At 73.2% G+C, this 922,746-nt stretch carries 818 protein-coding genes, 11 tRNA genes, 3 rRNA genes, 2 other RNA genes, 30 pseudogenes and 2 riboswitches (2 of these 866 only partly in view); of the genes and pseudogenes, 340 read left to right on the forward strand and 524 right to left on the reverse strand.

Annotated features, from left to right (window positions below; all coding sequences use genetic code 11):
* The 3 genes from tpiA to C8046_RS01905 form a co-directional block, all read left to right on the forward strand.
* Nucleotides 1-155 carry the final stretch of a triose-phosphate isomerase gene (gene tpiA, locus C8046_RS01895; protein ID WP_109228033.1) on the forward strand. 625 nt of this gene lie to the left of the window's left edge, so the window shows 155 of its 780 coding nt (coding positions 626-780); the start codon falls outside the window, past its left edge; it ends in the stop codon at nt 153-155.
* Nucleotides 156-264: 109 nt separating this feature from the next.
* Entirely contained in the window at nt 265-510 is a 246-nt protein-coding gene (gene secG / locus C8046_RS01900) for a preprotein translocase subunit SecG (protein ID WP_109228034.1), read from the forward strand.
* Between the two features lie 14 nt (nt 511-524).
* Nucleotides 525-875: an RNA polymerase-binding protein RbpA gene (locus tag C8046_RS01905; protein ID WP_199224364.1), complete on the forward strand. Its 351-nt coding sequence runs from the start codon at nt 525-527 to the stop codon at nt 873-875.
* Nucleotides 876-956: 81 nt separating this feature from the next.
* Here C8046_RS01905 and C8046_RS01910 read toward each other — a convergent pair whose 3' ends face one another.
* From C8046_RS01910 to tkt, 4 genes are all read right to left on the reverse strand, one after another.
* On the reverse strand, nt 957-1,904 hold the full coding sequence (locus C8046_RS01910; RefSeq protein WP_109228036.1) for a glucose-6-phosphate dehydrogenase assembly protein OpcA: 948 nt from the start codon (nt 1,902-1,904) through the stop codon (nt 957-959).
* Nucleotides 1,901-3,442, reverse strand: coding sequence for a glucose-6-phosphate dehydrogenase (gene zwf, locus C8046_RS01915; protein ID WP_109228037.1), 1,542 nt, complete (start codon nt 3,440-3,442; stop codon nt 1,901-1,903). The genes C8046_RS01910 and zwf overlap by 4 nt, the downstream gene beginning before the upstream one ends.
* A complete protein-coding gene (gene tal / locus C8046_RS01920; protein WP_109228038.1) occupies nt 3,439-4,572 on the reverse strand; it encodes a transaldolase in 1,134 nt (377 codons plus the stop codon). Before tal ends, zwf begins: the two co-directional genes overlap by 4 nt.
* Before the next feature lie 72 nt (nt 4,573-4,644).
* Entirely contained in the window at nt 4,645-6,810 is a 2,166-nt protein-coding gene (tkt, locus tag C8046_RS01925) for a transketolase (RefSeq protein WP_109228039.1), read from the reverse strand.
* Between the two features lie 252 nt (nt 6,811-7,062).
* On the opposite strand from tkt, the gene C8046_RS01930 reads away from it, so the two are divergent.
* Both C8046_RS01930 and xerD read left to right on the forward strand, forming a co-directional pair.
* Nucleotides 7,063-8,022, forward strand: coding sequence for a heme o synthase (locus C8046_RS01930; protein ID WP_419183569.1), 960 nt, complete (start codon nt 7,063-7,065; stop codon nt 8,020-8,022).
* A pseudogene (gene xerD / locus C8046_RS01935) lies at nt 8,019-8,977 on the forward strand (site-specific tyrosine recombinase XerD). Before C8046_RS01930 ends, xerD begins: the two are co-directional and overlap by 4 nt.
* Nucleotides 8,978-9,070: 93 nt before the next feature.
* On the opposite strand, the gene C8046_RS01940 reads toward xerD, so the two are convergent.
* On the reverse strand, nt 9,071-9,946 hold the full coding sequence (locus tag C8046_RS01940; protein ID WP_109228040.1) for a TerC family protein: 876 nt from the start codon (nt 9,944-9,946) through the stop codon (nt 9,071-9,073).
* 61 nt (nt 9,947-10,007) lie between these two features.
* Here C8046_RS01940 and C8046_RS01945 point away from each other — a divergent pair, with 61 nt between their 5' ends.
* The 9 genes from C8046_RS01945 to C8046_RS01985 are packed head-to-tail and all read left to right on the forward strand — an operon-like array spanning nt 10,008 to nt 18,400.
* The gene (locus C8046_RS01945; RefSeq protein WP_419183536.1) at nt 10,008-10,886 is read left to right on the forward strand and encodes a ParA family protein; all 879 of its coding nucleotides are present in this window, start codon (nt 10,008-10,010) and stop codon (nt 10,884-10,886) included.
* Nucleotides 10,870-11,805: a segregation and condensation protein A gene (locus tag C8046_RS01950; RefSeq protein ID WP_109228042.1), complete on the forward strand. Its 936-nt coding sequence runs from the start codon at nt 10,870-10,872 to the stop codon at nt 11,803-11,805. Before C8046_RS01945 ends, C8046_RS01950 begins: the two co-directional genes overlap by 17 nt.
* On the forward strand, nt 11,798-12,391 hold the full coding sequence (gene scpB, locus C8046_RS01955) for an SMC-Scp complex subunit ScpB (RefSeq protein ID WP_109230665.1): 594 nt from the start codon (nt 11,798-11,800) through the stop codon (nt 12,389-12,391). Before C8046_RS01950 ends, scpB begins: the two co-directional genes overlap by 8 nt.
* A complete protein-coding gene (locus tag C8046_RS01960) occupies nt 12,388-13,152 on the forward strand; it encodes a pseudouridine synthase (protein ID WP_109228043.1) in 765 nt (254 codons plus the stop codon). The genes scpB and C8046_RS01960 overlap by 4 nt, the downstream gene beginning before the upstream one ends.
* 32 nt (nt 13,153-13,184) lie before the next feature.
* Nucleotides 13,185-14,318, forward strand: coding sequence for a prephenate dehydrogenase (locus C8046_RS01965; RefSeq protein WP_109230664.1), 1,134 nt, complete (start codon nt 13,185-13,187; stop codon nt 14,316-14,318).
* Nucleotides 14,315-15,010 (forward strand): (d)CMP kinase, encoded by a 696-nt coding sequence (gene cmk / locus C8046_RS01970; RefSeq protein ID WP_109228044.1) that lies wholly within the window; start codon nt 14,315-14,317, stop codon nt 15,008-15,010. The genes C8046_RS01965 and cmk overlap by 4 nt, the downstream gene beginning before the upstream one ends.
* Complete coding sequence (locus C8046_RS01975) at nt 15,007-15,693, forward strand: lysophospholipid acyltransferase family protein (protein WP_109228045.1); 687 nt, start codon at nt 15,007-15,009, stop codon at nt 15,691-15,693. The genes cmk and C8046_RS01975 overlap by 4 nt, the downstream gene beginning before the upstream one ends.
* A gap of 38 nt (nt 15,694-15,731) precedes the next feature.
* Nucleotides 15,732-17,267 carry a ribosome biogenesis GTPase Der gene (gene der / locus C8046_RS01980; protein ID WP_419183537.1) on the forward strand — a complete coding sequence of 512 codons (1,536 nt, stop codon included), beginning with the start codon at nt 15,732-15,734 and terminating at the stop codon, nt 17,265-17,267.
* Entirely contained in the window at nt 17,264-18,400 is a 1,137-nt protein-coding gene (locus tag C8046_RS01985; RefSeq protein WP_199224365.1) for a hypothetical protein, read from the forward strand. The genes der and C8046_RS01985 overlap by 4 nt, the downstream gene beginning before the upstream one ends.
* Before the next feature lie 92 nt (nt 18,401-18,492).
* On the opposite strand, the gene C8046_RS01990 is transcribed toward C8046_RS01985, so the two are convergent.
* On the reverse strand, nt 18,493-19,623 hold the full coding sequence (locus C8046_RS01990; RefSeq protein WP_146197031.1) for a hypothetical protein: 1,131 nt from the start codon (nt 19,621-19,623) through the stop codon (nt 18,493-18,495).
* A gap of 71 nt (nt 19,624-19,694) precedes the next feature.
* Nucleotides 19,695-21,149: pseudogene (locus C8046_RS01995) on the reverse strand (dihydrolipoyl dehydrogenase family protein); the annotation flags it as partial.
* Between the two features lie 95 nt (nt 21,150-21,244).
* Here C8046_RS01995 and C8046_RS02000 point away from each other — a divergent pair.
* The gene (locus C8046_RS02000) at nt 21,245-22,351 is read left to right on the forward strand and encodes an LLM class flavin-dependent oxidoreductase (RefSeq protein WP_328587562.1); all 1,107 of its coding nucleotides are present in this window, start codon (nt 21,245-21,247) and stop codon (nt 22,349-22,351) included.
* A 157-nt stretch (nt 22,352-22,508) separates the two neighbouring features.
* Here the strand turns inward: C8046_RS02000 and C8046_RS19655 are convergent, their stop codons facing one another.
* Complete coding sequence (locus tag C8046_RS19655) at nt 22,509-24,329, reverse strand: HNH endonuclease signature motif containing protein (RefSeq protein ID WP_328587623.1); 1,821 nt, start codon at nt 24,327-24,329, stop codon at nt 22,509-22,511.
* A gap of 661 nt (nt 24,330-24,990) precedes the next feature.
* On the opposite strand from C8046_RS19655, the gene C8046_RS02010 reads away from it, so the two are divergent.
* From C8046_RS02010 to C8046_RS02035, 6 genes are all read left to right on the forward strand, one after another.
* Nucleotides 24,991-25,067: transfer RNA gene (locus tag C8046_RS02010), tRNA-Pro, on the forward strand.
* A gap of 346 nt (nt 25,068-25,413) precedes the next feature.
* Complete coding sequence (locus C8046_RS02015) at nt 25,414-26,007, forward strand: hypothetical protein (protein ID WP_109228049.1); 594 nt, start codon at nt 25,414-25,416, stop codon at nt 26,005-26,007.
* Entirely contained in the window at nt 26,004-28,379 is a 2,376-nt protein-coding gene (locus C8046_RS02020) for a DUF5979 domain-containing protein (protein ID WP_109228050.1), read from the forward strand. Before C8046_RS02015 ends, C8046_RS02020 begins: the two co-directional genes overlap by 4 nt.
* Before the next feature lie 178 nt (nt 28,380-28,557).
* Entirely contained in the window at nt 28,558-29,085 is a 528-nt protein-coding gene (locus C8046_RS02025; protein ID WP_109228051.1) for a hypothetical protein, read from the forward strand.
* Between the two features lie 86 nt (nt 29,086-29,171).
* Nucleotides 29,172-29,756 carry a hypothetical protein gene (locus C8046_RS18585; RefSeq protein ID WP_199224366.1) on the forward strand — a complete coding sequence of 195 codons (585 nt, stop codon included), beginning with the start codon at nt 29,172-29,174 and terminating at the stop codon, nt 29,754-29,756.
* 146 nt (nt 29,757-29,902) lie between these two features.
* Nucleotides 29,903-30,307 (forward strand): hypothetical protein, encoded by a 405-nt coding sequence (locus C8046_RS02035; RefSeq protein ID WP_146197033.1) that lies wholly within the window; start codon nt 29,903-29,905, stop codon nt 30,305-30,307.
* Between the two features lie 27 nt (nt 30,308-30,334).
* On the opposite strand, the gene C8046_RS02040 is transcribed toward C8046_RS02035, so the two are convergent.
* The gene (locus C8046_RS02040) at nt 30,335-30,973 is read right to left on the reverse strand and encodes a dihydrofolate reductase family protein (RefSeq protein WP_109228054.1); all 639 of its coding nucleotides are present in this window, start codon (nt 30,971-30,973) and stop codon (nt 30,335-30,337) included.
* Nucleotides 30,974-31,152: 179 nt separating this feature from the next.
* Here C8046_RS02040 and C8046_RS02045 point away from each other — a divergent pair, with 179 nt between their 5' ends.
* Nucleotides 31,153-31,863, forward strand: a complete 711-nt coding sequence (locus tag C8046_RS02045) for a glutamine amidotransferase (protein ID WP_109228055.1) — start codon at nt 31,153-31,155, stop codon at nt 31,861-31,863.
* Between the two features lie 34 nt (nt 31,864-31,897).
* On the opposite strand, the gene C8046_RS02050 is transcribed toward C8046_RS02045, so the two are convergent.
* From C8046_RS02050 to C8046_RS02060, 3 genes are all read right to left on the reverse strand, one after another.
* Nucleotides 31,898-32,623 carry a DUF4261 domain-containing protein gene (locus C8046_RS02050; RefSeq protein ID WP_158277106.1) on the reverse strand — a complete coding sequence of 242 codons (726 nt, stop codon included), beginning with the start codon at nt 32,621-32,623 and terminating at the stop codon, nt 31,898-31,900.
* Nucleotides 32,535-33,071, reverse strand: coding sequence for a hypothetical protein (locus C8046_RS02055; protein ID WP_109228057.1), 537 nt, complete (start codon nt 33,069-33,071; stop codon nt 32,535-32,537). The genes C8046_RS02050 and C8046_RS02055 overlap by 89 nt, the downstream gene beginning before the upstream one ends.
* A 122-nt stretch (nt 33,072-33,193) precedes the next feature.
* Nucleotides 33,194-34,453, reverse strand: a complete 1,260-nt coding sequence (locus C8046_RS02060; protein WP_235866032.1) for a D-arabinono-1,4-lactone oxidase — start codon at nt 34,451-34,453, stop codon at nt 33,194-33,196.
* 220 nt (nt 34,454-34,673) lie between these two features.
* Here C8046_RS02060 and C8046_RS02065 point away from each other — a divergent pair, with 220 nt between their 5' ends.
* The 3 genes from C8046_RS02065 to C8046_RS02075 all read left to right on the forward strand — a co-directional run bounded on the left by C8046_RS02065 (nt 34,674) and on the right by C8046_RS02075 (nt 36,193).
* Nucleotides 34,674-34,934, forward strand: coding sequence for a FoF1 ATP synthase subunit delta/epsilon (locus tag C8046_RS02065; RefSeq protein WP_109228058.1), 261 nt, complete (start codon nt 34,674-34,676; stop codon nt 34,932-34,934).
* A gap of 17 nt (nt 34,935-34,951) precedes the next feature.
* On the forward strand, nt 34,952-35,566 hold the full coding sequence (locus C8046_RS02070; protein ID WP_109228059.1) for a thymidine kinase: 615 nt from the start codon (nt 34,952-34,954) through the stop codon (nt 35,564-35,566).
* Nucleotides 35,567-35,638: 72 nt separating this feature from the next.
* On the forward strand, nt 35,639-36,193 hold the full coding sequence (locus C8046_RS02075; protein ID WP_109228060.1) for a dihydrofolate reductase family protein: 555 nt from the start codon (nt 35,639-35,641) through the stop codon (nt 36,191-36,193).
* A 47-nt stretch (nt 36,194-36,240) separates the two neighbouring features.
* Here the strand turns inward: C8046_RS02075 and C8046_RS02080 are convergent, their stop codons facing one another.
* Entirely contained in the window at nt 36,241-36,630 is a 390-nt protein-coding gene (locus tag C8046_RS02080; protein ID WP_109228061.1) for a DUF1304 domain-containing protein, read from the reverse strand.
* Nucleotides 36,631-36,781: 151 nt separating this feature from the next.
* On the opposite strand from C8046_RS02080, the gene C8046_RS02085 reads away from it, so the two are divergent.
* Nucleotides 36,782-37,753, forward strand: a complete 972-nt coding sequence (locus C8046_RS02085; protein WP_109230668.1) for an LLM class F420-dependent oxidoreductase — start codon at nt 36,782-36,784, stop codon at nt 37,751-37,753.
* A gap of 83 nt (nt 37,754-37,836) precedes the next feature.
* Nucleotides 37,837-38,355: a PH domain-containing protein gene (locus C8046_RS02090; protein ID WP_109228062.1), complete on the forward strand. Its 519-nt coding sequence runs from the start codon at nt 37,837-37,839 to the stop codon at nt 38,353-38,355.
* Here the strand turns inward: C8046_RS02090 and C8046_RS02095 are convergent.
* The gene (locus C8046_RS02095; protein WP_158277107.1) at nt 38,352-39,602 is read right to left on the reverse strand and encodes a glutamyl-tRNA reductase; all 1,251 of its coding nucleotides are present in this window, start codon (nt 39,600-39,602) and stop codon (nt 38,352-38,354) included. The genes C8046_RS02090 and C8046_RS02095 overlap by 4 nt on opposite strands.
* 142 nt (nt 39,603-39,744) lie before the next feature.
* Between C8046_RS02095 and hemE the strand changes: the two genes are divergently transcribed.
* From hemE to C8046_RS02135, 8 genes are read left to right on the forward strand one after another with little or no spacing between them, the layout of a single operon-like run.
* The gene (hemE, locus tag C8046_RS02100) at nt 39,745-40,827 is read left to right on the forward strand and encodes a uroporphyrinogen decarboxylase (protein ID WP_109228064.1); all 1,083 of its coding nucleotides are present in this window, start codon (nt 39,745-39,747) and stop codon (nt 40,825-40,827) included.
* A 2-nt stretch (nt 40,828-40,829) separates the two neighbouring features.
* Entirely contained in the window at nt 40,830-42,197 is a 1,368-nt protein-coding gene (locus C8046_RS02105) for a protoporphyrinogen/coproporphyrinogen oxidase (RefSeq protein WP_158277108.1), read from the forward strand.
* Nucleotides 42,194-42,847: a hydrogen peroxide-dependent heme synthase gene (gene hemQ, locus C8046_RS02110; RefSeq protein WP_109228066.1), complete on the forward strand. Its 654-nt coding sequence runs from the start codon at nt 42,194-42,196 to the stop codon at nt 42,845-42,847. Before C8046_RS02105 ends, hemQ begins: the two co-directional genes overlap by 4 nt.
* The gene (locus C8046_RS02115) at nt 42,844-44,055 is read left to right on the forward strand and encodes a ferrochelatase (RefSeq protein WP_109228067.1); all 1,212 of its coding nucleotides are present in this window, start codon (nt 42,844-42,846) and stop codon (nt 44,053-44,055) included. Before hemQ ends, C8046_RS02115 begins: the two co-directional genes overlap by 4 nt.
* Nucleotides 44,052-44,984, forward strand: a complete 933-nt coding sequence (gene hemC / locus C8046_RS02120) for a hydroxymethylbilane synthase (RefSeq protein WP_109228068.1) — start codon at nt 44,052-44,054, stop codon at nt 44,982-44,984. The genes C8046_RS02115 and hemC overlap by 4 nt, the downstream gene beginning before the upstream one ends.
* A 24-nt stretch (nt 44,985-45,008) precedes the next feature.
* Nucleotides 45,009-45,800: a uroporphyrinogen-III synthase gene (locus C8046_RS02125; protein ID WP_109228069.1), complete on the forward strand. Its 792-nt coding sequence runs from the start codon at nt 45,009-45,011 to the stop codon at nt 45,798-45,800.
* The gene (gene hemB, locus C8046_RS02130) at nt 45,797-46,774 is read left to right on the forward strand and encodes a porphobilinogen synthase (protein ID WP_109228070.1); all 978 of its coding nucleotides are present in this window, start codon (nt 45,797-45,799) and stop codon (nt 46,772-46,774) included. Before C8046_RS02125 ends, hemB begins: the two co-directional genes overlap by 4 nt.
* Nucleotides 46,762-48,129: a glutamate-1-semialdehyde 2,1-aminomutase gene (locus C8046_RS02135; RefSeq protein ID WP_109228071.1), complete on the forward strand. Its 1,368-nt coding sequence runs from the start codon at nt 46,762-46,764 to the stop codon at nt 48,127-48,129. Before hemB ends, C8046_RS02135 begins: the two co-directional genes overlap by 13 nt.
* Nucleotides 48,130-48,159: 30 nt before the next feature.
* Here C8046_RS02135 and C8046_RS19660 read toward each other — a convergent pair whose 3' ends face one another.
* Together C8046_RS19660 and C8046_RS19665 are read right to left on the reverse strand one after the other, a co-directional pair.
* Nucleotides 48,160-48,441 (reverse strand): SIP domain-containing protein, encoded by a 282-nt coding sequence (locus C8046_RS19660; protein WP_268921354.1) that lies wholly within the window; start codon nt 48,439-48,441, stop codon nt 48,160-48,162.
* A gap of 74 nt (nt 48,442-48,515) precedes the next feature.
* Nucleotides 48,516-49,112, reverse strand: a pseudogene (locus C8046_RS19665) (siderophore-interacting protein); the annotation flags it as partial.
* A gap of 299 nt (nt 49,113-49,411) precedes the next feature.
* Between C8046_RS19665 and C8046_RS02145 the strand changes: the two are divergent.
* Complete coding sequence (locus C8046_RS02145) at nt 49,412-49,885, forward strand: class I SAM-dependent methyltransferase (RefSeq protein ID WP_328587624.1); 474 nt, start codon at nt 49,412-49,414, stop codon at nt 49,883-49,885.
* Nucleotides 49,886-49,900: 15 nt separating this feature from the next.
* Here C8046_RS02145 and C8046_RS02150 read toward each other — a convergent pair.
* From C8046_RS02150 to rnhA, 3 genes and pseudogenes are all read right to left on the reverse strand, one after another.
* Nucleotides 49,901-50,926: pseudogene (locus C8046_RS02150) on the reverse strand (glycosyltransferase); the annotation flags it as partial.
* 10 nt (nt 50,927-50,936) lie between these two features.
* The gene (locus C8046_RS02155) at nt 50,937-51,878 is read right to left on the reverse strand and encodes a phosphodiester glycosidase family protein (protein ID WP_109228072.1); all 942 of its coding nucleotides are present in this window, start codon (nt 51,876-51,878) and stop codon (nt 50,937-50,939) included.
* A gap of 88 nt (nt 51,879-51,966) precedes the next feature.
* Nucleotides 51,967-52,416 carry a ribonuclease HI gene (gene rnhA, locus C8046_RS02160; protein ID WP_199224368.1) on the reverse strand — a complete coding sequence of 150 codons (450 nt, stop codon included), beginning with the start codon at nt 52,414-52,416 and terminating at the stop codon, nt 51,967-51,969.
* Between the two features lie 69 nt (nt 52,417-52,485).
* On the opposite strand from rnhA, the gene C8046_RS02165 reads away from it, so the two are divergent.
* Together C8046_RS02165 and C8046_RS02170 are read left to right on the forward strand one after the other, a co-directional pair.
* Complete coding sequence (locus tag C8046_RS02165) at nt 52,486-53,877, forward strand: UTP--glucose-1-phosphate uridylyltransferase (RefSeq protein WP_109228073.1); 1,392 nt, start codon at nt 52,486-52,488, stop codon at nt 53,875-53,877.
* Nucleotides 53,874-54,359, forward strand: coding sequence for an NUDIX hydrolase (locus C8046_RS02170; RefSeq protein WP_109228074.1), 486 nt, complete (start codon nt 53,874-53,876; stop codon nt 54,357-54,359). Before C8046_RS02165 ends, C8046_RS02170 begins: the two co-directional genes overlap by 4 nt.
* A 22-nt stretch (nt 54,360-54,381) precedes the next feature.
* On the opposite strand, the gene C8046_RS18590 is transcribed toward C8046_RS02170, so the two are convergent.
* Nucleotides 54,382-54,549: a hypothetical protein gene (locus C8046_RS18590; RefSeq protein WP_199224369.1), complete on the reverse strand. Its 168-nt coding sequence runs from the start codon at nt 54,547-54,549 to the stop codon at nt 54,382-54,384.
* 101 nt (nt 54,550-54,650) lie between these two features.
* Complete coding sequence (locus C8046_RS02175) at nt 54,651-55,649, reverse strand: LLM class F420-dependent oxidoreductase (RefSeq protein ID WP_109228075.1); 999 nt, start codon at nt 55,647-55,649, stop codon at nt 54,651-54,653.
* 38 nt (nt 55,650-55,687) lie between these two features.
* Here C8046_RS02175 and C8046_RS02180 point away from each other — a divergent pair, with 38 nt between their 5' ends.
* The 7 genes from C8046_RS02180 to C8046_RS02210 all read left to right on the forward strand — a co-directional run bounded on the left by C8046_RS02180 (nt 55,688) and on the right by C8046_RS02210 (nt 60,494).
* Nucleotides 55,688-56,623: a DUF881 domain-containing protein gene (locus C8046_RS02180; protein WP_146197034.1), complete on the forward strand. Its 936-nt coding sequence runs from the start codon at nt 55,688-55,690 to the stop codon at nt 56,621-56,623.
* Complete coding sequence (locus C8046_RS02185; RefSeq protein WP_109228077.1) at nt 56,620-56,952, forward strand: small basic family protein; 333 nt, start codon at nt 56,620-56,622, stop codon at nt 56,950-56,952. The genes C8046_RS02180 and C8046_RS02185 overlap by 4 nt, the downstream gene beginning before the upstream one ends.
* Nucleotides 56,953-56,954: 2 nt before the next feature.
* The gene (locus C8046_RS02190; RefSeq protein ID WP_109228078.1) at nt 56,955-57,809 is read left to right on the forward strand and encodes a DUF881 domain-containing protein; all 855 of its coding nucleotides are present in this window, start codon (nt 56,955-56,957) and stop codon (nt 57,807-57,809) included.
* A gap of 59 nt (nt 57,810-57,868) precedes the next feature.
* Nucleotides 57,869-58,345, forward strand: coding sequence for an FHA domain-containing protein (locus tag C8046_RS02195; protein WP_109228079.1), 477 nt, complete (start codon nt 57,869-57,871; stop codon nt 58,343-58,345).
* Complete coding sequence (locus C8046_RS02200) at nt 58,342-59,127, forward strand: MerR family transcriptional regulator (RefSeq protein WP_235866033.1); 786 nt, start codon at nt 58,342-58,344, stop codon at nt 59,125-59,127. The genes C8046_RS02195 and C8046_RS02200 overlap by 4 nt, the downstream gene beginning before the upstream one ends.
* Entirely contained in the window at nt 59,127-59,624 is a 498-nt protein-coding gene (locus C8046_RS02205) for a bifunctional nuclease family protein (protein WP_235866034.1), read from the forward strand. The genes C8046_RS02200 and C8046_RS02205 overlap by 1 nt, the downstream gene beginning before the upstream one ends.
* 279 nt (nt 59,625-59,903) lie before the next feature.
* Entirely contained in the window at nt 59,904-60,494 is a 591-nt protein-coding gene (locus C8046_RS02210) for a MerR family transcriptional regulator (RefSeq protein ID WP_109228080.1), read from the forward strand.
* Between the two features lie 121 nt (nt 60,495-60,615).
* Here C8046_RS02210 and C8046_RS02215 read toward each other — a convergent pair whose 3' ends face one another.
* The 3 genes from C8046_RS02215 to C8046_RS02225 all read right to left on the reverse strand — a co-directional run bounded on the left by C8046_RS02215 (nt 60,616) and on the right by C8046_RS02225 (nt 63,184).
* Nucleotides 60,616-61,188 (reverse strand): DUF1697 domain-containing protein, encoded by a 573-nt coding sequence (locus C8046_RS02215; RefSeq protein WP_109228081.1) that lies wholly within the window; start codon nt 61,186-61,188, stop codon nt 60,616-60,618.
* 74 nt (nt 61,189-61,262) lie between these two features.
* The gene (locus C8046_RS19865; RefSeq protein ID WP_328587563.1) at nt 61,263-61,883 is read right to left on the reverse strand and encodes a sugar O-acetyltransferase; all 621 of its coding nucleotides are present in this window, start codon (nt 61,881-61,883) and stop codon (nt 61,263-61,265) included.
* Entirely contained in the window at nt 61,880-63,184 is a 1,305-nt protein-coding gene (locus C8046_RS02225) for an MFS transporter (protein ID WP_109230674.1), read from the reverse strand. Before C8046_RS02225 ends, C8046_RS19865 begins: the two co-directional genes overlap by 4 nt.
* 23 nt (nt 63,185-63,207) lie before the next feature.
* On the opposite strand from C8046_RS02225, the gene C8046_RS02230 reads away from it, so the two are divergent.
* Genes C8046_RS02230 through C8046_RS02240 form a run of 3 tightly spaced genes read left to right on the forward strand, consistent with a single transcriptional unit; the run spans nt 63,208 to nt 65,317 of the window.
* Nucleotides 63,208-63,777, forward strand: coding sequence for a TetR/AcrR family transcriptional regulator (locus C8046_RS02230; RefSeq protein ID WP_109230675.1), 570 nt, complete (start codon nt 63,208-63,210; stop codon nt 63,775-63,777).
* Between the two features lie 59 nt (nt 63,778-63,836).
* Nucleotides 63,837-64,628, forward strand: coding sequence for a metallophosphoesterase family protein (locus C8046_RS02235; protein ID WP_109228082.1), 792 nt, complete (start codon nt 63,837-63,839; stop codon nt 64,626-64,628).
* A complete protein-coding gene (locus C8046_RS02240; protein ID WP_109228083.1) occupies nt 64,625-65,317 on the forward strand; it encodes a hypothetical protein in 693 nt (230 codons plus the stop codon). Before C8046_RS02235 ends, C8046_RS02240 begins: the two co-directional genes overlap by 4 nt.
* 45 nt (nt 65,318-65,362) lie before the next feature.
* On the opposite strand, the gene C8046_RS02245 is transcribed toward C8046_RS02240, so the two are convergent.
* On the reverse strand, nt 65,363-65,878 hold the full coding sequence (locus C8046_RS02245) for a MarR family winged helix-turn-helix transcriptional regulator (RefSeq protein WP_199224370.1): 516 nt from the start codon (nt 65,876-65,878) through the stop codon (nt 65,363-65,365).
* A gap of 85 nt (nt 65,879-65,963) precedes the next feature.
* On the opposite strand from C8046_RS02245, the pseudogene C8046_RS19075 reads away from it, so the two are divergent.
* From C8046_RS19075 to C8046_RS02255, 3 genes and pseudogenes are all read left to right on the forward strand, one after another.
* A pseudogene (locus tag C8046_RS19075) lies at nt 65,964-66,278 on the forward strand (NAD(P)H-dependent oxidoreductase); the annotation flags it as partial.
* A 40-nt stretch (nt 66,279-66,318) separates the two neighbouring features.
* Nucleotides 66,319-66,603: a hypothetical protein gene (locus tag C8046_RS19080; protein ID WP_235866490.1), complete on the forward strand. Its 285-nt coding sequence runs from the start codon at nt 66,319-66,321 to the stop codon at nt 66,601-66,603.
* A 117-nt stretch (nt 66,604-66,720) separates the two neighbouring features.
* Nucleotides 66,721-67,563 (forward strand): DUF3626 domain-containing protein, encoded by an 843-nt coding sequence (locus C8046_RS02255; RefSeq protein WP_109228084.1) that lies wholly within the window; start codon nt 66,721-66,723, stop codon nt 67,561-67,563.
* Between the two features lie 6 nt (nt 67,564-67,569).
* Here C8046_RS02255 and C8046_RS02260 read toward each other — a convergent pair whose 3' ends face one another.
* Nucleotides 67,570-67,911: a GNAT family N-acetyltransferase gene (locus tag C8046_RS02260; protein WP_235866035.1), complete on the reverse strand. Its 342-nt coding sequence runs from the start codon at nt 67,909-67,911 to the stop codon at nt 67,570-67,572.
* 60 nt (nt 67,912-67,971) lie between these two features.
* On the opposite strand from C8046_RS02260, the gene C8046_RS02265 reads away from it, so the two are divergent.
* The gene (locus C8046_RS02265) at nt 67,972-69,039 is read left to right on the forward strand and encodes an NAD-dependent epimerase/dehydratase family protein (protein ID WP_109228085.1); all 1,068 of its coding nucleotides are present in this window, start codon (nt 67,972-67,974) and stop codon (nt 69,037-69,039) included.
* Between the two features lie 74 nt (nt 69,040-69,113).
* Here C8046_RS02265 and C8046_RS02270 read toward each other — a convergent pair whose 3' ends face one another.
* Complete coding sequence (locus C8046_RS02270; protein WP_109228086.1) at nt 69,114-69,677, reverse strand: MarR family winged helix-turn-helix transcriptional regulator; 564 nt, start codon at nt 69,675-69,677, stop codon at nt 69,114-69,116.
* Between the two features lie 148 nt (nt 69,678-69,825).
* Here C8046_RS02270 and C8046_RS02275 point away from each other — a divergent pair, with 148 nt between their 5' ends.
* The gene (locus C8046_RS02275) at nt 69,826-70,170 is read left to right on the forward strand and encodes a hypothetical protein (RefSeq protein ID WP_109228087.1); all 345 of its coding nucleotides are present in this window, start codon (nt 69,826-69,828) and stop codon (nt 70,168-70,170) included.
* A 4-nt stretch (nt 70,171-70,174) separates the two neighbouring features.
* A complete protein-coding gene (locus C8046_RS02280; RefSeq protein ID WP_109228088.1) occupies nt 70,175-70,681 on the forward strand; it encodes a hypothetical protein in 507 nt (168 codons plus the stop codon).
* A 95-nt stretch (nt 70,682-70,776) separates the two neighbouring features.
* On the opposite strand, the gene C8046_RS02285 is transcribed toward C8046_RS02280, so the two are convergent.
* Nucleotides 70,777-73,155, reverse strand: coding sequence for an ATP-binding cassette domain-containing protein (locus C8046_RS02285; RefSeq protein WP_109228089.1), 2,379 nt, complete (start codon nt 73,153-73,155; stop codon nt 70,777-70,779).
* A 152-nt stretch (nt 73,156-73,307) separates the two neighbouring features.
* Between C8046_RS02285 and C8046_RS02290 the strand changes: the two genes are divergently transcribed.
* Nucleotides 73,308-73,529, forward strand: coding sequence for a PLDc N-terminal domain-containing protein (locus C8046_RS02290; RefSeq protein ID WP_235866036.1), 222 nt, complete (start codon nt 73,308-73,310; stop codon nt 73,527-73,529).
* A gap of 31 nt (nt 73,530-73,560) precedes the next feature.
* On the opposite strand, the gene C8046_RS02295 is transcribed toward C8046_RS02290, so the two are convergent.
* Together C8046_RS02295 and aroD are read right to left on the reverse strand one after the other, a co-directional pair.
* Nucleotides 73,561-74,118 carry a shikimate kinase gene (locus C8046_RS02295; protein ID WP_235866037.1) on the reverse strand — a complete coding sequence of 186 codons (558 nt, stop codon included), beginning with the start codon at nt 74,116-74,118 and terminating at the stop codon, nt 73,561-73,563.
* Nucleotides 74,115-74,885 carry a type I 3-dehydroquinate dehydratase gene (gene aroD / locus C8046_RS02300; RefSeq protein WP_109228091.1) on the reverse strand — a complete coding sequence of 257 codons (771 nt, stop codon included), beginning with the start codon at nt 74,883-74,885 and terminating at the stop codon, nt 74,115-74,117. Before aroD ends, C8046_RS02295 begins: the two co-directional genes overlap by 4 nt.
* 203 nt (nt 74,886-75,088) lie before the next feature.
* On the opposite strand from aroD, the gene C8046_RS02305 reads away from it, so the two are divergent.
* Nucleotides 75,089-75,433 (forward strand): RNA polymerase-binding protein RbpA, encoded by a 345-nt coding sequence (locus C8046_RS02305; RefSeq protein ID WP_109228092.1) that lies wholly within the window; start codon nt 75,089-75,091, stop codon nt 75,431-75,433.
* 21 nt (nt 75,434-75,454) lie between these two features.
* Here the strand turns inward: C8046_RS02305 and C8046_RS02310 are convergent, their stop codons facing one another.
* From C8046_RS02310 to C8046_RS02345, 8 genes are all read right to left on the reverse strand, one after another.
* Complete coding sequence (locus C8046_RS02310) at nt 75,455-76,270, reverse strand: polyprenol monophosphomannose synthase (RefSeq protein ID WP_109228093.1); 816 nt, start codon at nt 76,268-76,270, stop codon at nt 75,455-75,457.
* Nucleotides 76,267-77,886 (reverse strand): apolipoprotein N-acyltransferase, encoded by a 1,620-nt coding sequence (gene lnt / locus C8046_RS02315; protein WP_199224371.1) that lies wholly within the window; start codon nt 77,884-77,886, stop codon nt 76,267-76,269. The genes C8046_RS02310 and lnt overlap by 4 nt, the downstream gene beginning before the upstream one ends.
* Before the next feature lie 368 nt (nt 77,887-78,254).
* A complete protein-coding gene (locus C8046_RS02320) occupies nt 78,255-79,034 on the reverse strand; it encodes a hypothetical protein (protein ID WP_109228094.1) in 780 nt (259 codons plus the stop codon).
* A complete protein-coding gene (locus C8046_RS02325; protein ID WP_109228095.1) occupies nt 79,031-81,895 on the reverse strand; it encodes a DEAD/DEAH box helicase in 2,865 nt (954 codons plus the stop codon). Before C8046_RS02325 ends, C8046_RS02320 begins: the two co-directional genes overlap by 4 nt.
* A 9-nt stretch (nt 81,896-81,904) precedes the next feature.
* The gene (locus C8046_RS02330; protein ID WP_109228096.1) at nt 81,905-82,873 is read right to left on the reverse strand and encodes a diacylglycerol/lipid kinase family protein; all 969 of its coding nucleotides are present in this window, start codon (nt 82,871-82,873) and stop codon (nt 81,905-81,907) included.
* A complete protein-coding gene (locus tag C8046_RS02335; protein ID WP_109228097.1) occupies nt 82,870-83,205 on the reverse strand; it encodes a hypothetical protein in 336 nt (111 codons plus the stop codon). The genes C8046_RS02330 and C8046_RS02335 overlap by 4 nt, the downstream gene beginning before the upstream one ends.
* Nucleotides 83,205-84,182: a helix-turn-helix transcriptional regulator gene (locus tag C8046_RS02340; protein WP_109228098.1), complete on the reverse strand. Its 978-nt coding sequence runs from the start codon at nt 84,180-84,182 to the stop codon at nt 83,205-83,207. The genes C8046_RS02335 and C8046_RS02340 overlap by 1 nt, the downstream gene beginning before the upstream one ends.
* Nucleotides 84,175-85,149 (reverse strand): helix-turn-helix transcriptional regulator, encoded by a 975-nt coding sequence (locus C8046_RS02345; RefSeq protein WP_109228099.1) that lies wholly within the window; start codon nt 85,147-85,149, stop codon nt 84,175-84,177. The genes C8046_RS02340 and C8046_RS02345 overlap by 8 nt, the downstream gene beginning before the upstream one ends.
* A 35-nt stretch (nt 85,150-85,184) precedes the next feature.
* On the opposite strand from C8046_RS02345, the gene C8046_RS02350 reads away from it, so the two are divergent.
* Entirely contained in the window at nt 85,185-86,711 is a 1,527-nt protein-coding gene (locus C8046_RS02350) for a DUF3866 family protein (protein ID WP_109230679.1), read from the forward strand.
* 91 nt (nt 86,712-86,802) lie between these two features.
* Here C8046_RS02350 and C8046_RS02355 read toward each other — a convergent pair whose 3' ends face one another.
* From C8046_RS02355 to C8046_RS02380, 6 genes are all read right to left on the reverse strand, one after another.
* Nucleotides 86,803-87,951 carry a GNAT family N-acetyltransferase gene (locus C8046_RS02355; protein WP_109228100.1) on the reverse strand — a complete coding sequence of 383 codons (1,149 nt, stop codon included), beginning with the start codon at nt 87,949-87,951 and terminating at the stop codon, nt 86,803-86,805.
* 26 nt (nt 87,952-87,977) lie between these two features.
* Nucleotides 87,978-88,433: a PH domain-containing protein gene (locus C8046_RS02360; RefSeq protein ID WP_109228101.1), complete on the reverse strand. Its 456-nt coding sequence runs from the start codon at nt 88,431-88,433 to the stop codon at nt 87,978-87,980.
* 25 nt (nt 88,434-88,458) lie between these two features.
* Complete coding sequence (gene hisG, locus C8046_RS02365) at nt 88,459-89,301, reverse strand: ATP phosphoribosyltransferase (RefSeq protein WP_109228102.1); 843 nt, start codon at nt 89,299-89,301, stop codon at nt 88,459-88,461.
* Nucleotides 89,302-89,348: 47 nt separating this feature from the next.
* Nucleotides 89,349-89,612, reverse strand: coding sequence for a phosphoribosyl-ATP diphosphatase (locus C8046_RS02370; RefSeq protein WP_109228103.1), 264 nt, complete (start codon nt 89,610-89,612; stop codon nt 89,349-89,351).
* 72 nt (nt 89,613-89,684) lie between these two features.
* Complete coding sequence (locus C8046_RS02375; protein WP_109228104.1) at nt 89,685-90,632, reverse strand: ABC transporter substrate-binding protein; 948 nt, start codon at nt 90,630-90,632, stop codon at nt 89,685-89,687.
* A 145-nt stretch (nt 90,633-90,777) separates the two neighbouring features.
* Nucleotides 90,778-91,557: an ABC transporter permease gene (locus tag C8046_RS02380; RefSeq protein ID WP_199224372.1), complete on the reverse strand. Its 780-nt coding sequence runs from the start codon at nt 91,555-91,557 to the stop codon at nt 90,778-90,780.
* 113 nt (nt 91,558-91,670) lie between these two features.
* Nucleotides 91,671-91,815, reverse strand: a riboswitch (FMN riboswitch).
* Nucleotides 91,816-91,962: 147 nt separating this feature from the next.
* Here C8046_RS02380 and C8046_RS02385 point away from each other — a divergent pair.
* Nucleotides 91,963-92,841, forward strand: a complete 879-nt coding sequence (locus C8046_RS02385; RefSeq protein ID WP_109228106.1) for an ATP-grasp domain-containing protein — start codon at nt 91,963-91,965, stop codon at nt 92,839-92,841.
* An 88-nt stretch (nt 92,842-92,929) separates the two neighbouring features.
* Here C8046_RS02385 and rpe read toward each other — a convergent pair whose 3' ends face one another.
* The 32 genes and pseudogenes from rpe to C8046_RS02530 all read right to left on the reverse strand — a co-directional run bounded on the left by rpe (nt 92,930) and on the right by C8046_RS02530 (nt 131,520).
* Nucleotides 92,930-93,595, reverse strand: coding sequence for a ribulose-phosphate 3-epimerase (gene rpe / locus C8046_RS02390; RefSeq protein ID WP_109228107.1), 666 nt, complete (start codon nt 93,593-93,595; stop codon nt 92,930-92,932).
* Between the two features lie 45 nt (nt 93,596-93,640).
* A complete protein-coding gene (locus C8046_RS19090) occupies nt 93,641-95,395 on the reverse strand; it encodes an HNH endonuclease signature motif containing protein (protein WP_235866038.1) in 1,755 nt (584 codons plus the stop codon).
* A gap of 154 nt (nt 95,396-95,549) precedes the next feature.
* A complete protein-coding gene (locus tag C8046_RS02400) occupies nt 95,550-96,092 on the reverse strand; it encodes a GNAT family N-acetyltransferase (RefSeq protein ID WP_328587564.1) in 543 nt (180 codons plus the stop codon).
* Between the two features lie 8 nt (nt 96,093-96,100).
* Nucleotides 96,101-97,648, reverse strand: a complete 1,548-nt coding sequence (locus tag C8046_RS02405; protein WP_109228108.1) for an RsmB/NOP family class I SAM-dependent RNA methyltransferase — start codon at nt 97,646-97,648, stop codon at nt 96,101-96,103.
* On the reverse strand, nt 97,641-98,603 hold the full coding sequence (locus tag C8046_RS02410; RefSeq protein ID WP_109230682.1) for a methionyl-tRNA formyltransferase: 963 nt from the start codon (nt 98,601-98,603) through the stop codon (nt 97,641-97,643). Before C8046_RS02410 ends, C8046_RS02405 begins: the two co-directional genes overlap by 8 nt.
* 22 nt (nt 98,604-98,625) lie before the next feature.
* Nucleotides 98,626-99,252 carry an HAD family hydrolase gene (locus tag C8046_RS02415; protein ID WP_419183538.1) on the reverse strand — a complete coding sequence of 209 codons (627 nt, stop codon included), beginning with the start codon at nt 99,250-99,252 and terminating at the stop codon, nt 98,626-98,628.
* A gap of 58 nt (nt 99,253-99,310) precedes the next feature.
* The gene (locus C8046_RS18300) at nt 99,311-100,189 is read right to left on the reverse strand and encodes a primosomal protein DnaI (protein ID WP_158277109.1); all 879 of its coding nucleotides are present in this window, start codon (nt 100,187-100,189) and stop codon (nt 99,311-99,313) included.
* Nucleotides 100,190-100,191: 2 nt separating this feature from the next.
* Entirely contained in the window at nt 100,192-101,607 is a 1,416-nt protein-coding gene (locus C8046_RS02420; RefSeq protein ID WP_109228110.1) for a hypothetical protein, read from the reverse strand.
* Between the two features lie 12 nt (nt 101,608-101,619).
* Nucleotides 101,620-102,821: pseudogene (gene metK, locus C8046_RS02425) on the reverse strand (methionine adenosyltransferase).
* A 39-nt stretch (nt 102,822-102,860) separates the two neighbouring features.
* Nucleotides 102,861-104,063, reverse strand: coding sequence for a bifunctional phosphopantothenoylcysteine decarboxylase/phosphopantothenate--cysteine ligase CoaBC (coaBC, locus tag C8046_RS02430; protein ID WP_109228111.1), 1,203 nt, complete (start codon nt 104,061-104,063; stop codon nt 102,861-102,863).
* Nucleotides 104,064-104,066: 3 nt separating this feature from the next.
* Nucleotides 104,067-104,333, reverse strand: a complete 267-nt coding sequence (gene rpoZ, locus C8046_RS02435) for a DNA-directed RNA polymerase subunit omega (RefSeq protein WP_109228112.1) — start codon at nt 104,331-104,333, stop codon at nt 104,067-104,069.
* A gap of 129 nt (nt 104,334-104,462) precedes the next feature.
* Nucleotides 104,463-105,038: a guanylate kinase gene (gmk, locus tag C8046_RS02440; RefSeq protein ID WP_109228113.1), complete on the reverse strand. Its 576-nt coding sequence runs from the start codon at nt 105,036-105,038 to the stop codon at nt 104,463-104,465.
* A 1-nt stretch (nt 105,039) separates the two neighbouring features.
* Complete coding sequence (gene mihF, locus C8046_RS02445; protein ID WP_109228114.1) at nt 105,040-105,351, reverse strand: integration host factor, actinobacterial type; 312 nt, start codon at nt 105,349-105,351, stop codon at nt 105,040-105,042.
* Nucleotides 105,352-105,428: 77 nt separating this feature from the next.
* On the reverse strand, nt 105,429-105,902 hold the full coding sequence (locus tag C8046_RS02450) for a tyrosine-protein phosphatase (RefSeq protein WP_109228115.1): 474 nt from the start codon (nt 105,900-105,902) through the stop codon (nt 105,429-105,431).
* On the reverse strand, nt 105,878-106,258 hold the full coding sequence (locus C8046_RS19670) for a tyrosine-protein phosphatase (RefSeq protein WP_158277110.1): 381 nt from the start codon (nt 106,256-106,258) through the stop codon (nt 105,878-105,880). Before C8046_RS19670 ends, C8046_RS02450 begins: the two co-directional genes overlap by 25 nt.
* Complete coding sequence (gene pyrF / locus C8046_RS02460) at nt 106,255-107,106, reverse strand: orotidine-5'-phosphate decarboxylase (RefSeq protein WP_109228117.1); 852 nt, start codon at nt 107,104-107,106, stop codon at nt 106,255-106,257. The genes C8046_RS19670 and pyrF overlap by 4 nt, the downstream gene beginning before the upstream one ends.
* On the reverse strand, nt 107,103-110,423 hold the full coding sequence (gene carB / locus C8046_RS02465) for a carbamoyl-phosphate synthase large subunit (protein ID WP_109228118.1): 3,321 nt from the start codon (nt 110,421-110,423) through the stop codon (nt 107,103-107,105). Before carB ends, pyrF begins: the two co-directional genes overlap by 4 nt.
* Nucleotides 110,423-111,673 (reverse strand): glutamine-hydrolyzing carbamoyl-phosphate synthase small subunit, encoded by a 1,251-nt coding sequence (carA, locus tag C8046_RS02470; RefSeq protein WP_109228119.1) that lies wholly within the window; start codon nt 111,671-111,673, stop codon nt 110,423-110,425. Before carA ends, carB begins: the two co-directional genes overlap by 1 nt.
* On the reverse strand, nt 111,670-112,293 hold the full coding sequence (locus C8046_RS02475; protein WP_235866039.1) for a hypothetical protein: 624 nt from the start codon (nt 112,291-112,293) through the stop codon (nt 111,670-111,672). The genes carA and C8046_RS02475 overlap by 4 nt, the downstream gene beginning before the upstream one ends.
* Nucleotides 112,290-113,606 (reverse strand): dihydroorotase, encoded by a 1,317-nt coding sequence (locus tag C8046_RS02480; RefSeq protein ID WP_109228120.1) that lies wholly within the window; start codon nt 113,604-113,606, stop codon nt 112,290-112,292. The genes C8046_RS02475 and C8046_RS02480 overlap by 4 nt, the downstream gene beginning before the upstream one ends.
* Entirely contained in the window at nt 113,606-114,556 is a 951-nt protein-coding gene (locus C8046_RS02485) for an aspartate carbamoyltransferase catalytic subunit (RefSeq protein ID WP_199224373.1), read from the reverse strand. Before C8046_RS02485 ends, C8046_RS02480 begins: the two co-directional genes overlap by 1 nt.
* On the reverse strand, nt 114,556-115,143 hold the full coding sequence (gene pyrR, locus C8046_RS02490; protein WP_109228122.1) for a bifunctional pyr operon transcriptional regulator/uracil phosphoribosyltransferase PyrR: 588 nt from the start codon (nt 115,141-115,143) through the stop codon (nt 114,556-114,558). The genes C8046_RS02485 and pyrR overlap by 1 nt, the downstream gene beginning before the upstream one ends.
* A 60-nt stretch (nt 115,144-115,203) precedes the next feature.
* The gene (nusB, locus tag C8046_RS02495) at nt 115,204-115,662 is read right to left on the reverse strand and encodes a transcription antitermination factor NusB (RefSeq protein ID WP_109228123.1); all 459 of its coding nucleotides are present in this window, start codon (nt 115,660-115,662) and stop codon (nt 115,204-115,206) included.
* Between the two features lie 17 nt (nt 115,663-115,679).
* A complete protein-coding gene (gene efp, locus C8046_RS02500; RefSeq protein WP_109228124.1) occupies nt 115,680-116,237 on the reverse strand; it encodes an elongation factor P in 558 nt (185 codons plus the stop codon).
* Nucleotides 116,216-116,812 (reverse strand): 4'-phosphopantetheinyl transferase family protein, encoded by a 597-nt coding sequence (locus C8046_RS02505; protein ID WP_158277111.1) that lies wholly within the window; start codon nt 116,810-116,812, stop codon nt 116,216-116,218. Before C8046_RS02505 ends, efp begins: the two co-directional genes overlap by 22 nt.
* On the reverse strand, nt 116,809-117,090 hold the full coding sequence (locus C8046_RS18305; protein WP_158277112.1) for a hypothetical protein: 282 nt from the start codon (nt 117,088-117,090) through the stop codon (nt 116,809-116,811). Before C8046_RS18305 ends, C8046_RS02505 begins: the two co-directional genes overlap by 4 nt.
* Nucleotides 117,087-117,992, reverse strand: a complete 906-nt coding sequence (locus C8046_RS02510) for an ABC transporter permease (RefSeq protein ID WP_235866040.1) — start codon at nt 117,990-117,992, stop codon at nt 117,087-117,089. Before C8046_RS02510 ends, C8046_RS18305 begins: the two co-directional genes overlap by 4 nt.
* Nucleotides 117,989-118,993, reverse strand: coding sequence for an ATP-binding cassette domain-containing protein (locus tag C8046_RS02515; protein WP_109228126.1), 1,005 nt, complete (start codon nt 118,991-118,993; stop codon nt 117,989-117,991). The genes C8046_RS02510 and C8046_RS02515 overlap by 4 nt, the downstream gene beginning before the upstream one ends.
* On the reverse strand, nt 118,990-119,199 hold the full coding sequence (locus C8046_RS02520; protein ID WP_109228127.1) for an MbtH family protein: 210 nt from the start codon (nt 119,197-119,199) through the stop codon (nt 118,990-118,992). Before C8046_RS02520 ends, C8046_RS02515 begins: the two co-directional genes overlap by 4 nt.
* A 125-nt stretch (nt 119,200-119,324) precedes the next feature.
* The gene (locus C8046_RS02525) at nt 119,325-127,001 is read right to left on the reverse strand and encodes an amino acid adenylation domain-containing protein (protein ID WP_419183570.1); all 7,677 of its coding nucleotides are present in this window, start codon (nt 126,999-127,001) and stop codon (nt 119,325-119,327) included.
* Between the two features lie 107 nt (nt 127,002-127,108).
* A pseudogene (locus C8046_RS20145) lies at nt 127,109-129,988 on the reverse strand (AMP-binding protein); the annotation flags it as partial.
* A 362-nt stretch (nt 129,989-130,350) separates the two neighbouring features.
* Nucleotides 130,351-131,520 (reverse strand): FAD-dependent oxidoreductase, encoded by a 1,170-nt coding sequence (locus C8046_RS02530; RefSeq protein WP_235866044.1) that lies wholly within the window; start codon nt 131,518-131,520, stop codon nt 130,351-130,353.
* A gap of 135 nt (nt 131,521-131,655) precedes the next feature.
* Here C8046_RS02530 and C8046_RS02535 point away from each other — a divergent pair, with 135 nt between their 5' ends.
* Genes C8046_RS02535 through C8046_RS02545 form a run of 3 tightly spaced genes read left to right on the forward strand, consistent with a single transcriptional unit; the run spans nt 131,656 to nt 134,838 of the window.
* Nucleotides 131,656-132,867 (forward strand): type III polyketide synthase, encoded by a 1,212-nt coding sequence (locus C8046_RS02535; protein ID WP_109228128.1) that lies wholly within the window; start codon nt 131,656-131,658, stop codon nt 132,865-132,867.
* A gap of 20 nt (nt 132,868-132,887) precedes the next feature.
* Nucleotides 132,888-133,667, forward strand: coding sequence for a class I SAM-dependent methyltransferase (locus C8046_RS02540; protein ID WP_268921355.1), 780 nt, complete (start codon nt 132,888-132,890; stop codon nt 133,665-133,667).
* Entirely contained in the window at nt 133,651-134,838 is a 1,188-nt protein-coding gene (locus tag C8046_RS02545) for an FAD-dependent oxidoreductase (RefSeq protein ID WP_235866045.1), read from the forward strand. The genes C8046_RS02540 and C8046_RS02545 overlap by 17 nt, the downstream gene beginning before the upstream one ends.
* A 32-nt stretch (nt 134,839-134,870) precedes the next feature.
* Here the strand turns inward: C8046_RS02545 and C8046_RS02550 are convergent, their stop codons facing one another.
* The 4 genes from C8046_RS02550 to C8046_RS02565 form a co-directional block, all read right to left on the reverse strand.
* Nucleotides 134,871-135,719, reverse strand: coding sequence for a UbiA family prenyltransferase (locus tag C8046_RS02550; RefSeq protein ID WP_109228129.1), 849 nt, complete (start codon nt 135,717-135,719; stop codon nt 134,871-134,873).
* A gap of 39 nt (nt 135,720-135,758) precedes the next feature.
* A complete protein-coding gene (locus C8046_RS02555; protein ID WP_158277113.1) occupies nt 135,759-136,466 on the reverse strand; it encodes an EcsC family protein in 708 nt (235 codons plus the stop codon).
* Nucleotides 136,467-136,585: 119 nt separating this feature from the next.
* Complete coding sequence (locus tag C8046_RS02560; RefSeq protein ID WP_109228131.1) at nt 136,586-137,077, reverse strand: hypothetical protein; 492 nt, start codon at nt 137,075-137,077, stop codon at nt 136,586-136,588.
* Between the two features lie 12 nt (nt 137,078-137,089).
* Nucleotides 137,090-137,749, reverse strand: coding sequence for a hypothetical protein (locus C8046_RS02565; RefSeq protein ID WP_109228132.1), 660 nt, complete (start codon nt 137,747-137,749; stop codon nt 137,090-137,092).
* Between the two features lie 104 nt (nt 137,750-137,853).
* On the opposite strand from C8046_RS02565, the gene C8046_RS02570 reads away from it, so the two are divergent.
* The gene (locus C8046_RS02570; RefSeq protein WP_109228133.1) at nt 137,854-139,440 is read left to right on the forward strand and encodes an ATP-dependent DNA ligase; all 1,587 of its coding nucleotides are present in this window, start codon (nt 137,854-137,856) and stop codon (nt 139,438-139,440) included.
* A gap of 34 nt (nt 139,441-139,474) precedes the next feature.
* Here C8046_RS02570 and aroB read toward each other — a convergent pair whose 3' ends face one another.
* From aroB to C8046_RS02630, 12 genes are all read right to left on the reverse strand, one after another.
* Nucleotides 139,475-140,572, reverse strand: coding sequence for a 3-dehydroquinate synthase (gene aroB, locus C8046_RS02575; protein WP_109228134.1), 1,098 nt, complete (start codon nt 140,570-140,572; stop codon nt 139,475-139,477).
* On the reverse strand, nt 140,569-141,114 hold the full coding sequence (locus C8046_RS02580; RefSeq protein WP_109228135.1) for a shikimate kinase: 546 nt from the start codon (nt 141,112-141,114) through the stop codon (nt 140,569-140,571). The genes aroB and C8046_RS02580 overlap by 4 nt, the downstream gene beginning before the upstream one ends.
* Complete coding sequence (aroC, locus tag C8046_RS02585) at nt 141,111-142,298, reverse strand: chorismate synthase (RefSeq protein ID WP_109230686.1); 1,188 nt, start codon at nt 142,296-142,298, stop codon at nt 141,111-141,113. The genes C8046_RS02580 and aroC overlap by 4 nt, the downstream gene beginning before the upstream one ends.
* 43 nt (nt 142,299-142,341) lie before the next feature.
* A complete protein-coding gene (locus C8046_RS02590) occupies nt 142,342-143,010 on the reverse strand; it encodes a prepilin peptidase (protein ID WP_158277114.1) in 669 nt (222 codons plus the stop codon).
* 91 nt (nt 143,011-143,101) lie between these two features.
* Nucleotides 143,102-143,998: a shikimate dehydrogenase gene (locus C8046_RS02595; protein WP_235866046.1), complete on the reverse strand. Its 897-nt coding sequence runs from the start codon at nt 143,996-143,998 to the stop codon at nt 143,102-143,104.
* Nucleotides 143,959-145,152: an endolytic transglycosylase MltG gene (locus tag C8046_RS02600; RefSeq protein ID WP_109228137.1), complete on the reverse strand. Its 1,194-nt coding sequence runs from the start codon at nt 145,150-145,152 to the stop codon at nt 143,959-143,961. The genes C8046_RS02595 and C8046_RS02600 overlap by 40 nt, the downstream gene beginning before the upstream one ends.
* Nucleotides 145,149-145,619: a Holliday junction resolvase RuvX gene (ruvX, locus tag C8046_RS02605; RefSeq protein WP_328587565.1), complete on the reverse strand. Its 471-nt coding sequence runs from the start codon at nt 145,617-145,619 to the stop codon at nt 145,149-145,151. The genes C8046_RS02600 and ruvX overlap by 4 nt, the downstream gene beginning before the upstream one ends.
* A 20-nt stretch (nt 145,620-145,639) precedes the next feature.
* Complete coding sequence (gene alaS, locus C8046_RS02610; RefSeq protein ID WP_109228139.1) at nt 145,640-148,321, reverse strand: alanine--tRNA ligase; 2,682 nt, start codon at nt 148,319-148,321, stop codon at nt 145,640-145,642.
* A 60-nt stretch (nt 148,322-148,381) separates the two neighbouring features.
* Nucleotides 148,382-148,708, reverse strand: coding sequence for a hypothetical protein (locus C8046_RS02615; RefSeq protein WP_109228140.1), 327 nt, complete (start codon nt 148,706-148,708; stop codon nt 148,382-148,384).
* Nucleotides 148,705-149,070: a DUF948 domain-containing protein gene (locus C8046_RS02620; protein WP_109228141.1), complete on the reverse strand. Its 366-nt coding sequence runs from the start codon at nt 149,068-149,070 to the stop codon at nt 148,705-148,707. The genes C8046_RS02615 and C8046_RS02620 overlap by 4 nt, the downstream gene beginning before the upstream one ends.
* A gap of 198 nt (nt 149,071-149,268) precedes the next feature.
* Nucleotides 149,269-149,892, reverse strand: coding sequence for a 30S ribosomal protein S4 (rpsD, locus tag C8046_RS02625; RefSeq protein WP_109228142.1), 624 nt, complete (start codon nt 149,890-149,892; stop codon nt 149,269-149,271).
* A 372-nt stretch (nt 149,893-150,264) separates the two neighbouring features.
* Nucleotides 150,265-151,623, reverse strand: a complete 1,359-nt coding sequence (locus tag C8046_RS02630; RefSeq protein ID WP_109228143.1) for a replication-associated recombination protein A — start codon at nt 151,621-151,623, stop codon at nt 150,265-150,267.
* 53 nt (nt 151,624-151,676) lie between these two features.
* Between C8046_RS02630 and C8046_RS02635 the strand changes: the two genes are divergently transcribed.
* The gene (locus C8046_RS02635; RefSeq protein WP_235866048.1) at nt 151,677-153,938 is read left to right on the forward strand and encodes an MMPL family transporter; all 2,262 of its coding nucleotides are present in this window, start codon (nt 151,677-151,679) and stop codon (nt 153,936-153,938) included.
* A gap of 239 nt (nt 153,939-154,177) precedes the next feature.
* Here C8046_RS02635 and C8046_RS02640 read toward each other — a convergent pair whose 3' ends face one another.
* The 3 genes from C8046_RS02640 to C8046_RS02650 all read right to left on the reverse strand — a co-directional run bounded on the left by C8046_RS02640 (nt 154,178) and on the right by C8046_RS02650 (nt 158,056).
* A complete protein-coding gene (locus C8046_RS02640; RefSeq protein ID WP_109228145.1) occupies nt 154,178-154,984 on the reverse strand; it encodes a GNAT family N-acetyltransferase in 807 nt (268 codons plus the stop codon).
* 19 nt (nt 154,985-155,003) lie between these two features.
* Complete coding sequence (aspS, locus tag C8046_RS02645; RefSeq protein WP_109228146.1) at nt 155,004-156,818, reverse strand: aspartate--tRNA ligase; 1,815 nt, start codon at nt 156,816-156,818, stop codon at nt 155,004-155,006.
* A 74-nt stretch (nt 156,819-156,892) separates the two neighbouring features.
* On the reverse strand, nt 156,893-158,056 hold the full coding sequence (locus C8046_RS02650; RefSeq protein WP_109228147.1) for a pyridoxal phosphate-dependent aminotransferase: 1,164 nt from the start codon (nt 158,054-158,056) through the stop codon (nt 156,893-156,895).
* Nucleotides 158,057-158,337: 281 nt separating this feature from the next.
* Between C8046_RS02650 and C8046_RS02655 the strand changes: the two genes are divergently transcribed.
* Nucleotides 158,338-160,083 (forward strand): DEAD/DEAH box helicase, encoded by a 1,746-nt coding sequence (locus C8046_RS02655; protein WP_235866049.1) that lies wholly within the window; start codon nt 158,338-158,340, stop codon nt 160,081-160,083.
* A gap of 117 nt (nt 160,084-160,200) precedes the next feature.
* Here C8046_RS02655 and hisS read toward each other — a convergent pair whose 3' ends face one another.
* Nucleotides 160,201-161,769, reverse strand: coding sequence for a histidine--tRNA ligase (hisS, locus tag C8046_RS02660; protein WP_419183539.1), 1,569 nt, complete (start codon nt 161,767-161,769; stop codon nt 160,201-160,203).
* Between the two features lie 101 nt (nt 161,770-161,870).
* Here hisS and C8046_RS18595 point away from each other — a divergent pair, with 101 nt between their 5' ends.
* The 3 genes from C8046_RS18595 (at nt 161,871) to C8046_RS02670 (ending at nt 164,454) form a co-directional block, all read left to right on the forward strand.
* Nucleotides 161,871-162,521 (forward strand): hypothetical protein, encoded by a 651-nt coding sequence (locus tag C8046_RS18595; RefSeq protein ID WP_199224374.1) that lies wholly within the window; start codon nt 161,871-161,873, stop codon nt 162,519-162,521.
* Nucleotides 162,472-163,659, forward strand: a complete 1,188-nt coding sequence (locus tag C8046_RS02665) for a DUF349 domain-containing protein (RefSeq protein ID WP_199224375.1) — start codon at nt 162,472-162,474, stop codon at nt 163,657-163,659. The genes C8046_RS18595 and C8046_RS02665 overlap by 50 nt, the downstream gene beginning before the upstream one ends.
* Nucleotides 163,660-163,809: 150 nt before the next feature.
* Nucleotides 163,810-164,454: a hypothetical protein gene (locus C8046_RS02670; protein WP_109228150.1), complete on the forward strand. Its 645-nt coding sequence runs from the start codon at nt 163,810-163,812 to the stop codon at nt 164,452-164,454.
* 32 nt (nt 164,455-164,486) lie between these two features.
* On the opposite strand, the gene C8046_RS02675 is transcribed toward C8046_RS02670, so the two are convergent.
* The 9 genes from C8046_RS02675 to C8046_RS02720 form a co-directional block, all read right to left on the reverse strand.
* The gene (locus tag C8046_RS02675; protein WP_109228151.1) at nt 164,487-166,841 is read right to left on the reverse strand and encodes a RelA/SpoT family protein; all 2,355 of its coding nucleotides are present in this window, start codon (nt 166,839-166,841) and stop codon (nt 164,487-164,489) included.
* An 82-nt stretch (nt 166,842-166,923) separates the two neighbouring features.
* Nucleotides 166,924-168,015, reverse strand: a complete 1,092-nt coding sequence (gene secF / locus C8046_RS02680) for a protein translocase subunit SecF (RefSeq protein WP_109228152.1) — start codon at nt 168,013-168,015, stop codon at nt 166,924-166,926.
* Nucleotides 168,015-170,141, reverse strand: a complete 2,127-nt coding sequence (gene secD / locus C8046_RS02685) for a protein translocase subunit SecD (RefSeq protein WP_235866050.1) — start codon at nt 170,139-170,141, stop codon at nt 168,015-168,017. Before secD ends, secF begins: the two co-directional genes overlap by 1 nt.
* A gap of 68 nt (nt 170,142-170,209) precedes the next feature.
* Nucleotides 170,210-170,692, reverse strand: a complete 483-nt coding sequence (locus C8046_RS02690; protein WP_109228153.1) for a preprotein translocase subunit YajC — start codon at nt 170,690-170,692, stop codon at nt 170,210-170,212.
* A gap of 107 nt (nt 170,693-170,799) precedes the next feature.
* On the reverse strand, nt 170,800-171,843 hold the full coding sequence (ruvB, locus tag C8046_RS02695; protein WP_109230690.1) for a Holliday junction branch migration DNA helicase RuvB: 1,044 nt from the start codon (nt 171,841-171,843) through the stop codon (nt 170,800-170,802).
* Nucleotides 171,836-172,444 carry a Holliday junction branch migration protein RuvA gene (gene ruvA, locus C8046_RS02700; RefSeq protein ID WP_109228154.1) on the reverse strand — a complete coding sequence of 203 codons (609 nt, stop codon included), beginning with the start codon at nt 172,442-172,444 and terminating at the stop codon, nt 171,836-171,838. Before ruvA ends, ruvB begins: the two co-directional genes overlap by 8 nt.
* 77 nt (nt 172,445-172,521) lie before the next feature.
* Nucleotides 172,522-173,187 (reverse strand): crossover junction endodeoxyribonuclease RuvC, encoded by a 666-nt coding sequence (gene ruvC / locus C8046_RS02705; protein ID WP_419183571.1) that lies wholly within the window; start codon nt 173,185-173,187, stop codon nt 172,522-172,524.
* A gap of 104 nt (nt 173,188-173,291) precedes the next feature.
* On the reverse strand, nt 173,292-174,053 hold the full coding sequence (locus C8046_RS02710; RefSeq protein WP_109228155.1) for a YebC/PmpR family DNA-binding transcriptional regulator: 762 nt from the start codon (nt 174,051-174,053) through the stop codon (nt 173,292-173,294).
* A 205-nt stretch (nt 174,054-174,258) separates the two neighbouring features.
* On the reverse strand, nt 174,259-174,885 hold the full coding sequence (locus tag C8046_RS02720; RefSeq protein WP_109228156.1) for an NUDIX hydrolase: 627 nt from the start codon (nt 174,883-174,885) through the stop codon (nt 174,259-174,261).
* 180 nt (nt 174,886-175,065) lie between these two features.
* Between C8046_RS02720 and C8046_RS02725 the strand changes: the two genes are divergently transcribed.
* Nucleotides 175,066-175,731 carry a hypothetical protein gene (locus tag C8046_RS02725; RefSeq protein WP_146197036.1) on the forward strand — a complete coding sequence of 222 codons (666 nt, stop codon included), beginning with the start codon at nt 175,066-175,068 and terminating at the stop codon, nt 175,729-175,731.
* Nucleotides 175,732-175,743: 12 nt separating this feature from the next.
* On the opposite strand, the gene C8046_RS02730 is transcribed toward C8046_RS02725, so the two are convergent.
* The 12 genes and pseudogenes from C8046_RS02730 to C8046_RS02780 all read right to left on the reverse strand — a co-directional run bounded on the left by C8046_RS02730 (nt 175,744) and on the right by C8046_RS02780 (nt 183,909).
* The gene (locus C8046_RS02730) at nt 175,744-177,042 is read right to left on the reverse strand and encodes a PrsW family intramembrane metalloprotease (protein ID WP_109228158.1); all 1,299 of its coding nucleotides are present in this window, start codon (nt 177,040-177,042) and stop codon (nt 175,744-175,746) included.
* Nucleotides 177,043-177,096: 54 nt separating this feature from the next.
* Complete coding sequence (locus C8046_RS02735; protein WP_109228159.1) at nt 177,097-177,669, reverse strand: hypothetical protein; 573 nt, start codon at nt 177,667-177,669, stop codon at nt 177,097-177,099.
* Nucleotides 177,666-178,799 (reverse strand): glycosyltransferase family 4 protein, encoded by a 1,134-nt coding sequence (locus tag C8046_RS02740; RefSeq protein ID WP_109228160.1) that lies wholly within the window; start codon nt 178,797-178,799, stop codon nt 177,666-177,668. The genes C8046_RS02735 and C8046_RS02740 overlap by 4 nt, the downstream gene beginning before the upstream one ends.
* Nucleotides 178,796-179,353 (reverse strand): hypothetical protein, encoded by a 558-nt coding sequence (locus tag C8046_RS19675; protein WP_268921356.1) that lies wholly within the window; start codon nt 179,351-179,353, stop codon nt 178,796-178,798. The genes C8046_RS02740 and C8046_RS19675 overlap by 4 nt, the downstream gene beginning before the upstream one ends.
* 83 nt (nt 179,354-179,436) lie before the next feature.
* Nucleotides 179,437-179,766 (reverse strand): annotated as a pseudogene (locus tag C8046_RS19680) (phosphatidylinositol mannoside acyltransferase); the annotation flags it as partial.
* Nucleotides 179,763-180,383 (reverse strand): phosphatidylinositol phosphate synthase, encoded by a 621-nt coding sequence (gene pgsA / locus C8046_RS02750; RefSeq protein ID WP_109228161.1) that lies wholly within the window; start codon nt 180,381-180,383, stop codon nt 179,763-179,765. The pseudogene C8046_RS19680 and the gene pgsA (C8046_RS02750), both read right to left, overlap by 4 nt.
* Nucleotides 180,384-181,004: an HIT family protein gene (locus tag C8046_RS02755; RefSeq protein WP_235866052.1), complete on the reverse strand. Its 621-nt coding sequence runs from the start codon at nt 181,002-181,004 to the stop codon at nt 180,384-180,386.
* A gap of 2 nt (nt 181,005-181,006) precedes the next feature.
* Nucleotides 181,007-183,028: a threonine--tRNA ligase gene (gene thrS, locus C8046_RS02760; RefSeq protein ID WP_109228162.1), complete on the reverse strand. Its 2,022-nt coding sequence runs from the start codon at nt 183,026-183,028 to the stop codon at nt 181,007-181,009.
* A 108-nt stretch (nt 183,029-183,136) separates the two neighbouring features.
* Entirely contained in the window at nt 183,137-183,505 is a 369-nt protein-coding gene (locus C8046_RS02765) for a DUF2200 domain-containing protein (RefSeq protein ID WP_109228163.1), read from the reverse strand.
* Between the two features lie 130 nt (nt 183,506-183,635).
* A tRNA-Val gene (locus C8046_RS02770) sits at nt 183,636-183,710 on the reverse strand.
* 9 nt (nt 183,711-183,719) lie between these two features.
* Nucleotides 183,720-183,790, reverse strand: a tRNA-Cys gene (locus C8046_RS02775).
* Between the two features lie 46 nt (nt 183,791-183,836).
* Nucleotides 183,837-183,909, reverse strand: a tRNA-Gly gene (locus C8046_RS02780).
* A 158-nt stretch (nt 183,910-184,067) separates the two neighbouring features.
* Here C8046_RS02780 and C8046_RS02785 point away from each other — a divergent pair.
* Both C8046_RS02785 and C8046_RS02790 read left to right on the forward strand, forming a co-directional pair.
* Nucleotides 184,068-184,913 (forward strand): aminotransferase class IV, encoded by an 846-nt coding sequence (locus tag C8046_RS02785; RefSeq protein ID WP_109228164.1) that lies wholly within the window; start codon nt 184,068-184,070, stop codon nt 184,911-184,913.
* A 97-nt stretch (nt 184,914-185,010) separates the two neighbouring features.
* Nucleotides 185,011-185,082 (forward strand) — tRNA-Val (locus tag C8046_RS02790).
* A gap of 71 nt (nt 185,083-185,153) precedes the next feature.
* On the opposite strand, the gene hrpB is transcribed toward C8046_RS02790, so the two are convergent.
* The gene (gene hrpB / locus C8046_RS02795; RefSeq protein ID WP_235866053.1) at nt 185,154-187,676 is read right to left on the reverse strand and encodes an ATP-dependent helicase HrpB; all 2,523 of its coding nucleotides are present in this window, start codon (nt 187,674-187,676) and stop codon (nt 185,154-185,156) included.
* 112 nt (nt 187,677-187,788) lie between these two features.
* On the opposite strand from hrpB, the gene C8046_RS02800 reads away from it, so the two are divergent.
* The 7 genes and pseudogenes from C8046_RS02800 (at nt 187,789) to treZ (ending at nt 198,272) form a co-directional block, all read left to right on the forward strand.
* Nucleotides 187,789-189,276: an SDR family oxidoreductase gene (locus C8046_RS02800; protein ID WP_109228165.1), complete on the forward strand. Its 1,488-nt coding sequence runs from the start codon at nt 187,789-187,791 to the stop codon at nt 189,274-189,276.
* A 229-nt stretch (nt 189,277-189,505) separates the two neighbouring features.
* Nucleotides 189,506-190,662 (forward strand): annotated as a pseudogene (locus C8046_RS20150) (alpha/beta-hydrolase family protein); the annotation flags it as partial.
* A gap of 98 nt (nt 190,663-190,760) precedes the next feature.
* A complete protein-coding gene (locus C8046_RS20155) occupies nt 190,761-191,042 on the forward strand; it encodes an alpha/beta-hydrolase family protein (RefSeq protein WP_419183540.1) in 282 nt (93 codons plus the stop codon).
* Between the two features lie 52 nt (nt 191,043-191,094).
* Complete coding sequence (locus tag C8046_RS02825) at nt 191,095-191,625, forward strand: DUF3253 domain-containing protein (RefSeq protein WP_109228168.1); 531 nt, start codon at nt 191,095-191,097, stop codon at nt 191,623-191,625.
* Between the two features lie 91 nt (nt 191,626-191,716).
* Nucleotides 191,717-194,008, forward strand: a complete 2,292-nt coding sequence (gene glgX, locus C8046_RS02830; protein WP_109228169.1) for a glycogen debranching protein GlgX — start codon at nt 191,717-191,719, stop codon at nt 194,006-194,008.
* A complete protein-coding gene (gene treY, locus C8046_RS02835) occupies nt 194,005-196,485 on the forward strand; it encodes a malto-oligosyltrehalose synthase (protein WP_109228170.1) in 2,481 nt (826 codons plus the stop codon). The genes glgX and treY overlap by 4 nt, the downstream gene beginning before the upstream one ends.
* Entirely contained in the window at nt 196,482-198,272 is a 1,791-nt protein-coding gene (gene treZ / locus C8046_RS02840) for a malto-oligosyltrehalose trehalohydrolase (protein WP_109228171.1), read from the forward strand. Before treY ends, treZ begins: the two co-directional genes overlap by 4 nt.
* Nucleotides 198,273-198,412: 140 nt before the next feature.
* Here treZ and C8046_RS02845 read toward each other — a convergent pair whose 3' ends face one another.
* A complete protein-coding gene (locus tag C8046_RS02845; protein ID WP_146197038.1) occupies nt 198,413-199,603 on the reverse strand; it encodes a M23 family metallopeptidase in 1,191 nt (396 codons plus the stop codon).
* A gap of 107 nt (nt 199,604-199,710) precedes the next feature.
* On the opposite strand from C8046_RS02845, the gene C8046_RS02850 reads away from it, so the two are divergent.
* Nucleotides 199,711-200,139, forward strand: a complete 429-nt coding sequence (locus C8046_RS02850) for an HIT family protein (RefSeq protein ID WP_109230694.1) — start codon at nt 199,711-199,713, stop codon at nt 200,137-200,139.
* A 34-nt stretch (nt 200,140-200,173) separates the two neighbouring features.
* On the opposite strand, the gene zapE is transcribed toward C8046_RS02850, so the two are convergent.
* Nucleotides 200,174-201,196, reverse strand: coding sequence for a cell division protein ZapE (gene zapE, locus C8046_RS02855; RefSeq protein WP_235866055.1), 1,023 nt, complete (start codon nt 201,194-201,196; stop codon nt 200,174-200,176).
* A gap of 204 nt (nt 201,197-201,400) precedes the next feature.
* On the opposite strand from zapE, the gene C8046_RS02860 reads away from it, so the two are divergent.
* Nucleotides 201,401-201,895, forward strand: coding sequence for a hypothetical protein (locus C8046_RS02860; protein ID WP_109228174.1), 495 nt, complete (start codon nt 201,401-201,403; stop codon nt 201,893-201,895).
* Between the two features lie 19 nt (nt 201,896-201,914).
* On the opposite strand, the gene C8046_RS02865 is transcribed toward C8046_RS02860, so the two are convergent.
* Nucleotides 201,915-203,222 (reverse strand): carboxylate--amine ligase, encoded by a 1,308-nt coding sequence (locus tag C8046_RS02865; RefSeq protein WP_109228175.1) that lies wholly within the window; start codon nt 203,220-203,222, stop codon nt 201,915-201,917.
* Nucleotides 203,223-203,321: 99 nt separating this feature from the next.
* On the opposite strand from C8046_RS02865, the gene C8046_RS18600 reads away from it, so the two are divergent.
* The 4 genes from C8046_RS18600 (at nt 203,322) to C8046_RS02880 (ending at nt 208,707) form a co-directional block, all read left to right on the forward strand.
* Nucleotides 203,322-203,900 (forward strand): DUF3000 domain-containing protein, encoded by a 579-nt coding sequence (locus tag C8046_RS18600; RefSeq protein ID WP_199224528.1) that lies wholly within the window; start codon nt 203,322-203,324, stop codon nt 203,898-203,900.
* Nucleotides 203,901-203,962: 62 nt separating this feature from the next.
* Complete coding sequence (locus C8046_RS02870; RefSeq protein WP_235866056.1) at nt 203,963-205,186, forward strand: HRDC domain-containing protein; 1,224 nt, start codon at nt 203,963-203,965, stop codon at nt 205,184-205,186.
* Between the two features lie 174 nt (nt 205,187-205,360).
* On the forward strand, nt 205,361-206,581 hold the full coding sequence (locus C8046_RS02875; protein ID WP_109230695.1) for a thiolase family protein: 1,221 nt from the start codon (nt 205,361-205,363) through the stop codon (nt 206,579-206,581).
* Nucleotides 206,578-208,707: a 3-hydroxyacyl-CoA dehydrogenase NAD-binding domain-containing protein gene (locus C8046_RS02880; RefSeq protein ID WP_109228177.1), complete on the forward strand. Its 2,130-nt coding sequence runs from the start codon at nt 206,578-206,580 to the stop codon at nt 208,705-208,707. The genes C8046_RS02875 and C8046_RS02880 overlap by 4 nt, the downstream gene beginning before the upstream one ends.
* Before the next feature lie 72 nt (nt 208,708-208,779).
* Here C8046_RS02880 and pflA read toward each other — a convergent pair whose 3' ends face one another.
* Entirely contained in the window at nt 208,780-209,619 is an 840-nt protein-coding gene (gene pflA, locus C8046_RS02885) for a pyruvate formate-lyase-activating protein (RefSeq protein ID WP_419183541.1), read from the reverse strand.
* Nucleotides 209,620-209,626: 7 nt separating this feature from the next.
* On the reverse strand, nt 209,627-211,894 hold the full coding sequence (pflB, locus tag C8046_RS02890; RefSeq protein ID WP_109228178.1) for a formate C-acetyltransferase: 2,268 nt from the start codon (nt 211,892-211,894) through the stop codon (nt 209,627-209,629).
* Nucleotides 211,895-212,033: 139 nt separating this feature from the next.
* Here pflB and C8046_RS02895 point away from each other — a divergent pair, with 139 nt between their 5' ends.
* Genes C8046_RS02895 through C8046_RS02925 form a run of 7 tightly spaced genes read left to right on the forward strand, consistent with a single transcriptional unit; the run spans nt 212,034 to nt 218,987 of the window.
* Complete coding sequence (locus tag C8046_RS02895; RefSeq protein WP_109228179.1) at nt 212,034-213,506, forward strand: GuaB1 family IMP dehydrogenase-related protein; 1,473 nt, start codon at nt 212,034-212,036, stop codon at nt 213,504-213,506.
* Nucleotides 213,503-214,213: a trimeric intracellular cation channel family protein gene (locus C8046_RS02900; protein ID WP_109228180.1), complete on the forward strand. Its 711-nt coding sequence runs from the start codon at nt 213,503-213,505 to the stop codon at nt 214,211-214,213. Before C8046_RS02895 ends, C8046_RS02900 begins: the two co-directional genes overlap by 4 nt.
* On the forward strand, nt 214,210-214,908 hold the full coding sequence (locus C8046_RS02905) for an NUDIX hydrolase (protein WP_109228181.1): 699 nt from the start codon (nt 214,210-214,212) through the stop codon (nt 214,906-214,908). The genes C8046_RS02900 and C8046_RS02905 overlap by 4 nt, the downstream gene beginning before the upstream one ends.
* A 51-nt stretch (nt 214,909-214,959) precedes the next feature.
* Nucleotides 214,960-215,934: an NAD-dependent epimerase/dehydratase family protein gene (locus C8046_RS02910; RefSeq protein ID WP_109228182.1), complete on the forward strand. Its 975-nt coding sequence runs from the start codon at nt 214,960-214,962 to the stop codon at nt 215,932-215,934.
* Nucleotides 215,927-217,069 carry a glycosyltransferase gene (locus C8046_RS02915; protein ID WP_109228183.1) on the forward strand — a complete coding sequence of 381 codons (1,143 nt, stop codon included), beginning with the start codon at nt 215,927-215,929 and terminating at the stop codon, nt 217,067-217,069. The genes C8046_RS02910 and C8046_RS02915 overlap by 8 nt, the downstream gene beginning before the upstream one ends.
* The gene (locus C8046_RS02920) at nt 217,066-217,704 is read left to right on the forward strand and encodes a hypothetical protein (RefSeq protein WP_146197039.1); all 639 of its coding nucleotides are present in this window, start codon (nt 217,066-217,068) and stop codon (nt 217,702-217,704) included. Before C8046_RS02915 ends, C8046_RS02920 begins: the two co-directional genes overlap by 4 nt.
* On the forward strand, nt 217,701-218,987 hold the full coding sequence (locus C8046_RS02925; protein WP_109228185.1) for a glycosyltransferase: 1,287 nt from the start codon (nt 217,701-217,703) through the stop codon (nt 218,985-218,987). Before C8046_RS02920 ends, C8046_RS02925 begins: the two co-directional genes overlap by 4 nt.
* Here C8046_RS02925 and C8046_RS02930 read toward each other — a convergent pair.
* The 11 genes from C8046_RS02930 to C8046_RS18000 all read right to left on the reverse strand — a co-directional run bounded on the left by C8046_RS02930 (nt 218,984) and on the right by C8046_RS18000 (nt 232,697).
* A complete protein-coding gene (locus C8046_RS02930) occupies nt 218,984-220,345 on the reverse strand; it encodes a F390 synthetase-related protein (RefSeq protein WP_158277116.1) in 1,362 nt (453 codons plus the stop codon). The two genes, C8046_RS02925 and C8046_RS02930, sit on opposite strands and share 4 nt — an antisense overlap.
* On the reverse strand, nt 220,342-221,202 hold the full coding sequence (locus tag C8046_RS02935) for an MBL fold metallo-hydrolase (protein WP_109228187.1): 861 nt from the start codon (nt 221,200-221,202) through the stop codon (nt 220,342-220,344). Before C8046_RS02935 ends, C8046_RS02930 begins: the two co-directional genes overlap by 4 nt.
* 10 nt (nt 221,203-221,212) lie before the next feature.
* Entirely contained in the window at nt 221,213-222,208 is a 996-nt protein-coding gene (locus tag C8046_RS02940; protein ID WP_146197040.1) for a 3-oxoacyl-[acyl-carrier-protein] synthase III C-terminal domain-containing protein, read from the reverse strand.
* Nucleotides 222,209-222,255: 47 nt separating this feature from the next.
* Nucleotides 222,256-223,665, reverse strand: a complete 1,410-nt coding sequence (locus C8046_RS02945; RefSeq protein ID WP_109228189.1) for a glucoamylase family protein — start codon at nt 223,663-223,665, stop codon at nt 222,256-222,258.
* Nucleotides 223,662-223,787: a hypothetical protein gene (locus C8046_RS19695; RefSeq protein ID WP_268921357.1), complete on the reverse strand. Its 126-nt coding sequence runs from the start codon at nt 223,785-223,787 to the stop codon at nt 223,662-223,664. Before C8046_RS19695 ends, C8046_RS02945 begins: the two co-directional genes overlap by 4 nt.
* Nucleotides 223,739-225,448, reverse strand: coding sequence for an ABC transporter ATP-binding protein (locus tag C8046_RS02950; RefSeq protein ID WP_235866058.1), 1,710 nt, complete (start codon nt 225,446-225,448; stop codon nt 223,739-223,741). Before C8046_RS02950 ends, C8046_RS19695 begins: the two co-directional genes overlap by 49 nt.
* Nucleotide 225,449: 1 nt before the next feature.
* Nucleotides 225,450-226,523, reverse strand: a complete 1,074-nt coding sequence (locus tag C8046_RS02955) for an ABC transporter permease (protein WP_235866059.1) — start codon at nt 226,521-226,523, stop codon at nt 225,450-225,452.
* On the reverse strand, nt 226,520-227,503 hold the full coding sequence (locus tag C8046_RS02960; RefSeq protein ID WP_109228191.1) for an ABC transporter permease: 984 nt from the start codon (nt 227,501-227,503) through the stop codon (nt 226,520-226,522). Before C8046_RS02960 ends, C8046_RS02955 begins: the two co-directional genes overlap by 4 nt.
* Nucleotides 227,500-229,176 carry an ABC transporter substrate-binding protein gene (locus C8046_RS02965; protein WP_109228192.1) on the reverse strand — a complete coding sequence of 559 codons (1,677 nt, stop codon included), beginning with the start codon at nt 229,174-229,176 and terminating at the stop codon, nt 227,500-227,502. The genes C8046_RS02960 and C8046_RS02965 overlap by 4 nt, the downstream gene beginning before the upstream one ends.
* Before the next feature lie 81 nt (nt 229,177-229,257).
* A complete protein-coding gene (locus tag C8046_RS02970; RefSeq protein WP_109228193.1) occupies nt 229,258-229,668 on the reverse strand; it encodes a hypothetical protein in 411 nt (136 codons plus the stop codon).
* On the reverse strand, nt 229,554-232,697 hold the full coding sequence (locus C8046_RS18000) for a hypothetical protein (protein WP_146197041.1): 3,144 nt from the start codon (nt 232,695-232,697) through the stop codon (nt 229,554-229,556). The genes C8046_RS02970 and C8046_RS18000 overlap by 115 nt, the downstream gene beginning before the upstream one ends.
* A 180-nt stretch (nt 232,698-232,877) precedes the next feature.
* Between C8046_RS18000 and C8046_RS02980 the strand changes: the two genes are divergently transcribed.
* The 3 genes from C8046_RS02980 to C8046_RS02990 all read left to right on the forward strand — a co-directional run bounded on the left by C8046_RS02980 (nt 232,878) and on the right by C8046_RS02990 (nt 236,883).
* Complete coding sequence (locus C8046_RS02980) at nt 232,878-235,268, forward strand: beta-galactosidase (RefSeq protein WP_146197042.1); 2,391 nt, start codon at nt 232,878-232,880, stop codon at nt 235,266-235,268.
* Nucleotides 235,265-236,275: a phosphotransferase gene (locus tag C8046_RS19100; RefSeq protein WP_235866060.1), complete on the forward strand. Its 1,011-nt coding sequence runs from the start codon at nt 235,265-235,267 to the stop codon at nt 236,273-236,275. Before C8046_RS02980 ends, C8046_RS19100 begins: the two co-directional genes overlap by 4 nt.
* Before the next feature lie 95 nt (nt 236,276-236,370).
* Entirely contained in the window at nt 236,371-236,883 is a 513-nt protein-coding gene (locus C8046_RS02990; protein ID WP_109228196.1) for a DUF427 domain-containing protein, read from the forward strand.
* Nucleotides 236,884-236,972: 89 nt separating this feature from the next.
* Here the strand turns inward: C8046_RS02990 and C8046_RS02995 are convergent, their stop codons facing one another.
* From C8046_RS02995 to C8046_RS03010, 4 genes and pseudogenes are all read right to left on the reverse strand, one after another.
* A complete protein-coding gene (locus C8046_RS02995) occupies nt 236,973-238,757 on the reverse strand; it encodes an HNH endonuclease signature motif containing protein (RefSeq protein ID WP_146197043.1) in 1,785 nt (594 codons plus the stop codon).
* Nucleotides 238,758-238,926: 169 nt separating this feature from the next.
* On the reverse strand, nt 238,927-240,144 hold the full coding sequence (locus tag C8046_RS03000; RefSeq protein WP_109228197.1) for a saccharopine dehydrogenase family protein: 1,218 nt from the start codon (nt 240,142-240,144) through the stop codon (nt 238,927-238,929).
* A 31-nt stretch (nt 240,145-240,175) separates the two neighbouring features.
* Nucleotides 240,176-241,709, reverse strand: a pseudogene (locus C8046_RS03005) (APC family permease).
* A gap of 59 nt (nt 241,710-241,768) precedes the next feature.
* Complete coding sequence (locus C8046_RS03010) at nt 241,769-243,082, reverse strand: serpin family protein (protein WP_199224376.1); 1,314 nt, start codon at nt 243,080-243,082, stop codon at nt 241,769-241,771.
* 550 nt (nt 243,083-243,632) lie between these two features.
* On the opposite strand from C8046_RS03010, the gene C8046_RS03015 reads away from it, so the two are divergent.
* Nucleotides 243,633-244,103 carry a hypothetical protein gene (locus C8046_RS03015; RefSeq protein ID WP_109228198.1) on the forward strand — a complete coding sequence of 157 codons (471 nt, stop codon included), beginning with the start codon at nt 243,633-243,635 and terminating at the stop codon, nt 244,101-244,103.
* 373 nt (nt 244,104-244,476) lie between these two features.
* Here C8046_RS03015 and C8046_RS03020 read toward each other — a convergent pair whose 3' ends face one another.
* Nucleotides 244,477-244,938, reverse strand: a complete 462-nt coding sequence (locus tag C8046_RS03020; protein WP_146197044.1) for a hypothetical protein — start codon at nt 244,936-244,938, stop codon at nt 244,477-244,479.
* A 24-nt stretch (nt 244,939-244,962) separates the two neighbouring features.
* Between C8046_RS03020 and C8046_RS03025 the strand changes: the two genes are divergently transcribed.
* Nucleotides 244,963-245,370 (forward strand): hypothetical protein, encoded by a 408-nt coding sequence (locus C8046_RS03025; RefSeq protein WP_109228200.1) that lies wholly within the window; start codon nt 244,963-244,965, stop codon nt 245,368-245,370.
* A 43-nt stretch (nt 245,371-245,413) separates the two neighbouring features.
* Here the strand turns inward: C8046_RS03025 and C8046_RS03030 are convergent, their stop codons facing one another.
* Together C8046_RS03030 and C8046_RS03035 are read right to left on the reverse strand one after the other, a co-directional pair.
* Nucleotides 245,414-245,617, reverse strand: coding sequence for a hypothetical protein (locus C8046_RS03030; protein ID WP_109228201.1), 204 nt, complete (start codon nt 245,615-245,617; stop codon nt 245,414-245,416).
* Nucleotides 245,618-245,867: 250 nt separating this feature from the next.
* Nucleotides 245,868-246,128: a hypothetical protein gene (locus C8046_RS03035; protein ID WP_146197045.1), complete on the reverse strand. Its 261-nt coding sequence runs from the start codon at nt 246,126-246,128 to the stop codon at nt 245,868-245,870.
* Between the two features lie 100 nt (nt 246,129-246,228).
* Between C8046_RS03035 and C8046_RS03040 the strand changes: the two genes are divergently transcribed.
* The gene (locus tag C8046_RS03040) at nt 246,229-246,528 is read left to right on the forward strand and encodes a hypothetical protein (protein ID WP_146197046.1); all 300 of its coding nucleotides are present in this window, start codon (nt 246,229-246,231) and stop codon (nt 246,526-246,528) included.
* A 20-nt stretch (nt 246,529-246,548) separates the two neighbouring features.
* On the opposite strand, the gene C8046_RS03045 is transcribed toward C8046_RS03040, so the two are convergent.
* Both C8046_RS03045 and C8046_RS03050 read right to left on the reverse strand, forming a co-directional pair.
* The gene (locus C8046_RS03045; protein ID WP_146197047.1) at nt 246,549-247,400 is read right to left on the reverse strand and encodes a hypothetical protein; all 852 of its coding nucleotides are present in this window, start codon (nt 247,398-247,400) and stop codon (nt 246,549-246,551) included.
* Between the two features lie 642 nt (nt 247,401-248,042).
* Nucleotides 248,043-248,507, reverse strand: coding sequence for a hypothetical protein (locus C8046_RS03050; protein WP_109228205.1), 465 nt, complete (start codon nt 248,505-248,507; stop codon nt 248,043-248,045).
* 137 nt (nt 248,508-248,644) lie between these two features.
* On the opposite strand from C8046_RS03050, the gene C8046_RS03055 reads away from it, so the two are divergent.
* Both C8046_RS03055 and C8046_RS03060 read left to right on the forward strand, forming a co-directional pair.
* The gene (locus tag C8046_RS03055) at nt 248,645-249,769 is read left to right on the forward strand and encodes a sensor histidine kinase (protein ID WP_109228206.1); all 1,125 of its coding nucleotides are present in this window, start codon (nt 248,645-248,647) and stop codon (nt 249,767-249,769) included.
* Nucleotides 249,766-250,371 (forward strand): response regulator transcription factor, encoded by a 606-nt coding sequence (locus tag C8046_RS03060; RefSeq protein ID WP_109228207.1) that lies wholly within the window; start codon nt 249,766-249,768, stop codon nt 250,369-250,371. Before C8046_RS03055 ends, C8046_RS03060 begins: the two co-directional genes overlap by 4 nt.
* A 137-nt stretch (nt 250,372-250,508) precedes the next feature.
* On the opposite strand, the gene C8046_RS03065 is transcribed toward C8046_RS03060, so the two are convergent.
* The gene (locus tag C8046_RS03065) at nt 250,509-250,946 is read right to left on the reverse strand and encodes a hypothetical protein (RefSeq protein WP_146197048.1); all 438 of its coding nucleotides are present in this window, start codon (nt 250,944-250,946) and stop codon (nt 250,509-250,511) included.
* A 200-nt stretch (nt 250,947-251,146) separates the two neighbouring features.
* Between C8046_RS03065 and C8046_RS19105 the strand changes: the two genes are divergently transcribed.
* The gene (locus C8046_RS19105) at nt 251,147-251,365 is read left to right on the forward strand and encodes a sigma-70 region 4 domain-containing protein (protein WP_235866410.1); all 219 of its coding nucleotides are present in this window, start codon (nt 251,147-251,149) and stop codon (nt 251,363-251,365) included.
* 100 nt (nt 251,366-251,465) lie between these two features.
* Here the strand turns inward: C8046_RS19105 and acnA are convergent, their stop codons facing one another.
* From acnA to C8046_RS03090, 4 genes and pseudogenes are all read right to left on the reverse strand, one after another.
* Nucleotides 251,466-254,237 carry an aconitate hydratase AcnA gene (gene acnA, locus C8046_RS03075; protein ID WP_109228209.1) on the reverse strand — a complete coding sequence of 924 codons (2,772 nt, stop codon included), beginning with the start codon at nt 254,235-254,237 and terminating at the stop codon, nt 251,466-251,468.
* A 52-nt stretch (nt 254,238-254,289) separates the two neighbouring features.
* Nucleotides 254,290-256,728 carry an HAD-IC family P-type ATPase gene (locus C8046_RS03080; protein WP_109228210.1) on the reverse strand — a complete coding sequence of 813 codons (2,439 nt, stop codon included), beginning with the start codon at nt 256,726-256,728 and terminating at the stop codon, nt 254,290-254,292.
* Complete coding sequence (locus C8046_RS03085; protein ID WP_109228211.1) at nt 256,725-257,963, reverse strand: class I SAM-dependent RNA methyltransferase; 1,239 nt, start codon at nt 257,961-257,963, stop codon at nt 256,725-256,727. The genes C8046_RS03080 and C8046_RS03085 overlap by 4 nt, the downstream gene beginning before the upstream one ends.
* Nucleotides 257,960-259,974 (reverse strand): annotated as a pseudogene (locus C8046_RS03090) (APC family permease). The gene C8046_RS03085 and the pseudogene C8046_RS03090 overlap by 4 nt, the downstream one beginning before the upstream one ends.
* Nucleotides 259,975-260,022: 48 nt before the next feature.
* On the opposite strand from C8046_RS03090, the gene C8046_RS03095 reads away from it, so the two are divergent.
* Both C8046_RS03095 and C8046_RS03100 read left to right on the forward strand, forming a co-directional pair.
* Nucleotides 260,023-260,676 (forward strand): potassium channel family protein, encoded by a 654-nt coding sequence (locus tag C8046_RS03095; protein WP_109230699.1) that lies wholly within the window; start codon nt 260,023-260,025, stop codon nt 260,674-260,676.
* The gene (locus C8046_RS03100) at nt 260,673-261,371 is read left to right on the forward strand and encodes a potassium channel family protein (protein WP_109228212.1); all 699 of its coding nucleotides are present in this window, start codon (nt 260,673-260,675) and stop codon (nt 261,369-261,371) included. Before C8046_RS03095 ends, C8046_RS03100 begins: the two co-directional genes overlap by 4 nt.
* Here the strand turns inward: C8046_RS03100 and C8046_RS03105 are convergent.
* From C8046_RS03105 to dut, 4 genes are read right to left on the reverse strand one after another with little or no spacing between them, the layout of a single operon-like run.
* The gene (locus C8046_RS03105; RefSeq protein ID WP_109228213.1) at nt 261,307-262,068 is read right to left on the reverse strand and encodes a DUF3159 domain-containing protein; all 762 of its coding nucleotides are present in this window, start codon (nt 262,066-262,068) and stop codon (nt 261,307-261,309) included. The genes C8046_RS03100 and C8046_RS03105 overlap by 65 nt on opposite strands.
* Entirely contained in the window at nt 262,065-262,430 is a 366-nt protein-coding gene (locus tag C8046_RS03110; RefSeq protein ID WP_109230700.1) for an OB-fold nucleic acid binding domain-containing protein, read from the reverse strand. The genes C8046_RS03105 and C8046_RS03110 overlap by 4 nt, the downstream gene beginning before the upstream one ends.
* A gap of 5 nt (nt 262,431-262,435) precedes the next feature.
* Nucleotides 262,436-263,188: a DUF3710 domain-containing protein gene (locus tag C8046_RS03115; RefSeq protein WP_109228214.1), complete on the reverse strand. Its 753-nt coding sequence runs from the start codon at nt 263,186-263,188 to the stop codon at nt 262,436-262,438.
* Entirely contained in the window at nt 263,188-263,658 is a 471-nt protein-coding gene (gene dut, locus C8046_RS03120; RefSeq protein ID WP_268921358.1) for a dUTP diphosphatase, read from the reverse strand. Before dut ends, C8046_RS03115 begins: the two co-directional genes overlap by 1 nt.
* Nucleotides 263,659-263,728: 70 nt before the next feature.
* Here dut and C8046_RS03125 point away from each other — a divergent pair, with 70 nt between their 5' ends.
* Nucleotides 263,729-264,208, forward strand: coding sequence for a DUF3093 domain-containing protein (locus C8046_RS03125; protein WP_109228215.1), 480 nt, complete (start codon nt 263,729-263,731; stop codon nt 264,206-264,208).
* 99 nt (nt 264,209-264,307) lie between these two features.
* Here C8046_RS03125 and C8046_RS03130 read toward each other — a convergent pair whose 3' ends face one another.
* Both C8046_RS03130 and C8046_RS03135 read right to left on the reverse strand, forming a co-directional pair.
* Nucleotides 264,308-264,607 carry a DUF4193 domain-containing protein gene (locus C8046_RS03130; protein WP_109230702.1) on the reverse strand — a complete coding sequence of 100 codons (300 nt, stop codon included), beginning with the start codon at nt 264,605-264,607 and terminating at the stop codon, nt 264,308-264,310.
* Nucleotides 264,608-264,905: 298 nt separating this feature from the next.
* Nucleotides 264,906-265,802, reverse strand: coding sequence for an inositol monophosphatase family protein (locus tag C8046_RS03135; protein WP_235866061.1), 897 nt, complete (start codon nt 265,800-265,802; stop codon nt 264,906-264,908).
* 84 nt (nt 265,803-265,886) lie between these two features.
* Between C8046_RS03135 and sepH the strand changes: the two genes are divergently transcribed.
* Entirely contained in the window at nt 265,887-267,041 is a 1,155-nt protein-coding gene (gene sepH, locus C8046_RS03140) for a septation protein SepH (protein WP_109228216.1), read from the forward strand.
* Between the two features lie 93 nt (nt 267,042-267,134).
* Here the strand turns inward: sepH and C8046_RS03145 are convergent, their stop codons facing one another.
* The 3 genes from C8046_RS03145 to C8046_RS03155 are packed head-to-tail and all read right to left on the reverse strand — an operon-like array spanning nt 267,135 to nt 271,542.
* Nucleotides 267,135-268,346 carry an alkaline phosphatase family protein gene (locus tag C8046_RS03145; RefSeq protein WP_235866062.1) on the reverse strand — a complete coding sequence of 404 codons (1,212 nt, stop codon included), beginning with the start codon at nt 268,344-268,346 and terminating at the stop codon, nt 267,135-267,137.
* A complete protein-coding gene (locus C8046_RS03150; RefSeq protein ID WP_109228217.1) occupies nt 268,343-268,909 on the reverse strand; it encodes a DUF5998 family protein in 567 nt (188 codons plus the stop codon). The genes C8046_RS03145 and C8046_RS03150 overlap by 4 nt, the downstream gene beginning before the upstream one ends.
* Before the next feature lie 26 nt (nt 268,910-268,935).
* Nucleotides 268,936-271,542 carry a GNAT family N-acetyltransferase gene (locus C8046_RS03155; RefSeq protein ID WP_109228218.1) on the reverse strand — a complete coding sequence of 869 codons (2,607 nt, stop codon included), beginning with the start codon at nt 271,540-271,542 and terminating at the stop codon, nt 268,936-268,938.
* A gap of 129 nt (nt 271,543-271,671) precedes the next feature.
* On the opposite strand from C8046_RS03155, the pseudogene C8046_RS03160 reads away from it, so the two are divergent.
* Nucleotides 271,672-274,142 (forward strand): annotated as a pseudogene (locus C8046_RS03160) (DNA gyrase/topoisomerase IV subunit A).
* 68 nt (nt 274,143-274,210) lie between these two features.
* Here the strand turns inward: C8046_RS03160 and C8046_RS03165 are convergent.
* Complete coding sequence (locus tag C8046_RS03165; protein ID WP_109228219.1) at nt 274,211-275,260, reverse strand: GNAT family N-acetyltransferase; 1,050 nt, start codon at nt 275,258-275,260, stop codon at nt 274,211-274,213.
* An 85-nt stretch (nt 275,261-275,345) separates the two neighbouring features.
* The gene (locus tag C8046_RS03170) at nt 275,346-277,472 is read right to left on the reverse strand and encodes a DNA gyrase/topoisomerase IV subunit B (RefSeq protein WP_109228220.1); all 2,127 of its coding nucleotides are present in this window, start codon (nt 277,470-277,472) and stop codon (nt 275,346-275,348) included.
* A 133-nt stretch (nt 277,473-277,605) separates the two neighbouring features.
* Between C8046_RS03170 and C8046_RS03175 the strand changes: the two genes are divergently transcribed.
* On the forward strand, nt 277,606-277,818 hold the full coding sequence (locus C8046_RS03175; protein ID WP_109228221.1) for a DUF7455 domain-containing protein: 213 nt from the start codon (nt 277,606-277,608) through the stop codon (nt 277,816-277,818).
* Between the two features lie 104 nt (nt 277,819-277,922).
* Here the strand turns inward: C8046_RS03175 and C8046_RS03180 are convergent, their stop codons facing one another.
* Nucleotides 277,923-278,312: a DUF5997 family protein gene (locus C8046_RS03180; protein WP_109230705.1), complete on the reverse strand. Its 390-nt coding sequence runs from the start codon at nt 278,310-278,312 to the stop codon at nt 277,923-277,925.
* A 79-nt stretch (nt 278,313-278,391) separates the two neighbouring features.
* On the opposite strand from C8046_RS03180, the gene C8046_RS03185 reads away from it, so the two are divergent.
* Complete coding sequence (locus C8046_RS03185) at nt 278,392-279,264, forward strand: LysR family transcriptional regulator substrate-binding protein (protein WP_199224377.1); 873 nt, start codon at nt 278,392-278,394, stop codon at nt 279,262-279,264.
* 4 nt (nt 279,265-279,268) lie between these two features.
* On the opposite strand, the gene C8046_RS03190 is transcribed toward C8046_RS03185, so the two are convergent.
* The 4 genes from C8046_RS03190 to C8046_RS03205 all read right to left on the reverse strand — a co-directional run bounded on the left by C8046_RS03190 (nt 279,269) and on the right by C8046_RS03205 (nt 282,914).
* The gene (locus C8046_RS03190) at nt 279,269-280,669 is read right to left on the reverse strand and encodes an RNA polymerase sigma factor (RefSeq protein ID WP_419183572.1); all 1,401 of its coding nucleotides are present in this window, start codon (nt 280,667-280,669) and stop codon (nt 279,269-279,271) included.
* Nucleotides 280,670-280,864: 195 nt separating this feature from the next.
* Nucleotides 280,865-281,251, reverse strand: coding sequence for a glycine cleavage system protein GcvH (gcvH, locus tag C8046_RS03195; protein WP_109228222.1), 387 nt, complete (start codon nt 281,249-281,251; stop codon nt 280,865-280,867).
* A gap of 20 nt (nt 281,252-281,271) precedes the next feature.
* A complete protein-coding gene (locus tag C8046_RS03200) occupies nt 281,272-281,655 on the reverse strand; it encodes a universal stress protein (protein ID WP_109228223.1) in 384 nt (127 codons plus the stop codon).
* A 53-nt stretch (nt 281,656-281,708) separates the two neighbouring features.
* Nucleotides 281,709-282,914, reverse strand: coding sequence for a DUF4192 domain-containing protein (locus C8046_RS03205; RefSeq protein ID WP_109228224.1), 1,206 nt, complete (start codon nt 282,912-282,914; stop codon nt 281,709-281,711).
* A 178-nt stretch (nt 282,915-283,092) separates the two neighbouring features.
* Here C8046_RS03205 and C8046_RS03210 point away from each other — a divergent pair, with 178 nt between their 5' ends.
* Entirely contained in the window at nt 283,093-284,220 is a 1,128-nt protein-coding gene (locus tag C8046_RS03210; protein ID WP_109228225.1) for a polyprenyl synthetase family protein, read from the forward strand.
* Between the two features lie 42 nt (nt 284,221-284,262).
* Here the strand turns inward: C8046_RS03210 and C8046_RS03215 are convergent, their stop codons facing one another.
* The gene (locus C8046_RS03215) at nt 284,263-284,640 is read right to left on the reverse strand and encodes an Rv2175c family DNA-binding protein (protein WP_109228226.1); all 378 of its coding nucleotides are present in this window, start codon (nt 284,638-284,640) and stop codon (nt 284,263-284,265) included.
* 89 nt (nt 284,641-284,729) lie between these two features.
* Here C8046_RS03215 and pknB point away from each other — a divergent pair, with 89 nt between their 5' ends.
* Entirely contained in the window at nt 284,730-286,727 is a 1,998-nt protein-coding gene (gene pknB, locus C8046_RS03220; protein WP_109228227.1) for a Stk1 family PASTA domain-containing Ser/Thr kinase, read from the forward strand.
* 97 nt (nt 286,728-286,824) lie between these two features.
* On the opposite strand, the gene C8046_RS03225 is transcribed toward pknB, so the two are convergent.
* The 3 genes from C8046_RS03225 to C8046_RS03235 all read right to left on the reverse strand — a co-directional run bounded on the left by C8046_RS03225 (nt 286,825) and on the right by C8046_RS03235 (nt 290,382).
* Nucleotides 286,825-288,186: a class II 3-deoxy-7-phosphoheptulonate synthase gene (locus C8046_RS03225; RefSeq protein ID WP_109228228.1), complete on the reverse strand. Its 1,362-nt coding sequence runs from the start codon at nt 288,184-288,186 to the stop codon at nt 286,825-286,827.
* A gap of 118 nt (nt 288,187-288,304) precedes the next feature.
* Nucleotides 288,305-289,537, reverse strand: a complete 1,233-nt coding sequence (locus C8046_RS03230) for a pyrophosphate--fructose-6-phosphate 1-phosphotransferase (protein ID WP_109228229.1) — start codon at nt 289,535-289,537, stop codon at nt 288,305-288,307.
* Complete coding sequence (locus C8046_RS03235; protein WP_109228230.1) at nt 289,534-290,382, reverse strand: lysophospholipid acyltransferase family protein; 849 nt, start codon at nt 290,380-290,382, stop codon at nt 289,534-289,536. Before C8046_RS03235 ends, C8046_RS03230 begins: the two co-directional genes overlap by 4 nt.
* Nucleotides 290,383-290,858: 476 nt before the next feature.
* On the opposite strand from C8046_RS03235, the gene C8046_RS03240 reads away from it, so the two are divergent.
* Nucleotides 290,859-291,059 (forward strand): hypothetical protein, encoded by a 201-nt coding sequence (locus C8046_RS03240; protein ID WP_109228231.1) that lies wholly within the window; start codon nt 290,859-290,861, stop codon nt 291,057-291,059.
* 42 nt (nt 291,060-291,101) lie between these two features.
* Here the strand turns inward: C8046_RS03240 and C8046_RS20160 are convergent.
* Nucleotides 291,102-292,285: pseudogene (locus tag C8046_RS20160) on the reverse strand (ROK family glucokinase).
* On the opposite strand from C8046_RS20160, the gene C8046_RS03250 reads away from it, so the two are divergent.
* The 3 genes from C8046_RS03250 to C8046_RS03260 are packed head-to-tail and all read left to right on the forward strand — an operon-like array spanning nt 292,233 to nt 296,156.
* Nucleotides 292,233-294,044: an AMP-dependent synthetase/ligase gene (locus tag C8046_RS03250; protein ID WP_109228232.1), complete on the forward strand. Its 1,812-nt coding sequence runs from the start codon at nt 292,233-292,235 to the stop codon at nt 294,042-294,044. The pseudogene C8046_RS20160 and the gene C8046_RS03250 sit on opposite strands and share 53 nt — an antisense overlap.
* A gap of 54 nt (nt 294,045-294,098) precedes the next feature.
* Entirely contained in the window at nt 294,099-295,865 is a 1,767-nt protein-coding gene (locus tag C8046_RS03255) for a DEDD exonuclease domain-containing protein (protein ID WP_109228233.1), read from the forward strand.
* Between the two features lie 9 nt (nt 295,866-295,874).
* Entirely contained in the window at nt 295,875-296,156 is a 282-nt protein-coding gene (locus C8046_RS03260; RefSeq protein WP_109228234.1) for an Lrp/AsnC family transcriptional regulator, read from the forward strand.
* Between the two features lie 51 nt (nt 296,157-296,207).
* Here the strand turns inward: C8046_RS03260 and trpD are convergent, their stop codons facing one another.
* Together trpD and C8046_RS03270 are read right to left on the reverse strand one after the other, a co-directional pair.
* Nucleotides 296,208-297,251, reverse strand: coding sequence for an anthranilate phosphoribosyltransferase (trpD, locus tag C8046_RS03265; RefSeq protein ID WP_109228235.1), 1,044 nt, complete (start codon nt 297,249-297,251; stop codon nt 296,208-296,210).
* Nucleotides 297,248-297,712: a hypothetical protein gene (locus C8046_RS03270; protein ID WP_235866065.1), complete on the reverse strand. Its 465-nt coding sequence runs from the start codon at nt 297,710-297,712 to the stop codon at nt 297,248-297,250. The genes trpD and C8046_RS03270 overlap by 4 nt, the downstream gene beginning before the upstream one ends.
* A 266-nt stretch (nt 297,713-297,978) precedes the next feature.
* On the opposite strand from C8046_RS03270, the gene C8046_RS03275 reads away from it, so the two are divergent.
* The 5 genes from C8046_RS03275 (at nt 297,979) to C8046_RS03295 (ending at nt 302,931) form a co-directional block, all read left to right on the forward strand.
* Entirely contained in the window at nt 297,979-298,560 is a 582-nt protein-coding gene (locus C8046_RS03275) for a cytochrome c oxidase subunit 3 (RefSeq protein ID WP_109228236.1), read from the forward strand.
* Nucleotides 298,561-298,627: 67 nt separating this feature from the next.
* Entirely contained in the window at nt 298,628-299,416 is a 789-nt protein-coding gene (locus tag C8046_RS03280; protein WP_109230707.1) for a cytochrome c, read from the forward strand.
* A complete protein-coding gene (locus C8046_RS03285) occupies nt 299,413-300,498 on the forward strand; it encodes a ubiquinol-cytochrome c reductase iron-sulfur subunit (RefSeq protein ID WP_109228237.1) in 1,086 nt (361 codons plus the stop codon). Before C8046_RS03280 ends, C8046_RS03285 begins: the two co-directional genes overlap by 4 nt.
* Nucleotides 300,495-302,174, forward strand: a complete 1,680-nt coding sequence (locus C8046_RS03290) for a cytochrome b (protein WP_109228238.1) — start codon at nt 300,495-300,497, stop codon at nt 302,172-302,174. Before C8046_RS03285 ends, C8046_RS03290 begins: the two co-directional genes overlap by 4 nt.
* Before the next feature lie 130 nt (nt 302,175-302,304).
* Complete coding sequence (locus C8046_RS03295; RefSeq protein WP_109228239.1) at nt 302,305-302,931, forward strand: superoxide dismutase; 627 nt, start codon at nt 302,305-302,307, stop codon at nt 302,929-302,931.
* A gap of 224 nt (nt 302,932-303,155) precedes the next feature.
* Here C8046_RS03295 and C8046_RS03300 read toward each other — a convergent pair whose 3' ends face one another.
* The 7 genes from C8046_RS03300 to C8046_RS03330 all read right to left on the reverse strand — a co-directional run bounded on the left by C8046_RS03300 (nt 303,156) and on the right by C8046_RS03330 (nt 310,522).
* Complete coding sequence (locus C8046_RS03300) at nt 303,156-303,623, reverse strand: cytochrome c oxidase subunit 4 (RefSeq protein ID WP_328587566.1); 468 nt, start codon at nt 303,621-303,623, stop codon at nt 303,156-303,158.
* On the reverse strand, nt 303,620-305,401 hold the full coding sequence (gene ctaD / locus C8046_RS03305; protein ID WP_109228240.1) for a cytochrome c oxidase subunit I: 1,782 nt from the start codon (nt 305,399-305,401) through the stop codon (nt 303,620-303,622). Before ctaD ends, C8046_RS03300 begins: the two co-directional genes overlap by 4 nt.
* A complete protein-coding gene (gene coxB / locus C8046_RS03310) occupies nt 305,401-306,282 on the reverse strand; it encodes a cytochrome c oxidase subunit II (RefSeq protein WP_328587567.1) in 882 nt (293 codons plus the stop codon). The genes ctaD and coxB overlap by 1 nt, the downstream gene beginning before the upstream one ends.
* A gap of 136 nt (nt 306,283-306,418) precedes the next feature.
* Nucleotides 306,419-307,393, reverse strand: coding sequence for an FKBP-type peptidyl-prolyl cis-trans isomerase (locus C8046_RS19875; RefSeq protein WP_109228242.1), 975 nt, complete (start codon nt 307,391-307,393; stop codon nt 306,419-306,421).
* Nucleotides 307,394-307,540: 147 nt separating this feature from the next.
* The gene (locus tag C8046_RS03320; protein ID WP_109228243.1) at nt 307,541-307,921 is read right to left on the reverse strand and encodes a HesB/IscA family protein; all 381 of its coding nucleotides are present in this window, start codon (nt 307,919-307,921) and stop codon (nt 307,541-307,543) included.
* A gap of 86 nt (nt 307,922-308,007) precedes the next feature.
* Nucleotides 308,008-309,132: a glycerate kinase gene (locus tag C8046_RS03325; protein ID WP_158277117.1), complete on the reverse strand. Its 1,125-nt coding sequence runs from the start codon at nt 309,130-309,132 to the stop codon at nt 308,008-308,010.
* Between the two features lie 7 nt (nt 309,133-309,139).
* Nucleotides 309,140-310,522, reverse strand: coding sequence for a dipeptidase (locus C8046_RS03330; RefSeq protein ID WP_419183542.1), 1,383 nt, complete (start codon nt 310,520-310,522; stop codon nt 309,140-309,142).
* Nucleotides 310,523-310,559: 37 nt separating this feature from the next.
* On the opposite strand from C8046_RS03330, the gene C8046_RS03335 reads away from it, so the two are divergent.
* A complete protein-coding gene (locus C8046_RS03335) occupies nt 310,560-311,177 on the forward strand; it encodes a DUF3043 domain-containing protein (protein ID WP_235866066.1) in 618 nt (205 codons plus the stop codon).
* Nucleotides 311,178-311,261: 84 nt separating this feature from the next.
* Here C8046_RS03335 and C8046_RS03340 read toward each other — a convergent pair whose 3' ends face one another.
* From C8046_RS03340 to C8046_RS03350, 3 genes are read right to left on the reverse strand one after another with little or no spacing between them, the layout of a single operon-like run.
* On the reverse strand, nt 311,262-312,323 hold the full coding sequence (locus tag C8046_RS03340) for a quinone-dependent dihydroorotate dehydrogenase (RefSeq protein ID WP_235866069.1): 1,062 nt from the start codon (nt 312,321-312,323) through the stop codon (nt 311,262-311,264).
* A 9-nt stretch (nt 312,324-312,332) separates the two neighbouring features.
* A complete protein-coding gene (locus tag C8046_RS03345; RefSeq protein WP_199224378.1) occupies nt 312,333-312,818 on the reverse strand; it encodes a hypothetical protein in 486 nt (161 codons plus the stop codon).
* 10 nt (nt 312,819-312,828) lie between these two features.
* On the reverse strand, nt 312,829-313,179 hold the full coding sequence (locus tag C8046_RS03350) for a hypothetical protein (protein ID WP_109228245.1): 351 nt from the start codon (nt 313,177-313,179) through the stop codon (nt 312,829-312,831).
* A 60-nt stretch (nt 313,180-313,239) separates the two neighbouring features.
* Between C8046_RS03350 and C8046_RS03355 the strand changes: the two genes are divergently transcribed.
* From C8046_RS03355 to C8046_RS03370, 4 genes are all read left to right on the forward strand, one after another.
* Nucleotides 313,240-314,730, forward strand: a complete 1,491-nt coding sequence (locus C8046_RS03355; RefSeq protein ID WP_109228246.1) for a leucyl aminopeptidase — start codon at nt 313,240-313,242, stop codon at nt 314,728-314,730.
* Between the two features lie 120 nt (nt 314,731-314,850).
* Nucleotides 314,851-316,242: a dihydrolipoyl dehydrogenase gene (gene lpdA / locus C8046_RS03360; RefSeq protein WP_109228247.1), complete on the forward strand. Its 1,392-nt coding sequence runs from the start codon at nt 314,851-314,853 to the stop codon at nt 316,240-316,242.
* Nucleotides 316,243-316,263: 21 nt separating this feature from the next.
* Nucleotides 316,264-318,045: a 2-oxoglutarate dehydrogenase, E2 component, dihydrolipoamide succinyltransferase gene (gene sucB / locus C8046_RS03365; protein ID WP_109228248.1), complete on the forward strand. Its 1,782-nt coding sequence runs from the start codon at nt 316,264-316,266 to the stop codon at nt 318,043-318,045.
* A gap of 22 nt (nt 318,046-318,067) precedes the next feature.
* Nucleotides 318,068-318,973: a TIGR01777 family oxidoreductase gene (locus C8046_RS03370; protein WP_109228249.1), complete on the forward strand. Its 906-nt coding sequence runs from the start codon at nt 318,068-318,070 to the stop codon at nt 318,971-318,973.
* Between the two features lie 4 nt (nt 318,974-318,977).
* On the opposite strand, the gene C8046_RS03375 is transcribed toward C8046_RS03370, so the two are convergent.
* Nucleotides 318,978-320,348 (reverse strand): hypothetical protein, encoded by a 1,371-nt coding sequence (locus tag C8046_RS03375; RefSeq protein ID WP_109228250.1) that lies wholly within the window; start codon nt 320,346-320,348, stop codon nt 318,978-318,980.
* Between the two features lie 88 nt (nt 320,349-320,436).
* Between C8046_RS03375 and C8046_RS03380 the strand changes: the two genes are divergently transcribed.
* Nucleotides 320,437-321,159 (forward strand): DUF4191 domain-containing protein, encoded by a 723-nt coding sequence (locus tag C8046_RS03380; protein WP_109228251.1) that lies wholly within the window; start codon nt 320,437-320,439, stop codon nt 321,157-321,159.
* 115 nt (nt 321,160-321,274) lie between these two features.
* Entirely contained in the window at nt 321,275-321,850 is a 576-nt protein-coding gene (locus tag C8046_RS03385) for an SRPBCC domain-containing protein (protein WP_109228252.1), read from the forward strand.
* Nucleotides 321,851-321,926: 76 nt separating this feature from the next.
* On the opposite strand, the gene adhE is transcribed toward C8046_RS03385, so the two are convergent.
* Entirely contained in the window at nt 321,927-324,647 is a 2,721-nt protein-coding gene (adhE, locus tag C8046_RS03390; protein WP_419183573.1) for a bifunctional acetaldehyde-CoA/alcohol dehydrogenase, read from the reverse strand.
* Between the two features lie 124 nt (nt 324,648-324,771).
* Nucleotides 324,772-325,155 (reverse strand): RDD family protein, encoded by a 384-nt coding sequence (locus C8046_RS03395; RefSeq protein ID WP_146197051.1) that lies wholly within the window; start codon nt 325,153-325,155, stop codon nt 324,772-324,774.
* Nucleotides 325,156-325,329: 174 nt separating this feature from the next.
* On the opposite strand from C8046_RS03395, the gene glnA reads away from it, so the two are divergent.
* Entirely contained in the window at nt 325,330-326,754 is a 1,425-nt protein-coding gene (gene glnA, locus C8046_RS03400; protein ID WP_109228254.1) for a type I glutamate--ammonia ligase, read from the forward strand.
* A 311-nt stretch (nt 326,755-327,065) separates the two neighbouring features.
* A complete protein-coding gene (locus tag C8046_RS18315) occupies nt 327,066-327,242 on the forward strand; it encodes a hypothetical protein (RefSeq protein WP_158277118.1) in 177 nt (58 codons plus the stop codon).
* Between the two features lie 118 nt (nt 327,243-327,360).
* Here the strand turns inward: C8046_RS18315 and C8046_RS03405 are convergent, their stop codons facing one another.
* From C8046_RS03405 to C8046_RS03425, 5 genes and pseudogenes are all read right to left on the reverse strand, one after another.
* Nucleotides 327,361-328,302 (reverse strand): carbohydrate ABC transporter permease, encoded by a 942-nt coding sequence (locus tag C8046_RS03405; protein ID WP_109228255.1) that lies wholly within the window; start codon nt 328,300-328,302, stop codon nt 327,361-327,363.
* A pseudogene (locus C8046_RS03410) lies at nt 328,302-329,122 on the reverse strand (carbohydrate ABC transporter permease). Before C8046_RS03410 ends, C8046_RS03405 begins: the two are co-directional and overlap by 1 nt.
* A gap of 198 nt (nt 329,123-329,320) precedes the next feature.
* Nucleotides 329,321-332,062: an RICIN domain-containing protein gene (locus tag C8046_RS03415; RefSeq protein ID WP_109228256.1), complete on the reverse strand. Its 2,742-nt coding sequence runs from the start codon at nt 332,060-332,062 to the stop codon at nt 329,321-329,323.
* 1 nt (nt 332,063) lies between these two features.
* Nucleotides 332,064-333,416: an ABC transporter substrate-binding protein gene (locus tag C8046_RS03420; RefSeq protein WP_109228257.1), complete on the reverse strand. Its 1,353-nt coding sequence runs from the start codon at nt 333,414-333,416 to the stop codon at nt 332,064-332,066.
* Between the two features lie 54 nt (nt 333,417-333,470).
* Nucleotides 333,471-335,594 carry a beta-galactosidase gene (locus C8046_RS03425; RefSeq protein ID WP_109228258.1) on the reverse strand — a complete coding sequence of 708 codons (2,124 nt, stop codon included), beginning with the start codon at nt 335,592-335,594 and terminating at the stop codon, nt 333,471-333,473.
* Nucleotides 335,595-335,786: 192 nt separating this feature from the next.
* Between C8046_RS03425 and C8046_RS03430 the strand changes: the two genes are divergently transcribed.
* A complete protein-coding gene (locus C8046_RS03430) occupies nt 335,787-336,818 on the forward strand; it encodes a LacI family DNA-binding transcriptional regulator (protein ID WP_109228259.1) in 1,032 nt (343 codons plus the stop codon).
* Nucleotides 336,819-337,515: 697 nt separating this feature from the next.
* Here C8046_RS03430 and C8046_RS03435 read toward each other — a convergent pair.
* Genes C8046_RS03435 through C8046_RS03445 form a run of 3 tightly spaced genes read right to left on the reverse strand, consistent with a single transcriptional unit; the run spans nt 337,516 to nt 340,513 of the window.
* Nucleotides 337,516-337,953, reverse strand: coding sequence for a nuclear transport factor 2 family protein (locus C8046_RS03435; protein ID WP_109228260.1), 438 nt, complete (start codon nt 337,951-337,953; stop codon nt 337,516-337,518).
* 26 nt (nt 337,954-337,979) lie between these two features.
* A complete protein-coding gene (locus tag C8046_RS03440) occupies nt 337,980-338,975 on the reverse strand; it encodes an LLM class flavin-dependent oxidoreductase (protein ID WP_109228261.1) in 996 nt (331 codons plus the stop codon).
* Nucleotides 338,972-340,513, reverse strand: a complete 1,542-nt coding sequence (locus C8046_RS03445) for an MDR family MFS transporter (RefSeq protein WP_235866070.1) — start codon at nt 340,511-340,513, stop codon at nt 338,972-338,974. The genes C8046_RS03440 and C8046_RS03445 overlap by 4 nt, the downstream gene beginning before the upstream one ends.
* A 100-nt stretch (nt 340,514-340,613) precedes the next feature.
* Between C8046_RS03445 and C8046_RS03450 the strand changes: the two genes are divergently transcribed.
* Nucleotides 340,614-341,213: a TetR family transcriptional regulator gene (locus tag C8046_RS03450; RefSeq protein WP_109228262.1), complete on the forward strand. Its 600-nt coding sequence runs from the start codon at nt 340,614-340,616 to the stop codon at nt 341,211-341,213.
* A 112-nt stretch (nt 341,214-341,325) separates the two neighbouring features.
* On the opposite strand, the gene C8046_RS03455 is transcribed toward C8046_RS03450, so the two are convergent.
* The 8 genes and pseudogenes from C8046_RS03455 to C8046_RS03490 form a co-directional block, all read right to left on the reverse strand.
* Nucleotides 341,326-342,039 (reverse strand): NADPH-dependent F420 reductase, encoded by a 714-nt coding sequence (locus tag C8046_RS03455; protein WP_109228263.1) that lies wholly within the window; start codon nt 342,037-342,039, stop codon nt 341,326-341,328.
* Between the two features lie 992 nt (nt 342,040-343,031).
* Nucleotides 343,032-343,325, reverse strand: coding sequence for a hypothetical protein (locus C8046_RS03460; protein WP_109228264.1), 294 nt, complete (start codon nt 343,323-343,325; stop codon nt 343,032-343,034).
* Nucleotides 343,322-343,642 (reverse strand): ArsR/SmtB family transcription factor, encoded by a 321-nt coding sequence (locus tag C8046_RS03465; RefSeq protein WP_109228265.1) that lies wholly within the window; start codon nt 343,640-343,642, stop codon nt 343,322-343,324. The genes C8046_RS03460 and C8046_RS03465 overlap by 4 nt, the downstream gene beginning before the upstream one ends.
* 199 nt (nt 343,643-343,841) lie before the next feature.
* Nucleotides 343,842-344,765 carry an anchored repeat-type ABC transporter permease subunit gene (locus C8046_RS03470; protein WP_199224379.1) on the reverse strand — a complete coding sequence of 308 codons (924 nt, stop codon included), beginning with the start codon at nt 344,763-344,765 and terminating at the stop codon, nt 343,842-343,844.
* Complete coding sequence (locus C8046_RS03475) at nt 344,749-345,564, reverse strand: anchored repeat-type ABC transporter ATP-binding subunit (RefSeq protein WP_235866071.1); 816 nt, start codon at nt 345,562-345,564, stop codon at nt 344,749-344,751. The genes C8046_RS03470 and C8046_RS03475 overlap by 17 nt, the downstream gene beginning before the upstream one ends.
* Complete coding sequence (locus C8046_RS03480; RefSeq protein ID WP_109228266.1) at nt 345,548-346,504, reverse strand: choice-of-anchor M domain-containing protein; 957 nt, start codon at nt 346,502-346,504, stop codon at nt 345,548-345,550. Before C8046_RS03480 ends, C8046_RS03475 begins: the two co-directional genes overlap by 17 nt.
* 71 nt (nt 346,505-346,575) lie before the next feature.
* A pseudogene (locus tag C8046_RS03485) lies at nt 346,576-348,143 on the reverse strand (anchored repeat ABC transporter, substrate-binding protein).
* A 54-nt stretch (nt 348,144-348,197) separates the two neighbouring features.
* Nucleotides 348,198-352,268, reverse strand: a complete 4,071-nt coding sequence (locus C8046_RS03490; RefSeq protein WP_109228267.1) for a TIGR03773 family transporter-associated surface protein — start codon at nt 352,266-352,268, stop codon at nt 348,198-348,200.
* Between the two features lie 195 nt (nt 352,269-352,463).
* Between C8046_RS03490 and C8046_RS03495 the strand changes: the two genes are divergently transcribed.
* From C8046_RS03495 to C8046_RS03515, 5 genes are all read left to right on the forward strand, one after another.
* Nucleotides 352,464-355,529 (forward strand): choice-of-anchor M domain-containing protein, encoded by a 3,066-nt coding sequence (locus C8046_RS03495; protein WP_109228268.1) that lies wholly within the window; start codon nt 352,464-352,466, stop codon nt 355,527-355,529.
* Nucleotides 355,530-355,741: 212 nt separating this feature from the next.
* Nucleotides 355,742-356,755, forward strand: coding sequence for an aldo/keto reductase family protein (locus C8046_RS03500; protein WP_109228269.1), 1,014 nt, complete (start codon nt 355,742-355,744; stop codon nt 356,753-356,755).
* Nucleotides 356,756-357,036: 281 nt separating this feature from the next.
* On the forward strand, nt 357,037-357,279 hold the full coding sequence (locus tag C8046_RS03505) for a helix-turn-helix domain-containing protein (RefSeq protein WP_109230717.1): 243 nt from the start codon (nt 357,037-357,039) through the stop codon (nt 357,277-357,279).
* A 101-nt stretch (nt 357,280-357,380) separates the two neighbouring features.
* The gene (locus C8046_RS03510; protein WP_146197052.1) at nt 357,381-359,672 is read left to right on the forward strand and encodes a hypothetical protein; all 2,292 of its coding nucleotides are present in this window, start codon (nt 357,381-357,383) and stop codon (nt 359,670-359,672) included.
* A gap of 298 nt (nt 359,673-359,970) precedes the next feature.
* Complete coding sequence (locus C8046_RS03515; RefSeq protein WP_146197053.1) at nt 359,971-362,484, forward strand: penicillin-binding protein; 2,514 nt, start codon at nt 359,971-359,973, stop codon at nt 362,482-362,484.
* Nucleotides 362,485-362,593: 109 nt separating this feature from the next.
* On the opposite strand, the gene C8046_RS03520 is transcribed toward C8046_RS03515, so the two are convergent.
* The 4 genes from C8046_RS03520 to C8046_RS03535 all read right to left on the reverse strand — a co-directional run bounded on the left by C8046_RS03520 (nt 362,594) and on the right by C8046_RS03535 (nt 365,214).
* On the reverse strand, nt 362,594-363,295 hold the full coding sequence (locus C8046_RS03520; protein ID WP_109228272.1) for an AMIN-like domain-containing (lipo)protein: 702 nt from the start codon (nt 363,293-363,295) through the stop codon (nt 362,594-362,596).
* Between the two features lie 11 nt (nt 363,296-363,306).
* The gene (locus C8046_RS03525; RefSeq protein ID WP_109228273.1) at nt 363,307-364,128 is read right to left on the reverse strand and encodes an alpha/beta fold hydrolase; all 822 of its coding nucleotides are present in this window, start codon (nt 364,126-364,128) and stop codon (nt 363,307-363,309) included.
* Between the two features lie 71 nt (nt 364,129-364,199).
* The gene (locus C8046_RS03530; RefSeq protein ID WP_109228274.1) at nt 364,200-364,616 is read right to left on the reverse strand and encodes a DUF1579 family protein; all 417 of its coding nucleotides are present in this window, start codon (nt 364,614-364,616) and stop codon (nt 364,200-364,202) included.
* A complete protein-coding gene (locus C8046_RS03535) occupies nt 364,609-365,214 on the reverse strand; it encodes a dihydrofolate reductase family protein (protein WP_158277120.1) in 606 nt (201 codons plus the stop codon). Before C8046_RS03535 ends, C8046_RS03530 begins: the two co-directional genes overlap by 8 nt.
* Between C8046_RS03535 and C8046_RS20165 the strand changes: the two are divergent.
* The 5 genes and pseudogenes from C8046_RS20165 to C8046_RS03560 all read left to right on the forward strand — a co-directional run.
* Nucleotides 365,213-365,476, forward strand: a pseudogene (locus tag C8046_RS20165) (helix-turn-helix domain-containing protein); the annotation flags it as partial. The gene C8046_RS03535 and the pseudogene C8046_RS20165 sit on opposite strands and share 2 nt — an antisense overlap.
* A gap of 703 nt (nt 365,477-366,179) precedes the next feature.
* Nucleotides 366,180-368,714 carry a purple acid phosphatase family protein gene (locus tag C8046_RS03545; protein ID WP_109228276.1) on the forward strand — a complete coding sequence of 845 codons (2,535 nt, stop codon included), beginning with the start codon at nt 366,180-366,182 and terminating at the stop codon, nt 368,712-368,714.
* Nucleotides 368,715-368,794: 80 nt separating this feature from the next.
* Entirely contained in the window at nt 368,795-369,469 is a 675-nt protein-coding gene (locus C8046_RS03550) for a hypothetical protein (protein ID WP_109228277.1), read from the forward strand.
* Between the two features lie 110 nt (nt 369,470-369,579).
* Complete coding sequence (locus C8046_RS03555) at nt 369,580-370,095, forward strand: hypothetical protein (protein ID WP_109228278.1); 516 nt, start codon at nt 369,580-369,582, stop codon at nt 370,093-370,095.
* Nucleotides 370,092-371,312 (forward strand): hypothetical protein, encoded by a 1,221-nt coding sequence (locus C8046_RS03560; protein WP_109228279.1) that lies wholly within the window; start codon nt 370,092-370,094, stop codon nt 371,310-371,312. Before C8046_RS03555 ends, C8046_RS03560 begins: the two co-directional genes overlap by 4 nt.
* A gap of 63 nt (nt 371,313-371,375) precedes the next feature.
* Here the strand turns inward: C8046_RS03560 and C8046_RS03565 are convergent, their stop codons facing one another.
* The 5 genes from C8046_RS03565 to C8046_RS03585 all read right to left on the reverse strand — a co-directional run bounded on the left by C8046_RS03565 (nt 371,376) and on the right by C8046_RS03585 (nt 380,967).
* Entirely contained in the window at nt 371,376-372,821 is a 1,446-nt protein-coding gene (locus tag C8046_RS03565; protein WP_109228280.1) for an aldehyde dehydrogenase family protein, read from the reverse strand.
* 59 nt (nt 372,822-372,880) lie between these two features.
* Nucleotides 372,881-375,385, reverse strand: coding sequence for a glycoside hydrolase family 2 protein (locus C8046_RS03570; RefSeq protein WP_199224381.1), 2,505 nt, complete (start codon nt 375,383-375,385; stop codon nt 372,881-372,883).
* Nucleotides 375,386-375,450: 65 nt separating this feature from the next.
* Nucleotides 375,451-377,595, reverse strand: coding sequence for an alpha-galactosidase (locus C8046_RS03575; protein WP_109228281.1), 2,145 nt, complete (start codon nt 377,593-377,595; stop codon nt 375,451-375,453).
* Nucleotides 377,592-379,625 carry a beta-galactosidase gene (locus C8046_RS03580; RefSeq protein ID WP_235866076.1) on the reverse strand — a complete coding sequence of 678 codons (2,034 nt, stop codon included), beginning with the start codon at nt 379,623-379,625 and terminating at the stop codon, nt 377,592-377,594. Before C8046_RS03580 ends, C8046_RS03575 begins: the two co-directional genes overlap by 4 nt.
* A gap of 187 nt (nt 379,626-379,812) precedes the next feature.
* Nucleotides 379,813-380,967, reverse strand: a complete 1,155-nt coding sequence (locus tag C8046_RS03585) for an ROK family protein (protein WP_109228282.1) — start codon at nt 380,965-380,967, stop codon at nt 379,813-379,815.
* Between the two features lie 218 nt (nt 380,968-381,185).
* Here C8046_RS03585 and C8046_RS03590 point away from each other — a divergent pair, with 218 nt between their 5' ends.
* The 8 genes and pseudogenes from C8046_RS03590 to C8046_RS03620 all read left to right on the forward strand — a co-directional run bounded on the left by C8046_RS03590 (nt 381,186) and on the right by C8046_RS03620 (nt 387,728).
* The gene (locus tag C8046_RS03590) at nt 381,186-382,853 is read left to right on the forward strand and encodes an ABC transporter substrate-binding protein (RefSeq protein WP_235866077.1); all 1,668 of its coding nucleotides are present in this window, start codon (nt 381,186-381,188) and stop codon (nt 382,851-382,853) included.
* Nucleotides 382,854-382,903: 50 nt separating this feature from the next.
* A pseudogene (locus C8046_RS03595) lies at nt 382,904-383,892 on the forward strand (ABC transporter permease).
* 10 nt (nt 383,893-383,902) lie between these two features.
* Nucleotides 383,903-384,898 (forward strand): ABC transporter permease, encoded by a 996-nt coding sequence (locus tag C8046_RS03600; protein WP_109228284.1) that lies wholly within the window; start codon nt 383,903-383,905, stop codon nt 384,896-384,898.
* Nucleotides 384,895-385,800 (forward strand): annotated as a pseudogene (locus tag C8046_RS03605) (ABC transporter ATP-binding protein); the annotation flags it as partial. The gene C8046_RS03600 and the pseudogene C8046_RS03605, both read left to right, overlap by 4 nt.
* Nucleotides 385,801-385,840: 40 nt before the next feature.
* Nucleotides 385,841-386,764 (forward strand): ABC transporter ATP-binding protein, encoded by a 924-nt coding sequence (locus C8046_RS03610; protein WP_109228285.1) that lies wholly within the window; start codon nt 385,841-385,843, stop codon nt 386,762-386,764.
* Nucleotides 386,761-387,237 (forward strand): annotated as a pseudogene (locus C8046_RS20170) (phosphotransferase); the annotation flags it as partial. The gene C8046_RS03610 and the pseudogene C8046_RS20170, both read left to right, overlap by 4 nt.
* Before the next feature lie 119 nt (nt 387,238-387,356).
* A pseudogene (locus tag C8046_RS20175) lies at nt 387,357-387,497 on the forward strand (hypothetical protein); the annotation flags it as partial.
* A gap of 33 nt (nt 387,498-387,530) precedes the next feature.
* A complete protein-coding gene (locus C8046_RS03620) occupies nt 387,531-387,728 on the forward strand; it encodes a hypothetical protein (protein ID WP_146197054.1) in 198 nt (65 codons plus the stop codon).
* On the opposite strand, the gene C8046_RS03625 is transcribed toward C8046_RS03620, so the two are convergent.
* Both C8046_RS03625 and C8046_RS03630 read right to left on the reverse strand, forming a co-directional pair.
* Nucleotides 387,715-389,817: a glycoside hydrolase family 36 protein gene (locus tag C8046_RS03625; protein ID WP_109228288.1), complete on the reverse strand. Its 2,103-nt coding sequence runs from the start codon at nt 389,815-389,817 to the stop codon at nt 387,715-387,717. The genes C8046_RS03620 and C8046_RS03625 overlap by 14 nt on opposite strands.
* A gap of 219 nt (nt 389,818-390,036) precedes the next feature.
* Entirely contained in the window at nt 390,037-390,927 is an 891-nt protein-coding gene (locus C8046_RS03630) for a helix-turn-helix transcriptional regulator (protein ID WP_109228289.1), read from the reverse strand.
* Between the two features lie 153 nt (nt 390,928-391,080).
* Here C8046_RS03630 and C8046_RS03635 point away from each other — a divergent pair, with 153 nt between their 5' ends.
* Together C8046_RS03635 and C8046_RS03640 are read left to right on the forward strand one after the other, a co-directional pair.
* Complete coding sequence (locus C8046_RS03635; RefSeq protein ID WP_109230719.1) at nt 391,081-392,061, forward strand: aldo/keto reductase; 981 nt, start codon at nt 391,081-391,083, stop codon at nt 392,059-392,061.
* 106 nt (nt 392,062-392,167) lie between these two features.
* Nucleotides 392,168-392,638 (forward strand): hypothetical protein, encoded by a 471-nt coding sequence (locus C8046_RS03640; protein WP_109228290.1) that lies wholly within the window; start codon nt 392,168-392,170, stop codon nt 392,636-392,638.
* 24 nt (nt 392,639-392,662) lie between these two features.
* Here C8046_RS03640 and C8046_RS03645 read toward each other — a convergent pair whose 3' ends face one another.
* Nucleotides 392,663-393,328, reverse strand: coding sequence for an NAD(P)H-binding protein (locus tag C8046_RS03645; protein WP_109228291.1), 666 nt, complete (start codon nt 393,326-393,328; stop codon nt 392,663-392,665).
* A 27-nt stretch (nt 393,329-393,355) separates the two neighbouring features.
* Entirely contained in the window at nt 393,356-394,447 is a 1,092-nt protein-coding gene (locus C8046_RS03650; RefSeq protein WP_109228292.1) for an NADH:flavin oxidoreductase/NADH oxidase, read from the reverse strand.
* Nucleotides 394,448-394,546: 99 nt separating this feature from the next.
* Between C8046_RS03650 and C8046_RS03655 the strand changes: the two genes are divergently transcribed.
* Complete coding sequence (locus C8046_RS03655; protein ID WP_109228293.1) at nt 394,547-394,879, forward strand: ArsR/SmtB family transcription factor; 333 nt, start codon at nt 394,547-394,549, stop codon at nt 394,877-394,879.
* A gap of 72 nt (nt 394,880-394,951) precedes the next feature.
* On the opposite strand, the gene C8046_RS03660 is transcribed toward C8046_RS03655, so the two are convergent.
* From C8046_RS03660 to C8046_RS03685, 6 genes are all read right to left on the reverse strand, one after another.
* Nucleotides 394,952-400,048 carry a lamin tail domain-containing protein gene (locus tag C8046_RS03660; protein ID WP_146197055.1) on the reverse strand — a complete coding sequence of 1,699 codons (5,097 nt, stop codon included), beginning with the start codon at nt 400,046-400,048 and terminating at the stop codon, nt 394,952-394,954.
* A 159-nt stretch (nt 400,049-400,207) separates the two neighbouring features.
* Nucleotides 400,208-401,146 carry a carbohydrate ABC transporter permease gene (locus tag C8046_RS03665; protein WP_109228295.1) on the reverse strand — a complete coding sequence of 313 codons (939 nt, stop codon included), beginning with the start codon at nt 401,144-401,146 and terminating at the stop codon, nt 400,208-400,210.
* Nucleotides 401,136-402,089, reverse strand: coding sequence for a carbohydrate ABC transporter permease (locus C8046_RS03670; RefSeq protein ID WP_109228296.1), 954 nt, complete (start codon nt 402,087-402,089; stop codon nt 401,136-401,138). Before C8046_RS03670 ends, C8046_RS03665 begins: the two co-directional genes overlap by 11 nt.
* Complete coding sequence (locus C8046_RS03675; RefSeq protein WP_109228297.1) at nt 402,089-403,384, reverse strand: ABC transporter substrate-binding protein; 1,296 nt, start codon at nt 403,382-403,384, stop codon at nt 402,089-402,091. The genes C8046_RS03670 and C8046_RS03675 overlap by 1 nt, the downstream gene beginning before the upstream one ends.
* An 11-nt stretch (nt 403,385-403,395) precedes the next feature.
* Nucleotides 403,396-405,069 (reverse strand): FAD-dependent oxidoreductase, encoded by a 1,674-nt coding sequence (locus C8046_RS03680; protein ID WP_199224382.1) that lies wholly within the window; start codon nt 405,067-405,069, stop codon nt 403,396-403,398.
* Nucleotides 405,066-406,145, reverse strand: coding sequence for a LacI family DNA-binding transcriptional regulator (locus C8046_RS03685; protein WP_109228298.1), 1,080 nt, complete (start codon nt 406,143-406,145; stop codon nt 405,066-405,068). The genes C8046_RS03680 and C8046_RS03685 overlap by 4 nt, the downstream gene beginning before the upstream one ends.
* A gap of 218 nt (nt 406,146-406,363) precedes the next feature.
* On the opposite strand from C8046_RS03685, the gene C8046_RS03690 reads away from it, so the two are divergent.
* Complete coding sequence (locus tag C8046_RS03690) at nt 406,364-408,640, forward strand: DUF1349 domain-containing protein (RefSeq protein ID WP_109228299.1); 2,277 nt, start codon at nt 406,364-406,366, stop codon at nt 408,638-408,640.
* Nucleotides 408,641-408,743: 103 nt separating this feature from the next.
* Here the strand turns inward: C8046_RS03690 and C8046_RS03695 are convergent, their stop codons facing one another.
* Complete coding sequence (locus C8046_RS03695) at nt 408,744-409,199, reverse strand: DoxX family protein (protein WP_109228300.1); 456 nt, start codon at nt 409,197-409,199, stop codon at nt 408,744-408,746.
* Between the two features lie 114 nt (nt 409,200-409,313).
* Nucleotides 409,314-410,336: a GNAT family N-acetyltransferase gene (locus tag C8046_RS03700; RefSeq protein ID WP_109228301.1), complete on the reverse strand. Its 1,023-nt coding sequence runs from the start codon at nt 410,334-410,336 to the stop codon at nt 409,314-409,316.
* Nucleotides 410,337-410,407: 71 nt separating this feature from the next.
* Here C8046_RS03700 and C8046_RS03705 point away from each other — a divergent pair, with 71 nt between their 5' ends.
* On the forward strand, nt 410,408-410,956 hold the full coding sequence (locus C8046_RS03705; RefSeq protein ID WP_109228302.1) for a 2'-5' RNA ligase family protein: 549 nt from the start codon (nt 410,408-410,410) through the stop codon (nt 410,954-410,956).
* Nucleotides 410,957-410,967: 11 nt separating this feature from the next.
* Here C8046_RS03705 and C8046_RS03710 read toward each other — a convergent pair whose 3' ends face one another.
* On the reverse strand, nt 410,968-411,408 hold the full coding sequence (locus C8046_RS03710) for a hypothetical protein (protein WP_109228303.1): 441 nt from the start codon (nt 411,406-411,408) through the stop codon (nt 410,968-410,970).
* 337 nt (nt 411,409-411,745) lie between these two features.
* On the opposite strand from C8046_RS03710, the gene C8046_RS03715 reads away from it, so the two are divergent.
* From C8046_RS03715 to C8046_RS03770, 12 genes are all read left to right on the forward strand, one after another.
* On the forward strand, nt 411,746-412,552 hold the full coding sequence (locus C8046_RS03715) for an ABC transporter ATP-binding protein (protein ID WP_109228304.1): 807 nt from the start codon (nt 411,746-411,748) through the stop codon (nt 412,550-412,552).
* Nucleotides 412,549-413,337 carry an ABC transporter permease gene (locus tag C8046_RS03720; RefSeq protein ID WP_109228305.1) on the forward strand — a complete coding sequence of 263 codons (789 nt, stop codon included), beginning with the start codon at nt 412,549-412,551 and terminating at the stop codon, nt 413,335-413,337. The genes C8046_RS03715 and C8046_RS03720 overlap by 4 nt, the downstream gene beginning before the upstream one ends.
* Nucleotides 413,334-414,200, forward strand: coding sequence for an ABC transporter permease (locus C8046_RS03725; protein ID WP_109228306.1), 867 nt, complete (start codon nt 413,334-413,336; stop codon nt 414,198-414,200). Before C8046_RS03720 ends, C8046_RS03725 begins: the two co-directional genes overlap by 4 nt.
* Nucleotides 414,201-414,298: 98 nt before the next feature.
* A complete protein-coding gene (locus C8046_RS03730; protein WP_109228307.1) occupies nt 414,299-415,213 on the forward strand; it encodes a polysaccharide deacetylase family protein in 915 nt (304 codons plus the stop codon).
* A 76-nt stretch (nt 415,214-415,289) separates the two neighbouring features.
* Nucleotides 415,290-416,156 (forward strand): polysaccharide deacetylase family protein, encoded by an 867-nt coding sequence (locus tag C8046_RS03735; RefSeq protein ID WP_158277122.1) that lies wholly within the window; start codon nt 415,290-415,292, stop codon nt 416,154-416,156.
* Between the two features lie 13 nt (nt 416,157-416,169).
* Entirely contained in the window at nt 416,170-417,177 is a 1,008-nt protein-coding gene (locus C8046_RS03740; RefSeq protein ID WP_109228309.1) for an ABC transporter substrate-binding protein, read from the forward strand.
* Nucleotides 417,174-418,619 carry an MFS transporter gene (locus C8046_RS03745; RefSeq protein ID WP_216628969.1) on the forward strand — a complete coding sequence of 482 codons (1,446 nt, stop codon included), beginning with the start codon at nt 417,174-417,176 and terminating at the stop codon, nt 418,617-418,619. Before C8046_RS03740 ends, C8046_RS03745 begins: the two co-directional genes overlap by 4 nt.
* Nucleotides 418,616-419,743, forward strand: a complete 1,128-nt coding sequence (locus C8046_RS03750) for an NADH:flavin oxidoreductase/NADH oxidase (protein ID WP_109228311.1) — start codon at nt 418,616-418,618, stop codon at nt 419,741-419,743. The genes C8046_RS03745 and C8046_RS03750 overlap by 4 nt, the downstream gene beginning before the upstream one ends.
* Nucleotides 419,744-419,760: 17 nt before the next feature.
* On the forward strand, nt 419,761-421,122 hold the full coding sequence (locus C8046_RS03755; protein ID WP_199224383.1) for an amidase: 1,362 nt from the start codon (nt 419,761-419,763) through the stop codon (nt 421,120-421,122).
* 113 nt (nt 421,123-421,235) lie between these two features.
* The gene (locus C8046_RS03760) at nt 421,236-421,844 is read left to right on the forward strand and encodes a GntR family transcriptional regulator (RefSeq protein WP_158277124.1); all 609 of its coding nucleotides are present in this window, start codon (nt 421,236-421,238) and stop codon (nt 421,842-421,844) included.
* A 54-nt stretch (nt 421,845-421,898) separates the two neighbouring features.
* Entirely contained in the window at nt 421,899-422,519 is a 621-nt protein-coding gene (locus tag C8046_RS03765) for a DUF4166 domain-containing protein (protein WP_109228314.1), read from the forward strand.
* Nucleotides 422,516-423,499, forward strand: a complete 984-nt coding sequence (locus tag C8046_RS03770) for an epimerase (RefSeq protein WP_109228315.1) — start codon at nt 422,516-422,518, stop codon at nt 423,497-423,499. Before C8046_RS03765 ends, C8046_RS03770 begins: the two co-directional genes overlap by 4 nt.
* Here C8046_RS03770 and C8046_RS03775 read toward each other — a convergent pair.
* From C8046_RS03775 to C8046_RS03785, 3 genes are read right to left on the reverse strand one after another with little or no spacing between them, the layout of a single operon-like run.
* Nucleotides 423,478-424,788, reverse strand: a complete 1,311-nt coding sequence (locus C8046_RS03775; protein WP_199224384.1) for a glycosyltransferase family 2 protein — start codon at nt 424,786-424,788, stop codon at nt 423,478-423,480. The genes C8046_RS03770 and C8046_RS03775 overlap by 22 nt on opposite strands.
* The gene (locus tag C8046_RS03780) at nt 424,785-425,762 is read right to left on the reverse strand and encodes a glycosyltransferase family 1 protein (RefSeq protein ID WP_109228316.1); all 978 of its coding nucleotides are present in this window, start codon (nt 425,760-425,762) and stop codon (nt 424,785-424,787) included. Before C8046_RS03780 ends, C8046_RS03775 begins: the two co-directional genes overlap by 4 nt.
* Complete coding sequence (locus C8046_RS03785; protein WP_109228317.1) at nt 425,759-426,664, reverse strand: WcbI family polysaccharide biosynthesis putative acetyltransferase; 906 nt, start codon at nt 426,662-426,664, stop codon at nt 425,759-425,761. The genes C8046_RS03780 and C8046_RS03785 overlap by 4 nt, the downstream gene beginning before the upstream one ends.
* Nucleotides 426,665-426,822: 158 nt before the next feature.
* On the opposite strand from C8046_RS03785, the gene C8046_RS03790 reads away from it, so the two are divergent.
* From C8046_RS03790 to C8046_RS03805, 4 genes are read left to right on the forward strand one after another with little or no spacing between them, the layout of a single operon-like run.
* Nucleotides 426,823-427,923, forward strand: a complete 1,101-nt coding sequence (locus C8046_RS03790; protein ID WP_109228318.1) for a glycosyltransferase — start codon at nt 426,823-426,825, stop codon at nt 427,921-427,923.
* A complete protein-coding gene (locus tag C8046_RS03795) occupies nt 427,920-429,044 on the forward strand; it encodes a glycosyltransferase (protein ID WP_235866079.1) in 1,125 nt (374 codons plus the stop codon). The genes C8046_RS03790 and C8046_RS03795 overlap by 4 nt, the downstream gene beginning before the upstream one ends.
* Nucleotides 429,041-430,027: a hypothetical protein gene (locus C8046_RS03800; protein ID WP_109230723.1), complete on the forward strand. Its 987-nt coding sequence runs from the start codon at nt 429,041-429,043 to the stop codon at nt 430,025-430,027. The genes C8046_RS03795 and C8046_RS03800 overlap by 4 nt, the downstream gene beginning before the upstream one ends.
* Nucleotides 430,024-430,836, forward strand: a complete 813-nt coding sequence (locus C8046_RS03805) for a glycosyltransferase family 2 protein (protein WP_109228319.1) — start codon at nt 430,024-430,026, stop codon at nt 430,834-430,836. Before C8046_RS03800 ends, C8046_RS03805 begins: the two co-directional genes overlap by 4 nt.
* 23 nt (nt 430,837-430,859) lie before the next feature.
* On the opposite strand, the gene C8046_RS03810 is transcribed toward C8046_RS03805, so the two are convergent.
* From C8046_RS03810 to C8046_RS03825, 4 genes are read right to left on the reverse strand one after another with little or no spacing between them, the layout of a single operon-like run.
* Entirely contained in the window at nt 430,860-431,081 is a 222-nt protein-coding gene (locus C8046_RS03810; protein WP_109228320.1) for a DUF2945 domain-containing protein, read from the reverse strand.
* On the reverse strand, nt 431,078-431,848 hold the full coding sequence (locus tag C8046_RS03815) for a uridine kinase family protein (RefSeq protein ID WP_199224385.1): 771 nt from the start codon (nt 431,846-431,848) through the stop codon (nt 431,078-431,080). Before C8046_RS03815 ends, C8046_RS03810 begins: the two co-directional genes overlap by 4 nt.
* 2 nt (nt 431,849-431,850) lie before the next feature.
* Nucleotides 431,851-432,429 carry a sugar O-acetyltransferase gene (locus tag C8046_RS03820; RefSeq protein WP_109228321.1) on the reverse strand — a complete coding sequence of 193 codons (579 nt, stop codon included), beginning with the start codon at nt 432,427-432,429 and terminating at the stop codon, nt 431,851-431,853.
* 40 nt (nt 432,430-432,469) lie between these two features.
* Nucleotides 432,470-432,697 (reverse strand): three-helix bundle dimerization domain-containing protein, encoded by a 228-nt coding sequence (locus tag C8046_RS03825; protein ID WP_109228322.1) that lies wholly within the window; start codon nt 432,695-432,697, stop codon nt 432,470-432,472.
* Between the two features lie 214 nt (nt 432,698-432,911).
* On the opposite strand from C8046_RS03825, the gene C8046_RS03830 reads away from it, so the two are divergent.
* On the forward strand, nt 432,912-434,966 hold the full coding sequence (locus C8046_RS03830) for a 5'-nucleotidase C-terminal domain-containing protein (protein WP_109228323.1): 2,055 nt from the start codon (nt 432,912-432,914) through the stop codon (nt 434,964-434,966).
* An 81-nt stretch (nt 434,967-435,047) separates the two neighbouring features.
* On the opposite strand, the gene C8046_RS03835 is transcribed toward C8046_RS03830, so the two are convergent.
* The 8 genes from C8046_RS03835 to C8046_RS18605 all read right to left on the reverse strand — a co-directional run bounded on the left by C8046_RS03835 (nt 435,048) and on the right by C8046_RS18605 (nt 440,497).
* Entirely contained in the window at nt 435,048-436,175 is a 1,128-nt protein-coding gene (locus C8046_RS03835; RefSeq protein WP_109228324.1) for a sugar kinase, read from the reverse strand.
* Between the two features lie 60 nt (nt 436,176-436,235).
* Nucleotides 436,236-436,874 carry a bifunctional 4-hydroxy-2-oxoglutarate aldolase/2-dehydro-3-deoxy-phosphogluconate aldolase gene (gene eda, locus C8046_RS03840; protein WP_109228325.1) on the reverse strand — a complete coding sequence of 213 codons (639 nt, stop codon included), beginning with the start codon at nt 436,872-436,874 and terminating at the stop codon, nt 436,236-436,238.
* 96 nt (nt 436,875-436,970) lie between these two features.
* Entirely contained in the window at nt 436,971-437,726 is a 756-nt protein-coding gene (locus C8046_RS03845; protein WP_109228326.1) for an IclR family transcriptional regulator, read from the reverse strand.
* A gap of 49 nt (nt 437,727-437,775) precedes the next feature.
* Nucleotides 437,776-438,258: a nucleoside deaminase gene (locus C8046_RS03850; RefSeq protein WP_109228327.1), complete on the reverse strand. Its 483-nt coding sequence runs from the start codon at nt 438,256-438,258 to the stop codon at nt 437,776-437,778.
* Nucleotides 438,259-438,312: 54 nt separating this feature from the next.
* Nucleotides 438,313-439,107, reverse strand: coding sequence for a 2,3-bisphosphoglycerate-dependent phosphoglycerate mutase (locus tag C8046_RS03855; RefSeq protein ID WP_109228328.1), 795 nt, complete (start codon nt 439,105-439,107; stop codon nt 438,313-438,315).
* Between the two features lie 21 nt (nt 439,108-439,128).
* On the reverse strand, nt 439,129-439,596 hold the full coding sequence (locus tag C8046_RS03860; protein ID WP_109228329.1) for a DUF4395 domain-containing protein: 468 nt from the start codon (nt 439,594-439,596) through the stop codon (nt 439,129-439,131).
* Nucleotides 439,521-440,120, reverse strand: coding sequence for a thioredoxin family protein (locus tag C8046_RS03865; RefSeq protein WP_146197058.1), 600 nt, complete (start codon nt 440,118-440,120; stop codon nt 439,521-439,523). The genes C8046_RS03860 and C8046_RS03865 overlap by 76 nt, the downstream gene beginning before the upstream one ends.
* A gap of 218 nt (nt 440,121-440,338) precedes the next feature.
* Entirely contained in the window at nt 440,339-440,497 is a 159-nt protein-coding gene (locus tag C8046_RS18605; RefSeq protein ID WP_199224386.1) for a glycosyltransferase, read from the reverse strand.
* Here C8046_RS18605 and C8046_RS18610 point away from each other — a divergent pair.
* The 7 genes from C8046_RS18610 (at nt 440,442) to C8046_RS03900 (ending at nt 447,295) form a co-directional block, all read left to right on the forward strand.
* The gene (locus C8046_RS18610; protein ID WP_199224600.1) at nt 440,442-440,810 is read left to right on the forward strand and encodes a hypothetical protein; all 369 of its coding nucleotides are present in this window, start codon (nt 440,442-440,444) and stop codon (nt 440,808-440,810) included. The two genes, C8046_RS18605 and C8046_RS18610, sit on opposite strands and share 56 nt — an antisense overlap.
* A gap of 175 nt (nt 440,811-440,985) precedes the next feature.
* The gene (locus C8046_RS03875) at nt 440,986-442,428 is read left to right on the forward strand and encodes a DUF6421 family protein (protein WP_109228330.1); all 1,443 of its coding nucleotides are present in this window, start codon (nt 440,986-440,988) and stop codon (nt 442,426-442,428) included.
* On the forward strand, nt 442,421-443,152 hold the full coding sequence (locus C8046_RS03880; protein ID WP_109228331.1) for an SDR family NAD(P)-dependent oxidoreductase: 732 nt from the start codon (nt 442,421-442,423) through the stop codon (nt 443,150-443,152). Before C8046_RS03875 ends, C8046_RS03880 begins: the two co-directional genes overlap by 8 nt.
* 14 nt (nt 443,153-443,166) lie before the next feature.
* Entirely contained in the window at nt 443,167-444,249 is a 1,083-nt protein-coding gene (locus C8046_RS03885) for a threonine aldolase family protein (protein ID WP_109230724.1), read from the forward strand.
* 63 nt (nt 444,250-444,312) lie between these two features.
* The gene (locus tag C8046_RS03890) at nt 444,313-444,957 is read left to right on the forward strand and encodes a hypothetical protein (RefSeq protein ID WP_109228332.1); all 645 of its coding nucleotides are present in this window, start codon (nt 444,313-444,315) and stop codon (nt 444,955-444,957) included.
* Nucleotides 444,954-446,678, forward strand: coding sequence for a sensor histidine kinase (locus C8046_RS03895; protein ID WP_109228333.1), 1,725 nt, complete (start codon nt 444,954-444,956; stop codon nt 446,676-446,678). The genes C8046_RS03890 and C8046_RS03895 overlap by 4 nt, the downstream gene beginning before the upstream one ends.
* Nucleotides 446,675-447,295: a response regulator transcription factor gene (locus C8046_RS03900; protein ID WP_109228334.1), complete on the forward strand. Its 621-nt coding sequence runs from the start codon at nt 446,675-446,677 to the stop codon at nt 447,293-447,295. The genes C8046_RS03895 and C8046_RS03900 overlap by 4 nt, the downstream gene beginning before the upstream one ends.
* Nucleotides 447,296-447,309: 14 nt before the next feature.
* Here C8046_RS03900 and C8046_RS03905 read toward each other — a convergent pair whose 3' ends face one another.
* Nucleotides 447,310-450,027 (reverse strand): bifunctional [glutamine synthetase] adenylyltransferase/[glutamine synthetase]-adenylyl-L-tyrosine phosphorylase, encoded by a 2,718-nt coding sequence (locus tag C8046_RS03905; RefSeq protein ID WP_328587568.1) that lies wholly within the window; start codon nt 450,025-450,027, stop codon nt 447,310-447,312.
* Nucleotides 450,028-450,411: 384 nt separating this feature from the next.
* Nucleotides 450,412-451,749, reverse strand: a complete 1,338-nt coding sequence (locus C8046_RS03910) for a glutamine synthetase family protein (protein WP_109228335.1) — start codon at nt 451,747-451,749, stop codon at nt 450,412-450,414.
* Nucleotides 451,750-451,892: 143 nt separating this feature from the next.
* Between C8046_RS03910 and panB the strand changes: the two genes are divergently transcribed.
* Complete coding sequence (gene panB, locus C8046_RS03915) at nt 451,893-452,765, forward strand: 3-methyl-2-oxobutanoate hydroxymethyltransferase (RefSeq protein ID WP_109230725.1); 873 nt, start codon at nt 451,893-451,895, stop codon at nt 452,763-452,765.
* 28 nt (nt 452,766-452,793) lie between these two features.
* Here the strand turns inward: panB and C8046_RS03920 are convergent, their stop codons facing one another.
* On the reverse strand, nt 452,794-452,997 hold the full coding sequence (locus C8046_RS03920; protein ID WP_109228336.1) for a hypothetical protein: 204 nt from the start codon (nt 452,995-452,997) through the stop codon (nt 452,794-452,796).
* Nucleotides 452,998-453,098: 101 nt separating this feature from the next.
* On the opposite strand from C8046_RS03920, the gene ppgK reads away from it, so the two are divergent.
* The 5 genes from ppgK to C8046_RS03945 all read left to right on the forward strand — a co-directional run bounded on the left by ppgK (nt 453,099) and on the right by C8046_RS03945 (nt 455,523).
* Nucleotides 453,099-453,860 (forward strand): polyphosphate--glucose phosphotransferase, encoded by a 762-nt coding sequence (gene ppgK / locus C8046_RS03925; RefSeq protein WP_199224533.1) that lies wholly within the window; start codon nt 453,099-453,101, stop codon nt 453,858-453,860.
* Nucleotides 453,861-453,864: 4 nt separating this feature from the next.
* Nucleotides 453,865-454,299 carry a hypothetical protein gene (locus tag C8046_RS03930; protein ID WP_109228338.1) on the forward strand — a complete coding sequence of 145 codons (435 nt, stop codon included), beginning with the start codon at nt 453,865-453,867 and terminating at the stop codon, nt 454,297-454,299.
* Between the two features lie 16 nt (nt 454,300-454,315).
* A complete protein-coding gene (locus tag C8046_RS03935; RefSeq protein WP_109230726.1) occupies nt 454,316-454,780 on the forward strand; it encodes an AAA family ATPase in 465 nt (154 codons plus the stop codon).
* A 53-nt stretch (nt 454,781-454,833) separates the two neighbouring features.
* Nucleotides 454,834-455,124: a hypothetical protein gene (locus C8046_RS03940; RefSeq protein ID WP_109228339.1), complete on the forward strand. Its 291-nt coding sequence runs from the start codon at nt 454,834-454,836 to the stop codon at nt 455,122-455,124.
* Between the two features lie 81 nt (nt 455,125-455,205).
* Nucleotides 455,206-455,523 (forward strand): hypothetical protein, encoded by a 318-nt coding sequence (locus C8046_RS03945; protein ID WP_109228340.1) that lies wholly within the window; start codon nt 455,206-455,208, stop codon nt 455,521-455,523.
* Nucleotides 455,524-455,569: 46 nt separating this feature from the next.
* On the opposite strand, the gene rnpB is transcribed toward C8046_RS03945, so the two are convergent.
* An RNA gene (rnpB, locus tag C8046_RS03950) (RNase P RNA component class A) lies at nt 455,570-455,954 on the reverse strand.
* A 78-nt stretch (nt 455,955-456,032) separates the two neighbouring features.
* Here rnpB and C8046_RS03955 point away from each other — a divergent pair.
* Nucleotides 456,033-456,503, forward strand: coding sequence for an OsmC family protein (locus C8046_RS03955; protein WP_109228341.1), 471 nt, complete (start codon nt 456,033-456,035; stop codon nt 456,501-456,503).
* Entirely contained in the window at nt 456,503-457,168 is a 666-nt protein-coding gene (locus C8046_RS03960; RefSeq protein WP_235866413.1) for an ASCH domain-containing protein, read from the forward strand. The genes C8046_RS03955 and C8046_RS03960 overlap by 1 nt, the downstream gene beginning before the upstream one ends.
* A 60-nt stretch (nt 457,169-457,228) precedes the next feature.
* Here C8046_RS03960 and C8046_RS03965 read toward each other — a convergent pair whose 3' ends face one another.
* The 12 genes from C8046_RS03965 to C8046_RS04020 form a co-directional block, all read right to left on the reverse strand.
* Nucleotides 457,229-457,957, reverse strand: coding sequence for a YaaA family protein (locus C8046_RS03965; RefSeq protein WP_109228343.1), 729 nt, complete (start codon nt 457,955-457,957; stop codon nt 457,229-457,231).
* A gap of 182 nt (nt 457,958-458,139) precedes the next feature.
* Entirely contained in the window at nt 458,140-458,874 is a 735-nt protein-coding gene (locus C8046_RS03970) for a zinc ribbon domain-containing protein (protein WP_109228344.1), read from the reverse strand.
* Nucleotides 458,871-459,731: a Nif3-like dinuclear metal center hexameric protein gene (locus tag C8046_RS03975; RefSeq protein ID WP_199224387.1), complete on the reverse strand. Its 861-nt coding sequence runs from the start codon at nt 459,729-459,731 to the stop codon at nt 458,871-458,873. The genes C8046_RS03970 and C8046_RS03975 overlap by 4 nt, the downstream gene beginning before the upstream one ends.
* A 14-nt stretch (nt 459,732-459,745) precedes the next feature.
* Nucleotides 459,746-460,075, reverse strand: coding sequence for a metal-sulfur cluster assembly factor (locus C8046_RS03980; protein WP_109228345.1), 330 nt, complete (start codon nt 460,073-460,075; stop codon nt 459,746-459,748).
* Nucleotides 460,076-460,153: 78 nt separating this feature from the next.
* Nucleotides 460,154-466,879 carry a DUF11 domain-containing protein gene (locus tag C8046_RS03985; protein WP_146197059.1) on the reverse strand — a complete coding sequence of 2,242 codons (6,726 nt, stop codon included), beginning with the start codon at nt 466,877-466,879 and terminating at the stop codon, nt 460,154-460,156.
* A gap of 902 nt (nt 466,880-467,781) precedes the next feature.
* Complete coding sequence (sufU, locus tag C8046_RS03990; protein ID WP_109228347.1) at nt 467,782-468,267, reverse strand: Fe-S cluster assembly sulfur transfer protein SufU; 486 nt, start codon at nt 468,265-468,267, stop codon at nt 467,782-467,784.
* Nucleotides 468,264-469,577 (reverse strand): SufS family cysteine desulfurase, encoded by a 1,314-nt coding sequence (locus tag C8046_RS03995; RefSeq protein WP_109228348.1) that lies wholly within the window; start codon nt 469,575-469,577, stop codon nt 468,264-468,266. Before C8046_RS03995 ends, sufU begins: the two co-directional genes overlap by 4 nt.
* Nucleotides 469,578-469,625: 48 nt before the next feature.
* Entirely contained in the window at nt 469,626-470,384 is a 759-nt protein-coding gene (sufC, locus tag C8046_RS04000; RefSeq protein ID WP_109228349.1) for a Fe-S cluster assembly ATPase SufC, read from the reverse strand.
* A gap of 44 nt (nt 470,385-470,428) precedes the next feature.
* Nucleotides 470,429-470,767 carry a non-heme iron oxygenase ferredoxin subunit gene (locus tag C8046_RS04005; RefSeq protein WP_109228350.1) on the reverse strand — a complete coding sequence of 113 codons (339 nt, stop codon included), beginning with the start codon at nt 470,765-470,767 and terminating at the stop codon, nt 470,429-470,431.
* Between the two features lie 7 nt (nt 470,768-470,774).
* A complete protein-coding gene (gene sufD / locus C8046_RS04010) occupies nt 470,775-471,974 on the reverse strand; it encodes a Fe-S cluster assembly protein SufD (RefSeq protein WP_109228351.1) in 1,200 nt (399 codons plus the stop codon).
* Complete coding sequence (gene sufB / locus C8046_RS04015) at nt 471,974-473,413, reverse strand: Fe-S cluster assembly protein SufB (RefSeq protein ID WP_199224388.1); 1,440 nt, start codon at nt 473,411-473,413, stop codon at nt 471,974-471,976. Before sufB ends, sufD begins: the two co-directional genes overlap by 1 nt.
* Entirely contained in the window at nt 473,410-474,150 is a 741-nt protein-coding gene (locus C8046_RS04020) for a helix-turn-helix transcriptional regulator (RefSeq protein WP_216628970.1), read from the reverse strand. Before C8046_RS04020 ends, sufB begins: the two co-directional genes overlap by 4 nt.
* A 184-nt stretch (nt 474,151-474,334) precedes the next feature.
* Between C8046_RS04020 and C8046_RS04025 the strand changes: the two genes are divergently transcribed.
* From C8046_RS04025 to C8046_RS04045, 5 genes are all read left to right on the forward strand, one after another.
* Nucleotides 474,335-475,264, forward strand: coding sequence for an ABC transporter ATP-binding protein (locus C8046_RS04025; protein WP_109228353.1), 930 nt, complete (start codon nt 474,335-474,337; stop codon nt 475,262-475,264).
* Nucleotides 475,261-475,986 (forward strand): ABC transporter permease, encoded by a 726-nt coding sequence (locus tag C8046_RS04030; protein ID WP_109228354.1) that lies wholly within the window; start codon nt 475,261-475,263, stop codon nt 475,984-475,986. Before C8046_RS04025 ends, C8046_RS04030 begins: the two co-directional genes overlap by 4 nt.
* 225 nt (nt 475,987-476,211) lie before the next feature.
* Nucleotides 476,212-478,527, forward strand: a complete 2,316-nt coding sequence (locus tag C8046_RS04035) for a S8 family peptidase (protein WP_109228355.1) — start codon at nt 476,212-476,214, stop codon at nt 478,525-478,527.
* Complete coding sequence (locus C8046_RS04040) at nt 478,524-480,176, forward strand: S-layer homology domain-containing protein (protein WP_109228356.1); 1,653 nt, start codon at nt 478,524-478,526, stop codon at nt 480,174-480,176. Before C8046_RS04035 ends, C8046_RS04040 begins: the two co-directional genes overlap by 4 nt.
* Nucleotides 480,177-480,314: 138 nt before the next feature.
* Nucleotides 480,315-481,334: a COX15/CtaA family protein gene (locus C8046_RS04045; protein ID WP_109228357.1), complete on the forward strand. Its 1,020-nt coding sequence runs from the start codon at nt 480,315-480,317 to the stop codon at nt 481,332-481,334.
* Here the strand turns inward: C8046_RS04045 and C8046_RS19880 are convergent.
* From C8046_RS19880 to C8046_RS04070, 7 genes and pseudogenes are all read right to left on the reverse strand, one after another.
* A complete protein-coding gene (locus C8046_RS19880; protein WP_328587569.1) occupies nt 481,246-482,289 on the reverse strand; it encodes an amylo-alpha-1,6-glucosidase in 1,044 nt (347 codons plus the stop codon). The two genes, C8046_RS04045 and C8046_RS19880, sit on opposite strands and share 89 nt — an antisense overlap.
* A gap of 455 nt (nt 482,290-482,744) precedes the next feature.
* A pseudogene (locus C8046_RS19885) lies at nt 482,745-483,281 on the reverse strand (glycogen debranching N-terminal domain-containing protein); the annotation flags it as partial.
* Between the two features lie 76 nt (nt 483,282-483,357).
* A complete protein-coding gene (locus tag C8046_RS19890) occupies nt 483,358-483,753 on the reverse strand; it encodes a carbohydrate ABC transporter permease (RefSeq protein ID WP_328587570.1) in 396 nt (131 codons plus the stop codon).
* Nucleotides 483,636-484,283: a carbohydrate ABC transporter permease gene (locus tag C8046_RS19895; RefSeq protein WP_328587571.1), complete on the reverse strand. Its 648-nt coding sequence runs from the start codon at nt 484,281-484,283 to the stop codon at nt 483,636-483,638. Before C8046_RS19895 ends, C8046_RS19890 begins: the two co-directional genes overlap by 118 nt.
* A complete protein-coding gene (locus tag C8046_RS04060; RefSeq protein ID WP_109228358.1) occupies nt 484,280-485,275 on the reverse strand; it encodes a carbohydrate ABC transporter permease in 996 nt (331 codons plus the stop codon). Before C8046_RS04060 ends, C8046_RS19895 begins: the two co-directional genes overlap by 4 nt.
* Nucleotides 485,276-485,446: 171 nt before the next feature.
* The gene (locus C8046_RS04065) at nt 485,447-486,739 is read right to left on the reverse strand and encodes a sugar ABC transporter substrate-binding protein (protein ID WP_109228359.1); all 1,293 of its coding nucleotides are present in this window, start codon (nt 486,737-486,739) and stop codon (nt 485,447-485,449) included.
* 99 nt (nt 486,740-486,838) lie between these two features.
* Nucleotides 486,839-487,867 (reverse strand): LacI family DNA-binding transcriptional regulator, encoded by a 1,029-nt coding sequence (locus tag C8046_RS04070; RefSeq protein ID WP_235866081.1) that lies wholly within the window; start codon nt 487,865-487,867, stop codon nt 486,839-486,841.
* Nucleotides 487,868-488,015: 148 nt separating this feature from the next.
* Here C8046_RS04070 and C8046_RS04075 point away from each other — a divergent pair, with 148 nt between their 5' ends.
* On the forward strand, nt 488,016-490,193 hold the full coding sequence (locus tag C8046_RS04075; RefSeq protein WP_109228361.1) for a glycoside hydrolase family 3 N-terminal domain-containing protein: 2,178 nt from the start codon (nt 488,016-488,018) through the stop codon (nt 490,191-490,193).
* Between the two features lie 148 nt (nt 490,194-490,341).
* Here C8046_RS04075 and C8046_RS04080 read toward each other — a convergent pair whose 3' ends face one another.
* The 13 genes from C8046_RS04080 to C8046_RS04140 are packed head-to-tail and all read right to left on the reverse strand — an operon-like array spanning nt 490,342 to nt 504,606.
* Nucleotides 490,342-490,998, reverse strand: a complete 657-nt coding sequence (locus C8046_RS04080) for an NUDIX domain-containing protein (protein WP_109228362.1) — start codon at nt 490,996-490,998, stop codon at nt 490,342-490,344.
* Nucleotides 490,995-492,698, reverse strand: a complete 1,704-nt coding sequence (locus C8046_RS04085) for a CTP synthase (RefSeq protein WP_419183543.1) — start codon at nt 492,696-492,698, stop codon at nt 490,995-490,997. The genes C8046_RS04080 and C8046_RS04085 overlap by 4 nt, the downstream gene beginning before the upstream one ends.
* An 11-nt stretch (nt 492,699-492,709) precedes the next feature.
* The gene (locus C8046_RS04090; protein ID WP_109228364.1) at nt 492,710-493,804 is read right to left on the reverse strand and encodes a glycosyltransferase family 4 protein; all 1,095 of its coding nucleotides are present in this window, start codon (nt 493,802-493,804) and stop codon (nt 492,710-492,712) included.
* The gene (gene murJ / locus C8046_RS04095; RefSeq protein ID WP_109228365.1) at nt 493,801-495,567 is read right to left on the reverse strand and encodes a murein biosynthesis integral membrane protein MurJ; all 1,767 of its coding nucleotides are present in this window, start codon (nt 495,565-495,567) and stop codon (nt 493,801-493,803) included. Before murJ ends, C8046_RS04090 begins: the two co-directional genes overlap by 4 nt.
* On the reverse strand, nt 495,554-496,411 hold the full coding sequence (locus C8046_RS04100; protein ID WP_109228366.1) for a hypothetical protein: 858 nt from the start codon (nt 496,409-496,411) through the stop codon (nt 495,554-495,556). Before C8046_RS04100 ends, murJ begins: the two co-directional genes overlap by 14 nt.
* Nucleotides 496,408-497,526, reverse strand: a complete 1,119-nt coding sequence (locus tag C8046_RS04105; protein WP_158277125.1) for a copper transporter — start codon at nt 497,524-497,526, stop codon at nt 496,408-496,410. The genes C8046_RS04100 and C8046_RS04105 overlap by 4 nt, the downstream gene beginning before the upstream one ends.
* Nucleotides 497,527-497,530: 4 nt before the next feature.
* On the reverse strand, nt 497,531-498,721 hold the full coding sequence (gene steA / locus C8046_RS04110; protein WP_109228368.1) for a putative cytokinetic ring protein SteA: 1,191 nt from the start codon (nt 498,719-498,721) through the stop codon (nt 497,531-497,533).
* A gap of 8 nt (nt 498,722-498,729) precedes the next feature.
* A complete protein-coding gene (gene recN, locus C8046_RS04115; RefSeq protein WP_109228369.1) occupies nt 498,730-500,457 on the reverse strand; it encodes a DNA repair protein RecN in 1,728 nt (575 codons plus the stop codon).
* Entirely contained in the window at nt 500,454-501,332 is an 879-nt protein-coding gene (locus C8046_RS04120; RefSeq protein ID WP_419183544.1) for an NAD kinase, read from the reverse strand. The genes recN and C8046_RS04120 overlap by 4 nt, the downstream gene beginning before the upstream one ends.
* Nucleotides 501,326-502,177, reverse strand: a complete 852-nt coding sequence (locus tag C8046_RS04125; RefSeq protein ID WP_109228371.1) for a TlyA family RNA methyltransferase — start codon at nt 502,175-502,177, stop codon at nt 501,326-501,328. The genes C8046_RS04120 and C8046_RS04125 overlap by 7 nt, the downstream gene beginning before the upstream one ends.
* Nucleotides 502,178-502,363 (reverse strand): hypothetical protein, encoded by a 186-nt coding sequence (locus C8046_RS04130; protein ID WP_109228372.1) that lies wholly within the window; start codon nt 502,361-502,363, stop codon nt 502,178-502,180.
* Nucleotides 502,364-502,411: 48 nt separating this feature from the next.
* Nucleotides 502,412-503,455 (reverse strand): HAD-IIA family hydrolase, encoded by a 1,044-nt coding sequence (locus C8046_RS04135; RefSeq protein ID WP_109228373.1) that lies wholly within the window; start codon nt 503,453-503,455, stop codon nt 502,412-502,414.
* Nucleotides 503,452-504,606 (reverse strand): hypothetical protein, encoded by a 1,155-nt coding sequence (locus tag C8046_RS04140; protein ID WP_146197060.1) that lies wholly within the window; start codon nt 504,604-504,606, stop codon nt 503,452-503,454. The genes C8046_RS04135 and C8046_RS04140 overlap by 4 nt, the downstream gene beginning before the upstream one ends.
* Here C8046_RS04140 and C8046_RS04145 point away from each other — a divergent pair.
* Nucleotides 504,535-506,361 carry a hypothetical protein gene (locus tag C8046_RS04145; RefSeq protein WP_109228375.1) on the forward strand — a complete coding sequence of 609 codons (1,827 nt, stop codon included), beginning with the start codon at nt 504,535-504,537 and terminating at the stop codon, nt 506,359-506,361. The two genes, C8046_RS04140 and C8046_RS04145, sit on opposite strands and share 72 nt — an antisense overlap.
* A gap of 251 nt (nt 506,362-506,612) precedes the next feature.
* On the opposite strand, the gene rrf is transcribed toward C8046_RS04145, so the two are convergent.
* Both rrf and C8046_RS04155 read right to left on the reverse strand, forming a co-directional pair.
* A 5S ribosomal RNA gene (rrf, locus tag C8046_RS04150) occupies nt 506,613-506,730 on the reverse strand.
* A gap of 119 nt (nt 506,731-506,849) precedes the next feature.
* A 23S ribosomal RNA gene (locus C8046_RS04155) occupies nt 506,850-509,962 on the reverse strand.
* A 247-nt stretch (nt 509,963-510,209) separates the two neighbouring features.
* On the opposite strand from C8046_RS04155, the gene C8046_RS18010 reads away from it, so the two are divergent.
* On the forward strand, nt 510,210-510,389 hold the full coding sequence (locus tag C8046_RS18010) for a hypothetical protein (RefSeq protein ID WP_146197061.1): 180 nt from the start codon (nt 510,210-510,212) through the stop codon (nt 510,387-510,389).
* 8 nt (nt 510,390-510,397) lie between these two features.
* Here the strand turns inward: C8046_RS18010 and C8046_RS04160 are convergent.
* The 11 genes and pseudogenes from C8046_RS04160 to argC all read right to left on the reverse strand — a co-directional run bounded on the left by C8046_RS04160 (nt 510,398) and on the right by argC (nt 522,786).
* Nucleotides 510,398-511,924, reverse strand: a 16S ribosomal RNA gene (locus tag C8046_RS04160).
* The 16S, 23S and 5S rRNA genes sit together here, the layout of an rRNA operon.
* A 635-nt stretch (nt 511,925-512,559) precedes the next feature.
* Nucleotides 512,560-513,789, reverse strand: a pseudogene (gene tyrS / locus C8046_RS04165) (tyrosine--tRNA ligase); the annotation flags it as partial.
* Nucleotides 513,790-513,860: 71 nt separating this feature from the next.
* Nucleotides 513,861-514,517: a DNA-3-methyladenine glycosylase gene (locus tag C8046_RS04170; RefSeq protein ID WP_109230729.1), complete on the reverse strand. Its 657-nt coding sequence runs from the start codon at nt 514,515-514,517 to the stop codon at nt 513,861-513,863.
* Nucleotides 514,518-514,571: 54 nt separating this feature from the next.
* Nucleotides 514,572-515,252 (reverse strand): uridine kinase family protein, encoded by a 681-nt coding sequence (locus tag C8046_RS04175; protein WP_109228377.1) that lies wholly within the window; start codon nt 515,250-515,252, stop codon nt 514,572-514,574.
* Nucleotides 515,249-516,709 (reverse strand): argininosuccinate lyase, encoded by a 1,461-nt coding sequence (gene argH / locus C8046_RS04180; RefSeq protein WP_235866085.1) that lies wholly within the window; start codon nt 516,707-516,709, stop codon nt 515,249-515,251. Before argH ends, C8046_RS04175 begins: the two co-directional genes overlap by 4 nt.
* 76 nt (nt 516,710-516,785) lie before the next feature.
* Nucleotides 516,786-517,301, reverse strand: coding sequence for an arginine repressor (locus C8046_RS04185; RefSeq protein WP_109228378.1), 516 nt, complete (start codon nt 517,299-517,301; stop codon nt 516,786-516,788).
* On the reverse strand, nt 517,298-518,245 hold the full coding sequence (argF, locus tag C8046_RS04190) for an ornithine carbamoyltransferase (protein WP_109228379.1): 948 nt from the start codon (nt 518,243-518,245) through the stop codon (nt 517,298-517,300). The genes C8046_RS04185 and argF overlap by 4 nt, the downstream gene beginning before the upstream one ends.
* Nucleotides 518,245-519,540 (reverse strand): acetylornithine transaminase, encoded by a 1,296-nt coding sequence (locus C8046_RS04195; protein ID WP_268921359.1) that lies wholly within the window; start codon nt 519,538-519,540, stop codon nt 518,245-518,247. Before C8046_RS04195 ends, argF begins: the two co-directional genes overlap by 1 nt.
* Nucleotides 519,537-520,553, reverse strand: coding sequence for an acetylglutamate kinase (argB, locus tag C8046_RS04200; RefSeq protein ID WP_109228380.1), 1,017 nt, complete (start codon nt 520,551-520,553; stop codon nt 519,537-519,539). Before argB ends, C8046_RS04195 begins: the two co-directional genes overlap by 4 nt.
* On the reverse strand, nt 520,550-521,713 hold the full coding sequence (gene argJ, locus C8046_RS04205) for a bifunctional glutamate N-acetyltransferase/amino-acid acetyltransferase ArgJ (RefSeq protein ID WP_109228381.1): 1,164 nt from the start codon (nt 521,711-521,713) through the stop codon (nt 520,550-520,552). The genes argB and argJ overlap by 4 nt, the downstream gene beginning before the upstream one ends.
* Nucleotides 521,710-522,786 (reverse strand): N-acetyl-gamma-glutamyl-phosphate reductase, encoded by a 1,077-nt coding sequence (gene argC, locus C8046_RS04210; RefSeq protein WP_109228382.1) that lies wholly within the window; start codon nt 522,784-522,786, stop codon nt 521,710-521,712. The genes argJ and argC overlap by 4 nt, the downstream gene beginning before the upstream one ends.
* Nucleotides 522,787-522,862: 76 nt before the next feature.
* Between argC and C8046_RS04215 the strand changes: the two genes are divergently transcribed.
* Nucleotides 522,863-523,846 (forward strand): quinone oxidoreductase family protein, encoded by a 984-nt coding sequence (locus tag C8046_RS04215; protein WP_109228383.1) that lies wholly within the window; start codon nt 522,863-522,865, stop codon nt 523,844-523,846.
* A gap of 18 nt (nt 523,847-523,864) precedes the next feature.
* Here the strand turns inward: C8046_RS04215 and C8046_RS04220 are convergent, their stop codons facing one another.
* The 7 genes from C8046_RS04220 to infC all read right to left on the reverse strand — a co-directional run bounded on the left by C8046_RS04220 (nt 523,865) and on the right by infC (nt 531,209).
* The gene (locus C8046_RS04220) at nt 523,865-524,716 is read right to left on the reverse strand and encodes an SDR family NAD(P)-dependent oxidoreductase (RefSeq protein WP_109228384.1); all 852 of its coding nucleotides are present in this window, start codon (nt 524,714-524,716) and stop codon (nt 523,865-523,867) included.
* Complete coding sequence (pheT, locus tag C8046_RS04225; RefSeq protein WP_109228385.1) at nt 524,709-527,288, reverse strand: phenylalanine--tRNA ligase subunit beta; 2,580 nt, start codon at nt 527,286-527,288, stop codon at nt 524,709-524,711. The genes C8046_RS04220 and pheT overlap by 8 nt, the downstream gene beginning before the upstream one ends.
* Nucleotides 527,288-528,403, reverse strand: a complete 1,116-nt coding sequence (pheS, locus tag C8046_RS04230) for a phenylalanine--tRNA ligase subunit alpha (protein WP_109228386.1) — start codon at nt 528,401-528,403, stop codon at nt 527,288-527,290. Before pheS ends, pheT begins: the two co-directional genes overlap by 1 nt.
* Before the next feature lie 199 nt (nt 528,404-528,602).
* The gene (locus C8046_RS04235) at nt 528,603-529,430 is read right to left on the reverse strand and encodes a TrmH family RNA methyltransferase (protein ID WP_109228387.1); all 828 of its coding nucleotides are present in this window, start codon (nt 529,428-529,430) and stop codon (nt 528,603-528,605) included.
* A 102-nt stretch (nt 529,431-529,532) separates the two neighbouring features.
* Nucleotides 529,533-529,925: a 50S ribosomal protein L20 gene (gene rplT / locus C8046_RS04240; protein ID WP_109228388.1), complete on the reverse strand. Its 393-nt coding sequence runs from the start codon at nt 529,923-529,925 to the stop codon at nt 529,533-529,535.
* A 26-nt stretch (nt 529,926-529,951) separates the two neighbouring features.
* Complete coding sequence (rpmI, locus tag C8046_RS04245; protein ID WP_109228389.1) at nt 529,952-530,146, reverse strand: 50S ribosomal protein L35; 195 nt, start codon at nt 530,144-530,146, stop codon at nt 529,952-529,954.
* 85 nt (nt 530,147-530,231) lie between these two features.
* Nucleotides 530,232-531,209, reverse strand: coding sequence for a translation initiation factor IF-3 (gene infC / locus C8046_RS04250; protein WP_235866086.1), 978 nt, complete (start codon nt 531,207-531,209; stop codon nt 530,232-530,234).
* A 300-nt stretch (nt 531,210-531,509) separates the two neighbouring features.
* On the opposite strand from infC, the gene C8046_RS04255 reads away from it, so the two are divergent.
* A complete protein-coding gene (locus tag C8046_RS04255) occupies nt 531,510-531,914 on the forward strand; it encodes a DUF1844 domain-containing protein (RefSeq protein WP_235866087.1) in 405 nt (134 codons plus the stop codon).
* Between the two features lie 21 nt (nt 531,915-531,935).
* On the opposite strand, the gene C8046_RS04260 is transcribed toward C8046_RS04255, so the two are convergent.
* The 5 genes from C8046_RS04260 to hisH form a co-directional block, all read right to left on the reverse strand.
* Nucleotides 531,936-532,706 carry an alpha/beta hydrolase gene (locus C8046_RS04260; protein WP_109228390.1) on the reverse strand — a complete coding sequence of 257 codons (771 nt, stop codon included), beginning with the start codon at nt 532,704-532,706 and terminating at the stop codon, nt 531,936-531,938.
* Between the two features lie 47 nt (nt 532,707-532,753).
* Nucleotides 532,754-533,146: a VOC family protein gene (locus tag C8046_RS04265; RefSeq protein WP_109230734.1), complete on the reverse strand. Its 393-nt coding sequence runs from the start codon at nt 533,144-533,146 to the stop codon at nt 532,754-532,756.
* A 312-nt stretch (nt 533,147-533,458) separates the two neighbouring features.
* Nucleotides 533,459-534,340, reverse strand: coding sequence for an SseB family protein (locus tag C8046_RS04270; protein WP_235866089.1), 882 nt, complete (start codon nt 534,338-534,340; stop codon nt 533,459-533,461).
* 1 nt (nt 534,341) lies between these two features.
* Complete coding sequence (gene priA / locus C8046_RS04275) at nt 534,342-535,100, reverse strand: bifunctional 1-(5-phosphoribosyl)-5-((5-phosphoribosylamino)methylideneamino)imidazole-4-carboxamide isomerase/phosphoribosylanthranilate isomerase PriA (protein ID WP_109228391.1); 759 nt, start codon at nt 535,098-535,100, stop codon at nt 534,342-534,344.
* Nucleotides 535,101-535,166: 66 nt separating this feature from the next.
* A complete protein-coding gene (hisH, locus tag C8046_RS04280; RefSeq protein WP_109228392.1) occupies nt 535,167-535,838 on the reverse strand; it encodes an imidazole glycerol phosphate synthase subunit HisH in 672 nt (223 codons plus the stop codon).
* A 206-nt stretch (nt 535,839-536,044) separates the two neighbouring features.
* Between hisH and C8046_RS18320 the strand changes: the two genes are divergently transcribed.
* Nucleotides 536,045-536,212 carry a hypothetical protein gene (locus C8046_RS18320; RefSeq protein WP_158277126.1) on the forward strand — a complete coding sequence of 56 codons (168 nt, stop codon included), beginning with the start codon at nt 536,045-536,047 and terminating at the stop codon, nt 536,210-536,212.
* A gap of 331 nt (nt 536,213-536,543) precedes the next feature.
* On the opposite strand, the gene hisB is transcribed toward C8046_RS18320, so the two are convergent.
* Nucleotides 536,544-537,200: an imidazoleglycerol-phosphate dehydratase HisB gene (gene hisB, locus C8046_RS04285; RefSeq protein ID WP_109228393.1), complete on the reverse strand. Its 657-nt coding sequence runs from the start codon at nt 537,198-537,200 to the stop codon at nt 536,544-536,546.
* Nucleotides 537,197-538,327, reverse strand: coding sequence for a histidinol-phosphate transaminase (locus C8046_RS04290; protein ID WP_109228394.1), 1,131 nt, complete (start codon nt 538,325-538,327; stop codon nt 537,197-537,199). Before C8046_RS04290 ends, hisB begins: the two co-directional genes overlap by 4 nt.
* Before the next feature lie 89 nt (nt 538,328-538,416).
* On the opposite strand from C8046_RS04290, the gene C8046_RS04295 reads away from it, so the two are divergent.
* Complete coding sequence (locus tag C8046_RS04295) at nt 538,417-540,789, forward strand: RecQ family ATP-dependent DNA helicase (RefSeq protein WP_109230736.1); 2,373 nt, start codon at nt 538,417-538,419, stop codon at nt 540,787-540,789.
* Nucleotides 540,790-540,913: 124 nt separating this feature from the next.
* On the opposite strand, the gene C8046_RS04300 is transcribed toward C8046_RS04295, so the two are convergent.
* A complete protein-coding gene (locus tag C8046_RS04300; protein ID WP_109228395.1) occupies nt 540,914-541,195 on the reverse strand; it encodes a PspC domain-containing protein in 282 nt (93 codons plus the stop codon).
* 94 nt (nt 541,196-541,289) lie between these two features.
* Nucleotides 541,290-542,627, reverse strand: coding sequence for a histidinol dehydrogenase (gene hisD, locus C8046_RS04305; RefSeq protein WP_109228396.1), 1,338 nt, complete (start codon nt 542,625-542,627; stop codon nt 541,290-541,292).
* A 99-nt stretch (nt 542,628-542,726) separates the two neighbouring features.
* On the opposite strand from hisD, the gene C8046_RS04310 reads away from it, so the two are divergent.
* Together C8046_RS04310 and C8046_RS04315 are read left to right on the forward strand one after the other, a co-directional pair.
* Nucleotides 542,727-543,299 carry a dihydrofolate reductase family protein gene (locus tag C8046_RS04310; RefSeq protein WP_109228397.1) on the forward strand — a complete coding sequence of 191 codons (573 nt, stop codon included), beginning with the start codon at nt 542,727-542,729 and terminating at the stop codon, nt 543,297-543,299.
* Between the two features lie 41 nt (nt 543,300-543,340).
* On the forward strand, nt 543,341-543,943 hold the full coding sequence (locus C8046_RS04315) for a GNAT family N-acetyltransferase (RefSeq protein WP_109228398.1): 603 nt from the start codon (nt 543,341-543,343) through the stop codon (nt 543,941-543,943).
* Nucleotides 543,944-543,954: 11 nt separating this feature from the next.
* Here C8046_RS04315 and C8046_RS04320 read toward each other — a convergent pair whose 3' ends face one another.
* Nucleotides 543,955-544,572 (reverse strand): toxin, encoded by a 618-nt coding sequence (locus C8046_RS04320; RefSeq protein WP_235866090.1) that lies wholly within the window; start codon nt 544,570-544,572, stop codon nt 543,955-543,957.
* Nucleotides 544,573-544,606: 34 nt separating this feature from the next.
* On the opposite strand from C8046_RS04320, the gene C8046_RS04325 reads away from it, so the two are divergent.
* From C8046_RS04325 to C8046_RS18325, 3 genes are all read left to right on the forward strand, one after another.
* A complete protein-coding gene (locus tag C8046_RS04325) occupies nt 544,607-544,831 on the forward strand; it encodes an RNA-binding S4 domain-containing protein (RefSeq protein WP_109228399.1) in 225 nt (74 codons plus the stop codon).
* 122 nt (nt 544,832-544,953) lie between these two features.
* Nucleotides 544,954-546,369 (forward strand): DUF222 domain-containing protein, encoded by a 1,416-nt coding sequence (locus C8046_RS04330; RefSeq protein ID WP_109228400.1) that lies wholly within the window; start codon nt 544,954-544,956, stop codon nt 546,367-546,369.
* A gap of 8 nt (nt 546,370-546,377) precedes the next feature.
* Entirely contained in the window at nt 546,378-546,791 is a 414-nt protein-coding gene (locus C8046_RS18325; RefSeq protein ID WP_109228401.1) for an HNH endonuclease signature motif containing protein, read from the forward strand.
* A gap of 77 nt (nt 546,792-546,868) precedes the next feature.
* Here C8046_RS18325 and C8046_RS04340 read toward each other — a convergent pair whose 3' ends face one another.
* The 3 genes from C8046_RS04340 to C8046_RS04350 form a co-directional block, all read right to left on the reverse strand.
* On the reverse strand, nt 546,869-547,462 hold the full coding sequence (locus tag C8046_RS04340) for a GNAT family N-acetyltransferase (RefSeq protein ID WP_235866091.1): 594 nt from the start codon (nt 547,460-547,462) through the stop codon (nt 546,869-546,871).
* A 2-nt stretch (nt 547,463-547,464) separates the two neighbouring features.
* The gene (dnaE, locus tag C8046_RS04345) at nt 547,465-551,022 is read right to left on the reverse strand and encodes a DNA polymerase III subunit alpha (protein WP_109228402.1); all 3,558 of its coding nucleotides are present in this window, start codon (nt 551,020-551,022) and stop codon (nt 547,465-547,467) included.
* Nucleotides 551,023-551,129: 107 nt separating this feature from the next.
* Nucleotides 551,130-551,849, reverse strand: coding sequence for a DUF5701 family protein (locus C8046_RS04350; protein ID WP_146197062.1), 720 nt, complete (start codon nt 551,847-551,849; stop codon nt 551,130-551,132).
* 135 nt (nt 551,850-551,984) lie between these two features.
* Here C8046_RS04350 and C8046_RS19900 point away from each other — a divergent pair, with 135 nt between their 5' ends.
* Nucleotides 551,985-552,719 carry a deoxyribodipyrimidine photo-lyase gene (locus C8046_RS19900; protein WP_328587572.1) on the forward strand — a complete coding sequence of 245 codons (735 nt, stop codon included), beginning with the start codon at nt 551,985-551,987 and terminating at the stop codon, nt 552,717-552,719.
* Complete coding sequence (locus C8046_RS19905; RefSeq protein WP_328587573.1) at nt 552,629-553,381, forward strand: FAD-binding domain-containing protein; 753 nt, start codon at nt 552,629-552,631, stop codon at nt 553,379-553,381. Before C8046_RS19900 ends, C8046_RS19905 begins: the two co-directional genes overlap by 91 nt.
* A 35-nt stretch (nt 553,382-553,416) precedes the next feature.
* Here C8046_RS19905 and C8046_RS04360 read toward each other — a convergent pair whose 3' ends face one another.
* From C8046_RS04360 to dinB, 22 genes are all read right to left on the reverse strand, one after another.
* Nucleotides 553,417-554,340, reverse strand: a complete 924-nt coding sequence (locus C8046_RS04360; protein ID WP_109228404.1) for an RluA family pseudouridine synthase — start codon at nt 554,338-554,340, stop codon at nt 553,417-553,419.
* Nucleotides 554,337-555,071: a signal peptidase II gene (locus tag C8046_RS04365; protein WP_109228405.1), complete on the reverse strand. Its 735-nt coding sequence runs from the start codon at nt 555,069-555,071 to the stop codon at nt 554,337-554,339. Before C8046_RS04365 ends, C8046_RS04360 begins: the two co-directional genes overlap by 4 nt.
* A 119-nt stretch (nt 555,072-555,190) precedes the next feature.
* Nucleotides 555,191-555,892: a DivIVA domain-containing protein gene (locus C8046_RS04370; protein ID WP_109228406.1), complete on the reverse strand. Its 702-nt coding sequence runs from the start codon at nt 555,890-555,892 to the stop codon at nt 555,191-555,193.
* Between the two features lie 101 nt (nt 555,893-555,993).
* Nucleotides 555,994-556,293 (reverse strand): YggT family protein, encoded by a 300-nt coding sequence (locus C8046_RS04375; RefSeq protein WP_109228407.1) that lies wholly within the window; start codon nt 556,291-556,293, stop codon nt 555,994-555,996.
* 39 nt (nt 556,294-556,332) lie between these two features.
* Nucleotides 556,333-556,785, reverse strand: coding sequence for a cell division protein SepF (locus C8046_RS04380; RefSeq protein WP_109228408.1), 453 nt, complete (start codon nt 556,783-556,785; stop codon nt 556,333-556,335).
* Nucleotides 556,786-556,863: 78 nt separating this feature from the next.
* Nucleotides 556,864-557,703 carry a polyphenol oxidase family protein gene (locus C8046_RS04385; RefSeq protein ID WP_235866092.1) on the reverse strand — a complete coding sequence of 280 codons (840 nt, stop codon included), beginning with the start codon at nt 557,701-557,703 and terminating at the stop codon, nt 556,864-556,866.
* Nucleotides 557,704-557,706: 3 nt separating this feature from the next.
* Nucleotides 557,707-558,930, reverse strand: coding sequence for a cell division protein FtsZ (ftsZ, locus tag C8046_RS04390; protein WP_109228409.1), 1,224 nt, complete (start codon nt 558,928-558,930; stop codon nt 557,707-557,709).
* A 181-nt stretch (nt 558,931-559,111) separates the two neighbouring features.
* Nucleotides 559,112-560,074 carry a cell division protein FtsQ/DivIB gene (locus C8046_RS04395; protein WP_109228410.1) on the reverse strand — a complete coding sequence of 321 codons (963 nt, stop codon included), beginning with the start codon at nt 560,072-560,074 and terminating at the stop codon, nt 559,112-559,114.
* Nucleotides 560,071-561,522, reverse strand: a complete 1,452-nt coding sequence (murC, locus tag C8046_RS04400; RefSeq protein WP_109228411.1) for a UDP-N-acetylmuramate--L-alanine ligase — start codon at nt 561,520-561,522, stop codon at nt 560,071-560,073. The genes C8046_RS04395 and murC overlap by 4 nt, the downstream gene beginning before the upstream one ends.
* Nucleotides 561,519-562,694, reverse strand: a complete 1,176-nt coding sequence (murG, locus tag C8046_RS19120; protein WP_235866094.1) for an undecaprenyldiphospho-muramoylpentapeptide beta-N-acetylglucosaminyltransferase — start codon at nt 562,692-562,694, stop codon at nt 561,519-561,521. Before murG ends, murC begins: the two co-directional genes overlap by 4 nt.
* Nucleotides 562,691-564,049, reverse strand: a complete 1,359-nt coding sequence (locus tag C8046_RS19125) for an FtsW/RodA/SpoVE family cell cycle protein (protein WP_235866096.1) — start codon at nt 564,047-564,049, stop codon at nt 562,691-562,693. The genes murG and C8046_RS19125 overlap by 4 nt, the downstream gene beginning before the upstream one ends.
* Nucleotides 563,976-565,520, reverse strand: coding sequence for a UDP-N-acetylmuramoyl-L-alanine--D-glutamate ligase (gene murD / locus C8046_RS04410; RefSeq protein ID WP_109228412.1), 1,545 nt, complete (start codon nt 565,518-565,520; stop codon nt 563,976-563,978). The genes C8046_RS19125 and murD overlap by 74 nt, the downstream gene beginning before the upstream one ends.
* Nucleotides 565,517-566,611, reverse strand: a complete 1,095-nt coding sequence (gene mraY, locus C8046_RS04415; protein WP_109228413.1) for a phospho-N-acetylmuramoyl-pentapeptide-transferase — start codon at nt 566,609-566,611, stop codon at nt 565,517-565,519. Before mraY ends, murD begins: the two co-directional genes overlap by 4 nt.
* The gene (locus C8046_RS04420; RefSeq protein ID WP_235866415.1) at nt 566,608-568,020 is read right to left on the reverse strand and encodes a UDP-N-acetylmuramoyl-tripeptide--D-alanyl-D-alanine ligase; all 1,413 of its coding nucleotides are present in this window, start codon (nt 568,018-568,020) and stop codon (nt 566,608-566,610) included. Before C8046_RS04420 ends, mraY begins: the two co-directional genes overlap by 4 nt.
* On the reverse strand, nt 567,911-569,389 hold the full coding sequence (locus tag C8046_RS04425; protein WP_235866097.1) for a Mur ligase family protein: 1,479 nt from the start codon (nt 569,387-569,389) through the stop codon (nt 567,911-567,913). The genes C8046_RS04420 and C8046_RS04425 overlap by 110 nt, the downstream gene beginning before the upstream one ends.
* The gene (locus C8046_RS19130; protein ID WP_235866098.1) at nt 569,377-569,628 is read right to left on the reverse strand and encodes a hypothetical protein; all 252 of its coding nucleotides are present in this window, start codon (nt 569,626-569,628) and stop codon (nt 569,377-569,379) included. Before C8046_RS19130 ends, C8046_RS04425 begins: the two co-directional genes overlap by 13 nt.
* Before the next feature lie 11 nt (nt 569,629-569,639).
* Nucleotides 569,640-571,661, reverse strand: coding sequence for a peptidoglycan D,D-transpeptidase FtsI family protein (locus C8046_RS04430; RefSeq protein ID WP_109228415.1), 2,022 nt, complete (start codon nt 571,659-571,661; stop codon nt 569,640-569,642).
* 89 nt (nt 571,662-571,750) lie between these two features.
* Nucleotides 571,751-572,125, reverse strand: coding sequence for a hypothetical protein (locus C8046_RS04435; protein WP_109228416.1), 375 nt, complete (start codon nt 572,123-572,125; stop codon nt 571,751-571,753).
* Complete coding sequence (gene rsmH, locus C8046_RS04440; RefSeq protein ID WP_109228417.1) at nt 572,122-573,111, reverse strand: 16S rRNA (cytosine(1402)-N(4))-methyltransferase RsmH; 990 nt, start codon at nt 573,109-573,111, stop codon at nt 572,122-572,124. The genes C8046_RS04435 and rsmH overlap by 4 nt, the downstream gene beginning before the upstream one ends.
* Nucleotides 573,112-573,285: 174 nt before the next feature.
* A complete protein-coding gene (mraZ, locus tag C8046_RS04445; protein WP_109228418.1) occupies nt 573,286-573,714 on the reverse strand; it encodes a division/cell wall cluster transcriptional repressor MraZ in 429 nt (142 codons plus the stop codon).
* A gap of 48 nt (nt 573,715-573,762) precedes the next feature.
* On the reverse strand, nt 573,763-574,401 hold the full coding sequence (locus C8046_RS19135; RefSeq protein WP_328587574.1) for a DUF3040 domain-containing protein: 639 nt from the start codon (nt 574,399-574,401) through the stop codon (nt 573,763-573,765).
* Nucleotides 574,402-574,508: 107 nt separating this feature from the next.
* Nucleotides 574,509-575,723 (reverse strand): DNA polymerase IV, encoded by a 1,215-nt coding sequence (gene dinB / locus C8046_RS04455; protein ID WP_235866100.1) that lies wholly within the window; start codon nt 575,721-575,723, stop codon nt 574,509-574,511.
* A 55-nt stretch (nt 575,724-575,778) separates the two neighbouring features.
* On the opposite strand from dinB, the gene C8046_RS04460 reads away from it, so the two are divergent.
* Complete coding sequence (locus C8046_RS04460; RefSeq protein ID WP_235866101.1) at nt 575,779-576,711, forward strand: spermidine synthase; 933 nt, start codon at nt 575,779-575,781, stop codon at nt 576,709-576,711.
* Nucleotides 576,712-576,787: 76 nt separating this feature from the next.
* Here the strand turns inward: C8046_RS04460 and C8046_RS04465 are convergent, their stop codons facing one another.
* Nucleotides 576,788-576,991 (reverse strand): cold-shock protein, encoded by a 204-nt coding sequence (locus C8046_RS04465; protein WP_109228419.1) that lies wholly within the window; start codon nt 576,989-576,991, stop codon nt 576,788-576,790.
* Between the two features lie 165 nt (nt 576,992-577,156).
* Nucleotides 577,157-578,287, reverse strand: a complete 1,131-nt coding sequence (locus C8046_RS04470) for a proteasome assembly chaperone family protein (protein ID WP_235866103.1) — start codon at nt 578,285-578,287, stop codon at nt 577,157-577,159.
* Nucleotides 578,288-578,443: 156 nt separating this feature from the next.
* Here C8046_RS04470 and C8046_RS04475 point away from each other — a divergent pair, with 156 nt between their 5' ends.
* Both C8046_RS04475 and serA read left to right on the forward strand, forming a co-directional pair.
* On the forward strand, nt 578,444-580,666 hold the full coding sequence (locus tag C8046_RS04475) for a HelD family protein (protein WP_235866104.1): 2,223 nt from the start codon (nt 578,444-578,446) through the stop codon (nt 580,664-580,666).
* Between the two features lie 36 nt (nt 580,667-580,702).
* A complete protein-coding gene (gene serA / locus C8046_RS04480) occupies nt 580,703-581,902 on the forward strand; it encodes a phosphoglycerate dehydrogenase (protein WP_109228421.1) in 1,200 nt (399 codons plus the stop codon).
* Nucleotides 581,903-581,987: 85 nt separating this feature from the next.
* Here the strand turns inward: serA and C8046_RS04485 are convergent, their stop codons facing one another.
* The 3 genes from C8046_RS04485 to C8046_RS04495 form a co-directional block, all read right to left on the reverse strand.
* Nucleotides 581,988-582,221, reverse strand: coding sequence for a DUF5302 domain-containing protein (locus C8046_RS04485; RefSeq protein ID WP_109228422.1), 234 nt, complete (start codon nt 582,219-582,221; stop codon nt 581,988-581,990).
* An 89-nt stretch (nt 582,222-582,310) separates the two neighbouring features.
* On the reverse strand, nt 582,311-582,889 hold the full coding sequence (nrdR, locus tag C8046_RS04490; protein WP_109228423.1) for a transcriptional regulator NrdR: 579 nt from the start codon (nt 582,887-582,889) through the stop codon (nt 582,311-582,313).
* A gap of 103 nt (nt 582,890-582,992) precedes the next feature.
* Nucleotides 582,993-583,394, reverse strand: a complete 402-nt coding sequence (locus C8046_RS04495; RefSeq protein WP_109228424.1) for a LysM peptidoglycan-binding domain-containing protein — start codon at nt 583,392-583,394, stop codon at nt 582,993-582,995.
* 274 nt (nt 583,395-583,668) lie between these two features.
* Between C8046_RS04495 and lexA the strand changes: the two genes are divergently transcribed.
* Entirely contained in the window at nt 583,669-584,418 is a 750-nt protein-coding gene (gene lexA / locus C8046_RS04500) for a transcriptional repressor LexA (protein WP_109228425.1), read from the forward strand.
* Between the two features lie 96 nt (nt 584,419-584,514).
* On the opposite strand, the gene C8046_RS04505 is transcribed toward lexA, so the two are convergent.
* From C8046_RS04505 to hflX, 3 genes are read right to left on the reverse strand one after another with little or no spacing between them, the layout of a single operon-like run.
* Nucleotides 584,515-585,501 (reverse strand): L-lactate dehydrogenase, encoded by a 987-nt coding sequence (locus tag C8046_RS04505; protein ID WP_109228426.1) that lies wholly within the window; start codon nt 585,499-585,501, stop codon nt 584,515-584,517.
* 10 nt (nt 585,502-585,511) lie between these two features.
* Complete coding sequence (locus tag C8046_RS04510) at nt 585,512-587,503, reverse strand: ATP-dependent DNA helicase (RefSeq protein ID WP_235866106.1); 1,992 nt, start codon at nt 587,501-587,503, stop codon at nt 585,512-585,514.
* A gap of 1 nt (nt 587,504) precedes the next feature.
* The gene (gene hflX, locus C8046_RS04515) at nt 587,505-589,004 is read right to left on the reverse strand and encodes a GTPase HflX (RefSeq protein WP_109228427.1); all 1,500 of its coding nucleotides are present in this window, start codon (nt 589,002-589,004) and stop codon (nt 587,505-587,507) included.
* Between the two features lie 117 nt (nt 589,005-589,121).
* On the opposite strand from hflX, the gene C8046_RS04520 reads away from it, so the two are divergent.
* Nucleotides 589,122-589,727 (forward strand): class I SAM-dependent methyltransferase, encoded by a 606-nt coding sequence (locus C8046_RS04520; RefSeq protein WP_109228428.1) that lies wholly within the window; start codon nt 589,122-589,124, stop codon nt 589,725-589,727.
* Between the two features lie 6 nt (nt 589,728-589,733).
* Here C8046_RS04520 and dapF read toward each other — a convergent pair whose 3' ends face one another.
* The 3 genes from dapF to C8046_RS04535 are packed head-to-tail and all read right to left on the reverse strand — an operon-like array spanning nt 589,734 to nt 592,324.
* On the reverse strand, nt 589,734-590,651 hold the full coding sequence (gene dapF, locus C8046_RS04525; protein WP_109228429.1) for a diaminopimelate epimerase: 918 nt from the start codon (nt 590,649-590,651) through the stop codon (nt 589,734-589,736).
* On the reverse strand, nt 590,648-591,565 hold the full coding sequence (gene miaA, locus C8046_RS04530) for a tRNA (adenosine(37)-N6)-dimethylallyltransferase MiaA (protein WP_109228430.1): 918 nt from the start codon (nt 591,563-591,565) through the stop codon (nt 590,648-590,650). Before miaA ends, dapF begins: the two co-directional genes overlap by 4 nt.
* A 36-nt stretch (nt 591,566-591,601) precedes the next feature.
* A complete protein-coding gene (locus tag C8046_RS04535) occupies nt 591,602-592,324 on the reverse strand; it encodes an endonuclease/exonuclease/phosphatase family protein (protein WP_158277127.1) in 723 nt (240 codons plus the stop codon).
* A gap of 40 nt (nt 592,325-592,364) precedes the next feature.
* Here C8046_RS04535 and C8046_RS04540 point away from each other — a divergent pair, with 40 nt between their 5' ends.
* Nucleotides 592,365-592,997: a YbjN domain-containing protein gene (locus C8046_RS04540; RefSeq protein WP_158277128.1), complete on the forward strand. Its 633-nt coding sequence runs from the start codon at nt 592,365-592,367 to the stop codon at nt 592,995-592,997.
* Nucleotides 592,994-593,359, forward strand: a pseudogene (locus tag C8046_RS19140) (YbjN domain-containing protein); the annotation flags it as partial. The gene C8046_RS04540 and the pseudogene C8046_RS19140, both read left to right, overlap by 4 nt.
* 87 nt (nt 593,360-593,446) lie before the next feature.
* Here C8046_RS19140 and miaB read toward each other — a convergent pair.
* Nucleotides 593,447-595,015 (reverse strand): tRNA (N6-isopentenyl adenosine(37)-C2)-methylthiotransferase MiaB, encoded by a 1,569-nt coding sequence (gene miaB / locus C8046_RS04550; protein ID WP_109228434.1) that lies wholly within the window; start codon nt 595,013-595,015, stop codon nt 593,447-593,449.
* Between the two features lie 144 nt (nt 595,016-595,159).
* Between miaB and C8046_RS04555 the strand changes: the two genes are divergently transcribed.
* From C8046_RS04555 to C8046_RS04570, 4 genes are all read left to right on the forward strand, one after another.
* Nucleotides 595,160-595,972, forward strand: a complete 813-nt coding sequence (locus tag C8046_RS04555; protein ID WP_109228435.1) for an amino acid ABC transporter ATP-binding protein — start codon at nt 595,160-595,162, stop codon at nt 595,970-595,972.
* Nucleotides 595,973-596,078: 106 nt separating this feature from the next.
* Nucleotides 596,079-596,978 carry a glutamate ABC transporter substrate-binding protein gene (locus tag C8046_RS04560; RefSeq protein ID WP_109228436.1) on the forward strand — a complete coding sequence of 300 codons (900 nt, stop codon included), beginning with the start codon at nt 596,079-596,081 and terminating at the stop codon, nt 596,976-596,978.
* An 83-nt stretch (nt 596,979-597,061) separates the two neighbouring features.
* On the forward strand, nt 597,062-597,748 hold the full coding sequence (locus tag C8046_RS04565; protein WP_109228437.1) for an amino acid ABC transporter permease: 687 nt from the start codon (nt 597,062-597,064) through the stop codon (nt 597,746-597,748).
* Nucleotides 597,745-598,623 carry an amino acid ABC transporter permease gene (locus C8046_RS04570; protein ID WP_109228438.1) on the forward strand — a complete coding sequence of 293 codons (879 nt, stop codon included), beginning with the start codon at nt 597,745-597,747 and terminating at the stop codon, nt 598,621-598,623. Before C8046_RS04565 ends, C8046_RS04570 begins: the two co-directional genes overlap by 4 nt.
* A gap of 129 nt (nt 598,624-598,752) precedes the next feature.
* Here the strand turns inward: C8046_RS04570 and C8046_RS04575 are convergent, their stop codons facing one another.
* The 3 genes from C8046_RS04575 to C8046_RS04585 all read right to left on the reverse strand — a co-directional run bounded on the left by C8046_RS04575 (nt 598,753) and on the right by C8046_RS04585 (nt 601,137).
* Nucleotides 598,753-599,304: a regulatory protein RecX gene (locus C8046_RS04575; protein ID WP_419183574.1), complete on the reverse strand. Its 552-nt coding sequence runs from the start codon at nt 599,302-599,304 to the stop codon at nt 598,753-598,755.
* A 180-nt stretch (nt 599,305-599,484) separates the two neighbouring features.
* Nucleotides 599,485-600,573 (reverse strand): recombinase RecA, encoded by a 1,089-nt coding sequence (gene recA, locus C8046_RS04580; RefSeq protein WP_109228440.1) that lies wholly within the window; start codon nt 600,571-600,573, stop codon nt 599,485-599,487.
* A gap of 321 nt (nt 600,574-600,894) precedes the next feature.
* Nucleotides 600,895-601,137, reverse strand: a complete 243-nt coding sequence (locus C8046_RS04585) for a DUF3046 domain-containing protein (RefSeq protein ID WP_109228441.1) — start codon at nt 601,135-601,137, stop codon at nt 600,895-600,897.
* A 120-nt stretch (nt 601,138-601,257) separates the two neighbouring features.
* Between C8046_RS04585 and C8046_RS18615 the strand changes: the two genes are divergently transcribed.
* Both C8046_RS18615 and C8046_RS04600 read left to right on the forward strand, forming a co-directional pair.
* Nucleotides 601,258-606,507: a DEAD/DEAH box helicase gene (locus tag C8046_RS18615; protein WP_199224389.1), complete on the forward strand. Its 5,250-nt coding sequence runs from the start codon at nt 601,258-601,260 to the stop codon at nt 606,505-606,507.
* Complete coding sequence (locus C8046_RS04600; RefSeq protein ID WP_109228442.1) at nt 606,500-607,393, forward strand: DNA-formamidopyrimidine glycosylase family protein; 894 nt, start codon at nt 606,500-606,502, stop codon at nt 607,391-607,393. The genes C8046_RS18615 and C8046_RS04600 overlap by 8 nt, the downstream gene beginning before the upstream one ends.
* A gap of 117 nt (nt 607,394-607,510) precedes the next feature.
* Here the strand turns inward: C8046_RS04600 and C8046_RS04605 are convergent, their stop codons facing one another.
* The 3 genes from C8046_RS04605 to pgsA (C8046_RS04615) all read right to left on the reverse strand — a co-directional run bounded on the left by C8046_RS04605 (nt 607,511) and on the right by pgsA (C8046_RS04615) (nt 609,170).
* Nucleotides 607,511-607,816 carry a helix-turn-helix domain-containing protein gene (locus C8046_RS04605; protein WP_109228443.1) on the reverse strand — a complete coding sequence of 102 codons (306 nt, stop codon included), beginning with the start codon at nt 607,814-607,816 and terminating at the stop codon, nt 607,511-607,513.
* Between the two features lie 193 nt (nt 607,817-608,009).
* Nucleotides 608,010-608,546 (reverse strand): CinA family protein, encoded by a 537-nt coding sequence (locus tag C8046_RS04610; protein ID WP_109228444.1) that lies wholly within the window; start codon nt 608,544-608,546, stop codon nt 608,010-608,012.
* A gap of 27 nt (nt 608,547-608,573) precedes the next feature.
* Nucleotides 608,574-609,170, reverse strand: coding sequence for a CDP-diacylglycerol--glycerol-3-phosphate 3-phosphatidyltransferase (pgsA, locus tag C8046_RS04615; RefSeq protein ID WP_235866108.1), 597 nt, complete (start codon nt 609,168-609,170; stop codon nt 608,574-608,576).
* A 32-nt stretch (nt 609,171-609,202) separates the two neighbouring features.
* On the opposite strand from pgsA (C8046_RS04615), the gene C8046_RS04620 reads away from it, so the two are divergent.
* Nucleotides 609,203-610,552, forward strand: coding sequence for a CapA family protein (locus C8046_RS04620; protein ID WP_109228446.1), 1,350 nt, complete (start codon nt 609,203-609,205; stop codon nt 610,550-610,552).
* Nucleotides 610,553-610,595: 43 nt separating this feature from the next.
* Here C8046_RS04620 and C8046_RS04625 read toward each other — a convergent pair whose 3' ends face one another.
* On the reverse strand, nt 610,596-612,995 hold the full coding sequence (locus C8046_RS04625) for a DNA translocase FtsK (protein WP_419183545.1): 2,400 nt from the start codon (nt 612,993-612,995) through the stop codon (nt 610,596-610,598).
* 267 nt (nt 612,996-613,262) lie between these two features.
* Here C8046_RS04625 and C8046_RS19145 point away from each other — a divergent pair, with 267 nt between their 5' ends.
* Nucleotides 613,263-613,406: a hypothetical protein gene (locus C8046_RS19145; RefSeq protein ID WP_235866491.1), complete on the forward strand. Its 144-nt coding sequence runs from the start codon at nt 613,263-613,265 to the stop codon at nt 613,404-613,406.
* 291 nt (nt 613,407-613,697) lie between these two features.
* Here the strand turns inward: C8046_RS19145 and C8046_RS04630 are convergent, their stop codons facing one another.
* The 3 genes and pseudogenes from C8046_RS04630 to C8046_RS04640 all read right to left on the reverse strand — a co-directional run bounded on the left by C8046_RS04630 (nt 613,698) and on the right by C8046_RS04640 (nt 617,653).
* The gene (locus C8046_RS04630; RefSeq protein WP_109228447.1) at nt 613,698-615,383 is read right to left on the reverse strand and encodes a ribonuclease J; all 1,686 of its coding nucleotides are present in this window, start codon (nt 615,381-615,383) and stop codon (nt 613,698-613,700) included.
* Nucleotides 615,384-615,412: 29 nt separating this feature from the next.
* A pseudogene (gene dapA / locus C8046_RS20180) lies at nt 615,413-616,338 on the reverse strand (4-hydroxy-tetrahydrodipicolinate synthase).
* Between the two features lie 70 nt (nt 616,339-616,408).
* Nucleotides 616,409-617,653, reverse strand: coding sequence for a M15 family metallopeptidase (locus C8046_RS04640; RefSeq protein ID WP_109228448.1), 1,245 nt, complete (start codon nt 617,651-617,653; stop codon nt 616,409-616,411).
* A 185-nt stretch (nt 617,654-617,838) separates the two neighbouring features.
* Between C8046_RS04640 and C8046_RS04645 the strand changes: the two genes are divergently transcribed.
* Together C8046_RS04645 and C8046_RS04650 are read left to right on the forward strand one after the other, a co-directional pair.
* Nucleotides 617,839-618,447 (forward strand): GNAT family N-acetyltransferase, encoded by a 609-nt coding sequence (locus C8046_RS04645; protein WP_109230744.1) that lies wholly within the window; start codon nt 617,839-617,841, stop codon nt 618,445-618,447.
* Nucleotides 618,448-618,486: 39 nt separating this feature from the next.
* Nucleotides 618,487-619,137 (forward strand): TIGR00645 family protein, encoded by a 651-nt coding sequence (locus C8046_RS04650; RefSeq protein WP_199224390.1) that lies wholly within the window; start codon nt 618,487-618,489, stop codon nt 619,135-619,137.
* 3 nt (nt 619,138-619,140) lie between these two features.
* On the opposite strand, the gene C8046_RS04655 is transcribed toward C8046_RS04650, so the two are convergent.
* The 14 genes and pseudogenes from C8046_RS04655 to rimP all read right to left on the reverse strand — a co-directional run bounded on the left by C8046_RS04655 (nt 619,141) and on the right by rimP (nt 633,508).
* Complete coding sequence (locus C8046_RS04655; protein WP_199224391.1) at nt 619,141-619,611, reverse strand: tetratricopeptide repeat protein; 471 nt, start codon at nt 619,609-619,611, stop codon at nt 619,141-619,143.
* Complete coding sequence (dapB, locus tag C8046_RS04660; RefSeq protein WP_109228449.1) at nt 619,608-620,351, reverse strand: 4-hydroxy-tetrahydrodipicolinate reductase; 744 nt, start codon at nt 620,349-620,351, stop codon at nt 619,608-619,610. The genes C8046_RS04655 and dapB overlap by 4 nt, the downstream gene beginning before the upstream one ends.
* A gap of 26 nt (nt 620,352-620,377) precedes the next feature.
* Nucleotides 620,378-621,139, reverse strand: coding sequence for an SDR family NAD(P)-dependent oxidoreductase (locus C8046_RS04665; protein WP_109228450.1), 762 nt, complete (start codon nt 621,137-621,139; stop codon nt 620,378-620,380).
* 52 nt (nt 621,140-621,191) lie between these two features.
* A pseudogene (locus C8046_RS04670) lies at nt 621,192-622,537 on the reverse strand (M16 family metallopeptidase).
* Nucleotides 622,538-622,540: 3 nt separating this feature from the next.
* Nucleotides 622,541-624,772 carry a polyribonucleotide nucleotidyltransferase gene (locus C8046_RS04675; protein ID WP_109228451.1) on the reverse strand — a complete coding sequence of 744 codons (2,232 nt, stop codon included), beginning with the start codon at nt 624,770-624,772 and terminating at the stop codon, nt 622,541-622,543.
* Between the two features lie 233 nt (nt 624,773-625,005).
* The gene (gene rpsO, locus C8046_RS04680) at nt 625,006-625,275 is read right to left on the reverse strand and encodes a 30S ribosomal protein S15 (protein ID WP_109228452.1); all 270 of its coding nucleotides are present in this window, start codon (nt 625,273-625,275) and stop codon (nt 625,006-625,008) included.
* 106 nt (nt 625,276-625,381) lie between these two features.
* A complete protein-coding gene (locus C8046_RS04685) occupies nt 625,382-626,338 on the reverse strand; it encodes a bifunctional riboflavin kinase/FAD synthetase (RefSeq protein WP_109228453.1) in 957 nt (318 codons plus the stop codon).
* A gap of 43 nt (nt 626,339-626,381) precedes the next feature.
* Nucleotides 626,382-627,116: an alpha/beta fold hydrolase gene (locus tag C8046_RS04690; RefSeq protein ID WP_158277130.1), complete on the reverse strand. Its 735-nt coding sequence runs from the start codon at nt 627,114-627,116 to the stop codon at nt 626,382-626,384.
* Between the two features lie 53 nt (nt 627,117-627,169).
* Nucleotides 627,170-628,015 carry a tRNA pseudouridine(55) synthase TruB gene (gene truB / locus C8046_RS04695; protein WP_419183546.1) on the reverse strand — a complete coding sequence of 282 codons (846 nt, stop codon included), beginning with the start codon at nt 628,013-628,015 and terminating at the stop codon, nt 627,170-627,172.
* A gap of 101 nt (nt 628,016-628,116) precedes the next feature.
* Nucleotides 628,117-628,599 (reverse strand): 30S ribosome-binding factor RbfA, encoded by a 483-nt coding sequence (gene rbfA / locus C8046_RS04700; RefSeq protein ID WP_109228455.1) that lies wholly within the window; start codon nt 628,597-628,599, stop codon nt 628,117-628,119.
* A pseudogene (gene infB, locus C8046_RS04705) lies at nt 628,596-631,475 on the reverse strand (translation initiation factor IF-2). The gene rbfA and the pseudogene infB overlap by 4 nt, the downstream one beginning before the upstream one ends.
* A gap of 134 nt (nt 631,476-631,609) precedes the next feature.
* Nucleotides 631,610-631,957, reverse strand: a complete 348-nt coding sequence (locus C8046_RS04710; protein ID WP_328587575.1) for a YlxR family protein — start codon at nt 631,955-631,957, stop codon at nt 631,610-631,612.
* A gap of 4 nt (nt 631,958-631,961) precedes the next feature.
* Nucleotides 631,962-633,014, reverse strand: coding sequence for a transcription termination factor NusA (gene nusA, locus C8046_RS04715; protein WP_109228456.1), 1,053 nt, complete (start codon nt 633,012-633,014; stop codon nt 631,962-631,964).
* Nucleotides 633,014-633,508: a ribosome maturation factor RimP gene (rimP, locus tag C8046_RS04720; protein WP_109228457.1), complete on the reverse strand. Its 495-nt coding sequence runs from the start codon at nt 633,506-633,508 to the stop codon at nt 633,014-633,016. Before rimP ends, nusA begins: the two co-directional genes overlap by 1 nt.
* An 81-nt stretch (nt 633,509-633,589) precedes the next feature.
* Here rimP and C8046_RS18020 point away from each other — a divergent pair, with 81 nt between their 5' ends.
* Nucleotides 633,590-634,618 carry a hypothetical protein gene (locus C8046_RS18020; RefSeq protein WP_146197063.1) on the forward strand — a complete coding sequence of 343 codons (1,029 nt, stop codon included), beginning with the start codon at nt 633,590-633,592 and terminating at the stop codon, nt 634,616-634,618.
* Between the two features lie 33 nt (nt 634,619-634,651).
* Here C8046_RS18020 and C8046_RS04730 read toward each other — a convergent pair whose 3' ends face one another.
* The 11 genes from C8046_RS04730 to rpsB form a co-directional block, all read right to left on the reverse strand.
* The gene (locus C8046_RS04730) at nt 634,652-635,371 is read right to left on the reverse strand and encodes a hypothetical protein (RefSeq protein ID WP_109228459.1); all 720 of its coding nucleotides are present in this window, start codon (nt 635,369-635,371) and stop codon (nt 634,652-634,654) included.
* 50 nt (nt 635,372-635,421) lie between these two features.
* A complete protein-coding gene (locus C8046_RS04735) occupies nt 635,422-637,227 on the reverse strand; it encodes a proline--tRNA ligase (RefSeq protein ID WP_109228460.1) in 1,806 nt (601 codons plus the stop codon).
* Between the two features lie 21 nt (nt 637,228-637,248).
* Complete coding sequence (locus C8046_RS04740) at nt 637,249-638,079, reverse strand: DUF4081 domain-containing GNAT family N-acetyltransferase (RefSeq protein WP_235866111.1); 831 nt, start codon at nt 638,077-638,079, stop codon at nt 637,249-637,251.
* A 29-nt stretch (nt 638,080-638,108) separates the two neighbouring features.
* Nucleotides 638,109-639,419, reverse strand: coding sequence for a M50 family metallopeptidase (locus C8046_RS04745; protein WP_109228462.1), 1,311 nt, complete (start codon nt 639,417-639,419; stop codon nt 638,109-638,111).
* Nucleotides 639,420-639,426: 7 nt separating this feature from the next.
* Complete coding sequence (locus C8046_RS04750; protein ID WP_109228463.1) at nt 639,427-640,032, reverse strand: DivIVA domain-containing protein; 606 nt, start codon at nt 640,030-640,032, stop codon at nt 639,427-639,429.
* Nucleotides 640,029-641,267, reverse strand: a complete 1,239-nt coding sequence (gene rlmN, locus C8046_RS04755; RefSeq protein ID WP_109228464.1) for a 23S rRNA (adenine(2503)-C(2))-methyltransferase RlmN — start codon at nt 641,265-641,267, stop codon at nt 640,029-640,031. Before rlmN ends, C8046_RS04750 begins: the two co-directional genes overlap by 4 nt.
* Nucleotides 641,268-641,328: 61 nt before the next feature.
* On the reverse strand, nt 641,329-642,474 hold the full coding sequence (locus C8046_RS04760; RefSeq protein WP_109230749.1) for a phosphatidate cytidylyltransferase: 1,146 nt from the start codon (nt 642,472-642,474) through the stop codon (nt 641,329-641,331).
* An 8-nt stretch (nt 642,475-642,482) separates the two neighbouring features.
* Nucleotides 642,483-643,040: a ribosome recycling factor gene (gene frr / locus C8046_RS04765; protein ID WP_109228465.1), complete on the reverse strand. Its 558-nt coding sequence runs from the start codon at nt 643,038-643,040 to the stop codon at nt 642,483-642,485.
* 129 nt (nt 643,041-643,169) lie between these two features.
* The gene (pyrH, locus tag C8046_RS04770; RefSeq protein ID WP_109228466.1) at nt 643,170-643,898 is read right to left on the reverse strand and encodes a UMP kinase; all 729 of its coding nucleotides are present in this window, start codon (nt 643,896-643,898) and stop codon (nt 643,170-643,172) included.
* Nucleotides 643,899-644,055: 157 nt separating this feature from the next.
* Nucleotides 644,056-644,901, reverse strand: coding sequence for a translation elongation factor Ts (gene tsf / locus C8046_RS04775; RefSeq protein WP_109228467.1), 846 nt, complete (start codon nt 644,899-644,901; stop codon nt 644,056-644,058).
* 42 nt (nt 644,902-644,943) lie between these two features.
* On the reverse strand, nt 644,944-645,918 hold the full coding sequence (rpsB, locus tag C8046_RS04780; RefSeq protein ID WP_109228468.1) for a 30S ribosomal protein S2: 975 nt from the start codon (nt 645,916-645,918) through the stop codon (nt 644,944-644,946).
* A gap of 490 nt (nt 645,919-646,408) precedes the next feature.
* Between rpsB and C8046_RS04785 the strand changes: the two genes are divergently transcribed.
* On the forward strand, nt 646,409-647,023 hold the full coding sequence (locus C8046_RS04785; RefSeq protein ID WP_109228469.1) for a murein hydrolase activator EnvC family protein: 615 nt from the start codon (nt 646,409-646,411) through the stop codon (nt 647,021-647,023).
* A 36-nt stretch (nt 647,024-647,059) separates the two neighbouring features.
* Here the strand turns inward: C8046_RS04785 and C8046_RS04790 are convergent, their stop codons facing one another.
* From C8046_RS04790 to C8046_RS04810, 6 genes are all read right to left on the reverse strand, one after another.
* On the reverse strand, nt 647,060-648,115 hold the full coding sequence (locus C8046_RS04790) for a tyrosine recombinase XerC (protein WP_109228470.1): 1,056 nt from the start codon (nt 648,113-648,115) through the stop codon (nt 647,060-647,062).
* Between the two features lie 59 nt (nt 648,116-648,174).
* Complete coding sequence (locus tag C8046_RS20185; RefSeq protein ID WP_419183547.1) at nt 648,175-648,369, reverse strand: hypothetical protein; 195 nt, start codon at nt 648,367-648,369, stop codon at nt 648,175-648,177.
* A complete protein-coding gene (dprA, locus tag C8046_RS04795) occupies nt 648,276-649,328 on the reverse strand; it encodes a DNA-processing protein DprA (protein ID WP_235866112.1) in 1,053 nt (350 codons plus the stop codon). The genes C8046_RS20185 and dprA overlap by 94 nt, the downstream gene beginning before the upstream one ends.
* Entirely contained in the window at nt 649,321-650,844 is a 1,524-nt protein-coding gene (locus tag C8046_RS04800; protein ID WP_109228471.1) for a YifB family Mg chelatase-like AAA ATPase, read from the reverse strand. The genes dprA and C8046_RS04800 overlap by 8 nt, the downstream gene beginning before the upstream one ends.
* Entirely contained in the window at nt 650,841-651,200 is a 360-nt protein-coding gene (locus tag C8046_RS04805; RefSeq protein ID WP_109230750.1) for a YraN family protein, read from the reverse strand. The genes C8046_RS04800 and C8046_RS04805 overlap by 4 nt, the downstream gene beginning before the upstream one ends.
* A 143-nt stretch (nt 651,201-651,343) precedes the next feature.
* A complete protein-coding gene (locus tag C8046_RS04810) occupies nt 651,344-651,892 on the reverse strand; it encodes a CGNR zinc finger domain-containing protein (RefSeq protein WP_109228472.1) in 549 nt (182 codons plus the stop codon).
* 155 nt (nt 651,893-652,047) lie between these two features.
* On the opposite strand from C8046_RS04810, the gene C8046_RS04815 reads away from it, so the two are divergent.
* Nucleotides 652,048-653,076 carry an EamA family transporter gene (locus C8046_RS04815; protein WP_109228473.1) on the forward strand — a complete coding sequence of 343 codons (1,029 nt, stop codon included), beginning with the start codon at nt 652,048-652,050 and terminating at the stop codon, nt 653,074-653,076.
* Here C8046_RS04815 and C8046_RS04820 read toward each other — a convergent pair.
* The 34 genes and pseudogenes from C8046_RS04820 to ileS form a co-directional block, all read right to left on the reverse strand.
* Nucleotides 653,033-653,335 (reverse strand): DUF2469 domain-containing protein, encoded by a 303-nt coding sequence (locus tag C8046_RS04820; protein WP_109228474.1) that lies wholly within the window; start codon nt 653,333-653,335, stop codon nt 653,033-653,035. The genes C8046_RS04815 and C8046_RS04820 overlap by 44 nt on opposite strands.
* Nucleotides 653,332-653,562, reverse strand: coding sequence for a hypothetical protein (locus tag C8046_RS19920; RefSeq protein WP_328587576.1), 231 nt, complete (start codon nt 653,560-653,562; stop codon nt 653,332-653,334). The genes C8046_RS04820 and C8046_RS19920 overlap by 4 nt, the downstream gene beginning before the upstream one ends.
* Nucleotides 653,559-654,047: a hypothetical protein gene (locus tag C8046_RS19925; protein ID WP_328587577.1), complete on the reverse strand. Its 489-nt coding sequence runs from the start codon at nt 654,045-654,047 to the stop codon at nt 653,559-653,561. The genes C8046_RS19920 and C8046_RS19925 overlap by 4 nt, the downstream gene beginning before the upstream one ends.
* 7 nt (nt 654,048-654,054) lie before the next feature.
* The gene (gene lepB / locus C8046_RS04830; protein WP_109228475.1) at nt 654,055-654,822 is read right to left on the reverse strand and encodes a signal peptidase I; all 768 of its coding nucleotides are present in this window, start codon (nt 654,820-654,822) and stop codon (nt 654,055-654,057) included.
* A 79-nt stretch (nt 654,823-654,901) separates the two neighbouring features.
* The gene (gene rplS / locus C8046_RS04835; RefSeq protein ID WP_109228476.1) at nt 654,902-655,243 is read right to left on the reverse strand and encodes a 50S ribosomal protein L19; all 342 of its coding nucleotides are present in this window, start codon (nt 655,241-655,243) and stop codon (nt 654,902-654,904) included.
* Between the two features lie 133 nt (nt 655,244-655,376).
* Entirely contained in the window at nt 655,377-655,910 is a 534-nt protein-coding gene (locus C8046_RS19155) for a GNAT family N-acetyltransferase (protein ID WP_419183575.1), read from the reverse strand.
* Nucleotides 655,887-656,768, reverse strand: a pseudogene (gene trmD / locus C8046_RS19160) (tRNA (guanosine(37)-N1)-methyltransferase TrmD); the annotation flags it as partial. The pseudogene trmD and the gene C8046_RS19155, both read right to left, overlap by 24 nt.
* Nucleotides 656,765-657,379, reverse strand: coding sequence for a ribosome maturation factor RimM (gene rimM / locus C8046_RS04845; protein ID WP_235866114.1), 615 nt, complete (start codon nt 657,377-657,379; stop codon nt 656,765-656,767). The gene rimM and the pseudogene trmD, both read right to left, overlap by 4 nt.
* Nucleotides 657,380-657,487: 108 nt before the next feature.
* Nucleotides 657,488-657,724 carry an RNA-binding protein gene (locus C8046_RS04850; RefSeq protein ID WP_109228478.1) on the reverse strand — a complete coding sequence of 79 codons (237 nt, stop codon included), beginning with the start codon at nt 657,722-657,724 and terminating at the stop codon, nt 657,488-657,490.
* Between the two features lie 5 nt (nt 657,725-657,729).
* A complete protein-coding gene (rpsP, locus tag C8046_RS04855; protein WP_109228479.1) occupies nt 657,730-658,176 on the reverse strand; it encodes a 30S ribosomal protein S16 in 447 nt (148 codons plus the stop codon).
* A 178-nt stretch (nt 658,177-658,354) separates the two neighbouring features.
* Nucleotides 658,355-659,926, reverse strand: coding sequence for a signal recognition particle protein (gene ffh / locus C8046_RS04860; protein WP_109228480.1), 1,572 nt, complete (start codon nt 659,924-659,926; stop codon nt 658,355-658,357).
* Nucleotides 659,927-659,953: 27 nt separating this feature from the next.
* The gene (locus tag C8046_RS04865; RefSeq protein WP_109228481.1) at nt 659,954-661,792 is read right to left on the reverse strand and encodes a [protein-PII] uridylyltransferase; all 1,839 of its coding nucleotides are present in this window, start codon (nt 661,790-661,792) and stop codon (nt 659,954-659,956) included.
* Between the two features lie 5 nt (nt 661,793-661,797).
* Nucleotides 661,798-662,136: a P-II family nitrogen regulator gene (locus tag C8046_RS04870; protein ID WP_109228482.1), complete on the reverse strand. Its 339-nt coding sequence runs from the start codon at nt 662,134-662,136 to the stop codon at nt 661,798-661,800.
* Nucleotides 662,133-663,410: an ammonium transporter gene (locus C8046_RS04875; protein ID WP_109228483.1), complete on the reverse strand. Its 1,278-nt coding sequence runs from the start codon at nt 663,408-663,410 to the stop codon at nt 662,133-662,135. The genes C8046_RS04870 and C8046_RS04875 overlap by 4 nt, the downstream gene beginning before the upstream one ends.
* A gap of 173 nt (nt 663,411-663,583) precedes the next feature.
* Complete coding sequence (ftsY, locus tag C8046_RS04880; RefSeq protein WP_109228484.1) at nt 663,584-664,777, reverse strand: signal recognition particle-docking protein FtsY; 1,194 nt, start codon at nt 664,775-664,777, stop codon at nt 663,584-663,586.
* Entirely contained in the window at nt 664,774-665,142 is a 369-nt protein-coding gene (locus tag C8046_RS04885) for a hypothetical protein (RefSeq protein WP_109228485.1), read from the reverse strand. Before C8046_RS04885 ends, ftsY begins: the two co-directional genes overlap by 4 nt.
* Before the next feature lie 136 nt (nt 665,143-665,278).
* Nucleotides 665,279-668,884 carry a chromosome segregation protein SMC gene (gene smc, locus C8046_RS04890; RefSeq protein ID WP_109228486.1) on the reverse strand — a complete coding sequence of 1,202 codons (3,606 nt, stop codon included), beginning with the start codon at nt 668,882-668,884 and terminating at the stop codon, nt 665,279-665,281.
* Nucleotides 668,885-668,950: 66 nt separating this feature from the next.
* The gene (ndk, locus tag C8046_RS04895; RefSeq protein WP_109228487.1) at nt 668,951-669,373 is read right to left on the reverse strand and encodes a nucleoside-diphosphate kinase; all 423 of its coding nucleotides are present in this window, start codon (nt 669,371-669,373) and stop codon (nt 668,951-668,953) included.
* Nucleotides 669,374-669,388: 15 nt separating this feature from the next.
* Entirely contained in the window at nt 669,389-669,892 is a 504-nt protein-coding gene (locus C8046_RS04900) for a DUF4233 domain-containing protein (protein ID WP_146197064.1), read from the reverse strand.
* Entirely contained in the window at nt 669,882-670,604 is a 723-nt protein-coding gene (gene dhaM, locus C8046_RS04905) for a dihydroxyacetone kinase phosphoryl donor subunit DhaM (protein ID WP_109228489.1), read from the reverse strand. The genes C8046_RS04900 and dhaM overlap by 11 nt, the downstream gene beginning before the upstream one ends.
* Nucleotides 670,601-671,263: a dihydroxyacetone kinase subunit DhaL gene (dhaL, locus tag C8046_RS04910; protein WP_235866115.1), complete on the reverse strand. Its 663-nt coding sequence runs from the start codon at nt 671,261-671,263 to the stop codon at nt 670,601-670,603. Before dhaL ends, dhaM begins: the two co-directional genes overlap by 4 nt.
* The gene (gene dhaK, locus C8046_RS04915; RefSeq protein WP_109228491.1) at nt 671,260-672,258 is read right to left on the reverse strand and encodes a dihydroxyacetone kinase subunit DhaK; all 999 of its coding nucleotides are present in this window, start codon (nt 672,256-672,258) and stop codon (nt 671,260-671,262) included. The genes dhaL and dhaK overlap by 4 nt, the downstream gene beginning before the upstream one ends.
* A 115-nt stretch (nt 672,259-672,373) precedes the next feature.
* Nucleotides 672,374-673,384: a class I mannose-6-phosphate isomerase gene (locus tag C8046_RS04920; protein ID WP_109228492.1), complete on the reverse strand. Its 1,011-nt coding sequence runs from the start codon at nt 673,382-673,384 to the stop codon at nt 672,374-672,376.
* A gap of 49 nt (nt 673,385-673,433) precedes the next feature.
* Entirely contained in the window at nt 673,434-674,465 is a 1,032-nt protein-coding gene (locus C8046_RS04925) for a DUF4432 family protein (protein WP_109228493.1), read from the reverse strand.
* On the reverse strand, nt 674,462-675,748 hold the full coding sequence (locus C8046_RS04930) for an ADP-dependent glucokinase/phosphofructokinase (protein WP_109228494.1): 1,287 nt from the start codon (nt 675,746-675,748) through the stop codon (nt 674,462-674,464). The genes C8046_RS04925 and C8046_RS04930 overlap by 4 nt, the downstream gene beginning before the upstream one ends.
* A gap of 71 nt (nt 675,749-675,819) precedes the next feature.
* Nucleotides 675,820-676,683, reverse strand: a complete 864-nt coding sequence (locus C8046_RS04935; RefSeq protein ID WP_109228495.1) for a ketose-bisphosphate aldolase — start codon at nt 676,681-676,683, stop codon at nt 675,820-675,822.
* Between the two features lie 111 nt (nt 676,684-676,794).
* Nucleotides 676,795-677,688 carry a carbohydrate ABC transporter permease gene (locus C8046_RS04940; protein WP_109228496.1) on the reverse strand — a complete coding sequence of 298 codons (894 nt, stop codon included), beginning with the start codon at nt 677,686-677,688 and terminating at the stop codon, nt 676,795-676,797.
* Nucleotides 677,689-677,692: 4 nt separating this feature from the next.
* Nucleotides 677,693-678,634, reverse strand: coding sequence for a carbohydrate ABC transporter permease (locus tag C8046_RS04945; protein WP_109228497.1), 942 nt, complete (start codon nt 678,632-678,634; stop codon nt 677,693-677,695).
* A gap of 91 nt (nt 678,635-678,725) precedes the next feature.
* Nucleotides 678,726-679,991 (reverse strand): ABC transporter substrate-binding protein, encoded by a 1,266-nt coding sequence (locus C8046_RS04950; protein ID WP_235866116.1) that lies wholly within the window; start codon nt 679,989-679,991, stop codon nt 678,726-678,728.
* A 223-nt stretch (nt 679,992-680,214) separates the two neighbouring features.
* Entirely contained in the window at nt 680,215-680,823 is a 609-nt protein-coding gene (locus C8046_RS04955) for a DeoR/GlpR family DNA-binding transcription regulator (protein ID WP_235866118.1), read from the reverse strand.
* Nucleotides 680,820-681,035 carry a DeoR family transcriptional regulator gene (locus C8046_RS19165; protein WP_235866119.1) on the reverse strand — a complete coding sequence of 72 codons (216 nt, stop codon included), beginning with the start codon at nt 681,033-681,035 and terminating at the stop codon, nt 680,820-680,822. Before C8046_RS19165 ends, C8046_RS04955 begins: the two co-directional genes overlap by 4 nt.
* Nucleotides 681,036-681,092: 57 nt before the next feature.
* A complete protein-coding gene (locus C8046_RS04960; RefSeq protein ID WP_109228499.1) occupies nt 681,093-682,823 on the reverse strand; it encodes a cation:proton antiporter in 1,731 nt (576 codons plus the stop codon).
* Nucleotides 682,824-682,888: 65 nt separating this feature from the next.
* Nucleotides 682,889-684,331 (reverse strand): bifunctional folylpolyglutamate synthase/dihydrofolate synthase, encoded by a 1,443-nt coding sequence (locus C8046_RS04965; protein WP_109228500.1) that lies wholly within the window; start codon nt 684,329-684,331, stop codon nt 682,889-682,891.
* Nucleotides 684,328-687,631, reverse strand: a pseudogene (gene ileS / locus C8046_RS04970) (isoleucine--tRNA ligase). The gene C8046_RS04965 and the pseudogene ileS overlap by 4 nt, the downstream one beginning before the upstream one ends.
* Nucleotides 687,632-688,080: 449 nt before the next feature.
* On the opposite strand from ileS, the gene C8046_RS04975 reads away from it, so the two are divergent.
* The 4 genes and pseudogenes from C8046_RS04975 to C8046_RS04990 all read left to right on the forward strand — a co-directional run bounded on the left by C8046_RS04975 (nt 688,081) and on the right by C8046_RS04990 (nt 693,863).
* Nucleotides 688,081-689,286, forward strand: a complete 1,206-nt coding sequence (locus C8046_RS04975; protein WP_109228501.1) for a winged helix-turn-helix domain-containing protein — start codon at nt 688,081-688,083, stop codon at nt 689,284-689,286.
* Nucleotides 689,283-689,942, forward strand: a complete 660-nt coding sequence (locus C8046_RS04980; protein ID WP_109228502.1) for an HAD hydrolase-like protein — start codon at nt 689,283-689,285, stop codon at nt 689,940-689,942. Before C8046_RS04975 ends, C8046_RS04980 begins: the two co-directional genes overlap by 4 nt.
* A gap of 335 nt (nt 689,943-690,277) precedes the next feature.
* Entirely contained in the window at nt 690,278-692,074 is a 1,797-nt protein-coding gene (locus tag C8046_RS04985) for an ABC transporter ATP-binding protein (RefSeq protein ID WP_109230752.1), read from the forward strand.
* Nucleotides 692,071-693,863, forward strand: a pseudogene (locus tag C8046_RS04990) (ABC transporter ATP-binding protein). The gene C8046_RS04985 and the pseudogene C8046_RS04990 overlap by 4 nt, the downstream one beginning before the upstream one ends.
* Before the next feature lie 41 nt (nt 693,864-693,904).
* Here the strand turns inward: C8046_RS04990 and C8046_RS04995 are convergent.
* Nucleotides 693,905-694,672 (reverse strand): SDR family NAD(P)-dependent oxidoreductase, encoded by a 768-nt coding sequence (locus tag C8046_RS04995; RefSeq protein ID WP_109228503.1) that lies wholly within the window; start codon nt 694,670-694,672, stop codon nt 693,905-693,907.
* Between the two features lie 73 nt (nt 694,673-694,745).
* Nucleotides 694,746-695,591: an aldo/keto reductase gene (locus C8046_RS05000; protein ID WP_328587578.1), complete on the reverse strand. Its 846-nt coding sequence runs from the start codon at nt 695,589-695,591 to the stop codon at nt 694,746-694,748.
* A gap of 259 nt (nt 695,592-695,850) precedes the next feature.
* Between C8046_RS05000 and C8046_RS19170 the strand changes: the two genes are divergently transcribed.
* Genes C8046_RS19170 through C8046_RS05015 form a run of 4 tightly spaced genes read left to right on the forward strand, consistent with a single transcriptional unit; the run spans nt 695,851 to nt 698,889 of the window.
* Nucleotides 695,851-696,138 (forward strand): hypothetical protein, encoded by a 288-nt coding sequence (locus C8046_RS19170; protein ID WP_235866121.1) that lies wholly within the window; start codon nt 695,851-695,853, stop codon nt 696,136-696,138.
* On the forward strand, nt 696,087-696,974 hold the full coding sequence (locus C8046_RS05005; protein ID WP_235866123.1) for a putative F420-0 ABC transporter substrate-binding protein: 888 nt from the start codon (nt 696,087-696,089) through the stop codon (nt 696,972-696,974). Before C8046_RS19170 ends, C8046_RS05005 begins: the two co-directional genes overlap by 52 nt.
* Entirely contained in the window at nt 696,971-698,089 is a 1,119-nt protein-coding gene (locus C8046_RS05010; RefSeq protein ID WP_109228506.1) for a putative F420-0 ABC transporter permease subunit, read from the forward strand. The genes C8046_RS05005 and C8046_RS05010 overlap by 4 nt, the downstream gene beginning before the upstream one ends.
* Nucleotides 698,086-698,889 carry an ABC transporter ATP-binding protein gene (locus tag C8046_RS05015; protein ID WP_109228507.1) on the forward strand — a complete coding sequence of 268 codons (804 nt, stop codon included), beginning with the start codon at nt 698,086-698,088 and terminating at the stop codon, nt 698,887-698,889. The genes C8046_RS05010 and C8046_RS05015 overlap by 4 nt, the downstream gene beginning before the upstream one ends.
* Before the next feature lie 21 nt (nt 698,890-698,910).
* On the opposite strand, the gene C8046_RS05020 is transcribed toward C8046_RS05015, so the two are convergent.
* Together C8046_RS05020 and C8046_RS05025 are read right to left on the reverse strand one after the other, a co-directional pair.
* The gene (locus C8046_RS05020; protein ID WP_328587579.1) at nt 698,911-699,693 is read right to left on the reverse strand and encodes a DeoR/GlpR family DNA-binding transcription regulator; all 783 of its coding nucleotides are present in this window, start codon (nt 699,691-699,693) and stop codon (nt 698,911-698,913) included.
* Nucleotides 699,690-700,736: a zinc-dependent dehydrogenase gene (locus C8046_RS05025; RefSeq protein ID WP_109228508.1), complete on the reverse strand. Its 1,047-nt coding sequence runs from the start codon at nt 700,734-700,736 to the stop codon at nt 699,690-699,692. The genes C8046_RS05020 and C8046_RS05025 overlap by 4 nt, the downstream gene beginning before the upstream one ends.
* A 267-nt stretch (nt 700,737-701,003) precedes the next feature.
* Between C8046_RS05025 and C8046_RS05030 the strand changes: the two genes are divergently transcribed.
* Nucleotides 701,004-702,953 carry a PTS mannitol transporter subunit IICBA gene (locus tag C8046_RS05030; RefSeq protein WP_109228509.1) on the forward strand — a complete coding sequence of 650 codons (1,950 nt, stop codon included), beginning with the start codon at nt 701,004-701,006 and terminating at the stop codon, nt 702,951-702,953.
* Nucleotides 702,954-703,090: 137 nt separating this feature from the next.
* Here the strand turns inward: C8046_RS05030 and cofE are convergent, their stop codons facing one another.
* From cofE to lysX, 3 genes are all read right to left on the reverse strand, one after another.
* On the reverse strand, nt 703,091-703,876 hold the full coding sequence (gene cofE, locus C8046_RS05035) for a coenzyme F420-0:L-glutamate ligase (protein ID WP_109228510.1): 786 nt from the start codon (nt 703,874-703,876) through the stop codon (nt 703,091-703,093).
* Nucleotides 703,873-704,877, reverse strand: a complete 1,005-nt coding sequence (locus C8046_RS05040; RefSeq protein ID WP_109228511.1) for a TIGR03557 family F420-dependent LLM class oxidoreductase — start codon at nt 704,875-704,877, stop codon at nt 703,873-703,875. Before C8046_RS05040 ends, cofE begins: the two co-directional genes overlap by 4 nt.
* 110 nt (nt 704,878-704,987) lie before the next feature.
* A complete protein-coding gene (gene lysX / locus C8046_RS05045) occupies nt 704,988-708,308 on the reverse strand; it encodes a bifunctional lysylphosphatidylglycerol synthetase/lysine--tRNA ligase LysX (protein WP_109228512.1) in 3,321 nt (1,106 codons plus the stop codon).
* A gap of 91 nt (nt 708,309-708,399) precedes the next feature.
* Here lysX and valS point away from each other — a divergent pair, with 91 nt between their 5' ends.
* Entirely contained in the window at nt 708,400-711,138 is a 2,739-nt protein-coding gene (valS, locus tag C8046_RS05050) for a valine--tRNA ligase (RefSeq protein ID WP_199224392.1), read from the forward strand.
* A 24-nt stretch (nt 711,139-711,162) separates the two neighbouring features.
* Nucleotides 711,163-712,986 (forward strand): AMP-dependent synthetase/ligase, encoded by a 1,824-nt coding sequence (locus C8046_RS05055; RefSeq protein WP_109228514.1) that lies wholly within the window; start codon nt 711,163-711,165, stop codon nt 712,984-712,986.
* A gap of 190 nt (nt 712,987-713,176) precedes the next feature.
* Here the strand turns inward: C8046_RS05055 and C8046_RS05060 are convergent, their stop codons facing one another.
* From C8046_RS05060 to C8046_RS05085, 6 genes are all read right to left on the reverse strand, one after another.
* Nucleotides 713,177-713,500 carry a chorismate mutase gene (locus C8046_RS05060; protein ID WP_109228515.1) on the reverse strand — a complete coding sequence of 108 codons (324 nt, stop codon included), beginning with the start codon at nt 713,498-713,500 and terminating at the stop codon, nt 713,177-713,179.
* Nucleotides 713,497-714,783: an ATP-dependent Clp protease ATP-binding subunit ClpX gene (clpX, locus tag C8046_RS05065; protein ID WP_109228516.1), complete on the reverse strand. Its 1,287-nt coding sequence runs from the start codon at nt 714,781-714,783 to the stop codon at nt 713,497-713,499. The genes C8046_RS05060 and clpX overlap by 4 nt, the downstream gene beginning before the upstream one ends.
* 222 nt (nt 714,784-715,005) lie before the next feature.
* Nucleotides 715,006-715,674, reverse strand: a complete 669-nt coding sequence (locus C8046_RS05070; protein ID WP_199224540.1) for an ATP-dependent Clp protease proteolytic subunit — start codon at nt 715,672-715,674, stop codon at nt 715,006-715,008.
* A 34-nt stretch (nt 715,675-715,708) separates the two neighbouring features.
* Entirely contained in the window at nt 715,709-716,314 is a 606-nt protein-coding gene (locus C8046_RS05075; RefSeq protein WP_109230754.1) for an ATP-dependent Clp protease proteolytic subunit, read from the reverse strand.
* 243 nt (nt 716,315-716,557) lie between these two features.
* Complete coding sequence (gene tig, locus C8046_RS05080; RefSeq protein WP_109230755.1) at nt 716,558-718,162, reverse strand: trigger factor; 1,605 nt, start codon at nt 718,160-718,162, stop codon at nt 716,558-716,560.
* Nucleotides 718,163-718,637: 475 nt separating this feature from the next.
* Nucleotides 718,638-718,711: transfer RNA gene (locus C8046_RS05085), tRNA-Pro, on the reverse strand.
* Nucleotides 718,712-718,840: 129 nt separating this feature from the next.
* Here C8046_RS05085 and C8046_RS05090 point away from each other — a divergent pair.
* From C8046_RS05090 to epsC, 3 genes are all read left to right on the forward strand, one after another.
* Nucleotides 718,841-718,911: transfer RNA gene (locus tag C8046_RS05090), tRNA-Gly, on the forward strand.
* A 284-nt stretch (nt 718,912-719,195) separates the two neighbouring features.
* Nucleotides 719,196-720,131: a cysteine synthase A gene (cysK, locus tag C8046_RS05100; RefSeq protein ID WP_109228518.1), complete on the forward strand. Its 936-nt coding sequence runs from the start codon at nt 719,196-719,198 to the stop codon at nt 720,129-720,131.
* An 8-nt stretch (nt 720,132-720,139) separates the two neighbouring features.
* Complete coding sequence (gene epsC / locus C8046_RS05105; RefSeq protein ID WP_199224394.1) at nt 720,140-720,736, forward strand: serine O-acetyltransferase EpsC; 597 nt, start codon at nt 720,140-720,142, stop codon at nt 720,734-720,736.
* Here the strand turns inward: epsC and C8046_RS05110 are convergent.
* The 3 genes from C8046_RS05110 to C8046_RS05120 form a co-directional block, all read right to left on the reverse strand.
* Nucleotides 720,733-721,251: a GyrI-like domain-containing protein gene (locus C8046_RS05110; RefSeq protein ID WP_109228520.1), complete on the reverse strand. Its 519-nt coding sequence runs from the start codon at nt 721,249-721,251 to the stop codon at nt 720,733-720,735. The two genes, epsC and C8046_RS05110, sit on opposite strands and share 4 nt — an antisense overlap.
* Nucleotides 721,252-721,351: 100 nt before the next feature.
* The gene (locus C8046_RS05115) at nt 721,352-722,311 is read right to left on the reverse strand and encodes an Fpg/Nei family DNA glycosylase (RefSeq protein ID WP_109228521.1); all 960 of its coding nucleotides are present in this window, start codon (nt 722,309-722,311) and stop codon (nt 721,352-721,354) included.
* Nucleotides 722,304-722,747: an MGMT family protein gene (locus C8046_RS05120; protein ID WP_109228522.1), complete on the reverse strand. Its 444-nt coding sequence runs from the start codon at nt 722,745-722,747 to the stop codon at nt 722,304-722,306. Before C8046_RS05120 ends, C8046_RS05115 begins: the two co-directional genes overlap by 8 nt.
* 34 nt (nt 722,748-722,781) lie before the next feature.
* On the opposite strand from C8046_RS05120, the gene C8046_RS05125 reads away from it, so the two are divergent.
* Nucleotides 722,782-723,606, forward strand: coding sequence for a hypothetical protein (locus C8046_RS05125; protein ID WP_109228523.1), 825 nt, complete (start codon nt 722,782-722,784; stop codon nt 723,604-723,606).
* On the opposite strand, the gene C8046_RS05130 is transcribed toward C8046_RS05125, so the two are convergent.
* Nucleotides 723,591-724,049, reverse strand: a complete 459-nt coding sequence (locus C8046_RS05130) for a ribose-5-phosphate isomerase (protein ID WP_109228524.1) — start codon at nt 724,047-724,049, stop codon at nt 723,591-723,593. The genes C8046_RS05125 and C8046_RS05130 overlap by 16 nt on opposite strands.
* 77 nt (nt 724,050-724,126) lie before the next feature.
* The gene (locus C8046_RS05135; protein ID WP_158277131.1) at nt 724,127-725,152 is read right to left on the reverse strand and encodes a GNAT family N-acetyltransferase; all 1,026 of its coding nucleotides are present in this window, start codon (nt 725,150-725,152) and stop codon (nt 724,127-724,129) included.
* A gap of 114 nt (nt 725,153-725,266) precedes the next feature.
* On the opposite strand from C8046_RS05135, the gene C8046_RS05140 reads away from it, so the two are divergent.
* Nucleotides 725,267-727,255, forward strand: coding sequence for a M13 family metallopeptidase (locus C8046_RS05140; protein WP_109228526.1), 1,989 nt, complete (start codon nt 725,267-725,269; stop codon nt 727,253-727,255).
* A gap of 93 nt (nt 727,256-727,348) precedes the next feature.
* On the opposite strand, the gene C8046_RS05145 is transcribed toward C8046_RS05140, so the two are convergent.
* The 3 genes from C8046_RS05145 to C8046_RS05155 form a co-directional block, all read right to left on the reverse strand.
* Nucleotides 727,349-727,645, reverse strand: a complete 297-nt coding sequence (locus tag C8046_RS05145; protein WP_109228527.1) for a hypothetical protein — start codon at nt 727,643-727,645, stop codon at nt 727,349-727,351.
* A 318-nt stretch (nt 727,646-727,963) separates the two neighbouring features.
* Nucleotides 727,964-728,587 carry a DsbA family protein gene (locus C8046_RS05150; protein ID WP_109228528.1) on the reverse strand — a complete coding sequence of 208 codons (624 nt, stop codon included), beginning with the start codon at nt 728,585-728,587 and terminating at the stop codon, nt 727,964-727,966.
* A 97-nt stretch (nt 728,588-728,684) separates the two neighbouring features.
* Nucleotides 728,685-729,173, reverse strand: a complete 489-nt coding sequence (locus C8046_RS05155) for a MarR family winged helix-turn-helix transcriptional regulator (protein WP_109228529.1) — start codon at nt 729,171-729,173, stop codon at nt 728,685-728,687.
* 85 nt (nt 729,174-729,258) lie between these two features.
* Here C8046_RS05155 and C8046_RS05160 point away from each other — a divergent pair, with 85 nt between their 5' ends.
* The 4 genes from C8046_RS05160 to pepN all read left to right on the forward strand — a co-directional run bounded on the left by C8046_RS05160 (nt 729,259) and on the right by pepN (nt 734,837).
* Nucleotides 729,259-730,119, forward strand: a complete 861-nt coding sequence (locus C8046_RS05160; RefSeq protein WP_109228530.1) for a VOC family protein — start codon at nt 729,259-729,261, stop codon at nt 730,117-730,119.
* Nucleotides 730,120-730,128: 9 nt separating this feature from the next.
* A complete protein-coding gene (locus C8046_RS05165; RefSeq protein ID WP_109228531.1) occupies nt 730,129-730,761 on the forward strand; it encodes an alpha/beta hydrolase in 633 nt (210 codons plus the stop codon).
* Between the two features lie 135 nt (nt 730,762-730,896).
* Complete coding sequence (locus C8046_RS05170; RefSeq protein ID WP_109228532.1) at nt 730,897-732,165, forward strand: ArgE/DapE family deacylase; 1,269 nt, start codon at nt 730,897-730,899, stop codon at nt 732,163-732,165.
* Nucleotides 732,166-732,254: 89 nt separating this feature from the next.
* The gene (gene pepN / locus C8046_RS05175; protein WP_109228533.1) at nt 732,255-734,837 is read left to right on the forward strand and encodes an aminopeptidase N; all 2,583 of its coding nucleotides are present in this window, start codon (nt 732,255-732,257) and stop codon (nt 734,835-734,837) included.
* Between the two features lie 109 nt (nt 734,838-734,946).
* Here pepN and C8046_RS05180 read toward each other — a convergent pair whose 3' ends face one another.
* Both C8046_RS05180 and malQ read right to left on the reverse strand, forming a co-directional pair.
* Complete coding sequence (locus C8046_RS05180) at nt 734,947-735,417, reverse strand: PTS sugar transporter subunit IIA (RefSeq protein ID WP_109228534.1); 471 nt, start codon at nt 735,415-735,417, stop codon at nt 734,947-734,949.
* Nucleotides 735,410-737,608: a 4-alpha-glucanotransferase gene (malQ, locus tag C8046_RS05185; protein WP_109228535.1), complete on the reverse strand. Its 2,199-nt coding sequence runs from the start codon at nt 737,606-737,608 to the stop codon at nt 735,410-735,412. Before malQ ends, C8046_RS05180 begins: the two co-directional genes overlap by 8 nt.
* A gap of 110 nt (nt 737,609-737,718) precedes the next feature.
* Between malQ and C8046_RS05190 the strand changes: the two genes are divergently transcribed.
* A complete protein-coding gene (locus C8046_RS05190) occupies nt 737,719-738,582 on the forward strand; it encodes a mechanosensitive ion channel family protein (RefSeq protein ID WP_109228536.1) in 864 nt (287 codons plus the stop codon).
* 412 nt (nt 738,583-738,994) lie between these two features.
* Here C8046_RS05190 and C8046_RS05195 read toward each other — a convergent pair whose 3' ends face one another.
* The gene (locus C8046_RS05195) at nt 738,995-739,225 is read right to left on the reverse strand and encodes a glucose PTS transporter subunit EIIB (RefSeq protein WP_109228537.1); all 231 of its coding nucleotides are present in this window, start codon (nt 739,223-739,225) and stop codon (nt 738,995-738,997) included.
* A 146-nt stretch (nt 739,226-739,371) separates the two neighbouring features.
* Here C8046_RS05195 and C8046_RS05200 point away from each other — a divergent pair, with 146 nt between their 5' ends.
* The 4 genes from C8046_RS05200 (at nt 739,372) to C8046_RS05215 (ending at nt 743,020) form a co-directional block, all read left to right on the forward strand.
* Complete coding sequence (locus C8046_RS05200) at nt 739,372-739,848, forward strand: globin (RefSeq protein WP_328587580.1); 477 nt, start codon at nt 739,372-739,374, stop codon at nt 739,846-739,848.
* On the forward strand, nt 739,845-740,765 hold the full coding sequence (locus C8046_RS05205; RefSeq protein ID WP_199224395.1) for an acyl-CoA thioesterase: 921 nt from the start codon (nt 739,845-739,847) through the stop codon (nt 740,763-740,765). The genes C8046_RS05200 and C8046_RS05205 overlap by 4 nt, the downstream gene beginning before the upstream one ends.
* 16 nt (nt 740,766-740,781) lie before the next feature.
* The gene (locus C8046_RS05210; protein WP_109230757.1) at nt 740,782-741,390 is read left to right on the forward strand and encodes a DUF4126 domain-containing protein; all 609 of its coding nucleotides are present in this window, start codon (nt 740,782-740,784) and stop codon (nt 741,388-741,390) included.
* A gap of 79 nt (nt 741,391-741,469) precedes the next feature.
* On the forward strand, nt 741,470-743,020 hold the full coding sequence (locus C8046_RS05215; protein WP_109228539.1) for an SDR family oxidoreductase: 1,551 nt from the start codon (nt 741,470-741,472) through the stop codon (nt 743,018-743,020).
* A 72-nt stretch (nt 743,021-743,092) separates the two neighbouring features.
* Here the strand turns inward: C8046_RS05215 and C8046_RS05220 are convergent, their stop codons facing one another.
* From C8046_RS05220 to C8046_RS05260, 9 genes are all read right to left on the reverse strand, one after another.
* Nucleotides 743,093-744,235: an Hsp70 family protein gene (locus C8046_RS05220; RefSeq protein ID WP_199224396.1), complete on the reverse strand. Its 1,143-nt coding sequence runs from the start codon at nt 744,233-744,235 to the stop codon at nt 743,093-743,095.
* Nucleotides 744,236-744,675: 440 nt separating this feature from the next.
* A complete protein-coding gene (locus C8046_RS05225) occupies nt 744,676-745,236 on the reverse strand; it encodes an acyl-CoA thioesterase (protein WP_235866124.1) in 561 nt (186 codons plus the stop codon).
* Between the two features lie 16 nt (nt 745,237-745,252).
* A complete protein-coding gene (locus C8046_RS05230; RefSeq protein ID WP_109228540.1) occupies nt 745,253-746,917 on the reverse strand; it encodes a GTPase in 1,665 nt (554 codons plus the stop codon).
* Nucleotides 746,914-748,956: a dynamin family protein gene (locus C8046_RS05235; RefSeq protein ID WP_235866126.1), complete on the reverse strand. Its 2,043-nt coding sequence runs from the start codon at nt 748,954-748,956 to the stop codon at nt 746,914-746,916. The genes C8046_RS05230 and C8046_RS05235 overlap by 4 nt, the downstream gene beginning before the upstream one ends.
* 121 nt (nt 748,957-749,077) lie before the next feature.
* Nucleotides 749,078-750,760 (reverse strand): energy-dependent translational throttle protein EttA, encoded by a 1,683-nt coding sequence (gene ettA / locus C8046_RS05240; protein WP_109228542.1) that lies wholly within the window; start codon nt 750,758-750,760, stop codon nt 749,078-749,080.
* A 100-nt stretch (nt 750,761-750,860) separates the two neighbouring features.
* Nucleotides 750,861-752,129: a low temperature requirement protein A gene (locus tag C8046_RS05245; protein WP_235866128.1), complete on the reverse strand. Its 1,269-nt coding sequence runs from the start codon at nt 752,127-752,129 to the stop codon at nt 750,861-750,863.
* A gap of 99 nt (nt 752,130-752,228) precedes the next feature.
* A complete protein-coding gene (locus C8046_RS05250; RefSeq protein WP_109228543.1) occupies nt 752,229-752,756 on the reverse strand; it encodes a single-stranded DNA-binding protein in 528 nt (175 codons plus the stop codon).
* A gap of 117 nt (nt 752,757-752,873) precedes the next feature.
* Nucleotides 752,874-754,247, reverse strand: coding sequence for a GTPase (locus C8046_RS05255; protein ID WP_109228544.1), 1,374 nt, complete (start codon nt 754,245-754,247; stop codon nt 752,874-752,876).
* 3 nt (nt 754,248-754,250) lie between these two features.
* Nucleotides 754,251-755,906, reverse strand: coding sequence for an ABC transporter (locus tag C8046_RS05260; protein ID WP_158277132.1), 1,656 nt, complete (start codon nt 755,904-755,906; stop codon nt 754,251-754,253).
* 193 nt (nt 755,907-756,099) lie between these two features.
* Between C8046_RS05260 and C8046_RS05265 the strand changes: the two genes are divergently transcribed.
* Complete coding sequence (locus C8046_RS05265; protein WP_109228546.1) at nt 756,100-756,444, forward strand: hypothetical protein; 345 nt, start codon at nt 756,100-756,102, stop codon at nt 756,442-756,444.
* 12 nt (nt 756,445-756,456) lie between these two features.
* On the opposite strand, the gene C8046_RS05270 is transcribed toward C8046_RS05265, so the two are convergent.
* Nucleotides 756,457-756,702, reverse strand: a complete 246-nt coding sequence (locus tag C8046_RS05270; protein WP_109228547.1) for a hypothetical protein — start codon at nt 756,700-756,702, stop codon at nt 756,457-756,459.
* 57 nt (nt 756,703-756,759) lie between these two features.
* Nucleotides 756,760-757,266 (reverse strand): MarR family winged helix-turn-helix transcriptional regulator, encoded by a 507-nt coding sequence (locus tag C8046_RS05275; RefSeq protein WP_109228548.1) that lies wholly within the window; start codon nt 757,264-757,266, stop codon nt 756,760-756,762.
* Nucleotides 757,267-757,305: 39 nt separating this feature from the next.
* On the opposite strand from C8046_RS05275, the gene C8046_RS05280 reads away from it, so the two are divergent.
* Entirely contained in the window at nt 757,306-758,223 is a 918-nt protein-coding gene (locus C8046_RS05280; RefSeq protein ID WP_235866132.1) for an EamA family transporter, read from the forward strand.
* Nucleotides 758,224-758,489: 266 nt separating this feature from the next.
* Entirely contained in the window at nt 758,490-761,114 is a 2,625-nt protein-coding gene (locus tag C8046_RS05285; RefSeq protein ID WP_109228550.1) for a WD40/YVTN/BNR-like repeat-containing protein, read from the forward strand.
* A gap of 222 nt (nt 761,115-761,336) precedes the next feature.
* On the opposite strand, the gene C8046_RS05290 is transcribed toward C8046_RS05285, so the two are convergent.
* Nucleotides 761,337-761,409, reverse strand: a tRNA-Arg gene (locus tag C8046_RS05290).
* Between the two features lie 277 nt (nt 761,410-761,686).
* Between C8046_RS05290 and C8046_RS05295 the strand changes: the two genes are divergently transcribed.
* The 6 genes from C8046_RS05295 (at nt 761,687) to C8046_RS05315 (ending at nt 771,515) form a co-directional block, all read left to right on the forward strand.
* Nucleotides 761,687-765,841, forward strand: a complete 4,155-nt coding sequence (locus C8046_RS05295) for an Ig-like domain-containing protein (RefSeq protein ID WP_146197065.1) — start codon at nt 761,687-761,689, stop codon at nt 765,839-765,841.
* Nucleotides 765,842-766,138: 297 nt separating this feature from the next.
* Nucleotides 766,139-767,428 (forward strand): Glu/Leu/Phe/Val family dehydrogenase, encoded by a 1,290-nt coding sequence (locus C8046_RS05300; protein ID WP_109228552.1) that lies wholly within the window; start codon nt 766,139-766,141, stop codon nt 767,426-767,428.
* 134 nt (nt 767,429-767,562) lie between these two features.
* The gene (locus C8046_RS05305) at nt 767,563-767,862 is read left to right on the forward strand and encodes a DUF1905 domain-containing protein (protein WP_109228553.1); all 300 of its coding nucleotides are present in this window, start codon (nt 767,563-767,565) and stop codon (nt 767,860-767,862) included.
* Between the two features lie 67 nt (nt 767,863-767,929).
* Nucleotides 767,930-768,616: a hypothetical protein gene (locus tag C8046_RS18335; protein WP_158277133.1), complete on the forward strand. Its 687-nt coding sequence runs from the start codon at nt 767,930-767,932 to the stop codon at nt 768,614-768,616.
* Nucleotides 768,617-768,651: 35 nt separating this feature from the next.
* Nucleotides 768,652-770,703 carry an ATP-binding cassette domain-containing protein gene (locus C8046_RS05310; RefSeq protein WP_158277134.1) on the forward strand — a complete coding sequence of 684 codons (2,052 nt, stop codon included), beginning with the start codon at nt 768,652-768,654 and terminating at the stop codon, nt 770,701-770,703.
* Nucleotides 770,700-771,515 carry an ECF transporter S component gene (locus C8046_RS05315; protein ID WP_109228555.1) on the forward strand — a complete coding sequence of 272 codons (816 nt, stop codon included), beginning with the start codon at nt 770,700-770,702 and terminating at the stop codon, nt 771,513-771,515. The genes C8046_RS05310 and C8046_RS05315 overlap by 4 nt, the downstream gene beginning before the upstream one ends.
* 87 nt (nt 771,516-771,602) lie before the next feature.
* On the opposite strand, the gene metH is transcribed toward C8046_RS05315, so the two are convergent.
* From metH to C8046_RS05335, 4 genes are all read right to left on the reverse strand, one after another.
* Nucleotides 771,603-775,139 carry a methionine synthase gene (metH, locus tag C8046_RS05320; RefSeq protein ID WP_109228556.1) on the reverse strand — a complete coding sequence of 1,179 codons (3,537 nt, stop codon included), beginning with the start codon at nt 775,137-775,139 and terminating at the stop codon, nt 771,603-771,605.
* 129 nt (nt 775,140-775,268) lie between these two features.
* On the reverse strand, nt 775,269-775,751 hold the full coding sequence (locus C8046_RS05325; RefSeq protein ID WP_109228557.1) for an SRPBCC family protein: 483 nt from the start codon (nt 775,749-775,751) through the stop codon (nt 775,269-775,271).
* Between the two features lie 4 nt (nt 775,752-775,755).
* Nucleotides 775,756-777,267: a GH1 family beta-glucosidase gene (locus C8046_RS05330; RefSeq protein ID WP_199224397.1), complete on the reverse strand. Its 1,512-nt coding sequence runs from the start codon at nt 777,265-777,267 to the stop codon at nt 775,756-775,758.
* 159 nt (nt 777,268-777,426) lie between these two features.
* Nucleotides 777,427-777,879, reverse strand: a complete 453-nt coding sequence (locus C8046_RS05335) for a SufE family protein (RefSeq protein WP_235866133.1) — start codon at nt 777,877-777,879, stop codon at nt 777,427-777,429.
* Nucleotides 777,880-778,052: 173 nt separating this feature from the next.
* On the opposite strand from C8046_RS05335, the gene C8046_RS05340 reads away from it, so the two are divergent.
* Nucleotides 778,053-778,964, forward strand: coding sequence for a sulfurtransferase (locus C8046_RS05340; RefSeq protein ID WP_109228558.1), 912 nt, complete (start codon nt 778,053-778,055; stop codon nt 778,962-778,964).
* A 43-nt stretch (nt 778,965-779,007) separates the two neighbouring features.
* On the opposite strand, the gene C8046_RS05345 is transcribed toward C8046_RS05340, so the two are convergent.
* The 4 genes from C8046_RS05345 to C8046_RS05360 all read right to left on the reverse strand — a co-directional run bounded on the left by C8046_RS05345 (nt 779,008) and on the right by C8046_RS05360 (nt 782,975).
* Nucleotides 779,008-779,493 (reverse strand): SRPBCC family protein, encoded by a 486-nt coding sequence (locus C8046_RS05345; protein ID WP_109228559.1) that lies wholly within the window; start codon nt 779,491-779,493, stop codon nt 779,008-779,010.
* Nucleotides 779,494-779,547: 54 nt separating this feature from the next.
* The gene (locus tag C8046_RS05350; protein ID WP_109228560.1) at nt 779,548-780,270 is read right to left on the reverse strand and encodes an anaerobic ribonucleoside-triphosphate reductase activating protein; all 723 of its coding nucleotides are present in this window, start codon (nt 780,268-780,270) and stop codon (nt 779,548-779,550) included.
* Nucleotides 780,267-782,069, reverse strand: coding sequence for a ribonucleoside triphosphate reductase (locus C8046_RS05355; RefSeq protein WP_109228561.1), 1,803 nt, complete (start codon nt 782,067-782,069; stop codon nt 780,267-780,269). The genes C8046_RS05350 and C8046_RS05355 overlap by 4 nt, the downstream gene beginning before the upstream one ends.
* A 138-nt stretch (nt 782,070-782,207) precedes the next feature.
* Nucleotides 782,208-782,975, reverse strand: coding sequence for a glycerophosphodiester phosphodiesterase family protein (locus C8046_RS05360; protein ID WP_199224398.1), 768 nt, complete (start codon nt 782,973-782,975; stop codon nt 782,208-782,210).
* Between the two features lie 69 nt (nt 782,976-783,044).
* Between C8046_RS05360 and C8046_RS05365 the strand changes: the two genes are divergently transcribed.
* From C8046_RS05365 to C8046_RS05415, 11 genes are all read left to right on the forward strand, one after another.
* A tRNA-Lys gene (locus C8046_RS05365) sits at nt 783,045-783,116 on the forward strand.
* 249 nt (nt 783,117-783,365) lie between these two features.
* A complete protein-coding gene (locus tag C8046_RS05370) occupies nt 783,366-785,141 on the forward strand; it encodes a BCCT family transporter (protein WP_109228562.1) in 1,776 nt (591 codons plus the stop codon).
* A gap of 66 nt (nt 785,142-785,207) precedes the next feature.
* Entirely contained in the window at nt 785,208-786,161 is a 954-nt protein-coding gene (locus C8046_RS05375) for an ATP-grasp domain-containing protein (RefSeq protein ID WP_235866134.1), read from the forward strand.
* A 61-nt stretch (nt 786,162-786,222) separates the two neighbouring features.
* On the forward strand, nt 786,223-786,846 hold the full coding sequence (orn, locus tag C8046_RS05380) for an oligoribonuclease (protein ID WP_268921361.1): 624 nt from the start codon (nt 786,223-786,225) through the stop codon (nt 786,844-786,846).
* Between the two features lie 74 nt (nt 786,847-786,920).
* Nucleotides 786,921-786,993 (forward strand) — tRNA-His (locus tag C8046_RS05385).
* A 171-nt stretch (nt 786,994-787,164) separates the two neighbouring features.
* Nucleotides 787,165-787,641 (forward strand): peroxiredoxin, encoded by a 477-nt coding sequence (locus C8046_RS05390; RefSeq protein ID WP_109228564.1) that lies wholly within the window; start codon nt 787,165-787,167, stop codon nt 787,639-787,641.
* A 95-nt stretch (nt 787,642-787,736) separates the two neighbouring features.
* A tRNA-Leu gene (locus tag C8046_RS05395) sits at nt 787,737-787,818 on the forward strand.
* Nucleotides 787,819-787,955: 137 nt separating this feature from the next.
* Nucleotides 787,956-788,591, forward strand: coding sequence for a DUF998 domain-containing protein (locus C8046_RS05400; RefSeq protein ID WP_109228565.1), 636 nt, complete (start codon nt 787,956-787,958; stop codon nt 788,589-788,591).
* A gap of 74 nt (nt 788,592-788,665) precedes the next feature.
* Nucleotides 788,666-788,938: a DUF7218 family protein gene (locus tag C8046_RS05405; RefSeq protein ID WP_109228566.1), complete on the forward strand. Its 273-nt coding sequence runs from the start codon at nt 788,666-788,668 to the stop codon at nt 788,936-788,938.
* A 15-nt stretch (nt 788,939-788,953) separates the two neighbouring features.
* Complete coding sequence (locus tag C8046_RS05410; RefSeq protein ID WP_235866135.1) at nt 788,954-789,511, forward strand: DUF6328 family protein; 558 nt, start codon at nt 788,954-788,956, stop codon at nt 789,509-789,511.
* Nucleotides 789,512-789,547: 36 nt separating this feature from the next.
* Nucleotides 789,548-790,087: a DUF4916 domain-containing protein gene (locus tag C8046_RS05415; RefSeq protein WP_109228567.1), complete on the forward strand. Its 540-nt coding sequence runs from the start codon at nt 789,548-789,550 to the stop codon at nt 790,085-790,087.
* Nucleotides 790,088-790,125: 38 nt separating this feature from the next.
* On the opposite strand, the gene C8046_RS05420 is transcribed toward C8046_RS05415, so the two are convergent.
* The gene (locus C8046_RS05420; RefSeq protein WP_109230766.1) at nt 790,126-790,524 is read right to left on the reverse strand and encodes a winged helix-turn-helix transcriptional regulator; all 399 of its coding nucleotides are present in this window, start codon (nt 790,522-790,524) and stop codon (nt 790,126-790,128) included.
* 59 nt (nt 790,525-790,583) lie between these two features.
* Between C8046_RS05420 and C8046_RS05425 the strand changes: the two genes are divergently transcribed.
* Nucleotides 790,584-790,976 carry a nuclear transport factor 2 family protein gene (locus tag C8046_RS05425; protein WP_109228568.1) on the forward strand — a complete coding sequence of 131 codons (393 nt, stop codon included), beginning with the start codon at nt 790,584-790,586 and terminating at the stop codon, nt 790,974-790,976.
* 39 nt (nt 790,977-791,015) lie between these two features.
* Here the strand turns inward: C8046_RS05425 and C8046_RS05430 are convergent, their stop codons facing one another.
* From C8046_RS05430 to clpS, 9 genes are all read right to left on the reverse strand, one after another.
* Nucleotides 791,016-792,632 (reverse strand): ATP-binding cassette domain-containing protein, encoded by a 1,617-nt coding sequence (locus C8046_RS05430; RefSeq protein WP_109228569.1) that lies wholly within the window; start codon nt 792,630-792,632, stop codon nt 791,016-791,018.
* Nucleotides 792,629-793,642: a hypothetical protein gene (locus C8046_RS05435; protein ID WP_109228570.1), complete on the reverse strand. Its 1,014-nt coding sequence runs from the start codon at nt 793,640-793,642 to the stop codon at nt 792,629-792,631. The genes C8046_RS05430 and C8046_RS05435 overlap by 4 nt, the downstream gene beginning before the upstream one ends.
* Entirely contained in the window at nt 793,639-794,271 is a 633-nt protein-coding gene (gene rdgB, locus C8046_RS05440; RefSeq protein WP_109228571.1) for an RdgB/HAM1 family non-canonical purine NTP pyrophosphatase, read from the reverse strand. Before rdgB ends, C8046_RS05435 begins: the two co-directional genes overlap by 4 nt.
* Nucleotides 794,268-795,032, reverse strand: a complete 765-nt coding sequence (rph, locus tag C8046_RS05445; RefSeq protein WP_109228572.1) for a ribonuclease PH — start codon at nt 795,030-795,032, stop codon at nt 794,268-794,270. The genes rdgB and rph overlap by 4 nt, the downstream gene beginning before the upstream one ends.
* 74 nt (nt 795,033-795,106) lie before the next feature.
* Nucleotides 795,107-797,722, reverse strand: coding sequence for a phosphoenolpyruvate carboxylase (locus tag C8046_RS05450; RefSeq protein WP_109230767.1), 2,616 nt, complete (start codon nt 797,720-797,722; stop codon nt 795,107-795,109).
* 155 nt (nt 797,723-797,877) lie between these two features.
* Nucleotides 797,878-798,654 (reverse strand): MBL fold metallo-hydrolase, encoded by a 777-nt coding sequence (locus C8046_RS05455; protein WP_109228573.1) that lies wholly within the window; start codon nt 798,652-798,654, stop codon nt 797,878-797,880.
* A complete protein-coding gene (gene murI / locus C8046_RS05460; RefSeq protein ID WP_109228574.1) occupies nt 798,651-799,493 on the reverse strand; it encodes a glutamate racemase in 843 nt (280 codons plus the stop codon). Before murI ends, C8046_RS05455 begins: the two co-directional genes overlap by 4 nt.
* Before the next feature lie 101 nt (nt 799,494-799,594).
* On the reverse strand, nt 799,595-800,233 hold the full coding sequence (locus C8046_RS05465) for a DUF2017 family protein (protein ID WP_109228575.1): 639 nt from the start codon (nt 800,231-800,233) through the stop codon (nt 799,595-799,597).
* The gene (gene clpS, locus C8046_RS05470) at nt 800,233-800,562 is read right to left on the reverse strand and encodes an ATP-dependent Clp protease adapter ClpS (protein WP_109228576.1); all 330 of its coding nucleotides are present in this window, start codon (nt 800,560-800,562) and stop codon (nt 800,233-800,235) included. The genes C8046_RS05465 and clpS overlap by 1 nt, the downstream gene beginning before the upstream one ends.
* Nucleotides 800,563-800,691: 129 nt before the next feature.
* Here clpS and C8046_RS05475 point away from each other — a divergent pair, with 129 nt between their 5' ends.
* The 5 genes from C8046_RS05475 (at nt 800,692) to C8046_RS05495 (ending at nt 806,214) form a co-directional block, all read left to right on the forward strand.
* Nucleotides 800,692-802,107, forward strand: a complete 1,416-nt coding sequence (locus C8046_RS05475) for an S-layer homology domain-containing protein (protein ID WP_109228577.1) — start codon at nt 800,692-800,694, stop codon at nt 802,105-802,107.
* Nucleotides 802,108-802,147: 40 nt separating this feature from the next.
* On the forward strand, nt 802,148-803,479 hold the full coding sequence (locus C8046_RS05480; RefSeq protein WP_109228578.1) for an FAD-dependent oxidoreductase: 1,332 nt from the start codon (nt 802,148-802,150) through the stop codon (nt 803,477-803,479).
* Nucleotides 803,476-803,751 carry a ferredoxin family protein gene (locus C8046_RS05485; protein ID WP_146197066.1) on the forward strand — a complete coding sequence of 92 codons (276 nt, stop codon included), beginning with the start codon at nt 803,476-803,478 and terminating at the stop codon, nt 803,749-803,751. The genes C8046_RS05480 and C8046_RS05485 overlap by 4 nt, the downstream gene beginning before the upstream one ends.
* Before the next feature lie 69 nt (nt 803,752-803,820).
* Nucleotides 803,821-805,158 carry a nicotinate phosphoribosyltransferase gene (locus C8046_RS05490; RefSeq protein ID WP_109228580.1) on the forward strand — a complete coding sequence of 446 codons (1,338 nt, stop codon included), beginning with the start codon at nt 803,821-803,823 and terminating at the stop codon, nt 805,156-805,158.
* A 105-nt stretch (nt 805,159-805,263) separates the two neighbouring features.
* Nucleotides 805,264-806,214, forward strand: coding sequence for a ChuX/HutX family heme-like substrate-binding protein (locus tag C8046_RS05495; protein ID WP_146197067.1), 951 nt, complete (start codon nt 805,264-805,266; stop codon nt 806,212-806,214).
* A 148-nt stretch (nt 806,215-806,362) separates the two neighbouring features.
* Here C8046_RS05495 and C8046_RS05500 read toward each other — a convergent pair whose 3' ends face one another.
* The 7 genes from C8046_RS05500 to C8046_RS05530 form a co-directional block, all read right to left on the reverse strand.
* Nucleotides 806,363-808,258 (reverse strand): DEAD/DEAH box helicase, encoded by a 1,896-nt coding sequence (locus C8046_RS05500; RefSeq protein WP_109228582.1) that lies wholly within the window; start codon nt 808,256-808,258, stop codon nt 806,363-806,365.
* Nucleotides 808,255-808,599, reverse strand: coding sequence for a DUF3039 domain-containing protein (locus C8046_RS05505; protein WP_109228583.1), 345 nt, complete (start codon nt 808,597-808,599; stop codon nt 808,255-808,257). Before C8046_RS05505 ends, C8046_RS05500 begins: the two co-directional genes overlap by 4 nt.
* A gap of 70 nt (nt 808,600-808,669) precedes the next feature.
* Complete coding sequence (locus C8046_RS05510) at nt 808,670-809,767, reverse strand: hypothetical protein (RefSeq protein WP_158277135.1); 1,098 nt, start codon at nt 809,765-809,767, stop codon at nt 808,670-808,672.
* A 514-nt stretch (nt 809,768-810,281) separates the two neighbouring features.
* Nucleotides 810,282-811,112 (reverse strand): ABC transporter ATP-binding protein, encoded by an 831-nt coding sequence (locus C8046_RS05515; protein WP_109228585.1) that lies wholly within the window; start codon nt 811,110-811,112, stop codon nt 810,282-810,284.
* 150 nt (nt 811,113-811,262) lie between these two features.
* Nucleotides 811,263-811,544, reverse strand: coding sequence for an HU family DNA-binding protein (locus C8046_RS05520; protein WP_109228586.1), 282 nt, complete (start codon nt 811,542-811,544; stop codon nt 811,263-811,265).
* 208 nt (nt 811,545-811,752) lie between these two features.
* Nucleotides 811,753-812,133, reverse strand: a complete 381-nt coding sequence (locus C8046_RS05525) for a DMT family transporter (protein ID WP_109228587.1) — start codon at nt 812,131-812,133, stop codon at nt 811,753-811,755.
* Between the two features lie 2 nt (nt 812,134-812,135).
* A complete protein-coding gene (locus C8046_RS05530) occupies nt 812,136-812,474 on the reverse strand; it encodes a DMT family transporter (protein WP_109228588.1) in 339 nt (112 codons plus the stop codon).
* Nucleotides 812,475-812,648: 174 nt separating this feature from the next.
* Between C8046_RS05530 and C8046_RS05535 the strand changes: the two genes are divergently transcribed.
* The gene (locus C8046_RS05535; RefSeq protein ID WP_109228589.1) at nt 812,649-812,942 is read left to right on the forward strand and encodes a DUF4287 domain-containing protein; all 294 of its coding nucleotides are present in this window, start codon (nt 812,649-812,651) and stop codon (nt 812,940-812,942) included.
* Between the two features lie 21 nt (nt 812,943-812,963).
* On the opposite strand, the gene C8046_RS05540 is transcribed toward C8046_RS05535, so the two are convergent.
* On the reverse strand, nt 812,964-813,737 hold the full coding sequence (locus C8046_RS05540; RefSeq protein WP_109228590.1) for an IclR family transcriptional regulator: 774 nt from the start codon (nt 813,735-813,737) through the stop codon (nt 812,964-812,966).
* A gap of 185 nt (nt 813,738-813,922) precedes the next feature.
* Between C8046_RS05540 and kduI the strand changes: the two genes are divergently transcribed.
* The 7 genes from kduI to C8046_RS05575 all read left to right on the forward strand — a co-directional run bounded on the left by kduI (nt 813,923) and on the right by C8046_RS05575 (nt 821,853).
* A complete protein-coding gene (gene kduI / locus C8046_RS05545; RefSeq protein WP_109228591.1) occupies nt 813,923-814,741 on the forward strand; it encodes a 5-dehydro-4-deoxy-D-glucuronate isomerase in 819 nt (272 codons plus the stop codon).
* Nucleotides 814,738-815,544 carry a 2-dehydro-3-deoxy-D-gluconate 5-dehydrogenase KduD gene (gene kduD / locus C8046_RS05550; protein ID WP_109228592.1) on the forward strand — a complete coding sequence of 269 codons (807 nt, stop codon included), beginning with the start codon at nt 814,738-814,740 and terminating at the stop codon, nt 815,542-815,544. The genes kduI and kduD overlap by 4 nt, the downstream gene beginning before the upstream one ends.
* 59 nt (nt 815,545-815,603) lie before the next feature.
* Nucleotides 815,604-816,737 (forward strand): sugar ABC transporter substrate-binding protein, encoded by a 1,134-nt coding sequence (locus C8046_RS05555; RefSeq protein ID WP_109228593.1) that lies wholly within the window; start codon nt 815,604-815,606, stop codon nt 816,735-816,737.
* Nucleotides 816,734-817,741, forward strand: a complete 1,008-nt coding sequence (locus C8046_RS05560) for an ABC transporter permease (protein ID WP_235866137.1) — start codon at nt 816,734-816,736, stop codon at nt 817,739-817,741. Before C8046_RS05555 ends, C8046_RS05560 begins: the two co-directional genes overlap by 4 nt.
* Nucleotides 817,738-819,300, forward strand: coding sequence for a sugar ABC transporter ATP-binding protein (locus tag C8046_RS05565; protein ID WP_235866139.1), 1,563 nt, complete (start codon nt 817,738-817,740; stop codon nt 819,298-819,300). The genes C8046_RS05560 and C8046_RS05565 overlap by 4 nt, the downstream gene beginning before the upstream one ends.
* Nucleotides 819,297-820,289 carry an ABC transporter permease gene (locus C8046_RS05570; protein ID WP_109228595.1) on the forward strand — a complete coding sequence of 331 codons (993 nt, stop codon included), beginning with the start codon at nt 819,297-819,299 and terminating at the stop codon, nt 820,287-820,289. Before C8046_RS05565 ends, C8046_RS05570 begins: the two co-directional genes overlap by 4 nt.
* Before the next feature lie 67 nt (nt 820,290-820,356).
* Nucleotides 820,357-821,853: an aldehyde dehydrogenase family protein gene (locus C8046_RS05575; RefSeq protein ID WP_109228596.1), complete on the forward strand. Its 1,497-nt coding sequence runs from the start codon at nt 820,357-820,359 to the stop codon at nt 821,851-821,853.
* A gap of 66 nt (nt 821,854-821,919) precedes the next feature.
* Here C8046_RS05575 and C8046_RS05580 read toward each other — a convergent pair whose 3' ends face one another.
* Nucleotides 821,920-822,147 (reverse strand): tautomerase family protein, encoded by a 228-nt coding sequence (locus tag C8046_RS05580; protein ID WP_109228597.1) that lies wholly within the window; start codon nt 822,145-822,147, stop codon nt 821,920-821,922.
* Nucleotides 822,148-822,368: 221 nt separating this feature from the next.
* Here C8046_RS05580 and C8046_RS05585 point away from each other — a divergent pair, with 221 nt between their 5' ends.
* The 3 genes from C8046_RS05585 to C8046_RS05595 all read left to right on the forward strand — a co-directional run bounded on the left by C8046_RS05585 (nt 822,369) and on the right by C8046_RS05595 (nt 824,275).
* Nucleotides 822,369-823,175, forward strand: coding sequence for a CPBP family intramembrane glutamic endopeptidase (locus tag C8046_RS05585; protein ID WP_158277136.1), 807 nt, complete (start codon nt 822,369-822,371; stop codon nt 823,173-823,175).
* Nucleotides 823,176-823,253: 78 nt separating this feature from the next.
* Nucleotides 823,254-823,856, forward strand: a complete 603-nt coding sequence (locus C8046_RS05590; protein ID WP_109228599.1) for a uracil-DNA glycosylase family protein — start codon at nt 823,254-823,256, stop codon at nt 823,854-823,856.
* An 11-nt stretch (nt 823,857-823,867) separates the two neighbouring features.
* Nucleotides 823,868-824,275 (forward strand): PPOX class F420-dependent oxidoreductase, encoded by a 408-nt coding sequence (locus tag C8046_RS05595; protein ID WP_109230769.1) that lies wholly within the window; start codon nt 823,868-823,870, stop codon nt 824,273-824,275.
* 83 nt (nt 824,276-824,358) lie between these two features.
* On the opposite strand, the gene ssrA is transcribed toward C8046_RS05595, so the two are convergent.
* The 22 genes and pseudogenes from ssrA to C8046_RS20190 all read right to left on the reverse strand — a co-directional run bounded on the left by ssrA (nt 824,359) and on the right by C8046_RS20190 (nt 844,345).
* Nucleotides 824,359-824,726, reverse strand: a transfer-messenger RNA (tmRNA) gene (gene ssrA, locus C8046_RS05600).
* Nucleotides 824,727-824,843: 117 nt separating this feature from the next.
* Complete coding sequence (locus tag C8046_RS05605) at nt 824,844-825,902, reverse strand: LLM class flavin-dependent oxidoreductase (RefSeq protein ID WP_235866140.1); 1,059 nt, start codon at nt 825,900-825,902, stop codon at nt 824,844-824,846.
* Between the two features lie 35 nt (nt 825,903-825,937).
* Complete coding sequence (locus tag C8046_RS05610) at nt 825,938-826,348, reverse strand: DoxX family membrane protein (RefSeq protein WP_109228600.1); 411 nt, start codon at nt 826,346-826,348, stop codon at nt 825,938-825,940.
* A 76-nt stretch (nt 826,349-826,424) separates the two neighbouring features.
* Nucleotides 826,425-827,450 (reverse strand): DUF2207 domain-containing protein, encoded by a 1,026-nt coding sequence (locus tag C8046_RS19700; protein WP_109228601.1) that lies wholly within the window; start codon nt 827,448-827,450, stop codon nt 826,425-826,427.
* A complete protein-coding gene (locus C8046_RS19705; RefSeq protein WP_109228602.1) occupies nt 827,387-828,334 on the reverse strand; it encodes a DUF2207 domain-containing protein in 948 nt (315 codons plus the stop codon). Before C8046_RS19705 ends, C8046_RS19700 begins: the two co-directional genes overlap by 64 nt.
* 45 nt (nt 828,335-828,379) lie before the next feature.
* Nucleotides 828,380-828,889 (reverse strand): SsrA-binding protein SmpB, encoded by a 510-nt coding sequence (gene smpB, locus C8046_RS05625; RefSeq protein WP_235866423.1) that lies wholly within the window; start codon nt 828,887-828,889, stop codon nt 828,380-828,382.
* Between the two features lie 52 nt (nt 828,890-828,941).
* The gene (locus tag C8046_RS05630) at nt 828,942-829,655 is read right to left on the reverse strand and encodes a DUF6882 domain-containing protein (RefSeq protein ID WP_109228604.1); all 714 of its coding nucleotides are present in this window, start codon (nt 829,653-829,655) and stop codon (nt 828,942-828,944) included.
* A 72-nt stretch (nt 829,656-829,727) separates the two neighbouring features.
* Nucleotides 829,728-831,158, reverse strand: coding sequence for a murein hydrolase activator EnvC family protein (locus C8046_RS05635; RefSeq protein ID WP_109228605.1), 1,431 nt, complete (start codon nt 831,156-831,158; stop codon nt 829,728-829,730).
* Nucleotides 831,159-831,168: 10 nt separating this feature from the next.
* The gene (ftsX, locus tag C8046_RS05640) at nt 831,169-832,092 is read right to left on the reverse strand and encodes a permease-like cell division protein FtsX (RefSeq protein ID WP_109228606.1); all 924 of its coding nucleotides are present in this window, start codon (nt 832,090-832,092) and stop codon (nt 831,169-831,171) included.
* Nucleotides 832,089-832,859 (reverse strand): cell division ATP-binding protein FtsE, encoded by a 771-nt coding sequence (gene ftsE, locus C8046_RS05645; RefSeq protein WP_109228607.1) that lies wholly within the window; start codon nt 832,857-832,859, stop codon nt 832,089-832,091. The genes ftsX and ftsE overlap by 4 nt, the downstream gene beginning before the upstream one ends.
* A gap of 171 nt (nt 832,860-833,030) precedes the next feature.
* The gene (gene prfB, locus C8046_RS05650; RefSeq protein ID WP_419183548.1) at nt 833,031-834,149 is read right to left on the reverse strand and encodes a peptide chain release factor 2; all 1,119 of its coding nucleotides are present in this window, start codon (nt 834,147-834,149) and stop codon (nt 833,031-833,033) included.
* Between the two features lie 26 nt (nt 834,150-834,175).
* Nucleotides 834,176-834,553 (reverse strand): hypothetical protein, encoded by a 378-nt coding sequence (locus tag C8046_RS05655; protein ID WP_109228608.1) that lies wholly within the window; start codon nt 834,551-834,553, stop codon nt 834,176-834,178.
* Nucleotides 834,535-834,951: a hypothetical protein gene (locus tag C8046_RS05660; protein WP_109228609.1), complete on the reverse strand. Its 417-nt coding sequence runs from the start codon at nt 834,949-834,951 to the stop codon at nt 834,535-834,537. Before C8046_RS05660 ends, C8046_RS05655 begins: the two co-directional genes overlap by 19 nt.
* Nucleotides 834,948-835,835: an ABC transporter ATP-binding protein gene (locus tag C8046_RS05665; protein ID WP_109228610.1), complete on the reverse strand. Its 888-nt coding sequence runs from the start codon at nt 835,833-835,835 to the stop codon at nt 834,948-834,950. Before C8046_RS05665 ends, C8046_RS05660 begins: the two co-directional genes overlap by 4 nt.
* A complete protein-coding gene (locus tag C8046_RS05670; protein WP_109228611.1) occupies nt 835,832-836,197 on the reverse strand; it encodes a GntR family transcriptional regulator in 366 nt (121 codons plus the stop codon). The genes C8046_RS05665 and C8046_RS05670 overlap by 4 nt, the downstream gene beginning before the upstream one ends.
* Nucleotides 836,198-836,477: 280 nt before the next feature.
* A complete protein-coding gene (locus C8046_RS05675) occupies nt 836,478-837,650 on the reverse strand; it encodes a cysteine desulfurase family protein (protein WP_109228612.1) in 1,173 nt (390 codons plus the stop codon).
* A gap of 4 nt (nt 837,651-837,654) precedes the next feature.
* Nucleotides 837,655-838,533, reverse strand: coding sequence for a carboxylating nicotinate-nucleotide diphosphorylase (gene nadC, locus C8046_RS05680; RefSeq protein WP_109228613.1), 879 nt, complete (start codon nt 838,531-838,533; stop codon nt 837,655-837,657).
* A 58-nt stretch (nt 838,534-838,591) separates the two neighbouring features.
* Nucleotides 838,592-840,259, reverse strand: coding sequence for an L-aspartate oxidase (nadB, locus tag C8046_RS05685; protein ID WP_109228614.1), 1,668 nt, complete (start codon nt 840,257-840,259; stop codon nt 838,592-838,594).
* Entirely contained in the window at nt 840,256-841,680 is a 1,425-nt protein-coding gene (gene nadA, locus C8046_RS05690) for a quinolinate synthase NadA (RefSeq protein WP_109228615.1), read from the reverse strand. Before nadA ends, nadB begins: the two co-directional genes overlap by 4 nt.
* A gap of 121 nt (nt 841,681-841,801) precedes the next feature.
* Nucleotides 841,802-842,395 (reverse strand): annotated as a pseudogene (locus C8046_RS18340) (NUDIX hydrolase); the annotation flags it as partial.
* Between the two features lie 106 nt (nt 842,396-842,501).
* Nucleotides 842,502-844,193 (reverse strand): gamma-glutamyltransferase family protein, encoded by a 1,692-nt coding sequence (locus C8046_RS05700; protein ID WP_419183549.1) that lies wholly within the window; start codon nt 844,191-844,193, stop codon nt 842,502-842,504.
* Nucleotides 844,166-844,345: a hypothetical protein gene (locus C8046_RS20190; protein WP_419183550.1), complete on the reverse strand. Its 180-nt coding sequence runs from the start codon at nt 844,343-844,345 to the stop codon at nt 844,166-844,168. Before C8046_RS20190 ends, C8046_RS05700 begins: the two co-directional genes overlap by 28 nt.
* A gap of 116 nt (nt 844,346-844,461) precedes the next feature.
* On the opposite strand from C8046_RS20190, the gene C8046_RS05705 reads away from it, so the two are divergent.
* The gene (locus tag C8046_RS05705) at nt 844,462-845,892 is read left to right on the forward strand and encodes an APC family permease (protein ID WP_235866142.1); all 1,431 of its coding nucleotides are present in this window, start codon (nt 844,462-844,464) and stop codon (nt 845,890-845,892) included.
* Nucleotides 845,893-845,919: 27 nt separating this feature from the next.
* Here the strand turns inward: C8046_RS05705 and C8046_RS05710 are convergent, their stop codons facing one another.
* The 4 genes from C8046_RS05710 to C8046_RS05725 all read right to left on the reverse strand — a co-directional run bounded on the left by C8046_RS05710 (nt 845,920) and on the right by C8046_RS05725 (nt 849,591).
* Nucleotides 845,920-847,209 (reverse strand): multidrug effflux MFS transporter, encoded by a 1,290-nt coding sequence (locus C8046_RS05710; RefSeq protein ID WP_109228617.1) that lies wholly within the window; start codon nt 847,207-847,209, stop codon nt 845,920-845,922.
* Between the two features lie 234 nt (nt 847,210-847,443).
* On the reverse strand, nt 847,444-847,899 hold the full coding sequence (locus tag C8046_RS05715; protein WP_109228618.1) for a hypothetical protein: 456 nt from the start codon (nt 847,897-847,899) through the stop codon (nt 847,444-847,446).
* An 82-nt stretch (nt 847,900-847,981) separates the two neighbouring features.
* Nucleotides 847,982-849,145: a pyridoxal phosphate-dependent aminotransferase gene (locus C8046_RS05720; RefSeq protein ID WP_109228619.1), complete on the reverse strand. Its 1,164-nt coding sequence runs from the start codon at nt 849,143-849,145 to the stop codon at nt 847,982-847,984.
* Between the two features lie 62 nt (nt 849,146-849,207).
* Entirely contained in the window at nt 849,208-849,591 is a 384-nt protein-coding gene (locus C8046_RS05725; RefSeq protein ID WP_109228620.1) for a glyoxalase superfamily protein, read from the reverse strand.
* 88 nt (nt 849,592-849,679) lie between these two features.
* Between C8046_RS05725 and C8046_RS05730 the strand changes: the two genes are divergently transcribed.
* Together C8046_RS05730 and C8046_RS05735 are read left to right on the forward strand one after the other, a co-directional pair.
* Nucleotides 849,680-850,585: a hypothetical protein gene (locus tag C8046_RS05730; protein WP_109228621.1), complete on the forward strand. Its 906-nt coding sequence runs from the start codon at nt 849,680-849,682 to the stop codon at nt 850,583-850,585.
* Between the two features lie 24 nt (nt 850,586-850,609).
* Nucleotides 850,610-851,485 carry an oxygenase MpaB family protein gene (locus C8046_RS05735; RefSeq protein ID WP_235866144.1) on the forward strand — a complete coding sequence of 292 codons (876 nt, stop codon included), beginning with the start codon at nt 850,610-850,612 and terminating at the stop codon, nt 851,483-851,485.
* Between the two features lie 39 nt (nt 851,486-851,524).
* On the opposite strand, the gene C8046_RS05740 is transcribed toward C8046_RS05735, so the two are convergent.
* Complete coding sequence (locus C8046_RS05740; protein ID WP_109228622.1) at nt 851,525-851,743, reverse strand: hypothetical protein; 219 nt, start codon at nt 851,741-851,743, stop codon at nt 851,525-851,527.
* Between the two features lie 287 nt (nt 851,744-852,030).
* On the opposite strand from C8046_RS05740, the gene C8046_RS05745 reads away from it, so the two are divergent.
* The 13 genes from C8046_RS05745 (at nt 852,031) to C8046_RS05800 (ending at nt 864,508) form a co-directional block, all read left to right on the forward strand.
* Complete coding sequence (locus C8046_RS05745; RefSeq protein ID WP_235866424.1) at nt 852,031-852,759, forward strand: aminoglycoside phosphotransferase family protein; 729 nt, start codon at nt 852,031-852,033, stop codon at nt 852,757-852,759.
* An 89-nt stretch (nt 852,760-852,848) separates the two neighbouring features.
* Nucleotides 852,849-853,565: an SDR family oxidoreductase gene (locus tag C8046_RS05750; RefSeq protein WP_109228623.1), complete on the forward strand. Its 717-nt coding sequence runs from the start codon at nt 852,849-852,851 to the stop codon at nt 853,563-853,565.
* Nucleotides 853,562-854,563 carry an NADP-dependent oxidoreductase gene (locus C8046_RS05755; RefSeq protein WP_109228624.1) on the forward strand — a complete coding sequence of 334 codons (1,002 nt, stop codon included), beginning with the start codon at nt 853,562-853,564 and terminating at the stop codon, nt 854,561-854,563. The genes C8046_RS05750 and C8046_RS05755 overlap by 4 nt, the downstream gene beginning before the upstream one ends.
* Before the next feature lie 109 nt (nt 854,564-854,672).
* The gene (locus tag C8046_RS05760; protein WP_109228625.1) at nt 854,673-855,275 is read left to right on the forward strand and encodes a TetR/AcrR family transcriptional regulator; all 603 of its coding nucleotides are present in this window, start codon (nt 854,673-854,675) and stop codon (nt 855,273-855,275) included.
* Nucleotides 855,276-855,387: 112 nt separating this feature from the next.
* Nucleotides 855,388-857,490 (forward strand): HNH endonuclease signature motif containing protein, encoded by a 2,103-nt coding sequence (locus tag C8046_RS05765; protein ID WP_109228626.1) that lies wholly within the window; start codon nt 855,388-855,390, stop codon nt 857,488-857,490.
* A 322-nt stretch (nt 857,491-857,812) separates the two neighbouring features.
* Nucleotides 857,813-859,570, forward strand: coding sequence for an ABC transporter ATP-binding protein (locus tag C8046_RS05770; protein ID WP_109228627.1), 1,758 nt, complete (start codon nt 857,813-857,815; stop codon nt 859,568-859,570).
* A 135-nt stretch (nt 859,571-859,705) separates the two neighbouring features.
* Nucleotides 859,706-860,965 carry a CpaF family protein gene (locus C8046_RS05775; protein ID WP_109228628.1) on the forward strand — a complete coding sequence of 420 codons (1,260 nt, stop codon included), beginning with the start codon at nt 859,706-859,708 and terminating at the stop codon, nt 860,963-860,965.
* Nucleotides 860,965-861,831, forward strand: coding sequence for a type II secretion system F family protein (locus C8046_RS05780; protein WP_109230774.1), 867 nt, complete (start codon nt 860,965-860,967; stop codon nt 861,829-861,831). Before C8046_RS05775 ends, C8046_RS05780 begins: the two co-directional genes overlap by 1 nt.
* Nucleotides 861,828-862,769: a type II secretion system F family protein gene (locus C8046_RS05785; protein ID WP_109228629.1), complete on the forward strand. Its 942-nt coding sequence runs from the start codon at nt 861,828-861,830 to the stop codon at nt 862,767-862,769. The genes C8046_RS05780 and C8046_RS05785 overlap by 4 nt, the downstream gene beginning before the upstream one ends.
* Nucleotides 862,770-862,849: 80 nt before the next feature.
* Complete coding sequence (locus C8046_RS18030) at nt 862,850-863,143, forward strand: hypothetical protein (RefSeq protein ID WP_146197070.1); 294 nt, start codon at nt 862,850-862,852, stop codon at nt 863,141-863,143.
* 98 nt (nt 863,144-863,241) lie between these two features.
* A complete protein-coding gene (locus tag C8046_RS19180; protein WP_235866145.1) occupies nt 863,242-863,553 on the forward strand; it encodes a TadE/TadG family type IV pilus assembly protein in 312 nt (103 codons plus the stop codon).
* Nucleotides 863,550-864,023, forward strand: a complete 474-nt coding sequence (locus C8046_RS05795) for a pilus assembly protein (RefSeq protein WP_235866146.1) — start codon at nt 863,550-863,552, stop codon at nt 864,021-864,023. Before C8046_RS19180 ends, C8046_RS05795 begins: the two co-directional genes overlap by 4 nt.
* Complete coding sequence (locus C8046_RS05800; protein WP_199224401.1) at nt 864,020-864,508, forward strand: hypothetical protein; 489 nt, start codon at nt 864,020-864,022, stop codon at nt 864,506-864,508. The genes C8046_RS05795 and C8046_RS05800 overlap by 4 nt, the downstream gene beginning before the upstream one ends.
* A 51-nt stretch (nt 864,509-864,559) precedes the next feature.
* Here C8046_RS05800 and C8046_RS05805 read toward each other — a convergent pair whose 3' ends face one another.
* From C8046_RS05805 to C8046_RS05825, 5 genes are all read right to left on the reverse strand, one after another.
* Nucleotides 864,560-865,399 (reverse strand): hypothetical protein, encoded by an 840-nt coding sequence (locus C8046_RS05805; RefSeq protein WP_146197071.1) that lies wholly within the window; start codon nt 865,397-865,399, stop codon nt 864,560-864,562.
* Nucleotides 865,400-865,453: 54 nt separating this feature from the next.
* Nucleotides 865,454-866,317, reverse strand: a complete 864-nt coding sequence (locus C8046_RS05810) for an energy-coupling factor transporter transmembrane component T family protein (RefSeq protein WP_235866147.1) — start codon at nt 866,315-866,317, stop codon at nt 865,454-865,456.
* Nucleotides 866,314-867,954 carry an ABC transporter ATP-binding protein gene (locus tag C8046_RS05815; RefSeq protein ID WP_158277137.1) on the reverse strand — a complete coding sequence of 547 codons (1,641 nt, stop codon included), beginning with the start codon at nt 867,952-867,954 and terminating at the stop codon, nt 866,314-866,316. The genes C8046_RS05810 and C8046_RS05815 overlap by 4 nt, the downstream gene beginning before the upstream one ends.
* Nucleotides 867,944-868,606: an ECF transporter S component gene (locus tag C8046_RS05820; protein WP_109228633.1), complete on the reverse strand. Its 663-nt coding sequence runs from the start codon at nt 868,604-868,606 to the stop codon at nt 867,944-867,946. The genes C8046_RS05815 and C8046_RS05820 overlap by 11 nt, the downstream gene beginning before the upstream one ends.
* Nucleotides 868,603-869,385, reverse strand: coding sequence for a Ykof family thiamine-binding protein (locus tag C8046_RS05825; protein ID WP_235866149.1), 783 nt, complete (start codon nt 869,383-869,385; stop codon nt 868,603-868,605). The genes C8046_RS05820 and C8046_RS05825 overlap by 4 nt, the downstream gene beginning before the upstream one ends.
* Nucleotides 869,376-869,484, reverse strand: a riboswitch (TPP riboswitch). It overlaps the preceding gene by 10 nt.
* Nucleotides 869,485-869,606: 122 nt before the next feature.
* Here C8046_RS05825 and C8046_RS05830 point away from each other — a divergent pair.
* The 7 genes from C8046_RS05830 (at nt 869,607) to C8046_RS05860 (ending at nt 878,708) form a co-directional block, all read left to right on the forward strand.
* Complete coding sequence (locus C8046_RS05830; RefSeq protein WP_158277138.1) at nt 869,607-870,440, forward strand: MurR/RpiR family transcriptional regulator; 834 nt, start codon at nt 869,607-869,609, stop codon at nt 870,438-870,440.
* A gap of 133 nt (nt 870,441-870,573) precedes the next feature.
* Entirely contained in the window at nt 870,574-871,731 is a 1,158-nt protein-coding gene (locus tag C8046_RS05835; RefSeq protein WP_109228635.1) for an ABC transporter substrate-binding protein, read from the forward strand.
* A complete protein-coding gene (locus C8046_RS05840) occupies nt 871,728-873,467 on the forward strand; it encodes an ABC transporter permease (RefSeq protein WP_109228636.1) in 1,740 nt (579 codons plus the stop codon). The genes C8046_RS05835 and C8046_RS05840 overlap by 4 nt, the downstream gene beginning before the upstream one ends.
* Nucleotides 873,464-874,525, forward strand: coding sequence for an ABC transporter ATP-binding protein (locus C8046_RS05845; protein WP_109228637.1), 1,062 nt, complete (start codon nt 873,464-873,466; stop codon nt 874,523-874,525). Before C8046_RS05840 ends, C8046_RS05845 begins: the two co-directional genes overlap by 4 nt.
* Nucleotides 874,522-875,100: a histidine phosphatase family protein gene (locus C8046_RS05850; protein ID WP_109228638.1), complete on the forward strand. Its 579-nt coding sequence runs from the start codon at nt 874,522-874,524 to the stop codon at nt 875,098-875,100. The genes C8046_RS05845 and C8046_RS05850 overlap by 4 nt, the downstream gene beginning before the upstream one ends.
* A gap of 10 nt (nt 875,101-875,110) precedes the next feature.
* Nucleotides 875,111-876,343: an aminotransferase class I/II-fold pyridoxal phosphate-dependent enzyme gene (locus C8046_RS05855; protein ID WP_109228639.1), complete on the forward strand. Its 1,233-nt coding sequence runs from the start codon at nt 875,111-875,113 to the stop codon at nt 876,341-876,343.
* A 193-nt stretch (nt 876,344-876,536) separates the two neighbouring features.
* Nucleotides 876,537-878,708: a glutamine synthetase III gene (locus C8046_RS05860; protein ID WP_109228640.1), complete on the forward strand. Its 2,172-nt coding sequence runs from the start codon at nt 876,537-876,539 to the stop codon at nt 878,706-878,708.
* On the opposite strand, the gene catA is transcribed toward C8046_RS05860, so the two are convergent.
* Nucleotides 878,709-879,362, reverse strand: a complete 654-nt coding sequence (catA, locus tag C8046_RS05865) for a type A chloramphenicol O-acetyltransferase (protein WP_109228641.1) — start codon at nt 879,360-879,362, stop codon at nt 878,709-878,711.
* A gap of 112 nt (nt 879,363-879,474) precedes the next feature.
* Here catA and C8046_RS05870 point away from each other — a divergent pair, with 112 nt between their 5' ends.
* The 5 genes from C8046_RS05870 to C8046_RS05890 all read left to right on the forward strand — a co-directional run bounded on the left by C8046_RS05870 (nt 879,475) and on the right by C8046_RS05890 (nt 884,828).
* Complete coding sequence (locus tag C8046_RS05870) at nt 879,475-880,668, forward strand: GAF domain-containing protein (RefSeq protein ID WP_109228642.1); 1,194 nt, start codon at nt 879,475-879,477, stop codon at nt 880,666-880,668.
* 61 nt (nt 880,669-880,729) lie between these two features.
* Complete coding sequence (locus C8046_RS05875; protein ID WP_109228643.1) at nt 880,730-882,253, forward strand: aldehyde dehydrogenase family protein; 1,524 nt, start codon at nt 880,730-880,732, stop codon at nt 882,251-882,253.
* A gap of 101 nt (nt 882,254-882,354) precedes the next feature.
* Nucleotides 882,355-883,869, forward strand: a complete 1,515-nt coding sequence (locus C8046_RS05880; RefSeq protein ID WP_109228644.1) for a sugar porter family MFS transporter — start codon at nt 882,355-882,357, stop codon at nt 883,867-883,869.
* Nucleotides 883,870-883,923: 54 nt separating this feature from the next.
* Nucleotides 883,924-884,340 carry a DUF779 domain-containing protein gene (locus tag C8046_RS05885; RefSeq protein ID WP_109230779.1) on the forward strand — a complete coding sequence of 139 codons (417 nt, stop codon included), beginning with the start codon at nt 883,924-883,926 and terminating at the stop codon, nt 884,338-884,340.
* Between the two features lie 5 nt (nt 884,341-884,345).
* Nucleotides 884,346-884,828, forward strand: coding sequence for a MauE/DoxX family redox-associated membrane protein (locus tag C8046_RS05890; protein WP_419183551.1), 483 nt, complete (start codon nt 884,346-884,348; stop codon nt 884,826-884,828).
* A gap of 28 nt (nt 884,829-884,856) precedes the next feature.
* Here the strand turns inward: C8046_RS05890 and C8046_RS05895 are convergent, their stop codons facing one another.
* Nucleotides 884,857-885,858: a LysR family transcriptional regulator gene (locus tag C8046_RS05895; protein ID WP_109228645.1), complete on the reverse strand. Its 1,002-nt coding sequence runs from the start codon at nt 885,856-885,858 to the stop codon at nt 884,857-884,859.
* Between the two features lie 70 nt (nt 885,859-885,928).
* Here C8046_RS05895 and C8046_RS05900 point away from each other — a divergent pair, with 70 nt between their 5' ends.
* The 7 genes from C8046_RS05900 (at nt 885,929) to C8046_RS05930 (ending at nt 894,139) form a co-directional block, all read left to right on the forward strand.
* Nucleotides 885,929-887,677: an L-aspartate oxidase gene (locus C8046_RS05900; RefSeq protein WP_109228646.1), complete on the forward strand. Its 1,749-nt coding sequence runs from the start codon at nt 885,929-885,931 to the stop codon at nt 887,675-887,677.
* A gap of 34 nt (nt 887,678-887,711) precedes the next feature.
* On the forward strand, nt 887,712-888,461 hold the full coding sequence (locus C8046_RS05905) for an SOS response-associated peptidase (protein WP_109228647.1): 750 nt from the start codon (nt 887,712-887,714) through the stop codon (nt 888,459-888,461).
* Between the two features lie 53 nt (nt 888,462-888,514).
* The gene (locus C8046_RS05910; RefSeq protein WP_146197072.1) at nt 888,515-889,009 is read left to right on the forward strand and encodes a DUF7134 domain-containing protein; all 495 of its coding nucleotides are present in this window, start codon (nt 888,515-888,517) and stop codon (nt 889,007-889,009) included.
* Entirely contained in the window at nt 888,994-889,836 is an 843-nt protein-coding gene (locus C8046_RS05915; RefSeq protein ID WP_109228649.1) for a sensor histidine kinase, read from the forward strand. Before C8046_RS05910 ends, C8046_RS05915 begins: the two co-directional genes overlap by 16 nt.
* A gap of 81 nt (nt 889,837-889,917) precedes the next feature.
* Nucleotides 889,918-890,598: a response regulator gene (locus C8046_RS05920; protein WP_109228650.1), complete on the forward strand. Its 681-nt coding sequence runs from the start codon at nt 889,918-889,920 to the stop codon at nt 890,596-890,598.
* A 140-nt stretch (nt 890,599-890,738) separates the two neighbouring features.
* Complete coding sequence (locus C8046_RS18620; RefSeq protein WP_199224402.1) at nt 890,739-892,613, forward strand: FHA domain-containing protein; 1,875 nt, start codon at nt 890,739-890,741, stop codon at nt 892,611-892,613.
* A 29-nt stretch (nt 892,614-892,642) separates the two neighbouring features.
* Nucleotides 892,643-894,139: a hypothetical protein gene (locus C8046_RS05930; RefSeq protein ID WP_109228651.1), complete on the forward strand. Its 1,497-nt coding sequence runs from the start codon at nt 892,643-892,645 to the stop codon at nt 894,137-894,139.
* Between the two features lie 7 nt (nt 894,140-894,146).
* Here C8046_RS05930 and C8046_RS05935 read toward each other — a convergent pair whose 3' ends face one another.
* The gene (locus C8046_RS05935) at nt 894,147-894,575 is read right to left on the reverse strand and encodes a hypothetical protein (protein WP_109228652.1); all 429 of its coding nucleotides are present in this window, start codon (nt 894,573-894,575) and stop codon (nt 894,147-894,149) included.
* A 225-nt stretch (nt 894,576-894,800) separates the two neighbouring features.
* On the opposite strand from C8046_RS05935, the gene C8046_RS05940 reads away from it, so the two are divergent.
* Complete coding sequence (locus C8046_RS05940) at nt 894,801-895,049, forward strand: WhiB family transcriptional regulator (protein ID WP_109228653.1); 249 nt, start codon at nt 894,801-894,803, stop codon at nt 895,047-895,049.
* A gap of 100 nt (nt 895,050-895,149) precedes the next feature.
* Here C8046_RS05940 and C8046_RS05945 read toward each other — a convergent pair whose 3' ends face one another.
* Nucleotides 895,150-896,631: a sensor histidine kinase gene (locus tag C8046_RS05945; protein ID WP_109228654.1), complete on the reverse strand. Its 1,482-nt coding sequence runs from the start codon at nt 896,629-896,631 to the stop codon at nt 895,150-895,152.
* Nucleotides 896,632-896,754: 123 nt separating this feature from the next.
* Between C8046_RS05945 and C8046_RS05950 the strand changes: the two genes are divergently transcribed.
* A complete protein-coding gene (locus C8046_RS05950; RefSeq protein WP_109228655.1) occupies nt 896,755-897,579 on the forward strand; it encodes a glycerophosphodiester phosphodiesterase in 825 nt (274 codons plus the stop codon).
* 24 nt (nt 897,580-897,603) lie between these two features.
* Here the strand turns inward: C8046_RS05950 and C8046_RS18345 are convergent, their stop codons facing one another.
* The 3 genes from C8046_RS18345 to C8046_RS05960 all read right to left on the reverse strand — a co-directional run bounded on the left by C8046_RS18345 (nt 897,604) and on the right by C8046_RS05960 (nt 903,525).
* Entirely contained in the window at nt 897,604-897,756 is a 153-nt protein-coding gene (locus C8046_RS18345; RefSeq protein WP_158277139.1) for a hypothetical protein, read from the reverse strand.
* A 994-nt stretch (nt 897,757-898,750) separates the two neighbouring features.
* Nucleotides 898,751-899,833: a DUF222 domain-containing protein gene (locus tag C8046_RS05955; RefSeq protein ID WP_109228656.1), complete on the reverse strand. Its 1,083-nt coding sequence runs from the start codon at nt 899,831-899,833 to the stop codon at nt 898,751-898,753.
* Between the two features lie 248 nt (nt 899,834-900,081).
* Nucleotides 900,082-903,525 carry a bifunctional proline dehydrogenase/L-glutamate gamma-semialdehyde dehydrogenase gene (locus tag C8046_RS05960; protein WP_109228657.1) on the reverse strand — a complete coding sequence of 1,148 codons (3,444 nt, stop codon included), beginning with the start codon at nt 903,523-903,525 and terminating at the stop codon, nt 900,082-900,084.
* Between the two features lie 80 nt (nt 903,526-903,605).
* Here C8046_RS05960 and C8046_RS05965 point away from each other — a divergent pair, with 80 nt between their 5' ends.
* The 18 genes from C8046_RS05965 (at nt 903,606) to C8046_RS06050 (ending at nt 917,803) form a co-directional block, all read left to right on the forward strand.
* The gene (locus C8046_RS05965; protein WP_109228658.1) at nt 903,606-904,367 is read left to right on the forward strand and encodes a helix-turn-helix domain-containing protein; all 762 of its coding nucleotides are present in this window, start codon (nt 903,606-903,608) and stop codon (nt 904,365-904,367) included.
* Nucleotides 904,368-904,456: 89 nt separating this feature from the next.
* On the forward strand, nt 904,457-904,981 hold the full coding sequence (locus tag C8046_RS05970) for a GNAT family N-acetyltransferase (protein ID WP_109228659.1): 525 nt from the start codon (nt 904,457-904,459) through the stop codon (nt 904,979-904,981).
* 80 nt (nt 904,982-905,061) lie between these two features.
* Nucleotides 905,062-905,535, forward strand: a complete 474-nt coding sequence (locus C8046_RS05975) for an OsmC family protein (protein ID WP_109228660.1) — start codon at nt 905,062-905,064, stop codon at nt 905,533-905,535.
* Between the two features lie 58 nt (nt 905,536-905,593).
* A complete protein-coding gene (locus C8046_RS05980; protein WP_109228661.1) occupies nt 905,594-906,391 on the forward strand; it encodes a thymidylate synthase in 798 nt (265 codons plus the stop codon).
* A 12-nt stretch (nt 906,392-906,403) separates the two neighbouring features.
* Nucleotides 906,404-906,898 (forward strand): dihydrofolate reductase, encoded by a 495-nt coding sequence (locus C8046_RS05985; protein WP_235866150.1) that lies wholly within the window; start codon nt 906,404-906,406, stop codon nt 906,896-906,898.
* 3 nt (nt 906,899-906,901) lie between these two features.
* Nucleotides 906,902-907,684, forward strand: coding sequence for a DUF4129 domain-containing protein (locus C8046_RS05990; protein WP_109228663.1), 783 nt, complete (start codon nt 906,902-906,904; stop codon nt 907,682-907,684).
* Nucleotides 907,681-908,151 (forward strand): hypothetical protein, encoded by a 471-nt coding sequence (locus tag C8046_RS05995; RefSeq protein ID WP_109228664.1) that lies wholly within the window; start codon nt 907,681-907,683, stop codon nt 908,149-908,151. The genes C8046_RS05990 and C8046_RS05995 overlap by 4 nt, the downstream gene beginning before the upstream one ends.
* Nucleotides 908,148-909,173: an AAA family ATPase gene (locus tag C8046_RS06000; protein WP_109228665.1), complete on the forward strand. Its 1,026-nt coding sequence runs from the start codon at nt 908,148-908,150 to the stop codon at nt 909,171-909,173. The genes C8046_RS05995 and C8046_RS06000 overlap by 4 nt, the downstream gene beginning before the upstream one ends.
* Nucleotides 909,170-909,865 (forward strand): DUF58 domain-containing protein, encoded by a 696-nt coding sequence (locus tag C8046_RS06005; RefSeq protein WP_109228666.1) that lies wholly within the window; start codon nt 909,170-909,172, stop codon nt 909,863-909,865. The genes C8046_RS06000 and C8046_RS06005 overlap by 4 nt, the downstream gene beginning before the upstream one ends.
* Entirely contained in the window at nt 909,811-910,449 is a 639-nt protein-coding gene (locus C8046_RS06010) for a DUF58 domain-containing protein (protein WP_109228667.1), read from the forward strand. Before C8046_RS06005 ends, C8046_RS06010 begins: the two co-directional genes overlap by 55 nt.
* Nucleotides 910,446-910,988 carry a hypothetical protein gene (locus C8046_RS06015; RefSeq protein ID WP_109228668.1) on the forward strand — a complete coding sequence of 181 codons (543 nt, stop codon included), beginning with the start codon at nt 910,446-910,448 and terminating at the stop codon, nt 910,986-910,988. Before C8046_RS06010 ends, C8046_RS06015 begins: the two co-directional genes overlap by 4 nt.
* 21 nt (nt 910,989-911,009) lie before the next feature.
* Nucleotides 911,010-911,915, forward strand: a complete 906-nt coding sequence (locus tag C8046_RS06020; protein WP_109228669.1) for a DNA-formamidopyrimidine glycosylase family protein — start codon at nt 911,010-911,012, stop codon at nt 911,913-911,915.
* A gap of 76 nt (nt 911,916-911,991) precedes the next feature.
* A complete protein-coding gene (locus tag C8046_RS06025; protein WP_109228670.1) occupies nt 911,992-913,185 on the forward strand; it encodes an AI-2E family transporter in 1,194 nt (397 codons plus the stop codon).
* A gap of 61 nt (nt 913,186-913,246) precedes the next feature.
* Nucleotides 913,247-914,053, forward strand: a complete 807-nt coding sequence (locus C8046_RS06030) for a DUF1206 domain-containing protein (RefSeq protein WP_109228671.1) — start codon at nt 913,247-913,249, stop codon at nt 914,051-914,053.
* 5 nt (nt 914,054-914,058) lie between these two features.
* On the forward strand, nt 914,059-914,766 hold the full coding sequence (locus C8046_RS06035; RefSeq protein WP_235866152.1) for a phosphatase PAP2 family protein: 708 nt from the start codon (nt 914,059-914,061) through the stop codon (nt 914,764-914,766).
* An 82-nt stretch (nt 914,767-914,848) separates the two neighbouring features.
* A complete protein-coding gene (locus C8046_RS06040; protein ID WP_328587581.1) occupies nt 914,849-916,114 on the forward strand; it encodes an APC family permease in 1,266 nt (421 codons plus the stop codon).
* A gap of 4 nt (nt 916,115-916,118) precedes the next feature.
* Nucleotides 916,119-916,691 (forward strand): GNAT family N-acetyltransferase, encoded by a 573-nt coding sequence (locus C8046_RS06045; protein ID WP_109228672.1) that lies wholly within the window; start codon nt 916,119-916,121, stop codon nt 916,689-916,691.
* Nucleotides 916,692-916,759: 68 nt separating this feature from the next.
* A complete protein-coding gene (locus C8046_RS06050; protein WP_158277140.1) occupies nt 916,760-917,803 on the forward strand; it encodes a DNA polymerase IV in 1,044 nt (347 codons plus the stop codon).
* A gap of 16 nt (nt 917,804-917,819) precedes the next feature.
* On the opposite strand, the gene C8046_RS06055 is transcribed toward C8046_RS06050, so the two are convergent.
* From C8046_RS06055 to C8046_RS06085, 7 genes are all read right to left on the reverse strand, one after another.
* Entirely contained in the window at nt 917,820-918,782 is a 963-nt protein-coding gene (locus C8046_RS06055) for a DUF916 domain-containing protein (RefSeq protein ID WP_109228674.1), read from the reverse strand.
* A gap of 92 nt (nt 918,783-918,874) precedes the next feature.
* Complete coding sequence (locus tag C8046_RS06060; protein WP_109228675.1) at nt 918,875-919,690, reverse strand: hypothetical protein; 816 nt, start codon at nt 919,688-919,690, stop codon at nt 918,875-918,877.
* Nucleotides 919,691-919,699: 9 nt separating this feature from the next.
* On the reverse strand, nt 919,700-920,293 hold the full coding sequence (locus C8046_RS06065) for a hypothetical protein (protein ID WP_109228676.1): 594 nt from the start codon (nt 920,291-920,293) through the stop codon (nt 919,700-919,702).
* Between the two features lie 77 nt (nt 920,294-920,370).
* Nucleotides 920,371-920,571, reverse strand: coding sequence for a hypothetical protein (locus tag C8046_RS06070; protein WP_109228677.1), 201 nt, complete (start codon nt 920,569-920,571; stop codon nt 920,371-920,373).
* The gene (locus tag C8046_RS06075) at nt 920,568-921,554 is read right to left on the reverse strand and encodes an HtaA domain-containing protein (protein ID WP_109228678.1); all 987 of its coding nucleotides are present in this window, start codon (nt 921,552-921,554) and stop codon (nt 920,568-920,570) included. The genes C8046_RS06070 and C8046_RS06075 overlap by 4 nt, the downstream gene beginning before the upstream one ends.
* Nucleotides 921,555-921,744: 190 nt before the next feature.
* A complete protein-coding gene (locus C8046_RS06080; RefSeq protein WP_109228679.1) occupies nt 921,745-922,380 on the reverse strand; it encodes a hypothetical protein in 636 nt (211 codons plus the stop codon).
* On the reverse strand, nt 922,377-922,746 hold the 3' portion of the coding sequence (locus tag C8046_RS06085; protein ID WP_109228680.1) for a hypothetical protein. The gene runs 260 nt beyond the window's last position; only the last 370 of its 630 coding nucleotides appear in the window; its start codon lies beyond the right edge, outside the window; the stop codon is at nt 922,377-922,379. Before C8046_RS06085 ends, C8046_RS06080 begins: the two co-directional genes overlap by 4 nt.

The raw sequence follows: 922,746 nt of genomic DNA on the forward strand, positions 1-922,746 counted from the left end.
TGGCCGACGGCCTCCGCATCCTCTACGGCGGCAGCGTGAAGGGCGACAACGTCGCCTCGATCATGGCCCAGCCCGACGTCGACGGCACGCTCGTCGGCGGCGCCAGCCTCGTGCTGGAGCAGTTCGCCGCGATCGCGGGCTTCGACAAGCTCTGATCAGCAGCGGGGGTGCGGTGGTCACCTGATCCGACCACCGCACCCCATCGCCTATCCTTGTCAGGCCACCACGTCGGTGGCCGACGAACTCGAACGAAGGACGCACACCGTGGACGCGCTTCGGATCGGACTTCAGGTGCTGCTCGTGCTCACGAGCGCGCTCCTGGTCCTCACCATCCTCATGCACAAGGGCAAGGGCGGTGGTATGTCGGACATGTTCGGAGGAGGCCTCTCCTCGAGCGTGAGCTCCTCCGGCGTCGCCGAGCGCAACCTCAACCGCATCACCATCGCGACCGCGGTGCTGTGGGGGGTCGTCGTCCTTCTGCTCGGTCTCATGCAGAAGTTCGTGGTCTAGGTCTAGGGGGACCCGTGGCTGGTGGAGGAAGCGCGATCCGAGGATCGCGGGTGGGGGCTGGCCCGATGGGGGAGGCCGAGCGGGGCGACGCAGCACCGCGGGTCTGGATCTCCTACTGGTGCGCTGCCGGGCACGAGACGCGACCGAGCTTCGCGGACGACGCCGGCACGCAGGCGCCCGAGAACTGGGACTGCCCGCGCTGCGGGCTGCCCGCCGGTCAGGACAGGGCCAACCCGCCCGCCGCGCCGAAGAACGAGCCGTACAAGACGCACCTCGCCTACGTGAAGGAGCGTCGCAGCGACGCCGAGGGGGCCGAGCTCCTCGAGGAGGCGCTCACGGCCCTCCGCCAGCGCCGGGGCCGCTGACCAGCAGCTCCCGCACCGATCACGACGACGGCCGCCGACCCCTGAGGGTCGGCGGCCGTCGTGCTGCCCGGACGAGGTCGGTCAGCCGGCGCTCTCGCCGACCAGGGCCGGGAGGGCCGTGGTGAGCACCTCGCCGTAGACGTCGTCGGGGTCGAGCCGGCGCAGGTCCTCGATGAGGCTGTCCGACAGCGTGCGCAGCGGCAGCGAGACCCGGTGGCTGACGCCGGACGGCTCGGAGATCTTCAGGATCGTCGAGTCCACCGGACGCTCCATCACGACGTCGCCGTTCTCGCGGTGCAGCACGACGCCGGTGAGCGCCGGCGCGTCGGCGACCTCCTCGAGCGTCACGGGGACGTCGAGCGTCTGCCGCAGCCACGCCCCGAGCAGCACGAGGGAGGGGTGCGCCGTGTTGCCCCGGATGGTGATGCTGAGCACCGGTGTGAACGGCGGCTCGTCCAGGGCTGCGGCGATGAGACCGCGCCACAGGGTCGCGCGCGCCCACGCCAGGTCGGTGTCCCCGGGCGCGTGGTCCTCGGCGAGCCGGAGCAGGCGCTCGATCGGTGCCGAGCACTCCAGGGCGTCGGTGATGCGGCGCTGGGCCATCGCGCCGAGCGGGTCGGCCGACGGGCTGTCGGGCGGCGTCGCCGGCCACCAGGTGACGATCGGCGCGTCGGGGAGCAGGAGCGGCATCACGAGCGAGTCGAGCTCGGTCGCGGCACCACCGCGGGGCCGCAGCACGATGACCTCGCTCGCACCGGCGTCGCCGCCCACGCGGATCTCCGCGTCGAGGCCGTCCGCCAGGTCGGCGTCGCCCTCCGTCGCCGCCTGCGGGCTCACGACGAGCACGCGGCACGGATGCTCACGGCTGGCGTCGTTGGCCGCGTCGACGGCACGCTCGACGTGCTCGGGCGGCGCGCTGATGATGAGCGTCAGCACGCGTCCGAGCGCGACCGCGCCGCCCTCCTCGCGCAGCCGCACGAGGCGGGCCGCGACCTTCGATGACGTGGTCGAGGTGAGGGTGATGATCATGGCCGTCTCCAGGCTCGTCCGTCGCGCTTCAACATCTCGTTAGCACTGGCCGGGCCCCAGGTGCCGGGCCGGTAGGCGTCGGGCATGCCCTGCGTCTCCCAGTGCTCGAGGATCGGGTCGAGGACGCGCCAGGACAGCTCGACCTCCTTGCTGTGCGGGAACAGCGGCGGGTCGCCGAGCAGGACGTCGAGGATGAGCCGCTCGTAGGCCTCGGGGGAGTTCTCGGTGAAGGCGTGGCCGTAGCCGAAGTCCATCGTGACGTCGCGCACCTCCATCGCCGTCCCCGGGACCTTGGCCCCGAACCGCACGGTCACGCCCTCGTCGGGCTGGACGCGGATGACGAGCGCGTTCTGGCCGAGCTCCTCGGTGTCGGGCAGCGCGAACGGCAGGTGCGGCGCGCGCTTGAACACGACGGCGATCTCGGTGACACGGCGCCCGAGGCGCTTGCCCGTCCGCAGGTAGAACGGGACGCCCGCCCAGCGGCGGGTGTCGACGTCGAGCCGGATGGCCGCGTAGGTGTCGGTCACCGACTCGGGCGGGATGCCGTCCTCGTCGTGGTAGCCGAGGACCTTCTCGCCGCCCTGCCAGCCGGCGGCGTACTGCCCGCGGGCGGTGTGCTCCGACAGGTCGCGGGGGAGCCGGACGGCCGAGAGCACCTTCTCCTTCTCGGCGCGCAGGGCGCTGGCCTCGAACGAGACGGGCTCCTCCATCGCGGTGAGCGCGAGGAGCTGCATGAGGTGGTTCTGGATGACGTCGCGGGCGGCGCCGATGCCGTCGTAGTAGCCGGCGCGGGATCCGATGCCGATGTCCTCGGCCATCGTGATCTGCACGTGGTCGACGTAGTGCGCGTTCCAGATCGGCTCGAACATCTGGTTGGCGAACCGGAGGGCGAGGAGGTTCTGGACCGTCTCCTTGCCGAGGTAGTGGTCGATGCGGAAGACCGAGTCGCCCGGGAAGACCGACTCCACGACCTTCTGCAGCTCCAGGGCCGAGGTGAGGTCGTGCCCGAACGGCTTCTCGATGACGACGCGGCGCCACGCGTCGCCCTCGCTCGAGGACAGGCCCGAGCGCGCGAGCTGCTTGCACACCAGCGGGAAGGCGCTGGGCGGGACCGAGAGGTAGAAGGCGTGGTTGCCGCCCGTGCCGCGCTCGGCGTCGAGCTCGGCCACGGTCTCGGCCAGGCGGTCGAACGCGGCGTCGTCGTCGAACTCGCCCGGGACGAAGCGGATGCCCTGCTCGAGCTGCTTCCAGACGCGCTCGCGGAAGGGCGTGCGTGCGTACTGCTTCACGGCCTCCTTGGTGACCTCGGCGAAGTGGTCCGCGTTCCAGTCGCGACGGGCGAACCCGGTCAGGCCGAAGCCCGGGGGCAGCAGACCGCGGTTGGCGAGGTCGTACACGGCGGGCAGGAGCTTCTTGCGCGAGAGGTCGCCGGTGACGCCGAAGATCACCAGTCCGCTCGGTCCGGCGATGCGCGGCAGGCGCCGGTCGTCCGGGTTGCGCAGCGGGTTGCGGCCCGCCGAGATGGTGCGGTCGGTCATGCGGTTCTCGCGTTCTCGAGGGAGGTGGTGACGGTCTGCAGCAGGTTCTCCCAGCTGACGATGAAGGACGCGACGCCCTCGCTCGTCAGCTCGGCGAGCAGCTGCTCGTAGGGGACGCCGACGCGGAGGAGGCCGTCGAGCTGCTCGGCGGCCTGCGCCAGGTGCGGCGTGATGGTGTCCACGGGTCCGGTGCCCTCGGGCAGCCGGGCGTGGTCGGCGGTGGCGAGCAGCGTCTTCTCCGGCATCGTGTTGACGACGTCGGGCGCCACCAGCTCGTCGACGTAGCGGGTGTCGGCGAACGTCGGGTCCTTCACGCCGGTCGAGGCCCAGAGCGGACGCTGGACGTGGGCCCCCGCCGCGGCGAGGTCCTCCCAGCGCGGCGAGGAGAAGATCTCGCGGAACGCGGCGTAGGCGGTCCTGGCCCCGGCGACGGCCGCTGTGCCGCGCAGCGCCGTGGCCTCGGGCGTGCCCAGCTCGTCCAGCACCGGGTCGACCTTGCCGTCGATCCGTGACAGGAAGACGGAGGCGACCGAGGCGATGGGCGCGAGGTCCACCCCGGCGTCGCGGGCGCGCTCGAGACCGTCGACGTAGGCCGTGGCCACGGCGCGGTAGGTGTCGACCGAGAAGATCAGCGTCGCGTTGACGCTGATCCCCTCGGCCACGGCTTCCGTGATCGCCAGCAGCCCCTCCGGGGTCGCCGGGATCTTGATGTAGACGTTCGGCCGGTCCACGATCCGCCAGAGCTCGCGCGCCTGCGCGATCGTGCCGGCGGTGTCGTGGGCGAGCCGGGGGTCGACCTCGATCGAGACCCGGCCGTCGCCGTGACGGGGGTCCGGGAGGGCGCGCGCGAACAGGTCGGCGGCCTCCCGGACGTCGTCCGTCGTCATCGTGCGCACGGCCTGCTCCGTGTCCGCCCCGGCGGCGGCCAGCGCGGCCACCGCCTCGTCGTAGGCCTCACCGTCCGCGATCGCCTTGTCGAAGATCGTGGGGTTGGTGGTCACCCCCAGGATCCGACCGGAGGAGATCAGCTCGGCGAGGTTGCCCGAGCGCAGGCGCGCCCGGGAGAGGTCGTCGAGCCAGGGGGAGACCCCGGACTCCACGATGCGGGCGAGCGGTGGTGTAGCACTCATGGCATGGACTCCTGGGGCTCGTGACGGACGGCGGAACGGTCGTGCGGGTGGCGGGCCGGAGGCCCGCGCGGGTCAGTCGACCGGGTGGTCGGCCGCGCCCGAGGGGCCCGACGGGGCCTCGGCGCGCGGGCCGGCGTCGGCCCGGGCGTCCTCGAGCGAGGCCCGGGCGGCGGCCACGACGGCCTCCGGCGTGAAGCCGAACTCGCGGAACAGCGTCACGGCGTCGGCCGAGGCACCGTAGTGCTCGATCGAGACGCTGCGGCCGGCGTCGCCGACGATGCCGGCCCACGGCATGGCCACGCCCGCCTCGACGCTGACCCGGGCGCGGACCTCGCGCGGCAGGACCGAGGCGCGGTAGGACTCGTCCTGCTCGGCGAACCACTCCAGGCACGGCGCCGAGACCACGCGGGTGCTCACGCCGTCGGCCTCGAGCTGCTCGCGCGCCGCGACGGCGAGCTGCACCTCGGAACCGGTGGCCACGAGGATGACGTCCGGAGTCCCGGTCGACCCCTCGAGCAGCACGTACGCACCCTTGTCGACCTGCACCTGGGCGAACCCGTCGGTGCCGCGGGGGACGACGGGCAGGTTCTGCCGCGACAGGATCAGCCCGGCGGGCTCGTCGCGCTGCAGGATCGCGAGCCAGGCGGCGGCCGTCTCGTTCGCGTCGGAGGGGCGGACGATCGCCAGTCCGGGCATCGCGCGCAGCGCGGCCAGGTGCTCGATCGGCTGGTGCGTGGGACCGTCCTCGCCGACGCCGACGGAGTCGTGCGTCCAGACGTAGGTGACGCCGACGCCCATGATCGCCGTCAGGCGAACGGCCCCGCGCATGAAGTCGGAGAACGTGAGGAACGTGCCGCCGTAGGGGCGGGTGAGGCCGTGCAGCGAGATGCCGTTCAGGATCGCGCCCATGCCGTGCTCGCGGATGCCGAAGTGGAGGGTGCGGCCGTAGGGGTTGCCCGTGAACTCGTGCGTCGAGCGATGGGTCGGCAGGAAGGAGGGCTCACCGGCCATCGTCGTGTTGTTCGAGCCGGCGAGGTCGGCGCTGCCGCCCCACAGCTCGGGCAGCGGGGCGGCCAGGGCGGCGAGCACCTTGCCGGACGCGGCGCGCGTGGCGAGCGACGTGCCGGCCTCGAACGTCGGCAGCCCCTCGGCGAGGTCGGCCGGGAGCTCGCGGGCGACGAGGCGGTCCAGCAGCGCCGCGCGCTCCGGGTTCGCGTCGCGCCAGGCGGCGTAGGAGATCTCCCACTCGGCCTTGGCGGCGGCGCCGCGCTGACCGAGGCTGCGCGTGTGGGCGAGGACCTCGGGCGCGATCGCGAACGAGGCCTCCGGGTCGAGGCCGAGGACGCTCTTCAGGCCGGCGACCTCCTCGGCGCCCAGCTTGTTGCCGTGCGCGTTGTGCGAGCCCTGCACGGTGGGGGAGGGCCACGCCATGATCGTGCGCAGGTCGATGATCGACGGCTTGTCGGTGACGGCCTTCGCGGCCTCGATCGCCGCGGCGAGCGCGTCGACGTCCTCGACGTACTCCGAGCCGCCGTTGGTCCAGTCCACCTTCTGGGTGTGCCAGCCGTAGGCCTCGTAGCGCTTCAGGACGTCCTCGGTGAAGGAGATGTCCGTGTCGCCCTCGATGCTGATGTGGTTGTCGTCCCAGATCAGGATGAGGTTGCCCAGCTCCTGCGTGCCCGCGAGCGAGGACGCCTCCGAGGAGATGCCCTCCTGCAGGCAGCCGTCACCGGCGACGACGTAGACGAAGTGGTCGAACGGGCTCGTGCCGGCCGGGGCGTCGGGGTCGAGCAGGCCGCGCTCGCGGCGCGAGGCCATGGCCATCCCGACGGCGGAGGCGAGGCCGGTGCCCAGGGGGCCGGTCGTGATCTCGACGCCGTCGGTGTGACGGAACTCGGGGTGGCCGGGGGTCTTCGAGCCCCACGTGCGCAGCGTCTCGAGGTCGTGCATCTCGAGACCGAAGCCGCCGAGGAACAGCTGGACGTACTGCGTCAGGCTCGAGTGGCCGGCCGAGAGGACGAACCGGTCGCGGCCGAGCCAGTGGGTGTCGGCCGGGTCGTGCCGCATGACGTTCTGGTAGAGCAGGTACGCGGCCGGCGCGAGGCTGATGGCGGTACCCGGGTGCCCGTTCCCGACCTTCTCGACGGCGTCGGCGGCGAGGACCTTCGCGGTGGCGACCGCGGCGAGGTCGAGGTCGGACCACCCCAGGGTGGTGGCGCGGGGGGCGGGTGCGTTCACGTGAGCTCCTTCGATTCGACGCGTGCGGCCGCGCCCGCGGGCGCGAGGCGGCCATCGGGCACGGCCTCGACCCTACTGCGGGAGACGGGGGCGTACCCGGCAGAAGTCTAATGTGAACGTTCACTCACGGCCACGGTGAGACGACACGCCGCCCGTCGGCCGTGGTGGCGGGCTGCTCTAGACTGAGACGGATCACTGCTTCCAGGGAAGGACCACGGCGTGGCCTCGACTGACTCGCGTCCGGGACGCCTCGTGACGCCGTCGACCCCGCACGCATCCACCCCGATGCTTCCGCCCCGGCGGGAGGGCGAGCGCAGCTGGCGCCGGACGCTGGGCGCCTACGTGGCGCTCACGAAGCCGCGCGTGATCGAGCTGCTGCTCGTCACGACGGTGCCGACCATGATCCTCGCCGAGCGCGGTCTGCCGTCGCTGTGGCTGATTCTCGCCACCCTCGTCGGTGGGGCGCTCGGCGCCGGGTCGGCCAACGTCCTGAACTGCTACCTCGACCGCGACATCGACTCGGTGATGGGGCGCACGAAGCGTCGCCCGCTCGTCACCGGCGAGCTCACACCGCGCCAGGCGCTGGTGTTCGGGCTCGTGCTCGGCGTCGTCTCGATCGCCTGGTTCGCCGTCGTGGTCAACGTCGCCTCGGCGCTGCTGCTGCTCGGAGCCATCCTCATCTACGTCGTCGGCTACACGATGATCCTCAAGCGGCGCACGTCGCAGAACATCGTGTGGGGCGGTGCCGCCGGCTGCATGCCCGTGCTCATCGGCTGGTCCGCCGTGACCGGCGGCCTCGACTGGGCCGCGCTGGTCCTGTTTGGGGTCATCTTCCTGTGGACGCCGCCGCACTACTGGCCGCTGTCGATGCGTTTCAAGGACGACTACGCCGCCGCCGGTGTGCCGATGCTCCCCGTCGTCGCCGGCGAGCGTCGCGTGGCCGGCGAGATGCTTGCCTACGCCGTCGCGATGGTGGCCTGCACCTTCGCGCTCGTCCCGGTCGCCGGGATGGGCTGGGTCTACATCGGCGCCTCCGCGGTCGCCGGGGTCTGGTTCGTCGGCTCCTGCATCCGCCTCTACCGGATCGCGGTCGACCCCGAGCGCCGCGGCGTGGCCTCCCGCGGGCCGGCCATGAAGGTCTTCCACGGATCGATCACCTATCTCACGATCGTGTTCGCGGCCGTCGCCGTCGACCCGTTCCTGCCGTGGTGACGAGCGTCCCCGACGCCACCGTCCACCGCGACGACCTCGCCACGCTCCTCGCCGACTACCTCGCCCACCTCGCCGTCGAGCGGGGCGTGAGCGAGCACACGGCCGCCGCCTACCGCCGCGACCTCACCCGCTACCTCGCCTACCTGCGCGAGCGCGGGCTGACCGACGTCGCCCGCGTCTCGCCGACGGACGTCGCCGACTACGTCGAGGTCCTGCGGACCGGTTCCGACGGCGCGACCCCGCTCGCGGCCGCCTCCACCGGCCGCGCCGTCGTCGCCGTCCGCGGATTCCACCGGTTCGCCGTGCTCGAAGGCCGCAGCGAGACCGACCCGGCCACGGAGGTCCGGCCGCCGTCGACCACCAAGCGTCTGCCCAAGGCGATCTCCGTCGAGGAGGTCGAGGCGCTGCTGGAGGCGGCCAGCGCCTCGGAGGGGCCGGCCGGGCTGCGCGACCGGGCGCTGCTCGAGCTGCTCTACTCCACCGGGGCGCGGATCACCGAGGCCGTCTCGCTCGCCGTCGACGACATCGATCTCGACGCCGGGACGCCGCTCGTGCGGCTGTTCGGCAAGGGCCGACGGATGCGGATCGTGCCGCTGGGATCGCACGCCGTGCGCGCGCTCGGCGCCTACCTCGTCCAGGGGCGTCCCTCCCTCGCCGCCCGCGGCCGCAGCGGTGGGGCGCTGTTCCTCGGTCAGCGCGGGGCCCCCTGTCGCGCCAGAGCGCGTGGGCGGTGCTGCAGGGGGCGGCCGCACGGGCGCGGCTCGACGTCCAGGTCTCGCCCCACACGCTGCGGCACTCCTTCGCCACGCACCTTCTCGCCGGAGGGGCTGACGTGCGCGTGGTGCAGGAGCTGCTCGGCCACGCGTCCGTCACCACCACCCAGCTCTACACGCACGTGACGGTCGCCACGCTGCGCGAGGTCTACGCCGCGGCCCACCCGCGCGCCCGCGGCTGACTCGGTCGCCTCTGCGTCCGCGTCGGTCCGGGCGGAGAGACGACCACCCCGCCGGCCCTGGGGCCGACGGGGTAGGAGGCGGTGGGGGAGAGGTCAGCGCTCGGAGTCGCCGGGCGGCGGTGTGACCGGACGCCGGGAGAGGGTCACCGCGCCGGCGTTGTCCGTCGTGGCGGCCGCCACGGCGTCGGCGTCGTCGGCCCGCTTGTACGTCTGACGCAGCGTGACGCCCGTGTCCTCGGTCTCGCCGTGGGCGACCTTCTGACGCTTGCGGTAGAGCAGGTTGAACGCCTCGACGAGGACGGCGAACGCCATCGGCCCGTAGATCAGGGCCTTGTCGACGTGGTACCCGAAGCCCTCGGCCACGAGGAAGGCCCCGATGAGCAGCAGGAAGCTGAGCGCGAGGATCTTCACGCTGGGGTGCTTGTTGACGAACGCGAAGATGTACTTCGAGGCGAACAGGAGCAGGCCGAAGGAGATGACGACGGCCGCGATGATGATGAGGAGCTCGTCGACCATGCCGACGGCCGTGATGACGGAGTCGAAGGAGAAGACGATGTCCATCACGAGGATCTGCGCGATGATCGCGCCGAACGTCGCGGTGCCCGTCTTCGGACCGTGACCCGACTCGACTCCCTCGAGCTTCTCGTGGATCTCGTGCGCGGCCTTGTAGATCAGGAACGCGCCTCCGACGATGAGGATCAGGTCTCGGCCGGAGAAGCCCATCGAGGCGATCGTGAAGAGGTCGTTCTTCAGCGAGATGATCCAGGACGCTCCGAAGACGAGGCCGATGCGGATGACCATCGCCAGCGTCAGGCCGAGGTTGCGGGCGCGGGCCTGCTGCTCGACGGGGAGCTTGCTGGCGAGGATCGAGATGAAGATGACGTTGTCGACGCCCAGGACGATCTCCAGGACGAACAGGGTGAGGAACGCCACCAGGAGATCGGGGGTGAGCGTGAGAGCGAGGTCCATGGCGGTCAACCTACCGGCGCGGCCACCGCTGACGGGGGACGGGCCGCGATACGGTGGGCGGGTGAACGACCTGCAGCCGACCCTCGACGTCGACCCCGGTGAGGGGACGACCCCCGTGCCCGACGCTGCGGACTTCCCGGTGCCGGCGCCCCTGCCCTCCCACGGCCCCGCGCGCATCATCGCGATGTGCAACCAGAAGGGTGGCGTGGGGAAGACCACCACGACCATCAACCTGGGTGCGGCGCTGGCGGAGTACGGCCGGCGGGTCCTCATCGTCGACTTCGACCCGCAGGGCGCCGCCTCCGCCGGCCTCGGGATCGCGGCCAACGAGCTCGACAGCACGATCTACACGACGCTGATGGACTCGCGGATCGACGTCCGCACGATCATCCAGCACACGAGCGTGCCGGACCTCGACCTCGTCCCGGCGAACATCGACCTGTCGGCCGCCGAGCTCCAGCTCGTGAACGAGGTCGGCCGCGAGCAGGCGCTGACCCGCGTGCTGCGCCCGGTGATGGACGACTACGACGTGGTCCTCGTGGACTGCCAGCCGTCGCTCGGGCTGCTGACCGTCAACGCGCTCACGGCCGCGCACGGCGTGATCGTGCCGCTCGAGACGGAGTTCTTCGCGCTGCGCGGGGTCGCCCTGCTGCTCGAGACGATCGAGAAGGTCCGCGACCGGCTCAACCCGCGCCTGCGCACCGACGGCATCCTCGCCACGATGTACGACGGTCGCACGCTGCACTCGCGCGAGGTGCTGGCCCGCGTCCAGGAGGCGTTCGGCGACGACGTCTTCACGACGATCATCGGACGCACGATCAAGTTCCCCGACGCCTCCGTCGCGACCGAGCCGATCACGTCCTACGCGCCGACGCACCCCGGGGCCGTGGCCTACCGGCGTCTCGCCCGGGAGCTCGTCGCCCGTGGCGACGTCGCCTGAGACCCGCCTCCCCGAGACGCGCTCGGCGGCGGCGACACGTCACCAGCGACCCTCGTTCGAGGTCAACCTCGACAACTTCTCCGGCCCGTTCGACCTGCTGCTGTCGCTGATCGCCAAGCACCGGATGGACGTCACCGAGGTCGCTCTCGCCGTCGTCACCGACGACTTCATCGCCCACCTGCGCGGGCAGGACGTCTGGGAGCTGGAGCAGGCGAGCGAGTTCCTCATCATCGGCGCGACCCTTCTCGACCTCAAGACGGCCCGGCTGCTGCCCGGCGTGGAGACGGAGGACCCGGAGGATCTGGAGCTCCTGGAGGCGCGCGACCTCCTGTTCGCCCGGCTGCTGCAGTACCGCGCGTACAAGGACGTCGGCGCCGACCTCGACGAGCGCTGGCACCGGGGCGCCGGGTCGTTCCCGCGCAACGTGTCGCTGGAGCCCCGGTTCGCCACCCTGCTGCCCGACCTCGTGCTGGCGATCGGCCCGGAGGACCTCGCTCGCATCGCGGCGCGCGCGCTCGCCCCGCGGCCGACTCCGGAGGTCCGGATCGACCACCTCCACGCGCCCGCCGTGAGCGTGCGCGAGCAGGCGTCGCTCATCGTCGCGCGGCTGCGCCGGCACCCCGTGTCCTCCTTCCGGGCGCTGACGGACGACGCCGGTTCGACCGCCGTCGTCATCGGCCGGTTCCTCGCGCTGCTCGACCTCTACCGCGAGGGGGTGCTCGCGTTCGAGCAGCCGACCTCGCTGGGGGAGCTGACCATCCGGTGGCTGGGCGGCTCGCGGGACGTGGAGGTGAGCTCGGAGTTCGACGACGAGGACGGCGCCGAGGGCCCGACCTCCGAGGCGGCCGTCGACAGCGCCTCCGACGCGGGTGACGCGGACCGCCCGGTAACCTCGGGCGGTGGCCGAACCGATGACTGACGAGCCCGAGGCGCCCGAGCGCCCCGTCGCCGCCGACCTCCCGGGCGGCGAGCAGGCGGCCGTCGAGGCGATCCTCGCCGTCGTGGACGAGCCGGTGGGCGAGGCGCGCATCGCCGCCGTCCTGGGGATCTCGCGGGAGCGCGCGCGCCACCACCTGCACGACCTCGCCGCCGCCTACCGCGGGGCCAACCGCGGCTACGAGCTGCGCGAGGTCGACGGCGCCTGGCGCCTGTACTCCGCGCCGGCGTTCGCCCCGTTCGTGCGCGACCTCGTGCTCGACGGCCAGACCGCGCGACTGACGCAGGCCTCGCTCGAGACGCTCGCCGTGGTGGCCTACCGGCAGCCGGTCTCGCGGGGACGGATCGCCGCGATCCGCGGGGTGAACGTCGACGGCGTCGTGCGGACGCTGGTGACACGGGGACTGATCGAGGAGGCGGGTCGGGACGGCGAGGGCGGGGCGACGCTCTACCGCACGACGACCTACTTCCTGGAACGCATGGGACTGGCCTCGCTGGAGGAGCTGCCGCCGCTGGCGCCCTACCTGCCGGGCATGGACGAGCTGGACGACGTGGAGGGACTGCGATGAGCAGCGCAGGATCGGCTGGGACAGGTTCGGACGAGCCCGAGGGCATCCGCCTGCAGAAGGTGCTGGCCGCGGCAGGCGTGGCCTCGCGCCGCGTGGTGGAGGACTACATCGCGGCCGGGCGCATCGCCGTCAACGGTGAGACGGTGACCGAGCCGGGGCGACGGATCGACCCGACGAGCGACGTCGTGCACGTCGACGGCCTGCGCGTGCAGCTGACCGACGACCACCTCACGCTGGTGCTCAACAAGCCGCTCGGCGTGCTGTCGGCGATGTCCGACGACCGCGGGCGCCCGACGCTCGAGCCGTACGTCGAACCGACCGGCAAGCGGCTCTACCACGTGGGTCGGCTCGACTCCGACACGGACGGTCTCCTGCTGCTGACCAACGACGGCGAGCTCGCGCACCGTCTCGCGCACCCCTCCTACGAGGTGTCCAAGACGTACGTGGCCGAGGTCGCGGGCGACGTCGCACGCGGTGTCGCGCGCCGGCTGCGCGACGGCATCGAGCTCGAGGACGGTCCGGCGCGCGCCGACCGGTTCACGGTGCTGCAGCAGCGCCGCGACGCGAGCGTCGTGCAGATCCAGCTCCACGAGGGTCGCAACCGCATCGTGCGCCGCATGCTCGAGGAGGTCGGGCACCCCGTCACGCGGCTCACCCGCATCGCGATGGGTCCGATCCGCCTCGGCCAGCTCCGCCCCGGGCAGACCCGTCCGGTCGTCGGGCAGGAGCTCGGTCAGCTGATGAAGGTGGTCGGGCTGTGAGCGCCGCGAGCGTCACCGCGCCGCCCTCGAGCATGTCGACCACCGGTCCCGTGCTCGTCATCGGTTCGGGCCTCCTCGGCGGGAGCGTCGGCCTCGCGCTCAGCATCGGTGGCGTGCCCGTGCACCTGCGCGACACCTCGCCGTCGGCGCGGGCGCTCGCCCGCGACCTCGGCGCCGGCGCGCTCGTCGACGACGGCGAGGGCGGCCCGGACGCCCCGGCGCCGACCCTCGTGGTCGTCGCCGTCCCGCCGGACGTGACGGCCGACGTCGTCGCCCAGGCGCTGCGTGAGCACCCGGACGCGGTGGTCACCGACGTCGCCAGCGTCAAGGCGGTCCTCCTGTCCGAGCTCCGGGCGATGGCCGTGGCGGGCACGCTGACCGAGGCCGACCTGGCGCGCTACGTCGGCAGCCACCCGATGGCCGGACGCGAGCGCTCGGGCGCCGCGGCGGCCGATGCCGACCTGTTCTCCGCCCGGCCCTGGGTCGTGGTGCCGCACGCGACGAGCCGGCCAGACGCCGTCGCGCGGGTCCGTGCGCTGGCGATCGACGTCGGCGCCGTCCCGCTCCAGATGGGCGCCGACGAGCACGACGACGCCGTCGCCCTCGTCTCGCACGTGCCCCAGGTCCTCGCCTCGCTCGTGGCCGCGCGGCTCGTGCCTGCCGCCGACGGCGCGCTCGCGCTGGCCGGGCAGGGCCTGCGGGACGTGACGCGCATCGCCGCGAGCGACCCGCGCCTGTGGGCCGCGATCCTCGTCGGCAACGCGGGTCCCGTCCGCGACCAGCTCGCGCTGGTCCGTGACGACCTCGCGCAGCTGGTCGAGGCGCTCGACGGCGCCGCGCAGCACGGACCGCTGACGCCGGGCGCGATGGCCGCCACGAGCGACGTCGTGCGCCGCGGGAACGTCGGTGTCGCGCGGGTGCCGGGCAAGCACGGCGGGGCGAGGCGGACGTACGCGGAGGTGACGGTGCTGGTGCCGGACGCCCCGGGGGAGCTGGGACGGTTGTTCGTGACGGTGGGGGAGCTGGGTGTGAACATCGAGGACGTGGCCGTGGAGCACGCGACGCAGCACCGCGTCGGCATGCTGACGCTGTCGGTGCTGCCGGAGGTCGCGACGCTGCTGACCGACGGCCTGGACGCGCGCGGCTGGCGGGTGGTGGCGGCATGAGCCTCGTCATCGCGCTCGACGGCCCCTCGGGCTCCGGCAAGTCCACGGTCGGACGCCACCTGGCCCGCACGCACCGCCTCGGCTACCTCGACACGGGCGCGATGTACCGCGCCGCCGCCTGGTACTGCCACCACCGTGGGATCGATCTGATGGACGCCGACGCGGTCGTCGCGGCCGTGATCGAGCTGCCGCTCGAGATGGACCTCGACCCCGACTCGACCCGGGTGGTGGTGGGCGGGACCGACGTCACCGACGCGATCCGCACCACCGAGATCTCCACCCACGTGAGCAAGGTCGCGACCAACCTCGAGGTGCGCGCCGAGCTCAAGGCCCGGCAGCGCGCGATCATCGCCCGCGAGGGCACCGCCGACGGGTGGAGCGACGGCCGCGGCATCGTGGCCGAGGGCCGTGACATCACGACGGTGATCGCGCCCGACGCCGACGTCCGCATCCTGCTGGTGGCCCGCACCGAGGCGCGGCTCGCCCGCCGTGCGCTCGAGCTCCACGGCACGACGGACGCCTCGGCCATCGAGGCGACGCGCGACCAGATCGTGCGCCGCGACGCCGACGACTCGACCGTCTCGGAGTTCCGTGCCGCGGCGGACGGCGTCGTCACGCTCGACTCCTCGCACCTGAGCCTCGAGGCGACGCTGGCGGCTGCGGAGAGGATCGTGCAGGAGCAGAGCGCATGACCGACGGTCCGGGGCGGACCGTCACGGCGGAGCAGATCCGGCGCTGGGGTCCGACCTGGTCCCGCCGGGTGGGGGCCTTCCTCGACCACGTCTGGTGGAGCACCGACGTCGTGGGGGCCGAGCACGTCCCCGCCACGGGTCGGGTGCTGATCGCGCCCAACCACACCGGCGTCGTCGACGGACCGGTGGTGCACGGCGCGATCCCGCGCGAGTCGCACTTCCTCGTGAAGCAGGAGTTCTTCACCTCGCGCCTGGGCTTCCTGATGGACTGGGCGGGCCAGATCCCGGTCGACCGGTCGCACGGGGGGCCGGCGCTCACGGTCGCTCGCACGCTCCTCGAGGAGGAGCGGTGCGTGGGGGTGTTCCCCGAGGGCACGCGCGGTCGTGGCGACGTCTCGGCGGCGCGGGCCGGCACGGCGTGGCTCGCCGTCCGCACGGGGGCGCCGGTGGTGCCGTGCGCCGTGCTCGGGACCAGGCCCTCGGGTCGGCCCCGCGGGTACGTCCCGCCGCCCCGGGCCCGGCTGCACGTCGAGTTCGGCGAGCCCGTCGAGGTGCCCGCCGGCGGCGGGCGACGCGAGGTCGCGGCCGCGATGGAGGCCGTCCAGCGGGCGATGGTCGAGCTGCTCGCGCGGGCGCAGGAGCGCACCGGGCACCGGCTCCCGGAGGCCGACGCGCCCCGGTGAGGGACGAGTGAACTCCGCCGCGCCGTCGACCTGGGATGATGGACGGCGTGACTGACATCAACACGCCGGACGACACCGCCGACGACGCCGAGCTCGAGCTTCCCGAGACGGTCGTGATCAACCTGGCGGAGACCGAGGACGACGTCCGCGCCGCCGAGGTGATGCGGCTCGGCCTCGAGGACTACGAGCTCGACGAGGAGGACGCCGCCGTCCTCTCCGGCGTGCGCGAGCTCCGGGGCGACGAGATCCCCGACGCCGCGCTGCCCGTGCTCGCGGTCGTCGGCCGCCCCAACGTCGGCAAGTCCACGCTCGTCAACCGCGTGCTCGGCCGCCGCGAGGCGGTCGTCCAGGACACCCCGGGCGTCACGCGCGACCGCGTCCGCTACCGCGCCGAGTGGGCCGGCCGCCCGTTCATCCTCGTCGACACCGGCGGTTGGGAGCACGACGCCCGCGGCCTCAACGCGCGCGTGGCCGACCAGGCCGAGATCGCGGTGTCGCTGGCCGACGCCGTCATCTTCGTCGTCGACGCCACCGTCGGCCCGACGGCGACGGACGAGAAGGTCGTCCAGGTGCTGCGCCGCTCCGGCAAGCCGGTGCTGCTCGTGGCCAACAAGGTCGACAGCGGCCGCGACGAGGCCGACGCCGCCACGCTGTGGTCGCTCGGTCTCGGCGAGCCCTACCCCGTCTCGGCGCTGCACGGCCGCGGCAGCGGCGACATGCTCGACGCCGCGATGGCCCTGCTGCCCGAGATCTCGGCCGTCGGGGGCGCGATGCCCGCCGGCGGACCGCACCGCGTCGCGCTCGTCGGAAAGCCGAACGTCGGCAAGTCCAGCCTGCTGAACTCGATCCTCGGCCACCAGCGCGTGGTCGTCGACGACGTGGCCGGCACGACCCGCGACCCGGTCGACGAGCTCGTCGAGGTCGGCGGCAAGCCGTGGATCCTGGTCGACACCGCCGGCATCCGTCGTCGCGTGCACCAGACCCAGGGCGCGGACTTCTACGCCTCGCTGCGGACGCAGGCCGCGATCGAGAAGGCGGAGGTCGCCGTCGTCATCATCGACGCGAGCCAGACGATCACCGAGCAGGACATCCGCGTGATCCAGGAGGTCATCGACGCCGGTCGCGCGCTCGTCGTCGCCTACAACAAGTGGGACCTCATGGACGAGGACCGCCGCCCCTACCTCGAGCGCGAGATCGAGCAGGGCCTGGTCCAGATCCCGTGGGCGCCGCGCGTGAACATCTCCGCCAAGACCCGCTGGCACGTCGACCGGATCGGCAAGCACCTCGACACCGCGCTGGACGGCTGGGAGACCCGTGTGCCGACCGGACGCCTCAACGCGTTCCTCGGTGAGCTGTCGGCCGCGACGCCGCACCCCGTCCGCAGCGGCAAGCAGCCGCGCATCCTGTTCGGCACCCAGGCGGACACGCGTCCGCCGCGGTTCGTGCTGTTCGCGACGGGCTTCCTCGAGGCCGGCTACCGCCGCTTCATCGAGCGTCGCCTGCGCGAGGAGTTCGGTTTCGTCGGCACCCCGATCGAGATCAGCGTCCGCGTGCGGGAGAAGCGCAAGCGGTGACGGACCACGACGGCGACGCCACCGGTCGATCCCACGGTTCTGAGGTCGCCGGTCGCCGTCGGCCCGCCGCCCTCCTGCGCTGGGGGCTGCCGCGGGACCACCGCGCGATGGAGCACGTCGTCACCTTCGTGGTGATCGCGCTCGCGACGATCCTGGTCACCCGGCTGTTCCTGATCGTCACCGGCTACCCGCAGGTCGGGGGCGACGGTCTCCACATCGCCCACGTGCTGTGGGGCGGGGCGCTGATGGTCGTCGCGTTCGTGCTGCTTTTGCTGTTCATCGGGCCGGTGGTGCGCCCGGCCGCCGTGCTGGTGGGCGGGATCGGTTTCGGGCTGTTCATCGACGAGGTCGGCAAGTTCCTCACCGACGACAACGACTACTTCTACGAGCCGGCGTTCGCGATCATGTACGCCTCCGCCGTCGCGATCGTGGTGGCCGCGGACCTCGTGGCCTCGCGACGCCGTCGCACCCCGGCCGAGGACGTCGCCGCGGCGACCGACATCGCCGTCACCGGCCTGGTGGGCGGGCTCTCCGTGCGGCAGCGCGCCGCCGCGGAGGAGCTGCTCGAGCGGGCCGGGGACCGGGCCGAGGGTCCGGGGTCGGCGTCGCGCGCGGAGTCGGCCGTGGCCGGTGCCGCCGAGGTCCGCGCGCTGCTCGCGGCGCTCCCCGCCGACGACGACGAGCTGCCCGACCCCGTGCGCGCCCTCACGCACCGCACGGCTGACGCCGCCCGGCGCGTCGTCTCCGAGGCGAACGGCTGGCGGATCGCGCTGTGGGGGAGCGCCGTGCTGCTGCTCGCCTCGACTGTCGTGGCCGTCACGGACGTGTCCGCGGCCCTGGCGAGCGGGGTCGCGTTCCTCATCGTCGTGTCCGGGTTGTCGCTGGTGGCGTCCTGGGCGCTGTGGTTCCTCGCGTGGCGGGCGCAGCGGTCCGACGACGGCGGCGCGACCGCCCGGCGTCGGGCCCTCGACCTGCTGCGTGGCGCCGTCGCGGTCAACCTCCTGCTGACGCAGGTGGCGCTGTTCCGCTTCGACCCGTGGCAGGCGACCGTGCTCGTCGTCGTCGGGATGGTCCTGCTGGTGGTGCTGTGGGCGGAGCAGCAGCGGCGTCACGCCGCCACGCCGGGCGCCTAGCCCGCCCACCGCTCCTCGAGAACGCAGAAGCTCGCGGTACCTGGGTCGGTACCGCGAGCTTCTGCGTTCTCGGCGCGCCGTCGGGGCGGGCGTCAGCGCAGGCCGACGGCCTCGCGCGGCGCGCGGAGCAGGGCCGCGACGGGGGAGCCGTCGATCAGGTCCCCGTTCCGCACGGCGTGCACCGTGCCACCCGTGTTCAGCACGCGGGCCGCGATCTCGTCGACGATCGCGTAGGTGTGAGGGCCGGCGCTCTCGGCCCGCGTGATCGCGCCGAGGTCGTCGATCGTGCCCTCGACGTTCTCGTCCATGTCGAAGTGCAGGTCCTCGACCTGGCCCAACGTCGCCGCGATGGCGACCTCGGCGAGCGAGCTCGTCGCGCGGCCGTTGCTGCGGGCCGTGCCGAAGTGCTCGCGCCACGCGTCGAGCTGCTGCGCGTAGATCCCGTCGAGGATCACCCGGGCCCGCTCGTCGACGCTGTCGGCGTCCAGCGAGGACGGGTGGGCATCGATGCGGTCGTCGGCCAGGGTCGGGTGGGTGTTGATCGCGCGGTAGGCGGGGTCGAACTCCGGACCGGCGGCGAGGATCAGCGGCAGCTCGTCCTGCATGTGCGGCAGGGCCGCCTCCTGGACCGCGCGGGCGAAGCGCTCCCGCTCGGGGCGGTCGCCGAGATTGCCCCGGGCCCGTCCGCGGTCGGCCTGGCCGTGGTTCTCGGCGTGGGTGAGGAGCAGCTGCAGGTCGTCGGGCAGGTCGAGCGCCACCTCGTGGGCCCGCGCGTCCGCCGTCAGCCGCCAGAGGTGGACGTCCTGCTCGGCGAGACCGAGGACGTAACCGCCGTGGGGGAACGTGCGTGCCCGCAGCAGGGCTCCGAGGTCGAAGCGGTCGCCGACACGCACGGAGTCGGTGACGCGGTTGGCCAACCGGAACGTGTGCAGCGTGCCGTCGGCGGCGAAGATCGCCAGCGAGTGCGCCTGGTGGCGCCAGAACTCGTGGTCGCCGTCGAGCTCGCGCACGGGGTCGAGCGTGCGGGCGACGACGGCGTCGCTCGCCCCCGTCTCGGCGAGCTCCTTCTCGGCGGCGCCGATCGCGTTGCGCAGCGACAGCCGGATGCGTTCGTGCTCGGCCGGGACGGGGGAGGACGCGAGGTAGATGCTCACGCTCGTGTCGGCGCGGGCTCCCATGAGAGCCGTGAGGTCGGAGGTCCGGGGGAGATCGACTGGAAGCATTCTTTACCGTAGGCAGATCGTTCGCCGAAGGTCCAGCCCAGTCGCCGGGCCGTCGCGGGGCCGGCTCGGGGTCAGCTCGTGGGCGCCGTCGCCGTGTCGCGGCCTAGCGTCTCCAGCAGACGCAGCCAGATCTCGCCGAGCGTCGGGTAGGCGGGGACGGCGTGCCACAGGCGGTGCAGCGGGACCTCACCGACGACTGCCACGGTCGCCGCCTGGAGGAGCTCGGCGACGTCCTGGCCGACGAAGGTGACGCCGAGGACGACGTGGCGCTCCGTGTCGACGACGAACCTGGCCTGCCCCTGGTAGTCCTCCGCGAGCACGGTGGCGCCGGCGATCCAGCCGAGGTCGTAGTCGACGACGCGCACGGGACGGTGTTCCGCCCTGGCCCGTTCGGCCGTCAGGCCCACGGTGGCGACCTCGGGGTCGGTGAAGACGACCGAGGGCACCGCCGCGTGGTCGGCCGTGGCGACGTGCGCGCCCCAGGGGCCGTCGTCGACGGTGGCGCCCGTCGCCCTCGCGGCGATGACGTCGCCGGCCGCCCGTGCCTGGTACTTGCCCTGGTGGGTGAGGAGGGCGCGACCGTTGACGTCGCCGACCGCGTACAGCCACGCGATCGGCGCGTGGTCGGGGCCGAGCACGCGCAGCGTGTCGTCGGTGGTCAGCGTCTGGCCGGACTCGAGGCCCACGGTGTCGAGCCCGATGTCGTCGGTGGTGGGGCGGCGACCCGTCGCGACGAGGATCTCGTCGACCTCGAGCGTGCTTCCGTCGGTGAGGGTCAGGGTGGCCGGACCGGTCGCTGCGGCGCGCACGACCTCCGTGGCGCTGGTCCCGGTCCGGACGTCGGCACCGGCCTCGGTCAGGGCGGCCGCGACCCGCTCGCCCGCGAACGGCTCGAGGCTGCCGAGCAGGCCGTCGCCCCGGACGAGCACGGTCACGTCGCTGCCGAGGGCCGCGAACATCGTGGCGAACTCCGAGGCGACGACGCCGCCGCCGATGACGGCGAGCCGCGTCGGGACGCTCGAGGTCGAGATGGCCTCGCGGTTGGTCCAGGGCGAGGCGGTGGCGAGGCCGGGGACGTCCGGCACCACCGGCACGCTGCCGGTCGCGACGGCGACGGCGTGGCGCGCGGTGAGCGTGACTCGCCCGCCGTCGCGCTCGACCTCCACGGTGCGCTCACCCGCGAGCCGGCCGTGCCCGCGGACCAGGGTGATGTCTGCGCCCTCGAGCCAGCCGACCTGGCCCGAGTCGTCCCACTGCGCCGCTGCGCCGTCACGGAAGGCGAAGGCGGCGTCAACGTCGAGATCGCCGATGATCGCCTCGCGGGCGCCCGGGACACGACGGGCCGCGGCCAGGGCGTGGGCGGGGCGCAGCAGCGCCTTGGTCGGCATGCAGGCCCAGTAGGAGCACTCGCCGCCGACCAGCTCGCACTCGACGATCGCGACGCTGAGGCCGCCCTGGACGGCGCGGTCGGCGATGTTCTCGCCGACGGGGCCGGCGCCGATGACGACGAGGTCGAACTCGGTGGTGGTGGGGGTGGCGGGGCGGTGTCGGTCATGGCTCGAACCTACGCCCGCGAGGTCGAGGTCGGCAGCGTGGGATCTCGGGGTGGGATCTCTGGCTGATGGGGTCGCGGGGTGACGGGAACAGGGGAGCGGGGTGTCGTGGTTGTCCCTGGGGTGAAGCTCAGCGTGCTCGACCTCATCCCGTCCGTACCGGCCAGACCTCCCGGCAGGCGCTCGTCGCCAGCGCCGGACTCGCGCGTGAGGCGGATTCCCTCGGCTACACCCGGTACTGGGTGGCGGAGCACCACAACATGACGGCCGTGGCGTCGTCCGTGCCCGGCGTGCTCATCCCGTACCTCGCCGCGGGGACGTCACGGATCCGGTTCGGCTCCGGCGGCGTGATGCTGCCCAACCACGCGGCGCTGGCGATCGCGGAGCAGTTCGCCCTGCTCGAGGCGATGTACCCCGGACGCATCGACCTCGGGATCGGGCGGGCGCCCGGCTCCGACCCCGTGACGGCCTACCTCCTGCGCGGGGGCGCCCAGGGGGCCGGTGTCGACACGTTCGAGCAGGACGTCACGCTCGCCCAGGCGCTCCTCGGGATCGGGGGAGAGCCCGGCGACGCCGTCGGGATCTCGATCTCGGGGCGGCCCTACGAGCTTCGCGCCACGCCCCGCGGCGAGACCTCGCCCGACCTGTGGCTGCTCGGGTCCTCCGACTACTCGGCCGATCTCGCGGCGCGCCTCGGCCTGCCGTACGTCTTCGCGAACCACTTCGGGATGCCGGGGCTCGAGATGGCGCTGGCGCGCTACCGGGCGAGCTACACGCCGTCGGAGTCGTACCCGGAGCCGCAGACCCTGCTGCCCGTGAACGTGGTGGTGGGGGAGACCGACGACGAGGCGCGGGCGCTGGCTGCGACGTACGTCGTGCAGATGGTGCGGCTCCGCACCGGTGCCCCGATGGGGCCGCAGCTCACCGTCGAGGAAGCGGCCGAGTACCCGTGGAGCGAGAACGAGCGCGCGCTCGCCGAGCAGGTGCCGGCGGGCTGGTACGTCGGGACGGTCGACGACGTCGCCTCCCGTCTGCGGGAGACCGCCGAGCGCCACCGCGTGGACGAGATCATGATCTCGCCCGTCGCGGGTGCACGGGCGGGCGACCCCCTCGACGCCGTGCCGGCCCGGATCGCGACGCTGCGGGCGCTGGCGGGGGAGCTGCTCGGGGCGTAGGACAGCCCGAGGGCCCGAACTCGCGATCGACCTCGAGGATCACTGGAGATCGGTGGCGGTACAGCGCCAGGGCTCATGCTCGATGGCGCTGGCGCGGCCGGGAGGCCTCCGTCGTCCCCAGCTGTACGACGTGTCGCGCTCCCCGCCGGCCCGGCCGTCAGCCGGCTTTCCGAGCCGTGCGGCGCTGAGGCGTTCCGATGAGGTGGGTGTCGCCTGCTGGGGGTCGGTGGTAGGTGTGGCCGGTGGGGGTGGTCCAGATGGTGGAGCCGTCGGGGGCGATGCGGTAGCTGTGGCCGTGGTGGGTCTTGAGTCGGTGGTGGTGGCGGCAGAGGGGGCGGAGGTTGGGTGCGTCGGTAGGTCCGGTGGGCCATTCGACGGCGTGGTCGTTGTCGCAGGCGGTTGAGGCGACGGTGCAGGCGGGGGCGATGCAGGTGGGGTGGAGGGCGCGGACGAGGCGGTCGAGCTCGGCGCCGGGGCGGTAGTTGGGTGTGGCGAGGTGGGGTGCGGGGTTGAAGGAGGGTGGCCAGTAGCGCGACGTGTCTTCCCCGGGTGCCGAGGCGGTTGTCGTCGTGGTCGGCGTGGTCGGCGTGGTCGGCGTGGCGTCGTCGTCGGGCTCGGTGTTCGTGGTGTCGACGGGGTGGTGGGTCGCGCGGGTCAAGCCGCCTCCGCGCTCGCGCTGGGTCTCACGTTCGCGGTCTGCTTGTTGGGTGATGTCGGCGAGGGCGGTGGTGATGGTGAGCCAGCGGGGCGGGTGGGCGGCGAGGAGTCGGGCGGTGGTGGGGTCCAGGGGTGCGAAGCCGAGGAGTTCGGGGACGTCGATGCCGGTGCGGCAGGTTTCGGGGGCTTCGTAGGTTTCGAACCGCCACTGCGACTCGTTCGTGGTGAGGGCGAGGTCGTCCTGCCAGGGGTGGACGGGGTCGATGTGGTCGGGATCGGGCTCGGTGAGGTGCTCGGGGGCGAGGGCGAGCGTCAGCCGGGAGGTAGTACCGGAGAACGGCACGAATGGCCGGAACCGTTCGCTGGGGTCGGCCAGGCCGTTGCCGGGGTCAAGGTCTTGGGTGCCGTCGGGCTGGGTGGGCGCGTTGGCGCTCTCGGCGTCCTGGTGCAGGAGGGCGTCGGCGATCGAGGCTGGACCCTGACTGCCGGTAGCGGTGCCGGTGCTGGTGCTGGTGGGTGGGTGTCCGAGGCGTTGTCGGGTGCGGGCGCTGACGGCCTCGATTGCGGCGTCGAGGGTGCGGCGGACCTGGCAGAGTGGGCTGGGGTCGTTCTCGGCTGCGTGGTGCTCGCGTTTCGCCAGCTCGATGAGGTCCTCGAAGGACGTCACGGGGTTGGTTCCCGGCCCTGATCGGATCGTGGCGTCGCCAACGCCAACGCCAACGCCGACGATCGCGGTGCCGCTGCCGGTCCTCGAACCGATGCCCGCACTGGTGCCGGTGCCGGTGCCGGTGCCGGTGCTGGTGCTGGTGCTGGTGGCTGTGGTGCCGTCGGTGGTGAGGAGGGTGTGGCAGCCGGGGACGGATGTGAGGGTGCCGTTGTTGAGGGCGGTGGTGGCCAGGGTGGTGAGGGCGTCGGCGCGGAGCTGGTCCAGGGTGCGGGGGTCGCCGGCGGCGCGGGCGGCCTTCGCAGCGGCCTCAGCCGCGGTGTAGATGGCGGCGATGTCCAGGGCGGGGGCGATGACGCGCAGGCAGGCTTGGCCGTCGGGCAGGAGTCGTGGGTGCTCGACCCTCCGGCGGGTGGCGGCCTGGAGGGCGCGGTGGTGGGCGGTGGTGGGGTCGGTCTGGATCAGGACGGCCTGGATCCGCTTCTTCAACGCGTGGTGGGGAAGTCCGGGGGCTGCGGGCAGGACCTGGTCGGTGACGGCGAAGCAGACGGCGGGTTCCTGGGTGGCGAGCAGGTCGGTGAAGATCGCGGCCTTGCCGGCGTCGATGTGTCCGGCGGCCAGGGCGGTCCCGACGGGGTGGAGGGTGTCGTCCAGCAGGTGTCCTTCCCGACCAGTCGTGCGGCGCGTTGCCGGCTGAGTCCGAGTCGCATGGCGAGCTCGTCGGCGGCCGGACCACCACGCTCCACCCGTGCGGGCGCTCCGGGCACGTCAGCGGCGAGTCGGTCGGCGTCCAGGAGGCCGTGGCGGGTGTGCAGGCGGGTGGCGGTGGCGCGGAGTCCGGCTTCGGCCCAGCCGGCGATGGCGGCGAACGCGGCTGCTGTTTCCAGGAGTTCACCGGGGTCCAGGGTCATGAGGTGGGTGAAGTCCGACAGCTGCAGCAGACGCTCGAGAAGCTCTGTCGGGGGGCCTCCGTCCTCGGGCTGGGTGAGTCCGAGGCGGTCACGGATGGTGTCGGGGTCCTCGGTGGGCGTGAATCCGAGACCCCACACGGTGGTGGTGGGGGTTGCTTCGGATCCGTTCTCGAACATGCGTACAGTTTACGCTGTCTGGGTGCGATGGGAAGAGGTTTGGCGCGATCTGTGGATACAGGTTCAGGCGGTGGACAACCTGTTCCAGCGGCGCCCTCGGCAGCGCCGTCGACGTACTGGAGCATGGCTGGCGCGCGCCTCCACTGCCTGCGCGGTCAGGACCACGCCGCGGGCTGTGTAGACTATCCGAGGCCCAAAGAACCCCCGGAAACGGGAGCGATTCGGGTCGGCGGGCTGTGGCGCAGCTTGGTAGCGCACTTGACTGGGGGTCAAGGGGTCGCAGGTTCAAATCCTGTCAGCCCGACCAGCGTTTTCGCAGGTCAGAGGCCGTTCTCCGTGAGGAGGACGGCCTCTCGTCGTTTCTGCTGACGGTCGGTCGAGCGCGCTGACCACTCCCGGTTTACCGCCCCCTCGCAGGTCCTGCAGTGACGTTCATCGGCTGCCACCGTTCGAAACCCCCCGGCGCCCCCGTACCCCGGCCCCGTTCACCCTGGCTCGGCCCCGCGCCAGAAACTCGTGCCGACCGTCGCGCGTCATATCAGGGCCGCTCATCCGTCATGCATGTGACGACGTTCTCCTGATGGACGGTGCGCGCACCTGACGCGCCCCCCGCAGGCAGCCTTCACCGTCACCCTCGACCCGAAAGAGAGTGCATGTCCCTCCTCCTGCGGCGCCCGTCCGGCTCCTTCGTGCCCCACCGTCGGCGAGGTCTCCTCGCGCTGATCGCCACAACGACACTCGTCCTCCTGACGGGGATCGTCCCGCTCGCCCCGGCCGGGGCCGTCGTGAGCGATCCCGGCGTCGCGACCACCGCCGCCGGCACCACGAGCGTCCCCGTCACGCCGGGCAAGGCTCGCGGGTCCGGCCTGTGGGGCTACGTCGGTGACGTGGAGACCCGCAGCACCGGGACCGTCTACACCTACGGCCTGGACTTCAGCCCGCTCGACGGGAGCCTGTGGGTGACCGACAGCGCCAAGGTCCAGTACACGACCAGCGCATTCCTGTGCAGCATCCTCGGCGGGACCCTGACCGGCGGTGAGTGCTACACCGGGCAGTCCCGTCTGCACCACTACGACCTCACGGGAGCGGACTGGGCGGCCGGGCAGTACCAGGCCGACGGGACCTTCGCGGCGGCGACCCCGGGGACCAACGACGGCGTCGGGGTGAACTACCAGGCCCTGGCGGCTGCGACCGTCCTGAACGGCTCCACCACCCCAACGGGCGCTTCGGCGGCGTGCGAGGCGTGACGCTGACCCAGGACGGGATGGCGTGGGTCAACGACCCCGACTTCCTGCTGAGCTCCGTCACCAACACCCGCAAGGCCATCCGCATCTTCAACCCCGACGTGACCGAGTCGGCGCTGTCCTTCGGTACCGGTGGGTGGCCCCAGCGCTACCAGCCTGGTGTGTTCGACTACTCCGTCGGTTCGGCCCGGATGGCGAACGGGAACATCATCATCACCAGCCAGACCCCCGAGCTGCTGAAGGAGCACCGCGTCGACGGGACGTTCGTGCGGAACATCTACCTACACCAGCCCGCAGGGACCGCCTACGCGGGCGACCCGGGCTACCGCTCCCCGTACGCCGTCGCGGTGGACCCCGCCGACGGAACGCTGCTGGTGGGCTACATCGACCCCGGGACGGGCAACTCCGGCTTCATCGAGCGGATCGACCCGGACGCCTGCACGACCGAGACGATCACCAACCCCGCCGGCGCCGTCCGTGACCGGTGCACCGTCCTGGACACCATCGGGGTCGGGACGTTCCCGAACGGCAACGGCAGCTCCGGCACCTCGGCCGCCGTCACCTTCTCCATCCAGGTGGACCCCACCACGCAGGACGTCTACGTCGCCGCCCGCTCGGGACTGGCCTACGTCTTCGGTCAGGACGGCACGCCCAAGGGCCGCTTCTCCGCCTTCGGCACAGGCGCCGGGAACGGTCAGATCTCCTCGGCGATTCGTGGCATCGCGTTCGACGAGCGCGGGTTCCTGTACGCGACCGTGGGTGAGGGCACCGCCGCGACCCGGGTGGAGATCTTCGCTCGGACGCCCGACCCGATCACGGAACTGACCGCCGCCTACACCTCCACCTCGCTGACCGAGGCGACACTCGCGTGGGACGCCCTGCCCACGGGCGTGACCGATGACGCGCAGACCCCGTTGCGGGACTACGTCGTGGAGCAGTCCATCGACGGCGGGACCACCTGGAGCGTGGTGCCGACCCCTGTCACCACGAGCACGGGCGCGACCGTCACCGGGCTGGACCCGGTGCTGGCCTACCAGTTCCGGGTCTCCGCCTGGAACGAGGCGGGCAACGGCGACACCGCAGTCGTGCCACTCCTGGCGCCGGAGCCGGGCGGCTTCACCGTCACCAAGACGGTCACCGGATCTCCCGAGGCGATCACCCTCGTCGGCGACACCGCCTTCGAGGTCACCTACGCCGTCGACGGTGTCCCGGCGGCACAGCCGTTGACGATCGCCGACGGCGAGATCGCGACCGTGGGCGACCTCCCGGCCGGTGCGGTCGTGACGCTGCAGGAGACCCCCGCCGCGGCCCCCGGCGTCACCTTCGGGACCCCTCGCTTCCTCGTGGACGGGGTCGAGTCGACCAGCCTGACCATCACCGCTGACGAGATCGTCGCCGTCGTGCTGGAGAACCCTGCCGAGGTTGTCCCGCCTGCCCTCGGTGGCTTCTCCCTGACCAAGACCGTCACCGGCTCACCGGCGGCGATCGCGGCGGTCGGCCCCACGGACTTCGAGGTCACCTACACGGTTGACGGCGTCCCCGCCGCCCAGCCCCTGCTCGTGGCGCACGGCGAGACCGTCTCGGTCGTCGACCTACCCGCCGGCGCCGACGTCACCCTCGCCGAGTCACCCACCCCGGTGGCCGGCGTGACGTTCGGGGCGCCCCGCTTCGTCGTCGACGGGATCGAGACGACGACGCTCACCGTGGTCGAGGGTGTCGCCGCGACCGTGGTGCTGGAGAACCCGGCCGAGATCGTCCCGCCGACGCCGGGCGCGATCGAGATCAGCAAGGTCGTCAGCGGTCCGCAGGCGGCGATCGACGCCGTCGGACAGACCGCGTTCGAGGTGACGTACAGCGTCGACGGCACACCCGCGGCGCAGTCGGTCGTCATCAGGCACCGAGGGACGGTCACCCTGGGCGAGCTGCCCGCCGGCGCCGTCGTCGCGCTGGCCGAGACTCCCGCCTCGGCCACCGGGGTCACGTTCGGGGCTCCGATCTTCTCGGTCGACGGCGTCGCGACGTCCAGCGTCACGATCGTGGCCGGTGAGACCGTCGAGGTGATCCTGGAGAACCCGGCGACGCTGACGGCGTCCGGCTCGCCCACGGGGCCGCCCACGGCGACGCCGACGACCAGCAGCCCGACCGCGACGCCGCCGGCGACCCCGCCGTCGTCGCCCGCTGCGACGACTCCGGGCCCGCATCCGGCGACCACGTCGGCCGCCCCGGGGGGCACCGCGCGTACGACGGCGGCCGGCACACTCCCGAGGACGGGTGCCTCGAGCCTGGGGTACGTCGCCGGTGCCGGCGCGATTCTGCTCGCCGTCGGCACGGTGGTGCTGGTCCTGCGCCGTCGGACCGCCGAGCTGACCGAATGATCGTCTGACCGTGACCGGCCGACGCGGCCGGCCCCACGGAGAGGGGCGTCCCACGCCGGGGCGCCCCTCTCGTCGACTGCGGGACCACATCGCCGTCCGACGACGGGTGCAGGGCGGTCGAGCCCGGTCCTTCTCCCGGTTGACGAGACCTCGGGGGGGCGGTTCCTACGCTCGTTCCATGCCTACGAACACGAGCCCTCGAGTCCGACCGACAGCCCTCGGAGCCCTGGTCGTCGCAGCGTCCGCCCTCACCGGGTGCGGCTGGGCAGGCGACATCGCCGATGGCCTGGACCCCAGCAACAGCAAGGAGCACCACGTCGAGTCGGGTGCCGAGGGGAAGGAGACCGGCCTGCTGGCCGGCTGGATCCCCGACGACGCCAGCGACGTCTCCGTCATGCAGCGCACCACCGGCAGCGAGCGCCTGCTGACCTTCCGGCACTCCGGCAGGGTCCCCGCCGAGTGCCTGCCGATCGAGTCCGCCGGCAGTCCGACGACGGCCGAGCTGGAGGAGGCCTACGCCACCGACCTGCGCACGCAGGAGTGGCCCGTCCAGGACTGGACCACCGTGCCGACCCTGGAGGCCGACTGGTGGCCCGCCGGCCAGGAGACGAGGACGACGCACCTCTGCGGTCGCTGGTGGGTCAGCCAGGAGGCGGAGACGTTCTACGGCTTCGCCGCGTCACAGCGCGTCGAGCCGGGGGCCTGAGCAGGGCCACGACCCCGTGGCCCACCCGTGACGGTTAGCCTGGTCGGCGTGACCCGTCCGGACCTCCCGTCGCGAAACGCTCGTCCGTGACGCCCGACCAGGCGGCCAGGCACGCACAGCAGTGGGAGGCCGTCGCCGCGGCGCGGACCGGCGCGGAGCGCGAGCGCGCGGCGGCGGCAGCCCGGGGCTGGTGGCACGAGCACCACCGGCTGCGCATGCAGGTGGGAGTCGCGCCACACGCGGGCGGCTACCAGCAGCCCGCGCCACGCGCCGACGGCTACCAGCAGCCCCCTCACCACCCGGCCCACCAGCAGCCCACGTCGTACCAGCGGCCCGCAGGTCCGACCGGTCCCTACGCCCCCGGGCGCCCGTACACCCCGGCCACCGGCTACCCCGGAGCCCCACGGACCACCCCACCCCGCCGCGCCTCGGGCGCCCTCGTCGCAGGGATCGTGACGATCGCCGTCGCGCTGGTCGGTGGTGTGATCGTCGTCGGCGCCACGCTGGGCCGCACGCTCGAGGCCGACCCGACCAGCGCGCCACCGCCGGTGACGGCGCCCCCCGCGACACCTGCGCCCGCACCCGCGCCCACGACCCCGCCCGCGCCGCCGACGTCGGACGCCCCACCGCCCGCACCGACGGCGCCGCCCGCCCCACCACCCCGACCCTGACGGACGAGGAGAGCTTCCGCGGCGGCCACTGGGAGCAGCCCCTGCCGGACCCCGTCCCGCTGAGCGCACCGCTCCCCGTCTTCAGCAGCGACCACGCCGACCCGACCGACTGGCTCGCGGCCGCGGGCGTCACGGGGATCACGGTGGTGCCGACCGACGACCCGACGCTGAACTGCGGCTTCGGGGCCCCGGGGGCCGAGACGTTCGTCTACGTCGGGTGCTACCAGGCGAGGTACAAGGACATCGTGTTCGTGTGGTGGAACGACGGGAGCACCGAGGCCCAGCGGAAGTTCCTCGTCGCCCACGAGTTCAGCCACTGGCGGCAGTGGAACGACCACTTCGCCGTGATGAACGCCGCGAGCCGGCAGGGCTTCTTCACCGACTCGCAGGCGTGGCGCGACGCCGTCGAGTCGGACGCGAGCTGCCGCGTGCTCTCGTGGGGCGGGTACAGCGCCGACGTCGTCTCGTCCTCGAGCACCCCGTGCACGACCGACGGCTGGTACGAGGGCTGGCTGGTCGACGCCGGGGTCGCGCTGGGCGTCCAGCTCTGATCGTCGACGGCGGCGCGACCCGCGGTCTCACGCCGTGCCGCGCTCCGGCGCCCCCATGTCGCCGGTGCCGGGCACGCCGTCGGCCAGCCCGTACCGCAGCAGCACCACGCCCTTCGGCCCGGCGGCCGGCGGCTCGAGCAGGGTGAGGTTCGTCGGGACCGCGCCGCCGGCGAACACCGACCTGCCCACACCCAGCACGACCGGGTGCACCCAGAGGTCGAGGCGGTCGAAGAGCTTCTCGCGCAGCAGTGTCTGGACGAGGTCGAGGCTGCCCACGACCTTGACGCGCTCGTGCCGCTCCCGAACCTCCTGCACGCTGGTGCGCAGGTCGGTTCCGAGCAGGTGCGAGCCGCTCCAGCCGAGCTCGGGGGTCCCGCGTGAGGCCACGTACTTCGGGATCCCGTTGAAGAGCGTGGCGATCGAGTCGTCGACACCGCCCTCCTGGTGCGGCCAGTAGCCCGCGAAGATGTCGTACGTCCGGCGCCCGAGCAGCAGCGCGTCCGTGCCCTCGTACGCCCGGGCCACCTGGGCACCGGAGACGTCGTCCAGGTGCGGGGCCTGCCAGCCGCCGAACGTGAACCCGCCGTCGGGATCCTCCTCGGGCCCGCCGGGCGCCTGCCCGACGAGGTCGAGGGTCGCGAACAGCTCGATGTGGATCTCGCCCATGATCGTTCTCCCTGGTGCTCGGTAGCGGTCGGTTCGCGTGCCTCGGGCGCGCCTCTCACCGGGGTGGACCGCTGGGCGACGCCGGACTCACCGGTCCGCGACCCCCGCGCCCGCGCCCCGCTCGTCCCCGCTCGTAGGCTCGTCACGCCCGTACCCCTCACGCCCCGACGGAGCCCCACGTGCCTCGTACCGCCCTCGCCCTGCGCCACGTCCCGTTCGAGGACCTCGGCCTCCTCGACCCGCTGCTGCGCGAGCGCGGGTACGAGGTCGCCTACCTCGATGTCGGGGTCGACGCGCTGGCGGAGGCGACGGTGCTGGCGGCGGATCTCGTCGTCGTGCTCGGCGGCCCCATTGGGGTCTACGAGAGCGAGGCCTACCCGTTCCTCGACGGCGAGCGCGCGACCATCGCCGCCCGGCTCGCGGCGGGCGGTCCGATCCTCGGGGTCTGCCTCGGCGCGCAGCTCGTGGCCGCGGCGCTCGGCGCGCCCGTGACGGCGACCGGCCGCAAGGAGATCGGCTTCGGCGAGCTGACGCTGACGCCCGAGGGCCGCGCCTCCGTCCTCGCGCCGCTCGAGGGCGTCCCGGTCCTGCACTGGCACGGTGACGAGTTCGCCGTGCCCGACGGCGGGGCGAGCCTCGCGCGGACGCCCGGCTTCCCGAACCAGGCCTTCGCGATCGGCGCCGGCGTGCTCGCCCTCCAGTTCCACCTCGAGGCCGACCACACGGTCCTCGAGCGCTGGCTGATCGGCCACGCCCACGAGATCGCGACGGCGGGGGTCGATCCGGGCCGTCTCCGCGCCGACGCCGTCGCGCTGGGCCCGGCCCTCGCCGTCGCCGCCCGCGAGGTGCTCGGATCCTGGCTCGACGCGCTGCCCGACGCCCCGCGCTGACTGGCCACCGCTGACCGAGCGAGGCCCCCGGCGGTCAGCCGTCGAGCGCCACGAGCCGCCAGGTGCCGTGCGGATTGGTCAGCAGCGGGTCGCCGTCGTAGTCGACCGAACCGTCGCGGTCCACCCGGTAGCCCGGTTCCTCCGCGCCGAGGGCGAACGTCTCACCCGCCTGGACCACCGGCTGCTCGAGCAGGAGGTAACGGGCGAACGCGTCGACGAGATCGCCGGCGTCCGCCTCGGTGGCGGCCACCCGCACGTCCGGCAGCCCGAGGCTGTGCATCCCGCACGTGTAGACCTCGTCCGGCGCCCGCACCGTGACGACGCACGCGCGGTAGACGCCGAGCGGGCTCGGGTCCGCCACGAGAGCCTCCCACTGGGCGGGCGTCCGGCTCACGCCGGTCACCTCGACCTTGACCGCCAGACCGCCCGCGCGGAGCAGCGCGCTGCCGGCAGCCATCGCGGCCGCGGCGCGCTCCGGCGAGCCGCCCGCGTCGACCAGGTAGGCGACGCTGCGGTGCCCGGCGATCGCCGTGAGGTCAGGACCGTCCGGCAGGGCGCCGGCCGAGGCTGCGACGGCGGCCACGAGGCGGGGTTCGGGACCCTCCAGCTGCACGACGTGGTTCTCGCGCGTGGCGATGTTGAGCATCACGGCCCCGGCGACGATCCAGCCGTCACGGCTGACGGCCGCGACGAACTCCTCGCGATCGGCCCACGGCCCGGGCACGCAGAGGACGACGGTCTCGGCGGGCGCCCCGCTCACGCCGCTCACTGCGCGGTCGCGATGAGCGTCGCCAGGGTCCCGTGCTGCAGCTCGACGAGAAGGGTCCGACCGTTGACCGAGTAGTAGCGGTCGTCCCCTCGGAGTCCCACGGCTTGCCGAGGACCTCGGCGAGCTCGGCCTCGGTCGCCCGCGGGGACAGCCCCACGACCAGCGCGTCGGGGCGCGGGTAGAGGACACGGTCCTCGAACGGCTGGGTCCGCAGCATGAGCGAGCGCACGCGGCCCTCGACGTACGTCAGCAGCAACCCGGAGTCGTCGTAGACCTCGCCGTTGCCGTCGTCGGAGACCCGGACGGACGAGCCGAGCAGGGGACGGACGGACGCCATCTCCGGGGAGTCGGCCCGCGTGCCGATGATGGTGAGCAGCTGCGCCAGCTCGCCGTCGATCTGCGGGTCACGGGAGAGCTTGCCGAGGAGCCAGGTGAGCACGGGGGATCCGATCTGTGAGGGGGTGCCTCCGACGCTAGGCGCAGCCCGTCCTCGGTGCCATGGGGAGCACTCCCCATCCGTTCAGATCCGTACGACCCGTCGGACGGCCCCCGGCCCACCCGCTAGCGCAGACCGACGCGCTCCGTGAACGGTCCGGCGAACACGCCGGTCGGGTCGGCCTCGCGCACCAGGGCGACGGCGTCGTCCCAGCGGGGGTAGCGGTGGGCGACCTCCGTCGTCGCGAACACCTTGCCCCAGTGCGGCCGGTAGGAGAACGGCTCGAGCGCGGCCTCGATCGCCGGGAGGACCGCACGGACCGCCTGCTCGTCCTGCACCCAGGTCGTGTGGATCCCGACGGTCGGACGCTCGTACGCGCTGGAGAGCCAGAGGTCGTCGGCCGCCATCGAGCGCAGCTCGGAGACCAGGACGAGGTGCTGGTTCGCCTCGAGGATCGGGCGGACGGCGGCGACGGCCTGCGGAGCCAGCTCGCGCGGGACGAGGTGCTCGCTCTGGAGCTCGCCCCCGGCCGACGGCGTGAACTCGAGCCGGAAGTGGGGCAGCCGGGCGAACCACGGTCCGGGCTCGCCGAGCTGCGGCGTGCACGCGGCGCCGTCCACCCCGGGGATCGGGTGACGGATGCCGTCGGCGGGCGTGCCGCCCAGGCCGGAGAGGTCGAGCGCGGGGGCGACGTCGGTGCGGTGCTTGCGCCAGATCGAGCACCGCCCGTCCCAGCGGGTGAAGACGCTGACGCTCGTGGCGCTGGCGTGGACGGCGGCGAGGCTCTCGAGGACGGCGGTGAGGTCGGCGTCGTCGATCACCGTCTGCGCGACGTCGTAGGTCGGTTCGACCGCGAGCGTCACCTGCGTCACGATGCCGAGCGCCCCGAGGCTCACCACGGAGCCGGCGAAGACCTCGTCGCCGCGCTCGAGGCGGCGCACGGTGCCGTCGGCCCCGAGGATCTCGAGCGCGACGACGGTGCCCGCGAGCGTGGTGACGGCGTCGCCCGAGCCGTGGGTCGCCGTCGTGACGGCACCGACGACGCTGATGTGGGGAAGCGACGCGAGGGCGCCCAGCGCCCAGCCGCGGTCGTGCAGCCAGGGACCCAGCACGCCGTACGTGGTCCCGGCGGAGACGGTCACCGTCCCGGTCTCGGCGTCGAGCACGGGCTCCTGGACGAGACCCTGCAGCGTGACGAGCACGCCGGGGGAGTCGGCGAGGTCGGTGAAGGAGTGGCGCGAGCCGATCGCGCGGACGTGCTCGCCCGCCGTGACGATCGAGGCGAGCTGGTCGAGCGTGGTGGGCGCCAGGAGTGCGCGCGAGGCGTAGTGGCGGTGGCCCGCCCAGACGGTCGGGACGGGGAGGACGGCGATGTCGGAGGTCACGCGTTCCAGCCTGACACGTCGATCGCCGTGCCAGGGCGGTCGTCCACCTGCTCACCCCGCAGATCAACTGCTCAGAGGTGATGCCCGCGGATCAGTCGTGAGTGGTTGATGAGTCGAGGGCGCGGTCGAGTGGGAGGTCCGCACGGGACCTTCGGCCCGGATCCGGCCACCGTGCGGCGCGCACGCTGGAGGAGGCGGGGGACGAGCTGAGGAGGACGACATGGAGTCACCGGGTGGGCGGACGCTGGCGGTGGAGATCCTCGCGCCGCAGGCGGCGCGCTGGTCGGGTCGGGCACGGCACGTGGTGGTTCCGGCGACCACGGGCAGTCTCGGGATCCTTCCGGGGCGCGCCCCCGTCGTGGCGGTGCTGGCACCGGGGACGGTCCGCGTGCAGGACCTCGACGGCGACTGGCACGCTCTCGAGATCGGTGGCGGGTTCGTCACGGTGACGGGTGGGACCGTCGAGGTCCTCGACGGCTGATCTCCTACACTCGCCCGGTGGCCAAGCTCTACTTCCGCTACGGCGCGATGAACTCCGGCAAGTCGACCGCGCTGCTCCAGGCGGCCTACAACTACGAGGAGCGCGGCCAGCGCGTGCTGCTCACGAAGCCCGCCGTGGACACCAAGGGCGCCGACCAGATCACGAGCCGGCTGGGCGTCACGCGCCCGGTGGACTTCGCCATCGCCCCCGACGAGAGCGCGCGGACCGCGTTCCAGCGGGCCGCGGGCGACGGCCCGGTCGCCTGCCTGCTGGTGGACGAGGCGCAGTTCCTCTCCCCGGTCCAGGTCAACGACCTGCTGCGGATCGCCGTCCTCGACGGGATCCCCGTGATCGCCTACGGCATCCGCACCGACTTCCGCACCGAGGCGTTCCCGGGGTCGCGGCGGCTGCTCGAGATCGCGCACTCGCTGGAGGAGCTCAAGACGATCTGCCGCTGCGGGCGCAAGGCGGTCTTCAACGGTCGGGTCCTCGACGGGCGGTTCGTGTTCGACGGCGACCAGGTCGCCATCGACGCCGGCCCGGCCGCGCACGACGGCGAGGTCACGTACGAGTCGCTGTGCGCCCAGTGCTACCTGCGGGAGACCGGCGGCGAGCTGGACGGGAAGGGCTGAGCGCGCCCGGCTCCTCCGGCGGCCGCCGCGCTGCCGGAGCCGATGTCGGTGGTTCGTCCTAGTCTCGCCGGCATGGCACGAATCATCTTCGACACCGCGACCACCCTCAACGGCTGGATCGCCGACGAGCACGACTCCCTCGCCTGGCTGTTCGCCGTGGACGGGGGTGAGCAGCCCGACGACGCGCTGCTGCCCGCCGGGGCGACCGTCCTGGTCGAGGGGTCGACAACCTACGAGTGGCTGCTGCGGGAGAACGACGTCCTGGCGCACCCGGAGAAGTGGCAGGAGTTCCACGAGGAGAAGGTGACGTTCGTCTTCACGACGCGCGAGCTCCCGGTCCCCGAGGGCGCGGACGTCCGGTTCGTCTCGGGTCCGGTCCTGGACGCGCTGCCGGCGATCCGGCAGGCGGCCGGCGACGGTGACGTCTGGGTGGTGGGCGGGGGAGACCTCGCCGGCCAGTTCCTCGACGCCGACGTGCTGGACGAGATCGCGGTCTCGGTCGCGCCGGTCGCGCTGACCGGCGGGGCCCCGCTGCTGCCGCGGCGGGTGGAGTCCGACCGGCTTCGCCTGGTGTCGGCGACGGCGTACGGGCAGTTCGCGCGCCTGGTCTACGAGGTGCGGCGGTAGGGGGAGGTGCGGCGGTAGGGGGACGGACGGAGGGCCGGCCCGGCAGGTCAGCCGGCGAGCAGCCCGATCACGACGGCGAGGACGCCGAGCAGCGGCAGCGTGAGCTGCGTCAGTGCCGCCCGCGCCTTCGAGCGCGACGACAGCAGCAGCACGAGCCCGGCCAGCACCATCGACCCGGCACCCACGAGGACCAGGGTGAGACCGACGGCCTCCTGCCCGAGCGCCGTCGTCACGATCCCGACGAGCACGGCGACGGCCAGGAACAGGTTGTAGAACCCCTGGTTGAACGCCATCTCCTTCGTGGCCTCGGCCTGCTCGGCGGTCAGGCCGAACGTGGCGCGCGTGCGGGCCGAGGTCCAGGTGACCGACTCCATCACGAAGATGTAGACGTGGAGGAGGGCGGCGAGGCCCGTCAGGACGAGTCCGGCGACGATCATGGGGCTGCCTCTTCCGTTCCGCGACGCCCGCCGACCGACGGGCACCACAGGGTAGCGACGCCGTCCTGGACACCGTCGCCGGACACCCCGGACAGTGGAGGTGGCCGCCGAGCAGGCCGGCACGCAGGGGCACGAGAGTCGGGAGTCGACGATGACGACGCGTTTCGGGTACACCCTCATGACCGAGCAGAGCGGGCCGCGCGAGCTGGTGCGGTACGCCGCGGCCGCCGAGGCGCTCGGGTTCGACTTCGAGGTCTCCAGCGACCACTACTCGCCCTGGCTGACCGAGCAGGGCCACTCGCCGTACGCGTGGGCGGTCCTCGGCGCCGTCTCGCAGGTCACCGAGCGCGTCGAGCTCATGACGTACGTCACCTGCCCGACGATCCGGTACCACCCAGCCGTCGTGGCCCAGAAGGCCGCCACGCTCCAGCTCCTCAGCGACGGCCGGTTCACCCTCGGTCTCGGGTCGGGCGAGAACCTCAACGAGCACGTCGTGGGCGAGGGCTGGCCGTCCGTCGCCGTGCGGCAGGACATGCTCGAGGAGGCCGTCGAGATCATCCGCGAGCTCCACACCGGCGAGCTCGTCACCTACGACGGCGAGTACTTCCGCGTGGACTCGGCCCGGATCTGGGACCGTCCCGAGCAGGAGATCCCGATCGCGCTCGCCGTGTCGGGCGACGCCTCGATCGAGCGGTTCGCCCCGCTCGGCGACCACCTCATCACCACCGAGCCCAGTGCCGACCTCGTGAGCGCCTGGGACGCCCGCCACCCCGGCGGCGCCTCGCGCAAGATCGGCCAGGTGCCGATCAGCTGGGACCCTGACCGGGACGTCGCGGTCCGACGGGCCCACGAGCAGTTCCGCTGGTCCTCGGGCGGCTGGAGCGTGAACGCCGATCTCCCGACGCCGGCGGGCTTCGCCGGGGCGTCGCAGTTCGTCAGGCCGCAGGACGTCGCCGAGTCGGTCGCCTGCGGGCCCGACCTGGACGAGCTGGCCGCGAGCGTACGGCCCTACCTCGAGGCCGGGTTCACCGACGTCGCCATCGTCCAGGTGGGCGACGAGGCGCAGCAGCGGTTCCTCGACGAGGCCGCCGGACCCCTGCTGGAGCGCCTGCGGGCGCTGTAGCCCCGGACGGACACCCCGGTCCTGACGGACCCGCGGTGACGCCCTCGCGCGCACGGGGGCGTCACTGGCTAGGGTGACGGCTCATGGGCTACCCCGAGGACACGCTGGCGCAGGACGAGCAGCTCGTGCTGCACCGGCACCCGCACTTCAAGACGCTGATCCTGCCGTTCCTGGCGCTCGTGATCCTCACCACGGCGGCGGTGCTGGCGTGGAGCTGGAGCCGGAACGCGGACATGTCGGACTCCGCCTCGACGATCCTCGGGATCGTCGTCGGGGCCTTGTGGCTGATCGGTGTGCTCTGGCTGTTCGCGTGGCCGATGCTGCGCTGGGCCACGACGCACTTCGTCATCACCGACCGCCGTGTCATGTTCCGGCACGGCATCCTCACCCGGACGGGCATCGACATCCCGATGTCGCGCATCAACACGGTGCAGTTCCGGCACGGTGTGATCGACCGGATCCTGCGCACCGGGACCCTCATCATCGAATCGGCCTCGGACGACCCGCTCGAGTTCAACGACATCCCGCGCGTCGAGCACGTCCACTCGCTGCTGTACCACGAGGTGTTCGACGACGAGGGCGACGGCCCGCGCCGGAGCTAGTCGCCGTCGACCCGGAGCTGGTCCCCGTCGACGTCCACGCCGAGCACGACGCCCAGCGCCTGCTCGAACTCGGCCACGCGGCCGTCGGCGGCCGCCTGCCGAGCACGAACCGACGGGCCGTGCTGCAGCACCCCGGCGAGGTGGCGCAGCGCCTCCTCGGTCCGGTCGGCCTCCTCGGCGGTGGACGCCCGTCGTCGTGACCGGTCGATCTCGGCCTCGAGGAGGCTGCCCACGTGGCCGCGGAGCGCGACGACGGCGGCCGTCGCGTCCTGCTGGGCGGTGTACTCGGCGACCGCGTCGGCGATGAGGGACGCGGAGATGTCGTCGCTGGTCAGCCCCGGCACCTGGGCGTGCTTGGCGATGGTCGCGAGGTCGAGCAGGTCGACACCGGGCAGGTCGCCGACGGCGGGGTCGACGTTGCGGGGGAGACCCAGGTCGATCACGAGCAGGCGGCGCGCGCGGCGCGGGCCGATCTCCAGCTCGCCGATCGCGACGCGGCTCGTGCAGGTGAGCACGACGTCGGCCTCGGCGATGCCGAGCCCGAGGTCGCCGACCGCCTGCGCCCCGTGCTTGGCGGCGAAGTCCTCGGCGCGTCCGGCGGCGGAGTAGACGGCGACGTCGCGGACGCCGCGCGCCGCGAGGGCCGTCACCGCGGTCCGAGCGTGCGCGCCGGTCCCCACGAGCAGCACGCGCGCGCCGCGCAGATCGGGCAGGTGGCTCGCGGCGAGCTCGAGGGCGAGGTGCGTCACCGAGGCGTCGCCGGTGTGGTGGGCGCGACGACGGACGTCGCGGGAGACGTGCATGGCGCGCTGGAAGGCCTGGTCGAGCGTGGCGGTCGTGCACCCGGCGACGCGGGCGGCGTCGTAGTCGCGCCGCACCTGGCCCGCGATCTCCGGCTCGCCGACGACCAGGGAGTCGAGGCCGCACGTCACGGCGAAGAGGTGGCTGACGGCGTCGCCGTCGAGCCGGACCGCGACGGCCGACGTGAGCTGTGCCACATCGCCTCCGGTGCGCTGCGCGAGCGAGGCGACCAGCTGCTCCGTGACGACGTGGTCGGTCCCGGGCGCGACGTCGAGGTAGGCCTCGAGCCGGTTGCAGGTGGAGAGCACCACGGCCCCGGAGACGTCGTCGCGCTCCATCGTGCGAGCGATGAGATCAGGTGTCGCGAGGCCGGCGAACGCGGCCGTCGTCCGCTCCAGGACGTCGAACCCCGCCGTGGCGTGGGTGAGCGACAGACTGAGGAGCACGACGTCATCGTAGGTGCCTTTTCGAGCCGCCCCCAGTAAGGTGACCCTCAGCATCGTCGCAGGTCAGAGGGATATGACGGGCTGTCACGACAGATCGTCACGACATGCCCGAGACCCCCTCCAACGGTGCGAGGATGACGCGGTGACCCTCCCCAGCACGCACCCGCTCGTCGACGGCCGCACCTCCGACTCACCCCTCGTCCGCGCCTACCGCGGCCAGCTCACGCAGCACACCCCGGTGTGGTTCATGCGGCAGGCCGGCCGGTCGCTGCCCGAGTACCGCGAGCTGCGCGCCGGCGGCGACATGCTCGCCGCCTGCCTCGACCCCGCCACCGCGAGCGAGATCACCCTGCAGCCGGTCCGGCGGCACGGCGTCGACGCCGCGATCCTCTTCAGCGACATCGTCATCCCGGTGCTGCTCGCCGGCGTCGACGTGGAGATCGTGCCCGGCCGTGGCCCCGTGTTCGCGACGCCGGTACGCACGGCCGCGGACGTGGCGGCTTTCCCGCGACTCGACGGCGCCGCGCTCGACCCCATCCGCGAGGCGGTCGCGCTCACCGTCGCCGCACTCGGCAGCACGCCGCTCATCGCGTTCGCCGGTGCCCCGTTCACGCTCGCGTCCTACCTCGTCGAGGGCGGACCCTCGAAGGACCAGCAGCGCGCGCGGACCCTCATGCACGCCGACCCCGCGACCTGGACGGCGCTGCTCGAGTGGTGCGCCGGGGTCTCCGGCGCGTTCCTGCGCGCCCAGGTCGAGGCGGGCGCGAGCGCGGCGCAGGTGTTCGACTCGTGGGTCGGCTCGCTCAGCCGTGAGACCTGGCGCGCCCACGTCGCCCGCCACACGGCGCGCACGCTCGCCGCGGTGGACGGCCTCGGCGTCCCGAAGGTGCACTTCGGGCTCGGCTCGGCCGGCATCCTCGACCTGCTGCCCGGCATCGGTGCCGACGCCGTCGGGGTGGACTGGCGGACCCCGCTGGACGAAGCCGCCGCGCTCGTGCCGCGCTGGCCGCTGCAGGGCAACGTCGACCCGGCCGTGCTCGGCGCCCCGTGGGAGGTCGTCGAGGCGCACGTGCTCGACGTCCTGCGCCGCGGCGCCGCCGCGCCCGCCCACGTCCTCAACCTCGGCCACGGCGTCCCGCCGGAGACCGACCCGACGGTCCTGACCCGGATCGTCGAGCTCGTGCACGCGCAGGGCCGTCCGGCCGTCGGGGGCGCGCGCGGATGACGATGCCCGCGACGCGGTCCTCCACCCCGAGCGACGCCCTCCCCGTGATCGTCGTCGGGGCAGGGATCGCGGGGCTGGTCGTCGCGCGCGACCTCGCGGCAGCCGGGGTTCGCGTCGTCGTCCTCGAGCGCTCGGAGCGCCTCGGCGGCCAGATCGACTCGGCGATGCTCGCGGGCCGCCGCGTCGACGTCGGTGCCGAGTCCTTCGCCACCCGGGGCTCCGCGGTCGCCGACCTCCTGGCCGACCTCGGGCTCGCCGACCACGTCCGCAGCCCGCTGGACCGGCCCGCGTGGATCCACTACTCCACGGGGCGCAGCTATCCGCTGCCGGCGGCGGGCATGCTCGGGATCCCGGTGCGGCCGCTCGCGCGCGAGATGGTCGCGGTGCTCGGCTGGCGGGGTGCGCTGCGCGCCGCGGCGGATGCCGTGCTCCCGCGACGATCCTTCCCGGCGCGTGCGAGCGTCGGCGACGTGGTCGGCGCGCGCATGGGTCGCACCGTCGTCGAGCGGCTCGTGGATCCGGTCGTGCGCGGCGTCTACTCCTCCGCGGCCGACAGCCTCCCGCTCACGACGGCGTCGCCCGCCCTCGCCGAGGAGCTGACCCGGACGCGCCGGCTCGGTCGGGCCGCCCGGAACGTGCGCGCCGCCTCCCCGGCGGGATCGCAGGTCAACGGTCTCGACGGCGGGCTCGCCGCCCTCGTGGACGCGCTGGCCGCACAGGTGCGGAACGCGGGTGGCACGATCCGCACCGGCGTCGAGGTCGTCAGCCTCGTGCCCGGGGGCCTCCGGGTCCGCCCGCACGACGGCGGTGCGCCGGGCTCCGAGGAGGAGGTGGCAGGGCCGGTGGTGCTGGCGGCACCGGGGATCGCCCCGGGGACCACGCGCGAGCGCGAGATCACCGTCGTCGCGGCCGCCGTCCGCTCGCACCGACTGACCGGGGCGCCCCGCGGCACCGGCGTGCTCGTCTCGGCGGGCGCGCCGGACGTCGCCGCCCGCGCGCTGACCCACTCGAGCGCCAAGTGGTCCTGGCTCGCGGCCGTCGCCGACGTCCACCTGGTCCGGCTGTCCTACGACGTCCCACCCGCGCCGGAGGACCTCGAGCGGGTGCTCGAGTGCGACGTCCGCGCGCTGACGGGTGCGACCGATGCCGAGGTGCTCGAGCACGTCGCCCGCACCTGGCGGCGCACGCTCGCCGTCTTCCCCGATCCGCAGGCCGACCCGGCGGGCTCGCCCCGGCTCGTCGGCGAGGCCTCCGGCCGCACCGGGCTGGCGTCGATCGTGCCGCACGCCCGAACGGTCGCCGCCGAGCTCGCCGCGGCCGAGCCCCTCTCCTCCTCCACCACCTCCACCACCCAAGGAGCACCGTCATGACCACCGAACGTCTCGGTTACGCGCTGTGGGCGGTCTTCCGCCGCGAGGGAGCCCACCCGGTCGCCGACGGCCTGGCCGGTGCCGGCGAGGAGATCGCCGCGCTCGGCGTCGACCTGCGAGGCATCTACGACGTCTCCGGCCTGCGGTCCGACGCCGACCTCATGGTCTGGCTGACCGGCGAGGAGCCCTCGGCGCTGCAGCGGGCCCTGCGTGTGCTGCGCCGCCTCGAGCCTTTCGCCTCGATGCCGGGCACGTGGAACGCGCTCGGGGTGCACCGCGAGGCCGAGTTCACCGCCAACCACTCGCCGGCGTACATGAAGGGCCTGCCGCCGAAGCCCTGGCTGACGGTCTACCCGTTCGTGCGCAGCTACGAGTGGTACGTCCTGCCCGAGGAGGAGCGCCGCGCGATGCTCGGCCAGCACGGCCGGTCCGGCTCGGCCTACCCCCAGGTGCAGACCAACACGGTCGCGAGCTTCGCGCTCGGCGACTACGAGTGGCTGCTCGCGCTGGAGTCGGAGGAGCTGGTCGACCTGGTCGACCTCATGCGCCACCTGCGGGCCACCGACGCCCGCCTGCACGTCCGCGAGGAGATCCCGTTCTTCACGGGACGACTGATCAGCACCGACGAGATCGAGGAGGTCGTGGCATGAGCACCCAGCCCACCGTCAGCGAGCACACGAGCGCAGCGGCCAGCGGCGCGACCACCGGCGAGGTGCTGTTCGCCTCTGCCGCCGCCTCCACCGGGCCCCGCCACGTCGAGGTCCCCACGGCCTACGACGGCATCCTGCTGGCCGGCTTCGGCGGCCCCGAGGGGCAGGAGGACGTCATCCCGTTCCTGCGCAACGTCACCCGCGGCCGCGGCATCCCGGACGAGCGGCTGGAGGAGGTCGCGCACCACTACCGCCACTTCGGCGGTGTGAGCCCGATCAACGAGCACAACCGCGAGCTCAAGGCGGCCCTCGAGGCCGAGCTCGCGGCCCGCGGGATCGACCTCCCCGTCTACTGGGGGAACCGCAACTGGGCGCCCTACCTGAACGAGGCCGTCGAGCAGGCCGAGGCGGCGGGGGACCGCACCCTGATCGCCATCGCCACCAGCGCCTACTCGAGCTTCTCCTCCTGCCGGCAGTACCGCGAGGACTTCGCGAGGGTGCTGACGGAGACGGGTCTCGGGGGCACCGTCACCATCGACAAGGTGCGTCCGTTCTTCGACCACCCCGCGTTCGTGCACACGTTCATCGAGGGCGTGCGCGACGCCGTCGCCACGCTGACGGCCGACGGCGTGGCCACCTCAGCGATCCGCGTGCTGTTCTCCACCCACAGCATCCCCACGGTCGACGCCACCCGCTCGGGCCCGTCGTTCCTCGAGCTGGGGGAGCACGGCGCGTACGAGGCGCAGCACCTCGCCGTGGCGGAAGTGGTGATGGCGGCGCAGGAGGTCGAGGGCGTGGCCTGGAACCTCGTCTACCAGTCGCGGTCGGGGCCGCCCACGCAGCCCTGGCTCGAGCCCGACATCAACGACCTCATCGAGACGCTGCCGGGCGAGGGCGTCGAGGCGGTCGTCATCGTGCCGCTCGGGTTCGTCAGCGACCACATGGAGGTCATGTGGGACCTGGACGAGGAGGCGACCGAGAGCGCGGCCGAGCACGGTCTGCGGTCGATCCGCACGCCCACGCCCGGCATCGACCCCACCTACGTCACCGGACTGGTCGACCTCGTGCTGGAGCGCGTGAACGGCACCCCGGCCGCGCAGCGCCCCGCGGTGACCGAGCTCGGCCCGTGGTTCGACGTCTGCCGCCCGGGCTGCTGCGAGAACATCCGCGCCGGGTTCAAGCCCGCGGCCGCCGGCGTGGTGCCGTGACGCCGCTGCGCATCGGCACGAGGGCCAGCGCGCTCGCGCTGACCCAGACGACGGCGTGGGCCTCCTCCCTCGGTCTGCCCGAGGGTTCCTACGAGCTGGTCCGGATCACGTCCGAGGGCGACCGCAGCACCGCGTCGCTGGCCTCCCTCGGAGGGACCGGCGTGTTCGTCTCGGCGCTGCGGGAGGCGCTGTTGGCGGGTCAGGTCGACGTGGTCGTGCACTCCTGCAAGGACCTGCCCACCGCCCCCGCCGACGGCATCGACCTCGTCGCGGTACCGCCGCGCGAGGACCAGCGCGACGCGCTCGTCGCCGCGGGCGGCCTGCGGCTCGAGGCCCTGCCGGAGGGCGCCGTGGTCGGGACCGGGTCGCCGCGGCGCCGGGCGCAGCTGCGCGCCCGCCGGCCGGACCTGCTCGTCGTCGACATCCGCGGCAACGTCGACACCCGGTTGCGACGGGTGCTCGACCCCACCACCGAGCCCGAGCGCCGGCTCGATGCCGTGGTGCTCGCGGCGGCCGGGCTCGCCCGGCTCGGCCGCAGCGACGTCGTGACCGAGCTGCTCGAGCTCGAGGACTGGCCGACGGCGCCCGCGCAGGGGGCTCTCGCCGTCGAGATGCGGGCCGACGCAGATCCCGAGCAGCGCGCGGCCGTCGCCGGCACCGACCACGCCGCCACCCGCACGGCGATCGCGTTCGAGCGGGACGTGCTGCGGATCCTCGAGGCCGGCTGCGCCGCGCCGCTCGGGGTCTCGGCGCTGCCGTCGCGCGACGGCGAGCCGGGCACCGACCCCACCGACGTGGAGGTCGTGGCCGGGGCGTACTCGCTCGACGGCGCCCGGAGCGTGCGTGCGCGCGCCCGGCTGGGCTCGGCCACGCCCCAGGACGTCGTGACCGAGCTGCTCGCGGGCGGGGCCGAGGCGCTGCTGCGATGACGGACCTGCGATGACGGACCGGTCATGAGCGACGACGACGCCACCTCCGACGGTGACGGCCTCCGCGGCCGCACCGTGCTGCTCACCCGCGCGGGTGAGGGCGGCCGGATCTGGCAGACCCAGGTGCGCGCCCGCGGTGGTGACGCGCTGCTGGACGCCCTCCAGGACTACCGTCCGACGTCGCGGCCCGAGGCCCTGATCGCGGCGGCCGCCGACCTCGCGGGCTACGACTGGCTGGTGCTCACGAGCGTCCGGGCCGTCGAGGCTCTCGTCGCGGCCGCCGGCGCGGGCGGGCTGCGCCCCGGCGGGGTCGCCGTCGCCGCGGTGGGGAACGCGACCGCCGAGGCCGCGCGGCGGGTGGGGCTCGCCGTCGTCCTCGTCCCGGAGCGCCAGAGCGCCGAGGGACTGCTGGCCGCCTGGCCGCTGACGACCGCCGGCGCCCGGGTGCTGCTGCCGCTGTCCGCGCTCGCGCCGTCGACCCTGCCCGACGCCCTCGCGGCGTTCGGGGCCGTGCCCGAGCGGGTGGAGGCGTACACGGTCCAGCCGCGTCCGCCGCGACTCGAGGTCGAGCGCGCGCTGAGCGAGGGCCGCGTCCACGGCGTCGTCCTCACCTCCGGGAGCACCGCCCGCCGGTTCGCGGAGGTCGCCGCCGCGCACCCGCCCGTCCCCGTCGTCGTCGCGATCGGTCAGCCGACCGCCGAGGCGGCCACCGCCGCCGGCCTCACCGTCGACGCCGTCCCCGACCACCCCGACCCGGGCAGCGTGCTGCTGACCCTCGCCGACGCCCTCGACGCCCGTCTGGAGAACCGCCCGTGACCCCTGCCCCGTACCTCCGCCCCCGCCGGCTGCGGGCGACGCCCGCGCTGCGCGAGCTGACCCGCGAGACCCGGCTCCACCCGCGTCAGCTCGTGCTGCCGATGTTCGTCCGGGAGGGAGCGTCCGAGCCCGTGCCGATCGCCTCCATGCCCGGCGTCGTGCAGCACTCCACCGACAGCTTCCGTCGCGCGCTGGTGGAGGCCGCCGAGGCCGGCATCGGTGGCGTGATGCTGTTCGGCGTCCCGACCGCCAAGGACGCGCGCGGCTCCGGTGCCGACGACCCCCGCGGCGTGCTCAACGCCGCGACGGCCGTCGCCGTGGCCGAGGTCGGCGACGCGCTGGTCGTGCAGACCGACCTGTGCCTGGACGAGTTCACCGACCACGGCCACTGCGGCGTGCTGGACGCCCGCGGCGACGTCGACAACGACGCCACGCTCGAGCGCTACGCCGCGATGGCGCTGGCGCAGGCCGAGGCGGGTTCGGCCCTGCTGGGGCTGTCGGGAATGATGGACGGTCAGGTCGAGGCCGTCCGCGCCGCGCTCGACGACGCCGGACGCTCCGGCACCGCGATCCTCGCCTACAGCGCGAAGTACGCCTCGGCGTTCTACGGCCCGTTCCGCGAGGCCGTCGACTCGTCGCTGCAGGGCGACCGCCGCACCTACCAGCTGGACCCGGGCAACGCCCGCGAGGGCCTGCGCGAGGCCGAGCTCGACGTCACGGAGGGGGCCGACGTCGTGATGGTCAAGCCGGCGGGCTCCTACCTCGACGTGCTCGGCGCGCTGGCGGCGACCTCCCCGGTCCCCGTCTGGGCCTACCAGGTCAGCGGCGAGTACTCGATGATCGAGGCCGCCGCCGCGCACGGCTGGATCGACCGCCGGCGCGCGGTCGAGGAGTCGCTGCTCTCGATCCGCCGGGCCGGTGCCGACGCCGTCCTGACCTACTTCGCCACGGAGGTGGCCGCATGGCTCCGCTGACCCGGACCGGGCAGACCGACCCGAGCACGCCGACCAACGAGCAGGAGTTCGACCGCTCGCGCGCCGTCATCCCCGGCGGCGTGAACTCGCCGGTGCGCGCGTACGGCTCGGTCGGCGGCACGCCGCGGTTCCTCGCGAGCGCCTCGGGCCCGTACGTCACGGACGTCGCCGGTCGCACCTACGTCGACCTCGTCTGCTCGTGGGGACCCGCGCTGCTGGGCCACGCGCACCCCGAGGTCGTGGCCGCCGTGCAGGAGGCCGCCGCCCGCGGGCTGTCGTTCGGCGCCCCCACCCACGGCGAGACCGAGCTCGCCGAGACCGTGGTGGCGCGCCTCGACGTCTCCGGTCGCCGCGCGCTCGAGCGGCTGCGCCTCGTCTCCACGGGTACCGAGGCGACGATGACGGCGATCCGGCTCGCCCGTGGTGCGACCGACCGCCCGCTGGTGGTGAAGTTCGCCGGCCACTACCACGGCCACTCCGACGGCCTGCTGGCCGAGGCGGGCTCCGGCGTCGCCACGCAGGGGCTGCCCGGATCCGCCGGCATCCCCGCCGAGATCGCGGCGCAGACGCTCGTGCTGCCCTACAACGACCTGGACGCGCTCGACGTCGCGTTCGCCGCGCACCCGGGTCGGATCGCCGCCGTCATCACCGAGGGCGCCGGCGCGAACGCCGGTGTGCTCCTCCCGCAGACCGGTTTCAACGCCGCCCTGGCCGCGCGCACCCGCGCGGCGGGCGCCCTGCTGATCCTCGACGAGGTGCTCACCGGCTTCCGCGTCGACCCCGCCGGCTGGTGGGGACTGGAGCAGCGCGACGGCGCCGACTGGACTCCCGACCTCGTCACGTTCGGGAAGGTCGTCGGAGGCGGGATGCCACTGGCGGCCGTCGGCGGGCGACGCGACGTGCTGGAGCTGCTCGCCCCGCTCGGCCCCGTCTACCAGGCGGGCACGCTGAGCGGGAACCCGCTCGCCGTCGCGGCCGGGCTCGCGACGCTGCGGCTCGCCGACGCCGACGTCTACGCACGCGTCGACGCCGCGGCCGGCGCGATCGCCGACGGGCTGGAGGACGTGTTCGTCGCCCTCGGGCACGCCGTCACCGTCTCGCGGGCCGGCAGCTTGTTCTCGCTGGCGTTCCGGGACGGCGAGGTGCGCGACTACGACGACGCCCGCGACCAGGAGGGGTGGCGCTACCGCGCGTTCTTCGCCTCGATGCTCGAGCAGGGGATCTCGCTGCCCCCGAGCGTCTACGAGGCGTGGTTCCTCTCGGCGGCGCACGACGACGCCGTCGTCGACCGGGTCCTGCAGGCGCTGCCGGCGGCCGCTCGTGCCGCGGTCGAGGCGCGGCCGCCCGCGGCCTGAGGGGGCGCGGCCCGAGGGCCGCGGCGCCCGTCAGGCGTTGCGCTCGGACTGGCCCTCGCGCCAGTAGCCCATGAACGCCACGCGCTTGCGGTCGATCCCGCGGCCGGTGACCAGGGCCCGGCGCATCGCCTTGATGACGGCGGACTCGCCGGCGAGCCAGGCGTAGAGCTCGCCCGAGCCCACGGCCTCGGGCGACTCCCACAGGCCCTGGGTGTCGACGTCGACGTCGTCGAGGTTCTGGGGCCGGGGCGCCGCGGCGGCCGAGACGATCGCGGGGTGGTCGTCGAGCCAGCGCGTGACGGCCGGCAGCACGCGCTCGCCGACGCGCCGGCCGTCCCGGGGAGCCAGGTCACGGAGAACGAGGCCGGGTGGTCGACGGTCAGCACGTCCGCGGCGGTCGGCACCTCGATGAACGCGTGCACGTCGCGGCCGGCGGGCAGCATCTCCAGGATCGCGCAGATCGCGGGGGCGGCCGTCTCGTCGCCCGCCAGGAGCAGGTGGTGGGCCGTGCCCGGACGGAAGTCGATCCCGAGCGAGGACTGCTCCGAACGCCCGTCGGGGCCGACCAGCACGAGCTCGTCGCCCGGGACCGCGCGCTGGACCCAGCGCGAGGCCGGACCCATGTCGCCGTGGCAGACGAAGTCGACCGTGACGGTCCGCGCGGCGGTGTCGACCCGACGCACGGTGTAGGTGCGGATCGGGTTGCGATCCTCGACGGGGGTGGCGCGCCAGGTCCCGTACCAGGCGAAGGCCTCGCTCTGCTCGTCGTCGTCGGCCCCGAGGTCGGCCAGACGGCCGTCGGGGAGCGGGAAGACGAGCTTGATGCGCTGGTCGAGGCGATCCGTCCCGAAGTGCTCGAACCGGGGCGAGGTGAACACGACGCGGAGGAAGTGCTCGCCGAGCGGCTGCACCGACTGCACCCGGGCGCGGTACGGCCGGCTCGCCGGCCTGGTGGCCGGGGCGAGGGAGCTCGGGACGGGCATGCGGGGGATCGCCTCCAGGGTGCGGCGGGGATGACGGACGCGTTGTTGACTGAGGCGAGCCTAACCTCCCACGGCCGCCGATGGGGCGTGAGCCCGGTCTCAGGGGTCGGCCGTAGGGTCGAGGTGTGAGCCAGCAGCCCCCCGCCGACCGTCCCGTGCCCGACGTGCCCCGACGTCCGTCCCGCTGGGAGGAGATGGTGGCGGCGAACCCGGCGCACTCCACCTGGTACGTCGAGCGCTTCAGGGAGATGGCGGCGCAGGGCCGGGATCTCGACGGCGAGGCGCGCCTCGTGGACGCGATGCTCGCGCGCGGCTCACGCGTGCTGGACGCGGGGTGCGGCCCCGGTCGCGTGGGCGCCGCCCTGGCCGCCCGCGGTCACACGGTCGTCGGGGTCGACGTCGACCCGGTGCTGATCGGGGCGGCGGAGGCGGACCACGCCGGCTCGACCTGGCTCGTGGGCGACCTCACCGAGCTCGACCTCCCCGCGCGGGGCGTCGCGGAGCCGTTCGACCTCGTCGTGTGCGCCGGCAACGTCATGACCTTCCTCGCCGAGGGGACGAGCGGCGAGGTGCTGCGTCGCCTCGCCGCACACCTCGCGCCGCAGGGCCGGATCGTGCTCGGGTTCGGGGCGGGCCGCGGCTACACGCCCGACGACCTCGCCGCCGACGCGGCCGGCGCCGACCTCCGCGAGGACCTGCGGCTGGGCACCTGGGACCTGCGTCCGTTCACGTCCGAGTCCGACTTCCTCGTCACCGTCCTGAGCCGCGCCTGACGCGAACACCACGGCGCGCTGCACCCCGAACGAGACCGCGAGCAGCGCGACGTCGGTGACCACCTTGGCCGGCAGCACCGGCAGCCCCGCCTCGGTCAGCACCCGCAGGCCGAGGTAGCCGGCCGCCAGGAGGGCGACGGCGAGCGCCGCGTACCGCACCGCCTGCCGGGCCGTCCCGCGGCGGTCGTGACGGTCGCGGCGCCCCGCCCCGAAGACGACGCGCCGGTTGACGGCGAAGTTCACCCCGGCGCTGACGATCCTGGCCCCGACGACGGCGACCAGCAGGTGCTGCGTGAGCGCGCCGAGGAGCACCACGAGCGCGGCGTCGATCGCGAACGCGACCATCGACGAGGCGGCGAAGGCGATGAGGGGTCGCACCACGCGCGCCGAGTCCCGCACCGGCCGGAAGTGGGAGGAGGCGTTGCCCTCGAGGTAGATCGTGGCGATCTCCCGCTCGACCACCGCCACCCCCTGCCGGGCGCCGGTCACCAGCAGGGCGAGCTCGTACTCGAAGCGGTCGCCCCCCACCGTGAGCAGCCACGGCAGGAGGGCCGCCGGGTATCCGCGCAACCCGGTCTGGGTGTCGCTGATCCGGACCCCGGCGACCAGGGCGAGCAGCGCCGTCGAGATGCGGTTGCCCACCCGCGAGCGCCACGGCACGTCGCCGACGAACCGGCGCACCCCGAGCACCACGGCGCGCCGTCCCGAGGCCGCGACGACGGCCAGGTCGGCCGCGACCGCCGCCACGTCGTCGGGCGTGTGCTGACCGTCGCTGTCGACGCAGACGACGTCGTGGCCGGCCGCGTGCTCCGCCAGCCACGCGACGCCGGTGCGCAGCGCCGCACCCTTGCCGCGGTTGACGGGGTGGGCGACGACGACGGCGCCCCGTGCGCGGACGGCGTCGAACGTCGCGGCGTGCGCCGGACCCGAGCCGTCGTCCACCACGAGGACGCCGGCGGGCGGGCGCTCGCCCGCCCGGAGCGAAGCGACGAGCCGGGCGAGCCGGTGGTCGGGCTCGTAGGCGGGGACGAGGATCCACATCGCGGCCGCCCTAGCCCACGTAGAGGATGTCGGAGGTACCGCGCTCGGAGCCGCGGCCCAGCGGGTCGTTCACGAGGTCGCCGTCGGCCACCATCGTGGAGGAGCCGCCCCCGTCGAGGTTGTAGGCCTCGGTCGCCCCGAGGTCGGCCATCAGCCGGGCGAGCTCGGGCAGCGTCACCCCCGCGCTCTCGTCGGAGCGCCCGTCCACCACCACGAGGATCAGGTGGTCGGCCTCGATCATGCCGATCGCGGTGCGCGGCTGGTCGCCCTGGATGGAGTGGTTGCCGACGTTGGTGTCGATCTCGACCTGGTCGATCCCCGCGACCACCTCGCCGTCGTCCACGAGGCCCGGGCCGAACGAGAGCGTCTGCCAGACGCCGTCGTCCACGAGCTGCTGGGCGCTGGTGGTGGTCTCGTCGTACAGCTCCAGCGTGCCGTCGGCGTTGATCGCCAGCCCCTCGCGCGCCGCCTCGTCGCGGTAGGCGACGCCGTTGCGGATCATGATGCCGGTCGAGCGGAAGCCGTAGTAGTCACCGTTGACCGCGAGGCTCGCCCCGACGCTCTCGGCGATGACGGACGGCAGCTCGACGATGTTCTCGCCGAACGCGTCGTCGGCGAAGGCGGAGCGCAGCTGGGTGATGTCGTCGAGGACGAGGTCGGCGACGTAGTAGGTCGCGGCGTCCTCACCCTCGCCGACGGTGCCGGACGTGATCGTGACCTGCGGCTCGGCGCCGTCGGGGACGGACACGGCCTCGACGTCCTGCTCCTCGACCGCGCTCACGTCGGCGATCTCGACGTGCTCGATGACGAATCGGTCCAGGGCCCACGCGGCACCGCCGGTGAGCGCGGTGGTGAGGGCGAGGGCGCCGACGGCGACGCTGCGCCGCAGTCGGCGTCGTCGCCGCGGGGCGTCGGACGGGCGGGCGGGACCGGGGGAGTGGTGGCGGCTCATGCCCCAGGTCTAGGCACCGGACCCGTGCCCGGGGTCGGCTGTCGCTGTGCGGGCGCTGAGAGTGCGCCCGGCCACGGTGCGGGCGCTGCTACAGCTCGGCGACACCGCGGTTGGCGAGCTGGTCGGCCCGCTCGTTGCCCGGGTCGCCCGCGTGGCCCTTGACCCAGACCCACCGCACCTCGTGCTGGGCGATCTCCTCGTCGAGCGCGCGCCAGAGGTCGGCGTTCTTGACGGGCTGCTTGGAGGACGTGCGCCAGCCGTTGCGCTTCCAGCCGGCGATCCAGCTCGACATCCCCTGCATCACGTAGGTCGAGTCGACGTGGAGCACGATCGAGCACGGCCGCTTGAGCGCGCGCAGGGCCTCGATGACCCCGGTCAGCTCCATGCGGTTGTTGGTGGTGGGCGACTCCCCGCCCCACAGCTCCTTCTCGCGGCCACCGGCCACCAGCAGGGCCCCCCAGCCGCCGGGTCCCGGGTTGCCCTTGCAGGCCCCGTCGGTCCAGATCTCCACGGTCTCGGGCTTGGTCTCGTCCGTCACCACGCCAACCTAGGCGATCGGACGTGGACGACCGAACCTCGACGCGCAGGCCCGGTTAGGGTTGTCGGCATGAGCGAATCCGGACGTTCCCTTTCCATCGAGCGGATGCAGGAGGGGGGCGTTCCCGACCTCGCGATCGCCACCTTCGTGCGCCTGTACGGCGAGCTGGAGGCCGGGGCCACCGGCCTCATCCCCGAGGCCGACATCGAGCCGCTGACCGGCATCGACCGCCAGGCCGACCTCGAGATCGACGGGGCCGCCGCCGCCGAGGCGATGGCCAGCACCGTCGTCATCAAGCTCAACGGCGGTCTCGGCACCTCGATGGGCCTCGAGGCCGCGAAGTCGCTGCTCCCCGTGCGGGACGGTGCGTCGTTCCTCGACCTCATCGCCCGCCAGGTGCTGGCGGCCCGCGAGCGGCACGGCGCCCGGCTCCCGCTCGTCCTGATGAACTCCTTCCGCACCCGGGCCGACTCCTTGGAGGCCCTGGCCGCCTACCCGGAGCTCGCCGTCGACGGCATCCCCGCCGACTTCGTCCAGAACCGCGAGCCCAAGCTCGACGCCGAGACGCTCGAGCCCGTGCAGTGGCCGGCCGACCCGAGCCTGGAGTGGTGCCCGCCCGGTCACGGCGACCTCTACACGGCGCTGCAGACCTCGGGGATGCTGCGCACGCTGCTCGACGCCGGCTTCCGCTACGCGACCGTCAGCAACGCCGACAACCTCGGCGCGGTGCCCGACGCCGACATCGCCGCCTGGTTCGCCGCGAGCGGTGCGCCCTACGCCGCCGAGCTGGTGGCCAAGTCCGACGCGGACGTGAAGGGCGGCCAGCTCGTCGTGCGTCGCAGCGACGGTCAGATCATCCAGCGCGAGACTGCCCAGGTGGTGCCCGGAGAGCTCGACGTCGCCAACGACCGCCACGTGCACCCCTACTTCCACGCCAACAACCTGTGGTTCGACCTCGAGCAGCTCGCGGACCTGCTGGCCGTCCACGACGGCGTGCTCCCGCTCCCGCTGATCCGGAACCTCAAGACGGTGGACCCGAGCGACAAGACCTCCACCAAGGTCGTCCAGCTCGAGACCGCGATGGGGGCGGCGGTCAACGTCTTCCCCGGCGCGCGCGTGATCGAGGTCGAGCGCGCTCGTTTCCTGCCGGTGAAGACCACCAACGACCTGCTGGTCCTCCGTTCCGACGTCTACGAGCTCACCTCGGAGCACCACCTGCTCGCCCGCCGGCCCGCACCGCTGGTCCAGCTCGACGAGTCGTTCAAGCTCATCGCCGACTTCGAGGAGCGCACGCCCTCGGGGCCGCCGTCGCTGCTCGGGGCGGACTCGCTGACGGTCCAGGGCGACTGGACCTTCGGGGCCGACGTCGTGGCCACGGGCGAGGCCGTGCTCGTCGCGCCCGACGGCGGGGCGCACGTCGTGCCCGACGGTTCCCGTCTCGGTCCCGACGGCCTGCTGTGACCTCGCCCGACGACGGCGCGGCCACCCCGACCTGGCCGGGTGACCGGCCGCGGGTCTCGGGCTACGCCGTCGTCGTGCGCGACGGTGAGGTGCTGCTCGCGCACCTGTCCCAGGAGCCGGGGTGGGACCTCCCCGACGCGTGGACGCTGCCCGGGGGTGGACTGGAGTTCGGCGAGAGCCCCGTGGACGCCGTCGTCCGCGAGGTCAGGGAGGAGACGGGCCTCGACGTCGTCGTCGGCGAGCTGCTCGGGATCGACTCGCTCGTGCACGACTCCAGCCACGGGCCGGCGCACGCGCTGCGTATCGTGCACCGCGCCACCGTCGTGGGCGGAACGCTGCGGCCGGAGACCGGCGGCTCGACCGACCGGGCGGCCTGGGTGCCCGTGGCCGACGTCCCCGAGCTCACCCTGGTCGAGCTGGCCGGCACGGCGCTCGGGTGGGCCGGCCTGCCCGGGCCCGGCCCCGCCGACGTCGTGACGTAGGGCCGGGCCGGGCACCGCGTCGTCAGGACGCGGGGTCCTGGCTGCGCACCTCGTGGGGATCGGGCTCGGAGCGCAGGACGTCGGCGATCTCCTCCTCCGGGCGCGGCGGGACGTTCTCGTCCTCCTCCAGCACGCGCAGCTCGAGCTCGGGCTCGTCGGGGTGGGCGGGGTCGATGTGGATCTCGCTCATCGTTCCTCCTCGTGGTCGGTGGTTCTCGTGCTGCCGCGGTCCGGACGGGCCGCGGTGGTTCGGGGGCGGGTGGACGGGGCGGCGCGGGCGCGACGCCTCGGTCAGACGAGGTGGGGGAGCACCTCGCGCTCGAACAGCTCGATGCCCGAGGTGTCGTAGGCGGCCTCGGGGAAGTAGAAGATCCCGTAGGTCATCCCGGCCTCCCGCATCCCCAGGAGCCGCTCGACGACCTGCTCGGGCGTGCCGAACGCCAGCGACGACCGGTAGCCGCTCACCGCCTCCTCGGTCCGCTCCGCCCCGAGGTGCGGCAGGAGCCGCTCGTGCAGCACCGTCAGCCGCTCCTGCGCCTCGGCCTCGGTCGTGCCGAGCGCCACGTTGTAGTTGGAGCTGCGGGTGATGGCCCCGAAGTCGGTACCGACGTCGGCGCAGTGCTGCTCGAGCAACCGCGACTTGTGCGCGAACCCCTCGGGCGAGCCGTCGAAGTTCGTGTGGGTCGCGTACTGCGCCGCGATCTTCAGCGTCACCTTCTCGCCGCCGCCGGCGATCCACAGCGGGATGCCGCCCTCCTGCAGGGGCAGCGGCCGCACGATGGCGCCGTCGACCTGGTAGTGCTCGCCGTGGTGCGTGGCCACGCCGTCGCGCCACGCGTCACGCATGATCTGCACGCCCTCGCGCAGCATCCCGAGCCGCTCGCCGGCGCGCGGGAAGCCGTAGCCGTAGGCGCGCCACTCGTGCTCGTACCAGCCGGCCCCGATGCCCATCTCGACGCGACCGCCGCTGATGACGTCGATGGTCGCGGCCACCTTCGCCAGGTAGGCGGGGTTGCGGTACGCCATGCACGTGCACATCTGACCCAGCCGGACGCGGTCGGTGATCGCCGCGAACGCCGACATGAGCGTCCACGCCTCGTGCGTGGCCTCCTCGCTGGGGACGGGCGTGGTGTGGAAGTGGTCGTAGACCCAGACCGAGGAGAAGGCCGTGCCGGTGTCGGCGTGGCGGACGAGTCGGGCCATCGCCTCCCACTGCTCGGCCGGGTCGATCCCCACCAGGTCGAAGCGCCAGCCCTGCGGGATGAAGAGTCCTGCCTCGAAGTTCGCCATGCCTGCGAGCCTACGCAGCGCTGGGTTAGCCTGCACGGGTGAGCAGGGACCAGGGCGCGGGCGGGGTCGTGGTCCGTCGACCCGACGCGTCGATGACGCTCCTGCGCGAGGTCACCGAGAGCCCGCTCGACCCGTCGTACGCCGAGGCCGCCCGCCGTCAGCGCACCGGCCACCACCACGCCGCGGCCCGCGGCACCCAGCGGATCCTCACGCTCGTGCTCGCCGTCGCGCTCGGGATCGGTCTGGTCACCGCCATCGTCTCGCTCCGTGAGCCCACGGGGGTCAGGGACCGCGCCCGGGAGCTCCTCGTGGGCCAGGTGGAGGAGCGCTCCGCCCTGCAGGAGCAGCTGACGACCGACAACGCCGCCCTCACCGCCGAGATCGCCCAGCTCTCGACGCTGGCGCTCGGGACCACCGACCCCGCGCTCGTCGCCCAGCTCGAGGTGCTCGGCATCGTCTCCGGCGTGACCCCCGTCGAGGGTGACGCCTACGTCCTCACCTTCAGCGACTCGCAGCAGGCCGCGCAGGACCCCGCGGCCTACCCCGAGGAGCGGGTGACCGCCGTGGACCTCCAGATCGTCGTCAACGCGCTCTGGGCGGGGGGCGCCGAGGCCATCACGGTCAACGGCACCCGCGTGAGCGGCTCCGGGGCGATCCGCGGCGCCGGCTCGGCGATCCTCGTCGACCTGGTCCCGGTGACGTCCCCGTACGAGGTCATCGCGATCGGCGACGTCGGCGACGTCCGCCGCTCGGTCGCCTCGTCCTCGGCCGCCGCCCACATGTCCGTCCTGCGCGACCGCTACCGGATCGGCATCACGAGCGGGACGCGCGACGACGTGCGGATGCCCGGCGTCCGCACGACCCAGCCGCGGTTCGCCGTCGCCCTCGGCACGGGGGAGACTGGGGACGGGGACGGCGACGACCAGCCGCCCGAGGAGCTGGCCCCACCCGGGGCGGGAGGTGAGATCCAGTGATCGCAGTCATCGGCCTGGTGCTGGGGATCGTCGTCGGACTGATCTTCTCGCCCGACGTCCCGCCGGCGTTCCAGCCCTACCTCCCGATCGCGGTCGTGGCCGCCCTCGACGCGCTCTTCGGCGGCGTCCGCGCGCAGCTCGAGGGCGTGTTCAACGACCGGGTCTTCATCACCTCGTTCCTCTCGAACGTCGTCGTGGCCGCCCTGCTGGTCTTCCTCGGCGACCAGCTGGGGGTCGGCTCCCAGCTGAGCACCGCCGTCGTCGTCGTGCTCGGCATCCGGATCTTCTCCAACGCCGCCTCGATCCGACGCTCGATCTTCAAGGCGTGAGCATGGGCGACGACGACGCGAGGACGCCGGGGGCGGCGCGTCACCGGCACGCGCACGCCGCCCCGGCGCCGACCGCCCCCGACACCGGCGCCGACCCTGCTGCCGACGCCGCCCCGACCGCCGCGGTCACGGGAGCGACCACCGCACGTCCGGCCGCGTCAGCCACGGGCTCGGGCTGGGGCACGCGCTCGCACCTGCTCGTGGCGCTGCTGTGCGCGCTGCTCGGCTTCGCGATCGTGGTCCAGGTGCGGCAGACCAACAGCGACGAGCTCGCCTCGCTCCGTCAGGACGACCTCGTCCGGCTGCTCGACGAGATCACCCTGCGCAACGACCAGCTCGAGACGGAGCAGGCCCAGCTGACGATCGACCGCAACGACCTCTCCTCCGGCGCCGACGCCCAGGTGGTGGCCGAGCGCAACGCCGAGGTGCAGGGGATCCTCGCCGGCACGATCGCGGTCGAGGGTCCCGGGATCGACCTCGTCGTGCGCGAGCAGGGCCGGGTGGTGCCGGCGTCGGCCTGGGTCAACCTGGTCGAGGAGCTGCGCAACGCCGGGGCCGAGGCGATCGAGGTCGACGGCGTGCGTGTCGGTGCGTCGACCTGGTTCGCCGACCGCGACGGCGGCGTGGTCGTCGACGGTGTGGAGCTCACCTCCCCGGTCTCCGTCCGGGCCATCGGGGACCCCCAGGTGCTCGAGGTGGCCCTCGGCATCCCGGGCGGCGCGCTCGCCACCCTGCGCACCAACGACGCCGTGCCACAGGTCGAGGCGAGGGACTCCCTCGAGATCCTCTCGGTGCGTGACCTCACCGCTCCCGAGGTGGCCTCTCCCGCGCCTGAGCAGACCTCGAGTTCGGGATAGTGTGTCCTCCTGCCCGTCGGCAGCCCGGCCGGTAGTCCAGCATCGTGAAGGGGTCCTGAATGAGCGCGAACGACGAGACCTCGGTCAACCGCGACCTGGGGAGCGTTGACGGGCCGACGACCGCCCACCTCGAGGCGATCCGCGAGGGCGACGCCCTCCCGTCGAACCCGCCCGGTGGGGGCGGGGCCCAGGCCGCCGCCGCGATCGACGCGCTCCCGCCGGACAGTGCGCTCCTGGTGGTGCAGCACGGTCCCAACACGGGAGCCCGCTTCCTCCTCGACGCCGACGTCACGACCGTCGGCCGCGACACGCGCTCGGAAATCTTCCTCGACGACGTGACCGTGTCGCGTCGTCACGCCGAGTTCCGCCGTGTCGCCGACGGTTTCGAGGTCCGCGACGTCGGCTCGCTCAACGGCACCTACGTCAACCGTGAGCGGATCGAGGGCGGTGCGCTGCGCAGCGGCGACGAGGTCCAGATCGGCAAGTACCGGCTGACGTTCCACCCGAGCCCGCACCGCGCGGCGGAGGGCTCGTGACGCCAGCCCACCGCGAGGTGCCGGCCGCGGCGAGGCCGACCTCCCCGGCGGCGGACGAGCGACCTTCCGCACTGACGTCCCTCGCCCACGACCCGTGGCCGCGCGGGGCGTCCCGCAAGCCGACGATGAACATCGGGGCGGTGCTCGCCGTCCTCAAGCGCGAGTTCCCGGCCGTCAGCCACTCCAAGATCCGCTTCCTCGAGGAGCAGGGTCTGGTGACGCCCCAGCGCACCCCCGCCGGCTACCGCGTGTTCTGCGAGGCCGACGTCGAGCGGCTGCGCTACGCGCTCGCGGCCCAGCGCGACTCCTTCCTCCCGCTGCGCGTGATCCGCGACCGGCTCGCCGCGCTGGACGCCGGGCTGGAGGATGACGCCCCGCTTCCCCCGCAGCCCGCCTCGGCCGGTGGCGGCCGCATGCAGCTCGCCGAGCTCGCGGCCCTGTCCGGGTCGACGCCCGAGCAGGTGCTCGAGCTCGATCGCGCGGGGCTGATCGCCACGGACGGCGGAGGCCGCTACCCGGCCTCGTGCCTCGCCGTCGTGCAGCTCGCGGGCGAGCTCACCGTCCACGGGCTCGACACGCGTCACCTGCGTCTCATGCGCAGCGCCGCCGACCGCCAGGTCGACGTCGTCGCCCAGCTCACGTCGCCGTTGCGCGGCCGTCCCAACACGCCGCAGGACGCCCGCGGTCGCGAGCGCGCCGTTTACGCGGCGGGCGAGCTGTCGACGTTGCTGTCGCGGCTGCACGGCGCCCTGGTGACCTCCGGGGTCGAACGGCTCTTCTGATGCACCGCATGACCGTGCGCGGGGTCAGGGTTCACGTCCCGCTCGGCGAGGTCGTGCTCCTCCTCACCGCTGACGGCCTCGACCTCGTGCTGCCCGTGACCATCGGGCCGCGCGAGGGCGCGGCGATCGCCTCCGTGCTCGCCGGCATCGCCCCGCCGCGCCCGATGACCCACGACCTGACCCTCGACCTCCTGCGGGCGGCCGGGACGGGGATCGACAGGGTGGAGATCGTGGGGCTGCGCGGGGGAGTCTTCTTCGCCGAGATCGTCCTGACGGACGAGACACGGGTGGACGCCCGCACCTCCGACGCCGTGGCGCTGGCGCTGCGCGCGCAGGTGCCGGTGCTGTGCGACGGCGACGTGCTGGAGCGCGCCGGCGAGCTGGACCTCGGGTCCGAGGAAGACGCGGGGGAGCGGCCGGGCGAGAGCGAGCTGGCCCAGTTCCGCGCCTTCCTCGAGAGCGTCGAGCCCGAGGACTTCGACGATGCGGACTCCTGACGTCGTCGGTCCGGGCCTCGATCCGGGCGCCGTGATCGTTTCGTCACCGGATCGCGGTCTGCGGCAGCCCCGTTGCAGGGGTGCGGCGGACCCTCGGCGCACCCCGTCTTGACCTTCAGGTGGAGGTCGAGACTCGCCGCGAAAACACGCCCTCGGCGTGTCGCGGCGAGGTGCGTTGACGGGCCTGGCGACGGTCCCTAGGTTGACGTGTGGAAGCTCGTCCGCACGCCGCGGAGAGCGCTACGATGAGTCGTTGTCACGGTCGGTGACCGGGAGGAGATGCGGGTGTCCAGCAGCGAGGCAGGTGCGGCCCCAGCAACCCACCAGATCAGTCAGGGTCTGCTCTTCGGCGAGGAGCTCCCGGACCTTGATGCCAACACCGGCTACCGCGGTCAGGTCGCCTGCCGCGCGGCCGGCATCACCTACCGCCAGCTCGACTACTGGGCTCGCACCGGGCTCGTCGAGCCCAGCGTCCGCCCGGCCACCGGTTCCGGCACGCAGCGCCTGTACTCCTTCCGCGACGTGCTCGTGCTCAAGGTGGTCAAGCGTCTGCTGGACACCGGGGTCTCGCTGCAGCAGATCCGTCAGGCCGTCGAGCACCTGCGGGAGCGCGGTGTCGAGGACCTGGCCCGCATCACCCTGATGAGCGACGGCGCCTCCGTGTACGAGTGCACGTCGGCCGACGAGGTCTTCGACCTGGTCCAGGGCGGGCAGGGTGTCTTCGGCATCGCCGTCGGACGCGTGTGGCGCGAGGTCGAGGCCACCATCGCGACGTTCCCGGTGGAGTCCACCGAGGAGAACGTCGCCACCGAACCGCACCCGAGCGACGAGCTCGCCCGCCGTCGCGCCGCCAAGCGCGAAGCCGTCTGACCCAGGCGCACCGCCGACCGACGGCCTCCACGTCCTTCCGACGCCCACGACCGCCATCCGGTCGTGGGCGTCGCCCGTTCTCGGCTGCCAAGGCACGATCAGCCGGCCGCCGATCGGTCGATCAGCCTGCCGTCAGCCTCAGCACGGTGCGCAGGTTCCTCGTGGTGGTGAGCACCCCGCGCGAGTGCTTGTCGGTCGCCTTCGACACCGGCGTCGACAGCGACGAGCCGCGCGGACACCACCAGTAGACGACGCCGTCACCCAGCGCGATCTGCTCGTCGGCGTCGACCTCACGACCCGGAGGGTCGGCGAGCGCAGCACCGAGCTGCTCGTAGGAGGCCGAGGCCGCCTCGCGATCGGCGAAGAACACCACGTAGGCGTGGTGGGTCGTCGAGTCCGACGCGTAGGGGCAGGCCGCCGCCACGGCGGCCAGCTCCTCCTGCGTGCGCACGATCACGCGGACCTCACGGTCGAACGTCGCCAGCAGCGCCGCCTCCGCGCGTGCACGCACGGTGGCCGCCGTCGCCCCTGCTGCCGTGCTCGACGCGTCGGTGACGAGCGCGTTGCCGCTCGCGAGCACCGTCCGCACGTCCGCGAAGCCAGCCGTGGAGAGCGACTCGCGCAGGGCCGCCGACGTGACCTTCACGCCGCCCACGTTGACGCCCCGCAGTAGCAGCCCCCAGCGCGTACTCATGCCCGGACGACCGACTCGAGCAGCGCGCCGTCGAGGCGTGGGCCGGGAACGAGGATGATCGTCATGGCGCCAGGTTAGGGGTGACCACCGACAACGGGGCCGCCGGGCGTGCGATCCGCCTCGGTCACGGTGCGCAGCACGCGGCACGGCGACCCGACGGCCACCACCATCGGCGGGACGTCGCGCGTGACGACGCTCCCGGCGCCGACCACGGAGCCCGCCCCGATCGTGACCCCGGGGAGGATGACGACGCCCGCGCCGATCCACACGTCGTCGCCGATCGTCACGGGGCGGGAGAACTGGGTGCCGCCGGTCCGGGAGGCGGGATGCACCGGATGTCCCGCCGTCGAGATGGTCACGTGCGGCGCGATCATCACGCGATCGCCGATGCGGACCTCGGCGTCGTCGACGAGCGTCAGCCCGAAGTTCGCGTAGAAGTCCGCCCCCACGTGGACGTGGGTGCCGTAGGAGGCGTGCAGCGGCGGCTCGATCCAGGCGCCCGGGCCGACCGAGCCGAGGATCTCCGTCAGGAGCTGCTCCCGCCGCGCGGACTCGCCCGGGCGGGTGGCGTTGTAGTCGTGGATGCGCTCCTTGCCCGCGAGACGTTCGGCCTCGAGCCACTCCAGGCCGGGGCCGTAGTCGACGTAGAGCGAACCGTCGTTGAGGATCTGGTGCATCTGCTCGGGCGTGGTCACGAGGCCTCCAGGGCGCGGTCGTCGGATCGGTCGGTGGGGGAGTGGTCGTCGTCGGCGGGGGCCGGGTCCGGGACGCGCATGGCCGGTCGCGCGACGAGGGCCGCCGCGACGACGAGAGCGAGCACCGCGAGCATCGCGTTGCGCAGGCCGTGGTGCTCGCCGAGCAGTCCCAGCAGGGGCGGCCCGACGAGGAAGGCGATGTAGCCCGCCGTCGCGACGGCGCTCACCTGCGCGGCCGAGTCCGTCGGGTGGTCGCCGGCGGCGGAGATGACGACGGGGAAGCCCAGCGAGGCACCGAGGCCCCAGAACAGCACCGCGACCCCGGCGAGCACGGGCGACGGGGAGAAGACCACGCCGGCGATCCCGACGGCGGCGGTCAGCACGCTCGCGAGGAGGACCGGACCGCGTCCGAACCGGTCGAGGAACCAGGCCCCGGCGAACCGTCCGGTCGTCATCGCGACGGCGAAGCCCGTGTAGACGAGCGAGCCGACCGTGGGGTCGAGGCCGTGGCCGTCGACCATGATCAGCGGGAGCCAGTCGTTGGCCGCTCCCTCCGCGAGGGCCATGCCCAGGATGAGGACGCCGAGCAGCACGACGGTGGGGCGCCGCAGCACCTGCAGCATCGTCGCCGCGGGGGCCACCGGCGCCGCGGGAACCTCGACGGCGTCGCGCGTGGGGTCGATCGCCGTCGCCGTCGTCCGCTGACCCGTGCGGGCGGGCAGTCCCGGCAGCGCCCCGGCGACGATCGCGAGGCCGGCGACCGTGACGGCCAGCAGGTGCCAGAACGGGCTGACGTCGACGGCGGTCGCGAGGATGCCGCCCAGGGCGCCGACGACGGTGCCGAGGCTGAAGCATCCGTGCAGGATCGGGAGCACGGCGCGCCCCAGGGCCTTCTCGACGGCGGCGCCCTCGATGTTCAGCGCGATCTCCGACAGCCCCATCCCGAGCCCGAAGAGCAGGAGGCCGAGGAAGATCGCCGGCGCCGATCCGGTTCCTGCTCCCACGGTGATGGCGAGCATGCCGAGGGTGATGCTCGCGCAACCGGCGATCGCGACGGGGCGGCAGCCGAGTCGCTGCACGAGCGCTCCGGAGCTGAGCACGCCGGCCATCGACCCGATCGACAGCCCGAGCAGGAGGAGTCCCATCTCCGCGGTGGACGCCCCGACGGCGTCGCGGATGGCCGGCGTCCGCGTGACCCACGAGGCCAACGAGAGCCCGAAGACCACGAACGTCGCGTAGAGCGAGGCGCGCCAGCGCCGGAGGGAGGGAGGAACGGACGTGTCCGCCCGATATGTTCGCACGTACACAGTCTATGCTCGGGATCATGTCGAACGCAGCCGGTGCAGCACCCGCGGTGCGTCGTGCCCGCCGGACGGACCCCGACCGCCGCAACCGGATCATCGACGCCGCGGTCGACGTGATCGCCGACCGCGGCGTCGCCGGCACCACGGTCAGGCTCATCGCGCGCGCGGCCGACGTCCCGCTCGGGTCGCTGACGTACCACTTCGACGGGCTCGACGAGCTCTTCCTGCTGGCGTTCGAGCGGGTGGCCGAGCACGGCAGCGAGACCTTCGCCGGCATCCTGGCTGGCCACGCCGACGATCCGGCGGAGGGCGTCGCCCGCATCATCGAGAACCTCGTCGCGGGGGACACGCGCGAGCTCGTGCTCATGGTCGAGCTGTACTCCCTGGCACTGCGCCGTCCCGAGTACCGGGTGCTGACGCAGCGCTGGATGGACACGAGCCGGACGAGCCTCGCGGAGCACCTCCCGGCCGACATCGCGGCGTTCGTCGACGTCTTCATCGAGGGCGCGACGCTGCACGCGGCCCTGTCCACGGAGCCGTACGACGTGACCGGGATGCGGGCCGCGATCCGGAGGCTGACGGCGGGCTGAGGCCCCGTCCGCCGGCGCGTCGCCGCGAGGCAGGGGGCCGCCGTGGCAGGGTGTCGCCCATGGTCAGGACGGTCGCGGTGCTCTCCGACGTCCACGGCGTGCTCCCCGTGCTCGACGCGGTGCTCGCCCATCCGCTCGTGGTCGGCGCCGACGCCGTCGTGGTCTGCGGCGACCACGCCGCCGGACCCCAGCCCACGCAGGTGCTCGACCGCCTGGCCGCACTGCCCGCCGTCGTGCTCGTCCGCGGGAACGCCGACCGGGAGCTGCTCGCGGCTGCACGCGGTGAGGACGTCGACCTGCCCGATCCCGTGGTGGGGTGGGCTGCGCGCGAGCTCCGGCCGCACCACCTCGACCTCCTCGCCTCGCTCCCGCACCCGGTGACGCTGGAGGTCGACGGCTTCGGTCCGGTCGTGTTCTGCCACGGCACGCCCCGCGACGACGAGGAGGTCGTGCTCGTCGACACCCGGCTGGAGCGCTGGGCCGAGGTCCTCGCCGACCTGCCCGCGCAGGTGCGGACCGTGGTGTGCGGCCACACCCACATGCCGTTCGTCCGGCTCGTCGACCGACGCCTGGTGGTCAACCCCGGCAGCGTCGGGATGCCGTACGGCGTCGCCGGCGGCGCGTTCGCGATCCTCGCGGACGGCTCCGTGGCCCTGCACCGCGTCGAGATCGACGTCGAGGCCGCGGTGGCCGCCGTCGTCGCCGGCTCGACCTACCCGCAGGTGCAGCGCTGGGCGCGCGAGTACGTCGGCGCGGCGAACAGCGATGCCGACGCGCTGCGAGCCTTCGGTCCGCGGGACGGTCGCGTCGACGGTGGTGCCGGGGCCGGTCGGGATCCGGCGTCGCGGTGAGCATCGGGGAGCTGCGGGAGGGGCCGCTGCACGCCGCGCTCAAGCGCGAGCTGGCGGCTCCGGACGACGCCTTCGAGGTCCGGGTCGGCCGGTGGGTGATCGACCTCGTCCGCGCCGACGGCGAGCTGGTCGAGGTGCAGACCGGCAGCTTCGCGCCGCTCGGCGACAAGCTCGACGGGCTGCTCGACACCCGTCGGATGCGCGTCGTGTTCCCGGTCCCGGCGCGGCGACGGGTGGTGCGGATCGACGCCGGGGGAGCGGTGCTCTCGGAGCGTCGATCGCCCCGCGCGGGTCGACCCGTGGACGTGTTCGACCGGCTCGTCGCCTTCCCCACGCTGATCGGTCACCCGAACCTCGTGCTGGAGGTCGTGCTCTGCGCGGAGGACCACGTCCGCGGGGCGGAGCCGGCACGGAGCACGTCGGGACGCCGTCGTCGTGATCCGGGCGTGCGTCACCTGACCGCGATCCTCGAGCGGCACGAGGTGCGCCGCCCCGCGGACCTGCTCACGCTGCTGCCGGGCGCTCTGCCGGCAGGGGAGTTCACGACGGCGGAGCTCGCGAGGGCGCTCCGGCTCCCGCTTGTCCTGGCGCAGCGCGTGGTCTTCTGCCTCAGGCACGCGGGGCTGCTCGACGGGGCCGGGTTGCGGGCGCGCGCGCCGCTCCACCGCCGCGCGCACGACGAGCACTAGCGCGCTCGGAGCGACCCCGGCTGACCGCCGGGCGTGACGAGGGCGTCAGGACTGCTCGGTGCAGACGTGGACGTCGGCGGCGACGGGGCCCGCGACGATCTTGCGGGCGATCGCGCCGAGCGCCTCGAGCTCCGCGGCCGTGAGGGTGTCGACGACGAGGCGGCGGACCTCCCGGACGTGGCCGGGGGCGGTGTCGCGGATCTTGGCCAGCCCGCCCTCCGTCAGCGTCGCCTCGGCCCGTCGGCCGCCGAGCTCGGTGCAGTCACGGCGCTCGACCCAGCCCGCTCGTTGGAGGCGGGTCAGCGCGTGCGAGAGCCGTGACGGCGACCCCAGGACCGCGGCCGCCAGGTCCGACAGCCCCTGGGTGCACCGCGGCTGCGAGGACAGGACCGCGAGGATCTGGTACTCGAAGGTGTTGATCCCGGCATCGCGACGGAGCTGGACGTCGATGGCCCCGGGCAGGACGGTGACCAGCTCCATGAGCGCGCGCCACTCCTGCTGCTGCTCGGGGGTCAGCCACGGCGCGTCCTGCGTCGCCTGCCCGGTCTCTACCTCGGTCACCCTCGCAGTCTAGCCCGACTTGAACATTCAAGTCGGGCGACGTAGCGTCTGTGTTGAACATTCAATACGACCATCGGAGACCCGTATGACACTGCTGCGCATCGACTCGAGCATCCAGGGCGAGAGGTCCGCCGGCAGCGCGCTGGCCGATGTGGTCGTGGGGGAGTTCGCGTCCGCCCACCCCGAGGCGGAGGTCGTCCGCCGCCACCTGGGGGAGAACCCCCTGCCCTCCGACGCGTGGGGCGCGGCCGTCGGGGCGGGGTTCAAGCCCCTGGACGAGCGCAGCGAGGACCAGCACCGCGCCGTGGCGCTGGCACAGGAGCTCGTGGCCGAGCTCGAGCGGGCCGATCACCTCGTGCTGACGGTCCCGCTGTACAACTTCGGCGTCTCCCAGCACCTCAAGGCCTGGATCGACCTCGTCGTGGTCGGGGCGGGACCGGGTGCCCGCCCCTGGAGGGGCGGACGGCGGTGCTGGTGGTCACGCGAGGCGGCTCCTACGGCGCGGGGACGCCCCGCGAGGGTGGGACCACGGCACGGACTACGTCCGCCGGATCCTGTCCGACGTCTGGGGCGCCGACGTCACCGTGGTCGAGCGCGAGTTCACGCTCGTCGGCGTCAACCCGGCGCTCGACGCGTTCACCGATGCCGCCGCCGCGATGCGTGAGGACGCCGAGCGGTCGGCCGCGCGGGTGGGCGGCGAGCTGGCGGCTCGACGCGCCGCCTGACGCGCCACGCGCACGCGCACCGACGCGCCGGGGGACCGGGGGGAGGGGGCGCCCCCGGGCGACCGGAGCAAGTACTCGACGGCGACCCGCCCTGCCCAGCCTTCGTAGGATCCGTTCATGACCGGGTCCACGGGCGAACGACGGCAGGGCCGGCGCGACCGGCCGCCGGCCGATCCCGTGCGGGCCGTCACGCTGCAGTTCCACCCGGACTGGCCGCACGGACCCCGCACGGTGATCGAGTCGATGGCGGCCGACCGACGCTACAGGTCCCAGTTCGTCACCGGGATCTCGAACGGCGGCCTGACGGCGTTCCCCGGGGGCGACCGCTGGCGGTGGGAGAGTCGGCTGTTCTCCGGGCGGTACGACGAGGCACCGCCGTCCTGGCGTCCGGTCTACGGGGCGTGGAACCGGCGAGCCGATCCGTTCGGCGGCGCGATCCGCTTCGGCTCGTCCTACGTGCGCCTGCGCCCCGAGGCGGTCCGACGCTCGACCTTCTGCTTCCCGGACTCGGTCCGGGAGCCGGTGCACCTCGGGGACGCCGCGCTGCTCCCGCGCCTGTGCCGCGCGGCTGACGAGTCGGGCCTCGACGACCTCGACGACTACGTCGAGGCGCAGGTTCACGGTCCCGTCGCGTTCAGCACGGATGCCGAGGCCGTCGTGCTGGACCCGTGCTACATCGGCACCGACGTGGAATCCGTGGCAGAGCGTCTGGGATGCCGGATCGAGTTCCACCCCGGTTTTCGAGCGTCACCCGACGACATCGATCCCGAGTACCGCGGCGGGCCCGTCGTCGAGCTGGCTCGATCGCTCGGACCCGAGCTGACCCCACGAGTTCTCGGTGACGCCGCTCGAACCGGCGCTGCCCCGGTGCAGACGATCAAGCAGGTCTGGCACTGCCTCGCCCGATTCGGGCGGGTGGGCGACGGGTGGTCCGGTGGGGGCGAGGCCGGAGAGGCCTAGCGTCGCTCACCGGTACGTAATGACATAATGTTCATTATCGGCGGTGCGCGTGGCCGTCGTTGTCGACGGTGAGCAGCAACATCGCGCTGTCGCCGTGAACCGCATCGGACTCGACCTCGCCGGACTCCTCGAACCCGACCTCGCCAGGACACGCCGAGACGCGAGGTTCCACACCCGCACCGACGCTCGCAGCCGACGATGCCCGAGATCCGCTGCGCGCGAGACGACGGCGGGAGCAGCCTCGGTGGCGCACCCGTGTCCGTGGACGCGTCGCAGCAGCTCGAACGCGAGCTCGGTCACCGAGGGTGCCCGTCGGCGTCGAGCCGCCCAGGCCGTCGTCACCGTCATCGACTCCTACCTTCGCCCGACGTAGCGTGAAGGGACAGGGGCATGCCGTCAGGAGGTCGCATGACCGGTCGCCGCATCGCCGTCGTCGGCGCCAGCGGGAACGTCGGGACCGCGCTGCTGCGCGCCCTGCACACCGATCCCGAGGTCGACCACGTGCTCGGCGTCTCGCGGCGTCGACCCTCCGGATCCCCATACGACGAGGCCGAGTGGCTCACCTGCGACGTCGCCGAGCCGGACGGTCGTGAGGCCGTGCGCGCGCTGACGCAGGCCTTCGCGGGTTACGACACCGTGGTCCACCTGGTCTGGGCGATCCAGCCCAACACGCGCCGCGACGTCGTCCGCCGTACCAACGTGGAGGGCACCCGCCGGGTGACCGGTGCGGCCGTCGCGGCCGGCGTGCCCCAGGTTGTCGTGGCGAGCTCGGTCGCCGCCTACTCCCCCTCGCCCGGGCCGACGCCGCGGACGGAGACGTTCGCCACCGCGGGCGTCCGCACCTCGCACTACAGCGTCGACAAGGCGGCGCAGGAGCGCCTGCTCGACGAGCTCGCCGCGGCCCATCCCGACGTGGCCGTGGCCCGCATGCGGACGTCGCTGGTGTTCCAGCGCGACGCCGGCGCCGAGATCGCCCGCCTCTTCGTCGGACCCGTGGCGCCGCTGCGTGCGCTCCTGTCCCGCCCCCTGCCGGTGCTGCCGCTCCCCCGGGGCCTGCGACTCCAGGCGACGCACGCCGACGACGTCGCGGCCGCGTACGCCGTCGTCGTGCGGCACCGTGCCTCCGGGGCCTTCAACGTGGCCGCCGACCCGGTGCTCACCGGCCACGATCTCGCTGATCTGCTCGGCTCGGGGCGCCTCGTGGAGCTCGCTCCGGCCCTGGTGCGCGCCGCCGTCGACCTGGGGTGGCGCACGCGCGCGGTCGCCGCCGACCCGGGCTGGCTGGACATGGCGATGAACGCCCCGATCCTGGACACGACGCGGATCCGCTCGCTCGGGTGGTCCCCGCAGCGGACAGCGGGCGAGGCCATGCTGGACGTCGTGGCCGGGATGCGCGAGCGCACCGGGACGGGCAGTCCCGCGCTGCGTCCCGACGACCGGACCCTCGACCGCGACGACCTCCGCCGTCGGGACTGACGCCTACACCTCGAAGCCGGGCTCCAGGACGCCGACCGTCACGCCTCTCGCCCGGGCGTCGACGTCACCGACGCTCAGACCGCTGTCGCGTCGGGTCCCTGGGGCACGACGTCGAGCGGATCGGTGTGCTCGACCTCCTCCGGCGGGTCGACGACGTCGAGGCTCGCGGCGAGCCCGATGAGGAACCGGCCGACGGCCTCGCGCTCCTCCGGGGACAAGTCCTCGGCGACCGCGAGCATCCGCTTGTGCATCGCGCCCAGCGTCCCGCGCACCTCACCGTCCATCCGGTCGGTGGGCACGAGCGCCACCGATCGTCGGTCCTCCGGGTGCGGGGTGCGCTGGACGTAGCCGTCACGCTCCAGGCGGTCGACGAGAGCGCTGGCCGACGACCCGGTGATCTCCAGGGCCTCGGCGAGCTCCTTCTGTCTCACGATCGCGCCGCGCTGGCGGGCCCGCGCGAGGAAGCGGAGTGCGACGAGGTCGGTCTCCCCCATCCGCATCGAGTCCTGCGTTCTCTGTCGCATGCGGCGTTCGGCGTCGCGGTACCGGCGCAGCAGGTTCAGGAGGTCCACCGGTCCCGGCGCTCCTGTCAGCTCGGGGTACCAGTAGCCGGCTCCACCCGCGTCTTGAGTGGTCATGGTCGATCCTTTCAGATGACACCGGTTCAAGGTTCAACTAGCGCCGTGTCGTCGTTCCGTGATAGATAGTTTACCGAACGATTAGTGGATCGAAGCAAAGCGATGTGGTCGGCGCTACCGGCCCGGCGATGAGCACTCAGGAGATCCGATGACAGCGGTCCTCACCGACCACCACGACCTGCTCGAGGACGAGCGGGCGGACTGGTCGCGCCCCCACCCCACGGCGGCCGCGCGGGTGGCCCGCGCCGAGCAGCTGCGCATCGCCCACCAGCTCGACGCCGAGCTCACGATCGTGGTCGACGGCGAACCCCACTCCCCCACGCTCCACGTCGAGTGCCTCACCCGCTCCCCGCGGGCGACGGCCCTCGTGCTGGCCCACCTCGACGAGCACACCGTTCCGGCGCTCGAGCGCGCCACCGGTGTCCCGTTCCTCGAGCGCCACCTCCGCGTCTCCCACGACCTGTCCCCCCTCTGCCCCTCCCGAAAGGTCTGACGCCATGACCGGTTACGTCTCCCCCATGCGCCACCCCCGTCTGACCCTTCTCCAGCCGCTGGAGTCGGGCGGCTCCACGACGCGGCTGCTCCCCACCACCGACCTCGACCTCGCACGTCTGGACGCCGAGATCACGCGGCTGCGCGGCGAGGGCGACCGGATCTGCCGCCTGCTCGGCATGACGAGCGACTGGGCGACCACGCGCTGGGCCGCCGGCGAGCGCCCCAGCGCCGTCGTGGCCTCCTACACCGTCCGCGTGCACGGTGAGTCCCCGACGCCCGAGGTCACGCGCGGGCTGACCCGCCGCCTCGCCCGCCAGGGCTGGGTCGGCAAGGTCCTCTCGGAGGGCTCCACCCTGCGCATCGAGGCCGTCCAGGGCGACCTCAGCATGCGGCTGGTGGCGCACGACCGCCGCGTCACGCTCCGCGTGAACGGTCCGCAGATCGAGATCGGTCGTCCGCACGCCAAGGCGCTGCTCGCCGGCGTGTTCGAGGACGACGTCGCCTCCTGACGATCGGACGTCGGGCCCGCACGACGAACGCCCCGGTCCCCACCGTGCGGTGGGGACCGGGGCGTCTCCCGTCCGGGCTCGCGCGTCGCCCCATCTCAGGCTCCGACGTACTCGGCCAGGTGCTTCCCGGTCAGCGTGGAGCCCGCCGCGACGAGGTCGGCCGGCGTCCCCTCGAAGACGACCCGGCCGCCGTCGTGCCCCGCCCCCGGCCCCAGGTCGACGATCCAGTCGGCGTGCGCCATCACGGCCTGGTGGTGCTCGATGACGATGACCGACTTGCCCGACTCCACCAGGCGGTCCAGCAGTCCGAGGAGCTGCTCGACATCGGCGAGGTGGAGGCCAGTGGTCGGCTCGTCCAGCACGTAGACCCCACCCTTGTCGCCCATGTGGGTCGCGAGCTTGAGGCGTTGCCGCTCACCGCCCGAGAGCGTGTTCAGCGGCTGACCGAGGCTCAGGTAGCCGAGCCCGACGTCGGAGAGCCGCTCGACGATCGTGTGCGCCGCCGGGATCCTCGCCTCCCCCGCCGCGAAGTAGCCGACGGCCTCGTCCACCGGCAGCGCCAGCACGTCGGCGATGTTCAGCCCCCCGAGCGTGTACTCGAGGACCTCGGCCTGGAACCGCTTGCCCTCGCACTCCTCGCAGACGGTCGACACGGTCGCCATCATCCCGAGGTCGGTGAAGATGAGGCCGTTGCCGTTGCAGGTCGGGCAGGCTCCCTCGGAGTTGGAGCTGAACAGCGCCGGCTTGACGCCGTTCGCCTTGGCGAAGGCCTTGCGGATCGGCTCGAGGAGCCCGGTGTAGGTCGCGGGGTTGCTGCGCCGGGAGCCCTTGATCGCGCCCTGGTCGATGGAGATGACCCCGGCCCTGCCCGGGATCGAGGAGTGGATCAGCGAGCTCTTGCCCGACCCCGCCACGCCCGTGACGACCACGAGCACGCCGAGGGGGATGTCGACGTCGACGTCGCGGAGGTTGTGGGTCGCCGCCCCGCGGATCTCCAGCGCCCCGGTGGGTGTTCGCACCGAGGGCTTCAGCTCCGAGCGGTCGTCCAGGTGCCGGCCGGTGACGGTGTCGCTCGCGCGCAGGTCCTCCAGCGACCCCTCGAAGCAGATCGTGCCGCCCTTGGTACCGGCGCCGGGTCCGAGGTCGACGACGTGGTCGGCGATCGCGATCGTCTCCGGCTTGTGCTCGACGACGAGCACGGTGTTGCCCTTGTCCCGCAGCTGCAGCAGCAGCTGGTTCATGCGCTGGATGTCGTGCGGGTGGAGGCCGATCGTCGGCTCGTCGAACACGTAGGTGACGTCGGTGAGCGAGGAGCCGAGGTGCCGGATCATCTTGGTGCGCTGGGCCTCGCCGCCTGACAGCGTGCCGGAGGGACGATCCAGCGACAGGTAGCCGAGACCGATCTCGACGAACGAGTCGAGCGTGTGCTGCAGACCCGTCAGGAGCGGCGCCATGCCGGGCTCGTCCAGATCCCTCACCCAGGCGGCGAGGTCGCTGATCTGGAGCTGGCAGACGTCGGCGATGCTCAGCCCCCTGATCTTCGCCGAGCGTGCGCCCTCGTTGAGGCGGGTGCCGTCGCAGTCCGGGCAGGTGGCGAACGTGGCGATCCGGTCGACGAAGGCCCGCACGTGCGGCTGCATCGCCTCGCGGTCCTTGGCGAGGAAGGACTTCTGGATCTTCGGGATCAGACCCTCGTAGGTCATGTTCGACCCCTCGAGCTTGACCTTCGTGGCCTCGTGGTAGAGGAAGTCGTCGAGCTCGCGCGCCGTGTAGTCGCGGATCGGCCTGGTCGGGTCGACGAAGCCCGAGGCGCCGATGATCTTCACCATCCAGCCGTCGGCGGTGTAGCCGGGCACCTTGATGGCGCCCTCGTTCAGCGACAGGCTCTCGTCGTAGACCTCGGTGAGGTCGATGTCGGAGATCGCGCCGCGTCCCTCGCACCGCGGACACATCCCGCCGGTGATCGTGAACGACTCGCGCTTCTTGATCGTCCGGCCGCCGCGCTCGACCGTCGTCGCCCCGGCGCCGCTGATCGAGGGGACGTTGAAGGAGAACGCGTTGGTCGAGCCGATGTGGGGCCGGCCGAGCCGGCTGAACAGGATGCGCAGCATCGCGTTGACGTCCGTCGCCGTCCCGACGGTGGAGCGCGGGTTGGCCCCCATCCGCTCCTGGTCGACGATGATCGCGGTCGTGAGGCCGTCGAGGTAGTCGACCTCCGGGCGGGCGAGGCTCGGCATGAACCCCTGCAGGAACGCGCTGTAGGTCTCGTTGATCATCCGCTGGGACTCGGCGGCGATCGTGCCGAAGACCAGCGAGCTCTTCCCCGACCCCGACACCCCGGTGAACACCGTGAGCCGGCGCTTCGGGATCTCCACGCTGATGTCGCGCAGGTTGTTCTCCCTGGCGCCGACGACCCGGATCAGGTCGTGCGTGTCGGCCACGTGGGCGTCGGTGCTGGTGGGGTTCGTCGTCATCGCGTTCTCTCTCGTCAGACCTGCGGGACCGCCCCGGCGGCCAGGGACGGCCGAGGTGGCGTGCAGCAGTATGACTGCCGCCGCCGGCAGAACTGTGCGGTGTCCGACGGCGACGCGCCGCTCCCGTCTGGGCCGCCGTTACGCTGGCGCCCGTGACCTCTCTCCCCGCGACGGACGACCTCGCCTGGACGGCCCTCGGTGTGCTCGCCGTCGGGCTGCTCGTGGCGGCGCTCGTGGTGTGGTCACGCTCGACGGACCGCTCGATCGTGGCCCTCGCGTGGTTCTTCGGGATGCTGGTGCTCCCGATCCTCGGACCGGTCGGCTACCTGGTCGACACCCGCCGTCGCCGTCGGCTCGCGCAGGCCACCGACTGACGCGGCTGACGGGTCCGACGCGTCCGGAGGGTCAGCAGCCCTCGTCCGGCGACGCCGCCTCGTCCACCCCGAGCCGCGCCGCGATCTCCCGCACGACCGCCCCGAGCGTGCGCTGGTCGGTGTCGACGACGAGGTTGCTCACCCGCTCGTAGGTCGGGCGGCGCGCGGCGAGGATGCGGGTCCACCGCTCGCGCGGGTCGTCCGCGAGCATCGGCCGGGACGCGGCCGATCCGATGCGGTGCATCGCGTAGCGGAGGCTGACGTCCAGCAGCACCACGAGACCGCCGTCGGCGCGGTAGTCCGCCAGCACGCTCTGCGTCCGCGGGTCCATCACCGCGCCGCCCCCGAGCGACAGCACGCCGGGGTGCTCGGTCAGGGCGCGCGCCACGGCGTCGTGCTCGAGATCGCGGAAGTGCGCCTCGCCGTCGCTCGCGAAGATCTCGGCGATGGTGCGGCCAGCGCTCGCCTCGACGTCCGCGTCGACGTCGCGGAACGGTAGCCCGATCCTCGTGGCGAGCCGGCGGCCGACCGCACTCTTGCCCGAGCCCATCGCGCCGCACAGCACGACGGCGGGGCGCACGGCCGTCACGCGGTCACCGCGCTCACCGGGCCGTCGGCAGCGGTGAGGGCGTCGTGGATCGCGTCGAGGGCGTCGCGCAGCTCCGGCACGGGTACCTGGCCGGGCGCCGAACCCGTGCCCACGAGGCCGAACGTGGCGGGCGCGCCCCAGCACTCCCCCGCGATCCGGGTCAGGACGCCGGCCGGGCCCATGGCGATCGGCAGCACGGGGCGCCCGTGGCGTCGGGCGGTGTGCGCGGCGGCGAGCAGGCGGGCGACGTCGCCGCCGTCGGACGCGGTCACGGCCACCTTCAGCACGTCGGCGTCACGGGCGGCGAGAGAGTCGAGGATCGCGCCGAGGCGGTCGGTCGACGGGGTGCCGGCGAAGTCGTGGCTCGACCCGACGACCACCGTGCCGGCGTCGCGGGCGGCGGTGGTGATCGCCGTCGCGACGGCGTCCGGTCGGCTCAGCTCGACATCGACACCCTCGACCCGAGCGGCGACGAGCGCGAGCAGGAGGGCCGTGTAGCCGGCGTCGTCGAGTCCGCCCGGACCACCCTCCGCCAGGGACCGGTAGGTGGCGAGCACGGGCAGGGACCCCAGGGCGGACCGGAGGGCCGGCAGCATCTCCAGGGCGCCCTCGCCGTCGTGCGCCCCCCACGTGTCCAGCCGCCACTCGGCGACGTCCGCCCCCGAGGCGGCGACCTCGCGGGCGTGCGCGAGCACGGCGTCCGCGTCGGCGCCCGCGAGCGGGACGACCACGGCCGGCCGGGCGTCGGGGGTGGGGAAGAGGCTCACGGTCCTATCCCACCACCTCGGGGACCCACCCGGCGACGCCGCCCCGGGTGGACGCGTGTGGCGGCCTTCACCCGACCTTCACGTGCGCGGGTGGAACACACGGGGCCCGTTCGGCGTTGACTCCCCTGGAAGCTCGCGTGGCGGCTGATCCGGGTCCCTACCGAGGACCTCGGGCTGACCACGCCGAATGTGAGGAGAACACCATGGCAGAGCGCACTCTTCGGGGCATGAAGATCGGTGCCAACAGCATGGAGTCCGAGGTCGGGGTCGAGTTCGCTCCGCGCGTCGAGGCGGTCTACGACTGCCCGGACGGCAGCGTGCTCGTGATCCCGTTCTCGGCCGAGGCCGACATCCCGGCGATCTGGGAGGCCCCGGGCGGCGGCGAGGCGCTGCTGCGCGACGCCGAGCGGCCGGAGCCCGGCCCGGTGAAGCCGCAGCGGACCCACTGGGACATGCTGCTCGAGCGTCGGACCATCGCCGAGCTCGAGGACCTGCTCAACGAGCGCCTCGACCTCCTGCGTTCCGGGGCGCTGCGCAAGAGCGCGTGACCTCGGGGAGCGGATCCCCGTTCAGTCGCGGCTGAGCACTGCTGGAGCGGAAGCCTGGCGTCGGAGACGGCGCCAGGCTTTCTGCATCCCCCACCGGGTCACGTTGACGAACGCCTCCACCACGATGCTCCGCGACATCTTCGAGACGCCCTCGACGCGCTCGACGAAGGTCACCGGCACCTCGACGATCCGACCACCCGCCGCGTGCACGCGGTGAGTCATGTCGACCTGGAAGCAGTAGCCCTGCGACGTCACCTCACCCAGCGGGAGCGCGCGCAGCACCCAGGCGGGGTAGACGCGGAAGCCGGCGGTGGCGTCCTTCACCGGCAGCTGCAGCGCGAGCCGCGCGTAGGTGGTGCCGGCGCGCGAGATGAGCTGGCGGTAGGCCGGCCAGTTGACGATCGACCCGCCCGGCACCCACCGGGAGCCGATCACGAGGGCGACGCGCTCGTCGTCGGCCGCCGCGAGCAGCGCGGGCAGCTCCTCGGGCTGGTGCGAGGCGTCGGCGTCCATCTCGACGACGAGGTCGTAGCCCCGTTCCAACGCCCAGCCGAAGCCCGCGACGTAGGCGCGCCCGAGCCCGCCCTTGCCGCTGCGGTGGAGGACGTGCACGTGCGGGTCGACCTCCGAACGCTCCTGCGCCCACTCCCCCGTGCCGTCGGGGCTGCCGTCGTCGACGACCAGCACGTCGGCGGTCGGGACCGCGGCCCGCAGCCGGGCGAGCGTCCCTGGCAGCGCCGCGCGCTCGTCGTAGGTCGGGACGATCACGAGGGTGCGCCGCGGGGCCGGTGGGGCGCCGGGTCCACCCGTCGCGTCCGAGGAGGGGGTGGACGTCACGCGCGGACCTTGGCCTTTCGAGGGGTGGAGCCAGGGCCGGACGACCCCGAGCCGGAGCGCCGACGGCGTCGCGCCGGCACGACGAGGCCGGCGAGCAGGAGCAGCCCCGTGGCGGCGACGACCACGACGTCGGGCGTCGTGCCCATCCGGGTCGCCAGGGTGAGCGAGGTGCGCAGCCCGAGGGTCGCCGTCAGCGCGTCGGCGGTGAAGAGCCCGGTCCGCTGGGTCACGACGCCGTTCGGGGTCACGACGCCGGAGACCCCGACCGTGGAGACCTGGACGGCGGCGCGGCCGTGCTCGACAGCGCGGAAGACGGTCATCGCGAGCTGTTGCTCCGACTCGGCGGTCTCGCCGAACGAGGCGTTGTTGGTCGGGACGACGATGACCTCGGCGCCCTGGGCGACCGACTCGCGCACGATCGCGTCGTAGGCGACCTCGAAGCAGATCGCGACGCCGAACGGCACGTCCCGGCCGTCGATCGGCACGGGCACGATGCCGACCTCGGTCCCCGGCGCCATGTCGACAGAGACGAGGTCGACGGCGGCGGAGAACCGACGCGCGATGTCGCGCAGCGGGATGTACTCGGCGAAGGGGGCCGGGTGCTGCTTGGCGTACACCTCCGTGGCACCGATCCCGGGCTGCCACAGGACGACGTCGTTGTAGCGCGCGTCCGCCCGGCCGTCGTCGCCGAAGGTGTAGCTCTGGGTGCCGAGCATGATCGGCGCGCCGATCGCGGTCGCCGCGCCGTCGATCGCCTCGCGGGCCTCCGCATCCGTGCGGGGGTCGTAGTCGGCCGCGTTCTCGGGCCACAGGACGACGTCGAGCTCGCCCGCGTGGTCCGCCGCCAGGCCGATCGTCCCGTCCGCGTGGTTGCCGATGACCTCGCGCGCGTTGTCGAAGGCGCCGAGCCCCGGTTCGGACACGTTGCCCTGGACGATCCCGACGCGGGCGGTGCCCGCCTCGGCGCGGACGTCGAGCGGGACGGCGAGCGAGACGACGGGGACGGCCACGAGGGCGAGGACGGCGGCCGTCGTGCGCGCGGGGTGCCGCCGTCGCGCGCTCCACCACGCCGACGCGAGGACGAAGCCGAGGACGGCGACGAGCGTGGAGACGAGTGTGGTGCCGCCCACGGCGGCGAGCCGCAGCAGCGGCCCGTCGGTCTGGCTGAACGCGAGCTTGCCCCACGGGAAGCCTCCGAAGGGGCCGGCCGAGCGGAGGATCTCCCAGGTCGTCCAGGCGAGGCCGAACGCCAGGCCGGACAACCAGGGCCGGCGGGCGACGGGCGCGAGCCGGCGGATCCAGATCCACGTCACCGCGAACAGCCCGACGGCGATCGACTGGGCCACCGAGAGCGCGGCCCAGGGGACGACGCCGACGGCCTCGTTGGCCCACCAGATGTGCACCAGGAAGAAGCTCAGGCCCCAGGTCAGGGCGACGAGGAAGCCCCAGCGGGCGCTGTCGCGGCGCAGGGCGAGCACGAGGAGCGCCAGGCCGACCATCGCCGCGGGCCACCAGCCGCGCTGCGGGAAGGCGGCATCCGTGACGAGGCCGCCGAGCACCGCGAGGAGGAGGGTCGTCGCCCGCGACGGAACTCGGAGCTCATCGGGGGGCGGCACCACGCCAGGATACGTCGTCGCGGAGGAGCGACCGGCACCGTCGAGCGGCCTGCCGTGTCCGTGCTCCCGGGCTCTCCCGGGTCGGTCCGCGTGGGCTTCGGGCCGTCGGTGTCCTCGGGACGCCGACGTTGTCTAGTGCCTCACGCGGACCGGACCACGGTCCGCCCCGCTGCGGGTGAGCTGGTTCGTGCATGCCCCCATCCGCACGGTGCTCACGGCAGACAACTCGTCCGGGAGGCCGGTGTCAAGCGGGTGTCGTCGCAGGTAACGGACGTCCCTGCAGGTCAGCACGACCCGTCCACGAGGTGAACGACAGGGGGCGTCCGGCGTGTCGGACGGCGTGTCGGCCGGGTCCGTCCACTCAGTGGTCACAGCCTCCCGGCAAGGATGGCGACGCCGTCGACGACCGTGCTCACGCACCGCGGCGGCTCCCACGTCAGGTCGGTGACGGCGCCGAGCCGCGGCAGCGGCGGCACGCCGGACCGCGAGTCCAGCGACCACGCCGAGCGCCGGGCGTCGGCCGCCTGCGTCACGAGCTCGTCGGCGTCCCACACCGCGAACGTCGCGGGCGAGCCGACGTGCAGCCGCCCGAGCGTCGGTCCGTCGGGGCGGCTGCTGGCGCGCCAGGCCCCGCGGGTGTGCGCGACGAACGCCGCCCGGGCGGACAGCCCCGCCGCCAGGGCGTGCTGGACGCGGCGCCACGGCCCGCCGGCGGCGTCGTCCGCGAGCCCGAGGGCGAGCGGCACCCCGGCGGCGGCGCGGGCCGCCAGGTCCACGTCGCCGAGGCCGACCGGGTCGAGGCAGGCCACCGTGCCGGGCGCGAGGGCGTCCAGCTCGGCCTCGCTGCGCACGACGCGAGCCCACGGGCTGCGAGAGGTCTCGTCGAGACGGGCCGCGATCCCCATCGCGGCCAGCGCCGCGGGGTCCGCCACGGGAGCCTGTCCCACGGCGTCGACGAAGCCGGGGGCCAGCAGCGCGCCGGCGAGGTCGACGACGACCAGGTCGTCCCCGCCGACCCGGGCCTGGACGTCGGCGCCCTCCTCGTCCCCGAGCCAGGCGATCACCCCGCCGGAGACGAGCAGCGCCGTCGCGAACGGGTCGGCGTCGCTGTGGACGGTGCCGGCGCGGTACAGCGTCGCGGCGCTCACACGAGCTCCTGCGCGACGACGCCGCGACGGACGAGGCCCATGGCCTCCCGGGCGCGGGACCGCAGGGCCGGGGACGGCGCGGCGTTGGTCAGCTGGTCGAGGACGTCGAGCACCTGCTTGCACCACCTCACGAAGTCACCTGCTGCCATGTCACCGCTGCTGAGCACGTCGCTCAGGCTGGTCCCGCGGGCCCACGAGTGCGCGAGCCGGACGAAACCGGTGTCGATCGGCGGTGCCGGCGTCAGCCCCGCCTCGCGCTCGAGCCCCTCGACCTCGGCCGCGGCCCGTGCCGTGGCGTCGAGCGCCTGCCCGAGCCGCGCCCCGACCCCGTGCACCACCTGGGGGCCGCCCTCGTCGTCGCCGCGCGAGGAGTAGACGATCGTCGTGACGGCGGCGGCGAGCTCCGCGGCGTCCAGGGCGTCCCACGCGCCGGACTGCAGGCACTGCGCGAGCACGAGGTCGCGCTCCGCGTACAGCCGACGCAGCCACCGTCCTGCCGGCGTCACCCGCGTGTCCTCGCCCTCGCGCTCGAGGTAGCCGAGCTCGAGCAGAACCTCGCAGACGCGGTCGAAGTCGCGGGCGATCGAGGCGGTCCTGCTGGCGATCCGGGCGTTCAGCCGCGTCTGGTCGGCGAGCAGGCCCTCGGCGCGGCGCGCCCAGCGCAGGTGGTCCTCCCGCTCGGGGCAGCCGTGCACGGGGTGCTGACGGAGCGCGGAGCGCAGCCGGGCGATGCTCGACTCGGACCCCGGCGTCTCGTGCGCGGCGTTCTCGGCCGACCCGATGGAACCCGGCCCACCCGCCCGGTCGCGCTCGCGGGCGCTGCCGGGGAAGCCGGAGGCGAGGCCGTTGCGCAGCGTGGACGCGAGGTCGCGCCGGGCCCGCGGGTCGCGCGCGTTGAAGTCGCGCGGCACCTTGACACGGCCGGCGACGCGGACGCCGTGCGGCACCTCCGCCGTCGTGAGGACGCGGACCTGGTGCTCGGAGTTGAGCACCTGGGGGCGCGGCCCGTCGAAACCGGGCGTGCCCGTGTCCACGACGACGGCCCAGCCCGAGCGGCGTCCGCGCGGGATCTCCAGCACGTCGCCCACGCGCAGGCCGCCCAGGGAGTCGGCGACCGCGCGCCTGCGGGCCTGCGACCGCTCGCGCTGACCGTCCGCCTCGACGTCGGTCAGGGTGCGCAGGAGCTCGAGGTAGGAGTCGATGTCGCCCCGGTCGCACGCCATCGCCTCCCGGTAGCCGGCGAGCGCGTCGGCCTGCTTGTGCGCCTGCCGCGCGAGCCCGACGACGCTGCGGTCGGCCTGGAACTGCGCGAACGACTGCTCGAGCGTGTCGCGCACGCGCGGGTACGGCGCCTTGCTGAGGAGGTTGACGGCCATGTTGTAGGTCGGACGGAAGCTGGAGCGCAGCGGGTAGGTGCGGCGCGAGGCGAGGCCGGCGACGGCGTTGGGATCCACGCCCGAGGCGTACAGCACGACGGCGTGCCCCTCGACGTCGATCCCGCGCCGACCGGCCCGGCCGGTCAGCTGCGTGTACTCCCCCGGTGACAGCGCGGCGTGCTCGCGGCCGTCCCACTTCACCAGACGCTCGATCACCACGGAGCGCGCGGGCATGTTCACGCCGAGCGACAGCGTCTCGGTGGCGAAGACGACCTTGACCAGCCCGCTGACGAACAGCGCCTCGACCGCCTCCTTGAAGGCGGGCAGCAGCCCGGCGTGGTGGGCGGCGACCCCGCGCATCGCGGCGACGGCGAAGGAGGAGAACCCGACGGCGTCGAGGTCCTCGGCCGGGATCCGCACGGACGTGGCCTCGAGGATCTCGCCGATGCGCTTCTGCTCGGCCTGCGTCGTCAGCCGCAGCCCGGAGGCCACGACCTGGTCGACGGCGGCCTCGCAGCCGGCCCGGGAGAAGACGAAGACGATCGCCGGCAGCAGCCCGACGGCGTCGAGCCGCTCGACGACCGTGTCGCGGCGCGGGGGTCGCACACCCGCCGGCCGGTCGTTGCGTCCGCCGCCGGACGACCGACCGCCGCGGCCCTGGCGCCCGCGACCCCGGTCGTTGCGTCCGCCGTAGCTGCCCGGCCCGGCGGTCGAGCGCTCGACGCGACGCACCGCCTCGACCAGGTCGGGGTTGAGGACGCCGGCCTCGGCACCCGGGCCGTTGTCGCGGGTCGTGTAGAGGTCGAGCACCTCGTGCCTGACCATCATGTGCTGCCACAGCGGGACGGGACGGTGCTCGGAGACGACCACCGCCGTCGTGCCCCGCACCTCCGTGAGCCACTCGCCGAACTCCTCGGCGTTGGAGACGGTGGCCGAGAGGGAGACGAGCCGCACCGTCGGGGCGAGCAGGAGGATGACCTCCTCCCACACCGGACCGCGGAACGCGTCGGCCAGGTAGTGCACCTCGTCCATGACGACGTAGCCGAGGTCGTCGAGCGTGCTCGAGGAGCCGTAGATCATGTTGCGCAGCACCTCGGTCGTCATCACGACGACGGGGGCCTCGGAGTTGATCGACACGTCGCCGGTGAGCAGGCCGACCTTGTCGGGGCCGTGCACGCGGGCGAGGTCGAGGTACTTCTGGTTCGACAGCGCCTTGATCGGCGTCGTGTAGAACGCCTTCCGCCCCGAGGCGAGCGCGAGGTGGACGGCGCACTCCCCCACGACCGTCTTGCCCGCGCCGGTGGGCGCCGCCACCAGCACGTCCTCGCCCGAGGCGAGGTGGCGGCAGGCCTGCTGCTGGAAGTCGTCGAGCGGGAAGTCGAGCTCGCGCTCGAACTCCTCCAGGGCCGGTGCCAGGGCCCCCATCGCTGAGGTCTGCCTGGCCCGTCGGCGCGAGGCCGCGTACCGCTCGGCCGGAGTGGTCATGCCTCCACTTTAGGCGAGCACCGCGAGCGCTCCGGGGACCACGCGCAGGCGCAGCGGGACGCGTCCGACCGGTTCGCCGTCGGCGTGCACGAGCGGGGGCGGCGCGAGCCGGCGCTCGGTGCCGGGGCCGGGCAGCAGGTGCACCTCCGAGGCCCGCGTGACGCTGACGGCGGGGTGGGACAGGTGCGTGCCGCCGTAGACGCGCGGGAAGACGCGCAGCAGGGTGCGGCGCGGGATCGTGCGCGCCGTCACGACGTCGAACTGGCCGTCCGTCCAGGAGGCGTCCGGCGCGATCTGCATCCCGCCCCCGATCGAGCGCGAGTTCGCGACGGCGAGGAGCGTCCCGGCGTCCCCGAGGTCGACCCCGTCGGCCACGACGCGGACGTCGAATCCGCGGAACGCGGCGAGCTCGGCGGCGAGCGCGATGACGTAGCGGGCGGGGCCGCGCGGTCGCGAGATGCGGTTGGCCCGCCCGTTCACGGCGGCGTCGATGCCCGCGCTGAGCACGTTGAGGAAGAACCGGCGCACGCCGTCGGGGGTGGCGTCCCCGTCCGCCGCGGTCGCGTCCTGCCGGAGCGTCGTGATCTCGCCGACGTCGAGCCGGCGCGGCGGTCGGGTGAGCGCCGCGACGACGTGGGCCACGCCGGTGACCGGGTCACGCAGGTCGAGCCCGAGCGACCGGGCGGTGTCGTTGCCGGTACCGGCCGCGACCAGGCCGAGGGGGACGTGGGGCGCGTGCGTGAGGATCGCGTTCACCGCGAGGTTCACGACGCCGTCGCCCCCGACGCCCACGAGCGCGTCGGCCCCGGGGGCCTGGAGGAAGGCGGCGGTGCGGGCGCGGGCGCTCGTCACGTCCGGGGTCGTCAGGTCGACGACGTCGTGGCCCGCGGCGCGCAGCTGGTCGGCCACGACCGGACCCGCCGCCGCGGCGCGGCCGCGCCCCGCCGCGGGGTTGACGACGAGCCCGATGCGGCTCATGCGCCGTCGCCGCTGATCTCGTCCCAGCGCCGTGCGGCGCGGTCGTAGCGTCCCTGACGGCGGTGGCGGCGGGTGGCCCTGACCTCCGCCCGCTCGGCGCGCAGCTCCTCGCGGCGGGCGGCCGACGCGGTGATCTCGGCCTCGATCTCGGCCGCCCTGTCCTCGAGCGCCTCGAGCTCGGCCATCCGGGCCTCGAGGCGCTCCAGGACCGCCTGCGCCTGCTGCACCTGCGCCATCAGGGCGCGGAAGGACCTCCAGAGCCGGAGCCCGATCCACACCAGGAGCGCCAGCGCCGCCAGCACCAGGATCACCCACACGAGCCACCAGGGCATCAGGACACCTCTCCGTAGGCGGCCAGAGCCGAGGCGGCCCGGACAGCGATCGCGTCAGCGACGTGGGCCGGCGCCAGCGCCAGCACGTCGGGACCCAGGTCGAGCACGAGCCGGGCCAGCCAAGCCTCGTCCGCGACGTCGAGCTCGACGTCGATGTCGCGCTCCCCCTCGCGCACGACGTCGCCGCCGAACCGCTCGGCCACCCAGCGGCTCCGGGGCGTCAGCGTGAGCGTGGCGCGCAGCGCCGAGGCCTCCGGGCGCACCCGGCCGGAGGTCGCCCCGACGTCGTGCGGCTCGACGGCGACGCCGGTCGCCGCGACGACGCCGATCCGGTCCAGCCGGAAGTGGCGCACGCCGTCGGCGAGCAGGCACCAGCCGCGCAGGAACCACGCCTCGCCGTCGCTGAGCAGCTCGAGCGGGTCGACGTCGCGCTCGGTCGTGCGGTCGGAGGCGTCGGTGTAGCGCAGGTGCACGCGCTCCCCCGCCGCCAGGGCGGCGCGAGCGACGCCGAGCACGCGGGCGACGTGGGCGTCCAGCGCGGGATCCGCACCGTCGGCCGGGGCGATCGCGACGGCCTCGGCGGCGGTCGCGGCGTCACCCGCAGCCGCCGTGAGCTTGGCCAGCGCCGAGGACAGCGCGGGGTCGGAGCCGAGGCCGGGCAGGTTCGCCATGGCACGCAGCGCGACGATCAGGGCGACGGCCTCGCCCGGTCCGAGCCGCAGCGGCCGGTCCATGCCGCGGGCGTTCGTCAGCGTGATGCGCTGGGAGTCGTAGGAGTCCGCCGAGAAGTCGAGCAGGTCGTCGGGCTGGTAGCCGGGCGTCCCGGAGACCCACAGCGTGTCGACGTCGCGCATGATCTGCGCCGGCGGCACCCCGAAGTGCTCGGCGAGCTCGGCGACCGGGACGTCGTCGCGGTCGGCCAGGTAGGCCACGAGGGCGAGCAGGCGCGCGAGCCGCTCGGAGGTCGCCTCAGCCACGGGCCACCCCCGTGAGGGCTGCGACGGCGCGCAGCCGCGTCAGGACGGCGTCGCGCAGGGGCGGCGGGTCCAGGACGACGACGGCATCGGTCTGGCCGGCCAGCAGCCCGGCGAGGTCCTCGACGTCGCCCAGCGACAGCTCGAGCACGTCCCAGCCCTCCCACTCCCCCGCGCCCGGCGTCGTGCTGCGGGCGCGCAGCCGGACCTCGGCGGCACGCTCGGGGCGGACGGCGACCGTGGCGGGTGCGGTCCGGGCCGACGAGTCCGACGGGCCCGTCGCGGCGCCTCCGCGCGGCGCCGTCGCGGAGCCCGCGGCCCCGACCTTCACCGAACCGGTGATGCGCGAGAGCCGGAACAGCCGCTCGGCGTCGCGGACGAGGTCGTGACCCTGGACGTACCAGGCGCCGTCGCGCACGAGGAGTCGCCACGGCTCCACCCGGCGCTGCCCCGGGGCCGCCGAGGTCGCGGCACGGTAGGTGAACGTCACCGCGGCCCGGTCCTCGATCGCGGTCAGCAGCGGGTCGAAGGTCGCCGTCGGGGGTGGGATGCGCAGCACGTGGCCGCTGAGCTCGGGCGACGCGGCCGGCGCGACGGCGCGCAGCTTCGTCAGCGCGCGCCGGGCCGGCAGGTCGAGGTGGGCGCCGTCCCAGACCTGGGCGGCGACGCTCAGCACACCGATCTCGGCCGGGGTGAGGTCGACGCGCGGCAGGTCGTAGCCGTCGAGGTCGATGCGGTAGCCGATGTCGTCGCCGTGGGCGTCGTCGGTGAGGGTGACCAGCGGGATGCCGAGCTCCCGGAGGGTCACCTTGTCGCGCTCGAACATGCGCTCGAACGCGTCGTCGTTGCTCGCCTGCGAGTAGCCGTTCACGGTGGACCGGACGTCCTGCTTGGTCATCCGGTGCTCGGTGTGGGTCAGCGCGATCACGAGGTCGAGGAGCCGTTCAGCCGGCGTCACGGATGTGGACATCACCGGCCAGCCTAGTGCGCGGCATGATGGTCGCCATGATCATCTGGCGCGACGGCGTGGTGACGGCGACCGGAACGTCGTGGCGGGGTGCGGTGGAGCTGCGCGTGGAGATCACGGCTGGCCCGGCCGCACCGGTCTCGGTGGCCCCCGGGACGGTCGTCAAAGCGCTCGCCTACCCCGAGCTGGTCGGGACGCCACGGGTCGGCGACCGCGTCAGCCTCACCTGCTCGGCGCTGGCCCGCGGCCTCGGGACGGGGGGCTACGCGATGGTCGCGGCGATCCCCGACGCGCTGCCCGCCGATCCGCCGCCCTCCCCCGGCCACCTCGTCAAGGCGCGCTACACGCCGCTCCAGTCCATGGTGCTCGGGGTCGACGAGCAGGAGTCCGACTCCCACGCGGTGCTGGCCGACGCGGACGACCTCGGCGGGATGCCGGTCGTCGTCGCCGACCTGCACTCCGCGCTCCCGGCCGTCCTCGCGGGGCTGCGGGCCGAGGCCGCGGCCGCCGGCCGGCCCGCTCCCCGCGTCGCGTACGTGATGACCGACGGCGGGGCGCTGCCTGCCTGGTTCTCCCGCTCGCTCGCCCAGCTGCGCGAGGCGGGCTGGCTCGAGGCGTCCGTCACGGTCGGGCAGGCGTTCGGCGGCGACCTCGAGGCCGTCACGCTGCACTCGGGGCTGCTGGCCGCGAAGCACGTGCTCGGCGTCGACGTCGTGATCGTCGCGCAGGGGCCGGGCAACCTCGGGACGGGCACACGCTGGGGCTTCTCGGGCGTGGCCGCGGGCGAGGCGCTCAACGCCGTCGCGGTCCTGGGCGGCCGGGGGGTGGCATCGCTGCGGGTGTCCAACGCCGACGCGCGGGGGCGGCACCGGGGCGTCTCCCACCACTCGACGACCGCCTACGGTCGCGTGGCGCTGGCGGCGAGCGACGTCGTCGTGCCGGTCTCCCACCACCGTCACGACGTGCCGGGCTGGGACGCGGACCTGGGTCGCTACGTGATGCTCTCGGCGCAGGAGATCACCGCGCCGCACACGCCGCACCGCCTCGTCCCGGTCCCGGTCGCGGGACTGGAGGTCGCGCTCCGGGACGTCCCGGTCCGGCTCTCCACGATGGGGCGGACGCTCCAGGACGATGCGACGCCGTTCCTCGCGGCCGCCGCCGCGGGGCGGTGGGCGGCGCGCCTGCTCGCCCCGGTGACGGGAACGATCTGGCACCTCGCGCTCGAGTCCGACTGGGCTCGCGCCGTCGAGCACGGGAGCTACGAGACGTCCACGCGCGACTGCCCGCTGGCCGAGGTCGGTTTCGTCCACGCGTCCCTGGACCACCAGGTCGACGGCGTGGCCGCGGCGGTGTACGGCGACCTCGCCGGATCCGGCGCCGTGCTGCTGGAGATCGACGCCGACGCGCTGGCTGCGGGCGGGGTGGCCGTGGTGCGCGAACCCGGCTCGCCCGACCAGAGCGGCGACCGGTTCCCGCACGTCTACGGCGCGGTCCCGGTGACGGCGGTCCGCGCGGTCCGGCCCTGGCGCGGGACGCTCGCGGCGACGACCGGCGCGGGGTCCTAGCAGGCGGGGTCCTAGCCGGGAGGGTCCTGGGCGGCAGGGTCCTCGCCGGCAGGGTCCTGGGCGGGGCCTCGACCCCGCCCCCGGCCCGGCCTCACACGATCGGGACGTCCCGGTGCCAGGACTCGGTCACGTAGCGCAGCCGCCACCCCAGCGCGGAGTAGATCTCCTGGGCGCGCGTGGAGGAGTCGGCGTCGACCTCGAGCCCGACGCGGTCGCGGCCGCGGCTCGCGGCGTCGGCCACGATCGAGTGCAGCAGGCCCTTGGCCACGCCGCGCCCGCGGGCCGTCCCCAGCACGCCGAGGTAGGACACGTAGGAGCCGTCCGGCCCGTCCTGGCTCTCGCTCACCGTTCCCACGAGGGCGCCGACCGGGATCGGTTCCCCGGGGCGATCGACGAGCTCCGCGAGCCACCAGTGGTCCCACCGGTGCCCCGGGTCCTCGCGGAGTCGGTGCAGGAACTCGTCGAACGTCTCGGCCCACGAGTTGAAGTGGTCGGTGAAGGCGTCCTCGAGGATCTCGTGGACGGCCCGCAGGTCGGACTCCTCTGGCAGCCCGACGCCGTCGCGACGCACGAGACGGAACCGCACGCCCGAGCGCTCCCACGAGTGCGGATCGGTGACCAGGTCGGCGTCCTCGTCCTGCGCCGGGCGCGACATCTGCCACCAGGTGCGGACCTTGGCGAAGTCGGCGGCGGCCAGCCAGGCGTGCAGCCGCTCGTCGGCGGCGAAGGCCCCGGTGTCGATCTGCTGGACGTCGAGGCCGCGGGCCGAGCCCACGGCGGCGGCCTGGGCGACGGCCCAGTCGACGAGGACGCTCGCGCAGGCGTCAGCCTCGGCGGTGGGGAGGTCGTGGCTCACGACGTGGACCAGCAGCATCCGGCCGCCGGCGCGGTCGTGCACGCTGCCCCAGGCCTGGATCCGCTCGCGGCCGTCGAGCACGACGACGTTGGCGCGGGTGCGCTCCGCGGGGACGCCGATCTCACCGAGCACCGCGGCCTCGTCCGACCCCGGCCACCCGCGACCGCGAGCCTCGTGGTCGCGCAGCAGGGCCGTCAGCCGCTCGACGACGGCCGGGTCGCCGGCGTCGGGCCGGGCCACCGTCCATCCAGGTGGGAGCGCCGGCGTGACCGGGAGCACCGCCGCCGGGTCGTCGACGAATCGGGACTCCGCGGGGGGCGCGACGTCCTCGACGGGCGCGGCGTCCTCGGGGGGCGCGGACTCCTGGCGAGTCGCGTCGGGCATGGGGGTGCTCCTTCCGAGGTCCGGGCTCAGCGGTCGACCGCGGTCCCGTACCGGTTCACGAGGGCGGCGAGACGCCGCGCCTCCTGGATCGAGCGATCGCCGTCGGCCTTCTGGATGGCCATCACCGCGATCTCGTCGCCCTCCGCGAGGTCCAGCTGGGCCCAGGCGCGGTCGGCGGAGTAGCGCACGGAGACGACCTCGGCCCACTCCAGGCGACGGGTGGTCAGCAGGTTGCGCACCGTCAGGCCGTCGGCGTCCGGCACCGCACGGACCGTGGCCTGGCGCCAGAGGATGCCCCAGAGCACGCAGGAGAACACGATCATCAGCAGGTAGTCGTCCGGCGCGAGCCGGGTGGCCGCGTTGGGCCGCACGAACACGAACAGCGCGACGAGGCTGACGAGCACGACGATCGACAGCACGGCTGCCACCAGCCGCGCCCAGCGGGGCTGGAACGGTGCGAGGACGGCGTCTGTCGGGGACACGGGTGTCGGCGTCGTCACGGGGGCGTCAGAGGCGGGTCGCGTGGATCTGCGTGACGAGGATGGCGCGGGCGCCGATCTCGTAGAGCTCGTCCATGATCCGGTGGCTCGCGCGGCGCGGGACCATCACCCGGACGGCGGCCCAGCCGCGGTCGTGCAGCGGCGAGACGGTCGGCGACTCGAGGCCGGGCGAGATCTCGACGGCGCGGGCCACGCGCTCGACGGGGATGTCGTAGTCCATGAGGACGTACTCGCGGGCGGTCAGGACGCCGGCGATCCGGCGGTCGAGCGTGTCGAAGCCGGGGCGCGGGTCGCCGAGGGGGCGGATCAGCACGGCCTCGGAGGCGAGGATCTGGTCGCCGAAGGTCGACAGGCCGGCGGCCCGCAGGGTCGAGCCGGTCTCGACGACGTCGGCGACGGCGTCGGCCACGCCGAGCTGGACCGTGGACTCGATCGCGCCGTCGAGGCGGACGACCTCGGCCGTCACGCCGCGGCCGGCGAGGTGGCGCTCGACCAGGACCTTGTACGACGTGGCGATGCGCTTGCCCTCGAGGTCCTCGACCGAGGTGATCTCGCTGGCCGGGGCCGCGAAGTGGAAGCTCGAGCGCGCGAACCCGAGGGCGCGGTGCTCGATGGCCTCGACGCCGGAGTCGATGAGCAGGTCGCGGCCGGTGATGCCGGCGTCCACCGTGCCCGAGCCGACGTAGACGGCGATGTCGCGCGGACGGAGGAAGAAGAACTCGACCTCGTTGTCCGCGTCGGTCAGGACGAGCTCACGGGAGTCGCGGCGCTGGCGGTAGCCCGCCTCGGTGAGCATGGTGGTGGCGGGCTCGCTGAGCGAACCCTTGTTCGGGACGGCGATACGAAGCACGGTGGCGGGGCTTTCTGCTGGTGAGGCGGACGGGCGGGAGCGAACCGTCACAGATGTCGGTAGACGTCCTGCAGCGTCAGACCCTTCGCGATCATCATCACCTGGACGTGGTACAGCAGCTGCGAGATCTCCTCGGCCGCCTCCTGGTCGCTCTGGAACTCGGCGGCCATCCAGGACTCCGCCGCCTCCTCCACGAGCTTCTTGCCGATGAAGTGGACACCGGCGTCGAGCTCGGCGACGGTGCCGGAGCCCTCGGGGCGGGTGACCGCCTTCTCCGAGAGCTCGGCGAACAGGGATTCGAACGTCTTCACACCCCCAGGGTATCGCCGCCCCGGGGCCCGACCCCTGGCCGTCCAGCACTCGGCGGCCGCGGAGCGGGGCTCTCAGCCCTCGTTCTCGACGGCGGCGTTGGTGTAGCCGCCGTCCGGAACGGCCGTGATCATGCCGGCCGCGAGCATCGCCTGCGCCATCGCGTCCCAGGTCGCCGGGTCGGTGGTGCCCGACGTGCTCAGCAGCGGGATCGTGGCCTCGAGCACCGCGAGGGCGTCGGTGCGGGCGGACGCGGTCAGGCCCGGGATGTGCTCGCCGGCGATGTCGACGGCGGCCGCGGGATCGGCGATCGTCGCCTCGACCCCGCGCAGCGTCGCGGCCACGAACGCGGCCCGCTGGGCGTCGGTCAGGTCGCTGGTGTCCGGGAGGGCCACCCCGACGCTCACGAGGGCCTCGGGCTCGAGCGCCCGCACGGGCAGGTCCGCGGCGGCCAGGCGAACGGCGTCGCCGTTCACGTAGCCCATGACGGCGTCGACCTGATCGGTCAGCAGCGCGGACGTCTGCGTGAACCCGATCGAGGCGATCGTCACGTCGTCCGGGGTGAGCCCCGCGCCGTCGAGCAGCGTCAGGAGCCCGAGGTAGGTCGCCCCGAACTCGCCGGGGACCCCGATCGTGAGCCCGGCGAGGTCAGCGGGCTCGGTGACGTCCGAGTCCTCGGGGACGAGCAGCGCCACCGGCGAGGTGTCGTACAGCGTGGTGATCTGCACCAGGTCGCCGCCCGCCGCGCGCTGGGCGAGGACCTCGTCCCCGCTCGCGACGACGAGGTCCTCCTCGCCCTGCTCGATCGCGGTGAACAGGCCCTCGTTGGCGCCGTGGTGGCGCAGCGTGACGTCGAACCCGGCCTCGTCGTAGTAGCCGTTGGCCTCGGCGACGTAGAAGGGGGCGAACTGGATGTCGGGGACGTAGGTGAGCCCGACGGTGACGGCGGTGGCCGCGCCGGTCCCGCCGTCGGAGGGTCGGAGGGGCTCGGGGTGCCGGACGGGTCGGACGCGGTCGAACAGGCGACCAGGACGAGCGCCGCGGCCGCGGACGCCGCGACGAGCAGGGACGTGCGGCGGGGGCGGGCGGGAACGATCACGGGGTTCTCCGGTGGGTCGGTGGGGCGGTGGGGTGCCGGTGCGGGTGCCGAGCCGTGCGGGGCTCGGCTCATCGCTCGGTCATCCGAGCGGCGCGCTGCTCGAGCAGGCGAACGATCGCGTAGGCGGTCATGGACGTGAGGGTGAGCACGACGAGGGTCGCGAAGAGGCCCGCCGTGTCGTTGCGGGTGCGCTGGGACTCGAGCAGTTGGCCGAGTCCTCGACCGCCGATGACGAACTCCCCGACGACGGCGCCCGTCATCGCCAGCGCGACCCCGGCCCGGAGGCCGGCGAGGAACTGGGGCAGGGCGAGCGGGGTCTCGATGTGGCGCAGCAGCCGCCAGGTGCCGGCACCGTCGACGCGCGCCGCGGCCAGCACCTCGGGGTCGAGCCCGCGCAGCCCGAGCGCCGTCGTGATCACGATCGGGAAGAAGACGAGCAGGGCGGCGAGCAGCGCCGTCGTTCCCGGTCCGTAGCCGAACCACAGGACGAGGAGCGGCGCGATCGCGACGGCGGGGATCGCCTGCGAGGCGGCGAGGTAGGGCTCCAGGGCGGCGGCCGCCGGGCGGGAGTGGACGATGAGCCACGCGAGCGGGAGGGCGACGACGACCGCGAGCAGCGCCCCCTGGGCCGCCACTCCCCCGGTCGCGCCGATGGCGGGCCAGAGATCACCGGTGGCGGCGAGCTCGCCCAGGGCGCGGACGACGGCGCTCGGCGCGGGGAGCAGGACCGCCCCCAGTCGCCCGGCCCCCCAGGTCCACGCGAGAAGGATCGCGACGGCGAGGACGACGGCGGGCAGCACGCCGGCGGCGCCCGCGGCACCCGCGGCCCTGTCTGTTCGCCTGGTCACTCGTCACCCTCCCGAAATCGCGTCATCGCGTTCCGGGGTGACGGGGTGCGCGAGCGCACCACGCGGGTGCACCGGACGGGCGCGCTGCGGGTGCAGCACGTCGCCGACGCACCTCGTGCTTCCTCCCATCCGGACTTTCACCGTCGGTCCTGGAGTTCCACCAGGTCAACCGCACCCGGTCCGAGGACTGGCCTCGTCTCAGGTGCGGGTCGCGGACTGTCACCGCCGGCTCGGACTTTCACCGACCCCGGAGCACGTGTGTGTTCTGGGAGCAGAATACCGCGTCGGCGACCGCTACCGTCGTCCACGGCGCGGAGTCGTCCGGTTCGTGGACGCCTCGATCCCGTCGTCGCGTTCACGCGGGCGGGGACCGCGCGGTCGAGACGGTCGAGAGAAGGAGCGGGCATGGCACGGGTCGGGATCATCGTCACGGACGGCTACTCGGTGGAGGACCCCGACGTCGACACCCCGCTGCTCCTCCCGGCGCTGCGCGAGCTCGGGCTGGACGCGGAGGCGACGGTCTGGCACGCCGACCTCGACTGGGCCGGCTACGACCTGCTCGTCCTCCGGAGCCCGTGGGACTACCCGCGACGGGTCGCGGAGTTCACCGCGTGGTTCGAGCGAGTCCAGCGGGTCACCCGGGTGCTGAACGAGCCGGCGCTCGTGCACTGGAACCTCGACAAGCGCTATCTCGCCGAGCTGGCCGAGCGCGGGATCGGCGTCGTCCCGACCTCGTACGCGACCACGACGGCCGAGGTCGCCGCGGCCCTGGCCCCCCACGGCGCCGGCTGGGTGGTGGTCAAGCCGTCCGTGTCGGCGGGGGCCCACGACACGGCACTGGTGCGGGCCGACTCCCCCGAGGCGGCCGAGCTCACCGGACGCATCGTCGGCCGCGGCGCGACCGTGATGGTGCAGCCCGAGGTGCCGGAGCTGTCGCACGGGGCCGAGAAGGCGCTGTACCTCGTCGACGGCGAGCTCACCCACGCCGTCGCGAAGGGCGCCCTGCTCGAGCGCGGGGGCGGCTTCATCGGCGGGGTCTACCAGGAGACGCCGCAGCTCGTGCCGACGACCGACGACGAGGTCGCCTTCGCCGGCGCGACGATGGCGGCCATCGCCGACGCGACCGGGTTGGAGACCCCGCTGTACGCGCGGATCGACACGGTGCTCAGCGCCGAGCACGGCCTGGTGCTGCTGGAGGCGGAGCTGTTCGAGCCGACGTTCAACCTCCACCTCGTGCCGGAGGTCGTCCAGCGCTTCGCGGCGGCCGTTGCCGCGCGGGTGTGAGTGCCGACCGGGGGTGATCACGGCCCAGCTGTGATTGGGGCCCAGCTGTGAGTACGGCCGGGCGCTGGTGGAGGGCGGCCGCCCGTCGTCAGTGGCGGTGCGCGCCCTCGGCGAGGCCGCGCAGGGCCTCGACCTCGGCGGCGGCGTCCTCGGCCTTGTAGACGGCCGACCCGGCGACGAACGTGTCGGCCCCCGCTTCGGCGGCGCGCTCGATCGTCTCGCGCGAGACCCCACCGTCGACCTGGATCCAGAGGTCGAGGTCCTGCTCGGTCACGGCCCGCCGCGCGGCGCGGATCTTCGGCAGCATCGAGTCCAGGAAGGACTGGCCACCGAAGCCGGGCTCGACGGTCATGATCAGGAGCATGTCGATCTCGGGCAGCAGCTCGAGGAACGGGTCCACCCCGGTCGTGGGACGCAGTGCCAGCCCGGCACGGGCACCCTGACGACGCAGCTCGCGCGCGAGTCGGATCGGCGCCGCGGCGGCCTCGGCGTGGAACGTCACGGACTGCGCCCCGGCCTCGGCGTAGGCGGGCGCCCACCGGTCGGGGTCGGCGATCATCAGGTGGATGTCGAGCGGGACCGGGCTCACGGGGAGGATCGCCTCGACCACCGGCAGACCCCACGTGAGGTTCGGCACGAAGTGGTTGTCCATCACGTCGACGTGGGCCCAGTCGGCCCCCGCGATCTTCGCGAGCTCGCCGCGCAGGTCGGAGACGTCGGAGTTCAGGATGCTCGGCGTGATTCGGATTCCCACACCGGCAGCCTAGTCGGCGGCGTCGTGAGCCGGTCGGGCTCATCGTCACGCTCCCAGCGGGTAGGCGTTCCACGTCTGCTCCGGCCGGGCCGACCAGGGTGACGTGATCCGGAACGGTCGCGACGGCCCCGGAGCGGTCGAGGACGTGCGTTCCACGACCCAGCGTCCGAGGTGGACGGCGTGGTGGTGGGCCGGACACAGCAGGCAGGTGTTGCCGCTGGTCGTCGGCCCGCCGGCCGCCCAGGTGATCACGTGGTGCCCCTCGGTCCAGGTCGGCGGGATCGGGCAGCCGGGGAACAGGCAGCCGCCGTCGCGGGCGATGAGGGCCTTGCGCAGCGCGGCAGGGACGAGCCGCTGCTTCGTTCCCAGGTCCAGGAGCTCGCTCCCACCCCCGAGCACGACGGGGATGACGTCGGCGTCGCACGCCAGCCGACGGAGCAGGCCCGCAGGGACGGGACCCGCGTGCGGCAGGAGGCCCTGACCGGTCCGCGCGGAGGTCGGGGCGTGCGGGCGCGTGTCTGCGGCACCTGGAGTCGGCAGATGTGGCGATGGGGTCGGGGTCGGGGTCGGGGTCGGGGACGGAGCAGGCGCCGAGTCGGATGCCGGTGGTGGCGGTTGGCCCGCCGCCTGTTGGACGGCGTCCGCCAGGCTGAGGCCCGTACGGACCTCGAGGTCGGCCAGCCCGATGGTGACGAGCAGCTGGGGCGGGAGGCCACCCACCGAGGGAAGGACAGCGCTGCGGAGGGCTGCCTGGCAGGCAGCCACCAGGGCGTCGAGTATGCGCTGGGGACGCGTGCGGTCGTCCCGGACGTCGGATCCCACCTCGGGGCGACGTGCCGTCGCGGCCGGTCCCGAGAGGGCCGGCGCGGACCGTGCTGGCGGCACGGACGGTGCCGACGGTACTGACGGCTCGCGCGGTACGAACGGAGCAGACGGCGGGGAGAGGACGGACGGCGTGGCGGGCTGCACCGGTGTCGGTACCGCGGCGCGCGGGTTGCTGCCGGCGTCGAACACCGTCATCAGAACCTCGGCCTGGACGGCGTCGGCCCAGATGTCGAGGTGGGTGAGGCCACGCCGGGTGGCACCCACCGTCACGCCCTGGCGACGGAGCGCGTCGCGTTCGCCGGGCTCGGCACCGTCCGGATCGAGCAGCGAGATCAGGCGCCTTCCCACGCGACGCAGGGTCTCGGGATCGAACGTCCTCGCGTAGCCGACGAGGGTTCGCTCGGCGTCGTCGACGACCTCGGCGGCGGCGACGTCCCGGATCTCGTCCGGCGCTCGCAGCACGACCTCGATTGCCTCGGGTCCGGGCGCAGCGGCGGCGCGACCCGAGGGATCCTCGGACGCGCTCTGCTCCCCGTCGGCGCTGCCGACGACGACCCCGCGCTCCGCGTCGTCCACTGTGCCCAGCCCGACCGCGAGGGAGGCCGCGATCGGTCGGAGCTCTCCCCCGGTCATCGCCCGTCGAGGGAGCACCGCGGAGGCCGCGCGGATCCGTCGTCGAGCCTCGTGTCCCGAGATGCGCAGCCGGGACCTGAGGAGGTCGCACCCCCGCCGGAACGGGACCTGCGGATCGCTGGTCGGTCGGACCGCCGGCGATTCGGACTCGACCGCACCGGCCGCCCGCACCTGGAGCCGGTACAGGACCCGGGCCACCTGCTCGACCCGCTCGGCGAGCTCGCACGCGTCCACCACGTCCCCCGCGTCGAGGGCGGCGGTCAGGACCGCCTCGGCCGCGCCGAGATCGGCGAGGCAGGCGTCGAGCCTGTCCTCGCAGTCGTCGCGGTGAGCGTTCGTCATCCTCGATTCTATCGAACACTTGTGCGTATTCCAAGATCTGCAGGCAAATCTACATCCACAGATTACTCACCAAGGAACCAGCACCTCGCGCGCCTGGGGACAGTCCACGCCCGCGCAGGCCTCCCGTTCGGGCCTGCCCCACCCGAGCCCGGGATCACCTCACCGAGGCATCGATCCAGTACCGCCGCTTGACCACCCCGTCGTCACCCGAAACCACGTCCTCGAGAACCCCGCCGCACCGCTCGATGACGGCGGCCGAGCCCTCGTTGTCGTCGTCGCACGTGACGAGCACGCGTGCGACCCCCAGATCGCCCAGGCGCTCGACGGAGAGCTGGAGCATCCGCGAGGCGTAGCCGCGGCGACGATGCTCGGGCGCCACGGCGTAGCCGACGTGCCCGCCGACGGCCAGCAGGTACGCGTTCAGCTCGTGTCGCACGGACACCCGACCGACCAGCACGCCGTCGACCTCGGCGACGAGGAAGTCGGATCGAACGCGTCCGGGAGGGAGATCGACGCCGTCGGCCTCGCGCTGCACCTGGGCCAGCAGGACGGGCCAGTCGCCGTCGGCGAGCAGGAAGGTGAACCCGTCCGCGCGCAGCTGCTCGTGGATCCGCCGGAGCACGACCTCGTCGGTCCCGGTCGGCGGCCGCAGGACCAGCCGGTCAGCGGCCGACGACCCCACGCCCACGACTCCCACCCGTCCGATCAGACCCGGCGCAGCAGCGCCAGGAACATCGCGTCGGTCCCGTGCCGGTGCGGCCAGAGCTGCACGTACGGTCCCGCCAGGCCCTCGACGGGCCGTCCGACCACCGCGTTCACCGCCGCGACCGCGTCCAGCACCTCGACGTCCTCCCGCGAACGGGTCACGGCTTCCACCACGGCGCGCGTCTCCGCGACGTGCGGCGAGCACGTCACGTACCCGACCACTCCCCCGGGTCGCGTCGCGTCCAGCGCGGCGTCCAGCAGCTCCCGCTGCAGCAGCGCGAGCGGCTTGAGGTCGGCGGGCGTCCGCCGCCACCGGGCCTCGGGTCGACGCCGGAGCGCCCCCAGGCCGGTGCACGGAGCGTCCACGAGGACGCGGTCGAACCGGCCCGGGTGGGCCGTGCCGAGCTCGCGACCGTCCCACTGCACGACGTCGAGGAGCTCGGGCGGCAGCGCCTTCACGCTGCGCTCCACCAGCCCCACGCGGTGCGGCTGGACCTCGCCGGCGACGAGCACGCTCGGTCGGTCCAGCGCCCCGAGCGCCGCGAGCTCGTCGGTCCGCTGGGCCAGCACGGCGCCCAGCAGCGCACTCTTGCCGCCGGGGCCGGCGCACACGTCGGCCCACTGCGAGTCCCCGTCGGTGACCGTGACGCCCGCGAGCGCGAGCGCGACGAGCTGGCTCCCCTCGTCCTGGACGCCCATCCGGCCCTGTCGCACGGCCGGCAGCGCGTCGGGGCTGCCGCCGGCCAGACGCCACGCCGTCGGGGCGAGGCCGGCCGGCGTCACCACCCCGTCCTCGACGGCGTCGGTCAGCTCGCGCTCGTCGACCAGGCCCGGCCGGGCGACCAGGGTCACCGCCGGGGCCGCGTTGTCGGCCTCGAGCAACGCGACGAGCTCGGCCTCGAGCCGGCCGGCCGGGGTACCGCCGTCGAGCGCCAGGCTCTCGCGGAGCGCCCGGACGATCCAGGCCGGGTGGGCCAGTCGCTGACCGAGCAGGTCGTCCGCATCGGTGGTGCGCTCGGCCATCCGACGCTCCCACTCGGCGGCGTCGGCGCGCGTCACCTGGCGCATGACGGCGTTCGCGAACGAGGCGGCGCCCGGCGACACGTTGGCGCGGACCAGGTCCACCGTCTCCGAGACGGCCGCGTGCTGCGCCACCCGCATCCCGAGCACCTGGTGCGCGCCCAGCCGGAGCGCGTCGAGGACGCCGGGGTCGATCGAGGTCAGCCCGCGGCTCGAGCACATCGCGAGGATCGCGTCGTAGCGACCGCGCAGCCGGAGCGTCCCGTAGGCGAGCTCGGTGGCGAAGCCGGCGTCGCGCCCGCTCAGTTCGCGCTCGGCCAGGAGGCCCGGGAGCACGAGGTTCGCGTACGCGTCGGACCCGGCGACGGCGCGCAGGACGTCGTAGGCCGCCTGCCGGGACGGGTCGATGCGCGTCGTCGCGCCGCGGCCGTTCCCGCCACGGGCACCGCCGGGACGCCCCCGACCCCGCTCGCCCGCGCCACCGCGCTCGTTCCGTCCGCCGCGCTCGCCCGCTCCGCGCTCAGCCACGGTCGACCCCCTCGAACGCCGACCCCTGTTCCAGCCGGGCGCCGCGCGCCCAGGCGGCCGCGGGCATCCACGCCTTGCCGGCCGGGGCGACCTCGCCGAGCAGCACCGGCGTCGTGCCGGTCCCCACGTGCACCTCGTTCTTGCCCGCCCGCACCTCACCCGGCGCGAGCGCGATCTCACCCGACACCGACGCCCCCGACACCACAGGCACCAGCACGACCGGCCCCACCTTCACCCGCGTCCCCGCGAGCACCGTCCACGCCCCAGGAGCCGGCGTCATCGACCGCACGAAGCGGTCGACGGCGACGGCGGGCAGGTGCCACGGCACCTGCGCGTGCGCGACCTCGAGCTTGGGGGCGAGGCTGACGCCGTCGTCGGGCTGCTCGGTCGGTGACGCCGACCCGTCCGCCAGCGCGTCCAGGCTCGCCAGCACGAGCGGGACGCCCGCGACCGAGAGCCGGTCCAGGAGGTCGCCGCTGGTGTCGCGCGGTCGGACGCCCTCGGTCATCGTCCCGATCACGGGACCGGTGTCGAGCCCCGTGGTCAGGCGGAACGTCGTCGCCCCCGTGATCTCGTCGCCGCTCCGCACCGCCCACTGCACGGGCGCGGCACCGCGCCACGCGGGCAGCAGCGAGAAGTGCAGGTTGATCCAGCCGTGCGTCGGCACGTCGAGCAGCGTGGCCGGGACGAGCGCGCCGTAGGCGACCACGACGGCGACGTCGAGCTCGAGCGCCTCGATCGCGGCCACCGCCTCGGGGGTCCGCAGGGTCGGCCACTCCAGGACGTCGATGCCGAGCTCACGAGCCGCGTCGGCGACGGGCGAGGGCTCCTCCGCGCCCCGGCGCGAGCGGCGGGCCGGCGGGCGGGTCAGCGCCGCGACCACGGTGTGGCGGGCGGCCAGCGCCCGGAGGGTCGGGACGGCGACGTCGGGGGTTCCGGCGAAGAGCACGCGCAGCGGTGAGGTCACCGGCGCAAGTCTAGGCGGGCGGATCGATCACGACGCCGAGGCCGGCGAGCTCCCGGCGCAGCGAGGCCGCGTCCGTGAAGACGTGACCGTGCAGCCCGAGAGCCCGGGCCGCCTCGACGTTCGCGAGGCGGTCGTCCACGAACAGGGCCCGCGCGGGTGCGACGTCGAACCGGTCGAGCAGGTGCTGGTAGATCGCGGGATCCGGCTTCACCAGACCCAGGTCGCCCGACACCACGATCGCCTCCAGCTCGTGCATCGCGGGCACGGCGACCCGTCCGTGGGGGAAGGTCTCCGACGACCAGTTCGTCAGGCCGAGCAGCCGGAGGCCGCGCGCCCGCATCTCGCCCACCAGCTCCGGCATGCCGGGGACCGGCCCGGTCAGCGTCGTGGCGAAGGCCTCCGCGTACCGCGCGAGGAAGCCGGCGTGCTGCGGCCACGCGGCGGCGACCTCCTCCTCCAGGGACGCCCAGGTCTCCCCCGCGTCCGCGCGGAGGTTCAGGGCGTGGAAGTCGATCTCGGCGGCGACGGCGTGCCACGCCTGGGCACTCAGGTGGGGGTGCGCGCGCTGCGGTTCCCAGTCGACCAGCACCTGGCCGAGGTCCAGCACGACGGTGTCGATCTCGCTCTCGCTGCTCACGGCATCCATCCTCACAGGTGCCGCGCGCCCCGTCGTCACGAGGTCGCAGGTCCGCCCGTCACAGGTCCCGAGGGTCGACGACGACCCGGACCGGGCCGCGCCGCTTGTGGGCGCTGCGCACCCCGAGCGCTTCCTTGACCGCGCGGGACAGGGCCGCGCCGTCCGCCAACGACGACCTCAGGAGCGCCCGGGACGGCTCGACGACGTCGTCCCCGTCCGCGCCGTCGTCCGTCCCCCAGAGCGATCCCGGCGGCGGCGTCGCGGCGGAGGCTCCCGCCGTCCCAGTCCCGCCGCCGGCACCAGCCCCCGACCCCGGGCGCACCGGTGCGGCCGGCACCGGGAACGGCCCGAGCACCTCCGCCCCCGGCGACGGCTCGAGCTCGGCGAGCAGGTCGGTGACGGCGTCGAGCGACCCTGTCGCCGTGACCACCCGCGCCGCGGGCGGGAATCGCAGCTCCGTGCGCTCGGCGAGCTCGCGGTGGGCGAACCCCTCCGCGTCCCACCGCACGAGCGCCTGCACCACCGCCGCGGTGCCGCCGCCCGCGACGACGACGCGGCCGCCGTCGCGCGCCGAACGCGCGAGCCAGGCCGCGGCGAACCAGCGCCGCAGCGCCTCCTCGCTCCCCGCCAGCCCGGGCAGCGACGTGGCGAGCGAGCCGTCCAGCAGCACGACGGCGGTGTACCCGCCCTCCGCCTCCGGCTCGGCGCCCGGGGTGGCCACGACGATCCGGGGCGCGTCGTTCACCCGGTCCACGACGCCGTGCCCCGACTCGCTCGCGAGGACCGGGATCTGCGGGAACGCGCGTCCGAGCTCCTCGGCGGTCCGCATCGAGCCGACACGCACGGCCCGCAGGCCCCCGAAGCCGCACTCCGGGCAGCGCCAGTCCTCGGCGCTCGTGCCGCACGCCCCGCAGACCGGAGGCCCCGCGGCGGGCATCGTCAGCGTGCCGCCGCACGCCGCGCAGCGCGCGGGGGTCCGGCACCGGCCGCAGGCGAGGTGGGGCAGGTAGCCGGCGCGCGGGGTCTGCACGAGCACGGGGCCGTGCGCGAGCCCCGCGCGCAGCGCCTCCCACACGGGGTCGGGATCCGGGCGTGGCCGCCGGGGCCGGAGCGGGCGAGGTCCTCGGCGTCGGGCGCGCTCACGCGCGGGGCGACCTCGCGCAGGCGCGAGCGCTCCGCCCGCAGCGAGACCGCCCACCCCGTCTCGACGAGGTGCTGCGACCACACCGAGCGCGACGGCGAGGCGAGCAGCACCGCGGCCCGCTCCGGGACCGCGCGGAGGGCGAGGACCTGGGCGGCGTGCGGGTAGGGCGAGCGCTGCTCGACGAGCGAGTCGTCGCCGTCGTCCCAGCAGACGACGAGGCCGAGGTCGACGAGCGGGGCCCAGGCGGCCGACCGGGTGCCGACGACGACCCGCGTCAGGCCCGTGAGCGCCCGCAGGTGAGCCCGCGCGCGCACGGACGGCCCGTCGCTCGCGACCAGTCGTCCGACCTCCTCGCCGAGCCGCTCGGCCAGGTACGGCACGAGCGCCTCGACGTCGCGCAGGTCGGGCACCACCACGAGCACCCCGCGCCCCGCGGCCCTCGTCGCCAGCGCCGCCTCGGCCAGCGCCTCGCGCCAGCGCGCGGGTCCGCCGACGACGCTCCACACCGCGCGCGGGGCCTCGCCCTCGCGGAGGCGGCGCAGCAGCGCCGGACCGCCGGGCACCTCGTCCCACGGGCTCGCGGGGTGCCCGACGTCAGCCCCCGCCCCCTCGGAGGTCCCGACGTCGGTGACCTCGATCTCGTCGGAGACCTCGCTCTCCTCGGCGGCCTCGCGCTCGACGGCGACCTCCGCCGCCCGCGCCGCCGCCTTCGCCACGGCCGCGAGCACGCCGGCCTCGGCGCGCGCGTGACGCGACGGCACCGCGAACCGCAGCACGTCGCTCAGCGTCCCGGCGTACCGGTCGGCGACCGCGCGCGCGAGCGCGAGCACGGGCGGCGTCAGGGTGACGACGGGCGAGACCAGGCGGCGCAGCGACGCCAGCCGGCGGCCGGTGTCGTCGGGGCCGAGGGCCCGGACGCCGAGGACCCAGCCGTCGCGCTCCCGACCGGCGAACGGCACCTTGACGCGGGTGCCGACGACGACCTCGTCCGGCCCGGCGGCGCCCGCCAGCTCGTCGGGCACCAGGTAGTCGAACTCGCGGTCCAGGTGCGGCAGCGGGACGTCGACGACGACCTGCGCCACCCGGGTGCCCGCGACCGGCGGCGGCGCCGGCGCGACGGCACGGCCCGCCGCCGGGACAGCGGCGTCGGGCACCCCGAACAGCGCGTCGCCCGGGGACGACGTCGGCGCCTCGTCCTCCCCCACGCTCACGGCGACGTCCGGCTACAGGGCGGAGCGCAGCGCGTCGGCGCGGTCGGTGCGCTCCCACGTGAACTCGGGCAGCTCGCGTCCGAAGTGGCCGTAGTTCGAGGTCAGCGCGTAGATCGGGCGCAGCAGGTCGAGCGCGTCGATGATGGCGGCCGGGCGGAGGTCGAAGACCTGCGAGATCGCGCGCGAGATCCCCTCGGCGCTCACGCCGGCCGCCTCGGTGCCGAACGTCTCCACGTACACGCCCACGGGGTGGGCGCGGCCGATCGCGTACGCGACCTGCACCTCGCAGCGACGCGCGAGTCCTGCGGCCACCACGTTCTTGGCCACCCAGCGCATCGCGTAGGCCGCCGAGCGGTCCACCTTCGAGGGGTCCTTGCCGGAGAACGCGCCGCCGCCGTGGCGGGCCATGCCGCCGTAGGTGTCGACGATGATCTTGCGACCGGTGAGGCCGGCGTCGCCCATCGGGCCGCCGAGCGTGAAGGCGCCCGTCGGGTTGACCAGGAGGCGCAGGCCGGAGACGTCGAGCCCCTCCGGCGCGTGCTCGGCCAGGACCGGGGCCAGCACCTGCTCGCGCAGCGCGACGGCGAGGTCGGCCTCGGTGAGGTCGGGCGAGTGCTGGGCGGAGATGACGACGGTGCCGACGGCGACGGGCCGGTCGCCGTCGTAGTCGATCGTCACCTGCGTCTTGCCGTCGGGGCGCAGCCCGTCGACGATCCCCTGCTTGCGGACGGCGCTGAGGCGCTCGGACAGGCGGTGGGCGAGGTGGATCGGCAGCGGCATGAGGGTCGGCGTCTCGTCGGCGGCGTACCCGAACATCAGGCCCTGGTCGCCGGCACCCTGCGCGTCGTAGGGGTCGACGGCGACGCCGTCGCGCACCTCGAGGGAGTCGGTCAGCCCCTGCTCGATCTCCTGGGACTGCTGACCGATCGAGAGCGAGACTCCGCAGGAGGAGCCGTCGAAGCCGACCTCCGACGAGGTGTACCCGATGCCGGAGATCACGTCCCTCACGAGCTTGGGCATCTCGACGTAGCCGGTCGTGTTGATCTCCCCGCGACGTGCACGAGGCCCGTGGTGACGAGCGTCTCGACGGCGACGTGGGCGTCACGGTCGGCCGCCAGCAGGGCGTCGAGGATGGAGTCGGAGACGAGGTCGCTCACCTTGTCGGGGTGGCCCTCGGTGACGGACTCGGAGGTGAAGCTGCGCAGGGTGGTCACAACGATCGAGGGTAGTGCAGCCCCCCGACATCCGACCGGTCAGCGGGGCAGGCGTCCCACGATGAGGTCGACCAGCCCGCGCGCGACCTCGTCCTTGGTGCCGGCGGCGCGGCCCACCTCGTCGCCCGCGGCGTCGAGCACGACGACGGCGTTGGGCACGTCGCCGAACCCGGTCGTGGCCCCGACGACGTTGACGGCGAGCAGGTCGGCGCCCTTGCGGATCGCCTTCGCCCGGCCGTGGGCCGCCGCGTCCTGCGCCGCGTCCCCGGTCTCGGCGGCGAAGCCGACGACGACCTGGCCCGCGCGGCGCGCGGCGACGAGGCCGGCGAGCACGTCCGGGTTCTCCACGAGGTGGATGACCAGGTCGTCCCCGGTCTTCTTGATCTTGGACCCCGCCGACGTGGTCGGCCGGTAGTCGGCGACGGCGGCCGCCATCACGACGACGTCGGCGGCGGGTGCCTCCGCCGTCATCGCCTCGGCCAGCTCCAGCGCGGTGCCGACCGTGACGACGCGGTGCGGGACGCCGTCGAGCGGGATCTCCACGTGGGCTGCGACGAGCGTGACGTCGGCGCCACGCGCGGCGAGCGCGTCGGCCACCGCCAGGCCCTGACGGCCGGAGGAGCGGTTGCCGAGGAAGCGCACGGGGTCGAGGGGTTCGCGGGTGCCGCCGGCGGAGACGACGGCGCGCACGCCCTCGAGGTCCCGCTCGCCGTCAGCCCCCGCGACCAGCGCCAGCGCGGCCGCCGCGATCGCGGCGGGCTCGGGCAGGCGGCCCTGACCGGTGTCGGTCCCGGCCAGCCGGCCGGAGTCGGGGTCGAGCACGTGGATCCCGCGCTCGCGCAGCACGGCCACGTTGGCCTGCGTGGCCGGGTGCAGCCACATCTCGGTGTGCATCGCCGGGGCGACGAGCACCGGGCACGTGACGGTCAGCATCGTGGCGGTCAGCAGGTCGTCGGCCCGGCCGGAGGCCAGGCGGGCGAGCAGGTCGGCCGTCGCCGGAGCGATCACGGCGAGCTCGATGCTGCGGCCGAGGTGGACGTGCTCCACCTCGGCGGCACCGGTGAAGACGTCCGTCGTCACGCGGTGCCCGGCCAGCGCCTCCCACGTGGGTCTCCCCACGAACTCGAGCGCGGCCGGGGTGGGCACGACGTGCACGTCGTGCCCGCTCTCGGCGAGCAGGCGCAGGAGGTGCACCGCCTTGTAGGCGGCGATGCCCCCGCTGACGCCGAGAAGGACGCGCAGGGTCTACTCCTCCTCGGAGGAGGAGTAGGACAGCAGGCCCTTGTTGATCTCGCGCATGGCGATGGAGAGGGGCTTCTCCTGCGGGCGGGTCTCGACCAGCGGGCCGACGTACTCGAGCAGGCCCTCGTGGAGCTGCGCGTAGTACGCGTTGATCTGGCGGGCGCGCTTGGAGGAGTACAGGACCAGCGCGTACTTGGAGTCGGCGACCTCGAGGAGCTCGTCGATGGGCGGGTCGGTGATGCCCTCGGGCGCGGCAACGGTTCCGGACATGGGTCCATCCTTACTACGGTGGGGGGAAGCCGCACGATCCTATCAGCGGCTGCTCCCGGTGACGGGAGGCGGGGCGGTCCGGCGATGCGCTCGACCGGCGGACGGCCTCCGCCACGCCCGCCGGTGTGGTCAGCCGTGCATCAGGGACGCGAGCTCGTCCGTGGCACGAGCGACGCTGTCGTTGACGACGACGTGGTCGAACTCCCGCTCGGCGGCGAGCTCGACGCGGGCGGTGGCCAGGCGACGCTCCCGCTCCTCCTCACCCTCGGTGCCGCGGCCGACGAGCCGCTGGACGAGGTCCTCCCAGGTGGGGGGCGCGAGGAACACGAACCGGGCGTCCGGCATGGTGCGGCGCACCTGACGCGCACCCTGCAGGTCGATCTCCAGCAGCGCGGGGACGCCGGCCGCGAGCTGCTCCTCGACGGGGCCGCGCGGGGTCCCGTAACGGTGCCGGCCGTGCACGACCGCCCACTCGAGCAGGTCGTCGCGCTCGACCATCGCGTCGAAGGTCGCCTCGTCGACGAAGAAGTAGTGCACGCCGTCGATCTCGCCGGGGCGAGGGGGACGCGTGGTCGCCGAGACCGAGAGCCAGATGTGCGGGTACCGGGCCCGGATGTCGGCCGAGACGGTGCCCTTCCCGACGGCCGTGGGGCCGGCCAGGACGGTGAGACGAGGAATGCCACCCGAGGTGGTGCGGGGCGCCACCTCAGCCGAACCGCTGGACGAGGGCGTCGCGCTGGTGCGGGCCGAGCCCGCGCACACGGCGGGTCTCGGCGATGCCGACCTCCGCCATGATCTGCTTCGCGCGCACCGGTCCGACGCCGGGGAGCGCCTCCAGCAGCGCGCTCACCTTGAGCTTGCCGATCGCCTCGTCGCTCTCGGCCGCCTCCAGCACGCTGGAGAGCGAGGCGCCGGAGTACTTCAGGCGGTTCTTCACCTCGGCCCGGGTCGCTCGCGCCTGCGCGGCCTTGGCCAGCGCGTCGGCGCGTTGCTGCGGCGTCAGTTGGGGAAGTGCCACCTGTGGATCTCCTGCCTGGCGTGGGGGGGTGCTAGTGCAACCTAGCGGGACGGGTCGCGAGCGGCAACGTGCGACGGTCAGACCTCGGGGCGCAGCCGCTGCTCGAGCCGCGACAGCGTCGGGGCGTCCAGCCCCGCCGTCGCGGCGAACGTCTCGAGGCTGCCGTGCGCGTCCTGCACGGCGGCCAGCGCCGACCTCAGGGCCGTGACGTCGACCCCGAGCAGCGGGTCGAGGAGCGCAGGGTCGAGGCCCGGCACGGACGGGACGACCGCGCGCTGCGAGGACGAGGCGTGGTTGGAGTAGACGAAGTCCGCCTCGACGGCCTCCGGCGACGCACCGGCCAGCAGCGCGGCGATCGCCACGAGCAGACCCGTGCGGTCCTTGCCCGCGGAGCAGTGGACGACGACGGCGCCCGGCGCGTCCGCGACGATCCGCAGCCCGCGACCGAGCTGGGCGACGGCCACGGGGTCGGTGACGACCTCGTGGTAGATCCCGGTCATCAGCTCCTGGGCCCAGCCGGGCGTGCTCAGGAGCCGGGCGAAGCGGTCCATCGCCTCGGCGTCGGGCGCCGTGCCGGACAGCTGCCCCGCGAGGGCGCCCCCGGGGCGATCGGGAGCCGGTGGACGGTGACGCCCGCAGGCACGGCGTCCGCGCCCTGACGGGCCGCCTCGTCGTCGCTCCGCAGGTCGACGACGTCGGTCACGCCCAGCGCGGTCAGCCGGTCTCGACCGGCGTCGGTGAGCCCGGCCAGGGCCGCCGACCGCAGCAGCACGCCGGGCGCGACCCCTCCCAGCGCGGCGGCGTCGCGATCGTTCCACGTGCCGTCGATGGCCAGGGTGACGCCCTGCGGGTCGAGGTCGACGACCCCGTCGGGGGCGGCGGCCGCGGCCTCGTCGTGCTCGGTCACACGGTCTCCTCGAGGTCTCGTCGGGCCTGCTGCGCCGCCGCGACGAGGCCGGCGGCGTCCGGACCCGCCCCCAGCACACCACGCGAGGTCGACGGCAGCGAGGCGGACCAGGCCGAGCCGACGACGGCGCGCACGTCGGCCGCCGTCCCGCCCTGCGCCCCGAAGCCGGGTACCAGCAGCGGTCCCCCGACGGCCTCGAGGTCGACGCCGAGCTCGACGGCGGCGTCGCGGACGGTCGCGCCGACGACGAGGCCGACGCTCCCCAGGGGTGCACCCGCGGCGCGCTCCTGCGCGTTCGCGCGGGCCGCGGCGGCCGCCACCAGTCCGGCGACGCTCTCCCCCGAGGCCACGCGGGCGTGCTGCACCTGCGCCCCCTCGGGGTTGGAGGTCAGGCAGAGGACGAAGACGCCGCGGCCGTTCTCCCGCGCCGTCGCGATCGCCGGGTCCAGCGACCCGGGACCGAGGTACGGCGAGAGCGTGACGGCGTCGCCCGCCAGCGGCGAGCCCTCACGCAGGAACGCGTCCGCGTAGCCCTGCATCGTCGAGCCGATGTCGCCGCGCTTGGCGTCCACGATCGTGAGGACGTCGGCGGCGCGGGCGGCCGCGACGGCCTCCTCCAGGACCGCCAGGCCCGCGGACCCGTGGCGCTCGTAGAACGCCGCCTGCGGCTTCAGGGCGGCCACGTGCGGGGCCAGGGCCTCGACGCAGCGCAGCGAGAACTCGCGCAGCCCCGCGACGTCGTCGCCCAGCCCCCACGCGGCGAGCAGCGACGCGTGGGGATCGATCCCGACGGTCAGCCGGCCCCTGGCGTCGATCGCCGCCGCGAGCCGCTCGCCGAACGGCCTCACGCCGAGGCCGCCAGCTTCGCGGCCCGCTCGGCGTTGAAGTCCTGCAGCGAGCGGACCGAGAACGGCCCGCGCCGGATCGCCTCGATGGCCAGCACGGCCATGGCGAACTGCTGGATGGTCGTGACGATCGGCTTGTCGACGGCGGTGGTCGCCGTGCGGATGTCGTAGCCGTCGGCACGCGCGCCCTGGCCGTTGGGGGTGTTGACGACCATGTCGATCTCGCTGGCGAGGATCATGTCGAGCACCGTCCGCTCGCCGTCGGGCCCCGGACCGTCGGACGCCTTGCGCACGAGCGTGGTCTCGATGCCGTACCGGCGCAGCACGTCGGCCGTACCGGTCGTGGCGAGGATCTCGAAGCCGAGCTCCACCAGGCGGGCGACCGGGAATACGATCGAGCGCTTGTCCCGGTCGGCCACCGACACGAACACGCGCCCCGTGGTCGGGAGCCCGCCGTAGGCGGCCGCCTGCGACTTGGCGAACGCGAGCGGCACGTCGACGTCGAAACCCATGACCTCGCCCGTCGAGCGCATCTCCGGGCCCAGCACGGTGTCCACGACGTCGCCGGCGGCGGTGCGGAACCGCTTGAACGGGAGCACGGCCTCCTTGACGGCCACGGGCGAGTCGGTGGGCACGTGGGCGCCGTCGAGCACCGGCAGCAGGCCGTCGTCACGCAGCTGCGCGATCGGCACGCCCGACATCACCAGCGCCGCCGCCTGGGCGAGCTGCACGCCGGTGGCCTTGGCCACGAACGGCACGGTGCGCGAGGCGCGTGGGTTGGCCTCGAGCACGTACAGGATGTCGGAGGAGAGCGCGTACTGGACGTTGAGCAGGCCGCGCACGCCCACGCCGCGGGCGATCGCCTCGGTCGAGGTGCGGATGCGGTCGACCTCGCGGCGCGAGAGCGTCACGGACGGGAGCACGCAGGCCGAGTCGCCCGAGTGGATGCCGGCCTCCTCGATGTGCTCCATGATCCCACCGAGGTAGAGCTCCTCACCGTCGTACAGCGCGTCGACGTCGATCTCGATCGCCTCGTCGAGAAACCGGTCGATGAGCACCGGGGCCGCGAACACCTCGGCGCCCTCGCCCGTGACGGGGGTGGAGCGGCGGACGTAGTCGGCGAGCTGCTCGGCGTCGTAGACGATCTCCATGCCGCGGCCGCCGAGCACGTAGCTGGGCCGCACGAGCACGGGGTAGCCCACGCGCTCCGCCACCTCCAGCGCCTGCGGGAGCGACGTCGCCGTGCCGAACGCCGGCGCCGGGAGGCCGGCGGCGACGAGCACGCCGCCGAAGATCCCGCGATCCTCCGCGGCGTCGATCGCCTCGGGCGAGGTGCCCCAGATCGGCAGCCCCGCCCTCGCGAGCCGGTCGGCCAGCGCCAGCGGCGTCTGGCCACCGAGCTGGACGATGACGCCCGCGACCGGTCCGACGGCGAGCTCGGCCTCGTAGATCTCCACGACGTCCTCGAACGTCAGCGGCTCGAAGTAGAGGCGGTCGGCGGTGTCGTAGTCGGTCGAGACCGTCTCCGGGTTGCAGTTGATCATGATCGTCTCGTACGTGCCCTTGAGCGCCAGCGCGGCGTGCACGCACGAGTAGTCGAACTCGATCCCCTGCCCGATCCGGTTGGGACCGGAGCCGAGGATGATCACGGCCGGGCGGGTCCGCGGCTGCACCTCGGTCTCGGAGTCGTACGAGCTGTAGTGGTAGGGCGTGCGCGCCTCGAACTCGGCGGCGCAGGTGTCGACCGTCTTGTAGACGGGGCGCAGCCCGTAGGCGAGGCGGACCTCGCGGACCGTCTCCTCCGCGAGGCGACGGATCTCACCGATCTGGACGTCGGAGAACCCGTGCCGCTTGGCGCGCCGCAGCACGCCCTCGCCCAGCGCGGGCGCGGCCGCGATCTCGTCGGCCACCTCCTGCAGCAGGAACAGCTGGTCGAGGAACCACGGGTCGATCGCCGTCGCCTCGAACAGCTCCGCGGGCGTCGCACCGCCCCGGATCGCCTGCTGCACCTGGACCAGGCGCTCGGCCGTCGCGGTCCTGCTCTTCTCGATGAGCACGGCCGTGGCCTCGGGGTCGGGACGCTCACCGCGCCAGTGCAGGCCGGCACCGGCGGTGTCGATCGAGCGCAGCGCCTTGTTCAGCGCCTCGGTGAAGTTGCGGCCCATGGCCATCGCCTCGCCGACCGACTTCATGGTGGTCGTCAGACGGGCGTCGGCCGCCGGGAACTTCTCGAACGCGAACCGCGGCACCTTGACCACGACGTAGTCGAGCGTCGGCTCGAAGCTCGCCGGGGTGGAGCCCGTGATGTCGTTGGGGATCTCGTCGAGCGTGTAGCCGATCGCGAGACGGGCGGCGATCTTGGCGATCGGGAAGCCCGTCGCCTTGGACGCCAGCGCCGAGGAGCGCGAGACGCGCGGGTTCATCTCGATGACGACGACGCGGCCCGTGGTGGGGTGGACGGCGAACTGCACGTTGCAGCCACCGGTGTCCACACCGACCTCGCGGATGATCGCGATGCCGACGTCGCGCAGCTTCTGGTACTCGCGGTCGGTGAGCGTCATCGCGGGCGCGACGGTGATCGAGTCGCCCGTGTGGACGCCGACCGGGTCGAGGTTCTCGATCGAGCAGACGACCACGACGTTGTCGTTCCGGTCGCGCATGAGCTCGAGCTCGAACTCCTTCCAGCCGAGGATGGACTCCTCCAGGAGCACCTCGGTGGTCGGCGAGTAGTGCAGGCCCTGGCCGGCGATCTGGCGCAGCTCGGCCTCGTCGTAGGCGATGCCGGAGCCGAGGCCGCCCATGGTGAAGGAGGGGCGGACCACGAGCGGGTAGCCGAGGTCCTCGACGGCGAGGAGCACCTCGTCCATCGTGTGGCAGATCGTGCTGCGCGCCGACTCGGCACCGCAGCGCTCGACGACGCCCTTGAACTGCTGGCGGTCCTCGGCGAGGTGGATCGAGGCGATGTTGGCGCCGATGAGCTCGACGCCGTGCTCGGCCAGGACCCCGGCCTCGTCGAGCGCGATCGCCGTGTTCAGCGCCGTCTGACCACCGAGGGTCGGCAGCAGCGCGTCCGGCTTCTCCTTGGCGATGATGCTCGCGACGACCTCGGGCGTGATCGGCTCGACGTAGGTGGCGTCGGCGAACTCGGGGTCGGTCATGATCGTGGCCGGGTTGGAGTTGACGAGGATGACCCGCAGGCCCTCCTCGCGCAGCACGCGGCACGCCTGCGTCCCGGAGTAGTCGAACTCGGCGGCCTGGCCGATGACGATGGGACCGGACCCGATCACGAGGACCGAGCGCAGGTCGGAACGGCGGGGCATCAGGCGTTCTCCTCGGGAGCAGCGGGGGTGGTGGAGCCATCGGGGGCCGGGAGGGCGGAGGCGTCGGCCGGTCGGACCTCGCCGCTCCGGCGCCGGTCGACGAGCTCGCCGAGCCGGTCGAACAGGTAGGCGGCGTCGTGCGGTCCGGCGGCGGCCTCCGGGTGGTACTGGACGGAGAAGGCCGGGATGTCGAGGCACTCCAGGCCCTCGACCACGTCGTCGTTCAGCCCGACGTGCGAGACGATCACGCGGCCGTAGCGGCCGCCGTCGTGCGGGGCGGTGCTCGGCTCGCCCAGCGGGGCGTCGACGGCGAACCCGTGGTTGTGCGCCGTGATCTCGACCTTGCCGGTGCGGACGTCCTTGACCGGCTGGTTGATGCCGCGGTGGCCGAACGTCAGCTTGTAGGTGCCGTAGCCCAGCGCGCGGCCGAGGATCTGGTTGCCGAAGCAGATGCCGAAGTACGGGATGCCGGCGTCCAGGACCCCGCGCAGCAGGTCCACCTCCGCCTCCGCGGCGGCCGGGTCGCCGGGACCGTTGGAGAAGAAGACGGCGTCGGGCTCGTGGGATCGGATCTCCTCGAGCGTGGACCCGGTGGGGACGACGACGACGCGCAGCCCGCGCTCGGCCATCCGCTGCGGTGTCATGTCCTTGATGCCGAGGTCGACCGCGACGACGGTCCCGCGCGGCTCGCCGCCGGCGACGGGCTCGACGACGTAGGCCTCCGACGTCGTGACCTCGCGCGCCAGGTCGGCTCCCGCCATCGCGGGCGCCTGGCGGACGCGCTCGACGAGCTCGTCGATCCCCGCCTGCCCGGGGTGGGCCGGCAGGGCGTCGCCGGAGAAGATGCCGGCGCGCATCGAGCCCGCGGTCCGCAGGTGGCGCGTGAGGGCGCGGGTGTCGACCTCGCTGATCCCGACGGCCCCCTGCTCGACGAGCCGGTCGTCCAGGGTCGCGGTCGAGCGCCAGCTGGACGGCGTGCGCGCGGGGTCGCGGACCACGAAGCCCGCGACCCAGATCCGAGAGGACTCCGGGTCCTCATCGTTGACGCCCGTGTTGCCGATGTGCGGCGCCGTCATGACGACGATCTGGCGGTGGTAGCTCGGGTCGGTGATCGTCTCCTGGTACCCGGTCATCCCGGTGGAGAAGACGATCTCGCCCAGCGTCTGACCGCGCGCCCCCCAGGCGCGGCCGACGAGGTGGGTGCCGTCCTCCAGCACCAGCAGGGCGGAGGCGTCGGTGGGGCCACTCATGCGCTGTCCTTCTTCTCGGTTGCGGCGTCGCCGCCGGTGGTGGGCGGGGTCGCCGCCGGGGAGGTCGATGAGGTCGGAGAGGTGGTGCCGGTGACGTCGGCCGTCGGTTCGCCCGTCGGTCCAGAGGCCGGGGCGGCGGCCCCGGGGGTGAGCGCGTTGACCGCCGCGATCAGCGGGTCGCGGTCGACGGCGAACCGGGTCCGCAGCCCCGTGTCGAGCTCGCGGTCCTCGCGCTGCCAGCGCACGACGACGAGGCCGCCGCCGCCCGTCACCTTGCCGGCGATGCCGTTCTCGCGGCGGGCGCCGCGCAGGTCGGCGGACGGGATGGCGACGTCGGGGGCGCCGCGTCGGCGCAGCCACACGCCGTCGGGCCCGACCTCGACCTGGACGGGCGAGCGCACGCCGAGTCCGTCGGCAGCGATCCGGTCGAGCCAGTCCCCCGCCGTCGTCGTGGAGACGTAGACGCCCTCCACCACCAGGGTGGCGGCGGCGACCGGCTCGCTCGTGGGGGCGGCGACGCCGGCGGTGCGCGCCGCGCGGGCGCGCCAGCCGAACCACATCGCCGCGAGCAGCGCGAGGCCGATCAGCGCGAGGAGGGCGACGGCGAACGGGCGGCTCACGCGGTGGCCCCGTCGGCGGGCACGGGCACGCCGTCGGCGATCGTGGCGCGGCCGCGCAGGAACGTCCAGCGGACCTCGGCGGGCAGGTCGTGACCAGCGAACGGGGAGTTGCGGCTGGCCGTCTGCTGGGCGCGCGGGTCGATCGTGCGGCGCGCGGCCGGGTCGACGAGCGTGAGGTTGGCAGGCTCACCGACGGCGATCGGGCGGCCGTGGTCGGCCACCCGTCCGATGCTCGCCGGCGTCACCGAGAGCACGCGAGCGACGTCGTCCCAGCCGAAGGGGCCGTCCTCGACCATCACCTGCGCCACCACCGAGAGGCAGGTCTCCAGGCCCGTCATGCCGAACGCGGCGGCCGCCCACTCGCAGTCCTTGTCCTGCACGGCGTGCGGGGCGTGGTCGGTGGCGACGATGTCGATCGTGCCGTCGGCGAGGCCCGCGCGCACCGCGTGCACGTCCTCGGCCGTCCGCAGCGGCGGGTTGACCTTGTAGACGGGGTCGTAGGTGCGCGCGAGCTCGTCCGTCAGCAGCAGGTGGTGCGGCGTGGCCTCGGCCGTGACCGCGATGCCGCGCGCCTTGGCCCAGCGCACGATGTCGACGCTGCCGGCGGTGGACAGGTGCTGCACGTGCAGGCGACCGCCGACGTGCTCGGCGAGCAGGACGTCGCGGGCGATGATCGCCTCCTCCGCCACCGCGGGCCAGCCGGTCAGGCCGATCTGCGCCGAGACGACGCCCTCGTGCATCTGGGCGCCCTCGGTGAGGCGCGGCTCCTGCGCGTGCTGGGCCACGACGCCGTCGAACGCCCGCGTGTACTCCAGCGCGCGACGCATCAGGACCGGGTCCCAGACGCACTTGCCGTCGTCGGAGAAGACGCGCACCGCGGCGGCGGACGTGGCCATCGCGCCGAGCTCGGCCAGCCGCTCCCCCGCGAGCCCGATCGTCACGGCGCCCACCGGGCGGACGTCGGCCCAGCCGGCGTCGCGGCCGAGGCGCCAGACCTGCTCCACGACGCCGGCGGTGTCGGCGACGGGAGCGGTGTTCGCCATCGCGTGCACGGCCGTGAACCCGCCGGCCGCCGCGGCGCGGGTGCCGCTCGCGACGGTCTCGGTGTCCTCGCGGCCCGGCTCGCGCAGGTGGGTGTGCAGGTCCACGAGCCCCGGCAGCGCGACGAGACCGTCGCCGTCCACCACGACGTCGTCGGACCCCGCCTGCGCGGCGGCGTCACCGCCGACGGCGACGATCACCCCGTCCCGCAGCAGGAGGTCGGTGCGCTCGCCGCCCAGGGGCGCGACGGAACGGAGCAGGTAGCCGGGCATCATGCCTCTCCCTCGCCCGCGAGGTCACCCGCGAGCAGTGTGTACAGAACGGCCATGCGGACCGAGACCCCGTTCGCGACCTGCTCCACGACGGTGGAGCGGGGCGAGTCGGCGGCCTCGGCCGAGATCTCCAGGCCGCGGTTCATCGGGCCGGGGTGGAGCACCAGGGTGTGCTCGGGCAGACGGTCCACGCGGGTGCCGTCGAGCCCGTACCGCCGCGCGTACTCGCGCTCGGACGGGAAGAAGCCGCTCGTCATCCGCTCGCGCTGGACGCGCAGCATCATGACGGCGTCGACGTCGTCGGTCAGGGTCGCGTCGAGGTCGAAGGAGACGGCGCACGGCCACGCCTCCACGCCGATCGGCAGCAGCGTGGGCGGCGCCACCAGCGTGACCCGGGCGCCGAGCGTGGCGAGCAGGTCGACGTTGGAGCGGGCGACGCGGGAGTGCAGCACGTCCCCGACCACGACGACGTGGCGCCCGGCGAGGTCACCGCGACCCTCGGCGAGGTGGCGGCGCAGCGTGAACGCGTCCAGCAGGGCCTGCGTCGGGTGCTGGTGCATCCCGTCCCCCGCGTTGACGACGGGGGTGTCGATCCACCCCGCGTGCGCGAGCCGGTGCGGGGCGCCCGACGACGGGTGGCGCACCACGACCGCGTCGGCCCCGATGGCCCGCAGCGTCTGGGCGGTGTCCTTCAGCGACTCGCCCTTGGAGACGCTCGACCCCTTGGCGGAGAAGTTGATGACGTCGGCCGAGAGCCGCTTGGCGGCGGCCTCGAAGGAGATCCGGGTGCGCGTGGAGTCCTCGAAGAACAGGTTGACGATCGTCAGCCCGCGCAGCGCGGGGAGCTTCTTGATGTGGCGCGACTGCGTCTGCGCCATCGCCTCGGCCGTGTCGAGGAGCGCCACGGCCTCGTCGCGGCTCAGCTCGGCGGTGGAGAGCAGGTGTCGCATCACGCCTCACCTCCGCTGATGCTCACGGCGTCGTGGCCGTCGGTCTCCACGAGCTCGACCTGGACGCGCTCGCTGGTGGCCGTCGGCAGGTTCTTGCCGACGTAGTCCGCCCGGATGGGCAGCTGGCGGTGACCCCGATCCACGAGCGCGACCAGCTGGACGGACCGGGGGCGGCCGAGGTCGGCGAGCGCGTCGAGCGCGGCGCGGACCGAGCGGCCGGAGAAGAGCACGTCGTCGACGAGGATCACGGTCTTCTCGTCGATGCCGCCCTCGGGCAGCCGCGTCGGCGTCAGCCCCCGGGTCGGCTTGCGGCGGATGTCGTCGCGGTAGAGCGTGATGTCGATCTCACCGACCGGCACGGGCGTCGCCGGCGTCGCGGAGGTGCCGTCGACGGGCGGCGGGGAGGTGCGGGCGTCGGCCTGCGCGATCCGGGCCGCGAGGCGACGGGCGAGCGGGACGCCCCGGCGCGGGATCCCGAGGAGCACGAGGTCCTCCGGACCCCGGTTGCGCTCGAGGATCTCGTGGGCGATGCGGGTGAGGGCGCGCGAGATCTCGTCGGTCTCGAGCACCACACGGGTTGTCGGCACGGCTGCCTCCTTCCCCGCCTCACAGGACGGGCTTAAAGGTGGAGTGGTCTGCCGCCCAGCCTACTGCGGCTCCCCCGAGGGGGCCCCGGCGTCTCGGAGGGCGGGCGCGACCCGCTGGAGCTGGCCCAGCAGGCCGTTGACGAACTCCGGGGAGTCGTCGGTGGACAGGTCGGCGGCGAGGTTCACGGCCTGCTCGACGGCGACGGCGTCGGGGACCTCGTCGCTGTAGAGCAGCTCCCAGACGCCGATCCTCAGGATCGCGAGGTCGACGGCCGGCATCCGGTCGATCGTCCACGCGTGCGAGTAGGACTCGAGCAGCTCGTCGATGCGCGCGAGGTGCTCGGCCACGCCCTCGATGATCTCGGCGGCGTAGGTGCGCATCGGCTTCAGACCGCTCGCGTTCGCCATCCGCTGGGCGAGCAGGTCGATGATGGCGACGTCGTCGCCGGCCCGACGGCGCTGGTCGGCCTCGAAGAGGAGGTCGACCGCGCGCCGCCGGTCCTTGCTGCGATCAGGCACGGGGTGTCAGCCGGGGCTCAGGCGCGGCCGAGGTAGGCACCCGTGCGGGTGTCGACCTTGACCTTGGTGCCGATCTCGACGAACAGCGGGACCTGGATCTCGGTGCCCGTCTCGATCGTCGCCGCCTTGGTGCCGGCGTTCGAGCGGTCGCCCTGCAGGCCCGGCTCGGTGTAGGTCACCTCGAACACGATCGAGGCGGGGAGCTCCACGTAGAGCGGGTTGCCCTCGTGCAGCGCGACGATGACCTCGGTGTTCTCGAGCAGGAAGCGGGCGGCCTCGCCGACGGTCTGCTCGGTGACGTAGATCTGCTCGTAGTCGCTGGAGTCCATGAAGACGAAGGACTCGCCGTCCTTGTACAGGTACTGCATGTCGCGCTTGTCGACGTTCGCCGTCTCGACCTTGAGGCCCGCGTTGAACGTCTTGTCGACGACCTTGCCCGACAGGACGTGCTTGAGCTTGGTGCGCACGAAGGCCGGGCCCTTGCCGGGCTTGACGTGCTGGAACTCCACGACGCTCCAGAGCTGGTTCTCGAGGTTGAGGACCATGCCGTTCTTCAGGTCGTTCGTGCTTGCCACAGGGAGTCCTTCGGGTCGTGGGGGTCACGTCCCCCGGAGCAGGTCGGTGCGTTCCCGGTCAGTTCCGCGGAAACGCGCCGACGCCACTTTACGGCATCGACCGTCGCGGACCGCGTGGCTCCGGCGATCGAGGCGACGGCCTCCAACCGTGCCGGCGTGCGTGCGGCGATCGCGCACCGGTACCCGGGGGACGCGGGCAACGGCGTCACGGCGATGCCGGCGAGCTCGGGCGACGGCGCCTCCAGCGGGCGTCGCCAGTGGGCGGGGTCGATCGCGGCGTGGCGACGCGGGGCCGCGTGCTCCGGCGCTTGGGGGGGCAGCAGAATCGTGTGCGGCGGTGTCCGCAGCCCGAGGCCCGCTGCCTTGAGGAGGGCCTCCTTCGCCACCCACCGCCCGAGCCGCGCCCCGGGTCGCTCCCCCGCCGGTCCGAGGTCGGCCCGCTCGGTCGGGTGGAGGGCGTAGTCGTCGAAGCCGGCGAAGAGCGCGGGCGGCACCCGCTCGACGTCGACCCCGACGTCGGCCCCCTCCTCCGCGACGGCGACCAGCACGCGGTCGCCGGAGGTGGAGGAGCTCACGGACACCCCCACCGTCTGCGGTCGACCGTGGGGGCCCCGCAGTCGGGGCAGCGCCGATCGATCACGATCTCGCGCGCCCGGCGGGGGTCCCACCCCGTCCGCGCGGAAACCAGCAGCCGCAGGGCCACCCGGCCCGCGAGGGTGCGGCGGCGGTCCTGCGGCCGGCGGCGGGCCGCGGCGGCGGCCAGGTCGACGTCGTCGAGGAGCTGTTCGAGCGGCGCGATCCGGGCGCTGGTGGAGAGCACCTCCTCGACGGAGGCGTCCAGGAGCGCGATCACCGCTTGCTGATGCGGCGGTACTGCGTGACCGCGACCGGCGCAAAAATCGCGATGATCGCGATGCAGCAGGCGAACGCGTACAGCGTGGCGTTCTGGGCGGCCCACCCGGTGGCGACCTCGAAGCCCTCGGGGGGCGGGTTGCCGAAGCCCTGGCGCACGGCGGTCGCCACGGCGGTCACGGGGTTCCACTCGGCGATGGTCCGCAGCACGCCGGGCAGGGTGTCGGCCGAGACGAACGCGCCCGAGATGAAGCACACGGGGAACAGCCACAGGAGGCCGAGGCTCTGCGCGACCTCCATGCTGCGCGCGGTGAGCGCGATGGCGGCGCCGATCCACGACGTCGCGAACGCGAACAGCACGAGCAGCGCGAACGCGCCGAGCACCGGTCCGGCGTCGGTGTGCACCCGCCAGCCGATCGCCAGCCCGCACGCGACGATGACGGCGATCGAGATGCCGCTCGTCACCAGGTCCGAGGTGGTCCGGCCCAGGATCACGCCGACGCGCGACATCGGCAGCGAGCGGAACCGGTCGATCAGACCGGACTGGAGGTCCTTGGCCAGGTAGACGGCCGTAAAGGAGGAGTTGAACGTCAGCGTCTGGGCGAGGATGCCGCCGATGAGGAACTCGCGGTAGGCATCGCCACCGAGCGCGCCGCCGAAGACGAACGCGAGGATGAGGACGAAGATGATCGGCTGGGCGACCCCGGTGACGAGGGCGCCCGGTGTCCGGCGGACGTTGACGACGTTGCGTCGCGCGACCACCCAGCCGTCGCGGGCGGCGGAGACGAGCGGGGCGAACGCGCCGCCCGGCCGCGCGCCGGAGCCGGGCGGCGGGCCACCGGGCACGGCGTCGTCGGTGGTCGGGTCCGTCGGGTCGGTCACGGGGGCGATGGTCGCCGTCATGCGACCACCTCCTCTCGGTTCTCGCCGGCGGTCCCGTCGTCGGCGGCCTCCTCGTCGGAGGCCTCGTTCTCGGAGGCGGGACTGCCGGTCAGGCGCAGGAAGACCTCGTCGAGCGTCGGCTGCCGCAGCGCGGCCTCGGCGACGTCGACGCCGTCATCCGCGAGGGCGGCCAGGAGCAGGCGGAAGGCCTCGGGTCCCCCGCTGGCCCTGGCGGTGATGCGGCGCGCCCGCTCGTCGAGACGGGCGCTGCGAGCGATCCGGCGGGCGGCCGCGAGGGCGCGCTCCCCGTCGGCACCTGGCGACAGCACGACGTCGATCCACGCCCCGCCCGCCCGCGCCTTGAGCTCCGTCGCGGTGCCCTCGGCGATGATCCGGCCAGCGTCGATCACCGCGATCGAGTCGGCCAGCTGGTCGGCCTCCTCGAGGTACTGCGTGGTCAGGAGCACCGTGGTGCCGGCGGTCGCGAGCGACTCGATCGCGTCCCACGTGTCACGACGACCGCGCGGGTCGAGCCCGGTGGTCGGCTCGTCCAAGATCACGACGGGGGGCCGGGCCACGATGGCTCCGGCGAGGTCGAGGCGACGCCGCATCCCGCCCGAGTACGTCCCGGCCCGCTTGGAGTCGGAGACGTCGTCGAGCCGGAAGTCGCGCAGCAGCTCGCGGGCCCGCGCCCGGGCGTCCCGACGGCGCATGCCGTAGAGCTCCCCGACCATCGTGAGGTTCTCGTAGCCGCTGAGCTTGTCGTCGACCGCGGCGTACTGCCCGGAGACCCCGAGGTTCCGCCGCACCTCGTGGCCCTGGGTCCGCACGTCGTGGCCGGCCACGAGAACCTTGCCCTCGTCGGGCTCGAGCAGCGTCGTCAGCACGCGGACGGTGGTGGTCTTCCCGGCGCCGTTCGGGCCGAGCAGGCCCTGCACGCTGCCCTCCGGCACCGTCAGGTCGACCCCCGCCAGGGCCTGGAAGTCGCCGAAGCGCTTGGTCAGGCCGTCGATCGTGATCACGAGGCGGCGCGCTCGCCGACCGTCACGGGGGTGATGTCCCGCCAGTTCTCGGTCACGTAGTCCAGGGCCTCCGTGCGCGCCGCGGGTCCGAACACCGCGACCCAGCCGTTCGGCACGTCGGCGAACTCGGGCCACAGGGAGTGCTGGTCCACGTCGTTCACGAGAACTCGGAAGCGGGCGGCGTCGTCGTCGAAGGGGTTCGTCATCGTCAGTCCTCGTGTCGTCGGTCTCGGCAGATGTTCCACAGGGGGTTCGGCGCAGCCGGAGCCTCGGATGGGTCGTGACCCCGAGTGATCCGGCTGCGCCGTCCGGGAGACCTGCCGCCGGCCCGTCAGTCCTGGCCGAGCAGCCGGTCCAGGACCGGGACCAGCTCGACCATGGCGTCCTCGGTGAGCATGTCCGAGTGGCGCACGTCCACCGGGTCGGAGGTGACCGTGCCGGTCACGTACCCCTCCCACGCGGCCGGCGCGGGCCGGCCGGGCGGCACGTCGCGGGTCGCCTCGACGACGTGCAGGTCGCCGTCCAGGACGGGCACCGCGGTGGCGTCGAACAGCTCGCCCAGCCGCGTGAAGCGGGCGACCATCCGCTCGACGGCCTCGGGCGGGAGGTCGGCGAGCGGGTTGCCGGCCCGCCCCAGCAGCCGCTGCACGGATCGGACGTCCAGCTCGACGCCGGCGGGGGCCTCGACGCCGTTCGCGTCCAGCAGTCCGCGCCACATCGCGTCGCCCGACGCCACGCCCTCCAGCGCGGACTCCTGCGTGGGGTACGCGTCGAGGAGCACGAGCAGCGCCACGTCCTCCCCCTGCTCCCGCAGCCGGGCGGCGAGGTGCTGGGCCAGCCGACCCCCGAACGACCAGCCCAGGAGGTGGTAAGGCCCGTGCGGCTGCACCTCGCGGACCGCGTCGAGGTAGACGTCGAGCAGCTCCTCCAGCGTGGACGCGGGCGCGGTGTCGGGCTCGTCCGGGGCGATCCCGGGCATCTGGAGGCCCAGGATCGGCCGCGTCGTGGCGAGCCTGCTCAGCAGCACCGAGTACTTCCAGCTGACGCCGCTGGCCGGGTGGACGGTGAACAGCGGCGCCCCCGTCCCCCGCGGACGCAGCGGGAGCAACGTGCGCAGGCTGTCTGCCACGTCGCCGCCCCCCTCGCCGACCAGCGCGGCCAGCCCCGCGACGGTCGGAGCCTGGAAGAGGGACTGCACGGGCAGGGTGGACCCCAGCGCCGCGTTGACGGCGGCCACGACCGGCTGCGCCACGAAGGAGTGGCCACCAAGCTCGAAGAAGGAGTCCTCCGCCCCGACACCGCTGACGCCCAGCACCTCGGCGAAGGCGTCGGCGACGGCGCACTCGGCCCGCGTGCTCGGCGCCCGACCGCCGGTGGTCCGGTCGCCGTCGGGCTCGAGCTCGGGCAGCGCGGCGGCGTCGACCTTGCCGTTCGGGGTGAGCGGGACCCGATCGACGATCCCGACGGCCGTGGGCACCATGTACTCCGGCAGCCGCGATCGAAGACCCGCCAGCAGCGCGGCGGTCAGCTCGTCACGGTCGGACACGGACGTCCCCTCCCCCGACTCCGTGGCGACCGGCACGATCCAGGCGCCCAGGCCAGTGCCGCGGGCGGTCTGCACCGGCCGCACGACGGCCTGCGCGACACCGTCGGAGGCGCGCAGCAGCGACTCGACCTCACCCGGCTCCACCCGGTGCCCCCGGATCTTGACCTGGCCGTCGCTGCGGCCGAGGGAGAGCACCTCGGCGCGTCGGTCGGACCCTCGCGGGTGGACCGTCACGAGGTCGCCGGTGCGGTACATCCGGCTGCCGTCCGAGGCGAACGGGTCGGCCACGAACCGCTCGGCCGTCGCCCCGGACCGGCCGGCGTAGCCGTGGGCGAGCTGCGCGCCCGCGAGCCACAGCTCCCCGACGCTTCCCGGCGGGACCGGCCGCAGCCGCTCGTCGAGCACGTAGCCGACGGTGCCGGGCGTGGTCGCGCCGAGCTGCGGACGCTCCGAGTCGGCGACCCGGGCGACGAGCGAGTCGACCCCGACCTCGGTCGGGCCGTAGAGGTTCCAGGCCTCGACGGCGGGCCGCTCCCGCAGCCAGTCCCACAGCCCGGGGTCCAGCGCCTCGCCCCCGAGGAGGAGCGTGACGCCCTCGCTCGGGGACCGGGCGTCGAGCACCTCGGCGAACCGGGTCTGGCCGACGAGGGCGGCGACGTAGCTCGGCGTGGTCTCCCACGCTGTGATACCCCGGTCGGCGACGAGGTCGACGAGGGCCTCGGGGTCGCGGCGGACCTCGGCCCCGACCACGTGCACCTCGTGCCCGGCGGCGAGCCACAGCACGGGGTCCATCGCGGCGTCGAACCCGACGCCGGTGGTGTGGGCGAACCTGGCCCGGCGCTCCGCGGGGTCGGGCAGGAGGGTCGAGCGGTGCGAGGCCAGGAGGTTCGCCAGGGCCCGGTGGGGCACCGCGACGGCCTTCGGCTCGCCCGTGGTGCCCGACGTGAACACCAGGTAGGCGGCGTCGTCGAGGCTCGTCCCGCCCGGCGCGGTGGTGCCGGACGCGGAGGCGGCGAGCAGATCGGCGATAGCGACGACGGACCCGGGTGCCAGGCCCGCGGTGCGCGCCGCCTGCGCACCGACGTCGTCGACGCCACCCTCGGACGGGTCGCCCACGAGCAGCCGGGCACCGGCGGTGCGCAGCATGGTCGCGACGCGGTCGGCGGGCAGCTCGTCGTCGACGGGGGCGACGACGGCGCCGGCGCGCCAGACCGCCAGCAGCGCGGCCACGGTGTCGATCGAGCGGGGCAGCCGCAGCGCCACCACCTGGCCCGGCCGCACGCCGGCGGCGAGCAGACCCGCCGCGATCGTGCTCACGCGGGTGTCCAGCCCGCGCAGGTCGAGCCGGGGCGTGCCGGTCGGGACGCCGGTCGCGCCGGCCCCGGTAGCGGCCTCGGTGAGCCGGTCGGCGTCGCTCTCGCGTCCGGTGCCGACGATCGCCGTCCGGTCGCCGAACCGGCGCACCGACTCCGCGAACGCCTCCGGGACGGAGGTCGGCTCGTGGGTCGCGGGCCAGGCGTCCAGCGCCGTCGGCACGCTCGCGAGCGCGACGTCGGGCATCGGCCGCTCGGGCGAGGCGGTCGCCTCGCCGAGGAACTCGAGCCAGCGATCGACGAGCCCCTGCGCCGCCTCACGGCTGAACAGCGCGGCGTTGTACTCGAGCACGCCGTCCACCGCCGCCTCGGCCGACGTCGCGTCGCGGGCGTCCGGCACGAGCTCCGCGGCGTCGCCCTCCTCGACCCGACGCAGGTGCCGTCGCGGCCGGAGGGTGAAGGACAAGTCGACCTTCGCTGCGCCGGTGGTGTCGGGGGCCACCGCGGTGGCGCGGACCCCGGGGAGGTCGAGCTCGATCCCCGCGGGCTCCTCGACCGACAGCATGGTCTGGAAGATCGGGTGGCGCCCGAGCCGCCGCTCGGGCGAGAGCGCCTCGACGATCCGCTCGAACGGGACGGACTCCCGCTCGACCGCGTCCAGCGTCACCGACCGTGCCTGCCCGATGGCCTCGACCAGGCTCGCGTGTCCGCGCTGCGCGCCCGGTCGCAGATCGATCCGCAGCGGCAGCGTGTTGACGAAGAAGCCCACCAGGTCGGCCAGGTCGTCCTCGCCCCTGCCCGCCGACGGGGACCCGATGACGACGTCGTCGCCCGCGCCGAGGCGCTGCAGGTAGCCGGCCAGCGCGGCCAGCCAGCCGTGGAAGGTGCTCGCCGAGCGGCGCGCCGCCGCGGCGCCCAGCCGGCGTGCGACGTCGGCCGGGATCTCGAAGGCGACCAGCCCCGCGGGCTGCGCGGCGGACGCGGGACGCGCGCCGTCGGCCGGTAGCGCCAGCTCGGTCGGGACGCCCTCGAGGGCGTCCGTCCAGGCGGTGAGCAGGTCGGCTCCGCGGGACGTCGCGGACTCGAGGGCCCGCCGGCGCCGCTCGACGTCCGCGACCTGGAAGGCCAGCGGTCGCTGCGCGAGCGGACCTCCGCCGAGGCGCGCGGTGTAGGCGGCCGCGAGGTCGCGCACCAGCGGGGCGAGCGATGCGCCGTCCGTGGCGATGTGGTGGATCACGAGGTCCAGGCGCCACGCGCCGTCCCCCGTCGGCACGAGGGCCGCCCGGAACGGCAGCTCCCGGGTGAGGTCGAACCCGGCGCGGGTGTCGACCGGCGCGTCGCCCACGATTCCGACGGGCGCGGGGGCGACCCGCTGCACCGGGCGGCCGTCGACCTCCGGGTAGGTGGTGCGCAGGATCTCGTGACGGGCGAGCAGGTCCTCGACAGCGCCGGTGAGCGAGTCGGTGTCGAGATCGCCCGTGAGGTCGACCTGGAGCACGACCGAGTACTCGGCCGAGGCCGGGTCGAGGCGGTTGAGGAACCACAGCCGCGACTGCCCGGAGCTGAGCGGCAGCTCGGCGTCCGTCTCGCGCGGGTGCTGGGCCACCCACTCCCGCAGCCCCGGGACCGCCGCGCGGTCCGAGGCGCTCGCGGACGACGGCGAGTCGGACGCGTCCTGCGCGGCCGGCCGGTCGCCGTCGCGCTCGATCCGCGCCAGAAGCGCCGCCGGGGTGGGGGCGTCGAAGACGGCGCGAAGCGGCAGCGTGGCCCCGAGCTCCTCCCGCACCCGGGCGACGAGCGCGACGGCGAGCAGCGAGTGGCCGCCGCGGGCGAAGAAGTCGTCGTCGAGGCCGACGTCGGGGACGCCGAGGACCTCGGCGACGACCCCGCACAGGGCCTTCTCCGCCACGCTGATCGGGGCGCGCGAGCCGGTCGGTCCCTCCTCGGCGGGCAGGGCGGCGACGTCGACCTTCCCGTTGGGCGTCAGCGGCACGGCCGCGATCGGCGTGATCGAGGTGGGGACCATGTAGTCGGGCAGCTCCGCGGCCGCGTGACTGCGGACCGCCGCCGGGTCGACGTCATCGCCGACGACCCACGCCACCAGGCGCGCCGTGTCGGGCCCGCCGGGGGTGACCAGGCGGGCCACGGCGGTGCCGACGCCGTCGGCACGCTCGAGGGTGCGCTCGACGTCGGCGATCTCGATGCGGTAGCCGCGCAGCTTGACCTGGTCGTCGTCGCGCCGGACGAACACGAGCTCACCGCTCGGACGGCGGAGCACGACGTCGCCGGTGCGGTACATCCGCGTGCCCTCGCCGTGCGGGTCGGCGACAAAGCGGGCGGCGGTCTCGGCGCTGCGGCCGCGGTAGCCGTGGGCCTGCGAGAGTCCCGAGAGGTAGAGCTCTCCCTCGACGCCCGGCGGGACGGGGCTCAGGGTCGCGTCCAGGACGCGCGCGGTCACGCCGGCGATCGGTGCCCCGATGGTGACGGGGCCCTGCCGGATCGGCGCGAGCACGGAGTCGACCGTGAACTCGCTCGGGCCGTAGAGGTTCCAGCCGTCGACGCCGGGGGCGGCGGCGAGCCGGTCCCAGAGCGCGGAGGGGACGGCCTCACCCCCGACCGCCACCAGCAGCGGCACCGCGCGGTCGGCGGCGCCGTCCAGCAGCCCCACGGTCGCGAGCTGCTGGGCGTAGGACGGCGTGGTCTCCAGAACGTCGACGTCGAGCTCGAGTACCAGGCGCACGACGGCCTCGGCATCGATCCGGGTCTCGTCGTCGGCGATGTGCAGGGTGGTGCCGGCGACCAGCCAGAGGATGGGGTCCCAGGCGGCGTCGAAGCCCAGCCCGGACAGGTGCAGCATCGTCGGGAGGGGGCGCGCGCCCGAGTCGCTCCCACGGTCGGCGAGCGCGTCGCGCAGCGGCCCGACGAGGGTGTCCTCGTGCTGGGCGAGGACGGCAGCCAGGGCGGAGTGCGGCACCTGAACACCCTTCGGCGTGCCCGTGGTGCCCGAGGTGTAGACGAGGTAGGCCGCCTCCTGCGGCCCCGGCAGCTCGGGGAGCTGCGGGGCGTGCGGGGACGAGCCGTCGGCGACGAGGGCAGCGGGCGTGACCGCCCGGGGCTCCTCGGCCCCCTGACCGGCGAGCAGGGCGCCGACGCGCTCGGCCCGCTCGGCGTCGACCGTGACGAGCACGGGTGCAGCGCTGTCGACCAGGATCTGGGCGATCCGGGCGTCCGGGTAGGCGATGTCGACGGGGACCGCGACGGCTCCCGCCCGCAGCGCGGCGAGCACGATCGCGACGGCGTCGGTCTCGCGGGGAAGGGCCACCACCACGGTGGAGCCCGCGGTGACCCCCGCACCGAGGAGGCCGCGGGCGGCGGCGTCCACGCGGTCGGCGAGCTCGCCGAACGTGAGGCTGCCGTCGACGCCCACGAGCGCGGTCTCCCGGCCGTGCTCGGCGACCGTGGTGGCGAGCCGGTCGAGGACACCGGCGCCGACGGGCAGCGTGCGCCCGGTGCTCTGGCGCTCCAGCAGCGCGAGGCCGGCCGCGTCCAGCCGTGGCAGGTCGGACAGGCGCCGGTCGGTGGTCTCGACCAGGGCGGCGAGGACACGGTCGAGCGCGTCCCGCAGCCGCTCGGCGGTGGCGGCGTCGAACAGCGCGCGGTCGTAGCCGACGGCCCCGACGAGCGGGCCGTCGGTGCCATCGGGCGTCGCGAAGTCGATCAGCACGTCGGTCTTGACGCCCGCGCTCGTCACCTGACTGGGCACCGTGACGGTCAGGCCGGCGAGGTCGAGCTCGGCGGGCGCGTTGCTCTGCAGCGTGAGCAGCACCTGGAACAGCGGGTGCCGGTCGGGGACCCGGGGCGGGCGCAGCGCGTCGACGAGGGCGTCGAAGGGGACGTCCTGGTGGGCGTACGCCTCGGTGTTGCCAGCGCGGACGCGGCCGAGGACCTCGGCGAGCGTCGGGTCCTGCGCCAGCGACGTGCGCAGGACGACCGTGGTGACGAAGAAGCCGACCAGCTCGTCGAGCTGCGGATCGGCGCGGCCGGCCACCGGGGTGCCGATGACGACGTCCTCCCCCGCGCCCTGCTGCTCCAGCGCCACGGCGAGCGCCGCGTGCAGGACGATGAACAGGCTGGTGCGGTGCTCCGCCGCCAGCGCCCGCAGCGCGGCGTGGCGCTCGGGATCGAGCACGAGCGGCACCTCGCCCACGCCCTGCGTGGCCGGGTCCTCGGGGTCGGCCGCACCGCGGTCGCGGTCACGGGGCAGGCTGATCTCGGCGGGCGCGCCGGCCAGCGTCCGCCGCCAGTGCTCGAGCTGCTGGTGCAGCACGCTGGCGGGGTCGTCGGGAGCGCCCAGGTGCTCGCGCTGCCACAGGGTGTAGTCGGCGTAGGTCACCGCCAGGTCGGGCTGCTCGGGGGCGTGCCCCTCCACCCGCGCCGCGTAGGCGACCGAGAGGTCGCGGGCGAACGGTGCCAGCGACCAGCCGTCGGAGGCGATGTGGTGCATCGTGGCGACCAGCACGTGGTTGGCCGGGCCCGTGCGCAGCAGCACGACGCGCAGCGGGGCCTGGGTGGTCACGTCGAAGGGGCGCAGCGCCTCCTGCTCGATCACAGCCTCGACCCGGTCGGCCGGGACCGCGACGGCGGTGAAGGCGACATCCGTGGACTCGAGCACCACCTGGGTGGGCTCGCCGTCCACGTACGGCACGATCGTGCGCAGCGGCTCGTGCCGCCGGACGACGTCGCCCAACCCCGCCCGCAGCGCGTCGACGTCCAGCGGGCCGTCCAGGTGCAGCACCACCGGGATGTTGTAGGCGGCGGAGGCGGGCTCGAGCCGGTTGAGGAACCAGAGCCGGCGCTGCGCCAGGGAGACCGAGAGCCGGTCGGGGCGGGTCGTGCGGGTCAGCCGCGCGGGACGGGCGGCGCCGTCGGCGGTGTCGGTGGCGTCCTCGGCGAGCGCGGCGAGCTGGGCGACCGTGGGCCGCTCGAAGACGTCGCGGACCGTGACGGTGCGCTCCAGGGCGGAGCTGAGGGAGGCGGCCAGGCGGGTGGCGAGCAGGGAGTGGCCGCCCGCCGCGAAGAAGTCCTCCTCGAGGCCCACGGACGGCGCCCCCAGGACCTCGGCGAAGGCCTCGGCGACCGTGCGCTGCACGGCTGTCCGCGGCTGCTGCGCGGCATCCCCCGACGTGCGCGTCGGCTCGGGCAGCGCCCGGCGGTCGAGCTTGCCGTTCGGGGTGAGCGGGAGCTCGCTGAGCGTCAGGACGCTGCTGGGCACCATGTAGGCGGGCAGGTCCGCGCGCAGCGCGTCGCGCACCGCGGTCCCCAGCCGCTCGCCGCCGTCGCCGGTGACGTACCCGACGAGGCGCGCGGCGGCGCCGTCGCCCTGGACGACCACGGCGGCGCCGGTGACGCCGTCCTGGCGCCGCATCACGGCCTCCACCTCGGAAGGCTCGACGCGGTAGCCGCGGATCTTGACCTGGTCGTCGATGCGACCCAGGAACCGCAGCGACCCGTTGTGGCGGCGTCGGACGACGTCCCCGGTGCGGTACATGCGGGAGCCGTCGGCCGAGAACGGGTCGGCCACGAAGCGCTCCGCGCTCAGGCCGGGCTGGCCGACGTAGCCGCGGGCGACGTTCACCCCGGCGAGGTAGAGTTCGCCGACGGCGCGGTCCGGCACCGGGTTCAGCCCGGAGTCCAGGACGTAGTGCCGGCTGTTGCGCACGGACGAGCCGATGTGCGGCTCCCCCGGCGTGATCGTCGCGATCAGCGAGTCGACGGTGACCTCAGTGGGTCCGTAGAAGTTGACGGCGTGCACGTCCGGCAGGGCGCCGAGCGCGTCCCAGAGCCCGGGACCGACCTCCTCGCCGCCGAGGGCGACGACGGTGGGGTGCTGCTCGCGCTCGAACAGCCCGGTCACCAGCAGCGCCTCGGCGAACGACGGGGTGGTCTCGATCGAGTCGATCCCGGTGGTCGCGAGATGCTCGGCGAGCCGCTGCGGGTCGCGGCGGACGTCGTCGTCGATCATGTGGAGCTCGTGTCCCGCGAACAGCCACAGGAGCGGGTCCCAGGCGGCGTCGAAGGACAGTCCGGCTGTGTGGGCCACCCGGACCGGGCGCCCCAGGCGGGCCGCGGCGGGCTCGAAGAGCTCGGAGCGGTGGTGCTGGAACAGGTTGCGCAGCGCGACGCGGTCGACCCCGACGCCCTTGGGGCGGCCGGTGCTCCCGGAGGTGAACACCACGTAGGCGAGGTCGTCGTCCGCCATCATCGGCAGCGTCGAGGCGTCGTCGCTCGCGCGGCGCCACGACGTCGCCGTGTCGGAGTCGACGGCGAGGCACGGCACGCGCCAGGTGGCGCCGGCGTCCCGGTCCCGACCGGCCTGGCGGTGGCTGGTCAGGAGCAGCACGGGCGCGGAGTCCTCGATCATCCCCGCGACGCGGTCGATCGGGTACTCAGGGTCCAGGGGACGTAGACGGCGCCCGCCTTGAGCAGCGCCAGGACCAGCATCGGCAGGTGCCGGGTGCGCTCGATGCGGACCGCCACGCAGCTGCCCGGCGCGACGCCCTCGGACAGGAGGTGGTGGGCCAGGCGTGTCGAGGCGGAGTCCAGCTCGGCGAGGGTGAGCTCGCCGTCGGGGGCGACGACGGCCACGTCGTCCGGACGGCGGGCGGCCGCGGCGGCGAAGGCCTCCACCACGGTCTCCTCCTCCAGCGCGAGCTCGGGCCCGGCGCCCTGCGCGAGCAGCGGCGGGATCTCCGCGTCGGACACCACGCGGGTGGTGGCGACGGTGGCGTCGGCCTCCTGCACCACCTGGTCCAGGAGGCTCAGCAGCCGCTCGCCGTGCTCGGTCAGGCTCTGCCTCGTGTGGAGGTCGGCGTCGCCCTCGAGCTGGACGGTCGGGACGGCGGCGCTGCTCTCGAGCCCGGACACCACGACGGAGAGGTCGTGGACCGGCCCGGTCGACAGGATGCGGACCTCGCCGGTCGCCGAGCCCAGCGTGAGGGCGTCGATGACGGGGAGCAGGTTCACCGAGGGACCGGCCTGGGCGGGGGCACCCGCGAGGTCCTCGAGGCGGAAGCGCTGGTGCTTGACCACGCTGCGGATGACGTCGCCCGCGTGGGCGACGGTGTCGGCGAGGGTGGCCGATCCCGGGACGGCCACGCGCAGCGGCAGGATGCTGGAGAGCATCGACGGAGCCGCCTTGGCCACGGCGCCACGGCGTGCGGTGACGGGAAGCCCGAGGGAGACGGTCTCCTGGCCGGTGATCTTGGCGAGGTAGAGCGCGATCACGCCCACCATCGTCTTGGGCAGGTCGCGTCCCAGGGCGGCCAGCGGCGCGGAGCGCTCCGGCGACAGAGGCAGGGTGACGCGCACCACCCGGGTCGCGGCGCGACCCGTGGTTCCCTCGAGGCCGTCCACGGCCGAGTCCTGGGCGAGGGTCTCGCGCCAGAAGGCCTCGTCCTGCTCGGCCTCCGGCGAGGTCCGGTAGTCCTCGAGCACGGCGAGCAGCTCGTCGTGACCGGGGAAGGGTGAGGGGGTGCGAGCGGCGACGCGGGAGACCAGGCCGGCGACGGGGCGGGTCGGCAGCCATGAGGGCGCGCGGCGGTCGAGCTCGGTGTAGACCCGGGCGAGGTAGTGCAGGGCGATGACTGCCGAGTAGCCGTCGAGGGCGATGTGGTGGACGCGCTGGAAGAGCAGCGAGCGATCGCCGTCGAGCTGGAACAGGATCGCCCCGAAGAGCTCCTCTCCGGTGAGCGATCGCGCCGTCGTCATCTCGGCGTCCATGCGGGCGAGCGCGAGCTCCCGCGCGTCGGCGACCTCCAGGTGGGCGAGGTCGACGACCTCGAGCAGGTCGTCCGTGGGAGCCGGGCGGCGCAGGACGGCGTAGGGGCCGTCGTCGTCGGCCCGGAAACGCATGCTGATCGAGTCGATGTCGCGCACCGTCTTGGTCAGCGCGATGCTCAGCAGGCGCGCGTCGACCCTGCCGGCGACGTCGAGGTACTGCCCGATCTGGTAGGTCGGGTTCTCCGGGTCCAGGGACTGGGCGTACCAGATCCCGCGCTGCGCGGCGGTGAGGGTGAGCCGCTCGTCGGGCGGGGGCTCGGAGTGGTGGTCGTTCGTCGTCGGCACAGCGTCGCTCATTTCACGAAGGAGGCCCCGCCCGTGGGGGCGGGGCCTCGTGTCTCGTCGTCGGTCGACCCGACCGCGAGGGGTCGGGGGCGAGTCCTACTGGAACTGGCCGATCCGGAGGAAGTTGAGGATGCCGCCGACGTCGATCAGCGGTCCCTGGACGAGGGGGCCTTCGATGAGTGCGTTCCACATCTCCACGGGGAGCTCCTTCGATGGTTCTCGATCGCCCCGAGCGGGGCCTGTCACGAAGGGTTCGGAGTGCTCCGCCGAGCGGATGGGTGAGGGTGCGGAGTCCGGGCGGCCGGGTCAGACCTTGCCTTGCAGCAACCGGCGGAAGTAGATGACCGGCTCGAGGTACCGGTCGAAGGCCCACGTCAGCGCACGGGGGCGGACCAGGTCCACGACGGGCACGGACGGCTGCTCCGTGCCCGACCGGTCGAACTCGGCGAGCAGGAGGTGGCGCGACCCGGTGACCACCGGGGCGATCGAGTAGCCGTCGTAGGACTGGTAGGCCGTGCCCCGACGGCGCGCGGCGATGTTCGCCGCCACCACCGGGACCTGCTTGCGCAGCGCGCCCCCGACGGCAGGGCGTCGAGCGCCGCGACGTCGCCGAGCCCCCAGATCCGCGGGTGGTCGGGATGCTGCAGCGTGCCCGGGTCGACGAGGAGGAAGCCGGCGTCGGGGCCGCCGCCGTCGCTTCCGTCGGGCTCGACGGCGAGACCGCTGGTGGCGATCCAGTCGGGGGCGCGGTGCGGAGGCGCCAGGTAGAGCGCGTCGTAGGGCACCGGAGCGTGGTTCGTCGTGCTCGCCGTCCCGGTGGGGTCGGCGTCCCGCAGCGTCAGCGTCCGGCCCGCGGCCTCCACACCCGAGACGACGACGCCGTACCGGACCCGGACACCCTGGGCGATCGCGGCGTCGTGCAGCACGCTGTCCGCGCGGGCCAGGTCGACCAGCCGCGGGCCGGCGACGAGCAGCTCGACGTCGATCGCCTCCCTGACGCCGGTGGCCCGCCAGTGCGCGAGCGCGAGGAAGAGCGGCTTGAGTGCCACGGGAGCGCACGGCACGTGCCGGTCGTCCATCACGAACACGGCGCGCCCCGCCGTCAGGCCGGCGAGCATCTCCCACGTCCGGACGGCGGAGTCGGGCAGGTAGCTGGTCGCGGCGTGGCCCGTGGCCACGGCGTCGGCGGATCCGGGGACGGCGTCCCAGTCCACGCTCGAGCCGGGGCACAGCGCCAGGTCGTTGTAGTGGAGCGTGCCGCCACTCTCCAGGTGGACGAGCCGCCTGTCGGCGTCGACGCGGACGACCCGGCCGCGGACCCGGCCGACGCCGTCGGGCGTGACCTCGTCCTGCGGCCGCCGCAGCTGCGTCAGACTCGCCTGCCCGCCCGCGACGTAGGACAGCATCGGGCGGTAGTGGTGGACATCCTCGGGCTCGACGACGACGACGTCGCGGGCGCCGTCGCGGTGCAGGCGACCCGCGAGCGAGAGCCCGGCGTTGCCGCCTCCGACGATGACGACGTCGTGGTGGGTGGTGGTGCTCATGCGCTCACGCTCCGCTCCGGTGGACGAGGATCGTCCGCTCTCGACGCTACGCGGGACGGGGCCGGGCACGAGGCGCGGGTTTCCTCACACTTTCTCGACCGGGGAGGTGGGAGGTCGCGCGGTTACCCTCGAAACATGACCATCAGCCTCAGGTCGGTGGCCACCGCGGTGCCACCGACCGTGCTCCGGCAGTCCGCGATGCGCGACCTGCTGCTGGCCCAACCGGGCCGCAGCCGGCTCGCCCGCCGCCTCGTCACGGCCGCCTTCGACGCGTCCGCGATCGACACCCGCCACACGGTCGTCGCCGACCTCGACACCTCCCGGGCCGCCGTCGGGGCGTCCGGTGCTCCCGGGCCGCTGTTCGTGGCCGCTGACGAGGGTGCGGGCGAGGGTGCGGGCGAGGGTGGCCGGACACCCGTGCTCCTGGATCCCGGCACCGGCGCCCGCAACGACGTCTACGCCGCCCACGTCCCCGGTCTGGTCGCCGCGGCCGCGCGCGACGCGCTCGCCGCGTCGGGCGGGCTCGGGACCGCTGACGTCAGCCACGTCGTGACCGCCTCCTGCACCGGCTTCTTCGCGCCCGGCCCCGACTACGCGCTCGTGCGCGACCTGGGGCTGCCCGCCACCACGCGGCGACTCCACGTCGGCTTCATGGGGTGCTACGCCGCGTTCCCCGCCCTCGCGGCCGCCCGGTCGATCTGCGCCGAGGACCCGGACGCCGTCGTGCTCGTGGTCTGCGTGGAGCTCTGCTCGCTGCACCTGCAGGCCTCCGACGACCCGGACACGATCGTCTCCTCCGCCGTGTTCGCCGACGGTGCCGCCGCCGCCGTCGTCACGTCGCGGCCGGCGCCCTCGGGACACGTCGTGCTCGACCTCGACACGCTGCGAACCACCCTGACCCCGGTCGGCGAGCAGGACATGGCCTGGACGATCGGCGACCACGGGTTCGACATGGTGCTCTCCCGCTACGTCCCGGCGATCATCTCCGAGCACATCCGGGGCGCGCTCGACCCGCTTTTGGCCGAGGCCGGGACGGACGCCTCCGGGGCCCACGGCGTCCTGGAGCGGTGGGCCGTCCACCCGGGCGGGCGCTCCGTGCTCGACAAGGTGCAGGACGCCCTGACGCTCGACGACGCGCAGATGGCCCCGTCGCGCGACGTCCTGCGGGAGTTCGGGAACATGTCGAGCGCCACCGTGCTGTTCATCCTGCGGCGGCTGATGGCCGAGGCCGCCGAGTCGCTCGGCGACGGCCGCGAGCGCGTGTGCGCGATGGCCTTCGGGCCGGGACTCACGGTCGAGTCGGCACTGCTCACCCTGCGCCGCTCCGACGGGGCGGCGACCGCGTGACGCGGGCACGCCGCTCCCCCGTGACCCGCCCGCGTCCGCCACGCGCCCGACCCACCCGCAGCGCGCACGGACTCGAGCGACGCGACGTCGCGGCCGTCGAGCTGATGGACGACCCCGACTGCGACGCCGAGGCGCTGCGGCGCACCTACGGCGCGTTCGTCGTCGTGAACCGGCTCGTCGCGGGGTGGCGCGCGGTCTACGTGCGCCGGCTTCGCCCGCTGCTGAGCTCCTCCCGCACGACCACGCTCCTGGACATCGGCTCGGGCGGCGGGGACGTGCCCCGCGCGCTCGCCGGCTGGGCGGCGCGCGACGGCCTGCGGCTCGACATCACGGCGATCGACCCGGATCCCCGCGCGATCGAGTTCGCCACCGCGCTCCCGCCGGTCCCGGGCGTGCGGTTCCGGGCGCTCCGCAGCGGCGACCTCGTCGCCGAGGGGGCGCGCTTCGACGTCGTCACCTCCAACCACCTCCTGCACCACCTCGACCCCGACGCCCTCGCGGGGCTGCTGGCCGACAGCGCTGCGCTCGCGCTGCGGCTCGTGGTGCACGACGACATCGCCCGCAGCCGGCTCGCCTACGCGGGCTACTGGGCGCTGACGCTGCCGCTGACCCGGGTCGGCCGCCCCCACGCGCCGTTCGTGCGCGACGACGGGCTGGTCTCCATCCGGCGCAGCTTCACCCCGACCGAGCTCGCGGCGGTGCTGCCGACGGGCTGGCGGGTCGAGACGGCACCCTTCCGCGTGCTCGCGGTCCGCGAGGTCGGTACGGGTACGCGGACGGGCGGTGGCGACCGTGCGTGACGTCCTCGTGGTGGGGGCGGGCGCCGCCGGACTCGCGCTCGCGGCGCGGCTGCTCGAGGCCGGGCTCGACGTCGCGGTGTGGGAGCGCCGTCCCTCCCCCGCGGCGCTCTCGCGGGCCATCGGGATCCACGCGCCGGCGCTCGAGGCGCTCCCGACCGAGGTCTCCGAGCGGATCACGGCCGAGGCGGTCCTCGTGCGCCACGGCATCGCCCGCACGCGTCGCCGCGTGCTCGGCGTCGTCCCGTTCGACCGCGTCTCGACGCGGTTCCCGTTCGTGGCGACGCTGCCGCAGGCGCGGACCGAGGAGATCCTCGCCGCACGGGTCGCAGCGCTCGACCCGGCTGCCGTCCGGCGGGGTGTAAGCCTGACGAGTCTCGTCCAGGGGCGCGAGGCGGTGTCCGTGACGGGCACGGTGCCCGGCGACGGCGACGGCGACGGCGACGGCGGCGACGGCGGCTCGATCGAGGAGACCGCGCGCTTCGTCGTCGCGGCCGACGGCGCCCGCAGCCCGGTGCGGGAGCTGCTCGGCATCACCGCCCCGGTGCACCACCACCCCGACACCTACGTCATGGGGGACTTCCCCGACGACGGCGACGCCGGCCCCGACGCCGTGATCCACCTGGAGCACGCCGGCGTCGTGGAGTCCTTCCCCCTGCCCGGCGGCCTGCGCCGGTGGGTGGTGCACACGCCGGACCTCGTCACGGGTCCGAGCGCCGACCTCGTCGCCGGACTCGTCGCCGAGCGGACCGGGATCCACGTCGATGCCACCGACGCGCGGATGCTCAGCGCGTTCGCCGTCCGTCGCCGGCTGGCCGCGCGGACCGTGCGCGGACGGGTCGTGCTGCTCGGCGACGCCGCGCACGAGATCAGCCCGATCGGCGGGCAGGGGATGAACCTCGGCTGGCTCGACGGCGCCCGGCTCGCCCCGATCCTCGTGGCCGCGGTCCGGAGCTCCGGCGCCGACGACGCGGCGCCGGCCCTCGCTTCGTGGGACGCGACCAGGCGCCGTCGCGCGCGCTGGGCGGCGCGCCAGGGCGAGCTGAACATGGCGCTGGGCCGTCCCGTCGGCGGCGCGTCCGCGCTCGCGCGCGACGCGCTCCTGGTCGCTGCGCTGCGCAGCCCGGCACGGCGCGGTCTCGCGTACGTGTACGCGATGCGCCACCTGCGCTGAGCGCCGGTCCGGGACGGCGACGGCGACGGGCCCTACGCCGTCAGCGACGTCCCCGAGAGCGCGAGCTGCACGGCCACGATCAGCGAGGCGACGATGATCAGCCGGAACAGCAGACGCCCGGGCGGTCGCGTGGCGACCAGCACGATCCCGGTCGTGGCCAGAAGCACGCACGCGATCAGTCCCACCACCCCGAGAGCTCCCGGCCCGGCCTGCGAACCCGCGAGGACGGGGCCGAACGTCACCAGGGCGGCGGCCACCGCCAGCGCCGTGAAGGCCACGACCCCCGAGGGCACGAGGCCGAGACGGTGCGGGAGCCCCGCGATCCCGGTGCTCGCGTCGTCGGCGAGGTCGGGCAGCACGTTGGTGAAGTGGATGGCGACGCCGAACGTGGCACCGACCGCCAGCGCCCACCACGCGGGGGCGGCTGGAGGCTGCGCGGCGAACGTCACGACCGCCGGCAGCAGCCCGAAGCTCAGCACGAACGGCGCCACCGACCACGCGGTCCGCTTGAGCACCGCGTTGTAGGCCCAGCCGGAGGAGACCAGCACCAGGTGCAGGACGCCCGCGATCCATCCGAGCGCGAACGAGAGCGGGACGGTCGCGAGCGCGGTCCCCCACGCCGCCGTGCGCACGAGGTTCACGGAGACGTCGCCGCGCGCGACCGGCTTGTCGGAGCGGTGCACGGCCCGGTCGCGCTCGGCGTCGAGCCAGTCGTTGGAGAACCCGATCGACAGCTGGCCGGCGAGGAAGGCCAGGCCCAGCAGGACCACCCGTCCCGGCCCGAGACCGCTGCCGATCCCGAGGACGACCGCCAGCGTCGTGACGGTGACGGTGGGACCGGGGTGGCTGGCGAGCAGGAGCGCACGGGCGCGGGCGAGCATCCGTCCAGCCTAGGCGGGGGAACCGTCGCGACCGGCCGGTCAGGCCGTGGTCGGGAACTGACGCCGGGCGTTGGCGGCGATCCGCCGCATCATCCACGCGTCCAGGACCCCGCCCACGGCGCCGCCGGCGAGCGGCACGAGCCGTCCCAGGCGGGTGAGGAAGCGCTCCGCCACGCCGCGCAGGAGCCGGAAGCCGATCGCCTTGTTCACCATCATCATCGACGAGGCGGGAAGGCGACGCAGCGCGAGGGCGGTCACCCGCCCGGTCCCCGTGGAGATACCTGCTCGGCGCAGCACGTCCTCGGCGTCGGAGCCGACGAGGGTGAGCACCACCGCCGTGCGGATCTGCTGCTCGCTGACGTCGTACCCGCGCAGGGTCGCGATCGCGCCCACCAGCCGGGTGGCCTGGACGTAGAACTCCACCAGGTTCGCCGGAAGGGCGACCGGCATGGTCGCGAAGCCGCCGACCCCGGTGACGACGCCACCCGCGGCCCCGCCGCGGGTCGCGGACTTCGTGACGGCGCGGATCGCGCGGTCGACGTCGCCGTCGGCGCGCTTGAGAGCCGAGTCGGCGACGGCGCGTGCCGAGCAGAACGGCCCGCGACCGTCGAGGCCCAGATCCGTGATCGTGCGCACGACCCGGGCGGTCACACCGTTCTCGGGCGCGGCGGTTCCCGCAGCGGTCAGGGCCGACTCGTCGCCCGCGCCGGACTTCCGGCCGGACCGGCCCTTGCTGAACAGTCCCATGGCGCTCCCTCTCGTGGTCGGGCCCGCTGGTGCAGGAAACCCGGGAGCCAACATAAGCCGGGGCCGGGGGGATCGGCGGGAGGAATCTGGAGGCTGATCCGGCAGCGTCCGCCCGGCCCTCAGAGGGAGACCAGCAGCCACCGACCGAGGGCGCCCACGACGACGGCCCAGATCAGGGAGGTCAGCGTGCCGATGATGAAGCGCTCGGAGACGGCGGCGCCGAGGGAGGCGGCGGCGGGATCGCGCCCGGCGGTGGCCGCGCCGCCCGTGGTCGCCCCCGTCGGGTCCGGCCGACCGGTGCCGGTGGTGCCTGCCGACCCGTTCGTGCCCGCGGTCCCGGCCGTCGTGGCGGAGTCGCGCAGCTCGGGGTAGCGGCCGAGGCCCTTGACGGCCACGACCACGGCGATGCCCTCGGGCTGACCGAGGACGACGCAGCCCGCCGTCGCGACGCGCTCGAGGATCCCGATGATGAGCCCACCGCGCAGGATCGCCTGCGAGCTCGCCGCCGAGACGCCGCCGCGCCGCTGGGCGAGCCGGAGGACGGCGGGGACGAGCAGCACTCCCCCGGCCGCCGCGGCGGCCAGCACGAGGACGACGATCGCTACGGTCATGACCCGATCCTGTCAGCCGCCACCGACAACGCCCCGCAGGCTCGGCCGACGTGGTCCGCCCCAGGCGGGGTCGGCGGCCAGCAGCAGGTGGGCCGCTACGGCCCGGGCGTCCTGCTCCTCCTGCCACAGAGCGTCGCGTCCCAGCTTGCTGACGTTCTGCGGCGTGACTCCGAGTGCGGCTGCCACCTCGACCCCGGTGGCGCCGGGTCGCTCGAGGAGGTCCAGCGCACGCCACTGCGTCGCGGTGCGACGCCGGACGACGGAGGCGAGCAGCTGCAGCACCGCCTCCGCGCGGGCCGCTGCCACGGCGTCGTCGGCGTGGACCGCCAGATCGTTGGCGACGGTCCGCCCCTTGGCCCGCTCGACCGCGGTCCGCGCGTGCACGAAGGCGGCGCCGCTGCTCGCCGGGGCACCGCCGTCCGCCGCGCTCGCGAGCTCCCCGGCACCGGCACCGACCCCGACGCTCCAGCCGCCGGTGCGTGCGAGGTGCAGGACGAGGTCGACCACCGCGACGGGATCGGACAGCACCCCCTGGACCTCGTCACCCACCGTGCGCACGAACGGCAGGAGCACGACGTCGTCCTCGAGCCGGGCCGTCAGGTCCTCGAGCAGCTCGGGCACGTGGTCGGGGTTGCTCCGGCTGGCCCGTTGGTCGATCGTGAGGACGAACATGAATCAACCATAGGGAGTTGATCACGCAAGATCAACCCCGAGGAGTTGTGACGTGCGTGAGATCGCTCGGGCTGCGTGTCGGTGGTCGGGGGCAGGATGGCCCCATGGTTGCCCTTCACACGCTCGTGACGACCTCGGCCCAGGTCGCTGCCACCCGGTCGCGCCTGGCCAAGCGCGCGCTGCTCGCGCCCGTGCTCGCCGCTGCTGACCCGGCGGAGATCGGGCTCGTGGCGACCTATCTCTCGGGTGCCCTGCGACAGCGGCGCACCGGCGTGGGCTGGGCCGGACTGCAGCAGATGCCCCCGCCCGCCGTCGAGCCGTCCCTCACCGTGGTCGGCGTCGACGCGGCGTTCGAGCACCTGGCCACCGAGCTCGGCGAGGGCTCCGCCGCGCGCCGGACCGCCGGCGTCACCGCCCTGTTCGCCGCGGCGACGGCCGAGGAGCAGGCCTTCCTGCGGGCTCTGGTGGCGGGTGAGCTGCGCCAGGGTGCCTCGGCGTCGACGGTCCAGGACGCCCTGGCTGCCGCCTACGAGGTCCCGCTCGCCTCGGTCCAGCGCGCGGCCATGCTCGTGGGCTCGACCGCGACGGCCGCCACACTGGCGGCCACGGGCGGGCAGGAGGCGCTCGACGCCGTCACGCTCCGGGTGGGCGTCCCGGTGCAGCCGATGCTCGCGGCCAGCGCGCCCGATCCCGCCGCCGCCGCGGCGAAGGTGGGGCTGCCCGCCGTCGTGGACGTCAAGATCGACGGCATCAGGGTCCAGGTGCACCGCCGGCCCGAGGCTGACGGGAGCGCGGGCGTCCGGTTGTTCACCCGCAGCCTCGACGACATCACCGACCGGCTGCCCGAGATCGTCGAGCAGGTGATCGCGCTCCCCGCCACGACGCTGGTGCTCGACGGCGAGGTGGTGGGTCTGCGCCCGGACGGCACTCCGCTGCCGTTCCAGGTCATCGCGTCCCGCACGGCCACGAGCACCGATCCCGTGACGGCCCGGACGCGCGTCCCGCTGTCGCTGGTGGTGTTCGACGCGCTCCACGTGGACGGCCGTGACCTGCTGGACGAGACGCTCACCGTCCGCAACGCCGCCCTGGCCGACCTGCTCCCCGCTGGGCTGGCGGTCGAGCGGCACGTGGTGACCACCGAGGCCGAGGCCACCGCCGTGTTCGACCGCGCCGTCGCCGGACGCTGGGAGGGGGTGGTGGTCAAGAAGCCCGACGCGCCGTACGCGGCGGGGCGCCGGGACGCGGGCTGGGTGAAGGTGAAGCCCCGGCACACGTTCGACCTCGCCGTCGTGGCGGCCGAGTGGGGGTACGGACGACGCCGGGGCTGGCTCTCCAACCTGCACCTCGCGGCCCGCGACCCCGCCACGGGCGAGCTCGTGATGCTCGGGAAGACGTTCAAGGGGCTGACCGACGCGACGCTCGCGTGGCAGACGGAGGAGCTGCAGCGGCGGGAGGCACGGCGCACGGGGACGACGGTGTTCGTCGACCCGCCGCTGGTGGCCGAGATCGCGATCGACGGCGTCCAGGTCTCCACGCGGTACCCGGGCGGCATCGCGCTGCGGTTCGCCCGTGTGCTGCGCTACCGCGAGGACAAGACGCCCGACCAGGTCGACTCGCTCGCCGACGTCCTGGCCCTCTCCCCCGTGCTGGACGACGACGCGGCCGAGGACTCCGTGGAGTCGCCGGACTAGGCGCGACGGGCGGGGGCGGACCGTTCGGGGAGGGTCAGAGCGAGATCGCGCTGCCGCGTTTCGCCTCGCCCACCTCGGCGTACGCGGCGAGCAGCAGCGACGGGTCGGGGCCCTCGAGCCGCACGGGGCGGCCGACGTCCTCGAGCACGACGAACCGCAGCAGGTCTCCGCGGGTCTTCTTGTCGCGGCGCATCGCCTCCAGGAGCCGCGGCCAGACGTCGTCGCGGTAGGTGGTCGGCAGACCGAGCAGCGTCAGGATGCTGCGGTGGCGCTCGACGACCTCCTCCGACAGCCGACCCGCGAGCCGCGCCAGCTCGGCGGCGTAGACCATGCCGACCGAGACGGCCGCGCCGTGACGCCAGGAGTAGCGCTCGACGTGCTCGATCGCATGACCGAACGTGTGCCCGTAGTTGAGGATCTCGCGCAGGTCGGCCTCGCGCAGATCGGCCGAGACGACACGGGCCTTGACGCTGACGGCCCGCTCCACGAGCTCGCGCAGCACGGGTGAGCTCGGGTCGGCCGCGGCCTCGGGGTTCGCCTCGATCAGCGTGAGGATCTCGGGGTCGGCGATGAAGCCGCACTTCACGACCTCCGCCAGCCCCGCCACGAGGTCGTGCCGGGGCAGCGTCTCGAGCGTGGCGAGGTCGGCGAGGACGCCGACGGGCGAGTGGAACGCGCCGACGAGGTTCTTGCCCTCGGCCGTGTTGATCCCGGTCTTGCCACCGACGGCCGCGTCGACCATCGCGAGCAGCGTCGTGGGCACCTGGACGACCTTCACGCCCCGCAGCCACGTCGCGGCGACGAAGCCGGCGAGGTCGGTGGTGGCGCCCCCGCCGAGGCCGACGATCGCGTCGGAGCGGGTGAAGCCGGCCTGGCCGAGGATGCCCCAGCAGAACGCCGCCACCTGGAAGGTCTTGGACTCCTCCGCGTCGGGCACCTCGCCCACGAACGCCTCGTAGCCGCCGGCGACGAGGTCCTCGCGCACGGCCTCGGCCGTCGCGGCCAGCGCGCGCGGGGCGAGCACGAGCACGCGCTGGACGCCCTCGCCCAGCAACGGGGCGAGCTCGCCGAGCAGTCCGCGGCCGACGACGACGTCGTAGGTGCGCTCGGCGGTCACGGTGATGCGGGTCATGCGATCTCCTCCAGGTGCGCCACGACGGCGTCGGCCACCGCGGCGAGGTCCGTGTCGTCGGTCGCCACGACCCAGCGGCTCACGGCGTCGTAGTGCGGGCGACGCTCGTCGGCCAAGCGGCTCCAGAGCGCCCGGGGGTTGCCGAGGAACACGGGGCGGGCGGTGGCGAACCCCAGGCGTGGGGCCGCGAACGCCAGCGACACGGTCAGGTGCACCACCGGCACGTCGGCGAGCAGCGCCTGCACGTCCGGCTGGGCGATGCTGGCGCCGAGGACGACGACGTCGCCCGGATCGGCCGCCGTGAGCGCGGCCCGCGCGCGGGCGATCTCCTCGGCGGCGAAGGCCGGCTCCCCGACCCCCACGAACGCCGTCGCGACGTCGTCGTACCCGAGGGCGTGGGCGGCCGCGCGCTCGGTGTCGACGCGGCGGGCACCCCGGCGCTCGGCGACCAGCGCGGCCACCGAGGACGTGCCGGCCCCGGGGGGACCGACGACGACGAGAGCCGGCCGCGTCCCGGTCGTGGTGCGCGCCGGGACGCTCACCGCTGGGTGGCGGGGACGGCGTCGAGGTAGGCGGCGAGGTTCCGGGTCGACTCGGCGACGCTGTCGCCGCCGACCTTTTCCAGCAGCGCCTGCGCGAGCACGAGGGCGACCATCGCCTCGGCGACGACGGCGGCCGGCGGGACTGCGCAGACGTCGCTGCGCTGGTGGATCGCCTTGGCCGCGTCACCGGTGGTGGTGTCGATCGTGTCGAGGGCGCGAGGGACCGTCGAGATCGGCTTCATCGCGGCGCGGACGCGCAGGATCTCGCCGTTGGTCATGCCGCCCTCGACGCCGCCGGCGCGGTTGGTGCGGCGACGCAGGTCGCCCTCGCCGTCGCGCTCGATCTCGTCGTGCGCCTGCGAGCCGCGGCGACGAGCGGTGCGGAAGCCGTCGCCGACCTCGACACCCTTCATTGCCTGGATGCCCATGAGGACGCCGGCCAGGCGCGCGTCGAGACGGCGGTCGGACTGCACGTAGGACCCCAGGCCCGGCGGGAGCCCGTAGGCGAGGACCTCGACGACTCCGCCGAGCGTGTCGCCGTCCTTGTGGCACTGGTCGATCTCGGCGACCATCGCGGCCGAGGACGCGGCGTCCCAGCAGCGCACGGGGTCGGCGTCGAGGTGCGAGACGTCGTCGGGACCCGGCAGCTCGGTGCCCTCGGGCACCTCGGCCTCGCCGATCGCGACGACGTGCGAGACGAGCCGGACGCCGGCGACCTGCTCGAGGAACCCGGCGGCGACGACGCCGAGGGCGACGCGGGCGGCCGTCTCGCGGGCACTCGCACGCTCCAGCACGGGCCGGGCCTCGTCGAAGCCGTACTTGGTCATGCCGATGAGGTCGGCGTGCCCGGGGCGCGGTCGCGTCAGCGCGGCGCCGCGGGCGCCCACGAGGACGGACGGGTCGACCGGGTCGGCCGCCATGACCTTCTCCCACTTGGGCCACTCGGTGTTGCCGATCTCGATCGCGATCGGGCCGCCCTGGGTGAGGCCGTGCCGGACGCCGCCGAGGATCGAGACCTCGTCCTGCTCGAACTTCATCCGTGCGCCGCGGCCGTAGCCGAGCCGCCGGCGCGCGAGCGCGTCGCCGATCTGCGTCGTCGTCACCTGCACACCGGCAGGCATTCCCTCGAGCATCGCCACGAGCGCGGGGCCGTGGGACTCCCCCGCCGTCAACCATCTGAGCATGATCACCATCATCCCACGGCACGCGGCCGGAGCCGCCGCGCGTTCACGGGGTGGGAAGGACGGCAGCGACGACGGCCCACCCCGTTCCCGCGAGCAGCCACGGTCCGAAGGCCAACGGGGTGCCGCGGTCGGCTCGGCGGAGCGCGAGCAGCACCAGCGCGGCCACGCCGCCGAGCACGACACCGGCCACCAGCGTCACGGCGACGCTCGTCGGGCCGAGCAGACCGGAGACGAGGCCGAGGAGGCCGACGAGCTTGACGTCGCCGTAGCCCAGGGCGCGGGGCACCGCGAGGACGACGAGGGTGAGCACGATCCAGCAGGCGGCGGAGGCCGCGAGGGCCAGGAGCACCCGGTGGGGGTCGCTCAGCGGGAGCGACGCCAGCAGCAGGAGGGACGCGGCGGCCCAGCCGCGCAGGACCAGCACGTCGGGCAGGCGGTGGCCGGCGGCGTCCACCAGGCAGGCGGCGGTGGCCGCCGCCAGGGCGACGAGCACCGCGGGCCAGGTCCAGGGCTGGCCGGTCGCGTGGACGTGGAGCCCGGCGACCAGACCCGTGAGGACGCCGGCGACGGCGACGGCGGCCGGGTGGAGGAACCAGGCACCGGGCCTCCCCGACGCCGGGACGAGTCGCGCGAGCCGGCCCGCGGCCATGGCCCCCGCCGCGCCCAGCAGCGCTGCGCCGAGCGCCGTCAGCGCGAGGGTGAGGCCGGTCATGGCGTCCATGATGGCCCAGGCGTCGGGCTGCCCGAGCTCCGACAGGTCGCCCTGGGGACGGACGACGCGTCGCGAGGCCGGAGTCGAACGGTCAGGCCCGGGTGGCGGCCTCGAGGGCCGCCCGCATCGCATCGACCGGCGCGGGCAGGCCCGTCATCAGGCGGACCTGCTCGGCCGCCTGGTGCAGCAGCATCAGCGACCCCGGGGCGACGGCACCGCCGGCGCCCGACCACACGGCCGCGAGGGCGGTGGGCCACGGGTCGTAGATGACGTCGAGCAGGGTCTGCCCCGGGCGGAGCCGCCGCTCCCCCAGGACGGTGGCCAGCTCGGCGGCGACCGGGTCGGCCGCCCCGGCGACGGCGGTCTGCACGACGAGGTCGGCGTCCGCGATCAGGTCGGCGGCGTGGTCGAACCGCCGCAGGGTGACGTCGACGCCCATCCGGTGCGCGGCCTGGAGCAGGCCGGCGGCACGGGCCTGGGACCGCACGCACACGACCGGCGTCGTCACCCCGAGCTCGGCCAGGGCGGCGAGAACGGCCGCGGCCGTCCCCCCGGCCCCGAGCACGACGGCGGTGCGCGCCGGGGGCGTTCCGGCGGGACGAACCTCGCGCAGCGCCTCGGCGGCGCCGTGCACGTCGGTGTTGGCCGCGACCAGGAGGCGGTGCGGTCCCGACGCGGTCACGAGGACCGTGTTGGCGGCGCCGACCGTGCGGGCCAGGGGCTCCACGACGTCGGCCGCCTCGAGCACCGCGTGCTTGTGGGGCATGGTGACCGACAGCCCGAGCCACCCGGCGTCGAGCCCCGCCAGCAGGCCCGGGGCCCCGCCGTCGGGCACGTCGATCGCCTCGTAGGTGTGCGGCAGCCCGAGGGCGGCGTACGCCGCCCGGTGCAGCACGGGCGAGAGGCTGTGGCCGACCGGGTGGCCGATCACGGCGGCGCGACGGGGCGTCAGCACACCGAGCCAGCCGCCGTCCACTCCGCGTACCACGTCTGGAACTCCGCGCGGATGACCGAGAACTCCTCGGTGCTGTCGGTGAACCTCGTCTCCTGGGTGCAGAGGTTCACGGTGACGAAGTAGAGCCAGGGGCCCTCCTCGGGAGCGACTCCCGCAGCCATCGCGGCCGTGTCGACGGCCCCGATCGGCGATGGCGGCAGGCCCGGGTTCAGACGCGTGTTGTACGGGTCCTGGTTGGTGTTGTGCTCGTTGCCCGGGAGCTGCACGCCCGGGTTCTGGCGGTCCCAGGAGTAGCGCAGCGTCGAGTCCATGCCCAGCGTCGGGAAGTTGCCGATGTTCTCGGGCGCCATGCGGTTGGCGATCACGCGGGAGACCTTGCCGAAGTCGGCCTCGCTGACCTCACGGGTGGCGATCGACCCGACGGTGAGCACGCGGAGTCGGTCGTCGGGAGCCACGCCCAGCGCGTCCAGCTCCGCGATCGTGCGGTCGTAGGCCTGCGCGACGATCTCGCCCGGTCCCTGCCCGGGGGCGGCGGAGTACGTGCCCGGGTAGAGCCACCCCTCCATCGGGTCGAGCGCGTCCGGGTTCGTGTTCGGCGGACCCTCGAGACCGAGCGCCGGGTAGTCGTGCGCGGCGGCCTCGACGTCGGCGACGGTGACGCCGAACGCGTCGGCGAGCCGCTGGTAGACCTGGTCGGAGCGCCACCCCTCGGGGATGGTGATCCGCGTGTCGGCCCGACGGTTGGGGTCGAGCAGCGCCGTCACGGCGTCAGCGGCCCGCATCTCCAGCGGGAGCTTGTAGAAGCCCGGCTGGATCCCGGTGGCGTTGACGTTGGCGGTGTGCGCCGACGTGAACGCGTCGACCGTGGCAACGACCCCGTTGGACTGCAGGATCTGCCCGATCGCCGCGCCGGTCGCCCCCTGCGGGATCTCGACCACGACCTCACCCTGGCCGGGGCCGGGGAAGTCCGTCATGGTGGCGGTCGGCGCGGCGCCCGTGTCGAAGAGGGGCGGGATGACCCGGACGGCCAGCACGGTGAGCCCGCCGAGGATCACGATCATCACGAGGAAGCTCGCGAGCGACCGACGGCGTCGCTTCGGGCGGGGGGCGCTGGCGACGGGGGCGCGCCGGCTCCGGCGCTCGTCGCCGTCGTGGTGGGACGGGGAGTCCCCGAACAGGTCAGTCACGGTGTCGCACCCTTCGCTGCTGAGGCCCCCGCCTTCACGAGCTGGCCGGGTTCACGGCCAGTGGAGCGCTCCGAGTCGAGCGCGTGCTGCAGCACGATCACTGCAGCCACCTGGTCTACCACGGCTCGCTGGGAGCGAGATCCGAGACCGGAGGCGGTCATGGCCTGGTGGGCCGTGGCCGAGGTGAAGCGTTCGTCGACCATCCGGATCGGCACGCCGGGGATCCGGCGGGCGAGCGTCCGGGCGTAGCTGCGTGCGAGGCCGGCGGCCTGGCGGTTGCGGCCGTCGAGCGAACGCGGCAGCCCGACGACGACCTCGAACGCCTCAAGTTCCGCGACGATCGCCGCGATGCGCTCCGTGCCGTCGTCCGTCGCCGTCCGCGCGACGGTCTCGACCGGGGTGGCGAGGATGCCGTCGGGGTCGGAGCGCGCGACGCCGACGCGCACGCTCCCCACGTCGACGGCCACGCGCACCCCGCGCCGCACGATCAGGCCGCTCCGATGATCGAGCGCACCGTCGTCGCGACGCCCGCGAGGGCGCCCGGCAGGGCCGTGGCGTTCGTCCCGCCGCCCTGCGCGACGTCGTCGCGCCCGCCGCCCTTGCCGCCGAGCTCGGCGGCGAGGGTGCGGACGAGGTCACCGGCGCGCACCCCGCGGTCGCGGGCGTCGGGAGACGTGGCGACGACGATCGCGGCGCGACCCTTCGCCACGCCCCCCACGACCACGACGGCGTTCGAGCCGAGGCGGTCGCGCAGGTCGAGCGCGAGGGTGCGGACGTCGTCGGCGCCGGAGACCACGCCGAGGTCGTGCGCGAGGACGCGGACGCCGTCGACGTCCTGCGCCGCGGCCACGAGGCTCGAGGCCCCGGCCAGCAGCTGGGCCTGACGCAGCGAGGCGACCTCGCGCTCGGCCTCCTTCAGCCGCGCCAGCAGCCCGGCGATGCGGTCGGGCAGCTCCTCGCTGCGTGCGCCCACCATCGAGGACAGCTGCGAGACGAGCACCTGCTCCTTGGCGTGGAAGCGGGTGGCGGCGTCGCCCACGAGGGCGTCGACGCGGCGGACACCGGAGCCGATGGAGGCCTCACCGAGCAGCGTGACCGGGCCGAGGTGTCCGGTGGAGGCGACGTGGGTACCGGCGCACAGCTCGCGCGACCAGTCACCACCGATCTCGACGACGCGAACCTTGTCGCCGTACTTCTCGCCGAACAGCGCCATCGCGCCGAGCGCGCGGGCGTCCTCGATGCCCATCGTGCGGTCGGAGACCGACAGGTCCTCGGCCGCCCGCGTGTTCACGCGCTCGGAGATCTCCGCCAGGGCGCCGGCGGGCGGCTGGCTCCCGGCGCGGAAGTCGAACCGGAGCCGGTGCGGCGCGTTCTCGCTCCCGGCCTGGGTGGCGTTCTCGCCGAGCGTCTCGCGCAGCGCCTTGTGCACCAGGTGCGTGGCGGTGTGGGCGCGCGCGATCGCGCGCCGACGCTGCGTGTCGATGCTCGCGACGCCGGTGCCGTCGAGGCCGATCTCGCCCTCGACGAGGCGTCCGCGGTGCACGCTCAGCCCCTTGATCGGGGCCTGGACGTCGTCCACCTCGACGATGCCGCCGCCGTCGAGCACGATCTGGCCCTGGTCGGCGAGCTGGCCGCCGGCCTCGGCGTAGAACGGTGTGCGGTCGAGCACGACCTCCACGTCGGCGGGAGCGACCGCGTGCGGGACGCCGACCCCGCCGGCCAGGAGGCCGACGACGCGCACGCGCGCCGTCGCGTCGGTGTAGCCGAGGAACTCCACCGGCGAGGCGAGATCGCCCGCGAGCGCGGTGTAGACGGACGTGTCGACGTGACCGGTCTTCTTGGTCAGGGCGTCGGCGCGGGCGCGCTGGCGCTGCTCCTGCATCAGGGAGCGGAACGCCTCGGTGTCGATCGCGACGCCCTGCTCGGCCGCCATCTCGACCGTGAGGTCGATCGGGAAGCCGTAGGTGTCGTGCAGCTTGAAGGCGTCCTCCCCGCCGAGGACGGTGCCGCCCGCGTCGCGGACGCGGCGCACCGCCGAGTCGAGGATCGTGGTGCCCGACTCGAGGGTCCGGCGGAACGCCTCCTCCTCGCCGTAGATGATCGAGGCGATGCGCTCGGCGTCCGCCTCGAGCTCGGGGTAGGACTCCTTCATCGCCTCGAGCGAGACGGGCAGGAGCTCGGGGAGCGACGGCGTCGTGACGCCGAGCAGGCGCATCGCGCGCACGGCGCGGCGCAGCAGGCGGCGCAGCACGTAGCCGCGGCCCTCGTTGGACGGCCGCACGCCGTCGCCCACGAGCATGAGCGCGGAGCGGACGTGGTCGGCGACCACGCGGAGGCGGACGTCGTCCTCGCCACCGGCGCCGTAGACCTTGCCCGACAGCTCCTGGGCGCGAGCGATGACGGGGTAGACCTCGTCGATCTCGTACATGTTCGCCTTGCCCTGCTTGAGGAAGGCGATGCGCTCGAGGCCGGCACCGGTGTCGATGGCCTTGGAGTCGAGCTCCTTGATCAGCGGGTAGCTCTTGCCGGAGCCCTCGCCGCGCAGGAACTGGTCGAAGACGAGGTTCCAGATCTCCAGGTACCGGTCGCCGCCGGGGTCGACGTTGCCACCGACCGCGTCGGGTCCGAACTCGGGACCGCGGTCGTAGTGGAACTCCGCGCACGGGCCGGCGGGCCCGGGCTGGCCGGTGTCCCAGAAGTTCTCCTCGCGCGGCAGGCGCACGATCTGGGCGGGGTCGACCCCGACCTTGACGAGCGCGGCAGCGGCGTCCTCGTCCTCCTCCCAGATGGTCACCCACATCCGGGAGCCGTCGAAGGCGAGCTTGCCCTCGTCCTCCGGTCCGGTGAGGAACTCCCAGGCGAGCTCGACGGCCCCCTCCTTGAAGTAGTCACCGAAGGAGAAGTTGCCCATCATCTGGAAGAACGTGCCGTGCCGCGTCGTGCGGCCGACGTTCTCGATGTCGTTGGTGCGGATGCACTTCTGCACGCTCGCGGCGCGCGGGTACGGCGCCGGCTCCGTCCCGATGATGTACGGGATGAACGGCACCATGCCGGCGATCGTGAACAGGATCGACGGGTCGGGCGAGATCAGCGAGGCGCTGGGCACGATGGTGTGCCCCCTGCCGGAGAAGTAGTCGAGATAGCGGCGACGGATGTCGGCGGTGCGCATCAGGATCCTCGGGTCGTGGCGACGGGACCGGGCTCGGGGCCCGGACGGGCGTGGGGGACGTCAGAACTCGTCGTCGACGTCCCACGGGTCGGCGGCGGGGCGACCCTGGCGGCGGGCCGAGCGGCCGGCGCGGTGGGTACGGGCCTCGGCGACGTCCTCCGGGGCGGCCAGGAGGTCGGCCGACAGCCGGTCCTCCTGCTCGCGCATCGCGGCGGCGAGCTCGCCGCCGACGGCGCGGATCTCGTCGACGCCGCGGTTGAGCGCGTCGACGAGTCCGGTGGTGGTCATGGTGCGCGCGACGGAGTCGGCGGCCGAGCGGGCGCGTCCGAGCTGGACCAGGACGGCGACGGCGACGGCGGCTCCGGCGACCGCCCAGACGGCCTTCATCCGTTCCGCCCGCGGCGACGGGAGACGACGGCGCGCACGGCGTAGCTGAACGAGGCCGCCTTGATCAGGGGCCGGGCCACGGTGGCGGAGACGAGCGTCGTGAGCGCGGAGACGTTGGTGCCGATCTCGGCGGCCGAGGTTGTGACGGTGTCGACCTTCGCGAGCTGCGCGTTGGCGCCCCGCACCGTCTCGGCGGCCTCGTCGATCACGGGGAGCGTGTGCTCCGTGAACTGCGCCACCGTGCTGCGAGTCTCCTCGAGCACGGCGCCGAGCTTGAGCAGGGGCACCGCGATCGCGATGACGAGGGCGACGAAGGCCACGGCTGCGACGAGGCCCGCGATGTCACCGAGGGATACCGACACGTTCCACCTCTGGGGGTCTGCGGTCCTGCACGGACCGGGGATCTGGTCAGGGCTGTGGTGGTCAGGCTGCGTCAGGGGCGGCAGCTCGGGTGCGGCCACGGCGGGCCACCTCGCGAGACTACCCGCTGGAGACACGTGTGCCCCGGCTCTCACCGGGGCACACGTGACGGATTCGGCTCGACGCGGAGCCGGAGCGGATCAGCGGGCGTAGAGCTCGACGATCAGCTGGACCTCGGCGGTCACGGGGACCTCCGCGCGCTTCGGGGCGCGCACCAGCGTGGCGCGCAGCTTCTCGAGGTCGACCTCGAGGTAGCCGGGCAGCTGGGGCAGGACGTCGCGGTGGGCGCCGGCGGCGGCGACCTGGAACGGCGTCGTCGTCTGGCTCTTCGGCTTGACCTGGATGGTCTGACCCGGCTTCACGCGGAAGGAGGGACGGTCCACGAGCTTGCCGTCGACGAGGATGTGACGGTGGACGACCGCCTGGCGGGCCTGCGCCGTCGTGCGGGCGAAGCCCGAACGGAGCACGAGGGCGTCGAGACGCACCTCGAGCAGCTCGACGAAGGTGTCACCGGTCAGACCCGGGAGCTTGCGGGCCTCCTCGAAGGTGTTGCGGAACTGCGCCTCGCGGATGCCGTACTGGGCGCGCAGACGCTGCTTCTCCTTCAGGCGGACGGCGTAGTCGCTCTCCTGGCGCTTGCGCGCACGGCCGTGGACGCCGGGCGGGTAGGGGCGCTTCTCGAAGGCGCGGGCGGCCTTCGGGGTGAGCGGGATGCCGAGGGCGCGCGAGAGGCGCACCTGGTTACGGGCGCGTGCAGATGCCACGTGTGTCTACTTCCTGTCTCGTTGTCACACCACCGGGCACGGGCGCCGCGGTGGAGTGGGACCGACCGATACCGGGTCCGGACCAGCGGTCCGGGCGGCGAGGTGGCTAAGGCCCCAGGGAGCCGGCCGGGAGCGAGTCCCGCCAGGCAACCGCAACAGTCTAGCGGACACCAGACCCCCGCCGGTCCCCACCCCCGGTCGCGAGGCCCTTCCGGTGCGGTCGCGAGGCCCTTCCGGTGCGGTCGCGAGGCCCTTCCGGTGCGGTCGCGAGGCCCTTCCGGTGCGGTCGCGAGGCCCTTCCGGTGCGGTCGCGAGGCCCTTCCGGTGCGGTCGCGAGGCCCTTCCGGTGCGGTCGCGAGGCCCTACGGGTGCTCAGTCCTTCGCGCCGCCGTCGAGGATCTGCCTGATCCGCGCGAGTCGCGGACCGACCTGCGCCTCGAACCCCCGGCCCGTGGGCTCGTAGTACCGCGCCTCCTCGAGACCCTCTGGCGCGTAGGTCTGGGTGGCGACGCCGTGCGGCGTGTCGTGCGCGTAGACGTAGTCCTGCCCGTGGCCCAGCCGCTTGGCGCCGGAGTAGTGCGCGTCGCGGAGGTGGAACGGCACCGCCCCGCCCTTCCCGGCGGCGACGTCGGCCATCGCCGCGTTGATCGCGGTATAGGAGGCGTTCGACTTCGGGGCGGTCGCCACGTGAACGACGGCCTGGGCCAGCACGATGCGCGCCTCCGGCATCCCGATGAAGGACACGGCCTGGAACGCGGAGACCGCCGTCGCGAGCGCGCTCGGGTCGGCCATCCCGACCTCCTCGCTCGCCGCGATGACGATCCGGCGCGCGACGAAGCGGGGGTCCTCCCCCGCCGTCAGCATGCGGGCCAGGTAGTGCAGGGCGGCGTCGACGTCGCTCCCCCGCATCGACTTGATGAAGGCGCTGGCGACGTCGTAGTGCTGATCGCCGTCGCGGTCGTAGCGCACGGCGGCGATGTCGACGGCGCGCTCGACCGACGTCAGCGAGATCTCCGTCTCCCCCACCTCGTGGGCGGTGCCGGCCGCCGCCTCCAGCACGGTGAGCGCCTTGCGCGCGTCCGGGCCGACCAGGCGCAGGAGGTGCGCGGCGGCGTCGTCGGCCAGGGTGTACGCGCCGTCCAGACCTCGCGGGTCGTCCAGCGCGCGCTGGACGAGGGCCGCGACGTCCTCGGGCTCGAGCGGTCGCAGCGTGAGCAGGAGCGAGCGGGACAGCAGCGGGGAGATGACGGAGAAGCTCGGGTTCTCGGTGGTCGCCGCGACGAGGGTGACGAGCCGGTTCTCGACGCTCGGGAGCAGCGCGTCCTGCTGGGTCTTGGAGAAGCGGTGGACCTCGTCCACGAACAGGACCGTCTCCTGGCCACCGCCCGCGAGCCGCCGTCGGGCGTCCTCGATCACGGCCCTGACGTCCTTGACTCCGGCCGTGACGGCCGAGAGCTCCACGAAGCGGCGGTCCGCCGCCGTCGCCATCAGGTAGGCCAGCGTGGTCTTGCCGGTGCCCGGCGGACCCCACAGCACGACCGACGTCGGCGGGACGGCTCCGGGCTGCTGACCCTCGACCAGTCGGCGCAGCGGGGAGCCGGGCCGCAGGAGGTGCTCCTGCCCCAGGACCTCCTCGACGTTGGCCGGTCGCATGCGCACCGCGAGGGGGGCGTCGGCCCTCACCCGGGGGGTGCCTGAGACGTCACGGCCAGCGGCCTCGAACAGATCCACCCAGGAAGCGTACGTGGGAGAGTTGACCCGTGTTTGCGCGTCTTGGTCGCTTCGTGACCCATCGGCCCCGCTCCGTCCTCGTCGCCTGGATCCTCCTCGCCCTCGCCGCCGGCGGGTTCGCGATGACCCCGGTGCTCGGAGAGCCGCTGTTCGCGAAGCTGTCCACCGGTGAGCCGGGGGTTCCGGGGAGCCAGTCGGTCCGCGTCTCGGAGCTCCTGTCCGACTCGGCCGGCGGCTCGACGACGACGCTGCTGGTCGGCGGTTCCGACCTCTCGGACCCCGACACCCTCACCGGCCTGACCGATCCCGACGGCGCGCTCGCGAACGCGCGCGGGGACCTCTCGGAGATCGACGGCGTCCAGGCGGTCGCCGACCCGCTCATCGCCGGCGACCCGACCGCGGATCCTGCCCTGGCCGCGCTCGTGAGCACCGACGGCGACGCGTTCGTCGTCCGCGTGACCCTCACCGAGGGCCTGGCCGACGACGCGCTCACCGCCGCCGAGCAGGACGTCGTGGACCGTCTCACCGTGCTCGGGGAGGACCTGGTCGCGGCCGACCTCGCCTCGGCCGGGTCCGTCTCGAACACCGGCATCGTCATCCGGGCGATCAACCACCAGATGGAGCAGGACCTGATCCGCGGCGAGCTCGTGGCTCTGCCCATCTCGCTGCTGGTGATGGTGATCGTCTTCGGCGGCGCGCTCGCCGCCGGGATGCCGATCGTGGGGGCCGTCGCCTCCATCGTCGGCGGGCTCGGCACGATCATGGGCCTGAGCTACGTGATGGACCTCGACTCGGTCGTGATCAACGTCGTCACGGTGCTCGGCCTCGGCCTCTCGATCGACTACGGGCTGCTGATCGTCTCGCGCTTCCGAGAGGAGCTGAAGCGGCTGGTGGACGACGACGTCCGCCTCGAGACCGCGGGCATCCCGGTCGGGCGACGGCGACGCGGCGGCCGCCGTCGCGATCCGCTCGTGCTCGAGGCAGTCCGCACGACGGTCGGCACCGCCGGCCGGACGGTCTTCTTCTCAGCGCTGACCATCGCGATCTCCGTGCTCGGACTCGCCGCGTTCCCCGCCGACCTGCTCCAGGCGCTCGGCGTGGCCGGTGCGCTCGTCGTCGTCCTGGCGCTGGCGACGGCGCTCACGCTCGTGCCCGCGCTGCTCGTGCTGAGCGGTCGACGCTTCCTCGCGCCGTCGATCCTGTCCCGCGTCCCCGGGCTGCGCGCCGTCGTCGGCAGGCTGGGCGACGTCGCCCCGGACCACGGCGTGTTCTCCCGCCTCACCGCGGTGGTCCAGAAGCGGCCGTGGTTCGTGATGATCGGTGCGTTCGCCGCGCTCCTGGTGATGGCCTCGCCGCTGCTCGGGCTGCAGCTGCGCAACTCCGGCATCGACATGCTCCCGCCGGGGACCGAGCAGCGCGCCCACCTCGACGCGGTCTCGAGCGGCTTCCCCGCGCTCGGCGGGGCCGACGTGTGGGTCGTCGCCACGGACGCCCCCGACGAGACCGCCCTGTCCGAGGCGACGGAGGCGCTCACCGCCGTCGAGCACGTCGCCTCGGTCGATCCGGCGGTGGACCTGGGCGACGGCAACGTGCTGCTCGGCGTGCGGCTCGACGTCGACGACGCGGGCGGCGCGGAGGCCGTCGCCGTCGTGAACGACGTCCGCGACCTCGGGCTCGGCCTGCTCGTGGGCGGCCAGGCCGCCGGTCAGGTGGACTTCGGCCAGTCGCTGATCGACGGCCTCCCGCTCGCCGGTGGACTCGTCGTGCTGGCGACGTTCGTGCTGCTCTTCCTCATGACCGGATCGGTCCTCGTGCCGGTCAAGGCGCTGATCACCAACGTGCTGTCGATCGCGGCGTCGCTCGGGATCACGACCTGGGTCTTCCAGGAGGGTCACCTGGGCTCGATCCTGGGGTTCGAGTCGGTGGGCGGGATCGAGAGCTACATCGTCGCCGTCGTGGTGGCCTTCGGCTTCGGGCTCGCGATGGACTACGAGGTGTTCCTGCTCTCGCGGGTGAAGGAGCTCTACGACGGCGGGGCGAGCAACGACGAGGCGGTCCGGCTCGGGCTGCAGCGCTCCGGACGCATCATCACGTCCGCCGCGCTGGTGATCATCGTGGTGTTCGCCGGCTTCGCGACCTCGAGTCTGCTGCCGATCAAGGAGGCCGGCTTCGCGCTGGCGCTCGCCGTCGCGCTGGACGCCACGCTGGTACGGATGCTGCTCGTCCCCGCCACGATGACGGTGCTCGGGGACCGCAACTGGTGGGCGCCGCGCTGGCTCCGCCCGCTCGCGGCCCGCCTCTCGCTGCACCACTGACCCTCGAGGGGGTACTTTCAGCCCTTCGAGGGGGTACCTGCCGCCCCACCAGGGGGTACTTGCCGTCCCACCCGGGGGTACTTGCGGCGCGCACCAGGGGACTTCCGGCACCGCATCGAGGGCAGAAACCACCCCCGCGAGGGTCCGAGAACGCCCCCTCGAAGGACTGGAAGTACCCCCGCGAGGGACTGGAAGTACCCCTCGAGCGGGGAGGGACGGACGGGGGCGAGACCGTGCGGTCAGCGCAGCGGGCGCGTCGCCGTCGCCGGTCCGTAGGAGCGCATCTCCGCGCCCACGGTGAAGCCCGCGCGCCGGTAGAGGCGACGGGCGCCGTCGTTCTCCGCGTACAGCCCCAGCGAGATCCAGTCGGCGCCGGCCGCCAGACCCTCGCGGGCGAGCGCGGCCGTGAGTGCCCGCCCGATGCCCAGGCCGCGCACGTCCTCGAGCACGCCGAGCCCGTGCAGGTGCCAGGAGAACCCGTGCGCCCCGCGCCCGAGCTCCCGGCGGGCACCGAACGCCCCGACGAGCCGTCCGTCGAGCTCGGCGCCGTACCAGAACGCCTCGTCGGGCCCCTCGGGATCGGCCGTCGAACGCGGGTTGGTCAGGCGCAGCACCTCACGCGCCGCCGGCGCGTCCGGACGCCGCTCGAGCGAGCGCAGCGTCACGCCGTCGGGAAGCACCGGGGCCGCGGGCGGCTCCTGCGTCCACATCCAGTCCCAGTGCGAGAACGGCGTCAGGCGCAGGACGTCGAGCACCGCGGCGGGGACGTCGAGCGTGCGCGGCGCACTGAGCCACAGCGCCGCGCCGGCCCCGACGCTGCGGCGCAGCCGCGCCTCGGCGTCGAGCAGGTCGCCGACCCCCGCGGCGTCACCGCGGGACATCAGCACATCGCCCTGACCCGTGTCGCGCACGAGCAGCACCGCGTCCCGGGCGGACGTGATCCGTGCCTGGTCCCAGTCCGTCCGCTCGGCCAGCAGCAGCCGGTCGGGGTGGTCCGCCAGGTGGCGGGCCAGGACGTCCCGGGAGTCGGCGACCCCCGACGTCATCGCAGCGTCATCGCGAGGATCACCGCGCGGTCGCCGCGTTGGCCGCGACCGCCACCTCGCTCGCGGGCTGCTCGGGGACGGCGTCCACGCCGGCCTCCTTGCGCTGGGCGTCCGTGATCGGCGCCGGGGCACCCGTCAGCGGGTCGTAACCGCCGCCGGACTTCGGGAACGCGATGACCTCGCGGATCGACGCCGACCGCGTCATCAGCGCGACGATGCGGTCCCAGCCGAACGCGATCCCGCCGTGCGGCGGGGTGCCGTAGCCGAAGGCGTCGAGGAAGAACCCGAACTGCTCCTGGGCCTGCGCCTCGTCGATGCCCATCACCTTGAAGACGCGCTCCTGCACGTCGCGGCGGTGGATACGGATCGAGCCGCCACCGATCTCGTTGCCGTTGCAGACGATGTCGTAGGCGTAGGCCAGGGCCTCGCCCGGGCTGTCCTCGAAACGGTCGATCCAGTCCGGGTTCGGGGAGGTGAAGGCGTGGTGGACGGCGGTCCACGCACCCTCGCCGACCGCGACGTCGTCGTCCTCGCCCGTGGGCTTGAACAGCGGGGCGTCGACGACCCAGACGAAGGACCACGCCTCCTCGTCGATCTGGCCGGTCCGCCTGGCGATCTCGAGGCGCGCGGCGCCCAGCAGCGACTGCGACGCGGTCACGCCACCCGCCGCGAAGAAGATCGCGTCGCCCGGCTGCGCGCCCGTCGCGGCGGCGAGACCGTCGCGCTCGGTGTCGGTGAGGTTCTTCGCGACCGGCCCGCCGAGCGTGCCGTCCTCCGCCAGCGTGACGTACGCGAGTCCCTTCGCGCCGCGCTGCTTGGCCCACTCCTGCCACGCGTCGAACTGGCGACGCGGCTGCGAGGCCCCGCCCGCCATCACGACGGCGCCGACGTACGGCGCCTGGAAGACGCGGAAGGTGGTGTCGGCGAAGTAGCTCGTGAGGTCGACGAGCGGGTTGCCGAACCGCAGGTCCGGCTTGTCCGAGCCGTAGAGCCGCATGGCGTCGGCGAAGGTGATGCGCTCGATCGGCGTCGGGATCTGCACCCCGATGAGGTCCCAGAGCTCGACGAGGATCTTCTCGCCCAGGGCGATCACGTCCTCCTGGTCCACGAACGACGCCTCGACGTCGAGCTGCGTGAACTCGGGCTGGCGGTCGGCGCGGAAGTCCTCGTCCCGGTAGCAGCGGGCGATCTGGTAGTACTTCTCCATCCCGGCGACCATGAGCAGCTGCTTGAACAGCTGCGGCGACTGCGGGAGGGCGTACCAGGACCCGGGCGACAGGCGTGCGGGCACGACGAAGTCGCGGGCGCCCTCGGGCGTGGAGTGCGTGAGCGTCGGCGTCTCGATCTCGACGAAGCCGTCGCCGTCGAGCACGCGGCGGGCCGCGGCGTTGACCTTGGCCCGCAGGCGGATCGCCTGCGAGGGCGCCGGCCGGCGCAGGTCGAGGTAGCGGTACTTCAGCCGCGCCTCCTCGCCGATCGTCGCCGTGTCGCTGCCGTCGAGCGCGGTGGAGACCTGGAACGGCAGCGCCTGGGCGGTGTTGAGCACGACGACGTCGCTCGCCACGATCTCGATCTCACCGGTGGCGAGGTTGGCGTTGGCGTTGCCCTCCGGGCGGCGGGAGACCTCGCCGGTCACCTGCAGCACCCACTCGGCACGCAGCGGGTGTGCGACGTCCTCGTCGCGCACGACGACCTGGGCGATGCCGGAGGCGTCACGCAGGTCGAGGAAGGCCACCCCGCCGTGGTCGCGACGGCGATCCACCCACCCCGTGAGGGTGACGGTGGTGCCGATGTCGGAGGCGCGCAGGTCGCCGGCGTGGTGGGTGCGGAGCACGGGGTGGTTCCTTCCAGGGGGTGGCGGGATCGAGCCACCGTCGATGGTAGTGCCCCGACGTCGCGGGCCCGTCGTCAGCGCGTCGCCCGCCGCCGCTCGCTCCAGTCGGCGATCCGGTCGCAGGCCTGCGACACGACGTCGATACCGGGCGAGAACGACAGCCGGACCCAGTCGCCGCCGTCGCGGGTGTCGAAGTCGGTGCCCGGCGCCAGGGCGACCCCGGTCTCCGCCAGGAGGCGGTCGCAGTAGTCGGGCGAGTCCAGCCCCGACGAGGAGATGTCGGCCCACACGTAGAAGGCACCGTCGACCGGGGCCACCCGGGTGAAGCCGAGCTCCGCGACCCGTCCGAGCAGGTGCTCCCGGGATCCGGCGAGCGCGGCGACGCGCGCGTCGCACTCGGCGTAGGACTCGGGCTCGAAGGCGGCCAGGGCGGCGTGCTGAGCCGGTACCGGCGCGCAGAGCGCCAGGTTGCCGGCGATGTCGGCCGCGGCGTCCGCGAGGTCGGCCGGCATGACGAGCCAGCCCAGGCGCCACCCCGTCATGCCCCAGTACTTGGAGAAGGACCCGATGGTCGGGGCCACCGGATCGGCCGCGGCCGTGCTCACCCTCACGCCGCCGTAGATGATGCCGTGGTAGATCTCGTCGCTCAGGCAGCGCACGCCCTCGGCCTCGCACCAGGCGAGGATCTCGGCGAGGTCGGTCGTGATCGTGCCCGTGGGATTCGAGGGGCTCGCCAGGACGACGCCGTCGAGCCGTCGCTGGGCGTGGGCCGACTGCAGGCCGGACAGCGTGAGCGCGAACCGCTCGAGCGGCCCGGCGTGGACGTCGACGACCTCGCAGCCGAGCGCCGTCAGGACGTTGCGGTAGGCCGGGTAGCCGGGACTCGGAAGGGCGACGCGCGCGCCGGCGTCGAACGCCGCCAGCACCGCGGCGAGCACCGCGCCGGAGGCCCCCGTGGTGACGAGCAGCCGCTCGGGGTCGACGACGGCGTCGTACCAGCGCGCGTAGTGGCCCGCGATCGCCTCGCGCAGCGCGGGCAGCCCGCGCGTCTGGGTGTAACCGACGTCCCCGGCCAGGGCCGCCACGCCGGCGCGTCGCACCGGGGCGGGAGCCCCGCCGCCTGGCTCCCCCACGCAGAGCGTGAGCACCGAGGCGCCGTCGGCCCGCATCGCCTCCGCCCGCGCCAGGACGTCCATCACGGAGAAGGACGGCACGGCGCTGCGACGAGAGGGGCCCATGCCCCCATCCTGCCCGGGGGACGGCCTCGCGGCACCGGGGTGACCCACCTCACCCGGCCGCCTCCTGGGCACCGGGCGGCCCACGGGGTAGAGTCATCGAGTCCTTGGAGTGCATGTCCCGCCACAGGGCCCCAGACAAGATCACCCGGTGCGAGCAGTTGCCGCCGGCTGACCACGCGAGTCGCAGAGTGCGGACGCGAGACGACGGGCGCAGACGCGGGTAGACCGGATCACCTGGTCAGATCTCCGCCTCAGCCCCATCGTGAATGGTGTCTTCCCCCATGTCTGAACTCTCCTTCGCCGACCTCGGCCTGCCCTCCGACCTGCTCCAGGTCACCGCGGACCTCGGCTTCACCACCCCCACCGCCATCCAGCAGCAGGCCATCCCGGTCCTGCTCGGTGGCGCCGACATCGTCGGCGTCGCGCAGACCGGCACCGGCAAGACGGCCGCCTTCGGCCTCCCGCTGCTCGCCGCCATCGACCCCGACCTCCGCGTGGTCCAGGCCGTCGTCCTGACGCCGACCCGCGAGCTCGCCATCCAGGTGAGCGAGGCCATCGGCTCGTTCGTCCCCGGCGGTCGTCGCATCTCCGTGCTGCCGATCTACGGCGGCGCGTCCTTCGTCCCGCAGCTGCGTGGTCTCGAGCGCGGCGCGCAGGTCGTCGTCGGCACGCCCGGTCGCGTCATCGACATGATCGAGCGCAAGGCCCTCAAGATGGGCGAGCTCCGGTTCGTCGTCCTGGACGAGGCCGACGAGATGCTCCGCATGGGCTTCGCCGAGGACGTCGAGACGATTCTCGCGAGCACGCCCGACAGCAAGCAGGTCGCCCTGTTCTCCGCGACCATGCCGCCCGCGATCCGTCGCGTCGCCGAGACCCACCTGAACAAGCCGGTCGAGATCACGGTCTCGCGCCAGTCCTCGCCGATCGCCTCGGTCGAGCAGACCTACGCGATCGTCCCCTACCGCAACAAGGCCGAGGCCCTCGCGCGGATCCTCGCCACGAGCGACGTCGACGCCGCGATCGTCTTCGTCCGCACCCGCGAGACGGCCGAGGAGGTCGGCGCCGCGCTGGCCGCGACCGGCGTCAGCGCCGCGTCCATCAGCGGTGACGTCGCCCAGCGCGACCGCGAGAAGATCATCGACCGTCTCCGTCACGGCCAGGTCGACGTGCTCGTCGCGACCGACGTCGCCGCCCGTGGTCTGGACGTCGACCGCATCGGCCTCGTCGTCAACTTCGACGTGCCGCGCGAGGTCGAGACCTACGTGCACCGCATCGGCCGCACGGGCCGCGCCGGCCGCACCGGCAAGGCGCTGACCTTCCTCACGCCGAAGGAGAAGCCGCGCCTGCGCACCATCGAGCGCGTCACCGGCTCCCGGATCACCGAGGCCGTCCTCCCGACGCGTCTCGACGTCGTCGCGCACCGTCTCGGCTCGGCCCTGGCCGGCGCCGAGCAGCGCATGTCGATCGGCATGCTCTCGGTCCACCGCGACCGCCTCGCCGAGCACGCCGCGGCGACCGGCACCGACGTCCTCGACATCGCCGCCGCGCTGCTCGCGCTCTCGGTCGGCGACACGGGCGCTCCCGCGAACGACGAGCTGTCCCTCCCGGACAACGGCAGCCGCGGCGAGCGCTTCGAGCGCGAGTCCCGCTTCGAGGGCGGCCGTGACGGCCGCGGTCGCGACCGGGGCGGCCGCGACGGCGCTCCCCGCACCGCGGGTGACGGCAACCGCTACCGCATCGCAGTCGGTCACCGCGACGGCGTGACGCCCCAGGGCATCGTCGGCGCCATCACCGGCGAAGGCGGCCTCCGCGGCGCCGAGATCGGCAAGATCGACATCTTCCCGTCGTTCTCCATCGTCGAGATCCCGCTCGGGCTCGACTCCGACGCCGAGCGTCGCATCGGGGCCGCGAAGATCGCCGGTCGCCAGCTGCGCATCAAGGCCGACTCCGGCCCGCCCTCCCGCGGTCCCCGCGACCGCAACGACGGCGAGCGTCCCGCGCGTCGTCCGCGCAGCTTCTCGCACTGAGCGGGCGCGGGGGTCCGCCCCGCCACCGCACGACGAACGGCCGTGACCCGCGAGGGTCACGGCCGTTCGGTCGTTCTGGACCGGCCGGCGCCGTCGTTCGCGGACCGACCCGATCGCTCAGGCGTCGGTGGTCGTCGGCACCGCGCGCGGCCACAGGTCGGCCTCGGGCGGCGTCCACACGTCGGCGTCCGCCTCGACCTGCTCGCCGGAGCGGATGTCCTTGACCGCGTCGGCCTCCCCGTCGGCGCCCGGGAACCAGACGAACGGGATCCCCCGACGGTCGGCGAACCGGATCTGCTTGCCGAACTTCGCCGCGGCCGGGGCGACGTCGCACGGGATGCCGCGGGCGCGCAGTCGCGTGGCGACGGCGTCGGAGGCCGCCCGGGAGTCCTCGTCCGTGACGGCGACGAGCACCGCCGTCGGCACGCTGCGGCTCGCCGTGACCAGACCGGCCGAGAACAGACGGGACAGCACGCGCGACAGACCGATCGAGATGCCGACGCCGGGGAAGGTGCGCGACCCGTCCGTGGCGAGCGAGTCGTAGCGCCCGCCGGAGCAGATCGAGCCGAGCTTCTCGTGGCCCACGAGGACCGTCTCGTAGACGGCGCCCGTGTAGTAGTCGAGCCCGCGGGCGATCGACAGGTCCGCGACGACGACGCCGGGCGCCCGCGTCTCGGCCTGCACCAGCAGCGCGGTGAGCGAGGCGAGCCCCACCTCGAGGTCGACGGCCTCCGGTCCGGTGACGCCGTACCGGGCGGCCAGGGCGCGCACCTGCTCGACGACCTCGACGCCGCCCGACAGGTCCGCGAGCGCGAGGCACGCGGCGACCTGGTCGTCGTCGGCCCCGAGCTCGGAGCGCAGGAGGGCGCCGACGCCGTCGGGACCGATCTTCGCGAGCTTGTCGACGGCCTGGAGCACGCCCGGCACGTCGGGCAGGCCGATGCCGCGGTAGTAGGCGTCGGCCACGACACGGTTGTTCACGAGCACCCGGACCGGCGGCAGCCCGATCTCCGCCAGCGCCGTCAGCGCCTCGGCCGCGACGAGCGGGACGTCGACCTCGTAGTGGGCGGGCAGCTCGCCGTCGCCGACGATGTCGATGTCCGCCTGGTAGAACTCGCGGAAGCGACCGTCCTGGGGGCGCTCGCCGCGCCACACCGGCTGCACCTGGTAGCGCTTGAACGGGAACGTGAGGTGGCCGGCGTGCTCGAGGACGTACCGGGCGAACGGCACGGTGAGGTCGAAGTGCAGACCGAGGTCGTCGTCGCCCGCCGCGGCGCCGGGATCGGCGTGCAGGCGCTGGAGCACGTAGACCTCCTTGGAGGTCTCGCCCTTGCGCAGCAGCTCGCGCAGCGGTTCGACGGCGCGGGTCGCCACGGAGGCGAAGCCGTGCAGCTCGAAGGTGCGGCTGATGATCTCGATCGCGCGCTTCTCGACGATGCGCTGCGCCGGCAGCCACTCGGGGAAGCCGGACAGGGGGTGGGACGGGCCATGCCCCGATCCTTCCAGACTCCTGCCGCGCTCCCCCACCCGGCCGCGGACGCTCCGGCGGCCGGACCGTCGACATCTCGTGACGCGGGAGAGCGGAGACGGTGAGACGATGGTCAGCCAGTCCTCCTGGTCCCCGCCGACGTCCCACTCTCCGACGACGATGCCGGTGGAGACACCGTGTTCGGTACGGTGGACCACGGACTGGAGGCAATCCAGACGGTCGGTGCCGCGGGCACCGACACAGGCGCGACGGACGGACGCCCGGCGACGGGCGTCATCATCGAGAAAGCGGTCATCTCGTGACTAGCACACCCGAATCCACGAACGACGAGCAGACGACCCCGGTCGTCGAGGCGAACCCGGACCCGACGACGGCGGAAACCGTGGTCGAGGAGGCCGGCGTCGTCGAGGAGTCGGCCCCGGTCGAGGAGGCCCCCGTCGAGGAGGCCCCCGCAGCGGAGGCTCCCGAGGAGGCGGCAGCCGAGGACGCGCCGCTCGAGGAGGCACCCGTCGAGGCCGACGAGGCCGCCCCCGCCGAGGAGGACGTCCCGACCGAGGTCGAGGACGCTCTCGAGGTCGAGGAGACCCCGGCCGAGGCAGCCGCGGAGGAGACCGTCGAGGTCGCCGCCGAGGACGCCGCCCCTGTCCAGGCCGAGGAGTCCGCTCCCGCCGAGGACGCCGCCCCGCGGCCGAGCCCGCCCCGGCCGACGAGCCCGCCGCCCCCGCGGCCCCGTCGCCGCGGCCCTCCCCGCGCCCCGTGCCGCGTCCGCTCCCCCGCCCGACGCCGAGCGCCGCCGTCGCCGTGCCCGCGACCCCGGTCACCCCGACCCGGCCGCCGAGCGCGCGGAGATCGAGGCGGCCTCCGTCTTCGGCTCCGTCGCCGAGGACGGCACGGTCACCGTGCGCGACGGCGAGGACACCCGCGTCGTGGGTCAGTACGCCGGCGGTGACACGGCCGACGCGCTCGGCCTGTACGTCCGCCGCTACCTCGACCTGAAGGCGCAGGTCGCCCTGCTCGAGACCCGCCTGCCGACGCTGTCGGTCAAGGAGGTCACGAGCACGCTCAACGGCCTGACCGAGCAGCTCGTCGAGCCGGCCGCTGTCGGCGACCTCCCGGCCCTCCGGGAGCGTCTGACGGCGCTGTCGGCCGCAGCCGCCACGCTCCAGGCCGAGGCGCAGGCCACCCGGGACGCCGCGCGCGCCCAGGCCGTCGTCGAGCGCACCGCGATCGTCGAGCAGGTCGAGGCCATCGCGGCCACGGAGCCCTCGCGGATCCAGTGGCGCGACGCGACCGCCAAGGTCACGACGCTCCTCGAGGAGTGGAAGACGGCCCAGCGCACCGGTGTGCGCATCGACCGTCCCACCGAGGACTCCCTGTGGAAGCGGTTCTCGCACGCCCGCACGAGCTTCGACAAGGCTCGGCGCGCGCACTTCTCCGACCTCGACCGTCGCAACAGCGACGCGAAGGGCGTCAAGGAGGGGCTCGTCGTCGAGGCCGAGGCCCTCGCCGGCTCGACCGACTGGGGACCCACGGGGTCCCGCTTCCGCGCGCTGATGGACTCCTGGCGTGCCGCCCCGCGCGGTCGCCGCAAGGACGACGACGCGCTCTGGATTCGCTTCAAGGCCGCGCAGGACACGTTCTTCGGCGCCCGGGCGCAGGTCAACGCCGAGATCGACTCGGAGTACCAGGCCAACCTCGAGGTCAAGCTCGCGCTGCTCGAGCGTGCCGAGGCGCTGCTGCCGATCACGGACCTCGCCTCCGCCCGCAAGGACATCCGTCCGATCCAGGACGCCTGGGACGAGGCCGGCAAGGTGCCCCGCGCCGACATGCAGCGCACCGAGGCCCGCCTCCGCGCCGTCGAGCAGGCCATCCGCGACGCCGAGCAGGCCGAGATGCGTCGCACCGACCCCGAGGTGAAGGCGCGCGTCGAGGGCGCGACCGCACAGCTGATCGACTCGATCACCGCGCTCGAGGCCGACCTCGAGACCGCTCGCGCGGCCGGCAACGCCCGCAAGATCAAGGACGCCGAGGCCGCCCTGGCCACGCGCCGTCAGTGGCTCGAGGCCGTCCAGCAGTCCCAGGACTAGAGGGCCGCAGGAGCATCGCTCCTGCACCGGACCATCCATCGGTCACGAACGGCCGGTCGCCTCGCGCGACCGGCCGTTCGTCGCGTCCGGGCACCCCGCCGTCGTCCACAGGGGGCGCACGAGGTCGACCGTGCGGGGCATCATCGCCCCATGGCGACCACCGCGACCCCGAGCACCAGGATCCCCACGGCCCCCGCCGCCCTCTGGCGACCACGGACCGCCGCCGCGGCGCGGTTGCCTCGCGACCTGCGCGACGTCCTCGGCGCGCCCGAGGGCTCCGTGCGGGGCGACCACCTCTGGGACGGGCCGGTCGCCGTCGACGTGCCGCTCTCGCCGGCGCTGCGGGCCCGCAGCGCCGTGCGTGCTACCGGCACCGGACCGCTCACGGCCGCACGGTCCGTCGACGGGGGACCCGGCGAGGGCGTGGTGTGCCTGCTCGCCGCCGCCTGGATCCACGCCGGCGGCCCGCCGCCCGAACTGCTCCACGTGGCACTGCGACGCCCGGTCCGCGCCCGGTTCGGACCCGTGCGCCACCGCTGCGTCGATCTGCCGGAGCGCGACGTCGTCGACGTCGGCGGAGTCCGGGTCACGAACCCGCTGGCGACGGCGTGCGACCTCGCGCGGGCCGTCGGCGCGACGCGGGTGGCGGGCCCGTCCGACGTCGCCCCGTCTGACGCGACCGATGCGCTGCGCCGCCTGGTCGCGGTGGTGGAGCGGAGCGCCGTACGGGCCAGGCTGCTGACGGCGCCGCGGGCCCGGGCGCGCCTGGCACGGGCGGCGCTGGACGAGCTCTGACCGCGAGGCCCGGCTCGGCCCCGGAGAGACCCTCAGGAGCGGGTGTTGAGCTCCGCCCGGCCCCCGGGGACCGGGGCGGCGTCGGGCCGGACCCCGGTGACGCGGTAGACGTCGAACACGCCGTCGATCTCCCTGACCGCGTTGAGCACGTGGCCGAGGTGGGCGGTGTCCCCCATCTCGAACACGAACTTGCTGACGGCGAGCCGGTCGCGCGACGTCGAGACGCTCGCCGAGAGGATGTTGACGTGGTTGTCCGACAGGACGCGGGTGACGTCGGACAGCAGGCGCGCGCGGTCGAGCGCCTCGACCTGGATCTGGACCAGGAACACGCTCTGGGCGTCGGGCGACCAGGAGACGTCGACGAACCGCTCCGGCTCGGCCATCAGCGCCTCGACGTTGGGGCAGTCGGCCCGGTGGACCGAGACGCCCTGACCCTTCGTGACGAACCCGACGACGGGGTCGCCCGGAACCGGGGTGCAGCACTTGGCCAGCTTCGTCCAGACGTCGTCCATCCCGGCGACGACGACACCGCCGCCCGCGCTGCGGGGTCGGGCCACCTGGGCGCCGGGCCGGGTCACCTCGGCGAGGTCCTCCGTCGTGCCCTCCTCGCCACCGAGGCTCGCCACGAGGCGCTGGACGACGTTGGCGGCCGACACGTGGTGCTCCCCCACCGCCGCGTAGAGCGACGTGACGTCGGGGTAGCGCATGTCGGAGGCCAGCGCCGTGAGCGAGTCGTGCGTGAGGAGACGCTGCAGCGGCAGGTTCTGCTTGCGCATCACCTTGGCGATCGCGGTCTTGCCCTCCTCGATCGCCCCGTCCCGACGCTCGCGCGTGAACCACGCCTTGATCTTGTTGCGGGCCCGGGGGGAGCTGACGAACGCGAGCCAGTCACGGCTCGGCCCGGCACCCTCGGACTTGGAGGTGAAGACCTCGACGGTGTCACCGTTGTCGAGGACGGACTCGAGCGGGACCAGGCGGCCGTTCACCTTGGCGCCGACGGTCCGGTGCCCCACCTCGGTGTGGACGGCGTAGGCGAAGTCGACCGGCGTCGAGCCGCCTGGCAGCGACATCACGTCGCCCTTGGGCGTGAAGACGTAGACCTCGTTGCCGGACATCTCGTAGCGCAGCGAGTCAAGGAACTCCCCCGGGTCGGCCGTCTCGCGCTGCCAGTCGACGAGCTGACGCAGCCACGGCATCTCGCCGCCGCCGCTCGCCGTCGCGCCGGCCGCGCCGGGCTGCTCCTTGTACTTCCAGTGCGCCGCGACGCCGTACTCCGCGCGACGGTGCATCTCGTGGCTGCGGATCTGGATCTCGACGGGCTTGCCGCCAGGGCCGATGACCGTCGTGTGCAACGACTGGTACATGTTGAACTTCGGCATCGCGATGTAGTCCTTGAACCGCCCCGGCACCGGGTTCCACCGCGCGTGCAGCGCCCCGAGCGCCGCGTAGCAGTCCCGCACCGAGTCGACCAGGACACGCACCCCGACGAGGTCGTAGATGTCCGCGAAGTCGCGGCCGCGCACGATCATCTTCTGGTAGATCGAGTAGTAGTGCTTGGGTCGGCCCGTCACCGTGGTGCGGATGCGCGCCGCCCGCAGGTCCTCGACGACCTTCTCGCGCACGATGGTCAGGTACTCCTCGCGCGCCGGCGCCCGCTCGGACACGAGCCGCACGATCTCGTCGTACACCTTCGGGTACAGCGTCGCGAAGGAGAGGTCCTCGAGCTCCCACTTGATCGTGTTCATGCCGAGCCGGTGAGCCAGGGGCGCGTAGATCTCGAGCGTCTCGCGCGCCTTCTTCTCGGCGGAGCCCGAGGACACGAACCGCCAGGTGCGGGCGTTGTGGAGCCGGTCGGCCAGCTTGATCACCAGGACGCGGATGTCGCGCGCCATCGCGACGACCATCTTGCGGACGGTCTCGGCCTGGGCGGCCTCCCCGAACGTCACCTTGTCGAGCTTCGTCACGCCGTCGACCATCCCGGCGATCTCGTCGCCGAAGTCCTTGCGGAGGGTGGCGAGCGTGTAGTCGGTGTCCTCCACCGTGTCGTGCAGGAGCGCGGCCGCGAGCGTGGTGGGCGGCAGGCCCAGCTCGGCCAGGATCGTCGCGACCGCGACGGGGTGGGTGATGTACGGGTCACCGCTCTTGCGCAGCTGGCCCTCGTGCGCCCGCTCGGCGACGAGGTAGGCGCGCTCGATCAGCGACAGGTCGACCCGGGGGTGGTTGGCGCGCACGACCCGCAGCAGCGGCTCGATCGCCGGGGGTGTCTGGTGCCCCCGCGACCCGAGTCGCACCAGTGTGCTGCGCATGCGCGACCGGGGAACCACGGGCTCGACGCCCCCGGGAGAGCTGCGGTGCCGACTCTCGTCCTTGCGCCCCTCGTCTGACATTGCCCCATTCTAGGCGGAGCGACGACGACGCCCGCACCGCCGGGTCGGCGGTGCGGGCGTCGTGGGTCCTTCGGGCGAACCGTCAGCGCTTGCGGCGCGGCTGCGACTGCGTCCCGAGGTGCACGCCCGGCACGGTCGCGGTGACGCGCTCGGCCTCGGGCCGGACGTCGGCGCTCGAGACGGTGGTCTCCTCGCCGGAGGCCGCGCGCAGCGCCAGCACCTTCGCCGTGTGTTCGCGGTAGGCGGGCCGGCGCAGGCGGAGGGCGGCCTCGAGCGGAGTCGCGAGGAAGATCGAGGACGCCGTCGAGACGATCATGCCGATGAAGATCGACAGCGCGATGTCGCGCAGCGTGCCGGCCCCGAGGAGGAACGCGCCGACGAACAGGATCGAGCCGACCGGCAGGATGCCGACGACGGACGTGTTGATCGAGCGGACGATCGTCTGGTTCACGGCGAGGTTGGAGGCCTCCTCGTACGTGACGCGCGACTGCTCGAGCACGTTCGCCGTGTTCTCGCGCACCTTGTCGAACACCACGACGGTGTCGTACAGGGAGTAGCCGAGGATCGTCAGCAGGCCGATGACGCTGGCCGGCGTGACCTCGAAGCCGATGCCGGCGTAGAGGCCCACCGTGACGATCAGGTCGTGGAGCAGCGCGACCAGGGCCGCCGCCGCCATGCTCCAGGTACGGAAGTACAGCGCCATCACGAAGGCGACGAGGATCAGGAACACGACCAGACCCTGGATGGCCTTGGCGGTGATGTCCGCCCCCCAGCTCGGGCCGATGAACGAGGACGTCACGGCGCTCGGCTCGACCTCGTAGGCCTCCGCCAGCGCGTCGCGCACCTGGTCGGTCTGCTGCTGCGTCAGCTCCTCCGTCTGGATCCGGACGCTGCTGCCACCGACGACGGAGACCCGGGCGACCTGCTCGGAGTCGACGTTGGTCAGCACCTCGCGGGCCGGCTCCGCCGACGTCGTGGCCGCGTTGGAGACGGTGAACTCCGAACCGCCGCGGAACTCGATGCCGACGTTGAGGCCGCGCACCGCGAGGAGCAGGCCGGACAGGATCACGAGGCAGGCGGCCGCGATGAACCACACGCGGCGACGGCCGACGATGTTGTAGCTGCGCTTGCCCGTGTAGAGGTCGTTGCCCAGGCGGGCGAACTGGCCGGCCATCAGCGGTTCTCCTCGGTCGTGTCGGTGCCGGTCGCGGGGACCGTGGCGCCCGTGTCGGGTGCGCCGTCCTGCGTGGTGAGCGGGGGGTCGAGCTCGCCCTCGGCCTCGGCGGCCGCAGCCGCCTCGGCGCGAGCGGCGTCGGCCTTGCGCTCGGCGATGGTGCGCGTGTCCGCCTGGACGGCGATCGCGGCGCGCTCCGCCGTGGTGCGGGCCCGGCCGCGGCCGGCGTAGGCCGCCACGGACGCCCCGAGGTGGACGGGGTCGAGGCCGGAGAAGCGGTGGCCCTGCCCGAAGAACTTCGTGCGGACGAGCAGCTTCATCAGCGGGTGGGTGAAGAGGATGACGACGACGAGGTCGATCACCGTCGTCAGACCGAGGGTGAACGCGAAGCCGCGGACACCGCCGACCGCGATGAAGTAGAGGATGACGGCGGCCAGCACGTTCACGCCGTCGGAGGCGAGGATCGTGCGGCGGGCCCGCAGCCAGCCGTGGTCGACGGCGGCCTGCAGCGTCCGGCCCTCACGCACCTCGTCGCGGATGCGCTCGAAGTAGACGATGAACGAGTCCGCGGTGACGCCGATCGCGAGGATCAGGCCGGCGACGCCGGGGAGCGAGAGGCGGTAGCCCTGCCACCACGACAGGAGCAGGATCACGCCGTACGTCAGGGCGCCGGCGACCACGAGGCTGGCGACGGTGACGATGCCGAGCCCGCGGTACTGCAGGAAGGAGTAGCCGAGCACCAGGACGATGCCGATGCCGCCAGCGAGCAGACCGCGCTGGAGCTGCTCCGAGCCGAGGGTCGCGCTGATCTGCTCCTGCGACTGCACCTCGAAGGTGATCGGCAGCGAACCGAAGTTCAGCTGGTTGGCGAGCGCGGTGGCCTCGGCCCGGGTGAACGGGTTGCCGGTCGGACCGCTGATCTGCGCCTCGCCGTTGGGGATCGGCGTGTCGACCGACGGGGCCGAGATGACCAGGCCGTCGAGCACGATCGCGAACTGGTTCAGCGGCGGCTGGCCCACGAGGGAGGCGAGACGCGTGGTCACGTCGCGGAACTTGTCCCCGCCCGCGTTCGTGAAGTTCATCTGCACGACCGGGACGTTGGTCGCGGTCCCGGTCGACGTGGTCTGGAAGCCCATCTGGGCGCCCGTGAGGTCCTGGCCGGTGAGCTCGGCCGGGCCGACGATGTACTTGCTGATGCCGTCGGGCGAGCAGGCCACGAGCGGCTGCTCGAGGGCATCGTCGCTTGCGCCGATGCGGTTCTCGGGCAGCGTGCAGTCGAGGCGGTAGAAGTCGTAGTAGACCTGCTCGGTGATCCAGGCGACGTCGCTCGCGCTGGTCGGCTCGGTGGCCGGGGTGTTCGAGAGCTCGCCGTCGCCGTCGGCGTCCGCGACGCTGAACGCCGCGGCGTCGATCTCCTCCTGCGTGGGCGGGGTGACCGGCGCGACGGGGGCGTCGGTGCCGTCTTCGGTGGCCGTCTCGCTCGGCGCCTCGGTGGGCGTCTCGGTGGCCGTCTCCGTCGCGGTCTCGGCGGCGGCCTCGGCCGGCATCGCGCCGTCGGCGCTGGTGTCGTCCGAGGCACCCTCCGACGGGCTCTCGGGCGCGGGGGCCTCGGTCGGGGCCGGCGAACCGGGGGCGGCCGGGTCCGTCAGGGCCGGGTCGGTGGCACCCGCCGCGGCCTCGGCGTCGGCCTGGGCCTGCGCGAGGGCGGCGATGTCGATCGGACCGGGGTTCGCGACGGCGAGCACCGTCCGCATGCGCATCTGGGCCGAGGCGGTGATGAGGGACACCGTCGTGTCGTCGACCTCGCCCGGGATTCCGACGACGATGTTGCTGCCGCCCTGGCTCGTGATCTCGGCCTCGGCGACGCCGGAGCCGTCGACGCGCTGACGGATGATCGCGATGGCCTGGTTCACGTCCTCGGACGTGACCTGCTGGCCGTCGTCGGCCCGCGGCGTGAGGATCAGCTGCGTGCCGCCCTCGAGGTCGAGCGCGAGGCTGGGCGAGAACGAGGCCCCGCCCTCCTCGTCGCCACCGTTGATCGTTCCGAAGCCCACCGTCCCGTACACCGCCACGAGGAGCAGGAGCAGGAAGTACAGCGGGCGTGCAACCGAGCTACGTCGTGCCACCGGGGTCTACCTTCGCAATCATGCGGTCCGGAGGCCGTGCAGCCGCCGGAGAGTCAGTTGGGGGTCCGTCAGCGCGGGTCGTCGGGCGTCGTGCCCTCGTCGGGCGTCGTCGGCCGGTCGTCGGCCTGGGCCGCGCCGTCGCGGCCGCCGGGGGGCGTGATCTGGTCGGCGGCGTACGCGCCGAACTCGGGGTCGGAGGTCGTCCCGGCCTCGAGGGCCTCCTCGGCCTCGACCTCCACGATCGGGGCCCGCCCGAAGGCGGCGTCCGCGGCGGCGGAGAACTGCGGCGGCACCGCCTGGATCGCTGCGACGACCCACGTCGAGCGGGAGCCGCCCGACTCGATCGTGACCGCGTCCCCGTCCTTGGCGACGACGACACCGAGCTGACCCGAGGCCGTCATGACCTCGGAGCCGGGCCCGAGGTTGGAACGGAAGTCGGTCATCGACCCCTGCTGCTTGCGGTTGCGACGACTCATGAAGAACAGGCCCACGACGGCGAGGACGAGAACTCCGATGAGCAGCACGTTGGAGCTGCCGCCTTCTGCAAACATTGGTGAGGTGATCCTTCGTCGGGGAGTGAGCCGCCCACGAGTCTAGGTGACGTGTCGCGCGGCGGCGCACCGAGCGGCCCCGCGGCCCCGACGGGCGGGGCCAGCCGTCAGTCGAAGAGGCGCGAGGGACCCGAGTCCGGCACCGGCAGCCCGAGGTGTTCCCACGCCGCGGGCGTCGCCACACGACCCCGGGGCGTGCGGGACAGGAAGCCCTCGCGCAGCAGGAACGGCTCGGCGACGGTCTCGACCGTCTCGGGCTCCTCGCCGATGGCCATCGCGATCGACGTCAGGCCGACGGGTCCGCCGGCGAACCGGGTGCAGAGCGTGCGCAGCACGGCGCGGTCGAGCCTGTCGAGCCCGCGCGGATCGACCTCGAAGACCGTCAGGGCGGCGTGCGCGGCCGCGACGTCGGCGACGCCGGTCCCCCGCACCTGCGCCCAGTCCTGCACACGGCGCAGCAGCCGGTTGGCGATGCGTGGCGTGCCCCGCGAACGTCCCGCGATCTCGTGCCCCGCCTCCTCCTCCAGCGGGATGCCCAGCAGCCGGGCGGAGCGCGACAGCACGCGCTCGAGATCCTCGACCTCGTAGAAGTCCATGTGGCCGGTGAAGCCGAAGCGGTCGCGCAGCGGCGCCGGCAGCAGCCCGGCCCGGGTGGTCGCCCCGACCACGGTGAAGGGCGGCAGCGACAGCGGGATCGCCGTCGCACCGGCCCCCTTGCCGACCACGACGTCGACGCGGAAGTCCTCCATCGCGAGGTAGAGCATCTCCTCCGCCGGCCTGGCGAGCCGGTGGATCTCGTCGATGAACAGGACGTCGTTCTCCTGCAGCGAGGACAGGATCGCGGCGAGGTCGCCGGCGTGCGTGATGGCCGGACCGGACGTCAGCCGCAGCGCCGCCCCGACCTCGCCGGCGATGATCATGGCGAGCGTGGTCTTGCCGAGTCCGGGCGGACCCGACAGCAGCACGTGGTCAGGGGGACGCCGTCGTGCCACCGCGGCGTCCAGGACGAGCGAGAGCTGGTCGCGCACGACGCGCTGACCCACGAACTCCGCCAGGCGCCGGGGGCGGAGCGCAGCCTCGGCGGCGCGCTCGATCTCGTCGGCCTCGGCGGCCAGGACAGCCTCGAGGCCGCGGGCGCCGTCGTCAGCCACGCGGCACCCCGGCCAGCTCGCGGAGCGCGGCACGCAGGATGCCGGCGGCGTCGTCGCCTGACGCCTCCCCGCGCTCGGTCACGGCCGTGACGGCGGACTCCGCGGCCCTGGCGTTCCAGCCCAGGCCGACGAGGGCCTCGACGACGTCCGGACCGATGCCCGCGACGACGACGGGTGCCGGCTCGACGCCGTCACCGGTCACGGCGCCGAGCTTGCCGGCGAGCTCGAGCACCATGCGCTGCGCCCCCTTGCGGCCGATGCCGGGGACGCGGCACAGCGCCGCCAGGTCCTCCCCCGCGACCGCACGTCGGAGAGCGTCGGGCGTGTGGACCGCCAGCGCGGCCAGGGCGAGCCGCGGACCCACGCCGCTCACCGACATCAGCGTCTCGAACACGTCGCGCTCGTCGGCGTCGGCGAACCCGAACAGCGTCATCGAGTCCTCGCGGACGACGAACGCGGTGTGCAGGCTCGCCGTCGCCCCGAGCCGCAGGCCGGCGAGCGTGGCCGGCGTGGCCAGCACCTTCATCCCCAGCCCGGAGGCGAGGACGACGGCGTGGTCGAGACCGATCGTGAGGACCTCGCCCCGCACCAGCGCGATCATGGAACTCCTTCCGCCGGCGCGACGGCCGGCTCGGCCCCGAACCGTCGGGGCGAACACCTGTACGAACTGCGTCCAGGTTAGCGCCCCACGGGACCCCGTGCCGGAGCGACGCGCCGACCCTGCCGGCGGGAGCGCCGCTCGGCCTCCAGCCACAGCGCCTGGGCCGCCGTGACGCCCGTCGTCGACGACGTCGAGGCTGAGGGTCCGGCCGCGGGGGCGGGCGCCGAGGCGGGCCGACGGCCGACCGGCGAGCGCCACGCGTGGCAGATCGCGAGGGCGAGCGCGTCGGCGGCGTCGGCGGGTCGGGGCGGGCTGTCGAGGCCGAGGATCCGGGTGACCATCGTGGTCACCTGCTCCTTCTCGGCCCGCCCGTTCCCGGTGATCGCGGCCTTGACCTCGCTGGGCGTGTGGAGCTCGACGGGGATGCCCCGCCGCGCGGCCGCCACCATCGCGAGGCCCGCGACCTGGGCCGTGCCCGTGACGGTGGAGACGTTGGACTGCGCGAAGACGCGCTCGACGGCGACGGCGTCGGGCTCGAGCCGGTCCATCCAGTCCTCGATCTCGGAGCTGATGCGCAGCAGCCGGAGCTCCAGCGGGGTGTCGGGCGAGCTGGTGGCCACCCCGACGTCGACGATCCGCACGACGCGACCGCCGGTGGAGGTCACGGCCCCCAGGCCGCACCGCGTGAGGCCGGGATCCACACCGAGGATCGTGCGGCCGCGCTCGCGGGCCGGGACGCGCACGGCGGGGGCCGCGGCGGCGGACGGATCGAGGGACGGGCTCACGCTCGCCACTCTCGCACGCGGGGCGCCCGGCGCGGCGACGTCGACACGCCGGGCGGGAACGCTCAGTCCTCGGCGTCCAGCTCGGCCATGACCTCGTCGGAGGCGTCGAAGTTCGCGAACACCGTCTGCACGTCGTCGGAGTCCTCGAGCGCGTCGATCAGGCGCAGCACCTTGCGGGCGCCCTCGACGTCGACGTCGACCTCGACGGACGGGAGGAAGACCGCCTCGGCGGAGTCGTAGTCGAGCCCCGCTTCCTGGACGGCCTTGCGGACGGCGACGAAGTCGCTGGCGGCGCTGATGACCTCGAAGGACTCACCGAGGTCGTTGACCTCCTCCGCCCCCGCGTCGAGCACGGCCACGAGGACGTCGTCCTCGGTCAGGCCGTCGGTCTTCGGCACGACGACGACGCCGCGGCGCGAGAACAGGTAGGCCACGCTGCCGGGGTCGGCGAGCGAGCCGCCGTTGCGGCTGAACGCGAGGCGGACGTCGGCCGCGGCGCGGTTCTTGTTGTCCGTCAGGCACTCCACCAGGACCGCGATGCCGCCGGGGCCGTAGCCCTCGTACATGATCGTGTCGTACTGCGCCCCACCGGCCTCCTGGCCGGACCCGCGCTTGAGGGCACGGTCGATGTTGTCGTTGGGGACCGAGGTCTTCTTGGCCTTCTGGATCGCGTCGAAGAGCGTCGGGTTGCCCGCGGGGTCACCGCCGCCCGTGCGCGCGGCCACCTCGATGTTCTTCACGAGCTTCGCGAAGAGCTTGCCGCGCTTGGCGTCCTTCGCGGCCTTCTGGTGCTTCGTGGTGGCCCACTTGGAGTGACCCGACATGGTTCCCCGCTTCCGTCTGGTGGTGTCGACGCGCCAGGGACGGTGCCGCGTGACCGACCCCGGTCAGCGCCCCGTCCGGAGGAGCTGCCGGTGCCACCCGCACCTCCGAGGCGACCTCGGGGCGGAACGCGGTGGCGAGCAGCGCCTGCTGACGTACGGCGACGATCCTACTGGCAACCCGCGCGAGAACCTCGACCCCGGGGCCTCACGGGGCCGCGTCCGGCTCGCCGTCGCGCTCGGACGCGGCGCCCCGGGGGTCGAGGTCGCCCAGGTCGCGCACCGGGCCCGGCCACGCCCCGCCGTCCACGGGCAGCCGGGCGAGCACCTCGCTGACGAGGTCGGGCAGCTCGCTCGGGAACACCTCCACCCCGAGCGTCCGCAGGTCGGCGACGGACCACCAGCCGAGCTCGTCGACGAACGAGCGCTCGACGGCGGTCCAGCCGGCCGTGCTCAGCTCGCCGGCCTCGGGCGCGGCCGCCGTCAGCCGGTGCACGTAGAACACCTCGTGCTGCCTGACGTCGCGCGCGAAGAAGTCGAACACCGCCGACCGCCGCGCGACGGGTCCGATCAGGGTGTCGGGGTCGACGACCAGACCGGTCTCCTCGAGCACCTCCCGGGCCGCCGCCCGGGCGGGGGTCTCGCCGTCGTCGATGCCTCCCCCGACGGTGAACCACCAGGTGCGGTCGGGCTGGTCGGCGTCGTGCGCGCGGACCAGCAGGACGCGGTCCTCGGCGTCGAGCAGCAGGACGCGGGCGGCGTGCCGGAACGGGAGTCCGTCCTCGCCGATGCGCCAGCCCTCACCGGGCTGGGCGGTCTCGCCCTGGTCCGTCATCGGTCGCGCTCGGTGCGGCGACGCCGGACGACGGCGACGGCGACGGCGTGGTCCCCCGACCCGGGGACCGCTGCGGTGGCGAGGTCGGTGGACACGTCGTCGAGCCTAGCCGCGGGGCGCACCCGGGCACGGGAACACCTCGACCTGCGCCCGTCCACGCCCCTGGGTAGTGTCGAAGCGATGCGCCCCGTCGGACCTGCTGATGTGCTGCCCGTCGCCCGGACCCTCGCGCGGGCCTTCGCCCCCGGCCGCGGTGCGGTGAGGCGGACCCTCGCCGTCGCGGCGATCCCGTTCTGGCTGCTGGGAGTGCTGCTGCTGCCCGGGTACGTCCACCACCGCCGTCGCATCGTGCTGCGGGTCGCGCCCCGCGGGGGGCGCGGGGTGCGCGCGTACGGACTGCGGGCGCTGGTGCTCGTCGCCGTCGTGACCGCCCTCGCCGTCCTCGCCGCGACCTCCCCGGTCGCCGCGGCGATCGGGCTCGGTCTCGTCGCGGTCACGTGGCTGCTGGTGGTCGTCGGGCTCCTGGTGATGATGCCGAGCACGATCGAGGCGCTCGGCGCCTCGGCGCGCGTGCCGTCCAGCCCGCAGGCGCGCGCGACGGACCGCGAGCGACTGCGACAGGTCGGGTGGACCGTGGACTCCGCCGCCTCGCTCGAGCCCTCGGGCGGGCTGCAGCTCATGCGGGACCACCTCGCCGCCACGCTGCCGGCGGGCGCCGTGGTCACCGCCACGGCGGCCACGGGCAAGCACGCCCGCGTCTACACGCGCCTGGGATTCACGCCGCTGCTCTCCCAGCCGCTCAGGCTGACGCACCGGGTGCGGGAGGGCGGCGCCGGGGCGTCGTGAGGGCGAGGCTTCCTAGCGTCCGAAGGCCTGGGGGGCCGCGGCCTGGAAGGCCTGGCGGTCGGCGGAGAGCGAGGCGAGCAGCTCGGCCTCGCCCGAGCCGTGGGTGCGCAGGTCGGCGCGACCGCTGATGGCGCGCTGCCGCAGGTAGGCCAGCGACGTCGCGTCCTTCTGGAAGCGCTTCATGGCCGCGGCCGCGTTCGGACCCATCCGCGCCGCCCACGCCCTGGCCTGCGCCCGGGTGCGCAGCGAGGCGACCATCTCGATCTCGTGCGGGGCGAACCAGCCCGCGCCCGCGTACTCGGTCAGCCGCGCGCGGATCGCGGCGCTCTCCTGCCGCCGCAGCCAGAACGCGAGCACGATCGCCGCCACGAAGAGCGGGATCTGCACGAGCCCGTAGACGAGGAAGAACGTGTTCTCGTTGCCGGTCACCTGACCGAGGCTGGCGGAGGCGTTCCACAGCGCGTGGAGCGCCATCGCGCCGAGCAGACCGACCGGGAAGAGCCACCAGACCGCGGCCGCGTTGCGGTGGCGCGAGGCGATGCCGAGCGCGATGCCGATGCAGGCCGTGAACAGGATGTGCGCGAACGGCGACATCACGCCGCGCGTGAAGAAGATCGACGGCAGGATCTCGACCGCGCGGCCGAAGTAGATGATGTTCTCGGTGAACGCGAACCCGGCGGCCACGACGGCCGCGTAGACGATGCCGTCCACGACGCCGTCGAAGTACTTGCGGCGCAGCAGGAAGATCAGCAGGACGCCGAGCCCCTTCGTGGTCTCCTCCAGCACGGGCGCCGAGACCACGGCGCCGATGATGTTGGCCTGGTTCGGGTCGCCCGTGGCCTCGTAGACGGCCATCGACACGGCCGTGTTGCCGTAGAACGACAGCACCACCGAGACGCCGGCGCCCCAGAGCAGCGCGATGAGGAGCATGACCTTGGGCTCGGGCTCCCAGCGGTCGAGCCACATCACGGCCGCCAGCACGACGGCGAGCGGGATCAGCGCCGCGAGGAAGCCGATCGCGGCCGGGGCCGGGCCGACCTGGCTGAGGGCGATCCACAGGCCCCAGAGGCCGGCGAACCCGACGACGCACAGCGCCACGATCGTGCCCGTGCCGAGCCCGGCCGAGCGCTGACCGCCGTGCCAGATCGGGGGCTGCACGGGGGCCTGGCGGTCGTAGGGCGCGGGGCTGTGCCCGTAGGGACTCGCTCCTGCCGGCCCGTGGCCGTAGCCCGAGCGGTCGGCCGGGGGCCGGGACGGGGCCGGATAGGGGTTGCTGGGCGAGGACGACGGTCCCGGGTAGCCACTCGACATGGCCACCACCCTAGTGGCGGCATCCCCGCGATCGCCCGGCGAGAACGCCGCTGCTCAGGCGGCGAGCCGCGGCGGCGTGTCGTCCATCTCGAAGGTGCGCGGCATGACGGCCCGGCCGGCGAGCCGCAGGAGCCGGACGAGCGCCTGACCGCGGATGCGGACCGCCTGGGCGACCGCGTCGTTGTAGAACCGCCGGGCCATCTCGACCCGGCGCCCCGTGGCGACGATCTCGGCGATCAGCGGAACCCCGCCGTCGGCTCCGCCGTGGCCCTCGAGCGCCTGGCGCAGGATGCGGGACAGGTCGCTCTCGACGGTCTCGCGCTCGGTGGTCAGCGTGACCCGGCCCGGGTGCGGCCGTTCGGGCTCCACGCCCACCTCGAGGTCCTGGCCCGACACGATGCACGCGTCCGCGGCGCCGGCCAGCACGAGCGAGGACGCGGGATCGAGACGCCCCGAGGCGGCGAGCTCAGCCGCCTGGGCGGCGCGGCGCAGCAGCTGCGCGTCCAGCGTGGCGGCGGTCCGGGTGATCTTCTGGTGCAGCAGGTCCAGGCGGTTCGCCTTCGCGAGCACGAGCCAGACGAGGAGCACCACCACCACGACGACGGCGAGCACGGTCTCCGTGGTCACGTCGCCACCTCCTCCCGCTCACCGACGGCGAGCTCGTAGACGTCGAGGATCTGGGCGACGACGACGTCCCAGTCGTACTGCTGGCACCAGGCGGTCGCGCTGTCGCGCACCCGGGCGACGCGGCCGGGATCGGCCAGCGCGCCGACGACGGCATCCGCCAGGGCGGCGGGCGAGCCGGTCGTGAACAGCGTCCCGGCGCGACCCTCCTCCAGCACGCGGCGGAAGGCGGACAGGTCGCTCGCCACCACCCCGGCCCCGGCGGCCATCGCCTCCACCAGCACGATGCCGAAGCTCTCCCCGCCGGTCTGCGGGGCGATGTAGAGATCGACCGACCGCAGCAGCTCGGCCTTGTCGAGCTCAGAGACCTCACCGAGCAGCTCGAGCGTCCCGGGCAGCTCCTGCGCGACCTCGCGGGCGCGCGTCAGGTCGCCGCGACCGGCGACGATCACCCGGACGCCCGGCACCTCCTCGGCGATGGCGGGCAACGCGTCCAGGAGTATCCCCAACCCCTTGCGGGGCTCGTCCGTGCGTCCGAGGAAGGCCAGCGTCGGGCGCTCCGGCGTGCCCACCCAGGCGGGGCGCCGGTCGGCCCGGCGGAACAGGCCGAGCTCGACCCCGTTGGGGATCACGACGGCGTCGCCCCCCATGTGCTCCACGACGGTGCGGCGGGCCTCCTCCGAGACCGCGATGCGGGCGGCGATCCGCTCGAGGGTCGGTCGCAGCATCGGGTAGGCGAGCTGCATCGCCCTGGACCGGTCCGTGGCCGTGTGGAACGTCGCGACGACGGGCACCTCCGCCTGCCAGAGCGCGATCAGGCCGACGCTCGGGATCAGCGGCTCGTGGATGTGGAGGACGTCGAAGTCACCCTCCTCGAGCCAGCTGCGCACGCGCATCGCCGTCACGGGTCCGAACGACAGCCGGGCCACCGAGCCGTTGTAGCGCACCGCGATGCTCCGACCCGTCGCCTCGACGAAGTCGGGCACCGGGGTCTCCTCCTCCGCCGGGGCGAGCACGCTGACGTGGTGGCCCAGGCCGATGAGGCGGGCGGCGAGGTCGGTCACGTGCACCTGCACGCCGCCGGGGGCGTCCAGCGAGTACGGGCAGACGATCCCGATGCGGAGCGGCCTCACGCGGCGTCCTCGTCGGCGGACGACGAGCGCGGGACGTCGTGCAGGCGCGTGGGGTCGAGGTCGGCGAGGAACACCTTCTGCAGCATGTGCCAGTCCTGCGGGTGCTGGGCCAGCACGCCGAACAGGGAGGTCACCCAGTCCTGGGTGACGTCGTGGACCGACCGCTTGCGGCCGTCGGCGTCGCGCGTGGGGACGGCCGGGAGGAAGTGGATGACGATCCCCCAGGGCGAGCCCGCCGCCCGCCGTCGGGCGCCGCGGAGCCGCTCGTAGTAGATCGCGACGGGGTGGAGGTCGTAGCCGCCCGCGAGGGCGAGGGCCGCCGGGCCGACGGCGACGCGCGCCGCCGAGCCCGCGATCATCACCTGGGCACCGCCGGCGCTGAGGTCGCGGTCGGCCAGCAGCGGGACGACCTGCGGCTTCGACCCGGCCTGCCGGAGCAGCGCCCGGAACGTCGAGTGCGCCTGGACCGGGATGATCTCGATGCCGAGCGTGCGCCGGAAGGAGACGAACTCCTCGTACAGGCCGTCGGGGAGCTTCTCCGCCACCGTGAGCACGGGCGCGATGGCGCGCGAGGCCCACGCCCCGCCAGGTCCCAGTTGCCCCCGTGCCCGAGCGCGAGCACCGTGCTGGCGCCCTCCCGGGTGCGGCGTCGGACCTCCTCCAGGCCGATCGCGCGCACGCGCGCGTCGACCTGCGCCTGCGACCAGCCCGGCAGCTGGAACGCCTCGCCGAAGTAGCGCATGTAGGAGCGCATGCCCTGGCGTCCGAGACGCCGGACGGTCCCGGCGTCGAGATCGGGTCGGAGCCGGGCGATGTTGAGCTCGAGCTGCCGGGCGCCGCCGAGCCGCAGCGCCCAGCTGACGTCGCCGACGAGGTGGAACAGACCTCGGACCGGGGCGTCGGGAAGCTTGTGCAGGTGGCGCCACGCCAGGACGTAGAGCTGCGTGGTCGACGGGATCGGGCTCACGCGGCGGGTCCGCTCGTGTCGGCGAGGATCTGGCCGCGCACGTGCACCATGCGGTGGATCGAGGTGATGAGGCTGAGCACCGCCAGCACGACGAGGACGACGACGAGCACGATCTGCGGCACGCCGAGCCCGACGATGCCGGTGGCGACGAGGGCGATGAGGAGCCGGTCGCCGCGCTCGGCGATGCCGACCGTCGCGGTGTAGCCGATCGACTCGGCCTTCGCCCGGGCGTACGGCACGATGCTGCCGAGCACGAGGCAGGCCAGTGCCGCGACGGCGCCCACCCGCTCGCCGGCGCCGACGAGGTAGATCGCGAGGGCGGCGAACAGCGCGCCGTCGGCGAACCGGTCCAGGACCGAGTCGAGGAACGCGCCCCACGGCCCGGACGTCCCGGCGAGGCGGGCCATCGTGCCGTCGAGCACGTCGAACAGGACGAAGAACGTGATGACCATCGTCCCGGCGAACAGCTGCCCGCGGGCGATGAGCCCGAGCGAGCCGGCCATCGCACCGAGCGTGCCGATGATCGTGACGACGTCGGGGGTCAGGCCCAGGCGCAGCAGGAGCGCCGCGATCGGCCGCAGGATCTTCCCGACGACGGTGCGCAGGTGCTTGAGCATCTAGCCCTCCTCGGGGGTGGCGTCGGGCACGGCGACGGCGGTCGTCCCGCTGTGGGCGGCCCAGCCCGCCGCGAGCACGGCGCGCGTCGTGCCGAGCAGCTGCGGCAGCGGCTTGGTGCCCGCGACGATCGGCATGAAGTTGGCGTCGCCGCCCCAGCGCGGGACGACGTGCTGGTGCAGGTGCGCGGCGATGCCCGCTCCCCCGACGTCGCCCTGGTTCACCCCGAGGTTGAACCCCGCGGGCGCCGACGTCGCGCGCAGGACGCGCATCGCGCCCTGGGTGAGCTCGCCGATCTCGGCGAGCTCCGCCGTCGTGAGCTCGGGGTAGCCGGCCACGTGGCGGTAGGGCACGACCATGAGGTGGCCCGGGTTGTACGGGTAGAGGTTGAGCACGACGTACGCGAGCGCGCCGCGCGCGACGACGAGCCCGTCCACGTCCTCGCGACCGGGGATCGAGCAGAACGGGCACGCCCGCTCGCTGTCGTCCGCGGGCTTGTCGGCCCCGCCGATGTAGACCATCCGGTGGGGCGTCCACAGCCGCTGGAAGGCGTCGGGGGTCCCCGCCAGGTCGGCCGCCTCGGCCGGCACGACGGCGTCGATCCCGGTCCCGGGCTCGCTCACGCTCACACCTGGACGCGGTCGGCGATCGCCGTCCGGACGATCTCGATCGCCTCGGCCACCGGCACGCCGTTGCGCTGCGTGCCGTCGCGGAAGCGGAACGAGACGGCGCCGGCCTCGGCGTCCTCTCCCCCGGCGATGAGCACGAACGGCACCTTGTCCTTGGTGGCGTTGCGGATCTTCTTGTTGAAGCGGTCGTCGGACAGGTCGACCTCGGCCCGCACCCCAGCCGCTTTGAGCTGCTTCGCGACGTCGAGCAGGTAGTCGTTGAACGGCTCGGCGACCGGCACCGCCAGCACCTGGACGGGCGCGAGCCACGCGGGGAACGCCCCCGCGTAGTGCTCGAGCAGGACGGCGAAGAACCGTTCGATCGAGCCGAACAGGGCGCGGTGGATCATCACGGGGCGCTGACGCGACCCGTCGGCGGCCTGGTAGGTCAGGTCGAACCGCTCCGGCAGGTTGAAGTCGAGCTGGATCGTCGACATCTGCCAGGTGCGACCGATCGCGTCCTTCGCCTGGACCGAGATCTTGGGGCCGTAGAACGCGGCGCCGCCCGGGTCGGGCACGAGGTCGAGCCCCGAGGCCTCGGCGACCTCCTTGAGCGTCTGCGTCGCCTCCTCCCAGGTCGCGTCGTCACCGACGGACTTCTCGGGGTTGCGCGTGGACAGCTCGAGGTAGAAGTCCTCCAGGCCGTAGTCCTTCAGCAGGTCGAGCACGAACGTCAGCAGGCTCGTGAGCTCCTCCCGCATCTGCTCGCGCGTGGTGTAGATGTGCGCGTCGTCCTGCGTGAAGCCGCGGGCCCGGGTGAGGCCGTGCACGACGCCGGACTTCTCGTAGCGGTACACCGTGCCGAACTCGAACAGCCGCAGCGGGAGCTCGCGGTAGGAGCGGCCGCGCGCGTCGAAGATCAGGTTGTGCATCGGGCAGTTCATCGGCTTGAGGTAGTAGTCCTGCCCCTCGCGCTTGATCGTGCCGTCGGCGTGGTACTCGGCGTCGAGCTGCATGGGCGGGTACATGCCGTCGGCGTACCAGTCCAGGTGCCCCGAGACCTCGAACAGCTTGCCCTTGGTCGCGTGCGGCGAGTAGACGAACTCGTAGCCGGCCTCGATGTGGCGCTTGCGGGAGTACTCCTCCATCTCCATGCGGACGACGCCGCCCCTGGGGTGGAAGACCGCCAGACCCGACCCGATCTCGTCGGGGAAGGAGAACAGGTCCATCTCGCTGCCGAGGCGGCGGTGGTCGCGGCGCTCGGCCTCGGCCAGGCGCTCGGTGTAGGCGCGCAGCTCGTCCTTGCTCGGCCAGGCGGTGCCGTACACGCGCTGCAGCTGCGGGTTCTTCTCGCTGCCGCGCCAGTAGGCGGCGGCGCTGCGCATGAGCTGGACGCCGTTGCCGATGAGGCGGGTGGACGGCAGGTGCGGACCGCGGCAGAGGTCCTTCCAGACGACGGCCTCGGTGTCGCGACCGGCCCCGCGGACGTTGTCGTAGATCGTCAGCTCGCCGGCGCCGACCTCGACGCTCGCGCCCTCGGCCGCCTCGGCCGAGGAGCCCTTGAGCCCGATGAGCTCGAGCTTGTACGGCTCGTCGGCGAGCTCGGCGCGGGCCTCGTCCTCGGTGACGACGCGACGGCGGAAGGTCTGGCCCTCCTTGATGATGCGCCCCATCACCTTCTCGAGCTCCTTGAGCTGCTCGGGCGTGAAGGGGGTCTCGACGTCGAAGTCGTAGTAGAAGCCGTCGGTGATCGGCGGGCCGATGCCGAGCTTCGCGGACGGGTCGACCTGCTGCACGGCCTGCGCGAGGACGTGGGCCGCGGAGTGGCGCAGGATGCTCAGACCGTCCGGCGAGTCGATGGTGACGCGCTCGACGACGGCGCCGTCGGTGAGCTCGCGGCCGAGGTCGCGCAGCTCGCCGTCGACCCGGACCGCGACGACGGCGGGGCCGCCCTTCTCGCCGGCCAGGAGCGTCGTCGCCGTGGTACCCGCCTCGATCTCGGTAGGAACGCCGTCGAGGGTGAGGTGGATCGCGGGCACAGCGGACTCCAGACGAGGAAGAGGTAGGACCGCTCGAGCCTACTGCCTCGGGCCCCGCGCGGATCGGGAGCGCGCCGGTGCACCGGACGGGCCGGGCGGATCGGGCGCTCAGCCCAGGACGCGCTCGCCGCCCCGCAGGATGGACGTCATCTTCTTGCCGCGGGCGACCTCGTCCACAATCAGGTCGAGGTAGCGGATCTGCTGCATCAGCGGGTCGGAGATCTCCTGGACCTTGTGGCCGCAGATCGTGCCCGTGATGAGCGATGCGTTCGGGTTCCAGTCGGGGGCGTCGGCGAAGAAGGCCTCGAGCGTGACGTCGTCGGCGAGCACGCGCGCGATGCCGGCGTCGTCGTACCCGGTGAGCCAGGTGATCACGTGGTCGACCTCCGCCTTCGTGTGCCCCTTCCGCTCCGCCTTCGCGACGTAGTGCGGGTAGATGCTCGCGAAGCTCGTGTCGAAGATCCGGTGACGCGCCACGGTGACTCCTTGCTGGGACGGCTGGTGACGGGGAGCGTACCGGCGGGCCCGACCCGCGCTCACGCGGGGAGCGACGACGGACCCGAGAACGACGAAGGCCCGGAATCCGAGGATTCCGGGCCTTCGTGGCTGGTGGGCGATACTGGGATCGAACCAGTGACCTCTTCCGTGTCAGGGAAGCGCGCTACCGCTGCGCCAATCGCCCAGGTGTGCGAGGTGGGTACGGGATTCGAACCCGTGTATACGGCTTTGCAGGCCGCTGCCTCGCCTCTCGGCCAACCCACCGTGGCTGAGCCCCCTCGAGAGGGGGGCTCCACCCTGGGTACTTCCGAGCGGATGACGGGACTCGAACCCGCGACCCTCACCTTGGCAAGGTGATGCTCTACCAACTGAGCCACATCCGCATGCTCCGTGTTCGTGACCCGGCGCGTTTCCCCGCCGTGTCCTTCCCTCGGTGCGGAGTAGACATTAGCCCAGCATTTCCGTGAGTACCAAATCGGCAGGATTCCGCGGGTCGCGCCTCCCCGGCCACGACGGGGTCCAGGTGGCACAATCCCTTGTCATGACAACGATCGCGTGGGTCGACGGCGGCCTGGTGGACCCTGACGGCCGGTACATCTCGCTCCTGGACCACGGCTTCGTCGTGGGCGACGGAGTCTTCGAGACCTGCGAGCTGCTGGAGGGAGAGCCGTTCGCGCTGACCCGCCACCTCGCCCGGCTGCGGACCTCGGCGGTCGGTCTGGGCATCGCCCCGCCGGACGACGCCGTCGTGCGCGCGGCCGTCGCCGACGTCTCCCGGGCGTGGAACGCGGCCGAGCCCGGGGTTGTCGCGCGGCTGCGCATCACCTGGACGGCGGGCCTCGGTCCGCTCGGATCGGACCGCCACGACGGGCCGGGCACGCTGGCGGTGGCGGCCTCCGCCGTCGCGCACCACGGCGAGACGCGGGTGCACGTGGTCCCGTGGACGCGCAACGAGCGCGGCGCGCTGGCCGGCCTGAAGACGACGTCCTACGGCGAGAACGCCCTCGCGCTGGCCCGGGCGCGGGCCCACGGCGCCGGCGAGGCGATCTTCGGCAACACGCGCGGTGAGCTGTGCGAGGGCACCGGCACGAACGTGTTCCTCGAGGACTCGGACGGGCTGCTCACACCGCCGCTGAGCTCAGGCGCGCTGGCCGGCGTGACACGCGCGCTCGTGCTCGAGTGGGCGGCCGACGCCGGGATCCCGGTCCGCGAGGAGACCGTCCCGCTCAGCGCGATCCACACCGCGCAGCACGTGGCGCTGACGTCCTCGACGCGAGGGATCTCGCCGGTGGCGGCCGTCGACGGCGAGCGTCGGGAGCCGGGTCCGCTGACCCTCGCGATGGGCGAGCTGTTCCCGGTCAAGCAGCGCGAGAACCTCGACCCGTAGCGTGAGACCCAGGGGGCGAATCGGCGGGATCCCGCCGATTCGTGAACTCACCGATCCTCGGCTACTATCGTCAGGCCGCACGGTGGAAGCCGTGCTCGGGCGATTAGCTCAGCGGTAGAGCGCCTCGTTCACACCGAGGAGGTCACTGGTTCGAGACCAGTATCGCCCACCGGCACGAAGGCCCGGAGTCCCCAGCGGACCCCGGGCCTTCGTCGTTCCCCGACACGGCCGGGGCCGCGGTCAGGGCCGCTCCGGCCAGGCGTGCTTCGGGTAGCGGCCGCGCAGGTCCGAGCGGACCGCGGCGTAGCCCGTCTCCCAGAACGAGGCCATGTCGGCGGTGATCGCGGCGGGCCTGCCGGCGGGCGAGAGCAGGTGCATGACGACGGCGACGCGCCCGTCCGCCAGCAGCGGCGTGCGACGCAGCCCGAACGCGTCCTGGATCTTCACCGCGACCGCGGGCGCCGCGCCGGAGTAGTCCACCCGCGCCGACCGCCCGCTCGGCAGCGTGACGCGCTCGGGCGCGAGCTCGTCCAGACGCGACGCCGCCGGCCACGGCAGCAGCTGGCGCAGCGCCGCCACCATGTCGAGCCGTCGCAGGTCGCTCAGGGAGGAGATGCGCCGTCCCACGAGCCACTCCCCCAGGTGGTCCAGCAGCGCGGCGTCGTCGACGGCCGGCCAGGGCTCCCCGAGGTGCTCGTGCAGGAACGTCAGCCGGGTCCGCAGCGCCGTCGCCGCCTCGCCCCACCGCAGCACGCCGAGCCCCTCGCGCTCCAGGGCGTGGCGCAGCGCCACGACCACACGCTCGGGGTCGGGCTGCGCCAGCGGGCGCGAGCGCAGCTCGATCGCCCCGAGCAGGCGCACCTCGCGCGCGCGCAGCCGCCCGCCGTCGAACTCCACGACCTCGCGGTCGACCAGCAGCGCGGGCGCGGCGGCGATCGCGCCCTCCTCGTCCAGCGGCACGGCCGAGCGGATCACGGCGTCGCGCCGAGCGACCGTCCGGCCGGCGTCCGCGACGGCCAGCCAGGGCGCACCGCGTAGCGGCGAGACGTCGGGGAGCACCGCACCGGTCCCCGAGGCGAGGAGATAGGCCTCGCCGTCGGCCCGCCGTCGGGCGATGCGGTCGGGGTAGGCGAGCGCGACGACGGCGGCCGCGGCGTCGTCCTCGCCCCCCACCGCCCCCGACGCCCGCTCCGGGAGGTCGAGGGACCGGGCGCTCGCGAGCAGCTGGTCCGCCGCCCGCCGCCACTCGCCACCTCCCCGCGTCTCTCCGCGCCCGCCGCCCCCGCGTCGGCGGAGCCCCCGCAGCGCGGCCGTGAGGTCGGCGTCGGCGACCCTGACGTCCTCGCTCAGCAGCGCGACCACCTCGCTCGCACGACGTCGCCCCACCACGGCGGCGCCGTCGATCAGCGCCCGCGCGAGCCGCGGATGGGTCGGGACCTGCGCCATCGCCCGGCCGCGCGGCGTCACGGCGCCGTCGGCCCCGAGCGCGCCGAGGGCCCGGAGGGTGGCCGTCGCGGCGTCGAGGGCGGCCTCGGGCGGGGCGTCGAGCAGCGCGAGCGAGGCCACGCCGTCGCGCGACCAGCACCCCGCGGTGAGGACGAGCTCCGCCAGATCGCCCGTGAGGATCTCGGGCAGCCGGTGCGGCGCGAGCTGCGCGTGGTCGCCCTGGGTCCAGGGACGGTAGACGGCACCCGGTCCCTCACGCCCGGCGCGGCCCGCCCGCTGGGTGGCGCCGTCGCGGCTGACGGCGACCGTCACCAGGCCGGCGAGGCCCCGGGCGTGGTCGGTGCGCGACTCCCGCGCCAGGCCGGCGTCCACCACCACGCGCACGCCCGGGACCGTGACGGAGGACTCGGCCACCGCCGTCGAGACGATCACGCGCCGCCGGTCCGACGGCGTCAGCGCGCGGTCCTGCTCGCCCGCCTCGAGCCGCCCGTGCAGCCGGAGCACCTCGAGCGGTCCGGACCCGTCGGCGAGCGCGCCGAGGCGGCGGACGACGCCGTCGACCTCGCCCACCCCCGGCACGAAGACGAGCACGTCGCCCGTCCGCTCGGCCACGGCCCGCCGGACGAGGGCGGCGACGTGGTCGCCCCACTCGCGGGTCATCCCGCGGTCATCGGTGCGACGCACGGGACGCGCGGGCGGGCACCACACCTCCTCGACCGGGTGCAGCCCGCCGGGCGAGGTGACCTCGGGGGCGCCCTCACCCGCGTCGTCGGCCCACAGCCGGGCGAGCCGCGAGGACTCGAGCGTGGCGGACATCGCCACCACGAGCAGCTCGGGCCGCAGCGTCTGGCGCACCTCGTGCAGCATCGCCTGCAGCAGATCGGCGTCGATCGCCCGCTCGTGCACCTCGTCCAGCACGACGGCGGCGGTGCCCGCCAGCTCGGGGTCGCGCTGGAGCCGACGCAGCAGCACGCCGGTCGTGACGAACTCGACGCGGGTCGCCGCGCTCGTGCGCCGGTCGCCGCGAACGCTCCAGCCGACGGTGGCCCCGACGTCCTCACCGAGCAGCTGGGCGAGGCGGCGGGCGGCCGCGCGGGCCGCGAGGCGGCGCGGCTGCGTGACCACGACACGTCCGCCGTTCGGCCCGAGGAGCCGGGCCACGAGGGGCGGCACCAGGGTGGTCTTCCCGGTCCCGGGCGGGGCATGCACGACGGCGACGCCCCGCTCGCGGAGCGCGCCGGTGATCGCGGGCAGCACGGCTCCGACCGGGAGGTCGGGCGGGGCGGCGAGCATGGCGGTGATCACATCGACGGGCACCCCCGCAGTCTGCCGTGCCGGGCGCCGCCTCCCGCCGTAGACTGGCCTCCGGCCACGGCCCCCGATCAGCGGCGGATGCGACCTGGCTGCCTCCGCACCTCGTCAGGAACCCATGAGCACCTCTGCCTCCACGCTGCCCACCGACGTCTCCCCCGTCACGTTCGGTCCCGGCGTCGACCCCGCCGAGATGGCGGTCTTCCTCCGCGTCGCCGAGCAGGTCACCCGCCTCGAGCCCGGCCACCCCGACATGGCGGCCGCCCGCCGCGCCACCGCCGGCCTGTACAAGCTCGCGAAGAAGTTCCGGCGCGACGAGAAGCGACGCGCCGAGCTCGAGCACGACGCAGCGATCATCGCCGCCACCGCCACGGGCAGCCCGGGCCGGATCGACGACGAGACGCAGGGCCTGCTGCCCTCCTCGGCCGCGGCCGACCGCGCCATCGCGGGCACGCTGCTGCAGCCGCAGCCCTGCTACGTCTGCAAGAAGGACTTCACGCAGATCGACTGGTTCTACCACCAGCTCTGCCCCGAGTGCGCCGTGGTCAACCACGCCAAGCGCGACGCCCGCACCGACCTCACGGGCCGCCGGGCGCTGCTGACCGGCGGCCGCGCCAAGATCGGCATGTACATCGCGCTCAGGCTCCTGCGCGACGGCGCCGACCTCACGATCACCACGCGGTTCCCGCGCGACGCCGCCCGACGGTTCGCGGCGATGGACGACAGCGCCGACTGGCTGCACCGCCTGACGATCGTCGGCATCGACCTGCGCGACCCGGCCCAGGTCGTCGCGCTGGCCGACGAGGTCGCCTCCCGCGGCGCGCTGGACATCCTCATCAACAACGCCGCCCAGACCGTGCGACGCAGCCCCGGCGCCTACTCGGCGCTGGCCGACGCCGAGCTGCGCGAGCTCCCCGGCGACCCTGACGTCCCGACGATCACCTTCGGCCGCACCAGCGCCGCGCACCCCGCGATGCTCGCCGGCTCGGTGACGGACCTGCCCAGCACCGCCGTCGCGCCCGGCGGCGTCGCGCGCGAGGCTCTCGTGGCCGCGAGCGCGTCGCTCGAGCGCCACCTGGCGGGCACGGCGATCGACGCCGGCGGCCTGCTCCCCGACGAGGTCGACCACAACAGCTGGGTCGCCACGGTCGAGAACGTCGACCCGATGGAGCTCCTCGAGGTCCAGCTGTGCAACTCCACGGCGCCGTTCATCCTGCTCTCGCGGCTGCGCGCGGCGATGAGTGCGACGACGACCGGGCGCGCCTACGTCGTCAACGTCTCGGCGATGGAGGGGGTGTTCAACCGCGGCTACAAGGGCCCCGGCCACCCGCACACGAACATGGCCAAGGCCGCCGTGAACATGCTGACCCGCACCTCGGCGGGCGAGCTCGCCGAGCACGGCATCTACATGACCAGCGTCGACACCGGCTGGATCACCGACGAGCGTCCGCACACCACGAAGATCCGGCTCGCGCAGGAGGGCTTCCACGCGCCCCTGGACCTCGTCGACGGCGCGGCCCGCGTCTACGACCCGATCGTGCGCGGGGAGGACGGCGAGCTGCTCTTCGGGTGCTTCCTGAAGGACTACGACCGTGCCGCGTGGTGACGGCGACGCCGCCCCGACGGGTGAGGCCGACCCCGCTCCACGACGGCGGCCCGGGGGCCTCGACGCCCGCGTCCTGATCGGTCGCGCCGGTCGCGCGTCGTCCCGCCTGGGACGCTCGCTGTCGCTGACCGGCCTGGTGCTCGCCACCGCGGCCTTCGCCGCCTCGACGACGCCGTCGCTCATCCCGCGCGGCTGGCTCTACCAGGGCGTCATCTCGGCGCTGAGCCTCGTGCTCGGCTACGCCGTCGGGACCACCCTGCGGTGGGCGCTGCGACGCTTCGGCGTCACGGCGGCTCCCCGCGGCGCCCGCCGGGACACGGTGCGGCGGTGGCTGCTGGCGACCCTCGCCGTCGTCGTCCTGGTCACGCTGCTCACCGGCACGGCCTCGCAGCGTCGGCTCGCGACGCTCTGGGGCCTGCCGACGACGCCGGAGCCGCACCTGGTGACGACCGCCGTCACCGCCGTCGGGCTCGCGCTCGTGCTGCTCGCCGCCGGCCGGGGCTGCGCCGGGCCGGGGCAGCCCTCGGACGCCTGCTCGGCCGCTGGCTCCCCCGCCAGCTCGCCGGCGCGCTGGGCTTCGCGGCGGTCGTCGCGGTGGGCGTGCTGACGATCTCCGGGATCTTCCAGGACGTCGTGCTGGCCTCGATGACGGCCACCTTCACCGCCAGGGACTCCACCTCGCGGCCGGGGACGGTGGCCCCCGAGGCGGCCGAGCGCTCGGGCTCCCCCGGGTCGACGATCGCGTGGGAGAACCTCGGCTACGAGGGTCGCACCTTCGTCACCGGCGGGCTCGACCCCGCCGGCCTCACCGCCGTGACGGGGCGCGAGGCCTCGATGCCCATCCGCGTCTACGCCGGTCTCGCGGGTCACGATGACGGTCTGGGCGACGTCGACCTCGACGAGATGGCGCAGGAGGTCGTCGCCGAGCTCGACCGCACGGACGCGTGGGAGCGCGAGGTGGTCGCCGTCGTGACGACGACGGGTACCGGCTGGGTGGATCCGCTCGCCGTGCAGGCGCTCGAGCTCGTGCAGGACGGCGACACGGCGGTCGCCGCCATGCAGTACTCCGTCAACCCCAGCTGGGTGACTCTCGTGCTCGACCTCGACCAGCCCGCACGGGCGGGCCAGGCCCTGTTCGACGCCGTGCAGTCGCGCTGGGCCGAGCTGCCCGAGGGCGACCGCCCCCAGCTCGTGGCGTTCGGCGTCTCGCTCGGCTCCTACGGCAGCCAGAGCGCGTTCCCCTCGCTCGAGGACCTCACCGCCCGGGCCGACGGCGCCGTCTGGGCGGGGACGCCCCGCTTCACCCCGCTGTGGTCCGATCTCACCCGGGCCAGGGACGCGGGCTCGCCCGAGATCCACCCCGTGCTCGACGGCGGGGCGACCGCCCGGTGGGGCACGGCGAACGGTGGCGACCAGGGGTACGCGGACCTCGGTCCGACGGACTCCCCCGGGTGGCCTACCTCCAGCACCCGAGCGACGGCGTCGTGTGGTGGTGGTGGCCCACGGCCTGGCACGAGGACGACTGGTTCGACGAGCGGCCGGGTCAGGACGTCGTGCCCGGGGTGCGCTGGTGGCCTGGGATCACCGGGCTGCAGCTCCTCGCGGACATGTTCGTGGCCGGATCGGACGACGTGCCGCTGGGTTACGGCCACAACTACGGCGAGGGCTACGTCGACGCGTTCGCGTGGGTGACGGGTGCGGAGCTCGACGACGGCGACCTGGCGCGACTGCGGGAGACGATCGCGGCGACGAGCCGGCCCGGCTGAGCCGACCGTCGCGATCGTTGACCCGCTCGCGGCACGAGGCGAGGGTGGGGCGATGACGACGAGCGGCAGCAGCGCGAGCGGCGACGAGCAGGGCTCCGGACCCGAGACGACCCCCGACGGGCACCACGTCGTCATCGACGGCCGACGCTGGCGCGCCACCGATCCGGGAATCCCGGACACGCTGGCCGCCGAGCTCCGGTCCGCCCTGATGACCGGACGCCGCGGCGTCGGGGCCGCGAAGCGTGCCGAGGAGGACACGGCACCGCACCGCCGGATCGTGGACGACGCGAAGGTGGCGCTCGGCGAGCGCGGGGCGCCGTGGTGGGAGCCGGCGACGGAGGAGGACCGCCGTCGCCGGATCGCCGCGACGATCCGGACGCTGGCGGCGGCCAGGGCCCCCGGGACGACCTGCCCGAGCGATGCGGCGCGCGTCGTGGGCGGGGAGGCGTGGCGCCCGCTGATGCCGACGGTCCGCGCCGTGGCCGAGGAGCTCGCCGCGGCGGGTGAGATCGTCGTCACGCAGGGTGGTGAGCCCGTCCGGGCCCCCTGGCGCGGCCCGGTGCGGCTGGGACGCCCCGACTGAGACCTTCTCGCGCGCTGGTGCGGATCGGCCAACAGCACCAGACGGCCAACGAGGTGACCGGAATGTCACATCCCTGTGTCAATCTGGACAGATGCAGATCTGGCCTGGACACCCCTACCCCCTCGGCGCCACGTACGACGGCTCCGGCACCAACTTCGCGCTCTTCTCCTCCGTCGCCGAGAGGGTCGAGCTGTGCCTCGTGGACGACGACGGGGTGGAGCAGCGGATCGAGGTCACCGAGGTCGACGCCCACGTGTGGCACGTCTACCTCCCCGCCGTCGGCCCCGGCCAGCGCTACGGCTACCGCGTGCACGGCCCCTACGAGCCCTCCGAGGGCCACTGGTGCAACCCGTCGAAGTTCCTCCTCGACCCGTACGCCAAGGCGTTCGACGGCGAGCTCGACGGCGACGAGTCGCTGTACTCCTACCGGTTCGGCAGCCCGCCCGGCCCCGACAGCGAGATGAACGCGGACGACTCCTTCGGCCACACCCTCACCTCTGTCGTGCACAACCCGTTCTTCGACTGGGGCCACGACCACCCGCCGGCACACGAGTACCACCGCAGCGTCATCTACGAGGCCCACGTCAAGGGCATGACGCAGCTGCACCCGGCGATCCCCGAGGAGATCCGCGGCACGTACGCCGGCATGGCGCACCCCGCGATGATCGACCACCTCACCAAGCTGGGCGTGACGGCCATCGAGCTCATGCCCGTGCACCAGTTCATCAACGACCCCTCCCTGCAGGAGAAGGGTCTGTCGAACTACTGGGGCTACAACACGATCGGCTTCTTCGCCCCGCACGCGGACTACGCCGCCTACGGCACGCGCGGCCAGCAGGTCCAGGAGTTCAAGTCGCTGGTCAAGGCCATGCACGAGGCCGACATCGAGGTGATCCTCGACGTGGTCTACAACCACACGGCCGAGGGCAACCAGATGGGACCCACGCTGAGCTTCCGCGGCATCGACAACGCGGCGTACTACCGCCTCGTCGACGAGGACCGGATGCACTACTTCGACACCACCGGCACCGGCAACTCGCTGCTCATGCGGTCGCCGAACGTGCTCCAGCTGATCATGGACTCGCTGCGGTACTGGGTCACCGAGATGCACGTCGACGGCTTCCGGTTCGACCTGGCCGCGACCCTCGCCCGCCAGTTCCACGAGGTCGACCGCCTCTCGGCGTTCTTCGACCTGGTGCACCAGGACCCGGTCATCTCTCAGGTGAAGCTGATCGCCGAGCCGTGGGACCTCGGCGACGGCGGCTACCAGGTGGGTGGCTTCCCCCCGCTGTGGACCGAGTGGAACGGCGACTACCGCGACACGGTGCGCGACTTCTGGCGCAGCGAGCCGTCGACGCTGGGCGAGTTCGCCAGCCGCCTGACGGGGTCCTCCGACCTCTACGAGCACACCGGCCGCAAGCCCATCGCCTCGATCAACTTCATCACGGCCCACGACGGTTTCACGCTCGCCGACCTGGTCAGCTACAACGAGAAGCGCAACGACGCCAACGGCGAGGACAGCCGGGACGGCGAGTCGCACAACCGCGCCTGGAACTCCGGCGCGGAGGGACCGACCGACGACGCCGCGGTGCTCGAGCTCCGCGGTCGTCGCCAGCGCAGCTTCCTCGCGACCCTGCTCCTGTCGCAGGGCGTGCCGATGATCGCCCACGGTGACGAGATCGGCCGGTCGCAGCAGGGCAACAACAACGTCTACTGCCAGGACAACGAGCTCGCCTGGATGGACTGGGACCTCGACGAGTCCGAGGAGTCGCTGCTGGAGTTCACGCGCAAGGTCATCCGCCTGCGCGCCGAGCACCCCGTCTTCCGCCGCCGTCGGTTCTTCGGCGGTCACGTCACCGACGCCGACGGCGAGCAGGTCGAGGACATCCAGTGGTTCTCCCCGGCCGGCACCGCGATGACGCAGGAGGAGTGGAACACGCACTACGCCCGCGCCCTGGCGGTCTTCCTCAACGGCGACGCGATCACCGAGCCCGACGAGCGCGGCGCCCCGATCGTGGACGACTCCTTCCTGCTGCTGTTCAACGCGGCGCACGAGGAGGTCACGTTCACGCTGCCGTCCGCGCGGTACGGGAACGCCTGGTCCGGCACGCTCGACACGGACGGTTCGGTCGAGGACTGGCAGGTGCTCGCCACGGGTGCCGAGGTCGTCGTCGCGCCGCACAGCCTCGTCGTGCTCTCACGCCCCAGCACGGGTGAGTCCGCCGCCGTCGGCGCGGCCGCCCGCCCGGGCAGCGCGAGCCAGGTCGCTCGCGCGGCCGAGATCGCGCCGAGCGCGTCGACCTCGCCCCACGTCGAGGCCGAGGCTCCGAGCGCCGCGCCCGAGGAGTCCGCCGCGGAGTCCCCGAGCACGGACGCCCGATGACCCGGGTCCCCGTCAGCACGTACCGCCTCCAGCTCGGGCCCGACCTGACGTTCGACGGCGCCGCGGAGCAGCTGCCCTACCTGCACGACCTCGGGGTGACGGACCTGTACCTCTCCCCCGTCCTGCAGGCGGCCCCCGGGTCGACGCACGGGTACGACGTCGTCGACCATGACCGGATCAGCGACGTGATGGGCGGTCGCGAGCGGCTCGAGGCGCTCTGCGACGCGGCCCACGCGATCGGCATGGGCGTCGTGCTCGACATCGTGCCGAACCACATGGCCGTGCCGACACCCGCGTGGCACAACCGGGCGCTCTGGTCGGTCCTGGCCGACGGCGCCGACTCGCCGTACGCCGACTGGTTCGACGTCGAGTGGGACGCCTCGGGCAGCCTCCTCATGCCGGTCCTCGGCGACCGGATCGGAGCGGTCATCGCCCGCGACGAGCTCACGCTCGAGACGCTGGAGGTGCCCGGCGTCGGTCCCACGACCGTGCTGCGCTACTTCGAGCACGCGTTCCCCGTCAGGGCCGGCACCGAGCAGCTGCCGCTGACGCAGCTCCTGCAGGCGCAGCACTACCGCCTCGCCTACTGGCGCGTGGCCGACGAGGAGCTCAACTACCGACGGTTCTTCGACGTCGGCACCCTCGTGGCCGTCCGCGTCGAGCGCCCGGCGGTGTTCGAGGCGACCCACGCCGTGGTCGTCGACCTCGTGCGCTCGGGCCACGTGGACGGGCTCCGCATCGACCACCCCGACGGTCTCGCCGACCCGCGCGGCTACCTCAAGCAGCTGTACGAGGCGACCGACGGCGCCTGGATCGTCGCGGAGAAGATCCTCGAGCCCGCGGAGGAGCTGCCCTCGGACTGGCCGGTGGCCGGCACCACGGGGTACGACGCCGCCTGGCGCATCGGCCAGGTGCTCCACGACCCGGCGGGTTCCGGACCGCTCGCCGGGGTCATGCAGCGCCTGACCGGCGACGACCCGATGGGCCTGCCGGCGCTGATCGAGCAGAGCAAGCGTCAGGTCGTGGAGGAGTCCCTGCACGCCGAGGTCAACCGCCTCGCCGTCCTGGTGGCGGAAGTCTGCTCGGACGACATCCGCCTGCGCGACCACACGTGGCGCGCCATCCGGGACTGCGTCACCGAGCTCGTCGTCGCGATGGAGGGCTACCGCGCCTACGTCGTGCCGGGCGAGAACGCCCCGGGTGCCAGCGTGCACCAGGTGAACGAGGCCGCGCACCGCGCCGCCTCCCGGCTGCCGGACGAGCGGGCGGACACGCTCGCCGTCGTCGTCGACCTGGTCCTCGGGCGGGAGGCCGGCAGCGCCGGTCGCACGCACGAGACCCGTCGCGACGAGATCATCATCCGGTTCCAGCAGGTGTGCGGAGCCGTCACCGCGAAGGGGGTGGAGGACACGGCGTTCTACCGCTGGACCCACCTCGTGAGCCTGTGCGAGGTCGGTGGGTCCCCCGGCTCGTTCGCGATCGGACCGGACGCCCTGCACGCCTGGGCGTCACGGCAGTCCGAGCGGCAGCCCTCGTCGATGACGGCGGGCACCACGCACGACACCAAGCGCGGCGCCGACGTCCGCGCCCGCCAGGGCGTGCTGACCGAGCACGCCGACGCGTGGGTCGAGCTCGTGGACGACCTGCGGGCCGCGACCGACGAGATCCGGCCGGCCCACCTGGGCGGCCGGACCGAGAACCTGCTGTGGCAGATGCTCGCCGGCACCTGGACCGAGGAGGGTCCGCTCGCCACCGAGCGACTCACCCGCTACCTCGTCAAGGCCTCCCGTGAGGCGAAGGACTGGACGCGCTGGACCGCCCCCGACGAGAAGGCCGAGGCGGAGCTGGTCGCGTTCGTCGAGGCGCTCGCCGGGCACGAGCGCGTGACTGAGCTGATGCTGGGCTGGGTCGAGCGCACGTCGCACGCCGTCAGGGCTGCCACGCTCGGACAGACGCTGCTGCAGCTGACGCTGCCGGGCGCCGTGGACGTCTACCAGGGCGCGGAGACCACGCGCATCGCGCTCGTCGACCCGGACAACCGCGGCCCGGTCGACCACCGCGCGCTGGCCGCCACGCTGCACCGGCTCGAGACGGCCTCGCCCCACGGCCTCGGCGAGGAGAAGCTGCACCTCGTGGCCGCCACGCTCCGCGCCCGACGTCGGCACCCCGACGCGGTCGTCGGTCCGCGGTCGGGCTACCAGGCGCTCCCGACGTCCTCGGGCCACGCGCTCGCCTTCGCCCGGACGGTCGACGACGAGCCCGCGCTCGTCACCGTCGTCACCCGCCTGAGCACGTCCCTGGCGGGGATCGGCGGCTGGGGCGAGCACCAGGTGGTGCTGCCCGAGAGTCCGACGGGCTGGGTCGACGTCCGCCGCCCCACCACCGTGCACCCGAGCGGGTCCGTCCCGCTCGGCACGCTGCTCGCGCACGGCCCGGTCGCTCTGCTCGAGGTCGCCCCGATCGAGGTCGCCCCGTGACCGGGGCGCTCCGTGTCTGGGCGCCGTCGGTCGCCACGGCCGCCGTGGCCACCGAGGGCTCCACCACGCCGCTCGTCGCCGTCGGCGACGGCTGGTGGGAGGGTCCCGCGCTGCGGCACGGTCAGGACTACGCGTTCCACCTCGACGGCGGGGACGCCCGCCCCGACCCGCGCAGCGCCTGGCAGCCCCACGGCGTGCACGGTGCGAGCCGCTGGTTCGACGCGTCGGAGCACCCCTGGTCCGACGGCTCCTGGGCCGGTCGTGACGCCCGGGGCGCCGTGACCTACGAGCTCCACCTCGGCACCTTCACGCCCGAGGGCGACCTCGACGCGGCCATCACCCGGCTGCCGCACCTGGTGGACCTCGGGGTCGAGATGGTCGAGCTGATGCCCGTCGCGGCGTTCAACGGCGCGCACGGCTGGGGCTACGACGGCGTCGCGCTCTGGGCCGTGCACGGGCCGTACGGCGGCCCGGCCGCCCTGCAGCGGTTCGTCGACGCGGCCCACGCCCACGGCCTGGGCGTCTGCCTCGACGTCGTCTACAACCACCTGGGACCGTCGGGGAACTACCTGGCGGAGTTCGGTCCGTACTTCACCGACACCCACCACACCCCGTGGGGCTCGGCGGTCAACCTCGACGCCCCCGGCAGCGCCGAGGTGCGCCGGTTCGTGATCGAGAACGCGCTGCGGTGGCTGCGGGACTTCCACGTCGACGCCCTGCGGCTGGACGCGGTCCACGCTCTCGCGGACACCTCGGAGCGGCACGTCCTGGCGGAGCTGTCCGACGCCGTCGCCGCGCTGGCGCACGAGGTCGGGCGCCCGCTCTCGCTGGTCGCGGAGTCCGACCTCAACGACGCGATCATGGTCACGCCGACCGACCGCGGCGGGCGCGGGATGACCGCGCAGTGGGACGACGACGTGCACCACGCCCTGCACGCGATGCTCGAGCGCGAGCAGCACGGCTACTACGTCGACTTCGGCGACGCGTCGACGTTCGCCGCGGCCGTCCGCGACGTGTTCGTGCACAACGGCACCTTCTCGACGTTCCGCGGCGAGGACTGGGGCTCCCCCGTGCCCGACGACGTGGACCCGGAGGCCTTCGTCGTGTTCTCCACGAACCACGACCAGGTGGGCAACCGCGCGATCGGCGACCGCCCCGGTGGCCGGTGCGGCACCGCGGCGTCCGACCCGGCGCCGCTCGCGGCCGCCGCCGCGCTCGTGCTCTGCTCCCCCTTCACCCCCATGCTGTTCATGGGTGAGGAGTGGGCGGCGACGAGCCCGTTCCAGTTCTTCACGGACCACCCGGAGGCCGAGCTGGGCGCCGCTGTCTCGGAGGGGCGCCTGCGCGAGTTCGGCGGTCACGGCTGGGCCGAGGTCTACGGCGAGGACGTCGAGGTGCCCGACCCGCAGGACCACGGGACGTTCGAGCGCTCGCGGCTGCGGTGGGAGGAGATCGAGCTCCCCGGCCACGCCGCGATGCTGGCGTGGCACCGGGCGCTGATCGACCTTCGACGCACCGAGCCCGCCCTCGCCCGGGGGGACCGCCACCTCACGACGGTGACGGTCGACCCCCAGGACGACGGCTGGATCGCGCTGCACCGGCTGGCCCCCGACGGGACGAGCCCGGGCATCGCCGTCGTGGTCAACCTCGGTGACGACACGGTCCTGGTCCCGCTCGACGGCGCCGCCCCGGTGCTGGTCTGGGACGAGGCGACCGAGGTCGGGGCCGACGGCGTGCGGCTGCCCGCGCGCTCGGTCGCGGTGGTGCGCACGCCCGTCGCGGCCTGAACGGCGCCCCACGGCTGACCGGCACAAATGGCACGGCCTGGACGAGTGACGACCGGTCCCCTCGGGGCCGGTCGTCGTCTCTCTCTGCACGGGGGTCGGGCGCGCCTCGGGGCGGCGTCGGAGCGCCGTCAGCGGTCGGTTCAGGGGCCGGTCGGCTCCTCGGGCGCAGACTCCGCGCTCGCGGTGGGCGACGGCGTCGGGCTCTCGCTCGGTGACGGCGACGGCTCGTCCGGCGCCGGCGCCGGCGCGACGGTCGGACTCGGCGACGGCTCCGGGGTGGGCTCAGGCGTGGGGGTCGGCGTGGGCTCGGGCGTCGGAGTCGGCTCGGGGGTCGGCGTCGGCTCGGGCGTCGGAGTCGGCTCGGGCGTCGGCGTCGGAGTCGGAGTCGGAGTCGGAGTCGGAGTCGGAGTCGGCGTGGGCTCGGGCGTCGCCTCAGGCACCGGTGCCGGGTTCGGCTCGAGGGTGGGCTCCGGCGTCGGGCTCGGTGCGGGGGCCGTCGGGCCGGCGGCCGGCGGCACGGATCCGCTCGCCCGCAGCGCCTTGAGCGCCTCCTGGGCCGCGACCCAGTCGGACGTCAGCGGGACCGGCGTCACGGTGGTGCCGGCCTCGAGATCGACGCCCTGGGACAGCAGGTAGGGCACGGGGTCGACCGCGGTGCCGTCGATCCGCACGGCGAAGTGCAGGTGCGGCCCGCTGGAACGACCCTCGTTCCCCACCACCGCGATGATCTGGCCCTCGCGGACGACGTCGCCGGAGGCCACCAGGATGCCGTCCTGCGACATGTGGTTGTACGTCGTCACGACCCCGTCGCCGTGGTCGACCGCGACGAGCCAGCCGGTGTTCCCGTAGGCGTACCCGAGGCCGACGAACACGACCGTCCCTGCCGCGGCGGAACGGATCGGGTAGCCGAGCGGCGCCGAGATGTCGATGCCGTTGTGCAGGCCGGCGGAGGTGATGCCAGGGATGGCGTCGCGGTGGCCGAAGGGTGAGGCGAAGCGTCCGTTCGCGAGCGGGTGGACCCAGCCCGTCTCGGAGACCTGGACGCCCTCGGCGGCGAGTGCGGCCCGGTACTCGTCGACCGCCACGGGCTCGGGCGGTGCGGGGGGCGTGGCCGACACGACGGCGGGCGTCCACCAGGCGGCGAGCTCGGCGGCACCGGCCTCGACGTCGAGGAGCGGGTGCATCGGCGCCGCCGAGCCCCCGCCGTCCGACGCCACCACGTGGGGAACGGCGCTCGCCGCACCCCCGGTGCCGAGCACCATCAGCAGCGCTCCGACCACCGCCCCGAGCGTCGCTCCCACCGCCCGGTGGCGCAAGCGTCCCCGCGTCATCCCCGTCACCACTTCTCGTCGCCCGTGCCCCGTCACGCACCCTCGCGTGATCTGGATCACAGACTAACCCGTCGGAGACCGCGCGGCGCGCGCTAGGTTCGGTGATCATGACGACCCTCTTCGAACGCATCATCGCCGGGGAGATCCCGGCCCGCCGGCTCTGGAGCGACGACCGCTGCGTCGCGTTCCTGACGATCTCGCCCGTGACCGCCGGCCACGCGCTCGTGGTGCCGCGGCACGCCGTCGACCACTGGCTCGACGCCCCCGACGACCTGATGGCCCACCTGGTCGCCACGGCCCGCACGATCGGTGCCGCCCAGCTCGCCGAGTTCGGCGGCGAACGGTCGGGACTGGTCGTGCAGGGGTACGGCGTCCCGCACCTGCACCTGCACGTCTTCCCGACCACGGGCCCGGAGGACTTCCACGCCCTGGAGGGTCGGCCCGCCCAGGACGCCGATCTCGACGACGCCGCCGAGCGCCTGCGCTCCCGGCTGCGCGCCCAGGGCGCCTCGGGTGTCACCGACGGACGCGCCTGAGACGGGTCGGTGTCCGAGGGGCGGCGACCGGACATCACTGCCCGGGCAGCGGCAGCGCGCAGAGCGCACCGAGCCGGGACAGCGCCCGGTAGTACTTCTTGCGGTAGCCCTTGGTGAGCATGCGCTCGGAGACGAGGTCGGCGACGCCGGTGCCCCCGAGACGCACGGGCACGTTGCGGTCGTAGAGGCGGTCCACCAGCACCACGAGCCGCAGCCCGACCATGTCGTCGTCGAGCTGGTCGACACCGGTGAGCAGCACGGCGTCGACGTCGTCGACCAGCCGCCCGTAGCGGGAGGGGTGGATCCGCGAGAGGTGGGCGACGAGCTCGGGCCACCCGTCGACCGTGACGGCGGCGCCCGCCTCGGACGCCGCCCGGGCGGCCTGGCTGACGTCGTCGTCGGTGAGGGCGGCGTGCGCGGGACGCCCGGTGCGGTGGCGGTAGTCGTTGCCGTCGATGCGCATGACGGTGAACCGGGCCGCCAGGGCCTGGATCTCGCGCAGGAAGTCCTCCGCGGCGAACCGTCCCTCGCCGAGCGCCTCCGGCAGCGTGTTGGAGGTCGCGACGAGGGTGACGCCGGCGTCCGCCAGCTCGCGCAGCAACCGCGACATCAGCACGGTGTCGCCGGGGTCGTCCAGCTCGAACTCGTCGATCGCCACCAGCGCGCGGGTCGACAGCTCGGCCACGCAGGCCGCGAAGCCGAGCGCCCCGACCAGGTGGGTGTACTCCACGAACGTCCCGTAGGCCGAGCGCTCCGGCCCGACGGCGTGCGCGAGCGACGCGAGCAGGTGGGTCTTGCCGACGCCGTAGCCGCCGTCGAGGTAGACGCTGGACGGCGGGGCCGACCTCCGGAACAGCCCGCGGCGCTGCGCCCGGGTGAGCGCGGCGGCGAGCTCGCGCAGCTTCTCCTGCGCGGCGGCCTGCGACGGATGGTCCGGGTCGGGCACGTAGCTGTCGAACGAGGCGGCGGCGAACTGCGGCGGGGGCACCAGACCGGCGAGCAGGTCCGCCGGGGTCGTGTGCGGATCGCGGGAGGTCAGCGGGGGCAGGAGCGGCACGGCGGCAAGCCTACGCAGGCGGAGTCGCGGTCGGGGCCGACGAGTCGCGCGGGACCCTCAGGACTGCCGGGACCGCCGGGACGGGGGGACCGCCGGGACGCCTGGGACTGCCGCGACTGCCAGAACGGCCGGGACCGCGCGACTAGGCTGGTCGTGCTCGCGCCCCGGCCGAGCCGTCCCGTCGCTCCTGCCTGGAAGGTCCCGATGTCCCAGACCGTCATCATCCTCACCGAGGACACGCTGCTCCCCTCCGACGTCGAGCAGATCCTGGGACTCGATGACCGGACGGCGGAGACCACCTACTCGGTGCTCGTGCCGACCGAGGCCGAGCACAGCGTCGTCTCGGCGTTCCTCAACAACCTCTGGCTCCTCGACCTCAAGGAGGCCTGGGAGGACCTGACCGGCGCCAACGACGTCGACGAGAGCACGGCCCGCGCGGAGGCGGCCCAGGCGCTGGGCGAGTCCGTCGGGGCCCTGGAGAAGGCCGGCGCCACCGTCTCCTCGGCCACCGTCGCCGACGACCCCATCGCCGCGATGAAGGAGGAGCTCACGTCGGGCGACGTGATCCAGGTCGTCGCCGTCACGCAGCCCCGCCCGGTCGAGGACACCTTCCACACGAACTGGGCCGACCGCGCCCAGGAGGCGCTCGGCGTCCCCGTCCTGCACTTCTACTCGGGCACGTCGTTCCTCGGGAACTGACGCCACCCCGCCCCGGGGCTCAGGCCCCGGGGTGGAACCGCCGGAACTTGCGCACCTGGTTGACCATCGCGACGGCGATGAACAGCCACCGGCGCGGGTTCCGCTCGGCGCGGTAGTACAGCGGGTTGGTGACCGCGCCCGCCCGCCGCAGCGCCCGCACCTGGGCCCGCGCGTCGGGCGCGTAGCGCCGGAGGATCGCGAGCGGTACGACGACGAACAGGTGCTCGCGCTCCCCCAGGACCGCGGGCGCCGACGCAGCGCCGTCGTCGCCGGACGCGCCGCCGTCTCCGCCGGCCGGGGCGACCGCACCCGCGGCCCCGATCCAGCCCTCGACGTACAGCCGCGCCACGTTGTACCCCGACGCCGTCGGGGCGAACCCGCTGCGTCCCACGCGCGGGTTGATCTCCAGCACGCGGTAGCGGCCGTCGGCCCCGCGCATCAGGTCGACGTTGGCGAATCCGCGCCAGTCGAGGTCGCGCAGCAGCTCCAGGACGTCGTCGATGCTCGCGCGCGCGGCGGCGTCGCTCGAGGCGTCCGCCGTCACCTGGGCCACGGAGTTCCCCAGCGCCGTCGGGGTGTGCTCCTCGAGCAGCACGCGGCCCAGCTGGGCGAACGTGACGCGACCGGCGGCGTCGACCATGACGTTGACGGCGGCCATCGCCGCGTCGCCTCCGGGCAGCTCCTCCTGGACGAGCACGTCGCCGGTGTACCCCGTGGCGCCGATCCGTCCCAGCAGCGCGACCAGCTCGGCCCGGTCGGTCACGCGGTGGACCTTGGCGCGGCCGGCGTAGTCGACGTCGTGCGCGTCCGCCGTCGAGGCGAACTTCACGACGGCGGGCAGCGGCACCTCGGCGGGCACCTCCGACCCGGCGGCGACGACGAGCGTGCGCGGGTGCGGGAGCCCCAGGCGCTCGCACGCCCGCATCACCGTCCCCTTGTGGCTCGCGGCGGCGACGACCTCCGCGGCCGCGTACGGCACGACGACGCCGTCGGCCGCCAGCGCGGCCCGCGCGGCGACCACGACGTCGACGAGCCAGTCCGCGCTGGCGAGCAGCACGTGGGTCCGGCCGGGCTCCTCGGCCACGACCGCGCGCACGCGGCGCACCACGGCCTCGACCGTCAACTCCTCGCCGACCACGCGCAGGTCGACGATCGAGGAGTCGCGCACGGGCCACGTCGCCGCCCCGGCGAGCACGACGCTCGTCACGCCGAACGCCTCGTGGAAGGCGCGGGCGGTGCCGTAGGCGCCGATGTCACCGCCGAGCACGATCGGTCGCGGCGAGCCTCCGGGAGCGGAGGCGAGGGTGGGGTGCGCGGAGGGCGGCACGGCCGTCCTTTCGTGGCCGGGGCGGATTGCGCAGCGAGTCTACGGCGTGGCCTCAGGGCTTCCGGGGGTGCGACACCTAGCCTGGGGACCGTGCCGGAGATGGACTCGACCCAGATGCCGCCGGAGTTCACCGCGGCGCTCCTCAGCCTGCGTGGGCACACGTGGCGCCCCGAGGTGCACCTCGACGAGGTGCCTCCGCCCACGCGCATCGCGCCGTGGGCTGCCGCGCTGACCGCCGAGATCAACCCGACGACCGACCCCGACGACATGCTCGCCAACGGTCGATTCGTCGTCCTGCACGACCCCGAGGGCCAGGACGCATGGAACGGCACGTTCCGCGTCGTGGTGCTGATCCGCGCCCAGCTCGAGCACGAGCTCGGCGCGGACCCCATGCTCGGCGAGGTCGGCTGGACCTGGCTGACGGACTCGTTGCGGGAGGCCGGCGCCGAGCACCACTCGCTGTCGGGCACGGTCACCCGTGTCCTGTCGGAGACCTTCGGGGGGCTCGAGGTCCGCGGCCAGGAGGTCGAGATCGAGATCCGCGCCTCCTGGACCCCGACCACCCCGCGGATGGGCGAGCACCTGCGCGCCTGGGTGGCAGCGACCGCCTGGGCCGGCGGACTCCCCCCGCTGCCCGAGAACGTGACGGCGCTCACCCCGCGCCGCCCGAGGAGCTGAGACGTGACGCCCGCCACCCCCACGAGCCCGAGAGCACGACCCCCGACGCCGCAGCGGCCCCCGTGCCGCTGGTCGAGCCCAGGGACGGCGTGCCGGAGATCCTCACCACCACCGAGGGCCTGGCCGACTACGCCGCCGCCCTCGCCGCCGGTTCCGGCCCGGTCGCCGTCGACGCCGAGCGCGCGTCCGGCTTCCGCTACGGCCAGGCCGCCTACCTCGTCCAGATCCGCCGCGAGGGCGCGGGCACCGCGCTCATCGACCCGGTCGAGCTGCCCGACCTCTCCCCCGTGCGCGAGGCGCTGCGCGGGGTCGAGTGGGTCCTGCACGCCGCCAACCAGGACCTCGCCTGCCTCGCCGAGGTGGGCCTCGCGCCCGACGCGCTGTTCGACACCGAGCTCGCGGGGCGGCTGCTGGGTCGCGACCGCGTCGGCCTCGGGCCGATCGTCGCCGCCGAGCTCGGCCTCAGCCTCGCCAAGGAGCACTCCGCCGCCGACTGGTCGACCCGTCCGCTGCCGCGCGAGTGGCTCCGGTACGCCGCGCTCGACGTCGAGGTGCTCGTCGAGCTGCGCGACCGGCTGGCCGCCGACCTCGTGCGCCAGGGCAAGGACGAGTGGGCGAGGCAGGAGTTCGAGGCGGTCCGCCTCGCCCCGCCGCCCGCGCCCCGCGTCGACCCCTGGCGCCGCACCACCGGCATCCCGACCGTGCGCGACCCGCGCCGTCTCGCCGTCGTGCGAGAGATGTGGAACGAGCGGGACGCGAGTGCCCGGGCCAGGGACACCGCGCCCGGCCGGGTGCTGCCCGACCGCGCGATCATCGCGGCCGCCGTCGCCCTCCCGACGACGCGCGCCGCGCTCGCCGAGCTGCCGGAGTTCAGCGGCAAGGGCACGCGCCGGCGTCTCGACCGGTGGTGGGGCGCGATCGCCCGCGTCCTGGAGATGCCCGAGTCGGCACTGCCGCCGCGCCGCGGTCCCAGCACCGACACGATGCCGGCGCCGCGCGGCTGGGCCGACCGTCACCCCGAGGCCGCCGAGCGGCTCCGGGCCGTGCGCGCCACGATGCGGCTGCTCTCGATCGACCTCGGCACGCCGCAGGAGAACCTGCTCTCCCCCGACCTCCAGCGGCGTCTCGCGTGGGACCCGCCGGCGCCGCGCGTCGACACCGTCACGGCCCGGCTGCTCGACGGCGGGGCACGGCCCTGGCAGGCGGCCGTCACCGCCCCCGTGCTGGCGGGCGCGCTGAGCGACCCGCGCGCCGTCCCCGACGTGCCGGAGCCCTCGCGACGCTGATCCCTGCGGCGAAAGTGTCGAGGACGACGAGTACCGGACAACCGGGTACGGTGGCTCCGACACAGTCGTCGAGCCGCCCCGCGGCACACCTCGGAGGATCCCGTGACCGACCCGACCGCCGCCCCGACCTCGGAGCGAGCCCCGCGCGCAGCCTCCACGACGGGCCGCCCCGGCATGCTCGGCCGCTCGGTCGTCCTGCTGGACGCCGCCCGCACACCGTTCGGCCGCGCCCGTCCCGACGGGCTGTACGCCCACTCGCGGGCCGACGACCTCGCCGTCGTGGTGGTCCGCGAGCTGCTGCGCCGCAACCCCGACCTGCCGCCGCACCTCGTCGGTGAGGTCGCACTGGCCGCCACCAGCCAGGTCGGCGACCAGGGCCTCACGCTCGGCCGCACCGTCGCGCTTCTCGCCGGGCTCCCGCAGCAGGTGCCCGGCTACGCGATCGACCGGATGTGCGCGGGCGCGATGACCGCCACCACGCAGGTCGCGGCCCAGATCGCCGTCGGCGCCGTCGACGTCGCGATCGCCGGCGGCGTGGAGCACATGGGCCACCACCCGCTCGGCGCCGACGCCGATCCCAACCCGCGCTTCGTGGCCGAGAAGCTGGTGGACCCCGACGCCCTCGTGATGGGTGCGACGGCGGAGAACCTGCACGACCGCTTCCCCACGCTGACGAAGGAGCGCGCCGACGCGTACGGCGTCGCGAGCCAGGCGCGCTACGAGGCCGCCCGCCGCGCCGGCCGCATCGACGCCGACCTCGTGCCCGTCGCGATCCGCGACCCCGAGCGCGGCTGGGGGCTGGCGACGGCCGACGAGCCGCCTCGCCCCGGCACGACGCTCGCCGACGTCGCCGACCTGCCGACGCCCTTCCGCCCCGGCGGCCGCGTCACCGCCGCCACGTCCTCCCCGCTGACCGACGGCGCGACGGCGTGCGTGCTGGCGGCCGAGGACGTCGCCGCCCAGCTGGGGCTCGAGCCCCGGATGCGCATGGTGAGCTTCGCCTACGCGGGCGTCGACCCGGCCGTGATGGGCATCGGCCCGGTGCCGGCCACCCACCGGGCGCTGCACCTGGCGGGGCTCGAGATCGACGACATCGGCGCCATCGAGATCAACGAGGCGTTCGCCGTGCAGGTCCTGGCCCTGCTGGAGGAGCTCGGGATCCCCGACGACGCCCCGCACGTCAACCCCGACGGCGGCGCGATCGCGATGGGCCACCCGCTGGCCGCCTCCGGCGTCCGCCTCATGGTCCAGCTCGCGCGGCGGTTCGAGGCCGACCCGAGCGTGCGCTGGGGCATGACGACCATGTGCGTCGGCCTCGGCCAGGGCGGCACCGTCATCTGGGAGAACCCCCACCACCCCGACTACACCCCCGTCACCCCGGAGGCAGCGCTGTGAGCATCACCCGAGTCCTCGTCCGCGACGTCGAGCTCCCGACGGCGACCGCCGCCACGGGTGGCGGGACGCTCGCGCTGATCACCCTCGACAACGGGGCCGACCACCGCCTCCCCAGCACGCTCGGTCCGGAGACGATCGCCGAGCTGACCGGTGTCCTGCTCGGGCTCCGGACGCGTGCCGAGTCCGGCGAGATCGCGGCCGTGGCGGTCACCGGCAAGCCCTACGTGCTCGCGGCCGGCGCCGACCTCAAGCGGGTCAGCGCCGTCGCGACGCGCGAGCAGGCCTTCGCGCTCGGCCGCGACGGCCACGAGGCCTACACGCTGCTGTCGGACCTCGGCGTGCCGTCGTTCGCGTTCATCAACGGCGTCGCGCTCGGCGGCGGCCTGGAGCTGGCCCTCAGCTGCACCTACCGCACGGTGTCCGGGGCGGTGCACGCCCTCGGGCTGCCCGAGACCTCGCTCGGGCTCGTGCCCGGCTGGGGCGGGGCCTACCTGCTGCCCCGGCTGATCGGGATCGAGGCGGCCATCGACGTCGTCCTCACGCGCCCCGCCTCGAACCGTCCGCTCGGGGCGCACGACGCCGCGATCCTCGACCTGGTGGACCGCGTGCTCGACCCGGCCGACTTCCTCGAGCGGTCGATCGCCTGGGCCGCGGAGGTGCTGCGGGGCGACGTCACCGTGCAGCGTCGCGAGCTCGACGACCAGGCCCACTGGGACGCCGTCGTCGCGGCCGCGCGCGAGCAGCTCGACGCCGTCGTCGGATCCTCGCGTCCGGCCCCCGGCCGGGCGCTGGAGCTGATGGCCGCGGCCCGCACGGCCGACCGGACGGAGGCGTTCGCCGCCGAGGACGAGGCGCTGGCCGACCTGATCATGACCGACGAGATGCGCGCGAGCGTGTACGCCTTCGGGCTCGTCACCGGCGCGAAGCGCCCCGTCGGCGCGCCCGACGCCGGACTCGCCCGCAAGGTCCGCAGCGTCGGTCTCGTCGGTGCCGGGCTGATGGCCGCCCAGATCGCGCTGCTGGTGGCGCGCCGGCTCAAGGTGCCCGTCGTCATGCGCGACCTCGACGACGACCGCGTGGCCGCCGGTCTCGGGCACGTCCGCACCGAGGTGGAGAAGGCGGTCCGCCGCGGCCGGCTCACCCCGGACGCAGCCACCCGGGTCCTGGCCTCGGTCACCGGCACCACCGACCTCGCCGACCTCGCCGCGTGCGACCTCGTCATCGAGGCCGTCACCGAGCGGCTCGAGCTCAAGCAGCGCGTGCTGGCCGAGCTCGAGGACGTCGTGGACCCCGAGGCCGTCCTCGCCACGAACACCTCCGCCCTGTCGGTCACGGCGATGGCGTCGCAGCTGCGCCACCCGGAGCGCGTCGTCGGGCTGCACTTCTTCAACCCGGTGGCCGCCATGCCGCTGGTCGAGGTCGTGCGGGCCGAGCGGACCGACGACCCCACGCACGCCACCGCGTTCGCCGTCACGAAGGCGCTCGGCAAGAGCGCCGTCGCCTCGGCCGACCGGCCGGGCTTCATCGTCAACCGGCTGCTCGTGCTGCTCATGGGCCGGATCGTCGGCGCCGTCGAGGGCGGTACGCCCGTCGAGGTGGCCGACCGCGCGTGCGACGTGCTCGGGCTGCCGATGCCGCCGTTCCAGCTGTTCGACCTCGTCGGACCGGCCGTCGGGCTGCACGTGCTGACGTCGCTGCGCGAGGAGCTGGGCGACCGCTTCCCGCACTCCCCCGGGCTGGAGCTCATCGTGGCCGAGGGCACGCCGCTGGTCGGTCCGCCCGCCGCGCCCGGGCGCCCGCGCCGCGTGCTGCCCGACGTGCAGGCGGTCTTCGACGCCGCCCGCGAGACGTCCGGCGACGCCGCGCCGCGCCACCAGGCGCCGCTCGATGAGGCCGGCGTCCTGGACGACGTGCTCACGGCGCTGACGCACGAGATCCGGCTGATGCTGGACGAGGGCGTCGTCGACGAGCCCGGGCAGATCGACACCGCGATGATCCTCGGTGCCGGCTGGCCGTTCCACCTCGGCGGGATCACGCCGTACCTGGACCGCACCGGCTACGCCGAGCGCGTCACCGGGAGCAGGTTCCTGCCGCACGGCGTCGCCGACGTCCCGCCGGCGGCCTGACGGCGGGCGCCGGCAGCTGCTCGTCGGCGTCGGCCGTGCTCGTCGCGGCGAGGTGCTGGCGGGTGGGACGACTCAGTACGTCGTGAGCCCGGCGGCGCGGAACATCTCGCGCACGTGCTCGGTGCGCGCGGGGGTGGGCGGCTCGACGTCGTCGAGCTCGTACCGCAGCCCGGCGTCAGCCCACTTCTCGCGCCCCATCTGGTGGAACGGGAGGATCTCGACCCGGCTGACGGTCGGGAGCGATGCGGCGTAGCTGACGATCGGGGCGATGTTCTCGTCGACGTCGGTGAGGCCGGGGACCTGGACGAACCGGATCCACGTCTCGATGCCGAGGTCGGCCAGGCGCCGTCCGAAGGCGAGCGTCGGCGCGAGCTCCTGACCCGTCACCCGGCGATAGGTCTCGGGATCCCCCGACTTCACGTCGAGCAGGACGAGGTCGATGTCGGCCAGGAGCGCGTCGCTCGCGAGGGCGCCGAGGAAGCCCGAGGTGTCGATCGCCGTGTGGACGCCCATCTCCCTGGCGCCGCGCAGGATCCGCGCGGCGAACGCCGGCTGCCTCAGCACCTCCCCGCCGGACAGGGTGATGCCGCCGTGCGTGGCGGCGAAGACCTGGCGGTAGCGACGGATCCGCGTCAGCAGCTCCTCCGCGCGCACGGGCGTGCCCGAGCGCGCGCTCATGGTGTCGGGGTTGTGGCAGTACAGGCACCGGAGCGGGCAGCCCGCCAGGAACGTCGTCATCCGGGTTCCGGGTCCGTCGACGGCCGTCACCAGCTCCCACGAGTGCACCATCCCGATCTCGCCGGTCCGGAGGCCGACGAGACGATCGTGGCGCTCGGCGTCCTGCGCTGTGCCGAGGCCACCGAGCGTGCTCGGCACGCCGAGCGGGACGGGTGTGGGAGCCGGTGTCGTCACGGGTCGCTCAGACCGAGGCGTGGAACGTGCGCTCGAGCACGTCCCTCTGCTGCTCGCGGGTGAGCTTGACGAAGTTCACCGCGTAGCCGGAGACCCGGATCGTCAGCTGCGGGTAGCTCTCCGGGTGCTCCATCGCGTCGATCAGGGTGTCCTTGTTCAGGACGTTGATGTTGGCGTGGAAGAGGCCCTCCCCCATCCCGGCGTCGAGGATGCCGACGAGGTTGGTGACCTGCTCGTCCTTGGTGCGACCCAGGGCCGACGGCGTGATCGTGTTGGTCAGCGAGATGCCGTCGAGCGCGTCGTCGTAGTCGAGCTTGCCGACGCTCATCATGCTGGCGATCATCCCGTGCGTGTCCATCCCGTTCTCCGGGTTGGCGCCCGGCGAGAACGGCTCGCCCTGGCGGTGCCCCGAGGGGAAGGACCCCGTGGCCTTCCCGTAGACGACGTTGGACGTGATCGTCAGGACCGACTGGGTCGGCACCGCGTCGCGGTAGGTCGGCAGCGCACGGATCTTGTCCATCACCGTCCGCACGACGAGCTGGGCGATCTCGTCGGCGCGGTCGTCGTCGTTGCCGTAGACGGGGAACTCGCCCTCGGTGAGGTAGTCCACGACGAGACCGCTCTCGTCCCGGATCGGGGTGACACGGGCGTACCTGACCGCCGAGAGGCTGTCGGCGACGATCGAGAGGCCGGCGATGCCGCACCCGAGCGTGCGGACGATCTCGGCGTCGTGCAGCGCCATCTCGATCGCCTCGTAGGCGTAGCGGTCGTGGCTGTAGTGGATGATGTTCAGCGCCTCGACGTAGGTGCCCACGACCCAGTCGAGCATCGCGTCGTAGCGGGCCCAGACGTCGTCGAAGTCGAGCGGGCCGTCGCCGCGGATCGGCTCGTAGCCGTCCACGACCTGCGTGCCCGTCATCTCGTCGCGACCACCGTTGACGGCGTACAGCAGCGCCTTGGCCGCGTTGACCCTCGCCCCGAAGAACTGCATCTGCTTGCCGACCCGCATCGGCGAGACGCAGCAGGCGATGGCGGCGTCGTCGCCCCAGTGGGCGCGGATCTCGTCGTCGGACTCGTACTGGATCGCCGAGGTCTCGATGGAGATCGCGGCGCAGAAGGCCTTGTAGCCCTCGGGCAGGTCGTCGGTCCAGAAGATCGTGATGTTCGGCTCCGGCGCGGGGCCGAGGTTGCGCAGCGTCTGCAGGAGGCGGAAGGAGGTCTTCGTGACCTGGGTGCGGCCGTCGTCGCTCATGCCGGCGTCCGACCAGGTCGCCCAGTACGGGTCGCCGGAGAAGATCTGGTCGTAGTCGACGGTGCGCAGGAAGCGGACGATGCGGAGCTTGATGACGAGCGCGTCGATGATCTCCTGCGCGTCGGACTCGGACAGGAGCCCGGCGGCGAGGTCGCGCTCGAAGTACGCGTCGAAGAACGGCGACAGCCGCCCGATGCTCATGGCCGCACCGTCCTGGCTCTTCACCGAGGCGAGGTAGCCCAGGTAGGTCCACTGCACGGCCTCGAGGGCGGTGCGCGCCGGCCGACCGAGGTCGAACCCGTACTGCGCCCCCATCGCCCTGAGCTTCGTCAGGGAGCGGATCTGCTCCGAGTGCTCCTCGCGGTAGCGCGCCCAGTGCTCGGTGAAGGGCTGGCCGATCACGGCGTCCTTGTCCGCGCGCTTCTCGGCGATGAGGCGGTCGACGCCGTAGAGCGCGACGCGGCGGTAGTCGCCGATAATCCGGCCGCGCCCGTAGGAGTCGGGCAGGCCCGTGATGATGTGGCTGCTGCGGGCCGCCCGGATGCGCGGCGTGTAGATGTCGAAGACGCCCTCGTTGTGCGTCTTGCGGTACTTCGTGAAGGTCTCCTTGACGCGCTCGTCTGGCTCGAGCCCGGCCTCCCTGATGGCCGTCTCCACCATCCGCCAGCCGCCGTAGGGCATCATCGCGCGCTTGAGCGGGGTGTCGGTCTGCAGCCCGACGACGACGTCGTCGTCGTCGCTGATGTAGCCGGGACGGAACGCGTCGATGTCTGCGGGAGTAGTGGTGTCGACGTCGTAGACCCGCCTGGCCCGCTCGACGGACAGGAACTCCGTCTCCAGCGTCTCCCAGACGCGCAGCGTCTTCGGGGTCGGACCGGCGAGGAAGGCGGCGTCGCCGGTGTACGGCGTGTAGTTGCGCTGGATGAAGTCGCGGACGTCGACGGTCTCGGTCCACCGACCGTGCGCGAAGCCGGCCCACGCGTCGGTCTCGACCGGGGCGTGGCCCGGGGTGGCGATGCTCATGATGTCCTCCTGCTGGCGGCTGGAACTCGACCGTTGAGGCCGTACCTCGACACTAGGAACGCCGCGCCCGCGCGGGTCGGGACTTGGGTCCCTCGTCCGTGTGAGGGGGCGCACACCCCCGCTCGCCTAGGCTGGAACCATGCGCTTCCTCCCCGGTCAGGACCCCACGAGCGACCTCACCTACGGCGACGTCTTCCTCGTGCCCTCCGCCTCCGACGTCACCAGCCGGTTCGACGTCGACCTCACCCCCCGGGACGGCACCGGGGCGAGGCTGCCCGTGGTCGCCGCCAACATGACCGCGGTCAGCGGCCGCCGCATGGCGGAGACGCTCGCGCGCCGCGGTGGCCTCGCCGTCATCCCCCAGGACGTCCCCACCGAGCTCGTCGCCCGGTCGACCGCGTGGGTCAAGAGCCGGCACACCGTCGTGGAGACGCCCGTCCACGTGGCCCCGGACTCGACGGTCCACGACGCGCTCGCCCTCATGGCCAAACGCTCCCACGGGATGGCCGTGGTGCTGACCGACGGCCGTCCGGTGGGCGTCGTGACGCCCGCCGACTGCAGCGGCGTCGACCAGTTCACGCTCGTGGCGGAGGTCATGGCGGAGACGCCCACGGTGATCCAGGAGTCCACGCTCACGAGCGGTGCGGGCGGCGTCATCGACGAGGCCGCCGTCGTCGCGGCGTTCGACACGCTGCACGGCGCACGCCGCAAGGTCGCACCCGTCGTGCGCGCTGACGGGACGCTGCTGGGCGTCCTCACGCAGCTCGGTGCGCTGCGCTCCTCGATCTACCACCCCGCGCTCGACGACGAGGGCCACCTCCGCGTCGCCGCCGCCATCGGCATCAACGGCGACGTCGCGAGCAACGCGGCCGCGCTGCTCGCCGCGGGGGTGGACGTGCTCGTCGTCGACACCGCGCACGGCCACCAGGCCAAGATGCTCGACGCGCTGCGCGCCGTCCGCTCGGTCTCGACCGACGCCGTCGTCGTCGCCGGCAACGTCGTGACGGCCGACGGCGTGAGCGACCTCGTCGCCGCCGGGGCCGACATCGTCAAGGTCGGCGTGGGCCCTGGTGCCATGTGCACCACCCGCATGATGACCGGCGTCGGCCGGCCCCAGTTCTCCGCGGTGCGCGAGTGCGCCACGCGCGCCCGCGAGCTCGGCGCGCACGTCTGGGCCGACGGCGGGGTCCGCCACCCGCGCGACATCGCGCTCGCGATCGCCGCCGGGGCCAGCCAGGTCATGGTCGGCTCGTGGTTCGCCGGCACGCACGAGTCGCCGGGCGACCTGCACGTCGCCGGGGACGGCCGCCGCTACAAGGAGAGCTTCGGGATGGCCTCGGCCCGCGCCGTCGCCGCCCGCACGCGCGGCGGGTCGGCGTTCGACCGCGCCCGCAAGGCGCTGTACGAGGAGGGCATCTCCTCCTCGCGGATGTTCCTCGACCCCGAGCGCCCCGGCGTGGAGGACCTGCTCGACCAGATCACGGCCGGGCTGCGCTCGGCGTGCACCTACGCCGGCGCCCGCACGCTCGAGGAGCTGCACGAGCGCGCCGTCGTCGGCGTCCAGTCGGCCGCCGGGTACGAGGAGGGGCGCCCCCTCCCCGCCGGCTGGTGACACCGCTCGCCCTCGCCGAGGGGGCGGCCGACGTCGTCACCGCGAGCACCGAGGTGGTGCGCGTCCTCGACCTGCTCGGGGTCGCCGCCAACGTGCTGCTGGCCGCGGTGCTGGCCCGCGAGAAGCGTTTCGACCTGATCGGCTTCCTGGTGCTCGGCGTCGCCGCGGGCCTCGGCGGCGGCATGATCCGCGACACGCTGCTGCAGCGCGGCACGCCGGTGGCGCTCACCGACCTGTCCTACCTCAGCGTTGCGCTCGCGACGGCGGTCGTCGCCTATCTGGTGCGGGTCGAGGGCCGGTGGTGGACCCGCGGGATCCGCGTGCTCGACGCCGTCGCGCTCGGCACGTGGGGCGCCGTCGGCGCCCAGAAGGCGATCGCGGCCGGGCTGCACTGGCTGCCGGCCCTTCTGCTCGGCACCATCACCGCCGTCGGCGGCGGGATGGTGCGCGACGTCCTGCTCCACCGCACGCCGATCGTGTTCGGCGGCAACACCCTCTACGCGACGTGCGCGACGGCGGCCGCGGGCGTCGTCGTGCTCGCCGACTGGCTGACCTCGAGCGAGTACCAGGGCCTGACGACGCTGCTCGCGGCGGGGGTCGGCGGCACGCTGTGCCTGCTGTCCTACCGGCGCGGGTGGCGTCTGCCGGAGGCGCGCGACTGGCGGCCCCGGCCGCGCACCGTGCGACGACGGGTGGTCGAGCCGTGACCGGCCTCGTCCCGCCGCCCTCCCCCGCGTCCGCGCGCAGTGACCTGCTGGACCTGGCGCAGGGCCGGCGGCCGTGGGCCTCGCCCCTCGGACGCGCGCGCCCCGGGTCCGCGACGGGCCAGCGCCACTCCGCCGTGCTGCTGCTGTTCGGGCTGCTCGACCCCTCCGACCTGGCCGATCCCGGCCACGCCGACGTCGACCTCCTGCTCACCCGGCGCAGCGACGCGCTCCGCCACCACCCCGGCCAGATCGCCTTCCCGGGCGGAGGCATCGACCCCGGCGAGACGCCCGAGGTCGCGGCCGTGCGCGAGGCCGTGGAGGAGACCGGGCTCGACGGCGACGGCGTCGAGGTGCTCGGCGCGCTCGCCGACGTGCCGGTGGTCGTGAGCGGGAACGTCGTGACGCCGGTGCTCGGGTGGTGGGCGGCGCCGTCGCCCCTGGCACCCGACGGCGTCGAGACCGCCGAGGTATTCCGCGTCCCGGTGCGCGACCTCGTCGACCCCGCGAACCGCGTCACCGTGGCCTTCCAGCGCGACCGCGGCGTCGCAGCCGCGCGCGGCGCCGTCCACCGCGGCCCCGGCTTCCAGGTCCACGGCCGGCTGGTGTGGGGCTTCACCGCGTTCGTGCTCGACGCCGTGCTGGACTCCCTGGGGTGGAGCGTGCCGTGGGACGCGTCGCGCGAGGTGGAGCTGTAGCAGCCGGACGCGGGGCGGAGGTGAGCCGCCGCCCCGCCTAGGGTGGAACGCATGCGCGTGCTCCTCACCGGTTCGAACGGCTTCGTCGGGGCCCGCACCGCCGCCGCGGCGCGCGAGCGCGGGTGGCAGGTCGTCGGGCTGGGCCGCGCGGCCGGACCGGCCACCCCCGTGGACGCCTACGTCCGCCACGACCTCGCCGCGCCGCTCCCGGCCGACGCGGTGCCCGGCGAGATCGACGCCGTCGTCCACGCCGCCGCGCTCGCCTCGCCGTTCGCCCGGCCCGGCGACTTCGTCGCGGCCAACGTGCACGGCACCCGCCACGTCGTGGCGTGGTCGGCCGCGCGCGGCGGGGTCCCGCTCGTGCACGTCTCCAGCTCCTCGGTGCTCTACCGCGACGCCGACCAGCTCGACCTCACCGAGGACGACCCCGTCACGCCCGACGGCGAGCAGCTCAACGCCTACTCCCGCAGCAAGGCGGTGGCCGAGCGCGTCGTCGCCGCGTCCGCCGGGCCGTGGTCGATCCTGCGTCCCCGGGCCGTCATCGGCGAGGGCGACACGGTGCTGCTCCCCCGCATCCTCCGGCTCGCCGACCGCGGCCTCCTGCCCGTGCTCGAACCGCGCGACGGACCCCGCGTGCGGGTCGACCTCACCGACGTCGGCACGGTCGCGCACTACCTGCTCGAGGCGGTCGAGCGCCGGGTCACGGGCGTCTACAACCTCACCAACGCGCAGCCGGTCGACCTGTACCCGTTCGCGCTCGACCTGCTCCGGCGGATCGGCGTGGAGCCGCGGCTGCGCCGCGTGCCGCCGTCGCTCGTCCGGGCGGCCGCCGGGGCGGGCGAGTGGGTCAGCGCCCACCTGCTCGACCACCGCGAGCCGCCGCTGACCAGGTTCGGCGTCTCGGTGCTGTCGCGCTCCAAGACGTTCGACGTCTCCCGCGCCCTCCGCGACCTCGGCGCCCCCGCCGTCCCCCTCGCCGAGAGCGTCGACCGGCTCGTGGCGGACTGGTCGGCCGGGCGTGCCTAGGGCTCGCGCCGCGGTCTGGGCCGCCGGGCTCGTCGCGACGGCCGCCCTCGCCGTCGTGCGCACGCGGCTGGCCCGTCGCGAGATCCGCCGACAGCGTCCGGCCGCACCGGTCGACGACGTCACCGTGCTCGTCGCGGTCCGCTCCGGCGACCCGCTGCTGCCCGCCCGGCTCGGAGAGCAGGCCCGTGGTCTGGCCCCGGCGCAGGTGCTGCTGCTGGTCGACGACGACGACCCCGTCGGGCAGGACGCCGCGAGAGGTGCGGCCGCCGGACGCCCGGGGGTCCGCGTCGTCGTCTGCGCGCCGCCCGAGCCCGGCACGAACCCCAAGGTCCACAAGCTGGCGCTCGCCCAGGCCGACTGCCGCGGCGTCGTGGTTCTGCTCGACGACGACACGGTCCTGCCGCCCGGGGCGCTCGGCCGGCTGGTGGGTGGTCTCGAGGAGGCCGATCTCGCCACGGGCATCCCGGTCTACCTCGACGGCGACGGCCCGTGGTCCCGTCTCCTGGCCGGCTTCGTCAACTCCTCGGCCCTGCCGACGTACCTCGCGCAGGCCGCGCTCGGCCCTCCGGTCAGCGTCAACGGCATGGTCGTGGCCGCGCGGCGGTCCGACCTCGAGCGGATCGGCGGCCTGGCCTCGCTGCTCGACGCGACGTGCGACGACTACGCCCTCGCGCTGGCCTTCCGGCGGCACGGCCTGACGATCAGGCAGCTCGCCGAGCCGGCCCTGCTGGCCACGACCGTCGCCGACGGCGCCGCGTACGTCCGGATCATGCGCCGCTGGCTGCTGTTCGCGCAGGAGGTGCTGCGGCGCGACCTCTCGCCCCGGCTGGTGACCCTCGTGCTGCTGCCGTCCGTGCTGCCGCTCGCCGTGACGGCGGCAGCCGTCGCGACCGGTCCGCTCGCGACGGCGGCGACGGTCGCGGTGCTCGCGGGCCAGTCGCACGCGACCCGCACCCTGCGGCGCGAGGCCGGCGTCCCGCCCGAGCGCCCCGGCGGCCTCCTCGTCGAGGTCGTCGCCCTCCTGCTCGCGCCGCTGCACCTGCTCACCGCCGTGCTCGGCCCCCGACACGTGCGGTGGCGCGGCCGCCGGGTGCGGGTGGGCGTCGGCGACCGGGCTGCGGGAGCGCGGGCGTGAGCGAGCGGTGGCTCGCGGCGCACGCCGACTCGCCGTCGCTCGCGTCCCCGACCGCGTCCCGCGCGGCGTGGCTCACCGGTCAGAGCTCCCCGACCCAGCAGCGGCTCTCCCCCGCGCAGGAGCGGTTCCTCGACGGCCTCGCCCCGCACGGCTGGACGCCGCTGCGGGCCGGGTTCCCGTGGACCGAGCGCGCCGCCGCCGGCACCTACGGGGGCGAGCCCCTGTTCGCCGCCTCCGTCCGCAACACCCGCCAGGGACTCGCGGCCAGGCCGGGGAGCGCGCTCGCGCGCGACGTCGCGCGGCACCTCCAGCCGCTCCTCGACACGACCCGCGACCGGCTCCTCCTGCTGTGCGCGAGTGCGGGCGCCCGCCTGGTGACCAGCGCCGTCGACGCCGTCGAGGTACCCGAGGGCCTGCGGATCGACGTCGTCGGCATCGGCGCCGTGGGCGCCCTGCCCCCGACCCACGGCCCCTGGCACGTGCACGTGCTCCGGGGGCGGTCGGACCTGCTCAGCGCCGTCAGCCACCGCCGTCGGGCCGACGCCGTCGTGCCCGGCGGGCACCTGCGCGCCGCCGCCTCCCCGGCGATGCTCGCCGCCGTCCTCGACCTCGTCGGTGGGGGGACGTCGGCGTGACGCGGCTCCTGCTCGCGGCGCCCCCGTTCGCCGGCCACCTCAACCCGCTCCTCACGCTCGGCGCCGGGCTGCGGGAGCGCGGGTTCGACGTCGAGATCGCCACCGGCGCGACGAAGGTCCCGCTGGTGGCCGCGCTGGGGTTCACCGCGCACCCCCTGCTGGCCGACGAGCCCGGGATCTTCGACGCGATCGCCGACACCGCCGGACCCGTCCGGAGCAACCCGCTCCTGCTCACCCGGCAGCTGCGCGCGAACCTCGCGCTCCTGCCGCGGGCGCGCGCCGACCTCGACGCGGTGCTCGGGGGCGGGGCGTTCGACGCGGTCCTGGCGGACTTCACGGCGCCCGTCGCCGGCCACGCCGCCCAGGCGGCCGGGCTGCCCTGGGTGACGACGATGCCGACGCCGTTCGCCCTGGAGACGGCGACAGGGACGCCGTCGTACTGCGGCGGCTGGGGGCCGGCGAGCCGGCCGTGGCACCGCGTGCGCGACGCCGCGGGGCGGACCGCGACCCGGGTGACGAAGCGGGGTATGCAGGCCGTGCTGGCCGGGGCGTTCCGGACCGCGGGCACCGGGGTCTACCGCGCGGACGGCTCCGAGGCCGCCTACTCCCCCGACGCGATCCTCGGGCTCGGCATGATCGAGGTCGAGCTGCCGCGGGACTGGCCGGCGTCGTTCCGGATGGTCGGACCGGTGACGGCGACGCCCGAGCGGAACCTGCCGAGCGCCGGTCCGGTGCCGCCGCTGCCGCCCGGACCGCTCGTGCTCGTCACGGTCGGGACGCACCTGGGCTGGGCGCGGCGCGACCTCGTGGCGCAGGTGCGCGCCCTGGCGGCGGCGGTGCCGAGCCACACGTTCGTCGTCACGCTCGGGCAGGTCGGCGCGGGAGCAGGAGCGGGAGTGGGACCGGAGGCGGCGGGCGACCGCGTCGTCGTCGTGGACCACCTGCCCTACGACGACGTGCTGCCGGCGTTCGACGCCGTCGTCCACCACGGCGGCGCCGGCATCAGCTACAGCGCGATCCGCGCCGGCGTCCCCGCCCTGGTGCACCCGCGCGACTACGACCAGTTCGACTTCGCCGTCCGTCTCGAGACCGCCGGGGCCGGACGGCGCACCCGCCGCGCGCTGGACCACCCCGAGGCCGCGCGGGCCCTGCGCCGGGTGCTCGACGGCGAGCGCAGCCGCCTGCGGGCGCTGTCCTCGACCCTGACGCGGTACGACCCCGTCGGGGCGACGGCGGAGGTCGTCGACGCGCTCGTCGCGCGATCGGCCGGGCGAGCGGGCTAGCGCGCGTCCGGCGCCCCCGTCGGCGGCACGCGCCGGACCCGGCGCAGCTTGCTGCGCGGATCGTGCGGCACGAGCGGGGTCGCCGTGATCGACGCGGGCCGCAGCCCGGCCTCCCCGAGCGCGGCCGCGAGGGCGTCCCGGGCCGGGGCGAACGCCTGCGGCGGCGCGACGGCGAGCGTCAGGTCGTCGCCGTCCTGCACCACGCGGAAGTCGGTGACGCCGTCGACGGCGAGCACCGCGGCCCGCACGAAGTCAGGGAAGAACAGACCGCGTCCGGCCGCCCCCTCCGCACTCGACCCACGACCGCCGGGATCTGTGACATCGGCCGTCACCACCGGCAGCTCCAGCACGTCGTCGCTCCGCCCCACGACCCGGGCGATCGCCAGCCGCGGATCGCCGCAGTCGCACGTCCCCGGCACCAGGACGTCGCCGAGGCGGCGCCGCAGCACGGCCTGGCTGGAGCGGACGAGGTCGGTGACGACGGGCACGAACCGACCGTCGGCGGCGCCCGGCACCGCCTCCCGCTCCACCAGCACGAGGTCCTCGGCCAGGTGCAGCGTGCCGCGCGCGCAGCTGAGGCCGAGGAAGCCCTCGGCCGCCTGGTAGACCTGGTCGGCCCTCACCCCGAGCCCCGCCTCGATCGTCTCGGCGTCGTGCGGCTCGAGCACCTCGGCCGCCGAGAGCACACGCGCCAGATCGGCTCGCCACCCCGCGTCCACCTCCCCCTCCCTCTCCGCCCGCGCCAGCAGCACGAGCACGGAGGGCGGCGCCACGAGGACGGTCGGTCGGCTGTCCCGCACCCGCTGCAGCAGCTCCGGCACCGGCAGCGCGAGGTCGGCGTAGGTGAAGGCGATCCGCCGGCTGCCGACCGCCTCGTACAGCGGTCCGCCGGCGCGCAGCACGAGCGTGATCCTGGCCCCGGCGAGCAGGCCGTCGGACAGCGCCCGGGCGAGCACCTCACCGGCCCACCGGTCCCGCTCCGCCCCGGAGGTGAGGAACGCCGTCTGGCGGCCGCTCGTCCCCGAGGACAGCCCGACCGACAGCCCGCGCAGCGAGGTGCCGAAGTCGCGACCGCGCTCGGCGGAGCGGGCCGCGAGCAGACACTCCTCCAGTCCGACCCCGCGGCGGTTCAGGCCGGCGAAGTGCGTGAGCACGTCCTCCTTTTCGAGCACGGGAAGGTCCGTCAGCGACCGCGGCGGACCGTCCGGGAAGAGGTCGGCGTAGTGGGCGTAGCGCTGCGGGGCCCGGCGCAGGACCCGCGCCAGGAGGCGGTCCTGCCACGCCTCGAGCGCCGCGCGGTCGGCGAAGCTCCGGCGTCGGGCCGCGACGTAGCGGGCCAGCACCCGCAGCCGGCTCACGGCTCGAGGAGCCCGCGCGCCCGTTCCACCGCCGCCTCGTCGTGCGAGGGCAGGAGGAGCAGGTCGGACCGCCGTCGGGCCAGCGCGGCGAGGTCGTCGATCGTGGCGCGGTAGCCACGCCAGTCGCGGGTGATGAGGCGGACGACCGGGTGCGGCAGCTCGCCGTCCGTCACGGCGCGCAGGTCCCACACGGCGTCGCCGAGCAGCAGCACCTCGCGCCCGCGCGCCCGCACGAGCAGTCCCAGGTGCTCGTCGCTATGACCCGGGAGCGGGACGACGACGACGGCGCCGTCCCCCGTGAGGTCGCGTCCCGGTGCCAGCGGCGCGAGGTCGGCGCCGCTGCCCGCCGCGAGCGGCAGCGACGCGGGGTCGATCAGCCGCGCCTCGAGATCGGACGGCAGCAGCGCCGGCAGCCAGCCGCGGACCAGACGGCCGAGACCGCGCGCCGACCGCATCGCGGCGATCGCGGACGGGTCGACGACGACCCGCGCCCGCGGGAGGTCGCGCAGGCCGCCGAGGTGGTCGGCGTGCAGGTGCGAGAGCACGACGGCGGTGACGTCCTCCGGCGCGATCCCGCGCTCCGCCAGCTGCCTGACCACGGCCTGCTCGGGCTCGACGTGGACCGGGAGCAGTGCGCCGTAGACGCGGTCGATCCCGCGTCGGACCGCGCGCTGGACGCGGGGGGCGTAGCCGGTGTCGTAGAGCACGACGCCGTCGGGGTGGCGCACGGCCGCGACGAGCGCCGGGAACCGGACGGGTCGGCGGCCGGCGCCCCGCCGCGCCACGAACCCGGGGTGGGTGGTCCACCCGGCCACGAGCAGCTCCACGCAGACCTCGAGCGGTCCCTCGTCCGTCATCGCGCCGTCCTCAGTACCGCAGCGCGGTGGCCGCGAGCGTGAGCCCCGCCCCGGTGCCGAGCAGGAGGACGGTGGCGCCGCGCTCGAGCCGTCCCGAGCGGATCGCGTGGTCGAGCGCGGACGGCAGCGAGGCCGAGACCTGGTTGCCGTGGTCGGCGAGGACGTCGACGACCGCCTCGCCCGGCACGAAGGAGCGCAGGTAGCGCAGCCCGACGGCGCTGGCCTGGTGGGGCACGACGACGTCCACGGCCGCGAGATCGAGCCCCGACCGCTGCTCGAGGTCGCGCAGGAATCCCGGCAGGTGGCGCGCGACCTGGCGCAGCAGGGCGGCGCCGTCCATCTGGAACAGGTAGGCGCCGGGGTGGTCGGGCGGGGTCATCGGGTTCCAGCGAGTGCCGCCGGCCTCGATCCGGCACGCCTGGGCCGCCTCGGGCCAGACGGCCGAGCGCGAGGCCAGCACGGCCGAGCCCTCCCCCGCCGCGGTCCGCCCGAGGACCGCCGCGCCCGCGCCGTCGCCGAACAGCGCGCTCGCCTCGGTGTGGCGGTGGTCCAGACCCTTGGAGGCGATCTCGGTGGCCACGACGGCGACGCGGTCCCACCGCCCGGCGTCCAGGCCGTCCTGGGCGATCCGCAGCCCGGTGAGGAAGCCGACGCACGAGGCGTTGACGTCGAACGCGTCGCACCGCCCGCCGTCGACGCCGAGCGCGTCCAGCACGAGCACCGCTGTCGTCGGCATCGGCTGCTCGGGGGCGACGGCGGAGACGATCACCGCGTCGAGGTCGCCCGGCGCCAGGCCCGCGGCCGCGAGCGCCCGGTCGACGGCGGCCGCAGCCATCATCGAGGAGGTCTCGCCGGCGTCGACCCACCGGCGCTCGGCGACGCCGGACCGGGCCAGCGTCTCGCCGGGGGCGCGGCCGTGCGCCGTGTCGAGCTCCGGCGACGTCACCACCCTCGCCGGGCGGTACGCACCGGTACCGAGGATGCGAACGGGGCTGGGACGAGGCACCCGGACAGACTCGCACAACCGAGCGGGGTCCGCCGGGAGGGCGACCGTCAGCGGACGGGTGGACCGACGGGACGGTCGACGGGACGGGTGTCGGCGCGCTCGAGCCCGAGCGTCGCGATCCCGCGCGCGGTCCAGGGGTGGGCGCCGAACGCGTCGGCGACCAGGGTGCTGCCGAGGGCGGCCGCCCCGAGGAGGACCGAGGCCCCCTTGTTCAGACCCGTCCGGGCCGGGGCGTACCACGGCAGGGGCACGGTGCCCTCGCGGCCGACGTCGGCGCCGGACACCACGTCGTCGTCGGGCACCGCCCCGGCGCCGAGGTTCACGCCGTCGCACCACCCGTACCGGTCGCTCCAGGCGGCCGGGTGGGCGTCCCGCAGCACCCGGAGGCCGTCGGCCGCCCCCGAGCCCAGGAACGGGAGCGCGCCGACCAGCGAGGCGGGCGGCACCGTGCCGTCGCAGCGCGGGGCGGGCGGCCGGGCGGGCTCGGCGCCGTTGACGACGTACCCCCACGGCCCGAGGCCGGCTGACATCCCCCACAGCCCCGCGGCGAAGGTCGGGTACGCCGACGCCCGGTCGAGGCACCAGGCGCGGTTGGCCGCGCTCACCTCGCCCGCGTTGGCCCACCAGTCGGTCCCCTGCGGGTCGCGGCCGAACGGCCAGAACGCGTGCGGGAAGTGGGAGGTGAACAACGTCCCGCCCGGTTCGTGCACGCACGTGTGACCGCCGTAGCCCCCCACGGGCCGGTCGAACCCGGCCCACAGCGCCCGCGCCGTCGCGGCGTCGACGTCGGGGTGGCCGGCCGCGAGCACGTAGCAGGTGAGCTGCTCGGCGGTCATGTCCCAGGCGCCGACCCACCCGTCGGCGTCGGCGTCCGCCCCGTAGTCGTCCGTGGCGCTGTCGACCCGCGCCATGCGCAGGAGCGTGCGCCCGTCACGCTCGTGCACCGCCGCGTCCCACGCGACGCGCGCGAGCAGGTCCGCGGTGCGCTCGGTCACCTCGCTGTCGTCGAGCACCTGGCTCGCCACGACCGCACCGTCGAGCGCGAGCGCCGTGTCGATCGTGGAGTACTCGCTGCCCGGTCTCGCCCGACCGGTGACGGCGTCGGCGAAGTGGACCAGCAGCCCGTCGCGGTGCGGGAGGGCAGCGAGCGCCCGGAGCGCGCCGCGGGTGCGGTCGACGACCTCCCGGTGCTCCAGCAGCCCCCGCTCCAGGCCCACGCAACAGGCCGCCAGGGCGAACCCGGTCGCGGCCGTGCTGCTCACGCCGGGGACGTCGTCGCGGTCCAGGACGCTGCCGTGGCCGGGCGCCGCGGGGTCGGCCGTGGCGTGGTCCCACAGCCACCGCACCCCGCCGTCGACCTCGCGCGCGACGAGGTCGACGACGTCGGGCGGAAGGCTCGCACCCGCACCAGCACCAGCACCCGCACCCGCACCCGGCGCCCGCCCGGCCCCGCTCACGCCACGCGGTCCCGGAACGGGTTCGGGATCGCGTCCAGGAGCTCGCGCGTGTACCCGGCCCTGGGGTTCTCGATCACGTCGGCCGCCGTGCCCTGCTCGACGACCTCACCGTGGTTGAGCACGATCGCGTGGTCCGCCAGCATCTGCGCCGACAGCAGGTCGTGGGTGATGTAGAGCATCCCCACCCCCGGGTGAGCACCAGCGACTGCAGGAGCTCGAGGATCTCGGCGCGGATCGAGACGTCGAGGCTGGCGATCGGCTCGTCGGCGATGAGGAGCTGCGGGTCGGGGGCCAGCGCCCGGGCGATGACGATCCGCTGCCGCTGGCCGCCGGAGAGCTCGTACGGAAGGCGGGTGAGGTAGGCGGGCGCCGGGCTCAGGCCCACCTGCTCCAGCAGGTCCGCGGCGGCGTCCATCGCCTCCTGCTTCTTCATCCCGCGGTAGTTCTGCAGGGGACGCATCACCTGGTAGGCCACCGTGAGAGCCGGGTTGAGCGCCGCGTAGGGATCCTGGAACACGTACTGCACCGCGTTGGCGTAGGTGCGGCGCTGGCGCCGGTCGAGCCGCGTGATGTCCCAGGGACCCGACCCGTCGTCGGGCGAGTAGGTCACGGTGCCCGAGGTCGGCTTCTCGATCGTCGTGATGATGCGCGCGATCGTGGACTTCCCGCTGCCGCTCTGGCCCACCAGGGCGGTCACCTCACCCTTGCGGAGCGTGAAGGAGACGTCCTTGACCGCGTCGACGTGCTCGGTCCGCAGACCGTTGCGCTTCTCGTAGCGCTTGTGCAGGCCCGAGACCTCCACGATGGTCGGCACGTCGGCCTTCTCCTGGATCTTCTCCACGACCTCCTCGCGCTCGTCGGCGGCCTTGAGTCCGGCCGAGGAGTACCCGGCGACCTCCTCGCCGAGCAGCTCGCCGTAGGAACCGAGCAGATGGACGGAGTAGGGGTGGCGCGGACCGTCGCGGAGCATCGTCTCCGTGCCCACGTCCTCGACCAGCTCGCCGTCGAGCATGATCGCCACCCGGTCGGAGAAGTCCAGGATCGTGCCCATGTCGTGGGAGATGAGGATCGCGCCGAAGTGAAGCTCGGTCTGCAGGCGACGGATCTCGTCGAGGATCTGCTTCTGCACGACGACGTCGAGTCCCGTCGTCGGCTCGTCGAACAGCACGAACCGCGGCTGGAGCGCGAGCGCGAGGGCGAGGTTGACCCGCTGCCGCATGCCGCCGGAGAGCTCGTGCGGGTACATCCGCAGGAACGACGGGTCGATGCGGACCATCTCGAACAGCTCGGCGGCGCGGGCGTCGACCGCGTCCTCGTCGAGGTCGGTGTGCGCGTGGATGACGTCCGCGAACACCTTACGGATCCGGACCACGGGGTTGAGGCTGTTCATCGAGCTCTGGAAGACCGTGGAGACCTCGGCCCACCGGTGCGGCCGGAGCTCGTTCTCGGACGCGTTCGTGACGTCCTCCTCGCCCCACCAGATGCGGCCCTCGGTGACGCGACCCGGACGGCGCAGGAGCCGCAGCGCGGCCTGGGCGAACGTCGTCTTGCCGGAGCCGGACTCGCCGACCAGACCGACGAACTCGCCCTCGCGCACGGTCAGGGACATGTCCTTGACCGCGGTCATCGGCGTCCCCAGCCGGGGCTCGTAGCGCACCGTGAGGTTCTCCACGCGCAGCACGGGCGTGTCGACGCCGACGTGGGAGGGGCGGGCCCTGGCCCGGAGCGGTGGCGTGCTCGGCACCGGGCCGGGCACGGGGTTGAGGCCGGGGGAGGTCGTCATCTCAGTTCTCCTCCTCGCGCAGCTGCGCGTTGCTCAGCAGGTCGACACCGAAGTTGACGAAGCTGAGGCTGGTGATGATGAGGGCGAGCATGATGCCGGGGACGATGAGCCAGACCCACAGGCCCTGGACGAGCGCGCCGTTGCCGTTGGCCTGGGCGAGCATCTGGCCCCACGAGACGGTGTTCGGATCGCCGAACCCCATGAAGGACAGGCCGGCCTCGGCGGCGATCGCACCGGTCGAGGCGGCGATGAATCCCGAGACCACCAGGGAGGTCATGTTCGGCATGATCTCGCGGAAGACGATGCGAAACATGCCGTCCCCGCCGAACCGCGCGGCGGTGACGAACTCCCGGCTGCGCAACGTGATGATCTGGGCCCGCTTGGTGCGCGCGTGCCCGGCCCAGCTCGTCACCGTGACGACGAACACCAGCAGCGCCAGGCCCCGTGTCTCGGAGTACGCGACGATGACGATCATCAGCGGGAGCACAGGCACGACCAGCGCGAGGTTGGTGACGAACGAGAGCACGTCGTCCAGCCACGTCCCCTCGGCGTAGCCCGAGACCATCCCGATCACCAGGGAGATCGCGGTGACGCCGAGGCCGCCCAGCACCCCGATCGCGACCGACAGCCGGGCGCCGAACAGCACCTGCGTGTAGATGTCGAACCCGAGGGAGTTCGTGCCGAGCCAGTGCGCGCCGCTGGGGTCCTGCACGGGCGCGAACGTCGAGTCCGTCGGGCTGTACGGCGTGAGCCACGGGGCGAAGATCGCCATCGCGATGAACACGGCGAGCATGATGATGCCGATCCGGGCCTTCCGGCTGGACCACAGCACCTCGTACCAGCGCGGCGGCCGGCGGATGAGCACGTGCTCGCCGTCGGGATCGGGCTGGCGGGCGCGGTTCCAGCGGTCCTCGGGGGGCAGACCGGCCCCGCCTCCCCCGCCACCGGCGTCCTCGGGCAGAACCTCGGTGTCCCTGGCAGCCACCGGGGCGAGCTGGGCGGGCGGGGGCGCGACCTCGCGCGCGCCGCCGGAACCGTTCGACGTCGTCATCGCCGTCCTCCTGGGGTCGGTCACCTCGCCCTCCTCGCCCGGGGATCGATGATCCCGTAGAGCAGGTCGACGACGAAGCTCGCCGTCAGCACGATCGTGATGGTCGCGAGCAGGATGGCCTGCATGAGCGGGAAGTCGCGGTTGCTCGTGGCCTCCCCCATGAGGCGGCCCATCCCGGGGTAGTCGTACAGGCTCTCGATGAGGATCGAGCCGCCCATGAGCACGCCGAGCGAGAGCGCGAAGCTCGTCACGGTCGGCAGCAGCGCGTTCCGGGCGGCGTACGCGAGCGCCGTCGTGCGGTCGGACAGGCCGGCGGCCTGCGCGAGCCGGATGTAGTCGCCGCCCAGCTCCTGCACCATCGTGTTGCGCATGCCGAGGATGAACCCGATCGGCGCCGTCACCATGAGCGTGAGCGCCGGCAGGAACCCGTGGGACACCACGTCCGCCACGAAGAGCCAGCTCCAACCGGGGTCGGTGTAGCCGAAGCCGCCGCTGGCGGGGAACCAGCCGAGCTCGTAGGCGAGGATGAACAGGATGATCATGCCGATCCAGAACGACTGCAGGTTGCCGAGGAAGGTCGAACCGACCGAGATGACCGAGTCGAACGTGGTGTTGCGCCGCCAGGCCGCGAACGCCCCGAGCAGGGTGCCGACCGTGAAGGCCAGGATCTGGGTGAGACCGATGAGCCCGAGGGTCCACGGGAGCGCCTGGCTGATCACCTCGGTGACGGGGAACGGGTAGTAGGTGAAGGAGATCCCCAGGTCGCCCTGGGAGAGCTGGACGAGGTACTTCCAGTAGGCGACGAACACGTTGTCGTCGCCGTACCCGAGCATCGTGCGGATGGCCTCGACCTGCGCCGGGTCCACCTCGCCCCGGCCGGTGAGCTGGCGGACCATCACCTCGGCGGGGTCCCCCGGCTGCAGCCGCGGGATGAGGAAGTTCAGGGTGATCGCGGCCCACAGCGTCAGGACGAAGTAGCCCGTCTTGCGCAGGTAGTACTTCACTCCGCCTCACCTCCGCCCGGGAGGCTGAGGCTCGTGACCACGCGCAGCAGGTTGTTGGTCGGGTAGGGGTTGTCCTCGCTCGGCCACCCCACCGCGTTGTCCTCGCGGTAGATGAGCCTCGCCGGGGAGTACTGCAGCGCGATGTACGGCATCTCCTGCATGTAGATGTCGACGATCCGGCTGAGGTAGGCGGGGTCCTGCGCCGGGTCGGTGTTCGCGGCCCACTCGTCCACGAGCTGGTCCACCTGGGGGTTGGCGTAGCGCGCGATGTTGAGCAGGAGGGTCTCGCCGCCGTCGCTGATCTGCGAGGTGGTGAGCCGGCCGCCGAGATCGCGGGCCCGCTGGCAGCCGCCGCCGATCGAGTCCATGAGCATGTCGAACTCGCCGGACTTCTTCATGCCGTCCACGGCGTTGGGGTCGGTCGTGACCATCTTCGCGCGCACCCCGACGTCGTTGAGGCCGCGGACCACGACGTCGGCCATCGCGATGTAGTCCATCCACCCCGCCTGGACGGAGAAGATCAGGTCGAGCTGCGACCCGTCGGGCGCGGTTCGCCAGCCGTCCTCGCCCTTGGCGTACCCGGCCTCGTCGAGCATCTGCTCGGCCAGCGCGGGATCGAAGCTGGTGAACTCCTGACCCGCCCACTGCTCGGGGACCTGGTCGGCCTGGATGGGCAGCTTGAGCATCGTCTGGCTGCCCGGGTCCATGATCCCGAAGCTGGCCCGCAGGGCGAGCGCCTCGCGGTCGATGGCGTGCGCGATCGCGGTGCGGAAGCCGACGTCCCCGGTGATCGGGCGCTCCATGTTGAGCGCGAGCACGGTGGTGCCGCCCGGGGGGTAGTAGTACTCCACGCCGGACCGGGCCACGGAGCGCTCGGGGTTGGGGATGTCACCCAGGTAGAGGTCCAGCGCGCCGTTCCGGAGCTTGAGGGCGCCGGAGTTGGCGTCGTACTGGCCCTCGAGGATCACGCGCTCGACCTTGAGGTTCTCGGCGTTCCAGTACGTGTCGTTGCGCTGCAGCGTGAGCTGTCGACCGTTGTAGTCCTCCGGCACGAACGGACCGGTCGAGACGGGCTCGGTGTCGATGTACTGCGTCGGGTCCCCGACCTGGGACCAGACGTGCTCGGGCACGATCTGGATCGACAGGATCGAGTCGGTCTTCGGGACGGCGTTGCCCGTGAAGTTGACGGCGACGGTGTGCTCGTCGACCACCTCGACGGACTCGGCCGGCGCGCCGAACAGGTCGGTCCACACCCCGGCCCGGTCGGCCGCCGGGTACTCCTGGGCCACGGTGAAGGCGAACGCGACGTCGTCGGCCGTGAACGGTTCGCCGTCGGTCCACTCCACCCCCTCGCGCAGGTCGAGGCGCATGCGCGACGGCGTCTCCCACTCGTACCCGGTGGCCAGCCACGGCACCGCCTCGCAGGAGAACTCGTCGCGGATCATCAGCGGCTCGTAGAGCCACGTCCGCACGGTGGGGTTGGTGCTGAGGACGTTGTAGTTGACGAGCCCCTGCACGGAGCCGGAGGCCTCCGAGGGCATCCGGATCACCGGGATCATCCCCTCCGGGGCCGGCGGGACCGCCGCGAGCCCGACCGTCGCGCAGGCGGACAACGCCAACGTCCCGGTGATCACGACGGCCAGTGCTGACGTCCGTCGACGCAGTCCACCCATGAGAACCTCCCTGTCCTCGCGCGCCCACCATGGGTCGCGCCCGTGCCCGGCCGCGCGGCTCACCGCCCGGCCGGTCCCTCCCTACGGCACCTCCACCTCGATCGCTCCGCCCCCGTCCAGCCGCTCGAGCAGCTCCGCCCGCGCGATCCGCAGCCCGCCCTCGCGGTAGGGGTTGTGCTCCCTGGTCGTCGCCAGCGCGACGCCGTCGACGCTCGCGGTGCGCGGCCCGTACCCCCGCGACCCGACGCGGTAGACGATCGCGACGCGGCGACCCCACAGCGGCACGGTGACGCGCAGACCGTCCAGGCCCGGAACGAGGACCGGGTCGAGCACGAGGGCGTCGGCCCGCCGCACGACGCCGAGCACGCTCTCCACGACTATGCGGAGCGCGATCCCGGGGCCGGAGGAGTAGATCCGCCAGCCACCCTCCACCTCGACCTCACCGGCGCGCACGGCGTCCCAGTCGCGCAGCGCCGCGTACCGGTCGGGCACGACGGCGTCGCTCGAGGAGAAGTAGGCGGTCGCCTGACGACGGCGGGCACCGGAGAAGGCCGCGTGCGGGTCGACGGGGTTGACGAGGTCCAGCGCGTGCAGCAGATCGGCGCCCCGCCCAGCACCGCGAGCGACTCCGCGTACCGCAGGTGCGCGTGGACGTACATCGTGCCGATCTCGCGGCCGAAGAACGAGGCCGTCTCGGCGCGCTGGAAGTGCACGGTCGGTCCACCGCGGTAGGCCGGCGGACGGTCGAACAGGTGCGCGCCGTCGGGCAGCACCAGCTCCTCGGAGATGATCGCCCCGTGCCGCTCGGCCTGCTCGGGCGTGAGCATCCCGTCGATGACGGCGTGGATCATCGGGAGGATCGAGCGGGTCAGACCGGTCTCGGTGTCGCGCGGGTGCAGAAGGTACCGGAAGGACGCGTCGGCCTCCCGGAGTCCGTAGCCCGCGAGCACGCCGTCGGGCATCAGGTGGTCCTGGAGCTCGCGCAGGATGGTCGCCGCGTGCGCGCGCAGGGCGGCGGCGCTCAGGACGCGCGTGCTGCTGACGGCCGGCCCGCCGTCGGCCGGTCCCGGGACACCGGCCGCCTCCAGCCCCGCGGCCAGCGTCTCGAGCGCCTGGTGGTGGAGGGTCACCGTCCAGGTGCTGGTCATCCCGTCCTTCATGGCGGGATCGGCGGGCTGCAGGGAGTCGTTCCAGTCGCCGTGGCCGTACGCGGTGAGGTGCGTGCCGGGCACGACGAGCGCGGCGGCGCGGTCGAGCGCGCGGTGCAGGTGCTCGGCGACGTCGGGGTGGTCGACGGGGTCGTCGTGAAGGTCGCGGTCGGGGGTAACCGCACCGGCGGGCCCCGACCAGAAGGGCACCCGCTCGGCGAGGATCGAGGCGTCCCCGGTGGCCAGGAGGTAGCGGCCGACGGCGAGCACGGGCCAGAAGATCACGTCGCCGTGCGCGTCCCCGTTCGCAGCCGTCCGGTCGACGTCGAAGATCTCGAACGCCTGCCCCCACCCGCCCTCGGGCCCCTGCGACGCGAGGATCCGCAGCAGCAGGGTCCGCAGCTCCTCGTGCCGACCGAGGGCGAGCAGCAGCTCGACCGGACCCTGCGAGACGTCGCGCGTGCCCCAGCCGCCGCCCGTGTACTGCTCGAGACCGCGCGGCGAGAGGTAGTGGGTCAGCGCGTTGTCCACGAGCCAGGGCAGGGCGTGCGCCAGCCGGTTCACGCGGGTGCCGGCCCCGTCGTCGGGGACGTCGAGCGCGAGGCCGTCCAGCGCCGTCGACCAGAAGTCGGCGGGTCCGACGTCGTCCGGCACCGGGACGAGGGTGGCCGAGAGCCGGAGCCCGGCGTGCGACGTCTCCCCCGTGACGACCGTGACCCACGGGAGGCCGCGGCTCGCGCCGTCGGCGTGCAGGGGGCCGTCGTCGCCGAGCGGGACGTCGGCCGCGGCGCCCAACCGCTCGACGACGAGCGTCCCGCCCGGGCGACGTCGGGCCAGCTCCGAGCCGGCCGGCGGGTGCAGGACCGTGCGGGCGCCGTCGTCGTCCCTGGCCACGGGGTGGGCGTCGAGGCCGTCGTCGCCGTCGAGGGCCAGGTGGAGCGCGAGCATGAGGCGGACGGGCTCACCCGACACGGCGATCTCCACCGTGACGGTGGCGCCGTCGGTGGGGGCGGTGGTCGTGACCTCGATGTCGCCGTCGTCGGTGAGGTAGGTCCAGGTGGCCCGGCCCTGGTCCAGCCGCCACAGCGACGGGGTGTCGAGCAGGCGCCACACGCCGTCGATCTCCACCAGGATCCGCAGGCCGGCCGCACGGTGGTGTCCGAGGTAGCCGCGGCCGATCGAGAGCAGCCGGTCCTTCGAGACGTGGCCCTGCGTGAGGTAGGAGGCGAACAGCCCGCCCATCGTCACGGTGGTGGTGAGCACCGACTCCTCGGGCTGCCAGCGCCCGCCCGTCCGCAGCAGGTGCCCGTGCGGCCGGAGCACGCCGAGCTCCTTGCGCCGGGTGACGACGTGGCTCGGCCCCACGAAATAGGCCAGGACGCCGTGCTCGTCGCGCTCGACGGACGTCGCCTCGTCCAGCTGCGGCAGGACGGCGGCGTCGTGCACCTCCAGCAGCGCCGCCGGGGCGAGGACGGTGGGGACGACGGCGTGGCCGTCGGTGGACGTGGTGGTGGCGGTCGCCATCGCGGCTGCGGGTGCCCGGAGGAGCGCGCGACCACGCGCGAGGGCCGCCTCCACGTGGACGAGGTCGTCCGGCCCCGTGGCGCTGGGGTGGTCGGCGAGCACGTGGCCGACGACGGCGAGCGTGTGCCGCTCCCCCGGTCCGAGCCGCACCGCCCGGGTCTGCAGCGCCACCAGCGTGTGCTCGTGCTGGAGGCGGCGCGAGGCCAGCCGCGGTTCGAACAGCCCGCCGGGGACCTGGCCGGTGCGCAGCGACAGCCCAGCGAGGTCGAGCAGGTCGCTCGCCCAGCCGACGACGGGATCCGTCGCGGTCATCACGAGCCAGGGGTGACCGCCGTCGAAGTCCTGGTTCTGCCGGACGGCGACGGCGGTGCCCACCTCCGGGTGCTCGAGCGGTGTGACGTCGAGGTACTGCGCGCCGTAGAGCTCGTTCATCCGGACGAGCCAGGGCGGGGCGAGCGCGACGTCCTGGACCGCGACGACGTCGACGACGCGGACGTCGTCGCCGTCGGCCGCGACGTCGATCACCCAGGCCCAGGAGTCCTCGGCGAGCTCGAGCCGGGCGGAGTAGGACAGGCCTGCCCACGTGCCCGCGACGACGACCCGCTCGCCGTCGTGTGCCACGGTCGAGCCCGAGGCCGGACCGAGGACCGGGTGGACGGCCAGGACGCCGGCGTCGGGCTCGACGCCGGCGCGCAGCCGGAGCCACGGGGTGGCGAGCGGCGTCTCCAGCGGCGTCGCGGCGTACATCCCGATGCGGGTCGTGCCCCGGTTCAGCCACGCGATGCCGCCGTGCGGCTGCACGTCGGCCCACACGCCGGTGGGGCGTCCTACGGTGAATCTCTCGTCCATGACTCTTCCTCGAGCCGGGCTGTGACGCGGATCACTCAATACCACCCGGGAACGATCCCGCAAGGGTGGTCCCCGGCGACGTCGTCCCGGGTGTGACGCGGACGGCGGGACCTGGCCGCGCCGGTGGCGTCGGTGATACTGGGACGACCTCGGACCCCCAGGGCAGCGAAGGAGCCACCCGTGACCGACGTCCGCCTCGCCCGCCGGCAGCTGCTCGTGGACGGTGTGCCGACCCTGGTCGTGGCCGGCGAGATCCACTACTTCCGGCTGCGCCGCGAGCACTGGCGCGGACGGCTCGAGCTGCTGCGCACGGCCGGCGCCGACACCGTGGCGACCTACGTGCCGTGGGTCGTGCACGAGCGCGCGGACGGCACCCTCGACCTCACCGGCCGCACCGATCCGACGCTCGATCTCGGTGCGTTCCTCGACCTCGCGGCCGAGCTGGGCCTGCAGGCGCTCGTGCGTCCGGGACCGTTCGTGATGGCCGAGATGGCGGGCGAGGGGGTGCCCGACCGCGTGCGTCGCGAGCACCCCGAGGTGGTCCCGGTCGGTTGGGGCGGGGCGACGGCTCCGACCGGTGACCTCGACTACCTGGCGCCGGCCTTCCTCGCCGAGACGCGTCGGTGGTACGCCGCCGTCGGTGAGGTCGTCGGGCCGCGGACGGCGCCGAACGGCGGGCCCGTGATCGCCGTCCAGCTGGACAACGAGATCGGGATGCTCGCCTGGGTCTCCGGTTCCCCGCAGCTGACCGCGGACGCCTGCGTAGGACTTCGGGACTGGCTGGCCGAGCGGTACGGCGACGGCCTGGTGGCGCGCTATCCCGGCCTGCCGGACGCCTGTGACCCGGCGGCGCTCGCCGATGCGGTGCGCCGCCCGCGCGAGGGCTGGGCGACGGCGCTGCGACTCGACCTCGGCCGGTTCTCGCGGGAGCGTTTCGCGACCTACGTCGACGCGCTCGAGGAGGCGGCGGAGAGCGCCGGGATGGGCGGGGTGCCGTTCCTGATCAACGTGCACGGCACCACTGGCGGCTCGGGCGCGTCCTTCCCGATCGGCCTGTCGCAGCTCGCGCTCACCTTCCCCGGGCACGCGCAGCGCGCGGCGGGGTCGGACCACTACCTGGGCGACCTGACCCTCGCGACGGCCGGCGACCTCCACCTGATGAACGCCCACCTCGCCGCGCTGAGCGATGACGAGCAGCCGGCGACCTCGCTCGAGCACGAGGCGGGCCACGCCGACTACGGCGACGACCTCGCGGCCCGGACGGACCCCTCCGCCGTCGTGCTGAAGACGCGGTTGTCGCTCGCCCAGGGTCACCGGCTGCTGAACTTCTACCTGTTCGCCGGCGGGACCAACTTCGTCGCCGACCCTCCGCGGTCCGACGGGACCACCCGGTTCGGCATCACCGGCGAGCGGCACGGTTTCGCGGCGCCGGTCGGTCCGGAGGGGCAGCGGGGCCCGTCCTTCGACTCGACCGCCGAGGCGATGCGGGTCGCGGCCAGGCTCGCCCCCTGGCTGGCCGACGCCGACGAGGAGCACGACGACCTCGCGCTCGCGCTGGTGCTCGACGACTACCTCACCGAGTACCCGGTGCCGGGGTCGGACGACGACGCCCACGCGGTCGCCGAGCTCGCCCACGCCCGAGGCGGCGGACCTCGCGGACTGCTGCCCCGCGTCCTGCTGACGCTCGGGTACCGCTACGGCGCGGTCGACCTGGCGCGCGACGGCGACCTGCCGCGCACCGTCGTGCTCGGCTCCCCCGTCGCCGCCGACGCCGCCGTGCAGGCCCGGCTCGCGACGCACGTGCGCGGGGGCGGGAGCCTGCTGCTGCTCGGGAGCCTGCCCACGACGGAGCTCGACGGCACGCCGTGCACGATCCTCTCCGACGCCCTCGGGGTGCGGGTGGTCGGCGAGGTGCGCGACCGTCCGGGCTGGTTCACCTCGGTGACCTCGACGTGGGGGCACGGCACCGAGCGCCGGGTCGGACGCGCCCAGCTCTACGAGGCCGAGGGTGCGCAGGTCGTGCTGGCCGAGGCGATGAGCGGGACCCCGTGCGGTCTCGCGCTCGAGGCCGGCGCGGGCCGCGCCGTCGTGCTCGGCTGCGACTGGGGCGCCGACCTGGGGCTGTTCACGACGGCGCTCACCTGGCTCGGGGCAGCACCTGGCCTCGTGCGGGAGGCGATCCCCGGGCTGATCACGCTCACCACGCGTGCGGCCGACGGGTCGCGGCTCCTGCACGCCCTCAACGTCGGCGGCTCGCCCGTGAGCACGTCGATCACGCTCGACGGTGTCGCGCTCTGGGAGGGCGCGCCGCTGACCTTGCAGGCGCGGACGGGGGTGGCGCTCCCGATCGGGGTGCGCGTGAGCGGACACTCGCTGACGGCGACGGCGGAGATCGAGTCGGTGGACGGATGGTTGGACGGGCGGGAGGACGGGTGGGTGGACAGGGGCGTCGCAATCCTCGCGGGCCCCGGACGCGCCTGGCTCGACGGAACCGAGGTCGAGGTGGTCAGAGACGAGGATGCGGGTTCCGGCGCCCCGTCCTTCCGCGTCCCGCTCGGACCCGCGCGGTGACGCCGCACGCCGAGGTGAGCATCGACGTCGATCTCGTCCGAGCGCTGCTGCGCGAGCAGCACCCCGATCTCGCGGAGGCACCACTCGTGCTGGCCGCGCAGGGTTGGGACAACGTGCAGGTCCGGATCGGTGACGACCTCGCGGCACGGCTGCCACGACGCGCCGTCGCCGTCCCGTTGCTGGAGAACGAGGTCCGGTGGTTGCCGACCCTCGCACCGCTCCTCCCGGTGGCCGTCCCCTCACCGCTGCGGACGGGGCGGCCCGGTGCGGGGTACCCGTGGCCGTGGGCCGTCGTGGGATGGCACGACGGCGTGCGCGCCGCCGATCGACCCCGCGCCTCGCGCTCGGCCTGGGCCGCCGAACTCGCCGCGGCGCTCGCGGCGCTGCACGTAGCGGCGCCGGTCGACGCGCCGCACAACCCGGTACGAGCGGTCCCGCTGGCCGACCGTGACCAGGCGCTGACCGAGCGACTGCGGGGCGCCGACGACCTCGCGTGGGCCCTCGAGGTCTGGCGACGCGGCGTCGCGGCGCCCTCGTGGCCGGGTCCGCCGGTGTGGGTGCACGGTGACCCGCACCCGGGCAACGTGCTCGTCACGGTGGGCGGGGCCACGGATCCGGGAGTCGACGGTGGTAAGCGGAGCGACGGTGGTGAGCGGAGCGACGGTGGTGAGCGGAGCGACGGTGGTGAGCGGAGCGACAGCGGCGACACGCTCTCGGCCCTGCTCGACTTCGGCGACCTCAGCGCGGGTGACCCGGCCTGCGATCTGGCTGCGGCGTGGCTCCACCTCGACGACGCCGGCCGAACGACCTTCGTCGCGGCCTACGATCGTGCGGCGGGATCGGCGGTCGACACCGACCCCGGCCGGTGGGCGCGCGCTGCGGCGTGGGCCGTCTCGATGGCCAGCAGCGTGCTGGTGATGGCCCCCGACGACGCGACGAACACCCCGTGGGCGCGAGGAGCGCTCGCCGAGCTCAGACGATCTGCCGCTCTGACCGAGCGGGCGTGAGCCAGTCGCTGCCACGCTCGCCATCGGGGATCCGCTCACCCGAGGTCGGTGAAGCAGAACCGTCGGCACGAGAGGTTCCGGCGCATGATGGGGACATGCCACTCCGTTCCGGTCGCCACGAACGCGTCGAGCCAGGCCCCGGGCAGGAGTCGGTCTGGGACTACCCGAGGCCTCCCCTGCTCGTGCGCTCGTCCCGACTGGTCGAGATCCGCGTGGGCGACACCCTCCTCGCGACGACGTCCGACGCCTACCGCGTGCTGGAGACCAGCCACCCGCCGACCTGGTACCTCCCGCCGAACGCGTTCCACGACGGCGTGCTCAAGCCGGCCGGCGGACGGGGTTCGATCTGCGAGTGGAAGGGTGCGGCGGTCTACTGGGACGTCGTACTGCCCGACGGTGGAGTGCTGCCGTCCGAGGCCTGGAGCTACCCGCGGCCGTCGTCGACGTTCGTGCCAATCACCGACCACGTCGCCGTCTACGCCCGCACGCTCACCTGCGTGGTCGACGGCGAGCGCGTCCGCCCGCAACCCGGCGGCTTCTACGGCGGCTGGGTGACCGACGACGTCGTGGGTCCCTTCAAGGGCGCCCCGGGCACCATGGGCTGGTAGCCAGCACGCTCCCGTCACCGTCGGCGGTGTCGTCCCGCCCGACGGTGCGCTGCACCACAACGCCGTCTCCCCGTCCCTTGTCGTGCTCATCATCCGGTCAGGTGGGTGGTGCGTGGGGTGGCGCCGGTGTGCATGGGGTTGGTCGTGAGGGTGGGCAGGGTGCTCCACGGTGGGCGGAAGTGGATGCCGGTGGGGGTGTGGGTGAGGGTCCAGTTGGTGGCGTGGATGAGGTGGTGGTGGGCGGGGCAGAGGAGGAGGGAGTTGTCGGTGCTGGTGGTGCCGCCGGTGAGCCAGCTGATGATGTGGTGGGCTTCGCACCAGGTGGCGGGGATGGTGCAGCCGGGGAAGGTGCAGCCGTGGTCGCGGGCGATGAGGACGCGTCGCATCCAGGCGGGGACGAGGCGGTGGTGGTGGCCGACGTCCAGGAGTCGTCCGTCGGTGCCTAGGACGATGGGGATGAGGTCGGCGTCGCAGGCCAGTCGTCTGACGGTGTGGATGGGGACGGGTCCGGCGTGTGGGAGCAGGGCGATCCCGCCGGTGGGTTGGAACGGTTGGGCCAGTCCGGGTGGTGCGGGTGGTGCGAGTGGAGGCGGACCGGCTTCGGTGGGTGTGCCGACGACGGTGCTGGCGGTGGCGCGGGTGGTGGCGTTGCGGTCGAGGCTGGTGAGCAGGTCGTTGAGCTGCATGGTGACCAGCACCTGGGGTGGGAGTCCGGCGATCTGGGGTAGGTCCCCCACCCGCAGGGCGGCGCCCGCGGCGGCCATCAGCGCATCCAGCATCCTGCGCGCCCGGGAGCGGGTGTCGGCCCGCACGGCCTCGGCCGCGGCCGCCGAGACGAGGGCGTGAGCATCGGCATCGGCATCGCTAGCGTCGCTCCCGCTGGCTGGTGCGTCGGTCGTGACGTCTCCGCCCGCCCCGTCGTTGATCGCGTTGCCGCCGCCGCTCACGTCGCGACTGGTGGTGGTGGTGGTGCGGGGGTTGGTGCCGGTGTCGAGGATGGTTTGGAGGATTTCGCGTTGGGTCTGGTCGACCACGAGGCGGTAGGAGGTCAGGCCGTCGTGGGTGGGTCCTTGGTACAGGCCTTGACGCAGGTCGCTCTCGCGGGGAGCGGGTCCGTCGGGGTCCAGCAGGGCGATGGCCCGATCGGCCAGGACTCCTATCGCGTCCGGGTCCAGCTCTACCGCTTCTTCGGCCAGGGTCTGCTCGACCTGACCGGCCAGCTCAGGACCTGCCAGCGGCCGGACCCGTTTCACGGCCCGGATCACGTGCCGGGCACTGTCACCACTGATGGAGGCGATAACGTCTCCGAGGTGTTCCAGGGGTGGGGGGACCATCTCGCCGGTGACCATCTGGCGGGGCAGGACACGGTGGGCCAGCGCGATGCGTCGTCCGGCCTCGGCCGCGGAGATCCGCAACCGGACCCGGAGCAGGTCCTTGGCCCGACGAAAGGGTGACCCGCCCGCCGGCGGACGCGGAGCGCACCCGCTCACGGGCCCGACCGTCGCGGTCTCGTCGGTGGGCTCGTTGCGGTTCATGGTGCCGGCGTGGTCGACCAGGACCAGGTCGCGCATCGGGGCGGGTGCTGCCTCATCGACCGCGCGGGCGGTGATCAGGCGCAGCAGGTCGATCTCGCGGCCGGTGACCTCGACCCGTTCAGCCAGCTCCAGCGCCGGTTCCCGTTCCAGCCCCGCCAGCTCGTTGGTCAGGGCCGTCCTGGCCCGGGTCAGGATCCCCAGCGCCTGTGTCAGCAGGACCGTTGCCGAGGTTGCCGCCGGGTCCGGGCCGTCGGGGCCGGGACCCTCGGCGCTGTTTTGGTTGGTGGCAGCACCCAGGCTGGAGCGGGTGCTCGGGTCGAGGACGGGGTGCTGAGTCATGACCCATTCTCTCGGACGCACGTTCGACAAACAAGGTTCTGTGTGCACAGATTGATCCACAGGGCGTCAAACACCCTCCCGTCCACGGGCCACCTACCCCCACCACGCACCACCCACCTGGGGACAGCCAAAGCCCAGGCATACCCATGCACCCGGACGACCACCCACCTCACCCGGCCGGCGGAACCTCCTGCATTCCCCAGGGCGATCCGTACTCCACGAGCAGGTCGAGGAACGGCCGGGCCGGCAACGCCTCCGGACCGAGCACCCCCACCCCCGACCACGCCCCCGACGCCACCAGCTCGAGCGCCACGACCGGGTTGATCGCTGTCTGCCACACCACGGCCTGGTGGCCGTACTCCGCCATCGACCAGGCGTTGTCGACCACGTGATAGAGGTAGGTCGAGCGAGGTTCGCCATCCTTGCCGAGCCCTCGCACCCACAGCCCGGCACACGTCTTGCCGCTCATCCGGTCCCCCAGGGTGGCCGGATCGGGGAGCAGCGCGGCCACGACGTCGCGCGGCGACACGCTCACTCCCTTCACCTCCACCGGTGTCGTGGAGTCGAGCCCGAGCTTGTGCAGCGTCCGCAGCACCTCGATGAACTCGTTGCCCAGCCCGTACTTGAACGTCACGCGCTTCGCCGCGGTCCAGCGCGGGATGAGCAGCACCTCCTCGTGCTCCACGTTGACGCACTCCACCGGCCCGATCCCCTCCGGGAAGTCGAAGACCTCGGGCTCGCTGAAGGGCGGTGTCGTGAACCAGCCCCGCTCCTTCTCGAAGATCACCGGCGGGTTGAGGCACTCCTCGATGGTCGTCCAGATCGAGAACGACGGCGCGAAGTCGTAACCCTCGACCGTCAGGTTGGATCCGTCCCGCACGCCGGCCTCGTCGATCTCGGAGAACAGCTCGTCCTCGGCGTAGCGGGCGAACACGTCGGCCAGCCCCGGCTCGATCCCGATGCCCACGAGGGCGAGCCGCCCGGCCGCCTCCCAGTCCGGCGCGCGGTCGAACTGCTCGTCGCCCAGCTTCACGCCGGTCAGCTCGTGCGGGCGTTCCGGGTGGGGCTTCGACAGGCTCATCGCCATGTCGAGGTACGTCACGTCGGTCGCCGCGCACGCCTCGAAGATCGGCATCACGAACCGGGGATCGACGGCGTTGAGCACGTGCGTGGCGCCCGAGTCGCGGATCAGGTCGCTGATCGAGTCGACGTCGGAGGCGTCGACCCTGGCCGCGCGCAGCCGCGCGTCGCCGAGCCCGGCGATCGCGCGCTCCGCCCGAGCGAGCTCGTGGTCCGCGACGGTCAGCGTCTCGAAGAAGGCCCGACGAACGGCGATGGCGACGACGGCGGAGCCGACCCCTCCGGCTCCCACGACGAGGATGTGCACAGTCGTTCCCTTCGATGGTGGGGCGGCGGCGTCAGAGCCCGCCGTCGACGCTCCTGGGGTAGAGCTCGGGCTCGTCCGGCACGAGCACCTCCGTGTCGCGGTTGAGCGACTCGCCCTGAAGAACGGCCGCGACCTGGCCACCAGCGACCACGCGATCATCAGCACGACCCCAGCAGCAGCGAACCGATGCCGATCACGAACGTGCCGCCCACGCCGAGCAGGGTGGTGTTGCCGTAGTCGGTCGCCCACATGTCGATCGCCGACTGCACGAACGCGTACGTGAGCATCAGCGCCCCGAGCAGCGGGAAGAATCCCTTGAGGAAGAAGTCCCGCGGTGACCGCCGAAGGTCGGCCCGGAAGTACCAGACGCACGCGAAGCCGGTGATCCCGTAGTAGAAGGCGATCGCGAGCCCGAGCGACAGGATCGAGTCCTGCAGGATGTTGTCGCTGATCAGCTTCATCCCGACGAAGTACACGCTCGCGACGATGCCCATCATCAGCGTCGAGAACGACGGCGTGTTGAAGCGCGGGTGCACCTCCTTGAACCGCGCCGGCAGCGCGTTGTACGTCGCCATCGACAGCGTCCCGCGCGCGGTCGGCAGGATCGTCGTCTGGGTCGAGGAGATCGCCGACACCATGACGGCGAACACGAGGACGAAGGCGAGCGGCCCGAGGACCGGATCCTTGAGCGCGAGGAAGACGTCCTCGGCGTTCGCTTCGTTGGCCAGTCCGACGCCGTCCTCCCCGACTCCCGCGTACGCCATCGCCGCGACCGTGACGCCGACGTAGGTGATGAGAAGGATCGCCGTCGAGAGGATCGCCGCCCGGCCCGGGATGCGGGCCGGATCCTTGGTCTCCTCGTTCAGCGCGAGGCAGGTGTCCCAGCCCCAGTAGATGAACAGCGCCAGCAGGACGGCCTCGATGAAGCCCGAGTAGTCGGTGAAGGCGAGCGGGTTGAACCAGCTCCAGTCGAACGTGTCAGCGCTGGGCGCCTCGCCGTTGACCACCTTCCACACCGCGAGGCCGACGAACAGCGCGAGCGCGACGTACTGGAGCCCGAGCAGGACGTTCTGGATCCGCTCGCCGAGCTCGAGCCCGCGGTAGCTGACCCAGCACATGGAGGCGATGAAGACGACACCCGTCGCCGTCACGACCGCGGGGTTGCTCGCGAGCCCCTCCTGGCCGATCAGCAGCCAGAAGTACTTGCCCGCCACCTCCGCGAGGTTCGCGAGAACCACGATGCCCGCGACGGCGACGCCCCAGCCACCCATCCAGCCCACCCGGGGCCCGAACGCCTTCGTCGCCCACGTGAACGTGGTGCCGCAGTCGGGCACCGCCCGGTTGAGCTCCTGGTAGGCCGCCGCGATGAAGAGCATCGGGATGAACGCCACGATGAAGGCGATCGGTGCCTGAGCCCCGACGGCGACCACCACCCAGCCGAGCGTGGCGACCAGGGAGTAGACCGGCGCGGTCGAGGCGAGTCCGATGACGACGGAGCCGCTCAGCCCGAGCGTCCCCGTCGCCAGCCCCTTGCCGCCTCGCTGCGTCGTGGGGGTTGCTGTCATGAGGCGCAAACCTAGGGCTGCACCCCGACGGCGTCAACGCACCGCGCCCGTGCGCGTCCTCAACCCACCGCGGGGTCCCGCACGGCGGCGAGGAACAGCGTCAGGCCACTCTCGGAGTGCGCCAGCCGCAGCAGGAACGGACGGTCGAACTGGACCGTGCGGTCGTGCACGGGGGCGGACGTCTCCTCGCCGCCGATCTCCGTGACTGCCGCCGCGACGGTACCGTCCTCGTCGACGATCAGACGGGCCTGCTGCATCGCCTGGCCGACGGTCAGATCGTTCGCGATTCCGGACAGATCGGGGGTTCCCAACAGCTCGCCCAGTCCCACCTCCGTCAGGTCGGGGACCAGGTCGAGGGGCTCGGGAGTCAGGTCCAGGACCGGGACGGTGACGGCGATCGAACCGGTCGTCGGGTCGCCGACCGGCGCCGCCGGCACCTCGGCCAGGAGCGCGAGCAGCGCCGGATCTGCCCCCGCAGGGTCGACCCCGTCCGGTGGGAGGACGAGGTCGGCGTGGAAGCCCTCCGTGTACGGGAGTCGGACCGCGGTCCAGCCCTCGTCCTCCACGACGGTCCACCGGCCGTAGGCGCTCCCCGCCATCGTCTCCACCTGGACCGGACCGTGCGGCCCCGTGAACGGGCGCTCCGCCGTCGCCCCGGCTGAGAACGGGACCTGCCATCGACCCGCGAACAGCACGACGTCCTGCAGCACCACTCGAAGCAGCTCGTTCGGCTCGATCGCCGACTCCCGGATCAGCCCGCCCGTGTGCTCGGCGAGCCAGCTGCCTAGCACCTCCCTCGCGGCCGGGTCGCCCAGGTCCGTCGTCTCCACGCCGGCCCCGTACCACCGGGCGAGGGCATCGAGGTAGGCCGGCTCGACGTCGAAGCCCTCGTCGAGCACGATCCGGTCGGCGAGGTGGAGCAGCGGGGCCTCCGGGAGCTCGTCCGCGGTCGCGGACGCGGGATCGCCGTCGTGCTCGCCCAGCAGTGTCTGCAGCGCCGAGACGGTGCGCGTCCGGTCCTCGCCGGACGCGCCGAGCGCGGTGTCGAAGGCCGTCGCCGTGGTCCCGCGCGCGCCCTCGGCCAGCATCGAGAGCGCGACCAGCGCGCTGAACGGCGAGACGACCGCGTTCGCGTCGGGATCGGCGTCCGTCGCGGCCCGCAGCATGGACAGCCCCAGCGCGTCGTTCGCCGCGAGAACGCCCGCCAGCGCGGGCGCCTCGTCGATCGCGACCACCTCGTGGGCGACGTCGGAGCGCAGCTCCGTGGTCGTCGATGCCGCCCCCTGCGTCGAGCAGGCTGCCAGCGCCAGGACACCCGCCCCGGCCGCCGCCCTCACGATCCCGTGCCGACGTGTCTGCTTCATCGCTCCCATGACCCCACTGTGTCGGCGCGTTGCCCGTTCTTGCACCCGGGCGGGGCTCGGATCAGAAGCTCGAGCCCCTGGTCACTTCAGGGGCCAGTCCACGGCCTGACACCGCAGGTCAGACGCGGTTGAACTCGCTCCGTGCACCCACCTCCACGGCAGCACGTCAGCGTGGTGATCTGGGCCGGTCGGAGTCGAACGGCGAGGACTCTTCGACGTCACGGCAATGGAGCGAGTTCTACGAGACAGCGGCTACGACTTCGTCCTTCCGGCTGAGCCGTCGAAGGCCAAGCTGCCCGACATCAACTCGCGGCGTCGGCGACAGCACGACTGACGCCTGACTGGCAGGAGTCCGGTGTAGTCCGTCGGTTCGATCCAGAGACCTGATGACACGGGACCCGATGATGACTGAGCTCGAAGCGAACAAGAGTCTCGAACCGGTCCCAGCCGCGGCGCTCCACGATCGTTCGACATGATCGCCCCCGCATCGCGCTCGACGGTGGGGGCGGCAACTCGTTGCGACTGTGACGACAGGAGACGACTCGCGTAACGTCATTCGATGACGACACACGCCAGAGCAAGGCGCACTCGCGCACCTGTCCTCGCTGCCGTTGCCGGCACCGCCGCCCTCGTTCTCTCGTCCTGCACCTTGGTCAGCGATACCGCGGCACCCACTCTCGACGAGGCGCTTGATGCTGCCGAGGGGCTCCTGTCGGAGTACGACAGCATCGAGCACGTGTTCGTCGAACCTCGGCCTGGCCGCGGGTCGGCAGAGTTCATCGTCCCTGCCGCCCAGTCCGCGCGCAGCTTCACGATTCGGTGCCTGGGTGAAGGTGACCTGACAGTTCGCCTCGACGGCGAAGTGCTCTTCGCAGACGCGTGCGACGACACGGCCGTCGATCTCGGCGTGGACGACGTCGGCGACTTCCTCACGCCGACCTACACCGAGAACAGGGTCGAGATCGAGGCCGAGAGCGACGTCTACTGGGTCGCCGCGCTCTACACAACCAGCGGCGGTGGTAGCAGCTAGACGCCCTGGTCGATCGGGGTGCTGGTCACCTCGCACCAGTCCAGCCAGAGAGCATCCGCTGCCGCACCGTGTCGAGGGTGGGCCGTTGGCTAGCCCTGAGATTCGCCGTTATAAGAGACACGTGAGGTGCAGTCGTGTGCTGGCGCGGGTCGCCGAGATCGGCTGACGCCGGGATGGTGCAGGGCAGCCGGGACTGGCTCGGGAGATGCGGTGGTTCGGCAGAACTGGCCTGAGGAACCGGCGCGGCCGGGAGTCCCACGGACCTGGTGCTGAGACGCTCCACCAGACCCGGCAGCGCTTCTTGACGTTGGCCGTCGACAGTCACGAGTCTCGTCCTCCTTGTCGGAGGTGACCTCGCGCACATGGGCGCTGATCAGGACGCTGTTTGGGTGAAAGTGGTCGCGACCCAGTACACATCGTCGGCCGCAACGAGCTGCACCTCGACCGGGGTCTGGTTGTCGATCATGGTGCCATCCACCTCGGCGTCCAGGCCCATCCCGACGGTGCCGTCATCGCAGCGTGACTCGGTGATCCGGTCGCCCCCGTTGATGCGCAGGGTCACCTCGCCCTCACCGAGGCATGACATCTTGAAGAACCTCCCCAGCTCTGATCCCGGGACCTCGAAGATGGCTCCGCCGCGGCCGGGGTGGGGTGTGATGAGGACGTCCTGGATCCGGGACTCGCCATCAATCAGCGAACTGCCGGCCTCGATGGCCCGGTCGAGGGTCGGCTCATCGGGCTCGGCCGGGCCAGAGCATCCTGCGACCGCCACGGTGGCAGCGCCGACTATCGCGGCAAACACGGGCGGGGACATGCGCCGTCGTCGTGTCGTCATCGAAACACGCTACGTGATGCCCCGGTGATCGACCTGCGGTGTGATCATCTGGCGATGCATCTATTCACGTGCGCGTGGAAGCTCGGCTGGCTTGATGACGGCGGAGCTTATGATTCCGGAATGAAACGGACCGCTACCGGGCTGACGGCCATCCTGAGCTTCCTCCTGGTGGCTTCGTGTTCAGCAGAGCGCACGTTCTCCTCGGAGAGCCAAGAGGCCTTCACCCTAGCAACGGAGGATCTGCTTCCGGAGTGGAAGGAGAACGGCCGCCTGGAGCTCGGAATGAGTACCTGCCGCTCGATCGACCTCTTCCTGGAGAACAGCGACTTCTCCCCAGGACTGCTCGACACCACCGACGCCGAACTGCACGAGTTGCACAGAGCGGCCGTCACGCACCTGTGCCCCGAATACGTCGACACCGTCAGCAGCTAAAACCCACCTGGTCGAGCGATCCGGGCTGAATGGACTCGCCCAACTAGTCCCGGGACGATGCCGGAAGGTCCATGTCTTCGCCGCTGTCCCCGACACCGGCGAGCTCGTTCTCGATCGTCGGGCTGGGCAGGTCCACAGTCTCCAGAGGCGAGACGTAGAGACAGGTGCGGGTCTCGCCGTCCTCGACGCACTCGGCCCCGGTCGCCGACTGTTGTCCTGCCTGGGCGATCCACACGGCCTCGAGCATCCCCTCCGTGAGGGCTCCAGCCGGCGCATTCGTGGATCGACGTCGAGTTGACGTGGAACTTCGACGTCGGCAGGCTGCGGAGACTTCGGAACAGCGGGCACGAAGATCAGCCCGCCCACGATGATCGCGACTGCTGCGCTGGCACCTGAGGCGAATCTCTTCATCGAAGTCTCGCTCTGCCGAGGCCGGGTTGGATCCCCACGCTACGGCAGGGACTGTCCTTGGGGCAGGTGCGCCTGCTGCACGTCCCCTACTCAGCAGCGGGTCGGGTACCCCTCTTGTTTCTGAGACTCGTCACGGCCCAGATCAGGTTAAGCGACCCCAGGGGAATCATGAAGAGCGAGCTCCAGGCGCGGTCGAGACCGAAGAAGAGGTTCCCGACGCCGATCAACAGCATCAGCGTCGCGCTGGCGGCGAAGAACCAGGCCACTGGTCTCACGAGCGGCCTGAACCCAAGCTGCCTGAGGAGCTTGGGATGTGGTCCGGGCGGCCAGGACTCGTCGACGAGCATGTGCCCATGGTGGGTGCTGATGGGCTGGGCCGCGACTGCAGCAGACCCGCCTGAGAGCTGGCCGGGCGCTCGGATGCCCGAACCCGTGCATGGTGGGGACATGAGTTCAGAGCCGAGCCCCCGCCGGAGGAGCAACGATCACGCCCGCAACATGGCGCTCCTCGGAGCAACGATGGTGCCGCTCCTGATCGTGCTCGGACTCATCTTCCCCTGGTCGGGGACCACCCAAATCATGCTCGCTGGGTGGGCCGCCATCGGATCATCTGTAGGACTATGGATGTTGCTCCGCAACCAGGGTCGGACAAGCGCTCCGTACATCGCGCTCGTGGCCACCGCCTTCGCCCTCGTCGCCGTCATCGTCTTCTTCGCCTACCCGGTGGCCGTGCCGACTCCTTCGTAGGGCCAGGGGATCGCCGTCCGTCACCCCAGGGGCGCGTTGAGGGTGGCTGCCCAGTCGCGGATGGCCTGACGTTCGTTCTCGTCGCAGACGTGGCCGTAGCCGGTCGTGAAGTCACCGTTCGTGAGCGACCACTCGTTGTAGTAGGTGAGCGCGTAGCAGTCGGCCATGACTTCCTCGCTCCCCTGGAACAGGCCCTGGGCGAGCAGCGCCTTGTAGTCACCGTCGTTGTTCAGGTAGCTCGCGTTGTCGGCGCGCTGGTACACGTGCGCCAGCTCGTGCACGACGGTGAACTTGCTGGCCCACTCGCCCAGCTCGCTCTCGGGCAGCAGATGGACTGTGAGGGAGTCGCCTTTCTTGATGCACCCGGTGATTCGTCGAGTCTCCGTGGAGGGGGTGCACGTCGTGGCTGCATCCCACTGGATGTCGACGAACCCTCGGCCAGCAGCGTCGACGATGCCCTCGGAGACCGAACCGCTGGCGTTCACGCGTCGAGCCTGGGCCGCGGCGACACTGGCTTCCAGACCCTCCCTGAACGTCGTCGTCTGGGCTGCGACGGTCTGCGCCGAATGCTGCTGCCAGCTCGGATCAGCCATCAGTTCGTCCTGGCGGAACAACCACTCGAAGTCGGCGACGAGCCACGCCACGGGCGACCCGTCGAACTCGAGCGAGAGCTCGTCGATCCTCGCCCGCTCCTCGTGGAAGAGCGCGACCTGCGCATCGACCTCGGAACTCGTCGTCGACGCCGCCTCGGGAGTCGCACCGGCGGATGGCTCAGCTGTGTCGCTCCCCGTGGGGGCGAGCCCCGCACCGACACCCGCCAGTGCGACCACCGCTCCGAGAACAACCACGCCCAGGCAGCCGAAGCCCGCCAACCATCCACCCACTCCCCGGCGTCGACGCGGCGGGCCTGGGACCGGCCCGTGCCCAGGTGCGTTGGCCGGCGGACGGGAAGGGGCTGCCATCGGTGCAGCAGCGCGGTGGTGTGGGGCCGGGACGGACAGCGTCGGGTTGACGCTGCGGATCCACCGGACCAGGTCCGGGTACGCGGCCGGGTTCGCAGCGATCAGGCCATGCAGGTCCCGTCGTCGAGCCGCAAGGTCGGCCAGGACCTGGGGAGGTGTGCTGGGACTGCTCGCGATCGCGTGGTCACGGCTCGGCTGCCCCTGATTCATTGCTCCCCTTGGTGTCGATCGCTGTGCGGCGTCCTGCGAGCGGTGTTCACCTCTCGCAGCCCATCAACCCTAGGGTCCCTGCTCCAGCTGGGTGGGGTTGGGCTCGACGACGGGACGGGCTGTGGCCCTCTGGACCAGCAGTCGGCCCGGTGCCGCAGCCAGCAGCGCTGGTCGGTCGTGAAGTGAAGCAACCCGCCCTGGCGTTCAAGGACACGTCTGGACGGTTCTGTGCCAGGCTCGCAGGAGGCTAGAGCCCGGCTGGCCGAGCGTAGCCCGAGGCCAGCTCCGAGTGCTGCCGGCCCTCTGCCGAGCAAGACTCGTGGTGCAGGGCGGGATCCTGTCCTACAAGATTGCCGTGACGAGGCCGAGGGCTACGAGTGCGACGAAGATCGTGTTGATTGCGGCGCTGATCACTGCTGAGACGCTCACGGTTCGTCGGTCCAGTCCTGCCGTGCTCATGATGAACGCGTTCAGCGGCACGCTGAGCAGGAATCCCCCGATGATCATCGCGACGGGGACACCGAACCGCTGATCGCGCCCCAGCACCTTCCTCTCGCGTGCATCCTCGGTCCTGGACCGTCGCCCCACGCGGCCGCCCAGGGCGACAGCTGCGAATGAGACTGCTGCGGTACCGGCGAACGAGACCAGTGCTGCGAGCACCCACGGCACGCCGATGACGATGCCGATCCCGACGGCGACGTCTCCTTCCAGGAAGGGAATCGCTGCCACCAGGCCCAGAGCGATCACCTGGAGCACCATCGGCATGCCGTCCAGTGACGTCCTCAGGGTCTCGATCAGCTCCTGCATTCCTCGCTCCTCACGCCGGTGACTGGTGCTTCCACCGTCCCTGCTCGGCAGTTGAGGAAGTAGTGCCGTTCAGCCAGGATTTCGCATGACGTTTCGTCACTGCCGCGGCCGAGGAGGGGCCGGTAGCCTCGGACAAGATGAGCAGTACAACCCCCTCGCCTGCCGAGCATCTCGACGTCGATCGCCTGGAGGCCGAGGTTCGCAGCTGGGTGCGTCGGGGGTACCTCTTCGCCTTCCTGATCACCCTCACGGCAGCTCTGCTCGCTTCTCCGCGCGGCGCACCGGCTGGGCCTGCTGCTGTCAGCGCGGTCGTCGCCGTCGTCTTCCTGCTCGTTCCGAGGGCTGTTGCCGCCACCCGTCTGTTGACGCTGGGCACCCTGGTCAGTGTCGCCGTCTACGTCGCCGCCGCGGCCCAGGGAGGCTCGCCCGTCGCGGGGATCGGCGTGGGAGTGTGCGCGGGGCTGTGGGTCGCTCGCACGGAACCGAGATGGCGCGGCGTCGCCACAGGCTTGGCAGTCTTGCTCATCGTTGCGCTCGCACTGCCCGCTCTCGTGCGGGACAGTCCTCACGCGATCCGCGAGGCCGTCGTCCTAGCGGTGATGGGGGCGGTGTGGATCGCCACGGTGCTGGATGCCGAGGGGCAGCGATCTCTGTTTCGTTCTCTGGAGCACGTCAAGGATGTCGAGCGCGAGCACGCCCTTCTGCAGGAGCGGCAGCGCTTCTCGTCCGACCTGCACGACATCCAGGGGCACAGCTTGCACGCCATCCGGTTGAAGACAGCGCTGGCCAGGCGCTTGCACCCCCATCAGCCCGATCAGGTGGCGGCCGAACTGGAGTCGATCTCTGCGCTGGCCAAGGAAGCGATCGATCAGGGTCGGCGGCTGGCTGAGGGGACTCCGGCCCTCTCGCTGACGTCCGAGATCGCCAACGCCCAACAGCTCTTGGCCGCCTCCGGTGCCGACGTCGTGGTGACCGGCGGATCGGATGAGCCCTCCGATCATTCCGCCCAGGTCCTCGCTCTCGCCTTGCGCGAGGCGACGACCAACGTCCTGCGGCACGCCGACGCACAGAACGTGACCATCGAGGTCTCCGGCCGCACGCTCACGGTGGTCAACGACGGCGCGCGACAGCCCGCCCGAGATGAGCGCGGACTGGCCGACCTCAGGAGACGGGTGTCAACGGCAGGTGGACGGCTCGAGGTCCGAGCTGAGGGTTCCGCCTTCGAGCTCAGAGTCCTCGTCGGCGATGGCGGTCCTCGATGACGGTGACTGTGCTGCTGGCCGACGACGAGCAGCTGATCCGCTCAGCGCTCGCTGCTCTCCTCCCGCTGGAGGCCGACATAGCCGTCGTGGGAGAGGCTGCAGACGGCGATCAGGCCGTCAAACTCGTCACCGCGACCCGACCCGACGTGGTCGTCCTGGACGTGGAGATGCCGATCCTCGACGGCATGCAGGCTGCCGAACAGATTCTGACCCGGGACCCGAAGGCCAAGGTGCTGATGCTGACACGCCACGCGCGCCCCGGCATGCTGCGCAGCGCGCTCGCGATCGGTGTACGGGGCTTCCTGTCCAAAGACTGCGAACCCGAACGCATCGCACGCGCCATCGTCAACATCGCCGGAGGCGACCGTGACATCGACACCTCCCTGGCCGCTCGGGCCCTCACACATGACTGCCCGCTCACCACGCGCGAGCAGGACGTTCTACGTGTCACGTTGGACGGCTCGAGCGTTCGGGAGATCGCGGAGGTGCTCCATCTGTCCTCCGGCACGGTGCGCAACTACCTGTCCTCGGCAATCCGCAAGGTCGGTGCATCGAACAGACGTGAGGCGGCCCGGATCGCGCGCGCCAACGACTGGATCTGAATCCGGCGGCCAGGACACAACCCCCGTCAGCCTCACGGCACCCGGTACGTCAGCACCTGAGGCTGTGAAGCGCAGCAGCATGGCCGGTAACGATCGTTTGCGGAGGGCTCCGCCTGGTCGGTAGCGGTGCGAGGTAACTAGTCGGTCCGGCCATTGGAGTGGGTGTAGATGGCGGCAACCCAGTAGACGTCGTCGGCAGCTTCGACTTCGACCACGCTTTCTGAGAAGGTCCCGACGATGTCGTTGTTTTCGCCGCCAACTCCGTAGGCTCCGACCCCGAACATCGTGTCCTCGCACTCGTCGGAGAACTGTTCTTCGCCGTCGAGTCGCACGGTGAGGTGCCCTGAGCTGATGCACTTGATCACGAAGTCACGGGCTGACTGGGTAGGCGTAAGGGTGAACTGTGCCGATCCCCGACCTGGCCGGGGCTTCACCAGCACGTCTTCCAGCCCTTCGCGATCCGACAGCAAAACGTCGGCAGCATCGAGGGCCTCATCGAGAGTGGGCGGCGCAGGTTCCGACGGACTGCATGCCCCCAACAGGATGGCAGCCGTGCCGACGATCGCGGCTCCCACCCGGGCACGCCTGACCTTGGCCCTCACCCCGTGCGAGGCAGGCTCGGCCATCGGACTCGCGATCACCGCACGACAGAGGCGGCTCGTGCCATCGTCAGCATGGCAGGAGGCGACCGTGACATCGCCGCCTACCTGGCTGCACGGGCCCGACGCACGACTGCCCGCTGACCGCCCGCGAGCAGAACGTCCTGCGCGTCACGCTGGATGGCTCGAGCGTTCGCGAGATCGCGGCGGTGCTCCATCTGTCATCCGGCACGGTGCGCAACGATCTGTCCTCGCCGATCTGTAAGGTCGGGCAGCAACCCGACGCGAGGCAGCCTGGACCGCGCACGCGAACGACTGGACCCGATGTCGATGGGGTCGGCCGGCCCGGTCCACTTCGCTTGAAACGCAGCACGCCCCGCCAGGCCGAAGCCTGACGGGGCGCACGCGCTCCGCAACGCTGCTACCGCGATCGACGCGTGCTCATCGATCGGTTCCAGCACAGCCCGCGAGGCGGGTCCCCGAGCGGATCAGCGACTAGGCGACGAGCGAGCGCAGCACGTACTGCAGGATCCCGCCGTTGCGGTAGTAGTCCGCCTCACCGGGGGTGTCGATGCGCACGACGGCGTCGAAGCTGACCACGGTGCCGTCGGTCTTCGTCGCGGTCACCGCGAGCGTCTTGGGCGTCCGGCCCTCGTTGAGCTCGGTGATGCCCGCGATGTCGAACGTCTCGCTGCCGTCCAGGCCGAGCGAGTCCGCGGACTCCCCCACCGGGAACTGCAGAGGGACGACGCCCATCCCGATGAGGTTGGAGCGGTGGATCCGCTCGAAGCTCTCCGTGATGACGGCGCGGACCCCGAGCAGCGCGGTGCCCTTCGCCGCCCAGTCGCGGGACGAGCCGGAGCCGTACTCCTTGCCCCCCAGCACGACCAGCGGGATGCCGGCCTCGGCGTACGCGGCCGACGCGTCGTAGATCGACGTCTGCTCGCCCGTGAGGTGGTTGAGCGTGAAGCCGCCCTCGACGCCCTTACCGTCGTTGCGGTCGGCCAGGAGCTGGTTGCGCAGACGGATGTTGGCGAAGGTGCCGCGGATCATGACCTCGTGGTTCCCGCGGCGCGAGCCGTAGGAGTTGAAGTCCTTGCGCTCGACACCGTTCTCGGCGAGGTAGCGGCCGGCCGGGCTGTCCACCTTGATGGCACCGGCGGGGCTGATGTGGTCGGTCGTGACCGAGTCGCCCAGCTTGGCGAGCACCCGGGCGCCCGTGATGTCCGTGACCGGCGTCGGCTCGGCGGGCATGCCCTCGAAGTACGGGGGCTTGCGCACGTAGGTCGACTCGGCGTCCCAGGCGAACGTGTCGCCGTCGGGCGTGTCCAGCCCGCGCCAGCGCTCGTCGCCCGTGAAGACGTCGGCGTAGTCGGACGTGAACATCTCGCGGTTGATCGACGAGTCGATCGTGGCCTGGACTTCCTCCGGCGACGGCCAGATGTCCTTGAGGAAGATCGGGTGACCGTCCTCGTCACGGCCCAGCGGGTCGGTGTCGAAGTTGAAGTCCATCGTCCCGGCGAGCGCGTAGGCGATGACCAGCGGCGGCGAGGCCAGGTAGTTCATCTTCACGTCGGGGTTGATGCGGCCCTCGAAGTTGCGGTTGCCCGAGAGCACCGAGACGACGGCGAGGTCCTCGTGGTTGACGACCTCGGAGACCGCCGGGTCCAGCGGACCCGAGTTGCCGATGCACGTCGCGCAGCCGTAGCCGACGAGGTGGAACCCGAGCTTCTCGAGGTAGGGCCAGAGGCCGGCCTTCTCGTAGTAGTTCGTGACGACCTGCGACCCCGGGGCCATCGACGTCTTCACCCACGGCTGCGCGATGAGGCCGCGCTCGACGGCCTTCTTCGCGAGCAGACCGGCGGCGAGCATCACGGAGGGGTTGGAGGTGTTCGTGCACGACGTGATCGAGGCGATCGCGACCGCACCGTGGAACAACTCGAACTCCTTGCCGTTCGAGTCCGTCACCGGGTAGGTGTGCGTCACACGGGTGCCGACGGCGGGCGAGTCGGAGGCCGGGAAGGACTCCATCTCGGCCTGGTCGATCATGTTGAGGACGTCGCTCGCGTAGTTGGGCAGGTCGCGGGCGAACTGCGTCTTCGCGTGCGTCAGCTCGATGCGGTCCTGCGGGCGCTTCGGGCCGGCGATCGAGGGGACGACCGTGGAGAGGTCGAGCTCGAGGTACTCGGAGAAGGCCGGCTCGATGTAGTCCGACGCCTCCGGGTCGAGCCACATGCCCTGCTCCTTGGCGTACGCCTCGACGAGCGCGAGCTGCTCCTCGCTGCGGCCGGTGAGGCGCAGGTAGTCGATCGTGACGCCGTCGATCGGGAACATCGCGGCCGTGGAGCCGAACTCCGGGCTCATGTTGCCGATGGTCGCGCGGTTGGCGAGCGGGACCGCCGCGACACCGGCGCCGTAGAACTCCACGAACTTGCCGACGACGCCGTGGGCGCGCAGCATCTCGGTGATCGTCAGCACGACGTCGGTGGCCGTGACGCCCGCCGGGATCTGGCCGCTGAGCTTGAAGCCCACGACGCGCGGGATGAGCATCGAGACGGGCTGGCCGAGCATGGCCGCCTCGGCCTCGATGCCGCCGACACCCCAGCCCAGCACGCCCAGGCCGTTGACCATCGTGGTGTGGGAGTCGGTGCCGACGCAGGTGTCCGGGTAGGCGCGGAGCACGCCGTCGACCTCGCGCGTCATGACGACGCGCGCCAGGAACTCGATGTTGACCTGGTGCACGATGCCGGTGCCGGGCGGGACGACCTTGAAGTCGTCGAACGCCGTCTGGCCCCAGCGCAGGAACTGGTAGCGCTCGTGGTTGCGCTCGTACTCGAGCTCCACGTTGCGCTCGAACGCGTCCCGGCGGCCGGCGACGTCGATCTGCACCGAGTGGTCGATGACCATCTCGGCGGGTGCGAGCGGGTTGATGCGCTTGGGGTCGCCGCCGAGGTCGGCGACGGCCTCGCGCATGGTGGCGAGGTCGACGACGCACGGGACACCGGTGAAGTCCTGCATGATCACGCGCGCCGGCGTGAACTGGATCTCGGTGTCGGGCTGCGCGTCCGGGTCCCACCCGGCGATCGCGCGGACGTGGTCGGCGGTGATGTTCGCGCCGTCCTCGGTCCGCAGGAGGTTCTCGGCGAGAACCTTCAGGCTGAAGGGGAGCTTCTCGGTCCCCTCGACCGCGCTGAGGCGGTAGATCTCGTAGGTGGAGCCCGCGACCTCGAGGGTCCCCTTGGCTCGGAAGCTGTCCACGGTGCTCATCGGGTCTCCTTCGTGTCGCCCGGTCAGGGCGTCTCCGACATTTATCTCGACGTCAAGATATCTTACCGCGCCCCGACGTCCCAGCCCGACGCGCCAGCGCGCGGACGCCCACCAGGAGCGCACCGCCGACCACGACGACCACCGCCACGATCAGCCAGTGCTTGGCGTCCGGACGCTCGAGCAGGAAGAAGTCGGCCGCGAGCGGCACGTACGGCGCGGCGAGCCCGGCCAGGGTCAGCACCGCGACCATCACGACCTTCCACCACACGAGCGGACGGGCGTGCAGCACGACGACGACCATCCCGAGACCGAGCGTGCTGAGCGTCGCCAGCGTCCGCGCCATCTGGGTCCCCGCGACGTCGGGATCGCTCGCGACGGCGGTCACCACCAGCGCGGCGACGGCCACCACCACCCCCGCGGGGATCGCGAACGTCAGGACCCGGCGCAGGAACCCGGGCACGTAGCGCTCGGAGCTCGAGGGCAGCGACAGCAGGAAGCCAGGGATGCCGATCGTGAGCGCCGAGACGAGCGTGAGCTGGCGCGGCAGGAACGGGTAGGCGATCGGCACCACGAACCCGGCCAGCACCGTCACGAGCGCGAGCACCGTGGAGTAGGCGGTCTTGACCAGGAAGAAGTTGGCGACGCGCTCCATGTTGGCGATGACGCGGCGGCCCTGGGCCAGCACCCCCGGCAGCGTGGAGAACTTGCCGTCCAGCAGCACCAGGCGCGAGACGGCCTTCGTGGCGCGCGCGCCGTTGCCCATCGCGATGCCGAGGTCGGCCGTCTTGATGGCGAGCGCGTCGTTGACGCCGTCGCCCGTCATCGCGACCGTGTGGCCGCGCGACTGCAGGGCCTCCACGATCCCGACCTTCTGCTCGGGCGTGACGCGGCCGAGCACCGACGCGCTCTCGAGCGCCGTGGCGAGCTCGTCGACGTCCTGGGGCAGCTGACGCGCGTCCGCCCCGGGGACGTCGCCGCCCGAGCCCAGCAGGTCGACCTTGCCGGCGATGGCCGCCACCGTGGTGGGGTCGTCGCCCGAGATGACGCGCAGCCCGACCTCCTGGTCGCGGAAGAACGCGAGCGTCTCGGCCGCGTCCTCGCGGACGTGCTCGCCGAGCACCACGAGGGCGACGGGCTCGACGACGGGCAGCGGGGCGTCCGGATCCGGGAGCGCCTCCCCCGCACGGCAGAGGACGACGACGCGCGAACCGCCCGTGGCGCGCGCGTGCGCGGCGGCCAGGGTGCCGGTGGCCAGGGCGTCCTCGCGGCCCGCGAGCACGACCTCGGGGGCGCCGAGCACCCACGCGCGATCGAGCAGGAGCGCCGACCACTTGCGGGCCGAGGAGAAGGGGACCGTGCCGCGGACCGCGGCGTCGTCGCCACCGGGCAGGGCGACCCCGATCGCGGCCGCCGTGGCGTTCGCCTCCGGGTCGGCGCCGATCGCGGACAGCGCCGCCAGCACGTCGGGCGAGAGGTCGACGGCGTGGGCGTGGCCCTGCGCGTCGATGGCGAGCATCTCGTCGCACGCGATGGCGCCGTCGGTGATCGTGCCGGTCTTGTCGAGGCAGATGACGTCGACGCGCGCGAGCACCTCGACGGCGGGCAGCTCCTGCACGAGCACGTTGCGGCGGGCGAGCACGACGGCGGCGAGGGCGAAGTTCATCGAGATCAGCAGCACGAGACCGTCGGGGATCATCCCGACGACACCGGCGACGGCCTGCACGACGGCGTCGCGCCAGGTCCCGTCGTCGCGCACCGTGTCCCAGCCACCCAGGGCCCTGACCTGGCTCAGCCCGAGCAGCAGCGCCATCGGCACGATGATGATCGTGATGACGCGCAGGATGCGCTTCACGGCGCCCTGCAGCTCCGAGGACGCGAGGGAGTAGCGGCGCGCCGCCGCGGTGATCTTCTGGGCGTAGGCGTTCTCGCCCACGCGCGTCGCGACGACGCGGGCGGACCCGGCGACGATCGACGAGCCCGAGAGCACCTCGTCGCCGACGGCCTTGCGCACGGGGCGCGACTCGCCGGTCAGCAGCGACTCGTTGGCCTCGAGGCCGCGGACCTCGAGCACCTCGCCGTCCACGGGGACCTGGTCGCCCGTCGAGACCGAGATCACGTCGTCCTTCACGATCTCGCCGACGGCGAGCGTCACCACGGCGCCGTCGCGCCAGACCTGGGCGGTCGGGGCGTCGAGGATCGCGAGGTTGTCGAGCGTGCGCTTGGAGCGGTACTCCGTCACCACGCCGATCGCGGTGTTGAGGATCAGCACGAACCCGAACAGGCCGTCCTGCCACTGCCCCGTGAGCATGACCAGCACGAACGCCGTGGCCAGCATCGCGTTGAACAGCGTGAAGGTGTTGGCCCGCAGGATCTGGCCCAGGCTGCGCGAGCTGGAGTCGTCCGCGACGTTCGTCTCGCCCCGGGCCACCCGGTCGGCGACCTCGGCCGAGGTGAGGCCGCCGACCGCGGTCGGCGCGTCGGCGGTGCTCATGCCGGGGCGTCCAGCACGGCGACGGTCTCGACGTGGTGCGTGTGCGGGAAGAGGTCGTAGGCGTGCAGGTCCCGCGGCGCGTAGCCGCCCGCGACCAGCAGGGCGAGGTCGCGCGCCAGCGACGCGGGGTCGCACGAGACGTAGACGACGCGGCGCGGCCGGGCCGCGAGGATCGCGTCGACCACGGCGGCCCCGGCGCCCGCGCGCGGCGGGTCGAGCACGACGACGTCGGCCCCCTCCGCCGTCGTCGCACCGATCGCGGACGCCACGTCACCGTGCACGAGCTCGATCCACGGGTGGGCGTGGGCGTTGCGGCGCGCGTTGCGGACGGCGGCGTCGTCGCCCTCGATCGCGACGACGCGGCCCGTCTCCCCCACGGCGTCCGCGAGCGGCAGCGTGAGCAGGCCGGCGCCGGAGTACGCCTCGACGACGCGCTCCCCCGGCTGCAGCTCCGCAGCCGCCAGCACGCGCTCGGCCAGCAGGCGGGGCGCCCCGTGGTGGACCTGCCAGAAGCCGCCGCCCGCGACCCGGAACTCGTACCGCCGCGTCTCGCCGTCGGTCCCCGTCACGAGCACGCGCTCGCGCACGTGCTTGCGCGCCTGGCCCAGCGACTCACCGTCGACCAGCACGAGCAGACCGCTCGCCGAGCGGACCAGCTCGACCCGGGCACCTGGCCGCAGGCGCGACCCGCGCTCGCGGCTGCGGCGCACGTGCTCGGCGATCTCCGGGACGGCCAGCGGCATCGTCTTGAGCGCGATGAGGTCGTGGCTGCGGTGCGGGTGCATCGCGAGCCGGCCCGCGTCGTCGACGACGAGCTCGATGCGCGTCCGCGTGCCGAGACCGTCGGTCTCGCCGGGGACCGCATCGACCACGACGTCGGTGAGCTCGAGCTTGCCGATCCGCCGCAGCGTGTCGTTGACGACGGCGGCCTTCCACGCGCGCTGGGCCTCGAGGGTGAGGTGACCGAGCTCGCCGCCACCGACCCCGCCGGGACCGGCCTCGGGCCAGACGTGGCGCACGCGGTCGGGCGAGGCCTGGTGGACGCGGGTGGCGTCACCCCGCCAGAACCGGGCGTCGGGGGCGTCCTCGGTGAGCGTGACGTCGACGACCTCGCCGGGGGCCGCGTGGCGCACGAAGATCACCCGACCGTCGTGCCGCGCGACGGCGTGACCGCCGTGCGCGGGGTCACCGACGGTGACCTCGTGGAGAACTGCGGGCTCGGAGCTGCTTGTCACGCGTTGTCGTCCTTCGTCTGCCACGGCACGGCGGGCTCGTCCCACCGGCTCACTCCGCTGCCGCCCTGGGCGGAGCTCAGCTGCCACGGGACCGAGGCGACGACCACCCCCGGGGAGAACAGCAGTCTGCTCTTGAGGCGCAGGGCGCTCTGGTTGTGCAGGAACTGCTCCCACCAGTGCCCCACGACGTACTCGGGCACGTACACGACCACGAGGTCGCGCGGCGAGGACCGCCGCAGCGACTGCACGTAGTCGACGACGGGCCGGGTGATCTCGCGGAACGGCGAGTCCAGGACCGTCAGCGGCACGGGCACGTCGGCGTCGGCCCACTCCTGGCGCAGGCGGGCGACGTCGTCGGCGTCGACGCCCACGGTGATCGCCTCGAGGGAGGACGGGCGCGTCGCGCGGGCGTAGGCGATCGCGCGCATCGTCGGCTTGTGCACGCGCGAGACGAGCACGACCGCCTGCACGCGGGAGGGCAGCGCCCGGGACCCGCTGACGTCGTCGAGCGTCAGCTCGTCGCGCACGCGGTCGTAGTGCTTGGCGATCGCGCGCATCATCACGTAGAGGATCGCCATCAGCAGCAGCGTGATCCAGGCCCCGCGGGTGAACTTGGTGACGAGCACGATGATCAGCACGAGCGACGTGAGCCCGAGCCCGAACGCGTTGACGGCGCGCGAGCGGACCATGCTCGCCCGCGCCCGCGGGTCGACCTCGGTCCGCAGCGCGGAGGTCCAGTGGCGCACCATGCCGAGCTGGCTCATGACGAAGGCGATGAAGACACCGACGATGTACAGCTGGATCAGCCGGGTGACCGACGCGTCGAAGATCACGACGAGGACGCTCGCGGCGACGGCGAGCGAGACGATGCCGTTGGAGAAGGCCAGGCGGTCGCCGCGCGTGTGGAGCTGGCGCGGAAGCAGACCGTCGCGCGCCAGGATCGACCCGAGGACAGGGAAACCGTTGAAGGCCGTGTTCGCGGCCAGCAGCAGGATCAGCCCGGTGACGGCGGTGACGATGTAGAACAGCGGCGGCGCACCCTGGAACACGGCCTGGGCGATCTGCCCGAGCACCGGGTCCTGCTCGTAGCCCTCGGGCAGCGCCTGACCGTTCAGGCTCATCTGCTGGTGCGGGTCCTCGGCGTAGACGACGCCGGTGGCGCGGGCGAGGATCAGGATCGCGACGATCATCGTCACGGAGATGAGCCCCAGCAGCAGCAGCGTCGTGGCCGCGTTGCGCGACTTCGGCTCCTTGAAGGCCGGCACCCCGTTGCTGATCGCCTCGACGCCGGTCAGCGCGGCACAGCCGGAGGAGAACGCGCGAGCGAGCAGCATCGCTCCCCCGATCCCCACCAGCCCCTGCTCGAAACCGGGCTCGGCCACCAGGTCGAACCCGGCGCTCTCGGCCGGCTGCAGCGAACCCGTGAAGAACTGGAAGGTGCCGACCACCGCGGTGAGACCGATCGCCCCCATGAAGAGGTAGACGGGCAGCGCGAACGCCGCCCCCGACTCGCGCACGCCGCGCAGGTTCATCAGGGTCAGCACGACGATGGCGGCGACGGCGACCTTGGACTCGTGGCCGTGGACCGCCGGGACGATCGCGGCGAGGTACTGCGACGCCGTCGACGTGGACACCGCGACGGTGAGGACGTAGTCCACCAGGAGCGCGCTCGCGACGCCGATCCCGGCGTTGCGGCCGAGGTTGCTCGTGGCGACCTCGTAGTCGCCGCCCCCGAGGGATAGGCGTGCACCGTCTGGCGGTAGGACGCGACCACCGTGAGGAGGACCACGACGACGGCGAGGCCGATCCACGGCGACAGGGCGTAGGAGGCGACCCCAGCGATGGAGAGGGTCAGGAGGATCTCGTCGGGCGCGTAGGCCACCGACGACAGAGCGTCCGACGCGAACACCGGGAGGGCGATCCGCTTCGGCAGCAGGGTGTGGCCGAGCTTGTCGCTCGAGACGGGTTTGCCAACCAGCAGGCGCTTGGCCCCGTCGATGATTCCGGGCACGGGGTCAGCCTAGGCGCGTGTAGCGTCTGCGTCGTGCACGTCGTGATCATGGGTGCCGGACGGGTGGGAGTCACCCTCGCCGAGACGCTCGAGAGGCAGGGCCACTCGGTGGCCATCATCGACTCGAACCCCGACTCCTTCCGTCGGCTGGGTCCGGACTTCTCGGGCCGCCGCGTGACGGGGCTCGGGTTCGACCGTGACGCGCTCACCCAGGCCGGCATCGACGAGGCCTACGCCTTCGCGGCCGTCTCCAACGGCGACAACTCCAACATCCTTGCGGCCCGGGTGGTGCGCGAGACCTTCGGCGTGGACAACGTCGTCGCGCGCATCTACGACTCCGGTCGCGCCGCCATGTACTCCCGGCTCGGAATCCCCACGGTGGCCACCGTGCGCTGGACCGCCGACCAGATGCTCCGCCGCCTGCTCCCCGCGCGCGAGATGACGGAGTTCACCGACGCCTCCGGACGCGTGAGCATCGTGGAGATGTCGATCCACCGGTCCTGGATCGGACGCAGCGTCGCCTCGCTGGAGAAGGCCGCCGACGCCAAGGTCGCCTACCTCACGCGGTGGGGCCAGGGCGAGATCACCCGCCCGGACCACGTGGTGCAGGAGAACGACGTCGCGCACGTGCTGTGCGCGCCCGACCAGGCCAACCACATCCAGCGCGTGCTCGCCACGCCCCCGAGGAAGGCCGAGTCATGAGGGTCGTCATCGCCGGGGCCGGCAGCGTCGGCCGGTCCATCGCCCGCGAGCTCCTGGGTCACCACCACGACGTCACGCTGATCGACCGCAACCCGGCCGCGATGCGGGTCGCGAGCGTCGCCGAGGCCGAGTGGCTGCTGGGCGACGCGTGCGAGATGAGCACCCTGGAGGAGGCGAGGCTGGAGGAGTGCGACGTCGTCGTGGCCGCCACGGGCGACGACAAGGTCAACCTCGTGCTCTCGCTCATCGCCCGCACGGAGTTCGCCGTCCCGCGCACCGTCGCGCGGGTCAACAACCCCAAGAACGAGTGGATGTTCGACGAGACCTGGGGCGTGGACGTCCCGGTCTCGACCCCGCGCATCATGACGTCGCTGGTCGAGGAGGCCGTGAGCGTCGGCGACCTGGTGAAGCTGTTCGAGCTGCAGGCCTCGGGCGCCGGCATGTACGAGGTGACGCTCGCCGACGACTCCCACCTCGTGGGCGCCCGCGTGGGCGAGGTCGCGTGGCCGGTCGACGTCGTGCTCGCGACGATCCTGCGCAGCGGGCGCGCGATCCCGCCGAGCCAGGACGACACGCTGGAGGGCCGCGACCAGCTGGTGTTCGTGATCTCGACCCCGCTCGGGGACGACGTCAGCGCGCGGCGGTCTCCGGCGACGGAGCTGCAGGAGCTGCTGGCCGCACCAGCAGCCAGGTGACCCACAGGACGAGCGCCCACAGCGGGAGTCCCATCACGAGCCGCGCGGTGCCGAGCCACGGCACCTCGCCCGCGAGCCACAGCGGGACCTGCACCGCGAGGCGGAGCACGAAGGCCCCGCACCACAGCGCGGTGGCCAGCGCGTAGCGACGCAGCCGGACCGGGTCGTGGCGCCACGAGAGGTCGAGCGCCTTCTCCCCCGCGCCCGGCTTGTCCAGCGCCGGGTCGATCCCGAGCGCGGACACGACGAGGCCGACGAGCGGGCGCCGCACGAGCAGCGAGATGCCCGTGACCAGCGCGAACGCGGCGTTGGTGATGAGGCCCCAGACGTAGTAGTTGCTCGCCTCGCCGGACCGCCACGCCCAGACCGCGCCGATGACGACGCCGAGCACACCGCCGAGCGCGTAGGTCACCGAGCTGCGGCGCACGAGGCGCGCGACGACGGCAAGCGCCGCCACGGCGAGCGAGGCGATCACCGGCGGGGCGATCTCCTGCGTGATGACGAACACGACCACGAAGACCAGCCCGGGCGCGACCGACTCGACGAGCCCGCGCCAGCCCCCGACGGCCTGCTCGAGGGAGAACTCCTCCTGACCGAGCGAGGCGAGCCCCGTCGCGGCGGTCGGGGTGGTGGCGGGCGCGGGCTCGAGGCGGTCGCCGTCGAGGTGGTCCGGCTCGCGGTGGTCGGGCGTGGTCACGCGGGGTCTCCCGTGGGCAGCAGGTCGTAGGTGGGGTTGTGGATCGCCAGGCGCGCCCGCCAGGGCTCGCTGCGCGCGACCATGCCGGTCACGAGGAGCCGGCGGCCCGGGACGATGCCGGGCACGTCGCGCCGGCCGGTCCAGACGAGGTCGAGGCTCCCGGTGCCGTCGAACAGCTCCGCCCGCAGCGCCGTCGTCGAGCCGTGCGGGGCGTAGGTGACCGACCGGAGCACCCCCGCCGCGTGGGCCCGGGTGCGCGGGACGACGTCGGCGATCGCCTCGACGTCGTACGACGCCACCCAGGCGCGCTGGTCGGAGGCGTGGATCTCCTCGTTGGAGGCGAGGAGACGGGTGCGACCCATCGCGGTCACCGCACCTCGGAGATCTCGGGGCCTCGCTGGAGCAGGTCGGCGGCGGCCGCGTCGGGCTCGGGGGCACCGGCGGGACGGCCCGGCATCGTCAGCGCCAGCAGCTCGCTCGGCGGACGCGCCTCGGTCCCCCGCACGACCACGATCTCGGAGAAGTACTGCTCCAGCTCGCGCGCCGCCGTCTTGTCGGCGACCGCGGCACCCGTGAGGACGCCGCGCAGGAACCACCGCGGCCCGTCGACGCCGAGGAAGCGTGCCGGACGTCGGCCCACGTTGCCCTGGGCGTCCTTCACGGGGAGCAGCGCGAGCAGCTCCTTGCCGAACGGACCGGCGGTCTCGGTGACCTGGCCGCCCTGCTTGGTGATGGACTCACCGATCTGGGTGCGGATGTCGTCCCAGATGCCGGCGCTGCGCGGGGCGGAGAAGGCCTGGATCTGGAGGTTGGACTGGCCGATCGTCACGTTCGCTGCGATGACGCGGCGGCTCGCGCGGTCCAGCTCCATGCGCAGCGCCATGCCGTGACGTCCGGGGATGAGGACGGCGCCGAGGTCCACGCGGCCGGGGCGGTCGTCGGCGTCGGCGACGTCCCACGGGCCGCGCTCCCCTGCGGGCGCTGCGGCCGTGTCGTCGGCGGTGACCTCGCCCGAGGTCGCTGCGGCGTCGCCACCGGCCTCGTCGGACGCGGTGGAGGTCGCCTCGACCTCGGACTCCTGCGTCGAGGCGTCCTTCTTGCGGCTGCCGAACCAAGCCATCAGCTGTCCTTCCCCGCGGACGCGTGCCCGCCTGTGGAACCGAATCCGCCGTCACCGCGGGCGGCCTCCCCGAGCGCGGGGACGACGTCGAACCTCGCCGTGGCGACCTGCTGCACGAGGAGCTGGGCGATCCTGTCGCCCCGCGCGATGCGCACCGCCGCGGAGCGGTCGGTGTTGAGCAGGATCACCTTGATCTCGCCACGGTAGCCCGCGTCGATCGTGCCGGGCGCGTTGAGCACCGTGACACCGGCCTTCGCGGCCAGCCCGGACCGCGGGTGCACGAGCCCCACGTAGCCGTCGGGCAGCGCGATCGCCACGCCCGTCGGCACGAGGGCCCGGTCACCTGGCTCCAGCACGACGTCGACGGCGGAGGTGAGATCCGCACCGGCGTCGCCGGGGTGGGCGTAGGCGGGAACCGGGAGGCCGTCGTCGAGCATGACGATCGGCACGGCCACCTCCGGTTTGTTCACCCGACCACTGTACCCGCGGCTCCCCCGCGGGCGTCGCTGAGCGGGCCCCGGGACGTGGCAGGCTTGGACCATGCCCACCACCCTCGACTCGCGCGAGGTGTTCGTCGAGCGTCAGTGGCCGTCGGTCGCCGCGTGGTTCCTCGCGCCGGGCGTCGGACTCTTCGCCGGGCTCGCCGTCTTCCCGATCTCCGACGTCGCCGCCGCGGCCGTGTTCCTGGCCGTCACGCTCACCGTGGTGATCCTGCTCGCCCGGACCGCCGAGCGCATCGTCGTCACCGACGGCGCCGATCCCGGCCTGCGGGCCGGCCGGGCGTTCCTCGAGGCGTGGCACATCGGCGAGGTCACCGAGCTGGACCGGGCGGCGAGCCGCGAGGCCCTCGGCCCGGGCGCCGACGCCCGTGCCCACCTCGCGCACCGCGGCTGGATCACGACGGCGGTCAAGGTCAGCGTCCTGGACCCCGACGACCCCACGCCGTACTGGCTCGTCTCCACGCGCCGCCCGGCGGAGCTGGCCGCCGCGCTCGTGGCCGTGCGGCCCCCGACCGCCTGACCGACCTCCGCCTCACCGACGACCGCCCGACCGGCGTCCGCTGACAGCACGAACGCCGCCCCGCGCGAGGCGCGAGACGGCGTTGACGTGGGTGGTGCTCTAGGCGGCGCACTCCGAGCACACCGGGCCGACCTTGTCGGTCAGCGCGAGCTGGCTGCGGTGGTGCACCAGGAAGCAGCGCGTGCAGGTGAACTCGTCAGCCTGGCGCGGGAGCACCCGGACGGTGAACTCCTCGCCGGAGAGGTCGGCGCCGGGCAGCTCGAAGCCTTCGGCCGCTTCCGTCTCGTCCTCGTCAACGGCTCCCGAGCTCTTCTCGTTGCGACGAGCCTTGAGCTCCTCGATCGAGTCTTCCTTCAGTTCTTCTTCGGTCTTGCGGGGGGCGTCGTAATCGGTCGCCATGTCGGGCGTCACACTCCGTGGGTCGGCCCGCCGGCGGGGGTTCCGTCGGGCACATCTGCATCGTCGTCCTGCTGCTCACCGCATGTGCGGATCGCCGGTGCCAGGCTGGCGCACCGTGTCGGGCGCGCCGATTCTGCACCATTCACGGGCCACGTGCACGCGTGGGGCGCGGCGCGCGGTCCTGACCGCAGGACCGCCCGCACAACACGGGCAGCCAGAGCCAACAACGACCGCTTGGCCGGGTTTGTTCCCGGTCCCGGCAAAGCCACGGGAATGCCCGCCAGCGCGCCGGAACGCGTCAGGAACGGGGCGGGCTCGACGCGATCGCCGACTCGATCGCGTCAGTCAGCGGAGCCTCGAGACCCGCCTGTGTGATGACACTCACAAGCCCTACCCCGTCCACGTCCAGATACCGGACCCGACCGCCCGCCTCGGTGACCACGAGCACCGCCGCCGCGATGTCCCACGGGTTGAGCCCGAGCTCGTAGTGGGCGTCGAGCTCGCCGGTGGCGACGGCCGCGGCGTCCAGCGCCCCGGCGCCGGCGCGCCGGACGTCCCGCACCTGCGGGAGCAGCCGGGCCACCACCTCGCCCTGCCAGGCTCGTGTCGGCGCGGAGTAGGAGAAGCCGGTGCCGACCAGGGCGCTCCCGAGCGCGGTGGACGCCGGGGCGGACAGCGCCCGGCCGTCGACGGACGAACCCTGCCCGAGGCCCGCCGTCCACGTCCGGCCCGTCGCCGGTTGGTGGACGCAGCCCGCGACGGGCTGCCACGTCGTGACGTCGCTGGGATCGCCGGCGACGACGGCGACGCTGACGGCGTAGTCGGCTCGGCCGTAGAGGTAGTTGACCGTGCCGTCGATGGGGTCGAGCACCCACGTGAGGCCGCTGTCGCCGTCGCGCTGGGTCCCCTCCTCGCCGAGGATGCCGTCCTGCGGGCGGTACGCCGTGATGAGCTCGAGCAGCAGGGCCTCGCTCGCGAGGTCGGCCTGCGTCACGACGTCGGTCGCCGACGACTTCGTCGCCGCGACGTCCACGGCCGCCCGGCGCATGGCGCCGACGAGGTCTCCCGCCTGCCTGGCGAACCGCTCGCACGCGTCGCGCAGCTGGGCGACGACCTCGGGAGCGGGGACCGCGCTGCGGTCCGTGTCGGGACGGGGGGCGGTCGGGGCGGCGAGATCGCGAGGTGCAGTGTCCACCTCGTCAGCCTAGGCGGAACGCTCCGAGCGAAATGCGGCGTTTCGGCCCCGGCAGGTGTCACCCTGGGGCGGAAGGAGGCGCACATGGTGGAGCTCGAGCTCGACAGCCTGCACGCCGACGGCGAGCATCTCATCCTGCGCGGGCCTGACGGCCAGCGCTACCGCCTCGTCATCGACGAGGCCCTACGCATCGCGGTCCGACGCGACCGACCGCACCTCGAGGCCCTGCGGGCCCAGGAGGCGTCGACGCTGCGCCCGCGTGACATCCAGTCCCGCATCCGGGCCGGGGCGAGCGCCGAGGCGGTCGCCGCCGAGGGCGGTCTGACCGTCGAGTCCGTGCGCCGCTACGAGGGCCCGGTCCAGGCGGAGCGGTCCTGGATCGCCGAGCAGACGCGAGCGCTGCCCATCGGCCGCGAGGTCGGGGCGCCCACGCTCGGCGACCTCGTCATGGACCGTCTCGCCGCCCGCGGCGTCACGACCGACGCCACCTGGGACGCCGTGCGGCGGCCCGGGGAGCCGTGGGAGGTCGCCGTGACCTTCGACGCCGCCGGCTCCGCCCGCGCTGCCCACTGGCAGGTCGACCTGACCACGCGCTCGCTGGTCGCGCTCGACGACGAGAGCCGCTGGCTCTCGGAGACCGAGCTCACCGGCTCGCGACGCCCGGGACGCGGGCGACCGTTCGACGTCGAGCACGAGGACGACGCGCGGCGGGCCCCCGACGTCGTCATCCTCGACTCGCGCACCACCGGTGGTGGCGAGCGCGACGGTGCGGCCGAGCCCTCCCCCGCACCGCACGAGCCGGCAGCGGCCACCGCCGCGAGGACGGACGGCTCGGGCGACGCCGACGAGGAGCCGCAGGACCAGCAGTCGTCGCCCGCGGCGACCGAGGCGCTCCTGGACCGCCTCGACGCCACGCGCGGCGTCCGGTCGTCCCGGCCGGTCGCCGGCGCGGGGTCCGACGACGCCGAGCCTGAGACGTCGACCGGCCGTCAGGGGCGAGGTGGCGCCGTCGACGATGCGCTGTTCCCCGTCGCCCCTGTCCTCCGGCTGCGTCAGCAGGCGGGTCCGCCGGCCGACGGCGAGGCCGAGCCCGCGCCGTCGGACAGCGCTGACGACGCCGCACCGGACCAGGCCACCGAGCCCGAGCCCGCCGCGCGTCCGGCCCGCACCGCCCGCAAGGCGCGGCGGACCTCGATCCCGTCCTGGGACGAGATCGTGTTCGGGGCGAAGCAGGACTGATCCGCCACGGCCGTCCGCGGTCGGGTGTCACGGCCGTCCGCGGTCGGGACGCCCGACCGCCCCGGTCGGGCGCGGTGCGTCGGGCGGAGCAGGTCAGGCGGAGGTGACGATCGCCGGGACCGCCAGCTCGTCCTCCGTCAGCGAGCCGTGCATCCCGATGAGCGCGATCCCGGCGGCGGTCTGCGTCCGCGAGTCCACGACGGCGTGCCGCCCACGGGCGGCGACCACGAGGTCGCCCACCATCGGCTCGTTGCGCGCCTCGAGCGTGCCGAAGAGCCCCAGGGCGACGGCCTCGTCCCGGCGGAGCACCCACGCGTCGTCGGCCAGCACGTCGCGCCAGCGCGTGGCGACGACGTCGACGTCAGCCCCCGGCGCGAGGTGGACGTGGCTGGCCCGCGGCTCGCCCGCGACCAGCGCGACGTCGGCGGACAGCTCGGGGACGAGCGCGACGTCGGTCCGCCCGGTCACGTCGACCATCCCGTGGTCGGCGGTCACGACGACGACCGTGCCCGCGGGCAGCCGGCGCAGCAGCCGGGTCAGCTCGTGGTCGAGCTCGCCGAGCTCCTCACCCCACTCCGCCGACTCCCAGCCGTGGTGGTGGCCGGCCTTGTCGAGATCGCCCCAGTAGAGGTAGGCCACGCCCGGGTGGCGCAACGCCGCGATCGTGGCGTCCACGCGCTGGCCCAGCGTCTCGGCGGCACGGTAGGTCGACCCCCGCAGCCCCGCGGTCGTCAGCCCCGAACCGGCGAACCGCAGCGGGCCGACGCTGGTGACGGGGTGGCCGGCGGCGGCGAACCGCTCGAAGGCGGTCGGGTGCGGCTGCCAGGTGCGCGGGTCCGGCGGCTCGAGCGCGGCCGCCGGCACCGGGCCGGGCTGCGTCGTCCAGGAGACGAGGTTCACCAGCGACGGCGCGGCCGCGCTGCTGCGCGGGTCGCGCACGGTGTAGCCCAGCAGCCCCGTGCTTCCTGCACCGAGGCCCGTCCCGAACGCCGCGAGGGAGGCCGCCGTCGTCGTGGGGTAGCCGGCGACGACGGGCGTCGAGCCGGCGAGCAGCGAGCGCAGCGTCGGCGCGTGCCCGGTGCGCGCCCGCAGGGGGACGTCCCCCATGCCGTCCACGAGCACGACGCACACGCGCTCGGGTCGTCCGAGGTCCAGCCCGGCCGTCGCCTCGGGGGCGGGGACGTCCAGCGACCGGGCGACGTCGGCCAGCACGCCGGCGAGCTGCGGACGTCCCCGCGGGTCGGTGAGGTCGTCCGGGAAGGCGGGCAGGACCGGCACGGACGGCAGCGAGCCTGCGCCGGTCACGCGCGCGACGTCGCGGCCGAGAGGGCGCGGGCGAAGGTGACCGCTCCCGTGAGCGCGGCCTCGCCCTCCGCCTCCGCGCTGACGCGGATGACGAGGTCGTCGGGCGTCGCGGAACCCGTGAGGCCGTGGTCGGCGTCGCAGCTCGGGTCGGCGCAGCCGGCGGGCTCGAGGTCGATCCGCTGCACGGCCCCCCAGCCGAGCGAGATTGTGATGTCGCGCCGGCGCGAACCGCCGCTCGCGGCCGGGTCGGTGAAGCCCTGGGTGATGACGACGGAGCGCATCTCGCGCAGCGGCACCGCCTCGGTGCTGGCGAGGGCCGTCAGGGAGCCCTCGACGACCTGGTCGTCCACGTGCGCCACGACGAGGCGGCGCGAGGTGAGCACCATCGCGGTCAGGTGGCGGCGGACCTCGGCGTCGTCGAACGTCGTCTCCGGCTGGAGCAGGTGGGCGACGACGTCCTCGCCCGCGAGAGCGAGGTCGATCACGTCGGCCACGAGCTCCGGGTAGTAGCCGGCGAGGCGGATGTCGTCGAGCAGGTCGGTGTGGGCTGAGGTCGGACGCACGGGTCCATCCTTCCACCCCCGGACTCTCAGGCCCGCAGCGCCCGCCTCGCGCCGTCGGGACGGACCGTGGCCGCCAGCACGATCTCGGCCTGCAGCACCACCACGCCCTCCGAGGAGACGAGCACCGGCAGCAGGTCGAGGCGGCGCAGCTGCGGCGTGGCCTCGACGAGCACGGCGATGCGGGCGAGCAGGTCCTCGAGCGCGCCGACGTCGGGCATCCGACCGCCCTGGGGCGTGAGCAGGCGCGGTGCGGCCCGCAGGGAGGTGATGAGGCGGTGGACGTCGCCCGTCCGCAGGGGCGGGACGGCGTAGGTCGCGTCGCCGAGGAGCTCGGTGGCGTCACCGGACAGCCCGAGCGAGACCACGGGCCCCAGGAGGGTGTCCTCCCACGCCCGCACCAGGCACGCCACGCCGAGCGGCGCCATGTGCTGCACCTCGAGCGGGGCGTCGCCGGACTGGCGCGAGCGGACCTGGCGCACGGCCTCGACGAGGTCGATGGGACCGGCGATGTCGAGCCGGACGCCACCGAGGTCCGCGCGGTGACGCAGTCGCGCCTCCGTCGACTTCACCGCCACGGGCCAGCCGAGCTCGCGGGCTGCGACGAGGGCGGCCGGGGTGGAGCGCACCTCTCGTGACGGGAGCACGGTCACGCCGAACGCCGCCAGCAGGGCGGTCGACTGCTCGGCCGTCAGGGCGCGCTCCTCACCCGCGTCCGCACCCTCCAGCGCGTCCTGGACGAGCTCGCGCGCCGCGCGCAGGTCCGTGCCGTCGGGGCTGACGAGCCCGCCGTGGTCCGTCCGCCGCCAGCTCGCGTAGGTCGCCGCGAGGGTGAGGGCGGCCACCGCGTCCTCCACGCTCTCGAAGGCCACGACGCACCCGCCCGACGGCGCCGTCAGGTCGGGCGTCACGCCCACGAGCCCGTGGACCACGGCCAGCACGGTCCGCCCGGTGTCGGCCAGCGCGGCGAGGGCCGCCATCACCGCGTCGTCGCGCTCGCGCAGCGGGGGTGAGTACACGGCGAGCAGGACGTCCCAGTCCGGATCCGCGGCCAGCGCCTGGGCCGCGGCGACGAGCGCCTCGCCCCCGGCGGCGTTCCGGACGTCGGGAGCGGGGTCGAGGTGCTGGAGCTGGGCGGCCGCCAGGTCGCCGAGGGAGACCGAGCTGGAGAGCACGGCCGTGCGCGTCCCGCGCGGCAGCGGGGCGGTCGCGAGCAGCTGCGTCGCCTCGACCATCGCCCGCATCGAGTGGGCCACCAGCACGCCCTGGGCGTGCATCGTCTCCTCGACCACGTCGCGCCCCCGGGCGGGCCCGCCCGCCCCCGTCACCCCGTAGCTCGCCCCCACGACGGCGACCACCGGGATCCGGGCGCTGACCCGGCGGGCGACGCGCGCGAACTTGCGCGGGTTGCCGAGCGACTCCAGGTACATGCCGACGGCGCGGACCTCGGGATCGTCGGCGACGTACTGGAGCAGGTCGTTGCCCGAGACGTCCGCGCGGTGCCCGGCGCTGACGAACGTGTCGACGCCGAGGTGGTACCGCTCGACGAGCGCCATCAGGTTCTGGGCCGCCGCGGGCGACTGGCAGAACAGCGCGGTCGAGCCGAGCGGGGGCTCGCCCGGCCACAGCAGGGCCTGCAGCCGCTCCCCCTCGACGGTCGTCATGACGCCGAACGAGCGCGGGCCCAGGAGCCGCAGCCCTGCCGCACGGACGGCGGCGAGCAGCTCCTGCTGGCTGGGGTCGCCGTCGAACCGGCCGGACAGGACCACCACACCGCGCACGCCCAGCCGGGCGAGGTCGGGCAGCCACGAGACCACCTCGCGCGACGTGCCGGCGACGACGGCGAGCTCGGCCGTCCGGTGGGCCGACACGGCCTCGGGCAGGCTCGCGAACCAGGCGGCGTCCCCGAGGGTCGCGTCCGCCAGGGCGGACCCGACCCGCGTGACCTCCACCGCGTCGGGCACGCGGCGGTGGGTGAACAGGTCGACGGCGAGCTCCGCCTCGGCCGAGCCGGCCACGACGACCACCGCCTCCGGGGCGAGCAGCGCGTGGATGGACGCGGCGTCGGTGCGCTGCTCGCGACCGGCCACGACCTCGCGCGAGGCCTCCGTCGGGTCGATCGGCAGCTCGAGGCTGATGACGCCGTCCTCGTAGCGCTGGAGGACCTCGTAGCCGGCGTCGGTGAAGACGCGGATCATGCGGGCGTTGCCCGGCAGCACGTCGGCGGCGAAGGTCCGGATGCCGCGCTCGCGCGCCGCGGCGGCGAGGTGCTCGAGCAGCACCGACCCGAGGCCCCGGCCCTGGAGCGTGTCGGAGACGTTGAACGCCACCTCGGCGCGGTCGGGGGCCACCCGGTCGTAGCGCCCGACGGCGACGATCGCCGTGCCCGAGACCACCACCAGCGCGACGCGGTCGACGTGGTCGACGGTGACCAGACGGTCGAGGTCGCGCTCGGGCAGCCGGCGCAGCGGCGCGAAGAACCGGAAGTAGGTGGAGCGCTCGCTCTGGCCGACGTGGAACTCCTGCAGCGCGGCGGCGTCCTCCGGCCGGATCGGCCGCACGCGCATGGTCGTACCGTCCCGCAGCAGGACGTCGGCCTCCCAGTGCTCCGGGTAGGAGGCCACGTCGGAGCGCATGCGGTCAGCCTAGTGGGCCGGTCCCGGCGGCACCCGGCGAATCGCTCGGCCGCTGTCCGCCGCCCCGACCCGGCCGCGGCACGGCGAGGCAGCCGCAGAACCGGCGCGGCGTCGGGGATGATGGACGACATGGCACGTTCCCAGACGCCGCGCGGCGCGAGCAGCGGAGGTGTCGGCGCCGTCGTCGACATCGACGTCACGACGGAGATGCAGGACTCCTTCCTCGAGTACGCCTACTCCGTCATCTACGCCCGCGCCCTCCCCGACGCTCGCGACGGGCTCAAGCCCGTCCAGCGCCGCATCCTGTTCCAGATGGACCAGATGGGGCTGCGCCCCGACCGCGGTCACGTGAAGTCCGCACGCGTCGTCGGCGAGGTGATGGGAAAGCTCCATCCGCACGGCGACTCCCCCATCTACGACGCGATGGTCCGGATGGCCCAGCCGTTCTCGCTGCGCGTGCCGCTGGTCGACGGCCACGGCAACTTCGGCTCGCTCGACAACGGTCCGGCCGCGTCCCGGTACACGGAGGCCCGCCTCGCGCCCGCCGCGCTCCTGATGACGGCCGGGATCGACGAGGACGTCGTCGACATGGTGCCGAACTACGACAACCAGTTCCTGCAGCCCGAGGTCCTCCCCGCGGCGATGCCGAACCTGCTCGTCAACGGCGCCTCCGGCATCGCCGTCGGCATGGCCACCAACATGGCCCCGCACAACCTCGTCGAGGTGATCGCCGCCGCGCGCCACCTCATCGCCCACCCCGACGCCGACCTCGCCGCCCTGATGCGGTTCGTGCCCGGGCCCGACCTGCCCGGCGGCGGCAAGATCATCGGCCTGGACGGCATCGCCGACGCCTACGCCACGGGGCGCGGCATGTTCCGCACGCGGGCCACGACGCGGATCGAGAACATCACCCCGCGCAAGAAGGGCATCGTCATCACCGAGCTGCCCTACCTCGTGGGTCCGGAGAAGGCGAAGGCGAAGATCGTCGACGCCGTCAAGGCCAAGAAGGTGCAGGGGGTCGCCGACGTCGTCGACCTGTCGGACCGCAACAACGGCACGCGGCTCGTGGTCGAGGTGAAGACGGGCTTCAACCCGGAGGCCGTGCTCGAGCAGCTCTTCCGCTACACGCCGCTGGAGGACTCCTTCGGCATCAACAACGTGGCGCTGGTGGACGGCCAGCCGCGCACCCTCGGGCTGCGCGAGCTGCTGGTGGTCTACGTCGAGCACCGCCTCACGGTCGTCACCCGCCGCACGACCCACCGGCTCGAGAAGCGGCGCGCCCGGCTGCACCTGGTCGAGGGCCTCCTCGTCGCGATCGCGGACATCGACGAGGTCATCGCCGTCATCCGCTCAAGCGACGACGCCGCGACCGCCCGCGAGCGTCTCATGACCGTGTTCGACCTGACCCAGCCCCAGGCCGACTACATCCTCGAGCTGCAGCTGCGCCGCCTGACGAAGTTCTCCACGCTCGAGCTCTCCGGCGAGCGCGACGCGCTGCTCGAGCAGATCGCCGAGCTGGTGCGCATCCTCGGGGACGACACCGTGCTGCGCGGCGTCGTGTCCGACGAGCTGGCCGACGTCGCCGCCAAGCACGGCACGCCGCGGCGCACGGTGCTGCTCGCCTCGGGCGGCGGCGCAGTCAGCGCCCAGAGCGCGCCCGGCCGGTCGTCCTCCTCGGCGGTGCCGCTCGAGGTCCCGGACACCCCGTGCCACGTCATGCTGTCGGTGACCGGCCTGCTCGCCCGCACGAGCGGGGACGCCCCGCTGGTGCGCACGGGATCGCGGTCGGCGCACGACGCCGTGCGCTCCGCCGTGCCGACGACGGCCAGGGCGACGATCGGCGCCGTCACGACGAAGGGCCGGATCGTGGAGCTGTCCGTGCTCGACGTCCCGACCCTGCCCACCACCGACACCGCCCCGAGCCTGGCCGGCGGCGTCCCCGTCACCGAGCTGCTCGTGCTGGACCCGGGCGAGCGGGTCGTCGCGCTGACGGCCCTGGACGACGACGCCCCCGTGCTCGCCGTCGCCACCGCCTCCGGCACGATCAAGCGCGTCGCTCCGGGCGACCGACCCGTCCGCGGCGAGGCGTGGGAGTGCATCGCGCTCCGCGATCGCGACGAGGTGGTCGGCGCGGTCCCCGCGGCGGATGACGACGAGCTCGTGCTCGTAACCTCGGCCGCCCAGCTGCTGCGCTTCCCCGCCGCGACCGTGCGACCGCAGGGTCGTTCGGCCGGCGGCATGGCGGGCATCAAGGTCGACGGCGACCACGTCGTGATCCATCTGGGTGTGATCCCCCGGGCCGCGAGGAGGACGCCGTCGTGGTGACCGTGGCCGGGTCGCGCGGTGCGCTGCCCGGCACCGAGACGGGCGGCGCGAAGGTGACGCCGTTCGCGGTGTACCCGGCGAAGGGTCGGGCGACGGGTGGTGTCAGGGCGCAGCGGTTCGTCCGTGGCGAGGACACGCTCACGCTCGCCTGGGTCGGGTCGTACCCGCCGCGCGCCGTGGCCGGTTCCGGGGCCCCCGTGGACCTGCCCGACCTCGACGACCGCCGCGACGGTTCGGGTCGTCCCCTGGCGATGCCGGTGGTCGGGATCGGCTGACGCCGGTCGGCCGATCGCCCGGCGGCGGTCGGCCGGGGCGGGATCGGCCGCCTCCGCGTCGAGGAGCCCTACAGCTCGATCGTGTAGAGCGCGGACCCGCGGGTGGCGGTGTACCCCAGCCGCTCGTAGAGCCCGAACGCACCCGTCGGGTTGTCCGTGTCGACGCCGAGGCCGGCGTACTGGACGCCGGAGGCGGCGTACGCGCGCATGGCCGCGCCGAGCAGCGCCGTCGCCACGCGCCGACCGCGCCAGTCGCGGCGCACGCCGAGCAGGTCGGTGTAGCCGACCGTGTAGCCGAGCGCGTCCCAGTCCTGCTCGTAGCGGCCGGAGATGAGGTAGCCCGCGATCCGAGTCCGGTCGGTGGAGCGGTCCATCACGATGAAGCTCCACTCCGGGGCGAAGTGCGCGTCCCCCTCCTTCCACGTCTCGGGGGTCTGCGGCTCCGAGCCCCAGTGGTCGGCGAACGCCTCGTTGTGGGCCTGGCGGATGTGGTCGTCCAGCTCCTCGGTCCACGGCTCGAGCGACAGCGACCCGTCCAGCGGGGTCGGCGCCGGGACCGGAAGCGAGAGGTCGCGACGCATGTCGGTGTAGTAGCGCAGCGGCGCGAACCCGGCGCGGCCGAGCAGGTGGGCGTGGTCCGTCATGCCGTCGTCGACGTACGTCGCGATGCGCATGGGCACGTCCTTGCCGGTGGCCGCCAGGGCCTGCCGAGCGCGATCCACCTGCCACGTGAGGATCTCGGTGCCGAGGTGGTCGCGGCGCGCCGACGGGTGGACACCGCCGCCGAGGAACGCGCGCACGATGCGCTCGTCCCCGGGGAGGACGCGGACGCGGCCGTAGGCGACCAGCTCGCCCCCGTCGGTGACGGCGGCGAGGGTGTTGGACTCGGGGTCGCGGTCCGCGCCGTCGAACAGCGCCTCGTCGAGCTCGGCGGGCGTGGTGCGGTAGGGCGGGTCGTCGATGTTCTCGCAGGCGGCCACGAGGGCGCCGAGCGCCGGCACGTCGGACCGGCGCAGGGGGCGCCAGGTCAGGCCGGGACGGGCCGGGGGCACGGTGGCGACGGCGGGCGGCGACACCCGTGTCGACAGAGTCCCCTCGGCGGGATCGGGCGTCGTCATGGCTGTGAGCCTACGGGAGCAGACCCCGCCGGAGGCTCGATCCGGCGCCCGGGGAGGCGAACATCACGCCCACGACCGTCCGCGCTCAGGCGTCGATCCGGTCGCGGTCGAGACCCGCCGCGCCGGCCACGATGAAGTCCTTGCGCGGTGCGACGTCGTTGCCCATCAGCAGGTCGAACACGTTCTCCGCCCGGGCGGCGTCGCTCATCGTCACGCGGCGCAACGTGCGGTGCGCGGGATCCATGGTCGTCTCGGCGAGCTGGTCCGCGTCCATCTCCCCCAGGCCCTTGTAGCGCTGGATCGGCTCCTTGTACCGCTTGTTCGAGCGGTCGAGGCGCGCGAGGTTCTTGTGCAGCTCGGCCTCGGAGTACGTGTAGATGAGGTCGCCGGGCTTGCCGCCCGAGCCGTACGTCTCGATCCGGTGCAGCGGCGGCACCGCGGCGAACACCCGTCCGGCGTCGACCAGCGGTCGCATGTAGCGGAAGAAGAGCGTGAGCAGGAGCGTGCGGATGTGCGCGCCGTCGACGTCCGCGTCCGTCATGAGGACGATCCGGCCGTACCGGGCGGCCTCGAGGTCGAAGGAGCGCCCCGACCCGGCACCGATGACCTGGATGATCGCCGCGCACTCGGCGTTGGCGAGCATGTCGGCCAGCGAGGCCTTCTGGACGTTGAGGATCTTGCCGCGGATCGGCAGCAGCGCCTGGAAGTTGGAGTCACGCGCGGCCTTGGCCGTGCCGAGCGCGCTGTCCCCCTCGACGATGAACAGCTCCGACTGCTCGACGTCGTCCGACCGGCAGTCGGCCAGCTTGTCGGGCAGCGAGGAGGTCTCCAGCGCGTTCTTGCGGCGCGAGATCTCCTTCTGGGTGCGGGCGGAGACGCGGGCGCGCATCTCCCCCACGACCTTCTCCAGCAGCAGCGCGGCCTGGGCCTTCTCGGTGCGGGCGGTGCTGGTGAGGATCCGGGTGAGCTCGTTCTCCACGACCTTCGCCACGACGGCGCGCACCGGTGCGGTGCCGAGCACCTCCTTGGTCTGCCCCTCGAACTGCGGCTCGGGCAGACGCACGGTGACGACGGCGGTCAGCCCCGCGACGACGTCGTCCTTCTCGATGCGCTCCTTGCTGTTCTTGCCGGTGACCTTGAGGCGCCGGGCGTTGAGCTCGATCTGCTTGCGCACGACCTTCAGCAGCGACTGCTCGAACCCGGTGACGTGGCTGCCGCCCTTGGGCGTGGCGATGATGTTGACGAAGGAGCGCAGCTCCGTCTCGTAGCCGATCCCCCACCGCAGCGCCACGTCGACCTCGCAGGTGCGGGTGACCTCGGCGGCCACGAGGTGACCCTTGCCGTCGAGCTGCTGGATCGTCTCGTTGAAGTCGCCGGAGCCGCGCAGCAGCCAGGTGTCGGTCACCGGGGTGTCCTGGCCGAGGAAGTCGACGAAGTCCGCCGTCCCGCCGTCGTGCCGGAAGGTCTCCTCGACGGGTCCCTCGGCACCGGGGGTGCCGGGCAGGCGGCGCTCGTCGCGGATCACGAGGGTGAGCCCCGGCACGAGGAAGGACGTCTGGCGGGCTCGCGTGACGAGCTCGTCGTAGGAGAACGTCGCGGACGTGGGGAAGATCTGGCGGTCGGCCCAGTACCGGATGCGCGTCCCGGTGCGGCCGCGCGGCACCTTCCCGACCACCGCCAGCTCCGACCCGTCCACGAACGGCGTGAACGGTGCCTCGGGGCCGGGCTCGCCCGAGCCATCGGCGAAGGTGCCAGGCTCACCGCGGCGGAAGGTCATCCGGTGCGTCCTGCCGCCGCGGTCGACCTCGACGTCCAGGCGGGCGGACAGGGCGTTGACGACGGAGGCGCCCACGCCGTGCAGGCCGCCGGAGGAGCCGTAGGACCCGCCGCCGAACTTGCCGCCGGCGTGCAGCTTGGTGAAGACGACCTCGACACCGGACAGGCCGAGCTTCTCGACGGTGTCCACGGGGATGCCCCGGGCCTGGTCGCGGACCTCGACGGAGGAGTCCGGGTGCAGGACGACCTCGATGCGGTCGCCGTGGCCGCCGAGGGCCTCGTCGACCGCGTTGTCGATGATCTCCCAGACGCAGTGCATGAGGCCGCGGGAGTCGGTCGAGCCGATGTACATCCCCGGCCGCTTGCGGACCGCCTCCAGCCCCTCGAGCACGGAGAGGTGGCGCGCGGTGTAGGAGGACTCGGCCGTCGTGGTCACGTGGCCATGCTAGGTCGAGGCACCGACATCGCCGCCGAGGCGGGGCCGGTCGTCGCCCAGATCACTGCCGACACGGCTACGCGGTGAGCGAACCGTGCCGCTCGAACCCCGCGGGCGGTGGTTGTATGGATGCGTGACCACCACGACTGCCGACCAGCTGACCGTCTCCGACCGGTGCGACCGGTGCGGCGCGCAGGCCTACGTCCGCGTGACGCTCGAGTCGGGCCAGCTCTACTTCTGCGCCCACCACGGCCGGGCGCTCACCCCTGCCCTCACCGATATCGCCGTCGAGATCCTCGACGAGTCCGACCGCCTGCTCGCGACGAGCTCGCCGGACGCTCGCTGACGCGAGGCGATCTCCCTCACACCGCAACGCCCGGCCGCGCCTCGCGCGGCCGGGCGTTCGTGCGTCCGGGGATGGTCGGGTGCTGCGGGGTCGTGCCGCCGGGCTCAGTCGCCCGCGGGCGGCTCGGCGGCCTTCGCCGCCTGGGCGGCCTCGGCGCGCTGCTGTGCGAGCCGGGCCTCCTCGCGCCTGACCTCGGCGAAGCCGGCACGCTCCTCGCGCAGCCACTGGGGCGGGTCGTCCTGCAGCTCCGCGATCTCGGCGGTCGTCAGCGCCTCGGTGATGCCGCCGCGGGCCAGGCCCGAGATGGACACGCGGAGCCGGGCGGCGACGACGGGGCGCGGGTGCGGGCCGTTGGCCCGGAGCTCCTGGAGCCACGCGGGCGGGTCCTGCTGCAGGGCCACGAGCTCGTCGCGCGTCACGACGCCCTCCTGGAAGGACTCCGGGGTCGCCGGGAGGTACACCTCCAGCTTGCGGGCGGCGGTGGTCGGCTTCATGGTCTGCACCTGACGGGTCACCCCGCCACGATAGGCGACGCACGAGGTCTGTGCGCACCGCCCCGACTACGCTGACTCGGTGGACAGCAACGACACCCTGCGCCTGCTCATCGTCCCCGGCGTGAGCCCCGGGCGGTGGGTGAGCACGTGGAAGGAGCGCCACCGCGCGCCGATCGAGGTCGAGGTGGCGGACGCCTCCGCCGCCGAGCAGCGCCTCCTGGGCGGCGACGGCGACGCGGCCTTCCTGCGCCTCCCCGTGACGGACGACACGCTCGCCGTCATCCCGCTCTGGGTCGAGGAGAGCGTGGTCGTCGTGCCGAAGGAGGACGAGCTGAGCCTGCTGGAGCGGCTCTCCCCCGCCGACCTCGCCGAGCACGTCGTCATCGTCGCCGGCGACGACGTCCTGCACTGGGCCGACGGGCCGGGCACGGCGTTCACGGGTGTGGTCCCCGCGACGGCCGCCGACGCGATCGAGCTCGTCGCCGCCGGGGCCGGTGTGACGGTCGTCCCCGCATCCCTCGCTCGCGCCCACACGCGCAAGGACGTCGTGGCGGTTCCCCTCGTCGAGGGTCCGACGTCGCAGGTCGGGCTCGCCTGGGTGCCCGTCGACGGCGCCCCGACGCCCGCCGTCGACGACCTCATCGGCATCGTCCGCGGTCGGACGGCCAACTCCAGCCGCGGCCGGGACGCGCAGGTGCCCGCGGAGCGACCGACCGCGAAAGCCAAGGCCGCGCGTGCCGAGAAGGCGGCCAGGGCCGCCGCGGCGCGCGGCGGGCGGCGGCGGGTCGCGGGCGCGCCCGACGCCCCGGTGCCCCCGGCTCCGGAGGCCGCGGCCAGGGCGGCTCCGGACGTCGTCGCACCGGACGCTGACGCCGCGGCCACCGGCCGGCACCTCCCCCGAGAACGACGACGCCCCCGGCACCGTGCGGTGCCGGGGGCGTCGTCGTGGTGACGGCTCAGTCGAGGTAGTCGCGCAGGACCTGCGAGCGCGAGGGGTGACGCAGCTTCGACATCGTCTTGGACTCGATCTGACGGATCCGCTCGCGCGTGACGCCGTAGACCTTGCCGATCTCGTCCAGCGTCTTCGGCTGGCCGTCGGTCAGGCCGAAGCGCATCGAGACGACGCCGGACTCGCGCTCCGACAGGGTGTCGAGGACCGCGTGCAGCTGCTCCTGCAGCAGCGTGAAGCTGACCGCGTCGGCCGGGACGACGGCCTCGGAGTCCTCGATCAGGTCACCGAACTCGCTGTCACCGTCCTCGCCCAGCGGGGTGTGCAGGGAGATCGGCTCGCGACCGTACTTCTGGACCTCGACGACCTTCTCCGGCGTCATGTCGAGCTCCTTGGCGAGCTCCTCGGGCGTGGGCTCGCGGCCCAGGTCCTGGAGCATCTGCCGCTGGACGCGGGCGAGCTTGTTGATGACCTCGACCATGTGCACCGGGATGCGGATGGTGCGGGCCTGGTCGGCCATGGCGCGCGTGATCGCCTGACGGATCCACCAGGTGGCGTACGTGGAGAACTTGTAGCCCTTGGTGTAGTCGAACTTCTCGACGGCGCGGATCAGACCGAGGTTGCCCTCCTGGATCAGGTCCAGGAACAGCATGCCGCGGCCGGTGTAGCGCTTGGCGAGCGAGACGACGAGGCGGAGGTTGGCCTCAAGCAGGTGGTTCTTGGCGCGACGTCCGTCGGCGGCGATCCACTCCAGCTCGCGCCGGATGTGGAACTCCATCTGGCCGCCCTCGCCGAGCTTCTCGTCGGCGAACAGACCGGCCTCGATGCGCTTGGCGAGGTCGACCTCCTGCTCGGCGTTCAGCAGGGCGACCTTGCCGATCTGCTTGAGGTAGTCCTTGACCGGGTCGGCCGTGGCGCCGGCCGTGACGACCTGCTGCGCCGGGGCGTCGTCGTCGTCGGCGTCGGAGTAGACGAAGCCGCTGGTGGACTCCTCGTCCTCCTTCTCACCGGCCTTCTTCTCGGCGCCGTCGGCCGTCGTCTCGGTGGCGTCGGCCTCGGTCTCCTCGACCTCGACCTCCTCGGACTCGGTCTCCTCAGAGGTCGACCCGGCGGCGGCCTTGGCCGTCTTCGCCGTCGTGGTCTTCGCTGCGGCCCGCTTGGCGGGCGCGGCGGCGGTCTTGCGAGCGGGCGTCTTGCGCGCGGGCTTGGCGGGGGTGGTCGACTCGTCCGCGGCCTCGGCGGGGGCGTCGACCGACGGCTTCGCCTTGGCGCGGGAGGCGGTCGAGGTGCGGCGCGCCGTGGTGCGCGCGGGCTTGGCCTCGCCCGACTCGTCGAGCGTGGACGTCGCAGTGGGGGTGCTGACCGACACGTAGAACCTTTCGGCAGAGGGCAGCGCGAGGAGGAGGATTGACCGTCCTGCGCTGGTACATGGTACTCGGCCGACTCGGGCCCCCGACGCGCTCAGGGCACGCCGTCGGTGGGCTCTCGTCAACCACTCATCACAACGCCCGTCGAGCGCGCGTTGTTCCCACCACCACGAACTTCTTTTCCGCCAGGCTCCGGACACGTCCGGCCGGCCGGAGACGACCGGCTCGGAGGACCGTCAGCTCAGGGCGTCGACGTGCGCGGCGTAGGCGCCGGCGTCCAGCAGGTGCGAGACGTCGGGCTCGGCGACCTGGAGACGGAACAGCCAGCCCTGGCCGAACGGCTCGGTCCCCGCGAGCTCCGGCTCGCCCTCGAGGCTCTCGTTCACCTCGACCACGGTCCCCGTCAGCGGTGCGAAGAGCTCGGAGACGGACTTGTGCGACTCGACCTCGCCGCACACGGCCCCGCTCGTGATCTCGGTGCCGACGGCGGGCAGCGCGACGTAGACGACGTCACCCAGCTGCTCGGCGGCGTAGGCGGTGATGCCGACGGTCGCCACGTCGCCGTCGAGCGAGACCCACTCGTGCTCGGGCGTGAAGGAGAGGTCCTGGGGCAGGGTGGTCACGAAGGGCTCCTCGATCGGGTTCAGGCCGACTTGACGGCCAGGACGGGCGTGGTGGCGTCGAGCAGGATGCGCTGGGCGTTCGAGCCGAGGATCAGCTCGCCGACGGGTGAGCGGCGGCGCAGACCGATGACGATCAGCTCGGCGTCACTCGCCTCGGCGGCATCGATCAGGTCGTCCGCGACGTCGCGGCCCCGCTCGACCTGGCGCACCTCGTACCCGAGACCCGCCTCGTCCAGGACCGTCCGGACGTGCTCGAGGCTCGCCTCCAGGACGGCGGTGTCCTCGCCGCGACGTTGGCTCACGAGGACGATGAGGCGGGAGGAGCGACGAGTCGCCTCGGTCATCGCCGCGTCCAGCGCGGCGGCACCCTCCGCTGTGGCCAGGTACCCGACGACGATCGTCACGCGTTGCCTCCTCGGCTGCTGACCGGCGGGACGCGCCGGCTTCCTCCTGGAGGTTAGTGCACGACGGCGGTCCGCGAGGCCAGACGGTGCGTGAGGGGCCGTCGTCCCGGCGCGCTCCCGTCCCGTCCGCCGGCCTCGCCGACCCGCCACCCCGGCACGCGCGCGAGCTCAGCGGGCCGCCCTGACCCAGCTCGGCGCGAGGCCCTGGTCCAGGGCGCGCTCGACGAGCAGCGCGAGTCGGTCGGACTCGCGGAGCGCGAGGGCCTCCCGCGCGTGCACCTGGCCCTGGGCACCGTCCCCGCACCACCACGAGACCCAGGCGAGCACACCGAGCAGCCGACCCCGCCCGGCGCCGTCGCACAGCCGCGCGGCCGCGGCCAGCGAGGCACGGGCTGCCGTGCTGCCCTCGCGGTCGGGGGCGTCGCGGCGTCGCCGAACATGTCGTCCAGCACCCGGCAGAGCTCGTCCTCCGACCCGGCGGTCCGGGCCGTGAGCACGCCGGTCATCACGGCGTCGCGCACGACGAGGTCGCGCATCGCCTCGGCCACCGCCCCCAGCTGCTCCGGCGACGGGTCGCCCCGCCGGAGCACGGCCAGCCCGGTGGCCACCCGCGTGCGCTGCCAGCCCGCGGTCCTGCCCTCCCGCGCGGCCCGCGCGCGACGCCGCCGCTCCTGCCGGGCGCTGCGTGCGAACGCCTCCCGGCGGCCGACGTCCGCGTCCCTCCCGACCCCGAGGTCCTCCCGCCGGGAGACCGGCGCCGACCCGGCGAGCACCATCGCCGCGCCGATGCGCGTCGTGCCCAGCAGCTCGAGCTCGTGCCCCTCGGTGGGGCAGCACCGCTCGTCGTCGCACCGCAACGAGGAGTAGGCGTCGCCGGCCACCACCCACACGTCGGTGACGGGGGTGCGCGCACCGAGCGCGCGCTCGAGCGATCGGGCCGCTGCCTCGAGCGCCGTCGACCGGCGCGCCTCGGCCAGCGGGAGATCGGTGTAGAGCACCACGAACACGCCGGCGGCACCGTCCGCGCGGAGGTGCTGGGTCAGGCCGGCCGCGACGTCCCGCGCCTGGGGACCGTCGAGATCGGCGAGGTCGACGCGCGCGACGAGCCCGATGCGGCCGCGCGGAGGCCGGAGCGAGAGCACCACGAGCGACGCGGTCGGGGTGAACCCGAGGGCGTGGGGCACGTAGGCGAGCACCTCGCGCGCCTCGTTGACGCGGATGACGGGCGGCTGGGACCTCGGGACGGGCTGCGCGGACATCGTTCCTCCTGGGTGACGACGCCGGCCACCCCGGCGTTCGCTCCCATCGCACCCGTCCGTCGCGTCGCGCGGGAGGGCGTTCGGACGATCCGTGCAGACGATGACCGGTCGAGTCGCTGGGGACAGTCCACGGCCGCGCCCCGCCGCGGGTCGGGAGCCGCTCGCCTAGTCTCGAACCATGTCGTCGACACCCTCCACCCCTGGCCACCTCGCAACCCTGCGGACGCTCGTCGACGAGGCGGTCGCCGCCACCTTCGACCCGACCCGGCAGGAGGTCGCCGCGGCCGGGCCCGAGGGTCGGCTCGTCGTGGACGCCGCGGAGCGGGCGGCGCGCGGCGGCAAGCGCCTGCGCGCGCTCCTGTGCCTGGCGGCGGCGCGCGCGTGCGGCGCCGAGGAGCCCGGGCCCGGCTCGGCCTCGATCGGGGCGGCGGCGGCCCTGGAGCTGTTCCAGGCGGCCGCACTGGTGCACGACGACCTCATGGACGCCTCGGACACGCGCCGCGGCGCCCCCTCGACGCACCGCTTCCTCGAGATCACCGGGTACCCCGACTCCCCGGGCGCCATCGCCGCCTCCGGCTCCGACGACCGCGCGAGGTTCGGGGAGTCCGGCGCCCTGCTGGTGGGCGACCTGCTGCTGACCATGAGCGCGACGACGCTGCACGCGGCCGTGCTGCCGCTGGACCGGGAGACGGCGCGCGGCGCCCTGGCCACCTACTCGGCGATGGCGAGCGAGGTCGCCGTCGGGCAGTACCTCGACCTCCTGGCCTCGCACGCACCCTGGGAGGCCGACAGCGACGCGGACCTCGACCGTGCCGAGCGCGTCATCCACGCCAAGTCGGCGCGCTACTCCGTCGACCTCCCCCTGCGGCTCGGCGGCGTCCTCGCCGGGGCGGACGCCGACCAGCTCGCCTGGCTCTCCGCCCTGGGCAGCGACGTCGGCACGGCCTTCCAGCTGCGCGACGACGTGCTGGGGGTCGTCGGGGACCCGGCCGTGACCGGCAAGCCCGCCGGGGACGACCTGCGGGAGGGCAAGCGCACCGTCCTGGTGGCGCTGGCCTACCGCGAGGCGGACGAGGCTGACCGCGAGCTGCTGCGACGGGGGCTCGGCGACGCCGACCTCACCGAGGACGCGGTCGAGGAGCTGCGTGCCGTCCTGGCCCGCACGGGGGCGCTGGCGGCCGTGGAGGCGCGCATCGACGCCCTCGCCGCCAGGACCGCCGCGCTGGTGGACTCACCGCCCGCGGGGATCGGTGACGTCGGCGACCTCCGGGCGCTCCTCGAGGCGGCGGTGCGCCGGACGTCGTGAGCTGGCCCGGCGCCGGCAGGGCGTCCTGGCCGGCAGGGCGTGCTAGAAGGCGAGCCCCTGGGCCGCGCGACGCGCGGTCGAGATGCGACCCGAGCGGAGGGCGTCGATCGGCGCCTCGCCCAGGGTCTCCTCGACGGTGAAGAGCCAGCGCAGCGTCTCCAGCTCGTTGTAGCCCGAGTCGGCGAGCTGCGTCAGGCTGCCGCGCAGCGGCACGAGGACCTCGTCGTGGCCGGGGCGCTCCGGGTCCGGGGCGAGGAACGCCTCGGGCACGGCCAGCGCCTTGTTCTCCCCGACGCGGAACGCCAGCAGCCGCCCGTCGCGCACGAGCGAGCGCACCTGACGGTCCGGCACCCCCAGACGCGTCGCGACGTCCGGCAGAAACACCCATGCGGGGACGAGCCCCTCCCATTCACGATCCACCCCGTGAGCCTAGCCCGCGCCGGGACCGGACGCTCCGACGCGCGCGGCGGTCCCGGTCGGGCGGCCCCCTCCCCGGTAACCTGTCAGCGATGAGCGCCGTGACCTCCGACCCGCTCGTCGGCCGAACGGTCGACGGCCGCTACGACGTCCTCCGACGCATCGCGCGCGGCGGGATGGCGACGGTCTACCTCGCCAGCGACCGCCGCCTGGAGCGGCACGTCGCCCTCAAGGTCATGCACCCCCACCTCGCCGACGGGGCCGACGTCGTGGCCCGGTTCCGCCGCGAGGCCCGCGCCGCCGCCCGGCTCGCGCACCCGGGCATCGTCGCCGTGCTCGACCAGGGCGTCGACGGCGAGACCAACTACCTGACGATGGAGTTCATCGCCGGGCACACGCTGCGAACCGAGATCGCGGGACACGGCTCGCTCCGCCTCGGTCGCGCTCTGGAGATCACCTCGGCGGTGCTGGACGCGCTCGCCGCCGCCCACCGCTCGGGCCTGGTGCACCGCGACGTGAAGCCCGAGAACGTCCTCCTCGGCACCGACGGCCGCATCAAGGTCGCCGACTTCGGGCTCGCGCGCGCCGTCAGCGAGGCGACCGTCGCGAGCACGGGCACCCTGCTGGGGACCGTCGCCTACCTCTCCCCCGAGATCGTCAGCTCCGGTGAGGCGAACGCCTCGGCCGACGTCTACGCCGTCGGCGTCGTGCTGTACGAGATGCTCACCGGCGAGCCGCCGTTCACGGGTGCGACACCGATCCAGGTCGCCTACCGCCACGTGCACGAGGACGTCCCGGCGCCGTCGGACGCCGTTCCGTGGCTGCCGATGGAGGTCGACGAGCTGGTCGCGACCCTCACCGCGCGAAGCACCGACGTCCGACCCGCCGACGCCGGCGTCGCGCTCGAGCTGGTCCGCCGCACGCTCAACGGGCTCGATGCCCGGGCCAAGGCGCTGCGCGCCGACGTGGCCGGCCGCCCCGAGCTCCTCGTCCCCGTCGTCGCCCTCGAGCACGAGCTGGAGCGGCTCGGTGCCGATGACGACGTCGAGTCCGACGCCGACGTCACCCGGGCGCTGGACCGGGGACCCGGCACGGGCACGATCGCGCTGCCGATCGGTGCGGTGGGGCGCCAGGAACCCTCCCCAGGCGCCACCGCGTCCGTCCCCGCCGCGCCCCGCCGCCGTCGCCGTCGCGGCCTCGCGTGGTTCCTCAGCATCCTCATCCTGCTGCTCGCGACCGGCGCCGTCGGCGCCTGGTACTACCTGCTCGGTCCCGGCAGCCCGGTCACGGTGCCCGACGTCGTCGGCAGCGAGCTGGAGGAGGCACGGGCCGAGCTCGGCGAGCTCGAGCTCGAGCTCGCCTCGACCGACGCGTTCGACGACGTCGCCCCCGCGGGCACCGTCATCACCGTCGACCCCGACCCCGGCACCAGCCTCGCGCGCGGCGAGACCGTCGACGTCGTCGTCTCCCTCGGCGTGGAGATGCTCGAGGTGCCGACGCTCGTCGACCTCACCCGCGAGGCGGCCGAGGCCGAGATCCTCGAGGCGCGGCTGACGCCCGCCGAGGAGGTCGTCGAGCAGACCGACCGCGACGTCCCCGCCGGCGTCGTGCTCGCCAGCGAACCCGCCGCGGGCGAGAGCGTCCCGCACGACTCCGAGGTCGTCCTCACCGTCTCCAGCGGACCGGCCGAGGTCACCATCCCCGACAACTACGTGGGGAAGGAGTCGGAGCTGGTGACGACGGCCCTGGCCGAGCTGCTCGACGTCCCCGACACCGCGATCACGCTGACCGAGGTGTTCTCCACCGAGGTCCCGGCCGGCATGGTCATCTCCGTGTCGCCCGCGCCCGGCTCCGTCGTGCCCCAGGGATCGGGCGCGAGCCTCGAGGTCTCCAAGGGCCCCGAGCTGTTCGAGATCCCGAACGTCCAGGGCCGGCAGTACGGCGAGGCCGAGCAGATCCTCGAGGACGCGGGCTTCACCGTCGAGCGCAACAACGTCCTGGGCGGCTTCTTCGGAACGGTCCGCTCGCAGGACGTCGCCCCCGGCGAGATGCGGGCGCGGGGCACCCTCGTCACGCTCACGGTCGTCTGACCCGGCGAGAGCCTTCAGCCGCGCCGACCGACCAGCGCCCGCACGACGACGGGCCCCGGGAGAGGATCCCGGGGCCCGTCGTCTGCGTCGTGCAGGGTCAGGAGGCGGCGCGCTCCCGCAGCATCTCCGCCACCAGGAACGCCATCTCGAGCGACTGCGCGTGGTTGAGGCGCGGGTCGACGAGGGTCTCGTAGCGGGCCTCGAGGCCGATGTCGTCGATCTCCTCCGAGCCGCCGAGCACCTCGGTGACGTCGTCGCCCGTGAGCTCCACGTGCACGCCGCCCGGGATCGTCCCGAGCGCCTGGTGCACCTCGAAGAACCCGCGGACCTCGTCGATCACGTCGGCGAACCGGCGCGTCTTGTAGCCGTTGGACGCCGTGATCGTGTTGCCGTGCATCGGGTCGCAGACCCACAGCACGGGGCGGCCGTCGGCCGTCACGCGCTCGACCAGGGCGGGGAGGGCGTCGCGGATCTTGCCGGCGCCCATGCGGGTGATGAACGTCAGGCGCCCGGGGATGCCCTCGGGGTTGAGCTTGTCCATCAGCGCGATCGCGTCGTCGCCCGTCGTCGTCGGGCCCAGCTTCACCCCGATGGGGTTCTGCACCTTCGAGAAGAACTCCACGTGCGCGTCGTCGATCTTGCGCGTGCGCTCGCCGATCCACAGGAAGTGGGCCGAGCAGTCGTATGGCAGGCCCGTGCGCGAGTCGATCCGGGTCAGGGGCCGCTCGTAGTCCAGCAGCAGGCCCTCGTGACCCGAGTAGAAGTCGACGGTCTTGAGCGCGTCGAAGTCGGCCCCGGCCGCCGCCATGAACTTGATGGCGCGGTCGATCTCGGCGGCCAGGCCCTCGTAGGTGCGGTAGGCCGGCGTGACGGTGAAGCCCCGGTTCCACTCGTGCACCAGACGCAGGTCGGCGAAGCCGCCCATCGTGAAGGCCCGGGTGAGGTTCAGCGTGGAGGCGGACGTGTGGTACGCCTTCAGGAGCCGCTGCGGGTCGGGGATGCGCGACTCCGGGGTGAAGTCGTGGCCGTTGACGATGTCGCCGCGGTAGGCGGGCAGCGTCACGCCGTCGCGGGTCTCGGAGTCGCTGCTGCGCGGCTTGGCGTACTGGCCGGCGATGCGGCCCATCTTCACGACGGGCATGCTCGCGCCGTAGGTCAGCACGATCGACATCTGCAGGATCGTCTTGATCTTGTTGCGGATGCGGTCGGCGTCGGCCTCGGCGAAGGACTCGGCGCAGTCGCCGCCCTGCAGGAGGAACGCCTCGCCGCGCTGGGCACGCGCGAGCTTCTCGCGCATCGCGTCGGCCTCACCGGCGAAGACGAGGGGCGGGCTCACGGCCAGCTGGGCGCTGACGGCCTCGAGGGCGTCGCGGTCCGGCCAGGTGGGCTGCTGCTCGACGGCGAGGTGACGCCAGGCGTCGAGCCCGGCCAGGACGTCGGAATCTGCGGTCGCGCTCACGACGGATCAGTCTAGGCGTCCGTCGGGGTCCGGGTGACCGCCCACCAATGACTGAGACGCCGACGGCGAGGACCGCGGGGGTCCTCGCCGTCGACGTCTGCCGGGTGTCGGTGACGGGCTAGTGGCCCGCGCCCGGGGCGGCCGGGACCAGCGGCTGCCCGATGGAGGAGAGGAGCTCGCCGAACCACGGCACGGTGACGTCGAACGCCTTGCCGCCGCCGATGCGCGGGAACTCGATGGCGCGGAGCTCGTCGCCCGCCTCCTCGTCGTGCCCGATGACACCCGAGACGCCGGCGAGCGCGGAGTCGACGGCCAGGTCGACCATCTCGGCGATGAGCGCGAGGTCCTCGTCGCTGGCGGGCGCCGAGCGGGAGAAGTACCCGCTCTTCTGCACCATCGTCTTCTCGGCGCCGATGAGGCCCGCGAACTGCTTGGCGAACCAGGCGCCCGGGTTGATCGTGTCGAGCTGGACGTGGCCGAACGGGTCGCGCTTGACCTCCTCGCCCCTGGCCTCGAGCTCGGCGATGATCTCCGGGACGCCGGCGCCCTCGCTGAGGAAGATGTTGACGTTGCCCTGGTCGTCCATGATCGCCTTGAGCCGCTCGGCCTCGCCCTGCAGGTCGATCGCGAGCTCGGGCAGGAACACCGCGTGCACGTCCCAGCGGTCCTTGCTCAGACCGATGCTGGGGTTCCACGACGGCTGACCCTCGACCCAGCCGTGGTACCGACGCGCCGCCTCGGCCGTGAGCCAGCCGCAGTGACGGCCCATGACCTCGTGCACGATCAGCATGCGCGGGTTGGAGCGGTGCTCGCCGATGATGTTCTGCGCGAACCGGCTGGCCTCCTCGGCCGCCGTGTTGGCGCCCAGGCTCTGACGGATCGGCACGATGTCGTTGTCGATCGTCTTCGGGAGCCCGACGACGGTCAGGCCGTAGTCGTGCTCCTGGAGGTAGGCGGCCAGATCGGCCGCGGTGGTGTTGGTGTCGTCCCCACCGATCGTGTGCAGGACGTCGACACCGTCGGCCTGGAGCTGCTCGGCCGCCTTCTGCAGCGGGTTCTCGCCCTCGGCGACGAGGCCGCGGGCGACGAGGTTCTTCGCGTTGGTCAGCTTGACGCGGCTGTTGCCGATCGGGCTGCCGCCGAAGGAGTGGAGGAGGCCGGCGCTCGCGCGGGCCTCGTCGTCCACGACCACCTTGGTGCCCGTGAGCAGGCCGTGGTAGCCGTAGGTGTAGGCGATGATCTCCACGTCGGGCGCCAGCGCGGTGTAGCGCTGGATGAGGCCGCCGACGGCGGAGGAGAGGCACGGGGCGAAGCCGCCCGCCGTGAGCAGTGCGACGCGCTTGACGGTCATGCTGGACCTTCCCTGGGTGTGTCTTCAACGGAACCGGGGTCACCGGTGGTCTCGGGGTCCGAACCGCTCGGAGCGCCCTCGCTCGCGTCGGGCTCGGGAGCGCTGGGGACGTCGGACTCGGGGGCCTCGCGGCCGCCCGGCGCGTCGTTCGGGGTGTCGGCCGGCTTGCCCGCGGCGATGCGGGCCTTCGCCGTCGCGGCGTACATGTCGACGTACTCCTGGCCCGACAGCCGCATGATCTCGTACATGATCTCGTCGGTGATCGACCGCAGCACGAACCGGTCGTTCTCCATCCCGCGGTAGCGGGAGAAGTCCATCGGCTCCCCCATGACGACACCGATGCGCTTGAGCTTCGGGATCCGCTTGCCGATGGGCTGCGCGATGTTGGTGCCGATCATCGCGACGGGCACGACGGGGGCGCCGGACTCCAGCGCCAGGCGCGCGACGCCGGTCTTGCCGCGGTAGAGGCGGCCGTCGGGGCTGCGGGTGCCCTCGGGGTAGATGCCGAACAGCCCGCCCTCGGACAGGCGCGAGAGGCCGGCGTTGAGGGCGGCCTCGCTCGCCTTGCCGCCGGCGCGGTCGACGGGGATCAGGCCGACGCCGCGCATGAACCACGCGATGAACCGGCCGCGGAGGCCGCGGCCCTCGACGTAGTCGGACTTCCCGAGGAAGACGATCTCCCGCGGCATCATCAGCGGGAGGAAGAACGAGTCGATCACCGCGAGGTGGTTGCTCGCGAGGATCGCGCCGCCCGAGGGCGGGAGGTGCTCGGACCCACGGATCCACGGCTGGTACGCGACCCGCAGGAGCGTGCCGAGCGTGGCCTTCATGAATCGGTAGAACACACCTGCGACCCTTTCGCGCGACTGCGGGAGCTGGACGGAGCAAGGGGCGACGCCCCGTTCGGGACGCGCGTGGTGCCGCCGTCGTCGACCCACCGGAGATCACTCTAGAGGTCTTCCATGCCTAGAGTGCTTCGCATGAGCACTCCCGACCCGGCTGCACCCGCGGGCGACGGCGACGGCGAGGAGACCCGCGCGGGCACCCCGGGCCGCCCGTCCCGCCCGGTCGGCCCGACTCCCTCGCGACCCCGGGCGAGCCGGCCACCACCCCCGGCGAACCGGCCGCGACGTCCGGCGATCCGGACCGGGACTGGGACGCCGAGTGGCGCTCGATCACCTCCGACCTCGCCCCGCCGCGGCCGCGCTACCTCGTCTCGGACACCCCGACGGTCGGCGCGACCCAGGGCCCGCGGGACTACACGCCGGCCGAGGATCCCGACGAGGACCGGTTCGTCCCCGTCCCCGACCCGCACCCGCCGATGGCTCGGCTGACGAGGATCGCCTGGGCGGCGATCGCCGCCGGTCCCCTGCTGATGCTGCTCGCCGTCGTGGCCTTCGACCGCGCGCCGTCCTGGTACGTCGCGGTCTGCATCGGCATCTTCCTCACCGGGTGCATCATCGGCTTCACGCGCCTCCCCGGCGGACGCGACCACGACGAGGGCGACGGCGCGGCTGTCTGACGTCGCCGCCCGACCGCACCGTCGCCCCGCGGGCCGACGCGGTCAGTCCAGGACGACCCGGCTCAGGTCGGCCGCCCCGACGATGCCCGCGTCGTTGCCGAGCGTCGCGAGCACGACCTCGGGCAGCGGCCGCTGCGCCCGCGCGAACAGCTGCTCCTCGAGCACGTGGCGCGCGGGGGCGAGCAGGAGGTCGCCGGCGGCGCCCACTCCCCCGCCGATGACGTAGATCTTCGGGTCCAGCAGCGCCGAGAGCGCCGCCATCCCGGCCCCGAGCCAGCGCCCGAGGTCGGCCAGCATCTCGATCGAGAGCGGGTCACCCGAGGCGGCCGCCTCGGTCACGTGCGGTCCGGTGACCTTCTTGGCCTTGCCTCCGGCCAGCGCGAGCAGCGGTGCGGCACGCTCGGGGTCGGTGGCCAGGGCCGCGCGCGTCTCGCGGACCAGCGCGGAGCCGGAGGAGTACATCTCCCAGCAGCCGTCGTGGCCGCAACCGCACGCGCGTCCGCTCGGGACGACCCGCATGTGACCGACCTCGCCACCGGCGCCGGCGGCCCCGCGCACGAGGCGTCCGCCGACGACGACGGCACCGCCCAGCCCCGTCCCGACGGTCAGCATCACCATGTCGTTGGCCGCCCGTCCGGCGCCGAACCGGAACTCGGCCCAGCCGGCGGCGTTCGCGTCGTTCTCGACGACGACGTCGAGGCCGATGCGCTCCTGCAGGACCGCCTTGAGGGGTAGTCGCGCCAGGCGATGTTGGGCGCGAACATCACCCTGGAGCGCGTCGGGTCCACGAAGCCCGCGGCGGCGACGCCGACGCCCGAGACCTCGTAGGAGCCCCGCAGCTCGGCCACGGCGTCCGCCACGGCGTCCTCGATCTCGCGCGGCTCCTCGGGGTTGGTGTCCCGGCGGGTGGAGGCCAGGAGCGTCCCCGCGTCGTCGACCACCCCCGCGGCGATCTTGGTCCCACCGATGTCGATCCCGACGGCGTGCATGGCCATCTCCTTCGTCCGTGTCCGGCGCGTCGTGCGCCGCTGGATGCTCGGCCGCACCCGCGCGGCCCCGGACCATCCTGACCCATCCGGCGGCGCGCCACACGCGCCCGCGCCACCCGCCGGCGCCGAACCACATAGGGTGGAGGCCCCGCCACGACGGTGCACATCGGACAAAGGAGCCACGATGGAGACGACACGCATGTCGCCCGCCCCGGACGTCCCGGCGACGTTCAGCATCACCGACCTGGTCGAGGACCTCTTCGAACGCACCCCCCGGGCCGAGCTCTACCGCGTGCCCGACGGCGGAGGCTGGCGCAGCGTCTCTGTCGCGGAGTTCCGCTCGCAGGCGATCGCGCTGGCCCAGGGGCTCGTCGCGCAGGGCGTCGGCCCCGGCGAGCGGGTGGGCATCATGTCCCGCACCCGCTACGAGTGGACCCTGTCCGACGTCGCGATCTGGTACGCGGGCGCCGTCCCCGTGCCGATCTACGAGACCTCGTCGGTGTCCCAGGCCGCCTGGATCCTCGGCGACTCCGGGTGCGTCGCGGTCATCGTGGAGAACGCCGGGCACGCCGACGTCGTCGCCGCCGCCCGCCCGGAGGCCCCCGACGTGCGTCACGTCTGGAGCATCGACGCCGGGGACCTCGACGTCGTGACCGCCTCCGGTGCCGACGTCGACCCCGAGACGGTCCGCGCGGCGTCCGCCGCGGTCGGCCTCGCCGACCTCGCGACGATCATCTACACCTCCGGCACCACCGGTCGGCCGAAGGGCGCCGAGCTCACGCACGGCAACTTCGTCCTGCTGACCAAGAGCGCCGTGGAGGACCTGCCCGAGGTGTTCACCCAGGAGGGCGCCTCGACCCTGCTGTTCATGCCGCTGGCGCACGTCTTCGCCCGGTTCGTGGAGGTGCTGGCGCTCGCCGGCGCCGTCCCGCTCGGTCACACTCCGGATCCCGCGACGCTCGTGGCCGACCTCGGGACCTTCCGGCCCACGATGATCCTCGCGGTGCCGCGCGTGTTCGAGAAGGTCTACAACTCCGCCGAGCAGAAGGCCGTCGCCGGCGGCAAGGAGAAGATCTTCGCGTGGGCCGCCCGGTCCGCCATCGCGTGGTCCCGCGCGCACGACGACGGCGGCAGCCCCGGCCTGGCCACGTCGCTGAAGTACAAGGTGGCCGAGCGCCTCGTGCTGCACAAGATCCGCGACGTGATGGGCGGGCGCCTGACCTTCGCCGTCTCGGGCGGCGGTCCCCTGGGCGAGCGACTCGGTCACTTCTTCCGTGGCGTCGGTCTCACCGTCCTCGAGGGCTACGGCCTGACCGAGACCACCGCACCGCTCACGGTGAACGTGCCCAAGAACGTCAAGATCGGCACGGTCGGGCCGCCGCTGCGGGGCAACCAGCTGCGCATCGCGCCCGACGGCGAGATCCTCGCCAAGGGCGTCGCCGTGTTCCGGGGGTATCACAACAACCCCCAGGCGACGGCGGACGCGATGGCCGACGGCTGGTTCCACACGGGCGACATCGGCGAGATCGACGCCGACGGCTACACGCGGATCACCGGCCGCAAGAAGGAGATCATCGTCACCGCCGGCGGCAAGAACGTCGCTCCGGCGCAGCTCGAGGACGCCGTGCGGGCCCACCCGCTCGTCAGCCAGTGCCTGGTGGTCGGCGAGGGCCGCCCCTTCATCGCGGCCCTCATCACGATCGACGCGGAGATGCTGCCGGGATGGCTCTCCTCCCACGGCAAGGAGTCGCTCACGGTCTCGCAGGCGATCACGGACGCCGACGTCGTCGCGGCGGTCCAGACCGCCGTCGACCGCGCCAACTCCCACGTCTCCCGCGCGGAGTCGATCCGCACCTTCAAGCTCCTCGACTCCGACTTCACCGTCGCGAACGACTACCTCACGCCGTCCATGAAGGTGAAGCGCTCCGCGGTGCTGAAGGACCTCGACGGCACGCTCGAGGAGCTCTACTCGCAGGCGGCGCCCACCAAGGCCTGATCCGCTCGGCCCGGCGCGGGGGTCGATGTCGGTGGTGCCGCCTAGCCTCACCACGTGACCTCGACCCTCGCGCTGCAGCCCTCGCTCCTGGCGGACGGCCTGCCCCTGCACGCCGTCGAGTTCGTCGTCGTCGACCTCGAGACGACCGGGGGCTCGCCGAACGCCGACCGGATCACCGAGATCGGTGCCGTCCGGGTCCGCGGCGGCGAGGTGCTCGGCGAGCTCGGCACCCTCGTCAACCCCGGCCGGGCCATCCCGCCGCAGATCACCGTCCTCACCGGGATCACCGACACGATGGTGGTCGACGCCCCGCGCGAGGAGGAGGTGCTGGTCACCTTCATGGAGTTCGCGCGCGACGCGGTCCTCGTGGCGCACAACGCGCGGTTCGACATCGGCTTCCTGCGCGCCGGCTGCGAGCGGATGGGCCTGACGTGGCCGTCCCCGGTGGTCGTGGACACCGTGGCGCTCGCGCGGCGCGTCGTGACCAAGGACGAGGCCCCCAACCACAAGCTCGGCAGCCTGGCACGGCTGTTCCACGCGAGCGTCACCCCCGACCACCGCGCCCTCACCGACGCCCGTGCGACCGTCGACGTGCTGCACGGGCTGCTGGCCCGGCTCGCGCCGCTCGGGGTGGGGCACCTGGACGACCTCGTGACGGCGTCGGACCCGGTGCCGGAGGCGCGACGGCGCAAGGCGACGCTCGCCGATCACCTGCCAACCGCGCCGGGCGTGTACCAGTTCCTCGACGGTGCCGGCCGGATCCTCTACGTCGGGACGGCCACGAACCTGCGGACCCGGGTGCGCAGCTACTTCACCGCGGCCGAGAAGCGCAAGCGCATCGCCGAGATGGTGACCATCGCCGAGCGCGTCCACCCGATCGTCTGCTCGACCCCGCTCGAGGCCTCGATCCGCGAGATCCGGCTCATCGCGCAGCACCGGCCGCCGTACAACCGGCGCTCGCGCTCCCCCGCCGCCGAACCCTGGATCCGGATCACCGACGAGGCCTACCCGCGGCCCTCGATCGTCCGCTCGGTGCCGCTCGCCCAGACCGCCGGGGTGCTGGGCCCGTTCCGCAGCCGGTCGCAGGCCACGCTGGCGCTCGAGGCGATCCAGGGCGCGTTCGCCCTGCGCGGGTGCACGGACCGGCTGCCCGCACGTCCGGCCCCGGGCGCCACGGCGTGCGCGCTGGCCGACCTCGGGCGGTGCGCCGCCCCGTGCACGGGCGGGACCGACGTCGCGACCTACGCCTCGCTCGTCGCCGAGCTCGCCGCGTTCTGCGACGGCGACACGGGTGCCTTCCTCGAGCGGACGGCGCGGCGCATCGGGGTGCTCTCGGCCCAGGAGCGCTACGAGGAGGCGGCCAGGGAGCGCGACCGCTGCCAGGCGCTGCTGCGCGGCGCCCAGCGCACCCAGCGGCTCCGCGTCTCGCGCCCGGCCCAGGTCGTGGCCGCGCGGCCCGGCTCCGGCGGGTGGGAGGTCGTCGTCGCGCGGCACGGCCGGCTCGCCGCCAGCGCCGTCGCCGCCCGGGCGAGCGAGGTGCTGCCCCTCGTGGACGCGATGCTCGCGACCGCCGAGGACGTGCCGGCGCCGTCGACGTGGTCGGGAGCCACCCTGGTGGAGGAGACCGAGCTGATCTCGCACTGGCTGGAGCAGCCGGGCGTCCGGATCATCTCCCTGACCCAGGACGAGGGTCCGTCGCGTCCCGTGCGCGGGGCCGACCACGCGCTCAGCGACCTGTCCGCCCGGCTCGCCGCGCCGACGCCCGAGGGCCCGTCACCGGTCGATCTCGGGATGCCGACCGTCGGCCGAGGCGCTGCGTAGGCTGGTGCCATGATCACCGCCATCGCCCTCATCGACGCCGACGTCGCCCTGATTCCCGAGGTGTGCGAGGAGGTGGCGGCGCTCCCGGGCGTGTCCGAGGTCTACAGCGTCACGGGCGACACCGACCTCATCGCGATGGTGCGGGTCCGTCGGCACGAGGACCTCGCGGACGTCGTCGCCAACCGGATCGGCAAGGTGCCGGGCGTGCGCGGCACGCGCACCTACATCGCCTTCCAGGCCTACTCCCAGCACGACCTCGACGAGGCGTTCGCGCTCGGCGCCGACGAGTAGTCCAGCCGACGAGTAGCCCGAGGGCGCGTCGGCCCGACGGCGCCGCTGCCCTCAGGCCGTGGCGTCACCGCTCGCGGTCACCCAGCGCTCGAGCACGGCGGCCGCGGCGCCCGAGTCGACGGCCTCCCCGGCGACCGCGAGCCCCTCGCGCATCCGCGCCACGAGGTCGCCCTCGCCCACGAGCGAACCCTCGGCCACGACCGCGGAGGCCGCGCCGAGCAGCACCGCGTCGCGGATCGGGCCGCGCTCGCCGTCGAGCACCTGACGAACCACGCCCGCGTTGTGCACCGCGTCGGCCCCTCGGAGGTCCTCGAGAGTGGCCCGCGGCATGCCGAAGGCCTCCGTGGCGTCGATCTCGTGCTCGAGCACGACGCCGTCGCGCACCTCCCAGACGTGAGCCGGAGCCGTCGTGGCCCACTCGTCCAGGCCGTCGCCCGACCGGAACAGCAGCACGCTGGTGTCGCGGCGGGCGAACACGCCGGCCATCAGGGGCGCCATCCGGGCGTTGGCGACACCGATCGCGCCGGCCACGGGTCGGGCCGGGTTCGTCAGGGGGCCGAGCACGTTGAAGACCGTGGGGATCCCGAGCTCGCGGCGGGTGGCGCCCGCGTGCCGCATCGAGGGGTGGAAGACCTGGGCGAAGACGAAGGTGATGCCGACGCGCTCGGCCAGCTCGGCCACCCGCTCGGGCGTGGCGTCCAGCCTGACGCCGAGCGCCTCCAGGACGTCGGCCGTGCCGGACGCGGACGACGCCGCCCGGTTGCCGTGCTTGACCACGCGCAGGCCGGTCCCGGCCGTGACCAGGGCCGCCATCGTGGAGATGTTCACCGTGCGGTGCATGTCGCCGCCGGTCCCGACGATGTCGACCGTGCGCCCGGCGATCGGGAGCGGCACGGCGGCGTCCACCATCGCCTCCGACAGACCCGCCAGCTCGTCGACCGTCTCGCCCTTCGCCGACAGCGCCACGAGGAAACCCGCCAGCGCGACGGGCGACACGTCGCCGGCCATCACCTGCTCCATCGCGTCGCGCGCGTCGGAGCTCGTCAGGTCGACGCCGTCGACGAGGTCACGCAGGAGGCTGCGCCACTCCCTCATGCGCCGGCGTGCGCGCGCAGCAGCCCGGCCACCGTGTCGGCGACCTCCATGGGCTTGAGCGGGTACGGCACGGTGGCGTCCGCCTGCGACCAGGCGGCGATCCACGCGTCCTGCGGGCGCGCGACCAGGAGAAGGATCGGCGGGGCGTCGAAGTAGGTGTCCTTGACCTCGCGGGCCAGGCCGAAGCCGCCCACCTTCGCCGTCTCGCCGTCGAGCACCAGCAGGGCGTTGCCGCCGGCCGCGACGGCGGCCAGCATCGCCTCCGACGTCGCCACCTCCACCCACTCGATCGTGGGGGTGTCGCGAGAGGCACGACGGCCGACCGCGCGACGCACGGACAGGCGCGTCTCGGCGTCGTCGCTGTAGAGGACCACGCGCGCCGGTGCGAGGGTCGGGGAGAGCTCGGTGGCCCCCGCCGAGGCGGGCGCGACGGACTGCGAGAGGGTGGGCTCGGGGCTCATCGCTCGATCGTAGTGGGCGGCACCGCGGGACCGCTGGCGCACCGGCTCCGGGGCGACCGGCGGAGTTTTCTTACAGGGGCGAGATCGCGTCAGAACATCCTTGCGGCGGCCCACGACCCGCGGGCGACGAGGGGCCGTTTCCTGCGGCACAGTGCGGATCGCGGGAGGAGAACACGGCCGTCGTCGCGACAGTTCGCCATAATGTTCAGGTGTCCAGCCACGCCGTCACCGCTCCCAGTGCGCACGTGAGTGTCGACCGACCCAACATGACCCAGGTCGGCACCATCGTGTGGCTCTCGAGCGAGCTCATGTTCTTCGCAGGAATGTTCGCGATCTACTTCACGCATCGCAGCGTGGCGTCGCCCGAGGAGTGGGCGGCCGCAACCGATCTGCTGAACATGCCGCTCGTCGTCATCAACACCACCATCCTGATCCTGAGCTCGTTCACGTGCCAGTTCGGCGTGATCGCGGCCCAGCGCCACCAGGCCCGTCGCACCGGCAGCCTGCTGAACGTGCGCGGCTGGGGTCTGCAGGAGTGGTTCACCCTGACCTTCATCATGGGCGCCGTGTTCGTCGGCGGCCAGGTCACGGAGTACGCCGAGCTGGTCGAGCACGGGGTGCTGATCTCCAACTCCTCCTTCGGCACCGTGTTCTACCTGACCACCGGGTTCCACGGCATCCACGTCGTCGGCGGACTGATCGCGTTCCTGTTCGTGCTCGGATCCTCGTTCGTCGCCGGCCGCTTCGGCCACCGCGAGGAGGTCCGTGCCCACGTGACCTCCTACTACTGGCACTTCGTTGACGTCATCTGGGTCGCCCTCTTCTTCGTCATCTACTTCCTCAAGTGATGCGCGCCGTGACGACCCCGATCCCCTCCCCGCTCTCCGCCCCCGATCGAAACGAGGACATGCCGTGGTGAAGGCCCTCGCCAGCGCACGCCGCCACCGGTTCGCCCCGGTCGCCCTGATGCTGCTCGCGCTGCTCGCGGTCGGCGGCCTGTACGCCGTCGCCGCCCCGCAGACCGCCCAGGCCGACACGGCCTCCGTCTCGGACGCCGAGAACGGCGAGAAGCTCTTCCAGGCCAACTGCGCCAGCTGCCACGGTGCCTCGGCCGAGGGACGCGACGGCGTCGCGCCGTCGCTCATCGGCGTCGGTGCTGCGGCCGTCCACTTCCAGGTGGCCACGGGCCGCATGCCGATGGCGGCCAACGCCCCGCAGGCCCCGGCGAAGAACCCGCAGTTCGACTCCGAGCAGATCGCCCAGCTCGCCGCGTTCGTCGCGACGCTGGGCCCCGGCCCGGCCAGCCCCGACGCCGAGCAGGTCGACCCCGCGCTCGGTGACGCCGCGAACGGCATGCTCGTCTTCCGCACCAACTGCGCGATGTGCCACAACGCCGTCGGCGCCGGCGGCGCCCTGAGCGACGGCAAGTACGCCCCGTCGCTGTTCAACTCCAGCCCGCAGGAGATCTACGAGGCCATGCTCACCGGCCCGCAGTCGATGCCGGTCTTCAACGACGCCAACATCACCCCCGAGGCCAAGCGCGACGTCATCGCCTACCTCATGGAGCAGCGCGTGGACAACTCCTCGCCCGGCGGCGCGAACCTCGGTTCGATCGGTCCGGTCTCCGAGGGCATGTGGGTCTGGATCATCGGAATGGGCGCTCTCATCGGCGCCGCAGTGTGGATCGGAGCCAAGTCCTCATGAGTGACCTGACGAAGTCGGAGCACCCCGCCACCGGTGGTGCGCTCGACCCGCTGTCCCACGGTGAGGGCGCCGTCGACCGCTTCCCTGATCCCGGTCTTCCCGAGCACAAGCACCGCCTGTCGGACAAGTCCGAGGCGAACGCCAAGCGCGTCGAGCGCCAGGTCGCCCTCATCTTCGGCCTGTCGGTCCTCGCCTCGATCGGCGGTGTCGTCGGCTACTTCGCCTTCCCCGTCGGCTCGACCCTCGGCAGCGTCCAGGCCTCCACCCTGAGCATCGGTCTCGGCCTCGGGATCGGCATGCTCGGTATCGGTGTCGCCGCGGTGCACTGGGCCAAGGCCCTCATGTCCGACGTCGAGAAGGTCGACGAGCGGCACCCGCAGCGCAGCGACGACGCGACCCGCGCCGCCGCCGTGCAGGAGCTCAAGGACGGTGCGGACGACTCCCGCATCGCCCGTCGCCCCGTCCTGAAGGGCGCGCTCGTCTCGGCCGTCGCCGTCGCCCCGCTCGCCTTCGTGGTGCCGTTCGTCGGCAACCTCGGCGGTGACTGGAACGTCAGCCGCTTCCGCTACACGATGTGGGCGCCCGGCGTCCGCCTCGCCCGTGACCCCGACGGCGCTCTCATCCGCCCCGAGGACGTCACGATCGGCTCCGTCTGGCACGTCATCCCCGACGGGCTCGACGAGAGCGAGCACATGCTGGAGGAGAAGGCCAAGGCCGTCGTCCTCCTGGTCCGTCTCGACCCCAAGGACCTGACGGAGGAGCCCGGCCGCGAGAGCTGGTCGTGGGACGGGATCGTCGCCTACTCCAAGGTCTGCACCCACGTCGGCTGCCCGGTGGCTCTGTACGAGCAGCAGACGCACCACCTTCTGTGCCCGTGCCACCAGTCCACCTTCGACGTCTCCGACGGTGCGAAGGTCGTCTTCGGTCCTGCGAAGCGTGCGCTTCCGCAGCTCCCGATCATGGTTGACGACGAGGGCTACCTCGCCGCCCAGAGCGATTTCCACGAGATGGTCGGACCGTCGACGTGGGAACGTGAGCGTTACGTGGACTACCCGGTCCCGGACGAGGAGAAGGCCCATTGAGCACCACCACCCCCCTCGAGAAGACCGCGGCCGGGGCGGCCGACTTCTTCGACACGCGCGTCGGCGCCGCCAAGACGGTCAAGGAGTTCGCCCGGAAGGTCTTCCCCGACCACTGGTCGTTCCTCCTCGGCGAGATCGCGCTCTACAGCTTCGTCGTCCTGCTCCTCACGGGCACGTTCCTGACGATGTTCTTCGTCCCGAGCATGACCGAGGTGCACTACCCGGACGACGCCCTGCCCGTCGCGATGCGGGGCATCGAGATGTCGGAGGCCTTCGCCTCCACGCTCAACATGTCCTTCCACGTGCGCGGCGGACTGCTCATGCGGCAGATCCACCACTGGGCCGCCCTGCTCTTCATGGCCTCGATCGTCACGCACATGATGCGCGTGTTCTTCACGGGTGCGTTCCGCAAGCCGCGCGAGCTGAACTGGGTCGTCGGCTTCACGCTGATGATCCTCGGTCTCGCCGCCGGCTTCACCGGCTACTCGCTCCCCGACGACGTGCTCTCGGGCAACGGCCTGCGCATCACGGACGGTGTGGTCAAGTCGATCCCCGTCATCGGCTCCTACATGAGCTACATGATCTTCGGCGGCGAGTTCCCCGGCACCGAGATCATCCCGAGGCTCTTCACCGCGCACATCCTGCTCGTGCCGGCGCTCATCCTCGCGCTCATCGCGGTCCACCTGGTGCTGATCGTCGTGCACAAGCACACCCAGTACCCCGGACCGGGCCGCAACAACCGCAACGTCGTCGGCTACCCCCTGTTCCCGGTGTACGTCGCGAAGGCCGGCGGCTTCTTCTTCGTCGTGTTCGGCGTCCTGGCGATCATGGGTGCGACCCTGGCGATCAACAGCGTCTGGGCCTACGGGCCGTACGACCCCTCCCCCGTCGGTGCCGGCGCCCAGCCGGACTGGTACATGCTCTTCCTCGAGGGCTCGCTGCGACTCATGCCGGGTCAGCCCGAGTTCGTCATCGCCGGCTACACGCTGTCGCTGAACGTGCTGATCCCCGCCGTCGTGATCCCGGGTCTCCTGTTCACGGCGCTGGCCGTCTACCCGTTCATCGAGGCCCGCGCGACGGGCGACAAGCGCGAGCACCACGTGCTCGACCGTCCCCGCAACGTCCCGACCCGTACCGGTGTCGGCGTCGCGATCCTGACGGCGTTCATGATCCTGGTCCTGGCCGGATCGAACGACATCATCGCCACGCACTTCGACCTGTCGATCAACGCGATCACCTGGGTCTTCCGGTTCCTGTTCTTCGCCGGTCCGGTCCTGGGCTTCATCATCGCCAAGCGCATGTGCCTGGCGCTGCAGCGCCGCGATCGCGAGCTGGTGCTCCACGGCCACGAGACCGGCCGTGTGGTCCGGTTCGCGTCCGGCGAGTACATCGAGGTCCACCAGCCGCTCACGGAGACCGAGCGCTACCTGCTCGTCTCCCACGAGCCGACCCGCCCGCTGGAGATCGGCCCGACCGAGAACTCCCGTGGTGTGGCCCGACCCGACCTGAAGAAGGCGCGTCGCACCGCCAAGCTGTCGAGCTTCTTCTTCGCCGACCGGGTCGAGCCCGTCACTCCGTCCGAGCTCGAGGCGGCCCACGGCCACGCCGAGCACACGGCCATCGAGCCCGCCCAGGAGAACGAGGCGGTCCTCACGAACGCCAGCACTCGCGGCTGAGCAGACCACCAGACGAGATTTCTCGTGAGACGGCCCCTTCCGCGGAACGCGGGAGGGGCCGTTGGTGTTGGAATAGAGGTACGAGAGAGCGCGTCATGTCGACGCGCCCCGACGATGGAGAGGAAAGTCGATGTCCGACTACACACTTCCCGAGCTTCCCTACGACTACGCAGCCCTCGAGCCCCACATCTCGGGCAAGATCATGCAACTGCACCACGACAAGCACCACCAGGCCTACGTGACGGGTGCGAACACCGCCCTGGAGAAGCTGGCGGAGGCGCGGGAGTCGGGTGACCTCGGTGCGGTGAACCTGCACTCCAAGAACCTGGCCTTCAACCTCGGCGGCCACGTCAACCACACCGTGTTCTGGGAGAACCTCTCCCCCGAGGGTGGCGAGCCTGCCGGCGAGCTGCTCACGGCGCTGGAGAACTTCTTCGGCGGCGTCGAGGCCTTCAAGAAGCACTTCACGGCCGTCGCCGCGGGCGTGCAGGGCTCCGGCTGGGCGGTGCTGGCGTGGGACACGCTCGGCGCGCGTCCCGTCATCACTCAGCTGTACGACCAGCAGGGCAACCTCGCCTTCGGCCTGATCCCGCTCCTCATGCTGGACGTGTGGGAGCACGCGTACTACCTCGACTACCTCAACGTGCGCGCCGACTACATCGCCGCGTGGTGGAACATCGTGAACTGGAACGACGTCGCCGCTCGCCTCGCGCGCGCAACGACCGCCGGCACCAACGGGCTCATCCTGCCCGCCTGATCGCCGCAGACGCCGAAGGGGCGCCTCCCCCCAGGGGAGGCGCCCCTTCGGCGTCCCAGCCCCTCTCTGCCCCTCCCAGCCCCTCCCACACCCGCTGAGTGCTGAGGTGTTGCCCGGAACACGCCGGTGAAGCCGTCAACAGGTCAGCACTCAGCGGTTGAGGTGCCCAGGAACGCCAGAACGGCGGGTGCCTGGGGCACCCGCCGTTCCGTCAAGCGTTGAGGTCAGTGCGCGTGCTGCCCGCGCGAGAACTCGAAGATGAGGCCGACGAGGCCGATGGCGCCGACGATCGCGCCCACCCCGCTGACCCACCAGCCGACGGCCACGCCGAAGAACACGATGGCGGCCCCCAGCCCGAGCACGAACGGCCACCAGGAGTGGGGCGAGAACTCGCCGTACTCCCCCGCGGCCGACTCGATCGTGCCGAGCGGGTCGTCCTCCGGACGGGCGTCGATCGTGCGCGCCGTGATGGCGAGGAAGAAGGCCACCAGCCCGGCGAGGCCGGCGAGGAGCAGCAGGCCGATGAAGCCGACGGGCTCGCCGAACTCGGTCAGCCACCCGTAGAAGGCGGCGACGATCAGGAAGAACGGCACCAGGGCACCGAAGACGACCGTCTCGATGAACATCGGCGGGCGGGTCTTCCCGGAGGCCGGGACCTTGCGGTCGGGGCCGGCGGTCTGCTGCGAGCTCACTTCGGGTCCTCCTTCGAGACGCTCTCCTGGATCGAGCCCTGCATGTCGGCGTTGCCGTAGATCTGGTCCAGGAAGCCGGGATCGGTCTCGACGTGGTCCATGGCCGCGACCTCGGGGTGGTGCAGGTCGAAGGCCGGGGACTCCGAGCGGATGCGCGGGATCGAGGTGAAGTTGTGGCGCGGCGGCGGGCACGACGTGGCCCACTCGAGCGAGCGTCCGTAGCCCCACGGGTCGTCGACCGTGACCAGCGGCGCGCTGCGCGCCGTCTTGATGACGTTCCAGATGAACGGCAGCGTGGCGGCGGCCAGGATGAACGCCCCGACGGTGGAGATCTGGTTCCAGAGCGTGACGCCGTCCTCGGGGAGGTAGTCGACGTAGCGGCGCGGCATGACCTTCGCGCCGATCCAGTGCTGGATCAGGAAGGTCGTGTGGAAGCCGACGAAGGTCATCCAGAAGTGGATCTTGCCCAGACGCTCGTCGAGCATCTTGCCGGTGAACTTGGGCCACCAGAAGTAGAAGCCGGCGAACATCGCGAACACGACCGTGCCGAAGACGACGTAGTGGAAGTGCGCCACGACGAAGTAGGTGTCGTGCAGCTGGAAGTCCAGGGTGGGCGAGGCGAGGATGACGCCGGTCAGGCCACCGAAGAGGAACGTCGCCAGGAAGCCGACCGACCACAGCATCGGCGTCTCGAAGGTGAGCTTGCCGCGCCACATCGTGCCGATCCAGTTGAAGAACTTCACCCCGGTCGGCACCGCGATCAGCATCGTCATCAGCGCGAAGAACGAGAGCATCACGGCACCGGTCGTGTACATGTGGTGCGCCCACACCGTCACCGACAGCGCGGCGATCGAGAGCGTCGCCAGCACCAGGGTCTTGTACCCGAAGATCGGCTTGCGGCTGAAGACCGGGAAGATCTCGGACACGATGCCGAAGAACGGCAGCGCGATGATGTAGACCTCCGGGTGGCCGAAGAACCAGAACAGGTGCTGCCACAGGATCGGTCCGCCCATCGAGGGGTCGAACACCATGGCGTCCAGGCGCCGGTCGGCCAGCAGACCGAAGTAGGCGGCCGTCAGGATCGGGAACGCCATCAGCGCCAGCACCGAGGTGATGAGGATGTTCCAGGTGAAGATCGGCATCCGGAACATCGTCATGCCGGGCGCGCGCATGCAGATGATCGTGGTGATGAAGTTGACCGAGCCGAAGATCGTCGCGAAGCCGGTCAGGCCGAACCCGACGAGCCAGAGGTCGGCGCCGAGCCCGGGCGAGAACGTCTCCGACGCCAACGGCACGTACGAGGTCCAGCCGAACCCTGCCGGGCCCTCGGGTGTGAGGAACCCGCCGACGGCCATCAGGCCGCCGAACAGGTACAGGTAGTACGCGAACATGTTCAGCCGCGGGAACGCGACGTCGGGCGCGCCGATCTGCAGCGGGACCAGGATGTTGGCGAACGCGGCGAAGAGCGGGGTCGCGAACAGCAGCAGCATGATGCCGCCGTGCATCGTGAAGAACTGGTTGTACTGCTCGGCGCTCGTGAAGAGCTGCCGGCCCGGCGAGAAGAGCTCGGCGCGGATGGCGAGTGCGAGCAGTCCTCCGAAGCAGAAGAAGACGAACGACGTCACCAGGTACATGTAGCCGATCGTCTTGTGATCGGTGGACGTCATCCACTTGACGATGGCGTTGCCGCGGCGCTGACGCGACGGCGCGAGACCCGGGACGTGCTCCTCGGGCGGGCGCGGGGCGGAGTCGATGTGAACGACCTCGTCGATAGCCATCAGTGGTCGCTGCCTTCCTCGTTGCCGATCGCGCTCTGGTTGCCCGTGTGCTGCTTGACGTCGAACTCGGGCCCGAGCACTCCGGTGTTGCCCTGCGCTGCGAGCTCGGCCATCTTCTCCTCGTACACCTCGGGCGTGACGACCTCGACGTTGAAGAGCATCGAGGCGTGGTACTCGCCGCACAGCTCGGCGCACTTGCCCTCGTACACCCCGAGCTTCTCGGGCACGAGCTGGAAGGAGTTCGTCCGCCCGGTGATCATGTCCATCTTCATCAGGAAGCCGGGGATCCAGAACGCGTGGTTCACGTCGCGGGAGCGCAGCGAGATCTCGACGTTCTGACCCTGCGGCAGGTAGAGCGTGGGGAGAGTGTCCGGGACGCCGAGCTCACCGGTGAGCTCCGCCTGGACGCCCGAGTAGTGCACGTCGGAGTCGGTGTAGTTGAAGTCCCAGCTCCAGCGCTTGCCGACGACCTCGATCTCGACGTCGGGCTCGGCCGACGTGTCGAGGATCTCGCCCATCGAGCGCGAGGTGTAGGCGAAGAGGACACCCACCATCACGATCGGAACGAACGTGTACATGAGCTCGAGGGGCACGTGGTAGCGCAGCTGCACGGGGAGCTGGTTGTCACCCTTGCGCCGGCGGTAGACCACGACGCACCACAGGAGCAGTCCCCACACGAGGACACCCACGGCCAGGGCGGCGATCCACGAGTTGTTCCACAGGGAGATGATCATGTCCGTGTGGTTCGTGGCGCCGGGCGCCTGCTCAGGCAGGAAGCCACGCTGGGCCTCCGGCGAGCAGCCGGCGAGGACGGCGGTCGCTACGACGGCAGACGCCGCGACGGCGAGCTTCCGGGAGCGAGGAGAAGGCGTTGTCGACACGATGTCACCTTAGCCTCGCGAGGGGGGTCGGAGCACCTTCACGCGGCCTGATGCGGCGCGTCCCCCGGCATCGCCTCGGTGAGGCGACGCCGGGGGACGCGGGCGTCAGAAAGCGGCGTCAGCGCGCCGGTCGGACTCAGGCCGGGACGGTGGCCACGACGTCGACCACGACGGCGACGGCGGGGCTGCCCGACGCCGCGTCGGCCGGCACCTGCAGCAGCACGCGGGAGCCGACGGGAACGCCCACGAGCTGGTCGAACGGGGTGCCCTGGCCGATGGTGGCCGTCTGGGCGCCGACGCCCTCCGGCGGCCAGGTGGACTGCACCTGCGCGCCGTCCCAGCTGGTGACGTAGTACTGCAGGCCGGCGGTGTCGCCCTCGGCGATCTCGGGCCCGGTCCCCGTGGCGATCACGGTCGTGGTGGCCTCGGTCGGCTCGCCGGCCCCCTCGGTGAGGGTCACGCCCGTCACCGCGGACCCGAGGTCGCCCGTGATGGTCACCGGCACCTCGGCGTCGGTCGGGGCGGCATCGGCCTGGCCCGTGCCGTCGGCGGGGATGATGCCCGCGATGTCGACGACGAACACGATCGTGTCACCGGGCTTGATGTCGCCCTGCCCCTCGGCGTAGCCCAGGAAGCTCGGGATCGTCAGGAGCACGCGCGAGCCGACCTTCTGGCCGACCAGGCCGGTGGACCAGCCCTGGATCACCTGATTGAGCGAGAAACCGGTGGGAGCGCCGCGGTCGTAGGAGTTGTCGAAGACCGTCTCGGTCCCCCAGATCTGACCGAGGTAGTGCGCGACGACGTAGTCGCCCGCGGCGACCTCCTCGCCGTCGCCCTCCGTGACGGTCTCGGCCTGGAGGCCCTCCGGAGGATCGGTCTCGGTGAACTCGAGCGTCGGCTTCTCGCCGAACTCGCCCGACGCGGTGAAGCCGGCGGTGCTCCCGGCGACGACGTTCTCGACGCTCTCGACCTCGGTCGGCGTCGTCTCGCTCTCGCTGCTCGTGGGCGAGCCGCTCTCGGTACCCCCGTCGTCCGGGTCGGAGCTGCAGGCCCCGAGGACCAGGGCTGCGACGAGCAGGGCGGACGGGACGGCGATCAGACGGCGGCGCACAGGCGGTTCTCCTCGGTGTTCGACCCGACCCGGAAGGGCCGGAAGGCACGGGTCTACCAGGCGGACCTGGGCTTTCCCTGGGCGTCACCACGCGCGGCGACGACGGCCGGGGCGGAGGCCCGGCCGGTGGATCGGTGGGTCAGCGGCTCAGTGGAAGGAGTCGCCGCAGGCGCACGACCCGCCCGCGTTGGGGTTGTCGATCGTGAAGCCCTGCTTCGCGATGGTGTCGGCGAAGTCGATCGTGGCGCCGGCGAGGTACGGGACGCTCATCTTGTCGACGATGACCTCGACGCCGTCGAAGTCACGCACCGCGTCGCCGTCGAGCATGCGCTCGTCGAAGTAGAGCTGGTAGATCAGGCCGGAGCAGCCGCCGGGCTGGACGGCGACGCGCAGACGCAGGTCGTCGCGGCCCTCCTGGTCCAGCAGCGCGCGCACCTTGGCGGCCGCGACGTCCGTCAGGCCCACCTCGTGGGTGGGGTCCTGCTCCACGGTCGGCTGGGTGGTCTGGGCGGTGACGGTCTCGGTCATCGATCTCTCCTCGGCTGGTGGTGGGCGGGCGAGGCCCGCGCCTCACCCTCCGATCGTACGCCTCGCCCGACGGGCCCGTTCTGGCCTCACCAGCGCCAGGCCAGGGCGTGCCGGCCGATCGCGGACCGCAGCTCGTCGGCGGTCACCGGACCGTCGGCCACCCCCGCGCCGGTGAGCTCCGCCGTCGCGCTCACGCCCGCCGTCGCCGCGGCCCGCCGGTCCAGCCGGACGCTCCGGCCGAGCGCGAGCACCGCCACGCCGTGCGCGGCGGCCGCCCCCGCCACGGCGGCCAGCACCCCGCGGTCGGCCTCCACCGGATCGATCCGCTCCGTGAGGACGACGACGAGGTCCCGCCCCGCCGTCAGGCCGACGAGATCCGTCTCGGCGGCGACGAAGGCCGGTCCCGCCACCACCCGTCCCCCGAGCGCGGCGACGGCGAGGCCGAGGCCGCCGCCGCAGCCCGACCCGACCGCCCCGCCGGCGGGCGTCGGGGCGCCCGGCGACCCGAGCAGGTCGCGACGGCGGGGGACGGACTCCCCCAGCACGGCCGCGACCGGCGCGAGCGCGGTGTCCAGGAGCTGGCTCTCGGCGGGCCCGAGGACCGGGATGAGGCGGGCCGCGGCGCCGCGCAGGCCGCGCGCCGGCACCAGCTCGTCGGCGACCAGCACCAGCTCGACCCCGTCGCACCGGGTACGGGCCGACGCCACCAGGTCCTCCAGCACCGACCGCTCGAGGCCGTGGTCGCCGGGCTGCGGCTCGTGGCCGGCCAGCGCCCGGAGCATCCCGACGCCCGCGTCGAGCGTGGCGGGCGTGCCGGTGCCGACGACGACGCGGCGCGCGCCGCCGTCGATCGCCCCCGCGACCAGCTGCCCCAGCCCGTGGGAGGTGCCGCGGGTGGCCGACGCGAGCGTCGCCGTCGCGCCGTCGCCGAGGACGTCGCGCGCCTGCACGTAGACGGTCCCGCCGCGGTGCAGCACGACGACGGGGACCGGGGTCGGCGGCTCGAGGTCGCCGCGCCACGCCGTCGTGACGACGCGGGACCCGCCGAGGGCGGCCTCGACGGCGTCCAGCAGGCCGCCGGCCCCGTCCGACGCACCGCGCGCGACCACCTCGGCGTCGGGGTTGGCCTCGCGCCAGCCCGCGGCGAGCGCGTCGGCCACCTCCCGACCCGGCAGCCCGCCCAGGTCGCCGGCGGTCAGGACGATGCGCACCGCGGTGTCAGGGACGCAGCGACGCGAGGAGCAGCACCTCGGCGAGCACGGCGCGCTGCAGCTCGTGCAGGTCGACCGACTCGTCCGTGCTGTGGGCGCGCGAATCGGGGTCCTCGACCCCGGTGATGAGGATCTCGGCCTGCGGCGCGAGCTCGAGCAGGTCCGCGATGAACGGGATCGAGCCGCCCATCCCGACGTCGACGGGCTCGGTGCCCCACGCCGCGGCGAACGCGCTGCGGGCGAGCGTCATGGCGGGGCTGTCCGACGGCGCGAGGAACGCGCTCCCGCGCTCCCCCGGTGTGATCGTCAGGTGGGCGCCGAACGGGGCGTTCGCCTCGAGGTGTGCGACCAGCGCCTCCTGGGCGGCCAGCGGGTCCTGCCCCGGGGCCAGCCGCATGCTGATCTTCGCCGTCGCCGTGTGCCGGATCGTGTTCGAGGCGTGCTCGACGGACGGGGCGTCCAGGCCGATCAGCGCGATCGCGGGCTGGGCCCAGAGCCGGTCCTGGATGGTGCCGCGGCCGGCGAGCACGACGCCGTCGAGCACCCCGGCCTCCTCGCGGTACATCTCCTCGGGGTAGTCGAGCTCGGCGGCGCTGCCGTGGACGAGGCCCGCGACGGCGACGCTCCCGTCGTCGTCGTGCAGCGTCGCGACCAGGCGCGCCGTCAGCGTGAGCGCGTCGAGCACGGGGCCGCCGAACATCCCCGAGTGCACGGCGTGGTCGAGCACGTCGAGACGGACCGTGAGGTCCACGAGTCCGCGCAGCGACGTCGTCAGGGCCGGGGTGCCGACCTTCCAGTTGGCCGAGTCCGCGACGACGATCACGTCGCCGGCCACGCGGTGGCCGTGCGCCGCGAGGAACGCGCCGAAGGTCGGCGACCCGATCTCCTCCTCACCCTCGACGAAGACGGTGACGCTCACGGGGAGGTCGTCGCCGTACTCCTCGCGCAGCACCCGCAGGGCGCCCACGTGGGCCATCACGCCGGCCTTGTCGTCGGCCGCGCCGCGGCCGTACAGCCGCTCGCCGTCGCGACGCGGCTCGAAGGGCGGGCTCGTCCAGCCCTCGCCGGGCGGCTGGACGTCGTGGTGGGCGTAGAGCACGACGTGCGGGGCCTCGTCGCCCGCGTCGTGGTGAGCGACGACGGCGGGGGCGCCGCCGGGGACGGAGAGGATCTCGACCGCCAGGCCCAGCTCGCCCAGCAGGGCGGCCACGGCGTCGGCGCTCGCGCGGACGTACGCCTGGTCGAAGGCCGGGGCCGACACGGACGGGATCCGCACCAGGTCCACGAGGTCGTCCACCACCCGGGGGAAGGCGGCCTCGGTGCGCGTCGTCAGCGACGCGACGAGGTCGGTGGACAGGGGCAGGGGGCGGGAAGCGGCTGTCTCGGGCACGCGTCCGAACCTACCCCGGCTCGACTATCCTCGAGGTGTGTTCGGACGCAAGAAGGACTCCACGACCTCCCCCGACTCCACCATCAAGGCGGAGGACGTCGGCAGCCTCGACGCCGCCATGAATGCGGCGGCGGGCAAGGGACGACCCACGCCGACCCGCCGCGAGTCCGAGGCGAAGAATCGCCGGCCCCTCGTGCACAACGACCCCAAGGTCGCCCGCGCCGAGCAGCGCCGTCGCAACGCCGAGTCCCGCGCCCAGATGAACCAGGCGATGGTCACCGGCGACGACCGGTACCTGCCCGCGCAGCACAAGGGCGTCCAGCGCCGGTTCATCCGCGACTACGTCGACGCCCGCTGGTCGCTGGGCGAGTTCTTCCTCCCCGTCGCCTTCGTGTTCGTGATCGGCACGTTCGTCGTCGGCAATCGCCCCGAGTTCGCGCTGCCGCTGATCCTCGCGCTGTACGGCCTCGTGGCGATCGCGGTGCTCGACTCCGTGCTCATGGCGCGACGCGTCCGCAAGCGCCTGCGCCAGACGTTCGGCGAGGACAAGGTCCAGCGCGGCAGCATCATGTACGCCGTCCTGCGCTCGTTCCAGATGCGCCCGACGCGGATGCCGAAGCCCCAGGTCAAGCGCGGCGAGTACCCGACCGCCTGACCGCCACACCCGTCAGACGACAGGGCCGGACGCCGAGGCGTCCGGCCCTGTCGCGTCCCGTCGGCCGCGTCGGGTGCTCCGGTCTCAGCGACGCCGCGCGAGCGCGCGGTTGACCTTGCCCGGCCAGGCCGGCCCGCTGTAGACGAAGGCGCTGTAGGCCTGGACGAGATCGGCGCCGGCCGCGAGCATCGCCTCGGCGCTGCCGGCGTCGGAGATCCCGCCGACGCCGATGAGCACGCGGTCGGGACCGAGCTCGGTGCGCACCAGCGCGACCACCTCGAGCGCCCTGGCGTGCAGCGGCTCCCCCGACAGCCCTCCGGCCCCGTGGTCGTGGTCGATGGTCGTGTTGGTCGCGACGACCCCGGCGAGGTCGAGCTCGCGCACGAGCGCGACGACGTCGCGCACGTCGTCGTCGGACAGGTCCGGCGCGATCTTCACGAGCACGGGGACGCGGCGCCGTGCGGCGCCGTCGGCGGCCCGCTGCACCTCGGACAGGATCGGCCGGAGCGTGGCGACGGCCTGCAGGTCCCGCAGTCCCGGGGTGTTCGGGCTCGAGACGTTGACGACGAGGTAGTCCGCCGACGGCGCCAGGGCACGCGCGCTCAGCGCGTAGTCCTGCGCGGCGTGCTCGGGCGGCGTCACCTTCGTCTTGCCGATGTTGACGCCGATGACGGCGGCCGCCCCGGCCCGGGTGCGACGCAGCCGGGCGAGGCGTGCGGCGACGGCGGCACTGCCGCCGTTGTTGAACCCCATGCGGTTGACGAGCGCGCGCCTGTCCACCTCGCGGAAGAGCCGGGGCCGGTCGTTGCCGGGCTGCGGGTGCGCGGTGACCGTGCCGATCTCGACGTGGGAGAACCCGAGCGCGAGCAGGCCGAGCACCATGCGCGCGTCCTTGTCGAAGCCCGCGGCGGCGCCGAGCGGACCGGTGAGGTGGCGGCCGAACATCACGAGCTCGCCGGCGCTGCCGGACCCACGCACGCCCGCGCGGGGCAGCCGGCCGAAGGTGGCGGCGACGGCCGACCGCAGCACCGGCACCCGGCCGACCAGCGCGATCGCCGACGCGGCGGTGTGGTGGGCGTCCTCGGGGTCCAGCCGGGTGAACGCGGTGCGGAAGATCAGGTCGTACAGGGGGTGGGCTGAGGGCACCCGACCAACCTAGCCTCTCGGCAGACCCTCGGCCCGGACGAGGCGGGCCGGGTCGGAGCGCCACAGCCACCACAGGCCGAGCACCGGCAGCACGGCGGGCACGTAGCCGTAGCCCTGACCCAGGTGCGACCACACGGTCGCCTCGGGGAAGCTCTCGGGCGAGGCGAACGACCAGATGCCGACGGCCACGACGCCGACGAGCTCGATGATCACGGCGGCCCACGCGACGCGGCGCATCCGCGTGCCGTTGTGCGCCAGGGCGACGGTCGCGACGACGTAGATCAGCGCGGCGACGGCGGAGAGCGCGAACGCCAGCGGCGCCTCGGACGCCTTCGTCGTGAGCTGGTAGAGCGAGCGGGCGGTCGCGGCGAGCGCGAGGATGCCGTAGACGGCGACGAGCGCGCGACCGGCCCCGTAGGCGCGCGGACGCGGGTCGCCCGCCTCCTCGCCGGACGGGGCGGGTGACTCCGGCGCTGCTGATCTGACTCTTCTCACTGCCCCATCCTCACTGCCACAGCTGCCAGATCCTCACCTGCAGCACGACCACGACGGCGGCGGCGATCGCCAGCACCACCGAGCTCCACCGCGTCCGCTCCACGAACGCCCAGCCGAAGGCCACGGGCAGGAGGACCAGCGAGGTGACGAGGTAGCCCCACAGGAGGACCCCGTCGGGGACGTCGTGCCCGCCGGCCTGCAGGACCCCGACCACCACGGCCTGGACGACGAGCGCCACCTCGACGGTGATGATCGCCGGGAGCTGGTCGCCCCGGACGGCCTCGTCCCTGACCGCCCGGACGGTCGCCCAGACGGCGAGCGTCGCGGCGAGCGCGCCGACGAGGACCAGGACCACGAGCACCGGCCCACACTATCCCCGCCGCCCGGCTGCGGACCCTCCGGCGCGACTACCATCGAGATCATGCCGTCCTCACCCATGCTCACCACCCGCACCCTCGAGTCCATCGACGCCAGCGCCCTCGTCATCTTCCTCGGCGGCGGTGGCGGCGAACCCGGGACGGCCCGCGTCCTCGCCGACGCCTCGGAGTCCCTCGCCGACGAGCTGCTCGACGCGGTCGCCGCGCTCCGCCTGACCGGCAAGGCCGAGGAGATCACCGTCATCCCGGCCTCGCCGCTGCTGCGCGCGTCCGTCGTCGTCCTCGCCGGTGTCGGGGGCGACGAGGCCCACGAGCCGACCGCCGAGGCCGTCCGCCGCGCCGCCGGCGCCGCCGCGCGCGCCGCGACCGGCCACCGGACCCTCGCCGTCGTGCCGCCGGCCGACACCGCCACGATGGTGTCGGCCTCCTACGAGGGCGCGCTGCTCGGCAGCTACGGGTTCACGCGCTACCGAGGCACGCCCGCGGACATCGAGATCCGCGTCGTCACCGCCAAGGCCCGCAGCAAGGACGTCCGCATCGGGGTGGAGCGCGCCCAGGTCGTCGCCCGCGCCGTCAGCGCGACGCGCGACCTCGTCAACACCGCGCCCGCCGACCTGACGCCGGCCGTCTTCGCGGACACCGCCAGGACCGCGGCGTCCGCCGCCAAGGTCAAGGTCGCCGTCCTCGACCTCAAGGCGCTGCGCGCCGGGGGCTACGGCGGCCTCGTCGGCGTCGGACAGGGGTCGGTCAACGAGCCCCGCCTCGTCACGCTCACCTACTCCCCCGCCCGCGCCAAGGCGCACGTCGCGCTCGTCGGCAAGGGCATCACGTTCGACTCGGGCGGCCTCTCGCTCAAGCCGCCGGCCGGCATGGCAGCGATGAAGAGCGACATGGCCGGCGCCGCGGCCGTGCTCCACACCGTGCTCGCCGCGGCCGAGCTCGGCCTGCCGGTCAAGGTCACCGGCTTCCTCGCCCTGGCCGAGAACATGCCGTCGGGCGCCGCCCAGCGCCCCAGCGACGTCCTGACCATGCGCGGCGGCACGACCGTCGAGGTGCTCAACACCGACGCCGAGGGTCGACTCGTGATGGCGGACGCGCTGGTGGACGCCGTCGCGCTCGAGCCCGACGCCGTCATCGACATCGCCACCCTCACCGGCGCCCAGCTCGTCGCGCTGGGCACCAGGGTCGCGGGCGTCATGGGCGACGACGGGGTGCGCGACGCCGTCGTGGCCGCCGCCGGCGAGGCGGGCGAGGGCGCGTGGCCGATGCCGCTGCCCGAGGAGCTGCGGGCCGGGCTCGACTCCCCCGTCGCGGACATCGCCAACATCGGCGACAAGTTCGGCGGCATGCTCTCGGCCGGTGTCTTCCTCAAGGAGTTCGTCGGCTCGACCCCCTGGGCCCACGTCGACATCGCCGGCCCCTCGTTCAACGAGAGCAAGCCGTGGGGCTACACGCCCAAGGGCGGTACGGGCGCTGGTGTGCGCACGCTCCTGGCCTACCTGGAGAACGTCTCCGCGACGGGCGCGACCCGCTAGAGCGCCCCGGCTCACGCCCCGAGCGCCGCCGGTGAACCCCGGCGGCGCTCGGCGGTGCCAAGATAGAACCACTCAGGTGCTCGATCCCGAGCGCTCGAACCCCAGACCCCAGGGAGCGACGTGCCAGAGGTGGACCTCGTCCGCGACGTCGTCGTGCTCGGCGGCGGCAGCGGCGGGTACGCGACCGCCCTGCGCGCCTCCCAGCTCGGTCTGACGGTCGCGCTCGTCGAGGCCGACCGGGTCGGCGGCACGTGCCTGCACCGCGGCTGCGTCCCCACCAAGGCGATGCTGCACTCCGGCGAGGTCGCCGACGCCGTCAGGCACGCGGCCTCCGTCGGGGTGCTGGCGCAGCTCGACGGCGTCGACCTCCCCGCCGTCACCGCCTACCGCGACGGCGTGGTCGGCCGCCTGCACCGCGGGCTGACCGGCCTCCTGCGCTCGCGCGCCGTCGACGTCGTGGCCGGCCACGGCCGCGTCGCGGAGGTGACCTCCTCCGCCGTCGTGGTCGAGGTGGACGGCCGTCGCATCACCGGCCGCCACCTCGTGCTCGCCACCGGCTCCCGGCCGCGCTGGCCCTCCTGGGTCCGGCCCGGACCGCGCGTCATCGACAGCGACGGCGCCCTGGCCCTCACCGCCGTCCCGGCCCGCCTCGCCGTGATCGGCGGCGGCGTGATCGGCGTCGAGATGGCCAGCCTGTGGCGCTCGCTGGGCGCCGAGGTGCTGCTCGTGGAGGCGGCCGACCGGCTCGTCCCCGCCGAGGAGCCGACGGTCTCGGCCGCGCTGGCCAAGGCGCTGCGGGTCCGCGGCATCACCGTCGTCACCGGCGGCGTCGTCGGCGGGGTGACGGAGTCGGCCGACGACGTCGTGGTGGAGGTCGGCGGCGAGGCGCACACGGTCGACGTCGTGATCGTCGCCGTCGGACGCGAGCCCGTCTCGGACGGCCTCGGCCTCGAGGACGCCGGTGTGCGCACCGAACGCGGGTACGTCGAGGTCGACGAGCGCCTCCTCACCAGCGTGCCCCGGGTCTGGGCGGTCGGCGACCTCGTCGCCGGGTACGCCCTCGCCCACCGGGCGTTCGGCCACGGCATCGCCGTCGCCGAGCGGATCGCGGGGACCGATCCCGTCGCCGTGCCGGAGCACCACCTGCCGCGCGTCACCTACAGCGATCCCGAGATCGCGTCCGTGGGACTGACGACGGCGGCCGCGCAGGAGCTCCACGGCGCGGAGAACGTCACCACCGCCACCTACCCGCTCGGCGGCAACGCCCGCAGCCAGATCCTCGGGACGACCGGCTTCGTGCACCTCGTGCGCCTGGTCGACGGCCCCGTGCTCGGCGTCCACGCGATCGGCTCCCGCATGGGTGAGCAGATCGGCGAGGCGCAGCTGCTCGTGGGCTGGGAGGCCCACCCCGAGGACGTCGTCGGCCTGATCCACGCCCACCCCACCCAGAACGAGGCACTCGGAGAGGCCGCCCTGGCGCTCGCCGGGAAGCCGCTGCATGCTCACAGCTGAGAACCAACCGAAGGAGACACCATGTCCGAGTCCGTGAAGATGCCCGCGCTTGGCGAGAGCGTGACCGAGGGCACCGTGACGCGGTGGCTCAAGGCTGTCGGCGAGAGCGTCGAGGTCGACGAGCCCTTGCTCGAGGTCTCGACCGACAAGGTCGACACCGAGGTCCCCTCCCCCGTCGCCGGCGTGGTCGAGAAGATCCTGGTCGAGGAGGACGAGACCGTGGAGGTCGGCACCGAGCTCGCCGTGATCGGTGACGGGTCCGGCTCCGCCGGGTCCGACAGCTCCGACGACGAGGCCCCGGCCGCGCAGGAGGAGTCGATCCAGGCCGACGAGCCCCAGCCGGCCACGTCCGGTGCCTCGTCCGACCCCGAGCAGGCCGAGCCCGCCACCTCCGACGAGGCCGAGGAGTCCGCACCGGCCGAGAAGCCCGCCGCCGGGACCCAGTCCTCCGGCGAGGCGTCCGGCACCGAGATCACACTCCCCGCCCTGGGCGAGAGCGTCACCGAGGGCACGGTCACGCGCTGGCTCAAGGAGGTCGGTGACAGCGTCGAGGTCGACGAGCCGCTGCTCGAGGTCTCCACCGACAAGGTCGACACCGAGGTCCCCTCGCCCGTCGCCGGCACGCTGCTGGCGATCAAGGTCGCCGAGGACGAGACGGTCGACGTCGGCACGGTCGTCGCGATCGTCGGCGACGCCTCCGCGCAGAGCGCACCCGAGCCGGAGTCCGCTCCGGAGGAGCCTGCCGAGGAGGAGCCGAAGGCCGAGGAGCCCAAGGTTGAGGAGCCCAAGGCTGAGGAGCCCAAGAAGGAGGAGCCGAAGGCTGAGCCCAAGAAGGAGGAGCCCAAGCAGGAGTCCGCTCCCGCCGAGGCCGCTCCGGCCCCGCTCCCCGACACGGCCGGGGTCTACGTGACCCCGCTCGTGCGCAAGCTCGCCTCGCAGCACGGCGTCGACCTGTCCTCGGTCACGGGCACCGGTGTCGGCGGCCGCATCCGCAAGCAGGACGTCCTCGAGGCCGCCGCGCCCAAGGCCGCTCCCGCCGCCGCGTCCGCCCCCGCCGCTCCGGCCCCCACCACGCTCGAGGTCTCCGAGCTCCGCGGCACCACCGAGAAGATGTCGCGCCTGCGCAAGGTCATCTCGGTCCGCATGGTCGAGGCCCTGCAGACGATGGCCCAGCTCACCACGGTGGTCGAGGTCGACGTCACGAAGGTCGCCGCCCTGCGCGCCGCCAAGAAGGACGCCTTCCAGGCCGCGACCGGCCAGAAGCTGACCTACCTGCCGTTCTTCGCGAAGGCCGCGGTCGAAGCGCTCCAGGCGTTCCCGAAGCTCAACGCCCGCATCGACGGCGACCAGGTCGTCTACCCGGACACGGAGAACCTCTCCATCGCCGTCGACACCCCGCGCGGCCTGCTCACGCCGGTCCTCAAGGGTGCGGGCGACCTCGACATCGCCGGCTTCGCCGCGGGCATCAACGACCTCGCGGCGCGCACGCGCGACAACAAGGTCGGCCCGGACGAGCTGTCGGGCGGGACGTTCACGCTGACCAACACCGGCAGCGCCGGCGCCCTGTTCGACACCCCGATCGTCCCGACCCCCACGGTCGGCATCCTCGGCGTCGGCACGATCGTCAAGCGTCCCGTGGTCGTCTCGGGCCCGGACGGCGACTCCATCGCCATCCGCTCGATGGTCTACCTGGCGATCTCCTACGACCACCGTCTCGTCGACGGCGCGGACGCCGGCCGCTACCTCAGCGCCGTCAAGCGTCGGCTCGAGGAGGGCGCCTTCGAAGGCGACCTCGGTCTCTGATCGAGACGAAGGCGATCCAGCGATGAGCACTGATCAGCCCGGAGCCACCGTCCTCGTGGGCGGTGCCTCCGGGCTGATCGGTTCCCCCCTCGTGGCGCACCTCGAGGCGACCGGAACTCGTGTCCGCCGCCTCGTGCGGCGCCCGGCGTCGGGACCCGACGAGGTCACGTGGGCGCCCGAGGACGGCGTCCTTCCCGACTCCGCGTTCGACGGCGTCTCCGCCGTCGTCGTGCTGTCCGGTGCGGGTGTCGCCGACAAGCGGTGGACCTCGTCGCGGCGGCGCGAGCTGCTCCGTTCGCGCACCTCCACCACCTCGCTGATCGCCCGCCGGATGGCCGAGGTCGGCGGACCCCGCCGCCTGGTCGCCGGCTCGGCGGTCGGCTTCTACGCCGACCGCGACGAGGAGGAGCTGACGGAGACCTCCGGACCCGGTGAGGGGTTCCTCGCCGAGCTGACCCAGGCGTGGGAGGCCGCGGCGCAGCCCGCGCGCGACGCCGGGCTGTCGGTCGCGCACGCGCGCACCGGGCTGGTGCTCACGCCCGACGGCGGCGCGCTCGGCAGGCTGCTCCCCCTGCTGCGCCTCGGCGTCGCCGGTCCGATGGGGCACGGCCGCCAGTGGTGGCCCTGGATCACCCTGACCGACGAGGTCCGCGCGCTCGCGCACCTGGTGACCTCCGACGTCACCGGTCCCGTCAACCTCACGGCCCCCGAACCGCTGCGGAACGCCGAGCTCACGCGGGTGCTGGCCCGCGCCCTGAACCGCCCCGCGACGGTGCCCGTCCCCGGGATCGCCCTCAGGATCGGTCTCGGTGGCTTCGCCGCAGAGCTCCTGAACTCCCAGCGCGTGCTGCCGACTGTCCTCGAGGCCGACGGCTTCGTCTTCACCCACCCGCGCCTGGAGGCGGCGGCCGCCGAGCTCGTCGGCTGACACGTCAGCCGCACGGGCCCCACTCCGTCAGGCGGAGCCCGACGGCGCCCGGTCGGACCTCCGCGACGCTCATCTCCGCGACGACGCACGTCGCCGGCTGCGGGCCGACGACCACGCGGCCGACGCCGTCGTCCCGGACGTGCGCGGCCTGACCGAGGGCCAGCCCCCCGCGCCCGAGCCCCGGTCCCACGACCGTGCGGACGCCGCCGAGGCGGATCCCCTCGCGCTGCAGCGCCAGCACGAGCCGGGTGTCCCGGTGCCACGCCCGCGTCCCCGGAGCGACGGCGGTGGCCAGCAGCGGAAGGCTGCGCTGCTCCAGCGCGGCGTCGCGGCGGGCGAACGCCTGCGCGATCGACGACGGCGCGATCGCGGCCTCGCCGACGTCGCCGCTCCCCAGCTGAGGCGGGCCGGCGACGACGATCGCGGCCGCCGCCGCGCCGAGCGCGGCCGCGCCGACGGCGGCGAACCTGCGGCGGGGCGGACGCCCCGCCGTCGTGCGCCCCCGCCGGCCCGCCCGACGGGTTGGTGCCAGCAGGACGACCTCGCGCGCGGCCTCCCGTGCGAGCGCGTCCAGCACCTCACGATCCGGCGCCAGCGCGCCCCAGATCGGACCCGCCCCGTCCCGTCGGGCGACGGCCCGTCCGGCGACGTCGGCCACCTCGGCCGCCGTGGGCCGCGCTCTCGCGTCGAGGACGGACGCGTCGTCGAGCACCCCGGCGACGGCCGGGTCGAGCGTGGGCGCGCCGACGCGCCGCGTCTCCCCCAGCGCGGCGGCCACGAGGGCCGCGAGCTCCCAGACGTCGCTCGCGGGCGTCGCCGCAGCTGCGGCAGCACCGCCGACCGGCCGCCGTTCGGGCGCGACCTGGCTCGGCGCGCGCGCCCCTTGTTCCCGTGGCACGAGCCCGCCGAGCCGCGCGCCACCGTGGGCCAGCACGACGTCGTCGGCCGCGAGCCGGCCGTGGACGAGGCCGCGGCCGTGCAGGGCGTCCAGGCCGAGGGCGAGGTCGCGCAGGAGGCGCTCGACGGCGTCCGGCCGCAGCGCGCCGACGCCCACCGCCGTGGTGAGCGAGGGCCCGACGGGCAGGTCGCTGACCACCGCGAGTCCGCCGTCGAGCGTCGGGACGACGCGCCGCACGTGCACCAGGTGCGGGTCGTCGACCTCCAGCAGCGCGTCGAGCCGCCGCCGCACGCCGTCACCCTCCGCGTCGTCGGGCGGGACGAGGACCACGGCGACGAGGGCGCCGTCGTACTCCCTGGCGGTGATCGCCCCGTGCCGGGTCAGGCCGAGCTCGAGTCCCGGCACCCCGATGAGCGGTGGCGGTTCGCGGTCCTGCCCGAGGGCGGGCCGGCGGCCTGACGGACGGCGGGAGGTCATCCCCCGATCTCACCCTGTCGGGCACCGCTTCCGCTCGTCGTCCACAGGGCCGCCGGACGCCCCGGTCACCGGTAGGCTGTGCGTCATCATGGCCCGTTCATCATCTGGCTCGTCCGAGCCCACGAAGCCCAAGGTCAAGAAGCGCCGCTGGTATCACCAGGTCTGGGACGTCTTCCAGATGACGCGGAAGGCCGACCCCAGCGTCCCCTGGATCATGCTGGGCATCCTCGTGGCGTCCGCCGGTGTCGGCTTCGGCGTCGGAGCCCTGTTCAACCAGGGACCGTACGGCCTCTTCCTCGGCATCCCGCTCGGCATCCTGATCGCGACGATCTTCCTGTCGCGACGGGCCGAGCGCGCCGCGTACTCGAGCCTCGAGGGTCAGCCCGGTGCCGTCTCCGCCGCACTCGGCACGATCCGTCGCGGCTGGAACATCGAGGAGCAGCCCGTCGCCGTCGACGCCCGCTCGCAGGCCATGGTCTTCCGCGCGATCGGACGCCCCGGCGTCGTGTTCATCGCCGACGGCGGCTCGCGCGGCGTGCAGCAGCGCCTCCTCGAGGGCGAGCGCAAGCGCGCGACGCGCCTCGTGCCCGACGTCCCGGTCCACCTGATCCAGACGGGTCGCGAGGAGGGGCAGGTCCCCCTGCCCAAGGTCGCCGCCGCCGTCCGCAAGCAGAAGGGCAAGCTGACGCCCGCCGAGGTCGCCGAGATCACCAAGCGCCTCAAGGCGCTCGGCGCCGCGCGGATCCCGGTGCCCAAGGGCGTCGACCCCACGCGCATGCGCCCCGACCGCAAGGGCATGCGCGGCCGCTGAACCACCGCGCCCGTGCGCGACGCCCCCGGACCGGAAGGTCCGGGGGCGTCGTGCGTTCACCCGCGGGACTCCCCCGGCGCCGGTCGGGTTCACCCGGCCGACCTAGCGTGGCGGGATGACGACGACGGAACGCCCCCGCCCGGCGCTCGACCGACGACGCCGGCGCCGCCGTCGCGCGCTGGTGGCGCTCGGGATCGTCGTCGTCCTCGTCGGCGCCGCCCTCGGGCAGCGCGCCCACCCCTACCGGCTCGAGTCGACGGTGGAGATCGACGCCCCGCGCGAGGTGGTGTGGGACGTGCTCACGGACTTCGGTGCCTACCCCGAGTGGAACCCGGCGCTCGTCGGCATGGCCGGGGAGCTCGCCGTCGGGGAGACGCTGCGGTTCGCGACGGACGCCTCCGACGACGCCCTGGTGTTCGAGCCCGTGGTGCGCGAGGTGAGACCGGAGGAGGAGCTGCGCTGGGAGGGGCGGCTCCTGCTCGGCGGTCTCTTCGACGGCGAGCACTCCTTCGAGCTGCGGGAGACCGACACGGGCGGGACCGTTCTCGTGCAGGTCGAGGACTTCCGCGGAATCGCCGTGCCGTTCCTCACGGGGTGGCTGAGGGAGAACACGCTCCCCGACTTCGTCGCGATGAACGACGCGCTGCGCGAGCGCGCCGAGGCCGGCGCCGTCGCCATCGACGACGCGTGACGACGGACGACGGCCCCGCAGCCGACGGCTGCGGGGCCCCGCACCGGTGTGAGGGCACCGGTGTCCTGGCTGGCGATCAGCTCGCCACGACCTCCTCGCGGCGCGCGCGGACCTCCTCGACGGACGTGCCGTAGTAGGCGGCGAGCATGATCTCCTTCATGTCCTCCCGCATCGGCATGCGGGGGTTGGCGGGAGCGCACTGGTCCTCGTACGCGCCCGTGGCGACCTCGTCGAGGCGGGAGACGAACTCGGTCTCGTCGACGTCCTGCGCCTGGAAGGACTGCGGGATGCCGACCCGGGCGCGGAGCGCCTCGACGGCCCGAGCATAGGACTCGACGCCCTCCTCCGGGGAGCCCGCCGGCAGCCCCAGGTGCTGGGCGATCTGCTGGAAGCGCTCGGGCGCGACGTAGTGCTCGTACTTCGGCCAGCTCGTGAGCTTGGTCGGGACCGTGCCGTTGTAGCGGATCACGTGCGGGAGCAGCGTGGCGTTGGTCCGTCCGTGGACCAGGTGGAAGGTCGACCCGAGGACGTGGGCCATCGCGTGCACGATCCCGAGGAACGCGTTCCCGAAGCTCATGCCGGCGATGGTGCCGGCGTTGTGCATCTTCTCGCGCGCCGTGGCGGTCAGGGGGTCGTTGCGGTCGCCGTTCACGGACTGGGCCAGGTTGTCGAAGATCAGCTTGATGGCGTGCAGCGCCAGGCCGTCGGTGAAGTCGTTGGCGTAGACGCTGACGTAGGCCTCGGTGGCGTGGGTCAGGGCGTCGAAACCGGAGTCGGCGGCGAGCGAGGCGGGCATCATCGCCGTCAGGACCGGGTCGATGATCGCGACCGACGGCGTGAGCGCGTAGTCGGCCAGCGGGTACTTCTTGCCGGCCTCCGGGTCGGAGATGACGGCGAACGGGGTCACCTCGGCGCCGGTTCCCGACGTCGTCGGGATGCAGACCAGCTGCGCGAGCGCGCCGAGCGTCGGGAACTTGAACGCGCGCTTGCGGACGTCGAAGAACTTCTGCTTGAGGTCGGAGAAGTCGATCTCCGGGTGCTCGTACAGCAGCCACATGACCTTGGCGGCATCCATCGGTGAGCCGCCACCGAGGGCGATGATCGTGTCGGGCTCGAAGTGGCGCATCTGCTCGGCCCCCTTCTGCACGGTCTGGACGCTCGGCTCTGGCTCGACCTGGTCGATGATCTGGAGCGCGACCTTGGTGCCGCGGCGGTTCAGGACGTCGATGACGCGGTCGACGAATCCGAGCGTCGTCATCGTTGCGTCCGTCACGATGGTGACGCGCGCGACGTCGGGCATGTCGGCCAGGTAGCGGATGGCTCCTCGCTCGAAGTAGGTCTTCGCGGGCACCTTGAACCACTGCAAGTTGTTGTTCCTCCGACCGATCCGCTTGATGTTGACGAGGTTGATCGCCGAGACGTTGTTCGAGACCGAGTTGTGGCCGTACGAGCCGCAGCCCAGCGTGAGCGAGGGGACGAAGGCGTTGTAGATGTCGCCGATGCCGCCGAGCGAGCTGGGGGCGTTCGTGATGATCCGGACCGCCTTCACCCGGGAGCCGAACTCCTCCGCCAGCGCCGCGTCCTCGGTGTGGATCGCTGCCGAGTGACCGAGGCCGTCGAACTCGACCATCTCCTCCGCCAGCCGGATGCCCTCCTCCGCCGAGGAGGCGCGCAGGACGGCGAGCACCGGGGCGAGCTTCTCGCGCGTCAGCGGCTCGGCCGGTCCGACCTCGTCCACCTCCACGAGGATGACCGAGGTGTCCCTGGGCACCTCGAAGCCGGCCTGGGCGGCGATCCAGGCGGGGAGCTGGCCGACGACGGCGGCGTTGAGCTTCGCTCCCCCGCAGGTCTCGCCGTACGCCTCGACCCCGAAGATGTAGCGCTCCAGGAGCGCCTTCTCGCGGGCGTCGGCGACGTAGGCGTGCAGGTGACGGAACTCGGCGATCGCCTCGTCGTAGATCTCGGTGTCGAGGACGACCGCCTGCTCGGAGGCGCAGATCATGCCGTTGTCGAACGCCTTCGACAGGACGACGTCGTTGACCGCGCGCTTGAGCTTGGCCGAACGCGTGATGTATGCGGGCACGTTGCCTGCGCCGACGCCGAGCGCGGGCTTGCCGCACGAGTAGGCGGCCCTGACCATCGCGTTGCCGCCGGTCGCGAGGATCAGCGCGACGCCGTCGTGGTTCATGAGTGAGCTCGTCGCCTGCAGCGACGGCATCGTGACCCACTGGATGCAGTCGGCGGGAGCGCCGGCGGCGACCGCGGCGTCGCGCACGACCGTCGCCGCGGCGACCGAGCACTCCTGGGCGCCCGGGTGGAACGCGAAGACGATCGGGTTGCGGGTCTTGAGCGCGATGAGCGACTTGAAGATCGCCGTCGACGTCGGGTTGGTCACCGGTGTGACGCCGCAGACGACGCCGACGGGCTCGGCGATCTCGGTGATCCCGGTGAGCTCGTCCCGCGAGATGACGCCGACGGTGCGCAGCTCCGCCATCGAGTTGGTCACGTGCTCGCACGCGAAGATGTTCTTCACGGCCTTGTCCTCGAAGACGCCTCGGCCGGTCTCGGCGACGGCGAGCTCGGCGAGGTCGCCGTGCTTGTCGAGCGCGGCGACGGCGGCCTTCGCCACGATGTGGTCGATCGCCTTCTGGTCGAGGGCGGCGTACTCCGTCAGCGCGATCTGTCCTCGCGCCACCAGCGCGTCGATGTGCGCCCGGACCGGGTCGACGGCGGGGGCCCGGGCGTCCAGGGCCTCCTCGACGACGCCCTCGGCGTCGGCGGTGGTGGTGTCTGCGATCGTGGTCACGGTGGGCTCCTGACATCGGTGGACTGATGTCTTCCACGCTAGGAGCGCCGGTGCCCGCGTTCCTGAGGCCGAGGTCCCGGGGACTTCCGTCCCGGGGACCTCCGCCCCAGGGAGATCAGGAGAGGTGGAACCGGTCGATGCGGGTGCCGGCGGCGAGGTCGTGCAGGCCACGACCGTCGGGTCCCGGGATCACGGCGGGCAGCGCGAGGCACACCAGCAGGGTTCGGACGAGCGTCTGCAGCGGACGGGGCGGGCTCCCGCCGTCGAGGATCCGGTAGACGCGCAGGCCGAGCAGGCGGTGACCGATGGTGAAGCCGACCGTGCCGACGAGCAGGAGCGTCATCGCGGCGAAGATGCCGAGCGTGACGAGCGGTTCGTAGTCGAAGAAGCCGGCGCTGATCGCGACGGCGATGCCCCAGTCGATCGCCAGCGCCAGGAGGCGGCGTCCCCAGTGCTGCGGACGCGTCTCAGTCACTGGGTGGTCAGGTGCGGAGGTCACCGAATGATCGTACGGTCAGGGTGGACGAGGGCTCTGCCGTCCGTGATCCACCCGGCCACCCCCGAGGTCGGGGCTGCGCCGTGCGTAACCTGCTCGACACACAAGGGTCACGGGGGTGTCATCGGCCTGCCCTAGCGTTCACACGACCCCGGGAACTACCCACGAAGGAGCCCCATGTTCAGTTCTGCCGAGGAGGCCATCGCCTTCACGCGCGAGCAGGATGTCAAGTTCATCGATGTCCGGTTCATCGATCTGCCTGGCGTGCAGCAGCACTTCAACATCCCCGCCGAGGCGTTCAACGACGACGCGTTCACCGAGGGCCTGATGTTCGACGGTTCGTCGATCCGCGGCTTCCAGGCGATCCACGAGTCCGACATGAAGCTCATCCCGGACGTGACGAGCGCCTTCATCGACCCGTTCCGCAAGCAGAAGACGCTGGTCGTCTACTTCTCGGTGGTCAACCCCTTCACGGACGAGCCCTACTCCCGTGACCCCCGCCAGATCGCCTCGAAGGCGGAGGCGTACCTGAAGTCGACCGGCATCGCCGACACCGTCTACTTCGGCGCCGAGGCCGAGTTCTACCTCTTCGACAGCATCCGCTACGAGTCCTCCCCGCAGGCGAGCTACTACCACCTCGACTCCGTCGAGGCCGCGTGGAACACGGGCCGCGAGGAGGAGGGTGGCAACCTCGGGTACAAGACCCGCTTCAAGGGCGGCTACTTCCCCCTCTCCCCGAGCGACAAGTTCGCCGACCTCCGTGACGACATGGTCACGACGCTGGGTCAGGTCGGGCTCGAGGTCGAGCGCGCGCACCACGAGGTCGGCACCGCCGGCCAGCAGGAGATCAACTACCGGTTCGCGTCGCTGCGCACCGCGGCCGACGACCTGATGAAGTTCAAGTACGTCATCAAGAACGTCGCCTACGAGGCCGGCAAGACGGCCACGTTCATGCCGAAGCCCCTGTTCCAGGACAACGGCTCGGGCATGCACTCGCACCAGAGCCTCTGGAAGGACGGCAAGCCGCTGTTCTTCGACGAGGCCGGCTACGGCGGCCTGTCCGACCTGGCCCGCTGGTACATCGGTGGCCTGCTGCACCACGCGCCGTCGCTGCTGGCGTTCACCAACCCGTCGGTGAACTCCTTCCGCCGTCTGGTCCCGGGCTACGAGGCGCCGGTCAACCTGGTCTACTCGGCCCGCAACCGCTCGGCCTGCATCCGCATCCCGATCACGGGCAACTCCCCCAAGGCCAAGCGCGTGGAGTTCCGCGTGCCCGACCCGTCGGCGAACCCGTACCTCGCGTTCTCCGCGATGCTGATGGCCGGCATCGACGGCATCAAGAACCGGATCGAGCCGCCGGACCCGGTCGACAAGGACCTGTACGAGCTGCCCCCCGAGGAGCACGCCTCGATCCAGCAGGTCCCGGGCTCCCTGCCCGCCGTCCTCGACGCGCTCGAGGCCGACCACGACTACCTCACCGAGGGCGACGTCTTCACGCCGGACCTCATCGAGACGTGGATCGACTACAAGCGCACCCGCGAGGTCGACCCGGTGCAGCTGCGCCCGACGCCGCACGAGTTCGAGCTGTACTACGACGTCTGATCGTCGCGGGGGCATGAGCCTCTGACTGCAGTGACGGCAACCCCGTCGCCCTCCGGGCGGCGGGGTTGCCGTCGTTCTGCCACACGTTCCGGGTCGTGTCTGCGCGATCGGTGCCCCCTCGGACGGTCCCGGTCATGAATCCGCGGACCACCCCGTTGCCAGCGGTCGACCTGACGGACTCGATCTGAACCCTCGAGCACCTTGCCCAGGCACTGCGCCTGGGAGAGCGAGCCACCCGCAGCCTCGTCGCTGGCGTCGGCTTCCCCGCCCCGTTCCGCCTCACCTCCTTACGCACCGCCCGGCTGTACTGGATGAGGCAGGATCTGCTGGACTACTTCGCCTCACTGCGGGGACGGATGCCGGTCCCCGAGGCGCCGCTGGAGCAGCAATCTCCGGCCCTGCCGACCAGCCGGTTCGGCCCGACGGAAGAGTCGGCCGCCCTGGCCGAGCTCGCCACCTTGCCGGTAACCGGATGGGGCGAGCGATGACCACGCCCCGGGCCCACGGACGACTCATCGGCGAGCACGTCACCATGCCAGCTGATCTGCGGGGTCCGCGATACGCCGACGCCCTCTGCCGACGAACTCGACACTTTCCCCAGTGCCGTTACTCCTTGACGGAGCCGGCGGCGAGGCCGGACTGCCAGAAGCGTTGGAGGAAGAGGAAGGCGATGATCAGGGGGATGATCGTCAGGAGGGAGCCGGTGATGACGAGGTCGAAGATGGCTTGGCCGCCGACGGTGGAGGCCTGGGCGTTCCACGCGTTCAGACCGATCGTCAACGGGTACCAGGCGGGGTCCTTCAGCATGATCAGCGGGAGGAAGTAGTTGTTCCACGTCGCCACGGTCGTGAACAGCAGGACCGTGACCGTCCCCGGCGCCAGGAGCGGCAGAGCGACCTGCCAGAACGTGCGGAACTCACTCGACCCGTCCATGCGGGCGGCTTCCATCAGCTCGGTGGGGACGGCCTGGGTGGTGAAGGTCCACATCAGGTAGAGCCCGAACGGGGAGATCAGCGAGGGGATGATGACCGACCAGGGCGTGTTGGTCAGGCCCATCTGGGAGAACATCAAGAACGTCGGGACCGCCAGCGCCGTCCCGGGCACCGCCACGGCGCCGATCACGATCGCGAAGATCGCTTTCTTGCCGGGGAAGGTGAACTTCGCCAGACCGTAGCCGCCCAGGATCGCCAGCAGCGTCGCACCACCGGCGCCCAGGACCACGTACATGAGCGTGTTCGCGAGCCAGCGCAGGAAGATCCCGTCGTTGTAGGCCAGCGTGTTGGCGATGTTGTCCAGCAGGGCGAAGGAGTCCCCGAAGGAGAACCCGAACGTGGACAGCAGATCCGGCTGCGTCTTCGTCGCACTGATCAGCAGCCACGCCAGCGGCAGCAGCGCGTACAGCAGCACGATCGCGGTCAACACCGTCAGCAGGACGTTCCGGCGGGGCTTGTCGTTGCTGTGAGCCTTGCGGGACCGCAGCCGCGGACCCGCGGAGCGGGACTTGGTGGTGGAGACGCCCACGGTCGTGGTGGGGGTGGTGGTGGTCATCAGGCGTCCTTCCGCATGCCGCGCAGCTGGACGACGTAGGCGATGACCATGGTGAAGATCCCCATGATGATCGCTACCGCAGCGGCGTAGTTGTACTGCTGACCGGCGAAGGACAGGTTGTAGGCGTACAGGTTCGGGGTGAAGTAGGTGGTGATCGCGTTCGGCGCCAGCTTCTGCAGGATCGAGGGTTCGTTGAAGAGCTGGAAGGACCCGATGATCGAGAAGATCAGCGCGACCGCGATCGAGCCCTGGATCGCGGGCATCTTGATGTGACGGATCACGTGATGCTGCCGCGCCCCGTCCAGCTCGGCCGCCTCGTACAGCGAGACCGGGATCGTGCGGAGGCTGGAGTAGAAGATCAGCATGTTGTAGCCCACGAACGACCACGTCACGATGTTCCCGATCGCCAGCAGCACCCACTCCGGCCCCAACGGGTTGGGGATGCTCCACCCGAAGAAGTCGTTGATGTAACCCACCAGCCCGAACCTCGGCCCGTACATGAACCCCCACATCAGAGCCGCGACCACCGCCGGCACCGCGTACGGCATGAACACACTGATGCGGAAGAAGTCCTTCCCGTACAGGCGGCCCGAGTCCACCGCCAGGGCCACGAGCATCGCGATCCCCAACATGATCGGAACCTGCACCACCAGGAACAGGCTCACCCGGCCCACACCGTTCCAGAACTGCGCATCACCGAACGCCCGGACGTAGTTGTCCAACCCCACGAACACCGTCCCCCCACCAGCTGGGAACGGAACAGGGAGATGTACAGGGAGTAGGCCAACGGTGCGATGAACACCAACGTGAACACCGCCATGAACGGCCCCACAAAACCCCACCCACCCCACGCCACCCGCGGACGACGTGGACGCGCTGAGCCTCCGACGCGACCGGTGGCCGCATCGAGCGTGGGTGGAGCTGGTGCGATGGTCACGTCGTCGTCCTCTGCCTGTCGAGATGGTCCGGGGCCTGCCGTGGTGCGCCCGCTGAGGGGCGCACCACGGCGAGGTGCGTGCTACTCCGCCAGGTGGGCGAAGCGGTAGAGGAACGCCGCCATGGCGTCCCGGTTGATCGGGACGAGGGGCTGGAACAGGGACGTCCCGTCGTTGCCCTTCCACCCGGTCGCGATCTCCTCGTGAGCGAGCCAGGAGATCTCCGCGTAGTACTGGTTGTCCGTGGCCACGTCGACGAACGGCGAGGTCTCCGGCGCCTCGAAGGCGGGCGAACCGGCCGCGCGGTAGAGGAACGCCGCCATTGCGTCGCGGTTGATCGGGCTGAGCGGACGGAACTCCCGCTCCCCGCTCGCCGTGACCCACCCCGTGGTGATCTCCTGCTCGGCCAGCCAGGCGATCTCGTCGTAGAACAGGTCGTCCGTGGCCACGTCGACGAACGGCGAGGTCTTCGGCGCCTGGAACTCGGGCGAGCCTGCCTCGCGGTAGAGGAACGCCGCCATCGCGTCACGGTTGATCGGGCTGAGCGGACGGAACTCCCGCTCCCCCGAACCCGTGACCCATCCTGTGGAGATCCCCTGCTGCGCGAGCCAGCTGATCTCGAACGAGAACTGCGTGCTCGGGGTGACGTCGACGAAGCTGATCGTCTCGTCACCCTCGATCGTGACCTCGTCCCAGATCGTCGCCGTCCGCTCGAAGACCACGGCGAGCCGGACCGCCGTCCCGGGCTCGAGGTCGCTCGGGAGCGTGATGCTGCCGCGCTGCTCGCCGTCGAACGCCACCGCTCCCAGCGGGACGGTGTCGTCCCCGACGATCACGTAGACCTCACCCTCGACGTCCGCGTTGCGCGGCAGCCCCGTCGGGGTGAACCGGGCGGCGTCGAGCTCGATCGCCGCCCCGGCGTCGACCGTGGTCGGCACGACGAGATCGGCGTCCGCCCGGGCCGGCGTGAGGTCGGTGGCCGACGGTGCACGGCGCACCAGCTGCCAGTCCTGGGTGCCGTCGGTGGTGGCGTTCTGGATCGTCACCGGGGCGTCGGGCGCCGAGCCCGTGAGGTAGCGGCCGCTGTTCGAGGCGACCTGCAGGCGGACGTGGCCCTCCTCGCCGTCGACCAGTCGCCACGAGCCGCCGACTGAGTCGTCGACCCACTGACCGACGCGCTGGCCGACGCTCGGGTTGCCGGTCCAGATGGCCGCGGCGCGACCGCCGGCGGCATTGAGGAGCGTCACCGCGCCGCCCGGCTTGGTCACCGGACGCCAGTACTGCGTGTCGGGAACGGTGGCCGAGCCGGCGGCCTCGAGCTGCACGTCCGGCTCGTCGAAGGAGCCGAGGTTGGCGTCGTTGACCGAGTCGCCCGTGCCGAGCACCTGACCGGTCGCACGGTTCACGAGCTGGTAGTAGGCGCCGTCGGAGTCACCGATGTCGACGTGCGCGAACCGGAGCACGGCCGAGCTGGTCGGGCCGCCCCACGTGCCCTGGAGGATGAGCAGCTGACCGGTGCCCTCGACGTACTGGAGGTTGCGGCTGTAGCCCGAGCCGAGGGTGGTCTGGTATTCGACCCACCGGCCGTCGCTCCGGCCGGACTCGTTCACCCAGATGCTGCCGCTGCCGGACGCGTTGTAGACCAGACGGCCGTCCTCGAGGTGCAGGAGGACCGGGCTGCCGCCCATCGCGAGCGTGCGCGATCCCGGGGCGACCGGGAGCTGGTTGACACCGAGCCCCACGTCGCTCGGCGCCGAGCCGAACTCGCGCGGATCGTCGGCGATCTTGAACCGGGTGTTGGCCCCACCACCGAAGTACTCGAAGGTCATCAGCCACTTGCCGTCGGTCGTCGGGACGACCGTGGTCATGCCGGGACGGCCGCCACCGATCTGCGACGTGCCCGCGACGTCCTCGGTCAGACCGGCGACGTCGATCACCGGCTCGCTCCACGGCGCGGCGGTGCCGTCCCACGTGCGGTGGACGAGCACCTGGCCGTGGGAGTCCGTGGCGGTGTCGTTCGCCGGGTTGATCACCGGCACGCCCGTCGTCGGGTCCACCGAGAGGTAGTCGTTCTCGTCGGAGTAGTACACGATCAGCTCGCCGTCGTGCACCATCAGGTGCGGCTCCCAGAGCGGGTCGACCTGGCGGTGGAGGTTCGCGGTCGAGACGTTGGAGCCGGTCGCGCCGGCGCTGCCGCCCTGCCACCCGCCCTCCGCCACGATGTGCTCGAAGGCCCACGTGGCGCCGTCGTCGGTGCTGGAGTACAGCGCGATCGCGAGGTTCTCGCGGTCACCGTCGTTGTTCGGGACCCACGAGGGGTCGGCGGCCTTGCGCTCGGTGTAGTACCGGTCCTCGCCGGAGACGATCGAGGACAGCAGGAGCGTCCCCTCCTCGAGGTCGCCGACGGTCTCGGGGAGCACGTAGAGGTTCGGGTTGGTCCAGTTGCTCGTGTATTGCGCGACCTCGGGGTCGTCGGACAGGTACGCCGGGGCGGGGACCTCAGCCAGCGGGGCCCACGTGTCGCCGTAGTCGTCCGAGGCGTAGATCGGCAGCGTCAGGCCGGTGGCCCCGCCCGAGGCGGGGACCACGGTCGCCCGCTCGAAGGAGGCGACCAGGCGACCGTTCGGCAGCTGCGTCGATTTCGGGTAGACGGCGCAGTTGCCGCGGCCCTTGAGGCAGTCGGCGGTGTCGGGCAGTTGGTAGAGCGTGCCTCCCGTCGGCGTGTAGGCCGCCGCGCTGACGGCGGTCGTGGCCGCGAGGGCGATCGCCGCGACGACGGCGGACGTGCGTGCGAGGACGCGGGTGCGGGTCTGCGTGCGCGGCATCTCAGTTGCCTTCCTCGACGGTGAAGCCCTGCTCGTTGCCGTAGCTCACGATGCTCTGCTGCCAGTCCGTGAGACCGAGGTTGAGGTCCGCGTCGCTCGTGTAGGAGCTTCCGACGGTGTCCCCGAAGATGCTGTTGGCGTAGACCTGGAACGGCAGGTACTGCCAGCCCGAGGCGACGTTGTCCGAGGCCTCGACGAGGACCTTGTTGACCTCCTGGCCGCGGAAGTACTCCGGCGCCCAGGCCAGGAACTCCTCGTCGTTCAGGTCGGCGGTGGTGGCGGGGAACCCGCCACCCTCGAGGAAGACCTCGACGCCGTCGCCGTTGTTCAGCCAGCGCAGGAACGCGGCGGCCAGCGCGGGGCTGTCGGTCTGCTTGATCACGGACTGGGCGCTGCCGCCGTTCTCGGCGGTCTCGGTGGCCCCGTCGTAGCTCGGGACGGGGGCGACCTGCCAGTCTCCGGCGCCGTCGGGCACGGAGGCCTCCATCATCCCGGGCATCCAGGCGCCCGTGATGATCGTGGCGATCGAGCCGTCGTTCAGGCTGCGGTACCAGTCGTCGCTCCAGGTGGGCACGTCGGACAGGAGGCCCGGCTGGAGGAGCTGGTTCCACATGTCGGCCCAGCGCTGCGTGCCCTCGTCCTGCAGGTCCACGGTGACCGTGTCGCCCTCGACCTGGTAGGGGCGGCCGCCGGCCTGCCAGATGAGCGGCTGCGCGAAGCCGGGGTCACCGCCGTCGGAGGTGATGTAGCGGCTCGGGTCGGCGGCGTGCAGCGCCTCGCCCGCGGCGACGTACTCGTCCCACGTCGCCGGGACGTCGAGCCCGAACTTCTCGAACACGGCGGCGTTGTAGAGCATGACGAGCGGCCCCGAGTCCTGGGGCAGGCCGAAGATGCCGCCGCCCTGGCTGACCGACTCCCAGGTGGAGGCGGTGTAGTCGTCCTCGAGGTCACCGAAGCCGTAGGGCGTCAGGTCGAGCAGACCGTCGGTGAGGGAGAACTGCTGGATCGCGTAGTACTCGATCTGCGCGACGTCAGGGGCGCCGCTGCCGGCCTGGATGGCGTTCTGCAGCGTCGTGTACTGGTCGGTGGCGGTCCCGGCGTTGACCACCTCGACGGTGACGTTCGGGTGCTCGGCCATGAACGCCTCGGCCTGAGCCTCGCCGGCGGGGGTCCACGTCCAGTAGGTGAGCTCTCCGCCCTCCTCGAGGGCGGCGTCGAGTGCCTCGGCGGAGGCGTCGCCGCCACCGGCGTCGCCGTCGGAACCGCCGGGGCTGCAGGCGGCGAGGGTGAGGCCGACCGCGGCCGCGAGGGTGGCTGCTGCGACCCTGCGGCGAGCGTGGGATGTCGTGGTCACTGGTGCTCCTAGTTCACATCGTTGTGCGGGATGGGGTGGGACGGAAGATGCGGCTCAGGGGTGGGAGCCGGGGCCCACCAGGACGCGAACGTCCCAGGGGGCGAGGACGAGGGGCTGCGCGGGGTCGCACCGCTCCCCCGAGATCGCGTCGACGAGGTCGGCCTCGGGACGCAGGGCGAGGCTCTGCGCCTCCCACGACCAGCCGAAGACGAACCAGAGGCGTTCACCCCGGGCGTTCGCGCCGGACGTGACGGTCACGGAGGCGGGCGGGTCGAGGAGGAGCTGGTCGACGAGCGCCGCCGGGGAGGCCCAGCGCACGAGCGCCGCCGCGGCCGCCGGGTCCGGGACGAAGCCGACGGTCGTGACCCGCCCGGAACCGTGCGCGTTCGTGGTGATCGCGGCGAAGTCGCCGAACCGGGGGTGGGCGTAGGTGGCGAGCGTCTCGCCGGTGTCCGGCCGGAGGCCGTCGACCCACAGGCGGGCGCGGCCACCGGCCGGGAGGGTGAGCGCGTCGCCGGTGGCGAGCAGCTCGATGTCGTCCTCCAGGTTGGAGTACTCCTCGTAGCTGACGCCGGCCGCCTCGGTGAGCCGGGGAGGGCTGACCGCCACCCGGGCGCGGGCCTCGTGGTCGGCGTAGCCGGTCCGGGGACCGAGCACCAGGTGGCCGCCGAGGGCCGCGTACTCGCGGAGCAGGTCGAGCTCGGCGTCGGTCGCGACGTACGCGCCCGCCGCGATCAGCACGGGGAAGCGGGTAACGAGCGCCTCGGCACCGAGCGCCAGCGCCTGCTCGAGATGGAGGATACGAGCCTGCCGGCCGGCGTCGACGACCCCGCGGTAGAACGGGTCGACGATGTGCTCGTAGGACTCCTCGTCCCCGGCGCCGTCGACCGCGAACGGGGGCATGAACTGCAGGCCGTAGCGGCTCGGCACGGACCAGAGGACGGCCACGTCGGCGTCGGGCTCGAAGCCCTCCGTGCGCGGTCCGACGGCGGCCAGCTGGCTCCCGAGCTCGCTCACCTCGCCGTACACCCGGCCGGGCACGAGGCTGTGCGGCAGCACGCCGCCCCAGTAGGTCTCGGCGCCGTAGGGCAGCGTGTGCCAGTGCCAGTACTCGATCGTGGAGGCGCCGCGCGAGATGAAGGCGAACGCCGCCTGGCGCAGCTGGCCCGGGTAGGGCGGGAAGCTGTGGGAGGAGTCGTCGATGGCCTGCGCGTTGGTCTCGGTGACGAGGTAGCGGGCCTGCTTGGAGGAGAACAGACGGTCGGCCTGCCGCAGCAGCCCGGCCACGCCGGTGGTCGTCCAGTAGTTCAGCTGCGAGCGCTCGACGCCGTGCTCGAGCCGGTCCTGCATGCCGTAGTACGGGTTGCCTGCCGTGACGTCGAGCGCCTCGAACACCTCGCGGTCGTCGACGCCGCGGCGCGGGTACTGCAGGCAAGTCATCACGAACTGGTCGTCCGTGGAGTACTCGCGGACGATCCCGGCCTGCCACGCGATGAACTCGGTGGTCTGCTGCGCCTGGAAGCGGCGCCACGCGAGGTCGTACTGCGGGAAGGAGTTGCCGTCCGGACGCCACAGCTCGGAGAAGTCCGCGATCCGGTGCGACCAGTAGGTCAGGCCCCACTCGCGGTTCAGCGTCTCGGCGTCGCCGTAGGTCGCCCTGAGGTGGCGCACGAACCGCGTGAAGACACCGTGGTTGTGGAAGAGCTCGAGGCCCGGCTCGTTGTCGACCTGGAAGCCGATGACGGCGGGGTGCTCGGCGTACCGGGCGACCACCTTGCGGATCACCCGCTCGGCGTGGAAGCGGAACGCCGGGTGGGTGTAGTCGACCTCCTGGCGGGCGCCCCACGGGATCCGCTCCCCCGTGCGTCGCTCCCCGGCGATCTCCGGGTAGCTGACCTGGAGCCACGGCGGCACGGCGTAGGTGGGGGTCCCGAGGATGACGGCGAGGCCCCGCTCGTGCGCGGCGTCCAGCACCGGGGCCAGCCACTCGAGGTCGAAGACGCCGTCGGACGGCTCCCAGGTGGACCACACGGACTCGCCCACCCGGATCAGCGTGATGCCGGCCTCGACCATGAGGTCCAGGTCGAGGTGCAGGCGGTCGGTCTGGTGGTACTCGGGGTAGTAGGCGACCCCGAGGTGGATCCCGGGGGAGGCGGTGGTCTGCGTCGTCGTCGACATGCTGCGAGCTCCGTGGTCGTGGCGGGTGCTGCGAAGCACCGTACGCCAGGACGTTACCGGAAACAAGTGACCGGAAACATTGCGCGGCCGCAACGATGTTGTCGCTAACATGCCGCGACGTGTGAGAGCCGTCTAGGATGAGCCGGGAGAGCCGGGAGAGAGCCACCCGGCCCGAGCGAGGAGCAGGGCCTCATGACGACGGAGTCGACGCGCGGGACCCGGAAGCCGGCGACGATCTACGACATCGCGCGCGAGGCCGGCGTCTCCCACCAGACCGTGAGCCGCTACATCCGTGGATACGCCGGCATCATGCCCGCCACTCGCGAGAAGGTTGCGCAGGCGATCCAGACTCTTGACTACCGCCCCAACCTCACGGCTCGTTCGCTTACCACCGGACGGTCTCACCGCATCGGAGCGCTCACCCACGAGCTGGGCCAGGTGGGGCCGAGTCACATCGTGCAAGGAGCGAGCGACGCCGCTCGGGAAGCCGGCTACCTGCTCGACATCGTCGCTCTGGACGCTAGCGATCCCGCCGCCATTCAGAGCGCCCTCACCCTTCTCATGCAGCACGATCTCGCGGGGATTCTCGCTCTCGTCTCCACCGACGAGATGCGCCGCGCCTTCGACCGAACTCAATTTGTCGTACCTGCCGTTGTCGCGGGCGAGTCGGACGAGAGCGTCGCGGCAACCCGGTCGCAGCTCACCGCGGTCGGAGTTCCCGCACTGCTCACACACCTCGCCGAGCTCGGCCACCGCCAGGTGATCCACATCGCGGGACCCGATGCCTGGTCTGCCGCCAGGAACCGCTCACGAGCCTTCGAGGCCGCTGCCGAGACCCTCGGTGTGACGATCGTGCGCACGGTCCAGGGAGACTGGTCAGCATCCTCGGGCTACGAGGCGATCATCGGACTGGATCCCGCGACGATCCCGACGGCGCTCGTGGCGGCGAACGACCAGATGGCACTCGGAGCCATGCTGGCACTTAGCGAGCACGGACTGCGCGTGCCCGAAGATGTGAGCGTCACCGGCATCGACGACATTCCCGAAGCCGCCTATCTCAACCCTCCCCTGACGACCCTTCGGCTCGACTTCCACGCCGACGGCGCCGAGGCCGTCACCCGACTCGTCGACACGATCGAAGGCCGGGAGACCCGAGCGCCGCACGGCCTGGTGTCAGAGCTCGTCCTGCGTCGATCCACGGCACCCTCGAAAACCAGGAACTAGCCGAAACTGTCGCGTAGTCACGGGTCTCGGTCCCGCCAGGCGGCCTGCTTCTTCCTCAGCTGCCGCCGGATGAGCACCGTTGGGGCGGAAACGATGCGCACCGGACCGACACGGGGCGCGACCTGGGCGCCGGTCTTCGTCTACGACCGCATCCATGACACCGCAGCCCTGACGCAGCTGCGCGATCTGGCACAGGCCGGTGTTCTCACGCTCCGCGCCGCTGGGACTACTCCATCGAGCAGGTCGCCGAGGCACACCGACGCGTAGAGAGAGGCGGGCTGCGGGGACGACCCGTGCTGATGTTCTGACGAACGGACGGGGAAGCTCCCGGCCACAGCTTTCATCGACCGAGGGGTGGAGCGGACCCGACAGGCGCTCAGAGCATCTACAGTCCCGCCGCTCTCGACCCTGGGCGCAAAAGCTGCGAATTGGGTTGTCCGGAGTGCACCTCTGCGCGGCCCGGCGGCGGTTCGATGATCCGCAGAACCCTAGGAGAGGCAGAGACCTCTCTGCCTGTCTTCTCACACGACGTCAGGGCCGTTCACCTCCTGAGGCGGGTGGCGCCGTCGTCGTTGTTCCGCCTGTCGTTGGCACCTCTTTCGATGACGATCGTCAGGTCGATGTCTGAGCGCATCTCAGCATCCCGAATGGGCCACCTCTTGAGGTTGCGCTGGGGGTGACGCGCCAGCTGCTGCGTTCATGGGAGTACCTCGACCCGTCGGGTGCTTGTGATCTTTTCGAGGTGCCGGGTGTCGAGGTACTCCTTGAGCGAGTGGATTCGGCCGGCCCTGACGTGGAAGAGGAAGAGGATGTGGTTGTCGTAGCGGTGTCCGTTGACGGCCTGGGCGGTGGGGTGGATCTCGACCGCGGCCCGGTCGCCGTCGGCCAGGATGTCGCCAACGGTGAGGTCGTGCGGAACGGCGATGGCCGAAGCGACGGTGTGCATCAGGGCAGCGATCTCGGCCTTGGGGTGGGTGCTCAGGAGGGTGAACCCGTCGGTTTCGCCCATGATCTGCCAGGTTCCGTCCTCGTGGAACAGATCAAGCAGGGCCTGGGTGTCCCCCTCGAGCATGTGTTGAAGAAACTTCTTGGCGGTGGCGCGAGAGCTTGCGGTGTCCGGGGTGTCAGTGGTCATGACGGTGCTCCTTGGCGTGGTTGGGCTCAGGTCGTGGAGGGGGTGACTCCCGTGCCCTGGGCGGCGAGGGCAAGTGAGCGCAGGCGCTGGTCCAGGGTGGGTGCTTGGTGGGCGGTGATGAGCTCGTCGGCTCGGATGCTCGCGGCGAAGTCGCGCAGGTACGTTGCGACGTCGGTGGTGTCGCCGACGGCGGTGTAGTGCATCAGTTGGTCGAAGTGGGCATCGGCGGGTCCCCGTAGAAGTGCGTCGGCGGTGTCTTCGTCCACGTCCTGACCGGGCCGCGCCAGGGCCGCGGCGGCGTCGCGCCGGATCTTCAGGCGGATGGCGAAGGCTTCCTCGCGAGTGTCGGCAGCGATGACGTTGACCCCTGCGATCAGGTAGGGACGTGGGGTTTGGGGTGAGGGTTCGAAGTGGGTGCGGTAGGTCTCGGCGGCCTCGTGGAGGAGCGAGGGAGCGAAGTGGCTGGCGAAGGCGTAGGGAAGGCCGAGGCGGGCGGCGAGGACGGCGCCGAAGAGTGAGGTTCCCAGGATGTAGAGCGGGACGTGGGTCCCACTTCCCGGGATGGCCTGAACTCCCGGCACCGGCGGGGTGTCGCTGAGTAGTCCCTGGAGTTCTCGGACGTCCTGGGGAAAGTCGTCGGCTGCGCTGGGGCGGCGGCGCAGCGCTGCGCTGGTGAGGGCGTCGGACCCTGCGGCCCGGCCCAGGCCGAGGTCGATGCGTCCGGGGTGGAGCGCTTCGAGGGTGCCGAACTGCTCGGCCACGACCAGGGGCGAGTGGTTGGGGAGCATGACCCCGCCGGCGCCCACACGGATGTGGCGGGTGTGGGCGGCGATGTGGGCGATCAGGACGGCGGTGGCCGAGGAGGCGATGTTGGGCATGTTGTGGTGCTCGGCGTACCAGACGCGGGAGTATCCCGATGCTTCGGCCTGCTGGGCGAGGGTGACGCTGGCGGCGAGGCTCTCACCGATGCTCTGGTGTGGGGCCACGGGGGCGAGGTCGAGGACGGACAGCTTGAGAGTCACGGCATCTCCTGGATGGGTTGACTGGTCGAGGGAGGGTCGCGTGTCTGCTTCGAGCTAGTGCACGGCGCCGATGGGGCGGGGTTGGCGGCCCTCTTGACGGTGAAGGACAGGAGCGCCGCGATCGCGGCCAGGACGGCGCCCCACAGGAAGGCAGCGTGAATCCCGGCGGCCTGTGCGGCGACCGGGTCTGTCCCCTCCGAGAGGGCCGAGTTGGAGACCGCAGTCATGACGGTGATGAACAGGGCGGTGCCGGCTGCGCCCGCGAGCTGCTGGAGGGTGTTGGTGATGGCGCTGCCGTGGGAGTAGAGCTCGCTGCGAAGTGATCCGAGGGTGGTGGTCAGCAGTGGCGTCATCACCAGGCCGAGACCGATGTTGAGGACGACGTGGGTCGTGATGATCTGCGTGAGGGTGCTGGAGTCGTTGAGCAGGTACATCCCCAGCAGTGCCAGGGCCACGACGAAGGATCCCGGCACCACCAGCGGTCGAGGGCCGATGCGGTCGTAGGCCCGACCGACGAACGGGGCGAGGATGCCCATGGCCAGACCACCAGGCAGCAGGGCAAGGCCGGTCTGGAGGGTCCCGAGCCCCATGACCTGCTGGAGGTAGATCGGCAGCAGGATCAACGTTCCGAACAGGCCGAGCATCGAGACCATGATCATCACGATCCCGAGGGAGAAGGCCCGTACCCGGAACGGACGCAGATCGAGCAGCGCCGCGTCTCGTCGCTGAAGTGAGATCTGACGCAGGACGAACACCGCAAGGGCCACGACGCCGGCGATGAGCGGGACGATCGGAGACATCGAGCCCTGGGTGGATCCGCCCTTACCGATCGCACTCAGCCCGAAGACCAGGCCACCGAAACCGACGGCGGATAGGACCACCGACAGTGCATCGAAGGGCGTGCTGCGGCGAGCGGAGAAGTCCTTGACCAGGACTGCGCCGACGGCCAGCACGACCAGAGCGATCGGCAGCACGGTCAGGAACATCCACTGCCAGCCGAGCGAGTCCAGGATGAAGCCCGAGAACGTCGGCCCGACGGCGGGCGCCACCGCGATCACGATCGAGATCAGCCCCATCGTGCTGCCGCGCCGAGAGACCGGCACGAGCGTCAGCACGGTCGTGGTCATCAGCGGCAGGATGATCGCGGTCCCGATCGCCTGGACGACGCGGCCGGCAACCAGGAGGGAGAAGGAGGGGGCGACAGCGCACAGCAGCGTCCCGATCGTGAACAGGGTCAGAGCGGCGACGAAGACAGCCCGGGTGGAGTAGCGCTGGAGCATCAGCCCTGTCGTGGGGATGACCACGGCCATCGTCAGCAGGTACCCGGTCGTCAACCACTGGGCGGTGGCTGCGTCCACCGAGAACTCCACCATCAGCGTCGGCAGCGCCACGCTCATGATCGTCTCGTTGAGGATCATCACGAATGCGCCGGCCAGCAGCAGGCCGATGACCAGCTTCAGCGGGCGGGGCAGTCGATCGGACGAAGCGGCGACATTTGTGAGCGCGTGCTGGTCGTCCTCGGTGGCAGAGAGAGCCAAGAGCGTGTCCCTTCGAGTGATCGCTCGAGTCCCGAGCAGTGCCACTCTACGACCCACGTGACAGTCACTGTCAAACGAGCGGGCTGGTAGCATCTCCGGCATGACGACGACCTCACCACTCCGCGACGTCGCGCGCCGAGCAGTCCACGCTGAGATTGCCTCGACTGCCGAGCGGCTCTTCCGTGAGCACGGCTTCGACGCCACGACCGTGGACCAGATCGCCGCAGCCGTGGGGATGTCACAGCGCACGTTCTTCAGGCACGTGGGCGGCAAGGACGACCTCGTGCTGTCCACGTTCGTCGAGCAGGGGCAAGCGATGGTCGAGGCTGTCGCCGCTCGGCCCGATGACGAGGACCTGTGGGTCTCGCTGCGTCACGGCTTCGCCCCGGCGATCGCATTCCACAACGACGCCGCCGGCCAGGAGCGGGCGATGCTGATGTGGTCGATCGTGGAGTCCAGCCCGACCCTCCGGGCTGCCTACCTGGAACGGATGGAGACCGTGCAGCGCCAGCTCATCGAGTGCCTGGCCTCGCGGAGCGACGCACCCGAGCGACCCGTCGTCTGCGCAGTCGTGGGCGCCGCCTTCGCCGCCCTGAATGCTACGCAGGGCCAATGCGACCACCTGCGAACCTCGAGCCAGGTGGCCACAGAGCTCGACGCCGTGATGGGGGCGCTCACCCCGCGCATCTCACGCGCCTGACGAGGACGTTCTCAGGCGGGAAGGGGCCGCCGTTGGGGGCTCGAGGCGGAGGTGAGCGCTGGACCCGAAACCTCGCCTCGAGCACGGCGACGCGTGCGCCCCCCGCTCGGACTCAGGCTTCTGCGGAGAGGAGCTCGCGCACGCGGTGAGCAGGCAGAGGCTTACCGGGATCGGTCGTCATCCGCGCGCCCCAGTCCTCACCCGAGCCGCTGGGGTCCGCCATGTATGCCTTCACGAACACCGGACGACCCACCTCGAATCGGCTGCAGCCGACCAGCGGCCCGGCATCAACGGCGTCCCAGCCCAACAGGTTCAGGAGCTCCGTCGCCCTCACCTTGGCCGCAGAGATGTCGCCGGCGACCGGCAGTGCGCTGCGGTCCTTCGAGCCCGCCGGTCGCGCCAGCGCCAGCAGGTGACCGGAGTAAATGTTGCTGAATGCCTTCACGACGTCCGCGCCGGGCAGGAAGTCCTGCAGCAGGTGACTCGGCGACGGGGCCGCTGCGGCGAGGTCCGCAACGTCCGCGTCGCGGAACGGGATGAAGTTCGTCGCGTCGAGGACCAGCCTCCCCTCGAAGGCGTCGGCGGGCAGGTCGCGGTACCGACCGAGCGGGATCGAGACGACCACCACGTCGGACGCGGCCACGGCCTCCCGCACCGTGCTGGCGTGCACCCGGTCGCCGAGCTCGGCAGCAAGGTCCGCCAGGGTCTCTGGACCCCTGGAGTTGCTGAGGAACACCTCCATGCCCGCGCTCGCTGCGAGCCTCGCCACGACGGAACCGATGTTCCCGCTCCCGACGATGGCGACCTTGAGGTCTTGCGCGTCCATGTATCTCACCTTCACTCTCCGGCCCTAGGCATGAACCTCTGACCTGTAATCGACCGTGATTCGACCTCGCGGGCGCCCTTGCTAAACAGTGTAGGTCCGATCTGACAGCGACTGCCACTCAGGTCGCACACCAGCGCACGCGGCGGAGGACGCGGCCACGCCGACCCCAGTACCTCCACGTACCCGTGCAGGTGCTCGAGCCCCCAGGTCGGTTGCTCGAGCCGTCCGAACAGCGCAACGTGGACCGCTCGCAGGGCGGTCGCGTCGGCGCCGGTGTCGACCACGACAGACTCGGCCTGGCCACCTGCGCCAGCGGCGCGTCATCAACAACACCGGCGCTGGCACCCACTTCTACTCGGTACGAGGTCGAGCCCGGGATTGATGTCGAGGACCCGCTGAGGGCAGCTAGAGGTCGTTCCTCCCCTAGCCGGGCCCGCTCGAGGGGCGTACCGTCGCGGGTCCACATCGCGTCAGCGCGTGCCCCATTTCTTGCCACAAGCAGAGCCGCAGAGACGCCGAAGGGACGCACGAGAGATGCAGACACATCCGTCAGCTTCGTCGGAGTACGCCCGTGACCTGCGGCGATACCGGATCGTTGGATCGGCCCGCCCTCTACTACGACGTCTGATCGTCCGACGTCGGTCAGCTTCGCAGCACCGCCTGCACACTGACCTGCAGTGATGGCAACCCCGTCGCCCCCTGGGCGGCGGGGTTGCCGTCGTTCTGCGCCGACTTCCGGGTCGCGACTGCGCGATCGGCACCTCTTCGGACGGCCCGGGCCGTGGAGCCAGGGACCCCCGCAGCCTGCGGTCGCCCGTCCGACTGCGACGCAGCCACGTCCATGAGGAGCGTCACCGCTGCTGCGCGCCTCGAAGGAGACCGGCACGCCGGCGGTCGCGTGGTCCTGGCCCTGGTTCTCGGCCGACGGGAGATGCGCTTGCCCTCCGACACCGCGACATCGGAGCCTAGGTCCCCCACCGACCCGACGACGCTCAGTGCTCGTCGTAGTGGTCCTCGTGAGCGGCGTGCTGGTGCCCGTCGTGAAGGTAGTCGGTGTGTCCGTCGTGCTCGACGCTCTGATGTCCGCATCCGGCGCCGTGACGGTGCTCGTCGGCGGAGTGCTCGGCGACGGATTCGTGCTCGTCGTAGTGGTCCGAGTGGAGCGCGTGGCGGTGGGTGCCGTGGAGGTAGTCCACGTGGTCGCCGTGGGTGACGCTTTCGTGTCCGCAGTCCTGGCCGTGGTGGTGCTCTCCGACGGTGTGCTCGGCGTGCGTGTCGATGCTCATGCTGGTTCCTCTTCGTTCGTGCGCGCGTGTGCGTCGCGGGGTTCCTGGACGTGGACGAGGGCATCGGCGATGACGTGAGCAACATGCTCGTCCGCCAACGCGTAGACGACCGACCGACCTTCCTTGCGAGTGGTCACCAGACCGGTGAGACGCAGTGTCCGCAGGTGCTGCGACACCAGGGGCTGCGGGAGCTTCGTCGCGTCCGCAAGGGACCCGACGGTGCGGGGCTCAAGGCTCAGGAGTCGAAGCAGCCACAGACGCGGCTCACTTCCCAGGACCTTGAACAGCTCGGCGGCCTCGGAGATCCCTGTTTCCACAACATCACCTCACCACACACATGCAAGCCTGGCAATACGTCGATGTGTTGGGAATGAGAACCGCGTCCGACACGCGGGGCTGGCGTCCCGTTCCAGACCCGTTCCCTCCGGCACTCTCGCAGGCCGCCCGAACAGCGAGGCCGACCCCCTCGGCGACCTCCTCATCAGAACCGCCGGACGGCCTGCGCGGGCGCGTCGCTCATCGTGCAGACTCGGCGGTCACCCTCTCTGCGCGAGTGCCATCGGCGCTTCTCGTGCCGGAGCTCCGGCCGCGGCTTCGGTAGCGGCCCAGCAGTCCGTGGCGCGGTGCCAGCAGCCACGTCAGGAGGAAGACCGACGTCGCAGTGAGCACGATGGTTCCGCCTGTGGGTAGGTCGATCGACCACGACAGGTACAGACCGACGATCGCGCAGACTCCCCCGATGGTGGGCGCCAACGCCATCATGACGCCGAGTCGGTCGGTCAGCAGGCGGGCGGTTGCCGCCGGGGTGACCAGGAGCGCCAGCACGAGGATGTTCCCGATGGTCTGTACCGACACGACGACGGCGACGGTCACCATCACGTAGAGGGTCAGGTCAAGAGCGAAGACGGGCAGGCCGGTGGCGCGAGCCATCTCGCGATCGAGGCTGACGGCCACGAACTCCTTGTGCAGGAGGAAGACGAGCAGGAGCAGGAGCGCGCCGGCGATGGCGACGACGTAGAGGTCGGAGTCCGGGATGCCGGTGATCGAGCCGAACAGGAAACTCTGCAGCGAGCCGGAGTAGCCCGGAGAGCGGGAGATGATGACGATGCCCAGGGCGAAGGCGCCGGCGAAGAACACCCCGATGACGGAGTCCTCCTTCAGACGCCGGTTCTGGGAGAAGACGGCGACCAGGACCGCCGTGACCACGCCGGCGACCATGCCACCCAGGACGAGCGATCCCTGGAGCACGAACGCGACGGCAAGGCCGGGGAAGACGGCGTGGGCCACGGCGTCGCCGATGAAAGCCATCCCGCGCAGCACCACGTGGCAGCCGATGACGCCGCAGATGATGCTGGACATCACCGCGATCAGCAGCGCTTTGGGCAGGAAGGAGAGCATCGGGTTGGTCAGGTCGTTGACGAACTCACCGAAGGTCAGCACGGTGGACTCCGATCGTGGCGAGCAGCGGTGAACCGGGTCGGAAGCCGAAGGCCTCGATCCAGACTCCAGGGTCGGCGAGCTCGTCCGGCCGACCGGTGGCGATGACGCGACGGTTGACGAGGTAGAGGCGTTGGCAGGCCACGAGGGCGCCGGCGAGGTCGTGAGTCGTCATCAGCAGCGCGTGCCCCTCCTGCGCGAGGGATGTGAACAGGTCCGTCAGGAGCTCCTGCGTGGGGATGTCCAGACCGGTGAAGGGTTCGTCCAGGAGCAGCAGGCAGGGGCGGAGCGCCAGTGCCCGTGCGACCAGGACTCGCTGGCGCTGACCGCCGGAGAGCTGACCGACCGGGCGTCTGCGCAGATCCTGCATGTGGACGCGCTCGAGTGCCTGGCGGGTGGCGCGGTAGTCCTCCACGCCGGCGCGCCGGCCCCAGCCGATGGCGCCGACCCTTCCCGACAGCACCACGTCCTCGACGCTGATGGGAAAGTCCCACGCGAACTCGTGCCGCTGCGGCACGTAGCCGACCTTCCGCCGACCGGCCCCTGCCGTGCTGCCCCCGATCGTCACGGTCCCGCCGCGGATCTGGGTCAGGCCCAGCACCGAGCGCAGGAGGGTGGTCTTACCTGCCCCGTTGGGACCGATCAGGCCGACGAGCTCGCCCCGTGCGACCGTCAGGTCGATCTCTCGCAGGACCTCTCGGCCCCCTAGGTCGACCGCGAGCCCTTCGACGGTCAGCTCGTGCCCGGTGCTACCAGGGACGGGGGTCTCGAGGGTCGTCGCCGTCTCAACCACGGTGGTCACCGGCCTCGGCCTCGGCCTCGGCCGCGCGGCGCGCACGGCGGGCGCGGGCCATCGTCAGCACGACGGCCGCCCCGATGAGCAGGACGGCCCCGCCGGCGATCAGGGCGGGAACCGACAGGGCGGCCCCGCCCTGACTGTCGGATGCGGACGGGGCGCCGGCGGCGGTCTCGTCGTTGCCCGCGGTGGGCGGGTCGGCGGACTGCTCCGACGTGGCCGACGGGTCCGTGGCGGTCGGCTCGGTGGTGCCGGTCACGACCTCGGCGGCGAACGCGTCCTGCGGGTCGGTGTCGTCCCCGACCGCGATACGCATCGTCTGACGATCGCTGGCTCGCGTCCCGTCGGCCAGGTCGGCGAAGACCTCCACGTCCAGGAGGTAGACGCCCGGCTCGGTGAAGACCCAGTTGCCGTGGACGTGGGAGTTGGCCTGGGCGAAGACGTCCTGGGGCTCGGTGGTGTCGGAGGACCACAGCAGCTGGGCGGGGTCGAAGTTGCCGTTCTGCAGGAAGAGGCTGAACTGTCCCGGCCCCTGGACGCCGTGCAGCCGCAGCGTCATGCCGCCTCCCATGACGGCCACGGCCGAGGGGTGCTGACTGTTCCAGCCCGCCCAGACCACGGCGGTGTTCTGGGTCTGGGGGATGACCCAGACGTCGCTGCCGGGCTCGACGTCGATGAAGTCAAACTGGGCGTCCTCGGGGGCGGGCAGGATCGAGGTGTCGGGGACGTCCAGAACGACGTCCTCGAGCGAGCGCCACACCGAGGGAGCGGTGGTGTCGTCGCGCAGCTGCAGCGTCCAGACACCGTCCAGGACGCGCGGCCCCATGTCGACGTGGCCGGCGTCGATGACCACCTTCCCCTGCCCGGTGGGTTCGTCGGGCGCGACCGTCTGCTCGAGAGGGTCTGTAGAGGTGGAGGTGAAGGCCGCGGCCGCCGCGCCCGGCATGAGCAGGGCGGCGGTGACCGCGGCGGTCAGCAGGGGCAGGAAGCGAGGGGACGCATGGAGAACTCGTTCTTTCAGGAGAGGCAGGAGTGCAGGGAGTCGGCGTTGAATCGCATCATCGCCGTGTAGCTGGCAACCTCGTCGTCGAAGGCGTCGCCGTAGATGCGGCACACCTGGATCCCCATCTCTCCGGCGACCTCGGTCAGCGTGCTCGAGCGCGCGATCAGGTTCGGCTCGAGGAAGACGGCGGGGACGTGGAGGTTGCGGATCGTCTCCACGAGACGACGTCGTTCCTGGACGCTCGGCTCGGTAGAGGGATTGGGGGTGACGAAGCCGGCGATGTCGATGCCGTAGGCCGATCCCAGGTAGCCGAAGGCGTCGTGGGTGGTCACCAGGTGGCGTCGGGACGGGGGATGTCGTCGATGCGCGCCTGGACGTAGTCGTCGACCTCGGTGAGCTCGCGGAGATAGGCGTCGGCGTTCGCCCGGTAGTCCTGCGCTCCGTCGGGGTCGATCTCGATGGCGGTGTCGCGGATGATCTCGACGTAGGACTGGGCGTTGCCGACGTCCTGCCACAGGTGCGGATCGATCTCGCCGTGCACGTGTGCGCCGAGGACCGCCTGGGGCAGCTGGTAGATCTGGGCGCCGGGGCGGCCGAGGAAGCGGTAGCCGGTGCCGGCTGGAACCTCGTGGAGCGCCTTGGTGGGGACCTCGATGACCGTCTCCTCGGCCGGGTGGACGTGCTGCGCGGTGTCGCCTTCACCGTGGTGGTCGGCGAGGAGGAGGAGCTCCCCGGTGTCGATGTCCACCGTGACGTCGGCGTGCCCGGCGTCCAGCACGGTCACGTTCTCGCCGGCCGCGGAGTGTGGATCGACGCCGACCGCGAACGTAAGCGTGGTGGGGGCCACGAGCGCGACGGTCCGCTCGTCGTCGACCTCGAGCTCGGCCGCCAGGGTCAGGGTGTAGATCCCGGGTTCGGTGAAGGCCCAGCTCATGTGGGTGTGGGCGTCCGGGGGCAGCGTGAGGGTGTCGTCCTCGTTGATGCCGTCAGAGGTGTTGAAGTAGAAGGCGGGCGTGCCGAACGTCTCGGTGAGGTAGGCGACCATCTCTCCCGGCCCTTGGACGTCGGTGGCGTGGATGCGGATCTGGGAGGTGCGGTCCGCCCCCAGCTTCTCGCCCGTGCCGCGCACCCTCATGCCGAGCCACAGGGTGTCCAGGGAAACGTTCTCCACCAGCGGGATGATCTCGGCGGCGTACTTCACGGCCTCCTCGGCCAGCGCGATGTTGGGCACGTCGGGGTTCACGTTGGAGTCCAGCGTGCGGATGATCGCCCGCCCCTCCAGGAGCATGTAGTTGGAGAAGGCGGCATCGGCGTAGACGACGGAGCGCACGTCACGCAGCGAGGGTTCGTAGCTGTGCGGGTCCGCGCCCGGTGGCACGAGCGAGTCCACCTGCATCCGATCCCCCACCACGTTCCGGGCGAGATCGGCGAGGATCTCGGTCGTGGTGATGATGCTGGGCCGTGCGGGGTCGAGCGCGGGGTTCGTGCCGGCGACGCAGGCGCTTAGTCCGGCGGTTGCGAGAACGGCTGCGGTGGTGGCAGCGACTTGGCGGGCAGCAGGGCGGTGGGAGTGGGGGTTCATGGGAGACCTCTCGCGTCGCGGGGGCCGCAGCTGCGGCCCCCGCGACGAGTGGTGCTAGGCCGGCTCCCGCCGGCCGTGGGCGGTGCGGCGCTTCGCGGCCACGTGGAGGACGGCACCGACCAGGACGGCGATCGCACCGGCCAGGGCGAGCGCGGCCGGGTCGGTGTCCACGCCGGTGGAGGCCAGCGTGCACGACTGCCCGGAGGCGGTCTTGCCCTGCCCCGCCGCAGGCTTCTTCTCGGCCTCGGTGGACCCGTCAGCAGCAGGAGCTGCTGCCGCGGCTCCCGCCTTCCCCGCCGCGGCGGGGTCGCTCTGCCCGACGGCGAATCGAAGCGTGCTGGTCGCCGACTCCCCGTCCGCGGCGATCGTGAAGGTCACCGTGTACACGCCCGCCTCGGTGAAGACCCAGTTGCCGTGCTGGTGGGTGTTGGCCGGGATGGTGTAGCTCGTCGGGCCACCGACGGTGTCCACGACCCGCTGGCCCACGAGCTGACCGAAGTTCCCGTTCAGGAAGATCGCCACCTCGCCCGGGCCTTCGGCCTTGTCCAGGGTCAGGGTCGCGCCCTGGGCGCCGGGGCCGTTGACGATGGTCTCGTGCTGCGTGTTGAACCCGATCCAGGGGATCCCGACCTCCTGGATCTGCTGGATCATGTAGACGTCCTGACCTGCCGGTGCCACGAAGTTCAGCTCGGCCGGGATGTCCGCGGCCTTGCGCAGCGCGGGCTCGCCGACGTCGAACACGACGCTCTCGGGCTGGCGCCACACGGGCGGTGCGGTGCGGTCGTCCTTCACCTGGATCTGGAACTCGCCGTCCTGGACCACGGGACCGAAGTCGAAGTGGCCTTCGCTCCCCACGACGACTTCACCTGTGGGCGCCGGGGCGGCGGCGCCACCCGCGCCCGGGGCGGGGGCGGGGGCGGGGGCGGGGGCCTTGGCAGCGGCCGAGCCCGTCACGGGGAGGCAGACCGGTGGGGTGCCGGACCCTGCGGATCCGCCGCCGGAGGGGGCCGACGCGTCGCCCGCCGCCTTGCCGCCACCTGGTCCGGTGGCACCCCCGGTTCCGGGGGTATCACCAGCTCCAGGAGCACCCGGGGGCGGCGTGGTCGGCGGCCGTGTGACGTCCGCGCGGGCAGGAAGCACCTTGAGGTCGGCCCAGCCCGCCAGCTGGTTGCCGGCGTCGACCACGGACAGGCGGTGCGCCCCTGGTTCGGTCGAGCGCGGGACGGTGACGAGGAAGCTGCCCTCGGCGTCAGTCCGGACCCATCCGTCGGTGACCAGGGTGGGATCGGAGTGCAGGAAGGCCGCCACCGTGGCCACGCCGTCGGCCGGGAGGTCGACCCGCACCTGCTCGCCGGCGCGCACCTGGGAGGGTGCCAGGGTGAGGCCGCCGCGGGTGGAGTCCGTCAGCTCCGTCGAATCAGGCGCGAGGGGATCGGCCGCGGGCGGTGCGACGCAGTCGCGGTAGTCAGGCGGGAGGTCCGCATCCCCGACCGTGAACAGGTACGTAGCAGTGTTGGTGGTGTGGCTGACGTCGCCCTTGTGGGCGGTCGCGGTGACGGTGATGAAGTACGCGCCCGGCTCGGTGAAGGCCCAGTTGGAATGCACGTGGGCCAGTGCGCCCTGGTGGATGGTGCCGGGCAGCTGGAAGCGTCCGTCGTTCAGCAGGGCGGTGGCGCCGCCGAAGGAGCTGCTCGACCAGAGGTAGACCTCCCCGGGCCCCTCGACGCCGGTGACGTCGATGTCGACGGTCTGCCAGCCGCCAGGCGCCAGCTCGAGGCTGTCCCAGCCGGGCCACAGGAGGTCGGCGTCCTGGGTGAGCGGGAGGTAGTACGCCGGACGGTCGTGCAGCGCGGTGGGAACACCGGCGACGGCGGGCAGGGTCGTCAGTGCGTCCTCCTTGACGAGGAGGTTGACGTCCTGCGGCGAACGCGCCACGCGCTGGCCGGTGACGTCCTCCTTCAGCTCAAGAATCGGCAGCTTGTCCGGACCGCCCAGGCCGAGGCTGAAGGTGTCGACGTGCCCGTGGTCGAGGTCGGTGGCCCAGCACTGGCCGGGAGGTGCCTGGGTGACGACGACGGTCACGGGCTGGGAGGTCAGCGTCTGCTCCCCCACGGTCGCCACGACCCGCAGGCGCTGGCCATCCCGCGCCGTGGCGGAGTAGGTCGCCGAGGTCTGGCCGGCGATCGGGTTCCACGTGGGCTGTCCGATCAGCGGGGTGGTGTAGGCCTGCCAGGCGTAGGCAGCGCCCGGGGCGGGTTCGTCGGTGACAGCGGTCAGCGTGACGGTCTCCTCACGCTGGTAGGAGGACTTCAGACCGGTGACGGCCACGCTGGTCGGCAGCTGCGGCCCCGCGGTCGCGACAGAGACGGTGACGGACGGGGAGGTCAGACTCCAACCGTTGCCGCTGGCCACGACCCGGATCTTCTCGCCGTCCGTGGCGGGGAGCGTCAGGGTGGAGGCGAGCTGGCCGGCCACCGGCGTCCAGGTGCTGGCGTCGGTGGAGGTCTCCCAGCGGTAGGTCACCTCGTCCGGCTGGATGTCGGTCACGGCCGACAGACGAACGCTCTCACCGAGCTCGTAGGAGGGCTGCAGGCCCTCGATCGTGAGAGAGGTCGGGCTGGGGGCGTCGGTGCGGACGGTGACGGGCTCGGAGACCACGTTCTGGCCATAGGTCGTGTACGTGGCGCGGATGCGCTGGCCGGCAAAGGCCGGGGTCGTCAGCACGGAGCCCGCGGCTCCTGCCACCGGGGTCCATCCGTTGGAGGAATCGTCGGAGGTCTCCCAGGCGAACACCCCACCGTCGACCAGGATGTCGGGCTTGGCCTCAAGGACCACGTCCTGCCCCGGGAGGTAGGACTCGAGCAGTCCCGTGACGGTCAAGGTGGTGGGCAGGTCGACGAGCTCCACCACGACGGGCTGCGCGGTCACCTCGCGCGAGCCCGAGAGGTGGGTCACGCGGATCTGCTGGGCGTCGACGGCCGGCACGGACAGCTCTGCCGCGGTCTGGTCGCTCAGCTCCGACCACGCCAGTCCGTCCGGTGACGTCTCCCACCGGTAGGTCGCGCCAGGCAGGTCGGCGTCCGTGACGGCGGTCAGCTCGACGACGTCGCCCGGGAGGTAGGGGTTGGTCAGGCCCTGGATCACCACGTTGCCGGCAGCGAGCTCGATCGTGGTCACGGGGGCGGAGGTGACGGTGGCGCTGCGGGCGGTGATGACCGCGCGCAGCTGCTGGCCGTCTTGGACGGGCGCGCGGTAGGTGTCGGTGACCTGGTCGGGCACCTGCGACCACGCCGAGCCGTCGAGCGAGGACTCCCACCGGTAGGTGGCGTTCTTCAGCGAGACGTCTGTCTGGGCCAGGAGCTCGACCGTGTCACCGGGGAGGTAGGACTCGGCCAGGCCGGACAGCGTGACGCTGGTGGGCGGGGTCTGGGCTCCGACGGTGAAGAGGTAGGTGGCCTCGTTCGTGGTGGCGGCGGCTCCGGTCGCCGAGCTGGAGACGTCGGCACTGACCGTGAGGAGGTACTCCCCCGGCTGGGTGAAAGCCCAGTTGGCGTGCACGTGGGCCAGCGCGCTCTGGTGGATCGTGCCGGGGAGCTGGTAGCTGCCGCCGTTCAGCAGCGGCCGCTTGTCCCCGAAAGAGCCCTGTGACCACACGAAGATCTCACCGGGGCCGTCGACGTCGGTGATGTGGATGTCGACGGTGTTCCAGGCGGAGCCGAGCTGGAGGCTGTCCCACCCGGGCCACAGCAGGGTGGGGTCCTGGGTGAGGGGGAGGTAGTGCGCGGTCTTCCCGAGAAGCTCCTCGGGGAAGTAGGACGCGTAGGAGGCGCCGTCGGGGAACGCTGTGAGCGCCTCGTCCTTGACCACCAGGTTGACCAGCTCGGGGTCGTGGGGGACGTGACTGCCGGTCACGTCCTCTTTGAGGTTCAGGGCTGGTGCACCGTCGACCAGGGTCAGGTTGAAGGCGTCGATGTGGCCGTGGTCGAAGGCAACCGGCCGCTCGTCGGCGGCCGCGGGAACCGCGGTCAGGGCCAGCGACCCTGCGAGGGCGAAGATCCCTGAAACGGCGGCCGCCAGGCGTGATCGTCGATGGGTGCCCGGTCGATCAGGGGCAGAAGTAGACAAGAGTTCTCAACTTTCAGCGCCGGGGCGCAGCAAGGGTGACCACCGGGAGGTCAGGGTGGTCGTCAGCGTCGAACGGCACTCCGCCGCCGAACAGGCAGGCGTGTGCGCACGGGTCGACCCTCCCGAGCGCCGACCACCGGTCACGCTACCTCATAATGAGAATCGTTTCCGTTCTCATTTACAAGGAGAGGTTCCATGAACACCACTGTTCGACGGCGAGGGGCTCTGGTTGGTGCACTCGCACTGGTCAGCGCCTTCTTCGTTCCCCTCACGGCCCAGGCCGCCGAGGGTTCACCTCCACCGAGTGCCGAGCTGCGCGTCCTGTCGCGCGTGCACACCGACGCCGTCTCCACCTTCCCGACCGGGTCCGGGTTCGAGCTGGCCAGCAAGGCCGACGTCGCCGAGGGCAACGGCACCCGCCTGGATCCCGCCACGGTCCTGTTCCACCTCGATGCCGACGCGGCACAGCAGGTCCGGGCCGGGTACGAGTTCATCGCCCCCGTCGGCTCACAGATCTGGATGGCACCCGAGAGCAACCCCATGGGCCCGGAGGGCTACGCAGCGCTGTGGCCAGGCTTCTCCACGGAGTCCGTCCCCGCCGGCGCGCTCCAGGGCGATCGCACCACCTTCACCCTGGAAGACCTCCAAGGTCCCGGAGACCTGGAGCTGTTCACCGGTGGTGGCCTCAGCTCTCCGAACCGTCTGTGGTCCAGTGATGAGGACATCACCAGCTTCACCATCGGGCGCACCCACATGCACGCCAACTGGGCCTTCACCGCTTCCGGGACCTACACGCTCGACGTCTCCGCACAGGCGAGCACCGCGGCAGGCGCCGCCGTCTCGGCGCGCAACACCTACACCTTCGTCGTGGGCGACCTGGCTCCTGCGGCTGCCACGACCACGACGCTGACCGCCTCCACCACCGCCGCGGCCGCTGGTCAGGCCCTGACTCTGAGCGCGACCGTTTCCCCGGCCGCTGCGACCGGCTGGGTGGAGTTCCGCGACGGCGACACCGTGCTGGGGCATCAGGAAGTCGCTGCCGGGACTGCCGAGATCACCACGTCGGCGCTGGCTCTGGGTCAGCGCTCGGTGACTGCTCGTTTCGTGCCGGCTCTTCTCAACGACTACACCCCCTCCACCTCTGCGATTGTGACGATTGCGGTCAGCCAAGACCCGGGGGGTGACGTTTTCGGCATCACCGGCCTGAAGGGCACCTACCAGGCTGGCGAGATCATCGACCTCACAGCGACCGGCGTTCCAGCTCTTCGTGACGGCGAGCGGTTGCGCTGGGCGGTGCGCAGCCCCGCCACCGGAGGATCCACCTACTTCAGCGCCGGACCGAGCGACGACCGCTGGACGCGTGATGCGACCACTGCCTTGAACGGCGTGGAGATTTCGCTGGTGATCTACAACAGCTCCCTCCCCTCCGCGCAGCGCTACGTGCAGCGGACGCCGTGGCAGCCGTTCCACGTCACCGGACAAGACATCGGGTCGGGTGACCTCGCTGTGACCTGGCAGGGCCTGGAGGAGAGCTACTTCGGCGGGGACCCGATCCGCGTCACGGCACAGCACGACGACCTCAGCACCGATCAGTCCTACCGCTGGGTCTTTCGCGGCCTGCCCTACGACACCTCCTGGAACGAGCTGACCGAGTTCCAGGGAGCGCCGACGGGCGAGAATCCCTTCCTCATCGACACCCAGACCGTCGTGTGGTCAGAGATCGCCCTCGAGGTCGTAGACGCGCAGGGGGCAGTGGTGGGCCGCTCGCCCGCGATCCATCCCTCGGTGACGCAGCGCGAGCTCGTCCTGGAGGGTGCCCGCGGCGTCTACCGCGCGGGAGAGACCATCGAGATCGCCTCGACCCTGACTCCGGCGCGCGACGACGCGGCCTACCGCTGGCTCCTCGGGCCGAACCAGTGGGAGGCGACGGAGGTCGGCATCGGCCCTGACCTCACCTTGCCGATCACGGCCGAGATGGAGCGTCAGACTCTCTTCCTCATCGCGACCGACGCCACGACCGGCTCCCAGATCGCCAGCCCCTCGCACGTCGTTCGCGTGACCGAGTCTGCCCCCGGCGCGCAGGTCCTCCTGCTGGCCGGGCTCGGGGAGCACGGCGACCACTACCACCAGGGATCCCCCGTCGTCCTGCAAGCCGTGGCTGACCCCGTAGCCAGCGACAGCGACGTATACCGGTGGGAGTGGAAGCGCCCCGATCAGCAGGGGTGGAGCGTGATCGAGGGCTTCACCGGTCCGCGACATGAGGTCACAGCCGAGCAGGCACTTGATGACACTCAGGTGCGCGCGACACTGCTGACGAGCACGGGGATCGAGCTCGCCACCAGCGAGATCGGCACGATCCTGGTGGACGACCACGGCGCCGCCCCGCGCCAGCGCGTCACCATCACCGGTACCGCAGACGGCTACACCGCCGGTCAAAGCATCACGGTCACGGCCGGCGTCGCCCCCAGCTCGGTCTTGCAGCGTTGGGAATGGCACGTTCAGCGGCCCGGCGCGTCACAGTCCGAACTCCTGACCACCGAAACCGCCTCCTCGGTGACGCTCACCGCAGCCGAGGATCTCGACGGCGCTCAGCTCACTGCGCGTCTCACGTTCGACGACGGCCGCGTCTACGTCCAGTCCACACCCGTGACGCTGACGGTTGCTCCGGCGCCGGTCGAACCGATCACGTTCACGGACGTGCCCGAGGATCTGCAGTTTGCCGAGGAGATCACCTGGCTCGCCGCCCGGGGCATCAGCACCGGCTGGGAGATGCCCGACGGCACCCACCAGTACCGTCCCGTGACCCCGATCGCCCGCGACGCGATGGCCGCCTTCCTTTACCGGATGGCTGGCTCCCCCGCCTACCAGGAGCCTCAGGACTCACCCTTCACCGACGTCGCCACCAACAACCAGTTCTACAAGGAGATCGCCTGGACGCACGCCTCCGGCATCTCCACCGGCTGGCCCAACGGCGATGGAACGTCCTCCTACCGCCCCCTGGAGAACATCAACCGCGACGCCATGGCCGCGTTCCTGTACCGCTACGCCAAGCCGGCCAGCTACCACGCGCCCCCGACCAGCGCCTTCACCGACGTCGCCACGGACAACCAGTTCTACAAGGAGATCGCCTGGCTTCACGCCTCCGGCATCTCCACCGGCTGGGTCCAGCCCGACGACACCACCCAGTACCGCCCCCTGACCAACATCAACCGTGATGCCATGGCGGCCTTCCTGCACCGCTACCACCACAGGTCCGGCTAGCCGCAAGAGCTCGAGCTGCACGACGACGTCCGATCGTCCGACGTCGGTCAGCGGCGCAGCACTGCTGCGAGCCTCTGATCTGCAGTGATGGCAACCCCGTCGCCCTCCGGGCGGCGGGGTTGCCGCCGTTCTGCCACAGTTCCGGGGTCGTGACGGCTCGATGACCGAATCTCGGCCGGGACGACCCGGTGCGTCACGCCTACTGTGGAGAGATGGTCAACTATCGATACCTCGGCAACTCCGGTCTGAAGATCTCCGAGATCACCTACGGCAACTGGCTCACCCACGGCTCGCAGGTCGAGAACGACGCGGCGACCGCGTGCGTGCGCGCCGCGCTCGACGCGGGGATCTCCACCTTCGACACCGCGGACGTCTACGCGAACACGAAGGCCGAGCAGGTGCTCGGCGACGCACTCAAGGGCGAACGTCGCGAGTCCCTCGAGATCTTCACGAAGGTCTACTGGCCGACCGGCCCGGGCGGGCCCAACGACACGGGCCTGTCGCGCAAGCACATCATGGAGTCGATCAACGCCTCGCTCACCCGCCTCGGCACCGACTACGTCGACCTGTACCAGGCGCACCGGTTCGACACGGAGACGCCGCTCGAGGAGACGATGCAGGCGTTCGCCGACATCGTCCGTCAGGGCAAGGCGCTCTACATCGGCGTGAGCGAGTGGACCGCGGACCAGATCCGCGCGGGCCACGCCCTCTCGAAGGAGCTGGGCTTCCAGCTCATCTCCTCGCAGCCGCAGTACTCCATGCTGTGGCGCGTCATCGAGAACGAGGTCGTCCCGACGTCGGCCGAGCTCGGCATCTCCCAGATCGTCTGGTCCCCCGTGGCCCAGGGCGTGCTGACGGGCAAGTACACGCCCGGCGCCGAGCTGCCGGCCGGGTCGCGCGCCACGGACGAGAAGGGCGGCGCGAACATGATCAAGCGCTTCATGCACGACGACGTCCTGCAGCGCGTGCAGGACCTCAAGCCCGTCGCCGACGAGCTCGACCTCTCCCTCGCCCAGCTCGCCGTCGCGTGGGTCCTGCAGAACGACAACGTCGCCGCCGCGCTGATCGGCGCCTCCCGCCCCGAGCAGGTCGCCGAGAACGTCAAGGCGTCCGGTGTCGTCATCCCCGAGGAGCTGCTGGCGAAGATCGACACGATCCTCGGCGGCGTCGTCGAGCGCGACCCCGCCAAGACGGCCGAGACCGCGCCGAAGACCCGGGTGGTCTGACCGACCGCGGTGCCGTCCAGCCTGACGACCAGGCTGAGCACAGAGCGATCCCCCGGGCCGGCGGAGAACTGGCCCGGGGGATCGTGCTGTCGCCGGTGCGCCTGACAGTTGTGGCACCCTGCACGTCACTCACCAGCGCGTCGTGGCGAGAGGCCGCCTCGACCTGGCCCCGACACGGGTCCGGAACTCCCGGCAGCTCGATCGTGGCCCCTCGGGGTCACGTCACCAGCCGATCCAGACGCTACTGATCAGTCTGTAGACGGATGCGTAGCGCTGCGAGGATGCTTCCGCGAGTGAGAGGAGACCTCCAACGCCGGGTGGGCCGGCGGGTTCACGACCTGCGGATGGCACGCGGGCTGAGCCAGGAGGCCTTCGCTCTCCAGCTCGGGGTCCATCGGACACATCTCGGAAGCATCGAGCGGGGTGAGCGCAACCTGACCCTGCAGTCCGTCGAGGGCTTGGCGGAGAGGCTCGGAGTCGATGTTGACGACCTGGTTGTCGAGCCCGGGGACGTGAGCGACTGACCTGGCCTCTTCACGTAATGCAGACGCTTCCTTAAGACCATACGCTCAGCCGTATGAGACTGATCAGTAGCAACAACCATCGTCGTCCGATGGTTGCCGCCGTGGGAGCCGTGGTACTCGTGTCCGCTCTCGCGTCCTGCAACCCGGGGGGCCCCGAGGACGCGGGACCCGACGACCCGACCCCGCCCGCCGAGACGTCCGAAGCACCCTCCGTCGTCGACCCGGCGGCCTTCCTCGATGCGCTGCCGGTCGACGCCTCTCTGCTGTCGAGCTCGGCGCAGCCGACCGACCTCAGCGCCGTCGGTGGTCGCGACGGTCTTCCCGGCGTCGTTCTCACCCGAGCCACCGGGCCCGGCAGCGAAGCACCGCACCTGGTGGCGTGGCAGATCGCTGAGTCGGGCGCCAGCGAGATCGATCTCGGGCTGCCGATGACGGGTGAGCTCCGGACCGTGGAGATCGCCGCCGACGAGGTCACCGCGGTGGCGGGGTCCACGTGGGAGGCCGGCGCCGTGACTTCCTTCCTGGCACGCTCGAGCGACCGTGCGACGTGGACCGATGTGCCGCTGCCTGACGAGCTGGGCGGTGTCGCGCTCCTCGACGTGTCCGTGTCGGGGTCGCGGATCACCGCTGTCGGAATCGACGCGGCACGGCAGGTCGTGCTCGTCTCGGTCGGCGCCGAGGACGTCGTGACCGTCGCAGACATCGCTCCCGCCCCGTCGGGCCAGAACCCCACCGTGGTCCTCGCGACGGTCGGCGACGACGTCGTCGTGGTGTCGACCTCGGAGGGTCAGCGTCCTGGGATCGTCGGTTGGCGCTCGACGGACGCCGGAAGCTCCTTCGAGGAGCTGTCGGCGCTGCCCGACTCGGGGATGGAGACGCTGTCGGGGATCGCGGCCCAGCCGTTCGGCGGAGCCGCCTACTGGCTGGTGTCGGGCACGCAACGAAACGAGGCGGGGAACGTCCGTCCGCTCGTGCTGAGCTCGACCGACGGAACCACGTGGGAGCCCGAGACCGACTTCATCTACGACACCGACGAGGAGTGGGTGCCCTGGAACGGTGAGGTGGCCGACGCGAGCATCGGGGAGCCGATGTTCCTGGACACGGGCGTCGCCACCATCCTGGGCTCGGCGTCCGGGACCGCGGCCAACTGCGTCTACCGCAACTCGCCCCCGCAGTGGTTCACGTCGGAGAGCTGGTGCTCGCTCCGAGCCTTCACCGGCGGCCCCTCCGCCTCAGGGGTGGCCGTGCCCAAGGAAGGCGGCGGCGCCAGCGTCGTCCGGCTCGCCGACGGGGTGCTTCAGGTCTCCACGATCACGGCCGAGGGTGTGTGGGTGGACGCACCTCCCGTGACACGAGCAAGCCCGCCGTTCCTCTCGTCCATCATCGTCTCGGCCGACGACGCCGACACCGTCGAGGTGGCGCTCCAGCGGCTCACGTTGACGGTGAGCGAGGAGCGCTGGCGACGCGACGCCTCCTTCGCCCAGGTCATGGTCGATGCCTCGGGAGCGACCCCCGCCACGCCGGTGGGCGCCGAGCACGTCGAGGTGGGCACCGGCACCGACCGGTTGCGGATGGACCTGAGGGCCCCGGACGGAAACCCGGCCCTGGGGTTCAGCTACCTGGACCCGGCCGGGGGGTGGGTGCCCTCCCAGGGTGACTTCGACGGCCTGTTCGGAGGGACGCCCGTTCGCGTGAGCGATCGGTGGGTCATCAGCGCGACCGAGCGTCCGGGGTTCGCCTACTCGTCCGGACGCAACGAGGTCGCCCACCTGACCTCGACCGACGGGGTGGCCTTCTCCCGCGTGGGCCCCGATCAGACAGGCGCCCCGACCGGGGGCGGATCGTCCATCGGTCAGACCTGCTCCGCTCCCGGTGGGGAGTTCGTGACGGTCGGAGAGGTGATGGAGACGTTGCCGGAGGCCCGCGGCGGAGTGTGGTGGGGTTCTGGCGACGAGGTCAGGTACCTCGAGGCCGACACGGGTGCCTCGACACGCTTCACCGCATGCGCGACCGTCAGCGAGACCGTGGTCGCGGTCCTGGAGACACCAGAGGGAACGCAGACGGGATCGCTCAGCCCCGAGGGAGCCTTCGAGACTCGCGCCTCCCTTCCCGCAGGTACGACCCTGGGGCGGCTCACGGGCGGGGAGTCCCTCCTCGGGATCGGCGACGTGCGCACCCGTGACTACGTCGGCCCCGCGATTCTCATCTCCGCCGATGGCGCCGCCTGGTCCTGGGTTCCCCTCCCCACGCTGTCACGCAACTTCCGCGGCCAGATCGCGGTGCAGGGTGACGACGCGATCGTCGCCGGCGTCAGCGAGGGCGGCCTCGAGGCCTGGCACGTCTCCGACCTCGCCGGTCTCATCGCCGCCGCGGTCCCTCTCGAGGATGCCTAGGAGCCAGCGCTCGTCGATCGGCTTGCGGAGCCGTTCATCTTCCCGGCCGTGACTGCACGCAGCGGCAGAGCCCGCACCCCTCCTACAGGGGTGCGGGCTCCGTCGTTGCGGCGGAGGCACCACGGCTCCGGCCGAAGCGGCGACACCCGGGCACGGGCCCTGCCACGAGGGGTGGTCTGACAGTGCCTCCCTCACCTCGACGAAACCCCGTAACGTCGAAGGCTCATTTCCCCGTCGGCCCCCGCGCCCCGACCCACGACCGTCAGCCGCCCCTCAGCTTCTCCGAGGAGAGACTCCCATGTCGTCCACATCACGTCCGCCACGGCACTCCGTCAACATCTTCCAAGCGATCGCCCTCCTGATGGCGTTCCTGCTCGTCGCCGGGGTCGGTGGTGTGCTGACGGCCGGGCTGCTGATGCCCGCCGTCGCCGCCGTCGGCTCGACGTCGAACGCCGCCCAGCGGCTCTTCGACGACCTCCCGACCGAGCTGGAGATCTCCCCGCCGTCGGAGCAGTCCCAGATCCTCGCGTCCGACGGCAGCCTGCTGGCGACGTTCTACGCCGAGAACCGCGTCGTCGTCCCGCTGGAGGAGATCTCGCAGAACCTGCGCAACGCGGTCATCGCGACCGAGGACCAGCGCTTCTACGAGCACGGCGGTATGGACCCCGAGGGTCTCGCGCGTGCGGTCGTCCAGACGGTGGGCGGCAACACCCAGGGTGCCTCGACCTTGACGCAGCAGTACGTCAAGAACGTCCTGCTCGAGCAGGGGCTGGTGGCAGGGGACGAGGAGGCGATCAACGCCGCGACCGAGGCTGACGGCGCGGAGGGCATCAGCCGCAAGCTCCAGGAGATCAAGTACGCGATCTCGCTGGAGAAGGTCTACGAGAAGGACCAGATCCTCGAGGGCTACCTGAACATCGCGCAGTTCAGCATCAGCAACTACGGCGCCGAGGCCGCCTCGCAGTACTACTTCGGTCACAGCGCCGCCGAGATGACGCCCGCCGAGGCCGCTCTCGTGGCCGGCGTCACGAGGAGCCCGGGCGTCTACGACCCCACGCGCGGGGAGGACGACGGCTACGAGACCGCGACGAACCGTCGCGACACCGTGCTGGTCCAGATGCGCGACCAGGGCTACATCACCCCGGAGGAGTTCGACGTGGCCGTCGCCACGCCCGTGGCCGACATGCTCGCCATCACCCCCACCCCGGTCGGTTGCAGCGCCGCGGGTGTGAGCGCCTACTTCTGCGAGTACGTCACCAACGTCCTGCTCAACGACGGCTATCTCGGCGCCACGCAGACCGAGGCGCGGGACGCGCTGCGCCGCGGCGGCTACACGATCCGCACCACGATCGACCCGGTCCGCCAGGACCAGGCGTTCGAGTCCCTCGTCGCCGAGATCCCCGAGAACGACCCGACCTACCGCTCCCCCAACGGCGAGGGCCGCACCGAGGGCATCTCCGGTGCCATCAGCACGGTCGAGCCCGGGACCGGCGACATCATCGCCATGGTGCAGAACACCACCTACGGCGAGGCGACGCCGGAGAACCCCCGCGCCACCCGGCTGAACTTCAACGTCGATCGCGCGTACGGAGGTGGCGCAGGCTTCCAGACCGGATCCACGTTCAAGGCCTTCGTCCTCGCCCAGTGGCTGATCGAGGGGCGGTCGCTCAGCGAGCCGATCAACTCCGCCAACAACCAGTCCTTCCCGGCCGGCACGTGGGACATCTCGTGCTCGCCCGAGAGCGTCGCCAACTACGACCCGCGCAACCTGGAGCCCGGCGGCGGCACCATGTCCGTGCTGCAGGCCACCATGGACTCGGTCAACACCTCCTACGTCCGCATGGCCAACCAGATGGACCTGTGCGCGCTGCGCGAGACCACCTCGGCCATGGGCGTGCACGTCGGCGACGGCACCATCGACCCCGCCCGGCTGCCGGCGACCAGCGGGGCACGCTCGCTGTACGAGGCCCAGGCCGGAGCCGACATCCTCGCGATCCCCTCGATGGCGCTGGGCTCCAACACCATCGCGCCGCTCACCATGAACGCGGCCTTCGCCACGTTCGCCGCGGGCGGCATCTTCTGCGAGCCGCGGGCGATCACCGGCATCACGGATCGCGACGGCGTCGAGGTCGTCGTCCCCGAGCCGGAGTGCTCCCGGGCGCTCGAGGAGAACATCGCCGCCGGCGTGAACCACGCCCTGCAGAACGTGGTCCAGCGGGGCACCGCCACCGGCGCTCGCCTGGACCGCCCCGCAGCCGGCAAGACCGGAACCGCCAACGAGGACTACCACGCGTGGTTCATCGGCTACACCCCCCAGCTCTCCACCGCCGTGTGGATGGGTCACAGCGAGGGCGACATCCCCATGGTCCGCACCACCCTCAACGGCCGCTACCACGCCCAGATCTTCGGTGGCCGGATCCCTGCCCCGATCTGGGGCGACTACATGACCAAGGCCACCGAGGGGATGGACGTCGAGGGCTTCCCAGACGCCCAGGAGCGTCAGATCTTCGGCGACCGCGTCGCCGTCCCCGGCGTCGTGGGCCAGTCCGTCAACGGCGCCACGGCCACCCTGCGCAACGCTGGATTCCGGGTGATCGTCGGTGAGGGCCGTTACAGCGCCACCGTCCGGGCCGGCGCCGTCGCCCAGGCGTCCCCCGGCTCCGGCGCCCGCGTCGCGCCCGGCGCCGCCGTGACCGTCCACCCCAGCCTCGGCCCGGAGCCCGCCCCGCCCGCCGAGCCCGAGGACACTGACGAGCCGGGCGACGTCGACGAGCCGGGTGAGTCCGAGGAGCCCGACGGCGACGACGACTGACTCGGTCGGCCGGGCGCCCGACCCACGCGGACGACCCACCCGCGCCGGCGGGTGGGTCGTCTGCGGAACGGCCGTCGTCCCGCGGTGACCTCACACGGGTGGCTACGGTCTACGGCAGGACGTCCACGACGACGCGGAAGGGGTCGGTCAGGGTGAACGCCCGGAACTGGCTCGCCTCTCCGAGACCGAGAAGGAGGCTCGCCGAACCTCCGTTGGTGGCGTACCACATCGCTTCCGCAACCGTGCCGCCCTCGTCGACGGGGGTGTCAGGTGCCTCGCCGTCGTCCGGTCCCCGAGCGATCCCGTTGACCGAGATGTTGAGCACCTGGTCGCCGTCGATGTCGGCGATCTCCCCCGAGTCGAGCATCGCCGTCTCGGTCAGGTCCGACCACAGGCCCACCTCGCCGGCCCCGCCACCGTCGAAGGGCACCAGCGTCACGACCACCCTGTGCGAACCGTCCGGACACACCGAGGAGTTGAACGACTCGAACTGCATGTACGGCGCGTCGTCGGGACGCGGCTGCAGCTCGCCGGAGTACCCCAGATCGAGGAAGTTGATACCGGAGTCCTCGCTGGCGGGACACGCGTCGTCGACCTCGAGATCGGTTTCGGTCTCGGTTTCGGCCTCGGGTTCGGTCGTCGACGACGACGGGGTCGTCTCGGGCGACGCGGACGGCGCGGAGGTCTGCGAGGTCGGTTCGGCCGACGGCGAGGTGGAGCTAGATTCTGACGACGGGTCGCCGGTGCAGGCCGCCAGCGCGACCACCAGGGCACCGACGAGCAGAGCGGGCGCCGCGTTCGTGCGGGTCATCGTTCTCACCTTCATCCGATCTCACGTTGCGTCCGCCCTCGCAGGAAGGGGCGGACTGCCGACACTACGGCTCGAGCGTCCATCTCGTGCCCCTGCTGGGGAACCGAGATCCGCTCGGCCTGCGGCAGGAGGGCGACCAGTGCCGTGGCGGCGGTGTCGAAGAATCCGTCGGCGAGGTCCGCCATCTCGACGGACGTGCCCGTGCTCGTGGCGACGAGCACCGGCACGTCCACCGTGCGGAACAGGTCGGCCAGAGCCTCGCCGTCGTCCATCACCGCCGCGTCGTAGCGGAGCGTGGGGGCGAGGTCGAGCAACGGCGCCCAGAACGGTGACCGGCGCGCGCCGGCGATCACCTCCGGCGGCGAGCCCCAGGCCCGCATGGCCAGCTCGAGAGCCGCGCCGCGGTCGCCACGATCGAGCGCCACGGCGAGGGCGTGGCTGTAGCTGCGGTGCCGCGGCGTCGCCCCGTCGGTGACGTCGAAGGGCGGCTCCCAGACCACGAGCCTCGAGATCGGGGCGCCCGCGGCCGCAGCGCGAAGGGCCAGCAGTCCCCCGGACGACGAGCCGACCACCGAGGCCGGTCCGTCGACGACCGCGGCGACGACCGCCCGGAGATCTCCGATCTCGTCGTCGACCGACGAGTCCGCAGCATCCCCGCTCGTCCCTCTCCCCCGACGCGAGTAGACGACAGTGGTGAACTCGTCGGCCAGCAGCTCCGCCAACGGTCGGAGCTCAGCCCCGTCGTCGAGGGCGCCAGAGACGAGCACGACCCCGGGGCCTCGTCCCGCGACAGACACGTCCAGGCTCACGCCGTAGTTCGACTCGACACGCATCGTGGAGCTCCTCTCCCGGCAGCATCGCTGCCCGTTCGTCGGTGGTGATGGTGGTGGTCGCGACCGAGTGCTCAGTCGACGCGCCGCGCGACCCGGTCGCACAGCGTGATCCACTCGCCGTCGGGACGGAACTCCCAGTGGTGGGTCTGGGTGCGTCCGTCCTCGCTGAACGTGACCGTCGCGCGCTCCTGATCTCCGGTGAACGTCCAGGTGTCGCTGTCGCGAGTCAGGAGGTACTCGCGGTTGTAGCCGTGGTTCTCGATGCTCCAGGAGAAGTAGGTCGACCGCTCCTGGTCCCAGCCGAGGAAGCTCATCGTGTCGAACGGCCCGTTCGCGCGCTCGTCCTGGACGACGAACTGCTTCCCGGAGTGCCACCGGGCGGAGTGGATGCTGCGCCACGGCGTCCCCGCGAGATCGACACCGCGCGCGGTGCCCTCCGCCGACCAGTCCCCGACGAAGGCTTGCAGCAGCGTGTGCTCGTCAGCCACGGTGTCCCCCGTTCGTGGGCGCGTAGCTGAGCACGACGTTGCGCGAGTCGGCCCAGGTGCGCACGCCGAGCAGGTCGAGCTCGATCCCGGTGAGGCCCTCGAACGCCCGCCGGTCGCCGGCGACCACGCGCGGGCCGACCATCAGGTGCAGCTCGTCGACCAGCCCGTGGGCGAGTAGATCCGTCCAGAGCGTGAGGCCGCCGAACAGGAGGACGTCGCCCGGCGTCCCGGACGCACGCAGCCGGGCGACGACGTCGTGCGCGTCGGCCCGGCGCACGATCGTGGTCTGCTCCTCGAAGGCGGTGACGTCGTCGCGCGTCAGGCTGTCGGAGATCACGGTGATCGGGATGCCCGCGGCGTAGCGAGAGGCGATGTACTGGTCGTCCGGGGTGGCCTCCGGGTCCCCCACCCGGGCCGGCCAGTACTGCAGCATGCCGCGATAGCCGACGGCCCCGAACAGCAGGTGCCCGGCGGCCCTCACCCGTTCGACGTTGTGGGCGCTGAAGGCCTGGTCCATCGGCAGCGCTGCGACGTCGCCCCCCGGCCCGTCCGCGTATCCGTCGATGCTCAGCATGGTGCTCACGACGATCCTGCTCATGTCGCTCTCCCTCGATCGGACCGCTCGACGAGCGGCTCCGGAAAACATAACAGACCGGAACGGTCCGGTCTATAGTTGGGGGGTGTCCACACCCAGCCCCCGCGGGCGGCATCGCGAGGCGGCCGAGAACGACGTCCGCATCTTCGAGGCCGCCAAGGCCGTCTTCACCGACGACCCCGACGCGCCCATCTCGGCGGTCGGGGCGGCAGCCGGCGTCGGGAAGTCGGCCCTCTACCGGCGCTACCCGAGCAAGCAGGAGCTCCTCGAGGCCGTCGCCCAGGACCTCACCGAGCAGTACGTGAGCGTCATCGAACGCAGCCACGAGGAGCTCGACCGCGACGTCGATCCCCGCACGGTGCTGGAGACGTTCCTCGCCGACACCGCGGCGACGGGCACGCACGCGACGTCGGTGGCGATCGCCGGGCGCTTCGAACCCTCCCCCGGGACCGGGAGCGGTCCGCGCAGGGTTGGGCAGCGGGTGACCGCCTGGTCGCACGTCTGCACGAGGCCGGCGCGCTGCGCACGGAGGTCAACTGGCTCGACCTCAACAAGCTCCTCGAGGCGTTCGGCCGGGTCCGCGCTCCGCAGGTGGCGCGGACCGAGCAGCTCCGCCACCGCTACGCCGCTGTCCTCGCCGCCGGGCTCGCCCCACACTCGTCCCCCCTGCCCGGAGCGCCGGCCGGGCCGACGGACTTCGGCCCGCTCGACCCTCGCTGACCGAGCTGGTGCGACGCCTCCGGACGACCAGCGACTCGTCCTGACGACGCCCGTCCCACCGGGCAGCATCGTTCCCCACCGGGCGAACCGGCCCCCCGAACGGGGGCGCGCACAGTGTTCAACCTCGCGTCCCACGCCGTACACGACCCGGTTCCCTGCGCACGTTCTGCTGGAGTCCGGGCCCGGAAGGAAGCGGCCCGACACCCCCCTCACACCACCGGGCACCTGCGCGCCCGGGGAAGGAACCCATGCGATCTCGCATCCACAGAGCCACCGGCGCCGTCATCGGGGCGACGCTCGTCGGCAGCCTCCTGGTGGCCGTGTCGGCGCCCGCCGTCGCCGACCGGAGCGAGCCCCTCGCCGCCGCTGCGGCCGCCGAGGACGCTCTCGCTCCGGGCCGGCACCTGAGCCCCGAGGCGACGGAGTGGAAGTTCCACGACCTGGACCAGGACCCCGCCGGTGACGGCGACCTCCTCTCGTGGACCCTGGCCGACTACGACGACTCGGCCTGGCCCGCCGCGCACGGTCCGTTCGGCGCGCTCCGAGGCCTGAAGGCTCCCGTCTCCGGCCAGCCCGTGGAGACGCTGCTGACCCAGTACAAGGCCGGCACCACCACGAACATCGAGACCTTCTTCTTCCGTGCCGAGATCGACCTGGACGCCGAGGAGCTCGAGGGCATCGGTCGCCTCACGGGCACCGTCCGTCACGACGACGCCCTGGCGGTGTGGGTGAACGGCGAGAAGGTCGGCGGCTTCCTGGACGACGCCTTCGACCCCGCCCGCGGCAACATGCAGTACCTCGGTGACAGCCGCAGCGCGCCCATCGTCAGCTCCGTCGTCGTCCCCGGCGACGTCCTGGTCGAGGGCGAGAACCAGATCGCGATCGCGCTCTACCAGGACCGCGACACGAGCTCCGACCTCTACTTCAACTTCGAGACGCTGGAGACGGTCGCGGCCGACGAGCCGCTCGTCGTCAGCGACCTCGTGCTGAACGTCGGTACCGACGAGACCGAGCGCAACGTCGCCTGGTACCTCAACGACGTCGCCGACGGCACCGCGCAGTGGGCGCCGGCGTCGTCGTACGACGGCGTGACCTTCCCCGAGGCCGCGGCCACCACCCCGTCGATCCACACGGGGCAGACGCACGACGGCCGGTTCTACCACCACGCCACCCTGGACGCGCTCGCCGAGAACGAGACGTACGTCTACCGCGTCGGCGGTGAGGGCAGCTGGTCCGAGGTCCACGAGTTCACGACCGGGACCTTCGGTTCCGGCGAGTTCGAGTTCTTCATGGTCGGTGACGCCCAGATCGGCTCGTCCGGCGACGTCGCCCGCGACACCGCCGGGTGGACGAACACGCTGGACGTGGCCGAGGAGATGTTCCCGGACGCCGAGTTCATCCACTCCGTGGGCGACCAGGTCGAGCGCGCCGGCGCCGAGAACGAGTACGAGGGCTTCCTCGCTCCCGAGCAGCTGCGCACGATGCCGCTCGCGACGATCAACGGCAACCACGACGTCGGCACGACGGCGTACGAGACGCACTTCTTCATGCCGAACCTGGACAAGGACTTCGGCAACTCCGGCGTCTCGACCCGTTCGCAGGGCAACTACTCCTACGTCTACAAGGACGTCCTGTTCCTCGGCCTCAACTCCAACGTGATGGACGTGGCCACCCACGAGGCGTTCATCGAGAAGACCCTCGCCGAGCAGGGTGACGACGTGCGCTGGGTCGTCGCGTCCCTGCACCACTCGATGTTCAGCGTGGCGAACCACTCGATCAACCAGAACATCGTGGGCCTGCGCAACAACCTCGCCCCGGTCCTGTCCGAGCACGGCGTCGACGTCGTCCTCATGGGCCACGACCACTCCTACTCGCGCACCCGCGTGATGGAGGGCCGCACGCCCGTCGCGACGTGGGACGACCAGCTGGAGGTCCACCCGGACGAGGGCCAGACCGTCTACGTGACCGGCAACTCCTCGTCGGGCTCGAAGTACTACAACATCCGGACCCCTGAGGCGATCGGCGCCGCCGACCCGAACGGGTTCAACTACCTCGCGAAGGCCTGGCAGGAGTACGTGCCGAGCTTCGCGCACATCGAGGTGGACGGGGACGTCATGACGATCTCCTCCTACCGCACCGACGACCGCAGCTCCTTCGACGAGGTCGTCGTCCACCGCGCCGGCGTCGAGGAGCCCGTCGTCTCCCCGTTCACGGACGTGCCGACCGACAGCGTGTTCTTCCAGGAGATCCGCTGGCTCTTCGAGCGCGGCATCACGACCGGGTGGCCGACGGCCGACGGCGGCGTGGAGTACCGCCCCCTGAGCTCGATCAACCGCGATGCGATGGCGGCGTTCCTCTTCCGCGAGTTCGGCGACGAGTCCTACCGTGCGCCGGACGTCTCGCCGTTCGTGGACGTGGCCGTGGACAACCAGTTCTACCGCGAGATCGCCTGGCTGGCGGAGAACGAGATCTCCACGGGCTGGGTCACCCCGACCGGCGCCGAGTTCCGTCCGCTCGCCCAGATCAACCGTGACGCGATGGCGGCGTTCCTGTTCCGCATCGGCGCGCCGGCGGACTACGTCGCCCCGCCGGTCTCACCGTTCAAGGACGTGGACGCCACCACGATGTACCGCACGGAGATCCTGTGGGCGGCCCAGAACGGCATCACGCTGGGCTGGGTCGGCAACGACGCGACGGTGCAGTTCCAGCCGCTCTCGCCGATCGCCCGCGACGCCATGGCGGCGTTCCTGAACCGCATGGTCGAAGGACCGCGCGAGTCCTGATCCCGCCTCGACCGGCCGGTGGCCCCGACGCCACCGGCCGGTCGACCCCTCCCCCGACCCCGATCACCCCGAGGACACCCGTGCGGCGAACGAGCCGTCCGACCCCGCTCGCCTCGCGCGGAACCCTCGCGGTGCTGGCGGTCGTCGCCGTCGCCCTCGGCGCCCTGCTGTGGACCCGGTCGAGCGACGCGGCCCCCGGGACGGTCGCCGTCGGTCAGGTCGAGGTCCCGGTCCGGGTCGGGGACCTCACCCTCGTGCACGGAACGGCGCTCGAGGGGCTCGACGAGATGACGTGCACCGCGCCGGACGGTTCGACGCAGCCGCTCGGCGCCGACATCGTGGCCGGCTTCTCCGGGGGCGTCGCCGTCCAGGACCCGCCGCCCACGCTCGTCGCCATCGACGACTTCGGCTACGAGAGCTTCCGCAGCCTGTACTACGCGCGTGACGTCGAGACGTTGACGGCCGGTGGCGGGGAGTGCGACGCCGTCATCGACGAGATGGCGTGGGTCCTGCTCCTGACCTACCCCGACACGGCCGGGGCGGCCAGCTCCCTGACCGCCCCCCTCGACTCCTACGACGAGCTGCTGGAACCCGTGGAGGAGATGGGGTGGGACTACCTCGGGTGCCTCGAGCGGGAGCAGGGGGCCGAGTGTCGTGCGCCCGTCGGACGCGTCGTCGTCCACACCGGCTCTCCTGCCGACCCGCGCTCCCTGACCGTCTGGACCGAGGCGTTCCTCGCCGGCCTGGGCAGCTAGCGCTGCCGACGGTCATCGGCCGCCGACCCGGCGAGACCGAGCACGACGGCGGAAGGTTCCGCCCCTCGACCCCTCGCCGCGCACCCTCGGCCCGTCCTACCGTCGGCCCCATGAGCACGCACCTCCTCCCCGCCACCCGGCTGAGCCCCGCCGTCCTGCGGTGGCTCCTCGACCTGCGCCCCGGTCCCGCGGCCACGCTCGCGGCCACCGTGCTGGCCGTCCCCGACGCCGTCGAGACCCTCTCCTCCGGCGAGCTCGTGACCGCGGGCGCCGCCCTCGAGCGCGACGGCGAGCTGCTGCCCGCGGGCGAGGCGGCGGTCGTCGGGGACGTCCTGACCTCGGCGGCGGCGCTCGTGCGCGTCGGCACCGCCGACGCGGTCGCCGCGCTCGTCGCCGTCGGCCGCGACCGGGTGCTCGTGCTGACCCCGGACGGGCACGGGGGACAGGTCGCGGGGGCCCTGGCGGCCGACGTCGGCGTGGGCGCCGCCGTCGCCTCGATCGCGGAACAGGTGGGCGAGGACGCCGTCGTCCTGGTCGCGGTGCCCGGCGCGGACATCGTGTCGCTGCCCCCGGACGACGACCTCGCGGACCGCGTGACCTCCCGCCTCGACGGGCTGCACCCGTGACCGCGGCGGTGACCCACGGCGCCGACGTCGCCGCGCTGCGGACCTGGCAGACCTCGGCGGCCGACGGCGGTCGCGACCTCGAGGAGATCGGTCACCGCCTCGGGCTGGCCGTGGCGGGCATGGCCTGGTCCGGCCAGGACCAGCGCCGGTTCACGGAGGACTGGTCCGGCCGGCTCTCCCCCATGCTCCGGGGCGTCGCCTCGGCGCTGGTGTCCGCCTCGGCGGCCGTCGGGCGCGAGGCCGACGAGCAGGAGACCGTCAGCGCCGCGGCGCCGGGACCGGTGGCCCCTGGCGGCGCACCGCTCGGCTACGCGGGAGACCCCGCCGCCGACGCGGCCCGCGAGGCCGGGGAAGCCGGCTGGGCGCGAGGCGCCGCCGGGGTGCTGCTCGGGATGGTCGGCCACGTCCTGGGCGGCCCGGCGGGCTCGCTGCTGGGCACGGTCGTCGGACCTCGCCTGGTGGACCGGGTGGTCGGCGTCGCGGACGCCCGCGCCGACCGGACCAGCGTCACGGAGGTGACGAACGAGATCGGGATCACCGACACGGCTCCCCGAGGCCCCGGCGACGTGCTGCACGACCTCGCCGACATGTACGACCACGAGGGCACGGTCCGCACCGACCTCCTCACGGGACCCGACGGCCGCCAGGTCGCGATCCTCTACGCCCCGGGCACCCAGGACTGGTCGGGCGACCCCTCCGGCACCAACCCGATGGGGGTCTACGGCGCGGTGGGTGCGGCGTCCGGCAAGGACACCCCCCTGCGCCGGCTGATGCTCGAGGCGATGGCCACGCTGCCCCCGGGGGTGCCGATCCACCTCGCCACGCACAGCCAGAGCTCGTTCGCCGGGCTCGACCTGGCGGCGGACCCCTACGTCCGGTCGCAGCACACGATCGCGTCCGTCATCACCACGGGTGCGGGCGGCGGCAACTTCGTCGTCCCCGACAGCGTCCAGGTGGTCTCGGCACGCAACCCGTTCGACCCCGTCGCCAGGATCGGCGGGGCGCCGTCGGGAGCGATCGACGTCGCGGGGACCTGGTCGGGCGACCACCCGCACTCCTCGCGCGAGTACGCCGCCATGGTCGGCCGCAGCGACGACCCCGCGCTCGCGCGGTGGTGGCGCGAGACCGGCATCGACCCGCGCTCGACCGTCACCACCCGGGTCTTCCGGGGCACGGTCGGGCCGGCCGTGCCCGGTGGCGGCGTCGTCCCCGACTGACCGCACGACTTCGGGAGTGACGGCGGGCGTTCGACGGCGGGCGTCCGCCGTCGTGCAGCGAGGTCAGCCGAGCCCGAGGAGACGACGGGCGACGCGGCCCCGCCGCCCGCTGAACGGCGGCTGCGCGATGCGCAGCGTGTCGAGCTCGAGCGGCTTGCGCAGCACGGGCTTGAGGTGGCTGAAGGCGTCGAAGGACGCCTGGCCGTGATAGCTCCCGGACCCGCTCTCCCCGACCCCGCCGAACGGCAGCTCGGGGGCGGCGGCCTGCAGCAGCGCGACGTCGAGGCCGACCGTCCCCGACGACGTCCCCTGCACGAACGCGCGCGACGTGGCGGCCGAGGCGGAGAAGACGTAGAGCGCCAGCGGCTTGTCCCCCGCGTTGACGTAGTCGATCGCCGCCGACGCCGAGGGCACCGGGATGATCGGCAGCACGGGTCCGAAGATCTCCTCGCGCAGGACCGCGGGCACGTCCTCGCCGTCGCGCGACGCCGCCGGGTCGGTTGGCTGGGACATCTGCAGCACGGTCGGAGCGAGGAACCGCGTCGCGGCGTCGTGGTCGCCGCCGAACGCCACCCGTCCCTGGTCCAGGTAGCCGACCAGACGGGCGTGGTGGGTGTCGCTCACGATGCGCCCGTAGTCCGGGCTGCTCGCCGGGTCCTGGCCCCACAGGTCGCGGACGGCGCGCTCGATCGCGGCGGTCAGGGCCGCCACGCGGTCCGGCGTCGTGAGCACGTGGTCGGGAGCGATGCACGTCTGGCCGGCGTTGCTGAACTTCGCCCACGCGATCCGCCGGGCCGCCTGCTCGAGGTGGGCGTCGTCGTCGAACCACGCCGGCGACTTGCCGCCGAGCTCCAGCGTGGTCGGCGTGAGGTGCTCGGCGGCCGCCCTGGCCACGATGCGCGCGACGCGGCCGTTGCCCGTGTAGACGATGTGGTCGAACCGCTCCGCGAGCAGCGCGGTCGTCTCGGGGACGGCGCCCGGGACCACCCGCACCGCCCGGGGATCGAGGTGCGCCGGCACGAGCCGAGTCAGGAGCGCCGAGACGTGCGGCGCCAGCTCGCTCGGCTTGAGGACCGCGGTGTTGCCGGCCGCCAGCACGCCGACCAGCGGCGAGAGCAGCAGCTGCACGGGGTAGTTCCACGGCGCGATCACGAGCACCACCCCGAGCGGCTCGGGCACGAGGGCGGCCCGACCCGGTCGCAGCGCGAGCGGGAGGGATGTGCGGCGCGGCCTCGCCCAGCGCGTCAGGTGGCGGAGCGCGTGGGCGATCTCCGCGCGGACCACGCCGATCTCCGTGATCCGCGACTCCGTCGCGCTCTTGTGCAGGTCGGCGTGGAGCGCCTCCTCGAGCTCGACGCCGTGCTCGACGAGCAGCCGGTCGAGGGCCGCCAGCTGCTCGCGACGCCACGCGAGGGGGCGCGTCACTCCGTCGTCGAACCGGGCACGCGCCGTGGCGACGGTGCGGCGGATCGCGTCGGGCTCGAGCGGGGGCGTGGGAGTGACGGGCATCCCTCCACGGTAGGTGAGCTCGAGCCCGACGGCGGGTCGGGGTGTGGCGCTACCCCCGGTCAGGAGCCGGCCGCGGACGCGGGGGCCGCGGCGGCCGGGAGCGGCTCCCCGATCGGCGCCCCGTGCAGCTGGTTGGCGCTGCGGACGACGCGCGGATCGGTCGCTGCCGCGGCCTCGATCGGTCCGTCACCGGTGAGCACGACGGTGAGGCTCTCCCCCGGCAGCAGGCTGACCAGGCTGACGTCCGCGCTCGCGCTCCGGTCGGCCCGGTCCGCCAGCACGACGACGTCGCGCACGTAGGCCGTCGCGGTCACCGTGATCTCGGCCCCGGTGGGCGTGCTGGCGGCCTCGACCGCGAGCGCCGTCGGGTCGAGGTCCTGCGCGACCACCTCGGCGAGATCGTGGACGACCCGGTCAAATGCCGCCCCGTCGAAGGTCACGACGACGAGCTCCCGCGAGGCGTCGGTCGGGTCCACGACGTCCGAGGGAAGGGCGACGCGGGCGGCCCCGCGGGCGTCGACGTGGACGTCGAGGCTGTGCGAGGCGAGCACCTCGCCGTCGAAGGCGATCCGCTCGACCCGCGCCGTGCCGGCGTACCCCTCGGCCGTGTCGTTGACCAGCACCAGGGTCGAGCCCGCACCGTCCGTGGCCGGCTGGATCGTCGCGAACCGCTCCGCGTAGACGCGACGCAGCGCGTACCAGAGCGGCTTGCGGCGCTCCTCGAAGTCGACGGCCGCCCAGGAGACGACCGGCCAGTCGTCGTTCAGCTGCCACACCACTGTCCCGGTGTTGTACGGAGTGAGGGAGCGGAAGTAGGCGATCCCGAACTCGAGCGCGTGCGCCTGGTTGAGCTGGGTGACGAAGTGCCACTCGTCGATCGTCCGCGGCGGGGCGAAGTGCCCGCGCAGCCCGCGCTCCAGCTTCTGGTTGCCCGCACCGGCTTTCTGGTGCACGAGCATCTCGTGGCCGTCGGGGTGGAGCGGGGAGTCGTGCACGACGTCGAACAGCGTGCTCCAGGCGGCCGGCCCCTGGAACCCGAACTCGGCGACGAACCGCGGCGTCCACTCGGCGTAGCTGGTGTAGTCCTTCTCGTTCCAGACGTCCCAGATGTGCACGGTGCCCTCGGTGTCGAGGTTGGGCGAGACGTGCGCGTCGGAGGAGAACGGGCTGCCGGGGACGTACGGACGCGCCGGGTCGAGCTCGGCGATGATCTCGGGGAACAGGTGGCGGTAGTAGTGGTCGCCCCACGTCCGGCCCTCGAGGCTGCCGCGCCACCCCCACTCGGCGAAGCCCACGAGGTTCTCGTTGTTCCCGGCCCACAGCACCAGGCTCGCGTGGGCCGAGAGCCGGGCGACGGCCTCGCGGGCCTCGGCCTCGATCTCGCTCGCGAGCCACGACTCCTCCGAGTAGGCCGCGCACGCGAGCAGGAAGTCCTGCCAGACCAGCACACCCTCGCGCGAGCAGATCGAGTAGAGCTCGTCGGACTCGTACATCCCGCCGCCCCAGATGCGCAGCAGGTTCATGTTCGCGTCGGTCGCGTCCTTCACCCGCCGCTCCAGCCGGGCGGCGTCGATCCGGGTGACGAAGGCATCGTCGGGGATCCAGTTCGCGCCGCGGATCAGGATGGTGCGTCCGTTGACCCGGAGCTCGAACGGGACGCCCTGCTCGTCGGGCTGCATGTTGAGCGAGACGGTCCGGAACCCCACCTCGTGGCTCCAGCGCGCCGGGCCGACCTCGACCTCGACGTCGTACAGCGGCTGGTCGCCGTGGCCGCGCGGCCACCACAGCTCGACCTCCGGCACGACCGCGGTGACGACTCCCTCGACCAGGACGGTGCTCGTCGTGCTCGCGACGCGGCGCCCCCCGCGCGACACGGTGACCGTGACCTCCCGCGGCTGCGGCACGCCGTCGTCGACCAGGTCGACGTGGGCGCGGAGCAGACCGGCGGTGCCGGCCACGTCGACGAGCGGTCGGACCGCACCGATGCGCACGGTGCTCCACCCCTCGATCCCGATCGAGCGCCAGATGCCGGACGTGGCGACGTCGATCCCCCAGTCCCAGCCGAAGTTCGAGGCGGTCTTGCGGATCGCGTTGTAGGGGTGGTGGTTGACGTGGAACCGGGGTCCCCCGTTCTCGCGCTCGAACCGCTCGGCGGCGGGGACGGGAGCGTCGAAGGTCACGACGATCTCGTTCTCGCCCTCGCGCAGGAGGTGGTCCACCCCGAACCGGTACGACCGGTTCTGGTTGGCCGTGGTGGCCACCACCCGACCGTTGAGCTCGATCGTGGCGAGCGTGTCGAGACCGAGCGCCACCAGGTCGTGGCGATCCTCCCCGTCCGGCTGCCAGGTGAACGTGCGGCGGAAGGACCAGACCGTCGAGCCGATCCACTGCTGGGCGGCCTCGTTGTCGCCGTCGAAGGGCTCGTCGATCAGCCCCTGCGCGAGCAGGTCCAGGTGGATGCAGCCCGGAACGTGGGCCGGGACGTCCCGGCCCTCCAGGTCGGTGGGGACCTCGCCCGCCAGGGCGCGTGCGGTCCAGGGGCCGTCAAGGCTGAAGGTGGTCATGGAACCTCTCTCAGATCGGGGCCGCTCCGGTGCGGCGTGTTCTCGGTGGAGGAGCTGGTGGTGCGTCAGGCGGGGGCGTCGGCGGGCTCGGGGACGAGCTCGAGGACGAGCGCCTGGCCCGGGCCGAGCAGCGGGAGCCGCAGCCCGATCCTGGCGAGGTCGGAGCCCGTCAGGACGGTCGAGCCCTGCGCGAGCCACGGGGGTGGGACGGAGTCGCGCGAGAGCGGGAGGTCCAGCTCGGGGACCGGTCGGACCCGGTACCGCTGATCGGGCACCAGGCCCGCGACGGGCAGCACCGTTCCCGTGGAGCGGCCCGAGGTGGCCGTGCGGGCGATGCGGAGCACACCGCCGTCCCGAGGGTCGACGGCGAGCACCTGGCTCAGCACGAGTCCGGCGTCGCGCTGCTCGGGGTGCGTCAGCGTGCCGCTGTGCAGCAGCGGACGCAGCCGGCGGTAGGCCGCCACGCCGCGCCGGAGCTGGTCCAGCTCGGCCTCGCTGCACTGCGTGATGTCCCACTCGATGCCGGCGTGCCCCAGGAGCGCGACGGCGATCCGCAGCGACAGGTCGCTGACGCGCCCCGTCGTGTGGGCGCGAGCCGGGCCCACGTGCGAGCCGATCAGCTCGAGCGGGAGCAGCAGCTCCGTCCAGCGCTGGATCGCGAGGCGTTCGACGGGGTCGTTGGTGTCGGAGGCCCACACGCGGTCCGTGCGCTCGAGGATGCCGAGGTCGACCCGGGCGCCGCCCGAGGCGCACGCCTCGATCTCGAGCCCGGGGTGGCGCAGTCGCAGGGCGTCGATCAGGGCGTAGACCGCCTCGGTGTGCCGGTGGACCGCCGCCCGGCCACCGACGACGCCCTCGACGATGTCGCGGTTCTGGTCCCACTTGACGTAGTCGACGCCACATCGGCTGATCACCGCGCTGACGGACTCCAGCAGGTGCTCGAACACCTCGGGGTCGGCCACGTTGAGGACGTACTGGTTGCGCCAGGAGCGCACGCCGTCCGCGACGGGCTGCAGGAACCACTCGGGGTGGGCGCGCGCGAGGTCGGAGTCGAGGTTGACCATCTCGGGCTCGAACCACAGCCCGAGCTCCATCCCGAGCCCGTGCACCAGGTCGGCCAGGGGCTCGAGGCCGTTCGGCCACACCTCCGGGTCCACCCACCAGTCGCCGAGGCCGGCGTCGTCGGACCGTCGGGAGTGGAACCACCCGTCGTCCAGGACGAAGCGCTCGACCCCGATGGCCGCGGCGGTCTCCGCGAGGTCACGGAGCGGTGCGAGCTCGTGGTCGAAGTACACCGCTTCCCACGTGTTCAGGGTGACGGGCCGCGGGCGGGTCGGATGGCCGGGGCGGGCCCGCAACGACGCGTGCAGCCGCGCCCCGATGCCGTCGAGACCGTCGCCGCTCCACACGAGGACCGCGTCCGGGGTGCGCAGGCTCTCCCCCGTCCTCAGCACCACCTCGCCGGGTCGCAGCAGCGGGCCGGCACCGAGGACGGCCCCCGACTCCGCGAGCGCGTCGTGGCGGTAGACGGCGTCGCCGCTCCAGGCGAGGTGCACCGCCCAGACCTGACCCGAGCCGGAGTCGAAGCCCGGGGTCCCCAGGGCCAGGATCGTCGGGGCGTCGTGGCCGGTGCGACCCCGACGGGACTCCCGCACCCAGGCCCCCTCCGTGAGGGGACGGCGCTGCGGGGCGCGCTCCCGCGTCCATCGGCCGCCGAAGTCGAGCACCTCCCCGACCTGGTCGCTGACCGGCACGGTGACCTCGAGACCCGCGAGCGCCAGCGGTTCGTCGCCGTCGTTGACGATCTCGTGCCACACCCGGAGCACACCGGAGGCGTCCAGCACCCACTCGCTGATCAGGCGGACGGCTCCGCTGACCGCCTCGACCCGGAGCCGGTCACCACCCCCGCTGACCGACACGTCGCGCCAGCGCGGGACCAGCACCCGACCGGCGACGTCCCCGGCGATCGCCGGACGCCCCTCCCAGCCCTCGTGCTCGGTGGGGAGGATCGTGTGCGGGAACGGGACGTCGAAGGAGCTGGGTGAGATCGGCCGACCGAGCGCCTGCAGGACCTCGCGGTCCTCGGACTCCGTCCGCCCACGTCCGTCCGCGCCCGCCGCGCCCCAGTGCAGGACCTGGGGAAGTCCGCTCGGCTCGGCGACCAGGAGCACCTCCACACCGCCGCCCGCGAGTCGATGGAGCACGCTCACGGCCGAGCCACCTCTCGCACGACGGCCCAGCCGCCGGCGGGAAGCCGGAGCGTCCCGGTGAGGTCCCGGGCGGTGATCAGCTCGCGACCGGTCGCCTCGACGTCGACGTCCTCGGAGGTGTGGTTGAGGAGGAACAGCACGCTCGCGTCCCCGGTGCGACGGCGAACCGCCTCGACCCCCGCCGGCGCCACGATCTCACGGCGCAGCTGCAGCTCGTCCACGAGCGTGTCGACGATCGAGCTCGCCGACTCCTGCGCCAGCCGGGCCGACACGTACCAGGCGTGACCGTCGCCGGCGCGCCGCCGGGTGACCGCCGGACGCCCGGCGCCGGGACCGTCGGCGTAGCCGAGCACCACCTCGGCGTCCCCCAGCACCGTGTCCTCGCTCCACTCGGCGACCTCGCTGCCGTCGCTCAGGTGGACGATCTCCTCGCGCTGGAGCGGTCGGAACTCCTCCGTCCGCACCCCGAGCAGGTCGCGGAAGGCGCCGGGGTACCCGCCCGCGAGGACCCGGCTCGTGGCGTCGACGATCCCCGAGAGGTAGGTGACCAGCACGGTCGCTCCGGCCTCGGCCGCCGCGGCGATGCGCGCCGCCCTGGCCTCGTCGGTCACGTAGAGGGTGGGGACGACGATCAGGTCGTACCCGGCGAGGTCCGCGTCGGCGGGGAGCACGTCCACGAGGATCTGCCGCTCCCAGAACAGCTGGTGCCAGCGGCGCGGCTCGAACCCGTAGCGGAGCGCGCGGTGGGGCTTGAGGCCCTGCTCGAGCGCCCATCCCGATTCGTCGTCGACCAGGAGCGCGACCTGCGCGGGAGCCACCGACGACCCGCCGACCTCGGCGATCGAGGTCAGCGACTGACCCAGCTCGACGATCTCGCGCCACACCCGCGTGTCCGTGCCGGCGTGGGGAAGCATCGCCGAGTGGAACTGCTCCGTCCCCGCGGTCGAGGCCCGCCACTGGAAGAACATCGCGCCGTCGGACCCGCGAGCCACGTGGGCGAGGGAGTTGCGCAGGATCTCGCCGGGGTCCTTGGCCCGGTTGCGCTCCTGCCAGCTCGGCGCGCCGGTGGAGTGCTCCATCAGCAGCCACGGCTCCCGGTCACGGGTGAGCCCGCGCATGCGGTCGCCGGCGAACGCCAGCTCCTGGGCGCGCTGCGGATCCCGGACCAGCGTGTAGTGGTCGTTCGCGACGACGTCCACGTGCGCCGACCACGCGGCGTAGTCCACCACGTGCGGGCCGAGCCCCACCATGAAGTTCGTCGTCACCGGAGCGTCGCTGGACCGGCGGATCACCGCCTTCTCGGCCAGGTAGTGCGCCAGCAGCTCGTCGGAGGAGAACCGTTCGTAGTCGAGGAAGAGGCCCGGGATCGCGACGTCGCGCGGGCACCGCGGCGGGAAGACCTCCTCGAACGAGCCGAAGCGGTGCCCCCAGAACCCCGTCCCCCAGGCGGAGTTCAGGACGTCGAGCGTGCCGTAGCGCTCGGTGAGCCACTCGCGGAAACGCACGGCGGAGACGTCGCAGTAGCACCGCGCGTTGCCGCCGCCCAGCTCGTTGCTGACGTGCCACATCACGACGGCGGGGTGGTTGGCGTAGCGCTCCGAGACGGCGGCCGTGATGCGCATGGCGTACTCGCGGAAGACCGGCGAGCTGGGGCACCAGCCCAGGCGACCGCCCGGGCGCTGGGAGTGGTGCTCGGGGTCGAGCACGAGGATCTCGGGATGGGCGGTGAGCAACCAGCTCGGGGGTGCGGCGGTCGGGGTCGCGAGGTCGATCGCGATCCCCGCCTCGTGCAGCAGCCCCACCACCTCGTCGAGCCACTCCCAGTCGTACACGCCCTCCGACGTCTCGATCAGACCCCACGAGAAGATCCCGAGGGACACGATCGTGACGCCGGCCTCCTGCATCAGCCTGACGTCCTCGCGCCACACGGCCGGGTCCCACTGCTCGGGGTTGTAGTCACCGCCGAAGAAGAGTCGACCCTGCGGAGGGCGGAGCTGGGGACGGTGGTCTGGTGCGGCGACGTCTGCCACGGGGCATCTCCCTCGATGTCGGTGGACTGCGGGTCGAGCTGGGCGCACCACTCGAGGTGCGACGGATCGAGCCTCACCGAGCCGCGCGAGTTTGTCAATTCACGAAAGTAAGAGCGGGCGCAGAGGTCCGCCCGGGCGACCTGGAGGGGTCGACGGAAGGACGAGGGCGACGCGCGCCCGCCCGGAGCTAGTCGCCGAGCAGCTCGCGGAGCGCGGTGACGGCGCCCGCCCTGGCCCACTCGGCGAAACCGAATCCCTGGATCTCCAGCGGCGTCTCGGCGTCCGCCGGATCGCGGACGAGCGCGATCGCCTCGTCCACGGCGTCACGCGCGATCTCCACCACGGCGAGGCCGTCGCCCGTGAGGATGATCGCCTCCGGATCGATGACGTTGGCCACCGTCGCCAGCAGGGTGCCCAGGGCGTAGCCGGCGTCCCGGAAGGCCTGGACGGGTCCCGGCTCACCGGCGCGCGCCGCCCGGACCACGCCGTCGTAGTCGAGATCGGGCCGCCCGGCGTTGAGCACGATCGATCCGCTCGTGAGGTACGACGAGGCGCAGCCGCGGTGCCCCAGGCCGCACGGCGGCCCGTCGGGATCGATGCGGAGGTGGTCGAGCCGCCCGGCGCGACCCTGGTTGCCCGTCAGCACGCGGCCCCCGATCACGAAGCCGAAACCGAGCCCCGCTCCGACGGTGACGAGGGCGAAGGAGCTGAGGTCGACGGCGGCGCCGAACCAGTGCTCGAGGGCGGTGAGCGCGCGGACGTCGTTCTCGGCGACCACCGGGATCGCGAGCCGCGCCGTCAGTGCGCCGACGAGGTCGACGTCGACCCATCCCAGGTAGGGCGAGGAGGCGACCATGCGCCGCCCGGCCTCGGTCACGATGTCTCCCGCCAGACACACGCCGAGGGCGACGATCGCCGTTCCCGAGGCCGCGAGCGAGCCGTGGAGCCGCGTCACCTGGGCCACGACGGCGGAGAACTCGGGGTTCTCGATCGGCTCCGACACGGACGCGAGGACCCGCGCTCGCAGGTCGGTCAGCACCGCGTAGACGGTGTCACCGGTGAGCTTGACCCCCATCAGCCGGAACGAGTCGTCGCGGGACCGCAGCAGCTCGCTTGGCCTGCCCGTCCGGGCACGCATCTCCACGCCGCCCTCGGCCACGAGCCCCTCGTCCAGCAGCGTGCGCGCCATGCGCGTCAGGCTCGCCCGCGACAGACCCAGTCGGCGAGCGATCTCCGTGCGCGGCAGCGGCCCGTGCACGAGCACCTCACGCAGCGCGCTGCGCTCGGCCCTGTTCAGGTCGGGCCAGCCGCCGAGAACCTGACCCTCGGCGCTCAGCGTCATCGCACTCCCCTGTCCCTCGACCCACGTGTCACGCCCGCAGTCGTGAGACGGAGCACCACAGCCTACTGCGGGGCGGACCGACCCGCCGGGTTAGTTGACCAAGTTAATTTACTAGAGTAATAATCCTCGTCAGTGGCCGGACACGCCACTCACCCACGTCACTGGCGACGGAAGGACCAACGATGATCCGATCGATTTCACGCCCCGCGAGGAGAAAGGTGCCCGCCGGTATCGCCGGCGCAGCCGCCCTCGCGCTCGTCCTCACCGCCTGCGGCGGTGGCACCTCCGGCTCGGGAGAAGGTGACGGTGGTGGCGGCGCGAGCGCGGACACGACACTGGTCGCCTACACCGGTCAGGCCGGGGACTACCAGATCAACTTCAACCCGTACTCGCCCTCCAACATCGGCGGCCGCGGCACGATCTACGAGCCCCTGTACTTCTTCAACAAGGCCCGCACCCAGGACCCCGTGCCGCTGCTGGGCACGGACTACGAGTGGAACGAGGACGGCACGGTCCTGACCGTGACGCTGCGCGACGACGTCACGTTCTCCGACGGCGAGCCGTTCACCGCCGAGGACGTGGTCTTCACGTTCGACATGCTGAAGAACACCCCGGCGATCAACAACATGGGCTACGACGGCGTCACCGAGGCGGTCGATGACACCACCGTCACGTTCACCTTCGACGAGCCGTCCTACGTCCAGGCCCCCGACCTCCTCGGCCAGTACATCGTCCCGGCGCACCTCTGGGCCGACGTCAACCCCACCGAGGACGTCGTCGAGGCCCCCGTCGGCACGGGCGCCTTCGTCTACAACGACTTCAAGCCGCAGGCGTTCACCTTCACGGCGAACCCCGACTACTGGGACGGCGAGCCGGAGCTCAAGCAGATCCGCTGGCTCTCGCTGTCCGGCAACCAGGCCGGCGCCGACGCCCTGGCCTCCGGCAGCATCGACTGGCAGACCGGCCCCGTGCCCGACATCCAGAACGTCTCGGAGAACTACCCCGGGTACGACGCCGTCACCGCCAACCAGAACCAGATGGTCCTGGCCACGTGCTCCTCGGCCGAGCAGGGCTGCACCGGTGCGCAGGTCGACCCCGCCGTCCGTCAGGCGCTGTACCTCGCGATCAACCGCGACCAGCTGAACTCGCTCGCCTTCCAGGGCACCGCCTCGGAGATGTCGCCCACCTTCGCGCTCGTCCCGAGCCAGGAGCAGTGGATCTCCTCGACCATCAGCGACCCGGTCTCGCCCACGGGCGCCGACCCCGACGGTGCCGGCGCGGTTCTCGAGGCCGCCGGTTACGCCAAGGGCTCCGACGGCATCTACGCCAAGGACGGCCAGCGCGTCGCGCTCAACGTCGAGGTCGTCACCGGGTGGACCGACTACATCACCGCCATCGACGCCATCACCTCGCAGGCGCGCGACGCCGGCATCGAGATCGTCCAGACCCAGTCGTCCTGGAACGAGTGGACCGACAAGAAGCAGAACGGCAACTTCGAGCTCGTCATCGACTCGCTCGGCCAGGGTCCGGCGCCCGACCCGTACTACCCGTACCAGTACTACTTCACGACGGCGACACCCGTGGGCGAGTCCTCCGGCAACGCCTTCTCGCGGTACTCCGACCCCGAGGTCGACGCCGCCGTCGAGGAGCTCCAGGCGCTCGACTTCGACGACCCCGCCCGCGAGGCGCTCTTCGCGACCATCCAGGAGTCGATCGTCGCCGACATGCCGTACATCCCCGTGATGACGGGCGGCACCACGAGCCAGTGGAACGTCGGCAAGTTCACGGGCTGGCCCACGGAGGACGACCTGTACGCGTTCCCCGCGGTCTGGTCCGCGCTCGACGCCGCCGAGATCTACAAGGCCCTCGCGCCCACGGCGGAGTAGTCCGTGAGCTCGTCGTCCCCCAGCAGCATCCCCGGCAGGCAGGTGGCCCCGTGAGATTCGTCCTTCGGAAGCTCGGCTTCTACGCGATCGCCCTCTGGGCCGCGCTGACCATCAACTTCCTCATCCCGCGACTGCTTCCCGGCAATCCGGTCGACATCCTCCTCGCAAAGCTCCAGCAGCGTGGCGGCGTCGTGACGGACGAGACCCGCCGGGCCTACGCCCTGCTGCTGGGGGGCGACGACTCGATCCCTCTGCTCGAGCAGTACTGGCAGTACCTGGTCAACCTCACCCGGGGCGACCTGGGAGTCTCGGTCTCCTACTACCCAGCCACGGTGACCGACGTCATCGCGACGTCGATGCCCTGGACCATCGTGCTGGTGGGGGTCTCGACCATCCTGGCGGCCATCATCGGCGTCACCCTCGGGATGATCGCCGGCTGGCGTCCGGGCACCTGGCTCGACTCGCTCGTGCCGGCGACCACCCTGCTGGCCGCCGTCCCCTACTTCTGGCTCGCCCTCATCCTGGTGTTCGTGCTCTCCCGCACGCTCCAGCTCTTCCCGGGCAGGGCGGCTACGACGTCGTGCTCGACCCCGGCTGGGACTGGGCCTTCATCTCCTCGGCGATCTACCACGCCACCCTTCCTGCACTGACGATCGTGATCGCGGCGCTGGGCGGCTGGCTGCTCGGGATGCGCAACATGATGGTCTCCACGCTGTCGGAGGACTTCATCGTCACGGCGCGCGCGAAGGGTCTGCGCGAGCGCAGGATCCAGCTCACCTACGCCGCCCGCAACGCCGTCCTGCCCTCGGTGGCCGGCTTCGCCATCTCGCTCGGCTTCGTGGTCTCCGGGTCGGTGATCACCGAGCAGATCTTCTCCTACCCCGGGATCGGCTCCCGGCTGCTGCAGGCCGTGACGAACAACGACTACGCGCTCATGCAGGGCGTCTTCCTCTACATCACGATCGCCGTGCTCGGCGCCAACCTCATCGTCGACCTGCTGTACGGGCTCATCGATCCCCGTACCCGGGCGAAGTCCTAGGAGGCGACACATGCCCAGTCCCACCCCCGGCAACCAGCCCGACGTCGCCCAGGCCACCGAGCAGCTCGCGGCGGAGGAGGCCCGCACCGGCGGCACGCGACGCCGCTCCGCCTGGCGGCTCATGCTCCCCACGCTCACCCCGTGGTTGGCGATCGGACTGTTCCTCATCCTCGCGATCGCCCTGTTCGGGACGATCGGACCTTTCCTCGTCGGCGATCCGTCCGTCATCCGCGACATCGGCCTCACCGGGCCGTCGTCCGAGCACCTGCTCGGCACCACGCAGACCGGTCAGGACGTGCTGGCCCAGCTCGCGTGGGCGACGCGCGGGTCGCTCCAGATCGGTCTCCTGGTCGGTGTGCTCGCCACGATCCTGTCGGCAGCCTTCGGGATCTACGGCGCCTATCTCGGCGGCCTCGCCGACGAGGGCTTCTCCCTGCTGTCGAACGTGTTCCTCGTGATCCCGGGCCTCCCCCTGGTCATCGTGATCGCGGCCTTCGTGCCGCGGGAGGCCCGCGGCTGGTGGACGATCGCCATCGTGCTGGCCATCACGAGCTGGGCCGGCTCGGCGCGCGTGCTGCGGGCGCAGACGCTCTCGGTCCGCAGCCGTGACTACGTCGCAGCCTCCCGCGTGGCCGGCGAGCGGTCGTGGCGCGTCATCACCGTCGAGATCCTGCCGAACCTGCTACCCGTCATCGCGTCGCAGTTCGTCTTCGCCGTGATCGCCGGCATCCTCTCCGAGGCCGGGCTCTCGTTCATCGGTCTCGGCTCGTCGAACTCGGCCACGCTCGGCACGATGCTCTTCTACGCCCAGAACGGCTTTGCGCTGTCCCTGGGGGCCTGGTGGTGGTTCGTGCCACCCGGCCTGATGATCGCCCTGTTCGGGATGGGCCTGTCGCTCGTGAACTTCTCCATCGACGAGGTCATCGACCCCAAGCTCAAGAACGTCCGCCTGCACCGCAAGCGCGCCAAGCGCATCCGTCGTCTCGAGGAGGCAGCCCGCTCATGACCACCACGAGCAGCACGACCGGATCCGCCGCGGAGGCCGCGACCCGACCGGCGACGACCGGCGAGGACGGCGGCGCTCGCCGCCCCGTCCTGACCGTCACCGACCTCTCGGTCGTCTACGAGGTCGATCCCCCCGTCGAGGCCGTGAAGCGCGCGTCGTTCACGCTGGGCGCGGGCGAGATCCTCGGACTCGCGGGCGAGTCGGGGTGCGGGAAGACCACGCTGGCCTACGCCGTGAACCGCCTGCACCTCCCGCCCGCCCGGATCGCCGGGGGCAGCGTCACGTTCCACGACGCGTCGGGCGAGGACATCGACATCCTGGGACTGGCGGACGAGCGGCTGCGCCGGTTCCGCTGGGACAAGCTCTCGATGGTCTTCCAGGGGGCCATGAACGCCCTGAACCCGGTGATGACGGTGCGCAAGCAGCTGCGCGACACGATCCTGGCGCACCGCCCCGGCACATCACGCTCCGACGTCGAGCGCCGATCCACCGAGGTGCTCGAACGCGTCGGGGTGGCGGCGAACCGGCTCGGGTCCTACCCGCACGAGCTGTCCGGCGGTATGCGGCAGCGCGTCATGATCGCGATGGCCATGCTGCTGGAACCCCAGGTGATGGTCATGGACGAGCCGACCACGGCGCTCGACGTCGTCGTCCAGCGCGACATCCTGCGCGAGATCGTGCGCCTCAAGGACGAGCTCGACTTCGCCGTCATCTTCATCACGCACGACCTGCCGCTCCTCCTGGAGATCGCGGACCGCATCGCCATCATGCTGCGCGGCGAGATCGTCGAGCTCGACACCTCCGAGAAGCTCTACACCCAGGCGTCGCACCCCTACACCCGCACGCTGCTGGGCTCCTTCCCGAGCCTGTCGGGCGATCGCGGCGACTTCATCCGCACGGGCGTCATGGACGACGCCACCGAGACCCCGAGGGGAAGGCGCGATGACCAGCGTCGAGGTCACGAACCTGACCAAGGACTACTCGCTGCGCACCGGCCTGCGGCGCCAGCACCTGCGCGCCGTCGACGACGTGAGCTTCGACCTCGTCCCGCGCCGGACCGTGGCGCTCGTGGGCGAGTCGGGTTCGGGCAAGTCGACGATCGCGAAGCTGCTGACCCGGCTCGAGAAGCCCACGTCCGGCCGGATCGACGTCACGCTCGACGACCGGACGCCCGTGCGCGGATCGGTGTACCGCCGTCACGTGCAGATGGTCTTCCAGGACCCGTTCGCCTCGCTCAACCCGTTCCACTCCATCGAGCACCACATCGCGCGACCGCTGCGCATCCACGGCCGCACGCACGGGGCCGAGGAGACGCGCGACCGCGTCGCGCAGATGCTCGAGAGGGTGAACCTGACGCCGGCCCGCACGTTCATGGAGCGGCGCCCGCACGAGCTGTCGGGGGGTCAGCGCCAGCGGGTGGCGATCGCCCGTGCCCTGGCGCCCGGCGCCCAGGTGCTGATCGCCGACGAACCCGTCTCGATGCTCGACGTCTCCATCCGGCTCGGCGTGCTCAACCTGATGGCTCGACTCCAGCGGGAGGACAACCTCGCCGTCCTGTACATCACGCACGATCTCGCCACCGCCCGCCACTTCTCCGACGAGATCCTCGTCCTCTACCGGGGCAGGGTCGTCGAGCGCGGACCCGCGGACGCCGTCATCCTCGACGCCCACCACGACTACACCAAGCTCCTCGCGATGGCCGCCCCGACCCCGAGCGACTGGGACGGGTCTCGGCCGACGAGGTCGAGATCGACCGCTCGCGCATCGACAACTCGCGCTGCTACGACCACCACCTCGGTGAGTGGGTCACGCATTCCGGGGCACCGGCGCTCGTCGCGTCCTGACGACGCCGGCCACCAGGGATGACCGTCGAGGGGATCCCGCACCACCTCGCGGCCGAGGTGGCTCGACGACACGGTCTGCGGTGGTCGAGCAGCTCCGTCCCCGCCTGGACGGGGTTCGTGAACGCCGTCGCCGTCATGCGCACCGACGACGGCGCGACCCACGTGCTGCGCGTCCCGCACTCCGCCGATCACCCCGGCCTGTCGCCGGCCGACCAGAACTGGGTGCAGCGGCGAGCCGCTGAGGCCGGCGTCCCCTTGCCCCGCGTGCTGGGTCACGGGAGGATCGACGGCGTCCCGTACCAGGTCCAGGAGTTCGTCGAGGGGACGAGCGGAGCGCTGCTCGTCGACACCCCCGGCGAGATCGAGCTCTGGCGCCGCGCCGGGCGGTGGGCCGCCCGGATCGCCGAGATCGATCTCGACGGGGCGCCGGACGCGCTGTTCACCCGGTTCGGTCGCGACGCCGACCGTGCCCACCGACGGAACCTCGCCTACCACCGCGAGCAGCTCGTGCCGGGTGACCCGCTGCTCGCGCTCGGTGTCTACGAGACGTCCGACGTGCCCCGGTTGCTCGAGCTCCTCGACCACCTCGAGCACGACCCCCGCGCACGGGTCTGGTGCACGGGGACCTGGGCCCGCACAACGTCCTGCGACGCCGCGTCGGCGACCGCGCGGAGCTCGTCCTGCTGGACTGGGACGGGGCGCACGTGGGCGCCGTCGGCTACGACGACCTCCTGGCGCCCGCCGGGGTGGACGGCCGCGAGCTGCGCACCGGTCGTCCGCCCGCCGTCGTGACCCGGATCGAGAACGCCTACCGGGAGGGTCTCGCCGCCGCCGGCGGGGTCGTGCTGGAGGACCGCACGCTGAGGAACCTCCGCGTGCTGTCGTGGCTCGACCTGGCCCGGTGGGCGGTGGACCGCGCTCCCGAGCGACTCGAGGTCCAGGTCCGACTCGCCCGGGAGGCCGTCGCCGCGATCAGGCCGGCGTGAGGCGAAGCACGCGCGCGCTCGCGACGTCCGCCGGGATCGAGTCGTCCACGGTGACCCTGAGGACCCCCTCCGCCGCGTCCCAGTCCGCCGTCCAGCCGTCGAGCGCACGGGGGAAGTGGGCGTCGACGGCGACGTCGGTGCCGCGCAGGTGCGGCACGGGCAGCCGGACGATCGCGCCGGCGCCGGGCCGCCGCCACACCGAGAGGTGACCACCGTCGGCGTCGCGCAGGCCCAGCGCGACCCACCCGTCCTCCCACCCCGGGAGGCCCAGCGGCCAGAACGGCGTCGAGGTGGCCAGGGTCGGAAGGAGCGCGCGGTGGGCCGCCACCGCGTCCTGCACGAGGGCGAGCTCGGCCGGCGTCATCACGTTGAGGTAGCCGGAGAGGTACATCCGTCCGAGCACACCGTTGACCAGCGAGAGCGTGAAGAGCTCCGTCGAGGTGCCGGTGCGCGGGTAGGCCCAGTTGCCCGCCTGCTCCGGCAGGATCGAGGCGGGCGCCGCCGCGGCGATCGGCGCGTACATCACCGGATCCTGCTGGTCGGACGTGGACTGCAGGTGCAGCCGCGACAGCGTGGCGTAGTCCATCCGCATCGCACCGGAGGCGCACGACTCGATCAGCAGCGCCGGGTGCCGCGCCTGGATCTCGTCGATCCAGTCGAGCAGGACCCGGTTGTGCTCCAGGAGACCGTGGCCCGGCGCGATCCCGCCACGGTCGCTGCCGGGTCCCGTCATCGTGTTGCAGTCCATCTTGATGAACGTGGCGCCGTAGCCCTCCACGAGTCGGTCGACGACCGCGGTGACGTGCCCGCGCGCCGCGGGGTGACGCAGGTCCAGCAGGTGGCGCCCGTGCTCGGCGAGGCGGATGCCGCCGCGGGAGAAGAAGGCCTCCTCGGGCAGGGTCCTCGCCAGGGGTGAGTTGACCCCGATCACCTCCGGCTCGAGCCAGAGTCCTGCCGCCATCCCGCGGTCGGTGATCGCGGTCAGCACCTCCTCGAGCCCACCGGGGAAGCGGTCGGCGGCGGGCAGCCACTCCCCCACCGAGTCCCACCAGGTGCCGTCCGCGTACCAGCCGGCGTCGATGCAGAAGATGTCGACCCCCACCTTCCCCGCCGCCTCGATGAGTGGAATGAGCTTCGCCGTCGTCGGGTCCCCCATCAACGTGTTCATGTAGTCGTTGAAGACGACCGGCAGGCTTAGGTCCGCCTCACGCTGCCGACGGATACCTCGCCGGTGGGCCGTCAGCGTGCCGAACGCGTCGTCCGCGCCGCCCCGCACCACGGCGACCCCGACGGCGGGCGTCACGAACGTCTCGCCGGCGGTGAGCCGGACCGACCACTGGTGCTCGGCGTCGGTGGGACCCGAGGCGAGCACGTAGAGGCTCGTGCGGGTCTCACCGATCTCGTGCAGCCAGGGTCCGTTGTGCTCCACCTGGAAGCCCATGGCGTAGTCGGAGGACCGGGAGGTGACGACGGCGGTGGGCAGCGCCTCGCCCGTCGACCACGACCCCCGATTCGTCAGGTGGTAGCGACTGCGGGGCGCGTGGTGCTGCAGCTCACGATCGATCCTCGCGAGGCCCACCTCCCGCAGCGGACGGGTGCTCCACCGGCTCTCGGCGACCCAGTCGTTCGCCCCCGCCACGAGGTCGAGATCCTCCACCTCGGCCCCGGAGTCGGGCAGAACGGCGCCGGTGGCGAACGAGGAGACGAAGTCGAGCACGACATCGCCCTCGCCCTGGCCCGCGGTTCGGGTGACCTCGGTCCAGGTCCGCACGGAGTCGGGCGACGTCGTCTCGACGACGCTGCGCACGTCCAGCCCCAGGGTGGGCTCGTGCTGTCGGACGGTGAGGCGGTCGCCCTCGACGTCGTGCCCCACGTACCGCAACGACCGCCCGAGGACCGTGTCGACGTGGCGGAAGCCGCCGGGGAATCGACCGTGGCCGAAGGCGGAGAGCTCCACGAGGGGCTGGTCCGTCTCCGCGGGGCCGTCCGCTCCCCCGCGGGGCAGCATCGAGCAGAGCCGGACGGGGTCGTTGTCACCCCCGGCGAACGCGAGGACGAGCGATCCGGACGACCAGGTGAACTCGGGCACAGCGACTCCATCGACGCGGCGGGCAGTGTTTCTCTACCACCGTAACAAAGTCGGGTCGCAACTACGCGCGAGCGCGAGACAGCCCGACCGACGACCGCCCCAGCGGCACGTCAATCCACACGAGCGGCGATCCAAGGGTGATGCGAGCGACCGCACCGGCCTGACCAGCACCGATGCCGCGAGGCACGCTCAGGAACCGAGTCGTGCCGCTGGAGTGGTTCAGGGTGCGGCTCGATCGGTCGTAGCCGACCGCGATTCCGTCCGCGCCAGGTTCGCGAGCAGCTGGAGCCGCTCCTGGGCCGCCGATCCCGGCGCCGCGGAGAACACGACGAGCTGGAGCCCCCGCCCCGAGGCGAGGTCCAGCACCTCGAACGTGAGGTCGAGGTCGCCGACCTCGGGGTGGTGGACCCTCTTCAGCCCGGTGCTGTGCCGTCGGACGTCGTGGGCTCCCCAGAGGGTGCGGAACAGGTCGGAGCGCGTGGAGAGCTCGCCGACGAGGTCGCTCAGCTGCCGGTCGTACGGGGAGCGGCCGGCCTCGGCCCGCAGCACAGCCACGATCTGCCGCGTCTGGTCGTCCCAGTCCCGGTAGAACTCCTGCGCCCGCGGGTCGAGGAAGAGGAAGCGTGCGGCGTTGGCGGGCGAGGGGCGGTCGTCGTCGAGCATCACCGAGAAGAGCGCGCGTCCGAGCTCGTTCGTGGCCACGGCGTCGAGGCGGCCGTTCTGGACGAAGACCGGCACCGTCGACATCGCGTCGATCGTCTGCCGCAGCCCGGGGGTGAGCTGCGCCGGGCGCACCGTCCGCGCGCGCTGACGCGGGTGAGCGCCCGCGTTGGCGGCGCGGACGAGGTCGTGCAGGTGCGCGTGCTCGGCGTCGTCGAGCTGCAGCGCACGACTCACGCCGTCGATCACCGCCTCCGAGACGCCGCCCGCGTTCCCCCGCTCGAGCCGCTTGTAGTACTCCGCGCTCATCCCGGCCACGAGCGCCACCTCCTCGCGGCGCAGACCCGGCACACGACGTCGACCGCCGAAGTCCGGCAGACCGACCTGGGCGGGGGTGAGCTTCGCGCGACGCGTCGTGAGGAATTCGCTGATCGCGTCGTGGGTGGCCATGGCAAGGAAACTACGCCACCTCCCGACCCCGAGAGGGTCCCTGCTGGGGCACCCGTCGACAGGGCCACGCGCCCCTGGCGAAAGGCGCGTTGACTCGGGACGTCAGCCACCGACCGCGTGGCCGGACAGGGAGGAACCAGCACCATGAGCACCATGAAGCACGTCCGCCTCGGCAGCCTCGAGGTCTCGCGCATCGGCCTCGGCGCCATGACCATGGCCGGCACGTACACGTCCGGCGGCGGGCTCGACAACGACGAGTCGATCCGCACCGTCCGGCGCGCCCTGGACCTCGGCGTCACCCACATCGACACCGCGGAGATCTACGGCCCCTACCTCAGCGAGGAGCTCGTCGGACAGGCGGTGCAGGGCCGACGGGACGAGGTGCGGATCGCGACCAAGTTCGGCCTCGTCTCCCACGCCGGGGGTGGCCCCGGCGTGACCGACAGCAGCCCGGCGAACGTGCGGGCAGCTGTCGAGGGCTCGCTGCGGCGCCTGCGTACCGATCACATCGACCTCTACTACCAGCACCGCGTCGACCCGAACACGCCCATCGAGGAGACCGCGGGCGCGGTGGCCGAGCTGATCGCCGAGGGCAAGGTGCGCCACTTCGGGCTCTCCGAGGCGTCCGCGAGGACCATCCGGCGCGCGCACGCCGTCCAGCCGGTCTCGGCGCTCCAGACCGAGTACTCGCTGTGGACCCGTGACGTGGAGGCGGAGATCCTCCCCGTCCTGCGGGAGCTCGGGATCGGCTTCGTTCCCTACTCGCCGCTCGGCCACGGCCTCCTGACCGGGCAGATCCGCTCCGCCGCCGACATCCCCGACGACGACTGGCGCAAGACCAATCCGCGCTTCGTCGGAGAGAACCTCGAGCGCAACCTCCGCCTCGTGGAGGAGGTCAGGGCCATCGGGGCGGAGATCGGCGCGACGCCGGCCCAGACCGCGCTCGCGTGGATCCTCACGCGGGGTGACGACATCGCCCCGATTCCCGGCACCCGCCGGGTGGCGCGCATGGAGGAGAACACCGCGGCCGACGCGATCGAGCTCACGACGGACCAGGCCGACCGGCTCACCGCCCTCGAGCCGGCCTCCGGGAACCGGCACGACGACGCGAACATGGTCTCGATCGACACCTGACGCACCGCTCGGTCGGGGACAGCTCGGCCGGGGACGAAGGCGTCGACCGGACCCGGCCGGGCTCGGAGCGGTCGCGGGAACCGGGGTCGCCACCTAGCGTGGACGGATGACGGAGACGGTCGCGCGAAACCGACCCCCGCCCTGGTGGATGGTCGTGCTCCTGGTCCTGTACGCCGCGATGTTCACCAACTACGCGACGCTCTGGATCGAGGTCCCGTGGTTCGTGGCGGCGCCGATCGTCGCCGTCGTGCTCGGGTCGCTGGCCTGGTTCGCCGTGGCGTCGACCGCGACGTCGCTCGTGGTGGCGCCGGAGGCGCTGCACGTGCGGCGCCGGTTGCGTCCGCTGGAGATCCGACGCGATGAGATCGTCGCGGTCCACGGCGACATCCCGAACCGTCCGCGGTGGTCGGGCCGCGTGATCGTCGTGACCACCGACGGCTCCCACAGGATCCCCGCGTTCTCGGAGCCCGCCGTCGGGGAGATCATCGAGCGGCTGCAGGAGTGGTCGGGGCGGGGCGAGCCGGAGCCCGCCCCGGCGCGTCCGTCGGAGGACGGCGACGGCGACGGGGCGGGCTGAATCGCTCCCCGCCGACCGCTGGGCTCAGCGCGGCCCGGTCGACCGGGCGACGTCGAGCGCCGCCTGCGCGACCGGCGTGTCCCCGTCGGTCAGCTCGACGATCGTGCGGGACAGCGCCGGCTCGTGCAGCGCAGCGTCGATGAAGGCCGCGACGTTGTCCCGTCGCACGACGCCGTAGTCGATCGCCAGGCCGGCGGTCACGCGGCCGTCGCCGCTCTCGTCGCTCAGGATCCCCGGTCGGACGACGAGCCAGTCGAGGTCGGTGCCGACGAGGTGGACGTCCGCCGCCTTCTTGACCCGCATGTAGTGCTCGAACCCCTCCCCGAGCTCTCTGTCGCGCTCGGACTCGGGGAAGGCGGAGACCAGGACGAACCGCGTCGCGCCGGCACGGATCGCCGCCTCGGCGGCCTTCTCCACACCTCGGCCGTCGATCAGCGTCGTCATCTCGGCGCCGGTCCCGTGCGCCCCGGCCGAGAACACGACGGCGTCGTGGCCGGCGATCTTCTCGGCGAGAGCCTCGACCGAGTCCTCGACGAGGTCGCCCCGGACCGCGCTCGCCCCGGTCTCCTCGATGGTCGACGCCTGCTCCGCCCGGCGGTGCATGCCGGTGACGACGTCACCGCGGGCGGTCAGCAGACGGGACAGACGCGCTCCGACGCCGCCGGCGGCGCCGATCTGGAAGATCTTCACGGGTGTGCTCCTTCTCGTGCGGTCGGATCAGAGGGCGTAGTCGTACTGGACGAGGTAGCGGCGCGCCCGGTCCAGCTCGGTCGCGGCGTCGTTGGCCCACGACGGGTCCCGGAGCAGCGCGCGCCCGACGAACACCGCCTCGGCCTGCTCGGAGGCGACGAGCTCGGCGGCCCACGCCGCGTCGTCGATGCGACCCACGGCCGCCACCGCCACGCCCGCCTCGGCCCTGACGCGAGCCGTCAGCGCCGTCTGGTAGTCGCGTCGCGACGGGATCGGTGCCGGCAGCAGACCGCCGGAGGAGCCGTCGATGAGGTCGACGCCGCGCTCACCGGCCCACCGGGCGAGCTGGACCGTGTCGGCCACCGTCCAGCCCTCGCGCTCGTGCGAGGGGTCCTCGCTGATCCAGTCCGTGGTCGACACCCGCATCAGGATCGGGCGGTCCTGCGGCCACACGGCGCGCACGGCGTCGACGACCTCGAGCACGATCCGGGCCCGGTTCTCCAGGCTCCCGCCGTAGTGGTCCTCACGACCGTTCGAGGCCGGCGACAGGAAGGAGTGCAGGAGGTAGCCGTGCGCCGCGTGGATCTCGACGACCTCGAACCCCGCCTCCAGCGCGCGGGTGGCACTCGCGGCGAACGAGGCCACGACGTCGCGGATGTCCTCGACCGTCAGCTCCCGGGGCACCGGGTAGCCGGGGAAGGCGTCGGGGCTCGCCCCGACCGACGGCCAGCCGTGATCCGCCTCGTCGACCGGGCCGCCGCCGCGCCAGGGGCGGTCCACGGACGCCTTCCGCCCGGCGTGGGCCAGCTGGACGCCCGGCACCGCACCGCCGTCGGCGATCACCCTCGCGAGCCGTGCGAAGTCGGCCACCTGGCCGTCCTCCCACAGCCCGAGGTCGTAGGGCGAGATGCGGCCGTCGGCGGTGACCCCCGTGGCCTCGACCATCACGAGCCCCACGCCGCCGGCCGCCCTGGCGCCGTAGTGGGCCAGGTGGAAGTCGGTCGGGCGCCCGGCTCGCGCCGGGTCGGGCTCGGCGGAGTAGGTGCACATGGGAGACATCCAGATCCGGTTGGGGATCTCCAGGCCTCGGAGCTGCAGGGGGTCGAACAACGTCGGCACGGGCCGAACTCCTCTCTTAGTACGACCTCTGTCGTACTACGACGGCGATCGTACGATAGGGTCGTCGCGCTGTCCAGCGACGAGGAGAGGTGGCCGCCCGTGCGAACGCTCGCGCATCCGGAGCCCGAGGAGATCGAGCTCGACACCGTGCTGTCGGCTCTCGCCGATCCCGTCCGACGTCGGATCGTCAGGCAGCTGGCCGACGGTCACGACGACCAGGCCTGCATCGCCTTCGAGCTCCCCGTCAGCAAGTCGACCTCCACCCACCACTTCCGCGTCCTGCGCGAGGCGGGCGTGATCGAGCAGCGCTACCGGGGCACCTCGATCCTCAACGGGCTGCGGGACGCCGACCTCGAGGCGCGCTTCCCCGGCCTCCTGCCCTCGATCCTGCAGGCGGCGCGGTCGGAGACGTCCGCGAGTTCCTCCGCCTGACAGCACGACCGCCGGGGACGCGTGATCCCCGCACCCCCGACGAACCGGGGGTGCGGGGATCGGCGGACGGGCTCAGTCCTCCAGGTGGTGCAGGCGGTACATGAAGGCCGCCATCGCGTCACGGTTGACCGAGCTCAGCGGCTGGAAGAACGACGTCCCGTCGTTGCCCGATCCGACCCAGCCCGTGGCGATGCCCCGCTCGGCCAGCCACGCGATCTCCGCGTAGAACTGGTTGTCCGTCGCGACGTCGACGAACGGCGAGACCGCGGGGACCTCGGTCTCACCCACCTCGGCGTACCGGTGCAGGAAGGCCGCCATCGCGTCCCGGGCGATCGGCGCGAGCGGTCGGAACGAGGCCGTCCCGTCGCCGTTGTCCCACCCGGTGGAGATGCCCCGCTCGTGGAGCCAGGTGATCTCGGCGTAGAACTGGTCGTCCGGGGCGACGTCGCTGAAGGGTGACCGCTCGGGCGCCCGGAACTCCGGCGATCCGGCCAGCCGGTACAGGAACGCCGCCATCGCGTCGCGAGCGACCGGGGTGACCGGTCGGAACTCACGCGTGCCGTCCGGCATCGTCCAGCCGCGCGTCACCTCACGCTCCGCCAGCCACGCGATCTCGTGGTGGAAGAGGTCGCCGACGGCGACGTCCGAGAACACCTGCTCGCCGGGCTCCGTCGGAGCGAGGGCCGCGACGAACGTGGCGACGGCGGACGGCCGTCCCCGCTCCGGCGCGAGCTCCCCACCGGTCGCGGTCACGTACCAGCCGTGCTCCGCGCCGGCCGCGAGCCCGGACCAGGTCACCTCGCCGTCCTCGCCACCCGCGAGGGTCAGCACCCCACCGACGGGGGCGACGTCGCTCAGCACCGTGACCGCGCTGGTCCGCACGGTCTTGGCGTAGAGCAGGTCGACGGGCAGGACGAGCTCGTCGCTCTCCGCCGTGTACCAGCCGTTGCGGTGCTCGTACCGGAAGGGCTCGAAGCTGTCGTGACGGGGCGAGAACGCGTTGACGGCCATCCGACCGGCCGCCACGTCCACCTGGTACAGGCGCAGGAACACCGAGTCGCGCACGTCCTGCGAGGCGTAGGACTGGTAGTCGGCCACGGTCTCCACGACCGTGCGGCCCGGCGTGCCACCGACGTCCTCGAGCACCCGCTGACGCACCCCGTGGAGGTGCCCGGACAGGGTCATCACGACGTTGTCGTACGGCTCGACGAGCCGCTCGAAGTAGACGTCGCCCTGCGCGGTCCAGCGACCGTTGGAGGGGTTCGCGCGCTCGTCGATCTCGGGACGCAGGTACTCGTGCGTGCCGATCACCACGTTGTGCGTGGGGTGTGCGGCGATGACGTCCTCGGCCCACACGAGCTCCTGCTCGCGCGTGTCGTAGCCGAGGGAGAGGAACAGCAGCTTCACGCCGTCGCGCTCGACGGTGCTGTAGTGCGCCCCCATGCCGAGCGGACCCTCCTGCCCGAACCACGGCGAGTCGGCGTAGCGCTCGGCCGGGAAGTAGGAGTCGAAGAGGTCGTTGGACGTGCCCCAGACGTTGTCGTGGTTTCCCGGGAGCACGGAGTGCGGGACACCGGCGGTCTCGAGGATCTCCTGCACCCGCGAGGCCAGCTCGAACTCCTCCACGGCCCGGTCGCGCTCCTGGTCGCCGCGCAGCCAGTTCTGGATCAGGTCCCCGGTGTGCATGACGAACGCGACGTCCCGTGCCTCCGCGTTCGCGGCGAACCAGGCGTTGATGTCCGTGAAGATGCGCGGGTTCTGCTCGACGAGGTACTGGGTGTCGGTGACGTGCCCGATGCTGAAGTCGTACGTCCCCGGCGTCTCGAACGCCTGGTCCGTCTCCGCCGTCAGGTTCTCCTCCACCCGCGGTCCGTCCTGTACGAGCACGGTCGCCACGCCGTCGGTCACCACGGCCGGGTCGATCGCGGCGACGAGGGTGACCTCCTCACCGTCCTGCCCGCTGCGGTGGTCGGACAGCACCCACGCCTCGTCCTGCGGGTCCCAGACGGACAGCTGGAGCTCGTGGCGCTCCCGCGTGCTGCCGGTCCACACCACCTCCACCGGGGTGTCGATCTCGCCGACGGCGACCTCGAGCCGGAGGTAGGGGTAGCCCCGGGCGTCGTCGGAGGACTCAGCGACGCCGTCGGTGACCTCACGCTCCTGCGCACCCGTCCGCGCCTCGAGCGGCGCCGCGGGCGAGACACCTGCGAACGTGCGGACCTCGGCCTCGGCGACCGTGCCGCCGCGCACCGCGAGGTCGGAGTCGACCGCCGCGCGAGCGGTGAGGATCTCCCCGACGGCGGTGGGTGACGCGGGTCGCGAGGAGTCCGCGAGCGGCGCTCCTGGCACCGTGGCGCGATCGAGCGTCACGGGGTCGAGCGCGCCGGGGCTCGGCACCGCGGGGTCGGTGTGCGCGAGCGCCACGAACTCCCCCGGCGTCCGCGGACCCGGCACGTAGTCGTGGTAGTTGTCGCCGGTGAACTGCGTGCGGTGGAAGCTCAGACCGTGCTTCCAGCCCGCGGAGACCGACGTCGTGGACTGGCGGCGGTCGAGCGGCACGCCGGCCCGGCACGGGCCGGTCGGGGCGTTCGTGACGAGGCCGACGTCGTCGTAGTAGACACCGACGCGGTCGACGACGGCGCCGGCGCGGTCGGTGACGACCACGCCGTACCCGGCGGCGTCCATCCGACCCGTGGCGACGGCGTCGCCGACGAGGCCGACCGGGGCGTCCGGGCCGACCAGGGTCCACGCCTGGCCGGGTGCGAGCACGGTCCCGTCGGGGATGACGGCCTGGGGCTCGGCCACGCGGCGGCCGTCGACGGAGCAGTAGTGCACCTGCCACCCCGACACGTCGGTGCTCTCGCTCCCGCGGGCCGCGAGCTCGACGAACTGCTCCGAGCCGGGCGTGGTGGGGATCGCGGGAGTGCCGTCGACGACGTCCGCGGGTCCACCGTTGGTGACCTCGGTGATCTGCACCGGGCCGGGCTCGAGGACGACGCGCTCGCGCGGGACGACGTCTCCGTGCACGCCGGGCGTGCGCAGCGCGCGGGCGAAGTCCGCGGCGTCGTCCCCGGTTTCGCCGGTGCGCTGCCAGGACTCGCCGTCGCCGAAGTCGAGGTCGTTGGCGAGGGGGTGGCCCGTCGTGCACGCCGAGTCGACGCCCGTGAACACGCCCACCTGGTCGACCGTGCGCAGCTCGGCGTCGGTCAGCACGACGCCGAAGCCGCCGTCGGTCGCGAGGCTCGTGCCGTAGGTGACGTCCGCCTGCCCGGTGAATCCGCCCGTGCGACCCATGACGTAGGACGCGCCGGGCGCGAGCGTCGCCGCGGGCAGGACGAGCTGCCGGGTGTCGGGGTAGGCGCGGCCCGTGCCGGTGCAGCGGAACAGCTGCCAGCCGCCCAGCTCGACGGGGACCTCGCCCAGGTTCGTGATCTCGACGAAGTTGTCGGCCGCGCCGCCGGGGCCGCCGTTGGCGAGCTCGGTCACGCGGACCGCGGAGTCGGCGCGCGGCCGCTCCCAGGCGCGGGCGTTCACGGCGCCGGGGGTGCGGGGCGCGGCGACGAAGTCCACCCGGGCGTCACCGGTGAGGTCGACGCGCTGCCACGTCTCGGCGTACAGGCCGCTGAGGCTGCCGGGCAGCGGGGTTCCCGCGGCGCAGTAGCTCTCGACGTCGTGACGGGCCGAGCCGACCCGGTCGACGACGACGCCCGACTCGTCGAAGACGATCAGGCCGTACTGCGTCGCGAAGCTGATGTCGAAGAACAGGTCGGCCGCCGCGGCGACCTCCGGGCTCGACTGGGCGCTGCGGGCGGCGGTCAGTCGCTGACCGGGCGCGAGCACGCGACCCTGCAGCTGCGCGGGCGTGAGCTGTTCGACGGAGGCGCGCACCCCGGTGCCGGTGCAGCGGTAGACGCTCCAGCCGTCGAGGGGCTGCGGCTCGTCGCCGTAGTTGACCAGCTCGAAGAAGATGTCGCCGTTCCCGGCGGGACCGGTGTTGGTCAGCTCGGCCACCCGGACGTTCGGCCCGCCGGTGGTGGAGAGGAACTCCTCCGGCTCCGGCTCGGGCTCGGTCGGGAGGTTCGCGCGGAGCTGCCCCGGACCGCGGGGCGCGGCGACGAAGGCGGTCCGGTTGTCACCCTCGGGCGCCGTGCGCTGGTAGCTGTCGCCACCCGCGGCGTCGAGCCCGGCGTACGGCAGCGGTCGACCCTGGGCGCACGCGCTGTCCTGGCCGTCGGCCAGGGCGACGGCGTCGACCGTCGCCGCCTCGCCGTCGACCAGCAGGACGCCCGCCGCGCCGGCCACGAAGCCGGTCGTGGGCACGACCACGGCCTCGCCCGGGGAGAGGGTGCTCGGCAGAGCCGTCGCGATCAGGTCGCCGGCGAAACGGCGTCCGAGCTCGTTGCAGCGCCACAGCGTCCAGCCCTCGAGGGTCACGGCCGTGGTGCCGTAGTTGCCGATCTCGACGAGGTGGTCGCCGGCCCCGGCCGGTCCCGCGTGGGCGACCTCGGAGATGAGGACGTCACCTCCGCGCGGCTCGGGCGAGGGCGCTGCCGCCACCGGGTCTCCCGGGGTGCGAGGCGCACGCACGAAGTCGGCGAGGTTGTCGCCGGTGCTCCCGATCCGCTGCCACGACTCGCCGCGCACCGAGTCGGTGACGTTCGGCAGCGCGGTCCCGGCGACGCAGCCGGCGCCCGCGACCGAGGAGTCCTTCACGGCCACGGCGTCCACCGTCGCCCCGGCGGCGTCCCGGATGAGAGCGCCGTAGGAGTTGTTCGCCATCGACGTCGCGTAGCGCTGGTCGGCGTCGACCGTGGACTGCGCGTGCTGACGGGCCAGCACGCGGACCTCGCCCGGCTCCAGCACGCCCGCGAGCGTCACCTGGGGCGCGGAGGCCACCGACCCGGTCCCGGTGCACCGGAACACGGCCCACCCCGTGAGGTCCTGGGCCTGCGAGCCGAGGTTGGCGATCTCGATGAAGTTGTCGTGGTAGCCGCCGGGGCCGCCGTTGGTCAGCTCCGTCACGACGACGCGAGGTCCGTCGTCGAGGCTCGGAGCCGGCTGGTCAGGCAGCTCCGGAGCCGCGTGGGCGGGGAGGGCGAGGGTCAGGCCGAGGGTCGATCCGAGCAGCATCGCGATCGCTGCTCGTGCCGGGCGTCTGTGCGTGCGCACGTGGCGTCCTTGTCACTGGGAGACGGGGTCCCGACCATGCGACCAAGCAGGAACGACGCGGGCACGACGGGGCGGTGTCCCTCCGCCGAAGTCCAGGCGTACGGAGGGTGTCCGACGCCGGCGCGGTGTGCACGCCCCGTCCACCCACCCGCGACGCCGCTACCCCTTGAGCCCCGTCTGCGCCAGGCCCTCGACGAACTGCTTCTGCGCGATCGAGAAGATCACCAGGACCGGGATCACCGTCATCGTCGCCGCGGCGAGCTGGACGTTCCACATCTCGCCGCCGTAGGCGTCGGTGTAGCGGGTCAGCGCCTGGGGAAGGGTGAACATCTCCGGCGACTGCAGGAACACCGTGGGCTCGAGGTAGAGGTTCCACACGTGCTGGAAGGTGAAGATCGCCACGGCCGCGAGCGCCGTCCGGGCGAGCGGGAGCGCGATGTACCACCAGGTGCGCCACCGCCCGAGGCCGTCGAGCCGCGCCGCCTCCTCCAGCTCCACGGGGAGAGTGATGAAGAACTGCCGCATGATGAACGTCGCCAGGACGCTGGGCGCGCCGAAGGTCGTGGCCAGCAGCAGCGGCCAGTGCGTGTCGACCATCCCCCAGGTGTTGAACATCTGGAAGAGCGGGACGATCGTGACCTCACTCGGGATGAGCAGGCCCAGGAGCACGACGAGGAAGAGCGCGTTCTGGCCGCGGAACCTGATGCGGGCGAAGCCGTACCCGGCCATCGCGGAGATCAGCATCGTGCCGCCCGTGACGAGCACGGCGATGTAGACGCTGTTGAAGTACTGGCGCACGAACGGCTGGAGCACGAACGCCTCCCGGAACGCGGTCCACGTGACCTCGCTGGGCCACAGCGTCGGCGGGTAGGCGAAGATCTCGCTCACCGGCTTGAGCGCCGAGGTGAACATCCACCACGTCGGCATGACGAACGGGACGGTCAGCGCCACCAGCGCGGCGTAGAAGAGGATCCGACGCCAGACGGGAGATCGGTGGATCTCCCCCTGCGGTCGGGTGCTCGTCGGTGAGGACGCGCGGTCGTCGTCGGGCTCGCGCCGCGTCCCGTCCGTCGCGGGGTCGAGGACGTCAGCTCTCATAGTGGACCCACCTCTTGCGCAGCTGCCACTGCGCGATCGTCAGGACGAGGACGATGACGAACAGCACGATGGCGAGCGTCGAGCCGTAGCCGAACTGGTGGAAGTCGAAGGACTGCTGGACCAGGTAGTAGACGAGCACCGTCGTGGAGATCCCGGGTCCGCCCTGGGTGAGGACGGCGACCTGGGCGTACACCTGCAGCGAGCCCACGATCGTGATGATCGAGGTCAGCATGATCATCGGGGAGATCAGTGGCAGGGTGATGCGGCGGAAGATGGCGGCGTCCGAGGCGCCGTCGATGCGGGCCGCCTCGTGGAGCTCCCGTGGCACGCCCTGGAGGGCGGACAGGAACAGGACCATGTTCAGTCCCACGTTCTTGAAGACCTGCACGACGATGACGGCGATCATGGCGCCCCACCCCTCGCGGAGCCAGTTCGGGCCGTCGATGCCCAGCATGGCGAGCGCACCGTTGATGCCGCCGTCCGACTGCAGGAGGAAGCCCCACACGATCGTCCACGCCACCAGCGAGATGACCACGGGCGAGAAGAAGATCGTCCGGAAGACCGTCACGCCGGGCCAGCGTCGGTTGAGCATCACCGCGAGCAGGAGTGCGAGCGAGAGGTTGACGACGACGAGGCCGAGCGAGAAGACCACCGTCGCCCGGAGGACCGAGGCCAGCTGCGGGTCGTTGAAGAGCCGCTCGACGTTGTCCAGGCCGACGAAGGTGAACGTGTTGGCCAGGACGTTCCACTCGTGCAGCGAGTAGTAGACGATCAGGCCGAGCGGCACGAGGACGAACGCGACGATGCCGAGCAGCTGGGGGGCGATGAACAGGTAGCCGGTGCGGGCGTCGCGCCGCACGTGGGGCGGCGGCCGCCGGTCGGTGCGGGCGCCCCCGGCCCGGGAGTCGTCCCGGGCCGGGCGCGCAGGGGTGGCGAGGGACATCACTTCTCCAGGAGCGGCGCGATGGCCCCACACGTCTGGCCGAGCACGCCGGCGACGTCGGCGCCGGGGGTCCACAGGTCGTCGAGCGAGGCCCGGACCTGCTGGGCGATCTGCGCGGCGTCGGTGTGGCTCGGGCGGACCTGGCCGTTCGCGATCCCGGGGATGACGACGGTCTCGATCTGCTCGGGGGTCAGCAGGGGGTTGGCCGCCGAGAGGACGTCCACCGTGAGGAGGGACTCGCGGGGCGGCGGGAAGTACGCCGCCAGCGCCTCGGAGCTCTCCGGGTTGGTGAAGTAGGCGAGGAAGTCGGCGGCGGCCTGCGGGTTCGGGCCCTGGGCGATGACGCCGACCCCGCCCTGCCCGGTGACGGCGTACTCGCCGTCGGGACCGGCGGGAAGCGGGAGCAGGTCCCACGCGAAGCCGTCCTCGGGGAGCAGGTTCGCCCGCGAGATCTGGGTGACGGTGAACGCCGCCTCCCCCGCGAAGAAGTCGGCGCTCGTCCCCGGCCCGGGCATCGAGGAGCTGGTGAACGCGGCGTCGTGCAGGAACTCGAACGCCTCGGTCATCTCGGGGCTGTCGAACGTGCACTGCGTGCCGTCCTCGTTCCAGGGGCTCGCGCCCCAGCCGTTCCAGACGGTGCTGAGGTAGTCCCAGTTGAGGTAGTCGAAGTCGCGGACCACGAACCCGGTCCTGCCCGTGCCGGCCTTCACCGTCGCGCCGGCCGCGCTGACGTCCTCCCAGGTCCACGACCCGTCGGCGAGCATCTCCGCCCCGCTCGGCAGGCCGGCCTCGGCGAGGAGGTCGTCGTTGACGAACGTGACGAAGGGCGAGGTGCTGAACGGGTAGCCGATCAGCTCGCCGTCGTGGGTCCAGAGCTCGGCGGCACTCGCGGAGATGTCGTCGAAGTCGTAGCCCTCGGTGGCCTCGAGCGTGTCGTTCAGCGGCATCAGGGCCCCGCTCGCGACGAAGTCCGGCGCGGCGTTCTCCAGGACCCACGCCAGGTCGGGCGCGTTGCCGCCGGCGATCTGGGTCGTGACGGTCGAGGTGTAGTCGTCGAACGGCAGCGGGTCGAACGTGATCGAGGCGATCTCGGGGTGGTCGGCCATGTAGTCGTCGGCGATGGAGTTGAACAGCGCCAGGTGATCCTCGTTCGACGTCCAGATCGTCATGCGCAGCGCGATGTTCTCCGTCTGCTCGTTCGACCCGCCCCCGCCGGCCGATCCGCCGCAGGCGGCGAGGACGAGGGATCCGGTGATGGCCGCGGCGATGGCGGTCAGCGTCCTTGCTGATCTCATGATGCTTCTTCCTAGTAGCCGACGACGTCGGGCCAGTGCAGCTCGACGCCGTCGTCGGTGAGAACGGCCTGGTAGTCGGCCAGGTGGGTGGGAGTGGCGTGCACGGCGTGGGGGGTGAGGCCGTGCCGGAGGCAGAAGGCGGCCAGGGTCCCGGCCGCCTCGCCGATGTTCCACTCCACGGGGTGGAGCCTGAAGGCACCGTTGGTGATGTGCGTGGTGCCGGCGTTCTTGCCGGCGGCCAGCAGGTTCGTGAGGCGGCGCGGCACGATGATCCCGAGCGGGATCTCGAACGGGCTGCTCGCGATGTCGAGGTAGTTGTCCCCGCCCGAGCTCGGGTGGAGGTCGATCCGGTACATCCCCACCCCGACCGAGTCGGCGGTGGTGAACGGGCGCCCGTGACCCTTGACCTCGATCGAGAGGTCGTTCTCGGTCACGGTGCCCACCGTGAGCAGCCGGCGCGACTCGCGGATGTACGGCGCCATCGCCAGCCCGTCCGGACCCCGGGTGAGGTCACCGCGGAGGCGGAGTCCCGGGTAGCCGCGGCCGCCGTCGGGTCGGGGGGCCTCGGTCTGGAGCCAGTACAGCATCGAGAGCGACTGCCGCCGGGCGGCGGCCAGGTGCTCACGGGCCACGGCCGGCTCGACGTCGACCAGCGTCCCGTCGACGTGGTCGATCATCGGCCAGTTCACCAGCACGACGTCGCTCGGCATCGCGCCGGGCGTGAAGTTCGTCCGGTCGAGGATCCGGCGGAAGGTCCACAGCTCGCGGTCGCCCGGGTCCTTGCCCTGGTCGGCCACCGTCGCGGGCGGCGGGGCGTGCGGGGTGAAGGTCCGCGTCGTCGTCTCGAGCGTGCGCGGGTCCGGGCCGGTGAGGGAGATCATCGGCGCGTTCCAGTAGTCGGGCTGCCGCGACCGCCAGTGCTCGTAGTCTTGCGGCGGGTCGATCGTGTGGTCCTCGCCGTCGAGGTGGTCGATGACGAAGCACCAGCTGAAGGCCTGCTGATTCTCGGGCTGGGGCTGCTCCGGGGCGCTGGGCTCGCCGGTCTGCTCCCGCGACTCGAACCCCGTGACGTGCTCCGCCCCGGTCAGGGGCAGCAGGTCGCCCAGCTCGGTGCCGTCCACGACGTAGGTGCTCGTGACGACGACGTCGCGGCCCTGGTCGGTGAGGCGCAGCGTCACGCTGCGAACGGCGTCGTCCTGCACGACGGCCGAGATCGGGACGGCCGGCTGCAGCACGAGGAGACGCCCCGAGGACCGGTGCGGCGCGAGCATCGCCTCCAGCACGGCGGCGCCGACGGCCGGCTCGGAGCAGATGCGGCTCACCAGACCGTTGCCGGGGTTGAGCGCGCGCTCGGCCCTGGCCTCGGCGGTCAGGGGGTAGTAGGTCCGGTAGTGGTCCCGGATCCCGTCGCGCAGGCGGCGGTAGCGGGCGGTCGCCCCGAACTGCTCGATCCAGCTGTGCTCGTCGAGCGGGACGGCCTGGCTGGTGAGCTGACCCCCGAGCCAGGCGTACTCCTCGCTGAGCACGACGCGGGCACCGTTCTCGAGGGCCGCGAGGGCGGCGGCGACGCCACCCAGACCGCCGCCGACGACGAGGACGTCCGTCGTGATCTCCGGGCCGGCCCCGAGCGTGTCGTCGCGGCCGAGGCCCGTGATCGACGGTGCTGTCGGGTGGGGGTGGGTCATCGTGACTCCTTCTCGGAGGGTGTGGGAGGGGACGCGAGCGTCGAGCCGGCAACGATCGAGCAGGGCAGGGTCAGCCGCAGGTCGTCGTCGGGCACGATCTCGGTGGGGTCGAGGATTCGGCCCAGGAGGGCGACGGCCTCCGCCCCGAGCTGGGTGCGCGGCGGGCTCAGCCGCGTGAGGTCGACCTGTCCCTCGGACGTGTGGGACGGGTCCGCCAGGGTGACGATCGACAGGTCCTCGGGCACCCGCACGCCCTCGCGGTGGGCGAGCGCGTGGATGGCGAGCGCGTGACCGGGCGACTCGACGAACGCCACGCTCGCACCGCTGGCGCGGAGCGCCTGCCAGTCGGCGGCGAGGTCCTCGCCGTCGGTGGCCCGGTCGAGCACGGTCGCGGAGCCGGAGGGGGCCCGCCGCGCGAGCTCGGAGACGAAGCCCCGGTGGCGGTCGACGACGGACTCCCCCGAGCTGTCGCGGCGGAGCATCGCGAAGCGTCGGTGCCCCAGGTCCCAGGCGCGGGCGACGAGGTCGGCCGTTCCGGCGACGTAGTCGGCGGCCACGTACGGCACGTCACGCGCCTCGCGGCGTCCGACCGCCACGAAGGGGAAACCGCTGGCGAGCAGCCGCTCCAGATCGGCTCCGTCCATCTCGAGCCCGAGGAGCAGGCAGCCGTCGGCCAGACGGAGCCGGTTGTTGGGGTGGAAGAGGCTGCGGCGACCGTCCACGACCGGCGCCGACGTGAACATGAGCAGGTCGTAGCCCAGCTGCTCGGCCTGGGACTCGATGCCCGTGAGCAGGGCGGCGTAGAAGTCTCGGCTCGCGGACGGGAACGCGGGCTCGTAGGTGAAGACGCCGACGAGCCGGTTGCCGACCCCGGCCAGGCGGCGCGCCGCGGGGTCGGCGACGTACTCGGCCTCGCGGAGGACCTGCAGCACCCGCTCGCGGGTGTCGGCAGGGATGCGGGTCAGCGCGTCGGCCTTGCCGTTCACGACCAGCGAGACGGTCGACTGGCTGACCCCGGCGAGCTCGGCGATCCGCCGCTGGGTGATGCGTCGCTGCTGCCGTGGTGCTGTGGTCATCGCGTCCTCGCGTCCTCGCCGGCGTCGGTGCCGGTCTGATGAGCAGTTATTTCTGGAAGTTCGATGCTCATGCGCATTAGCATCGAACTACTCGGCCGCTAATGCGCATTAGCAGGATGACTGGAGTCTAGACACAGGTCACCGATCGGTGTCAACCGGACGTCCCACCCAGGCCGGGCGAGCTGCGACGACGCAGCTCCACCACAGGAGGTTGATCGATGACGATCGCACGCAGACGCCCGGCGCGCGTCCTGGCCGCCCTCGCCGCGACAGCACTCGGCCTGGCCGGGGTCGCGGCGGTGGCGACACCGGCCGCAGCCGAGACCGCTCCCCCACCGGCGGGCTGGCCCGAGTTCGGCTACCAGGGGGTGATCACGACGAAGGATGCCGACACGATCTGGAACCCCACGGACGAGTTCATCTTCCCGAGCGTCTTCCACGCCGGCGCCCACCTGGAGGATCCGCTGGCCGAGTGGTACCTCTACTACGCGCCGCACGACGACCCGGGCGGGATCTCCCTGCGCTACTCCGACAGCCTCGAGGGGCCGTGGACGGAGTACGCGGCCAACCCCGTCGTGGAGAACGTCTGGGACCCGTACTACTCGGTCCCCCACGTCTCCAGCGCCGACGCGATCTGGAACGAGCAGGCCGGTCGGATGTTCCTCTACTTCCACGGCAGCAACTCCCAGACCCGGTGGGCCGAGACGGACGACGGCGTCACGTTCGACTACGGCGGCCTCGCCGTCGACAACGCCATGGGTGGGCCGAACGTCACCGAGACCAGCTACGCCCGGGTGTTCGAGCACCCCGACCCGGACTCGCCGTACGCGTTCGGCATGTTCTACATGGGCAACGAGCGCGACGACATCCGTCGGATCCGCCTGGCCGAGTCCGTGGACGGTCGCACCTGGACCGTCGACCCCGACTACGTCGTGGCGCCGGGCGTCGAGGAGGGCCGGAACGTCTCCAGCGGTGACCTGTGGGAGTGGAACGACCAGCTCTACGTGATCTACCACGCCTCCAGCGGGAAGTCCTACGCCCGCACGATCGACCCGACGCTGCGGGAGGTCGGCGAGACCCCGATCGTCCTGCACGAGGCCAGCGGGATCGGCGACGACGTCGGTCGCGTCGCCGCGCCGCAGGTCGTCACCGACGGCGGCGAGACCTACCTCTTCTACGAGTCGGGCGACCGGCTCGGGGCGACGATCGCCTGGGCGAAGGACGGCGCCGACGTCGTCGTCCCGCCGCCGTTCGGCGGCTTCCCGGAGGACCCGGCCGACCCGGTCTTCGACCGGTGCGCAGCTCCGGGCAGCGACGAGTTCGAGGGCGACGCCCTCGCGGACGGGACGTGGGACCGCGTGCTGCGCGAGTCCGACGCCCGTCACCAGGTGGGCGACGGCGTGCTGACGGTGCCGACCTACGTCGGCGGCGTCGCCGCGGCGCCCCTGCTGCAGCAGGAGCTCCCCGCCGGCGCCTGGCAGGTCACCACGAAGGTGACGGTCGACGCCACGCAGCGGTTCCAGCAGGCGGGCCTCCTGCTCTGGGCCGCCGACGACCACTACGCCAAGCTCGACCTCGGCCGCGCGACACCGGGGCCGACCGTGGAGCTCGTCTACCACGACCGGGGCAGCAACCGGCTGGACAGCGCGGCGCCCCGGATCGCCGGGACGTCGACCCTGTGGCTCCGTCTCACCAGCGACGGCGACACGATCCGCGCCCACGTCTCCTACGACGGTTCCACGTTCGAGCGCTACGGGCGGGACATCGACGTCGCCACGGCCGGGTTCACCCACATCGGGCCGTACGCCTTCCGCGGGACGTCGGGCGCGCCGGAGATCCCGGCGACGTTCGAGTGGTTCCGGTTCTCCCCCGACGCCGCGAGCTACGCCGAGTGCGCGGCCCCCGCTGCACCGTCGTTCTCCGACGTGGACGACACGAACCGCTTCGCGACGGAGATCGAGTGGCTCGCGGAGCGAGGCATCTCCACGGGATGGGTGCTGTCGGACGGCTCGGCCGAGTTCCGTCCGGTGACGCCGGTGGCGCGCGACGCGATGGCAGCGTTCCTGTACCGCCTGGCCGGCGAACCGGACTACGTCGTGCCGACGGTCTCGCCCTTCACGGATGTGTCCACGGACGACCTCTTCTACGAGGAGATCGCGTGGCTGGCCGAGCGGGGCATCTCGACCGGCTGGGTCGCCGCGGACGGGACGGCGCAGTTCCGTCCGCTGGAGCCCATCGCTCGAGACGCGATGGCGGCCTTCCTCTACCGCTACGCCGACGTCGAGGGTCACGAGACGCCGACGATCTCCCCGTTCGACGACGTGGTGACGTCGAACCAGTTCTTCACCGAGATCACCTGGCTCGCCGAGCGCGGGATCGCGACGGGCTGGGTCGGTGAGGGCAACGACGGGACGACCATCTTCCGCCCGCTCAACCCGGTGAACAGGGACGCCATGGCGGCCTTCATGTACCGCCTGCACCACCTGGAGAGCTGAGGGTCGACCGCGCGCGATCGACCGCGAGGCCGCAACGGCCGACACCCCGGGAGTCCAACGAGGACTCCCGGGGTGTCGGCCGTGCGGCGCGGAACGCCTGAGGTCAGTCCCGACGGCGGCGGCGCGCGATCACCGCGTCGAGCGAGAACGCACCCGGACCGGTCAGCACGAGCGTGAGCGACACGGCAGCGAGGACGAGCACGAACTCGTAGCCGCCGTCGCCGGCGAAGAAGCCCGCCGACAGGTGCACGATGACCAGCGCGCCGAGCATCGCGACGACGTTCAGCGCGGCGATGATGCGCGTGCCGAGACCCAGGAGCAGGACGATCCCGCCCACGAGCTCGAAGATCGCCAGGGCGGGCCCGGCGACGCTCGCGGCGGGGACTCCCATGTCGGCGAAGGAGGCGGCGGTCCCCTCCAGGGTGAAGGTGAAGACCTTCTGGGCGCCGTGGGCGATCATCACGACCGCGAGCGCGAGGCGGGCGACGAGCAGACCCAGCGACGTCGTCGCGGGGCTCCCGAGGGCGGAGGACGTCGTGGCGGTGCGGGGGGTGGTCATCTCGAACCTTCTGTCAGGGGGCGTCGGCATCAGGTTGTCGCGGCAACTTCTCGACCCTAGGAGAGATTCCTGGGAGGACGCTGGACGTCCGGCCACCCCGAGGGACGAGGGTCGTCAGGGCCGCGCGACCCAGGTCTCGAGCACGGGGGCGAAGCCACGGCGAGCCCAGAACGTTGCACCCAGCGCGTTGTCGGCGACGTAGTGCAGACCGACCTGGTCGGGCGGTTCGGGCAGCGAGCGGAGCCAGGCCAGCGCCCGCGCAGTCAGGGCGGACCCGACGCCGCGCCCCCGCCTGTCGGGCGCCGTGCTCGCGAGCCCGATGTACCCGTGCCGTCGTGACAGCGCGAAGGTCGCCGGCGACTCCCCGGGCACGGTCAGGACGTCCACGACGACGACACCGACCACCCGACCGCCCTGCTCGGCGACGAACGCTCGACCGACGTTCTCCGGCGCTCGGTGGTCGACCCAGCCGGAGGCGAGACGGACGAGGGTCGAGCGCTCCTGGACCTCCGACACCCCGCACCCGGTCTCCCGCGCGTGGTGGACGATCTCGGAGCGGAGCAGGTCGGCGAGCGCCTCGACGTCGCCACCGTTCGCCGGACGGACCCCCGGGGGCGGGGACGGCTCGACCCCGATCGGGGCCACGGGACGGAACGCGAGCACCTGGTCGAGCCGCAGGCCTCGCGCGCGCCAGACGGCTCCGGCGACGGCGTCACCCGCCAGCGCCTGGACCCCCACGCGATCGACGCCGTCGCGCCCGGCCTGCTCGCGCAGCGCGTCGAAGAGGTACGGCCAGCTCCTGACGGCCCAGTCCGCGTCGGCGGCGCAGGCGCCCGCCAGCGGGACGAGGGTGGAGATCGGCGCCTGGTAGGTGAAGGCGTCGTCGGCCGGTCGCAGGCGCGTGGTGATCGACCCGAGAAAGCCCACGACGCGGTCACCCTGGGCCGCCACGAAGGCCGACCGTGCCGGGTCGTCGAGGAAGCCCCGCACGACACCCGCGGCCACCGTCGCCGCATCGACGTCGGGCCTCACCCCGGTGGATGCCGCTCGGCGAAGGAAAGTCGACGCCGTCAGGGCGACGACGGCCCCGACATCACCGGCGGCGAACGGACGGATGTCGAATCGCGAGCTCCACATGAGATCCATTCTCAACTAGATCGCCGCCTCGCGCACCCACCGGAAGGGCTGCCCTGACGGAGACTGGACGCATGACCGACACCACGCCGTCGCCCGCGTCCGGGACGACCAGCATCGAGCTCGTGCTGGACGGCGTCGCCGACGATGCGGTCCGCGCCGAGTGGACGGCCCTGGCGGCCGCCGGGCTGTCGAGCCTGGCCCCCCACACCGCCCCGAGCAACCGGCCGCACGTCACCCTCCTGGAGCGGTCCACCCCCCTGCCCGACCCGTTCCCGCTCGACGGCGGCGAGCTCGCCGAGCTGCTGCCACTCCCCCTGGTCCTGGGCCCTCCGATCCTCATGGGCGACGGCGACCGTCGGGTCCTCGCGCGCTCCGTGGCCCCGACGACCGCCCTGCTGTCGCTGCACCGTGCCGTCCTCGCGGCAGCGGGCCCCGGCGAGGACCCGCCGCACCTCCGGCCGGGCCACTGGACTCCCCACGTCACGCTCGGTCGGCGCCTGCGCCTGGTCGACGCCCCTGCCGCCCTGGAGCTCCTCGGCACCGCGATCGAGGCACGAGGCGTCGCGGTCCGGCGGTGGGAGGCCGCGACGGCGACGGTCACGGTCCTGCTGGGCGGGTGACGGCGGCGCAGTCAGCCGCAGTCGTCGCAGAGCCCCGAGGCCGGCAGCGTCATGTGGTGCACCGGGCAGACGACGGGCTCCGCAACCGCCCGAGCCGACCGTCCGGTCGCGGGGCTGCCACCACTGAAGGTCGGGAACTCGGTCCTCGCGTAGGCCCCGGCCCCGACACGGACGTCGGCGAAGCCGCGGTTGACGAAGAGAAGTCCTGACCGGCCGGTCGGTGCGAAGGCGATGTACTGACGACTGTTCGGGATCCAGATCTCGTCGTGGTCGTGGGTGGCGATCAGCTCCCGTGCGGCCGGTCTGTTCTCGAGCGCCAGGGGCAGCGCCTCCAGCGCCGCCTCGGGATCGTCGAAGTACTCGCGACCGGTCCCCGCCAGCTCGTCCGCAGTCCACACGCACGGCTCGAGCTCGTCGTCCGACCCCGGGTCGACCAGGACGCGGTCGGCCACGGGAGTGTCGCGAAGATGGGCGCAAGCGAAGAGATGGGTGGTGGCGCCGGAACGCGTGCGGTAGAGCTCAGGTGAGCGATCGCTGTTCATACCGTCATGCTGCCGCACACCGCTGACACTCCCGACAACGCCGGCATCGTCTTGGGCGCCCCCACCCAGATCAACAGGGAACAGCCGATACCGCGCCAACTGTCGACAGCCGACACATGCTCGCAACACGCCTTCTCCCAGCCGTAACCAGGGACGCACATCCGCGCAACAGGCGCTGCCTACTGTCGACAGCACACAGCAGCCGGCGGACAGCACGACCGCCTCGACTCCCGGAGGACGTGGACAGGTGGACCAGCCGACACGCACCGAGCTCGCCCCGCTTCTCGAGATCAGCTCGATCTCCTATCGCTACAAGGCCTCGTTGCCGCCCGTGATGGAGGACATCTCGCTCGACATCAGCTACGGAGAGTTCTTCGTCCTGCTCGGCCCGTCCGGGTGCGGCAAGACGACGATCCTCAACCAGGTCGCGGGCTTCGAGCGACCGACCTCCGGCGAGATCCGGCTCCGGGACGAGCTCGTGACCGCCCCTGGACCGGACCGCACCGTGATCTTCCAGGGGCACGACTCCCTGCTCGGCTGGCTCACGGTCAGGCAGAACGTGGAGTTCCCCCTCAAGGTCGCCGGCGTCCGGCCGGCGGAACGCCGCGAGCGGGCGGAGTCGGCCCTGCGCATGGTCGAGCTCGCGAACCAGGCCGACAAGTTCCCCCACGAGCTCTCCGGAGGGATGAAGCAGCGGGTGCAGATCGCGCGCGGCCTCGTCACCGAGTCCCGCATGCTCCTCATGGACGAGCCGTTCGGTGCACTCGACGCGCAGACCCGGACGACCCTGCAGCTCCAGCTCTCCGACATCTGGGAGCGCGAGCGCCGCACGGTCCTCTTCATCACCCACGACATCTCGGAGGCGGTCATCCTCGCCGACCGGGTCGGGGTGATGAGCGCGGGCCCGTCGGCGTACCTCCACTCGATCGTGCCGATCGACCTCGAGCGTCCGCGGCTGCGCACCCCCGAGTTCAACGAGTACGTCGCCCACCTCGAGGACGTCGTGTCCGCGGCCAAGCGACGTGAGCCGCTCGCCTCGAAGGACGCTGCGTGAGCGCCGTCGCCCCGCCGCTGTCGGGGTCCGCCCGCGCCCGCTGGGCGCTGGTCGGCATCGCCGGAACCGCGGTGCTGTGGCAGGTCGGCGCGCTGCTCACCGCCAACCAGGCGACGCTGCCCACGCTCACCTCGGTGCTCGCCGAGATCGGCGCCCTCTCGACGGATCCCGCGCTGCGCACCCACGTGCTGACGACGCTCGGACGGGTCCTCGCCGGCTTCCTCGTGGGATCGGTCCTCGGCCTCGTCACCGGGAGCCTCATCGGGGCCTTCTCGTGGGTCAGGCGGATCCTCAACCCGTACCTCAACTTCCTCCGGGCGATCGCTCCGATCGCCTGGATCGTGCCCGCCACGATCTGGCTCGGGGTGGGAGAGAGCTCGATCCAGTTCGTCGTCATCTACGCCGCCGTCTTCCCCGTCGCGATCAACACCATCTCCGGGATGGCGTCGCTCGCGCCCGACCGGGCACGGATGGGACGGGTCTTCGGCCTCTCGCCCGCCGGGATCTTCTGGCAGATCCGCATCCCGAACGCCGTCCCGTTCGCCCTCACGGGTGCCCGCCTCGGTCTGGGGCTCGCCTTCATGGCGACGATCGGCGCCGAGATGATCATCGGCCAGTCCGGCCTGGGCTACCTGATCTACGACGCCCGGGTCTTCTTCGACACCCCGCTGATGTTCGCGGGCATCCTCCTGCTCGGCGTCGTCGGCTACCTGGGCGACCTCGGGTTCGCCGTCGTGCGGACCCGGGTCTTCTCCCGCTACTACGCCGGACGGACGGACGCATGACCACCATGACCTCGAAGCCCGCCACCGCCCGGTGGCGCGGGTCGACCGCCGGCCGGGCCGGGACGCCCATCGCCTGGGGAGCCCTCGCGCGCCGCGTCGGAACGGCGACGGCGGTGCTCACCGTCTCCCTGACCCTCCTGATCCTCACGTGGGCCGCGACGTCCGCCGCGTTCGGCCTTCCGTTCCTCTTCCCCGGTCCCGGGGACGTGGCCCAGGCCTTCGTCTCCGCCGTCGAGAACGGCAAGCTGCTCACGGCCGTGCAGGCGAGCCTGGGACGCATCGCGGCCGGCTTCGCGATCGGCTGCAGCCTGGGGATCGTGCTCGGGCTCGTGCTCGGCGCGAGTCCGGTCCTGCGGGAGGTCGCCTCACCCCTGGTCACGTTCTTCAGGTTCGTCCCGCCCCTGGCGTGGTTCGCCCCCGCCCTCGTCCTGTTCGGTGCGGGTGAGGCGTCGATGATCGCGCTGATCGTCTACACGAGCGTCTTCGTCGTGGCGATGAGCACGCTGGAGGGCGGTGCGCGGGTGTCTCTCGACCTCCAGCGCATGGCCGGTGTCGCCGGCGCCTCCTGGTGGCAGCGGCTCGCCTGGGTGACGCTGCCGGCCTCGCTCCCCTACGTCTTCGCGGGCATGCGCATCGCGATGGGCAACGCCTTCATGACCGTCGTCTCCGCCGAGATGCTCGGGGCGTCGGCCGGCCTCGGCGTCATCGTCAACACGGGGATGATCTCCACCCGGATCCCCGACGTCTTTGTCGCGATCGCCGCCCTCGGGATCCTCGGCCTCGCCTTCGACCGGCTGTTCGTGCTCCTGATCAACACCGTCGGCCGCCGCTTCCGCGAGCAGGCGGGCTCCGCCGTCGCCTGAGCGACCCCCGTCGCCCCACCCTCCCCACGCCCGTCGCCGACCCGGTCGGCCGAGCGCTCGCGCCTGCGAACAGCTCACTCCCAGCAAGGAGAAGTCCCGTGATCCCACCCCGTGACCGCGTCCTGTACAGCCCGCACGCCGCCCGCCCCGAGATCTCCTGGCCCGGCGACGCCCGGATCGCCGTCTGGGTGGCGCCGAACATCGAGCACTACGAGTACACGCCGCCGCTCACCAGCGAGGCCCGTGACCCGTGGCCGCGGACCCCCCACCCCGACGTCCAGATGTACTCGTACAAGGACTACGGCAACCGGGTCGGCCTCTGGCGGATGGCGGACCTCCTCGACGAGCTCGACATCCGCGCCACGGTCTCGCTGAACATGGCCGTGATGGACCACTTCCCGGAGGTGGCCACCCTCATCAGGGACCTCCGGTGGAAGGTCATGAGCCACGGCATCTACAACACCCGCTTCAGCTACGGCCTCACCGAGGTCGAGGAGCGCGCCTGGCTGATCGACACGATCGAGTCGCTGCACCGGCACACCGGCCTCACCCTCCGCGGCATGCTCGGCCCGGCCATCTCGGGGACGCTGCGCACCCCCGACCTGATGGCCGAGCTCGGGCTGATCTACCACACGGACTGGGCGCACGACGACGTCCCGGTCCCGCTCGCCGTGCAGGAGGGCCGGCTCATCTCGGTGCCGTACAGCTTCGATCTCAACGACGCCCCGCTCTTCGGGGCCAACCACGACAGCGCCTACTTCGTGGAGATCGCCAAGCGCCAGTTCGACACCCTCTACCGCGAGGGCGGGAAGGTCATGTGCCTGGCCCTCCACCCGTTCCTCTTCGGCCAGCCGCACACCATCGGCGACCTGTGCGAGATCCTCCGCTACATCACCGGGCACGACGACGTCTGGATGACGACGGCGGACGACATCGCCGAGCACTACCTCGCCCACCACTACGACACGCAGCTCGCGCACGCCTCGTCGCTGCTGCCCGCAAGGAGCGCCTGATGCCCGCCGACCGGACCCCCGGCCCCGACCACCCGCACCACGCCTGGTCCCCCCTGCCCCGCCGGGCCCAGCTGCGGTGGCCCCGCGAGAAGCCGCTCGCGATGACCGTGATCGTCCCGCTGGAGCACTTCGAGCTATCGCCCCCGAGGGCTCGGTCACGTCCCGGTTCCTCGGTGGAGGTCTCGGTGCCCGACCGTTCCCTGACTACGCCCGGCTCACCCACCGGGAGTACGGGCACCGCGTCGGGATCTTCCGGATCCTCGACGTCCTCGAGCAGTTCGGCGTGACCCCCACGATCGCGCTCGACGCCATGACGGCGGAGTTCTACCCCTGGCTCGTCCGCCACCTGCAGCAGCGCGGGGTGACGTTCCTCGCCCACGGGATCGCCGTGACGCGGATGATCTCGAGCGCGATGACCGAGCAGGAGGAGCGCGCCTACATCGTGGACTCCCTCGACCGCCTCGAGGAGGTGCTCGGCGAGCGTCCGCGCGGCTGGATGGGCCCGGAGCAGGGCGAGTCCGAGCGGACGCCCGCCCTCCTCGCCGAGCTGGGGATCGACCACGTGTGCGACTGGCCGAACGACGAGCAGCCCTACCCGATGACCGTGCCGACGGGCGACCTGCTGTCGATCCCCACGCTGCACGACCTCGACGACTCCTACGCGCTCGTCCACCGCAACCTGCCGCTCTCGAGCTGGCAGACCATGCTCACCGACGCGGTGGACCAGCTCATCACCGACGGCGAGGACACCGCCCGCGTGCTCGCCCTGACCGTCCGTCCCTGGCTCACCGGTCAGCCCTTCCGCATCGGGGTCCTCGAGGACCTCCTCGCCCACGCCGCGGCGACCGGGAAGGTCTGGTTCGCCACCGCCGAGGAGGTCGCGGACGCCTACCGAGACTGCACCACCACCACCACCCGCCCCAGCCCCGCCCTCACCGCCTGACTCTGGAGACACCATGAAGAGCCCCGCCCGCCTCTCCGTCCTCGTCCCCGTGCTCGCCGGCAGCCTCCTGCTGACGGCCTGCGCCGGATCCTCCGCCTCCGACGGCGGTGACCCCGCCCCGGAGACCGTCGCGACCATCAACGTCGGCGTCGCTCCCGACTTCTTCTTCAGCCACCTCTACTTCGCGGTCGAGGGGGGCTTCCTCGAGGACCAGGGGATCGACGCCACGCTCACCGAGTTCGCCTCCGGACAGGAGGCGACCGAGGCCGTGACGACCGGCCAGGCCGATCTGACCGGCAGCACCGCGACGACCGTCGTGAACCTCGCCGGTCGCGACACGGGTGTGCAGGTCCTCGGCTCCTACTCGGAGGGCAACGGCTGGTACGCCGTCGTCGGCAACGAGCAGGCGGCCGGCGTCACCTCGATCGACGACCTCGACGGCGTCGCCGTGGCGGCCCAGTTCGGCAACGCCATCGACATGGTCGTGCGAACCTTCCTCGCCAACCACGACGCGGGGGTCGAGCTGATCGACTACCGCGACGTCAAGAGCCCCCAGCTCATGAGCGGTCTGGCACGCGGCGACTACGCGGCCGCGGCCATGTGGGAGCCGAACGTCTCCACCGCCCTGGCCAACATCGAGGGCGCCAGCATCGTGCTCGACTCCGACGAGGCCGTCCCGGTCCGGGGCTACAACATCTTCGGCGAGGAGCTCGCGGGCGACCCCGAGCTCCGCGAGCGGGTGCTCACCGCCCTCGACAACACGATCGAGTGGATGAACGAGAACCCGGACGAGGTCGTGGCTCTCGCCATGGAGAACAGCGGCATCGAGGACGAGGAGCTGGCCTCGTCGATCCAGGCCAAGCTCACATACTCCCTCGACTTCACACAGGAGAACGTCGACGAGCTGAGCAACGCCGCCGCATTCTTCCGCGAGCAGGGACTCATCGAGGGCACCGAGGAGGACGTCGTCGCGATGTACGACCTCGAGGGCTTCGAGGCCTGGAAGTCCAGCGCGGAGTGACCACCTCTCCCCTGGCTCGCCGCCGGACCGGGAGGCCCACCACGCCTCCCGGTCCGGCGGTCCGGGCCCCTCAGCTCTCGCGGGCGGTGGCGTGGTCGCTCGGGAGCGGCACGATCCTCCAGCCCCTCAACTCCTCGGTCATCGCCGTCGCGCTCGTCCCCATCGCGGCGTCCTTCGGGTCGTCGTCGGCCATCCCGTGGATCGTGTCCGGGCTGTACATCGCCACCGCCGTGATGTCCCCGACGGCGGGGCGGCTCGCCGACGTGTTCGGTGCGAGGCGGATGTACCTCATCGGCCTCGTCGTGGTGACGGTCGCCGCCGTCGCCGGCCCGTTCGTCCCGACGGCGGGCTGGCTCGTCGCCGACCGCGTGCTGCTGGGCATCGGCACCGCGATGCACTTCCCGGCGTCGATGGCGATCATCCGCGACCTCGCGGCCCGCCGCGAGCAGAGCCCCACCAACGCCATCGGGGTGATCGCGCTCTGCGGTCAGACGATGGCCGCGCTCGGTCCGACGCTCGGCGGTCTGCTCGTCGCCGTCTTCGGCTGGCACGGCGTCTTCCTGATCAACGTTCCGGTCGCCCTCGTGGCGATCGTGCTCGTGCTGCGCACCGTGCCGGCCTCGGTGGCACCGCCGCGGGAGTCCGGGGTGCGGGCGGCACTTCGGCTGATCGACCCCGTCGGGGCCGCTCTGCTGATCGGCACCCTCGTCACGCTCATGATCGGGCTGCTCTCCCTGGGCGACTCGCCCCGGTGGCTTCTCCTGGGCGCCGCCCTTCCGCTCGGGTCCGCCCTCGTCCTGTGGGAGCTCCGGGTCGCTCACCCCTTCGTCGATGTGCGGGCGATCGCCCGCACCCCGGCGCTGGCGCAGGTGTACGGCCGGACGTTCCTCACGTTCGTCGCCTTCTACTGCGTCTTCTACGGGCTCCCCCAGTGGCTCCAGACCGACGGCGGCTACGACACCGCCGCGACCGGGCTGCTCGTGCTCCCCGTCTTCGCCGCCGGCGTGCTCGGCACGCTCGTCGCCACGCGGCTCGCCCGTCGGTCGCGACCGCGCGTCCTGCTCGTCGTCGGATCGGCCGCGCTCGCCGCCGGCGGCACGGTCCTGGCCCTCACCGTCCGGGAGGACGGGCCCGTGATCCTCGTCGTGCTCTCCGCCCTGCTGCTCGGCATCCCCACCGGTTTCAACAACCTCGGCAACCAGCTCGACCTCCACGTCCACGCCGCGGCCAGCGGCTCGGGCGCGGCCGCCGGCATGTACCGCACGGCCCAGTACGTCGGAGCCTGCCTGTCGACGGTCGTCGTGGCCCGCGCGTTCGACCTCCCGCTCGAGGCAGGAGGCATCGACGCTCTCGGCGTCGTCGTCGGTGGTGTCGGAACCCTGCTCCTCCTCACCAGCGTCGTCGCCCTCGTGCGGACGCGTCATCGGAAGGCCCGCGCATGACCTCCCTGTTCGACCCGATCCAGCTCCGCGACCTGACCGTGCCCAACCGGGTGTGGCTCTCGCCGATGTGCATGTTCGCCTGCGAGCAGCGGGACGGCGTGGTGGGCGACTTCCACCTCGCGCACTACGGCGGCATCGCCCTCGGAGGAACGGGTCTGCTCGTCACCGAGGCGACGGCGGTCTCACCGGACGGTCGCGTGAGCCCGGACGACGCCGGACTGTGGGACGACGCCCAGGTCGCGCCGTGGCGTCGGGTCACCGACCTCGTGCACGCGGCCGGGGCGACGATCGCCGTCCAGCTGGCGCACGCGGGCCGCAAGGGGTCCAAGCACCGCGCTCTCCTGGGCGACGACGACCTGCACGGGTCCGTCCCGCCGGACCGAGGCGGCTGGGAAACGCTCGGCGCCACCGGGACGGCGTTCGGCCGCTACACACCACCGCGCCGCGCCGCGGCCACCGACCTCGAGGAGGTGGTGCACGCCTTCGTCGACGCCGCCGAGCGCGCCGTCGCCGCCGGCTTCGACGCCGTCGAGCTGCACGGTGCGCACGGCTACCTGCTCCACGAGACGCTCTCGCCCCTGACCTCGTCCGAGGATCCCGCCTGGGGCGGTGACCCCTCACCGGGCGTCGACGGGCGCGAGCGGCTGCTGCTGGAGACGGTGCGCGGCGTCCGCCGCGTGATCCCGGCAGGCATGCCGCTGATCGTCCGGCTGTCGGTGAGCGACGTCGCGCCCGGAGGCAGCACGGCCGAGTCGACGCTGGCGCTGGTCGAGCGCCTGGCTGGCGAGGGGGTCGACCTCGTGGACTGCTCCTCCGGCGGGCTGCTCGCCGGGATCGAGTACGACGCCGGCCCGGGCTACCAGGTGCCGGGAGCTGCCGTCGTGCGGCGGGCGGGACTGCCGGTCGGTGCCGTCGGCCTCCTGGACGATCCGCACCTGGCCCAGAGCGTCCTGACCGACGGCAGCGCCGACGTCGTGCTGCTGGGCCGCGCCCTGCTGCGGGACCCCCACTGGGTCCGCCATGCCGCGCACGCGCTCGGCCGGCTCGACGACGTCCCCGAACCTGCCCGCTACAGCCGTGGCTGGCGCGAGATCCGTCGCGCCGCCACCACCCCCGCAGCCTGACCCGAACGGAGACCATCGTGAGCACCCCGAACCAGCTGGACGCCACCGCCGTCGCGACCGAGACCCGAGCGGGCCGGCTGAGCGTGCGGGAGGTGGCGCAGTCCGTCCTCGAGCGCATCGAGCTCCGCGACCCGGCCGTGCGCGCCTGGAGCCACCTCGACCCCGAAGCCGTCCTCGCGAGCGCCGATGGGCTCGACGGGCGTGAGACCCGGGGCCTCCTGCACGGCGTCCCCGTCGGGGTGAAGGACGTCATCAACACCCGTGACATGCCGACCGAGCACCACACGGCCCGGTACGTCGGAAGCGTGCCGGGGGTGGACGCCGCCTGCATCGACACCCTGCGCTCCGCGGGGGCGCTGCTGGTGGGCAAGACCGTCACCACCGAGTTCGCCGCCACCAACACCGGCGGCCCGACCCGCAACCCGCACGACCCCGAGCGCACGCCGGGCGGGTCGTCGAGCGGGTCGGGCGCGGCGGTCGCGGACCTCCAGGTAGCGGTCGCCCTCGGGACCCAGACGGGCGGGTCGACCATCCGCCCGGCGTCGTTCACCGGGGTCTACGCCCTCAAGCCGACGTGGAACAGCATCAGCCGCGAGGGACTCAAGATGTACTCGGCGACGTGCGACACCCTCGGGCTCTACGCGCGGTCGGGTCGTGACCTCGCGCTGCTCGCGGACGTGTTCCACCTCGACGAGCCCGACCGCCCCCTGCCGACCTCGCTCGCCGGGCTCCGGGTCGGGCTGTGCCGCACGCCCGCCTGGGACCTCGCGGAGCCGGCGACGCGTGAGGCGCTCGCGACGGCCGCGGGTGTCCTGCGCGACGGCGGGGCCGAGGTCGCGGAGCTGGAGCTCCCGGAGATCTTCGAGGAGCTGCCGACCGTCCATCGCCGGATCCTGCGCCGGGAGGGTCGGTCCGCCTTCCTCAACGAGCACCTGGCCAGCCCCGACCTACCGGCGTTCTTCCACGAGATGGTTCTCGGCACCGACACGGTCGACTCGATCGGCTGGCCGACCGGGACGCCCGACGTGGCCGACTTCCGGGCGGCCTACCGCGTGGCAGACCGGTGCCGTGCGCTCTACGACGACGTGGCGTCACCGTTCGACGTCGTCCTCACCCCCAGCGCCCCGGGCGAGGCGCCGATCGGCATCGGCAACACCGGCAGCTCGGTCTTCAACTCGCTCTGGACCCTGCTCCAGGTGCCCGTGGTGAACGTGCCCGGACTCGTCGGCCCCGCCGGCATGCCGATCGGGGTGTCGATCGTCGGCCGGCGCTACCAGGACCGCCTCGCCGTCGCGTGCGCCGGACTCCTGGGGGCGGCCGTCGCCGCGCGGACGGACGACGTCGCCCCCTCGCTCCCAGCGATGGCCGCGTTCCGCTGACGGCAGTAGGCTGTCGACACCTCCCCGAGCGAAGCGAATCGATGACGACGACCCCACCCCGGCCCGCACCCGCCCCCCTCCGACGACAGGTCGAGAGCTACAGCAACCAGGCCGTGACCGCTCTGCGCGACATGGTGCTCTCAGGTGATCTCCGCCCGGGCGAACGCCTCAACGAGGTGGGCCTCGCCGACGCCCTCGGGATCAGTCGGGCTCCGTTGCGGGAAGCGATCCAGCACCTGCGGAGCGAGGGTCTGCTGACCGCCGTCGCTGGGCGCGGGGCGTACGTGCGCTCGTTGACGCCGACCGAGCTGGAGGAGCTGTTCGAGGTGCGCCACCTCCTCGAGATCCACGCCCTGCGGCTGGCCGCGGCCCGCGCCACGCCGCAGGAGCTCGAGACGCTGCGGGCCGACATGTCCGAGCGCGGCCACCTCTTCGACACGTTCCCCAGCCGTCCGCAGGAGAACGACTTCCACCTGCGGATCGCCAGGCTGGCCGGGAACTCGGCCCTGCTGGCGGTGATCACGGACGTCCACCGGCAGACGCAGCTGGTCCGCCAGCAGATCGCCGACTCCAACCACGCCCATCCCGACCGCATCCTGCACGAGCACGCCGATCTCATCGAGGCCCTGATCGCCGGCGACGTGGACCGGGCCGAGGCGATCCTGGTCGAGCACCTCCGCGTCACCATGGCCGAGGGGATGGCGATCCTCGAGGGTCGCTGATCGGCGGTCGCCGGGTCGCTCGTCGCTGCACCGACCGCCGACTAGGGTCGAGCCGTGCCCTCCACCCCGCGCTCGCCCTACGCGGCCGCCCTGGGCCCGGCGATCGAGCGGCTTCACCCCAGTCTCCAGCGCTACTTCGCGACGATCCCGCCCGGCCACCGCGGCGTCGGCGAGGGCGTCTTCGACACCGCCGGCACCCCGCGCCGCTGGTTGTGGCCGCTGCTCCGACTCGTCCAGCCCCGCGGCGTCGTGTTCGCGGGCTGGGAGCGCGACGTGCCGTTCCGGATCGTCAACCGGACGGTCGGCGGCTCCGCCGTCGCCGTCCGCGAGCTCGACCTGCCCGACGGCACCTGGGTGATGCGTGACGACGTCGTGCGCTCGCCCGCCGGCGGCGTCACCGACCGCCTCGGTTCCCCCGTCACCCTGGCCGCCACCTTCGACGTCGCGGTCGACGGCGATGCGCTCGTGCTCACCAGTCGCACCCTGGGCGTCGCCCTCGGCCCGCTGAGGTTCGCGGCGCCCCGCCGCCTGAGTCCGGTCGTCCGGCTGCGCGAGTCCTTCGACGCCGCGAGCGGCCACCAGCGCGTCGACCTCGCCGTCGACCACCCCCTGCTCGGCCGCCTGTACGGCTACGGCGGCCTGTTCACTTATCGCATCGAGAAGGAGATCTCGTGACCGCACCGCTCGGCCGCGTCGTCATCGGTGGAGCGTCCGGCTTCATCGGTCAGCACCTGGTGAGGCGCTACCGACGCGCCGGCCGCGAGGTCGTCACCGTCGGACGCTCCGGGGCCGACGTCTCGTGGGACGACGACGCCGGGATCGCGCGCGCCGTCGACGGTGCGGCGATCGTGGTCGGCCTGGCCGGCAAGAGCGTCGGGTGCCGCTACAACGCCGCCAACCGAGCCGAGATCTTCCGCTCCCGGCTGGAGACCACCGCCGCGCTGAGCCGCGCGATCGCCGCCGCCGCCGTGCCGCCGCCCGTGTGGGTCAACTCCTCGACCGCCACCATCTACCGCCACGCCGAGGATCGGCCCCAGACCGAGAGCGACGGCGAGCTCGGCGAGGGCTTCTCGGTCGCCGTCGCGAAGGCGTGGGAGGAGGCGCTGGACGCCGACGACCTGCCCGGCACCCGCCGCGTCGCGCTGCGCGCCGCGATCGTGCTCGGCCGGGGCGGCGCCCTCGGCCCGATCAGGGGCCTCGCGAGGACCGGGCTCGGCGGCTCGAACTGGGACGGTCGGTGGCCGATCACGCGCGCGCGACGCGCGGCGGGGACGGCCCACGAGTTCCGTGCTCGCCGCGGCACCCAGCGGTTCAGCTGGATCCACGTCGAGGACCTCGCCCGGGTGATCGACCTGATCGAGACGACGCCGTCGCTCGAGGGACCCGTGAACGCCTCCACCCCGAACCCCGAGGACAACCGCACCTTCATGGCGCTGGTGCGCCGCAGCCTCGGCGTCCGCATCGGCCCGCCGCTGCCGCGCTGGGTGCTCGAGATCGGCGCGATGATGATCCGCACCGAGACCGAGCTCGTGCTCAAGAGCCGCTGGGTGCTGCCCGAGAAGCTCGTGGCAGCCGGGTTCACGTTCGACCACCCGACGCTCGAGGGTGCCCTGCGGGACGTGCTCGCCCCGCGTCAGCCCCAGCCGCCGAGGTAGGCCTCGAGGTCGGGCTCGTCAGGCACGGGGAGAAGTCCGGGAGCGGGGCGCGCCTCGCGCCGCCAGCCCGCGTCCTCGCCCCACCTCCGCTCGCGCAGACGTGCCCGCCCCGAGGAGACCGTCACCACTCCCCCGAGGTCGACGGTGCCCAGCGGGGCGCCCGACGCGTCGACGGGTTCCGCGAGGACGTCGGCGACGGCGGCCCGCAGCCCAACGGGGTCGGTCACCCGCTGCGGCGTCGGCACGAGGACCGTCACCCGGGCGCGCTCGTCCGCCTCCGCGACCACGCGAGGATCGGCCGCGAAGACGTCCAGCACCTCGCGCGGCACGACGACCCGCGCCTGCGGCAGGGCCGCGAGCATGCTGTCGACGGCGACGAACGCGGCAGCGGGCCCGGCGGCCGAGGCGAGCTCGACCACGACGTCCGTCCGCGGGGCGATCAGCGCGTGCGGCCGGGAGCCCGCGACCCCGATCGACCCCGCGAGCGTCAGGGTCTCGGCATTCTTGCGACGTCGGGCCTCCGCCTCGTCCCGGCCCGCCCACTCCGGTCCGTCGTGCCAGGCGACGGCGTCGTCCACGTGCGCGAGCACGGCCCCGGTCGTCCACGCCCGCGACGCCCACTCCCAGTCCTCGCCGCCGTAGGACTCGAACGTCTCGTCGAACCCTCCGACGCGGTCGAAGAACCACCGGCTGCACGCCGTGACGGCACCGATGACGAACCGGTAGGACCGGTCGTCGGCGTCGAGCAGGTTCCGCGAGCGCCGGTAGGCGTCCGCGAGCCACGACGGCTCCGGAAGGGGGTGCCGCGCGGCGGCGGCGGCGACCTGCTCCGCCGGGTCGGTGCCCGCCAGGTCCGCGTGCCGACGGCGACCCACCGTGACGGCCTCGGGCAGCAGCGAGGGCAGCCGCACGAGCCGCTCGACGTAGGTCGGCTCCGGCGCCGTGTCGGCGTCCAGGAAGCACAGCAGGTCGCCGCTGCTCGCCGTGACGCCGAGGTTGCGGACGGCCGCGAGCCGGAACCCGCGGTCGTCCTGCCGCACCAGCCGCACGCCGTCGGGGACGACGGGCGTCCGGGGCGAACCGTCGTCGGCCACCACGATCTCCAGCAGGTCCTGGGGCCACGTCTGCCGCCGCAGGGCGGTCAGCGTGCGCGCGAGCTGCTCCGGCTGGTCGTAGTGGGCGACGACGACCGAGACGGTGCGCTCGACGGCCGGCTGCGCCGCGACGAGGTCCCACCGGTTGCCCGGGACCCCGCGGCCCCAGGGCGGCGGCACCGCCGTCGCGCTCACCGCGAGCGCCACAGGTCCAGGTAGGCGCGCGCGGTGTCGTCGAGATCGGGCCGCGTGACCGCGGACGCGTCCTGCCAGGTCGTGTCCGGGTGCGCGAGCGCGTGCGCGATCGCCGTGGACAGGCCCTCGAGGGTGATCGGCGTCGTCGTCCCGGGTCGGAGCTCGGCCATCTCGCGGAAGTAGGGCGAGTCCACCACGAGGGGGCGGCGCCCCGCGGCGATCCAGTCCGTGAGGGACCCGGAGGCGGACACGTGCTGGTGCGCGACGACGGGGACGGCGACGGCGCGGCTGCGCGCGACGAGGTCGGCGTCGCTCAGGAAGCCCGTGCTCTCCAGCCGCACCCCGTGCCGGCGGGCGTGCTCGACGAGCTCGGCCAGCTCGCCCTCGTGGCCCGCGGAGGCGCGGCCGAGGGCGACGACCGGCGGCGAGGGGTCGAGCCCGAGCGCCGCCACGGCGTCGACCGCCTCGCGGTGCCCCTTGCCCGGGTAGAAGAAGCCGAGCACCGCCACGGACCCGTCGGAGGCCCACGCCGTCGGCGCCGGGAGCGCCCCGGGCACGGGGAGCGGGATCACCGTCACGTCGAGCTCCGAGCCGAAGGCCTCGCGCAGCAGCCGCCGCTCGTGCTCGCTGTTGACCACGACCGCTGCCGCGGCCGCGACGACCCGGCGGTAGCAGGCCAGCCGCCGGGGCAGCCGCCCCGGCCCGTCGGAGTCCTGCGGCACGTCGTGCAGCGTCACGGTGAGGTGGGAGCGCGCGGCCAGGGCCTCGATGCGACCGGCGGCCTCCTCGGCGTCGGCCCCCCACAGGCGGTCGGTGAAGTGCAGGTGGACGCGGGGCGGCAGCGCAACGTCGGGCGTCCACCGCAGCAGCGGGAACGCAGGGTCGAGGCGCGCGACGGCGGCGGCCACCGTCCGGGCGTAGCGGTCCACCCCGTGACCGGCGTCGTCGAGGTGGAGGAGTGCGAGCGCCGTCACCGGGCGCCCAGCAACTCGAGCACGGCGGCGTGGCGGTCGAGCCCGGCGCGCACGACCTCGGGATGGCGGCCGTACCAGGCCAGGTGCTCGGCGCGGACGGCCTCCCCCTCGATCACCACGCCGTCCACGACCCAGTGATCGGTCGGCTCGTCCGGCAACCCCCAGGTCTCGATGACCGCGGCCTCGCGGGGAGCGTGCACGGAGGTCAGCAGGGGCCGCGACGGGGCGGGCGGGATGCGCTCGAGGCCCAGGGCCTGCGCGACCCGGCCGGCGAGCGCGACCCAGACGGGGTTGCCGGGGTGGTTCAACGTGCGCATGTGGTCGAACGTCGGCCGCTCGAACAGGTCGGCGATCCTCACGGTCGCGTGCGCCTCCTCCCGGCGGCGGAGCTGGTCCAGCGACTCCGCCGCGACGGCCCGCACGGCCTCAGGCGTCGCCGTCGCGGGGACCTCGAGGCCGGCCGCCCGGCCGAGCAGCCGCAGGTCGTGGTAGGCCACGAGCGGCGGGACGAGCGAGGTGTCCGACGGCGGTCGGACGATCGCGTGGAACGGGTACAGCCCGGCGAACCGCACCACAGGGATGCGGCACACCGCCGCACCGGCACCGAGCGCGGCGGCCAGCTGCCGCGAGCCGAGCGGCAGACCGTGGTAGTCGTCGTGGATGGGCTGCGTGATCAGCACCCCCGACCGGGCGAGCCAGCGTCGCAGGTGCGGGAGGTCGTCGGCGACGAGCTCGTGGACGGGAGGGGTCCGCACGAGGTCGACCTCGTCCCCCAGGGCGAGGCGCAGCGACTCGGCCTGGCAGTTCCCGGCCACGACGCCGACGGGCCGGCCGTCGACGGCCTCGTCCAGCTCGCCGTAGAACCGGCCGTAGTGGCGCCGTCGAGCGGCCTCGTCCGACACGGTTCTCCGCTCCACGCTCCCGGTCGGCGGCTGATCGCCATCCTGGTCAACGGGGGTCGTGGAACCTACTGTAGAACGCAGGCCCCCCGGCCCCCGTCCCAGCCTCGGCGTCAGACGGTGCCGCCCTGCGGCTCCCACTCGCGCCCACGAGGAGGCACGTGGATCAGAAATCCCCGAACTGGTGTACGAGAGTCGTCTCCGTCCCTGCGGGCCACCCCTACGTGAAGTCCCTCGGGATCGACGGCGACGGCGTCCTCCGCCCGCCCGACCCCCTGCCCGATCCGGCCGAGCCCACCCGCTGGTGGCCGCCCGTGGTGCTCGACGCGAGCTGGATCCGGGCCAACGCCGACACCTTCGACGTCCTGCACGTGCACTTCGGGACCGAGTCCCTCCCTCCCGGCCGGCTCGCCGCCGCCCTCGACGCCCTGGCGGAGGTGGGCCGTCCGCTCGTGCACACCGTGCACGACCTGACCAACCCGCAGCTGACCGACCAGGCCGCCCACGAGGCCGACCTCGCGCTCCTGCTCGCCCGCGCCGACGCCGTGATCACGCTGACCGACGGCGCCGCCGCCGAGATCGAGCGGCGCTGGGGCCGCACCGCCGTCGTCGTGCCGCACCCGGCGATCGTCGCCGTCGACGCGGCCACCCCCCGGGGACGCCCGTCCGAGGCGATCACCGTCGGCGTCCACCTGCGGGACCTGCGCCCCGGGATCGACGGCGTCGGCGCCGTCCGGACGCTGCTCGCGGGGCTGGACGCGCTCCGCGACGCGGGCGTGGTCGCCGTCGGCCGCGTGGTCGTGAACGACCGCGTGCGCGAACCGGCGATCCTCGCGGAGATCACGACCCTCGTCACCGGGCGCGACGACGTCGCGCTCGAGGTGCGGGCCCGCGTCTCGGACGCCGACCTCGAGGCCGAGGTGGCCGACCTCGACGTCGCCCTGCTCCCCTACCGCCACGGCACCCACTCCGGCTGGGTCGAGCTGTGCCACGACCTGGGCGTCGGGGTCGTCGGACCGGTCGCCGGCCAGTGGCACCGCCAGCACCCGGAGGAGTTCGTCCCGCTGACGATGGGCGACGGCGCCTCGTGTGCGGCCGCCGTTGTCGACGCCGTCGCGGGCGGCGCCCGACCGGGCAGCGCCGAACGGCGCGACCTCGTGGCGCGGCGGGCGGCCGCGCGCGCCGTCGAGCGCGTCGCCGTCGCCCGGGCTCACGCGGCCGTCTACGCCGGGGTGCTCGCGCCGTCGGGAGCCCGCGCGTGAAGGCCGGGTCGCCTTCTCTGCGGATCGTCGTCGTCGCCCCCTCGCGGCACCCCCTGGGCCAGCCGCACCCGGGCGGCCTCGAGGCCGCCGTCTGGGACCGCGTCGCCCACCTGCGCCGACGCGGCCACCACGTGCAGCTCGTGGCCGCCGAGGGGTCGGACTTCCTGCGGAACTCCCCCGCCGCCTTCCGGCTGCCGCCGACCCGGTGGCCCGCGGGCTCGTCCTCCGACACGGACTACCCGCCGGGGTACCTCGAGCTGGCGCAGGACGCCCTCGACCGCGCGCTGCACCACCTCAGCCGCCGGTCGGAGGAGGTCGACGTCGTGGAGAACCACAGCCTGCACGCCCTCCCGCTCCGGTGGGCGCCGCGGCTGGGCATCCCCGTGGTCACGACGCTGCACACCCCGCCGATCGAGGACATGGTCGAGGCGATCCACGCCGCCGGCACCGCGCTCGGACCGGTGCTCGCCGTGAGCAGCCACACCGCTCGGTCCTGGCTGGAGCGCGGCGTGCACGCCCGCGTCCTTCCCAACGCCGTGGACGCCGCCCGCTGGCAGTTCGGTCCGGGCGGGCCCGATCTGGTGTGGTTCGGCCGGATCGTGCCCGAGAAGGGCCCGGACGTCGCGATCCGTGCCGCCCGCCTGCTCGGCCGACGGCTCGTGCTGGCGGGCCGGGTGGGAGACGTCGAGTACGCGGAGCGGGCGATCCGCCCGCACCTGGGCGACGACGTCGTGCACCTCGGTTCGCTCCACCAGCGCGACCTCGCTCGCCTCGTCGGGTCGAGCGCGTGCGCGCTCGTGACGCCGATGTGGGACGAGCCGTTCGGCCTCGTCCTGGCGGAGGCGCTCTGCACGGGCACCCCGGTCGCCGCGTTCGACCGCGGCGGGGTGAGCGAGGTCGTGGCCGGCTCGCCCGGCGCGCGGCTCGTCGCCCCCGGCGACGTCGAGGCGCTCGCGGCGGCGGTCGCGGCCATCGAGGGCCCCTCGTCGGAGGTGCGCCGCCGGATCCGCGAGCACGCCACGCGGCGGTTCTCGCTCGAGCGCCAGCTGGACGCCGTCGAGGCGATCCACCGCACGGCGATGGTGACCGACCCCTCGTGGGAGACGGCGGTGTCCGCGTGAGCACGATCGGCTGGTACGTCCACCACCACGGATCGGGCCACCTCGTGCGCTTCCTCGCGGTCCGGCCGCACCTGTCCGACGACGTCGTCGTCCTCAGCTCGCTGCCCGAGCCCGCCGCGCTCCCGCCGCGCACGCGGTGGGTGGTGCTCGACCGCGACGACGACGTCGTGACCGGGCCCGACGGCGTCGCGCGCGATCCGCACGAGGCGGACCCGCGGGCGGGCGGGCACCTGCACTGGGCGCCGCTGCACCATCCCGGCCACACCCGCCGGCTCGCGACGATCGCCGAGGTGGTCGCGGCCGAGCGACCCGGCGCGTTCGTCGTCGACGTCTCGGCCGAGGTCGGCGTGCTCGTCCGGCTGCTCGGCGTTCCGCTCGTGGCGATGACCCAGCCCGGCGTCCGGGAGGACGCCCCGCACCGGCTCGCGCGCGGCCTCGCCCACGCCGTCGTGGCCCCGTGGCCGGCGGGCCGGATCGCCGGCGCCCCGCCGGAGCTCCACGAGGTCGGGGGCGTCTCGCGGTTCGGCGGGCGCCCGCGCTCGGCCGCGCCCGAACCCGGACGCGTGCTCCTGCTCGGCGGCGGCCCCGAGGCGCCCCTCCGCGCGCCCGGAACGACCGGCGACTGGCACTGGCACCGGCTGGGCGACGAGGGCTGGGTCGAGGACCCGTGGCACGACCTGTGCCGCGCCGAGGTGATCGTCTCGGCGGCCGGTCAGAACGCGGTCGCCGACCTGGCTGCGGCGGGGGCGCGCGCCGTCGTGATCGCGCAGGACCGTCCCTTCGACGAGCAGCGGGCGACGGCGGACGCGCTGCGCGAGGGCGGCCTCGCCGTCGTCGTCGACGCGTGGCCGGACGACGACGCGTGGCCGGCCTTGCTGGAGGCCGCCCGCCGGCTGGATCCGCCCTGGGAGCGCTGGCAGGTGGCGGGAGCCGCCGAGCGCGCCGCCGCGGTCATCTCCTCGACGACGGAGCGCTGGCGATGACGGCCGTCGTCACGCTCGCCTCGCTCGCTCGGCTGGACCACGTCGAGCGGCAGCAGGAGCGGCTCGCCCGCGAGGACCCCGAGGTCCTCCGGGTCCTGGTCTGGCTCGACCCCACCCCAGCGCCCGCCCACCTCGCCGCGCGCGCCCTGACGCTGCACGTCCCGCCGGGCGGGCACGGGCTCCGGCTCGCCGCCGGCCGCAACCGGGGCGTCGCCGCGGCGGTGGCCGCCGGACACGACCTCGTGGTGCTGCTCGACGCGGACTGCGTCCCGGGTCCGGCCATGCTCAAGCGGTACGTCGAGGCGTCGGCGCGGCACCCGCGGTCGCTGCTGTGCGGCCCCGTCACCTACCTCCCCGAGGGGGTGCGCGTCGATCCGGCCACGGACCTGGCGGCTCTGACGGCGCCCCACCCGGCGCGCCCCGATCCCGAGCCCGGGACGACCGTCGTCGCCGCCGACGAGGACTACGCCCTGTTCTGGTCGCTGTCGTTCGCGACGACGACCGCCGGCTGGGAGGCGTTCGGCGGCTTCGACGAGGCGTACGAGGGCTACGGCGGTGAGGACACCGACGTCGCCTTCCGCGCCCGCGCGGTCGGGGTGCCGCTCGTCTGGGTCGGGGGCGCGCACGCCTACCACCAGCACCACGCGACATCGGCGCCGCCCTGGCAGCACCTCGACGACATCCTGCGCAACGGCGCGCTCTTCGCCCGGCGGTGGGGACGGTGGCCGATGGAGGGCTGGATCACCGCGTTCGCACAGGCGGGCGCGATCGAGCAGGTCGGGGACGGCTGGCGGCGCGTCCCGGCGTGATCGGCCGGTCGGCGTCGAGCCGGTCAGCGCGGCTTCAGCCGTCGCAGCGCCGAGCCCTTGTGCGCCGCCTGCGACCCGGACCTCTCCGAGGTCACGAGGTAGGCGGGCTCGTCCGCCGAGGCGGTGAAGTGCTGGTCGGCGAACTCGAAGTCGCGCACGCGCTTCTCGTCCACCGTGCCGCGGGTGCGGCCCTGCGGGGTGTTCCAGCTGACCCGGTCGCCCGGGGCGAGGTCGTCGCTCGTCATGGTGTTCTCCTCCGTCCCACCCAGCCTCGGTCACCCGGACCCGGGAGTCCAGGACGCTCGTCGGCGAGCAGGATCCGCCCCACGGCGAGGTCGTCGCCGTCGAGCGCGAGGACCGGGGTGCCGGCCACGACGACGTCGGCCAGGTCCCACGGCCGCAGCTCGTCGACGAAGGTCCGCTCGGCGGCGCTCCACTCGTGCCAGAACGCCGTCGCCGCCGCGAGGTCTCCGTTCGCGCCCTCGGCGACGTCGCGCGCGATGCCGCGCCGCTCCGCCTCCGGCGCGTCCACCTGGACCCAGATCGTGGCGTCGGCCCGACCGCCCCGGGTCGCGAGCGCCGCACCCGTCCCCTCGACCACCACGAGCGGCGTGCGCGCGGGGACGACGACGTGCCCGTCCCGACCCCGGGGCTCCCACGCGGGCGGGCGGAACGCGACGGCGTCACCGCGGGCGACGGCGTCGAGCAGCTCCTCGAGCAGGTGACCCCACGCGAAGAACGGCTCGTGCCAGGCGAGGTCGTCGGTGTGGACCACGACGGCGCCCGGCACCACGGCCGCGAGGCGGGCCGCCAGCGTGGACTTCCCGGCCCCGCCACGGCCGTCCACCGCGAGGACCCGGGTCCGGGTGGGCCCGTCACCGACACCGGCCCCCACCGCCGCAACGTCAGCGGACGGCAGCAGCTCGTCCAGGAGAGCCGCGACGCCGACCGCGCGCCACGCCCCGGCCGCCGGCTCGCCGGGCTCCAGCCGCATCGGCGCGAGGTCGCCCACGGTCAGATCTCGCGCAGGACGCGGGCCGGGTTGCCGACGGCGACGACGTTCGCCGGGATGTCGCGCGTGACGACCGAACCGGCACCGATGACCGAGTTCTCGCCGATCGTGACCCCGGGGCAGACGATCACTCCCCCGCCGAGCCACACGTTGTCGCCGATCGTGATCGGCTCGGCCGCCTCGAGCTTGTCGCGCCGCGGCTGCGGGTCGACCGGGTGGGTCGGCGTGAGCAGCTGGACGTTCGGGCCGATCTGGCAGTCCTGCCCGATCGTGATCGTGGCGACGTCGAGCATCGTGAGGTTGTAGTTGGCGAAGGTGCGGGCCCCCACGTGGATGTTCTCGCCGTAGTCCACGAACACGGGCGGCTTGAGGTGGGCGCCCTCCCCGAGGCTGCCGAGCAGCTCCTCCAGGATGCTGCGGGAGTCGGGCTCCCCCGCCACGACCGCCCGGTGGTAGGCGTCGGCGAGGGCGAGCCCGCGCTGGGCCAGCCGCTCGCTGTCGGGGTCGTCGGCGATGTAGAGGTCACCGGCGAGCATGCGCTCGCGGTTGGTGCGGTCGTCGCCCGCGAAGTAGTCCGTCATGGCGGCGAGTGTACATCCGTACACATCGGCGGACGAGCCCTCAGTCGGTGGGCGTCGGCCCCTGCTGCGCGGCGAGGTGCGCCCGCGCCTCGCGCTCGGCGAGGACGTCCGCGAAGTCGGTGATCGGCTTGTCGGCGAAGTGCGCCGTCGCCTCCGTCGCCTCCCGCTCGAGCTCGGCCGGGTCGGCGTCGGGGAACGTCTCGACGAGGTGGTTGACGACGGTGTGGACCGTGCGGTCGAAGTCGAAGTCCCGCGTGGAGTGCGTCATCGTTCGTCATCCTTCGTCGTCGAGGGGCGGCGGGACGTTCGCTCCGTCGCGTCGTTCCTGTCCAGGCTAGGTCGGCCCCGCTCCGACGGGAAGACCCGGACGGGCGGCGGCCGGACCCGCGCCGCCGCGGCCGGCGAGTTCACGTCCCGTCTCCCTGCCCGACACACGCCGTGGTTACGGTGGTCCGGCCCCCTGACCCCTCGAGAGGACACCCATGCCTACCCGTCGATCGATCGCCGTCGGCGTCGCCACCCTTGGCGCCGCGGCTCTCGCCCTCCCCGCGGCCGCCGTGCCGACCGATCCCCCGGCACCCCCCGCCGAGGCCGTGGAGCTGACCCTCCTGGCCACCACGGACGTGCACGGTCACGTGCGCGACTGGAACTACTTCACGAACGCCCCGTTCCCCCCGACGGACAGCCTCGGCCTGGCGCGCGCGAGCACCGCGATCCAGCAGATCCGCGAGGCGAAGGGCGCGGACTCCGTCGTCGTCGTCGACAACGGGGACGCCATCCAGGGCACGCCGTTGACGTATCTCTACGGCTACGGCGACAACCGCCAGCAGGTGCTGGACGGCACCACCACCCACCCGATGGCGACGGCGTTCAACACGGTCGGCTACGACGCCGGCACCGTGGGCAACCACGAGTACAACTACGACCTCGACCTGCTCGACGCCTACGAGCGCGACGTCGACATGCCCGTCCTGGGGGCGAACGTCATCGACGTCGCCACGGGCGCGCCCTACCACGCGCCGTACGAGCTCATCGAGCGCACGATCGACGGGCAGGACGTCACGATCGGCGTCATCGGCCTGGTCACGCCCGGCGTGCGGGTGTGGGACGAGCAGTACGTGGACGGCAAGCTCGAGTTCCAGGACATGGTCACCGCGGCGAAGCAGTGGGTCCCGGTCGTCGCCGACCAGGCCGACGTCGTCGTCGTGCTCGCCCACACGGGTCAGGGCACCGTGCCCGACGAGGGCTACGACCCCGCCGCGCTGCACGAGGACGTCGCCGGCAACATCGCCCGCCAGGTCCCCGGCATCGACGTGCTGGTCGCCGGCCACAGCCACCGCGACCTGCCCGAGACCGTGGTGACGAACGTCGACGGCGAGCAGACGCTCATCACGCAGCCGAACTACTGGGCCCGCGGCATCACCGAGACGACGCTCACCCTGCTGCCCGACGCCGAGGGCTCCTTCGACGTCGACTGGGCGGGAACCGCCCCGACCGTCACGCCGCACTACGGCAAGGACGGCTACGCGGAGGACCCCGACGTCGTCGCCGCCATCGAGGAGCAGCACGCCTCGACCGTCACCTACGTCAACACGCCGGTCGCGACGTCGACGCAGGCCCTCCCCGCCGAGCGCTCGCGCTACGAGGACACCGCGATCATCGACTTCATCAACCACGTGCAGCAGACCACGGTCGAGGCGGCGCTGGAGGGTACGGAGCACGCCGACAAGCGCGTCATCAGCCAGGCGTCGCCGTTCTCCCGCACGGCCCTCTTCCCGGAGGGCGAGGTCACGATCCGCGACATCGCCGGGCTCTACATCTACGAGAACACGCTGCGCGCCGTCGAGCTGACGGGGGCGCAGGTGCGCGAGTACCTCGAGCACTCGGCCCGCTACTTCGTGCAGACCGAGCGCGGGGCGACGTTCGACCCCGAGACCGGCACCAACGCCGTCTACGGCGGCGACCGCGCGATCCCGGACTACGCCTACGACGTCCTCAGCGGCGTGACGTACACGATCGACGTGTCAGAGCCGGTCGGCTCGCGCATCAAGGCGCTGGCCTACCCCGACGGCGCCCCCGTGGGTGACGCGGACACGCTCGTGATGGCCGTCAACAACTACCGCCAGACCGGCGGCAGCGGGTACCCGCACGTGGCCGACGCCCCCGTCGTCTACGACGGCCTGCTCGAGATCCGCCAGCTCCTCATCGACTGGGCCGGCGAGCGCGGCGTCATCGACCCGGCCGAGTTCTTCGTGCCGAGCTGGTGGCTCACGACCGCCTACGAGGCACCGGTCGAGACGCCCGACCCCACCGAGGAGCCGACGGTCGACCCGACCACGGACCCGACGACAGACCCGACCTCGACGGCGCCGACGACCGACCCGACGTCGTCCGACAGCCCGACGGCGGGCGGACCCTCGCGCGGCGACCTCGCTGACACGGGCGCCGACCTCACCGCCGCCTGGGCAGCGCTGGGTCTGCTCGTGGCGGGAGGCGCCACGGTGCTGATCGCCCGACGCCACCGCGCACGGGCCTGACTACCGACCGAGGGCCCCGGGGGGCAGCTGCTCCCCGGGGCCCTCGGTCGTTCCCGGCGCGGGACGGTCCGTCCGCTCGTCCTAGCGGTCGACGCGCGCCGAGCCGCCGCCGGCGAGCTTGAGCACCTCGGCCTTGGTGACCATCGTCGTGTCGCCCGGGGTCGTCATCGCGAGCGCGCCGTGCGCGGCCCCGTACTCGACCGCCGTGGCGAGGGGCTGGCCGTCGAGCAGGCCGTAGATCAGCCCGGAGGCGAACGAGTCGCCGCCTCCCACACGGTCCAGGATCTCCAGACCCGGGCGGTGCGTCGCCTCGACGACGCCCGTCGCGGGCGACCAGGCCAGCGCGCCCCAGTCGTTGATCGTGGCGCTGCGGACCGTGCGCATCGTGGTACCGATCGCCTTGAAGTTCGGGAAGGCCGCGGCCGCGGTCTCGATCATCGCCTTGAAGGAGTCGGTCTCGAGCTCGGCGAGGTTCTCGTCCACGCCCTCGACGGCGAATCCCAGCGAGGCGGTGAAGTCCTCCTCGTTGCCGATCATGACGTCGATGTGCGGGGCGATCGCCCGGTTGACCTCCTGCGCCTTGGCCTGTCCGCCGATCGCCTTCCACAGCGAGGGGCGGTAGTTGAGGTCGTAGGACACGACCGTGCCGTACTCCTTCGCCTTCGTGACGGCGGTCAGCACGGTCTCGGCCGAGACCTCCGACAGCGCGGCGAAGATGCCGCCGGTGTGGAGCCACCGCACGCCGAGCTCGCCGAAGAGCCGGTCCCAGTCGACGTCGTCGGGCCGCAGCTGCGAGGCCGCGGTCAGGCCGCGGTCGGACACCCCGACGGCGCCGCGCACCCCGAAGCCGCGCTCGGTGAAGTTGAGCCCGTTGCGGACGCTGCGGCCGATGCCGTCGTAGTCCACCCACTGCACGAACTCGGTGTCCAGGCCGCCGGTGAGGATGAAGTCCTCCACCAGGCGCCCGACCTCGTTGTCCGCGAGCGCCGTGACGATCGCACCGCGCAGCCCGAACGCGCGGCGCAGGCCGCGGGTGACGTTGTACTCGCCGCCGCCCTCCCACGCCCGGAAGCTGCGGGCCGTGCGGATGCGACCCTCACCCGGGTCGAGGCGCAGCATGACCTCCCCCAGCGAGACGGCGTCGTAGCGGCACTCGGACGCGGGACGGAGGTCGAGGGCCGCCACCTCGGGCGGGAGGGCGTGGGTCATGGGGGCTCCTGGGTTCGGGTCGTCAGGGGTGGGTCGTCCGGGGACGACGGCGGGGGTCGGTCAGGCGGCCGGGCGCAGCTGCCGGGCGAGGCCGACCGCGGTGGTGGTGAGCTCGGTGACGGCGGCGAAGTCGCCGGCGCGCACGAGGCTCGAGGGGACCATCCACGACCCGCCGACCGCGCGCACACCGGGAAGGGCGAGGTAGTCGCCGAGGTTGTCGGGACCGATCCCGCCGGTGGGGACGAACGAGACCCCGCCGAACGGTGCGGCGAGCGCCGCGATGGCCTTCGCGCCGCCCGACGTGCCGGCGGGGAAGAACTTCACCGTGGTGAGCCCGAGCTCGAGGGCCGCCTGGATCTCGGTGGCCGTCACGGCGCCGGGCAGCGCCAGGATGCCGTGCTCCTGGCAGCGCTCGACGACGGCGCGGCTGGTGCCGGGCGAGACGACGTACTGCGCCCCGGCCGCCACGGCCGCGTCGACCTGCGCGACGGTCAGGACGGTCCCCGCGCCGACGAGCACGTCCCCGCGTGCGGCCATGATCCGGATCGACTCCTCGGCGGCGGCGGTGCGGAAGGTCACCTCGGCGACCGGGAGCCCGCCGGCGACGAGGGCGCCGGCGAGGCCGTCGGCGTCGCGCGCGTCGTCGAGCACGACGACGGGGACCAGGGTGGCGGCGGCGAGCTGTGACAGGACGTCCATCGAATCTCCAATGATTCCGCTAGGCGCAACGTGCGTTGCGCTCAATGGTGCTATTGAAGCAGACCCGACTCGCGGGCGCCAGGCTCCGAGCCGGTCTCAGACCGGGCGGACCCCGACCCCGGGCGGGAGCAGCGCGGGCAGCACGGTGCGCATGGCCCGCGCCACCTCGGCCAGCCGCTCGTCGTCGAACCGCTCGCGCGGCGCCGTCACGCTGACGGCCGCGACGGTGGCCCCACCACGTACGAGGGGAACGGCGACGCACGCGATCCCGGGCTCGTTCTCCTCGCACTCGTGCACGAACCCCGTGGCAGCGGCGCCGCTGATCACGGACCAGGCACGATCGGCGACGGCCTCGGTGGTCCCGGGCTCGAGGTACGGCGCGAGCGCCGCGCGGGTCCCGACGCGATCCAGCAGCAGCGCCCGGCCGAGGGCCGTCGTCGCGGCCGGCATCCGGCGCCCGACGGCGGACCACACGCGCACGGGGCGCTGCGGCTCGACCTTGTCGAGGTAGACGATCTGGGCCCCCACCAGCACCCCGAGGTGGACGAGCTCGTCGACCTCGCGCGAGAGCGCGACGAGCGCCGGGTGCAGCACGACGGCGAGGTTGTCCCCGCCCAGGTAGCCGTCACCGAGCGTGAGGCCGGCCGGTCCGAGGCGGTAGACGCCGGAGGCGGGGTCCTGGCTGACGAAGCCGCGGAAGCTCAGCGCCGCGAGCGCCCGGTGCAGCGTCGTCTTGTGCACGCCGACGCGGTCGGCCAGGGTCGCGAGGCTCGCGCCGTCGGGTCCGGCCTCGGCCAGCGCGACGAGCACGAGCAGGGCGCGGTCGATGCTCTCCACGGGCGAGGTCGTCACGGGTGGCCACTCTGCCAGGTCGCGTCGGGGCTGCGCCCGGCGGGGGGTCTCACGCCCAGAAGTCCCGGTGGACCTCGGCGGCCTCGTCCTCGAGCATCGGACCCACCACGTCGACGGGCTTGGACCCCGCCGCGACGACGTCGCGGCAGGGCAGACGCAGCGTCGGGTTCTCGGGGTCTTCCCCCGCGATCTCGTACAGCACGTGCTCGGGCAGCGCGTAGACGATCCGACCGATGCCGGCCCAGTAGATCGCGGCCGCGCACATCGCGCAGGGCTCGCAGCTGCTGACCAGGGTCGTGGCCGGCAGGTCGTCGTGCGGCAGCGTCGTCGTCGCGAGCCGCACGAGGTTCGTCTCGGCGTGGCCGGTGACGTCGCCGTCGTCGGCCACGGTGTTCTCGGCCTCCAGCAGGGCGGCGCCGTCGGGCCCCACCAGGACCGCGCCGAACGGGTGGTTCCCTCGTTCCCGTGCCTGCGCCGCGAGCGCGATCGCGCGGCGCGCCGGCTCCTCCCACCGCTGCGTCGACCCCGTCATCGCCACCACCTCCGGTCCCGACCGTAACCCCGACGGTCGAAGGGGCGCGAGGACTCAGGTACCGCCCTCGCGCGCGAGCCGCTCCGCCGCGGCCTGCGCGCCCGGACCGTCGAGGTAGACCCCGCCCCGCACGAGCGGCACCAGCAGCCCGTCCCGCGGCGGCGCCGTCGGGTCGAGCTCGTAGAGGAGCGGGTGGCCGGTGGGCAGGCCGAGCGCCTGGACCTCGACGTCGGACAGCGCGTCGAGCACCCCGCACAGCGCCCGCAGCGAGTTGCCGTGGCCGACCACGATCGCCGCACCCCCGCCGCGCACGACGGGCTCGACCCGCTCGCGCCACAGCTGCGTGACGCGCACCATCACGTCCGCGAGGGACTCCGTCCGCGGCAGGGCGGCCGCCGGGAGGCGCTGGAACAGGGGCGTCGCCGCGAGCTCGGCGTGCAGCGCGTCGTCCATCGGGGGCGGCGGCACGCGGACCGACCGGCGCCACGCGAGGAACTGGCCCTCGCCGACCTCGTCGCAGACCTCGGTCTTCGTCCGTCCCGTCAGCGCGCCGTAGCAGCGCTCGTCGAGCCGCCAGTCGCGCACGAAGGTCGGCAGCGCCGACAGCTCCCGCGCCAGCACGTCGGCCGTGTGCCAGGCCCGCTCGAGCTCCGAGGTGATCGCGACGTCGAACCTCAGCCCCGTGGCGCCGACGAGCCGAGCGGCGCGGCGCGCCTCCTCGACGCCGCGCTCCGACAGGGGGACGTCGAGCACGCCGGTGAACATCCCGGCGGCGTTGGCGACGCTCTCGCCGTGGCGCACCAGGACGACGCGACCGAGGTGGAGGTCCGGGGTGACGGGGGCGTTCATCCCTCCACGCTACGGGGGGCCTCAGCCTCCGGCGACGGCCGTCCGGCGCGGTCCGACGTCGCGGCGTCGGAGGCGCTGCAGGAGCACCCAGACCTCACAGCCGAGGCAGAGGTCGACGACGGCGTTGAGGAGCGCGGCCACGAGCGCGAACGCCACGGCCACGAAGAAGACGACCGACGCGCCCAGCGCGCCGCCCACCAGCCCGACGACGGCGAACCCCAGCCCGACCGCCTGCGCGAACCGCGGCGGGCGCGGGTCCTCGAGCTCGCGCGGCGGGGCGAGGCGCGGGCGCACGAGACGTCGGAAGACCGCCGCGTACGGGGAGCGTCCCGGCCCGAGGGCCACGCCGGCGGCGAACACGAGCGCCTGGAGGCCGAGCGGCACCAGCCCGCGGGGCACGCCGAGCACGAGCGTCACCGCGAGCACGAGCGAGGTGAGCGCGGCAGCGAACCGCGGGCCGCGGGGGTCGATCGGGGTGGGGCGGGCCATCGGTCAGTCCTTCGTCGGGGGTGGACCCGCGCTCGCGCGGGTGGTGGCGCGGGTGGTGGCGCGGGTGGTCGTGCGGGAGCTGGTGCTGGTGGTGGTGGCGGTCGAGGGCCCGCCCGCGGGGCGAGGTCGTCCAGCGCGGCGACGAGCGCACTCCGGTCCGGCACCCCGGCGACCCGGAAGCGCACGCGCCGGTCGCCGTCGAGCAGGAGCACGGTCGGGGTGCGCAGCACGTCGAGCTCGCGGACGAGCCCGGGGTGCTCGGCGACGTCGAGATCCACGTGCGCGACGTCGTCGCGCCCGGCGACGAGGTCGGTGAGCAGACGCCGCGCCGCCCGGCACGGGGCGCAGACCTCGGAGGAGAGCTGCAGGACGACGGGGATCCCGTCGTCCGCCAGGCCGGGCACCGCGACGGCCCCCGGACGCGAGGTCGGCACCACCCGCCCGTCGCGCCGGCGACGCCACAGGGCGACCCCGAGCGCGAGCACGACGGCGCCCACCAGCACCACGACACCGACCCCGTCCACGGCCCACCTCCTGCTCCGAGAGTGCGCCCCGCACCGCGGGAGCACCACGTGCCGCCGCCTCGTCCCGCATCGTGGGACGCGGGCTCCCGTGCGAGCAGCGGCGCGGCCGAGCGGCCGCGTCAGCGCGGCGAGACCGCGCCGTCGACCACCCGCTGGAACAGCGCCTCGTAGTCGGCGACCATCCGCTCGCTCGAGAACCGGCGGACGGCGTCCGCCCGTCAGGCCGACCGGTCCAGGCCCGGGGCGGCGGCGACCGCACGCACCGCCTCGTCGCGGTCGTGCACCAGGAAGCCGGAGAGGCCGGCCGTCACCAGCTCGGGCATGGAGCCGAGAGGGTGGGCGATCACCGGGGTCCCGGCGACGAGCGCCTCCACCACGGACAGCCCGAACGGGCTCGGCGAAGTCGATGAGGTGGAGCAGCGCCGTCGCGCCGCCGAGCAGCCGCGACAGCTCGCGCGGGCCGACGGCGCCGACGTAGCTGACCGCCTCGCCGTCCACCAGCGGCGCCACCCGCTCCTCGAAGTAGGCCCGGTCCTGCACCACCCCCGCGATCACGAGCGGCAGCCCGGGGCCCTGCGGCACGGCCGCACCCTCGTGCTGCCGTACGGCTGCAGCGACCGCTCCACCCGCATCGCCCTGGTCGACCTCGACGGTCTCCTGGCCGCGCTCCTGGCGGGGAGTCACCGGTGACCGACGTCGGCCGGGTGGGCACGACGGCGCCCTGACCGCCGCCCGGCGCACCGTGCGTCCGCATGCTGGACCGACCCGTTACGCTTGCCCGACCCACGAGCGCGACCGGCGCCGTCGGCCCCCGCGGCAGCGCGGTCGACCCCGCTGCCGCCGACCGCAGGATCGGAGGTTTCTCATGTCGCAGACCATCAACGGTGCCAAGGCGATCATCGGAGAGCCCGAGGTCCTGGAGGACCGTCTCGCGCTCGCCCGCGACGTCGAGACCTCGGCGGCGTGGCTCGACCTCAAGGCCGCCGCGACGACGATCCAGGCGCTGCAGGTCAAGGACGGCTCCGTGCCCGAGGCGGGTGACCACGCCGAGGCGACCGCGCTCGTCGAGCGGATCATCACCGCCGTCGAGGCCCTGGCCCCCTGCTTCCCCCACGACGAGAGCTACCTGCGCGCCGTCGTCGTCGACCTGGCCCGCTGGCGCGAGGGTGGCTTCGGCGTGCCGGACTTCCTCGACTCGCTCGTGGAGTTCCAGCCCCAGCTGCACCGCGTCGACGGGCTGCGCCACCTGGTGCTGTTCCCGATGTACACGCAGAACGGTTCCACCAACCGTCACGTCGAGGCGCTGATCGTCGAGGTCATCTGGCCCGAGTCCGTCGCGCAGCTCGAGGCCGAGCAGTACAGCAACGCGCTGTTCTGCTCGCTCCGGCTCGTCGACTTCACGCCCGGCTACGACACGAACTCGGCGGTCCTGTTCCCCGAGACGGTCGCGATGCGCGAGATCCCGACCTTCACCTGGGGCGCGATCTTCCAGGACCGCGAGGCCGCCCGGTTCCGCCGGGTCACGAAGGCGGCTGCCGAGATCACCAAGCTCGAGCTGCCCGCGGACCTCGCGGCGATGCTGGACGACCAGCACCAGACCGAGCACATGTTCGTGATGTGGGACCTCATCCACGACCGCACCCACATGCGCGGCGACCTGCCGTTCGACCCGTTCATGATCAAGCAGCGGATGCCGTTCTTCCTCTACTCGCTCGAGGAGATGCGCTGCGACCTCACCGCGTTCCGCGAGGCGGTCGCGATCGAGGAGCGCACGGCCACCCGCCTGGCCGCTGGGGAGGACCTCACCGAGGTCGAGCGCGCCGAGGGTCGGCACGCCCGCGGGGTGCAGTACGGCGTCGTGCTCGACCGGATCTTCCGGTTCGCGCTCACCGGCTCCCGCGTGCGCAACTACGACGGGCTCGGCGGGCAGCTGCTGTTCGCCTGGCTGCACCAGCGCCACGTCATCGAGTGGACCGACGTCAAGCTGCACATCGACTGGGAGGCCGCGAAGATCGCCGTCGTCGCTCTCTCGGACGCGATCAACGAGCTCTACTGGGCCTCGATCGACCGTCCGAAGGTCGTGCACTGGCTCGCCGCCTACGACCTCGTCCGCAGCGTCCTGCCGCCGCACCCGGCGTCGCAGTGGGCCCCCGGGCTGTCCCGCGAGATCCTCGCCGGGCTGCCGAAGGGCTACACGGACGCCGTGCTCGATGACGAGTTCCCGCTGTCGATGTTCCACGAGGCGCTCGGCAAGAAGCTCAAGCCGGTGATCGACTCGACGGTCGGCATCACCGCCGCCGATGCCTGACCTGCCCGACACGGCACCGACTGCGGCTCACCCCGAGGGCTCGGACACCCCGGGCACCGGCGCGGCAGGACGTACCGTCCTGCTCGCCGGCGCCTCCTCCGCCCTCGGCACCCGCCTCGCCCGCTCCCTGGGCGAGGCGGGTGCCCGGGTGGTCGCCGTCGCGCGCCGGGAGATCCCGGAGCTCGACGGCCTGGAGCGCGTGACCACCCTGCGCGCCGACCTCACCGACCCCGCGGCCGTCGCCGCTCTCGTCGCGTCGGTGCACGACGGCGTGGGCCCCGTCGACGCCGTCCTCCCGCTCGTGGGTGGCTGGCGCGGCGGTGGCGGCATCGCCGGCCAGAGCGAGGCGGACTTCCGGTTCCTCGAGGCCTCGCTCACCACCCTGCGGCTGACGACGACGGCGTTCTGGGACGACCTCGTCGCCTCGCCCGCCGGCCGGGTCGCCATCGTCTCCTCCACCACCGTCGCGACGCCGCGGGCAGGCAACGCCTCCTACGGCGCGCTCAAGGCCGCCGCGGAGTTCTGGACGGGCGCGCTGGCGCACGGCTTCACCACCACCGCCGCCACCGGCCCGGACGGCGAGGTGCGGGGCGCCGCCGTCGTGCTCCGCGTGCGCGCGGTCGAGGGCCTCGAGGACCGGCTGACCGAGGCCGTCCTCGGCCTGTGGGACTCCCCCGCGGCGACCCTCAACGGCAGCACCCGCACCCTGCAGCAAGGAGAATGACCAGCGTGACCGATCTGACCCCGCTCCACGACGCCTCCCTGCGCGCGTTCGCCTCCGACAACTACTCCGGCATCCACCCCGAGGTCCTCGCGGCCATCGCGGCCGCCAACGACGGCCACCAGGTGGCCTACGGCGAGGACGTCTACACCGCCCGGCTCCAGGAGGTCGCCGTCGAGACGTTCGGCGAGGGCGCCGCGATCTTCCCGACCTTCAACGGCACGGGCGCGAACGTCGTCGCCCTGCAGGCGATGCTCCCGCGCTGGGGCGCCGTGGTCTGCGCGAGCACGGCGCACATCAACGTCGACGAGGGTGGGGCGCCCGAGCGCATGGGCTCGCTCAAGCTGCTCACCGTCGACACCCCCGACGGCAAGCTGACGCCCGAGCTGGTGGACGTCCAGGCCTGGGGCTGGGGTGACGAGCACCGCGCCCAGCCGCTGGTCGTCTCGATCACGCAGACGACCGAGCTGGGGACCTGCTACACCCCGGAGGAGATCCGGGCCCTGGCCGACCACGCGCACGCGCGCGGCATGTGGCTGCACCTCGACGGCGCCCGGCTCTCCAACGCCGCCGCGTCGCTGGGACTCCCGCTGCGGGCGTTCACGCGTGACGCCGGCGTCGACGTGCTCAGCCTCGGCGGCACCAAGAACGGCATGATGCTCGGCGAGGCCGTCGTCGTGCTGAACCCCGACGCGATCCTCGGCGGCGTCGCGGCGCTGCCGTTCGTGCGAAAGCTGTCGATGCAGCTCGCCTCGAAGATGCGGTTCGTCTCCGCCCAGCTGGTCGCGCTCTACTCCGGCGACCTCTACCTGCGCAACGCCACGCACGCCAACGCGATGGCCCGGCGCCTGCGCGCCGCCCTCGAGGCGGGGGTGGCCGCGGGCGAGCTGCCCGGGCTCGCGTTCACCCAGGAGACCCGCTCCAACGCGGTCTTCGCGACCCTGCCGACCGGCGTCGCCGACCGGCTGCGGGAGACGTTCCGGTTCTACGACTGGGACGCCGCGAGAAACGAGGTGCGCTGGATGTGCTCGTTCGACACGACCGAGGGCGACGTCGACGCGTTCGTGGTGGCGATCAGGGAGCAGCTGGCGCAGGGCTGAGCGCCCGAGGTCGGGACGTGCGCCCCTGACGTCCCGGGAACGCGTGCGGGGAGCATCGCCCGCATGACTCCTTCACGCATCCTCACCCTCGCCGCCGGGATCGCGGCTCCTGTCCTGTTCGTCGCCGGGCAGGCTCTCCTGCCGAACCTCGGGCGGGACGTCGAGCCCGCCTTCACGCTCATGCTCGAGCACCGGGACCAGCTCATCGTCAGCAGGCTGCTCACCGCGGCCGGGTCGTACCTGATGCTCGTGACGCTGTGGCTGATCGCCCGCGCCGGCGGCCGGGTGACGAGGATCGGGGCGGTCATCGCCGCCGTCGGCACCTTCTTCAACGCCTTCAGCCAGGGCGTCCAGGGCTACGCCGCCTGGGGATCGACAGCCCCCGGCCTGGACCACCGGGCCACGATGCAGACGCTGCTGCACCTCGAGGACGGCCTCGCGGGCCTGCCGGTCTCCTACTGGTCGATCCCGGTGTTCGGCCTCGGGATCCTCGTCGTCGGCGTCGGCGGGCTTCTGGTCCGGACGTCACCGTGGTGGGTGCCGATGCTGCTCCTCGTCGGCGCCGTGCTCGCGTTCGCCACGGCCGGGCTCGGACCCGTGGTCGCGCTGACGCAGGCACCGCTGGCGATCGCGCTCGTCGCTCTCGTGCTCCCGAGCATCCCCACCCTTGTCCCGGAGCCGATCCCGGTCCACGCTGAACGACGATGAGCGATCCGGCAGCTCTCCGCCGACGCGCCCTCGTCGCCGCGGGCTGCTGCGCGACGCTGGTGCTGACGGCGCTCGCGCTCGTCGTCGTCGTCGGTCCGGAGCGTGCGCTGGTCACCCACCTGGTGGAGGACACGGCGGCGGCGCTCGCCTGGGTGGGGCTCGCGGTGGCCTGCGCACTCCGGAACCGCCCCACGGGTTCCGTCCTGACGATCGCGGGCGCCTGGAGCGTGGCGGCGGTGACGGGCGGCTGGTCGTTGGTGCTCGACCCGTCGGCCGCGGCGGCGGTCGGCTGGGCGAGCGCTGGCAGCTGGGGTCTCGGGGTCGGGCTGGCCTACACGCTCGGGGTCCTCACCGCGGCCCGCTGGTCGTCGCCGCGCGTCCTCCGACGGGCCGCCGTCGCCGCCTCGCTCCTCGTGGCACTGGCCTTCGCCACCCTGCCGACGGTCACCACGGACGACCAGGTGCGCCCCAACCCGGTCGGGACCCCCCTCGCCCCCGTCCTGGCGGTCGTGGGGGTCATCGCCGTCGTGGTCGTGGCGTTCGCCGTGATCGCAGCCCTCGCGATGCAGGCGTCGAGCCCCGCCAGACGACGCACGATCCTGCCGGTGCTGGTCGCGGCCCTCGCGGGCCTCGTCGCGATCGGCACCGGTGCCTTCGCGACCCAGTGGGCCCCGATCGCGCAGGCGCTGACGGTCCCGCTCCTGCCGCTGACGATCGCCGCCACCGTCCTCGGGACGCCGGGACGCGGCCGTCGATCCGTGGCCGCCCAGCTCGACGGGGCCGCGGATCCCTCGAGCGCGCTGGCGGCGACGCTGGCCGAGCTGGGCCACGAGCTCGGACTGACCGGGCTGGCGATCGAGGTCGACGGGCGCACCGTCGCCTCGGTCGGAGGGTCGTTCGACGACGTGCGGCTGCCGCTCGTGCACCTCGGTCGCCCGGAGGGCCACCTGCTCACGCCGCCCCTCGACGAGGACGCCGCCGACGAGATCGGTCGGGTCGCCCCGTCGGTCGCCGCAGTGCTGGCCTCGGTGCGCCTCGTCGAGGAGCTGCGTCGCTCGCGGGCCGAGCTCACCGTCGCGCGGGAGGCCGAGCGGCGGCGGGTCCGGCGCGACCTGCACGACGAGATCGGTCCGCTCCTGGCTGCGGTCGCCGTCCAGACCGAGGCGGCCGCGCTGACGCTCGAGCGCTCGCCGGACAGCTCCCGCCGGTCGCTCGCGAAGGCCCGTGCCGCAGGTTCGGACGCCGTGCTGGCGCTGCGGCGCATCGTCCGCGACCTGCAGCCGGTCGCCGTCGACGACCTCGGTCTGGTGGGGGCCCTCGAGGAGCTGGCCGCACGGCTCACCGGGCCGGCGACGGTCACGGTGACGTCCTCCCCGACGCCACCCCTGTCCGCCGCAGTCGAGGTGGCGCTCTACCGCATCGCCGCCGAGGCGGCCGGCAACGCGGTGCGGCACGCAGCCGCGACGCGGGTCCGGCTGGCTCTCACGGTGGTCGACGGCGCCGTCGTGCTGACGGTCGACGACGACGGATGCGGCTTCGACACGACCGGGCCCGTCGCCGGGGCTGCTGCCGGTGCCGGTGCCGGTGTCGGCATCGGGCTCGGCTCGATGCGCGAGCGGGCCGCCGAGCTGGACGGGCGACTGTCCATCGGCAGCAGCGCGACGGGCACGACGGTGCGGGCAGAGCTGCCCGTTCCGGCTGCGGGCGGAACGTCCCCGTGAGGGTGCTCCTGTGCGACGACCACCCCGTCTACCGCGACGGCCTGCGGACACTCCTGCAGGAGCTCGGCCTCGACGTGGTCGCCGAGGCCGCGAGCGGTGAGGAGGCGGTGCACCGGGCAGCCGAGCTCGCTCCTGACGTCGTCGTGATGGACCTCTCGATGCCAGGCATCGGCGGGGTGGAGGCGACGCGGCGGATCGTCGCGGCCCGCCCCGAGACCCGCGTGCTCGCGCTGACGATGATCGAGGAGGACGCCACGATGCTGGCGGCGCTGCGCGCCGGTGCGAGCGGCTACCTGCTCAAGGGCGCCACGGGCGCGGAGATCAGCGCAGCGCTCGACGCGGTGGGGCGCGGCGCCGTGACGATCGCTCCCGAGGTCGCGACGGGCCTGCGGTCGGGGCTGCACCGACCCGACCCCTTCCCCCAGCTCACCCCGCGCGAGCACGACGTCCTGCGTCTCATGAGCCGGGGTCGGACCAACGAGCTCATCGCGCAGACCCTCCACCTGTCGGTCAAGACCGTGCGGAACGTCGTCTCCAGCATCTTCCTCAAGCTGGGCGTCTCGACCCGGGCGCAGGCGGTCGCGACCGCGCGGGACGCCGGGGTCGACGGGCACTGACGAGCCCTGACGAGCTACTCGCCGAAGAACACCCGCTCGACCACGACCCGCGCCCGGCGGGCCGACCGGAGGTAGTCCTCCTCGAACTCCGTGCCCGCCGCCGGACCGTAACCGAGCAGCTGGGCGACGCCCGCGAGCTCGCGCCGATCCAGGGGCAGCACGTCGATCTTCGCGCCGTTCGTCCGCCCCGTGGCGAGCACGATCGCGTCGCGTGCGCGCACCGCCGTGCGCCACGCCTGCCGCAGGGTGTCGGCGTCCTCCGCCGAGATCAGCTCGGCCCCGGCCGCCGCCGCGAGCGCGTCGAGCGTGCGCGGCGTCCGCAGACCCGGCACCTCGTGCGCGTGGAGCAGCTGCAGGTACTGCACCGTCCACTCGACGTCGGAGATCCCGCCCCGACCGAGCTTGAGGTGGCGGGTGGCGGGCACCCCGCGCGGGAGCCGCTCGTTCTCCACGCGCGCCTTGATGCGACGCAGCTCCCGCAGGTTGGTGTCGTCGAGACCGCCCCCGGCGTAGCGGACGGGGTCGATGAGCGCGAGGAAGCGCTCGGCGAGGCCGTCGTCGCCCGCCACCGGACGGGCGCGCAGGAGCGCCTGACGCTCCCAGATGGCCGACCACCGGCCGTAGTACTCGGTGTAGGCGGCGAACGTGCGCGTCAGCGGGCCGCTGCGGCCCTCGGGGCGGAGCGTCGCGTCGACCTCCAACGCCGGTTCCGGCCCCGTCTGGCCGAGCAGGGACCCCACCTGCTGCGCGACGGCGAGCGCGAACGACTGCGCGTCGCTCGCGTCGACGCCGGGCAGGGGGTCGTGGACGAACATCACGTCGGCGTCGGAGGAGTAGCCCAGCTCGTGCCCGCCGAGACGTCCCATCGCCACGATCAGCTGGGTCGTCGGCGCCGCCTCGAGCCCGCGGGCCTGGCAGACCTGCATGGTGGCGATGCGGAGCGCACCGCGCAGCGCGGCGTCGGCGGCGTAGGAGATCCCCGGCGTCGTGTCCGCCTCGAGGTTGGTCAGGACGTCGCCGACGGCGGTGCGGGCGAGCTCGCGGCGGCGCAGGTACCGCACCCGGGTCGCGCCGGCGGTCACATCGCCCTCGAGGCGGCGCAGGGCCGCCTCCATCTCCGCCTCGAGCAGCTCGGGCGAGCGGGGCGCGAGGTCGCCGTCCTCGGCGAGCCACTGCACGGACTCGGGTGAGCGACGCAGGCTCGCGGAGACGTACTGCGAGGAGGAGAGCACGCGGGCGAGGTTCTGGGCCGCGACGCCGGAGTCGCGCAGCAGCTTGAGGTACCAGTGCGAGGAGCCGATCTCCTCCGACAGCGCCCGGAAGGCGAGCAGACCGGCGTCGGGATCCGGCCCCTCGGTGAACCAGCCGAGCATGACCGGGAGCAGCTGGCGCTGGATCGCGGCGCGGCGCGAGACGCCCTCGGTGAGCGCCGCGATGTGACGCAGCGCGGCGTCGGGGGCTCGGTAGCCGAGCGCCGCCAGGCGTGCGCCGGCCGCCTCGGGTGCGAGCGCGGCGTCCTCGGCCGACAGCTGCGCCGTCGCCGGAAGGAGTGGACGGTAGAACAGCTCCTCGTGCAGGCGACGCACGTCGCGGCGCGTGTGACGCCACCGCACCAGCAGCTCGGTGGTGACGTCGGCCTCGGCGTCGGGCGTGATCAGCATCGAGCGGCCGAGACGGTCGAGGTCGCGGTCGTCCGTCGGGACGAGGTGGGAGCGCCGCATCCGGTAGAGCTGGATGCGGTGCTCCATCAGCCGCAGGAAGCGGTAGCAGACGGCGAGGCGCGCGGCGTCGGCGCGACCGACGAAGCCCTCCTGGGCCAGCGCCGCGAGGCCGCCGAGGGTGTTGCGGTGCCGGATCTCGGGGGCGAGCCGGCCGTGCACGAGCTGCAGCAGCTGGACGGTGAACTCGACGTCGCGCAGGCCGCCGGCCCCGAGCTTGAGCTGACGGTCGGCGTCCTTGCGCGGCACGTGGGCCTCGACGCGGCGCCGCATCGCCTGGGCGTCCTCCACGAAGTGCTCGCGCTGGACGGCGGTCCACACCATCGGGCTGAGCGCCTCGACGTAGGCCTCGCCCAGGGCGAGGTCCCCGGCCACCGGCCGCGCCTTGAGGAGCGCCTGGAACTCCCAGGTCTTGGCCCAGCGCTTGTAGTACGCCACGTGGCTGGCGAGCGTCCGCACCAGCGGGCCCTGCTTGCCCTCGGGACGCAGCGCCGCGTCGACCTCCCACAGGGCCGGCTCGCGGCTCGTGGACGAGCACGCGCGGGCCATCCCGGAGGCGAGCCGGGCGCCGATGCGCATGGCCCGCTGCTCAAGGTCGGCGGGGTCGAGGGTGTCGTCGTCGGCTGCGTCGGCGCCGTCGACCGGCTCGGCGACCTCAGCGACCTCGGCGACGAACACGACGTCGACGTCGGAGATGTAGTTGAGCTCGCGGCCACCGGTCTTGCCCATCCCGAGCACCGCGAGCCGGACGCGGTGGTGGTCGGGCACCTCCGAGCGGGCGATCGCCAGGGCGGCCTCGAGCGCGGCCGCCGCCAGGTCGGCGAGCGTCGCGGCGACGCCGGGCAGCGAGGAGAGCGGGTCGGGACGGGTGAGGTCCGACGCGGCGATCCGCAGGAGCTGCTGGCGGTAGCAGCGGCGCATGGCGTCGGTCGCGTCCGCGACGTCGGCGATCGCCGAGACCGGCACGTCGGCGTCGGGATCGGCCCCGACCGAGCGCAGCAGCGCGGCGCGCACGTCCTCCGCGGGCTCGGCCAGGATCCCGGGCCGACCTCGCCGGTCACGACGGCGACGTCGTCGGGGTGCATCGCGAGCGTGTCACCCAGGGCCGCGGAGGCGCCGACGACGGCGAGCAGCCGCGAGCGCGCCTCCCCCGGCGTGCGCAGCACGGCGGTGAGATGGGCCCGCACCGCCGGGCTCGCCCCCGCGTGCACACGGGCGAGCGTGAGCAGCCCGAGATCGGGATCGGCCGACCGGGCGAGATCGGTGAGGAGGTCGTCCCCGCCGTCGCCGCCCGTCACCTCGCCGAACCACGGCTCCGCCAGGATCGAGGCGGCGCGCGCGAGCTCCCGGAAGCCGAACCGGATGAGCCGGGTCGAGGGTGACGCCGCCCTGGTCACGTCAGAGGGCTCGCAGGAACTTGGAGACCTCGTACGGCGTGACCTGGGCGCGGTACTCGCTCCACTCGCGACGCTTGTTGCGCAGGAAGAACTCGAACACCGACTCCCCGAGCGTCTCGGCGACGAGCTCGGAGCGCTCCATCAGCTCGAGGGCGTCCTGGAGGTTGTTCGGGAGCGGGGCGATGCCGAGCGCGCGGCGCTCGGAGTCGCTGAGGTCCCACACGTTGTCCTCGGCCTCGTCGGGGAGCTCGTAGTCCTCCTCGATGCCCTTGAGGCCGGCGGCCAGGAGAAGCGCGTAGGAGAGGTACGGGTTCGCGGCCGAGTCGAGCCCGCGGTACTCCACCCGGGCCGACTGGCTCTTGCCCGGCTTGTACATCGGCACGCGGACGAGCGCGGAGCGGTTGTTGTGGCCCCAGCAGATGTAGCTCGGGGCCTCGCCGCCGCCCCAGAGCCGCTTGTAGGAGTTGACGAACTGGTTCGTGACGGCGGTGATCTCCGCCGAGTGGCGCAGCAGGCCGGCGATGAACTTGCGGCCGGTCGAGCTCAGCGCGTAGCGCCCCGACGGGTCGTAGAACGCGTTCGTGTCGCCCTCGAACAGCGACAGGTGCGTGTGCATGCCGGAACCGGGCTGTCCCGAGAGCGGCTTGGGCATGAAGGACGCCATGATGCCCTGGTCAAGGGCGACCTCCTTCACGACGGTGCGGAACGTCATGATGTTGTCGGCCGTCGAGAGGGCGTCCGCGTAGCGCAGGTCGATCTCGTTCTGGCCGGGGCCGGCCTCGTGGTGGGAGTACTCCACCGAGATGCCCATGGACTCCAGCAGGCTGATCGCCGCGCGACGGAAGTCGTGGCCGGTGCCGCGGGCGACGTGGTCGAAGTAGCCCGCCTCGTCGACAGGGACCAGCGGGCCGCTGGCGCTCTCCGGGGTGTGGAAGAGGTAGAACTCCACCTCGGGGTGCGTGTAGTAGGCGAAGCCGAGGTCGGAGGCCTTGGCCAGCGCGCGCTTGAGCACGTTGCGGGAGTCGGCGGCGGCGGGCTGACCGTCGGGCGTGAGGATGTCGCAGAACATGCGCGCGGTGCCGCGCTGGTCGCCGCGCCACGGCAGGACCTGGAAGGTCGCGGGGTCGGGGCGCGCGAGCATGTCGGCCTCGGACACGCGGGAGAGGCCCTCGATGGCGCTGCCGTCGAACCCGATGCCCTCGGCGAACGCGCTCTCCAGCTCCGCCGGGGCGATGGCCACCGACTTCAGCAGGCCGAGCACGTCCGTGAACCACAGACGGATGAAGCGGATGTCGCGCTCCTCGATCGCTCGGAGCACGTACTCCTGCTGCTTGTCCATCGTTCTCCTTCGGCGAGGCTGGTGCGACGTTCCTATCATGCTGCCTCGCGGGCCCGACCACCCAACGACGCGCTCCGGGCGACGGCGGCGAGCACGTCGGACGCTCGGGGGGAGGCACGTGCGCCGTGGCTAGGGTGGTCACCATGAGCAGCACTCCGGGCGTCCACGGTTCAGCCTCCTCCTCCCCCGCCACCCCCGCGGCCCCGACGGCGCCGCCCAGGCGCGTGCGCGTCCAGCACCTGCGGGAGGCGAAGGACGCCGGTCGACGGCTGACGATGCTCACCGCCTACGACGCCCCGACCGCCCGGATCTTCGACGAGGCCGGCGTCGACATGCTGCTGGTCGGTGACTCGATCGGCGACAACATGCTCGGCCACGACTCCACGATCCCCGTGACGATGGACGAGCTCGTCCCGGCCGTCCGAGCCGTCTCCCGCGCCTCCCGCCGCGCCCTCGTGGTCGCGGACCTCCCGTTCGGGTCCTACGAGGCCTCGCCGCAGCAGGCGCACGCCGCCGCGGTGCGGATGCTCAAGGAGGGTGGCGCGAACGCCGTGAAGATCGAGGGCGGGCGTCGGATCGCCGCGCACGTCGAGCTCCTCTCGGGCGCGGGGATCCCCGTCGTCGGACACCTCGGCCTGACGCCGCAGGCGGAGAACATGCTCGGCGGCAAGCGGGTCCAGGGCCGTGGGGCCGACGCGGCCGACGCCCTGCTGGCCGACGCCGTCGCGCTGGCCGAGGCGGGCGCCGTCGCCATCGTGCTGGAGATGATTCCCGAGCAGCTCGCGCAGCGCGTCACCGACCGGCTCGCGATCCCGACCATCGGGATCGGCGCGGGGAACGCGTGCGACGGCCAGGTGCTCGTGTGGCTCGACATGGCTGGCATGGGCGACTGGTCGCCGCGGTTCGCCAAGCAGTTCGGCGCCGTCGGGGCGGCGCTCTCGCAGGCGACGAGCGACTACGTCGACGCCGTCCGCAGCGGCACCTTCCCCGGCCCGGAGCACACCTTCACGTCCTAGGACCGGGGTCGGTCGCCGTCGCCGTCGGTCAGGACTTCTCCCACTCCCGGTCCTGCTCGTCCCAGTCCTCGGTCCGCTGCCGCGCCTTGGCCAGCGCGGCCTCGGCGTCCTCCTGCGAGGCGTACGGTCCCATCCGCTGGGTCCACGAGGACTGGAGGCCCTTCTCGACCGCCCCGGTCGCGAGGTTGAAGTAGTACCCGTGCTCCGTGAGGTCCTGCTCCGAGTGCGTCATCGCATCCTCCTGTGTCGTGAGTCTCTAGACTCCCCATGCTGGCACTCCTCGTGCCGGCGCACACCTATCCACGAGCCGCGACGCGGACGAGAGGCATGGTCATGGCGAAGAAGCACGAGCTGGCGTTCGGGATCGACGTCGGGGGCTCCGGCATCAAGGGCGCGCCCGTCGACCTGACGACCGGCGAGTTCGCCGCCGATCGCGTGCGGATCCCCACGCCCGACCCGTCCACCCCGGCCGCCGTCGGCGCCGTTCTGGGCGAGCTCGTCGCGTCCTTCTCCCTCCCGGACGACACCCCGGTCGGCCTGACCTTCCCCGCCATCGTGAAGCGCGGCGTCGCCCACTCGGCGGCGAACGTCGATCCGTCGTGGATCGGCACCGACATCGCCGCCGTCGCCCGCGAGGCCACGGGGCGACGCGCCGTCGTCGCGAACGACGCCGATGCCGCCGGCTTCGCGGAGGTCGCCTACGGCGCCGCGAAGCACAAGGAGGGCCTCGTCATGGTCATCACGCTGGGGACCGGCATCGGCTCCGCGATGATCCACGACGGCGTGCTCATCCCCAACGCCGAGCTCGGCCACCTCGAGATCGACGGCTTCGACGCCGAGAGCCGCGCCTCCAACGGCGTACGCGAGCGCGAGGGCTGGACGTTCGAGGAGTGGGCGCCCAAGCTCCAGCGCTACTTCTCCCACGTGGAGTTCCTCTTCTCCCCCGATCTGTTCGTCGTCGGCGGCGGCGTGAGCAAGAAGCACGCGCAGTTCCTGCCGCTGCTCGACCTGAAGACCCCGATCGTGCCCGCCAAGCTCCGCAACGCCGCCGGGATCGTCGGCGCCGCCGCGCTCGCCGCGCGCATCGCCGTCTGACGCCGTGGCGGACCAGGAGCAGGAGCGCTCGCTGGCGTCGTGGCGGGCCGCGTTCGCGCAGGAGCGCTGGTTCCTCATCGCCCGCGGCTGGGGCGACCAGGTGACGCCGTACGCCGTCGAGATCGACGGCGAGGGGGTCATCGCCGTCTTCACGACGCCGGAGCGCGCGCGGGACTTCGGCCTCGCCTCGGGGCTGGAGCCGGCCGAGGCGAGCGCCCTCATCGCCGTGCCGCGCGAGGCCGCCGTCGGCTACCTGGTGCAGTTCGCCGAGGACGGCGTGCACGCCGTGGTGCTGGACCCGGGTATCGACGACAGCGCCGTGATGCTGGCGGCGCTCCCCCACGTCGAGCAGCTCTCGCTGCGCGAGGAGGACGCCTCCGACGGCGGGGCCGTGGTCGGTGGTGGCGGCAGCGAGGACGCCGTCGGTCGCGACGCCTGAGCGGACGGTCGCCGTCGTGCCCCGGATCCTGATCACCGGGATGTCCGGTGCCGGCAAGACGACGCTGCTCGCGGGTCTCGCCCGGCGCGGTCACCTCACGGTCGAGACCGACGTCGACGGCTGGGTGCTGCCCGACGGGCGGTGGGACGAGCCGCGGGTGACCGCGCTGCTGGACGCCGAACCCGACGTCGTCGTGTCCGGCACCGTGGAGAACCAGGGCGCGTTCTACGGCCGGTTCGACGCCGTCGTGCTGCTGTCCGCGCCGCTGGACGTCCTGCTCCACCGCGTCGCCACCCGGACCGACAATCCGTACGGACGAACGACCGCCGACCGCGCGGAGATCGCCGGCTACGTCGAGACGGTGGAGCCGTTGCTGCGCCGCGGCGCGACGCTCGAGCTGGACGGGCGCGAGGATCCGGAGAGCCTGGTCGACGCCGTGGAGCGGTTGCTGGTGCCGGGGCCCGGGTCGGGGCAGGCCTGAGGTCGGGTTGCTCCACACGGCTCGATGTCGTACCCCGGTGCGACGCTCGGGGCATGGCCAGGCAAGCGTGGGAGATCCCTCGGAATGACGTCGTCACGCAGACGATCGTGAACGCCGTGTCCGAACCGGGACGGTTCCCGCTCGACTGGGTGGACGCTCCCGAGTCGGGCCCGATCCCCGTGACCGTGCGACTGCTCTGGGCGATCGACGGCGAGGAGTGGGTGACGGCCCGGGCTCGCGCCTGGACCCGGAGCCTCGTGCTGGTCGAGCTTCGCGACCCGCGTTGGCGAGTGGGGGCGGCGTGGCTGCCGGCGCGTGACGTGCGGCGGGCCGAGGCCGCCTGAGCGCGGAGCCGCCGGCGAGTAGTTCGACGTCGCGCGACCACGCCACCGCCCCGTGTCGTACATCTGTGCGATGCTCACCGCGTGCTTGGCATCTATGGAGACGTCCCGACCTGGGACGACGGACGACAGGAGATCCTGAACGCCTACCGCGTCCCCCGCCGCTGGACCGCCGCGCCGTTCCCACCCGGGCCCGTCGCCGTCGTCGCCCGCATCGTGTGGTCCGTCGACGGCGAGCAGCTGCGCGACACGCGCGCCACTGCGTGGACCCCGCGGTTCGTGCTGGTGGAGGTGTTCGACCGGCGGTGGTACCTGAACGCCGCGTGGCTCAGGACTCGCGACGTCAGGCGGAGGTCGGCTCGCCCCGGTCGGGGTCGGGCCGGCGGGACAGGTTCGCGCTGAACGTGGTGCTGCGTCGGGCCCCGTGTCGAGGCAGGGCGAGATTAGGGGGATGAGCCGGCCGATACGCCGGGTTTTGTGTCCCGCCGACGGTTACCCGTCGACCGGTGGCGACCATCCATCTACGACGTACGTTGCCGCACGCCTCCAGCGGCCTACCCGGGAGCATCGAGCGGGCAGCTCGCTCCCTGTCTGGCCTTGCTCCGGGTGGGGTTTACCTAGCCGCGCCGGTCACCCGGCACGCTGGTGCGCTCTTACCGCACCCTTTCACCCTTGCCCCGCTCGTCCCGGAGGACGTGCGTGGCGGTCTTCTCTCTGTGGCACTGTCCCGTGGGTCACCCCAGGTGGCCGTTAGCCACCACCCTGCCCTGTGGAGCCCGGACGTTCCTCGGTCCCCGGGCGAGCCCGGGAAACGCGGCCGCCTGGCCGACTCATCCGCGGGTGAGTCTACCGGCGGATGAGTCGGGGCCCCGGACCCTCGCCCAGCGAGGCACCCGACTAGATTCGTCGGCATGGCCTCGCACTCCTACGCCACCACGCTGTCCTGGAGCGGTTCCACCGGGACCGGCTACCGCGCCTACTCCCGCGACCACGAGGTGAGCGCCGCGCCTGCTGAGCAGACGCTCGGCCTCTCGGCCGATCCGGCCTTCCGCGGGAGCGCCTCGTTGCTCAATCCCGAGCAGCTGGTCGTCGCGGCCGCCAGCTCGTGCCAGCTCCTGTCATTCCTGGCGGTGGCCGCCCGGGCCGGCCTCGACGTCGTCGACTACACCGACGACGCGACCGCCGTCATGGACCTCGCCGCCGATCCGCCGCGGCTGACCACGATCGACCTGCACCCGGTCGTCACCGTCGTCGGCGATCGTGAGGAGACCCTGCGCCTGCTGGCCGAGGCCCATGAGCAGTGCTACATCGCGAACTCGCTCCGCACGCCCGTCACCCTCCACCCGCGGGTGGTCGTCCGGGAGGCGGCGACGCCGTCGTGATGATCCCCCTGGCGATCGCGAACGCGATCCGCGACGGTGCGGTGACCACCGCCTACCGGCGCTGGGACGTCCCCCGCGTGAAGGTGGGTGGCACCCAGCTGACGGCGTCCGGCATCGTGCGCTTCGACGCCGTCGAGGAGATCACCGACGTCGATGCGCTCACCGACGACGACGCCCGTGCGGCCGGGGTGCGCGACGCCGTCGAGCTCCGCCGACGCCTCGCTCCCCCGGACCGCGAGTCCGCGACGCCCGTGCGCCGCAGCCCGCGCGGCGGGAAGGGTGGCGACCGGGTCTACCGCGTCACGCTGAGCTGGGTCGGCGTCGACCCGCGTCTCGAGCTGCGCGAGAAGCCCGCGCGCGGAGCGGCGCTGGTAACGCTCAAGGCCGACGTCGCCGCGCTCGACGCCGGTCGGCAGTCGGGACCGTGGACGCGCCAGATCCTGGTGTGGATCCGCGACAACCCGGGCGTGATCAGCACCGAGCTCGCCGACCTCCTCGGGCGCGAGCTCCTGCCGATGAAGGCGGACATCCGGCGCCTCAAGGCACTCGGACTCACGATCAGCCTCCGCGTCGGCTACGAGCTCTCGCCCCGCGGTCGCGGGTACCTGCGCGCGCTCGAGCGCGACGACGCCGCCTCCGACCAGGGGGTACTTCCCGCCCCTTGAGGGGGTAGTTCCAGCCCCTTGAGGGGGCGGTTGCCGCCCCACCAGGGGGTACTTCTGGTCCTACGGCGAGACGAGGGTGAGCACGTCCGGGCGGGTCGGTGACGTCGACGGCGTGAGCTCGGCGCCAAGGATCTCGCCGGTCCTCACGAGGCTGCGGGCGGCTCGCTGCAGCGAGCGGGCGTCCGTCGGCTCCGCGCCACGGCGGGACAGCAGGTGCCGCACCAGGACGCCCCGCAGGTGCTTGGCGAAGTGACTCACGACGCGCCGCTCGCCGTCGACCTCCTGCTCCACGCGCACGGTGACCCAGGACGCCGACGTCGGCGGTCGCCACAGCGGGGCGAACTCGCTCGAGCGCACGTCGACGACGAGCTCGCCCTCGGCGCGCGGCTCGAGAGCCTCCTCGATCGCCGGCCGCCAGAACGGCCCGAGGCCGCCGACGCCGGGCGTCATCCCCATCGCGAGCCGACTGGCGGGGACGGGGTCGGTCGGACCCACCATGCCGAGCAGCGGCGACGCGATCAGCACGCACGCGCGCATGCGGTCGGCCGTGGCCCCGGGACGAGCGAGCAGCTTGGGGAGGTCGGCCGCCGCGTAGAGGACGCCGGTGAGCACGTCGCACGCACGCGCCGTCGGAGCGCCGGCCGGATCGTGCTCGGTACCCGCGAGCGCCGTCGTCAGCTCACGTCGCCGATCGGTGAGCGACGGAAGACTGAGGGACGAGAGGTCGAGGGGAGCTGCGCCGTCGGGGCCGGGGGTCTGGCCGCGGGACGGGGGAAGGACGAGGAGCACCGTTCGATTCTAGGTGGGCGCTCGTCGTCGTCCGGAGGCAGCCGGACGCGACCTCGACGTCACGAAGTACCCCCTCGAGGGGCAGCAAGTACCCCCCAGAGGGGCAGGAAGTACCCCCTCGAGGGGCAGCAACTACCCCCTCGAGGGGCGGGAAGTACCCCCTGGAGGGCGGGCGGGCGCGCTCAGTCCTCGAGGCGGACGAGGATGTAGCCGTCCTCCTCCGAGCGGATCACGGCGTCCTTGGCGGCAGCCTTGATCGCGGCGACCTCCGACAGGCTGAGGTCCAGGTGCAGCGGCTCGGTACGGGTGCCGCGGATCGACAGCACCGCCAGCCCGCTGTTGAGCGTGCGCACCTTCTGGTACAGCGCGAGCAGGGACTCGTCGATGCCGTCGGCGGCCACGGCACGCCGCTGCGTGACGTCGGCCAGCTGGGCGTCGAGATCGGCGAACGCGGCGTCGCGCTCGGCGGTGGCCGTGGCGACGTCGGACTCGATCGCCGCCATCTGCTGACGCAGCGCGTCGAGCTCGCCCTCGGCGGTCTCGAGCTGCTCCATGAGCTCGATCTCGACGTCCTCGAGCACGCTCTGCCGGCGGGCGAGCGACTCGAGCTCGGCGATCACGGCGACGGAGTCCTTCGCGTTGAACGCGCCGGCGTCGAGCCGACCCCGGTCCCTCGTGGAACGCTCGCGCACCTGCTCGACGTCGGCCTCGGCCTTCGCGACCGCGCGGCGGTGGTCCTTCACCACGGACTCGGCCAGCACGGCGGAGCGGCGCAGGTCCTCGGCGCGGCCGGCGAGCTCGGTGAGCGTCGCGAGGCTCGGGTGGCTGCGACGCGCGTGGGCGAGCTTGGCCAGCTGGGTGTCCAGGGCCTGCACGTCCAGGAGACGGCGCTGGTCGACGGCGGGGGCGGTACTCACGGGTTCACTCCTCGGGTGGCGTGGGCGACGTCGGTCCAGGCGTCGGTGCGCTCGGTGGAGACGTGGACCTCCACCGTAGTGCCCCGGGCTGCGGCGTCCCGGCGCAGCTGGTCGGCGAGGTTCGGCAGCCAGACCCACTCGCTCGCCCAGTGGGCGGCGTCCAGCAGGAAGGGCCGGTCGGCGGCGGCGCGGAAGTCGGTGGCGGGGTGGTGGCGCAGGTCGGCGGTGAGGTAGACGTCGGCGCCCGAGGCGCGAGCGGCCTCGAGGTAGCTGTCCCCACTCCCCCCGCACACCGCGATGCGCTCGACGACGCCCTCGCGAGCGCCGGCGATCCGGATCCCCTGCGCGGTGGCCGGAAGCACCGAGGCGACGTGGCGCGCGAACGCCTCGAGCGTCGTCGGCACCGGGAGGCGACCCACGCGGCCCGTCCCGGAGCCCGCGAGCGAGTCGGGGTGCGACGACGGCACCAGCGGTTCGAGGTCGACCAGCCCCACCGCCTCCGCGAGCGACTCGGAGACCCCGCCTGGTGCGTCGTCCGCGTTGGTGTGCGCCGCGTAGAGGGCGACGCCGCCGCGGACCAGCCCGGTGAGGATGCGGCCCTTGGCGGTGGTCTCGGCGATCGAGGTCACGCCTCGCAGCAGCAGCGGGTGGTGCACCACGAGGAGGTCGGCCGCGAGCTCGACGGCCTCGGCCGCCGTCGCCTCGGTGGCCTCGACGGCGCACAGGACCCGGCGGACGGGCCGGGTCGGGTCACCGACGACCAGCCCGACGGCGTCCCAGTCCTGGGCCGTCGACGGCGGGTAGCGGCGCTTGAGGTCGGCGAGCAGCGCGCCGACGGTGTCAGCCTCGCCGGCCACGTCCGGGGCCCGGCTCAGACGTTGAAGCCGATGGCGCGCAGCTGCTCGCGCCCGGAGTCGGTGATCTTGTCAGGGCCCCACGGCGGCATCCACACCCAGTTGATGCTGATGCCGGTCAGGAGGCCCTCGACGGCCTGGTTGGCCTGGTCCTCGATGACGTCGGTCAGCGGGCAGGCGGCGGAGGTCAGGGTCATGTCGATGACGGCGGAGCCGTCGGGCTCGACCACGACGCCGTAGATCAGGCCGAGGTCGACGACGTTGATGCCGAGCTCGGGATCGATGACGTCACGGAGCGCCTCCTCGACGTCGGCAACGTTCGGGACGGAGGGCACGGTGTCGGTCATCCCCCCAGGGTAGTCGCGCCGGCACCGGATCGGTCCGGTGCCGGCGCGACTACGCGCTGAGCGTCAACCCTTGCGAACTCAGACCTCCCGCGTCCGACGACGACGCCACACGGCGACCGCTCCGAGGAGCAGCAGCCCGGCCGCCGCCAGCAGCGACCGCCCGACGCCGTCGGCACCGGTCCACGGGAGCGTGGCTCCCGGGCGGGCCGGAGGCGCGGCGTGCTCGATCGCCACGGTGTCGGAGCCCGACGACGTCCCGGTGTCGCTGGGGTCGTCCGCGTTCGTCCACGTCGCGGTGGCGGTGTTGACGACCGACGTCGCGCTGGTGCGCGGATCGACCCGCACGCCCACCGTGACGGTCGGCGCCGTCGCGCCGCGGGTGAGCGGTCCGAACAGCTCGCACCGCAGCGTCCCGCCGTAGCCGCGGGCGTCCTCACCCGTGACGTCGCAGTTCTTCCAGGACGGGAAGGACGTGCTCGACGTCGTCACACCCGTCACCGCGAGGGTGGCCGGCACGGGATCGGTGAGCACGAGCGGCATCGCCGCCCCGAGCCCGGTGTTGGTGACCGCGACCGTGTAGTCGAACGTGCCGCCGGGGCTCGTGCGCTCGACGCTCGCCGTCTTGGTGACCGACACCCGCGGGTCGCGCTCGATGGAGCAGCCGTCCGCCGTCCGCTCGGGGTAGGTGACCTCGAACGAGACAGACGGGTTGACCGAGAACGTCAGCGACGTGAGCGCACGCCACGGCTCGTCGGGCTCGGTCGTGTCGCGCACCCGACCGGCGAAGGCGATGACGCCGGCCTTCAGCGTGCCGTCCGCGTTGAGGTCGTCGGGCCGCATGTCCCGCCAACCGGGCCAGTCCACCGACTCGCCCGAGGGCAGGAAGGTCACGCCGGGGAACGCGATCTCGCCGGTGTCGCCGCTGGCGAGCGTGCGGGTGATCTCGGCCGGGACCGGGGCGGTCCCGGTCAGGGGCACCCACCTCATCTCGATCGGGAGCGCCGACAGGTTCGCGGTCGTGGCGACGCTGTACCCGAGGTACGGCGCGTCGGCCACGCAGCGGATGTACGGCGCCGCGACGATCTCCTCGAGGGGGACGGTCACGTCGTCGCAGTCGTTGGTCGGGTCGACGTCGCCGGCCGCCGCGACGCAGGCGGTGTTGTCGAGCTCCGCCACCGGGACCGGGGCCACGGGGGCGGGCTGGCCCACGGTGAGGACCGGGACCTCCCCCACGGGCGGCGCCAGCACCTCGACCGTCACGAGGATCTCCCAGACGTCGTCGCCCACCGGCAGGTTCGGCGCGACGACCCGGACGGCGTTGCCGACGCTCTCGTCGACCCACCCCGTCGGGACGGCGACCTCCACGACCCGCAGGCGCGCGGTCGGGACGTCGTCGGTGACGACGGCGTCGCTCACCGCGGACGTGCCGTTGTTGCGGACGGCGAGCGTGTAGGTGAACACGTCACCGGCCTCGACGACGTCGACGCCGTCCGGCAGCCCGGCCGTCTTGAGGATGCCGACGTCCGGCACCTCCACGACGCCGCAGCCGTCGTCGGTCTCGACGAGGTCACCGGCGGTCACGGTGGCCGCATTCACCACCACGACTCCCGTGGCACCGCCGTCGTCGCACGAGAGCGGGCTCTCGAGCCCGGCCACGGTCGGACGCACGGTGACCGAGACCTGGTAGGTCCAGGTCTCCCCCGCGACCAGCGGGCCGTCGGCCAGCACCCAGTCACCGGACTCCGGTCGCTCGGTGTCGGCGGGCACCGGGGAGTCCCCCACGGCCACGACCGACCACGGCTGGACGATCTCGGCCCCGGTGATGTCGTGCGGCTCCTCCACGAGGCGGACCCACGCGGCCGGCGCGACGCCGTCGGTGGCCTCCCACGGGTGGGCGACGGTGACGGTGTAGGTCAGGGTCGAGGCGCCGTCGGCCGCGGGGGTCACCACGGCGTCGGACTTCTCCAGCTCCGGCTGGGCGGGCTCGGCGCAGGCGACGACGTCGACCGTCGTGCCCCCGGTGGCCAGCTCGGCCGTGTTGAGGAAGCCGCCGGGACCCTCGGAGCAGACCCAGGTGCCCTCCTCGAGGGCGTCGTCGGTGACCCTCGCCGTCACGGTCACCGTGTAGGTGTGCGTGCTCCCGGCTGCGATGACGGCGTCGTCGGCCAGCGTCGCCGTCCAGTCGGTGTCGTCGAACGAGCCCGAGGGTGTCGGTCCGTCGAGGTCCCCGACCCAGTCGGCCGCCTGCACCTCGATGCCCTCGCCGTAGGCCAGCTCGTCGGTGAGGTCGTAGACGGCGCTGAGGTCGTCGGGATTGGCCTCGCCGTCCGGCTGGACGACGACCAGGTCGTACACGACCGTCCAGTCGCCGTCGACGTCCTGCTCGACGGAGACGACGTCCTTGGTCACGCTCGGCAGCACCAGCTCGGCGACCGGCTCGCAGACCTCGTCCTCGTCCACCACGCCCGCCCCGGTGGACAGGGCCGCGGCGTTGAAGAACCCGCTGCCCGGCTCACCGGTGCACTCGCGGTCGGCGGGCGTGGCGGTGACGCGCACGGTGTGGACGACCGTGTAGACGTCCACCTCACCGGCCGCCAGGGCGACGTCGGTCACGATCGGCGCGACACCGTCCCAGGTGATCGGACCGTCAGGGCCGGTCACGCTCTGGCCGACGATCGTGGCGCCGCTCGGGTAGCCGGGGACGTCGCTGAGGCTGTAGAACGTCGGGCTCTCCCCGCCGGTGACGGTGAGCGTCGTCGTGACCGCCCACAGGCCGGTGGCCGAGTCCTGGACGGCGGAGACGAACGTCTTGTCCACCGTCGGCGTGCTCGGCTCGGCGCACGCCTCGACCTCGGTCGAGGTGCCCGCCGAGGTCGCGACGGCCGTGTTGAGGAACCCGCCGCCGTTCTCGGTGCACACCAGCTCGGCGCTCTCTCCCGCGGGGGTGGCGACGGCGGCGCGCACGGTCACCGTGAAGGTTGCGGTGGCGCCGGGGGCCAGCAGACCGTTCGGCACGAGCACCGCGCTCCAGGTGCCGGGGGGCGCCTCGAGGAAGGGCGACGGCGGACCGCCGCTGCCGTTCCAGGTGGCACCGAGGACCGTGGTCCCCGCCCCGTACGCGAGTGTGTCGACGAGGCGGTAGGTCGCCGCGACGTCGGGGTCGGGGTTGGCGACGACGATGTCGTAGACGACCGTCCAGACGCCGTCGGCGTCCTGGGTCGGCGTCCCGACGACCGACTTCGTGACCGTCACCGGGACCGGGTCGATCTCGGCACAGGCCGAGGCCTCGTCCGAGCCGACGCCGTTGCTGACGACGGCCGTGTTGGTGACACCCCCGTCGGGGCACAGCAGCCCGGCCGGGTCGGCGTCGACCGCGACCGTGACCTCGCCCGTCACCCGGTAGGTGTGGGTCTCGCCGAGCGCGATGGTCCCGCTCGCGAGGGTCTGGTCGCCGGCACCGTCGAAGGCGGCGTCGACCGCGGCCGACGAGGTCGGCGGCGTCGGGCCGCTCGCGTCCCAGCCGTCCACCAGGGTGACGCCCGCCGGGAGGGCCCCCGGGGCGTCGGTGGCGACGTAGCCCACCACCGCGGGCTGACCGGCGACGCCGGTGCTCGGGTAGCTGACCACGACGTCGTAGGCGATCGTCCAGCGGCCCGTCACCGGATCCTGGACCGACGGCAGCGCCCTCTTGGCCACCGACGGGCTCGCGGGCTCGGCGCACGCCGAGGCGTCGACCGTCTCGTCGGCGTAGGTCAGCGTGGCCGTGTTGTCGAAGGCGGCCGTCTCCTCGCCGCAGACGAACGGTGCCGTCGACCCGGCCCCGGTCACGGACGCCGTGACGACGACCGCGTACGTGTGCGTCTCACCGACGGCCAGCGTGACGTCGTCGGCCAGCTGCGTGGTCGGCAGCGTGCCGGCGACGGCGGGCGTGCCGGAGCCGAGACGTTCCCACGTCAGCGACGTGGCGGTCGCGGCCGGGCCGAACGCCGGGGTGTCGGACAGGTCGTAGGCCGCCGGGACGGTCCCGACGTTCTCGACGTCGACGTGGTAGGTCACGGTCCAGGTCAGGTCGGCGCCCTGCCGGACGTCCTGCACCGTCTTGGCGACCTCCAGCAGCGGCGGGACGGCGACGTTGGTGAAGGTGCACGCCACGACGTCGCCCCGTGCGAGGGTGAGCGAGGTCTGGGTCGGGCTGACGCCCTGCGCCGACGTGCTCCCCGTGCACGTGAGGTCCTCCCACGTGTAGCCGGCCGGACCGTCCTCGGTCAGCGCGTAGGCGCCGGCCGCGAGCGCCTTGGTCTCGCCCGACGCGAACGTCGTGGGAGTCCCGGCGGAGGTGGCGACGAGGTCCCAGTCGGACGGCTGGGCCGTCCCGCCCTCGACGACCTTCGTCAGCGTCAGCCGGGGTGCGACGTCGTCGTTGACCCATCGGTAGGTGGCGCTGGTCCCCGCCGCCAGCGTGACGGAGGTCGAGTCCGCGGCGACCCAGGTCGTCCCGTCCCAGCGCTGCAGCGTCGCGGTGTAGCCACCCGGACCCGTCTCAGCGAGGAGGTAGGGCTGCCCGGGACGCACGGTCACGGTGGAGGCGTCACCGACGGCGCTCGCGGCGCCGACGACGGAGCGCACCCCGAGGCCCGCGGTCTGCGGGTCGGCCGTCAACGTCCACGAGCTCGGTGGCAGGGCCGGCGAGCTGTCGGAGACGACGTGCTTGAGCAGCGTCAGGTGGGCGGTGGCGTTGGTGACGGTGCACCGCGTCCAGGCACCGAGGGGCACCGTGACGGCGGACGTCTCCCAGGCGGTCCCGACCGGGGCGCCCGAGGAGTTCAGCGCGACGCACGACCACGCACCGGTCTGGACGTACTCGGACGCACCCGCGGCCGTCGACGTCTCCGCGAGCGGGTGGGCGACGCCGGGAGTCACCGAGCCGGTCACGCTCCCGGCGCCGGAGAGGCCGCCGCCGGTGAGCGTCCAGGCGGTGGCGGGGAGCCCACCGCCCGCGACGGTCTTGGTGAGCGTCAGACGGGTGTCGCAGGTGAGGGAGTTGACGATCGTGTAGGTGGTGGCCGCGGTCGGCGTCACCGACTGCGACAGGTCGTCGCCCATCGTCACCGGCGCACCGGTGCCGGTGATCAGCGTCGGGTCGCCCGCCCACGAGCAGCGCGGCATGGCGGCGGCGTCGAAGCCGCGCGCCTCGGTCAGGGTCACCGCGGACCCGCTGGGGACGCGGGTCGTGCTCCCCCACGGCGTCGGGGTCGTTCCGCTCGGGAGCCCCACCGTCAGCGAGGACGAGGTGCCGGACGGCATCTGGTTGAGGGGCTGCTCGACGCCGTTGACGACCCAGCGCTTGTTCACGGTGATGTCGACGCCGGGGTCGGGCGCCCGGTTGTAGACGGTGCAGCTGACGGCGGCGTCGCGCGGGACGCTGACGGAGAACGACGAGCCCGTGGACGACGCCGTGACCGTGGCGCCGCTCGGCAGCACCCGGCAGTCCGTCCGCCAGTAGGTGAAGCCGGGATGCTCGGTGAGCGACTCGGCGACGGTCACCGACGCGGGGGTGGACTGGCTGCCGAACGCCAGGTCGAACGCCACCGCGGAGGTGGCGGCCGCCGTCGTGCCGACGCCGGGGGTGACCGTGACCGGGGCGGCGACGCTCGGGTCGAAGGTCCACCCACCGCCGCCGTCGACGGCCTGCGCGACGTTGGTGCTGCCGTACGGCAGCACCTTCTTCACGACCGTCAGGGTGCTGCGGCAGCCCACGAGCGCGAGCTCGCGCAGTGCCGCAGCCGCGGTGGTGTAGCTCGACTCCTGGAAGTAGTCGGCCGTGGTGATGTTGCTGCCGTTGTACCTGGTCGGACCGCTCACCGCGCGGAGGTTGAACGCCGCCCCGGACTGCGTGACGCCCGAGCCGACGCCGAGAGCGAGGACGCGCGCGCCCCCGGCCTTGACCGCGTTCGCGGAGAACACCGCCTCCTCGACCTCGCGGAAGCGGTTGAGGTAGTCACCGCCCTGGTTCTGCCCCGTTCCGTAGCGGGTCGGGTTGCCGTCGGTGAGGAGGATGACGACGTCGTGACCGCCCGCGGCCGCCTGGTACAGGCCGGCGTCCCAGTTGGTCGCACCCGCCTGCGACGGGAGGTTGTTCGCCCAGCTCGTGACGGCGCCGGCGCCGCCGGACACCGACGTGGCGGGGAGCCGGTAGCTCGACCCGGTCATCGCCGTCGTGCCGAAGGAGTAGCCCGAGACCGTCGAGCTCGTCCCCGCGAGTGCCGAGCCGAGGGCGGCGACCGCGCTCTTCATCTGGCTGTGCTCGCTCGAGGCGCCGCCGGAGGTGCTGATGGAGTTCGAGAGGTCGACGACGATGCCGACGTCCAGCCCGCAGGACGCCGGGAAGGACCGGTTGCCGAGCGACTGCGGCCACACCCCGCCGGAGGCGCGGGTGTTCGTCGTCGTGGTGTTCATCATGAACTGCGGGTTGTAGGCCGTCGGGCTCGTGTAGGTGGTGCCGGCGACGATCAGCGGGGTCTGGAACCGGTAGCCGGCCCCGGTGGTCCCGGTGCCCCCGGTGCCCTCGTTGTCACCGGTCCGCAGCGTCGGGTTGGTGAAGTACCCGGCGGCCGCCCCGGCCTCGGACGGGAGGTCGCGCACCCAGTACCGGGCGCCGGGCGCCACGTTGCTGAACGTGCACAGGCCTCCGACCGACGCGCAGGTCCCGACCTGGGTGCCTCCGGTCTCGGCGGTGAACAGACCGAGGTCAGCGCCGTCGATCAGGGGGGCGACCGTGGTCGTCCCGGTGCGGAGACCGCCCATCGAGATCACGACCGTGCCACCGGCGACGGCGGCCGGCGCGACGGCGGCGAGCTCGGTCGACGGGGCTGCGGCGAGGTCGGTCGGCGGGGCCGCGGGTGCCTGGCGCTGTGACGCTGTCGGCGCCTCGGCCGGTGCCTCGGTGGCCTCGGGCGGCTCGACCTGGTCGACCTGGTCGGGCGGCTCGGTCGGCTCGGTCGCAGCGGTCTCGACCGGCGCGGGGGCCTCCGTGGCGGGGCCTCCGTGGCGGGGGCCTCCTCGGCCGGAGCCTCGGACGTCGCCGTCCCGCTCGGCTGCGTGGTGTCGGACTCGACCGGAGGGGCGGCCTCGTCCACCACGCCGTCGACGACGGCTGTCGCCTCGGCCGACCAGCTCGTTCCCGGGTCGGCCGCCGGGTCCGCCGGCGGGGACTGCGCGACGGCGGGCGTCGCCACCCCCATCGTCAGGCAGAGGGCGGGGATCGCCGCCCAGGCGACCAGTCGACGCCGTCGGATCCTGCTCGTCCGCCGACGGTTGCCCCAGTGCTCCCCAGCTGTTCCAGCCATTGCCTGTCTCCACCCACGCCGCGCACCATCGCGCACTATTAGCCCCCTGGCGGGGTGAGCATAGGACCGGAAAGCGAATGCCCGCGCGGGGCAATTTCGGGGCGGGAACAGCTATTCCCCCGTAGCGCGCCAAGACGCGTCTAGAACACTCAGAACTTGCCTAACTACGCCCTTGAAGGGGTCTATTCACCTGTTGCGCAAGCCCTGCGCGAATATTCGAGGCGGGCCTTGTTCGCAATTCCCGCGAAATGCGGAGAAACTAGCGCAACGCTGCACTTCCTCATGAATGACACGCTCGTAGAGCAATGGCGGAGCACGTTCAAGGGACGGTCACGCGCGCCTCACGGCGGCGTCTCACCGTCAGGACGGGTCGGCGACCAGCGCCTTCGCCATCGCGTCGCGCAGGGCCATCCAGCCGAGCAGCGCGCACTTGATCCGGGCCGGGAAGCGGGCGACCCCGACCAGGGCGGCGCCGTCCTCGAGCCGCTCCTCGCGCTCGTCCGCCAGCGACTCACCACGGTTGCCCATGAGGGCGCGGAAGTCCTCGGCGAGGCCGTCGACCTGTCGGACGTCCTTGCCGACGACGAGATCCGTGAGGATGGAGAGCGACGCCCGCGAGATGGAGCACCCCACGCCCTCCCAGCCGAGGTCGGCGAGCACGGGGGCCCCGCCCTCGGACGCGGGATCCAGGCGTACGCGGAGCGTGACCTCGTCACCGCAGGTGGGGTTGACCTGGAAGGACTCCCCCGCCATCGCGGCGCCGTCCAGGGCGATCAGTCCCTCCCCGTGCCGCTCGCGCGCGTGGTCGAGGATCACCTGCTGGTAGAGCTGCTCGAGACCGCTCACGCTCCTGCACCCTCCAGGCCGAAGTACGCCCGCACGCCCGCCAGCGCGGCGAGGAACGCGTCGATGTCCTCGGGCGTGGTGGCGATCCCGATCGAGGCGCGGGTCGAGGAGGCCACACCGAGCCGGCGGTGGATCGGCTGGGCGCAGTGGTGTCCCACCCGGACGGCGATGCCCTCGGCGTCGAGCACCTGCCCGACGTCGTGCGGGTGGACGCCCTCGAGCTCGAACGCGACGACGCCCAGGCGCCTCGTCGCGGTCAGCGGCCCGAGCACGCGGACGTGGTCGAGCGCGGCGAGTCCGTCCAGCAGCCGCTGCGTGAGCACGATCTCCTGGGCCTCGACCGCGTCCATGCCGAGGTCGGCGAGGAACTGGGCCGCGGCGCGGAGCCCGACAGTCTGGGCGACCATCTGGGTGCCGGCCTCGAACTTCTGGGGCGGGGCGGCGTACGTGGTGGCCTCCATGGTCACGATCTCGACCATCGACCCTCCGGTCGCCACCGGCGGCAGGGCCGCGAGCAGCTCGCGGCGCCCGTAGAGCACCCCGATCCCGGTGGGGCCGAGCATCTTGTGCCCGCTGAAGGCGGCGAAGTCGACGTCGAGCGCGTGCAGGTCGACCGCCAGGTGCGGCACCGACTGGCACGCGTCGAGCACGACCAGGGCCCCGACGGCGTGGGCCCGGGCCACGATCGGAGCGAGGTCGGTGACGGCACCAGTGACGTTGGAGGCGTGCGTGACGGCGACGACCCTGGCGCGGTCGGTGATGATGTCCTCGAGCCCGGTCAGGTCCAGCCGACCCTCGTCCGTCGCCGGGACGAACCGCAGCACGGCGCCGGTCCGGGCGGCGAGCTCCTGCCACGGCACGAGGTTCGCGTGGTGCTCGAGCTCGGTGACGACGAGCTCGTCCCCCGGTGCGAGGGCGAACCGCTGCGCGGCCTCGCCGCCGCGACCCGCCGTCGCGTTGGAGATCCCGTAGGCGACGAGGTTGATCGCCGCCGTCGCGTTCGACGTCCAGACGATCTCGTCGTCGTGCGCACCCACCAGGGAGGCGACGACGGTGCGCGCGTCCTCGAACGCGGCGGTCGCCTCCTCTGCCAGCGCGTGCGCGCCGCGGTGCACGGCCGCGTTCGTCGTCAGGTAGAAGTCCTGCTCGGCGTCGATGACGCACTCGGGCTTCTGCGACGTCGCCCCCCAGTCCAGGTAGACGAGGTCCTTCCCGTGCACCTGACGGGTCAGGATCGGGAAGTCCGCGCGGACGCGGGCGAGCTCGTCCGGCGCGAGGCCGGCGGGCGGGGACTGGGTGGGCGACGACATGTGACGCTCCTTGCGTGCGACGTGCGGCGTGCGGCCGCGGTCAGCTGGTCAGACGGCGGAGGCGAGGAAGCGGTCGTAGCCCTCGGCCTCGAGGCGGTCGGCCAGCTCGGGGCCGCCCTGCTCGGCGACGCGGCCCGCGACGAAGACGTGGACGAAGTCGGGCTTGATGTACTGCAGGATCCGCGTGTAGTGCGTGATCAGGAGGACACCGACCTCGCTGGTGTCCTTCAGGCGGTTGACGCCCTCGGACACGATGCGGAGCGCGTCGACGTCGAGGCCGGAGTCGGTCTCGTCGAGCACCGCGAACTTCGGGCGGAGCAGCTCCATCTGGAGGATCTCGTGGCGCTTCTTCTCGCCGCCGGAGAAGCCCTCGTTGACGTTGCGCGTCGCGAACTCGGGGTCCATGCGCAGCGCGTCCATGGCGCCCTTGACGTCGCCCGTCCACGTGCGCAGCGCCGGGGCCTTGCCGTCGATCGCGGTCTTGGCGGTCCGGAGGAAGTTCGAGACGGTGACGCCGGGGACCTCGACCGGGTACTGCATCGCGAGGAACATCCCGGCGCGGGCGCGCTCGTCGACGCTCATCTCGAGCACGTTCTCGCCGTCGAGCAGGATCTCGCCCTCGGTGACCTCGTAGCGCGGGTGGCCGGCGATGGAGTAGGCGAGCGTGGACTTGCCGGAGCCGTTCGGGCCCATGATCGCGTGGGTCTCGCCGCTGCGGACGGTGAGGTCGACGCCGCGCAGGATCGGCTTGGGGCCGTCGGTGGTCTCGACGCTGACGTGCAGGTTCTTGATCTCGAGCGTTGCCATGAGTGGGGTCCTTCGTGTGGTTCGGGAGGAAGAGGTGGGGTCGGTCAGGCGGTCGGCGTGTCCACGTCGACGAGGATGACCTCGCCGTCGAGCGTCACCGGGTAGGTGACGACGCCTCGCGTGGCCGGGAGGCTGAGCGGCTTGCCGGTGCGGACGTCGAAGCGGGCGCCGTGCTTCCAGCACTCCACGCTCACGTCGTCGACGTCGCCCTCGCCGAGCGAGGCACGACCGTGCGTGCACTCGTCGTCCATGGCGTGCACCACGCCGTCGGGCGTGCGCACGAGGGCCACCGTCATGTCGGAGCCGTCGGGCGCCGTCACGTTGACGCTCATCGCGCTGCCGGGCGCCAGGTCGTCGAGGAAGGCGGCACTCTGCGCGGTCATCGGCGGGTCACAGCCCCGTCACCTCGAGCTCGGCCTCGATGGCCGCCTCGAGGCGCTGCTCGACGGCGGGGACGCCGATCTGCTGGATGAGCTCGGCGAAGAAGCCCCGCACCACCAGGCGGCGGGCGACGTCCTCGGGGATGCCGCGCGACTTCAGGTAGAAGAGCTGCTCGTCGTCGAACCGGCCGGTGGCGCTGGCGTGACCGGCACCCTCGATCTCGCCGGTCTCGATCTCGAGGTTCGGCACCGAGTCGGCGCGCGCGCCCTCGGTCAGCACGAGGTTGCGGTTGAGCTCGTAGGTGTCGGTGCCCTCGGCCGCCTTGCGGATGAGGACGTCGCCGATCCACACGCTCCGGGCGCCGACGCCCTGCAGCGCACCCTTGTAGGTGACGCGGCTGGTGCAGCGGGGCACCGCGTGGTCGACGAACAGCCGGTGCTCGAGGTGCTGGCCGGCGTCGGCGTAGTACAGACCGATCGACTCGAGCATCGCGCCGGGCTGGGTGAACTCGCCGTCGACCGTCACGCGCACGACGTCGCCGCCGAGGCTGACGACGATGTGCTTGAGCGTGGCGTCGCGGCCGAGGCGCGCGCGGTGGCTCGAGCCGTGCACGGTGCCGCGGTCCCAGTCCTGGATGCTGACGACGGTGAGGTGCGCGCCGTCGTGGACGTCGATCTCGACCGTCTGGGCGAGCTCGGCGGTGCCGACGTGGTCGACGACGACGAGGGCCTTGGAGTGGTGCTGGGCCGTGACGAGCAGGTGCGACGCAGCCGCGGCGGAGCCGGCCTCGCCGCGAACGACGACCGTGGTCTCGCTGGTCGGCTCGGCGTTCGCGCCGATCGTGACCTCGGTCCGCTCGAGCGCCGCGCCCCAGGCGGTGGCGGCGAGCTGGTCGTTGGGGACCCCGGCGACGCCGGTCGTCGATGCGCCGTCACGCTTGGTGACGGCGACCCCCACGCCCTCGGGCGCGGTGACGTCGACCGTGACCGTGCCGGTCGCCGTGCCGCCGATCAGCCGCTGCAGGCGGTCGACCGGGGAGAAGCGCCACTCCTCCTCGGCACCCGTGACGGCCGGGAAGTCGGCGATGTCGAAGGACGCGAACCGGCTGGCGCGCGAGGCCTCGGGGGCCGCGGGGCCGCCGTGGCTGTGCGCGGCGTCGGCGGAGGCGCGGCTGTGGTCGGTGGTCAGTTCGGTGGTCGTTGCAGCCATCAGCCGACGGCCCCTTCCATCTGGAGCTCGATGAGACGGTTGAGCTCGAGGGCGTACTCCATGGGCAGCTCGCGGGCGATGGGCTCGACGAACCCGCGCACGATCATGGCCATGGCCTCGGTCTCGGTCATGCCTCGCGACATGAGGTAGAACAGCTGGTCCTCGCTCACCTTCGAGACGGTGGCCTCGTGGCCCATCTCGACGTCGTCGACGCGGACGTCGACGTACGGGTAGGTGTCGGAGCGCGAGATCGTGTCCACGAGCAGCGCGTCGCACAGCACGTTGGACTTGCTGGCCTCGGCACCCTCGAGCACCTGGACCAGACCGCGGTAGGAGGCGCGGCCGCCACCACGGGCCACGGACTTGCTCACGATCGAGCTCGACGTGTGCGGCGCCATGTGCACCATCTTGGAACCGGTGTCCTGGTGCTGGTCCTCGCCGGCGAAGGCGATGGAGAGCGTCTCGCCGCGGGCGTGCTCGCCCATGAGGTAGACGGCCGGGTACTTCATGGTCACCTTGGACCCGATGTTCCCGTCGATCCACTCCATGGTGCCGCCCTGCTCCACCGTGGCGCGCTTGGTCACGAGGTTGTACACGTTGTTCGACCAGTTCTGGATGGTCGTGTACCGGACCCGGGCGTCCTTCTTCACGATGATCTCCACGACGGCGGAGTGCAGCGAGTCGCTCGAGTAGATCGGCGCGGTGCAGCCCTCGACGTAGTGCACGTAGGAGCCCTCGTCGGCGATGATCAGGGTCCGCTCGAACTGACCCATGTTCTCCGTGTTGATGCGGAAGTAGGCCTGCAGCGGGATCGAGACGTGGACGCCCTTGGGCACGTAGACGAACGAGCCGCCGGACCACACCGAGGTGTTCAGCGCGGCGAACTTGTTGTCCCCCGTGGGGATGACCGTGCCGAAGTACTCCTCGAAGATCTCGGGGTGCTCGCGGAGCGCGGTGTCGGTGTCGAGGAACAGGACGCCCTGCTTCTCGAGCTCCTCGTTGATCTGGTGGTAGACGACCTCGGACTCGTACTGGGCGGCGACGCCGGCGACGAGACGCTGCTTCTCGGCCTCCGGGATGCCCAGTCGGTCGTAGGTGTTCTTGATCTCCTCGGGCAGGTCCTCCCACGAGGTGGCCTGCTTCTCCGTGGAGCGCACGAAGTACTTGATGTTGTCGAAGTGGATGCCCGAGAGGTCGGCGCCCCACGTCGGCATCGGCTTGCGCTCGAACAGCTTCAGGCCGCGCAGGCGTCGCTGGAGCATCCACTCCGGCTCGCTCTTCAGGGCCGAGATGTTGCGGACGACCGCCTCCGACAGACCGCGCTGCGCGGTCGCGCCGGCGTCGTCGGTGTCGTGCCAGCCGAAGTTGTAGTTGCCGATGGACGCGATCGTCTCGTCCTGCGTCATCGGCGTGGGCTGCGTCGGACTCTCTGTGCTCATTCCGCTGCTTCCTTCTGGGAGGGCTGAGGCTGCTGGGTCGCGCGCACCGAGGGCGGCCGCACGGAGATCGTGGGGATGTGCGTGGTGCAGGCGTGACCGCCGGAGGCGATCGTGGCCAGCCGCTGCACATGGACACCGAGCAGCCGTGAGATGAGGCCGGTCTCGGCCTCGCACAGCTGCGGGAACTGCTCGGCCACCTGCTGCACGGGGCAGTGCCCCTGGCAGAGCTGGAGCGCCGTGCCGAGCTCGCGGGTGGACGCAGCGTAGCCCGACTCGCTGAAGAGCTGGGCGAGGGCGCGGGCACGGTCGTGCAGGTCGTCGCCCGCGGCCTCGACGACCGGCCGGTAGGTAGCCTCGAGGGTGGCGACCCTGGCCTGGGCGAACTCGGCGACGGCCTCCGGCCCGAGCACGTCCGCGAGGTGGCGCAGCGCGTCGGCCGCGAGCGCCGCGGAGGTGTTGGGCAGGTGGTGCTGGGCGGCCGGCGTGGCGACGTACTCCCGTGCCGGGCGTCCCCGCCCGCGCGGACCCGCGGAGATCACGGCACGCTCGGCGATCTCTCCGGCCTGGACGAGCGCCGCGAGGTGGCGCCGCACGGCCGCCGGGGTGAGGTCGAGGATCTCGGCGAGCGTCGAGGCGCCGACCGGTCCGCGCTGGACGACGAGGGCCCGGACACGGTCACGCGTGCCGGTGTCGCCGTCGACGTCGAGGGTCGAGGTCGTCTCGCGCAGCTCCTGCACGTCGCACCTCCGTCCCTCGATCGTCTGTCGTCTCGCGCGACGACGGGCGCCGGGCGAGGACGGCTGTCCCGTGCGGAGGCCGTCTTTAGGTAACAGTGTCCTTCCCTAATTGCGTTCCCTCAAGCAAGGCCAGCCTCACCGAAGGCCTGCGGGAGGTGCGGGGACCGCCGTAGACTCACCACTCGTGCCCTCCCCCGCCCTCGTCATCGAGGACCTGACCGTCGCCTACTCCGGACGCACCGTCGTCGACCACCTCAGCCTCGTCGCCGAGGCGGGTGGCATCACCGCCGTGCTCGGCCCGAACGGCGCCGGCAAGACGACGACGATCGAGTGCGCCGAGGGGCTGCGCCGGCCCGACTCCGGCACGATCACGGTGCTGGGCGACGCCGCCGGTTCCGACCGCGCGCGGTCGCGCGTCGGCGTCATGCTGCAGGACGGCGGGCTCCCCATGGCCCGCCGCGTCCGTGAGGTGCTCGCCCTCGCCGCCGCCATGCACGCCTCCCCCCTGCCGGTCGCGGACCTGCTCGCGCGCCTGGGGCTCGACGTCGTCGCGACCACCCCGGTCCGCCGCCTGTCCGGGGGTCAGCGGCAGCGGCTCGCGCTCGCCGTCGCCGTGATCGGTCGCCCCGAGCTCGTCTTCCTCGACGAGCCGAGCGCCGGCCTGGACCCGCACGCGCGGCAGGACGTGTGGGAGCTGGTGCGCGAGCTGCGCTCGGACGGGGTCGGCATCGTCCTCACCACCCACCTGATCGAGGAGGCGGACGCCCTCGCCGACCAGGTCCACGTGCTCGTCGACGGCCGCCTGGTCGAGTCCGGCACCCCCGCCGACCTGATCGCGCGTCACGCCGGCTCCGACTCCCAGCGACTCCGGCTCGCCCGGCCCCTGTCCGAGGGCGAGGCGATCGAGCTGCGCACCGCGGTGACCGCGGTCGGGCACGACGTCACGCTCGACGCCGACGGCGCCGACCTCCTCGTGCGCGGGCCGGCCACGCCCGCCCTGACGCTGGCGATCGCAGAGTGGTGCGACCGGAGCGACGTGCTGCTGCGGTCGCTGCAGGTCGGGGACGGCACCCTCGAGCACGCCTACCTCACGATCACGGCGGCGCCGCGATGAGCCGCGTGCTCGCGTACGCCCGCTTCGAGGCGCTGACGATGCTCCGCAACGGCGAGCAGCTGCTGGTCGCCCTCATCCTGCCCGCGCTGGTGCTCGGCTCCCTCGGCCGGAGCGACCTCGTGGACATCGCCCTCGCCCCCGGACAGGACCGGCTCGACGTCGTGGCCCCCGGGGTGCTCGGCCTCGCCATCGCCTCCTCCGGGCTCACGTCGCTCGCGATCGCGACGGCGTTCGACCGGCGCTGGGGCGTGCTGCGCCAGCTCGCGACCACCCCGCTCGGCACCCGGGGCATCGTGGCGGGCAAGGTCCTCGCGGTCCTCGGCGTCCAGGTCGTGCAGATCGTCGTGCTCGGCGCGCTCGCCGTCGCCCTCGGGTGGCGCCCGGACGCGGCCGGGGTACCGATCGCCCTGATCGGGGCGCTGCTGGGCTCGGTCGCGTTCTCCGCCGCCGGGCTCCTGCTCGCGGGGCGCCTGCGGGCGGAGGCGGTCCTCGCCGTCGCGAACATCGCCTGGGTCCTCATGCTCGTCGTGGGCGGCCTCGTGCTCCCCGCGGCCGACGGGGGCCTCGCGGCGGTGGTGAGCTGGCTGCCGGCCGGCGCGCTCGGCGACGCGCTGCGCGCGGCGTTCGTCGGCGAGGTCGACGGAGTCGCCCTCCTCGTGCTCGCGGCGTGGGCCGCGATCCTGTCGCTCGGAGCCGCGAAGCTCTTCCGCCCCTCCGCGTAGGGAACGATCCGCAGGATCTCGCGGCTGTGACCCGTCTCACCTTCACCAAGGCGCCTTGACCGACCTGCGCCAATCCTGAGCCTTTCGTACACCAGGTCTTTACTCTCCAGACAACCCGCCATAGCGTCGTGCAGTACTGCGTACCCGCAGGTTCTCAACCCCCTGGAGATTCGCGTGTCCCCACAGCACACCCCAGCGCCACGGTGGCGGTACCCCGCCGCAGTCGTGGCAGCCACGGCCCTGCTCGTCACCTCGGCAGCAGGCGCTACAGCCGATCCGGCCGACGTCGCCTCCCTCCCGGCGGCCGAGTCCCTGCCGGCCCCGAGCGCGACCGACCTCAAGGTCGAGTCCATGAAGGGCCTGACCGGCCTGACCGAGGCCTTCGTCGAGTTCTCGGACACGACCACGCGCGAGGCGGTGTCGCAGTCCCGCAGCTCCTCGCCGCAGGTGGTGGCCGACCGCGCCGCCGAGACCATCGAGACGACGGCTGACTCCGTCGTCGACGACCTCGGTGACGTGACGGTCCTCTACACCGCCACCAACGGCCTGGCCGGTGTCGCCGTCAGCGCTGACGCCGACGCTCTCCGCGCCCTGGCCGAGCGGGACGACGTCGTCTCCGTCCGGCCGATCGTTCCCAAGGAGCGTCAGTCCAACGCCGGCATCGACCTCTTCACGGGGTCCACCGCCTCGTGGCAGAACGCGGGGATCACGGGTGAGGGTCAGACCATCGCCGTCATCGACTCCGGCATCGACTTCACGCACGCGTCGTTCAACGCGGACCCGCAGTACGCGTACCCGACCGAGCTCAACGAGCAGACCAAGACGCTCCTGGCCACCGAGCCCGAGTGGCCCCAGGGCAAGGTGCTCGGCGGCTGGGACTTCGCCGGCCTGAACTACACGGCGGGCGCCGGTCAGGTCCCCCAGGAGGACCCCAACCCGCTGGACGAGGCCCCCGGCCTGTGCGGCGAGGTTCCCCCCGCGTCCCCGCGCAGCGACGGGCACGGCTCCCACGTCGCCGGCACCGCTGCCGGCTGGGGCGTGGCCGCCGACGGCACGACGTTCGACGGCGACTACACCACCATCGGCGAGGAGGAGCTCCTCGAGCTCCAGGTCGGGCCGGGCTCCGCGCCCGAGGCCGACCTCGTCGCGCTGAAGATCTTCGGCTGCGCCGGCAGCAGCTCCGTGACGGGCGCCGCCCTCGACTGGCTGCTCGACCCGACCAACGAGCTCGCGCAGCAGGTGACGGTCGTCAACATGTCGATCGGTTCCACCTTCTCCACCGTCGACGACCCCGAGAACGACCTCATCCAGCAGCTCGTGGACGAGGGCGTCGTCGTCGTGACGTCCGCCGGCAACTCCGGCGACACGCACGACATCGGCGGATCGCCGGGCAACGCGAACTCCACCCTGTCGGTCGCCAACTCCGTGGCCGACACGTTCAACTTCGAGGGCGCGTCCGTGACCGTCGGCGGCGGCGCCGCCGAGACCGTCCCGGGCCAGTACTCGATCGCCTACCTGTTCCCGAACGGTCCGGTCGGGCCCTCCGAGGTCGTCGCGCTGGACACCATCCTGCTGCCGGCGCCGACGCCCCAGGTCCCCACCCCGACCGACGTCGGCTACCTCTCGGGCTGCTACCCGTACTCGCCCGAGGACGCGGCCGCCGTCGCGGGCAAGACCGTCGTGGTCGCGTGGGACGACACCGCCCCGCTCCCGTGCGGGTCGGCCGTCCGCGCCAACCAGGCGACGGCCGCCGGCGCTGCCGGCATCGTCTTCACAGGGCTGCAGGAGGTCTTCGGTGCCGGTCTCTCCGGCAACGCCTCGATCCCGACCTTCCAGTTCACGGGCCCCGTCACCGACGAGCTCCTGGACTACACGCCGGCCACGGGTGTCATCACGATCCCGTCGCCGCTCACGATCACGTACGACAACAGCCTCTCCGTGCAGTCCGTCGTGGCCCCGAGCGTCGCCGACACCCTGAACGACTCCTCGTCGCGCGGTGTGCACGGCTCGCTCGGCTCGACCAAGCCCGACGTCGCCGCCCCCGGCACGACGATCGCCTCGGTCGCCGTGGGTTCGGGCAACGGCTGGACGAACAAGTCCGGCACCTCGATGGCCTCGCCGCACGCGGCCGGTGTCGCAGCGCTCACCCGCGCCGCGCACCCCGACTGGAGCGCCGCGCAGGTCAAGGCCGGCGTCATGAACACCGCCACGCACGACGTGACGATCGGCGACGTGCCGTTCGGCCCGCAGCGTGTGGGTTCCGGCCGCGTGGACGCCCTCGCCTCGGTCAACAACACCGTCATCGCCTACGACCAGGCCAACCCGTCCGGCGTGTCCGTCGGGTTCGGCGTGATCGAGCTCGAGAAGGCCACGACGATCACCCGCACGGTCGAGCTGCTCAACACGGGCGACACGACCGTGACCCTCGGGGTCGACTACAACGCCCAGACGCCGGTCCCCGGGGTCGAGTACCTCCTGTCCGCCGACTCCGTCTCCGTCCCGCGGGCGGGACGGCCACGGTCGACGTCACGCTCTCGGTGACCGACCCCGCCGCGGTGGAGCGCACGCTCGACCCGTCGATGTCCGACCTCCAGGTCGGCACGCCGCGCGAGTTCCTCACCATCCCGCAGGGGTGGATCGAGCTCACCGGCGCTCCCGACGTGGACCTGCTCCGCGTGCCCGTCAGCGCGGCCGTCAAGCCCACGAGCAACATGGCCGCCGGCCCCGTCGTCTTCGGCACGGCCGACGCCGTCCAGACGCACGTCGGCCTCGCCGGTCGTTCGGTGGACCAGGAGGGCTTCCTCTCGGTCGTGGCGCCGTTCAACCTCGCTGCCGAGTCCGGCATCGTCGACGACGGCCCCGACGTCGACCCGAGCCTGCTCGCGGCCGACATCAAGGCCGTCGGCACGTCGCAGTGGTTCTACGACGAGGACTCGCCGTACGTCGGCTTCGGCATCGAGACCCACGGTCCATGGGCCACGCTCGGAGCCTCGAACTCGATCGTGATCGAGGTCGAGACGCCGCAGGGACCGTACGACGTCGTCGTCCAGAAGTACGACGACGGCATCGACAGCTACGACCTCACGCTCGTGCTCGTCTTCGACGAGAACGGTCGCAACACCGGGCTCGAGTTCATCAACGACGTGCCCGCGACGATCGACACCAACTCCTACGACTCGGCGGCGGCGGTCCTGCCCGTCTCCCTGGAGTCGCTCGGGTTCTCGGAGGAGCAGATCTCCGCTGGTGACGTCTCGTTCGACTACTCGGTGAGCGGCACGTCGTGGCTCGCCGACGGCGGGATCTACGACACGGTCCCCGACCTGTCGTTCGAGTGGAACACCGGCCTCGGCTTCGGCGACCTCGACAGCGCGCTCTTCGCCTCGCTGCCCGAGACCTCCATCGCCGTCACGCGCCTGGCGAACCTGACGTCCGGGGCTCCCTCCGGTCAGACGAAGAAGGACCCGGCCGGGCCGTCGGGCGTCACCACCCAGGAGCGCGTCGAGACGACGCCGAGCGGCGAGCGGATCCTCTTCCTCCACCTGCACAACGCGGTCGGCAAGCAGGGTCAGATCGTCGACGTGCAGAACACCGTGGCGCAGGTCCCCGGCGACCAGCTCTTCGTCGACGTCCCGAAGAACAACCAGTTCTTCGCCGACATCACGTGGCTGGCCAACCAGGGCATCACCACCGGCTGGGAGCTGCCGAACGGAGACGTCGAGTTCCGTCCGCTGAGCCCGATCGGGCGTGACGCCATGGCGGCCTTCCTCTACCGGATGGCCGATCCCGAGGGCTACGAGGCTCCGGCCGAGTCGCCGTTCATCGACGTCGCCACGACCAACCAGTTCTACACGGAGATCTCCTGGGCGTTCGAGCAGGGGATCACGACCGGCTGGGAGACCCCCGCGGGTCTCGAGTTCCGGCCGGTGGCGAACATCAACCGTGACGCGATCGCGGCGTTCCTGTACCGGTACGCCGAGGTCGAGGGCTACGTCGCCGCCCCGGTCTCGCCCTTCACGGACGTGACCCCGGCCACGCAGTTCTACACGGAGATCAGCTGGCTCGCCGAGAACCAGATCACGACCGGCTGGCTGAACCCGGACGGAACCTCGCGTTTCGAGCCGCTCAGCCCGGTGGCCCGTGACGCCATGGCGGCGTTCCTCTACCGCCTGAACCAGAACGTCCTGTCCTAGTCGGACGTCTCGGCGGTTCGACCGCCATCACGCTGCGGGCGTCCGGGATCCTCTCGGGCGCCCGCAGCGCCGTTCCCGCCCCGAGCCGCTGTCAGGGCGCGCGGTCGGGGTGGCACGACGCCGGTCTACCCTGGAGGGGTGTCTGCCGCCACCACGCCCCGCGCCTCCTGGACCGATCGCCTCACCCCCCGCCTGACGCTCGGCGTCGCGATCGCCAACCTCGTGGCGCAGGCCGTCATCATCCTCACGGGCGGCGTCGTGCGGCTCACGTCGTCCGGCCTCGGCTGCTCGACGTGGCCCGAGTGCGAACCGGGTGAGTTCACCCCGGTCTTCCACGCGGAGATGACCTTCCACCCGCTGATCGAGTTCGGCAACCGCACCCTGACGGGGGTGCTCGTGGCGATCGCCCTCGCCCTCGCGATCCTCGTGCTGTTCTCCCCCGGGACGAGCCGCCGCAGCGTGCGGTTCCGCATCCTCGGGCTGCTGCCGCTGGTCGGCGTCCTCGTCCAGGCCGTGCTCGGCGGCATCACCGTGCTGGTCGACCTGCACCCCGCCGTCGTCGGCTCGCACTTCCTCATCTCTGCTGCGCTCGTCTGGGTCTCGGCGCTGTTCGTCGCCCGGCTGCGCGAGGGCGACGACGCCCCCGTCCCCAGCGTGGGCGCCGCGGGCCGCGGGTCCCGGTGGCTGGGCGCCGCACCGTTGACGTTCGGCATCCTGACGGCGATCGTCGTCGTCCTGGGCGTCATCACGACCGGCGCCGGCCCGCACTCCGGCGACTCCGAGGTCGGCTACCGGTTCCCGGTCGACCCGGCCCTCGTGGCACGTGTGCACGCGATGTCGGTGTGGGTCTTCGTCGTCGCCCTGCTGGTGACGCTCGTCGTGCTGCACCGGCGCGGCGTGACGGGGCAGGGGCTCCCCCGCGCCCGACGCGCCTGGTGGGTGCTGCTCACCGTCACGCTCGCCCAGGGGCTCATCGGCTACGTGCAGTACTTCACGGGTCTGCCGATCGGTCTCGTCGCCCTGCACCTGTTCGGCTCGGCCGGGCTGGTCACCGCGGTGACCTTCGCGATCACGTCGCTGCGGACCCGTGGAGCACCGGCGCCGCGCCCGGGTGCAGCTCGACCGACCACGGACCACGAGGTCCCGGCAGACCGCTGACGACGACGTCGCCCACGACGTCCCGCCCGACCGACCGGACCTGCCCGCCCGGCTCGAGGCCGAGCACGGCCTGCAGCACCGTGACGGCGGAGGCCGCCGACCACGCCTGCGGGTGGCACGAGGCCGGGTAGGACACGACGTCGCCGACGTCGTCCAGCGAGGTCCCGGCGAAGAGCTCGGGCAGCTGGAAGTCGAACCGCTCCGCCGCGGCCAGGAGGCCGGTCACGAGCACATCAGCCTGGTCGTCGAGACCGGCCCTGACCAGCCCGCTCACGGCGATCGCCGTGTCGTGGGCCCAGACCGCGCCCCCGTGGTAGCGCAACGGCCAGTACCCGCCCATCGCCGAGGACAGCGTCCGCAGGCCGAGCCCGGAGGACATCTGCGGGGAGACGAGGCGGTCGGCGACCAGGCGCTCCTCCTCGGGCGTGAGGATGCCCGTGCCCACGACGTGGCCCATGTTGGAGGCGACCGAATCCACGAGGTTGCCGTGGCGGTCGACGGCGACCCCCAGGTAGGGGCCCTGCTCGTCGGACGTCCAGAACGCGGCCCGGAAGCGCTCCGCCAGGTCGGCGGCCCAGGTGCGCCACTCCGACGCGCCGTCGCGACCGAACGCCTCGAGCAGCACGGCAGCGGACGTCGCGGCCTCGTAGGCGTAGGCCTGCACCTCGCACAGCCCGATCGGCCCCTCGGCGAGGCTGCCGTCGCGCCACTGGACGGAGTCGCCCGAGTCCTTCCAGCCCTGGTTCGCCAGGCCCGACCCGGTCGCGTCGACGTAGTCCACGAAGCCGTCGCCGTTCCCGTCGCCGTGGTCGCGGAGCCAGCCGAGCGCCTTCTCGAGGGTCGGCAGGAGGGCCTCGACGTCGGCGTCGGCCATGCCCCAGCGCCACGCGTCGTGCAGGAGGCAGATCCACAGCGCCGTCGCGTCGACGGTGCCGAAGTAGACGGGCGGGAGCACGGTGCCGTCCCCAGCGCGAGCTCGGCCGGCCTGACCTCGTGCAGGATCTTGCCCGGCTGCTCCGCGGTGGCGGGCACGGTCGCCGTGCCCTGGGCGACGGCGAGGGTGCGCAGCGTGCCGCGCGCGAGATCGGTGCCGAGCGGCAGCATCAGCCGGGCCGCCCAGATCGAGTCGCGACCGAAGAGCGTGAAGAACCATGGCGCACCGGCCGCGAGGAAGACGTCCTCGGGGGCGCGGGTCCAGGTCATGCGGAGCGTGCTGAGGTCGTCGAGCGAGCGCTCCAGCAGCCGCGCGAGCCGCGGGTCGGAGGCCGTCACCGCCGGGACGGCCCACTCGACGACGGGTCGCGCGGGGGCGGTGACCACGGCGCTGCCGTCCTTCACCGTCACGGTCACCTCGACGACGTACGGCTCCCCCGGCGCGGCGACCGCGTTCCAGACGAGGACCATCCCGTCGTACCCGTCGGCGCGCAGGCGGGCGCCCGTCGCCGAGACGGTCACCCGCGCGCCGCCGGCGGCGAGATCGAACGCCGCGACACCTGAGGCGCCGTCCTCGAGCACGTGCGGCACCGCCGGGGAGAGCCGGCCCCCCTGCTTGACCACCTCGAGTCCGGCCAGGTCCCCACCGAGCGACAGCTCCAGATGGCCGCGCACCGCCTCCGCCGTGGCGCACTCCAGCGACAGCCGGATCGTCACCAGACCCGGGGCGACCGTCGTCGTGCGCCGCAGCCACGTCGTCGGGTCCGCCCCCTCGCCGTCGATCTGCCGCACGGCCATCACGGCCTCGAGGCGGCCGGGGCCTGCCGGAGCCGCCCGCAGCGGCTCCGGTTCGACGCCGTCGACCGTCACCACCGCGTGGGTCAGCGCCCGCAGGTCACCGTGGAAGACGCCCTGGGCCCCGGCGGCACGCACCTGACCGTCCCGGTCGCTCCAGACCTGGGTCGGGGCCATCAGGGTGGGGATCAGCTGGTGCAGGAAGGGCTGCAGGCCCATGGCGTGCTCCTCGAGGGTGGTGGGTGAGGGGCGGGTCGGAACGGGGCGGGCGGGTCTGGTCGGACCGGGGCGTGGCTCAGCCCTTGACCGCGCCCGCTCCCTGACCGCGGACGAGCTTGCGCTGGAAGATGAAGTACACGACGGCGACGGGGATCGTCATGATCAGCGCCGCCGCCAGCTTCAGCGGGTAGCGGTTGCCGGAGCCGAACTGCCCGGTGGTCAGGGCCGCGACCCCGGTCGTGAGCGTATTCGTCTCGGCGCTCGAGCGGGCGACGATGAAGTGGGTGAACTCGTTCCAGCTGCCCTGGAAGGCGAACACCGTGAGGGTCACCAAGGCGGGGCCGGCCATCGGCATCATGATCGACCAGAACCGGCGGAAGACGCCGGCGCCGTCGATCCGTGCCGCCTCCTCGACCGCGGGGGAATGGTGTCGAAGTACTGCTTCATGATGAAGATGCCGGTCGCGTCCCACAGCAGCGGGATGATCATCGCCGAGAAGGTGTTGTACATCCCCAGCTGGTTGAGGATGAGGAACTTCGGGATGAGCAGCACGACGCCGGGAACCGCCATCACGGCCAGGATCGCCGCCAGCAGGAACTTCTTCCCGACGAAGTGCAGGCGGGAGAGGGCGTAGCCCGCCGCCGAGCACAGCAGCACGCGGCCGATCGTGACGAAGAACGTCACGATGACGGAGTTGCGGAACCAGAGCGGGAAGTCGACCTCGGCCAACTTCGCGTAGGCGTCCAGGCTGAACACCGTCGGGAACGGGTTGAGCGGGTTGTACGTCGAGTCACCGTCGGTCTTGAACGACGTACCCGTCTGGATGACGAACGGGTAGATGTAGACGATCGCCACGAGGATCAGCACCGCGTAGAAGGCGGCGATGCTGGCCCGGCGGCGCCGGGCCTGGGAGCGGACCTCGTCGGAGCTGGCCTTGTCGGAGCGGTCCCGCGTCGTGCGGTCCTGCGTGGTGCGGTCCTGCGTGGTGCGGACGTCGCTCACGACTCCACCTTTCGGGCCGCGCGCAGGCGCCGGCCGGACGGGTTCTCGCGGTCACGCGTCGCGGCGCGCTGGATGATCGTGAGGACCACGATGAGCGCGAAGAGCATGAACGAGATGGCGGTGCCCTGACCCCACTGCGCCGAGCCGAACGACGTCGTGTAGCTGAGGTAGGCGGGGGTCAGGGTGGTCTTGCCGGGGTTGCCCTGGCTCATGATGTAGACCTGGTCGAAGACCTGCCAGGTCCCGATCAGTCCCAGCGTCACCACGAGCGTGGTGGTCGGGCGCAGGATCGGCACGGTGATGTGCCGGATGCGCTGCCAGGTCGTGGCCCCGTCGACGACGGCGGCCTCGTTGACCTCCTCGTCGATCCCCTGGAGGGAGGACAGGAAGATGAGCATGTAGCCGCCCGCGGAGACCCAGACGACGAGCGTGATGATCGAGACCATCGCGACGCTCGGGCCGGCGAGCCACTGCCACAGCGAGATCCCGGCGATGTTGCCCGACGCCCACCCGGGCTGCGTCGTCGTCCCGAAGGCCTCGGCCACGACGTGCACGAGGCCGCGCGGGTCGGCGAACCAGTTCGGTCCCTCGACCCCGATCAGTCCGAGGATCGAGTTCACCGGACCGCTGGCGGAGAACATGAACAGGAACACGACGGCGATCGCGACGGAGCTGGTCACCGACGGGAAGTAGTAGGCGGTGCGGAAGAAGCTCTTCGCCTTGAGCCGGCGAGAGTTCAGCACCAGGGCCAGGCCGAGGGCCAGCAGCGTCTGCAGCGGCACCACCAGCAGGACGAAGTACATGGTGTTGCGGATCGACGTCGTGAGGTCCCGCTGGGCCAGACCCGGCGAGAAGAACGCGGAGTAGTTCTCGAGCCCGACGAACGAGACGGAGTCGGACAGCGGGCTCCCCCGGCCGCCCCAGTCCGAGACGCTCACCCAGAGCGCCATCAGGATCGGGACGACGAGGAAGAGGACGGCCACGACCACCATCGGGGCCACGAAGACCCACGCCAGGACCGGCTCGGGGCCGTACAGGTTGCTGCGACGGCGGCGCCCGCCCGGGCGGGGGGCCTGGTCGGCCCCCGCTCGGAGGTCGTCGTCGCCGGAGAGGCCGGAGCGTTGCTCGGGCCGGATCCGGAGGTGAGGGTCATGGTCGTGGCATCAGTTCCCGAGAACGGCCGTGCCGTTCTCCTGCGTCTGCGTGGCGATCTCCGCCGGCGCGAGGCCGGGCAGCTGCTGGATGAGCGTGTCGAGCTCCTTCATGACCGGGTCCATGCCGACGGCGGACACGGGGCCCTGGGCGTAGTCGGCACCGGCGAGCCAGGCCTGCTCGGTCTCCGGGACACCGGCGATGTAGTCCTCGCGGGCGGACTCGATCGAGGGCATCACGCCGAACCGGTTGGCCAGGTCGACCTGGATCTCCGGGGTGTACATGCTCTTGATGAAGTCGAGGGCGGCCTCCTTGTTCTCCGAGGCCTCCGCGATCGCCCAGCACTGCGTGAACGTCAGCGTGCCCTTGCCGGCCGGGCCCTCGGGGAGCTCGGCGACGCGCCAGTTGAGGTCCGGGTAGTCCGCGGTCGCGGCGCTCTTGAACCAGTTGCCCTCGATGGTCATCGCGGCCTTGCCGGTACCGATGGCCTCGCCGCCCCAGCCGGAGTCAACGGCCTTCGGGAACGCGGCGGCACCGGAGGCCAGGAGCTCCTGGACCTCGGTGAGGCCGGCGATCGCCTCGGGCGTGTCGATCGTCATCTCGGTCTGGTCCTCGTTCACGATCCAGCCGCCGGCCTGGACCATGAAGGCCCCGACGCGGTCGCGGGTGTCGCCGATGACGAGGCCGGTCACGCCGTCCGTGGTCAGCGTGGTGGCGACCGTCTGCAGCTCGTCCCACGTGGTGGGGATGTCATCGTCGGTGAGGCCCGCGGCCTCCCACAGGTCCGTGTTGATCACGAGTCCGAGGTTGGAGAAGTCCTTCGGGGCGCAGTAGAGCTGGCCGTCGTAGGTGAAGCTGTTGACGAGCGCCGGGTAGAAGTCGACGTCGCTCATCTCCTCGCCGTACGGGTACAGGTTGCCGGCGGCGGCGTAGGTCGGCAGCAGCGATGCGTCGACCCAGAACACGTCCGGCGGGTTGCCGGCCGCGAAGCCCTGCGAGAGCTGCTGGTTCATGTCGCTGGCCGGCTGCACGTCGGCCGAATTGCCGGACGTCTCGCCCCACGCGTCGGCGAGGTCCTGGATGGCGGCGAGGCTCTCGGTGTCGCCGGTCGCGACGAGGACGCTCAGCTCGGCGCCGCCCTCGGCGGAACCGCCGTCCGAGCTGGAGGACGACTCGTCGACGTCGCCGGCGCCCGACTCGTCCTCCGAGAAGCCCTGGCCGCCACCGCAGGCGGTCAGGACGAGGGAGAGCGCGGCGAGCGCGCCCAGCGTGAGGATCCGGGGGCGGTGGGTGCTCCTGGTCATGGTTCTTTCTCCTTGGTGGGGACCGGAAATCCGGTCGTGAGGCGTCATTGCGTCGTCGTGGTGGTTCGGTCCGTGATCCGGGGGGCGACCCGGACCACGTCAGGGCGCCGGGTCCGCGAGGGTGGTCCGGGGCACGAGCAGTGGCGGGAGCAGGACGCCCTCCGCGGGTAGGGGCCGACCGTCGAGCTGGGCGACGAGACCGGCGATGCAGGCCTCGGCCACCTGGTCCAGCGGTTGCAGGACGCTGGCGATGCCGAGCGCACGGGCGGCGGGCGTGTCGTCGAAGCCGACGACCGAGACGTCGGGGCCGGGTCGCAGGCCGCGACGGTTCAGGACGGCGGACGCGGCCACGGCGAGGGTGTCGGACGCGCAGACGATCGCCGTCGGCCGCTGCCGCAGGAGGTCCTCGACGACGTCGAGAGCCTCCTCGATGTCGTCCTCGGAGGTTACCTCGACGGCCTCGTCGGTGCGTCCGGCGGCCGCCATCGTCGTCAGCCAGCCGGCGCGCCGGTCGTGGCCGACGTCGGACCCGGCCGGCCAGCCGAGGTAGGCGATCCGGCGGTGACCGCGGCGCAGCAGCTCCGCCGTCGCTGCCGCGGTGCCGGCGGCGCCGTCGACGTCGACCCAGCTGGAGTCGGACGCGCCCGCGACGGCGAGATCGCCCCAGGGTCGGCCGAAGCTCATGAAGGCGAGCCCGTGGTCGCGGAGCCAGGCGCGGCGGGTGTCGCCCGTGTGCGTGGTGGCGAGCACGACGCCGTCCAGCGCCATCGTGGCCAGCAGCTGCTCGTACTCGGCGACCTCGTCGACGTCGGACCCCGCGGTGCACAGCAGCATCCGGTAGCCGGCGGCCTGCGCGGCCTCGGCGAGCGCGTGCAGGAAGCGGTCGCCGACGACGCCGTTCACGCCGTCGCGCACCGGTTCGATCCGCATCGCGAGGAGCTGGGAGCGTCCCGTGCGCATCTGCCGGGCGGCGACGCTCGGGCGGTAGCCCAGGACGTCGATGTGACCGAGAACCTTCGCCAGGGTGTCCGGCTTGACCCGCTCCGGGGCGTTCAGCGCGTTGGAGACGGTCTGGCGGGAGACGCCGGCAGCTGCCGCGACCGCGGCGATGGTGGGACGAACGGACACCATGACCTCCCCCGTTGGAGTTGCTGCTGGATGACTATTTGATCGTTCATAGGATCGATCAAGTAGGATCTTGGAGCACGTCGGCCCGGCTGTCAACCACCGGTTCGACGGCGACCTCCAGCCCCTCGACGACGAGAGAGCGTGACCCGTGGCCCTGCCCCACCCCCGCCCCTGGACCGACCCGACCCTCGCCGTCGAGGACCGCGTGAGCGCGCTCCTCGCCGAGATGACGCTCGCGGAGCTCGTCGGACAGCTGCACCAGCCCGCGAACGTGGACCACGACCGCGACGCCGAGCTGCTCGCCGCCGGCGGGATCGGCTCGACGCTGCACGCCTCCGGTGCGACCGCGGGCAACGTGCGCGACGACGGCGTCAGCCGCGACCGGGTCGACGACCTCCAGCGCGCGGCGATCGGTGCCTCACGGCTGGGGATCCCCCTCCTGATCGCGCGCGACGTCATCCACGGGCACCGCACGGTGTTCCCGATCCCGCTCGGGCTGGCCGCCTCCTTCGACGAGGAGCTGGCGTTCGCCGTCGCCGAGCGCGCGGCGCTCGAGGCGGCGGCCGACGGCATCACCTGGACGTTCGCCCCGATGGTCGACCTGGTCGAGGACGCCCGCTGGGGCCGGGTCGCCGAGTCCATCGGCGAGGCCCCGCTGCTGACGTCGCGACTCGGGGCCGCGATGGTGCGCGGCTTCCAGGCCTCCAGACGGCTCACGGCGTGCGCCAAGCACTACGTCGGCTACGGGCTCTCGCGTGGTGGGCGCGACTACGCCACCGCCGACGTCGGCGAGACCACCCTGCGCAACCAGCACCTGCGGCCGTTCCGGGCGGCGGTCGAGGCCGGTGTGGGCACCGTGATGGCGGCGTTCTGCGACGTCGACGGCATCCCGATGCACAGCCACCGCCACCTGCTGCGCGCCGTCCTCAAGGACGAGTGGGGCTTCGACGGCGTCGTGGTGGCCGACTGGAACGGCATCGGCGAGCTGGTCGAGCACGGCGTGGCCGCCGACCTGCGCGACGCGGCGCGGCAGGCGATCGAGGCCGGCGTCGACGTCGACATGGTCTCGGGCGCGTACAGCGCCCACCTGGCGGAGCTGGTCGAGGAGGGGGTCGTCGAGCGCGCGCTGGTCGAGGACGCGGCCCGTCGCGTTCTCCGTCTCAAGATCCGCCTGGGGCTGCTCGATCCCGGTTGCGCCGCGCTGCCCGGTGGCGGCGACCTCGCCGGCAGCCGCGGGCTCGGTCTGGACCGGGAGCTCGCCCGACGCGCCGCGACCGGCGCAATCGTCGTGCTGAAGGACGACGGCGTGCTGCCCGTCCGGCCCTCGGCCGACGACCTGCCCGTGCTCCTCACCGGCGCGTTCGCCACCGAGCGGGCGGCCCTGATGGGCACCTGGGTGCTCGACGGCCATGCGGACGACGTCGTCGCCGTCGCCCCCGCGGTGCGCACCGCGCTGGCCGCGACGGTGGGCTCCGCCGTCGCGGACCGCCTCGTCGTCGACCCGGGCGGCTTCCCCGACCGCAGCCTCCGGCGCGCCCGCGAGGCCGGCACGACGATCGCGCTGGTCGGCGAGCACTCCTGGCGCTCGGGCGAGGACAGCGCGGTGAGCGACATCGGTCTGCCGCCGGGCCAGCTCGAGCAGCTGCGGGCGCTGGCGGGGGTCGCGGAGCGGCTGGTCGTCGTCGTGCTCGCCGGTCGCCCGCTGGCGCTGGGCGAGGTGCTGGCGCTGGCCGACGCCGTCGTGCTGGCCTGGCACCCCGGGACCGAGGCCGGGACCGCGATCGCCGACGTGCTCGTGGGCGGCGTGGCCGCCGGCGGGCGGCTGCCGATGTCGCTGCCCCGGTCGAGCGGCCACCTGCCGCTCTCGCACGCCGAGCGTCCGTCGGGTCGACCGCTTCCGGACGGACCGCGCGGTGGCCGCTACATCGACTCCCCCGCCGCGCCCGTGCTGCCGTTCGGTGCCGGGACCTCGAGGCTCACGTACGGACCGCTGCGGACGACGACGGCGGGGGTCCCGGTCGACGGTGGCACCGTCGAGGTGTCGCTGACGGTGACGAACGACGGCGCCGACGACGTCCGTGAGCCGGTGCTGCTGATGATGCGCGACGAGGTGGCCGAGGTGACGCGGCCGCTGCGCGAGCTGGTCGACGTCGCGATCGTCGAGGTCGCTGCGGGGGCGAGTGCCGAGGTGAGGTTCGCGCTGCCGACGACCGCGTTCGGCTACCACGGCCGCGATCACACGTTCCGGGTCGACCCGGGCCGGGTCGTGCTGACGGCGGGCTGGGGCCGCCCCGAGGCCTCCTCGGTGCCGATCACCCTCACCTAGAACCCCGGCGAGGGGTTTCCGCACCACCCACGAGGGGCTTGAGCACTACTGGCGAGGGGGTTACGCACCACCCACGAGGGGCTTACGCACAAACGTCGACCGCCGGTGGTGCACAAACCCCTCGCCGGTGGTGGCGCGACGGCGGACCTCAGGCCGGGCGGACGCCCGGGCGCAGCAGGAACGGGGCGTCGACGGCGCGCAGCCCGACGAAGTCCTCCCGCGCGGCGCGGTCCGCCGCGAGCAGCCCGACGACGGCGCTCGGGTTGTGCACGCGGCCGGCCAGCACGGCCTCGACCGCCTCCGCGAGCGGGATCCAGACGAGCTCGATCTCCGCCTCCTCGCCCTCGCGGACGAAGTCGCCCGCCGGTGCGGCCTCGAGGTCGCGCGCCAGGAACACGCGCAGCGACTCGTCGCCCATCCCGGGCGACGTGGCGTAGTCGACGAGCACGTCCCACCGTCGCGCGGCCAGGTCGATCTCCTCGGCCAGCTCGCGCTGGGCCGCGGCCAGGAGCGTCTCCTCCGGGCCGCCGTCGAGCAGCCCGGCCGGGACCTCCCACAGGAACGCCCCCACCGGCACGCGGTACTGGCGGATCAGCGCGACGCGGCCGTCGTCGTCGAGCGCCACGACGGCGACGGCGCCCGGATGCGTCACGAGGTCCCTCACCACGGTGCCGGCCTCACCGAGATCCACCTCGCGGCGCTCGACGTCGAAGATCCGCCCGTCGAACACGCGCTCCGACGTCACCACGGTGCGAGCGAGGAGCTCGTCACCCCAGGAGGCGTCCGTCCCGACGGTCCCGGTCATCGCGCGGGCTCGACCTCGAGCAGGCGCGTGCCGCGCTGGCGCTCGACCGCGGCGTCGATCAGCCCGTCGAACAGGGCGTGGGCCCGGGTCGGACGCGACTTGAACTCCGGGTGGGCCTGGGTGGAGATGTAGTACGGGTGCGTCTCTCGCGGCAGCTCCACGAACTCCACCAGCGAACCGTCGGGCGACGTGCCGCTGATCCGCAGCCCCGCCTCCTCCAGACGGTCGCGGTAGGCGTTGTTGACCTCGTAGCGGTGACGGTGGCGCTCGGTGACCCGCTCGCTGCCGTAGGTGGCCGCGGCGACCGACCCGTGCGTCAGGACGGCCTCGTAGGAGCCCAGGCGCATGGTCCCGCCGAGGTCGCCCTCGCCGCCGACGATCGCGAGCTGCTCGGCCATCGTCGCCACGACGGGGTCCGGCGAGGAGGGGTCGAACTCCGAGGACGAGGCCTCGGACAGGCCCAGCTCCGTGCGGGCGTACTCGATCACCATGCACTGCAGGCCGAGGCAGATGCCGAGCGTCGGCACCAGGTTGCGGCGCGCGTAGGTGAGGGCGCCGAGCTTGCCCTCGATGCCGCGGACCCCGAAGCCACCGGGGACCAGGATCGCGTCGACGCCGTCGAGCGCCTTGCGGGCGCCCTCGGGCGTCTCGCACAGGTCGGACTCCACCCAGCGGATGTTCACCCGGGTGTCGTTGGCGAAGCCGCCGGCGCGGAGCGCCTCCGTGACCGACAGGTAGGCGTCGGGCAGCCCGACGTACTTGCCGACGAGCGCGACCTCGACCTCGTGCTTGGGGTGGTGGACGGCGTCGAGCACCGTCCCCCAGGTGGTCCAGTCCACGTCCCGGAACGGCAGTCCCAGCCGACGGACGACGTAGGCGTCCAAGCCCTCGGTGTGGATGACCTTGGGGATGTCGTAGATGCTTGGGGCGTCGGCGCAGTTGACGACGGCCTCGTCGTCGACGTCGCACATCGCGGCGATCTTCGTCTTGATGCTCTCTGGCAGCTGGCGGTCGGAGCGGCACACGATCGCGTCGGGCTGGATGCCGATGCTGCGCAGCGCGGCCACGGAGTGCTGCGTCGGCTTGGTCTTGAGCTCCTTGCTCGGACCGATGTACGGGACGAGCGAGACGTGGAGGAAAAACACGTTGGCGCGGCCGACGTCCTGGCGGACCTGGCGCGCAGCCTCGAGGAACGGCTGGCTCTCGATGTCGCCGACCGTGCCGCCGATCTCCGTGATGATGACGTCGGGCGCGTCGTCGTCGTGCGCCCGGGCGCGCATGCGCGCCTTGATCTCGTCGGTGATGTGCGGGATGACCTGGACCGTGTCGCCGAGGTACTCGCCGCGCCGCTCCTTGGCGATCACCGTGGAGTAGACCTGGCCGGTCGTGACGTTGGAGCCCTGGTCGAGCTCGACGTCGAGGAAGCGCTCGTAGTGACCGATGTCGAGGTCCGTCTCGGCGCCGTCCTCGGTGACGAAGACCTCACCGTGCTGGAACGGGTTCATCGTTCCGGGATCGACGTTGAGGTAGGGATCGAGCTTCTGCATCGTGACGCGCATGCCGCGCGCCCGGAGGAGCTGGCCGAGGCTCGACGCCGTCAGGCCCTTCCCGAGAGAGGAGACCACCCCTCCTGTCACGAAGACGTGCTTCGTCACGTTCGAAGGGTTCGAGGACTGGTTCCGCCTGGAGTGTTCCACCACGGAACTCCACCCTACCGTCGCGCGGACACCACCGCGTCATAGCGACGCCGCCACGCCGTCACGACGTCGGCCGACGTCGGCAGCTCGGCGAACCGGTCGCGGGCCGCCCGGCCGAGCTCGGCCCGCCGGTCGGGGTGCGCGGCGAGGTGGGTGACGGCGGCGGCGACGGCGGCCGCGTCCCCCACCGGGACGAGCGAGCCGCAGCCCGTGACGAGCTCGGGCAGGCCACCGACGTCGGTCGCGACGACGGGCAGGCCGGCCGCCAGCGCCTCCTGGACCACGAGGGCGCGGGCCTCCCAGCGGCTGGGGACCACGAGCAGGTCGCTCGCCGCCATCCAGAACGGGACGTCGTCCCTGGCGCCCACCAGGTGCAGCGGGAGCCCAGCCGCGGCGGTCTCGAGCTCCGCGCGCAGACCCTCCTCGCCGTCGCCGACGACGAACCAGCGCACGGCCACCCCGCCGTCGGCCGCCACGGTCCGGGCGGCCTCGACGAGCACGCCGAGATCCTTCTGCGGGGCGATCCGCGAGACGGTCAGCGCCCAGACCTCGTCGGGGTCGTCCACGATCCCGACGGCGGCGGCCACGGCGGCTCGGGCCTGCCCGCGCGTCCCCGCGTACGACCCGGCCGCGGGCGCCGCGACGGGCGCGAGGTCGGCCTCCCGCGCGCCGAGGTGGGCGGCCCGGTCGACGAGGTCCTGCGAGGCGCCGGTGACCAGGGCCGCGCGTCGGGCCTGCCAGGCCTCCGCGACCGCGCCGGGTCCCCGTCGCGCGAGGACCGCGTTGTGCCAGGAGATCACCACGGGCACCCCCGTACCGGTCGCCGCCAGGAGCGCCGTGATCCCGGCCTGGTGCCCGTGCGCGTGCACGACGTCGCTGCCCGCCACCAGCCGGCGCAGCCGCCCCAGCCCCCGCAGGTAGGCCGACGGTGAGGTCCGGGCCGGCCAGGCGAGCGTGTCGACGTCGCCCAGCTCGAAGCGCTCCGCGGTGGCGGCGGGGGCGACGACGCGCACCGTCTCCCCCGCGTCCCGCAACCCGGCGGCGAGGTCGGCGACGTGCACGCCGATCCCGCCGGCGGCGTGGCCGACGACCTGCACGATCCTGGTCACATCTGCTCCTCGGCCCGGTGGGGCTGGTCGGTCTGGTCGGTCTGAACGGGCTGGTCGGGCGTCACGTCCTCGTCGTCACCGGCGGCGCCCGCCGCGGGTCGTCGGGCGTGCCGCAGCCGGACGAGCGCCTCGCGGTCCCCGACCGCGATGACGGCGAGGGTGAGCACGACGGCGAGCAGCCCGCCGGCGGCCCCCAGCAGCAGCGCCGTCGCCACCGCGTCGTCCGGGCCGAGACCGACGACCCAGCGACCCGCGGCCGCCCCGAGCCCGGCCCCGACGACGGCCACGGCGGCGGTGCGGGCGACGCCCGCGATCCCGGCACCCCCCAGCGCCCGCCGGACCCCGAGGAGCAGGGCGAGGCCGCCGACGAGGGTTCCGAGGCTGGACGCCCCGCCGAGGACGGCGAGCGTGCGGGTGGAGTCGGACGTCCCGCCGACGAGGACGACGGCGCCCACGACGGCGGAGACGGCGACCGCGAACCAGCCGAGGCTGATCGCGGCGACGGCGGTGCGGTTGTTCTCCATCGCGTACAGCACTCGGGAGAGGTGGAACACGAGGGCGAGCCCGACGACGCTCGCGGCTCCCCAGGCGACCCCGCCGCCGAGCCCCGCGACCCCGGCCGTGCCGCGCGCGTACTCCGCGAAGACCTGCTCCACCCGCGGAGCGGCGGCCACGAGCGCCGCGGCGCCGGCCGCCGCGACCACGACGATGACCCGCGTCGACAGCGCGCTCTCGCGCGCGAGCGCGTCGCGCCGGCCCGCCGCCGCGTGGTCGGCGAGCCGGGGGAACATCGCCGTCGCGACGGGTACGGCCAGGACCGCGTACGGCAGCAGGATGACGGCCTGCGCGTACTGGTGCAGGTTGAGGGTGCCGTCGGCCGTGCCGAAGGTGTTGGCCACCTTGACCGCCACGACGACGCTCAGCTGCTGCGCCACCAGGCCGCCGGCCCCGGCGAGCGCGAGCGAGCGCGCCCGACCCGCGACCCCGTCGGGGAAGGCGAAGGTCGGCCGCAGCCGGATCCCGAGCCGCGCCACCGGCACGAGCAGCGGCAGGCTGAGGACGACGACGCCCGCCGTCGTGCCCCAGCCGAGCGCGGCGACCGCGGTCGAGGTGAGGTCGGCCGGGCTCGGGTCGTCCGGGCTGAGGACGCCGACGACGTAGTACGAACTCATCACCACGAGACTCGACAGGAGCGGGGCAACGGCCGGCCAGACGAACCGGCGGTGCGCCTGCAGCACGCCGGACAGCACGACGCCGACGCCGTACAGCGGGATCTGGACGGCGAAGATCCGTAGCAGCGTGGTGGCGAGCGCGAGCTGGTCGGCGCCGGCGTCGGGCGAGCCGAGCGCGGCGACGGCGAGCGGGGCCGCGAGGTAGGTGACGGCGCCGACGGGGACGAGCACCGCCGTCGCCCAGGTGAGCATCGCGGACGCGGTGCGATCGACGTCGTGGCGCAGGTGCCGCGCGATCGGACCGGCGAGCAGCGGGACGACGGCTCCGGCCAGCGCTCCCCCGGCGGCGACCTCGAACAGCACGTTCGGCACCGTGTTCGCGGTGGAGTAGGCGGTCCCGACCTCGTTGGGTCCGACCCAGGCGTTCAGCGCGAACCAGCGCGCGAAGCCGACGAGCCGCGCCGCCAGCGTGAGGACGGTGAGCACGGCCGCGGCGCCGGCGACACCGGCGGTCAGCCGCGCCAGCCGGCCGCGACGGGCGACCGCGGCCGAGACCGGGTCGTGGCCGACGGGCGGCTCAGCTCCGGGCATCGTCGGGAGCCAGGCGCCCGAGCTGGTCGACCCAGGCGAGCGGCGCGGTCGAGTCGATCACGCGCGAGAAGCTGATGCGCTCGCTGGCCACCGTGGCGGCCACGACGACGGCGAGCGCGGACGCCCGCACGGCCGGGTGAGTCCGCGCGGCCAGGGCCACCCCGAGGGCGGCTCCCAGCGCGTTGGCGCCCGTGTCCCCGAGCATCGTGGTCTCGGCCAGGTCGGTGGGCGCGGCGGCGACCGCGGCCCCGACGGCGGCCGCGGCCACCCCGGCCCCAGCCCCGCCCGCGAGCGCGAGCGGCGCCCCGATCAGCGCGGTCGCCTTGAGCGCCCGCCCGGGCCGGAGGTCGAGCAGGTTGAGCAGGTTGGCGGTGCCGGCCACGAGGGCACCGCTGGTGACGGCGTCCAGGGCGGTCATCCCGAGCCGGCGCGAGCCGTCGGCGTCGCGTCGGCGACCGTCGGCGAGCACGGCGCCCGCCACGAGGCTCGCGGCCGTGATGCCGAGCAGCTTGACGGCCCCCGTCGTGACGGTGCCGTGCGCCAGCGCCGTGAGGTGGCCGCGCAGCCCCTTGGTCGAGCGATCCTCGGGACGCTCGGTCAGGTCGTCCAGCGCCCCCAGACCGCCCGCGGCCGCGGCGGCCACGACCCCGGCGACGGCGGGGCGACCGCCTGCCGAGGCCGTGCCGGCCAGCGTGCCGAGCGAGGTCGCGATGCCGCCGGAGAGGCTGACGGTCCGACCGCGGAAGTTCGTCCGACGCCAGGACTCGCGCTCGCTGCGTCGCGCCTGGACGCTCGCGGCGACCGTCCACGCGGCCGCGTGGATCGCGGGGAGGAGACGGCTCACGCGCCGTCACCGCCGTCGGTCGCCGACGGGTCGTCGGTCCCGATGGGGTCGTCCGTCCCGGTGGGGTCGTCCGTCCCGGTGGGGTCGTCCGTGGCCGTGGGGTCGTCGGGGCTCCCCGGGGCGTCGGTGCCGGTCGGGTCCGGCGCCGGCTCGAGCGCGGGGGGCCCGGTGAGCTCCTGGGTGGCGGGGAGCGGGTCCTGGGCCCCGATCCCCGAACCGTAGGGCGTGGGCTCCTCCTCGGCGGCGACGGCGGCGAGCGCGAGCGGCACGGTCACCTGGCCGGGGACGGTGCCCAGCCCGTCGACCGTGGTGACGGTCCGCTCGCCCCGCACACGCACCAGGAGATCGGTGTCGATGGCGGCGTAGCCGGCGACGACGGTGGGTGCCGCCTCGGCCGTGGCGGCGAGCGTGAGCGCCCACGTGACGTTGGTGGGCTCGAGCTCGGGATCGACCGTCGCGTCGGGCTCGAGCGGCACCTGCGGCGTCGTGAGCACGAGGACGAGGTCGGCGGGGGCCGCCTCGCCCTGGACGCTGACGAGCGCGTCGCCGCCGTCGGTGAGGGCCTCGAGCACGGAGGTGGCCCGCGACGAGGGGACCCGGGGGCTGCTCGCGTCGGCGTCGGTGAGGGCGACGGCGAGCGCCGTGCCGAGCACGACGTCGTCCGTCTCGGACGAGCTGATCCCGGAGAGGTCGCTGCGGGCGGTGTCCGCGACGTCGCCCCGCGCGGACTCCGCGCCGGGCGCGGCCCAGTCCGCGGAGAGCTCGACGCGCGCGGTGATCTCGCCGCCCGCCTGCTCGATCCGCTGGGTGACCGCGGCAGCGACGTCGTCCGTCACGCCGGGGAGCGTGGCGACGGCGACCCGGTAGCCCGGGAGGACGTCGTCGAGCAGGGCGGGGGCCGAGGCCTCGATGAAGGCGGTGTCGATCTCGATGGCGCGACGGTTCTCGTCGACCTCGACGCGCAGCGCCTCCTTCTCCTCGCGGAGCACCTCGACCTGACCGGTGAGCTGGTCGGAGATCGTGTCGCGCAGTGGACCCGCGCCGAGCACGATGCCCACGGCGAGCGCGAGGAAGACGGAGATGAGGGAGACCAGGTGGTAGCGGAAGTCGATCACGTCGTCATCCTCCAAAGAATCGTCGGACGGAGGTGGCGATGTCGTCCCACCGGGCCAGGAGCAGCTCGACGGCGGCCTGACCGGCCGGCGTGACGGCGAGCGCCACGACGAGCGCGGCGAGGCCGGCGAGCAGGAGCAGCACCAGCTGCCAGGTCGAGATGGACGAGCGGTACAGGCGCGAGACGCCCTTGGCGTCGACGAGCTTGCTGCCCACGCGCAGGCGCGTGAGGAAGGTGCTGGCCATGCCGGAGCGGCCCTTGTCCAGGAACTCCACCAGCGTGGCGTGGGTGCCGACGGCGACGATCAGGGTCGCGCCCATGTCGTCGGCCAGCAGCATCGCGACGTCCTCGCTCGTGCCGGTCGCGGGGAAGACGATGTGCTTGGCGCCGAGCTCGGCGACGCGCGCGGCACCGGGGGCGCGGCCGTCGCGGTAGGCGTGGACGACCACCTCGGCGCCGGACGTCAGCGCGCTGTCGGAGACCGAGTCCATGTCACCCACGATGAGGTCGGGCTTCCAGCCGGCCTCGATGATGGCGTCGGCCCCGCCGTCGACCCCGATCAGCACGGGACGGCTCTCGCGGATGAAGGACCGCAGCATCGCGAGGTCCTCCTTGTAGTGGTACCCGCGGACCACGATGAGGACGGCGCGGCCCTCGATCTTCGTGTCGACACGGGGCACCCCGATGCCGTCGAGGAGCAGGTCGCGCTCCTTCAGCATGTACTCCATGGTGTTCTCGGCGAAGGCCTCGAGCTGGTCGGACAGGCCCTCGCGCGCGGCGGCCTGGTCGGCCTCGACGGTCTCGGCCGTCTGCCGCACGCCCGTCGCGATCTCCTTGCCCGCGACCAGGACGGTCGCGTCCCTGACCTCGAGCCGCGCGCCGTCCTTCAGCGCCATGAGGTTCTCGCCCAGCCCGTCGACGAGCAGGATGCCGGCGTCGAGCAGGATCTGCGGACCGACGTTGGGGTAGCGCCCGGAGGTCGACTCCGCGGCGTTGAGCACCGCCGACGGCGAGCACGCGACGAGGGCCTCGGCCGAGACCCTGTCGATGTCCATGTGGTCGATCACGGCGATGTCGCCTGACCGCAGCCGCTTCGTCAGCGTCTTCGTGCGGTGGTCGACGCGCGCCGGCCCGACGAGGGTCCCGTCGGGTTCGATGCGGGGCGCGGCGGTGCGGCGCGGCAGGCGAAGTCTCATATCGCCGCCTATCGTCCCACGCCCGACCTCTCCAGGAGGTCTGCCGCGTGCTCGAGCGCCGTGGCGGTCGTCTCACCCGAGAGCATCCTGGCGAGCTCGGCCGTCCGCTCGGCGCCGCTGACCGCGCGCACGCTCGTGACGGTGCCGTCCTCGGCCTCGGTGTCCTTCTCCACGACGATGTGGTGGTCGGCGTAGGCCGCCACCTGGGCCAGGTGGGTGACGACGACGACCTGCGCCGTACGCGAGAGCTCGGCGAGCCGCTGGCCCACCTGGCTCGCGGTGCGGCCGCCGATCCCGGCGTCGACCTCGTCGAAGACGAACGTCGTGGGCGTCGCCTCGCCGGCGTCGGCCAGCGCGACCTCGAGCGCGAGCATGACGCGGGAGATCTCGCCGCCGGACGCGCCCTGGCCCAGCGGTCGCGACGGCGCCCCCGGGTGCGGCACGAGCATGATCGCCACGTCGTCGGCGCCGGAGGCACCGAGCGAGGTCGGCTCGACGGCGACCTCGACCTGCGCGCTCGCCATCGCGAGGCCGGCGAGCTCGCTCGTGACGACGGCCGCGAGGCGGTCGCCCGCGGCGCGACGGGCTGCGGTGATCTCGGCCGCGACGGCGGTGCACTCCCGGGTCAGGTCCCTCACCTGCTGCTGCAGCGACTCGAGGTCCTGGCCCGGCCCCGTCAGCTCCTCGAGGCGGGCTCGGGCGTGCGTGGCCCACAGGATGACGGCGTCGGTGCTGCCCGCGGGCGGGTCCTCGGGGCCGCGATCGGCCCACGGGACGCCGTAGGTGCGGCCGAGGGTGCCCAGCACAGCGCGGCGCGCGTGCACGACGTCGAGGCGTCGAGGATCCACCTCGAGTCCGGCGACGTAGGTGCCGAGCTCCGTGCCCAGCTCGCCGACGGCGTGCGCCGAGGCGGTGATCTGCTCGGCCAGCGTGCCCAGCTCGGGGTCGTGCTCGGAGGCGCGGGCGAGCCCGCGGGCCGCCGTCTCGAGCAGGTTGACCGCACCGAGGTCGTCGGCACTCCGGCCCGACATCGCCTCCATCGCCTCGGCGGCGGCCGACCGCAGCACCTCGACGTTGTCGAGCCGGTCGACCTCCTCGCGCAGCGCGAGGTCCTCGCCCGGCTGCGGCTCGGCGTCGTCGATCTCCGCCAGCGCCGTCGTGAGCGAGGAGATCTCCAGCGCGCGCGTGCGGCCCTGGGCCGTGAACTCGGCGAGGGCTCCCTCGGCGTGACGCAGCTCCGCGTGCCGAGCCCGCATGGTCGCGAGGACGGCGGGGTGGTCGGGGCCGGCGAAGGCGTCGACGACGTCGCGCTGGGTGCTGCGCGAGCGGAGGTGGAACTGGTCCGCCTGACCGTGCACGGTGACGAGCTGCTCGCCGATCTGGCTGAGGACGCCCTGCGGCACGCTCGTCCCGCCGACGTGGGCGCGCGAGCGGCCCTGCGCGACGACGGTGCGCGCCAGGATGAGCGCGTCGTCGTCGAGCTCGGCCCCGGCGTCCGCCGCGCGCTCGAGCGCGGCGGCGGGCGCCCCGGTGAAGCGGCCCTCGACGACGGCGCGCTCGGCCCCGGCGCGCACACGGGAGGGGTCGGCCTTGCCGCCGAGGAGCAGGTCCAGCGCGCTCAGCAGCATCGTCTTGCCCGCGCCGGTCTCGCCCGTGATCGCCGTGAAGCCGGCGGACGGTTCCAGCCTGGCCTCGACGATGACGCCGAGGTCGCGGATGTGCAGCTCCTCGATCACTGCTGGCGCCCCCCTCGCCAGCCGGCGACCGGAAGGTCGAACTTGCGCACCAGACGCTCCGAGAACGGGCCGGGGCGAAGTCGTGCGAGGTTGACCGGCTCCGCGCCGCGTCGCGCCTCGACCCTGCTGCCCGGGGGCAGCGTGAGCGTGCGGCGCCCGTCGCACCACATGGTGGCGGTGGTGTCGGTGCGCGTCAGGAGCTCGACCTCGAGCACGCTGGAGGGCCCGACGACGAGCGGCCGGGCGAACAGCGCGTGGGCGCTGAGCGGGACGAGCAGGAGGGCCTCGACGTCGGGCCACACGACGGGGCCGCCGGCCGAGAACGCGTAGGCGGTCGATCCCGTCGGCGTGGCGAGCACCACGCCGTCGCACCCGAACGTCTCCAGCGCGCGACCGTCGACGCCGATCGCGAGCTCGATCATCCGCTCGGGACGGTTCTTCTCGACCGTGGCCTCGTTCATCGCCCACGCCTGGTGGACCATGCCGTCGGGCGTGATCGCGGTGACGTCGATCGTCATGCGGCGCTCGACGGCGTAGTCGCGGCGCGCGATCTGGTCGACGAGGTCGTTGATCTCGGCGACGTCGAACTCCGCCAGGAAGCCGACGTGGCCGAGGTTGATGCCGACGACGGGCACGTCGGTGCCGCGGACGAGCTCGACCGCGCGCAGGATCGTGCCGTCGCCGCCGAGGACGACGACGACCTCGACCGTGCTCAGACGCGCGCGCTCCTCGGGGAGGACCGGCGCCGGGACGGCGACGTCCTCGGCGGCCCTGACGGCGATGCCGTGCACGGCCAGTCGTTGCTCGAGCTCGGCGCGCGCGGCGAGCGCGCGGGCGTGCGTGTGCGAGACGACGAGAACTTCGCGATTCACCACGTCCCCCATTCTGCGGGGTGGAGGCCTCCGGAGACGGCACCCGACGCGAGTCGGCGGTGCTCCGTCTGGGAGACGTTCCTGGGGACAGCCGTCGCCCGCGCGGCGTCGCGGCGCAGCCACACGACGAACTCGCGGTTGCCGTGCGTGCCCTCGAGCGGGCTGGGGAGCACGGCCGCGGCCAGCATCCCGGCCTCGATCGCGCCGTCGAGCACGCCGGCGACGGCGTCGGCGTGCGCGCGCGGGTCCGTGACCACTCCCCCGGAACCGAGCCGTTCGCGGCCGACCTCGAACTGCGGCTTCACGAGGAGGACGGCATCGGCGTCGGGTGTCAGGCACGCGGTGAGCGGCGGGATCACGAGGCCGAGCGAGATGAACGACAGGTCGGCCACCAGCAACGAGGCGGGCTCCCCCACCACCGCGGGGTCGATCGAGCGGACGTTCGTGTGCTCGACGACCGTGACTCGCGGATCGGCGCGGATGCGCGGATCGAGCTGACCGCTGCCGACGTCGACGGCGACGACGTGGTCCGCCCCGCGGCGCAGGACCACGTCGGTGAACCCGCCCGTGGACGCGCCCGCGTCGAGCACCCGGGCTCCGGCCACGACCGGTCCCTCGAGCCCCCCCGCCGCCAGGGAGTCGAGCGCCCCGGCGAGCTTGTGGGCCGCCCGGGAGACGTAACCCTCCCCCGCGTCGACCACCAGCACGGAGGTCGACGGCACAGGGGTCGAGGGCCGCGCGAGCTCGACGCCGTCGAGCGTGACCGACCCCTGCGCGATCAGGCGCTGCGCCTGGGTACGGGAGGTGGCCAGGCCGCGGGCGACGAGCTCGACGTCGGCGCGCACCACCTAGGACCCCGTGTCGTCGAGCCTGTCCGCGAGGGTGCGGTGCAGGTCCTCGAACAGCGTGACGTGCTCGCGGATGGTCATGGCCGCGAGCTGCTCGGCGTCGGGGAGCTCCGGGAGCGGCTCGACGGCGGTGTGTCCCGCGGGCGGGGTCGGCCGCGGGACCGGGGGTCCTGGGGTGATCGCCATGCTCGTGTCCTCTCCCTCGGGTCCGGCGGTTGCCGGGCCGGTCCCGACTCAGCCCTCGACGACGTCCAGCGCGCGTCGCACGAGAACGGCGGGCGTTCCCGCGTCGGCGGCCGCCCAGGCGGCGCAGCACGCCGCCCGGAGCTCGTCGAGCGTGATCGTGGTCGCCTCGTCGATGGCGACGGGGACGCCGTCGCGCAGGAGAACGAGATCGGCGTCGACCACACGGGCGCCGGCGGTGCCGGAGCGCCAGACGTCGCCGTCGCGCACGACCTCGGGGTGGGTCTGGAGCAGACCGCGGAGGTCGATCGCGAGCAGGTCCGGGCGCTCGTGCGGGAGGGCCGTGAGCAGGTCGTAGCTCTGGCTCACGCCGGTGAGGACGTGGAGCCCCGGCATGCCGGCGGCGCGCGCGCCGGCGAGGTCGGTGTCGAGCCGGTCGCCGACGACGATCGGGGTCGTCGAGCCGACGAGCCCCGCCGCCTCGTGGAAGATGCCGGCCTCGGGCTTGCCCGACGACGTGGGGCGGACCCCGGTCGCGTTCACCACCGCGGCGACGAGTGAGCCGTTGCCGACCGCCATCCCCCGCTCGGTGGGCAGCGTCGCGTCGAGGTTGGTCGCGACGTAGCGCGCTCCCTGCCCGACGGCGTAGGCCGCCTCGGTCAGCTGGGCCCAGCCGACCTCGGGGCCGTACCCCTGCGCGACGGCGTCGGGGCGCTCGTCGGCGCTGGTGACGACGCGGAAGCCCTGTGCCTCCATCGCCTGGGCGAGTCCGGGACCGCCGACGCACAGCACGGTCGAACCGCGCGGCAGGTCGACGGCCAGCATCGCGGCCGCCGCGAGCGAGGACGTCATGACGTGGGCCGGATCCGTGGGGATGCCCAGACCGGTGAGCTGGTCGGCCACCACCTGGGGCGGTCGCCCGGCGTTGTTCGTCACGTACACGGGCTGCGAGCCGGCCGCCGCCGCAGCAGCGATGGCGTCGGCCGCGTGCTCGACCGCGAGGGCGCCGCGGTACACGACGCCGTCGAGGTCGAGCAGGACGGCGTCATGCGCCTCGACCAACGGGGTCGCGGATGCCTTCAGGTAGCTGCTCAAAAGAGTCGCTCCTCCTCGTCTTCCTCGTCCGCGTCGTCGGACTCGTCCGTCATGGCGTTCTCGGTGCTCGTCGTGGGCTCGGCCTCCGCCTCGACGACGGGCTCCGGCTCGACGACGGGCTCCGGCTCGACGACCGGCTCCGGCTCGACAACAGCCTCAACCTCAGGCTCCGCCTCAACGACCGGCTCCGGCTCGACAACAGCCTCAACCTCAGGCTCCGCCTCAACGACCGGCTCCGGCTCGACAACAGCCTCAACCTCAGGCTCCGCCTCAACGACCGGCTCCGGCTCGACAACAGCCTCAACCTCAGGCTCCGCCTCTACGACGGGCTCCGGCTCCGCCTCGACGACGGGCTCCGCCTCAACGGCATCCTCCGCCTCGATGGCCTCGACGACGTCGATCACGTCGTCGTCGTCGAAGGCGGCGCGCTCAACGGGAGTCGACGAGACCGGGTCCACCACGGAGTCCTCGTCATCGTCCTGCTCGTCGTCTCGGTCGTCCGCGTCCGAGGGCTCGTCGTCGTGGTACGTGACGTCAGGCTCCTCGTCGAGATCGAAGACGACGATCTCCTCATCCGGCTCAGGAGTCACGTCGCCGACCTTCGCCTCGAGCTCGGCCGCCTCGGACTCACGGCCCAGCGCCCGCAGGGCTGGGATGCGAGCCTCGTCGACGCGAGCCTTCAGCTCGACGTCGCCGGCGGGGATCGTCAGCTCCTCGAGGAGCAGGAGAGCAACCTCGGTCTCGCCCATGTCCAGGCGTGCGCCCGACTCGACGAGGGTGAGCTCGACTCGCTCGGCCGGCTCGACCTCGCCAGCCTCGCGAATCACGGCGATCGCACGCTCAGGGCGTCCGAGACCGCGCTCGGCATCAGCCTCGAGGGCGCGGTGAGCGTCGACACCGCTCAGACGACGAGCTGCTCGGATCTCACGCAGGGCGTCGGCGTAGCGGGCCGTGGCGTAGGAGGTCAGCGCCAGAGCCTCGCGAACGATGTCGATCCGCGCGGCGCGGCGGAGCGCCGCCAGCGCGTGCTCGTGGGCGAGCTCGGGCTCGACATCGACCAGCCGGCCGGCCATCACCAGGTGTCGACCGACGGTCTCGGCGTTCTCCTTCGTCAGACCACGAAGGCTGCGGCGTGTCTCGCGGTCGAGCATCGAGAACTCGATCTCGTCAGGCAGGTACGGGTCCTCGACCCGCTCAGCTCGTCGCTCCTGACCCGGGCGAAGCGTGCGCTCCCCCTGCGGGGCGAACGACCCTCGCCGATCGTCCCCGCGGTCGCGGTCGTCGCGGCCGCCACGCTCGTCGCGCTGGCCACGGCGGTCGCCGCCCGAGGAACGTCCGTCGCGACCCTGGTACCCGCCGGTGCGAGGCGCACCACCGCGGTCGTCGCGGTTGCCCTGGTAACCGCCGGTGCGGGGCCCGCGGTCGTCACGACCCTGGTAGCCACCGGTGCGAGGAGCTCCACCGCGGTCGTCACGGTTGCCCTGATAACCGCCGGTACGAGGCGCGCCACCGCGGTCGTCGCGGTTGCCCTGATAGCCACCGGTGCGAGGTCCGCGGTCGTCGCGGTTGCCCTGATAACCGCCGGTACGAGGAGCTCCACCGCGGTCGTCGCGGTTGCCCTGATAGCCACCGGTGCGAGGTCCGCGGTCGTCGCGGTTGCCCTGATAACCGCCGGTACGAGGAGCTCCACCGCGGTCGTCGCGGTTGCCCTGATAGCCACCGGTGCGAGGTCCGCGGTCGTCGCGGTTGCCCTGATAACCGCCGGTACGAGGAGCTCCACCGCGGTCGTCGCGGTTGCCCTGGTAACCGCCGGTACGAGGGGCGCCACCGCGGTCGTCGCGGTTGCCCTGGTAACCGCCGGTGCGGGGCCCACGGTCGTCACGACCCTGGTAACCGCCGGTGCGAGGAACTCCACCGCGGTCATCGCGGTTGCCCTGGTAACCGCCGGTGCGGGGCCCACGGTCGTCACGACCCTGGTAACCGCCGGTACGAGGAACTCCACCGCGGTCATCGCGGTTGCCCTGGTAACCGCCGGTGCGGGGCCCACGGTCGTCACGACCCTGGTAACCGCCGGTACGAGGAACTCCACCGCGGTCATCGCGGTTGCCCTGGTAACCGCCCGTGCGAGGGGCGCCACCGCGGTCGTCGCGGTTGCCCTGGTAGCCACCGGTGCGAGGTCCGCGGTCATCGCGGTTGCCCTGGTAACCGCCCGTGCGAGGGGCGCCACCGCGGTCGTCGCGGTTGCCCTGGTAGCCACCGGTGCGAGGTCCGCGGTCATCGCGGTTGCCCTGGTAGCCACCGGTGCGAGGTCCGCGGTCATCGCGGTTGCCCTGGTAGCCACCGGTGCGAGGTCCGCGGTCATCGCGGTTGCCCTGATAGCCACCGGTGCGAGGTCCGCGGTCATCGCGGTTGCCCTGATAGCCACCGGTACGAGGGGCGCCACCGCGGTCATCGCGGTTGCCCTGATAGCCACCGGTACGAGGGGCGCCACCGCGGTCATCGCGGTTGCCCTGATAGCCACCGGTACGAGGTCCACGGTCGTCACGACCCTGGTAGCCGCCCGAACGCGGAGAGCCACCACGATCGTCGCGGTTGTTACCGGTGCGGGGGTAGCCACCGCGAGGCGAAGAACCGCGATCCCCACCCTGGCGACGGTCGCTGCCGCCTCGGGAGTCGTCGCGCTTGCCTCGATCGGGACGAGAGTCCTCGGCCATGTGTTCTGCTCCTGTCTGCGGGGAACCCTTGCGGCTCAACCACGCGTGGTCGTACTCCCGCTGCACTACCAACAGGACCACCCAACGATAGTCGCCATCGGCCGTCCGTGCCGACCAGGTTTGGCCCAGCGACACGTGTCCCCTGGCACACCGGCCCTCGGCACGACTCTGCCCCCAGCCGGAAACCCGTGACCTGGCATGAACCGCAGATCCCAGCACGCACTAGCCAAACCCTCACCACCCCGGCGCGCCACGCCAGTGACGACGTCGACAGCTCGGCACCCACTGGCTGGAACCGGCGTCTCCCATCGGCGCCTGCTGAGTGTTGGGTTGTTGCCGGTGACACGCCGGTGGGGGCGGCAGGAAGTCAGCACTCACCAAGAGAGAAGTGCCCGGGAATGGCGAAAGGCCCCACCCTTGCGGGTGGGGCCTTTCGAATGGGTGTTCGGCGGTGTCCTACTCTCCCACCCCGTCTCCAGGGCAGTACCATCGGCGCTGAGGGGCTTAGCTTCCGGGTTCGGAATGGTGCCGGGCGTTTCCCGCCTCGCTATGGCCGCCGTAACTCTGTCGAACTGTCAAACACAACCCCACCCAACCCAGGCAGTACCCGGGTCGGGGGTGTGTTGGTGGTTCGGGAACCGCACAGTGGACGCGTCGCAACATATTTTGAGCTTGTTGGTGTGGTGAAGTGATCGGCTTATTAGTACCGGTCAGCTCCACGGGTCTTTAGTCCCCGCTTCCACTTCCGGCCTATCACCCAGTGGTCTACTGGGAGCCTCTCCACTCTCAAGGAGTGATGGAAACCTCATCTTGAAGCAGGCTTCCCGCTTAGATGCTTTCAGCGGTTATCCCTTCCCAACGTAGCTAACCAGCAGTGCTCCTGGCGGAACAACTGGCACACCAGAGGTTAGTCCGTCCCGGTCCTCTCGTACTAAGGACAGCCCTTCTCAAGTTTCCTGCGCGCGCAGCGGATAGGGACCGAACTGTCTCACGACGTTCTAAACCCAGCTCGCGTGCCGCTTTAATGGGCGAACAGCCCAACCCTTGGGACCGACTCCAGCCCCAGGATGCGACGAGCCGACATCGAGGTGCCAAACCATGCCGTCGATATGGACTCTTGGGCAAGATCAGCCTGTTATCCCCGGGGTACCTTTTATCCGATGAGCGACGGCGCTTCCACAAGCCACCGCCGGATCACTAGTCCCGACTTTCGTCCCTGTTCGACCTGTCAGTCTCACAGTCAAGCTCCCTTGTGCACTTACACTCGACACCTGATTGCCAACCAGGCTGAGGGAACCTTTGGGCGCCTCCGTTACATTTTGGGAGGCAACCGCCCCAGTTAAACTACCCACCAGGCACTGTCCCTGGTCCGGATCACGGACCGAAGTTAGATGTCCAAAACGACCAGAGTGGTATTTCAAGGACGACTCCACCCCTACTGGCGTAAAGGTTTCACAGTCTCCCACCTATCCTACACAAGCCGTTTCGAACACCAATACCAAGCTATAGTAAAGGTCCCGGGGTCTTTCCGTCCTGCTGCGCGTAACGAGCATCTTTACTCGTAGTGCAATTTCGCCGAGTTCGCGGTTGAGACAGCGGAGAAGTCGTTACGCCATTCGTGCAGGTCGGAACTTACCCGACAAGGAATTTCGCTACCTTAGGATGGTTATAGTTACCACCGCCGTTTACTGGGGCTTAAATTCTCAGCTTCGCCTTGCGGCTAACCGGTCCTCTTAACCTTCCAGCACCGGGCAGGCGTCAGTCCGTATACATCGTCTTGCGACTTCGCACGGACCTGTGTTTTTAGTAAACAGTCGCTTCTCCCTGGTCTCTGCGGCCCTTGCACGCTCACCACAGCAAGTGTGGATCACGCTCCGGGCCCCCCTTCTCCCGAAGTTACGGGGGCATTTTGCCGAGTTCCTTAACCACGATTGTCTCGATCGCCTTAGTATTCTCTACCTGACCACCTGAGTCGGTTTGGGGTACGGGCGGCTAGTACCTCGCGTCGAGGCTTTTCTTGGCACCATAGGATCACCATATTCCCGCGTTCGCGGTCACCATCACCTCTCGGACTGTATGCACAACGGATTTGCCTATCATGCGTCCTACGGGCTTGGAAGGAGTCAACCATCGCTCCAACTGGCTACCTTCATGCGTCACCCCTGTTAATACGCTTACCTACTACCGGTTCAGGTCCCACGCGCCCCTACCCGATGCAACCCGAAGGTCACGGTGGGAAGGATTGGGTGGTTAGTATCACCGGGCTCGGTATGGGCGGTACTTCGCCGGTACGGGAATATCAACCCGTTGTCCATCGACTACGCCTGTCGGCCTCGCCTTAGGTCCCGACTTACCCAGGGCGGATTAACCTGGCCCTGGAACCCTTGGTCATTCGGCGGACGGGTTTCTCACCCGTCTTTCGCTACTCATGCCTGCATTCTCACTCGTGTAGGCTCCACCACTGGATCACTCCGCAGCTTCACTGCCCACACGACGCTCCCCTACCCATCCACACGACTGAACCACGAAGGCTTGTCTACAGTGTGAATGCCACAGCTTCGGCGGTGTGCTTGAGCCCCGCTACATTGTCGGCGCGGAATCACTTGACCAGTGAGCTATTACGCACTCTTTCAAGGGTGGCTGCTTCTAAGCCAACCTCCTGGTTGTCTGGGCAACTCCACATCCTTTCCCACTTAGCACACGCTTGGGGGCCTTAGCTGGTGATCTGGGCTGTTTCCCTCTCGACTATGAAGCTTATCCCCCACAGTCTCACTGCTGCGCTCTGGCTTACCGGCATTCGGAGTTTGGCTGACGTCAGTAACCTGGTAGGGCCCATCGGCCATCCAGTAGCTCTACCTCCGGCAAGGAACACGCAACGCTGCACCTATATGCATTTCGGGGAGAACCAGCTATCACGAAGTTTGATTGGCCTTTCACCCCTACCCACAGGTCATCCCCCAGGTTTTCAACCCTGGTGGGTTCGGTCCTCCACACGGTCTTACCCGCGCTTCAACCTGCCCATGGGTAGATCACTTCGCTTCGGGTCTAGAGCACGCGACTGAATCGCCCTATTCGGACTCGCTTTCGCTACGGCTTCCCCACACGGGTTAACCTCGCCACGTACCACTAACTCGCAGGCTCATTCTTCAAAAGGCACGCCGTCACCCCAACTAGGGAGGCTCCGACGGATTGTAAGCAAACGGTTTCAGGTACTATTTCACTCCCCTCCCGGGGTACTTTTCACCTTTCCCTCACGGTACTTGTCCGCTATCGGTCATCAGGTAGTATTTAGGCTTAGCAAGTGGTCTTGCCAGATTCACACGGGATTTCACGGGCCCCGTGCTACTCGGGAACACTCACAGAAGACCATGCCATTTCGTCTACGGGGGTCGCACCCTGTATCCCCACCCGTTCAAGAGTGTTCGACTATGACACGCTTTTGTAACTCCTTCGCACTTGCGGCAGCAGTGCTAGTAAGGTCCCACAACCCCGCATGCGCAACCCCTGCCGGGTATCACACGCACACGGTTTAGCCTGATCCGCTTTCGCTCGCCACTACTCACGGAATATCTCTTCCTGCCGGTACTGAGATGTTTCACTTCCCGGCGTTCCCTCCACACACCCTATATATTCAGGTGCAGGTCACACGACATGACTCGTGCGGGGTTTCCCCATTCGGAAATCCTCGGATCACAGCTCGTTTGCCAACTCCCCGAGGCTTATCGCAGGCCACAACGTCCTTCTTCGGCTCCTGATGCCAAGGCATCCACCGTTTGCTCTTAAACACTTGACCACAAAAGATCAAAGATGCTCGCGTCCACTGTGCAGTTCTCAAACAACCAACCCCACCCACCACCACCACCCACCCCAACAGAGATGACCAGTGACAGCGAGGGCCAGAAACAACCACCCGACCGCGCCAGCGTCACCACCAGCACAACCCGTGTGTTGCCTCAGGACCCAACAGTGTGCCCCCCACCGCAGCCCCAGCCCCCCAGACCCCCCATTGAAGGAGCCGGCAGACCAGACACGATGAAAGAGTGAACCTGATGTTCCACCCAAGAGTCACAGGCAACCCCACCATCGAGATGATGATGTTCGACCTGCCACCCACACCCCACACCCCGAACAGCTCAACCCTCCACCCCCCACCACAGCAGGAAGCATCAACGAGCGAGCACGAACAAGCAGTGCAGAAGAAAGTGAGCAGCCAACGTTGACTCCTTAGAAAGGAGGTGATCCAGCCGCACCTTCCGGTACGGCTACCTTGTTACGACTTAGTCCTAATCGCCAATCCCACCTTCGACAGCTCCCCCCTACAAGAGGTTGGGCCACTGGCTTCGGGTGTTACCGACTTTCATGACTTGACGGGCGGTGTGTACAAGGCCCGAGAACGTATTCACCGCAGCATTGCTGATCTGCGATTACTAGCGACTCCGACTTCATGGGGTCGAGTTGCAGACCCCAATCCGAACTGAGACCGGCTTTCTGGGATTCGCTCCACCTCGCGGTATCGCAGCCCTTTGTACCGGCCATTGTAGCATGCGTGAAGCCCAAGACATAAGGGGCATGATGATTTGACGTCATCCCCACCTTCCTCCGAGTTGACCCCGGCAGTCTCCTATGAGTCCCCACCATCACGTGCTGGCAACATAGGACGAGGGTTGCGCTCGTTGCGGGACTTAACCCAACATCTCACGACACGAGCTGACGACAACCATGCACCACCTGTACATGAGTGTCCAAAGAGACCACCATCTCTGGTGGCTTCTCAAGTATGTCAAGCCTTGGTAAGGTTCTTCGCGTTGCATCGAATTAATCCGCATGCTCCGCCGCTTGTGCGGGCCCCCGTCAATTCCTTTGAGTTTTAGCCTTGCGGCCGTACTCCCCAGGCGGGGCACTTAATGCGTTAGCTACGGCGCGGAATCCGTGGAAACAGACCCCACACCTAGTGCCCAACGTTTACGGCATGGACTACCAGGGTATCTAATCCTGTTCGCTCCCCATGCTTTCGCTCCTCAGCGTCAGTAACGGCCCAGAGACCTGCCTTCGCCATCGGTGTTCCTCCTGATATCTGCGCATTCCACCGCTACACCAGGAATTCCAGTCTCCCCTACCGCACTCTAGTCTGCCCGTACCCACTGCACGCCCCAAGTTGAGCCTGGGGATTTCACAGCAGACGCGACAAACCGCCTACGAGCTCTTTACGCCCAATAATTCCGGACAACGCTTGCGCCCTACGTATTACCGCGGCTGCTGGCACGTAGTTAGCCGGCGCTTCTTCTGCAGGTACCGTCACCCGAAAGCTTCTTCCCTACTGAAAGAGGTTTACAACCCGAAGGCCGTCATCCCTCACGCGGCGTCGCTGCATCAGGCTTTCGCCCATTGTGCAATATTCCCCACTGCTGCCTCCCGTAGGAGTCTGGGCCGTGTCTCAGTCCCAGTGTGGCCGGTCACCCTCTCAGGCCGGCTACCCGTCATCGCCTTGGTAGGCCTTCACCCCACCAACAAGCTGATAGGCCGCGAGCCCATCCCAGACCAGAAACCCTTTCAACAACCCGACATGCATCAGGAAGTGATATCCAGTATTAGCCCCGGTTTCCCGGAGTTATCCCAGAGTCTGGGGCAGGTTACTCACGTGTTACTCACCCGTTCGCCACTAATCAGGAATGCAAGCACCCCATCATCGTTCGACTTGCATGTGTAAAGCACGCCGCCAGCGTTCGTCCTGAGCCAGGATCAAACTCTCCGTCAAAAACTAACCCCACCACACCCGAAAGCACGACGGGAATCATTTAACGACAATGATCCAAGCAAAAACCCGAACAACCACAACCCCCCAAAAGGAGCCATGACGCCCAGGCAAAACAAAAACAGTCAACCAAACCCCACAACGCATCTCCCGAAGGACCGCGCCACAGAACCCGGCCAACAAATGGCATCAAGTTCACAAACACACTGTTGAGTTCTCAAGCAACACACCACGCCAGCCCATCCACACCCCAAACCCTGGGGCCCGGACCAACCGGGGCAACTTCTCTAACTTACATCCTCTGCGAACCCCGGTCAAATCGACCCGATTCCTTCAGATTCAGCTGGTTGAACTTCCGCCCGAGATGATCTCGTTCGTTCCAGTTCTTCGTTCGCATCCGCACTTTCCGGCCTGGCCGGTCTGCTCTGCGCAACGGGTTGATAACTTACGCAGAACGCGGTGGGCTCGCAAGTCGGCCTGCACCCCGGGCGTGTCGCCCGAGTGGCCCGGACCACGCCGATCGTTCTGACCTGCACGAACGCTGCGCAACGGTCCCGACCGGCACCCGCGAGCCCCGCGAGCGCCGGCCGGTTGAGCTCAGTCCTGGTGCGGACGGGTGGCCACGGCGAGGTTCCGTCGCCCCGACGGATGAGGACGTGGCGCCCACCCAGGAGGTCGTCGGCGACGAGCACGCGCTCGACGTCGTCCTGCTTGACGTTGTTCACGTACGCCCCACCCTCCCCCACGGCGCGACGTGCCTCGTTGCGTCCCTTGACGAGACCGGCGGCCACCAGGGCGTCGACGAGGGTGGTCTCCCCGGGGACGAGGTCCGCGGTCGGGAGCTCCGCCACCGCCGAGTCGAGCGTCGCGCCGTCGAGCTCGCGCAGCTCGCCCCGCCCGAACAGGGCCGCGCTCGCCGCCTCGACGGCCGCCGTCGCGCCGGCGCCGTGCACGAGCGACGTCACGTCGGCCGCGAGCGTTCGCTGGGCCGCCCGCAGGTGCGGGCGCTCCGCGGTCTCCGCCTCGATCGCCTCGATCTCCTCGCGCGTGCGGAAGGTGAAGGTCCGCAGCCAGCGCACGGCGTCGGCGTCCGACGCGTTCACCCAGTACTGGTAGAAGGCGTACGGGCTCATCATGTCCGGCGCGAGCCACACGGCGCCGCCCTCGGTCTTGCCGAACTTGGTGCCGTCGGCCTTGGTGATCAGCGGCGTGGTCCAGGCGTGCACGGAGCGCTGCTCGGCCTTGCGGATCAGCTCCACCCCCGAGAGCAGGTTCCCCCACTGGTCGCTGCCGCCGGTCTGCAGCGTCACGCCGTAGCGACGGTTCAGCTCGAGGTAGTCGTTGCCCTGCAGGAGCTGGTAGCTGAACTCGGTGAACGAGATCCCCTCGTCCGAGGCCAGCCGCCGCGCGACCGTGTCCTTGGCGAGCATCGTCCCCATCCGGAAGTGCTTGCCGATGCTCCGCAGCAGGTCGATCGCCGTCAGCTCGGCCGTCCAGTCGAGGTTGTTGACCATGCGGGCACCGTTGGCGGAGTCGAAGTCGAGGAACGGCTCGATCTGCGCCCGCAGCCTGTCGGCCCACTGCGCGACGACGTCACCCGAGTTGAGCACGCGCTCACCTGACTGGCGCGGATCCCCGATGAGGCCCGTCGCTCCCCCGACCAGCGCGATCGGGCGGTGGCCGGCGAGCTGCAGGTGGCGCAGCAGGATCAGCTGCACGAGATGGCCGTGGTGCAGGCTCGGCGCCGTCGGGTCGAACCCGGCGTAGTAGGTCACGGGGCCGGCGGCCAGCGCTGCACGCAGCGCAGCCTCGTCGGTGGTCTGGGAGACGAGCCCGCGCCAGCGCAGGTCCTCGATCAGGTCGGTCACGTCGGTGTCCTCGGTTCGCTTGCGAAGTCGTGCGGTGGATGAAGAAGAGTCGGGGCGCGGTACGGCTGAGGTCAGACGGCGCGGTAGCGCGACACGGTCGGGTCGCCGCTCAGCCAGTACCGCCACGGATAGGTCGCGAGGCCACCGTCGCCGGAGACCCCGGTGCGCGGACCGCTCTGCCACGGCCCCGAACGGATCTCGGGCACCCGGAGGCCGGCGACGGCGTCGGGCATCCGGTGGCCGTCGGCCGCGTCCACGCTCGTGCCGTCGTGCTGGCCCTTGATGCCGAGTGCCGTCGCGAGCCTGGCGGGCCCGCTGGCCAGGTCGCGGTCCGCCTTCGAGCTCGAGCGACGACTCCGGGCGAGCTCCACCCCCTCGACGATCTCCCCCGCCCGGAGCAGCACGGCCGAGGCGTTGCCCTCCGTGCCCGTCACCACGTTGGCGCACCAGTGCATGCCGTAGGTGAAGTAGACGTAGAGCCGTCCGGGCGGGCCGAACATCGTCGCGTTGCGCGGCGTGCGGCCCCGGTAGGCGTGCGAGCCGGGGTCGTCGGACCCGCCGTAGGCCTCGACCTCGGTCAGCCTCACGACGACGGTGCCCTCGGCCGATGCGACGGACAGCAGCCCCCCGAGCAGGTCGGGCGCCACCTCCTGCGCGCTGCGCGCGAACCAGGCACGACCGGGGACGTAGAGGGCCCGGCTGCTCCGGGCAGGGGCGCCCGACGCCATCGAACCGTCGTCGTCACCCATGACGGCGATCCTTCCACACGGTGCCCACCGGCCTCAGCGGGAGCCGCTCTCCGGGACGGCCACGTCCGACGCGACGCTCGCCGCTCCCCAGCGCAGGACGCCACCCGTCGCGTCGAGCACGACGTCGGCGCGCTCGGTGGTGCGGTCGCGTGCCTCCAGCGCCCGCTCGTCCGCCATGAACGCGAGCCACTCGGGACGCATCGCCTCGCCGTCGCGCGCCAGGCCCCTCGTCAGCCGGAGGTCGTCCGCGGCCGTCACCGCGACGACGAGCCGGGCGACGCCGTCGACAGCCGGCGGTGCGCTGCCGCACCCCTCGAGCAGGAGAACGTCGGCACGCGGCACCGTCACGGTCTCCGCGAGCGCGTCGCGCTCCCAGTCGTAGCGGCGGTAGGTCACGGTCTCCCCGCGCTCCAGGGACGCCGCGATCAGCTCGACCTCGCGGTGCGCGGCGAGCAGGCCCGTCCAGCCGAGGTAGAGGTCGTCCATGTGGACGACGGCGACGGTCCGCCCGCGCTCGCGCAGAGCCCCGGCGAGGTCGGCGGCGAGCGTCGTCTTGCCCGCGCCGGCGAGACCGTCCACGCAGACCAGCGTGACGCCGTGCGGGAGGTCGGTGACGCCGTCGCCCCGTCGCGCGGGGCCGGGCAGGACGCCGAGCGCCGCCGCGACCAGACGGCCGACGACGGCGTCGCGCGCGTCGGCGCCCGGCGCGCTCACTCGGACTCGGGCCCGGCGTCGGACTCGGGCTCGGCCCAGGCCCGCAGCTCCTCCGCGCGCTCGGCGGCGCGCGCCAGCTGCTCCACCACCCGCACCGGCGCGGTGCCGCCGCGGCCGTTGCGCGAGGCGATCGACCCGGCCACGGTGAGGACCTCGCGGACCTCGGGCACGAGGTGCGGGCTTACCGCTGCGAGCTCCTCGTCGCTGAGGTCGGCGAGCTCGATGGGGGGCTCGTGCGTCTCGCAGGCCTGGACGCAGGCGCCGGCGATCTCGTGCGCATCGCGGAACGGCACGCCCCGGCGCACCAGCCACTCGGCGATGTCGGTCGCCAGGGAGAAGCCCTGCGGGGCGAGCTCGGCCATCCGCTCCGTGTGGAACCGCAGCGTCGCGACCATCCCCGCGACGGCCGGCAGCAGGACCTCGAGCTGGGCGACGGCGTCGAACACCGGTTCCTTGTCCTCCTGCAGGTCGCGGTTGTACGCGAGCGGGAGGCCCTTGAGGGTCGCGAGCAGACCGGTCAGGTCACCGATCAGTCGGCCGGCCTTGCCGCGCGCCAGCTCGGCGATGTCCGGGTTTTTCTTCTGCGGCATGATGCTCGACCCCGTGGAGTAGGCGTCGTCGAGCGTGATGAAGCCGAACTCCTTCGTGGCCCAGAGGATGACCTCCTCGGAGAGGCGCGACAGGTCGACCGCCGTCATGGCGGCGACGAACGCGAACTCCGCGACGACGTCGCGCGCCGCGGTCCCGTCGATCGAGTTCTCCACGGCGGAGTCGAAGCCGAGCTCGTGCGCGACGGCGTCCGGGTCCAGCCCGAGCGAGGACCCCGCCAGCGCGCCGGAGCCGTAGGGCGACACGGCGGCGCGCTCGTCCCAGTCCACGAGCCGCTCGACGTCGCGCAGCAGCGGCCACGCGTGGGCGAGCAGGTGGTGCGCCAGCAGGACGGGCTGAGCGTGCTGCAGGTGCGTCCGCCCGGGCATCGGCGCCTCGGGGTGGGCCGCGGCCTGCTCCACGAGGGCGTCCACGACGGCGAGCACGCCGCCCGCGACCACGCGGGCGTGGTCGCGCAGGAACATCCGCACGAGGGTCGCGATCTGGTCGTTGCGGGAGCGCCCGGCGCGCAGCCGACCGCCCACCTCGGCGCCGACGCGCGCGATGAGCACCCTCTCGAGGGCGCCGTGCACGTCCTCGTCGCCCGGGTCGGCGACCAGGGTGCCGGCGAGCACGTCGTCCTCCATCGCCGTCAGCGCGTCCACGAGCGTGGCGAGGTCGGCATCGGTGAGGAGCCCGGCGCGGTGCAGCGCCCGGGCGTGGGCGCGGGACCCGGCGAGGTCGACGGGTGCGAGCACCCAGTCGAACTGCGTGCTGCGCGAGAGCTCGGCCATCGCGTCCGCAGGTCCCGAGGCGAACCGGCCGCCCCAGAGGGCTCCGGTGTTGGTGGTACCGCTCGCGGTCGTCACAAGGTTCTCCTGCCCTCCGCCGCGCGTGGCGGCGAGGTTCGTCAGTTCGTTCGGTTCACTCGGTCGGGCGGGAGCCCTACTGCTGGTGGTGCGCGGCTCGAGCGAGCTCGAGGAACGTCTCCACGACACCCTGCGCTCCGTCGGGGTCGCGCGAGATGACCACGACCGTGTCGTCCCCGGCGATCGTCCCCAGCACGTCCGGCAGGATCGACTGGTCGATCGCGGAGGCGAAGAAGTGGGCGGCGCCGGGGGGCGTCCGCAGCACCGCGAGGTTACCGCTCGCGTCGGCCGAGACCAGCAGCTCGGCCGTCAGCCGCTCCAGCCGCCGGGCCAGGTGCGGCTCCTGCTCGGCGACCCGCTGGCCGTGGTAGCCGCCGCCCTCGGGCGGGAGCGTGTAGACGAGGCCGTCCGAGGTGTGCATCTTCTGGGCCCGCAGCTCTAGCAGGTCGCGCGAGAGCGTCGCCTGCGTCACCACGACGCCGTCGGCCTCCAGCGCCGCGGACAGGTCCGCCTGCGAGCGGATCGCCCCTCGGGTGATCGCTCGCGTGATGAGCGCGTGACGCGCCGCCTTGGTCGGGGGGACCTGCGTCATGAGGCCCCCGCCAGGAACGTCAGGACCGCCTTCTGGGCGTGCAGGCGGTTCTCGGCCTCGTCCCAGATGACGGCCCGCGGCCCGTCGAGCACGTCGGCGGTGATCTCCTTGCCGCGGTAGGCGGGCAGGCAGTGGAGCACGACGGCGGTCGGGTCCGCCAGCTCGAGCAGGTCGTCGTCGAGCTGGTAGGGCAGGAACACCTGCTCGCGCGCCGTGCTCTCCGCCTCCTGGCCCATCGACACCCAGGTGTCGGTGGCCACGGCGTCGGCCCCCACGACCGCGTGCCGCGGGTCGGTGTGCACCGCGACGGCCGCGCCGGTCTCGGCGGCGATCGCCTTGGCCCGCGCCAGGATGTCGGCGCGGGGGGCGAAGTCGGCGGGGCACCCGATGTGCACGTCCATGCCGGCCAGCGCCCCCGCGAGCAGGTAGGAGTGCGCCATGTTGTTGGAGCCGTCGCCGACGTAGGCGAACGTGCGTCCGGCCAGCGCGGGTCCGGACGTGGCGAGCCCGCCCGTGTGCTCGGCGACCGTGAGCAGGTCGGCCAGCGCCTGGCACGGGTGGAAGTCGTCCGTCAGCGCGTTGACGACAGGGACGTCCGAGTCGGCCGCCATCTTCTCGAGGTCGGACTGGTGGAAGGTGCGCCACACGATCGCCGCGACCTGGCGACCCAGGACCTTGGCGACGTCGGACACCGACTCGCGCTTCCCGATCTGCGCCAGCGCACCGTCGACCATCAGCGGGTAGCCCCCGAGCTCGGCGACCGCCGTGGTGAAGGAGACCTGCGTGCGCAGCGTCGGCTTGTCGAAGATGATCGCGACCGACCGCGGCCCGGCGTACGGAGTGCGCGCGTGGCGGTCGGCCTTCAGCGTCGCCGCGAGCTCGAGCACCTCGCGCTGCTCGGCGCTGGTGAGGTCGTCGTCGGCGAGGAAGGAACGCGCGGTCATCAGGCTGCTCCCGATCCACCGGCGGCGGCCCGCACCCCGGAGTCGATGATGGCGGGCAGGGCACGCGTGAACGTGGCGGCCTGCTCCGTGGTGAGGATCAGCGGCGGCGCGAGCCGCAGCGACGTCGGCGTGGGGGCGTTGACGATGAACCCGGCCGCCAGCGCGGCCGTCTGCACCGCGGCGGCCACCGGCTGCGCGAGCTCGACGGCGATGAGCAGCCCGTGGCCGCGGACCTCGCTCACCAGCGGGTGCGCCGCCGCGAGGTCGCTCCGCCAGGTGCGGCCGAGCTCGCTCACGTGGGCGAGCAGGTCGTCCCGCTCGATCACGTGCAGGGTCGCGAGGGCCGCCGCAGCCGCGACGGGGTTGCCGCCGAAGGTCGTGCCGTGGTTGCCGGGCTGCAGCAGCGTGGCCGGTCCCTCGCCGTAGGCGATGACCGCGCCGACCGGGATACCGCCGCCGAGACCCTTGGCGAGCGTGACGACGTCGGGCACGACCCCGCCGCCGATGGCCGGATCGTGGTGGGCGAGCCAGGCGCCGCACCGGCCGACGCCGGTCTGGACCTCGTCCAGGACCAGCAGCGCGTCGTGGCGGGTGGCGAGCTCGCGCGCCGCGGCGAGGTAGCCGGGCGCGGGGGTGCGGACACCCGCCTCGCCCTGCACCGGCTCGATCACGAGCCCGGCGACGCCGCCGGCGGCGAACGCCTCCTCCAGCGCCGCGACGTCGTCGAACGGCACGTGCTCGACGCCGCCGGGGAGCGGCTCGAACGGCTCGCGGTAGGCGGCCTTGTGGGTGAGCGCGAGGGCCCCCATCGTCCGACCGTGGAACGCGCCCTCGAGCGCCAGCACCCGCGAGGTCCCGCGCGCCGCCCCGTGCCGGCGGATCATCTTGAACGCGGCCTCGTTGGCCTCCGTGCCGGAGTTCGTGAAGAAGACGCGCGAGCCCGACGGCGCCTGCGCGACCTCGAGCAGGCGCTCCGCGAGCGTCACCTGGGTCGGGGTGGCGAAGAAGTTCGAGACGTGACCGAGCGTGCCCAGCTGCGCCGACACGGCGCTGACGAGCGTCGGGTGGGCGTGGCCCAGCGCGTTCACGGCGATGCCGCCGAGGAGGTCGAGGTAGCGGGTGCCGTCGGCGTCCCACACGTAGGCGCCCTCGCCCCGCACCAGCACGCCCTGCGGCGGGCCGAACGTGTTCATGATCGCGTGGCCGTACCGCTGCGCCAGCTCGGCACCGGACGCGTTCCCGGTCGCGACCGGGGTGGCGGGGGGCGTGGGGGCGCTGATGTCGGTGTCGCTCACTTCTCGGTCCTCCTCGGCGCCGCGGCGCTCTCCTCGAACTCGGGCGCCCGGTCACCCGGCAGGACCATCGTGCCGACGCCGTCGGTGGTGAAGATCTCCAGGAGCAGCGCGTGCGCCGCCCGGCCGTCGATCACGTGCGCCTGCGGCACGCCGCCCTGGACGGCGCGCAGGCACGCCTCCATCTTCGGCACCATGCCGGAGGACAGGGTGGGCAGCAGCGCGGCGAGCGGCTCGGAACCGATGCGGCGCACCAGCGAGGATCGGTCCGGCCACGCGGCGTACAGGCCCTCGACGTCGGTGAGGACGACGAGCTTGCTCGCCCCGAGCGCGACGGCGAGCGCGGAGGCCGCGGTGTCGGCGTTGATGTTGAGGATCTGGGTCGGGTCGTCCTCGTCGACGGCGATCGTCGAGACCACCGGGATCCGGCCGGCCGCGAGCACGTCGGCCACGGCCGCGGGGTCCACGAGGCTCACGTCGCCGACCTGTCCGACGTCGATCTCCTCGCCATCCACGACCGCGGTGCGCCGCTTGCCGCGGAACAGTCCCGCGTCCTCGCCCGACAGGCCGATCGCGAGCGGGCCGCGCGCGTTGAGCATCGTCACGAGGCGCCGCTGGACCTGGCCCGTCAGCACCATCCGGACGACGTCCATCGCTTCCGGCGTGGTGACGCGCAGGCCGCCCCGGAACTCGCTGGCGATGCCGAGCCGGCCGAGCATCTCGCTGATCTGGGGACCACCGCCGTGCACGATGACGGGCCGCAGCCCGGCGCGCCGCAGGAAGGTGATGTCGTCGGCGAAGGCCTGCTCCAGCTCGGAGTCGACCATGGCGTTGCCGCCGAACTTCACCACCACGACGGCGCCCTCGAAGCGCTCCAGCCACGGCAGCGCCTGGATCAGCACCTCCGCCTTCTGGTAGGCGAAGAGGTCGCGCTCGGTGTCGAAGTAGAAGTCCTCGGGGACCTCGACCTCGGACGTCCCGGCGGGCTCGGACGGGCTGGGCTGGTTCTGGCTCATGTGGAGTATGCGCTGTTCTCGTGGACGTAGTCGTGCGTGAGGTCGTTGGTCCAGACGGTGGCGGAGGCGTCACCGGCGTGCAGGTCGACGAGCACCTGCACCTCGCGGGCGCCGGCGAGGTCCACGAGGGTGCGGTCCTCCCCCACGCCGCCGGCGCGGCACACCTGGACGCCGTTGATCGCGACGTCGAGTGTGAGCGCGTCGTAGGGCGCCACCGACTCCGGGACGGTGCCGACGGCGGCGAGCACGCGGCCCCAGTTGGGGTCGTTGCCGAACACCGCTGCCTTGAACAGGTTCGACCGGGTGACCGCGCGGGCGACGGCGACGGCGGCGTCCTCGCTGCTCGCACCCGTCACCGTGACGGCGATGTCGTGGCTCGCACCCTCGGCGTCGGCCACGAGCTGGCGCGCGAGCTCGGCGCAGGCCTGCGCGAGCGCCGCCTCGAACGCACCCGGCTCCGGCTCGACGCCGCTGGCGCCGGAGGCCAGCAGCAGCACGGTGTCGTTGGTGGACATGCAGCCGTCGGAGTCGACGCGGTCGAACGTCGTGCCCGTCGCCGCCCGCAGAGCGGCGTCGGCGCGCTCGGCGTCGATCACGGCGTCCGTCGTGAGCACCACCAGCATCGTGGCCAGGCCCGGCGCGAGCATGCCCGCGCCCTTGGCCATCCCGCCGACCGACCAGCCGGCGCCGGGCACGTGGCTCTGCTTGCTGACGGAGTCGGTGGTCATGATGGCGGTGGCCGCCGCGGCACCGCCGTCGGCGTCGAGGTGGGCGACGGCGTCGTCGACACCCGCCAGCAGCAACGGCATCGGGAGGCGCTCGCCGATCAGCCCCGTGGAGCAGACGAGCACGTCACCGAAGTCCACCGCCAGCGCGGCACCGGTGTGCTCGGCGGTCCGGTGGGTGTCGGCGAAGCCGTCGGGTCCCGTGCAGGCGTTCGCCCCGCCGGAGTTGAGGATGACGGCGCGCGCGACGCCGTCGCCCACGACCGTGCGCGACCACACGACGGGCGCCGCGACGACGCGGTTGCTGGTGAACACGCCCGCGGCGACCGCGAGCGGGCCGTCGTTGACGACGAGGGCGACGTCGGGCTTCCCTGAGGCCTTGAGGCCGGCGGTGACGCCGGCGGCCCGGAATCCCTGGGGGGCGGTGATGCTCACGGGGCAACTCCTGTGATCGGCAGTCCGGCGGTCTCGGGCAGTCCGAGCGCGAGGTTGAGGGACTGGACGGCGGCGCCGGCGGTCCCCTTGACGAGGTTGTCGAGGGCGCTGGTGACCACCACGCGCCCGGCCCGCACGTCGTGCGCGAGCTGCACCAGGACGGTGTTGGCACCCACGGTGGCGGCCGACGTCGGCCACTGCCCCGCGGGCAGGACGTGCACGAAGGACTCGCGCTCGTAGACGTCCCAGGCGGCCCGCAGGTCGGCCTCGGTCACGCCCTCCTTCACCCGCGCCGTCACGGTCGCGAGGATGCCCCGCGAGGTCGGCACGAGCACGGGCGTGAAGGACAGGCGCGTCCCCGACGCCCCGGTGACGCCGAAGTTCTGGAGGATCTCGGGCACGTGCCGGTGGGTCCCGCCGACACCGTAGGGCACGAGCGAGCCGTGCGCCTCGGCCGCGAGGAGATGCGTCTTGGGCGCCTTGCCCGCCCCGGAGTAGCCGACAGCGAGCACGGCGACGACGTCGTCGACCTCGATCAGCCCGGCCGCGATACCCGGCTGGAGCGCGAGTGTGACAGCGGTGACGTTGCAGCCGGGAACGGCGATGCGGCGGGTGCCGGCCAGCTCGGCGCGCTGCCTCGCCGCGGTCGTCTCACCCGCGTGCAGCAGCTCGGGCATGCCGTACGTCCAGGTGCCGGCGTGCTCGCTGCCGTAGTAGTCGCGCCACGCCTGCGGGTCGACCAGGCGGTGGTCGGCTCCGACGTCCACGACGAGGCACCCCGGGCTGGAGCGCTCCAGCTCGGCGGCGACCGCGCCGGACGCACCGTGCGGGAGGGCGAGCACGACGACGTCGTGGCCCGCCAGCTCCTCGGCGGTCGTCGGGGCGAACCGTCGCCCGGCGACCGCGGGGTGGGCAGCGAGGTGGGGCTGGTGGGCCCCCACGCTCTCCCCCGCGTTGGAGTGCGCCGTCAGGGCGCCGAGCTCGAGTTCGGGGTGCGCGAGGACGAGGCGGGCGATCTCGCCGCCCGCGTAGCCGCTGGCTCCGGCAATTGCTACGGATACAGTCACGCGCATAAGTATACACGCGACCGGATGGTGGACCCGGGACCTCCCCGCCCCGCGCGTCGCCCCCGCGCCCTACGGTGGGGCGATGCGCGCGATCCAGGCCCGTGAGGCGGGCGACCCCGACGTCCTCGAGCTCGTCGACCTTCCCGATCCCGACCCCGGTCCCGGCGAGGTCCGGGTCGAGGTCGCCTTCGCGGGCGTGAACTTCATCGACACCTACCGTCGAGCCGGCGTCTACCCGATGACCTACCCCCACGTCGTCGGCTCGGAGGGGGCCGGGCGCGTGGTCGCGCTCGGCGACGGCGTGACCTCCCTCGCCGTCGGCGACCGCGTCGCCTGGTCCGACGCCCCCGGCTCCTACGCCTCCGCCGTCCTCGTGCGCGCCGAGCGAGCGCTCCCGGTGCCGGACGACGTCGACGACGCCGCGGCCGCCGCCCTCCCGCTCCAGGGGCTCACCGCGCACTACCTCGCCACGTCCACCGCGCCGGTCCTTCCCGGCGACGACGTGCTCGTGCACGCGGGGGCAGGCGGGGTGGGCCTGCTGCTCACGCAGCTCGCCGTCGCCCGCGGCGGCCGCGTCCTGTCGACCGTGTCCACCGCCGAGAAGGAGGAGCTCGCGCGCGCCGCGGGCGCCGACGTCGTGATCCGGTACGACCAGCTGGCGGACCTGGACGCCGAGCTGCCCGCGCTCGTGCGGGAGGCGACCGGGGGCGCGGGCGTCGCCGCGGTGTTCGACGGCGTGGGCCGCACGACGTTCGACGCCTCGCTCGCGTCGCTGCGCCGTCGCGGCACCCTCGTGCTCTTCGGCGGGTCGAGCGGCCAGGTGCCGCCGGTCGACCTGCAGCGTCTGAACGCCGCCGGGTCGGTGTACGTCACCCGTCCGACGCTCGGCGACTACACCGCGACGCCCGAGGAGCTCCACGAGCGGGCCGCCGAGCTGTTCGACGCCGTCGCGGCGGGCACCCTCGACGTCCGCATCGGCGCCCGGTTCCCGCTGGCCGACGCGGCCGCGGCGCACGCCGCGCTCGAGTCGCGGGGCACCACGGGCAAGCTCGTCCTGGAGGTCTGAGTCCCCTTCGGACGTGTGTCAGCGCCTGGCGGGCACCAGCGTCTCGGACGCGTTCGGGTCGTCGTCGCCCCACGGGAGGACGCCGAACCGACGCGCCTGGCCCTCCGGCGACCCGTGCTCGGCGAGCGACGCCGGTGAGTCGTGCGTGACCCGCAGGTAGCGGCCCGACCAGTCGTCGAGCTCGCCGCGCGCGATCGCCGCGATCATCTCCGTGGTGCGCTCCACCGGGGTGAAGTCCGTGCGGCCGGCGTGCAGCGCCATCGACGTCGTCATGTCGGTCCGCACGGTGCCGGGCGCGATCCCGAACGAGCGCAGCCCACGGTCGAACCCCGCCTCGTGGACGTGCCCCACGAGGCGGAGCTGACCGGCCTTCGTGGCGGTGTAGGCGGAGGCGACGTCCCAGTCGCGGGCCCCCGCGCCCGAGACGATGTCGACGCTGCGGCCGCCGCCCGCGGCGACCATCAGCGCCAGCACCTCCCGCGAGACGTGGAAGGAGCCCAGCAGGTTGGCGCTCACGACACCGGCCCAGACGGTCGGGTCGGCCTCCCAGAGCGGCACCTCGCCGTCGACCCGGCCCGCGTTGTTGACGAGCAGGCCGGGGACGCCGAGCTCGGCGTGCAGGTGCGCGACGGCGTCGCGCACCGCTGCGTGGTCGCCCACGTCCGCGACGGCCCAGGCGGCCGTCCCGCCGGCGTCGGTGATCTCCGCCGTCACGGCGGCGAGCGCGTCGCCGTCGCGCGCCAGCAGCCCGACGGCCAGGCCGTCCGCCGCCAGCGCGAGGGCGACCGACCGCCCGATGCCGCGCGAGGCGCCCGTGACGAAGGCGACGGTCGCGGGCGCGGGGGCGGGCACCGCCGCGGCCTCAGCCACGGAGCACCCCGCCGACCCGCTCGGCCGCGAGGGCCACGATCGACTCGCGCACGCCGGCCGTCTCCTCCGCCGTCAGCGTCCGGTCGCCCGCGCGCAGGCGCAGGGCGAACGCGAGGGACTTGCGGGCCTCACCGACCTGGTCGCCCGTGTAGACGTCGAACAGCTCGACGGACTCGGCGAGGTCTCCGGCCGCCTCGGCGACCACCCGCCGCACGGTCTCGGCCGGCACGCCGGCGTCGACGACGAGCGCGACGTCCTCCTTGGCGACGGGGAAGGTCGACAGCTTGCCGAGGCTCAGCCCGCTCGTGGCCGCGGCGGCGACGAGGGCGTCGAGGTCGAGCTCGAAGGCCGCGGCGCGGGCGGGCAGCCCGAACGCCGAGGCCACCTTGGGAGCCAGTTCCCCGGCGTGGCCGACGACGGTGCCGTCGGCCAGGGCGAGGGACGCGCAGCGGCCGGGGTGGAACGGCGTCCGCTCCGCCGCGGCCACGTCGATCGCGACGCCGAGGGCCCCGGCCAGACGGAGCGCGACGGCGATCGCCGTCTCGGCCTGGGACGCGCTCGTGCCCTGGGAGGCGGTCGTCGCCAGGACCCCGGCGACGTGTCGCTCCTGCGGGGGGACGCTCGCCTCGAGCGCTGCGACGACGTCATCCCCGGGGTAGGCCCCGCCGTCGGGCAGCAGCGACGCGGCGCCGCCCGGGTGGCGGAACGTCACCGAGCCGACCTCGAAGACGCCGACGGCGGAGGCGCCGCGGCTGAGGTTGCGGGTCGCGACCGGGAGCAGCGTGGCCAGCAGGCTGGTCCGCAGCTCGGGCGCGTCGTCGGCGAGCGGGTTGGCCAGCAGCTCGACCTCGCGACGGCGGTCGTCGGCCTGCTCGGCCAGCTGGTCGTGGACCTTGGCGCCCACGAAGGGCGAGGAGACGACCTGCACGAGGCCGGACTCGGCCAGCGTGCGCTCGGCGCCGCGGCGTAGTCGCTGCGTCGGCGTCAGCCCGTTGCCGGGGACGGCGCGCGGGACGACGGTCGGGACGCCCTCGTACCCCCGCAGGCGCACGACCTCCTCGATCAGGTCGACGGCCTGCGTGATGTCGGGTCGCCACGTCGGTGGGCTCACGAGCAGCTCGCGGTGGTCGCCGTCGGCGATGTCGGTCACCCGGGCACCGATGGCCTCGAGGGTGTCGTGCACCTCGTCGTAGGTGTACGGCACGCCGATGAGGCGGGCGACGGCGGCCGGGTCGAGCGCGATGGGCGCCGCCGACGTCGTGCTGTCGACGTCGGTGACGGCCGCCGTGTCCTCGACCCCGCCGCCGTGCTCGACCAGCAGGTCGACGACGCGCTGCGCCGCCACGGCCTGCAGGCGCGGGTCGACCCCACGCTCGAAGCGCTTGGACGCCTCGCTGGGCAGCCGGTGGCGGCGGGCCGAGCGCGCGATCGTCACGGTCTCGAAGTGCGCCGCCTCGATCAGGACGTCGGTCGTCGCGTCGGACACCTCGGTGGCCGCGCCACCCATCACCCCGGCGATGCCGATCGGGCGGGAACCGCGGGAGCCGTCGGGCGAGTCCGTGATGAGGAGGTCCTCGGCGTGCAGGGTGCGCTCGGCGTCGTCGAGCGTGGTGATCGTCTCGCCGGCCCGGGCACGGCGCACGACGATCGGCGCGGTCAGCGTCGCCAGGTCGTAGGCGTGCAGCGGCTGACCGAGGTCGAGCATCACGTAGTTCGTCGCGTCGACGGCGAGCGAGATCGGCCGCATGCCGGCCTGACGCAGGCGGCGCTGCAGCCATTCCGGCGAGCTCGCCGAGGCGTCCACGCCGCGGACGATCCTGGCCACGAAGCGGTCGCAGCCGACCTGACCGCGGATCGGGGCGGCGTCGTCGATCTCGACGGCGAAGCCCGTGTCGGTCGCCGTGGGCACCTCGGGGGCGGACCCGCGCGGCGCCGGCAGGGCCGGGTCGGTGAACGTCGCACCGGTGGAGTGGGCGTACTCGCGGGCGACGCCGCGGACGCTGAAGCAGTAGCCGCGGTCAGGCGTGACGTTGATCTCGAGGACCTCGTCCGCGAGCCCGAGCAGCTCGAGGGCGTCGGTGCCGGGGGCGGGCACCGCGCTCGGGTCGGCCTCGCGCTCGGCCGCCGTCGCCAGGACGATGATGCCCTCGTTCTCCTTCTCCAGACCGATCTCGTCGGCCGCGCAGATCATGCCGTTGGAGACGTGGCCGTACGTCTTGCGCGCAGCGATCGCGAAGTCGCCGGGCAGGACGGCGCCGGGCAGGGCCACCACGACGGTGTCCCCCGCCTCGAAGTTGTGGGCACCGCAGATCACGCCGCGCTCGACGACGTCACCCGCCTCGTCACGCTCACCGGTGTCCACCTGGCACCAGTTGATGACCTTGCCGTTCTTCTGCGGCTCGGGCGACTTCGCCAGCACGCGACCGACGACGACGGGGCCGGTCACGCCGGAGGAGTGGATCGCCTCCTCCTCCAGCCCGACGCGGACGAGGTCCTCGGCCAGCTGGGCGGCCGTCAGGTCGGCGGGCAGCTCGACGTGCTCGGCGAGCCAGGGCATCACGACGTTGGGCATCAGGCTTCCCCTCCATTGTCACCGGCGAGCGCGAACGCTCGTGAGAGGCGCACATCGCCCTCGAACAGGTCCCGAAGATCCTCCAGGCCGTGCCGGAGCATGACGGCGCGGTCGATCCCCATGCCGAACGCGAACCCGGAGTAGACCTCGGGGTCGACGCCGACGCTGCGCAGCACGTTCGGGTTGACCATCCCGCAGCCGCCCCACTCGATCCAGCCAGGTCCGCCCTTCTTCTGGGGGAACCACAGGTCCATCTCGGCACTCGGCTCGGTGAACGGGAAGTAGGCGGGGCGCAGACGCGTGCGCGCCTCGGGCCCGAACATCGCCTTCGCGAAGTGGTCCAGGGTGCCCTTGAGGTGGGCCATCGTCAGGCCCTCGTCGATCGCGATGCCCTCGACCTGGTGGAACACCGGGGAGTGCGTGGCGTCGAGCTCGTCGGTGCGGAACACCCGGCCCGGGCACGCGACGTAGAGCGGGACGCCGCGCTCGAGCAGGGAGCGGGCCTGGACCGGGGAGGTGTGCGTGCGCAGCACGAGGTGCCGCTCGTCGGTGCCCTCGGGGTCGGCCAGGAAAAACGTGTCCTGCATCTGGCGCGCGGGGTGGTCGGGCTTGAAGTTGAGGGCGTCGAAGTTGAACCACTCGTGCTCGACCTCGGGACCCTCGGCGATCTCCCAGCCCATGGCGACGAAGATGTCGGCCATCCGCTCCGCCGTCGTCGCGATGGGGTGCCGGGCGCCGGCGAGGCCGGTGTGCGCGGCGCCGGCCGTGCCGCGGGCGGCGGGCAGCGTGACGTCGATCGTCTCGGTGGCCAGGACGTGCTGGGCGTGCAGCTCCTCGAGCTCGGCCTCGCGGGCCTTGATGGCACCGCCGAGCCGGCCGCGGGCGCCACCGACGAGCTTGCCGGCGACGGCCTTCTCGGCGCCGGGGAGGCCGCCGATCGTGCGGTTGGCGAGCGCGAGCGGGCTGCGGTCGCCCGTGTGCTCGAGGCGGACGGCCTTGAGGCCCTCGAGCGACTCGGCGGCGGCGATGGCCGCCAGCGCCTCCTCGACCGCGCGGCCGACGGCGTCGGCGTCGGTCGGGCTGATGGCTTCGGGCAGCGTGGTCTCGCTGGTCATGGGCAGGGGTTCCTTCCGGGAACGGTGCGGCTGCGGGGGTGGGTCGGGAAGCGACCGGGCCGCCCCTCGCCGTCAGGCGCGCGGGAGCCCGGGCCGGGTAAATCGGCGCGGGGAACGCAGCGTCACGGACACGGTGCCAGTCTGCCAGACCGCGAGGCGCGGGACGCGGCGGTCCGGTCGGGCGCTCTGTCGGGCCGGGTCAGGAGCCGGTGGGCGCCGCCCCCGCGTGCGCCCGGGAGGAGGCGTAGAGGCAGACGGTCGCGGCCATCGCGACGTTGAGGCTCTCCGCCCGCCCGCGCAGCGGGACGCTCACGACGGCGTCGGCCAGGTCCCGCGCGCGTCCCGAGAGTCCCTGCGCCTCGGTCCCGAAGATCCAGGCGGTGGGGCGCTCCAGCAGCGGCGAGGTCTCGACGTCGTGCTCTCCCCCGCCGTCGGCCGCGAGGATCGTCAGGCCGGCGGACCGCAGCGTCGCGACGGCGTCCCCGAGCTCGACGCCGGTGACGACCGGCAGGTGGAAGAGCGAGCCGGCGCTGGAGCGGACGACCTTGGGCGAGCGGAGCTCGACGCTGCCGGCGGTCAGCACGACGACGTCGGCGCCGGCGGCGTCGGCCGCGCGGATGATCGTGCCGAGGTTCCCGGGGTCCCTGACCTCCTCGCAGACCGCGACGAGCCGGGCGCTCGCCAGCGTGCGTGCGAGGTCGTCCGGGCCGAGCACCGTCGGCCGCGCCACCGCGAGCACGCCCTGCGCGTCACCCGACAGACGCTCCATCACCTCGGGGGTCGTGCTGTGCAGGTGAAGACCGTGGCCGAGGGCGACCTCGACGATCTCGGGCCAGCGCTGGGCCGCCGCGTCGGTGAGGTAGACGTCCTTCACGTCGTGCCACGAGTGGCCGACGATCTCGCGCACGGCCTGCGGCCCCTCGACGACGAACTCCCCCGCTCGTTCGCGCCCCTGCCGGGTCGTGAGCCGACGGAGCGAGGCGACCTTGTCCGAGGCGGGGTTGGCGAGGGCGGCGGAGTAGGGCATCGGGCCAGTCTTCCAGCCCGCCGGGAGCGCCGGCGCCAGGAACGACGACGCGGCCCGTCCCCGGAGGGACGGGCCGCGTCACGGTGCTGCAGGAGCCGTGGCTCAAGCGGCAGATGAGGCCTTCGGCGCGTTCACGTCAGCCGGCAGTGCCGCCTTGGCGAGGGCGACCAGCGCGGCGAAGGCCGCCGGGTCGCTCACGGCCAGCTCGGCGAGCATGCGGCGGTCCACCTCGATCTCGGCGAGGCCGAGACCCTGGATGAAGCGGTTGTACGTCATGTCGTTGGAGCGGGCCGCAGCGTTGATGCGCTGGATCCACAGGCGACGGAAGTCACCCTTCCGGGCGCGACGGTCACGGTAGGCGTAACCGAGCGAGTGGGTGACCTGCTCCTTGGCCTTGCGGTACAGGCGCGAACGCTGACCGCGGTAGCCGGAGGCGCGCTCGAGAACAACCCGGCGCTTCTTGTGGGCGTTGACCGCCCGCTTCACGCGTGCCACGTGAGTCTCCTTCTAGTTGGAACGGCTCAGCGGCCGAGCAGCTTCTTGATCTTGGGGAGGTCGGCGGGGGACACCGAGGTGTCCGAGTTGAGCCGACGGCGGCGGGTGGAGGTCTTGTGCTCCATCAGGTGACGAGCACCCGTGCGCTCGCGCATGATCTTCCCGCTTCCGGTCACGCGGAAACGCTTCTTCGCACCGGAGTGAGTCTTGTTCTTCGGCATCTCGCCATCCTCGGTTGGTCCGCTTGCGCGGTACGTGCTGTTGTGCAGATCGTGTCGGACGGGGCGGACCCCGACCGGATGGTGCTCAGGCCCCGGGCTTGGGACCGGGCCTCGGAGCAGCGCCCGGCTTGGGAGCGGCCGCACGCGGCTTCGGAGCAGCGGCAGGCTTCGCAGCCGCCGTCGGCTTGGGCGCCGCAGCCGCGGGCTTCGGAGCCGCCGCCGCGGGCTTCGGAGCCGCAGCAGGCTTCGGAGCAGCAGCGGCAGGCTTGGCCGCCGCAGGCTTCGGAGCCGCCGCGGGCTTCGAGGCCGTCGCCGGCTTCGGAGCCGCGGGCTGCTCGACCGGGGCGGACGTCTCGACCGGGGCCGGCGTCTCAGCCGGGGCCTCGACCTGCTCGGGCTCGGCGACCGCGACCGACGCGGACTCGACCGGAGCCGACTCCACCGCTGCGACCTCGGCCTCGACGACCTCGGGCTCGGCCTGGACCGGAGCGGACGGGGCCTCGACCTGCTCGGTCGGGGCGGCCTCGGCGCGCTTGGGGGCCTCGGAACGCGAACGCTCGCGACGGACCTCGTCGCGCGCCTCCGCCTTCTTCTTGGTCGGGCCGATGACCATGGTCATGTTCCGACCGTCGAGACGCGGCGTGGACTCGACGACACCGAGCTCGGAGACGTCGTCCGCGAGACGCTGCAGCAGGCGCATTCCCATCTCCGGGCGCGACTGCTCGCGACCGCGGAACATGATCATGACCTTGACCTTGTCGCCGGCCGCCAGGAAGCGCTCGACGTGGCCCTTCTTCGTGCCGTAGTCGTGCGGGTCGATCTTGAGCCGGAAACGGATCTCCTTCAGCACGGTGTTGGCCTGGTTGCGGCGCGCGTCGCGCGCCTTCATGGCCGCCTCGTACTTGAACTTCCCGTAGTCCATGAGCTTGCAGACCGGAGGGCGCGCGTCGGGCGCGACCTCGACGAGGTCGAGGTCGGCCTCCTCGGCCAGGCGAAGCGCGTCCTCGACGCGAACGATGCCGACCTGCTCACCGTTCGGGCCGACCAGACGCACCTCGGGCACGCGGATCCGCTCGTTGATGCGGGGCTCGCTGATGTGGTGCTCCTTGGTGTCGTGTCGGTTCGACCTCCACGCACGGGAAAGGCCCCCGTACGCATGTGCGGACGGAGGCCTCGTAGGTCGGGCGTGCTCGCACACCCACAGGTTCGTGGACGAGCCACGAACCAGACCTTGACCTGCCCCGGACGACGGGACGAGGTGGGACGATTTCTCCGCTTGCACCCCGGTCCCGCCGTTGCGAGCAGCTGCCGGATGGCATGCACGCGTGCGTGACCGGTTGGTCGACATGAAACACTACCAGACATGAGCGCCCAGGACGTCCCCCCGACCACGACCACCACCGGCCCCTCGGCGGTGACCGACGCTCCGGCCGAGGACCCCACGCGCGACATCGCGGACGTGCCCGCGGTGGAGATCATCGGGGCCGCCGCCGTGCACCTCATGAGTGCCGCCGCCGTGAAGTGCGGTCTCGCGCCCGACGCGGACGGTGTGCGCGGCGAGGACCTCAAGGACCTGGACGAGGCCCGCAAGCTCATCACCGCGCTCGCCGGGCTCGTCACGGCCGGTGCCCCCGAGATCGGCGACCGCCACGCACGTCCGCTCCGCGACGGTCTGCGCACCCTCCAGCTCGCCTTCCGTGAGGCCTCGACGTTCCCCGACGCCCCGGGCGAGGGCCCGGGCGAGAAGTGGACCGGCGCCGTCCGCTGACGCCCGCCGTCGGTCCCGCCGTCAGGACCGACGGATCGGCAACCAGTCGATGACGTCGCGGATGCGCGCGTCCCAGTAGCCCCACTCGTGCGCGCCGGGCCCGAACGACGTCGTGACCTCGACGCCGCTCTCCCCCGCCGCGGCGAGGAACGAGTGCTGCATCGGCCACAGGTCGTCCTCGCTCCCGCACGCGACCATCAGCGCCGGCAGCGACGCCGGGTCGGCGCGACGCACCAGGGCGAGGAGGTCGGCGTCGCCACCGGTGATGTCGTCCTCGCCGAACGCGAGGTCGTAGAAGTCCTGCCTCTCGTGCCGCACGAGCGGGTGCGCCATGTCGAGCGCCCCCGAGAGCGAGGCCGCCGCCGCGAACCGCTCGGGCTGGGCGAGTCCGAGGCGCATCGCACCGTAGCCGCCCATGGACAGGCCCGCCACGAACGTGTCCTCGCGACGGTCGGAGAGTCGGAACAGCTGGTGCAGCACCGCCGGCAACTCCTGGGAGACGTAGGTCCAGTACCGCTCGCCGTGCGCCATGTCCTGGTAGAAGCTGCGCTCGACGCGTGGCATCACGACGGCGATCCCCGCGTCGTCCGCGTACCGCTCGATCGAGGTGCGTCGGGTCCACGCCGTCTCGTCGTCCGACAGTCCGTGGAGCAGGTACAGCACCGGCGGGTCCCCCACGGGCGCGTTCCCGCTCATGCCGATCTGGGTGCTCGTGCGCTGCGGGAGGATCACGGCGACGGAGGTGCTCATGCCGAGCGACTCGGAGAACAGGGACGTGTGCGCGTAGGCCATGGCCCCCAGTCTCGCCCAGGTGTTGGCGCCGTGCGGGGAGCGGCGGGTCAGCCCACGAAGATGCAGAACGGGTGACCGGCCGGGTCCGTGTAGACGTACAGCGGCTCGTCGGGGTCGTCGGTCCGGTCGACGAGGAGCTCGGCGCCCAGCGCGAGGGCTCGCTCGTGCTGGCGGTCGAGGGCGGCGCGGTCCGGCACGGTGAGGTCGAGGTGGACCTGCTGCGGGATCTCCTGGCTGGGCCAGGTGGACCGGGGCAGCGGCGTCGCCTCCTGGAAGGCCAGCCGCGTGTGTCCGCCGGGGTCCACGAGCACGAGCCAGTCGGCGGTGTCCTCCCCCGTCGTCGGCGGTTCGTCGCCGTCGCGGTAGGTCAGCCCGAGGAGCTCGCGGTAGAACTCGGCGAGGCCGCGGACGTCGCCGGCGTCGAGCACGGTGTGGAGCAGGCGGGGTGGTCGGTCACGGTGAGCCTCCGGTGCGCGACGGTGCGGTTGCCTCCACGCTAGCCCCGCGGTCGCCGGAGACCGCGCCCGGGGGTCACCGGCGCCGCGCGAGCGCGCCCTTGTGGTCGCACGCGCTGCGCGAGCGCGTCCTCGTGGTCGCACGCCCTGCGCGAGCGCGTCCTCGTGGCCGCTGCGGACGCCGGATCGCGACCACAAGGGCGCGGTCGCGCGGGCAGGACGACCAGAAGGACGCGGTCGGCGTGGGTCTGACGCCCCGTACGTGCTGACTCGCACTGCGTGGTGGCCAGGGGGCGCTCAGGCGGTGGTCAGCGCCAGCTCGAGCGAGTCGACCCGTTCCGCGACGACGACGCTCTCCCCCAGCGCGGCCGCCGCCTGCTGCGCGACGACCTGGATCTGCTCGCGCGTCAGGCCGCCGACGACCGCGAGCTCCACCTTCACCTCGGCCCGGCTGCCGGCCACGACCCCGACGCGACGCACGCCGTCGATCGCCCCCACGACCTGACGCACCGCCTCCACGACGGACGGATCCCGCAGCGCGGGCACCCACTCCTCGCCGCGCGCCAGCGCCCAGACCGCAGGCCGGGGGACGACGACGGGATCGGGCGATCCGGCGTCGAGCACGAGCACCCCGCCTGCCTCGTCGACGGCCGCCATCGCGGTCCGGGTGCCGAGGTGCGGCACCGGGCGGGCGTCGCGGCGCCACGCCGCGAGCGTGGCCACGCTCGAGAAGACCGGCAGCGCCTCGCGTCCGTCGGGCGTGCGGACGGTGACCAGCGATGCGGAGGCGTGGCGCTCGCCGTCGCCGTCCCCGTCGTGGCACGAGTCCCCCGCGTGGCTCCCCGCCTCGACGGCCTCGACGGCCTCGACCGCAGCGACGGCGGCAGCCGCCACGCCGTCGAGCCCGTCCTCGGACCTCGGCCGCTCACGATGGCCGGTGAGCCGCTCGCGGACGTCGGCGTCGTGCGGCGTCTCCTCGTGCGCGACGACGGGCACCAGCAGGCGAACCTCGGCCAGCGCCCGCACGACGGCCTCGAGCCGCTCGGGCCCCGTCAGCGCCAGCGCGGCGGCCAGCACCGGCGGGCACGTGCCGTCGTCGCCGGCGAACGGCGACGCCGGGGGCAGCTCGCGCGGTGCCCGCTGCTCCCCCGTCCGCGGCAGGAAGTCGCTCAGCGGCACGTCACGCCTCCGGGCGCCCGGCGACGTCGAGCGCCTCGGTGATGGTGAACGCCCCGGCGTACAGCGCCGTCCCGACGATCGCGCCCTCGACACCGGTCGGCACCAGCTCGCGCAGCGCGCGGAGGTCGTCCAGGGTCGAGATGCCGCCCGAGGCGATGACGGGCGAGGCGGTGCGCGAGCAGACGTGGGCGAGCAGGTCGAGGTTCGGACCGCGCAGCGTGCCGTCCTTGGTGACGTCGGTGACGACGTAGCGGGCGCAGCCGGCGGCCTCGAGCTGGTCGAGGACGTCGTCGAGCTCGCCACCCTCCTGGGTCCAGCCGCGGGCGGCGAGGCGCGTGCCACGGACGTCGAGGCCGATGGCGATCCGGTCGCCGTGCTCGGCGATCGCCGAGGCGGTCCACGCCGGGTCCTCCAGAGCGGCGGTGCCGATGTTCACGCGGCGGACACCGGTCGCCAGCGCGCGGCGCAGCGAGGCGTCGTCGCGGATGCCGCCCGAGAGCTCGACCTGGATGCGGTCGGAGACGCGCTCGACGATCGAGGCGAGCAGCTCGTGGTTCGATCCGCGGCCGAACGCCGCGTCGAGGTCCACGAGGTGCAGCCACGGCGCACCGGCGTCCACCCACCGCATCGCCTGGTCGAAGGGGTCGCCGTACTGGCCTCCCGAACCGGCGACGCCCTGGACGAGCTGGACGGCCTGGCCCCCCGTGACGTCGACGGCGGGAAGCAGCTGCAGGATCGGCTGGCTGGTGGGGGATGTCATCGGGGTTCCTCGTGGGCTCTACTCGGGGCGACGGCGTGGCCGTCCTCGGGGCTGCGGGTGTCCGGGTCAGGCGCGGGCCCGGCGCGGCAGGTTCTCGACCCAGTTGCGCAGCAGTCGGGCGCCGGCGTCGCCGGACTTCTCGGGGTGGAACTGGGTGGCGCTGAGCGGGCCGTTCTCGACGGCGGCCACGAACGGCGCGCCGTGCTCGGCCCACGTGACGAGGGGCGGTGTCATCGGCGTCGTGCCGGCCTCCGCCAGCAGGACGGCGGGGTCGGTGGCCACCCCGTAGGAGTGGACGAAGTAGAACCGCTCGTCCTCGACGCCGCGGAAGAGCACGGTGTCGGCGGGCGGGCGCACGAGCGACCAGCCCATGTGCGGCACGATCTCGGCCGCGAGCGGCTCGACGACGCCGGGCCACTGGTCGAGGCCCGCGGTGCGCGAGCCGTGCTCGACCCCCGCGGCGAACAGCACCTGCAGGCCGACGCAGATGCCCAGCACGGGGCGGCCGCCGGCGAGGCGGCGCTCGATCATGCGGTCGCCCCCGACGGCGAGCAGCTGGTCCATGACGGCGGCGAACGCCCCCACGCCGGGGACGACGAGGCCGTCGGCGTCGGCGACGAGCGTCGGGTCGGCGGTCAGCGCGACGTCGGCCCCGGCGCGCTCGAGCGCCCGGACCGCGGAGTGGGTGTTGCCGGAGCCGTAGTCGAGGACGACGACGGCGGGTCGCGGGTCGGTCACGCGTCGTCACCGCCGTCCTTGCGACGGCGCCCGAAGAACGAGCGACCGCCCCCGGCGCCGCGCAGGTCGGAGGAGCTGATGTAGCCCTCGACCTGGGGGCCTGGACGAGTCCGATGAGCAGCCGCTCGGCGACGGCGTCGGCCTGCGCCAGCACGAGGCCGGGCGGGGGCTCCTCCGCGATCTGGCCGCCGCGGTAGCGACGGGCCTTGACCTGGCCGGAGATCTCGCCGCCGACGTCCTCGACGCGCGCGGCCAGCAGCACGACCTCGCTGCGCGCCGCGACCGACAGCGCGGCCCCCAGGGCCTCGGCCTCGCGCGGGATGCCGCTCAGCAGCTCGCCCGGGTCGGTCTCGGACTCGAGCTGCTCGACGTAGCGGACCGCGATCGCGCCGCGGGCCGACGGCACGACCGCGGCCTCGATACCGGCCAGCGACAGCAGCGAGGCGAGGACCTTGGCCTGCCGGACGGCCGTGAGCACGACCGCTGTCGTGTAGATGACGACGGGCTCGGCGGGCTCCTCGGCGTCCGCGGCGCGCTCGTCATCCCTCGCGCCGTCCGTCGCCGGAGCGGCGGGCGGCGTCGCCGGGACGGCGGGCGGCGCGGCCGGCGTCGCCGTCGGAGCGGCGTCGTCACCGAACAGGCTCGAGAGGTCGTCGGGAACGACGAAACCGTCGGGCAGGTCGTCGCCGTCGTCGGGGAAGGAGGTCACAGCGCACCCTTGGTCGAGGGCACGCCGACGACGCGGTCGTCGAACGCCACGGCGGCACGCAGCGCGCGAGCGAGCGCCTTGAACTGGGCCTCGACGATGTGGTGCGGGTCGCGGCCCGCGAGGACACGCACGTGCAGGCAGATACCCGCGTGCAGCGCGAGCGACTCGAGCACGTGACGCGTCAGGGAGCCGGTGAAGTGCCCCCCGATGAGGTGGTACTCCTGGCCGGCGGGCTCGCCCTCGTGCACGCAGTAGGGACGCCCGGAGACGTCGACGACGGCGAGCGCGAGCGCCTCGTCCAGCGGCACGGTGGCGTCGGCGAACCGCGCGATGCCGACCTTGTCGCCGAGAGCCTGGCGCAGGGCCTCGCCCAGCACGATCGCGGTGTCCTCGACCGTGTGGTGGACGTCGATGTGCGTGTCCCCGGTCGCCCGGACCGTGAGGTCGAAACGGGCGTGCGTGCCGAGGGCGGTGAGCATGTGGTCCCAGAAGCCGACGGTGGTGTCGATGTCGACCACCCCGGTGCCGTCGAGGTCGAGCTCGACCACGACCGAGGACTCCCGGGTGGTGCGCTCGATGCGCGCGTGGCGTCGGGGACGGGAGGACTCGGCGACCCGCTCGGTCGTCTGCTCGTCGTTCTCGGGCGTCGTCATGCGAGGACCTCCACTAGTGCTGCCTTGAATGCCGCCGTCTCCTGCGGGGTGCCGACCGACACCCGCAGCCACCCGTCGGGTCCCGTCTCCCTGACGAGGATCCCGGCGTCCAGCAGGCCCTGCCAGACGGCGTGCCTGTCCCTGAACCTACCGAACAGGACGAAGTTCGCGTCGCTGGGCACGGCGTCGAGCCCGTGCTCCAGCAGCCAGGTGGCGAGCTCGTCGCGCTCGGCGCGCAGCGAGGCCACCTGGGCCATGAGCTCGTCCGTGTGCGCGAGGGCCGCGAGCGCCACCGCCTGGGTGACGGCCGACAGGTGGTACGGGAGCCGGACGACCCGCAGCGCGTCGACGAGCGCCGGCGCCGCGGCGAGGTAGCCGACGCGGGCGCCCGCCATGCCGAAGGCCTTCGACATCGTGCGGGAGACGGCGAGGTGGGGGTTGCTCGCGAGCAGCTCGAGCGCACTCGGCACGCCCTCGCGCCGGAACTCCGCGTACGCCTCGTCGATGACGAGGACGGTCGCGGCGCCGTCGGGCCCCGACGTCCGGGCGACGTCGAGCAGGCGCCGGACGGTGTCCAGCGGCAGCGCGGTGCCGGTGGGGTTGTTCGGGCTCGGGAGGAGCACGACGGCGGGGCGGACCTCCTCGATCAGGCGCGCGGCGACGTCGACGTCGAGCGTGAAGTCCTCCTCGCGCCGACCCGCCACCCAGGCCGTGTTCGTGTCCCGGGCGTACTCGGGGTACATGGAGTACGTGGGGGCGAAGGAGAGCGCCGTGCGCCCGGGCCCGCCGAACGCCTGCAGGAGGTGGAGCATCACCTCGTTGGAGCCGTTGGCGGCCCAGAGGTGGTCGGCGTCGAGACCGCCCACGCCGGACTCGCGCTCGAGATAGGCCCCGAGCGCGGTCCGCAGGGTGCGGAACTCGCGGTCCGGGTACCGGTTCAGCGTCACGGCCGCGTCGGCCACGGCGCTCGCGATGCTCGCGACGACGGCGTCGCTCGGTCGGTAGGGGTTCTCGTTGACGTTCAGCAGGACGGGCACGTCCAGCTGCGGCGCCCCGTAGGGCTCCTCGTGCGCCAGCTCCGGGCGGACGGGGAGCCGGAGCGGGGCGGGATCGGGCGTCGCGGTCACGGGGCACAAGTCTAGGACGGGCAGGAGGTCGTCCCGGCCCTGTGGACGAGCCGGGGACCGTGTCGGTGGCCCCGCGTACGGTGGCTCGCATGACGGACCTGCCGCCCCTCGAGGAGCCTCCCTACGACCCGGAGTACGACGACGCCCCGCCCGACCCCGGTCAGGGCGGGCCCGTGCCGACGGCGACCCGGACCTCGCCGGCGGGGCGCGGGCCGGGTACCCGCTCCGCACCGCGACCGGCGAGCTCCTCCCCCGCGGCCCGTGCCGAGCGGCCGGCAGCGGCGCCGATCGCCGTCGCCGAGCCGGTGCTCGTGGCCGACACCGACGAGCTGCGCACCGAGGCCGAGGCGGCGCTGCGCGCCCTCGTCGGCCGCGAGGACGCCGTGCTGCGCGAGGACCAGTGGCGTGCGATCCGCGCTCTGGTGGCCGAGCGCCGTCGAGCCCTCGTGGTGCAGCGCACCGGGTGGGGGAAGTCGGCCGTCTACTTCGTGGCCACGAGCCTGCTGCGGGCGCGCGGCGCCGGGCCGACCGTGATCGTCTCGCCGCTGCTGGCGCTCATGCGCGACCAGGTCGCCGCCGCCTCGCGCGCCGGCATCCGGGCCGTGACGATCAACTCGGCCAACGTCACCGAGTGGGACGACATCCACGCGTCCATCGCCGCCGGGGACGTCGACGTGCTCCTGTGCTCGCCCGAGCGGCTCAACAACCCCGCTTTCAGGGCCGAGGTGCTGCCGCGCCTGGCCGCCACGGCCGGGCTCGTCGTGGTCGACGAGGCGCACTGCGTCTCCGACTGGGGCCACGACTTCCGGCCGGACTACCGCCGCATCCGCACGCTCCTGGAGACGCTGCCCTCCGGGACTCCCGTCCTGGCCACGACGGCGACGGCGAACGCCCGCGTGAGCGCCGACGTCGCCGAGCAGCTGGGGGCCGCCCCCGGCGCGCACGAGGACGTGCTCGTGCTGCGGGGGACGCTGGCGCGCGACTCGCTCCGGCTGGCCGTGCTGCCCCGCGCCGACGCCGCCGTCAGGGTGGCCTGGCTGACGGACTACCTGCAGGGTGTGGACGGGTCGGGCATCGTCTACTGCCTGACGGTCGCGATGGCCGAGGAGGTCGCCACGCAGCTGCGCGGCGCCGGCCTCGAGGTGGCCGCCTACACGGGACGGACGGAGCCGTCCGAACGCGAGCAGCTCGAGGCCGACCTGCTCGGGAACCGCGTCAAGGCGCTGGTGGCGACGTCGGCGCTCGGGATGGGGTTCGACAAGCCCGACCTCGCGTTCGTGGTGCACCTGGGGGCGCCGAGCTCACCCATCGCCTACTACCAGCAGATCGGTCGTGCCGGTCGTGGGGTCGCGAGCGCCGACGTCGTGCTCGCCCCCGGCCCGGAGGACCGTGCGATCTGGGACTACTTCGGTTCGCTGGCGTTCCCGCCCGCCGAGACCGTCCACGAGGTCCTCGCCGCGCTCGCCGACTCCCCCGAGCGGATCGCCTCGACGGCCCGTCTCGAGACGGCCGTCGACCTGCGGCGCTCGCGCCTGGAGATGATGCTGTCCGTCCTGGACGTCGACGGCGCCGTGGAGAAGGTCCGCGGCGGCTGGCGCCTCACGGGTCAGGAGTGGGCCTACGACGCCGAGCGGTACGCCCGCGTCGAGGCCGCCCGGCTCGCGGAGCAGGCGGCGATGCTCGCCTACGAGGCGCTCGGCGGTGACGGCGCGTGCCGCGTGGCTCACCTGCGTCGCCAGCTCGACGACCCCGAGCTGGAGCAGGGCTGGCGCTGCGGCCGGTGCGACCTGTGCGCCGGCCCCTGGACGCCCGCCCTTCCCGACGCCGCCTCGGCCGAGGAGGTGCGCGTGAGCCTGGCACGCGCGGGCGTCGAGATCACGCCTCGTCGGCAGTGGCCGACCGGTATGCCCGCCATCGGCGTGCCCCTCGCGGGTCGCATCGCGGTGGAGGAGCGGTCCGAGCCCGGCACCGCCCTGGCACGGATGGACGGGATCGGGCTGGCCGGGAGCGTGCGCGACGCCGTCGGGGCGTCCGCCGGCGACGGCCAGGTGGGTCCCGACCTGCGCGCGGCGACCCGCGCGGTGCTCGAGCGCTGGATCACGGGCGGGGGGATCAGGGTCGACGGCGTCGTGAGCGTGAGCTCGGCGACCCGTCCCCAGCTCGTGGACCACCTCACCCGTGGGGCGGCCGCGGTGCTCGGCGTACCGGTGGTGGGACGGTTCGTCCCGAAGGACGGGCTGCCGCCGGGGCGCCACGACCTCAACTCGGCCCAGCGGCTCGCCGTCGTCGACCGCCGCCTGGAGCTGGAGCTCGCCGAGGGGGCACGTACCGGACTGTCCGGGCGAACGATCCTGCTGGTGGACGAGTACACCGACTCCGGCTGGACCCTGACCCTCGCCGCCCGCCTGCTACGTCAGGCGGGGGCGCTGGCGGTCCACCCGTTCACGCTGGGGGTGCGCTGAGGCACGCGGCCGTCCCGCGGGCCCAGCAATGCGACAGCCGCCCGCAGCGGCCGCACGACAACCGGCACAGCCGCACGGCGCCCTGAGGCGTCGTGCGGCTGTGTCATCTGTCAAGCGTGGTGCGTCAGGCGTCGTAGGGACGCGGGCCCGAGCCCGTGCCCTTGCCGTCGTTGCTGAAAGCCTTCTGCAGCGGGATCGACCCGTCCTGCCAGGGCAGGAGGATCCAGGCCACGGCGTAGACGGCCCAGCTGAGGATCGGGAGGATCATCAGCACGAGCACGACGATGCGGACGAGGGTGAGGTCCCAGCCCCACTGGCGCGAGATGCCGGAGCACACGCCACCCAGCAGGCGGGACGGGCCGCGACGGAAGCCGGTGTTGCGGATCATGTCGTAGAAGGAGCTCATGCCTCGACGGTAGGCCCTCCGCGACCCGAGGTGTATCGGGGATCTGCCCGATATCTCTCCTGATCCCGTCCGTCCGCAGGTGGACGGCACGTCGTCAGAGCCGGGCCTGGGCCGCCTCACCGTGCGCGGGAAGGCCCTCGGCGTTCGCCAGGGCGACGAGGGGCTCGGTCACGGCCGCAAGCGCCTCGCGGGTGTACTCGATGACCTGGACCGACTTCATGAAGCTCATGACGCCCAGACCCGAGGAGAAGTGGGCGCAGCCGCCCGTCGGGAGGATGTGGTTCGAGCCGGCGACGTAGTCCCCGAGCGACACGGGCGAGTACGCCCCGACGAAGATCGCTCCGGCGGAGCGCACACGCTCGGCGATCGCGGCGGCGTCGGCCGTCTGGATCTCGAGGTGCTCCGCGGCGTAGGCGTCGACGACCGCGAGGCCCTGCTCGACGTCGTCGACCAGGACGATCGCCGACTGCGGACCGCCGAGGGCCGCGCGGACGCGGTCGGAGTGCCGGGTGGCCTCCGCGCGCTCCACCAGCCGCGTCTCGACGGCGTCGGCGAGCCCGAGCGAGTCCGTCACCAGCACGCTCGCGGCGTTCGGGTCGTGCTCCGCCTGCGAGATCAGGTCGGCGGCGACGTGGTCGGGGTCGGCACCGGAGTCGGCGAGGATCGCGATCTCGGTCGTTCCCGCCTCGGAGTCGATGCCGACGATGCCGCGGACGGCGCGCTTGGCGGCGGTGACGTAGATGTTGCCCGGACCCGTGATGATGTCGACCGGCACGCACAGCTCGGCGCCCGCGCCGCCGTCGGCCTCCTCGGACCCGACGGCGCCGTAGGCGAACATCCCGACGGCCTGGGCCCCGCCGACGGCGTAGACCTCCTCGACCCCCAGGAGCGCGCACGCGGCGAGCACCGTCGCGTCGGGCAGCCCGCCGTTGTCCTTCTGCGGCGGGCTCGCCACCGCGAGGCCCTCGACGCCGGCCACCTGGGCGGCGACGACGTTCATCACGACGCTCGAGGGGTACAGCGCGAGACCGCCCGGGACGTAGAGGCCGACGCGGCGCACGGGGACCCAGCGCTGGCGCACCTGGGCGCCGGGTGCGACCTCCGTCGTCGTCGCGGTCGGGAGCTGGGCCGTGTGTCCCTGCCGCACGCGGCCGGCGGCCAGCTCGAGCGCCGCGCGCAGCGTCGGGTCGAGGCCCTCCAGGGCGGCGGCCAGCTCGGCGGCCGGGACCCGGACGTGGACGGGACGGACGCCGTCGAACCGCTCGGCGAGATCGCGGAGCGCGGCGGCGCCCCGCCCGCGGACGTCCGCGAGGATCGGCTCGACCGCGCCGGTGGCGGCCTCGACGTCGAGGGTGGCGCGCGGGATGGCGCGGCGGAGCTCCGCGGTGGTCAGGGCGAGGCCGCGCAGGTCGATGCGGGAGATGACGGGCATGGTCAGAGTCTAGGAGAGCGGTGCGGTGGCCTTCCGCAAAGACCTGGCCCGATGTCGGACCGCCGTGGCACCGTGGGCCGCCGAGACGAGGGAGACATCGTGCGTGAGCTGACCTACTACGTCGCCACCAGCCTGGACGGGTGCATCGCAGCCCCCGACGGCTCGTTCGACGTCTTCCCGGTGGAGGGCGACCACATGGCCGCGATCGTCCACGACTACCCCGACACCCTGCCCAGCCACGTCCAGCGGGCGCTCGGCCTCGAGGCCGACGGTTCGCGCTTCGACACCGTCGTGATGGGCTGGCGGACCTACACGCCGGCGCTCGACGTCGGCATCACCAGCCCGTACGCCCACCTGCGCCAGGTGGTGGCCACGCGGCGCAGCGGGCTGGACGTCGACCCGGGGATCGAGCTCACCGCCGATCCGGTCGCGACCGTGCGCGTCCTCAAGCAGGAGGACGGCGCCGGCATCTGGCTCGCCGGTGGTGGCGAGCTCGCCGCCTCGCTGATCGACGAGATCGACCGGCTCGTGCTCAAGGTGAACCCGCTGGTGCTGGGCTCGGGCGTACGACTGTTCGGCGACGCCGGCTACGACCCGCACGTGTTCGAGACGGTGCAGGTGCGCCCGTTCGACTCCGGGGTCACGATCCTCGAGCTCGTGCGTCGACGCTGACGCCCGACATCACGTCTCGCGATCGCTGGGAGAATCGGACCATGCCGCTCACGCTCGACGACGTCACCTGGCCACTCGTCACGCCGCGACTGGAGATCCGCCGCGCGGCGGCAGAGGACGCCGCCGAGGTCTGGGCCTACCGGCGCCTGCCCGCCGTCGCCGAGTGGATGATCCGGCTCGAGGACGAGCTCGAACCCTTCACCCAGCGGTTCGTCGATCCGGAGCGCATGGGGCCCACGCTCGTCGTCCACCACGACGGGCGACTCGTGGGAGACCTGATGGTGCGCCAGGAGGACGTGTGGGCGCAGCACGAGGTCGCCGACCTCGGGCGCGGGGCGACGGCGGAGATCGGGTGGGCGTTCGACCCGGCCGTGGGGGGCCGGGGGTTCGCGACCGAGGCGGCGCGCGCCGCCGTGCGCCTGTGCTTCGAGACGCTCGGCCTGCATCGCGTCTCGGCGATCTGCTTCACCGACAACACGCCGTCGTGGCGGCTGATGGAGCGGCTCGGAATGCGTCGGGAGGCCCACGCCGTCGGCGAGTCGCTGCACCGGAGCGGCGGGTGGCTGGACTCCTACACGTACGCGCTGCTGCGGACCGAGTGGGACAAGGCGATGCGGGCGGAGGGGATGCGGGCGCGCGACTAGCGGGCGCGGGACTAGCGATCGGGCTGGGGCCTGGGCTCGCGATCCGGCTGGGCCTCGCGCAGCGCCGTGACCCATGCGCGCACCGCGCGCTCCCCCGCGAGCCGGACCACGACGTCGCCACCCGGCGCGGACGCCCGGGCGCGCATCCGCCGTCGCAGCTGGGGGTGCTGGACCCAGGACCACCGCATGATGTTCTGCTCCGGGTCCCAGCGCAGCCAGCTGCGCGGGGTCTCCCGGTTGCCGTGCCAGAGCTCGGTGCCTCGCAGACCCCGTCCCAGCGTCCGGCGCACGACCCGCCCCATCACCCGGGCCCGCGAGTGGTCGAGCCAGACGAGGACGTCGGCGCCGCCGGGTGTTCCGGGGTCGAGCAGCCCGTCCAGCCGGCTGCTCCAGTTGCCGTCGGCGACCCACCCGGCAGGATGCTCGTCGGCGAACCGCGTGACGACGGCCCTGGCCTCCTCGAGATCGCGGAAGGTCCAGCCGGCGTCCCAGAACACAGCGTCGAGCTCGAGGTGGGCCACGCCCAGCACCGACGCGACCTCGGCGCCCAGGCGCGTCTTTCCCGACCCCGAGACGCCGACGATGCGGACGCGGCGGACGGCGGCGAGGTCGGACAGCGGCTCGGGCACCCGGCCATCCTGCCGGACGCGACACAATGGGGGCATGGAGATCGAGATCCGCGACGACATGATCCGTCTGGGCCAGCTGCTCAAGCTCGCGGGGGTCGTCGAGGACGGCAGCGACGCGAAGGAGCTGCTGGCGGACGAGGGTGTGTCCGTCGACGGCGAGGTCGAGACACGACGTGGCCGCCAGGTCGAGGTGGGCTCGGTCGTCGAGATCGACCTGCCGCAGGGAGTGGAGCGCTTTACAGTCGTCCGCGCGGGCTGATGCGGTCGGGCCCGTGGCGCTTCGGCGAGTGGCCGCGGCGGCCGGCTCCACGGCCGAGAATCTGTATCCACAGATTGCGTCGACCCCCTCTTTGTACGACCTTGCGGGGCTAAACTAGACGCATGTTCGAATCCGTGACGCTCGGTGGCCCGGGGTTCCTCGACGAGGATCCCGCGGCGGTTCGCGCCCGTCTCGGACTGTCTGCACCGGATGACGGCGGTGCCCCCACCGCGCTGATCGAGCGGCTCCTCCAGCTCTCCGACTATCCCGACCTCCGCAGGTTGAACGACAGCGAGCTCATCGAGCTGGTCGCCGCTCACGCCGCTCTCGAGTCGTGGGCGGCCGCCTCCCAGCGCGAAGCAGCGGCGGTCCTCCAGTCCCGCCATGACCGCGCGGACACCGACCGTCGCCGTCCCGGACGCGTCGAGATCACCGGGTCGGCCGCCGATGACCTCGCCATGCGTCTCGGCATCTCCCGCGGTCGAGCTGGGCGCCTGGTGGGCGAGGGGCAGCTGTTCGCCGACGTGCTCAACCCGGTCGGGTCCGCGCTGGCCGAGGGTCGGATCGACCCCGGGAAGGCGTCCGCCTTCGCCGATCTGCTTCTCGAGGAGCCGGCCCCGGTCTGCTTCGCGGTGTGCGAGCAGGTCCTTCCGGAGGCACCCGGCCTGGCCCACGCCGCGCTGCGTCGTCGGATCCGCGACGTGATCGTGCAGGTCGACCCCCGCACCGCCGGCGAACGTGCCGCGATCGCGGCCACCCGGCGCCGGGTCGAGCCCGTTCGGCTGCTGCCCGACGGCCAGGCCTCGCTGCGCTACGTCGCTCCCCTGCCGGACGTCCTGGCCGTGTTCACGATGACCGAGGCAGCCGCCCGGGCCGCCCGCGCCGACGGCGACTCCCGCACCCTCCCCCAGCTCCGCGCCGACGCCCTCGCGGCCGCCGCCCTCGAGGTGCTGGCGGCCGGACGAATCGGTGGCGGCTCCGGTGGGGGTGGCGCCTTCAGCGGCACGTCCGGTGCTGGTGGAGGGGCCGGCTCCGGCGGTGGCGTCCGCGGCTCGGGCGGCGGCGGTACCGCACCCGTTGCTGGACCTGGTGCCGGTGCGACTGGCGCCGAGGCACCGCTCGCTGACGCGATGCGCACTGTCAGCCCCGGTGCCGCGCCCATCGGTCCGGGTCGATCGGAGAGCCACGGCTTCGTCCCGTTCTCCGGCGCCACGTCACTGGTGACTCTTGCCCTGACCGCGCGCCACCTCGACCCCGAGTCCGACGAGGCGATGTGCGCCGCGGACCTGGTCGCGTGGGAGGTGTCGCCGGCGACACCCTCCGCCGATGCGGCGGCCCGCGACCAGGAGTGGACCGCTACCGACCCCGACCTCGCGGCAGGAACAGCACATCCGGGCATCGTGAGCGGCGAGGCGTTCTCCGCCTACGAGGCTCCGACGACGTGCCGACCTGGGGTCGACGTCCCCGAGCTGCTCGGCTTCGGCCCCTCGCTCCCGCGACGGCGCGAGCCCTGGTCGCGGCGCCACCTCCGTTCCTGACGATCCTGGTGAACCCGCAGAACGCGGGTCACCCGCCAGACCCCGGAACAGAGCTGATCACCGAGGGCTACACGCCGAGCGCGGCGCTCGCCCGGAAGGTTCGTCAGGCACATCCGACCTGCGTCGCTCCGTCCTGCACGGTGCCGTCGACCGCGTGCGACCTCGACCACGTCGTCCCGTGGCCGCTGGGTCCCACGAGCGAGGGCAACCTGCGCCCGCTCTGCCGGCGACACCACCTGCTCAAGACCCACCTCGGGCACACGCTCGCCGTCGATCCGACGGGAGCCGCCATCTGGACCACGCCGACCGGGCACCGCTACCTGCGGCCGTTCGGCGGCGAGTCCCGTTTGATCGTCGTCCCCGCCCGACGACGGCGTGGCCGGACTCGCGCGGCCGAGGAGCTCTCGGCGGACGCCGGCTAGCTGGTCACGCGTCCGGCCAGTCGGCCAGACCCGCCAGCTCGATCAGCGCGGCCAGCCCGAACAGCCCGCGGGTCCACTCAACCCCGCCCGCGCTCCCAGTCCGAGCGCAGCACGGCCATGATCACGTTGTCCCCGCGCACCCCGTCGAACGTGATCTCCTCGCGGAGCACGCCCTCGACGACGAATCCCACCTTCTCGTAGGAGCGCCGCGCCCGCGGATTGTCCGCCTGCACGTCGAGCGAGATCCGGTTCAGCGTCGTCGTCGCGAAGGCGTGGTTGATCACGAGCCGAGCCGCCTCGGTCCCGAGACCACGGTCCCGTCCGTCGGGCCCGACGAGGATCCGGAAGTTGCAGGCGTCGTCCTCGGGCCGGTACTCGTTCAGCACGACCTCCCCCACGCACCGGCCGGTCGCCCGGTCCACGACGGCGAGGTCGAGCCGGTCGGTCTGCTCGTTCCTCGTCGCGTACCAGGTGCGGGTTCGCTGGTCGAGCTCGGGCGTGGCCGCCTCGACCTCTGCGGTCGTGCTCACCGAGCCTGTCAGCCTGAGCACCTCGGGGTCGGCGAGGATCGGGCCCATCGCCTCGACGTCCTCGGGCTGGAACGGGCGCAGCAGCACCTGCTCCCCGACGAGCGTCGGCTTCGTCGGGAAGATCCCGTCGTCGACGCCCACCCTCACACCAGGCAGTTCGGTCCGAGCAACGCCTTGAGGTCGCCGTACAGCGAGGACGTCCGGTCGATCCTCAGCTGGTCGCCCGCCCGCACCACCGTGCGACCGGTCCGGGTGCGCACGTGAACGTGCAGCTCGTTGCCGCCCGGGTGGTTCTGCAGCACCTCGACGAGGCGCTCCAGCAGCGGCTGCGTGCACCGCGACTCGGGAATGGTGATCGCGACGGGCGCGCCGTCGGCGGCCGCGACGATGTCGGGAAGCGTCATCTCCATCGCCTGGAGCGTGAGCTCCTCGTCCCGACGACGGACGCGACCCTTGAGCACGACGACGGCGTCCTCCGCCAGCACCGTGGAGTACGCGAGGTAGGTCTCGCCGAAGAACATCACCTCGACGCTGCCCTCGAGGTCCTCGATCGTGACCATCGCCCAGGGGTTGCCGCTCTTCTTGGAGATCTTCACCGCGACGGAGGTGACCAGGCCCGCGACGGTGATGACCGAGCCGTCGGGTCGCGCCTCGTCGGCCAGCAGCGTCGCGATCGACACGTCGCTGGCGGCCGTGAGGACGTGCTCGACGCCCGCCAGCGGGTGGTCGGAGACGTACAGACCGAGCATCTGGCGCTCGAACGTGAGCTTCTGCTTCTTGTCCCACTCGGGGAGGTCGGGCACCTGGACGGAGAACGTCCCGGAGTCGCCGTCGTCGCCCGCGAGGTCGGCGAACAGGTCGAACTGTCCCTCCGCCTCCTTGCGCTTGACGCCGATGACCGCGTCGACGGCCTGCTCGTGGATCAGCAGCAGCGAGCGCCGCGTGTGTCCGAGCGAGTCGAACGCCCCCGACTTGATGAGCGACTCGATGGTGCGCTTGTTGCAGACGACGGCGGGAACCTTGCCCAGGAAGTCCGTGAACGAGGTGAAGGCCCCCTTCTCCTCGCGGGCGGCGACGATCGCGTCCACGACGTTCTGGCCCACGTTGCGCACCGCGGCCATCCCGAACCGGATGTCGGTCCCCACCGGGGTGAACGTACCGGCGGACGCGTTCACGTCCGGCGGCAGCACGGTGATCCCGATGCGGCGGCACTCGTTGAGGTAGATCGCCGACTTGTCCTTGTCGTCGCGCGTCGACGTGAGCAGCGCGGCCATGTACTCGGTCCGGTAGTTCGCCTTGAGGTAGGCGGTCCAGTACGAGACGAGGCCGTAGGCGGCCGAGTGCGCCTTGTTGAAGGCGTAGTCGGAGAACGGCACCAGCACGTCCCACAGCGTCTTGATCGCCTTGTCGGAGAAGCCGTTCTTCTTCATGCCGTTGCTGAAGGGGATGTACTCCTTGTCGAGCACCTCCTTCTTCTTCTTGCCCATCGCCCGCCGGAGCAGATCGGCCTCACCGAGCGTGTAGCCGGCCAGGTGCTGGGCGATCGCCATGACCTGCTCCTGGTACACGATCAGGCCGTAGGTCTGACCCAGGAGGTCCTCGAGCGCCTCGGCGAGCTCGGGGTGGATCGGCTCGATCTCCTGCAGGCCGTTCTTGCGGAGCGCGTAGTTGGTGTGCGAGTTCGCCCCCATCGGGCCAGGGCGGTAGAGCGCGCCGACGGCCGAGATGTCCTCGAAGTTGTCGGGACGCATGAGGCGCAGCAGCGTGCGCATGCCGCCCCCGTCGAGCTGGAACACGCCCAGCGTGTCGCCACGGCTCAGGAGCGCGTAGGTCTCGGGGTCGACGAGCTCGACGTCCTCGATGACCACAGGGTCCTTGCCGTTGACGACGATGTTCTCGAGCGCGTCGTCGAGGATCGTCAGGTTCCGCAGACCGAGGAAGTCCATCTTGACCAGGCCGAGGTCCTCGCCGGCCGGGAAGTCGATCTGCGTGATGATCGCGCCGTCCGCCTCGCGCCGCATGATCGGGATCACGTCGATCAGCGGCTCGGAGGAGATGATGATGCCGGCCGCGTGGACGCCCCACTGCCGCTTCAGCCCCTCGATGCCCTTGGCGGCGTCGGTGATCTTCCGGGCGTCGGGGTCCACCTCGTACAGCGTGCGGAACTCGGCGGCCTCGGAGTAGCGCTTGTCGCTCGGGTCGAACACACCGCTGAGCGACATGCCCTTGCCCATGACGTCCGGGGGCATCGCCTTCGTGAGCTTGTCGCCCATCGCGAACGGGTAGTCGAGCACGCGGCCCGCGTCCTTGAGCGCCTGCTTGGCCTTGATGGTGCCGTAGGTGACGATCGAGGCGACGTTCTCCTCGCCGTACTTCTCCGTCACGTACCGGATGACCTCGCCGCGACGACGCTCGTCGAAGTCGATGTCGAAGTCCGGGAGGCTCATGCGCTCCGGGTTGAGGAACCGCTCGAAGATGAGGCCGTTGGCCAGGGGGTCGAGCTCGGTGATCTTCATGGCGTAGGCAGCCATGGATCCGGCGCCCGAGCCACGGCCCGGCCCGACGCGGATCCCGTTCTTCTTCGCCCAGTTGATGAAGTCGGCGACCACGAGGTAGTAGCCCGCGTACCCCTTGGACGTGATGACCTCGATCTCGTACGCGGCCTGCTTGCGCACGTCCTCGGGCACGACCTCGCCGAACCGGTCGACGAGGCCCTGCTCGACCTCCTTCACGAAGAGGGAGATCTCGTCCTCACCCGGCGGCACCGGGAAGTGCGGCATGTACTTGCCCACCTGCTCGGTGAACTCGACCTCGCACCGCTCCGCGATGAGCAGGGTGTTGTCGCAGGCCTCGGGCAGCTCCGCGAAGATGCGTCGCATCTCCGCCGACGAGCGCACGTAGTACGTGTCACCGGTGAAGGCGAACCGGTTGCCACCCTGGTCGTAGGTCGGGTCCGACAGCAGCGAGTTGGACTGCACCGCGAGCAGGGTCTCGTGCGCGGTGTGGTCCTCCTGCTTGACGTAGTGCAGGTCGTTGGTCGCGACGAGCGGCGCCCCGACGACCTTCCCCAGCTCGACGAGCTCCTTGAACACCCGGGTCTCGATGTCGAGCCCGTGGTCCATCAGCTCGATGAAGAAGTTCTCCTTGCCGAAGATGTCCTGCATCTCCCCGGCGGCGCGGACGGCCTCGTCCCACTGCCCGAGCTTGATCCGCGTCTGGATCTCCCCCGACGGGCACCCCGACGTCGCGATCAGACCCGTGGAGTAGCGCGTCAGGAGATCGCGGTCCATGCGCGGCTTGAAGTAGTAGCCCTCGAGGCTCGCGAGCGAGCCGAGCCGGAAGAGGTTGTGCATCCCCGCGGTGGTCTCCGACCACAGCGTCATGTGCGTGTACGCGCCCGAGCCCGAGACGTCGTCGGACTTCTGGTGCGGTTCGCCCCACCGCACGCGGGTGCGGTCCTGGCGCGCGGTGCCGGGCGTCACGTACGCCTCGAGCCCGACGATCGGCTTGATGCCCTCCGACCGCGCCCGCTTCCAGAAGTCGTACGCGCCGAAGAGGTAGCCGTGGTCGGTGATGGCGACGGCGCTCTGGCCCTGCGCCTTGACCTCCTTGACGAGCGCCGGCACCCGCGCCGCGCCGTCGAGCATCGAGTAGTCCGTGTGCACGTGGAGGTGGACGAAGTCTTCCTGTGCAGCCGGCATCCCTCGATCCTAGATCGCCGCGCAGGGCGTGCCGGGCGTGTCCGGGCGTGTCGCTGCCCGGGCCGGCCCGGTCACGCCCGAAGTTGACCGGACCGCCCCGCCGGGCCTCAGACGGGCAGCCGCCAGGACGCCGAGGCGAGGCCGAGCCAGGTGTGGGGGTTGCGGTCCCAGCACCATCCGAGCTTCGCCCGACGCTCGCTGATCCACACCGCCGGCACGCGCTGGTTCGTGCCCGTGCGCGACCCGGCGAGCGAGTAGCAGCTGTTCGTCCGCAGCATGTCGGGTCGCAGGATCGTGAGCGCGAGCCCCTCGGAGATGGTGAGCGGCGTGCGGCCGCGCTCCCGCACCGCTTCGAGCGCGGCCTCCGGGGTGACGCCGCAGAAGTCGCTGCCGGTGTCGATCCCGACCAGCACGTACGGCGCGGCCGGCAGCTCCACCTCCTCCAGGGGACGGTAGGTCTCGAGCTCGTCGTCGGGGACGACGCTCACCCCGAGCGCCGCCCCGCGCCGCATCGCCGGCACGAGCGCGTTGCTCTGCATCCCCGGCAGCACGAGGATCCACGGGATCGAGTCCCCCGGGTCGTGCGCCCACGCGCCGTGGGTCGGCAGCTTCTCCATCGACTCGACGACGGGCTCCAACCGGGCGGCCAGGTCCGCCGCCTCGAGCCCCAGCACCTCCAGCACACCGAGCTCGGAGTAGGCGCGCAGCTGGCGCTCGAGCTCGGCGCGAGCATCGTCGTCGGGCTCGAACATCGGCGCCGACCGGGGCTTCGGCGCGGTCACGGTGGGAAGGCGGGGATCGACGGGGACGAGGGGGATTCCGGGCACGGGCAGACCTCCGCAGCAGTGGGGTGGACCGGTCTCAACGCGGTGCGACGTAGTTCCATTCCCGACTCGCCGGCCCGACGGCCCCACGGCGAGACCACCCGTGACCCGGCCCCGCCGGCGTGGCAGGCTCGAGGGATGGCCGAGACCGCACCCGCTGCCCCCGCGATCTGGTGGGTCCGCCGCGACCTCCGACTCGCCGACAACCCCGCGCTGCTCGCGGCGTCCGACGGTGAGGTCACCGTCGGCCCGGGCACCCGCCCCGTGCTCGCGGTGTTCGTCGTCGACGACACCCTGATGGCCCCCGCGGGCGGACCGCGCCGCGAGTACCTGATGACCTCGCTCGCCCGCCTGGACGCCTCGATCGACGGGTCGCTCCTCGTCACGAACGGCAGCCCGGAACGGGTCCTGCCGCGGCTCGCCCGCGAGATCGGGGCGGTCGAGGTGCACGTCGCCGCGGACTACGGCCCCTACGGCCGGCAACGCGACGAGCGCGTCGAGGAAGCACTCGGGGACGTGCCGCTGGTCCGCACCGGCTCCCCGTACGCCGTCGCCCCCGGCCGGGTCCGCAAGGGCGACGGCGAGCCGTACCGCGTCTTCACACCCTTCAGCCGGGCCTGGCGCGAGCACGGGTGGCGCGCCCCCGCCCCGGACGCCGACGGCGTCGCCTGGGTCGATCCCGACGGCCTCGCCCCCGGCGGTCCCGGCAACCTCGCCCGCACGGAGCTGCCCTCACCCGAGGACGGCCACCCTCGCGCGGGCGAGGCCGCGGCCCTCGCACGGTGGGCGGAGTTCGGCGACCTGCTGGCCGAGTACGGCACCGACCGCGACCGCCCCGATCGTGCGGGCACGTCGCACCTGTCGGCCCCCTGAAGTGGGGCGAGGTCCACCCCCGGACGCTCCTGGCCGACCTGTCGCGCCGCCGCAGCGAGGGCGCGACGACGTTCGCGACCGAGCTCGCGTGGCGAGAGTTCTACGCGGACGTCCTCTGGCACGACCCCGCGAGCGCGCGCGAGTCGCTGCGCGACGTCGTCGCCGACGACGTCTGGCTCGGCAGCACGGACGAGGCCGCGGCGCTGGAGGCCTGGGCCGCGGGCCGCACGGGCTACCCGTTCGTCGACGCCGGCATGCGCCAGCTGCTGGAGACGGGCTGGATGCACAACCGCGTGCGGATGGTGGTCGCGTCGTTCCTCGTCAAGGACCTGCACGTGCGCTGGCAGGCCGGCGCGCGACACTTCATGCGGCAGCTGGTCGACGGCGACCTCGCCTCGAACTCCCACAACTGGCAGTGGGTCGCCGGCACGGGCACGGACGCCGCCCCGTTCTTCCGCATCTTCAACCCTGTGACGCAGGGCCTCAAGTTCGATCCGGACGGCGCCTACGTGCGTCGCTGGGTGCCCGAGCTGCGGGAGATCGCGGGCAAGGCCGTCCACGAGCCGTGGAAGCTCACCTCGCCGCCGGCGGACTACCCGCCGCCGATGGTCGACCACAAGGCCGAGCGCGAGGTCACGCTCGAGGCCTACGGGCGGCGGTGAGCTCGGGCCTCGACCCGACCTCGACCCCGACCCCGTCAGCCCCGCAGCGCCTCGAGCGCGTGCGCGAGGTCGGCCGGGTAGTCGGAGCTGACCTCCACGGGCTGCCCCGTCGCGGGGTGGGCGAACCCGAGCCGCATCGCGTGCAGCCACTGCCGCGTGAGCCCGAGCCTGGCCGCGAGCACCGGGTCGGCGCCGTAGGTGACGTCACCGACGCACGGGTGACGCAGCGCTGACGTGTGCACGCGGATCTGGTGGGTCCGCCCGGTCTCGAGGTGGATCTCCAGCAGCGATGCCCGCGGCATCGCCTCGAGCGTCGCGTAGTGCGTGACGCTCGGCTTGCCGTCAGCGACAACAGCGAACTTCCAGTCGTGCTTGGGGTGCCGCGCGATGGGGGCGTCGATCGTGCCGGAGGACGGGTCAGGGTGCCCCTGCACGAGCGCGTGGTAGACCTTCGTGACCGTGCGCTCCTTGAAGGCGCGCTTGAGCACCGTGTAGGCGTGCTCGCTCTTGGCGACGACCATCAGCCCGGACGTGCCGACGTCGAGCCGGTGCACGACGCCCTGCCGCTCGCTGGCCCCCGACGTCGCCACGCGCACCCCGGCCGCGGCGAGGCCACCGATGACCGTGGGTCCGGTCCACCCGGGCGACGGATGGGCCGCGACGCCGACGGGCTTGTCGACGACCACCACGTCGTCGTCCTCCAGGACGATGCGCATGCCCTCGACCAGCTCGGGCACCACGACCGGTCCCTCGACCTCGACCTCGGGGCGCTCGACCTGCAGCCAGCCCCCGGCGGTGAGGCGGTCCGACTTCCCGAGCGGACGGCCGTCGAGCAGCACGCCACCGGCATCCGCCAGCGACGCCGCGCGCGAGCGCGAGAGACCCATGAGACGGGAGAGGGCGACGTCGACGCGCTCCCCCACGAGACCGTCAGGGACGGGCAGCGCGAGGTCGCTCACCGGCGCTCCTCCGTCTCGGGGGCGGGTGCCGGGGCGGGTGCCGGGGCGGGGACGGGCTGCGTCTCCTCGAGATCGGCCGGGCGGACGATCGGGGCGACGGCGTCAGCGTCGACGTCGGCCTCGCCGCCTACCTCGCTCGCAGTCTCGTCCCCCGCCTCCTTCTCGGCCTCGGCCCCCTCGTCCCGACCCCGCTTCTCGCGCGTGCCGTCCCAGGAGATCCCGAGCAGCGTCAGCAGCACGAACCCCACGGCGGCCGCCACGATCCCGATGTCCGCGACGTTGCCGATGAAGACGCCGTAGTCGATGAAGTCCACGACGTGCCCGACGGCGAAGCCGGGATCCCGCGCGAGACGGTCCACGAGGTTGCCGAGCGCCCCGCCGAGCAGCGCCCCGGCGCCGACGGCCCACGCGCGCGACAGGATGCGCGGTGCGAGGACGACGACGGCGATCGCGCACGCCACCATCGCGAGGGTGAAGATCCAGGTCACCCCGGTCCCCAGCGACAGCGCCGCGCCGGGGTTGAACACCAGCCGCCAGCCGAGCACGTCACCGAGGAACGGCACACGCTGCCCCTCGACAAGGCGCTCGAGGGCGATCGCCTTCGTGGCCTGGTCCAGCAGGAGCGTGCCGATGGCGACGCCGGCCAGCAGCGCCACCGTCCGGCGTGGAGCGCGGGGCGCGCGGGCGGCGCCGGTCGGCGCCGTCGAGGGGGCGGGGGTCGTCTCAGTCATCGTGGACCATCCTCCCGCACCGCGGGCGCGACTGGTGTCAGCACCGCGTGCGGGGACGACGAAGGGCCCGGACCGATGTGCGGTCCGGGCCCTTCGACACGCCCTGGCGGGCGGACTGCTTACAGCTGGGCGGGCGGGCCGTCGATCCCGACGGTGCCGGCCTGAGCGTCCAGCGTCTCGACGAGGCTGCCGAGGAAGCCCTTGAGACGGGAGCGGTAGTCGCGCTCGAAGTCACGCAGCTGCGTGATCTTGTGCTCGAGCGTGGCGCGCTCGGTCTCGAGCTGCTTGAGGGTGCGCACGCGCTGGCCCTCGGCCTCGGAGACGAGCTTCTCGGCCTCCTTGCGGGCCTGACCGACGAGGCGGTCGCCCTCGTCCTTGCCGTTGCGGACGTACTCGTCGTGCACGCGCTGGGCGAGCTGGAGCATGCCGGTGGCCGACTCGGGCTCACCCTGGCCGGCGGGAACCACGGGGGTCTGCTGCACGACGGGCGCGGGGGCGGGCGCCACGGGGGCGGCCTCGACGACGGGCTCGGGAGCCGGCTCCGGCTCCGGGGCGTCCTCGACCTCGGGGGCGACGGGCTCGTCGACCACGGCCGTGAGCTGGCTCGTCTGGTCGACGGCGGACGCGCGGGTCTGCTCGCCACCGGACTGCTCGAGCTCGGCGATCTTGCCCTTGAGCTCGGAGTTCTCGCCCTGGAGCACGCGGAGCGTGTTGACGATCTCGTCCAGGAAGTCGTCGACCTCGTCCTGGTCGTAGCCCTCACGGAACTTCGTGGTCTGGAAGGTCTTCTTGAGAACGTCGTCTGCAGTCAGCAGAGTCATGTCGTCACCTCAGTTTGTTAGAGACGCACGCATGCTCACATGCGTCGATCGCGGACAACGGTAGCCCATACCCGGCTCCAGGACACAAGACGCCCACCCCGTCACCCCGAGCTGGCGACCGCTCCGAGGATCCACATCAGGATCCAGGCGGAGAACATCACGATCAGGAAGGCGAGGTCCAGGGCGATCCCCCCGAGCCTCAGCGGCGGGACGACGCGGCGCACCGCCTTCAGCGGCGGGTCCGTGGTCGTGTAGACCGCCTCGGCGGTGACCAGGGCGAGGCCCTGGGGCCGCCACTCGCGGGCCACCATCTGCACGACGTCATAGATGACGCGTACCAGGAGGGCGACGACGAACAGGAGTACGACGACGTACAGGAGGGTCGCGATCAGGCTGAGCACGAATCAACTGTACGTCGCCGTGGGCGGGCTCCGCGCAGATCAGCTCTGGTTGAACAGGTTGCTCTGCTCGGTCGCGCCGGGGTCGGTGGAGACCTCGACGGACGCGGGCGAGAGCAGGAAGACCTTGTTGGTCACGCGCTCGATGGCGCCGTGCAGACCGAACGCGAGGCCGGCCGAGAAGTCGACGAGACGCTTGGCGTCGGCGTCGGACATCTCGGTGAGGTTCATGATGACCGGCGTGCCCGAGCGGAACGACTCGCCGATGACCTTGGCGTCGTTGTACGTGCGCGGGTGCACGGTGGTGATGCGGCGCAGGTCGCCGCTGGGCGCGGCGGAGCGGGCCGCGGAGATCGGCGTGACGGGTGCGGTGCGCACAGGGGCCTCGACCTCGTCCACGGAGTACTCCTCATCGGCTGCGACGTACTCCAGCTGCTCGTCACGGTCGGGCTCGGAGAGCCCGAGGTACTCCATCGTCTTGCGCATCGCTCCCATGAGCGTCCTCCTCGTCGGTCACGACTCCTGGCGAGCCCGTCCGTCCGCGACGCTATCGGCCGAGGCGGACCGGACGGCTCAATCGGCTCGGCGTGTCGCGATGACACCTGCGAACCGGCCCGTCACGCCGTCGCGCCGGTGCGAGAACAGCAGGGGGTCCTCGCGCGTGCAGCGGTGCAGCACCTCGACGACGACGCCCGCCGCCGTCAGCTGCGAGGCGACGCCGGCGGGCAGGTCGAGCGCGGGGGTGCCCCACGCCGTCGTCGACGCCGCCGCGGGGACGAGGGCACCGACCTCCTCGCGCATCACGGCCGGCACCTCGTAGCAGCGGCCGCAGATCGCGGGGCCGACGACGGCGCGCACCACGACCGCCGAGCTCTCACCCTCGCTCACGACCTCGCCCACGACCTCGGCAGCGGCCTCCCGGAGCGCCGCGACCGCCGCGGGGACCACCCCGGCGGCGAGACCGCGTCGGCCCGAGTGCACGGCGCCCACCGCGACGGTGCCCGACGGCGTCGTCGCCGCGAGCAGCACGGGCACGCAGTCGGCGGCCAGCGCCGCGAGGCCCCGGCCCCTGGCCGTGGTGACGAGCGCGTCGACGGCGGGGGCGCCGTCGTGCAGCGCCGTACCGTCGGCGACGCCTCCGCCCGCGTCGACCCGGGCGACCTCGGCCCCGTGGACGGGTCGCGACCACGTCACCGGCGCGGCGAGCTCACGCTCGACCCCGGCGCGGTTGGTGAGCACGGCCTCGGCGTCGTCAGCCACCCCGAGCCCGAGGTTGGCCTCGTCGTAGGGCGCGACGCTGACCCCGCCCAGCCGGGTGGTGAAGAACGCCGACACGTCGACGGCCAGGTGGACCCGCAGCACCTGCGGGTCCACCTGGCCGGTCGGACGGGCCGTGCGGGAGTGGTCCGTCACGTCCTACTTGAGGAAGTCGGGGACGTCGAGCTCCTCCTCGCGGCGCGGACGGAGCGGACGCTCCTCCACGACGACGGGGCGGTGCTGCGGCTCGGGGGCCGCGACGACGGGCTCGGCGTCGGTGGTGACGGGCACCGAGTGCGACGTGGCGCGCTCGAACTCCTCCTCCTCCAGGACGGCCGGGATGGTCACCGGGGCGGACGGCGGACGCGAGACCTGCCCGAGACCGCGGTCACGCTCGCGCTCGGCGCGCGGGGCGGCGGCCGGCGGCTTGGTCGGCGTGCCGGAGTCGAAGCCGGCGGCGATGACCGTGACACGGACCTCGTCCCCGAGCGTGTCGTCGATGACCGTTCCGAAGATGATGTTGGCCTCGGGGTGCGCGGCCTCCTGGACCAGGCGGGCGGCCTCGGTGATCTCGAACATCCCGAGGTCGCTCCCACCCTGGATCGACAGCAGCACGCCGTGCGCGCCGTCGATGCTGGCCTCGAGCAGCGGCGAGGAGATGGCGAACTCGGCGGCCTGCAGGGCCCGGTCCTCCCCCGTCGCCGAACCGATACCCATCAGGGCGCTGCCCGCACCCTGCATGACCGACTTGACGTCGGCGAAGTCGAGGTTGATCAGGCCCGGGGTCGTGATGAGGTCCGTGATGCCCTGGACACCGGAGAGCAGCACCTGGTCGGCGGACTTGAAGGCGTCGAGCACCGAGACGTTGCGGTCGCTGATCGACAGCAGCCGGTCGTTCGGGATCACGATGAGGGTGTCGACCTCGGCGCGCAGTGCGTCGATGCCGGTGTCGGCCTGGGTGGAGCGACGGCGACCCTCGAACGTGAACGGGCGCGTCACCACACCGATGGTCAGGGCGCCGAGCTGGCGCGCGATGCGGGCGACGACGGGCGCTCCCCCGGTGCCGGTGCCACCGCCCTCGCCGGCGGTCACGAAGACCATGTCGGCGCCCCGCAGGACGTCCTCGATCTCCTCGGCGTGATCCTCGGCGGCCTTCTTGCCGACCTCGGGGTCGGCGCCGGCGCCGAGGCCGCGGGTCAGCTCGCGGCCGACGTCCAGCTTCACGTCGGCGTCGCTCATCAGGAGGGCCTGGGCGTCGGTGTTGATCGCGATGAACTCCACGCCCTTGAGCCCGGCGTCGATCATCCGGTTCACGGCGTTCACGCCGCCGCCACCGATACCGACGACCTTGATGACCGCCAGGTAGTTCTGCGGTGTCGTCACGTTCGTCCCTCTCGTCCGCGCCCGCCCGCTGGGAGAGCAAAGTGCTGGTGCAACCTTCACCCTCAGGTTGAGGGTGAGACTTATGTCAGATTCCGATACCAGGACGCTAGGCGCAGGGTGCGCCGGGAGCAACGACCTGGGACGCGTGTCGCGCGAGCAGTCGAAGAGCTCCGCGCCACCGTCACCGTGTGATCGGCGTGGTCGGCTCGCTCACGTCGTAGTACGCCGCCCCGACCTGGAGCAGCGTGCTGAGCACGGCGGCCTTGAGCCCGCTCTCCCGCGCGCTCCCCCACGCCACCTCGGCCCCGTCCACGAGCACCAGGCGCACCGAGCGAGGTCCCGTCGCCCCTGCCTCGGCGATCTGGGCCCGGAGCTCGGGCGGCACGACCGCCAGCACCGACAGCACCTCGGTCAGCGCGTCGCCGGCGTCCTCCGTGCCGAGCTCGACGGCGAGCGTGGGCAGGCCCGCCGGCACCGCCTCGGGCGCGACCACGGCGATGACGACGCCGTCGCTCCCCACGAGCTGGACCTGGGCGGCGTCGAGCGCGACCACCGCGACGGGTTCGCGCGGCGTCACCGTCACGGTCAGACCGCGGGGGAGGTCGCGGGCGATGCTCACCTCGACGACGCCGGGCATCTGCTCGACCTGGTCGCGCAGCGCGGCCGTGTCGACCCGCAGCAGGGACGTGCCCTCCTGGGCGGCCGCCGCCGCGACCACGGCGGCGGGATCGACGTACGGCCCGGCGCCCGTCACCGTCACCTCGGCGGTGTCGAGCGCCAGCAGCGGCGACAGGAGCGCGGCCCAGCCCAGCAGCGCGACTGCCGCCAGGACCGCGGCCCCGATCCCGAGACGCACCTTGAGCACCCGACGGCGCGCGCGGTCCCTGGCGGCGTAGGCACCCTCGAGCGAGCGCACGGGTGCGGCCGCGGGTTCCCCGCCACCTCCGATCGCGACGACGGAGCCGGCACGGTCGTCGGAGGCGTCGGCCCCGTCCCAGTCCAGGTCGTCGTCCTCGAGCACCAGGTCGTCACCGCGGTCGCGGGTCGGGGCGGCCTCCGGGCGGACGACGACGTCGGCCCGGCCCTCGGTCGCACGTCGTCCCCCCGTGCTCGCGGGGCGGCGCGGCGCGGCGGGCGGTCTCACGCCTGCTCCGCTGCCCTGGCCCGCAGGTGCTCGAGGACCACCGGCGCGAGCAGGGTCACGTCGCCCGAGCCGATCGTCATCACGAGATCACCGGGGCCGGCCAGCGCCGCCGTCCGGCGTGCGGCCTCGAGACGGTCGGGCACGAGCTGGAACGGCATCGCCCCGCGCTCGGCACGCGAGTCCGGCTCCGCCTGCGTGATGAGCCCCGAGGTGACCCCGTCGATCGGGTCCTCGCGGGAGCCGAACACGTCGCAGACCACGACGGCGTCGGCCGCGTCGAGCGCCTCGGCGAACTCCTCGGCGAAGTCGCGGGTCCGGGTGAACAGCGCCGGCTGGAAGAGCGCCACCACCCGGCCGTCCCCGACGGCGAGCCGGCCCGCGGCGAGCGCGGCGGCCACCTTGGTGGGGTTGTGCGCGTAGTCGTCGACGACGCGCACGTCGTCGGCGGTGCCGACCGTCTCGAAGCGTCGGCCCGCGCCGGTGAAGCCCTCGAGGGCGTCGGCGACGGCGGCCGCGCCGTCCAGCCCGGTCGCCTCGATCGCGGCGGCCCAGGAAGCGGCGGCGTCGAGCACGGTGTGCAGCCCGGGCGCGGGCACGCGGAGCGCGAACGGCGCGAGCCGGGGCTCGCCGTCGCTCCCCCGCAGCGTGAGCGTGGCCGAGGCGTCGGTTCCCGTCAGGGAGACGTCGTCGAGCTGGAGGTGCTCGACGGCGAGGATCGCGCCGTCGGGCAGGACCGGGGGGCGCTGCCCGTAGGTGCGGACCCGGAGCCCGGCGCCGTGGGCGCGTCGCGCGATCTCGAGCGAGCCGGCGTCGTCGCTGCAGGCCACGAGCACGCCGTCGGCCGTGAGGCGGTGCGCGAACGACTCGAAGGCGTCGAGGATCTCGGCCAGCCCGCTGTAGTGCGCGAGGTGGTCCTCCTCGACGTTCGTGACGATCGCCACGCGCGGGGTGTAGCGCAGGAAGGAGCCGTCGGACTCGTCGGCCTCGGCCACGAAGGGGCCGGTGCCCACGCGGGAGCCGGCCGACCACGAGGTCACGGTGCCGCCGATGGCGGCGCCCGGGTCGGCCCCCGCCCCCTCCAGGGCGACGGCGAGCATCGCCGACGTCGTCGTCTTCCCGTGGGTCCCGGCGACGGCGTAGAACGGCCGGCCGGCCGTGAGGCGGGTCATCGCCTCGGAGCGGTGCAGCACCTCGATGCCGAGCTCGCCGGCACGGACCACCTCGACGTTGGTCGGCGGGATGGCCGTGGAGACCACCACGACGTCGGCGCCGACCACCTGGTCGGCGTCGTGCCCGATGTCGACGTGCGCGCCGCGCTCCCGCAGGCGCACGACCTCCTCGCCCTCGACCTGGTCGGAGCCGGTGACCCGGTGCCCGAGCTCGAGGGCGATCTCCGCGAGCACGCTCATGCCGTGCCCGCCGATCGCGATGAAGTGCCAGTGGCTCACGTCGTGGTTCCGTCCGTTCCTGCTGCTGCCTGCCGGTGCGTCCCCGCGGCGACCTCGGTGACGAGGTCGGCGAGGCGGGCGGCGCCGTCGGCCACCCCGGTGGTGCGGGCGGCCGTCGCCATCCGCGCGAGTCGATCGGGGTCGAGCAGCAGCGGCAGGAGCTGGGAGGTCACCCACGTCGGGGTGAGGTCACCGTCGGCCACCACCACGGCGCCGCCCGCCTTCTCGAGGCCGGCGACGTTGAGCCGCTGCTCCCCGTTGCCGATCGGGAGCGGGACGTAGACGCCGGGCAGACCGAGCGCGGCCTGCTCGCAGACCGTCCCGGCGCCGGCGCGCCCGAGCACGAGGTCGGCGCAGGAGTAGGCGAGCTCGATCCGGTCGAGGTAGGGCACGAGGTGGTAGTCGGCGCCGGCAGCCTGGGCGGCCGGTCGCACGGCGGCGTCCTTGTTGCGGCCGGCGGCGTGCAGCACCTGCACCCCGGCCCCGGTGAGCGCCGCGGCGGCGCCTGCCATCGCCTCGTTGATCCGCTGCGCGCCGAGGGAACCCCCGGTCACGAGGAGGATCGGGCGCGACGGGTCCAGCCCGAGCTCGGCCGCGGCCTCGGCCCGCGCCGTCGTCGCGGCGGCGGCGTCCTCCCGGCGCACGGCGAGCGCGGCCAGGGCCGGACGGAGCGGCAGGCCCGTGTGGAGCGTCCGACCGCGACGGGCCGTCAGCGTGGTCTCGGCGAACGTGAGGGCGACGGCGGTGGCACGACGGGCACCCAGTCTGTTGGCCAGGCCGGCGCGCACGTTCTGCTCGTGGATGACCACGGGGACGTCGGCCCGCGCGGCGGCGCGGTAGGCGGGCGTGGCGACGTAGCCGCCGAAGCCCACGACGACGTCGGCCCTCACCTGCGCGAGCGCGTCCGTGGCGAGGGCGACGGCGCGGGCGAACTCGCGCGGGAACCGCAGCGCGGCCGCGTCGGGACGACGCGGGAACGGCACGCGCGGGATCGTGGCGAGCGGGTAGCCGCGCTCGGGGACGAGCCGCTGCTCGAGGCCCTCGGCCGTGCCCAGCACGAGCACCTCGACGGCGGCGTCCCGGGCACGGAGCTCGTCCGCGAGGGCGAGCAGCGGGTTCACGTGCCCGGCCGTCCCACCGCCGGCCAGGAGCAGGCGCAGCGGAGCGGTCACGCGGCGCCGCCCCGGCGGGTCAGGACCCCGAAGGACCGACGCACGACGCCGCGGCGCGCGAGCAGCGCGTCCTTCGCCCCCGGCTCGTCGCGGGCGAACGCCAGCACGAGACCGATCGCCAGGACCGTGGCGATGAGCGAGGAGCCACCCGAGGAGATGAAGGGCAGCGGGATGCCGATGACGGGGAGAACCTTGATGACGACTCCGATGTTGACGAGGGCCTGGGCGAGGATCCAGGCCGCGACCCCCGCCGTCGCGATCTTCGCGAAGGGGTCGGGGTGGCGCAGGACGACCCGGGTGAGGCCGACCATGAGGAGGCCGAAGAGCAGCAGGATCAGCAGCGTGCCCATGAGGCCGAGCTCCTCGCCGATCACCGCGAGGATGAAGTCGTTGTTCGCCTCCGGCAGGTACAGCCACTTCGAGCGCGAGCCGCCGATCCCGACACCGCTCACGCCGCCCGTGCCGAGCGCCTCGAGCGCGCGGTTGCTCTGGTACGCGAGACCGTCGTCCTCGAGCGAGCCGGGGTCGAACAGCGCGAGGATGCGCGCCATGCGGGTCTTGCCCTGCGTGGCGAGGAACGCGACGACGGCGAGCCCGGCGACCCCGAGGGCGGCGAAGAAGCGGGCAGGCAGACCGGCGACCCAGAGCGCACCGGCCACCAACGCCCCGAGCACGAGCGCCGTCCCGAGGTCGTGCGTGTAGAGCTGCGCGGCGATCATGAGGCCGGCGCCGACGGCGGGGAGCGCGACGTGGCGGAGCTGGCCGAGCTGGTGCTGCTTGGCCGCCAGGACGGCCCCCAGCCAGAGCGCGAGCGCGAGCTTCGCGAACTCGGCGGGCTGGAAGTACATGAAGCCGAGGTCGATGCCGGTGAGGTTTCCGCCGGAGTAGGTCGCGATGCCGGGGATCACGATCGGCAGCAGCTGCAGTCCGAGGGCGCCGGCGTAGGCGGGCCACGCGAGGACCCGGAGCACGCGCAGCGGGAGCCGCGAGATCGCCCAGGCCAGCGGGAGCACGAGCGCGGCGTACATCGCCTGGCCCTGGAACTGGCTGAGGGGCCCGCGATCGCCGGCCAGCGACGTGATCGTCGAGCTCGACAGCACGAAGACGAGGCCGAGCGCCACGAGGACGAGCGTCACCGACCCGATGAGGTAGTAGGAGGTGACGGGCGAGTCCCATGCGGACCGCAGGGCCGTGCGGGTGGCCGAGGCGGGGCGGGCGGGGCGCCGGTGCGACGACTCCCGCTGCGCGGGCGTCCTGCCTTGGGACGGGCGTCGGTGACGCTCATGCCTGCTCCCCCGCTCCTCCTGCCCGCGCGTCGTCCACGAGCTGACCCACGGCGTGCGCGAACGCGTCACCCCGGTGACCGTAGCTGCGGAACTGGTCCCAGGACGCCCCGGCCGGCGCCATCAGCACCGTGTCCCCGGGACGCGCCAGGCGCTGGGCCTGGGCGACCGCGCCACGCATCACGGCCTCAGTCTCGCCGTCCGGGACGACGATCACGGGCACATCGGGCGCGTGTCGCGCGAGCGGCTCGGTCCAGGGGCGCGGGTCGCGTCCGATGAGCACGACGGCGCGCATCTTGCCCGCGAAGTCGCGCACCAGGTCGTCCAGCGGGGCGCCCTTGGCGTCCCCGCCGGCGAGCCACACGCACGTGCCGTCGGCGAGCCCGCGCAGGGACGCCGCGGCCGCGTGGGCGTTGGTGGCCTTGGAGTCGTTGACCCAGGTCACGCCGTCGAGCACCGCGACGCGTGCGATGCGGTGGGCGTCGAGCGAGAAGCCGCGCAGCCCGGCGGCGACGGCCTCGGGCTCGACGCCGGCCTCGCGGGCCAGCGACGCGGCGGCCATCGCGTTGGTGACGATGTGGGGCGGCAGCCCGGCCTCGCCGAGACCGAGGTGAGCGAGGTCGCCCGTCGTGAACAGGATCAGGCCCTCGGTCCGACGACGCGGGTGGAAGGCGCGGTCGATCACGGCGTCCTCGACGATCCCGACCTGCGCCAGCGCGGGTGCCCCGAGCACGAGCCCGACGGCGCGCGCGCCCTCGACGACCTCGGCCCCCTCGACCATCTCCCGTGCGCCCGGCTCCCAGGTCGGGTAGACGCACGCGCCCCTGACGCCCTGGTAGACCTTGGCCTTGTCGGAGCGGTAGGCCGCCATCGTGCCGAACCAGTCGAGGTGGTCCTCGGCGACGTTGAGGCAGATGCTCGCCTGCGGCTGCGGCAGCGAGGTGTCGTGCAGCTGCAGCGCGGCGATCTCGATCGGCCAGGCCTGGGGCGCCCGCACGACGCCGGCCTCGTCCGCGATGCCCTCGAGCGCGACGGTCGAGACCGCCACCCCCATGTTCCCCAGCGGCGGGGCGTGCAGCCCCCCGGCCCGCAGCAGCGCGGAGGTCATCTGCGCCGTCGTCGTCTTCCCGTTGGTGCCGGTCACGAACAGCCACGGGGCGTCGTCGAGCCGGATCATCCAGGCGAGGTCGAACTCGGTGAGGATCCGCACGCCCGCCGCGCGCGGCAGCGCCACGAGCGGCGAGCTCGGCGGGAGACCGGGCGAGACGACGGCGAGCCGCGGCGAGGTCGCGACGGCCGCCTCCGCCAGGGCCTGCTCGTCGGCGCCGTCGACGACGTGCACCCCCGGCAGCTCGCGGCGCGCGCGCTCGGCGACCTCGGGCCGCGAGTCGACCGCGACGACGTCGGCGCCCAGCGCGTGCAGCGTGCGGGCGGCCGCCGACCCCGTCAGGCCCAGCCCGACGACGAGCGTGCGCGCCCCCCGGAGCGCCTCGCGCGCAGCGGTGCCGCGCAGCCCGACCGGTCCCGTGTCCGGCCCGGTCATCCGGTGATCCACTCGGCGTAGAAGACGCCGAGCCCGATGGCCGCGAACACGGCGGAGATGAGCCAGAACCGGATGACGATCGTCACCTCCTGCCACCCCACCAGCTCGAAGTGGTGGTGCAGCGGTGCCATGCGGAAGACGCGCCTGCCGCCGGAGACCTTGAAGAAGCCGATCTGGATCGCGCTCGAGGCGACGATCACGACGAACATGCCGGCGATGATCGGGGCGAGCAGCTCGGTGCGGGTGAGGATCGACAGTCCGGCGAGCGCGCCACCGAGCGCGAGCGAGCCCGTGTCGCCCATGAAGATCTTGGCGGGGGAGGCGTTCCACCACAGGAAGCCGAGGCACGCGCCGACGATGGCGGCCGTCGCGATCGCGAGGTCGAGCGGGTCGCGCGTCTCGTAGCACCGGGGCCCCGCGAGGAGGTCGTTGCACGACTGGTTGAACTGCCACATCGTCACCAGGACGTAGGCCCCGAACGCGAAGACGCTCACGCCCGTGGCGAGACCGTCGAGGCCGTCGGTGAGGTTGACGGCGTTGGACCACGCGGTGACCAGGAAGTTCGCCCAGATCACGAAGAGCAGCAGCCCGACGGCGGAGCCGGCGAACGCCAGGGAGATGCCGGTGTCGCGGATGAAGGAGATGCCCATCGAGGCGGGCGTGACGCCGTCGCGGTTGGGGAACTGCAGCACCAGCAGGCTGAAGGTGATGCCGACGCCGCCCTGCCCCAGGATCTTGGCCAGCGGTGACAGCCCCAGGGAGCGCTGCTTGGAGATCTTCGTGAAGTCGTCGGCGAAGCCGACGAGCCCCAGCCCGACCATGAGGAACAGCAGCAGGAGACCCGACATGCTCGGCGTCGTGCCGGTCCGCAGGTAGGAGACGCCGTTCGCGACGACGTAGCCCACCAGGGTCGCGGCGATGATGATGACGCCCCCCATCGTGGGGGTGCCCCGCTTGGTGTGGTGCGTGGTGGGCCCGTCCTGGCGGATGAACTGGCCGTACTGCTTGCGCACCAGGAACTTGATGAAGAGCGGGGTCCCGAAGAGCGACACCGCGATCGCGGCGCCGCCGGAGATGAGGACCGGGATCATCGCGCGTCCCCCAGCAGGCGGTCGGCCAGGAGGTGCAGGCCGCTGCCGTTGGAGGACTTGAGGAGAACCACGTCACCGGGGGCGGCGTTCTCGGTCAGCCACGTCTGGGCCTCGTCGATGTCCGCCACGAACAGTGCCTCCTCGCCGAAGGAGCCCTCCAGCAGGGCTCCCGTGTACATCGCCCTGGCACCGGCACCCACGACCACCAGACGGGAGACGTCGAGCCGGACGGCGAGCCGGCCGAGCGCGTCGTGCTCGGTCAGGGAGTCCTCGCCGAGCTCGCGCATCTCCCCGAGCACGGCAATCGTACGGCGCGAGGCGGCGAGGGCGACGAGCGCCTTCAGCGCGGCGCGCATCGACTCGGGGTTGGCGTTGTAGGAGTCGTCGATCACGGTGACGCCGTTCGTCAGCTCCGTCACGGCCATCCGGTGCGGGCTGCCGGCGCCGGCGATCTCCAGGCGCGAGGCGACCTCGTCGAGCGGGACGCCGCACTCCAGCGCCACCGCGGCGGCCGCCAGGGCGTTGGTCACGTGGTGCTCTCCCACGAGGGCGAGCGTGAGGCGAGCGGCGGGCAGGGCCGCGTCGTCGCCGTCGTCACCCGTGGCGGCGCGCCGGTCCACGATCGTGAAGCGGGCGCGGGCGCCGTCGACCATCTCGAGGTCGCGGGCGACGACGTCGGCGCTCGGCGTCCGGCCGAACGTGACGACCCGCTCGGCGAGCGGTGCCATGGCCGCGACCCGGGGGTCGTCGGCGTTGAGCACGGCCGTGCCGCCGGGCGCGAGGCCGGTGACGATCTCGCTCTTGGCGCGGGCGATGCCCTCGACCCCGCCGAACCCGCCGAGGTGCGCGCTGCCGACCGTGAGGACGGCGGCGACGTCGGGCGCGGCGATGTCGGTGAGGTAGCGGATGTGCCCGGGCCCGCTGGCGCCCATCTCGAGCACGAGCGTGGCGGTCTCCTCGGTGCAGCGCAGCACGGTGACGGGCAGGCCGACCTCGTTGTTGAACGAGCGGACCGGCGCGACCGTGGGGCCGTCGTGGCCGAGGACGGAGGCCAGGAGGTCCTTCGTCGTGGTCTTGCCGACCGACCCCGTCATCGCCACGACGCGCGGGCGCGATCCGTCGCGCTCGCGCAGGCGGCGCAGCACGGCGGCGGCCAGGGCGCCGAGCGCCACGGTGGCGTCGGGGACGACGACGGTCGGCAGCGGCGCACCGTCGGTCCCGGTGAGCGGCCGCTCGGCGAGCACGAGGACGGCCCCGGCGTCGAGCGCGCGGGCGGCGTAGTCATGACCGTCGACCTGCTCACCGCGGATGGCGACGAACAGCGACCCCGGCTCGATCTCGCGCGAGTCGGTGACGACGGCGCCCGTGACGGGGGTCTCGGCCGGACCGTGCACCGCTCCCCCGACCATCGCCGCGACCTCGGCGGCGTGCAGCGCGATCATCCGCGCGCCCCCGCAGCTTCTCGGCCTGCGCGAGATAGACGTCGCGGTCGTTGTAGCGGTGGAACACCCCGGCGATCTCCTGGGTCGGCTCGTGGCCCTTGCCCGTGACGATGACGGTGTCGCCCTCGCCCGTGACGCCCATGGCGTGCGCCAGGGCGGCGGCGCGTCCCTCCGCGATCTCGACGACGTCGGTCAGGTCGGGACGGACCTCGCGCGCACCGGCGAGGATCGCGGCGCGGATGTCGCCCGGGACCTCGGAGCGCGGGTTCTCGTCGGTGACGACGACGAGGTCGGCCAGACGCGCGGCGATCGCGCCCAGCATGGGGCGCTTGCCCTGGTCGCGGTCGCCGTCGGACCCGAGAACGATCGCGAGGCGACCGGGCGTGATCGGGCGGACGGCCTCGAGCGCGTAGACCAGCGCGTCGGGCGTGTGGGCGTAGTCGACGATGCACAGCGGCAGACCCTCGCCGCGCTCGACGACGCGCTCCATGCGGCCGGGGATGGCGCGTGCGGCGCCCACGGCCTCGATCGCGACGTCGATCGGCACCCCGGCCGCGACGGCGACGACGATCGCCGTCGTCGCGTTGGAGACGTTGACCAGGCCCGGCAGGGGGCTGTGGGCCGTGTGCACCGTGCCGTCGGGACCGCGCAGCTGGAACGTCGAGCCGACGCCGTCGAGACCGATGTCGGCTCCGACGACCTGCCAGTCCGCATCCTCGGCGCCCGGGGCGTCGATGTGCGTGGCGACGGACTCGACCGGGATCGGCGAGGTGCGGGCGAGACGCCGGCCCCAGGCGTCGTCGACCACGACGACGCCGCGCGTCGCCTGCTCGGGACGGAACAGGCTGGCCTTGGTCTCGAAGTAGCTCTCCATCGTGCCGTGGAAGTCGAGGTGGTCGCGCTGGAGGTTGGTGAAGGCGACGACGTCGAACCGCACGCCCGCCAGGCGCTTCAGCGCGATCGCGTGCGAGGAGACCTCGGTCGTCAGGTTGGTCACGCCACGCTCGAGCGCCACGGCCATGAGGCGGTGCAGCGCCGGGGCCTCGACGGTCGTGCGCGGCGACTCCACCCCCTGGTCGCCGATCCGGAGCTCGACCGTGCCCATGAGCGCGGAGGTGCCGAGGCCGGCCCGGAGCGCGGCCTCGACGAAGTAGGCGGTGGTGGTCTTGCCGTTGGTCCCGGTGATGCCGACGGTGGTCAGGCCGTCGGACGGTCGGCCGTAGACGACGTCGGCGATCAGACCCGCGACGGAGCGCGGGTCTGCGTGGGTGAGCACCGGGACGCCGAGGTCGGCCGGGAGCTGCGCGGCGCCGTCGGCGTCCGTCACCACGGCCACGGCGCCCGCCGCGACGGCAGCCGGGGCGAACCGTGCGCCGTGCGCGGTGAAGCCGGCGACCCCACGAACAGGTCACCGGGGACGATCGCGTCGCTGGCCACGCTGACACCCGTGACGGCGGGGTCCGCGGAGCCCGCGGAGCTCGTCGCGTCGGGGGTCAGGTGGAACGCGGCGGCGAGTTCACGCAGCGCGGTGGCGGGTACGCGTTCCGGGCGGAACTGCGTCAGCGGAGAAGTCACGGTGGGCCAATCTACTCGGCCTGGTCGGCGTACAACGGATACAGGTCCTCGGTCACGCCGCTCGGCGGGATGCCGAGCATCTGCAGCGCCGAGGAGGTCACCTGCTGGAAGACGGGGGCCGCGAGGGCGCCACCGGTGCTCTGGGTCGCGGGGCGGTGGACGACGACGCCGACGGCGAGCTGCGGGTCCTCGGCGGGGACCACACCGACGAACGAGGCGACCGTGTCGTTGAGCCGTCCGTTGGCGTCGGGGATCTGGGCCGTGCCCGTCTTGCCGGCGACGCGGTAGCCGTCGATCGCCGCCTTCTTGCCCGTCGTGCCCTGCTGCGCGGCGGTGACGCCCTCGAGCAGCAGCAGCATCTCGTCGGCCGTCTCGGGCGTGACGACCTCGACCGGGTCGCCGTGCTCGGCCGGGGTGAAGGTGCCGGCGGCGTCGGTGAAGCCGTCGATGAGGTGCAGCGGCTGCCGCACCCCGCCGTTGCCGAGCGTCGCCATGACGTTGGTGATCTGGAGCAGGTTCACCTGGTTGTGCTGGCCGAACATCGTCACGTACCGGGTGCGGCCGTCCCACTGGGTCGGGTCCAGGTGGGTGCCGGCCCGCTCGCCCGCGATCTCCACGCCCGTCGGGCCGCCCCAGCCGAACGCCTTCATGTACTCGACGCGCTTGGCGTCCGTCATGAGGTCGCCGATCTGGATCGTGCCGGTGTTGGAGGACGTGGCCAGGATGCCCGCCGTCGTCATCTGCCACGTCTCGTGGTCGGTCGCGTCGCGGAACGTCTGCCCGTTCTCCGTGGTGAACCGGTCGGGCACCGTGAAGACCGAGGTCGGCGTGATCAGACCCTCGTTGATGGCCGAGGCGACCGTGAGGATCTTGCCCGTCGAGCCGGGCTCGTACGGGCTGTGGACCGTGTGCAGCGTGCCGCTGCCCGTGGGGCTGTTGGGGTCGACGGTGTCGGACTCGCACTGCGCGAGGATCCGACCGGTCTTGACCTCGATGACCACGACGGCCCCGAACTCGGCGCCCGCGGCGTCCACCTGGGCGTCGATCGCCTGCTGGCAGACGTACTGCAGGTCGAGGTTGAGGCTCGTGTTGACGGTCCGGCCGTCCTGGGCCGGGGTGGTGCGCTGGTCGGCGCCGGGGATGACGGTGCCGCCGACCCCGGTCTCGTAGCTGCGGGTGCCGTTGAGGCCGTCGAGCTCCTTGTTGAGGCTGTACTCCAGCCCGGTCAGACCCGTCTGCTTGTCGTCGTTGGCCTGGTCGCGGTTGACCCAGCCCACGAGGTTCCCGGCCGTCGAGCCGTTCGGGTAGACCCGCTTGGACGTGGCGCGCGTCGTGAGGCCGTTGATGTTCAGCTCCTCGACGGCGGCCCGCACCTCGGGCGTGACGTCGTTCGCGATGACCCGGTACCCGGCCGTCCCCGTGAGGGTGGCGCCGAGCTCGTGCTCGGGCAGCTGGAGCAGCGGGGCGAGCTGGGCCGCGGCCTCGGCGGCGCCGCGCCCGAGGATCTCGTCGTTCTCGCCGAGCCGGACGTAGGCGGGCACCTGACGCTGGTCGATCTCGATGTTGTAGCGGACCACCGACGTGGCCATGACCATGCCGCTGGAGTCCACGATGTCACCGCGCTGGGCGTGCAGGACGATCGTGCGCTCACGCGTCTGACGCCCCTGCTCGGCGAGCTCGGCGCCCTGGACGACCTGCACCTGGACCAGTCGGACGGCGAACAGCGCGAGTACCACGACGACGATCCACAGCAGGATCCGCTGGCGGCGCGAGGACGGACCGACGCGCGGACCCTCGGGCGGCGGCCGGTGACCGCCGGCGCCGCCGTTGCCGCCGGCGCCGCCCAGCCGGGCGGTGCGGGGCGAGGTGGCCTGGGCGCGAACGGTCGAGGCGGAGCGGGTGGCCGAGGTGGACCGGGCGCTCGACGCCGTCGGCCGGGTGGCGCGGGTGCTGCCGCGGGGGGTGGCACCGCGAGCCGTGGCGGCCGACGCGGCCGCCGTCGCGGGCTGTGCCGTCGTGAGCCGGGTCCCCATGGGGGTCGATGCTCCCCGAGAAGTCCGTCCCGGCTGGCGAGACACGCCGGGGCGGCCCGGCACGGCCGAGGAGGAGCGGCGCTCCCCGGTCACTGACCGCCCACCAACGTGCCGTCGGACAGCCGGATGTAGGTGACACCGGGGCTCGGGACGAGCCCGAGTGCGGCGGCCTGGCTCATCACCTGGGCGGGTGAGCTGATCGTCTCGATCTGCCCGGCGAGCGACTCGACGCTCTGCTGGGAGACCGCGAGCTCGCGCTGCTTGTCACGGATCGTGTACGCGGTCGCGGCCATCGAGGTGTGGAGCCCGAGCGCCGCGAGCAGCGAGGAGACGAGCACCGTGGCGCACAGCGCGAAGAACGGTGCGCGGGTGGCCTCGGCCTGCGTCTGGCGCACGATCCGCAGCCGGGGGGCGGTCCGACCACGCGGCGCGGGCGGGGCGACCCGCAGGGGTGCAGCGCTCATGCGTGGCTCCTCATGTGGTCGGGGGTGGCTCGGGTGCGGCGGGCGGCCCGCAGGCGGACGGACGTGGAGCGCGGGTTGCGCTCGATCTCCGCCGCGTCCGCCTTCTCCGCTCCCCTGACGAGGAGCTCGAGGTAGGGCCGGTGGGTCTCGGGCTCGATCGGCCAGTCGCGCGGAGCGCTCGAGGCGGCGCCCCTGGCCAGCTCACGCTTGACGAGGCGGTCCTCCAGGGAGTGGTAGGCCTCCACGACGATCCGGCCGTCGACGGCGAGCACGTCCACGGCACGCGGCAACGCCTCCTCGAGGACCTCGAGCTCGGCGTTGACGGCGATGCGGACCGCCTGGAACGTGCGCTTGGCCGGGTGGCCGCCCGTCTTCTGCTTCGCCATCGGCACGGCGCGCTTGACGATCTCGGCGAGCTGGACCGAGGTCGTGAGCTCCTCGGTCGCCCGCGTGCGCACGATCGCCGACGCGATCCGCGGGGCGAACCGCTCCTCGCCGTAGGTCCACAGGATCCGTCGCAGCTCGGCCTCGCTCGCCGTGGCGAGCAGCTCGGCGGCCGTGATGCCGGTCGTGGTGTCCATCCGCATGTCGAGCGGGGCCGGGCGGGCGTAGCTGAACCCGCGCTCGGCGTCGTCCAGCTGGAGCGAGGACACGCCGAGGTCGAGCAGCACGCCCTGGACCTCACCACCCGCGTGCTCGTCGACGACGTCGTCGATCTCGTCGTAGGTGGCGTGGACGGGGGTGAACCGCTCGCCGAACCGCGCCAGGCGGGCTCCGGCGAGGGCCAGCGCCGCCGGGTCGCGGTCGATGCCGATGACCCGCGCGTCAGGGCACTGCTCCAGGACCGCCTCGGTGTGCCCGCCCATGCCGAGCGTCCCGTCCACGAGGACGCTGCCCGGCTCGGTGAGCGCGGGGGCGAGGAGGTCGACGCAGCGCTGGAGGAGCACGGGGACGTGCAGGTCGCTCGCGTGGCGTTCGGTGCTCATCGACTCTCCTCTCTCGTGGGTGTGCGGGGCTGGTGCGGGGTGGTGCTGCTGGTTGCGGGGTCTGCCGTCCGTCTGCGTCGGACCAGGACTCCCTCCGCTGATCTGGCACCGGGGAAGTGCGCCAGATGATCGGCGGGAGACCTCGTGCGACGAGGCGTCGGGCTGCCAGGAGGGTCAGAAGTCGGGGACCACCTCCCCCGCGGCGTCCTCGAAGGCGGCGGAGGCGCCCGTGAGGTAGGCGTCCCAGGCGGCGGCGTCCCAGATCTCGAGCTTGTTCCCCGTGCCGACGACGGCGAGGTCCCGGCCGAGCGCGGCCCACTCGCGAAGGATCGCGGGAACGGTGACGCGGCCCTGCTTGTCGGGGATCTCGTCGTGCGCGCCCGAGAGCAGCACGCGGTTGAAGTCGCGGGCCTGCTTGGAGGTGAGGGGTGCGGCGCGGAGCGACTTGTGGAGCTCGACGAACTCGGTCATCGGGAAGACGAAGAGGCACTTCTCGTGACCGCGGGTCATGACGAGCCCGGGGGCCAGCTCGTCGCGGAACTTGGCAGGAAGGATCAGCCGGCCCTTGTCGTCCAGCTTCGGGGTGAATGTCCCGATCAGCATGCGAACCAGCACCTCCCCTCGCTCCGTACGGCTCCGCGTGGCTCCACCCTACTCCACTTCGCTCCACAACTGAGGAGTCAAGTGGCGACACGCCGCGCTTTCGATCGCGTCGTTGCAGGTCAGAGGCGGTGGAGTGAGGTGGAGGGTTTTCGTCGCCGGCAGAGCGTCGACGAGACCCGCGACGCACCCCGGACACGACGAAGCCCCGGACCGCTGGGCGGTCCGGGGCTTCGGGGAGTGAGGTGGAGGCTCCGGTGGAGCGAGGTGGAGGACTCCGGTGGAACGGTGTGGAGGAGCGGGCGGGGGCGGGTCAGCGACCCTGATCGCGGCGCCTGTCCCAACGGTCGTCCAGCTTGGACATGAACGACGAGCTCTTGGCCGGCTTCGCGGGTCCTGAGCCCTCCCGCCGGTGGGCCTGGCCCCGGCCGGGGCGCCCCGTCCACGCGACATCGCGACGAGGACGCCGCCGAACATCGCGAGGAACCCGAGGATGCCGAGCCAGGTCATGTGCTGGGCGACGCCGCCCACCAGCATGCCGAGTCCGGCGAGGACGATCAGGCACCCCAGCACGACGCGCGACGTGCGGCGGGGCCCGCCGGAGAACGTCTGGGCGAGCTTAGGGTCGTCAGAGCTCAGCTGACGTTCCATCTGTGCGAGCACACGCTGCTCGTACTCGGACAGGGGCATGGCGACCTCCTCGGCACAACCGTGTACACACCAGGATAGGCGTCCCGGGGCGGTGGTGGTAGTCGAGCGTTTCTCGGGAGCCTCCGCGGCTCGTGGATCAGACCGGCTCAGCGCCCGGGCTCGTCGCCCGGTGCGGGTTCCGGGGCCTCCAGCAGGCTGGCGGCGACAGCGGCCGACGTCGGGAAACGGCGTCCGACGTCGTCCAGCACCGCCTCGAGGGCGCGCTGCGGGGCGTCGTCCTGGCCCAGGAGCGACTGGACGGGGGTTCCGGCAGAGACCACGAGGTCGTCCGCCCTCACCCCGACCAGCCGGACCCCGCTCGCCGGGATCGGCACCCCGGCGAGGAGCGTGACGGCCGCGCGGTAGATCTCCCGCGCGAGGTCCGTCGGGGCGTCGAGCCGCCGGGAGCGGGTCAGCGTCGTGAAGTCGGACATCCGCACCTTGATCGCCACGCCCCGCGCCAGCAGACCGGCCTCCCGCAGCCGGCGCCCGCAGGTGTGGGCCTGGCCGAGCATCGTGCGGGTGAGCACGGCCTGGTCCGTCGTGTCGACGGCGAAGGTGTGCTCCGCGGAGACGGAGCGCTCGGTCTGGACCGGCGTCACGACCCGCGGGTCACGCCCCCAGGACAGGTCGTGCAGTCGCTGGGCCGACGCGACGCCGAGTCGCGCGCGCAGCGTGGCGAGCGGGGTGTGGGCGAGGTCGGCGACCGTCCGGATGCCGGTCTCGGCGAGCTTCGCCCGGGTGCTCTCCCCCACGCCCCACAGCGCCTCGACGTCGAGGCGGTGCAGGAACTCCACGGCGGAGTCGGCCGGCACGAGCAGCATGCCGTCGGGCTTGGCCCGGGTGGAGGCGATCTTGGCGACGAACATCGTGGGCGCCACCCCCACCGAGGCCGCCAGGCCGAGCTCGTCCCGGATCCGCTCCCGGATCATCGCGCCGATCTCGAGCGGCGTCCCCAGCCGCCGTCGCGCCCCGGAGACGTCCAGGAAGGCCTCGTCGACGGAGATCTGCTGCATCACCGGGGTGACGTCCGCCAGGATCGCCATCACCCGGCGAGAGACGCGGCGGTAGACGTCCTGACGGGGCGGGAGGATCACGGCGGACGGGCACCGCGCCCGGGCGATCGCCATCGGCATGCCGGAGCGGATCCCGAACTGCCGCGCCTCGTAGGTGGCGGCCAGCACGACGCTGCGCTCCTCGCCGCCGACGATCAGGGGGCGGCCGCGCAGGCCGGGGTGGTCGGACAGCTCGACGGAGGCGAAGAACGCGTCCATGTCGACGTGGAGGATCGGACTCGCGGAGTCGTCCGTTCCCGTGGCCACACCCGTCAGTGTCGAACACAGGTTCGACTCGCGTCAAGACGGCTAGGATTCCGGGGTGGCTCGTCGCCGTCAGCTCCCCGCCCACCTGCCCGAGGGGCAGCGGTCCATCGACACCGGAACGGTCGAGCTCGAGGGCGATCCCGACCGCCCCGGCGGCGTGATGGTCTACGTCAACGGGGTCGAGTCCTCCTACGTGGACCTCGACGACCCCCGCCACCTCGAGTTCGAGTACATGCAGCAGATGCTGCTGGCGATGGAGGACGTGCTCGCCGACCCGGCGCCGCGCATCCTCCACCTGGGCGGCGCGGCCTGCGCCTTCGCCCGCACCATCCACGCCCTGCAGCCGCAGGCGCGCCAGCTCGTCGTCGAGCTGGACGGGGCCCTGGCCCGCTTCGCGCGCGAGTGGTTCGACCTGCCCCGCTCCCCCGCGCTGCGGATCCGGGTCGGGGAGGCGAGGGAGAGCCTCGAGGCGATGGCCGGCTCGTGGGACGTCGTCGTGCGGGACGCGTTCGCCGGGGCCCGCGTCCCCGAGCACCTCACGACCGTGGAGTTCCTCGCGCACGTCGAGGCGCACCTCGCCCCCGACGGCCTCTACCTGGGCAACCTGGTCGACACCCCGCCCCTGCCCGTCGCCCGTCGGGAGGTCGCGACGGCGCGCGAGGTGTTCGCCCACGTCGCGCTCGCCGTCGAACCCCCGATCCTCAAGGGGCGCCGCTTCGGCAACCTCGTCGTGGTGGCCTCGCAGCAGCCCCTGGACGAGGCGAGGCTGACCCGCCGGCTGCTGGCTCTGCCCGCGCCGGTGCGCCTGGTCGTGGGCAAGGAACTCGACACCTTCGCCGGGACCGCGGCTCCCCTGCGCGACGGCGAGCCCGTCGTCGCCCCGGCACCGCTGCGGGACGGGCCGCCGCTGGACGGGGCGACGGCGGACGGTGCGACGGCGGACGGTGCGACGGCGGACGGTGCCGCCGTGGGCGAGCCCGTCGCCTGACGCGGCTCCGGGCAGCGGTACGGCCCGCCCCCCGGGGAGGGACGGGCCGTACGGCGAGGTCGCGTGGACCTGCGTGTCAGATCGCGTGGACGTTCTCGGCCTGCGGACCCTTGGGGCCCTGGGTGATCTCGAACTCGACGCGCTGCGCCTCCTCGAGCGAACGGTAGCCGTCGCTCTCGATGGCCGAGTAGTGGACGAAGACGTCGGCACCGCCGCCGTCCTGGGCGATGAACCCGTAGCCCTTCTCAGCGTTGAACCACTTGACGGTTCCCTGTGCCATCTGTGTCCTTCCGGGGACTGGTGGCCGCGACCCTGTGCCGCAGCCGTCGTGCTGCATCGATCCCCAACGCCGTGCTCGAAGAACGTCCGACAGTGAGAGAAGCTGTGTGCAACGTCTCTTATTCTGACAGACCGCGAGTGGCGCACGCCACTCGCCGCAGCGGTCTCACCGTCCGGCGGAGCCCCCGCCGTCGTCCTCGCGGTCGCTGTCTGCCTGCTCCGCGAGGAAGGCCTCGAACTGGGCGCCGAGCTCGTCGGCCGAGGGGACCTCGGTCGAGGCGAGCAGGCTGCGACCGGCTGCCTCCTGGAAGGCGTCGTACTGGTTCTCGAGGGCCTCGACGAGGGCGGCGACGTCGGGCGAGTCGGCGATCTGGCGGTCCACCTCGACGGCGACGACGGCGGCCGCCTCGTCCAGCGCGGAGGTGTCCAGCTCCTCCCCCGTCACCCGCGAGATGCTGCGGACGAGCTCGCTCGCCGCCGCGGGGTACTGGGCCTGGGCGAGGTAGTGCGGCACGTGGACGGCGAAGCCCATCGCGTCGTGGCCCCACTGCCCGAGCCGGTACTCCACCAGGGCGCTCGCGCTGCCCGGGATCTGCACGGTCCCGAAGATGTCGGGCTGCGGGTCGACGAGCTCCTCGCGGCTGGCGTGGGCCGTGACGCCGATCGGCCGCGTGTGCGGCACTCCCATCGGGACGCCGTGGACGCCGACGGTCGTGCTGACGCCGAGCCGCTCGACGATCTCCCGGACGGCGCGCGAGAACGCCTCCCAGCGGAGGTCGGGCTCGGGCCCGTGCAGGAGGAGGACGCCGCCCTGCGGCGTCGCGACGTGGTCGAGCGCGAGGACCGGGTCGTCGTAGTCCGTGTAGCGCGGGGAGGAGAAGGTCATCGTGGGACGGCGCGAGCGGTAGTCCATCAGCTCGTCGATGTCGAAGGTCGCCACGCGCGTCGTGGGGTGGCTGGCGAGCAGGTGCGAGGCGACGAGGGAGCCGGCGCTGCCGGCGTCCATGCCGCCGCGCATCGCGTGGACGAGCACGCTGGCACGCGCGCCGTCGAGCGTCGTCGGCACGTGGCGCGGACGCGAGACGTGCTCGGCCCCGAACACCACGTCGGCGACGGCGCGGTCGTCGGTCGCCGCCGTCGGGCGCGGGTCCGGGCCGGGAGCGATCTCCGGGGACGTCGCCCCGGGCGCCGCGGTGGCGTCGTCGCGCTCGGGTGCGACGGGAGTCCCGTCTCCACCGGGCCGCACACCGTGCTCGACCTCGTCCAGGTCCCACCGGTACATGCTGCTGGGTTCCATGCTCATTCCTCTCCGCGACGCGTTCTCGCGACCTGTGCTGTCTGGGCCAACGCGCGGTCGCCGAGGCGCATTCCCGGGGACCCTGTGGCGGCGGACCTGAGCGCGATGGGCGATACTGGACGGCCGGTCGAGGCGTGGGTGGCACGAGGAGGCTACGTGGACGGTCCCGGGGACCAGGGCGAGACGGATGTCGTCGCCGCCCAGCTGCAGCAGGAACAGCTCGTCGTGGACGACGTGTACGCGCGTCTGGACGCGCTGCGCGAGCAGGCGTCCGCCCAGCTCCAGCAGGTCCGCGCGACCAGCGTGGGCGGGAGCCACCAGGCCCGGTCCGAGCGCGACTCGTTCTCGACGCTGTACGCCGACCGCCTGGCCACCTACGACGCCGTCGAGCAGCGCCTGCTGTTCGGGCGGATCGACCTGCGCGAGGACGACGACGAGAAGCTGTCCTCGCGGTACGTCGGCCGCATCGGCCTGTCGGACGCCGACCACACCCCCGTGCTCACCGACTGGCGCGCGCCCGCGGCGCGACCGTTCTACCAGGCCACGGCCGCCCGCCCCGGCGGCGTCGTGCGCCGTCGTCACGTCGCCACCCGCGGTCGCGTCGTGACGGGGATCGAGGACGACGTCCTCGACGTCGACCAGCTCGACGACGACACGCGCGCCGGCCTGGCCGGCGAGGGTGCGCTGCTCGCGGCCCTCGGCGCCCACCGCACCGGCCGCATGCACGACATCGTCGCGACGATCCAGTCCGAGCAGGACGAGATCATCCGCTCCGACGTCGAGGGCGTCCTGGTCGTCCAGGGCGGACCCGGCACCGGAAAGACGGCCGTCGCCCTGCACCGTGCCGCCTACCTCCTCTACGCGCACCGCGAGCGGCTGGCGCGCTCGGGCGTGCTGATGGTCGGCCCGTCCGACGCCTTCCTCACCTACATCGAGCGCGTCCTGCCCGCGCTCGGCGAGACCGGCGTCGTCTCGACGACGATGGCCAGCCTGCTGCCCGACGTCGTCGCGTCGGCGCCGGAGGACCCCGCCGTCGCGCGGGTCAAGGGCCGCGCCGCGATGGCCGGCGTGATCTCCCGTGCCGTGGCCGCCCGGCAGCGGGTGCCCGCCGAGACGATCACCGTGCGCGTCGGCTCCCACGAGCTCGAGATCCGGCCCGACGACGTGGCCGCCGCCCGGTCGCGGGCGCGCCGCGCGCACCAGCCGCACAACGGTGCCCGCACCGTCTTCGTGCGCACCATGCTCAGCACGCTGGCCCGCCAGTACGCCGCCCAGCTCGGCAGCGACGTCTCGGGCGAGGACCTCGCCGGCATCACGGAGGACATCCGGTCCGAGCGGGACGTCCGCGTCCACCTCAACCTCGCCTGGATGCCGCTGACGCCCGAGGGCCTCGTGCGTGACCTGTGGTCCAAGCCCCACCGTCTCCTCGAGGCCGCGCCGTCGATGTCCCGGGCCGACCGGGCGCTGCTGCAGCGCGACCGCGGGGCGCCCTGGACCGAGGCGGACGTTCCGCTGATCGACGAGGCCGCCGAGCTGATCGGCGAACGCATCGACCCCGAGCGGGCCCGCGCCGAGGCCGAGGCGGAGGCGCAGCAGCGTGCCGAGATCGCCTACGCCCGCGACTCCATGCAGGCCTCCGGCGCCGGCGGCGGGATGGTCTCGGCCGAGACCCTGGCCGCCCGGTTCGCCGACACGGGGCCCGTGCTCACCACTGCCGAGCGCGCCGCGTCCGACCGCTCGTGGACGTACGGCCACATCGTGGTCGACGAGGCGCAGGAGCTGTCCGCGATGGCGTGGCGCGTGCTGCTCCGCCGCTGCCCCAGCCGGTCCTTCACGGTCGTCGGCGACACCGGTCAGACGTCCTCCGGCGCGGGCGCCGACCGGTGGTCGGACGTGTTCGACGCCGTCGTCCGCGGGAGCTGGCGCCAGGCCGAGCTGACGATCAACTACCGCACGCCCGCGAGCGTGATGGACGCGGCGACCGCGGTCCTGCGCGCCGCGGCCGAACGCGACGGCGTGGAGCTCACCGCCTCGCCCGTCGTCTCGGCGCGCGACCTGGACGGAGCGCTCCGTATCTCCGAGGGGACGGTCGAGGACGAGGTGGCGCGCTCGCGGGAGCTCGGCGGCACGACGGCGGTCATCGCCCCGCGCGCACAGCTGGCCGGGCTGCGGGAGCGCCTCGGTGTCACCGGGACCGTCGACCTCACCGCCCCGGTGGTCGTGCTCGACCCGGTCGCGGCCAAGGGACTGGAGTTCGACGCCGTGGTGGCGCTCGACGTCGGCAGCATGGCTCGGGGTGACGCGTACGTCGCGATGACCCGTCCCACCAGGAGCCTCACGCTCGTGGGCAACCAGCCCGTGGGACTGCCCGGCTCCTGATTTGGGCGCCCGGCGCGGCGGGGTGACAATGGGCACGTGCCTCGCGCCCTGCTTCTCGAGAACATCCACCCGCTCGCCGTGTCGCTCCTGGAGGACGCCGGCTACGACGTGACGACCGCCAAGGGCGCGCTCGACGAGTCCGAGCTCGCCGCCGCGCTCGAGGGGGTGTCCGTCCTCGGCATCCGGTCCAAGACCCAGGTGACCGCCGCGGTCCTCGCGGAGTCCTCCCTCGACGCCGTCGGAGCCTTCTGCATCGGGACCAACCAGATCGACCTGACGGCCGCGGCGGACGCCGGCGTCGCCGTCTTCAACGCACCGTTCTCCAACACGCGCTCCGTCGTCGAGCTCGCGGTGGGCGAGATCATCGCGCTCACGCGCCGCCTCACGGTGCAGAACTCCTCGCTCCACAAGGGCGTCTGGAACAAGTCCGCCGACGGCGCGCACGAGGTGCGTGGTCGCACGCTCGGCATCGTGGGCTACGGCAACATCGGGACCCAGCTGTCCGTGGTGGCCGAGGCGCTGGGCATGCGCGTCGTGTTCTACGACACGGCGGAGAAGCTCGCGCTCGGCAACGCCCGACGGCTGCCCTCGCTCGACGCCCTCCTGGCCGAGTCCGACATCGTCACGCTGCACGTGGACGGCCGCCCCGGGAACGCCGGGATGTTCGGCGCCGCCCAGTTCGCCTCGATGCGTGACGGAGCGATCTTCCTCAACCTCTCGCGCGGCTTCCTCGTGGACTACGCCGCCCTGCGCGAACGGATCCTCGACGGCACCCTCGCCGGCGCGGCCGTCGACGTCTTCCCGCACGAGCCCAAGTCCAAGGGTGACGACTTCAGCAGCGAGCTCCGCGGTCTGCCGAACGTCATCCTCACGCCGCACATCGGCGGCTCCACGGAGGAGGCTCAGCACGACATCGGACAGTTCGTGGCGACCAAGCTGCGCGACTACTCGATCACGGGGGCGACCAACCTCTCCGTCAACATCCCGGGCCTCGTGCTCGACCCGCCCAAGCCCGGCTCGCAGCGGATCGTGCTGCTGCACCGCAACGTCCCGGGCGTGATGGCCCAGCTGAACGACTCGCTCGCGGACAGCGGGGCGAACGTCGAGTACCAGGTGCTCGGCACGTGGGGCCAGTTCGGCTACGCGGTGACCGACGTCGTCGGCGGTGTCACCGGTGCCGTGATCGCCGAGCTCGAGGCCCTGCCGACGACGATCCGGGTGCGCCAGCTGGGCTGACGCCCCCGGGATCGTCGCGTACAGGTCGTCGCCCGCAGGCCCTCGCCCGCAGGCCGTCGCCGACGGGTCGACGCTCGGACCGGGCTCAGCCCGACTTGCGGCGGAAGACCTTGTGACCGTGGGCGCCGTCCTTGGCGTGACCCGCGAGCTGGTCCCTGTCCTGCGCGCCCCCGCCGCGGGTCTGCTGCCCCGCACGCTTGGCCTCGAGGGCGGCCCGGAAGCGCTCCTTGACGTCGTCGGTCGGGGCGCCGGCCGTGGTCTCGGCGTCCGACGTCCCGGTGTCCTTCTGCGTCGGCGTCTCGTCGTTCTGCGCGGTCATGACGTGCTCCCTTCGTCCACGGGCACCAGCTCGGTCCCGTCTCGTCCAGCATGGCGCGCCCGAGTCGGGGACGCCAGGGAAATGCGACGTCAGGCCTCCGGTCGGGCCGCTCCGTCGTCCGCGGCCGACGACGGGTCCGCCCCGGCGCCCGAGACGTCGGAGGAGTCGGAGGCGTCGGGGTCGTCGGCGGTCGCGGCACCGCCCGCCGCCGTCCGACGGGCCTCGTGGTCCGCTCGGAGCGCCGCGATGGCCGACTCGAAGTCGATGAGCGAGGCGAAGTCCTGGTAGACGGAGGCGAAGCGCAGGTAGGCGACCTCGTCGAGCTCGCGGAGCGGACCGAGGATCGCCAGCCCGACGTCGTGCGCGTCGATCTCGGCGGCGCCGCTGGCTCGGACGCTCTCCTCGACGCGCTGGGCGAGCAGCGCCAGGCTGTCGTCGGTCACCGGTCGGCCCTGGCACGCCTTGCGCACACCCGCGACCACCTTGTCGCGGCTGAACGGCTCGACCACCCCGGAGCGCTTGACGACCGAGAGGCTCGTGGTCTCCACGGTGGAGAATCGGCGGCCGCACGCCGGGCACAGTCGACGCCGTCGGATCTGGGAGCCGTCGTCACTCGTGCGCGAGTCCACGACCCGCGAGTCGGTGTTGCGGCAGTACGGGCAGTGCACGTCTTCTCCGAACCGTGGCGGGTGCCACCCGGCCGGGTGACGAGGGCGACCCATTGTTCCACGGCGCCGGCCGCAGCCGGTTCGGCGAGCGGGGCGTCCCCGGTCAGGAGACGGGCAGCAGAAGCTCCTCGCCGGCCATCAGCGAGAAGCTGTCCATCTCGTTGAGCTCGGCGATCACGGCCACGACGTCGCGGACGTCCTCGCCCGGAGCGGTGATGCCCTCGGCGATCGTCCACAGGGTCTCCCCCGGTGCCACGACGAGCGTCGTGGTGGCCTGCTCGACGGCCGGTGCCCCCGCGACGGCCTGCCCGGCCACCGAGCCGGCGACCGCCGCGACGGCCAGGCCGAGGCCGACGAGCACGACCCGGCCGCGGCGCGTCAGGCGCATCCGCGAGGAGGTGGGGGCCGCGCCCGGGCGAATCTGGCGATCGGCGGCGGAACGCGCCGCGGAGACACCCGTGCGGACAGGGGCGACACGCCCCGGGAAAGTCGCGATCGTGCTCATGATTTTCTCCCTTCGAACCTTTGTTCGTCGTACGTCTGTTCGATACAGTAGGACATGGCGTCGGGATTGTCGACACTCCGGTTCGAACACGTGTCGCACCTGGAGCGGTCGGTAGTCGTACGCTTGTCCTACGAGCAGCACACCACCGACCACTGACATCGACGCCGGGGGCCGGGGCGACCACCGGTCAGCCCGACCTCGTCGGCCGGGACGGAACGAGTGGTCGGGCGGCACCACAGCAGGCGCAGACCAGGAATCGACGAGGGAGACAGAGATGGCGACGCGGGACCCCCGAGTGCTGACCGTGCGGCAGCGAGCGGTGCTGGAGGTGATCAGGACGTCGGTCGCCGAGCGCGGCTACCCGCCGAGCATGCGGGAGATCGGCGTGTCCGTCGGACTGACCTCGCCCTCCAGCGTCAAGCACCAGCTGCAGCAGCTGGAGGACAAGGGCTACCTCCGCCGCGATCCGAACCGCCCGCGCGCCATGGAGGTCGTCTCCGAGCCCCCCGTGATCTCGGCGGCGCCGGGGCTGACGCCGCGCAGCGACGCGGCCGCTCTCGCCGCCAGCACGCCCGACCCCGGTCCCGACCGCGGCCGGGACGACGTGGCGGGCCGCGCCGTCGTCATGCTCCCGGAGCCGAGCGACGCCGACACCAGCTACGTCCCGCTCGTCGGCCGGATCGCGGCCGGCGGCCCGATCCTCGCCGAGCAGGCCGTCGAGGACGTCTTCCCGCTGCCGCGCCGCCTCGTCGGCGACGGTGACCTGTTCCTGCTCCAAGTCGTCGGCGAGTCGATGATCGACGCCGCCATCTGCGACGGCGACTGGGTCGTCGTCCGCCGCCAGAACGTCGCCGAGAACGGCGAGATCGTCGCCGCGATGATCGACGGCGAGGCCACGGTCAAGACGTTCAAGCGCACGCCCGACGCGCTGTGGCTGCTGCCGGCCAACCCCGCCTTCTCCCCCATCGACGGGCGCAGCGCCGAGATCCTCGGCCGCGTCGTCACGGTCCTGCGCCGGATCTGATCCACCCTCCCCACGACGACGGCGCCCCCACCCGCGAGGGTGGGGGCGCCGTCGTCGTCCTGGGCTCGCCGTCGCCGATCGGGGACGGGCCGCCGGCTAGAAGCCCAGCGAGCGGGCCGCGTCGCGGATGTGGGTCGCGCTCTCGCGCAGCAGCGTCAGCTCGTGCTGGCTCATCGGGACCCCCAGGCGCTCCCGGGCGCCGCGGGCGTCGACGATCGTCGGCATGGACAGGCACACGTCGGAGATCCCGAGGAACTCGTCGTCGACGCGGGTGGAGACGGGCAGCACGCGGTGCTCGTTGCGGAGCACGGCCTCGATGATGCGGGTGACGGCGAGGCCGACCGCGTAGTTCGTGGCGCCCTTACCCTCGATGATCTTGTAGGCCGCGTGCACGACGTCGTGCCCGATACGACTCCGCACCTCCTCCGTGAACAGCGGCGAGCCGCCAGGTCCGCGCCAGTCCAGCAGCGGGACGCCGCCGATGCTCGCCGAGCTCCAGACCGGCACCTCGCTGTCGCCGTGCTCACCGAGGACGTAGGCGTGGACGTTCTGCACCGCGACGCCGCACTCCTTGGAGATCTCGAACCGCAGCCGCGAGGAGTCCAGCACCGTGCCCGAACCGAACACCTGGCTGGACGGCAGCCCGGTGATCTTCTGGGCGGCGTAGGTCACGACGTCGACGGGGTTGGTGACCATCATGTGGATCGCGTTCGGGGCGATGTCCACGAGCGTCGGCAGCACCTTCTTCACCAGTCCGACGGTCTTCGCGGCGAGCTCCATCCGCGGCTGACCAGGGTCCTGCTTGGCCCCCGCCGTGAACACCACGAGGTCGGCGTCGCGGCAGATCTCGATGTCGTCGCTGCCCTCGATCGTGGCCTGCGAGATGAACTCGATGCCGTGCCCGATGTCGGCGGCCTCCGCCGTCACCTTCGCCTTGTTGATGTCGTACAGGACGACGCGGCGCGCGGCGCCGCGCACGAGCGCGGCGTAGGCGAGCGTCGCCCCGACGGAACCGGCGCCGACGATGGCGACCGTGGAGACGGGACGGCCCGTGTAGGGCGGCGGGACGGTGGGTGCGCTCATGGCTCCCAGCCTAGGCGTCCGCGGCCGCCGGGACCTGGGTCGCCTCCTCGGCGAGGCGTCGCAGCGCGGACCGCGCGATCTCGCCGTTCGTCGTGGGCCACATCGGGGGCAGCGAGCGGAGCAGGAACGACCCGTAGCGGGCCGTGCTGATGCGGGAGTCGAGGATCGCGACGACGCCGCGGTCGCTCGTCGACCGGATCAGCCGTCCGGCGCCCTGCGCGAGCAGCAGCGCGGCGTGCGCGGCCGACACCGCCAGGAACGCGTTCGCGCCGCGCTTCGCGGCCACCTCCGACCGGGCCTGCACGACCGGGTCGTCCGGCCGCGGGAACGGGATGCGGTCGATGATCACGAGGCGGTTGGTCAGACCGGCGACGTCGACGCCCTGCCACAGCGACAGCGTCCCGAACAGGCTGGCCTCGGGGTCCTCGCGGAAGGCACGCACCAGCTCCCCGATCGAGTCCTCGCCCTGGCACATCACCGGCAGGTCGGTGGTCTCACGGACGTGCTCGGCGGCACGCTCGGCGGCTCGTCGCGAGGAGAACAGACCGAGGCAGCCACCCCGCGAAGCCTCGAGCAGCGCCACGATCTCGGCCAGGGCCTCGGGTCCGCCGCCCCCGGCGGCCGGGGCGGGCAACGAGGAGGCGACGTACCTGATGGCCTGCCGCGCGTAGTCGAACGGCGCCGGCACCTCCAGCTCGCGGTAGGCCGAGGCGTCGTGCAGCCCGACGTCGTGGGCGGCCGGGGTGAACTGACCGCCGATCCGCAGCGTGGCGGACGTCAGGACGACGGAGTGGTCGGTGAATAGGTTCTCGGCGACGAGGCCCGCGACCTCGAGCGGCGCGACGAACAGCCGCTTCGAGCCGTCGCTGCGCTCGTCGCACCACAGCACGTCCCGGCGCTGGGCGACGTTGTCGGACAGGAGCCGGTCGGCGATCTCGACCCCGAGGGTGAGGGCCGACCGGGCCATCTGCAGCCCGCCGTCGCCCCCGTCCTTGGCGCCGCCGCCCGACGGCTTGGTCAGGCTCAGCGCCTCGCGGCACGCGGCGGCCAGGAGCGTCACGACCTCCTGCAGCGCGGGCGTCAGCCCGTCCGGGAGCCGACCGGCGGGCACGGCGATGATCGCGGCGGCGAGGCGGGCGCCGCACTCCTCCAGCTCCGGCACGAGCACCCCGGCGTGCCGGCGCACCATCCGGGACATCCGCTCGACGCTGGGGCCGCTCAGCTCGGCGGTGGCCGCCGAGCGCGACCGGCTGGTGAGCTCGTGCGCCTCGTCGACGACGAGCGCGTCGTGCTCGGGCAGCACGCCGGGCGAGCCGGACGCGGCGATCCCGAGCATCGCGTGGTTCGTCACGACGACATCGGCCTCGCGCGCCGCGTTCTTGGCGCGCTCGGGGAAGCACTCGGCGAGCATCGGGCAGCGCTGGCCGATGCAGTCCATCTTGGTGACGGACACCTGGCGCCAGGCGCGGTCGCTGACGCCGGGGACCAGCTCGTCGCGGTCACCGGTCTCGGTGGTGCCGACCCACTCCCGCACCCGCACGACCTGCGCGCCGAGTCCCTCGTCGGCGTCGGCGCCCGGGTGCTCGGCCGGGGCCTCGACCTCGAACAGGGTGGGTGCCTCGTCGGGGTAGCCGCCCGAGACCTTGTGCTTGCAGGCGTAGTTGTGCCAGCCCTTGAGCAGGGCGACCTCGGCGCGGCGTGGGAGCGCGCCCTCGAGCGCGCCGGCGACGGCGGGCAGGTCCTTGGTGAGGATCTGCCGCTGCAGGGCCAGCGTCGCCGTCGAGACGACGACGCGCTCGCCGTGGTGGACGGCGCGGAGCACCGCCGGCACGAGGTAGGCGAAGGACTTGCCAGTGCCGGTCCCGGCCTCGACCAGGAGCGGCGTGTCGCCCTCCAGCGCCTCGGCGACGGCGCGCGCCATCTCGTGCTGCCCCTCGCGGCGCTGGCCGCCGCGGTCGGCGACGACCAGGTCCAGCGCGGCGTCGACCCCCAGGTCCGCCACGTCAGCCGACGGCGGCGTCGCGCAGCGCTGCCGCGAGGCCGGAGTCCACCCGGGCGCGGAGGCGGGTGCCCTGCTCGAGGTGCTCCTCGCCCACGACCTCGCCCGTGGTGTGCGCCTGGCTGACCAGGTCGCCGCGCGTGTACGGCACGACGACGTCGATGGTCTCCTGCGGACGCGGCAGCAGCTGCGCCACGAGCTCGCGCAGCTCCTCGATCCCCTCGCCCGTGCGGGCGGAGACGGCCACGGTGTGCTCGGTCGCCGCGTGCAGCCGCGCGAGGGTCTCGGGCTGGGCGATGTCGGCCTTGTTCAGCACGAGGACCTCGACGAGCTCGTCGACACCGTCGATGTCCGCGAGGACCTCGCGGACGGCGGCGATCTGTCCCTCGGGGTCGGGGTGGGAGGCGTCGACCACGTGCAGCAGCAGATCGGCCTCGCCGACCTCCTCGAGCGTGGAGCGGAACGCCTCGACGAGCTGGTGCGGAAGGGCCCGGACGAAGCCGACCGTGTCGGCGATCGTGTAGGCGCGGCCGTCGGGCGTCTCGGCCCGGCGGACCGTCGGGTCGAGCGTCGCGAACAGCGCGTTCTCCACCAGCACGCCGGCGCCGGTGAGGCGGTTCAGCAGCGAGGACTTGCCGGCGTTGGTGTAGCCGGCGATCGCCACGGCGGGCACGGTCGAGGCGTTGCGGACGGCGCGCTTGGTGACCCGGGCGGGCGCCATCGCGGCGATCTCGCGGCGCAGCTTCGACATCCGGTTGCGGATGCGGCGGCGGTCGAGCTCGATCTTCGTCTCACCGGGTCCGCGAGAGCCCATGCCCGCGCCGGCGCCGCCGACCTGGCCACCGGCCTGGCGCGACATCGACTCGCCCCAGCCGCGCAGGCGCGGCAGCAGGTACTCGAGCTGCGCGAGCTCGACCTGGGCCTTGCCCTCCCGCGACTTGGCGTGCTGCGCGAAGATGTCGAGGATCAGCGCCGTCCGGTCGACGACCTTGACCTTGACCACGTCCTCGAGCGACCGGCGCTGGGACGGGGCGAGGTCGCCGTCGATGACGACGGTGTCGGCGCCGCTCGCGGCGACGATCTCGGCGAGCTGGGCCGCCTTGCCCGACCCGAGGTAGGTGCCGGGGTCCGGCGTCCGCCGCTTCTGCAGCAGGCCGTCCAGCACCTCGGAACCGGCGGTCTCGGCGAGCGCCGAGAGCTCCCGCAGCGAGATCTCGGCGGACTCGGCGTCACCGGAGTAGAGGCCGACGAGCACGACGCGCTCGAGGCGCAGCTGCCGGTACTCGACCTCGGTGACGTCCTGGAGCTCGGTGGACAGGCCGGCGACGCGGCGCAGCGCGGCGCGCTCGGCGAGGTCGAGCTGCTCGCCGTCGCTGTCGGAGGGGCCGCCGTCGTCGGACATGACCGCCGTGCCCGCACGGGCGAGGATGCGCTCCACGATCCGGCTCGCCTCGTCGCTCGCCGTCGGGTGGTGCTCGGTGGTGTGGTCGTCATGGGTCGTCATAGGTGAGACATCGTCCCACGCGCGCCTTCGCGGGCGAAGGCTTTTGCGCTCAGGGCGGAGGCCGGGGGCGCGCCCGCGCCCTGGGGACAGCTCTCGGCCACGACTATCCTGTCAGGCGTGAGTCACGGCGAGCACTACTTCACCGCCTCCCCCGCCTCCCCCGCCCAGCTGCGCACGATCGACGTGCGTCTGGCCGGACGTGACGTGCGGGTGACGACGGCGCCCGGTGTCTTCTCGGGCGACCACCTCGACCACGCCACCCGGCTGCTGCTCGAGAAGGTGCCGCCGCCGCCGGCGACGGGCGATCTCCTGGACCTCGGCTGCGGCTGGGGACCGATCGCGCTGACGCTGGCGCACGCCGCGCCGCAGGCCCGCGTGTGGGCGGTCGACGTCAACGAGCGCGCGCTGGACCTCACCCGGCGCAACGCCGAGGCCGACGGCGCGACGAACGTCACCGCCGTCGAGCCGGACGAGGTGCCCGACGACGTGACGTTCGCCGCGATCTGGTCCAACCCCCCGATCCGGATCGGCAAGCCGGCCGTCCACGCCATGCTCGTGCGGTGGCTGCCGCGCCTGGCGCCCGACGGCGTGGCGCACCTCGTCGTCTCCAAGAACCTCGGCGCCGACTCGCTCGCGCGCTGGATCACGGCCGAGCTCGGCCTGCCGGTCGAGCGGGTCACCAGCGCCGGCGGGTTCCGGATCCTGCGGGTCACCCGGGCCTGACCGGCCTCAGCGCGGCTGGACGTCACCCACGAGCACCGCGGGGCCGCTGAGCGAGACCGCGCGGTCCGGCCCGAGGGCCACCACGAGCGTCCCCCCGGGCACGTGCACGATCCAGTCCGACGGCGCCTCGGGTCCGGCCCAGACCTGGGCCGCGAGCGCCGCGGCGCACGCACCGGTGCCGCACGAGAGCGTCTCGCCCACACCGCGCTCGTGGACGCGCATGCGCAGGACGCCGTAGCGGCGTCCCTCGCGGACGACCTCGCCCTCGGCCCGGACGATCTCGACGTTGGTCCCCCCGGCGGGCACCGGGTCGACCAGCGGAGCGCCGGTCAGGTCGGCGGCGGCGAGCTCGGCGTCGTCGGCCACGGCGATGACGACGTGCGGGTTGGGCATGGTGATCGACAGCCCGGGCCGCTGGCCGGCCACCCCGGCGACGGTGACGAGAACGTCGCTGCCGGCGGCCAGCGCGACGTCGCCCCCGGGGACGCCCCAGCGCCCCATGTCGGCCGTCAGGTCGACCCCGGTGCGGTGGACGCGGAGCGTGCCGGCACGGGTGACGACGTCGAGGTGGCCGCCGTCGGGAAGGACGGCGAGGCCCTCGTCCACGAGGAACGCGACGAAGACCCGCAGACCGTTGCCGCACATCTCCGAGACGGACCCGTCGGCGTTGCGGTAGTCCATGAACCACTCGGCGTCCGCCCCGGCGGCGGCCGCGGCCGGCTCCGTCGCGGCGGCGACGCTCGTGCGGACGGCGCGGATGACGCCGTCGGCACCGATCCCCCGGTGGCGGTCGGTGAGCGCGGCGACGTCGGCCGGTGCCAGCTCCCGCTCCCCCGTCGGGTCGGCGAGCAGGAGGAAGTCGTTGCCGGTGCCGTGCCCCTTCACCAGGCGGGGCCAGCGGGGCGAGGTGTCGAGGGAGGTCACCCGTCCAGGCTAACGGCGTCGTGCCCGGGGCGGTCCAGCAGGGCGAGGAGCTCGGACAGCTGCGCCTGCGGCGTCGAGGTCCCGTCCAGCCACGTGATCCGCGGGTCGCGACGGAACCAGCTGACCTGGCGGCGGGCGACCTGCCGGGTGGCGACCGCGGTGGCCTCGACCGCCTCCGCCGTCGTCAGCTCACCGGCGAGCACCGCGAGCGCCTGCGAGTAACCCACCGCGCGCGCGGCGGTGACGCCCAGCCCCCGGGCGGCGACGCGCTCGGTCTCGGCGACCAGGCCGTCGTCGAACATCTGCGCCGCGCGGGCGGCGATGCGCTCGACGAGCACGTCCCGCGGCACGTCCAGGGCGACCTGCACCGCCGGACGGAGGTAGGTGTACTGCGGCAGGCTCGCCGTGTACGGCCGCCCCGTGATCGCGATGACCTCCAGCGCCCGGACGAGTCGACGCGTGTTGCGGGTCCCGATCCGCTCGGCCGCCTCGGGGTCGCGGCGCGCGAGCTCGGCGTGCAGCATGCCCGGCCCCTCGACGCGTCCCCGCTCCTCGAGGGCGGCCCGGACCTCGGGGTCGGTCTCGGGGAAGTCGAGCGCGTCCAGGGTGGCGCGCAGGTAGAGCCCCGAGCCGCCCACGAGGATCGGGACGGCGCCGCGGCCGCCGATCTCGTCGATGAGGGCCCGTGCCCACTCCTGGTAGGCGGCGACCGAGGCGTCCTGCGTCGGGTCGAGCACGTCGAACAGGTGGTGCGGCACCCCGTGCCGCTCGTCGCCGGGCGTCTTGGCGGTGCCGATGTCCATGCCGCGGTAGAGCTGCATGGCGTCGGCGTTGACGATCTCGCCGCCGATGCGCTGCGCGAGCGCGATCGCGAGGGCGCTCTTGCCCGACGCCGTCGGGCCGACGACGGCGATCGTGGGGGGCTGGTCTCCTCGGGCACGACCTCGACGCTACCGGCCGGCCGGATCGGGCAGGACGAGCGTGACCAGCACGGGCAGGTGGTCGGACGGCAGCCCCGGGCGGTCCGTGCCCGTGCGGACGTCGACGACGGCGATGCGCGGGTCCACGAGGACCGCGTCGATCCGTTTCGTGGGCCGCCGGGTCGCGGACACCGGGTAGGTCGGGCCGCCGCTGCCGGCGCCCGCGTCCTGCAGGTGCGAGGCCAGCAGGCGCCAGGTCGGTCCGTCCGGCGTCTCGTTGAGATCGCCGGCGACCAGGCGCAGGCGGGTCGCGTCGCCGTCGGACAGGCCGTCGAGCGAGAGGTCCGCCAGCAGCCGCTCGGCGTGCGCGAGCCGGCCCTCCTCGCTGACGTCGAGGTGCGCGCTGGCGACGTCGATCGTCCAGCCGCCCACGCGGACCCGGGCGAGCGCGCTCGCTCGCGGGTAGGCCCACCACCACCCGGTGAAGGGGCGCGGCATGGCGCTGACGCGTGAGCGCTCCACCCCCACGTGCGGGGCGACCAGCACCGCGACCCCGCGGCTCCCGCCCCCGGCGGCGAGGCGCAGGCCCACGGACCGGGCGACGAGGGCGAGTGCGGCACGGCCGCCCGGCCAGCGCGGGCACTCCTGCAGGCAGACGACGTCGGCGCGCGCCGCCCTGACCACGGCGGCGACCCTGGCCACCTCGCGCAGGCCGAGAACGTTCCAGGTCAGCAGGCGCACGGGGGTCTCCACCCGACGATTATCGCCGCGCGCCGTGCTTATGCTGTCGCCCGTGGCCCGACGTATCCAGACGTGGCTGCGACGCCTGGCGGGCGGCGCGGCGGTGCCAGCCCGCGACGACGACGTCCTTCCCTCCGCCCCCGGCCGGCCCCGACCCCGGCCAGGCCCCGACGGGTTCGGCGTCGCGGACGCCCCCACCCCGACCGGCCCCGCGACGGCCGCCCCCGTCGCGGACGGGGTCCCCGACGCCGAGCGCGTCCGCCCCGTCACGCGCGATCGCGTGGCCGCCTCGCTCCGCCGCCGCGACTACCGCTACCTCGTCGACGAGCGCGGCAACCTCTGCGGCCTGTGGTCCTACCGCTTCTTCTCGTTCACGCTCGTGCGGGACCAGGTGCTGCAGGTCCGCGGCCGGTGGTCGCGGCAGGCCTCGATCGACCGGCTGTGGGAGATCCTCGAGTTCGCCAACACCTGGAACGCCCGGCGCCACCACCCCAAGGTCTACGTCAGGGTCCACGACGACGGCCGCGTGCACGTGCTGACGGAGATCTCCGTGCCGGTGACGGTGGGGCTGAGCGACGCGCAGATCGACCACCACCTCGCCGTCGGGCTCGCGAGCGGGGCGCTCGTGTTCGACGAGCTGGACGGGCTCTACCCCGATCCCGTCCTCCAGCCGGAGGCGACGTGAGGGCCGGGCGCGACCGTGTCTCCGTCGTCACCCCCGAGCTGCTCCGGGAGGTGGTCAGCGAGCGGGGCGAGCTGGTCAGGGAGCTGCCCCAGGGGGTGGCGGGTCACGTCGAGGGGCACGCCTACCAGGTGCTGGTCGAGGGCACCGACCTCGTCGTCAGGACGCGCTGGGCCCGGCTGCTCCCGCCGCCCGCCCGGCGTGGCGCCGCCCAGCTCGTCAACGACTGGAACCGGGACCGCATCCTGCCGACCCTGCACATCGAGGACACCGAGGAGGGCCTCGCCGTCGTCGCCGTCTCGGCGACCTCGATCGCCGTCGGACTGAGCGCCGACCAGGTGGCGGAGGCCGTCGACGTCGCGCTCACCGTGACGGCGCACGCGCTGCGGTCGCTCGCCGCGTCCGTCCCCCGGGCTGAGCGGGGACGAACGGTCGGACGCGCGGTCGGCCCGTCAGCGGACGCGGAGCGTCGGCAGACCCAGCGAGACGGGGACCGGGGTCGCGCTCGCACCGCCCGGCGTCGGCACGCCGCACGAGTCGCCGCCGTCGCGCCGGTCCTGCCACGCCTGCCCTGACCGCGTGCGGCGGATCGCGACGTCGGCGCCGTCCGCCATCAGGTGGTGCGGTGCGGCGTGGGTGATACGCGTGCTGACGACGTCCCCCGGGCGGGGGTGGTCGGCCTCGGCCAGGTCGGCGGGCAGCCGGACGTGGACGAGCCGGTTGTCGCGGGAGCGACCGGTGATCCGGCCGGAGGCGGCGTCCTTGCGACCGTCCTGCTCCGAGACGAGGACCTCGACGGCGGTCCCCACCAGGGCGAGGTTCTCCGCCGTCCCGATGCGCTCCTGCAGCTCGACCAGCCGCCCGTAGCGCTCGGTGACGACGTCGTGCGGGATCTGGTCGGGCAGGTCGGCGGCCGGCGTGCCGGGACGCTTGGAGTACTGGAAGGTGAAGGCGGAGGAGAACCTGGACGCCTCGACGACGCGCAGGGTCTCCGCGAAGTCCTCCTCGGTCTCGCCCGGGAACCCGACGATGAGGTCGGTCGTGATGGCGGCGTCGGGGATCGCGGCGCGCACCCGGTCGATGATCCCGAGGAAGCGCTCGCTGCGGTAGGAGCGGCGCATCGCCCGCAGGATGCGGTCGGAGCCGGACTGCAACGGCATGTGCAGGCTCGGCATGACGTTGGGCGTCTCGGCCATCGCCGCGATGACGTCATCGGTGAACGCCGCCGGGTGCGGGCTGGTGAAGCGGACGCGCTCCAGCCCCTCGATCTCGCCGCAGGCCCGGAGCAGGCGGGCGAACGCGTCACGCTCCCCGAACGAGACGCCGTAGGAGTTCACGTTCTGTCCCAGCAGCGTCACCTCGATGGCGCCGGCGTCGACGACCGCCCTCACCTCGGCGAGGACGTCGCCCGGGCGGCGGTCGCGCTCCTTGCCGCGCAGGTGGGGCACGATGCAGAACGTGCAGGTGTTGTTGCAGCCGACCGAGATCGAGACCCAGCCCGCGTAGACGCTCTCCCGCTTCGTCGGCAGCGTCGAGGGGAAGACCTGGAGCGACTCGTGGATCTCGACCTGCGCCTCGGCGTTGTGCCGGGCCCGCTCGAGCAGCACGGGCAGGGCGTCGATGTTGTGGGTGCCGAACACGACGTCGACCCAGGGCGCCTTCGCCACGATCGTGTCGCGGTCCTGCTGGGCCAGGCAGCCGCCGACGGCGATCTGCAGCCCGGGGCGCTCGCGCTTGACCTGGGCGAGGCGACCGAGGTTGCCGTAGAGCTTGGTGGCCGCGTTCTCGCGGACGGCGCACGTGTTGATGACGACGACGTCGGCCACGGCGGCGTCGGCAGCGACGTCGGTCCCCGAGCCCCCGGGGTGGGCCGCGACCAGACCGGCGGACTCCAGCAGACCCGCCATCCGCTCCGAGTCGTGGACGTTCATCTGGCACCCGAGGGTGCGGATGACGTAGCTGCGGGGGTCGGCGCCGTTCCCGGCCAGGTCGGGGGCGGCGGCGGGAGCGGTGATCGTCACCGCAGCAGTCTACGGAACGCCGTGGGCGCAGGCCCGCAGGCGCCTACCACCGAAACGTCACCCGTGCATCCCGATCCGGAAACGTTGCCAAGATGTGACACTCCAATGTCGTCCCACGTAACAACCCCCGGCTAGGTTGCCCAGATGACCAACACGACACCGCCCTCCGGCGAGCCCGTGCACGACGCCGTGACCGCGCCCCTGACCTCCGCTGACGCCGGTCGTCCCCTCGTGCACCTCGCCAGGGTCAACAAGCACTTCGGGCCGCTCCACGTGCTGCAGAACATCGACCTGAGCGTCGCGAAGGGCGAGGTCGTCGTCGTGATCGGCCCGTCCGGCTCCGGCAAGTCGACCCTCTGCCGGGCCATCAACCGCCTCGAGACGATCGACGACGGGGTCATCGAGCTCGACGGCAAGGCGCTCCCGCAGGAGGGCAAGGCACTCGCGCGGCTGCGCTCCGACGTCGGGATGGTCTTCCAGTCGTTCAACCTCTTCGCCCACAAGTCGATCCTCGAGAACGTCACGCTCGGCCCGATCAAGGTCCGCAAGCTGAGCAAGAAGCAGGCCACGGCCGAGGCGATGGAGCTGCTCGAGCGCGTCGGCGTGGCCACGCAGGCCGAGAAGATGCCCGCGCAGCTCTCCGGTGGCCAGCAGCAGCGCGTGGCGATCGCCCGCGCCCTGGCCATGCGCCCCAAGGTGATGCTCTTCGACGAGCCCACCTCGGCCCTCGACCCCGAGATGGTCAACGAGGTGCTCGACGTCATGGTCTCGCTCGCCAAGGAGGGGATGACGATGATCGTCGTGACCCACGAGATGGGCTTCGCCCGCAAGGCGGCCGACCGCGTGGTGTTCATGGCCGACGGCCAGATCGTCGAGCAGGCCGACCCCGAGTCGTTCTTCACCAACCCGCAGTCGGAGCGGGCCCGGGACTTCCTGGGCAAGATCCTGACCCACTGATCCCGACGGCGTCCCGTCCGGGACGCCGTCGCACCCTTCCTGGGTCGAGGTACCCAGGGAACCGTTCGGGGGCTCGTCCCCGGTTCGCACACGAAGGAGCAGATCCATGCGCAACACCCGAGTGACGATCGCCGCCCTGGCGGCTGTCGCCGCGATGACCCTCGCGGCCTGTACCACCGACGCCGGCGGCACCGACGCCGAGGAGACCTCCGCGGAGAGCAGCACCAGCGACGGCGGCGAGACCGAGGCCGCGGCCGAGTGCTCCGGCGGCGAGGGCTCGATCAACATCGGCATCAAGTTCGACCAGCCGGGTCTCGGCTTCCAGGACGGCTCCGACTACAGCGGCTTCGACGTCGACGTCGCCAAGTACGTCGCGTGCGAGCTCGGCTACGCCGAGGACGCCATCACGTGGGTCTCGGCCCCGTCGGCCCAGCGCGAGAACATGCTCCAGACCGGCCAGGTCGACATGATCTTCGCGACGTACTCGATCACGGACGCCCGCAAGGAGGTCGTGAGCTTCGCCGGACCGTACTTCGTGGCCGGTCAGGACCTGCTCGTCACCGCCGACAACGAGGACATCACGGGTCCCGAGGACCTCAACGGCAAGAACCTCTGCTCCGTCACCGGCTCCACCTCGGCCCAGAAGGTCAAGGACACGCTGGCCTCCGAGGTCCAGCTGCTCGAGCAGCCCGGCTACGCCGACTGCGTGACGGTCCTCGAGTCCGGCCAGGTCGACGCCGTCACCACCGACGACATCATCCTCGCCGGCCTCGCCGCCACGTCCGCCAACTCGGGCAAGTTCAAGGTCGTCGGCAACCCGTTCTCCGAGGAGAACTACGGCGTCGGCATCCCGAAGGACTCCGACACCTGCGAGGACATCAACGCGGCCATCACCAAGATGATCGACGAGGGTGCGTGGGAGGAGGCCGTGACGTCGAACACCGACGGCACCGGCTACACCCCCAACGCCGAGCTCAACCCGCCCACCCCGGCGGCGTGCGCCTGATCTGACCTCGGCTGGACCGGCTCGGCACCCGCCGGGCCGGTCCAGCCGCTGTCACCGTCTGATCCCTCGGCCTCGGAGGCCCCATGAATCTCTTCGAGCAGGTCCAGTTCCTGTTCTCCAGCTACAACATCCCCGCAGCGTTCTGGGTCAACATCCAGCTGACGTTCTGGGCCGCGATCGGCGCCACCGTCATCGGCACCGCGCTCGGCCTCATGCGGGTCTCCCCCGTCGCCTCGCTGCGCTGGTTGGGCGGCAGCTACGTCACGATCTTCCGCAACACGCCGCTGACGGTGCTGATGCTGTTCGCGACCCTCGGTGTGTGGAGCCAGCTGAAGATCGTCTTCTCGCAGGACTTCCCCACCAACTTCTTCATCTACGCCTCTCTGGTGCTGGCGATCTACCACGCGGCGTTCGTGTGCGAGGCCGTGCGGTCGGGCATCAACACCGTGCCGCTGGGCCAGGCCGAGGCCGCTCGTGCCATCGGCCTCCCGTTCCTGCCGGCCGCCCGTCTCGTGCTCCTCCCGCAGGCGTTCCGCGGCGCCATCGCCCCCCTCGGCAACGTGCTCATCGCCCTGATCAAGAACACGACGGTGGCCGCGGCCGCCAGCGTCGCGGTCGAGACGTCCTCGGTGATGCGCGCCATGATCGAGACCAACTCGAACATGGTCTTCCTCATCTTCATGATCTTCGCGATCGGCTACGTGATCCTGGTCGTCCCCGTCGGCGTGGTGGCCACGTCGCTCTCCCGGAAGCTGGCGGTGGCGCGATGAGCCAGGCAGTGCTGTTCGACGCCCCTGGGCCCAGGGCCCGGCGGAACATCCTGATCGCCAACATCGTCGGCGGGCTCCTCATCGCCGGGGTGCTGGGTCTCGTGGTGTGGAAGCTCGGCCAGGAGGGCCAGCTCGACGCCGCGCGGTGGACGACGCTGTTCACGTCCAACGCCTGGGTGAACTTCTTCCTGCCCGGCCTGCAGAACACCCTCGTCGCCGCGTTCTACTCGATCATCCTGGCGGTCGTCTTCGGGCTCCTCTTCGGTCTCGGTCGACTCGCGCCCTACGCCTGGGTGCGCGTCATCGCCGGGGCCGTGGTCGAGTTCTTCCGCGCCGTGCCGGTCCTGATCATGATGATCGCCCTGTACTTCGGACTCGGACTCTCGCAGGTGCTTCCCTCGGAGCAGGTGCCGCTCGTCTCGGTCGTGGCCGCTCTGACGCTCTACAACGGGTCGGTCATCGCCGAGCTCGTCCGGTCCGGTGTCCACGGTCTGCCCAAGGGTCAGCGCGAGGCTGCCTCGGCGATCGGAATGACCCACGGTCAGTCGCTCCGCATGGTCGAGCTGCCGCAGGCGCTCATCGCGATGCTGCCCTCGCTCGTGTCGCAGTTCGTCGTGATCCTCAAGGACTCCGCCCTCGGAGCGATCATCACGTTCAACGAGTTCCTCCAGCTCTCGCGTCAGTTCGGGGCTGGCAACGGCAACATGCTCCAGGCGCTGATCGTCTGTGCGGCCGTGTTCATCCTCATCAACTGGCTGCTCTCGAAGGTTGCCGACCTCGCGGCCCGCCGCCTGTCGAAGCGGACCTCCGGACGGACCGCTCCCGGAACTCCGCTGCCGGCGCAGGTCGGGGACGACGCTCCGGTCACCGCCTGAGCACCCCCGCCTCGCGGGGCTGACGAGCCTCGCGGGGCTGACGACGAGAGGGGCCGGTCCTGGTGGACCGGCCCCTCTCGCGTGCTCGGTGTCTGCCCGAGGTCGGGACCTGCCCGTCGACGCCGGGAGTCAGGGGCTGTCGAGCTCGTCGGCGCCGACGTCGCGGAGCTCGCCGGCGCCGTCGTGCGGTGCGGTGCCCCCCTGCTCGGCCAGGACCTCCCGCACGATGCGGAACGCCGCGGAGGGATGGTGCCCCTTGCGCGCGAGCATCTCGACGAGCCGACGCTCCCGCTTCTCGCGGGGCAGTCCGACGCTGGCCGGTGCCCGACGACGGACGAGGTCGTAGGCCGCCGCGTCCTCGGACTCGCGGTCGATCACGTCGAGCGCCTCGGCCGCCGTCTCGGCGTCGATGCCCTTGCGGGTCAGCTCCTGCGCGATGGCCCGGCGGGCCTGGCCCCGCTCCGTGTGCCGGGTCCGCACGAGGATCGCGGCGTACTCGGCGTCGTCGATCAGCCCGACGTCGGTGAAACGGTCGAGCACCGTCTCGGCGACGGCCGGCGGCACGTCCTTCTTCGCCATCGCCTCGGCGAGCTGGGCGCGCGACCGCGGGGCGGACGTGAGCAGGCGCAGGGCGATCTGGCGGGCGACCTTCTCGTGGTCCTCCGCCTGCCCGGTGACGATCTCGCCATCGAGCGCGACGCCGCGCGCTCGTCCGTCACCGTCCGGATGCGCCGCAGCGCCGCCGGCGGGCGACCCCTCGGCGGAGGGGCGCCACGCCGTCGGCGCTGCGGTCGAGCGGCGTGATCGTGAGAGGTGTCGTCGGTCACGACGCGTCCCTTCGATCAGGTCGGTGGAGATGACTCAGAAGTCGACCGGCTCCTCGTCGAGCTCGGAGGCGTCCTCCGGGACCTCGATGGGGGCCCCGATCCCGAGCTTGGCCTTGATCTTGACCTCGATCTCGTTCGCGAGGTCGGGGTTGTCGATGAGGAACTTGCGGGCGTTCTCCTTGCCCTGGCCGAGCTGGTCGCCCTCGTAGGTGTACCAGGCGCCGGACTTGCGCACGAAGCCCTCCTCCACACCCATGTCGATGAGGCCACCCTCGCGGGAGATGCCGTGACCGTAGAGGATGTCGAACTCGGCCTGCTTGAAGGGCGGGGCCATCTTGTTCTTGACGACCTTGACGCGCGTGCGGTTGCCGACCGCCTCGGTGCCCTCCTTGAGGGTCTCGATGCGGCGGACGTCCAGGCGGACCGACGCGTAGAACTTCAGCGCCTTGCCTCCGGTCGTCGTCTCGGGCGAGCCGAAGAACACGCCGATCTTCTCGCGGAGCTGGTTGATGAAGATCGCGGTCGTGCCGGACGCCGACAGGGCACCGGTGAGCTTCCGCAGCGCCTGGGACATGAGGCGGGCCTGGAGACCGACGTGGCTGTCACCCATCTCGCCCTCGATCTCGGCCTTCGGCACCAGGGCAGCGACGGAGTCGATGACGATGATGTCGAGCGCACCCGAGCGGATGAGCGAGTCGGCGATCTCGAGCGCCTGCTCCCCCGTGTCGGGCTGGGAGACGTAGAGGACGTCGGTGTCGACGCCGAGCTTCTTGGCGTACTCCGGGTCGAGCGCGTGCTCGGCGTCGATGAACGCGGCGATGCCGCCGGCCCGCTGGGCGCTGGCCACCGCGTGCAGCGCGACGGTCGTCTTGCCCGAGCTCTCGGGGCCGTAGACCTCGATGATGCGACCGCGCGGGAGTCCCCCGATGCCGAGCGCGATGTCGAGCGCGACCGATCCGGTCGGGATGACCTCGATCGGCGGGCGCACGCTGTCGCCCAGGCGCATCACGGACCCGTTGCCGTACTGACGGTCGAGCTGGCCGAGCGCCGCCTCGAGAGCCTTCAGCTTGTCCGGCTGCTTGCCCTGCGTCTTGCCCTGCGTCTTTCCTGACTGGACAGCCATGGTGTTTCCTCGAGTTCTCCCGGCCTGCGGGATCGTTACGGACAGGTCTGGCCTTCACAGCGCCGCCCTCTCCGGGTGGCTCTGGGGTGACGGTATGCCTGGCCACTGACATCGCGCGCAGCACCTCGGAGCCACTGGGGATTCCGGTGCGCTGCGGTCACCTGGGGACAAATGTAGGTCGTACGTCTGTTCGAAGCGAGCGACACGCCGACACGGCGTGTCGGAGGTGCTCGACGTCCTGCTCGGGACGCGCCCGTCGATCGCGGCGAGGCGTCGCACCCGTCGATCGTGGGCGCACGGGGCCCGTCGACCCCGGGGTGATCAGACCCGACGGCGGCGTCGCGCCGAGCGCGCGTCCTCGCGGTGGAGCCAGCGGGTGGCGTCGTCCTGGCCGGTCGCGTCGCAGACAGCCTCCCAGACCTCGCGCGGCGGCACGCCGGCCTCGAGCGCCTGGTCCGCCGTCCGGCCGTCGAGCGCGGACATGACGAGGTCACCGCCCAGGCTTCGCGCGTAGCTCGCGCCGAACACCTGCTCCATCACCGACCAGAACTCCGAGTGCCGCACCCGACAACGGTAGGCCAGGCCGAGGAGATCGACGTGCCGCGATCCGCGAGACCCCTCGGGCCCGTGGCGCCCGCCAGCTCCGCAGAGCTCGATGTCGGTGGGTGCCAGCATGATGGAGGCATGAGCAGCACGCCGCGCGGACTCGAGCGCTTCAGCGCCGCCACGGCGACGTGGTTCACCGAGTCCTTCGAGGCGCCCACCGCGGCCCAGGTCGGAGCGTGGGACGCCGTCGCCGACGGTCAGCACGCGCTCGTGGTCGCCCCCACCGGGTCCGGCAAGACCCTCGCGGCCTTCCTGTGGGCGGTCGACCAGCTGCTCACCGCCCCGGTGCCCCCGCCGCAGGAGCGCTGCCGCATCCTGTACATCTCCCCGCTCAAGGCCCTGGCCGCCGACGTCGAGCGCAACCTCCGCTCGCCGTTGGTGGGCATCGCGCGGACCACCCGCACCCTCGGTCAGGAGCCGCCCGACGTGCGCGTCGGCGTCCGCACCGGTGACACCCCCGCCAACGAGCGCCGCCGGCTCGCCACCCGCCCGCCCGACATCCTGATCACGACGCCGGAGTCGCTGTTCCTGGTCCTCACCTCGGCCGCGCGCGAAGGGCTGGCGGGCATCACGACCGTCATCCTGGACGAGGTGCACGTGCTGGCCGGCAGCAAGCGCGGCGCCCACCTCGCCGTGAGCCTCGAACGGCTCGACGACATGCTCGCCACCCCGGCGCAGCGCATCGGTCTGTCCGCGACCGTCCGCCCCGTCGCGGGCGTCGCGACCTTCCTGGCGGGGATGCGCACCCCGGAGGACGGCGGCCGCGCCGTGCGGCTCGTCCAGCCGCCGTCGACCAAGCAGCTGCTCATCGACGTCGACGTCCCGGTGCCGGACCTCACCGATCTCGAGGAGGAGATCGACGGCGTCCCCGCGAGCGGCCCCGATCTCTCCGGCGCCGCAGCCGGGGCGCTCCCGGCGCCGGGCCTCCCGACCCAGGGCCGGACCGCCTCGGTGTGGCCGGCCGTGACGCGGCGCGTGGTCGACGTCATCAGCGAGCACCGCACCACCCTGGTGTTCACGAACTCGCGCCGCGGCGCCGAACGCCTCACCGCCCGTCTGAACGAGGAGTGGGAGCGGCGGCACGCCCCCGACGAGGACGCCGATCTCGAGCTCGACGAGGACGACGTCGGCGCCGACGAGCGCGACGCCGGCGACACCCGCATCACCGACGCCGACACCGACGCCGGATCTGCCTGGGCCGCCGAGATGCCGGGCCAGTCGGGCACCGCGCTGCCCACCGCCGGAGTGATCGCCCGGGCCCACCACGGCTCGATGAGCCGCGAGGCCAGGACCGCGATCGAGGACGACCTCAAGAGCGGACGACTGCCCGCCGTCGTCGCGACGTCCTCGCTCGAGCTCGGGATCGACATGGGATCGATCGACGTCGTCGTGCAGATCGGCTCACCGCCGTCGGTCGCGAGCGCGCTGCAGCGCATCGGTCGAGCCGGCCACCAGGTCGGCGCCGTCTCGCACGGAATCGTCGTGCCGATCCACCGCGGAGACCTGATGCCTGCCGTCGCCGCGACCGTCCAGGCCCGCACGGGCGGGATCGAGGAGGTCCGCGGGCTCAGCAACCCGCTCGACGTCCTGGCGCAGCAGATCGTCGCGATGCTGGCGGTCAAGGACTGGAGCGTCGCCGACCTCACGCAGCTGCTGCGCCGGTCCGCCCCCTACGCCACGCTCGGCGACGGCAGCCTGCACGCCGTCCTGGACATGCTCGCCGGGCGCTACCCGAGCGAGGACTTCGCTCAGCTGCGGCCGCGCATCGTGTGGGACCGCATCGAGAACACCCTCAGCGCCCGCCCGGGTGCCCTCCGCCTGGCCGCCACCTCGGGCGGCACCATCCCCGATCGCGGCCTCTACGGCGTCTACCTCGCCACCGGTGCCGACGACGTCGCGGCACGCGGCGGTCGGCGCGTCGGTGAGCTCGACGAGGAGATGGTCTTCGAGTCGCGCGTGGGCGACACGTTCACGCTCGGATCGAGCACCTGGCGCATCGAGGACATCACGCCCGACCGGGTCCTGGTCACACCGGCGCCGGGAGTTCCCGGACGCCTGCCGTTCTGGAAGGGCGACCAGCCCGGCCGCCCCGCCGAGCTGGGCATGGCGCTCGGCGCGATGATGCGCTCGGCCCAGGAGTCCGGCGACCTCGGGGCGACGGTCACCACCTGGGGGGTCTCCGACTGGACCCGCGACAACCTCGTGGGCTACCTCGGCGAGCAGCTCGAGGCGGTCGGACAGCTGCCGAGCGACACCTCGATCGTCGTGGAGCGCTTCCGCGACGAGCTGGGCGACTGGCGCCTGGTCATCCACTCCCCCTACGGCGCACGCGTGCACGCGCCCTGGGCGCTGGCGCTCGTCGGACGGCTGCGCGAGCAGCTCGGCATGGACGTGGCCGCGATGCACTCCGACGACGGGATCGTGCTGCGCCTGCCCGACGTCGACGACCCGCTCGAGGACTGGCTCCTGCCCGCTCCCGACGAGGTCCCGGCCTCGGGCGGCAGCACGACGGTCGGGCTCGCGGACCTGCTGCTCGAGCCCGAGGAGATCCAGCGCGCCGTCATCGACGCGCTCGCCGGTTCGGCGCACTTCTCCGCCCGGTTCCGCGAGGCGGCCGCACGGTCGCTGCTGCTCCCGCGGCGCCGTCCCGACGGCCGCCAGCCGCTCTGGCAGCAGCGTCAGCGCGCGAGCCAGCTGCTCGCCGTCGCGGCGCGCTACCCCGACTTCCCGGTCGTGCTCGAGGCCGTGCGCGAGAGCCTGCAGGACGACTTCGACACGTCCGCCCTGGAGGAGCTGATGCGGCGGATCGGACGCCGCGAGGTCCGGATCCACGAGGTGACGACGTCCTCACCGTCGCCGTTCGCGCGCTCCCTCATGTTCGCCTACGTCGGGCAGTTCCTGTACGACGGCGACGCCCCCCTCGCCGAGCGTCGCGCCGCCGCGCTCGCCCTGGATCCGGAGCTGCTCACCGAGCTCCTGGGGCAGGGCGCGGGAGACCTCGCCGACCTGCTCGATCCCGAGGCGGTCCTGCGCGTGGAGGCCGAGGTCGGCCTGCGCACCGAGCAGGTGCGGGCTCGCGACGCCGAGGCCGTGCTCGACATCGTGCGCCGCCTCGGGCCGATCCCGACGGCGGACGTCGCGGCCCGCTGCCTGCCCGACGCCGACGTGGCCGACGCCGCGATGCCCGACCCCGACGTGGCCGCCGGTGGTGCCGACGCCGAGACCTCCGCGGAGGACGCCGACAGTGGCGCTGCGCCTGCTGACGGTGCGGCCACCACCGCCGCGGACGCGGCCGCCGCGGCGAGCGCCACCGCGCGCGCCGAGACGTGGCTCCGCGATCTCGCCGACCAGCGCCGCATCATGAGGGTCAGGGTCGCGGGCGTGGAGCAGTGGGCCGTCGTGGAGGACGCGGGCCGCCTGCGCGACGCCCTCGGCACCGCGCTTCCGGTCGGGCTGCCCGAGGCGCTGCTGGCGCCCGTGCCTGACCCGCTGAGCGACCTCGTCCGCCGCCACGCCCGCACGCACGGGCCGTTCACCGTGTCCGACCTGGCGCGCCGGTTCGGCCTGGCGCCCGGCACGCTGACGCCGACCCTGGGGCTCCTGGAGGCCTCGGGCGCGTTCGTCGCCGGCCGGCTCCGACCGCCCGGGGCCCGGCCCGGCGGGAACGCCGCGTCGGAGGGCCCCGGACGCCCTGACGGCGCGGCGGGCCCCGAACCGGACACCGCTGCGCCCGTCGCCCTCACCGGCGAGCGGGAGTACTGCGACGCCGAGGTGCTGCGCCGCATCCGGCGTCGGTCGCTCGCCGCCGCCCGCGCCGACGTCGAGGCCGTCCCGGCGCACGTGCTCGGCATCTATCTGCCGCGCTGGCACCAGCTGGGCCAGCTGTACGGGCTCGACGGCCTGCTCTCGGCCGTGGACCAGCTGGCCGGTGCCGAGCTCGACGTCGCCGACGTCGAGACGAGCATCCTGCCGTCGCGCGTGCGGTCGTACTCTCCCGGTCTGCTCGACGAGCTGACGAGCGCGGGCGAGGTCGTCTGGGTCGGCGCGGGCACCGGCAAGGTCGTGCTCGTCCCCGCCGATGCCGTTCCTCTGCTCGCCCCCGTGCCGGAACCGCTGCCGAGCGCGACAGCGGCCGCGGTCGTGGCCGCGCTCGAGCGGGGCGGACTGTTCTTCCGGGACATCGTCGCCGCCGTGACGGAGGCGGCCGCGGCGGCCGGGACGAGCGCCCCGTCCTCCTCGGACGTCGAGGACGCCGTCTGGGAGGCGGTGTGGGCCGGGCACGTCACCAACGACACGTTCGCCCCCGTGCGCGCGCGGACCGCCACGACGGGAGGCGGCTCGCGCTCGCCGCGCAACGGCACGTCCGGCACCTCCGCGACGCGCGCGCGCCGCATGAGCCGGCAGTCCCTGATGAAGGAGTCGATGCTCGCGGTCAGCGGCGCCCGCGCCGGCAGCCGCGTGCCGCTGCGGATCGCGACGCCCCCGACGATGGCGGGACGCTGGAGCCTCGTGGGCGAGCGCAGCAGCGAGCCGACCCTCCGGATGACCGCGAGGGCCGCGAGCCTCCTCGAGCGCCACGGCGTCGTGCTCCGCGGCATCGCGCAGGCCGAGGGGGTGCCCGGTGGCTTCGGTGCGCTCTACCCCGTGCTCTCCCGTCTGGAGGACTCCGGCCGCATCCGTCGCGGGTACCTGGTCGAGGGTCAGGGTGCGGCGCAGTTCGCGCTGCCGGAGTGCGTCGACCGGTTGCGGGCCGACGCGGGCCTGCGTCCGGGAGCGCTCGTGATGGCGGCGGCCGACCCGGCCAACCCCTATGGCTCGCTCGTTCCCTGGCCCCGGTTCGGCCGGGGCGGGGGCGCCGACCTCCCTGCCCCGTCGGGACCGTCCTCGACGGCGGAGGATGACGCCGTCGGGACGGACGAGGACGCCTCTCCCCCCGACTCCCGCGCGCCCGCGCTCGTCGACCCCGCCGCCGCGACCGGCACGGGCGCCCGGCCCCGGCGCGTCGCGGGGGCCGACGTCGTGCTCGTGGACGGGCGCCTGGTGCTGTTCGTCGAGCGCGGAGGCGGCAGCGTGCTGGCGATGACCGACGACGGCGAGGACCTCGCGCTCGCGGCCCACGCGCTCGTGGACCAGGCGCCGGACCGCTACAGCGGTCTGACCGTCCGCAAGGTCGACGGCGAGGGTTCGCTGACGTCCCAGGCACCGGCGGCGCTCGCGCTGCGCGAGGCCGGTTTCATCGCCACACCGCGTGGTCTGAAGCTCCGGGCACCGGCGGCCGCCACTCGCGGGTCGGGCGTCCGTGCGGTGGGAAGGCCGCAGCGTGCCTGAGGGTGACGTGGTGCTGCGGACCGCCCGACGACTCACGCTCGCGCTGGCCGAGGGCGAGCTCGTCCGCTCGGAGCTGCGCTGGCCCACGCTGGCGGGGAACGACCTCACGGGGCTGCGCAGCCTCGGCACCGTGTCCTACGGCAAGAACCTGCTCACCCGGTTCTCCGACGGCCGGACGCTCCACACCCACCTGAGGATGGACGGCACGTGGCGCGTGACGGCCACCCCCGCCGAGGTGGACGACCGCGCGGGGCACGGGGACATCGGTGTGCGACGCTCCGCGGGTGGCCGGCCGCGCGACCGTCGCGAACGGGGGCGCTACGGACGGGGTCCGCGGACCTACGACCCGGCCGCGGCCGGGTCCGACGTCCGCGCCGTGCTCGCGACCGCGTCGTGGACGTGCACGGGCCACCAGCTGGGGATGATGCACCTGCTGCGCACGCACGACGAGTCGCGCCTGCTCGCTCCGCTGGGACCGGACGTGCTCGGTGACACCTACGACGCCGACGTCGAGGCGGCGATCGGCGAGGCGATCCACGCGCAGGGCGCGCGAGAGATCGGCGCCGTGCTGCTCGACCAGGGGGTCCTGGCCGGGCTCGGGACGATCTACATGGCCGAGACGCTCTTCCGGCACAAGGTCTCGCCGTGGCGTGCCGCGGCCGACGTGCCCGATCCGGCCGCGATGTCCGCCACCGCCCGCCGCCTCATGCTCGGCTCCGCCGACGCCCCCACCGGTCCGAACACCCGGGGCTCGATCGCGATGGTCACCTACGGGCGCTCGGGTGAACCCTGCGTGCGCTGCACGACACCGATCCGCGACGGGCGGGTGGGCGAGCCCCCCTACGACCGGATCGCCTACTACTGCCCGCGCTGCCAGCTGCGCTGAGCCGGTCGGGGCCGCCGCAGAAGCACCTCACCGCCGCGCACTCCCGGGTCCGGGGACGCGACAGGGCGGCAGCCGTGGTCGGCTGCCGCCCTGTCGGCGGTACGGGTGCTGGAGCGGTCAGACCGCCGCGGCGAACGGGCGGACCGACGCCTCGAGGTCGGCCGGAACCGTGTCGGGGATGCGCACGCCCTCGGCGAGGGCGATGCGATCGCTCACCTCGCGCAGGAGCGCCCACAGCGGGACGTCGAGGGCGTCGCAGACGGAGCTCAGGAGCTCGGAGGACGCCTCCTTCTGCCCGCGTTCGATCTCGGAGAGGTAGCCGAGCGACACACGAGCCGCGGCGGAGACCTCACGAAGAGTCTTGCTCTGGGCGAGACGGACGTCACGAAGCACGTCACCCAGCTCACGTCGAAGCAGAACCATGGCCCGTCCCTCCTTCGCACCTGCGTCCACGATGGTCAGCTGTGCGGCTCCGGGTGCCGCACCAGCCTGTCGATTACGGTACCCCGCGTGTGTGACGGGCGTGCGTCCGACGTGTGACGGTGTCCGCTTGCCGGACACCTGGCGGTTGCCCGCCCGCGCCGGCGGTGCCGGCAGATCCTGCACGTTCCTGATCTCATTCATCACTGGGTGCAACGCGTGGGGCGCCCTCCGTGTTCCCGACCTCCCCGACCGCGCCGCGCTCACCCGGCTCGAGCGCCGACAGCACCAGCGCGAGCGCCAGATCGCGAGCGGCGGACCGCACGGCGGCCCTGCCTCCACCCAGCACCACACGGCGGGTGACCACGTTCCCGTCGACGAGCGCGGCGACGACGACGGTCCCGGCCGCGACGCCGTCGCTGGGCCCGGGACCGGCGACGCCGGTCGTCGCGATCGCGACGTCGGCCCCCAGCAGCCGGGCCACCCCGGTCGCCATCGCGGCGGCGACCTCGCGGGAGACGACGCCGTGGGTCGTGACGACGTCGGGGGCCACCCCCAGCAGCGCGACCTTCACGTCCACCCGGTAGGCCGTGACGGAGCCGATCAGCACGGAGGAGGCCCCGGGCACGTCCACGACGGCGGCGCTGACCGCACCTCCGGTGAGGGACTCGGCGACGGCGAGGCCGCGCCCCTGCCGCCGCAGCGTCGCGACGAGACGCACGGCCGGAGTCATCGGGCCGACGTCATCGGGCCGCGTCGGTCACGACGCACGGGCCCCGCGCGCGATCCGCCAACCGCGGACGACGTAGTCCACGCCCGTGGCGACGGTGACGGCGAGCGCCAGATAGAGCACGACGAGCGCCAGCACCCGGAACGGGTCGGGATCGGCGAAGGAGGACCACGGCACGACGAGGAGGGTGATGGCGGTCATCTGGAGAACGGTCTTGATCTTCCCGCCGACCGACGCTGGCATGATGGAACGGCGGACCAGCAGGGCGCGCAGGACGGTGATCCCGATCTCGCGGACGGCGATCAGCAGGGTGACCCACCACGGGACCTCTCCGAGGGCGGACAGCGTGAAGAAGGCCCCGAGGGTGAGCGCCTTGTCGGCGATCGGGTCAGCCAGCGTGCCGAACGCGGTGACGAGGTTGCGGCTGCGAGCCAGGTGGCCGTCCAGCTGGTCGGTGACGGAGGCCAGCACGAACACGACGAGCGCCCACCAGCGGGCGGCGGTGGTTCCCTGCGCCAGCAGGACCACGAAGACCGGGACGAGAACGAGTCGACCGATGGTCAGGGAGTTGGGAAGATTCCACATCCCCGTCCGCCAGGACGACGCCGTGCTCTCGATTCCCGCCACGTCACCACACTAGAGGTCGGAGAGACGAACCCATGACATCGCGTGCCAACCGTGACCCTCGCTCCTCGGAGCCCCGGCGCCCCGGGAGGTTCACCGCCGGCATCGTCACGGTGCTGGCCTTCGCGGTTCTCGGCGTGCTGGGGGCGGCCGCCGCCACGGGCACGTTCTCCACCCCGCCCGCCCCGACGGCGAGCACGGAACCGAGCACACCGCCACCGTCGCCGGAGGAGCCCGAGCCGTCGGAGACCTCCCCCGCGCCGGAGCCGACCACCGACCCGCCGTCGCTCCCGGCGACCTTCACGATCCTCGCGGCGGGCGACGTCCTGCCTCACACCACGGTCCAGCGCAACGCGGAGACCGGTGACGGCGGCTGGGACTTCAGCCCGCTCTGGGAGCCGGTGACCCCGTGGGTGCAGGCGGCCGACCTCGCCCTGTGCCATCTCGAGGTGCCCGTCGCCCCCACGGGGACCGACCCCGTCGGCTACCCCGTCTTCGGCGCTCCGCCCGCGATCGTCGCCGACCTCGCCGACGGGGGCTGGGACGGCTGCTCGACCGCGTCCAACCACTCGGTCGACATGGGTCGGGCGGGGCTCGAGCAGACCCTCGACGCGCTCGACGCCGCCGGGATGGGTCACGTGGGGACCGCCCGCACCGAGGCGGAGGCGGCCCAGCCGCAGCTCTACCAGCTCGAGCGGGAGGGCCAGGTCGTCACCGTGGCCCACCTGTCCGCCACCTACGGCACGAACGGCCTCCCGATCCCGTCCGACGCCCCGTGGTCGGTGCAGCTGATCGACGTCGACCAGCTGAACGCACAGGCCGCGGCGGCCCGGGAGTCGGGTGCCGACCTCGTGCTCGCCTCCGTGCACTGCTGCGAGGAGTACACCGACACGCCCGTCCCCCGTCAGGTCGAGATCGCCCAGGACCTGGCCGCCGGCGGCCAGATCGACCTCCTGATCGGCAACCACTCGCACGTGCCGCAGCCGATGGAGATGCTCCCCGGGGGCCCCGGGGGCTCGGGGATGTGGGTCGCCTACTCGATGGGCAACTTCATCTCCAACCAGGACGAGAACTGCTGCCGGTCCCAGACCGGGACGGGGACGCTCATGTGGGCGACCGTGGAGAGGCCCCCCGAGGGACCGGCCCGCGTGACCGGCCTCGAGTGGACGGCCGTCCCGGGCGACCGCCTCGGCGCCCAGCGCATCTACGCGATGCCCGACCTGCTGACCGAGCGCGTCGACGCACCGTTGCTGACGCTGTCGCGGACCGAGCTCGAGCGTCGGCAGCAGCAGGTGCTCGACGTGATCGGCACCCAGGTGCCCGAGCGGACGGAGCCACCGGTGCCGACCGGTGCGGCGCCCGTCGTCGTCCCCCGCCCGCGCTGACGAGTCTGCGCTGACGAGTCCGCGCTGGCGAACCCGCGCCGACTCAGCGTCCGGTGAGGCTCCAGGCGTCCTCGGACTCCTCGTCGTCGTCGCCGTCCGCGTAGACCTGCGGCCGCGAGGCCAGGTCCTGCGCCACGAGGTCGACCGGCCCGGCGGAGGGGGCGGTTGTCGGGCCGGACGGACCCGACGGCGCCGCCGACCCGGCCGGCGCCTCCTCGCCGCGCAGCACCGCGAGCGTGCCCGGCAGCTCCTCGGGCGTGACCATGACGTCGCGCGCCTTGGAGCCCTCGGACGGGCCGACGATCTCGCGGGACTCCAGCAGGTCCATCAGACGTCCGGCCTTGGCGAAGCCGACCCGCAGCTTGCGCTGGAGCATGGAGGTCGAGCCGAACTGCGTCGTCACGACGAGCTCGGCCGCCTGCAGCAGGAGCTCGAGGTCGTCGCCGATGTCCTCGTCCACCTGCTTCTTGGTCGCCACGACGGCGACGTCCTCGCGGTAGGACGGCTTGAGCTGGCTCTTCACGTGCTCGACGACGGCGTGCACCTCGGACTCGGTGACCCACGCCCCCTGCACGCGCATCGGCTTGGCCGACCCCATCGGCAGGAAGAGCGCGTCGCCCTGGCCGATGAGCTTCTCGGCGCCGGGCTGGTCGAGCACGACGCGCGAGTCGGCGAGCGACGACGTCGCGAACGCCAGCCGGCTGGGGACGTTGGCCTTGATGAGACCCGTGACGACGTCGACCGACGGTCGCTGGGTCGCGAGCACGAGGTGGATGCCGGCCGCACGCGCGAGCTGCGTGATGCGCTGGATCGACGCCTCGACGTCGCGCGGGGCGACCATCATCAGGTCGGCCAGCTCGTCCACCACGACCAGCAGGTACGGGTACGGCGTGAGCACGCGCTCGCTGCCGGGCAGCGGCTTCAGCCGGCCCGACCGCACGGCCTTGTTGAAGTCGTCGATGTGCTTGAAGCCGAAGTTCGCGAGGTCGTCGTAGCGCGCGTCCATCTCCCGCACCACCCAGTCCAGCGCCTCGGCGGCCTTCTTGGGGTTGGTGATGATCGGGGTGATGAGGTGCGGGATGCCCTCGTACATCGTGAGCTCGACGCGCTTGGGGTCCACGAGGATCATGCGGACCTCCTCGGGCGTGGAGCGCATCATGATCGAGACGATCATCGAGTTGACGAAGCTCGACTTGCCCGCGCCCGTGGCACCGGCCACGAGCAGGTGCGGCATCTTGGCGAGGTTCGCGATGACGTAGCCGCCCTCGACGTCCTTGCCCACGCCCATCACCATCGGGTGCTCGTCGCGGTGCGCGACGGACGAGCGCAGCACGTCCCCCAGCACGACCGTCTCGCGGTCGGCGTTGGGGATCTCGATACCGATCGCGGACTTGCCGGGGATCGGCGAGAGGATGCGGACGTCGGCGCTGGCGACGGCGTAGGAGATGTTCTTGCTCAGTGCGGTGACGCGCTCGACCTTGGTGCCGGCGCCGAGCTCGACCTCGTACCGCGTGACCGTCGGACCGCGGGTGAAGCCCGTGACCTCGGCGTCGACGTCGAACTGGGTCAGCACGTCGGTGAGCGCCTCGACGACGCGGTCGTTCACTGCGCTGCGCTTCTTGTGCGGCGCCCCCTCCACCAGCACGTCCGCGGCGGGCAGCGTGTAGGTGAGCGACGGGTCGAGCATGAGCTGCTCTGCCCGCGGCGGCAGCACCTGCGTCGGCGGGGCCTGGAGCTCGAGCGGCTCGGTGATGGGGTCGGCGAGGTCGATGTCGACGACGTCGCCCGCCGCCGAGACCGGGGCGGCGGCCCGGCTGCGGGCGAGCGCGGCCGCCTCGGCCGCGTCCGTGCCGGCGGCAGGGACGGTGCGGCCCGGGCGCGAGCTTCGAGCCGGTCGGACCGGCTCGGGCTCGGGCAGCTCCTCGTGCAGGTCGGGGCGCACGAAGGCCTCGTCGGCGACGCGCTCGCCGATCGCGGGCCGCGCGCCGGACGGCTTGCGACCGCGCGCCCGACCCAGCGCCTGCGCGGGGAGGTCCTCGTCGTCGGGGTGCTCCTCGCCGTCGCGGGCCTCGTCATCGCGCTCCGGGTGGTGCCCGGCGATCTTGTCGCCGAGCGCACCGAGGCGCTCGGGGATGGCGCGCACCGGCGTCGCGGTCAGCACGAGGAGGCCGAAGAACGCCAGGATCACGAGCAGCGGGATCGTCACGACCTCGCTCAGCAGCGCTGAGACCGGGTTCGCCGCGACCCAACCGACGATGCCGCCGGCGCCGCGCAGCCCCGCCCAGCCGGCCCCGGGCTCGGGCAGACCGCCACCGACGGCGAAGAGTCCGCAGACCGCGAACGTGATGACCGACAGACCGATGGTGATGCGGCCGTTGGCGGGGCCGAGGTCGGGGTGGCGCATGAGGCGGACGGCCAGGGCGACGAGCAGCACGGGGATCACGACGGCGACACGTCCGACGGCGCCCGCGGCGACGACGTGGATGATGTCGGGGCCCGAGCCCGTGAGCGAGAACCACTCGCGTGCGCCGACCGCGATGGCCAGCGCGACGAGCAGCAGGGCGAGGCCGTCGCGACGGAGCGAGGGGTCGATCCCCTTGGCCCGGTGCCGACCGAACGGGCGGCACCGCCGAGGACGTGCGCGGTCCCGAGCCAGACGCCGCGGGCCATCCGGACCGGGAGCGCGGGGCGGGGCGGGGTGGCGGGGGCCTTGGAGCTGCCGCCCGAGCGTGAGCTGCCACCCTTGGTGCCGCCGGAGCTGCGTCCCGGGCTCGACTGGCCCGAGGCCGAGGTCTTCGCGGCCGGCTTGGTGCCGGTCGCCGTCGCGCGCGAGGTGGACGCCGTCCTGGCCTGACCGGCAGCCGTCGTCCGTGTCGCATCGGTCCGACCGGCTGCGCGCGCCGCCGAGGCCGTGCGTCCGGGGGACGCCTGCTTGCCTGCCATGTGGTTCTCCTCCTGGTGCGGTGCGGGGCGCCCTGTGCGGGCGCACTCCACGCGCCAACTCAACCACGCGGGTCAGCCCGCGCCCGGGACCGACACCCGCCCGACCCCTGCCCTCCGCCCGCCCACGGCCCGTACCTGCCCGGGAACGACCGACGGACCCCGCCTGCTGGCGGGGTCCGTCGGTCGTGCGGGCGGTCGGGGCTCAGGCCTCGACGACCACCGGGATGATCATCGGGCGACGACGCAGCCGCGTGGAGGCCCAGCGGCCCACGACCCGTCGCACGACCTGCTGCAGCTGGTGCGTGTCGGCGTTGCCGCCCCTGGCCGCCTCGGCGAGTGCCTGGGAGACCTGCGGGATGACGTCCTTGAGGGTGGCGTCGTTCTCCGCCAGGCCCCGGGTGTGCACCTGCGGGCCGGCGATGACCTGACCGGTCGTGGCGTCGACCACCGCGAAGACGGAGATGAAGCCCTCCTCCGAGAGGATGCGACGGTCCTTGAGGTCGTTCTCGCCGATCTCGCCGATGCTCGAGCCGTCGACGTAGACGTAGCCGCACGGGACCGCGCCGACGATGCGCGCACGCCCGTCGATGAGGTCGACGACCACGCCGTCCTCCGCGAGGATGACGCGCTCCGGCTCGACACCGGTCTTGACGGCGAGGGCACCGTTCGCGACCAGGTGGCGGATCTCGCCGTGCACCGGCATGACGTTCTTCGGCTTGATGATGTTGTAGCAGTACAGGAGCTCGCCGGCGCTGGCGTGACCGGAGACGTGCACCTTGGCGTTGCCGGAGTGCACGACCTTCGCGCCCAGGCGCATGAGGCCGTTGATCACGCGGAAGACCGCGTTCTCGTTGCCGGGGATGAGCGAGGAGGCCAGGACGATGGTGTCCCCCGGGCCGACCTCGACGCGGTGGTCGCGGTTGGCGATGCGCGACAGGGCGGCCATCGGCTCGCCCTGCGACCCGGTGCACATGAGCACCACGCGGTCGGCGGGCAGGTCGTCGATGCGCTTGACGTCCACGAGCACGCCCGGCGGCACCTTGAGGTAGCCCATCTCGGCGGCGATCGTCATGTTGCGCACCATCGAGCGGCCCACCAGGGCGACCTTGCGCTCGTTGGCCCAGGCGGCGTCGATCACCTGCTGCACACGGTGCACGTGCGAGGCGAAGCTCGCCACGACCAGGCGCCCGGAGGCGTTCGCGAAGACCTGGTCCAGGACCGGGCCGATCTCGGCCTCCGCCGTCGTGAAGCCCGGGACCTCCGCGTTGGTCGAGTCGGGCATGAACAGGTCCACGCCCTTCTCGCCGAGGCGGGCGAAGGCGCGCAGGTCGGTGATGCGGCCGTCGAGCGGCAGCTGGTCCATCTTGAAGTCACCCGTGTGGAGCACGGTGCCGGCGCCGGTGGTGACGGCCACGGCGAGCGCGTCCGGGATGGAGTGGTTGACCGCGATGAACTCGAGGTCGAACGGACCGAGCTTCGCGGTCTCGCCCTCGGCGACCTGGCGCAGCACCGGCGTGATGCGGTGCTCCTTGAGCTTGGCGCTGATGAACGCGAGCGTGAGCTTCGATCCGATCAGCGGGATGTCCTTGCGCAGCCGGAGCAGGTAGGGGACGGCCCCGATGTGGTCCTCGTGGCCGTGCGTCAGCACGACGGCCTCGACGTCGTCGAGACGGTCGGCGATCGAGGAGAAGTCCGGGAGGATCAGGTCGACGCCGGGCTGGTGGTCCTCGGGGAACAGGACACCGCAGTCGATGATGAGCAGGCGGCCGCCGTACTCGAGCACGGCCATGTTGCGGCCGACCTCGCCGAGACCGCCGAGCGCGACGACGCGCAGGGCGCCCTCGGGCAGCGGACCGGGCAGGGGCAGGTCGGGATGCGGGTGGGACATGGAGTTCCTTCCTTCGGCTGACCCGTGGGTCAGGGTGTCGCGGGCTGGGCCGCGAGGATGCCGAGGGCGCGCAGCCGCTCGGCAAGGTCTGTGAGCTCGTCGGCGTCGGCCTCGACGAGCGGGGATCGCACGCTGCGGTGCGGGATGGTGCCGAGCAGCTCGAGGGTCGCCTTCGCGTAGACGGCACCCTGGCCGCCTCCCATGATCGCGTCGCACACGGGGGCGAGCTCGACGGCGAGGTCCTGCGCCCGGCGCAGGTCGCCCGCGCCGATCCGCTCGACCATCTCGGCGTAGGCGCCGGCCACGACGTGACCGACGACGCTCACGACGCCGACGGCGCCGTGGGTGAGCCACGCGAGGTTGAGGTTGTCGTCGCCCGAGTAGAAGGCGAGTCCGGTCCGGCGCATCCGGGCGAAGCCGGTGGGGACGTCGCCCGTGGCGTCCTTGACCGCCAGCACGCGGTCGTGCGCGGCGAGCCTGTCGAGGACGTCGTCACCGATCGCGACGCCGGTGCGGCCGGGGATGTCGTACAGCATGACCGGCAGGTCGGCCGCCTCGACGACGCGGTGGATGTGGCGGTACACGCCCTCCTGGGAGGGACGGTTGTAGTACGGGGCGACGACGAGGAGTCCGTGCGCCCCGGTGCGCTCGGCCCCTGCGCGATGCGGACGGCGTGCTCGGTGTCGTTCGAGCCGGCGCCGGCGATGATGCGGGCCCGGTCCCCCACCGCGTCGACGACGGCGCGCACGAGCGCGTCCTTCTCCGGCTGGTGCGTGGTCGGCGACTCCCCCGTCGTGCCGTTGAGCACGAGACCGTTCGCTCCGTCGTCCACGAGACGGGTCGCCAGGGCGCAGGCCGAGTCGACGTCGATGCTGCCGTCGGGGTGCATCGGGGTCACCATCGCCACGAGGACGGAGCCGAACTCCTCCAGCGCGCGCGCGTTGCGGGTGCTCATGGGACGAACCTACCGCTCGGACGGCCCACGCCCGATTCCGCGTCGGCTCCCCGACCCCGTGCGACGGCCGTCACGAGGCGTCCGGTGCGTACGCGGACCGCACGCCGAGGTGCTCCTCGAGCGTGAGCCCCGACGTCACGAGCCGGGTCGCGAGCTCCACCCCGAGGTGGCGCAGGTGCCACGGCTCGTGGACGTAGCCCGTGACGGCCTCCTTGCCCTCCGGGTAGCGGACCACGAAGCCGAACCGGTGGGCGTTGGCGGCGACCCACAGCGCCTCGGGCGTGCCGTCGAAGGAGCGGGAGGCGTCGTTGACGTCGAGCGAGAGCCCGCTCTGGTGCTCCGAGTACCCGGGGCGCGAGGAGAACCGGTCCGCGGCGTTGCGCCCGTGCAGGGCCGCCCAGCCGTCGTAGGTGACGAGCTGGTCGCCGTAGCTGCGGTAGCCGGAGTGGACGAAGAGGCGCAGCCCGGCCTCCGCCGCGGCGGTGGCCGCCATGGCGTCGAAGGCGGCGGCGACCTCGGGTAGCAGGCCCGGGTCGTAGCCGTCCGGGAGCGGGATCGCCTTGTTCACGATCGGGACGCCGTCGATCGACGTCGGGGCGTCGGGGCTGGTGACGACCTCGGGGTGCGCGGCGGTGGCGGTCTCGAGCGACGCCCGGAGCACCGCGAGGCCCGCGAGGTCCGTCGGGGCGGTCCCGTCGGTCGCGGCCGCGGCCGCAGCGACCGCCGAGCGCAGGTCGTCGAGCTGGGCGGGGTCGGCGGCGATCGGCTCCCACTGCGCCAGGCGCGACCGGGCGGGGGCGAGCGCGTCCGTGACCGCCTGGGTGGCGACCGTCGTCCGGGCCGTCCGTACGTCCTCGACGGCGCCCGCGACGGCGGCGGTCGAGGCCTGCACGTCCGTGACGCTCGGCGTGGTCGAGACCGGGGCGTCGACGCGCACGTTCTCCACCGTCTCCGGGCGCGTGGCCACGGTGATCGGCGTGTCCAGCTGCGCCTGGGCGTCGGCGAGCGCGAGCGTCAGCGCGTCGATCGGGACGGCGTCGAGACCCGCGTTGGCCAGACCGCGCGCGTCCTCGGGGGTGTCGACGGCGTCGAGGTCGGTGCCCGCCAGCACCGCACCGCCGTCGTCGGCGGCCGTGCGCAGCTCGCCCAGGGCGGCGTCGAGGTCGCTGCGCAGCCCCGCCTCCGCCGTCGCGGCGTCGCTGCGGGCCGTCTCCACGCGCTCCGCGCGGGCGGCGCGCTCAGTCACGTACGCGGCCGTCCCTCCGCCGATCAGCGCGAGCACGAGGGCGACGGCGACGGTCCGGCGTCGGCGCACGATGCGGCGACGCGACGGGCGCGGGGGAGGGTGCGCGGAGACGTCAGGGTCGAGCTCACCTGGGCCTCCTCGACGGCGTGCGGGGCGGGCGGAGGACACCGCCGACGGACGAGATTACCGCGAATGTCACGATCAGGTCACGGCGAGGTGCACGGCCCCCGCCGTCGTGCCTCAGAATGGTCGCCATGACCTCGCCCCTCGTCGCCGACGTCGCCGTGCGGCCCGCCACCGCCGACGACGCCGCCACCATCACCGCCGTCCAGCTGGCGGCGTGGCGCGAGCGGCTCGGACCGGTCGCCGTCGAGTCGCTCGACGAGGCCGCCGTGCTCGCCACCTGGGCCGCGGCGATCTCGTCCCCGCCCGACCGCCGCGGTCGCGTGCTCGTGGCGACGGCGGGTCCCCGGACCGTGGGCTTCGCGGCGGCCGCGCCGTCAGCCGCCTCGCTCGCCGGCACGGCGCAGGACGGAACCGACGACGGCGACGGCGGCTGGACCGCCGAGCTCGTCGCCCTCGAGGTCGCCGCCCCGGACCGGCGCCAGGGCCACGGATCGCGCCTGCTCGCGGCCGTCGTCGACCTGGCCCGCGAGCGCGGCGCCCACCACGTGGGCGCCTGGTGCCTGCGCGAGGACGGCGAGCGCTCGACGTTCCTCACCTCGGCCGGCCTCGCCGAGGCCGGCGTGCGTCGCGTGCTCGCGACCCCGGCCGGCGAGGTCGAGGAGTTCCTCCTCACCGGGGCCCTCGGGCCCCGGGAGCCGGCGCCGGGCGGCGACGCCCACGCGGGCCACACCCACTGACCTCTTCCGTTCCCCATCGCCAGCCCTCGAGGAACCTCTGTGACCAGCACCTCCCCCACCCCCGCGCCCGGAACCGAGCAGAGCGTGCGGGTGAGCGCCTTCTCGAACTTCATCTTCGCCTCGCGCTGGCTGCAGGCCCCGCTCTACGCCGGCCTGATCGTCGCGCAGGTCTTCTACGTCTGGCAGTTCATCAAGGAGCTCGTCGCTCTCTCCCAGTACACGATCCTCGGCAACGAGCACGCGGTCCACAACATGGAGGGGTTCTCCGCCGAGGCCACGACCATGCTGCTCGTGCTGGGCCTGGTCGACGTCGTGATGATCTCCAACCTGCTGATCATGGTGATCATCGGCGGGTACGAGACGTTCGTCTCGCGCATGCGGCTGGACGGCCACCCCGACCAGCCCGAGTGGCTGAGCCACGTCAACGCCAACGTCCTGAAGACCAAGCTCGCCATGAGCATCATCGGGATCTCGTCGATCCACCTGCTGCGCACCTTCATCGAGTCCGGCTACGGCCACGTCTCCGGCGAGGTCATGATGTGGCAGACCTTCATCCACCTGGCCTTCGTCGCCTCGGCCCTGGCGCTGGCGTGGATCGACCGGATGACGCTCAGCCCCAGGCAGCGGTCCGCGAACGCCGAGCGCGGCGACGAGGGCGTGTCCTACCGGAGCGATGACGCCGCCCACTGACGGCTAGCGGGCCCGGCGCTCCCCGCGTTCGAGCCGCACGGACGTCCGCAGCGCCTCGCGCGCCCGACGGCGGTCGCCGGCGGCGTCGTAGGCCCACCCCAGCCGGTACCAGGCGCGCCAGCTCTCCGGCTCGGCCTCGACGGCCTCGCGCGCGGGCTCGAAGCGGTCCGCCGCGACCGTGCGGTCGATCCGGCCGCCGGGGCTGCGCGGCAGGTCGTCGACCTCGAGCGCGCCCTCGTCCGCGAGCAGGCCGGTGAGGCGGTCGACGGCCCGCGCCTGGCGGACCTCGTGGACGATGAACCAGACCGTCATCAGCGGGATGACGGCGACGGCGGCGCCCAGGGCGATCCCGACCGGCTCGCCGGAGCGGAGCAGCAGCAGCCCGCGCTCCCCCACAGCCACGACGTAGAGACCGAGCAGGACGATGAGCGCGATCGCCGCCCACAGCGAGCGTCGCGCGAGCGAGGGCCTCACAGGCCCAGGAACGTCTCGAGCCCGACAGACAGGCCGGGGTGCGCCACGACCTCGCGGACGGCGAGCAGGACGCCGGGCATGAAGCTGGCGCGGTCGAACGAGTCGGTGCGGATCGTCAGGAGCTCGCCCGGGTTGGACAGGAAGATCTGCTCGTGCGCCACGAGACCCTCGAGCCGGAGCGAGTGCACGTTCACGCCGTCGACGTCGGCGCCGCGGGCGCCGGGGAGGGCGGTCGAGGTCGCGTCGGCCATGGTGCCCAGGCCCGCGCCGGTGCGGGCGGCGGCGATGCCCTGTGCGGTGTGCACGGCCGTGCCGGACGGCGCGTCGAGCTTGCGCGGGTGGTGCATCTCGACCACCTCGGCCGAGGCGAAGTAGCGCGCGGCGACGGCGGCGAACCGCATCGCCAGCACCGCCGACAGCGCGAAGTTGGGGGCGATCAGCACGCCGACGTCGGGGCGCGTGGACGCGTGGGCGCGGACGCGATCGAGCGCGGCGGCGTCCCAGCCGGTGGTCCCGACGACGGCGTGCACGCCGGCGTCCAGCAGCGCGTGGACGTTGGCCTCCGTCGCCTGCGGGACGGTGAAGTCGATCGCGACGTCGGCCACCCCCGCGAGCCCGGCGACGTCGCCGTCGGCCTCGAGCTCGGCGACGAGCTCCAGGTCCGACGCCGCGTGGACCGCCGCGACCGTCGTGCTGCCCATACGTCCTGCCGCGCCCAGCACGGCCACCCTGATGCTCACCCGTCCACCCTAACCAGCGGCGAGGGTCAGCCTCGCCCGAGGCAGGCGCCCCCGTTGACCTGGAGGATCTGGCCGGTGGTCCAGGCCGCGCCCGGGCCCGCCAGGTACGCGGCGGCGTCGGCCACCTCCGACGGCAGCCCGGCGCGGCCGAGCAGGGTCGGGCGCACGCGCTGGTCGACGGCGGCGTCGGTCAGCCGGCCCTCCCAGAATCCCGTGTCGGGCACGAAGCCGGGGGCGAGCGCGTTCACGGTGATCCCCTCGGGTCCGAGCTCGGCGGCCAGGCCGAGGGTGAGCGAGGAGATCGCACCCTTCATGGCGCCGTAGGTGCCACCGCCGCGCACGCCGGCGATCGAGCTCATCGTGACGACCCGGGCCCCCGGCCGACGCAGGTGCGGCCGGAACGCCTCGATCGTCAGGACGGCCGTGAGCACGTTGAGCGTGAACAGGTCGGTCGTCAGGCTCGCCGTCTCGGCGAGGTCGGCCCCGGCCCGGGTGGAGCCGCCGCCGGCGTTGGCGACCAGCACGTCGATCGGGCCGCCGGCGGACACGGTCGCGACCAGGATCTCGACCGCGGACGCGTCGGCGAGGTCGCAGGCGTAGGTCGTCACGGCGTCGCGCCCGACCTCGGTGTTGATCCGCCCGGCCGTCTCCACGAGCACGTCGGCGCGGCGGCCGACGATGACGACGTCGTCGCCGTCGGCCGCGAAGCGCTGGGCGATCGCGGCCCCCAGGCCGGTGCCTCCCCCGGTGACGACGGTGCGGCGCGGGGGTGCGGCGGGGGCGGGCATGACGACCTCCAGGGGTGACGTGACGTGGGGCGGTGCCGCGGGTCCGGGGACCTCAGGCGATGCGGGCGAGCATCTCGCCGGCACGATCGGACGTGAACGGTCCGACGACGACGAGCGAGCGGGGCCGGGCCAGCAGGTCGGCGGCCAGCTCGGCCACCTCCTCGGCCGTCACGGCGCGCAGCGCGGCGAGCGTCTCCTCCATCGTCCAGAGCTCGCCGAGCGAGATCTCGGAACGCGTGAGACGGGCCATCCGGGAGCCGGTGTCCTCGAGCCCGAGCACGAGCGAGCCGCGCAGCTGCCCGACGGCGCGGCGAAGCTCGTCGGCCGTGATGCCGTCGGCGGCCAGGGCGCGCCACTGCGCGTCCATGACCTCGACGACCTCGTCGACCTTGCCGGGGGTGCAACCCGCATACAGGCCGAAGAGCCCCGCCTCGGTGTAGCCGGCGGAGAAGGAGTAGGTGGAGTAGGCCAGACCGCGGCGCTCACGGATCTCCTGGAACAACCGGGAGGACATCCCGCCGCCCAGGACCGCGTTCAGCACGGACATGGCGAACCGTCGGGGTCGCCCGCCTGCAGCGCGCGGCCGCCGAGCAGGATGTTCGCCTGCTCGGTGGGACGGTTGATCGTGGTGGCCGAGCCCGGGGCGTCGGCGAAGGTGGCGCCGGTGCGGCGCGCGACGGGGCGTGCGGCGTCGTCGAGCTCCCAGCCGCCGAGCGCGGCACCGGTGAGCACGAGGTCGCACAGCTCGTCGTGGTCGACCCCTCCCGCGGCGGTGACCACGAGCTCGGACGGCCCGTAGGTGCGGCGGTAGTGCTCCCAGACCGCGTCGCGCGGCACGGACCGGATCGTCTCGGGGGTGCCGCCGATCGGGCGGCCGAGCTCGTGCTGCGCGAACACGGCGCCGGTGAAGGCCTCGTGCGCGACGTCGCCCGGGTCGTCGTCGGTCATGGCGAGCTCCTCGAGGATCACGCCGCGCTCGAGCTCGAAGTCGTCGGTCTCGAGCGTCGCGGACGTCACCATGTCGAGCAGGACGTCCATGGCCATGGCGCGGTTGTCGTCGAGCACGCGCGCGTAGTAGGAGGTGCTCTCCTTGCCGGTGGCGGCGTTGGCCTCGCCACCGACCTCGTCGAACGCCTCGGCGATCGCGAGCGCGTCGCGGCGCTGCGTGCCCTTGAAGAGGAGGTGCTCGAGGAAGTGCGTCGAGCCGTGGTGTCCGTCGCTCTCGTCACGGGAGCCGACGGCCACCGTGGCCGAGAGGGAGACCGAGCGCGAGGCGGGCGACGCCTCGGTCAGCACCCGGATACCGCCGGGCAGGACGCTGCGTCGCAGCAGCGCCCCGCCCGGCAGGGTGGCCTCGAGCTCCGAGCCCGGTGCGCCGAGCTCCAGAGGTCGAGGCACGGCTCAGGCCTCCGAGCCTTCGGAGGCGGAGGAGTCCGCCTCCTCGTCGATCACCGCGTGCAGCGAGAGCTTGCCGCGCGGGTCGATCTCGGCGAGCTCGACCTGGACCTTCTGGCCGATGCCGAGGACGTCCTCGACGTTCTCCACGCGCTTGCCACCGACGAGGCGACGGATCTGGCTGATGTGCAGCAGACCGTCCTTGCCGGGCGAGAGCGAGATGAACGCGCCGAAGGTCGTCGTCTTCACCACGGTGCCGACGAAACGCTCGCCGATCTCGGGCATGTGCGGGTTCGCGATCGCGTTGATCGCCGCCCGCGCGGCCTCGGCGGACGGGCCGTCCGTCGCGCCGATGAACACGGTGCCGTCATCCTCGATGGAGATGTCGGCGCCGGTGTCCGCCTGGATCTGGTTGATCATCTTGCCCTTCGGCCCGATGACCTCGCCGATCTTGTCGACCGGGACCTGCACCGTGATCACACGGGGCGCGGTCGCGGCCATCTCGTCGGGCGTGTCGATGGCCTCGGCCATGACGTCGAGGATCGCGAGGCGAGCCTCCTTCGCCTGGGAGAGCGCACCGGCGAGCACCGAGGCGGGGATGCCGTCGAGCTTGGTGTCCAGCTGGATGGCCGTGACGAACTCGCGGGTACCGGCGACCTTGAAGTCCATGTCGCCGAACGCGTCCTCGGCGCCGAGGATGTCGGTGAGCGCCGCGTAGCGGGTCTCACCGTCGATGCTCTCGGACACCAGGCCCATGGCGATGCCGGCGACGGCGGCGCGCAGCGGCACCCCGGCGTTCAGCAGCGACAGGGTCGAGGCGCAGACGGAACCCATCGACGTCGAGCCGTTGGAGCTCAGCGCCTCGGAGACCTGACGGATCGCGTAGGGGAACTCCTCGCGGCCCGGGAGCACCGGCATGATCGCGCGCTCGGCGAGCGCGCCGTGGCCGATCTCGCGACGCTTGGGGCTGCCGACGCGGCCCGTCTCGCCCGTGGAGTAGGGCGGGAAGTTGTAGTTGTGCATGTAGCGCTTGCGCGAGACGGGCGACAGCGTGTCGAGCTGCTGCTCCATCTTGAGCATGTTCAGCGTGGTGACACCCATGATCTGGGTCTCGCCGCGCTCGAAGATCGCCGAGCCGTGGACGCGGGGCAGGACCTCGACCTCGGCGGACAGCGGACGGATGTCGCGCAGGCCACGGCCGTCGATGCGGAAGCTGTCCGTGAGGATGCGGCGACGGATCGCGGCCTTCGTCAGGGCGCGGTACGCGGCGTTCAGCTCCTTCTCGCGGCCGTCGAACCCGGCCTGGAGGGCGCCGATGCCGGCGTCGCGGACCTCGTCGAGGCGGGCCTCGCGGGTCGCCTTGTCGGCGATCTGCAGGGCGCTCTCGAGGTCCTCGCTCACCTGGGCGGACAGGGCCTCGAACGCGTCGGGCTGGTAGTCCGGGAACAGCGGGAAGGAACGGATCTCCTTGGCCGCCTGCGAGGCGAGGGAGACCTGGGCCTCGGCGAGGGCGCGGATGAACGGCTTGGAGGCCTCGAGGCCGGCGGCCACGACGTCCTCGGTCGGCGCCTGCTGGCCCTGGTTGTGGATGAGGTCCCAGGCGGCCTCGGACGCCTCGGCCTCGATCATCGCGATGGCGACGTCGGTGCCCTCGGGGGTCTCGACGACGCGGCCCGCCACGACCATCTCGAAGACGGCCTTGGCCGACTCGGAGTAGCGCGGGAAGGCGACCCACTGGCCGTCGATGAGGGAGACGCGGACGGCGCCGACCGGGCCGGAGAACGGCAGGCCGGAGATCTGCGTGGACGCGGAGGCGGCGTTGATCGCCAGCACGTCGTAGGCGTCGTCGGGGTGGATCGCGAGGACGGTCTCGACGACCTGGACCTCGTTGCGCAGGCCCTTGACGAACAGCGGGCGCAGCGGGCGGTCGATCAGGCGGCAGGCCAGGATCGCCTCGGTCGAGGGGCGGCCCTCGCGACGGAAGAACGAGCCGGGGATCTTGCCGGCCGCGTACTGGCGCTCCTCGACGTCCACCGTGAGGGGGAAGAAGTCGAAGCCCTCACGGGGGTGCTTGCCGGCCGTCGTCGTGGACAGCACGACGGTGTCCTCGTCGAGCGTGGTCAGGACGGCGCCGCCGGCCTGCTTGGCCAGGCGGCCGGTCTCGAAGCGGATGGTGCGGGTGCCGAAGCGACCGTTGTCGATCGTGGCCTCGGCGAACGTGATCTCGGGACCCTCCACGGGTGCCCTCCTTCGTGGTTCGCGCGCCGCCCGACGACTGTCTTCGATCGAGGCTCACGCTCCGTCGCCCCGCGAGGGGCTGGAGGCGGGGGCCACTACCGAGGACCGACGGCGGTGCCGGCGCTGGTGATGTGACTGGTGTGTGGTGCTGGTGCTGCGGCCGGTCCCCCGGCCGCGGTCGTGCATGCGCGTCCGGCCCGGACCCTGACGGGCCCGGGCCGGAGCGGCGGGTGCTAGCGGCGCAGACCGAGGCGCTCGATGATCGAGCGGTAGCGCTCGATCTCGACCTTCTGCAGGTAGCCCAGGAGGCGACGACGCTGGCCGACCAGGAGCATGAGGCCCCGACGGCTGTGGTGGTCGTGCTTGTGGGTCTTGAGGTGCTCGGTCAGGTCCTTGATGCGCTGCGAGAGCATCGCGATCTGGACCTCCGGCGAACCGGTGTCACCCTCGGTGGTGGCGTACTCGGCGATGATCGACTGCTTGACGGCTGCATCGAGAGGCATGGTTCTCCAGGTGGTGTCGTTGCGCGGCGCACCGGGGCTGGTTCACCCGGGCAGAAGAGATCCGCGGCCGTTCTGACGGCGCGTCCACCCTACACCACGCCCGAGGTCACGCCCCGGGTGTCGGCCCCGTGACCCCGAGCACCTCGAGGGCCTGCGCGCAGTCGGCGTGCATCTGCACGACGAGCGCGTCGACGTCGTCGAACCGCCAGGTCGGGCGGAGCATCGAGACGAACACGACCACGACCTCCTCGCCGTACAGGTCGAGGTCCGTGCGACCGATGACGTGGGCCTCCACGCGCCGCGCGAGGCCGTCGAACGTCGGGTTGGTCCCCACCGACACGGCCGCGGGCAGTCGCGTCCCGTCGTCGCGCACGAGCCAGCCGGCGTAGACGCCGTCCGCGGGCACCGCGCCCGACGAGGCGGGATCGAGGTTCGCCGTGGGGAAGCCGAGCAGGCGTCCACGGGCGTCGCCGTGGACGACGGCGCCGCGCATCGTGTGGCAGCGGCCGAGCACGCCGGCGAGCTCGTCCACCCGTCCCGCCTCGAGGAGCTCGCGCGCCCATGTCGAGGACCAGCGCCGCTCGTCGGTGGAGGCGACGTCGTCGAGCACCTGCACCTCGAAGCCGTGGAGGCGGCCGAGCTCGGCCATCGTCTCGCGGTCCCCCGAGTTGCCGGCACCGAAGCGCACGTCGTGGCCTACCACGACCAGGACTGGTCGGAGGGTGTCCACGAGGTAGCGGCGGACGAACTGCTCGGGCGACTGGGCCGCGAAGTCGGCCGTGTAGCCGACCACGAGCACGGCGTCGATGCCGGCCTGCTCGATCAGCTCGAGCTTGTCGGCCAGGCCGGTCAGCTGCACGGGGGCGTCACCGGGGCGGTGGACGGCGGCGGGGTGCGGGTCGAAGGTCATCGCGACGGCGATGGCGCCGCGCGCGCGGGCCTGCTCCACGACGTGCCCGAGCACCTCGGCGTGACCGCGGTGGACGCCGTCGAAGTTCCCGATCGTCACCACGCTCGGACCGGTGCCGGTCGGCACACGTCCCAGTCCGTCCCAGACCTCCACGCCACACTCCTGTTCCTGCCCGCCGGGAGCGGCGGAGCGCCCTCTAGCCTGCCACCTCCGGACGGCGGGCCAGGTCACGCACGAGGTCGGCGAGCTGAGCCGGCGCCCGGACGGGCACCATGTGTCCCACCCCGGGCACCACCGCGAGGCGGCCGCGCGGCAGCGAGTCGACGATGAGGGCGGTGTGCTCGGGGCGGACGGCGTCCCGCTCCCCCACGACGACGAGGACCTCCTGGGTCAGCCCCGCGAGCCGGGCGGGGTCGATGTGCGGGTCGTGGACCATGAGACCGAGCCGTTCGGCGAGCGGTTCGAGGTTCGGGGCCACGCGCGCGCCGACGACGGCCGCGGCGTGCGCGGCGTCGGTGAGCGCCTTGCCGACGGGCCTGAGGCCCTCGGGGAAGAGGTTCGCCCCGACCACGACGAGCCGTCCCGCCGCCCCGGGGTGGCGCAGCGCCAGCTCGAGGGCGATGTTGCCGCCGTCGCTGAACCCGACCACGAGCGGTCGGTCCAGGCCGAGCCGGGCGAGGGTGACGGCGACGTCGTCGGCCATCGCCGCGATCGTCAGCCCGCGGGCGCCGCGCGGGCTGAGCCCGTGCCCGCGCGAGTCGATGCCGACCAGCGTCATCTCTCCCGCCAGGTGCGGCACGAGGTTGTCGAAGACGTGGTGGCTCTCGGAGTTGCCGTGCAGCAGCACGACCGGCGGACCGGAGCCCACCGTCACGACCCACAGGGGGCCGACGAGGGCGCCGGGGTGGCGGAGGTCGCGCAGCGCAGTCACGAGCCCCAGTGTGCCGCGTGCCGCTGGGCACCGCCTGGGCGCGCCGGCGGGCGTCAGCGCGGCGCGAGGACGATCACGGGCCGGGCGCGCACCACGCCGTCGCGCGTCTCGTCCGCCAGCACCGCGACGAGCACACCGTCCGGATCGACGGCGGCCACCGGCGCCTCGGTGCCGGACGGCGCGATGCGCTGCCCGTAGCCCAGCGAGGCGGTCTCGGCGGCGTCGACCTCGCGGACGGTCATCACGGCCGCCGCGGCCGCGGCGGGCGGGAGCAGGACGATCCCGTCGCCCTCGCCGGCCGCCGCGAGCGTGTCGAGGTCGGCGGCGCCGTCGACGTCGAACCCGCCCACCCGGGTCCGGCGCAGCGCCGTGAGATGCCCGCCCGTTCCCAGCGCGGCTCCGAGGTCGCGAGCGATCGCGCGGATGTAGGTGCCCGAGGAGCAGGTGACGCGGACGTCGACGTCGAGCACCGCGGTGCCGTCGTCGCTCACGGCGGTGCGCCGGTCCAGCACCACGAGCTCGCTCACGGTGACCGGGCGGGACGCCAGGGCGACCTCCTCGCCCGCGCGGACGCGGGCGTAGGAGCGCTTGCCGTCCACCTTGATCGCGCTCACCGCGCTGGGGACCTGGAGGATCTCGCCCGTGAGGGGGACGACGGCGGAGAGCACCGCGGCGTCCTCGACCCCCGCAGCGCCGGCGGAGGTGGTCACGTCGCCCTCGGCGTCGTCGGTGACGGTGTCCTGCCCGAGCCTGATCGTGGCCAGGTAGGTCTTGTCGGCGCCCACCACGTAGGTGAGCAGCCGGGTGCTGCGCCCGACGCCGAGCACGAGCACGCCCGTCGCCATCGGGTCGAGCGTGCCGGCGTGGCCGACCTTGCGGGTCCGCAGCAGGCGCCGCATGCGGGCCACCACGTCGTGCGAGGTCCAGCCCGCCGGCTTGTCGACGACGACGAGGCCGTCCGGGGTCTCCCCGGACGGCCTCGTCTGCCTCGTCCCGTGGTTCAGGACCCGGCCCGCTCGTCGTCGGCGTCGCCGTCGTCCGGCCCGTCCGCCTCGTCGTCGATGACGACGGGCTTCTTGTACGGGTCGGCGTCGCCGGCGTAGGTGGCCGCCGCCGCGAGGGCGGCGACCTCCGCGTCACGCCGTGACGCGATGCGCAGCGCCTCGGCGATGTCGGCCGCGGTCTGCGGCGTTCGGTCCAGCTGGAAGGTCAGCGTCGGGGTGAACTTCACCCCGGTGCGCCGACCGACCTCGGTCCGCAGCAGACCCTTGGCCGACTCGAGCGCCGCGGCCGTGGCCTCGACGTCCGCATCGGTGCCCAGCACGGTGTAGAACACCGTGGCGTGCTGGAGGTCGCCCGTCACCTTGACGTCGGTGACCGTGACGAAACCGAGTCGCGGATCCTTGATCCGCTGCTCGAGCATCACCGCCACGATCTCCTTGACGGCCTCCCCGAGACGGATCGCCCGAGAGTTGTCGCTCACGCCGTGCGCTCCTTCTCCCGCGTCTCGAACGTCTCGATGACGTCGCCGTCGCGGATGTCGTTGAACGACCCGAGCCCGATACCGCACTCGAAGCCCTCGCGGACCTCGGTCGCGTCGTCCTTCTCGCGGCGCAGCGACTCGATCTTGAGGTTGTCGCCCACCACGACGCCGTCGCGCAGGACTCGCGCGAACGAGTTGCGGCGGATGAGACCCGAACGGACCAGCGAACCGGCGATGTTGCCGAACTTGGAGCTGCGGAAGATCTGACGGATCTCCGCGGTCCCGAGCTGGACCTCCTCGAACACCGGCTTGAGCATGCCCTTGAGCGAGCTCTCGACGTCGTCGATCGCGGCGTAGATGACCGAGTAGTACCGGATGTCGACACCCTCGCGGTCGGCCAGCTCGGCCACCCGCACGTCGGGACGCACGTTGAAGCCGATGATGACCGCGTTGTCCACGGTCGCGAGGTTGACGTCGTTCTGCGTGATCGCACCGACACCGCGGTGGATGATGCGCAGGTCGACCTCGGCCCCGACGTCGATCTTGAGCAGCGCGTCCTCGAGTGCCTCGACGGCACCGGACACGTCGCCCTTGAGGACGAGGTTGAGCGTGGAGACCTTGCCCTGCTCGAGAGCGAGGGTGAAGTCCTCGAGGCTCATCCGCTTGCGACGCTTGGCCAGCATGGCCGCACGGTCCGCAGCATCCCGCTTGTCGGCGATCTGACGGGCGGTGCGGTCGTCCGGAGCCACGATGAACGTGTCACCGGCGCGGGGCACCGACGTCAGACCGAGCACCTGCACGGGGCGGGACGGGCCGGCCTCGGTCAGGTTGTCGCCGTGGTCGTCGAACATGGCGCGCACGCGGCCGTAGGCCGTGCCCGCCACGATCGAGTCGCCGACGTGCAGCGTTCCGGACTGGACCAGGACGGTCGCGACGGAGCCGCGGCCCTTGTCCAGGTTGGCCTCGATGGCCACACCGCGGGCGTCCTTGTCGGGGTTGGCGCGCAGGTCGAGGGACGCGTCCGCCGTGAGGAGGACGGCCTCGAGCAGCTCGTCGATGCCCGTGCGGTTCTTGGCCGACACGTTGACGAACATCGTCTCGCCACCGTAGGCCTCGGCGACGAGGTTGTACTCGGTCAGCTGCTGCATGACCTTGTCGGGGTTCGCCCCCTCCTTGTCGACCTTGTTGACCGCGACGACGATCGGCACCCCGGCGGCCTGGGCGTGGTTGAGCGCCTCGACCGTCTGGGGCATGACGCCGTCGTCGGCCGCGACCACGAGGATCGCGATGTCGGTGACGTCGGCACCGCGAGCACGCATGGCGGTGAACGCCTCGTGACCCGGGGTGTCGATGAAGGTGATCGCGCGCTCGGCGTCCTCGTGCTCGACCGACACCTGGTAGGCGCCGATGTGCTGCGTGATGCCGCCGGCCTCGCCCGCGACGACGTCCGTGGAACGGATGGCGTCGAGGAGCTTGGTCTTTCCGTGGTCGACGTGACCCATGACGGTCACGACGGGCGGACGCGCCTGCAGGACGTCGTCGCCCTCGCCCTCGAGCTCGGCGTCGAGGTCGATGTCGAAGCTGCCGAAGAGCTCGCGCTCCTCGTCCTCCGGCGAGACGACCTCGATGACGTACCCGAGCTCGGCGCCGAGCGCCTCGAACGTGTTCTCGTCGAGCGCCTGCGTGACCGTGGCCATCTCACCGAGGTGGAACAGCACCGTCACGAGGCTCGCGGGGTTGGCGTCGATGCGGTCGGCGAAGTCGGCGAGGCTCGCACCGCGACGGATGCGCACGACCGTGCTGCCGTCACCGCGGGGAACCTGCACGCCACCGATCGACGGCGCCGACATCTGCTCGAACTCCTGGCGCTTCGCCCGACGCGACTTGCGGGCGCGGACCGGACGGCCACCGGCGCGACCGAACGCACCCTGCGTGCCACCGCGACCGCCACCACCGGGACGACCGCCGCCGCCACCGGGACGACCGCCGCCACCACCGGCGGGCGCGCCGCCGAAGCCGCCGCCACCACCGGGACGACCGCCACCGGCGCCGGGACGGCCACCGGGGCCACCGCGGCCGGGAGCACCGGCGCCGCCGCGGGCGGGAGCGCCCGGACGACCGACGGAGCTGCGCGCCGGCATGGCGCCGGGCGAGGGGCGGGGACCGCCGGGACGGGGCCACCGGCACCCGGACCGCCGGAGCCGCCGGGACGGGGACCTGCAGCGCCGGTCCCGCCGGGGCGGGGGCCGGCCGCAGCGGCGCCGCCGCTGCCGCCACCGGGACGGGGCATGCCCTGCGAGGGTGCGAACGGGTTGTTGCCCGGGCGCGCGGCGCGGTCGCCGCCGGCCGCGGGCGCACCGCCGGAGCGGCCGGGACGCGGCATGCCCTGGGACGGTGCGAACGGGTTGTTGCCCGGACGCGCGCTGCTGCGCGGACCGGGGGCCGGGGCGCTCGACGCGGCGGCCGGAGCCTCGGCGGGAGCGGCCGGGGCCGGAGCTGCCGGACGCGGGGCGCCCGGGCGGGCCGGCGAGGCCGACGGCGCCGCGGGAGCGGCGGCCGGAGACTCGGCGGGGGCGGCCGCCGCGGGGGCGGCGGGGCGCTCGGCCGGCGACGCGCTGGGCGCGGTGGCGGCGGGCGTCGCCGCGGGGGCCGGGGTCGCCGGCCGCGCGGGGCGGCGGGCGTCGAGGGCTTGGGTGCCGCGGGGTCTCGGCGGCGGGCGCGGTCGGGAACTTCTCCCTGACGCGGCGCTCCACCGGGGACTCGATGGTCGAGGACGCCGACTTGACGTACTCCCCCATCCCCTTCAGCTGGTCGAGCAGATCCTTGCTGCTCATCCCGAGGTCTCGTGCAAGTTCGTGCACGCGGGTCTTGGCCACAACTCTCCTTCTCCGGGTCCACCCGGGAAGGGAGGACCTCGTCTACTGGGTCGAGCTCATTGCTGAGTGCTCATCGGGTGCTCATCGGGTGCTCATCGGAGTCTCGTCCCGCTCTCGCTCGTGAACTGTTCTCGTCACCTCGAGCGGATGGCCGCTCTCAGTGCTGCCTCGACCTGCGAGGCGTCCGCTCCCTGCAGGCGCAGGGCTCGGGGTAGTGCGTGGCGCGCGAGCGCCCGGTCCAGGCAACGTTCCTGCACGTGCAGCCACGCTCCCCTGCCCGGCGCTCCGCCCCGTTCGTCGAGCACCAGGACGGTGCCCTCGACGGCGACGATCCGCACCAGACCGGACCGCGGGCCGCGCTCCCGGCATCCCACGCACGTGCGAACCGGACCGCTCCCGGGGCTCGGCGCAGTGCCGATCGACTCGGGGGACGGGGATGGTTCGCGCAACGGGCGCGGAAGTCGGGTCGCTGACCCAGCCACCAGTCTACCCCTGACCGGGCTCGCGGTCGGTCGCCGCCCCGGTCGGGGCCTCGTCGCGACCGGGGGCCGAGCCGCCGTCCGCCGTCTCGGCGTCGGACCGGATGTCGATCCGCCAGCCCGTGAGGCGGGCCGCGAGGCGCGCGTTCTGGCCCTCCTTGCCGATGGCGAGGGACAGCTGGTAGTCGGGCACGACGACGCGGGCCGCGCGGGCCGCCTCGTCGACGACGGTGACGCTGCTCACGCGGGCGGGCGACAGCGCCGCGCCGACGAACCGGGCCGGGTCGGTGAAGAAGTCGACGATGTCGATCTTCTCCCCGCGCAGCTCGGCCATGACGGCGCGCACGCGCTGACCCATCGGTCCGATGCAGGCGCCCTTGGCGCCCATGCCGGCGACGTGCGAGGCGACGGCGACCTTCGTGCGGTGGCCCGCCTCGCGCGCCAGCGCGACGATCTCGACGCTGCCGTCGGCGACCTCGGGCACCTCGTGCTCGAACAGTCGGCGGACGAAGTTGGGGTGGGTGCGCGAGAGCGTGATCGCCGGGCCGCGGGGGCCCCGGCCGACCTCGGTCACGTACGCCTTGATGCGTTCGCCGTGCTTGAGGTCCTCGCCCGGCACCTGCTCGTGGGGCGGCAGCGCCGCCTCCACACCGCCGCCGAGGTCGACCAGGATGACGCCGCCCCGGCCGCCCTGCTGCACGACGCCGGAGATCAGCTGGAGCTGGGAGCTCCGGTAGGCGCCGAGGACCTGCTCGTCCTCGGCGTCGCGCAGGCGCTGCACGATGACGCTGCGCGCCGTCGCCGTCGCCACGCGACCGAAGCCGTCAGGGGTGTCCTCGTAGGTGTGGGTGACGAGGTCGTCGCCCTCGCCCGTGGTCTCGGTCACCAGCACGCTGACGTGGCCGGTGGAGCGGTCGATCTCGACCCGGGCGCGCGATCGGGCGTCCGGCGTCTTCTCGTAGGCGGTGAGCAGCGCCTGCTCGATCGCCGAGACCAGCACGTCGAAGCCGATCTCCTTCTCGCGCTCGATGAGCCGCAGCGCGGCCATGTCGATGTCCATCAGCTCTCCTCCAGGCGGCGCAGCTCGACCTCGACGACGGCCTTGGTGATCTGCGGGTAGGTCAGGGTGACGTCGTTCTCGACGGGAGCGGCGGGCTCGGGCGAGGCGACGGTGACGCCGTCGTCGTCGGCGGAGCGGACGCGGCCGAGCCGCTCCCCGCCGTCGGCCAGCGTGAACCGGACGAGACGACGCTCGGCCCGGCGGAAGTGCCGGGGCGTGGTCAGGGGGCGGCTCGTGCCCGGGGAGGAGACCTCGAGCGTGTAGGCACCTTCGACGAGGTCGCCCTCGTCCAGCGCCGTCGAGATCTCGCGGGTCACGTCGCCGAGCAGGTCCGAGCCGAGGGACCCGGGTCCGTCGGCCAGGTCGAGGACGACCTTGACCGTGCGGAGCCGGCCGCGGGTGAGGACGTCCACGCCCTCGACCACCAGGTCGTGACCGCCGGCCAGCGGCTCGAGCACCGCGACCAGTCGCGCGGCCAGTGCATCGGCTCCCATGACGTTCCCTCTTCTCCAGTTGTCGTCCGTGCCCCGGGCGCGCAGCGGCGCGCACGGGCCGGACAAGACTACCGTTGCCCCGTGCCGCCCCCGTTCCGCTCCCCCGCTCCCGTCCCGCTCCGAGCCCCGCGCCGCCGCCCGCTCGTGCGCCGCAGCCTCGTCGCTGTCGCGGTCGTCACAGCGGCAGCCACGCTGACGGCGGGCTGCGGCGTCCGGCTCGAGACGCCCCCGCCGCCCGTCGTGACGCTGGACGCGGCCGAGCAGGTCCGCGCCGGTGCCGTCGTCGACGCGGAGGCGATCGCCGCGGCCGCCACGGCCGCGGCCGCGGATCCCGCGGCGGCCTCCGTGCTCGACCGGCTCACGCAGGTGGCGACGGCGAGCGCGAGCCACGTCGAGGCGCTCGGCGGCACGTGGACGGCCCCCGAGGGCCAGGAGCCCACGGACGGCCCGACCGCCCCGGCCGCCACGACGGATCTGGCGGGAGCCCTGGCCACCCTGCAGCTCGGCTACGACGACGCCCGCGCGGGCCTCGGCGAGGTCTCCGACGGCACGTCGCGCCTCCTGGTCTCCGTGGCCCTCTGGCGCGCGATCGCCGCGCACGAGATCGCCGCCGCGTCCGGCGCCGCGACCGCCACGCCCCTCCCGGTCGGCGGGGTGGACACCACGGCCCTGGGCCTGGCGTCCTTCCGCGACGTCGATCCCCTCGTCCGGGGTCTCGACGCCGCCGCGTTCGGCTACGAGGTGCTGGCCGCCGGATCGGACGACGCCGCCCGGCGGTCCGACTGGGGCTCCCGGGCCGGCGAGCTGCGACGCACCGGCGACCTGCTCGCGAGCCGGGCCGGCGCGACGGGTGCCTCCGACCCGCGGGAGGCGGTCTACGACGTCGCCTCGCTCCTGGACGCCGATCCGGTGAGTGCCGCCGTCACGCTCGAGACCGAGGTCGCCCGGCTCTGGGTGGGCGCCGCCCTCCCCGGGGCCACGCGCGGGGTCGCGCTCGACGCGGCGCTGGAGGCTCTCCTGCGGGCCCGCGCCCTCGCCCCGGTCGGCGCTCTCGACGATCCGGCCGTGGTGCTGCCCGGTCTCACCGGCGAGGTGCCGAGCGCGGGCTGACCTGCGCCCGGCCCTGTCGGGCGACCCGCTGCGCTAGGGCGCGTCCCAGGTCGGGGCGTCGCTGATCGGCGCCTCGCCCCGCAGCCTCGTCCACACGTGGTCGGGCACGGTGCGCAGCACCTGCGCCATCAGGGCGAGCACGGCGTCGATCTCCTCCGGCGAGTGGTGGCCGCTGCGGAACATCAGCAGCGAGTCGTCCTGGAACCGCACGACCCGCCCGCGGGTGGCCAGCAGCAGGTGTCGCATCCCGGGGTGGAGGACGTCGTGGGCGAGCTCGGGCGAGTCGGTGGCGATGTGGAAGGCGTCGTCGAACGCCTGGTCCCCGATCCGGTAGTCGGTGCCGAACGAGTCGGCGAACAGGCGACCGATGGCGGACTGGGGGCGCACCTGGAGGCGCGGGATGCGGCAGCCGAGATTCATCGCCACCACGGAGAAGCTGCTGGTGCTGTCCCTGTCCCTGCTCCCGCCCGAGGTCTTGTAGGAGTAGTCGAAGGCGACGAAGTGCCGCCCCTCGTGGACTCCCTCGACGACCTGGGACCCGGACCGCCGGTAGCCGCGACCGAAGGGGTCGCCGGGGAACCGGTCGACGAGGTGGTCACCGTCGGGGCGGAAGGTGAAGCCACGACTGCCGGCGTAGGCGGTCAGGCCCTCACGACGCCGCTTGGAGCTGACGACGGCGTAGACGACCAGGCCGATCATCAGCAGCGGGACGGCGACGAACATCACGGGCACGAGGAGGAACATGGACTCCATGCCTCGACCCTAGGCGAGCCGCCCCGACCGCGGGGGGATGGACCCGCGGCTCAGCGCAGCGAGTCCACGACCTCGAGCACGGAGCTCACGGCACCCTGGACCGCGACCTCCTCCGTCACGCCGCTCGCGCGGCGGCGGACCTCGACGACGCCGTCGGCCAGGCCGCGACCGACCACGACGATGACCGGGATCCCGAGCAGCTCCGCGTCGGCGAACTTCACGCCGGGCGAGACCTTGCGGCGGTCGTCGACCAGGACGTCGAGCCCCTGTGCGACGAGCCCGGCGGCGATCTCCTCGGCCGCGGCGAACACGGCGTCGTCCTTGCCGGTCGCGACGACGTGCACCTGGGCGGGCGCGACGGCGACCGGCCAGGTCAGGCCGCGCTCGTCGTGGAAGTTCTCGGCCAGCGCCGCGACGGCGCGCGAGACGCCGACGCCGTAGGAGCCCATGTGGACCACGCGCGCCTTCCCGTTCTGGTCGAGCACCGTCAGGCCCAGGGCCTGGGAGTACTTGGTGCCGAGGTCGAACACGTGACCCATCTCGATCCCGCGCGCGAGCTCCAGCGGGCCCGAGCCGTCGGGCGCGGCGTCGCCGGCGCGCACCTCCGCGGCCTCGACCGTGCCGTCGGCGGAGAAGTCGCGGCCGGCGACCAGCTCGAAGACGTGCCGGCCAGGCAGGTTCGCCCCGGTGATCCAGCTGGTGCCCGGGACGATGCGCGGGTCGAGGAGGTAGCGCACGGCGCCGCTGACGACGCGGCCGTCGTCGGCCAGCTCGCGTCCGCCGTCCCCGTTCGGGCCCAGCACGCCGGGGCCGATGTAGCCCTTGACGAGCTCGGGGTGGCGGGCGAAGTCGGCCTCGCCGGCGGCCTCGACGTCGGCGGGTGCCACGGCGGCCTCGAGCCGCTTCATGTCCACGTCGCGGTCGCCGGGGACGCCGACGACGACGAGCTCGCGCTCGCCGTCGGGGTGCGTGAGGACCACGACGACGTTCTTCAGCGTGTCGGCGGCGGTCCAGGCGCCCGAGGCGCGGGGGAAGCGCTCGTTGGCGACGTCGACCAGGCTCGCGATCGTCGGGGTGTCGGGCGTGTCCTCGACGTGCGCCGCGGGGGCGTCGTCGAACGGGATCGCCTCCGGCACCGGAGTCGTGACGGCCTCGACGTTGGCCGCGTAGCCGCCGGCGGAGCGGACGTAGGTGTCCTCGCCGATCGGCGACGGCGAGAGGAACTCCTCGCTGCGGGAGCCGCCCATCGCACCTGACGTCGCCGCGACGATGACGTACGGCAGGCCGAGGCGCGCGAAGATGCGCTCGTACGCGTCCCGCTGCGCCTGGTAGGACGCGGCGTGGCTGTCGGCGTCGATGTCGAAGGTGTAGGCGTCCTTCATGATGAACTCGCGACCGCGCAGGAGGCCGGCGCGCGGGCGGGCCTCGTCGCGGTACTTGGTCTGGATCTGGTACAGCGCGAGCGGCAGGTCCTTGTAGGAGGAGTACAGGTCCTTCACCATCAGGGTGAACATCTCCTCGTGCGTGGGCGCGAGGAGGTAGTCGTTGCCGCGACGGTCCTGCAGCCGGAACAGGTTCGGGCCGTACTCCGTCCAGCGGTTCGTCGTCTCGTACGGCTCCCGCGGCAGCAGCGCCGGGAAGTGGATCTCCTGGGCGCCGGCGGCGGCCATCTCCTCGCGCACGACCTGCTCGACGTGGGCGAGCACCTTCAGCCCGAGCGGCAGCCAGGTGTAGATCCCGGGCGCGGCGCGGCGGATGTAGCCCGCCCGCACCAGCAGCTTGTGGGAGTCGACCTCGGCGTCGACGGGATCGTCACGCAGGGTACGCAGGAACAGGGAGGACATCCGCATCAGCACGGAGCCAGCCTATGCCAGCGGCTACAGCACGACGGTCGCGTACGAGCCCACCTGCTCCATCCCCACGCGGCGGTACACCGCGCGGGCGGTGGAGTTGTAGTCGTTGACGTACAGCGACACGGTCCGCGCCCCGAGCGCGTAGGCGTGCTCGACGACGGCGGCGGTCCCGGCGGCCCCGACGCCGTGACCCCGCAGGTCCGGGTGCGTCCAGACCCCCTGGATCTGGGCGACGCCGAGCGCGAACGCCCCGATCTCCGCCTTGAACTCCACGCGGGGACCGTCCGGCCCGCGCCCGATCCGCACGAAGGAGCGGCCCGCCTCGATCAGCTGCCGCACCCGGGCGGCGTACGCCCCGCCGCTGCCCAGCGGCGAGTAGCCGTACTCCTCGGTGAACATCGCGACGCTCGCCGGCAGCACGAGGTCGAGCTCGCCCATCACGGCCTGCCGGACCCCGGCGTCGGGGGCGACCGCGGGGGTGCCCGAGATCGTCAGCGACGGCTGGTCGCCCCGCATCTGGCGCGGTCGGGGCCACGCCTGTGCGAGGTGGCTCCAGACGGTGTGGACCGCGGGGGCGTCGCCCACGAGCGAGGAGAAGCTCCGCTGGTGGACGACGACGGCGCGCGCTATCGCCTCCAGGCCGCGGCCGGTGGGGCTGACCGGGACGACGTTGGCGCCGACCCACGCGAGGGCCTGCAGGCCGCCGTCGTCGTACGCGCCCCAGGCGCCCGAGCCGAAGGACGGGCGGCCGGCGCTGTCGGACAGGCGCACCGCAGCCAGCACGTTGGCCACCGGGTCGACGGCGCACAGGGCCAGCGCCGCGTCGAGGTCGGCCGGGCCGAGGGCCCGCGCCACCGGCCCCGCCGGGGTCCGCCAGCCCACGCTCAGGCCAACGAGAGCGGGTCGACGATGTCGGCCACGGTGAGCAGGACGAACATCGCCGCCAGGGCGATGACCACGACGTACGTCAGCGGGAGGAGTCGGGCGACGTCGACCGGACCCGGGTCGGGTCGGCCGCGCAGGCGCGCGATCCGTCGGCGCAGACCCTCCCAGAGAGCCCCGGCGATGTGGCCGCCGTCGAGTGGCAGCAGCGGGATCATGTTGAACGCGAACAGCGCGAGGTTGAGGGACGACAGCACCTGCAGCAGCGTGAGCGCCGAACCCGCGGCACCGAAGTCGGTGTCGAGGCTGGTGGCCTCGCCCGCGATCCGTCCCACCCCGATGAGGCCGACGACGCCGGGCTCCCGCTCGGCGTCGCCGAACGTCGAGGACACGACGCCGACGAGCTGGACCGGCAGCGTGACGACGATGCGGAACGTCTCTCCCACGCCTGCGACGAAGGTCTGACCGACCTCGCCGAGGCTCTGGCGCTCGAGCACCTCGACCGGGGTGATGCCGACGACCGGGATCGGGGCGGTGGTGACCTCGCCGTCGGCGCCGAGCACCTCGCGCTCCACGATCGACGGCGTCACCTCGAGGGCGACCTCGGCGCCGCCGCGGTCGACCACGACGTCGACGGGCCCGCTGCCACCGTCGCGGATGGCTGCCTGGACGGTCGGCCAGTCCGAGGCGGGCACGCCGTTCCAGGAGACGATCACGTCACCGACCTCGAGGCCGGCCGCGAGGGCGGGTGAGGGGGCGTCGGCGTCGGTGCACTCCGCGGCGCCCGCCGCGGGCAGGCACGTGGAGACCGCCCCCAGCGACGTGGTGGCGGCCGGCAGCCCGATACCGATGTTGGCGACGGCGAGCAGCACGAACGCGAGCACGAGGTTCGCGAACGGGCCGCCGGCCATGATGACGAGCTTGCGCGGCACGGTGAGGGCGGCGAACGTCCGCCCCTCCTGGCCGGCGGGCACCTCGAGGCCGGAGAACTCCCTGGCCTCGGCGGCGATCGAGCGGGTGCGGCGGCGCCAGCCGGTGGCGCGGGCGGGGTCGCGGCGGGCGGCCGTGCCCGCGGGCAGCATCGCCTCGCTCGGGAACATGCCGACCATGCGGATGTAGCCGCCGAGCGGGATCGCCTTGAGCCCGTACTCGGTCTCGCCGCGGCGACGGCTCAGCAGCGAGGGCCCGAACCCGATCATGTACTGCGTGACGAGCACGCCGAACCGCTTCGCGGGAAGGAGGTGGCCCAGCTCGTGCCAGGCGATCGAGGCGAGCAGCCCCACGACGATGACGGCGACGCCGACCCAGAACATCGTCAGGTCACTCGACGGCGAGCAGAACGTCCACGACGCGGTCGAGGTAGGCGTCCACCGGACCTTCGGCGTAGGCGCGCGAGCGCGGTGCGGAGGCGAACGTCGTGGAGCGGACCTGGGCCGCCTTGATGGCCGTGCCCTCGTCGAAGTAGGCGACCAGGCGGTCGAGCAGCGCGTCGACCTGGGCGGAGTCGTAGCCGCGACCGCGCTCCGGCGGGGCGAACCGCTCGCGCGGCGGGCGGGTGAGGCGCTCGTAGAGCGTGGTGGCGCGCTCGACGACACCGCTCATCCAGGAGCTCTGGCCGTTCTCCGCGATGAAGTCGGCGCGGTCGGCCGCGACGAACGCCGCCTCGAGACGGTCGAGGGCCGCGTCGACGGCGGCCGGGGCGTAGCCGTGCCGCACCAGGTCGAACGCGGCGACCCGGACGGCGGAGGCGTCCAGCGGCTCCTCGGCGGGCGTGGTGTCGGGCTCGTCCGGCCCGTCCGCCTGCTCGCTCGCGTCGCCGGTGACGCTCCCCTCGTAGTCGCGACGGGCGCGCTCGAAGAAGGTGTCGACCTGCTCGATGTCGTACCCGCGCGCCGTCGCCGACACCCGGGGGAACAGCTCCGTCACTCCGTCGTCTCCTTCTCGCCGCTGTCCGAGGCCTGCTCCTCGCGACCGGCCGGGACGTCGCGGCCGGGCTGGTCCTCGGCTCCCGCCGCCAGCTGCCCGCACGCCCCGTCGATGTCGCTGCCGCGGGTGTCCCTGACCGTGGTCGGGATGCCTGCGTGACGCAACCGTGCCACGAACTCGTCCTCGACGGCGGGATCGCTCGCCGTCCACTTCGAGCCGGGCGTCGGGTTCAGCGGGATGGGGTTGACGTGCACCCAGCCGCGGCCCCGCTTGATCAGCTCGTCGGCCAGGAGCGTCGCGCGCCAGCCGTGGTCGTTCATGTCGCGGATGAGGGCGTACTCGATGCTCACGCGGCGACCGGTGACGTCGAAGTAGTGACGGGCGGCGTCGAGCGCCTCCCCCACCTTCCACCGGGAGTTGATCGGGATGAGCTCGTCGCGCAGCTCGTCGTCGGGGGCGTGCAGCGAGAGCGCAAGGGTGACCGGCATCTTCTCGTCGGCGAGCTTGCGCATCGCGGGGACGAGGCCGACGGTCGAGACGGTGATGTTGCGCGCGGAGAGACCGAAGCCGTCCGGGGCGGGGTTGATCATGCGACGCACGGCGCCGACGACGGCCTTGTAGTTGGCCAGCGGTTCGCCCATCCCCATGAACACGACGTTGCTCAGGCGGTTCGGGCCCCGCGAGGTGAGCCCGTCACGGCTCGCGGCGGCCGCGAGGCGGACCTGCTCGATGATCTCGGCGGTCGACAGGTTGCGCGTCAGACCGAGCTGGCCGGTGGCGCAGAACGGGCACGCCATGCCGCAACCCGCCTGGCTCGACACGCACAGCGTGGTGCGGTCGCGGTACTGCATGAGGACGGACTCGACCTTCGCGCCGTCGTGCATCGACCACAGCGTCTTGAGCGTCTCGCCACCGTCCGCCGCCATCGTGCGCACGGGCGTGATGAGCTCGGGCAGGAGGGCGTCGACGAGCTCGTCGCGGGCCGCGGCGGGCAGGTCGGACATCTGCTCGGCGTCCCGCGTGAAGTGGGTGAAGTAGTGCCGCGAGAGCTGATCGGCCCGGAAGCCCGGGATACCGAGCTCGGCGACCTTCGCCTTCCGCTCGGCGGACGTCAGGTCGGCGAGGTGCATCGGCGGCTTGCCCCGACGCGGGGCCGCCATCTGCAGGCGCGGGCGGTCGCCGGGGGTGGCGGCGGGGACGCCGGCCGTACCGGTGGGCGGGGTCGTGGTCGTCATGGTGGCTCCATTGTGCCCTGCAGGCCGTCGGTCGGCCGTGCGGGCGGTTGTTCGTGGCAGGTCAGAGGGCGGGGGCGGCGAGGGCGAGGGCGGTCACCACGACCGGCGCCGCCACCAGGAGCGAGTCGACTCGGTCGAGGACGCCGCCGTGGCCCGGCAGCATGGCACCCATGTCCTTCATCCCCAGGTCGCGCTTGATGAGGGACTCGCCGAGGTCGCCGACCATCCCGGCGAGCACCGCGAGCGCTCCGATGCCCGCTCCGACGTACCAGGGGGCGTCGAGCGCGAGCGAGACGAGGAGGGCGCCGACGACGGAGCTCAGCAGCAGCGAGCCGCCCAGCCCCTCCCAGGACTTCTTGGGGCTGATGGTCGGGGCGAGCGCGTGCCGACCGAACGTGACACCGGCCGCCCACCCCCCGGTGTCGCACGCCACGATCAGGGCGACGACGATGAGGACGCGCCACGCGCCGTCGTCCTCCGCGAGGGCGAGGGCGAGGAAGGACGCCAGGAAGGGCACGTAGGCGGTGACGAAGATCGCGGCGCTGGCGTTGCGCAGCACGCGCAGGCCTCCGCCGTCGAGCACGCACCACACGAAGACGCCGCCCGCCGTCAGCACGAACGCCACCAGCAGCGCCTCGGTCCCCGCCAGGTAGGCGGAGACGAACATGCCCACCGTGCCCACCATGATCGGGAGCACCGGCAGCGTGATGTTCTGACGGGCCAGCGCGGCCCGCAGCTCGATGAGGGCCCCGGCCACGGTGACGAGGGCGAACAGCCCGAACGCCTCCTTGCGGATGAACAGGCTGGCGAGCAGGAGCCCGACCAGCCCCACACCGACGCCGACGGCGACGGGCACGTTGCGGCCCGCACGCGCCGTGAGGACGTCGCTCGGTGTGGGCTCGGGGGCGAGCGGGGCCGTGAGGTCGAGGTCAGCGGGGGCGGTGGGGATGGTGGGGATCGTCGACGTCGTCGTGGCCGCGGGGGCCGACGGCACGGCGGCGGGGACGGGTCGCGGCGCGGCCTCCGTGACGGGGACCGGCTCGGGCTCGGCGACCGGTTCGGGCTCGGCGACCGGCTCGGGCTCCGCGACGGGCTCCGCCGTCGGGCCCTCGTCGGACACGGCCGGGAGGACGCCAGACTCCCGCAGCGCCCTCAGCTCACGGCGGGTGAGAGGGCGTGCGGGGGTCTCGGGGTCGTCCTGCGTCATGCGGTCGTTCACACCTCGAGGAGCTCGCGCTCCTTGTTCGACAGCAGGTCGTCGATGACGTCGACGTGCGCCTTCGTCAGGGACTCGAGCTCCTTCTCGGCGCGCGCACCCTCGTCCTCGCCGGCCTCGCCGTCCTTGACGATGCGGTCGAGCTCGTCCTTCGCCTTGCGGCGGACGCCGCGCACCGAGACGCGGGCGTCCTCGCCCTTGGTCTTGGCGAGCTTGACGTACTCGCGGCGGCGCTCCTCCGTGAGCTGCGGCAGGGAGATGCGGATGACGTTGCCGTCGTCGGTCGGGTTGACCCCGAGGTCGGACTCGCGCAGCGCCTTGATGATGTCGTTCGTGGCCGCGCGGTCGTAGGGGTTGATCAGCACGACGCGCGCCTCCGGGATGGTCACCCCGGCGAGCTGCTGCAGCGGCGTGGGCGCGCCGTAGTAGTCCACCAGGACCTTGGTGAACAGCCCCGCGTTCGCGCGACCGGTGCGGATGGACGCCAGCTCCTCGCGCGCCACCTCCACGGCCTTGTCCATCTTGTCCTCGGCCTCGAGGAGAACGTCGTCGATCACAGCAGCTCCTTCTTGTGCGTGGCGCACGTCGGCGCGGCCGGGTGGGCCGCTGATGTCTCGTGAAAGCGGTGGTGACTTCTCAGGTCGACGCCGGGCTCCGTCGTCGCGACGGCCCCGGCGGGCGGTGACTCAGGAGGTGACCAGCGTCCCGATACTCTCACCTCGGAGGGCCCGTGTGACGTTGCCCCGCTCCCCCATCCCGAAGACGCGCATCGGCAGCGCGTTGTCACGGCTGAGGCTGAACGCCGTCGCGTCGACGACCTTGAGGTCCTGCTGGATCGCCTGGTCGAACGTCAGACGCTCGAGACGGCGGGCGGTCGGGTCGGTGCGCGGGTCCGCGGTGTAGACCGCGTCGACGCCGTTCTTGCCGACCAGCACCTCCTGGCAGTGGGTCTCCAGCGCGCGCTGGATCGCGACGGTGTCGGTGGAGAAGTACGGCATGCCGGCGCCGGCGCCGAAGATCACGGCTCGGCCCTTCTCGAGGTGACGGATCGCGCGCAGCGGGATGTACGGCTCGGCGACCTGGCCCATCGTGATGGCGGTCTGCACGCGGGTGCTCACACCGGCCTTCTCCAGGAAGTCCTGCAGTGCCAGGCAGTTCATGACCGTGCCGAGCATGCCCATGTAGTCGGCGCGCGAGCGGTCGATCCCCCGCTGGGAGAGCTCGGCGCCGCGGAAGAAGTTGCCCCCACCCACGACGATGGCGACCTGCACGCCCTCGTCGACGGCTGCCGCGATCTCGCCGGCGACGCTCGAGACGACGTCAGGGTCGAGGCCGATGCTGCCACCGCCGAACACCTCGCCCGAGAGCTTGAGGAGCACGCGGCGTGCTGGGGTGGTTTCCGACGTCGTCGTCACCTCGGGGCCTCCTGGAGCGGCTGGTTCGAGCGGTGCGGGTGGGTGGTGCGGGTGGTGCAGGTGGTACAGGTCGAGCTGGGCACGGCCGGGACGGGCCCGGATGTGCGTGTGGCCTCGGACGGCCGGGAGGACCCGGCCGTCCGAGGCCAGCGCGGGATCAGGCCCCGACGCGGTAGCGCACGAAGCCGGTGACCTCGCCGCCGGCGTCCTTCACGACCTGACCGACCGACTTCTTCGGGTCACGCGCGAACGCCTGCTCGAGGAGCACCTGGTCCTTGAAGAACCCGTTGAGACGGCCCTCGATGATCTTCGGGAGCGCGGCCTCGGGCTTGCCCTCGTTGCGCGAGGTCTCCTCGGCGATGCGACGCTCGTCGGCGACGGTGTCCGCGGGGACCTCGTCGCGGATGAGGTAGACCGGGGAGAATGCGGCGACGTGCATCGCGACCTCGCCGGCGATCTCGGCGGCCGGCTTGCTGCTGGCCACGAGGACGCCGACCTGCGGGGGCAGGTCCTTGGCCGTGCGGTGCAGGTAGACCGAGATGTTCTCGCCGGCCAGACGGGCCACGCGACGCACGACGATCTTCTCGCCGAGCGTGGCGGCCGTCTCGTCGACGACGTCCTGGACGGTCTTCTCGCCGATGTAGCTGGCGGCGAGCGCCTCGGCGTCAGCCGCGCCGGAGGCCACGGCAGCACCGAGGACCTTCTCGGCGAGGTCGATGAACGTCGCGTTCTTCGCCACGAAGTCGGTCTCGGCGTTGACCTCGACCAGGATGCCGATCTGGCCGTCGGCGTCGGGGGCGTCCACGACGGCAGCGACCACGAGGCCCTCCGACGCGCTACGACCCTCGCGCTTGGCGACGCCCTTCAGACCCTTGACGCGGATGAGCTCCATCGCCTTGTCGACGTCGCCGCCGGACTCGTCCAGCGCCTTCTTGACGTCCATCATGCCGGCGCCGGACTTCTCCCGCAGCGCCTTGATGTCGGCAGCGGTGTAGTTCGCCATGTTTCTGTGACTCTCTCTCGTCAGTGCTGGGGGGAGACGTTCTCAGGCGTTGGTGTCGTCGGAGGCCGGGGCGGCCTCCTCGACGGCCTCGACCTCGGCCTCGGCCGCGACCTCGGCCTCGACGGCCTCCTCGACGGCGACCTCGGCCACGACCTCGGCGGCCACGGCCACCTCGTCGGCGACCTCGGAGTCGGCGGCGGCCTCGGCCGCGACCTCGGTGGCGGCCTCGGCCACGACCTCGGCCTCACCGGCGGCGAGGAGCTCCTGCTCCCAGGCCGCGAGCGGCTCGGACGCAGCGGCGTCACCGGCGGCGGCGGAGCCGCCCGAGTGACGGGCGATGGTGCCCTCGGCGACGGCGTCCGCGATCACGCGGGTGAGCAGACCGACGGCGCGGATCGCGTCGTCGTTGCCCGGGATCGGGAAGTCGACCTCGTCCGGGTCGCAGTTGGTGTCGAGGATCGCGACGATCGGGATGTTGAGCTTGCGCGCCTCGGCGATCGCGAGGTGCTCCTTCTTCGTGTCGACGATCCACACGGCGGAGGGGACCTTGCCCATGGTGCGGATACCACCGAGGGTGCGCTCCAGCTTCACCTTCTCGCGGTTCATCATGAGGAGCTCCTTCTTCGTGCGGCCGGACGCGGCCACGTCGTCGAAGTCGACGCCCTCGAGCTCGGCGAGGCGCGCGAGGCGCTTGCTCACCGTCTGGAAGTTGGTCAGCATGCCGCCGAGCCAGCGCTGGTTGACGTAGGGCATGCCCACGCGCGCGGCCTGCTCGGCGACGGCCTCCTGGGCCTGCTTCTTCGTGCCGACGAAGAGGATGGAGCCACCGTGGGCCACCGTCTCCTTGACGAAGTTGTAGGCGCGGTCGATGTCGACCAGCGACTGCTGCAGGTCGATGATGTAGATGCCGTTGCGCTCGGTGAAGATGAATCGCTTCATCTTCGGGTTCCAACGGCGGGTCTGGTGCCCGAAGTGAACGCCGCTCTCGAGGAGCTGGCGCATGGTGACGACGGCCATGGCTCGTCCTTTCGACGCGGGCCTGGGCCCGCGCATCTCACGGGCGCCCCGCAGGGCGTCCGTTGTTCCGGTTCATCCGCCGTCCACGGAGTGGCGGCGGCCTGGTGCCCGCGACGCTCCACGAACCACCCGGGGGTGGACCGCCGTGGTGCGCCTCGGACGGCTGGGTCCGCCGGTCCGTCAGCCGTGAGGCTGTCGGTCCGGGGCTGCCGTGCCGATGTGCGGGCACGCGATGTCAGTCGACGCGTGCCGACTGCACCGGCCATGGTACCCGACCCGAGGCGTCGGCCCCGACCCGGGCGACGGGCCGCGGCGACGCCGGTCTCGGGGCGTCGGCGCCGGGAGATCACACGGAACGGCGCAGGCGTGGAGCGCGGCGAGGCGCGGGTGTCCCGACGGCGCGGGCTGTCCCCAGGACGTCGGCCGGCCCCGCACTCCCCGTCGCCCCGGAACGGCTCCCGCCGCGCCGTCCCCCGCGTCAGGATCGGGCATGCCCAGCATCTTCCGCGTCCTCGGGACCGTGGCGGCCGTCGCCGCCCTCGCTGCGACGGCGACCGTCGCCGGCACTGGAGGCGGTGGAGGTCCGGGCGGTGGCGGTCAGGGCGGTGGCGGTGCCGGCGACGCAGGTCCGGCCGGGGCTGCCGCCCGACCCGCCGTCGCGGCCGCCCCACGCCCCGCCGCGCGAGGTGCGGAGGCCGCTGTCGTCTACGACTGGCCGCTGCCCGCGCCGGCCGTGGTGCGAGCCTTCGACGACCCCGCGCAGCCGTGGCTCGCCGGACACCGCGGTGTGGATCTGGCGGCCTCGGCCGGTGCGCCCGTCCACGCCGCGGCGGACGGGGTGGTCGCGTTCGCGGGCACGGTGGCCGGCCGGGGCGTCGTCTCGCTCGACCACGCCGACGGGATCCGCACGACCTACGAGCCCGTGACGCCCGCCGTCGCCCGGGGTGAGGCGGTGCTCCGGGGCGACGTGATCGGCACGCTCGTCCCGGGCCATCGCCAGGACGGTACGGACGCCCTGCACTGGGGTGCCCGCATCGGCAGGGAGACCTACGTCGACCCGACGCTGCTGGTGGCGGGCGACGTCGTCATCAGGCTCTGGGAGTGATGGACCGCTCGGACCTCGGCCCTGTCCGGGGCACGGTCAGGCGCGGGGGTGGGCCTGCTTGAAGGTGGCGAGCAGCCGCTCCGAGCTGACGTGCGTGTAGCGCTGGGTCGTCGCGAGGGAGGCGTGCCCGAGCATCTCCTGGATGGAGCGCAGGTCGCTGCCGCCCTCGAGCAGGTGGGTCGCGGCGCTGTGGCGAAGGCCGTGCGGCGCGATGTCCGGCCCGCCCGCCGCACGGCTCGCCTCGTGCACCACGGTCCGGACGGCCCGGGGGTCGATCCGCCCGCCGCGCCGGCCGAGGAAGAGCGCGCGGCCCGAGTCCGCCGTGACGAGGGCTTCCCGAACGGCGAGCCACGCCCCGAGCGCGCGTGCCGCCGGGGCGCCGTACGGGACGACGCGCTCCTTGCGACCCTTGCCGAGCACGCGCACCAGCCGCTCCCCGTGCTGGATCGAGGTCAGGTCGAGCGCGGTGAGCTCCGAGACGCGCAGCGCCGCGCCGTACAGGAGCTCGAGCACGGCGCGGTCGCGGCGGACCAGAGCGTCGGTCAGCGGGTCGACCACTCCGTCCACGGGCTCGTCGCCGGAAGAGGAGCCGGGGGCGACCCGGACGTCGTCGCCCCGGGCGCCGGCGCTGCCCGGGTCGGGCGCGGCCCCGTCGAGCGCGGCCGCGGCCTGACGCGGGGTCAGGACCACGGGCAGCACCGTGTCGGCCCGCGGGCTGCGGAGCCGGAGACCGGGGTCGGTGCGCATCAGCCCCTGGTGGCTGGCCCAGCGCGTGAACGTCCGGGCGGCCGCGCCACGGCGGGCGAGCGTCGAGCGGGTGAGTCCGCGGGCGGACAACGAGGCGAGCCAGCGGCGCAGGACGGCGAGGTCGAGGCGCTCGAGGTCGGCACCCGACGCCGTGCCCGGGGCGGAGGCGAGCAGATCGCCGACGTCGCCGACGTACGCCCGCACGGTGTGCTCCGAGAGCCCGCGCTGGTACGTCAGGTGGGCAGCGAACTCCTCGACGACGGCGGCGTCGCCGGGGCGGACGCCGTCGTCGGGCGCCGCGGCGGGGCCGCGAGCGCCACGAGAGGTCGTCCCCGGTCCGGTCACGTCCCCACGGTGACCCCCGCGGGCCGCCGGGGCAAGGACCGACACCGGCAGGTCGGGGATCAGCGCCCGGCCCTCCGGTAGCGGTCCCCCTCTCTCCTGACGTGACCGGCCAGCTCGAGCGCACCCAGCGCCGCACGCACCTCGGACGCGGCCAGCCCGCTCACCCGGGCGACCGAGTCCACGGTGCCACCGGCCCGCACCGGCAGCGCCTCCCACACGAGCGCGTGCTCGGGACGTGCGAGACCGGACGGCACGTCGCTCGCCCGCCTGACCTCCTGCTCGACCGGCAGGTCCTCCCCCGCGCCCCGAGCAGCTCCCGCACCTCGGCGGCGTCGGTGACGCAGACCGCCACGCCCTCGCGGATCAACCGGTGGCAGCCCGCCGAGGCGGCCGACGTCACCGGCCCGGGGACGGCGCCGACCGGACGCAGCAGCCGCGCGGCGTGCATCGCCGTCGAGAGCGTTCCCGACCGCCAGCCCGCCTCGACCACCACGCACACACCGCCGAGCGCCGCGATCAGTCGGTTGCGGGTGAGGAACCGCGACCGGCTCGGCGCGCTCCCGGGCCCCACCTCCGCGACGACCACGCCCTCGCGCGCCACCCGCTCCAGCAGGGCGGAGTTGCCGGCCGGGTAGAACCGGTCCAGGCCGCCCGCCATCACCGCGACCGTGCCACCACCGACCGCGAGCGCCGTCCGGTGCGCCACGGCGTCGATGCCGTGGGCCCCGCCGGAGACGACGACGGTGCCCGAGCTCGCCAGACTCGCGGAGAGCTCGCCCGCGACGTGCTCGCCGTAGCCCGTGCTCGCCCGGGCGCCCACCACGGAGACCGCGCTCCCGAGCAGCAGCGCGGGGTCGCCCCGCACCCACAGGCAGTGCGGCGCGGCCGCGTCGAGGTCGGCGAACCGGTCTGGCCAGCACTCGTCGCCCGGGACGAGCAGACTTCCCCCGAGCCGCTCGATCCCTGCGATCTCACGCCCCGGGTCGACGGTCGGCATCCGCGGGACCCAGCGCGCTCGCGCCCGCTCCCAGACGGTCGTTCCCCAGGGACTCCGCGGCGGACGCTCCCCGGGGCGCAGCACCCAGCGCAGCGCGTCCGACGGACCGAGCGCCGCGACGAGCGCACCCGCGTGCAGGTCGCACGGTTCGGCCAGCCGACCCCACGCCACGCGGGCCAGGCGGTCGTCGTCGACGTCGAAGGTCAGCTCAACCATGACTCCCCCGGATCCGCAGCGTCATGGCGGCCGCGACCTCGTCGGCGCCGGGCCGGTCGCGGCCGGCCAGGTCTGCGAGCGTCCACGCCACGCGCTGCACACGGTCCGCGCCGCGCAGGCTGAGCGTGCCCCGGTCGACGGCGCGGGTGAGTCCGGACACGGCTCCCGCGTCCATCCGGTGGTGGCGCCGCAGCCACGAGCCCGGCACCTCGGCGTTGGTGCTCCACGGCGTCCCGGACCAGCGCGCCCGCATCCGCGTGCGGGCCGCGAGCACGCGCGACGCCACCACGGCGGTCGACTCACCCTGCTCCCCCGCCAGCACCGCGGCGCTGCTCGGCAGCACGTCGACCTGGAGGTCGACCCGGTCGAGCAGCGGACCCGACAGGCGGCTGAGGTAGCGGCGGCGCTGGATCGGCGTGCAGCTGCAGTCGATCCCCTTGCCCGACGCGTGCCCGCACGGGCACGGGTTGGCGGCGAGGACCAGCTGGAAGCGGGCCGGGTAGCGCGCCGATCCCGCCGCCCGATCGATGACGAGCTCCCCGGACTCCAGCGGCTGCCGCAGCGTCTCCAGCACGCGGGTGGCGAACTCGGGCGCCTCGTCGAGCATCAGCACGCCGAGGTGGGCACGCGAGGCCGCCCCCGGGCGCGGGATGCCGCTGCCCCCGCCGACGACGGCGGCCGCACTCGCCGTGTGGTGCGGCGCCTCGAGCGGCGGCCGGGTGAGGAGGCCGCGGGCGGGGTCGAAGACCCCGGCGACGGAGTGGAGCGAGGTGACCTCGACGGCCTCGGCCTCCGTGAGGTCGGGCAGCAGCCCCGGCAGCCGCGAGGCGAGCATGGTCTTCCCGGTCCCCGGAGGACCCACGAGGAAGAGGTGGTGACTTCCGGCGGCCGCGACCTCGAGCGCGAACCGCGCCTCGCCCTGGCCGAGCACGTCCGACAGATCCGGGACCGGTCCGAGCGCGGCGGCGACCTCGTGCGCGACGGGGACGACGACGTCGGGCACCTCCACGTCGCCCCCGTAGCGGGCGACGAGCTCCGCGAGGTGCCCGACCGACCGCACGTCCGCCCCGGGCACGAGCGCCGCCTCGGCGTGGTTGCCCGCCGGGACGACGACGTCGGTGAACCCCGCCCGCACGGCCGCGTGGACGGCGGGCAGGACTCCCCGCACCGGGTGCACCCGGCCGTCGAGACCGAGCTCGCCCAGGTGGACGGTGCGCTCCGGGGTGCGTGGTGCGATGCCCGCAGCGCGCAGCACGGCCACGGCCATCGCGACGTCGAAGGCCCCGACCTTCGCGAGGTCGGCCGGCAGCAGGTTGACGGTGATCCGCCGCGGCGGGAACGTCAGCCCGCACGAGTGCACCGCGGCACGGATCCGCTCCCGCGCCTCGGCGATCGACGGCGCGGGTCGCCCGACGATGGTGAACGCCGGGAGGCCGAGAGCGAGGTGCGCCTCGACCTCCACCACGGCGCCGTCCATGCCCAGCAGGCTGACGGCGTGCGTCCGACCGATGCTCACGAGCCGATCCCGGCGACGTGGGTGAGCAGCGGAGGGCCGCCGCGGGGCCAGAGGATGCCGATCACGTCGAGCCGCACCTCGCGCGGCCGGACCTCGTGCTCGGCGAGCCAGCCCGCCGTCAACCGGCGCAGGCGCGCCACCTTCACCGGCGTCACGGCGGTGACCGGGTCGCCGAAGCCGGTGCCCGACCGCGTCTTCACCTCGATCACCACGAGGTCCCGCCCGTCGCGCGCGACCAGGTCCAGCTCGCCGCCCTCGCCGCGCCAGTTGCGCTCGAGCACCTGCCACCCCTGCTCGGCCACCCAGCGCGCGGCGAGGTCCTCGCCCCGCCGTCCCAGCTCGTCCTTCTCGGCCACGGCCACCACCTCCTGCGGCGAGGGTGGCACCGGACGCCGACGTCGCGCCGCCCCGCCGGGGCCGCGGAGGACGGACGCCCACGCGGCCGCCCTGGGGACAGCCCGCGGGCGCGACCCGTCGCGCCAGGGACGCGGCTGCTCGGTCAGTCCTGCGCGGCCTGGCGGGCGCGGTAGGCCTCGACGTGGGCGCGGTTGCCGCAGTTGTTCACGTCGCAGAAGCGCCGGGAGGAGTTGCGGGACAGGTCGACCAGGACGGCCGAGCACCCCTCCCCCTCGCAGGCCCGCAGCCGGTCGAACGCCCCCGAGCGCACGACGTCGATGAGCGCCATCGCGGTCTCGACCGAGATCTGCACCGCGAGCGTCGCGTCGGGGGCGTGGGCGTGCAGGTGCCAGTCCCAGTCCCCGTGGCGCACGAGCTGCGGCCGGGCGTCGCCCTCGAGCAGCCAGGAGTTCACGAGCGCGACGGCCTCGTCGCGCTCCACCTCCCACAGCCGGGCGACGCCGTCGCGCGTGTGCCGGACGGCGATCACGTCGTCCTCGTCGTGCGGTCCGTGGCCCTCGTACCCGTGGGCGACGTAGAAGGCGTCGAGCTCCGCGGCCGTCTCCAGCCGGTCGACGCCGTCGCGCATCCGCCCCGTGTTCACCAGGGCCGCGGCGGCCTGCAGTGACAGCGTGGTGTCATGACTGAACATTGCGTTGACTCCTGACAACCTTGGGGTCTACCGTCAGCACCATCCTAGGCGTTCACTCCTGACCGGAGCCGGCGCCGTGACCCGGCCCCACCTCGCCCGTGCCACGCAGGCCGCTCCCGCCCCAACCGCGCTCCACCTCCTCGAAGGCCACGCCCATGTCCGGTGCTCCCCTGCTCGACCTCTCGCAGACCCCCGCGTCGGGAGCGACGCCGAGCGCCCCCACCCGCCACCGCGGGCTGGGCCTCGCCGTCGGGCTCGCGGCGTCGGCCGCCTTCGCCACGAGCGGCCCGTTCGTGAAGCCGCTGCTGGAGGCCGGTTGGTCGCCCGGCGGCGCGATCATCGTCCGCCTGACGATCGGCGCCGTCCTGCTCGCCGTCCCGACGCTGATCGCGCTGCGTCGCCTTCCCGACGGCTGGCGCACGGTCGCGGCGAACTGGCGCTGGATCGTCGCGTTCGGCGTGATGGGCGTGGCGGCCCCCTCCACGCTGTACTTCCTCGCGGTCGAGCGGTTGCCCGTCGCCGTCGCCCTCCTGGTGGAGTACACCGGACCGCTGCTGCTCATCGGGTGGTCGTGGCTGCGCACCCGGCGCATGCCCAGCCCCGGCGTGCTGGTCGGCGCGAGCCTGGCGATGTTCGGTCTCGTCGCCGTCCTCGACCTCACCGGGGCGATCGCGCTCGACCCCGTGGGCCTGATGTTCGCCGCGGGCTCGGCGATCGGGAACGCCTCGTACTTCGCGCTCACCGCCCGGCCCTCGCCCGTGCCGCCGGTCGCGATGGCAGGTCTCGGGATGATCGTGGGCGCCGTCGTCGTCACCGTCGTCGGGGCGACCGGGATCCTGGCGGTCCGGATGCCGTTCGTCGACGTGACGCTGCTGGAGGGCACGGTGCCCGCCTGGGTGCCGCTGCTGGTCGTCGGAGCCGTCCCGACCGCCGTCGCCTACGGCGTCAGCGTGATCTCGGTGCGGATGCTCGGCGAGCGCGTGGCGTCCTTCGTCGGACTGTCCGAGGTGCTGTTCGCCGTCCTGCTCGCCTGGTTCCTCATCGGTGAGCGTCCGACGACCGCCCAGTCGCTGGGGGCCGTGGCCGTGGTCGCCGGAGTCGCGATCGTGCGCCGCTGGGCCGATCGCTCCCCGATCGACCTCACGGGACCTGCAGATCTGCCTTCGACAGCTCTTCCACGTTGACGTCCTTGAACGTCACGACGCGCACCTGCTTGACGAACCGCGCGGAGCGGTAGACGTCCCACACCCAGGCGTCGCTGAGCGTCAGCTCGAAGAACACCTCGCCGCCGGCCGACCGCACCTGCAGGTCGACGTTGTTGGCCAGGTAGAACCGGCGCTCCGTCTCCACCACGTAGGCGAAGAGTCCGACCACGTCGCGGTACTCGCGGTAGAGCGCGAGCTCCATGTCGGTCTCGTAGTTCTCCAGGTCTTCAGCGCTCACGGGACCATCATGCCCCGGCTCGCGGGCTCGACGCCCGGGAGGCGCCACGAGCGGCGGTGGCTCTCGGTCGGACCGTGGACGCGGAGCGCCTCGATGTGGAGCGGCGAGGCGTAGCCCTTGTTGCCGGCCCAGTCGAAGCGCGGGTCGACGTCGTGCGCCGCCCGCATGAGCCCGTCGCGCTCGACCTTGGCCAGCACGCTGGCCGCCGCCACGGAGGCGCACGTCATGTCGGCCTTGATCCGGGTGACGACGCGGGGCCCCGCGCACTCGTCGCCGGCGTCGGCCTCGAAGGCCGCGAACAGGTCGTCGCCCGGCGTGGAGTACCAGTCGTGGTTGCCGTCCAGGAGGACGACGGCGGGCGCCGCCCCAGCGCGCGCGTCACCTCGGCGACAGCGCGGTGCCCCGCGAGCCGGAGGGCCGCGATGATGCCGATCGCGTCGATCTCGGCCGGCGAGGCGTGGCCGACGGCGCACGCGAGCGCCCAGCGGCGGATGGGAGGCAGCAGACGCTCCCGGGCGGCGGGGGCGAGGAGCTTGGAGTCGCGCAGCCCCGCGGGCTGGCGGCCGGACGTGGCGTCGACGACCGTCACGCCGACGCTCACGGGTCCTGCGAGGCAGCCCCGGCCGACCTCGTCCATCCCGGCGACGAGCGAGCCGGGCGCGACGGCGAGCTCGCGCTCCAGCCGGAGGGTGGGCGCCCTGCCGACGGTCACCGCGGGCTCACGAGGGGTCCGGGACCTGCTCGAACGTGGCGCCGGGGTTGCGCAGGACGGTCCAGCGGTCCGCCGGCCAGATGATCGTGTTGGCGACGCCGACGATGTTGCTCATCGGGACCATGCCGCCGCCGGGGTCGCCCTCGTGGTAACGGGAGTCGGCGGAGTTGGGCCGGTTGTCCCCCAGGACGAACACGCGGTCGGCGGGGACGACCCACTCCCCGCCCTTCACGCTGGGGACGGCGCCGTCGATGACGTACGGCTCGTCGATCGGCACACCGTTGACGCTGATCCGACCGGAGTCGTCGCAGCACGTCACCGTGTCGCCGGGGACGCCGATGATCCGCTTGATCAGGTGGGACCCGGTGTTGGCCGGGAGGAGTCCGATGAACTCGCCGACGGTCGTGAGGGCGTTGCGCACCTCGTTGCCCTCGGCGGGCGGGTCGTCGAGCCAGCCGCCCGGGTCCACGAAGACGACGATGTCACCGCGGTGGACGTCGAGCGGGCCGGGCGCGAGCCGCGACACCAGGACGCGGTCGCCCACCTGGAGGGTGGACTCCATCGACTCCGACGGGATGAAGAAGGCCTGGGCCACGAACGTCTTGATCAGCAGCGACAGGACGAGGGCGGAGCCGAGGACGATGACGGCCTCGCGCAGGGCGGAGACGCCACGCCCACGCGTCCTGCGCGGCTTCCGCGACGTCGCGGACCGGCTCGACGCCGTCTCCTCCGGAGGCTCGGAGACGCCGGAGCCCGGCTCGTCCAGGTCGGTCATGGTGATCCTTCCTGAGGCGGCCGGGCTCGGCGTCACTGCGATACAGGGGCCGTCGGTCGTGGACCGACGAGCGCTGGTGTCAGCGCTTCTCCTTGATCTTCGCAGCCTTGCCGCGCAGACCACGCAGGTAGTACAGCTTGGCGCGTCGCACGTCACCGCGCGTGATGACCTCGATGTGGTCGATCGCCGGGGTGTGCAGCGGGAAGATGCGCTCCACGCCGACGCCGAAGCTGACCTTGCGGATCGTGAAGGTCTCGCTCACGCTGCCGTGGGCGCGGGCGATGACGACGCCCTGGAAGACCTGGACGCGGGAGCGGGTGCCCTCGACGACCTTGACGTGCACCTTGAGGGTGTCGCCGGCGCGGAACGCGGGGATGTCGTCGCGCAGCGATGCTGCGTTGACGGAGTCGAGCTTCTGCATTGTCTACTCCTCGTCGCGGGCCACAGGTCCACGCGATGGGTTGCGGCGCACGGGGCGCCTGGTCTGGAATCGGGACGAGCACACGGTCGACGGCCCCTGTGGCAGCGATGTCGGGCGGCTCGGACCCAGCGAGCTAGTCTGCCACACTCCGCAGCATCACGACGTCGAGGTGGTCGACGTCACCCACCCGGAACGTCCGCTCCCCCACGACGGCGAAACCGCTGCGCTCGTAGCTGCGCCGGGCCGCCGCGTTGCCGGCGTTGGTGCCCAGCCACACCGCGTCGGCGAGCGTGGCCGCGCGCTCCAGCGTCGCCGCCATCAGCACACCGGCGGCGCCCGTGCCGTGGCAGCGCGCCAGGAGGTACAGCTTCGACAGCTCGGCGTACCGGGTGCCCTCGACGGCGATCCCCGTGCCCGCGAGGTCGCTCCCCTGCGCCTCACCCGTGAGCAGCAGGCTGTACCCGACGGCGAGGCCCGAGCGGTCCACCAGCAGCAGCACGTGGTGATCGGGGTCGGCCAGGTGCTCGCGCCAGTGCGCCGGCGAGAGGTGCGCGGCCACGTGCCGCCTGACGTCGGCGAGCGTCGTGGGGTCGGGGCACGCGAGGGGGAACGTGGTGGCCGCGAGGTCCGCCAGGGCGAGCACGTCCGCCTCACCGGCCTCGCGCACGCGCAGCGGGCCCAGCAGCGCGCCGTCACGGGCGACGACGACACCGGCGTCCGCCAGCACGTCGAGGTCGCGACGGTCGAGGTCGGCGACGGCGAGCAGGTCCAGCAGGTCCGGCCGGCGCTCCACCGTCCGGGTCAGCGACTGCGCGCGACGCCAGCGGGCGACGGCGCCGTGGTCGCCCGAGAGCAGCACGGGCGGGACCGCTCGCCCGTCCCAGTCGGCGGGGCGCGTGTAGACGGGGTACTCGAGCACGGCGGCGTCGGAGAAGGACTCCTCGACGATCGAGTCAGGGTTGCCCAGCACGCCCGGCAGGAGGCGGACGACGGCCTCCAGCAGCGCGAGCGCGGCCACCTCGCCACCGTTCAGCACGAAGTCGCCGAGGGAGAACTCCTCGACCCGGCGCACGCCGTCGTGCTCGCGCAGCGCGGGGACCAGGCGAGCGTCGATGCCCTCGTAGCGCCCGCAGGCCACGACGGCGCGCACGTCGGGGGCCGCGAGCTCGTCGGCCAGCCGCTGGGCCGTCGCCTGCGTCAGCGGAGCGCCCGACGGCGTCGGGACGAGGACGACGACCTCGCGCGGGTCGGGCTCGGCCCCACCGTGGGACCCTGCAGACCCGTCAGACCCGGCAGCCGTCGCCTCGATCGCGCGCGACCAGACGTCGGGGCGCATGACCATGCCGGCGCCGCCGCCGAACGGCGAGTCGTCGACCGTCCGGTGGCGGTCGGTCGCGACGGCGCGCAGGTCGTGCACCCGCACGTCGACCAGGCCGGACTCGCGGGCCTTGCCGATGAGGGAGAGGTCCAGCGGCGCGAGGTAGTCCGGGAAGATCGTGATGACGTCGAGGCGGGGTGCGCTCACGCCTCGACGTCCTCGTGACCGGCGTCCTCGGGACCGTCGTCCTCGGGACCGTCGCCCACGGGACCGTCCTCGTCGACGTCCTCGCCCTCCGGCAGGGGCTCGTCCGCGAGCAGCCCGCCCGGAGGTGTCAGGACGACGAAGCCGCCTGCCACGTCCACGCCGGGCACGATCGCCTCGACGAACGGCACGAACGTCCGGGCGCCGGACGGCTCGCGCACCACCAGCACGTCGTGCGCGGGCATCGCCCGCACCTCCACCACGGTCCCGAGCGGTCGCCCGTCGTCGCCACGCGCGGCCAGGCCGACGAGGTCCTCGGGGTACCAGGCGTCCGCCTCGGCCTGCGCGGGCGCGAGGATCAGCAGCCCACGCATCGCCTCGGCGTCGTCACGGTCGGTGACCTGCTCGAAGCTGATGGTCGCCCGGCCAGAGGCCTCCCGCAGCCGCGCCACCGTCAGCTCGCCGACCAGCGGGTCGTCGGTGAGCACGGCGGTTCCGGCGGCCAGCCGCGCGGGGTCGTCGGTGCGGACCTCGATCCGGACCTCGCCACGCAGCCCGTGCGCGGCGCCGATGCGGCCGAGGATCACGTAGCCCTCGGGGATGACACTGGACACGGGGAACCTCTCGTCGGGGTGCGGCCGGCGGCGGGCCGGCGGAGAAACGACGAACCGCCCACCCCGGACAGGGAGGGCGGTTCGACGGTGGAGCTGGTGCTACGTCATCTACCGGCGGTCGACGTCGACGACGTCGATCCGGACCGGCGTGGTGGTCAGCGACCCCACGACGGTGCGCAGTGCCCGGGCCGTGCGGCCGGAGCGCCCGATGACTCGGCCGAGATCGGCCGGGTTGACGCGGAGCTCGAGCAGCTCACCACGACGCGCGGGGCGCGCGGTCACCTGGACGTCGTCCGGGTTGTCCACGATGCCGCGGACGAGGTGCTCGAGGGCGTCGGCGAGCATGCTGCTCAGGCCTCGTCGGCGGGAGCGTCGGCCTCGGCGGAAGCCTCGGCCTTCTCGGCCTTGGCGGCCTCGGCGGCACGCTTCTCGGACGCCTTGGCCTTGCGGAGCTCGGCGTCGGCGGCGACGGCGGCGACCGCGTCGGCGACGACGGTGCTCTGGTCACCCTTGCGACGCAGCGTGCCCTCGGCGCCCGGCAGGCCCTTGTGCTTCTGCCAGTCACCGGTGACCTTGAGCAGCGCGAGGACCTGCTCGGTCGGCTGCGCGCCGACTCCGAGCCAGTACTGGGCGCGCTCGGAGGAGATGTCGATGAGCGACGGCTCCTCGGTGGGGTGGTACTTGCCGATCTCCTCGATCACACGACCGTCGCGGCGGGTGCGCGAGTCGGCGATGACGACACGGTAGTAAGGGGCGCGGATCTTGCCCAGGCGCTTGAGGCGAATCTTCACTGCCACGGTGGTGGTACTCCTGATGAGGTTGGGATGAGTGGGACTCGCATGGGCGTGGGGCACCCCGCGGATCACGGCTCGGGACACGACGCACCGTGGTGAGAGGGCCGCGGTCGTCGGGTTCAACCGGACATTCTGCCAGATGCGGGGCACTGCTGGCGACGGCGCTCCGCGCGGGCGCGTATCAGCGACCGAACAGCTTGCCGAGCCCCTCGGGGATCTCGAGCTTCGCCGGGGCGTCCTCGGCCGGTCCGAGCCCGAAGGCCGAGCCGGCGGGGGCCGTCGGCTTGCGCTCGGCGGCGGCTCGCGCCTCGGCCGCCCGCTTGGCCGGGTTGCCGCTCTTGGACTTCTTGCCGCGCGCCACGGGCGCCGCCATCTTGCCCTTGGACTTCTTGCCCATGCCGGGCATCGAACCCATCCCGAAGCCGCCGCCGGGCATCCCGGGGGCGCCGCCGCCACGCGCCATCGAGCGCATCATCGTCTTGGCCTGGTCGAACCTGTCGAGCAGCCCGTTGACCTCGGAGACGGTCGTGCCCGAACCCCGCGCGATGCGGGAGCGGCGCGAGCCGTTGAGGATCTTGGGGTTGGTGCGCTCGCCCGGCGTCATCGAGCGGACGATGGCCTCGACGCGGTCGACCTCGCGCTCGTCGAAGTTCTCCAGCTGCTCGCGTATCTGGCCCATCCCGGGCAGCATCCCGAGCATCTTCTTCATCGAGCCGAGCTGCTTCATCTGCTGCATCTGCTGCAGGAAGTCGTCGAGCGTGAAGTCGCCGTCCCCGGCGATCTTGTTGGCGAGCTCGGCGGCCTGGTCCTCGTCGAACGCGCGCTCGGCCTGCTCGATCAGGGTCATGACGTCGCCCATGTCGAGGATGCGCGAGGCCATGCGGTCGGCGTGGAAGCGCTCGAAGTCGCCGACCTTCTCGCCGGTCGAGGCGAACAGGACCGGGGCGCCGGTCACCGAGGAGACCGAGAGCGCGGCACCACCGCGCGCGTCGCCGTCGAGCTTGGAGAGCACGACGCCGGTGAACCCGACGCCCTCGGCGAAGGCGTTCGCCGTCGTGACGGCGTCCTGACCGATCATCGCGTCGATGACGAACAGCGTCTCGTCCGGCTTCACCGCGTCACGGATGTCGGCGGCCTGCTGCATGAGCTCGGCGTCGACACCGAGGCGGCCGGCCGTGTCGACGACGACGACGTCGTAGAACTGCTCGCGGGCGTGCGCGACGCCGGTGCGGGCGACCTCGACCGGGTCGCCGACGCCGTTGCCCGGCTCGGGCGACCACACGGCGACCCCGGCACCCTTGCCGACGATCTCGAGCTGCTGCACGGCGTTCGGGCGCTGCAGGTCGGACGCGACGAGCAGCGGGGTGTGTCCGGAGTCCCGGAGCCACTTGCCGAGCTTCCCGGCGAGGGTGGTCTTACCGGCACCCTGCAGACCGGCGAGCATGATCACGGTCGGCGGCCGCTTGGCGAACCGGAGCTCGCGCGTCGCGCCACCGAGGATGCGCGTGAGCTCCTCGTGGACGATCTTGACGATCTGCTGCGAGGGGTCGAGCGCCTTGGAGACCTCGGACTGCTCAGCCCGCTCGCGGACGGTCGCGGTGAAGTCCCGCACGACCGGCAGGGCGACGTCGGCGTCGAGCAGGGCGCGGCGGATCTCGGCGATCGCCGTGGCGATGTCGGCGTCGGACAGTCGGCCCCGCCCGCGCAGGGAGGAGACGGCCGCGTTGATGCGGTCGGACAGGGTGGCGAACACGGTGAACCTCGCGTGAGTCGGGAGAGGTCAGGATAGCCCGGCGTCCAGCACCGCACGTGCCCGCTCGGTGAGGGCCTCCACCAGCGAGGCCCGCCAGGGCGTCCACGCCTTGGGTCCGGCGGCGCGGGCGTCCGCCTCCGTCAGGACGCGCAGCAGCGTGAGCATCTCGGGGTCGTGACCGATCGCCGTCAGGAGCCGCCCGACGGTCTCGGGGTCGTCGATGTCGGCCCGCGTGGCGAGCTCGGCGAGCAGCAGGTGGTGCCGCACGAGCGTCGTCGCGTCGCGCACGTCCCGCTCCCCCAGACCGAGGCGCTCCAGCACCGGACCGATGATCCGCGCGCCCTCGACCGAGTGGTCGCTCGCCCCCGCGACCTTGCCGATGTCGTGCAGCAGCGCGGTCACCAGGAGGAGGTCGCGGCGCGGCACGACGGCGCCCCGCTCGCTCGCCAGCTCCCCCGCCCACGCCGCCGTCTCCACGAGGTGGCGGTCGACGGTGAAGGTGTGGATCGGGTTGCGCTGCGGGCGGTTGCGCACGCGCGTCCACTCGGGGAACCACGTCGTGACGATGCCTGCCAGATCGAGCGCCTCCCAGACGTCGACCTGGGCGTGACCGCTGCCCAGCAGCGCGAGCAGATCCTCGCGCGCCGGCCTCGGCCACGGCGTCGGCAGCGCGGGAGCGGCCTTGAGCGAGGCGACGCTGACGGGCGAGATCGGCAGCCCCGTGCGCGCCGCGGTGGCGGCGGCCCGCACCGCGAGCACCGGGTCCTCGGCGGGCCGGGCGGCCGCCGCGAGGACGAGCTCGCCGTCGTGCTCCACCAGGTCCTGCGCCACGGCGCGCAGCCGCGGGGCGACGCGCCGGCCGCGCACCACGAGCGGGCGCCACGTCGGCGAGGGGCGCCGCAGCGCCTGCCGGGCGCGGCGGACGGTGACGTCGAGCGCGTAGGACACGGTCCTGGCGGCCTGCGCGATGGAGGCGAGCAGCTCGTCGCGGTCGGCGTAGCCCAGGCGGGCCGCGACGGCGTCGGAGTCGGCCTGCAGGAGGCGGCTGGTGTGGCGGCGGGTCTCGAGCGCGACGGCGTCGCGCACCGTGAGGAGGTGGTCGTGGGCCTCGTCGAACTCGCCGTGCGGCTTGTCGGTCAACCAGGTGGCGGCGAGAGCCCCCACCACGACGGCGTCCCTGATCCCGCCGCGCGCCTCCTTGAGGTCGCCCTCGATGAGGTAGGCGAGCTCGCCGCTGCGCTCGGCCCTGGTGCGGGTGGAGGTGAGCAGCTCGGGCAGGCGGCGTCGTGCGGCCCCGCGCCAGTCCTCCAGGACGGCGGTCCGCGCACGCAGCACGATGCTCTCGTCGCCGGCGACGTGGCGCAGGTCGAGCAGGCCGACGGCCGCGACGAGGTCCTTGGACGCGATCTGGCGGCACTGCGCCAGCGTGCGGACCGAGTGGTCCAGGTCCAGCCCCGCGTCCCAGATCGGGTACCACAGGGCCGAGGCGAGAGCCTCGACCTGGGCGTCGGTCAGCGTGCGACCGTCGTGGACGAGCAGGCAGTCCAGGTCGGAGGTGGGACCGGCGTCGCGCCGGGCGAGCGAGCCGACCACCGCGAGCGCGACGCCCGAGGAGGGCAGGCCGAGGCGCTCGACGGCCGCGTCCCACTCCTGCGCGAGGGCGGTGTCGACCGCGGCGGCGAGCGCGGCGCGGTAGACGGCACCGGTGCGCAGCACGGGGGCGCCGGCCGGTCCGGACGGGCCGGCCGGCGTCGGTGGGGTGGCCGTCGTCGGGCCACCGGGGGTCTCGAGCAGAACGCGCCGGAGGTCCCGCACCCCTGGGTGCGGGACCTCCGGGAGCTCCGCCGCCGTGTCGGAAGCGGACATGGGATCTAGAGCGCTCCGGCTCCGTGCTCGCCGGTGCGGACCCGGACGACGTCCTCGACGGGGACGATCCAGACCTTGCCGTCACCGATCTTGCCGGTCTGGGCGGCCTGCACGATGACGTCGGCGACCGTGCCGGCCGCCTCCGACTCGACGAGGACCTCGACGCGAACCTTCGGCACCAGGTCGACGGTGTACTCGGCGCCGCGGTAGACCTCCGTGTGACCGCGCTGACGGCCGTAGCCGCTCGCCTCGCTCACGGTCATGCCGCGGATCCCGGCGGCCTCGAGGGCGGCCTTGACGTCGTCGAGACGGTGGGGCTGGACGATTCCGGTGACGAGCTTCATGCCTTGACCTCCGATGTGAAACGGCCCGAGGAGATTCCGTCGTAGGCGGACTCGCCGTGCTCGGCGAGGTCGATGCCCGCGACCTCCACCTCCTCCGAGACCCGCCACCCGATGGTGACCTTGATGAGCAATCCGATGACCAGTGTGACCACGCCGGCGTAGACGATCGCGACGAGTGCGATGAGCACCTGGACGATCAGCTGGTCGACGCCCCCACCGTAGAACAGGCCGCGGTCCGCCGTGGCGAAGAAGCCCAGCGCGACGGTGCCCCAGAGGCCGGAGACGAGGTGGACGCCGACGACGTCGAGCGAGTCGTCGTAGCCGAGCTTGTACTTGAGGCCGACGGCGAAGGCCGACAGCACACCCGCGATGGCACCGACGGCGATCGAGCCGACCGGCGACACGTCGCCGGCGGCCGGCGTGATGGCGACCAGACCGGCGACGACACCCGAGGCGGCACCGAGGGACGTGGCGTGACCGTCGCGGAACTTCTCCACGATCAGCCAGCCGCCGATCGCGGCGGCCGTCGCGGTGGTGGTGTTGACCCAGGCGAGGCCGGCAGCGCCGTCGGCGCCGTAGGCGGAGCCACCGTTGAAGCCGAACCAGCCGAACCACAGGAGGCCGGCGCCCAGCATCACGAGCGTGAGGTTGTGCGGACGCATCGGCTCCTTGCCGAAGCCCTTGCGCTTGCCGATGATCAGCACGAGCACCAGGGCCGCGACACCGGCGTTGATGTGGACGACCGTGCCGCCGGCGAAGTCGATCGGGCTGGCGATGGAGGCGAAGGGGCCCTCGTCGCTCAGGAGGCCACCGCCCCAGACCATGTGCGCCAGCGGGAAGTAGGACAGGGTGACCCAGATCCCCGTGAAGATCAGCCACGCGGAGAACTTCACGCGGTCGGCGATCGCGCCGGAGATCAGGGCGACGGTGATGATGGCGAACGTGGCCTGGAAGCCGACGTCCACGATGATCGGCAGGCCGCTGTCGATGACGGCCGAGCCGTCCTCGGCGAAGACGCCTCCACCGCTCAGCCCGAACTGCTCGAACGGGTTCCCGAAGAAGCCGCCCACGGACGAGCCGTAGGACATCGACCAGCCCCAGAGCACGTAGATCACGCCGACGACGGCCATGGCGCCGAACGACATCATCATCATGTTCAGGACCGACTTCGAGCGCGACATGCCGCCGTAGAAGAGGGCGAGCCCCGGCGTCATGAGCAGCACGAGGGATGCTGAGGTCAGCATCCACGCGGTGAGTCCGCTATCCAACTCCATCTGGAAAACCTCTCGTCATGGTCGCGGCCCGGTGACCGCGCATGGGAACGAGAGTTGTCGGGCGGAGTTACCTGACGGGGCAGCGGGTGTTACGCCGGTGTGACGAAAGCCGTTGAAGCGTGAACATCTCGTTGCGCGGCACGGGATCGCTCACATGCCGGACGCTTCGGGTCTCAGCCGAGGAGCGCGTCGACGAACGACTCCGGGTCGAACGGTGCGAGGTCGTCCGGTCCCTCCCCCAGCCCGACCAGCTTGACCGGGATGCCGAGCTCGCGCTGCACCGCCACGACGATGCCGCCCTTGGCGCTGCCGTCGAGCTTGGTGAGCACGATGCCGGTGAGGTGGGCGACCTCGGCGAACACCCGCGCCTGGCGCAGGCCGTTCTGGCCCGTGGTGGCGTCCAGCACGAGCAGGGACTCGGCGATCGGCGCCGGGCGCGAGGCCACGCGCACGATCTTGCCGAGCTCGTCCATCAGCCCGGCCTTGTTCTGCAGCCGGCCCGCGGTGTCGATGATGACGACGTCGGCCCCGGACCGGAAGCCGGCCTCGACGGCGTCGTGCGCCACGCTCGCGGGGTCGGCGCCGTCCTTCTCCGAGCGCACGACGTCGACGCCCACCCGGGCACCCCACGTGGCGAGCTGGTCGGCGGCGGCGGCACGGAACGTGTCGGCTGCGCCGAGCACCACGTCCTTGTCCTCGGCCACGAGCAGCCGGGCGAGCTTGCCGACGGTCGTGGTCTTGCCGGTGCCGTTGACCCCGACCATGAGGATCGTGGCGGGGTGCGGCTCGCCGTCGGCGCCGAGCACCGGGGCCGACGCGATCGTCCGGTCCATGCTGGGGTCGACCTGGGCCAGCAGCAGCTCGCGCAGCACCTCGCGGATCGCGACCGGGTCCTTCGTGCCGTCGACGCGGATCCGTGTGCGGAGCTCCGCCAGGAGCGCCGTCGTGGGGTCGATGCCGAGGTCGGCCTGGAGCAGCGTCTCCTCGAGCTCCTCCCAGGCGGCCTCGTCGAGGTGGTCGCGTCCGAGGACGGACAGGAGCGCCTGGCCGAGCGCGCCGGAGCGTGCCAGGCGCGAACGCAGTCGCACCAGACGCGAGCCGACGGTCTCGGGGACCTGGAACTGCGGGGTGGCGGGCTCGACCGTCGCGCCGTCGCCCGGTCCGCCCGGGCGGGGCAGGGTACCGACGGCACCCTCGCCGTCGCCCTCCCGCCCGGAGCCGGCGCCGGTGCCCGAGCTCGACGGCGGGAGAGGGGCGGCGCCGCGGCGGCGCAGCCGCAGCACCACGAACGTGACGAGGGCCGCCAGGGCGAGCACGGCCAGGGCGACGAGCACCCAGGTGAGGGTCGGGACGGAGTCGACGTTCATGCGCTGGTGCGCTCCTCACGCTCGTTGCGAACGCGCTCGGCGAGGGCCCGCTGGCGGGCCATCAGCCCCTCCGTCAGCTCCTCGAAGCGGGTCTCGTAGCGCTGGGGCACCGTGAGGTACCCGTGGCTGCTCTCGGCGGCGGCGAAGAGGTCGTCCAGGCCGACCGTGTCGCCGTCGGCGGCGTCGCGGTGCTCGGCGACGACGCCCGTGCGGGGGCCCGTCGCCGTCCGTGACGAGGACAGGAGCTCGCGGACGCGCGCGACGTACCCGCCCTCGGGTCGACGGGAGGCCATCATCATCACGAGGAGGCCGGCGGCGAGGAGGACGGCGACGACGGCGACCCAGACGGCGGAGTAGGCAGGCATGAGCCCAGTATCCCGCCTGGAGGGCCACGGCCCCGGGACGGGACACGGGGAGCCCCTCGACAGATCCGTGAATTCCCTCACACGGCCCGACGACGCCCGGCGACGCCTCGTCGGTCCTCCCACCGTCACGAACTCCTCAGGCGGTGGCCACCGGCTCCCCGGCGAGCTCGTCGTCCTCCTCGCGCTCGATGCGCTGGCTGATGACGGCGGAGACGCCGTCGCCCTGCATGGTGACGCCGTAGAGAGCGTCGGCGATCTCCATCGTGCGCTTCTGGTGCGTGATGACGATGAGCTGGGAGCTGGCCCGCAGCTCGCGGAAGATCACCAGCAGGCGGCCGAGGTTGACGTCGTCGAGCGCGGCCTCGACCTCGTCCATCACGTAGAACGGGCTCGGTCGGGCCCGGAAGATCGCGACCAGCAGCGCGACGGCGGTCAGCGAACGCTCGCCGCCGGAGAGCAGCGACAGCCGCTTGACCTTCTTGCCCGGGGGGCGGGCCTCCACCTCGACGCCGGTGGTGAGCATGTCGTCGGGATCGGTGAGCAGGAGCCTGCCCTCGCCGCCGGGGAACAGCCGCGCGAAGACCCCGTCGAACTCGCGCCGCGTGTCCTCCCACGCCTCGCGGAAGACCTGCTCCACACGGACGTCGATCTCGCGGACGATCTCCATCAGGTCGGCCCGCGACTTGCGCACGTCGGCGACCTGCTCGACCAGGAACGAGTGCCGCTCCTCGAGCGCCGCGTGCTCCTCCAGGGCGAGCGGGTTGACCCGCCCCAGCAGGGCGAGCGCGCGTTCGGCCGTCCGCAGGCGCTTCGTCTGCTCGGTCCGGTCGTAGGCGACGACGGGCTGATCCTCGCCGTCGGCGACCTCCACGCCGAGCACCGGGACCGGCACGTCGGGGCCGAACTCCGCCAGCAGCACGTCGCTCTCGAGGCCGAGGTCGGCCACGGCCCGCGCCTCGAGCGCCTCGATCCGCAGACGCTGCTCGGCGCGCGCGACCTCGTCGCGGTGGAAGGCGTCGGAGAGCTCGGCGAACCGCGTGGCGTGCTGCTCGATGTCGCTGCGCACGACGGCGAGGCCCGCGTCCTGCTGGGCCCGCACCTCCTGCGCGACGTCGCGCTCGTCCGAGGCCCGCTGCAGGGAGTGCTCCAGGAGGTGGAGGCCCTCGGTGGCCACGCGGCGCACGTCGCGCGCGACCTCGGCCCGCCGGGCGCGCTGCTGCTCCAGCTCGGCCGCGCGGACCCGGGCCGCGCGCTCGGTGCGGGCGGCCCGTTCGAGCGCAGCGGCTCGTCCGGCGATCGCGCGCTTGCGCTCCTCGACGGTGCGGACGGCCAGTCGCGCGTCGGTCTCGGCGGCGCGGGCGGCCCTGGCCGCCTCGGCGCAGGCATCACGCCGCTCCCCCGCCGCCTCCAGGTCGGCCGCCGCCTCCTCCGGGTCGGCCTGCGCCGTCTCCAGCCGGGTGGCGAGCTCGGCGAGCTCCTCCTCGCGCGCCGCCCGCGAGGTCTCCGCCGCCCCGATCGCATCGGCGGCGCGGCCGGCCTCGGCCCGGGCGGCCTTGATCGCGGCGCCGAGCCGGCCGAGGCGCTCGGCGACGGCGGTGAAGCGGGCGTCGGAGGCGTGCAGGTCGGCGAGCGTCGCGTCGTGGGCGGCGCGCGCCGCCGCCAGCGTCTCGGTGACGGCCGCGAGGGTGAAGCGGGCCCGCTCGCCCCGGGCCCGCGCGGTCTCGACCCCGGCCGCCGCCTCCTCGCGCGCCGCCGTGAGGGCGATGACGTTCGTGGTGGCCTCGCCGCCACCGCTCGCGGCGGTGGCCGTGAGCACGTCGCCGGCACGCGTGACCGCGCGGTCGACGTCGTCGATCCCCGACGCCGCCGCGAGGACGTCGCGGGCCTGGCGGAGGTCCTCCACGAGCACCACCCCGTCGAGCAGCGGCCCCAGGGCCGCGCCGACGCCGTCCAGCGTGACGACGTCGAGCGCCCACGTCCCGCCGGCGGGGGCCGGGGTGGCGGGGACGACGGCGGCAGGGCCCTCGTCGTCGCCCGAGACGACGAGGCGGACGTGACCGTGCCCGGCCTCCCTGGTCCAGCGGAGGGCGTCGACGGCGGCCTCGAGCGACGTCACGACCGCCCCCTCGACCAGCGGCCCGAGGGCGGCGGCGACGGCGCCCTCCCAGCCGGGCTCGACGGCGAGAGCGTCCGCGAGCGGACCGGTGACCTCCGCGCGACCGGACGCGAGCAGCTCGCCCGTGCCGTCGCGACGCTCCAGGGAGAGCTCGAGCGCGTCCCGGCGGGCGGTCCACCGCTCCAGCTCGGCGCGCGCGGTGCGGGACTCCTCCTCGGCCTCGCGCAGCGCGGCCTCGCCCTCGGCCACGGCGGCCGTGGCGGCCTCGTGGGCGGAGTCGAGGTCCTCCTCGCCCTCCTCCACCCCGGCGGCCTGCAGCTCCAGCTCCGCGAACTCCAGCTCGGCCGTGCTCGCGCGCTCGGTCGCATCGGCCAGCACCCCGCGCAGCCGCTCGAGCTCGGAGCCCTGGGCCTCCATCCGGCTGCGCACGGCCCCGACCTGGCCCGCCAGCCGGGCCACCCCCTCGCGGCGGTCGGCGACACCGCGGTGGACGGCGGCGAGCTCGCGCTCGGCGGCCGCCGCGTCGGTCTCGGCGGCGGAGCGCGCGGCGACGGCCGCGGTCATCGCCGCGGTCGCGGCGTCGACCTCGACGTCGATCTCACGCTCGGCCTCGCGGGCCCGCTCGGCCTGGGCGTCGAGGTCGTCCGGGTCGGGGCCCTGCGGCGCCGCGGCGCCCGCGTCGCCCAGGAGGCGGCAGCGCTCGTCGGCGAGCGTCGCGGTCCCCCGCAGCCGCTCCCGGATGCCGGACAGGCGGTACCAGACCTCGGTCGCCTCGGCGAGGGCCGGGGCCGAGGCCGCGGCGGCGCGCTCGAGGTCGGCCTGCCGCGTGCGCGCGGCGTTCAGCAGCCCCTCGACCTCGTCCCTGGCCGCGGTGAGGACGGCGACGTCGGCCACCTCGCGCTGGTGCGCGTCGCGGGCCTGGGCGAGGTCGTCGGCCAGCAGCCGGGCGCGGGAGTCGCGCAGGTCGGCCTGCACGACGGCGGCGCGCCTGGCGACGTCGGCCTGCTTCGCCAGCGGCCCGAGCTGACGACGGATCTCGGTGACGAGGTCGGTCAGCCGCGCCAGGTTGGCCGCGGTGGACTCGAGCTTCCGCAGCGCCTTCTCCTTGCGCTTGCGGTGCTTGAGGATCCCGGCGGCCTCCTCGATGAAGCCGCGGCGCTCCTCGGGGGTCGCCCGGAGCACGGCGTCGAGCTGGCCCTGCCCGACGATGACGTGCATCTGCCGGCCGAGGCCGGAGTCCGACAGCAGGTCCTGGATGTCCAGGAGTCGGCAGGGCGTACCGTTGATCGCGTACTCCGAGCCCCCGGAGGAGAACATCGTCCGCGAGATCGTGACCTCGGTGTAGTCGATCGGCAGCGCGCCGTCGGAGTTGTCGATCGTGAGCGCGACCTCGGCGCGCCCCAGCGGCGGACGCGAGGTGGTGCCGGCGAAGATCACGTCGGCCATCGAGCCGCCGCGCAGCTGCTTGGCCCCCTGCTCGCCCATCACCCAGGCCAGGGCGTCGACGACGTTGGACTTGCCGGAGCCGTTGGGCCCCACGACGCAGGTGATGCCGGGCTCGAGACGCAGGGTCGTTGCCGACGCGAAGGACTTGAACCCCCGCAGCGTCAGCGTCTTCAGGTACACGCAGGCGAGCCTAGACGCATGCCGGAGGCAGGGCCCGCGGGGCCGTGCGGCTCCGGGGGTGCGCGATCAGGCGGTCGGGAACCAGAGCGCGATCTCGCGCTCGGCCGACTCGGGCGAGTCGGAGGCGTGCACGAGGTTGCGCTGGACCTTCTCGCCCGTGTCCGAGGCGAGGTCGCCGCGGATCGACCCGGGGGCCGCCGCCGTGGGGTCGGTGGAACCGATGAGGGCGCGCACACCCTCGATGACGCGGTGGCCCTCGACGATGACGGCGACGAGCTCGCCCGAGCCCATGAAGGCGACGAGCGGCGCGTAGAACGGCTTGCCGACGTGCTCGGCGTAGTGCTGCGCGAGCAGCTCGTCGTCGGCGGAACGCTGCTGCAGCGCGGCGATCCGGTACCCCTTCGCCTCGATGCGGCGAAGGATCTCACCGGTCAGGCGGCGGGAGACGCCGTCGGGCTTGACGAGGACGAGGGAGCGCTGAGTGGTCACACCCAGACCCTACCGTCAGGCCCGCGGGCGGTCGTCGCCGTCGGAGGGGTCGGGGGCGGCAGCGTCGGCCGTGCCGCTCGCGTCGCCCGCCGCGCCGGCCGCGTGCTCCAGCTCGAGGACGTACCGCTCCGCCCGCTCGACGTCGATGCGGCCGCCGACGCGCCAGCACACGATCCACAGCACCGCGAAGGTGATCCCGACCGCGAGCATGTGGTCGCGCATCTGCGGCACCACGAAGGCGACGGCGATGAGGGAGCCCTGGATGAACGTGCCGAGCAGGTACCCGGCGAACGTCCGCAGCAGCCCCGCGGCGAGGAGGCACGCGAGCGCTCCCCCGATCCCGACGCCGACGATCACGCCGGTCTCCGCGGCGCGCAGGCCGTAGGCCGCGAGCGCCGCGAAGAACACCACGAACGCCTCGAGGCCGAGCAGGGTCGAGCAGAACATCCGGCGGGCGGAGCGGGGCGGCTTCGGGGCCACGGGCTGCTGGGGCGGGGCGTCGGTCACGTCAGAGCTCACCGAACCCACCCTCGAACGCCTCGACGATCGCGTCAACCGCCTGCGTCGCCTGCGGCCCACGGGCCTCCACGACGACCTCGGCGCCCTGGACGAGCCCGAGGCCCATCACCGCGAGCAGGCTGGCGGCGTTGGCGCCGTCGACCAGCACCTCGGCGTCGAACCCGCCGGCGAGCCGGGCGAGCTGGGACGCGGGTCGGGCGTGCAGCCCCTGCGGGTTGCGGACCACGGTCGTGCGGCGGGGGCCCGCGGGGATGTCGAGGCGGATCGTCGACCGCGGGGTGGCGGCCGGGAGCTCGGGCAGCTCGGCGACGACCTGACGCGTCGCCGTCGCGACGGCGACGACCACCTCGGCGACGCCGCCACCCGTCTGGGCGGCCACGGCCGCGGCCACGGCGCCCTCGACGAACGCTCCGCCGGCGAGCACGACGCGGGGGTCCTCGAGGGCCTCCAGGACGGCTTCCGCCGTCATCCGCGCCGACCCGATGTCCGCGAGGAGCACGACGCCGGAGCACCCGGCGTCGAGCTCGGCCGCGATGGCGCGCTCGACGACGTCGAAGCTCGTGCCCAGGCGCGCGTCGTCGGTCCCGCCCGCGGGGCGCAGCACGACGTCGGGGGCCATCTGGGCCGCGAGCTCGACGACACCTCCCGCGAGCAGGGCGGAGTGCGACACGAGGACGAGTCCGGTGGTCCTGTCGTTGCCGGAGACGCTCATGCGTCCGTCGCCGCTCGCGCGGCGGCGTCGAGCAGGAGCACGGTGGAGGCGGCCCCGGGGTCGCGGTGCCCGACGCTGCGCTCGCCCAGGTAGCTCGCGCGACCCTTGAGCGCCACGAGGTCGTCGGTCGAGGCGGCCCCGACGGCGGCCGCCTCCGCGGCCGCCCGGAGCACCTGCGCGGGCGAGGACCCGGCCTCGGCGGCGGCCGAGGCCGCCTCGACGGCCGGGTGCCACGCGTCGACCATCGTCTTGTCCCCGACCTGCGCCTTGCCGCGGGCGACGACGCCCTCGAGCGCCGCGTCCAGGAGCGAGTGCACCCCCTGGGCGTCCACGGCAGGCACGGCGGTGACCTTGGCGGCACGCAGGAACGCGGTGCCGTAGAGGGGACCGGCGGCTCCGCCCACGGTCGACATCAGGGTGGTCGCCACGAGCTTGAGCACGTCGCCGACAGTCGCGGGCTCGGCCGGCTCCATCGCCGCGGTGACGGCGGAGAAGCCGCGGGCGAGGTTCTCGCCGTGGTCACCGTCCCCGATCAGGCGGTCGAGCTCGGACAGCTCGACCCGGTGCTCGGCCACGACGGCGGCGGCCTCGGCGACGAAGCGCCGCGCCCAGTCGACGTCGAGCGCGCCCTCGGACACGGAGGAAGGAGGAGTGGTCACAGTCCCCACCGTAGTGCGGCGGTGCTGACGGGTGCGTCGTAGAGCGCGGTGAGCTCGTCGTCGAGCCTGAGCACGGTGACCGAGGCGCCCTGCATCTCCAGCGACGTGACGTAGTTGCCCACCAGCGAGCGGTCGACGACGACGCCCTGCTCCTCGAGCCGACGACGCGCGTGGCGGTAGACGATCGACAGCTCCGAGGCGGGGGTGCCGCCCATCCCGTTGACGAGCAGCAGCACGTGCTCGCCCGAGGCGAGGCCGAGGTCCTCGACCACGGGGTCGAGGAGCAGGTCGGTGATCTCGTCGGCGCTCGCCATCGGGATGCGGCGACGGCCGGGCTCGCCGTGGATGCCGATCCCGATCTCGATCTCGTTCTCGGCCAGCTCGAACGACGGCTTGCCCGCGTGGGGGACGGTGCACGCGCTGAGGGCGACACCCATCGAGCGGACGCCGGCGTTGACGCGCTGCGCGATCGCGAGCACGCCCGCGAGGTCGTCGCCGCGCTCGGCGGCCGCGCCGGCGATCTTCTCCACCAGGACGGTCCCGGCGACGCCGCGGCGGCCCGCCGTGTAGAGGGAGTCCTCGACCGCGACGTCGTCGTTGACGATGACCGTGGCGACCTCGATGTCCTCGGCGTCGGCCAGCTCGGCGGCCGTCTCGAAGTTGAGGACGTCGCCCGTGTAGTTCTTCACGATGTGCAGGACGCCGGCGCCGCCGTCGGCCGCGCGGGTCGCCGCGACGATCGGGTCCGGGGTCGGCGAGGTGAACATGGCGCCGGGGACCGCCGCGTCGAGCATGCCGACCCCGACGAAGCCGGCGTGGAGCGGCTCGTGGCCGCTGCCGCCGCCCGAGACGAGTCCGACCTTGCCCCGCACCGCGCCGCCGACGCGCGCGACCACCAGCTGGTCGAGCTGGGTGACGAGGTCGGGGTGGGCGAGCACGAAGCCCTCGACCGCCTCCGTGGTGACGGCCTCCGGGTCGTTGATCAGCTTCTTCACGTCTGGCTCCTTCGCACGGGTGAACGCCTCGATGACGCCCGGGTCGCCGGGCCTGACCGGGGGCGGTGAGCGCCGTGGCCAACTCTGCCCCTCGGGGACGCTTTGCGCCAGCGACTCAGGGCGCCGGCGGACGGGCGAGGAGGACCGTGAGATCCCCTCGCAGCGCGACGTCGCCGGCGGCGTGCGGGACGAGCGCCGTCTCACCGCTGCGCACGGCCGTCACCGCGCCGTCGGTGACGATCTCGCCGTGTCCGGCGACGACCACCGCGACGGCGAGACCCGCCTCCCAGCCGTCACCGCCGTGCAGGCGGTCGGCCCGGAAGAACGCCTCGGCGCCTGGGAGGAGCGGGCCGACGGTGCCGGCCCTGCTGCGGACCAGCGCCGCGACCTCGTCCTCGCTCCACCCCCGCCGGTCGACGGCGGCGAGCGCGACGTCGAACCCCAGCCCGAGGTGGCCGAGCGCGGCGCCGTCGATCGCGAACCCCGACCACTCCAGCAGGATCGACAGGTCGGTCGGCTCCTGCAGCTCGACGACGAGGGCCCCCTCACCGATCGCGTGCGGCAGCCCCGCGGGCACGAGCACCGCGTCGCCGGCCGCCATCGGCAGCGTGTGCATCGCCCCCAGCATCGCGGCGGTGTCCTGGTCGGCCACCCACCGGGCGAGCTGCTCGGCCGTGACGTCACGCGCGAAGGCCAGATGCACCGTGGCCGGGGCCAGCGCGATCCACGCCTCCGTCTTGCCGTGCGCGAGCCCGAGCATCCCCTCGGCGAAGGCCACGTCCGGGTGGGCGTGCACGGGCAGCCGCTGGCCGGCGTCGAGCAGCTTCACCAGCAGCGCCGGATCACAGCCGCGGACGGCCGCGTGCGCCAGCCCCAGCCAGGCGACCGGATCGGCCTCGACCGCGTCCCGCAGGAGCTCGCCCGACGGCAGCCGCGTGAGCCCCAGCTCGGACTCGCCGAACACCGTGGTCAGCGAACCGATCCAGTCCTCGGGGATGGCGAGGCCGGTGGTCGGCCGCGCGACGACGGCGAGGTCCGCCCCACCCGCGCGGAAGGCGGCGATCCGCTCGCCACCGCGGTAGAAGCGGTCGGCGGGCTGGTTCGCAGCCAGGACGATCGGGTGCACGGGCGCTCCTTCGGTTTCGAGGGTCGACGGTCGGGGCGGGACGGGCGCCTCAGACATCGGTCCCGGGGTCGGTCCCCGGTCCGGTCCCGGCGGGCGTCTCGACGGCGATGCGGACCCAGGTCCGCCACGTCGCCCCCGCCTCGAGCACCGGCGCCCCGGCGTGCGGCAGGGTGCGCTCGCGCCCGAACAGCGGCGCGTTGGCGGGTTCGACCCCGAGCACCCAGGCGCCCGCCGACGGCCAGCTCCACGTGCACAGCCGCGGCAGCGTGTCCGCGCTCCAGGAGACGACCACCCGAGCCCCGCCGCCTTCGCCGTCGCCGTCGCCGACGGGCGGGAGCAGCGTCGCGCGAGCCGTCGCGGCGTCGTCCGTCGCGAGGTCGCGGTGCTCGGCGACGACCGGCACGGCCGCGCGTGCGACGTCGGGGGTCAGCAGGGGCAGCCGCCCGAACGGGAGCGGCTCGCGCGTGGTGGAGCGCACGGCGTCGACGTCCAGGCGCGACCCCGGCCGGAGCAGCGGGGCGCCGAGGTTGACGTGGTAGAGCAGCGGGACGCCGACCGCCCGCTCCCCCACGTTCGTGACGTCGTCGGACACCGTCAGCGCGGCCTCGCCGGTGCGCGCCGTGACGGTGCGGGCGACCTCGACGCGAGCGCCGCCCAGGCTCGAGAGCGTCACCCGGCCGGTCACGACCACCTGCACCTCGCCGTCGACGACCTCGCGGCGCCACGCGACGTCGTGCGCCGGGGTGTGGTGGTGGGAGCCGTGCTGGCCGACGCCCTTGCGCGGCTCCCCGATGTTGTCGGGACCGCACGTGGCGAGCAGACCGCCGAGGAACCGTGCCTCCCAGGACGCCCCGGGCCCGGGGTCGACCGGGTTGGGCGACCGCCACGCGAGCGGGGTGCTCCCCCACCAGGCGGGCCCGACGTCGAGCCCGTGGTCCAGCCGGAGGTCGAACGCGAGCCCGCCCGCCAGCCGCACGCGGAGCTCGCGGTCCCCGGCGAGGTCGCGCACCTCCGCCACCTCGGCCAGCAGCTCGGCCCGGGCGGCGCGGCCGTCGGCGAGGAGCGCGGCCCACCCGGTCACGCGTCGACCTGCCGGCCGTGGGCGGCGACGTCCGGGGCGACGGGGTGCGCGGCAGGTCCTGCGGGCGCGAGCGCGAGGGCGGCGACGAAGCCGCCGATGAAGGAGTCGCCGAGGCCGATGGTCGTGGGGTGGTCGACGTCGAACCGGTGACCGGCCTCGACCGCGACGTCGGACCGACGCCGCTCGAGCGCGCGGGCGAGCTCGACGGCGTCGGCGCGCGGCACGAGAGCGGCCGTCGCATCGTGGTCGGCGCGGGTCATCGCGTCGCCGTGCACGTACCGCGTGCTCGCCATCGTGATGCCGCCGCGCAGCGCGGCGCGCAGCTCGTGCGCACGCTCGCCCACGGCCAGCGCCCAGCAGCTGGCGTGGACGACGAGGGTGCGCGCCGGGACGACGGCGGCGAGCTCGTCCAGGGCGGCGCTCACGTCGTCGGCGTCCAGCAGGTCGACGCCTCGACCGACGAAGGCCTCGAGCTCGTCCTCGTTCATGCTGTAGACGTCGGCGATCGCGGCGAGCACGGCGCTCACCTCGTCCCGGACGTGCGGCACGTGGTAGGCCGCCTCCTCCCACAGGACGAGGGCGTCGGCGCGTCGGTGGGTGACGACGCGCTCGAGCTCGACCAGCCGCTCGGCGAGGATCTCCCGCTCCTGGATCGCGTTCAGGGTCGAGAGCATCACGACGTCGGCGCGCTCGACCGCGTCGGCCAGGCCCGGGGCCAGGGTGAGGAGGCGGTTGGGCGGGTCGTTCGTGACGATGAACCGGTTGGCGTGCGGGGCGACGACGACGCCGTCGGTCAGCTCGACGCGCGCGCCGGCCGGGAACTGAACGATGAGGTGCGGGTCGAGCGCCTCGCTGACGCCGGTGTGCAGGAGCACCGACCCGGGCGGGACCAGACGCCGGACGGTCGCGTCGACGTCGACCATGTGGATCGTGGCGGGGACGTCGAGGACCGCCATCGCCAGGGCCGCGCGGATGTTGGTCCCGCCGAGCGTGACCACCGAGGTGAACCGGGTGGCGAACGCGCGGACGAGGTCCGAGGACGCGGCGAAACGCTCGCCGCCGCGGCCCGCGGCGACGAGCGCCAGCAGGACCGCGAGCAGCGAGCGCTCGTCGACGATCTCCCGGTGGGCGTCGAGGTCACCGACCCCGACGCCCAGCTCGCGCGCGGCGGCGCCGAGGGCCTGCGCGTCCCACACCACCTCCACGTCCACCGTGCCGCCCAGCCCGAGCACGATGCGCTCGGCCTCGGTGCGGGCGACGGTGGCGGTGCTGCCGTGGTGCATGCTCACTCCCTCGTGGCGTCGCCGCGGCCGCGGCGGACGGAGCTCGGGGCCGGTGCGCCCGAGCGGTCGGCTCAGTACAGCTCGGCCTTGCCGGCCGCGCCGAACAGGTCGATCTTCTGCGCGGCGACGGCCTTCAGGGCGTCGCGGCACGGCGGCTGGATCGAGTCGGGCTCGCGGAGGTTGAGGTCGGCGAGGACCTCGCGCTCCTTCTCGTAGTAGGCCACCTTGATGTCGCTGGAGATGTTGATCTTGTTGACGCCGTTGGCCGCGGCCTCACCGATCTCGGCGTCGGGGTTGTTCGAGCCGCCGTGCAGCACGAGCGGGACGTCGACGGACGCGTTGATCTCGCGCAGCAGGTCGAGCTTGAGCTCGGGCTGGAGGTCGGAGGGGTAGATGCCGTGCCGGGTGCCGATCGCGATCGCGAGCGTGTCCACCCCGGTGCGCTCGACGAACGTCACGGCGTCGGTCGGGACGGTGTAGATGATCGTGTCGGCGCCGTCCTCGGCGTAGCCGTCCGTCTTGCCGATGGTCCCGAGCTCACCCTCGACGGAGACCCCCACGGCGTGGGCGGCCTCGACGACGCGAGCGGTCAGGGCGACGTTCTCCTCGAACGGGAGCATCGAGCCGTCGATCATGACGGAGGTGAAGCCGCCCTGGATCGCCTGCAGGATCTGCTCGTAGTCGGCGCCGTGGTCCCAGTGGATCGCGACCGGCACGGACGCCTTGCGGGCGGCCTGGATGACGGCGGGCATGACGTCCCACCCGAGGTTGGCGATCTCGTTGGGGTGGATCGCGATGATGAGCGGCGACTGCTTCTCCTCGCTGATCGCCAGCACGGCGTTGAGCATCGAGTAGTCGCTGATGTTGAACGCCGGGACGGCGAAGTCGTTCTTGGCGGCGACGGCGAGCAGGTCGGCTCCGGAGACGAGCGGCATGGCGGTGTCCTTTCCTGGACGGGTGGGGATCGGGGGGTGAGGGGGCGTGCGGCAGGGGGTGCGCGGACGCGGCGCGCAGGACGGTGGCGTCGGGGGCACGGGTCGGCGGCGTCACACCTTCACGGCGCCGGCGGTCATACCGCCGATGAAGTAGCGCTGGAAGAAGAGGAACAGGATCAGGACCGGGAGGCAGCCGAGGATGCTCATCGCCATCATCTGGTTCCACTCGTAGGAGTGCTGGCCCATGAGCAGCTGGATGCCGATGGGCACCGTGCGCATGTCCTCGGTCCTCGTGAGCGTGAGCGCGAACAGGAACTCGTTCCACGCGATCATGAAGGTGTAGATGCCCACGGACACCAGCCCGGGCACGGCGATCGGCACGAGGATGCGCCACAGCGCCGTCCAGGGACCGGCGCCGTCGACCTTCACGGCCTCGTCGAGCTCGCGGGGCAGGGTGTTGAAGTACCCGGTGAGCATGATGATCGCGTACGGGATCGTGAACACCATGTAGGTGAGGATCAGCCCCGGGTAGGTGTTGTAGAGCCGGAGCCCGACCATGAGGCCGAAGTACGGGATCAGGAGCGTGATGGGCGGGACGGCCTGCACGCTGACGATCACGACGTTGAGGGTCTTCTTGAGCGGGAACTCGAACCGGCTGAACGCGAAGCCGGCGAGGATGCCGACCAGCAGGGTCAGGCACGTCACCGCGAAGGCGATCACGTAGCTGTTGACGAAGAACCGCACCTTGACCGGGTCGCTGAGGATCTCCGAGTAGGCCCCGAGGTTGACGTTCTCGGTCAGCAGGCGCGGCGGGAAGGCGAACATCTCGCCGTTGGTCTTGAAGGAGCTCGAGAGCATCCACAGCACGGGCAGCCCGGCGAACAGCGCACCGGCCACGAGGGCGACGACGGTGGCGGCCCGCTTGCCGGGGTTCTTGCGGCCGGGGGTGCGGTTGACCCGGAGGTCGGGGCGGTTCTCCGGGAGGTGGGTGAGAGTCGTGGCCATCGCTTCAGTCCCTCGATCGTTGGCTGCGGGCGTAGAAGAAGGCGAGGATCATCGAGAGCAGCAGGATGATCACGGCGGCCGTCGACGCCTCGGAGAACTGGTACCGGGTGAACGCGAGCTTGTACGTGAAGGTGCTGAGCACCTCGGTCGCGTCGATGGGCCCGCCGCCGGTGGTCATCCAGATGAGCGCGAACTGCTGCGTCGTCCAGATGAAGTCGAGCAGCGCGAGGCTGATGATCAGCGGCTTCAGCTGCGGGATCGTGATGGCCCAGAACCGCTGGACGGGTCCGGCGCCGTCGATGCTCGCCGCCTCGTAGAGGTCGCGCGGGATGCCCTGCAGCCCCGCGAGCAGGCTGATCATGTAGAACGGGTAGCCCGACCAGATGTTGATGAAGGTCACGGCCGCCAGCGCCGTGCTCGGGTTCGCGAGCCACTCCACCTGGCCGCCGGTGAGGCCGACCGTCTCGAGGATGTAGTTCACGACGCCGTTCGGGCTCAGCAGCATCCGCCACAGCACCGCGATGATCGCCACCGTGAAGAGCCACGGGAGCACGAGGATCACCCGGAACAGCGCCTTCGTCGTCCTGCCCAGCAGCTCCGTGTTCAGCAGGATCGCGAACGTCAGACCGAGGACGATGTGGACCACCACGCTGACGGCGGTGAACACGAACGTGTTGCGGGCGGCCTTCCAGAAGGCCGCGTCGCCGAGGATCGTCAGGTAGTTCTCGAGCCCGACGGGCTCCGGGGACTTGTTGGTGATGACGTTGTCCATCACCGAGTAGCCGATGACCATGACGATCGGCACCGCCATCAGGACGATCATCAGGATGATCGTCGGCGACAGGTAGCCGAACGGCGTCAGGCGCTTCCTGAGGAGCTCGCGGCGGCGGTGGGTGGCCCGCGGGGCGGCGGTGCCGGCCGGCGGCTTGATCTGCGTGGATGTCATGTCGTTCCCTCCCCCCTTCCCCGGCCGGGGGCCGACCGGTGCGGTCGGACCCCGGCGTCGCAGAGGATGTCGTGGTGTCAGAGATCGAGGACTAGAACTCCGACTCCCACTCGGTCTGGGCGTTCTCCAGCGCCTCCTGCATGGACTGGTCGCCGTTGAGCGCCTTCTGGTACTCGGTGGAGAACATCCGCATCAGCTCCTCGGCCACCGGGAGCCCCGTGAACTCGTTCGCCGGGTAGCCCTCCTGGTAGATCGCGAAGGCCTCCTCGAAGATCGGGTCGGAGTCGGTGAAGTCCGGGGTGGAGGTGCTGTTGCCCGGGAACGCGTTCGCCATCGTGGAGAGCTCGGCGTTGGTCTCCTGGCTCATGAGGAACTCCACGAGCTTGAACGCCGCCTCCTTGTTCTCGGAGTTCTCGGCGACACCGATGCCCCAGGACGCGTAGGGGATGCCCCGCTCGCCCTCGTAGCCGTCCTCGGACGGGATCGCGGAGATCGTGAACTCGAGCTCGGGGTTGCTCTCGCGGATGAGGTTCACGTGGGCGAGGGAGTCGATCATCATGCCGACGCGGCCGTTGGTGAACTCCTCCACCATGTCCTGCTCCTTCATCGTGAAGGCGCCCGGCGCGGTGGAGCCGTCGTCCCACAGGCCCTGGAGGAACTCCATGCCCAAGGCGACGTCGTCGTTGGTGAGGTCGGGCTGCCCGTCGGCGAGCATCGAGCCGCCGGAGGACCACACCCACGACATGACGTTGTTCTGGATCCCGCTGGGCTGCTCGAGCGAGAGCGGGTAGATCCAGCCGGGGGCGCCGTTGTCGGTGATCTTCTTCGCGGCCTCGGCGAACTCGGTGCGGTTGGTGGGCACCTCGCTCACGCCGGCGTCGGCCAGCAGCGCGTCGTTCGTGAAGAGGGGGTACACGAAGTTCACGACCGGGATCATGTAGGTCGAGCCGTCGACCTGGATCTGGCTGGCGAGCTCGCCGTCGTCGTAGCCGACCTCCTCCATGAGCGCCGTGAGGTCGGTGATCGCGCCCTGCTGGGCGAAGTCGTAGACCCAGGCGCCGTCGAGGCCGACGACGTCGGGCATCGTCCCGGCGGCGGCGCCGGCGACGACCTGCTCCTTGGTCGAGGCGTAGGGGCCGGAGAGGAGCTCGACGGTGATGTCGGGGTTCTCCTCCTCGAACCGGTCGATGAGGGCGCGGAACTCGCCGTCGGGCAGCTCCGGCTCCCACCACTGCTGGAACTCGAGCGTGACCTGCTCGCCGTCCCCTCCGGCGTCCGAGCTGCCGGTGTCGCCACCCGCATCGCCCGACCCTCCGCCGCACGCGGCGACGAGCGAGAACGCCGCCAGACCTGCCACGGGCAGAAGCAACCGCTTCCGAGATCCAACGCGCATGACTCTCCTCCTTGAGATGCCGATTCGCGCGCTTCTCTGCGCGCATCTGCAACTCTAGTGCGGGAAGTTGCTGTTTTGCAATGCCGACTTTTGCGGAGTTGTGCACCTGCCGTCGTGGAACGGGCCGGGAACGACGACGGCCCCGCCCGGAGCGATCTCCGGACGGGGCTGCTGCTCGGGTCGGTCGCTAGGAGGGCGTCAGCACCTGCACGCCGCCGTCGGCCAGCGCCCGGGCCAGCTCGCCGGTGGGCGCCTTCTCCGTCACCAGGTAGTCGGCGACGCCCAGGTCGGCGATCCGGGCGAACAGCCGGCGGTCGAACTTCGAGGAGTCGGCGAGGATCGCGACCCGCTCGGCGCGCCGGATCATCGAGCCCATCATCGAGGCCTCCGCGAGGTTGCTGGTCGACAGGCCCTGGTCCACGGCGAGCGCTCCGACCCCGATGAGGGCGAGGTCGCACCGCACGTCGAGCTCGCCCTCCGGCTGCCGGAAGCTCACCGGGCCGACCGTCGCCTGCGAGACGAAGCGCACCGTTCCGCCGAACAGGTAGAGATCACGGCACACCTCGGGGTGGATCTCGGCCGGGAGCCTGAGGTTGTTGGTCGCGATCGTGAGCTCGCGGTGGTTGCGCAGGTTGCGGACGAGGGCGAGCGCCGTCGTGCCGCTGTTGATGAGGATCGCCGTGTTGTCGCTGACCAGCGTCGCCGCGAGCGCGCCGATCGCCTCCTTCGCCTGCGACTGCAGCCGCAGCCGGAGGTCGAGCGCCGAGTCGGGCTTGGCGAAGCCCGAGGGGCTCACCGCCCCCCGTGGGTGCGGATCACGACGCCGTCGAGGTCGAGCCGGTCCAGATCGCGGCGGATCGTGTCCGAGGAGACCTCGAACCGTTCGGCCAGCTGGGCCACGGTCACCTCCCCCACCTCCGAGACGTAGGCGGCGAGCTCCGCCTTCCGTCCCGCCGGGAGGCGGCGGGCGCCGTTGCCGGTGTCTGAGGGCGCTCCCTGCGTGTTCATAGGCAGATCTAAGCACGACCCCGCAAAAAGTCGCACGACCCTCGCGGGCGTGGTGCCCTACGCGAGGGAGCCACCGCCGGCGGCCCGCGCCAGATCGGCGTCGAGCACCGTCTGGGCGCGCTCCAGGACGTGCGAGGAGTAGCTCCCGCTCGCGCGGGCGTCCAGCAGCGCGGCCTGCTCGGCCTCGAGCATGATGCGGTAGGCCTCCTGGCTGGGCGTGACCTGCTCGACCGCCTGCGCCGCCATGTTGGCGGCGAGCTGGTCCGACAGTCGGCGCCGGTTGGCGGCGAGGTCCGCCAGGATCCTCGGCTCGAACGCGGAGCCGTCCGCCCGCACGAGCTCCGGACTCGCGAGCCGGTCGGCCCCGGCCTGGACGATCGTGGCCATCAGCTCGGTCAGCTCCGCCGTCGTCGCGTCGGCGTCCGGGCCACGCACCCCGAGCCGGCGGATGAGGAGCGGGAGGGTGGTGCCGTAGCCGACGAGGGTCAGCAGCGCGACGGTGAACGCGATGAGCACGAGCTGCGGGCGGAGCGGGACGTCGTGCGGGAGGGTCTGCGCCGCGGCCAGCGTGACGACGCCGCGCATCCCCGACCACGCCAGCACCGCACCGCCGCGCCAGCCGAGCCCCTCGTCGCGCACGAACCTCAGGTCCGCGCCGAGCATCTCCACCCGGCGCTCGAAGCCCTCCGCCCGCCTGCTGCTGTAGCGCGGGTGGTCCTTGGCTGCCTCCAGCCGGTCGCGCATGGCGGTCGCGCGCTCCTCGAGCTCGCGCTCGCGGTCGACGACGCCCCGCTCCTCCCGGCGCAACGAGGCGATCAGCGGCACCACGAACACCACCCGCACGGCGAGCAGCACGAGCGTCACCAGCGCCCCGATCCCGACGGCGGCCAGCACGCTGAGGTGCTCGTGCTCGACGTCGTCGACCAGGGCGGCGAGCTGGAAGCCCATGACGAGGAAGACGCCGTTCTCGAGGATGAGCTGGATCGTGCGCCAGTTCAGGCGCTCGCTGATCCGGTCCTGGGCGCTCAGGTGCCTCGCGCTCTTGTAGCCCGTCACCAGGCCGGCCGCGACCACGGACAGGACGCCGGAGGCCCCGACGGCCTCCGCGGGGAAGAACGCGAGGAACGGCACGACGAACGAGATCGCCGTCGTCAGCGTCGGCTGGCCGAGCCGGGCGCGGACCCAGACGGTCGCGAGCCCGACGCCGAGCCCGATCGCGATGGCGACGACCACGGCGAACGCGAAGTCGCCCGCGATCCCGCCGAAGCTCACGCCGCCGCCGATGGCGGCGATCGCGGAGCGCAGCAGCACGAGCGCCGTCGCGTCGTTGACGAGGCCCTCGCCCTCGAGCATCGTCACCAGGCGCGGCGGGAGGCCGAGCCGCTTCCCGATCGAGGTCGCCGCGACTGCGTCGGGCGGACTCACGACGGCGCCGAGCGCGAACGCGGCCGCCAGCGGCAGGGTCGGCAGCAGCAGGTGCAGCACGAAGCCGACCACGACGGTCGACAGGAGCACGAGCAGCACGGACAGCCCGGAGATCGCGCGCAGGTTGCGCCGGAAGTCGGTGACGGGGACGTTGACCGCGGCCGAGTACAGGATCGGCGGCAGCACGATCGCGAGGATCAGCTCCGGCTCGATCTCGACCTCGGGCACGCCCGGCAGGTACGAGCAGCCGATCCCGACGACGACCAGCACGATCGGCGCCGCCACGCTGAGCCGCGGCGCCAGCCACGACGCCCCGATGACGAGCAGCACCCCGACGACGAGCAGCAGCGCGATGGTCTCCACGTCGGCAGATTACGGGAGTCCGCCGCGCCGGGCAGGGGCTGCCCGGCGCCGGCGGGACCCGCGCGTCAGGAGCGCCCGAGCAGCGTCCGCACCTCCGCGGCCAGCACCACGGACCCGAGGGCGATGACGCCTGAGCCCACGCCCACGCCGTCGGCGTCGTTCTCCGCGAGGTCGACGGCGAGCGCGAGCGCCTCGTCGAGCCGTTCGACGACGTGGACGCGATCCTCCCCGAAGACGTCGCGCGCGAGGTCGGCCAGGTCGTCGAGCTCCATCGAGCGCAGCGAGGAGGAGTGCGTGACGACGATCTCCGCCAGCGCCCCCTCGAGCTCGACGAGGATGCCCTCGACGTCCTTGTCCCCCATGACGCCGAAGACGCCGACGAGCCGGTCGAACGCGAACGCCTCCGTCAGCGCCTCGACCGTGGCACGCGCCCCGGCCGGGTTGTGGGCGGCGTCGACGAGGATCGTCGGGGAGTTGCGGACCAGCTCGAGGCGACCCGGCGAGGTGACGCCGGCGAAGGCGGCCTCGACGACGTCGCCCGGCAGCGCCACCCCGCCGAGGAACGCCTCGACGGCGGCGACGGCGAGCAGGGCGTTGTGCGCCTGGTGCGCGCCGTGCAGCGGCACGAAGATCTCCTCGTAGATCCCGCCGATGCCGCGCAGCGAGACGACCTGCCCGCCGACGGCGACCGTGCGGCTGAGGACCTCCAGGCCGGCGCCGCCCGGGGCGACCACGGTCCCGTCCTCGTCCTCGACGGGCGTCACCTCGACCACCAGGCGGGCGCCCACCGTCGCGGCGCGCTCGGCGATGACGACGGCGACCTCGTCCTCCTGGGCCGCCGAGACGACGGTGGCGCCGTGCTTGACGATGCCGGACTTCACGCCCGCGATCTCGGCCAGGGCATGGCCGAGCCAGCGCTCGTGGTCCATCGCGACCGGCGAGATCACGGCGACCTCGGCGTCGACCACGTTCGTCGAGTCCCACTCCCCGCCCATGCCGACCTCGAGGACGGCGACGTCGACCGGCGCGTCCGCGAACGCGGCGAACGCCATCGCGGTGAGCACCTCGAAGAAGGACAGCTCGCCCCCGGCGCCGTACTTCCCGGAGCTGACCAGCTCGCCGTCGACCATCGCGATGTACGGCGCGATGTCCTCCCACGTGCGCACCCACGCCTCGGCGGAGATCGGCTCGCCGTCGATCGCGATCCGCTCGCGCACCGAGCTCAGGTGGGGCGAGGTGAACCGTCCCACCCGCAGGCCGAGCTCGCGCAGCAGCGCGTCGATCATGCGCGCGGTCGAGGTCTTGCCGTTGGTCCCCGTGAGGTGGATCGCGCGGAAGGACTGCTGGGGCGAGCCCAGGATGTCCACCACGCGGCGCACCCGCTCGATCGTCGGGTCGAAGTCGTGCTCCGGGGTGCGGCGCAGGATCTCGTGGTAGATCTCGCGCGCCTGCGCCTCGAGTGCGGCGTCGTGCCCGCCGCGACGGGCGTCGGCTCCTTCTCGGCTCATGCCTGCGTTCCTTCGGTGGTGGCCTTCGTGAGACTGACGAGCGCTGGCGCCCCGCCGGACACGTCGGCCTCGGCGACCTCGTCCAGCTCGACGGCGACCGCGAGCGTCTCGCGGCCGATGAGGTCGAGGTGCGTGCGGGCCGCCGTCAGGTGGTGCTCCGGCACGCCGAGCCGCAGCTCGATCCGGTCGGCCACGTGGAGGTCGGCCGCCTTGCGGGCGTCCTGGACGGCGCGGATGACGTCGCGGGCCCAACCCTCGGCGCGCAGCTCGGCGTCGAGCGCGAGGTCGAGCACGACGAAACCGCCCCCGGGCAGGACGGCGACCGCCACCTCGCCCTCGCCGTCGCCGGCCGCGACGGTCGAGAGCTCGTACTCGCCCTCGACCAGGGCGGTGCCCCGGCCGTCACGACGCCGTCGACCTCGCTCCAGTCGCCCTCGCGGGCGGCCTTGATGACCTGCTGCACGCCCTTGCCCAGGCGCGGTCCGGCCGCGCGGGCGTTGACCGTCAGCTTCGTCACGACGCCGTAGCGCGCCGCCGCGTCGGAGGCCAGGTCCTCGAGAAGGACCTCCTTGAGGTTGAGCTCGGCGGCCACCAGCGAGCTGAACGGCGCCAGCCGGTCGGGCCCGTCGGTGACGACGGCGAGCGAGCGCAGCGGCTGCCGCACGCGGACCTTGTTCGCCTTGCGCAGCGCGTGCGCGGCGGAGACGACGGCGCGCACGCCGTCCATCGCCGCCACCAGCTCGGGGTCGGCGACCAGGGAGGGCTCGACGTCGCCGTCGCGCACGGGCCAGTCGGTCAGGTGCACCGACTCCTCGCCCGTGAGCCCGCGCCAGATCTCCTCCGTCAGCAGCGGCGCGAACGGCGCCATGATGCGCGTCAGCGCCTCGAGACCGGTCCACAGCGTGTCGTAGGCGTCGGTGTCCTCGGCCCAGAACCGCTCCCGCTGCGTGCGGACGTACCAGTTGGTCAGCAGGTCGATGTGGTCGCGGATGAGCGCACACGCGCCCGCGACGTCGTAGGCGTCCGCCGCCTCGGTGACCGCGACCGCGAGGTCGTGCGTGCGGGCGAGGAGGTAGCGGTCCATCTCCGGCAGGTCGGCCACGCGCTCGGGTGCGACGCGCTGCGCGAGGTAGCCCGCGCCGTCGTTGACCGTGTTGGCGTACAGCGAGAAGAAGTACCAGGCGTTCCACAGCGGCAGCAGCACACCGCGGACCTCGGCCCGGATGCCCTCCTCGGTGACTACGAGGTTGCCGCCGCGCAGGATCGGCGAGGCCATCAGGAACCAGCGCATCGCGTCGGAGCCGTCACGATCGAAGACCTCGTTGACGTCCGGGTAGTTGCGCAGGCTCTTGCTCATCTTGCGGCCGTCGGAGCCCAGCACGATGCCGTGGCTGACGGCCGTGCGGAACGCCGGGCGGTCGAACAGCGCCGTCGCCAGCACGTGCAGGAGGTAGAACCAGCCGCGCGTCTGACCGATGTACTCCACGATGAAGTCGCCCGGGTAGTGATGCTCGAACCACTCGGTGTTCTCGAACGGGTAGTGCACCTGGGCGAACGGCATCGAGCCCGAGTCGAACCAGACGTCCAGGACGTCGGGGATCCGGCGCATGGTGGAGCGACCCGTGGGGTCGTCGGGGTTCGGACGCGTGAGGCGGTCGATCCACGGCCGGTGCAGGTCGGGCTCGCCGGCCTCGTTGCGCGGGACGTCGCCGAAGTCGCGCGCCAGCTCCTCGAACGATCCGTAGACGTCCACGCGCGGGTACGCCTCGTCGTCGGAGGTCCAGACCGGGATCGGCGTGCCCCAATACCGGTTGCGGCTGATCGACCAGTCGCGAGCGCCGGCCAGCCACTTGCCGAACTGGCCGTCCTTGATGTGCTCGGGGGTCCAGGTGATGTCCTGGTTGAGCTCGACCATGCGGTCGCGGATCTGCGTGACGCGCACGAACCAGCTCGACACCGCCTTGTAGATCAGCGGGTTCCGGCACCGCCAGCAGTGCGGGTAGGAGTGGTCGTAGGTCTCGTGCCGCACGAGGATCGGGCGGCGCTCGGCCGGCACGTCGGCCAGCGGGCCGGTCGCGTTCTTGAGGTCCGCGATGATCGCGGCGTTGGCCTCGAACACCTGGGTGCCCGCGTAGGGGGCGACGAGCGCGTTGAAGCGACCGCCGTCGTCGACCGTCACCACCGGGGTGATCCCGACGGCGTCGCACGCCACCATGTCGTCCTCACCGAACGCGGGGGCCATGTGGACGAGGCCGGTGCCGTCGTCGACCGTGACGAAGTCGCCGGCGATGATCTGGTAGCTCGCGGCGTTGTCGGCCGGGGCGCCGCCGTCGGGGCTCGTGAAGAACGGGAACGGCGGGAAGTAGCGGGCGCCGACGAGGTCGGAGCCGCGCATCGTCTCGAGCACCTCCGGCTCCTCGCCCAGCTCGCGGACGTAGGAGGCCAGCCGGCCGGCGGCGAGGATGACGCGGGCGCCGGGGTGGGCGGTCGCGAGCGGGGAGCCCTCGGCGGGCGCGACGGCGACGTAGTCGACCTCCGGATTGACGGCGATCGCCTGGTGGGACGGAAGGGTCCACGGCGTGGTCGTCCAGATGAGGGCGTAGTCGCCCGTCGTCAGCTGCAGACCGACCGTCAGGGCCGGGTCCTGGCGCATCTGGTAGACGTCGTCGTCCATCCGCAGCTCGTGGTTGGACAGCGGCGTCTGGTCGTGCCAGCAGTAGGGAAGCACGCGGAAGCCCTCGTAGGCCAGGCCCTTGGTGTGCAGCTCCTTGAAGGCCCAGATGACCGACTCCATGTAGCCGGGGTCGAGGGTCTTGTAGTCGTGGTCGAAGTCGACCCAGCGCGCCTGGCGGGTGACGTAGGTCTCCCACTCCCCGTGTAGCGCAGCACGGACTCGCGGCACGCGGCGTTGAACGCCTCGATGCCCATCTGCTCGATCTGGGACTTGTCGGTGATGCCGAGGATGCGCTCGGCCTCGAGCTCGGCGGGCAGCCCGTGGGTGTCCCAGCCGAAGCGACGCTCGACCCGCTTGCCCCGCATCGTCATGTAGCGCGGCACGACGTCCTTGACGTAGCCCGTGAGCAGGTGGCCGTAGTGCGGCAGGCCGTTGGCGAACGGCGGTCCGTCGTAGAAGACGAACTCGTTGCTGCCGTCCTGGCCGGCGGGGCGGGCCTCGACGCTGCGGCGGAAGGTGTCGCCCGCCTTCCACTGCTCCAGGACCTCGGCCTCGATCGCCGGGATCGACGGGGAGGCGACTGGCGCGGCGTCGTCGCGGTGGCGGGGGTAGTGGCTGCTGGTCAACGAAGGCTCCGGTGGTACGGGTGCTGCGGCGCACGAGGGCGACCTGCCGGCGGGAGCCGGTCGACCGCGGTACCACCTCGCTTGTCCTGCCTGCAGCGCCGGGGCGCTGCGGGTCGGACCACTCGTTGACGGCTGTGACGGGCCTGCCCGTCCGGTTCTACTGGAGACCCGCGGGCGGGCCCTGTTCTTCCGGAGGCTCGCCGGTGATGGCCGGGTCGACGCCTGTGGCTCCACTCTAGCGCCGGCCCGCGGGTCGAAGGCGACGTGGAGCGCCGCGCCGCGCCGCGCCTCCACCCCTCCCGAGGGGGTACTTCCCGACGTACCCGGGGGTGATCTCCGTCGTTCGAGGGGGTACTTCCCGACGTACCCGGGGGTTGTCTCGGTCGCGCCAGGGGGTACTTCCTGACGGGAGCGCGACGATGTCGGTGGCCGTGGGTAGCGTGCCCCGCATGGACGTTGTCTCGGCCGCGCTGGCGCGGCGCATCGCGCTCGCGGCGCAGGGGTTCGGGCGACCGCGCCCCTCCGCCGTCGGCACGCGGCAGCTGCGCAGCGCCGTCGAGCGCCTGGCCGTGCTCCAGCTCGACTCGGTCAACGTGTTCGAGCGCAGCCACTACCTGCCGCTCTACTCCCGGCTGGGGCCCTACGAGAAGGCGCTGCTGGACCGACTCACCTTCACCGCGCGCTCGCCGTTCGTGGAGTACTGGGCGCACCAGGCCTCGCTCGTGCCGGTCACCGACTGGCCGCTGTGGCGCTGGCGTCAGCAGGAGTACCGCGAGAACGGGCTGAGACCGGACAGCTGGTCGTCCCAGCACCCGCAGATGCTCGACTTCCTGCGCGCCGAGCTCGCCGGGAAGGGCCCGCTGACGGCCGCCGACGTCGAGCACGACGCCAACGCGCGCACCGGCCCGTGGTGGGGCTGGTCCGACGTGAAGACCGGACTGGAGGTGCTGCTGCTGCGGGGCGAGGTGGTGGCCGCCGGCCGGACGAACTTCCAGCGGTCCTACGACCTCGTCGAGCGCCGCGTCCCCGCCGACCTGCTCGCCCAGGAGGTCTCGCGTCCCGACGCGATCCGCGAGCTGGTCCGGACCTCGCTCCGCGCCCACGGCATCGGCACGGTGCGCGACGTCGCGGACTACTTCCGGCTGTCGCAGGCCGAGACGAAGCAGGCGCTGGCCGACCTCGTCGAGGCGGGTTCCGCCGTCGCCGTCGAGGTTGCGGGCTGGAACCGGCCCGCCTACCTCGACCCGGAGGCGCGTCGGCCGCGCCGGGTCGAGGGGATGGCACTGCTGTCGCCGTTCGACCCCGTGGTCTGGGAGCGCGAGCGCGCGCTGCGGATGTTCGGCTTCCACTACCGGATCGAGATCTACACGCCCGCGCCGAAGCGGCAGTTCGGCTACTACACGCTACCGCTGCTGCAGGACGAGGCGCTGGTGGGTCGGCTCGACCTCAAGCACGACCGGCAGGCCGGGGTGCTGCGCGTCCAGTCGGCCTGGCGCGAGGAGGGCGCCGTCGTCGACCTCGACCGGCTCGTCGACCTCCTGCGCACGACGGCGCGGTGGCAGGGGGCGGAGTCCGTCGCGGTGGTCGATCGCGGCGACCTCGCGCCGGAGCTCGCGGCGGCCGTCGCCGGGACTCCTGGGACGATGGTGGGGTGACTTCTCCCCTCGTCCTGCTGGACCTCGACGGCACCCTGACCGACTCCGCCGCCGGCATCACGGCCTCCGCCGCCGCCGCGTTCGTCGCCCTCGGACGCCCTGCGCCCGACGCCCAGGCGCTGCGCTCGTTCGTCGGACCGCCGCTGCCCGACTCGCTCCGCGCCCACGGCGTCGAGGAGGACCTGCTGGAGGAGGCCGTCCGCCACTACCGCAGCGCCTTCGAGGCCGGCGGCATGTGGGACAACCACGTCTTCGACGGCATCCCGGAGCAGCTCCGGCTCCTGCGCGAGCACGGCGCGACGCTCGCCGTCGCCACGTCCAAGCCCGAGGTCTACGCGCGTCCGATCTGCGACCGGTTCGGTCTGACCCCGCTGGTCGACGGCGTCTACGGCGCTCCGCTGGATCACATCCCCTCGACCAAGGCGACGGTCATCGCGCACGCGCTCGAGGAGCTCGGTGACCGGGTCCCCCCGGCGGAGGCGATCGTCATGGTCGGCGACCGCCACCACGACGTCACCGGCTCCGCGGAGCACGGCATCGCCTGTCTCGGGGTGAGCTGGGGTTACGCGGAGCCGGAGGAGCTGGACGGCGCCGTCGGGATCGTCGACCGTGTCGAGGACCTGGCCGCGCGCGTGATCGCGCAACTGGGCGGCTGACCCGGCACTGACCGGCGGCCCGGCCGGCTGTCCTGGTCGGCGATCGGCCTCGCTCTCTGCGGACGTCCATCTGCGGCGCCCGCTCCACAACCCCCTGACCTGCGGCGATGCTGCGCTCCGACGGCGTGCGACCATTCCGTCCGCAGAGAGCGAGGGCCGGCCGCGGACAGCGGGCGTCCGGCGCCCATCCCTCGGTCGGGCCGATCCCGCGCCCCCCGATGTCGGTAGGAGGGGGGAGAATCGATTCGATGCCTCCGGATACCACCCGCTCGGTGCCCGACCGAGACCGCCCCTCCCCCGCCGCCCCCGACGCCCCGCGCAGCACCGCAGCGACGATGCTGCAGCTCGTGCGGTGGGCGCGACCCGCGATCCCCCGCCTGATCCTCGGCGGCCTCGGCGCGCTGGGCGCCAGCCTCCTGGCGCTCGCGATCCCGCAGGTCCTGCGCGAGGTGGTCAACGGACCGCTGCTCACCTCGGAGTCCCGCACCGGCGTGCTCCAGGCCGCCGCCCTCGTGCTGGCCCTCGGCTGCCTCGAGGCGCTGCTCGTGTGGACCCGGCGCGCTCTCATCGCCACCCCGGCCACCACCGCCGAGCACGACATGCGCACGTCGCTCTTCGACCACCTGCTCGACCTGCCGATCGCCGTGCACGACCGGTGGTCCGGCGGACAGCTCCTGCAGCGGGCGATGGGCGACCTCTCCTCGATCCGCCGCTGGATCGCGTTCGGGATGGTGATGCTCGTCGTCTCCTCGGCGACCATCGTCGTGGGTGTCGTGCTCATGGTGACGACGGCGTGGCAGCTCGGACTGATCTACCTCCTCGGCGCCGTCCCCATGGTGTGGCTCGGGTTCACCTTCCGCACCGACTACGCCAAGGCCGCGCGGCGCGCGCGGGACCAGACCGGGGACCTCGCCGGCACCGTCGAGGAGTCGGTGCACGGCATCCGCGTCCTGAAGGCGTTCGGCCGCGGCGAGGACGCCCTGGGCGACTTCGTCCGCCAGGCCGACGAGCTGCGCGACACCGAGGTCCACAAAGCGCGGACGCTGGCGCGGGTCTCGCTCGCCGTCACCGCGATCCCGGAGGGCACCCTCGCGATCTCGCTCGGTGTCGGCCTCTGGCTCACGGTGCAGGGCGACCTGAGCGTCGGCGCCCTCGTCGGCTTCATGGCGACGGCCGCCGTCGTCAACCGCCCGCTCGAGGGCCTCGGCCAGCTCCTGGCGACCACCCTGGACGCACGCGCCGCCGCCGACCGCTTCCTCGAGGTGATCGACCAGCCGAACGCGCTCGACGACCCCGAGCGCCCGGCGACCCTCGGGGAGTCCGGCCCGCGGGGCAGCACGGTCGAGCTGCGCGGCGTCCGCGTCCTGCTGGGCGGACGGGCGGTGCTCGACGGCGTCGACCTCACCCTCGACCCCGGCCGCACGACGGCGCTGGTGGGGCTGACCGGTTCCGGCAAGTCCACGCTGCTCCAGGTCCTGCCCCGCCTGCTCGACGTCGACGACGGCGTCGTGGCGATCGACGGCGTCGACGTGCGCCGGGTGCGCCGCGGCGACCTGCGCCGCATCGTCTCCCCCGCCTTCGAGGACCCGGTGCTGTTCTCCGCGAGCGTGCGGGAGAACGTGCTCCTCGGCGTCGACGAACCCGCGACCACGCAGGAGGAGGCGGCGCAGTCCGAGCTCCTCCGCCGCGCCCTGGCGGCCGCGCAGGCCGAGTTCGTCGACCAACTGCCCGACGGCGTCGACACGGTCATCGGCGAGGAGGGCATGAGCCTGTCCGGCGGCCAGCGCCAGCGCCTCGCGCTGGCGCGGGCGATCGCCGCCCGACCGCGTGTCCTCGTGCTGGACGATCCGCTGTCGGCGGTCGACGTCGCCACGGAGACGGCGGCCACCACGGCGCTGCGCGAGCTGCTGCCGGGGACGACGACGCTGGTGGTCGCCCACCGACCCTCGACCGTGGCGCTGGCCGACCAGGTGGCCGTGCTCCAGGACGGCCGGATCAGCGCCGTCGGCCGCCACACCGACCTGCTGCGCAGCAGCGCGCACTACCGGCACGTGATCAGCGACATGGAGACGGCCGAGGACGACGGCGATCCCGACGTCGCGGTCGACCTCGCCCCGGAGGTGACCCGATGAGCGCCCCCGCGTCCCGTCCCGACGAGGCCAACGCCGAGCGCACCGCCGGCGTCCGCGCCTCGCTGGCGCTCCTCGGCTCCCTCCTGCGGCCAGTCCGTGGCCGGGCGATCCTGCTCGCGCTGACGGTGGCGGGCGCCCAGCTCTCGCTCGCCGCCGGGCCGGCGCTGGTCTCGTTCGGGATCGACTCCGGGATCCCGGCGCTGCGCGACGGCTCCCCCGTGCCCGCGCTCGCCGCCACGCTCGGCTACGTCGCGCTCGCGGTGGTGGGCGGCATGCTCAGCGCCGAGACCGTGCGGATGGCCGCCCGCGTCAGCCAGACCATGCTGCTCGACCTGCGCACACGGCTGTTCCGGCACACCCAGCGCCTCGACCTCGAGTTCCACGAGGGCTACACCTCCGGCCGGATCATCTCGCGCCAGACCTCCGACACCGAGGCGCTGCGCGAGCTGCTCGACGGCGGGGTCACCACCCTCGCCGCGAGCGGCCTGTCGATGATCTTCACCGCCTCGTTCCTCGTGGTGCTGGACTGGCGCAGCGGGCTGGTGCTGCTGGCCGCGGTCGTGCCCGGCGGGCTCCTGATCCGCTGGTTCCAGCTGCGCTCCCAGCGCCAGTACACCAAGCAGCGCAACGCCGCCGCCCGCGTGATCGTGCGGTTCGTCGAGGCCATGACCGGGATGCGGGCCCTGCAGGCGTTCCGCCGCGAGCGGACCGAGTCGGCGCGCTACGAGGTCGTCGCGCAGGGCTACCGCCGCAGCACCGCCGAGTCCATCCGGCTCTTCGGGCTGCTGGACACCGGGCTGATCCTCATCGGCAACGTGACGGTCGCCGCCGTGCTGGTCGTCGGCGGACTGCGCGTGCTGGCCGGCGACATCGAGGTCGGGGTGCTCGCGGCCGCGGTCCTGTACGCCAAGCGCTTCTTCGCGCCGCTTGCCCAGATCGGGATCTTCTACAACTCCTTCCAGTCGGCCGTGGCGGCGCTCGACAAGCTCGCCACGCTGCTGCTGGAGGAGCCGAGCGTGCCTGATCCGGAGCGACCTCGACCGCTGCCCCGGGCGCAGGGCGAGGTGCGGTTCACCGGCGTCGAGTTCGGCTACGGCCGCGGCGTCTCGGTGCTGCCCGACCTGGACCTGACCATCCCCGCGGGCCAGAACGTCGCCCTCGTCGGGACGACGGGGCCGGGAAGTCCACGGTGGCCAAGCTCGTGGCCCGGTTCTACGACGTGCGGGCGGGCTCGGTGCGTCTCGACGGCGTGGACGTGCGCGAGCTGTCGCCCGTGGACCTGCGCCGCGCCGTCGTGATGGTCACGCAGGAGGCCTACCTGTTCTCCGGCTCCGTGGCCGCGAACATCGCGATCGGCAACCCGGCCGCCTCCCGCCAGCAGGTCGAGGAGGCGGCCCGGACCGTCGGGATCCACCACGTGATCGAGCAGCTCCCGCAGGGCTACGACACCCCGGTCGACACCCGCGGGGTCCGACTCTCGGCCGGCCAGCGACAGCTCGTCAGCTTCGCCCGGGCGTTCCTGGCTGACCCGGCGGTGCTCGTGCTCGACGAGGCGACCAGCTCCCTGGACCTGCCGGGCGAGCGCATCGTCCAGGCGGGCCTGCACACGCTGCTCGCGGGCCGCACCTCGATCGTCATCGCCCACCGGCTCTCGACCGTGATGGGTGCCGACCGCGTCCTGGTCGTCGAGGCCGGGCGCATCGTCGAGGACGGGTCACCCGCCGAGCTCGCCGCCGGCGACGGACGCTTCGCGGCGCTGCACGCGGGCTGGCGCGCGACGCTGGGCTGATCGGCCCTCGCGCCGGCGCCGCCCCGACGGAGGGGCGACCGTCAGCCGGAGGTCTCCCGCGCCACCAGGGTGCTGGTCGCCTGCGCGCGCGGCCGCACGATGACGAGGTCGATGTTCACGTGCGCGGGCCGCGTGAGGGTCCAGGTGATGACGTCGGCGACGTCGTCGGCCACGAGCGGCTCCGCGACGCCGGCGTACACGGCGGCGGCGCGGTCGGCGTCGCCGGCGAACCGGTTGAGCGAGAACTCCTCCGTGGCGACCATGCCGGGCGCGACCTCGATGATGCGCACGGGTCGGCCGACGAGCTCCTGCCGCAGGGTGAGCGGGATGAGGCGCTCGGCGTGCTTGGCCGCCGTGTAACCACCGCCGCCCGGGTAGGGCTCGTGCCCCGCGGTCGAGGTGACGACGAGGACGTCTCCCCCGCCGTCGGCCTCCAGGTGCGGCAGCAGCGCCTGGGTCACGCGCAGCGTCCCCAGCACGTTCATCTCGTACATCCGCGCCCAGTCCTCGGGCGAGCCCGTGGCCACCGGGTCGGCCCCGATCGCGCCGCCGGCATTGTTCACGACGGCGGAGAGCGGGCCGCCCTCGACGACGGCGGCGGCCAGGCGGGTGACGTCGTCGGCCACGGTGAGGTCCGCCGCGATCCACGTGCAGCCCGTCTCCTCCGCGAGCGCCTCGAGCCGCTCGACCCGACGCGCGGTCGCGACGACGTCCCACCCGGCTGCGCGCAGGCCCCTGACGGTGGCGGCGCCGATGCCGGTCGAGGCTCCGGTGACGAGAGCGCGGGGACGGGTCGTGGCGGTGGTCATGCGGACTCCCGAGGAGGTCGGAGGGGGATGACGAGACCCCGGCCCGCGCGAGCGGACCGGGGTCTCGATGGTGTCAGGAGTGGGCGGCGGGGCGCCAGTCCATCGTGTCGGGGTCGGGGCCGGTGCGCCCCTCCTCGCCCCGGTCGAGCGCGTCGATCCGGGCGATCTGGTCGTCGCTGAGCACGACGTCGCCCGAGGCGAGGTTCTCCACGATCCGCGACGGCGTGACCGACTTCGGCAGGATGATGCGGCCGGCGGCGAGGTGCCACGCGAGCACCGTCTGCGCGGGGGTGGCGCCGACCTCGGCGGCCACGGCCTCGACGACGGGGTCGCCGAAGAGCTTGCCCGAGGCCAGCGGGGACCACGCCTGGACGACGATGCCGCGCGCCTGCGTGTCGGCGACGGCCGGGTTGGCGAAGTACGGGTGGACCTCGATCTGGTTCACGACCGGGGCGACTCCGGTCGCCTCGATGACGGCGTCGAGGTGGGCGGCGTGGAAGTTGGAGACGCCGATCGAGCGGATCCGCCCGGCGGCCTGCTCCTCGACCAGCACGCGGTAGGCGTCCACGAACCCCTCGGGGTGCATCGCGAGCGGCCAGTGGATGAGCATGAGGTCGACGTGGTCGGACTGCAGCAGCTCGAGCGTCCGGGCCACCGAGGCGCGGGTCTCCTCGGGCGCGTGGGCGTTGTTGTTGACCTTGCTGGTGATGTAGACGTCGTCGCGGTTCAGGCTGCTCGCCGCGACGGCGGCACCGACGCCGGCCTCGTTGCGGTACATCTGCGCCGTGTCGACGTGACGGTAGCCGGCCTCGAGGGCGGCGGCGACGGCGACCTCGGTCTCGTCGGGCTTGACCTGCCAGACCCCGAAACCGATCTGCGGGATGGTCGTGCCGTCGGACAGTGCGATGGTGCGGGCCACGATGGTTCTCCTTCGTCGACATCAGGGACTGCCCCGAGGGGCACCTCTGGGTCCAACCCCGTCGACGACCGCGTGATTCCCTCGCCCGCGACTTTCCCCCACCCGCGACGAACTAGGCTGGGACGGCAGCCCGGGACGCGATCTCGCCCCGGTGAGCGGGACCGCGCCTGGCCCGCCACGCTGCACCGGGAGCCGCTGGCCGCTCCCCCCGCCCCGCCGGAGACCCCTCCGGTCCGCGTCGCGCCCACCAGGAGCACCCGTGATCTCTCGCCCCGCCCGTACCGCTGCCCGCAGCCGGGCCACCCTCGTCCCGACCGCCGCGGTCCTGCTCACGACGGCGCTGCTCGCCTCGTGCGGCGGTGGCACGGCCGACGCCGCGGACGACGGCGAGGCCTCGGCCCCGGCCGACGCCTCGCCGTCGAGCACCCCCACCGACACCGACGCCACCACGGAGGCGACCTACGCCCCGTCACCGCCGACAACTGCGGGTTCGAGGTGGCGGTCGAGGCGCCGCCGCAGCGCATCGTCACGATCAAGTCGGCCATGACCGACCTCGTCCTCGCCCTCGGCGCGGGCGACCGGCTCGTCGGCGTCGCCTACCAGGACGGTCCCGTCGCCGAGGCCGACGCCGAGCTGGTCGCCGCGCTGCCCGTGCTCGCCGACCGCGTCCCCACCAACGAGGCCGTCCTCTCGGTCGAGCCCGACCTGGTGCTGGCCGGCTGGGAGTCCAACTTCTCCGCCGACGGCGCGGGCGAGCGCGCCGCGCTGACCGACCTCGGCGTCACCACCTTCGTGGCCCCGAGCGCGTGCACCACGGCGCCCTACCTGCCCGACCCGCTGACGTTCGAGGACGTCTTCGACGAGATCACGCAGATCGGGGACCTGCTCGGTCAGCCCGACGAGGCGGCCGAGCTCGTCGCCGCCCAGGAGGCCGAGCTGGAGGTGCTGCGCGCCGAGCGCGCGAGCGCCCGGGCCGCGAGCGGCGAGGCCGCCACCGGCACCGCCCTGTGGTGGTCGTCCGGCTCGGACACGCCCTACGTCGGCGCCGGCACCGGCGCGCCGCAGATGATCCTCGACGAGGTCGGCCTGGCGAACGTGGCCGGCGAGCTCGACGGCGGCTGGGGCCCGTACTCGTGGGAGGCGGCCGCCTCCGCCGACCCCGACGTGATCGTACTGGTCGACGCCGCCTGGAACACCGCCGAGAAGAAGAAGGAGACGCTCGCGGCCAACCCCGTCACGGCCGCGATGAGCGCCGTCCAGGAGGAGCGCTACCTCGTCGTCCCGTTCGCCGCGACCGAGGGTGGCGTCCGCAACGTCGAGGCCGTCGCGAGCCTCGACGAGCAGCTCGCCGCCCTCGCGGGCACGGGGGCCGACACCGAGTGACCCCTCCGAGCGCGGCGAGCGGGCGGGAGGCGGCGCCCACGACGGCGGGGGCTCCCCCGTCCGCCGACGCCTGGGCGCGCGCCCGGCACCGGTCGTGGTGGGTGGGGCTCGCCCTCGCCGTCGCGCTCCTCGTCTCCGCGGTCGTCGCGCTCACGCTCGGCCCGGCCGACATCACGCCGGCCGACATCCTCGGGTCGGCGCGCCACCACCTGGCCAACCTGGTCGGCGCCGCCGCGCCTGCCGACCCGCTCAGCCGGATCCAGGACGCGATCGTGTGGCAGGGGCGGGCGCCGCGGGTCGTGGCCGCCGTCGGGATCGGTGCCGGGCTGGCCCTGACGGGAACGGTGATGCAGGCGCTGCTGCGCAACCCGCTGGCCGACCCGTATCTGCTCGGCATCTCCTCCGGCGCGAGCGTCGGCGCCGTCGCGGTCCTCGTGCTCGGCGTCTCGGTCCTGCTGCCGGTCGCCGCGTTCGCCGGCGCCGTGCTGGCCCTCGCCGCCTCCCTCACGCTCGCCGGCGTCGTCTCGGGCGGCCGGCTCACCCCGGGCCGGACCGTCCTCGCGGGTGTCGCGGTGGCGCAGGCCTGCTCCGCCGTCACGTCGTTCGTCATCTTCACCTCCGTGCAGGGCGACTCCTACCGCGAGGTGCTCGGCTGGCTCATGGGAACGCTCGGCGGCGCCACGTGGCGCAGCGCCGTGATCGTGTGGGTGGCGCTCGCCGTCGTCGGCGTCGTGCTGCTCAGCGCCGGCCGCACGCTCGACGCGTTCGCCTTCGGGGACACCGCGGCCGCAAGCCTGGGCATCCACGTCGCCCGCACGCGCTGGATCCTGCTGGGCCTGGTCGCGCTGCTGGTCGGCGCCATGGTGAGCGTGAGCGGGTCGATCGGCTTCGTCGGGCTCGTGGTGCCGCACGCCGTCCGGCTCCTCGTCGGGGCGCGGCACGTCCGCGTGCTGCCGCTCGCCGTCGGCCTCGGGGCGCTCGTGCTGCTGTGGGCGGACACCGCCGCCCGCATCGTCATCGAGCCGCGCGAGCTTCCCGTCGGCATCCTCACCGCCGCGATCGGGGCGCCGGTGTTCGCGATCCTGCTCGCCCGTCGTCGGGGAGGGATCGCGTGACCGCGCCCCAGGACCCGCCGGCTCCCGACAGCGGATCGGGCCTGGAGGTCCGCGACGTCACCTGGCGCGTGGAGGCCCGCGCCATCCTCGACGCCGTCCATCTCGCGGGCCCGGCCGGTGGCGTCACCGGGATCCTCGGCCCCAACGGCTCGGGCAAGTCCTCGCTCCTGCGCGCGCTCGTGGGCGCGCTGCGCCCGGACGCGGGGGCCTGGCTGCTCGACGGCGAGGACCTGCGCCGGCTCTCCCGTCGCGATCGCGCGCGGCGCCTGGCCATGGTCGAGCAGGAGGCGCCGACCGACGTCGCGCTGACGGTGCTCGACGTCGTGCTGCTCGGCCGCACGCCGCACCGCTCACGCTGGAGCACCGACAGCCGCGAGGACGAGGCGCTCGCCCGGGCGTCGCTCGAGCGGTGCGGGGCGCTGGAGCTCGTCGGCCGCGACGTCGCCACGCTCTCGGGCGGGGAGCGGCAGCGCGTGCACCTCGCCCGGGCTCTCGCGCAGGAGCCGCGGCTGCTGCTGCTGGACGAGCCGACCAACCACCTCGACGTCGCCGCCCAGCTGGCGCTGCTGCGGCTGGTGCGCGACCTCGGTGTCACGAGCGTGCTGGTGCTGCACGACCTCAACCAGGCGCTGCGGTGGTGCGACCACGTCGTCGTGCTGGCCGAGGGCCGGGTGGTCGCCGCGGGGCGGCCGCTCGACGTGCTGACGCCGGCACTCCTGCGCCAGGTCTACGGCGTCGTGGCCGAGGTGGTGCGCACCGCCGACGGGCGGCCGGTGCTGGTGCTCGACCCGGCGACGTAGGTCGCCGGGCCGAGCAGCCGGTCAGACTCGCGCGACGTCCACGCCGGCGGCGTCGAACTCCTCCGCCGTCTCGACCTCGAGCGCCTCGTCGGTGATCCAGAGGTCGACGTCGTCGGGGCGGGCGAAGCGGTGGAAGCTCACGATCCCCGCCTTGGAGGAGTCCGCGAGCACGACGGCGCGGCGCGAGGCCGCGATGAACGCGCGCTTGGTGGCCGCCTCGACGTCGTGCGGCGTGGTGAAGCCGCGGTGGACGTCCACGCCGTTCGCGCCCAGGAAGGCGACGTCGACGCAGATGTCCTGCAGCGCGTGCTCGGCCCAGTCCCCCACGGCCGCGCCGGTGCGCCGGCGGATCCGACCGCCGAGCAGGAAGATCGAGACGCTCGAGCGCTGGTGCAGGGCGGCCGCGATCGCGACCGAGTTCGTCACGACCGTGAGCTCGGCGTGCTCGGGGATCAGCTCGGCGAGGGCGACCGTGGTGCTGCCAGCGTCGAGGAGGATCGTGCCGTCCTGCGGGAGCTCCTCGAGCGCGCGGCGCGCGATGCGCGCCTTCTGCTCGGCGGAGCGCTCCATCCGACGCTCGAGCGTGGGCTCCACGCCGAGGCGCTCCACCGGGAGCGCCCCGCCGTGGACCCGACGGACCAGACCGCGCCGTTCCAGCGCGGTCAGGTCCCGCCGCACGGTCTCGGGGGTCACCTGGAGGGTCTCGGCGAGCACGCCGACCTCCACGCGCCCCTGGGACCGGGCGAGCTCGAGGATCGTGTGCTGCCGCTCAGGTGCGTACATCGCGAGCGGCGTCTGGGTCACGGCTCGACGGTAACCTTGATGGCCTCGCCGCGCGCGACGATGTCGAACGCCTCGAGAGCCTGCTCCAGCGGGACGTGACGCGTGATGAGGTCCTTGACGGGGATCTGACCCGTCGAGATGTACTCCAGAGCACGCTTGTGGTGCGCGGGTGCGGAGCCGTTGGCGCCGTGGATGTGCAGCTGGCGGTAGTGGATCAGGTTCGAGTCGGCCGTGATCGTCGGGTCGGTCTTGGGCAGACCGCCGAAGAACGAGATCCGACCGTTGCGGGCCGCCATCGCGATGGCCTGCTCCTGGGTGATGTTGGCCGGGGTGGCCGTGATGATGACGTCGGCGCCGCGGCCGCCGGTGAGCTCCATGACCCGGGCGACGACGTCCTCCTTCGACGCGTCGATCACGCCGTCGGGCTTGACGGCCTCGGCCGACATCGCCAGACGCTCGGCGTTGACGTCGACGAGCCAGACCGGACCGACCTTGTGGACGCCGCGCGCGATGCGGATGTGCATGCAGCCGATCGGACCGGCGCCGAAGACGACCGTGAAGTCGCCCTCCTCGATGTTCATCTGCTCCTGGGCGTTGATCGCGCAGGCGAAGGGCTCGGCGGCCGAGGCCTCGTCGAAGCCGACGTTGTCGGGGATGAGGTTGAGGCCGTCGACGGCGAGGACCTGCTCCGGGACGATCATGTACTCGGCGAAGCCGCCGTCGTACTGGTAGCCGACCGAGGTCTGGTTCTGGCAGACCTCCATCCAGCCCTTCCGGCACTCGTGGCAGTCGCCGCACGGCACGGCGGCGATGACCTGCACGCGATCGCCCGCGGAGAAGCCGCCCGTGGCGTCGGCGCCGACCTCGACGACCTCGCCGGCGATCTCGTGACCCATGGTCGTCACGCGCGTGATGTTGACGTGCCCGTTGTTGCGGATCTTGACGTCGGTGCCGCAGGTCGAGCAGTTGCGGACGCGGATCTTGACCTCGCGGGGCCCGCAGTCCGGCTCCGGGACGTCCTCGAGCCGGACGTCCCCGGGGGCGTGGAAACGCAGTGCCTTCATCGATGCTCCTTAGCGTTCGGTGCCCGGACCGCCGTGTCCGCTGCACCCCTGTGTGTGCATCTCAGTCTGCCTGAGTGGGATCGTGTGGTCAATCGGTCTTGACCAGACCCGATTCAAACCGATATAAAACGGAACACAGATCAACGGAGATCGGTCGAGAACGGTCTCGACCCTCGACGAAAGGCATGGCATGACCACCAGCTCACCTCCCCCCACGCGCGGGGCTCGCGCGTCGCGGTCCAGAAGTTCGGGACGTTCCTGTCCAACATGGTGATGCCGAACATCGCCGCCTTCATCGCGTGGGGTCTCCTGACGGCCCTGTTCATCGGCCCCGGCTGGCTGAACGGCGCCACCCCGGAGACGCCCGACCGTCCGGCCTTCGACGGCCGCTTCGCGCCGGACAGCTGGGTCGCGCAGATCGGCGGCTGGGGCGACTTCGCCGACGGCGGCATCGTCGGTCCCGCCATCACGTTCCTGCTGCCGCTCCTCATCGGCTACACCGGTGGGTACATGCTCTACAAGACCCGCGGCGGCGTCGTCGGCGCCATCGCGACGATCGGCGTCATCACGGGCGCCGGCATCCCGATGTTCATCGGCGCGATGATCATGGGCCCGCTCGGCGGCTGGACCATGAAGAAGCTCGACGCCCTCTGGGACGGCAAGATCCGCCCGGGGTTCGAGATGCTCGTCAACAACTTCTCCGCCGGCATCTGGGGCGCGATCCTCGCGTTCGGGGCCTTCTTCGGCATCGCCCCGATCGTGGAGTGGCTGACCGGTCGCCTGGGTGACGGTGTGGGCTGGCTGGTCGAGAACAACCTCCTGCCCGCCACCTCGATCCTCGTCGAGCCGGCCAAGGTGCTCTTCCTCAACAACGCGATCAACCACGGCGTGTTCACCCCGCTCGGCAGCGCCGAGTCGCAGGAGACCGGCCGCTCGCTGCTCTTCCTCATCGAGGCGAACCCCGGCCCGGGCCTCGGCCTGCTGCTCGCGTTCGCCGTCGCCGGTGTCGGCGTGGCCCGCGCCTCCGCCCCCGGCGCCATCATCGTGCAGTTCCTCGGTGGCATCCACGAGATCTACTTCCCGTACGTGCTGGCCAAGCCGCGCCTGATCATCGCCCTCATCCTCGGTGGCGCGACCGGTGTGCTGACGAACGTCCTCTTCGACTCCGGCCTCGTGGGGCCCGCCGCCCCCGGCTCGATCTTCGCCGTCCTGACGATGACGGCCCCGGGGAGCCACCTCGGGGTGATCCTCTCGGTGCTGCTGTCGGCCGCCGTGACGTTCGTGGTCGCCGCGTTCCTGCTGCGCATCGACAAGAACAAGGACCTCGACCTGGAGGCCGCCACCGCGCAGATGGAGTCCAACAAGGGCAGGAAGTCGTCGGTCGCCGGGATGCTGACCGGTGCTGCCGCCGCGGCGACCGGCCCGATCCGCAACATCGTCTTCGCCTGCGACGCCGGCATGGGCTCCTCCGCGATGGGCGCCTCCGTGCTGCGTCGCAAGGTCCAGGCGGCCGGTCTCACCGACGTCACGGTCGTCAACAAGGCGATCTCCGACCTCACGGACACCTACGACCTCGTCGTGACGCACCAGGACCTCACCGAGCGGGCGCGTCAGCGCACCGGTTCGGCGATCCACGTCTCGGTGGACAACTTCATGGCGTCGCCCCGCTACGACGAGGTCGTCGAGCTCGTCTCCGAGCGCAACGGCGCCCTGGTCCCCGCCGGGGGCCACGCGACTCCCTCGCACGCGGCTCCCGCCGCTGCGGCCCCCGTCGCGGCGGCCACCTCCACGTCCGACTCGGTCCTCGACCGCAGCTCGATCGTGCTGACCGGCACGGCCACGACCCGGGAGGGCGCGATCGAGGAGGCCGGCAACCTGCTGGTCGCCGTCGGCTCGGCCACGCCGGCGTACGTCGCCGCGATGCACGAGCGCGAGGCCTCGGTCTCGACGTTCATGGGCGAGGGCCTGGCCATCCCCCACGGCACGAACGAGGCCAAGGGCGAGGTCAGCCGGACCGCCGTCTCCTTCGTCCGCTACCCGCAGGGTCTGGACTGGGGCGGTGAGCGCGTGACGTTCGTCATCGCGATCGCCGCCAGCGGCGACGAGCACCTCGCGCTGCTGCAGCAGCTCGCGGGCGCGTTCCTCGACGCCGACTCGGTCGCGCGCCTCGAGAACGCGACCTCGGTCGACGAGGTCAAGGCCGTCCTGGACGCCTGAGCACGATCCGGAGCGGGGCGGTGGGCGCGAGGCGCCCGCCGCCCCGCTCGTCGTTCTCGCCCCGCTCGCCCGCTGAGTGCTGAGCTGCTGCCGCCGACACGCCGTGTCGGGCGGCAAGGACTCCGCACTCAGCGGGGTCAGAGGAGCGGCAGGCCCGCCCGTCCGCGCTCGTAGGCCTCCCGGGCGCCGAGCGCGAACATGTCGTCCGGACCGGTGCGGTTGAGGCCGCGGGCGCCGGGTCCGTCGTCGTGCGTGACGAGGTGACCCATCCCGCGCACGACGGCGAGCGGCCGCCCTCCCGTCGGACGCTTCAGCAGGTCGGCGGCAGCCGCGAGCTCGTCGGCGACGGCGACGACGGTCGTCTCCAGCGGTCGCCCGGTGTCGTCCGGGGTGCCGCGGAGGTCGTCGAGGACGGTGATGCCGGCCGCGCCGATGGCCAGGTCGGTGACGCCGCTGCGCCACGGCCGTCCCGCCGAGTCGGTGAGGACGACGCCCGGACGCACTCCCCCGAGCCGGGCGGCGAGCCCGCGGCGCAGGCGGCGTGCCGAGTCGTCGGGGTCGACCGGCAGCAGCAGGATCGTGCCCGCGTGCGTGTTCGAGGAGTCGACGCCCGCCGCCGCCATCACGATGCCCTGCCGGTTCTCGACGATCCGCAGCAGCGAGCCGTCGGGGTGCTCGCGCGTCGCGACGGTCCGCACGGACTCGGCGTCGATGGACGCCTCGCGGTCGGCCGCGCGCACCATCCGCCCCTCGGCCTTGGAGACGACCTTGGAGGACAGGACGACGACGTCGCCCGCGTCGATCCCGACGCTCCCGTCCGGCCAGACGAGGTTCGCGAGCACCGGCACGAGGACGGCGGCGAGCTCGGTGGAGGACGTGATCGCGGGGACGCCCTCCGGGGCGAGGACCTGCAGCGCCGTCACCGGTGGAGCTTCGGGAGGACGTCGCGGCCGAAGACCTCGATCCACTCGGCCTGGTTCCGGCCGACGTTGTGGAGGTAGACGCGGTCAAAGCCCAGGTCGACGTACTTCTGGATCTCGGCGCGGTGGACGTCGGGATCCTCCGAGATGACCATCCGGCCCTCGAAGTCCTCCGGACGCACGAGCTTGGCCATCGCGGCGAGCTCGAACGGCGAGCGGATGTCGCCCTTGGGGAACTTCATCCCGCCGTTGGGCCACTGCGTCATGGCGTTCTCGAGCGCCTCCTCGTAGGTCGGCGCCCAGGAGAGGTGCAGCTGGATGAGCCGCGGCATCGTGGAGGGGTCCTTGCCGGCCTCGCGCGCGCCGGCGTCGAACTTCTCGAAGAGGCCCGAGATCTTCTCGAGCGGCGCCCCGACGGTGATGAGCCCGTCCACCGTGCGACCTGCCCGCTTGGCCGTGACCGGACCCGCGGTGGCCACGAGGATCTCCGGCGGCACCTCCGGCATGGTCCACAGCCGCATCGACTCGAGCTTGAAGAACTCGCCGCGGTGCTTGACGTCCTTGCCCGCGAGCGAGCCCGTGAAGAGCTTCTGGATGATCTCGATCGCCTCGAACATCCGGTTGATGCGCTCGGGCGCCTCGGGCCAGTACTGCCCGACGACGTGCTCGTTCAGCGCCTCACCGCTGCCGAGGCCGAGCCAGTGCCGCCCCGGGTACATGGCGGCGAGCGTGGCCGAGGCCTGCGCGACCATCGACGGGTGCCACCGCATCGACGGGCACGTCACGCCGGGGCCGAGGTCACCCGTCGTGGTCTGGCCGAGGGCCGACAGGACGTTCCACACGAACGCCGCCTCGCCCTGCGCGGGCACCCACGGCTGCACGTGGTCGGCCGCCATCACGCCGGAGAAGCCGTGCTTCTCCGCCAGGGCCGTGTGCTCGATGATCTCGTTCGGGCTGAACTGCTCCAGCGCTGCGGCGATGCCGACGGTGAGAGGGGAGGTCATGCCCTCCATCCTCCCACCGCGGAGCCCACGACGGCGGGCGCCCGTCCCGTCGACCGGGCGTCTCCCCGTCGCCAACCACCCGTGCGGCGCGGGAGGAGGCAGCGCCGCCGTCAGATCGGCTTGGTGAACGGGAACGTCAGCGTCTCGCGGATCGTCGCTCCCACGATGAACATGTAGACGCGGTCGAGGCCGAGCCCGAGGCCGCCCGTCGGCGGCAGCCCGAACTCCAGCGCCGAGAGGAACTCCTCGTCGATCTCCATCGCCTCGGGATCTCCCAGCGCCGCGAGCAGCGACTGCTGCGTGAAGCGTTCCCGCTGGTCGACGGGGTTGATGAGCTCGGAGTACGCCGTCCCGAGCTCCGACCCGAACGCCACCAGGTCCCACCGCTCCGCGAGCCGCGGGTCGGTGCGGTGCTCGCGCGTCAACGGCGAGGTCTCCTTGGGGAAGTCGGTGTAGAACGTCGGGAAGGTGGTGGTGTCCTCGACGAGCGCGTCGTAGAGCTCCGCCACCAGCGAGCCGTGGCTGTGGTCCAGCCCGAACTCGACGTCGTGCTGCGCGCACAGCTCGTGGATGCGCTCCAGCGGGGTGTCCGGCGTGACCTCCTCCCCCACGGCCCGCGAGACCGCCTCGTGGCACGTCACGACCGGCCACTCGACGTCGAGATCCACCTCCGACCCGTCCGGCGCGATGGCGATCGGCCGACCGTGCACCGCGACGGCCGCCGCGATGATCAGCTCCCTCGTCAGCTCGCGCATCGTCGTGTAGTCGGCGTACGCCTGGTAGGCCTCGAGCGAGGTGAACTCGGGGTTGTGCTTGTAGTCCACACCCTCGTTGCGGAAGTTGCGGCCGATCTCGAAGATGCGTTCGAAGCCGCCGACCGCGAGCCGCTTGAGGAACAGCTCCGGCGCGATGCGCAGGTAGAGGTCCATGTCGTAGGCGTTGATGTGCGTCGTGAACGGCCGGGCGTTGGCACCACCGTGGATCGCTTGCAGGATCGGCGTCTCGACCTCGATGAAGTCGTGCGCGGCGAACGCCTGTCGCAGCGCCCAGACGGCGGTGCTGCGACCTCGGAGCAGATCGGTCGGTCCCGCGTTGAGCGCGAGGTCGACGTGCCGCAGCCGGAGTCGGGTGTCGGCGTCGGTGAGCCCGCGGAACTTGTCCGGCGGCGGCGTGAGCGCCTTGGACGCCATCACCCAGCTCGCCACGTGCACGGTCAGCTCGCCGGTCCGGCTGCGCGTGACGTCGCCCGTGACCGAGATCGTGTCGGCGAGGTCGACGGCGTGGGCGAACAGGTCCGGCCGGGCCTCGGGCCGGTCGGCCGTGACCATCAGCTGGACCTCGTGGGTGTTCTCGCGCACGACGGCGAAGGTCACCCCGCCGAGGTCGCGCAGCCGCACGACGCGGCCCGAGATCGACACGACCTCCCCCGTGTCGACCAACGACTCCGTGACGTCGCCGACCTCCCGGTCGCGTGGCACCGAGACCGGGTACGGCTCCATCCCGGCCGCGCGCAGCGCCGCGAGCTTGCCCACGCGGACCCGCTGCTGGTCGGTGAGCCGGCGCTCGGGGACGGCCGGCAGGCGCAGCCGCGACTCCTGCTCGAGGACGGCCGCCGCCGTCGCGCGCCGAGCCTCGGCCCGCTCGAGCTCGACGGCTCGGTCGCGCCGTCGCAGCCAGGCCGGGGCCTCCGGGACGAAGCCCTCGGCCTGGCCGTAGGCCACGAGCGCGTGCGTGAGCTGGCCGGGATCGGTGCACATGTACCGCGTCTGCCACGTGGGGGCGTACTTGAGGTTGGACTTGTAGAGCGAGTCCAGCTGCCACCACCGCGACGCTGTCAGCAGGATCCTGCGCTGGAACCGCTGACCCGGCGTCGCCCCGACGCGCTCGCCCTGCTCGAACACCTCGCGCAGCATGGCGAAGTTGAGGGAGATCCGCTCGATGCCGAGGCTGCGGCCCTGCGTCGCCAGGGTGGAGATCATCAGCTCCGTCACACCGTTCACGGCCTCCGGCGAGCGCCGCATGACGTCGAGGGAGACACCTGTGCGGGCCCAGGGGACGAAGCCGAGGACGCCGCGGAGCTCGCCGTCGCCGTCGAACGCCGAGACGATGAGCTGACGCGGGTCGCGCGCGTCGCCGAAACGGGACAGCGACATGGAGTAGCCGCGCTCGTCTCCGTGCCGCCACTCCTCCGCCCTCGCCAGCGTCGCTGCGAGGTCCTCCGGATCGATCTCCTCGGCCCAGCTCAGCTTGACCGTGTAGCCCGCACGCTTGGGCCGGGCGACGGCGTGCCGCACCCCCGCGAGGGCGGGTGCCGTGAGCGTGAAGGTCCGGGTGTCGAGGATCGACTCGTCGCCGAGCACGACCGTGCTCAGCCCGAATTTCTCGTAGGCGCGTGCGCCGCGCTCCGTCACCCCGGTGGCCGAGGGCACCCAGCCGTACCGTCGGGCCGTCGTCAGCCAGGCGTCGATCGCGTCGTCCCAGCGCTCGGGGTCGCCGAGCGGATCACCGGCGGCGAGGGCCACGTCGGCCACCACCCGGTAGGAGACGGCCGCCTCGCCGTCGGCGGAGAAGACCGCCTCGCGGTCGTCCCGGGTGGCGAAGTAGGCGAGCGAGTCGTCGTTCGGGTGGGTGAGGAGGAGGCGGCGGACGGCCAGCTCGCTCGCGCGGTCGTCCTCGGCGCTGCGCGGTGCTCCGCGGAGGAACACGGCCGCGGCCAGCAGCAGCCCGACGGCGGAGATCAGCCCGGCGAGGGTCAGGAGCCAGTGCGGGCCGTTGCCCTGCGCCAGGAACGGGGCGGCGTGCGGAGAGGTGCCGGTCGCGCCCGACAGCGTCCAGTTCAAGCGGTCGGCGAACGTCGGCAGCGTGTGGGACACGGCCTGGAGCAGAGCCAGCGTGACGACGACGGAGACCGCGATCGCCGCGACGAGCACGCCGGCGGCCCGCCACCACGCCCCCCTGCGCAGCCGGGCCGGAAACGCGCGGCGTGCGGAGACCAGCGCCACGAGCAGGAGCAGACCGACCACGCCCGAGGACCAGAACGCCGCCGGTACCGTGCTGAGGCTGGTGTCCAGCGCCTGGGCCTCGCCGGCCCCCACCAGCACGGCGGCGAGCGCGACGACGACGACCACCGGCGCGAGCCAGGCGATCACGATGAACCACAGGGCGGCGCGCTGCCGTCGCATCACGGCGCTGGCGACGATGACCACCAGGACCAGCGAGAAGAGGCTCGGGTGCGGGAGGCTCAGCACGTCGACCCAGGCCGTCGCGGTGTCCACGACTCCGCGGGCGAACGGGCGCACGATCAGCGCGAGGACGATCCAGAGCGACCCGGCCACGAGGACGCGGCCCGTCCATCGGGCGACACCCTCCGCCCACGGACCGGGGCGGGGCACCTGCGTCCGGCTCGCCGGGGTGGGGGGCTCGTCGCTCATGGGTCCTCCGTCGTCACCGTTTCCCGGCCACCCTAGGGTTCGCGGGCGCGCTCGGCGCGGCGAGCGGGGCAGTTCTGGGATGATGGGCGACATGACCAACGCTCCCCTGGGCACCGGTGTGCCCGCCACCGCCTCGACCGACCACGACCACGGCCTGCTGGGCGCCGTCGTCGTCCCGGACCGGGTGGGTGTCGAGGGCCTGGAGGAGAAGTGGGCGCCGGTGTGGGACGCCGAGCAGCTGCACGCCTTCGACCGCACCGCCGAGCGCGGATCCGTGTTCTCGATCGACACGCCGCCGCCGACCGCGTCGGGCAGCCTGCACATCGGCCACGTGTTCTCCTACACGCACACCGACGTGGTGGCCCGCTTCCAGCGCGCCCGCGGCAAGGACGTCTTCTACCCGATGGGCTGGGACGACAACGGCCTGCCCACCGAGCGCCGCGTGCAGAACTACTACGGCGTGCGCTGCGACCCGACGCTGGCCTACGAGGGCGACGACTTCACTCCCCCGCACTCCGGCGGCGCCACCAGCGTGAAGGCCGGCGACCAGGTGCCGGTCTCGCGCCGCACGTTCGTGCGCCTGTGCGAGCAGCTGACCGCCGAGGACGAGAAGCAGTTCGAGGCGCTGTGGCGCCACCTCGGCCTCTCGGTCGACTGGAACCACCAGTACCAGACCATCGGGGCCACGGCCCGCGCCGTCGCGCAGACCGCCTTCCTGCGCAACCTCGACCGGGGCGAGGCCTACCAGGCCGAGGCGCCCGGACTGTGGGACGTGACGTTCCAGACGGCGGTCGCCCAGGCGGAGCTCGAGGCCCGCGACTACCCGGGCCACTACCACTCCATCGCGTTCCACGCCGCGGGAGGTGAGGACGTCGTCATCGAGACGACCCGCCCCGAGCTCCTGGCCGCGTGCGTCGCGCTGATCGCGCACCCCGACGACGAGCGCTACCAGCACCTGTTCGGCACCACGGTGACCACGCCCGTCTTCGGCGTCGAGATCCCCGTGCTCGCCCACCCCTCCGCCGAGGCGGACAAGGGCTCCGGCATCGCGATGTGCTGCACGTTCGGCGACCTCACCGACGTGCAGTGGTGGCGCGAGCTGAACCTGCCCACGCGCTCGATCGTGCAGCGCGACGGCCGCATCAGCCGCGAGACGCCCGAGTGGGTGACGACCGAGGCCGGCCGCGCGACCTTCGCCGAGCTGGCGGGCAAGACGACCTTCTCGGCGCGCACCGCCGTCGTCGAGGCCCTGCGCACCAGCGGTGAGCTGCTGGGCGAGCCGAAGGCCACGCAGCGCAAGGCGAACTTCTTCGAGAAGGGCGACAAGCCGCTCGAGATCGTCACGTCGCGCCAGTGGTACATCCGCAACGGCGGCCGCGAGATGCCCGGCCGCGACCTGCGCGGCGAGCTGCTCGCGCGCGGCGACGAGCTCGAGTTCCACCCGGACTTCATGCGCGTGCGCTACTCCAACTGGGTCGGCGGCCTCAACGGCGACTGGCTCGTCTCGCGCCAGCGCTTCTTCGGCGTGCCGATCCCGGTCTGGTACCCGGTGGACGAGGCGGGCGAGACCCGCTGGGAGACGCCGCTCGTGCCGGACGAGGCGAGCCTGCCGATCGACCCGAGCTCCGACGTCCCTGCCGGCTACACGGCCGACCAGCGCGGTGTCGCGGGCGGCTTCGTGGGCGACCCCGACATCATGGACACGTGGGCGACGAGCTCGCTGACCCCGCAGATCGCCGGCGGCTGGCTGCACGACACGGACCTGTTCGAGCGCGTCTTCCCGATGGACGTGCGGCCGCAGGGGCAGGACATCATCCGCACCTGGCTGTTCTCGACCGTGGTGCGCAGCCACCTCGAGCACGGCACGCTGCCGTGGAAGCACGCGGCGATCTCCGGCTGGATCCTCGATCCCGACCGCAAGAAGATGAGCAAGTCCAAGGGCAACGTCGTCACGCCGATGGACCTGCTCGTGGAGCACGGCTCCGACGCCGTCCGGTACTGGGCCGCGTCCGCGCGGCTGGGCACCGACGCCGCGTTCGAGGTCGGCCAGATGAAGATCGGCCGCCGCCTCGCGATCAAGGTGCTGAACGCCAGCAAGTTCGCGCTCACGGCCGCGCCCGAGGGCGCCGCGGTGGTGCTCGACCCCGCCGCCGTCACCGAGGCGATCGACCGCGCGCTGCTGGCCGACCTGGCTGACGTCGTGGATGCGGCCACCGCCGCGTTCACCGACTTCGACCACGCCCGCGCGCTCGAGACCACGGAGACGTTCTTCTGGACGTTCTGCGACGACTACCTCGAGCTCGTGAAGGACCGCGCCTACGGGCGCGGCGCCACGCAGCCTGACGGGACGACGGCGGAGCTCACGCCCGCGCAGATCGCCTCGGCGCGCGCCACGCTCGCCCTGGCGCTCGACGTGCTGCTGCGCCTGTTCGCGCCGTTCCTGCCGTTCGCGACGAGCGAGGTCTGGTCGTGGTGGCGCTCGGGCTCGGTGCACTCCGCGCCGTGGCCGACGACGGACGCGCTGCGCGCCGCCGCCGGCGACGCCCCCGACGCCGGGCTCGTCCGGACCGCCGGGGCGGCCCTCAGCGCGCTGCGCAAGGTCAAGAGCGAGGCGAAGGTCTCCCAGCGCACGCCGATCCTCGCCGTCGAGCTCCTCGCCACCGAGGTGGCCGCGGGCCAGGTGGCCGCGGTCGAGTCCGACCTGCGCGCCGCGGGCAAGGTGACCTCGCCGCTGGCGATCACGGTCGGCACTCCCGCGACGCCCGACGGCGAGAGCCTCGCCGTCGCCGTCTCGCAGGCCGAGCTCGGTGAGGCGCCGCCGAAGGGCTGACCCCGTCCTGGCAGGATGGCGGGCATGACTCAGGTGTCCACCACTCCCGCCGTGGTCGAGTTCGACCCGGCCGTCTCGATCCCCGGCGCGCTGCGCGACCGCGCCGCCGCCCACCCCAACCAGGTGATCGTCGAGCGGCGGGTCGCGGGCGCCTGGACGCCCGTGACGGCGTCGCAGTTCGCTCGCCAGGTCACCGACCTCGCGCGCGGGCTGGTCGCCTGGGGGCTGGAGCCGGGCGACGTCGTCGCGATCATGGGCCGGACCAGCTACGAGTGGACGCTCGCCGACTTCGCGGTCTGGACGGCCGGCGGCGTGCCGGTTCCGATCTACGAGACCTCCTCCCCCGACCAGATCTCCTGGATCGCCGGCGACTCCGGCGCCGTGCTGGTGCTCGCCGAGACGGACGAGCACGCGGCGCGGCTGGGCGAGGCTGCGGTGGAGTCGGTGCGCGACGTCGTGACGTTCAACCGGCTCGGCGAGCTCGCGGCCCGCGCCGGCGAGGTCGACCCGAGCGTCGTCGCCGCCCGCACCGCCGCCCTGGGCGGGAACGACCTCGCGACGATCATCTACACCTCCGGCACGACCGGACGGCCCAAGGGCGTCGAGCTGACGCACGGGAACTTCGTCTACCTCGCGCGCAACGGTGCCCGCTCCGACCTGCACGACGTCGTCTCGCTGCCGCACTCGCGCACGCTGCTGTTCATGCCGCTCGCGCACGTGTTCGCGCGCTTCATCCAGGTGCTGTGCATCGTCGAGGCCGGCATCCTGGGCCACTCCCCCGACACGAAGAACCTCGTCGCCGACCTCGGCTCGTTCAAGCCGTCGTTCCTGCTCGCCGTCCCGCGGGTGTTCGAGAAGGTCTTCAACTCCGCGCAGCAGAAGGCGGCCGGCGGGCTGAAGAAGCGCGTGTTCTCGTTCGCCGTCGCGACGGCGATCGCCTACTCGCAGGCGCTGAGCACCCCGACCGGACCGTCGGCCGCGCTCAAGGCGCGACACCGGGTGGCGGACCGTCTCGTGCTGGCGAAGCTGACGGCGGCGATGGGCGGATCGCTCGATTACGCGATCTCCGGCGGCGCCCCGCTCGGCGCGCGACTGGGCCACTTCTACCGCGGCATGGGCGTGACCATCCTCGAGGGCTACGGGATGACCGAGACGACGGCGCCCACGACGGTCAACCTGCCGCAGGACGTGCGGATCGGCACGGTCGGCCCCGCCTACCCGGGCACCGAGCTGCGCATCGCCGACGACGGCGAGATCCAGGTGCACGGACCGCACGTCTTCCGCGGCTACCACGGCAACCCGGAGGCGACGGCACAAGCGTTCACCGACGACGGCTGGCTGCGGTCGGGCGACCTCGGCGCCCTCGACGGGGCCGGCTACCTGACGATCACGGGGCGTCGCAAGGAGATCATCATCACCGCGGGCGGGAAGAACGTCGCCCCGGCCGTGCTCGAGGACGGCTTCCGCGGGCACCCGCTCGTGTCTCAGGTCGTCGTGGTGGGCGACGGCAAGCCGTTCATCGGCGCCCTGGTGACGATCGACGCCGAGATGCTCCCGGGCTGGCTGGCCAGCAAGGGGCTGGGGGCGCTCTCCGTGGCCGAGGCCGTTCACTCACCCGAGGTGCAGGCCTCGCTGGTCAAGGCGGCGCAGCGGGCCAACACCGCCGTCTCGCGCGCCGAGTCGATCCGGCGCATCCGCGTGCTCGACGTCGACCTCACCGAGGCGAACGGCTACCTCACCCCGTCGCTCAAGGTGAAGCGCGAGCTGGTGCACCGCGACTTCGCGGGACCGATCGAGGAGCTCTACGCCACGGGCGGGGCCGGGCTGGACGTGCCGGTCGCGGGCTGAGTCGCGCCCCGTCGGGGCGCGAGCGCGCCCTTGTGGTCGCGCCCGCCCCGCGAGCGCGCCCTCGTGGTCGCTGCCGGGCGCTCCTGGCGACCACGAGGGCGCGGTCGACGTCAGTCGACAGGGGTCCGGCGAGAACACGATCCAGCTCCGCTGGGCGGAGCCGAGAGGGCGCGGCCCGAGGCAGCGGCGCTCAGCGCGCGGCGATGTCCTCGTGGTGGCGGATGACCTCGGCCACGACGAAGGCGAAGAACTTCTCGGCGAAGACGGGGTCGAGCCCGGCGTCCTCCGCCAGCGCCCGCAGGCGCGCGACCTGACGTCCCTCGCGCCCCGGATCCGACGCCGGCAGGCCGAGGTCGGCCTTGAGGACGCCGACCTGCTGGGTCGCCTTGAAACGCTCGGCCATCAGGTGCACGAGCGCCGAGTCGATGTTGTCGATGCTGTGACGCAGGCGCGCGAGCTCGGGCGGGATCCCGACGGGGACCTCCACCGAGGGTGCGGTGGACGCCTCGGTCACGCCGGCGTCTTCTCGCGGGCGGCCCGTGTCCCGCGCTTGGCCGAGTGCAGCACGAGCGTCGGGCTCGTCCGGTCGATCACGCACTCCTTGGTGATCACCACGCGCTCGACGTCGTCGCGGCCCGGGATGTCGAACATCACCTGGAGGAGCACCTCCTCCATGATCGCGCGCAGGCCGCGCGCACCGGTGCCGCGCGCGAGCGCCTGGTCGGCGATCGCCGCGACGGCGTCGTCGGTGAGCTCGAGCTCGACGCCGTCGAGCTCGAACATGCGCTGGAACTGGCGCACGAGCGCGTTGCGCGGCTGCGTGAGGATGTTGACGAGGGCGTCCGTGTCGAGGCGGCTCACGGTCGCGACCACGGGGAGGCGTCCGACGAACTCCGGGATGAGGCCGAACTTGTGCAGGTCCTCGGGGCGGACCTGTGCGAACAGGTCCTCCTTCTCCGTGTCGTGCAGCGGGGCGTTGAAGCCCACACCGCGACGGTGCGTCCGCGAGGCGATGATCTCCTCGAGCCCGGCGAAGGCGCCGGCCACGATGAACAGCACGTTGGACGTGTCGATCTGGAGGAACTCCTGGTGCGGGTGCTTGCGACCGCCCTGCGGCGGCACCGAGGCGACCGTGCCCTCGATGATCTTCAGGAGCGCCTGCTGCACGCCCTCGCCCGACACGTCGCGCGTGATGGACGGGTTCTCGGCCTTGCGGGCGATCTTGTCGACCTCGTCGATGTAGATGATCCCGGTCTCGGCACGCTTGGTGTCGAAGTCCGCGGCCTGGATGAGCTTGAGGAGGATGTTCTCGACGTCCTCACCCACGTAGCCGGCCTCGGTGAGCGCGGTGGCGTCGGCGATCGCGAACGGGACGTTCAGCATCTTTGCGAGCGTCTGCGCGAGGTAGGTCTTGCCGGTGCCCGTCGGGCCCATCAGGAGCACGTTGGACTTGGCGATCTCGATGCCGTCCTCGTGCAGCTTCGTCGGGGCGTTCTTCGACTGGATCCGCTTGTAGTGGTTGTAGACCGCGACGGCGAGCGACTTCTTCGCGCTGTCCTGGCCGACGATGTAGTCCTCGAGGTGCGCGTAGATCTCGCGCGGCGTCGGGAGCTCGGCGAGATTGACCTCGCTGCCGCCCGGCTCGGACAGCTCCTCCTCGACGATCTCGTTGCACAGCTCCACGCACTCGGTGCAGATGTACACGCCGTGGCCGGCGATGAGTCGCTTGACCTGCTTCTGGCTCTTCCCGCAGAACGAGCACTTCAGCAGCTCGACGGGGTCGGTGGGGTGGGCCATCGTCTCGCCTCCCCTCCTCGCGCACGGGCCTGCCCCGTCGCGCGTGACGTCGTCGGAGACCGCCTGTCTGGCGGCCACCCGGGTCGTTCGTAACAATTCCACCCTACGTCGGGCGCTTGCGCCACGCCGTGTTCGGCCGGCCGCGCGTGTCGCGCACCTGGGGTCCGGCCGATGGGCCGGCCGGCGGGTCGTGTCGACCCCGCCGGCCGGACCTGCCGGGGGTCAGCGCACGGGGGCGACGACCTTCTTTCGGCTCTCGAGGACCTGGTCGACGATGCCGTACTCCAGCGCCATCGGGGCCGTGAGGATCTTGTCGCGCTCGATGTCCTTGCGGACCTGCGCCGAGTCGCGGCCGGTGTGCGACGCGAGGGTGTCCTCGAGCCACTCCCGCATCCGGATGATCTCGTTGGCCTGGATCTCGATGTCGGACGCCTGGCCGTAGCCGCCGCCGGACATCGCCGGCTGGTGGATCAGGACGCGGGCGTTCGGCAGCGCCAGGCGCTTGCCCGGGCTCCCGGCGGCGAGCAGCACGGCCGCGGCCGAGGCGGCCTGACCGAGGCAGACCGTCTGGATCTGGGGGCTGATGTACTGCATCGTGTCGTAGATCGCCGACATCGCGGTGAACGAGCCACCGGGCGAGTTGATGTACATCGTGATGAGGCCGTCGGGGTCCAGGCTCTCGAGCACGAGCAGCTGCGCCATGACGTCGTCGGCCGAGGCGTCGTCCACCTGCACGCCGAGGAAGATGATGCGGTCCTCGAAGAGCTTGGTGTACGGGTCCTGGCGCTTGAAACCGTAGGCGGTGCGCTCCTCGTACTGCGGGAGGATGTAGCGCGAGGACGGCGACGGCGCGGCGAGCCCGCCGAAGCCGGCGGGAGCGGTGAGGTTCACGGGGTTCACGTTGTCTCTCCTAGGTCTCGTCGTCTCAGTCCGTCGTCCCGCCGCCACCGGCGACGTTCGCGGCGTGGGTGACGACGTGGTCGATGAAGCCGTACTCGAGGGCCTCGGCCGCGGTGAACCAGCGGTCGCGGTCGGCGTCCTCGTTGACCTGCTCCGGGGTCTTGCCCGTCTGCTCGGCGGTCAGCTCGGCCATCACGCGCTTCATGTGGAGGATGAGCTCCGCGTTGATGCGGATGTCGGTGGCCGTGCCACCGATGCCGCCCGACGGCTGGTGCATCATCACGCGGGCGTGGGGCGTGGCGTAGCGCTTGCCCTTGGTACCCGAGGCGAGCAGGAACTGGCCCATCGAGGCAGCCATGCCCATCGCCACGGTGGCGACGTCGGGCTGGATGAACTGCATCGTGTCGTAGATGGCCATGCCGGCGGTGACGGAACCGCCCGGCGAGTTGATGTAGAGCCAGATGTCCTTGTCCGGGTCCTCGGCGGCGAGGAGGAGCATCTGCGCGCAGATCGCGTTGGCGTTGTCGTCCCGCACCTCCGAGCCCAGCCAGATGATGCGCTCCTTGAGGAGGCGGTTGTAGACGTGGTCACCCAGCCCGAAGCTCTTCGGGTCGGCCTGGGCCTGAGGCATCTCGCTCACGTGGCGCTCCTTGAGTCGTCGTCCTGCACCGCGGGTCCCCCGGGGGTCCCTGCCGTGCGTGTTCATCGACATTAACGGCCGGGCGTCGCCGTCCATGCCCGCTGCCGCACCGTTTCGCTTTGGGCGCACATCCGCGTCCCGCCCGCGCACGGCCGCCCCGGGGACGACGACGGCCCGCCGCCTCCGAGGAGGCGACGGGCCGTCGCGCGGTCAGCCGGTCGGCCGCGCCGAGGATCAGTCCTCGGTGGCGTCCTTCTTGGCCGGGGCCTTGCGGGTGCGCTTCGGCTTCTCCTCGGCGGCGGCCTCGTCAGCCGGAGCCTCGTCGGCCGCAGCCTTCTTGGCCGAAGCCTTGCGGGTGCGCTTCGGCTTCTCCTCGGCGGCAGCCTCGTCGGCCGAAGCCTCGTCGCCGTCAGCCTCGTCGGCAGCCTTCTTGGCCGGAGCCTTGCGGGCACGCTTCGGCTTCTCCTCCGCGGCGGCCTCCTCGGCCGGAGCCTCGGTCTCGACGTCGACCTCGACGGTCTCGGTGGCGCCCTCGGTGCTCTCGCCCGAGTTGGCGGCGTCGAGGTCGTCCGAGCCGATGAACGGCGTCAGGTCGACGGCGTTGCCGTCGCCGTCCGTGACGCTCACCTGGCGCAGGGCGAGCGCGAGCGACTTGTTGCGGGCGAGCTCGCCGACGAACACCGGGATCTGGCCGGTCTTGTCGGCGTTCTGCACGAACTCGTTCGGGTCGACGCGGTACTGCTGGGCGGTGCGCACGAGGAAGTCGATGAGCTCCTCCTGCGAGACGCGGACCTTGAGCTGCTCGGCGAGCACGTCGAGCAGGAGCTGGCGACGGAGGGAGTCGGCGGCCTCCTCGCGGACCTCCTCGCGGTGGGCGTCGTCCTCGAGGCGGTTCTCGCCCTCGAGGTGACGGTGCACCTCGGCCTCGACGACGCCGGCCGGGACCGGGAAGTCGACGGCCTCGAGGAGCGCGTCGAGAAGCTTGTCGCGGGCCTGGACGGCCTGGCCGTCGACCTTGCCGGCGGCGGCCTGCGTGCGGACGTCGTCCGTCAGCTCGGCCAGCGTGTCGAACTCGCTCGCGAGCTGCGCGAAGTCGTCGTCCAGCTCGGGGAGCTCCTGCTCCTTGACGGCGGAGATCGAGACGACGACCTCGGACTCCTCGCCGGCGCGCTCGCCACCGGCCAGCGGGGCGGTGAACGTCGTGGACTCGCCGGCCGACAGGCCGGTGACGGCCTCGTCGAGGCCCTCGAGCATGTTGCCGGAACCGATCTGGTAGGAGACGCCGGAGACGGTGTCGACCTCCTCGTCACCGATCGTGGCGGTCAGGTCGAGGACGACGTAGTCGCCGTCCTTCGCGGCGCGCTCGACACCCGCGAGGGTGCCGAACCGCTGGCGCATGACCTCGATGCGCTCGTCGACCTCGTCGTCGGACACCTCGAGGGCGTCGACCGTGAGGGAGATCCCCGACAGCTCGGGGAGCGTGATCTCGGGACGCACGTCGACCTCGGCGGTGAACGCGAGCTCGCCGTCCTTCGCGGACGTCGGGATCGCCGTCACCTCGACGTCGGGCTGGCCGAGCGGCGACACGCCGGTCTCGGTCACCGCGTCGCGGTAGAAACCGGGCAGCGCGTCGTTGACGGCGTGCTCGATGACCGCACCGAAGCCGATGCGCTGGTCGATGATGCGCGGCGGCACCTTCCCCTTGCGGAAGCCGGGGATGGAGACGTCCTTCGCGATGTGCGAGTAGGCGTGCTCGATGCTCGGGGCGAGCTCGTCGAGGGACACCTCCACGGTCAGCTTCACGCGGGTCGGCTCAAGGTTCTCGACGGCACTCTTCACGGCAGACTCTCTCTTGGTGAACTCGGGACGGCCGACGGCGGACGTCGGCATACGGCCGCGGGCACGACGAAGCGTCGTGACCGCTCATTCAGCCTCCCATGCTATCGCGGCGCCACGGCCGTCCCGACGAGGAGATCGGCGGGCGTCAGGCCGGGCGCTCGACGTGCGCGGAGAGCTCGAGCTCGGCGTCCGTCTCGACGATGACCGCCGTGACGTCGGTGAGCGCCCAGGTCTGGTGGACCTCCCCCACCTCCCGGACCACCAGCTCCCCCGCTGGCAGCGGGAGTCGCGGACCGCGGGCGGTGGAGAACTCGGCCCGGCCGACGACGACGGCGAAGACCTGCGTAGCGCGTCAGGGGGGGCGAGTCTGACAGCGGGCGGCGTCGGGGCGGCCGGGATGGCAGGAGTCGGCGTTCTGTCGACGCGAGCGTCGCCCGAGGGCCGACGGCTCCGCCGCTCGGCCCTCGCCCCTCGGTCGGGATGACAGGATTCGAACCTGCGACCCTCCGCTCCCAAAGCGGATGCGCTACCAAGCTGCGCTACATCCCGTGGCATCCGCCGTCCGCACGAGCCTCTGACCTGCGCGGACGCACTGCCCCACTGATGCCAGGAGTCTAGTCGTCACGAGGGGACCTCGACGTCCCGCTAGACTTGTCGCGCGCCGAGGACTCCTCGCACGCGGATGTAGCTCAATGGTAGAGCCTCTGCCTTCCAAGCAGATGGTGCGGGTTCGATTCCCGTCATCCGCTCTCCGTTGCCGGTAGGGTTGTACCTGCAACTGTTCCAGGGTCGGGCGAGAGGATTCCAGCGATGGCGAACACCGCCACGACGTCCCTCGTCCCGGCCCTGCGCGCTGCCCGCTCCCTGGGCACCGCCTGCTGCCTGCCCTGCTGTCTCTAGAGCGCACCGGCTCCAGCCACCCTCCCGGCGGCCCGGCCCGTGCGCTCGCACCCACCGGCAGCCACGCGGGACGCCGCCCCACCGGTTGCCTCGATCTTTCCGCGGCACTCATCCCCTCCAGTGAGGAAACGCCATGGCTCGTATCTATGAGGACGTCACCCAGCTCGTCGGCAACACCCCCCTCGTCCGCCTCAACCGCCTGACCGAGGGCGCCGGCGCCACCGTGCTGGCGAAGCTCGAGTTCTACAACCCGGCCAACTCCGTCAAGGACCGCATCGGCGTCGCGATCATCGACGCCGCCGAGGCGTCCGGCGAGCTCAAGCCCGGCGGCACGATCGTCGAGGGCACGAGCGGCAACACCGGCATCGCGCTCGCCCTCGTCGGCGCCGCTCGCGGCTACAAGGTCGTCCTGACCATGCCCGAGTCCATGAGCAAGGAGCGCCGCGCGCTGCTGCGCGCCTTCGGCGCCGAGCTCGTCCTCACCCCCGCCTCCGAGGGCATGAAGGGTGCGGTCAACCGCGCGAACGAGATCGTCGCCGAGCGCGAGGGTGCCGTGCTGGCCCGCCAGTTCGCCAACGAGGCGAACCCGGCGATCCACCGCAAGACCACCGCCGAGGAGATCTGGAACGACACGGACGGCGAGGTCGACATCGTCGTGGCCGGCATCGGCACCGGCGGCACGATCACGGGCGTCGGCCAGGTGCTCAAGGAGCGCAAGCCGTCCGTCCAGATCATCGCCGTCGAGCCCGCCGAGTCGCCCATCCTCAACGGCGGCGCCCCCGGCCCGCACAAGATCCAGGGCATCGGCGCCAACTTCGTGCCCGAGATCCTCGACACCTCGATCTACGACGAGGTCATCGACGTCAGCGCCGAGACCTCCGTGGCCGTCGCCCGTCGCGCCGCCGCCGAGGAGGGCCTGCTCGTCGGGATCTCCTCCGGTGCCGCGATCGACGCCGCGCTGCAGGTCGCGAACCGTCCCGAGAACGCGGGCAAGACGATCGTCGTCATCATCCCGTCGTTCGGCGAGCGCTACCTCTCCACGATCCTGTACGCCGACCTGCTCGACTGAGGAAGCCGTTGTCCCTGCACTCCCTCCTCGCCACCGCGCGCGAGGACATCGCCGCTGCGCGCCGCCACGACCCGGCGGCGCGCAGCGCGCTCGAGGTCGCCCTGCTCTACCCGGGGGTGCACGCTGTGTGGGCCCACCGCCTGGCCCACCGCCTGTGGGTGACCTCTCCCCTGCTCCACCCCGCCGGCCGCGCCGTCTCGCAGCTCGCCCGTTTCGCGACGGGCATCGAGATCCACCCCGGCGCGAGCATCGGTCCGCGCCTGTTCATCGACCACGGCATGGGTGTCGTCATCGGTGAGACGGCGGTGCTCGGCGCCGACGTCATGCTCTACCACGGCTCCACGCTGGGGGGCCGGTCGCTCAGCCGCGGCAAGCGTCACCCCACGCTGGGCGACCGCGTCACCGTGGGGGCCGGCGCCAAGGTGCTCGGCGCCATCACGATCGGCGACGACGCCTCGATCGGCGCCAACGCCGTCGTGGTCAAGGATGTGCCCGCGGGCGCCGTCGCGATCGGTGTTCCCGCGCAGATTCGAGTCCCCCACGTCCCTCCGCGTGACCGTCTCCCGGTCGAGGACCCCTCCGAGCTGATCGAGTACGTGATCTAGAGGATCTCGTCCAGGACGACCGGGACCAGCAGGTCCGTGCGCATCGTCGCGGGGTCGGCCTCGGGCGACGGCTCGGTCACGTAGACCTCGGCCCAGTGTCCGCTCGGCCGTGCTCCGCCCTCCTTGACGTCCTCCAGCAGCCTCTCCCACGCCGCGCCGAGGCCGTCGTAGGAGCCGACGTGCGAGACGGCCGCGTAGGAGCCCCCGACCAGGTGGTCGTGGACGATCTGGAGATCGCCCTCGTCGTGGCTCGCCTCCAGCGGCTCCGCCACCGGGAACCCGATCGCGACGTCGAGCGCGGCCTCGGGGTCGCCCGCGTACACGGCGATCGCCGGGCCTGCGGGAGTGATCAGGCCCGCGGCGATGGCGGCACCGAGGGCTCCGTAGCTGGCGTCGAAGACCGACCTGAGGTCGCCCGTCGTCACGCCGTGGTGCTTCACGACGGCGAGCGGGACGTCCGGCAGGGTCAGCCAGTCGACCGTGCTCAGCGGTTCGGTGGGGAGGGGCAGGGACATCGTCGTCTCCTTCGACTCGTCTCGTGCGGGACCCGTCCACCCTCCCACGACCCCCGGTCGGCGAGCGAGCCTCCCCGCGGGAATCTCGCTCGGGCGGCGCTCAGCGCAGCCGCTGGCAGCGCGCGCACCAGTACACGCGCCGGCCGGCGAGGTCGGCCACCTGCACGCGCGTGCCGCACCGCAGACAGGCGCGGCCGTCCCGGTGGTAGACGTACCAGGCGTCGTCGGCGGACTCGCGGTCGGCCGGCTCGGTCGTCACGATCCGGCCGGTCCGGACGCCGTCGGCCATCAGCACGACGGCGTCGCGCCAGATCGCCCGCACGGTGCGGGCGGCGAGCGAGGTGCCCGGGCGGTGCGGGTGCACGCGGGCGCGGTACAGCAGCTCGGCCCGGTAGATGTTGCCGACGCCGGCGAGCACCGTCTGGTCCATCAGCTGCACCCCCATCCCGACCCGGGAACCGCGCACCGCCGCGACGAAGCGCTCCTCGCCCTCGCCGTCCGGATCCGGGCGGAGGGGGTCGGGCCCGAGCCGGTCCACGACGGCGCGGCGCGCGACGTCGTCGAGCACCTCGCACCGCGTCGGCCCGGTGAGGTCCGCGACGCCGTGGTCGCCGATCAGTCGCACGCGCACCTGCCCGCGGGGCTCCGGGGGCTCCCAGCCGTGGTCGTCGGCTCCTCGGTCGGCCACCCGGTCGGCCTCGGCCCGGTCCGCCGCGTCAGGCCGGACGGGGACCTCGACCTCCGAGACCCGGACGCGCGGCGCCCCGATGGCGTGCGGTCCGGCGAAGGCCGCGTCACCGGCGAAGGTCCACGCGCCGTACAGCCCGAGGTGGACGTGCAGCCAGCGGAGGTCGGCCTCGCCCGAGACCTCGCTCCCGGCCGGGCGGACGCCCAGGAAGAGGTGCTTGCCCCAGGCGTCGCTCACCTCCAGCCTGCCGCCGTCCAGGAGCGCGGCGCCGTCGGCGAACCGCCCCTGCGGTGAGGTCACGGTGAGCCGTTGACCCCCGAAGCCGTCGGCGAAGGCCTCGGCGAGGCGGCGGACGGAGTGGCCCTCAGGCACGGGTGGCCTCCTGGTCGTCGGAAGTGGCGTCGTCGGAAGGGAGGTCGTCGAGAAGGGGCGCCGCCGGCACCGGCAGCGCGAACGCGTGCAGCGCCTGCGCGAGGTCGACCCGGTCCCCGCGCAGCGGGACGTGCTCGGCCCGCAGCCGTGTCAGGGCTCGGCTGCTGACCCGGTCGGCCGGTGCGCCGGAGGCCGTCACCACGCGCCACCACGGCACCTGGTCGCCGTGCAGCGCCATGATGCGCCCGACCTGCCGCGCGGTCCCCCGGCCGCAGCGCACCCGGGCCTCGACGGCGATCCGGCCGTACGTGCTGACGCTCCCCGCGGGGATCTCGGCCGCGAGATCGAGCACGCACTCGACGACGTCGTCCAGCTCCACCTCGCCCTCGGCGGGCGTGGGCGGGTCGCCGCCGTCGTCGCGGGCTGCTGCGCTCATCACCCCATGATGCCCCGACGTAGGATCGATTCCCGTGAGCAGCACCCAGCCCGCCCCCGGCCCCGTCGAGCCCGCCCACTCCTGCGAGCACTGCTCCGCCGGTGGTGGCGCGGCGACCGACCCCGCCGAGCGAGCCCGCGAGCACATCGCGATCGCGCGGCGCCGCGTCGTCCCCCGCTGCCTGCTCGGGGCGCTCGGGCTGGGCGTCTCCCTCGTCCTCGGGGCCCGCGCCGACCAGCCGCTCGCCGCGCTGGCTCTTGTCTTCGTCGTCGCGGCGCTGGCGTGGCTCGGCGCCGCCTGGGCCGGTGTCGTGATGGGAGCGGCCGTCGGGGCGCGGCGCGGACCGTGGGCCCGCCTGGCCCTGGGCCAGGTGCTCGCCGCCGGCCTGGCGCCGGTCACCGCCCTGCTGATCGCCCTCGCGATGGGGCTCGCCTCGCTGCCCGACGGCGCCGGCGTCGCCTCACCGCTCGCGGCGTCGGACCAGCTCCGGGACGCGCTGCCGTACGGCGTCGCGGCCGCGGCCGGCTGGTTCCTCGCGTCCGCCGTCGCCGAGGTGGTCAAGCTGCGGGCGATGACCGCCGCCGTCGGCCGTCAGGACCCGACCGGCCTCCAGGCCCGCGCCGAGGCGCACCACCTGACCACCCCCGCGCTGCAGCGCGTCGAGCTCGTGGCGCTCGCCGTCGCGCTGGGCTACGGCGCCGTGCTGCTCGTGCTCGTCGTCCTCCCGTGGGCGGCGGTCGTGCTGGCACCGCTGGCCGCCGCCGGCGCCGCCCTGCTCGCGCTGCGCTCGAGCGACGGCGCCCCGGCGTCGACGCCTGCCACGGCCGCGGCGACCGACGCGGGTCAGCGCGACTCGTAGGCGGCGACCTCGTCGATCCGACGGGCGTGCCGCGGGTCCCCCGAGAACGGCTCGGCGACGAACGCGTCGACGAACGCCGTGGCCTCCTCGAGGGTGTGCTGACGGGCGCCGATCGCGATGACGTTCGCGTCGTTGTGCTGACGGCCCAGCTGGGCGGTGGCGAGGTTCCAGACCAGCGCCGCGCGGACGCCGCGCACCTTGTTGGCGGCGATCTGCTCGCCGTTGCCGCTGCCGCCGATGACGATGCCCAGCGTCCCTCCCCCGGCCTCGTTCTCGGCGACCACGGCCTCACCGGCCGCGATGCAGAAGGACGGGTAGTCGTCGAGCGCGTCGTAGACGAGAGCGCCGTGGTTCACGACGTCGTGACCGGCGGCCGTGAGGTGCTCGATGAGCGCCTCCTTGAGCTCGAACCCGGCGTGGTCGGAGGCGATGTGGATGCGCATCCGCCCATCGTGGCACGCGCGCGTGCCCACGTCGCGTCCCGCCCGGCTGGCGGGCGGAACGTGGACGCGAGCGGCGGTCAGAGGTCGATCGCGACCGTGGTCGAGCGCGAGGACGCCACGAACCCGGAACGCTCGTAGAGCCCGAGCGCCCCGGTCGGACTGGCCGTGTCGACGTCGAGCACCACCCGCTCCAGGCCGGCCCCGGCGGTCGCACGGAGCACCGCCTGCAGGATCGCCGGGGCGATGCCTCGGCCGCGGGCCTCGCGCACGACCCCGAGCACACCGATGTAGCTGCTCGTGTACCCCTGGACCTCGAAGTCCTCGGGCGTGACGGTGCACAGCGCGAAGCCGAGGATCCGCCCCTCGCCGTCGACCGCCAGCTGGGAGAGGTCGGGCCGGAAGTACGTGCCGCCGACGAACTGCTGCCAGCGCTCGGGCTGGGAGGGCTGGCTCCCCCAGTGGTCACGGAAGGAGTCGTTGCGGGCGACGCGCGCGTCCTCGGCCCGGTCGGCCGAGTAGGCCACGATCGCCACGCCGTCGGGCACCGGGACGTCCTGGACCGGGGCGGCCAGGTCCCGGTCCATCGAGGTGAACCACCGGCGGACGGTCAGTCCGGCGCGCTCCGCCAGCGCGAGGCCGGTGGTGTTGCGCTCGTCGAGCGAGACCTGGAGCCACGCCGGCAGCTGCTCGGGACAGGTGGCGAGCAGCTGCTGCCCGCGCGCCAGCTGCCAGGCGAGGAGCACCCGGCCGAGGCCGCGCCCGCGGAACGCCGGGACGACCCCACCGGTGAGGTAGACCTGGACCCGGGTCGCGCGCCCGGGTGAGAGGTCGGTCAACCCCCAGGCCACGACGTCGCCGTCGGCCCCCAGCGCGAGGATCGTGTCGCTGGCGAGGTCGACGTGCGAGCTGGAGAGCTCGTCGACGACGTCCTCCAGCGGCGTCGTCCAGTCGGGGTGGTCGACGGCGTCCATGGCCTTCTGGGCGCGGGTGATCGCAGGGGCGTCCTCGAGGGTCGCGGCGCGCCACCGCACGACGTCGGGGTGGTTCAGGACGGGGAGATCGACGGCGGCGACGCGGTCGCGGACGGCGGGGAGCGTGGACATGCGCCCATCGTAGGAAGGCACCGGCCGCCTCCCGCCAGGCTTTTTGCGCAGCCCACCTCCCGGGGCCCAGCCCGTAGCATCGTGGGGGTGACAACGCCTTCCCAGCCCACGCCCGTGTCCGCCCCGCACCATCTCGCAGCCGCCGGGGGCGATCCCGCCGTCCGGCCGCAGGACGACCTCTTCCGCCACGTGAACGGCGGTTGGCTGCGGGAGCACGTCATCCCCGCCGACCGCGCCAGGGACGGGGAGTTCCACCGCCTCCGCGACGAGGCCGAGCTCCAGGTCCGCGCCATCGTGGACGACGCCGTCGCCGACCCGACCTCGGGTCCCGTGCCCGAGGAGACGGCCAAGGTCGCCACCCTGTACGCCGCCTTCATGGACGAGGACGCGATCGAGGCCGCCGGTCTCGAGCCGCTGCGCGCCGACCTCGACCTCGTGACCGGTGCCGCCGACCGCGCCGCGCTGGCAGGCGTCATGGGCGCGCTCCAGCGCACCGGCGTCGGGGGCGCCTTCGGCCTCTACGTCGACACCGACTCCGACGACCCCACCGCCTACGCGCTCCACCTCCTCCAGTCCGGCCTCGGCCTTCCGGACGAGGCCTACTACCGCGAGGAGCAGCACGCCGCCACGCTCGCCGCCTACGAGGCGTTCGTCGCCCGGCAGCTCGCGCTCGCGACCGGCCGGAGCAGCGACGAGGCGGCCGAGGCGGCCGCCGTCGTCGTCGCCCTCGAGACCCGGCTCGCCGCCGGCCACTGGGACCGCGTGCGCGACCGCGACGCGGTCGCCACCCACAACCCGACGACGCACACCGAGCTCGCCACGCTTCTGGCGGGGTTCGACCTGGCCGCCTGGTTCGCCGGCATCGGGATCACCGACGCGATGCTCGAGCGCATCGACGTCCGCGAGCCCGACTACCTCACCGCCTTCGCGGCGGCGTGGGGCGAGGTCGACCTCGAGGAGTGGCGGACCTGGCTGACGTGGCGCGTGGTCCGCTCGCGGGCGCCGTACCTGACCCGGGCCGTCGTCGCCGAGAACTTCGACTTCTACGGGCGCACGCTGACGGGTGCGCAGGAGATGCGCGAGCGCTGGAAGCGCGGCGTCGGGCTGGTCGAGGGGGCCCTGGGCGACGCGCTCGCCCGCCTGTACGTCGACCGCCACTTCCCGGCCGAGAACAAGGAGCGGATGGACGAGCTCGTCGCCACGCTCACGGAGGCCTATCGACGCTCGATCGCCGACCTGGAGTGGATGGGCGCCGACACCCGCGCCCGCGCCCTGGAGAAGCTCGCCGCGTTCACGCCCAAGATCGGCTACCCGGTGCGCTGGCTCGACTACTCCTCGCTCGTCATCACGAGCGACGTCGTGGAGAGCGTGCGCGTCACGAGCGCGCACGAGACGGACCGCGAGCTGCGCAAGCTGGGCGGCCCCGTGGATCGCGACGAGTGGTTCATGACGCCCCAGACGGTCAACGCCTACTACAACCCGGGCATGAACGAGATCGTCTTCCCCGCCGCGATCCTGCAGCCGCCGTTCTTCTCCCCCGACGCCTCCGACGCCGCGAACTACGGCGGCATCGGCGCGGTCATCGGCCACGAGATCGGCCACGGCTTCGACGACCAGGGCAGCCGGTACGACGGCGCCGGTCGCCTCACCGACTGGTGGACCGAGCAGGACCGCACCGAGTTCGAGGCCCGCACGAGCGCGCTGGTGGCGCAGTACGACGCGCTCTCCCCCGCCCAGCTCGGCGGCTCCCACCACGTCAACGGCGCGCTCACGATCGGTGAGAACATCGGTGACCTCGGCGGGCTCGGCATCGCGATCAAGGCGTACCGGATCGCGCTGGCCGCCGCGGCGCCCGACGGCGTGGTGGACCCCGAGGTCGAGCGCGCCGGGCTGCGCGAGCTCTTCCACACGTGGGGCCTCATCTGGCGGACGAAGTCGCGCGACGAGGAGTCGATCCGGCTGCTGTCGGTCGACCCCCACTCCCCCGAGGAGTTCCGCGCGAACGCCGTCGTGCGCAACGTCGACGAGTTCGCCGACGTGTTCGACGTCAAGCCCGGTGACGCCCTGTGGCTCGACCCGGCGGAGCGCGTCCGCATCTGGTGATCACGCCCTGACGCACGCACGGGCGCCCCGGTGCGCAGCTGGAGGATCCAGCCCCGCACCGGGGCGCTCGTGCGTCGCCGGTGGTGCGCCCGGTCAGGCCAGGCGGCCGGGCCCGTAGCTCGTGAAGGCCGCGCGGGCCAGCGTGAAGCCGGTGCCGTCCGCGCGCGAGAAGCACTCGACCCCGCGCTCGCTCGACGTGCACGCCCAGGCACCGATCGTCGTCGACGTGCCGTACTCCAGGACGGGGACACCGTCACCCGCCGCCTGCGCGGCGGCGTCGGGGCACGGCATGGTGACGCCGTCGATCCCCAGCACGGCCACCTGGCCGCGCCACTCGCACGCGTCGCCCGGGGGCGGGGCGAACTCGGCGTTCGCGATCGAGCAGGTCACGCCCGCCTCGTCCAGCGAGCAGGTGATGTTGCGGCTCGGCAGGGTGAACTCCGCCAGGTCGAGCGCCCCCTCGGGGGCGGGCGCCAGCTCGGGCGTGGTCTCCTCCGGGGACGGGGCCGTCTCCGTCGCCGCATCGGTCCCGCTCGTCGCCGGGGGCGCGCTCGTCGCGGTGTCCGTGGCGACCGGCTCCTCGTCGCCGCCGGGGCGTCGCCGGCCGCCACCATGATCGTCACGACCAGCGCGACGAGCAGCACCGCGTTGAGCACCGCCAGGCCGATGATCCAGCCGCGTGTCCTCGGCGTCATCCTCGTCCCCTCGTCAGTCGAGGATCGGCCCGGACGTCCGGGTCCGCTTGAGCTCGTAGAGACCGTCGACCGAGGTCAGGAGCACCAGGCCGTCGAACAGGCGCAGCGCGTCCTCGCCCTTCGGTGCAGGGGTGACGACCGGGCCGAAGTAGCCGCGCCCGTTGATCGCCACGACCGGCGTGCCGACGTCCTCGCCGACCATGCCGATGCCCTCGGCGTGGGAGGCGCGAAGCTTCTCGTCGAACGCGTCGCTGTCGGCCGCCTCGGCCAGGTCGGCCTCGAGACCGACGTCGGCGAGCGCACCGGCGATCGCGGCCGGGTACTCCTCCTCGCCGAGGTGGATCCGCGTGCCGAGGGCGGTGTAGAGATCACCGAGAACGGCGTCGCCGTGGCGCTCGGCCGCGGCGATGGCGACGCGGACGGGGCCCCACGCGCGGTCCATCATGGTGCGGTAGCTCTCGGGCAGGTCGCGGCCGTCGTTGAGGACGGACAGCGACATCACGTGCCAGCGGACCGTGACGTCGCGCTGCTGCGCGACGTCGGTGATCCAGCGCGACGTCATCCAGGCCCACGGGCAGATCGGGTCGAACCAGAAGTCGACCTCGGGAGCGGTGCTCGTCGTCACGCCTGCAGTCATGAGTCCTCCTGGACCGTCGTCATTCGCGCCGGAACGGCGCGCTGTCAGTGCACCACCCTCCCACGCCCGCAGGGAGAGGAGATCTCTCCGCAGCGGGTCAGGCGAGGGTGCCCGTCATGCGGCCGTCCGGGTCCAGGCGCCCCAGGACCGCCTCGCTGATCTCGGCGACCTGGGTGATCTGCTCGGGCGTGAGGGCGTCGATGACGCTGGCGCGCGCCGTCGCGACGTGGCCGGGAGCCGCCTCCACGACGGCGTCCCAGCCGGCGTCGGTGAGCGCGACGTTGGTGGCCCGACCGTCCTGCGGGCAGGCCCGGCGCTCGACCAGTCCGCGGTCGGCGAGCCGCGTGATCACGTGCGAGAGCCGCGGGAGCGTGGCGTTGGTCCGGTCCGCGAGCGCCGACATCTGCAGCGTGCGGTCACCGGACTCCGACAGCATCGCGAGCGTCTGGTACTCGAAGTGCGTGAAGGAGGAGTCCCGCCGCAGCTGCGAGTCCAGCACCCCGGGCAGCAGCTCGACGACAGCGAGCAGGCGCAGCCAGGCGCGCAGCTCGTCCTCGGACAGCCAGCGGGGGGTGGGGGTGGTCATGGCGTCAGGCTCCTCTTTGGTTGACTCAACAACTATAGCGCTCTAAATTGATTGAAGCGACAACTACCTCCTACGGACGGACCTCATGGACCTGCTCGCCCCCGACACCCACATGGACACGCTCACCCTGCACGTGGGCGACCTCGCGCTGATGGAGTCCTACTACGCGAGCGCCCTGGCCCTCGTACCGCTCGTCCAGAGCGGGCACGAGGTGGTCCTCGGGCGGGGCGGTCGAGGCGTCGTCCGGCTGGTCCACACCCCCGGACTCCCCCGGCCGTCGCGGTCGCAGGCGGGCCTGTTCCACACCGCGATGCTGCTGCCCGACGAGGCGACGCTCGCCGCGACCGTGCTCGCGGCGGCGCAGGACCCCCGATCGCGCTTCGTCGGCAGCTCCGACCACCACGTCTCGGAGGCCTTCTACTTCACCGACCCGGAGGGCAACGGCATCGAGCTCTACCGCGACCGGCCGCGGTTGGGCTGGCTCGGGCCCGACGGCCGCATCTCCATGTCGACGGAGCACCTCGACCCGAACGCCTACCTGACCACCCACCTGCAGGAGTCCGTCGTCGCGGGGATCACCGGCAGCGAGGCCGCCGTGGGCCACATCCACCTGCAGGTCGGTGACCTCGACGTCGCGGAGCGCTTCTTCGTCGACGCGCTCGGCTTCGAGATCACGACGCGCTACCCGGGCGCCCTGTTCGTCAGCGCCGGCGGCTACCACCACCACATGGCGATGAACGTCTGGAACTCCGCGGGGGCGCCGGCGCGGGCCGCCACGCTGGGGCTCGGCGAGGTCGCCATCACGGTGCCGAGCCGCGAGGACGTCGAGGCCGCGGCCGAGCGGCTGCGGCACCACGGCCACGAGGTCGCCGACGACGGGCGCACGCTGCGCGTCGCCGACCCGTGGGGCTCGTCCGTCGCGCTCACGCCGGCCGCGGCTGCCTAGTCTGGAGCGATGACCCCCCTCGCCGTCGACGACTCCGCCACGTTCCGCCGACCCGGCGCCGACCCGGACGCCCCGCTGCTGCTCGTGCTGCACGGGTACGGCGCGAGCGAGGGCGACCTGCTCGCCCTGCTGCCGCACCTCGGGCACGACGGCGACGCGGCCTTCCTGCGCGCGCCGCTCGCCCTCGGGCCCGGGCAGTGGGCGTGGTTCCCCATCACCACGATCGGCAGCCCGGACGTCACCGCCGTCCAGGCCGCGGCCGAGGCCGTGCTCGCGTGGCTGGCCGAGCACGCGGACGGACGCGACGTCGTCGCCCTCGGCTTCAGCCAGGGCTCGACCGTGGCGCTCCAGGTCGCGCGGACCGAACCCGGACGGCTGGCCGCCCTCGTGGTGCTGTCGGGCTTCGTCATGCCGGCGGCGCAGGCCGGGGACGCCGCGCTCGCGGCCCTCGCCCCGCCGGCCTTCTTCGGGCACGGCACCGCCGACGCGATCATCCCGCCGCCGGTGACCGCTCTCACCTCGGACTGGCTCGCGCGCCACACCTCGGTGACGGAGCGGTCGTACCCCGGCCTGCCGCACGGGGTGAGCGGGGAGGAGCTCGTGGACGTGCGGGAGTTCCTGACGGGTCTCGACGCGCGCTGAGAGCACCTCGAGGCACGTCTCTGGCCACGCCTCGGGGGCAGCACGGCGAACCCGAATTCGTGCCGCGACCGGGGCAGGAACGAGCCACGATCGAGGCACCACCGGCACCCGTGCGGGGATGGCTACACTCCCCCGGTGCCGCTCAACGACGCCCAACGACGTGTCCTCGACGCCCTCGACGAGGCCGAGCTCGTCGCCGACCTCGTCGCCTCGATCCAGGTGCCCAGCATCACCGGGACCGCGGCCGAGTCCGACCTCCAGCACCGGCAGGCGACGGCGCTGACGCGCACCGGGATGGACGTAGACCTCTGGCGCATCGACGTCGAGGCCATCCGGGCGGACCCCGCCTTCCCCGGCGACGAGACCGACCGGAGCGAGGCCTACGGCGTCGTCGCCACCACGGGGCCCGGACTGCCGGCGCTGGTGCTGCAGGGGCACGTGGACGTCGTGCCCGTCGGCGACCTCGCCAGGTGGGAGGCGCACGACCCGTTCTCCGGGCGCATCGACGGCGACGTTCTGCACGGCCGCGGCGCGTGCGACATGAAGGCGGGCGTCGCCGTCAACCTCGCCGTCGCCCGCGCGATCCACCGCTCCGGCGTCCGGCTCGAGCGACCCCTCGCCGTTCACACCGTGGTCTCGGAGGAGGACGGCGGGCTGGGCGCCTTCGCGACGCTGCAGCGAGGGCACCGCGGCGACGTCGCCGTCATCACCGAGCCGTCGGAGGGGCGGCTCGTCACCGCCAACGCGGGGGCCCTGACGTTCGAGATCGTCGTGCCCGGCCGGGCCGCGCACGGCAGCTCGCGGCTGTCCGGCTACAGCGCGATCGATGCCTACCTCCCGCTCCACCGCGCGCTGGCCGAGCTGGAGCGCGAGCGCAACGCCGGCTCCGACCCGCGGTTCCGGGGCAACCCCCTGCCCTACGGCATCTCGGTCGGCACCGTCCACGCGGGCGACTGGGCCAGCAGCGTGCCCGACCTGCTGACCGTCACGGGACGCCTCGGCGTCCGGATCGGCGAGGACCCCGCCCACGCGCGCGCCGCCCTCGAGCGAGCTGTTCTCGCGGCCGGCACGCGCGACCCCTGGCTGCGCGACCACCCGGCGGTCGTCACCTGGCCCGGCGGGCAGTTCGCCTCCGGGTGGATCGAGCCCGGTCACGCGTTCATCGCCGAGGTGGCCGACTGCGTCGCCGAGGTCACCGGGGCTCCCCGGCCGGACGAGATGGCTGCGCCCTACGGGTCGGACATGCGTCTGTACAACGGCCTCGGCGGCATCCCGACCCTGACCTACGGCCCCGGGGACGTGCGGTTCGCCCACGCCCCGCGCGAGCAGGTCCGCCTGAGCGAGACCATCGACGTCGCCCGCGCGCTGGCCGCCCTGGCCGCCGCCCGCTGCGGGGCGCACTGACGCCGTCGAACGTCCACGCCGCCGACGGGCGGCGTGGAAGACTGGTCGGCGGCCTGGGACCCGGGCCGAACCCACGCGAAGGAGCACCCGTGCCTGGAGAGAACCTCACCCGCGTCGAGGCGCAGCAGCGCGCCGCCGTCGTCACCACCCACAGCTACGACGTCGAGCTCGACCTGACCCGCGGGGAGAAGGTGTTCGGATCGCGCACCGTCGCGCGGTTCTCCGCCACCCCCGGCGCCTCGACCTTCATCGACCTCATCGCGCCGCAGGTGCACACGGTCACGCTGAACGGGCGCGAGCTCGACGTGCACGCGGTGTTCGCCGACTCCCGCCTCCAGCTCGACGACCTCGCGGCCGAGAACGAGCTCGTCGTCGAGGCGTCCTGCGCCTACATGCACACGGGTGAGGGTCTGCACCGCTTCGTCGACCCCGTCGACGGCGAGGTCTACCTCTACTCGCAGTTCGAGGTCGCCGACACCCGCCGCGTGTTCGCCGTCTTCGAGCAGCCCGACCTCAAGGCGACCTTCGCCTTCACGGTCACGGCCCCCGCCCACTGGCGCGTCATCTCCACCTCCCCCACGCCGGAGCCCGTCGCCGGCGAGGGCGACGTCGCGACCTGGACGTTCGAACCCACCGTGGTCCTGCCCTGCTACGTCACGGCGATCATCGCCGGCCCGTACGCGGGCGGCGAGGGCGAGCTGACCAGCTCCGACGGACGCACGATCCCGCTCGCCGTCTACTGCCGCGCCAGCCTGGCCGAGCACCTGGACGTCGAGGAGATCCTCGACGTCACGCGCCGCGGCTTCGCGTTCTACGAGCAGGCGTTCGACTACCCCTACCCGTACCCCAAGTACGACCAGATCTTCGTGCCCGAGTTCAACGCGGGCGCGATGGAGAACGCCGGCGCGGTGACCTTCCTGGAGAACTACGTCTTCCGGAGCAAGGTCACCGACGCGATGGTCGAGCGCCGCGCCGTCACGATCCTGCACGAGCTCGCCCACATGTGGTTCGGCGACCTGGTGACGATGAGGTGGTGGAACGACCTCTGGCTGAACGAGTCCTTCGCCGAGTACGCCTCGACGCTGGCGACGGCCGAGGCCACGCGCTGGACCTCCGCCTGGACGACGTTCTCCTCGCTCGAGAAGTCCTGGGCGTACAAGCAGGACCAGCTGCCCTCCACGCACCCGATCGTGGCGGAGATCAACGACCTCGAGGACGTCGAGGTCAACTTCGACGGCATCACCTACGCCAAGGGCGCCTCGGTGCTGCGCCAGCTCGTGGCGTGGGTCGGGCAGGAGGAGTTCCTCGCCGGCGTCGCCGCCTACTTCAAGGCGCACGCGCACTCCAACACCGAGCTCGTCGACCTGCTGCGCGAGCTCGAGCGCACCTCCGGCCGCGACCTGTCCGGCTGGAGCGCCCAGTGGTTGGAGAAGGCCGGCGTCACGCTGCTGCGCCCCGACCTGCAGGTCGAGACGGGTGACGACGGCGTGCGCCGCATCGCCTCGCTCGCGATCGCCCAGGAGGCCCCCGAGGCCTGGCCCACGCTGCGGCCGCACCGGCTCGCGGTGGCGGGCTACGACGTCGTCGACGGCACGCTGGTCCGCCGGCTGCACCTCGAGCTCGACGTCGACGGCGCGCGCACCGAGGTGCCGCAGTGGACCGGCGAGGTCGCCCCCGACCTCCTGCTCGTCAACGACGGCGACCTCGCCTACGCGAAGATCCGCCTCGACGACGTCTCGCTCGCCACGGCGCTGTCCTCGCTGCGCGGCTTCACCGACTCCCTCGCCCGCACCCTGGTGTGGGGCGCCGCGTGGGACATGACGCGCGACGGCGAGTGGCCGGCCCGCAGCTTCGTGGACCTCGTGCTGGGCAACATCGACGCCGAGACCGACTCCTCCGTCGTCATGGTGCTGCTGCGCCAGCTCAACCAGACCATCGGCGAGCTCGTGGACCCGGCCGTGCGCGGCCAGGTCGGCGAGCACGCGGCCGATCGGCTGTGGGAGCTCACGACGGCGGCCGCCCCCGGCTCCGACGCGCAGCTGCAGTTCGCCAAGGCGTACGCCCTGCGGGCCCGCACGGCCGAGCAGCTGGACCGCCTGACCGCCCTGCGCGACGGATCGCTGGACGTCGAGGGCCTCGCGATCGACGTCGACCTGCGGTGGGAGCTGCTCACGGCGCTCGTCGCCGGCGGCGCGGCCGGCGAGGCCGAGATCGCCGCCGAGCTGACACGGGACGCGACCGCCAGCGGCGAGCGCGCCGCCGCCGGGGCCCGGGCCGCGATCGCGACGGCCGAGGCCAAGGAGAGGGTGTGGGCGACGGTGGTCGACGCCGACGAGCTCCCGAACGCCCTGCAGATGGCCACGGTGCTCGGGTTCTCCCGCACGCACGACCGGTCGCTGACCGTGCCGTTCGCGGAGCGCTACTTCGCGGCGCTCGAGACCGTGTGGGCGGATCGGACCAACGAGATGGCGCAGAACGTCGTGACGTTCCTGTACCCGTCCTGGCTCGCCGACATCGACACCAGCCACGGCGTCGACGTCGTCGCGCTCACCGACGCGTGGCTCGCCCAGCTCGGGGACCGGACGCCGGCGCTGCGCCGGCTCGTGATCGAGGCCGCCGACGGCGTGCGCCGCGCGCTGGAGGTGCAGCAGGTCGACCGCGACCACGGCTGAGCAGCGGTTCCGATCGCACGGGCGGCGTCCTCCGGGGCGCCGCCCGTGCGGCGTTCGGGGGTGGTCGGGGCGGTGGTCGGTCGGGCGGTGGTCGGTCGGGCCGGGCGGCTCAGCCGATCGCGACGGCGAGCACCGGCGTCCCGGCCGCGACCCGCGTCCCGGGCTCGACCAGCGCACGCACGTGCGCCGGGTCCGCCTGCATCGCCACGACGGGGCTCACGAGGCTCAGGCCCGCGGCGCGGGCGACAGCGAGGTCCCAGGTGACGAGCGCCTGGCCGGCGCGCACGACGTCGCCGTCGGCCGCGTGCACGGTGAAGCCCTCGCCCGTCAGGCCCACGGTGTCGATGCCGAGGTGCAGGAGCACCCCGAGCCCGCCGGTGGCCTCGAGGGCCGCGGCGTGCGGGTGCATCTTGGCGATCGTGCCGTCGCACGGCGAGAGGACCTCGAGGAGGTGCGCGTCGCCGTCGGGCACGAGCGCGAGACCCGGCCCCATCATCGCCGAGGCGAACACCTCGTCCGGGACGTCCCCCAGCGCGAGGACCGCGCCGTCGAACGGCGCCAGCAGCAGGAGCTCAGCCACGCTCGTCCGCGACGCGCCGCATCGCGGTGTCGACGACGGAGGTCAGCGAGTCGAACCGGCTCACCTGGGCGAGGTCCTCCATGAGGATGGCGTTGCCGGCCGAGTCGGCCAGCGGGATCTGCCAGTTGGGGTACTCGGTGTTGGTGCCGGGCTGGTTCTGCGCCCGCCGCTCCCCCACCGCGTCCACCAGCGCGACGCCGAACAGCACCGAGTCCGACGCGATCAGGTACAGGTGCAGGGCCTCGACGATCTCGCGCTCGGTCGGGTGCTCCCCGATGAGCCCGCGGTCGCGCAGCATCCCGAGCATGACGGCGCGCTCGCGCTCGGCGCCCGCCCGCACCTGCTCCACCGGCTCCGTGAGCAGTCCCAGGCGCGCGCGCAGGTCGACGTGCTCGCCGGCGAGGTAGCCGGCGGTCGGCGGCAGGTCGTGGGTGTTGACCGTGGCCAGCAGGAGCCGGCGGTAGTGCTCGGGCGCGGTCGGGCGGTCGCCGTCGTACTCGAACCACAGCACGGACGTGCCGAGCACACCGCGCGAGGAGAGGTAGTCGCGCACCCACGGCTCGACGTTGCCGAGGTCCTCACCGATCACGACGGCGCCGGCCCGGTGCGCCTCGAGCGCCAGGACGCCGATCATCGCCTCGTGGTCGTAGCGCACGTACGTGCCGGCGGCGGCGCCGAGACCGGCCGGGATCCACCAGAGCCGGAAGAAGCCGATGATGTGGTCGATCCGCAGGGCGCCGGCGTTGCGGAGCAGGCCGCGGATCATGTCGCGCAGCGGCGCGTAGCCCGAGCGGGCGAGCGCGTCGGGCCGCCACGGCGGCTGCGACCAGTCCTGGCCCTGCTGGTTGTACATGTCCGGCGGGGCGCCGACGGAGATCCCGGGCGCGAACATCCGGCGCATCGACCAGGAGTCGGCGCCGGAGGGGTGCACGCCCACCGCGAGGTCGTGCATGATCCCGATCTTCATGCCGGCGGCGAGGCCGGCCGCCTGGGCGGCCGCCAGCTGCTCGTCGGCCACCCACTGCAGCCAGGAGTAGAAGTCCACCCGGTCGGCGAGGTCGCGGCGCAGCTGGGCGACGAGGTCGCTGGTCGCGTCGTCGGCCGCCTCGGGGCGCATCGTCCCCTCGTAGTGCTCCTCGATCGCGCACCAGAGCGCGAAGTCGGCCAGGCTGCGGCCCTCGCGGGCGACGAACCCCTCGTAGGAGCGCTGGCGCCCGGCCGAGCGCGGGGCGCGGAAGAGCACCTCGAGGGCGGCCTTCTTCGCGGCCCACGCGGCGTCGCGGTCGAGCCGGTCGGGGTCGGTGTTGGAGTCGCTGACGCTGTCGTGGCTCCACTCGACCAGGGCGCGCTGGCTGCTGGGCAGGTAGGCGGCCTCGCGCACGTCCTCGGGACGGATGTAGAGCGGCGAGACGAAGCGCCGCGTCGCCGGCAGGTACGGCGAGGGCTCGATGCGCCCCACGACCTCGGCGGCGTGGATCGGGTTGATCAGGAGGAAGTCCGCGCCGCGGTCGCCCGCGATGTCGGCGAGGTCACCGAGGTCGGCGAAGTCACCGATGCCCCAGGACGCCTTCGATCGGACGGAGTACATCTGGGCCATGAGGCCCCAGGCGCGGTCGCCGTACCCGGGCCGCAGCGGGGTGACGTCGAGACGCTCGGGGGTGACGGCGAGCACGCAGACGGCGTCGCGGTCGACGCCCCGTCCGCTGTGGCCGCCGGAGCCGGCGGCGCGCTGGGTGGCGCGGAGCTCGTGCCAGCCGAGGGGGACGTCGTCGGGCAGGTGCACGGTGAGGCGCCAGGTGGTGACGCCGTCGACGGCCCGGCTCTCGGGCTCCTGGTCGGGAACCACCAGCTCGCGCGTCGTCCCGTCCTCGAGGTGGAGCACGACGGCGACGTCGTGGCCGTCAGCGACGTGCAGGTTCACCGGGGCCTCGGCGCCGAGGCGGATCACGAGCGACGGCGGCACGAGCGCGCGCCAGGGCGCCAGCTCCGCCTCGGCGAGCGAGGCGTCGACCTGGTCGGGGGTGAACGTGGCGACCCCCATCGCGCCGAGCACGGCGCGGAGCGTCGCGGCGGGGACGTGCACGAGGTCGCCGAAGAAGGAGTAGTACTCGGTGGCGATGCCGTACGAGGCGGCGAGGGCGACCAGGGCCTCGGACGGGACGTCCGGGCTCTGCGAGTCGTCGCTGGTCATGGGTGTCCCTTTCTCACGAGCTCCGTCGATCCTGCCAGACCGTGCGCGTCCCGGGCTCCCAGACTCCGCAGGCGCGCCGCACGTAACCTGGGCGCGTGGACCCTACCGACGTGAGCTCGACGATCGACTACCTCTCCGGGGCACCCCTGCGGGCCGGCATCATCATCGCGATCGGCGCGGTGACGGTGGTGGTCGCACGGTGGGTGCTGGGCCGGATCGTGCGTCGGCTGAGCCGGGCACCGCTGCCGACCGTCGACACGTCCGGCAGGTTCACCGTCACGCTCGGGTCAGTCCCCGACGACCACGCGCGCGTCCGTCGGCTCAAGACTCTGCACCAGCTGCTCGCCTCGGTCATCACCGTCGTGGTGGCCGTCGTGGTCGTCTCGATGGTCCTGTCGGAGTTCGGCGTCGACATCGCTCCGCTCATCGCTTCGGCCGGCGTGGTCGGCGTCGCCCTCGCGTTCGGTGCCCAGTCGCTGGTCTCGGACCTCCTGGCGGGCCTGTTCATGCTGGTCGAGAACCAGTACAACGTCGGCGACCGGGTCGAGCTCGGGGCGCTCGGCAGCACCCTCGCGAACGGGACGATCGAGGAGGTCGGGCTGCGCGTGACCACCCTGCGCGACGACGACGGCCGGCTCTGGTACGTCCGCAACGGCCAGATCCTGCGGGTCGCGAACGAGTCGCAGGGCTGGTCGCTCGCCGTCGTCGACGTGGCCCTCGCCCCCGAGACCGAGATCAGCGAGGCGCGGGACCTCGTCCAGGACCTCGTGACGTCGGTGCTGGCCGAGCCGTCCCTCGCCGACGCGGTGCTGCCCGACCGTCCGCCGACCGTCCGCGTGAGCGACATCTCCGCGACGTCGGCCGTGCTCCAGGTGCGCGCGCACGCCCAGCCCGGACAGAACCAGCGGGTGGCGTCGGTGCTGCGCCGTCGCCTCTACGCGGAGTTCACCAGCCGGGGGATCAAGCTCGCCTGAGGGTCCGGCGCCACGTGCGCGGGCGCAGGTTCGACCGCGCGACCGCGCCCTTGTGGTCGCCCCCTCCGCGCGACCGCGCCCTCGTGGGCGCCCCCTCCACGCCAGCGCGCCCTCGTGGTCGCGAGTCAGCGCGATCCGCGACCACAAGGACGCGGCACCACGACCCCAACGACCACAAGGGCACGGTCAGGACACACGTGCGCGACCGCGCCCTTGGGGTCGCCCCTCCGCACGACCGCGCCCTCGTGGTCGCGAATCCGCGCGATCCGCGACCACAAGGGCGCGGCACCAGGACCCCGACGACCACAAGGGCGCGGCCGGGCCCGAGGGGCGCGACGCAGCAACGCCGAAGGGGCGACGACGCCGGTCTGGCGTCGTCGCCCCTTCGGCGACTGCGGGTGCTGCGGGTGGATCAGCGAAGCGCGTCGAGCCGCGCAGCGAGGTCGTCGGCCTCCGGGCCGACGACGACCTGCACGACGTTGCCCGATCGCACGACGCCGAAGGCACCGTGCGACTTGAGCGCCGCGTCGTCGACGAGCGCCGGGTCGGCGACCTCGACGCGGAGCCGCGTGATGCAGGGCTCCACCTCGAGAATGTTCGCCGAACCGCCGAGATCCGCCAGGAACTCCAGCTCCTTGGACATCCATGCCTCCTGGTAGTGGGTCGAGAGCCACGGCTTCGCGACTCCGCGCCCACCGTGACCTGGGCCACTGTACCGACGCCGAGCCACCCGGCGCACGAACGCCCGAGGCGCGGAGCACCCCGCGAGGTGCGAACTACCATCGACGGGTGACCGTGACGCCCGGACCCGCCTTCCCCAAGCCTGCCGCGACCTTCTACGACGAGGTGGGTGGGCACGAGACCTTCGCCCTGCTGACGCAACGGTTCTACGACGGCGTCCGCGAGGACGACCTCCTCGCGCCGATGTACCCGGAGGCGGACCTCGAGGGCGCGCAGTGGCGGCTCGAGGCGTTCCTCGAGCAGTACTGGGGTGGTCCGACCACCTACTCCGCGCAGCGCGGGCACCCGCGGCTGCGGATGCGCCACGCCCCCTTCGAGGTGACGCCCGCCGCACGCGACCGCTGGCTCGCCCACATGCGCGCGGCGCTGCTGTCGCTCGACCTCCCGCCCCTCCACGAGGCGACCCTGTGGGACTACCTCGAGCGCGCCGCGCACGCGATGGTCAACGCCTCGGGGGACCCGGGGCCCGACGGCGACGATCGCCCGTCCCCGCTCGCTCCCCCGCGCGGCGGGAGCCTCCTGTGAGCGCGCACCCCGAGCTCGACGGCGTCCCCGCCGGCCACGAGGTCTTCGCCTCAATCCTCGACATCTTCGACCTGACGGAGGTCGGGCCGCTGACGTACTCGGGCGGCTCCCTCCCGCACTTCAACCGTCGGATCTACGGCGGTCAGGTCTTCGGCCAGGCGATCGTCGCGGCCGGTCGGACCGTGCCGGCCGACCGCTTCGCGCACTCGGTGCACGGCTACTTCCTGCGGCCGGGCAACCTCGACGCCGCACTGACGTTCGCCGTCGAGGAGCTGCACGACGGCGGATCCTTCTCCGCCCGACGCACCCACGCGCTGCAGGACGGCGTGCCGATCCTCTCGCTCATCGCCTCCTTCCAGGAGGTGCAGGAGGGCTTCGAGCACGCCACCCCGATGCCGCCGGACGTGCCGGGCCCCGAGGGGCTGCCGAGCTCGGACGCGATCTTCCGCTCCTCCGCCGAGGTGGCCCGGCAGTACCTCGCGCCGAAGACGGCCTTCGACGTGCGCCACGTCGAGCCGCAGCTCTACCTCGGCCCGGACCCCGAGCCCGGGACGCGTCAGGCGATGTGGATCCGCGCGCACGGCGAGATGCCGGCGGCGGCGGACCGCAACCTGCGCGCCGCGCTGCTGGTCTACGCGTGCGACCAGGCGATGCTCGAGCCGGTCCTGCGCGAGCACGAGCTCGCGTGGACGACGCCGGGTCTCCTGATGGCGAGCATCGACCACGCCACGTGGTGGCACCGCGACGTCGACGTCACGCAGTGGCTGCTGTTCGTGCAGGACTCCCCCGCGGCGCAGGGCGGCCGTGGGCTGGGGACCGCGCGCGTGTACGACCGGGCGGGTCACCTCGTGGCGAGCATCGCCCAGGAGGGCATGGTCCGCCGTCGTCGTCCGAAGGGTGAGGCGCCGCCGGCCTGAGCCCTACAGTGGCGCCGTGCTCGAACTCCTCACCGGTCTCGGCCTGGCCTCGGCGTCAGGGCTGAACGCCTACGTCCCGCTGCTGGCGCTCGGCCTGCTCGGACGGTTCACGGACGTCGTCACGCTGCCGGCCGGATGGGCCTGGCTCGAGAACCCGTGGCTGCTGATCGTGCTCGGCGTGCTGTGCGTGGTCGACGTCGTCGCGGACAAGATCCCCGCGGTCGACTCGGTCAACGACGTCGTGCAGACCCTCGTGCGGCCGGCCTCCGGCGGGATCGTGTTCGCCTCGGGCGTCGGCACGGAGACGGTGGCCGTGAGCGATCCCGGCGCGATGTTCGCCGACGGCCGCTGGATCCCGGTGGTGATCGGCGTCGTCGTCGCCCTCGTGGTGCACCTGACCAAGGCGGGCGTGCGCCCGGTGGCGAACGTCGCGACCGCCGGCGTCTCGGCCCCGGTGCTCTCGACGGTCGAGGACGCCACCAGCCTCTCGCTCGTCGCCGCCGCGATCCTGCTGCCGGTGCTCGTGCTCGTGCTGCTCGGGGGCGTGGTGGGGGCGGGCGTCGTGCTGCTGCGCCGACGGCGTCGCTCGCGGGCCGTCGCGCGCCCCCGATCCGCCCCTCGCTGACCCGGGCCGCGGGCGTCCCCGCCGGGCACCCGGCGAGAGGATCCGAGACATCTGAGGTGCGCGGGCGCATGCTGGAGGGATGACCACCACACGCGTCGCCGCCGTCACGGGAGTCACGGGCTACGTCGGGGGCCGCCTCGTCCCCGAGCTCCTGCGCGCCGGCTTCTCCGTCCGCGGGATCGCCCGCAACCCCGGTCGCCTGCGCGACCGCCCCTGGCGCTCCGAGATCGACGTCGCCGAGGCCGACCTCACGGATGCGGAGGCGACCCGCGCCGCGCTCGACGGCGTCGACGTCGTCTACTACCTCGTGCACTCCCTCTCGGCCGACTCGACGTTCGCGGCCCGGGACCGGCGCACCGCGCTGACGTTCGCCCAGGCAGCGCGCGAGGCGGGCGTGAAGCGCATCGTCTACCTCGGCGGGATGCACCCCGAGGCCGAGCCGGGCGAGCTGTCGCTGCACCTGGAGTCACGCCGCGAGATCGGCGACATCCTGCTCGCCTCCGGCGTTCCGACGGCGGCGCTCCAGGCCGCGGTCATCCTCGGCTCCGGCTCCGCCTCGTTCGAGATGATGCGCTACATCACGGAGCGTCTGCCGGCGATGATCGCGCCCCGCTGGGTCGAGAACCGCATCCAGCCGATCGCCGTGCGGGACGTGCTGCGCTACCTCGTCGGCGCCGCCGACATCCCGCCGGACGTCTCACGCACGTTCGACATCGGTGGCCCCGAGGTCCTCACCTACCGGCAGATGATGCACCGGTACGCGAAGATCGCCGGTCTCCCGCGGCGCACGATCATCCCGGTCCCCGTCCTGACCCCGTGGCTGTCGAGCCACTGGGTCGGCATCGTGACACCGGTCCCCTCTTCGATCGCCAAGCCGCTGGTCGGCTCGCTGGTGCACGAGGTGGTCGCACGCGAGCACGACATCAAGGCCTACGTCCCCGACCCGCCCGAGGGCCTGACCGGCTTCGACCGCGCCGTCGAGCTCGCGCTGGCGAAGATCGAGGGCGACGCCGTCGAGACCCGCTGGTCCGACGCCTGGCGCGCGGACCCGGGTCAGAGCCAGGCCGGCGACCCCGCGTGGGCGGGCGGCTCGGAGCTCGAGGACGTTCGCACGCTCGACGTCGAGGCCTCCCCCGACACCGTGTTCGACGTCCTGCAGGCCATCGGCGGCGAGTCCGGCTGGTACTCGTGGCCGCTCGCGTGGCGCGTCCGCGGGATCCTCGACCGCCTCGTCGGCGGACCCGGTCTGCGCCGCGGACGCCGGTCGTCGAGCCGGTTGTCCCTGAACGACGTCGTGGACGTCTGGCGCGTCGAGGACGTGACGCCCGGCGAGATGCTGCGGCTGCGCGCCGAGATGAAGCTGCCCGGCCGCGCCTGGCTCGAGTTCCGGCTCGAGCCGCACGGGGACGGCACCCGCATCACGCAGCGCGCGCTGTTCCAGCCCAAGGGACTGGCGGGGCAGGCCTACTGGTTCTCGCTCGTGCCGTTCCACCCGCTGATCTTCAGCCAGATGATCGAGGGGATCGGCGAGGCCGCGAAGGTCGCGCAGCGGTCCGGGACCGACGACGGCGACGGCGTGGGTCCCGCCGACGCCGAGAAGGCGGTCGACGAGGTCGTCAAGGGCGGCTGACCGGCCACCTCTGGCGCGGCCGGCGTCAGAGGCTGAACGCGCGCCGGTAGCCCGAGGTGAGGTCCGTGATCGTCAGGCGGACCACGCCGTCGGCGTCGAGCGTGTAGCTCTCCTCGATCTCGTGGTCGGCGTCGTGGCGCTCGACGGCGACGCCGGCCAGGTCGCCCAGCCCCCGCCCGCCACGGCGTCGCCCGCCTCGCCCTGCAGGGCGGGGTCGAACGGGAACAGCAGCTCCGCGAACGGGACGATCGCGCCGGCGGGGCGGCCGTCGTCGTCGAGCGCCGTGTACTCCACGAACCGGTACCAGCCGATGTTGTGGGCGGCGCGGTAGCGGCGCACCACGGTGCTGCTGCCGGACTGCGGGAGCCGGGCCGTGCGCGGCAGGATCTCGTCGAAGCCGAGGGCTGCCCCGCCGTCGCGCTCCCGGAAGACCCCGAACCCGCGGGACAGCGTGTCGTGCAACGTGAAGCCGGAGTCGGGGTCGGCGGCGATGGCGAGCCCGATGGCCGTCGCCGCGGCCGGGTAGGGCGAGCGGTAGACGCGGCGCCCGAAGCGCTCGCGCAGCAGTCGGGGCACGAGCGGCAGGCTCGAGCCGCCGCCGACGAGGTAGATCCCCGCGACCGACGCGAGCGCGGTACCGGCGGCGTCGGAGGACCCGTCCACCCCGCCGTCGAGCCGGCCCACCAGCGGTTCCATCGCGGCGATCGACGCCTCGACCACCGGTGTCGCCGCCGCGTAGAACTCGTCCACGGGCACGATCACGGCCCTCTCGCCGACGTCGAGCACGATCCGGCGGGTCTGCGGGGTCAGGCGTTCCTTGGCCTCGCGGCTGTCCTCGAGCAGCTGGCGCCACTGCGCGCGACCGATCGCGACGCCGTCGTCGCCCGCGAGCCGCACGGCCGTCTCCGCGAGGATCTGGTCGATGTCGTCGCCGCCGAGCCGGTTCACACCGACCGAGTCGAGCACCTCGTGGTGCACGCCCTCGGCCCGCACGAGCGAGGCGTCGAACGTGCCGCCACCGAGGTCGTAGACGAGCACCTCCGTGCGCTTCGAGGACAGCGTGCGCGGCTGGCGGTGGGTGTACTCGAACCCGGCCGCGGAGGGCTCGTTGACGAGCGAGAGCACGTGGAATCCGGCGCGGCGGAAGGCCTCGATGGTGAGGAAGCGCTGGGCGGTGTGGGCGTGCGCGGGCACGGAGACGACGGCCTCGAGCACCTCGTCGCGCGCGCCCTCCTCCCCAGGGAGTCCAGGATCGCCAGCCGGAGGTCGGCGAGGAACCCGGTCACGAGGTCGAGCGCCGTCACGCTCCGGCCGCCGATGTCGATCGGGGTCAGGTGCGTGGTCGCGGGCTCGCCGAGGACGCGCTTGAACGAGCGGAGCACGCCGGCTCCGGACTCCGCCGCCTCGAGGGCGCGGTAGCCGAACACGATCTCGTCCTCCAGCAGGGCGGCGATCGTCGGCACGTACTCGTGCTGGTCGCCCACCTGGTCGGCGATCGTGACGACCGGGTAGTTGCCGCGATCGACCCTGGCGACGACCGTCCGCGTGGTTCCGAAGTCGATCCCGAGGCGCATGGGTCGAACAGTAGCCGTCGGTGCGGGCCCGGGTCGGGGCGTCCCACGGCCGGGCGCGGCGGCGACCCGGGAGGACCGCCGTCAGCGGCGGTGGCGGAACGCGACCGGGGTGTCGAGGTAGGGCATCAGTGCCTCGCGGTGCTCGGGCAGCAGGCGGGTGGGGGCGCCGGTCGCCGTCGTCACCATCACGAGCGTGGTGGCCGCGACGGCGTAGGGCGGGCTGGTCAGCGGCGGTCCCGTCCGCGCCGTACCCGGCTCCGGGTCGTGGATCGAGTAGCAGACCTCGATGCTCGACCCGCCCATCCGGCCGATCCAGAGCTGGACCAGCAGGCCGGAGCGCAGGTGCGGCATCGGCCGGGCGTACTCCATCTCCTGGCGGGCGACCAGCGTCTGCACGGGGGCCCCGTGGCCCATCGCGAGGATGGCCGTCGGCCACGGGTCGGGGCGCTCGGGGTTGGCCCAGAACGCCTCGATGCGCGCCTCCTCCAGGAGCGTGAACGCCTGCGCGTTGTTCACGTGCCCGTAGGCGTCCAGGTCGGACCAGCGCACGGCGACCGGGATGCGGAGGCGGGTCGTGGCCGGGGGCGTGGCCGGGGTCACGGGCGTCTCCGCGGGCATCTCAGCGGCGGGATCGGTCGTCACGCGGGTCTCCTCGGGGTCAGCCGCGCACGCGGGCTGCCGCGTCGCGGATCGTGCGCAGCGCGGTCAGCTCGGCCTGGACGTGTCCGACCAGGCGCTCCTGCGCCACGGTGTCGATGCTGCGGCGCAGGCGTGCGCGGGCCCGCCGGGCGCGCCGTCGCGCACCGACCGAGGCCGCCCAGCGGCCCAGCGTCGCGGTGAGGATGCCGAGGGCGGCCCCGCCGATCGCCAGCACCGTCGGCCACGGCAGCTCCAGGCTTCCCAGACCGAGGACCGGCGTGAGCAGCGCGGGCAGCTGCAGGTAGGTCATCACGGCGAGGACGGCGAGCCAGAGCAGACCCGCGCCGAGTGCGGCGACGAGCAGCCACTGCAGCGTGCCGACGGCGCGCCACCAGCGGGCCGGCTGGACCGCGCCGACGGAGGTGCGGGTGACGGCGAGGTCGAGCGCGTCGGGAAGCTCCTGCGCGCGGTCGACCACCTCGGCGTGCACCCGGTCGCCCCAGACCGGCGGCAGCTGCGTGCTCGCGCTGTCGACGTAGGCGCGTGCGGCGCTCGAGACGGCCGACCGCAGCGCCGGGGAGGCGGCCGGCAGGGACGAGCGCGTGAGGTCGTCGGCGACGGCGGTGCCGGATCCGGCCTCGGCCGCCACGTCCGTCCGACGGCGCGAGGGCAGCGACGGCCGCAGCCCCAGGCTGCGGAGCGGGTCGCGGCGCAGCCCCTGCAGCCACCGCGTCGGCGGCCAGCCGGTGTGGGCGACCGCGTCGCGGACGGCGGACCCCTGGACCGCCCTGACCACCAGCGGCACCCCGGCGGCGGCCTCGAGGGAGGCGGTCAGCGCGGCGTGCGCGCGCTCGGTCTCCCGCGTGGCGTCCGGGCGCTGCGGGAGGGCCGCGAGGACGGCGTCGCTCGCGCTCGTGAGCTCGGCCGACAGTCGCACGGTCATCGCCGTGCGGCGCTGGACGGCCTGCGAGATCAGCTCCCGCAGCTCCTCCAGCCCGGCTCCCGTGGTGGCGGACGTCGCGACGACGGTGGCGTCCACGCCGTCCTGGCGCACCAGCCGCGCGAGGTCGGCCAGGCAGGCGGCCGCGTCGGCGGGGCTGAGCCGGTCGACCTGGTTCAGCACGACGACGACGCCGCGGCGGCCCGCGAGCGGCGCGAGGTAGTCGGTGTGGAGCACGCCGTCCGCATACTTCTGCGGGTTGGTGACCCACACGAGCAGGTCGGCGCGCTGGGTGACGTGGTCGGCCCGCACGCGGTGCTCGGCGACGACGGAGTCGTGGTCGGGCAGGTCCAGCAGCACGAGGCCGTCGGGGTGCGCGGCGTCGACGGCGTGGTCCTGGCGCTGAGGCACCCCGAGCCAGTCCAGCAGGCCGGTCGAGCCGGCCCGGAGCTCGGGCGACTCGGACACCACGCCGAGGGCGACCGACGTCGTGGGGCGCTGTCGGCTCGTGCGCGCCACCTCGGCGCCGACGAGCGCGTTGAAGATCGAGGACTTCCCGGCACCGGTCGCCCCGGCCAGCGCGACCACGGTGTGTTCGGCCGAGAGCGCGGCCCGCTCGCCGACCCGGTCCAGGACCCCGGTGACGGAGCCGAGGATCTCGGCCGGCAGGCGGTCGCGTCCGACGTCGACGATCTCGCGGAGGGAGGCGGTCCGGGTGGCGAGGTCGAGTGCGCGGGCCCTCACGCGTCCCCTCCCCTGCCGAACATCCGACGCCAGAAGCCGGCGCGCGGCGCCTCCTCGGTCTCGCTCGCCGCACCGGGGTCCGGCGCGGTCGAGGTCGGACGGGACTGGTAGGGCGAGAGCATCTCGGAACCCGATCCGTCGTCGTCGAGATCGGTTCGGCCGGCCAGGTCGGCCCCGCGCAGCCGCGGCGCGAGGAGGCCACCGCCGGCGGCGTGCTCGCGGTGGGCGAGCGACCGCTCGACCCGCTCGGCGTGGGCGGCGGTCGTGACGGCGGCCGCGGCCGCGCGCAGGGCGGGCCCGTCGTCGGCGGCGATCCCGAGCGCGGCCACTCGGGTGAGTGCGATGGCGGCGTCGGCGTCGAGCACCGAACCCAGGCGCTCCTCGAGCCGCTCGGAGGCGAGCACGGTGAGACGGCGGACGGCGTCGTCGCCGAACGCGGCCTCGAGCACCTTCTGGGCCAGCACCGCGGTCCCGCCGGCGATGCCGACCTCGGCCCCGGTGAGGCCGCCCGTGCCGGCGAAGACGAGGACCATGACGGCGACACCGAGGCCGTTGACCCCGAACGAGAGGGCACGGGCGAGCCCGCGCCTGTCCTCGCCCTGCTCGCGCACGACGGCGAGGACGTCCTCCTGCCAGCCGCGGATCTGCTGCGCGATGACGGCGCGCAGGTCGGCCGTGGTGACGCCGGTGACCCCGGCGGCGGACGACGACGTGGCCGCGCCGGAGGCGAGCAGGCCGGCGCCGGCGGGGTCGGCGCGCCACAGGGCACGGGTCTTCTCGCGAGCGGTCTCGACGGCGTCGAGCGTGACGGCCTCGAGGCCGTGGGCGATCGCGACCTCGACCGTGTCGGGGCTGACGCGGCCGCCGCGGAAGAAGGCGCCGACGGCGTCGCGCACCCGCCCCACGCCGCGCTCGATCGAGCGCATCACGTCGCTGGCGCCGACGAAGTCCTGCCAGCGGGCGAGCACCTCGCCGCGCAGCATGACGCCGTCGGACGTCGCGGCGCGCACCTGCGTGCGGGCCTGCGCGTAGTTCGTGGTAACGGCGTCGGCGAGCCGTTCGGCGGCGGCCGCCTGGGCCTCGACGGCGTCGGCCAGGGCGTCGAGGTTGCTCGCGACGTCCTCGATCACGCCGTCCCGGGTGGCGAGAGCCACCTCGTCACGGGCCCCGGCGTCGCCACCGAGGTCGGAGAGCCAGCCGGCGACGTCGGCGACGGCCCGCTCGGGCAGCATCCCCTGGGCGTCGAGCGGCGCCTCGGGCACGACGAACAGCGGCACGCCGGCCAGACCGTTGCCCGCCATCAGACGAGCGAGGTCGACGGCGACCTCGTCGCTGCCGTGGTCGACCCGATCCAGCACGAGCGCGATCTGGGCCCGCCGCGCGGCGGCCGCCCGGAGCTGCTCCCACGGGACGGCGTCGGCGTACCGGGCGGCCGTGGTGACGAAGAGCCACAGGTCGGCGGCGGCGAGCAGCTGGGCCGCGAGGTCGCGGTTGGCGGTCTCGAGCGAGTCGATGTCGGGGGCGTCCAGCAGAGCCATCCCGGGCGGCATCCCGGGATACGGTGCGAGGCGCAGCGCCCGGACCGTCGTCGCGTCCTCCACCTCCGGGGCGGCGGCCCGCGGCGCGGCGTCGTCGCGCACCGTGCGCACGCGGGGCAGCGTGGGGAAGACGCGATCGCCGGCGAACCACGGCTCGTCGGAGGGGTGGTGGACGAGCACCGGGGACCGGGTGGTGGGCCGGAGCACGCCGGGGCGCGTCAGCGGAGCGCCGAGCAGCGAGTTCACGAGGGTCGACTTCCCGGCCCCGGTCGAGCCGCCCACGACGACCAGCAGCGGGGCGCCGTCCGAGCGCAGCCGCGGCAGCAGGTAGTCGTCCAGCTGGTCCAGCAGTTCGCGACGGCGACGACGCGCGTCCTCGACTCCGGTCCCCTCCAGCGGGAGGGAGGTGGCGGCGAGACGGCCGCGGGCGACGTCGAGACTGCTGGTGAGGGACGCCCGGGCGGAGGCCGCGACGTCTCCGGGCTCCACGGGGTCGGTCATGGGAGCCATCCTGCCTGGCGAGAGGCCCAGGGGCCCGGTGGCGCGCCCACCGGGAGGCCGAGCCCGGGACGACGAGAGGCGGGGAGGTGCCCGAGGGCACCTCCCCGCCTCCGCCTCGACGTCAGTCGCGCGTGAGCCTGCGGTAGGTCACGCGGTGCGGGCGAGCCGCGTCGGGGCCGAGGCGCTCGATCTTGTTCTCCTCGTACGAGGCGAAGTTGCCCTCGAACCAGTGCCAGTTCGACGGGTTCTCCTCGGTGCCCTCGTAGGCCAGGATGTGCGTCGCCACGCGGTCGAGGAACCACCGGTCGTGCGAGACCACGACGGCGCAGCCCGGGAACTCCAGGAGCGCGTTCTCGAGGCTGCCGAGGGTCTCGACGTCCAGGTCGTTGGTGGGCTCGTCCAGGAGCAGGAGGTTGCCGCCCTGCTTGAGCGTGAGCGCGAGGTTGAGGCGGTTGCGCTCACCACCGGAGAGCACGCCGGCCGGCTTCTGCTGGTCGGGGCCCTTGAACCCGAACTGGGAGACGTAGGCCCGCGAGGGGATCTCGACGTTCCCGACCTGGATGAAGTCGAGCCCGTCGGACACGACCTCCCAGAGGGTCTTCTTCGGATCCAGTCCGCCGCGGCTCTGGTCGACGTAGGAGATCTTGACCGTCTCACCGATCTTCAGGTCTCCGGCGTCCAGCGGCTCCAGGCCGACGATCGTCTTGAACAGCGTGGTCTTACCCACACCGTTCGGTCCGATGACGCCGACGATGCCGTTGCGCGGCAGCGTGAAGGAGAGCCCGTCGATGAGCACGCGCTCGTCGAAGCCCTTCCTGAGGTTGTTCGCGTCGATGACGACCGAACCGAGCCGCGGCCCCGGGGGGATCACGATCTCGTCGAAGTCGAGCTTGCGGGTGCGGTCCGCCTCGGCAGCCATCTCCTCGTAGCGCGCCAGGCGCGCCTTGGACTTGACCTGGCGGCCCTTGGCGTTGGAGCGGACCCACTCGAGCTCGCTGGACAGACGCTTGGCGAGCTTGGCGTCCTTCTTGCCCTGGATCTCCAGGCGCGCGGACTTCTTCTCCAGGTACGTGGAGTAGTTGCCCTCGTAGGGGTACAGGCGACCGCGGTCGACCTCGGCGATCCACTCCGCGACGTTGTCGAGGAAGTACCGGTCGTGGGTCACGGCGAGCACGGCGCCGGCGTAGCGGGCCAGGTGCTGCTCGAGCCACTCCACGCTCTCGGCGTCCAGGTGGTTGGTGGGCTCGTCCAGCAGGAGCAGGTCGGGCGCCTCCAGCAGCAGCTTGCACAGCGCGACGCGGCGGCGCTCACCGCCGGACAGGACGGTGACGTCGGCGTCCGGCGGCGGGCAGCGGAGCGCGTCCATCGCCTGCTCGAGGCGGGCGTCGACGTCCCAGCCGTCGGCGGCGTCGATCTCCTCCTGGAGCGTGCCCATCTCCGCCATGAGGGCGTCGAAGTCGGCGTCCGGGTTGGAGAACTCCTCGCTGATGGCGTCGTAGCGCGCCTTCTTCGCGAGCAGGTCGCCCACGGCCTCCTGGACGTTGCCCAGGACCGTCTTGGACTCGTTCAGCGGCGGCTCCTGGAGCAGGATGCCGACGGTGTAGCCGGGGCTCAGGCGAGCCTCGCCGTTCGACGCCGTCTCCAGCCCCGCCATGATCTTCAGGATCGTGGACTTTCCGGCACCGTTCGGGCCGACCACGCCGATCTTGGCGCCGGGCAGGAACGACATCGTGACGTCATCGAGGATGACCTTGTCACCGTGCGCCTTGCGAGCGCGCACCATCGAGTAGATGTACTCGGCCACAGTTCTCCTCAGTGTTCTCGCGGATGGGGATTCTGGTGTCCAGCCTACGGGGTGCCTCCTGCCGCCGGGGCGGGCCGTGGCGGCGGGCAGGGCCGACGGCTCAGCGCAGGGCGGCGAGGTGCTCGGCGGCGTGCCGGTGCCCGACGGTTTCGAACCCGACGACGACCACCCAGGGTGCAGCCGCGACCAGGAGGATGTCGAGCGCGAACGGCGTCCCGGTCCCCGTGAGCACGACGGCGAGCACGAGGATCCCCATCGCGATCGCGAGCAGGAGGACGTGGAAGGCGTCCAGCCGTCGCGTCATGATCGAGTAGATGGCGAAGTAGGCGACGAGGAAGATCGCCACCGGGACGGCCACGGCCCGCACGGCCTCACCGAAGCCCACGTGGGCCTCGCCCTCGATGACGTAGGCGGCGACGTGCAGTCCCGCCCCGACGGCGGCGATCGCGGCGAACACCACGATGTGCAGGTAGCCGAACGCGAAGGCGGAGCTCTTCCGCGCGTGCAGGAGGTCGGCGAACGGTGCCGCGAAGTACGACCACCACATCCCGAACGTCAGCACGACGCCGGCGGTGACCAGCACGATCGCGTCGTCGCTCCAGCCCTGCTCGGTGATGATCGGCTGCACCGCGGCGATCGTGCCGAGCACGCCCTCGCCGAGGGAGATGATCACGAGCAGGCCGTACCGCTCGGCGACGTGGTGCGGGTGCCACGGTGTGCCACCGCGGCGCTCGGCCAGGACGGGGCCGCCGAGCTCGACCAGGTACAGGACGCCCGCGATCGCCAGCGTCGGCAGCAGGTCGAGGTGCAGCACGGCGAGGATCACCCAGCCGACCTGGGCGACGGCGATCCCCCGCACGTACAGCAGCGCGGTGCCGCGATGCTCGGGCGACTGCGCGGCCAGTCGCAGCCACTGCGTCAGCATCGCCACGCGCATGACGACGTAGCCGGCGACCATCACCCTGTTGTCGATGCTGTGGCCCTCGTCGAGGGAGTGGAAGACGTCGCCCAGCCCGAGCGCCAGCACCACGACGCCGACCATCTGCACCATCGTGGTGAGGCGGAAGAACCAGTCGTCGGTGTCGAAGGCCGAGGCGAACCAGGTGAAGTTCACCCACGCCCAGGTGATGGCGAACAGACCGAAGCTGAAGCCCCCGATCGCCGCTCCCACGTGCCCCTCCGCGAGGAGATGGGCCATCTGGTTGCCGGCGATCCCGAACGCGGCCACGAAGGCGAGGTCGAAGAGCAGCTCGAGCGGCGTCGCGACCCGCCCGCTCTCGTGCGGGTCGCGGCCCGTCATGCGCCGCAGACGGTGGTTCAGGCTGGTGGCGGTCGGCGCGGCGCCGGCGGCGGTGGTGCTGTCGTTCACGGGGTCCCCTTGCTGTTGTGCGCGGAGAAGGATGGCACACCGCCACCGCCGTCGGTACCCGTCGCCCCGGCCGGACGACGGGGACCCCCGCCCGGCCGATCAGAACGGCGGCTCCTCCCCCGCCGTGACGAGGTGGCTGACGTTCGTCGCGACGCCCTGACCTGCGGCCTCGTCCACCTGGTCCGTCACCGGGCCCGGGTCCGTGCCGTAGTCCTGCGGCGCAGGGCCGGCCGCCGTGTGAGCACTCTCACCGGCCTGCGAGGGCTGGTCGCCGCGCGACCACACGAACGTGCCGGGGCCCTGGAGGTCGAGGGCCACGCTGCGCGCCTCGATCGCCAGGCCGCTGCGGGGCACGCCGTCGGCCCCGATCCACTCGTCCTGCGAGAGCGAACCGACGACGGTGAGCGGCATGCCCTTGCGGACCGTCGCCGCGACGTGCTCGGCGAGCCGCTTGAAGACCGTGACCGTCACCCACATCGTCGGGAGGTCCTCCCAGGCGCCGTCGGCGTTCCGCCTGCTGGGGGTGCTGGCGAGCCGGAAGCTCGTCCAGGCGTTCTGCTTCGCTGACATCCGAAGCTCGGGGACCGAACCGGCCAGGCCCCGCATCGTGATCGTCGTACCGGACATGCTGTGCTCCTCGGGTCGTGGTTGCTGGGAACCCGAGGATGCACCTGACCTCCGACGCACCGAGAGGCGCACCTGGGTCGGTGGTGAGGGCGGCGCACCGGCGCCGGCTGGGGACAGTCAGGCGCGAGCGGAGGCCGGGCTGAACCGTCCCGACGACGCCGTGGTGCGCGCGGAGCCGAGTCGCGCGAGCTCGTCCCTCGCCGCGGCGACCGCGGTGGTGACCGTCTGCTCGAGAGCGCCGTGGGCGGCCGCGAGGTAGGCGTCGTGCGCCTCGGTGCCCTCGCGCTCGAGCGTGGCGCGCCGCAGCCGTCGGAGCAGGCCGGGCGCCGGGGCGAGAGGCACGGGGATCTGCCGCAGCGCCGACGTCGCGGTGTCGGACAGGACCGCGGCCGCCGGCAGGGCGTCCTCCACGGCCGCGCGCCACGGCGTCGACAGCCCGGTGGTCAGCCGCCCGATCCACTCGCCGCGGATCGCCTCGACACGGGTGAGCGCGGGCTCGCGGATCGTCGTCACGGAGACGCCGGCGCCGCGTCGAGCGGCGGCGAGCGAGTCCGCCACCGCCTCCACCCCGAGGATGTCGCCGAGCCGGCGTGCGGCCTCCGCGACGTCGAGCGCGGGCAGCGGCGTGGTCCCGAGCTCGTCCGACAGCCGGGTCGCGACGGCGTCCAGCTGGGCACGCACCGCCGAGCGGTTGCGCGACGACCGCGCCCCGGTCCGCTGCAGCGCCTCGCGCAGGTCCTCCACGCCCGCCCCCGTGCGGGCCGAGGTCGTGAGGATCTCGACGTCGCCGAGCCCCTCCGAGACGAGCAGCCGGGCGACGTCGAGCCGCAGCTTCCCGAGCCCGTCGCTCGTGAGCGTGTCGGTCTGGTTGAGGACGACGAGCATCGCGTCCTGGCGCCCGGCGAGCCCGCGGAGGTACTCCCCGTGCAGCCGGTGGTCGGCGTACTTCTGCGGGTCGAGCACCCACACCAGCAGGTCCACCAGCGGCACGAGCCGGTCCACCTGCATGCGGTGGCCCTCGGCGACCGAGTCGTGGTCGGGGACGTCGAGCAGCACGATGCCGTCCAGCGTGCCCGGGACCGGCCCGGTGAGGGCGGCCTCGCCGCGGAACCGCCGGTCGGCGGGGACCTCGAGGTGGTCGAGCAGCGCCGTCGCGTCCGAGCCCCACACGCACGCGGTCGGGAACGCGGTGGTGGGTCGGCGGGCCCCGACGTCGGCGACGTCGAGACCCGTGGTCGCGTTGAAGAGGGAGGACTTCCCCGAGCCAGTGCCGCCCACGAGGGCGACGACGGTGTGGGCGACGCCCAGGTCGATCCGTGCGCCCACGGTGTCGAGCGAACGCCGCGCGTCGGCGACGACGGGGGCGGGGAGCCGGTTCGCCGTCGCCGCCACGAGCGCCGCGAGCTCATCCCGGCGCGCCTGCTCGGGTTCGGGGGCGATCGGGTCGGGCGCCGGCGGTGCGTGCTCGATGGCCGCGGGGGTGTCGGTCATGTCTCAGGCCTCTCCTGCCAGCACGCGCAGCTCCCCGACCCGCAGCCGCAGTGCCGTGGCGGCCTCGGGCTCGAGCCTGCCGCGCAACGAGTCGGTGAAGGCGGCGGCCTCCGCGGAGACCACGCCGGTGGCGCGGGCGACGAGCGCCTCGCGGGCCGCGGCGACGACCTTCTCGGCCTCGGGCTCGCCCCACGCACGGCGGGCGGCCGTACCTGCGCCGTCGATCCCGGCCGCCGCGAGCAGGAGGAGCGTCCGTCGGCCCTCGTCGTCGAGGCCGGGGTCGGTCACCGACGGCTGCGCCGATGCGGACGTCGACGTCGGGACGAGCGCCCCGGCGTCGGCCAGCCACCCGCCCCACGCCTCGCGGAGGCGGTCGGCCCGCTCGGTCGCCGTGGCGGCGGGGGCCCGGGTCGCGGCGAGGGAGGTGCCGGCGCCCGACTCCTGCCACGCCCGACGCACGGCGCCCTCGGCCGTGGCGGCGGTGCGCCCCACGACGTCGGTGAAGGAGCGCGCGACCTCGCGGCGGAGCACGTCCAGCGCGGTGGCGCGCTCGACACCACCCTTCGCCGCTCGCCGTCGGGCGAGGAAGCCGCGCACCTCGTGGGCGAGGGGTTCGAGCGGACCGCGCGCACCGGCCAGCGCGAGCCAGCGAGTGGTCGGGCCGCCGTCGGCCAGCGCACCGTCGGTCAGCTGGCCGGCGAGGCCGTCGAGGACGGGGGCGACGGCGGTGGTGGCCGCGTGCTGCAGCTCCTCCGCCGCGGTCGCCTGGGCCTGGACCGCCTCGAGCAGCTCGCGGACCTCGGCCTGCAGCGGCCGCCACACACCCCGCACGGTGCGCGCGGCGACACCCTGGGCGGCGGCACGCGTGGCCAGCAGCGAGAGCCACTGCGCCACCTCACGCACGTGCCCGACGGGCAGCGGACCGTCCACGGGGCCGGCGTCGGGGACGACGAAGAGCGGGACCGACCCGAACCCGGAGGCCACGAGTCGCTGCAGGAGGTCGCGACGGACCTCGTCGAGCACGTCGGAGGCCACCCGGTCTAGCACGACGCCGATGCTCACGCCGCGCTGCCGGACGACGTCGAGGATCCCCCACGGGAGGGCGTCGCCGTAGCGGGTGGCGGTCGTGACGAACAGCCACATGTCAGCGGTCTCGACCAGCTCGACCGCCAGGCGCCGGTTGTCCTCGTCGACCGAGTCGAGGTCGGGGGCGTCCAGCAGCGCGATGCCGGCGGGGATGCCGTCGGCGGTGACGACGTCGGCGCGGGCGGCGACAGGATGGTCCGCGATCTTCTCGGCGTCAGCGGGGTTGACCACGAGCACGGGGCGCCGGGTGGTGGGGCGCAGCACGCCCGCGGGACTGACCTCGGTCCCGGCGAGGGTGTTGACGAGCGTGGACTTGCCCGCACCCGTCGGACCACCGACGACGAGGATCGTCGGCGTCGCCGCCTCGCGCAGCCGCGGGAGCAGGTGCGTGGTGATCTGGGCCAGGACGCGCTCACGGAGCTCGCGGGCCCGCGGCGCATCCGGGAGGTCGAGCGGGAAGGAGACCTGCTCGAGGTGATCGACGAGGTCGGTGGCGACGTCGAGAGCGGGGCCCGGCGTGCGGGCCGGACGCGGCTCGGCCTCGCCCTGGCCGGACGTCGTCGTGGTGGTCACGCCCTCAGAGTGCCGCAGGCGAGGGAAAGCGCCAAGGACGCGCGCCGTGGGGCGGCCGAGATCGCATCGCTCGAGGCGACGTCGCATCGCGGCGCAGCCGCTTTGCGACGTCGCATCGCAGCGCAGCCGTTTGCCAGCGGTGCAGACGTGTGATCGCCTGGGTGAGTCAAGGCCGACGATCTCAGGAGAATTCATGAGCGATCACGACCGACCGAGCTCGAGCCCCACCGCCGACACCAGCAGCACCCGAGCGAGCCGAGATCGCCGTGACGCCGGGGTCGTCCTCCTGGCCGGCCTGGGCATCATCGCCGCGGCCGTGGCCCTGACCTTCATTCCCGGCGGCCATTTCGGTTCCGTGTGGACCTACCACTATCCCCAGTTCGACCGGGGGGCGTACGGCGCCTTCAGCGGCAGGGCGTTCCGGGCGAATCAAACGCCGCTGGCCATCGCTGCGGCGACCGCGATCGTCGGAGTCACGCTCGTGCTCATCTCCACCCGGTTGCGTGGTCCCCGGGGGCGCACCGCCGACTCCGAGTAGGCCGCCCGCGGCTCACGAACCGGCGACCGCCTCGATCGCGATCAGCGCGCCCGCGACCGCGAACCCGACGACCAGGGCCGGTCGGGCGGCGCGTGTCACGTCACCCGCCTCGCGATCCACGTCCGGGAGGCCACCGAGACGGGACTGGACCAGTGCGCCGTAGCTCTGCCCTGCCGCGCCCACGCCGACCAGCAGACCGGAGAGCGGGAAACCCTCGGAGAAGGTCGACACGTAGCGGAAGACGCCGAAGGCGAGCACCGCGCCCGCAGGGGCGACTCCTGCGAATGCCCGAGATCATCTCTCGACGGCGGACGATCAGGTCGCGCGGGGACCGTCCGGGTCCACGCGCTCGAGCCAGGCGCCCAGGATGCGGGCAAGGGCGGCGCGGTCGCCGTCGGGCACCCCCTCGAGCAGCCGGTGCTCGTTCGCCATGTGATCGGTGAACGCTGTGTCGGCGAGCTCCACCCCGGCGTCGGTGAGGCCGACGACGCGACCGCGGCCGTCACCCTCGCTCCGGCGTCGCGCCACGAGACCCGCCCGCTCGAGCCGGTCCACACGCTTGGAGGTCGCCCCGGAGGTGACCATCGTGCGCGAGGCGAGCTCGCTGGGCGTGCGCTCGTACGGCGCGCCGGCGCGGCGCAGCGTCATGAGGACGTCGAACTCCCCCTGTGACAACCCGTGCTGCGCGTAGACGGTCTCCAGCTCGGTCATGAGCAACCCACCGAGGCGGTGCATCCGGCCGATCACCCCCTGCGGTGACGTGTCGATGTCGGGGCGCTCGCGACGCCACTCGTGCTGGATCTCGTCGACGCGATCGGCCATGCCTGGAATATACCTTCCACAGAAGGCATTATCTCTTCCGTGGAAACTACTCGCACGTGGCCCTGGATGCTCGTCACCGCGTTCGCGCCCGTCGTCTGGGGCAGCACCTACGTCGTGACGCACGCGTACCTCCCGGCGGACTCACCCCTGTGGGGGGCGACCCTGCGGGCGCTGCCCGCCGGACTCGTCCTCCTCCTGATCGCGCGACGGCTGCCGCGCGGGCACTGGTGGTGGCGCTCGATCCTGCTCGGGGTGCTGAACATCGGCGCATTCTTCGTGCTGCTCTACATCGCCGCCCAGACGTTGCCCAGCGGGGTCGCCAGCAGCATCATGGCCGCCGCGCCGGTCGTCATGATGCTGATGGCGTGGGCCCTCGTCTCGGAGCGCCCGACCGTCCGCGCCCTCGTCGGGGCCGCCACCGGCATCCTCGGGGTCACGCTGATCGTCTCGATGGCGGCGACGGCGGTCGACCCGTGGGGCGTGGCCGCGTCCGTCACCGCGATGGTGATGTCCTCGTTCGGCTTCGTCCTCACCAAGCGCTGGCGCAGCGACGCCCCGCTCGTCGCCTCGACGGCGTGGCAGGTGAGCTCCGCCGGGCTCCTGCTCCTCGTCGTCGCCCTGGCCGTCGAGGGCGCCCCGCCCGCGCTGGACGGCGCAGCCGTCGCTGGCTTCGCCTACGTCTCGCTGGCAGCCACGGCGCTCGCGTTCGTCGCGTGGTTCGCGGGGCTGGCGCGACTCCGCGCCGGCACCGTCGGGATCATCGGACTGCTCAACCCCGTGAGCGGGGTGGCTCTCGGCGCGCTCGTCGCGGGCGAGCGCCTGACCGGCGCCCAGCTGGTGGGGATCGCCGCCGTCGTGGCAGGGATCGCCGTCGCGACGGTCGGCGGCCGCCGCCCGGTCGCGGAGGCGGCCTCGACCGTCGCCCCGCCGACGCTCCCGCACGAGAGAGCCGCCTGACCGCCGCTGACCGCCCCGGGGCCCCTGCCGTCACCCCGACCGAGAGCTCCGACGTCGCCGTCGCCGCCGCCCGGGACGTCGAAGCGATTCGCCACGTCGATCCCCTGGCTGGGGCAGCGCTGCACGATCTCGGCCCGACTGTGTGGTTGTGGCTAGCGAAGCGCTTCGATACCGTCAAGAGCGTCCCCCGGCCCGACCGCTCGTCAGCGCGATGTCGCCTGCACGATCTCCCCGGATCCCGGACCGCACCACGAAGGAGTTGTGTGATGGTTCACCGTTCGTCCCCGGCCGCCGCGTTCGTCGCGGCAGCCGTGGTGGCAGCAGCGACGCTCGCGTCGTTGCCCGCCGCCGCCGCGCCCGCCGACCCCCCGCCCGAGGACCCGGGCTACGCCTGGTCCAACGCGACGATCCACGGCGGTGGGTACGTCCCCGCCATCGTGTTCAACCCGACCGAACCCGGGCTCGCCTACGCCCGCACGGACATCGGGGGCGCCTACCGCTTCGATGCCGGCCAGGACCGCTGGGTGCCGATGCTCGACCACGTCGGCTGGGAGGACTGGGGACACTCGGGCGTGCTGAGCCTCGCGACCGACCCGGTCGAGACCAACCGGGTCTACGTCGCCGTCGGCGGCTACACGACGGACTCGCACCCCTTCAACGGCGCGATCAAGAGGTCCGCCGACCACGGCCGCACCTGGGAGACGACGGATCTGCCGTTCAAGATCGGCGGCAACATGCCCGGCCGCGGCATCGGGGAACGCCTGCAGATCGACCCGAACGACACCTCGACCCTCTACTACGGCGCCGAGCAGGGTGCCGGCCTCTGGCGCTCCACCGATCACGGCGCCACCTGGGCGAAGGTCGAGCAGTTCCCGAACGTCGGCACCTTCGTGCCGAACCCCGACAGCGAGTGGGAGTTCGAGCGCTCCAACCTCGGCGTCCTGTGGACGGCATTCGTCGCGTCGTCCGGCACGCCCAGACAGGGATCGTCGACGCTCCTGACGGCGGTCGCCGACACGGAGAACATGCTCTACCGCTCGGACGACGCCGGGGCCACCTGGACGCCCGTCGAGGGCGCACCGACGGGTTACCTTCCCCACCAGTTCGCCGTCGACGAGTCCAACTCCTACCTCTACGTCACCCTGAGCGACGGTGCCGGCCCCTACGACGGGTCGGACGGCGGCGTGTGGCGCTACTCCATCGACACCGGCGAGTGGCTCGACATCTCCCCCACCTTCTCGCCCCTGGGCAACTCCTTCGGCTACTCCGGCCTCAGCCTGGACCGCAACGACCCCGACACCCTCGTCGTCGCCACGCAGATCCAGTGGTGGCCGGACAACCTCCTGTACCGCACGACCGACGGCGGGCAGACGTGGGACCCGATCTGGGACTACACGGGCCCCGACGGGAGCATCCTGACCCGCTACACCCAGGACATCAGCGCCAGCCCGTGGATCACGTTCGGGGCCGACCCGGCCCCGCCGACCGCCTGGAACGAGCCCTCGCCGAAGCTCGGCTGGATGATGACGTCGTTCGCGATCGACCCGTTCGACCCCGACCACGCGATGTACGGCACGGGCGCGACGATCTACCGCACGAACAACCTCACCGACTGGAGCCCCGAGAGCCCTGTGGAGTGGCGCATCGGCGCGCAGGGGATCGAGGAGACGGCGATCCAGGACATCGTGACCCCGCCGATCGACGGGGTGGAGCTGGTCTCCGCCATGTACGACCTGGGCGGCTTCGTGCACACCGACCTCGACGTCAGCCCGGAGATCCTGCGCGAGCCGTACTTCGGCAACGCCACGGCCGTGGACTACGCCGAGCTCGAACCGTCCGTCATCGTGCGTGCCGGCAAGGACGACGCGTACGTGGCCGTCGGCATCTCGAGGGACGGCGGCGCCACCTGGGCGGCGAGCAGCGAGCTGCCCGAGGGCACGGCCACGGAGCCGGGGACGGTCGCCGTCGCGGCGGACGGAACAGCGCTCGTGTGGTCGCCCGAGGGCTCGACCGTGCCCCAGGTCTCCTCCGACGACGGCGCGACCTGGACGCCGATCGAGACCCTCCCCTCCGCGGCACGCGTCGCGGCGGACCGGGTGGATCCCGACGTCTTCCACGCCGCCGCGGCCGGTGAGTTCTTCACCTCGCGCGACGGCGGACGGACCTTCGCCCCGTCACCCTTCGACGGCCTGCCCCCGGTCGGCAACCTGCGGCTCGCCGCGGTCCCCGGGCACGCCGACCACGTCTGGATCGCCGGTGGCACCGACGGTGACGACGCCGGGCCGGAGGACCCGTACGGGCTGTGGCGGTCGACCGACGGAGGCGCGACGTTCGAGAACGTCAGCTCGCTCGGGGCTGCCGACACGATCGGGTTCGGGGCCAACGCGCCCGGATTCGCCGACTACCCCGCCCTGTACAGCTCCGCGGAGGTCGACGGCGTGCGTGGCATCTACCGATCGCTCGACGAGGGCGAGACGTGGCAGCGGATCAACGACGACGAGAACCAGTGGGCGTGGACGGGCGCCGAGATCACCGGTGACCTGCGGGAGTTCGGCCGCGTGCTCGTCGCGACCAACGGGCGGGGCATCGTGGTGGGGACGACCGACGTCGTTCCGACCGCGCCGGCGCCGCCCTCCCCCGAACCGTCCGAGCCCGAGCCGTCGGTGCCGGCTCCCTCGGAGCCGGGGCCCTCGGATCCGGGGCCCTCGGATCCGACGAGCTCGGACCCGGCGCCCTCGGAGACCTCGACGTCCACCGCACCGGGGAGCCCGTCGGCCTCCGGATCGCTCGCGACGACGGGGGCCGGCGTGGCGACGGCCGCGCTGATCGCGCTCGGCCTCACGACGGCGGGCGTGCTGCTGCTCGTCAGGCGACGCCTCGCGCGCGGCTGATCAGAGGTCGGGACGGGGTCGGTCGGCGCTGCCGGCCGGCCCCGTTCGTCGTCGTGACGGTCCCCGGCCGCCGCCACCGGCCCTCGCCGACCGGCGCGTTCCGCGCGCGAGCGCCCGACGACTGGCGCATCGCACGCGGATCGGCAGCGGTATCCGCGCCGGACGCGCCAGCCGCGACCGGTCCGGCCCGGCGGGGCCCACCCGGGCGCTCACGGCGCACGGTGCCCCCGGCAGGACTCGAACCTGCAACCTACGGATTAGAAGGCCGTTGCTCTATCCATTGAGCTACGAGGGCGGATCACCCCAGCCTACCGGCGGGTCCGCCGCGACCAGCAGTTGCCCGCAGCGCGTCCGTGAACCTACGATGGTGACGTCGCCATGTTGACGTCAACATGACGACGCGGACCCTGCACAGGCGCAGCACGCCGGTCGTGGGACGACGGTCGTCCCGCACTCCCCCTGCACCTGCCCCCGCCGCAGCGCCCGGTTTCACGCGTCATCTCAACGAAGGGTGCACAGTGACGAGTACACAAGGGCGCAGGTCGATCGCCTGCGCCGCAGCCACCGCAGTGGTGGGATCCAGCATCGGGCTCGGTCTGACCGCCGCTCCGGCGCTGGCCGCCGAGACGGTGACCATCACACCGAACCCCTGGTACGCCAGCGAGCCTTTCGAGGGCTGGGGCACGAGCCTCGTCTGGTTCGCCAACGCCACCGGCGGCTACCCCGCCGAGCTGCGCGAGGAGCTGTACCAGGCGGTCTTCGGCGACGAGGGACTGAACCTCAACATCGCGCGCTACAACGTCGGTGGCGGCCACGCCTCCGACGTCGTGGACTACCTCCGCCCCGGCGGGGCGGTCGAGGGCTGGTGGGCCGCCGACCCCAGCGGTTCCGAGAACACCTACGGGGGCGCGAGCACGGCCTACGCCGACCGCAACGCCGTCCTGAACGCCTGGGACCCCGCGAACCCCGACCACTACAACTGGGACGCGGACGCGACCCAGCGCTGGTGGATCGAGCGCCTGGTCGAGGACGACCAGATCACCCACTGGGAGGCCTTCGCCAACTCCGCGCCGTACTTCATGACGGAGAGCGGCTACGTCTCGGGCGGCTTCAACGCGAACAACGAGCAGCTCAAGCCCGCCGCCGACGCGAAGTTCTCCGCCTACCTCGTGGCCGTCACCGAGCACCTCGAGCAGGAGTACGGGATCGAGTTCTCCACGATCGACCCGTTCAACGAGCCCAACACGAACTACTGGGGCACGACGCTCACGAACGGCGTCCCGACCGGCGGCCGCCAGGAGGGCATGCACGTCGGCCCCGTCCGGCAGACGAACGTCATCGACGCGCTCGACGCGGAGCTGAACAAGCCCACGACGACGACCGGCGCCCTCATCTCGGCGATGGACGAGACCAACCCCGGCACCTTCGCCACGAACTGGGCCGCCTACACCGCCGCCCACCGGGCCAAGGTCGCGCAGATGAACGTCCACACCTACGGCACCAGCGGCCGCCTCGTGGTCCGTGACCTCGCCAAGCAGGCCGACACGAGCCTGTGGATGAGCGAGATCGAGGGCAACTGGGTCAACGGCTGGAACCCGCTGCTGATGGAGAACGGGCTCGGCATCGCCTCCCGCATCAACGACGACCTCCGCGAGCTGGAGCCGAACGCCTGGGTGCTGTGGCAGCCGGTCGAGGACCTCTACAACATGGACCAGCCCGCCCCCCGCGGCGAGAACCTCAACTGGGGCTCGGTCTTCATCGACCTGGACTGCAAGCCGTACGTCGAGAACGGCCAGGAGGTCTGGAAGTCCCCGCGTCGGGTCGCCCTCGCGGGCGGCGTCTCGGCGAACGCGCCCGAGTGCAGCGTCGAGGTCAACTCGAAGTACAACACCCTGCGCAACTACACCCACTTCATCTCCCCGGGCGACGCCCTCATCCCGACGACGTCGACCACCACCACGGCGGCCGTCGCCGCCGACGGGCAGTCGACGACGCTGGTGCACTCCAACGCCGCCGCGACGGAGCAGACCGTCGTCGTCGACCTGTCGAAGTTCGGCACGATCGACGCCGACGCGACCCTCACCGCCCACGTGACGACGCAGGCGCCGTCGCTGGCGGAGCCCACGGCCAACGCGCTCGTCGAGCAGGCGCCCGTCGCCGTCGACGTCGCGGCCCGGACCGCCACCTACACGGTGCCCGCCAAGTCGGTCACGACCTTCGTGATCGACGGCGTCAGCGGCGTCGCGGACGACGCCGCCGCTCTCGAGGACGGCGGCACCTACCAGCTCGTCGGCCAGCAGAGCGGTCGCGCGCTGTCGGCGGAGACCTCCGGACTGACCATCCGCACGCTCGCCACCACGGCGACCGCCGCGGCGCGTCAGACCTTCACGGTGCACGAGGTCGACACGTCGTCCGCCGACCAGGACGCCACGCGCTCCTACGTCCTCGAGGACGATCAGGGCCGCTACCTCGGTGCGACCTCGGCCGGGATCCGCTGGTCCACGGGAACGCTCGACCAGGCGAAGGCCGATCCGAGCTCCACCTGGATCCTCAACACGACGAACGGCAGCACGTGGTCGTTCGTGAACGCGGGCCTCGCCCAGTCCCTCGACGTCGCCGGCCAGTCCTCGGCCGACGGCACCAGCGTCGGCGTGTACGGCTCCAACGGCGGCGCGAACCAGACCTGGTCGATCCGCAACCTCGAGGTCCTCCCGACCGAGGTCGCCGTCCGCACCAACCCCGGCGTCGCGCCGGTGCTGCCCGCCACGGTCGCGCCGCGCTACTCCTGGGGCAGCGGCAGCCCGGTCCCCGTGACGTGGGACGCGTTCGACGACGCCTCCTGGGCCACGCCCGGCATCTTCCAGGTGGCCGGCACCGCCACCGACGTGCACGGCTCCGCCGTCGCCGTCACGGCCACGGTCGAGGTCGCCGGTCTCTCCGTCACCGACCCGGCGTCGATCACGGTCGCCCGCGGCACCGCCGCGAGCGCCGTCGTCGCCTCGCTCCCCACGACGGTCAAGGCTCGTGCGGGCGGGTCCTCGCTCACGCTCGACGCCCCCGTCACCTGGGACACCGCCGCCCTCACGGACGCCTCGTTCGTGGACACCGGCGTCGTCACCGTGCGGGGAACCGCCACCGCCGACGGCGCCACGCTGCCGGCCCTCGTCTCGGTGATCGTGACCGAGCCGTCCGGCACCAACATCGCCCCGGCGGCCACGACCACGGCCAGCGCCTCCTCCACCGAGGGCAGCTTCGTGGTGGACCGCACCCGCAACGGCAACCGGACCGACAAGGGCTGGTCGAACTGGGTCTCGAGCAACAAGCCCGCGACCAGCACCCTGACGTACCAGTTCCCGGAGAAGTCGATCCTCGGGACCGACGTGTACTTCTACGCGGACGGTTCGGCCACGAGCTGGGCGCAGACGATGCGCGTGGAGTACCGCACGCCGGCCGGCGTGTGGACGCGCGCCCCCGGCTACGAGACCGACCGCACGGTCGTGACGCCCCCCGCGGGTGCCCCGATCGTCGAGGCGGACTGGAGCGCGGTGCGTGCCACCGGGATCCGGGTCGTCATGAACGCCTACGCCAACACGCACCTGACGGTGTCGGAGGTCGAGATCTTCGAGGTCGCGCCGTCGCCGTCCGGCGTCGCCGACCTGGCCTCGCTCCGGATCGACGGTGCCGAGGTCGCTCTCACGGCGGGGACCCTGGACTACACGGCCACGAGCACCGGTTCGGCCTTCCCGGTCGTGCAGGCGTTCGGCGTCGACCAGGCCGCCCGGGTCACCGTCACCCAGCCCACCGCGGGCGACGGCGGTGTCGCGACGGTCGTGGTGACACCCCCGAACGGTCCGGCGGCGACCTACACGCTCACCATCGAGCGCATCGTCGACGTCGGCGTCGCGTTCGACGTCGCCCCCGTCACCGGTCAGCCCGTCACCGCGGTCGTCACGACCGACCCCGCGGACGCCGAGCTGGTCTACGCGTGGACCGTCGACGGCGAGATCGTCGCCGGAGCCACCGGCGCGACCTACACCCCGACGGTGGTGGGCTCGACCCTCGCCGTCGAGGTGACGGCCTCGGCCGACGGCCTCACGGACGGCACGGCGGGCACCTCGGCACCCGTCGGTGACGGCACGGAGCCGATCACGTTCGCCGACGTCACCCCGGAGACGATGTTCGCCACGGAGATCGCCTGGCTCGCCCAGCGCGGCATCTCCACCGGCTGGGAGTTGCCGGACGGGACCCGCGAGTTCCGTCCGGTGACGCCGGTCGCTCGTGACGCGATGGCGGCGTTCCTCTACCGTCTGGCGGGCTCCCCCGCCTACGTCGCCCCGGAGGTCTCGCCGTTCGTCGACGTCCCGACGAGCAACCAGTTCTACGAGGAGATCGCCTGGCTGGCCGAGGAGGGCATCTCGACCGGGTGGGACAACGGGGACGGGACGGCATCGTTCCGCCCGCTCGCCCCGATCGCCCGTGACGCGATGGCGGCGTTCCTGTTCCGGTACGCCGACGTCACCTCCTACGACGCCCCCACCACCTCGGCGTTCGCCGACGTGACCCCGGCCAACCAGTTCTACCGAGAGATCTCGTGGCTGGCCGAGAAGGGCATCTCCACCGGCTGGGACGGCTCGGGCAACGACGGGAGCTCCATCTTCCGCCCGCTCGCCTCGGTCAACCGTGACGCCATGGCGGCGTTCATGTTCCGTCTCGACAACCTGGAGTAGGTCTCCGGGTACGGGCGGTCGTTCCTCGGGGCGACCGCCGGTGAGCACGACGACGGCGGGGTCCGACACGGGCCCCGCCGTCGCGCTGCCAAGGGCGCACCGCCGGGTGGCAAAGCGCGGGGCGCGCTCTGCTCAAGACAGCGTCTTCGCAGGTCAGGACGCTCTCAGGACGGCGCGGCGGGGTGCCGCGACCGGCCGAAAGGTGAGTATCGTGGCGGCGCGCCGGGTACCGCCCGGAGCGTCCGATCATCGGCGATCGGGGCGGTCCGCCCTGCTCGCCCCACCCTTGGGGGTTGGATGAGCACCACCACGACGGTCACCCAGACGTCCGGACACGGCGATCCCGTGCTCGGCCCGCTCGACGACGCGCGCGCCCAGCTCGCCTTCGCGGTGAACCACCTGGGTCTGGACGACGGCATGCACCAGCTGCTCGCGACGGCGCGCCGCGAGCTCACCGTGAGCGTCCCGCTGCGGCGCGACGACGGCTCGACGGCGCTGTTCATCGGGCACCGCGTCCAGCACAACTTCTCGCGCGGCCCGGCCAAGGGCGGCCTGCGCTACAGCCCCGCCGTCGACCTCGACGAGGTGCGCGCGCTCGCGATGTGGATGACGTGGAAGTGCGCGCTCGTCGACGTCCCCTACGGCGGTGCGAAGGGCGGCATCGCCATCGATCCCCGCCAGCACTCCCAGGCCGAGCTCGAGCGCGTGACCCGCCGCTACACGAGCGAGATCATGCCGCTGATCGGTCCCGAGCAGGACATCCCCGCCCCGGACATCGGCACGGACGAGCGCACCATGGCCTGGATCATGGACACCTACTCCGTCAACCACGGCCACACCGTCCCCGGCGTCGTCACGGGCAAACCGCTGAGCCTCGGCGGGTCGCTCGGGCGGGCGAGCGCCACCTCGCGCGGCGTCTCCCACACCGCGATTCTCGCGATGCGGCACCGGGGCCTGGACCCGCGCCGCTCCTCGGCCGCCGTCCAGGGCTTCGGCAAGGTGGGTCGCGACGGCGCGCGCCTGCTCGCGGAGGAGGGCGTCAGCGTCCACGCCGTCAGCGACGTGTACGGCGCGGTGCACAACACCTCGGGCCTCGACGTCCACGCTCTCATCGACCACGTCGACGCGACGGGCTCCGTGCTCGGCTTCTCCGGCGGGGAGGAGATCGGCGGCGACGACCTGCTCGAGCTCGACGTCGACACGCTCGTCCCGGCGGCGATCGAGGGTGTCATCACGGAGGCGAACGCCGACCGCATCGCGGCGCGCATCGTCGTCGAGGGCGCCAACGGCCCGACCACCGAGGCCGCCGACGCGACCCTGCGCAAGCGCGGGGTGCTGGTCGTCCCGGACATCCTCGCGAACGCCGGCGGCGTGATCGTGTCCTACTTCGAGTGGGTGCAGGCCAACCAGGCCTACTGGTGGAGCGAGAACGAGGTGAACGAGAAGCTCGCAGAGCGCATGACGAAGGCGTGGGACGCCGTCCTGCACTACGCCGTCGAGCACGAGCAGTCGCTGCGCGAGGCGGCGACGTGCCTCGCCGTCGCCCGCGTCACCGAGGCGCACAAGCTGCGCGGCCTCTACCCCTGATCGACACCTGCCCGGCACGGCACGGCACGACACGACACGGCGCCCGCCGTCCGGGAGGACGGTGGGCGCCGCGGCCTTCCGGCCGGGCGGCTGCCCGAGGGTGGGTGTCGGTGCCCGCCGCTAGGGTTTCGACCATGCCCTACGAGTTCGACGCCGAGCTGTGGACCCTGGACAGCGGCGGCCTGCACGTGGTCACCGTCCCGGAGGCGATGTCGGACGAGATCGACGAGCGCACGGCCGGCAGCCAGGGCGGGTTCGGCTCGGTCAAGGTCGCCGTCGCGATCGGCTCGAGCTCCTGGACCACCTCGCTCTTCCCGAGCCTCGAGGTGGGCGCCTACATCCTGCCGATCAAGAAGCCGATCCGGACGGCGCAGGGGTGCGCGAGGGGTGACGTCGTGCACGTCGGGCTGCGGCTGGTCGGCCTCGAGGACTGACCGCGCAGGCCCGACCACGGTGCGGGCAGACCGGTCGATCCCGCAGCCCCCTCGTTACGCTCAGCCCATGCGCCGACTTCTCACCCTCACCGCCGCCGTCGCCGTCACGGCCGTCCTCGCCTCGTGCTCCTCGGGTGGCTCGCAGGAGCCCGCCCCGTCCACCTCCTCCTCGGCCTCGGAGTCCGCCTCGCCGTCGGAGTCCGCCTCCGAGTCGGCCTCGCCGTCCGCCACCGACTCGGCCAGCCCGTCCGCCTCCGCCGCCCCCGGCGTCACCGGCGGCCGCGACGCCGACGACGACGTCGCCGAGGAGTGCACCGGCGTCGGGATCACCGTCGACGTCGGCAACCTGGACGACGACCGCGACGACGCGATCGAGGACGTCCTCGAGAGCGCCGAGGGCGCCTGGTGCATCGCCACCGACACCACCCTCACCGCGCGCGAGGCGCTCGACCTCGCCGGCATCACCACGGAGGGCACGACGGAGTACGGCGACGCCGTCATCTGCCGCGTCAACGGCGTCCCGGCCGCCGACCTCCCGATCCCCGACGGCAACGGTGGCACCGCGACCGAGTCCTGCGCCGCGATGCCCGCCGCCAACGCCTACTGGTCCATGTGGATCGCCACGACCGGCGGTCAGTGGGGCTACGCCGAGGAGGGCGTCGACACCCAGCCGCTGAACGTCGGCGACAAGATGGAGCTCCTGTTCACGCTGAACGGCGAGCCGGTCAACCCCGACACCGACACCGCGGGCTGAGCCTCACCCCCGAGCCCCACCCACACGCCTCACCCGTGAGCCGCACCGCCCCGCGGTCGAGCCGGAATCGCCTCGTGCGGTTCCGGCTCGCGCCGTTGCGGGCGGCGGCGATCCTGGCCGCGGCGTTCGTCGCGGCGCGGGTGGTCTACCGCGGTCTGTTCGACGGGCTCGACCGCGACGGCACCCTGCTGCTCGACCTCCCCGCGTACCGGCTCCCCGAGCCGGTCGACCACGTCGTCCTCCTCGGTCCGATCACGACCGGCGGCGTGGCGACGGCGGTCGTCAGCGCCCTGCCGATCGCCGCGGTGATCGCGGCGTTCGGCCTGCTCAACGCCGTGCTCGACGTCCCCGCGCTCTGCGCACGCCTCAGCCGCGGTGGCCCGCTGCGCTCGGTGGGCCAGGCCCTGGTGATCGCGTGGGCGACCTTCCCGGGGCTGGTGCGGAGCGTCACCGACGTGCGTCGGGCGCGGCGCCTGCGGGGCGAGCGCGGCGCCGCGTCGCTCCTCGTCCCCGTGATGGAGCGCACGGTCGAGCGGGCCGTCACCCTCGGCGCCTCGATGGAGGTGCGCGGCTTCGCCGGCGACGCCGCTACCGCCGCCGTCGCCGTGCCCGGGGCGCCCGCCGTCGAGCTCCACGACGCCTCGTTCGGTCACGACGGCGACTGGCGCCTGCGCGCCGACCTCGCCGTGCCCGCGGGTCGGCTCGTGGTCCTCACCGGTGCGACCGGCTCCGGGAAGTCCACGCTGCTGCGCGCGCTCAGCGGCCTGCACCAGCACGCGGACGGCGGTCGGAGCACCGGGACCGTGCGGGTGCTCGGCGTCGACCGCGCGGCGCTCCCGCACACCACCGCCGGGCTCGTCGGGGTCGTGCCGCAGCACCCCCGGCTGACCTTCGTCGCGGAGACCGTCGCGGCCGAGATCGCGTTCGGCTGCGAGGTCCTCGGGCTCGACGACGTCGATGCGCGCGTGCACGACGCCGCCGAGCGGCTCGGCGTCAGCGCGCTCCTGGAGGCCACGCCCGTCGACCTGTCGGCCGGGGAGTCCCACCTCGTCGCGCTGGCCGCCGCCGTGGCGCACGGTCCGCAGCTGCTCCTGGTCGACGAGCCGCTCGCCGACCTCGACGCCGCGGCTCGCGCGCGCGTCGTCGCGGCCCTGACCGACCTCGTCGCCGACGGGCGGACCGTCGTCGTCGCGGAGCACCGCACCGCGGAGCTCGAACCGCACGTCTCGCTGCGGCTCGTGGTCGAACCCGAGGGCGACGGCGGGGCGCGCGTCGTCGTCGCGGGCCCCGCGCCCGCCCCGGCCTCCCTCGTCCGGGCGGGGACGCCGTCGCCGCCCCCGACCGCACCGACCTCCCCCCGGCCGCCGGTCCTGCAGGCGCGCGTCCTTCATCTGGGGTTCGGCGAGCGGACGCTCCTGCGTGACGGTCACGTCACGGTGGGCGCGGGCGAGATCCTCGCCGTCACGGGCGACGTCGGCTCCGGCAAGACCAGCCTGCTCGGAGCCCTCGCGCTGCCGACCCACGCCGGGGTGGAGGTCGACGGCGCGGACGTCACCCGCCTGCGTCGTCGGAGGCGTCCGCGGCACCTCGCCCTCGTCCCCGACGCCTCCGACGACCTCCTGTTCCGGCTCACCGTGGCCGAGGAGGCCGCGCGCGCCGACCGGCTGGTCCGAGCAGCCCCCGGCAGCACCCTCGCCCGGTTCCTCGGCTTCGTGGGCGTGACTCCCAACGACGACCGGGCCTCGGCCGGCGCACTCGCCGCGCGCCACCCCCGCGACCTGTCCGTCGGGCAGCGCCGACTGCTCGTGCTGGCGGTCCAGCTCGCGGCGGCCCCCAGCGTCCTGCTCGTCGACGAACCGGGACGCGGCCTCGACCCGGACGCCTCGGTCGCCGTGCGGACCGCGCTGCTGGCGACGGCGGAGGCCGGCACCGCCGTCGTCCTCGCCACCCACGAGGCCGCGTTCGTGGCGCTGGCGCACCGGACCCTCGCGCTGCGCGACGGATCGCTGGTCGCGGTGCCGGGGATCGCCGTCGGGCACGACACCCCGGCGACCGGTGACGCTGCTGCGAGCGAGGTGCACCCGTGACCCGGACCGGACGCCTGGCGATGCTGCTGGCCAACCTCGTCGCGGCGGCGGCCTTCGCGTGGCCGCTCCTGGTCCCGGCCCTGCCCTCGCAGGCGCAGGCCGCGGCCCCGTGGGCCGCGCTCGGGCTGGTGCCGGTCGCCGTCGTGCTCGCGCTGGTCGCCCTCGACCGGAGCGTCCGCTCCGCGACCACGCTGGCGATGCTCGGCACGCTGACCGCCGTGGGGGCCGCGGTGCGGATCGCCGGCACGGGCGTGGGCGGGGTCGAGGCCGTGTTCGTCGTGCTGATCCTGGCCGGGCGCGCGTTCGGTGCCCGGTTCGGGTTCCTGCTGGGCGTGCTGGTGATCGGGCTGTCGTCGATCGTCAGCGGGTTCGGCCCGTGGACGCCGTTCCAGATGGTGGCGTGCGCGTGGGTCGGCGCGGGCGCCGGGCTGCTGCCGGGCGGACGACGGCGGTCGGGCGGCGACGCCGACACCGTCCGTGCCGTCCCGTCCGCCCGCGGGGCGCGGTGGCGCGAGGCCGGGCTCCTGGCGGTCTACGGCGTCGTCGCGTCGTACCTGTTCGGGGCCGTCATGAACCTGTGGTTCTGGCCCTTCGCGGTCGGCCCGGACACGTCGATCAGCTACTCCCCCGGCGCACCCCTGACCCAGAACGTCGGGTCCTTCCTCGGGTACACGCTCGTGACCTCGACGCTCACGTGGGACACGATCCGGGCGGTCACGAGCGTCGTCGGCATCGCGGTGGCCGGACCGGCCGTGCTCGCCGCGCTCCGACGGACCAGGGTGGGGGCCGGACGTACCCCCGCGTCCGGCTGAAACCACCCCCGGGGACGACCGGAAGCACCCCCGCGAGGGGCGGTAAAGACCCCCTCGAGGGGCGGGAAGTACCCCCTCGAGAGTGGGTCAGACGGAGAAGTACTTCGCCTCGGGGTGGTGCAGCACGAATGCGTCGGTGGACTGCTCCGGGTGCAGCTGCAGCTCCTCGCTCAGGACGACCCCGAGCCGCTCCGGACGCAGCAGCTCGACCACCTTGCGGCGGTCCTCCATGTCGGGGCAGGCGGGGTAGCCGAGCGAGAACCGGCCGCCGCGGTAGTCGAGCTTGAACAACCCCTCCACCTCGACCGGCTCCTCCCCCGCGAACCCGAGCTCGGCGCGGATCCGCGCGTGCCAGTACTCGGCGAGCGACTCGGTCAGCTGCATGACGAGCCCGTTGAGCTCGTAGTAGTCGCGGTAGGCGTCCCGGGCGAACATCTCGGCGGTCACCTGGTCCACGTGCGCCCCGGCCGTCACGAGCTGCACGGGCATCACGTCCACCAGGCCGCTCTCGCGCGACTTCACGAAGTCGGCCAGGCACAGGTGACGGTCCCGACGCTGGCGCGGGAAGGAGAAGCGCAGCCGCTCGGTCCCCACCTCACCGCCGCTCCCGCCGTCGGGCGCGATCAGCCCCGGGGTGCCGAGCACGCCGTCGGGGTCGTCACCGTGGTGGAGCACGACGACGTCGTTCCCCTCCGCCACGACCGGGAAGTAGCCGTAGGCGACCGAGGCGTCGAGCATGCCCTCGGCCAGGATCCGATCCAGCCAGTACCGCAGCCGCGGCCGACCCTCGGTCGCCACGAGCTCCTCGTAGGACGCACCGCCCTCACCGCGGCCGGGCTTGAGACCCCACTGCCCGAGGAACGTCGCGCGCTCGTCGAGGAACGCGGCGTAGTCGGCCAGCGCGATCCCGCGCACGAGCCGGGTGCCCCAGAACGGGGGCGCGGGCACCGGGTTGTCGGCGACGACGTCGGAGCGGGCCGGCATCGCCTCGGGCTCCGTGAGCACCAGGGTGGACGGCGCGTGGCGGCGCTTGCGCAGGGCGGGCAGCCCGACGTCGGCCGGGTCGGCGCCGCGCGCGATCGCGACCAGCGGCTCCATCAGCGCCAGGCCCTCGAACGCGTCGCGGGCGTAGCGGACCTCGCCGTCGAACAGCTCCGCCAGGTCCTGCTCGACGTAGGGCCGGGTCAGGGCCGCCCCGCCGAGGATGACGGGCCAGCGCGTGGCGAGCCCGCGGGCGTTCAGCTCGAGCAGGTTGTCCTTCATCACGACGGTCGACTTCACGAGCAGCCCCGACATGCCGATCACGTCGGCGTCGTGCTCCTCGGCCGCCGCGATGATCTCGTTGATCGTCTTCTTGATACCGATGTTGACGACGTCGTAGCCGTTGTTGGTGAGGATGATGTCGACGAGGTTCTTGCCGATGTCGTGCACGTCGCCGCGTACCGTCGCGAGCACCATCGTGCCCTTGCCGGCCGCGCTGGAGCGCTCCATGTGCGGTTCGAGCAGCGCCACGGCGCTCTTCATCACCTCGGCGGAGGTGAGCACGAACGGCAGCTGCATCTCCCCCGCACCGAACCGCTCGCCGACCACCTTCATGCCCTCGAGCAGGTGGTCGTTGATGATGCCGAGCGCGGTCATGCCGTCGGCGCGCGCGAGGTCGAGGTCGGCCTCGAGGCCCTTGGCCTCGCCGTCGATGATCCGGCGCTCCAGGCGCTGGCCCACCGGGAGGGCGGCGAGCTCGGCGGCGCGGGCGTCGCGCAGCTCGGCGCTGTTCACCCCGGCGAAGATGTCGAGCATGCGGGCCAGGGGGTCGTAGGTGAGGTTGCCCTCGTCGTCGTAGCGCCGACGGTCCCACACGAGGTCGAGCGCGACCTCGCGCTGCTCGTCCGGCACGGAGGCGAGCGGCACGATCTTGGCGGCGTCGACGATCGCGGAGTCGAGTCCGGCGGCCACCGCCTCGTGGATGAAGACGGAGTTGAGCACGGAGCGCGCCGCGGGGTTGAGCCCGAAGGAGACGTTCGAGACGCCGAGCGTCGTGTGGATCCCGGGGTACTTCGTGGTGATCTCGCGGATCGCCTCGATGGTCTCGATCGCGTCGCGGCGCGTCTCCTCCTGCCCCGTCGCGATGGGGAACGTCAGGGCGTCGACGACGATGTCGTCCACCCGCATCCCCCACTCGCCCACGAGCGTGTCGACCAGGCGCGAGGCGATGCGGACCTTGTCCGCGCGCGTGCGGGCCTGCCCCTCCTCGTCGATCGTCAGGGCGATGACGGCGGCGCCGTGCTCCTTCACCAGCGGCATGATCTGGCCGAAGCGCGAGGCGGGACCCTCACCGTCCTCGTAGTTGACGGAGTTGACGACAGGGCGGCCGCCGACCAGCTCCAGCCCGGCGGCGAGCACGGCGGGCTCGGTCGAGTCGATGACCAGCGGCAGCGTGGAGGCCGAGGCGAAGCGCGAGACGATCTCGCGGACGTCCGCGACGCCGTCGCGCCCCACGTAGTCCACGCACACGTCGAGCAGGTGGGCGCCGACGCGGATCTGGTTGCGCGCGATCTGGACGCACTCGTCCCAGTTCGCCTCGAGCATCGCCTCGCGGAACGCCTTCGAGCCGTTGGCGTTCGTGCGCTCGCCGATGGCGAGGTAGGACGCGTCCTGGTCGAACGGGACGTGCTGGTAGAGGCTGGCGACGCCCGCCTCGGGGGCGGGCACGCGCGGTGCCGGCGTGAGCCGGGCGACCCGCCGGACGACCGCGGCCAGGTGCGCCGGCGTCGTGCCGCAGCAGCCACCGATGAGCGAGAGGCCGAACTCGCGGACGAACTGCTCGTGCGCCGCCGCCAGCTCCTCGGGTCCGAGCGGGTACTCGGCGCCGTTCTTGCCGAGCACCGGGAGCCCCGCGTTCGGCATGCAGACGACCGGCACGCGCGAACGCACCGACAGCTGGCGCAGGTGCTCGCTCATCTCCGCGGGACCGGTCGCGCAGTTGAGCCCGATGGCGTCGACGCCGAGCGGTTCGAGCGCGGTCAGCGCCGCCCCGATCTCGCTGCCCATGAGCATCGTGCCGGTGGTCTCCACCGTCACCTCGACGAAGATCGGCAGCCGCACCCCGCGCTCGACGATGGCCTGCTTGCAGCCGTTGATCGCCGCCTTGGTCTGCAGCAGGTCCTGGGAAGTCTCCACGAGGAAGGCGTCGGCGCCGCCGTCGATGAGGCCGACGGCCTGCTCGGCAAAGGTCGAGCGGAGGTGGGCGTAGGTGGTGTGCCCGAGGCTCGGCAGCTTGGTGCCGGGGCCCATCGAGCCCAGCACCCAGCGCACGCGGCCGTCACGGCCCTCCCACGCCTCGGCGCGCTCGCGCGCGATCCGGGCTCCCTCGCGGGCGAGCTCCGTGATGCGGTCGTCGATCTCGTAGTCCGAGAGGTTCGACCAGTTGGCGCCGAACGTGTTGGTCTCGACGGCGTCGACGCCCACCTCGTAGTAAGCGTCGTGCACCGCGGCGATGATGTCGGGGCGAGAGACGTTGAGGATCTCGTTGCACCCCTCGAGCTGCTGGTAGTCCTCCAGGCTCGGGTCGTGCTCCTGCAGCATCGTGCCCATCGCGCCGTCGGCGACGACGACGCGGCGGCCCATCTCGTCCAACAGCGCCTGCGCGCGGGCCGTCCGGGGACGCCGGAGATGTCGAGGTCGTACTGGGCCGAGACCAGGGGTGCACTCACCTGCGCGAGTGTAGTTCGCGGGTTCCGAGGGGGTCAGGGGCGTTCAGCCGTCGGCGAGGAACGCGCGCAGGCCGCGTTCGCCGTCGTCCATCACCCTCGCGTGCGAGCGTTCGGCGAGCACGGGCACGGCCCGGCCGAGCAGGACGAGCTCGGGGCGCGTGAGTCGCACCCGCCAGTCGATGACGACGCGCGTGCCGCCGTCGTGCTCCGTCAGGTCCGCGACGGCGGAACCCACCAGGTCGCCGACGCTCCGCATCACCACGTGGCGCGGCGGGTCGGCGGAGGTGACCTCCAGACCGAGCCGCAGCCGGTAGCCCAGCGGCGCGCGGAAGACGAGGTGACCGCGCGTGCCGACGCCGTGGGCGTCGCCCGGCCGCAGGACCTGCGAGGTGACCTGCGGCCACCACTGCTCCCAGCGCGAGGCGACGGCGAGCACGTCCCACGCCCGCGCGGCGTCGACCGGGAGGTCCCAGGTCGAGCGGAGCTCGTGGACCGGGCCGCGAGGAGCGCGCCGCGCGGGGGGCACGGGGTCAGGCCGTCGGCGTCGCGCCGGCGGGGACGTCGCCGTCGCCGCCGGACGCCTCGAGCCGGTGGCTGTGCATCAGCGAGGAGTACCAGCGCGCGCTGGCCTTCGGGGTGCGCTCCATCGTGTCGCGGTCGACGTGGACGATCCCGAAGGTCTTGCCGTAGCCGTAGGCCCACTCGAAGTTGTCGAGCAGGGTCCACAGCAGGTAGCCGCGGACGTCAGCACCGGCCTCGATCGCCTCGTGGACGGCGGCGACGTGCTCGCGCAGGTAGGTGATGCGGTCGAGGTCGAGGACCGCGCCGTCGACCAGGACGTCGTCGGGGTAGGCCGCGCCGTTCTCGGTGATGACGAGGTGGGTGCCGGCGGGGCCGGTGACCTCCCGGTCGAGCTCGACGAGCAGGTCGCGGAACGCGCCGGGGTGGTTCTCCCAGTCCATCTCGGTCCGGGGTGCCTGCGTGGGGATCCACCGCGACTCGCGCGCGGTGAGCCACGGCGAGACGCCCTCGTCGGCGGAGGCGCCCGACGGCGAGACGGTGCCGGAACCGTCCGGCGCCGCGATGACCCACGAGTTGTAGTAGTTCACGCCGAGCACGTCGATCGGGGCCGCGATGACGTCGAGGTCGCCCGGCTGCACGAGGTCGGCGGGCCAGATCTCGGCGACGTCGTCGAGGAAGGTCTGCGGGTAGGCGCCGGAGAAGATCGGGCCGGTGAAGCAGCCGTACATGCCATCCTCGAGGCGGCGGACGGTGTCGCGGTCCGCCTCGCTGGCGGGGTCCAGCGGGGCGTACCGCGAGAAGTTCAGCGTGATGCCGAGGTCGAGCTCGGCGTCGGCCTCGCGCAGCGCCGTGATCGCGTGACCGTGGCCGAGCAGGAGGTGGTGCAGGGCGCGGAGCGCGCCGGCGTCGTCGGTCACCCCGGGCGCGTGCTGACCGCCCGCGTAGCCGAGGAACGCCGAGCACCACGGCTCGTTGAGCGTGGTCCAGCTGCTCACGCGGTCACCGAGCGCGGCGTGCATGTCCATCGCGTACTCGGCGAACAGGAAGGCGGTGTCGCGGTGGCGCCAGCCGCCTCGCTCCTCCAACGCCTGCGGGAGGTCCCAGTGGTACAGCGTCAGCCAGGGCGAGATGCCGGCGGCGAGCAGCTCGTCGACGAGCCGGTCGTAGAACGCCACGCCCGCCGGGTTGAGGTCGCCGCCGTCGGGCCGGACCCGCGCCCACGACGTCGAGAACCGGTAGGTGTCGACGCCGAGCTCCTTCATGAGCGCGACGTCGGCCGGGTAGCGGTGGTAGTGGTCGTCGGCGATCTCACCGGTGTCACCGTTGACGACGGCGCCGGGGATGCGGGCGAAGTGGTCCCAGATCGAGTCGGTCCGGCCGTCCGTGTGGCTGGCGCCCTCGATCTGGAACGCGGCGGTGGCCACTCCCCAGGAGAAGGCGGGCCCGAAGGTGCGGGCGATGCTCGTGTCCGGGGCGGGCCAGGGCGAGACGGGGCGTGGGTCCGGCGTCGTTGAGGTCACGGCGCGAGTGTAGGTGCCGAGGTGCGCGCCGTCGCGGGGAGGCCCTCACGCCCGCGCCCGCTCCCCCGTCGAGGGGGTACTTCCCGCCCCTCCCGGGGGTACTTTCCGACCCTCCAGGGGGCACTTCCCGACGCCCCCGGGGCACATCCGGCGCCGACCTCAGCGCGCGGCGACCCGCTCCGCGACCTGGCGCTTGGTCCGGGTGAGCAGCGCCGTCATCCCGCGCAGCCGCAGCGGCGACACGGCCTCGGCCAGCCCCAGCGTGAGCGGGTAGTCGCTGGGGACGGCGGCCACCTCCTCCGGCGTGAGGCCGTCGATCCCCTCGGCGAGGATCCCGGCGAACCCGCGCGACGTCGGTGCCCCGGGCGGGGCCGAGGCGAGGAACCGGACGTGCGCGACGCCGTCGTCCCCCTCCACCAGCTCGGTGAAGAACGCGATCGGCGACTGGCACTCCGGCACCGGCTCCAGCAGCTCGGGCCGCGCCGCGTACTCCTCCGGCAGGTCGGGGAGCCCGTGGGAGAACTCGAGCAGCAGCTGCAGGCGGTCGGCGACGCCGAGCGCGAGGAAGTCCTCGCGGATCGCCGCGAGCGCCGGGGGCAGGGTGTCGGTCACCCCGCCATCCTCCCACCGCGGCGGTCCGCCCCAGCGGTCGGCCGTCCCCCGAAGCGGTCGGTCGTCGCCCGACGCCGACCCGTCTCGCATGCCGGGACCCCCGTCGTCGCTCCGCGGACGGCGACGGCGGCGCATAGGGTGGTCGGCGTCGTCGCCACCCAGGGAGGATCACCATGCCGGTCGAGGTCGATCGCACCGAGCCGAAGTTCGCGGACTACGCCCACCCGGAGCGGCTCGTGAGCACGCAGTGGCTCGCCGACCACCTGGGCGAGCCGGGCCTCGTCGTCGTCGAGAGCGACGAGGACGTGCTGCTCTACGAGACCGGCCACATCCCCACGGCGGTCAAGATCGACTGGCACCTCGACCTCAACGACCCGCTGGTCCGCGACTACGTCGACGGCGAGGGCTTCGCCCGGCTCCTCGGCTCGCGCGGCATCTCGCGCGACACGACCGTCGTGATCTACGGCGACCGCTCGAACTGGTGGGCCGCATACGCCCTCTGGGTGTTCTCGCTGTTCGGTCACCCCGACGTCCGGCTGCTGGATGGCGGCCGCGAGAAGTGGATCGGCGAGGACCGCGAGCTAACGATCGACACGACGCCGATCACGCCCGCGTCCTACCCCGTGATCGAGCGCGACGACTCCTCGCTGCGCGCGTTCAAGGAAGACGTGCTCGAGCACCTCGGCAACCCCCTCATCGACATCCGCTCGCCGCAGGAGTACACCGGCGAGCGCCTCCACATGCCGGACTACCCGGAGGAGGGCGCGCTGCGCGGCGGTCACATCCCGACGGCGACCAACGTCCCGTGGGCCCGGGCCGTCGCGGAGGACGCGTCGTTCCGGCCGCGCAACGAGCTCGAGGACATCTACGGCGACGGCGTCGCGGGCGTCGGCCTGACCCCGTCCGACGCCGTGATCACCTACTGCCGCATCGGCGAGCGCTCGAGCCACACCTGGTTCGTCCTGACCCACCTGCTCGGGTACGACGCCGTGCGCAACTACGACGGCTCGTGGACCGAGTGGGGCAACGCGGTGCGCGTGCCGATCGTCAAGGGCGACAAGCCGGGGCTCGCCCCCGCCCGCTGACCCCGTCCGGGTCAGGTCGCGTCCGGGTCAGGTCGCGACCGGGTCAGCCTTCGAGCGACGCCCGCGCCGCCTCGACCACGACGGCGTCCGCGCACCCGCGCGCGAAGCCCGCGATCCGGCGGTCGATGTCGCGACCGAGCACCCAGGTCCCGACGCGCTCCGCCAGCGGGGCCAGCCACGCCGGCCGGCACACGAAGTTGTACCGCCACGTCGCGAGGGTCGCGCCGTCGCCGTCGGGCACGAACCGCCAGCCGGCGGCGAGCCGCTCGAAGAACCACGGCCCCGTGACCATCCGCATGCCCGAGGTCGTGGGCGGCCGGTGAGAGACGTACTCGCTCACCATCGACAGACCCGAGCGGTGGGTGGTGCGGGTCCGCACCCCCTTGCCCGGCGCCGTCGCGCCGTCGAGGAACCGCTGCCGCGCTATGAAAGGGTCCCAGCGCAACCGGATCTCCCCGGTGGTCTGCGAGACCGCGAACGCGACCTCCACCGGCACGGGCACGACCACGGACGACTCGACGACGGGCATCCGGCGAGTATCCCAGCGGACGGTGTCGCGCGGTCGATCGGGTCGACGAACCGTTCACCTCACCACGAGCGAGGGGAACCCGAGCCCCGTCACCTCGGCCGCGAGCGCCGCGAACTCCTCGTCCCACCCGGGCGGGTGCGCGTCGGCGAGCGCGAGGGTTCCCTCGGCGCGGGCCTGCTGGAGCGCGTAGGAGCGCACGCCGAGGCGACGCAGCTCGCGGGCGAGGGCGAGGGTGCGGTCGGCCATCCCCGGCGCCACGGTCGTACGCACCTCGTGCCCGAGGCCTCGTCCCGCGGCGTCCAGCACGAGACCGAGGCTCCGCCACGCCCGCTCCCCCGCCCGCGCCGTCCCCACGAGCTCGGCGTAGTCGCCCGGCAGCGCCTTGACGTCCAGCCCGACCCAGTCGAGCTCGTCCAGCACCGCGGCCAGCCGCCCCGGGTAGGCCCCGGCCGTGTGGAGCCCGACGGCGAAGCCCGCCTCCCGCACCCGGCTCACCGCTGCGACGAGTGCGGGCTGGCGGGTGGGCTCGCCGCCGGTGAACACCACGCCGTCGAGCAGTCCGTGCCGACGGTCCAGCAGCGCCGCGACCTCGCCCCAGGACACCGTACCCAGGGTGCGGGACGGGAGGAGGTCGGGGTTGTGGCAGTACCGGCACCGCCACGGGCAGCCCTGGAGGAAGACCGTGGCGACCAGGCGGTCCGGCCAGTCGACCGTCGAGAGCGGGACGAGGCCCGCGATCCGGAGGTCGCCTGCCGCCGGACCGGCTCCCGCCCTCACGCGAGCGCCGGCTCGCGGAACGGCGTCCGCTCCGCGTACTCGCCCTTCTTGCCGATGTTGAACGACGACACCGGCCGGTGGTAGCCCATGACGCGCGTCCAGACCTCGCACACGACCTCGCCCCGTCCCTCCGAGACGCACGTCCCGCACGTCGGCTGCTCGCCGACGAGGTAGCCGTGGTTCGGGCAGATCGAGAACGTCGGGGTGATCGTCACGTACGGCAGGGAGAACCGGGTGAGCGACCGTCGCACCATCTCCTTGCACGCCTGCGCCGAGGTCACCCGCTCGCCCAGGTAGAGGTGGAGCACCGTGCCGCCCGTGTACTTGCGCTGCAGATCGTCCTGGAGCTCGAGGGCGAGGAACGGATCGGTCGTGTGGGCCACGGGCAGCTGCGAGGAGTTCGTGTAGTACGGGTTCGACGCCGTTCCCGCCTGCAGGATCCCGGGGTACCGACGCCGGTCCTCCTTGGCGAAGCGATAGGTCGCGCCCTCGGCCGGCGTGGCCTCGAGGTTGTACAGGTGCCCGGTCTCCTCCTGGAACTCCACGAGGCGCGCGCGCACGTGGTCGAGCACACGGACCACGAGCGCGTGACCCTCCGGTGTCGTGAGGTCCTCGGCGTCCAGGAAGAAGTTGCGCACCATCTCGTTCATGCCGTTCACGCCGAGCGTGGAGAAGTGGTTCTCGAGCGTGCCGAGGTAGCGCCGCGTCCAGGGGTAGAGGCCGTCGTCGATGAGGCGCTGCACCACCACCCGCTTCACCTCCAGGCTGTCGCGGCCGATCTCCAGCAGCCGGTCGAGCTCGGCCAGCAGCCCCGCCTCGTCGTGCGCGTGCAGGTGGCCCAGCCGCGCGCAGTTCACGGTGACGACGCCGATCGACCCCGTCTGCTCCGCCGAGCCGAACAGCCCGTTGCCGCGCTTGAGCAGCTCACGCAGGTCGAGCTGGAGGCGGCAGCACATCGAGCGGATCATGCCGGGGTCCAGCTCCGAGTTGATGAAGTTCTGGAAGTACGGCAGCCCGTAGCGGGCGGTCATGGCGAACAGCGCGTCGGCGTTGGGGCTGTCCCACGCGAAGTCGTCGGTGATGTTGTAGGTCGGGATCGGGAAGGTGAAGACCCGCCCGTCGGCGTCGCCCCGCGTCATCACGTCGATGTAGGCGCGGTTGATCAGGTCCATCTCGGCCTGCAGCTCGCCGTAGGTGAAGTCCACCGCTTCGCCCCCGATCAGAGGCGTCTGCCCGGCGAGGTCGGCGGGCGGGTTCCAGTCGAAGGTGAGGTTCGTGAACGGCGTCTGGGTGCCCCACCGCGAGGGGACGTTGAGGTTGTGGACCATCTCCTGGAGGCACTGGAGGACCTCGTCGTAGGTCATCGCGTCGAGCCGGACGAACGGCGCGAGGTAGGTGTCGAACGAGCTGAACGCCTGCGCACCGGCCCACTCGTTCTGCAGCGTGCCGAGGAAGTTGACGATCTGCCCGCACGCGCTGGACAGGTGCCGCGGCGGATGCGAGGAGATGGCCCCCGGAACCCCGCCGAACCCCTCCTCCACGAGGGTCCGCAGGCTCCAGCCGGCGCAGTACCCGGCGAGCATGTCGAGGTCGTGCACGTGGAGCGCCCCCTCGCGGTGGGCGAGCCCGACCTCGGGGGCGTAGACGCGCTCCAGCCAGTAGTTCGCCACGACCTTGCCCGACGTGTTCAGGACGAGTCCACCGAGCGAGAAGCCCTGGTTGGCGTTGGCGTTCACGCGCCAGTCCGACCGCTCCAGGTACTCCTCGATCGTGGCTGCGGCATCGACGTGGACGGGCATGGGGGCGACTCCTCAGGGTGCGGCGCAGGTGACGCCCACCACCATATGGAGTAGTCGAGGATCACTCATGACACTACATCTAGTGGTCACGGTGATCCATCCCACAGCCGGCCGGGACCTTCGACCCTGGCGGGGTTCCTACCGCGGCGCGACGGCGAGGCCCCGCTCGGCGAACACCGCCGCCGCCGCGGCGGGCACGTCCGTGACGAGGCCGTCGACGCCGAGGTCCAGCAGGCGGTGCATCTCGGACGGGTCGTTGACCGTCCAGACGTGCACCACGTGACCGTGCGCGTGCGCCGTCGCGAGGAACTCCGGCGTGACCACCCGGAGGCCCTGGTAGGTCAGCGGCACCTGAACCGCGCGCCCGGTCGGTCCCGGCACGCGCGGCCGCCAGCCGCGACTCTCGGCGAGGAGCCGGAACGCATCCGCCATCCCCATCCCGAGCGCGGTCCGGCCGCGCGTGACGCGGGCGACCGTCGCGAGGCGCCTCGACGAGAACGAGGTGAGGCAGACGCGGCCGGCCGCCCCGGCCTCCCGCACCGCCCGCAGGGTCGGTCCGACGACGGGGTCGGTCTTCACGTCGAGGTTGAGCCGCAGGTCGGGCTGCTCTGCCAGCAGCTCGTCCAGCCGGAGGGCGCGCTCGCCGTCGACGTCGCGCATGAGGTCGAGCTCCCACCACGTGACGTCGGACACCTTCCGGGGGTCGGAGAACCGCCGCTCGAGCGTCTCGTCGTGCGCGAGGACGGCGACGCCGTCGCGCGTGTGCCGCAGGTCCGTCTCCATCGTGGTGACGCCGGTCGCGAGCATCGCTGCGACGGCGGCTCGCGTGTTCTCGGCGGCCGTCTCCATCCCTCCCCGGTGGGCGAGGATCACGGGTGCGCCGATGCTGAAGATGGTGTGAGTCACCCCACCATCCTGCCCCCTGCGTCAGAACCGCCCCGACGACCGTGCTAATGTTTTCTCTCGCAACGCCATGCACCTCTAGCTCAATTGGCAGAGCAACTGACTCTTAATCAGTGGGTTCCCGGTTCGAGTCCGGGGGGTGTACAGATGAGGCCCCGTCACTTCGGTGACGGGGCCTCAGTCGTCTCCCGGGGCATCCCCTGGGCTCGTCTGGGCCCCGCGCGAGGCATTCGGTAAACTTCGTCGCGGTCCGGGCAGACGGCCTGGCCGACAGGTCCCCCTCGCCCCCGACGGGTGAAGTGCGTGGATCGGCGGGAGAGCCCCGTCCTGCCCGTGGCGGAGGTCCCGCCACCGGTGCCGTCGGCGAGTCGCCGAGAGCCGGAAGGACGCATCATGCCGCACGACCCCGAGGTGGACGCCGTCCCCTCCTCCCAGGCCGACGCGGCCCCGACCTCCACGGCTGACGCGGCCCCCCGCGCCTCCGCCGTCGGACCGGTCTTCCGCTGGTCAGCCGCCCTCATCCTCAGCTTCCTGGCCGCCACGCTGCTCTTCCCCGAGCAGGCCGAGCGGACGCTGACCTTCCTCCAGCGCGAGGTGATCTCGACCTTCGGCTGGTACTACACGCTGCTGGTCGTCGCGCTCGTCGTGTTCTGCCTCGTCGTCGCCTTCGGTCCCTCGGGCCGCATCGTGCTGGGCCGACGCGGCGAGAAGCCGGAGTTCTCCCTCGGCGCGTGGTTCTCGATGATCTTCGCGTGCGGCATGGGCATCGGCCTCGTGTTCTGGGGCCCGGCGGAACCGCTGTCCCACTTCGTCGAGCCCCGACCGGGCGTCACGGGCGAGGGCGCCGACCTCGCCAAGGCCGCGATGACCCAGACGTTCCTTCACTGGGGACCCCAGGCGTGGGCGATCTACGCGGCCGTCGGCCTCGCGCTGGCGTACTCGATGCACCGTCGCGGCAAGCCGCTGTCGGTCCGCTGGACCCTCGAGCCACTCCTCGGTGACCGGGTGAAGGGCCGCTGGGGCGACGTCATCGACGTCGTCACCGTGCTCGGCACCGTCTTCGGCGTGGCGACCACGCTCGGTTTCGGCGCGCTGCAGATCACGGCCGGGCTGGACCACACGGGCGTCGTCTCCTCCTCGGCGACCGTCCAGATCCTCGTCGTGCTCGTGGTGACGATCCTCGCGACCATCTCCGTCGTCTCGGGCGTCGACCGCGGCATCAAGATCCTCTCCAACCTCAACATGGTCCTCGCGGCCTTCCTGCTGATCGTCGTCCTGGCGCTCGGACCGACGCTGTTCCTGCTGCGCGAGACGATCGAGTCGGTCGGCGCCTTCCTGCAGACCTACGTCGGACAGTCCTTCGAGCTCCTCGCCTACGACGGCGACGCGGGCTCCGACTGGAAGCAGCAGTGGACGATCTTCTACTGGGGCTGGTGGATCTCGTGGGCGCCGTTCGTGGGCGTCTTCATCGCACGCATCTCGCGCGGTCGCACCGTCCGCCAGTTCGTGCTCGGCACGATGCTCGCCCCCACGCTCGTCACCTTCGTGTGGTTCGGCATCTTCGGTGGCAGCGCCATCCACCGCCAGCTGTTCGGTGCCGGTGACCTGGCCGGGGCCGACGGCGCGACGGTCGAGCCCGACTACGTGATGTTCGACCTGCTCGACGGACTCGCCGGCACCCGCATCTGGATCGCGCTGATGCTCGTGCTCATCGCCGTGTTCTTCGTGACCTCGGCCGACTCCGGCGCCCTCGTGGTCGGGATGCTGTCCTCGGGCACCAGCGAGCCGCCGACCTGGCTGCGCATCCTGTGGACGTTCTCGATCGGCGCCGTGGGGGTGGTCCTGCTCCTGCGCGGCGGGCTCGGGACGATGCAGACGGCGACGATCCTCATCGCCCTGCCCTTCAGCGTCGTGATGATCGGCATGCTCGTGGCGCTCACCCGCTCGCTGCGGGAGGAGAACGCCGAGCACGCGGCGCTCGAGCTGCAGCGCGAGCGCGACGAGGTGACGGCCCACGTCGTGGAGGCCGTGGCCAACGACCCCGACCTCTCCGACGCCCTCGCGCGGGGACTGACCTCCCCGAACGGCGACCCGTCGCGACGGCGTGTGCGCGACCAGGTCGCGCGCGTCCTCGAGCGTCCGTCGGGGTTGCGACCGCCGAAGCGGTGACGTCGGGGTGACGCAGCGGGGTCGCGGATGCACCGGGCGACGGCGGCTGCCCGTTACGGTGTGTCCGTGACCACCGCTGCGCGCATCGCTCTCGTGACCTGCTCCGACCTCCCCGAGGGCGACCCGGAGGACCGGGCGCTCGTCGTCGCCCTCGCCGAGCGCGGTGCGACGGCGACCATCGCCATCTGGGACGACGCGGGCGTCGACTGGACCCAGTTCGACGTCGTCGTGCTGCGCAGCGTCTTCGACTACAGCCTGCGCCGCGACGAGTTCATCGCCTGGGCCGAGTCGGTCCCGCAGCTGCGCAACCCGCTGAACGTCATCCGGTGGAACACGGACAAGCACTACATCGACGACCTCGCCAAGGCGGGGCTGCCCGTCGTCGACACGCAGTGGCTCGAGCCGGAGCGCAAGTACGAGAAGCGTGACCTGCACAACCGCTTCCCGGCGCGCGAGGACTTCGTGGTGAAGCCGGCCGTGTCCGCGGGTTCCGCCGACACCGGTCGGTACACCGCGACCGACGCCGACTCCCGCCGCCTGGCGATCAAGCACGCGCTGCGCCTGCTCGAGGCCGGCCGCTCCGTGATGGTGCAGCGGTACATGCCGGAGATCGACACGTACGGCGAGAGCGCCCTGGTCTTCCTGCACGGCGAGTACTCGCACGCGATCCACAAGGGCGCGATGCTCGTGGGCGAGGACACCGGCGACAGCGACTCCTACACCCCCGAGACCATGCAGCCGTGGGAGCCGTCCGAGCTGGAGATCACCGCGGCGCGCAACATCATCACCGAGGTGCGCCGCCTCATCCCCGGCCGCTCGGGCCAGTCGCGCCCCCTGCTGTACGCCCGTGTCGACCTCGTCATCCGCGGCGACCAGACGCCGCTGCTGATGGAGCTCGAGCTCGTCGAGCCGTCGCTGTACGCGTCCCTCTCCCCCGGCGCGCTCGACCGCGTCGCGAGCGCGATCCTGCGCGAGGTGGCCTACGGCTCCGACGCTCACAACGACCGCACCGCCGTCTGAGGCAGGGACGCCGGGGCGGTCCCCCGCAGCACGCAGCGCCCGATCGCCCTAGGGTGGACCGGTGACTTCGCGAGCCGTGGACCCCATCGTCTGGATCGACTGCGAGATGACGGGCCTCGACGCCCGTCGGGACGCCCTCATCGAGGTGGCGGTGATCGTGACCGACTCCGACCTCACGCCGCTCGGGGAGGGCATCGACATCGTCATCGCCCCGACCCCCGGGTCGGTCGAGCAGATGAGCGACCTGGTCCGCACGATGCACACGAAGTCGGGTCTCCTCGAGGAGCTCGACGCCGGCGTCTCCATGGAGGAGGCCCGTGCGCAGGTCCTCGAGTACGTGCGCAGCTACGTCCCCGAGCCCCGCAAGGCGCCGCTCGCGGGCAACTCCGTGGGCACCGACAAGGTCTTCCTCGACCGGGAGATGCCCGAGCTCGTCGAGCACCTGCACTACCGGATCATCGACGTCTCCTCGATCAAGGAGCTCGCCCGCCGCTGGTACCCGCGCGCGTACTTCGCCTCGCCCAGGAAGCAGGGCGGCCACCGCGCGCTGGCCGACATCGCCGAGAGCATCGACGAGCTGCGCTACTACCGCACGGCGCTGTTCCCCGACGGCGACGGCCCGGCCTCGTCCGACCTGCGCAAGCGGGCCGCGCTGATCTCGGCCAGCCCCACCCCCGCCGGCTGAGGCCGGGCGCCGGCGCACGAAGCACTCGAAAAACGGGCTACACTAGTCCGGCACTGTTCAACGACAGTGGCATGGTGGGTATAGCTCAGCTGGTAGAGCGCCGCGTTGTGGTCGCGGATGTCGCGGGTTCAAGTCCCGTTACTCACCCCGGTACGACGGCGGGTCCCTCGGGGCCCGCCGTCGTCGTTCCCGGACCGTTGTCCGCCTCCCTGGACTCGCTCCACGCCACGGCGAGGAGCGGGGTAGCGTTGGCCCGGCGTCGCGCATCGCCGACGACGCCGCCCCCACGGTGATCCAGACTGCAAGGAGCCCTCTTCCATGGCCAAGCTCGAGGTGGGCGACATCGCCCCAGACTTCACTCTCGACGCCGCGGGTGGCGGGAGCGTGACCCTCGCCGAGCTGCGAGCCGACGCCCCCAACGGCGTCATCATCTACTTCTACCCGGCCGCCGGGACGCCCGGCTGCACCACGCAGGCCTGCGACTTCCGCGACTCCCTGGCCTCACTCCAGGGCGCCGGTTACTCGGTCGTGGGTATCTCCCCCGACACGGTCGCGAAGCTCGACGCCTTCGCCGAGCGCGAGGGCCTCTCCTACCCGCTCGCCGCCGACCCCGACCGCGAGGTGCTCGAGGCTTACGGTGCGTACGGCGAGAAGACGATGTACGGCAAGACGGTGACCGGCGTCATCCGCTCGACCTTCGTCGTCGCCCCCGACGGCCGCCTCACGCTCGCCCAGTACAACGTGCGCGCCACCGGCCACGTGGCCAAGCTCCGCCGCGACCTCAAGGTCGCCTGAGCCTCCCCGAACCGAGCACGACGGCGAGGGCGGTCACCCGGGCTCGTCCCGGTGACCGCCCTCGCTGCGTCCCTGGGTAGGGTGGGAGATCGCTGGCGCGAGTGGCGGAATTGGCAGACGCGCAGGATTTAGGTTCCTGTGTCCTCGGGCGTGCGGGTTCAAGTCCCGCCTCGCGCACATCTCGACCTCCCGTGCGCACCCGTGGTCGCGACACGCGGCGTGCCGCGCACACCGGGCGCCCACCGAGCGGCAGCCCGCGGGCCGCAGGACCGCCGGTCCGTGCGACGCTGGGGCCCCACCCGCGAAGGAGTCCCGTGCCGAGAGCCGCCCGTCCCCGTCCGGACCGCCCCGAGGCGACGCCGTCGGCGCCCGTCCCGACGCCCGTCCCCGTCTGGGCGCTCGCCTCCGCCGTCGTCGCCCCGATCGCGATGATCGGCGGCTGGACCCTCGCGCAGGCGCTGCAGCCGTCGTTCGACCCCGTCCGCGAGACCATCAGCACCCTCGCCGAGGCTGACCGGACCGCGCCCGTGGTGCTGGGGGCGGCGCTGGTCGTCACGGGTCTGGCCCACCTCGTCACCGCGGCGGGACTGGGGCGTCTGCGTCCCCTCGGCCGCGCCGCCCTCGCGCTCGGCGGCCTCGCCACGCTCGCCGTCGGCCTGCTGCCCTCGGACGCCCACCCGCTCCCCCACGGGATCGCCGCCGGTATCGGCTTCGGCGCCCTGGCCCTCTGGCCCGTCCTCACGACGCGCCGCGCCGGCGCCCCGATCGAGCGCCCGACGGCGACCGTCACCGCGAGCGTCGTGCTCCTCGCCCTGGTCGGGTCGTTCGTCGTGCAGCTCGCCGGCGGCGAGAGCTCGCCCGCGATCGGTCTCACGGAGCGCCTCGCGGCCGGCGCGCAGTCCCTCTGGCCGCTGGTGGTCGTGCTCGCGCTGCGGCGTCGTCGGGACTGAGCGAACGATCCTTGCCCGCCGCGCTCCTCGCGCGGCACAGTGGCCTCATCTCGTTCCTGAGGAAGGTGAGTGCTGTGGCACGTCGACGTGGCCCCGGTCCCAGCGTGAAGGATCCCGAGCTCTACGAAGAGCTCCGTGACGAGGGCAACAGCAAGGAGAAGTCGGCGCGCATCGCCAACGCCGCCGCCGCACGGGGGCGCTCCGCCGTCGGGAGGAAGGGCGGCGAGGCCGGCAGCTACGAGGACTGGACGGTCGCCGACCTGCGCAAGCGGGCCGCGGAGCTCGACGTCCCCGGTCGCTCGAAGATGCGCAAGGCCGCGCTCGTCGACGCCCTGCGCAACCACTGACGTCCCCGTGTCCTCGTGAGCGCCACCGATCCCGACGACCCCGGCGTCCCCGACGACGTCGCCCTGGCCCACGGCCGCGACGAGTCGGGCGCCGAGCGGGCCGACCGGAACTGGAGCGAGCTCCTCCAGGAGCTGCGCGTCATGCAGACGGGCGTGCAGGTGCTCACGGGCTTCCTCCTGACCCTGCCCTTCCAGCAGCGGTTCGCGGAGCTCGACCGTTACCAGCTCACGCTCTACCTCGCGCTCGTCTGCCTCTCGGTCGCCACGACCGGCGTGCTCATCGCCCCGGTCGCCGTGCACCGCTCGGTCTTCCGACGGGGTCTCAAGGCACCGCTCGTGACGGCGAGCGACCGGCTCACGCGCCTCGGTCTGGTGATGCTCGGCCTCGTGGTGACCGGGACGGCGATGCTCGCGTTCGACGTCGTCCTCTCGCGGACCGCCGGAATCGTGGTGGGTGCGTGCGCGGCGACCCTGCTGGCGGTCCTGTGGGTGCTGGTGCCGCAGCGGCTCGGCGCGGCGGCCCGTGACGCGGCCCGCGACCGCGCCCGGACGGTGGCGCACGTCTCACCCTGACCCCGTCGGGTGGCCGGGTGAGGTAGGAATGAGGGTGTGAGTGACGTGCGCGCCGATGACCAGGGCCCCTGGCTCTCCCCCGAGAACCTCGACTTCGTCCGCCGCAAGGTGCCGATGGTGTACGTGGACGTGGTGCCCGTGCGGCTCGACGGCGACGGTTCCCTCGCCCGCGTCGGCCTCCTCCTGCGCAGCCCGCGCGAGGGTGGCCTGTGGCGCACCGTGATCTCCGGGCGCGTACTCCTGCACGAGACGATCCGGGCCGCGATCACGCGCCACATCGAGAAGGACCTCGGCCAGATGGCGCTGCCGCGCATCCCGGCCTCCCCGCAGCCCTTCACCGTGAACGAGTACTTCCCCACGGTCGTCCCCGGCGGCTACGCCGACCCGCGCCAGCACGCCGTTTCGCTCGCGTACGTCGTGCCGATCGACGGCGACGCCTCCGCCCAGAAGGACGCGCTCCAGCTGACCTGGCTGACGCCGGAGGAGGCGCTGGACCCCGCCGTCCGCGGCGAGTGCGTGTCGGGCCACGGGGCGCTCGTCGCGGGTGCGATCGCGCACCTCGGCGCCCTGCGCTGACGCCGGCCACCAGCCGTCGGGCCGCCGTCGGGGAGGACTCAGCCCAGCGTGGTGCGTGGGGGACGCGCGTCGTAGGCGTCCCGGTGCTCGAGCACCTGCTCGATGTGGGCCTCGGCCCAGCGCGACAGCGACCGCAGCGGCTCGTGCAGGCTCTGCCCGAGCGGCGTGAGGGAGTACTCCACGCGCGGCGGCATCTCGTCGTAGGCCGCGCGGGACACGATGCCGTCCCGCTCGAGACGCTTGAGGGTGTCCGACAGCACCTTGCCGCTGATGCCGTCGACGGCGTCGCGCAGCTGCGTGAAGCGGTGCGGTCCCTCGCTCAGCACGACGACGATCATCGCCGTCCACTTGTTGGCGATCTCCGCCAGCGACGTGCGCGACGGACAGGTCGCCACCAGGACGTTCCAGGCCGGGGTCGAGGTGGTGGGCGGGCTCATCGGTCGCATCTCCCTTGGTGACGTTGAGGTAACAGGTTACCGATCGATACCGTCGGCTCATGACCACACCGCTGCAGACCCTGTCCTCCTACAACGACGCCCTCGCGGCCGGCGACATGGACGCCTTCGTCGCTCTCCTGGCGCCGGAGATCGTCTGGCACCAGCCCGGCTCCCATCCACTCAGCGGCGACCACACGGGCCCCGGCGCCGTGCTGGACCTGCTCGGCGGATTCATGACGGCGAGCGCCGGCACCTTCCAGGTGCGCCCGACCGACGCGCCCCGGGTGAACGGTGACCTCGTCGCCCTGCCCGTGGAGTTCAGCGGCGCGCGCGAGGGCCGCGCCGACCTCGCGATGGCCGGCACCGACCTGTTCCGCATCTCCGGCGGGCTCATCCGCGAGGTCTGGCTGTTCTCGGCCGATCAGGACGTGGAGAACGCGTTCTGGGCGTGAGCGCCTGACGACGACGCCGGCCTCGGCCACCCGGCGGGCTCAGACCGCCGGGTCGCCCAGGTCGATCGTCGGCCAGTCGGCGTAGTCCTCGCGCATCAACCGGTCGTGCGTCGCGACGACGACCGCGCACACCACCCACCGCAGCCACCCCGTCATCGAGTCGACGAGGTCGACCGCGAGGTGGTTGGTGGGCTCGTCCAGCAGCAGCACGTGCGGCGCCGTCATGAGGATGAGCGCGAGGTCCAGCCGCCGCCGCTGCCCCACGGACAGCTCCGTGACCGGTCGGTCGAGGTCCTCCTCGGTGAGCAGCCCGGTCGCGGCGATCGGCACGAGCTCGTCGGGGTTGACGCGACCGCGCCGCACCTCCTCGAGCACGACGCGGGCGGCGACGTCGAACCCCGTCTCGCCCGGCTTCAGCTCCAGCCGGCTCTCCTGCCACAGCACCCCCACGCGCACACCGGGCGCCGTCGCCGCCTCGGACAGCAGCCCGAGCAGCGTCGACTTGCCGCGGCCGTTGGGGCCGACCAGCAGCAGACGGTCCTCGCGTCCGACGGCGAGCATCAGGTCGGGCCGCTCGAGCCGCCCGGGCACGTGCGCGCCGGGGAGCAGCAGGAGCGGTGCGTTGCCGTGCCCGTCCGGCTCGCCCCCGAGGTGCGGCCAGTCGACCTCCGGCGGGGGCGGTGGGACCGAGACGGCCCTGGCCTCGAGCGCGCGCAGCTGCCGGTCGGCCGCCGTGATGTGCTGCTTGGCCCGCGTGCCCCGGCGGTGCTTGTCGGACCCCTTCGGCGGCCGCCACTCGTCCGAGAGGCCCTCGTAGGAGGAGTCCCGGCTCCAGAACAGCTCCTCGAGCCGCTTCTGCTCGGTGCGGAACCGGGTGCGCCAGCGTGCGAGCGCCGCATCCTTGGAGGCGCGGTAGTCGGCGTAGTGCAGCGCCCCGTACCGGGCGGGCGGTCCGGACATCGTGGAGTCGAGGTCGACGATCTCGGTCACGACGTCGTCGAGCAGCTGCCGGTCGTGCGTCACCAGGACGACGGCCCCCGGCCACACCGCGAGGCGGTCGGTGAGGTGCTCGATCGCGGCGACGTCGAGGTGGTTGGTCGGCTCGTCCAGCAGCAGGATGTCCGAGCGCTCGGCGAGCGCGCACGCGAGGTGCACGCGGTACCGCTCCCCCACGCTCATCTGCGCCAGAGGCCGGGCCGGGTCGCGCGGGGCACCGAACCGCGTCAGCGCCTCGTCCAGCTCCCGGTCGGCGTCCCACGCGCGCTCGTTCTCGTAGGCGGCGACGGCATCGGCCACCTCGCGCAGGGCGTGCGGGTCGTCCGAGCTCGCCCTCGCCGCGGCCTCCTCGAGCCGGACCTGCGCGGCCCGCGTGCGCTGCATGCTGGCGGCGAGCAGGTCACCCAGGGTCTCGTGCGTCGTCACCTGGAGCTCCTGCGCGACGGTGGTGAGGGTGCCGCGACGACGCACGGTGCCCGTGGCGGGCTCGAGCTCACCTCCGAGCAGGCGCAGCAGCGTCGACTTCCCGCTGCCGTTCTCCCCGACGAGACCGATGCGGTCGGTCCCGCTCACGGTCAGCCGGACGTCGGCCAGCACGGGCCGCCCCGGGTAGGCGTAGGAGACGCCGCGGGCGGCGATCAGGCCGGTGCGGGCGCTCATGCGGCCTCCGTCAGTCGGGTCAGGTCGTGGTCGGCGTCGGGCAGCCAGCGGGCCGTCTCGGCCGGGGTGGCCTCCGCGAGGGCTCGACGCCAGGCGTGGGTGCGGTTGACGGCGTGCAGGCGCTCCACGTGGGGCCACAGCGCGGCACCGACCGCCGGGTCGACGTCCCACGCGTCGCAGTAGGCGCCGAGCACGGCGTCCCAGCCGGCGCCGTCGCCGAGGAGTCCGTGCGGCACGGCGAGGAGCTCGAGCGCGCAGCTCAGGTCGGAGTCGCCGAGATCGAACAGGCGGAGACCGTCGACGCCGTCGCGACCGCCTGCTGTCACGTTGCCCGGGTGCAGGTCGCCGTGGTTCCAGGTCACCGGGAACGGGGACGCGAGCAGCGCCTCGCCCGAGGCGAGCACCGCGGGCCGGAGCCGTCCCAGGCGGGCGGTGCGCTCGCCGTCGTCCTGCCCGTCGCGGGCCCCCGACGCCACGAGGGCGTCGAAGCGCTCGGCGACCGTCGCGGCTGAACCGTCGGGCAGGCCCGCCGCGGTCAGCGCATCGACGTGGGGCAGCACCTGCTGCTGGGCTCGCGCGGCGAGCGCGACGACGGCGCACCAGTCCGCCAGGCCGTCCCGCCCCTGCTCGCGCAGCGTCGCCCCGTGGTCCACGGCGAGGAACCGGCCCGTGGCGGGGTCGACGGCGAGCGGTGCGGTGACGGCCTCCGGCACGGCCCGGGCGATGATCGCCAGGACCTCACCCTCGTAGGAGGTCGCCGCGCATCCCTGCTTGAGCCAGACGTGGTGATCGATCGGCGGGGCGGTCGGGTGGGGCGGCGCCGTCAGGACGAGCTGGGTCGACCAGGGCCGCACCCGCACCTGCCGGGGCGGACCGACCACCTCGCGACCGAGGTCGCGCAGCACGGCGCTCGCCCACGCCGTCGCCGCGGCGAGCCACGGCTCGCCGCTGACGACCTCGCTGAAGCTGCCCGCCGCCGTCGCCGACCCGGCCCCCGCTGCCACGGTCACCGACCCGACAGCGCGGCCACGACGTCGGGCGCGAGGGCGCGGAACGCCTGCCCGCGGTGGCTGATCGCGTTCTTCTCCGCCGGGGTGAGCTCGGCGCACGAGCGCGTCTCGCCGTCGGGGACCAGGATCGGGTCGTAGCCGAAACCACCCTCGCCGGCGCGCTCGCGCAGCAGTGTGCCGGGCAGCCGGCCCTCGCGGGTCAGCTCCTGCCCCTCGGGCGTCACGAGCGCGGCGGCGCACACGAAGGCCGCGCGGCGGTGGGAGTCCGGCACGTCGCCCAGCTGGGCCAGCAGCAGGTCGAGGTTGGCGGCGTCGTCGCCGTGTCGGCCGGCCCAGCGGGCGGAGAAGATGCCGGGAGCGCCGCCGAGCACCTCGACGGCGAGGCCCGAGTCGTCCGCGATCGCGACGAGCCCGGTGGCGCGCGCCAGCGCACGGGCCTTGAGCAGCGCGTTCTCGGCGAAGGTCACGCCGTCCTCGACGACGTCGGGCACCTGGGGGTACGCGTCCGCGCCGACGACGGCGGCCGGGTCGAGACCCGGCAGCGCACCGTCGGGACCGGTGAGGATCGCCCGCAGCTCGCCCACCTTGTGGGCGTTGCGGGTGGCGAGCACCAGGAGGGGCGCCGTCACGCGCGGAACCCCGCGACGGGCGCCGCGAGCGCGGCGGCCTGGAGGCGCGTCAGCTCGGCGGTGCCGGCGAGGGCGAGGTCGAGCAGCGCGTTGAGCTCCTCGCGGTGGAACGGGGCGCCCTCGGCGGTGCCCTGGACCTCGACGAACGAGCCGGACCCGGTGACGACGACGTTCATGTCCGTCTCGGCCCGCACGTCCTCGACGTAGGGCAGGTCGAGCATCGGGACCCCGTCGATGATGCCGACGCTGACGGCGGCGACCGAGTCGCGCAGCACCGTGCCGGGCTTCACGTGCCCCTGCTTCTGACCCCACGCGACGGCGTCGGCCAGCGCGACGTAGGCGCCCGTGATCGCGGCGGTGCGGGTGCCGCCGTCGGCCTGGAGGACGTCGCAGTCGAGCACGATCGTGTTCTCACCGAGGGCGGAGTGGTCGATCACGGCGCGCAGGCTGCGGCCGATGAGGCGGGAGATCTCGTGGGTGCGGCCGCCGATCTTGCCGCGCACGGACTCGCGGTCGTTGCGGCTGTTGGTGGCGCGCGGGAGCATCGCGTACTCGGCCGTCACCCAGCCCTCACCGCTGCCCTTGCGCCAGCGCGGGACACCCGCGGTGAACGAGGCGGCGCACAGCACGCGGGTGCCGCCGAACTCCACCAGCACGCTCCCCTCGGCCTGGTCGAGCCAGCCGCGGGTGATGCGGACGTCGCGGAGCTGGTCGGGGGTGCGGCCGTCGGCGCGCACGCCGCTGGAGGAGAGGGAGGTCATGCCCTCCAGGTTACGCGGGAGCGGGGGCGGACCTCGTGACGGTCCACCCCCGCTCCTGCGTCACCGCGGACGGATCAGCCGGTGTTCTGCAGGCCGGCAGCGACGCCGTTGACGCTCAGCAGGAGCAGCTGACGCAGCTCGGGGATCTCCACCTCGCTCGCCCCGGCCCGCAGCCGCTTGAGCGCGCGGAGCTGGATGAGGGAGAGGGCGTCGACGTACGGCGAGCGCAGCTGCACGGCGCGGCCCAGCACGCGCGAGCTCTCCAGCGGGCGCGAGTGCCCGGTCGTCCGCAGCACCCACTCCCGCGTGAGGCGCATCTCCTCCAGGACGAGCTCGGCGAGGTCGTCGCGGTCGCCCAGCGCGAGGTAGCGACGGGCGATGCGCTCGTCGGCCTTGGACAGCGACATCTCGACGTTGTCGAGCATCGTCGCCAGCAGCGGCCACTCGCGGTAGGCGGCCTGCAGCTCCTCGACGTCGCCGACGGCGGCCAGCGCCGTCCCGAGGCCGAACCAGCCGGTGAGGTTGATGCGCGCCTGCGTCCACGAGAAGACCCACGGGATCGCGCGCAGGTCCTCGAGCGAGTTGACCGACAGCCCGCGCTTGGCCGGACGCGAGCCGAGCGCGAGCAGGCCCACCTCCTCCAGCGGGGTGACGGCGGCGAACCACTGCGGGAAGCCCTCGGAGCGGACGAGCTCGTAGAACCGCTCGCGCGAGACGCGGTCCATCACCTCGGCGACGGCGGCGAACCGCTCGGCCGCGCCGGCGTTGCGCTTCTCGATCGACGGTGCCGAGGACATCAGCGTGGCCGCACCGACCTGGTCGATGTGCCGCGTGGCGATCGCCTTGTCGCCGTAGCGGGCGAAGATGACCTCGCCCTGCTCGGTGAGCTTGAAGCGACCGTCGACGGAGTGCGGCGGCTGCGCCAGGACCGCGCGGTTGGCCGGGCCGCCGCCGCGCCCGAGGGCGCCGCCGCGGCCGTGGAAGAGCGTGAGCTCCAGGTCGTTGTCGCGCGCCCACTGCGCGATCCGGGCCTGCGCGTCGTACAGCGCGAGCGTGGCCGAGACCGGGCCGACGTCCTTGGAGGAGTCGGAGTAGCCGAGCATGACCTCGATCTTGCGACCCGTCGCGGCGAGCCGCGCCTGGACGGCGGGCTGCTCGATGGCCGCGGTGAGGATGTCGACGCTGTTGTTGAGGTCCTCGAAGGTCTCGAACAGCGGGATCGCGTCGATCACCGGGGGGCGCGAGCCCCCGGCCGCGAGCTCGGCGAGCCGGTAGACCGCCGCGATGTCGGCCGCCTCCTGCGTGAACGAGACGATGTAGCGGCGGGCGGCCTGCGGCCCGAACCGGCGCTGGATCCGGCCGAGGATCCGGTAGGTCTCCAGGACCTCGCGGGAACGCTCGGACAGGGCGCCGTCGATCCCGAGCCGGTCGATCTCCTCGAGCGTCTCGCGGTGCACCTGCGAGTGCTGGCGGACCTCGATCTCCGCCAGGTGGAAGCCGAAGGTCTCCACCTGCCAGATCAGGTCCTGCAGCTCGCCGTAGGCGCTGCGGACGTCGCCCGCCTCCGCCAGGGAGGTCTGGACCGTGCGCAGCCCGGTGAGGAAGTCCTCCGGGCCGGAGAACGCGAGGTCGGCGTTCCGCTCGCGGGTCGCCGCGAGACGCGCGGCCATGACGAGCAGCACCTGGCGGTGAGGCTCCCCCGGCGAGCGCTCCTCGACGGTGGTGGTCAGGTCCTCCGACAGGTCGCGGTGGCTCTCGCGCAGGTCGAGCAGGTCGCGGGAGGGCGGCGTGGTCGAGGCGTCGAGCGTGAGCTCGCGGCCGACGCGCAGCGTGTGCTTCTCCAGGCCGAGCAGCACGTGCTCGGCGGCGATGATCGCGGCCTCGCGGGTGATCTTGGCCGTGACGTTGGGGTTGCCGTCGCGGTCGCCGCCGATCCAGCTCCCGAGGCGCACGAAGGCCGGCGCCTTCGGCGGCGCGATGCCGACGAGGTCCGGCTGCAGCGCGGCGTCCAGCGCCCGGTAGATGCGCGGGATCTGCTCGAACAGCGTCGTGTCGAACACCGACATCGCGGTGCGGACCTCGTCGAGCGGGGACGGCTTCTCGGTGCGCACGGGCGCGGTGCGCCACATCACGTCGATGTCGGCCAGGAGCGTGCGGGTGACCTCGGCGCGCTCGAGGTCGTTGGCGCGCGGGTCGTCGAGCAGCTCGAGGTGCTCGGTGATGCGGCGGATGGTCGCCGAGACGGCGCGACGGCGGGCCTCGGTCGGGTGCGCGGTCAGCACGGGGCGGAACTCGAGCTTCGCGAGCCGCGCGAGGGCCTCGGCCTCGCCCACCTCGCCGCGCAGCTGCGAGATCGCGCCGGGCAGGGTGTCCACCGCGGGCAGGATCTGGTTCGGGTCGGAGAAGTCGCGGCCGCGCAGCGTGCGGACGCGGTGGTACTCCTCGGCGAGGTTGACGAGGTGGAAGTAGCACGTGAACGCCCGCGCCACCTCCGCCGCCCGGGCCGGGGTGAACGACTCCACGAGCTCCTCCGCCTTGGCGAGGGAGTCCTCGTCGCTGGCGTAGGCCTCGATCGTCAGCGCGCGCAGCGCCTCGACGTCGGCGAGGAGGTCGGCGCCGCCGCTCTCCGAGAGCACGGTGCCGAGCATCTGACCCAGCAGCCGGACGTCGGCCCTGAGCTCGTCGGGCATCTCGGGCACGGCACTTCTGCGACTGTCCTGCGGCATCGGGGCTACCTCTCGTTGACGAACGCCTCGCAGATTAACGCCCCTGCGTGACGAGTGCGTTGCGCGTTCATGGCACGGACAAGACGAACCGGGGATCGACCCTCGCGTCGGGGCCGTGCTCAGACCTCGAACGTCGCGCCCGGCGTGGCGACGGCGAGCTCGCCGTCGAACCGCGCGGCCGCGGCCGCGGTGATCGCGTCGGCGTCCGCCCACGGCTGCAGGTGCGTCAGCACGAGGCGGCGAGCACCGCCGTCGGACGCCACGGCGCCGGCGCGCGAGCCGGTGAGGTGGATGCCGCGCACGGTCTCGTGCTCGCCGAACGCGGCCTCGGCCAGCAGGAGGTCGACGTCGGCGGCCACGCGCAGCGCGCCGTCGCAGTGGTCGGTGTCGCCCGTGTAGCCGAGCGACGCCGGAGCGGTCCGGTCCTCGCGCGGGCCCACGATCCGCACGCCGAAGGCCGGCACCGGGTGGAGCACCGCGTGCGGCGTCACCTGCAGCCCGGCGATCTCGACGGCGACGCCGTCGGCAAAGGTCCGGACGTCGAAGATCGCGGCGACCTCCGCCGTCGTCGTCATCGACAGCTCGGCCAGCCGCTCCGCCGTCCCCTCCGGCCCGTAGACGAGCACCCGCGGGCCGGGCGACCCGGGACCGTACTGCAGCCAGACGGCGAGCGCCGTGACGTCGGCGCAGTGGTCGGGATGGAGGTGGCTGAGCAGGACGGCGTCGATCTCGTGCGGGTCGAGGTGGCGCTGCAGCGGACCGAACGCGCCCGACCCGAGGTCGAGGAGCACGCTGCGGGTGCGGCCGTCGGCGTCGTCGGCCTGCAGCAGGTAGCTGGACGCGGCGGACGTGGGCGAGGGCATCGAGCCCGAGCAGCCCAGCACGGTGAGCCTCATCGCAGGACCACCCGCGGCAGCTCGCCGGTGACCTCGACGGCGTCGTGGACGTCGGGCACCTCGGGCCCGAGGAAGCGGCGCGCGAGAGTCCGGAACGCGCGGGTGTCCCCCGTCGCGAGGAACTCGTGCCGCGGGGCGGGAGCGGCGTCCTGGCGCAGCAGGTCGGCCGAGACGAGCGTGCGGTAGAGGTCCTTGGCGGTCTCCTCCGCGGAGGAGACGAGCGTGACGCCGTCGCCCATCACGTAGCTGATGACGCCGGTGAGCAGCGGGTAGTGCGTGCAGCCCAGCACGAGCGCGTCGACCTGCGCCTCGCGCAGCGGCTCGAGGTAGGTGCGAGCGGCGTCGAGCACCGAGGTGCCCGACGTGATGCCCTGCTCGACGTACTCCACGAACGCGGGGCAGGCCTGCGTGAACAGCTCCAGGTGCGGGGCGGCGGCGAAGGCGTCCTCGTAGGAGCGCGAGGAGATCGTGGCGTTGGTCCCGATGACGCCGACCCGACCGGTGCGGGTGGCCGCGACGGCGCGGCGGACGGCGGGGTGGATCACCTCCAGCACGGGGATGCCGGCCGGCTCGTAGCGCTCGCGCGCGTCGCGCAGCACGGCGGAGGAGGCGGAGTTGCAGGCGATGACGAGCGCCTTCACCCCGGAGTGGACGAGCGTGTCGAGCATCTCCAGGGAGTAGGAGCGCACCTGGGCGATCGGGCGGGGGCCGTAGGGCGTGCGCGCGGTGTCGCCGAGGTAGCGCACGGCCTCGTGCGGCAGCTGGTCGAGCACGGCGCGCGCCACCGTCAGCCCCCCGACGCCGGAGTCGAAGATGCCGATGGGGAGGTCGCGCTGCATGGCTCCCAGGGTAGATCGCCGATCCGCGCGATCCGGCCCTGCGTGAGGGAGGTCACGCCGGTGGCCGCGCTGGTGCGGCGGTCGTCCGGGCGGCGCCGGGTTCAGGCGGTGTCGGGCAGCTCGGAGAGCATCGCCTCGAGGAGCGACTCCTGCAGCCAGGACAGCGCCAGGTAGAGGGAGGCGAGCGCGCGCGAGACCTCGTCGTCCCCCGACGCCGCGACCTCCTGCAGGCGCTCCGCGGCCTCCGCGTCCTCGACGCCGAGCCGCTGGGCGAGCACGAGGCGGACGTCGGTGAGGGCGCCGGCCCAGACCATGGCGCGGTCGTCGGGCACGCGGATCTCGTCCTCGCCGCGGCTCAGGTCCCACCAGACGCGGCGCAGGCGCTCACCCTTCGAGCGCCGCACCGAGTCCTCGGTGAGCCGACGGTGCTCGGCCGCGACGTCGTCGTCCTCGCTCCCGGGGGGCAGGAGACGGGCGAGCGCCGGGTCGTCGGGGACGAGCGCGTCGGCCTCGTCCGGCTCCGACCAGTGCAGCTGGGGGAAGCCGTCGTCGCCGGTGGCCCCGCCGGTGGCCCCGCCGTCGGGCTGGGTGGGCGCGTCGCCGTCGGTCGGAGCCTGGACGTCCGCGACGCCGTAGCCGAGCAGCTCGGCGACGTCGCCGACGACCGAGGCCACGATCGCGCGCTCGGTCGGGTCGAGCCGGGTGACGTAGCCGGAGCGGGTGCGGCGGAACGCGTGCATCAGGCGGTGTCCTTCTCGAGGGTGGCCCACAGGCCGTAGGTGTGCAGGGCCTCGACGTGGGCCTCCATGCGCTCGCGCCCGCCCTCGGCGACGACGGCGCGGCCCGCGTGGTGGACCTGGAGCATCAGCTCCTCCGCCTTCTCGCGCGAGAAGCCGAAGTGGGTGCGGAACACGTAGGTCACGTAGCTCATGAGGTTGACCGGGTCGTCCCAGACGACGGTGCGCCACGCGGGCGCCGGCCGGACGTCGGCCGCCGCGACGGGCTGCTCACGCGTCTCGGGGGGCGCGACGGCGGCCCGGGCGGGCGCGATCGATCCGAGCAGCGGCATGACTCCAGGGTAGGCCGACGGGCGTGGACCGCGCGGCTGCGTCCTCGTGACCTGAGGTTAGGCTCGCCTTGCACGCTCGCGGCTGTCGCCGTCGGGCGCTCCCCCTCCCTCCGCCCCGGAAGGCTCGCCATGCCCGCCACGCCCGAGCTCCCGGCCCGCCGCCCCCGGCGCCGCCTGCTCACCAGCCTCGTCACCGCCGTCGCCCTGCTCCTTCCCGTCCTCGCGGCCCCCGCCGCGAGCGCCGCGCCGCGCACGCTGACGAACGTCCAGCTCGAGTGGACGGGATCGGCCGCGGTGCAGAAGGCGCCGCCCGTCGGCGGCTCCAACTACCTCTCCGCCGGGGTCTCCAACGGAGAGCAGGCCGACTACCGCGTCGGCAGCGGCTCGGCGCTCGTGCTCCACCGCTCGGCCGCCGGTCAGGTGAGCGTGCCGACGTGGAGCACGCGCGCGGCCACCGCCCCGGTGGCGGGCGCCAGCCAGGTCGCCCGCCTCAACGGCGGAACCGCGGTGATCGCCGACGACGGGAGCGCCGTCGTCACGTTCACCGGGTCCTTCAGCGTCAACATGTACGGCGGGATGGTCCCGTTCACGATCGTCGACCCGCAGGTGACGATCGCCGCGAACGGGACGGGCGAGCTCGTCGCCGACCTCGTGGGGTACGCCTCGACCATGGCGAACCCCGTGAAGGTTCCGCTGGCCCCGGTCGCCGACGTCACGATCGCGACGTTCTCCGGCGTCTCGCTCAACCCGGCCGGGAGGACGACGATCACGCCGCGCTACGAGGGCGAGCGCGTGACCGTCCCCGCGGGGACGACCCAGCAGAACCGGCAGGTCGCCGGCTGGGGCTCCTGGCCCCAGGAGTTCGTCGACTTCCAGGTCGCCACCGGCCTCAGCTCCTACTGGTACTCCTCCGGCGGGGCGGCCGACCCCGACAAGAAGCCGCTCCCGTTCACGCTGAACACCGCCCCGACCGAGACGACGGTCTTCCGCGACGTCCCGCAGGGCACGCAGTTCTTCACCGAGATCGGCTGGCTGGCGATGGCCCGGGTCTCCACGGGCTACGAGGTGTCCGAGGGCGCCCACGAGTACCGGCCCCTCGCCCCCGTGGCGCGCGACGCGATGGCCGCCTTCCTCTACCGCCTCCAGGGCTCACCGCCCGTGACGCTGCCCGCGAGGTCGCCGTTCCGCGACGTCCCGACCACCAACCAGTTCTACAAGGAGATCGTCTGGCTCTCCCAGCGGGGCATCTCCACCGGCTGGGACGTCGGCGGGGGCGTGAAGGAGTTCCGCCCCCTGGTGCCCGTCGCCCGCGACGCGATGGCCGCCTTCCTCTACCGGTACGCGAACCCCGGCACCACCCCGCCGCCGGCGACCTCGACCTTCCTGGACGTCCAGACCACCACGCAGTTCTCCCGCGAGATCGCCTGGCTGGCGTCGCAGGGCATCTCCACCGGCTGGGCGGTGCCCGGCGGCACGCAGTTCCGGCCGCTCGATCCGGTCAACCGCGACGCGATGGCCGCGTTCCTCCACCGCCTCACGCACTAGGCACGCTGCCGGTCGAACCACCGAGCCCTAGGGTGGGGACATGTCCCTGGCCAGCGACGACGTCGACTTCGACGCCGTCGTCGTGGGCGCAGGTCCGGCCGGCAGCCTCGCGGCCCTGCGCCTGGCGCAGCGCGGGCTCTCCGTCGTCCTGATCGAGCGCGGCGAGGCGCCCGGCGCCAAGAACCTCTCCGGCGGCGTCCTCTACCCCTACGAGCTCGCGACGGCGATCCCCACCTTTGCCGCGCAGGCCCCCGTCGAGCGCACGGTCACCCGCCACGTGACCACGTTCCTCCAGGCCGACTCTGCCGTCAGCCTCGACTACGCGGGCGACCACCTCGCCTCGCCCGTCGCCACCGCCGACACCGCCGCCCCCAACGCCGTCACCGTCCTGCGCGCCCGCCTCGACCCGTGGCTCGCCGCCCGCGCGGAGGAGGCCGGGGCCTTCCTCATGCCCGGCGTGAAGGTCGACGCCCTCGAGCGGGACGCGGGCGGCGCCGTCGTCGGCGTCCGGGCGGGCGAGGAGGTGCTGCGCTCCCGCGTGGTGGTCGCGGCCGACGGCGTGAACTCCTTCCTCGCGCGCGACGCCGGACTGCGCCCCAAACCGCCCGCGCACCACCTCGCCGTCGGGGTCAAGGCGGTCCTCGCGATGGAGCCGGGCCGGATCGCCGACCGGTTCGGTGTCGACGACGCGGGTGGCGCCGCGCACGCCGTGGTCGGCGACGCGACGGCGGGGGTCGCCGGCGGCGGCTTCGTCTACACCAACCGCGACTCGCTCTCGGTCGGGCTCGTGCTGCGGCTGGACGACCTCGTGAGGTCGGGCCGGACCGCCCACGAGCTCTTCGAGCGCTTCCTCGCCCACCCGGGCCTGCGCCGCTACCTGGCCGGCGCCGAGGCCGTGGAGTACGGCTCGCACCTCGTGGCCGAGGGCGGCCTGGCGATGGTCGGCGAGGTGGTCCATGACGGCCTCGTGCTCACCGGCGACGCCGCCGGCCTGACGATCAACTCCGGCCTCGTGCTGCGCGGCATGGACCTCGCGGTGGCGTCCGGGATCGCGGCGGGCGACGCCGTCGCCGACGCGATCGAGGCCGGCGACGTCACCCGGACCGGGCTCGAGCGCTACCGCACCGCGCTGGAGGCGACGACGGCGATGGCCGACCTGCGCACGTACGAGCGCGCCCCGGCGTTCTTCTCGCGCCGCGGCCCGTACGGGCCGTGGGGCCGGACGGCGGCGGACGTGCTGCGCGCCGCCTACACGCTCGACGGCGCCCCGCGCCGCCCGGTGCGCACCCTCGTGAGGGACGCGCTGCGCCGCTCCGACGCGTCCCCGACGACGTGGGCGCAGGACGCGTGGGCGGCGGTGAGGTCGCTGTGACCCGGCCACCGGTCTCCGCCCGCCTGGGCACCACGCGGTTCGTCACCGACACGATCCGTCACATCGACCCCTCGCAGCTGCGGGCAGGCAGCCCGGCCGCCCGCGCCGTCATCGCCGTCTGCCCGGCCGGCGTCTACCGCGAGCACGGGGAGGACGTCGTGGCCGACGACGCGGCCTGCCTCGAGTGCGGCGCGTGCCTCGCCGTCGTCGAGGAGGGCCTGCGCTGGACCTACCCCCGCGGCGGCCAGGGCGTGAGCTTCCGCCAGGGCTGAGTCCGCTCCCGCCCCCGGGACCGAACCCGTCCCGACACCCCCGGCGGCTGCCGGATATCGTTGCCAGCCATGACCACCAGCGCGAGCACCGCTCTGCTCACCGACCGCTACGAGCTCACGATGATCGACGCGGCGCTCGCCGACGGCACCGCCGACCGCCGCTGCGTCTTCGAGGTGTTCGCCCGCCGCCTCCCGACGGGTCGGCGCTACGGCGTGCTGGCCGGCACGGGCCGGCTGCTCGAGGCCATCGCCGACTTCCGCTTCGGGGAGCAGGAGCTCGACTGGCTGCGCGAGCAGTCCGTCGTCAGCGAGCAGACCCTCGCCTACCTGGCCGACTACCGCTTCCGCGGCAGCATCACCGGCTACGCCGAGGGCGAGCTGTACTTCCCCGGCTCCCCCCTGCTCGTGGTCGACGCCACGTTCGCCGACGGGGTCATCCTCGAGACCCTGATCCTGTCGATCCTCAACTACGACTCCGCCGTCGCGGCCGCCGCGTCCCGGATGACGTCAGCCGCCGGGGACCGGCCGTGCCTGGAGATGGGATCGCGCCGCGCCCACGAGGCCGCGGCCGTCGCCGCCGCCCGCGCGACCGCCGTCGCCGGCTTCTCCGCGACCTCCAACCTCGAGGCCGGCCGCCGCTACGGCCTGCGGACCATCGGCACGGCCGCGCACGCGTTCACGCTGCTGCACGACGACGAGCGCTCGGCCTTCGTCTCGCAGGTCGCCTCCGCAGGGCCCGGGACGACCCTGCTGGTGGACACCTACGACGTCGAGCAGGGCGTCATCACCGCGGTCGACGCCGCCGGGACCGCGCTCGGCGCCGTACGCCTCGACTCGGGCGACCTGCTCACGGTGGCCCGCGAGGTGCGCGAGCAGCTCGACGGCCTCGGCGCGACGGGCACGAGGATCGTCGTGTCCTCGGACCTGGACGAGTACGCGATCGCGGCGCTCGCCGTCGCCCCCGTCGACTCCTACGGCGTCGGCACCTCGGTCGTCACCGGCTCGGGCGCCCCGACGTGCGGCATGGTCTACAAGCTCGTGCTGCGCGAGGGGAGCGACGGCCACATGCACGCCGTCGCCAAGGCGTCGGCGGGCGGGAAGTCGAGCGTCGGCGGGCACAAGGTCGCCGGACGCCGGATCGAGCACGGCCTGGCGACGGAGGAGGTCGTGGTCCTCTCCCCCGACTCCGACGTCCCCGCGCTGCACCAGATCGCCGAGGTCGACGAGCTCCGGCCGCTGCACGTCCCGCTCGTCGTGGACGGCGTCGTGGACCCGACGTACACCGGTGCCGAGGGCGTGCGCCGCGCCGCGGAGCGGCACGCCGCGTCGCGCCTCGAGCTGCCTCGGGCGGCCTGGCGCCTGTCGGCGGGCGACGCCGCGATCCCGACCGAGATCATCACGGTCTGACGCCTCCCGCCCACCATTCGAACGGCGGTAAGGCATGGCTAACCTCACGCGTTAGACTCGTCCGGGCGCCGCGGTGGCGCCCGGACATCGAGCGCGGGAGTGGACGTGGCGGACAGCTGTGGGTGCGGGGGCGGACTCGCCCCCTCGTGCGGGCGCCGTGGTTTCAGCGACCTCCAGCTCCTCGAGGACCTCTCCCCCGGCGGCCTGAGCCCCCTTGCGACCGACGTGGCGGCGCTGTGCGACCACCTGCAGCTGCTCGAGGGCGCGACGGCGATCACCAGCGGTCACGGTGCTGCGCTGGCCGCGACCGGTCGGTACGGCGCCCCGAGCACCGTCGGCGGGGCGCTCGCCCAGCCCGGTGTGACGCTGCGGTACCTGCCGGGCACCGTGACGACAGCGTTGCGCGTCGAACCACGCCCGTCGGTCCACCTCTCCCAGCCCGTCGCCGCCTCCGTGGACCTGTTCGACGGCGGTGGGCGCCGCGTTCACCAGGCCCGCCTGGCCGCGCCCGAGGACCTCCGGCTGCTCGACTCGGTCGGCCCGCCGACCGCCGGGACGGCCGACGCCACCGCCGTCGCGCCCCCCACCCCCGTCCTCGCCCGCCCCGGGCTGGACGACCAGATCGATCTCGTCGACTCCCACCTCACCGACGCCGGCGGCGCGCGCCTGCGCACGCTGCTGGGGCACGACGGCGGCCACGCCCGCCCCGTCGACCCGCAGCGGCTCGAGGCCGTCGTGGCGGGCGTGGCCGAGCTGGGTCTGCGCCCCACGTTCACGGTGACCTCGGGGATCCAGCAGTCGCACACCGGTCGAGTCGAGGCGATCGGGCACGCCGGCCGCACGCTCCGGCTGCGCTCGGGCGGGGCCGTCCTCGCCGTCTCCAGCACGTCGGTGCACCGGATGTGGGTCACGACGGCGCAGGGCCCGCACGGTCCGACGTCCGCCGTCGAGCTGTTCGACGCCGAGGGCCGCGCCCTCGTGCTGATCACCCTGACCGGGCACCACCCCGTCCCCGCGCACCGCGCGTGGGAGGAGCTCCTGATCGCCCAGCAGTAGGCCGGGCTCCCGGGAGACCCGACCAGCCCCACCCGGACGGGTGCTGCGGTCGTTGCGGATGAGGGTGACCCATCCGCAACCACCGCAGCAGCGGTGTGGGGTGGCGTGTGGGCCGGGCGAGCACCGGGGCGGGCCGAGCCGACCGGGCCTAGGACTTCCCGACGAACCAGTTGCGCACCTGCGCGATGCGCGAGCGGAGCTGCTCCGCGTTCGCGAGCGGCACCTCGGGCCCGCCCGAGTGCTGGCGCAGCCGCGAGTGCACGACGCCGTGCGGCGTGCTGGACCGGCGGGCCCACGCCGAGACGAGCTGGTTGAGCTCCTTGCGCAGCCGCGTGAGCTCGCGGTGGTCGACGACGTCGGGCGCCGCCTCGGCCACGCCCACCGCGCCGGTGGCCTCCCCCGCACGTCCGTGACCGGAACGCATGTGGGACGCCTGCCGGGCGCGCAGCGCCGAGGCCATCTCGTCCGTCTCCATGAGACCGGGGATCGCGAGGAAGTCGGACTCGACCTCGCCGCCGATGTCGCCGCCGGTGCCGAACTGGCCGCCGTCGAACAGGACGTGGTCGAAGGAGGCCTGAGCCTCGAGCGCCTGGAAGCCGGGGCCGTCGAGGTCGCTGGACGCCTTCTCCTCGCGGTTGGCCTCGGCGAGCGCGGCGTCGTCGAGCATCTCGCCGTCGGGCCCGACCTCCTTGCTCGGGCGGTCCAGCGCGTGGTCGCGCTCGACCTCGAGCTCGCCGGCCAGGCCGAGCAGCACGGGCACGCTGGGCAGGAAGACCGACGCGGTCTCACCGCGGCGTCGGGCCCGCACGAACCGGCCGACGGCCTGGGCGAAGAACAGCGGCGTCGCCGTGGCCGTCGCGTAGACGCCCACCGACAGCCGCGGCACGTCCACGCCCTCGGACACCATGCGGACGGCGACCATCCAGCGCTGGCGCCCCTGGGCGTACTCCTCGATGCGGCTCGAGGCCCCGTCGTCGTCCGACAGCACGACGACGGCGGGTTCCCCCGTGATCGCGCGCAGCTGGGCGGCGTAGGCGCGCGCCACGGTCTGGTCCGTCGCGATGACGAGGCCACCGGCGTCGGGCACCGAGCGGCGCACCTCCGACAGGCGGGTGTCCGCGGCCCGCAGGACCGCGGGGATCCACTCGCCGTCGGGCGCCAGCGCGGTGCGCCAGGCCTGGCCGATCATGTCCTTCGTCAGGGGCTCACCCAGGCGGGCGCTGACCTCGTCGCCGGCGCTGGTGCGCCACCGCATCTGGCCGGAGTAGGCGAGGAACATCACGGGACGCACGACGCCGTCGCGCAGCGCGTCGCCGTAGCCGTACGTGTAGTCCGCGCTCGAGCGGCGCACGCCGTCGGAGTCGGGCTCGTAGCTGATGAACGGGATCGGCGCCGTGTCGGAGCGGAACGGGGTCCCGGTCAGCGACAGCCGCCGCGCCGCGGGCTCGAAGGCGTACCGGACGCCGTCGCCCCAGCTCAGAGCGTCGCCGGCGTGGTGCACCTCGTCCAGGATCACGAGCGTCGGGGCGGACCTGGTACGGGCGTGGTGGAGCTCCGGGTTGGCCGCCACCTGGGCGTACGTCAACGCCACGCCGTTGAAGTGCGAGCCGTGCCGCTGCTGCGCGTTGCGGAAGGTCGGGTCGATCGCGATGCCGACGCGGGCGGCCGCGTCGGCCCACTGGGTCTTGAGGTGCTCGGTCGGCGCGACGACGGCGATGCGCGTGACGATCTTGCGCGCGAGCAGCTCGGTGGCCACGCGGAGCGCGAAGGTCGTCTTGCCGGCGCCCGGGGTGGCGACGGCGAGGAAGTCGCGCGGGTTCCGCTCGCCGTACGCCTCCAGCGCGGCGGCCTGCCAGGCCCGCAGGTTGCCCGCGGTCCCCCACGCGGCGCGCGCCGGGAAGGCCGGGGAGAGGTGCTCGGCCGCCGACGGCGACGGGGTGCTGGGGAGAGGTGGTGCGGCGGGGCGGAGGGCGTCGAAGAGGTCGGGCTCGGCCTGGTGCGACGCTGCACCGCCTTCGTCACCCGCGCGCCGGAGCGCGCTCACGCGTCCTGTCCGCCGGACCCGGAACCACCCGAGCCGTCAGAACCGCCGGAGTCGCCCGATCCCCCGTGCATGCCCGCGTAGATCTCCTTGCAGGCGGGGCACACCGGGAACCGGCTGGGGTCGCGCGTCGGGAGCCAGATCTTGCCGCAGAGGGCGATCACGGGCTCGCCCGACATGGCCGAGGCGAGGATGCGGTCCTTGGGCACGTAGTGCGCGTAGCGCTCGTTGTCGCCCGGCTGGGTCTGGCGCCGGGTCTCGTGGCGCTCGAGGGTGCTGGTGGAGCCCTGGGTACCAGGCCCCGACGGAGCGTCGGGGGCGCTGGGGGGAAGGGGCTCGCTCATGCCTCCGAGTGTACGTGCCCCCACCGACACGACCCGGGCCCCGACGCACCCCGCCAGGGCCGGATCGGCGTCAGTGCTTCGGCCAGGACCGGATCGTCGTGAGCATCACCACACGGCGACGGTCCAGGATCCGACCGCCCCACCGCAGGCCGACGACGGCCGCGGCGACGCCCGTGGCTAGGCCGACGACCAGGGTCAGCCAGCCCCACGCGGCACCGACGGCGAACACCGGGATCAGGGTCAGCGCCGTCGGGATCACCACGACGCCCAGCACCACGAACGACCCCAGCTGGGCCACGAACGTCGCTCCCATCGCGCCCGTCTGGTTGGACATCGGGTTGGTCCCGGGCGGCGGCGCCGGGTACGGCACGGCCGCGCTGAACACTCCCGAGACCCCGGTCCCGGCCCCGAGCAGCGCGAGGGTCAGTCCGAGCACCGCCGGGACGAGGGCCGCCCGACCGCCCAGCGCCGGCGTCGCGATCGCCAGCACCACGGTGACGGGCACCAGCCAGAGCAGGACGCCGAGCGCCCGGCCCCAGCGGTCGTCGATCCCCCGCACGTCGGCGGCCACGTGGAGCCAGAACGCCGTCGAGTCGTAGGCGACGTCGTCGTGCACGGCCCACGCGCCGACCCACGCCATCAGCGGGGCGACGGCGAGCACGGCCCAGGAGACGGCGGTCGCCCGGTCGACGCCGGTCTCCTGGTTGGAGATCAGCACCGCCATGACGATCGGGACCACGGGCAGGAAGATCAGCGAGAACGCCTGCACCAGGTAGCGCGGATCGCCTCGCCAGTAGCGCAGCGAGCGACCGGCGACGGCGGCGGCCCCCGGGCTCACGCCGCGCCCCACGAGGCGGGCGACGATCGGCAGCCGCGTGCTGCGCGAGGTGCTGGAGCCGCCGTCGGACCCGACCGTCGTCATGGCGCGGTCCAGCAGCCGGCGGTACAGCGGCAGCCCGACGGCGATCACGACCGCCACGATCGCGAGCCGCGCCGCCGCGAGGCCCCAGGCCCCCGACGCGACGTCGGCGGGGATCGCCCACGGCGCCCCGAACGGTGTCCACGCCGCGACGGCGGCGATCGCGTGGAAGGAGAACCCGGACCAGTCCTGACCACCGAGGAAGGACGGCGTGAGGGAGAGGACGAGGACGAGGACCATCGCCACCATGCCGGCCACGTCTCGGCCCGCCGTCCGCGCATGGCGCCGGACGCCGCCGTCGTCGTGATGCGGGCGAGCAGGAAGCACATGACGGCGCCGAGGAACCCGCACAGCAGCGCGACGAGCACCGTGACGATCGAGGTGACCGCCCCGGCGGTGCTGAGCCAGGCGAACGCCGAGCCGAGGGACAGCAGGACCGTGACGATCCCGGGGATCGACACCGCCCCGGCGATGAGCAGACCGACGGCGAACTGTCGGCTCGGCGAGAGGTAGACCGCGAACCGCTGCGGGTCGAGCGTGCTGTCGAGCCCGAACGCCAGGACCGGGACGACGGTCCACCCCAGCACCATCAGCGATCCGCCCAGCACGAGCGCCGTGGTGCGGATCTCGTCGTCGACGGCGTTGAGGGCAGCCATCGCGGTGACCCCGAGCGCCAGCAGCCCCAGCCCGTAGAGCACCCCGAGGGCGAGCAGGACGATGCGCCACTTCTCGCGCAGCAGGGTGTTGCGCAGGAGGGTGAGTCTCAGTCGTGCGAGGGTCGCAACCACGGCAGACCTCCCGTCACCTCGGTCGCGCCGACGAGCTCCGCGAAGCGGTGCTCGAGGTTGCCACCGCCGACCTCGGCGATCGTGCCCGAGGCCACCAGCGCGCCGGCGTTCATCACCGCGACGTGGGTGCACAGGCGCTCCACGAGCTCCATCACGTGGCTCGAGAGCACGACCGTGCCGCCGTTGGCGACGAAGTCGCTCAGCAACCCGCGGATGTGCGAGGCGGAGACCGGATCGACCGACTCGAACGGCTCGTCGAGCACGAGCACGCTCGGCGCGTGCACCATCGCGGTGGCCAGTCCGATCTTCTTCGTCATGCCGGCCGAGTAGTCGGCGACGAGCTTGCCCGCCTCCTCCGCGAGACCGAGGACCTGGAGCAGGTCGTCGGTGCGCTGCTTGACCACGGCGGGGTCCATCCCGCGCAGCAGGCCGGCGTACGTGACGAGCTCGGCGCCCGTGAGCCGGTCGAACAGCCGGAAGCCGTCGGGCAGGACGCCGAGCTGGCGCTTGGCCGCGTGCGGGTCCTTCCAGACGTCGACGCCGTGCACGAACGCGGTGCCCGTGTCGGGGGTGAGCAGGCCCGTGGCCATGCTCAGCGTGGTGGTCTTGCCGGCGCCGTTCGGCCCGACGATCCCGAAGTAGGACCCGGCGGGGATCACGAGCTCGAACTGCTGCACCGCGACCTTGGGCCCGAAGCGTTTGAACAGGCCCCAGGTGCGCAGCGCGGGGACGGGCTGTCCGGGCTGGGCGGGGACGGGCTGGCTCGGTTGACCGGGGGCGGCGGGAGGGGTGACGGCGTCGACCATGCCTCCACCCTGACACCCGGAACGCGTCGGCGGATCCTCCGCGCGACGGAGATCGGTAGTCGGGAACGACGAAGGGACGGGACCCGCCGATGGCGGTTCCCGTCCCTTCGGACCCTCGGGCGGCGGATCAGCGTCCGCGCCCTGACGGGGTCACTTGCCGACGGCGGCCTTGAGCGTGCTGCCGGCCGAGAGCTTCACGCCGTAGCCGGCGGGGATGGAGATCTCCTCGCCGGTGCGCGGGTTGCGGCCCGTGCGGGCGGCGCGCTCGACGCGCTCGGCCGAGAGCAGGCCGGTCACCTTGACGGCCTCGCCCTTGCCGAGGTTCTCGATGAGGACCTCCTGGAAGGCGGCGAGTGCGTCGTCGGCCTGCTTCTTGGTCAGCGAGGCCTTCTCGGCGATGGCAGCAACGAGGTCGGTGCGGTTGACGGTCACAGGTTTCCCCTTCGTTCGTCGCGCGCAGTGTGCGCGCTGTCGGTGGGAGACACTACGCGCTTCCGACCAACTTTCCGCACAAACACGCCGTTTCTCGCGTGTCACCCCCGGCGGGGAGCCGCCGCGGACGGCGTCCCGACGCCGATCGCGACCCTCAGGCAACATTCAAGGCGCATCGCCCTGACCTGCGACGACGCGGCCTCCGCCGTCAGGCCCGCGCGTCGATCGGGGTCTCGCCCGGCTCCCTGCCCGGCTTCTCGTGCGGCGTCGCGAGCTTGAGCCCGATCACGCACCCGACGATGCCGACCAGGAAGGCGACCTTGAGCGGTGAGGCCGACTCGGTCCCGGTGAGCATCGCCCACCCGACGGTCAGCGCGGCCCCCACCCCGACCCAGACGGCGTACGCGGTGCCCATCGGGATGGCGCGCATGGCGAGCGCGAGGCCCACCATCGAGAACGTGAGGGCGACGGCGAAGACGAGCGTCGCCGTCGGGACGGAGAAGCCGTCGGACAGGCCGAGGGCGGTCGCCCAGACGGCCTCGAGCACGGCGCTGAGCAGGAGCACGATCCACGCGTTGCGGCTGGTCATGGCTAGGCCACCACCTTGAGGCCGACGACGCACAGCACCAGGCCGAGGAGCAGCAGCACCCGCACGCGGGTGACCTTCTCGGCACCGGAGACCATGCTCCAGACGACGGCGAGCAGCGCACCGATGCCCACCCAGACGGCGTAGGCCGTCCCGGTGGGGATGGCGGTCATCGCGTAGGCGAGACCGGCCATCGACGCGGCGAGCGCGACGACGAAGACGACCGTGGGAACGAGCCGGCGGAACCTGTCCGAGGCGGCGAGAGCGGCGGCCCAGACGGCCTCGAGGATCCCGGAGACGACCAGCACGGGCCAGTGCGCCTCGAGGGTGGAGAGTGCGGACACGACAGAGCCTTCCTGGCCGTCTTGTCTGGGCGGGTACAGCTCCCTCGTCCGCTCGCGCGTCCGTGCGCAGCTCGAGGTTCTCACGCCCGACGGCGGCGGGCCAGCCCCGGTGAGGCGTCTCACCACCCGGCGGGGCGCTGTCGCCCGGGAACCGGCCGTGGCAGGATCCCGCCCATGTCCTTCCAGGCGTACCTCGACGCGGTCGAGAAGAAGACCGGCCTCACCCCCCGCCAGCTCGTGGCGCTCGCGGCCGAGAAGGGCTTCGACGCCCCTGGCACCAAGGCCGGGCCGATCCTCGCCTGGCTCAAGGAGGACTACGACCTCGGCCGCGGGCACGGCATGGCGATGGTCCACGTGATCACCAAGGGTCCGCAGATCGACAGCAGGCACGTCGGGACCACCGGCGTTCACCGTGACGCCTCGGACACGCTCTGGCTCGACGGCACCGCCACCAACCCCGACGCGTGACGAACCCCGACGCGTGACGCGTCAGCGCGCGACGCTGTGCTCGTGCGCGAGGGACAGCCGGGACTTGATGCTCAGCAGCGTCTCGATGATGTAGTCCTCGCGACCGCCGTCCAGCCGGTTCATCGGCACGGCCACGCTCAGTCCGTCGACCGCCGGGCGGCCGAACGGCAGCGCGACCCCGAAGCAGCGCACCCCGATGCAGGACTCGTCGCTCTCGACGGAGTACCCCAGCCGGGCGCCCTCCTCGATGATCTCGAGCAGGCGTCCCCTGTCCGTGGTGGTGCGGGCGGTCATGGCCGGGATGGCGTCGGGCACCCGGCCGGCCCGCTCGTCGACGGGGAGCTCCGCCAGGACCGCTCGACCCAGCGCCGTGGAGTACGCGGGCAGCCGCCGGCCCACCGCCGACATCATGCGCAGCGGCTGGGGTGACTCGCGCTTGGCCGTGTAGATGACGTCGACTCCCTCGAGTCGGCCGAGGTTGACCGTCTCGCGCGTCGCGGCGGCGATCTCGTCCATGAACGGCGCCATCCGCGCGAGGACCGGGTCCCCCGCGAGGTAGGCCGAGCTGACCACCAGGGAGTGGATCCCGAGCTGGTAGACGCTGCCGGTCGGATCGGTCTGCAGCCACCCGCGCTCGGTCATCGTGCGCAGGAGCGCGTGCAGGCTGCTCTTGGGGATGCCCAGCCGCGTGGAGAGCTGCAGCTGCGTGCCCGGACCGTGGGCGGCGATGTCGTCGAGGAGCTCGAGCGCTCGCGCCGCCGACTTCACGGCCCCGTTCGTGGTCACGTCCGGCATCGCCGCCGCCTCTCTGTGCGCCCCCTCGATCCCGCAGGACTGTCGAGCCCATCGTACCGCCGGCATCCACGTATGTGAACCCGTGTGTTCACATCCATGAACTGACTTCTCCTCCTTGACCGATCGTCCCGTCGCGCGTACGTTTCCGTTCACACACACGAACACGGTTCACGAAGGAGTGACGAGTGCTTCAGGTTCGCTATTCGACGTCCCCATCCACCGCCGAGACGGCCACGACCACGCAGCTGCGCGAGGCCTACCTCGTGGAGGACCTCTTCCGCGACGGCGAGGTCAACGGCGTCTACACGCACGACGACCGCCTCCTCGTCGCGGGCGCGGTGCCCGCCGCCGGCGAGCTCGCCCTCCCGTCCTGGCCGAAGGTTCTCGGTGTCGAGACCCACCTCGCCCGCCGCGAGCTCGGTGTCGTCAACGTCGGCGGTCCCGGCGAGGTGGTGGTCGACGGCGAGCCGTACCGCCTCGAGCACCTGGACGGCCTGTTCGTGGGCCGCGGCAGCGACGTCACCTTCTCCGGCACCGGCGCCGCCTTCTACCTCGTCTCGGCGCCGGCCCACGCGACGTTCCCGACGACGCTGATCCCCCGCGCCTCGGTCACCCCGGTCGACCTCGGCTCGCCGGAGGCGGCCAACGAGCGCCGCCTCTACCGGTACGTCTGGGGCCAGGAGGTGCAGTCGGCCGCGCTCCAGATCGGCATGACGGTCATCGCCCCCGGCTCCGTCTGGAACACCTTCCCGCCGCACCTGCACGACCGGCGCACGGAGGTCTACCTCTACCTCGACCTGGCCGCGGACGACCGCGTGCTGCACGTGATGGGACGCCCGGGCGCCACGCGTCACCTCGTCGTGGCCGATCGCCAGGCCGTCATCTCCCCGCCGTGGTCGGTCCACAGCGGGGCGGGAACCGGGTCGTACGCGTTCGTGTGGGCGATGGCCGGCGAGAACACGACCTACACCGACCTCGCACCGGTCGCGGTGGAGGAGCTGTGACGACGGGCGCGCCGACGGCGACCCTCGACTCCTCCCCCGACGCCGAGCCGCGCTCCCCGTTCGACCTGCACGGCCGCACCGCGCTGATCACCGGGTCGGGGCGGGGCCTCGGCCAGGGGGTGGCGCTCGGCCTCGCCCGGGCCGGCGCCGACCTCGTGCTCGTCGGCCGACCCGGCAGCCAGCACGAGACCCGCGCCCTGGTCGCCGACCTCGGTCGCGACGTCGAGGTGCTGGAGCTGGACGTGTCCGACCTCGACGCCGTCGAGCGGGTCAGCGCCCGCACCCTGGAGAACCACCAGGTCGACATCCTCGTCAACAACGCGGGGATCATCGACCGCGCGGACTCGGCCGAGGTCGGCTCGGCCGACTGGCACCGCGTGCTCGACGTCAACCTCACCGGCCTGTTCTTCCTGTGCCAGCAGCTCGGGCGCCCGATGGTCGAGCGCGGCCACGGCAAGATCGTCAGCATCGCGAGCCTGCTGTCCTTCCAGGGCGGCCTGCGCGTCGCCTCGTACACGGCCGCCAAGCACGGCGTCGCCGGGATCACCAAGGCGCTCGCCAACGAGTGGGGCCCCCACGGCGTCCAGGTCAACGCGATCGCCCCCGGCTACATGGCCACGGACAACACCGCCCCGCTGCGCGAGGACCCCGAGCGCTCGCGCTCGATCCTCGAGCGGATCCCCGCCGGCCGCTGGGGCACCCCGCAGGACGTCTCCGGCGCCGCCGTCTTCCTCAGCTCCTCCGCCGCCGACTACGTCAACGGGCACGTGCTCGTGGTCGACGGCGGCTGGCTGGCCCGCTGACCCACCGACCCACCGACCTCTTCTCCCCCAGTCCGCAGCACCCGACAGAAGGATCAACGATGATCACGTCCCGTCCCACGATCGCGCTGCTCAGCCTCTCGCTGGCAGCCCTCTCCCTCACGGCCTGCACCGAGGAACCCACCGGCGGCGGCGCCGAGACCTCGGCCTCCGAGACCGGCGGCGCCACCGGTGAGACCAGCGAGGCCGCGGCCGGCTCCGAGGCCTGCGACCCCGCCGACGTCCAGCTCGTCGGTCAGGTCCGCAACGAGTCCAACCCCTACGAGGCGTCGTGGCTCGACGGCGGCGACGCGTTCGCCGAGTCCGTCGGCCTGACCCAGCAGCGCCTGACCTACGACGGCGACTCGACCAAGCAGCAGGAGCAGATCCGTCAGCTCCTCGCGGGCGACACCACGTGCCTCGTGCTCAACGTCCTGCCCAACGGCGACTCCGACACCACGCCGATCGTCAAGGGCGCCGACGAGGCCGGTGCCTTCCTCGTCACCCAGTGGAACAAGCCGGCCGAGCTCAGCCCGCTGGACCACGAGCGCTGGATCAGCCACATCACCTACGACGGCGTGGAGTCCGGCAAGCAGATCGGCGACGCGCTCGCGGAGGCGATCGGCGACTCCGGCGGCATCATCGCGCTGCAGGGCGTGCTCGACACCGCGGCCGCCAAGGACCGCTACGCGGGCCTCGAGGCGTCCCTCGCCGAGCACCCCGACGTCGAGCTCCTCGACCAGCAGACGGCGAACTTCTCCCGCGCCGAGGCGCTGACCGTCACCAAGACGCTGCTCACCAAGCACGGCGACGCCGTGACCGGCATCTGGGCGGCGAACGACGACATGGCGCTCGGAGCGCTCGAGGCCGTGCAGCAGGCGGGCCTGGCGGGCAAGGTCGCCGTCGTCGGGATCGACGCCGTCCCCGACGCGCTCACCGCGATCGAGGACGGGTCGATGACCGCGACGGTCTCGAGCGACGGGCCGTGGCAGGGCGCCATCGGCCTGGCCATGGGCTACTGCGTCGCGACCGGCGAGCTGAGCATGGACGACGTCGAGGACGCCGACCGCGCCTTCTTCGCCGAGCAGTTCCTCATCACGGCGGACAACGTCGCCGACTTCGTCGAGCCGGCCTCCGACCCGGCCGACTTCGAGTGCGACAACCTCTTCAACCGCGTGGCCGGCCCGCTGTCATGACTTCTGCACCCCCCGCCGTGGACGTCGTCGCGGCGCGCCCCCAGCCTCGGCGGGGGGTGTCGCTCCGGGACGCCGGGCCGCCGATAGCGCTGGTGGTCATCGTCGTCGCGTTCTCGATCCTGAGCCCGCAGTTCCGGACCATCGGCAACCTTCAGAACATCCTCGACGCCTCGGCGGTGCTCGCCGTCGTCGCGTGCGGGATCACGTTCGTCCTGCTGACCGGATCGATCGACCTCTCCGTCCCGGGCGTGATGGCGACGTCGGCCCTGACGGTCTCGCTCCTGGTCGCCAACAACCGCAACGGTCTCGACCTCGGCCTGCTGGGCATCGTGATCGCGATCGCCGCGGGCGCGGCCCTCGGGTCGCTCAGCGGGGTGCTGCTGGTCTCGTTCAAGGTGCCGTCGTTCATGACGACGCTCGGTGTCTCGGCGATCGGGCTGGGTCTCGCGACCCTCCTGTTCGCCGGGGTGCAGCCCAACATCACCGACCCCCTCCTGACGAGCTGGGCCCGCGAGCGGTTCCTCGGCTTCAGCTACCTCGTGTGGATCGCCGTGGCGTGCGTGCTGCTCGGCTGGGCCCTGCAGCGCCACACCCGGCTCGGCCGGTACGCGTACGCCATCGGTGGCGCCGAGGAGGTGCTCAGCCTCTCGGGCGTGCGGGTGGCACCGTACAAGGTGGCCGTCTTCGGTCTCGCCGGCGCCTTCTACGGGCTCGCCGGCGTCATGATCACGAGCCAGCTCGGGGCCGGGCTCGTCCAGGCCGGCGCCGGCCTCGACTTCTCGGCCATCACGGCGGCCGTCGTGGGAGGCACCCTGCTCACCGGGGGCCGGGGCGGGGTGCTGCACTCCGCCGTCGGCGTCCTCCTGACGATGGCCCTCACCAACGGCCTCGTCCAGATCGGCGTCAGCCCGTACTGGCAGGGCGGCGTCCAGGGACTCATCGTCGTCGTCGCGGTCGCCGCGGCCGTCCTCCCGCTCCGCAGAAGGAACCAGGTGGTGAAGTGAGCATCGACACGGACAGCAGGTCCACCCCCTCCCCCGTCCCGAGCGAGGTCCCGGCGCTCGAGATCCGCGGGCTCGTCAAGCACTACCCCGGCGTCAGGGCGCTCGACGGCGTCGACCTCGTCGTGCACCAGCACGAGGTGCTCGGCCTCGCCGGCGAGAACGGCGCCGGCAAGTCGACGCTCCTCAAGGCGCTCGTCGGCCTCGTCCGCCCCGACTCCGGCGACATCTACGTCCGGGGCCAGAAGGTGAAGCTGCGCAGCGTCGTGGACGCCGCGAACCACGGGATCGGGATGGTGTTCCAGGAGCAGTCGCTCGTGCCCAACCTCACGGCCGCCGAGAACATCGTGCTCGGCAGCGAGGGCGCCGGCGTGCGCACCGGGCTGTACCGCTGGGGCACGCTGCGCACGCTGGCGCAGGAGCAGCTGGACAAGATCGGCTCGACCATCGACCCGCTGGCACGGACCGACACGCTCAGCTTCGCCGACCGCCAGATGGTCGAGATCGCGAAGGTGCTGCGCATCGAGCAGCGCACGAACGTGGCCCCCGTGATCATCCTCGACGAACCCACCTCGGTGCTCGAGTCCGGGGAGGTCGAGACCCTCTTCACCCAGGTGCGCCGGCTGCGCGAGTTCGCGTCCGTCATCTTCGTCTCGCACCGGCTCGACGAGGTGCTCGAGGTGTGCGACCGCGTGGCCGTGCTCCGCGGCGGCCGGTCGGTCGGCGAGGTCGCCACCGCCGGCGCCGTGCCCGGTGACCTGCACCGCATGATGATCGGCTCGACCGGTTCGGACGACCACTACCACTCGGCCACCGCCAGGCCCGTGGCGGAGCTCGAGCCGCGGCTCGTGGTCCGCGGCCTCACCGGGAAGACGTTCCGCGACGTCGACCTCGACATCCGCGCGGGCGAGATCCTCTCGATCGTCGGCGTGCACGGCTCCGGCCGCGAGGACGTCTGCCGCTCGCTCTTCGGGGCCGAGGAGGTCTCGGCGGGCGAGGTGACGCTCGACGGCGAGCGCCTGGACCTGTCCGGCACCCGCGCCGCCTGCGCGGCCGGGGTCGGGTACGTGCCCGCCGAGCGCAAGATCGAGGGCATGGTCGGCCCGATGTCCGTGGCCGACAACATGACGCTCGCCAAGCAGGGGGTGCGCTGCAGCGGACCGCTCGTCGTGCCGCGGAAGCAGACGTCCGTCGTCGACCGCTGGATCGAGCGCCTGTCCATCCGCACGCCGAACCGCGGCACCGCGATCCAGCGGCTCTCCGGCGGGAACCAGCAGAAGGTGGTGCTCGCGCGGTGGCTCGTCGCGGGCGACGTCCGCCTGCTGCTCCTGGACCACCCGACGCGCGGCCTGGACATCGGCGCGCGCTCGGAGGTCTACCGCCTGATGCGGGAGCTCGCCACCAGCGGCGTGGCCACGCTCCTCCTGGCCGACAGCCTCGAGGAGGCCATCGGCATGGCCGACCGGATCGTCGTCATGAGCGACGGTCGGATCGGCGCCGAGGTCGCCTGCCCGAACGGCGGCAAACCGACCCCGCTCGACCTCGTGAAGGAGATGGTGTGAGCACCCCCGTCCTGACGAAGCCCGCCCCGGAGGCGGTGATCCGGCGCGGCCCGACGGCGGCGGCACGCCTCACCTCGCTGATGCCGGTGATCGCCCTGGTGACGCTCGTCGTCGCGCTCGCGATCGCCGACCCGGGATTCCTGACCGAGCGCAGCCTGGTGGCGGCCGTCAACACGGCGGCGCCGCTGGCGGTCCTCGCCGCCGGCGCCACCCTCGTGGTGCTGTGCGGGGGCATCGACCTGTCGATCGCGGCCCTGGCCTCGTTCTCCTCCGTGCTGCTCGCGATGTGGCTGCCGATCCTCGGGGGCGCGAGCATCCTCGCCGTCGTGGCGGTCGCCGGCGCGATCGGTGCGCTGCAGGGCGTGCTGCACGTGACGCTGCGCATCCCCTCGTTCATCGTCACGCTCGGCGGGATGAGCATCCTCGCGGCCGTCGGACTGGTCATCTCGAACGCGGGCCCGATCCCCGTCGTCGACGACCGGCCCCTGGCCTGGCTCAACCTCTACGTCGCGGGACGCGTCCCGATGGCGGTGCTGGTCGCCGTCGTCGTGATCGCGGCGATCGCCCTGGTGGTCCGCCTGACCCCGCTCGGCAGCTACGTCACGGCGACCGGGTACTCCGAGTCGGCCGCCCGGCTCGCCGGGGTCCCGGTCGACCGCGTCAAGATCGGCGCGTTCTGCGCCTCGGGCGCGTGCGCCGGCCTCGCGGCCGTCATGCTGGTCTCGCGCAACTACAGCGGCAGCCCGACGATGGCCGACAACCTGCTCCTGCCCGCCGTCGCGGCGATCGTCGTGGGCGGCACGGCGATCACCGGCGGCCACGGCAGCCTCTGGCGGACGCTGGCCGGTGCGCTCGTCGTCACCCTGCTCCGCGTCGGCCTCCCCATCGTCGGGGTCCCGTCGGCGTACGAGCAGATCCTCTACGGCGCGATCATCGTGGTCGCCGTCGCCCTCACCCTCGACCGGTCCAAGATCCTCACCGTCAAGTAGCCTGCTCCGCCTCGCGGCGTCGGCTCCCCGTCTCCACGCACCCCGCACTCCTCCGAGAAAGGCCACCATGTCGACCGACACCTCCCCCCTCCTTCCCGCCGTCCACGAGTTCCTCTCCGCCCCCAAGCAGCTGCTGATCGACGGCGCGTGGGTCGACGCGGCCGACGGGCGCACGTTCGCCACGCTCAACCCCGCCACGGAGGAGGAGCTCGTCCAGGTCGCTCGCGGCTCCGCCGTCGACGTCGACCGCGCCGTCGCCGCCGCCCGCCGGGCGTTCGAGTCCCCCTCCCCCTGGTCGCGGATGACCCCGCGCGACCGCTCGCACCTGCTCTGGCGGATCGGCGACCTCATCGAGGCGCACGCGGACGAGTTCGCCCAGCTCGAGTCGCTGGACAACGGCAAGCGCGTCGAGGCGGCCCGCGACGGCGACGTCGCGACGGCGGCCGAGCTCTTCCGCTACTTCGCCGGCTGGGCCACGAAGATGGAGGGCACGACGATCCCGATGTCGGTGCCCGGCCGCGAGTTCCACGCCTACACCCGGCGCGAGGCGCTCGGCGTCGTCGCCGGCATCGTGCCGTGGAACTTCCCGCTCCTGATGGCCTGCTTCAAGATCGTCCCGGCCATCACGGCCGGCAACACGGTCATCCTCAAGCCCGCCGAGCAGACGCCGCTGACGGCCCTGCGCCTCGGCCAGCTGCTGCTCGACGCGGGCGTGCCGGCCGGTGTCGTGAACATCGTGCCCGGGTTCGGCGACGCCGGGGCCGCGCTGGTCGAGCACCGCGGTGTGGACAAGGTCGCGTTCACCGGCAGCACCGAGGTCGGCAAGAAGATCGCCGCCGCAGCCGCCGGGAACCTCAAGAAGGTCTCCCTCGAGCTGGGCGGCAAGGCCCCGAACATCATCTTCGCCGATGCCGACATCGACGCCGCGATCGCCGGCGCCGTGCTCGGCGGGTACTTCAACGAGGGCCAGTGCTGCGTCAACGGCTCCCGGCTGTACGTGCAGCGCGAGGTGTTCGACCGCGTCATCGAGGGCGTGGCCGCGGCTGCTCGGGCGATCACCGTCGGCGACGGGTTCGCCGACGGCGCGTCGATGGGTCCGCTGGTGTCGCAGGAGCAGCACGAGAAGGTGCTCGGCTACATCCGTGGCGCCGTCGCCGACGGCGCCACCCTGGCCGCCGGCAGCGCGGACGCGGCGTTCGACCGCGGCTACTTCGTGCACCCGACGCTCATCACCGGTGTCACGGAGGAGATGGCCGTGCAGACCGACGAGATCTTCGGCCCGGTCGTCACCGCGATCCCGTTCGACACCGAGGACGAGGTCGTCGCGGCCGCCAACAACACCGTCTACGGCCTGGCGGCCGGCGTCTGGTCCCGCGACCTCGGGACCGCGCACCGCGTCGGCGCCAAGCTCCGCGCCGGGACGGTCTGGCTCAACACCTGGCACGCGGACGACGTCACGCTCCCCCGCGGCGGCTTCAAGCAGTCCGGCTGGGGCCGCGAGCTCGGCTCGTTCGGGCTGGACGACTACACCGAGCTCAAGACGGTGATCGCCGAGCTGCGCTGAGCGGCGTCGCAGCAGCAGGGCCCGCACCCCTCGGGGTGCGGGCCCTGCTGTCGCTGCCGGGGTCGGTCAGGAACCGTCGGCGAGCGACGCGACGACGCCGGCCCGGCTGTCGTCCTCGCTGGCGAGCACGCCGCCGTTGGCCACGATGTCGGGCGTGATCTCGCTGAAGACCATGCGCACGTCCTGGCGGCGCGCGCCGAGCACGTCGACCGCGGCGTCGGCGACGATCCGGGCGAAGTCGCGGCGCTGGTCGACGGTGCGGCCCTTGAGCAGCTCGACGGTGATGTTGGGCATGGGATCTCTCTCCTGTGGTGGGCCGGATCGTCCATGATCTCGACCTGGGTTCATCCTTGTGAATCAGTGTATCGACGCGGGGCACGTCGGGGAAGCGCCCGGGCTCGCGGATCGGTGGCCCGTCGGAGCCTGCGACGTGCACCGCCGATCAACCGCTTCGACCGCGCAGGGGCACCCCGTGTGAGGATCGAGCCCATGTCCTCGCCGACGCGAAAGCGGCCGTGACCTACCTGCTGGGACGCGACGACCCCGTCCACCGGCTGCGTCCGAGCCTCGCCAGCGGGCTCGCGGCGGTCCTCGTCGCGGCCGGTCTCGTGCTGACCCTCCAGCTCGGGAGCGGCATCCCGCTCCGGGCCTGGAGCTCGTCGGAGCGGGCGATCGTCCTGACCGAGATCCTCCCGGCCGCCGTCGCCGCCGTCGTGCTGCTCGCGTTCGTCGGCTGGGCCCGGTGGGACGCCGTGCGGCGCGACCCGTTCCGGCTGCCGACGTCGCCGTTCGTGCTCGCCGTCGTGGCTCTCGCCTCGCTCGCCGTCCTCGCGCGTCTCGCGCTCGCCGACTGGGGCGCCCCGACGGCACGGGTCCTCGCGCTCCTCGCTCTCAGCGCCGCGGTGACCGGCGTCGCCGAGGAGCTCGCGCTGCGCGGCGTGCTCCTCCGGTCGCTGCGCGTGGGGCGGCGCCCCGAGATCGTCGCGGCCCTCGGGACGACGGCGGCCTCCGCAGTCCTCCAGGTGCCCGTGCTCGCCTTCACCGCGCGGGGGTTCGGCCCGGTCGACGTCGCCGTCGCCGTCGCCCTCGGGGCGCTGCTGTACCTCGTCCGGCGCGCGACCCGGACGCTCGTGGCCGCCGTCGCGCTCCACCTCGCGTGGGACCTGGGCACGCTCGTCGACCGCGCGGGCGACGGCGCCGCGCTCACCGGGCCGGCGGCCGTCGTCGCCGTCGTCGTCGTGGCGCTCGTCACGTGGGCGTTCGTGGCCACGGCGCGCGGCGATCGCACGCGGCGTGCGCTCGTGGATCCGCGGCTCGCCTGACGGCTCGATCGAGCACCCGAGCCATCCCGGATCCTGGCGCGGTGTCCACGAGGGCCCCGGCACGTCTACGGTGGAGGGATGTTCCTCGACGGCCCGAACGGGCTCACCGATCCGAGCCTCGTCCAAGCCAGGAAGGAGCTCCTCGCCACGCAGGCCGAGGGACTCACGCGCTGGCACGAGACGACGCAGGCCCTTCGTCCCGAGCTCCCGCTCCCCGAGTTCGACCCGGCCGAGGCCGGTGCTCGCGCCCGGGCGCTCCTCGTCCTCCAGGCACCGGGCAAGTCCGCCGACCCGACCGAGGGCTCGGGCTTCGTCAGCGTCGACAACGAGGACCGCACCTCCACGAACCTGTGGAACCTGCGCGAGCACGTGGGTTTCCACGACCACGTGCTGATCACCCACATCATGCCGTGGTACCTCGGCGAGGGCGTCAAGCCCAGCCGGCTCGACCTCCAGCACGGCGGACGCGCTCTCATCAACCTGCTCCCGGTGCTGCGCGACCTGCACGTCATCATCCTCATCGGCGGCGAGGCCCAGAAGACGTGGGACTCCTACGTCGCCCCCGCGGTGCGCACGCGCGCCCTCGTGCTGCGCTGCCCGCTCCCGACGGCGCGCGCGCTCAACAAGCCCGACGACGCCTCGGCGATGACGCTGACGCGGGCGCGCGACCTGGTCCAGTGACCCGGGACGGCGTGGCCATCGACCTCTCCCCCGAGGGTGAGGTCCTGCTGTCGGAGTACCACCTCGCGACGCTGTCGACGATCGCGCCGTCGGGCCTGATCCACGCCGTCGCCGTCGGGTTCACGCTGTCGGACGGCGTGGTGCGCGTCATCACGAGCGACGGCAGCCAGAAGGTGCGCAACGTCGAGCGGGACGGCCGCGCGACCGTGGCGCAGGTGGCCGGTCCGCAGTGGATCAGCATCGCCGGCCACGCCGTCGTCTCGCGCGACCCCGAGCGGGTGGCCCACGCCGTCGCGCTCTACGCCGCCCGCTACCGCCAACCGCGACCGAACCCGCAGCGCGTGGTCATCGAGCTGCACCCCGAGAAGGTGCTGGGCTCGGCCGGCCTGTTCGCGAGCAGCGACGCTCCCACGAGCTGATCCCCCGCCAACCCGAGGACGCCCCGCAACGACGAGAAGCCCGGACCCCCTGCGGGGTCCGGGCTTCTCGGGTCGTGCTCACGGGGTGGAGGTGGCGGGAATCGAACCCGCGTCCGACGGTGTGGAACCAGGGCTTCTCCGAGTGCAGTCAGCTGCTGTTCTGCTTGGCCCCGGCTGTGTCGCTGACAACCAGCCGACGGGCCCAGTCAACTAAGTGTTCAAGCAGCCCCGTTGACGAAGGCTACGAGCAGTGGCTCTCTTGGTGACGCCAGCAACCCGGTCGAGAGCACCCCGGGACTGACGGACTTCTACCTTCGCTCAGGCGGCGAGGGTGAAGTCGGTGCGCTTGGAATCGGCACCTATAGGTTTGCGCGGATCGTTAACGAGATAACCGTGCGTCCTCGACTCGCTTCCCCTGGCTGAACGGCCGTCGTCGAAACCGTTCACCCCCGTGTTCTGTTGTCAAACAGTGCCCTCCCGCCGCCGGAGCGCCGGACGGGACGGTTCAGTCTACTCGTGCAGCGCCGCCGCGGCCACGGGTATTCCGACGACCGCTCCTCCCGGTGGCTCAGGCCGCCGCCAGCGCGGCGTCCACGAGCGGCTTCACCTCGGTGCCGAGCCGCTCGATCGCCCGGAGCTGCTCGACCTGCGGCATGCCCGCGACGTCCATCTGGAAGATCTGCCTGGTGTGGCCGACGGCGCCGTGCGTGCGCACCACCTTGTCGGCCACCTCCTGCGCGCTCCCGACGGCGTACGCCCCGTCCGGCGCCGCCGTCGCCTCGAAGGTGATCTTGTTCGGCGCCGCGAAGCCGCGCTCCCGGGCGATCGCGCTCATGCTGCGGTGCCAGTACGGGTAGAACGCCTCCCGCGCCGAGCGGGCGTCAGCCCCCACGAAGCCGAAGCCCGACAGCGTGACCGCGGGGGTCGCCGTCGGGAACGCCGCACGGGCGCGGAACTCCCGCCGGTACAGGGAGGCGAGCGGAGCGAACTGGCTCGGCCTCCCGCCGATGATCGCGTAGTTGATCGGGAGGCCGAGCACCGCGGCGCGGACGGAGGACTGCGGGTTGCCGCCCGTCGCGAGGGCGAGGTTGAGGTGGCGGCCGCGGCCGGTCACGTCCGCAGGCCGCGGGAGCACGACGGCGTCGCGCAGGGCGGGCCGGAACCGCCCGGACCAGGTGATCGACTCGTCGTGCGCGCCGGCGTCGTCGAGCGCGAGGAGCAGCTGGATCTTCTCGTCGTACAGCTCGTCGTAGTCCTCGAGATCCGCCCCGAACAGCGGGTAGGACTCGATGAACGAACCGCGGCCGGCGAGCAGCTCCGCCCGGCCGCCGGAGAAGGCGTCCATCGTGGCGAACTGCTGGTAGACCCGGACGGGGTCCTCCGTCGACAGCACCGTGACGGCGCTGCCCACACGGATGCGGCTGGTCTGCGCGAGGGCCGCGGAGATCACGGTGGCCGGCGAGGAGATGGCGTACTCGGCGCGGTGGTGCTCACCCAGGCCGACGTAGTCCAGCCCCACCTCCTCGGCGAGCCGGACGCGCTCCAGCACGTTGCGCAGCGTGGTCGCGGCGTCGTCCCCGTCGGAGACGTCGCCGAAGGTGTAGATCCCGAGCTCCATGGCGGTCATATTCATCCGAACGCATGGACCTCGTCGTCTGTTCCCTACTTCTTGCGCCGGTTGTCCAGCAGCAGCGCGAGCCCGATGCCGAGGAGGAAGACGTCCTTGGCGATGCCGATGCCCTCCGGGCTCGGGCGGACGCCGTCCACGGTCAGGCCGGGGGTCTTGTGGTACATCCACAGCAGGCCGCCGGAGAAGGCCGTCAGGCCGAGGCCGGCGACCACGCGCGGGACGAACGGCAGCAGCAGCGCCGCCCCGAGGGCGGTCTCCGCGACGGCGAGCAGCTTGCCGAACTCCTCGGGCTTGAGCTCCTTGACCTGCGGGAAGGCGTTCGACGCCATCGCCTGGAGGCCGGCCGCCGACTCGGCGTCGAGCGCGAGCTTGCCGATCCCCGAGTTGAGGATGAACGCACCGGACGTGGCGCGGAGCGGGAGACGGTGCAGGGCAGCGGACACGGGTGACCTCCAGGGGGCAGCGGTGAAGTGGTCCGCCTCCAGCCTACGTCGGGCCCGTGGCTCGAGGCCCGGTCGGCTACCAGCCGCCGCCACCTCCGCCGCCGACCCCGCCACCCACCGAACCCGACCAGGTGGCGCCGCCGCTCGAGCCGGAGCCCGGGGCGGTGACCGTCGTGGCGGAGGCGACGCCGGAGGTGAGGTCGCCGAGCGAGCGGCCGAGGTCGCCCATCGCCCAGACGCCCGGGTAGGCGAGGTAGGCCGGCGAGGTGAACCAGACCGGCTGGACGAGCTCGCCACGCCTGACCGCGCCCGCGAAGGCGTCCGTCCAGCGCTGCTCGAGGCGAAGTGCGACGGCGTAGGGCAGGTACGCCTCGAACACGCTCGGGACGAGGCGCTCGCTCCCGGCGGCCCAGGCGGGCGTCTCGGAGGTCACGTCGGTGAGGAACCGCTCGAACTCGCGGGCCTCGCGGGTCAGCTCGCTCCCCCGCGCGGTGCGGGTCGGCATGGAGCCGGCCACCGCCGTCGTGACGATGCCGACGGCGAGCACCGCGATCCCCACCAGACCCCAGCCGACCGTCAGCGCGAGCGCGGCCGTCCCGACGAGGCCGGCCAGGATCAGGCCGATCCCGGCGAGGTACCAGCGCCCGCGGACCCGGCGCGGGCTCCCGGCGAACCAGCCCTGCTCGGTCACGGCGTCGTCGAGATCCTTCTGCGCCTGCGCGATCGCCGCGGCGATCTCGCCGGAGGCGAGGCTGACCAGGACCACGTCCTCGTCGCCGAAGATGCCCTCGACGAGGGTGCGCTCGTAGGGGCGCAGGTCGTGGGGCCCGGGGGCGCGAACCAGCTGGAAGTCGCGGTCGTCGGGGTCGCGGTCGTCGGGGTCGCGGTCGTCGGGGTCGAGGTCGTCGCCGGCCAGGTCATCGCCGTCCTCGTCGTCGCCGTCGACGGTCGCCGGCACGACCTCGATGTGGATCACCCCGCGCACGGCGAGGTCGAGCAGCACGGCCACGACGTCGTGGGTCTGGGCGCGCTCGTCGATCAGCGTCCCGAACTCGCCGGCGGGGACCCCCGCGGGCGGCTCGGTGCGGAAGCCCTCGGGCACGGCGTCTCCGGCGGCCCCGCCCCCTCGAGGAAGCCCGGCGTGTCCGCGGTGGCGTCACGACGGCGACGACGCGTCAGCAGCACAGCCCCCACCCCGCCGACGGCGGCCACCGCGCCGACCGTGCCGGTGACGGGCGAGACGGTGAAGGCGTTGCCCCAGGTGCGACGGGGCGCGTAGGCGACGCTCGCCGTCGGGAAGGTGTCAGCGGGGTACAGCGCGGCGACGGTGAGGCCCTGACCGGGGTCGAGGCGGCTCTGCTCGACGGTGACGCCGACGTCGCCGGGCGTCGTCGCGCCGTCGCAGACCCGTGTCGAGCCGACGCCGCCGGGCAGGCACCTCAGCGAGCTGACGGGCTCGGGGGCGACCAGGCGGACGCTGACGTCCTCCAGCGGCACCTCCCACCCGAGCCCGATCACGTTCCAGATCACGGCGTCGGGATCGGCGGCGGACTCCCCCGGCGTCGCCAACGAGTCCACGTGGTAGCTGAGGGTGTAGCTCTGGACGTCACCGATCTCCACGCTCTCGCTGCCCACGCGCACGACGACGAAGCCGTCCTCGCGCTCGACGAGCAGGTCGGTCGGGGCGCCCGTGCTGCTGGTGACCTCGATGTCGCTGACCTCGAGCACGCGGTAGCGGTCGGGATCGCCCTCGATCTCCTGGCGCTCGACGATGCTGAGGTAGGGACCGTGCGCGTCGTCGTCGGGACCGAAGTCGAAGTCCAGGTCGATCGTGACGCGGGCCCCGCCGTCGGGCTCGAGCTCGGCGGTCAGGTCGTAGCGCGTGATCCGCCAGTCGTCGGAGTCTGCAGCGGCGGTGACGGCCGAGCCCAGGACGAGGGCCCCGGCGAGGGCGACGGCGGCGGTCAGGCGGCGGACCAGGGGCACGGTTCTCCTCGGGGTCGGACGTGCGCTCGGACCTGACCGGTGAGGTCAGACGAGCTCGCGGGTGCGCATGGCGCGGTGCGCCTCGCGCATGTCCTGCTTCTCCCGCAGGGTCTGACGCTTGTCCCACTCCTTCTTACCGCGCGCGAGCGCGATCTCGACCTTGGCGTGGCTGCCCAGGAAGTACAGCTCGAGCGGGATGATCGTGTAGCCCTTCTCACCGATCTTGCCGGCGAGCTTGTCGATCTCCGCGCGGTGCAGCAGCAGCTTGCGCTTGCGTCGCGGGGCGTGGTTGGTCCAGGTGCCCTCGGCGTACTCGGCGATGTGCACGCCCTCGAGCCAGGCCTCGCCGCGGTCGATCAGCACGAAGCCGTCCACCAGGGACGCGCGTCCGGCGCGCAGCGACTTCACCTCCGTGCCGGTCAGGGAGATCCCCGCCTCGTAGGTGTCGTCGATGTGGTAGTCGTGGCGCGCCTTCTTGTTGCGGGCCACCACGGTCTTGACCGGACGGTCCCCCTTCGCGGCGGCCGACCGAGCGGCGCGCTCGGCGTTCTTCATGCGGGACATGGTCACCCAGCCTAGTCGCGCCGACCGCGGGCGGGCACGGGCTTTACGCCCGGTCCGTCGCCTGCGAGCTGCCGTGGATGTTCGTGATCCGCCCGGCGTCGTCGAACGTGAACGCGAAGGCGCCGTCCGCGAGCGACAGGGTCGTGCCGTCCCAGCCCAGGTCGCGCAGCACGGCGTAGCTCGACAGGGCGCGCCGGTGGTCGGTGACGGCGCCCGTGCTCAGGACCTCGGGCAGCAGCCGCCCCACGCGCGGGAACGTGGCGGGAGGCAGCGTCAGCCCCTCCAGCAGCATCCACACGCGGGTGCCGCCGGCGACGGCGCCGGAGTAGGTGAACCAGGTGCCCGACGCGATCGCGGCGGCCCGTGCGAGGTCGGCCGAGAGGGCGTAGCCGGGGGTGGGCTCCTGCGGGGCGCCGGGGGCGTCGGCGGGGTCGAAGGCCACCTCGCCGGAGGTGAGCTCCGCGATCCCGTACCGCTCCCCGACCTCACGGGTCGCCGTCGCGGCGCGCAGCACCTGCGGGGAGTACCCGGACGGGTTGGCCCAGCCCCAGAGCCACGAGCGCGGCCCGGGGGCCGCCGACCCCAGCAGCTGGACCGGGTAGGTCGCCTGGTGCTCGCCGTCGAAGCTGAACGTGCCGGCCGCCAGGTCGACGCCCCACCGGGCGTCCTCACCGTGCAGGTCGGTCAGGTGGAGCTGCGCCTCGTGGGAGAGGAACGCGGCGTCGTCGACCAGTGCCCGCAGGCCGGGGGAACGCATCGGTGATCACCTCGTGGGTCGTGCGGAGCGGTCGGCCGTCCGGCCGGGCCCGCCCAGTCTGGCAGAGCCGGGTCAGTTGGAGCGGTTCCAGCCCGGGAGGTTCTCCGGGTTGATGGGCGTGCCGTTGCGCCAGACCTCGACGTGCACGTGGCAGCCGGTGACGGCGCCGGTCATGCCGGTGTAGCCGAGCACGGCCCCCTGCGAGATCGACTGGCCGTTGCTCACCGCGAACCGCGAGAGGTGGTTGTAGACCGAGACGTAGGAGTCGCCGTTGATGACGCCGTGGTCGATCAGCACCTGGTTGCCGTGCGTGCCGTTGCCCCGCGCGGGGCGCACGCCGACGACGGTGCCGTTGCCCGCGGAGACCTGGGCGTTGCCGCAGGCCGAGCGGATGTCGGTGCCGTTGTGCATGTAGCGGCCACCGTTCATCGGGTAGATCCGCATGCCGAACGGGGAGGTGACGTGGAACGGCGCCGGGACCGGCGGGATCAGCCCGGACCCGCCGGTGCTGGCCGGGGGTGCGGGGGCGGGCGCCGGGGCCGGCGCGGGGGCGGGGGCGTTGGTCGGGCGGTTGGCCGCCGCCTCGGCCTGGCGCTGACGCTCGGCCTCGGCCGCAGCGGCCGCCTCGGCGGCCGCCGCCTCGTCCGCCTTGCGCTTCTCCTCCGCCTGACGCGCGCGCTCGGCGGCCTGGGCCTCGAAGATCGCCTGGATCTCGGCGTCGAGCGTGGCGTTGTCGGCCGCGATCTCCTGCTGCTGCACCTCGATCGAGTCCTTGTAGCCCTCGAGCTCCGTCTTCTTCGCGCCCTCCTGCTCCTTGAGCGAGGCGAGCTCGTCGCGGTGGCTCTGGGCGTCGACGCGGGCGTCGTCAGCAGCCACGACGGCCTCGTCCGCCTCGATCTTCAGCTCGCCGATGCGGACGTTGACCGCGTCGAGGCGGGACTGGGAGTTGCGCTGGGTCGCGGCCGTGGTCTCGAGCTCGTCGAGCACCTGTCCCTGCGAGCGCATGGCCGAGTTCACGGCCGAGGTGCGGGTCGCGAACTCCTCCGGGCTGTTGGCGTCGAGCACCACCCGCAGCGCGGTGAAGCCGTCGCCGCCGCGGTGCGTGGAGCGAGCGAGCTCCCCGATCCCGTCCTCGGTGCTGGCGATCTGGGTCTTGGAGTCCTCGATCTCGATCGTGAGCGTGCCGGCCTCGGTCTCGGCGACCGTCAGCCGGTCGGTCACGGACGTCTGGTGACGCTCGGCGGCCGCGAGGTCCTCCTCGGCCTGGTCGAGCTCGGCCTGGGCGATCGGGATCTCGCCCTCGAGGCGCGTGAGCTCGAGGTAGACGGTCTGCAGGGAGGCGTCGGTGCCCTCGAGCTCGGAGGACAGACGCTCCTGCTCGGTCTTGTTCGCCTCGCGCTGGCTCTGGAGGTCCTCGAGGTTGTCGGCCTGCGCCACCCCGGCCCCCGTGACGAGCAGGACGGCGGCGAGCACGACGGCACCGACGCGGGTGCGGTAGGTCATCCGATCTCCCTCAGACCTTGGTGTAGCGGGACAGGCTCACGAGCGAGCTGATGGCGGCGATGGCGATGCCGATGCCGGCGAGGGCGGGCGCGATGAGCCAGACCTCCGCCGTCGTGACGTAGTCGGTGACGAAGCCGACCTGGCCGCTGAGCCAGTCCTCCACCCCGTACCTGACCCCGAACCAGAGCGTGCCCGTCGCGAGGACGGCCCCCAGGAGCGCGGCCAGCGCGCCCTCGAGCATGAACGGCAGCTGGATGAAGAAGTTGGAGGCGCCGACGAAGCGCATGATCTCGGTCTCCCGCCGTCGACTCATGGCCGACAGCCGGATCGTGGTGGTGATGAGGAGCACGGCGGTGATCGTCATGACGACCGCCAGCCCCACGGACAGCACGGTCGCGCGGTTCATCACGAGGAAGATCGGTTGGAAGATCTCGCGCTGGTCGAGGACCTCCTCGACACCGGTCCTGCCAGCCACCTCGTCCATCACGATGTCGATCTGGGTGGGATCGGTGAGCTTGACGCGGAAGGACGCCTGCATCTGGTCGACGTCGAGCAGCTCGAACCAGTCCTCCTCGCCGGCCTGCTCGCGCACGGCCTCGTAGGCCTGCTCCTTCGTCTCGAAGAAGACCTCCTCGACGTAGGGCTGCATCGCCGGCGCCTCGAGGATGCCGCGGATCTCCGTGATCTGCTCCTCGGTGGCCTCGCCACCGGCACAGGTCTCCACGCGCGGGGGGCCCGTGGGGCAGAGGAAGACCGACACCTCGACGCGGTCGTACCACTCGCCCTTCATCTTGCCGATCTGCATCTGCAGGAGGGAGGCGGAGCCGACGAACGTGAGGGAGACGAAGGTGACGAGCACGACCGACACCGCCATCGAGAGGTTGCGCCGCAGTCCCTGGCCGATCTCGCCGAGGACGAATCTGAGGCGGCTCATGCGGTGCGCTCCTGCGTGGTCGGGCCGTTCTCGGTCGCGCCGCTGCCGGTGGCGCCGGTGGCGCCGGTCGCGGCCGGGTCGGGCTGGAGCACGTAGCGGCCCTCGGCCTCGTCACGCACGACCTCGCCGTCGACGAGCTGGACGACGCGCTTGCGCATCTGGTCGACGATCACCTCGTCGTGCGTGGCCATGACGACCGTGGTGCCGGTGGAGTTGATGCGGTCGAGCAGGCGCATGATGCCTGCCGACGTCGCGGGGTCGAGGTTTCCGGTCGGCTCGTCGGCCAGGAGGATGCTCGGCCTGTTGACGATGGCGCGCGCGATCGCGACGCGCTGCTGCTCGCCGCCGGAGAGCTCGTGCGGCAGACGCTTGCCCTTGCCCGCGAGCTTCACGAGCTCGAGGACCTCGGGGACCTCGCGCGCGATGGTGTGGCGCGGTCGGCCGATGACCTGCTGGGCGAAGGCGACGTTCTCGAACACGGTCTTGTTCTGCAGCAGCCGGAAGTCCTGGAACACGACGCCGATCTGGCGGCGCAGCCCGGGGACCTTCCACTGCGAGAGCGTGGTGATCTCGCGGCCGGCGACGTGCACGCGGCCGGAGGTCGCGCGCTCCTCCCGCAGCACGAGGCGGAGGAACGTGGACTTGCCCGAACCGGAGGCACCGACGAGGAAGACGAACTCCCCGCGCTCCACCTCCAGGGACACGCGGTCCAGCGCGGGGCGAGCCCCTCGCTTGTAGACCTTGGAGACCTTGTCGAAACGAATCACAGCAGCACGTCACTCACAGCGGGCCGGTCTCGGGGGTGTCTGCACGTCGGTCGCACTCCGGCCCGGATCACCATAAGCACTCCGACCGAGGCCGCTCGGCGCGCCACGCCGGTCGCAGGCGTCCCTGGGAGCGCCCTGGGAGCAGGATCGGCGGTACGGATCGGCGACGCCTCAGCCCTGCTCCGCCGCGGTCTGCTGCTGCCGACGCCAGCGGATCCCGGCGTCGATGAAGTCGTCGATGTCGCCGTCGAACACGGCCGAGGGGTTGCCGGACTCGTGCTCCGTGCGCAGGTCCTTGACCATCTGGTACGGCTGCAGCACGTAGGAGCGCATCTGGTCGCCCCAGGACGCCTTGACGTCGCCCGCGAGCTCCTTCTTCTTCGCGTTCTCCTGCTCCTGGCGCAGCAGGAGGAGGCGCGACTGGAGCACGCGCATCGCGGCGGCGCGGTTCTGGATCTGGGACTTCTCGTTCTGCATCGACACGACGACACCGGTCGGGATGTGGGTGAGGCGCACCGCGGAGTCGGTCGTGTTGACCGACTGGCCGCCGGGGCCGGACGAGCGGAAGACGTCGACCCTGATCTCGTTCTCGGGGATCTCGATGTGGTCGGTCTGCTCGATGAGCGGGATGACCTCGACCGCGGCGAACGAGGTCTGGCGACGACCCTGGTTGTCGAACGGCGAGATGCGCACGAGGCGGTGGGTACCGGCCTCGACGCTCAGCGTGCCGAACGCGTACGGCGCCTTGACCTCGAAGGTCGCGGACTTCAGTCCCGCCTCCTCCGCGTAGGAGGTGTCGAGCACGGACGTCGGGTAGCCGTGGCGCTCGGCCCAGCGCAGGTACATGCGCAGGAGCATCTCGGCGAAGTCGGCGGCGTCCACGCCGCCGGCGCCGGAACGGATGGAGACGACGGCCTCGCGGGCGTCGTACTCCCCCGCCAGCAGCGTGCGGACCTCGAGCTCGCCGAGGACCTTGTGGATCTGGACGAGCTCCGTCTCCGCCTCGGCGAGCGACGCGGCGTCGTCCTCCTCGGCGGCCAGCTCGACGAGGGCCTCGAGGTCGTCGATGCGATCGGCGAACTTGGTGAGGCGCTCGAGGTCGGCCTGGGCGTGGCTCAGCCGGCTGGTGACGCCCTGCGCCTTCTCGGGGTCGTCCCACAGGTCGGGCGCTGAGGCGGCCGCCTCGAGCTCGGCGATCGTCGCGCGCAGCTTGTCGGGGTCGCTGACGAGCGAGATCTGGTTCAGGGTGCCGCGGAGCGAGGTGATCTCGGCGGTGAAGTCGGTGGCCACGATGAGCCAGCCTACCGTCGCCGCGATCAGTCGATCGGAAGGCGGCGCAGGAGCAGGTGCGTGATCAGCGCGGCGACGGCGATGCACGGCAGCGCGACCCACCAGCCCCAGGCCGTCGCGCCGAACCCCGAACCCGCCTCGACGTCGTCGAGCAGGCCCCAGTGGGCGACGAGGGAGGGCGCCAGGACGAACGGCAGCGCCAGCGTCCCGGCCCAGCCGCCGAGGCGGCGGTAGACGAGGTTCACCGCGAGCCCCGACAGGAACGCCGTCGTGCCGAGGACCGCGAGCGAGGCGGCGGCCGGCAGCGCGCCCTCGAACGGCGGGACGTCGTACCCCGCGGGCATCCCGGCCCACGCGAGACCGGCGATGACGCGGACCAGCGCCGTCACCAGCACGCTCGCCACCGCGAACGAGATCCCGACGACCGGGGCGGCCAGCAGCCAGCCACGCGTGGCGGAGCGACGCGTGCCGCCGGCGGCGACGTGGATCGTGAGGAACCCGGCCGCCGTGACGACCCCATCACGAACAGGAACACCTGGGGGGCGCCCACGGGACCGACGGAGATGACGATCTCGCCGTCCTGGCTCTCCAGGAACCGGGCGAGGAGGGACGTGGCGACGACCTGGACCACCGTGAAGATCGCCCAGAACCACAGGCCGATCGTCCAGACCATCCCGAGGGCGCTCCAGAACGCCTGACTGGTGGCGCGGGTCTCGAGGCGGCGCCGGCGCTCGGCGCGGTCGGGGGCGGCCGACGGGACGGGCGGGACGGCGGGAGCGGCAGGCACCGAGGGTACGGTCATGACTCCTCCTTCGGGGAGCGGCGGGTGAGGTCGACGAAGAGGTCCTGCAGGGAGACGCCGCCGACGTCGATCCCCTGCTCGCGGGCGAGGGCCGCCAGGGTGGCGCCGTCGTCGCCCGCGGCCGTGCGGACGGTGAGCTGCGCCGTCGGACCGAGATCGCGACGAGCGAGCACCTCCCTGGTGCCGACCAGGCGCTCGAGGTCGCTCGCGCGGCCGGTGAGGCTGAGGCCGCCGGCGCGGACGTCGTCGGCGTCGCCGGCGACGAGCACGCGGCCGGCGTCGAGGATCACGACGTCCTCGAACATCCGCTCCACCTCGGAGATCAGGTGGCTGGAGATGACGATGGTGCGGGGGTGCGCGGCGTAGTCGGCCAGCAGCGCGTCGTAGAACGTCTGCCGATTCGGGGCGTCCATGCCGATGTAGGTCTCGTCGAGGAGCGTGATCGGCGCCCGCGCGGCGAGGCCGATGATCGCGCCGACCATCGACGTCTGGCCGCGGGAGAGGTGGGCGACCTTCTGCTGGACGTCGAGCTCGAAGGCGTCGGCGAGGCTCCGCGCGGCGTCGGCGTCCCAGTGCTCGCGCAGGTCCGCGTAGTAGGCGAACGTGTCGCGCACCTTCTCGGTGTCGAAGACGTCACCGCCCTCGCGCACGAGCTGGGTGTCCGCCATGGTGACGGCGTTGTCGAACGGGTCCTCGCCGTCGACCAGGATCTCGCCGGACGTCGGGCGGTCGAAGCCCGCGGCGAGCGCGAGCAACGTGGACTTGCCTGCGCCGTTGCGGCCGAGCAGGCCGGTGATGGCGCCCGAGCGGATCTCGAGGTCGACGGCGTCGAGGGCGGTGACGTCGTCGTAGTGCTTGGTCAGGGCTCGAGTCGTGATGCTCATCGCTGCTCCCCCATCCGGGTGGTGATGCGCTCGCGCAGGGCCTCGGCGGTCAGGCCGAGGCGCAGGGCTGCGTCGATCGCGGGGTCGAGGACGTCGCGGACGTAGGTCTCGCGGTCCTTCGCCAGCAGCGCCTCGCGGGCGCCGGGGGCGACGAACATGCCGAGGCCGCGGCGCTTGTAGAGCACGCCCTCCTCGACGAGGCCGGCGAACGCCTTGGCGGCGGTGGCCGGGTTGATGCGGTAGGTCGTGGCGAACTGGGTCGTGGACATGACCTGCTCCTCCTCTCCGAGGTCGCCGGCGAGCACCTGGTCGCGCACGTGCCTGGCGATCTGCACGTACAGCGGATCGGGTCCGTCGAACATGACGCCTCCTTGGTTCGTTACTCCACTAATGAACCACGGAACGCGCCGCCCGTCAACGGCGAGGGGTTTCGGCACCACCCGCGAGGGGGTTACGCACACCGGCGAGGGGGTTACGCACACCGGCGGGGGGGTTACGCACACCGGCGAGGGGGTTACGCACATGTCAGGGGTACCGAAGCCCCTCGTCGATGGTGCACAAGCCCCTCGCCGACGGTGCACAAGCCCCTCGCCGATGGTGCAGAAGCCCCTCGCCGGTGTGCAGAAGCCCCTCGCGGGTGGGTCAGGGGAGGAGCGCGCGGACGGCGGCGACGACGGCAGTGGCCGCGTCTGCCAGCTCCGCCGGCGTCGTGCTGCGCGACCACGTGAAGCGCAGCGCCGTCTGGGCCGCCTCCCGCTCCACGCCCATCGCCGTCAGCACGTGGGAGGGCTCGTCCGACCCGGCGTGGCACGCCGACCCCGAGGAGCTCAGCACGCCGCGCTGCTCCAGCTCGAGCAGCACCGCCTCGCCGCTCACGCCGCCGAGCACGAACGACGCGTGCCCCGGCAGCCGCATCCTCGGGTGGCCCGTCAACCGCAGCCCCGGCAGCAGCGGCCCCGCGCCCGCGAGCACCGCGGCCACGAAGTCCTCGCGCTGCGCCGCGACCGGGTCGACGCCGTCGGCCGCCGCCGCCGCCCGCTCCGCCTCGGCGAGCCGGAGGGCGACGGCGAACGCGACCGCCCCGGCGACGTTCTCCGTGCCCGACCGTCGGCCCCGCTCCTGACCGCCGCCGTGCAGCAGCGGCTCGAACCGCACGCCGCGCCTGACCCACAGCGCCCCGGTGCCCTTCGGCGCCCCGACCTTGTGGCCCGAGAGCGTGAGCGCGTCGACCCCGAGCGCACCGACGTCGAGCGGCAGCCACCCCGCCGCCTGGACGGCGTCGGTGTGCAGCGGCACGCCGGCCGCGCGCGTCAGCGCGGCGACCTCCGCCACGGGCTGCACCGTGCCGACCTCGTTGTTGGCGAGCTGGAGGGAGACGAGCGCGACGGCGTCGCCGTCCGCCGCGAGCTCCGCCGCGACGCGCGCGGGATCGACCCGGCCCTCGCCGTCGACCTCCAGCGCCGTCACGGTGAAACCGAACCGCCCGAGCCAGTGCGCGGAGGCGAGCACGGCGTCGTGCTCGACGGCGGAGACCAGCACCCGCGTCGCGCCCACCGCCTCGCGGCGCGCGAGCGCCAGGCCCTTGACCGCCGTGTTGTCGCCCTCCGTGCCGCCCGAGGTGAACGTCACCTCGGCGGGCCGCCCGCCGAGCACCGCGGCGACCCCGCGCCGGGCCTCCTCCAGCGCGCCGGCCGCGTCGTGCCCCAGCGCGTGCACCGAGGAGGGGTTGCCGAACCGGCCGGTCAGGTGCGGCCACAGCGCCTCGAGCACCTCGCGGCGCACGGGCGTCGTGGCGGCGGCGTCGAGGTAGACCACGGTCCTACCGCCCCTCGCCGATCGCGATGTCGAGCCCGAGGTCGATCGCGCCGGCGCCGTGGGTGAGCGCCCCGACCGAGACGAGGTCGACGCCGGTGCGCGCGATCTCCCCGATGCTCGCGAGCGTCACGCCTCCGCTGGCCTCGACCAGCGCGCGTCCCGCGACCTGGGCGACCCCGGTCCGCAGATCGGACAGGCCGAAGTTGTCGAGCATGATCGTGCCGACCACGCCCGAGGAGAGCACCGGCTCGATCTGGTCCAGCCGGTCGACCTCGACCTCGATGTGCGTGGTGTGCGGCAACCGCGCGGCCGCGGCCCGCAGGGCGTCGGTCAGCTCGTCGGCGGGCACGGTGGTGAGGTGGTTGTCCTTCACCATGACGGCGTCCGACAGCGAGTAGCGGTGGTTGTGCCCGCCCCCGCACGTGACGGCGTGCTTCTCCAGCGCCCGCAGCCCGGGCGTGGTCTTTCGGGTGTCCACGACCCGGACCGGGCGACCCGTCGCCGCCGAGACGGCCCCGTCCACGGCGTCGACGTGCTGCCGCGTCCGCGTCGCCACCGCCACCGTCCGGGCGAGGAGGTTGAGCAGCACCCGCTCCCCGCGGAGCACGGCGCGTGCCGGCCCCGAGATCTCCGCGAGCGCGTCGCCCGGGGCGAACGCCTCGCCGTCGGGCACGACCGCGGAGACGACGACGGCGGGGTCGACGGCGCGCATCACGGCCGCGACCACGTCGCCGCACGCCATCACGCCGGCCTCGCGGGCACGCACCTGGGCCGAGGCGACCGCGGTCGCCGGGACGAACACCTCCCCGGTGACGTCCCCGAACGGTGCGTCCTCGGCGAGGGCGAGGGCGACGACGGCGTCCAGCGCCTGGGTGGTGAGCATGCGGTCCTCCTGGTGTGGCTGGTGTCGCAGGTCTCGATGAAGCCGCGCGCGGCCCGGCTCAGACGAGCGAGGAACCGAGCCCGGCGGAGCGGCGCGACGGCGCGAGCAGCACCTGGTGACGCTTTTCGCCCGGGGCGTCCGCGGCGGCGTCGCGGCGCGTGTGGGCGCCGAGCGACCCCGTGCGGGCCGCGGCGGCGGCCACGAGGGCGCGAGCCGCGAGCAGCATGTTGGCGTCCTCGATGTCGCGGGCCGAGAGGCCGAGCATCGCGTCCGGCAGGAGCGACGGCGTCGCGAACCCGGCCAGCACGCTCGCCGCGCGGGCGAGCCCCTCGCCGTCGCGCGTGAGTCCGGCGTGCTCCCACAGCAGCTCCTGGAGCTGTCCGCGGTCCCAGTCGGCGGCACCGGGCGCGTCGTCGAGCTCGACGGCGGCGGGCAGCGACCAGGCGCCGTCGGACGGCGCGGCCGCGCGCGGCTCCTCGCCCAGCGCGGCGGCGACCCGACGCGCGAAGACGGCGGCCTCGAGCAGCGAGTTCGACGCGAGACGGTTGGCGCCGTGGACCCCCGTGCAGGCGACCTCGCCGACCGCCCACAGCCCGGGGACGGAGGTCCGACCCGCGAGGTCCGTGCGCACGCCGCCCATCCAGTAGTGCGCGGCCGGCGTCACCGGGACGGGCTCGGTCGTGATGTCCAGCCCGCGCTCGGCGCAGGCCGCCACGATGGTCGGGAAGCGCTGCGCGACGGCGGCGGCCCCCAGCCGGGTGGCGTCCAGCCGGACGGGCGAGCCCTGGCGGGCCTCCTGCTCGGCGATGGCCCGCGCCACGACGTCGCGCGGGGCGAGCTCGGCGGCCGGGTGGACGTCGACCATGAAGCGGCGACCGGCGTCGTCGATCAGCACCGCACCCTCGCCGCGGACGGCCTCGGAGACGAGGAAGGGGTGCTCCCCCGCCAGCACGGTGGGGTGGAACTGCACCATCTCGAGGTCGGCGACCTCGGCGCCGGCGCGCAGCGCGATCGCGACGCCGTCGGCGGTCGCTACCAGCGGGTTGGTGGTGGCCCTGTAGAGCTGGCCGGCGCCACCCGTGGCGAGCACGACGGCGTCGGCATCGAGGTGCTCGACGTCGCCCTGCGGCGTGCACACCAGGAGGCCGACGACGGCGGGCGGGCCGCTCGCGTCGGCCGCGCCGGGCAGCGCGTCGTCGTCGGACAGGTCGGACAGGTCGGAGAAGGCGTGGGCGTCGTGGCCGGGCGCGTCCTCGTCCCCCTCCCGCACGACGTCGATCGCGTGCGTGTGCTCGCGGATCTCGATGCGGCGCCCGAGGGCGGCGACGACGAGCGCCCGGACGATCTCGGCCCCGGTGGCGTCACCGCCCGCGCGGAGCACGCGGGGGTAGCTGTGGGCGGCCTCGAGGGCGCGGCAGAGCACGCCGCCCTCGCGGTCGAAGGTGACACCGAGCTCGAGGAGAGCGTCGATCGCCGTCGGCCCGTCGGCGGCGAGCGCCATCGCGGCGGCGGGGTCGGACAGCCCGGCCCCGGCGCGACGCGTGTCGCTGACGTGCGCGACGACCGTGTCCGGCTGGGGGCCGACGACGGCGACGCCGCCCTGGGCCCAGGCGGTGTTCGAGTCCGCGAGCGCACCCTTGGTCACCAGGGTGACCTCGTGCTGCTCGCTCGCCTCGACGGCGGTGAGGAGACCGGCGAGACCCGATCCGACGACGACGATCTTCATCGGGCACCTCCGGTGCTGACGGTGAGGGCGGGGGCAGGAGCGGCGGGCGCCGAGGCCGCCGCCGGTGCGGCGGGCGCCGCCGGTGCGGGCGTGCCGCCGAGCGGCTGCGGAGCCGCGGCGAGCATGCGCGTCAGGGCGACGCGGGCGTGCGTGGCGACGTCGGGATCCACCTGGATCTCGTTGCGCCACTCCCCCTCGACCAGGCCCTCGAGGGTCCAGGCGAGGTAGCCGGGATGGATGCGGTACATGGTCGAGCAGGGGCAGATCACCGGGTCGAGGCAGAAGATCGTCTTGTCCGGGTGCTGCGCCGCGAGGCGGTTGACCATGTTGACCTCGGTGCCGATCGCGATGGTCGACCCCGGGGCGGCCTCCGCGACGAACCGGCGGATCAGCTCGGTGGAGCCGGCCGCGTCCGCGGCGTCGACCACCGGCATCGGGCACTCCGGGTGCACGACGACCTGGACGCCCGGGTGCTGCTCGCGGGCGGCGTCGATCTGCGCCGTCGTGAACCGCTTGTGGACCGAGCAGAAGCCGTGCCACAGGATGACGCGCGCGTCGTCGAGCTCGGCCGAGGTGTTGCCACCGAGGTCCTTCCGCGGGTTCCACATCGGCATCTGCTCCAGCGGGACGCCCATCGCCTTGGCGGTGTTGCGGCCGAGGTGCTGGTCGGGGAAGAACAGCACGCGCTCGCCGCGCTCGAACGCCCACTCCAGGACGGTCCGGGCGTTGGAGGACGTGCAGACGATGCCGCCGTGGCGCCCGCAGAACGCCTTCAGCGCGGCGGAGGAGTTCATGTACGTGACGGGGATGACGGGCAGCTTCACGCCGGGGTTGCGCTCGAACCAGCCCTCGTCGATCTCCTGGCTCGCGTCGAAGCCGTAGACCTCCGCGAGCTCCTCCCACGCCGCCTCGACGGACTCGGAGTCGGCCATGTCGGCCATCGAGCAGCCGGCCGCGAGGTTGGGCAGGATCACGTGCTGCTCGTCGCGGGCGAGGATGTCGGCCGTCTCGGCCATGAAGTGCACGCCGCAGAACACGATCGCCTCGGCGTCGGGCCGGGTCAGGGCCGCGTTGGCGAGCTGGAAGGAGTCGCCCACGAAGTCGGCGTAGGCGACGATCTCGTCGCGCTGGTAGTAGTGCCCGAGGATGACGATGCGGTCCCCCAGCGTCTCGCGTGCCGCGACGATCCTCGCGTGCAGCTCCTCGTCCGACATCTTCTGGTAGGCCAGCGGCAGCTGCCCCGGACGCATCGTGGCGTTCGTGGTGTCGACCGGGATGGGGTCGGCGACGGACGCACCGGGACCGTAGGTCGGCAGCGCGTCGAAGGCCCACGTGGGCTCGGCGAGATCCGTGTCGCAGGTGCTCGCGGCGGTGGTGCCGGAGATGGTGGTGACGGCGATGAGTTCGGCGACGGAGGTCATGACGCGCTCCTCGGGGGTGGGGTGGGGCTGGTGGCGACGCTCTCGGCGCGGTAGCGGTACAGGCGCGGGGGCGGTGACTGGTGCCGACGACCTTGCGGCCGGTCGGCTCGACGTCGCCGGAGGCGAGCGTCTGACGGCGGAAGTTGGCCGGGTCGATCTCCTTGCCCGTGACCGCCTCGACCACCTCCCGCAGCTCGGTGAGGGTGAACTCGGGGGGCAGGAAGGCGTGGGCGATCGGCGAGTAGGCGATCTTCGCGCGCAGCCGGGCGAGGGCGTAGTCGATGACCTGGGCGTGGTCGAAGGCCAGCGCCGGCAGCGCCTGCGCGGGGAACCACTCCACGTTCTCGGCGCGCTCGGCGCGAGCGTCCTCCTCGGCGCGCACGAGCGCCCAGTAGACGATCGAGACGACGCGGTCCGTGCTCGGGTGCGCGGAGTCGCGCGAGCGGTCGAGGCCGCCGAACGCGTACAGCTGCTCGAGGTAGGCGGGGTCGAGGCCGGTGGTGGAGCTGAGCGTGTTGCGGGCCGCCTGCTCCAGGCCGCAGCCCTCGCCGAGCGGACCGCCGGGGAGGGCCCAGAGGCCCTCGTACGGCTCGCGGATGCGGCGCACGAGCGGGAGCCAGAGGGCCAGCCCCGCGGGCTGGGCGGTGGCTGCGCCGACGGCGGGAGCGGGGCGCAGCGCGAGGATCACGCTGGAGACGGCGAGCTGCAGGCTCATCGCACTCCCCCTTCAGGTCCGACTGACTCTAACTCCGACGGGACGAGCGTACGTCGGACTTAAGGTCACCGCAACCCAAACCGCCGGGAGGGCCTGGTGTCCTCGCTCAGCGCCCGACGGCGTACCCCTGGTTCCCGCGGGCGTTGGCCGCCGCCTCCAGCAGACCGTCCGCGCGCCGCCCCGCCGCGCTGATCCGTCCGAGCGTCCACGGTCCGACCTCGGTGACCTCGTGCCCCCGCGCCCGCAGGTCGCCCAGCACCCGCTCCCCCAGCCGGGACTCCGCGACGACCCCGAGCGGCTCGGCCCCCCGCGGCGAGAACGAGCTCGGCCCGTGGGTGCTGTGCCAGGTCGGGGCGTCGATGGCCGTCTGCAGCGACGAGCCGTGCAGCAGGTGCCGCACGAGGAACGGCACCGTCCACTGGTCCTGCTGGTCGCCGCCCGGGGTGCCGAACGCCGTCACGCGCCCGTGGCCGTCCCGCAGGAGACCCGGGCTGAGGGTCGTGCGCGGCCGACGCCCCGGGCGCAGCGACGCGGGGTGGCCCTCCTCCAACCAGAACATCTGACCGCGGGTCGGCAGCGAGAACCCGAGCCCCGGCACGACGGGCGAGCTCTGCAGCCAGCCGCCGGACGGTGTCGCCGAGACGACGTTGCCCCACCGGTCGACGACGTCGAGGTGGCACGTGTCACCGCGCGCCACCGTGGGCTCGCCCTCGCCCGGCCGGACCTCGCCCAGTCCGGTCGGCCACGCGCCGTCGACGCCGGCGCGCATCGCCTCGACGACGTGCCGCGGCAGCCGGGGCTCGACGCCCCGCGGTCGGCCCGGGAGCAGGTCCGCGAGCGCCCGCTCCCCGAGCAGCGCGGCGCGCTCCCGGGTGTAGGCCACCTCCAGCAGGTCGGCGACGGCGACGCGCTCCCCGCCGTCGCGCGCACCGCCGTCGTGATCGAGCGAGTCCCCGTAGAAGGCCTCCCGGTCCGCCATCGCCAGCTTGCTCGCCTCGATCGCGAGGTGCACCCAGCGGGGGTCGTCTGCGTCGATCCCCGCCACCCCGGCCGCCTCGAGCAGCGCGAGCTGCTGCAGCAGCACCGGCCCCTGGCTCCACAGCCCGGGCTTGACCACCTCGACGCCCCCGAACACCAGCGTCGCGGGTGCCTCCTCGCTCGCGCGCCAGGCCGCGAGGTCGGCGCCCGTGAGGAAGGAGCGGTGCGCCCCGTCGGCGACGCCGTCCCACTGGGGCGTCGCGGCGAAGGCGTCCACGGCGTCGGCCACGAACCCCTCGTAGAACGCGGCCCGGGCCGCCTCGGCCTGCGACGCCGCGTCACCCCCGGCCGCGGCGCCGGCCCGCGCGAGGACCTCGAGCGTGTCGGCGAGGTCGGGGTTGCGCAGCAGCGACCCGGGCGACGGCGCGGCACCACCCGCGAGGTAGACCGCGGCCGAGCTCGTCCAGTGCTCGCGGAACACGTGCGCGACGGCGTCGATCGTGGACGTCACGCGGGGCAGCGTGGGGTGCCCGTGCCGGGCGTAGGTGACGGCGTAGCTCGCCAGCTCGGTCAGCGGCCGGGTGCCGTAGCGGCCGAGCAGGTGCATCCAGGCGCCGAAGGTGCCGGGCACGACGGCGGCGAGGTGGCCGGTGCCGGGGATCGCGTCGACACCGAGGTCGCGGTAGGCGTCGACGGTCGCCGCGGCCGGCGCCACCCCCTGCCCGCACACGACCCGCGTGGCCCCGGTCGCCGCCTCGTGGACGATGACCGGCATGTCGCCGCCGAGCCCGTTCAGGTGGGGTTCGACGACGTGGAGCACGAGGCCGGCAGCGATCGCGGCGTCGAACGCGTTGCCCCCGCCTCGAGCACCGCCATCCCCGAGGCCGAGGCGAGCCAGTGCGTCGAGGCGACCATGCCGTGCGTGCCGAGCAGGTCGGGGCGGGTGGTGAAGGCGTCGGCGGTGGGAGGCATGGTGTCCATCCTCGCCGCGAACGCGTCGGTCTCGCGAGCCCCGTCGCGACGACCCTCGCAGCGACCGTCGCGTCGACCCGCCGGCACGCGACCCTTGCCATCGACCCCGGGGCGTAGTGGGGTGGCCCGATGACCGACTCCCCGCGGGCTCCGCCACGTCGTCGAGCGCCTCGGCGTCGAACGCCTCCGTCGACGAGAGCGGCTCGACCTCGCCCGGCGGCCTGAAGAAGGTCATCACCGGGCCGCTGCTGTTCGCGTTCATCGTGGGCGACACCCTCGGGGCGGGCATCTACACGCTCGTCGGCACGATGGCCACGGACGTCGGCGGCGTCATCTGGCTGCCGCTGCTCATCGCGCTCGTCGTCGCGCTGCTGACGGCCGGAACGTATGCGGAGCTCATCACGAAGTACCCGCACGCGGGCGGCGCCGCCCGCTACGCCGAGCGGGCGTTCGGCAAGCCCTACGTCGCCTTCCTGGTCGGCTTCCTCATGCTGTCCTCGGGAATCACGACGGCGGCCGCGCTCGCCAACGCGTTCTCGGGCGACTACTTCACCGCGCTCGTCGACGTGAACCCGCAGCTCGTCGCCATCGTGTTCATCGTGATCCTCACGGCGGTCAACCTCCGCGGCGTGCGCGAGTCGCTGACCGCGAACCTCGTCGCCTCCGTGATCGAGGTGAGCGGTCTGGTCATCGTCATCACGGTCGCCTCGATCTTCTTCTTCGGCGGCGGGGGCGACGCCGGGCGGCTGACCCAGTTCGCCGAGGGCGTCCCCCCGGTGCAGGGTGCGTTCGCCGCGTCGGTCGTCGCGTTCTTCTCGTTCCTGGGGTTCGAGGCGGCGGCCAACATGGCCGAGGAGGTGCGCCGGCCGGCGAAGGTCTACCCCCGTGCACTCTTCGGCGCGCTGATCACGGCCGCGGTCGTCTACCTCGGCATCGCCGTCGCCGCCGCGATCGTGCTGCCTCCGGAGGAGCTCGCGAGCTCGAGCGGGCCGCTGCTGGACGTCGTCAACGCAACCGGGGTCGGCGTCCCGCCGTGGCTGTTCAGCATGATCGCGCTGGTGGCGATCGCCAACGGCGCGCTGCTGTTCATGGTGATGGCGAGCCGCGTCGGGTTCGGGCTCGCTGAGGCCGGCCTGCTCCCGCGGGCGTTCGGCCGCGTGCTGCCGAACCGTCGCACCCCGTGGGTGTCGATCCTCGTGGTCGCGGGGGCCACGATCGCGCTGTCGTTCGTCGGGGACATCTCCACGCTGGCGGAGACGACCGTGCTGCTCCTGCTGCTGGTCTTCATCTCCGCGAACGTCAGCGTGCTCGTGCTGAAGAAGGACGAGGTCGACCACGACCACTTCACGATCCCGCGCGTGGTCCCCGTGCTGGCGATCATCACGAGCATCGTGCTGCTGTTCCAGCAGAGCGGCGCTGTGTGGCTCGGCGCGCTGGGCTACGTCGTCGTGGGCTCGCTGCTGTTCCTCGCGGCCCGGATCGCCCGGAACCGCGAGCAGCGCTCCGCGACGGCCGACAGCTCGACCGGCCCCCGCGAGGACGTCTGACCGACCGGCCCCGCGACGGGCGAGGAGTCAGTCGCGCCCGGCCTCGAACCCACCGCGGCGGAACGCGCCCGTCCCGAAGGTCACGACGGCGAGCGCCACCGTCAGCGAGAACAGCATCACGGCGGCCATCGAGATCGCGGTCCCGCCGAACACCCCGACGAACGGGCTGATCGCGGCCGGCAGGAGCGCGCCGAGCGCACCGCAGACGGCGGCGGCGGCCCCCGCGCGCTCACCGTGGCGGCCGAGCGCGATCGCCGTCGCGTTCGGCGGCACGAAGTTCTGCAGGGAGACGGCGAGCGCGAGCGGGACGAGGAAGCCGAACAGGCCGCCGACCCCGAGCAGGGCGATGACGAGCAGCACGACGACGATCGAGATCTGCACCGGCAGCGCGACCCGGATGATCCGGATCGGCGAGTACCTGTGCACCAGGTGGGCGTTGATCTGCGCCATCCCGACCATGAGCACGCCTGCGGCGGCGAAGAACATCGAGAACTGCGCGCCGGTGAGGCCGAACTGGCCCTGCAGCACGAACGGCGAGCCCGACACGTAGGCCATCAGGGCCCCGCTGACGAGCCCGGGCAGCATCGCGAACGCGAGGAAGCGCTTGTCGGCGAGCAGGACGCGGTAGTTGCGCATCGCCGTCGCGAGCCCACCGACGGCCCGGCGCTCGACCGGGTGCGACTCCGGCAGGAACTTCCACACGGCGAGCATCACGAGCAGGCCGCAGGCGGCGAGCACGGCGAACACCGCGCGCCAGCCCCAGTGGTGGGCGATGAACTCCCCGACGGTGGGCGCGAACAGCGGCGCCACGCCGATCACGAGCATGAGGCGCGACAGGGTGGCCGCGGCGACGGGGCCGTTGTAGCGGTCGCGGATGAAGGCCTGCGCGCACACGCCGAGCGCCGCGGCGCCGACGCCCTGCATGAGGCGGAGTCCGAGGAACACGACGATCCCGGAGCCGAGCAGGACCGCGAGGCACGCGACGATGTGGACGGCCGCGCCGATGATGACGGGCCTGCGCCGTCCGACGCGGTCGGACCACGGCCCGATCACGAGCTGGCCGAACGCCGCGCCGAACATCATGAACGAGATGGTCAGCTGCGCCGTCGCCTCGCCCACCTGCATCTCCTCCGCCACCTGGGGCAGCGAGGGCAGGTACATGTCGACGGTGATGGCGAAGACGGCGGACATCGCCCCGAGGAGGCCGACGAGGGCGGCGCGGGGACGGGGGGCGCGGGCGGTCGAGACGGCGCCGGTGGCGTTGCCGGGGACCACGTCGACGACGGGGAGCTGGGGGCGGATGGGCGCTTGGGTCATGTGCGGGCTCGGTTTCGTACGCGGTGCGGGTGCCGGATCGCCGGACCGGCGCGTGCTCGCTGCCGACGGCGACTCCATCATGCGCCCGTGGACGACCGTTTGTCGAATCGTTTCGAGTCCCGGAATTGCAACGGTCACCGACGTCTCAAGCCTGGGTCAAACGACCGCCATCGCGGCGGCCAGGACGTCCCGTACGGGGGTGCGCACGGACCCGCGAGCCGCTCGCGACGCTCCCTACCTGGCGGTGCCGACCGCGTAGGCGGTGATGTGGTCGCCCTCGGGCACCGACACGGAGAGCTGGATGGTGGCGTCCCTCGGCTTGCCGAGCATCTGGATCGAGACCGGGGTGCCGTTGCACTGCATCTCCTTGGCGGTGGAGCTCTGCCCGTCGATGATCACGCTGACGGCGCCGAGCCCCGTCCCGTCCCCGCTCAGGCAGGCGGCGTCGACGTGGAATCGCGACTGCGCCGGAAGCAGCTCGGCCTGCCCCTGGGCGACCTCGCCCCCCTGGATCATCACGCGGGTGACCTCCAGGTCCTGCGGTCCGGGGATCTCGACGGGCGTGGTTTCCACGGCGGTCGGCTCGGTGCTCGACGACGGGTCCGGCTCGCCGCCGTCGCTGGTGCACGCCGCCAGGGGCAGCACGAGGAGCAGCCCGAGGGCGAGGGCGGGACGACGGGGAAGACGCACGGCAGGACCTCCGAGGACGAACGAGTGGCTGCCCCACTACTACCACGCGCGCCTGGAACCGCCCGGTCCCCCGGCGCCGACCTCAGTCCTGCGGCCACCCCGCGAGCGCCGCGATCCCCGCCTCGATCGTGGCGCGGGACGCCGCGACGCAGATGCGCACCCAGCCCTCGCCGCTGGCCCCGAACGCCGTCCCGGGCGCGACGGCGACCGCCCGCTCGCGCAGCAGCCGCTGGGCCCAGGCGGCGACGTCGCCGCCGCTGCGCGAGCGCACGTCGATCCACAGGTAGAACGTCCCCTGCGGCTCGAGGTAGCCGATCCCGGCCTCGTCCAGCAGCGCGCACGCGAGGGCGAGGTTGGCGGCGTAGTGCGCCCGCGCCGTCGCGACGCCGTCCTGCGGACCGGTGATCGCGGCCAGCGCCGCGCGCTGGTCGGGGGGCGCGACACAGCTGATCATCGCCTCCTGGAGCGCGTTGATCGGCTCGCTCCAGCCCGACGGCGTGACGAGGTAGCCGACCCGCGCGCCGGTGAGGGCGTACGTCTTGGAGACGGAGTGCACGCTGAGCACGCGACCCTCCGCGCCGGGCAGCGACGCGATCGGCACGTGCGGCGCGCCGAAGGCGAGCTCGCTGTAGACCTCGTCGCTGATGATCCAGAGGTCGCGCTCGACCGCGAGGTCCACCACCCGCTGCAGCACCTCGTGCCCCAGCACGGTGCCGAGCGGGTTGGACGGCGAGTTGACGACGATCGCCCGGGTGCGGGGCGTGACGGCGGCGGCGAGGTCGGCGACCTGCGGCACGAACGCGTGCTCCGGCCGGAGCGGGTAGGGCACGGGGACGGCCGACTGCGCCAGCGGCGCCATGGTGAAGGTGGTGTAGCCCGGATCGGGCACGAGGATCTCGTCACCGGGGTCGAGGAGCAGCGTCATGGCGAGGTAGAGCGCCTGCGTCCCGCCGAGCGTCACCCACACCTGGTCACGCTCGACGGCGTGCCCCCGCTGCGCGGCGAGGCGGACGGCGACGGCGTCGCGCAGCTGCGTGAGGCCCGCGTTCGGTGCGTAGCGCACCTCCCCCGCGGCCCAGGCCGCCCTCGCGGCCTCGACGACGTGCGGCTCGGGCGCGAGGTCGGGCTCCCCCACGACGAGCGAGTGGATCGGCACACCGCGCTCGGCGAGCTCGAGCGCGACGTTGAACACGGCACGGGTGCCGGACGGCGGGACGGCGGCGATGTGGGGCGCGAGCTCGGGCACGTCGTGAGCCTAGGACGCGGACACCGCGGTGTGGTCCGCCGGCCTCAGCCGGTGGGCCGGCCTCAGCCGGTCGGCTGGCAGAACCGCAGCCCGTTCCCGAACGGGTCGATGAGGTCCATCGTCGGACCGCCCGGCGCGTCGGGGTCGATGCCGGGCCGGAGCGACGGGTGGCCGCGGTGGTGCAGCTCGGCGTGGAGCGCGTGCACGTCGGAGACGGGGAACCACACCGACGATCCCGGGGTGCTGTCGCCGTGGTGCTCGCTCAGGTCCAGCAGCGCGCTGTCGCGCCGGACGCGACGGTAGAGCGGCAGCCCCGGCTCGAACCGGTGCTCGAAGACGACCTCGAACCGCAGGTAGTCGAGGTAGAACGCCCGGGTGAGGGCGTCGTCGAAGACGCGGAGCACCGGGATCGGGGCACCGATGGTGGCGGGCGGGGGCGTGACCATCCCCCGATCGTGGCCCAGGTCGGACGCCCGGTCCAGGGACGGAGGGCGTTCTCATCTGCGTCTCATCCGCGCCACCTAGCGTGGCGACGTGACCGACGACGCCCCGTCCCTCGCCCGCGACGCACCCGGCTCGACCGACGCGCCCGACGCGTCCGACGCGTCCGACGCGACCGGGGCGCCCGATCCGGAGGAGCGGACGGAGGTCACCGACCCCGGGCACCGGCCGCTGCCGCTCGTCCGGATCGCCACGGTCCTGTCGGCGATCGGCGTCGTCATCGTCGTGATCGCGCTCGTCACGCTCACGGCCCACCAGCGCACCGAGGGCCGGCTCTCGCAGGACCTCCACACGGTGTTCTGGTACTTCGACGTCGGGCGCGAGCACAACGTCGCCACCTGGTACGCGACGGGTCTCTGGCTGCTCGTCGCCGCGGTGGCCGTCGCGATCGCCCTGTCGCGCCCACCGCGACGCCGGTCGTGGTGGGTGGTCGCCACGGTCGCGACGGTGGCCTCGGTGGACGAGGCCCTCGAGCTCCACGAACGGCTCGACGGGCCCGCTCAGCGCGTCGCCGCCCTGCTGCCGTTCGACCTCTGGTTCACGTGGGTGCTGATCGGACTCCCGATCGCGCTCGTCGTCGGAGCCGTCCTGCTCCGCACGATCCTCGCGCTGCCGATCGCGAGCCGCATCGGCATCCTCGTGGCCGGGACTCTCTTCGTTCTCGGGGCCGTCGGCGTCGAGACGCTCAACGGCCGGACGCTCGCGCGGGCCGACGGCGTCGTCACGAACACCTACCTCTACGCGACCATGGTCGAGGAGGTCGTCGAGATGACCGCGGTGAGCCTCGCCCTCGCCTCGCTCCTGGCCCTCGCCCAGCACAGCCGCGCGACAGGGACGCTCCGCCTCGACCCCCGGGTGTCGGGCCGCGGCGGTGCGCCGTCGGCCGCCCGTCGGCGACCCCCGTCCGGGACGAGGACGCAGCCGGCTGACCGGTCCTGACCGCTCGCGTGTTCTGATGGTGACGTGGGTATCACCGCACCGCTGGACCGAGCACGCGAATCGATCGGCCACGCCCTGTTCACACGGGTCGCGGGCGAGAACGGGTACGCCGCCCGGAGCCGGATCCACGACACCCCCGGGCCGCGGTGGTTCGAGCCCGACAGCCCCATCCAGCGCGTCCACGGCGACGCCTCGATGTTCGTCGGCGGCCTGCGAGCCCTGCTGCTGCAGTCCCTGCACCCGCTCGCGATGGCCGGCGTCGCCGGCCACTCCGGCTACCGCGGCGACCCGTGGGGCCGGCTCGAGCGGACCTCGACCTTCCTGGCGGTGACGACCTTCGGCACCTCCGAGGACGCCCAGGCCATGATCGACAGGATCCGCGCCGTCCACGAGCGCGTCCGCGGCAAGGCGCCCGACGGCCGCTCCTACCGCGCCTCGGACCCCCACCTGCTGACGTGGGTCCACATCGCCGAGATCGACTCGTTCCTGCGGGCCCACCAGCGTCACGGCGCCCGGCCCCTCACCGAGGCCGAGTCCGACACCTACGTCGCTCAGACCTCGCGGGTGGCTCGGGCGCTCGGCGCCGAGCACGTCCCGACGTCGACGGCGGAGCTCGTCACCGCGCTGGCGTCCTACCGCTCGGAGCTGGCCGCGTCCGAGGCTGCGCGCGACACCGCGCACTTCCTGCTGCGCGAGCCCCCGCTCCCCGTGGCCTCGCGCCAGGGCTACCGCCTGGTGGCCGCCGGCGCGATCGGGCTGCTGCCCGCCTGGACGAGGAGCGAGCTCGAGGTCGGTGGACCGCGGGGCGACGGTCTGCGGAGGGTGAGCGGCGCCGTCGCGACCCGCACCATCCGCTGGGGCCTGGCCTCCGTCGGCAGCCGGGGCCGCCGCCAGCCGTGAGACCGGCGACGGCGCCCTGACCGTCGGTTCGGGGTCGGTTCAGCCGGGCTCGACCTGCCCGCCCTCGTCCTCCTGACGCTGGACGACCGGGTCCTCGCCCCGCGCGGCGGGGTCGCCGAGCTGGTCGCCGGGCACGCCGCTCGGCTCGGAGTTCTCACCCTGGCCCGGGCCCTCGCTCTGCCGCTGGCTGAGGCCCTGCGGCTCGACGTCGGTCTCGCGGCGGTCGATCTCGCCGGGCTCGTAGGTCGGTTCGCTCATGGTGAGGCTCCTTCGTCGGTCGTTGTCCTTCACTGACTCCCCATCGTGTGTCGACGCCGGACGAAAGGGCAACGATCGCGTGCGGTGTCGGCCGCGCCCGGTGAATCCAGGTGCCGCCCGGCCGCGACCACGGGAGGATCGCGGGATGATCCCGATCGACGCCGCCCTGGTCGCCCGTCTCATCGCGGAGCAGCACCCCCGGTGGCGCGACCTCCCCGTCCGCCCGGTCGCGCGGCAGGGCTGGGAACAACCGCACGTTCCGCCTGGGCGAGGAGCTCACCGTCCGGCTGCCGAGCGCGCAGGGGTACGTCGCCGGCGTCGCGAAGGAGGAGCGCGTGCTGCCGCTGCTCGCCGGGCGTCTCCCGGTGGCCGTGCCCGAGACGGTCGCGGTGGGTGAACCCGGCGCGGGCTACCCGTTCCCGTGGTCGGTCCGGCGCTGGCTCGACGGCGAGACGGTGGACGGCGCAGGTCCGCTCGACACCACGCGGCTCGCCCGTGACCTCGGCGCCACCCTTCGGACGCTGCGCTCGCTCCCGACGGCGGACGGGCTGCTCGCCGGAGCGCACTCCTTCTTCCGCGGGTGCCACCCGAGCGTCTACGGCGACGAGGTGGAGCGGGCTCTCGTGCAGCTGGGCGACGCCGTCGACCAGGCCCGGGCACAGGAGGTCTGGCGACGGGCGACGGCGACGGCCTGGCCCCACGAGGCGGTGTGGTTCCACGGCGACGTCGCCGTGGGCAACCTGCTCGTGCGAGACGGCGCGCTGTCGGCCCTCATCGACCTCGGCACGTGCGGGGTGGGCGACCCGGCGTGCGACCTCGTGATGGCCTGGACGTTCTTCGACGACGAGGATCGTGCGACCTTCCGCGACGCCGCCGACGTCGACGAGGCCACCTGGGAGCGAGGGCGCGGCTGGGCCCTGTGGAAGTCGCTCGTCACGCTCACCGGCGACTCCTCCCCCGACGTCGACGGCGTGCAGGCGCGGGCGCTCGGGGCGGTGCTCGCCGACCCGCTCTGACCCACGGGAATATTACTGAGCGCACTCAGTTGTGATTGAGGTCAGACAGTCGCGCGGGCTCGCCCGCCCCTTCCCCCAAGGAGTCCCTCATGACCTCACTCGACGGAGCAGTCGTCCTCGTCACCGGCGCGAACGGTGGCATCGGCACCGAGTTCGTCCACCAGGCGCTCGCCCGCGGGGCGGCGAAGGTCTACGCCACCGCCCGCACCCCGCGCTCGTGGGACGACCCGCGCATCGTGCCCCTCGCGCTCGACGTCACCGACCCCGAGTCGATCCGGTCCGCCGTCGCGGCCGCGCCCGACGTCACCGTCCTGATCAACAACGCGGGGGCCTCCGTGGCCTCGGCGGGCATCCTCACCCACACCGACGAGGAGATCCGCCGGAACGTCGAGGTCAACTTCCTCGGGCCGCTGTTCGTGGCGCGGGCGTTCGCCCCGGTGCTGCGGGAGGCGAGCGACGCCGCGCTGATCGACATCCACTCGGCCATGGCCTGGTACGCCGTCGGCGGCATCTACAGCGCCACCAAGGCGGCCCTGTGGTCGGCCACCAACTCGCTGCGCCTCGAGCTCGCCCCGGCGGGCGTCCAGGTCGTCGGCGTCCACGTCGGCTGGGTCGACACGGCGATGGCCGCGCACGCCGACGGCCCGAAGACCGACCCGGCCGACCTCGTCGCCGTCGTGCTGGACGCGCTCCAGGCCGGCGAGCACGAGGTCCTGGCGGACGAGATCTCCCGCAACCTCAAGGCCTCGCTGAGCGCACCGCTCGAGGCTGTGTACCCGGAGCTGGCACGGGGTGAGCAGGCGTGAAGGGCTGGCTGATCGACCGGTACGGCACCGCGCCCCGTCTGGCCGAGGTTCCCGAGCCGACGCTCGGCGCGCACGACGTCCTGGTCGAGGTCCGAGCGGCGGGTGTGAACCAGCTCGACGTGAAGATCGCGGCCGGCGAGTTCAAGCAGCTGCTGCCGTACGACCTTCCCCTCGTCCTCGGGCACGACGTCGCGGGGGTGGTCGTCGCCGTCGGCGCCGACGCTCGACGGTTCGCGATCGGGGAGACCGTGTTCGCGCGGCCCAGGGACGGCCGCATCGGCACCTTCGCGGAGCGCATCGCGGTGCACGAGGACGACGTCGCGACGGCGCCCCCGTCGATCGGGGTCGACGTGGCGGCCGGCCTCCCGCTCGTGGGCCTCACGGCGTGGCAGGCGCTCGTCGAGCGCGGTGCCGTGACCCCGGGCCAGAAGGTGCTGATCCACGGTGGCGCCGGTGGCGTCGGGCAGGTCGCGATCCAGCTCGCGAAGCACCTCGGGGCGAGGGTCGCGACCACCGTCTCCGCCAAGGACGCCGACCTCGTGCGCGAGCTGGGCGCCGACGTCGTGATCGACTACCGCACCGAACGCTTCGAGGAGCTGCTGAGCGACTACGGCCTCGCGCTGGACAGCCTCGGCGGCGAGAACCTCGACAGGACGCTGCGGGTCCTGCGGCCCGGCGGCCTGGCGATCGGGATCTCCGGCCCGCCGACGCCGGCGTTCGCCCGGTCAGCCGGACTGAACCCCGTGCTGCGCGGCGCGATCACCCTGCTCAGCCGGAAGGTCAGGCGACGGGCCACGGCCCTCGGCGTGCGCTACGAGTTCCTCTTCATGCACGCCTCCGGCGCCCAGCTCGAGCGGGTCGCCGCACTGGTCACCGACGGCACCCTGCGGCCGCCGTCCGTGACGCCGTTCGCGTTCGACGAGGCGACGGACGCCCTGACCGCGCTCGCCTCGGGCGCGGTGCGGGGCAAGGCCGTGCTGGTCCGCCCGGAGGTGTGACGGCTGGTCCGCGGGGCGCGTGGCGCGCGTGGCGCGCGTCGCGGACTCCCCGTCACCGTGGGGCCAAGGAGAATGGCCATCAGCCTCGACACCCCCGGAAGGACGCTGGATGACAACGGGAGCACGACCGCTCGGCCGCCGCGAGCGGAACAAGCAGGCCAAGCTCGACCGCATCACCGAGGCGGCGGCAGCGCTCTTCGCCCGGCACGGCGTCGACGACGTCACGACCCAGCAGATCGCCGACGCCGCCGACATCGGTGCGGGCACGCTCTTCCTCTACATCAGGAACAAGGGCGAGCTGCTCCTCCTGGTGCAGAACGCCCACTACGCCGAGGCGCTGGCGGAGGGCGAGCGCGCCGCCACGGCGGTGGAGGGCACGCTGGACGCGATCGTGGCGCTGCTGCGTCCCGTCGTGGCGTGCAACCGCGCCCAGGTGGACAACGGGCGCACGTACCTGCGCGAGATGGTCTTCGGCGATCCGGCCGAGCCGCAGCACGCCCGGGCCCTGAGCATCGTCGCCCAGACGCAGGAGGCGGTCGCCGGCCTCCTCGCCCGGACCTCGTCGGTCGGCGCCACCGAGGCCGCGGCGCTGGCGCAGGTCGTCTCGGCCGTGATGTTCGTCGAGATGGCGAGCAGCCCGGAGCCCGACGTCGACGTCGTCACCGACCGCGTCCGTCGTCAGATCGGGGTCGTGCTGGGGCTGCGGGGGTAGGGCTGGACCGCTGTCGTCGCGACGGCGGCCGGCGCCATCCACAGCCGAAAACTCGTATCCACAGATTGCGCCATACCTCTTCCTCTCGACTCCGCAGGCGTAAACTGGACGCATGTTCGACGACGGGTCTGGAGCGACACCCACGGTGACCCCGTGGGGGCTGGGGCTTGCGCCCGGCTCCGGCGCCTCCGACCCCGAGAGCATCCGTGTCCGCCTCGGCCTCCACCGCCCCGAGGACGGCGGACCGCCGACCCAGGTGCTCGAGCGCCTGCCGCAGCTGTCCGACTTCGCTCACCTCATGGCGCTCGACCCCGGCGAGCTGCTGGAGACGGCCGCGGCCTTCGCTGCCGTCGCGGGCTGGGCCGAGGCCGGACTGCGCGCGACCGCCGCCCGCCTCCACATCCGCCACGGCGTCATCGACGCCGACCGTCTCGCCCCCCAGCCGCCCGGGACGCCCGTTCGGGTCGAGAGAGGCGGCCCGGCCGCGGACGAGCTCGCCATGCGTCTCGGCGTCAGTCGCCAACGAGCCGCGCGACTGGTGGGGGAAGGGCGCCTGCTGGAAGGCATCCTCCACCCCGTCGGGACCGCACTGGCGTCCGGCGCCATCGACGCGGGCAAGGCCGCCATCTTCGCCGACCTGCTCGGGGCGCAGGAGCCTGCCGTCTGCTTCGCGGTCACGGAACAGGTCCTGCCCGACGCTCCCGGGCTGCCTCACCACGCGCTCAAGAAGCGGATCCAGGCCGTTCTGATCCAGACCGACCCCACCACCGCCCACCGCCGGGCCGTCCTCGCCGCCACCCGGCGCCGCGTCGAGCACCCCCGCCTCCTACCCGACGGCCAGGCCTCCCTGCGCGTCATCGCCCCCGCCCTGGACATCGCCGCCATCTACACCGCCACCGAAGGGGCCGCCAAGGCCGCCCGCGCCGCCGGCGACCCCCGCCTCCTGGACCAGCTGCGCGCCGACGCCCTCACCACCCTCGCCACCACCGCCCTCACCGCCGGCTCGCTCACGGCCGGCCCCAGCTGCGCCCAGCTCCTGACCGGCACCACCACCGAGACGTCCCCCCGCGACGGCGCTCCCGTCGGCACCGGCGACGGCGACGGCGCTCCTCCCCTCGACGGCGCCGAGCCCGACCCGCGGGCCTTCTTCGCCGATCTGATCGAGGACGAGGTCCGCGGAGAGAAGGCTCGCGAGCGCGAACCGAGCCCGCTCGCTCAGGTCCGTCGCACGCTGGACGCGACGATCGCCGAGCTCGGTGCCCGCGCCAGACGACGCCTCGGCTACGACCACCAGGCGATCGACCAGGGTCCGCCCTCGATCGCCAGCAGCCTCCTGACCATGGACCCTCCACGCCCTCAGCCCACCGACGTCGGCCGGCCCAACGAGGTCAGGGAGGCCGAGTCGTTCCGCCCGTTCATGCCCTTCTCCGGCACCAGCGCGACGCTGACGCTCGCCCTGGCCCCTGCCCACCTGACCGAGCCCGAACCCGACCACATCGACCCCGTCGACCCGTGGGAGCACGACCTCGCGCTCACCACCGACGGCGAGTCCGCACGGCGCTTCGAGACCTACGAGGCCCCCGAGCGCTGCCGGCCCGGGGTCGACGTCCCCGAGCTCCTCGGCCATGCACCCCTGGACCCCACCACCGCTCGCAAGCTCGCCATCGACCCACCCCGCTGGCTCACGGTCACGACGGCCCTGGCCGACACCCTCGAGCAGGCCGATCGCGAGCGCGACCTGCAGCGGGCCCGCCCCGTTCACGACGACACCAGCAGCCCCGACAACCCGGACGACCCCGGCGGACCGTCGCCCGTCCCGCGCTCCGGCGAGGAGACCGGGAAGTACTGGCCCGCAGGGTTCGACCCCGCACCGCAGCTCGCCACGCCCGGCTACCGCCCCGGCGCCGAGCTCGGCCGGCTCGTGAGGGCGCTCCACCCCACCTGCATCGCCCCGGCGTGCACCGTGGCCTCGTCAGCGTGCGACAACGACCACGCCGTCGAGTGGCCGGCCGGTCCTACTGACGCGCCGAACCTCCGACCGCTGTGCCGCCACCACCACAAGCTCAAGACCCACCACGGCCACCGCTACCGCATCACTCCCGACGGCTCCACCATCTGGACCACCCCGACCGGGCACCGCTACCACCGACCGCCCGCGGGCTCATCGCGGCTCATCGCCACCCCGCGACGTCGCGGCCCGCAGGAGGCGGCCTGATCTGGTTGTCCGCCCCTGCACCGCCGTCGTGGTCTCAGCCGATCGACCTCGGAGCCAGCCACCACACGTCCTGGACCGTGACCTCGTTCGCCGTCGCGGCTACTCGGAGTACAACGTCGCCCACGTCGATCCTCACCCCCTCCCGATCGAGGGCGACCGACCCACGGTGGCGCGGGACATCTCGTCGAGCGCGAGCAGCACCTCGTCGTCGTCCTGACGGAGCCCGTCCCACCGGGGCAGCACGGCCAGGGTCGCGTCGACCGCGCCCGGAGCCCGATCAATGGCGGTGACGCCGAAGCCGGTCCACCCCTAGCCTCGGACGATGCGCGCAGCGGCGGCAGGAGTGGCGTTCATCGTCAGGCGGATCTGGCGTGTCTCGCCGTTGCGGGTTCTCTCCTCCGTCACCGTCACCCTGCTGCTGGCGTTCGTCCCTGCGCTCCAGGTCTACGCCCTCGCCCAGCTCGTCGAGCGGCTCGACGGCGACGCCGGCTTCGCGGACGTCGCCCCGCCGCTGCTCCTCGTCGTGGCGGTCATCGGCCTCGGCGGGCCGGTCCGCTCGGTGGCCACCACGCTGCGGACCGAGGCGGAGCACGGCGTCGCGGCCGCCCTCACGGGTGACGTGATGCACCGCGCCGCCCACACCTCGCCGAGCGATCTCGCACGCCCCGAGACGACCGCCGAGCTCCAGAAGCAGCAGGAGATCGCGACCGAGGCGAGCCGGTCGCTGTTCGGCGGTCTGGTCAGCGGGGCGGAGGGCGTGATCTCGACAGCGGCGATCGTCGTCGCCGTGGCGACGTTCTCCCGGCTCGCCGGCCTGCTCACCGTCCTCGCCCTGATCCCGGCCCTGGTGGCGGGGCGCCTGCTCGCGCGCGTCTGGTCGCGCTACTGGGACGCGGCGGGCCCACCCTTCGGGCGCGTGCGCTACCTCGGCAACCTGCTGGTGCGGCAGCGCTCCGCGGTCGAGCTCGCCACGCTCGGCGCCGGTCCGAGCGTGGCCGACGACGCCGCGCAGCGGTGGGACGAGATCCGGGCGCTGCGGGTCGCCCTGTCGCGGCGGGAGCTGCGCTCGGACTGGCTGGTCGGCGCCGTGACCACCGTCTTCGTGCTCGGCGCGCTGGCAGCGCTGCTCACGGACACCGGCTACTCGCCCGTCGCCGTCGCAGGGATCACCGGCATCACGGCCGGCGCGGCCGCCGTCGGCATGGCGGGGGTGCACCTGGGGCGCCTGCTGAGCACCGGCCCGCAGGCCGCGCAGCTGCGTGACTTCCTCGCCTCCGCCACCCCCGCCGCGGACACCGGGCGGGCGGCCCCGACCCAGATCGACCACCTCCGAGTCTCCGGCCTCACGCACACCTACCCCGGCCGCGACTCCCCCGCCGTCACGGGCGTGTCCGTCGAGGCCCGTCGGGGCGAGGTGATCGCCCTGGTCGGCGCGAACGGCGCGGGGAAGACGACGGCGCTGCGCGGTCTGCTCGGCCTGCTCGAGGTCGACCGGGGGACGGTGACGCTCGACGGCGTGGCACCGACCGACGTCGGGACGTCGGCGTGGTTGCAACGGTTCGGCACCCTGGTGCAGGAGTTCGAGCGCTACGAGTTCTCCATCCGACGCAACCTTCTCCTCGGCGCGGAGGGACGCACCGTCGCGGACGAGGAGCTCTGGAGCGCCCTGGAGCTGGCGGGACTGGCGGCGTTCGTACGCGGCCTGCCCGACGGCCTCGACGCGATGCTGGGTGAGCAGTGGGGTGGGACGGCGCTGTCGGGCGGTCAGTGGCAGCGCCTCAGCCTCGCGCGCGTGGCCGTCCGGAACGCCCCGGTGTGGGTCCTCGACGAGGCGACCGCCGCCGTCGACGCCGAGAGCGAGGAGGCGATCCTCGGACGACTGGTCGCCGACCGGGCGCGCCGGATCACGATTCTCGTGTCGCACCGGGCCTGGACGCTGCGCGACGTCGACCGCATCTACGTCCTCGACGACGGCGTCGTCCTCGAGCAGGGCAGGTTCGAGGACCTGCTGGCCAGGGGTGGCCACTTCGCCCGGCTCTTCCGCCACCAGCTGGGCGAGCACGGTCTCGAGGGGAGCTGACGGGGTCTCGAACGACGCCGATTCGCGCCGCGTCCGCCTCACGACCGCCGCAGGCGGCGAGTTGTCCACAACGGCGAAAGGATGACTAGCCACGCCATATGACGTCGCCCTAGGTTGCTTGCCAGGGGGGTGGCCATGGCCGTCGGAACAGCTCAGCTCGAGGCCGAGGTGCGAGAGCTCGTACGTCGTCGCGGCATCGACCCGGCGCGCGACACGACCGCGTTCCGCGGCCTCGTGGCCGACGCCGTCATCGACTACGAGGAGCGGGTGCTGCGCGGCACCGCTCCGGCCCTGCCCGACTCCTCCACCGCCGCCAAGACCGTCCTCGACGCCGTCGCGGGCCTCGGCCCCCTGCAGGTCTTCCTGGACGACCCGACCGTCGAGGAGCTCTGGATCAACGCCCCCGGGCGCGTCTTCGTCGCGAGGAACGGCGTTCCCGAGCTCACCACGGTCCTGCTGACCACCGACGAGGTCCGCGACCTCACCGAGCGCATGCTGCGCCCGAGCGGGCGTCGGCTCGACCTGAGCACCCCGTTCGTCGACGCGACGCTCACGACCGGCGAGCGCGTCCACGTCGTCATCCCCGACGTGACCCGCAGCCACATCGCCGTCAACGTCCGCAAGTACACCGCCCGCGCCCAGCACCTCGACGACCTCGTCGCCCTGGGGACCCTCCCCGAGCGCGCCGCCGCCTTCCTGGACGCCGTGGTCGCCGTCGGGCTCAACGTGGTCGTCAGCGGGGCGACCCAGGCCGGGAAGACCACGATGCTCGGCGCCCTGTGCGGCTCGATCCCCAGCTCGCAGCGACTCATCACGTGCGAGGAGGTGTTCGAGCTCCAGCCGGGGGTCCGCGACCACGTCGGCATGCAGTGCCGCCAGCCGAACCTCGAGGGCACGGGCGAGATCACCCTGCGTCGGCTCGTGAAGGAGGCGCTGCGGATGCGTCCCGACCGCCTCGTCATCGGCGAGGTCCGCGAGGCGGAGTCCCTCGACCTGCTCATCGCCCTGAACGCGGGCCTGCCGGGGATGGGAACCGTGCACGCCAACAGCGCCCGCGAGGCCGTCCACAAGCTCTGCATCCTCCCGCTGCTCGCCGGGTCGAACGTGTCCAGCACGTTCGTCGTGCCGACCGTGGCCTCGGCCATCGACATCGTCGTCCACATGGAGCTGGACCGGTCCGGACGACGGAGCGTGCGGGAGATCCTCGCCGTCACCGGGCGGGCCGAGGGTGGCGTCGTGGAGACGTCCGACCTGTTCCACCGGTCGGCCACCGACCCGCTCGGGCACCTGACCCGGGGTAACGGCTACCCCAGCGGCGAGGAGCGGTTCGAGCGCGCGGGCCACGACCTCGCGGCTCTCCTCGGCGACCGGTCCGACGACGGGTGGGCAGCCTGATGGGCGCGACGATCGGGCTGCTCCTCGGCGTCGGGCTCCTGCTGATGTGGTCGGCGACCTGGCGCGACTCGCTCGTGTTCACCACCCCGGTTCGGGTACGGACGGCGTGGGACGACCTGGCCGCCCGGGCCGGGATGCACACGGTGACCCTGCCGGCGTTCGTCGGCGTCAGCCTGGCCCTCGCCCTGGTGGTCGGGGTCGTCGCCCTCGGGACCGGCAGCGCCCTCAGCGTGGCGGTCGCCTTCGCCGTCATCGTCGCCGTCCTCCCCCTCGTCTACGTGCGGTCGCGGGCGAGGCGTCGCCGGATCGAGCTGGGTCAGCTCTGGCCCGACGTCGTGGACGACCTCACCTCGGCGGTCCGCGCCGGGCTCACCCTCCCCGAGGCCATGGTCGCGATGGCCGAGCGCGGTCCGGAGGAGCTGCGCGCCGACATGGCCGTCTTCGCCGCCGAGTACCGCGCCTCCGGCCGGTTCCTCGACGCCCTCACCGTGTGGCAGGAGCGTCTGGCCGACCCCGTCGCCGACCGGCTCGCCGCCACCCTCCGCGTCGCCACCGAGGTCGGCGGGACCGATCTCGGCCGGATGCTGCGCACGCTGTCGGAGTTCCTGCGGACCGACCAGCGCACGCGCGGGGAGCTCGAGGCCCGCCAGTCGTGGACCGTCAACGGCGCGCGGCTCGCCGTCGCCGCGCCCTGGCTCGTGCTCGCGCTGATGAGCGGTCGGGGGATGTCGGCGTCGGCGTTCGACACCCCCGCCGGTATCGGGCTGCTGGCGGGCGGGGCCGTCGTCTCGGCGCTCGCGTACGCGGTGATGCTCCGGATCGGCCGGCTGCCCGAGGACCCACGCGTCCTGCGGAGCCGGCCGTGAACGCCGTCGGAGCCCTCGTCGGGGCGGGGGTCGCGAGCGGCGCGCTGCTCGTGGTCAGCTCCTGGCGCGCGGCCCGACCCACGCTCGCCGAGCGGGTGGCGCCCTACGTGGGCAGCCGCTCGGCGACCTCATCGTTGCTGGCCGCGCCGGTCGCGCCCCGCACCCTCCGCACCGGTCCCGGCCTCGCCAGGGCGCTGGCCCCGCCCGTCGTGACCGACCTGTCACGTCTCCTCGAGCACCTCGGCAGCTCGACCGTCAGCATCCGCACCCGGCTCGCGATGCTCCCGGACCGCGGCGGCGTGGACGGCTTCCGCGTCGAGCAGGTGCTGTGGGCCGCGATCGGACTCCTGGCGGGCCTCGTGATCGCGGTCCCGCTCGCCGCGACCCGTGGCCTGCAGCCGCTGCCGGTGGCCGCGCTCGTGCTGCTGGGCGCCGTCGGTGGCGCCCTGGCCCGGGACTGGGCGCTCTCGCGCCAGGTGCAGGCCCGCGAGCGCCGGATCGTCGCCGAGTTCCCCACCGTGGCGGAGCTGCTCGCGCTCGCCGTCGGGGCCGGGGAGTCACCGGTGGCCGCCCTGGACCGCGTCGCCCGGACCGTCGACGGCGCCCTCGCCGCCGAGCTCGACCGCACCCTGGCCGACGTCCGCGCCGGCGCGACCGTCGCGCAGGCCCTCACGTCGCTCGGCACCCGCAGCAACCTCGCCGCCGTGTCCCGCTTCGCCGACGGCGTCGCGATCGCGATCGAGCGCGGCAGCCCCCTGGCGGACGTGCTGCGCGCCCAGGCGGCCGACGCCCGCGACGCGGCCAAGCGCGAGCTCATGGAGTCCGGCGGCCGGCGGGAGATCGCGATGCTCGCCCCGGTGGTCTTCCTCCTGCTGCCGCTGACCGTCGCGTTCGCCCTCTTCCCCGGCATCGCCGCGCTGAACCTCACCACCCCCTGATCACCCACCCCCTGACCGACGACCCCTGACCGACGACCTCCTGACCGCCCACCCCCTCCACCCTCCCGAGAGGAATCCCGATGTGGCACTCCCCGCGCACCGCCCCGACCAGCACCCGACCGTCCGCGAGACGGCCGACCTCCACGACCACGGCGGCGCTCCTGGCCGCCCTGACCGTCACCTTCCTCACCTCGGCCACGAGGCTGCGCGACGCCGTCGACCGGCGCGTGGACGACCCCGAGCGCGGCGACGTGCCCGGGTGGGTGATGGTGACGCTCATGACCGCAGGCCTCGTGGCGGTCGTCTGGGTGCTCGCCGACGACTGGATCCGCCAGCTCTTCCAGCAGGCGGTCGATCGCGTCTCCGGTCCCTGACCTCGCCGCTCACCCGCGCCCGCACCCGGCTCACGAGCACGGGGTCCGAGCGGGGCTCCGCCATCGCCGAGACGGTCCTGGTCGGGGCGCTCGTCCTCGTGCTGGTCCTGGGACTCGTGCAGCTCGCCTACGCACTGTGGGTGCGGACCGTCCTCATCGACGCCGCCGGCGAGGGGGCGCGGTACGCCGCGCTGCTCGACGGCGACCTCGGCTCGGGCGAGCAGCGCGCCCTCCAGGTCGCGGCGTCCGGCGTCACCGACGGCTACGTGGACCACGTCGACGCGAGCGTCACCTCCGAGGCGGGTTACGACGTCATCGTCGTCGAGCTGCGCGCCCCCGTCCCCGTGATCGGCCTGCTCGGGCCGACGGGAACGCTGTCGGTCGCGGGCCGGGCGGTGGTGGAGCAGTGACCCACCTCCGGCGACTCCCCCGGATCCTGCGCGACGGACCGCACGCTGCGGCACCGGGCGACGGCGAGCGCGGCAGCGCGGTCGTGGAGTTCCTCGGCGGTACCGTCCTGCTCGTCGTTCCGCTCGCCTACCTCGTCCTCACGCTCGCGCAGCTCCAGGGCGCCGCCTTCGCCGCGGAGAGCGCCGCGCGCGACACCGGCCGGCTGATGGCGACCGCCGACGACCCCGGGGACGCGGCCGCGCTCGCCGCCCGCGGGGTCGAGCTCGCGTTCGCCGACCACGGGATCGAGATCGACGGCGAGCAGGCGCTCGAGGTGACCTGCTCGCCGTCGTGCACCGCCCCGGGGGCGACGGCGCACGTCACGATCGCCGCCGACGTCCCGCTCCCGTTCTGGCCGGGTGGCGGGCTCACCGTGCCCGTCACGGCCGAGGCCGTCACCAGCATCGACAGCTACCGGGAGCGGTCGTGATCGCGGGCCTGCTGCGCCGTCGCCTCCGCCCCGGCGACGACACCGTGGGCAGCGCCGACCCGGAGAGCGGTCGCATCCTCGTCCTGACGATCGGTGCGCTCGCCGTGGCCGCCTCCCTGATCGCGGCGATCGCCACCGCGAGCGCCGTCTACCTGGACCGCAAGGCGCTCCTGTCGCTCGCCGACTCGACCGCGGCCTACGCCGCCAGCCAGATCGACGAGCGCTCCTACTACGGCGGCGACGACCTCGCGGTGACCGACGAGTCCGTGAGCGCGTCCGCCGCGGACTTCCTCGTCCAGGCGCCTCCGTCGCTCACCGACGCCCCCGGGCTGCAGCTGGCCGACCCCACCGGGACGCCCGACGGCGGAGTCACCGCCGAGGTCACGCTCACCGCCCTGTCGCGGCCGTCGTTCCTGCCGTGGGTGCTGGCGCCCTGGTCCGAGGGCATCCCGATGACCGTGACGGCCTCGGCCCGGGCGTCCTGACGGCAGGGTCGGGCGGCGAGCGGCGGTGGGAGCACGGCTGCCCCTGCAGCGTCAGTCCGTCGCAGTCGAGAATTCCACCGGTTCGCCCCCGATGGCGACCGCCCGATCGCCGAACCCCGGGTCGAGGCCCCACAGACCCCAGCGCTCGTCACCCCCTCCCAGCACGTAGAACGCATCGTCCACCGGACCTCGCGCCTCCCAGAACTGGACCCACTCCGCCTTCTGGTCGAGCGAGTCGAACTCCAGCAGCACGACCGCGGGTCGCTCCTGACAGATCCGCACCGTCTCGCCGGACTCGCCTGTGTCGCCGGCACCGAGGTCGCCCTCGCACCCGAGCGCCTCGTGCAGCTCCTGCTGGCCCGTGCCCGACCGCGGCCGCTCCACCTCGACCGCCTCGGCGTCCGCCGTGGCCGAGAAGATCGAGGTCTCCTCGTTTCCCGCTCCACGGCGGAGGGAGAACGTCCAGCCACCCCACTCCTCGCCGTCGCTGAGCTGGTCGGAGGAACCTGGGTATCCCGTCGCTTCCGCGAGGCAGCTCATCCCAGCGACGACGGAGAAGGCGACACCCAGGTCCGGAAGATCACCGCCGGCGATGTCGTCGGCATCGACGTCGCCCGCCGCTCCGAGCGACCTGGCGTCAGCACCGAGAACTTCGATCAGAACGTCCGAGCCATCGAGTCGAATGAGGTCGCCGCCCGCTCGCGAGCAGGACTCGTACACCTCTTCCGCCACCTCGACATTCCCTCCCCCGGCACAGCTGGACAGCACCAGCGTCAGGACAGCGATCGCTCCGATGAGCGGACTCGTCTTGGGCACGAGGTCTCCTTGCTGGGACGTGGGTGGAGGCCTGCTGGTTCGGAAAGCCTGCACGCGAACGGGTTGAGTGGCCATTGTCGACCAGGAACCCGGGCGACGCTCGGCCGTGACCCACCGTGTCGACCTCCGTCAGGCGATCACCAGCACCGTCGCGACCACCCCCGCCAGTCCCACGACCAGCGCCAGGTCCTGCCACCCCAGCGCCACCGGCCGCCACACCGTGCGCGGCCCGGAGCCGAGCCCGCGCGACTCCAGCGCGAAGGCGATCCGCTCGGCGGAACGGATAGACGTCACCAGCAGCGTGAACGCGCAGCGCGCCAGCATCCGCGGCCCCGTCCGCGGCCGCCCCGCCCGCCGACCCCGCTCGCGCAGCGGCGCCCGCACCGCGTGCGCACGGGTGATCGTGCGCCACTGCTGCGGGAGCACGCCGAGCAGGCGGTAGCCCGCGAGCAGCGAGTAGGCCACGCGCGGGCTCAGCCGCGCGTGCTGGACCAGGCTGACCATGAGCCGACGGGGATCCACCGTCAGCACGAGTGCCACCGAGCCCACCCCGATCACCATCGTGCGCAGCGCGAGCGCGGAGCCGATCGTCAGGCCCTCGACGGTGACGCGCACGGGCAGGTCCGGCCAGAGCTCCGTGCCCGGACGGGCCAGCGCGTTCACCGTGACGAGCCCGATCGCGAAACCGACGAACGGGAGCTGCGCGAGCAGGAAGCGCCCGAGCCCGGGCCGCGCCCCGACCAGCACGCCCACCACCAGCACGGCCCAGAGCACCGCGAGGGTGACCGGGTCGAGCAGGAACAGCGTGAGCACGGACAGCGCCACGAGCAGCGCCAGCACGACCGTCGGGTTGCGCCGGGCCAGCCAGGACGACGCCGGTCCGCGCGCGTCAGCGGGATCGGCGCCCACCGCGCGGACCGGGATCGCCGGCCCGCGCGCCGCCGTCGTCACCCCGGCCGCCTCCGCGCCACCCGACCCGACCGTCGCCGTCACGCCGCCACCGCCACGTCGTGCGCGAGCTCCTCGAGAAGCCGCAGCGCCGGCCGCACCGGCACGTCGTGCTCCACGAGGAAAGCCAGCAGCGGCGGCACGACCATCCCGGCGGAGGCGAGCGCCACCGGATCCCGCAGCAGCTCCTCGGGGGTGAGCACGGCGGCCACCCCGCCGTCGGCCAGCACCACCACGCTGTCGGCGCAGGCGGCCACGGCCCGCAGGTCGTGGCTCGTCAGCGCGACGGCGAGGCCGCCGTCGGCCGCCTCCCGCAGCGCGCCCATCGCCACCGCCGTCGCCGCCCGGTCGAGCCCGTACCCGGGCTCGTCGGCGAGCAGCACCGGTCGGTCGTGCACGAGCATCGCCGCGAGGCTCAGCCGCCGCTTCTGGCCGCCCGACAGCGCGTAGGGGCTGTGCTCCGCCCAGTCCGCCAGGTCGAACCGCGCCAGCGCGTCGGCCACCCGCGACGAGCCGTGCGGCAGACCGAACGCGATCTCCTCGCGCACCGTCGCCCCCACGAGCTGGTGCTCGGGGTCCTGGAACACCAGTCCCGGGCGCGGCCCGTCGACGGTGCCGGCGGCCGGCCGCTCGAGCCCGGCGAGCGCGGCCAGCAGCGTCGACTTCCCGGCGCCGTTCGCCCCGACCACCGCGACCAGCTCGCCCGCGTGCAGATCGAGGTCGACACCGGTCAGCACCGGTCGCCCACCCGCACGAATTGTCAGGCCGCGGGCACCGAGCACCACGGGACCACGCTCCGCCGTCGCTCCCACGTCGCCCGGCCCCTCGGACGCCGTGAGCGCGAGCAGCGCGCCCCGCACGTGCGGCGAACCGAGCCCGCCCCCGAGCCCGAGCAGCGCCTCGAGCTCGGCGTCCAGCGGCAGCCAGCAGCCCTGGCGCAGCAGCTCGCGCCCGTGCTCGGCGAGCACCCGCGCCGTCGGACCGTCAGCCAGCACGCGTCCGGAGCGCCCCAGCGCCACGGTCCTCGCGGGCAGCGCCGCCGTTCCCCCGGCCGCCCACTCGTCGAGGCGGTGCTCCACGAGGACGACCGCGACGTCGTCACCCACGCGCGCGACGGCGTCGCGCACCGCGGCGACGCCCGGCGCGTCGAGCATCGAGGTCGGCTCGTCGAGAAGCAGCAGCCGAGGCGCCGTCACGGTCGCCGCCGCGAGCGCGACGCGCTGCAGCTCTCCTCCCGAGAGCTCCCCGCTGGCGCGCTCGCGCAGGTGGGCGGCCCCCGCCGTCGCGAGCGCCGCGTCCACCGCCGGGCCGATGAGGTCCCGCGGCACGGCCCGGTTCTCCAGCGGCAGCGCCACCTCGTCGGCCACGAGCGGCAGGCAGACCCCGCTGACGGGGTCCTGCGCGACGGTGCCGACGTGCTCGCAGACACCGATCACCCCGGCCGTGACGGGGTCGGTGCCGGCGATGCGAACCGTTCCGGTCACCCGCGCGCGGACGTGCTGCGGCACCGCCCCCGCGAGCGTGCGCAGCAGCGTGGTCTTGCCCGATCCCGAGGGCCCGAGCACGAGCACGTGCTCCCCGGGGCCGAGGGTCGCGGTCAGCGGGCCGACGCCGTCGCCCCCGGGCAGGACCACCTCGAGCGCGTCCGTCTCGACGACCCCTCCGGCCGCCTCAGCGCTCACGACGCACCAGCTCGGGCTCACCGGCGCCGTCGGCGCCATCAGCAGCGGCACCCGCGCGCCGCTCCCGCTCGGCCGCCTCGCCGATCGCGTAGTTCGCCAGCACCCCGGTGCGCAGCAGCCCGTCCACGATCACCTTGGCCAGCAGCCCACCGAGGATCACGCCCGACAGCGCCTGCACCCCGAACCGGACCAGCACGAGGTCCTGCCCGAACCACCCGAACCGGAACGCCGACCAGAAGAACACCAGTCCCGCGCCCATCAGCCCCGACAGCGCGTAGCGACCCCAGCCGAACCTCCGGTAGCGCCCGAACGCGAACGGCAGCTCGCTCCCGACGCCCTGGATGAACGCCGCGACCAGCAGCATCGGCCCCACGGCGCTGCCGAGGAAGACGACCTCGATCACGGACGCGAGCACCTCCGCGAGGATGCCGACACCGGGCCGGCGGACGATCGCGATGGCGATGGGGGCCACGAGCAGCCAGCTGCCGGCGAGGAAGTGCTGGGCCAGGTCGCCTGCCGGTCCCATCGCGATCGACAGGGCCGTCCAAGCCTGCACGAAGGCCCAGTAGAGGAACCCGAACACGGTGCCGAGCACCACGACGAGCACGATCTCCTTCAGCGTGAGCCGGCGGCGGGGCACGAGCGCGCTCATCGGACGACCTCGCCGTCGATCGCGCCGTCGGTCGCACCGGCCGGAGCCGCGTGGTTCGGGCTGTTCAGCGAGACCTGCAGGTGGCTGGTGACGTGCTGCACGCTGCGGCCCACGAGCACCCAGCCGGCGACGGCGGTGGCGAGCACGTCCCCCAGATCGCCCTCGAGCCGGGTCACGAAGTGCTCGGACCCGCGGAACGTGCCGAGCTCGCGGGCGTGGTCGATCGCCGCGTAGATGTCGCGCATGTGGTCCGGCTCCGGGGGCGCCGCCCCGTCCGGCCCGACGGCGGGGGCCGCGTCCGCGAGCGGGTACAGCGCCCACTCGGCGGCGGCGAGGCGCCCCGTGGTGCGGGTCGGCGGCACGCTCGCGCCGCGCGGTCCGGCCCCGCCCGGCCGCTCGCACACCACCTCGCCCGGGCAGCCGCGCGAGAGGTGGACGGTCAGGGTCACGTGGTGGCCGGTCGCCGCGAGCGCCGCACCGAGGTCGGTGAGGTAGCGCAGGAGGTCGGTCTCGGACCCGCCGACATAGGTGGACACGTCCCCCGTGCTGAGGACGAGGCCGTCGGTCGACACCTCGGCGAGCGCCCGCGTGAGGACGTCGACGTAGTCGTCGGCCATGACGGAGGCCGTGACGCGAGCGCCGACCCCGAAGGTCAGCGGATCGCGCGTGAGGTCCCCGGCGGAGGGCCCGGCGACGGGGGTGGTGGGGGTGGGACTGGTGAGCAGCATGCGACGCGCCTCTCGGGCAGCGGCGGCACGGGCGCGGACGGCGGTCGTCACGCGTAGCTTCCTGCGCCGGCATGATCCGGATCAGGTTCGACGGTCGGAGTTGGAGAACTCCCTCTCAGCCCAGCTCACTGGACTCCCGTGCTCACGGACGACCCTAGCCGGGTGACGCCCCGGCGACACCCGTGGTCCGCGGGGTGAACCCTCGCGCAACAGCACGTGAACGTGCACGACTTGCACCCATCGCACGTGGACGTGCGCCTAACGTCCCGAACGTGCTCATTACCCAGCTGGCCGCGAGCCACGGCCCGGCCCTCACGCCGACGGACCGTCGACTCGTCGCCGCCCTCCAGACGCAGCCCGACCGGGCCTCGTACTGGCGCGCCCACGAGCTCACCGACCCGCTCGGGCTGCACCAGTCCTCGGCCACGCGCCTGGCCCAGCGGCTCGGCTTCGACGGCTACCCGCAGCTGCGGGACGCGCTGCGCGAGGACTACCTCGCGGGCGACGGCCCCTCGCAGCGCTTGCGCGGCCGCCTCGAGCGTCACCCGGACGGCGACGTCCTGACCTCGTTCGTCGACGACGAGTCCGCGGCACTCGCCGCGCTCCCCCGCCACGTCACCCAGCCCGAGCTCGACGAGCTCGCCGACCGGATCCTCGCGGCCCGCGAGATCCTCCTGTTCGCCCAGGGCAACGCCACCGTGCTGGTCGACCTGCTCGCCCGTCGGCTCGAGCGGTTCGGGATGCGCACGGTGCGTCTCGTCGGCTCGCGCCGAGACCTCGCCGAGCGGCTGTCGCGGCTCGAGCGCGACGACGTCGTCCTGGCGTTCGTCTTCCGCCGGGCGCCGGCCGTCCTGGGCCCGCTGCTCGCCGTCGCGACGGCGGCCTCCGCGGGCACCGCGATCGTCACCGACACCGTCGTGTGGTCCTCACCGCGCCCCGACCAGATCGTCGCCGCACCCCGCGGCGGCGCCGACGACTTCCTCTCCCTGACCGTGCCGATGGCGATCGTCAACGCCCTCGTGCTGACGATCGCCCGTCGGGCCGACGACGGGGCGCTGCAGTCGCTCGACCGTCTCGGCCACCTCCTCGAGCAGCTCGAGGCCTGACCTCCCCGACCTGCCTGACAGCACCGCCCCACCCAGCACCACCCCACCCAGCACCACCCCATCCAGCACCACCCCACCCAGCGCCACCCCTCGCAGCACCTCCCCCACCCCGCGCCCGACCGAAGGATCAGCCATGCCTCGCCGTCACCGCACCGTCCCCCTCCTCGCCCTCGCCCTGCCGCTCACGCTCGGCCTCACCGCCTGCTCCGGCGCCGCGTCCGCCCCCGCCGACGACACCGACTGGGACGCGCTGTCCCACGACGAGCTCGTCGAGCTCGCGGAGGCCGAGGGCACCGTGTCGGTGTACGCCTTCACCAGCCGGATCGCCACGATCGAGGAGTCCTTCGAAGCCGCCTACCCCGGCATCGACGTCGTCGCCACGGACATCTCCTCCACCGAGCTGATCACCCGGCTGGCCAGCGAGCACCGCGCGGGCAGCACCACCGCCGACGTCGCGTACGTCTCCGACGCCCCGGTGGTGGTCACCGAGCTGCTCGCCGACGACGTCCTGCTCCCCTACGTCCCGGCCCGCGTGGCCGACCAGCTGGCGCCGGAGTTCACCGCGCCGCTGGTCGCGAACCGGCTCTCCACCAAGGTGCTCATGTACAACGAGGAGGCCCACCCCGACGGCGCGCCGGTCGCCAACCTCTGGGAGCTGACCGAGCCCGCGTGGAGCGGCAAGGTCGTGCTGGTCGACCCCAACGTCCGCGGCGACTACCTCGACCTGATGACGGAGATGTCGCTCCGCTCGCAGGAGATGGCCGATGCCTACGAGGACCACTTCGGCACGCCGATCGAGCTGGACGAGGGCGTCGAGGACGCGGGGCTGCAGTTCGCCGTCGACCTCTACGCCAACGACGCCGTGCTGGTGGACGACACGGACACCGTCAACGCGGCCGTCGGCGCCACGGGTCAGGCTGACCCGCCCGTCGGCTTCACCTCGTACTCCGACCGTCGCGACAACTCCGACGAGGGCTGGGCGCTGCAGGTCGCCGCGGGCGTCACGCCGTCGCCCGGCATCGTCTTCCCGGCCATGCTCGGCGTCACGGCCGGCGCCGAGAACCCCGCGGCCGCCCGGCTGCTGATCGACTTCATGATGGGCGACGACTCCGAGACCGGCGGCGACGGGTTCGCCCCGTTCTACGTCGCCGGCGACTACCCGACGCGGGACGACGTCGTCGCCCCGGCCGAGGCCGTGAGCCTGGACGAGCTGGGTGGCTGGAGCATCGACCCCGAGGCCTCCGCCGAGCGCCGCTCCGCCGTCGCCGACTTCCTCCTGACGATCCAGTGAGGTCCGCCCTCACGGGCGCCCTGCGCGACGCGCGACGCCCCATCCGCTGGCTGGCGCTCGGCGTCCTCGCCGTGCTGGTGCTGCTCGTCGCTCTGCCCCTGGTGGGCCTGGTCCGGGCGACGCTCGGACCCGCCGGGAACGGCGCGTGGACCGACGTGCTCGCCAGCCCGATGTCGCAGAACCTGTTCTGGATCCCGCTGCGCAACTCGCTGCTGGTGGGGCTCGGCACGGGGCTGCTGTCCACGGTGCTCGGCGCGTTCCTGGCCTGGGTCGTCGTGCTGAGCGACGTGCCGGGCCGCAAGGTGATCGGGGTGCTGTCGACCATCCCGTTCGCGCTCCCGAGCTTCGCGATCGCGCTGGCCTGGGAGAGCGTCTTCCGCAACGACCGGGTCGGCGGCGCCCCCGGGCTGCTCGCCTCGCTCGGCGTCCCGGTCCCCGACGTGCTCTCGTGGGGCGCGGTCCCCGTCACCCTCACGCTCGTGGCCCACTACTTCTCGCTGTCGTTCGTCGTCATCGCCGCGGCGCTGGCGAACGTCGGCGGCGACATCCTGGCGGCGGCCGAGCTGACCGGCGCGAGCCGGGCCCGGGTCGCCGTCCGGATCGCCCTGCCGGCCGTCGCGCCCGCCGCGCTGTCCGGCTTCCTGCTGGCCTTCGCCGAGGGCGTGAGCAACTTCGCGGTCCCGGCGCTCCTGGGGCTGCCGGTCCGCTTCCAGACCCTCAGCACCCGGCTGTACGGCGCCATCTCCACCGGCGACACGGCCCGCGGCTACGTCCTGTCGATCCTCCTGGTGGTGATCGCCGCGGCGGTGCTGTACCTCGGCACGCGGGCCACGGCCGGCCGCTCCTTCGCCACGATCACCGGCAAGTCCACGCGGCCCCGCACCATGACCACGGGCCCCTGGCGGTGGCCGCTCGCGGCGGTCGCCGCGACCCTCGTGCTCGTCACCGCGATCGTGCCGAGCATCGTGCTCGCGATGAGCACCTTCCTGCGCCGCACCAACCGGCTCGACGGCGGACTCACCCTGCACTACTGGACAGGCACCTCCGACCCCGGGATCGCGCAGGGCGTCCGCGGCATCCTGCGCGACCCGACCGTGCTCAACGCGCTCGGCGGCACGATCGCGCTCGGTCTCGCCGTCGCCGCCGGAGCCACGCTCCTCGGCCTCCTCGGGGCGCACGTCCTGACGCGGCTGCCGCGCGCCCGCGTCACCGCCGGCGCGATCAGCCTGCTCAGCTACGTGCCCTTCCTCATCCCCGGCGTCGCGTTCGGAGCAGCCTTCATCGCCCAGTTCGGAGCGCCGATCGGACCGTTCCCCTCGCTGTACGGGACGTTCGCCATCCTCGTGGTGGCCGGGATCGCCGCCAGCGTCCCGTTCGCCTTCCAGACCTCCAAGGCCTCGCTGGCGCAGGTGTCGGGCGATCTCGAGGAGGCCGCCGTCCTGACCGGGGCGAGCGGGTGGCGCCGGATGGTTCGCATCGTGCTGCCGCTCACCTCGCGCGGCGTGGTGGGGGGCGGTGTCCTCGTGTTCGTCACGATGGTGCGCGACCTCTCGCTCGTGGTCCTCCTCGTCACCCCCGCCACCCCGCTGCTGTCCGTCATGACCTTCCGCTACGCCAGCGAGGGCTTCACCCAGCACGCCAACGCCATCACCCTCGTCATCGCGGTCATCTCGGTCACCGCGACCCTCCTCGCCCGCCGTCTCCAGGGCGCCCGACAGAGCGGAACCACCTCATGACCCGGATCGTCCTCGACGGGCTCGGCAAGCGCTTCGGCGACCAGCCCGCGCTGCACGACGTCGACCTCGACCTCCCCGACGGCGCGTTCGTCGTGCTGCTGGGCCCCTCCGGCTGCGGCAAGAGCACCACGCTGCGCATCCTCGCCGGGCTCGAGGACCCCACGAGCGGACGCGTCCTGTTCGGCGACCGGGTGGTGGCCGACGGCGACCGCGGCGACGTCGTACCCGCCAAGGACCGCGGCCTCGGCATGGTCTTCCAGAGCTACGCCCTCTGGCCCCACATGACCGTGCGCACCAACATCGACTGGCCGCTGCGCGTCGCGGGCTGGTCCACGGCCGACCGCACGGCCCGCGTCGACGAGGTGCTGACGATGCTCGAGATCGACGACCTCGCCGACCGCTACCCCACGGAGATCTCCGGCGGCCAGCAGCAGCGCGTCGCCATCGCCCGCACCGTGGCGCCCCGCCCCGGGGTGCTGCTCTTCGACGAGCCGCTGTCCAACCTCGACGCCAGGCTGCGCGTGGACATGCGCGCCGAGCTCGTCCGCGTGCACCGAGCCACGGGCGCGACGAGCGTCTACGTCACCCACGACCAGACCGAGGCGCTGGCGATGGCGACGCACATCGCCGTCATGAAGGACGGCGTCGTCGAGCAGTTCGGCACGCCGACCGAGCTGCTCGAGGAGCCCGCCACCGCCTTCGTGGCCTCGTTCCTCGGGACCCCGCCGCAGGTGCTGCTCGAGGGCCCCGACGGTTCGCGGTCGATGTACCGCCCCGACTCCGTCGCGCTCGACCCGGCCGGCGAGCTGCCGTTCGAGGTGCTGGAGTCGACGCCGGTCGCCGGGCGCTGGCTCGTGACCGGGCTGGTCGGGGCGACCGGCTCGGTGGCGTCGGGACGCTCGCGTCAGCGCGTCACCGTCATCACCGACGGCGCCCGTCCGGCCGGCGAGGCGACGGCGCTGCGGCTGCCCGACCGCCCGGCCGCCGTCTTCGGCGCCGACGGCCGCCGCGCGACCCCGTCGACCCCGTCCCCGACGTCGACCCCGGTGACCGCATGACGACGCTCCTCCTCGTCCGGCACGCGGCCACCCCCTGGACCCAGGAGCGTCGGCTGCAGGGACGCACGGACATCGACCTGTCCGACGCCGGTCGCGCCGACGCCGCCGCGCTCCGCCCGCTGGTCGCGGCCTGGGCCCCGGCCACGCTCATCAGCTCCCCGCTCGCCCGCACCCGCTCGACGGCGGCGCTGCTCAGCGACCTCGACCCGACCCTCGACCCGCGCTGGATGGAGTCCTCCCTCGGCGACTGGGAGGGGCGCCTGCCCGCCGAGCTCGGGGCGGACTACACCGCCTGGCGGGCCGGTCGCCTGGTGCCGCCGGGCGGCGAGGACGCCGACGCGGTGCGGACCCGGATCGTCGCGGCGGTCACCGCCGCGGCGGCCCGCCCCGGCCCGGTGCTGGTCGTCACGCACGGCGGAACCATCCGCGCGGTGCTCGCGCACTACCTGGGTCTGACGGCCGACCTGATCGAGCCGGTCGCGGCGCCGAGCCTGACCGCGGTCGACGTGGACGGACGCGGGGCGAGGCTGCGCGCGTTCAACGCCGGCGCGGCACGGCCCGTCCCCGCCGCCTAGGCTCACGGGCATGGCCGAGATCCCCACGCCCCGCTGGCGCGCCGTCGCGAGCGCCGCCGGCCTCGCGGCGCCCGACGGCACCACCCGGCCGACGATCTTCGCCGAGATGACCGCGCTGGCGACGGCCACGAGCGCGGCGAACCTCGGCCAGGGCTTCCCCGACGCCGACGGCCCCGCGTGGATCCTCGAGGCAGCCGTCGAGGCGATCCGCGGGGGCCACAACCAGTACCCGCCCGGCCGCGGCGTGCCCGCGCTGCGCCGCGCCGTCGCCGCGCACCAGGAGCGCCGCTACGGCCTCGTCCTCGACCCCGGGACCGAGGTGCTCGTCACGGCCGGCGCGACCGAGGGCCTCACCGCGGCCGTCCTCGCGCTGGCCGGCCCCGGCGACGAGGTCCTCACCCTCGAGCCGTTCTACGACTCCCACGCCGCGGCGATCGCGCTCGCGGGCGCCACCCACACCACCGTCCCGCTCGTGCCCGGTCCCGACGGCTTCCGGCTCGACGTCGCCGCCCTCGAGGCGGCCGTCACGCCACGCACCCGCGTCATCCTGGTCAACTCCCCGCACAACCCCACCGGCACCGTCCTGCACCGCGCCGAGCTGGAGGCGATCGCGGTGGCCGCCATCCGCGCCGACGCCGTCGTGGTGACCGACGAGGTCTACGAGCACCTCGTCTACGACGGCGCCGAGCACGTCCCGCTCGCGACGCTCCCCGGCATGCGGGAGCGCACCGTGACCATCTCCTCGGCCGGCAAGACGTTCTCGCTCACGGGCTGGAAGGTCGGCTGGGTGACCGGGCCCGCCGCGCTGGTCGAGGCGGTGCTGGCGGTCAAGCAGTTCCTCACCTACTCCGGAGGCGCCCCGTTCCAGCCGGCGATCGCGCGCGCCCTGGACGAGGGGGCGTCCGACGTCGAGGAGCTGCGCACGTCGCTCGCCCGCCGCCGCGACGCCCTGGTGAGCGGCCTGACGGAGGCCGGCTTCGCCGTCGTCGTCCCCCGCGGCACCTACTTCGTGTGCGCGGACGCGACGCCGTTCCTCACCGCCGAGATGCCCGACGGCGCCGCGTTCGCGCGCGCCCTGCCGCACCTGGTCGGGGTGGCGGGCGTCCCGGTGTCGGCGTTCTGCCGCGAGGGCTCCGCCACCGCGCGTGCCCTAGCCCCCTGGGTGCGGTTCACCTTCGTCAAGGACGAGGCCACGATCGCGGTGGCCCTGGAACGCCTGCAACGGCTGCCCGGTCGGCGCTGACGACCACTGCGACCCGCGCGCCGTGAGCAACGTCTCACCCCGTCGCGGTGGGACGACGCCCCCCGACACCGCCAGGTAACGAGACCGTCATCCGGCGTCCCTAGCCTGAGGCTCACCAAACCACGGCCCGCCGCTCGGTGTGAGCGCGCCCGTCCGTGCCGCCGTCCTCGGGACGCCATCAGGGAGCACGCACATGACCGGAAGTTCCTCACGTCAGCAGGCGATCGACGCCGTCACCTCCTACGTCGCCCCGGAGACGGAGTTCAGCGAGCCGCTGGGCGACCTGTTCGGCCGCAACGTGTTCGGCCCCTCGGCCATGGAGAGCCGCCTGCCGAAGTCGGTGTACCGGTCCGTGATGGACACGATCGACCGCGGTGCGCCGCTGGACGAGGGCGTGGCCGACGCCGTCGCCTCCGCGATGCGCGACTGGGCCATCGACAACGGCGCCTCGCACTACGCGCACGTCTTCTACCCGCTCACCGGCCTCACGGCCGAGAAGCACGACTCCTTCCTCGAGCCCGACGGCGACGGCGCCTCGATCGCCCTGTTCTCCGGCAAGACCCTCGCGCAGGGTGAGCCCGACGGCTCCTCCTTCCCCAACGGCGGTATCCGCAGCACGTTCGAGGCGCGCGGCTACACCGGCTGGGACGTCACGAGCCCGGCGTACATCCTCGAGAACCCCAACGGGAACACGCTCTGCATCCCCACCGTCTTCATCTCCTGGACCGGTGAGGCGCTCGACAAGAAGACGCCGCTGCTGCGCTCGCAGCAGGCGATGAGCAAGCAGGCCGAGCGCGTGCTGCGGCACTTCGGCCACGACGACATCGACACGGTCGTCTCCTACGCGGGTGCCGAGCAGGAGTACTTCCTGGTCGACCGCCACTTCTTCTACTCCCGCCCGGACCTGATGGCCAGCGGCCGCACGCTGTTCGGTGCGAAGCCCTCCAAGGGCCAGGAGTTCGACGACCACTACTTCGGCGCCATCCCCGAGCGGGTGCTCGCGTTCATGATCGAGGTGGACCGCGAGCTGTTCAAGCAGGGCATCATCGCCAAGACCCGTCACAACGAGGTCGCCCCCGGACAGTTCGAGATCGCGCCGCTGTTCGAGAAGGCCAACCTCGCGCACGACCACCAGCAGCTGATGATGACGACGCTGCAGAAGGTCGCCGAGCGCTACGGGATGACCTGCCTGCTGCACGAGAAGCCGTTCGCCGGCGTCAACGGCTCGGGCAAGCACGTGAACTTCTCCATCGGCAACGCCAACCAGGGCAACCTGCTGAACCCCGGCGCCACCCCGCACGACAACGCCCAGTTCCTGGTCTTCTGCGCCTCGATCATCCGCGCGGTCCACCTGTACGGCGGGCTGCTGCGGGCCGTCGTCGCCTCGGCCTCCAACGACCACCGCCTCGGCGCCAACGAGGCACCGCCGGCGATCATCTCGATCTTCCTCGGCGACCAGCTCGCCGACGTCTTCGACCAGATCGCCAAGGGCGGGGCCACGGGCTCGAAGGCCGCGGGCATCCTGCACGTCGGCGTCGACACGCTCCCGCCGTTCCAGGCCGACCCTGGCGACCGCAACCGCACCAGCCCGTTCGCCTTCACCGGCAACCGGTTCGAGTTCCGCGCCCCCGGCTCGGGCCAGTCGATCTCGGGCCCGATGGTCGCGATCAACACGATCCTGGCCGACTCGCTCGCCTACATCGCCGACACCCTGGACGCCGACCTGGCCGCCGGGGTCGAGTTCAACGACGCGGTCCAGAACGTGCTGCAGCAGATCGTCAACGACCACGGCGCCGCCGTCTTCAACGGCGACGGCTACTCCGAGAAGTGGCAGGAGGAGGCGGCCCAGCGCGGTCTGCCGAACCTGCGCACGACCGTCGAGGCGCTCCAGCAGTTCACCGAGCCGTCCGTGATCGACGTGTTCGACCGGTTCAAGGTGCTCAGCCCGCGCGAGCTCAACTCGCGCTACGAGGTCTACCTCGAGCAGTACATCCTCTCGATCGCGGTCGAGGCGAAGGAGACGGTCGAGCTCGCCCGGACCCGGCTGCTGCCCGCAGCGCTGCGCTACCAGGGCGAGCTCGCGGGACTCGCGGTCAACCTCAAGTCGGTCGGGGTCGAGTACGACAGCGACATCATCGGTGGCCTCACGGGCTCCATCCGCCCGCTCATCACCGCGGTCGAGGCGCTCGAGGCGGCCATCGGCGAGCACGGCGGGCACACCCCGCTGGAGGAGGCCACCTACGCCAAGGACGTGCTGATCCCGGCGACGCTCGCGGTCCGCGAGGCGGCCGACGCGCTCGAGGCGCTCGTGGCCGACGACCTCTGGCCGCTCCCGAGCTACCAGGAGATGCTCTACATCCTCTGATCAGCGGACCCAGGCCGGGTCCGCGACCAGGTCCTGGAACTCGCGAACCAACCGCGCGGTGTGGAACCCGTCCGCCGCGGCGTGGTGCACCTGCACGGCCAGCGGCATCAGCGTCCGATCCTCACGTTCGACGTAACGACCGAGCGTGAGGATCGGCGCCAGGTGGTCCCAGCCCGCGGCCACGTTGAGGGTGAACCCGGTGAACGACGTCCACGGCAGGCTCGAGACGTCGAACGTGTTCGCGGGCGGGCGGCCCTGCGGAAAGAGCTCCGTCGCGGCGCGATGGGTCTCGAGCAGCTCGGCGGCCCCCGCGTGGAACGTGGCGAAGTCGGGATCGTAGGGCGCCCAGACGCTCGCGAAGGTCTCGCGCTCGGGGTTGAACACGGTGAACATCGGGTGGCTCACCGGCCAGACGGCGGGCGCACCGTCCTCGGTCAGGCACATCCGCAGCTCGTCGTGACGATTCACCACCGTGGCGAGCGCCCAGACCTGGGCGAGGTAGCTCTTCCGTGACGACCTCCGCAGCGCCGCGGCGAATGCGGTCACGTCCACCTCCACCGTCATGGCGTAGGTGCACGCCACGACGGAGCGGTAGTGCTCGAAGTGCTGACGACGGGGCCACGCGGTGAGATCGATCGGTCGCGGAGAGGTCATCGACCGATCCTCCCCTGCCTCGGCGCTCCGCTCACCCGACGACCACGCCTGTGACCCACGTCACGTAGGATCGCGCCACACCGTCCGACGACGAGGTCGAGGTGAGGAGACGATGACGACACCGGTCGCGATGCGGCACGCCCACGAGGAGTTCCTCGCGCGGGGCCGGCTCGCGCCCGGGGTGCGCGACGTCGTCGCGGACTCCTGGCGTCGCAGCGCCCGTATCGGGGTGGACCCCGAGCACCCCGCTCCCCCGGTGGACATCTCCGCCGTCGACCTCAGCGCCCTGCTCGCCCACCACCCGCTCGCCGCGGCCGTCCCCGTCGTGCGCAGCCTGCTGCTGGAGCCCGACGCCGGCTGGATCGCCGCCCTCACGGACGCCGAGGGCCGCCTGCTGTGGATCGACGGCGACCGGCAGGTCCGCCGGAGGGTCGAGCGCGTCGGCTTCGTCGAGGGCGCGCTGTGGCGCGAGGACGTCGCGGGCACGAACGCGCCCGGCACCGCGCTGGCCACGGGTCGCGCCGTCCAGGTGCTCGGCGCTGAGCACTGGTCCCGGCCGGTGCACGCGCTCAACTGCGCGGCGGCCCCGGTCCGCGCCGCGGACGGCAGCGTGCTCGGAGTCCTGGACATCACCGGCGGCGCTCCCGTCGCCTCGGGCATGGCTCGCTCGCTCGTGCGCGCCACCGTCGCCGCGGTCGAGGCCATCCTCGCGGAGCGGGCCGGCACCCCGGGTGCCGCCCCGCCGTCGCGCCCGGTCCTGCAGGTGCTCGGGGGCGGCGGTCACGTCCGGCTGGCGCGGGACGGAGCCCCCGTCGCGCTCTCGGGCCGGCACGCCGAGATCCTCCTGCTGCTCGCGGAGCACCGTCTCGGTCTCACCGCCGAGGAGCTGGCCGTGCACCTGTCGGGCAGCGAGCTGTCCACCGTCGCCGTCCGCGCGGAGATCTCCCGGATGCGGCGCACGCTGCGGCCGCTGCTCGTCGACTCCCGCCCCTACCGCCTGCACGACGACGTGCACACCGACGTCGACGCCGTCAGGGCGGCCCTCGCCGTCGGGGATCTGGCGCGCGCCCTGGCCAGCTACCCGGGGCCCGTGCTGCCCCGCTCGGACGCCCCCGGCGTCGAACGCGTGCGCGCCGGCCTCGAGGACGACCTGCGCGCCGCCGTCGTGACGTCGAACGATCCGGGCGCGCTGGCGCGCTGGCTCGGGTCGGAGTCGGGGATGCACGACTGGTGGGCGCGGGACCGGCTGCGCGAGCTGCGCGCGATCCACCCCGGTGCAACGTCCGTGCAACCCCGCCCCGCCTAGCCTGACGCGCACGGGTCGCACCGACGGCGATGCGGCCACGACGCGCAAGGAGGCGCTCGACATGACGATCTACGCACCCCCCGGCTCCGAGGGGAGCCTCGTCACCTACCGCTCCCGCTACGACCACTGGATCGGCGGCGAGTTCGTCGCCCCGGTGAACGGTCGCTACTTCGAGAACCCCAGCCCCGTGAACGGCAAGACCTTCACCGAGGTGGCCCGCGGCGACGCCGCGGACATCGACGCCGCGCTCGACGCCGCCCACAAGGCCGCGCCCGCGTGGGGTCGGACCAGCGCGACCGAGCGCGCCATCATCCTCAACAGGATCGCCGACCGGATGGAGCAGCATCTCGAGGAGATCGCCGTCGCCGAGAGCTGGGAGAACGGCAAGCCCGTCCGCGAGACGCTCAACGCCGACATCCCGCTCGCGATCGACCACTTCCGCTACTTCGCCGGCGCGATCCGGGCCCAGGAGGGCTCGATCAGCCAGATCGACGAGGACACGGTCGCCTACCACTTCCACGAGCCGCTGGGCGTGGTCGGCCAGATCATCCCCTGGAACTTCCCGATCCTGATGGCCGTGTGGAAGCTGGCGCCCGCGCTCGCGGCGGGCAACGCCGTCGTGCTCAAGCCGGCCGAGCAGACGCCTGCCTCGATCCTCTTCCTGATGGAGATGCTGGCCGACATCATCCCGCCGGGCGTGCTCAACGTCGTCAACGGCTTCGGCGTCGAGGCGGGCAAGCCGCTGGCCTCGAGCCCGCGCATCCGCAAGATCGCGTTCACCGGCGAGACCACCACGGGCCGGCTGATCATGCAGTACGCGGCTCAGAACATCATCCCGGTCACGCTCGAGCTCGGCGGCAAGAGCCCGAACATCTTCTTCGAGGACGTGGCGCGCGAGAAGGACGACTACTACGACAAGGCCCTCGAGGGCTTCACGATGTTCGCGCTCAACCAGGGCGAGGTCTGCACCTGCCCCTCCCGCGCGCTCATCGACCGCTCCATCTACGACGGCTTCCTGTCCGACGCGCTCGATCGCACGAGGGCCGTGAAGCAGGGCAACCCGCTGGACACCGACACGATGATCGGCGCGCAGGCCAGCAACGACCAGCTCGAGAAGATCCTCAGCTACATGGACATCGGCAAGCAGGAGGGCGCCAGGATCCTCACCGGCGGTGAGCGCAACGTGCTGGAGGGCGACCTCGCCGAGGGGTACTACGTCACCCCGACGGTCTTCGAGGGCACCAACTCGATGCGCATCTTCCAGGAGGAGATCTTCGGGCCGGTCGTCGCCGTGACGTCCTTCTCGGGCTACGACGACGCGATCTCGATCGCCAACGACACGCTCTACGGCCTCGGAGCCGGCGTGTGGTCCCGCGAGGCGACCATCGCCTACCGGGCGGGCCGCGCCATCCAGGCCGGCCGCGTGTGGACGAACAACTACCACGCGTACCCGGCGGCGGCGGCGTTCGGCGGCTACAAGGGCTCGGGCGTCGGCCGCGAGAACCACCTGATGATGCTCGACCACTACCAGCAGACCAAGAACCTCCTGGTCAGCTACTCGGCCCAGAAGCTCGGCTTCTTCTAGGCCCACCACGAACCGGTGTCCGACGGCGGAGCTCGCCCTCCGCCGTCGGGCGCCGCCCGGTCCGGTCCCCGTCCTGGTCACGCGGCGGCCTCGGGTCCAGGATGGATCGCAGCGCGACGGACGACAGCGCCGCACCGAGCCGAGGAGAAGACGTGACCAGTTCCGCACCCGCCGCCCCGCCGAGCAGGCTCAACGGCCGCATCATCGGGATCTCGGTCGGCGCCGCTCTCGGCGGGTTCCTGTTCGGTTTCGACACCGCCGTCATCAACGGAGCCGTCGAGTCGATCGGTTCCCAGTTCTCCCTCTCGGCCGGCCTCCAGGGCTTCGCGGTCTCCTCCGCGCTCATCGGGTGCGCGGTGGGCGCCTGGTTCGCCGGTCCGGTGGCCAACAAGCGCGGCCGCATCCCCGTGATGCTCGTGGCCGCCGTCCTGTTCCTCGCCTCCTCCATCGGCTCCGGCCTCGCGTTCGGGGTCTGGGACCTCATCGCCTGGCGCGTCATCGGCGGCCTCGGCGTGGGCGCCGCCTCCGTGATCGCCCCGGCCTACATCGCCGAGGTCTCCCCCGCGCACGTCCGCGGACGCCTCGGCTCGCTGCAGCAGCTCGCCATCGTGCTCGGCATCTTCACGTCGCTGCTGTCGAACGCGATCCTCGCCGGGGCGGCCGGCGGTGCCGCGAACGAGCTCTGGTTCGGGCTCGAGGCGTGGCGCTGGATGTTCATGGCCGAGGCCGTGCCGGCCCTCATCTACGGGCTCTTCGCCCTGAGGCTGCCGGAGTCGCCCCGATTCCTCGTGGCGCGGGGCGAGTACGACAAGGCCTCGGCGGTCCTGCACGACTTCACCGGCGTCGTCGAGGTCAACCTCAAGATCGAGGAGATCAAGAAGACGATCAACGCCGAGAAGAAGGAGTCGCTCAGCGATCTGCGCGGGCCCCGACTCGGCCTCAAGCCCATCGTCTGGATCGGCATCCTGCTCTCGGTCTTCCAGCAGTTCGTCGGCATCAACGTGATCTTCTACTACTCCACGACGCTGTGGCAGTCGGTCGGGTTCGACGAGTCCGACGCGCTGCGGATCTCGGTCATCACCTCGGTCACCAACATCGTCGTCACGATCGTCGCGATCCTCCTCGTGGACCGCGTCGGCCGCCGCCTCATGCTGCTCGTCGGGTCCGTCGGCATGACGCTGTCGCTCGGCATCATGGCGCTCGCGTTCTCCTTCGCCACGCTGGTCGAGGGTGCGGACGGGACCACGAGCGCCCAGCTGGAGGCCCCGTGGTCGACGATCGCTCTGGTGGCGGCGAACGTCTTCGTCGTCGCGTTCGGTGCCACGTGGGGTCCGCTGGTCTGGGTGCTGCTGGGCGAGATCTTCCCCAACTCCATCCGCGCCGGCGCCCTGGCCGTGGCGGCCGCCGCGCAGTGGGTCGCGAACTTCGCGATCTCGACGTCGTTCCCCGCGATGGCCAGCGTCTCGCTCTCGCTCGCCTACGGCTTCTACGCCGCGATGGCCCTGCTGTCGTTCTTCTTCGTCCTGCGCAAGGTCCCCGAGACCAAGGGCCGCGAGCTCGAGGACATGAGCGAGGACCTCGTCGTCGAGCGCAGGACGAAGCCCGCGCGCACCTGAGCCGTCACCTCCCCCCGGTCACCCACCCCGCCGTCACCGATGAAGGGACGCACCATGAGCACCGTCGAACGAGTCGCCGTCACCTCGGCGGCCTCCGCCATGCTCGCGCAGCTGCGCGGGCAGCACGGCGAGCTGATGTTCCACCAGTCCGGGGGCTGCTGCGACGGCTCCTCCCCCATGTGCTACCCCGACGGGGACTTCATCACGGGTGACGCCGACATCCACCTCGGGGACCTGGCCGTCGAGGTGGAGGGGGACGGCGAGACCTTCACCGTGCCGGTCTGGATGAGCCGGAACCAGTTCGAGTACTGGAAGCACACGCACCTGACGATCGACGTCGTCCCCGGCCGCGGCGCCGGGTTCTCGCTCGAGGCGCCGGAGGGCGTGCGGTTCCTCATCCGCTCGCGCGTGTTCACCGACGAGGAGAACGCCGCGCTGGGCACGACCGTGACGCTCGGGGTCGCCGGGTGAGCCCGGTGAGCCGGGCGGACGCGGAGGGCGGCGGGCGCGGCGGGCGCGAGCCGGAGGTTGCGTCCGACGACGCCGGCACGGCGTCGCCCGGCCGGACGGTCGGTCGGATCGCGCTGGCCGCCATCCTGCTGTTCGCCGGGATCTCGCACCTCACGTTCGCGCGCGAGGAGTTCCAGGCCCAGGTGCCCGACTGGTTCCCGCTGGACGAGGACCTCGTCGTGATCGGCTCGGGGATCGTCGAGCTGACCCTCGGCGGCTCGCTCCTGCTCGCGCGCGGACGACGGCGGATCCAGGTCGGGTGGATCGTCGCGGCCTTCTTCGTGGTGATCTTCCCGGGCAACATCGCGCAGTACCTCGAGCGCACGGACGCCTTCGGTCTGGACACCGACGCGAAGCGGTTGGCCCGTCTACCCGGTCAGGTCGGCCTGGTGCTGCTGGCGCTGTGGTCGACCGGGGCGTGGCGGGCCTGGCGGTCGCGCCGGCGCTGAGGTCGTCCGAGGTCCGCCTCGGCTCGGCTCACGCGCGGCGCATCAGCGCGCCCGCGCCGTGGTCCTCCTCGACCATCCGGTCGACGACGGCGAGCAGCGCCCGCTCGAGCGCGGCCGACGCCGGCGAGGGTCGAAGACCCGCGCGCCGGGACAGCACGACCGTGCGGGTGAGCGCCGGCCGACTCAGTCGCGTGCCGCGCAGCCCCGGCCGTCCGATGAGGATCGTGGCGGGGACGACGGCCACGCCCACCCCGCGCTCGACGAACCGCAGCACCGCGTCCATCTCCGCCCCCTCGACGGCGACGACGGGGGTCAGCCCGGCGGCGACGAACGCCGCCTCGGTCGCGACGCGGAGGTCGTAGCCGCGGTTGAAGACCACCTGGGGCAGTCGCGCGAGCGCGGCGAGGGTGATGCCGTCGTCGGGGCCGTCGGCGTCGTCGGCGTCGTCGGGACGCCCGGGGGCGACGTCGCCGTCGGGCCCGAGCTGCGGCGCCGGGGCCGCCGCGGAGGACGCCACGACGAGCTCCTCGGTGAACAGCGGCGTCGTGTCGACGGCGGGATCGCTCGCCGCCTGCTCGCGCGTGACCGTGAGCGCCAGATCGACCCCGCCCTCCGCGAGCACGTCGCGCAGCTGGCGCGAACCGGCCTCGTGCACGACGAGCTCGACGCCGGGATGGCTCAGTCGGAAGTCGGCGAGCGCCTCGGCCACGACCGAGACGCAGAGCGTGGGCGGCGCCCCGAGCACGACCCGCCCGCGCTCGACCTGGGAGAAGCCGCGCATCGCCTCGGCGGCGGTCGCGGCGTCGGCCAGCATCCGGCGCGCGATCGGGAGGAGCGCCCGGCCCGCGTCCGTCAGGTGGGCGCCGCCGCGGCCCCGGTGCAGCAGCTCCACGCCGAGCTCCGCCTCGAGGGCGGCGAGCTGCCGGCTCAGCGTGGGCTGGGAGACGAAGAGCTCGGCGGCGGCCCGCGTCACGTTCGTGGTGCGGGCCACCGCCTCGAGACCGCGCAGCTGCTCGAGCGTGAGAGTCATGTCCAGAGCGTATCGACACCAGACCATCTATGCATTGGACGCATGGAGAGGGCCGACGTAGCGTCGACACATGTCCTCATCGACCCGGCACGAGCGCCTCCTGAGCACCTCCGTCCTCGTCATCGGTACCGGCGGCGCCGGTCTCCGCGCCTCGATCGAGCTCGCGGAACGCGGGGTCGAGGTGCTCGCCGTCGGGAAGCGACGCAAGCACGACGCCCACACGACGCTCGCCGCCGGCGGCATCAACGCCGCCCTCGGCACCATGGACCCCGAGGACTCCTGGGAGCAGCACGCCGCGGACACGCTGCGCGAGTCGTACTTCCTGGCCGACCCCGCGATCGTCGAGCACGTCACGCGCGGCGCCGCCGAGGGCATCGGCGACCTCGAGCGGTGGGGCATGCCGTTCGCCCGCGAGGACGACGGTCGGATCAGCCAGCGTTTCTTCGGCGCCCACACCTACCGCCGCACCGCCTACGCCGGCGACTACACGGGTCTGGAGATCCAGCGCACGCTCGTGCGCCGCGCGACCGAGCTGCAGGTGCGCGTCATCGACACCATCTACATCACCCGCATCCTCGTGGCCGACGGCACCGTGTTCGGCGTCTACGGCTTCGACATCGTGGACGGCGCGCCGGTGCAGATCCGCGCCGACGCCGTGATCCTCGCCGCCGGCGGGCACACCCGGATCTGGCGCTACACCTCCTCGCGCCGCGACGAGAACACGGGCGACTCCTTCCGGCTCGCCGCGCTGGCCGGTGCCCGGCTGCGGGACGCCGAGCTGGTCCAGTTCCACCCCTCGGGCCTGCTCGAGCCCGACGACGCCGCGGGCACGCTCGTCTCCGAGGCCGCGCGCGGCGAGGGCGGCGTGCTGCGCAACGCCGACGGCGAGCGCTTCATGGAGCGCTACGACCCGGAGCGCATGGAGCTGTCCACGCGCGACCGCGTGGCGCTGGCGAACTACACCGAGATCGCGGAGGGGCGGGGCACCAAGCGCGGCGGCGTGCTGCTGGACGTCTCCCACCTGCCGCGCGAGCAGATCCTCGACCGCCTGCCGCGGCTGTACCGCACGATGATCGACCTCCAGATGCTCGACATCACGGAGCAGCCGATCGAGGTCGCCCCCACCGCGCACTACTCGATGGGTGGCGTCTGGGTCGCCCCGGAGGACCACAGCACCGGGGTCGAGGGCCTCTACGCCATCGGCGAGGCCTCCTCCGGGCTGCACGGCGCGAACCGGCTGGGCGGCAACTCGCTCATCGAGCTGCTCGTCTACGGACGCATCACGGGCGCGGCCGCCGCCGACTACGTGGCCCAGCGCTCCGCCGTCGTGCGCAGCCAGGAGGCCGTCGGCGAGGCGCGCGCCGAGATGACGAGCCTGCTCGAGGGCACCGGGCGCGAGACGCCGCGTCGGCTGCAGCGCGCCATCCGGGACCTCATGACGGAGCACGCCGGCGTCGTCCGCTCCGAGGACGGGCTGCGGCGCGGCCTGGAGCAGCTCGGCGAGCTCGAGGAGCGCGAGCTGCACGTCGCGGCGCACCCCGACATCGCCGGGTTCGACGATCTCGCGCACGCGTTCGACCTCAAGGGGTCGCTGCTGGCGGCCCGCGCGACGCTGGAGAGCGCGATCGAGCGGCGCGAGACGCGCGGCTGCCACAACCGCTCCGACTTCCCCGAGACCGACGAGGCGCTGCGCGGCAGCTTCCTGTGGGCACCGGGCGCGGGCGTCACCTTCGAGCCGGCCGCGCCGGCCCCCGACTCCTTCCGCGAGCTCGCGGAGCGCACGACGGACGACGCCGTGGCGGGCAAGCTCGTCGAGTAGCCGCGATGTCGGACCCCGTCCCTACGCTGGTGCCATGTGCGGACGGTACGCGGCCTTCAAGGAGGCCCAGGATCTGGCCCAGGAGTTCGACGTCGAGGTGATCGAGGAGGCCGCGGCGGCCTACGAGGCCTCGTGGAACGTCGCTCCGACGGACGGTGTGCGCGTCGTGCTCGACCGCGCGCCGAAGCCGGGCGGCTCCGACGGGTCGACTCCCGACCACGTGACGCGCGAGCTGCACGTCGCGCGCTGGGCGCTCGTGCCGTCCTGGTCGAAGGACCTGCGCGGCCGCGGCGCCCCGATGTTCAACGCCCGGATCGAGACGGTGGCGGACAAGCCGGCGTTCGCGAAGTCGCTGGGAGCGCGGCGCTGCGTCGTACCCGCCGACGGCTACTTCGAGTGGCGCACGCAGGAGGCGCCCGACGGCGGGAAGCCCGTCAAGACACCGTTCTTCATCCACCCCGCCGACCCGGGCTCGCTCGCGTTCGCCGGCCTGTACTCGTGGTGGCGCGACCCCGAGAAGGCCGAGGACGATCCGGACCGCTGGGTGCTGTCGACGACGATCCTCACGCAGCCCGCCCGGGACGGTCTCGAGGCCATCCACGACCGCGAGCCCGTCGTGCTGCCGCACGAGAGCGTCGCATCCTGGCTCGACCCCGCGCTCACCCGCGCCGAGGACGCGCTGGCCGTGCTCGCCGTCGCCCCGCCCGCGCTGGAGTGGTTCGAGGTCTCCGCACGGGTCGGCTCGGTCCGCAACAACGACCCCGGTCTGATCCAGCCCGCCTGAGGTCCCACCGCGGTGGGACGCCCCGCCGTCGGCCCCGCGCCTAGGCTCGGGAGGTGAGCACAGCACCGCCCGGAGGCGACCAGCACGCAGCGCCGCCGTCGAGCGGTCAGCCGCTGGTGGTCGCCCCCGTCGACCACCAGAACGCCGCCGCCCTGGCCCCGACGACGATGGAGTCGGTCGACGCCTGGCTCGCGCGCCGCGGTCAGACCCTCGACATCGTCCTGGCCTCGCTCGCCCTGCTCGTCCTCGGGCTGTCGGGCGTGGCGCTCGGGTCCGCCTCGGGCTCCCGGATCGCCGACGCCACGGTGGTGCTGGCCAGCCTCGGGATGCCCGTGGCGATGGCGGTGCGCCGTCGTTGGCCCGTCGGGAGCGCCGTCGCCGTCAACGCCCTGGCGCTGCTGCACTTCGCCGCCGGCGACACCCTGCTGCCGGTGGACCTGCTGATCTACGGGTCGGTCTACTCCACGACCGTGCACGCCCCCGCTGGGCGAGTCGGGTCAGCCTCGCCTCCGCGCTGCTCGGCAGCGCCCTGGTGGCCGGACTGCTGACGAGCTCGAACGGCGTCAGCGGCTCGTGGGTCGTGTCCTCCGTCTTCGTCTTCGTCGGGGTGTCGGCCCCGGCCGTGGTCGCCTGGGCGCTGGGGCTGCTGCGGACCGGCACGCGGCAGCGGCGCGCGGCGCAGCGCGAGCGTGTGCTGCGGATGGCGACCGAGCGCACCCAGCAGTCGGTCATCGCCGTCGCCGCCGAGCGCGCACGGATCGCCCGCGAGATGCACGACGTCGTCGCCCACTCCCTGTCGATCGTCGTCGCCCAGGCCGACGGCGGCCGGTACATCGCCGCCCAGAACCCCGAGGCCGCGGCCCAGGTGCTGGAGACCATCTCGACCACGGGGCGGTCGGCGCTGCGGGACATGCGCCGGATCCTCGGGGTGCTGCGCGAGGGCGATGCCAACCCCACCGCCCCGCAGCCCGACGCCGGCGGCGTCGACGCGCTGGTGGAGCAGGTGCGCGCCTCGGGCGTGAGCATCGAGCTCGTCCGCAGCGGTGAGCCGCAGGACCTCCCGGCGGGGATGGGGCTGGCGGTCTACCGGATCTGCCAGGAGGCGATGACGAACGTGATGAAGCACGCGGGCCCCGTGCAGCGCGTGCGCGTCCGGGTCGACCTCGCCTTCCACCCGGGCTGGCTGGTGGTGCAGGTCGACGACGACGGACGCGGCGCCGCGACGTCGAGCGACGGCGCCGGGCACGGCCTCGTCGGGATGCGCGAGCGACTCGCGCTGTTCGGCGGCACGCTGCAGGCCGGGCCGCGCCCGGGCGGCGGCTACCGTGTGAACGCCGCGTTCCCGCTGCCCCGCGCGGGGGGCGAGCACCCGTAGCGACGTCGTTCCTCCGCACCAGGATCCGCCCCCGAGCCCGCACCACCGAGAACCGCACCACCGAGAAGGAGTCCACGCCCCATGGAGAAGATCCGGGTCGCCCTCGTCGACGACCAGCAGCTCGTGCGCGCCGGCTTCGCCATGGTCATCGGCTCGCAGCCGGACATGGAGGTGGTGCTCGAGGCGGGTGACGGGAACCAGGCCGTGCGTCTGCTGCCGTCCTACGACGTCGACGTCGTGCTCATGGACGTCCGCATGCCCGGGCTCGACGGCATCGCCGCCACCCAGGAGGTGCTCGCGGCGCCTCGCCCGGCCGACCGGCCCGTGCCGCGCGTGGTGATCCTCACGACCTTCGACCTCGACGAGTACGTCTTCTCCGCCATCAAGGCGGGGGCGAGCGGGTTCTTGCTGAAGGACACCCCGCCGGACGAGATGCTCGCCGCGATCCGCACGGTGCACGCCGGGGACGCGGTCATCGCGCCGTCCTCCACGCGGCGCCTGATCGAGCACGTGGCGACGTCGATGCCCGTCGCCGACCGCACGCCGGCCGCCGTTCTCGACGCTCTCACCGAGCGCGAGCGCGAGGTGCTCGTGCTGATCGCGCGAGGCCGGACCAACTCCGAGATCGCCTCGGACCTGTTCGTCGCCGAGGCCACCGTGAAGACGCACGTCGGCCGGATCCTCGCGAAGCTCGGCGCGCGCGACCGCGTGCAGATCGTCGTCACCGCGTACGAGACCGGGCTCATCACGCCAGGGCTGTAGCGGGCTCGGCGGCTTCGAGCCGGCGCGGGGCGGGTGCGCGCGGGGTCGCAGGCTGTCCCCAGCCACCGGCCGCGACCGCCGGGTCACGTCGCCGTCGCGCACCCAGCCCCGATGTCGGCAGCCCGACGCACCCTGGGCCCGTGGACACCTCCGATCTCCTGCACACCTGGCGCGAGTGCTGGCGCGCCCCCGCGCACCTCGCCGTCGTGCACGGCCCCGACGCGGGCTGGGCCGTGCCGCTGGGTGACGCCGCGCGGGTGACCGTCGGGCGGTCCGGCGTCGACCTCGAGATCGCCGACCCGAGGCTGGAGCGCCGTCACCTCGTGCTGGAACGTCGCGACGGCGTGCTCCGCCTCCGGGCCGTCGGGCCGCGGACCCAGGTCCGGCTCGTCCGAGCGCCGAGCTCGCCGCGAGCGCGACGCCGTCGCGATCGGCGCCTGACCCGGGCCCTGCGCCGGGGCGACGGCGGACCCACCGCGCTGCTGCTCGCGCTCCGGCGGGCCGAGGGGGCGGGGGTCCGCGTCGGTCGTCGCCGCGGCCAGTCGGTGCGGGTGGGGGACGTCGTGCTCGTCGGGGACAGCCGCCTGGAGGTGCGGGGAGGGCCGGCGCACCTGGGGGTAGCGGGTTTCTCGAGCGGCTCGGGCGGCCCGGGCTTGGGCGGCGCGGTCGGCTCGGGCTTTGGCACCGGGCAGCCCCGGAGCCGCCGCTGGCTGTCCGTGCTCACCCTCCTTCCCGCTCTCGCCATGATCGCTCTGCTTCTCCGGGGCGGCTCCTCCCCCGTGCTGCGCTGGGTGATGCTCGGCGGCATCGGCCTCTCGGTGCTCCTCGGGCTCGGCGCGAGCCTGCGTCGGCCGCGGGCGGATCGCGACGACGTGGGGGCACTCATGTCCCCCGGCGGATCGCTCGCGAGACCCCGCGATCCCGCGGCGCTCGCCGTGTGCGCGGCGGGACTCGGTCGGTTGGACGACCGGTGGGGCGCCGACGACGATCAGGCACCGGACGGCGGCACCGCCCTCGGCTCGTCCCCCGCCGCGCAGCCTCTCGACGGCGTGGCGCTCCCCGTCCCCGACGCCGGGCTCGCGCTCGTCGGCCCCGGGGCCCTCGCCGCCGCCGCCTGGCTGCGTCTGCAGCTCCGGCGTGGCGGCCGCGGCGGCGTCCCCGTGCTGGCCTCCGACAACGCCTGTTCGCTGCCGCCCGGCCCCTGGACGGTCATCTCGGCCGTGGACCGGTGCGGTGTCGCCGTCGGGTGGTGCGACGCGGTGACGGCCGCGCTGGAGCCGACGGCCCGGACCTGCGAGCTGACCTCGCTGCTCGGTCGGCCGACCTCCGAGACGGTCGCCGCGGCCTGGACCGCGGGCGAGGAGCCCGACTCGCTGGCGGTGCCGGTCAGCGTCGACGAACAGGGCCGGACGGTCGCGATCGACCTCGCCGCCGACGGGCCGCACGCCCTCGTCGCGGGTACCACCGGCTCGGGCAAGTCCGAGCTGCTCTCCTCCTGGGTGCTCGCCCTCGCGCTCCGCCAGCCCCCGAGCCGTCTGCACCTGCTGCTCGTGGACTACAAGGGAGGGGCGACGTTCGCCGTCGCGGCCGGGCTGCCCCACACCGTCGGGCTGCTCACCGATCTCGACGGTCCGGCCAGTGCACGAGCGTTGACGACGCTCCGCGCGGAGCTGCGACGGCGGGAGGCGCTCGTGGCGGCGGCCGGGGTGCGGGACGTGGTCGAGCTCGACCGGCCGCCGGCTCGACTGGTCGTCGTGGTCGACGAGCTGCGGGCCCTCGTCGAGGAGTCGCCCGAGCGGCTCCTCGACCTGGTCCGCCTCGCGACGCTGGGTCGCTCGCTCGGGATCCATCTCGTGCTGGCGACGCAGCGTCCCAGCGGGGTCGTGAACGCGCAGCTCCGCGCGAACGTCAATCTCCGGATCTGCCTGCGGGTGCTGGACGCGGGCGACTCCACCGACGTGATCGGCGTGGCCGATGCCGCGGCCCTGCCGGCCGCCCCGGCGGCGCGCTGGTGACGGACGGGTCGCCACCGCGCCGCATCCAGGTGGGTTGGCTGCCGGAGGGTGCGGCCGGCGCGCTCGCCGAGGTCGTCGACGGAGCCGCGCAACGGGTCCGTCGCGCACGACGGGGCGACCTCCTGCGCGTGCACCGGCCCTACCTGCCGGAGCTGCCGGCGGTCGTGACTCGTCGCGAGCTCGCAGTCCTGGCCGGACTGCAGGGCGAGGAGGGCGCCGAGGTGGGTGAGGTCGGCGGCGACGGCGCCCGTCGCGCGGCGGTCCTCGTGGACGACCCGGAGCGGCAGCGGCGCACCACTTGGGCGTGGGAGGGAGGGGCCGTGCTGGTGAGCGGTGAGCCCCGGTCCGGGCGCTCGACCGCGCTGGCGGCCCTCGTCCGCTCGATGACGGCGTCCGGTCGGCCGTGCCACGTCGTCTCGCGGTCGGGCTGGGGCGCGGCGGGAGGGGGCACCGCCGTCGGTGTCGACGACCCGCGCCGGCTCCGCCGCCTCCTCGTCCTGCTGGCCCGCGGGCTCGACCCGGCGACCGCGCTCGTGGTCGACGACGTCGAGCAGGTCACCGAGGTCCTGGACGCCACATGGGGTCCCGGCACGGGGCTCGAGCTGCTGACCGGCCTGCTGCGCTCCGGGAACGTGCCCGCCGTGGCGCTCGCCTCGACGGCGCCCCACCGCTGGGCCACCCTGACCGACACCCACCTCGCGCTGCGGGTGCGCGACCTCGGGGCCGCCGGGCTGCTCGGAGTTCCGCGACCGTTCGTCGACGGCGGAGCTCCGCCGGGCCGCGGTGTGCTGCTCGGCGACCAGCCCGCACGGCTCGTGCAAGTGGTCGTGGAGGGCGGGACCGAACGGGCCGGAAACGCGAGCGAGCTGGCGCCGGTGCCGGTGCGTGCGCCCGCGCTCGTGCTGGCCGCGCTGCCGGCATCGACGACCCTGGCGGAGATCGAGGCCGCAGCCGCCGCGACCGGCCGCGACGACGGCACGTCGCGCGTCGGTCCGGGTTCGGTCCTCCTCGGCCTCGGCGGCGACGACGCGAGACCCGTCCGCGCCGCGCTCGAACCCGGGCGTCCGTGGCTCGTCACCGGGCCACCCGGCTCGGGGCGGTCGACCGTGCTGGAGCTCGTGGCCCGTGCGGAGCGTCGTTCCGGATCGGTCGGTCCGGCGTCGGCCGAACCGCTCCGGGTCGGTGTCGGCTCGGACCTCGTCCCCCGCGCGGTGCCGCCCGACTGCCTCGTGCTGGTGGACGACGCCGACCTGCTCGACGCCGCGACCGCGGACGCCCTCGCGGACCTCGTGCCGCGGTGTCGGGTGGTGGTCGTTGTCGGGCCTGCGGCGACCCAGACGATCTACCGCGGGATCGTGGCGGCGGTGGCCCAGGCGCGGACGGTGATCGCCCTCGGCGGCGCACTTCCGCCGCACCTCAGCCGGGCCCGCGACGCCGTCGACCCCCGCGGCGGACCCGGGCGAGCCGTCCTGGTGACGGCGCGCGACGCCGTCGCCGTCCAGATCGCGCGGCCGCCGCCCGCGTGAGAGCCGGTCAGACGGCGTCGGGCCCGTTCGGGTCGTTCACGCCGGCGAGCGCCTCCCGGGTCGACGGCGCTGCGGCGGAGACGGCGCCGACCAGCCCGACGAGCACCACGGCGATCGCGACGAGCGCGTTCACGGACAGCTGGGAGGCCCCCACCAGCACCACGAGCACCGACCACGCGACGGCCGGTCCGCGGGCCCAGCGACGCCGTCGCCACAGCCCCACCGCGACCAGGGTGGCGCCGGCGGCCACGACGAGCGTGAAGACGCCGATCGCGAGTCCGGCGGCGGCCTCGCCGACCTCCAGGGCGTCGGTCAGCACGGCGACCGTGAGCGCGAGGAACACGAGCGCCTGAAGCGCGAGCACCGCCGTCGCCACGACCAGGGAGACCGGACGTCGATCGGGGTTCGCTGGGACGCGGGGCTGCTCGTGGGTCACGTTCTCACTGTAGGTCGCACGGCCCTGTGAACGTCCTGGTCAAGCACAGATCGAGCGTCGAGTAAAGTGTGACGTACAACGCAGGTACACCAGCGGGTAACTTCCCCGTAACTCTTGTGTGCCGTCTTCACCCGTGTGAGAGTTGACCTCAGAACCTGCCAGATCAGGTGCTCGATCCCCCTCTCGGAATGATCGGGCACAGTCGCGCCCTGAGGAGATATCAGCATGGATTGGCGTCACGAGGCTGCCTGCCTCACCGAGGACCCGGAGCTCTTCTTCCCGATCGGGAACACCGGCCCGGCCCTTGCCCAGATCGACGAGGCGAAGGCCGTGTGCCAGCGCTGCGACGTCGTGGATGCGTGCCTCAAGTGGGCCCTCGAGACCGGTCAGGACTCGGGCGTCTGGGGCGGCCTGTCGGAGGACGAGCGCCGCGCGCTCAAGCGCCGCACCGCGCGCGCCCGTCGCGCCGGCTGACGCAGCCCGCCGACCTCACGAGACCCTCGCCCCCTCGGGGCGGGGGTCTCGTCGTCTCTCGGAGCGGGTGGTCGTCGGGGACGGTCGTCGGTCGTCGCTGTTAGAACTGCTCGCGCTCGCCGTCGGACGGCGGGGCGTAGCCGAGCCGGGCGCGCACCGTCACGCACGTGCCGGCCTTGTCGCCGGGACGCCAGGCGATGCTCCCCCGCAGCTCTCCCGCCACCATCGTCCGCACGATCTGCATGCCGAGCCCGGTGCCCGACGGCTTGGCGGCCGGGTCGATCCCGACGCCGTCGTCGCTGACCGTGACGGTCAGGTCGCGGCCGTCGCGCTCCGCGGCGACCGTGACGGTGCCATCCGTCGTCGCGAGACCGTGCTCGACGGCGTTGCTCACCAGCTCCGTCAGCACGACGGCGAGGGCGGTCGCCTCCGTGGCCGCGAGCTTGCCGAAGCTGCCCTCGCGCACCATCCGGACCGACGCCTCGGAGGAGGCGACGTCCACGGCGAGCCGCAGGGTGCGACCGAAGACGGCGTCGAAGTCGACGATCTCGTCGATCGTCTGCGAGAGCGCCTCGTGCACCGTGGCGATGGTGGCAACCCGGCGCATCGCCTCGTCGAGGGCGTTGCGCGCGTCGGCCGACTCGGTGCGGCGGGCCTGCAGCCGCAGCAGGGCGGCGACCGTCTGGAGGTTGTTCTTCACCCGGTGGTGGATCTCGCGGATCGTGGCGTCCTTGGTGATGAGCTCCTGCTCACGACGGCGCAGCTCGGAGACGTCGCGGCACAGCAGCACCGCGCCCGTGCGCTCACCGTCGTTGGTCAGCGGGATCGAGCGCAGCGAGAGGCAGACGCCGCGCGCCTCGATGTCGGTGCGCCAGGAGGCGCGGCCCATCGCGACGAGCGGGAGCGCCTCGTCGACGGTCTCACCCTCGTCGACGTGATCGGCGATGAGCTGGGCGAGGGCGCGGCCGACGATCTCGCCGATGACGCCGAGGCGGTGGAAGCACGACATGGCGTTCGGGCTGCCGTAGAGGACCTCACCCTCGGAGTTGAGCCGGACGAGCCCGTCACCCACGCGGGGCGCGCCGCGGAGGCGGCCGGTCGCGGTGTTGGAGGAGGGGTACTCGCCGCGCGAGATCATGCCGCACATCTCGTCAGCGGCCTCGATGTAGTTGATCTCGAGGCGGCCGGGAGTGCGGGCCTCGCCGAGGTTGGTCTCGCGGCCGAGGACCGCGATCGCCTTGCCGTCCTTGACGACGGGGACGGCCTCCTCGCGGATGGCGTACGCGCCGGTCCAGCGCGGCACGCGGGAACGGCGGATCTCGCGACGGGCGAGCGCGGCGGCGAGCGACGGGACCTGGCCCTCGGGCGCCGGGCGGCCGACGACGTCGTCGTAGTGGACCGTGCTCCCGGTCGAGGGGCGGCAGTGCGCGACGGCGACGAACGAGCCCTTGCCGTCCGGGAGCCACAGCACGAGATCGGCGAAAGCGAGGTCGGAGATGACCTGCCAGTCCCCCACCAGCAGGTGCAGCCAGTCGACCTCGGAGGCGCTGAGTGAACCGTGGGACGCGATCAGGTCGCTCATCGTTGACACGCCACCAGGGTAGGTCGTGGGGCGGGGGCGTCGTGCCGGAGAGGTGGCGCTGGTGCCGGGGCGTCCGCGAGTCCGCTCGTGCGGTGCCGTGCTCGCGCCCCTACCGTGGTGGCCATGAGCGAGACCGCCCCCGCCCGGCACGATCTCCCCTTCTGGCTCGACGGTGCGCGACCTGCCGTCGTCGGACACCGAGGGAACGCGGCCCACTCCCCCGAGAACACGCTCGGGTCGTTCCGTGAGGCGATCGGCGCGGACGCCGTCGAGACCGATCTGCAGCTGTCCGCCGACCAGGTGCCTTTCCTCCTGCACGACGACACCCTCGAGCGCACGACCGACGCCGTCGCCCGCGGCTTCGACCCCGACGCGCCCGCCTCGGCCGTGCCGTGGGAGCGGCTGGGCTCGCTCGACGCCGGGTCGTGGTTCGGCGCGACGTTCGACGGCGAGCGGCTCGCCCTGCTGGACGACCTGGCCGCGCTGCTGGTCGAGACTCTCGACGGTCCGACCCCGCTCGGTCTCGACCTCGAGATCAAGTCACCCGTCGCGCACGCCGCGCAGACGGTCGTGACGGTGGTCGCCGCCTCGCTCGCATCCCCCTCGTGGCAGCGCCTGATCGCGGCCCGCGCCGTCCTCGTGACGACGTTCGATCCGGAGGTCGCGCAGCTGGCGTGCCAGCAGCTGCCGGTACCCGTCGGGCTGCTGACGCCGGCCGCCCCCGCCCCGGAGGAGCTCGGAGCCCTGGCCGAGGTCGGTCTCGCCGCGATCGTCACCGCCCACGATGACCTCACCGAGGCCGTCGTCTCCGCCGCTCGCGAGGTCGGCCTGGCCGTCGGCGTGTACACGGCGAACGAGCCGAGCGACTGGGACCGGCTCGTCCGTCTCGACGTCGATCTCGTTGTGACCGACGACCCGCACGCGCTCCTGCGGCACCTCGGACGGTAGTCGCGACGTCAGCCCGCCAGCACCTCAGCCCGCGTGTCGCGAGGCTCGGCGTCGTGGTGTTCCGATGAGGCGGGTGTCGCCTGCTGGGGGTCGGTGGTAGGTGTGGCCGGTGGGGGTGGTCCAGATGGTGGAGCCGTCGGGGGCGATGCGGTAGCTGTGGCCGTGGTGGGTCTTCAAGCGGTGGTGGTGGCGGCAGAGGGGTCGCAGGTTGGGTGCGTCTGTAGGACCAGACGGCCATTCGACGGCGTGGTCGTTGTCGCAAGCGGTCGAGGCGACGGTGCACGCCGGGGCGATGCAGGTCGGGTGCAGGGCGCGGACGAGGCGGTCGAGCTCGGCACCGGGCCGGTAGTTGGGTGTGGCGAGGTGGGGTGCGGGGTTGAAGGAGGGCGGCCAGTAGCGCGCCGTGTCCTCGCCGGGTGCTGCGGCAGTCGTCGGCGGAGCAGATGTGGGGTCGGCGATGCCGTCGGTGGCGTCGATGACGTCGGTGTCCTCGATGGTGGGATGCCGCTGGGTCTCGCGTTCGCGTTCTGCTTGCTGGGTGATGTCGGCGAGGGCGGTGGTGATGGTGAGCCAGCGGGGTGGGTTGGTGGCGTGAAGTCGGGCGGTGGTGGGGTCCAGGGGTGCGAAGCCGAGGAGTTCGGGGACGTCGATGCCGGTGCGGCAGGTCTCGGGGGCCTCGTAGGTTTCGAACCGCCACCCCGACTCGTCCGTGGTGAGGGCGAGGTCGTCCTGCCAGGGGTGGACGGGGTCGATGTGGTCGGGATCGGGCTCGGTGAGGTGCTCGGGGCGAGGGCGAGGGTCAGCCGGGAGGTAGTACCGGAGAACGGCACGAACGGTCGGAACTGTTCGCTGGTTTCGGCCGGGCTGCCGCTGCGATCAGCGTCCTCGTCATCGCGGTGGCTGTCGCCCCCGGTCCGAGCGGGCGCGTCTGAGCTGGTGGCGTCGGGTCGCAGGAGCGCGTCGGCGATCGAGGGTTGACCCTGACTGCTGGCGCCGGTGCCGGTGCCGGTGCTGGTGCCGGTGGGTGGGTGTCCGAGGCGTTGTCGGGTGCGGGCGCTGACGGCCTCGATTGCGGCGTCGAGGGTGCGGCGGACCTGGGCGAGCGGGCTGGGGTCGTTCTCGGCTGCGTGATGCTCGCGTTTCGCCAGCTCGATGAGGTCGTCGAAGGACGTCACGGGGTTGGTTCCCGGCTCTGATCGGATCGTGGCGTCGCCAACGCCAACGCCGACGATCGCGGTGCCGCTGCCGGTCCTCGAACCGATGCCCGCACTGGTGCCGGTGCCGGTGCCGGTGCCGGTGCTGGTGCTGGTGCTGGTGGCTGTGGTGCCGTCGGTGGTGAGGAGGGTGTGGCATCCGGGACGGATGTGAGGGTGCCGTTGTTGAGGGCGGTGGTGGCCAGGGTGGTGAGGGCGTCGGCGCGGAGCTGGTCCAGGGTGCGGGGGTCGCCGGCGGCGCGGGCTGCTTTCGCTGCTGCCTCAGCCGCGGTGTAGATGGCGGCGATGTCCAGGGCGGGGGCGATGACGCGCAGGCAGGCTTGGCCGTCGGGCAGGAGCCGCGGGTGCTCGACCCTCCGCCGGGTGGCTGCCTGGAGGGCGCGGTGGTGGGCGGTGGTGGGGTCGGTCTGGATCAGGACGGCCTGGATCCGCTTCTTCAGGGCGTGGTGGGGAAGTCCGGGGGCTGCGGGCAGGACCTGGTCGGTGACGGCGAAGCAGACGGCCGGTTCCTGGGTGGCGAGCAGGTCGGCGAAGATCGCGGCCTTCCCGGCGTCGATGTGGCCGGCGGCCAGGGCGGTCCCGACGGGGTGGAGGGTGCTCTCCAGCAGGTGTCCTTCTCCGACCAGTCGGGCGGCTCGTTGCCGGCTGAGTCCGAGTCGCATGGCGAGCTCGTCAGCGGCGGGGCCACCACGCTCGACCCGTGCGGGCGCGCCGGGGACGTCGGCCGGGGTGGGGCCGGAGTCCAGGATGCCGTGGCGGGTGTGCAGGCGGGTGGCGGTGGCGCGGAGTCCGGCTTCGGCCCACCCGGCGATGGCAGCGAATGCCGCCGCGGCCTCCAACAGCTCGCCGGGGTCCAGGGACATGAGGTGGGTGAAGTCCGACAGCTGCAGCAGACGCCGGATGACCTCCGTGGGCGGGCCTCCGTCGTCGGGCTGGGTGAGTCCGAGGCGGTCACGGATGGTGTCGGGGTCCTCGGTGGGCGTGAATCCGAGACCCCACACGGTGGTGGTGGGGGTTGCTCCGGATCCGTTCTCGAACATGCGTACAGTTTACGCTGTCTGGGTGCGATGGGAAGAGGTTTGGCGCAATCTGTGGATACAGGTTTCGGCGGTGGATAACCCTGTGGATCTCGGCGGCAGCGACTCGTGCCCTCCGTCCGACTCGCGGGACAGCTTCAGGACGCTCTGGGGGTAAGCCGTGCGCAAGCCCCTCGCCGACCGTGCGCAAGCCCCTCGCCGACGGTGCGCAAGCCCCTCGCCGATGGGGCGCTGGGCGCCGGTGCCCGGCGTCAGTCCGTCAGGTGTCCGAAGCGGTGCCGCGTCCGGGAGATGGCCTGCTCACGGACGAGCGTGAGCAGCTCGACGGCGGAGGTCGTCACGACCGGCGCGTCCAGCAGCGTGGCGCCCGCGATCACGGCCGCCTCCCACAGCTCGACCGGCGCCCCGGCCTCCGCCCCAGAACCGGCAGCGCCCACCCAGCGGACCCGCTCGACGTCGCCCCGTGCCACGCGCACCGCGAACTCGGCGTCGGTCTCCACGAGCCACGGCAGGAACGTCGCGGGCTCGCCCCCGGCACCGGGTGCGACGGACACCGCGACGTCGTCGATCGCCAGCGTCCCGGTCGCCGCGTTGAGCACCCGCAGGACGTCCCAGCGCGACGCCCCCGCCGCCACCCGCACGGTCACGGACGGCACCGGCCGGTACCGCAGCGTGTTCTCCTCGGCCGGCAGCCCGGACGCGTCGGTCCCCGCGAGGGCGACCTCGGCCCAGGCGTCGTCGGCCCGGCCGATCGCCGACAGGTCGATCGCGGCGTCGTCGAGCTCCGCCCGCTCCGCCGCGACCTCGGCCTCGCGCCCGTCGTCCGCCGGCACCCACCGCCCCAGCTGCGCGACGTAGCTCGGCCCTCCCGCCTTCGCTCCGGGCCCCATGACCGAGCCCTTCCAGCCGCCGAACGGCTGCCGCTGCACCACGGCCCCGGTGATGTGCCGGTTCACGTACGCGTTCCCGACCTCGACGCGCTCCAGCCAGAGGTCGATCTCGTCGGGGTCGAGCGAGTGCAGCCCGCCCGTCAGCCCGAACGGCACGGCGTTCTGCCACTCGATCGCCTGCTCGAGCGTGTCGGCGCGCATCACCCCGAGCACGGGCCCGAAGCACTCCGTCAGGTGGAACCACGACCACGGCTGCACGCCCGCACGCACGCCCGGCGTCCACAGCCGCCCGTCCCACGCCTCGCCACCGGTCGGCGGCGCGACCCGCTGCGGCTCCAGCGCCCACGACTCCCCCGGCTCCAGCTGCGTCATCGCCCTCAGCAGCTTGCCGCTCGGCTCCTCGATCACGGGACCCATGCCGGTCCCCAGATCGCTCGGGACCCCGACGCGGAGCGAGCTCACGGCGTCGACGAGCTGGTCGTGGAACCGTCGTGAGGATCCGACCGACCCCACGAGGATCACCAGCGAGGCGGCGGAGCACTTCTGACCCGCGTGCCCGAAGGCGGACCGCACGACGTCGGCGACGGCGAGGTCCAGATCGGCGCTCGGCGTCACGATCAGGCTGTTCTTGCCTGACGTCTCCGCGAACACCCGCGGACCCCCCGCGCCCGCACCCGCTCCCGCGCCCGCCCGTCCGACCCGCCACCGGGCGAACAGCCGCGCCGTGTCCGACGACCCCGTCAGCACCACCTGGTCGACGCCGTCGTGCGCCACCAGGTGCTGCCCCACCTCGTTCTCCGGCACCTGCACCACCTGCACGAGATCGGCGTCGTACCCGGCGGCGGCGAGCGCGTCGCGCACGTGCCCGGCCACGGCCTCGCCGCACCGCTGGGCCAGCGGCGACGGCTTCATCACGACGGCGGAGCCCGCGGCCAGCGCGGCCAGCACCCCTCCCGCGGCGATCGCCACGGGGAAGTTCCACGGCGGCGTCACCAGGGTCACGCCCACCGGCGCGAACCGGAGCTCGTCACCGCCCGTCGTCTCCAGCGCGACGGCCGAACCCGCGTACCAGCGCGCGAAGTCGATCGCCTCGCTGATCTCGGGGTCGGCCTCGCCCGCGGTCTTGCCCGCCTCGTGCGCCATCACGGCCAGCAGCTCCCAGCGCGCGGCCTCGAGCCGGTTCGCGACGTCGGCGAGCACGGTCGCCCGCTCGCGCGCCGGAACCCCGGCCCACCCCGCGGACAGCGCGACGGCGCACTCGACGACGGTGTCGACCTCCGCCGTCGTCCTCAGCGTCGCCGCCGTCGGCGCGAGATCCGGCCGCGCGTCGATCGCGAGCGCCGCCCTCGCGGCCTCGCGCACCTCGCTCACCGCGGGATCGGCGTCGGGCGCGTTGACGAACGCGAGCGCCTCGTCGCCGACCCGGACGAGCGGCTCGCCGCGCCGGCGCGGGGTCGTCGTCACCGTCCCGGCCTCCCGGACGGACGCCACGAACCGCTCGCGCGCCTCGTCCTGCCCACCCTCGGCGGTGCTCTGGTGCAGGTAGTTCTCGGGGGCCGCGTTCTCCTCGAGCCGTCGCACGAGGTAGGAGACCGCGACGTCGAAGTCCGCGCGCGCCACGACGGGCGTGTACAGCAGGACCGCGCCGACCGTCTCGCGGACCGCCCTGGCCTGGGCCGGCGCCATGCCCTGCAGCATCTCGACGTCCATCGCCTCGCTCACGCCGCGCTGCTCCGCCAGGAGGTGCGCGAGCGCCAGGTGGTAGAGGTTGTGCCCGGCGACGCCGAGCCGCAGCGCCCCGGCGACCTCGGGCCGCAGCGCGCGCTCCATCATCCGCACGTAGGTCGCGTCGGTGTCGGCCTTGGTCTCGTGGGTCGCGGCGTCCCAGCCGTGCAGCTGCGACTCGACCTTCTCCATCGCGAGGTTCGCGCCCTTGACGAGCCGGACCTTGATCCGTGCACCACCGGCGGCGACCCGCGCCGTCGCGAACTCGATCAGCTGCTCGAGCGCGGCGGGCGCGTCGGGCAGGTAGGCCTGCAGCACGATGCCCGCCTCGAGCCCGGCGAACTCCGGCTCGGACAGCAGCGTCGTGAAGACCTCCATCGTGAGGTCGAGGTCGCGGTACTCCTCCATGTCGAGGTTGACGAACGCCCCGCGGGCGAGCGCCGCCCGGTACAGCGGTCGCAGCCGCTCCAGCACGCGCGCGACCGTCCCCGGGGTGTCCCACGTGGAGATCTGCGACACGAGCGAGGAGACCTTGATCGAGACGTAGTCGACGTCGTCGCGCTGCACGAGCGCGATCGTGCGGTCCACGCGCGAGGCGGCCTCGCGCTCCCCCAGCACCGCCTCGCCGAGCAGGTTGATGTTGAGGCGGTAGCCGTCGGCGCGGGACCGGGCGAGATGACGCGTGAGGGCGGCGTCGTCGGCGTCGACGACGAGGTGGCCCACGAGCTGACGCAGCCGCAGGCGCGCGAGCGGGACCACGACCGACGGCACCAGTCGCGCCACGCGCTGCCCGACGCCGAGCAGCAGCCGGTCGCTCGGTGTCAGGAAGGAGGCGGCGGCCCGCGCGGGCAGCGCGGCCAGCTCGCGCGCGGCGACCGCGGTGTCCTCGGGCCGCGCCACCTTATCGACGAACGCGACCGCGAGGTCGAGGCCGGTCCGGTCGGCGACGAGCTGGCCGAGCCGGTGCGACGCGGCGTTCTCCGCGGCGTCGGCGGGGGCGGCGGCCCACCGCGCAGCCAGCTCGATCGCCTCGGTCACGAGGACGTCGGGAATGGTCTGCGAGATCGGCGCCGTCGTCATGGGGCCAGTCTCGCGCCGCCGGTGCCCCGCCGTCTTGTCCCGGAGCGACGGCGGAGCGCACCGTCCGCGACAATGGGCCGATGACCGAGGACGCCGCGCTCGAGAACGATGCGCTCGCCCCCGCGCTGCTCGCGCTGCTGGACGGCCTGAGCGCCACCATGTTCTGCGCGAAGGACTCCCGCGGCCGCTACGTCGCGGTGAACCCGACCTTCGTGCGCCGCGCCGGCGAGACCTCGCGCCGCGCGGTGCTGGGCCGTCGCGCCGAGGACCTCTTCGTGCCCGACCTCGCCCAGCGCTACACCGAGCAGGACCGGCGCGTGCTCGCCGGCGCCGAGCTCCGGCACGAGCTGGAGCTCATCCGCTCCCTCGCGGGCCAGCCCCGCTGGCACCTGACGACGAAGCTCCCGGTGCGCTCGGGCGACGCGGTCGTCGGACTCGTGTCGCTGTCGCAGGACGTCGACGACGCGCGCGACACGGCGTCGTTCCCGCTGCTCGCCCAGGTGCTGGAGCGGCTCGACGACGAGACCTCCCCCGCCCCTACGCCGGCCGAGCTGGCGACGCTGGCCGGGACCACGCCCGCCGTCCTGTCCCGACGGATCCGCCGCCTCACCGGCCTGAGCACGTCCCAGCTGGTCCTGCGCTCGCGCATCGACCGCGCCGCCCACCTGCTGACGACCACGACGACGCCGCTGGCCGAGGTCGCCGCGCTCACCGGCTTCTACGACCAGGCGGCGTTCTCGCGCCAGTTCGCCCGGCTGTCCGGGGAGACCCCGGCGCAGTTCCGACGGCGTGCAGCCCGCCGGCCGGCACCGTCCGCCGCCGCGTCCGCGTTGCCGTCGTGATGCCAGGACCGACACGCACCGACACCCGTGTCACGCAAACGTAACTCCAGCGGTTCGCTGAGGACACCCGAACCCGCCACGATCGAGCCATGCCCGCCACCGCCGAGGGTGTTCGCCTCGCCCCGCTGAACGCCACCCACTGGGAGCAGGTCCATGCGATCTACGCCGCCGGGATCGCCGGAGGCCACGCGACCTTCTCCGACACGCCGCCCACCTGGTCGAAGTTCGACGGCGACAAGCTCCCGCTCCTGCGCACGGTCGCGCTGGACGGGGCCGGTCGCGTCATCGGCTGGCTCGCGTGCGCCCCGCACTCGCGTCGGCTGGTGTTCGTCGGCGTCATCGAGGTCTCGATCTACGTCCACCCGGACCACCGCCAGCAGGGCGTGGGGCGCGCCCTGCTGACGAACCTCGTCGAGGAGAGCGAGCGCGCCGGGTTCTGGACCCTGCAGTCCTCGGTCTTCCCCGAGAACGAGGCGAGCATCGCGCTGCACTCCTCGCTCGGGTTCCGCATGCTCGGCACCCGCGAGCGGGTCGGCAAGATGACGCACGGCCCGATGGCCGGGGTCTGGCGCGACCTCGTGGTGCTCGAGCGGCGCAGCGAGCAGGTGGAGTGAACCGCTGGAGTGAGCCGAGCGGGAGTGAACCGAGCGGGCGTTCCTGGGCGCACGCACGCGCCCGGTGCCAGGATGGCCGCATGACCTCACCGACGCCGTCCACGCCCGCCGCTCCCGACAGCGGTGCCGGCGACGCCCCCACCGCCCCCGACCCGCTCTGGGTCGAGCGGACCGGCACGCGGACCTACACGGGCCACAACGCGGGCGGAGCAAGCGTCCGGATCGGCCCCGAGGGGACGCCCGGCGTCTTCTCCCCCGGCGAGCTGCTGGCGATCGCCCTGGCCGGCTGCACCGGGATGAGCGCCGACTCCCGCCTCGCCGCCGAGCTGGGCGACGACGTCGCGATCACCGTGGGCGTCACCCGCCACAAGGGCGAGGGGAACCGGTACGAGCGGCTCGCCGTCGAGCTCGTCGTCGACACCACCGAGCTCGACCCCGGTCACCGCGAGCACCTCCTCACCGCCGCGCACAAGGCCGTCGAGAAGCTCTGCACCGTCTCGCGCACCCTCGAGGAGGGTGCGAGCGTCGACCTCGCGATCACGACCGAGGCCTGAGGCGCGGACGTCCGGCCGAGCCGGCCGCCGCCGTCGTGAGCCTGCCTAGACTGACAGCGTGACCGACACCTCCTACGAGCAGCTGCTCGCCGACGTCCTCGCCACCGGCGCCGTCAAGGGCGACCGCACCGGGACCGGCACCCGCAGCGTGTTCGGGCGCCAGCTGCGCTACGACCTCTCGCGGGGCTTCCCCCTGGTCACCACGAAGCGGGTGCATGTTAAGTCCGTCGTGCACGAGCTGCTGTGGTTCCTGCGCGGCGACAGCAACGTCGCCTACCTGCAGGAGAACGGCGTCCGGATCTGGAACGCGTGGGCCGACGACGACGGCGAGCTGGGCCCGGTCTACGGCGTCCAGTGGCGCTCCTGGCCGACGCCGGACGGCGGCCACATCGACCAGATCACCAAGGTGGTGGCCGACCTGCGCAGCAACCCCGACAGCCGCCGCCACATCGTCTCCGCCTGGAACGTGGCCGCGATCGACGACATGGCGCTGGCGCCCTGTCACGCGTTCTTCCAGTTCTACGTGGCGGACGGCCGGCTCTCCTGCCAGCTCTACCAGCGCAGCGCCGACATGTTCCTCGGCGTCCCGTTCAACATCGCCAGCTACGCGCTGCTGACCCACATGGTGGCGCAGCAGGTCGGCCTCGAGGTCGGCGACTTCGTGTGGACCGGCGGGGACTGCCACGTCTACGACAACCACGTCGAGCAGGTGAGCGAGCAGCTGACTCGCGAGGCCTACGCCTTCCCGACGCTCCGGCTGCGCAAGGCTGCCTCGATCCTGGACTACACGTTCGAGGACGTCGAGATCGTCGACTACACCCACCACGCCGCGCTTCCGGCCCCGATCGCGGTCTGACCGATGATCGGCATGGTGTGGGCCCAGACGCCCGGCGGCACGATCGCCAGCGACGGTGATCTTCCCTGGGACGTCCCCGAGGACTTCGCCCACTTCCGCGCCACGGTTCGCGGCCACGCCGTGGTCATGGGCCGCGCGACCTGGGACTCCATGCCGCCGGCGATGCGGCCGATGCCGCACTCGCGCTCCGTCGTCCTCACCAGGGACGGCACGTTCGAGGCCCCCGGCGGCGAGGTCGTCGGCAGCCTGGAGGAGGCCCTGACCCTGCTGGCGGACGAGCCGCAGGTCTGGATCATGGGCGGCGGCCAGGTCTACGCCGCGGGGATGGCCGTGGCCGACCTCCTCGTCGTGAGCGAGATCGACGTGCCGGAGCCGACGGGCGACGTGCTCACGCCGGCGCCGGCGATCGACGCGGGCTGGGTGCAGGACACGCCCGAGGACGTCGCCGGCTGGCGCACGTCGAGCACCGGGACCCGCTGGCGAGTGCTGCACCACCGCCGGAGCTGACGCGTGGCGGGACGCGAGGCGAGGCGCACCGCGGCGGACCGCGGTGCGGACCGCGGTGCGCTCGGGCCCGGACGGGCCCCGAGCCGTGCGTTCCTGCCCGGGGCGCTCGCCGGCGGCGTCCTCCTGCTCGCCGTCCTCGGGGCGGGGCTGCGCGGGACGTGGGACGCCGACCCACCGCCCGCCGACACCCCACCCCCCGGGACCCCTCCCTCGCCGGACCTCACCCCGCCCGAGAGCGCGACGCTCGAACCCGCCGAGCCGATCGAGCCCGTCGAGCCCGTCACCTCGACCGCCCCGGAATGGGTCACGGACGCCCTGACGGCCCTCGCCGTCGCCTTCGTGGTGGTGCTCGTGATCCTCGGGGTGCGCTGGCTGTGGGCCTACCTCGCCGCCCGCCGCACCACGCGCCTGGAGGCCGCCGATCCCGGGGCGACCAGCCTGGCGGAGGACACGGAGGTCATCGAGCCCCCCGACCTCGCCCCCGCGCTCGAGCGCGCGGGCCGGGCGCTGCGGACGGGCGAGGCGCCGGGCGACGCGATCGTGGCCGCCTGGGTCGCCCTGGAGGAGACCGCCGCCGCCTCGGGGGCGGCCCGCTCCCCGTCCGACACCCCGACCGAGTTCACCACCGCGCTGCTGGACCGGACCGCCGCGGACCCCGACGCCGTCGCCCGGCTCCGCGAGACCTACCGCGCGGCCCGCTTCGGCTCGCACCGACCGACCGACGCCGACGTCGCCGCGGCCGCCGACGCGCTGGACCGCATCGAGGCGACCTGGGAGGGCCGGTGAGGCCCGGGGCCAGGCTCGCCCTGGAGGCGCTCGCCGTCGCGATCGCGATCGTGGTGTGCGTGGCCGCCGCCCGGCTCGCCCCGGTCGACACCGCGCTGGTCGCGCTGCTGGTCGCCGGCGCCCTCGCGCTCGTCCGCGTGCTGCCCGACGGACGGTCGCCGCGGCTGCCCCGCGAGGTGGCGCCGGGACGCGCCGGTCGACGCGCCGACGTCTACCGGCTCTCGTGGGGCGTCTCGCCTGCCGACGACCTGGTCAGCGCGCAGGTGCTGCACCGCCTGGAGCGGGTCGTCGCCGACCGGCTCGACCAGCCGCCCCCGCCCGGGGCCGACGCCACGCTCGCCCGCCTGCGGGAGATGAGCGACGGCCCGCTGACCGCGGGACGCCTCACCCCAGCCGACCTTCGTTCCACCCTGACCGCCCTGGAGGAGCTCGACCGGCTCCACCAGCAGACGAGAGGACCCCGATGACCACGCCCGAGACCGACGCGACCGACGCTCCCGACGGCGTCGCGCCCGATGCCGCCCACGTCACCGAGGTGGCCGACCGGGCCGCCGCCGTCCTCGCGGAGGTGGCCACCGCCGTCGTCGGTATGGCCCCGGCCCTGCGGACGGCGCTGGCGACGATCCTCGCCGGCGGTCACGTGCTGCTCGAGGACGTGCCGGGCGTCGGCAAGACCCTCGCCGCGCGCAGCCTCGCGACGGCGTTGGGCCTGGACTTCCAGCGCCTCCAGTGCACACCCGACCTCCTCCCCAGCGACATCACCGGCTCGCTCGTGTACGACCCGGCGACGACGGCGTTCGAGTTCCGCCCCGGCCCGGTGTTCACCGGCCTGTTCCTCGCGGACGAGATCAACCGCACGCCGCCGAAGACGCAGTCGGCGCTGCTCGAGGCGATGGCGGAGCGCCAGGTCACGGTCGAGGGCACCAGCCACCCGCTGCCGACCCCCTTCCACGTCGTGGCGACCTCGAACCCGGTCGAGCACGAGGGCACCTACCCGCTGCCGGAGGCGCAGCTGGACCGCTTCATGGTGCGGCTCGCCGTCGGCTACCTCGACCCTGCCGACGAGGCGGACGTGCTCGCGCGGCGGCTCGGGCGACGTCGGGAGGCGGCGCCCGTGCGCCCGGTGGTCGACGCCGCAGGGCTGCTGCGGATGCAGGCGGGTGTCGAGGCGGTCGCCGTCGACCCCGACGTCCTGGCGTACTGCGTCGACCTGGCCGCCGCCACCCGCGCCCACCGGAGCGTCGAGGTCGGGGCGTCGCCCCGGGGGTCGCAGGCGCTCGTGCTCGTCGCGCGCGCCCTGGCCGTCATCGACGGCCGCGACTTCGTCACGCCCGAGGACGTCAAGGCCGTCGCCGTCCCGGCGCTGGCGCACCGCCTCACGCTGACGCCTCAGGCGTGGGCCACCGGGGTCTCCCCGAGCGCCGTCGTCGAGCAGCTCCTGATGGAGGTCGCGAGCCCGGCGGCCACGACGGCGTCGCGCCCGTCGTGACGTCCACGCGCTGGGGGCCCACCCTCGCCTGGACGGGAACGGTGGTGGTCGCGGTCGTCGTCGCGCTCGTGGGGGTCGTGGTCGGCCGCCCGGACGCGATCGCGCTCGTCGCGCCGGTGCTGGTGGCCGCCGTCGTCATGGCCGCGCGACGTCGGGACCGGGCGGACGCGTCCGCGCAGGCGGTCGCCGTGGCGCTGCTGCCCGACGCCCCCGCCGGCCACCACCGCGGCCTCCTGAGCGTCGCCGGCGACGGGGGCGACCGCCGGCTGCGCGTCGCCGTCCCCGGCTACACCTCGGCATCGGCGCTGATCGCCGCCGGCGGCACCGCGACGGCGGACGTGCGCTCGGCCCGCACCGGTCCGCTCGAGCTGTTCCGCGTCGACCACGCCGGGCTGGACGACGGCGTCGAGACGCCGCCCGCCGTCGTGCCGGCGCTCCGCGTCGTGGTCGAGCCCGGCACCGAGCGGCTCGGCCTGCTGCCGCTGCCGGACCAGCTCGTCGGGCTCACGGGGGCGCACACCTCCCGGCGTCGCGGCGACGGCGACGACCTCCACGACATCGCGCCGTTCCGCTCCGGCGACAGGCTCCGACGCATCGACTGGCGCGTGACGGCGCGCCGCGGCACCACCGACCCCGCGTGGGCACGCAGCTCTACGTCCGGCGCACGCAGGCCCTGGCCGAGGCGGTGGTGACGATCGTGCTGGACTCGCGCGACGACGTCGGGGTCGACGTCCGCACCTGGGCCGGCGGCACGCCGACCTCACCCGTCGAGCCGACCTCGCTCGACATCGCGCGGCAGGCCGCCGCGACGCTCGCCCGCGCCTACCTGGAGCAGGGCGACCGCGTAGGCCTCGCCGACCTCGGCACCCGCCGACGCCCGCTGCCCGCGGGCGCCGGTCGACGTCACCTCGCCCGCATCCTGCACGCGCTCGCGCTCTCGCGCCCCGAGGGCGAGCCGCCCCGGCTCCGCCGCGCCCCGCAGGTGTCGACGGGGGCGCTGCTGATCGTCGTCTCGACGTTCCTCGACAGCGACGCCGCGGCCGCCGCCGAGATGTGGGCGGCCGCAGGGCACCGGGTGATCGCCCTCGATGTGCTCACGACGCCGCACGTGGCCGATCTGCCCGCCGCTGAGGTGCTCGCGGCGCGGCTCGTGCTCGCCGAACGCGCCTCGCGGCTGCGCCGGCTCGAGCTCGCTGGCGTCGTAGTCGTCGACTGGGTCGACTCGGGGCGCGTCGGTCTCGACGTGCTCGCCCGCGGACGGCGGGGGGCGGCGTGAGCGGCGGAGGCGGGCCGCTCGGTCTCCCCGGGCGGCGCGAGCGCGTGGTGCTCGAGGTCGGTCGCGCGACGCGGGCGTGGGTGCTGCGACTGGTGGCGCTGCTGGCGGGACTGGGGGCGACCGCGCTGATCGGCGAGACGACGGCCGGCCTGGTCCTCGGCGCCCTCGCGGCCGTGGCGCTGGCCGCCGTGCCCCGCGCGATCGGCGCCGCCGCGCTGCTGGCCGTCTCGGCGACCGTGCTCCTCGTGGGCGAACCCCGCGATCCGCTCACGCTCGCCGGGACCGTCCTCGGCACCCACCTCGCGATCGTCGCCGCCAGGCTCGCCGAGGGGCTGCCGCTGCGCGGGATCGTGGCGCTGGCGGTGCTCCGCGAGCGGGCGCCGACGCTGCTGCTCGCGCAGGGGGTCGGCCAGGCCTGTGCGCTGGCCGCGTTCGCCGTGCGGTCCACGGGGGCGGTGCTTCCCTGGGTCACCGTCGGCGCGCTCGCGGCCGTCACGGCGCTGGCCTGGTGGTTGCTGCGGTCGGTGCCGCAGGACTGAGGCGCGTGGCACCATGGCCCCATGCCGGAGCTGCCCGAGGTGGACGCGCTGGGTGCCTTCCTGCGGGAGCGCACCACCTCCCGCATGGTCGTGGCCGCGCACGTCGCCCAGATCGGCGCGCTGAAGACCTTCGCCCCGCCGCTGGACGACGTCGTGGGCCGCGGGGTGGTCGGCGTCGAGCGGTACGGCAAGTGGCTCGCGATCGGCCTGGGCCCGCGCGGCGAGCTCGACCCGAGCGACGTCGAGCTGCACCTGGTCCTCCACCTCGCCAAGGCGGGCTGGCTGCGCTGGCGGGAGTCGATGCCTCCCGCGTCCACACCGAAGGGTCGTCCGATGGGACGCGCGGCCGGACCGCTCGCGCTGCGCGTGTGGTTCGACGACGACTCGGGCTTCGACCTCACCGAGGCCGGCACCCGCAAGCGGCTCGCCGTCCACCTGGTCACCGACCCGACGGCGATCGCCCCGATCGCCACGCTGGGGTTCGACCCCGTCACCGAGATGACGCCCGAGGCCCTCGGCGAGGCGCTCCGGCGCCGCAACCAGCAGATCAAGGGTGCCCTGCGCGACCAGAGCCTGGTCGCCGGGATCGGCAACGCCTACAGCGACGAGATCCTGCACGCCGCCCGGATGTCCCCGTTCGCTCTCACGTCCTCGCTCACGGACGAGGACGTGGCCCGCCTCGCCGTCGCCACGACCGAGATCCTGCGCTCCGCCGTCGAGCAGTCGGCCGGCAAGCCGGCCGCCGAGCTCAAGGACTCCAAGCGGCGCGGGATGGCCGTCCACGGGCGCACCGGCGAGGCCTGCCCGGTGTGCGGCGACGTCGTGCGCGAGGTCTCGTTCGCCGACCGCAGCCTGCAGTACTGCGCCACCTGCCAGACCGGCGGGACGCCGCTGGCCGACCGCCGGATGTCGCGCCTGCTGCGCTAGGTGCCGCGGCGACACGCCGCCGTCGTGCCGGATCCGATCGAGCCGACCGGCCCTCGCCGGGGAGCATGATGAGCGCGTGAGACGCAAGAAGAGCACGAACGACGCCGCCGCAGCCCCCGCCGCGACCACCGATCGGGCGGCCCCCGCGAGCACGGGTCTCGCGCCCCCCGCGCCGCCCCACCACTCCGACGCGGGCGCCAACCGCCCCCCGCGGTGGCTGCTGCGCGCGCTCGTGCTCACGGTCGTCGTCGTGTTCGTCGCGATCTTCACCTGGAACGCGCTCGGCTCGCTCAAGGGCCTCTTCGTCAACCTGCTGATCGCGATGTTCATCGCGCTCGCGCTGGAGCCCGTGGTGCTCTGGCTGGTGCGGCACGGCTGGAAGCGCGGCGCCGCCGCCTCCGCCGCGCTGTTCGGCTCGATCGTCGTGGCCGGCGGCGTGCTGGCGCTGTTCGGCAACCTGTTCGTGCAGCAGCTCGTCCAGCTCATCGAGGCGGCGCCGCAGACCTACGCCAACGTCGCGGAGTGGGTCGAGGGCCAGTTCGACGTCGCCGTGCCAGAGTCCGGCGACCTCGTCGACCAGGCGCTCAGCTCGTGGGGAGGCGACGTCGCGAGCGGCGCGCTGCTCCTGGGCTCGAGCATCGCGGGCGGGGTCATCGCGTTCCTGACGGTCATGCTCGTCACGTACTACCTGCTCGCCGCCGGCCCGAAGTTCCGGGCGACCATCTGCCGCTACCTCACGCCGAGCCGGCAGCAGGAGGTGCTCCGGCTGTGGGAGGTGACGCAGACGAAGGTGTCGGACTTCCTCAGCACCCGCGTGGTGCTCGCCGCGATCGCGACGGTCGCCACGGCCGTCTTCCTGCTCATCCTCGGCACGCCGTACGCGCTCCCGCTCGCGCTGTTCACGGGCCTGGTCTCGCAGTTCATCCCGACGATCGGCACCTACCTCGGTGGTGCCCTGCCGATCGTGGTCGCCCTGACGTCGCAGGACCTGACCCGCGCTGTCGTCGTCGCGGCCTTCATCGTGGCCTACCAGCAGGTCGAGAACCTGTGGCTGGCCCCCAAGGTGTCGGAGAAGGCGCTGGAGATGAACCCGGCGGTGTCGTTCGTCGTCGTGCTCGGCTTCGGGGCGGTCTTCGGCCCGCTCGGCGCGTTCCTCGGGCTGCCGATCGCGGCGACCATCCAGGCCGTGGCGGGCACCTACCTGCGGCGCCACGAGCTCGTCAGCTCCCCGATGCTCGCCGATCCCGAGGCGGCGCCCGCCCGCACCTGAGAACGACGCCACGGGGGGTGCGGTCCTGGCCAGCGACGAGCGTGAGTGCCATGGTGGCCCGATGAACAGCGCCACCGCGAGCAGCGGACCCTCCAGCCGGCAGGTCAGCAGCGTCTGGGAGAAGGTGGCCCGCACGGGCTACGCCGTCAGCGGCCTCATCCACGTGCTGCTGGGCGTCACCATCGCCCGGATCGGGCTCGGATCGGGCGGCGAGGCCGATCAGAGCGCCGCCCTCGGCCAGATCGCGGCGGCGCCGTTCGGGGCCGCCGTCCTGTGGATCGCCGTCGTCGCGTTCGTCGGGCTCGGCGCCTGGCAGATCGCCGACGCCCTCGCCTCGCACCACGAGTCCTCCGACCGCGCCAAGGCGGTGGGCAAGGCGGTCCTGTACCTGTCCCTCGCGTTCACCGCGGGCTCGCTCGTCATCGGCGCCGGCGGCAGCTCGGGCGGGTCCCAGGACGACAAGGCCCAGGGCCTGGCCGCCGGCCTGATGGGTGCCCCCGCGGGGCGGATCCTCGTCGGCGTGGTCGGCCTGGGGATCCTGGCCGGTGGCGCCTACCACGTGTACAAGGGCGCGAAGAAGAAGTTCCTCGAGGACCTCCAGGCCACACCCGGCGGCGAGCTGGGCCGCGGCGTCCGCCTCCTCGGCACGATCGGCTACATCGCCAAGGGCGTGGCGCTCGCCGTCGTCGGCGTGCTGTTCGTGCTCGCGGCGGCGACCGCCGACCCGGCCCAGGCGCAGGGCATCGACGGCGCCGTCGAGACGCTGCTCGGGGCTCCCGGCGGGCCGGTCGTGGTGGTGCTCGTGGGGATCGGGTTCGCCGCGTTCGGCGTGTACTCCTTCGCCCGGGCGCGCTACGCGAAGATGTGAGTGACGTGACCTCCTCATCCCGGCCGACCACGACCCCGGCCTCACGCCCGAGCCCGGCCGACGTGGGCGGCACCATCGCCCGGACCGTGATCGTCCCGGCGATGGTGGTGTGGTCCGTGATCGTCGGCCTCGGCTTCATCGTCAAGGCGATCGATCCCGCCGTCGACCCGGCCGTCAACGAGGCGCTGGCTGCGGCCCGCACCCCCGCGTGGGACCAGATCACCGCCGTCCTGTCGGGGATCGCGACGACGGAGGTGCTCAGCGCCACCTGCGCCGTCGTGGTCCTCGTCCTCTGGGCGATCACGCGGGAGTGGTGGTACGCGATCGTGCCGGCCGTCTCGCTCGCGACCCAGACCGCGATCTTCCTCACCAGCTCGCTCGTCGTGGGTCGGGAGCGGCCGGAGGTCGAGCAGCTCGACCACTCTCCCCCGACCTCCAGCTTCCCCAGCGGCCACACGGGGGCGTCGACGGCGTTCTACCTCGCGCTGGCGGTGTGCGCGTCGCGGCTGCGCAGCACCGCCCTGCGCTGGACGGCCTGGGTGCTGTGCGCCCTCGTGCCGATCGCGGTGGCGTTCGCGCGCGTCTACCGCGGCATGCACCATCCGACCGACGTGCTCGGCGGATTCGCGGTCGGCATCGCGTGCGCCTGGATCGCCTCGCGCTACCTGGCCCGCGTGACCCACCTCGTGGGGAGCGCGCCCGTCCGGGCGTGAGGACCGTGTCGATCGAGGTGCGCGGGGGCGACCCCGGGTCCTCGTTCACCTCCCGGACACCAGGACCTGCCACCCTGGCGCCGTGATCGCACCTGCCCGCGTCCTCCGCCGGACGCTGGGGACGGTCGACGCCGTCGCGATCGGGCTGGCGGCGATGCTCGGCGCCGGGGTCTTCTCGGTCTTCGGACCGGCAGCCGCCGCGGCGGGCGACGCCCTCGTGCCGGCGCTGGCGATCGCCGCCGTCGTGGCAGCCCTCAACGCCGCCGCGACGGCGCAGCTCGCCGCGGCGTCCCCCGTGGCCGGCGGCGCCTACGCGTACGGACGAGAGCGGCTGGGCCCGTGGCCCGGGTTCGTCGCCGGGTGGGGTTTCGTCATCGGCAAGACGGCGAGCTGCGCCGCGATCGCCTGGACCCTCGGCGCCCATGCGCTTCCTGGACACGAACGGTGGGTGGCCGCCGTCGCCGTCGTCGTCCTGGCCCTGGTCAACCTCGGCGGGGTGACGCGGACCGCCCGGACGGCGCGCGTGCTCGCCGTCCTCGTAGTGACGGCGCTCCTCGCCGTCGTGGTGGTGGGGCTCGGGCTGCCGCCCGCCGACGTACCCTCCGACGACGTCCCGCCCGCCGGTTGGACCGCCGGGGGCGTGCTGCAGGCCGCCGGGCTGCTGTTCTTCGCCTTCGCCGGCTACGCCCGGGTGGCGACGCTCGGAGAGGAGGTGCGCGACCCTCGCCGCACGATCCCGCGAGCGGTCGCCCTCAGCCTGGGCGTGGTCCTCGTGATCTACGCCGCGCTCGCCCTCGTGCTGCAGCGATCTCTGGGGGCCGGGCTCGCGACGACGACGGCACCCCTGACCGACCTGGCCGAGGAGGCCATCGGCGCACCGGGCACGGCAGCGATCCGTGCCGTGGCCGTGCTGGCGTGCGCGGCCTCGCTGCTCGCGCTGCAGGCCGGGGTGGGGCGCACGGCCCTGGCGATGGCTCGCGAGGGCGACCTGCCGCGCCCGCTCGCCCACCTGAGCTCGCGCGGAGTCCCCGCCCGCGGGGAGGTCGCCGTCGCCGTCGTCGTGACCGCGGCCGTGCTGGTGGTGGACCTGCGCGGGCTCGTCGCCTTCTCCTCGTTCGGCGTGCTGGTCTACTACGGCGTCGCGAACCTGGCGGCCTTCACGCAGCCGCGCGAGGAGCGCCGCCTACCGCGCGCGTTCGCCGTGCTGGGGGCGCTGGCCTGCCTGGCTCTCGTCACCACCCTGCCGGGGGAAGCGGTGCTCGTCGGGCTGGGAGTGCTGGCGCTGGGGGTGGTCGGCCGCCTGCTGACGGTGGGGACTGTCGGCCGGGTGCGACGGCTGCCACGATGAGGCGATGACGATCGAGGTGCGCCCGGCGACCAGCTTCGCCGACGTGCGGACGCTGGTCGGACCGAAGCGGCCCGACGCGAACGTGTGCTGGTGCCTGAGCTACCGCGTCCCGGCCAGGGAGAACGCCTCGCTGACGGGGCCCGCTCGCGGCGAGCGGGTGCGCGGTCTCCTCCGGCAGGAGGTCCCGCCCGGCGTGCTGGCCTACGACGGTGACGAGCCCGTCGGGTGGGCGGCGATCCACCCGCGCGCGAGCACGTCCTTCGCGACGAACCGGCGGATCCCGCACGTCGACGACCTCCCGGTCTGGTCGCTGTGGTGCGTGCGGGTGCGACCCGGGCACCGCGGCTCCGGCATCTCGCACGACCTCGTGGCCGGCGCGGTCGACCTGGCGCGCGAGCACGGGGCGCCGGTCGTGGAGGCCTACCCCGTGGACAACGACGGCGCGAAGGTCGACCTGACGATGGCGTACGTCGGTACCCGCTCGCTCTTCGAGAAGGCAGGCTTCACGTGGGTCGCCGACACGACCTCCGTGCTCAACGGCTTCTCGCGCGTGCTGATGCGGCTCGACCTCCGCTGAGGTCGGTGCCGACGCGCCCGCACGGTGACCGTACCGGCCATCGGTTCGAACGAGCGTACGATGACGACGTGACACGTGGACCCCTGCTGCACGCCGACGCCGACGCCTTCTTCGCCTCGGTGGCCCTGCGCACGCGCCCCGAGCTGATCGACCGACCCGTCGCCGTCGTCGCGCACGTCGTCGTGGCCTGCGCGAGCTACCCCGCCCGCGCCCGCGGGGTCCGCGCCGGCATGCACGTGGACGAGGCGCAGACGCGCTGCCCCGGCCTGGTGATGCTCGACGTGCCGCAGGCCGAGATCGAGGAGGTGGGCGACGCGCTGCTGGCCCTCTTCCACGAGCACGCGGCCGCCGTCGAGCCCGGATCGATCGAGGAGGCCTTCCTCGACACCGGGGCCGCCGACGTCGAGGAGGCGGTCGCCGTCGCCCGCAGCCTGCGACGTCGGGCGGCGACCGAGCTCGGCATCCCCCTCACCGTCGGGGTCGGCCGGACGAAGCTGATGGCCAAGCTCGCCTCGCGCGCCGGCAAGCCCGACGGCCTGCACGTCATCGACGCCGCGCGCGAGGCCGAGCTGCGGTCGACGCTCGCGCCGTCGGAGATCTGGGGCATCGGGCCGCGGACCGTCGCCCGGCTGGGCGATCTCGGCGTCGTCACGCTGGCCGACGTCGACCGGGTGGCGCCCGCCGAGCTGCACCAGACGTGCGGGACGGCGATGGCGCGCCGGCTGCTCCAGATCCGCGAGGGGACCGACGACGCCGTCGTCCGCCCCGTGACGCGGCGCGCCTCGTTCAGCGCGAGCGGCGCCACCGCCGGCTACGCCCGCCCCGACCGCACACCGCAGGAGCTGCTCGAGACCTGCGTGGGCCGGGTCTGCCACCGCGCCGAGCGGTCCGGGCTCGCCGGCTCGGTGCTCGCCGTCACGCTCACGCCCGAGACCGGTGAGCGGGTGCGCGTGCTGCGGACCGGGGTCCCGGAGGCGACGGCGGAGCCGGCCACGTGGAGCCCGCTCGCGCGCGATCTGCTCGAGCGGGCGCCCGTCCCGCGACTGACCGGACTCGGCGTCACGCTCGAGCGGCTCGTGCCCGTCGACCAGGTGCAGGGCGCGCTGTTCTGAGCCTCGCGGCGGAGACTCAGGCGCCCGTGCGGCGGGCCCGGCGCACGCCGAGGAACACGGCGGCCGCGACCACGATCGCGACGACGGCCAGGCTCGCCCACGGCACGGAGACGACCGAGGCCGAGGCGGTGCTCGCCTCGGCGACCGCGCCGTCGATCCCCTCGGGGGTGACGTGGACGTCGACGTCGACGGGGCCGACCAGCCACGACGTGACCAGGTCGACCTCCACCGGCAGGGAGCTGCCCGGCATCAGCTCGACCCGCTCGGCCACCGCCCGGGCCGACCCGACGAGGCCGCCGGCCTCCGTCGCGGCGGTGACGACGGCGCGCACGTTGCCGGTGTTGGTGACCGTGTAGGCCACCGAGACGGCCGGCGGTTCGAGCGGGTTGAGCGACGGCGTCACGCTCGTGACGACGTCGCCCACCTCGACGGCCAGCGTCGTCTCCCCCGCCACGCGCACGTGGATCCGGGAGCCGAGCCGACGGTCGAGGCGCACCTCGCCGTCGCCCGCCTGGACGGAGGAGGTGACGATCCCGCCGGGGTGGTCGCCGGGCGAGGCGTCCGCCGGGACGGTGATCGTGAAGGGCACCTCGACGGTCTGCGCACCGTCGAGGTGGATCGAGGTGACCGGGGACGTGACCCACGCCCCCAGGTCGAGGGAGGTCTCGCCGTCCGGCAGGAGGTCGAGGTGGCCCGACGGCGTCGTGTAGCCGTCGGCCGCGTAGACGGCGAGGTCGAGCGGGACCGCCCCGAGGTTGGTCACCACGAGGGCGTCCTCGACGACGGCCCCTGGGTCCAGCTCGTAGGCGAAGTTGGGACGCCCGGCGCCCTGGGCGTTGTCGGCCGGGCGCACGCTCCAGGCGAGCTCACCCTGGGCGGCGGCGTCGGTCGCGGCCGGCGCGGCGAGCGCGGTGCCGCCGGGCAGGAGGAGCGTCGCGGCGAGCAGGAGGCCGGCGAGCACGGGGGTGGGGCGGGTCATCGGTGGTCCTTCTCGTGACGCGTGCGGGAGGATGTCGGCGGGAGGTTCCCTGCGGTGTCGACGCAGGGAACCTCCCGCTGACGTCAGCGGCCTCAGCCCAGCGCGGTCAGCGTCAGGGTCGAGGTGTAGGAGCCGGCGGGTGTGCCGGCCGGGGCGAGCAGCGTCAGCGCCGTCGTGACGTCGGCCGCGCCGGCGCCCGTGGCGGAGGCGAGGGTCTGCTGCGTGGACAGGCCCGCGCCCGTGCCGGCGACGACGGCCGGTCCGGCCTGCAGACCGGCGGAGGAACCGGTCGCGGACGGTGCCCAGCCGAGCGCCGCGGCCGAGAACGTGCTCGCGGTCGAGGCGAAGTCGGCGGCCTGGCCGCTGAGCGACCATCCGGCCGCGCTCGTGCGGGTGTCGGTCACCGTGATCGGGTGGAGCACGCCGGAGGCGGAGAACCCGGCCTCGCCCGCGGTCGCCCGTCCGAGGCTGACGGCGGACGTGCCGTTGATCGTCCAGGACAGGGCGCCGGGCTCCGGCGTGGTGACCTCGGGGACCTCGACGACGACCGGGACCTCGCCGTCGTCGACGACCGGCTCCTCGGTCGGCTCCTCCGTCGGCTCCTCGACGACGTCCGGCAGCTCCCACGCGACGCCCAGCGGCTTCGTGGTCTTCTTCGGGTCGGCGGCGCCGCCCGAGGAGTACCAGTACGCGGCCTGACCGGTCCTGGTGTTGAAGTCGACGAACGACTGCGGGAACGAGCCCCAGCCGGCGGCCGTCCGGACCTGGCTGACGCCCTCGCTGGCGACCTCGACCCCCGCGTAGTCCGGGGTCACGGTGAGGCCGTCCTCGGTGAGCGCGACGCCGGTGAGGTTGGCCAGCACGATCTCCTCGGGCGCCAGCGGCACCCACTGCGTCATGTCCTCCATGGACGTGCCCTAGCCGGAGGCGGTGCCCGTGAGCTGGCCGGTCCCGTCGGCGGCGACCGTGAGCTCGGGGTCGCTGATGCTCCAGTACGTCAGGCCGCCGTAGAAGACGATCGTGACGTCGCCGTCCCACGCGACGGTGGCGGTGCCGGACGCGAGGTCGACCGTCCCGGTACCGCCGGTGATCACGACGCGGTTGTTCGTGCTGCTGCCGGCCGCGGGCGAGACGGTGCCGCCGGCCGCGTTCTGGCACTTGGTGGCCCAGGTCGGGCTGATGGTGCCGCCGTCGGCCGTGGGCTTGACGATGGAGACGTTGCCCTCGGTGGCCTGGTAGAAGCCGTCCGCCTCGGTCCACAGCCGCGAGGATCCGGTGTTCCCCGCGAGTCCGGCGGTGAGGTAGTTGCAGCCACCGAAGTAGGCGCCGCCGCCCGTCTCCTCGTTGAGCTGCCAGGTGAGGGTGACGTCGTCGACGGCCGCGGCCGCCGCGGAGGCGGGGGCGGCGAGGGCGACGGCGGTGGTGGTCGCCAGGGCGGCGGCCGCGAGGCCGGCGCCGAGGCGGCGCAGGGCCGGCCGGGTCGTGCCCGGCCGAGCTGGGGTGCGTGTCATGGGTTCTCCTTCGGGGTTCTCGTGCAGGGGAGGTCGCGACGCCGGGGCGGCGTCACGGGGAACGGGGTGGGGCGGCCTCAGCCGCGCCGCGTGAACGGCAGGACGAACCAGCCGCGGGGGAAGCCGACGACGGCGAGCGAGCCGAGGGTGAACACCCCGGCCAGGACCAGGGCGAGGCGCGTCCGCGGATCGCCGGCGACGTCGTCGAGCGCCGGGATGAGGCTGCGTCCCGGCAGCACGGTCTCGGCGGCGACGGCCTGCGGGAGCGGGACGGTCACCGCGCCGGGCAGGGCGAGCGACGGCGTCGGGGCGACGGCGGTCGGGGCGATGGCCCCCGCGCGCCGGGTCGGGGAGGTGGGGCTGCTGCTGCCGGAGTCGGTGCCCGCCGCGCCGGGCACGCCCGCCGTCGCGGCGCCGCCGTCGCCCGCGAGGTCGGGCAGGTCACCGCCGCCCCGGGGTCGGGGGTGACCCCGCCCGAGGATCCCTCACCGGCGTCGATCGGGGCGTCGGCGTCGAAGCTGACGTAGACGGTGGTCGCGGGCTTGGCCGGATCGCGCAGGCCGCCCGAGGAGTACCAGTAGGCGAGCTGGCCCGTCTGCGCCTGGAAGTCGACGAAGGACTGCGGGAAGGACCCCGAGCTCGCCGCCCCGAGCACCTGCTCGCTCGCGCCCGCGGGCAGCGTGACCGCGACCCCGCGGTAGCTGGGCAGCGTCGCGAAGCCCTGCGTGCCGAGCGGGACGGCCGGGAGGTCGGCCAGCACCACGCGGGTGGCCGGGAGCGCGCTCCACCTCGTCATGTCGGCCATGTCGGTGCCGTAGCCGCCGGCCGTGGCCGTCAGCGTGCCGCGTCCCTGGCTCACCTCGAGCACCGGGTCGGTGAACCACCAGTACGTCAGGCCCCCGTAGAAGACCACCGTGACGCCGCCGTCCCACTCGATGCGGGCGCTTCCGGTGGCGGGGTCGACCGTGCCGGTCCCGCCCTCGATCACCGCCTCGATGCCGGTGCCGACGAAAGAGGCGGAGCTCACGGGGGTGCCGCTCGGGTCGAGGCACCGGTCGGAGAACGGGACCGTGCGCCGCTCGGTGAGGCCGCCGGCCGTGGCGTAGGGCTTCTCGATCGTGACGTTGCCGTCGGTGGTGGCGAAGAAGCCGTCGGCCGCGGCCCACACCCGCCCGCCGCCCGTGTCGCCGACCTCGCCGGCCGACAGGAAGTTGCAGCCGCCGAAGAAGGCGCCGGAGCCGCTCTCGACGTTGAGCCCCACCGGAGCTCGGCGTTCGAGACGGTGAAGGAGGGCTGCTCGGTCGACGTGGTCGGGATCTCCACCTCGAGCGCGATCCCGTCGTTGCCCGTCTCCGGGACGGGAGCGCCAGGGGCGGCCGCGGCGGTGCCGGCGACGGCGAGCGCGGCCCCCAGTCCGAGGGCCGTCAGCAGAGCGGTCGCGACCGGGCGTCTCACGAGCGCGCTCCGGTGCTGACGGGCTCGACGTCGGGCGTGCGCGCCGCCCTGCGACGACGACGGCGCCGCACCAGCGCCGTGACGCCGGACGTGATCAGGAGCGCGAGCAGGACGAGGCCGGCCGCCGCCGCGACGAGGACGGGCCAGCCGGGGCCGGCGGCGTCCTGCTCGGCCTGCGCCTGCAGGGCCGCGGCGGCGAGCACCGGGTCCTCCACGACGGTGAGCACCATCTCCGGGGCGTCACCCGAGGCGGCGCCCACCAGCGTCAGCGTGTGGGAGCCGGTGCGGATGTCCGCCGGCAGGGTGAGCACGCCGGCGACCTCGCCGGCCGCGCCCGCCACCAGCGGCCCCGCGGCGGCGAGCCCGCCGCTGAGGGAGGCGACGACCTGCTCCCCCGGGGCGAATCCCTGCCCCGTGAACGCGATGACGCGGCCGACGACGACGGTGCGCGCCTCCACCCCCAGCGTCGCCGGGACGTCGGGGGCCGCGGGTTCGGCGGGCGTCTCGCCGTCGACCGCCTCGTCGTCGCCGGCCCCACCCTCGGCCGGGGCGGAGGCGGCCCCGGCCGCCGACCGCTCCGCCGCCCCGCCCTCGTCGGACGCCGCGCCGCCGTCGCGGCTGCCGCTGGTCACGGCCGCGGGCGCACCGCCCCCGGGCTCGCGAACGTGACGGGCGTGAAGGTCTCGTTGGTGGCGTTCTTCACGCCGTGCGCGCCGATCGTGATGATGCCGCAGGTGACCTCGCGGCAGTCCACGGGGGTCGGGGCGTTGTCGCGGTCGAGACCGGTGAACGTCGGCCCGGGGATGACCATGGTGGTCGACCAGGTGCCGTCCGCCGCGATCTCGCCGTGCGCCTCGCCCGCCGTCGAGCTGCCGGGGAAGGCGATGAAGCGGCTGTAGCCGGCGTTGGCGCCCGACTCGGCGTCGGGGACGTAGACGTAGGTGGCACCCGTGGCGCCGCCGTTGCTGGGGGCCCAGCCGCCACCGCCCGGGTCGCTG

It is taken from the genome of Serinibacter arcticus (assembly GCF_003121705.1).
Lineage (GTDB): Bacteria > Actinomycetota > Actinomycetes > Actinomycetales > Beutenbergiaceae > Litorihabitans.

Bases quoted from the DNA above. Each gene is read 5' to 3' on its own strand.
- C8046_RS01910 (WP_109228036.1), bottom strand. From the start codon at position 1,904: ATGATCATCACCCTCACCTCGACCACGTCATCGAAGGTCGCGGCCCGC.
- zwf (WP_109228037.1), bottom strand. From the start codon at position 3,442: ATGACCGACCGCACCATCTCGGCGGGCCGCAACCCGCTGCGCAACCCG.
- tal (WP_109228038.1), bottom strand. From the start codon at position 4,572: ATGAGTGCTACACCACCGCTCGCCCGCATCGTGGAGTCCGGGGTCTCC.
- C8046_RS01940 (WP_109228040.1), bottom strand. From the start codon at position 9,946: ATGGACCTCGCTCTCACGCTCACCCCCGATCTCCTGGTGGCGTTCCTC.
- scpB (WP_109230665.1), top strand. From the start codon at position 11,798: ATGACTGACGAGCCCGAGGCGCCCGAGCGCCCCGTCGCCGCCGACCTC.
- C8046_RS01960 (WP_109228043.1), top strand. From the start codon at position 12,388: ATGAGCAGCGCAGGATCGGCTGGGACAGGTTCGGACGAGCCCGAGGGC.
- C8046_RS01965 (WP_109230664.1), top strand. From the start codon at position 13,185: ATGTCGACCACCGGTCCCGTGCTCGTCATCGGTTCGGGCCTCCTCGGC.
- cmk (WP_109228044.1), top strand. From the start codon at position 14,315: ATGAGCCTCGTCATCGCGCTCGACGGCCCCTCGGGCTCCGGCAAGTCC.
- C8046_RS01975 (WP_109228045.1), top strand. From the start codon at position 15,007: ATGACCGACGGTCCGGGGCGGACCGTCACGGCGGAGCAGATCCGGCGC.
- der (WP_419183537.1), top strand. From the start codon at position 15,732: ATGGACGGCGTGACTGACATCAACACGCCGGACGACACCGCCGACGAC.
- C8046_RS01990 (WP_146197031.1), bottom strand. From the start codon at position 19,623: ATGCTTCCAGTCGATCTCCCCCGGACCTCCGACCTCACGGCTCTCATG.
- C8046_RS02000 (WP_328587562.1), top strand. From the start codon at position 21,245: ATGGGGTCGCGGGGTGACGGGAACAGGGGAGCGGGGTGTCGTGGTTGT.
- C8046_RS02015 (WP_109228049.1), top strand. From the start codon at position 25,414: ATGTCCCTCCTCCTGCGGCGCCCGTCCGGCTCCTTCGTGCCCCACCGT.
- C8046_RS02025 (WP_109228051.1), top strand. From the start codon at position 28,558: ATGCCTACGAACACGAGCCCTCGAGTCCGACCGACAGCCCTCGGAGCC.
- C8046_RS02040 (WP_109228054.1), bottom strand. From the start codon at position 30,973: ATGGGCGAGATCCACATCGAGCTGTTCGCGACCCTCGACCTCGTCGGG.
- C8046_RS02065 (WP_109228058.1), top strand. From the start codon at position 34,674: ATGGAGTCACCGGGTGGGCGGACGCTGGCGGTGGAGATCCTCGCGCCG.
- C8046_RS02075 (WP_109228060.1), top strand. From the start codon at position 35,639: ATGGCACGAATCATCTTCGACACCGCGACCACCCTCAACGGCTGGATC.
- C8046_RS02080 (WP_109228061.1), bottom strand. From the start codon at position 36,630: ATGATCGTCGCCGGACTCGTCCTGACGGGCCTCGCCGCCCTCCTCCAC.
- C8046_RS02085 (WP_109230668.1), top strand. From the start codon at position 36,782: ATGACGACGCGTTTCGGGTACACCCTCATGACCGAGCAGAGCGGGCCG.
- C8046_RS02090 (WP_109228062.1), top strand. From the start codon at position 37,837: ATGGGCTACCCCGAGGACACGCTGGCGCAGGACGAGCAGCTCGTGCTG.
- C8046_RS02105 (WP_158277108.1), top strand. From the start codon at position 40,830: ATGCCCGCGACGCGGTCCTCCACCCCGAGCGACGCCCTCCCCGTGATC.
- hemQ (WP_109228066.1), top strand. From the start codon at position 42,194: ATGACCACCGAACGTCTCGGTTACGCGCTGTGGGCGGTCTTCCGCCGC.
- C8046_RS02115 (WP_109228067.1), top strand. From the start codon at position 42,844: ATGAGCACCCAGCCCACCGTCAGCGAGCACACGAGCGCAGCGGCCAGC.
- C8046_RS02125 (WP_109228069.1), top strand. From the start codon at position 45,009: ATGAGCGACGACGACGCCACCTCCGACGGTGACGGCCTCCGCGGCCGC.
- C8046_RS02135 (WP_109228071.1), top strand. From the start codon at position 46,762: ATGGCTCCGCTGACCCGGACCGGGCAGACCGACCCGAGCACGCCGACC.
- C8046_RS02145 (WP_328587624.1), top strand. From the start codon at position 49,412: ATGCTCGCGCGCGGCTCACGCGTGCTGGACGCGGGGTGCGGCCCCGGT.
- C8046_RS02155 (WP_109228072.1), bottom strand. From the start codon at position 51,878: ATGAGCCGCCACCACTCCCCCGGTCCCGCCCGCCCGTCCGACGCCCCG.
- C8046_RS02165 (WP_109228073.1), top strand. From the start codon at position 52,486: ATGAGCGAATCCGGACGTTCCCTTTCCATCGAGCGGATGCAGGAGGGG.
- C8046_RS18590 (WP_199224369.1), bottom strand. From the start codon at position 54,549: ATGAGCGAGATCCACATCGACCCCGCCCACCCCGACGAGCCCGAGCTC.
- C8046_RS02175 (WP_109228075.1), bottom strand. From the start codon at position 55,649: ATGGCGAACTTCGAGGCAGGACTCTTCATCCCGCAGGGCTGGCGCTTC.
- C8046_RS02190 (WP_109228078.1), top strand. From the start codon at position 56,955: ATGGGCGACGACGACGCGAGGACGCCGGGGGCGGCGCGTCACCGGCAC.
- C8046_RS02195 (WP_109228079.1), top strand. From the start codon at position 57,869: ATGAGCGCGAACGACGAGACCTCGGTCAACCGCGACCTGGGGAGCGTT.
- C8046_RS02205 (WP_235866034.1), top strand. From the start codon at position 59,127: ATGCACCGCATGACCGTGCGCGGGGTCAGGGTTCACGTCCCGCTCGGC.
- C8046_RS02210 (WP_109228080.1), top strand. From the start codon at position 59,904: ATGCGGGTGTCCAGCAGCGAGGCAGGTGCGGCCCCAGCAACCCACCAG.
- C8046_RS02215 (WP_109228081.1), bottom strand. From the start codon at position 61,188: ATGAGTACGCGCTGGGGGCTGCTACTGCGGGGCGTCAACGTGGGCGGC.
- C8046_RS02230 (WP_109230675.1), top strand. From the start codon at position 63,208: ATGTCGAACGCAGCCGGTGCAGCACCCGCGGTGCGTCGTGCCCGCCGG.
- C8046_RS02235 (WP_109228082.1), top strand. From the start codon at position 63,837: ATGGTCAGGACGGTCGCGGTGCTCTCCGACGTCCACGGCGTGCTCCCC.
- C8046_RS02255 (WP_109228084.1), top strand. From the start codon at position 66,721: ATGACCGGGTCCACGGGCGAACGACGGCAGGGCCGGCGCGACCGGCCG.
- C8046_RS02260 (WP_235866035.1), bottom strand. From the start codon at position 67,911: ATGACGGTGACGACGGCCTGGGCGGCTCGACGCCGACGGGCACCCTCG.
- C8046_RS02265 (WP_109228085.1), top strand. From the start codon at position 67,972: ATGACCGGTCGCCGCATCGCCGTCGTCGGCGCCAGCGGGAACGTCGGG.
- C8046_RS02270 (WP_109228086.1), bottom strand. From the start codon at position 69,677: ATGACCACTCAAGACGCGGGTGGAGCCGGCTACTGGTACCCCGAGCTG.
- C8046_RS02275 (WP_109228087.1), top strand. From the start codon at position 69,826: ATGACAGCGGTCCTCACCGACCACCACGACCTGCTCGAGGACGAGCGG.
- C8046_RS02280 (WP_109228088.1), top strand. From the start codon at position 70,175: ATGACCGGTTACGTCTCCCCCATGCGCCACCCCCGTCTGACCCTTCTC.
- C8046_RS02285 (WP_109228089.1), bottom strand. From the start codon at position 73,155: ATGACGACGAACCCCACCAGCACCGACGCCCACGTGGCCGACACGCAC.
- C8046_RS02305 (WP_109228092.1), top strand. From the start codon at position 75,089: ATGGCAGAGCGCACTCTTCGGGGCATGAAGATCGGTGCCAACAGCATG.
- C8046_RS02325 (WP_109228095.1), bottom strand. From the start codon at position 81,895: ATGACCACTCCGGCCGAGCGGTACGCGGCCTCGCGCCGACGGGCCAGG.
- C8046_RS02330 (WP_109228096.1), bottom strand. From the start codon at position 82,873: ATGAGCCGCATCGGGCTCGTCGTCAACCCCGCGGCGGGGCGCGGCCGC.
- C8046_RS02335 (WP_109228097.1), bottom strand. From the start codon at position 83,205: ATGCCCTGGTGGCTCGTGTGGGTGATCCTGGTGCTGGCGGCGCTGGCG.
- C8046_RS02345 (WP_109228099.1), bottom strand. From the start codon at position 85,149: ATGTCCACATCCGTGACGCCGGCTGAACGGCTCCTCGACCTCGTGATC.
- C8046_RS02350 (WP_109230679.1), top strand. From the start codon at position 85,185: ATGATCATCTGGCGCGACGGCGTGGTGACGGCGACCGGAACGTCGTGG.
- C8046_RS02355 (WP_109228100.1), bottom strand. From the start codon at position 87,951: ATGCCCGACGCGACTCGCCAGGAGTCCGCGCCCCCCGAGGACGCCGCG.
- C8046_RS02385 (WP_109228106.1), top strand. From the start codon at position 91,963: ATGGCACGGGTCGGGATCATCGTCACGGACGGCTACTCGGTGGAGGAC.
- C8046_RS19090 (WP_235866038.1), bottom strand. From the start codon at position 95,395: ATGACGAACGCTCACCGCGACGACTGCGAGGACAGGCTCGACGCCTGC.
- C8046_RS18300 (WP_158277109.1), bottom strand. From the start codon at position 100,189: ATGCCCGCCGCGGGGCCTCCGGTCTGCGGGGCGTGCGGCACGAGCGCC.
- rpoZ (WP_109228112.1), bottom strand. From the start codon at position 104,333: ATGTCCGGAACCGTTGCCGCGCCCGAGGGCATCACCGACCCGCCCATC.
- C8046_RS02450 (WP_109228115.1), bottom strand. From the start codon at position 105,902: ATGGACCGCTTCGCCCGGCTCCTGAGCACGCCCGGCTGGGCCCAGGAG.
- carB (WP_109228118.1), bottom strand. From the start codon at position 110,423: ATGCCCCGCCGTTCCGACCTGCGCTCGGTCCTCGTGATCGGGTCCGGT.
- carA (WP_109228119.1), bottom strand. From the start codon at position 111,673: ATGAGTGGCCCCACCGACGCCTCCGCCCTGCTGGTGCTGGAGGACGGC.
- C8046_RS02480 (WP_109228120.1), bottom strand. From the start codon at position 113,606: ATGCCCGGCTACCTGCTCCGTTCCGTCGCGCCCCTGGGCGGCGAGCGC.
- C8046_RS02485 (WP_199224373.1), bottom strand. From the start codon at position 114,556: ATGCGACACCTGCTCTCCACCGCCGAGCTGAGCCGCGACGAGGCCGTG.
- C8046_RS02510 (WP_235866040.1), bottom strand. From the start codon at position 117,992: ATGACGGCGACCATCGCCCCCGTGACCGACCCGACGGACCCGACCACC.
- C8046_RS02520 (WP_109228127.1), bottom strand. From the start codon at position 119,199: ATGACGAACCCCTTCGACGACGACGCCGCCCGCTTCCGAGTTCTCGTG.
- C8046_RS02530 (WP_235866044.1), bottom strand. From the start codon at position 131,520: ATGAGCACCACCACCCACCACGACGTCGTCATCGTCGGAGGCGGCAAC.
- C8046_RS02535 (WP_109228128.1), top strand. From the start codon at position 131,656: ATGACCATCAGCCTCAGGTCGGTGGCCACCGCGGTGCCACCGACCGTG.
- C8046_RS02550 (WP_109228129.1), bottom strand. From the start codon at position 135,719: ATGCTCGCCCGCGCCCGTGCGCTCCTGCTCGCCAGCCACCCCGGTCCC.
- C8046_RS02555 (WP_158277113.1), bottom strand. From the start codon at position 136,466: ATGGGACTGTTCAGCAAGGGCCGGTCCGGCCGGAAGTCCGGCGCGGGC.
- C8046_RS02560 (WP_109228131.1), bottom strand. From the start codon at position 137,077: ATGACCGTAGCGATCGTCGTCCTCGTGCTGGCCGCCGCGGCGGCCGGG.
- C8046_RS02565 (WP_109228132.1), bottom strand. From the start codon at position 137,749: ATGTTCGTCCTCACGATCGACCAACGGGCCAGCCGGAGCAACCCCGAC.
- C8046_RS02570 (WP_109228133.1), top strand. From the start codon at position 137,854: ATGGTTGCCCTTCACACGCTCGTGACGACCTCGGCCCAGGTCGCTGCC.
- aroB (WP_109228134.1), bottom strand. From the start codon at position 140,572: ATGACCCGCATCACCGTGACCGCCGAGCGCACCTACGACGTCGTCGTC.
- aroC (WP_109230686.1), bottom strand. From the start codon at position 142,298: ATGCTCAGATGGTTGACGGCGGGGGAGTCCCACGGCCCCGCGCTCGTG.
- C8046_RS02590 (WP_158277114.1), bottom strand. From the start codon at position 143,010: ATGACCGGCCTCACCCTCGCGCTGACGGCGCTCGGCGCAGCGCTGCTG.
- alaS (WP_109228139.1), bottom strand. From the start codon at position 148,321: ATGCGCACCGCCGACATCCGTCGCCGCTATCTCGACTACTTCTCCGGC.
- C8046_RS02615 (WP_109228140.1), bottom strand. From the start codon at position 148,708: ATGAAGGCCGTCTGGGCGGTCGCCGGAGCCGCCGTCGCCGTCGCCGTC.
- C8046_RS02640 (WP_109228145.1), bottom strand. From the start codon at position 154,984: ATGACGTCGGGGGTCGCCGACTCCCGGGACGTCCTGGCCCGCCACCTG.
- C8046_RS02650 (WP_109228147.1), bottom strand. From the start codon at position 158,056: ATGGGCCCCTCTCGTCGCAGCGCCGTGCCGTCCTTCTCCGTGATGGAC.
- C8046_RS02655 (WP_235866049.1), top strand. From the start codon at position 158,338: ATGTCTGAACTCTCCTTCGCCGACCTCGGCCTGCCCTCCGACCTGCTC.
- C8046_RS02670 (WP_109228150.1), top strand. From the start codon at position 163,810: ATGGCGACCACCGCGACCCCGAGCACCAGGATCCCCACGGCCCCCGCC.
- C8046_RS02675 (WP_109228151.1), bottom strand. From the start codon at position 166,841: ATGTCAGACGAGGGGCGCAAGGACGAGAGTCGGCACCGCAGCTCTCCC.
- secF (WP_109228152.1), bottom strand. From the start codon at position 168,015: ATGGCCGGCCAGTTCGCCCGCCTGGGCAACGACCTCTACACGGGCAAG.
- C8046_RS02690 (WP_109228153.1), bottom strand. From the start codon at position 170,692: ATGTTTGCAGAAGGCGGCAGCTCCAACGTGCTGCTCATCGGAGTTCTC.
- ruvA (WP_109228154.1), bottom strand. From the start codon at position 172,444: ATGATCGCGCTGGTGCGGGGCGAGGTCCTCACGATCGGTCTCGACCAC.
- C8046_RS02710 (WP_109228155.1), bottom strand. From the start codon at position 174,053: ATGTCGGGTCACTCCAAGTGGGCCACCACGAAGCACCAGAAGGCCGCG.
- C8046_RS02720 (WP_109228156.1), bottom strand. From the start codon at position 174,885: ATGACGGACCAGGGCGAGACCGCCCAGCCCGGTGAGGGCTGGCGCATC.
- C8046_RS02725 (WP_146197036.1), top strand. From the start codon at position 175,066: ATGCGCCCCGTCGGACCTGCTGATGTGCTGCCCGTCGCCCGGACCCTC.
- C8046_RS02730 (WP_109228158.1), bottom strand. From the start codon at position 177,042: ATGTCGAGTGGCTACCCGGGACCGTCGTCCTCGCCCAGCAACCCCTAT.
- pgsA (WP_109228161.1), bottom strand. From the start codon at position 180,383: ATGCTCAAGCACCTGCGCACCGTCGTCGGGAAGATCCTGCGGCCGATC.
- C8046_RS02785 (WP_109228164.1), top strand. From the start codon at position 184,068: ATGACAACGATCGCGTGGGTCGACGGCGGCCTGGTGGACCCTGACGGC.
- C8046_RS02800 (WP_109228165.1), top strand. From the start codon at position 187,789: ATGAGCACCTCTGCCTCCACGCTGCCCACCGACGTCTCCCCCGTCACG.
- C8046_RS02825 (WP_109228168.1), top strand. From the start codon at position 191,095: ATGACGACGAGCGGCAGCAGCGCGAGCGGCGACGAGCAGGGCTCCGGA.
- glgX (WP_109228169.1), top strand. From the start codon at position 191,717: ATGCAGATCTGGCCTGGACACCCCTACCCCCTCGGCGCCACGTACGAC.
- treY (WP_109228170.1), top strand. From the start codon at position 194,005: ATGACCCGGGTCCCCGTCAGCACGTACCGCCTCCAGCTCGGGCCCGAC.
- C8046_RS02845 (WP_146197038.1), bottom strand. From the start codon at position 199,603: ATGACGCGGGGACGCTTGCGCCACCGGGCGGTGGGAGCGACGCTCGGG.
- C8046_RS02850 (WP_109230694.1), top strand. From the start codon at position 199,711: ATGACGACCCTCTTCGAACGCATCATCGCCGGGGAGATCCCGGCCCGC.
- C8046_RS02860 (WP_109228174.1), top strand. From the start codon at position 201,401: ATGTCCCAGACCGTCATCATCCTCACCGAGGACACGCTGCTCCCCTCC.
- C8046_RS18600 (WP_199224528.1), top strand. From the start codon at position 203,322: ATGGACTCGACCCAGATGCCGCCGGAGTTCACCGCGGCGCTCCTCAGC.
- C8046_RS02875 (WP_109230695.1), top strand. From the start codon at position 205,361: ATGCTCGGCCGCTCGGTCGTCCTGCTGGACGCCGCCCGCACACCGTTC.
- pflB (WP_109228178.1), bottom strand. From the start codon at position 211,894: ATGAGCATCGCCACCCCGGGCCACGCCCCGGTCGAGACCGACGCGTGG.
- C8046_RS02895 (WP_109228179.1), top strand. From the start codon at position 212,034: ATGCGCTTCCTCCCCGGTCAGGACCCCACGAGCGACCTCACCTACGGC.
- C8046_RS02910 (WP_109228182.1), top strand. From the start codon at position 214,960: ATGCGCGTGCTCCTCACCGGTTCGAACGGCTTCGTCGGGGCCCGCACC.
- C8046_RS02935 (WP_109228187.1), bottom strand. From the start codon at position 221,202: ATGACGGACGAGGGACCGCTCGAGGTCTGCGTGGAGCTGCTCGTGGCC.
- C8046_RS02950 (WP_235866058.1), bottom strand. From the start codon at position 225,448: ATGACGACCTCCCCCGGCCTCAACCCCGTGCCCGGCCCGGTGCCGAGC.
- C8046_RS02965 (WP_109228192.1), bottom strand. From the start codon at position 229,176: ATGGGTGGACTGCGTCGACGGACGTCAGCACTGGCCGTCGTGATCACC.
- C8046_RS18000 (WP_146197041.1), bottom strand. From the start codon at position 232,697: ATGGACGAGAGATTCACCGTAGGACGCCCCACCGGCGTGTGGGCCGAC.
- C8046_RS02990 (WP_109228196.1), top strand. From the start codon at position 236,371: ATGCCACTCCGTTCCGGTCGCCACGAACGCGTCGAGCCAGGCCCCGGG.
- C8046_RS02995 (WP_146197043.1), bottom strand. From the start codon at position 238,757: ATGACTCAGCACCCCGTCCTCGACCCGAGCACCCGCTCCAGCCTGGGT.
- C8046_RS03010 (WP_199224376.1), bottom strand. From the start codon at position 243,082: ATGGGAGCGATGAAGCAGACACGTCGGCACGGGATCGTGAGGGCGGCG.
- C8046_RS03015 (WP_109228198.1), top strand. From the start codon at position 243,633: ATGACGACACACGCCAGAGCAAGGCGCACTCGCGCACCTGTCCTCGCT.
- C8046_RS03020 (WP_146197044.1), bottom strand. From the start codon at position 244,938: ATGACGACACGACGACGGCGCATGTCCCCGCCCGTGTTTGCCGCGATA.
- C8046_RS03030 (WP_109228201.1), bottom strand. From the start codon at position 245,617: ATGCTCGAGGCCGTGTGGATCGCCCAGGCAGGACAACAGTCGGCGACC.
- C8046_RS03035 (WP_146197045.1), bottom strand. From the start codon at position 246,128: ATGCTCGTCGACGAGTCCTGGCCGCCCGGACCACATCCCAAGCTCCTC.
- C8046_RS03040 (WP_146197046.1), top strand. From the start codon at position 246,229: ATGAGTTCAGAGCCGAGCCCCCGCCGGAGGAGCAACGATCACGCCCGC.
- C8046_RS03050 (WP_109228205.1), bottom strand. From the start codon at position 248,507: ATGCAGGAGCTGATCGAGACCCTGAGGACGTCACTGGACGGCATGCCG.
- C8046_RS03055 (WP_109228206.1), top strand. From the start codon at position 248,645: ATGAGCAGTACAACCCCCTCGCCTGCCGAGCATCTCGACGTCGATCGC.
- C8046_RS03060 (WP_109228207.1), top strand. From the start codon at position 249,766: ATGACGGTGACTGTGCTGCTGGCCGACGACGAGCAGCTGATCCGCTCA.
- acnA (WP_109228209.1), bottom strand. From the start codon at position 254,237: ATGAGCACCGTGGACAGCTTCCGAGCCAAGGGGACCCTCGAGGTCGCG.
- C8046_RS03080 (WP_109228210.1), bottom strand. From the start codon at position 256,728: ATGAGCACCGCCGACGCGCCGACCGCGGTCGGCGGCCTCACCTCGGCC.
- C8046_RS03095 (WP_109230699.1), top strand. From the start codon at position 260,023: ATGGGTGCCGGACGGGTGGGAGTCACCCTCGCCGAGACGCTCGAGAGG.
- C8046_RS03100 (WP_109228212.1), top strand. From the start codon at position 260,673: ATGAGGGTCGTCATCGCCGGGGCCGGCAGCGTCGGCCGGTCCATCGCC.
- C8046_RS03110 (WP_109230700.1), bottom strand. From the start codon at position 262,430: ATGGGTCGCACCCGTCTCCTCGCCTCCAACGAGGAGATCCACGCCTCC.
- C8046_RS03115 (WP_109228214.1), bottom strand. From the start codon at position 263,188: ATGGCTTGGTTCGGCAGCCGCAAGAAGGACGCCTCGACGCAGGAGTCC.
- C8046_RS03125 (WP_109228215.1), top strand. From the start codon at position 263,729: ATGCCCACCACCCTCGACTCGCGCGAGGTGTTCGTCGAGCGTCAGTGG.
- C8046_RS03130 (WP_109230702.1), bottom strand. From the start codon at position 264,607: ATGGCGACCGATTACGACGCCCCCCGCAAGACCGAAGAAGAACTGAAG.
- sepH (WP_109228216.1), top strand. From the start codon at position 265,887: ATGGTGGAGCTCGAGCTCGACAGCCTGCACGCCGACGGCGAGCATCTC.
- C8046_RS03155 (WP_109228218.1), bottom strand. From the start codon at position 271,542: ATGCGCTCCGACGTGGCCTCCTACCCGGAGCACTGGGAGGCCGACGTC.
- C8046_RS03165 (WP_109228219.1), bottom strand. From the start codon at position 275,260: ATGACGACGCCCGATCCCGCCGAGGGGACTCTGTCGACACGGGTGTCG.
- C8046_RS03180 (WP_109230705.1), bottom strand. From the start codon at position 278,312: ATGAAGCCGACCACCGCCGCCCGCAAGCTGGAGGTGTACCTCCCGGCG.
- C8046_RS03205 (WP_109228224.1), bottom strand. From the start codon at position 282,914: ATGTCCGCGCAGCCCGTCCCGAGGTCCCAGCCGCCCGTCATCCGCGTC.
- C8046_RS03210 (WP_109228225.1), top strand. From the start codon at position 283,093: ATGTCGTCGACACCCTCCACCCCTGGCCACCTCGCAACCCTGCGGACG.
- pknB (WP_109228227.1), top strand. From the start codon at position 284,730: ATGAGCGCCGTGACCTCCGACCCGCTCGTCGGCCGAACGGTCGACGGC.
- C8046_RS03230 (WP_109228229.1), bottom strand. From the start codon at position 289,537: ATGACCGTCAAGCGCGTCGCACTGCTCACGGCGGGCGGCTTCGCCCCG.
- C8046_RS03240 (WP_109228231.1), top strand. From the start codon at position 290,859: ATGGCTCGGCTGACGAGGATCGCCTGGGCGGCGATCGCCGCCGGTCCC.
- C8046_RS03250 (WP_109228232.1), top strand. From the start codon at position 292,233: ATGGAGACGACACGCATGTCGCCCGCCCCGGACGTCCCGGCGACGTTC.
- C8046_RS03260 (WP_109228234.1), top strand. From the start codon at position 295,875: ATGATCACCGCCATCGCCCTCATCGACGCCGACGTCGCCCTGATTCCC.
- trpD (WP_109228235.1), bottom strand. From the start codon at position 297,251: ATGAGGGAGTGGCGCAGCCTCCTGCGTGACCTCGTCGACGGCGTCGAC.
- C8046_RS03270 (WP_235866065.1), bottom strand. From the start codon at position 297,712: ATGAGCCCCGAGCCCACCCTCTCGCAGTCCGTCGCGCCCGCCTCGGCG.
- C8046_RS03275 (WP_109228236.1), top strand. From the start codon at position 297,979: ATGACCCAGGTCGGCACCATCGTGTGGCTCTCGAGCGAGCTCATGTTC.
- C8046_RS03285 (WP_109228237.1), top strand. From the start codon at position 299,413: ATGAGTGACCTGACGAAGTCGGAGCACCCCGCCACCGGTGGTGCGCTC.
- C8046_RS03295 (WP_109228239.1), top strand. From the start codon at position 302,305: ATGTCCGACTACACACTTCCCGAGCTTCCCTACGACTACGCAGCCCTC.
- ctaD (WP_109228240.1), bottom strand. From the start codon at position 305,401: ATGGCTATCGACGAGGTCGTTCACATCGACTCCGCCCCGCGCCCGCCC.
- C8046_RS03320 (WP_109228243.1), bottom strand. From the start codon at position 307,921: ATGACCGAGACCGTCACCGCCCAGACCACCCAGCCGACCGTGGAGCAG.
- C8046_RS03355 (WP_109228246.1), top strand. From the start codon at position 313,240: ATGCCGTCCTCACCCATGCTCACCACCCGCACCCTCGAGTCCATCGAC.
- sucB (WP_109228248.1), top strand. From the start codon at position 316,264: ATGTCCGAGTCCGTGAAGATGCCCGCGCTTGGCGAGAGCGTGACCGAG.
- C8046_RS03370 (WP_109228249.1), top strand. From the start codon at position 318,068: ATGAGCACTGATCAGCCCGGAGCCACCGTCCTCGTGGGCGGTGCCTCC.
- C8046_RS03375 (WP_109228250.1), bottom strand. From the start codon at position 320,348: ATGACCTCCCGCCGTCCGTCAGGCCGCCGGCCCGCCCTCGGGCAGGAC.
- C8046_RS03380 (WP_109228251.1), top strand. From the start codon at position 320,437: ATGGCCCGTTCATCATCTGGCTCGTCCGAGCCCACGAAGCCCAAGGTC.
- C8046_RS03385 (WP_109228252.1), top strand. From the start codon at position 321,275: ATGACGACGACGGAACGCCCCCGCCCGGCGCTCGACCGACGACGCCGG.
- glnA (WP_109228254.1), top strand. From the start codon at position 325,330: ATGTTCAGTTCTGCCGAGGAGGCCATCGCCTTCACGCGCGAGCAGGAT.
- C8046_RS18315 (WP_158277118.1), top strand. From the start codon at position 327,066: ATGAGGCAGGATCTGCTGGACTACTTCGCCTCACTGCGGGGACGGATG.
- C8046_RS03405 (WP_109228255.1), bottom strand. From the start codon at position 328,302: ATGACCACCACCACCCCCACCACGACCGTGGGCGTCTCCACCACCAAG.
- C8046_RS03415 (WP_109228256.1), bottom strand. From the start codon at position 332,062: ATGCCGCGCACGCAGACCCGCACCCGCGTCCTCGCACGCACGTCCGCC.
- C8046_RS03425 (WP_109228258.1), bottom strand. From the start codon at position 335,594: ATGTCGACGACGACGCAGACCACCGCCTCCCCCGGGATCCACCTCGGG.
- C8046_RS03430 (WP_109228259.1), top strand. From the start codon at position 335,787: ATGACGACGGAGTCGACGCGCGGGACCCGGAAGCCGGCGACGATCTAC.
- C8046_RS03435 (WP_109228260.1), bottom strand. From the start codon at position 337,953: ATGACCACTGACACCCCGGACACCGCAAGCTCTCGCGCCACCGCCAAG.
- C8046_RS03450 (WP_109228262.1), top strand. From the start codon at position 340,614: ATGACGACGACCTCACCACTCCGCGACGTCGCGCGCCGAGCAGTCCAC.
- C8046_RS03455 (WP_109228263.1), bottom strand. From the start codon at position 342,039: ATGGACGCGCAAGACCTCAAGGTCGCCATCGTCGGGAGCGGGAACATC.
- C8046_RS03460 (WP_109228264.1), bottom strand. From the start codon at position 343,325: ATGAGCATCGACACGCACGCCGAGCACACCGTCGGAGAGCACCACCAC.
- C8046_RS03480 (WP_109228266.1), bottom strand. From the start codon at position 346,504: ATGCCGGGCGCGGCGGCCGCGGCCTTCACCTCCACCTCTACAGACCCT.
- C8046_RS03495 (WP_109228268.1), top strand. From the start codon at position 352,464: ATGAACACCACTGTTCGACGGCGAGGGGCTCTGGTTGGTGCACTCGCA.
- C8046_RS03500 (WP_109228269.1), top strand. From the start codon at position 355,742: ATGGTCAACTATCGATACCTCGGCAACTCCGGTCTGAAGATCTCCGAG.
- C8046_RS03505 (WP_109230717.1), top strand. From the start codon at position 357,037: ATGCTTCCGCGAGTGAGAGGAGACCTCCAACGCCGGGTGGGCCGGCGG.
- C8046_RS03515 (WP_146197053.1), top strand. From the start codon at position 359,971: ATGTCGTCCACATCACGTCCGCCACGGCACTCCGTCAACATCTTCCAA.
- C8046_RS03520 (WP_109228272.1), bottom strand. From the start codon at position 363,295: ATGACCCGCACGAACGCGGCGCCCGCTCTGCTCGTCGGTGCCCTGGTG.
- C8046_RS03525 (WP_109228273.1), bottom strand. From the start codon at position 364,128: ATGCGTGTCGAGTCGAACTACGGCGTGAGCCTGGACGTGTCTGTCGCG.
- C8046_RS03535 (WP_158277120.1), bottom strand. From the start codon at position 365,214: ATGAGCAGGATCGTCGTGAGCACCATGCTGAGCATCGACGGATACGCG.
- C8046_RS03545 (WP_109228276.1), top strand. From the start codon at position 366,180: ATGCGATCTCGCATCCACAGAGCCACCGGCGCCGTCATCGGGGCGACG.
- C8046_RS03555 (WP_109228278.1), top strand. From the start codon at position 369,580: ATGAGCACGCACCTCCTCCCCGCCACCCGGCTGAGCCCCGCCGTCCTG.
- C8046_RS03565 (WP_109228280.1), bottom strand. From the start codon at position 372,821: ATGCCCGTCACTCCCACGCCCCCGCTCGAGCCCGACGCGATCCGCCGC.
- C8046_RS03570 (WP_199224381.1), bottom strand. From the start codon at position 375,385: ATGACCACCTTCAGCCTTGACGGCCCCTGGACCGCACGCGCCCTGGCG.
- C8046_RS03585 (WP_109228282.1), bottom strand. From the start codon at position 380,967: ATGACGCTGAGCGCCGAGGGTCAGGTTCTCGGCGGCTGGCCCGACCTG.
- C8046_RS03600 (WP_109228284.1), top strand. From the start codon at position 383,903: ATGCCCAGTCCCACCCCCGGCAACCAGCCCGACGTCGCCCAGGCCACC.
- C8046_RS03610 (WP_109228285.1), top strand. From the start codon at position 385,841: ATGACCAGCGTCGAGGTCACGAACCTGACCAAGGACTACTCGCTGCGC.
- C8046_RS03630 (WP_109228289.1), bottom strand. From the start codon at position 390,927: ATGGCCACCCACGACGCGATCAGCGAATTCCTCACGACGCGTCGCGCG.
- C8046_RS03635 (WP_109230719.1), top strand. From the start codon at position 391,081: ATGAAGCACGTCCGCCTCGGCAGCCTCGAGGTCTCGCGCATCGGCCTC.
- C8046_RS03640 (WP_109228290.1), top strand. From the start codon at position 392,168: ATGACGGAGACGGTCGCGCGAAACCGACCCCCGCCCTGGTGGATGGTC.
- C8046_RS03665 (WP_109228295.1), bottom strand. From the start codon at position 401,146: ATGAGAGCTGACGTCCTCGACCCCGCGACGGACGGGACGCGGCGCGAG.
- C8046_RS03670 (WP_109228296.1), bottom strand. From the start codon at position 402,089: ATGTCCCTCGCCACCCCTGCGCGCCCGGCCCGGGACGACTCCCGGGCC.
- C8046_RS03675 (WP_109228297.1), bottom strand. From the start codon at position 403,384: ATGAGATCAGCAAGGACGCTGACCGCCATCGCCGCGGCCATCACCGGA.
- C8046_RS03680 (WP_199224382.1), bottom strand. From the start codon at position 405,069: ATGACCCACCCCCACCCGACAGCACCGTCGATCACGGGCCTCGGCCGC.
- C8046_RS03685 (WP_109228298.1), bottom strand. From the start codon at position 406,145: ATGACCACAGCACCACGGCAGCAGCGACGCATCACCCAGCGGCGGATC.
- C8046_RS03690 (WP_109228299.1), top strand. From the start codon at position 406,364: ATGACGATCGCACGCAGACGCCCGGCGCGCGTCCTGGCCGCCCTCGCC.
- C8046_RS03695 (WP_109228300.1), bottom strand. From the start codon at position 409,199: ATGACCACCCCCCGCACCGCCACGACGTCCTCCGCCCTCGGGAGCCCC.
- C8046_RS03700 (WP_109228301.1), bottom strand. From the start codon at position 410,336: ATGTGGAGCTCGCGATTCGACATCCGTCCGTTCGCCGCCGGTGATGTC.
- C8046_RS03705 (WP_109228302.1), top strand. From the start codon at position 410,408: ATGACCGACACCACGCCGTCGCCCGCGTCCGGGACGACCAGCATCGAG.
- C8046_RS03725 (WP_109228306.1), top strand. From the start codon at position 413,334: ATGACCACCATGACCTCGAAGCCCGCCACCGCCCGGTGGCGCGGGTCG.
- C8046_RS03740 (WP_109228309.1), top strand. From the start codon at position 416,170: ATGAAGAGCCCCGCCCGCCTCTCCGTCCTCGTCCCCGTGCTCGCCGGC.
- C8046_RS03750 (WP_109228311.1), top strand. From the start codon at position 418,616: ATGACCTCCCTGTTCGACCCGATCCAGCTCCGCGACCTGACCGTGCCC.
- C8046_RS03805 (WP_109228319.1), top strand. From the start codon at position 430,024: ATGACGGCCGTCGTCACGCTCGCCTCGCTCGCTCGGCTGGACCACGTC.
- C8046_RS03810 (WP_109228320.1), bottom strand. From the start codon at position 431,081: ATGACGAGCGACGACCTCGCCCCGGGCGACCGGGTCAGCTGGAACACC.
- C8046_RS03820 (WP_109228321.1), bottom strand. From the start codon at position 432,429: ATGACGGACTACTTCGCGGGCGACGACCGCACCAACCGCGAGCGCATG.
- C8046_RS03825 (WP_109228322.1), bottom strand. From the start codon at position 432,697: ATGACGCACTCCACGCGGGACTTCGACTTCGACCGCACGGTCCACACC.
- C8046_RS03830 (WP_109228323.1), top strand. From the start codon at position 432,912: ATGCCTACCCGTCGATCGATCGCCGTCGGCGTCGCCACCCTTGGCGCC.
- C8046_RS03835 (WP_109228324.1), bottom strand. From the start codon at position 436,175: ATGACCCACGCCCTCCCGCCCGAGGTGGCGGCCCTCGACCTCCGTCCC.
- eda (WP_109228325.1), bottom strand. From the start codon at position 436,874: ATGGACGTCCTGTCACAGCTCGCCGCCGCCACCCTGGTCCCCGTCGTC.
- C8046_RS03850 (WP_109228327.1), bottom strand. From the start codon at position 438,258: ATGACGGGGTCGACGCAGCGGTGGGAGGAGCCGGCGCGCCGCGCGATC.
- C8046_RS03855 (WP_109228328.1), bottom strand. From the start codon at position 439,107: ATGAACGCCCCCGTCACCCCGGACCTCCACCTCGGTCGCGTCGTCCTG.
- C8046_RS03860 (WP_109228329.1), bottom strand. From the start codon at position 439,596: ATGGCCCGCCCCACCCCGATCGACCCCCGCGGCCCGCGGTTCGCTGCC.
- C8046_RS18610 (WP_199224600.1), top strand. From the start codon at position 440,442: ATGGAGCCGAGAGGGTGGGCGATCACCGGGGTCCCGGCGACGAGCGCC.
- C8046_RS03875 (WP_109228330.1), top strand. From the start codon at position 440,986: ATGTCGCAGACCATCAACGGTGCCAAGGCGATCATCGGAGAGCCCGAG.
- C8046_RS03880 (WP_109228331.1), top strand. From the start codon at position 442,421: ATGCCTGACCTGCCCGACACGGCACCGACTGCGGCTCACCCCGAGGGC.
- C8046_RS03890 (WP_109228332.1), top strand. From the start codon at position 444,313: ATGACTCCTTCACGCATCCTCACCCTCGCCGCCGGGATCGCGGCTCCT.
- C8046_RS03895 (WP_109228333.1), top strand. From the start codon at position 444,954: ATGAGCGATCCGGCAGCTCTCCGCCGACGCGCCCTCGTCGCCGCGGGC.
- C8046_RS03910 (WP_109228335.1), bottom strand. From the start codon at position 451,749: ATGGACAAGCAGCAGGAGTACGTGCTCCGAGCGATCGAGGAGCGCGAC.
- panB (WP_109230725.1), top strand. From the start codon at position 451,893: ATGAGCAGCACTCCGGGCGTCCACGGTTCAGCCTCCTCCTCCCCCGCC.
- C8046_RS03920 (WP_109228336.1), bottom strand. From the start codon at position 452,997: ATGACGCACTCGGAGCAGGACCTCACGGAGCACGGGTACTACTTCAAC.
- ppgK (WP_199224533.1), top strand. From the start codon at position 453,099: ATGGCGAAGAAGCACGAGCTGGCGTTCGGGATCGACGTCGGGGGCTCC.
- C8046_RS03940 (WP_109228339.1), top strand. From the start codon at position 454,834: ATGGCCAGGCAAGCGTGGGAGATCCCTCGGAATGACGTCGTCACGCAG.
- C8046_RS03955 (WP_109228341.1), top strand. From the start codon at position 456,033: ATGGCCTCGCACTCCTACGCCACCACGCTGTCCTGGAGCGGTTCCACC.
- C8046_RS03960 (WP_235866413.1), top strand. From the start codon at position 456,503: ATGATCCCCCTGGCGATCGCGAACGCGATCCGCGACGGTGCGGTGACC.
- C8046_RS03980 (WP_109228345.1), bottom strand. From the start codon at position 460,075: ATGACCGACACCGTGCCCTCCGTCCCGAACGTTGCCGACGTCGAGGAG.
- C8046_RS03985 (WP_146197059.1), bottom strand. From the start codon at position 466,879: ATGGGCGGTCTCCGCACCGGGACGACCACGGTCGCCCCCCTGATCGAC.
- C8046_RS03995 (WP_109228348.1), bottom strand. From the start codon at position 469,577: ATGTCGTCGCCCACCCAGTCCCCGCCCGCCGGCCTCGCGCCGGACGAG.
- sufC (WP_109228349.1), bottom strand. From the start codon at position 470,384: ATGGCAACGCTCGAGATCAAGAACCTGCACGTCAGCGTCGAGACCACC.
- C8046_RS04005 (WP_109228350.1), bottom strand. From the start codon at position 470,767: ATGACCGCGCAGAGTGCCGCCTTCCTCGACGACCTGGCGCCCGGCAGC.
- sufD (WP_109228351.1), bottom strand. From the start codon at position 471,974: ATGGCTGCAACGACCACCGAACTGACCACCGACCACAGCCGCGCCTCC.
- sufB (WP_199224388.1), bottom strand. From the start codon at position 473,413: ATGAGCACAGAGAGTCCGACGCAGCCCACGCCGATGACGCAGGACGAG.
- C8046_RS04030 (WP_109228354.1), top strand. From the start codon at position 475,261: ATGAGCCGCGTGCTCGCGTACGCCCGCTTCGAGGCGCTGACGATGCTC.
- C8046_RS04060 (WP_109228358.1), bottom strand. From the start codon at position 485,275: ATGGTGGTCGTGGCCGTCCTCTTCCTCGTCGTCCCGATCCTGATGGCG.
- C8046_RS04065 (WP_109228359.1), bottom strand. From the start codon at position 486,739: ATGACCAGGAGCACCCACCGCCCCCGGATCCTCACGCTGGGCGCGCTC.
- C8046_RS04080 (WP_109228362.1), bottom strand. From the start codon at position 490,998: ATGACCGGGACCGTCGGGACGGACGCCTCCTGGGGTGACGAGCTCCTC.
- murJ (WP_109228365.1), bottom strand. From the start codon at position 495,567: ATGCCCGGAGCTGAGCCGCCCGTCGGCCACGACCCGGTCTCGGCCGCG.
- steA (WP_109228368.1), bottom strand. From the start codon at position 498,721: ATGAGACTTCGCCTGCCGCGCCGCACCGCCGCGCCCCGCATCGAACCC.
- C8046_RS04130 (WP_109228372.1), bottom strand. From the start codon at position 502,363: ATGGCGATCACCCCAGGACCCCCGGTCCCGCGGCCGACCCCGCCCGCG.
- C8046_RS04140 (WP_146197060.1), bottom strand. From the start codon at position 504,606: ATGCTCGACCGCGAGACACGCCGCAGCCTTCGTGGTCTGACGAAGGAG.
- C8046_RS04170 (WP_109230729.1), bottom strand. From the start codon at position 514,517: ATGGCGTCGGGCGCCCCTGCCCGGAGCAGCCGGGCCCTCTACGTCCCC.
- C8046_RS04185 (WP_109228378.1), bottom strand. From the start codon at position 517,301: ATGACGCAGGTCCCCCCGACCAAGGCGGCGCGTCACGCGCTCATCACG.
- argF (WP_109228379.1), bottom strand. From the start codon at position 518,245: ATGACCGCGCGTTCCTTCCTCGCCGACGACGACCTCACCAGCGCCGAG.
- argB (WP_109228380.1), bottom strand. From the start codon at position 520,553: ATGAGCCAGAACCAGCCCAGCCCGTCCGAGCCCGCCGGGACGTCCGAG.
- argC (WP_109228382.1), bottom strand. From the start codon at position 522,786: ATGCGCGTGACTGTATCCGTAGCAATTGCCGGAGCCAGCGGCTACGCG.
- C8046_RS04215 (WP_109228383.1), top strand. From the start codon at position 522,863: ATGCGCGCGATCCAGGCCCGTGAGGCGGGCGACCCCGACGTCCTCGAG.
- pheT (WP_109228385.1), bottom strand. From the start codon at position 527,288: ATGCCCAACGTCGTGATGCCCTGGCTCGCCGAGCACGTCGAGCTGCCC.
- pheS (WP_109228386.1), bottom strand. From the start codon at position 528,403: ATGACCAGCGAGACCACGCTGCCCGAAGCCATCAGCCCGACCGACGCC.
- C8046_RS04235 (WP_109228387.1), bottom strand. From the start codon at position 529,430: ATGCCCTACTCCGCCGCCCTCGCCAACCCCGCCTCGGACAAGGTCGCC.
- rpmI (WP_109228389.1), bottom strand. From the start codon at position 530,146: ATGCCGAAGAACAAGACTCACTCCGGTGCGAAGAAGCGTTTCCGCGTG.
- C8046_RS04255 (WP_235866087.1), top strand. From the start codon at position 531,510: ATGAGCGCCCAGGACGTCCCCCCGACCACGACCACCACCGGCCCCTCG.
- C8046_RS04260 (WP_109228390.1), bottom strand. From the start codon at position 532,706: ATGGCCTACGCGCACACGTCCCTGTTCTCCGAGTCGCTCGGCATGAGC.
- priA (WP_109228391.1), bottom strand. From the start codon at position 535,100: ATGACATCCCCCACCAGCCAGCCGATCCTGCAGCTGCTTCCCGCCGTC.
- hisB (WP_109228393.1), bottom strand. From the start codon at position 537,200: ATGACGACGCCCGAGAACGACGAGCAGACGACCGAGCGGGTCGCCGAG.
- C8046_RS04295 (WP_109230736.1), top strand. From the start codon at position 538,417: ATGACGGACCTGCCGCCCCTCGAGGAGCCTCCCTACGACCCGGAGTAC.
- C8046_RS04300 (WP_109228395.1), bottom strand. From the start codon at position 541,195: ATGAGCTCCTTCTACGACATGATCCGCAACACCGGCTTCCGTCGCGGC.
- hisD (WP_109228396.1), bottom strand. From the start codon at position 542,627: ATGCCCGTCATCTCCCGCATCGACCTGCGCGGCCTCGCCCTGACCACC.
- C8046_RS04315 (WP_109228398.1), top strand. From the start codon at position 543,341: ATGCCGCTCACGCTCGACGACGTCACCTGGCCACTCGTCACGCCGCGA.
- C8046_RS04325 (WP_109228399.1), top strand. From the start codon at position 544,607: ATGGAGATCGAGATCCGCGACGACATGATCCGTCTGGGCCAGCTGCTC.
- C8046_RS04330 (WP_109228400.1), top strand. From the start codon at position 544,954: ATGTTCGAATCCGTGACGCTCGGTGGCCCGGGGTTCCTCGACGAGGAT.
- dnaE (WP_109228402.1), bottom strand. From the start codon at position 551,022: ATGCCGGCTGCACAGGAAGACTTCGTCCACCTCCACGTGCACACGGAC.
- C8046_RS19900 (WP_328587572.1), top strand. From the start codon at position 551,985: ATGGCCGAGACCGCACCCGCTGCCCCCGCGATCTGGTGGGTCCGCCGC.
- C8046_RS04365 (WP_109228405.1), bottom strand. From the start codon at position 555,071: ATGACTGAGACGACCCCCGCCCCCTCGACGGCGCCGACCGGCGCCGCC.
- C8046_RS04370 (WP_109228406.1), bottom strand. From the start codon at position 555,892: ATGACTCTGCTGACTGCAGACGACGTTCTCAAGAAGACCTTCCAGACC.
- C8046_RS04380 (WP_109228408.1), bottom strand. From the start codon at position 556,785: ATGGGAGCGATGCGCAAGACGATGGAGTACCTCGGGCTCTCCGAGCCC.
- murD (WP_109228412.1), bottom strand. From the start codon at position 565,520: ATGACCGGGCCGGACACGGGACCGGTCGGGCTGCGCGGCACCGCTGCG.
- mraY (WP_109228413.1), bottom strand. From the start codon at position 566,611: ATGATCCCGGTCCTCATCTCCGGCGGCGCCGCGATCGCGGTGTCGCTC.
- C8046_RS04420 (WP_235866415.1), bottom strand. From the start codon at position 568,020: ATGGTCGGGGGAGCGGTGCACGGTCCGGCCGAGACCCCCGTCACGGGC.
- C8046_RS04430 (WP_109228415.1), bottom strand. From the start codon at position 571,661: ATGGGGACCCGGCTCACGACGGCACAGCCCGCGACGGCGGCCGCGTCG.
- C8046_RS04435 (WP_109228416.1), bottom strand. From the start codon at position 572,125: ATGAGCGCTGCACCCCTGCGGGTCGCCCCGCCCGCGCCGCGTGGTCGG.
- rsmH (WP_109228417.1), bottom strand. From the start codon at position 573,111: ATGAGCACCGAACGCCACGCGAGCGACCTGCACGTCCCCGTGCTCCTC.
- mraZ (WP_109228418.1), bottom strand. From the start codon at position 573,714: ATGCTGATCGGGACATTCACCCCGAAGCTGGACGACAAGGGCCGGCTG.
- C8046_RS19135 (WP_328587574.1), bottom strand. From the start codon at position 574,401: ATGCCCCTGTCCGAGTACGAGCAGCGTGTGCTCGCACAGATGGAACGT.
- C8046_RS04465 (WP_109228419.1), bottom strand. From the start codon at position 576,991: ATGGCACAGGGAACCGTCAAGTGGTTCAACGCTGAGAAGGGCTACGGG.
- C8046_RS04470 (WP_235866103.1), bottom strand. From the start codon at position 578,287: ATGGAACCCAGCAGCATGTACCGGTGGGACCTGGACGAGGTCGAGCAC.
- C8046_RS04485 (WP_109228422.1), bottom strand. From the start codon at position 582,221: ATGACCGCGCAGAACGACGAGACGCCGACGCAGAAGGACACCGGGACG.
- C8046_RS04495 (WP_109228424.1), bottom strand. From the start codon at position 583,394: ATGAGCACGATCGCGACTTTCCCGGGGCGTGTCGCCCCTGTCCGCACG.
- lexA (WP_109228425.1), top strand. From the start codon at position 583,669: ATGGCGACGCGGGACCCCCGAGTGCTGACCGTGCGGCAGCGAGCGGTG.
- C8046_RS04505 (WP_109228426.1), bottom strand. From the start codon at position 585,501: ATGAGCGCACCCACCGTCCCGCCGCCCTACACGGGCCGTCCCGTCTCC.
- hflX (WP_109228427.1), bottom strand. From the start codon at position 589,004: ATGACGACCCATGACGACCACACCACCGAGCACCACCCGACGGCGAGC.
- C8046_RS04555 (WP_109228435.1), top strand. From the start codon at position 595,160: ATGACCAACACGACACCGCCCTCCGGCGAGCCCGTGCACGACGCCGTG.
- C8046_RS04560 (WP_109228436.1), top strand. From the start codon at position 596,079: ATGCGCAACACCCGAGTGACGATCGCCGCCCTGGCGGCTGTCGCCGCG.
- C8046_RS04565 (WP_109228437.1), top strand. From the start codon at position 597,062: ATGAATCTCTTCGAGCAGGTCCAGTTCCTGTTCTCCAGCTACAACATC.
- C8046_RS04570 (WP_109228438.1), top strand. From the start codon at position 597,745: ATGAGCCAGGCAGTGCTGTTCGACGCCCCTGGGCCCAGGGCCCGGCGG.
- recA (WP_109228440.1), bottom strand. From the start codon at position 600,573: ATGGCTGTCCAGTCAGGAAAGACGCAGGGCAAGACGCAGGGCAAGCAG.
- C8046_RS18615 (WP_199224389.1), top strand. From the start codon at position 601,258: ATGAGCAGCACGCCGCGCGGACTCGAGCGCTTCAGCGCCGCCACGGCG.
- C8046_RS04605 (WP_109228443.1), bottom strand. From the start codon at position 607,816: ATGGTTCTGCTTCGACGTGAGCTGGGTGACGTGCTTCGTGACGTCCGT.
- C8046_RS04610 (WP_109228444.1), bottom strand. From the start codon at position 608,546: ATGACTCCGGCCGTGCGTCTCGTCGCGACGCTGCGGCGGCAGGGGCGC.
- C8046_RS04620 (WP_109228446.1), top strand. From the start codon at position 609,203: ATGACATCGCGTGCCAACCGTGACCCTCGCTCCTCGGAGCCCCGGCGC.
- C8046_RS04630 (WP_109228447.1), bottom strand. From the start codon at position 615,383: ATGTCCCACCCGCATCCCGACCTGCCCCTGCCCGGTCCGCTGCCCGAG.
- C8046_RS04645 (WP_109230744.1), top strand. From the start codon at position 617,839: ATGACCTCGCCCCTCGTCGCCGACGTCGCCGTGCGGCCCGCCACCGCC.
- C8046_RS04665 (WP_109228450.1), bottom strand. From the start codon at position 621,139: ATGCCCGCCCCCGCCGCACCCCCGCGCCGCACCGTCGTCACCGGGGGA.
- rpsO (WP_109228452.1), bottom strand. From the start codon at position 625,275: ATGCCTCTCGATGCAGCCGTCAAGCAGTCGATCATCGCCGAGTACGCC.
- truB (WP_419183546.1), bottom strand. From the start codon at position 628,015: ATGCGGCGCCTGCTGCGGACCCGCAAGGTCGGCCACGCCGGCACGCTC.
- nusA (WP_109228456.1), bottom strand. From the start codon at position 633,014: ATGGACATCGACATGGCCGCGCTGCGGCTCATCGAGCGCGAGAAGGAG.
- rimP (WP_109228457.1), bottom strand. From the start codon at position 633,508: ATGGGAGCCGATGCACTGGCCGCGCGACTGGTCGCGGTGCTCGAGCCG.
- C8046_RS04730 (WP_109228459.1), bottom strand. From the start codon at position 635,371: ATGGAGTCCATGTTCCTCCTCGTGCCCGTGATGTTCGTCGCCGTCCCG.
- C8046_RS04745 (WP_109228462.1), bottom strand. From the start codon at position 639,419: ATGTTCTGGGTCGGCGTCGCCGTCATCGTCGTGGGGCTGCTCGCCTCG.
- rlmN (WP_109228464.1), bottom strand. From the start codon at position 641,267: ATGACGACCACGACCCCGCCCACCGGTACGGCCGGCGTCCCCGCCGCC.
- C8046_RS04760 (WP_109230749.1), bottom strand. From the start codon at position 642,474: ATGACGCAGGACGACCCCGAGACCCCCGCACGCCCTCTCACCCGCCGT.
- tsf (WP_109228467.1), bottom strand. From the start codon at position 644,901: ATGGCGAACTACACCGCTGCCGACATCAAGGCGCTGCGGGAGAAGTCC.
- rpsB (WP_109228468.1), bottom strand. From the start codon at position 645,918: ATGGCCGTCGTCACCATGCGCCAGCTCCTCGAGAGCGGCGTTCACTTC.
- C8046_RS04785 (WP_109228469.1), top strand. From the start codon at position 646,409: ATGCCCAGCATCTTCCGCGTCCTCGGGACCGTGGCGGCCGTCGCCGCC.
- dprA (WP_235866112.1), bottom strand. From the start codon at position 649,328: ATGGTTGAGCTGACCTTCGACGTCGACGACGACCGCCTGGCCCGCGTG.
- C8046_RS04810 (WP_109228472.1), bottom strand. From the start codon at position 651,892: ATGTTCAGTCATGACACCACGCTGTCACTGCAGGCCGCCGCGGCCCTG.
- C8046_RS04815 (WP_109228473.1), top strand. From the start codon at position 652,048: ATGTCCGGTGCTCCCCTGCTCGACCTCTCGCAGACCCCCGCGTCGGGA.
- C8046_RS19920 (WP_328587576.1), bottom strand. From the start codon at position 653,562: ATGACGTGCGCCTCCGTGGCGGCGGCCAGCGTGCTGGCCAAGGTCGAG.
- lepB (WP_109228475.1), bottom strand. From the start codon at position 654,822: ATGACCGACCTGGACGAGCCGGGCTCCGGCGTCTCCGAGCCTCCGGAG.
- rplS (WP_109228476.1), bottom strand. From the start codon at position 655,243: ATGCAGAAGCTCGACTCCGTCAACGCAGCATCGCTGCGCGACGACATC.
- C8046_RS04850 (WP_109228478.1), bottom strand. From the start codon at position 657,724: ATGCTCGCCGACGCCCTCGAGCACCTCGTCCGCGGCATCGTGGACAAC.
- C8046_RS04865 (WP_109228481.1), bottom strand. From the start codon at position 661,792: ATGTCCGCTTCCGACACGGCGGCGGAGCTCCCGGAGGTCCCGCACCCA.
- C8046_RS04870 (WP_109228482.1), bottom strand. From the start codon at position 662,136: ATGAAGCTCGTCACCGGAATCGTCCAGCCCCACCGTCTCGACGACGTC.
- C8046_RS04875 (WP_109228483.1), bottom strand. From the start codon at position 663,410: ATGGAGTTGGATAGCGGACTCACCGCGTGGATGCTGACCTCAGCATCC.
- ftsY (WP_109228484.1), bottom strand. From the start codon at position 664,777: ATGAACGTCGACTCCGTCCCGACCCTCACCTGGGTGCTCGTCGCCCTG.
- C8046_RS04885 (WP_109228485.1), bottom strand. From the start codon at position 665,142: ATGCCTGCCTACTCCGCCGTCTGGGTCGCCGTCGTCGCCGTCCTCCTC.
- dhaM (WP_109228489.1), bottom strand. From the start codon at position 670,604: ATGAGCGTCTCCGGCAACGACAGGACCACCGGACTCGTCCTCGTGTCG.
- C8046_RS04930 (WP_109228494.1), bottom strand. From the start codon at position 675,748: ATGCACCACGGCAGCACCGCCACCGTCGCCCGCACCGAGGCCGAGCGC.
- C8046_RS04935 (WP_109228495.1), bottom strand. From the start codon at position 676,683: ATGCCGCTCGTCTCCGGAGCCGACCTGCTCGCCGTCGCCGCCAAGAAC.
- C8046_RS04940 (WP_109228496.1), bottom strand. From the start codon at position 677,688: ATGGCCACGACTCTCACCCACCTCCCGGAGAACCGCCCCGACCTCCGG.
- C8046_RS04945 (WP_109228497.1), bottom strand. From the start codon at position 678,634: ATGACATCCACGCAGATCAAGCCGCCGGCCGGCACCGCCGCCCCGCGG.
- C8046_RS19165 (WP_235866119.1), bottom strand. From the start codon at position 681,035: ATGAACACGCAGGGAGCGCCCTCAGACACCGGCAACGGCGCCCGCCGC.
- C8046_RS04965 (WP_109228500.1), bottom strand. From the start codon at position 684,331: ATGAGCCGAGAAGGAGCCGACGCCCGTCGCGGCGGGCACGACGCCGCA.
- C8046_RS04975 (WP_109228501.1), top strand. From the start codon at position 688,081: ATGGACGTTGTCTCGGCCGCGCTGGCGCGGCGCATCGCGCTCGCGGCG.
- C8046_RS04985 (WP_109230752.1), top strand. From the start codon at position 690,278: ATGCTGCAGCTCGTGCGGTGGGCGCGACCCGCGATCCCCCGCCTGATC.
- C8046_RS04995 (WP_109228503.1), bottom strand. From the start codon at position 694,672: ATGACCACCGCCACGACCCGTCCCCGCGCTCTCGTCACCGGAGCCTCG.
- C8046_RS05025 (WP_109228508.1), bottom strand. From the start codon at position 700,736: ATGAAGGCACTGCGTTTCCACGCCCCCGGGGACGTCCGGCTCGAGGAC.
- C8046_RS05030 (WP_109228509.1), top strand. From the start codon at position 701,004: ATGGTGATGCCGAACATCGCCGCCTTCATCGCGTGGGGTCTCCTGACG.
- C8046_RS05040 (WP_109228511.1), bottom strand. From the start codon at position 704,877: ATGACCTCCCCTCTCACCGTCGGCATCGCCGCAGCGCTGGAGCAGTTC.
- lysX (WP_109228512.1), bottom strand. From the start codon at position 708,308: ATGAGCGACGAGCCCCCCACCCCGGCGAGCCGGACGCAGGTGCCCCGC.
- valS (WP_199224392.1), top strand. From the start codon at position 708,400: ATGACCAACGCTCCCCTGGGCACCGGTGTGCCCGCCACCGCCTCGACC.
- C8046_RS05055 (WP_109228514.1), top strand. From the start codon at position 711,163: ATGACTCAGGTGTCCACCACTCCCGCCGTGGTCGAGTTCGACCCGGCC.
- clpX (WP_109228516.1), bottom strand. From the start codon at position 714,783: ATGGCCCACCCCACCGACCCCGTCGAGCTGCTGAAGTGCTCGTTCTGC.
- C8046_RS05075 (WP_109230754.1), bottom strand. From the start codon at position 716,314: ATGCCTCAGGCCCAGGCCGACCCGAAGAGCTTCGGGCTGGGTGACCAC.
- cysK (WP_109228518.1), top strand. From the start codon at position 719,196: ATGGCTCGTATCTATGAGGACGTCACCCAGCTCGTCGGCAACACCCCC.
- C8046_RS05110 (WP_109228520.1), bottom strand. From the start codon at position 721,251: ATGTCCCTGCCCCTCCCCACCGAACCGCTGAGCACGGTCGACTGGCTG.
- C8046_RS05120 (WP_109228522.1), bottom strand. From the start codon at position 722,747: ATGAGCGCAGCAGCCCGCGACGACGGCGGCGACCCGCCCACGCCCGCC.
- C8046_RS05130 (WP_109228524.1), bottom strand. From the start codon at position 724,049: ATGCGCATCCACATCGCCTCCGACCACGCCGGGTTCGAGCTCAAGGAG.
- C8046_RS05135 (WP_158277131.1), bottom strand. From the start codon at position 725,152: ATGTCCACGCTCCCCGCCGTCCGCGACCGCGTCGCCGCCGTCGATCTC.
- C8046_RS05150 (WP_109228528.1), bottom strand. From the start codon at position 728,587: ATGACTGCAGGCGTGACGACGAGCACCGCTCCCGAGGTCGACTTCTGG.
- C8046_RS05155 (WP_109228529.1), bottom strand. From the start codon at position 729,173: ATGACCACCCCCACCCCCCGCTGGCTGTCCGAGGACGAGCTGCGCGCC.
- C8046_RS05160 (WP_109228530.1), top strand. From the start codon at position 729,259: ATGGACCTGCTCGCCCCCGACACCCACATGGACACGCTCACCCTGCAC.
- C8046_RS05165 (WP_109228531.1), top strand. From the start codon at position 730,129: ATGACCCCCCTCGCCGTCGACGACTCCGCCACGTTCCGCCGACCCGGC.
- malQ (WP_109228535.1), bottom strand. From the start codon at position 737,608: ATGACCAGCGACGACTCGCAGAGCCCGGACGTCCCGTCCGAGGCCCTG.
- C8046_RS05195 (WP_109228537.1), bottom strand. From the start codon at position 739,225: ATGTCCAAGGAGCTGGAGTTCCTGGCGGATCTCGGCGGTTCGGCGAAC.
- C8046_RS05215 (WP_109228539.1), top strand. From the start codon at position 741,470: ATGACCACCACACGCGTCGCCGCCGTCACGGGAGTCACGGGCTACGTC.
- C8046_RS05235 (WP_235866126.1), bottom strand. From the start codon at position 748,956: ATGACCGACCCCGTGGAGCCCGGAGACGTCGCGGCCTCCGCCCGGGCG.
- C8046_RS05250 (WP_109228543.1), bottom strand. From the start codon at position 752,756: ATGTCCGGTACGACGATCACGATGCGGGGCCTGGCCGGTTCGGTCCCC.
- C8046_RS05255 (WP_109228544.1), bottom strand. From the start codon at position 754,247: ATGACCGACACCCCCGCGGCCATCGAGCACGCACCGCCGGCGCCCGAC.
- C8046_RS05265 (WP_109228546.1), top strand. From the start codon at position 756,100: ATGAGCGATCACGACCGACCGAGCTCGAGCCCCACCGCCGACACCAGC.
- C8046_RS05275 (WP_109228548.1), bottom strand. From the start codon at position 757,266: ATGGCCGATCGCGTCGACGAGATCCAGCACGAGTGGCGTCGCGAGCGC.
- C8046_RS05285 (WP_109228550.1), top strand. From the start codon at position 758,490: ATGGTTCACCGTTCGTCCCCGGCCGCCGCGTTCGTCGCGGCAGCCGTG.
- C8046_RS05300 (WP_109228552.1), top strand. From the start codon at position 766,139: ATGAGCACCACCACGACGGTCACCCAGACGTCCGGACACGGCGATCCC.
- C8046_RS05305 (WP_109228553.1), top strand. From the start codon at position 767,563: ATGCCCTACGAGTTCGACGCCGAGCTGTGGACCCTGGACAGCGGCGGC.
- C8046_RS18335 (WP_158277133.1), top strand. From the start codon at position 767,930: ATGCGCCGACTTCTCACCCTCACCGCCGCCGTCGCCGTCACGGCCGTC.
- metH (WP_109228556.1), bottom strand. From the start codon at position 775,139: ATGGGCCGCCGCGTCGTCGTCGCCGACGGCGCGATGGGCACGATGCTG.
- C8046_RS05340 (WP_109228558.1), top strand. From the start codon at position 778,053: ATGCCGGTCGAGGTCGATCGCACCGAGCCGAAGTTCGCGGACTACGCC.
- C8046_RS05345 (WP_109228559.1), bottom strand. From the start codon at position 779,493: ATGCCCGTCGTCGAGTCGTCCGTGGTCGTGCCCGTGCCGGTGGAGGTC.
- C8046_RS05355 (WP_109228561.1), bottom strand. From the start codon at position 782,069: ATGCCCGTCCACGTCGATGCCGCAGCCACGATCGAGGAGTACCTGGAG.
- C8046_RS05370 (WP_109228562.1), top strand. From the start codon at position 783,366: ATGCCGCACGACCCCGAGGTGGACGCCGTCCCCTCCTCCCAGGCCGAC.
- C8046_RS05390 (WP_109228564.1), top strand. From the start codon at position 787,165: ATGGCCAAGCTCGAGGTGGGCGACATCGCCCCAGACTTCACTCTCGAC.
- C8046_RS05420 (WP_109230766.1), bottom strand. From the start codon at position 790,524: ATGAGCCCGCCCACCACCTCGACCCCGGCCTGGAACGTCCTGGTGGCG.
- C8046_RS05425 (WP_109228568.1), top strand. From the start codon at position 790,584: ATGACCACACCGCTGCAGACCCTGTCCTCCTACAACGACGCCCTCGCG.
- C8046_RS05430 (WP_109228569.1), bottom strand. From the start codon at position 792,632: ATGAGCGCCCGCACCGGCCTGATCGCCGCCCGCGGCGTCTCCTACGCC.
- rph (WP_109228572.1), bottom strand. From the start codon at position 795,032: ATGACCTCCCTCTCCTCCAGCGGCGTGCGCGCCGACGGCCGCACCCCC.
- C8046_RS05450 (WP_109230767.1), bottom strand. From the start codon at position 797,722: ATGCCCGACGAGCTCAGGGCCGACGTCCGGCTGCTGGGTCAGATGCTC.
- C8046_RS05455 (WP_109228573.1), bottom strand. From the start codon at position 798,654: ATGAGGCTCACCGTGCTGGGCTGCTCGGGCTCGATGCCCTCGCCCACG.
- murI (WP_109228574.1), bottom strand. From the start codon at position 799,493: ATGCAGCGCGACCTCCCCATCGGCATCTTCGACTCCGGCGTCGGGGGG.
- C8046_RS05465 (WP_109228575.1), bottom strand. From the start codon at position 800,233: ATGCACGCGTTCCGCCGCACCCGCTCCGGCTACGTCACCCGGCTCGAC.
- clpS (WP_109228576.1), bottom strand. From the start codon at position 800,562: ATGCCGCTGCTCGGATCGATCGCGCCCGCCCGGGCCGCCGTCGCGCCC.
- C8046_RS05475 (WP_109228577.1), top strand. From the start codon at position 800,692: ATGCCCGCCACGCCCGAGCTCCCGGCCCGCCGCCCCCGGCGCCGCCTG.
- C8046_RS05480 (WP_109228578.1), top strand. From the start codon at position 802,148: ATGTCCCTGGCCAGCGACGACGTCGACTTCGACGCCGTCGTCGTGGGC.
- C8046_RS05490 (WP_109228580.1), top strand. From the start codon at position 803,821: ATGACCACCAGCGCGAGCACCGCTCTGCTCACCGACCGCTACGAGCTC.
- C8046_RS05505 (WP_109228583.1), bottom strand. From the start codon at position 808,599: ATGAGCGAGCCCCTTCCCCCCAGCGCCCCCGACGCTCCGTCGGGGCCT.
- C8046_RS05510 (WP_158277135.1), bottom strand. From the start codon at position 809,767: ATGGTGGCGATGGTCCTCGTCCTCGTCCTCTCCCTCACGCCGTCCTTC.
- C8046_RS05515 (WP_109228585.1), bottom strand. From the start codon at position 811,112: ATGGTCGACGCCGTCACCCCTCCCGCCGCCCCCGGTCAACCGAGCCAG.
- C8046_RS05525 (WP_109228587.1), bottom strand. From the start codon at position 812,133: ATGACCAGCCGCAACGCGTGGATCGTGCTCCTGCTCAGCGCCGTGCTC.
- C8046_RS05535 (WP_109228589.1), top strand. From the start codon at position 812,649: ATGTCCTTCCAGGCGTACCTCGACGCGGTCGAGAAGAAGACCGGCCTC.
- C8046_RS05540 (WP_109228590.1), bottom strand. From the start codon at position 813,737: ATGCCGGACGTGACCACGAACGGGGCCGTGAAGTCGGCGGCGCGAGCG.
- C8046_RS05555 (WP_109228593.1), top strand. From the start codon at position 815,604: ATGATCACGTCCCGTCCCACGATCGCGCTGCTCAGCCTCTCGCTGGCA.
- C8046_RS05560 (WP_235866137.1), top strand. From the start codon at position 816,734: ATGACTTCTGCACCCCCCGCCGTGGACGTCGTCGCGGCGCGCCCCCAG.
- C8046_RS05575 (WP_109228596.1), top strand. From the start codon at position 820,357: ATGTCGACCGACACCTCCCCCCTCCTTCCCGCCGTCCACGAGTTCCTC.
- C8046_RS05580 (WP_109228597.1), bottom strand. From the start codon at position 822,147: ATGCCCAACATCACCGTCGAGCTGCTCAAGGGCCGCACCGTCGACCAG.
- C8046_RS05590 (WP_109228599.1), top strand. From the start codon at position 823,254: ATGTTCCTCGACGGCCCGAACGGGCTCACCGATCCGAGCCTCGTCCAA.
- C8046_RS05605 (WP_235866140.1), bottom strand. From the start codon at position 825,902: ATGACCGCCATGGAGCTCGGGATCTACACCTTCGGCGACGTCTCCGAC.
- smpB (WP_235866423.1), bottom strand. From the start codon at position 828,889: ATGAAGAACGCCGAGCGCGCCGCTCGGTCGGCCGCCGCGAAGGGGGAC.
- C8046_RS05630 (WP_109228604.1), bottom strand. From the start codon at position 829,655: ATGCGTTCCCCCGGCCTGCGGGCACTGGTCGACGACGCCGCGTTCCTC.
- C8046_RS05635 (WP_109228605.1), bottom strand. From the start codon at position 831,158: ATGACCTACCGCACCCGCGTCGGTGCCGTCGTGCTCGCCGCCGTCCTG.
- ftsX (WP_109228606.1), bottom strand. From the start codon at position 832,092: ATGAGCCGCCTCAGATTCGTCCTCGGCGAGATCGGCCAGGGACTGCGG.
- C8046_RS05660 (WP_109228609.1), bottom strand. From the start codon at position 834,951: ATGACCGTACCCTCGGTGCCTGCCGCTCCCGCCGTCCCGCCCGTCCCG.
- C8046_RS05665 (WP_109228610.1), bottom strand. From the start codon at position 835,835: ATGAGCATCACGACTCGAGCCCTGACCAAGCACTACGACGACGTCACC.
- C8046_RS05670 (WP_109228611.1), bottom strand. From the start codon at position 836,197: ATGTTCGACGGACCCGATCCGCTGTACGTGCAGATCGCCAGGCACGTG.
- nadC (WP_109228613.1), bottom strand. From the start codon at position 838,533: ATGCTCACCACCCAGGCGCTGGACGCCGTCGTCGCCCTCGCCCTCGCC.
- nadB (WP_109228614.1), bottom strand. From the start codon at position 840,259: ATGAAGATCGTCGTCGTCGGATCGGGTCTCGCCGGTCTCCTCACCGCC.
- nadA (WP_109228615.1), bottom strand. From the start codon at position 841,680: ATGACCTCCGTCGCCGAACTCATCGCCGTCACCACCATCTCCGGCACC.
- C8046_RS20190 (WP_419183550.1), bottom strand. From the start codon at position 844,345: ATGCCTCCCACCGCCGACGCCTTCACCACCCGCCCCGACCTGCTCGGC.
- C8046_RS05710 (WP_109228617.1), bottom strand. From the start codon at position 847,209: ATGACCCAAGCGCCCATCCGCCCCCAGCTCCCCGTCGTCGACGTGGTC.
- C8046_RS05725 (WP_109228620.1), bottom strand. From the start codon at position 849,591: ATGGTCACGCCCCCGCCCGCCACCATCGGTGCCCCGATCCCGGTGCTC.
- C8046_RS05740 (WP_109228622.1), bottom strand. From the start codon at position 851,743: ATGAGCGAACCGACCTACGAGCCCGGCGAGATCGACCGCCGCGAGACC.
- C8046_RS05750 (WP_109228623.1), top strand. From the start codon at position 852,849: ATGACCTCACTCGACGGAGCAGTCGTCCTCGTCACCGGCGCGAACGGT.
- C8046_RS05760 (WP_109228625.1), top strand. From the start codon at position 854,673: ATGACAACGGGAGCACGACCGCTCGGCCGCCGCGAGCGGAACAAGCAG.
- C8046_RS05765 (WP_109228626.1), top strand. From the start codon at position 855,388: ATGTTCGACGACGGGTCTGGAGCGACACCCACGGTGACCCCGTGGGGG.
- C8046_RS05770 (WP_109228627.1), top strand. From the start codon at position 857,813: ATGCGCGCAGCGGCGGCAGGAGTGGCGTTCATCGTCAGGCGGATCTGG.
- C8046_RS05775 (WP_109228628.1), top strand. From the start codon at position 859,706: ATGGCCGTCGGAACAGCTCAGCTCGAGGCCGAGGTGCGAGAGCTCGTA.
- C8046_RS05780 (WP_109230774.1), top strand. From the start codon at position 860,965: ATGGGCGCGACGATCGGGCTGCTCCTCGGCGTCGGGCTCCTGCTGATG.
- C8046_RS18030 (WP_146197070.1), top strand. From the start codon at position 862,850: ATGTGGCACTCCCCGCGCACCGCCCCGACCAGCACCCGACCGTCCGCG.
- C8046_RS05805 (WP_146197071.1), bottom strand. From the start codon at position 865,399: ATGGCCACTCAACCCGTTCGCGTGCAGGCTTTCCGAACCAGCAGGCCT.
- C8046_RS05820 (WP_109228633.1), bottom strand. From the start codon at position 868,606: ATGAGCGCGCTCGTGCCCCGCCGCCGGCTCACGCTGAAGGAGATCGTG.
- C8046_RS05835 (WP_109228635.1), top strand. From the start codon at position 870,574: ATGCCTCGCCGTCACCGCACCGTCCCCCTCCTCGCCCTCGCCCTGCCG.
- C8046_RS05845 (WP_109228637.1), top strand. From the start codon at position 873,464: ATGACCCGGATCGTCCTCGACGGGCTCGGCAAGCGCTTCGGCGACCAG.
- C8046_RS05850 (WP_109228638.1), top strand. From the start codon at position 874,522: ATGACGACGCTCCTCCTCGTCCGGCACGCGGCCACCCCCTGGACCCAG.
- C8046_RS05855 (WP_109228639.1), top strand. From the start codon at position 875,111: ATGGCCGAGATCCCCACGCCCCGCTGGCGCGCCGTCGCGAGCGCCGCC.
- C8046_RS05860 (WP_109228640.1), top strand. From the start codon at position 876,537: ATGACCGGAAGTTCCTCACGTCAGCAGGCGATCGACGCCGTCACCTCC.
- catA (WP_109228641.1), bottom strand. From the start codon at position 879,362: ATGACCTCTCCGCGACCGATCGATCTCACCGCGTGGCCCCGTCGTCAG.
- C8046_RS05870 (WP_109228642.1), top strand. From the start codon at position 879,475: ATGACGACACCGGTCGCGATGCGGCACGCCCACGAGGAGTTCCTCGCG.
- C8046_RS05875 (WP_109228643.1), top strand. From the start codon at position 880,730: ATGACGATCTACGCACCCCCCGGCTCCGAGGGGAGCCTCGTCACCTAC.
- C8046_RS05880 (WP_109228644.1), top strand. From the start codon at position 882,355: ATGGATCGCAGCGCGACGGACGACAGCGCCGCACCGAGCCGAGGAGAA.
- C8046_RS05885 (WP_109230779.1), top strand. From the start codon at position 883,924: ATGAGCACCGTCGAACGAGTCGCCGTCACCTCGGCGGCCTCCGCCATG.
- C8046_RS05895 (WP_109228645.1), bottom strand. From the start codon at position 885,858: ATGACTCTCACGCTCGAGCAGCTGCGCGGTCTCGAGGCGGTGGCCCGC.
- C8046_RS05900 (WP_109228646.1), top strand. From the start codon at position 885,929: ATGTCCTCATCGACCCGGCACGAGCGCCTCCTGAGCACCTCCGTCCTC.
- C8046_RS05905 (WP_109228647.1), top strand. From the start codon at position 887,712: ATGTGCGGACGGTACGCGGCCTTCAAGGAGGCCCAGGATCTGGCCCAG.
- C8046_RS05920 (WP_109228650.1), top strand. From the start codon at position 889,918: ATGGAGAAGATCCGGGTCGCCCTCGTCGACGACCAGCAGCTCGTGCGC.
- C8046_RS05940 (WP_109228653.1), top strand. From the start codon at position 894,801: ATGGATTGGCGTCACGAGGCTGCCTGCCTCACCGAGGACCCGGAGCTC.
- C8046_RS05945 (WP_109228654.1), bottom strand. From the start codon at position 896,631: ATGAGCGACCTGATCGCGTCCCACGGTTCACTCAGCGCCTCCGAGGTC.
- C8046_RS05950 (WP_109228655.1), top strand. From the start codon at position 896,755: ATGAGCGAGACCGCCCCCGCCCGGCACGATCTCCCCTTCTGGCTCGAC.
- C8046_RS05955 (WP_109228656.1), bottom strand. From the start codon at position 899,833: ATGTTCGAGAACGGATCCGGAGCAACCCCCACCACCACCGTGTGGGGT.
- C8046_RS05960 (WP_109228657.1), bottom strand. From the start codon at position 903,525: ATGACGACGGCGCCGATCTCGCAGACCATTCCCGACGTCCTCGTGACC.
- C8046_RS05965 (WP_109228658.1), top strand. From the start codon at position 903,606: ATGACCGAGGACGCCGCGCTCGAGAACGATGCGCTCGCCCCCGCGCTG.
- C8046_RS05970 (WP_109228659.1), top strand. From the start codon at position 904,457: ATGCCCGCCACCGCCGAGGGTGTTCGCCTCGCCCCGCTGAACGCCACC.
- C8046_RS05975 (WP_109228660.1), top strand. From the start codon at position 905,062: ATGACCTCACCGACGCCGTCCACGCCCGCCGCTCCCGACAGCGGTGCC.
- C8046_RS05985 (WP_235866150.1), top strand. From the start codon at position 906,404: ATGGTGTGGGCCCAGACGCCCGGCGGCACGATCGCCAGCGACGGTGAT.
- C8046_RS06000 (WP_109228665.1), top strand. From the start codon at position 908,148: ATGACCACGCCCGAGACCGACGCGACCGACGCTCCCGACGGCGTCGCG.
- C8046_RS06020 (WP_109228669.1), top strand. From the start codon at position 911,010: ATGCCGGAGCTGCCCGAGGTGGACGCGCTGGGTGCCTTCCTGCGGGAG.
- C8046_RS06030 (WP_109228671.1), top strand. From the start codon at position 913,247: ATGAACAGCGCCACCGCGAGCAGCGGACCCTCCAGCCGGCAGGTCAGC.
- C8046_RS06045 (WP_109228672.1), top strand. From the start codon at position 916,119: ATGACGATCGAGGTGCGCCCGGCGACCAGCTTCGCCGACGTGCGGACG.
- C8046_RS06055 (WP_109228674.1), bottom strand. From the start codon at position 918,782: ATGACCCGCCCCACCCCCGTGCTCGCCGGCCTCCTGCTCGCCGCGACG.
- C8046_RS06060 (WP_109228675.1), bottom strand. From the start codon at position 919,690: ATGGAGGACATGACGCAGTGGGTGCCGCTGGCGCCCGAGGAGATCGTG.
- C8046_RS06065 (WP_109228676.1), bottom strand. From the start codon at position 920,293: ATGACACGCACCCCAGCTCGGCCGGGCACGACCCGGCCGGCCCTGCGC.